At 68.0% G+C, this 908,930-nt stretch carries 822 protein-coding genes, 15 tRNA genes, 8 pseudogenes and 2 riboswitches (2 of these 847 running past the window's edge); of the genes and pseudogenes, 458 read left to right on the top strand and 387 right to left on the bottom strand.

Annotation, left to right across the window (positions count from 1 at the left end):
- The 4 genes from rocF to VGN58_RS14275 form a co-directional block, all read left to right on the top strand.
- Positions 1–837, top strand: partial view of an arginase gene (gene rocF / locus VGN58_RS14290; protein ID WP_327483846.1) — the 3' portion only. The gene continues 87 nt to the left of window position 1, outside the view; 837 of the gene's 924 nt are visible here — the last part of the coding sequence; its start codon lies off the left edge, out of view; it ends in the stop codon at positions 835–837.
- A gap of 147 nt (positions 838–984) precedes the next feature.
- Positions 985–1,137 carry an entericidin A/B family lipoprotein gene (locus tag VGN58_RS14285; RefSeq protein ID WP_055937078.1) on the top strand — a complete coding sequence of 51 codons (153 nt, stop codon included), beginning with the start codon at positions 985–987 and terminating at the stop codon, positions 1,135–1,137.
- A 201-nt stretch (positions 1,138–1,338) separates the two neighbouring features.
- Positions 1,339–1,473, top strand: coding sequence for an entericidin A/B family lipoprotein (locus tag VGN58_RS14280; protein WP_327483845.1), 135 nt, complete (start codon positions 1,339–1,341; stop codon positions 1,471–1,473).
- 219 nt (positions 1,474–1,692) lie between these two features.
- Positions 1,693–1,914 (top strand): CsbD family protein, encoded by a 222-nt coding sequence (locus VGN58_RS14275; protein ID WP_327483844.1) that lies wholly within the window; start codon positions 1,693–1,695, stop codon positions 1,912–1,914.
- A 72-nt stretch (positions 1,915–1,986) separates the two neighbouring features.
- Here the strand turns inward: VGN58_RS14275 and VGN58_RS14270 are convergent, their stop codons facing one another.
- Entirely contained in the window at positions 1,987–2,790 is an 804-nt protein-coding gene (locus VGN58_RS14270; RefSeq protein ID WP_327483843.1) for a hypothetical protein, read from the bottom strand.
- Positions 2,791–2,970: 180 nt separating this feature from the next.
- Between VGN58_RS14270 and VGN58_RS14265 the strand changes: the two genes are divergently transcribed.
- From VGN58_RS14265 to VGN58_RS14245, 5 genes are all read left to right on the top strand, one after another.
- On the top strand, positions 2,971–4,266 hold the full coding sequence (locus VGN58_RS14265; RefSeq protein WP_327483842.1) for a tryptophan--tRNA ligase: 1,296 nt from the start codon (positions 2,971–2,973) through the stop codon (positions 4,264–4,266).
- 4 nt (positions 4,267–4,270) lie between these two features.
- On the top strand, positions 4,271–4,570 hold the full coding sequence (locus VGN58_RS14260) for a hypothetical protein (protein WP_327483841.1): 300 nt from the start codon (positions 4,271–4,273) through the stop codon (positions 4,568–4,570).
- A gap of 94 nt (positions 4,571–4,664) precedes the next feature.
- Positions 4,665–5,594: an MBL fold metallo-hydrolase gene (locus tag VGN58_RS14255; RefSeq protein ID WP_327483840.1), complete on the top strand. Its 930-nt coding sequence runs from the start codon at positions 4,665–4,667 to the stop codon at positions 5,592–5,594.
- Positions 5,595–5,787: 193 nt separating this feature from the next.
- Complete coding sequence (locus tag VGN58_RS14250) at positions 5,788–7,434, top strand: M28 family metallopeptidase (RefSeq protein WP_327483839.1); 1,647 nt, start codon at positions 5,788–5,790, stop codon at positions 7,432–7,434.
- A gap of 71 nt (positions 7,435–7,505) precedes the next feature.
- The gene (locus VGN58_RS14245) at positions 7,506–7,940 is read left to right on the top strand and encodes a BLUF domain-containing protein (RefSeq protein ID WP_327483838.1); all 435 of its coding nucleotides are present in this window, start codon (positions 7,506–7,508) and stop codon (positions 7,938–7,940) included.
- Between the two features lie 6 nt (positions 7,941–7,946).
- On the opposite strand, the gene VGN58_RS14240 is transcribed toward VGN58_RS14245, so the two are convergent.
- From VGN58_RS14240 to VGN58_RS14215, 6 genes are all read right to left on the bottom strand, one after another.
- A complete protein-coding gene (locus VGN58_RS14240) occupies positions 7,947–8,333 on the bottom strand; it encodes a VOC family protein (protein WP_327483837.1) in 387 nt (128 codons plus the stop codon).
- Between the two features lie 10 nt (positions 8,334–8,343).
- Positions 8,344–8,727, bottom strand: coding sequence for a VOC family protein (locus VGN58_RS14235; protein ID WP_327483836.1), 384 nt, complete (start codon positions 8,725–8,727; stop codon positions 8,344–8,346).
- Positions 8,728–8,858: 131 nt separating this feature from the next.
- Positions 8,859–10,280: a dihydrolipoamide acetyltransferase family protein gene (locus tag VGN58_RS14230; RefSeq protein WP_327483835.1), complete on the bottom strand. Its 1,422-nt coding sequence runs from the start codon at positions 10,278–10,280 to the stop codon at positions 8,859–8,861.
- 121 nt (positions 10,281–10,401) lie between these two features.
- Positions 10,402–11,445, bottom strand: coding sequence for an alpha-ketoacid dehydrogenase subunit beta (locus VGN58_RS14225; RefSeq protein ID WP_327484673.1), 1,044 nt, complete (start codon positions 11,443–11,445; stop codon positions 10,402–10,404).
- Between the two features lie 8 nt (positions 11,446–11,453).
- On the bottom strand, positions 11,454–12,539 hold the full coding sequence (pdhA, locus tag VGN58_RS14220) for a pyruvate dehydrogenase (acetyl-transferring) E1 component subunit alpha (protein WP_327483834.1): 1,086 nt from the start codon (positions 12,537–12,539) through the stop codon (positions 11,454–11,456).
- A gap of 274 nt (positions 12,540–12,813) precedes the next feature.
- On the bottom strand, positions 12,814–16,059 hold the full coding sequence (locus tag VGN58_RS14215; protein ID WP_327483833.1) for a lamin tail domain-containing protein: 3,246 nt from the start codon (positions 16,057–16,059) through the stop codon (positions 12,814–12,816).
- Between the two features lie 209 nt (positions 16,060–16,268).
- On the opposite strand from VGN58_RS14215, the gene VGN58_RS14210 reads away from it, so the two are divergent.
- From VGN58_RS14210 to VGN58_RS14200, 3 genes are all read left to right on the top strand, one after another.
- Positions 16,269–17,129, top strand: a complete 861-nt coding sequence (locus VGN58_RS14210) for a tryptophan 2,3-dioxygenase (RefSeq protein WP_327483832.1) — start codon at positions 16,269–16,271, stop codon at positions 17,127–17,129.
- Positions 17,130–17,213: 84 nt separating this feature from the next.
- Positions 17,214–18,791 carry an AbgT family transporter gene (locus VGN58_RS14205; RefSeq protein ID WP_327483831.1) on the top strand — a complete coding sequence of 526 codons (1,578 nt, stop codon included), beginning with the start codon at positions 17,214–17,216 and terminating at the stop codon, positions 18,789–18,791.
- 185 nt (positions 18,792–18,976) lie between these two features.
- Positions 18,977–20,482, top strand: coding sequence for an oligopeptide:H+ symporter (locus VGN58_RS14200; RefSeq protein ID WP_327483830.1), 1,506 nt, complete (start codon positions 18,977–18,979; stop codon positions 20,480–20,482).
- Between the two features lie 207 nt (positions 20,483–20,689).
- Here the strand turns inward: VGN58_RS14200 and VGN58_RS14195 are convergent, their stop codons facing one another.
- On the bottom strand, positions 20,690–21,163 hold the full coding sequence (locus VGN58_RS14195) for a MarR family transcriptional regulator (RefSeq protein ID WP_327483829.1): 474 nt from the start codon (positions 21,161–21,163) through the stop codon (positions 20,690–20,692).
- A 78-nt stretch (positions 21,164–21,241) separates the two neighbouring features.
- On the opposite strand from VGN58_RS14195, the gene hppD reads away from it, so the two are divergent.
- From hppD to hmgA, 3 genes are all read left to right on the top strand, one after another.
- Positions 21,242–22,339 (top strand): 4-hydroxyphenylpyruvate dioxygenase, encoded by a 1,098-nt coding sequence (gene hppD, locus VGN58_RS14190; RefSeq protein WP_327483828.1) that lies wholly within the window; start codon positions 21,242–21,244, stop codon positions 22,337–22,339.
- A gap of 109 nt (positions 22,340–22,448) precedes the next feature.
- Complete coding sequence (locus VGN58_RS14185; protein ID WP_327483827.1) at positions 22,449–22,838, top strand: endonuclease domain-containing protein; 390 nt, start codon at positions 22,449–22,451, stop codon at positions 22,836–22,838.
- A gap of 16 nt (positions 22,839–22,854) precedes the next feature.
- Positions 22,855–24,159, top strand: coding sequence for a homogentisate 1,2-dioxygenase (hmgA, locus tag VGN58_RS14180; protein ID WP_327483826.1), 1,305 nt, complete (start codon positions 22,855–22,857; stop codon positions 24,157–24,159).
- Positions 24,160–24,166: 7 nt separating this feature from the next.
- On the opposite strand, the gene VGN58_RS14175 is transcribed toward hmgA, so the two are convergent.
- The gene (locus VGN58_RS14175; protein ID WP_327483825.1) at positions 24,167–24,718 is read right to left on the bottom strand and encodes a hypothetical protein; all 552 of its coding nucleotides are present in this window, start codon (positions 24,716–24,718) and stop codon (positions 24,167–24,169) included.
- 127 nt (positions 24,719–24,845) lie between these two features.
- Between VGN58_RS14175 and VGN58_RS14170 the strand changes: the two genes are divergently transcribed.
- From VGN58_RS14170 to VGN58_RS14130, 9 genes are all read left to right on the top strand, one after another.
- Positions 24,846–25,466, top strand: coding sequence for a lectin (locus VGN58_RS14170; RefSeq protein WP_327483824.1), 621 nt, complete (start codon positions 24,846–24,848; stop codon positions 25,464–25,466).
- A 72-nt stretch (positions 25,467–25,538) separates the two neighbouring features.
- On the top strand, positions 25,539–26,489 hold the full coding sequence (locus tag VGN58_RS14165) for a calcium/sodium antiporter (RefSeq protein ID WP_327483823.1): 951 nt from the start codon (positions 25,539–25,541) through the stop codon (positions 26,487–26,489).
- A 91-nt stretch (positions 26,490–26,580) separates the two neighbouring features.
- Positions 26,581–29,412 carry a monovalent cation/H+ antiporter subunit A gene (locus VGN58_RS14160; RefSeq protein WP_327483822.1) on the top strand — a complete coding sequence of 944 codons (2,832 nt, stop codon included), beginning with the start codon at positions 26,581–26,583 and terminating at the stop codon, positions 29,410–29,412.
- 13 nt (positions 29,413–29,425) lie between these two features.
- Positions 29,426–29,848 carry a Na+/H+ antiporter subunit C gene (locus tag VGN58_RS14155; RefSeq protein WP_327483821.1) on the top strand — a complete coding sequence of 141 codons (423 nt, stop codon included), beginning with the start codon at positions 29,426–29,428 and terminating at the stop codon, positions 29,846–29,848.
- Positions 29,848–31,413 carry a monovalent cation/H+ antiporter subunit D gene (locus tag VGN58_RS14150; RefSeq protein WP_327484672.1) on the top strand — a complete coding sequence of 522 codons (1,566 nt, stop codon included), beginning with the start codon at positions 29,848–29,850 and terminating at the stop codon, positions 31,411–31,413. The genes VGN58_RS14155 and VGN58_RS14150 overlap by 1 nt, the downstream gene beginning before the upstream one ends.
- Positions 31,414–31,415: 2 nt before the next feature.
- Positions 31,416–31,916 carry a Na+/H+ antiporter subunit E gene (locus VGN58_RS14145; protein WP_327483820.1) on the top strand — a complete coding sequence of 167 codons (501 nt, stop codon included), beginning with the start codon at positions 31,416–31,418 and terminating at the stop codon, positions 31,914–31,916.
- Positions 31,917–31,933: 17 nt separating this feature from the next.
- Positions 31,934–32,197: a K+/H+ antiporter subunit F gene (locus VGN58_RS14140; protein WP_327484671.1), complete on the top strand. Its 264-nt coding sequence runs from the start codon at positions 31,934–31,936 to the stop codon at positions 32,195–32,197.
- The gene (locus tag VGN58_RS14135; RefSeq protein ID WP_327483819.1) at positions 32,194–32,568 is read left to right on the top strand and encodes a Na+/H+ antiporter subunit G; all 375 of its coding nucleotides are present in this window, start codon (positions 32,194–32,196) and stop codon (positions 32,566–32,568) included. The genes VGN58_RS14140 and VGN58_RS14135 overlap by 4 nt, the downstream gene beginning before the upstream one ends.
- 3 nt (positions 32,569–32,571) lie before the next feature.
- A complete protein-coding gene (locus VGN58_RS14130) occupies positions 32,572–33,423 on the top strand; it encodes an SDR family oxidoreductase (protein WP_327483818.1) in 852 nt (283 codons plus the stop codon).
- Positions 33,424–33,501: 78 nt separating this feature from the next.
- On the opposite strand, the gene VGN58_RS14125 is transcribed toward VGN58_RS14130, so the two are convergent.
- Together VGN58_RS14125 and VGN58_RS14120 are read right to left on the bottom strand one after the other, a co-directional pair.
- Positions 33,502–33,981: a DUF962 domain-containing protein gene (locus tag VGN58_RS14125; RefSeq protein ID WP_327483817.1), complete on the bottom strand. Its 480-nt coding sequence runs from the start codon at positions 33,979–33,981 to the stop codon at positions 33,502–33,504.
- Positions 33,982–34,182: 201 nt separating this feature from the next.
- Positions 34,183–35,109, bottom strand: coding sequence for a phosphoribosylaminoimidazolesuccinocarboxamide synthase (locus VGN58_RS14120; protein ID WP_327483816.1), 927 nt, complete (start codon positions 35,107–35,109; stop codon positions 34,183–34,185).
- 199 nt (positions 35,110–35,308) lie between these two features.
- On the opposite strand from VGN58_RS14120, the gene VGN58_RS14115 reads away from it, so the two are divergent.
- The 10 genes from VGN58_RS14115 (at position 35,309) to VGN58_RS14070 (ending at position 44,095) form a co-directional block, all read left to right on the top strand.
- Positions 35,309–35,638, top strand: a complete 330-nt coding sequence (locus tag VGN58_RS14115; protein WP_327483815.1) for a J domain-containing protein — start codon at positions 35,309–35,311, stop codon at positions 35,636–35,638.
- Between the two features lie 8 nt (positions 35,639–35,646).
- Positions 35,647–36,321, top strand: a complete 675-nt coding sequence (rpe, locus tag VGN58_RS14110; RefSeq protein ID WP_327483814.1) for a ribulose-phosphate 3-epimerase — start codon at positions 35,647–35,649, stop codon at positions 36,319–36,321.
- 340 nt (positions 36,322–36,661) lie between these two features.
- Complete coding sequence (gene yegS / locus VGN58_RS14105; RefSeq protein WP_327483813.1) at positions 36,662–37,594, top strand: lipid kinase YegS; 933 nt, start codon at positions 36,662–36,664, stop codon at positions 37,592–37,594.
- A gap of 299 nt (positions 37,595–37,893) precedes the next feature.
- A complete protein-coding gene (gene trpE / locus VGN58_RS14100) occupies positions 37,894–39,366 on the top strand; it encodes an anthranilate synthase component I (protein ID WP_327483812.1) in 1,473 nt (490 codons plus the stop codon).
- Positions 39,366–40,457, top strand: coding sequence for a threonine aldolase family protein (locus VGN58_RS14095; RefSeq protein WP_327483811.1), 1,092 nt, complete (start codon positions 39,366–39,368; stop codon positions 40,455–40,457). The genes trpE and VGN58_RS14095 overlap by 1 nt, the downstream gene beginning before the upstream one ends.
- A gap of 3 nt (positions 40,458–40,460) precedes the next feature.
- Positions 40,461–41,039, top strand: a complete 579-nt coding sequence (locus VGN58_RS14090) for an aminodeoxychorismate/anthranilate synthase component II (RefSeq protein WP_327483810.1) — start codon at positions 40,461–40,463, stop codon at positions 41,037–41,039.
- A gap of 90 nt (positions 41,040–41,129) precedes the next feature.
- A complete protein-coding gene (trpD, locus tag VGN58_RS14085; RefSeq protein ID WP_327483809.1) occupies positions 41,130–42,176 on the top strand; it encodes an anthranilate phosphoribosyltransferase in 1,047 nt (348 codons plus the stop codon).
- A 1-nt stretch (position 42,177) separates the two neighbouring features.
- Entirely contained in the window at positions 42,178–42,534 is a 357-nt protein-coding gene (locus VGN58_RS14080) for an antibiotic biosynthesis monooxygenase (RefSeq protein WP_327483808.1), read from the top strand.
- 50 nt (positions 42,535–42,584) lie between these two features.
- Positions 42,585–43,379, top strand: coding sequence for an indole-3-glycerol phosphate synthase TrpC (trpC, locus tag VGN58_RS14075; protein WP_327483807.1), 795 nt, complete (start codon positions 42,585–42,587; stop codon positions 43,377–43,379).
- Positions 43,376–44,095 carry an HAD-IB family phosphatase gene (locus VGN58_RS14070; RefSeq protein ID WP_327483805.1) on the top strand — a complete coding sequence of 240 codons (720 nt, stop codon included), beginning with the start codon at positions 43,376–43,378 and terminating at the stop codon, positions 44,093–44,095. Before trpC ends, VGN58_RS14070 begins: the two co-directional genes overlap by 4 nt.
- Positions 44,096–44,152: 57 nt before the next feature.
- Here VGN58_RS14070 and VGN58_RS14065 read toward each other — a convergent pair whose 3' ends face one another.
- The 5 genes and pseudogenes from VGN58_RS14065 to VGN58_RS14045 form a co-directional block, all read right to left on the bottom strand.
- Positions 44,153–44,527, bottom strand: coding sequence for a zf-TFIIB domain-containing protein (locus VGN58_RS14065; RefSeq protein ID WP_327483804.1), 375 nt, complete (start codon positions 44,525–44,527; stop codon positions 44,153–44,155).
- Between the two features lie 105 nt (positions 44,528–44,632).
- Positions 44,633–45,952, bottom strand: coding sequence for a hypothetical protein (locus tag VGN58_RS14060; protein WP_327483803.1), 1,320 nt, complete (start codon positions 45,950–45,952; stop codon positions 44,633–44,635).
- 100 nt (positions 45,953–46,052) lie between these two features.
- Complete coding sequence (locus VGN58_RS14055) at positions 46,053–47,039, bottom strand: hypothetical protein (protein ID WP_327483802.1); 987 nt, start codon at positions 47,037–47,039, stop codon at positions 46,053–46,055.
- A gap of 104 nt (positions 47,040–47,143) precedes the next feature.
- Positions 47,144–48,814, bottom strand: a pseudogene (locus VGN58_RS14050) (type IV secretory system conjugative DNA transfer family protein); the annotation flags it as partial.
- Between the two features lie 38 nt (positions 48,815–48,852).
- Positions 48,853–49,443, bottom strand: coding sequence for a hypothetical protein (locus VGN58_RS14045; protein WP_327483801.1), 591 nt, complete (start codon positions 49,441–49,443; stop codon positions 48,853–48,855).
- 674 nt (positions 49,444–50,117) lie between these two features.
- Between VGN58_RS14045 and VGN58_RS14040 the strand changes: the two genes are divergently transcribed.
- From VGN58_RS14040 to VGN58_RS13970, 18 genes are all read left to right on the top strand, one after another.
- Positions 50,118–50,534 (top strand): TcpQ domain-containing protein, encoded by a 417-nt coding sequence (locus tag VGN58_RS14040; RefSeq protein ID WP_327483800.1) that lies wholly within the window; start codon positions 50,118–50,120, stop codon positions 50,532–50,534.
- Positions 50,535–50,549: 15 nt separating this feature from the next.
- Positions 50,550–51,482, top strand: a complete 933-nt coding sequence (locus VGN58_RS14035) for a type IV secretion system protein (RefSeq protein ID WP_327483799.1) — start codon at positions 50,550–50,552, stop codon at positions 51,480–51,482.
- Positions 51,479–52,240, top strand: a complete 762-nt coding sequence (locus tag VGN58_RS14030) for a TrbG/VirB9 family P-type conjugative transfer protein (protein WP_327483798.1) — start codon at positions 51,479–51,481, stop codon at positions 52,238–52,240. Before VGN58_RS14035 ends, VGN58_RS14030 begins: the two co-directional genes overlap by 4 nt.
- The gene (locus tag VGN58_RS14025) at positions 52,237–53,442 is read left to right on the top strand and encodes a TrbI/VirB10 family protein (protein WP_327483797.1); all 1,206 of its coding nucleotides are present in this window, start codon (positions 52,237–52,239) and stop codon (positions 53,440–53,442) included. The genes VGN58_RS14030 and VGN58_RS14025 overlap by 4 nt, the downstream gene beginning before the upstream one ends.
- A 12-nt stretch (positions 53,443–53,454) precedes the next feature.
- Positions 53,455–54,495, top strand: coding sequence for a P-type DNA transfer ATPase VirB11 (virB11, locus tag VGN58_RS14020; RefSeq protein WP_327483796.1), 1,041 nt, complete (start codon positions 53,455–53,457; stop codon positions 54,493–54,495).
- Between the two features lie 77 nt (positions 54,496–54,572).
- On the top strand, positions 54,573–55,379 hold the full coding sequence (locus VGN58_RS14015; RefSeq protein ID WP_414710799.1) for a lytic transglycosylase domain-containing protein: 807 nt from the start codon (positions 54,573–54,575) through the stop codon (positions 55,377–55,379).
- A gap of 74 nt (positions 55,380–55,453) precedes the next feature.
- Positions 55,454–55,828 carry a TrbC/VirB2 family protein gene (locus VGN58_RS14010; RefSeq protein ID WP_327483795.1) on the top strand — a complete coding sequence of 125 codons (375 nt, stop codon included), beginning with the start codon at positions 55,454–55,456 and terminating at the stop codon, positions 55,826–55,828.
- On the top strand, positions 55,821–56,135 hold the full coding sequence (locus tag VGN58_RS14005; RefSeq protein ID WP_162108171.1) for a type IV secretion system protein VirB3: 315 nt from the start codon (positions 55,821–55,823) through the stop codon (positions 56,133–56,135). Before VGN58_RS14010 ends, VGN58_RS14005 begins: the two co-directional genes overlap by 8 nt.
- A gap of 4 nt (positions 56,136–56,139) precedes the next feature.
- Positions 56,140–58,617 carry a VirB4 family type IV secretion/conjugal transfer ATPase gene (locus VGN58_RS14000; protein ID WP_327483794.1) on the top strand — a complete coding sequence of 826 codons (2,478 nt, stop codon included), beginning with the start codon at positions 56,140–56,142 and terminating at the stop codon, positions 58,615–58,617.
- A gap of 65 nt (positions 58,618–58,682) precedes the next feature.
- Complete coding sequence (locus VGN58_RS13995) at positions 58,683–59,453, top strand: hypothetical protein (RefSeq protein ID WP_327483793.1); 771 nt, start codon at positions 58,683–58,685, stop codon at positions 59,451–59,453.
- Between the two features lie 133 nt (positions 59,454–59,586).
- Positions 59,587–60,573, top strand: coding sequence for a type IV secretion system protein (locus VGN58_RS13990; RefSeq protein WP_327483792.1), 987 nt, complete (start codon positions 59,587–59,589; stop codon positions 60,571–60,573).
- A gap of 16 nt (positions 60,574–60,589) precedes the next feature.
- Positions 60,590–61,090: a DUF4189 domain-containing protein gene (locus VGN58_RS18380; RefSeq protein ID WP_414710798.1), complete on the top strand. Its 501-nt coding sequence runs from the start codon at positions 60,590–60,592 to the stop codon at positions 61,088–61,090.
- A 307-nt stretch (positions 61,091–61,397) separates the two neighbouring features.
- Positions 61,398–61,904, top strand: coding sequence for a DUF4189 domain-containing protein (locus tag VGN58_RS18375; RefSeq protein ID WP_414710797.1), 507 nt, complete (start codon positions 61,398–61,400; stop codon positions 61,902–61,904).
- 323 nt (positions 61,905–62,227) lie between these two features.
- Complete coding sequence (locus VGN58_RS18370; RefSeq protein WP_414710796.1) at positions 62,228–62,731, top strand: DUF4189 domain-containing protein; 504 nt, start codon at positions 62,228–62,230, stop codon at positions 62,729–62,731.
- A 110-nt stretch (positions 62,732–62,841) separates the two neighbouring features.
- Entirely contained in the window at positions 62,842–63,708 is an 867-nt protein-coding gene (locus tag VGN58_RS13985) for a hypothetical protein (RefSeq protein WP_327483791.1), read from the top strand.
- A 48-nt stretch (positions 63,709–63,756) separates the two neighbouring features.
- Positions 63,757–65,640 carry a peptidoglycan-binding protein gene (locus tag VGN58_RS13980; protein ID WP_327483790.1) on the top strand — a complete coding sequence of 628 codons (1,884 nt, stop codon included), beginning with the start codon at positions 63,757–63,759 and terminating at the stop codon, positions 65,638–65,640.
- Between the two features lie 246 nt (positions 65,641–65,886).
- A complete protein-coding gene (locus VGN58_RS13975; protein WP_327483789.1) occupies positions 65,887–66,444 on the top strand; it encodes a hypothetical protein in 558 nt (185 codons plus the stop codon).
- A gap of 2 nt (positions 66,445–66,446) precedes the next feature.
- Positions 66,447–67,670 carry a hypothetical protein gene (locus VGN58_RS13970; RefSeq protein ID WP_327483788.1) on the top strand — a complete coding sequence of 408 codons (1,224 nt, stop codon included), beginning with the start codon at positions 66,447–66,449 and terminating at the stop codon, positions 67,668–67,670.
- A gap of 239 nt (positions 67,671–67,909) precedes the next feature.
- On the opposite strand, the gene crp is transcribed toward VGN58_RS13970, so the two are convergent.
- Entirely contained in the window at positions 67,910–68,596 is a 687-nt protein-coding gene (gene crp, locus VGN58_RS13965; protein WP_055936925.1) for a cAMP-activated global transcriptional regulator CRP, read from the bottom strand.
- A gap of 185 nt (positions 68,597–68,781) precedes the next feature.
- On the opposite strand from crp, the gene speD reads away from it, so the two are divergent.
- Both speD and sugE read left to right on the top strand, forming a co-directional pair.
- Positions 68,782–69,576 carry an adenosylmethionine decarboxylase gene (gene speD / locus VGN58_RS13960; RefSeq protein WP_055936923.1) on the top strand — a complete coding sequence of 265 codons (795 nt, stop codon included), beginning with the start codon at positions 68,782–68,784 and terminating at the stop codon, positions 69,574–69,576.
- Between the two features lie 181 nt (positions 69,577–69,757).
- Positions 69,758–70,072, top strand: a complete 315-nt coding sequence (gene sugE / locus VGN58_RS13955; RefSeq protein ID WP_327483787.1) for a quaternary ammonium compound efflux SMR transporter SugE — start codon at positions 69,758–69,760, stop codon at positions 70,070–70,072.
- 148 nt (positions 70,073–70,220) lie between these two features.
- Here sugE and coq7 read toward each other — a convergent pair whose 3' ends face one another.
- On the bottom strand, positions 70,221–70,862 hold the full coding sequence (gene coq7 / locus VGN58_RS13950; protein WP_327483786.1) for a 2-polyprenyl-3-methyl-6-methoxy-1,4-benzoquinone monooxygenase: 642 nt from the start codon (positions 70,860–70,862) through the stop codon (positions 70,221–70,223).
- Positions 70,863–71,050: 188 nt separating this feature from the next.
- Between coq7 and rplM the strand changes: the two genes are divergently transcribed.
- The 6 genes from rplM to maiA all read left to right on the top strand — a co-directional run bounded on the left by rplM (position 71,051) and on the right by maiA (position 74,603).
- Positions 71,051–71,479, top strand: coding sequence for a 50S ribosomal protein L13 (gene rplM / locus VGN58_RS13945; protein ID WP_055936916.1), 429 nt, complete (start codon positions 71,051–71,053; stop codon positions 71,477–71,479).
- Positions 71,480–71,481: 2 nt separating this feature from the next.
- Positions 71,482–71,874 (top strand): 30S ribosomal protein S9, encoded by a 393-nt coding sequence (gene rpsI, locus VGN58_RS13940; protein ID WP_056879499.1) that lies wholly within the window; start codon positions 71,482–71,484, stop codon positions 71,872–71,874.
- Positions 71,875–71,907: 33 nt separating this feature from the next.
- A tRNA-Gln gene (locus tag VGN58_RS13935) sits at positions 71,908–71,982 on the top strand.
- Between the two features lie 66 nt (positions 71,983–72,048).
- Positions 72,049–72,795 carry a 2OG-Fe dioxygenase family protein gene (locus tag VGN58_RS13930; protein ID WP_327483785.1) on the top strand — a complete coding sequence of 249 codons (747 nt, stop codon included), beginning with the start codon at positions 72,049–72,051 and terminating at the stop codon, positions 72,793–72,795.
- A gap of 63 nt (positions 72,796–72,858) precedes the next feature.
- The gene (locus tag VGN58_RS13925; RefSeq protein ID WP_327483784.1) at positions 72,859–73,848 is read left to right on the top strand and encodes a fumarylacetoacetate hydrolase family protein; all 990 of its coding nucleotides are present in this window, start codon (positions 72,859–72,861) and stop codon (positions 73,846–73,848) included.
- A 95-nt stretch (positions 73,849–73,943) separates the two neighbouring features.
- A complete protein-coding gene (gene maiA, locus VGN58_RS13920; protein ID WP_327483783.1) occupies positions 73,944–74,603 on the top strand; it encodes a maleylacetoacetate isomerase in 660 nt (219 codons plus the stop codon).
- Positions 74,604–74,673: 70 nt separating this feature from the next.
- Here maiA and VGN58_RS13915 read toward each other — a convergent pair whose 3' ends face one another.
- Positions 74,674–75,813 (bottom strand): PilT/PilU family type 4a pilus ATPase, encoded by a 1,140-nt coding sequence (locus tag VGN58_RS13915; protein WP_327483782.1) that lies wholly within the window; start codon positions 75,811–75,813, stop codon positions 74,674–74,676.
- Positions 75,814–75,906: 93 nt separating this feature from the next.
- Here VGN58_RS13915 and VGN58_RS13910 point away from each other — a divergent pair, with 93 nt between their 5' ends.
- From VGN58_RS13910 to VGN58_RS13870, 9 genes and pseudogenes are all read left to right on the top strand, one after another.
- Positions 75,907–76,302: a DUF4398 domain-containing protein gene (locus VGN58_RS13910; protein WP_327483781.1), complete on the top strand. Its 396-nt coding sequence runs from the start codon at positions 75,907–75,909 to the stop codon at positions 76,300–76,302.
- A 17-nt stretch (positions 76,303–76,319) separates the two neighbouring features.
- Entirely contained in the window at positions 76,320–77,195 is an 876-nt protein-coding gene (locus VGN58_RS13905; protein ID WP_414710826.1) for an OmpA family protein, read from the top strand.
- A 356-nt stretch (positions 77,196–77,551) separates the two neighbouring features.
- Entirely contained in the window at positions 77,552–77,770 is a 219-nt protein-coding gene (locus VGN58_RS13900) for a YdcH family protein (protein WP_055940917.1), read from the top strand.
- Positions 77,771–77,881: 111 nt separating this feature from the next.
- Complete coding sequence (locus VGN58_RS13895) at positions 77,882–79,252, top strand: pyridoxal-phosphate dependent enzyme (protein ID WP_327483779.1); 1,371 nt, start codon at positions 77,882–77,884, stop codon at positions 79,250–79,252.
- A 99-nt stretch (positions 79,253–79,351) separates the two neighbouring features.
- Positions 79,352–80,566: a cystathionine gamma-synthase gene (locus VGN58_RS13890; RefSeq protein ID WP_327483778.1), complete on the top strand. Its 1,215-nt coding sequence runs from the start codon at positions 79,352–79,354 to the stop codon at positions 80,564–80,566.
- Positions 80,567–80,669: 103 nt separating this feature from the next.
- The gene (locus VGN58_RS13885; RefSeq protein WP_327483777.1) at positions 80,670–81,410 is read left to right on the top strand and encodes an ABC transporter permease; all 741 of its coding nucleotides are present in this window, start codon (positions 80,670–80,672) and stop codon (positions 81,408–81,410) included.
- A complete protein-coding gene (locus VGN58_RS13880; RefSeq protein WP_327483776.1) occupies positions 81,400–82,770 on the top strand; it encodes an ABC transporter ATP-binding protein in 1,371 nt (456 codons plus the stop codon). Before VGN58_RS13885 ends, VGN58_RS13880 begins: the two co-directional genes overlap by 11 nt.
- Positions 82,771–82,807: 37 nt before the next feature.
- Positions 82,808–86,923 (top strand): glycosyltransferase, encoded by a 4,116-nt coding sequence (locus VGN58_RS13875; protein ID WP_327483775.1) that lies wholly within the window; start codon positions 82,808–82,810, stop codon positions 86,921–86,923.
- An 89-nt stretch (positions 86,924–87,012) separates the two neighbouring features.
- Positions 87,013–87,940 (top strand): annotated as a pseudogene (locus VGN58_RS13870) (IS481 family transposase).
- Here the strand turns inward: VGN58_RS13870 and wecB are convergent.
- The 12 genes from wecB to VGN58_RS13810 all read right to left on the bottom strand — a co-directional run bounded on the left by wecB (position 87,937) and on the right by VGN58_RS13810 (position 99,035).
- A complete protein-coding gene (gene wecB / locus VGN58_RS13865; RefSeq protein WP_327483774.1) occupies positions 87,937–89,079 on the bottom strand; it encodes a non-hydrolyzing UDP-N-acetylglucosamine 2-epimerase in 1,143 nt (380 codons plus the stop codon). The pseudogene VGN58_RS13870 and the gene wecB sit on opposite strands and share 4 nt — an antisense overlap.
- 178 nt (positions 89,080–89,257) lie before the next feature.
- A complete protein-coding gene (locus VGN58_RS13860) occupies positions 89,258–89,725 on the bottom strand; it encodes a hypothetical protein (RefSeq protein WP_327483773.1) in 468 nt (155 codons plus the stop codon).
- 562 nt (positions 89,726–90,287) lie between these two features.
- Positions 90,288–91,784: a hypothetical protein gene (locus tag VGN58_RS13855; RefSeq protein ID WP_327483772.1), complete on the bottom strand. Its 1,497-nt coding sequence runs from the start codon at positions 91,782–91,784 to the stop codon at positions 90,288–90,290.
- Between the two features lie 4 nt (positions 91,785–91,788).
- A complete protein-coding gene (gene rffA, locus VGN58_RS13850) occupies positions 91,789–92,916 on the bottom strand; it encodes a dTDP-4-amino-4,6-dideoxygalactose transaminase (protein WP_327483771.1) in 1,128 nt (375 codons plus the stop codon).
- 19 nt (positions 92,917–92,935) lie between these two features.
- Positions 92,936–93,559: a class I SAM-dependent methyltransferase gene (locus VGN58_RS13845; RefSeq protein WP_327483770.1), complete on the bottom strand. Its 624-nt coding sequence runs from the start codon at positions 93,557–93,559 to the stop codon at positions 92,936–92,938.
- A 1-nt stretch (position 93,560) separates the two neighbouring features.
- Positions 93,561–93,929: an EamA family transporter gene (locus VGN58_RS13840; protein WP_327483769.1), complete on the bottom strand. Its 369-nt coding sequence runs from the start codon at positions 93,927–93,929 to the stop codon at positions 93,561–93,563.
- A gap of 52 nt (positions 93,930–93,981) precedes the next feature.
- Positions 93,982–94,704, bottom strand: a complete 723-nt coding sequence (locus VGN58_RS13835; RefSeq protein ID WP_327483768.1) for a WbqC family protein — start codon at positions 94,702–94,704, stop codon at positions 93,982–93,984.
- Complete coding sequence (locus tag VGN58_RS13830; protein ID WP_327483767.1) at positions 94,701–95,276, bottom strand: hypothetical protein; 576 nt, start codon at positions 95,274–95,276, stop codon at positions 94,701–94,703. Before VGN58_RS13830 ends, VGN58_RS13835 begins: the two co-directional genes overlap by 4 nt.
- Positions 95,273–96,226 carry a glycosyltransferase family 2 protein gene (locus tag VGN58_RS13825; RefSeq protein ID WP_327483766.1) on the bottom strand — a complete coding sequence of 318 codons (954 nt, stop codon included), beginning with the start codon at positions 96,224–96,226 and terminating at the stop codon, positions 95,273–95,275. The genes VGN58_RS13830 and VGN58_RS13825 overlap by 4 nt, the downstream gene beginning before the upstream one ends.
- 112 nt (positions 96,227–96,338) lie before the next feature.
- The gene (locus VGN58_RS13820; RefSeq protein ID WP_327483765.1) at positions 96,339–97,280 is read right to left on the bottom strand and encodes an electron transfer flavoprotein subunit alpha/FixB family protein; all 942 of its coding nucleotides are present in this window, start codon (positions 97,278–97,280) and stop codon (positions 96,339–96,341) included.
- Complete coding sequence (locus VGN58_RS13815) at positions 97,280–98,026, bottom strand: electron transfer flavoprotein subunit beta/FixA family protein (RefSeq protein WP_327483764.1); 747 nt, start codon at positions 98,024–98,026, stop codon at positions 97,280–97,282. The genes VGN58_RS13820 and VGN58_RS13815 overlap by 1 nt, the downstream gene beginning before the upstream one ends.
- A 76-nt stretch (positions 98,027–98,102) precedes the next feature.
- Complete coding sequence (locus tag VGN58_RS13810; protein WP_327483763.1) at positions 98,103–99,035, bottom strand: hypothetical protein; 933 nt, start codon at positions 99,033–99,035, stop codon at positions 98,103–98,105.
- A gap of 115 nt (positions 99,036–99,150) precedes the next feature.
- On the opposite strand from VGN58_RS13810, the gene VGN58_RS13805 reads away from it, so the two are divergent.
- The 3 genes from VGN58_RS13805 to VGN58_RS13795 all read left to right on the top strand — a co-directional run bounded on the left by VGN58_RS13805 (position 99,151) and on the right by VGN58_RS13795 (position 103,047).
- Positions 99,151–99,882, top strand: a complete 732-nt coding sequence (locus VGN58_RS13805) for a CoA transferase subunit A (protein WP_327483762.1) — start codon at positions 99,151–99,153, stop codon at positions 99,880–99,882.
- The gene (locus tag VGN58_RS13800; protein ID WP_327483761.1) at positions 99,882–100,514 is read left to right on the top strand and encodes a CoA transferase subunit B; all 633 of its coding nucleotides are present in this window, start codon (positions 99,882–99,884) and stop codon (positions 100,512–100,514) included. Before VGN58_RS13805 ends, VGN58_RS13800 begins: the two co-directional genes overlap by 1 nt.
- Positions 100,515–100,692: 178 nt before the next feature.
- Positions 100,693–103,047 carry an FG-GAP-like repeat-containing protein gene (locus VGN58_RS13795; RefSeq protein ID WP_327483760.1) on the top strand — a complete coding sequence of 785 codons (2,355 nt, stop codon included), beginning with the start codon at positions 100,693–100,695 and terminating at the stop codon, positions 103,045–103,047.
- 157 nt (positions 103,048–103,204) lie between these two features.
- On the opposite strand, the gene VGN58_RS13790 is transcribed toward VGN58_RS13795, so the two are convergent.
- Positions 103,205–104,815: an electron transfer flavoprotein-ubiquinone oxidoreductase gene (locus tag VGN58_RS13790; protein WP_327483759.1), complete on the bottom strand. Its 1,611-nt coding sequence runs from the start codon at positions 104,813–104,815 to the stop codon at positions 103,205–103,207.
- 82 nt (positions 104,816–104,897) lie between these two features.
- On the opposite strand from VGN58_RS13790, the gene VGN58_RS13785 reads away from it, so the two are divergent.
- Entirely contained in the window at positions 104,898–105,521 is a 624-nt protein-coding gene (locus tag VGN58_RS13785) for an alpha-ketoglutarate-dependent dioxygenase AlkB (protein ID WP_327483758.1), read from the top strand.
- Positions 105,522–105,534: 13 nt separating this feature from the next.
- Here the strand turns inward: VGN58_RS13785 and VGN58_RS13780 are convergent, their stop codons facing one another.
- The 5 genes from VGN58_RS13780 to VGN58_RS13760 are packed head-to-tail and all read right to left on the bottom strand — an operon-like array spanning position 105,535 to position 109,891.
- Complete coding sequence (locus VGN58_RS13780; protein WP_327483757.1) at positions 105,535–106,164, bottom strand: ABC-type transport auxiliary lipoprotein family protein; 630 nt, start codon at positions 106,162–106,164, stop codon at positions 105,535–105,537.
- Positions 106,161–107,087: an MlaD family protein gene (locus VGN58_RS13775; RefSeq protein WP_327483756.1), complete on the bottom strand. Its 927-nt coding sequence runs from the start codon at positions 107,085–107,087 to the stop codon at positions 106,161–106,163. The genes VGN58_RS13780 and VGN58_RS13775 overlap by 4 nt, the downstream gene beginning before the upstream one ends.
- Before the next feature lie 3 nt (positions 107,088–107,090).
- Positions 107,091–107,900 carry an ABC transporter ATP-binding protein gene (locus tag VGN58_RS13770; protein WP_327483755.1) on the bottom strand — a complete coding sequence of 270 codons (810 nt, stop codon included), beginning with the start codon at positions 107,898–107,900 and terminating at the stop codon, positions 107,091–107,093.
- Between the two features lie 6 nt (positions 107,901–107,906).
- Entirely contained in the window at positions 107,907–109,022 is a 1,116-nt protein-coding gene (locus tag VGN58_RS13765; protein ID WP_327483754.1) for an MlaE family lipid ABC transporter permease subunit, read from the bottom strand.
- Positions 109,019–109,891, bottom strand: a complete 873-nt coding sequence (locus VGN58_RS13760) for a DMT family transporter (protein ID WP_327483753.1) — start codon at positions 109,889–109,891, stop codon at positions 109,019–109,021. Before VGN58_RS13760 ends, VGN58_RS13765 begins: the two co-directional genes overlap by 4 nt.
- Before the next feature lie 115 nt (positions 109,892–110,006).
- On the opposite strand from VGN58_RS13760, the gene VGN58_RS13755 reads away from it, so the two are divergent.
- The gene (locus VGN58_RS13755) at positions 110,007–111,242 is read left to right on the top strand and encodes a threonine/serine ThrE exporter family protein (protein ID WP_414710825.1); all 1,236 of its coding nucleotides are present in this window, start codon (positions 110,007–110,009) and stop codon (positions 111,240–111,242) included.
- A gap of 78 nt (positions 111,243–111,320) precedes the next feature.
- Here the strand turns inward: VGN58_RS13755 and VGN58_RS13750 are convergent.
- From VGN58_RS13750 to VGN58_RS13735, 4 genes and pseudogenes are all read right to left on the bottom strand, one after another.
- Positions 111,321–111,683, bottom strand: a pseudogene (locus tag VGN58_RS13750) (H-NS family nucleoid-associated regulatory protein); the annotation flags it as partial.
- Positions 111,684–111,798: 115 nt separating this feature from the next.
- Positions 111,799–113,493 (bottom strand): proline--tRNA ligase, encoded by a 1,695-nt coding sequence (locus tag VGN58_RS13745; RefSeq protein ID WP_327483751.1) that lies wholly within the window; start codon positions 113,491–113,493, stop codon positions 111,799–111,801.
- Between the two features lie 70 nt (positions 113,494–113,563).
- Positions 113,564–113,851, bottom strand: coding sequence for a DUF4124 domain-containing protein (locus tag VGN58_RS18365; protein ID WP_414710795.1), 288 nt, complete (start codon positions 113,849–113,851; stop codon positions 113,564–113,566).
- Positions 113,852–113,860: 9 nt separating this feature from the next.
- The gene (locus VGN58_RS13735; protein ID WP_327483750.1) at positions 113,861–114,259 is read right to left on the bottom strand and encodes a DUF4124 domain-containing protein; all 399 of its coding nucleotides are present in this window, start codon (positions 114,257–114,259) and stop codon (positions 113,861–113,863) included.
- A 91-nt stretch (positions 114,260–114,350) separates the two neighbouring features.
- Here VGN58_RS13735 and pssA point away from each other — a divergent pair, with 91 nt between their 5' ends.
- From pssA to rimI, 3 genes are read left to right on the top strand one after another with little or no spacing between them, the layout of a single operon-like run.
- Entirely contained in the window at positions 114,351–115,130 is a 780-nt protein-coding gene (gene pssA / locus VGN58_RS13730; RefSeq protein ID WP_327483749.1) for a CDP-diacylglycerol--serine O-phosphatidyltransferase, read from the top strand.
- Entirely contained in the window at positions 115,127–115,582 is a 456-nt protein-coding gene (locus tag VGN58_RS13725; protein ID WP_327483748.1) for an alanine acetyltransferase, read from the top strand. Before pssA ends, VGN58_RS13725 begins: the two co-directional genes overlap by 4 nt.
- 50 nt (positions 115,583–115,632) lie before the next feature.
- Complete coding sequence (gene rimI / locus VGN58_RS13720) at positions 115,633–116,088, top strand: ribosomal protein S18-alanine N-acetyltransferase (RefSeq protein WP_327484669.1); 456 nt, start codon at positions 115,633–115,635, stop codon at positions 116,086–116,088.
- A 100-nt stretch (positions 116,089–116,188) separates the two neighbouring features.
- Here rimI and VGN58_RS13715 read toward each other — a convergent pair whose 3' ends face one another.
- The 3 genes from VGN58_RS13715 to VGN58_RS13705 all read right to left on the bottom strand — a co-directional run bounded on the left by VGN58_RS13715 (position 116,189) and on the right by VGN58_RS13705 (position 121,197).
- On the bottom strand, positions 116,189–119,080 hold the full coding sequence (locus VGN58_RS13715; protein WP_327483747.1) for a valine--tRNA ligase: 2,892 nt from the start codon (positions 119,078–119,080) through the stop codon (positions 116,189–116,191).
- Between the two features lie 108 nt (positions 119,081–119,188).
- The gene (locus tag VGN58_RS13710; RefSeq protein WP_327483746.1) at positions 119,189–119,608 is read right to left on the bottom strand and encodes a DNA polymerase III subunit chi; all 420 of its coding nucleotides are present in this window, start codon (positions 119,606–119,608) and stop codon (positions 119,189–119,191) included.
- 110 nt (positions 119,609–119,718) lie between these two features.
- Positions 119,719–121,197, bottom strand: coding sequence for a leucyl aminopeptidase (locus VGN58_RS13705; protein ID WP_327483745.1), 1,479 nt, complete (start codon positions 121,195–121,197; stop codon positions 119,719–119,721).
- 129 nt (positions 121,198–121,326) lie between these two features.
- On the opposite strand from VGN58_RS13705, the gene lptF reads away from it, so the two are divergent.
- Entirely contained in the window at positions 121,327–122,406 is a 1,080-nt protein-coding gene (lptF, locus tag VGN58_RS13700; protein ID WP_327483744.1) for an LPS export ABC transporter permease LptF, read from the top strand.
- Complete coding sequence (gene lptG / locus VGN58_RS13695; RefSeq protein WP_327483743.1) at positions 122,403–123,506, top strand: LPS export ABC transporter permease LptG; 1,104 nt, start codon at positions 122,403–122,405, stop codon at positions 123,504–123,506. The genes lptF and lptG overlap by 4 nt, the downstream gene beginning before the upstream one ends.
- A 6-nt stretch (positions 123,507–123,512) precedes the next feature.
- Here the strand turns inward: lptG and VGN58_RS13690 are convergent, their stop codons facing one another.
- Positions 123,513–123,983 (bottom strand): RDD family protein, encoded by a 471-nt coding sequence (locus tag VGN58_RS13690; protein ID WP_327483742.1) that lies wholly within the window; start codon positions 123,981–123,983, stop codon positions 123,513–123,515.
- A gap of 160 nt (positions 123,984–124,143) precedes the next feature.
- Between VGN58_RS13690 and xerD the strand changes: the two genes are divergently transcribed.
- The 3 genes from xerD (at position 124,144) to purL (ending at position 130,257) form a co-directional block, all read left to right on the top strand.
- Positions 124,144–125,097 (top strand): site-specific tyrosine recombinase XerD, encoded by a 954-nt coding sequence (gene xerD, locus VGN58_RS13685; RefSeq protein ID WP_327483741.1) that lies wholly within the window; start codon positions 124,144–124,146, stop codon positions 125,095–125,097.
- Between the two features lie 106 nt (positions 125,098–125,203).
- Positions 125,204–126,040 (top strand): DsbC family protein, encoded by an 837-nt coding sequence (locus tag VGN58_RS13680; RefSeq protein ID WP_327483740.1) that lies wholly within the window; start codon positions 125,204–125,206, stop codon positions 126,038–126,040.
- A gap of 77 nt (positions 126,041–126,117) precedes the next feature.
- Entirely contained in the window at positions 126,118–130,257 is a 4,140-nt protein-coding gene (gene purL / locus VGN58_RS13675) for a phosphoribosylformylglycinamidine synthase (protein WP_327483739.1), read from the top strand.
- A gap of 30 nt (positions 130,258–130,287) precedes the next feature.
- On the opposite strand, the gene VGN58_RS13670 is transcribed toward purL, so the two are convergent.
- From VGN58_RS13670 to VGN58_RS13655, 4 genes are all read right to left on the bottom strand, one after another.
- The gene (locus VGN58_RS13670) at positions 130,288–130,860 is read right to left on the bottom strand and encodes a relaxation protein (RefSeq protein ID WP_327483738.1); all 573 of its coding nucleotides are present in this window, start codon (positions 130,858–130,860) and stop codon (positions 130,288–130,290) included.
- A gap of 25 nt (positions 130,861–130,885) precedes the next feature.
- Entirely contained in the window at positions 130,886–132,277 is a 1,392-nt protein-coding gene (locus VGN58_RS13665; protein WP_327483737.1) for a hypothetical protein, read from the bottom strand.
- 3 nt (positions 132,278–132,280) lie between these two features.
- Positions 132,281–132,871, bottom strand: coding sequence for a hypothetical protein (locus tag VGN58_RS13660; RefSeq protein WP_327483736.1), 591 nt, complete (start codon positions 132,869–132,871; stop codon positions 132,281–132,283).
- A gap of 130 nt (positions 132,872–133,001) precedes the next feature.
- Positions 133,002–133,574, bottom strand: coding sequence for a hypothetical protein (locus VGN58_RS13655; protein WP_327483735.1), 573 nt, complete (start codon positions 133,572–133,574; stop codon positions 133,002–133,004).
- 407 nt (positions 133,575–133,981) lie between these two features.
- Here VGN58_RS13655 and gspE point away from each other — a divergent pair, with 407 nt between their 5' ends.
- Both gspE and VGN58_RS13645 read left to right on the top strand, forming a co-directional pair.
- Positions 133,982–135,694 (top strand): type II secretion system ATPase GspE, encoded by a 1,713-nt coding sequence (gspE, locus tag VGN58_RS13650; protein ID WP_327483734.1) that lies wholly within the window; start codon positions 133,982–133,984, stop codon positions 135,692–135,694.
- A gap of 4 nt (positions 135,695–135,698) precedes the next feature.
- Positions 135,699–136,148, top strand: a complete 450-nt coding sequence (locus tag VGN58_RS13645) for a hypothetical protein (protein ID WP_327483733.1) — start codon at positions 135,699–135,701, stop codon at positions 136,146–136,148.
- A gap of 67 nt (positions 136,149–136,215) precedes the next feature.
- On the opposite strand, the gene VGN58_RS13640 is transcribed toward VGN58_RS13645, so the two are convergent.
- The gene (locus VGN58_RS13640) at positions 136,216–142,008 is read right to left on the bottom strand and encodes an ESPR-type extended signal peptide-containing protein (protein ID WP_327483732.1); all 5,793 of its coding nucleotides are present in this window, start codon (positions 142,006–142,008) and stop codon (positions 136,216–136,218) included.
- Between the two features lie 589 nt (positions 142,009–142,597).
- Between VGN58_RS13640 and VGN58_RS13635 the strand changes: the two genes are divergently transcribed.
- The 13 genes from VGN58_RS13635 to VGN58_RS13575 all read left to right on the top strand — a co-directional run bounded on the left by VGN58_RS13635 (position 142,598) and on the right by VGN58_RS13575 (position 155,121).
- A complete protein-coding gene (locus VGN58_RS13635) occupies positions 142,598–144,397 on the top strand; it encodes a S8 family peptidase (RefSeq protein ID WP_327483731.1) in 1,800 nt (599 codons plus the stop codon).
- A gap of 129 nt (positions 144,398–144,526) precedes the next feature.
- The gene (xpsF, locus tag VGN58_RS13630; RefSeq protein ID WP_327483730.1) at positions 144,527–145,741 is read left to right on the top strand and encodes a type II secretion system protein XpsF; all 1,215 of its coding nucleotides are present in this window, start codon (positions 144,527–144,529) and stop codon (positions 145,739–145,741) included.
- A 32-nt stretch (positions 145,742–145,773) separates the two neighbouring features.
- A complete protein-coding gene (gspG, locus tag VGN58_RS13625; protein ID WP_327484668.1) occupies positions 145,774–146,199 on the top strand; it encodes a type II secretion system major pseudopilin GspG in 426 nt (141 codons plus the stop codon).
- Between the two features lie 44 nt (positions 146,200–146,243).
- Positions 146,244–146,726: a type II secretion system protein XpsH gene (gene xpsH / locus VGN58_RS13620; RefSeq protein WP_414710824.1), complete on the top strand. Its 483-nt coding sequence runs from the start codon at positions 146,244–146,246 to the stop codon at positions 146,724–146,726.
- Complete coding sequence (gene xpsI / locus VGN58_RS13615) at positions 146,723–147,154, top strand: type II secretion system protein XpsI (protein ID WP_327483729.1); 432 nt, start codon at positions 146,723–146,725, stop codon at positions 147,152–147,154. Before xpsH ends, xpsI begins: the two co-directional genes overlap by 4 nt.
- Positions 147,151–147,822, top strand: a complete 672-nt coding sequence (locus VGN58_RS13610; RefSeq protein WP_327483728.1) for a prepilin-type N-terminal cleavage/methylation domain-containing protein — start codon at positions 147,151–147,153, stop codon at positions 147,820–147,822. The genes xpsI and VGN58_RS13610 overlap by 4 nt, the downstream gene beginning before the upstream one ends.
- On the top strand, positions 147,819–148,670 hold the full coding sequence (locus VGN58_RS13605) for a type II secretion system minor pseudopilin GspK (RefSeq protein ID WP_327483727.1): 852 nt from the start codon (positions 147,819–147,821) through the stop codon (positions 148,668–148,670). The genes VGN58_RS13610 and VGN58_RS13605 overlap by 4 nt, the downstream gene beginning before the upstream one ends.
- Positions 148,667–149,806 (top strand): PilN domain-containing protein, encoded by a 1,140-nt coding sequence (locus tag VGN58_RS13600; protein WP_327483726.1) that lies wholly within the window; start codon positions 148,667–148,669, stop codon positions 149,804–149,806. Before VGN58_RS13605 ends, VGN58_RS13600 begins: the two co-directional genes overlap by 4 nt.
- Positions 149,787–150,407 carry a type II secretion system protein GspM gene (gene gspM / locus VGN58_RS13595; RefSeq protein ID WP_327483725.1) on the top strand — a complete coding sequence of 207 codons (621 nt, stop codon included), beginning with the start codon at positions 149,787–149,789 and terminating at the stop codon, positions 150,405–150,407. The genes VGN58_RS13600 and gspM overlap by 20 nt, the downstream gene beginning before the upstream one ends.
- On the top strand, positions 150,397–151,224 hold the full coding sequence (locus tag VGN58_RS13590; RefSeq protein ID WP_327483724.1) for a hypothetical protein: 828 nt from the start codon (positions 150,397–150,399) through the stop codon (positions 151,222–151,224). The genes gspM and VGN58_RS13590 overlap by 11 nt, the downstream gene beginning before the upstream one ends.
- 9 nt (positions 151,225–151,233) lie before the next feature.
- The gene (gene gspD / locus VGN58_RS13585) at positions 151,234–153,441 is read left to right on the top strand and encodes a type II secretion system secretin GspD (RefSeq protein WP_327483723.1); all 2,208 of its coding nucleotides are present in this window, start codon (positions 151,234–151,236) and stop codon (positions 153,439–153,441) included.
- Positions 153,438–154,283: a glycosyltransferase gene (locus tag VGN58_RS13580; protein ID WP_327483722.1), complete on the top strand. Its 846-nt coding sequence runs from the start codon at positions 153,438–153,440 to the stop codon at positions 154,281–154,283. Before gspD ends, VGN58_RS13580 begins: the two co-directional genes overlap by 4 nt.
- A gap of 1 nt (position 154,284) precedes the next feature.
- A complete protein-coding gene (locus VGN58_RS13575) occupies positions 154,285–155,121 on the top strand; it encodes a glycosyltransferase family 2 protein (RefSeq protein ID WP_327484666.1) in 837 nt (278 codons plus the stop codon).
- Positions 155,122–155,127: 6 nt separating this feature from the next.
- Here the strand turns inward: VGN58_RS13575 and VGN58_RS13570 are convergent, their stop codons facing one another.
- The 5 genes from VGN58_RS13570 to thiS form a co-directional block, all read right to left on the bottom strand.
- Complete coding sequence (locus VGN58_RS13570) at positions 155,128–155,520, bottom strand: ACT domain-containing protein (protein WP_327483721.1); 393 nt, start codon at positions 155,518–155,520, stop codon at positions 155,128–155,130.
- Positions 155,517–157,385, bottom strand: a complete 1,869-nt coding sequence (locus tag VGN58_RS13565) for an SLC13 family permease (protein WP_327483720.1) — start codon at positions 157,383–157,385, stop codon at positions 155,517–155,519. The genes VGN58_RS13570 and VGN58_RS13565 overlap by 4 nt, the downstream gene beginning before the upstream one ends.
- A 175-nt stretch (positions 157,386–157,560) precedes the next feature.
- Entirely contained in the window at positions 157,561–158,295 is a 735-nt protein-coding gene (gene trmB, locus VGN58_RS13560) for a tRNA (guanosine(46)-N7)-methyltransferase TrmB (protein WP_327483719.1), read from the bottom strand.
- Positions 158,295–159,089: a thiazole synthase gene (locus VGN58_RS13555; RefSeq protein ID WP_327483718.1), complete on the bottom strand. Its 795-nt coding sequence runs from the start codon at positions 159,087–159,089 to the stop codon at positions 158,295–158,297. The genes trmB and VGN58_RS13555 overlap by 1 nt, the downstream gene beginning before the upstream one ends.
- Positions 159,090–159,148: 59 nt before the next feature.
- Positions 159,149–159,349, bottom strand: a complete 201-nt coding sequence (gene thiS / locus VGN58_RS13550; RefSeq protein ID WP_327483717.1) for a sulfur carrier protein ThiS — start codon at positions 159,347–159,349, stop codon at positions 159,149–159,151.
- A 172-nt stretch (positions 159,350–159,521) separates the two neighbouring features.
- Here thiS and VGN58_RS13545 point away from each other — a divergent pair, with 172 nt between their 5' ends.
- The 6 genes from VGN58_RS13545 to VGN58_RS13520 all read left to right on the top strand — a co-directional run bounded on the left by VGN58_RS13545 (position 159,522) and on the right by VGN58_RS13520 (position 165,308).
- Entirely contained in the window at positions 159,522–161,321 is a 1,800-nt protein-coding gene (locus tag VGN58_RS13545) for an autotransporter domain-containing protein (RefSeq protein ID WP_327484665.1), read from the top strand.
- Between the two features lie 79 nt (positions 161,322–161,400).
- A tRNA-Gly gene (locus VGN58_RS13540) sits at positions 161,401–161,474 on the top strand.
- Positions 161,475–161,557: 83 nt separating this feature from the next.
- Positions 161,558–162,433: a 30S ribosomal protein S6--L-glutamate ligase gene (gene rimK / locus VGN58_RS13535; RefSeq protein WP_327483716.1), complete on the top strand. Its 876-nt coding sequence runs from the start codon at positions 161,558–161,560 to the stop codon at positions 162,431–162,433.
- A 358-nt stretch (positions 162,434–162,791) separates the two neighbouring features.
- Positions 162,792–163,250 (top strand): hypothetical protein, encoded by a 459-nt coding sequence (locus VGN58_RS13530; protein ID WP_327483715.1) that lies wholly within the window; start codon positions 162,792–162,794, stop codon positions 163,248–163,250.
- 11 nt (positions 163,251–163,261) lie between these two features.
- Positions 163,262–163,945, top strand: a complete 684-nt coding sequence (locus VGN58_RS13525) for a response regulator transcription factor (protein WP_055936695.1) — start codon at positions 163,262–163,264, stop codon at positions 163,943–163,945.
- Positions 163,932–165,308 carry a HAMP domain-containing sensor histidine kinase gene (locus VGN58_RS13520; protein WP_327484664.1) on the top strand — a complete coding sequence of 459 codons (1,377 nt, stop codon included), beginning with the start codon at positions 163,932–163,934 and terminating at the stop codon, positions 165,306–165,308. Before VGN58_RS13525 ends, VGN58_RS13520 begins: the two co-directional genes overlap by 14 nt.
- 15 nt (positions 165,309–165,323) lie before the next feature.
- On the opposite strand, the gene VGN58_RS13515 is transcribed toward VGN58_RS13520, so the two are convergent.
- Both VGN58_RS13515 and metF read right to left on the bottom strand, forming a co-directional pair.
- Positions 165,324–165,920 carry a hypothetical protein gene (locus VGN58_RS13515; RefSeq protein WP_327483714.1) on the bottom strand — a complete coding sequence of 199 codons (597 nt, stop codon included), beginning with the start codon at positions 165,918–165,920 and terminating at the stop codon, positions 165,324–165,326.
- Positions 165,921–166,016: 96 nt separating this feature from the next.
- Entirely contained in the window at positions 166,017–166,850 is an 834-nt protein-coding gene (gene metF / locus VGN58_RS13510; RefSeq protein WP_327483713.1) for a methylenetetrahydrofolate reductase [NAD(P)H], read from the bottom strand.
- Positions 166,851–166,999: 149 nt separating this feature from the next.
- On the opposite strand from metF, the gene VGN58_RS13505 reads away from it, so the two are divergent.
- On the top strand, positions 167,000–167,557 hold the full coding sequence (locus tag VGN58_RS13505) for a DUF3228 family protein (RefSeq protein WP_327483712.1): 558 nt from the start codon (positions 167,000–167,002) through the stop codon (positions 167,555–167,557).
- A 7-nt stretch (positions 167,558–167,564) separates the two neighbouring features.
- On the opposite strand, the gene VGN58_RS13500 is transcribed toward VGN58_RS13505, so the two are convergent.
- From VGN58_RS13500 to ahcY, 4 genes are all read right to left on the bottom strand, one after another.
- Positions 167,565–168,047 carry a gluconokinase, GntK/IdnK-type gene (locus VGN58_RS13500; protein ID WP_327484663.1) on the bottom strand — a complete coding sequence of 161 codons (483 nt, stop codon included), beginning with the start codon at positions 168,045–168,047 and terminating at the stop codon, positions 167,565–167,567.
- Positions 168,048–168,073: 26 nt separating this feature from the next.
- The gene (locus VGN58_RS13495; RefSeq protein ID WP_327483711.1) at positions 168,074–170,446 is read right to left on the bottom strand and encodes a GH36-type glycosyl hydrolase domain-containing protein; all 2,373 of its coding nucleotides are present in this window, start codon (positions 170,444–170,446) and stop codon (positions 168,074–168,076) included.
- Positions 170,443–171,843, bottom strand: coding sequence for an MFS transporter (locus VGN58_RS13490; RefSeq protein ID WP_327483710.1), 1,401 nt, complete (start codon positions 171,841–171,843; stop codon positions 170,443–170,445). Before VGN58_RS13490 ends, VGN58_RS13495 begins: the two co-directional genes overlap by 4 nt.
- 215 nt (positions 171,844–172,058) lie before the next feature.
- Positions 172,059–173,501, bottom strand: coding sequence for an adenosylhomocysteinase (gene ahcY, locus VGN58_RS13485; protein WP_327483709.1), 1,443 nt, complete (start codon positions 173,499–173,501; stop codon positions 172,059–172,061).
- Between the two features lie 35 nt (positions 173,502–173,536).
- A riboswitch (S-adenosyl-L-homocysteine riboswitch) is annotated at positions 173,537–173,663 on the bottom strand.
- 154 nt (positions 173,664–173,817) lie between these two features.
- Here ahcY and ppc point away from each other — a divergent pair.
- Positions 173,818–176,541 carry a phosphoenolpyruvate carboxylase gene (gene ppc, locus VGN58_RS13480; RefSeq protein ID WP_327483708.1) on the top strand — a complete coding sequence of 908 codons (2,724 nt, stop codon included), beginning with the start codon at positions 173,818–173,820 and terminating at the stop codon, positions 176,539–176,541.
- Between the two features lie 171 nt (positions 176,542–176,712).
- On the opposite strand, the gene VGN58_RS13475 is transcribed toward ppc, so the two are convergent.
- Positions 176,713–178,590: an ATP-binding cassette domain-containing protein gene (locus VGN58_RS13475; RefSeq protein ID WP_327483707.1), complete on the bottom strand. Its 1,878-nt coding sequence runs from the start codon at positions 178,588–178,590 to the stop codon at positions 176,713–176,715.
- Between the two features lie 107 nt (positions 178,591–178,697).
- On the opposite strand from VGN58_RS13475, the gene VGN58_RS13470 reads away from it, so the two are divergent.
- Both VGN58_RS13470 and VGN58_RS18360 read left to right on the top strand, forming a co-directional pair.
- Positions 178,698–179,888: an OmpA family protein gene (locus tag VGN58_RS13470; RefSeq protein WP_414710794.1), complete on the top strand. Its 1,191-nt coding sequence runs from the start codon at positions 178,698–178,700 to the stop codon at positions 179,886–179,888.
- Positions 179,889–179,900: 12 nt separating this feature from the next.
- Positions 179,901–180,328 (top strand): annotated as a pseudogene (locus VGN58_RS18360) (DUF6180 family protein).
- Between the two features lie 33 nt (positions 180,329–180,361).
- Here the strand turns inward: VGN58_RS18360 and VGN58_RS13455 are convergent.
- Both VGN58_RS13455 and metK read right to left on the bottom strand, forming a co-directional pair.
- Positions 180,362–180,862 (bottom strand): acyl-CoA thioesterase, encoded by a 501-nt coding sequence (locus VGN58_RS13455; RefSeq protein ID WP_327483704.1) that lies wholly within the window; start codon positions 180,860–180,862, stop codon positions 180,362–180,364.
- 326 nt (positions 180,863–181,188) lie between these two features.
- A complete protein-coding gene (gene metK, locus VGN58_RS13450) occupies positions 181,189–182,400 on the bottom strand; it encodes a methionine adenosyltransferase (RefSeq protein ID WP_327483703.1) in 1,212 nt (403 codons plus the stop codon).
- A gap of 204 nt (positions 182,401–182,604) precedes the next feature.
- On the opposite strand from metK, the gene VGN58_RS13445 reads away from it, so the two are divergent.
- Genes VGN58_RS13445 through VGN58_RS13435 form a run of 3 tightly spaced genes read left to right on the top strand, consistent with a single transcriptional unit; the run spans position 182,605 to position 186,232 of the window.
- The gene (locus tag VGN58_RS13445) at positions 182,605–184,332 is read left to right on the top strand and encodes a lysophospholipid acyltransferase family protein (protein ID WP_327483702.1); all 1,728 of its coding nucleotides are present in this window, start codon (positions 182,605–182,607) and stop codon (positions 184,330–184,332) included.
- The gene (locus tag VGN58_RS13440; RefSeq protein WP_327483701.1) at positions 184,329–185,147 is read left to right on the top strand and encodes a UDP-2,3-diacylglucosamine diphosphatase; all 819 of its coding nucleotides are present in this window, start codon (positions 184,329–184,331) and stop codon (positions 185,145–185,147) included. Before VGN58_RS13445 ends, VGN58_RS13440 begins: the two co-directional genes overlap by 4 nt.
- Before the next feature lie 32 nt (positions 185,148–185,179).
- Positions 185,180–186,232: a metal-dependent hydrolase gene (locus tag VGN58_RS13435; protein ID WP_327483700.1), complete on the top strand. Its 1,053-nt coding sequence runs from the start codon at positions 185,180–185,182 to the stop codon at positions 186,230–186,232.
- 156 nt (positions 186,233–186,388) lie between these two features.
- Here the strand turns inward: VGN58_RS13435 and VGN58_RS13430 are convergent, their stop codons facing one another.
- The 6 genes from VGN58_RS13430 to VGN58_RS13405 form a co-directional block, all read right to left on the bottom strand.
- Positions 186,389–186,733 carry a hypothetical protein gene (locus VGN58_RS13430; RefSeq protein WP_327483699.1) on the bottom strand — a complete coding sequence of 115 codons (345 nt, stop codon included), beginning with the start codon at positions 186,731–186,733 and terminating at the stop codon, positions 186,389–186,391.
- A 153-nt stretch (positions 186,734–186,886) separates the two neighbouring features.
- Positions 186,887–187,714 (bottom strand): class I SAM-dependent methyltransferase, encoded by an 828-nt coding sequence (locus tag VGN58_RS13425; RefSeq protein ID WP_327483698.1) that lies wholly within the window; start codon positions 187,712–187,714, stop codon positions 186,887–186,889.
- A gap of 10 nt (positions 187,715–187,724) precedes the next feature.
- Positions 187,725–188,723, bottom strand: coding sequence for a tRNA dihydrouridine synthase DusB (gene dusB, locus VGN58_RS13420; RefSeq protein ID WP_327483697.1), 999 nt, complete (start codon positions 188,721–188,723; stop codon positions 187,725–187,727).
- Between the two features lie 44 nt (positions 188,724–188,767).
- Complete coding sequence (locus VGN58_RS13415; protein WP_327483696.1) at positions 188,768–189,754, bottom strand: ribokinase; 987 nt, start codon at positions 189,752–189,754, stop codon at positions 188,768–188,770.
- A gap of 97 nt (positions 189,755–189,851) precedes the next feature.
- Entirely contained in the window at positions 189,852–191,150 is a 1,299-nt protein-coding gene (locus VGN58_RS13410) for a NupC/NupG family nucleoside CNT transporter (RefSeq protein ID WP_327483695.1), read from the bottom strand.
- Between the two features lie 69 nt (positions 191,151–191,219).
- A complete protein-coding gene (locus VGN58_RS13405; RefSeq protein ID WP_327483694.1) occupies positions 191,220–191,789 on the bottom strand; it encodes a TMEM165/GDT1 family protein in 570 nt (189 codons plus the stop codon).
- Positions 191,790–192,166: 377 nt separating this feature from the next.
- Between VGN58_RS13405 and hemP the strand changes: the two genes are divergently transcribed.
- The 4 genes from hemP (at position 192,167) to VGN58_RS13385 (ending at position 196,267) form a co-directional block, all read left to right on the top strand.
- A complete protein-coding gene (gene hemP / locus VGN58_RS13400) occupies positions 192,167–192,331 on the top strand; it encodes a hemin uptake protein HemP (RefSeq protein ID WP_414710823.1) in 165 nt (54 codons plus the stop codon).
- Positions 192,332–192,452: 121 nt separating this feature from the next.
- Positions 192,453–194,684, top strand: coding sequence for a TonB-dependent hemoglobin/transferrin/lactoferrin family receptor (locus tag VGN58_RS13395; protein ID WP_327483692.1), 2,232 nt, complete (start codon positions 192,453–192,455; stop codon positions 194,682–194,684).
- Between the two features lie 4 nt (positions 194,685–194,688).
- Positions 194,689–195,315 carry a Hemin transport protein gene (locus tag VGN58_RS13390; RefSeq protein WP_327483691.1) on the top strand — a complete coding sequence of 209 codons (627 nt, stop codon included), beginning with the start codon at positions 194,689–194,691 and terminating at the stop codon, positions 195,313–195,315.
- Between the two features lie 13 nt (positions 195,316–195,328).
- Positions 195,329–196,267: a DUF6607 family protein gene (locus tag VGN58_RS13385; RefSeq protein WP_327483690.1), complete on the top strand. Its 939-nt coding sequence runs from the start codon at positions 195,329–195,331 to the stop codon at positions 196,265–196,267.
- A gap of 102 nt (positions 196,268–196,369) precedes the next feature.
- On the opposite strand, the gene VGN58_RS13380 is transcribed toward VGN58_RS13385, so the two are convergent.
- From VGN58_RS13380 to VGN58_RS13370, 3 genes are read right to left on the bottom strand one after another with little or no spacing between them, the layout of a single operon-like run.
- Entirely contained in the window at positions 196,370–197,542 is a 1,173-nt protein-coding gene (locus VGN58_RS13380) for a PDZ domain-containing protein (protein WP_327483689.1), read from the bottom strand.
- Positions 197,543–197,569: 27 nt separating this feature from the next.
- Positions 197,570–198,268, bottom strand: coding sequence for a hypothetical protein (locus VGN58_RS13375; protein ID WP_327483688.1), 699 nt, complete (start codon positions 198,266–198,268; stop codon positions 197,570–197,572).
- Positions 198,261–198,824, bottom strand: a complete 564-nt coding sequence (locus tag VGN58_RS13370; protein ID WP_327483687.1) for a sigma-70 family RNA polymerase sigma factor — start codon at positions 198,822–198,824, stop codon at positions 198,261–198,263. Before VGN58_RS13370 ends, VGN58_RS13375 begins: the two co-directional genes overlap by 8 nt.
- 162 nt (positions 198,825–198,986) lie before the next feature.
- Here VGN58_RS13370 and VGN58_RS13365 point away from each other — a divergent pair, with 162 nt between their 5' ends.
- The 8 genes from VGN58_RS13365 to VGN58_RS13330 all read left to right on the top strand — a co-directional run bounded on the left by VGN58_RS13365 (position 198,987) and on the right by VGN58_RS13330 (position 204,673).
- Positions 198,987–199,943: an SPFH domain-containing protein gene (locus tag VGN58_RS13365; RefSeq protein WP_327483686.1), complete on the top strand. Its 957-nt coding sequence runs from the start codon at positions 198,987–198,989 to the stop codon at positions 199,941–199,943.
- A gap of 3 nt (positions 199,944–199,946) precedes the next feature.
- Complete coding sequence (locus VGN58_RS13360; protein WP_327483685.1) at positions 199,947–200,378, top strand: NfeD family protein; 432 nt, start codon at positions 199,947–199,949, stop codon at positions 200,376–200,378.
- Positions 200,379–200,894 (top strand): hypothetical protein, encoded by a 516-nt coding sequence (locus tag VGN58_RS13355; RefSeq protein ID WP_327483684.1) that lies wholly within the window; start codon positions 200,379–200,381, stop codon positions 200,892–200,894.
- 64 nt (positions 200,895–200,958) lie between these two features.
- The gene (gene gcvT, locus VGN58_RS13350) at positions 200,959–202,080 is read left to right on the top strand and encodes a glycine cleavage system aminomethyltransferase GcvT (protein WP_327483683.1); all 1,122 of its coding nucleotides are present in this window, start codon (positions 200,959–200,961) and stop codon (positions 202,078–202,080) included.
- A gap of 85 nt (positions 202,081–202,165) precedes the next feature.
- Entirely contained in the window at positions 202,166–202,561 is a 396-nt protein-coding gene (gene gcvH / locus VGN58_RS13345; RefSeq protein WP_327483682.1) for a glycine cleavage system protein GcvH, read from the top strand.
- 321 nt (positions 202,562–202,882) lie between these two features.
- Positions 202,883–203,221 carry a hypothetical protein gene (locus VGN58_RS13340; protein ID WP_327483681.1) on the top strand — a complete coding sequence of 113 codons (339 nt, stop codon included), beginning with the start codon at positions 202,883–202,885 and terminating at the stop codon, positions 203,219–203,221.
- Between the two features lie 366 nt (positions 203,222–203,587).
- Complete coding sequence (locus VGN58_RS13335) at positions 203,588–204,022, top strand: hypothetical protein (RefSeq protein WP_327483680.1); 435 nt, start codon at positions 203,588–203,590, stop codon at positions 204,020–204,022.
- A 114-nt stretch (positions 204,023–204,136) separates the two neighbouring features.
- Positions 204,137–204,673 carry an SRPBCC family protein gene (locus VGN58_RS13330; RefSeq protein WP_327483679.1) on the top strand — a complete coding sequence of 179 codons (537 nt, stop codon included), beginning with the start codon at positions 204,137–204,139 and terminating at the stop codon, positions 204,671–204,673.
- A gap of 199 nt (positions 204,674–204,872) precedes the next feature.
- Here the strand turns inward: VGN58_RS13330 and VGN58_RS13325 are convergent, their stop codons facing one another.
- Entirely contained in the window at positions 204,873–206,300 is a 1,428-nt protein-coding gene (locus VGN58_RS13325) for a serine hydrolase domain-containing protein (protein ID WP_327483678.1), read from the bottom strand.
- A gap of 88 nt (positions 206,301–206,388) precedes the next feature.
- Between VGN58_RS13325 and VGN58_RS13320 the strand changes: the two genes are divergently transcribed.
- Positions 206,389–206,580 carry a hypothetical protein gene (locus VGN58_RS13320; protein WP_327483677.1) on the top strand — a complete coding sequence of 64 codons (192 nt, stop codon included), beginning with the start codon at positions 206,389–206,391 and terminating at the stop codon, positions 206,578–206,580.
- Positions 206,581–206,676: 96 nt separating this feature from the next.
- Here the strand turns inward: VGN58_RS13320 and VGN58_RS13315 are convergent, their stop codons facing one another.
- Positions 206,677–208,320 carry a choline dehydrogenase gene (locus VGN58_RS13315; protein WP_327483676.1) on the bottom strand — a complete coding sequence of 548 codons (1,644 nt, stop codon included), beginning with the start codon at positions 208,318–208,320 and terminating at the stop codon, positions 206,677–206,679.
- A 211-nt stretch (positions 208,321–208,531) separates the two neighbouring features.
- Here VGN58_RS13315 and VGN58_RS13310 point away from each other — a divergent pair, with 211 nt between their 5' ends.
- Both VGN58_RS13310 and VGN58_RS13305 read left to right on the top strand, forming a co-directional pair.
- Positions 208,532–209,899: an NTP/NDP exchange transporter gene (locus tag VGN58_RS13310; RefSeq protein ID WP_327483675.1), complete on the top strand. Its 1,368-nt coding sequence runs from the start codon at positions 208,532–208,534 to the stop codon at positions 209,897–209,899.
- A gap of 68 nt (positions 209,900–209,967) precedes the next feature.
- Positions 209,968–210,333, top strand: a complete 366-nt coding sequence (locus VGN58_RS13305) for a DUF1304 domain-containing protein (protein ID WP_327483674.1) — start codon at positions 209,968–209,970, stop codon at positions 210,331–210,333.
- 105 nt (positions 210,334–210,438) lie between these two features.
- On the opposite strand, the gene VGN58_RS13300 is transcribed toward VGN58_RS13305, so the two are convergent.
- From VGN58_RS13300 to VGN58_RS13290, 3 genes are all read right to left on the bottom strand, one after another.
- On the bottom strand, positions 210,439–210,912 hold the full coding sequence (locus VGN58_RS13300; RefSeq protein ID WP_327483673.1) for a hotdog fold domain-containing protein: 474 nt from the start codon (positions 210,910–210,912) through the stop codon (positions 210,439–210,441).
- A 64-nt stretch (positions 210,913–210,976) separates the two neighbouring features.
- Complete coding sequence (locus VGN58_RS13295) at positions 210,977–213,454, bottom strand: acyl-CoA dehydrogenase (protein WP_327483672.1); 2,478 nt, start codon at positions 213,452–213,454, stop codon at positions 210,977–210,979.
- Positions 213,451–214,410, bottom strand: coding sequence for an alpha/beta fold hydrolase (locus VGN58_RS13290; RefSeq protein WP_414710793.1), 960 nt, complete (start codon positions 214,408–214,410; stop codon positions 213,451–213,453). Before VGN58_RS13290 ends, VGN58_RS13295 begins: the two co-directional genes overlap by 4 nt.
- A 145-nt stretch (positions 214,411–214,555) precedes the next feature.
- Here VGN58_RS13290 and VGN58_RS13285 point away from each other — a divergent pair, with 145 nt between their 5' ends.
- The gene (locus VGN58_RS13285) at positions 214,556–215,155 is read left to right on the top strand and encodes a TetR/AcrR family transcriptional regulator (protein ID WP_414710792.1); all 600 of its coding nucleotides are present in this window, start codon (positions 214,556–214,558) and stop codon (positions 215,153–215,155) included.
- A gap of 57 nt (positions 215,156–215,212) precedes the next feature.
- Here VGN58_RS13285 and VGN58_RS13280 read toward each other — a convergent pair whose 3' ends face one another.
- From VGN58_RS13280 to VGN58_RS13265, 4 genes are all read right to left on the bottom strand, one after another.
- Positions 215,213–215,653, bottom strand: coding sequence for a hypothetical protein (locus VGN58_RS13280; protein WP_327483670.1), 441 nt, complete (start codon positions 215,651–215,653; stop codon positions 215,213–215,215).
- Positions 215,654–215,779: 126 nt separating this feature from the next.
- Positions 215,780–216,226, bottom strand: coding sequence for a hypothetical protein (locus tag VGN58_RS13275; RefSeq protein ID WP_327483669.1), 447 nt, complete (start codon positions 216,224–216,226; stop codon positions 215,780–215,782).
- Positions 216,227–216,387: 161 nt separating this feature from the next.
- On the bottom strand, positions 216,388–217,200 hold the full coding sequence (locus VGN58_RS13270) for a DUF2145 domain-containing protein (RefSeq protein WP_327483668.1): 813 nt from the start codon (positions 217,198–217,200) through the stop codon (positions 216,388–216,390).
- 7 nt (positions 217,201–217,207) lie between these two features.
- Positions 217,208–217,654, bottom strand: coding sequence for a hypothetical protein (locus VGN58_RS13265; RefSeq protein ID WP_327483667.1), 447 nt, complete (start codon positions 217,652–217,654; stop codon positions 217,208–217,210).
- A 110-nt stretch (positions 217,655–217,764) separates the two neighbouring features.
- On the opposite strand from VGN58_RS13265, the gene VGN58_RS13260 reads away from it, so the two are divergent.
- From VGN58_RS13260 to VGN58_RS13230, 7 genes are all read left to right on the top strand, one after another.
- Positions 217,765–218,508: a helix-turn-helix transcriptional regulator gene (locus VGN58_RS13260; RefSeq protein WP_327483666.1), complete on the top strand. Its 744-nt coding sequence runs from the start codon at positions 217,765–217,767 to the stop codon at positions 218,506–218,508.
- A 552-nt stretch (positions 218,509–219,060) separates the two neighbouring features.
- Positions 219,061–220,851, top strand: coding sequence for a phosphoenolpyruvate carboxykinase (GTP) (locus tag VGN58_RS13255; RefSeq protein ID WP_327483665.1), 1,791 nt, complete (start codon positions 219,061–219,063; stop codon positions 220,849–220,851).
- An 822-nt stretch (positions 220,852–221,673) separates the two neighbouring features.
- Positions 221,674–222,165 carry an RNA polymerase sigma factor gene (locus tag VGN58_RS13250; RefSeq protein WP_414710822.1) on the top strand — a complete coding sequence of 164 codons (492 nt, stop codon included), beginning with the start codon at positions 221,674–221,676 and terminating at the stop codon, positions 222,163–222,165.
- A complete protein-coding gene (locus tag VGN58_RS13245) occupies positions 222,162–222,647 on the top strand; it encodes a hypothetical protein (RefSeq protein WP_327483663.1) in 486 nt (161 codons plus the stop codon). Before VGN58_RS13250 ends, VGN58_RS13245 begins: the two co-directional genes overlap by 4 nt.
- Positions 222,648–222,657: 10 nt before the next feature.
- Positions 222,658–223,554, top strand: coding sequence for a DUF4097 family beta strand repeat-containing protein (locus tag VGN58_RS13240; RefSeq protein WP_327483662.1), 897 nt, complete (start codon positions 222,658–222,660; stop codon positions 223,552–223,554).
- A gap of 227 nt (positions 223,555–223,781) precedes the next feature.
- Positions 223,782–224,816, top strand: a complete 1,035-nt coding sequence (locus VGN58_RS13235) for a hypothetical protein (protein WP_327483661.1) — start codon at positions 223,782–223,784, stop codon at positions 224,814–224,816.
- 126 nt (positions 224,817–224,942) lie between these two features.
- Positions 224,943–226,514, top strand: a complete 1,572-nt coding sequence (locus VGN58_RS13230; RefSeq protein ID WP_327483660.1) for a tetratricopeptide repeat-containing sulfotransferase family protein — start codon at positions 224,943–224,945, stop codon at positions 226,512–226,514.
- Here VGN58_RS13230 and VGN58_RS13225 read toward each other — a convergent pair whose 3' ends face one another.
- The 5 genes from VGN58_RS13225 to VGN58_RS13205 all read right to left on the bottom strand — a co-directional run bounded on the left by VGN58_RS13225 (position 226,515) and on the right by VGN58_RS13205 (position 235,693).
- Entirely contained in the window at positions 226,515–227,177 is a 663-nt protein-coding gene (locus tag VGN58_RS13225; protein ID WP_327483659.1) for a TIGR02466 family protein, read from the bottom strand. It abuts the gene before it with no gap.
- Between the two features lie 75 nt (positions 227,178–227,252).
- Positions 227,253–230,120 carry a TonB-dependent receptor gene (locus tag VGN58_RS13220; protein ID WP_327483658.1) on the bottom strand — a complete coding sequence of 956 codons (2,868 nt, stop codon included), beginning with the start codon at positions 230,118–230,120 and terminating at the stop codon, positions 227,253–227,255.
- Between the two features lie 366 nt (positions 230,121–230,486).
- Entirely contained in the window at positions 230,487–233,522 is a 3,036-nt protein-coding gene (locus tag VGN58_RS13215) for a TonB-dependent receptor domain-containing protein (RefSeq protein ID WP_327483657.1), read from the bottom strand.
- A gap of 292 nt (positions 233,523–233,814) precedes the next feature.
- Positions 233,815–234,648: a hypothetical protein gene (locus VGN58_RS13210; protein WP_414710821.1), complete on the bottom strand. Its 834-nt coding sequence runs from the start codon at positions 234,646–234,648 to the stop codon at positions 233,815–233,817.
- Positions 234,649–234,796: 148 nt separating this feature from the next.
- The gene (locus tag VGN58_RS13205) at positions 234,797–235,693 is read right to left on the bottom strand and encodes an Hsp33 family molecular chaperone HslO (RefSeq protein ID WP_327483656.1); all 897 of its coding nucleotides are present in this window, start codon (positions 235,691–235,693) and stop codon (positions 234,797–234,799) included.
- Positions 235,694–235,815: 122 nt separating this feature from the next.
- On the opposite strand from VGN58_RS13205, the gene mtgA reads away from it, so the two are divergent.
- Genes mtgA through VGN58_RS13190 form a run of 3 tightly spaced genes read left to right on the top strand, consistent with a single transcriptional unit; the run spans position 235,816 to position 238,011 of the window.
- A complete protein-coding gene (gene mtgA, locus VGN58_RS13200; protein WP_327483655.1) occupies positions 235,816–236,586 on the top strand; it encodes a monofunctional biosynthetic peptidoglycan transglycosylase in 771 nt (256 codons plus the stop codon).
- A complete protein-coding gene (locus VGN58_RS13195) occupies positions 236,583–237,623 on the top strand; it encodes a glycosyltransferase family 2 protein (RefSeq protein WP_327483654.1) in 1,041 nt (346 codons plus the stop codon). The genes mtgA and VGN58_RS13195 overlap by 4 nt, the downstream gene beginning before the upstream one ends.
- Positions 237,583–238,011: a CBS domain-containing protein gene (locus VGN58_RS13190; RefSeq protein WP_327483653.1), complete on the top strand. Its 429-nt coding sequence runs from the start codon at positions 237,583–237,585 to the stop codon at positions 238,009–238,011. The genes VGN58_RS13195 and VGN58_RS13190 overlap by 41 nt, the downstream gene beginning before the upstream one ends.
- Before the next feature lie 7 nt (positions 238,012–238,018).
- Here VGN58_RS13190 and VGN58_RS13185 read toward each other — a convergent pair whose 3' ends face one another.
- The 5 genes from VGN58_RS13185 to VGN58_RS13165 all read right to left on the bottom strand — a co-directional run bounded on the left by VGN58_RS13185 (position 238,019) and on the right by VGN58_RS13165 (position 244,644).
- Positions 238,019–239,968 (bottom strand): AsmA family protein, encoded by a 1,950-nt coding sequence (locus tag VGN58_RS13185; protein WP_327483652.1) that lies wholly within the window; start codon positions 239,966–239,968, stop codon positions 238,019–238,021.
- A gap of 86 nt (positions 239,969–240,054) precedes the next feature.
- The gene (trhA, locus tag VGN58_RS13180) at positions 240,055–240,750 is read right to left on the bottom strand and encodes a PAQR family membrane homeostasis protein TrhA (protein WP_327483651.1); all 696 of its coding nucleotides are present in this window, start codon (positions 240,748–240,750) and stop codon (positions 240,055–240,057) included.
- A gap of 174 nt (positions 240,751–240,924) precedes the next feature.
- A complete protein-coding gene (locus VGN58_RS13175) occupies positions 240,925–242,541 on the bottom strand; it encodes a peptide chain release factor 3 (RefSeq protein ID WP_327483650.1) in 1,617 nt (538 codons plus the stop codon).
- An 85-nt stretch (positions 242,542–242,626) separates the two neighbouring features.
- Entirely contained in the window at positions 242,627–243,553 is a 927-nt protein-coding gene (locus VGN58_RS13170) for a M23 family metallopeptidase (RefSeq protein ID WP_327483649.1), read from the bottom strand.
- The gene (locus tag VGN58_RS13165; protein ID WP_327483648.1) at positions 243,550–244,644 is read right to left on the bottom strand and encodes a phytase; all 1,095 of its coding nucleotides are present in this window, start codon (positions 244,642–244,644) and stop codon (positions 243,550–243,552) included. Before VGN58_RS13165 ends, VGN58_RS13170 begins: the two co-directional genes overlap by 4 nt.
- Positions 244,645–244,757: 113 nt before the next feature.
- A riboswitch (SAM riboswitch) is annotated at positions 244,758–244,874 on the top strand.
- A 121-nt stretch (positions 244,875–244,995) separates the two neighbouring features.
- On the opposite strand from VGN58_RS13165, the gene metX reads away from it, so the two are divergent.
- The 3 genes from metX to VGN58_RS13150 are packed head-to-tail and all read left to right on the top strand — an operon-like array spanning position 244,996 to position 248,299.
- Positions 244,996–246,012: a homoserine O-succinyltransferase MetX gene (gene metX / locus VGN58_RS13160; RefSeq protein ID WP_327484660.1), complete on the top strand. Its 1,017-nt coding sequence runs from the start codon at positions 244,996–244,998 to the stop codon at positions 246,010–246,012.
- Complete coding sequence (locus VGN58_RS13155) at positions 246,009–247,232, top strand: O-succinylhomoserine (thiol)-lyase (RefSeq protein ID WP_327483647.1); 1,224 nt, start codon at positions 246,009–246,011, stop codon at positions 247,230–247,232. The genes metX and VGN58_RS13155 overlap by 4 nt, the downstream gene beginning before the upstream one ends.
- Positions 247,229–248,299 (top strand): homoserine dehydrogenase, encoded by a 1,071-nt coding sequence (locus tag VGN58_RS13150; RefSeq protein ID WP_327483646.1) that lies wholly within the window; start codon positions 247,229–247,231, stop codon positions 248,297–248,299. Before VGN58_RS13155 ends, VGN58_RS13150 begins: the two co-directional genes overlap by 4 nt.
- A gap of 124 nt (positions 248,300–248,423) precedes the next feature.
- On the opposite strand, the gene VGN58_RS13145 is transcribed toward VGN58_RS13150, so the two are convergent.
- The 4 genes from VGN58_RS13145 to VGN58_RS13130 all read right to left on the bottom strand — a co-directional run bounded on the left by VGN58_RS13145 (position 248,424) and on the right by VGN58_RS13130 (position 255,155).
- On the bottom strand, positions 248,424–249,428 hold the full coding sequence (locus tag VGN58_RS13145; RefSeq protein ID WP_414710791.1) for an alpha/beta fold hydrolase: 1,005 nt from the start codon (positions 249,426–249,428) through the stop codon (positions 248,424–248,426).
- A gap of 55 nt (positions 249,429–249,483) precedes the next feature.
- A complete protein-coding gene (locus VGN58_RS13140; protein WP_327483645.1) occupies positions 249,484–252,465 on the bottom strand; it encodes a two-component regulator propeller domain-containing protein in 2,982 nt (993 codons plus the stop codon).
- Positions 252,466–253,326: 861 nt separating this feature from the next.
- Positions 253,327–253,776 (bottom strand): NUDIX domain-containing protein, encoded by a 450-nt coding sequence (locus tag VGN58_RS13135; RefSeq protein ID WP_327483644.1) that lies wholly within the window; start codon positions 253,774–253,776, stop codon positions 253,327–253,329.
- On the bottom strand, positions 253,773–255,155 hold the full coding sequence (locus tag VGN58_RS13130) for an L-serine ammonia-lyase (protein WP_327483643.1): 1,383 nt from the start codon (positions 255,153–255,155) through the stop codon (positions 253,773–253,775). The genes VGN58_RS13135 and VGN58_RS13130 overlap by 4 nt, the downstream gene beginning before the upstream one ends.
- 72 nt (positions 255,156–255,227) lie before the next feature.
- Here VGN58_RS13130 and VGN58_RS13125 point away from each other — a divergent pair, with 72 nt between their 5' ends.
- Both VGN58_RS13125 and VGN58_RS13120 read left to right on the top strand, forming a co-directional pair.
- On the top strand, positions 255,228–255,452 hold the full coding sequence (locus VGN58_RS13125) for a glutaredoxin family protein (protein WP_327483642.1): 225 nt from the start codon (positions 255,228–255,230) through the stop codon (positions 255,450–255,452).
- Positions 255,449–255,919, top strand: coding sequence for a hypothetical protein (locus VGN58_RS13120; RefSeq protein ID WP_327483641.1), 471 nt, complete (start codon positions 255,449–255,451; stop codon positions 255,917–255,919). Before VGN58_RS13125 ends, VGN58_RS13120 begins: the two co-directional genes overlap by 4 nt.
- Positions 255,920–255,931: 12 nt before the next feature.
- Here the strand turns inward: VGN58_RS13120 and VGN58_RS13115 are convergent, their stop codons facing one another.
- The 3 genes from VGN58_RS13115 to VGN58_RS13105 are packed head-to-tail and all read right to left on the bottom strand — an operon-like array spanning position 255,932 to position 257,764.
- A complete protein-coding gene (locus VGN58_RS13115; RefSeq protein WP_414710790.1) occupies positions 255,932–256,495 on the bottom strand; it encodes a YceI family protein in 564 nt (187 codons plus the stop codon).
- Positions 256,482–257,108 (bottom strand): cytochrome b, encoded by a 627-nt coding sequence (locus tag VGN58_RS13110; protein ID WP_327483640.1) that lies wholly within the window; start codon positions 257,106–257,108, stop codon positions 256,482–256,484. Before VGN58_RS13110 ends, VGN58_RS13115 begins: the two co-directional genes overlap by 14 nt.
- Positions 257,105–257,764, bottom strand: a complete 660-nt coding sequence (locus VGN58_RS13105; protein WP_414710789.1) for a YceI family protein — start codon at positions 257,762–257,764, stop codon at positions 257,105–257,107. The genes VGN58_RS13110 and VGN58_RS13105 overlap by 4 nt, the downstream gene beginning before the upstream one ends.
- Positions 257,765–257,877: 113 nt before the next feature.
- Between VGN58_RS13105 and VGN58_RS13100 the strand changes: the two genes are divergently transcribed.
- Positions 257,878–261,456, top strand: a complete 3,579-nt coding sequence (locus VGN58_RS13100) for an ATP-binding protein (RefSeq protein ID WP_327483639.1) — start codon at positions 257,878–257,880, stop codon at positions 261,454–261,456.
- Positions 261,453–262,421 carry a hypothetical protein gene (locus VGN58_RS13095; protein WP_327483638.1) on the top strand — a complete coding sequence of 323 codons (969 nt, stop codon included), beginning with the start codon at positions 261,453–261,455 and terminating at the stop codon, positions 262,419–262,421. The genes VGN58_RS13100 and VGN58_RS13095 overlap by 4 nt, the downstream gene beginning before the upstream one ends.
- Positions 262,422–262,426: 5 nt before the next feature.
- Here VGN58_RS13095 and VGN58_RS13090 read toward each other — a convergent pair whose 3' ends face one another.
- From VGN58_RS13090 to VGN58_RS13065, 6 genes are read right to left on the bottom strand one after another with little or no spacing between them, the layout of a single operon-like run.
- On the bottom strand, positions 262,427–262,924 hold the full coding sequence (locus VGN58_RS13090) for a hypothetical protein (protein WP_327483637.1): 498 nt from the start codon (positions 262,922–262,924) through the stop codon (positions 262,427–262,429).
- Positions 262,925–262,928: 4 nt separating this feature from the next.
- Positions 262,929–263,564, bottom strand: a complete 636-nt coding sequence (locus tag VGN58_RS13085; protein ID WP_327483636.1) for a hypothetical protein — start codon at positions 263,562–263,564, stop codon at positions 262,929–262,931.
- 30 nt (positions 263,565–263,594) lie between these two features.
- Positions 263,595–264,686, bottom strand: a complete 1,092-nt coding sequence (gene hemE, locus VGN58_RS13080) for a uroporphyrinogen decarboxylase (protein WP_327483635.1) — start codon at positions 264,684–264,686, stop codon at positions 263,595–263,597.
- Positions 264,687–264,706: 20 nt separating this feature from the next.
- On the bottom strand, positions 264,707–264,961 hold the full coding sequence (locus tag VGN58_RS13075; protein ID WP_327483634.1) for a WGR domain-containing protein: 255 nt from the start codon (positions 264,959–264,961) through the stop codon (positions 264,707–264,709).
- A gap of 9 nt (positions 264,962–264,970) precedes the next feature.
- The gene (gene aroB, locus VGN58_RS13070; RefSeq protein ID WP_327483633.1) at positions 264,971–266,074 is read right to left on the bottom strand and encodes a 3-dehydroquinate synthase; all 1,104 of its coding nucleotides are present in this window, start codon (positions 266,072–266,074) and stop codon (positions 264,971–264,973) included.
- Positions 266,071–266,613, bottom strand: coding sequence for a shikimate kinase (locus VGN58_RS13065; protein ID WP_327483632.1), 543 nt, complete (start codon positions 266,611–266,613; stop codon positions 266,071–266,073). Before VGN58_RS13065 ends, aroB begins: the two co-directional genes overlap by 4 nt.
- A gap of 106 nt (positions 266,614–266,719) precedes the next feature.
- On the opposite strand from VGN58_RS13065, the gene VGN58_RS13060 reads away from it, so the two are divergent.
- Entirely contained in the window at positions 266,720–266,923 is a 204-nt protein-coding gene (locus VGN58_RS13060; RefSeq protein WP_267791749.1) for a dodecin family protein, read from the top strand.
- A 138-nt stretch (positions 266,924–267,061) separates the two neighbouring features.
- Here VGN58_RS13060 and VGN58_RS13055 read toward each other — a convergent pair whose 3' ends face one another.
- On the bottom strand, positions 267,062–267,874 hold the full coding sequence (locus VGN58_RS13055) for a kinase (RefSeq protein WP_414710820.1): 813 nt from the start codon (positions 267,872–267,874) through the stop codon (positions 267,062–267,064).
- Positions 267,875–267,923: 49 nt separating this feature from the next.
- On the opposite strand from VGN58_RS13055, the gene pdxH reads away from it, so the two are divergent.
- From pdxH to VGN58_RS13040, 3 genes are read left to right on the top strand one after another with little or no spacing between them, the layout of a single operon-like run.
- A complete protein-coding gene (pdxH, locus tag VGN58_RS13050) occupies positions 267,924–268,526 on the top strand; it encodes a pyridoxamine 5'-phosphate oxidase (protein ID WP_327483630.1) in 603 nt (200 codons plus the stop codon).
- A complete protein-coding gene (gene aac(6'), locus VGN58_RS13045) occupies positions 268,499–268,972 on the top strand; it encodes an aminoglycoside 6'-N-acetyltransferase (protein ID WP_327483629.1) in 474 nt (157 codons plus the stop codon). Before pdxH ends, aac(6') begins: the two co-directional genes overlap by 28 nt.
- 2 nt (positions 268,973–268,974) lie before the next feature.
- Positions 268,975–269,769 (top strand): cobalamin-binding protein, encoded by a 795-nt coding sequence (locus tag VGN58_RS13040; protein WP_327484656.1) that lies wholly within the window; start codon positions 268,975–268,977, stop codon positions 269,767–269,769.
- 161 nt (positions 269,770–269,930) lie between these two features.
- On the opposite strand, the gene VGN58_RS13035 is transcribed toward VGN58_RS13040, so the two are convergent.
- The 3 genes from VGN58_RS13035 to VGN58_RS13025 are packed head-to-tail and all read right to left on the bottom strand — an operon-like array spanning position 269,931 to position 272,009.
- Positions 269,931–270,392, bottom strand: a complete 462-nt coding sequence (locus VGN58_RS13035; RefSeq protein ID WP_327483628.1) for a DUF4426 domain-containing protein — start codon at positions 270,390–270,392, stop codon at positions 269,931–269,933.
- 59 nt (positions 270,393–270,451) lie between these two features.
- Positions 270,452–271,297 carry a pyrroline-5-carboxylate reductase gene (gene proC, locus VGN58_RS13030; RefSeq protein WP_327483627.1) on the bottom strand — a complete coding sequence of 282 codons (846 nt, stop codon included), beginning with the start codon at positions 271,295–271,297 and terminating at the stop codon, positions 270,452–270,454.
- A gap of 37 nt (positions 271,298–271,334) precedes the next feature.
- Positions 271,335–272,009, bottom strand: a complete 675-nt coding sequence (locus tag VGN58_RS13025; RefSeq protein ID WP_327483626.1) for a YggS family pyridoxal phosphate-dependent enzyme — start codon at positions 272,007–272,009, stop codon at positions 271,335–271,337.
- A gap of 93 nt (positions 272,010–272,102) precedes the next feature.
- On the opposite strand from VGN58_RS13025, the gene VGN58_RS13020 reads away from it, so the two are divergent.
- Both VGN58_RS13020 and VGN58_RS13015 read left to right on the top strand, forming a co-directional pair.
- A complete protein-coding gene (locus tag VGN58_RS13020) occupies positions 272,103–273,140 on the top strand; it encodes a type IV pilus twitching motility protein PilT (protein WP_055936451.1) in 1,038 nt (345 codons plus the stop codon).
- Positions 273,141–273,278: 138 nt separating this feature from the next.
- Positions 273,279–274,409, top strand: a complete 1,131-nt coding sequence (locus VGN58_RS13015) for a PilT/PilU family type 4a pilus ATPase (protein ID WP_327483625.1) — start codon at positions 273,279–273,281, stop codon at positions 274,407–274,409.
- 168 nt (positions 274,410–274,577) lie between these two features.
- On the opposite strand, the gene VGN58_RS13010 is transcribed toward VGN58_RS13015, so the two are convergent.
- Positions 274,578–275,126: a hypothetical protein gene (locus VGN58_RS13010; protein WP_327484699.1), complete on the bottom strand. Its 549-nt coding sequence runs from the start codon at positions 275,124–275,126 to the stop codon at positions 274,578–274,580.
- Here VGN58_RS13010 and VGN58_RS13005 point away from each other — a divergent pair.
- Positions 275,027–275,860 carry a DUF6622 family protein gene (locus tag VGN58_RS13005; protein WP_327483624.1) on the top strand — a complete coding sequence of 278 codons (834 nt, stop codon included), beginning with the start codon at positions 275,027–275,029 and terminating at the stop codon, positions 275,858–275,860. The two genes, VGN58_RS13010 and VGN58_RS13005, sit on opposite strands and share 100 nt — an antisense overlap.
- A gap of 71 nt (positions 275,861–275,931) precedes the next feature.
- On the opposite strand, the gene VGN58_RS13000 is transcribed toward VGN58_RS13005, so the two are convergent.
- Positions 275,932–276,477: a DNA-3-methyladenine glycosylase I gene (locus VGN58_RS13000; protein WP_327483623.1), complete on the bottom strand. Its 546-nt coding sequence runs from the start codon at positions 276,475–276,477 to the stop codon at positions 275,932–275,934.
- A 100-nt stretch (positions 276,478–276,577) separates the two neighbouring features.
- Here VGN58_RS13000 and VGN58_RS12995 point away from each other — a divergent pair, with 100 nt between their 5' ends.
- The 3 genes from VGN58_RS12995 to VGN58_RS12985 all read left to right on the top strand — a co-directional run bounded on the left by VGN58_RS12995 (position 276,578) and on the right by VGN58_RS12985 (position 278,634).
- Positions 276,578–277,144, top strand: a complete 567-nt coding sequence (locus tag VGN58_RS12995) for a YqgE/AlgH family protein (RefSeq protein WP_327483622.1) — start codon at positions 276,578–276,580, stop codon at positions 277,142–277,144.
- 76 nt (positions 277,145–277,220) lie between these two features.
- The gene (ruvX, locus tag VGN58_RS12990; RefSeq protein ID WP_241045342.1) at positions 277,221–277,670 is read left to right on the top strand and encodes a Holliday junction resolvase RuvX; all 450 of its coding nucleotides are present in this window, start codon (positions 277,221–277,223) and stop codon (positions 277,668–277,670) included.
- Between the two features lie 19 nt (positions 277,671–277,689).
- Positions 277,690–278,634, top strand: a complete 945-nt coding sequence (locus VGN58_RS12985; protein ID WP_327483621.1) for an aspartate carbamoyltransferase catalytic subunit — start codon at positions 277,690–277,692, stop codon at positions 278,632–278,634.
- Between the two features lie 223 nt (positions 278,635–278,857).
- Here VGN58_RS12985 and VGN58_RS12980 read toward each other — a convergent pair whose 3' ends face one another.
- The 4 genes from VGN58_RS12980 to VGN58_RS12965 form a co-directional block, all read right to left on the bottom strand.
- The gene (locus VGN58_RS12980; protein ID WP_327483620.1) at positions 278,858–280,417 is read right to left on the bottom strand and encodes a GGDEF domain-containing protein; all 1,560 of its coding nucleotides are present in this window, start codon (positions 280,415–280,417) and stop codon (positions 278,858–278,860) included.
- A 149-nt stretch (positions 280,418–280,566) separates the two neighbouring features.
- Positions 280,567–280,845, bottom strand: coding sequence for a hypothetical protein (locus tag VGN58_RS12975; RefSeq protein ID WP_327483619.1), 279 nt, complete (start codon positions 280,843–280,845; stop codon positions 280,567–280,569).
- A gap of 2 nt (positions 280,846–280,847) precedes the next feature.
- Positions 280,848–281,651 carry a prolyl oligopeptidase family serine peptidase gene (locus VGN58_RS12970; protein WP_414710819.1) on the bottom strand — a complete coding sequence of 268 codons (804 nt, stop codon included), beginning with the start codon at positions 281,649–281,651 and terminating at the stop codon, positions 280,848–280,850.
- Positions 281,652–281,725: 74 nt separating this feature from the next.
- On the bottom strand, positions 281,726–282,577 hold the full coding sequence (locus VGN58_RS12965; RefSeq protein ID WP_327483618.1) for a DNA ligase: 852 nt from the start codon (positions 282,575–282,577) through the stop codon (positions 281,726–281,728).
- Positions 282,578–282,846: 269 nt separating this feature from the next.
- Between VGN58_RS12965 and VGN58_RS12960 the strand changes: the two genes are divergently transcribed.
- Positions 282,847–283,626: a hypothetical protein gene (locus VGN58_RS12960; protein ID WP_327483617.1), complete on the top strand. Its 780-nt coding sequence runs from the start codon at positions 282,847–282,849 to the stop codon at positions 283,624–283,626.
- Positions 283,627–283,709: 83 nt separating this feature from the next.
- Here the strand turns inward: VGN58_RS12960 and mgtE are convergent, their stop codons facing one another.
- The 13 genes from mgtE to VGN58_RS12895 all read right to left on the bottom strand — a co-directional run bounded on the left by mgtE (position 283,710) and on the right by VGN58_RS12895 (position 295,360).
- Positions 283,710–285,071: a magnesium transporter gene (gene mgtE / locus VGN58_RS12955; protein ID WP_327483616.1), complete on the bottom strand. Its 1,362-nt coding sequence runs from the start codon at positions 285,069–285,071 to the stop codon at positions 283,710–283,712.
- Between the two features lie 233 nt (positions 285,072–285,304).
- Positions 285,305–287,026 (bottom strand): phosphoenolpyruvate--protein phosphotransferase, encoded by a 1,722-nt coding sequence (gene ptsP, locus VGN58_RS12950; RefSeq protein ID WP_327483615.1) that lies wholly within the window; start codon positions 287,024–287,026, stop codon positions 285,305–285,307.
- A gap of 4 nt (positions 287,027–287,030) precedes the next feature.
- A complete protein-coding gene (locus VGN58_RS12945; protein ID WP_327483614.1) occupies positions 287,031–287,300 on the bottom strand; it encodes an HPr family phosphocarrier protein in 270 nt (89 codons plus the stop codon).
- Positions 287,293–287,685: a PTS fructose IIA subunit family protein gene (locus VGN58_RS12940; RefSeq protein ID WP_327483613.1), complete on the bottom strand. Its 393-nt coding sequence runs from the start codon at positions 287,683–287,685 to the stop codon at positions 287,293–287,295. Before VGN58_RS12940 ends, VGN58_RS12945 begins: the two co-directional genes overlap by 8 nt.
- A 168-nt stretch (positions 287,686–287,853) precedes the next feature.
- Complete coding sequence (gene rapZ / locus VGN58_RS12935; RefSeq protein ID WP_327483612.1) at positions 287,854–288,771, bottom strand: RNase adapter RapZ; 918 nt, start codon at positions 288,769–288,771, stop codon at positions 287,854–287,856.
- Positions 288,768–289,718: an HPr(Ser) kinase/phosphatase gene (hprK, locus tag VGN58_RS12930; protein ID WP_055940856.1), complete on the bottom strand. Its 951-nt coding sequence runs from the start codon at positions 289,716–289,718 to the stop codon at positions 288,768–288,770. The genes rapZ and hprK overlap by 4 nt, the downstream gene beginning before the upstream one ends.
- 212 nt (positions 289,719–289,930) lie before the next feature.
- Entirely contained in the window at positions 289,931–290,251 is a 321-nt protein-coding gene (hpf, locus tag VGN58_RS12925) for a ribosome hibernation-promoting factor, HPF/YfiA family (protein WP_327483611.1), read from the bottom strand.
- A 259-nt stretch (positions 290,252–290,510) separates the two neighbouring features.
- The gene (locus VGN58_RS12920; RefSeq protein WP_327483610.1) at positions 290,511–291,947 is read right to left on the bottom strand and encodes an RNA polymerase factor sigma-54; all 1,437 of its coding nucleotides are present in this window, start codon (positions 291,945–291,947) and stop codon (positions 290,511–290,513) included.
- Positions 291,948–291,993: 46 nt separating this feature from the next.
- A complete protein-coding gene (lptB, locus tag VGN58_RS12915) occupies positions 291,994–292,713 on the bottom strand; it encodes an LPS export ABC transporter ATP-binding protein (protein ID WP_327483609.1) in 720 nt (239 codons plus the stop codon).
- Positions 292,713–293,222: a lipopolysaccharide transport periplasmic protein LptA gene (lptA, locus tag VGN58_RS12910; protein WP_327483608.1), complete on the bottom strand. Its 510-nt coding sequence runs from the start codon at positions 293,220–293,222 to the stop codon at positions 292,713–292,715. Before lptA ends, lptB begins: the two co-directional genes overlap by 1 nt.
- The gene (gene lptC / locus VGN58_RS12905; RefSeq protein WP_327483607.1) at positions 293,200–293,763 is read right to left on the bottom strand and encodes an LPS export ABC transporter periplasmic protein LptC; all 564 of its coding nucleotides are present in this window, start codon (positions 293,761–293,763) and stop codon (positions 293,200–293,202) included. The genes lptA and lptC overlap by 23 nt, the downstream gene beginning before the upstream one ends.
- Positions 293,760–294,305, bottom strand: a complete 546-nt coding sequence (locus VGN58_RS12900) for a KdsC family phosphatase (protein ID WP_327483606.1) — start codon at positions 294,303–294,305, stop codon at positions 293,760–293,762. Before VGN58_RS12900 ends, lptC begins: the two co-directional genes overlap by 4 nt.
- A 50-nt stretch (positions 294,306–294,355) precedes the next feature.
- Entirely contained in the window at positions 294,356–295,360 is a 1,005-nt protein-coding gene (locus tag VGN58_RS12895; protein ID WP_327483605.1) for a KpsF/GutQ family sugar-phosphate isomerase, read from the bottom strand.
- 53 nt (positions 295,361–295,413) lie between these two features.
- On the opposite strand from VGN58_RS12895, the gene VGN58_RS12890 reads away from it, so the two are divergent.
- From VGN58_RS12890 to VGN58_RS12880, 3 genes are all read left to right on the top strand, one after another.
- Entirely contained in the window at positions 295,414–295,653 is a 240-nt protein-coding gene (locus VGN58_RS12890; RefSeq protein ID WP_327483604.1) for a BolA family protein, read from the top strand.
- 120 nt (positions 295,654–295,773) lie between these two features.
- Positions 295,774–297,045: a UDP-N-acetylglucosamine 1-carboxyvinyltransferase gene (gene murA / locus VGN58_RS12885; RefSeq protein ID WP_327483603.1), complete on the top strand. Its 1,272-nt coding sequence runs from the start codon at positions 295,774–295,776 to the stop codon at positions 297,043–297,045.
- Positions 297,042–297,380, top strand: a complete 339-nt coding sequence (locus VGN58_RS12880) for an EF-hand domain-containing protein (RefSeq protein WP_327483602.1) — start codon at positions 297,042–297,044, stop codon at positions 297,378–297,380. The genes murA and VGN58_RS12880 overlap by 4 nt, the downstream gene beginning before the upstream one ends.
- Positions 297,381–297,420: 40 nt before the next feature.
- Here VGN58_RS12880 and VGN58_RS12875 read toward each other — a convergent pair whose 3' ends face one another.
- Genes VGN58_RS12875 through purM form a run of 6 tightly spaced genes read right to left on the bottom strand, consistent with a single transcriptional unit; the run spans position 297,421 to position 301,841 of the window.
- Positions 297,421–298,101, bottom strand: a complete 681-nt coding sequence (locus tag VGN58_RS12875) for a DUF3108 domain-containing protein (RefSeq protein ID WP_327483601.1) — start codon at positions 298,099–298,101, stop codon at positions 297,421–297,423.
- A gap of 22 nt (positions 298,102–298,123) precedes the next feature.
- Positions 298,124–298,813, bottom strand: coding sequence for a DUF3108 domain-containing protein (locus VGN58_RS12870; protein WP_327483600.1), 690 nt, complete (start codon positions 298,811–298,813; stop codon positions 298,124–298,126).
- A 5-nt stretch (positions 298,814–298,818) separates the two neighbouring features.
- A complete protein-coding gene (locus VGN58_RS12865; RefSeq protein WP_327483599.1) occupies positions 298,819–299,535 on the bottom strand; it encodes a DUF3108 domain-containing protein in 717 nt (238 codons plus the stop codon).
- Complete coding sequence (gene purN, locus VGN58_RS12860; protein WP_327483598.1) at positions 299,535–300,200, bottom strand: phosphoribosylglycinamide formyltransferase; 666 nt, start codon at positions 300,198–300,200, stop codon at positions 299,535–299,537. The genes VGN58_RS12865 and purN overlap by 1 nt, the downstream gene beginning before the upstream one ends.
- Positions 300,197–300,817 carry a DUF2238 domain-containing protein gene (locus VGN58_RS12855; protein WP_327483597.1) on the bottom strand — a complete coding sequence of 207 codons (621 nt, stop codon included), beginning with the start codon at positions 300,815–300,817 and terminating at the stop codon, positions 300,197–300,199. The genes purN and VGN58_RS12855 overlap by 4 nt, the downstream gene beginning before the upstream one ends.
- 7 nt (positions 300,818–300,824) lie before the next feature.
- Positions 300,825–301,841, bottom strand: a complete 1,017-nt coding sequence (gene purM / locus VGN58_RS12850) for a phosphoribosylformylglycinamidine cyclo-ligase (RefSeq protein WP_327484654.1) — start codon at positions 301,839–301,841, stop codon at positions 300,825–300,827.
- A 159-nt stretch (positions 301,842–302,000) separates the two neighbouring features.
- On the opposite strand from purM, the gene VGN58_RS12845 reads away from it, so the two are divergent.
- From VGN58_RS12845 to hda, 3 genes are read left to right on the top strand one after another with little or no spacing between them, the layout of a single operon-like run.
- Positions 302,001–303,086 carry a DUF2066 domain-containing protein gene (locus VGN58_RS12845; protein ID WP_327483596.1) on the top strand — a complete coding sequence of 362 codons (1,086 nt, stop codon included), beginning with the start codon at positions 302,001–302,003 and terminating at the stop codon, positions 303,084–303,086.
- A gap of 14 nt (positions 303,087–303,100) precedes the next feature.
- Positions 303,101–304,267, top strand: a complete 1,167-nt coding sequence (locus tag VGN58_RS12840; RefSeq protein ID WP_327483595.1) for an AI-2E family transporter — start codon at positions 303,101–303,103, stop codon at positions 304,265–304,267.
- Positions 304,264–304,974, top strand: coding sequence for a DnaA regulatory inactivator Hda (hda, locus tag VGN58_RS12835; RefSeq protein WP_327483594.1), 711 nt, complete (start codon positions 304,264–304,266; stop codon positions 304,972–304,974). The genes VGN58_RS12840 and hda overlap by 4 nt, the downstream gene beginning before the upstream one ends.
- A gap of 7 nt (positions 304,975–304,981) precedes the next feature.
- Here the strand turns inward: hda and murU are convergent, their stop codons facing one another.
- Both murU and VGN58_RS12825 read right to left on the bottom strand, forming a co-directional pair.
- Positions 304,982–305,689 (bottom strand): N-acetylmuramate alpha-1-phosphate uridylyltransferase MurU, encoded by a 708-nt coding sequence (gene murU, locus VGN58_RS12830; protein WP_327483593.1) that lies wholly within the window; start codon positions 305,687–305,689, stop codon positions 304,982–304,984.
- On the bottom strand, positions 305,686–306,702 hold the full coding sequence (locus VGN58_RS12825) for an aminoglycoside phosphotransferase family protein (protein ID WP_327483592.1): 1,017 nt from the start codon (positions 306,700–306,702) through the stop codon (positions 305,686–305,688). Before VGN58_RS12825 ends, murU begins: the two co-directional genes overlap by 4 nt.
- A 70-nt stretch (positions 306,703–306,772) precedes the next feature.
- Between VGN58_RS12825 and VGN58_RS12820 the strand changes: the two genes are divergently transcribed.
- The gene (locus tag VGN58_RS12820) at positions 306,773–308,179 is read left to right on the top strand and encodes a mannose-1-phosphate guanylyltransferase/mannose-6-phosphate isomerase (RefSeq protein WP_327483591.1); all 1,407 of its coding nucleotides are present in this window, start codon (positions 306,773–306,775) and stop codon (positions 308,177–308,179) included.
- A gap of 61 nt (positions 308,180–308,240) precedes the next feature.
- Here the strand turns inward: VGN58_RS12820 and VGN58_RS12815 are convergent, their stop codons facing one another.
- Complete coding sequence (locus tag VGN58_RS12815) at positions 308,241–308,507, bottom strand: GlsB/YeaQ/YmgE family stress response membrane protein (RefSeq protein WP_345786029.1); 267 nt, start codon at positions 308,505–308,507, stop codon at positions 308,241–308,243.
- A gap of 343 nt (positions 308,508–308,850) precedes the next feature.
- The gene (locus tag VGN58_RS12810; RefSeq protein WP_327483590.1) at positions 308,851–310,341 is read right to left on the bottom strand and encodes a M20 family metallopeptidase; all 1,491 of its coding nucleotides are present in this window, start codon (positions 310,339–310,341) and stop codon (positions 308,851–308,853) included.
- A gap of 241 nt (positions 310,342–310,582) precedes the next feature.
- Between VGN58_RS12810 and VGN58_RS12805 the strand changes: the two genes are divergently transcribed.
- Positions 310,583–310,927 carry a helix-hairpin-helix domain-containing protein gene (locus VGN58_RS12805; RefSeq protein ID WP_327483589.1) on the top strand — a complete coding sequence of 115 codons (345 nt, stop codon included), beginning with the start codon at positions 310,583–310,585 and terminating at the stop codon, positions 310,925–310,927.
- Positions 310,928–311,212: 285 nt separating this feature from the next.
- On the top strand, positions 311,213–311,803 hold the full coding sequence (locus VGN58_RS12800; protein WP_327483588.1) for a HutD family protein: 591 nt from the start codon (positions 311,213–311,215) through the stop codon (positions 311,801–311,803).
- A 10-nt stretch (positions 311,804–311,813) separates the two neighbouring features.
- On the opposite strand, the gene VGN58_RS12795 is transcribed toward VGN58_RS12800, so the two are convergent.
- From VGN58_RS12795 to VGN58_RS12715, 17 genes are all read right to left on the bottom strand, one after another.
- A complete protein-coding gene (locus VGN58_RS12795) occupies positions 311,814–313,457 on the bottom strand; it encodes a sulfite reductase subunit alpha (RefSeq protein WP_327483587.1) in 1,644 nt (547 codons plus the stop codon).
- The gene (locus VGN58_RS12790; RefSeq protein ID WP_327483586.1) at positions 313,454–314,446 is read right to left on the bottom strand and encodes an FAD:protein FMN transferase; all 993 of its coding nucleotides are present in this window, start codon (positions 314,444–314,446) and stop codon (positions 313,454–313,456) included. The genes VGN58_RS12795 and VGN58_RS12790 overlap by 4 nt, the downstream gene beginning before the upstream one ends.
- Positions 314,447–314,491: 45 nt before the next feature.
- Entirely contained in the window at positions 314,492–315,304 is an 813-nt protein-coding gene (locus VGN58_RS12785) for a DUF4198 domain-containing protein (RefSeq protein ID WP_327483585.1), read from the bottom strand.
- 28 nt (positions 315,305–315,332) lie between these two features.
- A complete protein-coding gene (locus VGN58_RS12780) occupies positions 315,333–315,863 on the bottom strand; it encodes a DUF2271 domain-containing protein (protein WP_327483584.1) in 531 nt (176 codons plus the stop codon).
- 27 nt (positions 315,864–315,890) lie between these two features.
- Entirely contained in the window at positions 315,891–316,526 is a 636-nt protein-coding gene (locus tag VGN58_RS12775) for a PepSY-associated TM helix domain-containing protein (RefSeq protein ID WP_327483583.1), read from the bottom strand.
- A 108-nt stretch (positions 316,527–316,634) separates the two neighbouring features.
- A complete protein-coding gene (locus tag VGN58_RS12770; protein ID WP_327483582.1) occupies positions 316,635–318,986 on the bottom strand; it encodes a TonB-dependent receptor domain-containing protein in 2,352 nt (783 codons plus the stop codon).
- 97 nt (positions 318,987–319,083) lie between these two features.
- A complete protein-coding gene (locus VGN58_RS12765) occupies positions 319,084–319,464 on the bottom strand; it encodes a hypothetical protein (protein WP_327483581.1) in 381 nt (126 codons plus the stop codon).
- Positions 319,465–319,649: 185 nt separating this feature from the next.
- Positions 319,650–320,336: a Fe2+-dependent dioxygenase gene (locus VGN58_RS12760; protein WP_327483580.1), complete on the bottom strand. Its 687-nt coding sequence runs from the start codon at positions 320,334–320,336 to the stop codon at positions 319,650–319,652.
- A 78-nt stretch (positions 320,337–320,414) separates the two neighbouring features.
- Positions 320,415–322,667: a TonB-dependent siderophore receptor gene (locus tag VGN58_RS12755; RefSeq protein WP_327483579.1), complete on the bottom strand. Its 2,253-nt coding sequence runs from the start codon at positions 322,665–322,667 to the stop codon at positions 320,415–320,417.
- Positions 322,668–322,805: 138 nt separating this feature from the next.
- Complete coding sequence (locus VGN58_RS12750) at positions 322,806–323,174, bottom strand: hypothetical protein (protein ID WP_327483578.1); 369 nt, start codon at positions 323,172–323,174, stop codon at positions 322,806–322,808.
- A 99-nt stretch (positions 323,175–323,273) separates the two neighbouring features.
- Entirely contained in the window at positions 323,274–323,606 is a 333-nt protein-coding gene (locus tag VGN58_RS12745; RefSeq protein ID WP_327483577.1) for a non-heme iron oxygenase ferredoxin subunit, read from the bottom strand.
- The gene (locus VGN58_RS12740; RefSeq protein WP_327483576.1) at positions 323,603–324,142 is read right to left on the bottom strand and encodes a GNAT family N-acetyltransferase; all 540 of its coding nucleotides are present in this window, start codon (positions 324,140–324,142) and stop codon (positions 323,603–323,605) included. Before VGN58_RS12740 ends, VGN58_RS12745 begins: the two co-directional genes overlap by 4 nt.
- 136 nt (positions 324,143–324,278) lie before the next feature.
- Positions 324,279–325,529 carry a cysteine desulfurase gene (locus VGN58_RS12735; protein ID WP_327483575.1) on the bottom strand — a complete coding sequence of 417 codons (1,251 nt, stop codon included), beginning with the start codon at positions 325,527–325,529 and terminating at the stop codon, positions 324,279–324,281.
- Complete coding sequence (gene sufD, locus VGN58_RS12730; RefSeq protein ID WP_327483574.1) at positions 325,526–326,788, bottom strand: Fe-S cluster assembly protein SufD; 1,263 nt, start codon at positions 326,786–326,788, stop codon at positions 325,526–325,528. Before sufD ends, VGN58_RS12735 begins: the two co-directional genes overlap by 4 nt.
- Positions 326,788–327,552, bottom strand: a complete 765-nt coding sequence (gene sufC, locus VGN58_RS12725) for a Fe-S cluster assembly ATPase SufC (RefSeq protein ID WP_327483573.1) — start codon at positions 327,550–327,552, stop codon at positions 326,788–326,790. Before sufC ends, sufD begins: the two co-directional genes overlap by 1 nt.
- 119 nt (positions 327,553–327,671) lie before the next feature.
- Positions 327,672–329,111 carry a Fe-S cluster assembly protein SufB gene (gene sufB, locus VGN58_RS12720; RefSeq protein ID WP_327483572.1) on the bottom strand — a complete coding sequence of 480 codons (1,440 nt, stop codon included), beginning with the start codon at positions 329,109–329,111 and terminating at the stop codon, positions 327,672–327,674.
- A 15-nt stretch (positions 329,112–329,126) separates the two neighbouring features.
- Positions 329,127–329,588: an SUF system Fe-S cluster assembly regulator gene (locus VGN58_RS12715; protein ID WP_327483571.1), complete on the bottom strand. Its 462-nt coding sequence runs from the start codon at positions 329,586–329,588 to the stop codon at positions 329,127–329,129.
- 207 nt (positions 329,589–329,795) lie between these two features.
- Between VGN58_RS12715 and VGN58_RS12710 the strand changes: the two genes are divergently transcribed.
- Positions 329,796–329,999 carry a hypothetical protein gene (locus tag VGN58_RS12710; protein ID WP_327483570.1) on the top strand — a complete coding sequence of 68 codons (204 nt, stop codon included), beginning with the start codon at positions 329,796–329,798 and terminating at the stop codon, positions 329,997–329,999.
- A 10-nt stretch (positions 330,000–330,009) separates the two neighbouring features.
- Here the strand turns inward: VGN58_RS12710 and VGN58_RS12705 are convergent, their stop codons facing one another.
- Positions 330,010–330,543 carry a cytochrome C gene (locus tag VGN58_RS12705; RefSeq protein WP_327483569.1) on the bottom strand — a complete coding sequence of 178 codons (534 nt, stop codon included), beginning with the start codon at positions 330,541–330,543 and terminating at the stop codon, positions 330,010–330,012.
- Positions 330,544–330,691: 148 nt separating this feature from the next.
- Between VGN58_RS12705 and VGN58_RS12700 the strand changes: the two genes are divergently transcribed.
- On the top strand, positions 330,692–331,165 hold the full coding sequence (locus VGN58_RS12700; RefSeq protein ID WP_327483568.1) for an SET domain-containing protein: 474 nt from the start codon (positions 330,692–330,694) through the stop codon (positions 331,163–331,165).
- A gap of 122 nt (positions 331,166–331,287) precedes the next feature.
- A complete protein-coding gene (locus tag VGN58_RS12695) occupies positions 331,288–333,498 on the top strand; it encodes a DUF5916 domain-containing protein (protein ID WP_327483567.1) in 2,211 nt (736 codons plus the stop codon).
- Between the two features lie 12 nt (positions 333,499–333,510).
- Here the strand turns inward: VGN58_RS12695 and VGN58_RS12690 are convergent, their stop codons facing one another.
- From VGN58_RS12690 to fusA, 8 genes are all read right to left on the bottom strand, one after another.
- A complete protein-coding gene (locus tag VGN58_RS12690) occupies positions 333,511–334,068 on the bottom strand; it encodes a hypothetical protein (protein ID WP_327483566.1) in 558 nt (185 codons plus the stop codon).
- 9 nt (positions 334,069–334,077) lie between these two features.
- Positions 334,078–334,647: a DUF1439 domain-containing protein gene (locus VGN58_RS12685; RefSeq protein WP_327483565.1), complete on the bottom strand. Its 570-nt coding sequence runs from the start codon at positions 334,645–334,647 to the stop codon at positions 334,078–334,080.
- Between the two features lie 53 nt (positions 334,648–334,700).
- Positions 334,701–334,991: a helix-hairpin-helix domain-containing protein gene (locus VGN58_RS12680; protein WP_327483564.1), complete on the bottom strand. Its 291-nt coding sequence runs from the start codon at positions 334,989–334,991 to the stop codon at positions 334,701–334,703.
- 32 nt (positions 334,992–335,023) lie between these two features.
- On the bottom strand, positions 335,024–335,335 hold the full coding sequence (locus VGN58_RS12675; RefSeq protein ID WP_327483563.1) for a DUF3861 domain-containing protein: 312 nt from the start codon (positions 335,333–335,335) through the stop codon (positions 335,024–335,026).
- A 105-nt stretch (positions 335,336–335,440) separates the two neighbouring features.
- Positions 335,441–336,007 carry a M23 family metallopeptidase gene (locus tag VGN58_RS12670; RefSeq protein WP_327483562.1) on the bottom strand — a complete coding sequence of 189 codons (567 nt, stop codon included), beginning with the start codon at positions 336,005–336,007 and terminating at the stop codon, positions 335,441–335,443.
- A gap of 5 nt (positions 336,008–336,012) precedes the next feature.
- Positions 336,013–336,651, bottom strand: coding sequence for a tellurite resistance TerB family protein (locus tag VGN58_RS12665; RefSeq protein WP_327483561.1), 639 nt, complete (start codon positions 336,649–336,651; stop codon positions 336,013–336,015).
- A gap of 233 nt (positions 336,652–336,884) precedes the next feature.
- Positions 336,885–337,283 carry an HU family DNA-binding protein gene (locus tag VGN58_RS12660; protein ID WP_327483560.1) on the bottom strand — a complete coding sequence of 133 codons (399 nt, stop codon included), beginning with the start codon at positions 337,281–337,283 and terminating at the stop codon, positions 336,885–336,887.
- Positions 337,284–337,535: 252 nt separating this feature from the next.
- The gene (fusA, locus tag VGN58_RS12655) at positions 337,536–339,581 is read right to left on the bottom strand and encodes an elongation factor G (RefSeq protein WP_327483559.1); all 2,046 of its coding nucleotides are present in this window, start codon (positions 339,579–339,581) and stop codon (positions 337,536–337,538) included.
- 206 nt (positions 339,582–339,787) lie between these two features.
- Between fusA and VGN58_RS12650 the strand changes: the two genes are divergently transcribed.
- From VGN58_RS12650 to VGN58_RS12635, 4 genes are all read left to right on the top strand, one after another.
- Positions 339,788–340,222, top strand: a complete 435-nt coding sequence (locus VGN58_RS12650) for an OsmC family protein (RefSeq protein WP_327483558.1) — start codon at positions 339,788–339,790, stop codon at positions 340,220–340,222.
- On the top strand, positions 340,219–340,914 hold the full coding sequence (locus VGN58_RS12645; RefSeq protein ID WP_327483557.1) for an alpha/beta fold hydrolase: 696 nt from the start codon (positions 340,219–340,221) through the stop codon (positions 340,912–340,914). Before VGN58_RS12650 ends, VGN58_RS12645 begins: the two co-directional genes overlap by 4 nt.
- A gap of 70 nt (positions 340,915–340,984) precedes the next feature.
- The gene (locus VGN58_RS12640) at positions 340,985–341,683 is read left to right on the top strand and encodes a glycine zipper 2TM domain-containing protein (protein ID WP_327483556.1); all 699 of its coding nucleotides are present in this window, start codon (positions 340,985–340,987) and stop codon (positions 341,681–341,683) included.
- 134 nt (positions 341,684–341,817) lie between these two features.
- Positions 341,818–343,482, top strand: a complete 1,665-nt coding sequence (locus VGN58_RS12635) for an amidohydrolase (protein WP_327483555.1) — start codon at positions 341,818–341,820, stop codon at positions 343,480–343,482.
- Positions 343,483–343,599: 117 nt separating this feature from the next.
- On the opposite strand, the gene VGN58_RS12630 is transcribed toward VGN58_RS12635, so the two are convergent.
- Both VGN58_RS12630 and VGN58_RS12625 read right to left on the bottom strand, forming a co-directional pair.
- A complete protein-coding gene (locus VGN58_RS12630) occupies positions 343,600–344,478 on the bottom strand; it encodes a PhzF family phenazine biosynthesis protein (RefSeq protein WP_327483554.1) in 879 nt (292 codons plus the stop codon).
- A gap of 31 nt (positions 344,479–344,509) precedes the next feature.
- Positions 344,510–345,388, bottom strand: coding sequence for a PhzF family phenazine biosynthesis protein (locus tag VGN58_RS12625; RefSeq protein WP_327483553.1), 879 nt, complete (start codon positions 345,386–345,388; stop codon positions 344,510–344,512).
- 87 nt (positions 345,389–345,475) lie between these two features.
- Here VGN58_RS12625 and VGN58_RS12620 point away from each other — a divergent pair, with 87 nt between their 5' ends.
- The 5 genes from VGN58_RS12620 (at position 345,476) to VGN58_RS12600 (ending at position 352,171) form a co-directional block, all read left to right on the top strand.
- Positions 345,476–348,106, top strand: a complete 2,631-nt coding sequence (locus VGN58_RS12620) for a bifunctional aspartate kinase/diaminopimelate decarboxylase (RefSeq protein ID WP_327483552.1) — start codon at positions 345,476–345,478, stop codon at positions 348,104–348,106.
- The gene (locus VGN58_RS12615; protein ID WP_327483551.1) at positions 348,090–348,584 is read left to right on the top strand and encodes a hypothetical protein; all 495 of its coding nucleotides are present in this window, start codon (positions 348,090–348,092) and stop codon (positions 348,582–348,584) included. Before VGN58_RS12620 ends, VGN58_RS12615 begins: the two co-directional genes overlap by 17 nt.
- Positions 348,581–349,936, top strand: coding sequence for a UDP-N-acetyl-alpha-D-muramoyl-L-alanyl-L-glutamate epimerase (murL, locus tag VGN58_RS12610; RefSeq protein WP_327483550.1), 1,356 nt, complete (start codon positions 348,581–348,583; stop codon positions 349,934–349,936). Before VGN58_RS12615 ends, murL begins: the two co-directional genes overlap by 4 nt.
- Positions 349,917–351,320: a UDP-N-acetylmuramoyl-L-alanine--D-glutamate ligase gene (gene murD / locus VGN58_RS12605; protein WP_327483549.1), complete on the top strand. Its 1,404-nt coding sequence runs from the start codon at positions 349,917–349,919 to the stop codon at positions 351,318–351,320. The genes murL and murD overlap by 20 nt, the downstream gene beginning before the upstream one ends.
- 68 nt (positions 351,321–351,388) lie before the next feature.
- Complete coding sequence (locus VGN58_RS12600; RefSeq protein ID WP_327483548.1) at positions 351,389–352,171, top strand: dienelactone hydrolase family protein; 783 nt, start codon at positions 351,389–351,391, stop codon at positions 352,169–352,171.
- Between the two features lie 13 nt (positions 352,172–352,184).
- Here the strand turns inward: VGN58_RS12600 and VGN58_RS12595 are convergent, their stop codons facing one another.
- On the bottom strand, positions 352,185–353,183 hold the full coding sequence (locus VGN58_RS12595; RefSeq protein ID WP_327483547.1) for a polyprenyl synthetase family protein: 999 nt from the start codon (positions 353,181–353,183) through the stop codon (positions 352,185–352,187).
- A gap of 154 nt (positions 353,184–353,337) precedes the next feature.
- On the opposite strand from VGN58_RS12595, the gene ssb reads away from it, so the two are divergent.
- From ssb to VGN58_RS12565, 6 genes are all read left to right on the top strand, one after another.
- A complete protein-coding gene (gene ssb, locus VGN58_RS12590; RefSeq protein ID WP_327483546.1) occupies positions 353,338–353,838 on the top strand; it encodes a single-stranded DNA-binding protein in 501 nt (166 codons plus the stop codon).
- A 63-nt stretch (positions 353,839–353,901) separates the two neighbouring features.
- A complete protein-coding gene (gene rfbB, locus VGN58_RS12585; RefSeq protein WP_327483545.1) occupies positions 353,902–354,957 on the top strand; it encodes a dTDP-glucose 4,6-dehydratase in 1,056 nt (351 codons plus the stop codon).
- Positions 354,958–354,970: 13 nt separating this feature from the next.
- Complete coding sequence (gene rfbA / locus VGN58_RS12580) at positions 354,971–355,858, top strand: glucose-1-phosphate thymidylyltransferase RfbA (RefSeq protein ID WP_327483544.1); 888 nt, start codon at positions 354,971–354,973, stop codon at positions 355,856–355,858.
- Entirely contained in the window at positions 355,855–356,415 is a 561-nt protein-coding gene (gene rfbC, locus VGN58_RS12575; protein WP_327483543.1) for a dTDP-4-dehydrorhamnose 3,5-epimerase, read from the top strand. The genes rfbA and rfbC overlap by 4 nt, the downstream gene beginning before the upstream one ends.
- The gene (gene rfbD, locus VGN58_RS12570) at positions 356,412–357,311 is read left to right on the top strand and encodes a dTDP-4-dehydrorhamnose reductase (RefSeq protein WP_327483542.1); all 900 of its coding nucleotides are present in this window, start codon (positions 356,412–356,414) and stop codon (positions 357,309–357,311) included. Before rfbC ends, rfbD begins: the two co-directional genes overlap by 4 nt.
- Before the next feature lie 100 nt (positions 357,312–357,411).
- Positions 357,412–359,373 carry a S9 family peptidase gene (locus VGN58_RS12565; protein ID WP_327483541.1) on the top strand — a complete coding sequence of 654 codons (1,962 nt, stop codon included), beginning with the start codon at positions 357,412–357,414 and terminating at the stop codon, positions 359,371–359,373.
- Positions 359,374–359,429: 56 nt separating this feature from the next.
- On the opposite strand, the gene VGN58_RS12560 is transcribed toward VGN58_RS12565, so the two are convergent.
- Positions 359,430–361,235 (bottom strand): oligopeptide:H+ symporter, encoded by a 1,806-nt coding sequence (locus VGN58_RS12560; RefSeq protein WP_327483540.1) that lies wholly within the window; start codon positions 361,233–361,235, stop codon positions 359,430–359,432.
- Between the two features lie 116 nt (positions 361,236–361,351).
- Between VGN58_RS12560 and VGN58_RS12555 the strand changes: the two genes are divergently transcribed.
- The 3 genes from VGN58_RS12555 to VGN58_RS12545 all read left to right on the top strand — a co-directional run bounded on the left by VGN58_RS12555 (position 361,352) and on the right by VGN58_RS12545 (position 366,844).
- Positions 361,352–363,340, top strand: a complete 1,989-nt coding sequence (locus tag VGN58_RS12555; RefSeq protein ID WP_327483539.1) for an OPT family oligopeptide transporter — start codon at positions 361,352–361,354, stop codon at positions 363,338–363,340.
- A 92-nt stretch (positions 363,341–363,432) separates the two neighbouring features.
- Positions 363,433–365,517 carry a S9 family peptidase gene (locus VGN58_RS12550; RefSeq protein ID WP_327483538.1) on the top strand — a complete coding sequence of 695 codons (2,085 nt, stop codon included), beginning with the start codon at positions 363,433–363,435 and terminating at the stop codon, positions 365,515–365,517.
- Between the two features lie 67 nt (positions 365,518–365,584).
- A complete protein-coding gene (locus tag VGN58_RS12545; RefSeq protein WP_327483537.1) occupies positions 365,585–366,844 on the top strand; it encodes a DUF819 domain-containing protein in 1,260 nt (419 codons plus the stop codon).
- 136 nt (positions 366,845–366,980) lie between these two features.
- On the opposite strand, the gene VGN58_RS12540 is transcribed toward VGN58_RS12545, so the two are convergent.
- The 10 genes from VGN58_RS12540 to VGN58_RS12495 all read right to left on the bottom strand — a co-directional run bounded on the left by VGN58_RS12540 (position 366,981) and on the right by VGN58_RS12495 (position 377,244).
- Positions 366,981–367,205 carry a YbdD/YjiX family protein gene (locus tag VGN58_RS12540; RefSeq protein WP_327483536.1) on the bottom strand — a complete coding sequence of 75 codons (225 nt, stop codon included), beginning with the start codon at positions 367,203–367,205 and terminating at the stop codon, positions 366,981–366,983.
- Positions 367,206–367,208: 3 nt separating this feature from the next.
- Positions 367,209–369,296 (bottom strand): carbon starvation CstA family protein, encoded by a 2,088-nt coding sequence (locus VGN58_RS12535; RefSeq protein WP_327483535.1) that lies wholly within the window; start codon positions 369,294–369,296, stop codon positions 367,209–367,211.
- 111 nt (positions 369,297–369,407) lie between these two features.
- Positions 369,408–370,421 (bottom strand): magnesium/cobalt transporter CorA, encoded by a 1,014-nt coding sequence (corA, locus tag VGN58_RS12530; protein ID WP_327483534.1) that lies wholly within the window; start codon positions 370,419–370,421, stop codon positions 369,408–369,410.
- 136 nt (positions 370,422–370,557) lie between these two features.
- The gene (locus VGN58_RS12525; protein WP_327483533.1) at positions 370,558–372,579 is read right to left on the bottom strand and encodes a glycoside hydrolase family 97 protein; all 2,022 of its coding nucleotides are present in this window, start codon (positions 372,577–372,579) and stop codon (positions 370,558–370,560) included.
- Positions 372,580–372,624: 45 nt separating this feature from the next.
- Positions 372,625–373,803, bottom strand: a complete 1,179-nt coding sequence (locus VGN58_RS12520) for a DUF4105 domain-containing protein (protein WP_327483532.1) — start codon at positions 373,801–373,803, stop codon at positions 372,625–372,627.
- Positions 373,796–374,671: an HlyC/CorC family transporter gene (locus VGN58_RS12515; protein ID WP_327483531.1), complete on the bottom strand. Its 876-nt coding sequence runs from the start codon at positions 374,669–374,671 to the stop codon at positions 373,796–373,798. The genes VGN58_RS12520 and VGN58_RS12515 overlap by 8 nt, the downstream gene beginning before the upstream one ends.
- Positions 374,672–374,711: 40 nt before the next feature.
- Entirely contained in the window at positions 374,712–375,296 is a 585-nt protein-coding gene (locus tag VGN58_RS12510) for a hypothetical protein (protein ID WP_327483530.1), read from the bottom strand.
- 4 nt (positions 375,297–375,300) lie between these two features.
- A complete protein-coding gene (gene ybeY, locus VGN58_RS12505; RefSeq protein ID WP_277728962.1) occupies positions 375,301–375,789 on the bottom strand; it encodes an rRNA maturation RNase YbeY in 489 nt (162 codons plus the stop codon).
- A 94-nt stretch (positions 375,790–375,883) separates the two neighbouring features.
- Entirely contained in the window at positions 375,884–376,870 is a 987-nt protein-coding gene (locus tag VGN58_RS12500) for a PhoH family protein (protein ID WP_327483529.1), read from the bottom strand.
- 29 nt (positions 376,871–376,899) lie between these two features.
- Positions 376,900–377,244 (bottom strand): hypothetical protein, encoded by a 345-nt coding sequence (locus tag VGN58_RS12495; RefSeq protein ID WP_327483528.1) that lies wholly within the window; start codon positions 377,242–377,244, stop codon positions 376,900–376,902.
- A gap of 119 nt (positions 377,245–377,363) precedes the next feature.
- Here VGN58_RS12495 and VGN58_RS12490 point away from each other — a divergent pair, with 119 nt between their 5' ends.
- Positions 377,364–377,795 carry a hypothetical protein gene (locus tag VGN58_RS12490; RefSeq protein WP_327483527.1) on the top strand — a complete coding sequence of 144 codons (432 nt, stop codon included), beginning with the start codon at positions 377,364–377,366 and terminating at the stop codon, positions 377,793–377,795.
- Between the two features lie 9 nt (positions 377,796–377,804).
- Here the strand turns inward: VGN58_RS12490 and miaB are convergent, their stop codons facing one another.
- A complete protein-coding gene (miaB, locus tag VGN58_RS12485) occupies positions 377,805–379,241 on the bottom strand; it encodes a tRNA (N6-isopentenyl adenosine(37)-C2)-methylthiotransferase MiaB (protein WP_327483526.1) in 1,437 nt (478 codons plus the stop codon).
- Positions 379,242–379,455: 214 nt separating this feature from the next.
- Between miaB and VGN58_RS12480 the strand changes: the two genes are divergently transcribed.
- From VGN58_RS12480 to VGN58_RS12440, 9 genes are all read left to right on the top strand, one after another.
- Positions 379,456–380,352 (top strand): lytic transglycosylase domain-containing protein, encoded by an 897-nt coding sequence (locus VGN58_RS12480; RefSeq protein WP_327483525.1) that lies wholly within the window; start codon positions 379,456–379,458, stop codon positions 380,350–380,352.
- Positions 380,353–380,529: 177 nt separating this feature from the next.
- Entirely contained in the window at positions 380,530–381,612 is a 1,083-nt protein-coding gene (locus VGN58_RS12475; protein WP_327483524.1) for a hypothetical protein, read from the top strand.
- Entirely contained in the window at positions 381,609–383,084 is a 1,476-nt protein-coding gene (locus VGN58_RS12470; RefSeq protein WP_327483523.1) for a hypothetical protein, read from the top strand. Before VGN58_RS12475 ends, VGN58_RS12470 begins: the two co-directional genes overlap by 4 nt.
- Positions 383,085–383,101: 17 nt before the next feature.
- Positions 383,102–383,737, top strand: coding sequence for a hypothetical protein (locus VGN58_RS12465; RefSeq protein WP_327483522.1), 636 nt, complete (start codon positions 383,102–383,104; stop codon positions 383,735–383,737).
- A 169-nt stretch (positions 383,738–383,906) separates the two neighbouring features.
- On the top strand, positions 383,907–384,515 hold the full coding sequence (petA, locus tag VGN58_RS12460; RefSeq protein WP_327483521.1) for a ubiquinol-cytochrome c reductase iron-sulfur subunit: 609 nt from the start codon (positions 383,907–383,909) through the stop codon (positions 384,513–384,515).
- A 3-nt stretch (positions 384,516–384,518) separates the two neighbouring features.
- Positions 384,519–385,778 (top strand): cytochrome bc complex cytochrome b subunit, encoded by a 1,260-nt coding sequence (locus VGN58_RS12455; protein WP_327483520.1) that lies wholly within the window; start codon positions 384,519–384,521, stop codon positions 385,776–385,778.
- Positions 385,771–386,517, top strand: coding sequence for a cytochrome c1 (locus VGN58_RS12450; RefSeq protein WP_327483519.1), 747 nt, complete (start codon positions 385,771–385,773; stop codon positions 386,515–386,517). The genes VGN58_RS12455 and VGN58_RS12450 overlap by 8 nt, the downstream gene beginning before the upstream one ends.
- Before the next feature lie 180 nt (positions 386,518–386,697).
- Entirely contained in the window at positions 386,698–387,333 is a 636-nt protein-coding gene (locus VGN58_RS12445; RefSeq protein WP_192269987.1) for a glutathione S-transferase N-terminal domain-containing protein, read from the top strand.
- Between the two features lie 64 nt (positions 387,334–387,397).
- A complete protein-coding gene (locus tag VGN58_RS12440; protein ID WP_327483518.1) occupies positions 387,398–387,847 on the top strand; it encodes a ClpXP protease specificity-enhancing factor in 450 nt (149 codons plus the stop codon).
- Between the two features lie 43 nt (positions 387,848–387,890).
- Here the strand turns inward: VGN58_RS12440 and VGN58_RS12435 are convergent, their stop codons facing one another.
- From VGN58_RS12435 to VGN58_RS12425, 3 genes are read right to left on the bottom strand one after another with little or no spacing between them, the layout of a single operon-like run.
- Complete coding sequence (locus VGN58_RS12435; RefSeq protein WP_327483517.1) at positions 387,891–388,232, bottom strand: DUF3301 domain-containing protein; 342 nt, start codon at positions 388,230–388,232, stop codon at positions 387,891–387,893.
- Positions 388,229–389,095: a carboxylating nicotinate-nucleotide diphosphorylase gene (gene nadC / locus VGN58_RS12430; protein WP_327483516.1), complete on the bottom strand. Its 867-nt coding sequence runs from the start codon at positions 389,093–389,095 to the stop codon at positions 388,229–388,231. Before nadC ends, VGN58_RS12435 begins: the two co-directional genes overlap by 4 nt.
- Complete coding sequence (locus VGN58_RS12425) at positions 389,092–389,361, bottom strand: Trm112 family protein (protein WP_327483515.1); 270 nt, start codon at positions 389,359–389,361, stop codon at positions 389,092–389,094. Before VGN58_RS12425 ends, nadC begins: the two co-directional genes overlap by 4 nt.
- A gap of 61 nt (positions 389,362–389,422) precedes the next feature.
- Between VGN58_RS12425 and purE the strand changes: the two genes are divergently transcribed.
- Entirely contained in the window at positions 389,423–389,932 is a 510-nt protein-coding gene (gene purE, locus VGN58_RS12420) for a 5-(carboxyamino)imidazole ribonucleotide mutase (protein WP_327483514.1), read from the top strand.
- Complete coding sequence (locus VGN58_RS12415) at positions 389,929–391,071, top strand: 5-(carboxyamino)imidazole ribonucleotide synthase (protein WP_327483513.1); 1,143 nt, start codon at positions 389,929–389,931, stop codon at positions 391,069–391,071. The genes purE and VGN58_RS12415 overlap by 4 nt, the downstream gene beginning before the upstream one ends.
- Before the next feature lie 75 nt (positions 391,072–391,146).
- Here VGN58_RS12415 and VGN58_RS12410 read toward each other — a convergent pair whose 3' ends face one another.
- A complete protein-coding gene (locus VGN58_RS12410; protein WP_093300497.1) occupies positions 391,147–391,725 on the bottom strand; it encodes a superoxide dismutase in 579 nt (192 codons plus the stop codon).
- 156 nt (positions 391,726–391,881) lie between these two features.
- On the opposite strand from VGN58_RS12410, the gene grxD reads away from it, so the two are divergent.
- From grxD to ppnN, 5 genes are all read left to right on the top strand, one after another.
- Positions 391,882–392,202 carry a Grx4 family monothiol glutaredoxin gene (gene grxD / locus VGN58_RS12405; protein WP_327483512.1) on the top strand — a complete coding sequence of 107 codons (321 nt, stop codon included), beginning with the start codon at positions 391,882–391,884 and terminating at the stop codon, positions 392,200–392,202.
- Positions 392,199–392,945, top strand: a complete 747-nt coding sequence (locus VGN58_RS12400; RefSeq protein ID WP_327483511.1) for an SDR family NAD(P)-dependent oxidoreductase — start codon at positions 392,199–392,201, stop codon at positions 392,943–392,945. Before grxD ends, VGN58_RS12400 begins: the two co-directional genes overlap by 4 nt.
- Positions 392,942–393,544: a YhgN family NAAT transporter gene (locus VGN58_RS12395; RefSeq protein WP_327483510.1), complete on the top strand. Its 603-nt coding sequence runs from the start codon at positions 392,942–392,944 to the stop codon at positions 393,542–393,544. Before VGN58_RS12400 ends, VGN58_RS12395 begins: the two co-directional genes overlap by 4 nt.
- A gap of 263 nt (positions 393,545–393,807) precedes the next feature.
- The gene (locus VGN58_RS12390; RefSeq protein ID WP_327483509.1) at positions 393,808–397,221 is read left to right on the top strand and encodes a TonB-dependent receptor; all 3,414 of its coding nucleotides are present in this window, start codon (positions 393,808–393,810) and stop codon (positions 397,219–397,221) included.
- Positions 397,222–397,346: 125 nt separating this feature from the next.
- Positions 397,347–398,735, top strand: a complete 1,389-nt coding sequence (ppnN, locus tag VGN58_RS12385) for a nucleotide 5'-monophosphate nucleosidase PpnN (RefSeq protein ID WP_327484652.1) — start codon at positions 397,347–397,349, stop codon at positions 398,733–398,735.
- 7 nt (positions 398,736–398,742) lie between these two features.
- Here the strand turns inward: ppnN and VGN58_RS12380 are convergent, their stop codons facing one another.
- Positions 398,743–399,780: a sensor histidine kinase gene (locus tag VGN58_RS12380; protein ID WP_327483508.1), complete on the bottom strand. Its 1,038-nt coding sequence runs from the start codon at positions 399,778–399,780 to the stop codon at positions 398,743–398,745.
- 201 nt (positions 399,781–399,981) lie between these two features.
- Between VGN58_RS12380 and VGN58_RS12375 the strand changes: the two genes are divergently transcribed.
- From VGN58_RS12375 to VGN58_RS12350, 6 genes are read left to right on the top strand one after another with little or no spacing between them, the layout of a single operon-like run.
- Positions 399,982–400,497 (top strand): GspH/FimT family pseudopilin, encoded by a 516-nt coding sequence (locus tag VGN58_RS12375; RefSeq protein WP_327483507.1) that lies wholly within the window; start codon positions 399,982–399,984, stop codon positions 400,495–400,497.
- Positions 400,494–400,979 (top strand): type IV pilus modification protein PilV, encoded by a 486-nt coding sequence (pilV, locus tag VGN58_RS12370; RefSeq protein ID WP_327483506.1) that lies wholly within the window; start codon positions 400,494–400,496, stop codon positions 400,977–400,979. Before VGN58_RS12375 ends, pilV begins: the two co-directional genes overlap by 4 nt.
- Positions 400,976–401,803, top strand: coding sequence for a PilW family protein (locus tag VGN58_RS12365; RefSeq protein ID WP_327483505.1), 828 nt, complete (start codon positions 400,976–400,978; stop codon positions 401,801–401,803). The genes pilV and VGN58_RS12365 overlap by 4 nt, the downstream gene beginning before the upstream one ends.
- 53 nt (positions 401,804–401,856) lie before the next feature.
- Entirely contained in the window at positions 401,857–402,339 is a 483-nt protein-coding gene (locus VGN58_RS12360; protein ID WP_327483504.1) for a pilus assembly PilX family protein, read from the top strand.
- Positions 402,336–405,917: a PilC/PilY family type IV pilus protein gene (locus VGN58_RS12355; RefSeq protein WP_327483503.1), complete on the top strand. Its 3,582-nt coding sequence runs from the start codon at positions 402,336–402,338 to the stop codon at positions 405,915–405,917. The genes VGN58_RS12360 and VGN58_RS12355 overlap by 4 nt, the downstream gene beginning before the upstream one ends.
- A 3-nt stretch (positions 405,918–405,920) precedes the next feature.
- A complete protein-coding gene (locus VGN58_RS12350) occupies positions 405,921–406,352 on the top strand; it encodes a type IV pilin protein (RefSeq protein ID WP_327483502.1) in 432 nt (143 codons plus the stop codon).
- 165 nt (positions 406,353–406,517) lie between these two features.
- Here VGN58_RS12350 and VGN58_RS12345 read toward each other — a convergent pair.
- Positions 406,518–406,594: transfer RNA gene (locus VGN58_RS12345), tRNA-Asn, on the bottom strand.
- Positions 406,595–406,697: 103 nt separating this feature from the next.
- The gene (locus VGN58_RS12340; protein WP_327483501.1) at positions 406,698–407,264 is read right to left on the bottom strand and encodes a GspH/FimT family pseudopilin; all 567 of its coding nucleotides are present in this window, start codon (positions 407,262–407,264) and stop codon (positions 406,698–406,700) included.
- Positions 407,265–407,415: 151 nt separating this feature from the next.
- Here VGN58_RS12340 and uvrB point away from each other — a divergent pair, with 151 nt between their 5' ends.
- From uvrB to VGN58_RS12275, 13 genes are all read left to right on the top strand, one after another.
- Positions 407,416–409,437: an excinuclease ABC subunit UvrB gene (uvrB, locus tag VGN58_RS12335; RefSeq protein WP_327483500.1), complete on the top strand. Its 2,022-nt coding sequence runs from the start codon at positions 407,416–407,418 to the stop codon at positions 409,435–409,437.
- A 75-nt stretch (positions 409,438–409,512) separates the two neighbouring features.
- Positions 409,513–409,587 (top strand) — tRNA-Val (locus VGN58_RS12330).
- 316 nt (positions 409,588–409,903) lie between these two features.
- Positions 409,904–411,808, top strand: a complete 1,905-nt coding sequence (thrS, locus tag VGN58_RS12325; protein WP_327483499.1) for a threonine--tRNA ligase — start codon at positions 409,904–409,906, stop codon at positions 411,806–411,808.
- 50 nt (positions 411,809–411,858) lie between these two features.
- Entirely contained in the window at positions 411,859–412,383 is a 525-nt protein-coding gene (infC, locus tag VGN58_RS12320) for a translation initiation factor IF-3 (RefSeq protein WP_082563055.1), read from the top strand.
- Positions 412,384–412,736: 353 nt separating this feature from the next.
- Positions 412,737–412,934, top strand: a complete 198-nt coding sequence (rpmI, locus tag VGN58_RS12315) for a 50S ribosomal protein L35 (RefSeq protein WP_162110557.1) — start codon at positions 412,737–412,739, stop codon at positions 412,932–412,934.
- Positions 412,935–412,944: 10 nt separating this feature from the next.
- Positions 412,945–413,304 (top strand): 50S ribosomal protein L20, encoded by a 360-nt coding sequence (gene rplT / locus VGN58_RS12310; RefSeq protein WP_162339116.1) that lies wholly within the window; start codon positions 412,945–412,947, stop codon positions 413,302–413,304.
- A 204-nt stretch (positions 413,305–413,508) separates the two neighbouring features.
- Positions 413,509–414,504: a phenylalanine--tRNA ligase subunit alpha gene (locus tag VGN58_RS12305; RefSeq protein WP_327483498.1), complete on the top strand. Its 996-nt coding sequence runs from the start codon at positions 413,509–413,511 to the stop codon at positions 414,502–414,504.
- A 123-nt stretch (positions 414,505–414,627) separates the two neighbouring features.
- Positions 414,628–417,021, top strand: coding sequence for a phenylalanine--tRNA ligase subunit beta (pheT, locus tag VGN58_RS12300; protein ID WP_327483497.1), 2,394 nt, complete (start codon positions 414,628–414,630; stop codon positions 417,019–417,021).
- Positions 417,022–417,077: 56 nt separating this feature from the next.
- Positions 417,078–417,377: an integration host factor subunit alpha gene (locus VGN58_RS12295; protein ID WP_055936063.1), complete on the top strand. Its 300-nt coding sequence runs from the start codon at positions 417,078–417,080 to the stop codon at positions 417,375–417,377.
- The gene (locus VGN58_RS12290) at positions 417,358–417,714 is read left to right on the top strand and encodes a MerR family transcriptional regulator (RefSeq protein ID WP_327483496.1); all 357 of its coding nucleotides are present in this window, start codon (positions 417,358–417,360) and stop codon (positions 417,712–417,714) included. Before VGN58_RS12295 ends, VGN58_RS12290 begins: the two co-directional genes overlap by 20 nt.
- Positions 417,715–417,800: 86 nt before the next feature.
- Positions 417,801–417,877 (top strand) — tRNA-Pro (locus VGN58_RS12285).
- Positions 417,878–417,980: 103 nt separating this feature from the next.
- The gene (locus tag VGN58_RS12280; RefSeq protein WP_327483495.1) at positions 417,981–418,451 is read left to right on the top strand and encodes a cupin domain-containing protein; all 471 of its coding nucleotides are present in this window, start codon (positions 417,981–417,983) and stop codon (positions 418,449–418,451) included.
- 89 nt (positions 418,452–418,540) lie between these two features.
- On the top strand, positions 418,541–419,566 hold the full coding sequence (locus tag VGN58_RS12275) for a TraB/GumN family protein (protein WP_327483494.1): 1,026 nt from the start codon (positions 418,541–418,543) through the stop codon (positions 419,564–419,566).
- A gap of 21 nt (positions 419,567–419,587) precedes the next feature.
- Here the strand turns inward: VGN58_RS12275 and dxs are convergent, their stop codons facing one another.
- The 4 genes from dxs to VGN58_RS12255 form a co-directional block, all read right to left on the bottom strand.
- Positions 419,588–421,495: a 1-deoxy-D-xylulose-5-phosphate synthase gene (gene dxs / locus VGN58_RS12270; RefSeq protein WP_327483493.1), complete on the bottom strand. Its 1,908-nt coding sequence runs from the start codon at positions 421,493–421,495 to the stop codon at positions 419,588–419,590.
- A 279-nt stretch (positions 421,496–421,774) separates the two neighbouring features.
- Positions 421,775–422,428, bottom strand: coding sequence for an HNH endonuclease (locus VGN58_RS12265; protein WP_327483492.1), 654 nt, complete (start codon positions 422,426–422,428; stop codon positions 421,775–421,777).
- A gap of 94 nt (positions 422,429–422,522) precedes the next feature.
- On the bottom strand, positions 422,523–424,316 hold the full coding sequence (locus VGN58_RS12260) for an acyl-CoA dehydrogenase C-terminal domain-containing protein (protein WP_327483491.1): 1,794 nt from the start codon (positions 424,314–424,316) through the stop codon (positions 422,523–422,525).
- A 40-nt stretch (positions 424,317–424,356) separates the two neighbouring features.
- Positions 424,357–424,830, bottom strand: a complete 474-nt coding sequence (locus VGN58_RS12255; RefSeq protein ID WP_327484651.1) for an LEA type 2 family protein — start codon at positions 424,828–424,830, stop codon at positions 424,357–424,359.
- 398 nt (positions 424,831–425,228) lie between these two features.
- On the opposite strand from VGN58_RS12255, the gene VGN58_RS12250 reads away from it, so the two are divergent.
- The 3 genes from VGN58_RS12250 to VGN58_RS12240 all read left to right on the top strand — a co-directional run bounded on the left by VGN58_RS12250 (position 425,229) and on the right by VGN58_RS12240 (position 430,535).
- Positions 425,229–427,772 (top strand): glycoside hydrolase family 3 protein, encoded by a 2,544-nt coding sequence (locus VGN58_RS12250; protein WP_327483490.1) that lies wholly within the window; start codon positions 425,229–425,231, stop codon positions 427,770–427,772.
- 125 nt (positions 427,773–427,897) lie between these two features.
- Positions 427,898–429,352, top strand: a complete 1,455-nt coding sequence (locus VGN58_RS12245; protein WP_327483489.1) for an MFS transporter — start codon at positions 427,898–427,900, stop codon at positions 429,350–429,352.
- A gap of 139 nt (positions 429,353–429,491) precedes the next feature.
- A complete protein-coding gene (locus tag VGN58_RS12240; RefSeq protein ID WP_327483488.1) occupies positions 429,492–430,535 on the top strand; it encodes an alpha/beta hydrolase in 1,044 nt (347 codons plus the stop codon).
- Between the two features lie 4 nt (positions 430,536–430,539).
- On the opposite strand, the gene VGN58_RS12235 is transcribed toward VGN58_RS12240, so the two are convergent.
- Together VGN58_RS12235 and VGN58_RS12230 are read right to left on the bottom strand one after the other, a co-directional pair.
- Positions 430,540–430,851, bottom strand: coding sequence for a hypothetical protein (locus tag VGN58_RS12235; protein WP_327483487.1), 312 nt, complete (start codon positions 430,849–430,851; stop codon positions 430,540–430,542).
- 389 nt (positions 430,852–431,240) lie between these two features.
- Entirely contained in the window at positions 431,241–431,639 is a 399-nt protein-coding gene (locus VGN58_RS12230; protein WP_327483486.1) for a hypothetical protein, read from the bottom strand.
- Positions 431,640–431,898: 259 nt separating this feature from the next.
- On the opposite strand from VGN58_RS12230, the gene VGN58_RS12225 reads away from it, so the two are divergent.
- Positions 431,899–432,156, top strand: a complete 258-nt coding sequence (locus tag VGN58_RS12225) for a hypothetical protein (RefSeq protein WP_327483485.1) — start codon at positions 431,899–431,901, stop codon at positions 432,154–432,156.
- A gap of 40 nt (positions 432,157–432,196) precedes the next feature.
- Here the strand turns inward: VGN58_RS12225 and VGN58_RS12220 are convergent, their stop codons facing one another.
- Positions 432,197–432,907: an rRNA pseudouridine synthase gene (locus tag VGN58_RS12220; RefSeq protein WP_327484650.1), complete on the bottom strand. Its 711-nt coding sequence runs from the start codon at positions 432,905–432,907 to the stop codon at positions 432,197–432,199.
- Positions 432,908–432,977: 70 nt separating this feature from the next.
- Positions 432,978–433,053: transfer RNA gene (locus VGN58_RS12215), tRNA-Phe, on the bottom strand.
- Between the two features lie 170 nt (positions 433,054–433,223).
- Here VGN58_RS12215 and VGN58_RS12210 point away from each other — a divergent pair.
- On the top strand, positions 433,224–433,676 hold the full coding sequence (locus tag VGN58_RS12210) for a DUF6491 family protein (RefSeq protein ID WP_327483484.1): 453 nt from the start codon (positions 433,224–433,226) through the stop codon (positions 433,674–433,676).
- 18 nt (positions 433,677–433,694) lie between these two features.
- Here the strand turns inward: VGN58_RS12210 and VGN58_RS12205 are convergent, their stop codons facing one another.
- From VGN58_RS12205 to ftsY, 3 genes are all read right to left on the bottom strand, one after another.
- Positions 433,695–433,964: an oxidative damage protection protein gene (locus tag VGN58_RS12205; RefSeq protein ID WP_327484649.1), complete on the bottom strand. Its 270-nt coding sequence runs from the start codon at positions 433,962–433,964 to the stop codon at positions 433,695–433,697.
- A 28-nt stretch (positions 433,965–433,992) separates the two neighbouring features.
- Positions 433,993–435,090 (bottom strand): A/G-specific adenine glycosylase, encoded by a 1,098-nt coding sequence (gene mutY / locus VGN58_RS12200; RefSeq protein ID WP_414710788.1) that lies wholly within the window; start codon positions 435,088–435,090, stop codon positions 433,993–433,995.
- A 96-nt stretch (positions 435,091–435,186) separates the two neighbouring features.
- On the bottom strand, positions 435,187–436,413 hold the full coding sequence (ftsY, locus tag VGN58_RS12195) for a signal recognition particle-docking protein FtsY (protein ID WP_327483482.1): 1,227 nt from the start codon (positions 436,411–436,413) through the stop codon (positions 435,187–435,189).
- Positions 436,414–436,532: 119 nt separating this feature from the next.
- Between ftsY and VGN58_RS12190 the strand changes: the two genes are divergently transcribed.
- Positions 436,533–436,832 (top strand): hypothetical protein, encoded by a 300-nt coding sequence (locus VGN58_RS12190; protein ID WP_327483481.1) that lies wholly within the window; start codon positions 436,533–436,535, stop codon positions 436,830–436,832.
- A 165-nt stretch (positions 436,833–436,997) separates the two neighbouring features.
- Here VGN58_RS12190 and htpG read toward each other — a convergent pair whose 3' ends face one another.
- The gene (gene htpG / locus VGN58_RS12185) at positions 436,998–438,896 is read right to left on the bottom strand and encodes a molecular chaperone HtpG (RefSeq protein ID WP_327483480.1); all 1,899 of its coding nucleotides are present in this window, start codon (positions 438,894–438,896) and stop codon (positions 436,998–437,000) included.
- A gap of 152 nt (positions 438,897–439,048) precedes the next feature.
- Here htpG and rsmD point away from each other — a divergent pair, with 152 nt between their 5' ends.
- From rsmD to VGN58_RS12155, 6 genes are all read left to right on the top strand, one after another.
- Positions 439,049–439,693, top strand: a complete 645-nt coding sequence (gene rsmD, locus VGN58_RS12180) for a 16S rRNA (guanine(966)-N(2))-methyltransferase RsmD (RefSeq protein WP_327483479.1) — start codon at positions 439,049–439,051, stop codon at positions 439,691–439,693.
- The gene (coaD, locus tag VGN58_RS12175) at positions 439,690–440,199 is read left to right on the top strand and encodes a pantetheine-phosphate adenylyltransferase (RefSeq protein WP_327483478.1); all 510 of its coding nucleotides are present in this window, start codon (positions 439,690–439,692) and stop codon (positions 440,197–440,199) included. The genes rsmD and coaD overlap by 4 nt, the downstream gene beginning before the upstream one ends.
- Before the next feature lie 46 nt (positions 440,200–440,245).
- Positions 440,246–440,740 carry a hypothetical protein gene (locus VGN58_RS12170; protein ID WP_327483477.1) on the top strand — a complete coding sequence of 165 codons (495 nt, stop codon included), beginning with the start codon at positions 440,246–440,248 and terminating at the stop codon, positions 440,738–440,740.
- A 224-nt stretch (positions 440,741–440,964) separates the two neighbouring features.
- The gene (locus VGN58_RS12165; RefSeq protein ID WP_327483476.1) at positions 440,965–441,213 is read left to right on the top strand and encodes a YfhL family 4Fe-4S dicluster ferredoxin; all 249 of its coding nucleotides are present in this window, start codon (positions 440,965–440,967) and stop codon (positions 441,211–441,213) included.
- Positions 441,214–441,260: 47 nt separating this feature from the next.
- Positions 441,261–443,009: a gamma-glutamyltransferase gene (gene ggt, locus VGN58_RS12160; protein ID WP_327483475.1), complete on the top strand. Its 1,749-nt coding sequence runs from the start codon at positions 441,261–441,263 to the stop codon at positions 443,007–443,009.
- 180 nt (positions 443,010–443,189) lie between these two features.
- Positions 443,190–444,080 (top strand): MBL fold metallo-hydrolase, encoded by an 891-nt coding sequence (locus VGN58_RS12155; RefSeq protein ID WP_327483474.1) that lies wholly within the window; start codon positions 443,190–443,192, stop codon positions 444,078–444,080.
- Positions 444,081–444,186: 106 nt separating this feature from the next.
- On the opposite strand, the gene upp is transcribed toward VGN58_RS12155, so the two are convergent.
- Both upp and VGN58_RS12145 read right to left on the bottom strand, forming a co-directional pair.
- A complete protein-coding gene (upp, locus tag VGN58_RS12150; protein ID WP_327483473.1) occupies positions 444,187–444,819 on the bottom strand; it encodes a uracil phosphoribosyltransferase in 633 nt (210 codons plus the stop codon).
- Positions 444,820–444,929: 110 nt separating this feature from the next.
- The gene (locus VGN58_RS12145; protein WP_327483472.1) at positions 444,930–447,305 is read right to left on the bottom strand and encodes a TonB-dependent receptor; all 2,376 of its coding nucleotides are present in this window, start codon (positions 447,303–447,305) and stop codon (positions 444,930–444,932) included.
- 169 nt (positions 447,306–447,474) lie between these two features.
- Here VGN58_RS12145 and VGN58_RS12140 point away from each other — a divergent pair, with 169 nt between their 5' ends.
- The 3 genes from VGN58_RS12140 to VGN58_RS12130 all read left to right on the top strand — a co-directional run bounded on the left by VGN58_RS12140 (position 447,475) and on the right by VGN58_RS12130 (position 450,723).
- Positions 447,475–448,638: a phytase gene (locus tag VGN58_RS12140; protein WP_414710787.1), complete on the top strand. Its 1,164-nt coding sequence runs from the start codon at positions 447,475–447,477 to the stop codon at positions 448,636–448,638.
- Positions 448,635–450,023: a metallophosphoesterase family protein gene (locus tag VGN58_RS12135; protein ID WP_327483471.1), complete on the top strand. Its 1,389-nt coding sequence runs from the start codon at positions 448,635–448,637 to the stop codon at positions 450,021–450,023. The genes VGN58_RS12140 and VGN58_RS12135 overlap by 4 nt, the downstream gene beginning before the upstream one ends.
- A gap of 100 nt (positions 450,024–450,123) precedes the next feature.
- Positions 450,124–450,723: an inorganic diphosphatase gene (locus VGN58_RS12130; RefSeq protein ID WP_327483470.1), complete on the top strand. Its 600-nt coding sequence runs from the start codon at positions 450,124–450,126 to the stop codon at positions 450,721–450,723.
- 108 nt (positions 450,724–450,831) lie between these two features.
- Here VGN58_RS12130 and VGN58_RS12125 read toward each other — a convergent pair whose 3' ends face one another.
- Positions 450,832–452,328: an aminotransferase class III-fold pyridoxal phosphate-dependent enzyme gene (locus tag VGN58_RS12125; RefSeq protein ID WP_327483469.1), complete on the bottom strand. Its 1,497-nt coding sequence runs from the start codon at positions 452,326–452,328 to the stop codon at positions 450,832–450,834.
- Between the two features lie 118 nt (positions 452,329–452,446).
- Between VGN58_RS12125 and VGN58_RS12120 the strand changes: the two genes are divergently transcribed.
- From VGN58_RS12120 to secF, 6 genes are all read left to right on the top strand, one after another.
- Entirely contained in the window at positions 452,447–452,878 is a 432-nt protein-coding gene (locus tag VGN58_RS12120; RefSeq protein WP_327483468.1) for an Lrp/AsnC family transcriptional regulator, read from the top strand.
- Positions 452,879–452,933: 55 nt separating this feature from the next.
- Positions 452,934–453,968, top strand: coding sequence for a tRNA preQ1(34) S-adenosylmethionine ribosyltransferase-isomerase QueA (gene queA, locus VGN58_RS12115; protein WP_327483467.1), 1,035 nt, complete (start codon positions 452,934–452,936; stop codon positions 453,966–453,968).
- A gap of 151 nt (positions 453,969–454,119) precedes the next feature.
- Complete coding sequence (tgt, locus tag VGN58_RS12110) at positions 454,120–455,259, top strand: tRNA guanosine(34) transglycosylase Tgt (RefSeq protein WP_327483466.1); 1,140 nt, start codon at positions 454,120–454,122, stop codon at positions 455,257–455,259.
- Positions 455,260–455,409: 150 nt separating this feature from the next.
- Complete coding sequence (yajC, locus tag VGN58_RS12105) at positions 455,410–455,748, top strand: preprotein translocase subunit YajC (protein ID WP_162339328.1); 339 nt, start codon at positions 455,410–455,412, stop codon at positions 455,746–455,748.
- 98 nt (positions 455,749–455,846) lie between these two features.
- A complete protein-coding gene (secD, locus tag VGN58_RS12100) occupies positions 455,847–457,730 on the top strand; it encodes a protein translocase subunit SecD (RefSeq protein ID WP_327483465.1) in 1,884 nt (627 codons plus the stop codon).
- 13 nt (positions 457,731–457,743) lie between these two features.
- Complete coding sequence (gene secF, locus VGN58_RS12095; RefSeq protein ID WP_327483464.1) at positions 457,744–458,718, top strand: protein translocase subunit SecF; 975 nt, start codon at positions 457,744–457,746, stop codon at positions 458,716–458,718.
- Between the two features lie 231 nt (positions 458,719–458,949).
- Here the strand turns inward: secF and VGN58_RS12090 are convergent, their stop codons facing one another.
- Positions 458,950–459,771 carry an inositol monophosphatase family protein gene (locus tag VGN58_RS12090; RefSeq protein ID WP_327483463.1) on the bottom strand — a complete coding sequence of 274 codons (822 nt, stop codon included), beginning with the start codon at positions 459,769–459,771 and terminating at the stop codon, positions 458,950–458,952.
- 95 nt (positions 459,772–459,866) lie between these two features.
- On the opposite strand from VGN58_RS12090, the gene VGN58_RS12085 reads away from it, so the two are divergent.
- From VGN58_RS12085 to VGN58_RS12075, 3 genes are read left to right on the top strand one after another with little or no spacing between them, the layout of a single operon-like run.
- On the top strand, positions 459,867–460,673 hold the full coding sequence (locus tag VGN58_RS12085) for an RNA methyltransferase (protein ID WP_327483462.1): 807 nt from the start codon (positions 459,867–459,869) through the stop codon (positions 460,671–460,673).
- A gap of 50 nt (positions 460,674–460,723) precedes the next feature.
- A complete protein-coding gene (locus VGN58_RS12080) occupies positions 460,724–461,653 on the top strand; it encodes a phosphate/phosphite/phosphonate ABC transporter substrate-binding protein (RefSeq protein ID WP_414710786.1) in 930 nt (309 codons plus the stop codon).
- Complete coding sequence (locus tag VGN58_RS12075) at positions 461,650–463,770, top strand: GGDEF domain-containing protein (protein ID WP_327483461.1); 2,121 nt, start codon at positions 461,650–461,652, stop codon at positions 463,768–463,770. The genes VGN58_RS12080 and VGN58_RS12075 overlap by 4 nt, the downstream gene beginning before the upstream one ends.
- 121 nt (positions 463,771–463,891) lie before the next feature.
- On the opposite strand, the gene VGN58_RS12070 is transcribed toward VGN58_RS12075, so the two are convergent.
- Positions 463,892–464,518: an exopolysaccharide biosynthesis protein gene (locus tag VGN58_RS12070; RefSeq protein WP_327483460.1), complete on the bottom strand. Its 627-nt coding sequence runs from the start codon at positions 464,516–464,518 to the stop codon at positions 463,892–463,894.
- Between the two features lies 1 nt (position 464,519).
- Positions 464,520–465,857, bottom strand: coding sequence for a hemolysin family protein (locus VGN58_RS12065; protein ID WP_327483459.1), 1,338 nt, complete (start codon positions 465,855–465,857; stop codon positions 464,520–464,522).
- Positions 465,858–466,136: 279 nt separating this feature from the next.
- Between VGN58_RS12065 and VGN58_RS12060 the strand changes: the two genes are divergently transcribed.
- Positions 466,137–466,763 (top strand): DUF47 domain-containing protein, encoded by a 627-nt coding sequence (locus VGN58_RS12060; protein WP_327483458.1) that lies wholly within the window; start codon positions 466,137–466,139, stop codon positions 466,761–466,763.
- A 12-nt stretch (positions 466,764–466,775) separates the two neighbouring features.
- Complete coding sequence (locus tag VGN58_RS12055) at positions 466,776–467,897, top strand: inorganic phosphate transporter (RefSeq protein ID WP_327483457.1); 1,122 nt, start codon at positions 466,776–466,778, stop codon at positions 467,895–467,897.
- A 161-nt stretch (positions 467,898–468,058) separates the two neighbouring features.
- On the opposite strand, the gene VGN58_RS12050 is transcribed toward VGN58_RS12055, so the two are convergent.
- Entirely contained in the window at positions 468,059–468,469 is a 411-nt protein-coding gene (locus tag VGN58_RS12050) for a hypothetical protein (RefSeq protein ID WP_327483456.1), read from the bottom strand.
- Between the two features lie 42 nt (positions 468,470–468,511).
- On the opposite strand from VGN58_RS12050, the gene VGN58_RS12045 reads away from it, so the two are divergent.
- Positions 468,512–468,850 carry an MGMT family protein gene (locus VGN58_RS12045; RefSeq protein WP_327483455.1) on the top strand — a complete coding sequence of 113 codons (339 nt, stop codon included), beginning with the start codon at positions 468,512–468,514 and terminating at the stop codon, positions 468,848–468,850.
- 43 nt (positions 468,851–468,893) lie between these two features.
- On the top strand, positions 468,894–469,544 hold the full coding sequence (locus VGN58_RS12040; RefSeq protein ID WP_327483454.1) for a rhomboid family intramembrane serine protease: 651 nt from the start codon (positions 468,894–468,896) through the stop codon (positions 469,542–469,544).
- Between the two features lie 68 nt (positions 469,545–469,612).
- On the opposite strand, the gene VGN58_RS12035 is transcribed toward VGN58_RS12040, so the two are convergent.
- Positions 469,613–471,634 (bottom strand): M13 family metallopeptidase, encoded by a 2,022-nt coding sequence (locus VGN58_RS12035; protein ID WP_327483453.1) that lies wholly within the window; start codon positions 471,632–471,634, stop codon positions 469,613–469,615.
- A 190-nt stretch (positions 471,635–471,824) separates the two neighbouring features.
- Positions 471,825–473,906, bottom strand: a complete 2,082-nt coding sequence (locus tag VGN58_RS12030; RefSeq protein ID WP_327484646.1) for a M13 family metallopeptidase — start codon at positions 473,904–473,906, stop codon at positions 471,825–471,827.
- A gap of 182 nt (positions 473,907–474,088) precedes the next feature.
- On the opposite strand from VGN58_RS12030, the gene VGN58_RS12025 reads away from it, so the two are divergent.
- Positions 474,089–475,462, top strand: coding sequence for an MBL fold metallo-hydrolase (locus tag VGN58_RS12025; RefSeq protein WP_327483452.1), 1,374 nt, complete (start codon positions 474,089–474,091; stop codon positions 475,460–475,462).
- Between the two features lie 15 nt (positions 475,463–475,477).
- Here the strand turns inward: VGN58_RS12025 and VGN58_RS12020 are convergent, their stop codons facing one another.
- From VGN58_RS12020 to trxA, 6 genes are all read right to left on the bottom strand, one after another.
- On the bottom strand, positions 475,478–477,187 hold the full coding sequence (locus VGN58_RS12020) for a diguanylate cyclase domain-containing protein (protein WP_327483451.1): 1,710 nt from the start codon (positions 477,185–477,187) through the stop codon (positions 475,478–475,480).
- Positions 477,184–478,830 carry a FecR domain-containing protein gene (locus VGN58_RS12015; RefSeq protein WP_327483450.1) on the bottom strand — a complete coding sequence of 549 codons (1,647 nt, stop codon included), beginning with the start codon at positions 478,828–478,830 and terminating at the stop codon, positions 477,184–477,186. Before VGN58_RS12015 ends, VGN58_RS12020 begins: the two co-directional genes overlap by 4 nt.
- A 202-nt stretch (positions 478,831–479,032) precedes the next feature.
- Positions 479,033–479,809 carry a queuosine precursor transporter gene (locus VGN58_RS12010; protein WP_327483449.1) on the bottom strand — a complete coding sequence of 259 codons (777 nt, stop codon included), beginning with the start codon at positions 479,807–479,809 and terminating at the stop codon, positions 479,033–479,035.
- Between the two features lie 3 nt (positions 479,810–479,812).
- Entirely contained in the window at positions 479,813–480,484 is a 672-nt protein-coding gene (locus VGN58_RS12005; protein ID WP_327483448.1) for a DUF502 domain-containing protein, read from the bottom strand.
- A gap of 76 nt (positions 480,485–480,560) precedes the next feature.
- On the bottom strand, positions 480,561–481,022 hold the full coding sequence (locus VGN58_RS12000; RefSeq protein ID WP_327483447.1) for a DUF4442 domain-containing protein: 462 nt from the start codon (positions 481,020–481,022) through the stop codon (positions 480,561–480,563).
- 41 nt (positions 481,023–481,063) lie between these two features.
- Complete coding sequence (trxA, locus tag VGN58_RS11995) at positions 481,064–481,918, bottom strand: thioredoxin (protein WP_327483446.1); 855 nt, start codon at positions 481,916–481,918, stop codon at positions 481,064–481,066.
- 160 nt (positions 481,919–482,078) lie between these two features.
- On the opposite strand from trxA, the gene VGN58_RS11990 reads away from it, so the two are divergent.
- Together VGN58_RS11990 and VGN58_RS11985 are read left to right on the top strand one after the other, a co-directional pair.
- Positions 482,079–482,294, top strand: a complete 216-nt coding sequence (locus VGN58_RS11990) for a helix-turn-helix transcriptional regulator (protein WP_414710785.1) — start codon at positions 482,079–482,081, stop codon at positions 482,292–482,294.
- Positions 482,291–482,881, top strand: a complete 591-nt coding sequence (locus VGN58_RS11985; RefSeq protein ID WP_327483445.1) for a DUF998 domain-containing protein — start codon at positions 482,291–482,293, stop codon at positions 482,879–482,881. The genes VGN58_RS11990 and VGN58_RS11985 overlap by 4 nt, the downstream gene beginning before the upstream one ends.
- A gap of 136 nt (positions 482,882–483,017) precedes the next feature.
- Here the strand turns inward: VGN58_RS11985 and VGN58_RS11980 are convergent, their stop codons facing one another.
- A complete protein-coding gene (locus VGN58_RS11980) occupies positions 483,018–484,340 on the bottom strand; it encodes an amidohydrolase family protein (protein WP_327483444.1) in 1,323 nt (440 codons plus the stop codon).
- Between the two features lie 105 nt (positions 484,341–484,445).
- Here VGN58_RS11980 and leuS point away from each other — a divergent pair, with 105 nt between their 5' ends.
- The 6 genes from leuS to rlmH all read left to right on the top strand — a co-directional run bounded on the left by leuS (position 484,446) and on the right by rlmH (position 490,429).
- On the top strand, positions 484,446–487,079 hold the full coding sequence (gene leuS, locus VGN58_RS11975; protein ID WP_327483443.1) for a leucine--tRNA ligase: 2,634 nt from the start codon (positions 484,446–484,448) through the stop codon (positions 487,077–487,079).
- A gap of 80 nt (positions 487,080–487,159) precedes the next feature.
- Positions 487,160–487,708: an LPS assembly lipoprotein LptE gene (gene lptE, locus VGN58_RS11970; RefSeq protein WP_414710784.1), complete on the top strand. Its 549-nt coding sequence runs from the start codon at positions 487,160–487,162 to the stop codon at positions 487,706–487,708.
- The gene (gene holA, locus VGN58_RS11965; protein WP_327483442.1) at positions 487,708–488,742 is read left to right on the top strand and encodes a DNA polymerase III subunit delta; all 1,035 of its coding nucleotides are present in this window, start codon (positions 487,708–487,710) and stop codon (positions 488,740–488,742) included. The genes lptE and holA overlap by 1 nt, the downstream gene beginning before the upstream one ends.
- A 7-nt stretch (positions 488,743–488,749) precedes the next feature.
- Entirely contained in the window at positions 488,750–489,427 is a 678-nt protein-coding gene (gene nadD, locus VGN58_RS11960; protein WP_327483441.1) for a nicotinate-nucleotide adenylyltransferase, read from the top strand.
- A 31-nt stretch (positions 489,428–489,458) separates the two neighbouring features.
- Complete coding sequence (gene rsfS, locus VGN58_RS11955) at positions 489,459–489,875, top strand: ribosome silencing factor (RefSeq protein ID WP_327483440.1); 417 nt, start codon at positions 489,459–489,461, stop codon at positions 489,873–489,875.
- Positions 489,876–489,958: 83 nt separating this feature from the next.
- Positions 489,959–490,429: a 23S rRNA (pseudouridine(1915)-N(3))-methyltransferase RlmH gene (gene rlmH, locus VGN58_RS11950; RefSeq protein ID WP_327483439.1), complete on the top strand. Its 471-nt coding sequence runs from the start codon at positions 489,959–489,961 to the stop codon at positions 490,427–490,429.
- A 198-nt stretch (positions 490,430–490,627) separates the two neighbouring features.
- Here rlmH and VGN58_RS11945 read toward each other — a convergent pair whose 3' ends face one another.
- The gene (locus tag VGN58_RS11945; RefSeq protein ID WP_327483438.1) at positions 490,628–491,296 is read right to left on the bottom strand and encodes a TonB family protein; all 669 of its coding nucleotides are present in this window, start codon (positions 491,294–491,296) and stop codon (positions 490,628–490,630) included.
- Between the two features lie 210 nt (positions 491,297–491,506).
- A complete protein-coding gene (locus VGN58_RS11940) occupies positions 491,507–492,250 on the bottom strand; it encodes an SIMPL domain-containing protein (RefSeq protein WP_327483437.1) in 744 nt (247 codons plus the stop codon).
- 159 nt (positions 492,251–492,409) lie between these two features.
- Between VGN58_RS11940 and VGN58_RS11935 the strand changes: the two genes are divergently transcribed.
- The 4 genes from VGN58_RS11935 to tldD all read left to right on the top strand — a co-directional run bounded on the left by VGN58_RS11935 (position 492,410) and on the right by tldD (position 499,953).
- Positions 492,410–493,006 (top strand): Maf family protein, encoded by a 597-nt coding sequence (locus tag VGN58_RS11935; protein ID WP_327484643.1) that lies wholly within the window; start codon positions 492,410–492,412, stop codon positions 493,004–493,006.
- A 10-nt stretch (positions 493,007–493,016) separates the two neighbouring features.
- Positions 493,017–494,504 carry a ribonuclease G gene (rng, locus tag VGN58_RS11930; protein WP_327483436.1) on the top strand — a complete coding sequence of 496 codons (1,488 nt, stop codon included), beginning with the start codon at positions 493,017–493,019 and terminating at the stop codon, positions 494,502–494,504.
- Between the two features lie 108 nt (positions 494,505–494,612).
- Positions 494,613–498,455 carry a YhdP family protein gene (locus tag VGN58_RS11925; protein ID WP_327483435.1) on the top strand — a complete coding sequence of 1,281 codons (3,843 nt, stop codon included), beginning with the start codon at positions 494,613–494,615 and terminating at the stop codon, positions 498,453–498,455.
- Between the two features lie 55 nt (positions 498,456–498,510).
- Positions 498,511–499,953 carry a metalloprotease TldD gene (gene tldD / locus VGN58_RS11920; RefSeq protein ID WP_327483434.1) on the top strand — a complete coding sequence of 481 codons (1,443 nt, stop codon included), beginning with the start codon at positions 498,511–498,513 and terminating at the stop codon, positions 499,951–499,953.
- A gap of 362 nt (positions 499,954–500,315) precedes the next feature.
- On the opposite strand, the gene yjgA is transcribed toward tldD, so the two are convergent.
- Positions 500,316–500,873 carry a ribosome biogenesis factor YjgA gene (gene yjgA, locus VGN58_RS11915; RefSeq protein ID WP_327483433.1) on the bottom strand — a complete coding sequence of 186 codons (558 nt, stop codon included), beginning with the start codon at positions 500,871–500,873 and terminating at the stop codon, positions 500,316–500,318.
- Between the two features lie 98 nt (positions 500,874–500,971).
- Between yjgA and pmbA the strand changes: the two genes are divergently transcribed.
- Together pmbA and VGN58_RS11905 are read left to right on the top strand one after the other, a co-directional pair.
- A complete protein-coding gene (gene pmbA, locus VGN58_RS11910; protein ID WP_327483432.1) occupies positions 500,972–502,330 on the top strand; it encodes a metalloprotease PmbA in 1,359 nt (452 codons plus the stop codon).
- 124 nt (positions 502,331–502,454) lie between these two features.
- Positions 502,455–502,832 (top strand): DUF4870 domain-containing protein, encoded by a 378-nt coding sequence (locus VGN58_RS11905; RefSeq protein ID WP_055935868.1) that lies wholly within the window; start codon positions 502,455–502,457, stop codon positions 502,830–502,832.
- Between the two features lie 58 nt (positions 502,833–502,890).
- Here the strand turns inward: VGN58_RS11905 and VGN58_RS11900 are convergent, their stop codons facing one another.
- The 3 genes from VGN58_RS11900 to tilS are packed head-to-tail and all read right to left on the bottom strand — an operon-like array spanning position 502,891 to position 505,363.
- Positions 502,891–503,769, bottom strand: a complete 879-nt coding sequence (locus tag VGN58_RS11900) for a farnesyl diphosphate synthase (protein WP_327483431.1) — start codon at positions 503,767–503,769, stop codon at positions 502,891–502,893.
- Positions 503,759–504,019 (bottom strand): exodeoxyribonuclease VII small subunit, encoded by a 261-nt coding sequence (locus tag VGN58_RS11895; RefSeq protein WP_327483430.1) that lies wholly within the window; start codon positions 504,017–504,019, stop codon positions 503,759–503,761. Before VGN58_RS11895 ends, VGN58_RS11900 begins: the two co-directional genes overlap by 11 nt.
- Positions 504,020–504,067: 48 nt before the next feature.
- Positions 504,068–505,363, bottom strand: a complete 1,296-nt coding sequence (gene tilS, locus VGN58_RS11890; protein WP_327483429.1) for a tRNA lysidine(34) synthetase TilS — start codon at positions 505,361–505,363, stop codon at positions 504,068–504,070.
- Positions 505,364–505,485: 122 nt separating this feature from the next.
- Between tilS and VGN58_RS11885 the strand changes: the two genes are divergently transcribed.
- Together VGN58_RS11885 and lepB are read left to right on the top strand one after the other, a co-directional pair.
- Positions 505,486–506,445 carry a GAF domain-containing protein gene (locus VGN58_RS11885; protein WP_327483428.1) on the top strand — a complete coding sequence of 320 codons (960 nt, stop codon included), beginning with the start codon at positions 505,486–505,488 and terminating at the stop codon, positions 506,443–506,445.
- A gap of 111 nt (positions 506,446–506,556) precedes the next feature.
- Positions 506,557–507,108 (top strand): signal peptidase I, encoded by a 552-nt coding sequence (gene lepB, locus VGN58_RS11880; RefSeq protein ID WP_327483427.1) that lies wholly within the window; start codon positions 506,557–506,559, stop codon positions 507,106–507,108.
- Positions 507,109–507,113: 5 nt separating this feature from the next.
- On the opposite strand, the gene VGN58_RS11875 is transcribed toward lepB, so the two are convergent.
- The 19 genes from VGN58_RS11875 to VGN58_RS11785 all read right to left on the bottom strand — a co-directional run bounded on the left by VGN58_RS11875 (position 507,114) and on the right by VGN58_RS11785 (position 527,969).
- Entirely contained in the window at positions 507,114–507,866 is a 753-nt protein-coding gene (locus VGN58_RS11875; RefSeq protein WP_327483426.1) for a tetratricopeptide repeat protein, read from the bottom strand.
- Positions 507,863–508,567: a transglycosylase domain-containing protein gene (locus VGN58_RS11870; RefSeq protein ID WP_327483425.1), complete on the bottom strand. Its 705-nt coding sequence runs from the start codon at positions 508,565–508,567 to the stop codon at positions 507,863–507,865. Before VGN58_RS11870 ends, VGN58_RS11875 begins: the two co-directional genes overlap by 4 nt.
- A 13-nt stretch (positions 508,568–508,580) precedes the next feature.
- Positions 508,581–509,540 carry an acetyl-CoA carboxylase carboxyltransferase subunit alpha gene (locus VGN58_RS11865; protein ID WP_327483424.1) on the bottom strand — a complete coding sequence of 320 codons (960 nt, stop codon included), beginning with the start codon at positions 509,538–509,540 and terminating at the stop codon, positions 508,581–508,583.
- 96 nt (positions 509,541–509,636) lie between these two features.
- Positions 509,637–513,194 carry a DNA polymerase III subunit alpha gene (gene dnaE / locus VGN58_RS11860; RefSeq protein ID WP_327483423.1) on the bottom strand — a complete coding sequence of 1,186 codons (3,558 nt, stop codon included), beginning with the start codon at positions 513,192–513,194 and terminating at the stop codon, positions 509,637–509,639.
- Between the two features lie 180 nt (positions 513,195–513,374).
- Positions 513,375–513,779, bottom strand: a complete 405-nt coding sequence (locus VGN58_RS11855) for a hypothetical protein (protein WP_327483422.1) — start codon at positions 513,777–513,779, stop codon at positions 513,375–513,377.
- Positions 513,780–513,929: 150 nt separating this feature from the next.
- A complete protein-coding gene (gene rnhB / locus VGN58_RS11850; protein ID WP_327483421.1) occupies positions 513,930–514,535 on the bottom strand; it encodes a ribonuclease HII in 606 nt (201 codons plus the stop codon).
- A gap of 147 nt (positions 514,536–514,682) precedes the next feature.
- Positions 514,683–515,951, bottom strand: coding sequence for a lipid-A-disaccharide synthase (lpxB, locus tag VGN58_RS11845; RefSeq protein WP_414710783.1), 1,269 nt, complete (start codon positions 515,949–515,951; stop codon positions 514,683–514,685).
- Positions 515,948–516,736, bottom strand: a complete 789-nt coding sequence (gene lpxA / locus VGN58_RS11840; RefSeq protein WP_327483420.1) for an acyl-ACP--UDP-N-acetylglucosamine O-acyltransferase — start codon at positions 516,734–516,736, stop codon at positions 515,948–515,950. Before lpxA ends, lpxB begins: the two co-directional genes overlap by 4 nt.
- Position 516,737: 1 nt before the next feature.
- Complete coding sequence (gene fabZ / locus VGN58_RS11835; RefSeq protein WP_055935832.1) at positions 516,738–517,193, bottom strand: 3-hydroxyacyl-ACP dehydratase FabZ; 456 nt, start codon at positions 517,191–517,193, stop codon at positions 516,738–516,740.
- The gene (lpxD, locus tag VGN58_RS11830) at positions 517,190–518,212 is read right to left on the bottom strand and encodes a UDP-3-O-(3-hydroxymyristoyl)glucosamine N-acyltransferase (RefSeq protein WP_327483419.1); all 1,023 of its coding nucleotides are present in this window, start codon (positions 518,210–518,212) and stop codon (positions 517,190–517,192) included. The genes fabZ and lpxD overlap by 4 nt, the downstream gene beginning before the upstream one ends.
- Before the next feature lie 116 nt (positions 518,213–518,328).
- Positions 518,329–520,809 carry an outer membrane protein assembly factor BamA gene (gene bamA / locus VGN58_RS11825; RefSeq protein WP_327483418.1) on the bottom strand — a complete coding sequence of 827 codons (2,481 nt, stop codon included), beginning with the start codon at positions 520,807–520,809 and terminating at the stop codon, positions 518,329–518,331.
- 122 nt (positions 520,810–520,931) lie between these two features.
- Positions 520,932–522,308, bottom strand: coding sequence for an RIP metalloprotease RseP (gene rseP, locus VGN58_RS11820; protein WP_327483417.1), 1,377 nt, complete (start codon positions 522,306–522,308; stop codon positions 520,932–520,934).
- 13 nt (positions 522,309–522,321) lie between these two features.
- Entirely contained in the window at positions 522,322–523,509 is a 1,188-nt protein-coding gene (dxr, locus tag VGN58_RS11815) for a 1-deoxy-D-xylulose-5-phosphate reductoisomerase (protein ID WP_327483416.1), read from the bottom strand.
- A 2-nt stretch (positions 523,510–523,511) separates the two neighbouring features.
- Entirely contained in the window at positions 523,512–524,372 is an 861-nt protein-coding gene (locus tag VGN58_RS11810; RefSeq protein WP_327483415.1) for a phosphatidate cytidylyltransferase, read from the bottom strand.
- Complete coding sequence (gene uppS, locus VGN58_RS11805) at positions 524,369–525,127, bottom strand: polyprenyl diphosphate synthase (protein ID WP_327483414.1); 759 nt, start codon at positions 525,125–525,127, stop codon at positions 524,369–524,371. The genes VGN58_RS11810 and uppS overlap by 4 nt, the downstream gene beginning before the upstream one ends.
- Positions 525,128–525,135: 8 nt before the next feature.
- Positions 525,136–525,693: a ribosome recycling factor gene (gene frr / locus VGN58_RS11800; protein WP_327483413.1), complete on the bottom strand. Its 558-nt coding sequence runs from the start codon at positions 525,691–525,693 to the stop codon at positions 525,136–525,138.
- Positions 525,694–525,770: 77 nt separating this feature from the next.
- Positions 525,771–526,700, bottom strand: coding sequence for a cation diffusion facilitator family transporter (locus VGN58_RS11795; protein WP_327483412.1), 930 nt, complete (start codon positions 526,698–526,700; stop codon positions 525,771–525,773).
- 132 nt (positions 526,701–526,832) lie between these two features.
- Positions 526,833–527,558, bottom strand: coding sequence for a UMP kinase (pyrH, locus tag VGN58_RS11790; RefSeq protein ID WP_327483411.1), 726 nt, complete (start codon positions 527,556–527,558; stop codon positions 526,833–526,835).
- A 51-nt stretch (positions 527,559–527,609) separates the two neighbouring features.
- Positions 527,610–527,969 (bottom strand): cupin domain-containing protein, encoded by a 360-nt coding sequence (locus VGN58_RS11785; RefSeq protein ID WP_327483410.1) that lies wholly within the window; start codon positions 527,967–527,969, stop codon positions 527,610–527,612.
- A 65-nt stretch (positions 527,970–528,034) separates the two neighbouring features.
- Here VGN58_RS11785 and VGN58_RS11780 point away from each other — a divergent pair, with 65 nt between their 5' ends.
- Positions 528,035–528,730: an AIM24 family protein gene (locus VGN58_RS11780; RefSeq protein ID WP_327483409.1), complete on the top strand. Its 696-nt coding sequence runs from the start codon at positions 528,035–528,037 to the stop codon at positions 528,728–528,730.
- 11 nt (positions 528,731–528,741) lie between these two features.
- Here VGN58_RS11780 and VGN58_RS11775 read toward each other — a convergent pair whose 3' ends face one another.
- The 3 genes from VGN58_RS11775 to rpsB all read right to left on the bottom strand — a co-directional run bounded on the left by VGN58_RS11775 (position 528,742) and on the right by rpsB (position 532,349).
- Complete coding sequence (locus VGN58_RS11775) at positions 528,742–530,235, bottom strand: GGDEF domain-containing protein (protein WP_327483408.1); 1,494 nt, start codon at positions 530,233–530,235, stop codon at positions 528,742–528,744.
- A gap of 212 nt (positions 530,236–530,447) precedes the next feature.
- A complete protein-coding gene (tsf, locus tag VGN58_RS11770) occupies positions 530,448–531,326 on the bottom strand; it encodes a translation elongation factor Ts (protein WP_327483407.1) in 879 nt (292 codons plus the stop codon).
- A gap of 219 nt (positions 531,327–531,545) precedes the next feature.
- On the bottom strand, positions 531,546–532,349 hold the full coding sequence (gene rpsB / locus VGN58_RS11765; protein ID WP_327483406.1) for a 30S ribosomal protein S2: 804 nt from the start codon (positions 532,347–532,349) through the stop codon (positions 531,546–531,548).
- A gap of 321 nt (positions 532,350–532,670) precedes the next feature.
- On the opposite strand from rpsB, the gene map reads away from it, so the two are divergent.
- The 6 genes and pseudogenes from map (at position 532,671) to asnB (VGN58_RS11735) (ending at position 540,653) form a co-directional block, all read left to right on the top strand.
- Positions 532,671–533,447 carry a type I methionyl aminopeptidase gene (gene map / locus VGN58_RS11760; RefSeq protein WP_327483405.1) on the top strand — a complete coding sequence of 259 codons (777 nt, stop codon included), beginning with the start codon at positions 532,671–532,673 and terminating at the stop codon, positions 533,445–533,447.
- A gap of 44 nt (positions 533,448–533,491) precedes the next feature.
- The gene (gene glnD, locus VGN58_RS11755; RefSeq protein ID WP_327484641.1) at positions 533,492–536,086 is read left to right on the top strand and encodes a [protein-PII] uridylyltransferase; all 2,595 of its coding nucleotides are present in this window, start codon (positions 533,492–533,494) and stop codon (positions 536,084–536,086) included.
- A gap of 43 nt (positions 536,087–536,129) precedes the next feature.
- Positions 536,130–536,957: pseudogene (gene dapD, locus VGN58_RS11750) on the top strand (2,3,4,5-tetrahydropyridine-2,6-dicarboxylate N-succinyltransferase); the annotation flags it as partial.
- A gap of 158 nt (positions 536,958–537,115) precedes the next feature.
- A complete protein-coding gene (locus tag VGN58_RS11745; RefSeq protein WP_327483403.1) occupies positions 537,116–537,475 on the top strand; it encodes a Spx/MgsR family RNA polymerase-binding regulatory protein in 360 nt (119 codons plus the stop codon).
- The gene (gene dapE / locus VGN58_RS11740; RefSeq protein ID WP_327483402.1) at positions 537,472–538,617 is read left to right on the top strand and encodes a succinyl-diaminopimelate desuccinylase; all 1,146 of its coding nucleotides are present in this window, start codon (positions 537,472–537,474) and stop codon (positions 538,615–538,617) included. The genes VGN58_RS11745 and dapE overlap by 4 nt, the downstream gene beginning before the upstream one ends.
- Before the next feature lie 323 nt (positions 538,618–538,940).
- Complete coding sequence (asnB, locus tag VGN58_RS11735; RefSeq protein ID WP_327483401.1) at positions 538,941–540,653, top strand: asparagine synthase B; 1,713 nt, start codon at positions 538,941–538,943, stop codon at positions 540,651–540,653.
- 190 nt (positions 540,654–540,843) lie between these two features.
- Here asnB (VGN58_RS11735) and VGN58_RS11730 read toward each other — a convergent pair whose 3' ends face one another.
- The gene (locus VGN58_RS11730) at positions 540,844–543,237 is read right to left on the bottom strand and encodes a penicillin acylase family protein (RefSeq protein ID WP_327483400.1); all 2,394 of its coding nucleotides are present in this window, start codon (positions 543,235–543,237) and stop codon (positions 540,844–540,846) included.
- 161 nt (positions 543,238–543,398) lie between these two features.
- Between VGN58_RS11730 and bfr the strand changes: the two genes are divergently transcribed.
- A complete protein-coding gene (gene bfr, locus VGN58_RS11725; RefSeq protein WP_327483399.1) occupies positions 543,399–543,884 on the top strand; it encodes a bacterioferritin in 486 nt (161 codons plus the stop codon).
- A gap of 82 nt (positions 543,885–543,966) precedes the next feature.
- Here the strand turns inward: bfr and VGN58_RS11720 are convergent, their stop codons facing one another.
- From VGN58_RS11720 to VGN58_RS11705, 4 genes are all read right to left on the bottom strand, one after another.
- Positions 543,967–544,623, bottom strand: a complete 657-nt coding sequence (locus VGN58_RS11720) for a thiopurine S-methyltransferase (protein WP_327483398.1) — start codon at positions 544,621–544,623, stop codon at positions 543,967–543,969.
- Between the two features lie 266 nt (positions 544,624–544,889).
- A complete protein-coding gene (gene parC / locus VGN58_RS11715; protein ID WP_327483397.1) occupies positions 544,890–547,133 on the bottom strand; it encodes a DNA topoisomerase IV subunit A in 2,244 nt (747 codons plus the stop codon).
- Between the two features lie 56 nt (positions 547,134–547,189).
- A complete protein-coding gene (locus VGN58_RS11710) occupies positions 547,190–549,007 on the bottom strand; it encodes an SLC13 family permease (RefSeq protein WP_327483396.1) in 1,818 nt (605 codons plus the stop codon).
- A 146-nt stretch (positions 549,008–549,153) separates the two neighbouring features.
- Positions 549,154–549,238, bottom strand: a tRNA-Leu gene (locus tag VGN58_RS11705).
- Between the two features lie 92 nt (positions 549,239–549,330).
- On the opposite strand from VGN58_RS11705, the gene rnr reads away from it, so the two are divergent.
- From rnr to VGN58_RS11685, 4 genes are all read left to right on the top strand, one after another.
- Complete coding sequence (gene rnr / locus VGN58_RS11700) at positions 549,331–551,811, top strand: ribonuclease R (RefSeq protein ID WP_327483395.1); 2,481 nt, start codon at positions 549,331–549,333, stop codon at positions 551,809–551,811.
- 166 nt (positions 551,812–551,977) lie between these two features.
- On the top strand, positions 551,978–552,451 hold the full coding sequence (locus tag VGN58_RS11695) for a GFA family protein (RefSeq protein WP_327483394.1): 474 nt from the start codon (positions 551,978–551,980) through the stop codon (positions 552,449–552,451).
- A 51-nt stretch (positions 552,452–552,502) separates the two neighbouring features.
- A complete protein-coding gene (rlmB, locus tag VGN58_RS11690; protein WP_327483393.1) occupies positions 552,503–553,246 on the top strand; it encodes a 23S rRNA (guanosine(2251)-2'-O)-methyltransferase RlmB in 744 nt (247 codons plus the stop codon).
- Between the two features lie 13 nt (positions 553,247–553,259).
- A complete protein-coding gene (locus VGN58_RS11685) occupies positions 553,260–554,453 on the top strand; it encodes a P1 family peptidase (RefSeq protein ID WP_327483392.1) in 1,194 nt (397 codons plus the stop codon).
- Positions 554,454–554,466: 13 nt separating this feature from the next.
- Here the strand turns inward: VGN58_RS11685 and rnt are convergent, their stop codons facing one another.
- The 10 genes from rnt to pstS (VGN58_RS11635) all read right to left on the bottom strand — a co-directional run bounded on the left by rnt (position 554,467) and on the right by pstS (VGN58_RS11635) (position 563,354).
- A complete protein-coding gene (gene rnt / locus VGN58_RS11680; protein WP_327483391.1) occupies positions 554,467–555,096 on the bottom strand; it encodes a ribonuclease T in 630 nt (209 codons plus the stop codon).
- A 142-nt stretch (positions 555,097–555,238) separates the two neighbouring features.
- The gene (locus VGN58_RS11675; protein ID WP_327483390.1) at positions 555,239–555,988 is read right to left on the bottom strand and encodes a DNA-binding domain-containing protein; all 750 of its coding nucleotides are present in this window, start codon (positions 555,986–555,988) and stop codon (positions 555,239–555,241) included.
- On the bottom strand, positions 555,981–556,835 hold the full coding sequence (locus tag VGN58_RS11670; RefSeq protein WP_327483389.1) for a DUF692 domain-containing protein: 855 nt from the start codon (positions 556,833–556,835) through the stop codon (positions 555,981–555,983). The genes VGN58_RS11675 and VGN58_RS11670 overlap by 8 nt, the downstream gene beginning before the upstream one ends.
- Positions 556,836–556,886: 51 nt before the next feature.
- The gene (locus VGN58_RS11665) at positions 556,887–557,285 is read right to left on the bottom strand and encodes a hypothetical protein (protein WP_327483388.1); all 399 of its coding nucleotides are present in this window, start codon (positions 557,283–557,285) and stop codon (positions 556,887–556,889) included.
- Positions 557,286–557,439: 154 nt separating this feature from the next.
- The gene (gene phoU / locus VGN58_RS11660) at positions 557,440–558,150 is read right to left on the bottom strand and encodes a phosphate signaling complex protein PhoU (protein ID WP_327483387.1); all 711 of its coding nucleotides are present in this window, start codon (positions 558,148–558,150) and stop codon (positions 557,440–557,442) included.
- Between the two features lie 132 nt (positions 558,151–558,282).
- Positions 558,283–559,101: a phosphate ABC transporter ATP-binding protein PstB gene (pstB, locus tag VGN58_RS11655; protein WP_327483386.1), complete on the bottom strand. Its 819-nt coding sequence runs from the start codon at positions 559,099–559,101 to the stop codon at positions 558,283–558,285.
- Positions 559,094–559,945, bottom strand: coding sequence for a phosphate ABC transporter permease PstA (gene pstA / locus VGN58_RS11650; RefSeq protein WP_327483385.1), 852 nt, complete (start codon positions 559,943–559,945; stop codon positions 559,094–559,096). Before pstA ends, pstB begins: the two co-directional genes overlap by 8 nt.
- Complete coding sequence (pstC, locus tag VGN58_RS11645) at positions 559,945–560,916, bottom strand: phosphate ABC transporter permease subunit PstC (RefSeq protein ID WP_327483384.1); 972 nt, start codon at positions 560,914–560,916, stop codon at positions 559,945–559,947. Before pstC ends, pstA begins: the two co-directional genes overlap by 1 nt.
- A 117-nt stretch (positions 560,917–561,033) precedes the next feature.
- Positions 561,034–562,128: a phosphate ABC transporter substrate-binding protein PstS gene (gene pstS / locus VGN58_RS11640; RefSeq protein ID WP_327483383.1), complete on the bottom strand. Its 1,095-nt coding sequence runs from the start codon at positions 562,126–562,128 to the stop codon at positions 561,034–561,036.
- A gap of 212 nt (positions 562,129–562,340) precedes the next feature.
- A complete protein-coding gene (gene pstS, locus VGN58_RS11635; RefSeq protein WP_327483382.1) occupies positions 562,341–563,354 on the bottom strand; it encodes a phosphate ABC transporter substrate-binding protein PstS in 1,014 nt (337 codons plus the stop codon).
- 431 nt (positions 563,355–563,785) lie between these two features.
- On the opposite strand from pstS (VGN58_RS11635), the gene VGN58_RS11630 reads away from it, so the two are divergent.
- Both VGN58_RS11630 and VGN58_RS11625 read left to right on the top strand, forming a co-directional pair.
- A complete protein-coding gene (locus VGN58_RS11630; protein ID WP_327483381.1) occupies positions 563,786–565,084 on the top strand; it encodes an OprO/OprP family phosphate-selective porin in 1,299 nt (432 codons plus the stop codon).
- Between the two features lie 248 nt (positions 565,085–565,332).
- A complete protein-coding gene (locus VGN58_RS11625; protein WP_327484640.1) occupies positions 565,333–566,904 on the top strand; it encodes a M28 family metallopeptidase in 1,572 nt (523 codons plus the stop codon).
- 63 nt (positions 566,905–566,967) lie between these two features.
- Here the strand turns inward: VGN58_RS11625 and nth are convergent, their stop codons facing one another.
- From nth to VGN58_RS11610, 3 genes are read right to left on the bottom strand one after another with little or no spacing between them, the layout of a single operon-like run.
- Positions 566,968–567,633: an endonuclease III gene (gene nth, locus VGN58_RS11620; RefSeq protein ID WP_327483380.1), complete on the bottom strand. Its 666-nt coding sequence runs from the start codon at positions 567,631–567,633 to the stop codon at positions 566,968–566,970.
- A complete protein-coding gene (locus tag VGN58_RS11615; protein ID WP_414710782.1) occupies positions 567,630–568,007 on the bottom strand; it encodes a hypothetical protein in 378 nt (125 codons plus the stop codon). The genes nth and VGN58_RS11615 overlap by 4 nt, the downstream gene beginning before the upstream one ends.
- 3 nt (positions 568,008–568,010) lie before the next feature.
- Positions 568,011–568,793, bottom strand: coding sequence for an enoyl-CoA hydratase/isomerase family protein (locus VGN58_RS11610; protein ID WP_327483379.1), 783 nt, complete (start codon positions 568,791–568,793; stop codon positions 568,011–568,013).
- Positions 568,794–568,955: 162 nt separating this feature from the next.
- On the opposite strand from VGN58_RS11610, the gene VGN58_RS11605 reads away from it, so the two are divergent.
- The 3 genes from VGN58_RS11605 to VGN58_RS11595 all read left to right on the top strand — a co-directional run bounded on the left by VGN58_RS11605 (position 568,956) and on the right by VGN58_RS11595 (position 571,480).
- A complete protein-coding gene (locus VGN58_RS11605; protein WP_327483378.1) occupies positions 568,956–569,657 on the top strand; it encodes an FKBP-type peptidyl-prolyl cis-trans isomerase N-terminal domain-containing protein in 702 nt (233 codons plus the stop codon).
- Positions 569,658–569,822: 165 nt separating this feature from the next.
- Positions 569,823–570,626: a CoA pyrophosphatase gene (locus VGN58_RS11600; RefSeq protein ID WP_327483377.1), complete on the top strand. Its 804-nt coding sequence runs from the start codon at positions 569,823–569,825 to the stop codon at positions 570,624–570,626.
- Positions 570,623–571,480 carry a sulfurtransferase gene (locus VGN58_RS11595; protein ID WP_327483376.1) on the top strand — a complete coding sequence of 286 codons (858 nt, stop codon included), beginning with the start codon at positions 570,623–570,625 and terminating at the stop codon, positions 571,478–571,480. The genes VGN58_RS11600 and VGN58_RS11595 overlap by 4 nt, the downstream gene beginning before the upstream one ends.
- Before the next feature lie 12 nt (positions 571,481–571,492).
- Here the strand turns inward: VGN58_RS11595 and VGN58_RS11590 are convergent, their stop codons facing one another.
- Complete coding sequence (locus tag VGN58_RS11590) at positions 571,493–572,269, bottom strand: enoyl-CoA hydratase/isomerase family protein (RefSeq protein WP_327483375.1); 777 nt, start codon at positions 572,267–572,269, stop codon at positions 571,493–571,495.
- Positions 572,270–572,307: 38 nt separating this feature from the next.
- Between VGN58_RS11590 and VGN58_RS11585 the strand changes: the two genes are divergently transcribed.
- On the top strand, positions 572,308–572,751 hold the full coding sequence (locus VGN58_RS11585) for a copper chaperone PCu(A)C (RefSeq protein WP_327483374.1): 444 nt from the start codon (positions 572,308–572,310) through the stop codon (positions 572,749–572,751).
- A 171-nt stretch (positions 572,752–572,922) separates the two neighbouring features.
- Here VGN58_RS11585 and VGN58_RS11580 read toward each other — a convergent pair whose 3' ends face one another.
- Positions 572,923–573,342 carry a thioesterase family protein gene (locus tag VGN58_RS11580; RefSeq protein WP_327483373.1) on the bottom strand — a complete coding sequence of 140 codons (420 nt, stop codon included), beginning with the start codon at positions 573,340–573,342 and terminating at the stop codon, positions 572,923–572,925.
- Positions 573,339–576,293, bottom strand: coding sequence for an excinuclease ABC subunit UvrA (gene uvrA, locus VGN58_RS11575; protein ID WP_327483372.1), 2,955 nt, complete (start codon positions 576,291–576,293; stop codon positions 573,339–573,341). Before uvrA ends, VGN58_RS11580 begins: the two co-directional genes overlap by 4 nt.
- Before the next feature lie 441 nt (positions 576,294–576,734).
- Between uvrA and rplU the strand changes: the two genes are divergently transcribed.
- The 3 genes from rplU (at position 576,735) to cgtA (ending at position 578,576) form a co-directional block, all read left to right on the top strand.
- On the top strand, positions 576,735–577,043 hold the full coding sequence (gene rplU / locus VGN58_RS11570) for a 50S ribosomal protein L21 (protein WP_062355039.1): 309 nt from the start codon (positions 576,735–576,737) through the stop codon (positions 577,041–577,043).
- Positions 577,044–577,055: 12 nt separating this feature from the next.
- Positions 577,056–577,316 carry a 50S ribosomal protein L27 gene (gene rpmA, locus VGN58_RS11565; RefSeq protein ID WP_055935654.1) on the top strand — a complete coding sequence of 87 codons (261 nt, stop codon included), beginning with the start codon at positions 577,056–577,058 and terminating at the stop codon, positions 577,314–577,316.
- A 204-nt stretch (positions 577,317–577,520) separates the two neighbouring features.
- On the top strand, positions 577,521–578,576 hold the full coding sequence (cgtA, locus tag VGN58_RS11560) for an Obg family GTPase CgtA (protein WP_327483371.1): 1,056 nt from the start codon (positions 577,521–577,523) through the stop codon (positions 578,574–578,576).
- 134 nt (positions 578,577–578,710) lie between these two features.
- Here cgtA and rpsT read toward each other — a convergent pair whose 3' ends face one another.
- The gene (rpsT, locus tag VGN58_RS11555) at positions 578,711–578,980 is read right to left on the bottom strand and encodes a 30S ribosomal protein S20 (RefSeq protein ID WP_062355047.1); all 270 of its coding nucleotides are present in this window, start codon (positions 578,978–578,980) and stop codon (positions 578,711–578,713) included.
- A gap of 128 nt (positions 578,981–579,108) precedes the next feature.
- Between rpsT and murJ the strand changes: the two genes are divergently transcribed.
- From murJ to VGN58_RS11520, 7 genes are all read left to right on the top strand, one after another.
- Positions 579,109–580,719 carry a murein biosynthesis integral membrane protein MurJ gene (gene murJ, locus VGN58_RS11550; protein ID WP_327483370.1) on the top strand — a complete coding sequence of 537 codons (1,611 nt, stop codon included), beginning with the start codon at positions 579,109–579,111 and terminating at the stop codon, positions 580,717–580,719.
- An 81-nt stretch (positions 580,720–580,800) separates the two neighbouring features.
- Positions 580,801–581,748, top strand: coding sequence for a bifunctional riboflavin kinase/FAD synthetase (locus VGN58_RS11545; protein WP_327483369.1), 948 nt, complete (start codon positions 580,801–580,803; stop codon positions 581,746–581,748).
- Positions 581,745–584,576 (top strand): isoleucine--tRNA ligase, encoded by a 2,832-nt coding sequence (gene ileS / locus VGN58_RS11540; protein WP_327483368.1) that lies wholly within the window; start codon positions 581,745–581,747, stop codon positions 584,574–584,576. The genes VGN58_RS11545 and ileS overlap by 4 nt, the downstream gene beginning before the upstream one ends.
- On the top strand, positions 584,576–585,073 hold the full coding sequence (gene lspA / locus VGN58_RS11535) for a signal peptidase II (protein ID WP_327483367.1): 498 nt from the start codon (positions 584,576–584,578) through the stop codon (positions 585,071–585,073). Before ileS ends, lspA begins: the two co-directional genes overlap by 1 nt.
- Before the next feature lie 219 nt (positions 585,074–585,292).
- Positions 585,293–586,243: a 4-hydroxy-3-methylbut-2-enyl diphosphate reductase gene (ispH, locus tag VGN58_RS11530; RefSeq protein WP_327483366.1), complete on the top strand. Its 951-nt coding sequence runs from the start codon at positions 585,293–585,295 to the stop codon at positions 586,241–586,243.
- A 135-nt stretch (positions 586,244–586,378) separates the two neighbouring features.
- Positions 586,379–586,579, top strand: a complete 201-nt coding sequence (locus VGN58_RS11525) for a hypothetical protein (RefSeq protein WP_327483365.1) — start codon at positions 586,379–586,381, stop codon at positions 586,577–586,579.
- Positions 586,580–586,969: 390 nt separating this feature from the next.
- On the top strand, positions 586,970–587,299 hold the full coding sequence (locus VGN58_RS11520; RefSeq protein WP_327483364.1) for a hypothetical protein: 330 nt from the start codon (positions 586,970–586,972) through the stop codon (positions 587,297–587,299).
- 180 nt (positions 587,300–587,479) lie between these two features.
- Here the strand turns inward: VGN58_RS11520 and VGN58_RS11515 are convergent, their stop codons facing one another.
- The gene (locus tag VGN58_RS11515) at positions 587,480–588,055 is read right to left on the bottom strand and encodes a metal-dependent hydrolase (protein WP_327483363.1); all 576 of its coding nucleotides are present in this window, start codon (positions 588,053–588,055) and stop codon (positions 587,480–587,482) included.
- Positions 588,056–588,741: 686 nt separating this feature from the next.
- Between VGN58_RS11515 and VGN58_RS11510 the strand changes: the two genes are divergently transcribed.
- Together VGN58_RS11510 and radA are read left to right on the top strand one after the other, a co-directional pair.
- Positions 588,742–588,817 (top strand) — tRNA-Thr (locus VGN58_RS11510).
- 103 nt (positions 588,818–588,920) lie between these two features.
- On the top strand, positions 588,921–590,309 hold the full coding sequence (gene radA / locus VGN58_RS11505) for a DNA repair protein RadA (RefSeq protein WP_327483362.1): 1,389 nt from the start codon (positions 588,921–588,923) through the stop codon (positions 590,307–590,309).
- 123 nt (positions 590,310–590,432) lie between these two features.
- On the opposite strand, the gene VGN58_RS11500 is transcribed toward radA, so the two are convergent.
- Positions 590,433–591,224: a cytochrome C assembly family protein gene (locus VGN58_RS11500; protein WP_327483361.1), complete on the bottom strand. Its 792-nt coding sequence runs from the start codon at positions 591,222–591,224 to the stop codon at positions 590,433–590,435.
- 125 nt (positions 591,225–591,349) lie between these two features.
- On the opposite strand from VGN58_RS11500, the gene ffh reads away from it, so the two are divergent.
- The 7 genes from ffh to VGN58_RS11465 all read left to right on the top strand — a co-directional run bounded on the left by ffh (position 591,350) and on the right by VGN58_RS11465 (position 596,733).
- Positions 591,350–592,720 carry a signal recognition particle protein gene (ffh, locus tag VGN58_RS11495; RefSeq protein WP_327483360.1) on the top strand — a complete coding sequence of 457 codons (1,371 nt, stop codon included), beginning with the start codon at positions 591,350–591,352 and terminating at the stop codon, positions 592,718–592,720.
- Positions 592,721–592,840: 120 nt separating this feature from the next.
- Positions 592,841–593,653: an aminotransferase class IV family protein gene (locus tag VGN58_RS11490; RefSeq protein WP_327483359.1), complete on the top strand. Its 813-nt coding sequence runs from the start codon at positions 592,841–592,843 to the stop codon at positions 593,651–593,653.
- Positions 593,654–593,745: 92 nt separating this feature from the next.
- Entirely contained in the window at positions 593,746–594,000 is a 255-nt protein-coding gene (gene rpsP, locus VGN58_RS11485; protein WP_062353216.1) for a 30S ribosomal protein S16, read from the top strand.
- 38 nt (positions 594,001–594,038) lie between these two features.
- Positions 594,039–594,566: a ribosome maturation factor RimM gene (gene rimM / locus VGN58_RS11480; RefSeq protein WP_327483358.1), complete on the top strand. Its 528-nt coding sequence runs from the start codon at positions 594,039–594,041 to the stop codon at positions 594,564–594,566.
- A 146-nt stretch (positions 594,567–594,712) separates the two neighbouring features.
- Positions 594,713–595,471 (top strand): tRNA (guanosine(37)-N1)-methyltransferase TrmD, encoded by a 759-nt coding sequence (gene trmD / locus VGN58_RS11475; RefSeq protein WP_327483357.1) that lies wholly within the window; start codon positions 594,713–594,715, stop codon positions 595,469–595,471.
- Between the two features lie 148 nt (positions 595,472–595,619).
- Positions 595,620–596,024, top strand: coding sequence for a 50S ribosomal protein L19 (rplS, locus tag VGN58_RS11470; protein ID WP_241045774.1), 405 nt, complete (start codon positions 595,620–595,622; stop codon positions 596,022–596,024).
- 307 nt (positions 596,025–596,331) lie between these two features.
- Positions 596,332–596,733, top strand: a complete 402-nt coding sequence (locus VGN58_RS11465) for an RNA-binding S4 domain-containing protein (protein ID WP_327483356.1) — start codon at positions 596,332–596,334, stop codon at positions 596,731–596,733.
- A gap of 78 nt (positions 596,734–596,811) precedes the next feature.
- Here VGN58_RS11465 and VGN58_RS11460 read toward each other — a convergent pair whose 3' ends face one another.
- The 3 genes from VGN58_RS11460 to mutS form a co-directional block, all read right to left on the bottom strand.
- Entirely contained in the window at positions 596,812–597,426 is a 615-nt protein-coding gene (locus tag VGN58_RS11460; protein ID WP_327483355.1) for a DUF937 domain-containing protein, read from the bottom strand.
- Positions 597,427–597,579: 153 nt separating this feature from the next.
- Positions 597,580–599,826 carry a catalase/peroxidase HPI gene (katG, locus tag VGN58_RS11455; protein WP_327483354.1) on the bottom strand — a complete coding sequence of 749 codons (2,247 nt, stop codon included), beginning with the start codon at positions 599,824–599,826 and terminating at the stop codon, positions 597,580–597,582.
- A gap of 395 nt (positions 599,827–600,221) precedes the next feature.
- Positions 600,222–602,762, bottom strand: coding sequence for a DNA mismatch repair protein MutS (gene mutS / locus VGN58_RS11450; RefSeq protein WP_327483353.1), 2,541 nt, complete (start codon positions 602,760–602,762; stop codon positions 600,222–600,224).
- A gap of 394 nt (positions 602,763–603,156) precedes the next feature.
- Here mutS and VGN58_RS11445 point away from each other — a divergent pair, with 394 nt between their 5' ends.
- The 11 genes from VGN58_RS11445 to VGN58_RS11395 all read left to right on the top strand — a co-directional run bounded on the left by VGN58_RS11445 (position 603,157) and on the right by VGN58_RS11395 (position 614,810).
- Entirely contained in the window at positions 603,157–605,727 is a 2,571-nt protein-coding gene (locus tag VGN58_RS11445) for a TonB-dependent receptor (protein ID WP_327483352.1), read from the top strand.
- 125 nt (positions 605,728–605,852) lie between these two features.
- A complete protein-coding gene (locus tag VGN58_RS11440) occupies positions 605,853–606,344 on the top strand; it encodes a CinA family protein (protein WP_327483351.1) in 492 nt (163 codons plus the stop codon).
- Positions 606,345–606,418: 74 nt separating this feature from the next.
- Complete coding sequence (lexA, locus tag VGN58_RS11435; RefSeq protein WP_327483350.1) at positions 606,419–607,060, top strand: transcriptional repressor LexA; 642 nt, start codon at positions 606,419–606,421, stop codon at positions 607,058–607,060.
- Positions 607,061–607,238: 178 nt separating this feature from the next.
- Positions 607,239–608,273 carry a recombinase RecA gene (gene recA / locus VGN58_RS11430; RefSeq protein ID WP_327483349.1) on the top strand — a complete coding sequence of 345 codons (1,035 nt, stop codon included), beginning with the start codon at positions 607,239–607,241 and terminating at the stop codon, positions 608,271–608,273.
- A gap of 17 nt (positions 608,274–608,290) precedes the next feature.
- A complete protein-coding gene (gene recX / locus VGN58_RS11425; protein WP_327483348.1) occupies positions 608,291–608,806 on the top strand; it encodes a recombination regulator RecX in 516 nt (171 codons plus the stop codon).
- Between the two features lie 91 nt (positions 608,807–608,897).
- On the top strand, positions 608,898–611,549 hold the full coding sequence (alaS, locus tag VGN58_RS11420; RefSeq protein WP_327483347.1) for an alanine--tRNA ligase: 2,652 nt from the start codon (positions 608,898–608,900) through the stop codon (positions 611,547–611,549).
- A 151-nt stretch (positions 611,550–611,700) separates the two neighbouring features.
- Positions 611,701–611,910: a carbon storage regulator CsrA gene (csrA, locus tag VGN58_RS11415; RefSeq protein ID WP_327483346.1), complete on the top strand. Its 210-nt coding sequence runs from the start codon at positions 611,701–611,703 to the stop codon at positions 611,908–611,910.
- A gap of 74 nt (positions 611,911–611,984) precedes the next feature.
- A tRNA-Ser gene (locus tag VGN58_RS11410) sits at positions 611,985–612,077 on the top strand.
- Between the two features lie 187 nt (positions 612,078–612,264).
- Positions 612,265–612,341 (top strand) — tRNA-Arg (locus VGN58_RS11405).
- A 201-nt stretch (positions 612,342–612,542) separates the two neighbouring features.
- Positions 612,543–613,277: a 4'-phosphopantetheinyl transferase family protein gene (locus VGN58_RS11400; protein ID WP_327483345.1), complete on the top strand. Its 735-nt coding sequence runs from the start codon at positions 612,543–612,545 to the stop codon at positions 613,275–613,277.
- 138 nt (positions 613,278–613,415) lie between these two features.
- Complete coding sequence (locus VGN58_RS11395; protein WP_327483344.1) at positions 613,416–614,810, top strand: TIGR03013 family XrtA/PEP-CTERM system glycosyltransferase; 1,395 nt, start codon at positions 613,416–613,418, stop codon at positions 614,808–614,810.
- Between the two features lie 4 nt (positions 614,811–614,814).
- Here the strand turns inward: VGN58_RS11395 and VGN58_RS11390 are convergent, their stop codons facing one another.
- Positions 614,815–615,237: a J domain-containing protein gene (locus VGN58_RS11390; RefSeq protein WP_327483343.1), complete on the bottom strand. Its 423-nt coding sequence runs from the start codon at positions 615,235–615,237 to the stop codon at positions 614,815–614,817.
- A gap of 123 nt (positions 615,238–615,360) precedes the next feature.
- Between VGN58_RS11390 and VGN58_RS11385 the strand changes: the two genes are divergently transcribed.
- The 5 genes from VGN58_RS11385 to VGN58_RS11365 all read left to right on the top strand — a co-directional run bounded on the left by VGN58_RS11385 (position 615,361) and on the right by VGN58_RS11365 (position 631,503).
- Entirely contained in the window at positions 615,361–621,384 is a 6,024-nt protein-coding gene (locus tag VGN58_RS11385; protein ID WP_327483342.1) for a polyketide synthase, read from the top strand.
- Positions 621,381–627,905, top strand: a complete 6,525-nt coding sequence (locus VGN58_RS11380) for a non-ribosomal peptide synthetase (RefSeq protein ID WP_327483341.1) — start codon at positions 621,381–621,383, stop codon at positions 627,903–627,905. The genes VGN58_RS11385 and VGN58_RS11380 overlap by 4 nt, the downstream gene beginning before the upstream one ends.
- Before the next feature lie 151 nt (positions 627,906–628,056).
- Positions 628,057–628,959, top strand: coding sequence for a hypothetical protein (locus tag VGN58_RS11375; protein WP_327483340.1), 903 nt, complete (start codon positions 628,057–628,059; stop codon positions 628,957–628,959).
- Positions 628,952–629,731, top strand: a complete 780-nt coding sequence (locus tag VGN58_RS11370) for a hypothetical protein (RefSeq protein WP_327483339.1) — start codon at positions 628,952–628,954, stop codon at positions 629,729–629,731. Before VGN58_RS11375 ends, VGN58_RS11370 begins: the two co-directional genes overlap by 8 nt.
- Positions 629,713–631,503, top strand: coding sequence for a glucosamine inositolphosphorylceramide transferase family protein (locus tag VGN58_RS11365; protein ID WP_327483338.1), 1,791 nt, complete (start codon positions 629,713–629,715; stop codon positions 631,501–631,503). The genes VGN58_RS11370 and VGN58_RS11365 overlap by 19 nt, the downstream gene beginning before the upstream one ends.
- 87 nt (positions 631,504–631,590) lie before the next feature.
- Here the strand turns inward: VGN58_RS11365 and VGN58_RS11360 are convergent, their stop codons facing one another.
- Complete coding sequence (locus VGN58_RS11360; protein WP_327483337.1) at positions 631,591–633,306, bottom strand: hypothetical protein; 1,716 nt, start codon at positions 633,304–633,306, stop codon at positions 631,591–631,593.
- A gap of 353 nt (positions 633,307–633,659) precedes the next feature.
- Between VGN58_RS11360 and VGN58_RS11355 the strand changes: the two genes are divergently transcribed.
- From VGN58_RS11355 to VGN58_RS11345, 3 genes are all read left to right on the top strand, one after another.
- Positions 633,660–637,625 (top strand): amino acid adenylation domain-containing protein, encoded by a 3,966-nt coding sequence (locus VGN58_RS11355; RefSeq protein WP_327484638.1) that lies wholly within the window; start codon positions 633,660–633,662, stop codon positions 637,623–637,625.
- A gap of 92 nt (positions 637,626–637,717) precedes the next feature.
- Entirely contained in the window at positions 637,718–639,208 is a 1,491-nt protein-coding gene (locus VGN58_RS11350; RefSeq protein ID WP_327483336.1) for a lipopolysaccharide biosynthesis protein, read from the top strand.
- Positions 639,209–639,236: 28 nt separating this feature from the next.
- A complete protein-coding gene (locus tag VGN58_RS11345) occupies positions 639,237–640,025 on the top strand; it encodes a YdcF family protein (protein ID WP_327483335.1) in 789 nt (262 codons plus the stop codon).
- A 1-nt stretch (position 640,026) separates the two neighbouring features.
- On the opposite strand, the gene VGN58_RS11340 is transcribed toward VGN58_RS11345, so the two are convergent.
- The 14 genes from VGN58_RS11340 to VGN58_RS11275 all read right to left on the bottom strand — a co-directional run bounded on the left by VGN58_RS11340 (position 640,027) and on the right by VGN58_RS11275 (position 657,276).
- Positions 640,027–641,385 (bottom strand): O-antigen ligase family protein, encoded by a 1,359-nt coding sequence (locus tag VGN58_RS11340; protein WP_327483334.1) that lies wholly within the window; start codon positions 641,383–641,385, stop codon positions 640,027–640,029.
- 3 nt (positions 641,386–641,388) lie between these two features.
- A complete protein-coding gene (asnB, locus tag VGN58_RS11335) occupies positions 641,389–643,269 on the bottom strand; it encodes an asparagine synthase (glutamine-hydrolyzing) (RefSeq protein ID WP_327483333.1) in 1,881 nt (626 codons plus the stop codon).
- Position 643,270: 1 nt separating this feature from the next.
- Complete coding sequence (locus VGN58_RS11330) at positions 643,271–644,446, bottom strand: glycosyltransferase family 4 protein (RefSeq protein WP_327483332.1); 1,176 nt, start codon at positions 644,444–644,446, stop codon at positions 643,271–643,273.
- Complete coding sequence (locus tag VGN58_RS11325) at positions 644,436–646,223, bottom strand: asparagine synthase C-terminal domain-containing protein (protein ID WP_327483331.1); 1,788 nt, start codon at positions 646,221–646,223, stop codon at positions 644,436–644,438. Before VGN58_RS11325 ends, VGN58_RS11330 begins: the two co-directional genes overlap by 11 nt.
- On the bottom strand, positions 646,220–647,368 hold the full coding sequence (locus tag VGN58_RS11320; protein WP_327483330.1) for a glycosyltransferase: 1,149 nt from the start codon (positions 647,366–647,368) through the stop codon (positions 646,220–646,222). Before VGN58_RS11320 ends, VGN58_RS11325 begins: the two co-directional genes overlap by 4 nt.
- Before the next feature lie 13 nt (positions 647,369–647,381).
- Positions 647,382–648,614, bottom strand: coding sequence for a glycosyltransferase (locus tag VGN58_RS11315; protein WP_327483329.1), 1,233 nt, complete (start codon positions 648,612–648,614; stop codon positions 647,382–647,384).
- Positions 648,611–649,759, bottom strand: a complete 1,149-nt coding sequence (locus tag VGN58_RS11310; RefSeq protein ID WP_327483328.1) for a glycosyltransferase family 2 protein — start codon at positions 649,757–649,759, stop codon at positions 648,611–648,613. The genes VGN58_RS11315 and VGN58_RS11310 overlap by 4 nt, the downstream gene beginning before the upstream one ends.
- Positions 649,756–650,565 carry a polysaccharide deacetylase family protein gene (locus tag VGN58_RS11305; protein ID WP_327483327.1) on the bottom strand — a complete coding sequence of 270 codons (810 nt, stop codon included), beginning with the start codon at positions 650,563–650,565 and terminating at the stop codon, positions 649,756–649,758. Before VGN58_RS11305 ends, VGN58_RS11310 begins: the two co-directional genes overlap by 4 nt.
- Before the next feature lie 6 nt (positions 650,566–650,571).
- Positions 650,572–651,924: an outer membrane beta-barrel protein gene (locus VGN58_RS11300; RefSeq protein WP_327483326.1), complete on the bottom strand. Its 1,353-nt coding sequence runs from the start codon at positions 651,922–651,924 to the stop codon at positions 650,572–650,574.
- Positions 651,925–651,947: 23 nt separating this feature from the next.
- A complete protein-coding gene (locus tag VGN58_RS11295; protein WP_327483325.1) occupies positions 651,948–652,694 on the bottom strand; it encodes a polysaccharide biosynthesis protein in 747 nt (248 codons plus the stop codon).
- Complete coding sequence (locus VGN58_RS11290; RefSeq protein WP_327483324.1) at positions 652,691–654,250, bottom strand: XrtA system polysaccharide chain length determinant; 1,560 nt, start codon at positions 654,248–654,250, stop codon at positions 652,691–652,693. Before VGN58_RS11290 ends, VGN58_RS11295 begins: the two co-directional genes overlap by 4 nt.
- Positions 654,247–654,870 carry an XrtA/PEP-CTERM system exopolysaccharide export protein gene (locus VGN58_RS11285; RefSeq protein WP_327483323.1) on the bottom strand — a complete coding sequence of 208 codons (624 nt, stop codon included), beginning with the start codon at positions 654,868–654,870 and terminating at the stop codon, positions 654,247–654,249. Before VGN58_RS11285 ends, VGN58_RS11290 begins: the two co-directional genes overlap by 4 nt.
- Positions 654,871–654,953: 83 nt before the next feature.
- Positions 654,954–655,961, bottom strand: a complete 1,008-nt coding sequence (locus VGN58_RS11280; RefSeq protein WP_327483322.1) for an NAD-dependent epimerase — start codon at positions 655,959–655,961, stop codon at positions 654,954–654,956.
- A gap of 25 nt (positions 655,962–655,986) precedes the next feature.
- Positions 655,987–657,276: a nucleotide sugar dehydrogenase gene (locus tag VGN58_RS11275; protein ID WP_327483321.1), complete on the bottom strand. Its 1,290-nt coding sequence runs from the start codon at positions 657,274–657,276 to the stop codon at positions 655,987–655,989.
- A gap of 215 nt (positions 657,277–657,491) precedes the next feature.
- Here VGN58_RS11275 and galE point away from each other — a divergent pair, with 215 nt between their 5' ends.
- Positions 657,492–658,508 carry a UDP-glucose 4-epimerase GalE gene (gene galE / locus VGN58_RS11270; RefSeq protein WP_327483320.1) on the top strand — a complete coding sequence of 339 codons (1,017 nt, stop codon included), beginning with the start codon at positions 657,492–657,494 and terminating at the stop codon, positions 658,506–658,508.
- Between the two features lie 114 nt (positions 658,509–658,622).
- Complete coding sequence (locus VGN58_RS11265) at positions 658,623–659,678, top strand: diguanylate cyclase (RefSeq protein WP_327483319.1); 1,056 nt, start codon at positions 658,623–658,625, stop codon at positions 659,676–659,678.
- Between the two features lie 7 nt (positions 659,679–659,685).
- Here VGN58_RS11265 and VGN58_RS11260 read toward each other — a convergent pair whose 3' ends face one another.
- The 6 genes from VGN58_RS11260 to VGN58_RS11235 all read right to left on the bottom strand — a co-directional run bounded on the left by VGN58_RS11260 (position 659,686) and on the right by VGN58_RS11235 (position 664,781).
- Positions 659,686–660,540, bottom strand: a complete 855-nt coding sequence (locus VGN58_RS11260; RefSeq protein ID WP_327483318.1) for an alpha/beta fold hydrolase — start codon at positions 660,538–660,540, stop codon at positions 659,686–659,688.
- Entirely contained in the window at positions 660,537–661,346 is an 810-nt protein-coding gene (thiD, locus tag VGN58_RS11255) for a bifunctional hydroxymethylpyrimidine kinase/phosphomethylpyrimidine kinase (protein WP_327483317.1), read from the bottom strand. Before thiD ends, VGN58_RS11260 begins: the two co-directional genes overlap by 4 nt.
- A 43-nt stretch (positions 661,347–661,389) precedes the next feature.
- Positions 661,390–662,067, bottom strand: a complete 678-nt coding sequence (locus VGN58_RS11250) for a YoaK family protein (RefSeq protein ID WP_327483316.1) — start codon at positions 662,065–662,067, stop codon at positions 661,390–661,392.
- Positions 662,068–662,085: 18 nt separating this feature from the next.
- On the bottom strand, positions 662,086–663,483 hold the full coding sequence (locus tag VGN58_RS11245; protein ID WP_327483315.1) for a PhoH family protein: 1,398 nt from the start codon (positions 663,481–663,483) through the stop codon (positions 662,086–662,088).
- Positions 663,484–663,598: 115 nt separating this feature from the next.
- Complete coding sequence (locus VGN58_RS11240) at positions 663,599–664,078, bottom strand: peroxiredoxin (protein WP_327483314.1); 480 nt, start codon at positions 664,076–664,078, stop codon at positions 663,599–663,601.
- A gap of 142 nt (positions 664,079–664,220) precedes the next feature.
- Complete coding sequence (locus VGN58_RS11235; RefSeq protein ID WP_162336523.1) at positions 664,221–664,781, bottom strand: glycine cleavage system protein R; 561 nt, start codon at positions 664,779–664,781, stop codon at positions 664,221–664,223.
- A gap of 180 nt (positions 664,782–664,961) precedes the next feature.
- On the opposite strand from VGN58_RS11235, the gene dapA reads away from it, so the two are divergent.
- Positions 664,962–665,870, top strand: coding sequence for a 4-hydroxy-tetrahydrodipicolinate synthase (gene dapA / locus VGN58_RS11230; protein ID WP_327483313.1), 909 nt, complete (start codon positions 664,962–664,964; stop codon positions 665,868–665,870).
- 15 nt (positions 665,871–665,885) lie between these two features.
- Entirely contained in the window at positions 665,886–666,374 is a 489-nt protein-coding gene (locus tag VGN58_RS11225; RefSeq protein WP_327483312.1) for a hypothetical protein, read from the top strand.
- 75 nt (positions 666,375–666,449) lie between these two features.
- On the opposite strand, the gene fdxA is transcribed toward VGN58_RS11225, so the two are convergent.
- Positions 666,450–666,773, bottom strand: a complete 324-nt coding sequence (gene fdxA, locus VGN58_RS11220; RefSeq protein ID WP_055943648.1) for a ferredoxin FdxA — start codon at positions 666,771–666,773, stop codon at positions 666,450–666,452.
- A gap of 295 nt (positions 666,774–667,068) precedes the next feature.
- Between fdxA and VGN58_RS11215 the strand changes: the two genes are divergently transcribed.
- Positions 667,069–667,776, top strand: coding sequence for a pirin family protein (locus VGN58_RS11215; RefSeq protein ID WP_327483311.1), 708 nt, complete (start codon positions 667,069–667,071; stop codon positions 667,774–667,776).
- Between the two features lie 62 nt (positions 667,777–667,838).
- Here VGN58_RS11215 and VGN58_RS11210 read toward each other — a convergent pair whose 3' ends face one another.
- From VGN58_RS11210 to VGN58_RS11190, 5 genes and pseudogenes are all read right to left on the bottom strand, one after another.
- The gene (locus VGN58_RS11210) at positions 667,839–667,997 is read right to left on the bottom strand and encodes a DUF1427 family protein (RefSeq protein ID WP_327483310.1); all 159 of its coding nucleotides are present in this window, start codon (positions 667,995–667,997) and stop codon (positions 667,839–667,841) included.
- An 80-nt stretch (positions 667,998–668,077) separates the two neighbouring features.
- Positions 668,078–668,224, bottom strand: a pseudogene (locus VGN58_RS18355) (XapX domain-containing protein); the annotation flags it as partial.
- Positions 668,221–669,861: an MFS transporter gene (locus tag VGN58_RS11200; protein ID WP_327484637.1), complete on the bottom strand. Its 1,641-nt coding sequence runs from the start codon at positions 669,859–669,861 to the stop codon at positions 668,221–668,223. The gene VGN58_RS11200 and the pseudogene VGN58_RS18355, both read right to left, overlap by 4 nt.
- Positions 669,858–671,711 carry an amidohydrolase gene (locus VGN58_RS11195; RefSeq protein WP_327484636.1) on the bottom strand — a complete coding sequence of 618 codons (1,854 nt, stop codon included), beginning with the start codon at positions 671,709–671,711 and terminating at the stop codon, positions 669,858–669,860. Before VGN58_RS11195 ends, VGN58_RS11200 begins: the two co-directional genes overlap by 4 nt.
- 169 nt (positions 671,712–671,880) lie before the next feature.
- On the bottom strand, positions 671,881–672,537 hold the full coding sequence (locus tag VGN58_RS11190; protein ID WP_327483308.1) for a hydrolase: 657 nt from the start codon (positions 672,535–672,537) through the stop codon (positions 671,881–671,883).
- A 258-nt stretch (positions 672,538–672,795) separates the two neighbouring features.
- Between VGN58_RS11190 and VGN58_RS11185 the strand changes: the two genes are divergently transcribed.
- Genes VGN58_RS11185 through VGN58_RS11175 form a run of 3 tightly spaced genes read left to right on the top strand, consistent with a single transcriptional unit; the run spans position 672,796 to position 675,339 of the window.
- Complete coding sequence (locus tag VGN58_RS11185) at positions 672,796–673,602, top strand: MipA/OmpV family protein (protein ID WP_327483307.1); 807 nt, start codon at positions 672,796–672,798, stop codon at positions 673,600–673,602.
- A 38-nt stretch (positions 673,603–673,640) separates the two neighbouring features.
- Positions 673,641–674,219, top strand: coding sequence for a GNAT family N-acetyltransferase (locus VGN58_RS11180; RefSeq protein WP_327483306.1), 579 nt, complete (start codon positions 673,641–673,643; stop codon positions 674,217–674,219).
- A gap of 1 nt (position 674,220) precedes the next feature.
- On the top strand, positions 674,221–675,339 hold the full coding sequence (locus VGN58_RS11175; protein ID WP_327483305.1) for an MBL fold metallo-hydrolase: 1,119 nt from the start codon (positions 674,221–674,223) through the stop codon (positions 675,337–675,339).
- A gap of 15 nt (positions 675,340–675,354) precedes the next feature.
- Here VGN58_RS11175 and VGN58_RS11170 read toward each other — a convergent pair whose 3' ends face one another.
- The 3 genes from VGN58_RS11170 to VGN58_RS11160 form a co-directional block, all read right to left on the bottom strand.
- The gene (locus tag VGN58_RS11170) at positions 675,355–676,734 is read right to left on the bottom strand and encodes an ATP-binding protein (RefSeq protein ID WP_327483304.1); all 1,380 of its coding nucleotides are present in this window, start codon (positions 676,732–676,734) and stop codon (positions 675,355–675,357) included.
- A complete protein-coding gene (locus VGN58_RS11165) occupies positions 676,731–677,396 on the bottom strand; it encodes a response regulator transcription factor (protein WP_327483303.1) in 666 nt (221 codons plus the stop codon). Before VGN58_RS11165 ends, VGN58_RS11170 begins: the two co-directional genes overlap by 4 nt.
- A 158-nt stretch (positions 677,397–677,554) precedes the next feature.
- Positions 677,555–677,629: transfer RNA gene (locus VGN58_RS11160), tRNA-Glu, on the bottom strand.
- Between the two features lie 119 nt (positions 677,630–677,748).
- On the opposite strand from VGN58_RS11160, the pseudogene pcnB reads away from it, so the two are divergent.
- The 6 genes and pseudogenes from pcnB to pgi form a co-directional block, all read left to right on the top strand.
- Positions 677,749–679,059, top strand: a pseudogene (pcnB, locus tag VGN58_RS11155) (polynucleotide adenylyltransferase PcnB); the annotation flags it as partial.
- Positions 679,056–679,547, top strand: coding sequence for a 2-amino-4-hydroxy-6-hydroxymethyldihydropteridine diphosphokinase (gene folK / locus VGN58_RS11150; protein WP_327483301.1), 492 nt, complete (start codon positions 679,056–679,058; stop codon positions 679,545–679,547). The pseudogene pcnB and the gene folK, both read left to right, overlap by 4 nt.
- 17 nt (positions 679,548–679,564) lie before the next feature.
- On the top strand, positions 679,565–680,377 hold the full coding sequence (panB, locus tag VGN58_RS11145; RefSeq protein WP_327483300.1) for a 3-methyl-2-oxobutanoate hydroxymethyltransferase: 813 nt from the start codon (positions 679,565–679,567) through the stop codon (positions 680,375–680,377).
- A 36-nt stretch (positions 680,378–680,413) separates the two neighbouring features.
- Entirely contained in the window at positions 680,414–681,256 is an 843-nt protein-coding gene (gene panC, locus VGN58_RS11140; RefSeq protein WP_327483299.1) for a pantoate--beta-alanine ligase, read from the top strand.
- Between the two features lie 72 nt (positions 681,257–681,328).
- Positions 681,329–681,709, top strand: a complete 381-nt coding sequence (panD, locus tag VGN58_RS11135) for an aspartate 1-decarboxylase (RefSeq protein WP_241045718.1) — start codon at positions 681,329–681,331, stop codon at positions 681,707–681,709.
- 1 nt (position 681,710) lies between these two features.
- A complete protein-coding gene (gene pgi / locus VGN58_RS11130) occupies positions 681,711–683,222 on the top strand; it encodes a glucose-6-phosphate isomerase (protein WP_327483298.1) in 1,512 nt (503 codons plus the stop codon).
- 151 nt (positions 683,223–683,373) lie between these two features.
- On the opposite strand, the gene queG is transcribed toward pgi, so the two are convergent.
- The gene (gene queG, locus VGN58_RS11125) at positions 683,374–684,465 is read right to left on the bottom strand and encodes a tRNA epoxyqueuosine(34) reductase QueG (RefSeq protein WP_327483297.1); all 1,092 of its coding nucleotides are present in this window, start codon (positions 684,463–684,465) and stop codon (positions 683,374–683,376) included.
- Positions 684,466–684,531: 66 nt separating this feature from the next.
- Between queG and VGN58_RS11120 the strand changes: the two genes are divergently transcribed.
- From VGN58_RS11120 to VGN58_RS11095, 6 genes are all read left to right on the top strand, one after another.
- Entirely contained in the window at positions 684,532–686,004 is a 1,473-nt protein-coding gene (locus tag VGN58_RS11120; protein ID WP_327483296.1) for an NAD(P)H-hydrate dehydratase, read from the top strand.
- 50 nt (positions 686,005–686,054) lie between these two features.
- Entirely contained in the window at positions 686,055–686,537 is a 483-nt protein-coding gene (gene tsaE / locus VGN58_RS11115) for a tRNA (adenosine(37)-N6)-threonylcarbamoyltransferase complex ATPase subunit type 1 TsaE (protein WP_327483295.1), read from the top strand.
- 75 nt (positions 686,538–686,612) lie between these two features.
- Entirely contained in the window at positions 686,613–688,193 is a 1,581-nt protein-coding gene (locus tag VGN58_RS11110; protein WP_327483294.1) for an N-acetylmuramoyl-L-alanine amidase, read from the top strand.
- A gap of 65 nt (positions 688,194–688,258) precedes the next feature.
- Complete coding sequence (gene mutL / locus VGN58_RS11105) at positions 688,259–690,058, top strand: DNA mismatch repair endonuclease MutL (protein WP_327483293.1); 1,800 nt, start codon at positions 688,259–688,261, stop codon at positions 690,056–690,058.
- 1 nt (position 690,059) lies between these two features.
- Positions 690,060–690,995 (top strand): DUF1684 domain-containing protein, encoded by a 936-nt coding sequence (locus VGN58_RS11100; protein ID WP_414710781.1) that lies wholly within the window; start codon positions 690,060–690,062, stop codon positions 690,993–690,995.
- Positions 690,996–691,007: 12 nt separating this feature from the next.
- The gene (locus VGN58_RS11095) at positions 691,008–691,946 is read left to right on the top strand and encodes a TraB/GumN family protein (RefSeq protein WP_327483292.1); all 939 of its coding nucleotides are present in this window, start codon (positions 691,008–691,010) and stop codon (positions 691,944–691,946) included.
- A 39-nt stretch (positions 691,947–691,985) separates the two neighbouring features.
- On the opposite strand, the gene rnfB is transcribed toward VGN58_RS11095, so the two are convergent.
- The 5 genes from rnfB to VGN58_RS11070 all read right to left on the bottom strand — a co-directional run bounded on the left by rnfB (position 691,986) and on the right by VGN58_RS11070 (position 698,282).
- Complete coding sequence (rnfB, locus tag VGN58_RS11090; RefSeq protein WP_327483291.1) at positions 691,986–692,387, bottom strand: Rnf electron transport complex subunit RnfB; 402 nt, start codon at positions 692,385–692,387, stop codon at positions 691,986–691,988.
- Between the two features lie 79 nt (positions 692,388–692,466).
- Positions 692,467–694,530, bottom strand: coding sequence for a methionine--tRNA ligase (metG, locus tag VGN58_RS11085; RefSeq protein WP_327483290.1), 2,064 nt, complete (start codon positions 694,528–694,530; stop codon positions 692,467–692,469).
- 118 nt (positions 694,531–694,648) lie between these two features.
- Complete coding sequence (locus VGN58_RS11080) at positions 694,649–695,089, bottom strand: DUF2147 domain-containing protein (protein ID WP_327483289.1); 441 nt, start codon at positions 695,087–695,089, stop codon at positions 694,649–694,651.
- Between the two features lie 90 nt (positions 695,090–695,179).
- Positions 695,180–695,992, bottom strand: coding sequence for a sel1 repeat family protein (locus VGN58_RS11075; protein WP_327483288.1), 813 nt, complete (start codon positions 695,990–695,992; stop codon positions 695,180–695,182).
- A 142-nt stretch (positions 695,993–696,134) separates the two neighbouring features.
- Positions 696,135–698,282: a S9 family peptidase gene (locus VGN58_RS11070; protein WP_327483287.1), complete on the bottom strand. Its 2,148-nt coding sequence runs from the start codon at positions 698,280–698,282 to the stop codon at positions 696,135–696,137.
- 94 nt (positions 698,283–698,376) lie between these two features.
- On the opposite strand from VGN58_RS11070, the gene VGN58_RS11065 reads away from it, so the two are divergent.
- Positions 698,377–699,975, top strand: coding sequence for a tetratricopeptide repeat-containing sulfotransferase family protein (locus VGN58_RS11065; RefSeq protein ID WP_327483286.1), 1,599 nt, complete (start codon positions 698,377–698,379; stop codon positions 699,973–699,975).
- 84 nt (positions 699,976–700,059) lie between these two features.
- Here the strand turns inward: VGN58_RS11065 and VGN58_RS11060 are convergent, their stop codons facing one another.
- Positions 700,060–702,897 carry a TonB-dependent receptor plug domain-containing protein gene (locus VGN58_RS11060; RefSeq protein ID WP_327483285.1) on the bottom strand — a complete coding sequence of 946 codons (2,838 nt, stop codon included), beginning with the start codon at positions 702,895–702,897 and terminating at the stop codon, positions 700,060–700,062.
- A gap of 391 nt (positions 702,898–703,288) precedes the next feature.
- On the opposite strand from VGN58_RS11060, the gene apbC reads away from it, so the two are divergent.
- The 3 genes from apbC to VGN58_RS11045 all read left to right on the top strand — a co-directional run bounded on the left by apbC (position 703,289) and on the right by VGN58_RS11045 (position 705,351).
- Positions 703,289–704,140: an iron-sulfur cluster carrier protein ApbC gene (gene apbC, locus VGN58_RS11055; RefSeq protein WP_327484634.1), complete on the top strand. Its 852-nt coding sequence runs from the start codon at positions 703,289–703,291 to the stop codon at positions 704,138–704,140.
- Positions 704,141–704,237: 97 nt separating this feature from the next.
- Positions 704,238–704,810, top strand: a complete 573-nt coding sequence (gene dcd, locus VGN58_RS11050) for a dCTP deaminase (RefSeq protein WP_055943731.1) — start codon at positions 704,238–704,240, stop codon at positions 704,808–704,810.
- 7 nt (positions 704,811–704,817) lie between these two features.
- Complete coding sequence (locus VGN58_RS11045) at positions 704,818–705,351, top strand: RDD family protein (RefSeq protein ID WP_327483284.1); 534 nt, start codon at positions 704,818–704,820, stop codon at positions 705,349–705,351.
- A gap of 12 nt (positions 705,352–705,363) precedes the next feature.
- Here VGN58_RS11045 and pcp read toward each other — a convergent pair whose 3' ends face one another.
- Genes pcp through VGN58_RS11005 form a run of 8 tightly spaced genes read right to left on the bottom strand, consistent with a single transcriptional unit; the run spans position 705,364 to position 711,163 of the window.
- Positions 705,364–706,017, bottom strand: a complete 654-nt coding sequence (pcp, locus tag VGN58_RS11040) for a pyroglutamyl-peptidase I (RefSeq protein WP_327483283.1) — start codon at positions 706,015–706,017, stop codon at positions 705,364–705,366.
- Positions 706,018–706,039: 22 nt separating this feature from the next.
- Positions 706,040–707,005: a DUF979 domain-containing protein gene (locus VGN58_RS11035; protein ID WP_327483282.1), complete on the bottom strand. Its 966-nt coding sequence runs from the start codon at positions 707,003–707,005 to the stop codon at positions 706,040–706,042.
- A complete protein-coding gene (locus tag VGN58_RS11030; RefSeq protein ID WP_327483281.1) occupies positions 706,992–707,693 on the bottom strand; it encodes a DUF969 domain-containing protein in 702 nt (233 codons plus the stop codon). Before VGN58_RS11030 ends, VGN58_RS11035 begins: the two co-directional genes overlap by 14 nt.
- On the bottom strand, positions 707,690–708,442 hold the full coding sequence (locus tag VGN58_RS11025) for a 5-oxoprolinase subunit PxpA (RefSeq protein WP_327483280.1): 753 nt from the start codon (positions 708,440–708,442) through the stop codon (positions 707,690–707,692). The genes VGN58_RS11030 and VGN58_RS11025 overlap by 4 nt, the downstream gene beginning before the upstream one ends.
- 15 nt (positions 708,443–708,457) lie before the next feature.
- The gene (locus VGN58_RS11020) at positions 708,458–709,408 is read right to left on the bottom strand and encodes a biotin-dependent carboxyltransferase family protein (protein WP_327483279.1); all 951 of its coding nucleotides are present in this window, start codon (positions 709,406–709,408) and stop codon (positions 708,458–708,460) included.
- The gene (pxpB, locus tag VGN58_RS11015; protein WP_327483278.1) at positions 709,405–710,103 is read right to left on the bottom strand and encodes a 5-oxoprolinase subunit PxpB; all 699 of its coding nucleotides are present in this window, start codon (positions 710,101–710,103) and stop codon (positions 709,405–709,407) included. Before pxpB ends, VGN58_RS11020 begins: the two co-directional genes overlap by 4 nt.
- Complete coding sequence (locus VGN58_RS11010; RefSeq protein ID WP_327483277.1) at positions 710,100–710,507, bottom strand: HIT family protein; 408 nt, start codon at positions 710,505–710,507, stop codon at positions 710,100–710,102. The genes pxpB and VGN58_RS11010 overlap by 4 nt, the downstream gene beginning before the upstream one ends.
- Entirely contained in the window at positions 710,504–711,163 is a 660-nt protein-coding gene (locus VGN58_RS11005; RefSeq protein WP_327483276.1) for a dienelactone hydrolase family protein, read from the bottom strand. Before VGN58_RS11005 ends, VGN58_RS11010 begins: the two co-directional genes overlap by 4 nt.
- A 132-nt stretch (positions 711,164–711,295) precedes the next feature.
- Here VGN58_RS11005 and rimO point away from each other — a divergent pair, with 132 nt between their 5' ends.
- Together rimO and VGN58_RS10995 are read left to right on the top strand one after the other, a co-directional pair.
- The gene (rimO, locus tag VGN58_RS11000; protein ID WP_327483275.1) at positions 711,296–712,657 is read left to right on the top strand and encodes a 30S ribosomal protein S12 methylthiotransferase RimO; all 1,362 of its coding nucleotides are present in this window, start codon (positions 711,296–711,298) and stop codon (positions 712,655–712,657) included.
- Positions 712,654–713,481: a DUF3025 domain-containing protein gene (locus VGN58_RS10995; protein ID WP_327483274.1), complete on the top strand. Its 828-nt coding sequence runs from the start codon at positions 712,654–712,656 to the stop codon at positions 713,479–713,481. Before rimO ends, VGN58_RS10995 begins: the two co-directional genes overlap by 4 nt.
- 4 nt (positions 713,482–713,485) lie before the next feature.
- Here the strand turns inward: VGN58_RS10995 and greB are convergent, their stop codons facing one another.
- The 3 genes from greB to VGN58_RS10980 are packed head-to-tail and all read right to left on the bottom strand — an operon-like array spanning position 713,486 to position 715,906.
- Entirely contained in the window at positions 713,486–713,989 is a 504-nt protein-coding gene (gene greB, locus VGN58_RS10990) for a transcription elongation factor GreB (protein ID WP_327483273.1), read from the bottom strand.
- 1 nt (position 713,990) lies between these two features.
- A complete protein-coding gene (locus VGN58_RS10985; RefSeq protein WP_327483272.1) occupies positions 713,991–714,395 on the bottom strand; it encodes a copper resistance protein NlpE N-terminal domain-containing protein in 405 nt (134 codons plus the stop codon).
- An 8-nt stretch (positions 714,396–714,403) separates the two neighbouring features.
- Complete coding sequence (locus tag VGN58_RS10980; RefSeq protein WP_414710780.1) at positions 714,404–715,906, bottom strand: helicase HerA-like domain-containing protein; 1,503 nt, start codon at positions 715,904–715,906, stop codon at positions 714,404–714,406.
- Between the two features lie 135 nt (positions 715,907–716,041).
- Here VGN58_RS10980 and VGN58_RS10975 point away from each other — a divergent pair, with 135 nt between their 5' ends.
- The gene (locus VGN58_RS10975; RefSeq protein ID WP_327483270.1) at positions 716,042–717,622 is read left to right on the top strand and encodes a transglycosylase SLT domain-containing protein; all 1,581 of its coding nucleotides are present in this window, start codon (positions 716,042–716,044) and stop codon (positions 717,620–717,622) included.
- 60 nt (positions 717,623–717,682) lie between these two features.
- On the opposite strand, the gene VGN58_RS10970 is transcribed toward VGN58_RS10975, so the two are convergent.
- From VGN58_RS10970 to VGN58_RS10960, 3 genes are all read right to left on the bottom strand, one after another.
- Positions 717,683–717,961: a transposase gene (locus VGN58_RS10970; protein WP_414710818.1), complete on the bottom strand. Its 279-nt coding sequence runs from the start codon at positions 717,959–717,961 to the stop codon at positions 717,683–717,685.
- 528 nt (positions 717,962–718,489) lie between these two features.
- Positions 718,490–719,332, bottom strand: coding sequence for an archaetidylserine decarboxylase (gene asd, locus VGN58_RS10965; RefSeq protein ID WP_327483268.1), 843 nt, complete (start codon positions 719,330–719,332; stop codon positions 718,490–718,492).
- Positions 719,329–719,982, bottom strand: a complete 654-nt coding sequence (locus VGN58_RS10960) for an SCO family protein (protein ID WP_327483267.1) — start codon at positions 719,980–719,982, stop codon at positions 719,329–719,331. Before VGN58_RS10960 ends, asd begins: the two co-directional genes overlap by 4 nt.
- Positions 719,983–720,120: 138 nt before the next feature.
- Here VGN58_RS10960 and prmB point away from each other — a divergent pair, with 138 nt between their 5' ends.
- The 7 genes from prmB (at position 720,121) to VGN58_RS10925 (ending at position 727,695) form a co-directional block, all read left to right on the top strand.
- Positions 720,121–721,050 carry a 50S ribosomal protein L3 N(5)-glutamine methyltransferase gene (gene prmB, locus VGN58_RS10955; protein ID WP_327483266.1) on the top strand — a complete coding sequence of 310 codons (930 nt, stop codon included), beginning with the start codon at positions 720,121–720,123 and terminating at the stop codon, positions 721,048–721,050.
- Between the two features lie 137 nt (positions 721,051–721,187).
- The gene (aroC, locus tag VGN58_RS10950; RefSeq protein ID WP_327483265.1) at positions 721,188–722,291 is read left to right on the top strand and encodes a chorismate synthase; all 1,104 of its coding nucleotides are present in this window, start codon (positions 721,188–721,190) and stop codon (positions 722,289–722,291) included.
- Positions 722,284–723,318, top strand: a complete 1,035-nt coding sequence (locus VGN58_RS10945) for a D-glycerate dehydrogenase (RefSeq protein ID WP_327483264.1) — start codon at positions 722,284–722,286, stop codon at positions 723,316–723,318. The genes aroC and VGN58_RS10945 overlap by 8 nt, the downstream gene beginning before the upstream one ends.
- A gap of 75 nt (positions 723,319–723,393) precedes the next feature.
- Positions 723,394–724,419, top strand: a complete 1,026-nt coding sequence (locus VGN58_RS10940; RefSeq protein WP_327483263.1) for an aspartate-semialdehyde dehydrogenase — start codon at positions 723,394–723,396, stop codon at positions 724,417–724,419.
- A 38-nt stretch (positions 724,420–724,457) separates the two neighbouring features.
- A complete protein-coding gene (locus VGN58_RS10935; RefSeq protein ID WP_327483262.1) occupies positions 724,458–726,218 on the top strand; it encodes a FimV/HubP family polar landmark protein in 1,761 nt (586 codons plus the stop codon).
- An 18-nt stretch (positions 726,219–726,236) separates the two neighbouring features.
- On the top strand, positions 726,237–727,037 hold the full coding sequence (gene truA / locus VGN58_RS10930) for a tRNA pseudouridine(38-40) synthase TruA (RefSeq protein WP_327483261.1): 801 nt from the start codon (positions 726,237–726,239) through the stop codon (positions 727,035–727,037).
- Between the two features lie 22 nt (positions 727,038–727,059).
- Positions 727,060–727,695: a phosphoribosylanthranilate isomerase gene (locus VGN58_RS10925; protein ID WP_327483260.1), complete on the top strand. Its 636-nt coding sequence runs from the start codon at positions 727,060–727,062 to the stop codon at positions 727,693–727,695.
- 2 nt (positions 727,696–727,697) lie between these two features.
- On the opposite strand, the gene VGN58_RS10920 is transcribed toward VGN58_RS10925, so the two are convergent.
- Entirely contained in the window at positions 727,698–728,582 is an 885-nt protein-coding gene (locus VGN58_RS10920; protein WP_327483259.1) for a LysR family transcriptional regulator, read from the bottom strand.
- Between the two features lie 97 nt (positions 728,583–728,679).
- Here VGN58_RS10920 and trpB point away from each other — a divergent pair, with 97 nt between their 5' ends.
- The 5 genes from trpB (at position 728,680) to VGN58_RS10895 (ending at position 734,024) form a co-directional block, all read left to right on the top strand.
- A complete protein-coding gene (gene trpB, locus VGN58_RS10915) occupies positions 728,680–729,891 on the top strand; it encodes a tryptophan synthase subunit beta (protein ID WP_327483258.1) in 1,212 nt (403 codons plus the stop codon).
- Positions 729,888–730,685, top strand: a complete 798-nt coding sequence (trpA, locus tag VGN58_RS10910; RefSeq protein WP_327483257.1) for a tryptophan synthase subunit alpha — start codon at positions 729,888–729,890, stop codon at positions 730,683–730,685. Before trpB ends, trpA begins: the two co-directional genes overlap by 4 nt.
- A gap of 86 nt (positions 730,686–730,771) precedes the next feature.
- Positions 730,772–731,665 carry an acetyl-CoA carboxylase, carboxyltransferase subunit beta gene (gene accD, locus VGN58_RS10905; RefSeq protein ID WP_327483256.1) on the top strand — a complete coding sequence of 298 codons (894 nt, stop codon included), beginning with the start codon at positions 730,772–730,774 and terminating at the stop codon, positions 731,663–731,665.
- A complete protein-coding gene (gene glmM, locus VGN58_RS10900; protein ID WP_327483255.1) occupies positions 731,662–733,011 on the top strand; it encodes a phosphoglucosamine mutase in 1,350 nt (449 codons plus the stop codon). Before accD ends, glmM begins: the two co-directional genes overlap by 4 nt.
- A gap of 74 nt (positions 733,012–733,085) precedes the next feature.
- Positions 733,086–734,024 carry an isopenicillin N synthase family dioxygenase gene (locus VGN58_RS10895; protein ID WP_327483254.1) on the top strand — a complete coding sequence of 313 codons (939 nt, stop codon included), beginning with the start codon at positions 733,086–733,088 and terminating at the stop codon, positions 734,022–734,024.
- A gap of 109 nt (positions 734,025–734,133) precedes the next feature.
- Here the strand turns inward: VGN58_RS10895 and VGN58_RS10890 are convergent, their stop codons facing one another.
- A complete protein-coding gene (locus tag VGN58_RS10890; protein WP_327483253.1) occupies positions 734,134–734,943 on the bottom strand; it encodes an SDR family oxidoreductase in 810 nt (269 codons plus the stop codon).
- 115 nt (positions 734,944–735,058) lie between these two features.
- Between VGN58_RS10890 and tpiA the strand changes: the two genes are divergently transcribed.
- The 27 genes from tpiA (at position 735,059) to VGN58_RS10755 (ending at position 764,008) form a co-directional block, all read left to right on the top strand.
- Complete coding sequence (gene tpiA, locus VGN58_RS10885) at positions 735,059–735,817, top strand: triose-phosphate isomerase (RefSeq protein ID WP_327483252.1); 759 nt, start codon at positions 735,059–735,061, stop codon at positions 735,815–735,817.
- Between the two features lie 57 nt (positions 735,818–735,874).
- Positions 735,875–736,327, top strand: a complete 453-nt coding sequence (gene secG, locus VGN58_RS10880) for a preprotein translocase subunit SecG (RefSeq protein WP_327483251.1) — start codon at positions 735,875–735,877, stop codon at positions 736,325–736,327.
- 47 nt (positions 736,328–736,374) lie between these two features.
- A tRNA-Leu gene (locus VGN58_RS10875) sits at positions 736,375–736,459 on the top strand.
- 301 nt (positions 736,460–736,760) lie between these two features.
- Positions 736,761–737,117, top strand: a complete 357-nt coding sequence (locus VGN58_RS10870) for an NADH-quinone oxidoreductase subunit A (protein WP_055943822.1) — start codon at positions 736,761–736,763, stop codon at positions 737,115–737,117.
- Positions 737,108–737,662, top strand: a complete 555-nt coding sequence (locus VGN58_RS10865) for a NuoB/complex I 20 kDa subunit family protein (RefSeq protein ID WP_162108535.1) — start codon at positions 737,108–737,110, stop codon at positions 737,660–737,662. Before VGN58_RS10870 ends, VGN58_RS10865 begins: the two co-directional genes overlap by 10 nt.
- A 41-nt stretch (positions 737,663–737,703) precedes the next feature.
- Positions 737,704–738,429 carry an NADH-quinone oxidoreductase subunit C gene (locus VGN58_RS10860; protein ID WP_327483250.1) on the top strand — a complete coding sequence of 242 codons (726 nt, stop codon included), beginning with the start codon at positions 737,704–737,706 and terminating at the stop codon, positions 738,427–738,429.
- A complete protein-coding gene (locus tag VGN58_RS10855; RefSeq protein WP_327483249.1) occupies positions 738,426–739,730 on the top strand; it encodes an NADH-quinone oxidoreductase subunit D in 1,305 nt (434 codons plus the stop codon). Before VGN58_RS10860 ends, VGN58_RS10855 begins: the two co-directional genes overlap by 4 nt.
- Positions 739,727–740,254, top strand: a complete 528-nt coding sequence (gene nuoE / locus VGN58_RS10850) for an NADH-quinone oxidoreductase subunit NuoE (protein ID WP_299343055.1) — start codon at positions 739,727–739,729, stop codon at positions 740,252–740,254. Before VGN58_RS10855 ends, nuoE begins: the two co-directional genes overlap by 4 nt.
- A gap of 4 nt (positions 740,255–740,258) precedes the next feature.
- Positions 740,259–741,629 (top strand): NADH-quinone oxidoreductase subunit NuoF, encoded by a 1,371-nt coding sequence (gene nuoF / locus VGN58_RS10845; protein ID WP_327483248.1) that lies wholly within the window; start codon positions 740,259–740,261, stop codon positions 741,627–741,629.
- Positions 741,626–743,860: an NADH-quinone oxidoreductase subunit NuoG gene (nuoG, locus tag VGN58_RS10840; RefSeq protein ID WP_327483247.1), complete on the top strand. Its 2,235-nt coding sequence runs from the start codon at positions 741,626–741,628 to the stop codon at positions 743,858–743,860. Before nuoF ends, nuoG begins: the two co-directional genes overlap by 4 nt.
- Positions 743,857–744,948 carry an NADH-quinone oxidoreductase subunit NuoH gene (nuoH, locus tag VGN58_RS10835; RefSeq protein WP_327483246.1) on the top strand — a complete coding sequence of 364 codons (1,092 nt, stop codon included), beginning with the start codon at positions 743,857–743,859 and terminating at the stop codon, positions 744,946–744,948. The genes nuoG and nuoH overlap by 4 nt, the downstream gene beginning before the upstream one ends.
- 3 nt (positions 744,949–744,951) lie before the next feature.
- Positions 744,952–745,440 (top strand): NADH-quinone oxidoreductase subunit NuoI, encoded by a 489-nt coding sequence (nuoI, locus tag VGN58_RS10830; protein WP_162108528.1) that lies wholly within the window; start codon positions 744,952–744,954, stop codon positions 745,438–745,440.
- Positions 745,441–745,450: 10 nt separating this feature from the next.
- Complete coding sequence (locus VGN58_RS10825) at positions 745,451–746,104, top strand: NADH-quinone oxidoreductase subunit J (RefSeq protein ID WP_327483245.1); 654 nt, start codon at positions 745,451–745,453, stop codon at positions 746,102–746,104.
- Positions 746,101–746,406 carry an NADH-quinone oxidoreductase subunit NuoK gene (nuoK, locus tag VGN58_RS10820; protein ID WP_055943851.1) on the top strand — a complete coding sequence of 102 codons (306 nt, stop codon included), beginning with the start codon at positions 746,101–746,103 and terminating at the stop codon, positions 746,404–746,406. The genes VGN58_RS10825 and nuoK overlap by 4 nt, the downstream gene beginning before the upstream one ends.
- Positions 746,407–746,422: 16 nt before the next feature.
- Entirely contained in the window at positions 746,423–748,633 is a 2,211-nt protein-coding gene (nuoL, locus tag VGN58_RS10815; RefSeq protein ID WP_327483244.1) for an NADH-quinone oxidoreductase subunit L, read from the top strand.
- Between the two features lie 58 nt (positions 748,634–748,691).
- A complete protein-coding gene (locus tag VGN58_RS10810; protein WP_327483243.1) occupies positions 748,692–750,203 on the top strand; it encodes an NADH-quinone oxidoreductase subunit M in 1,512 nt (503 codons plus the stop codon).
- 9 nt (positions 750,204–750,212) lie between these two features.
- Positions 750,213–751,676 carry an NADH-quinone oxidoreductase subunit NuoN gene (gene nuoN / locus VGN58_RS10805; protein WP_327483242.1) on the top strand — a complete coding sequence of 488 codons (1,464 nt, stop codon included), beginning with the start codon at positions 750,213–750,215 and terminating at the stop codon, positions 751,674–751,676.
- Between the two features lie 125 nt (positions 751,677–751,801).
- Positions 751,802–751,878 (top strand) — tRNA-Met (locus VGN58_RS10800).
- Positions 751,879–752,044: 166 nt separating this feature from the next.
- Complete coding sequence (gene rimP, locus VGN58_RS10795) at positions 752,045–752,659, top strand: ribosome maturation factor RimP (RefSeq protein WP_327483241.1); 615 nt, start codon at positions 752,045–752,047, stop codon at positions 752,657–752,659.
- A 3-nt stretch (positions 752,660–752,662) separates the two neighbouring features.
- Positions 752,663–754,174, top strand: coding sequence for a transcription termination factor NusA (nusA, locus tag VGN58_RS10790; RefSeq protein ID WP_327483240.1), 1,512 nt, complete (start codon positions 752,663–752,665; stop codon positions 754,172–754,174).
- A 107-nt stretch (positions 754,175–754,281) separates the two neighbouring features.
- On the top strand, positions 754,282–756,930 hold the full coding sequence (infB, locus tag VGN58_RS10785; protein ID WP_327483239.1) for a translation initiation factor IF-2: 2,649 nt from the start codon (positions 754,282–754,284) through the stop codon (positions 756,928–756,930).
- A gap of 109 nt (positions 756,931–757,039) precedes the next feature.
- Entirely contained in the window at positions 757,040–757,411 is a 372-nt protein-coding gene (rbfA, locus tag VGN58_RS10780; RefSeq protein ID WP_327483238.1) for a 30S ribosome-binding factor RbfA, read from the top strand.
- Between the two features lie 196 nt (positions 757,412–757,607).
- Positions 757,608–758,558, top strand: coding sequence for a tRNA pseudouridine(55) synthase TruB (gene truB, locus VGN58_RS10775; RefSeq protein WP_327484633.1), 951 nt, complete (start codon positions 757,608–757,610; stop codon positions 758,556–758,558).
- A 151-nt stretch (positions 758,559–758,709) separates the two neighbouring features.
- On the top strand, positions 758,710–758,970 hold the full coding sequence (gene rpsO, locus VGN58_RS10770) for a 30S ribosomal protein S15 (RefSeq protein WP_327483237.1): 261 nt from the start codon (positions 758,710–758,712) through the stop codon (positions 758,968–758,970).
- Between the two features lie 183 nt (positions 758,971–759,153).
- On the top strand, positions 759,154–761,262 hold the full coding sequence (gene pnp, locus VGN58_RS10765; RefSeq protein ID WP_327483236.1) for a polyribonucleotide nucleotidyltransferase: 2,109 nt from the start codon (positions 759,154–759,156) through the stop codon (positions 761,260–761,262).
- 395 nt (positions 761,263–761,657) lie between these two features.
- Complete coding sequence (locus VGN58_RS10760) at positions 761,658–762,920, top strand: MFS transporter (protein ID WP_327484632.1); 1,263 nt, start codon at positions 761,658–761,660, stop codon at positions 762,918–762,920.
- 332 nt (positions 762,921–763,252) lie between these two features.
- Positions 763,253–764,008 (top strand): PDZ domain-containing protein, encoded by a 756-nt coding sequence (locus VGN58_RS10755; RefSeq protein ID WP_327483235.1) that lies wholly within the window; start codon positions 763,253–763,255, stop codon positions 764,006–764,008.
- A 60-nt stretch (positions 764,009–764,068) separates the two neighbouring features.
- Here VGN58_RS10755 and VGN58_RS10750 read toward each other — a convergent pair whose 3' ends face one another.
- Together VGN58_RS10750 and VGN58_RS10745 are read right to left on the bottom strand one after the other, a co-directional pair.
- The gene (locus tag VGN58_RS10750) at positions 764,069–764,962 is read right to left on the bottom strand and encodes a hypothetical protein (RefSeq protein ID WP_327483234.1); all 894 of its coding nucleotides are present in this window, start codon (positions 764,960–764,962) and stop codon (positions 764,069–764,071) included.
- 34 nt (positions 764,963–764,996) lie between these two features.
- Positions 764,997–765,446 carry a hypothetical protein gene (locus tag VGN58_RS10745; protein ID WP_327483233.1) on the bottom strand — a complete coding sequence of 150 codons (450 nt, stop codon included), beginning with the start codon at positions 765,444–765,446 and terminating at the stop codon, positions 764,997–764,999.
- Positions 765,447–765,722: 276 nt separating this feature from the next.
- Here VGN58_RS10745 and VGN58_RS10740 point away from each other — a divergent pair, with 276 nt between their 5' ends.
- Positions 765,723–766,865: an NAD-dependent epimerase/dehydratase family protein gene (locus VGN58_RS10740; RefSeq protein ID WP_327483232.1), complete on the top strand. Its 1,143-nt coding sequence runs from the start codon at positions 765,723–765,725 to the stop codon at positions 766,863–766,865.
- Positions 766,866–767,007: 142 nt separating this feature from the next.
- On the opposite strand, the gene VGN58_RS10735 is transcribed toward VGN58_RS10740, so the two are convergent.
- The 4 genes from VGN58_RS10735 to VGN58_RS10720 all read right to left on the bottom strand — a co-directional run bounded on the left by VGN58_RS10735 (position 767,008) and on the right by VGN58_RS10720 (position 773,960).
- Entirely contained in the window at positions 767,008–768,804 is a 1,797-nt protein-coding gene (locus tag VGN58_RS10735) for a hypothetical protein (protein ID WP_327483231.1), read from the bottom strand.
- 284 nt (positions 768,805–769,088) lie between these two features.
- Positions 769,089–770,573, bottom strand: a complete 1,485-nt coding sequence (locus VGN58_RS10730) for a DUF1501 domain-containing protein (RefSeq protein WP_327483230.1) — start codon at positions 770,571–770,573, stop codon at positions 769,089–769,091.
- A 7-nt stretch (positions 770,574–770,580) separates the two neighbouring features.
- The gene (locus VGN58_RS10725) at positions 770,581–772,458 is read right to left on the bottom strand and encodes a DUF1800 domain-containing protein (protein WP_327483229.1); all 1,878 of its coding nucleotides are present in this window, start codon (positions 772,456–772,458) and stop codon (positions 770,581–770,583) included.
- Between the two features lie 98 nt (positions 772,459–772,556).
- Positions 772,557–773,960 (bottom strand): GntP family permease, encoded by a 1,404-nt coding sequence (locus VGN58_RS10720; protein ID WP_327483228.1) that lies wholly within the window; start codon positions 773,958–773,960, stop codon positions 772,557–772,559.
- 170 nt (positions 773,961–774,130) lie between these two features.
- Here VGN58_RS10720 and VGN58_RS10715 point away from each other — a divergent pair, with 170 nt between their 5' ends.
- The 3 genes from VGN58_RS10715 to VGN58_RS10705 all read left to right on the top strand — a co-directional run bounded on the left by VGN58_RS10715 (position 774,131) and on the right by VGN58_RS10705 (position 780,520).
- Complete coding sequence (locus VGN58_RS10715) at positions 774,131–776,356, top strand: TonB-dependent receptor (RefSeq protein WP_327483227.1); 2,226 nt, start codon at positions 774,131–774,133, stop codon at positions 776,354–776,356.
- A gap of 238 nt (positions 776,357–776,594) precedes the next feature.
- On the top strand, positions 776,595–779,936 hold the full coding sequence (locus VGN58_RS10710; protein WP_327483226.1) for a hybrid sensor histidine kinase/response regulator: 3,342 nt from the start codon (positions 776,595–776,597) through the stop codon (positions 779,934–779,936).
- A gap of 95 nt (positions 779,937–780,031) precedes the next feature.
- Positions 780,032–780,520, top strand: coding sequence for an 8-oxo-dGTP diphosphatase (locus tag VGN58_RS10705; RefSeq protein WP_327483225.1), 489 nt, complete (start codon positions 780,032–780,034; stop codon positions 780,518–780,520).
- A gap of 975 nt (positions 780,521–781,495) precedes the next feature.
- Here VGN58_RS10705 and VGN58_RS10700 read toward each other — a convergent pair.
- Together VGN58_RS10700 and VGN58_RS10695 are read right to left on the bottom strand one after the other, a co-directional pair.
- Positions 781,496–782,158, bottom strand: coding sequence for a response regulator transcription factor (locus VGN58_RS10700; protein WP_327483224.1), 663 nt, complete (start codon positions 782,156–782,158; stop codon positions 781,496–781,498).
- Between the two features lie 100 nt (positions 782,159–782,258).
- Positions 782,259–783,026 (bottom strand): 3-hydroxybutyrate dehydrogenase, encoded by a 768-nt coding sequence (locus VGN58_RS10695; protein ID WP_327483223.1) that lies wholly within the window; start codon positions 783,024–783,026, stop codon positions 782,259–782,261.
- Between the two features lie 133 nt (positions 783,027–783,159).
- Here VGN58_RS10695 and VGN58_RS10690 point away from each other — a divergent pair, with 133 nt between their 5' ends.
- The 7 genes from VGN58_RS10690 (at position 783,160) to VGN58_RS10660 (ending at position 789,605) form a co-directional block, all read left to right on the top strand.
- On the top strand, positions 783,160–784,995 hold the full coding sequence (locus VGN58_RS10690) for a 3-hydroxybutyrate oligomer hydrolase family protein (RefSeq protein WP_327483222.1): 1,836 nt from the start codon (positions 783,160–783,162) through the stop codon (positions 784,993–784,995).
- A 195-nt stretch (positions 784,996–785,190) separates the two neighbouring features.
- Positions 785,191–785,805, top strand: coding sequence for a CDP-alcohol phosphatidyltransferase family protein (locus VGN58_RS10685; protein WP_327483221.1), 615 nt, complete (start codon positions 785,191–785,193; stop codon positions 785,803–785,805).
- Between the two features lie 70 nt (positions 785,806–785,875).
- On the top strand, positions 785,876–787,270 hold the full coding sequence (gene phaE, locus VGN58_RS10680; protein WP_327483220.1) for a class III poly(R)-hydroxyalkanoic acid synthase subunit PhaE: 1,395 nt from the start codon (positions 785,876–785,878) through the stop codon (positions 787,268–787,270).
- On the top strand, positions 787,267–788,337 hold the full coding sequence (locus VGN58_RS10675) for a class III poly(R)-hydroxyalkanoic acid synthase subunit PhaC (protein WP_327483219.1): 1,071 nt from the start codon (positions 787,267–787,269) through the stop codon (positions 788,335–788,337). Before phaE ends, VGN58_RS10675 begins: the two co-directional genes overlap by 4 nt.
- Positions 788,338–788,528: 191 nt before the next feature.
- Positions 788,529–788,906 carry a DUF5329 domain-containing protein gene (locus tag VGN58_RS10670; protein ID WP_327483218.1) on the top strand — a complete coding sequence of 126 codons (378 nt, stop codon included), beginning with the start codon at positions 788,529–788,531 and terminating at the stop codon, positions 788,904–788,906.
- A gap of 42 nt (positions 788,907–788,948) precedes the next feature.
- On the top strand, positions 788,949–789,155 hold the full coding sequence (locus VGN58_RS10665) for a PspC domain-containing protein (protein WP_327483217.1): 207 nt from the start codon (positions 788,949–788,951) through the stop codon (positions 789,153–789,155).
- Between the two features lie 3 nt (positions 789,156–789,158).
- The gene (locus VGN58_RS10660) at positions 789,159–789,605 is read left to right on the top strand and encodes a hypothetical protein (RefSeq protein ID WP_327483216.1); all 447 of its coding nucleotides are present in this window, start codon (positions 789,159–789,161) and stop codon (positions 789,603–789,605) included.
- A gap of 5 nt (positions 789,606–789,610) precedes the next feature.
- Here the strand turns inward: VGN58_RS10660 and VGN58_RS10655 are convergent.
- From VGN58_RS10655 to VGN58_RS10645, 3 genes and pseudogenes are all read right to left on the bottom strand, one after another.
- A pseudogene (locus VGN58_RS10655) lies at positions 789,611–789,790 on the bottom strand (hypothetical protein); the annotation flags it as partial.
- Positions 789,791–789,879: 89 nt separating this feature from the next.
- Positions 789,880–791,094 (bottom strand): FAD-dependent oxidoreductase, encoded by a 1,215-nt coding sequence (locus VGN58_RS10650; protein WP_327483215.1) that lies wholly within the window; start codon positions 791,092–791,094, stop codon positions 789,880–789,882.
- A gap of 72 nt (positions 791,095–791,166) precedes the next feature.
- Entirely contained in the window at positions 791,167–791,859 is a 693-nt protein-coding gene (locus VGN58_RS10645; protein WP_327483214.1) for a TetR/AcrR family transcriptional regulator, read from the bottom strand.
- Positions 791,860–792,333: 474 nt separating this feature from the next.
- Here VGN58_RS10645 and VGN58_RS10640 point away from each other — a divergent pair, with 474 nt between their 5' ends.
- Together VGN58_RS10640 and VGN58_RS10635 are read left to right on the top strand one after the other, a co-directional pair.
- Positions 792,334–793,566 carry an HD-GYP domain-containing protein gene (locus tag VGN58_RS10640; protein WP_327483213.1) on the top strand — a complete coding sequence of 411 codons (1,233 nt, stop codon included), beginning with the start codon at positions 792,334–792,336 and terminating at the stop codon, positions 793,564–793,566.
- Between the two features lie 191 nt (positions 793,567–793,757).
- Entirely contained in the window at positions 793,758–794,189 is a 432-nt protein-coding gene (locus VGN58_RS10635; RefSeq protein WP_327483212.1) for a nuclear transport factor 2 family protein, read from the top strand.
- A gap of 7 nt (positions 794,190–794,196) precedes the next feature.
- On the opposite strand, the gene VGN58_RS10630 is transcribed toward VGN58_RS10635, so the two are convergent.
- From VGN58_RS10630 to VGN58_RS10580, 11 genes are all read right to left on the bottom strand, one after another.
- On the bottom strand, positions 794,197–794,577 hold the full coding sequence (locus VGN58_RS10630) for a hypothetical protein (RefSeq protein WP_327483211.1): 381 nt from the start codon (positions 794,575–794,577) through the stop codon (positions 794,197–794,199).
- Positions 794,578–794,621: 44 nt separating this feature from the next.
- Positions 794,622–795,092 carry a hypothetical protein gene (locus tag VGN58_RS10625; protein ID WP_327483210.1) on the bottom strand — a complete coding sequence of 157 codons (471 nt, stop codon included), beginning with the start codon at positions 795,090–795,092 and terminating at the stop codon, positions 794,622–794,624.
- Positions 795,093–795,109: 17 nt separating this feature from the next.
- Positions 795,110–795,682 carry a hypothetical protein gene (locus tag VGN58_RS10620; protein WP_327483209.1) on the bottom strand — a complete coding sequence of 191 codons (573 nt, stop codon included), beginning with the start codon at positions 795,680–795,682 and terminating at the stop codon, positions 795,110–795,112.
- A gap of 99 nt (positions 795,683–795,781) precedes the next feature.
- Positions 795,782–796,288, bottom strand: coding sequence for a nuclear transport factor 2 family protein (locus VGN58_RS10615; RefSeq protein WP_327483208.1), 507 nt, complete (start codon positions 796,286–796,288; stop codon positions 795,782–795,784).
- The gene (locus tag VGN58_RS10610) at positions 796,285–796,509 is read right to left on the bottom strand and encodes a hypothetical protein (RefSeq protein WP_327483207.1); all 225 of its coding nucleotides are present in this window, start codon (positions 796,507–796,509) and stop codon (positions 796,285–796,287) included. Before VGN58_RS10610 ends, VGN58_RS10615 begins: the two co-directional genes overlap by 4 nt.
- Before the next feature lie 141 nt (positions 796,510–796,650).
- Positions 796,651–797,130, bottom strand: a complete 480-nt coding sequence (locus tag VGN58_RS10605; protein ID WP_327483206.1) for a group 1 truncated hemoglobin — start codon at positions 797,128–797,130, stop codon at positions 796,651–796,653.
- 1 nt (position 797,131) lies between these two features.
- Positions 797,132–798,004: a DUF3034 family protein gene (locus tag VGN58_RS10600; protein ID WP_327483205.1), complete on the bottom strand. Its 873-nt coding sequence runs from the start codon at positions 798,002–798,004 to the stop codon at positions 797,132–797,134.
- Positions 798,001–800,349, bottom strand: coding sequence for a putative bifunctional diguanylate cyclase/phosphodiesterase (locus VGN58_RS10595; protein ID WP_414710779.1), 2,349 nt, complete (start codon positions 800,347–800,349; stop codon positions 798,001–798,003). The genes VGN58_RS10600 and VGN58_RS10595 overlap by 4 nt, the downstream gene beginning before the upstream one ends.
- On the bottom strand, positions 800,346–800,984 hold the full coding sequence (locus VGN58_RS10590) for a methylamine utilization protein (protein ID WP_327483204.1): 639 nt from the start codon (positions 800,982–800,984) through the stop codon (positions 800,346–800,348). The genes VGN58_RS10595 and VGN58_RS10590 overlap by 4 nt, the downstream gene beginning before the upstream one ends.
- Before the next feature lie 243 nt (positions 800,985–801,227).
- Complete coding sequence (locus VGN58_RS10585; protein WP_327483203.1) at positions 801,228–802,262, bottom strand: nitronate monooxygenase; 1,035 nt, start codon at positions 802,260–802,262, stop codon at positions 801,228–801,230.
- 105 nt (positions 802,263–802,367) lie between these two features.
- Positions 802,368–802,631 (bottom strand): hypothetical protein, encoded by a 264-nt coding sequence (locus VGN58_RS10580; protein ID WP_327483202.1) that lies wholly within the window; start codon positions 802,629–802,631, stop codon positions 802,368–802,370.
- Between the two features lie 195 nt (positions 802,632–802,826).
- Here VGN58_RS10580 and VGN58_RS10575 point away from each other — a divergent pair, with 195 nt between their 5' ends.
- The 3 genes from VGN58_RS10575 (at position 802,827) to VGN58_RS10565 (ending at position 804,536) form a co-directional block, all read left to right on the top strand.
- Positions 802,827–803,198, top strand: a complete 372-nt coding sequence (locus VGN58_RS10575) for a YciI family protein (protein WP_327483201.1) — start codon at positions 802,827–802,829, stop codon at positions 803,196–803,198.
- 19 nt (positions 803,199–803,217) lie between these two features.
- Complete coding sequence (locus tag VGN58_RS10570) at positions 803,218–803,727, top strand: HIT family protein (RefSeq protein WP_327483200.1); 510 nt, start codon at positions 803,218–803,220, stop codon at positions 803,725–803,727.
- A gap of 461 nt (positions 803,728–804,188) precedes the next feature.
- Entirely contained in the window at positions 804,189–804,536 is a 348-nt protein-coding gene (locus VGN58_RS10565; RefSeq protein WP_327483199.1) for a response regulator, read from the top strand.
- Between the two features lie 39 nt (positions 804,537–804,575).
- Here VGN58_RS10565 and VGN58_RS10560 read toward each other — a convergent pair whose 3' ends face one another.
- Positions 804,576–805,520 carry a LysR substrate-binding domain-containing protein gene (locus VGN58_RS10560; protein ID WP_327483198.1) on the bottom strand — a complete coding sequence of 315 codons (945 nt, stop codon included), beginning with the start codon at positions 805,518–805,520 and terminating at the stop codon, positions 804,576–804,578.
- Between the two features lie 136 nt (positions 805,521–805,656).
- On the opposite strand from VGN58_RS10560, the gene VGN58_RS10555 reads away from it, so the two are divergent.
- Positions 805,657–806,049, top strand: a complete 393-nt coding sequence (locus VGN58_RS10555; protein ID WP_327483197.1) for a RidA family protein — start codon at positions 805,657–805,659, stop codon at positions 806,047–806,049.
- 10 nt (positions 806,050–806,059) lie between these two features.
- Here the strand turns inward: VGN58_RS10555 and VGN58_RS10550 are convergent, their stop codons facing one another.
- The gene (locus tag VGN58_RS10550) at positions 806,060–806,755 is read right to left on the bottom strand and encodes an aspartate/glutamate racemase family protein (RefSeq protein WP_327483196.1); all 696 of its coding nucleotides are present in this window, start codon (positions 806,753–806,755) and stop codon (positions 806,060–806,062) included.
- A gap of 152 nt (positions 806,756–806,907) precedes the next feature.
- Here VGN58_RS10550 and VGN58_RS10545 point away from each other — a divergent pair, with 152 nt between their 5' ends.
- The 3 genes from VGN58_RS10545 to VGN58_RS10535 all read left to right on the top strand — a co-directional run bounded on the left by VGN58_RS10545 (position 806,908) and on the right by VGN58_RS10535 (position 809,580).
- Positions 806,908–807,243, top strand: a complete 336-nt coding sequence (locus VGN58_RS10545; protein ID WP_327483195.1) for a transcription initiation protein — start codon at positions 806,908–806,910, stop codon at positions 807,241–807,243.
- Between the two features lie 202 nt (positions 807,244–807,445).
- Positions 807,446–809,077, top strand: a complete 1,632-nt coding sequence (locus tag VGN58_RS10540; protein WP_327484630.1) for an acyl-CoA dehydrogenase family protein — start codon at positions 807,446–807,448, stop codon at positions 809,075–809,077.
- Entirely contained in the window at positions 809,074–809,580 is a 507-nt protein-coding gene (locus tag VGN58_RS10535) for a L,D-transpeptidase family protein (protein WP_327483194.1), read from the top strand. The genes VGN58_RS10540 and VGN58_RS10535 overlap by 4 nt, the downstream gene beginning before the upstream one ends.
- Before the next feature lie 12 nt (positions 809,581–809,592).
- Here VGN58_RS10535 and fabR read toward each other — a convergent pair whose 3' ends face one another.
- A complete protein-coding gene (gene fabR, locus VGN58_RS10530; RefSeq protein ID WP_327484629.1) occupies positions 809,593–810,246 on the bottom strand; it encodes an HTH-type transcriptional repressor FabR in 654 nt (217 codons plus the stop codon).
- A gap of 102 nt (positions 810,247–810,348) precedes the next feature.
- On the opposite strand from fabR, the gene VGN58_RS10525 reads away from it, so the two are divergent.
- Together VGN58_RS10525 and VGN58_RS10520 are read left to right on the top strand one after the other, a co-directional pair.
- Complete coding sequence (locus VGN58_RS10525) at positions 810,349–811,452, top strand: ferredoxin reductase (RefSeq protein ID WP_327483193.1); 1,104 nt, start codon at positions 810,349–810,351, stop codon at positions 811,450–811,452.
- Complete coding sequence (locus VGN58_RS10520) at positions 811,452–812,597, top strand: acyl-CoA desaturase (RefSeq protein WP_327483192.1); 1,146 nt, start codon at positions 811,452–811,454, stop codon at positions 812,595–812,597. Before VGN58_RS10525 ends, VGN58_RS10520 begins: the two co-directional genes overlap by 1 nt.
- A gap of 3 nt (positions 812,598–812,600) precedes the next feature.
- Here VGN58_RS10520 and VGN58_RS10515 read toward each other — a convergent pair whose 3' ends face one another.
- The 5 genes from VGN58_RS10515 to VGN58_RS10495 all read right to left on the bottom strand — a co-directional run bounded on the left by VGN58_RS10515 (position 812,601) and on the right by VGN58_RS10495 (position 817,296).
- Entirely contained in the window at positions 812,601–812,969 is a 369-nt protein-coding gene (locus VGN58_RS10515) for a hypothetical protein (protein ID WP_327483191.1), read from the bottom strand.
- Between the two features lie 71 nt (positions 812,970–813,040).
- Positions 813,041–814,819, bottom strand: a complete 1,779-nt coding sequence (locus tag VGN58_RS10510) for an ABC transporter transmembrane domain-containing protein (protein WP_327483190.1) — start codon at positions 814,817–814,819, stop codon at positions 813,041–813,043.
- A 109-nt stretch (positions 814,820–814,928) separates the two neighbouring features.
- Complete coding sequence (locus tag VGN58_RS10505) at positions 814,929–815,516, bottom strand: YigZ family protein (protein ID WP_327483189.1); 588 nt, start codon at positions 815,514–815,516, stop codon at positions 814,929–814,931.
- On the bottom strand, positions 815,513–816,643 hold the full coding sequence (locus VGN58_RS10500; protein ID WP_327483188.1) for a hypothetical protein: 1,131 nt from the start codon (positions 816,641–816,643) through the stop codon (positions 815,513–815,515). Before VGN58_RS10500 ends, VGN58_RS10505 begins: the two co-directional genes overlap by 4 nt.
- A 2-nt stretch (positions 816,644–816,645) precedes the next feature.
- Positions 816,646–817,296, bottom strand: coding sequence for an RNA polymerase sigma factor (locus tag VGN58_RS10495; protein ID WP_414710778.1), 651 nt, complete (start codon positions 817,294–817,296; stop codon positions 816,646–816,648).
- Positions 817,297–817,462: 166 nt separating this feature from the next.
- Between VGN58_RS10495 and VGN58_RS10490 the strand changes: the two genes are divergently transcribed.
- Entirely contained in the window at positions 817,463–820,369 is a 2,907-nt protein-coding gene (locus VGN58_RS10490) for a bifunctional diguanylate cyclase/phosphodiesterase (protein ID WP_327483187.1), read from the top strand.
- Positions 820,370–820,450: 81 nt separating this feature from the next.
- Here VGN58_RS10490 and VGN58_RS10485 read toward each other — a convergent pair whose 3' ends face one another.
- The 3 genes from VGN58_RS10485 to xseA all read right to left on the bottom strand — a co-directional run bounded on the left by VGN58_RS10485 (position 820,451) and on the right by xseA (position 824,090).
- Positions 820,451–822,226 carry a VWA domain-containing protein gene (locus VGN58_RS10485; protein ID WP_327483186.1) on the bottom strand — a complete coding sequence of 592 codons (1,776 nt, stop codon included), beginning with the start codon at positions 822,224–822,226 and terminating at the stop codon, positions 820,451–820,453.
- Between the two features lie 106 nt (positions 822,227–822,332).
- Positions 822,333–822,677: a ribonuclease E inhibitor RraB gene (locus VGN58_RS10480; protein ID WP_327483185.1), complete on the bottom strand. Its 345-nt coding sequence runs from the start codon at positions 822,675–822,677 to the stop codon at positions 822,333–822,335.
- 84 nt (positions 822,678–822,761) lie between these two features.
- On the bottom strand, positions 822,762–824,090 hold the full coding sequence (xseA, locus tag VGN58_RS10475) for an exodeoxyribonuclease VII large subunit (RefSeq protein WP_327483184.1): 1,329 nt from the start codon (positions 824,088–824,090) through the stop codon (positions 822,762–822,764).
- Between the two features lie 118 nt (positions 824,091–824,208).
- On the opposite strand from xseA, the gene VGN58_RS10470 reads away from it, so the two are divergent.
- The 4 genes from VGN58_RS10470 to VGN58_RS10455 all read left to right on the top strand — a co-directional run bounded on the left by VGN58_RS10470 (position 824,209) and on the right by VGN58_RS10455 (position 828,967).
- Entirely contained in the window at positions 824,209–825,492 is a 1,284-nt protein-coding gene (locus tag VGN58_RS10470) for a sialidase family protein (RefSeq protein WP_327483183.1), read from the top strand.
- 63 nt (positions 825,493–825,555) lie between these two features.
- A complete protein-coding gene (locus VGN58_RS10465; RefSeq protein WP_327483182.1) occupies positions 825,556–825,969 on the top strand; it encodes a DUF2946 family protein in 414 nt (137 codons plus the stop codon).
- A 65-nt stretch (positions 825,970–826,034) separates the two neighbouring features.
- Positions 826,035–828,236 carry a TonB-dependent receptor gene (locus VGN58_RS10460; protein WP_327483181.1) on the top strand — a complete coding sequence of 734 codons (2,202 nt, stop codon included), beginning with the start codon at positions 826,035–826,037 and terminating at the stop codon, positions 828,234–828,236.
- 65 nt (positions 828,237–828,301) lie between these two features.
- Positions 828,302–828,967, top strand: a complete 666-nt coding sequence (locus VGN58_RS10455; protein WP_327483180.1) for a hypothetical protein — start codon at positions 828,302–828,304, stop codon at positions 828,965–828,967.
- Positions 828,968–828,970: 3 nt separating this feature from the next.
- Here the strand turns inward: VGN58_RS10455 and VGN58_RS10450 are convergent, their stop codons facing one another.
- The gene (locus VGN58_RS10450; RefSeq protein WP_327483179.1) at positions 828,971–829,525 is read right to left on the bottom strand and encodes a response regulator transcription factor; all 555 of its coding nucleotides are present in this window, start codon (positions 829,523–829,525) and stop codon (positions 828,971–828,973) included.
- A gap of 13 nt (positions 829,526–829,538) precedes the next feature.
- A complete protein-coding gene (locus VGN58_RS10445) occupies positions 829,539–830,774 on the bottom strand; it encodes an ATP-binding protein (RefSeq protein ID WP_327483178.1) in 1,236 nt (411 codons plus the stop codon).
- 96 nt (positions 830,775–830,870) lie between these two features.
- Here VGN58_RS10445 and ispG point away from each other — a divergent pair, with 96 nt between their 5' ends.
- Both ispG and VGN58_RS10435 read left to right on the top strand, forming a co-directional pair.
- Positions 830,871–832,136 carry a flavodoxin-dependent (E)-4-hydroxy-3-methylbut-2-enyl-diphosphate synthase gene (gene ispG / locus VGN58_RS10440; RefSeq protein ID WP_327483177.1) on the top strand — a complete coding sequence of 422 codons (1,266 nt, stop codon included), beginning with the start codon at positions 830,871–830,873 and terminating at the stop codon, positions 832,134–832,136.
- A 4-nt stretch (positions 832,137–832,140) separates the two neighbouring features.
- On the top strand, positions 832,141–832,815 hold the full coding sequence (locus VGN58_RS10435; protein ID WP_327484627.1) for a phosphatase PAP2 family protein: 675 nt from the start codon (positions 832,141–832,143) through the stop codon (positions 832,813–832,815).
- Positions 832,816–832,912: 97 nt separating this feature from the next.
- Here VGN58_RS10435 and VGN58_RS10430 read toward each other — a convergent pair whose 3' ends face one another.
- Positions 832,913–833,521: a hypothetical protein gene (locus VGN58_RS10430; protein ID WP_327483176.1), complete on the bottom strand. Its 609-nt coding sequence runs from the start codon at positions 833,519–833,521 to the stop codon at positions 832,913–832,915.
- Between the two features lie 55 nt (positions 833,522–833,576).
- Positions 833,577–834,992, bottom strand: a complete 1,416-nt coding sequence (locus tag VGN58_RS10425; RefSeq protein ID WP_327483175.1) for a pectin acetylesterase-family hydrolase — start codon at positions 834,990–834,992, stop codon at positions 833,577–833,579.
- A 378-nt stretch (positions 834,993–835,370) separates the two neighbouring features.
- On the opposite strand from VGN58_RS10425, the gene VGN58_RS10420 reads away from it, so the two are divergent.
- Positions 835,371–836,312 carry a DedA family protein/thiosulfate sulfurtransferase GlpE gene (locus VGN58_RS10420; RefSeq protein WP_327483174.1) on the top strand — a complete coding sequence of 314 codons (942 nt, stop codon included), beginning with the start codon at positions 835,371–835,373 and terminating at the stop codon, positions 836,310–836,312.
- A 4-nt stretch (positions 836,313–836,316) separates the two neighbouring features.
- Here the strand turns inward: VGN58_RS10420 and VGN58_RS10415 are convergent, their stop codons facing one another.
- Positions 836,317–837,213 (bottom strand): GGDEF domain-containing protein, encoded by an 897-nt coding sequence (locus VGN58_RS10415; protein WP_327483173.1) that lies wholly within the window; start codon positions 837,211–837,213, stop codon positions 836,317–836,319.
- A 95-nt stretch (positions 837,214–837,308) separates the two neighbouring features.
- On the opposite strand from VGN58_RS10415, the gene VGN58_RS10410 reads away from it, so the two are divergent.
- A complete protein-coding gene (locus tag VGN58_RS10410) occupies positions 837,309–840,047 on the top strand; it encodes a serine/threonine-protein kinase (RefSeq protein ID WP_327483172.1) in 2,739 nt (912 codons plus the stop codon).
- Between the two features lie 13 nt (positions 840,048–840,060).
- On the opposite strand, the gene VGN58_RS10405 is transcribed toward VGN58_RS10410, so the two are convergent.
- The 6 genes from VGN58_RS10405 to VGN58_RS10380 all read right to left on the bottom strand — a co-directional run bounded on the left by VGN58_RS10405 (position 840,061) and on the right by VGN58_RS10380 (position 845,856).
- Positions 840,061–840,969, bottom strand: a complete 909-nt coding sequence (locus VGN58_RS10405) for a DMT family transporter (RefSeq protein ID WP_327483171.1) — start codon at positions 840,967–840,969, stop codon at positions 840,061–840,063.
- Between the two features lie 501 nt (positions 840,970–841,470).
- A complete protein-coding gene (gene murB / locus VGN58_RS10400; RefSeq protein WP_327483170.1) occupies positions 841,471–842,511 on the bottom strand; it encodes a UDP-N-acetylmuramate dehydrogenase in 1,041 nt (346 codons plus the stop codon).
- On the bottom strand, positions 842,508–843,563 hold the full coding sequence (locus tag VGN58_RS10395; protein WP_327483169.1) for a quinone-dependent dihydroorotate dehydrogenase: 1,056 nt from the start codon (positions 843,561–843,563) through the stop codon (positions 842,508–842,510). The genes murB and VGN58_RS10395 overlap by 4 nt, the downstream gene beginning before the upstream one ends.
- Positions 843,564–843,577: 14 nt before the next feature.
- A complete protein-coding gene (locus VGN58_RS10390; RefSeq protein ID WP_327483168.1) occupies positions 843,578–843,856 on the bottom strand; it encodes a DUF4190 domain-containing protein in 279 nt (92 codons plus the stop codon).
- Between the two features lie 146 nt (positions 843,857–844,002).
- Positions 844,003–845,535, bottom strand: coding sequence for an aldehyde dehydrogenase family protein (locus VGN58_RS10385; protein ID WP_327483167.1), 1,533 nt, complete (start codon positions 845,533–845,535; stop codon positions 844,003–844,005).
- Between the two features lie 244 nt (positions 845,536–845,779).
- Positions 845,780–845,856 (bottom strand) — tRNA-Arg (locus VGN58_RS10380).
- A 115-nt stretch (positions 845,857–845,971) separates the two neighbouring features.
- On the opposite strand from VGN58_RS10380, the gene VGN58_RS10375 reads away from it, so the two are divergent.
- The 6 genes from VGN58_RS10375 (at position 845,972) to VGN58_RS10350 (ending at position 853,775) form a co-directional block, all read left to right on the top strand.
- Entirely contained in the window at positions 845,972–846,427 is a 456-nt protein-coding gene (locus VGN58_RS10375; protein ID WP_327483166.1) for a GNAT family N-acetyltransferase, read from the top strand.
- A gap of 333 nt (positions 846,428–846,760) precedes the next feature.
- Positions 846,761–849,253 carry a bifunctional aspartate kinase/homoserine dehydrogenase I gene (gene thrA, locus VGN58_RS10370; RefSeq protein WP_327483165.1) on the top strand — a complete coding sequence of 831 codons (2,493 nt, stop codon included), beginning with the start codon at positions 846,761–846,763 and terminating at the stop codon, positions 849,251–849,253.
- 220 nt (positions 849,254–849,473) lie between these two features.
- Positions 849,474–850,403, top strand: coding sequence for a homoserine kinase (locus VGN58_RS10365; protein WP_327483164.1), 930 nt, complete (start codon positions 849,474–849,476; stop codon positions 850,401–850,403).
- Between the two features lie 52 nt (positions 850,404–850,455).
- The gene (gene thrC, locus VGN58_RS10360) at positions 850,456–851,745 is read left to right on the top strand and encodes a threonine synthase (protein ID WP_327483163.1); all 1,290 of its coding nucleotides are present in this window, start codon (positions 850,456–850,458) and stop codon (positions 851,743–851,745) included.
- A 196-nt stretch (positions 851,746–851,941) separates the two neighbouring features.
- Positions 851,942–852,982, top strand: a complete 1,041-nt coding sequence (locus tag VGN58_RS10355) for a L,D-transpeptidase (RefSeq protein WP_327483162.1) — start codon at positions 851,942–851,944, stop codon at positions 852,980–852,982.
- Between the two features lie 55 nt (positions 852,983–853,037).
- Positions 853,038–853,775 carry a murein L,D-transpeptidase catalytic domain family protein gene (locus VGN58_RS10350; protein WP_327483161.1) on the top strand — a complete coding sequence of 246 codons (738 nt, stop codon included), beginning with the start codon at positions 853,038–853,040 and terminating at the stop codon, positions 853,773–853,775.
- A 6-nt stretch (positions 853,776–853,781) separates the two neighbouring features.
- Here VGN58_RS10350 and VGN58_RS10345 read toward each other — a convergent pair whose 3' ends face one another.
- Entirely contained in the window at positions 853,782–854,642 is an 861-nt protein-coding gene (locus tag VGN58_RS10345; RefSeq protein WP_327483160.1) for an MBL fold metallo-hydrolase, read from the bottom strand.
- 74 nt (positions 854,643–854,716) lie between these two features.
- Here VGN58_RS10345 and VGN58_RS10340 point away from each other — a divergent pair, with 74 nt between their 5' ends.
- From VGN58_RS10340 to VGN58_RS10325, 4 genes are all read left to right on the top strand, one after another.
- On the top strand, positions 854,717–855,028 hold the full coding sequence (locus VGN58_RS10340) for a metalloregulator ArsR/SmtB family transcription factor (RefSeq protein ID WP_327483159.1): 312 nt from the start codon (positions 854,717–854,719) through the stop codon (positions 855,026–855,028).
- 10 nt (positions 855,029–855,038) lie between these two features.
- A complete protein-coding gene (locus VGN58_RS10335; protein ID WP_327483158.1) occupies positions 855,039–855,560 on the top strand; it encodes a rhodanese family protein in 522 nt (173 codons plus the stop codon).
- A 36-nt stretch (positions 855,561–855,596) separates the two neighbouring features.
- Positions 855,597–856,079, top strand: a complete 483-nt coding sequence (locus VGN58_RS10330; protein WP_327483157.1) for an OsmC family protein — start codon at positions 855,597–855,599, stop codon at positions 856,077–856,079.
- Positions 856,080–856,279: 200 nt separating this feature from the next.
- On the top strand, positions 856,280–857,314 hold the full coding sequence (locus VGN58_RS10325; RefSeq protein ID WP_327484626.1) for a LacI family DNA-binding transcriptional regulator: 1,035 nt from the start codon (positions 856,280–856,282) through the stop codon (positions 857,312–857,314).
- 167 nt (positions 857,315–857,481) lie between these two features.
- On the opposite strand, the gene VGN58_RS10320 is transcribed toward VGN58_RS10325, so the two are convergent.
- Both VGN58_RS10320 and VGN58_RS10315 read right to left on the bottom strand, forming a co-directional pair.
- Positions 857,482–859,170, bottom strand: a complete 1,689-nt coding sequence (locus VGN58_RS10320; RefSeq protein WP_327483156.1) for an alpha-amylase family glycosyl hydrolase — start codon at positions 859,168–859,170, stop codon at positions 857,482–857,484.
- Entirely contained in the window at positions 859,170–860,555 is a 1,386-nt protein-coding gene (locus VGN58_RS10315) for an MFS transporter (RefSeq protein ID WP_327483155.1), read from the bottom strand. Before VGN58_RS10315 ends, VGN58_RS10320 begins: the two co-directional genes overlap by 1 nt.
- 373 nt (positions 860,556–860,928) lie before the next feature.
- Between VGN58_RS10315 and VGN58_RS10310 the strand changes: the two genes are divergently transcribed.
- The 4 genes from VGN58_RS10310 to VGN58_RS10295 all read left to right on the top strand — a co-directional run bounded on the left by VGN58_RS10310 (position 860,929) and on the right by VGN58_RS10295 (position 869,410).
- On the top strand, positions 860,929–862,545 hold the full coding sequence (locus VGN58_RS10310) for an alpha-glucosidase family protein (protein WP_327483154.1): 1,617 nt from the start codon (positions 860,929–860,931) through the stop codon (positions 862,543–862,545).
- A gap of 53 nt (positions 862,546–862,598) precedes the next feature.
- On the top strand, positions 862,599–865,364 hold the full coding sequence (locus VGN58_RS10305; RefSeq protein WP_327483153.1) for an alpha-1,6-glucosidase domain-containing protein: 2,766 nt from the start codon (positions 862,599–862,601) through the stop codon (positions 865,362–865,364).
- Positions 865,351–866,340 carry an alpha/beta hydrolase gene (locus VGN58_RS10300; RefSeq protein WP_327483152.1) on the top strand — a complete coding sequence of 330 codons (990 nt, stop codon included), beginning with the start codon at positions 865,351–865,353 and terminating at the stop codon, positions 866,338–866,340. Before VGN58_RS10305 ends, VGN58_RS10300 begins: the two co-directional genes overlap by 14 nt.
- Before the next feature lie 325 nt (positions 866,341–866,665).
- A complete protein-coding gene (locus VGN58_RS10295; protein ID WP_327483151.1) occupies positions 866,666–869,410 on the top strand; it encodes a TonB-dependent receptor in 2,745 nt (914 codons plus the stop codon).
- 195 nt (positions 869,411–869,605) lie between these two features.
- Here the strand turns inward: VGN58_RS10295 and VGN58_RS10290 are convergent, their stop codons facing one another.
- The gene (locus VGN58_RS10290) at positions 869,606–870,067 is read right to left on the bottom strand and encodes a MarR family winged helix-turn-helix transcriptional regulator (protein ID WP_327483150.1); all 462 of its coding nucleotides are present in this window, start codon (positions 870,065–870,067) and stop codon (positions 869,606–869,608) included.
- An 82-nt stretch (positions 870,068–870,149) separates the two neighbouring features.
- On the opposite strand from VGN58_RS10290, the gene VGN58_RS10285 reads away from it, so the two are divergent.
- The gene (locus VGN58_RS10285; RefSeq protein WP_327483149.1) at positions 870,150–871,058 is read left to right on the top strand and encodes an SDR family oxidoreductase; all 909 of its coding nucleotides are present in this window, start codon (positions 870,150–870,152) and stop codon (positions 871,056–871,058) included.
- A 202-nt stretch (positions 871,059–871,260) separates the two neighbouring features.
- Here VGN58_RS10285 and VGN58_RS10280 read toward each other — a convergent pair.
- Together VGN58_RS10280 and rnd are read right to left on the bottom strand one after the other, a co-directional pair.
- Positions 871,261–871,336 (bottom strand) — tRNA-Ala (locus VGN58_RS10280).
- 17 nt (positions 871,337–871,353) lie between these two features.
- Entirely contained in the window at positions 871,354–872,463 is a 1,110-nt protein-coding gene (gene rnd, locus VGN58_RS10275) for a ribonuclease D (protein WP_327483148.1), read from the bottom strand.
- 243 nt (positions 872,464–872,706) lie between these two features.
- Between rnd and VGN58_RS10270 the strand changes: the two genes are divergently transcribed.
- The 7 genes from VGN58_RS10270 to VGN58_RS10240 all read left to right on the top strand — a co-directional run bounded on the left by VGN58_RS10270 (position 872,707) and on the right by VGN58_RS10240 (position 877,937).
- Positions 872,707–874,437: a formylglycine-generating enzyme family protein gene (locus VGN58_RS10270; RefSeq protein WP_327484625.1), complete on the top strand. Its 1,731-nt coding sequence runs from the start codon at positions 872,707–872,709 to the stop codon at positions 874,435–874,437.
- A gap of 17 nt (positions 874,438–874,454) precedes the next feature.
- Entirely contained in the window at positions 874,455–875,357 is a 903-nt protein-coding gene (locus VGN58_RS10265; protein ID WP_327483147.1) for a M48 family metallopeptidase, read from the top strand.
- Positions 875,354–875,899 carry an SRPBCC domain-containing protein gene (locus VGN58_RS10260; protein ID WP_327483146.1) on the top strand — a complete coding sequence of 182 codons (546 nt, stop codon included), beginning with the start codon at positions 875,354–875,356 and terminating at the stop codon, positions 875,897–875,899. The genes VGN58_RS10265 and VGN58_RS10260 overlap by 4 nt, the downstream gene beginning before the upstream one ends.
- A 34-nt stretch (positions 875,900–875,933) precedes the next feature.
- On the top strand, positions 875,934–876,173 hold the full coding sequence (locus tag VGN58_RS10255) for a hypothetical protein (protein WP_327483145.1): 240 nt from the start codon (positions 875,934–875,936) through the stop codon (positions 876,171–876,173).
- Complete coding sequence (locus VGN58_RS10250; RefSeq protein ID WP_327483144.1) at positions 876,174–876,515, top strand: hypothetical protein; 342 nt, start codon at positions 876,174–876,176, stop codon at positions 876,513–876,515.
- A 119-nt stretch (positions 876,516–876,634) separates the two neighbouring features.
- Positions 876,635–876,967 (top strand): VOC family protein, encoded by a 333-nt coding sequence (locus VGN58_RS10245; RefSeq protein WP_327483143.1) that lies wholly within the window; start codon positions 876,635–876,637, stop codon positions 876,965–876,967.
- Positions 876,968–877,493: 526 nt separating this feature from the next.
- The gene (locus VGN58_RS10240; protein ID WP_327483142.1) at positions 877,494–877,937 is read left to right on the top strand and encodes a phage tail protein; all 444 of its coding nucleotides are present in this window, start codon (positions 877,494–877,496) and stop codon (positions 877,935–877,937) included.
- Between the two features lie 224 nt (positions 877,938–878,161).
- Here the strand turns inward: VGN58_RS10240 and VGN58_RS10235 are convergent, their stop codons facing one another.
- The 6 genes from VGN58_RS10235 to gluQRS all read right to left on the bottom strand — a co-directional run bounded on the left by VGN58_RS10235 (position 878,162) and on the right by gluQRS (position 881,977).
- The gene (locus VGN58_RS10235) at positions 878,162–878,452 is read right to left on the bottom strand and encodes a hypothetical protein (protein ID WP_327483141.1); all 291 of its coding nucleotides are present in this window, start codon (positions 878,450–878,452) and stop codon (positions 878,162–878,164) included.
- Between the two features lie 89 nt (positions 878,453–878,541).
- Entirely contained in the window at positions 878,542–878,712 is a 171-nt protein-coding gene (locus VGN58_RS10230; protein ID WP_156383629.1) for a hypothetical protein, read from the bottom strand.
- A gap of 67 nt (positions 878,713–878,779) precedes the next feature.
- On the bottom strand, positions 878,780–879,520 hold the full coding sequence (gene phbB, locus VGN58_RS10225; RefSeq protein ID WP_327483140.1) for an acetoacetyl-CoA reductase: 741 nt from the start codon (positions 879,518–879,520) through the stop codon (positions 878,780–878,782).
- A 74-nt stretch (positions 879,521–879,594) separates the two neighbouring features.
- Positions 879,595–880,098 (bottom strand): polyhydroxyalkanoate synthesis repressor PhaR, encoded by a 504-nt coding sequence (phaR, locus tag VGN58_RS10220; RefSeq protein ID WP_327483139.1) that lies wholly within the window; start codon positions 880,096–880,098, stop codon positions 879,595–879,597.
- A gap of 176 nt (positions 880,099–880,274) precedes the next feature.
- Positions 880,275–881,015 (bottom strand): beta-ketoacyl-ACP reductase, encoded by a 741-nt coding sequence (locus VGN58_RS10215; protein ID WP_327483138.1) that lies wholly within the window; start codon positions 881,013–881,015, stop codon positions 880,275–880,277.
- Positions 881,016–881,059: 44 nt separating this feature from the next.
- The gene (gluQRS, locus tag VGN58_RS10210; protein WP_327483137.1) at positions 881,060–881,977 is read right to left on the bottom strand and encodes a tRNA glutamyl-Q(34) synthetase GluQRS; all 918 of its coding nucleotides are present in this window, start codon (positions 881,975–881,977) and stop codon (positions 881,060–881,062) included.
- Positions 881,978–882,097: 120 nt separating this feature from the next.
- Between gluQRS and htpX the strand changes: the two genes are divergently transcribed.
- A complete protein-coding gene (htpX, locus tag VGN58_RS10205; protein WP_327483136.1) occupies positions 882,098–882,979 on the top strand; it encodes a protease HtpX in 882 nt (293 codons plus the stop codon).
- Positions 882,980–883,069: 90 nt separating this feature from the next.
- Here the strand turns inward: htpX and VGN58_RS10200 are convergent, their stop codons facing one another.
- Both VGN58_RS10200 and epmB read right to left on the bottom strand, forming a co-directional pair.
- Entirely contained in the window at positions 883,070–885,145 is a 2,076-nt protein-coding gene (locus VGN58_RS10200; protein ID WP_327483135.1) for an EAL domain-containing response regulator, read from the bottom strand.
- A gap of 97 nt (positions 885,146–885,242) precedes the next feature.
- Positions 885,243–886,262 carry an EF-P beta-lysylation protein EpmB gene (gene epmB, locus VGN58_RS10195; protein WP_327483134.1) on the bottom strand — a complete coding sequence of 340 codons (1,020 nt, stop codon included), beginning with the start codon at positions 886,260–886,262 and terminating at the stop codon, positions 885,243–885,245.
- 103 nt (positions 886,263–886,365) lie between these two features.
- On the opposite strand from epmB, the gene efp reads away from it, so the two are divergent.
- From efp to VGN58_RS10150, 9 genes are all read left to right on the top strand, one after another.
- Entirely contained in the window at positions 886,366–886,932 is a 567-nt protein-coding gene (gene efp, locus VGN58_RS10190) for an elongation factor P (protein ID WP_327483133.1), read from the top strand.
- Positions 886,932–887,147 carry a hypothetical protein gene (locus tag VGN58_RS10185; protein ID WP_327483132.1) on the top strand — a complete coding sequence of 72 codons (216 nt, stop codon included), beginning with the start codon at positions 886,932–886,934 and terminating at the stop codon, positions 887,145–887,147. Before efp ends, VGN58_RS10185 begins: the two co-directional genes overlap by 1 nt.
- Before the next feature lie 6 nt (positions 887,148–887,153).
- A complete protein-coding gene (locus VGN58_RS10180; RefSeq protein WP_327483131.1) occupies positions 887,154–888,494 on the top strand; it encodes a TRZ/ATZ family hydrolase in 1,341 nt (446 codons plus the stop codon).
- Positions 888,495–888,611: 117 nt separating this feature from the next.
- On the top strand, positions 888,612–889,331 hold the full coding sequence (gene ubiG, locus VGN58_RS10175; protein ID WP_327483130.1) for a bifunctional 2-polyprenyl-6-hydroxyphenol methylase/3-demethylubiquinol 3-O-methyltransferase UbiG: 720 nt from the start codon (positions 888,612–888,614) through the stop codon (positions 889,329–889,331).
- A complete protein-coding gene (locus tag VGN58_RS10170; RefSeq protein WP_327483129.1) occupies positions 889,328–890,023 on the top strand; it encodes a phosphoglycolate phosphatase in 696 nt (231 codons plus the stop codon). Before ubiG ends, VGN58_RS10170 begins: the two co-directional genes overlap by 4 nt.
- A gap of 140 nt (positions 890,024–890,163) precedes the next feature.
- On the top strand, positions 890,164–890,871 hold the full coding sequence (locus tag VGN58_RS10165) for a phytoene/squalene synthase family protein (RefSeq protein ID WP_327483128.1): 708 nt from the start codon (positions 890,164–890,166) through the stop codon (positions 890,869–890,871).
- Between the two features lie 106 nt (positions 890,872–890,977).
- On the top strand, positions 890,978–891,916 hold the full coding sequence (folE2, locus tag VGN58_RS10160) for a GTP cyclohydrolase FolE2 (RefSeq protein ID WP_327483127.1): 939 nt from the start codon (positions 890,978–890,980) through the stop codon (positions 891,914–891,916).
- An 82-nt stretch (positions 891,917–891,998) separates the two neighbouring features.
- A complete protein-coding gene (locus VGN58_RS10155) occupies positions 891,999–893,666 on the top strand; it encodes a diguanylate cyclase (RefSeq protein ID WP_327483126.1) in 1,668 nt (555 codons plus the stop codon).
- Entirely contained in the window at positions 893,667–894,581 is a 915-nt protein-coding gene (locus tag VGN58_RS10150) for a hypothetical protein (RefSeq protein ID WP_327483125.1), read from the top strand.
- A 532-nt stretch (positions 894,582–895,113) separates the two neighbouring features.
- On the opposite strand, the gene VGN58_RS10145 is transcribed toward VGN58_RS10150, so the two are convergent.
- The 3 genes from VGN58_RS10145 to yidD are packed head-to-tail and all read right to left on the bottom strand — an operon-like array spanning position 895,114 to position 897,568.
- Positions 895,114–895,920, bottom strand: a complete 807-nt coding sequence (locus tag VGN58_RS10145) for a M23 family metallopeptidase (protein WP_327484624.1) — start codon at positions 895,918–895,920, stop codon at positions 895,114–895,116.
- Positions 895,921–895,964: 44 nt separating this feature from the next.
- Positions 895,965–897,311, bottom strand: coding sequence for a dihydroorotase (locus VGN58_RS10140; protein ID WP_327483124.1), 1,347 nt, complete (start codon positions 897,309–897,311; stop codon positions 895,965–895,967).
- The gene (yidD, locus tag VGN58_RS10135; protein ID WP_327483123.1) at positions 897,311–897,568 is read right to left on the bottom strand and encodes a membrane protein insertion efficiency factor YidD; all 258 of its coding nucleotides are present in this window, start codon (positions 897,566–897,568) and stop codon (positions 897,311–897,313) included. Before yidD ends, VGN58_RS10140 begins: the two co-directional genes overlap by 1 nt.
- A gap of 95 nt (positions 897,569–897,663) precedes the next feature.
- Between yidD and dksA the strand changes: the two genes are divergently transcribed.
- Complete coding sequence (gene dksA / locus VGN58_RS10130; RefSeq protein WP_327483122.1) at positions 897,664–898,791, top strand: RNA polymerase-binding protein DksA; 1,128 nt, start codon at positions 897,664–897,666, stop codon at positions 898,789–898,791.
- 75 nt (positions 898,792–898,866) lie between these two features.
- On the opposite strand, the gene VGN58_RS10125 is transcribed toward dksA, so the two are convergent.
- The 3 genes from VGN58_RS10125 to cysS all read right to left on the bottom strand — a co-directional run bounded on the left by VGN58_RS10125 (position 898,867) and on the right by cysS (position 902,093).
- Positions 898,867–900,108, bottom strand: coding sequence for an MFS transporter (locus VGN58_RS10125; protein WP_327483121.1), 1,242 nt, complete (start codon positions 900,106–900,108; stop codon positions 898,867–898,869).
- Positions 900,105–900,542: a SufE family protein gene (locus tag VGN58_RS10120; protein WP_327483120.1), complete on the bottom strand. Its 438-nt coding sequence runs from the start codon at positions 900,540–900,542 to the stop codon at positions 900,105–900,107. The genes VGN58_RS10125 and VGN58_RS10120 overlap by 4 nt, the downstream gene beginning before the upstream one ends.
- Before the next feature lie 162 nt (positions 900,543–900,704).
- Complete coding sequence (gene cysS, locus VGN58_RS10115; protein WP_327483119.1) at positions 900,705–902,093, bottom strand: cysteine--tRNA ligase; 1,389 nt, start codon at positions 902,091–902,093, stop codon at positions 900,705–900,707.
- A 141-nt stretch (positions 902,094–902,234) separates the two neighbouring features.
- On the opposite strand from cysS, the gene VGN58_RS10110 reads away from it, so the two are divergent.
- The 7 genes from VGN58_RS10110 to argC form a co-directional block, all read left to right on the top strand.
- A complete protein-coding gene (locus VGN58_RS10110) occupies positions 902,235–902,738 on the top strand; it encodes a hypothetical protein (RefSeq protein WP_327483118.1) in 504 nt (167 codons plus the stop codon).
- Between the two features lie 271 nt (positions 902,739–903,009).
- On the top strand, positions 903,010–904,020 hold the full coding sequence (locus VGN58_RS10105; RefSeq protein WP_327483117.1) for an N-acetylornithine carbamoyltransferase: 1,011 nt from the start codon (positions 903,010–903,012) through the stop codon (positions 904,018–904,020).
- A gap of 72 nt (positions 904,021–904,092) precedes the next feature.
- On the top strand, positions 904,093–905,340 hold the full coding sequence (locus VGN58_RS10100; RefSeq protein ID WP_327483116.1) for an argininosuccinate synthase: 1,248 nt from the start codon (positions 904,093–904,095) through the stop codon (positions 905,338–905,340).
- 80 nt (positions 905,341–905,420) lie between these two features.
- Positions 905,421–906,512 (top strand): acetylornithine deacetylase, encoded by a 1,092-nt coding sequence (locus tag VGN58_RS10095; RefSeq protein WP_327483115.1) that lies wholly within the window; start codon positions 905,421–905,423, stop codon positions 906,510–906,512.
- A gap of 80 nt (positions 906,513–906,592) precedes the next feature.
- Positions 906,593–907,912, top strand: a complete 1,320-nt coding sequence (locus tag VGN58_RS10090) for an acetylglutamate kinase (RefSeq protein ID WP_327483114.1) — start codon at positions 906,593–906,595, stop codon at positions 907,910–907,912.
- A gap of 1 nt (position 907,913) precedes the next feature.
- Positions 907,914–908,537: a GNAT family protein gene (locus tag VGN58_RS10085; protein WP_327483113.1), complete on the top strand. Its 624-nt coding sequence runs from the start codon at positions 907,914–907,916 to the stop codon at positions 908,535–908,537.
- A protein-coding gene (argC, locus tag VGN58_RS10080; protein WP_327483112.1) for an N-acetyl-gamma-glutamyl-phosphate reductase crosses the window boundary here: on the top strand, positions 908,534–908,930 show its 5' portion. 569 nt of this gene lie beyond the right edge of the window; only the first 397 of its 966 coding nucleotides appear in the window; it begins with the start codon at positions 908,534–908,536; its stop codon lies beyond the right edge, outside the window. The genes VGN58_RS10085 and argC overlap by 4 nt, the downstream gene beginning before the upstream one ends.

Genomic DNA, 908,930 nt, shown 5'->3' with positions numbered 1-908,930 from the left:
GCGCTGCGTATCGCGGGGCTCGGCGAGGCGCTGGCGGCGCGGGGCGTGGACGTGATCGACACCGGCAATGTGCAGGGACCGGCCAACCCCTGGACCGGCCCGGTCGGCGGTTACCGCCATCTTGACGAGGTGGTCGCGTGGAACCGTGCGGTAATGGAAGCGACTGCCGCCGAACTCGAGCGCGGCCGGCTTCCCATCATGCTGGGCGGCGACCATTGCCTGGCGATGGGCTCGATCACCGCCGTGGCGAGGCATTGCCGCCAGGCCGGCAAGAAACTGCGCGTCCTGTGGCTGGACGCGCATTCGGACTTCAACACCAGCGAGGTCACGCCGTCGGGCAACATCCACGGCATGCCGGTGGCCTGCCTGTGCGGGATCGGGCCCGATGCGCTGACGAAGCTGGGCGGCGAGTCCCCGGCGATCACGCCGGCGATGGTGCGGCAGATCGGCATCCGTTCCGTCGATCCGGAGGAGAAGAAGCTGATCAAGGACCATCAGGTCGATGTGTACGACATGCGCTACATCGACGAGGTCGGTATGAAGCGCACCGTGGAAGCGGCGCTGGAAGGCGTGGATGCCGACACCCACCTGCACGTCAGCTTCGACGTGGATTTCCTGGACCCCAGCATCGCGCCGGGCGTGGGTACCACCGTGCCGGGCGGCCCCAACTACCGCGAGGCGCAGCTGGTGATGGAAATGATCGCCGACACCGGCCTGATGGGCTCGCTGGACATCGTCGAACTGAACCCGGTACTGGACCGCCGCAACCGCACGGCCAAGCTGACGGTGGACCTGGTGGAAAGCCTGTTCGGCAAGTCGACGCTGATGCGCGACTGAGGGGAGGCCCGCGGGAAAACTGCGGCTGAATCGCGCCGAGGGCGCTTCACGCGGCCTATACGCGCCGGCGCCGAAGGTGCACGCACACGCCGCCACGTGGTGGGACGCACCCGCTGGCGGCACCCCTATCCACCCAGGAGATGACACATGAAGCGTGCAATGATGCTGCTGCTGACGGCGATGTTCTCAATGGCGGTCCTGTCGGGCTGCAACACCATGGCCGGTGCCGGCAAGGACGTGCAGAAGGTCGGCGAGAAGGTCGAGGACAAGGCCCAGGACTGCAAGGACGGCAAGTGCTGATGCACGTTGTCTGAGACGGCCGTCCTCCGGGGCGGCCCACGAGGGGCCGGGAAACCGGCCCCTTCTTTTTTTCGCAGACCGCAGGCGGATGGTCAGCCGCCAGCCAGCGTGCTTGAATGACACTGCGCGGGTGGCGCGGCGAGGCCTGACCTTCCGGTGTCCGCCGCTCCAGTCCGCCCATACCGTCCACAGGAGTCGCTTATGAAGCGTGTCGCCGCGTTGCTGATGTTGTCCCTGTTCTCCATCGCCGTGCTGTCCGGCTGCAACACCGTCAAGGGGTTCGGTCAGGACGTGCAGAAGGTGGGCGAAAAGGTCGAGGATTCTTCCGGCAGGTAAGCGCCGGAACGTTCTTGCCACCCGACGGGCCGCGATGCGGCCCGTCTTGTTTTCGGGCATCCGGCACGGCGTGTTCGCTGCCGCGAAGAGGTCGTCATTCCACTGAATCGTTCAGCACTTCCTAATGCCGCGTTGACGCGCGTTTGATCGGATGGGAACGCACGCGCGGCGATGCTGTCCGTGCGGCGCCCCCTGCCGCTCACCCAATGAGGCAACACCATGAATCAGGACATCATCGCCGGCAACTGGAAGCAGCTGAAAGGCAAGATCCAGGCGAAGTGGGGCGATCTGACCGATGACGATTTCAAGGTCGCGGAAGGCAACGCGGAGTACCTGGAGGGCAGGTTGCAGGAGCGGTACGGCTACGACCGCGATCGCGCGCGTACCGAGGTCGCGGATTTCCAGCGCGCGCTGCGTTCGGACAGCACCTTCAAGCACTGACCTGCTTCCCCTGACGCTGTAGAGAACGGGCCGCCCCAGGGCGGCCCTTTTGTTTGCCGGTCGCGGCTGTCGTCAGCGGCGGCGGGGCGGATCGGCGACGAAGCCGCCCGGGAACGCGCGCGGGGCATCGTCGTGCCACGCCGGTCCATGGCGGTGCGGCACGATGCCCATCGCGACCAGACGGCGGTGTTCGTCATAGCGCAGTTCGCTGACCTGCTCAGGCTGGCGGGTCGCGCGGTCGAAACCGGTGCGCGACGTCGGCGCCCACTCGCGCCCGCCATGGCCGGTGCCGATGCTCTGCTGGCGTGCCGAATCGTCGGCGAGGATGCTGCGCGCCGATGCCGCGGGCGAGGCTGCTTCGGCTTCCATCCGCTTCTCCATCGTCCCGCGCGCGATGGGCGGTGGCATGTAGTTCGGATAGCGGTACGTGCGTGCCTCGCGGAAGGCGGCCACGCCGATCACACCGACATGGCGCGGACGGCCCGTACGCGCGGCGTAGCTGTCGCCGAGGTCGGTGAACACGAACTGCGCCACCTCCCGCATCGACTTGCGCCAGCCGCTGATCTCGGTGACCTGCCACGGTTCCAGCACATAACCGGCCTGCGACGGGTCCGCCGTCTGGCCGGTGACGGCATTGATGCCGTCCACCGACAGCACCACCAGCACGCGTTCGCCGGTGGTGTTGGCCAGCCGCACACTGTAGTGGTGGCCAGGCGTGCCGGCGACCCACAGGTCGCCGCGATGCGGATACCGGGCCAGCGATTCGCCGGTGTCGCGGTCGATCACGCTGACATCCACCAGCGGACGGGCGTGGGCGGGGGTGCATGCGGCGATCAGCGCCAGCGTGGCCAAGGTGGTGAGGAAGCGATGCAGCATGTCCGTTCTCCGGGTGGGGACGGTGCTGGGAACGGGCCGGAGCCGGGAACGGGGTGACGGCTTCGCCTGATCGGTTAAGCGGCCAGCAGGCCGTCTGCGACGCCGTGTCGCATCGCGCCGCCGGCAACGCTTGGCCCCAGCCGGTAAACTGCCGGCTTTCCCGCACCGCACGCTTCGCACATGACCACCCGCGTCCTCACCGGCATCACCACCTCGGGCACTCCGCACCTGGGCAACTACGTGGGCGCCGTGCGCCCCGCGGTGGCCGCCAGCCGGGCCGCGGATACGGAAAGCTTCTATTTCCTGGCCGACCTGCACAGCCTGATCAAGGCGCAGGACCCGGCGCGCACCCAGCGCTCCACGCTGGAGATCGCCGCCACGTGGCTGGCCTGCGGGCTGGAGCCGGACAAGGTGTGGTTCTACCGCCAGAGCGACGTGCCGGAGATCACCGAGCTGACGTGGTTCCTGACCTGCGTGGCGGGCAAGGGCATCCTCAACCGCGCGCATGCCTACAAGGCGGCGGTGGACAAGAACAATGCCGACGGCGAAGACCCGGATGCGGGCGTCAGCGCGGGCCTCTTCATGTACCCCGTGCTGATGGCCGCCGACATCCTGATCTTCAATGCGCACAAGGTGCCGGTGGGCCGCGACCAGATCCAGCATATCGAGATGGCGCGCGACTTCGGCCAGCGCTTCAACCACGTGTACGGCAAGGAGTACTTCACCCTGCCGGAGGCGCTGGTCGACGACCACGTGGCCACGCTGCCCGGCCTGGACGGGCGCAAGATGAGCAAGAGCTACCACAACACAATTCCGCTGTTCGCGCCGCGCGACGAGTTGAAGAAGCTGGTGTTCTCCATCCTGACCGATTCGCGCGGGCCGGGCGAGCCGAAGGACACCGAGGACTCGGCGTTGTTCCAGCTCTACCAGGCCTTCGGCAGCGCGGAGGAAACGCGCGCGTTCGCGCAGCAGTTCGCCGACGGCATCGGCTGGGGCGAGGCCAAGCAGCAGCTGTTCGAGCGTATCGATGCGGAGATCGCCCCGCTGCGCGAGAAGTACGAGGCGCTGATGGCCAAGCCGGCCGACATCGAAGCCATCCTGCGCGACGGCGCGCGCCGCCTGCGCGAACGCTACGCCACGCCGCTGCTGGCCGAGCTGCGTCATGCGGTGGGCCTGCGCGACCTGTCGCAGCAACCGGTGGTCGAGGCGAAGGTCGCGGCGTCGAAGGCGGCGCTGCCGGCGTTCAAGCAGTACCGCGATACGGATGGCCGCTTCTATTTCAAGCTCACCGACGCCGAGGGCAGAGTGCTGGTGCAGAGCAACGGCTTCGATTCGCCGAAGGACGCCGGCAAGCTGATCGGCGTGCTCAAGCAGGCCGAGCAGGCGGACGCGATGGAGACGCCGGAGATCGTGCTGCAGGTGCCGGTGGCGGACGTGCTGGCGGCGCTGGCGGCGTTGCGCGCGGCGGAGGCCTGAGGCCATGCCGTACCTGGCGGTGATCCTGTTCCTGCCGTGGTTCCTGCTGCTCGGTTCGCTGTACTGGCTGTTTCCGCGCCAGCCGCGCAGCGCACGCCGCGCTGGCTTCGACCTCGTGGTGCTGGCGGTGGCGTTCGTGCTGAGCGTCCTGGGCATGCAATGGGGTTATGCGCTGGGAGCCGCCGATGCGGGCACCGGCGCGATCTGGAAGCAGGTGCTGGCGACGCTGGTGGCCTACGGCGCGTTCCTGTTCGTGCTGACGCTGGCGGTGCCGCTGCGCGGCTGGTGGCTGTCGCGCGGTTGAGCCGCGCGTCGACGGGGCGTTCCACCAAAGGCGGGTCGTGCCGTCGCGGCTCGCGGACTAGAATCGGACCATCCGACCCCACACAGGCCCGCGGATGAGCCTCGACGGCATCCATACCATCGACACCGCCTTCCAGCGCGATCACTTCGACGCGGCCTATCTCGTCGTCGAGGCTGGGCGCGGCGCCTTCATCGACTGCGGCACAAACCATTCCGTGCCGCTGCTGCTGGCCGCGGCGCAGCGCGCCGGTCTCGCGCCGGCGGACATCGACCTGCTGATCGTCACCCATGTGCATCTGGACCATGCGGGCGGTGCCGGCCTGCTGATGCAGCACCTGCCGAACGCCACACTGGTCGCACACCCACGTGCGGCGCCGCACCTCATCGACCCAGGGAAGCTCATCGCCGGGGCGACCGCGGTGTATGGCGAAGAGGAAATGCAGCGCAGCTACGGTGCCATCCAGCCCGTACCGGAGGCCCGCGTACGCATCGTGGCCGATGGCGAGACGGTGATGTTGGCCGGACGCGCGCTGGAATGCATCGACACGCCGGGCCATGCCCGCCACCACCATTGCATCTGGGACGCGCGCAGCCGCAGCTGGTTCACCGGCGATACCTTCGGCCTGTCGTACCGCGAACTGGATGGACCGGCGGGCGCCTTCATCCTGCCGACCACCACGCCGGTGCAGTTCGAACCGGGCGCGTTGAAGGCCAGCATCGCGCGCATGGTCGCGTACGAGCCCGACGGCATGTACCTGACCCATTATGGCCGTGTCGGCGACGTGCCGCGACTGGCGCAGGCGCTGTACGAACAGATCGATGCGATGGTGGCGATCGCCGACGCCTGCGACGGACGCGCCGACCGCCACCGCTGCCTCACCGCCGCGCTGTCGGCGCTGTATCTGGAGCGTGCCCATGCCCAGCAGGTGCCCCTGGCGGACGAGGACGTGCTGCGTCTGCTCGCCATGGACATCGAACTCAATGCCCAGGGCCTGGGCGTGTGGCTGGATCGTGGGCGGCCGTGAGGGTGTGTTGCTTTCTGTAGGAGCGACGTCAGTCGCGACCGGATGCGATCAGTGATGAGATGCTTCTTCGTGCGCGGTGCAGTCGTGTCTTTCAGGAAGAACAGGTTTCCCGATTCGTACGGTCGCGACTGACGTCGCTCCTACAACAGGCGCATCGCATAGACTCCCGGTGTTTCCACGCAAGGTCATCTCCATGAAATCTCCGCTCCCGCTCCTGTTGTTGTCCTTGTGCGCGATGCCGGCACTCGCCGCCGACATCCCCGGCGGCGGCATCAGTGCCGACAACCTGTCGCGGCATGTGCGCGTGCTGGCGTCGGACGAGTTCGAGGGCCGCGCTCCGGCGACGCCGGGCGAGGAGAAGACGGTCGCCTATATCGTCGACGAATTGAAGAAGGCGGGCGTACGGCCCGGTGGCGAGCAAGGCGGCTGGACCCAGGATGTGCCGCTGGTGCGTGCGCAGGTGGAGGGCGCGGTGAGCGCATCGTTGCGCATCGGTGGCGAGACTCAGACGCTGACCAACGGCGATGACGTGGTGCTGCAGAGCCTGAGCCCGGTCGATCGTGTCGCGCTGGTGGACGCGCCCCTGGTGTTCGTCGGCTATGGCATCACCGCACCCGAACGCGGTTGGGACGATTACAAGGGCGCCGACCTGAAAGGCAAGGTCGCCGTGGTGCTGGTCAACGATCCCGATTTCGAGACCGACGCGCCGGGTGCGTTCGACGGACGTGCGGTGACCTACTACGGCCGCTGGACGTACAAGTACGAGGAACTCGCGCGCCAGGGCGCCGCGGGCGCACTGATCGTGCACGAGACCGCACCGGCGGCCTACGGTTGGGCGACGGTGCGTGCGTCCGGCCTGTCGGCGGTATTCGACATTCCGCGTCCCGATGCGGCGACCTACCACACGCTGCTGCGCGGCTGGATGCAGCGCGACCTGGCGGTGTCGCTGTTCAAGCGCGCTGGACTCGACTTCGAGGCGGAGAAACGTCGTGCGCAGACGAAGGCGTTCACGCCGGTGGCGCTGGGCGGCGCGACGCTGTCCGCCGCGTTCGCCGTCAAGCGCGACCAGGTGGTGACCCGCAACGTCATCGGCAAGCTGGAGGGGGCGCGGCGTCCGGACGAGACCGTCATCTACTCCGCGCACTGGGACGCGTTCGGCGTGGGCGAACCGGACGCCTCGGGCGACCGTATCCGTCACGGCGCGGTGGACAATGCGACCGGTGTCGCCGCGGTGATCGAACTGGCGCGCGTGTTCGCCGCCGGTCCGCGCCCGCAGCGCACGCTGTTGTTCATGGCGCTGACGGCGGAAGAGAAGGGCCTGCAGGGCGCCACCTATTACGCCGCGAATCCGCTGGCACCGCTGGCCAAGACCGCAGCGGTGCTCAACATCGAAATGCTCAGTCCCGACGGCCCGAACCGCGATATCGCCTCGTGGGGCCAGGGCCGCGTGTCGCTGGAAGGCGATCTCAGGCGCGTGGCCGAAGCGCATGGGCGCACGTACTCGCCGGACCCCAACCTGGAAGCCGGTTTCTTCTATCGTGCCGACCACTTCGCGTTCGCGCGCGCGGGCGTTCCCGCCATCACCGTGGGCGCCGGGCTGGACCGCCACGACGGCGGCGTCGCGAGCGGCAAGGCGCTGCGCGAGGCCTACTTCGCCCGCTGCTATCACCAGCCCTGCGACGCGTGGACGTCGTCGTGGGACGCCAGCGGCCAGGCACAGGATGTGGCGCTGCTCCATACGCTCGGCCGGGAGATCGCGGACAGCGATGCATGGCCGCGTTGGCTGAACGGTTCAGAATTCAAGGCGGTGCGCGAGCGCAGCGAGACTGAACGGAAATAGCGGCGCTGGCGCACGCCGTTCATGTGATTCGCTGCGCTATGCTGCGCATCCTTTCGCGCACCGGAACGTCCGTGGCCCCTCTTCACGCCCTGGTCTATCAGAGCCAGGCCACGCGCCCGCTGGATGCCGCGGACCTGGACCAACTGCTGCTGGATGCGCGCGTGGCGAACGAACTCGCCGACGTGACCGGTGCGCTGTTGTATGGCGGCCAGCGGTTCTTCCAGTATCTGGAGGGCACGCGCGCCGATGTCGAACAGATCTACGCGCGCATCGCCCGCGCCAGCCAGCATCACCGGCTGGAGATCCTGGAGCAGGGCAGGGTGGACAAGCGCCTGTTCCAGCGCTGGCACATGGGGTTCGCCAAGGCGCCGCAGACGCTGGTGCAGCAGCTCAGCCAGTCGCAGTGGCAGCGCGAGATGCCCTGGCTGGAAGACGAGTCCGCCGCCTCTCCCGGCCTGGCCCGTCTGTTGACGTTCTGGAAGGACGAAGCGGTGCTCGCGCACTGAGCCGCGTCACGGCCACCGGTTCGGTGTGCCGCGCGCGTTGCGCTCGTCCATGGGTACCACGCAGAAGCGGTGCCCGGTAGGCGCTTCCATCACCCACCAGCGCTGGTGCACGTGCCGTACGCGTCTGGCGCCCAGCGCTTCCAGTCGCGCGACTTCGGCGTCGATGTCGTCGGTCTCGATGTCGAGATGCACACGGGCCTCGTGCTTCACCTTCTGCACCTCGATGTGCAGCCCGCCCGGACCGGGCTCGAACTTGTCGTAGAGCCCCACGCCACCGTCATCGGGATGGGTGACCTTCAACCCGAGCGCCTCGCTCCAGAACGCGGACGCGGCGGGCAGGTCGTCGACTTGGCTGTCGATGATGAAACCGGCAAGGCGGCTGCGATGGGTCATGGCGTGTCACTCAGTCCCAGGTGGTAGGCGCGGCAGCGCCCGGGCGATCGCGCAGTCGCACGACGCAGAACCGGTGCCCAGTGGGCGCTTCCATCACCCACCAGCGCTTGACGAAGCCGATCCGCTTCGCCCCCAGCGCCTCCAGCCGGTCCGCTTCGGCATCGATGTCGTCGCTCTCGATGTCCAGGTGCACGCGCGAGGCGTGCTCCACGCGCTGTACTTCCACGTGCAGGCCGCCGGGTGCATCGCCGAGCTCCGCATAGCGCGCCTGCCCCTCTTCGTACGTATCGGTGGCCGGAAGTCCGAGCGCTTGGCTCCAGAACTCGGCGGCCGCATCGTGATCGCCTCCCTGGCAATCGATGATGAAACCGGCAAGACGGCTGCGATGGGCCATGGCGGCACCTGCGGTAGGGGTCTGCGTGCCATCCTGCCACGCACTGCGGTCGGATGCCGACCGCAGTGTCCGGTGTCGCGGGCGGGGCAGGCGACACGAGTCAGCGCCGTGCACCCGCGCGGCGCGCTCCGTCAGGCCGGCAGCGCCAGATCGTCGATCAGCGCCTTGAGGAAGCGTGCCGCTTCGCCGCCCGTGCAGGCGCGGTGGTCGAAGGTCACCGACAGCGGAATGACCTTGTGCGACTCGAAGCCGCCCATGACCGGGGTGACCTGGTGGCGGGCGCGACCGGCGGCGACGATGGCCACGCAGGGCGGCACCACCACCGGCGTGGCGTAGCGGCCGGCGAACATGCCGAAGTTGCTCAGCGAGATCGTGTAGCCGGCCAGTTCCGACGGCGGGATGCTGCGGTCTTCCACCTGCATGCGCAGGCGGTTGATGCTCTCGCGTACGCTGCCCGCGTCCAGCAGGTCCGCATTGCGCAGCGCGGGCACGAACAGGCCGTCGTCGGTGTCCACGGCGATGCCGATGTCCACGTGCGGATGCAGCGTGCGGGTCAGCTTGTCGCCGTCGAACCAGGCGTTCATCGCCGGCACCGTCTTGCAGGCGCGCACGATGGCGCGCACGAGGCGGCCGGTCATGTCGTTGCCGGGCGTCCACGCATGAATGTCTGCGTCGTCGCTGAGCGTGGTCGGCACCACCTTGGCATGCGCATCGGCCATGACGCGCGCCATGTTGCGGCGTACGCCCTTGAGTTGTTCGGGCTGGCCGCTGACGGAGACGCCGGGCGGCTGCGTGCGCATGGGCTTGCCGCTGGCGGACAGTGCGGTGCGTTGTTCTTCCCTTCGCGCCTCGGCAGAAGGTGCCGATGTGGTGGTGGAGGGTTCGGTGCGAGCGCGAGCAACCGGATGCTGCGCACCTTCACCCCCGACCGCTCTCGCGGTGGGAGAGGGGAGCAGGTTGGAACCATCGGCGGCGGCCCGCTTGACGTCCTGCATTGTCACGGCGCCATCGGCGCCGCTCGCCCGCACGCGGGTCAGGTCCACGCCGAGCTTCTTCGCCATCGCGCGCACGGCCGGCATGGCCTTGACGCCGCCGACGGCGATGGCCTGTTCGGTGTGCACCGCATTGGACGACTGCATGGCGCCGACCACGGTGCCGGCGTCGGCGTCCTTGTCTGTGGGAGCGACGTCAGTCGCGATAGGGGTTGCAGCGGGTGTCGGGTTCGCGACTGACGTCGCTCCCACGGCGGACTTGGGCGGGCCGTGGTGGTGGCCGGTGTCCTGGCCTTCCGCGCGCTGCGGCAGGCTGGCGTCGGGTTCGAACACGGCCAGCATGCTGCCGGTGACGACGATGTCGCCGGCCGCGCCGGCCAGCTTGACCACCTTGCCGGAGACGGGCGAAGGCACTTCGACGACGGCCTTCGCCGTTTCCATCGACACCAGCGGCTCGTCCAGCCGGATCACGTCGCCTTCCTTGACGAACCACTCGACGATGGTGGCGTCCGGGAGGCCTTCGCCCAGGTCGGGCAGGTGGAAGGTCTTGCTCTCGCTCATTCGTATGTCCTGAGGGTGTCGCGTGTGCGCTTCTGATAGTAGAGCGGAGCTTGCTCCGCTGCTTTTTCCCGGCCTGCGGAGCGGAGCAAGCTCCGCTCTACGGGTTAGGTAGGCGATGGAGTCACCCGTTCGCCATCGCCCGCTTCGCCGCGGCGACGATCTTGTCGACGCTGGGCAGGTACTTCATTTCCAGGCGGAACAGCGGGATGTGGGTGTCGTAGCCGGTGACGCGCTCGACCGGGGCCAGCAGGTCGTACATTGACTGCTCGGCCAGGCGCGCGGCGATCTCGGCGCCGAAGCCGGCGGTGCGCGGGGCTTCGTGCACGATGACGCAGCGCCCGGTCTTGGCGACGGATTCGGCGATGGTGTCGAAGTCGAGCGGACGCAGCGTGGCGACGTCGATGACTTCGGCGCTGATGCCTTCGCCGGCCAGCGCGTCTGCGGCTTCCAGCGCTTCCTTCACCTGCGCGCCCCAGGTCACCAGGGTCACGTCGGTGCCGTCGCGCAGCACGAAACACACGTCCAGCGGCAGTGCTTCGCCGTCATCGGCGACCACTTCCTTGTACTGACGGTAGATGCGCTTCGGCTCCATGTAGATGACCGGATCCGGATCGCGGATCGCCGCCAGCAGCAGGCCGTAGGCGCGCTGCGGCGAGGACGGCATCACCACGCGCAGGCCGGGCACGTTGGTGAAGATGGCTTCGTTGGCCTCGCTGTGGTGCTCCGGCGCGCGGATGCCGCCGCCCCACGGCACGCGCAGCACCATCGGGCAGTGCAGGCGGCCGCGCGTGCGGGTGCGCAGGCGCGCGGCGTGGCAGATGATGTGGTCGACCATCGGATAGACGAAGCCGTCGAACTGCGCCTCGGCCACCGGCTTCATGCCCTGCGCGGCCAGGCCGATAGTCAGGCCGGCGATGGTGGTTTCGTCCAGCGGCGTGTCGAGCACGCGCTCGGGGCCGAACTTCTGCTGCAGCCCCGCGGTGGCGCGGAACACGCCGCCGTTCACGCCCACGTCCTCGCCCAGCACCAGCACGGCGTCGTCGTGCGCGATCTCCCAGGCCAGCGCCTGGGTGATGGCTTCGATCAGGGTGATGGCGGTCGGGGTCGCCACGGCGTCCGGCTTCGCGACCGACGTCGCTCCCACAGGCTTGTTCTCGGGCTTCATGACGGTGCTCATGGGCGGTTCTCCGCGGCGATCGCGGCGGCACGCTGCTGCAGCAGCTCCGGCGGCGGATCGGCGTACAGGTAGTCGAACATCGCCTCGACCGGCTGCACCGGCGTGTTGAGGTAGGCGTTGACCTCTTCGTCCACGCGCGCGCCGCATTCCTCTTTCCACGCGGCTTCGTCGGCTTCGCTCCAGGCGCCCTGCGCGGTCAGCCAGGTACGCAGGCGCGTCATCGGTTCGCGTTCCCAGCCGGCCTTCACTTCGGCGTCGTCGCGGTAGCGGCGGGCGTCGTCGGCGGTGGTGTGGTCGGACAGGCGATAGGTGACGAACTCGATCACCGTGCCGCCCTGGCCCTTGCGGGCGCGTTCGCTGGCGCGGCGCATGCCCTCGAGCACGGCGATCAGGTCGTTGCCGTCCACCTGCAGGCAGTGCAGGCCGCCGGCCAGGCCCTTCTGCGCCAGCGTCTGCGCGCCGGTCTGCGCGCTGCGCGGTACCGAGATCGCCCAGCCGTTGTTGATCACGCCCAACACCAATGGCAGCTCGTAGGCGCCGGCGGAATTCAGCGCGGCGTAGAAGTCGGTCTTCGAAGAACCGCCGTCGCCGCAGGTCGCGACCGCGATGTGCGGCTGCTTGCGCAGCTTGAACGCCAGCGCCGCGCCGGCCGCGTGCAGGCACTGCGTGGAGATCGGCACGCAGAACGGGAAATCGTTGCGCGCATCGCTGTCGCGGTCGAAGTCGCTGCCGCGCTCGTCGCCGCCCCAGTACATCAGCACGTCGCGCGGTTTCACCCCGCGCATGAACATGGCGCCGTATTCGCGGTAGCTGGGCGCGTAGACGTCGCCGGCGCGCATCGAGGCGCCGATGCCGACATGGGTGGCCTCGTGGCCCAAACAGGCGGCATAGGTGCCCAGCTTGCCGGTGCGCTGCAGCGCGATGGCCTTGGTGTCGAAGGTGCGCACGAACAGCATCTGCTTGAACAGTTCGCGCAGGCGGGCGACATCGCGCCCGGCCTCCGGCAGGTCGTCGCGCACCAGGGTGCCGTCGGGGCCCAGGTACTGTAGGTATTCGATCTCGAAGCTTGCGGCGATGCTCATCTGGACGGGGGTCTCGTCGGCCGGCGGAATTGGTTTCAAATGTAATTTTAGGAGCGGAGCGCTGTGTAGCCGTCGTGCAATGCAACAAGACGGGGGTGGATGGCGGGCGACCCGGCGCGGAAAACGGTGCGGAAACAGATGCTTGCCCCGATGGCGCTCGGTGTCAGTCTGCATCCAGCTGGAGCGGCAAACCGGTGATGCGCGTCGCGGGTTGCGCAAACGACAAGGGGCGCGGTTGCCCGCGCCCCTGTCGACCCCACGATCGCGAGCAAGTTCAGCGGATGCGCTGGACCAGGCGGTCGTGGTTGTTGGCGGGGTCCGGGTCGGTCGTCGTGCTGCTCACCGTGGCCTCGAACTCCAGTTCCGTCCCGCGTTTCGGCTTGCCCGGTACCACCAGCGCAAAGGCGAGCGTCTGCACGCCGCGGGACATGGCGCCCCGGCGGCTGCAGTCGGCGGCGGCGCCCTCGGCGGTGTCCTGCACGCGCGTGCAGCTCCAGCCGCTGGGGGCGGCGACGGCGGCGTAGCGGGCATCGACATTGCTGGTCAGGCGCACCGTCACCTGCTCGGCCGCATCGGGACCGGCATTGCGCACGGGCACCAGCAGCGTGGCGATGGTGCCGCGACGCAGCGGCAGGGCGGCGCCCAGCAGCTTCACCGACAGGTCGGCGCGGGTCTGCGGCAACGCGGCCACGGCCACCGAGACGGCGGCGGTGTTGTCGCCGTCGGCCGGGTCGGACACGGTCGAGTTGGCCGACACGCCCAGGCCCAGCGTGGCACCCGCTGCGCTGGCCGGGACGACGGCGTCGATGGCGAAGGTCGCTTCGTCACCGACCGCCAGCGACGGCACGGTGCAGGCGACGCGCGTGGTGCCGGCGGCGACGTCCGGTGCCGCGCAGCTCCAGCCCGCCGGCAGCGAGGCCAGCGACGGCGACAGTTCGGCCGAGAACACGAAGGCGAACGCCGCCGGCGACGCCGCGCCGGGACCGGCGTTGCGTACCGTGGCGGTGTAGCGCACGGTCTCGCCGACGCTGGCGCTGCTGCGGTCCGCCGTCACCGCCGCCGACAGGTCGGCGCGGGCGAAGGACGGAACGCGGATGCTCAGGCGCACCGGATCGTGGTCCGACGAACGCACGGCCAGCGAGGCATCGCCGAAGTTGTCCACGCCGAAGTCCGCGTTGATCCGCGCATGGTCCACGCGCAGGCCGGCGTCCATCACCAGGGCTTCGTTGACCAGCACATGGTCCAGCGTCTGCGCGTTGCCCTCGAACGAATACGAGTAACGCTGTGCGGGATCGGCGATCAGCTGCGAGCCGTCGACCAGCGGCACGGTCAGTGGGCTGGGCATGTACGTCAGCACCTGGTCTTCCGGCGCGGCGTTGCCCCGGATGATGCCCATCACGTCCACGTAGCCGTCGTTGAATTCGAACGCATTGAAGTCGCCGACCAGCACGATCTTCTCGTCCGGGTTCGCCTGCTGCATCTCCTGCACCAGCTGCGCCAGGTAGACCGCCTGGGCGCCGCGCTTCACCCGCACGCGCTCGCCGCCGGTGGCCCAGCCGCTGCTGCCGGGCAGGGTGTCGTTGATGTCGTTGAGCGAACGCAGGTGGTTGACGATGACCGTCAGCGGGTAGCTCGAGGTCGCGTCCTGGTGCACGCGGGCGCGCAGGCGCAGCGGCGGACGGTCGTTGAGCACGCTGGTGGTGCCGTTCGGATTGGCGATGGTGGTCTCCTTGCCGAACTGGGCCACGTCCAGCACCTCCACGCGCGGCAGGCCATCAGCGGTCGGGCGCGAGCTGATCAGAAAGCCGACGTTGATGCCGCCCACGTCGTTGCCCGGCTGCAGGTACGGCACGTAGCCCGGGCGCGCGGCGCAGGTGGCGTCGATGCGCTCGGACAGCAGCTGCAGCACGCGCAGGTTCTCCACTTCCACCGCGCCCAGGATGTCCGGCGCCTTCAGGTAGTCGCAGATCGCCAGCGCCGCCTTGGCCAGGCGCTTGTCCAGCGCTTCCGGCGTCAGCGTCACCGCGCCGTTGCTGTCGTTGACCTCGTCGAACAGGCGCAGCAGGTTGAAGCTGCCGACGGTGACTTCGTCGTAGCTGGGGTCGTTGACGGCTTCCGGCAGGCGGCCACCGCTGACGGTCGGCGGCGTGCCCACGTCGGGCAGCAGCGCCCAGGTGCCGGCGAAGTAGTCCAGCACGCCCAGCAGGCCCGCGACCTCGGCCCCGGTGTCGACCGACAGCGGCTGCGCGCCGACCTGGCCGCGGCTGCGCACCATCAGGCGTTCCTGGTTGGTGTCGAAGCGCGGCGGGTTCTTGCCGGCCGGCAGGGTGATGGCATCCATCACGCCGATGCCGGGTTCGCGGAACGGACGCGCGACGCCGGGCAGGGCGACGTGGAACACCCCGTCGCTGAAGGACAGCGCGTCGTTCTCGTCGATGCTGCCGCCCGACGGCGCGATCACCACCGACTGCGCCACGCTCACGCGCATGCCTTCCAGGCGTTCCAGCGTACCGGGCAGGGCGTCGGGGCCGAGTTCGGCGGCGGTCAGCTCGATCGCGGCGGGCAGGGCCACGCCGGTTTCCAGCACCTCCACTGTCGGCGTGACGATCTCGGTGATCGCCAGCTGGTGCGGATTGGACGACGGGGTGTATTCCTCCACCGTACCGGTGACGCGCACGCGGTTGCCGACGGCGGCGGTGGCCGGCGGCGCGCTGCTGGTGAAGACGAACACGGCGTCGGACGTGGCCGGGTCGCCGTCATCGTTGGCGGCCTGCAGGAAGAAGCCGTTGTTGAACTTGATCGCGGTGACGATGCCCTCGGTGACCACGCGCTTGCCGTTGTGCGGGGACAGCAGGCCGTTGCCCTGGATCTGGGCGATGGTCAGCGCCAGCGGCGGATCGGGCGGTTCCGGCGGCTCGGCGCCGCTGTTGCGCGGATTCGGCGCGCCGACCGCGAAGTCGGCGCCGTTGTTGTCGGTGTCGATGCTGCCGTCGCCGCCACGCAGCGCGGCGGTGGTGTTGCTGAGCGTGCCGGTCGGCGCGCTGCCTTCGAAGCAGTTGGCGGCACTGCCGAAGCCGACGAAGTCCACCACGTTGGCATCGGCGATCGGGCAGGCCCCCGTCAGCGCCGTGGTGCTGCGGCTCAGCGCGACCTTGCCCGCGGTGCCCGCCATCGCGATGGTGCCCACCGCGTCGGGCGTGGGCAGGTCCACCGTGCCGCCGGCCCCCTGCGCCTGCTGGATCAGGTAGAAGCCGCCGGCCGAGATGCTGCCGCTGAGGTTGGTGCGGCCATTCCAGGTGGTGCCCGTGGAGGAGGCGTACTGCACGCTCCAGCCGGTCAGGTCGACCGCGGTGGGTCCGTTGTTGCGCAGCTCGATGAAGTCGTTCTTCAGCGTGGCGCCGCTGTTGCCGCCGCCGCCGTAGACCTGGCTGATGACCACCTGCGCCTGCGCCGACGTGGCGGCCAGGAGCAGGACGAAAGACGCAAGCACGGCCGCGACGCGGCCCCGTGGCATTTCCATGTAACGGGTTCTCCCTCGGTGGAATGGACGCCGCCCCCTGTCGGAGGCGAACCCGCCCCCGGCCGACGCAATGTAACCAAAGCCTGGGCTACACGCATTTCATCGGCATGACATAAGTGCCCGGTTTCATTCGGCTTGTCAGGTGCCCCGAGCGCCATCGGTTACGCTGGCGCCCCCGCCGCATCCCGTGGCGCCCGGTGGATCGACGGATGGCCCTAGAGAAGAACGAACGCCCGCTGGAAGCCGGCATCCACACCGACCTGTCGGGCCGCATGAGCTACGGCGGCTACCTGCAGCTGGACCGTCTGCTGTCCGCGCAGCACCCGGTCTCGGACCCGGCGCACCACGACGAGATGCTGTTCATCGTGCAGCACCAGGTCTCGGAACTGTGGATGAAGCTGATGATCCACGAGCTGCAGGCCGCCATCGGCTTCCTGCAGCGCGACCAGGTGTGGCAGTGCCGCAAGGTGCTGGCGCGCAGCAAGCAGGTGTTGCGGCAGCTGACCGAACAATGGTCGGTGCTGGAGACGCTCACGCCGTCCGAATACATGGGCTTCCGCGACCTGCTGGGGCCGTCGTCCGGCTTCCAGTCGCTGCAGTACCGCACCATCGAGTTCCTGCTGGGCAACAAGAACGCCGCGATGCTGAAGGTGTTCTCGCACGATCCGCAGGGCCATGCCGGGCTCGAAGCGGTGCTCGATGCGCCCAGCCTGTACGACGAGTTCCTGATGTACCTCGCGCGCTGGGGCCATGCCATCCCGGCGCAGCACCTGCAGCGCGACTGGCGCCAGTCGCACGCCGCCGACACTGCCCTGCTGCCGGTGTTCGAGGCCATCTACGAAGACACCGACCGCTACTGGCGGGAGTATTCGCTGTGCGAGGACCTGGTGGACCTGGAGAGCCAGTTCCAGCTGTGGCGCTTCCGCCACATGCGCACGGTGATGCGCATCATCGGCTTCAAGCGCGGCACCGGCGGGTCCAGTGGCGTCGGGTTCCTGCGCCAGGCGCTGGAGCTGACGTTCTTCCCGGAACTGTTCGATGTCCGCACCTCGATCGGGCCCGGCCGCTGAACGAGGGGCGCCTCACACTGGGCAAGCGCGGCAAGCGGGGCTGGTAGCATGCGGCGGAACCTACCCGCAGGACCGCTCCCGCCGATGACGCCTACCGCCCAGGACACCGCACGCCGCTCCCTCGCCACCCGCTTGCTCGACCTGGTCGAACGCACGGGCAACCGGCTGCCCGACCCGGCGGCGCTGTTCCTGATCCTGATGGTGGTGGTGTGGCTGGTCTCGTGGTGGCTGTCGGGCGTGTCGTTCAGCGCGATCGATCCGCGCTCGGGCGAGCCCATCCGGATCGTCGACCAGCTGGCCGGCACCTCGCTGACCGGCTTCATGGCCGGGCTGGTGAAGACCTTCGTCAACTTCCCGCCGCTGGGCGTGGTGCTGGTGGCGATGCTGGGCCTGGGCGTGGCCGAGCACACCGGTTTCATCAACGCCGTGCTGCGCAAGATCCTGTCGGTCACCCCGCGCATGCTGCTGACGCCGATGCTGATCTTGGTCGGCATCCTCAGCCATGTGGCGGTGGACGCGGGCTACGTGTTGGTGATCCCGCTGGGCGCGGTGATCTTCTATGCGGCGGGCCGCCATCCGCTGGCCGGCATCGCGGCGGCCTTCGCCGGCGTGTCCGGTGGCTTCTCGGCCACCGTGGGCATCCCGTCCTCGCTCGATCCGATGCTCGCCGGCCTGACCCAGACCGCGGCACAGGTCGTCGCGCCGACGCTGGAGGTCAACCCGCTCAACAATTTCTACTTCACCACCGCGTCCACGCTGCTGATCGTGCTGGTGGGTTGGTTCCTGACCGACCGCGTGATCGAACCGCGCCTGCGCGGCACGCCGGTGGATGGCGATCCGGCCGGCCTGCCGCAGATGGAGGCGGTGGCGCGCGCGGAGAACCGCGGCCTGGCCTGGGCCTTGGGCGCGATGGTGGTGGCGGCGGCGCTGTTCGCCTGGAGCCTGGCCGGCGACGATTCGCCGTGGCGCGCGGCCGCCGACCAGGTGCCGCCGCAGACGCATCCGCTGCTGGCGCCCGCCGCGCCGCTGATGCAGTCGATCGTGGCGCTGATCTTCGTGTTCTTCCTGCTGCCGGGCATCGTCTACGGCTACGCGGCCGGCACGGTGAAGACCCACCGCGACATCGTGCAGGGCATGGCCAAGGCGATGAACGGGATGGGCTACTACATCGTCATGGCGTTCTTCTGCGCGCAGTTCATCGCCGCGTTCGGCAACTCCAACCTGGGCGCGCTGGTGGCGGTGGAGGGCGCGGACCTGCTGCGCTCGCTGGGCCTGCCGATGGGCATCACCCTGGCCGGCATCATCCTGCTCACCGGCGCGGTGAACCTGCTGATCGGTTCGGCGTCGGCCAAGTGGGGACTGATCGGCCCGATCCTGGTGCCGATGCTGATGCAGCTGGGCGTGTCGCCCGACCTGACCCAGGCCGCCTACCGCGTGGGCGATTCGACCACCAACATCATCACGCCCCTGATGCCGTACTTCCCGCTGATCGTCGTCTACTGCCGGCGCTACGTCACCGGTACCGGCATCGGCACGCTGATCGCGATGATGCTGCCGTACTCGCTGGCCCTGCTGGGCACGTGGACGCTATTCCTGCTGGGCTACTGGGCGCTGGGACTGCCGTTGGGCGTGGGCGCGAGCTACGAGTACGCGCCGGCCTGACCGGGCCATCGGCGAGGAAAATCCTTTCTCCTGCAACCACTTGGCTCCCTGAACAGCGGGAGCCGCGCCTGTGCGCCATTGCGGGCCGGTTTGACGCCCGCTGCCCGCGTCGGTAATCCTCGCGCGTCCCGTGCCCGCGGCACGGACCATTGAAGTCCTGAACCACTTTAGAAGGGGGAGCCCGCATGAGCGGAGCCGTCGATACACCAAACCCGGAACGGATACCGGAATTCAAGCAGTTGCTGGGTCATCCGCGTCCGCTGTGGATGCTGTTCATGACCGAGTTCTGGGAACGCTTCGCGTTCTACGGCATGCGCTGGGCCCTGGCCCTCTACATCGTCGCGCAGTTCTACGGCGGCGACAGTGCCGGTGAGGCGCCCGCCAGCCGGCTCTACGGCGCGTACCTCGCGCTGGTCTACGCGGCAGCGCTGTTCGGCGGCTATGTGGCGGACCGGGTGATCGGCTACCAGCGTTCGATCCTGCTGGGTGCGGTGATCATGGCGGCCGGCCTGTTCCTGATCATGTTGCCCAACGAAGCGCTGTTCAAGCTCGGTCTGGCGACCGTGATCGCCGGCAACGGTCTCTTCAAGCCGAACATCTCGACGATGGTCGGCAAGCTGTATGCGACCGGCGACGAGCGACGCGACTCGGGCTTCACGCTCTTCTACATGGGCATCAACCTGGGCGCGATGATCGCGCCGTGGCTGACCGGATTGCTGGCCGAGCGGATCATGGGCGGCACGCCTGCCATGCCCGCCTACAAGGTGGTGTTCCTGGTCTCCGGCATCGGCATGCTGATCAGCCTGGTGTGGTTCTGGTTCGGTCGTGCCCAGCTGCAGGGCATCGGGCGACCGCAGGAGGGCACGGAAGGTGCCGGGCGTGTGCTGGTCACCGCCGTCTGCGCCATCGTCGCCATTCCGGTGATCTACTTCCTGCTGTCCATCGGTGCAGGCGCGCTGCAGTGGATCCTGACGCTGCTGTTCGTCGGCCTGTGCGCGCTGATCCTGAAGGAGGGCTTCAAGGATGGCGCGGTGCGGCGCGACATGGCCATCGCCATGCTGATCATCTTCGTCTTCAACGTGCTGTTCTGGTGCTTCTTCGAGCAGGCCGGCAGTTCGTTCAACTTCCTTGCGCAGAACATCGTGAACCGCGATTTCGGCGGCTGGGTCTTCCCGGTGGGCTGGTTCCAGTCGGTCAATTCGCTGGCGATCATCACGCTCGCGCCGGTACTGGCCTGGCTGTGGGTGAAGATGGGCAGCAAGAACCCGTCGATCCCGCGCAAGTTCGGCCTGGGCCTGATCTTCAACGGCCTGGCGTTCCTGCTGCTGATGATCGCGCTGTCCAGCCTCGTCGATCCGGAGACGCTCAAGATCCCGTTCTGGACGCTGTTCATGGTGTACGTGATCCAGTCGGTCGGCGAGCTCTGCCTGTCGCCGATCGGCCTGTCGATGGTCACCAAGCTGGCGCCGGTGCGCCTGGTCGGGTTCGGCATGGGCGGCTGGTTCCTGTCCACCGCCATCGGCAACAACCTGTCGGGCATCTTCGCCAGCCACGTCAGCGGCGAGACCGGCATGACGGTCGAGTCGGCCCATGCGGGCTACACGATGGGTTTCTGGATCCTGCTGGGCTCTGGCGCGCTGCTGTTCCTGATCGCGCCCCTGATCCAGAAACTGATGCACGGCGTGAAGTGACGCGTCGGCGCGCGCCCGAAGGGCGCGCCTTTGCCGATGCGTCATCCCCGCGAAGAGCCTGCCCTCGAATGCATGAGTCGGGGGCGGGGATCCAGAGAGAAACGGCGGCCATCGGCCGCCGTTTCTCGTAGAGCGGAGCTTGCTCCGCTGCTGCTGGATTCGTACGCATCGCGCAGCCGAGCAAGCTCGGCTCTACGGGAGGGGGCCTCAACCCTCGATACGCTTGACGCCCTCGCCGGCCAGCTTGTCGATCAGCTGGTCGAGCATCGTGCGCTCGTCCTCGCTCAGCGGTTCCAGCATGCGCTGGTGGTATTCGATGACCATCGGCGCGACCTCGTCGTAGACCCGGAAGCCCTCGTCGGTCAGTGCCAGCACCGACCGGCGGCGGTCGTCGCCGTGGATCTCGCGCTGGATCAGCGCCCGTTCCAGCAGGCGGGCCACCGCCCGGCTGACCGCTACCTTGTCCATGGCCGTGCGGCTGGCCACCTCCCCCGCGGACAGGCCGGGGAAGCGCCCCAGCACCGCCATGACCCGCCATTCGGTGATGGCCAGGCCGAAACGGCGGTGGTACTCGCGCGAAATCGCGCTGCTGATCCGGTTGGACAGCACGCTCAGCCGATAGGAAAACAGGCGGTCGAGGTCGAAATCGGCGTGGATGGCGGGGCTGGCTGGCTGGCTCATGCTGCGCTGCTACTTGTTGTTGGTTTCAGCTGAAACTATAGAATGGGTCAAATCCCGGCAAGCCTAGCGAGGCGCCCCATGACCGCACAACCCAATTCTGGCATCCAGCCCACGACGTTCGACAACCCGATGGGCATCGACGGGTTCGAGTTCGTCGAGTTCGCCGCCCCGCAGGGCCAGGCGCAGCACCTGCACGATTACTTCCGCAAGCTGGGCTTCGTGCAGGTCGCGCGTCACAAGACGCGCGCCATCAGCACCTACCGCCAGGGCGACTGCACCTTCCTCATCAACGAGGATCCGGATTCCTTCGCTGCGCGCTTCGCCGCCGAGCACGGACCGAGCGCCTGCGGCTTCGCGATCCGGGTGAAGAAGCTGGCCGAATGGGCGCGCGTGCAGGCGCTGAAGAACGGCGCCGAATCCTTCGACGCCGCCGACGAACTGACCAAGGCCGTGGCCGCGCCCGTCATCAAGGGCATCGGCGACTGCATGCTCTACATCGTCGACCGCTACGACGACAAGGGCACCATCCACGACCCGGACTACGAATACCTGCCGGGCGTGGACCTGATGCCGAAGGGCTTCGGCCTGACCTTCATCGACCACCTGACCCACAACCTCTACCACGGCAACATGGCCAAGTGGGCGGACTACTACGAGCGGTTGTTCAACTTCCGCGAGATCCGCTACTTCGACATCAAGGGCGCCAAGACCGGCCTGCTGTCGAAGGCGATGACCGCACCCGACGGCATGGTGCGCATCCCGCTCAACGAGTCCAGCGATCCGAAGAGCCAGATCAACGAATACCTCGACGCGTACAAGGGCGAAGGCATCCAGCACATCGCCTGCTTCACCGACGACATCTACACCACGGTGGAGAAGATGCGCGAGGCCGGCATCGCGTTCCTGGACACGCCGGACACGTACTTCGAGGTGATCGACCAGCGTATTCCGAACCATGGCGAAGACGTGGCGCGGCTGGCGCGCAACAAGATCCTGATCGACGCCGACGTGGAGACCAAGCAGCGCAAGCTGCTGCAGATCTTCACCCAGAACGCGCTGGGTCCGATCTTCTTCGAGATCATCCAGCGCAAGGGCAACGAGGGTTTCGGCGAAGGCAACTTCCAGGCGCTGTTCGAGAGCATCGAGCGGGATCAGATGAAGCGCGGGGTGCTGTAAGGTCTCTTCGAGCCCCTCTCCCCTCGGGAGAGGGGTTGGGGAGAGGGAGGGCGAAGCCTTATGGTTTGCCGTGTCAGGAAAGCGGATCAGCAAGGACAGGAGGTCCTGCATGAGCAAGCCACGCTTGCCGACCCACACGCTCGATCATGCCAAGCAGTTGCGCAGGCGCATGACCGATGCCGAACGCCGGCTGTGGCAGTACCTGCGGGCAGGACGCCTGGAGGGATTGAAGTTCCGGCGCCAGCATCCCGTTCCGCCCTACATCGTCGATTTCTGCTGCGTCGAAGCGCGCCTGGTGGTGGAACTGGATGGTTCGCAGCATTCGCCGGCCGCGGATGCTGCAAGAACGCGATACTTGCAGTCTCAGGGATGGCGGGTCGTCCGGTTCTGGGACAACGATGTGCTGAGGGAGGTGGAGGCGGTGGTCACGGCGATCTGGGATTTCGCCTCGCGGCCGGCCCTCTCCCCAACCCCTCTCCCGCCGGGAGAGGGGCTTTGATCGGGACACGATGAGCATGAATGCAAACAGTGGCAACACCTACCAGACCGGCTTCGGCAACCACTTCGCCACCGAGGCGATTCCCGGCACGCTGCCGGAAGGCCGCAACTCGCCGCAGCGGGTCGCGCACGGCTTGTATGCGGAACAACTGAGCGGCACCGCGTTCACGGCGCCGCGCGCGGAGAACCGCCGCAGCTGGCTGTACCGCATCCGCCCGGCGGCGATGCACGGCCCGTTCGCGCCATATGCGCAGCACCGGCTGCACAGCGATTTCAGCGCGGGGCCGGTGTCGCCGGACCAGATGCGGTGGTCGCCGCTGCCGATGCCGGAGACGCCGACCGACTTCGTCGACGGCCTGTACACGATGGCAGGCAATGGCGGTCCCGAGGGACAGCACGGTGTCGGCATCCACCTGTACGCCGCCAACCGCTCGATGCAGGGCCGGTACTTCTACGACGCCGACGGCGAGTTGCTGATCGTGCCGCAGCAGGGCAGCCTGCGCATCGCCACCGAGTTCGGCGTGATCGAGGTCGAGCCGCAGCAGATCGCGGTGATTCCGCGCGGCGTGCGCTTCCTGGTCGAGCTGCCCGACGGCGAGGCGCGTGGCTATGTGTGCGAGAACTTCGGCGCCGCGCTGCGCCTGCCCGACCTGGGGCCGATCGGCTCGAACGGGCTGGCCAATCCGCGCGATTTCGAGACGCCGGTGGCGGCGTACGAGGACGTCGAGGGCGGGTTCGAGCTGATCGCCAAGTTCCAGGGCCACCTGTGGCGCGCCGATATCGGCCACTCGCCGCTGGATGTCGTGGGATGGCACGGCAACTACGCGCCGTACCGCTACGACCTGCGCCGCTTCAATACCATCGGCTCGATCAGCTTCGACCATCCCGATCCGTCGATCTTCCTGGTGCTGACCTCGCCCAGCGACACGCCCGGCGTGGGCAACATGGATTTCGTGATCTTCCCGCCGCGCTGGCTGGTGGCGCAGGACACGTTCCGGCCGCCGTGGTTCCACCGCAACATCGCCAGCGAGTTCATGGGCCTGATCCATGGCGTATACGACGCCAAGGCCGAGGGCTTCGCGCCGGGCGGCGCATCGCTGCACAACTGCATGACCGGGCACGGTCCGGACGCGGCCACATTCGAGAAGGCATCGAACGCCGATCTGACCAAACCCGATGTCATCACCGGCACCATGGCCTTCATGTTCGAGACGCGCGCGGTGATCCGGCCGACGCGGCAGGCGGTCGAGGCCGCGCATCGCCAGCGCGATTACCAGGCCTGCTGGGCGGGCCTGCAGAAGCACTTCGCGCCCAAGGGCTGAGCCGCGCTCAGGGCAGGGCGTTCTCCGCCTGCTCGGCGAGACGTTCCTGCAGGTGTCGCAGGTCATCGGGCGGGAGTGCCTCGAACACGCGCGTGCGGATGCGTCCGGCCAGTGTCGCGGCCACCCTGCCTTCCAGGAACCGCAGCGCGTCGGCGATCGCGTCGCGCATCGCATCGTCGTCCAGCCGCGACTGCAGGCGCTCGCGATGGTGGCGCGCCCCTTCGTCGCGCTGCAGTTCCAGCATGCCCGACAGGTAGACCTTGGCGGCGACGAGCGAGCGTCGCGTGCCGGTCGTGCCGGTCGTGGCGGGCGTGGCGACAGGCGCATGTTCGACGACAGGCGGCGTTGCCGGCTCCCGCGTCGTCGCGGCGATGCCCAGATAGCCCCCGCTAACCAGGCGCTGGATCAGCAGCGGTGCGTCCTGTCCCAGCAGCCGCACCAGTTCCGCCAGGTCGCGTTGCCCGTCGCAGAGGATCAACGCGCGCCGCTCGCGCATGCCCAGCGCGCCCGTGTGGGCCTGCAGTGTCTGGCGGGCGAGATCGGTCTTGGAGGGACGCATGCGCGGGCTGCCGGAAGATCGCGCGCAGGCTAGCCGTGGACGATGAAGTGCCGATGACAGCGCGGCTTCATCGCGGCGACTTAACGCACGAACGCTACGATTCACGTTTGTGCACTGGAGAGCGCCGATGAAGTCGATGTTGCCGATCGTGATGGTCGTCACGCTGTTGTCCGCATGCCAGCGCGAGGAAGCCCGTGCGCCGGCGGTGGAGCCGCAGACCACCGCGACCAGCACGCCGATGGCGGAAGCGCCGGCACCGACGCCGGCCGTGGACGACACGGCCGCGCCGGCCGGGCCGGTGAGCCAGGCCAGTTTCCTCGGCTACGGCGACATGAAGCTGGGCAGCACGATCGATGAAGCGCGCGCGGCCTGGGGCGGCGAACTCAACGGCGCACCGATGGAGGGCACCACCTGCCACTACCTGTGGCCGAAGTGGATCACCCGGCCCGCCGATTTCGCCTTCATGATGGAAGAGGGCAAGTTCGTCCGGTACGACGTCGGCACCGACAAGGAAACCGCGCCGGGTGGTGGCAAGGTCGGCATGAGCATCGACGAACTGCAGAAGCTCTATGGCGGCGCGTTGAAGGCCTCGCCCCACAAGTACACGCAGGGTGGCCAGTATCTGGCCATGGATGCGGGCGATGTGGCGCCGACCCAGCTGATCTTTGAAGCCGATGCCGCCGGCAAGGTGACCTCGTGGCGCGTGGGCCTGTCGCCGCAGGTCGAATACGTGGAAGGCTGCTCCTGATCGGCGCCGCCCGGCTGGCCGCATCGGCGGGCCGGGCATAGAATCGCTGCAGACTCGACGGGGAGCGCGGCGATGGCGGATGCCTGGGGATATTTCGCATTGGGCCTGGTGCTGCTGGCGCTGGGCGGGGATTCCATCGTCAAGGGTGCCTCGGGCCTGGCCCAGCGCCTGGGCGCATCGCCGTTCGTGGCCGGCCTGCTGCTGATCGCGTTCGGCACCTCGCTGCCGGAACTGGCGGTCAATGCGCGTGCCGTGTGGGTGGGTTCGCAGGATCTCGCGCTCGGCAATGCGGTGGGCAGCAACATCGTCAACCTCGGCCTGACCCTGGGCGTGGCCGCGCTGGTGGCGCCGGTGCTGGTACGCATGCGCGTTCTCTCATCGCTGCTGGTGCTGTTGGCGCTCGCCGTGCTGGCGCTCATCGTGTTCGGCCTGGATGGCGTGGTCGGCCGTGTCGAGGGCGGCGTACTGCTGCTGGGCTTCGTGGCGTCGCTGGCGTTCCTGCTGGCGCGCGCGCCCCGCGAGGACGCGGGCGTACGCACCGAGGTCGTGGCCTTCGCGACCACGCATACCGTGCTGTGGATGAACCTGCTGCGCTTCGTCGTGGCGGCGGCGCTGCTGTACTACGGCGCGCGGTTCGTGGTGCAGGGCGCCCCGGTGATCGGCGCGCACTGGGGCCTGTCGCCGCTGCTGACCGGCCTGCTGCCGGTGGCGATCGGCACGGCGCTGCCCGAGATCGCCGCCGCGGCGATGGCGGCGCGGCGCGGGCAGGGCGACATGGTCGCGGGCCATGTCATCGGGTCCAGCCTGTTCAACCTGCTGGTGGTGGTGGGCGGCATGGCGGCGTTCCGGCCGCTGTCGCTGCCGGAGTCGTTCGTGCGGCTGGAACTGCCGGCGGCCATCGCCTTCGTGCTGGTGCTGTACCCGATGTTGCGCGGCGACCTGCGCATCAGCCGCGTGGAAGGCGGCATCCTGCTGGCGGCCTTTGTGGGTTGGGTGATCCTGGAAGTCGCGTTGCTCGCCTGACTGAACAGCGGGTCAGGCTTATGTGAACGGGTTTGTTAAACTCGGGGCGATTGCTCGCGAATGACCCATTCCCTGCAACGCAAGGCGGTTGATGATTCCATTTCTCGAAATCCTGCTCGCGCTGCCGTTCGCGCTGGCGCTGGTGGTGGCGCTGGCACGCGGCCTGTCGCGCGGTGCGACCGCGTGGCTGGCGGGCCTGGCGCCGCTGCTCGGACTGGTGCTGCTGGCGTGGGTGACGCCCAGCGTCCTGCAGGGTTGGAACCTGCGCGCCGACCATGCGTGGATTCCGCAGATCGGCCTGGCCTTCACGCTGCGGCTCGATGGGCTGGCCTGGATGTTCGCCGGCCTGGTGCTGGCGATCGGTGCGCTGGTGGTGATGTACGCGCGCTACTACCTCAGCGCGAAGGACAGCGCGCCGCGCTTCTTCGCCTGCCTGCTGCTGTTCATGGGGTCGATGCTGGGCGTGGTGCTGGCCGGCAACCTGCTGCTGCTGGTGGTGTTCTGGGAACTGACCAGCATCAGTTCGTTCCTGCTGATCGGGTTCTGGTCGCATCGCCAGGACGCGCGCGAGGGCGCGCGGATGGCGCTGGCGATCACCGGCGCCGGTGGACTGGCGCTGCTCGGCGGCGTGCTGCTGCTCGGACGCATCGTCGGCAGCTACGACCTGGACGTGGTGCTGGCCTCGGGCGACCTGATCCGCGCCAGCCCGCTGTATCCGTGGGCGCTGATGCTGGTGCTGGCCGGCGTGTTCACCAAGAGCGCGCAGTTCCCGGTGCACTTCTGGCTGCCGCATGCGATGGCGGCGCCCACGCCGGTGTCGGCCTACCTGCATTCGGCGACGATGGTGAAGGCCGGCGTGTTCCTGCTGGCGCGCCTGCATCCGGCGCTGGCGGGCACCGACCTGTTCTTCTACGTGGTCACCACCGTGGGCGCGCTGACGCTGCTGGTCGGTGCGTGGTTCGCGATCTTCCAGCACGACCTGAAGGGCCTGCTGGCGTATTCCACCATCTCGCACCTGGGCCTGATCACGCTGCTGTTCGGCATCTCCACGCCGATGGCGGTGGTGGCCGGCGTGTTCCACATCCTCAACCACGCCACCTTCAAGGCGTCGCTGTTCATGGCGGCGGGCATCATCGACCACGAGACCGGCACGCGCGACATGCGGCGGCTCGGCAACCTGCGCCGCTACCTGCCGGTGACCAGTGCGCTGGCGATCATCGCGTCGCTGGCGATGGCGGGCATTCCGTTGCTCAACGGGTTCCTGTCCAAGGAGATGTTCTTCGCCGAAGCGCTGGACATCCCGGGGCACCGCGCGATGCGTGACGGCATCGCCGTGGCGGCGCTGCTGTACGGCATCTTCGGCGTGGCTTACAGCCTGCGGTTCGTCTACGAGACGTTCTTCGGCGACGATCCGTACGTGGGCAAGGTGGCGCCGCACGAGCCGCCGCGCTGGATGAAGATTCCGGTGGAGGTGCTGGTGGTGCTCTGCGTCGCGGTGGGCATGTTCCCCGCGTGGACCGTCGCGCCCGTGCTGCACGCCGGCGCCGCCGCCATCCTCGGCGATGCGATGCCGGCATACAGCCTGTCGGTCTGGCACGGAATCAACAAACCGCTGCTGATGAGCCTGGCCAGCATCGCCGGAGGCATCGCCCTGTATTTCGGGCTGCGCCGGTTGTTCGACCTGCACGCCATCGTGCGCCATTCGCTGGGGCGCCACGTGTTCCGCTGGAACATGGAGGCGCTGTATGCGCTGGCGGGCCGTTTCACCTCGCGGATCGCCAACGGGAGCCTGCAGCGCAGCCTGCTCTTCCTGGTGCTCGCGGCCATGGTGGCGGGCGCTGCGCCCTTCGTCACCGCCGCCGCGCCGCCACTGCAGTGGCGCGCGCCGCAGCCGATGCCGATGCTGGGCTGGCTACTGTGGCTGGTGCTGGTGGTGTGCGCGGTCTGGACCATCCGGCTCTACCGGCAGCGACTGCTGGCGGTGATCGTGCTCGGCGGTGCGGGCCTGATGGTCAGCCTGGCCTTCGTCTTCCTGTCCGCGCCGGACCTGGCCCTGACCCAGCTGATGGTGGAAATGGTCAGCCTGGTCCTGCTGCTGCTGGGCCTGCATTACCTGCCGCCACGCTCGCCGCCGGAGCGCACGCCGCGCCGCCGCCTGCGCGACATCGTCGTGGCGCTGGCCGCAGGTACCGGCGTGGGCACGCTGGCCTACCAGATGATGATGCGGCCGGCGGACACCATCAGCGGCGAACTGCTCGCGCGTTCGTTGCCGGAAGCCTACGGCGCCAACGTGGTGAACGTGATCCTGGTGGACTTCCGCGGCTTCGATACGTTCGGCGAGATCACCGTGTTCGGCATCGCGGCGCTGATCGTGCATGCGCTGCTGCGGCGTGCGCGGATGGCGCCGGAGAAGATCATGTCGGGGCCGCCGGTGCAGCTGCCGGTGCCGGCGGACCTGGCGCAGATCATGTTCCCGCTGACGCTGACGGTGTCCGTCTTCCTGTTCCTGCGCGGGCACAACGCGCCGGGCGGCGGCTTCATCGCGGGCCTGGTGCTGGCGGTGCCGCTGCTGGTGCAGTACGTGATCCAGGGCGCGGCGTCGGTGGAGTCGCGGTTCGGGTTCGATTACGTGCGCTGCATCGGCGTGGGCCTGATCGTCGCCGGTGTCAGCGGCGTGGCGTCGATGGGCTTCGGCGTGCCGTTCCTGACCAGTGGGCATCTCGATCTCGAGCTGCCGGTGATCGGGACGGTGCCGCTGGCCAGCGCCATCGGCTTCGATACCGGCGTGTACCTGGTGGTGTTCGGCGGCGCCATGCTGATCCTGTCGATGATGGGCACCATCCGGCCGTCGCGCACACGCGTGTCGCACCTGGGCGTGATGGAGCCGGGCGAGCGTTCCACCCGCACGGGAGAGCTGCGTTGAGGGGGATGTCCTGATGGAACTGGCGATGGCGAGCGCGATCGGCATCCTCACCGCGGCCGGGGTGTACCTGCTGCTGCGTGCGCGCAGCTTCGACGTCATCCTCGGGCTGACGCTGCTGTCGTACGCGACCAACCTGCTGATCTTCAGCGGTGGCCGGCTGGTGCCGGGCAAGCCGGCGGTGCTGCGCGAAGGCGTGGCGCCGACACTGGCGAACTACACCGATCCGCTGCCGCAGGCGCTGGTGCTGACCGCCATCGTGATCGCCTTCGCGATGACGGCGGTGACGGTGGTGCTGGCCATCCGTAGCCGCGGCGACAACGACAGCGACCATGTCGACGGCAGCAAGGCCGAGCGCCAGTTCCTGGCCAGCGAACAGCGCCGCCATGACGAAGCGCGCGAGGCGGTGAAGGGCGACGAGCCGGAGGCGCGCGCATGATGCAGCACCTGCCGGCGCTGCCGATCCTGATTCCGCTGTTCGCGGCGTCCATCGCGCTGTTCTTCGAACATCGCCGGTTCGGCATGGTGCCTCAGCGGATCGTCGCCTGGGTCTCGATCGCCGCGATGCTGGCGGTGTGCGGCGTGCTGGTCGCGTCGGCGGCATCGGGCGGCGTGTCCGTCTACCTGCTCGGCGACTGGCCGGCGCGGCTGGGCATCGTGCTGATGGTCGACCGGCTGTCGGCGCTGATGCTGCTGGTCGGGCTGCTGCTCGCGGCCGCCTGCCTGCTGCACGCGTGCGCCGGTTGGGACCGGCGCGCGCCGCACTTCCATGCGTTCTTCCAGTTCCAGCTGATGGGGTTGAACGGTGCGTTCCTCACCGGCGACGTGTTCAACCTGTTCGTGTTCTTCGAAGTGCTGCTGATTTCGTCGTACGGGTTGATGCTCAGCGGCGGGCGTGGTGAGCGCATGCGCGCCGGCCTGCACTACGTCGCCTTCAACATCGCCGCCTCGACGCTGTTCCTGATCGCGCTGGGCCTGCTCTACGGGATGCTCGGTTCGCTCAACATGGCCGAGCTGTCCGCGCGCGTGGCGCAGCTGCCGCCGGGCGACCTGGCGCTGGTGCAGGCGGCGGCGGGCCTGCTGTTCGTGGTGTTCTGTGCGAAAGCCGCGCTGCTGCCGATGTATTTCTGGTTGCCTGAAACCTATACGCACGCACCGGCGGCGGTGGCCGGCCTGTTCGCCATCATGACCAAGGTGGGCCTGTACGCGGTGCTGCGGCTCGGCACGCTGACCTTCGGGGCGTCGGGGCCGCTGGACGGTTTCGCCTGGCCGGCGTTGCTGGCGCTGGGCGCGGTGACGCTGGTGCTGGCGTCGCTGGGCGTGCTGGCCGCGGTCCGGCTGCGTGCGCTGGCGGCCTATCTGGTGCTGGGTTCGGCAGCCACGCTGTTCGTCGCGTTCTCGCTGAGCACCGTCGGGACGGTGGGCGCGGGGCTGTACTACCTGGTGCACAGCAGTTTCGCAGGCGCCGCGCTGTTCCTGCTGGCCGACCTGATCCGTCGCCGCCGCGGCCGGGCGAGCGACCGCAAGGACCTGATTGCGGCATTGCCCGACAAGACCGTACCCGGTCTGCTGTTCCTGGTGGCAGCGGTCTCGCTGGCGGGCCTGCCGCCGCTGTCGGGCTTCATCGGCAAGCTGCTGCTGCTGGAGGCGGTGCCGGCCGGTCCGCGGACGCTGTGGATCTGGTCGCTGGTACTGGGAACGAGCTTCCTGATGCTGGTCGGCCTGGCGCGCGCGGGAACACGTCTGTTCTGGCGTGTCGAACCGTGGCCCGACGCGGGTACGCACAAGCTGGAGGCCTATACGCCGGAGCAGGATCTGGCCGCGGCGCCTTCGCGCCCGCTCGAGACCGCGGCCATTCTCGTGCTGCTGGGCTACGGCGTGGCGCTGGTGCTGGCCGCGGCGCCGGTGCTGGACTACACGCGCGCCACCGCCGAACAGATACGGGCGCCCGGCGATTACGTCGACCACGTGCGCGCCGCCGCCCCCATCCTGAGGGAGCCCTGAGCATGAGCACTACATGGCGCAAGCGCTGGCTGCCGTCGTTGCCGCTGAGCGTGACGGTATTCTGCTTCTGGCTGCTGATGAACGACCAGATCAGCGCGGGCCACGTGGTGATGGCACTGCTGCTGGCGCTGCTGATTCCCCCGTTCGCCGCGCGGCTGGACCGCGAATTCGCTTCCATCGGCCGACTGCGCAGCGTGCCCCGCATGCTCGGCGTACTGGCGATGGATATCGTGACGGCCAATGTCACGGTGGCGTTGCAGGTGCTGGGGCCGGAACGGAAGATCCGGCCGGGCTTCATCTGGGTGCCGCTCGACATCGGCAACATCCATGGCATCGCCGCGCTGACCAGCATCATCACCCTGACACCGGGCACGGTGTCGTCCGTGCTGTCGGACGATCGCCGCCACCTGCTCGTGCACGTGCTGAACCTGGACGATGCCGACGCGGTGGTCCGGCAGATCAAGACGCGCTACGAGGCGCCGCTGATGGAGATCTTCCCGTGACCCCCCAGGCCCTGGTGATGTACGCCATCATCGCGTCGATGCACGTGGTGGGACTGGCGATGCTGCTGGCGCTGGTGCGGCTGGTGCGCGGCCCCACGGTGCCCGACCGCATCCTGGCGCTGGACACCCTGTTCGTATCGGCCATCGCGTTGCTGGTGCTGTTCGGCATGTACCTGGGCACGGCGGTCTACTTCGAGGCGGCGCTGATCATCGCCATGCTGGGCTTCGTTGGCACGGTGGTGCTGAGCAAGTACGTGCTGCGCCGGGACATCGTCGAATGAGTTGGGTCTTCGCCATCCTGCTGGTGCTGCTGCTGGCCGTGGGCAGCTTCTTCGTCCTGGTCGGCTCCTTCAGCCTGCTCAAGCTGTCGGAGTTCTTCAAGCGCCTGCATGGCCCCACCAAGGCCAGCACGCTGGGCGTGGGCTGCATGCTGATCGCCTCGGTCGGCTACCACGCGCTGAGCGGCACGGATCCGCAGCCGCGCGAGCTGCTGATCACCGCCTTCCTGTTCATCACCGCGCCGATCAGCGCGCACCTGATGGCGAAGGCGGCACTGTCGCTGCACATGGCCGAGCGACCGCCGATGCCGGACGGCGAGCCGGCGCAGCCGACCGATACGGTGGACGAAGACAACGGCAAGGACGCCCGATAGCGCATGCGCACGGCGCTCGTCTTCGGTGCCACGGGTCAGATTGGCGAGGCGTTGCTGGCCCGTCTGGCGGAATGGCAGGTCTTCGCGGTATCGCGCACGCCGCGTCCCGCATCGGCCAACGTGCATTGGCTGCAGGGCGAGTTCGCGCGCATTGCGGGACTGCCCGACGCGGTCGACGTGATCTTCAGCACCGGCCCGCTGGACGGATTCGCGCAGTGGTACGCGCGTGAAAAGGTCGCCACGCCGCGCGTGGTCGCGTTCGGTTCCACCAGCCTGGATACGAAGCAGGCATCCGGCGACGCGTACGAGCGCGACATCGTCGCGCGCCTGCAGGCCGCCGAGCGGCTCGTCTTCGACACCGCCGCATCGAAGGACGCCGCGGCCACCGTGCTGCGCCCGACCCTGGTCTACGGCGCCGGGCGCGACCAGACGCTGGCGCGGATCGCGGCGATGGCGCGGCGGATGGGCTTCTTCGTACTGCCGCGCGGCGCCGACGGACAACGCCAGCCGGTGCACGTCGATGATCTGGCCGACGCCGCGCTCGCCGTGGTGGAAGCGCCCGCCACGCACGGGCAGGCGTACGCGCTGCCCGGCGGAGAAGCCCTGGCCTATCGCGACATGGTGGCGCGCACGCTGGCCGCGCTCGATCCGCCCGCCCGGCTATGGCAGGTGCCGATGCCGGTGTTCAGGGCGACGTTGTCGCTGGCCCGCACGGCGGGCGTGATGCGCGGACTCACCGACGATGCGGTGGCGCGCATGCGCGAGGACCTGGTATTCGATGCCTCGCCCGCGCGGCGCGATTTCGGGTATGCGCCGCGTGCCTTCATCGTCGACAGGCGAACGGTCGGTGCGTAGAGCGGAGCTTGCTCCGCTGCTCTTCACGATGTCGACTCGATGCCATTCACCGCAGCAGCCGGGAAACCCCGTACTCGCTCAGTACTTCCAGCCCATCTTCCGGTAGAACTTGCTGAGCACCCACACCGGGCCGATCAGCAGGTAGGTGAGGTCGGTCAGGAAGCTGGGCTTCTTGCCTTCGATCTTGTGGCCGATGAACTGCGCGATCCAGGCCAGCACGAAGACCGAGATGGCCAGATAGAGCAGGTTCTGCAGGCCCAGCAGCGATTCCAGCCATCGCGTCAGCCAGGCCATGGCGATGAAGATCGCCAGCATGCCGAAACCCAGTGGGCGCGAGAGTTTGTAGTAGTACATCCACGCGCCGAACATCGCCAGCGCCGCCCACATGCCGGACTTCACCCAGGTGCCGAACACCGGGATGCACCACAGCAGCGCCACCACCGTCCACAGGATCGCCGGCACGGCGAAGACATGGATCAGCTGGTTGGTCTTGTTGACGTGGTCGCCGGAATAGCTGGCGAACCAGCGGTCCACCGGACGTTGCGCGGTCGCGTTCATTCATCCCTCCCGAGGATGGCAATGCGGCAGGGTATGGAGCATACCCCAGCCCGGGAGGGGGTTGCCGGGCCGGCCATCGCAACATCGCAGGGGGGGAGGGCGAGGCCGGCCTTGTAGGAGCGGGCCATGCCCGCGATGCTCTTCGACCACCGCGAGCAGAAGCATCGCGGGCATGGCCCGCTCCTACAAAGCTGCATGCGGTCAGTCGACGGTGATGCCGGCCAGCTTCTGCAGCGCTTCGGCGTATTTGGCACGCGTGCGCTCGATGACCTCCGCCGGCAACGACGGGCCGGGTGCCGTCTTGTCCCAGTCCAGGGTCTCCAGATAGTCGCGCACGAACTGCTTGTCGTAGCTCGGCGGACTGGTGCCGACCTCGTACTCGTCGGCAGGCCAGTAGCGCGAGGAATCCGGCGTCAGCATCTCGTCCATGATGTAGAGGCGACCATCCTCATCCGTGCCGAACTCGAACTTGGTGTCGGCCAGCAGGATGCCGCGCTCGGCGGCGAAGTCGGCGGCGAAGCGGTAGATGCGCAGGGTGGCGTCGCGCACGCGCTCGGCCAGTTCGGCGCCCACGGTCTTGACCATGGCGTCGAAGTCGATGTTCTCGTCGTGGTCGCCCACGGCGGCTTTCGTCGACGGCGTGAAGATCGGTTCTGCCAGCTTCTCGGCCTGGCGCAGGCCATCGGGCAACTCGATGCCGCTGACCTTGCCCGTACGCTGGTAGTCCTTCCAGCCGCTGCCGATCAGGTAGCCGCGGGCGATGGCTTCCACCGGCACGGGCTTGAGCTTCTTCGTCACCACCGCGCGCCTGGCGTACGGCGACGCGTCCACGCCGGCCGGCAGCACGCGGGCCACGTCGATGCCGGTCAGGTGGTTCGGCATCAGGTGCGCCGTCTTGGCGAACCAGAAATTGGAGATCTGGCAGAGCATCTCGCCCTTGCCGGGAATCGGGTCGGGCAGCACCACGTCGAACGCGGACAGCCGATCGGTGGCCACCATCAACAGGAAATCGCCTTCCGGCGCATCGGCGGGCAGGCGGTCGCGGGGCAGGTCGAACACGTCGCGGACCTTGCCGCGATGGCGCAGGGTGAGGCCGGGCAGATCGGATTGCAGCAACGTCGTGGGCACAAACACTCCTTGGGGAGTTCCGGAAACCAGCGAGGCGGTACAGCGTCGTGCGGGCGTGCGGCAGGCCGTGCGCCCGAGGCCCCGGGGCGGCCGTCTACCCGCTGCAGCGGGGCCGGGTACCGGACCGGGCCGCGTAGTGTACGGGCTCGGGGGCGCCATGTGCCGTAAAATGCCCGCCTTGTCGGAGAAGGCGGGCCGGATGAAGCGCTGGTACGGAAAACTGCTGGGATTCGTGGCCGGCTGGCTGCTGATGCGCCACCCGCTGGGCGGCCTGGTCGGCCTGATCATCGGCCACGCCTTCGACGAGGACTGGTTCAAGCTCAGCCGCGACAACCCGTATCGCACGCTCGGCCTGACCAGCGACGCCAGCGATGCGGAAATCGACCAGGCCTATCGCCGGCTGATCTCGCAGTACCACCCCGACAAGATGGCCGGCGCGGCGGAAGACCTGCGCCGCCAGGCCGAACGGAAGGCCGGCGAGATCAACGCCGCCTACGACCGCATCAAGACCCTGCGCAAGCGCAACTGAGCCCGTCCATGCCGAACTGCATCATCGCCCCGTCCATCCTGTCCGCCGATTTCGCCCGCCTGGGCGAGGAGGTCGACCACGTACTGAAGGCCGGTGCCGACTGGGTGCACTTCGACGTGATGGACAACCATTACGTGCCCAACCTGACCATCGGCCCCCTGGTGTGCAGCGCGCTGCGCAAGCACGGCGTCACCGCGCCGATCGACGTACACCTGATGGTGGAGCCGGTGGACCGCATCATTCCCGACTTCGCCGAGGCCGGCGCCAGCATCATCAGCTTCCATCCGGAAGCCTCGAAGCACGTGCACCGCACGATCCAGCTCATCAAGTCATCGGGCTGCAAGGCCGGCCTGGTGCTCAACCCCGGCACGCCGGTCGAGGTGCTGGACTGGGTGCTGCCGGAACTCGACCTGGTGCTGCTGATGTCGGTGAACCCCGGCTTCGGCGGGCAGGCTTTCATCCCGTCGGCGCTGGACAAGCTGCGCGCGGTGCGCGCGATGATCGACAAGACCGGCAAGGACATCCGGCTGGAGATCGACGGCGGCGTGAAGGCCGACAACATCGGCCAGATCGCGGCCGCCGGTGCGGACGCGTTCGTCGCCGGCTCGGCGATCTTCAATGCGCCGGACTACAAGGACGTGATCGATCGCATGCGCCAGGCCGTCGCCGAGGTGCGCGGTTGATCGATGCGTAGAGCGGAGCTTGCTCCGCTTGCCGTGCGAGCAGCCGGGCAAGCTCGGCTCCACATGAAAAGGGCGATGGCCTGCGCCACCGCCCCGGAAAATTGGAGGCTGATCCTGCCTCCGCCCGTCGTCCCTGCTATGGCGTTCCACGTTACGTGGCGTCTGTGACGGGGGCGTGACAACTGCTTTGCGTTTGTAGGAGCGACGTGAGTCGCGACCGCACGTCCTCATTCCGACGATTTCCAGCTAGATTCAGGCGCTGGCGGTCGCGGCGTGCGGTCGCGACTCACGTCGCTCCTACAGGAGAGCGGCTATGCTCACGCGTCCCCAGGAACACTTTATGACCACACCCCGCTGGCGCCTGATCCTCAACGGAAAATCCGCCGGCGATGACGACCTGCGCGACGCGGTCCATGCCCTGCGCGAAGAGGGCATCGCGCTCGACGTGCGCGTGACCTGGGAGGACGGCGATGCCGAGCGCTACGTGGCCGAGGCGATCGTCGACGGCGTGGATACGGTCATCGCCGCCGGTGGCGACGGCACGCTGAGCGAAGTGGCCACCACGCTCGCCCACCGCGATGAGTCCGCCGCCGCGCTGCCATCGCTCGGTCTGGTGCCGCTGGGCACCGCCAACGATTTCGCCACCGCGGCCGGCATTCCGGATGAGGCGTTGCCCGCGTTGCGGCTGGTCCGCGAGGTCGTCGCCGTCCCGATGGACCTGCTGCGCATCGACACCGGCGACGGATCGCACTGGTGCGCCAACCTGGCCAGCGGCGGTTTCGGCACCGAGGTGACGGTGGAAACCGACGAGGGCCTGAAGAAGATGCTCGGTGGCCTGGCCTACCTGATCACCGGCATCGCCCGGCTGGGGCGCATCGAGCCCATGAGCGCCCGTGTGCGCGGCCCGGAGTTCGACTGGCAGGGCGATTTCATCGCCCTGGGCATCGGCAACGGTCGCCAGGCCGGCGGCGGGCAGGCGCTCTGCCCGGATGCGCTGGTCGACGATGGTGTGCTGGACCTGACCCTCGTGCCGGAGCTGTCCGGCGAGGTGGCGGCCACCCTCGGCACGCTGGTGAAGGATGGCAAGCACGCCGCGCTGGACCGCGTCGCCACCCGCGTGCGGCTGCCGTGGGTCGAACTGGAGGCCGACCAGCCGCTGACCCTCAATCTGGACGGCGAGCCCTTGCAGTCCCGCCGTTTCCGCATCGAGTGCGTCCCCGGCCGGGTCCGCATGCACCTGCCGGTGGCCTGTCCGTTGCGTCTGCAACCTTAGGAAAGCGCCGAAAACGCTCCCTCGTCATTCCCGCGAAGGCGGGAATCCAGCGACTTCGCACTTGAGCGGCATCAAGTCACCGGGCCCCCATCCGACCCGACGTGCGTCTGTCGAAGGCCGCGGGGATGTCGGCGGTGGTTTGTGGTTTCCCCAGTGGTCGTCGGACCGATGCCTCGGGTAAAGTACGCCCGTGTCCCATCCCGCGCTCCCGCTTTCCAACGTTTCCGCACGCCGTGGCTGGCGATGGTGGCCCCTAGCCGTCGCCCGTACCGCCACCGTGTCCCGGAAGGAAAGCCCGCTTGATCTCGCACGCCCAGTTCCAGCAGTACGCTGCTGAAGGTTTCAACCGCATCCCCGTCGTCCGTGAAGTGCTGTCCGACCTGGACACGCCACTTTCGGTCTACCTGAAACTCGCCGACGCGCCGCACACCTACCTGTTCGAGTCGGTGGAAGGCGGCGAACGCTTCGGCCGCTATTCCATCATCGGCCTGCCGGTGCGCCGCGTGGCGACCTTCCGTGGGCACACGCTGCAGGTCCACGACCACGGCCAGCTGGTCGAGACGCGCGAGGTCGCGGATCCGTTCGCCGAAGTCGAGGCGCTGCGCGCCGCCTATGCGGTGCCCAAGCTTGAGGGCCTGCCCGGATTCACCGGCGGCCTGGTCGGCTGGTTCGGCTTCGAATGCATCGGCTACATCGAGCCGCGGCTGGCGACCGGCGACAAGCCCGACGAACTCGGCACGCCCGACATCCTGCTGATGCTGTCGGAAGAAGTGGCCGTGTTCGACAACCTCAAGGGGCGGCTGTACCTGATCGTCCACGCCGATCCGCGCGAACCCGATGCCTGGGAACAGGCGCAGGCGCGACTGGACGCGCTGACGACCAAATTGCGCCAGCCCGGTTCGTACCCGACGCCGATCACCCGCGACGTGCTGGACGAGAGCCACTTCGTCTCCGGCTTCACCCACGACGGTTTCATCGCGGCGGTCGAGCAGTCGAAGGAATACATCCGCGCCGGCGACATCTTCCAGGTGGTGCTGAGCCAGCGCCTGAGCGTGCCGTTCAATGCGCGGCCGGTGGATGTGTATCGCGCGCTGCGCGCACTGAATCCTTCGCCGTACATGTACTTCCTGGACGTGGGCGATGTGCAGGTGGTGGGCTCGTCGCCGGAGATCCTGGTGCGCCTGGAGCAGGGCGAGGTCACCGTGCGTCCGATCGCTGGCACCCGCCCGCGCGGGAAGACGCACGATGAAGACATCGCGCTGGAAGCCGAACTGCTGGCCGATCCGAAGGAGCGTGCCGAGCACCTGATGCTGATCGACCTGGGCCGCAACGACACCGGTCGTGTGTCGGAGGCCGGCACGGTGCAGGTGGGTGAGCAGTTCGTCATCGAGCGCTACAGCCACGTCATGCACATCGTCAGCGAGGTCACCGGCACGCTGCTGCCGGGCCTGAGTTATGCGGACGTGCTGCGTGCGACGTTCCCCGCCGGCACCGTCAGTGGCGCGCCGAAGATCCGCGCGCTGGAAGTGATCCGTGAACTCGAGCCGATCAAGCGCAATGTGTATGCCGGCAGCATCGGCTACATCGGTTGGCACGGCGATGCCGACACCGCCATCGCCATCCGTACCGCCGTCATCAAGGACGGCCGCCTGCACGTGCAGGCCGGTGCCGGCATCGTCTACGACTCCGATCCCGAGAAGGAATGGGACGAGACGATGAACAAGGGCCGCGCGCTGTTCCGTGCCGTGGCCGAAGCGGCGAAGGGGCTGTGATGGAGATCGCCACCGAGGGCGCCCGGATCAGCCTGCGCAACGACTACAGCGAGGGTGCGCATCCGCGCCTGCTGCAGGCGCTGGCCGTGGCGAGCGCGGAAATCAATCGCGGCTACGGGCTGGATGCGCACTGTGTCCGCGCCGCCGCGCTGATTCGCGACCGTCTCGCCCGGGACGCCGACGTGCATTTCCTCGCCGGCGGCACGCAGACCAACCTGGTCGCGCTCGCGGCCTTCCTGCGCCCGCACGAAGCGGTGATCGCACCGGCCAGCGGCCACATCGCCACGCACGAGACCGGCGCCATCGAGGCCAGTGGCCACAAGGTGCTGACGGTCGCCACGACGGACGGCAAGCTGAGCCCCGAGCTGATCCTGCCGTGCCTAGAGGGCCACCACAGCGAGCACATGGTGAAGCCGCGGCTGGTCTACATCTCCAACACCACCGAATGGGGCACCGTCTACAACGCGGCGGAGCTGCAGGCATTGGGTGCGTTCTGCCGTGCTCGCGACCTGCTGCTCTACGTGGACGGCGCGCGCCTGGGCTCCGCGCTGACCACGCCGGGCAACGATGTGGACCTGGCTCTGCTGGCGGCGGAAGCGGACGCGTTCTACATCGGCGGCACCAAGAACGGCGCGCTGCTGGGCGAGGCGCTGGTGATCGTCACCCCGATGCTGCGCGCCGATTTCCGCCACGTCATCAAGCAGCGCGGCGCGATGCTGGCCAAGGGCATGGTGGTCGGTGCGCAGTTCGAGGCCCTGTTCGAAGACGGGCTGTATTTCGTGCTGGCGACGCATGCGAACGTCATGGCGCAACGTTTGCGCGACGTCCTGCAACAGACCGGTGTGCCGCTGGCGGTGGATTCGCCCAGCAACCAGGTGTTCCCGGTGCTGCCCGACGCGATCGTGGAGCGTCTGCAACAGCAGGTCGAGTTCGAGACCTGGGAACGGCGCGGCGATGGCACCACCGTGATCCGACTGATGACGTCGTGGGCGACACCGGAATCCACCATCGAGGCGTTCGCCGTGACGTTCTCCGCGATTTATACCGAGGGTCGAGCCGCTGCGGCCGCCTCGCAGGCACAAGGAGCCTGAGCGATGCTGCTAATGATCGACAACTACGACAGCTTCACCTACAACCTCGTGCAGTACCTGCAGTCGCTGGGGGCCGAGGTGAAGGTGGTGCGCAATGATGCGATGACGGTGGACGAGATCGCCAGGCTGGCGCCCGAGCGCATCGTCATCTCGCCCGGCCCGTGCACGCCGAACGAGGCCGGCGTGTCGCTCGGGATCATCGAGCGGCTGGGCGCGAACACGCCGATCCTCGGTGTCTGCCTGGGCCACCAGAGCATCGGCCAGGCGTATGGCGGCAATGTCATCCGCGCCGGCCGCATCATGCACGGCAAGACGTCGCGGATCCGCCACGAAGGCAAGGGCGTGTTCGCCGGCCTGCCGGACGCCTATGAGGCCACACGCTACCACTCGCTGGTGGTCGAGCGCAGCAGTCTGCCGGACGCGCTGGAGGTCACCGCCTGGACCGAGAACGACGACGGCAGCTTCGAGGAAATCATGGGGCTGCGCCATCGCGAGTTCCCGGTGGAAGGCGTGCAGTTCCATCCTGAGTCGATCCTGACCGAACATGGCCATGCGCTGCTGAAGAATTTCCTGGAACGATGAGACCGATGCGCGTGGGAGCGACGTGAGTCGCGAACCGACGAGTCCAGCCAGCCAGGTCGCGACTCACGTCGCTCCCACGAGTAACTGAATATGCCACTGACCCCCCAAGAAGCCCTGCAACGCACCATCGAGCATCGCGAAATCTTCCACGACGAGATGGTCGACCTGATGCGCCAGATCATGCGTGGCGACGTGTCGCCGACGATGACAGCCGCCATCCTGACCGGCCTGCGCGTGAAGAAGGAGACCGTCGGTGAGATCGCGGGCGCCGCCACGGTGATGCGGGAGTTCTCACGCATCGTCGATGTCGCCGAGCGCACGCACCTGGTCGATATCGTCGGCACCGGCGGCGACGGCTCGCACACCTTCAACATCTCCACCTGCTCGATGTTCGTCGCGGCGGCGGCCGGCGCGCGGATCGCCAAGCACGGCAACCGCAGCGTGTCGTCGAAGTCCGGCAGCGCCGACGTGCTGGAAGCGCTCGGGGTGAACATCGAACTGCAGCCGGAGCAGGTGGCTCAGTCGATCGCGCAGTCGGGCATCGGCTTCATGTTCGCCCCGGTCCATCATCCGGCCATGAAGGTCGTCGCACCGGTGCGACGCGAGATGGGCGTGCGTACCATCTTCAATATCCTGGGCCCGCTGACCAATCCGGCCGGTGCGCCGAGCATCCTGATGGGCGTGTTCCACCCGGACCTCGTCGGCATCCAGGCGCGCGTACTGCAGGAACTGGGTGCGGAGCGTGCGCTGGTGGTGTGGGGGCGCGACGGCATGGACGAGTTGTCGCTGGGCGCCGGCACGCTGGTCGGCGAACTGCGCGACGGGCAGGTGCGAGAGTACGAACTGCACCCCGAGGATTTCGGCATCGCGATGGCCGCCAGCCGCAACCTGCGCGTCGCCGATGCGGCCGAATCGAAGGCCATGCTGTTGGGCGTGCTGGACAACCGGCCGGGTCCGGCACGCGAGATCGTGGTGCTGAACGCTGGTGCGGCGCTGTACGTGGCCGGTGTGGCAGAGAGCATCGAGGATGGCATCGCCCGCTCGCGTGAGGCGATTGCCAGCGGCAAGGCGCTGGAGAGGCTGCAGCAGTTCGTGGCCACGACGCAGGCGCTGGGCCGTCAGAACGCGGGGGCATGACATGGCGGGAGACGGATTCGCGGTACTCCCCAAGCCGCCGTATTACGCGGTGATCTTTTCCTCGCAGCGCAATACGCACGACGATGCCGGCTACGGCGCGATGGCCGAGCGCATGGTCGAACTGGCCGCGCAGCAGCCGGGCTTCCTGGGCATGGAAGCCGCGCGCGGTGCGGATGGCTTCGGCATCACCGTGGCGTACTGGGAGAGCGAGGCCGCGATCCTTGCCTGGCGCCAGCATGCCGAGCATGCGGCGGCGCGCGAACAGGGACGGCGGGACTGGTACGACCACTTCGAGCTGCGGGTAGCGAAGGTGGAACGGGCCTACGGCTGGGACCGCGCGGCGTCACCCCGCGGATAAATGCGAGAATACCGCCCCGCGCGGACGACACCGCCGGCCGGAAGGGCCCCATGAGCGACATCCTGACCACCATCCTCGCCCGCAAGGCGGACGAGATCGCCGAACGCAGCGCCCGCGTGCCGCTGGCCGACCTGCGCGCGCGCGCGGCCGATACGCTGCCCACGCGCGGCTTCGCCGACGCGCTCAACGCGATGATCGCGCAGGGCGACCCGGCGGTGATCGCCGAGGTCAAGAAGGCCAGTCCGTCCAAGGGCGTGATCCGACCGGATTTCCGTCCCGCCGACATCGCGGTGAGCTACGAGTTCGGCGGCGCGGCCTGCCTGTCGGTGCTGACCGACGTGGACTTCTTCCAGGGTTCGGATGAGTACCTCAAGCAGGCGCGCGAAGCCTGCACGCTGCCGGTGCTGCGCAAGGATTTCACGGTGGATCCTTACCAGGTGTACGAGGCGCGCGTGCTCGGCGCGGACTGCATATTGCTGATCGTGGCCGCATTGGACGACGGCCAGCTGGTCGACCTGTCCGGCCTGGCCATGCAACTGGGCATGGACGTGCTGGTGGAAGTGCACGACATCGACGAACTGGAGCGTGCGCTGCAGGTACCGGTGCCGCTGGTCGGCATCAACAACCGCAACCTGCGCACGTTCGAGGTCTCGCTGCAGGCCACGCTGGAAATGAAGGACGCCGTGCCGAAGGATCGCCTGCTGGTGACCGAGAGCGGGATCGTGGTGCCCGACGATGTGGCGACGATGCGCGCCGCGGGAGTGAACGCCTTCCTGGTCGGCGAGACGTTCATGCGCGCCGAGGAACCCGGCGAAGCGCTGCGTCAGCTATTCTTCGCGGCATGACGGACGCTCCCTATCCGACGCCGCGCGCTGATGCCCCGGTGGTCGTCTTCGATTTCGATCACACACTCTACGACGGCGATTCCGGCGGCCATCTGGTCAAGTGGCTGATCCGGCGCAACCCCCTGCGCCTCGCGGTCGCGGCGGCGGCGTCGGTCATTCTCGGGCCGATGGTGGCGTTCCTGCCGACCCGGCGACGCGGCATTTCCGGTTACATCTGGATCGGCACCTTCGGCCTGCACGGCCGGCGCAGTTTCGATGCGCTGATCGATCAGTACGTGGCGGGTCATCGCGAGGACGTGCAGCAGCGCCTGTTGCCTCACGCGCTGGAGGTGTTCCGCGAGCATCGTGCGCGCGGCGACAACGTGGTGGTGGCGACCGGCGCGCCGCCGGAACTGGCACGTGCGATCCTGAGCTTCGTCGCCCACGAGGATGTGCCGGTCATCGGCACCGCCGTGGGTCCGCGCCTGGGCGCGGTGGTGGCCACGCGCCACTGCCACAACGAAGAGAAAATGCGCATGCTGCGCGAGCGCGGTTACGGCGAGGTCGCCGTGGCGTATTCGGACAGCAGTGCCGATCTGCCGTTGCTGAAGGCGGCGCGCGCGCCCGTCGTCGTGAACCCGAAGACTACGCGGGTGGCGATGTTCCGTCGCGTCCTGCCGCCGGGCACGCCGATCCTCAACTGGGGCTGCAAGGATCGCGGCGGCGCCAGCGCGTAGGGCGGGCCCAGGCCCGCCGTCGTACGCCTTCCGCGATCAAGCGCCGTGCGGTATGCGTCAGATCCGTTCCGGCGCGTTCCAGTCCTTGACCAGATCGGAGAGTTCGATCTCCGCGAAATCCCGGTATTCGCCCGCGTCGTAGAAGCGGCCGTAGCAACCCTTGCAACTCTCGAACCAGATATGCGGCTGCAAGGGATCCACCATGCGGATCAGGGGGCGGTCGCCGATGCAGGCCGGGCAGGTGATCCGGTCGATCCGGTTGTACTGCTCGCCCAGCGTCGGGTCGCCGACATCGATCTCTTCCGCGTGATCCTTCAGCGTTTCGTGATCCACCATCTCGAACCACAGTCCCTTGCACTGCGTGCAGCGATGGACGTGGGCTTGCGGAACCGTGATCCGTTCCATCGTGCCTTGGCACTTGGGGCATTGCATGCGGGAGCCTGCGACATGGGAAAGCGTGGCGCCTGTTGTAGGGCGCCGCCGCGATCCGGTCAATGGGGTGGTGCCTCGGGTCCTTCGCCGCGCGGCGGCCTGTCGTCAGTGCGCGGGTCCCTGCGAATGCGGGGGCGGCGCGGCGTGGGGCGGCATGCCACGCTCCGGCGGCGGCGCGGCAGGCATGTCGCGACGCGGCAGGTCGGTAGGTCTTGCGACAGGCGCCTGCTCCAGGTCGAGCTCGACACGTGGCCAGCCTTCCCGCGTTGAAAAGTGCGCCTGTGTGCCTTCGACCTGGATCGTCGCCAGGCTGCGCGACGTGATGCCCGCCGTGTGGCAGGCCTCGGTGAACTGCGACAGGCGGGCTTCGCTGGTGTAGTCGGGCAGATGCCGCTTCAGGGCGTCGTAGAGAGCGTGCTGCGGGTGGGTCGGATCGCGGGGCGTGGTCGGCGTGGCGGAAGCGGTTACCGGTTCCCCGCCTTGGAGGACAGTGTCATCCCCGGAGCGTGCGCGACGGGAAATCCATTCGTCGTCCCGCACTTCTCGGTCATGCGCCGCGGCGGTGCTGTCGGGACTCTGCTTCCGGCCATCGTCCGAATGACGCAGGGTGATGAGCCGTTGGCCGTCGCTGGTGTCGATCAGGCCGAGATTCCGGCCGCCAAGATTGAGACCGGTGCTTTCCAGTTGCGCGGGGTCCAGCCCCAGTCGGGCCATGTCGAGTTTGATCGTCGGCGGTCGGATCCAGTGTGCCGTGTCTTGGCCAACCTGTTCGATCAGATAGGCGCCGTAATAGTTGCGGTAGTCGGCCTTGCCCTGCGCCCCCAGCGTTCTGGCGGATTGGTCGAAATGGCACTGCGCCACCGGTTCGACATTGATGGAGCCGGCCTTGGGCAGGCGCGTGTCGGCCATGCGCATGTCCTGGTCGAGGATGATGCCGCGGGCGAGTTGGGGGACAGCGCTGTCTCGCACGACGCATCCGGTGGTGGGAACTGCACGCCTCAGCATTTCTTCGCGCGAGATTTCACCATCATTGGTGTACTGAATGCGGCTGGCCAGCGCATTCCAGCCTTCGATTTCGGCGATCGCTTCGTCGCGGCGGACGGCGCGCTGGTACAGGGAAAAATGGGGCGTCACATCGGCGCTGCCCCCGGGGCCGGCGGCGCGTATCTCCTCCGTGATCTGGGCGGCGACGAAATGCAGGGTCTTTCTGGACTCCACCGCGTTCAAGGCATGCCCTGTTTCATGACCCAGCGTGCTGGTGATGACGTCGATTCGATCCCGGCGCTCCTGCAGGTCTGGCCTCGTGAAGGTATCCATGCTGAGGTAGACAGCCTTCTCGCTGCTGTCGTAATGCCCGCCCTCGTTCGCGCCGGGGGGCGTGAGGCGGATATGCTCGAGTCGCCCCACCTCGATGGCTTGTGTCATCCGCTCCTGGAGATAAGGTGCGGTAGCGATGGCTTCGTCTATGCAGGGGCGTTTGTCCGCGGGAAGCCCATCGGTCAGACGTTGCAAGTGTGGAGGCAAGCTAGTCATTGCGCGGACCTCCCGAGATTCGCAGCCAGCTGGCGCACGCCCGTTCCGCCTCGGTGCCCTCATCCAGATAGTAGAGGTAGACCCCTACACCGAAACCCGTCCGGTGCTTCGGAACGTCTCGGCCAAACCCCCAGGAAGGCTTGTTGCCGGTGGTGGAGCGCGTCGCTGCACGTTGGTATCCCAGGGCGACGATGTCGTTGGCAAGCTCCTCGAAATCCATCGTGCAGTAGGTGGCTTTCTGGTTGGTCCACGGCTCGACGCCATTGCTGAGCGCGATCATGATCGTCGGAGGATCGCTCAGTGCATGCAGACGGACGGTCTCTATGTAATAAGTCCATCCCTCGGTCGTGATGCCGAAGTACTCATAACCATCGCGCACCCTCGGGTTCTTCACCAGGCGGACCTTGAAGATCGACTCCAGATGCGTGTGTTCCATGTCTTCCAGCGTCTGCAGGGCGTCCAGCAGCGCCAGTACCTGCTTCCGGAGCGTGGCGGATGGAATGGGCGGGCCGCGTTCGATTTCGACGGTGGCTTCGTCAGTCCCAGGTTCCGTTGGCGCGGCCGATGCGGTTTCGGGAGGAGAGAGGACCGGTGTTGGTGACGGCGTCGGTGCCGTTGGCGCGGAGTCTGTCGCTGCCGACGCGGGTGCAGGCTCCGGAAACTTCCCGGACGGGCGGGCTTCGCCGCAGGCTGCCAACGCGCCTGCCACCAACGTGGAGGTGGTCATGATCCGCTGGAGTGGGTTCATTTCATCATCCTGGACGGCAAGGGATGCGGGCGGATGCACGCGATGGGGTTTGCGCTTGGCCTGCACCGGCACGCCACCGGGCGGCAGGGGGCCCAGCTCGCGGACGGTGCGCTCGTTGACGATGGCCAGGTCGCGAAGCAGCTGCAGCGCGTGCAGCGCATCGTAGCGGAATCTCAACCCGGACTCGGTGCTGGCCACCTTGTCATCCGTGACGGTCACGTACGTTTCCATGCGATGCATCGGGGCGATAGAGGTCATCCCGCCGACAGCGACGCGCGGGTGCGCTCGTCATCGGCCACCCGGACGCGGACGTCATTCCTGTGAGCGTGCGATGCTTCAAGTGGCAACGGCTGCACCTCGACCTTCGGCAGCAGCCGCCTGGTGAAGTAACTGTCCTGGTAGTAGCGCACCTTGCGGCACAGGATGGGATGGGCGAGGCCTTCGTACAGCACGATCTCCTTCTCCGGCCCCATCGCCTTCAGCTCCTGCGGCAGCATCAGGGCGCGCTTCTCCAGCACCTCGTTGTCGGACACGTTGCGGCCCTGGCCGTGCGAGCGCGTGCGGGCGCGGCGCTTGATGGTGGTGTAGCCGAGCATTTCCGAGTAGTCGTTGGCATCCTGCTGCTCGCGCGGCGCATAGATGATCTGCAGCGCGTGGTTGGTGATGATGGTGCGCGACAGCTCCTTGCCGTAGACGGCGTCCAGCTGCGCCATCGACTGTATGATCGGTAACAGGCGCAGGTTGTAGCCGGCCATGTAGGCCACCGCCTTGGCGATGATGTCGACACGGCCGATGGCGGTGAACTCGTCCATCAGCAGCAGGCACTGGTGCTTCAGCGTCGGATCGTTCTGCGGCAGCACCTTGGTGTTGACGTTGATGAGCTGGCTGAAGAACAGGTTCACGATCAGCCGGCTTTCGGCCAGCTTGTTCGGCTGGATGCCCACGTAGATCGTCATGCGCCTGCGGCGAACGTCGTCCAGACGGAAATCGTCGGCGCTGGTGGCCGCATCGAGCACCGGGTTCAGCCAGGGATTCAGCGGCTCCCGGAAGGAACCGATGATGGACGCGAAGGTCACGTCGGCCTGCGACAACAGGCCGGCAAACGCAGTGCGCGCCTGACCGCTGAGGAAGGGCGCCTCCACCAGCCTCTGCAGATACGGCTTGAGCTCGCCGCCATCGCCCGACGCCAGCCGCAGCACGGCGCCCAGCGTGGGCAGTTCCGCGTTCCGGTCGTGGTCGCGCCGTTCGAAGAGGTACAGGGTGAACGCAAGGAAGGCGTTGCGCGCCTGACTGATCCAGAACTTGTCCTTGTCGTCGCCGTCCGGATACAGCATCGCGGCGATGCTCTGCAGGTCGGACACCCGGAATGCCGGGTCCGGCGAGACGTAGGTCATCGGATTCCAGCGATGCGTGCGGCGGTCTTCGGCGAACGGATTGAACAGGTACACCTCGTGGCCGATCGATCGGCGCCAGCCTGAGGTCAGGTCGAAGTTCTCCTGCTTGATGTCCAGCACCACCGCCGACTCGCGATAGTCCAGAAGGTTGGGGATGACCACGCCGACGCCCTTGCCGGAGCGCGTCGGCGCCGCCAGGATCACGAACTGCTGGCCCGGCAGGCGCAACAGCTTGCCGTTCATCCGGCCCACCACGATGCCGTTGTCCTTGCCGGACAGGAAGCCCTTGCTGGCCAAGTCGATCATGCGGGCGAAGCGCGCGCGACCATGCAGGTTCCGATAGCTGCGCAGCTTGTAGACCATCACCGCCAGTGCGACCCATACCATCAGCATCAGCCCGCCGCCGACAGCGCCCGCGGCCTTGATGCGCCACGCATAGGGTTGCACGCGCGGATGGTCGAGATGCTTCAGATAGTCGACGTACGTGCCCCATCCGACCTGGCTGCCGTCGAGGCCGAGGAACAGCAGCGCCAGGTAGCCGGAAAGGTAGAGGGCGCCCACGGCCGCCAGGCCGGCGAGCGCCAGGATGATCACACCACGTGTATTGCCCACACGACCCCCTGTCGTCGCTCCATGATGAATGCCGCGCCTCAGTCCGCGCCGGCGGCCGCTGCGTCCTGCTTTGCCGACGTGTCGATCAGCACGTACTGGTCGTTCTTCTGCCACCGTGGCAGGCCATCCTGCAGCTTGATGCACGGCTGCCCGCCGCAGGATGTGATGGTCACCTGCTGCAAGGCCTCCAGCACCTCCGCGTCCACGGCGGCGCGATCGGCCCGCTGCACGTTGTGCCACGCCGCGTATCCGCTGCCCGCCACCAGCAGCAGGCAGGCCGCCGACAGCACGCCCAGCGATTTCCAGCCGAGGAAGCGCGCACGCTGCGACAACTGCGCCTGCTCCCGCTGCAGGTGGTCGGCTACCTGGCGCAGTCGCGTCGCCGTTTCGCCGATGCTGTGCGTCGCGGCGGGAATCCCATGCGCCAGGGCCTCGTGCACGGCAGCGCGCGCCTGGTCGCTCATCTCGCGCTTGCCTTCCTCGATCGTCTTCCTGACCACGATGGCGGACGCTTGGAGTTCCTGCGCCGATGCCTGCTGTGCGCTCGCGGCCTTGTTGCACTGCTCTGTCAGGTGCGCCGCCAGCAATGCCGCATTGGCGACGAACTCTTCCATCTTCGACGGTTCCATGGCGTCCCTTGTCACGCGAGATGTTGATGCCACCTTTCCACCAGCATGCTGCAAGACATGTTTTTCTTTCAAGCACCGATCCGCTGGTCGATGTTTTTCCCGAGAGTGCGCCGGGAGTGCCACGCATATAGCGCGTCGTCTGAATTGTTCACCGCGGTGAAGATCACTTTCACATTGCGTGTGACGCATTTCCGTGTTTCACAAATGCCTTCACCTTCATGATCGAACCTGCATACAGGTTTTCATCCGAATGCAATAAATGCCTTGTTTTATAGGGTTTCCGAGATCTCGTTTATGTCGGTGAATACTCTCGTACATGTATTTACGTTTTTGTTTCTGTTGACGACACAAAAGCGCGTGGCTATGTTCGGCGCGACTGTCGTGATGCAGTAAGCGGATTCAACGTGCGGCGTGCATGAACGCCTGCATGGACATCGCAGGAGAGTGGAACGCATGGATGCGAGTACAGGGGGCAGTGCGCATGCCAGTGGCTGCGCAAGGCGATCGCTACGGGAAGATCGTGGATTCCCGGCGCGTGCGGGCGCGCATTGCCACCCGGAGACATTCATCAGTGCCGTGACGCGTCCTGCCGGGACTGCGCATCGGATGTCTGTTGCCGACGATTGCAGAAAGGTGGATGCGTGATCCGGAATGCCGTTCTTCGCAAGAGGGTGATGTCGCTGTTCGTGATGGTGCCGGTCGTGCTCGCGGGATGCGCCACCCCGCAGGCCTCGGACGTAAAGGGGCGCTGGCGGCCGGTGAATCGCTTCGCGGAGGTTCCGCAGGCCATTCCGCTGCAGCAGGCCTATGTCTATCAGGCGTCGCCGGCGGATGGCACGCTCAGGACGATGCTGGACCGGTGGGCCAAGGACGCGCGCCTGACGCTGGCCTACCTGCATCCCAACGACTACACCCTGCATGCACCCGTCGCGCAGATCCGCACCAGCAGCCTGGAAGATGCAGCCGCTTCCCTTTCCGCCGCGTATGCGGAGCAGGGCGTACAGATCGTCGTCGAACGCCCGCGGATCATCGTGAGCCAGGCATCGGTGCCGGTCGCCGGCGTGGCCCCCGCGGCCGCAATGGACGAATAGGGCGGCGGACTGCGCATGTTCAGGAAGAAGACGTCGTCTCCCGATATCGATCGCGCGGTGGCGCAGGGCGTCAGCTTCGAGCTGACGCTGGCCGAGCGCGCACGCAAGAGCGAGCGGCGCGCATGGCTGGTCGCCTGGTCCGCCATCGTGATGTCGCTGATCCTGGCCGGCGGCTATTTCCTGTTCCTTCCGCTCAAGGAGAAGGTGCCGTACCTGGTGATGGCCGATCCCTACACCGGCACGGCGAGCGTCGCGCGCCTGTCGGGCAACTTCCAGGATCGCGATGTCACGACCGAGGAAGCCATCAACAAGAGCAACGTCGCGCAGTTCGTACTCGCACGCGAATCCTACGATTCGGGCTTGATCGGCCAGCGTAACTGGCGCACCACGCTGTCGATGGCGGGGCCCGCGGTCGCGCCGGCCTACACCGCGCTGCATGCGGAGAGCAATCCTGACCGGCCGTTCCGTCTGTACGGCAGTGGGCGTGCGGTACGCACGCGCATCCTGAGCATCGTGCTGATAGGCGGCGGCGACGGGCGCCGGCCGACCGGCGCGACGGTGCGGTTCCAGCGCAGCGTGTACGACAAGGGGCGCGGTGCCTCGCAACCGCTGGACAGCAAGATCGCGACCATGGAGTTCACCTACAACCCCGATCTGCGCCTGAACGAAGAGGACCGGCTGCTCAACCCGCTGGGCTTCCGCGTGACCAACTATCGCGTGGACGACGACTTCGCTTCTGCCGCGTTGCCGGAGCGCGAGTTCCCCGCGCCGCCCGCCGCGGCGCCCGCCGTCCCCGCATATCCCGTGACGGCAGCCGTTCCCGGCAGCGCCGCCGCCCCTGCAACGGGGGATCCCTCGGCTACGCAGGGCGAGAACGAAGTATCGACGGCGCCGCTGCCCGCGGAGCAGTCGGAGACACAGACCGGAACCGGAGTACCCCAACGATGAGGTTGAAGGATGTCCTGCTGCGTGTGGTCGTCGCAGGCCTGCTGCTGGGAGCCATGCCTGCCGCGGCTCAGGTGATCGAGGAGTACACGTATGCGCCCGACAAGGTGTATCCGGTCCGCACTGGCCTGGGCATCACCACGCAGATCGAGTTGTCGCCCCATGAGGAGATCCTCGACTTCAGCACCGGCTTCAGCGGTGGCTGGGACATCAGCCGGCGCGGCAACGTCTTCTACCTGAAGCCGAAGAACGTCGATGTGGACACCAACCTGCTGGTGCGCACCGCCGCGCATTCCTACATCTTCGAGTTGAAGGTCGTCGCCACCGACTGGCGCGTGCTCGACCAGGCACGAGCCGCCGGCGTGCAGTACCGCATCACCTTCACCTATCCCGGCGATACGAGTTTTGCTGGAATGTCGGTCCGGCCGCAGGAACCCGACGCCGAACTGAGCACGGACGTGCAGTCGGACCGGGCCTATCATTTCAATTACGAGTATGCCCAGCGCAAGCGCGGCCCGGCCTGGCTGGTGCCGACGACGGTGTACGACGACCGCCGCTTCACGTACATCCGGATGGGCGACCGCACGCGGTTCCCGAGCGGCAACTTCCCCGTCGTGTTCGCGCGCGACAGCGAGGACGGCGACGAGTTCGTCGTGAACTCGACCGTACAGGACGACACCATTGTCGTGCACGGCACCTATCCCTACTTGGTCATCCGCCATGGCAACAATGTGGTGGGCCTGCGCAGGAGCCCGGAATGACGACCCAGACGCCACACGACCATCCGGAAGAAGGCTCGGAACGGGTCGTTCCGCAGAACCCGTACCAGCGGGCGGCACCGGCGGCCGATCCGGATCTTGACGCCAATGCGCCCTACCTGCGCTCCTCCGATGTGCAGCGGCTCAACCGCAAGGCATTGATGTTCCTGGCGGGGATCGTCCTGTTGCTGCTTTTCGTGGCTTTCTGGATATTCCGTAGCGCCGTGTCGGACGGGAGCGACGAAGTCCAGACGAGTTCCCGCAGCGAACAACTGGTCATTCCTGCGGCTCCCAAGGATCTTCCCGAACTCCCTCCGGAACAACCCGCAGTCGTCGCAGAGCCGGAGTTGCCGCCGCTTCCGTTGGTCAGCGAGTACTCCCCAACGCCCGTCCCTGCGTTTCCCTCCACGCCCTCCATGGAGCGGATGGAACTGACGCTCAGGGAGCGTCGGATGATGGATTTTGCCGGCAATGCCCGTTCTTCAACGGCACAAACCGATGCGGTGCCTAGTGTGATGTCGCCGGACGATTACACGCGCCTGATGATGCAGTCGGGTGGGGAGTCGCCCGCGGCGGGCACGGCTCCGGCGGACGACACGACCAGTGCCAAACCTCTCTACAACCCCAACACGCTGCTGCTGCGGGGGACCTACATCCGTTGCGTGCTGGAGTCGCGCGTCATCACCGATGTGCCCGGCTACACGTCGTGCGTGGTCACGGAGCCGGTCTATTCGGTCAACGGCAAGCGGCTGCTGCTGCCGCGGGGTTCCAAGGTGATGGGCAGCTACACGTCCGACGCCATCATCGGCGAGCGCGCCGCCATCGTCTGGGACCGCATCACCACCCCCACCGGCATGGATGTGAACATGCGCAGCCCCGGCACGGACATGCTGGGAGCGGCCGGCAATCCCGGCCATTACTCCGCGCACTGGGCGCAGCGAATTTCGTCCGCACTGCTGATCAGCATGCTCAGCGATGCCTTCAAGTACGCCGGTGCGAAGAACGGGCCACAGGAGACGGCCATTGTCAACGGCGCGATCTACCAGAATCCCTACGAGAGCAACACGGCGCGGACCATGGAGCGACTGGCCAACATGGCGCTCGACCGCAACATGGCGCGTCCGCCGACGGTGACCATCAACCAGGGCACCATCGTCAACGTCTATGTCGCCCGCGACGTCGACTTCTCCGCAGTGATGCGCTGACGGCCTGCCGGCATGGACACCCAGAACGAGCCCCTTGCCCGCGTCTCCAACGAGTTCCTGGACTACCAGTACCAGGTGCTCGGCATCGGCGAGCATATGCATTCCTCCGACGTCACCGAGATATGCATCAACCGCCCGGGCGAGATCTACCTGGAAACGGCGCGCGAGGGCTGGCTGAAGGCCGATGTGCCGACGCTCACCTTCGAGCGCGCCCGACAGTTCTGCACCTCCGTCGTCAACGAGAGCAATACCGGTCAGCGCATCACCGACATCGATCCGATGGTGTCGCTGACGTTCCCCACCGGGCAGCGTGCCCAGTTCGTCATCCCGCCGGCCTGCGACGCCGGCAAGGTGTCCATCACCATCCGCCTGCCGGCGAAGTTCAGCAAGTCGCTGGAGCAGTACGAGCAGGACGGCTTCTTCGACGAGATACTCGAGCAACAGCAGGTGCTCGGCGACCACGACCAGGAACTGCTCGAGCTGCGCCGCAGCCGCCATTACGCCGAGTTCTTCCGCAAGGCGGTGCTCTACCACAAGAACATCGTGGTGGCGGGCGCCACCGGCAGCGGCAAGACCACCTTCATGAAGTCCCTGGTCAACCACATTCCCGACCAGGAGCGGCTGGTGACGATCGAGGATGCGCGCGAGCTGTTCATCCGCCAGCCCAATGTCGTGCATCTGCTGTACTCCAAGGGTGGCCAGAGCGCCAGCAACATCACGGCGAAGAACTGCATGGAAGCCTGCCTGCGCATGAAGCCGGACCGCATCATCCTGGCGGAGCTGCGCGGCGACGAATCGTTCTACTTCATCCGCAACTGCGCCTCGGGCCACCCTGGCTCCATCACCAGCTGCCATGCGGGCAGCACGGCGCAGACCTGGGACCAGCTGGCGCTGATGGTCAAGGCCTCGGCCGAGGGGGCTGGGCTGGAGTTCGAGGTGATCAAGCGCCTGCTGAAGATGACCATCGACATCGTGGTGCACATCAAGGCGCACGCGGGGCGACGCTACATCACCGGCATCGATTTCGATCCCGCGCGCGCGCTCGCGTCCTGACAGGCAGGGAAACACATGATCCTCACGCATTCGTCGCAGGGCCATCGCACATCTCCTGGTTCGGGGAGGATCCGCTGATGCTGCCGGGCATGGAGCTGATGGGATGCACTGGACTGGCGGTTCCTCCGACGGTGATGGAGCACGTCGTGAAGGTCGAGTCCTCGTTCAACCCTTATGCGATCGGCGTGGTCGGCGGGCGGCTGGCCCGGCAGCCGCGCAATCTTCCCGAAGCGCTGTCGACCGCGCGCATGCTGGAAGAGCGTGGCTACAACTTCTCGCTGGGGCTGGCGCAGGTGAATCGCCACAACCTGGCACGGCAGGGGTTGGACAGCTACGAGAAGGCATTCGCTGTCTGCCCCAACCTGCAGGCGGGCTCGCGCATCCTGGCAGAGTGCTACTCGCGCTCGGGCAGCGACTGGGGCAAGGCCTTCAGCTGCTACTACTCCGGCAATTTCACCACCGGTTACCGGCATGGCTATGTCCAGAAGGTGTTCGCGTCCTGGCAGCGGCAAGCGGGCAGCGACACGGCGGCGGCCATTCCGGTGATCGACAGACGCGGCACGGCCAAACGGCGTGCTTCGGCCGTGCGCACCGTGGCCACCGGCGCAGCGTCGTCCCTGGTGGCGCGCCGCATCGCAGAGGCGAAGGCCGAGCGGCCCGGCGCGCAGGCCACAGCCAATTTCGCCGCGGCCCAGGTTCGGCCGGCGCCAGCGGCGGTGCGCGCGGTGCCGGCACCCGCTGCGCCCATGGCCGCGCCCGCCATCGCCCAGGCATCCGCCGAGGTGCCGGTCACGGTACAGCCATATCACCAGAACACCACCGCGGCGCCGCAAGCGCCGCAGGTCGTGCAGGCATCCGGGAGGGATGACGCTTTCGTCTTCTAGCAGCACCCGCCACGGATGGCATTTCGGCACGCGAAAGTGCCACCCATCGTCATCATCACCACTTGGGGTACACCATGAACCAGACGCACATGATCCACGCAAAGCAGGTCTTCGCCGCCTTGGCCATCGCATCCATCGCCGTAGCGGCGCTCGCATTTCCTGAACTGGCATTCGCCCAGGATGCGACCGGCGCCACGGGCCGGGTCACCAAGTTCTTCGAGAACATCAACGGCCTGTTGAATGTCGCGTCGATCGCAATCGTGACCATCGCGGTGATCTTCGCCGGCTATCAGATCGCCTTCAATCACAAGCGAATCGGTGACGTGGCGCCGGTACTGATCGGTGGTTTCCTGATCGGTGCTGCGGCCCAGATCGCCAAGATGCTGCTGCCCGCCGACGTGACCTCGACGGCGATGGTGGTCGCCCAGATGCTGAGCCAGTATGCATAAGAACGTGCTGTTCAGGGGCTGTACCCGCCCCCCCATGTTCATGGGGGTACCTTACGTACCCTTCGCGATCGGGGCGGGCGGCTGCCTGTTGCTCACGTTCTACTTCAACATGTTTTTCCTGGCCCTGCTGCCGGTGGTCATCTTCATCATGCGGCAGATGGCACGCCGCGACGAGATGATCTTCCGGCTGCTGGGGCTGCGGTGGCAGTTCCGGACCAAGGTCCGGAACCTCCGGCACCACGAAGGGATGTGGGTGTTCACGCCCAATGCCTACCGCAAGCGTTTCGACGACTCGATTCCGGACTGATCCCATGCTCGCGCCCGACCTGGCCATCGCCGAGTTCATTCCCTTTTCTGCCCACGTGTCGCCGCACGTGGTCAAGACGACGGGCGGCGATTTTCTGCTGGCCTGGCGGCTGGAGGGGCTGCCCTTCGTCGGGCGCGAGGAATGGGAGCTGGAGCACCGCCACAACAGTTTCAATCGCATGCTGCAGACGCTGCGCGCGCCGGATTTCGTCAATGTCGCGTTCTGGGTCCACGACCTGCGGCGACGCGGAAGCGTTCGTTCGACGGCCAAGTTCGACCAGGTCTTCAACCAGACGTTGTCGGACGACTACTTCGATGCGCTGTCCGCGCAGAAGATCATGCAGAACGAGCTGTATCTCACCATGATCTACCGCCCGGTCGTGATGGGGAAGAAGTTCGTCGAGAAATCGGCCAACGTGTCGCGCCTCCAGGCCGAGCAGGACCAGGCCGTGGCCAAGCTGATGGAACTGGCGGGCAACGTGGAGGCGGTCCTCAAGGACTACGCTCCGGTCAGGCTGGGCCTGTACGAGGCGGAGCGTGGGGGTGTGTTCTCCGAGACGCTGGAGTTCTTCGGCTTCCTGCTCAATCGCATTTCCGAGCCGGTGCCGGTGCTGCGCGCGCCGGTCTACGACTACCTGGCCGTGAGCCGCCACATGTTCTCGTCGAAGACCGGCGACTTCGTGGTCAGTGCACCGGATGGCAAGAACCACTTCGGCGCGATCCTCAACATCAAGGAATACACGGACGCAACGTGGCCCGGCATCCTGAATGGCCTGAAGTACCTCGACTTCGAGTACATCATCACCCATTCGTTCAGCCCGATGGGCCGTCAGGACGCGTTGAAGGTGCTGGACCGCACGAAGGGCATGATGATCTCGTCCGGCGACAAGGCGGTCAGCCAGATCGTGGAGCTCGACCACGCCATGGACCAGGTCGCCTCGGGCAATTTCGTGCTGGGCGAATACCACTTCATCCTGACGCTCTACGCCGAAGACCAGCAGCGCCTGTCGCAGAACGTGGCGGTCGCGCGCGCCGAGCTCTCCAATGCCGGCTTCGTGTCGGCCAAGGAGGACCTGGCCGTGTGCTCGTCCTTCTACTCGCAGCTGCCTGGCAACTGGCGCTACCGGACCCGCCTGGCCAATGTCAGTTCGCTGAACTTCCTCGGCCTGTCGCCGCTGCACAACTTCGCCACCGGCAAACGCGACAACAACCCGTGGGGCGAATGTGTGACCGTGCTGCAGACCACCAACGGCCAGCCGTACTACTTCAACTTCCACGCCACGCATCCGGCCGAGAACTCGCTGGGCGAGAAAGCCATCGCCAACACCATGGTCATCGGCAAGTCGGGTACCGGCAAGACCGCGCTGATCAACTTCCTGCTCAGCCAGGTGCAGAAGTTCGATCCGGTGCCGACGATCTTCTTCTTCGACAAGGATCGCGGCGCGGAGATCTTCGTACGCGCCTGTGGCGGCAACTACCTGGCGCTGGAGAACGGGCAGCCCACCGGCTTCAACCCGTTCCAGTGCGAGCGCACGGACGGCAACGTGCAGTTCCTCGCCGGGCTGGTCAAGGTGCTGGCGGCAAAGACGCATTACACCGCGCGCGAGGACGAGGACATCTTCCGTGCGGTGGAATCCATGCTCGACATGCCGTTGCACCTGCGGTCGATGACGAATTTCCAGAAGAGTCTGCCCAACATGGGCGACGACGGCCTTTACGCGCGCCTGCGCAAGTGGACGGCCGGGAACGTGCTGGGCTGGGTCTTCGACAATCCGGTGGACACCATCGATCTGGGGCGCGCCAGCATCATCGGGTTCGACTACACCGACGTGATCGAGAACGCCGAGATCCGCGTGCCGGTGATCAACTACCTGCTGCACCGGCTGGAGGAACTGATCGACGGCCGGCCGCTGATCTACGTGATGGACGAATTCTGGAAGATCCTCGACGGCGGCGGCGCGCTCAAGGATTTCGCCAAGAACAAGCAGAAGACCATCCGCAAGCAGAACGGCCTGGGCATCTTCGCCACCCAGAGCCCCGAGGACGCGCTGGCCAGCGACATCTCGGCGGCGCTGATCGAGCAGACCGCCACGCTCATCCTGCTGCCCAACCCAAATGCGGCACGCGAGGACTACATCGAAGGCCTGAAACTGACCGACGCCGAGTTCGAGGTGATCAAGAGCCTGGATGAGCGGTCGCGCTGCTTCCTGGTCAAGCAGGGCCACGCATCGACCGTATGCCAGCTCAACCTGCGCGGTATGGACGATGCGCTGGCCGTGATCTCGGCCAGCACCGACAACATCGAGATCATGCATCGGATCGTCGACGAAGAGGCCGAACGTCTCGGTATCGACAAGGCCGACCTGCTGCCCGAGCAGTGGCTGCCGCGCTTCCAGGAGGAGCGGAAGGGGTCGGGTCGTATGGCCTCCTCCCGCTCGCCCCAGGAAAAAAATGGAAGCAGCAGGCGCGCCTATACCCAGTAAGTCAACCGGCAAGCATACCGGCAGGCGAGGTCGCCGTGACCCGCTCGGTACAAGGAGAGATGGATATGTCTCACGTCAACTCAACCCCCTTTACCTTCCCGCCGAAGCGTCGCCTCGCTTCGGTCATGGCGTTGATCCTGCTCGTCCCGTGGGGTGCCACACAGGCGTCGGGACTTCCCGTGGTGGATGGCGTACACATCGGCATCAACAAGTTCGCGTGGATCGAGCAGTACAGGCAGATGTATCAGGAGCTTCAGAGGCAGATGGACCAGTACCGCACGCAGATCCGCGAGCTCGAACAGAAGTATGTGAACGGCCCATCTTTCAACGGTGGATTGGGCTACCGCGAGACATTGTCGGAGCGAGGCCTGAACGACTATGTGGCGGAGCGTTGCGGTACCGGAAGTGGCCTGCGTACCGGCCCAGCACAGCTCAAGAGTATTGCCGATCGTCAGTTCAAGAACTGTGTCGCGATCATCCAGACAGAGAATACGCGTTACAACGTGATGGTGAGAGTGCTGAAGAATCTTGACGTCAGGGATCGGCAAATGGAGGAGCTCAAGAAGCAGGCTGCTGCCGTACCTGCGGACCAGCCGGGCGCGCTGGAACGGGTGAAAGCCAACATCGCTCAACTGGAGGCGTACGTTGCTCTTGACATCCAGAACGCGAATACCCTGTTGGATGCCTATGACGCAAGTCTGAAAGCCTTGAACACGGAGCAGGTGTGGCTGGGTCAGGCCGCGTTCAACGGCAAGGGACGGGGCTTGCTGGGTGACGTCGTCCAGTACGGGGCCCTGAAGGGTGCCCTGCAAGTTGCGCGTAGTCGCGAGCGATAGCGTCTGCGTCACCATGACAAGCTGGATCGTGATCAACCCTCAAGCACAGGCCCTCACATAAATGGACGTCGGAGCGCTCCCGATCATGGAGGCGGCTGCAGGATGGCTGCCCCTCCATGCATCATTACCCAACATGGTCTTCTTCCATGAGATCAACGATTTCATCGATGACGAGCTCATCAACGAATACCTGCCAAATCTTGGTCGAAGAGTCATGCGGGTGGTGGGTGGAATCGGGACGGTACTCCTCACGCTGTGGATCATGATCCAGGGATATCGAATCGTTACCGGGCAGTCCCGGGAATCCATGCTGGCCCTGGTAGTCAGCTCGCTTCGGGCAACCTTCATCGTGGGCATCGCACTGGGTGCCGCCGTTTCCTGGGGTCCGATCTATGAGTCGCTGACGGACGGGCTGACGAAGACCATCAATGAAACGATGACGGGCGAACCGGATGAGGGTGGTGCCTATGGCGACATCGACCGGACGCTGGCCATCATGCAGGTTGCGCTGTCCGCCATTGACACGGTCGACAGCAATCACGACATGGTGACCGAAAAGCAGAAAGAAAGGGCGCTGCTTTTCACGGGCATAGGATTGGGAGCGCCTGCCATCATGGCGGCAGTGGCCATGATGCTGAACAAAGTCGCGATCGGCCTGGTTGTCGCCATGGGACCTATCTTCATTCTCTGTCTTCTGTTCGAGCAAACCAAGTCACTCTTCCAGAAGTGGCTCATGTACGGGATAGGGACGTTGTTCTCGATGGCATTGCTGACCGTGATGGTCACGCTTGCCTTGGACATGGTCATTGCGGTTGGAACCGCATTCTGGGTTACCAGTGCGTTGGGCTTTGGCGGAGAGAACGTTACCAACATGGCCATGCAGCAAGGTGGGCTCGGTTTGATCTTGACCGCGCTCATCGTAAGCGCCCCGCCGATGGCGGCGATGCTATTCCAAGGCACGTTGGGGCAGTTCACTCCGTACAGTGCATTCAATCAACAAACTCAGCCTGGTGCACCAGGCCAGCCTGGGTATTCAGCATACGCGCCGGCGCCGGCAGCGAATAGCTCTGTCCAGCAGACTCCAAAGACCGTTCATAGCCATAGAAGTTCTATCGACTAGCTTTGTGAGGTTTGCCATGAAATCAAAAGAAGTACTGTTGTTTCTTCTACTCGGCGGGGCATCCGCAGCCAATGCGCAAACAGCCTGCCCCCAGGGTGTGGCGCCAGGCAGCCCTGCTTGCGGTCCAAGTGGTGGAGGGTGGGTCGCACCTCCACCGTCGGCGCCGACACAGCGCTGGAAGCTGACATGGGGTGCGTTTGCGTCAGATCCGGCGCATTCTGTGATTGGAACTTCAACAGGTCAGTTCAGTCGCCGAGCCGCCAGTAAGGCGGCGATGGCTAAGTGTGCCTCCTTGGGTGGGAGAAACTGCAAGGTCACGCTGACGTATGAGAATCAATGTGCCGTAGTTGCCGAGCCTGTCGAGGATCTACAGCCGATGGCGTCAATTCAAGGGAGTGGGCCCAGCGTAGAGGAGGCGAGTATGCCTGTGCTTGAAGCTTGCGCCCGTGGTAACAATGGGCACCAGTGCAAGATCGTCTACTCCAACTGTACAGGTCCCGTGTTGGAGTATCGATAATTGGAATTGCAACCGGCCTTCCCGGCTCGGCTGTGAGAACTTTGCCGACATCGCGATGTGACTTAGCTGTTTGGAAAGCATCTTGATCATGCTCATCGCAAAGGCTCTTCCTAATGTCTGCGATGCTGTCTGTGGGAGTGCTTGCGAGTTGATGCCGTGCTTGCTTTTCCAGGGGTCGCAACAGCCCTGCCCAGCAGGGCCTGGCTATGTCGTTGCGAGCAGTGGCGGGCAGTCACAGGCGCCTACGCAATCGCACGGCGATGTTCCTTCCTCCCCAACACATAGACGGTACATCTGAGGATCATTCATGACGCGCGCAATGATCTTTGCAATCTTGCTTATGCTATCGATGGTTTCCTGCGCGCAGACCGCGTGTCCACAGGGCGTAGGGCCGGGCGATCCTCGCTGCGGGCCCGGCGGGTCGGGAGGGGGTGGGTGGGATCTTCCTGCAGGAAAGATTTACACGCGGTGGAAGGCAACATGGGGCGCTTTGGCAGAGGATACGAACTCCGGAAACGTCGGTACATCCACGGGCCACTTCAGTCGCGGAGACGCACGTCGAGAGGCGGTCGCGAAATGCAAGGCGATGGGGGGCTTGGAATGCAAGTTCATCTTCACCCACAAAAACAGTTGCGCGGTGGTGGCTGAAGTGGTTGATGATCTCAAGGTGCCATCAGCACCGACCTATCAGAGCGCGCCGACTATCGAGGTCGCATCCAAGCTCGCTATCGAGGGCTGCTCACGTAGAAATGGAGGTCGTACCTGTCAAATAGGTTACCAGCAGTGCACCGCACCGGTCCTGATTCATGAGTGATCGATATGCACGATCTCCTGGCTGACCGACTCGCTTCCATTGACACCAGACCCCCCGAGGGTGAAAGCAAATCAAGGCATGTCTGTTTCGATTGCAGAACGCGATGTGCTCCCATCAGTGCCAGTGGCTGCGTTTGCGCAAGTCGCATGTATACAAGTGAGCCTCTCAGGCAATCAATCTCGATCTACCAAGAACAAGTATGGATGGGCATCGCTGGGGGCTTCCTTGTTCAAGATTGGACTATCGATCTCACGGTCATGCCGATGAATCATTCGCCGTACTCTAGTGTCGCCCCTACATCCAATTGCTTTTTCTGAAAAACCATGATGCGCGCAACAGTCTTTCTTGCCTTGCTAGTGCTGTCGGTCGCTTCTTATGCGCAGACCGCGTGTCCACAGGGCGTAGGACCTGGCGATCCACGTTGCGGTCCGGGTGGGAGCGGAGGAGGCGGGTGGGATCTTCCTGCAGGAAAGGTCTATACGCGTTGGAAGGCGACATGGGGGGCGTTGGCAGAGGATACCGCTGCCGGGAAAGTCGGCACATCAACGGGGCACTTCAGTCGCAGGGACGCTCGCCGCGAAGCGGTGGGAAAGTGCAAGGCGATCGGTGGCTCGGAATGCAAGTTGATCTTTACTTACAAGAATAGTTGTGCGGCGGTGGCTGATCCGGTTGATGCCGTCAACTCGCCAATGTCTGTAGTTCAGTCTGCGCCGACCATTGACGACGCTTCCAGGAGGGCCCTTGAGATTTGCTCGAGCAAGAATGGAGGAAGCTCCTGCCAAGTGAACTACACGAACTGCACTGCCCCGGTTCTGATCCACGAGTGATCGATGTGGAGCCCTTTCGGAGTTGATAAGCTTGCTTCGATCAGTGTCATGGGTTGAGTATTGTCGATTCAGATAATGATGCCGAGGCATCGCATACGAGGCCGAAATTCATGAAGCACGTCCTCCAATCCCTTCTCGTCGTGACAGCGCTGCTTGGTGGCGGGTGCGACACGCAGACCGCACGCGTGGCAGACGCGGCCAATCAGGATGTCCAAGCAGAGAAAAAGGGGCACGACATGTCGGAGCTGAAACCGCCCTCGGCGGACAGCGTGTTGTACTTCATCTACCAGCGCGACGGTGATGGCGCCGTCAGCTACAAGGTCGACGGCGGCGCCACCGTCAGCTACTGGTACGGCCACGCGTTCGAGTTGAACGGAAAGCACTACTTCACCGGCTTCGGCACCAGAAGCGTGGGCGAGGGTCCAGAGGGCGACAACGGGATGATGGATCCCGAGCATGTCGCCATCTCGCAGGCGACGTTCACGCGCGTCGAGAAAGATGGCAAGTCCCAGTGGTCCAAGCCCGACACGGACGGTTATGTCGGCGAGTTCGGCAGGATGGGGCGGGCGGAGCAGATCGATGAGTCGCGAAAGGCTCAGTCTTTCACCACCGGCGATGGCCGTTATCTGCTGGCCGTACCGACCTGGGATTTCGTGAACGGCACGGACGTGCGCATGTTTGCCTTGCTTCTGTTCGATCCTGACAACGTGGACGCACTTGAATTCAGGCAATGGGGCTACCTCGGGAGCATCCCCGTCAGCTACGACAACAGTGATGCGTGCGATGGCGGAGAGGTGATGACTTGTGCCGCAAGCAGTGGGACGCTCGCATTCGAGCAGGCGGGTGCGGGCCTCCCTGATCTCAAGGTTATCTCGAAGGGAACCACCATCGCCGCGCCCGGAAAGGTTCGCGAGATGACGGAAGCAGACACTGTGGTCTATACCTTCGACGAAGTGAAACAACGCTACGAAAAGTAAGCCGACTCATAGTTGACCGACTTGTAGCAGGCCCATGGAGGGGTCCGGTTGACGTCCAGCGACCCTGGGTCGCGTACCTCAGCAAAGGAGCCAACGATGGCCAGTCAGTACACACGTGAGCAAATTCTCGACATCATCGAGAGGCAAGCGCAGGAAAGCGGGATCCCGCGCGAAGATTTCTTGCGATTCGCCTACATCGAGACGGGCGGCCGCTTCAACCCCGATGCGAGCAACCCCAGTGGTGCAAAGGGGTTGTTCCAGTTCATGCCGGGCACTGCGGCCCAGTACGGCATCGCTGGTCGCGAGTTCGATCCAGCGGAGAGCACACGCGCTGCAGCGGAGCTTTATCGCGACAATCTCGCCGACATCACGCGTCGTCAATCGCGCAGCGGACATGATTTCCTGTCCGGGCAGGAAGCGCCCAGCGGCCTAGACCTGTATCTGGCCCACCAGCAGGGCGCGGCAGGCTACGCCTCCATCCAGAGTGCGATCGCCACGGGTGAGTTCACTCGCGACGATACGCGTCGCAACATTCTCAACAACATCAGTGCGCGCGATGTCGAGCGGCTGACGGGCCATACGACCGACGAGCTGCGTGGGCTGGACGATCGTGAACTGGCCACGGCCTTTTCGCAGTACTGGAATGGCAAGTACGCTGCCATCAGCATTCCCGATCGCGGCATCCACGCCAGCCAGCCCGATGCGGCCGTGCGCGAGCGTGCTTCACCGCTGGCCGATGGCGTGCTGCAGAGCGGCGAGCGGGGCGAAGAGGTGCGCGCCTTGCAGACGTCGCTGAACCAGCTTGGATTCCGTGATGGCCAGGGCGCGGAACTGGAGACGCGCTCGGGTATCTACGGCGGCAGGACGCAGGAGGCCGTCCGCGCCTTCCAGACGGCAAATCAGCTGGAAGCCACCGGCAACGCCGATGCGTGCACGCGCGACGCCATCGCGCAGCAGCTCGCGTTGCCGGAACGGGAGCGCAACCGCGCCCAACCTGTGGAAGCGCAAACGCGCGAAGGCGGATTGGTATGGCCGACGCCCGGCAACCACGAGATCAACCAGGCCGACAAGCCGCGCGAGGGCCGGGGCGAGTTCGGTACGCCACGCAGCGGTGGGCGGCGCCATGGCGGCATCGACATCGAGGGCAATGTCGGCGATCCGGTGGTGGCCGTCGCGGGCGGTACCGTGGTGGTGCGTCCGAACAACGAGGCGGCCGGGAATACCGTGCATGTGCGGCACGACGATGGTTCGCTCACCAAGTACTTCCATCTCGATGAATTCGGTGTGCGCAACGGGCAGCGCGTGGAGGCCGGGCAACAGATCGGCACCATCGGCCGCACCGGCAATACGCCGGCCCAGGGCGATACCCATCTGCATTTCGAGATGTGGCGCAATGGACGTCAGGTCGATCCCTTGCCGCTGTTGCGCGGTGCCGAGCGCGATGCCGCCATACCCGCGCGTCCGACCGCGACCGAGGTGCTGCGCGACGGCGCGTCGGGGGCCGCGGTGCGCGAACTGCAACAGCAGCTCAACCAGCTCGGTTACCGGGGCGCCGATGGCAGGCCGCTGGAGACGATCTCGGGCAGGTTCGGGCCGCAGACGGAGCACGCGCTGCGTGCGTTCCAGGCCGATCGTGGTCTGAAGGTGGATGGCGAGTACGGCGATCGCTCCCGCGAGGCCTTGAGCGCCGCCACGCACGGGACGGCGCGCGATCCCGCGGCGGCGGGCGTCGTGCCGCAGGCGCGCAGCGAGGACGCACAGCGCTCGTTCGTGGATCGCATGTTCGCGGCGATGCATGGCGGCGACGACCGTGCCATGCGGCAGGCGCTGGACGAATACCTGAAAACACCTGCCGCCGAAGCGTGGCGGAAGGAATCGCCCACGATCGAACCGTCCGTCACGGGCCGCGACCCGACGGGTCAGGCCCGTTGAGTCGGGTGGGGCGCCGGACAGCGTGGACGCCTGCGCCCCTCCCTCAGTGCGGTTTTCCATGGTCAAGGTGGATGCGGACGCCGCTCTGGTTCCATCTGGGCGTGCAGCCGGTAACGCTAGGGCGGCGTCAGTCGTCGATGCGATTCGAGGAGAATGAAGATGAATCACTTGCCGGATGGACGAAGTAAGGCGTTGACGACGGCCTTCCTTCTCCTTCTTGTTTCCCCCACAGCCTGCAGCGGTGCCATGAACAGTCAGACCAGTTCGCCGACCTTCACCGAGAATCCCGCTCCGCGCCAGGCCTATCGTCTGACGCTACGCATCGAGGGGGCTCCCGGCCCCCTGGAGATCGCCTCCAGCGCGGCACAGTACGACGTCGCCAATCCCGAGTGCCTGCCGCCACCGAAGGATAATCCGGGAGGTCATACCTCGGCCGTGCCGACGCACGACATCCCGGTGCGCCTGCAGCGCGTCTCCGACAGCGAGTACGCCGGCGTGTTCCATGTCGACGGCATGCTGGACGCCGATTATCACGGGCGCGGCGTATGCCGCTGGCAGCTGGTGCAGGCCCAGGTGCAGCTGCGCGCTCCGGGCGCGGAGGGCGATACCCGGTTCGTGGCCAAGCTCAATGGCGACGAGGTGCCGAAGGGCGCGCCCAAGACGATCCACTACTGGAAGGCGCGTTATCCGCGCGAGCCGGGTGCGGACAGCTACCCCGACTACGGCCAGCCGGATCTGCAGAAGGTACCGGCCGACCAGCGTGATGCGTTCTTCAGCATCGTGTTGACTGCGAAGGAGGCGTGACCATGGGACTCACCCCGCAGCAGTACGCCTATCTTGCGGACCACAGCTACGACCGTGGCGGGCAGATGCAGGATCTGCTCAACAAGGACGTGGTGATCGGAGGCGAGCGCTACCGCGTGATCGACCATGTGGACAATCCTCGCACCGGGTACCAGGGCACCATCTACCAGCATGAAACCAGTGGCGCGGTGGTCGCGGCCCATCGCGGCACCGAGTTCGGCCGTGAGGCGTTCCTCGACGGTGTGATCGCCGACGGCGGCATGGTGTTCGCGCGCACCAACAGCCAGGCCGGGGATGCGGTGGAGCTGACGCGTCGCGCGATCGAGTACGCGGAACGGCAGGGCCGCGAGCCGGGCAGGACGGCACCGGAGGTGACCGTGACCGGGCACTCTCTCGGCGGCACGCTGGCGCAGGTGTCGGCGCACTACTTCGACCTGAGGGGAGACACCTTCAATGCCTATGGCGCGGCCAGCCTGGACCTGCGCATTCCGGAAGGCGGCGATCGCGTGACCAATCACGTCATGGCCGTCGACGCGGTGAGTTCCGCCAGTCCCCACTACGGGCAGTTGCGCGTCTACGCCACCGCGCAGGAGATCGAGACCCTCCATCGCACCGGCTATCACGACAACATGCTGCGCGACCTGCTGCAGCGGGACATGCCGCTGACCGCATCGGTGGTGTCCGCCGACTCGCACAGCATGCACAACTTCCTGCCGGTAGATGGCGAAGGCCGTGCCGACCGCTCCGCGCTTGCCGACCCGCAGGCGCGACGGCTTGCCGAGGATCATCGCGGCATCATTGCCGACTACCGGGACGACGTAGGCGATCTGCGTCGTGGCGTCACGCTGGCGTCGCGAGGCCCGTTGGGCCTGGTGCTGGACGGTATCGACCGCGTTCGGGGACCGCTGGCGCCGGGTGAGCCGGCAGCACGGGAGGCGCGTGATCGTCCGGCCAGCACGCCGCCCGCGCTGCCCGTGTCTTCGGTCACCTCGACGGTGTCCGGTGCGTGGCAGCCGAGCCCGGAGATCGAACGTCTGCTGGCGGCAGCGCGTGATGGAAACCCGGCGGCGTTGCAGACGGCGCAACAGGACTTGCAGGCGTCCGCCATCGGTCAGGCGTGGCATGCCCGCGTGGATGCGCACCAGCAGGGGCTGGGGTCGCCGCAACGCACTGCGGGCCCGACCGTTGAACAACGGACGCAGGCGCCGCTCGATATCGCGCGCTGAGCGTTAACCTGGAAGAAGGGCAGGGGGGCGAGCGTGCCCTGAATCCTGCCACACGCCCGCCCAGAGATTTCATGCAGAGCGAGTGCCGCCTGTCGCAGGCCTCGTGCGCGGAGCGCGGGCACGAGGCAGGAGGCAGGAGGGTTCCACTTCCGGTGCAGGGCCTGGCCGGGAAGTCCGCAGACCTGGCACGGTACATAGCGGGCAGGCGGCCGCTCGGCGGCCTGCCTGGGCGGTTGAGGTCAGCGGGTGCCGTACAGCACGACGGTCTTGCCGCGTGCGTGCAGTGCGCCGTCGGCCTGCAGTTTCTTCAGCACGCGGCCGGCCATTTCGCGCGAACAGCCCACCAGGCGTGCGAGCTCCTGCCGGGACACGCGCAGCTGGGTGCCCTGCGGATGGCTCATCGCCTCGGGCTCGCGGGCCAGGTCGTGCAGGGTGCGGATGATGCGGTCGGTGACGTCCAGGAACGCCAGGCGACTGGCCTTGCGGCTGGTGTCCAGCAGACGCCGGGACAGCTGCGCGCCGATGGCGTACAGCAGCTTCGGAGCGTCAGCGGACAGCGTGCCCAGGAACAGCTGGTGCAGGCGCTCGTAGCTGACTTCCGCGAGCTCGCACTGGGTGCGGGTGCGCAGGATCACCTCGCGGCGGTCGGATTCGATGAACAGGCCCATTTCGCCGACGAATTCGCCGGAGCCGAAATAGCCGAGGACCAGTTCGCGGTCGTCGTCTTCCTCGGTGATGATGCTGACCGAGCCGCTGACCACGTAATAGAGCGTGCCCGCCGGATCGCCCGGTCGGAACACGTCGGCGCGGGCCGGATATCGGCGCCGGTGGCTGTGGGCCAGGAAGCGCTCAAGCGTGGCGTTGTCCGGCGTCAGCGGGCTGGCGGCGGTACGAGCGGGGGCTACTAGGGGGATGCCTGGGCTCATGGTGGTCACGGCGTGTAATTCAGGAAGCTTAGTCCGAATACGTAGCCGACGGCAAACGCAGGCCATGCAAGCGCCGGGCCAGTATGTGACGGTATGCCGACGGGCGGGGGCCGGACATTTCACTGTCACCCCGTATGGCGCATAATCCGCCCCCTCATCCGCCTCCCCCACGAGGGACCACCGCCGTGGTAAAACCCCTGCCTCGCCTGCGTCTGCAAGGCTTCAACAACCTGACCAAGGCGCTGAGCTTCAACATCTACGACGTGTGCTATGCCTCGTCCGAAGACGAGCGCCGCCGCTACATCGAGTACATCGACGAGGAATACAACGCCGATCGCCTGACCCAGATCCTGACGGATGTGGCGGAGATCATTGGCGCCAACATCCTGAACGTGGCCCGCCAGGACTACGACCCGCAGGGTGCGTCGGTGACGATCCTCATTTCCGAGGAGCCGGTGATCGACAAGAAGGATGCGGGCAAGGAGATCATCTCCGATGCGGTGGTCGCGCATATGGACAAGTCGCACATCACGGTGCACACGTACCCGGAAACCCATCCGGACAACGGCATTGCGACCTTCCGCGCGGACATCGACGTGGCCACCTGCGGCGTGATTTCGCCGCTGAAGGCCCTGAACTACCTGATCGAAAGCCTGGAATCCGACATCGTCATCATGGATTACCGGGTGCGCGGCTTCACCCGTGACGTGAAGGGCAAGAAGCACTACATCGACCACAAGATCAATTCGATCCAGGACTTCCTGGCCAAGAACATCAAGTCGCGCTACGAGATGCTCGACGTGAACGTCTACCAGGAAAACATCTTCCACACGAAGATGCACCTGAAGGAGTTCGACCTGGACAACTACCTGTTCGAGGAAAAGGCCAAGAACCTGTCGTTCAAGGAGCGCATGAAGATCGAGGCGCGCCTGAAGCGGGAGATCGAAGAGCTGTACCACGGGCGCAACCTGCCGGAATGAGGGGTTGGCGGCGGGCGCGGGTTACATCCGGTTCGGATGAACTGCGCTAGTCTGTCCACTACACATGGCGGGACGACCCGCCCGCGGCGCGAGCCGCGCATCAGGACCGACGGCGGTCCGGAACGTGAGTTCCGGGCCGTTTTGCGTTATGGCCCGGGCAAACAACCTGAGGAGGTGACGTATGGCATGGGTCTGGCTGGTGCTGGCGGGGCTGCTGGAGGTGGTGTGGGCCGTCGGCCTGAAGTATTCGGAGGGTTTCACGCGCTTGGTGTCCAGCGTGATAACCGCCGTTGCGGCGGCGGCCAGCTTCTGGCTGCTGGCGGTGGCGCTCAAGCACATTCCGCTCGGGACGGGCTATGCCATCTGGGTGGGAATCGGCGCGGTCGGCACGGCCTTTGTCGGCATGTGGTTGTTCCACGAGCCCGCCACGGCCGCGCGCCTGGTCTGCATCGGCCTGATCGTGGCCGGCATCATCGGCCTGAAGCTCGCGTCGTAGCGTGTGCCCTGCGCACGACCGAATGCGTCCATCACCGCCCCGGGTCTTCAGGGCATCCGGTAGATAGAGCCGAGCTTGCGCCGCTCCGCATCGTGCGGCGTGCGAAGCCCAAACCCGGAAGCAGCGGAGCGAGCTCCGCTCTACCGGATCACAGCCGATAGGCGACGGCCTTCATCAGTTTGGAGGCGGCGGCCATCAGTGTCGGGATCGGTGCGGGCAGAAGCCTGGCACCCGCCGCTTCGGCATGCTCGGCGTGGCGGGCTTCGTCGGCCTTCATCACGGTCAGGATGTCGCGGCTGCGCAGGTCGGCCGCCGGCAGGGTTTCCAGATGCTCGTCCAGGTGGGCTTCGACCTGGCGCTCCGTCTCCACCACGAAGCCGAGGCTCCAGCCGTCCCCGCGCAGGCCGGCGAGCGCGCCCAGCGCATAGCTGCCGGCGTACCACAGCGGGTTGAACAGACTGGGCCGGCTGTCCAGCTCGCGCAGGCGGTCCGCGCACCATGCCAGGTGGTCGGTCTCTTCCTGGGCGGCATCGAGCAGGTGGGCCCGGGTGGCGGGGTCGCGGGCCGCGGCGGCCTGGCCGAAGTAAAGGCCCTGGGCGCAGACCTCGCCCACGTGGTTGATGCGCATCAGGCCGGCGGCATGGCGCTGCTCGACGGGGTCGAGGGCGACCTCGGGGGTGTCGCCGGCCGGGTTGGCGCGCCGGGCGGGCGGGTTGCCGAAGACGGTGTCCAGGCCGCGCTGGGCCTCCACCAGCCAGTGATCGAGGGGCGAGAAGGTCCGCATGTTCATAAGGTCATTGTGCCGCCTGGCTGAGCTTGCGTCTGCCCCGCCGACCCTCCCCCGCGCCGTCCGGTCGGGGTTGCGCGCCGCCGCCGTGCTGCGTACAATCCCGCGTCTTGCGCTTCACCCTTCACAACGCGTGGCAAAGTTCCGCCCGGGAAACCGCGGAATCCGCCCGACCAGACAACGAGATTCACATGAGCACCTTTACCGCCAAGTCCGAGACCGTCCAGCGCGACTGGTACGTCGTCGACGCAGCAGGCAAGACCCTCGGTCGCCTGTCCACCGAGCTGGCACGTCGCCTCCGCGGCAAGCACAAGCCGGTCTACACCCCGCACGTCGATACCGGCGATTACCTGGTGGTGATCAACGCCGAGAAGATCCATGTGACCGGCAACAAGCTGGCCGACAAGAAGTATCACCGCTTCACCGGCTACATCGGCAACCTGAAGACCGAGACCCTGGCGCAGGCGCTGGAGCGCCACCCGGAACGCGTCATCGAAACCGCCGTGAAGGGCATGCTGCCGAAGGGCCCGCTGGGCCGCGACATGTATCGCAAGCTCAAGGTTTACGCCGGCCCGAATCATCCGCACGCCGCACAGCAGCCGCAGGTCCTGGACATCTAATCATGGCTATCACTCAGAACTACGGCACCGGCCGTCGCAAGTCCTCCACCGCCCGCGTGTTCCTGCGCAAGGGTTCCGGCAACATCACGGTCAATGGTCGTCCGCTGGACGAGTTCTTCGGCCGCGAGACCGGCCGCATGATCGTGCGCCAGCCGCTGGAGCTGACCAAGAACACCGAAACCTTCGACATCACCGTGACCACCACCGGTGGCGGCATCACCGGCCAGGCCGGCGCCATTCGCCTGGGCATCGCCCGCGCGCTGGTGGAATACGACGAAACGCTGAAGTCGGAACTGCGTAAGGCAGGCTTCGTGACCCGCGACGCCCGTGAAGTCGAGCGCAAGAAGGTCGGCCTGCACAAGGCGCGTCGCGCCACGCAGTTCTCCAAGCGCTAACAGACGCGCTACACTACGCGTCACTGGTTACACAGCCCCGTCGCCAAGCGGTAAGGCACCTGACTCTGACTCAGGCATTCGGTGGTTCGAATCCATCCGGGGCTGCCAACTCGACGTCCATTGGACATCCGCAAAAGCCCGCCTCTGGCGGGTTTTTGCGTTGAGGGGGTTTGCATGGTCGCAATGTTCCAACCGCCGTTCTGCCCGCCAGACGAGGCGCTGCGCCGCATGCAGGAGCGGGGCTACGTCGTCCTCGAGCCGCGCGCGATGGCGGAGGCGCTGGGCGTGGACCTCGAGGCGCTGGACGCGCTGTCGCCGAGCTGGGACCGGCTGGAAGTCGATGGCTATCTCAAGGATGGCGGGCGCTACCGGCGCCGACGGCATGCCTGCTTCGTGGTCGAGGCCGATCGCCTGCAACAGGCGCCGCACCGCGCGCACTGGCAGTCGCTGGACTACAACGCCCTGCACGGCGGCATGCAGCGCTGGTTCGAGCCGATCGAAGCCGGCGTGGCCGGCGCCCCGGCGTGGCGGCAACTGTTGCAGGGGCTGGGGCGCTGGTGCTCCGCGCTGAAGGGCGAACGCGCCTGGTATGTCGAAGCGCACCAGTTCCGCATCGATACCACCGACGGCATCGGTCGGCCGACACCGGAGGGTGCGCATCGCGATGGCGTGGATTTCGTCGCCGTCCTGCTGTTGGGGCGCGCCGGCATCAAGGGCGGCGAGACCCGGGTGTTCGCGGCGGCCGGGCCGGATGGCCAGCGCTTCACGCTGGAGGCGCCGTGGTCCTTGCTGTTCCTGGATGACGAGCGGGTGATCCACGAATCCACCCCCATCCAGCCGCTGGACGCGCATGGCCACCGCGATACGCTGGTGCTGACGTTCCGGCGGGACGGGTTCCAGGGCGATGCGACGGCAGGCTGACCACGCCGACGATTTGATTACAATTGAAACCATGGCGCGTGGGCGCCGGCATCTGGAGTTCCGATGAAGCTGGGTTCCCTGAAGGAAGGTGGTCGCGACGGCACGCTGATCGTGGTGTCGCGTGATCTGTCCCGTGGCGTGCGCGCCACCGGTATCGCGCCGACGCTGCAGCGTGCGCTGGAGGACTGGAGCAACATCGCGCCGCGCCTCAACGCGCTGTACGAGTCGCTGAATGCCGGCGATGCGGATGGCGCGTTCGACCTGGACATGCAGGCGCTCGCCGCACCGCTGCCGCGCGCCTACGAATTCGTCGACGGCAGTGCCTACCTGCCGCATGTGGAGCGCGTGCGCCGCGCACGCGGGGCCGAGGTGCCGGAGAGTTTCTACACCGATCCGCTGATGTACCAGGCCACCAGCGCCGCCTTCTATGGCCCGCGCGATCCGGTCAGGGTGGTCAGCGAGGAGTACGGCATCGACCTGGAAGCCGAGATCGTCGTGATCACCGATGACGTGCCGATGGCGGTGACGCCTGCGCAGGCCGCCGGCCACATCCAGCTGATCGGCCTGGTCAACGACGTCTCGCTGCGTAACCTGATCCCGGGCGAGCTGGCCAAGGGGTTCGGCTTCCTTCAGTCCAAGCCGCGCTCGGCGCTGTCGCCGGTGTTCGTGACGCCGGACGAACTGGATGACGCCTGGCGCGACAACAAGGTGCACCTCCCGCTGGTCACCCACATCAACGGCGCCTGGTTCGGTGCGCCGGAGGCCGGCGTGGACATGCAGTTCGACTTCGCCCAGCTGGTCGCGCACGCAGCGAAGACGCGGCCGCTGTCGGCCGGCACCATCGTCGGTTCGGGCACCATCGCCAACGAAGACACGTCCCTGGGCGCGTCGTGCTTCGCCGAGCAGCGCACGGTGGAGGCGCTGCGCGACGGCAAGCCGTCCACGCCGTTCATGAGCTTTGGTGACGTGGTCCGCATCGAAATGAAGAATCGTGACGGCCATTCCATTTTCGGTGCGATCGAGCAGCGGATCGAGCCGCAACCCTTGCCTTGAAGGCGTGCCCGGGCCCAGTGTGACTGCGGGAAGGGAGCAGGGCATGGACGCGGATTCCGGGCACTTGAAGGCGCAAACCGCGGGGAGCGGCTTGCATGGCTGAGCAACTCAAGCTGTATTCCTACTGGCGCTCCAGCGCCGCCTACCGCGTGCGCATCGGCCTGAACCTGAAAGGGCTGGCCTACGAGACCGTGCCCGTGCATCTGGTCCGCGACGGTGGGCAACAGCACGCGCCGGACTATGTCGCCAAGAACCCCCAGCACATGGTGCCCACGCTGCAGCATGGCGTGCGCGTCATCCGGCAATCGCTGGCGATCCTGGAATACCTCGACGAGGCCTGGCCGTCGCCACGCCTGTTGCCGATGACGGCCCGCGACCGGGCGCGCGTGCGGGCGCTGGCGCAGATGGTTGCCTGCGACATCCATCCGCTGAACAACCTGCGCGTGCTGCAGTACTTCGAAGGCACGTGGAACGTGCCCCAATCCGAGCGCGACGACTGGATCAAGCACTGGGTCATCGACGGGTTCACGGCCATGGAAACGCTGCTGGCCGAGGACGCGGCCACCGGCACCTTCTGCCACGGTGCGACGCCGGGCCTGGCCGACTGCTGTCTGGTGCCGCAGGTCTTCAATGCACGCCGGTTCGGCGTGGACATGGGCGCGTTCCCGACCCTCGTCCGCATCGAACAGGCCTGCCTGGCCCTGCCCGCGTTCGATCAGGCGCGGCCCGAGAACCAGCCCGACGCCAACGCCTGAGCCACCCGCCGACATGAAAACGGGCGGGTTTCCCCGCCCGTTCCGGCCTTTCCAGCAGTGATCGCCCCGTTCAGCCGAAGCCGTGCGTGATGCGCGGCGAACTGCTGCCACCGCTGTCGTAGTCCGCATACGGGTCGTGCTCGCCCTTGCTGCCTTCGGACAGGCGGAACTTCAGCGCCAGGCCGTCGCGCGAGTCGGCCGCGCGCAGCGCTTCCTCCTGCTCGATCTGGCCTTCCTTGACCATGCGGAACAGGCACTGGTCGAAGGTCTCCATGCCTTCCTCCAGCGACTCCTCCATGGCGGCCTTGATCTCGTGCACCTGCCCGCGGCGCAGCAGGTCGCGGATCATCGGGGTGTTGATCAGGACTTCCGACGCCGGCATGCGACGGCCGTCGACGCCCTTGACCAGCCGCTGCGAGACCACCGCCCGCAGGTTGAGCGCTAGGTTCATCAGCACGTTCTTGTGGGCGCTTTCGGGGAAGAAGTTGAGGATGCGCTCGATGGTCTGGTCGGCATTGTTCGAGTGCAGCGTCGCCAGGCACAGGTGGCCGGTCTCGGCGAAGGCGATGGCGGCCTCCATCGTGGTGGCGTCGAGGATCTCGCCGATCAGGATGACGTCGGGCGCCTCGCGCATCGCATTCTTCAGTGCGTTGTGGAAGGCGTGCGTATCCAGGCCCACCTCGCGCTGGTTGACGATCGACTGCTTGTGCTTGTGCAGGTATTCGATCGGGTCCTCGATGGTGAGGATGTGGCCGGTGCTGGTGGTGTTGCGGTAGTCGATCATCGAGGCCAGCGAGGTCGACTTGCCCGAACCCGTGGAGCCGACGATCAGCACCAGCCCGCGCGGAGTCATGATGATGTCCTTCAGCACCGGCGGCAGGTTCAGTTCCTCGATGGTCGGGATGACGCTGCGGATGGCACGGATGACCATGCCCACTTCGCCGCGCTGCTTGAACACGTTGACGCGGAAGCGGCCGGCATCCTGCAGGGCGATGGCCATGTTGAGCTCGAGTTCGCGCTCGAACACCGGCACCTGGCCTTCGTCCATCAGCGAATAGGCGATCTTCTTGACCATCCCGGGCGGCAGCCCGGTGTTGCCCAGCGGGTAGAGCTTGCCCTCGATCTTGATGTAGACCGGCGCCCCGGTCGTGAGAAACATGTCCGAGGCGTTCTTCTCGGTCATCAGCTTCAGGAAATAGCCGATGTCCATATGCAAAGCTCCCCACGATGCGCGGCGACGTTGCAACGGCGCCAAAGGCTTCCGACAATGGCCGCGCGTACCCCTCAACGACACGGCACCCCAATGACAGCTAGCTTCTCACACTTCCGACGGCCCCTGCATGTGATGGCCGCCGCAGTAGCGGCATTGTCCTTGTTGGGTGCGCCGGCGTACGCGCAGAGCGTGCCGACGCCCGAACTGGAAGCGGCGGTGCAGGCTGTGCAGCGCGCGGACCAGGCCGATGCCGACCAGTACGCGCCGGAGCCACTGGCCATCGCACGGCAGACGCTGGCGCAGGCCCAGGCGGCGCACGCGTCACGCGACAAGAAGAAGGCACTGGATCTCGCGCAACGGGCGGCGGTGGACGCCGATCTGGCCCGCGCGCGCAGCCAGGAGGCCGTGGCCTCGGCCGAGGTGGCGCAGCGCCGGGCGGAGATCGCGGACCTGCAGCAGCAGCTCGGCGCGGAGGGCAAGCGATGAGCGGTGTCCGCAAGCGCATGCAGCTGGCGATGGCAGGGCTCGTCTTCGCACTCGCCGCCTTGCCGGCCGGTGCGGCCGACAATCCGGTCATCGTGCAGTTGAACCAGCGGCTGGCCGCGCTGCAGGCGGATCCGGTGCTCGCCGACGTGGCCGCGTACGAGAAGCTGCAGGCGCAGAACGCCATCGCCGCCTTCGACAAGGCCCGCCGCAGCCAGCGCGAGACGGCGCAGTACATCGCCGAGCGCCGCGTCGAGATCGCCGAAACCGCCGCGCGCGCGCAGGCCGCCCGCCGCGAGGCCGACCGGCTGGATCGCACCCGTAGTGAGTTGCTGGTGGAGGCCAGCCGCCGTGAAGCCGAGCGCGCCCGTCGCGAGGCCGAACGCCTGCGCGTGCAGGCGCAGATCCAGGCCGAGGAAGCCGAGCGCCTGCGCCTGGCGGCGGAAGCTGAGGCGCTGGCGCGCCAGGAAGCGGAAACCACGCTGGACACGGTGGCCGGCCAGCAGGCCAACCGCCTGAGCGCGGCGCGCCAGCGCGAGCTGAAGCTGGCGCGCGAGGAGGCGGAGCTGGTCTCCGGCGCCAAACTGCCGGCCTCGAAGTTCGAGGCGCGGGGCGAGGTATTCACGCTGGGAGCGGACGTGTTCGCCGGCAACTCCGCCAAGCTGTCGAGCAGCGGCACGTCCAGCACAAGCGCGCTCGCGGCCTACCTGCAGGCCAATCCCAAGGCGCGTGCCAGGATCGAGGGTTATGGCGACAAGCAGACGCCGGGCCAGCGCCGGGCAGATGCCCTGCGTGATGCGCTGACGGCGGCGGGCGTTTCCCGCTCGCGCCTGCAGAGTGCCGGCAAGGGCGCCGGAACCAAAGCGCGCGCGCTGGAAGTCGTCATCACGCATTGATTTCATCATGTAAATCAATGGGTTGCACGGAGTCAGGCGGGTTTCGGGCCGTTTGCCTGAATGTTCGCCGATCGCAGGTTTCCTTTGCAAATCAATCGCTTGTCCCAGCCCTTGTCGGGCTGAGAGTGCAGGAGTAGGGTCGTATACCCAAGCGGCTCCCGCCGCTTGGCTCACCGGAGAATCGACCCGATGACGCCCGTACCCACCGCCCAGGAGACCGCCGCCGGCAAGCATGCCGTTGGGGCCATTCCGGCGGGGCGTACCCGCACCACCGGCCAGATGCTCCGCTCCCAAGCCAACGCCCCGTGCCTGTGAAGGCCGGGGCGTTCGTGTTTCCGCTGAAGGAGGTAACGATCATGTTCGAAGGTCAACCGCAGGCCGACATCGATGCACTCATCAAGGCCGATCCGGAGTTCAAGCAGCTGTACCAGCGCCATCGCGAGCTCGACAAGAAGGTCACCGACGCCGAACTCGGCGTACTGCCCATCGACGACACGCTGCTCGGCCAGATGAAGCGCGAAAAGCTGCACGCCAAGGAGCGATTGCTCCGGATCTACGACGCCAAACCCCACTGACCCTCCCCTGACTTTCTCGTCGCGGGCGGCGGCGGCCTCCTCGTCGGCCGTCGCCGTCCGCGTCACCCAATGCGATAATCCGGGCCCGTACCGCACCGGATGCACGGCCGCATGGCGATCCACTCTTCCGTACTCGAGCTGATCGGCGACACGCCGATCGTCCAGGCCAGGCGCCTCGACACCGGGCTCTGCACCCTCTACCTGAAGCTCGAGAGCGCCAATCCCGGCGGATCCATCAAGGACCGCATCGGCATGTCGATGATCGAGGCGGCCGAAAAGCGCGGCGACCTGAAGCCGGGCGCCACGCTGGTGGAAGGCACGGCCGGCAACACCGGCATCGGTCTGGCCCTGGTCGCGCAGCAGAAGGGCTACAAGCTGATGCTGGTGGTCCCGGACAAGATGAGCCGGGAGAAGATCTTCAACCTCAAGGCCATGGGCGCCGAGGTCATCCTGACCCGCTCGGACGTCGCCAAGGGGCACCCCGAGTATTACCAGGACCTGGCCGAGCGCATCGCACGCGAAACGCCCGGGGCCTACTTCATCAATCAGTTCGGCAATCCCGACAACCCGGCGGCGCATGAATTCGGCACCGGACCGGAGATCCTGCGGCAGATGGACGGGCAGCTGGACGCCATCGTGTTCGGTTGCGGCAGCTCCGGCACCATGACCGGCCTGTCGCGCTGTTTCGCCGAACACTCGCCGCAGACCGAGATGGTGCTGGCCGATCCGGTCGGATCGATCCTGACGCAGTACATCAACGAGGGCACGCTGAGCACCAAGTCCGGCAGTTGGCTGGTCGAGGGTATCGGCGAGGACTTCCTGCCGCAGATCTCGGATTTCACACGGGTCAGGAAGGCCTATGCGATCAGCGACGCGGAGAGCTTCCACACGGCGCGCGAACTGCTGGCGAAGGAGGGCATCCTGGGGGGCTCGTCCACCGGCACCCTGCTGGCGGCCGCACTGAAGTACTGCCGCGAGCAGACCACGCCGAAGCGGGTGCTCGTGTTCGTCTGCGACACCGGCAACAAGTACCTGTCGAAGATGTACAACGACTACTGGATGCTGGACAACGGCTTCATCGAGCGTCCCCAGTACGGCGACCTGCGCGACCTGATCCTGCGCCCGTACAGCCAGCGGGACACGGTCGTGGTCAGTCCGACCGACCTGCTGACCACCGCCTACCAGCGCATGAAGCTGTACGACGTCTCGCAGCTGCCCGTCATGGAGGGCGACAGACTGGCCGGTATCGTCGACGAGAGCGACGTGCTGCTGCATGTCTACGGCGACGAGGCCCGCTTCCGCGACCCGGTCTCCACCGCCATGGTGAGCAAGCTGGACCGCCTGGACGTGCGTTCGCCCATCGAGGCCCTGCTGCCGGTATTCGACCGCGGTCAGGTGGCCATCATCACGGACGGCGACGTGTTCCTGGGACTGATCACCCGCATCGACCTGCTCAACTACCTGCGACGCCGCGCACAGTAGACCCCACCGGCCCGTGCCCTTGGCGCGGGCGAGGGCTGGCATGGACGGCACGTTAAGGCCCGGCTGGTAGAATGCCCGGCTGTTTGAAGGAACATGAACATGGCGCACTCATCCACCCCCGGCAGCGGGGAGCCCGGCGACCTCGCCCTGGGGACGCTGGCCATCCACGGCGGGCAATCCCCGGACCCCAGCACGGGCGCGGTCATGCCGCCGATCTACGCGACGTCCACGTATGCGCAGAGCAGTCCCGGCGTGCACCAGGGTTTCGAGTATTCCCGGACCCACAATCCCACCCGTTTCGCCTACGAGCGCTGCGTCGCCGCACTGGAAGGCGGCACCCGCGGTTTCGCCTTCGCCTCCGGCATGGCCGCGACCTCGACCGTGCTGGAACTGCTGGACAGCGGCAGCCACGTCATCGCCATGGACGACCTGTACGGCGGCAGCTACCGCCTGTTCGAGCGCGTGCGCAAGCGTACCGCCGCGCTGGATTTCAGCTTCGTCGACCTGACCGACCTGGCCGCGTTCGAGTCCTCGATCCGTCCGGAAACGCGACTGGTCTGGGTGGAAACCCCGACCAACCCCATGCTGAAGATCGTCGACATCGCCGCCGTCTGCGAGATCGCGCACAGGCGCGGTCTGCGCGTGGTGGTCGACAACACCTTCGCCTCGCCGATGCTGCAGCGCCCGCTGCAACTCGGCGCCGACATCGTGATGCACTCGGCCACCAAGTACCTCAACGGCCACTCCGACATGGTCGGCGGCATGGTGGTGGTCGGCGACGACGCCGAGCTGGCCGAACAGATGGCCTTCCTGCAGAACTCCATCGGGGCCGTGCAGGGACCGTTCGACAGCTTCCTCGCCCTACGCGGCCTGAAGACGCTGCACCTGCGCATGAAGGCGCATTGCGACAATGCACTGGCGCTGGCGCAGTGGCTGGAAACGCATCCGGCGATCGAGAAGGTCATCTATCCGGGGCTCACGTCGCACCCCCAGCATGCGCTTGCCAGCCGACAGATGCAGGGCTACGGCGGGATCATTTCCATCGTGCTGAAGGGCGGTTTCGACGCGGCAAGGAAGTTCTGCGAGAACACTCGCCTGTTCACGCTCGCGGAATCACTCGGCGGCGTGGAAAGCCTCGTGAATCATCCGGCTGTGATGACACATGCGTCGGTGCCGGTGGAGCGGCGGGAGAAGTTGGGTATCAGTGATGGGCTGGTGCGGTTGAGTGTGGGGGGAGAGGCCTTGGGGGATCTGCGCGCTGACTTAGAGGAGGCTCTATGGAAGTCGGAACCCGCGAAGGCGCAGCAGTGTTAAGGGCGGGGCGCGCTTGAACCGCGGTTGCCGGCGTTACTCGATGTCGCCTATCGCATTAGGGTGGACCCTAGCGCACAACCGGGACCTGCTACGTGGGCTCGTCGTGCGCGAAGTCATTGGTCGCTATCGCGGTTCGGTGATGGGATTGCTCTGGTCATTCTTCAATCCGATCCTGATGCTGGCCGTCTATACCTTCGTCTTCAGCTACGTGTTCAACGCGCGTTGGAGCGGTGGGGATGGTTCCAAGACGGAATTCGCGTTGGTCCTTTTCGCAGGACTGATGGTGTTCAACATGTTCGCTGAATGCTGTAACCGCGCACCGTTGCTCATCACCGGCAACGTCGGTTATGTGAAGAAAGTTGTGTTCCCTTTGGAAATCCTGCCGATCATATCGTTGGGGTCCAGTCTGTTCCACCTTCTCGTCAGCTTCGTGGTCTGGCTAGTGTTCTATGCGGTCTTCGTCGGAATTCCTTCGCCGACCGTGGCATTGTTGCCGGTAGCTGTGTTGCCCTTGATCCTAATGACGCTGGGCTTCTCTTGGATGCTGGCATCGCTGGGTGTCTACCTACGCGATGTCGCGCAGGTGATCGGTGTGGTGACCCTGGTGTTGATGTATCTGTCGCCAATCTTCTACCCGATTTCTGTTATGCCGGAGCAGTACCGGCCATTCATGAACATCAGCCCGCTGACCTCAACCGTCGAGCAGGTCCGCGACATTTTGATGTGGGGCAGGGGCTTGGACTGGTCGACATGGTTGATTTCGATGGTGGTGGGCCTGCTGGTGGCGTGGCTGGGGTTTGTCTGGTTCCAGAAGACCCGCAGGGGGTTTGCCGATGTCCTTTGAGCCGGCTATCTCGATCAGCAACATTTCGAAGTGCTTCGAGATGTACGATACGCCGCGCGACAGGCTGCGCCAATTCTTTGCCCCAAAGGGACGCAAGTACTACCGCGAGTTCTGGGCGCTCAACGATGTTTCATTCGACGTCGCCCCAGGCGAGACGGTCGGTATCCTGGGCCGCAACGGCGGCGGCAAGAGCACCTTGCTTCAGATCATCGCCGGGACACTAACGCCCACGTCCGGCGAGGTCCGCGTGAACGGCTTGCTGGCGGCTCTGCTGGAGCTGGGGTCTGGCTTCAATCCGGACTTCACCGGTCGCGAGAACGTCTTCCTAAATGGCGCGGTGCTAGGATTCTCGCGGGAACGTATGGAGGAGAAGTTCGCGGAAATCGAGACCTTCGCTGACATCGGTGAGCATATGGAACAGCCGGTCCGCACCTACTCCAGCGGCATGTACGTGCGGCTTGCGTTCGCGGTCCAGGCCTGCGTCGATCCGCAGGTGCTGATCGTGGATGAAGCGTTGTCGGTCGGAGACGAGAAGTTCCAGCGCAAATGCTATGATTATATCGAAGGACTCCGAGCACGGGGCTGCGCGATCTTGCTCGTTACCCACGCCACCTCGACCGTCGAGAAGTTCTGCCAACGTGCCGTGCTGCTTCACAAGGGGCGGCTGCATGGCATCGGCGAGGCCAATGCGATTATCGACCAATACCACGCCTTGCTGTACTCGGACGAGAAGGCGTATCTGCGGTATGTCAACTCAGAGGCCGCCGAAGCTGCCGCGCCGCTGCCGCCGAACGTCGCCATCGGCACCGAACCTGCGGGGACGGGTAGCGAAGATGAGAACGATGGCGGGTCGGCGCAGCCAGACCTCGCTGAGACGCCGGGCGCGGGAGTGGTTCCGCCCAGCGCTGCCGAAGCAAGGGGCCAACTGCGCGCATGCATCGAGGGATGGTCCGCGACGGATGACGCCGGCGAGCCTTGCGAAGTGTTCATGAGCGGCGAGAAGGTAATCCTGAGCGCGCGCATTAAGGCCTTCGACGCGATCGAGGAAATGCAGTTCGGCGTGCTGCTGCGTACGGTGGAGGGAGTTTCCGCATTCGGCAGCAGCACCATGTATCACGAGGCGAACCTGCGACATGTCGCTGCCGGAGACGTATGCGAGGTCAAGTTCGCTATAGACCTCACGCTGTGCGAAGGAACGTATTTCGTTACATTGGCACTGGCCGAGGCGATCAGCCACGCAGACATGGCCTACCTCGATCGCAGGACCGACGTAGTCATACTCAAGGTGCGCTCGCCGCGGGCCAAGGGAACGGGGATCGCAGCGCTCCCGGTCGACGTTACCTTCAAGAAGTTGTCATGAGGCGGTTTCTCGAGAAGCGATGAGCGCCGGAGATTCCATGGAAAAGTCGCTGATGATCGTTGCCGAGACGTTTGAGATCGGCGGCGTGGAGACCTACATCCGCAGCCAGGTCGCACAGGTATTGGCCCAAGGTTGGCGCGTGCATCTGATCTGTGGCCCCTCTTTTTCGGCGGCTATGCTCCCGTCCGGATTGACCACCGTAGTCAGCGATCTTGGACTGGGTCCTGGGGCGAGCATCGAAGAGTTCCTTGGATGCGTGGACCGCATGGTCGAGATTGCGCGACGCCATGATGTCTCGCTTATCCACGCGCATCCGTTTACGTCGCTGTTCCCCGCCGTTGCGGTCGCCTCTTCGATGGGCATCCCGTGCATAGCGACGCTGCACGGCCCAAACTCGATTTCCGGGAGCTACGGCGCGGCATACGACTTCATGCTCGGGTCCCTGGTCCTGCCTGCCGCCAGCCGGGTATTCGCCGTGTCGGCCGAAGTCGCGGCGTTGGCCCGGCCTTTCGTCGAAGAGGATCGGCTAAGCATCGTACTCAATGCGACGGCGCCACGCTCGAGCTCCTCCATCCTCGCCACGCCGCCGCAGGGCGGACGATGGCTCGCCGTGGGTCGGCTGGACCAGGCAAAGTCGGGCGGCATTATCCAATTCGCCCGCGCGGCGATGGATGCCGGCATTGCGGGCGTGGATATTTGCGGAGACGGCCCCAGCCGAGACCATGTACAGGCAGCGCTGTCCGAGCTTATCGATCGCGGCGACGTTCGATTGTTGGGTGCGCATCCGGAGGCGGCGGCCTTGATGCCGTCGTATGCGGGCGTGGCCGGCATGGGCCGCGTCGCATTGGAGGGGCTGATCGCCGGCGTGCCGGTCGTGCTGGTCGGATACGACGGCATCAAGGGCGTGCTCGATGCGGACCTGTATGCGGCGGCATCTTGGGCTAATCTTTCCGGGCGTGGCCTAGCCAACATCAGCAATCTGATGTTGACAGAACAGCTCGAACGGATCGACGCCGATGGCACCGCGTCGCTAGCCGCACGCATTGAGTCGGAGCGCGATGCCGCGGTGCTGTGGGCGGATTTCACCGCCGAGGCGCGACACCTTACGCCGGTGCGTTCGGAGACCGTCGAAACCTACATGCAACAGCTGCGCGCGGCGCATCCACACTCGCGAGCGTCGGCGTTCTGGTCGCGTGAGGTCATGGATACGCTGTCGCGCGTGGTGGCCGCGCCCTCCTTGGAAGGCAGCCCCCTGGTGGCGGCCTACGCTGTGCATTCGCTGGCGAACACCCGTGCGGTCGTCGAACAGCAGGCAAGCGCGACCCGCGAGATGATCGAGCGGCAGGCAGGCGAGGCCCGCTCCGCGCTCCGCGGCCTGGCCGAGGCGATTGCCGACGGGCGCCAGCAAGAACTGATCGCGCGGCAGTTGCGCGAATGGATGCTCGACTCCGAGGCGAGGACGGCGGAGCTGTTGGACCGGCGGCTGGCCTCCGGTGGCGAGGCAATGGCCGAACAGTTGCGGGAGATCGTCGACCGGATAGCGACGCACCGGCACGAGGAGGCTAGCCGAACGGACCAGGCATTACGCGGCATGTCAGCGGAGTTGTTGAAGGGCGTACGCGAAGCTTTGGTCGCCGAGGTGGATCGGCTCAACGGCTGCTATGCCGAGGCCGCAGCCCAGGGTGAAGCCACGCTCCAGAGTCTTGCGGATATCCACCGGGCCCTCGCGCAACAAGCAGCCGCCGCCGAAGCGGCTCGCGGCGACGACCGGCTGGCGATGAACGAAGCAATCACGGGAATGGAAGCAAAGATGGAACGAGCGCTGCAGGAAATGGAATCCACAGTCCGCCAGGACCTTGTCCGTATTTCCAGCGAGCTCGACACGCAGGCGGAGATGGGGCGCGACATCATCGAACTGCACCAGCGCGTGCTGGAACTCGAGCAGGAGTTGGTCGATGTCTACGGCAGCACGTCTTGGGCACTAACACGGCCGATGCGCGCGATTAAGCGAATCCTCGTGCAGCCGCGCGCGACGTGGCGCCACGTCCGGTCCGTCTTATCCGGGAATCCGCCCTCGGACGGCCACGCCCCCGGCTCGCCCACGGCTTCGAGCCGGCTGCGTCGTGCTTGGAATCTGATCAGACGCTCGGCGCGTACGGGCCGCCTTGATCCGGCCGATAAAGCGCGGCTGCTGGGCATGATCCGTTCCAACTACACGTCGGCCATCGCCACCTTGGGAGTCGAGGTCAAGCGTCCGCCACTGGCGCCGGCCGAAGACGGTCTCGAAGACGTGTTCGTCTGGTCGGTGATCGACTGGCACTTCCGCATGCAGCGCCCGCAACACCTCGCCGCCGCGCTGGCGGGCAAGGGACACCGGGTCTTCTACATTTCCAACAATTTCGTCGACTCCAGGGACGCGGGCTTTTCAGTCGAGGCACTGGATACGGAAGGCCGGCTGTTTCAAGTCAACTTGAATGTCCCGGGAGCACCCCAGATCTACTTTGACGTGGCCAGCGCCGAGCAGGTCGCCGCTATCCAAGCCAGCTTGGCCAGCCTGCTCGGATGGACGGCTACCACCAGTTCGATGTCGCTAGTCCAGCATCCGTTTTGGATTGAGCCGGCACAAAGCCTTCCGAACATGCGCCTCGTGTACGACTGCATGGACCACCACGGCGGCTTCGAAAACAACGCGGAGAGCGTCTTGGCCGGCGAGCGCACTCTGGTCACTGCGTCGGATCTCCTGATCGTCACTTCGCAATGGCTGTACGACGAGATGTGCGATAAGTCGGCGAATATCGCGATGATCCGCAATGCAACTGAGTACGAGCATTTCTGCGATCGTCCCGCCAAGGTGTTCGTCGATCCCGACGGGCGCCGGATCATCGGCTACTACGGGGCGATTGCGGAGTGGTTCGATGTCGAGCTGATTCGGCAGGTGGCCAGCGACCATCCGCGGGATCTGGTGGTGCTGGTAGGTCGGGATACCGCCGGAGCAGAAGAGCGTCTTAAGGGATTGCCGAACGTTCGGTTCGTGGGCGAAGTGCCGTACGCGGAGCTGCCGTACTGGGTGCATGCCTTCGACGTCTGTCTGCTGCCGTTCCTGATCATTCCCCTGACCTTGGCCACTAATCCCGTCAAGGTCTATGAATACCTTAGCGCTGGCAAGCCCGTCGTGTCTGTCGACCTGCCAGAGATGGCCCAGTTCAATGGACTGGTGTCGCTGGCCGATGAGCCGATCGAGTTCTCGCGAGCGGTGACGCATGCGTTGGAGCCATCGGCCTCGGCAGCCTCCGCGGTGCAGGCTCGGCAGGCATTCGCTCGCCAACAGACGTGGGCCCATCGCGCGGCCGATCTGGATCGCGCGATGGACGCCATCGAAGAGCCGAAAGTCAGCGTCGTTGTTCTATGCTTTAACAACCTGGATTTCACCCGGGCCTGCTTGGACAGCCTGGATTTGTACAGCGACTACCCAAACCTAGAGGTCATCGCGGTTGACAACGCCTCAACCGACGGCACTCAAGATTTCCTCAGACAGTGGGAGGCCGAAGGCGCCAATCGCCGCTTCATCGGCAACGCTACCAATCTAGGTTTTTCGGCTGGTAACAACGTTGGCTTGCGTGCGGCGACCGGTGAGTATCTGGTCGTACTTAACAACGACACCTATGTCACCCCCGGCTGGGTGCGCGGCCTGGTCCGGCATCTGCGGCGCAACCCGCAAGCAGGGCTGATCGGTCCGGTGACGAATAATATCGGTAACGAGGCACGTATCGAGATCCACTACGCGAGCATGGAAGAGATGATCGCGAGCGCGGGTAACTATACGCGCCGCCATCCGGGCCACGCGTTTCCGATGGGCGTGGCCGCCTTCTTCTGCGTTATGTTGACGCGGCGTGCTTACGAGGCTGTCGGCCCAATGGACGAGGATTTCGGTGTCGGCTTCTTCGAAGACGACGACTACTGCCGGCGGCTTGCGCTGTGCGGTTTTGAAATCCTCTGCGCCGACGATGTGTTCGTGCACCACCACCTGTCGGCCAGCTTCAACCAACTCAAGGCCGATGCTAAACAGGAGCTGTTCGAAAAGAACAAGAAGATCTACGAGGCCAAGTGGGGACCCTGGGTTCCCCACGTGTACCGCGAGCGCAGGCCGAGCTGAGACTAGGTGTGATCTCTCGGTAGCTTGTTCATCCGGGGCATCTCTGGAAGATGGGGGTTGCGAAGCCAACCCAGCCCCAGGAGCCCCGGATGAACCTGCATAAACATGCCCGTTTGAGCCCGCGCGGTCGAGCCCTGCTCGTGGACTGCATCCTTGTTCAGGGCGTTTGCAATCGAAGAAGCAGCGCATGCGGCCGGTGTCATCGTCCGCACGGCCTACAAGTGGCTCAGACGGTTCAAGGAGCAAGGTCCGTAAGGCTTGGTCGACCGGTCCTCTCGGCCACATTCCTGCCCGCATGCCACGCCACAGGAGATTGTGCAGCACGTCATCGAGCGGTACCGCTCACGGCAGATCGCCGGGCAACTGCCTGTGGCCCCGAGCACCATTGCCCGGCTGCTGCGTCGCGCCGGCCTGCACCGCTTGGCCGAATTGCAGCCGACAGCGCCGGAGAACCGCTACGAATACGCCTGCCCGGCCAGCTGCTGCATCTGGATATCAAGAAGCTCGCTCGTTTCCGTCAGCCGGGGCATCGTGTCACCGGCAATCGCCAATTCAACTCCGATGGCAGCGGCTGGGAGTACGTCCATCTGGCCATCGATGACCACTCCCGCTGGGCGTTCGGCTCCATCGAGCCGGACGAGCGCGAGAGCAGCGCGTACAGGGCGCTGTTGCGGACGGTGCGCTACTACCGGCGCTTGGGCGTGCAATTCGAGCGCGTCCTGACCGACAACGGCGCCTGCTACAGATCGCGCAGCTTCCGGCGCCTGGTCCGTCGGTTGGGCATGCGTCACCTGCGCACGCGCCTATACACCCCACGCACCAACGGCAAGGCTGAGCGGCTGGTGCAGACTAGCCTGTACGAATGGGCCTACGCTCCTACCCAACTCCGGACAGCGAGCCCACGCGCTGCAGGGCTGGCTTCATCACTACAAATGGCATCGACCACATGCCAGTCTTGGCTACAGGCCACCCATCACCCTAATCCCACTGAACAACGTGGTGGGTTTACACAACTAGTGGCTGGTTCGCAGGTCACGAACGCGGCGTGCGATCCGGACTGAAGCCTGCCCGTCGCCGTACGGGTTGTGCGCCCGGGCCATGTCCGCGTAAGCGCTTGGATCGTCCAGCAGACGGCCAGCTTCGGCCACGATGCGCGCTGCGTCGGTGCCTACCAACCGGACGGTGCCAGCTTCCACGGCCTCTGGACGCTCCGTGGTGTCGCGCATCACCAATACTGGTTTTCCTAACGACGGTGCTTCTTCCTGGACGCCGCCGGAATCTGTGATGATCAAGCTCGAGCGCGACATCAGGTAGACGAACGGCAAGTAGTCCTGGGGTTCGATCAACACGATATTCTCGACCCCGGCCAGTAGGCGGTTCACCGGCTCTTGGACGTTCGGATTCAAGTGGACGGGATAGACGACCTGGATGTCGCCGCGCTCGGCCAGCGTCTTCAGCGCAACGCAGATCTGCTCAAAACCGGTGCCGAAGTTCTCACGGCGGTGGCCGGTAACCAGGACGAGTCGGCGATCCGGATCCAAGAATGGGAACCGATGCGCTAGACCTTCGGCCAGCGAAGCGTCCTGCTCGATCCGTTCCACGACCTTGAGGAGCGCATCGATGACAGTATTGCCGGTGACTTCGATATCGCCGTCTTCCACGCCCTCGGCGAGAAGATTCGCATGTGATTGTGCAGTCGGCGCGAAGTGCAGGCTGCTCAGCGGCGCGGTCAACCGTCTGTTCGCCTCCTCCGGCCAAGGCGCCCAGAGATCGCCAGTGCGCAGGCCCGCCTCCACGTGACCGACCCGGACCTTGTTGTAGAACGCCGCAAGGGCGGTAGCCAAGGTGGTGGACGTGTCGCCGTGCACCAGTACGATGTCGGGACGGTGGCGGGCGATCACCTCGTTCATGCCTGTCAAGATGCGTGAGAAGAGATCAGCCAAGGTCTGCCCGGGCTGCATCAGGTCTAGGTCTTCGTCCGGCACGATCGAGAACAATTCTAGTACCTGATCCAGCATATGCCGATGCTGGGCCGTCACCGCCACGACGATGTCCATCGAACCGTCACGCTTGAAAGCCTCCACCACCGGCGCCATTTTGATGGCTTCCGGGCGTGTTCCAAAGGCAATCAATACTTTGAAGCGTCGTTCAGTCATTCTTCGCGGTCCGCGTGTCCCAAAAAGTATGGGCGCATTCTAGCCGCTCGCATACGCGGCACGCACGGTGGACGGCAGTTCCTCGCCGAGCGCCAAGCACCGAATAGCGCCTTGCGCAGAAACGAAGAAAAAAAGGAGGCCTTTCGGCCTCCTTTTGGGCAAACTTGCTCGCCGAGAACTACTCGACGACGAAGTCCACCTTGGTGCTGGTGAGATCGCGGCCGCCCTCGCCGATACGGATCTCAAGCGGATAGGTACCCGGGGTGGCGAGCAAAGCGGCCGGGATTGTGCCGGTAACCGTCGCACCGGAAATAGCGGTGTTCTCTAGCCCTTGCCCGTTCAGCCATAGCGATGCGGAGTAACCGTCCAGCGAGCGGTCGGCCGTCGCCCACACATCCAGTCGTGCGTCCGGCGCGCTCGATGATTTCGTCGCGGTCGGGCCGAAACCGACGATCGTCAGGCCGGCGAGCGCTTCCAGAGGTTTGACTTCGGGAACCGCTGGAGCGGCCGGCTCGGTCGGAGCAGTCTCCACGGCGGCGGGAGCGGCATCGTTAGAAGCGCTCGGCGACGGGGAACAGGCGGCCAATGCTAGGGTGCCGGCGGCGCCGGCGACGAACATCCAATGCTTCTTGCGAATGATGCTCATAGTTCTCATTAGGGCGAACAAGGGAAACAGAGGGGAAGCCGTGCGGCTCCGACGGCCCTGCCAATCAGGCGGCTTCGGGACGCTATGATATCCACTTTTCGGCCTCCATGGCGCGCTGAGGGGCCGGACCAGCTTGTCGGGAGTTCAGCATGGGCACGGGTAAAGCAGCGGCGATTCTAGGGACCATCTTGCTGGCGACCGCCTGCCAGCGTCAGCCGGCTGCCCCCAGCGTCGCCTATCAAATCCTAGACGAGAGCGGAGCGGGAGAGAATTGCCCTATTTGCCTTTCCTCTGCGCCCACCATCGCTTGCGCGGATGGCGGCCAAGCCGCAGAGCTGCGGTGGCAGGTGCCGGCCGCGGCCCCAAGCCTTCGGGTGAGAGTGATTCTCGAGCGTTCCGACGGTAGCCGCACGGGCATCGCCGACGGCTCCGCGTCGGGCCAGTCGCCGCTGCCGGTGGCAGTTGGGCCGGGCGATCGCATCGTGGTGCAGGACGCGGTGAACGATCGGGAGCTGTTGTTCCAACGCGTACAGGCGCGACTCGGGTGTGCGCTACGCCCCAATCACGGGGCGGGAACGACCTCGGCGGGACCCGGATAGCGCTTGAGCGGCTGTAGGGAATAGCGTTCCAGCATAGGCTCCGAGAAGGCATTCAATCTGTGCTTGCGCAGCAGTTCGATAGAGCGAACTTGCTCCTCGCGGCTCGCGGTGCAGACGACGAGCGTGGGAGCACATGAGGCCAAGCGCATGCTCGGATCGATACCGAGCAGCAGAATCTGGCGACCCAGATTGTTGCCATAGGCTTGCACATAAGGTGCTTCCTCCCAGGTCGTTGACGACAGCGGTAGCTGCAGGACCATCAGGCTTAGCGCTGCCGCACCGACGGTTCGCCGCTGCATCGCGGTCCAGTCGCGCCAGCGGCTACCTGCCGCCATCAACGCGATGGCAACCGTTCCCAACTGGTACATCATCAGATAGCGCTGCTGGAACACGTAGTCCGGCCCGAAAATGGGCACTCGCCCTAGCACGATGCCGGCGATCGCTCCGTAGCAGAAAAGCATCAAGCAGACAGCCAGAAACTGGGTCTGATTCCATCGATCTCGAGCCGCTCTCCACCAAAACCAGGCGTGCGCCGCGATCACCATGATTCCCAGCAGTTGGTGTGGGACATCGGGATTGGCGAACAGGCGAGTGAGCGCGCCTTGCTTGTCGGCTATCGTCAAAGCCGCGATTGCGAGCACCATATTCGAAAGCTTAGCCCAGCCTAGCTCAAGCAGCGCGGATATACTCGCTATCTCAGCGCCAGCGGCGGCATTGGGATACAGGTAGGCGCGACTGATGTAGCGATAGGCGCTGACAGTTATCGCCAATACCGCCAGCGCCGCAACCGTGCGCCGCCAGCCGGCGCCGCGCATCCTCAGCTCTCGCAACAGAAGCGCGCCGCCCGTAGCGATCGCGCAAATCAACGCTGAGGTGTCTAGAGAAAATACGACCAAGGGCACTGTCAGCAGGAACGGCCACCAACGATTGCGATCTACGGCATGCCAGGCGGACAGCGCCATCAGCACCACGGCGAGCGGACCGAGATAGCCGAGCGTCACCAAGGACCAGTTGAAAACCATGCCGCCGCTCAGTGAGACGAAACTCGCAGCACTAGCGGCCATCGGCAATACCCACCAGTACCCGAGGCCGGCCATCCGGTTGTCATGCCGAGCTGCCATGAACATGAGTAGCCACGCTAATGCAGCGATTCCCAGGCCGATGTACGACTCGACCACGAAATCGAGGTCGAAATGGTCAGCGTTCCATATCAACAGCAGCTTCTGCAGCGGTTGCGCATGGTCGTCCGCGCTCCGCTTCATGTACAGATCCTGTAACGTCACCCCTCCGTTGTAGTACTTATTGAGGAAAGAATCGACAAAGTACCAGCCATCGGAAGTGACGAATGGAATGCTGGCATACGAGATGTACATCGCCGCGTTCGCGAACGAGATCGCCGCTAACGCCAAGATGGCGGCGCTCTGCCAATCGGCCTTTCTCCGAACGGCGCGTGCACTCATATGATCAGCCCGCCAGCGCTCTATCGGCCGCAGCGAAGATCGCCGGCAAATGCTCCTCTACGCCTACCCAAAGAGGCATCCGCACCAAGCGATCACTGATCGAATCGGTGACGTGCATTTCCATTGGAGTCCTGCAATGCGAGAGGCCTGCGGGAGAGGAATGCAACGGGATGTAGTGGAACACCGTCTGCACGCCTTCTGCTCTCATCTCCTGAATAAAGCGGGTGCGTTGCTCAAGCGAGGGGAGCAGAAGGTAGTACATGTGCGCATTGTGGGTTCTATCCGACGGAACGATGGGGCGGCGCAGTCGTAGCCGTTCCTCATGTTGCTCTGCCCATACATGGTAGCGGTCCCAGATTGCGAGGCGTCGCGCGGTAATGCTTTCGCAGTCTTTTATCTGCGCTGCCAAGAATGCGGCAGTAATCTCGCCAGGCAAGAAGGAGGAGCCGATATCGACCCACGTGTACTTGTCAACTTGCCCGCGGAAGAAGCGGCTACGGTTGGTGCCCTTTTCGCGGATAATCTCGGCGCGCTCGCCGACTTCCGGATCGCGGCACAGGAGCGCACCCCCTTCTCCGGAAATGATGTTCTTGGTCTCGTGAAAACTCAGCGCACCGAGGTCGCCGATCGCGCCGAGAGGCTTCCCCTTGTAAGTAGACATGATCGCTTGCGCAGCGTCTTCGACGACCTTAAGTCCATGGCGGCGCGCGATTTCCATGATGACATCCATCTCGCAGGCAACGCCAGCATAGTGGACGACGCAGATGGCCTTGGTTCGCGGGCCGATAGCCGCTTCGATCAAACGCTCATCTATATTGAGGGTGTCTTCGCGTATGTCCACGAAGACAGGCACCGCGCCGCGGAGCACGAAGGCGCTCGCGGTGGACACGAACGTGTAGGACGGCATGATCACTTCATCGCCAGCCTCGAGATCGAGGAGCAACGCCGCCATCTCAAGCGCGGCAGTACACGAATGCGTTAGTAGCGCCTTGGGAGTGGCGCAGATGCGCTGTAGCTCGTTGTGGCACTGTCTGGTGAAGGGGCCATCCCCTGACAGGTGTCCAGCTCGGTGGGCTTCGGCGATGTTGACCAGTTCGCCGCCTGTCATGAAAGGCTTGTTGAAGGGGATCAAACGGAGTCTCCTACCTGCTTCAGTGGGTGCATTCAAGAATGCAATGCGTATAGGGTACGTAGATCATGTCCGTACGCACGCGCGGTTGGACATTGCCGAAAACATTGCGCGCCAGACTTGCGTAGGCCTCAGGTGTGCGGATGTTCTTGCCGCGATCCTGAAGCACCAGCTTGCGAGCAATCCGGGACTGGCCACGGACCAGCGTGCCGTCCAGCGAGACGAACCGTCCACCTAATCGCAGTTGGTCGCGGGCGGTACGCAGGAGTTTGATAGCCAAGTCATCGTCGAGGTGGTGCAGTACACCGATGGCAAGGACTATATCGGCAGGCGGGCTTCCAGGCGTTGGGATGTATTCCGCAATATCCATGCAATCGAAGATGCCGCGCCCTGCATAGCGTCGGCGAGCCGCCTCAATATAAGACTGCGACAAGTCGAAGCCGTGGTACTTGATGCTTGCAGGAAGAAACGGCAGGAGTTCGCCCGTGCCGCAGCCGATGTCCAGAAGCACGTCCCCCGGCTCCGGACGGATATGGTCGCGGACCAGCTTGCGTCTCGACTTGCTTGCGCCCAGTGCGGTCTGTACGAAATCGTAAATCGCCGGTAATGAAAGGATCGCGTGAATCCCGTCGGTTTTCTGCGCCATATCAGGAGACTCCCGAGCGGGACAGTACGATAACGCCGATGATTATGAAGGCTGTGCCGACAAGCTTGTACGAGTCAAGCGACTCGCGGAACAACCAAGCAGCCAGGACGGCGATGAGCGGAAAACTGAGTGCGGTGAACGGATAAGCCTTGCTGAGAGGCAATCGACTGATGGCAGCCATCCAGCATAGCGACGCCCCGAATGCTGCGATGAATGCGCTGATGACCCAGGGTTTCAACAACAAGGACGTAAGTGCTGAAAACGAGAAAGGGGTGCTTAGGACATGAGGATGCAGACTGACTTGCCACTTCAGCATAAGTTGACCGTATGCCGTCAACAAAATGGTCAGCAGGATGAAGATGTAAGCCATAAGCCCGTTTAGCTCTGAGGTGTGGGGATAGATTGACCCGCTGCGTGCGAGTTCAGGTGCTGGAGGTCGACGTTCCTCGATCGCGCCATCCCCAGATGTACTTCGGCGCGTCCGCACCGACATTGAAGAGCATATCCAGTACGCTTACTGCGTGCTCGAACTCATGGGAAAGTTGTTTGTACTCGGGATAACCCGAGTAGTCCTTGTATTCAAGCTGGATCCCAACCTCCTCGAAACGTTGCGGGTCTATGTACGAGCGGGCGGCCGGACCCGATAGATAGTGGGTTGCACCCGCCTTAACCAGGAGATCAATCAGACGATCCAGCTTCTCTCCACTAGCGCTGAACTCCGACGAATCGCGAAACTCGGTTTGAATGCCCAAGGTTTCCGCAATGCTTCGGGTGAATGTCTGATTCATCTCGGAGAGAGATCTCCAAGCGGTACCCAGGTAAAGATCTTCGACGAGCGACGAGTACTCGCGGAAATGGCGGGATTTGGTGTAGGCGTGGCGAATGGTCGACCAGTGTTTCTTCTGCCATGCTGAGTCGGTCAGCTCCACTTCATTGATCAGGCGTTTGATGTTGCTGCCTGTCGGTACAGTCAGCCAAGTTGGTGCGCCGTTTGCAATCACACGATTGCGCGAGCGCCAGTCTTGGTAGGTGAACTGGACGTCGTCGTAAAAAATGAATGCGTCGACATCGTGAATAATGTCGAAGTATCCCTTCCATGGGATATAGCTGGACTGCAGTACGGCAACCCGCTTCTGAGTGCTCATGTTCTCGCAATTCTGTTGTTGTAACGACTCGCGGCCTTTACGAATGAACGGGGCGCTAGCACGCAATTGTCGACGATGGTGGCACTGGCGCCGATGAAGCTGATCGCCCCAATGGACACGAAGCCGCAAAGTGTAGCAGCGGGACTGATGAAAGTTCCTTCGCCGATAGTGTTGTCGTGGCTGACCGTTACATTGGGCCACAGGACGCAAAGTTCACCGACACGACTGAAGGCGTCGATGTCCGCGTTGGCCATCACCAGACTGCCCGCACCTACCGACGCGTGAGGGCTGATCCTCGCAGATGGGTGCGTTAGGTTTGGGAAGTCGAACCCCATCGCGGTCAACCGGCGGAACATCGTCATCCTCGCATCGATGTGCCTGTACCCGATTGCCATGGCTAAGTCCACATCACTAGGCGTAAAGCGCGAGCCAAGATCGTCGCTGCGGCCTACGATCCAATCGCCAGTATGTAAGTCATCGACGTGCCCTGCTACCTTGCGGCCAACCTCCTCTGCCAATACTTTGATTAGGCGTCCGAATGAGGATCCTCCGATTATCAGTAGCGGCTTCAATCTCCTATCTCCTGCTCAATGAGAAAAAGCGGCATCGAAGCGGTCTTGAAATTAATGCGTGCGAGGTACTCCCCGAAGACCCCAAGGATCAGTAGCTGCAAACCACCAAGGAACGTCATTCCCGCCATTATGGAGGCGTACCCACTTACGCTTAGTGCACCCGTAAGTTTGGCGATCAGGATCGAAACCCCCCACACGGCGCCGCCGAGCGATGCGCTGAGGCCGAGCCATGTCGCAACGCGTAGCGGGAGATCCGAGAACGTCACGAAGATGTTGACCATGTGGGCAACCAGCATCCTCACGCTATAGCTGCTCTTTCCGTGGAGCCTGGGATCGTGCGGGACGACGACAGTAGCGTAGTTATGCGTAATCCAAGAAATGTATCCATCGATAAAAGTAAATGGCGACTGGAAGCGCTCAAGATCTTTCGCCACGGCGCGATGGATGACCCGGAACGATGTGTATTCGCGATTCAAGCTGGGGATCGCAAACTTGAACAGGCTGCGTCCCAGTTCTGAAGTCAGGTTCCGCCACCATGCATGCGACCGCTCTTCGTTCACGCCGTAGACCACATGGTGGCCTTCTTCCGCCTTTTCCAGCATCGAAGGGACTGCTTCGGGTGGTTGCTCCAGGTCCTCATCGATAGTGACGATCCATTCGCCCCGCGCATGGGAGATTCCGCACAACGTGGCTGCGTGCTGTCCGAAGTTGCGACTTAGCCGGATGCCGCGCACCGATGGCGTATTGGCTTCGCACAACTGTTTGATCACAGGCCAATTGTCCTGGCTGCCACGGTCATCGACGAAAATGATCTCGTATGCATGCCCAAGGGACTCAAGCGCCTCGGCGAGGCGTTTGCGCAGCTCACCTATGGATTTTCCGCCCCTGTAGACGGGCACCACTACAGAGTATCTGGTTGGTGCAGGGTTGGTTGGTGAGAGGTTATGCATGGTCGGTTGCAATGATCGTCTTCCATGTATGGACTGCTAAACAAACTTTCTGACAAGTCTTGACTTGCCCGAACGGCCTAGGTACTAAGACTGTTCGCCAAAATCCTCGTCGTCAGTCCAGAGCCGACTCCAATTCCGGCAGCAGCGCGAACAAATCCCCCACCAGTCCGATATCCGCGATCTCGAAGATCGGGGACTCCGGGTCCTTGTTGATCGCCACGATCGTGCCGGCGTCCTTGATGCCGGTCAGGTGCTGGATGGCGCCGGAGATGCCGACGGCGATGTACAGCTCGGGGGCGATGATCTTGCCGGTCTGGCCGACCTGCAGTTCGTTCGGCACGTAGCCGGCATCGACCGCAGCGCGCGAGGCGCCGACGGCGGCGCCGAGCTTGTCGGCCAGGGCGTAGATGACCTTGAAGTTCTCGGCCGAGCCCACGCCGCGGCCGCCGGAGACGACGCGCTTGGCGCTCTGCAGGTCGGGGCGGTCGGATTTGCCGGCGGCCAGGCCGAGGTAGCGCGTGTGCGTCGGCAGGGGGGCGTCAACGCTGACGCTCTCGACCGCTGCGCTGCCGCCCTTGGCGGCTTCCGGCCAGGAGGCCGTGCGCACGGTGGCGACGACGGTCTGGTCGGCGGGGGTTTCGACGGTGATGATCGCGTTGCCGGCGTAGATCGGGCGCTTGAAGGTGTGCGGGCCTTCCACGGCCATCAGGTCGGACACCTGGTTCACGCCGAGCAGCGCGGCCACGCACGGCATCAGGTCCTTGCCGAAGGTGGTGGACGGGGCGAACACGTGCGTGTAGCCCGCAGCCAGCTTGGCGATCTGCGGGGCGAGCACCTGGGCGATGGCGTTCGCATTGGCGGCGTTGGCGACAGTCAGTACTTTCGCGACGCCGACGATCTGCGCGGCTTCGGCGGCGATGGCCGTCGGATCGGGGGCCAGCACCACCACGTCGAGGGTGTCGGCCTTCAACGCCGCGGCGGCGCTGACGGTCTTGGCGGTGGAGGCGTTGAGCTTGCCGTCCAGGTGTTCGGCGATGACGAGAACCTTGCTCATTACAGCAACCCTTTCTGCTTGAGTGCGGCGACCAGTTCGGCCGCGTCCTTCACCATGACGCCCTTGCTGCGCTTGGCCGGCGGGGCGTAGTGGGTGGTCTTGTGCGTGTCGGCGGCGTCGACGCCCAGGTCGGCCAGCGGCAGGGTTTCCAGCGGCTTGCTCTTGGCCTTCATGATGTCGGGCAGCTTGATGAAGCGCGGCTCGTTGAGGCGCAGGTCGGTGGTGACCACGGCCGGCAGGTCGACTTCCAGCGTCTCCAGCCCGGCGTCGACTTCGCGCACCACCGTGGCCTTGCCGTCGGCGATGTCCAGCTTGCCGGCGAAGGTGGCCTGCGGGCGGCCCCACAGCGTGGCCAGCATCTGGCCGGTCTGGTTGGCGTCGTCGTCGATGGCCTGCTTGCCGAGGATCACCAGATCCGGCGATTCCTTCTCGACCAGCTTCAGCAGGGTGCGGGCGGCGGTCAGCGGCTGGATGGCCTGGTCGGTGACCACGTGGATGGCGCGGTTGGCGCCCATGGCCAGGCCGTTGCGCAGGTGGGCCTGGGCGTCGGCGGGGGCGATGGTGGCGACCACGACTTCGGTGGCGATGCCCTTGTCGCGCAGCCGCAGCGCTTCTTCCAGCGCGATCTCGTCGAAGGGGTTGGGCGACAGCTTGACGCCGTCGGTGACCACGCCGGACCCGTCCGGCTTGACCTGGATGCGGACGTTGTAGTCCACCACGCGCTTGTAGGCGACGAGAATCTTCATCCTGCGGGGATTCCTGTATGCGACGGAGAGGTTCGGCCGCGGCGGCTGGCCGAGGGCAGACCCGGGATTTTAGCCGTCAGGCGGTGGCCGTGCGAGCCCGTACGGTGTCGTCCGCCAGCCGCGATGCCAGGACGGCGGCGAAACGGGCGGCGCTGCCGGGGGCCTGGGCGAAGAACAGCGAGGGCTCGGTCAGCTCCAGTTCCAGCAGTTGCGGTAGGCCGTCGGCGCCGGCCAGCAGGTCGATACGCGCATACAGCGGCGGGTCGTCGAGCTGGCGCAGCCGCATGGCCGCGGCGAGGATCCGCTCCGCCAGTGCCTGTTCACCGGGTGAGGCGGTGCTGGCGACGATATCGCCCAAGGCCATGGGCGCCTGTCGGGCACCTTCGCCCGGCGGCAACTGTGCGCCCTTTCGGGCGGCGTGGCTGAACCGGCCATCGAAGTACAGCAGCGCGGTCTCGCCGTGGCGATCGACGGAGGCCACATAGGGTTGCAGCATCACGCTGCGCTCCTGCTCCAGCAGGCGGCCGATGTGGTTGCCGGCCACGAACTGCTGGTGGCGCGCGTAGCGCTGGGTGTCGCGGGCGCCGGCGCTGACCGTGGGCTTGACCACGAATTCGGGCGCGTCGAACGCGGCCAGGAAGGTCGCCAGCGCCTCCATCGGTTCGGCATCCGGCTCCACGAAATGGGTGGGGACGACCGGAATGCCCACGGTGGCCAGGTCGGCCAGATAGTGTTTGTCGGTGTTCCAGCGCACCACGTTGAGCGGGTTGAGCAGTGGCGTCACCCGATCGACCTGGGCGCACCACGCCAGGAACTCCGGCAGGCGCTCGGTGTAATCCCAGGGTGAGCGCAGGAGCGCCGCGTCGAAGCGCGACCAGCTCACCGTCGGATCGTCCCAGGCCACGGCCCGGGCGTGCAGGTCGGCGTCCGCGCAGGCATCCAGCAGCGGCGCGAGGTCGTCGTCGTGGCCGGAGGCGGCCACGGCGGTGACGAGGGCGAGGGTCTTCATAGGTGGGCAAGTGTACGCGCACGTCCCGCGCCGGACTCCCATTGCCCGAAAGTACCTGTGTCGGCCCGGCAGCGCTGGGTAGAATGCGGGCTTTCCTCATCGAATGGATCGCGCCATGGCGGGTAACCCCGGCTCCGGAGGCAAGCAGAAGCTCTATCCCAGTGCGGCGGAAGCGCTGAAAGGCGTCGTGGCCGATGGCCAGACGCTGGCGGTCGGCGGCTTCGGCCTGTGCGGCATTCCCGAAGCGCTGATCGGTGCGCTGCGCGACAGCGGCGTGAAGGGACTGACCGCGATCTCCAACAATGCCGGCGTCGACGGCTTCGGCCTGGGCCTGCTGCTGGAAACCCGCCAGATCAGGAAGATGATTTCGTCCTACGTGGGCGAGAACAAGGAGTTCGAGCGGCAGTTCCTGTCCGGCGAACTGGAGCTGGAGTTCAACCCGCAGGGCACGCTGGCCGAGCGCCTGCGGGCTGGCGGTGCCGGCATCCCCGCGTTCTTCACCCGGACCGGTTACGGCACGGTGGTGGCCGAAGGCAAGGAGACGCGCCAGTTCGGCGATCACTGGTACGTGATGGAAACCGCCCTCAGCGCCGATGTCTCGCTGGTCAAGGCATGGAAGGCCGACAAGGCCGGCAACCTGGTGTTCCGCAAGACGGCGCGCAACTTCAACCCGGCCTGCGCCATGGCCGGCAGGGTCTGCATCGCCGAGGTGGAGGAGGTCGTGGAGGTCGGCGAGATCGATCCCGACCACGCCCATCTGCCGGGCATCTACGTGGACCGCATCGTCCATAACCCCACCCCCGAGAAGCGCATCGAGCAGCGCACCGTCCGCCAAGGAGACAAGTGATGCCCTGGACCCGCGATGAGATGGCGCAGCGCGCCGCCCGCGAACTGACCGATGGCGCCTACGTCAACCTGGGCATCGGTCTGCCGACGCTGGTCGCCAACCACATTCCGGCGGGCATGGACGTGTGGCTGCAGTCCGAAAATGGCCTGCTGGGCATCGGCCCGTTCCCGACCCAGGACGAGGTGGACGCCGACCTGATCAACGCCGGCAAGCAGACCGTCACCGCCCGGGCGGGCGCCAGCTACTTCGGCAGCCACGATTCCTTCGCCATGATCCGCGGTGGCCACATCGACCTGGCCGTGCTCGGCGCCATGCAGGTCACCGACAAGGGCGACCTGGCCAACTGGATGGTCCCGGGCAAGATGGTCAAGGGCATGGGCGGCGCGATGGACCTGGTGGCCGGCGTCAAGCGCATCGTCGTGCTGATGGAGCACGTGGCGAAGGACGGCAGCCACAAGATCCTTCCCCAGTGCGACCTGCCGCTGACAGGGGTGGGCGTGGTCGACCGGATCATCACCGACCTGGCCGTGTTCGATGTCACTCCCGAGGGCCTGGCGCTGGTGGAGATGGCCGAAGGCGTGACCGAAACAGAGCTGGCGGCGAAGACGGGCGTGCCGTTCAAGGGCGGATGATCACATCAAGGCGTGACGGAAGTCCGGTTGGTTTGCGCCGCGCCGCACGTCTGACTTTCAGCTGTACGTTTTTGGGCCGATAACGCGGAGAAGGGAACCTGTTGGCTATTTGTGGCCCAGCGGCTGGGCTATAGTGTCAGCTCAGGGGCTCTATCCGTTTTTCCTCAGAGGCGTACGTATGAAACTCCGGGTCGGCGCTTGCGCCTTGATGTTGGTTTTGGCCGGGTGCAGTGGAGAAAGCCCGGAATCGGGTATCGCGGGCATGCGCGGCGTTGCCGCCAGCAAGGCGGGTAGCAGCCTGCCTGCATCGTTGCCGTTGGCCCGCGCCATCGGTGCGTCGATCGCCAACGCGCCGGACCGCGGCGCGTTGCTTTCCTATCCGAACCAGGCCAAGCCCACCAAGCAGGAAGGCGCCTACACCTGGTTCCCGACCGCCATCAGCGAGGCGCACGCCTTCAAGGCCGTCGCGACCGGTGAAATGACGGTGCCGTCGCCGGACGGCAGCCAGGTCAAGCTGCGCTACGAGCGCCATGCCGAAGAGATCGACGGCAACTGGACGTGGATCGGCCGTGTGGTCGGCGGCGACCCGATGCAGGAAGCCATCATCACCTTCGGCGAAAAGGCGGTGTTCGGTTCGATTCCCCAGGCCAACGGCAAGCCTGCCCTGAGCCTGCAGACGCGCAACGGTCGCGTGTTCGCCGTGCAGACCGATCCGTCGAAGGTGGTGTCCGCGACGAAGGGCCACGTGGACATGATGATTCCGGAGGCGGCCACGTTGCGCTCGTCGATGAGCGCGGCAGTCAGCCAGTCTGCTCAGGTCAGCCAAGGCGCGACGGCTGTCGCGCAGGCCGCACCGCCGAGTGCCGCGAATACCATTGATGTCGCGATCGGCTACACCCCGGAGTTCGCCACCGCGAACGGCGGGGCGTCAGGCGCCTCCACGCGTCTCGTCTTCCTGGTGCAGATCGGCAACCAGGCGTTCGCCAACAGCGACGTCAACGGTTATCTGCGCATCGTCCATGCGCTGCAGGTCAACTACACCAACACCAACACCAACCAGACGGCGCTGCAGGAATTGACCGGCAGCACGGGCAGCTCTCCAGTTACCGTTCCGGCCAGCCTCGCGCCGCTGCGCACCGCGCGAGACCAGTACGGTGCCGACATCGCCGTGTTGGTGCGCAAGTTCAACACCCCGGAGAACGAAGGTTGCGGTATCGCCTGGTTGAACGGCGCGAATCAGACGGCCATCACGTCGGCGGATGCTCCCTGGGGCTACGCGGTCATCAGCGATGGGTTCGACACCGGCACGGACGGCAAGACGTATTACTGTGCTGAAGAGACGCTCGTGCACGAGGCTGCGCACTTGATGGGGTCGGCGCACGACCGCGCCAACTCGACGACGACCGGCGGTGCACTGCAGTACGGCCGCTTCCCTTACTCGTTCGGTTACAAGACGGGGACGACGGCCGGCAATTTCTATACCGTCATGGCGTATGGAGATACCGGCCAGACTGCCCACCGCATCTTTTCCACGCCGCTCAAGAGCACCTGCGGTGCGGCAGGCAACCTTGCCTGCGGTGTCGCGAACAGTGAGGATAATGCGCGCAGCTTGAACGAGACGATTCCAGTTGTTGCAGCGTTCCGGGCAACCGTAGTGCCGTTCGTTGGCGGCACCAAGCGTGATTTTAATGGCGACGGGCGCTCCGATATATTTTGGCGCAATTCGTTTAATGGAGAGAACGTAATCTGGCGGTCTGGCAGCCGGATCGACAGCTATTACACTGCAGTCGTACCTGACCAAAACTGGCAGATTGTCGGTTCAGGAGATTTTGATGGTGACGGGCGATGGGATGTTTTCTGGCGACATGCGACGAATGGCCAGAATATTGTCTGGGCGTCGGCTACGGCTACTAATTCTCGGGCTGTAACCGCTATTCCCGACACTAATTGGCGGGTTGCGGCTGTCGGTGACTTCAATGGTGACGGCAAGTCTGATCTGTTTTGGCGTCACTCCACCACCGGGCAGAACATAGTTTGGTTGTCTGCCGATCCGAGCACCACTGTGACCGGAACCACCGTGAATGCCAACTGGCGCGTTGTCGGAGTGGGCGATTTCAACGGTGATGGCCGTGATGATTTGTTCTGGCGCAATGTGTCCACAGGCGAAAATTTGATCTGGCCGTCAGGCGCTATCGCCGGGTCAGTCATTCAGATGACGATTCCTGATCAGAATTGGCGTGCAGCGGCTACAGGCGACTTTGACGGTGATGGCAGGGCGGACGTCTTCTGGGTCCATGCAGCTTCGGGTCAGACGGTAGTTTGGCCATCGGGTGGCTATGCTGGCTCGTTCGCGGAGGCGACTGTTCAGACCAGTTGGCAGGTGGTTACGTCCGGCGACTACAACGGCGACGGCAGGACCGACTTGTTTTGGTATAATGTGTCGACCGGACAGTCAATTTCTTGGGGCGCCGCTCGGTCAGCAAACACTTCGCTGATCGATCCGGTGGCGACAGTGTGGTCGCCGAAGCTCTGAACTCATCGGGGGGGATTCGCCACTCCCCCCATTTCCTGATCGTCGCAGCGCATGATGTTTCGCCTAGGCGCATGGGTGGCATTTTCTGCCACGAACGTGAACGAATTGAGATGCGCGTCTCGCCGCATCAATAAGCGTGCAGCCGCAGCCGTAACTTCTACAGATTCTGGTAATTCGGTCCCGCGCCGCCTTCCGGCGTCACCCATTCGATGATCTGGTAGGGGTCCTTGATGTCGCAGGTCTTGCAGTGGACGCAGTTGGCGGCGTTGATCTGCAGGCGCTTGCCTTCGCCGTCGTCGACGATTTCGTAGACCCCTGCCGGGCAGAAGCGCGTGCAGGGGTTGTCGTATTCGGCGGTACAGCGGGTAATGCAGACGGAGGTGTCGTGCACGCGCAGGTGCACCGGCTGGTCTTCGTCGTGCTCGGTGGCGGCGTAGTAGACGCCCTGCAGGCGGTCGCGCGGGGCCAGCGTGCGGTCCACGTAGTCGCGCCTGGGGGCTTCGTGCTCGCCGACCTTGTCGAGCGAGGACCAGTCCGGCTTCACCTTCAGCGTCCACGGCGACAGGCCGCCGGTGAGGGTTTCCCACGCGGCGTTGGCCATGCCGAACCACAGGCCCTTCTTGAAACCCGGCTTGATGTTGCGCACCGACTTCAGCTCCGCCATCGCGTCGGAAGCGCGCAGTTTGGCGTCGAAGCCTTCCGGCGCAAGCTGCGATGCCACCAGGTGTTCGGCGGCCAGCATGCCGCTGCGGATCGCCTGGTGCGTGCCCTTGATCTTCGGCACGTTGAGCAGGCCGGCGGTGTCGCCGATCAGCAATGCACCCGGCATCTCGACCTTGGGCAGCGACTGCCAGCCGCCGGTGACGATGGCGCGTGCGCCGGCGGACAGTATGCTGCCGCCTTCGAGCAGCGGCTTGATCAGCGGATGGTTCTTCCATTGCTGGAAGGCCTCCCACGGCTTGTACTCCGGATCCTTGTAATCCAGGCCGCTGACATAGCCGAGCGCGATCTGGTTGTTCTCCAGGTGGTACAGGAAGCTGCCGCCGTAGATGTCGTTGCTGGCCGGCCAACCCAGCGTGTGCACGATCTTGCCGGGCGTGACGCGGCCTTCCGGCACCTGCCACAGTTCCTTGATGCCGATCGAATACGCCTGCGGGTCGCTGTCCTTGTCCAGGGCGAAGCGCTTCACCAGTCGCTTGGTCAGGTGGCCGCGCGCGCCTTCGGCCAGCACGGTGACCTTGGCGCGGATGTCGATGCCCTGCGTGTAGCCAGGCTTGTGGTTGCCGTCCTTCGCGATGCCCATATCGCCGATGCGCACGCCGACGACCTTGCCGTCGTCGTCATGCAGCGTTTCCGCAGCGGCGAAGCCCGGATAGATCTCCACGCCCAGCGCTTCGGCCTGCGGCGCCAGCCACGCGCACATCGCGCCGAGCGAGACGATGAAGTTGCCATGGTTGCGCATGCCGGGCGGCACGATCGGGAACTTGCGGCCGCCGTCCTTGCTGAAGTACCAGAACTCGTCGTCCGCGGCGGGCACGCAGACCGGCGGCGGGTTGTCGCGCCAGCCGGGCAGCAGTGCGTCGAGCGGCTGCGGTTCGATCACCGCGCCGGAGAGGATGTGCGCCCCGATGGCGCTGGCCTTCTCGATCACGCAGACCGAGATCTCGGGATTCAGCTGCTTGAGCCGGATCGCGAACGCCAGGCCCGACGGCCCCGCGCCGACGGTGACGACGTCGTACTCCATCACATCGCGTTCGACATCGGACATCGGGCTTGCTCCAGCATGGCGTTAGGCTCCGGGCATTTTCGGGGTTTGCGCGGGATGGGGCAAATCCGCGAGCATCGCCGGCATGACCATACCCCTGCCGCTCGCTGCGAATGGACACAACACGTCGCTTCCGGGCGCGCATCTGGACTATCGGCCCGCGTGGCTGGCCGGTGCGGAGGCCGATGCGCTGCTCGATGCGTTGCGGTCGTCGCTGCCGTGGAGCGTGCACCGCATCCGGATGTTCGGCCGCGTGGTCGATTCGCCCAGGCTGAGCGCGTGGGTCGGCGATGCGGAGGCGGTGTACCGCTACTCGGGTACGGACTTCACGCCGCATCCGTGGACGGCCGCTTTGTCCGGTCTGCGGCTGCGGCTGCAGGATGAACTCGATACCCCCTTCAACAGCGTACTGGCGAACCTGTACCGCGACGGCCGCGACGCGATGGGCTGGCACAGCGACGACGAGCCCGAACTCGGACCGCGGCCGGTGATCGCTTCCGTCAGCCTGGGCGCCGCGCGCCGCTTCCTGCTCAAGCACCGGCAGGATCCGGCGCTGCGTTCAGCGTTGACGTTGCCGCACGGCAGCCTGCTGGTGATGGCGGGCGATACGCAGCGGCATTACCGCCACGCGCTCCCGCGCACGGCCCGACCGGTGGGGCCACGCATCAACCTGACGTTCCGCTGGATCGATCCGGCGCGCCGTCGCTGACGCGCCACCCGGTTCATCGTGCAGGGTTGGGGTCGCTGTTGCCGGATACCAGTACCCAGCCCGCGATGTCGGCGGTCGCCGCTTCCAGCGCGTCCTCGAAAGCGATCGCCACCTGTGCCACGTCGACGCTGTCCGCCGGCTTCTGCTGCAGGAACGTGCGCGACGCGACGACGCGCTGCCCGCGGTTGTTGACCAGTTTGGCGTTCACTTCGACCACGGCGGACGGCAACGCGCCGCCGGCGTAGTCGGCTTCGAAACGGCGCAGGTCCATCACCAGCTTGTACTCGCCGAGGATGCCGGCATCGGCACTGGCCACGGCGGGGATGCGCCCCGAATCCTCCAGCGTGCGCTGTACCGCATCCTGCAGCATGTCGGTCGCCGGCAACGCCCAGGAGACGCCGCGGTAGACCTGCAGCTCGCCGGGCGACGGCCGCACGCTGATGCGGGGACTGTCGATCACGCGCGCGGCCGTCGGCTTGGCGACGATCAGGGTCCAGTCCACCTGCGGCCAGCCGGCCTGCGGCGCCACCCGGACATCCGGCGCGTAGATGGTGACCGGGTCGCGCTGTTCACTGCCCAGGATCGAGCAGCCGGCCAGCGCAAGCAGGCAGGGGAGGGCGAAGGTGAGGCGCTGCGGCTTCATTTCGGGTCGAACTCCTTGGGTGCGTCGCGGCCGAGCAGGTAGCGCGCGGGATTGCCTTCGAGACGGTCGCTGACCCGGCGCAGGTCGCGCACCAGGCCGCGCAGTTCGGTGAGGGTGGGGCCCAGCTGGCCCAGGCCGTCGCTGGCGAAGCTGTTGATGGCGGCGCGGTTCTCGCCGAGGATCGCGTCGGCATTGCCGGCCGCCGAATCCAGCTTGCCCAGCGTGGTCTCCAGCTTGTCCAGGATGCCCGGCAGTTCCTGCACCAGGTTCTTGTCCAGCCGCTCGATGGCGCCGTTGGTGGTGGTGAGGGTCCGGTCCAGGTTCTGCGCGGCGTCGCGCGCGCTGACGATCAGGGCTTCGACGCCATCCTCGCGGCTGGCCAGCGACGTGCTCATCGCTTCCAGGTTCTCCAGCGTGGCGGTGATGCTGGCGACATTCTTGTCGCTGAGCATCTGGTCCAGGCGCTCGACGATGCGGTTGGCGGTGTCGGTGATGTTCTGCAGCGCCGACGGCGCCGTCTGGATGACCGGCGCCTCGCGCGAATCCACGCTGGTCAGCGACGGCGCCTGCGGCGTGCCGCCGCTGAGCTGGATGATGGTCGGGCCGGTCAGGCTGGTGATGGCCAGCTTGGCGCGGGTGTCGGTCTTGACCGGCGTGTACGACTCCACGCGGATGCGCGCGATCACCTGGCGCGGATCGTTCGGCGCCAGCGACAGCTTGGTGATCGAGCCCACCGCGATGCCGTTGTACTGCACGGGGCTGCCGACCGACAGGCCGGTCACCGCCTCACGGAACACCACCTGGTATTCCTGCCAGGTGCGCTCGGAGGAGTACTTCGCCGCCCACAGGCCGAACAGCAGCAGCGCGGCGGCGATGATGAGGGTGAAAGCCCCGATGAGCACGTAGTTGGCGCGTGTTTCCATGGATCAGACCGCCGTTTGCGAAAGGGAAGGCCCGGGGGCCTGCTGTCCGTCGCGCGCGGCACGCGCGCGGGGACCGTGGAAATATTCCTGCACCCAGGGGTGGTCGAACCGTTCCACCTCCTGCAGGGGCGCCACCGTCACCACCTTCTGGTCGGCCAGCACCGCGACGCGGTCGCAGATCGCATACAGCGTGTCCAGGTCGTGGGTGATCAGGAAGACGGTCAGGCCCAGCGCTTCCTGCAGCGTCTTGATCAGCCGGTCGAACGCGGCCGCACCGATCGGGTCCAGGCCGGCGGTGGGCTCGTCGAGGAACAGCAGGGGCGGATCGAGCGCCAGCGCGCGCGCCAGGCCCGCGCGCTTGCGCATGCCGCCGGACAGCTGCGAAGGCAGTTTGTTGAGCGCATCGGCAGGCAGGCCCGCCAGCTTGACCTTCAGCAGCGCCAGTTCGTAGCGCCAGCTGTCCGGCAGCTCGGGGTGGTGTTCCTTCAGCGGTACCTGCACGTTTTCGCCCACGGTCAGCGACGAGAACAGCGCGCCATCCTGGAACAGCACGCCGGTGTTGCGCTCGATGTGCTGGCGCGCGGCCGGATCTTCCGAACGGGCATCTTCACCCAGCACGGTGATCTGCCCTTCGTTGGGCTGCCGCAGACCGAGGATCGAGCGCATCAGCACCGACTTGCCGGTGCCGGAACCGCCGACCACGCCCAGGATCTCGCCGCGACGCACGTCCAGGTCGAGGCCTTCGTGCACGGTCTGTTCGCCGAAGCGGTTGACCAGGCCGCGCACGTGGATGATGGGAGATTCATCGGGCATGCGCCGTCACCAGTCCATGTGCATGAACCACAACGCGGCCAGCGCGTCGATGATGATGACCAGCGAAATGGTCTGGACCACGCTGGAGGTGGTGCGCTCGCCGACCGACTGCGCCGTGCCTTCCACCTGCAGGCCTTCCAGGCAGCCGATCAGGCCGATCACCAGCGCGAACACCGGCGCCTTCGACATGCCGACCAGGAAGTGCGTCACCTCGATGGTGTCGTGCATGCGCGCGATGTACATCTGCGGCGGGATGCCCAGGTCGAACGCGCCCACGGTGACGCCGCCGGCCAGGCCAGCCATCATCGAGATGAAGGTCAGCAGCGGCAGCATCACCAGCAGCGCGATCAGCCGCGGGATGACCAACAGGTCGATCGGATCCAGCCCCAGCGTGCGGATCGCGTCGATCTCCTCGCGGCTCTTCATCGCACCGATCTGCGCGGTGAAGGCCGACGCGGTGCGGCCCGCCAGCACGATGGCGGTCATCAGCACCGCGAACTCGCGCAGGAAGGCGATGCTGACCAGTTCCACCACGTAGATCTCCGCGCCGAAATCGCGCAGCACGGTGGAGCCTAGGAAGGCGATCACCGCGCCCACCATGTACGACAGCAGGATCACCAGTGGCACGGCGTCCAGGCCCACCGCCTCCATGTGGGCCACGGTCGCGGTGGGACGGAAGCGGCGCGGCTCCTTGACCATCCGCACCAGCTTGACCAGGTTCTCGCCGGTGAAGCTGAGCAGGGCGATGACCTCCTGCTTGTTCTCGTGCACCCGGTAGCCGAGGCGGGACAGCGCCGCCAGGAAGCCGTAGTCCCGCTTGCGCGGCGGGCGGTCGTCGGCGACGTCCTCGATGGTGCTGACCAGCGCCTGGTGATCGGGTCGGAACTCGATGGCCGACGGGTCCATCCCGCGCCGCTTGGCGAAGCGCAGCAGCTGCAGCACGCCGGCCGAGTCGATGCGGTCGATCGCGCTGGCATCGAGCCGGGTGACGCCCTCGGGCACGGTTTTCAGCTGCTCCGCCACGGTCAACGCACTGGCCAGCGTCCAGTCGCCCGCCAGCGTCACGCGCTGGGGGTCGCCGGGGTCGGCTTCGTACTGCGGGCGGGCAAGGGTGGGGGTCATGGCGTCGCTCGGCCGAGGAGCATACAGGCTATCCCACCGAACGTGAGGAGCACGCCGACAATGGCTCGGCGGCCCAGCGGCTCGCGCAGCCACAGCGCCGCCAGCACCACCAGGAACACCGACGCGCTCTCGTTGAGGATCGCGGCCACCGAGGCGCTGGTGTACTTGTAGCCGCCCAGCCACAGCACCATCGACAGGCCCTGGCCGACCAGGGCCGCCAGCACCAGCCGGTGCCAGGGTACCTCGGCGGCGACGAACCGCATGCGCCGGCGCATGGCGGGCAGGGCGGACACCAGCAGCAGGCCGGCCACGGCGCCCACCAGCCGCAGCAGGGTGACCCAGAGCAGCGGCTGCGTCTCCAGGGTGCGCTTGACCATCACGATGGCCACGGCCATCAGCGCGATGGCGAGCAGGCCCAGCAGCACGCCGCGCGCGGTGTGGCGCGGATGCGTGCGCCATTCCCCCGGCGGACGACTGACCAGCAGCACGCCCAGCGCCACCAGGCCGAAGCCCAGCCACTGCAGGCCACCGAGGCGCTCGTCGAGGAAGACGAACCCCAGCAGCAGCACCAGCGGGCTGTAGAGATTGCCGATGACGCCCATGCGGCCGGCGCCGAGTTCGTTGAGCGCACGGAAATACAGCGTGTCCGCCAGGGCAATGCCGATGACGCCGCTGGCCAGCACGATGGCGACATCACGCGTCGGCAACGCCGGCCAGTCGCCCGCGTGGACCAGCAGCGCGACCGGCGCCAGCACCGCCAGCACCAGGCCGTTCTTCAACAGGTTGAGCGTCAGCGGCGGCAGGTGGGCGCCGAGCTGGCGCGCCAGGATCACGCCGACCGCCCACGCGGCCGCGCTGCCCAGCGCCATGGCTTCGCCGATCCCCACCTTGCCCCCTGCCCGCCTCGTCCGCGCACAGTGTAAGCGGCACGGCATCGAGCCGCCGCGCGCTGCCTTCGGCCATACTGTGGCGATGGCCGACGATCTGCTGACCACCGCCACCTATGCCCAGCGCATCGCGTTCGTCTGCGAAATCGCCGGGCGCCTGCACAGTTACGGCACCACGGCGCAGCGACTGGAAGGCACCGTTGTGGGCCTGTCGCAACGCCTGGGTCTGGATTGCGAGCCGTGGTCCAACCCGACCGGCCTGATCCTGAGTTTCAGCGATCCGTCGCGCCCGCTCGGCGCCAGCGACAGCACGCGGGTGATCCGGCTGGCGCCCGGCGAAACCGACCTGCACAAGCTCAGCGAAGCCGACCGCATCGCCGACGCGGTGTCGTCCGGCGAGATGAGCATCGCCCAGGGCCATACCGCCCTGCGTGCGCTCGACCGCACGCCCGGCTGGCGCTGGCGGGCGATGCAGATCTTCGCCTCGGGGCTGGCCGCGGCCGCGGTCGCCGGCCTGTGGCGGCTGCCGTGGCTGGACATCGCCACCGCCGGCCTGATCGGCGTGATCATCGGCGTGCTGGGCGAACTGATCGCGCGTCGGCCGAAGATGAAGGAGGCCAGCGATGCGATTTCGGCGCTGGTCGCCGGCTTCGTGGCGATCCTGGTGGCCAACTTCATCGCGCCGTTGAACCTCAACACGGTGATCATCGCCTCGCTGATCGTGCTGCTGCCCGGCATGGCGCTGACCAATGCGGTCAACGAGCTGACCAGCCAGCATCTGGTGTCGGGCGTGGCGCGTTTCGCCGGCGCGATGGCCACGGTACTCAAGCTGACGGTCGGCAGCATGATCGCGGTGACGCTGGCGCAGCTGGTGGGTCTGTATCCGGACGTGCGCGCTTCGCGGCCGCAGCCGGAATGGGTGGAGTGGGCCGCCATGGTGTTCGCCGCCTACGCGTTCGCCGTGCTGTTCAAGGCGCACCGGCGCGACTACTTCTGGGTGATGGCCGCGGCGATCGCCGGCTACAGCATCTCGCGCTACGCCGGCCAGACCTGGGGCAGCCCGGTCGGCATCTTCCTGTCGGCGCTGACGTTGACCGCGGCCGGCAATGCGTTCGCGCGTTGGGCAAACCGTCCCGGCGCCCTGATCCGCGTGCCCGGCATCCTGATGCTGGTGCCGGGCAGCACCAGCCTGCGCGGGCTGCTGACCCTGGTGCAGCAGCAGGACGTGGGTGTGGGGCAATCGGCGCTGCTGGCCGTGACCAACGTGGTGATGGCGCTGGTCGCCGGCCTGCTGTTCGGCAACCTGCTGATTTCCTCGCGCAAGAATCTCTGAGGCATTCCCGGCGCCGGAAACGAAGAACGGGAGGCCAGGCCTCCCGTCTTCTTTCGATTTCTGCGGTCGCGATTACTTCTTCTTGATCAGGAAGTCGTCGGCCTTCTTGCCCTTGGCGATCAGCGCCGCCATCCAGCGTGGATGCTTGCCGCGGCCGGTCCAGGTTTCCTTCGGGTTGGCCGGGTTGCGGTATTTCGGCGCGACCTTGCCGAGCTTCTTGCCGGCACGCGGGCCGGGCTTGCCCGCTGCCTTGGCCGGGCGCGTACCGCCGGTACCGAACAGCTCCTCCAGCGTGTAGCCCTCGGCCTTGGCGAACTTGGTGATCTTGCTGCGCACGGTGGCGATGGGCGTGCGCTTGGCCAGCCGGCTCTGCTGCTGCTTGGCTTTTTCGATCAGGGCGCCAAGCTCCTTGGCGGACAGGTTACGCAGGTCGATCGACATCAGAATCTCCAGTCAGGAAGGGAAACGCCCGTCCTTGGCCGAATAATCATCTTAATCGACGGGATAATCGCGGCACAAACCGCGACGATTCCCTTTTCCGGAATCCGTGCTGCGATCAACCCCGCAGGCGCGCCAGCAGTTCGTCGCGACCGATGTTCTCGGCTTCCGTCGCCCGGCGCGCGCGGTATTCGAACGTGCCCGCGGCGAGTCCGCGTTCGGACACCACCACGCGGTGCGGAATGCCGATCAGTTCGATGTCGGCGAACATCGCGCCGGGGCGCAGGCCGCGGTCATCCAGCACCGCGTCGATCCCGGCGGCCTGCAGTTCCTGCAGCAGCTGCTGTGCAGCGTCGTTCACCGCCGCATCGTTCTTCGGATTGATCATGCACACGGCGACGGCCCACGGCGCCATCGGCGCCGGCCAGATGATGCCGTTGGCGTCGTGGTTCTGCTCGATGGCGGCGGCCACGATGCGCGACACGCCGATGCCGTAGCAGCCCATCGCCGGCGTGGCGGCCTTGCCGGTCTCGTCCGGCACGGTGAACTTCATCGCTTCGCTGTACTTGCGACCGAGCTGGAACACGTGGCCCACCTCGATGCCGCGCACGATGCGGATCTCGCCGCCGTTGGCCGCCCGGTCGCCGGCCACCACGTTGCGGATATCGGCCACGGTCTCCGGCTCGGGCAGATCGCGGCCCCAGTTGACGCCGGCCAGGTGGAAGCCGGACTCGTTGGCGCCGACCACGAAATCCGCCATCGCCGCCACGTCGCGGTCGGTGACCACGCGGATCGCCTGTTTCGCGCCGACCGGACCGAGGAAGCCCGGCTCACTGCCGAGATGGGCGAGGATTTCCGCCTCCGTCGCCAGCCGGTAGTCGGCCATGCCGGCGACCTTGCCCAGCTTGATCTCGTTGACGGCATGGTCGCCGCGCACCAGGGCCAGCACGAAGCCCCCGTCGGTCATCACGGCGACCGACTTGACCGTGCGTTGCAGCGGAATGCCGAGCAGGGCGGCGACGTCCTCGCAGGTCTTCTGCGTGGGCGTGGCCACCTTGGTCATCGCTTCCGACGCGGCGGCGCGCGGGCCCGGGGCGGCGGCCTGCGCGGTTTCGACATTGGCGGCGTAGTCGGAGCCGGTGGAGAACGCGATGGCGTCCTCGCCCGAGTCGGCCAGCACGTGGAACTCCTGCGAGGCGTCACCGCCGATGGCGCCGCTGTCGGCCTGCACCGCGCGGAAGTCCAGGCCCAGGCGGGTGAAGATGCGCGTGTAGGCCGCATGCATGTTGCGGTATTCGCGCACCAGGTCCTCGTCGGTGAGGTGGAAGGAGTAGGCGTCCTTCATCACGAACTCGCGCGCGCGCATCACGCCGAAGCGCGGACGGATCTCGTCGCGGAACTTGGTCTGAATCTGGTAGAAGTTGACCGGCAGCTGCTTGTAGCTGGACAGCTCCTGCCTAGCGAAGTCGGTCACCGCTTCTTCCGCCGTGGGGCTGTAGCAGAAGGCCTGCTCCTTGCGGTCGGTGATCTTCAGCAGCTGGCCGCCGAACTTCTCCCATCGGCCCGTCTCTTCCCACAGCTCGCGCGGCTGGATGGTCGGCATGAGCATCTCGATCGCGCCGGCCCGGTCCATCTCCTCCCGCACCACGGTTTCCACCTTGCGCAGCACGCGCAGGCCCAGCGGCGACCAGGTGTACAGGCCGGCGGCCAGCTTGCGGATCATGCCGGCGCGCAGCATCAGCTGGTGGCTGACCAGTTCGGCGTCGGCGGGCGTTTCCTTGGTGGTGCGGAGATGGAACTGCGACAGGCGCATCGGCAGGGGGATCCGGGAAGGGCGAATCGCCTATTTTGCCAGCCTTGGCCGCAGCCGGGGCGGCGGCGGGTCAATCCGCGTCGGGCGTGGCGTCACCGCTCACGCGGATGCCGGCCGGCGTGTCGCGGTCGATGCGTTCGTAGCGGCGGCCCTTCGGCGGCTGCTCGGTGATCTGCAGCACACCGGCATCGTCGCGCCAGCGGTAGAGCGAGGGGCGCGCATCGCGGGCCTGTGCGGCCGCCGCCTGTTCGGCGCGCGCTTGCTTGCGTGAGGTGCTCTCGGGCGACTCGCGGGCCAGCCACCAGGCGACGCCGACGCCCAGCCCGATGCCTGCGGCGATCGCCAGCCATGCGCGCATGCGAAGGGATCAGCGGCCGGCGGTCGGCGTGCAATAGGCCTTCACGGCGGCGTCGGCCAGGTTGCGCTGGTTCTCGCGACCGGCGTCGTCCAGGGTGACGTCCGGCTTGCCGTCGCCGTCGGTGTCCTGCTGGATGGGGCCTTTGGTGGCCGCCAGCATCTGAAGGTTCGCCCGAGCGGTCGTGCATTGGGCATTCTCGACCGGCTTGCCCGCGGGCTGCGCCGTATCGGCCGCCGGGGCGCCGTACTGGTTGATGCGCCGGTTCTGCGTGGTCTGGTTGGGGGGCGGGCTGTCGGAGTAGTGGGTGACCCCGTTCTTGTCCTTCCACTGGTAGACCTGCTGGGCCTGCACGGAGGCGGCGGTCGCCAGGCAGAACGCCAGCACGGCGAGGCAGGACAGGAGGCGCATGGGAAGCTCCGGATCGCGGGAGGCCTGATTGCAGCACCCCCGGGCCGCGCAGGCAAGCCGGGCGGGGGAGCGCTGGGCTAAACTGCGACCCATGAACGAAATCAAGCCGCCCCCGCGCTCGCGGGGGATCTACCTGCTGCCCAACCTGTTCACCACCGCCGGCCTGTTCGCGGGCTTCTTCGCCATCATCGCCGCCGCCAACGGCCAGTTCGTCAATGCGGCCATCGCGGTGTTCGTGGCCGGCCTGATGGACGGCATCGACGGGCGGGTGGCGCGCCTGACCGGCACCAGCAGCGAGTTCGGCGTGCAGTACGACTCGCTGGCCGACCTGGTCAGCTTCGGGCTGGCGCCGTCGCTGGTGATGTACCACTGGTCGCTGTCGGCGCTGAAGTTCGACGGCGGCGTCATGGGCCGCGTGGGCTGGGTGGTGGCGTTCCTCTACGCGGCCTGTGCGGCGCTGCGGCTGGCCCGGTTCAATACCCAGGTGGGCACGGTGGACAAGCGCTGGTTCATCGGCCTGGCCAGTCCGGCGGCGGCCGGCCTGATGATGTCCTTCGTGTGGGCCTTCGCCGACGGCGAGCTGGGCTGGAGCGGTGAAGAGCTGCGCTACGTGGCGCTGGCGGTGACGCTGGTCGCGGCGCTGCTGATGGTCAGCCGCATCCGGTTCTGGAGCTTCAAGGGCACCGGCGAGGGCGGGGCGAAGGCCGACCGTATTCCGTTCGTGGTGCTGGCGCTGGTGCCGCTGGTGCTGGCGATCCTCTTCATCGACCTGCCGCGCACGCTGTTCGCGGTGGGCGTGGTGTACGCGCTGTCAGGCCCCTGCCTCTGGCTCTGGCAGCGCATGCGCCGGCAGAAGGACGCCGCCGCGTGACGCTGTCGGCGGACCGCCTGTGGTCGGCCGAGCAGCAGGGTTGGCTGCGCGCGCTCGGCCACGTCGTCTATCTGCCGGCCGACTGGCCGACCGAAGCCGGTTCGCCGGCCGTGGCGGAGGCGCCGGCAGCGCGCAACCCCATCATCGATGCCCCGCCCTCGACCGACCGCGCACCTGCGGCGGTGCCGTCCCGGGCCCGTCCGCCGGCGCGCGACGCCATCGAGGCGCCGGCGCCCGAACGCCCCGCACCCACGCGGCGGACGGGCGGCGCGAAGCTTCCCGATCGCCTGCATTTCGCGCTGATCCGGGCCTCGGGCTGCAATCCCAATGCGCCTGGCGCGGCGGAGCTGTTCGCGCAGTGGCCGCCATCGAGCGAACTGCGCGGCAACCCGGCGGCCAAGCGTGCGCTGTGGCCCATCTTGCGCAGGTTGCGCCGCGGTACGTCGCCGTGAGCCTGCTGGGCGTCGAGGCCTCTCCGGTGTCCACGTCCAGCCTGCGGCCGATGCGCGAGGGCGACCTCGATGCGGTGATGGCCATCGAACAGCGCGCCTATCCGTTCCCGTGGACGCGCGGCATCTTCAAGGACTGCCTGAAAGCCGGCTACCCGTCGTGGGTGATGACCGAGCATGGCCTGGTGATCGGCTACGGCCTGCTGAGCATCGCCGCCGACGAGGCGCACGTGCTGAACATCTGCATCGCGCCCGAGCGGCAGGGCCGCGGCCTGGGCCGCCAATTGCTGCGCGCCTTGGTGAAGATCGCCCGCGACCATCGCGTGCAGCGCGTGTTCCTGGAAGTGCGCCCGTCCAACCCCGGCGCCATCACGCTGTACCACAGCGAAGGCTTCAACGAGATCGGCCGCCGCCCGCGCTATTACCCGGCGCGGGACGGTCGCGAGGACGCGCTGGTGATGGCGATCGAACTGGTTGCCGACGACATCAGCACGATGCCGCCGCTGTAGAGCGGAGCCCGCTCCGCTGCTTTCCGGTCAGTCGATGGAAGGGTAACGCCTGCGCGGAGTCGAGCAAGCTCGACTCTACCGGGTCGGAATGACGTGAGCGTCAGAGCTTCGCGCGCTGCGCGTGCAGGGCGGCGAGCTGGCTGCTCCAATCGACCAGGCGCTGTCGCTCCTGCTCGACCACGGCCGGCGGCACCTTGTCGGTGAACTTGGCCAGCTTGGCTTCGCTCTTGTCCTTCTCGCCGGCGACGCGGGCGATTTCCTTGTCCAGGCGCGCGCGCTCGGCATCCAGGTCGACCAGGCCTTCCAGCGGCACCAGCAGTTTCAGCTCGCCGACCACGGCGGCGGCGGAGGCTGGGGCATCGGCGCCGGCGTCGAGCCACGCGATGCCGTCCAGCTTCAGCAGGAACGACAACGACGGGGCGAAGCGCGCGACGCGGTCGCGGTCGTTGTCACGGCCATCCTGCAGCAGCAGGCGGATGGTCTTGCCCGGCGAGACGTTGAGCTCGCTGCGCACGCGGCGCAGCGTCGACACCATGGTCTTCAGCCATTCCACGTCGGCATCGGCCTGCGCGTAATCCTGGCCGGCGAAGTCGCCGGCGACCGGGTAGGGACGCAACGACACGGTGCCGCCGTCGATGCCCAGCTTCGGCGCGACCTGCTGCCACAGTTCCTCGGTGACGAACGGGGTCAGCGGGTGCAGCAGGCGCAGCAGCGATTCCAGCACGTACAGCAGCGTGTGGCGGGTGCTGTCGGCGGCCGCGGCATCGTCGCCGTTCAATGCAGGCCCTTCGACCTTGCTCAGGGCAGGCTTGGCGAGTTCGACGAACCAGTCGCAGAACTCGTTCCAGGCGAACTCGTACAGCGCCTGCGACAGCAGGTCGAAGCGGTAGGCGGCGAACTGCGTTTCGGCCTCGGCGGTGACCTTGGCCAGGCGGGAGAGGATCCACTTCTCGGCGTCCGTGACCGGGTTCGGCATCGCGCTGCCCCCATCCGCCCTCCGGGCACCTTCCCCCGCAAGCGGAGGAAGGGAGAAACCCTCGGTGTTCATCAGCACGAAGCGGGTGGCGTTCCACAGCTTGTTGCAGAAGTTCTTGTAGCCCTCGGCGCGGCCCATGTCGAACTTGATGTCGCGGCCGTGCGTGGCCAGCGCGGCGATGGTGAAGCGCAGCGCGTCGGCGCCGTGCGGCACGATGCCGTCGGGGAATTCCTTGCGCGTGGCCTTCTCGATCTTCTCGGCCATCTTCGGCTGCATCAGGCCGCCGGTGCGCTTGGCCACCAGGTCTTCCAGCGAGATGCCGTCGATGATGTCCAGCGGGTCCAGCACGTTGCCCTTCGACTTGGACATCTTCTGGCCGTCCTTGTCGCGGATCAGGCCGGTCATGTAGACGTCGCGGAACGGCACCTTGCCGGTGAAATGGTCGGTGGCCATGACCATGCGGGCCACCCAGAAGAAGATGATGTCGAAGCCGGTGACCAGCACCGACGAGGGCAGGTAACGGTCGAAGCCGCGTTCGGCCATCGCGTCCGCATCCGGCCAGCCCATCGTGCTGAACGGCCACAGCTGCGAGGAGAACCAGGTTTCCAGCACGTCGCTGTCCTGGGTCAGCGCGACATCGGCGGACAGGCCGGCCTTGGCGCGTGCTTCGGATTCGTCGCGGCCGACGTAGCAATTGCCTGCGGCATCGAACCACGCCGGGATGCGGTGGCCCCACCAGAGCTGGCGGCTGATGCACCAGTCCTGGATGTTCTCCATCCAGTGACGATAGGTATTGATCCAGTTCGGCGGGACGAACTTCACCTCGCCGGACTCGACCAGCTCCAGGCCGCGCTTGGCCAGGCCGTCCATCTTCACGAACCACTGGTCGGTCAGGTAGGGCTCGATCACCTGGCCGGTGCGGTCGCCGCGCGGCACTTGCAGCTTGTGCGGCTTGGTTTCGACCAGCAGGCCGGCGTCTTCCAGATCCGCGAGGACGGCCTTGCGTGCTTCGTAGCGGTCCAGGCCGCGATATTTTTCCGGTGCGTTCTCGTTGATCGCCGCCGTCGGCGTCAGCAGGTTGATCAGCGGCAGGTTGTGGCGCAGGCCCACCTGGTAGTCGTTGAAGTCGTGCGCTGGTGTGACCTTCACCACGCCCGTGCCGAACTCGCGGTCGACGTAGTCGTCGGCGATAACAGGAAGCTCACGATCGACAAGCGGCAGCTTCACCTTCTTGCCGACGAGGTGAGCGTAGCGCTCATCCTCGGGATGGACCATCACCGCGGCATCGCCAAGTAGCGTCTCCGGGCGCGTGGTGGCCACTACCAGGTAGTCGCGGGTTTCGCGCAACGTCTCATTACCATCCGCATCGTGCTCGACGTGCTCGTAGCTGGCGCCATCCTCCAATTTGTAGGCGATCGACCACAGGAAGCCGTCTTCCTCGACGTTCTCCACTTCCAGGTCGGAGATCGCGGTCTTCAGCACCGGGTCCCAGTTGACCAGGCGTTGGCCGCGGTAGATCAGGCCCTGCTCGTGCCAACGCACGAAGGCCTCGATGACGGCCCTGGATGCGTCCTCGTCCATCGTGAACGTGCTGCGCGACCAGTCGCCGGACGCGCCCATGCGGCGCATCTGCCGCTCGATGGTGTCGCCGGACTGCGCCTTCCACTCCCAGACCTTGGCGATGAAGCCGTCGCGGCCCAGCACGTCGCGCGTCTCGCCCTTGCCTTCCTGCGCCAGGTTGCGGCTGACGACCATTTCCGTCGCGATGCCGGCATGGTCGGTGCCCATCTGCCACAGCGTGTCGAAGCCGCGCATGCGGTGGTAACGCACCAGCGCGTCCATCAGCGTGTGCTGGAACGCGTGCCCCATGTGCAGGGTGCCGGTGACGTTCGGCGGCGGCAGCAGCACCGTGTACGGTTCGCCCTTGCCGCTGGGCTTGAAGTAGCCGGCGGCTTCCCACTGCGCGTACAGGCGGGATTCGAAGGACTTGGGGTCGTAGCTGGAGGCGAGGGACATGGGAGCCGGGATTCGGGATTCGTGATGGGTGATTCGGTAGAAGCGAGAGCGGATTGATCTTGGGCTAGTTGTTGCGAATCACCAATCACCCATCACCAATCCCGGCGCTTACATATCGTGCTTGTTCACTTCAAAGCCGCGCGCCTTGTACTGCTTCCAGCGCTCCCGCAGCGGCTCGCGCGCGGACGGGTCGGCGGGCACGACTTCCAGCACGCGTTCGCAGGCGCCGGTGAAGGCGTCGTCGCGCAGGTTGATCACCAGCGCACGCGCCGGCACGTCGACCTCCGGTGTGGCGATCAGCACGGGCGTCAGCTCGTCCTCTTCGTCACCGGCGATCTGGTGAGGGATGTAGGCGTCCGGATCGAACTCCCACAGCAGTTCGTCCAGTTCCTCCGCCTGCGCGGCATCGCGCGCCAGGATAAGCGTCCACTGGTTGCTGTCGTAGGCCTTGCGGGTCAGTTCGCAGACCAGCTTGAGCGGCTCCTCGAGGAAGCGCGGCTTGGCGATCAGGTAGAAGTCGGCGCGCATGAGAGCCGTGATGGGTGATTAGGGATGGGTGATGGGTGAGGGCAACGCCTGGCGTCCGGGATTCTGGAGATGGCGGAGTTCTTGCGAATCACCCATCACCCGATCACGAATCACGCCGCGCCACCGGCGCGGTCCAGCAGCCACTGGCTCAGCAGGCCGACCGGGCGGCCGGTGGCCATGCCGCGCTTGCCTTCGTCGTTGGCCACGCCGGCGATGTCCAGGTGCGCCCAGCGCTGGCCTTCGGTGAAGCGGGCGAGGAAGCAGCCGGCGGTGATCGCACCGGCCCAGCGGCCGCCGATGTTGTAGACGTCGGCGAAGCTGGACTCCAGCTGGGTCTGGTACTCGTCCCACAGCGGCAGGCGCCAGGCGCGGTCGAACACGGTCTCGCCGGCGCCCAGCAGTTCGTTGCTGAGGTCGTCGTGCTTGCTCATCAGGCCGCTGGCATAGCGGCCCAGCGCAACGATGCAGGCGCCGGTGAGCGTGGCCACGTCGACCAGCGCGGCCGGCTTGAAGCGCTCGGCGTAGGTCAGCGCGTCGCAGAGGATCAGGCGGCCTTCGGCATCGGTGTTGCCGACTTCGATGGTCTTGCCGGACATGCTGGTGATGACGTCGGACGGACGATAGGCGTTGCCGTCGATGGCGTTCTCCACCGCCGGCACGATCACCACCAGGTTCAGCGGCAGCTTCATCTTGACGGCGGCCACGAAGGTGCCGAGGACGCTGCCCGCGCCCAGCATGTCGTACTTCATTTCCTCGATGCCGCCCTGCGTCTTCAGGTTCACGCCACCGGTATCGAAGGTGATGCCCTTGCCGACCAGTACGTACGGTTTGGCGTCGCCGCCCCCGTTCCACTTCAGCACGATCAGGCGCGGGCGGTTGGCCGAGCCGCGGGCGACGGCGAGCAGCGAGCCCATGCCCAGGGCGTCCATCTGCGTTTCGTCGAGGATCTCGGCCTCGGCGCCGTTCTCCGCGGCGAACTTCTCGGCTTGCTCGGCCAGGTAGGCCGGGGTGCAGATGTTGGGCGGCAGGTTGCCGAGTTCGCGCGTGGTCTGCACGCCGGCGGCGATGGCGATGCCCTGCGCCAGCGCCTGCGCGTCGTCGCCGCTGACGGCGAACGCGGTCAGGCCGGGATCGTCGTTCTTCTTCTTGCCCAGCGTGGCGGTGTAGCGGTAGCAGGCGTGGTCGGCGGCGATCACAGCCTGGCGGATCTTCCACGCCGCGTCGCGGTCCTTCACCGCCACGTCGGACAGGGTGAACAGCGCGCTGCGGACCGGGCCCAGCTTGAGCGCGCGGGCGGCATCGCCCACGGCTTTCAGATACTGCGCCACGCCGAACTTGGCGGTTTCGCCCAGGCCGACGACCAGCACGCGCGGGGCGGTCACGCCCGGCAGGTCGTGGAGCAGGGTGGTCTTGCCCGTCTTGCCGCCGATGTCGCCCCGCTGCAGCAGCGCCGAGAGCTTGCCGCCGCTGGCCGCGTCGATCGCCTGGCCGGCGGTGGTCAGGCTCTTGTCGGCCCAGGCGCCTACCACGACGCAGTCGACGCCGGCCTGGGCGGGGGCTTCGTGGTTCAGGGTGAATTCCAGCGTCATTGATCAGATTCCCGGTTCAGTTACGTACAATCGCGGGCCGGACGAAGGTGGCTGACGCCATGCCGGACCGCACAGACCGCCGCCGCAGGCGCGGCGCACAAGCCCGAGATTGTAGATCAAGCCCTCCTGATGCCGAAGCTGGACCGCTACCTCTTCCGCGAATTCACCCAGAGCTTCCTGGCCACCCTGATCATCCTGCTGATGGTCAGCGTGGGCGGCGTGATGGCGGACCTGCTGGGCGACGTGGCCGACGGCAAGGTGCCGGCGCGCCTGCTGCTGTCCCAGCTGGGCCTGCAGTTCCTCAACTACATGCCCTACATCATCCCGCTGGCGCTGATGCTGGGTCTGCTGCTGGCGTTCTCGCGCCTGTACCGCGATTCGGAGATGGCGGTGCTGACGGCGGCCGGCATCGGTCCGCGCCGCCTGCTGCGGCCGCTGCTGATGCTGGTGGTGCCGGTGGTGGTGGTGGTCGGCCTGTGCTCGCTGTGGCTGGGCCCGTGGGCGCTGCGCACCGCGCAGAACATGCTGGAACACGCCAACCGCAGCCTGGTGGTGTCCGGGCTGGATGCCGGCAAGTTCACCGTGCTGTCCAGCGGCGCGGTGGTCTACGTCAGCGCGCTGTCGCCCGACGGCACCGGCCTGAGCAAGGTGTTCATGCACCGCGCGGATGACGGCCGCATCGACGTGGTGACGGCGAAGTCGGGCCAGATGTTCTTCGAGGGCGAGCGCAACCGCTACCTGCGTTTGGATGATGGCTTCCGGGTCGAGGGGCCGGATGGCGCGGGCCTGGATTACCGCCTGATCCGCTACAAATCCAACGAGGTGGCACTGCCGGACCGCGCCGACACGCTGGACAAGGACGATCCCGAACTGCTGCCGACTCCGCAACTGCTGTCGGACCCGCGTCCGGACGCCAATGCGCAGGTCCATGCACGACTGACCCCGCCGCTGCTGGCGCTCGCCTTCGCCCTGCTGACCCTGCCGCTGTCGCGCAGCTCGCCCCGGCAGACCCGCTACGGGCGGGTGATGCTGGGGTTCCTGGCGTACCTGGTCGGCATCAGCCTGATGTTCAACGGCACCCAGCTGCTGGCCGACGGCAAGCTGCCCGGCCCGGTCGGCCTGTGGTGGCTGACCCTGCCGCTGCTGGCGGGAGCGCTCTGGTTCTACCTGCGTGATGGCCGGCTGTCGCGGCCGCGGAGGCGCGCATGAGGCTGCTGCCGCGCCTGCACGACACCTACGTGGGCCAGGTGGTCCTGGTCACGGTGCTGCTGACCTGGGCCGTGCTGGTGGGCCTGGACGTGGTGATGGCGCTGTCCGGCGAGATCGGTGACCTGGGCACCGGCAACTACACGTTCGGCCATGCCATCGCGTGGGTGCTCTACACCGTGCCGCGCCGCGCCTACACCATGTTCCCCACCGCAGCCGTGATCGGCTCGCTGTTGGGGCTGGGGCAGCTGGCGGCGAGCTCGGAACTGACCGCCCTGCGTGCGCTCGGCCTGTCCCGCCTGCGCCTGAGCGTGTCGGTCGCCGCCGCGCTGGGCCTGCTGACCGTGCTGATGATCTTCAGTGGCGAAACGCTGGGTCCCTGGGGGCAGCGCCAGGCCGACGTGCTGAAGATGGCGGCGCGCACCGGCAATGTCGCGATGGACCGTTACTCCGGCCTGTGGGCGCGCGAGGGCAACACCTTCCTTTACGCGCAGAGTGGCGAAGAGAAGGACCAGGGCGGCGGCAAGGTGTCGCTGCAGCTGCGCGACGTGCGCATGTACGAACTGGCGGACGACGGACGCCTCGCCTCCATCGCGCACGCCGCCGTCGCCGAGCACCTGGACGGCTACTGGTTGCTGAAGAACGTGCGCCGCACCACCTTCAAGGAACGCTCGGCCGTGCAGACCACGGTGCTGGGCGAGCGCTGGGAGTCGGAACTGGACGCGGCCGTGCTGTCGTCCAGCCTGGTGCGCGCGCGCAACATGCCCAGCAGCGAGCTGAGCCAGAACATCGACTACCGCAAGCGCAACGGCCTGGATGCGCGCGATTACGAGGACCAGTACTGGGCGCGCTGGTTCTATCCGCTCAACGTGCTGGCGCTGTGCCTGGCCGCCATCCCGTTCGCCTTCGGCAGCCTGCGCAGTGGCGGCATGGGCAAGCGCCTGTTCCTGGGCATCGTGTTCGCTGTCGGCTTCTACGTGCTGCAGACCATGTTCGTGCGGCTGGCCGGCGCGTTCCGCCTCGACTACCGGCTCGCCTACGCCATCCCGCCGTTCGCCCTGCTGGGCATTTCCTGGCTGATGTTCCGGCGACGGAGCCGCTGATCCGCCTCAGGCGCGCTTCGGCAGCCGCACCAGGCGCGTGCCGCTGAATCGGTCATGGAAGGTCAGTCGCTCGCGGTCCAGCCACGCCCACCAGAACCCCGACCCCGCCGCGAGGGTCGACAGGGTCGCCAGGGCGTAGCGGCGCCACAGCGCGGCCAGCGTGGGCTCACCGCCATCCGGCGCGACCACCTTCAGCCGCCACGGCCGCATGCCCAGCGTCTGCCCGCCGCGCAGCCAGCTGAAAGTGGCGTACAACCCGGCAACGCCCCAGCAGCAGCCCCAGAGCAGCCACCACATCAGGCTGTAGGGTTCTATGTTGTGGCGTACGTTGCCGCTGATCACCACGTCGACGAGCACGAACGGAATCGCGACCGCCAGCCACATCGCCAGCACCGGCCAGACATCGTAGAGCAGGGCGAGCAGCCGCCAGCCGATCAGTGCGCGGGGTCTTTCGGGCGTGGGAGCGGGATCCGTCATCGCGACAGGATACCGGCTAACCCTGGACAAGCTCCCTGGGTGGTGTGGGAGCGACGTCAGTCGCGATGGCCGATCCGACGGGACATCCTTTCGCGACTGACGTCGCTCGCACAAGAAGCCGGTGCACCCAAGCAGCGGGTGCATCGCCTAAGCTGAAGGCATGACTGCCCGCACGCCCGCCGATCGCCGCCAGCAGGCGAATGCCATGCCGCCTGTTCCGGACGCCGATGCCGCCGACATCGCCGCCTTCCTGGAGGCGATCTGGGCAGAAAGCGGCCTCGCCCGGCCGTCGCTGGACAGCTACCGGCGCGATCTCGAAGGCTTCGCGCGCTGGCGCAACGGTCGCGACGGCGGCCTGGCCGGCGCCGACCGCGCGGCCCTGTTCGACTACCTGGCCTGGCGCACGCGCGAGGGCTATTCGCCGCGCAGCACTGCGCGCCTGCTGTCCGCGCTGCGTGCCTTCTTCGCCCATCGCCTGCGCCGTGGCCTGCGCAGCGACGATCCCACCGCGCTGCTCGACCCACCGCACCTGCCGCGCTCGCTGCCCAAGGCGCTGGCGGAAACCGAGATCGATGCGTTGCTGGCGGCACCGGACATCGGTACGCCGCTGGGCCTGCGCGACCGCGCGATGCTGGAGCTGATGTACGCGGCCGGCCTGCGCGTCAGCGAGCTGGTTACGCTGCCCGCTACTGCGGTGAACCTGCGGCAGGGCGTGCTGCGCGTGACCGGCAAGGGCAGCAAGGACCGGCTGGTGCCGCTGGGCGAGGAGTCGCAGCACTGGCTGGAGGCCTACCTGGCGCAGTCGCGGCCGGCGCTCGCCGGCAAGCGCAGCGTGCCGTTCCTGTTCCTGGGCAGCACCGCCGAACCCCCGAGCCGGCAGCAGTTCTGGGGTCTGGTGAAGCGTTACGCCGCGGCAGCCGGCATCGATCCGGTCCGCATCAGCCCGCACGGGCTGCGCCACAGCTTCGCCACCCACCTGCTCAACCGTGGCGCCGACCTGCGCGCGCTGCAGCTGCTGCTGGGCCACAGCTCGCTGTCGACCACGCAGATCTACACGCTGGTGGCGCGCGAACACCTGAAACAGCTGCATGGTCGCCACCATCCGCGTGCCTGAGCCGGCGCGCGCGGGGACCGGTTAAGCCGCCTGCCCGCCGGCCTGTGCCAGAATCCCCGCCTGTTCCTGCCAGCCTGCCGCCCTGCGGCCTATCCGGATGCCCTTGATGCCCCGCCTGATCACCGCCGCCCTGCTGGGTGCCCTCAGCCTGTCCGCCTGTGCCCAGGCTCCCCAACCGCCGGCCAAGCAGGAGGCGGCCGCCGCCGCACCGGCTCCCGCTTCCGGGATCAGGCCGGGCCAGGGCGCGACGCCGGACGAGCGCGCCCGGTCCGCCGTGGCGCAGCTCAATCCGCGGGTCAAGGTCGACTACGTGGGGGCGGCGCCGCTGCCGGGGTTCCGCGAGGTGATCGCCGGCGGGCAACTGCTGTACATCAGCGATGACGGCCGCTACCTGATGCAGGGTTCGGTGCTCGACCTGCAGCAGCAGGAAGACGTCATGCAGAACAGCGCCGCGTTGGCGCGGCACCGCACGCAGCTGATCGCCACCATCCCGCACAGCGAGAAGATCGTCTTCGCGCCGCCGAACGCCAAGTACACGGTCACCGTGTTCACCGACATCGAGTGCGGCTACTGCCGCAAGCTGCACGAGGAAATCGCCGAGATCAACCGCCAGGGCATCGCGGTGGAATACCTCGCGTTCCCGCGCATGGGCCTGGGCAGCCAGGACCACAAGGACATGATCTCGGTCTGGTGCGCGCCGGACCGCAAGCGCGCGCTGACCGACGCCAAGGCCGGCAAGTCGATCCCGTCGCGCGACTGCAAGAACCCGGTGACCATGGAGTTCGACGTCGGCCAGCGCATCGGCGTCAGCGGCACGCCGGCCATCTTCTCGGCCGAAGGCGTCCAGCTGGGCGGCTACCTGCCGCCGGCCGCCCTGCGGGCCAAACTGGACGAACTGGCCGCCAGGCGGGCCCCCGCCGCTCCCGCCGGCGCCGCTCCCTGACCCGACGAAGCCGGCCCTGCGCCGGCTTCGCTACAATAGCGGGCCCCGTCTGACGGCACGCCCCCACGGTTCCGGACATGATCGTCCTCGAAGGCCAACCGGCCTTGTCGCACTTCCGCCGCGCGCGGCTCGAATCCAGGCTCCAGTCGATTGCTCCGGCCGTCCGCATCCGCGGCGCCTGGCATGTCTACTTCGTCGAACCCGAGGCCGGCGCCACGCCGGACCTGGCCACGCTGCGCCGCATCCTGCAGGCCGGCGACCGGGAGGAACCGCTGGCCGACGGCGCGGTCTCGCGCTTCGTCACCCCGCGGCTGGGCACGCTGTCGCCGTGGGCGAGCAAGGCCACCGAGCTGCTGCGCGGCGCCGGCCAGCCGGTGAAGCGCGTCGAGCGCGGCCTGCGCGTCGACCTGGAAGGCTGGGACGACACGCAGCCAGCACTGGCCAAGGCGCTGCACGACCCGATGACGCAATCCCTGCTGGCCACGCGCGAGCAGGCCTCGGCGCTGTTCACCGCGCCGCCGCGCGGCGAACTGGAGCGCATCCCGCTGGCGCACCTGGAAGCGGCCAACCGCCGGCTGGGCCTGGCGCTGGCCGACGACGAAATCGACTACCTGCGCACGCGCTACACCGAGCTCGGCCGTGATCCGTCGGACGTCGAGCTGATGATGTTCGCGCAGGCGAATTCGGAGCATTGCCGCCACAAGATCTTCAACGCCAGCTGGACCATCGACGGCAAGGACCAGGACCGCTCGCTGTTCCGGATGATCAAGCACACCCATGCGCAGACGCCGGAGCACACGCTCAGCGCGTACAGCGACAACGCGGCCGTGGTGGAAGGCTATCCGGCGGCGCGCTTCCGTCCCGACGGCAGCGGCCAGTACCGCCTCGAGGCGACGCTGGATTCGGCGTTCTGCATCAAGGTGGAAACGCACAACCACCCGACCGCGATCGCGCCGTTCCCCGGCGCCAGCACCGGGGCCGGCGGCGAGATCCGCGACGAAGGCGCGACCGGCCGCGGCGGCAAGCCCAAGGCCGGCCTGACCGGCTTCTCGGTCTCGCACCTGCGCATCCCGACGCTGCCGCAGCCGTGGGAGGATCCTGATAAGAGCCGGCCGCGTGCGCTGAACCCGCGCATGGCGCCGGCGCTGGAGATCATGCTCGACGGCCCGCTCGGCGGTGCCGCGTTCAACAACGAGTTCGGCCGGCCCAACCTGCTGGGTTATTTCCGCAGCTTCGAGCTGCAGGAAGGCGAGGGCCTGACCCGCGCCTACGACAAGCCGATCATGCTGGCCGGCGGCCTGGGCGCGATCGACCGCATCCAGGTGCAGAAGAAGACGCTGTCGCCCGGCGACGCGGTGATCGTGCTCGGCGGCCCGGCGATGCTGATCGGCCTGGGCGGCGGCGCGGCCAGTTCGGTCGCCTCCGGCGAAAGCGCCGAGGACCTCGATTTCGCCAGCGTGCAGCGCGACAACCCGGAAATGGAACGCCGCTGCCAGGAAGTCATCGACCGCTGCGTGGCGATGGGCGACGACAATCCCATCCTCTGGTTCCACGACGTCGGCGCGGGCGGCCTGTCCAACGCGATTCCCGAACTGCTGCACGACTCCGGCGTGGGCGGCGTGATCGACCTGGACAAGGTGCCCAGCGACGATCCCTCCCTGTCGCCGATGCAGCTGTGGTGCAACGAATCGCAGGAGCGCTACGTGCTGGGCGTGCCGCAGGCGCGGCTGGCCGAGTTCGCGGCGATCTGCGAGCGCGAGCGGTGTCCGTTCGCGGCGGTGGGTGTGGCGACGAAGGAAGAGCGGTTGGTGGTGGGTTATGGCGCGTTGAATGATCCTTCCCTTCTCCCATCGGGAGAAGGTGCCCGGAGGGCCGATGAGGGTGCGACGAAGTCCGGAGAACAGCGCATCGCGGATGTTGCCGCGTCCGCGATTCCCTCCGGCAGCTCTACTCCGCCGAACCCTCTCCCCAACCCCTCTCCCGCAGGGAGAGGGGCTTACCCCATCGACCTGCCGATGGACGTGCTGTTCGGCAAGGCCCCGAAGATGCATCGCGACACCGCGCACCCGCCGGCACCCAGGTGGCCCGCGCTGCAGACGGAAGGCCTGGACCTGCACGAAGCCGGCCTGCGCGTGCTTGCGCATCCGACGGTCGCGTCCAAGCAGTTCCTCATCACCATCGGCGACCGCAGCGTCGGCGGCCTGACCGCGCGCGACCAGCTGGTCGGCCCGTGGCAGATGCCGGTCGCCGACTGCGCCATCACGCTGACGGGCTACGAAGGGTATGTGGGCGAAGCGATGGCGATCGGCGAACGCACGCCGCTGGCGCTGCTCGATGCCGCCGCCGCCGCCCGCATGGCGGTCGGTGAAGCCATCACCAACCTGTGCGCCGCGCCGGTGGAATCGCTGCACCGGGTCAAGCTGTCCGCCAACTGGATGGCCGCCGCCGGCCATCCGGGCGAGGACGCGCTGCTGTTCGACGCGGTCAAGGCCGTTGGCATGGAACTGTGTCCGGAGCTGGACATCAGCATTCCGGTGGGCAAGGACTCGCTGTCGATGCAGGCGCAGTGGGCCGTGATGGGTGATTCGGAATTGGTGATTGGTGAACAGCAGGAGCCGGCGGTTGCAAGCGCGTCTGCCTCTTCGAATCACGAATCACGAATCACGAATCACCGCTCCGTTTCCCCGGTGTCGCTGATCATCAGCGCCTTCGCGCCGGTCACCGACGTGCGCCAACAACTGACCCCGCTGCTGTCGCGCGAGGACGACAGCGAGCTGTGGCTGATCGGCCTGGGCGCGGGCAAGAAGCGCCTGGGCGGCTCGGTGCTGGCGCAGGTCTACCCGCAGTCCGGCGGCGATGGCGCATGGCCGGCGTTCGCCGGCGATGGCCGCGACGAACGCGTGCCGGACCTCGACGATCCGCAGCGTCTGCGCGACTTCTTCCACCTGATCGCCGACGCGCGCGAAGCCGGTCTGCTGCTGGCCTACCACGACCGCAGCGACGGCGGCGCGTTCGCCGCGCTGTGCGAGATGGCGTTCGCTTCGCACCGCGGCCTGGACATCAACCTCGACGGGTGGGGCGACGACGCGTTCCGCACGCTGTTCGCAGAAGAACTGGGTGCGGTGGTGCAGGTCGCCGACGAGGACCGTGCCGCCTTCGCCGACCTGGTCGAGCGTCACGCGCTGACCGAATGCGCGCAGCGCATCGCGCGTCCGACCACGGCGGCCACCATCCGCGTGCGGCAGGACGGCGCATCGCTGGCCGAGTGGCGCTGGGAAGAGCTGTTCGATGCTTGGTGGTCGGTCACGCACGCCATGCAGACGTTGCGCGACAACCCGGAGGCTGCCGACCAGGAGCGCGACACCGCGCGCCAGTTCGGCCGTACCGGGTTGAAGCCGAAACTGTCGTTCGATGCCGCTGACGATGTCGCCGCACCGTTCATCGCCACCGGCAAGCGGCCGAAGGTCGCGATCCTGCGCGAGCAGGGCGTCAACGGCCAGATCGAGATGGCGTCGGCGTTCGCGCGTGCCGGCTTCGACGCGTTCGACGTGCACATGAGCGACCTGATCCATGGCCGCGTGGCACTCGATGGCTTCAATGGTCTGGCCGCGTGCGGTGGCTTCAGCTACGGCGACGTGCTGGGCGCGGGTCGCGGCTGGGCGACCTCCATCCTGGAGCGCAGCGCATTGCGGGACGCATTCGCGGCGTTCTTCGCGCGCACGGACACGTTCTCGCTGGGCGTCTGCAACGGCTGCCAGATGATGAGCCAGCTGAAGGACATCATTCCCGGTGCGCAGCACTGGCCGCAGTTCCTGCGCAACCAGAGCGAGCAGTTCGAGGCGCGCGTGGCGTTGCTGGAAGTGCAGGAATCGCCGTCGGTGTTCTTCCGTGGCATGGCCGGTTCGCGCATTCCGGTGGCGGTGGCGCACGGCGAGGGCCGTGCCGCGTTCGCGAGCGCGGTCGATCAGGCCACCGCGCGCACGTCGCTGCGCTACGTGGATGGCGACGGCGCGGTGGCGACGACGTATCCGCTGAATCCGAACGGTTCGCCCGACGGCATCGCCGGCCTGACCAGCGACGACGGCCGCGCGACCATCCTGATGCCGCACCCCGAGCGCACGCCGCGCAGCGTCAACCACAGCTGGCATCCGGCCGGCTGGCCGGACGACTCGCCGTGGCTGCGCATGTTCCGCAATGCGCGGGTGTGGGTGGGGTGAGCAGGCGGTGACAGACGCCGGTCCGGGCGCCTACGGGCGGTCCCGGACCGGACGGTACTGGCCCTTGTCGCCGGACTTCGCGGCCTTGGGGTCCACGTTGGCGCACAGTTTGCCGTTGCACAAGGTGACGTCCGCGGCGTCGTAGGCCTTCAACAGCTCCGCCGATAGCTGATAGCGGCGGATCTCGTCGTAATAGTGGCGGGAAAGCCAGCCGCCGCCCAGAACGATCAGGACGAGACTGGCGAGGCAGACGCCGACGACCTTCCATAGCAGATGCCGGTAGAGTGCCCGCGCGGCGTGGATCTGCGCCGCAAGGGCATGCGAGGCGTGCCTTACGTCCTGTCCGGACGTTTCCAGGTGTGCCTGGTAGGTCGAGACGGATTGTCCTAGGCCGGCGTCGACAGTGCCTACGACACTGTCCCGCAGATGCTTCATTTCCGTGTCGGCAGCCCGGCGGAGCGTTTCAGGCAGGTGTTGCGAGATCTCCTGAAGCTGCCGGTGCGCAGCCTGCAAGCTGTCTTCGATCTGCTTCGTGCGGCGCTCGAACCGCTCCATGAGGGCTGACGCGCTGGCGACGAGGTCGGTGATCCGGTCGGTGTCCATCCCGATTTCCTTGGCAACGTTGGTGTCAGATCGAGCGTGCGATGCCGGCCGACGCCGCGACCTGTCTCTGCTCCGCACGTTGTTGTTCGGCGGCCTGGGCCAGCAGCGCCTGCTGTCGTTCTTCGGAATCCACCTGAGCCACCGCAGTCGCACTCACCCGCCTCGCGTAAGGATCGTTGGCTGCAGCCTGAGTCATCAGGCGGAAGTCGACCTGGTCGCCGGCGTCGTAGGCGGCCACCATGCGGTCGATGTAGGCGAGGGGGTCATCGCGTAACGAGACCGGCGACGATGCGGAATCGCCGGTGGGCCGCGAGGGCCAGCCACGTCCACGCTCCGGCTTGCACTGGCTGTCTTCCAGCGTGGGAGCGCGACGAAGCTCCTGGATCCGCCCGTCGATCTGTTCCAGGGGGCTGCCGGCACTGTCCCGATAGATCAGCGGTCGATCGGGCGGCACGAAGTCGCGATTTCTCTCGTCCGTCGCGCGTTGCGCCGCCAGTCGAAGCTCCCTCAGTTCGTCGTGGACTTCGTTGCCCATCAGGCCGTGCCTGACCTTGTGCATCACGTACTGGGAGCCGATCGCGGACGTGTAGGCGATGCCCGCGCCGGTGAGCTTCGTGGCCAGCGCCGCATCCGCCGCAGCCGAGCGGATGCTCTCCCGATAGGCGTCGAATTCGGGCTGGTTTTGCTGGTAGAGCGCTTGGTTTTCGTGATTTATAAGTGAGTTCGGGCCGTAGACCGCCAGTTGTTCGGCGGTGCGGTGGCCGCCATGGAACTGCACCGCGCTGTGGGTGGCGTCCGGGCCGAGTGTGCGCAGATCGCCGATGAGTTCCCATCGGTTCTGCTGACTGGGTGCCGGACCCTGCTTGAGCAGTACATCGACATCCTGCTGCGTGGCGTAGACGCGTACTTCGCCGAAGTGACGGTTCGCCGCGCCTACCATGTCAGTGGCACGTACGTGGTTGATCACCTGGCTTCCACCCTCGGGTACGCCGTAGAGTCCTGCCGCTCCATAGGCATTGAAGGTCTCGCCTCGCAGGCCATATTCGTAGGCGGTGACCTGGGTGAGGAAGCCGCCCAGCGAGTGGCCGGTGACGGTAACGCTGGTCCCATCGCGCTTGGCCATCTCGATGGCCAGTTCCACCAGATCCCGCGCATCGTCCAGTTGCTGGTTCACCTTCAGCAGGGGCATCTGGGCGTCCGTGATCAGCCCGTCGCGGACCTTGTCGGTGTCGAACTCGGTGCCGGTGTGGGCGACGATGTAGTCCCCGGTGATCTTGTTCTGGTAAATGACGCCACGATAGCCAGAAGGTCTGTCAACCTCCTTGATAAGCCGGAAGGCGGTCGTGTCTAGGTTATGGTCATGCGGATCGTATGACTTATCGGACAGTCTGGCATTGGACTCGGTGAAAATCTTCACGGCTCAGTTCTTCCTTGACGACATGCTCACGATGTAGGAAACGGGATCGAGTTTCTCGATGAGCTCAGGATCAATAGGTGTCAGGCATATCTTGTCGAATTTGTCGCGCATTTCTTCCCGGCAGAACGACCTGTTTGAAGATTCAGATTTCACTTCGCTACCCAGTAGGTCGGCGGTCTGTATCAATCCTGATTGACGGGTAAGAACGGTAGCGACAGCGGAGAGCTCCCATTTGCATAAGCCAAGCCCGTAGTAGTCCTCATCGACGGGCCAGTCGAGAAAAATGTGGCCACTGTAGGTGTTGTTTCCAGTCCGGACGAGAGAGAACCCCCTCTCGTAGCGGGAGCCGGGGGTATATCCGGCGATACGGTCCGGCGTAGGCATGCAGATGACATCAGGAATACTGAAATACGCCATTCCGGAGATGTTCTCGATGTCGACCGGCGGATCGACCAGTTCCACCGTGATCTCGTAGCGTTGAGTCGGATTTGAGTTGGTTTTTGCGGTGGGCGGTTCGAATTCGCTTGCGCCCCAGCATCCCGCGATCAGGAGGGACGCGACGGTCAGGCAGGAACACAGGAATCGACGATTCACGGACTGCATCCTCGGAAGCTAGTTGAACCACCGTTGTTGGCAACGGAGGCACAGGCTTGTGCAGGCGCCAGGTTGCCAGGTGGCCGGTCCGTGAACCTGACGTCACGTGCAGGCGGAAAGAGCTGCAAGGTCAATCCTGGTGTGCCGGGCTTACGTTCGGGCAGTCTCTGCCAGGAATGCGTGAGTCGCATATGCGCACTTCCGCGAGATGCCGGAGCGCCAGGTGGGTATCGCGTTCGGAAGGTACGTGCCGGAACGCGAACTGGACGGAATAGAAGGCATCGTTGCCTTCGATGGTCTTCGACCAGAAGTGTTCCGGTGTGCCGGTTGCAGGATTCAACGGGCATACGTGCTGCCACAACGCGTACATGTATCCATCCTCCTCCCCCGCATCGATCTTGACAGCGTTCGCGCCGGGGCAGGCACCGGCAAGGCTGGCTGCAAGCCGTTGCTGGAATCCGTCCGCCGGCATCCGTGCGCCGTGGAAGACCTGGGTGGTGACCATGCGCGTCCAGCGTTCAACGGATTCATCCGATGGCACCATTTCGCTCATTCTCATCTGGCCTTGTCGAGTGTGGTAACCGATCTTGTAGCCGTGCGGCAACGCCTGAAGCAGATTTTCTCCCTGCATTGCGCTGTCTGCGATCGCCGATGCAGCGGGAAAAAGAGCGGAAACAAGAAGTGCGAAGCGGAAATGCGTCATAAGGCCTCCTTGGCCAGCGGATAGCATGTCAGGGGATGGGAGCTACCATCATCTTCTGGGTGAGCAAGCGGTCCTCGTGGGCGTACAGTGTGGCTTTCGCTACGTACGATGTTTCATGAGCCTGCCTGGCGTTTGTATCAGATGCACATCGGCGCGTGCCACTAACATTCTGACGGCATGTCCCGAGATCGCGCGTGCAGCGCACCTCCATGGGTGGGGCCGCAGGTACTTGTCTTGAGGGTAAGGCTACGGCGTGGCGGCATCGTCGCAAGCGAGAGCCGGCGCGGTAATCCTGTCCCAGGGGCACGGGGCTGCCTCGCAAGGTTCTCCTCGCGCCACGCTTCGCGCGGCGCGACAGCCCGTCCCGTCCGGACCTGATAAAGTCCGGGCCTTCAAGGAGGCCTTCCGTGAACGCAGTCGTGTCCGACCCCTCGCTGTCCGACGACGAACGCATCGTCGCCGCCCTGCTGGCCCGCGGGCGGCTGAAAGAGGCCGACCTGGCGCGGGCGCGGCGGTTGCAGGAAGAGGCCGGCGGCGGCCTGCTGGCGCTGCTGTCGCGATTGGGCCTGGTGTCCGAACGCGACCACGCGGAGACGGCGGCCGAGGTGCTCGGCCTGCCGCTGGTCAACGCCAAGGACGCACCCGATGTGCCGCCGGAATCGGTGGCGCTGTCGCTGCGCTTCCTCAAGCAGTTCCATGTCTGCCCGGTGGGCGAGGACGAGGGCCATGTCGACCTGTTGATGGCCGACCCGCAGGACCACTACGCGATCGAAGCCGTGCGGCTGGCGACCGGTCGTGCGGTGCGGCCGCGGGTGGCGCTGCGGTCGGAGATCAGCGACCTGATCGAACGCTATTACGGGCAGGGCCGCAGTGCGATGGGCGCCATCGTCGAGAACGCCGACGGCGAGACCACCGCCGACCTTGACGACGTCGAACACCTGCGCGACCTGGCGTCGGAAGCGCCGGTCATCCGCCTGGTCAACCTGGTGATCCAGCGGGCGGTCGAACTGCGCGCGTCCGACATCCACATCGAACCGTTCGAGAACCGCCTGAAGGTGCGTTACCGCATCGACGGCGTGCTGGAGGAAGGCGAAAGCCCGCCGGCCAACCTCACTGCCGCCGTGATCAGCCGCGTCAAGATCATGGCCAAGCTCAACATCGCCGAGCGTCGTCTGCCTCAGGACGGCCGCATCATGCTGCGCGTGCAGGGCAAGGAACTCGACCTGCGCGTGTCCACGGTACCCACCGCGCATGGCGAGAGCGTGGTGATGCGCCTGCTCGACCGCGAGACGGTCGTGTTCGATTTCAAGAAGCTCGGCTTCACCGATGCCTTCCTGCCGCAGTTCCAGAAAGTGCTGGAGCAGCCGCACGGCATCCTGCTGGTCACCGGCCCCACCGGCTCGGGCAAGACCACCACGTTGTACACCGCGCTGAGCAAGCTCAACACGCCCGACGTCAAGATCATCACCGTCGAGGATCCGGTCGAGTACCAGATCGAGGGCATCAACCAGATCCAGGCCAAGCCGCAGATCGGGCTGGACTTCGCCCACGCGCTGCGCAGCATCGTGCGCCAGGACCCGGACATCATCATGATCGGCGAAATGCGCGACTTGGAAACCGCACGCATCGCCATCCAGTCCGCACTCACCGGCCACCTGGTGCTCAGCACGCTGCACACCAACAACGCGGCAGGCGGCATCACCCGCATGCTCGACATGGGCGTGGAGGACTACCTGATGACCTCCACCATCAACGGCATCCTCGCCCAGCGCCTGGTGCGCCGGCTGGAGCCGACGCATGCGGAGAAGTACGCCGCGTCGCCGGAGGAAATCGAGAAGTTCCACCTGCGCCGCTTCCAGCCGGAGGGCGAGATCTTCCTGTACCGCCCGCGCGGCTCCGCCTTCGCGCCGACGGGTTACCTGGGCCGCACGACCATCGTCGAGTTCCTGGTGATGAACGACGAGATCCGCCGCGCGATCATGCGGCACGCCGGCATGGGCGAGATCGAACAGCTGGCGCGCGACGCCGGCATGCGCACCATGTACGAGGACGGCATCATCAAGGCGCTGACGGGCGAGACCACCATCGAGGAAGTGCTGCGCGTGACCGAGGAGGGCTGACGCGATGAACAGGATGCTGACCGTATGCCTGCTGGCGGCGATGTGGGCGATACCGATGATCGCATCAGCCGGCAAGCCTGCGCCGAAGACGCTGCAACGAGGCGATCTGCCGGCCGGCTTCGCCATCGGCAGTGGCTCGCCGTCGCTGGCGTTGCAGGTCGATGTGGTCGACGACAGGGTCGCGGCATCCGCGCCTGCCGGTGATACGCCCGGCAACCTGCGTGCCGCGCGCAGCGGCGACGCCACGCAGACCACGCTGATGGTCAGCAGCACGCTGCCGGTGGCGATCAAGTTCGATCTCTACGTGTCCTCCGACGGCGAACGGTTCGAGTACGCCAGCAGCTGCGGGGTCACGCCGGGGGTGTCGTCGTTCGAGATGTGGGAGCGGCCGTTCCAGGCCTTCGCGCTGGGCAATCCGCGCGTGCTGCCCAAGGGCCGCATGGCCTGCGACTGAGCCGGTCGTCCGCCGTAAAAAGAAAGGGCCCGGCAATGCCGGGCCCTTTCTCGTTCCATGCAACGTCTTACAGGTCGATACCGAAACCCACGCCGGCCGACTTCTCGTCGCCACTGAACGCGCCGCCGATGCTGAACGATGCACGCTCGCCGATCGGCTTGGAATAGCCCACCGACAACGCGTTCTCGCCGTTCTGCCAACCCGCACCCACGGCGACCCGTCCGCGCGGACTGCGGCTGCCGGCGGCGTTGATCGCCATGTTCAGCATCGCCGAGCTCATCGCGCCCATCCGGTCCAGACGGCGGTCCTGCTCGGAGAAGCGACGGTCCACGTCGCCGCGGAAGGCGTTGAAGTCGTCTTCCAGCGCCTTGACCTGGAAGTCGGCATACGCCTTCGCGCTGGCCAGCGTGCTGGCGGAGGACTGATCGGTATAGGACTGCGCACTGCTGAGCGTGTTGGCGTCGCCGGCATCGGCGTACGACGCGGCAGCGGCCGGCACGTCTGCGGCTGCGGTGGCATCGGTCGGTGCCGCGACCGCGGGTTGGCCACTGGCCACTGCGCCGCTGCCAGCGGCATCCGTGGTCGTTGCCGTGCCGCGTGTCGGTGTGGACGCACTGCCGCCGGTACCCGTTCCGGACGCCGCGTCGCCGGCGACCTGGCCCTGGCTGGCCTGGGTCGGCGGTGCGGCGCTGGCCGAGGCCGTCGTGGCGCCACTGCCCGATCCGCTGTACAGGCCGTACAACTCGTTGAGCTTCGCATCGACGGCGGTGAACGCCGCGCCCACGTTGTTGTATGACGTGCCCTGGATCGTGTAGCTCGGCGCGATGAACACACCGCCGGAGAAGCCGGCTCCGCCACCCAGTGCGCTGGCCACGAAACTCAGCTGCGACATGTTCACCGCGTCGGTGGCCTGGGTACCGGCGGCGACGTTGGTGATCTGCCGCTCGCTGCCGACGCTGCCGACCGAGACGGTGTCCTCGCGATCGGCCACGGAATCGCCACCGATCGCCACGCTGTTGTCGGCTTCCGCAGTGGCCAGGTTGCCCAGCGCCACCGCGTTGACGCCCGGGGTGTAGGCGCCACCGCCGACGGCCACCGAGTAATCGCCGGCCGCTTCGGTCGGGAGGAAGCCGAAGAATGCACCACCGACGGCCACGCTGTTGTCGCCGCTGGCGATGGCATTCGAGCCCAGCGCCGTGCTGTCGTAGTTGCTGGCCACCGCGCCGAAGCCCAGTGCGGTGGCGCTCTCCTGCGACGCCTCCGCGCCGTAGCCGAAGGCCGACGCCGCGAAGGCCGAGGCGCTGCTGTAACTGCCGATGGCGGCCGAGCCATCGCCCGAGGCATCGCTGCGGAAACCGTTCGCGGTGGCCTGCAAGCCCGACGCCGCGCTTTCCGTGCCGGACGCGGTGGCGTAGGCACCCGACGCCGTGGCGCCCGCACCGGTCGCCGTCGCACCCGTATCGCTGGCGACCGCACCCGCCCCCAGGGCCGTGGCATCGTCGGCGCTCGCTTCCGTGCTCGCGTAGACCGGATTGCCGTCTTCATCCAGCAGCGGATCGCCGTTGTCGTCGAACAACGGCCGTTGTCCGCCCACCGCGACGGCCGCCGCGCCCGTCGCCTGCGCGCCCGCGCCATTCGCGACGCTGTTGGCGCCGGTGGCGGTGGCACCGAAGCCGGTGGCGGTCGCGCCGTCCGCCAATGCGAAGGCACCCGACCCGTTCGCCGTCGCGCCGACACCTTCGGCCAGCGCGGCCGACCCGGAGGCGGTGGCGTAGTCGCCGGTGGCGGTCGCATCGTCGCTGCCGTCGCCCGCGCCGTTCGCCTTGAAGTAGCGCGTGGCGTTGCCGGACGCCTCGGCCACGGCATTCAGCTGGTCCAGGTTCACCGCGTCCGTGCCTTCCGTGCCGGCCGCCACGTTGGTGATCTGGCGTTCGGCCCCGACATCGCCGACCGATACCGTGTTCTCGCGATCGTTCCAGGAATTGGCGCCGATCGCGACGCTGTTGGTCGCCTCCGCCACCGAGTTGACACCGACCGCCACGCTGTCGTCGCCGTCGGCGTAGCTGTTGTGGCCCAGCGCGGTGCTGTATTCGCCGGTGGCCCAGGCGCCGTTGCCGAATGCCGAACCGCCCGTGCCGGTGGCACGCGTGTTGATGAGTCCGAAGAAGGTGGTGCCGCCGACCGCCGTGCTTTCGTCGCCACCCGCACTCGCACCTTCACCTACCGCCGTCGCACCGCTTCCGCCCGCCGCCGCGCCGTAACCGAAGGCCGAGGCGAAGTCGCCTGCTGCACTGCTGTAGCCGCCGACGGTGGTGGAGGCTAGGCCGTCGGCACTGCTGCGGAAGCCGACAGCGGTGGACTGTGTCTGCGTCGCAGACGCCTCGGTGCCCAGCGCGGTGGAATACGCGCCGGACGCATTCGCGCCGGCACCGATGGCGCTCGCACCGATGTCACCCGCGACGGCGCCTGCACCGACTGCCGTGGCGTCGTCCGCCGTGGCTTCGGTACTTGCAGAGACCGGATTGCCGTCTTCATCGAGCACGGGATCGCCGTTCTCGTCGAACAGCTGGCGCTGTCCGCCCACCGCAACCGATCCGGCGCCCGTCGCTTGCGCACCGGCGCCGTTGGCGACGCTGTTCCCGCCGCTGGCCGTGGCGCTGAAGCCGGTGGCGGTCGCGCCGTCCGCCAGCGCGAAGGCGCCGGAGCCGGTCGCGGTCGCGCCGACGCCTTCGGCCAGCGCGGCCGAACCGGACGCGGTGGCGTAGTCGCCGGTCGCGGTCGCATCGTCGCTGCCGTCGCCCGCGCCGTTCGCCTTGAAGTAGCGGGTGGCGTTTTCCGACGCTTCGGCGACGGCGTTGAGCTGATCGACGTTCACCGCATCGGTGCCTTCGCTGCCGGCGGCGACGTTGGTGATCTGCCGTTCGCTGCCCACATCGCCGACGGAGACGGTGTTGTCGCGATCCGCCGTGGAGTTGGCACCCAGTGCCACGCTGTTGTCGCCCAGCGCCGTGCTGTAGAAGCCCACCGCCGTGCTGTTGTCGCCACTGGCCCAGGATTCCGCGCCCAGCGCGGTGGCGTAGTCGCCCGGCGCATAGGAGAAGAAGCCCGCCGCCGTGCTTTCCAGTCCGGAGGCTTCGGCCAGGCTGCCCGCCGCCAGGCTGTAGTCGCCGGCCGCGATCGCACCGGCGCCGAAGGCCGCCGCGCTGAACCCGCTGGCCTGCGTGTAGACCAGCAAACCGAAGCCGGGAATCAGGTCCGCCGGACCACCGACCGCGACGCTGTAATCGCCGGTGGCGCCGCTGGCATGACCGAAGCTGGAGGCGTAGGAGCCGGTGGCCGTGCTGCCGTAACCGAAGGCGGAACTCGCTTCGCCGCTCGCTTCGCTGAGCACGCCGAACGACGCACTGCCCAGACCCGAGGCCAGGCTGCCGGCACCGACGGCCGTGGCCCCGAGTCCGGACGCCACGGTGTTGACGGTGATCGGATTGCCTTCGGCATCGAAGGCATCCACCTGTCCGCCGATGGCGGTGCTGGCGTCGCCGCTGGCTTCGGCGCTGCTGCCGTTCGCCACACTGTTGCTGCCCGTCGCGCTGGCGCTGAAGCCGGTCGCCGTTGCGCCGTCGGCCAGGGCGAAGGCGCCGGAACCGGTGGCGGTCGCACCGACACCTTCGGCCAGCGCGGCCGAACCGGACGCGGTGGCGTAGTCGCCCGTCGCGGTCGCGTCGTCGCTGCCGTCGCCCGCGCCGTTCGCCTTGAAATAGCGGGTGGCGTTTTCGGAGGCTTCAGCGACGTCGTTCAACTGCGCCAGATTCACGGCATCGGTGTCCTCGGTGCCTGCGGCGACATGGGTGATCTGCCGTTCGCTGCCGGCGCTGCCCACCGATACCGAGTCCTCGCGGTCGGCGACGGAGTCGCCACCGATGGCGACGCTGTTGTCGGCTTCGGCCGTCGCAAGATTGCCCAGCGCGACCGAATTGACCCCCGGGGAGTAGGCGCCGCCACCGACGGCGACCGAGTAGTCGCCCGACGCTTCGGTCGGCAGGAAGCCGAAGAACGCTCCGCCGACCGCCACGCTGTTGTCGCCACTGGCGATCGCGTTCGACCCCAGTGCGGTGCTGTCGAAGTTGCTGGCGACCGCACCGAAGCCCAGCGCCGTGGCGCTGTTGCCGCTGGCCTCGGCGCCGTAACCGAACGCCGATGCGCCGAAGTTCGACGCACTGCTGTAGCCACCGATGGCCGTGGCCGCATCGTCGGACGCATCGCTGCGGAAGCCGACCGCGGTGGCCTGGATGCCGGAAGCGGCGGCTTCGGTACCCACGGCAGACGAATAGGCACCGGAGGCATTCGCACCCGCGCCGAGCGCGCTCGCACCGGTGTCGCTGGCGACGGCGCCCGCACCGACCGCTGTGGCGTCGTCGGCCGTGGCTTCGGTGCTGGCGTAGACCGGATTGCCGTCTTCATCGAGCACGGGATCGCCGTTCTCGTCGAACAGCTGGCGCTGTCCGCCCACCGCAATCGAACCGGCACCCGTCGCTTGCGCACCGGCGCCATTGGCGACGCTGTTCTCGCCGGTGGCCGTGGCGCTGAAGCCGGTCGCCGTCGCACCGTCCGCCAGCGCGAAGGCGCCGGAGCCGGTCGCGGTCGCACCGACGCCTTCGGCCAGCGCGGCCGATCCGGATGCGGTGGCGTAGTCGCCGGTGGCGGTCGCGTCGTCGCTGCCGTCGCCGGCGCCATTCGCCTTGAAGTAGCGCGTGGCGTTTTCCGACGTGTCGGCCACGGCGTTCAACTGGTCCAGGTTCACCGCATCGGTGCCTTCGGTGCCTGCGGCGACGTTGGTGATCTGCCGTTCGCTGCCGGCGCTGCCGACGGACACGGTGTCTTCGCGGTCGGCGATCGAATCGCCGCCGAGTGCCACGCTGTTGTCGGCGCTGGCCGACGCCAGGTTGCCGATCGCCGTCGCGTTCGTGCCCGGCGCCCATGCGCCGCCACCCACCGCCGTGGAGAAATCGCCCGATGCTTCGGTCGGCAGCAAGCCGAGCAGCGAGCCGCCGACGGCGACGCTGTTGTAGCCGGTGGCGAGCGAGCCGGAACCGAGCGCCGTGCTGTCGCCGCCACGGGCGTCGGCACCGTAGCCGACCGCCGTGTCGAAACCGCCGGAAGCATTGGCGAACCCGCCGATCGCCACCGTGGCAATCCCGGTCGCCGTGCTGGTATGGCCGGCGGCCAATGCCTGCGTGCCCGAGGCGGACGACGAACTTCCGAACGCACCGGCATACGCGCCGGTTGCAGCGCTGCCCGTGCCCACGGCGCTCGCGCCGGTTCCCGTCGCAGCGGCCAGCGTGCCGACGGACGTGGCGTTCGCGCCGGTTGCGTTGCTCTGGCTGCCCAGCGCCGTCGCGCCCTGCGCGGTCGCGCTGCTGTCGTAACCCACGGCGGTCGCGTTCACGCCCTTGGCTTCGGCGTAGCCGCCGACGGCGGTCGCGCCGGCCTTGTTGGCGATGCTCTTGTAGCCGACCGCGACGGCGTGGCGGCCGGACGCGTCGACGTCATCGCCGCACGACACCGCATTTTCGCCGGGCCGTCCGTCGATGATGGGATTGCCGCGTGCATCCACGCAGAAGGCGGGCCCCGTTCCGATCTGCGGCTTGTCGTTCTGCGGCTTGCCCTTCTGCTTGTCGTGCGCGAATGCCGCGCCGGACGACACGCCCGCAAGCAGCGCCGCCGCCAACAACGTCACGCCCAGGCGCGCACGCACCGGCGCACCGGACGACAGCGCGCCATGCGCGCGCCGCGCGAACTCCGAGGCCACCACCAGCAGGCCAAGGGAGGGATTCCACACCTTGCGGTAAATCCTGTTCATCGATCACGTCCTTCATTCTGTGTTTTCGGGGGAATACGACAGCACCCGGGCCAGGGAGGCACGGGGTTCGAGGCGGACTACGTCAGGCAGGCAGACGGCGCGTCATGCGACAGGGGAGACGCATGACGACGTCGCACGAAGCGATGGGAGCGAAGAGGAGAGACGTACGGAGGTCGGACACGGACGCCGAAGCGTGCAGCCGCAGGCGCGGAAAACGCGACGTATCGACGCCGCAGGAAAGACATGCAAGTGGATCGGTGTAACAAGATGTCGCGCTGAAAAACGATTCCCGCATTCCCCATCCCCTTGATCCCGAGATGATGCAAAACAACTCCGTGTGATCGAACACTACATCCGCGTTGTGCAATTTGCGAGAGATTTGCTACGTTCGATCCGGCGCGACGAAACCGCTGAAAACAAGGCGTTAAAGCCATGTGCAGAAGCCGTATGCGCTGCGTGAAAGGTGTCGTGGCAGGTAAACAGGGGTACCTGCATGATGCGTATGAAAGGGAAGTCGCAAGTCGTTGAGTACGCACGTCGTAAACGCGTTAACCAGTTCGTTCATCCTTGTAGACATGGAGCAGGTCAAGTGAATCCACATTCTTCCTTCCGTCTTTCCCGTCGTCGTCCCCTGGTTGCTGCACTTGCCGCAATCGTCGCGTTCGGCGCCTTCGCAGCGAGCGCTTCGGCAGGCGATGTCAGTACCGCTGGTCTGCGCGACGGCGAAACCTACGACCGCTTCATCGTGAAGTACCGCGATGGCAGCACGGCGCGCGCCAGCAGCGCGACCTTGCAGCGCTCGTTGCAGGGCGCGGTCTCGCGCGCCGCGCTGGGTCCGTCGAACGGCAGGGCCGTGAGTGCGGCGAAGCTGCGACGCCTCGGCATCGGTGCCGAACTGGTGCAGACCTCACGCAAGCTGGATCGCGTCGAAGCCGAAAGCCTGCTGCGCCAGCTGGCGATCGATCCTGAGGTCGAGTTCGTCGAGGTCGATGCCCGTCGCTACGCGCGCCTGGTGCCGAACGACAGCTTCTACAACCAGTATCAGTGGCACTTCAAGGATCCGGTCGGCGGCATCAACCTGCCGGCGGCATGGGACAACGCGACGGGCGCCGGTGTGGTGGTCGCCGTGCTGGATACGGGCATCACGCCGCACAGCGATCTGGATGCGAACATCCTGCCGGGCTACGACTTCATCAGCGACACGTTCGTGTCGCGCGACGGCGACCTGCGCGATGCCAATCCGCTCGACGAGGGCGACTGGAATCCGGTCGCGGGCGAGTGCTACGCGGGCTCGCCGGTGCAGGACAGCAGTTGGCACGGCACCCACGTGACCGGCACGGTGGCGCAGGTGACCAACAATGCGAAGGGCATGGCGGGCGGCGCCTTCGATGCGAAGGTCGTGCCGGCGCGCGTGCTGGGCCGGTGCGGCGGCTACACGTCGGATATTTCCGATGCGGTGATCTGGGCGTCGGGCGGCACCGTGGCGGGCGTGCCGGCGAATGCCAATCCGGCGGAAGTCATCAACCTCAGCCTCGGCGGCACCGGTGCGTGCAGCGCGGTGGAACAGAACGCGTTCAACATCGCCATCGCCAACGGCAGCACGGTGGTGGTGGCAGCGGGCAACGATGCCAGCAACGTCACCGGCTTCTCGCCCGGCAACTGCACGGGCGTCATCACCGTGGGCGCCACGCGCATCACCGGCGGCATCGCGTCGTATTCCAACTACGGCACGCGCGTGGATATCTCCGCGCCGGGCGGCGGTGGCGGCGTGGACGGCAATCCGGGCGGATACGTCTGGTCCGCCGGCAATGCAGGCGCCACCACGCCCACCACCGAGACCTACTTCGGCCTGGGCGGCACGTCGATGGCGGCACCGCACGTGGCGGCGGTCGTCGCGCTGATGCAGAGCGTGGCGGAAACGCCGCTCACGCCCGCGCAGGTGCTGGCCACGTTGAAGTCGACCGCGCGTCCGTTCCCGGTGGCGCCGCCGGCCAACCGTCCCATCGGTGTCGGCATCGTCAATGCGGCGGCCGCAGTGCAGGCCGTGATCGGCGGCGGTGGTCCGCCGACCGCGACGCCGCTCACCAACAACGTGGCGGTCGGCGGCAACAGCGGCGCGAAGGATGCGGTGGTGCAGTACGCGCTGGTGGTGCCGGCCGGCGCGACCAACCTGTCGTTCATCAGCTACGGCGGCAGCGGCAATGCCGATGTCTACGTGAAGTTCGGCAGCGCTGCCACCGCGACCAACTACGACCTGCGTTCGGTGAGGCCGGGCAACAACGACATGGTCAACATCGCCAACCCGCAGGCGGGCACTTACTACGTGTCCCTGGTGGGCAAGACGAAGTTCGCCGGCGTCAGCGTGCGCGGCAGCTTCACCGCACCCTGATACGAGGGGCAGGGCACGGCATCGCGGCCCCGGCAGACCGGGGTCGCTTCGTCGGGTGACGTGATGCGCGCCCATGACGCTGGAGGGGCGAATACGGTAACTTGGCGCATTCTCCGATCCTCCCGCCGCATGCCGCTCTACCGCTACAAGGCCCTCAACGCGCACGGTGAAATGCTGGACGGCCAGATGGAAGCCGCCAGTGACGCCGAGGTCGTCGCGCGCCTGCAGGAGCAGGGCCATCTGCCTGTCGAGGCCGCATTGGCGTCGGCCGGTGGCGGCGGCAGCCTGCGGCAGCTGTGGCGGCCGAATGCGTTCGCCGGCGACCGGCTGGTGCAGTTCACCCAGCAGCTCGCCACGCTGCTGGGTGCGGGCCAGCCGCTGGACCGCGCGCTGGGCATCCTGCTCGACCTGCCGGAAGACGAGAAGGCGCGGCGCGTCATCACCGACATCCGCGATGCCGTGCGCGGCGGCGCGCCGCTGTCGACGGCGCTGGACCGTCAGCATGGCCTGTTCTCGCGGCTGTACATCAACATGGTGCGGGCCGGCGAGGCGGGCGGCAGCCTGCACGACACGCTGCAGCGGCTCGGCGATTACCTGGAGCGCAGCCGCGCGTTGAAGGGGCGCGTGGTCAACGCGCTGGTGTATCCGGCCATCCTGCTGGTGGTGGTGGGCTTCGCACTGCTGTTCCTGCTCGGTTACGTGGTGCCGCAGTTCGCGGTGATGTACGAAAGCCTGGACGTGGCGCTGCCGTGGTTCACGCAGGGCGTGCTGTGGGTGGGCGCCTTCGTGCGCGACTTCTGGTTCGTGCTGATCGCGGTGCCGGCCGTGGCGCTGCTGTGGTTCGACCGCCGCCGTCGCGATCCCGCCTTCCGCGACCGCCTGGATGCCTGGCTGCTGGGGCGCCCCCTGGTCGGACCGTTGCTGGCCCGGCTGGAAACCGCGCGCCTGGCGCGCACGCTGGGTACGCTGCTGAAGAACGGCGTGCCGCTGCTCACCGCACTGGGCATCGCCCGCAACGTGCTGGGCAACCGCGCGCTGGCGGCCGACGTGGAGGTGGCGGCCGACGACGTGAAGAACGGCCACGGCCTGTCCGCCTCGCTGGGCAAGGGCAAGCGCTTCCCGCGGCTGGCGCTGCAGATGATCCAGGTGGGCGAGGAGTCGGGCGCGCTGGACGGGATGCTGCTGAAGACCGCCGAGACCTTCGAGCAGGAAACCGCTCAGGTGCTGGACCGTATGCTGGCCGCCCTCGTCCCCGCCATCACGCTGGTCCTGGCCGCCGTGGTCGGCGTGGTCATCATCGCCGTGCTGGTCCCGCTGTACGATCTGACCGGCGCCATCAACTGAGCCTTACTGGAGAGTCCGCTACCATGTCCCGCATGCGTCCGATGACTGCGTTCCGTTTCCCGCGTTCCCAGCAGGGTTTCAGCCTGCTCGAGATCATCATCGTGCTAGTGCTGATCGGCGGCATCCTGGTGCTGGTGGGCAGCCGCGTGATGGGAGGCGCCGACAGCGGCAAGGTCAAGCTGGCGCAGTCGCAGGTGCAGACGCTGGCGGGCAAGATCGAGAACTACCGGCTCGACACCGGCCGCTATCCGGCGCAGTTGACCGACCTGGTGACCAATCCCGGCAACGCGCCCGGATGGCTGGGCCCGTACGCGAAGGAAAGCGAGCTGCAGGACCCGTGGAAGAACCCGATCGACTACCGCATCCCCGGCGAGACGCAGCGCTTCGACCTGGTCAGCCTGGGCGCCGACGGCAAGGCCGGCGGCGACAGCGTCGACGCGGACATCAAGAACGAATAAGCGCGACGCCCGCCGTCGTGGCTCGCCGTTCCGCCGTTGCGCACCTGTCCGTCTCCGGGCGCGTCGTCGCGCCTGCGCGAACGGCCGGGTTCACGCTGCTGGAAACGCTGCTGGTGATGACGTTGATGGCGGCGGCGGCGATCCTGGCCGCGATGGTGTTCACCGGCGGCATGGACGGCATGCGGCTGCGCGCGGAGTCCAAGGAGATCGCGGCGCAGCTGCGCTACACGCGGGCGCGTGCCATCGCGACCGGACAACCGCAGCTGTTCCGGATCGATCCGCGTGCGCATGCCTGGGAAGCCGCCGGCGACCGTCGCGGCGAGATCGACGGATCGCTGGGGGTGCGCTTCACCGGCGTGCGCGAGGCGCAGGCGCGCGCGGGCGAGGGCGCGATCCTGTTCTTTCCCGATGGCGGATCCACCGGCGGTCGCGTGACGCTGTCCGCCGGCACCGCGGCCTGGAGCGCCGACGTGGCCTGGCTGACCGGTGAGACCCGGCTGCTGCGCGACGAGGTGCGGGCACCATGACGCCGCCGGCACGTCGCCACCAGCACGGCTTCACCCTGCTCGAGGTCATCGTCGCCTTTGCCCTGCTGGCGCTTGCCCTGACCCTGCTGCTCGGCGCGCTGTCCGGTGCGAGCCGGCAGGTGCGGGAATCCGCGGACAGCACGCGCGCCACCCTGCACGCGCAGTCGCTGCTGGCGCAGCTGGGCGCGGGCGACGTGCTGCAGCCGGGCCGGCAGGAAGGCAGCTTCGAAGGCGAACGCTATCGCTGGCAGCTCGATGTGGCGCCATACGCCGATCCGCTGGCGGCGCGCGCGCAGGTGGAGGCCGGCGCGCCGCAGCTGCTGGACGTGCGCCTGGAGGTGCGCTGGGGCGACGAGCGCGGACAGGCGATGCAGTGGCGCACGCTGCGCCTGGCGCCGCGCGACATCAACCAGGCGGTGGTGCCATGAGGCGCGCGCAGGTCCGCGGCTTCACCCTGATCGAAGTGCTGGTGGCGCTGGTGCTGATGGCGGCCGGACTGGCGCTGGCGTTCGCCACGCTGCGTTCGTCCACCGCCGTGGTGACGCGCGGCGAGGACATGGCGCAGGCCAGCGAGCGCATGCGTACGGTGCACGGCTACCTGCGCGCGCGGCTGGCCTCCGCGCAGCCCATCGTGTTCGCCACCGATCGCAGTTCGCTGCGGCAGGCGCGCTTCATCGGCTCGCCGCAGCGCATGCGCTTCGTGTCGGACCTGCCCGATTACCTCGGTTACGGCGGTCCCTACCTGCACGAACTGGTGGCCGACGACCAGGGGCGGTTGCAGGTGGCGTTCTCGGTCGCACGGCCTGACGTGTCGCTGGACGAGGTGGAACAGGCGTCCGGTGGGCAACGCGCGGAACGTCTTGCCGACGGCTTGCGCGTGGTGCGCTTCCGCTATCGCGGACTGGATGCGGAGAACCGGCTCGGCCCGTGGCAGGACCGCTGGGAAACGGCGGAGATGCTGCCGTTGCAGGTGAAGGTGGAAATCGAAGCGGTGCAGGGCGGCCGCTGGCCCGACCTGGTGGTGACGCTGGCACGCAGCGAAGGCGGCGCGGGCGGTGGCCTGCTGCCGGGCGGCACGAATCCGGTGCTGCCATGAACCGGGTGCGTGGCGCCGCCCTGTTGCTGGTGCTGTGGCTGGTGGCGCTGCTCACCGCCCTGATCGGCGCGTATGCGCTGACCGCGCGGATGGAGGCGCTGCAGGGACGTGTCGGCAGCCGGGGGACGGTGGCCCAGGAAGTCGCGCGCGCCGGCATCGAGTACGCGCTGGTGCGCGTGTCCGACCGCAATCCGGAAACGCACTGGCAACCCAACGGTCGCGCCTACGCATGGAGCTTCGATGGTAGCGAGGTGCAGGTGCGTATCGTCGACGAGACCGGCAAGGTCGATCTCAACCAGGCCGATGTGCCGCTGCTGTCGCGCCTGATGCAGGCACTCGGAGAGCCGCCCGATGTCAGCGACGCGCTGGCGGCGGCGATCGTCGACTGGCGCGACGTCGACAACCTCAGCCAGCCGGTGGGCGGTGCGGAGGACGGCGACTACGCGGCGGCCGGCCGCGACTACGGCGCCAAGGACGCGCCCTTCGAGACCCTCGCGGAAGTCGAACAGGTGCTGGGCATGACCCCCGACCTGTACGCGCGGATGGCGCCGTTCCTGACCCTGTACTCCGGGCGCGGGCAACCCGATGCGGGTTATGCGCAGGGGCCGGTGCTGGAGGCGATGGGCGTGGATGCGGCGGCGTGGCTGGCGCAGCGCAACGCCACCGGCGCGGCCGGCAACCCGCAACTCGTCGGCACCGGGAGCGGCACGTATAGTATCGAGAGCCGTGCGCGGCTGGCCGATGGCCGCGAGGCGTCGCTGAGGACGGTGGTGCGCGCGGGGGCCAGCCCGGTACCGGGTTCGGCCTATACCTTGTTGCGCTGGGAGGAGGGAGCGTCACCACAATGAGCGGCGTACGCGACACCCTGCAGCGCTTCCGTGCGCGCCTCGGCCCCGGGCCACGCAGTTTCCTCGCGTGGTGGGGACAGGCGCTGACGACCTGGTTGCCGGTGCGCTGGCGCGTGCTGCTGGGACTGACCGGCGACCGCCTGCTGTTCCAGCGGCAGAACGACGAGATCGAGATGACCTGGCTGGAGGGGACGCAGCGGCACATGCTGGCGCGGCTGCCGGCCACCGTGACGCCGGAAGAATTGCGCGCGCTGCTCGGCAACCGGCTGGCGGGGTTGCCGCGCTGGTGGCTGGTGCCGGCGGACATGGCGCTGCGGCGCCGCCTGGTGCTGCCCGCCGCCGCCGCGGAACGCCTGCGCGACGTGCTGGCGTTCGAGCTCGACCGGCAGACGCCCTTCGCCGCCCACGAGGCCTGCTTCGATGCGCGCGTGCTGGGTGTGCGCGACGACGGCCAGCTCGAGGTCGAACTGGCGGCGGTGCCGACGGGCGCCTTCACCAGTGGCCTGGCGCGGCTGGGGGGACTGGCGCAGGGCATGGCGGGTGCGGACGTGGAGGACGCAGAGGGCGGAATCCTCGGCCTGAACCTGTTGCCCGAGGCCGCGCGCGTGGTCCAGCAGGCGCCACAGCGTGGCCTGCACCTGGCGCTCGCCGGCGTGGCGGTGGTGGCGGTGGTGTTCGCTGCCTGGGCGGTGCTGGACAACCGCCGCGCGGCCGCCGAGGCGTTCGCCGCGCAGGTCGACAGCCGTGCCGATGCCGCGCGCCAGGTGGCCGCGCAGCGCCAGCAGCTCGTCGACCTGGTCACCGGCACCACGATCCTCAACCAGACCAGCGCCCGCCGGCCCACCGCGCTGGAAGTGATGGACGACGTGACCCGGCGCCTGCCCGACAACACCTATCTCGAAAAACTCGCCATCGAAGGCGACCGGCTCACGCTGATCGGCTTCAGTCCGGAAGCGTCGGGCCTGGTGGCGCGCCTGCAGGGCTCGCCGCTGTGGCGCAATCCCGCGTTGAGCGGCGCGCTGCAGCCGGATCCGCGCACGCGCATGGACCGCTTCACCCTGACCGCCGAGCTGCTGGGCAAGCAGGATCCGTCCGCCACACCGCCGGGAGGCGCCGATGCCGCTGGCCGTGACTGACCGCGACCGCTGGCTCGCGCTGGCCCTGCTGCTGGCCGCGCTGCTGCTGGGTTACCTGCTGCTGGTGCATCCGTGGTGGACCGTGCCGATGCAGGAGGTCGGCGCGCGCGTCGACGAACTGCGCGAGCGCGAACTGCGCATCCGCACCCAGCTGCAGCAGGCGCCGCAGGTGCAGCGCGAACTGGCCGCGGCGCTGGCGCAGCAGGCGCAGCGTCCCGGCTTCCTGCCGGAAGCGACGGTGGAGCTGGCCACCGCCGGCCTGGTGCAGCGGCTGGAAACCATCGTCAAGCAGGCCAGTCCGGGCAACCGCAGCTGCGCCATCGCCAACCAGTCGCCGCTGGCGGTCGCCGGCCGCGAGGTCTACCCGCGCGTGGTGGTGCAGGTCCGGCTGCGCTGCGGCACCCCGGAGCTGGCCTCGGTGCTGCACCAGATCGAATCCGGCAGCCCGCGCCTGTTCGTGGAGAACCTCAACATCCTGCCGCAGCGTTACGCGTTCCAGGCCAGCGAAAGCGGTGCCGGCGGGCTGGACGTGAACTTCGACCTGTACGGGTATCTCAAGCCATCGCCCGGCGTCGCGCAGGAGCCTGCCGATGCGCGCTGATGCCTGGAGCGTCCGCACCTGGCTGCTGGCCGTGGTGGCGGGATGGGCGGTGCTCGCCGCGCTGCTGGCGCTGTTCGGGCTGGGCAGCCGCATCACGCCGTTGCCGGCCGATCCGGCGCTGGTGCAGGCGCTGCCGCGGCTGCCGCCCAATCCACCCGAGCGCCTGGGCGCGCTGGACCAGTACGCCGACGTGGGCGCGCGGCCGATGTTCTCCGAAGACCGTCGCCCCAAGCCCTTCTTCCTGTCCGGCGAGGAAGCGGCGGCACCCGCGTTCGACCTGGTGCTGACCAGCGTGATGATCACCCCGTCGCTGCAACTGGCCATCGTGCAGCCCGCACAGGGCGGCGAGGGGCTGCGGGTGAAGGTGGGCGAGTCGCCTGCCGGCTTCCCCGGTTGGCAGCTGTCGGAACTCGGCCCGCGCCGCGCGGTGTTCGACGGGCCGGAAGGTCGTCGCGAACTGGAACTGCGCGTCTTCGACGGCGCCGGCGGACAACCGCCGACCCCGGTGGCCACCGTGCCACCGATGGTGCCGCCCGCCGCAAGCGGCGCTCCGCCGGCGATGCCGGGCGGTCGCACCACCGGAGGCAACAACGCGCCGGCCACCATGCCGACCGTGGCCTCGCCGCCGACGCCAAGTCAGGCTCCCGCGCCGGTCGCCACGCCGTCGCCATCGTCGAGCGAGTCTGCCGCGCCGGTCGCCACCGCCGACGAGCAGATGGAAGCCATCCGCCAGCGCATCGAGCAGCGCCGGGCGCAGCTGCGACAGCAGCAGGCGCAACCCACCACGCCGCCGGCAACGCCCGGCAAGACACAGTAGAGTGCCGGCATGACGTTACGTGTGATCCTGTTTTCCCTCTGCCTGGGCCTGCTGGCCGGCTGCGCGACCGCGCCGTCGCCCGATGTGCGCCGCACCGCCCGCACGCCGGCCGGCGAGATCATGCCCGGCAGCGCGCAGACTGCGCCCCTGCAGGAAAGCGAGGCGCCGGTGGCCGGACCGCAGGCGCAGATCCGCCGCGGCAACGGCCAGATGATCAACCGCAGCGCGGCGGCGTCGCCGCTGCCGTCGCTCGGTGGCGCCAGCAGCGGATCGGCCACCTTCAACTTCGAAGGCGAATCCGTGCACGCCGTGGTCAAGGCCATCCTCGGCGACATGCTGGGGCAGAACTACGTCATCGCCCCGGGCGTGCAGGGCACAGTGACACTGGGCACGCCCAAGCCGGTGTCGCCGGCCGAGGCGCTGAACCTGCTGGAGATGGTGCTGGGCTGGAACAACGCGCGGCTGGTCTACAGCGGCGGACGCTACAACATCATTCCCGCCGACCAGGCCCTGGCCGGCAGCGTGGCGCCGCGCACGGGTCCCGCCTCCAGTGCGCGCGGCTACGAAGTGCGCGTGGTGCCGCTGCGCTTCATCTCCGCCAGCGAGATGAAGAAGGTGCTGGAGCCGTACGCGCGGCCCAACGCCATCGTCAACGTCGACAGTACCCGCAACGTCATCACGCTCGCCGGCACGCGGACCGAACTGGAGAACTACCTGCGCACCGTCGAGATCTTCGACGTCGACTGGCTGTCGGGCATGTCGGTGGGCGTGTTCCCCCTGCAGACCGGCCGCGCCACCCGCGTGGTGGCCGACCTGGAGAAGGTGTTCGGCAACGACAGCAAGACGCCCAGCGCCGGCATGTTCCGCTTCATGCCGCTGGAAGGCGCCAACGCCGTGCTGGTGATCACGCCGCAGCCGGCGTACCTGGACCAGATCCAGCAATGGCTGGAGCGCATCGATGGCGCAGGCGAGGGCAGCCGCCTGTTCTCGTACGAACTGAAGTACATCAAGGCACGCGAACTCGCGCAGCGGCTGGCGGAGGTGTTCGGTTCCTCCGGCGGCAGCAGCGGCAGCGACGGCGATGGCCGTTCGACCGGCGGCGCGGGCAACGTGTCGCTGATGCCCGGCACCGAGCCCGTGCAGATCAACGACGGCGGCATGAACAGCAGCGGCGGCAGCGTCGACTTCGGCAGCAGCGGCACGGGATCCGGCAGCGGCGGACTGGGCGGCGGCACGCTGTCGCTCAACCAGCGCGATGGCGGCAACGGCGCGGTGACGCTGGAGGTCGACGGCAACCGCGTCGGCGTGGCAGCGGTGGAAGAGACCAATACGCTGCTGGTGCGCGCCAGCCCCAGTGCCTGGCAGTCGATCCGCGAGGTGGTGGACAAGCTCGATGTGATGCCGATGCAGGTGCATATCGAAGCGCAGATCGCCGAGGTGTCGCTGACCGGCGACCTGAGCTACGGCGTCAGCTGGTTCCTCGAGCGCGCGATGACCGACAACGGCCTGGGGCCCTTCGCCGCACCCGGTGCCGGCGGGCCGAGCGCCTGGAGCACGCTGGCCGGCAGCATCGGCGGCGTGGGCGGTGCGGGCGCGGTGTGGACGCTGGTCAAGAACGACGCCGCCGCGGTCATCACCGCGCTGGACGAGGTCAGCGACGTCCGCCTGCTGCAGACGCCGTCCATCTTCGTGCGCAACAACGCGGAGGCCACGCTCAATGTCGGCAGCCGCATCCCGATCTCCTCGGTCACCTTCAATCCCGGTGTGGGCAGCGACAACACCTTCAGCCAGGTGCAGTATCTGGATACCGGCATCATCCTGAAGGTGCGGCCGCGGGTGACCAAGGACGGCGTGGTGTTCATGGAAATCGTCCAGGAAGTCAGCACGCCCGGCGACGTGCCGGACGAGAACGGCAACGTCCGCATCAACAACCGCCGCTTCAAGACCGAGGCGGCCGTGCAGGCGGGCAACACGGTCATGCTGGCGGGCCTGATCAGCGACAGCGCGACCAACGGTTCGGCGGGCATCCCCGGACTGAGCCGCCTTCCGATCATCGGCGGCCTGTTCGGCAGGAAGACCAGCGGCTCCGAGCGCAGCGAAGTGATCGTGCTGCTCACGCCGACCATCGTGCGCAATCCGCAGGAGGCGAACGACCTGACCGACGAGTACGGCAAGCGCTTCCGCGCGCTGGAACCGCTGAACGCCCCGCGCAAGTGACGTCGCCCGCCCCGAGCCTGCCCATCGTCCTGTTGCCGATCGGCAGCGACGACGACGCCCTCGACGCCTGCCTGGGTGCGCTCGACGCCACCACGCCGGCCGGCACGCGCCTGTGGCTCGCCGATGACGCGCAGGCCGGCCCGCGCGGCCTGGCCATCATCGAGCGCTGGCTGGGGCGTACCCGCTTGCAGGCCGACTACACGCGGCGCCCGCGCATGCTGGGCGAAGTGGCGCACATGGACCAGATGCTCGCCGCCTGCGGCGATGCCGATGTGGTGGTGCTGGCGCCCGACGCGCAGCCGCTGCCCGGCTGGCTGCAGCAGCTGGCCGCCTGTTTCGCGCGCGATGCCGCCATCGCCACCGCCACGCCCTGGTGCAACGCCGGCGAAGCCGCCGCCTGGCCGCGGCTGGGCGAAGTGAGCCCGCCCCCTGCCGATGCCGAACGCACCGCCCATGCCTGTGCGGCGATGTCGCCGCTGCATCCGGAACTCCCCGCCGCCGTCGCGCACGCTGTCGCGCTGCGCGGCAGCGCGCGCAAACGCGTCGGCGGGCTGGACGCGGCCAGTTACGGGTCGTGGTACGCCGCGCTGGTCGACCTGTCGCTGCGCCTGGCCGGCCTGGGCTGGCGCAACGTGCTGTGCGAGACCGCGTTCGTCGCACGCGGCGGCGAAGGCGGTCCCGCCGACGGCGACATGGACGCCTTGAACGCGCGCTGGCCGACGTTCACGCCCAGGCTGGCGACGTTCCTGATGGAGGATCCGCTGCGCCTGCCGCGCGAGCGGTTGCATGCGTTGTACGCGGAAGCGGGATCGCCGGAGCGCCAGCGTGACCTCTTCGGTTGAGATGTCCGGCATCGCCGCGGTGGTGGTGACGCACGAGAGCGCGTCCAGCATCGACGACTGCCTCATGCGGCTGCGGGTGGCGCATGGCGTGCACGAGATCCGCGTGGTCGACAACGCCTCCACCGACGACACCATGGAGATCGTGCAGCGGCACGCGCTGCAGGACGCGCGCCTGCGCTTCATCGCCAACCCGGACAACCCGGGCTTCGCGGTCGGCTGCAACCAGGGCGCGCGCGACACGGACGCCCCATGGCTGGCGTTCGTCAATCCGGACCTGATGGTGGAAGCCGACTCGCTGTCGCGGCTGCGGACGCATGCCTGCGGTGCGACGGGAGGGGTGGTGCTCGGCGTCGATCTGGTCGACGAAGCCAGCGTGCGCGATGTCGCCGCGCGGCGGCGCGATCCGCAGTTCGCGGCGATGCTGCGCTCACCGGGGGCAGCGTCGAAACTGGGCGTGCCCATCGACGAGGCGCAGGCGCTGCAGCCGGTGGACATCGTCTCCGGCGCGCTGATGCTCATGCCGCGCGCGCTGTTCGACAGGATCGGCGGTTTCGACGAAGGCTACCGCCTGCACGCCGAGGACATGGACCTGTGCCGGCGCGCGCGCGATGCGGGCGCCCTGGTCGCCGTCGCCAACGACATCCGTGTGCTGCATATCCGCGGTGTCTCCAGCCGCGCGCGTCCGGTATTCGTGGAATGGCACAAGCATCGCGGCCTGTGGCGCTACTTCCGCACGTTCGAGGCGGCGCAATGCGGCCTGTCCACCCGGATCGGCGTGTTCGCCGCGATCTGGCTGCACTTCGGTGCGGTGCTGGCGCGGATACTCCTGCGCCGCTGACCGGCGTCAGTCGCCGGCGGTACGGTGTCCGTGTCCGCGCAACGCGTGCAGGGCCGCGTCCAGCTGGCGCGCCTGCACCAGCACGTAGTCGGTATCGAACGTCGAGATCGCGAAGATGCCCACGCCGGCCGCCGCCAGCGGATCCAGCACCGCCTTCAGGATGCCGGTCAGCGCGAAGTCGAACGGTCCCTGCAGCTTGAACATGCGCCAGCCGCGCTGGCAGCGGACATCGGCAGGAACATGCGCCTCCCTGCAGACCAGCGACAGTTCGTCATCGGTCCAGCTCGCATGGCGGATGCCGAGGGCGGGCCACCACGCCGGCAGCGTGGAACCGGCCGGCAGCTGCGCGACGGCATAGCGCTCCGGCAGCAGCGAGAGCACCAGCGGCGGCGTCGTCATCCCGCGCGTCCGTTCCACCAGAACAGCGCATTGACCATCAGGACGGCCACCAGCGTGTAGACCAGCGACAGCGGGCCACCGACGCGCCACAGCTGGCGCGAGGTGTAGTTGGCGGGACCGACGATCATCGATATCACCGGGTTCGAGGCGGTCATCAGGTTGTTGGATGCGGACAGCGCGACGATCAGGGCGAACGCGGTGGGATTGCCGCCCGCCGCCAGCGCCAGGTTGATCGCCATCGGCACCATCACGATGGTCGCGCCGACATGGCTGATCACCAGCGAGAACGCGGTCGTCAGCAGCGCGATGGCGATTTCCAGCACCCACACCGGAATGCCTTCCGGCAACCGCTCGACCGTATGCCCGGCGACCCACGCCGCCGCGCCGCTGCTGTCCATCGCCCAGCCCAGCGGGATCAGGCCGGCCATCAGGAACACCGTCTTCCAATTGATCGCGCCGTAGGCCTCGTCCATCCGCAGCACGCCGGTCAGCAGCATGCCGGCGACGCCGGTCATCAGCGTCAGCGCGACCGGCAGCTTGGAGGTCAGCGCGATGATGATGGTGATGGCGAAGATGGTCATCGCGATCTTGAACTTGTGCGGCCGCTGCTCGCCCTTCGGGTAGTCGGTCACCACCACGAAGTCGCGGCTCTCGGCCGCCTGACCCAGGTCCTGCCAGATGCTGTGGAACACCAGCATGTCGCCGGCGCGCAGCTTTTCCTCGCGCACGTTCTCCCGGATGACCTTCTTGTCGCGATTGATCGCCAGCAGGCTGATGCCGTTCTGCTTGCGCAGGCGCAGCTCGCGCGCGGTCTTGCCGATGAACTTCGACGTCGGCGGCACCACGGCTTCGGAAATGCCGGCGCGGCTGGGATTGAACAGGTCGCCGAAGTGGCGCAGCCGCGAGGACATGCGGAGGAACTGGTTCTGCGCGAAATCGCTGATCTCCTGCCGCGATCCCATCACACCCAGCACGCTGCCCACCCAGATGCGCATGTCCGCCGGCGGCGCCAGGCGCGTGTCGTTGCCGGTCTGCAGCGCCAGCATCAGCGGCGCGTTGTGCAGCGCCTCGGCTTCGCCCAGCGACATGCCCACCAGCGGGCTTTCCGCACTGACCACCAGCTCGAACACATCGCCTTCGATCCCGTAGGTGCTGGCGAAGTAGCTCTCGGTGCGCGCCGGCGTCACCACCCCGTCGCTGTCCTGCGTCTCGTCCTTCAGCTTGCGGTCGCCGACGTAGCGGAAATACAGCAGGGACGCGACCACCAGCGCCAGGCCGATCGGCGCCGGTGCGAACATGCGCAGCGGCTCCAGCGTGGCCATGCCCGAGGGCAGGTTGTTGTTGGCCGACACCAGCAGGTCGTTGAGCAGGATCAGCGGCGAGTTGCCGACCATCGTGAACGCACCGCCCATGACGATGGCGGCGGCGATCGGCAGCAGCAGCCGCTGCATCGACAGGCCGGTGCGCGAGGACAGGCGCGAGGCGACCGGCATGAACAGCGCCATCACCGACGGGTTCTGCATGAAGGACGAGTTGAGGCTGGCGATGGCCGTGGTCATCAGCAGCAGCCGCTGCTCGATGCCGTGGCCGCGCCGCAGCAGCCAGGACGCCAGCCGGTTCAGCGCGCCGGTGCGGTCCAGGCCGGCCCCCAGGATCATGGTGGCGATGATGCTCATCACCGCGTTGCCGGAGAAGCCGCCGAAGATCTCCTCCGGCGCGATCAGCCCGGTGATGCCCAGCACCACCAGCACCACCAGCGCCACCAGGTCGGCGCGGATGCGCTCGAACAGGAACATCGCCATCGTGAAGCCGACCAGCCCGAGGACGAGCTTCATGTCGTTGGTCAGCGTCAGCGCGTTGTCCATCAGGGCCGTGATTCGTGATTCGTGATTCGTGATTCGTGAACGCAGTTCCCACGGATGTTCCCCGCAGCCACTACGGAACCGGTATGCGCAACTATGGAACGGTCAAATTTCAATCCTGATCACCAATCACCAATCACCAATCACCAATCACCAATCACCAATCACCAATCACCAATCACCGCTTGTCATACACCAAATCCCACACCCCGTGGCCGAGCTTCTGGCCGCGGGTCTCGAAATGCGTCTGCGGGCGCCAGTCGGGGCGCGGCACGCTGCCGCGCGGGCCGGCGCGGTTGAGCAGGTCCGGGGTCGCATCCAGCACGTCCCACATGTGCTCGGCATAGGCCTCCCAGTCCGTGGCGCAGTGCAGGCGGCCGCCCGGGCGCAGCTTGCGGGCGATCAGCGCGGCGAAGGCGGGCTGCACCAGCCGGCGCTTGTTGTGGCGCTTCTTGTGCCACGGGTCGGGGAAGTAGATGCGCACCTCGTCCAGCGAGCCGTCGGCCACCTCGTGCTGCAGCACTTCCACCGCATCGTGGTGGTAGACGCGCACGTGGTCGCTGCCGTCCTCGGCCAGCGCGTTCAACAGCCGGCCGACACCGGGCGCATGCACCTCCAGGCCGAGGTAATCGCGCGCCTTGTCGTTTGCGGCGGCGAAGCGCAGCGCCTCGCCGTTGCCGAAGCCGATCTCCAGCACGCGCGGTGCGGTGCGGCCGAACACCGCGTCGTAATCGCGCGGCGCGCCGGTGTAGTCCAGTCCGAAGCGGGGCCATTGCGTGTCGAACGCACGCTGCTGGGCTTCGGTGAAGCGGCCCTGGCGCAGCACGAAGCTGCGGACTTCGCGCCGGCCTTCGGTCAGGGTGAAGGGCTTGGGCGGCGTCTTGGCGCCGGGACTGGAGAATGGATCGGTCATCAGCCGATCAGGCCATCGATCGGACTGGAGGCCGAGGCATTGCGCTTGCGCGGGATGCGGCCGGCCAGGAAGGCCTCGCGGCCGGCTTCCACGGCCTTGCGCATGGCGCTGGCCATCAGTACCGGATGCTTGGCGCCGGCGATGGCCGTGTTCATCAGCACGCCGTCGCAGCCCAGTTCCATGGCGATGGCGGCGTCGGACGCGGTGCCGACGCCGGCATCGACCAGCACGGGCACCTTGGCGTTCTCGATGATTTCCAGCAGGTTGTACTTGTTCTGCACGCCCAGGCCGGACCCTATCGGGGCGGCCAGCGGCATCACCGCCACGCAGCCGATCGCTTCCAGGCGGCGCGCCAGGATGGGGTCGTCGCTGGTGTAGACCATCACGTCGAACCCGTCGGCCACCAGCTTTTCGGCGGCGGCGAGGGTCTGCACGACATCGGGATACAGCGTCTTCTGGTCGCCTAGCACTTCCAGCTTGACCAGCGTGTGGCCGTCGAGCAGCTCGCGGGCCAGCCGGCAGGTGCGCACCGCATCGTCGGCGGTATAGCAGCCGGCGGTGTTGGGCAGGATGGTATACCGGTCGGGCGGCAGCACGTCGAGCAGGTTGGGCTCGTTGGGCGACTGGCCCAGGTTGGTGCGCCGGATGGCGACAGTGACGATCTCGGCGCCCGCGGCCTCGGTGGCCAGCCGGGTTTCCTCGAAATCCCTGAACTTGCCCGTGCCGGTCAGCAGGCGGGAGCGATAGGTCTTGCCCGCGATCACCAGCGGGTCATGGGGGGCGGTGTTGGACATGCCACGATTATCGCCCATGAAACGCGGATGCGTCCCGCCGATGTCGCGCGGTGTGGCGATCAACCACCGCCGAGCGCGTGGACGATCTCGACGCGGTCGCCGGGCTTCAGCACGTGCTGTGCGTGCTGCCCGCGCGGGATGATCTCGCCGTTGACCTCGACGGCCACGCGGCGCTCGGCCAGTCCCTGCGACTGCAGGAGGGCAGCGATGGTGCTGTGTTCCGGCAGCGCCTGCGGCTGCCCGTTCAAGTGGATATCCATGCCGCCATTGTCGCCGATGGCCCGGCGCCTTGCCGCATTGCAGCGTGTGCGGCGGCGGGCTTGGTGGAACGATGCGCGCCATGCGCAGCCGTACGGCAGAGCCGGCGCGCACCCCTCGACCCCTTGCCCCGGAGATTCCATGAAGCGTTCCGTTTCGCCCGTCCGTTCCCTGCTGGCCGTCGCGCTGGCCGTGGCGGCGGCTCCCGCCCTCGCCGGCGATAACCCCTATTCGCAGACCGTGTTCTTCGGCGACAGCCTGACCGACTCGGGCCACTTCCGGCCGGCGCTGGTCCAGGCGGTGGGGCCGAACGGCGCCCTGCTGGGCCGCTTCACCACCAATCCGGGCCTGGTCTGGTCCGAGTACCTGGCCGAGTACTACGGCACCGGCGCCACCAGCGCCAACCAGGGCGGCACCAACTACGCCGTCGGCGGCGCCCGCGTGGGCACCAATACGGCCGGTGCGCTGGGTCCCATTCCGTCGATGACCACACAGCTGACCAGCTACCTGTCCGCCAACGGCGGCCGGGCCGATCCGAAAGCGCTCTACACGGTCTGGGGTGGCGCGAACGACCTGTTCGCCGTGGTCGGAGGCGCCCCGGCGCAGACCACCATCGCCGGTGCCGTCACGGCACAGGTCGGCATCATCGGCACGCTGCAGAGCGCCGGCGCGCGCTACATCCTCGTGCCGACCATCCCCGACCTGGGCGTGACCCCGCAATTCCGCGCCGGCGGTGCGGTCGCGCAGGCCACGGGCACCCAGTTGGCCAGCACCTACAACAGCGCGCTGTTCGGCGCGCTCAATACGGCCGGCCTGCGCGTGATCCCGCTGGATACCTTCACGCTGCTGCGCGAGATCGTCGCCAGCCCGGCCGAGTACGGCTTCGGCAACGTCACCGGCACCGCCTGCAACCCGCAGATCACGGCGTCCTCGGTCACCTGCAGCCCGCTGAACTACGCCTCGGCCAATGCGCCGGACGTGTACGCGTTCGCCGATGGCGTGCATCCGTCTTCCAAGGCGCACGGCATCCTGGCGCAGTACGCCCAGTCGATGCTGGAAGGACCGCGCCAGATCGCGCTACTGCCGTACACCGCCTCGGTGCATGGCCGCGCCCGCGCCGACCGCGTGGCGTCGCACGTGGCAGGCAAGCCCGAGGCGGACGGCATGCGCTGGTGGGGCGATGTGCGCGGCGACTTCCTGCGCTACGGCGACGGCGATCTGTACGACGGCGTGGGCCCTGCGGGGACCTTCGGTGTGGACTGGTCGCGCGGCTCCTGGGTCTACGGCGCCTTCGCCGGTTATGGCCGCGCGAAGTACGACTTCGGCCTGCGCCGCGGCAGTTTCGACGAATCCGATGCGACCCTGGGCGGTTTCGCCGGCTGGTACGGCGACCACCTGTGGGCGAACGCGCAGGTCAGCTACAGCTGGCTCTCGTACGATGTGGACCGCGAAGTGCAGCTGGGCGGGGTGACGCGCCGGCACAGCGGCTCGCCGGACGGCACCAACCTGACCGTGGGCGCGAGCGCCGGCTACGAGTTCGGCGACGGCGCGTTCCGACATGGTCCCGTGGTCAGCGTGGTGTCGCAGACCATCGAGATGGACGGCTACAGCGAAAGCAACGTCAGCTCGACCGCGCTGGCCTACGCCGACCAGGACTTCGATTCGCTGATCGGCAGCGCCGGCTGGCAGGTCAGCTACGCGATCAACGACCACCTGGCGCCGTACGCACGCCTGACGGTGGACCGGGAGTTCGAGGACCCGGCGGCGGAAGTGTTCGCCCAGTCGCTGTCGCTGCCGGGCACGGCGCCGTACGCGGTGCCCGGGCTGGACACCGACGACAGCTACGGCACCCTGCTGTTGGGCGCGCGCACGAAGCTGTTCGGCTTCGACGCCAACCTCGGCGTGAACACCACGGTCAACCAGGGTGGCGGCACCAACACCACCGCGTTCATGACCCTGAGCGGCGGCTTCTGACGCACGCCGGGCAATGCGGCGCCGGAGAAGGGCGCCGCATTGCCTTGCCGCGTGCCGCGGCATAGACTCGCGCCATCGTGCGGGTGTAGTTCAATGGTAGAACTGCAGCTTCCCAAGCTGCTAGCGTGGGTTCGATTCCCATCACCCGCTCCATTCCGCGTTTCCTTCCCTGACCCTGTCATCGTCCCGCGTCGCGGGCGTGGCATGCTGTGCCCGCCTCCCGTGACCGACTCCCCATGAAGCTCGCCATCCTGTCGCGCAACGGCAAGCTGTACTCGACGCGCCGCCTGGTCGAGGCCGCGCGGCAACGCGGCCATACCGTCCGGGTACTGGACCCGCTGCGCTGCTATATGCGCATCGCATCGAGCGGCTTCCAGCTCAACTACAAGGGCCGGTCACTGGCCGGTTACGACGCCGTCATTCCCCGCATCGGCGCGTCCATCACCCGCTACGGCACCGCCGTGCTGCGGCAGTTCGAGCTGATGGGCACGTACAGCCCCAATCCGTCGGACGCCATCCTGCGCGCGCGCGACAAATTGCGTGCGCACCAGTTGCTGGCGGCGCAGGGCATCGACCTGCCGGTGACCGTCTTCGGCGACAACCCGGACGACACCAGCGACCTTCTGTCGATGCTCGGGCCGCCGCCGCATGTCATCAAGTTGAACGAGGGCGCGCAGGGCGCCGGGGTGATGCTGACCGAGAAGCCGTCCGCCTCGCGCAGCGTGGTGGAAGCGCTGCGCGGCCTGTACGCCAGTTTCGTGGTGCAGGAGTTCATCGGCGAGGCCGAGGGCGCCGACCTGCGCTGCTTCGTGGTGGGCGACGAGGTGGTCGCCGCCATGCGCAGGCAGGCGCCGGAGGGCGATTTCCGCTCGAACCTGCATCGTGGGGGGACGGCGTTGCACGCCGAGGCCACCGACGAAGAGCGTGCGGTCGCCATCCGCGCCGCCCGGGTTCTCGGGCTGGGGGTGGCGGGGGTGGACCTGATCCGCGCCCAGCGGGGCCCGCTGGTGCTGGAGGTCAATTCGACCCCCGGCCTGGAGGGCATCGAGTCCGTCTGCGGCGTGGACGTCGCGGGCCGCATCGTGGCGCATCTGGCCGCGCAGGCTGAATAGGCGAGGGCGGCGGCGCCGGACATCGGCAAGCGCCCATTTCACATGGAATTAACGCCGCCTTTAACGGTGGTTTAATCGAATGCCGCGTAGCCTTCACCGGACCGCAGCTCTGCGTCCCTCCGGTGGATACCTCTGGAAGCACAGGATTACGGTAATCGGGGCATTAGTTTGGCCCAGGCGGGCAACCACCCGCCTGGGCCTTTTTGTCGGTGACCTTCGGCCGATGTCCTTCGCGCGCGGCATGGCAGAATCCCGGACGCACGGCCGGGCATCGTCGAATGCGCAACGGCTGTTACTCTCTGCCCTCGCCCCCACCCACACGAGGTAATGGATGTACAAGTTCGCATGGACTCCCGCGTTGGCCCTGCTGCTGGTGTCGGCCAATGCGTTTGCCAGTATCGGTTCCGGGAACAGCGGGCGCAGCGAGCGCATGGCGATGGATGTCCACCAGTCCTTCGATGCGCAGCGTCAATCCATCGAGGCCGATCTGGCCAATGGCAAGACTTACAGCGAGCTTTCCGACAGCGACCGCATCAAGGTGACCGAAGCGCTCCAGCGGATGGCGAGCCTGCTGCACGACGCCGGTGGCGTGGCCGCGCTGGACGAGGCGCAGAAGGTACGGGTGTTCAACGATCAGGAACTGGTCAATTCCCTGCTGTCGCAGGCCGCCGAGGACAGCCGGCTCATCTGCCGTCGCGAGAAGCAGATCGGTTCGAACCGCACCACCACCCAATGCATGACCGCGCTGCAGCGCAATCGCCAGACGGAACGGGCCCGCAAGGACCTCACCGATTCGGCCATTTCGTCCCAGCGCTGAAGGAACACGCAATGCGAATCCTCGTCATCGAAGACAACAGCGACATCGCCGCCAACCTCGGGGACTATCTGGAGGAGCGCGGCCATACCGTCGACTTCGCCGCCGACGGCGTGACCGGCCTGCACCTGGCGGTCGTGCACGAGTTCGATGCGATCGTCCTCGACCTCAACCTGCCGGGCATGGACGGGCTGGAAGTCTGCCGCAAGCTGCGCAACGAGGCGCGCAAGCAGACGCCGGTGCTGATGCTGACCGCGCGCGATTCGCTGGACAACAAGCTGGCCGGCTTCGACTCCGGCGCCGACGATTACCTGATCAAGCCGTTCGCGCTGCAGGAAGTGGAAGTGCGCCTCAACGCACTGTCGCGTCGCGGCAAGGGCGTTCAGACGCGCGTGCTGGAAGTGGGCGAGCTGGAATACAACCTGGACACGCTGGAAGTGCGCCGCCAGGGCAAACTGCTGCAACTCAACCCCACGGCGCTGAAGATCCTGCAGGCCCTGATGGAGGCCTCGCCTGCGGTGGTGACGCGCCAGGAACTGGAAACGCGCGTCTGGGGCGAGGAGCTGCCGGATTCGGATTCCCTGCGCGTGCATATCCACGGCCTGCGTGCCGTGGTCGACAAGCCGTTCGACTCGCCCTACATCCAGACCCGTCATGGCATCGGATACCGCATCGCCGCACCCGATGCCAGCAGCTGAGTCGCCGAAAAAATCCCGCCGCCACCGCCGCTTCCGGCGGCGGCTGCGCACCCGCATCATCCTGTCGTTCGTGCTGCTGGGGTTCGGGCTGACGGCGCTCTTCGCCTACCTGACCGAGGTGACCCGCCGCCGCGTGGAAAACCAGCTGGTCGAAGACGTACTCAACCGCAACATCGACGAGTACGGCCGTCGTTTCCAACTCAATCCGCGTCAAGTGGATGTCCCCGTCCAGCAGATGCATGGACGCATCGTCAGGCCCGACGGTTTCGAGCGCCTTCGCCTGGAGGAGCCGGACTGGTACGAGTTCAGGGACGGTATCCACAACCTGAGCGGGGTCGACGAGACAGGGCAGTCCTTCTCCTACAAGCTTGCGGTCCGCAAAACGCCGGATGCTTGGTTTTTCCTCGCCTACGACATGACGCAGACCCTGCGCGGCGAGAAGCAGTTCAATCGTGCCATCTACATTTCCGTCATCCTGTTCACGCTGCTCTCCTTCGCGGTGGGCTGGTGGTCCGCATCCCGTGTGATGAGTCCGGTCTCCGAACTCGCCGCACGCCTGCGCGCCTACCGCGGCAGCAGCAACCCGCGTCCGCTGGCGCCGCACTTCCCTCAGGACGAGGTCGGCGAACTGGCCAAGGCACTGGACGACTATGCCGAGCGCCTCACCGACGTCGTCCAGCGCGACCGCGAATTCAACGCCGACGTCAGCCACGAGCTGCGCACGCCGCTGGCGATCATCCGCGGTTCGGTCGAGCTCATGCTGTCGCGGCCCGACATGGACGAGAAGACGCGCACGCGCATCCAGCGCATCCAGCGCGCCGAGCAGCAGTGCACCGACCTGATCAGCGCGCTGCTGCTGCTCTCGCGCAACGAGCGCGGCCATGGCAATACCGACGTCGCGCGCGTGGTCGACCAGTTGCTCGATGCCCATCGCGCCACCCTCGGGGGCAAGCCGCTGGTGCTGCGCGTGGAAGGCGAGGGCGGCGTGACCGTGGATTCGCCGGAAGCCGCGCTGTCGGTCGCCCTGGGCAACCTGATCGGCAACGCGGTGAAATACACCAAGGAAGGCGAGGTGGTCGTGCGGCTGCTGCCGGATGCGGTGGAAGTCGTCGATTCCGGCCCGGGCCTCAGCAAGGAAGACGCGGCGCGGCTGTTCGAGCGCGGCTACCGGGGCACCCATGCCGGTCATTCGCAGGGCGGCGGCATCGGCCTGTCGATCGTCAGCCGCCTGTGCGCGCTGTACGGCTGGCAGGTGGGCGTGCGGCCCGGCGAGCCCAAGGGCGTTGTCGCCACGCTGCGCTTCTTCCCCGGCCGCAGCGCGACGATCGACAGTCCGGTCGATGCATCGCCACCGGTCGCATGAGCGCGCGGCGCGCGCCTACAGCGTGATCCAGAAGCAGTTGTAGGCGCGGCGCAGGCCGAACGTGGTGTCGGCGGGCGTGGCGCTGTTCTTCAGCGTCTGCACGACGCGCAGTCCGACCGGGCGCTGCCGCTGCGTTGTCGTTTGCGGGTAATAGCCGTCCTGGTTCGCATCGACGACCGCGCCCTCGGCGTCCAGCACCGGCGCGGGAGCGGGCCGGATGGGCACGATGTCGACCAGCGGCCGCCGCACCACCACGTCCAGGCGGTCGAGGATGCGCAACGCGCCGGCATCCGAGGTGCCGGCCCAGTGGTAAACGCCGGCAAGGCGGTTCACGTCGCCGGCCTGGATCGCCGACGACACCTGCATCACCAAGTCGCTGAGCGTGCGCGAACAGCCGCCGCGGTACAGCGCACCGGTCGCGGCCATGGCGGTGGACGCCGAGGGCAGGCGATCCATCGCGCCGACGTCCTCGCAGCGCTTGTCGGTGTAGACCGTGTCGCCGGACATCGTGGTGCAGCGCTGCACGCCCTGCTGCTGCGCCTGCGCGACGGCGGGGCGCAGGCCGCCGCAGACGAGCAGGCAGGCGAGGGCGAAAAAGGGGAGCAAGCGCATGCCGTCAGCCTAATCCGGCCGGCGCGTCCAGGTCATGGCACGCGCGCACGGAATCGGCGGCCGTTCACCTGCCGGACGAACGGAACCGCAGGCCGCTCAGGCCGACCAGCCCAGGCGCGACAGCACGGACTGGGTCGGCCTGGCCAGGTTGAGCGTGTAGAAGTGCAGCGATGGCGCGCCGCCGGCGACGAGGCGTTCGCACAGGCTGGCCACGACGTCCGCGCCGAAGTCGCGGATCGCGTCCGCGTCGTCGCCGAATGCCTGCATGCGCTTGCCGATCCAGCGCGGGATCTCGGCGCCGCAGGCTTCTGAGAAGCGGCGCAGCTGCGAGAAGTTCGAGATCGGCATGATGCCGGGGACGATCGGGATGTCCACGCCGAGCTTGCGCACCGCGTCGACGAAGTGGAAGTACGCGTCGGGGTTGTAGAAGTACTGGGTGATGGCGCCATCGGCGCCGGCATCGACCTTGGCCTTGAAGTGGCGCAGGTCGGTCAGCGCGTCCTCGGCCTGGGGATGCGTTTCCGGGTACGCGCCGACCTCGATATGGAACGTGTCGCCCTGCTCGGCGCGGATGAAGTCGATCAGCTCCGATGCATAGCGCAGGTCGCCCGGATGGCCCATGCCGGAGGGCAGGTCGCCGCGCAGCGCGACGATGCGCTTGCAGCCGAGGGCGCGGTACAGGCGCAGCAGTTCGCGGATTTCCTCGCGGCTGCCGCCGACGCACGACAGATGCGGTGCCGCATCGAAGCGATGGTGCTGGTTGAGGTGGCGGACCGTCTCGGAGGTGTAGCTCAGCGTGGAGCCGCCGGCACCGAAGGTGCACGACACGTACTCGGGCCGGTAGGCCTTCAGCTTGTCCGCGGTGCGGTCGAGTTGCGCGCGCTGCTCATCGGTCTTGGGCGGGTAGAACTCGAAGCTGATGGAAGGCATGGACGGCGCCGTTCGGGTCGAGGCCGCATTGTATCGCTTCATCCGGATGAATGTGTATGGCGGTCCCGCACATCCCGTCACGGCGCCGCCCTCGCGCGCGGCCGCTCCGGGGGCGGGTACCCTGTCGGCCTTCCGTTACCGGCTGCCGCATGAGCATCGTCCTCACTCCGTTCGCCCGGACCCGCCTGTTCCCGTCCGAGCCGCGCCGCAATGCCATCCAGGACTGCACGCCGCAGGCCTTCGAGCAGCGCCTCAACACCGAACCGCCGCTGGCGGTGCTCGATGGCTATGCGCCGTTCTGCCGCCTGCATGTCCACCGCAACTGGACCTCGACCCGGTGCCTGACCGTGCCCATCACCGACGGTAACCGCCACCTGCTGCGGTCGGGCTATGAAGCGCGTTCCTCGTCGGAGCTGCCGGTGCTGGTGCGCTGGTTCGAAGGCGTCGAGCCGCCGGTGGCGGACTACCTGGTGGTGATCCTCTACAGCGCGGCGCAGCTGGCGAAGGAGGGGGCGCCGATCGAGGGCGACTGGGGCGTCGTCGGCTGCCTGTACACGCAGACGCCGGACGAGATCCCGATGGCGCCCATCACGATGATGCGCAATGCGCTGGGCGTGGAGGAGGGCGGATCCGGCGTGCCGCTCGATCCGGCGGCCTACCGGCGCAGCGTCGCGTTCTGGGAGCGCAACGCCAACTGGCGCCCGTAGCGTCGGCTCAATCCGGCGGCAGTGCCGCCAGGGCAAGCCGCAGCTGTACGGCGGGCGGTTCGGCTGCGTCGATCCGCACGACATCGGCTTCGTCCACGGGCGTCTCCAGCGTGGCGAACTGGCTGTCCAGCAGCGACGCCGGCATGTAATGGCCGCGGCGTGCCTGCATACGCGCCGCGATCAGCGCCGCGTCGCCGTGCAGGAACAGGAACCGCATCGGCACGCCCGTGGCGCGCAGCCGCTCACGATGGCGTCGGCGCAGTCCGGAGAAGGCCAGCACCACGCGCTCGTCTGCCGCGACCCGCCGCACCAGGTCATCCGCGATGCGCCGCACCCACGGCGCCCGCATGCGGTCGTTGAGCGGATGACCGTCGGCCATGCGGGCTTTCGCAGCCAGGCTGTGGAAATCGTCGGCATCGAGGAAGGTCGCCGGCCATGCGTCGGCCAGTGCGCGTGCCAGCGTGGTCTTGCCGCTGCCCGACACGCCCATCACCACGACGACGCGCACGCGGTCGCTCACGCAGGCAGTTCCACCCGTACTTGGTACGTGCGGCCGGCCTCGATACCGCGGACGCGGGGTTCGTCCTGCCAGACTCCGTCCAGCGCGACGCGCATCCGGGCCCGCCCGGCCACGCGTTCGATGCTCACCTCGAACACGGCGCCGCGGAACCGGCGGGACACGCGCGCCGACGACCAGTGCGACGGCAGCTGCGGCGCGATCCGCAACGCATCGCCATCACCGCGCAGGCCGAACAGTTCCTCCACCAGACAGCGGTACAGCCATGCCGCGGTGCCGGTGTTGAACAGCTGGCTGGAACGGCCGGCGGTACGCGGATGCAGGCGCCAGGCGCCGCGGTAGTAGTTCGGGACGAATACCGGCAGCTGGCCGCGCTGCAGGCAGTCCTCCGGTGCGGGCGAGGGCAGCATCGCGCGCAGCACCTGCCAGGCGCGGTCGGCATCGCCCACCTGGTACAGGCTGTACAGGTAGAACGCCGCCGCATGGTTGTAGACCGAGCCGTTCTCGGCCGAGCCGGGGAACTTCTGCGTCACCCGTCCCACGTCCTCGCGCATGCGCATGTACGGCGGGTCGTACATCGCCACGCCGTACGGCGACACCAGGTGCGTGTCGACGGCCGCCAGAATGCGCGCGCGCCGGTCGTCGTCCGCCGCGCCACCGAGCAGGGCCCAGCTCTGCGGATTGAGGAAGATGCGGCCTTCGCGATCCGCGCTGACGCCGAAGGCGATGCCGTCGTCGGTGATGCCGCGGCCGTACCAGTCGCCGTCCCACAGATGGGTGTTCATGGCGGCATTGCAGGCGTCCATGCCGCGATGGAACTCGTCCGCCAGCGCCTGTTCGCCGCGCCGGGCGCAGATCGCCGCCCACAGTTTCAGCGCATAGGCGCTGGCCAGCGTCAGCCAGCCGGACACGCCGCGTCCGCGCCAGCCGACCATGTTCATCGGGTCGCACCAGTCGCCCTGGGCGATGTAGCTGAGCCCGCGCGCATCGCGTGCCTGCAGCAGCCAGCGCATGGCGCGGCTGATGCGCTCGGACACCGTCGCGACATGCCCCTCCCGGTCGGTCACGGGCATGTCCAGCAGGGCCTCGTCGCCGGTTTCGTCCAGGTAGGCGCGCAGGCAGACCGGCAGCCAGACCGCGTGGTCGGTGTGCGGAATCTGGTTGATGTATTTCAGCTCGGCGCCGTCCACCAGCAGGATGCCGTCCGGCATCGCGCCCGAGGGTTCCTGCTGCGACAGCGCATGCAGGAAGGCGGCGCGCGCCACCTCGGGCCGCAGGTAGCCCATGCCCATGTGGTCCTGCAGATAGTTGCGCGTCTGCGGATCGGTGGTCAGGCGGTTGACGTCGCCGTGGTAGAACACCTGCCGCGGCAGCCAGTGGTTGGCGAACGCGTCCAGCCAGGGGTCCGGCGTTTCGATGCGCACGCAGCCCGCGCCGGTGTCGATATGCGCGGCGCTACCGGCATGCGCGGTGGCGAATCCATCGGCCGACAGGTGCCGTGCGCGCAGGTGGCGGATTTCGTCGTCGTCGCGCGCAGGCGCGAACAGGAAGCGGTAGTCCTCGACCTCGTCGTCGGCGAGCGCCACGCGGTACTGCAGCACCGCCGTCGGCATTTCATAGGCCGCGTCGCCATCGCGCAGGCGCTCGCCACCGACGATGCCATGCGGCGCAGGCAGCCCGCCTTCGCCCTCGAACTGTGCCTGGTTCGCTTCCCATCCATCCGGCGTGCGCTCGTGCAGCAGCGCGGTGCGGTCCTTGAAATCGCGCTGGCGGAAGTAGTCCTCCACCTTCTGGTAAGGCGCGATGCTGTCGCAGACGATCCCACCCAGGTCGTCGCGGTAGCGGCCGGACTGGTTCATCCACGACATGTAGCCGACCGGGAAGTACGGGTACAGGCTCACGCGTCGCCGCCGGCCCGACCGGTTGCGCACGCGCAATGTCCACAGCTCGGCCACGTCGTCGACCGGCAACACCACGCTCCATTCCACCTCGATCCCGTCGCACTGCACGCGCCACGCGACATCGTGGAGGCCGACGGAGAACGCGAACGCCTCCGGCGCACGGCGTACCGGCTCGTGCGGCACCGAGAACAGCGTGCCGTCCTCCTCGTCCTTCACGTAGCAGAAGCGGCCGGGGTGATGCGCGTAGTACGGCTGCTCCGGCTGCATGAAGGTCTTGGCCTCCAGCGTCGGTGCGTGCGCGTACTTGGCGGGTTCGGGCTGCATGAACTGCGCGGTGGCGAAGCCGCGGCAGTTGAGCTGCAGCAGCATGCGGCGGTTCCAGAGGAAGGTGGACGCGGCCGGCATCGCCGTGGGGCTGGTCAGCACGAAGCGTCGGCCGTCCTCCTCGAAACCGTACGGAACCTCCGTCATGCCGTCGCCTCCCGGCGTGCCCGCAGGTCGGCCTGTACCTGCGCCAGCGTCGCGCCATCCAGCGGATAGAAGCGCATCACCCATGCCGCCAGCAGGGCGACGCCGCCGGGAATGACGGTCAGCAGCAGCACGATGCCGAGCCGCGATGCATCCGACTGCGCTTCGTTGGCCACGTAGCCCATGCCGGCGAGAATCCACGCGATGGTCGCCGAGGCCAGCGCGCCGCCGAGCTTCTGCGAGAAGGTGGCGGCGGCGAAGGTCATCGCGGTGGCGCGGCGGCCGGTCTTCCATTCGGTGTAGTCGGCGCAGTCGGCGTACATCGAGAAGGCCAGCGGCGATTTCGGCCCCAGCATCAGCCCGACCAGCAGGTTGAGCGCGAACATGGTCCACACGGCATCGGCCGGGATGAAGAACATCGCGCCGCTCACCACGCCCACGCCGGCCATCAGCCACGCCATCAGCCGGCGCTTGTCCACGTAGCGGGTCATCAGCGGCGTCAGCCCGGCGCCCACCGCCAGCGCCAGCGCGTACATGCCCAGGAACAGGCCGGTCAGCTCGGGGCGGCCGAGGTGGTACTTCAGGTAATAGGCCAACGAGCCGCCGCGCATCACGATGGTCACCATGATGATCAGCGCCAGCGCGAACAGCACCATCCATGGCCGGTTGTGCAGCAGATCCCTCACGTCCTGGCGCACGGCGCTGGCCTGCTGGGGCGGCGGCGACACGCGTTCGCGCGTGGTCAGGGCCACGGTGACGAAGGCCGCGGTGGCGATCACGCCGTACAGCGATAGCGTCAGCTGCCAGCCCAGCGCCTGATCGCCGCGCCCCAGCCAGCGCACCAGGTCCAGCGTCAGCCAGTTCACCGCCATGGTCCCGGCGAACGCGGCGATGAAACGGAAGCTGATCAGCTGCGTACGGTGCTGGCTGTCAGCGGTGATCACGCCCGACAGCGCGGAATAAGGAATGCTCACCACCGTGTAAGCCAGCATCATCAGCGTGAAGGTCGCATAGGCCCATACCAGCTTCCCGCCTTCACCCAGGTCGGGCACCGTCCACGTCAGCACGCCAGTGAACGCCAGCGGCAACGCGCCGTACAGCAGATAGGGGCGGAACCGGCCCAGCCGGCTGCGGGTGCGATCGGCCAGCGCTCCCATCAACGGGTCGGTGATGGCATCCACGATCTTGGTGACCAGCATCATGGTGCCGACGGCCGCGGCGGCCAGGCCCATCACGTCGGTGTAGAAGATGAGCAGGAACGCCGAGATGTTCGCCCAGTACAGGTTGAAGCCGAAATCGCCGACGCCGTAGCCGATCTTTTCGCCCAACCGGGGTTCCGTCGAGGATAGCGCCTTGTCGGCGGGGTGCGCGGTGCCGTCGCTCCCCTGGTCGCGTTGCATGTCCACTCCCGGTGCTGGTTCGTTGCGTCGCAGCCCCAGGTGCAGGCTTGGGCGACGGCATGGCGGCCAAGCTTGCGATGATCGCGATAGCGAGGCAAGCGCCCAGCGGTATGGAAATGGTTGCGGAGCAATGGCTGCGAAGGACGTTCGCTGCACGGAATGCAGAACGGGCGCCCTGAGGCGCCCGTTCTTTCGTCGCAGTGGAACCGCGTCGATCAGTAGCGGTAGTGGTCCGGCTTGTACGGGCCTTCGACGGCCACGCCCAGGTAGTCGGCCTGTTCCTTGGTGAGCGTGGTCAGCTTCACGCCGATCTTCTCCAGGTGCAGGCGCGCGACTTCCTCGTCCAGCTGCTTCGGCAGGCGGTAGACGGTCTTCTCATACACGTCCTTGTTCGCCCACAGGTCGATCTGCGCCAGCGTCTGGTTGGCGAAGGAGTTCGACATGACGAAGCTCGGGTGGCCGGTGGCGCAGCCCAGGTTCACCAGGCGGCCTTCGGCCAGCAGGAAGATCGCGTTGCCGTTCGGGAACACGAACTTGTCCACCTGCGGCTTGATGTTGATCCGCTTGGCGTCCGAGGCGTACAGCGCATCCACCTGGATCTCGTTGTCGAAGTGGCCGATGTTGCAGACGATGGCCTGGTCCTTCATCGCCTTCATGTGCTCGAGGGTGATGATGTCCTTGTTGCCGGTCGTGGTGACGTAGATGTCGGCCTGGCCCAGGCTGTCCTCGACGGTGTTGACCTCGAAGCCTTCCATCGCCGCCTGCAGCGCGCAGATCGGATCGATCTCGGTGACGATGACGCGGGCACCGTACGCGCGCAGCGAATGCGCCGAACCCTTGCCCACGTCGCCGTAACCGCAGACCACGGCGACCTTGCCGGCCAGCATCACGTCCATCGCGCGCTTCAGGCCGTCGGCCAGCGACTCGCGGCAGCCGTACAGGTTGTCGAACTTGGACTTGGTGACCGAGTCGTTGACGTTGATCGCCGGCACCAGCAGCTTGCCCTGCTCGGCGATCTGGTAGAGGCGGTGCACGCCGGTGGTGGTCTCCTCGGACACGCCCTTCCAGTCCTTGACCACGCGGGTCCAGTAGCCGGGGCGCTCCTTGGCCACGCGCTTCAGCAGGTCCTTGATCACCTGCTCCTCGTGGCTGCCGGAGGCGCTGTTGACCCAGGTGGTGTCGCCCTGTTCCAGCTCGTAGCCCTTGTGGATCAGCAGGGTGACGTCGCCGCCGTCGTCGACCACCAGCTCCGGGCCGGTCAGGGTGCCGTCGGGCAGGGTGAAGGTCAGCGCGTCGAGCGTGCAGTCCCAGTACTCTTCCAGCGTCTCGCCCTTCCAGGCGAACACCGGGGTGCCGGTGGCGGCGATCGCGGCGGCGGCGTGGTCCTGGGTCGAGAAGATGTTGCACGAGGCCCAGCGGACGTCGGCGCCGATGTCCTTCAGCGTCTCGATCAGCACCGCGGTCTGGATGGTCATGTGCAGCGAGCCGGTCACGCGCACGCCCTTCAGCGGCTTGCCGGCGGCGTGCTTGCGGCGGATCGACATCAGGCCGGGCATCTCGTGCTCGGCGATGTCCAGTTCCTTGCGGCCCCAATCGGCCAGCGAGATGTCGGCGACCTTGTAGTCGCCTTCGGTCGAAAACGTGCGTACTGCGTTCATGGCTCTTGCTCCGGTCTGTGCGATCAGGGTCGCAGGGTATCCGGGCGCCGTTGCAGGTTCATTCCGCCGAGCCTGGCCGGACTATGTGGAGACGCTGCACGTCAGGTGCAGGCTCCTGCGGAAAGATCCGCCCATGTCTCGGTCGCAGCGCCCCTCGGCGAAGGGCGGCCATTATATCGCTTGTTCCGGATGAAACGATGACGCCACCGTTCACGTGATCGGGTAGGCTTCGGATTGCTGCCTTGCAGCAGACCAGTCGTCCTCCGCGACCATACCAATCACGGCCAGCCACGAAAGACGGGAACCCGCCGCGCGCATGAACAGCCCCCGCAGCCTGGAATTCGCTCCACCCGATGTCCCCCTGCGTGAAGACGTGCGCCGGCTCGGCGCCCTGGTCGGCGACATGCTGGCCGAACAGGTCGCCCCGGCGTTCCTGGACGAAGTGGAGCGCGTGCGCACCACGGCCATCGCCCGTCGCCAGGCCGGCGAGCCGCCGCAGTCGCTGGCGGGCCTGCTGGAGGGGCGGACGCCGGAGCAGGCGGAGTCGTTGATCCGCGCGTTCAGCACCTACTTCCAGGTGGTCAACATCGCCGAACGCGTCCACCGCATCCGCCGCCGCCGGGACTACCAGCGCGCCGGCAGTGCGCGGCCGCAGCCGGACGGGCTGCACGACACGCTGGCCAAGCTGAAGGCGCAGGGCGTGACGCTGGAGGAACTGGCCGACTGGCTGCCCCGCATCGACGTGGAGCCGGTGTTCACCGCGCACCCGACCGAAGCCGTGCGTCGCGCGCTGCTGGAGAAGGAGCAGCTGATGGTCGCCAGCCTGATCAACGGGCTGGACGGCACGCGCACGCCGGGTGAGCAGGCGACCGACACCGCGCGCTTCCGCATGGCGCTGACCTCGGCCTGGCAGACCTCGGACTCCTCGCCGGTGCGGCCGGGGGTGGAGGACGAGCGCGAGCACGTCGGCTTCTACCTGATCGAGGTGCTCTACCGCGTCATTCCCGTGCTGTACGAAACCCTGGAAAACGCCATCGCCGAGGTGTACGGCGCCGCGCCGCAGGTCACCGCCCACCTGCCGCGGGTGCTGCGCTTCGGCACCTGGGTCGGCGGCGACATGGACGGCAACCCGAACGTCGATGCCGGCACGGTCACCGCCACGCTGGATGCGCAGCGCCGCATGATCCTGACGCGTTATCTGAAGGAACTGCGCCAGCTCACCACGCTGCTCAGCCAGTCCACCTCGGTCATCGGCGTGGCGCCGGAGGTGCTGGCACGGGTCGAGGAGTACCGCGCGCTGTTGCCCGAGGCCGTCAAGAAGTCGCGCCCGCGCCATGGCGACATGCCTTACCGGCTGCTCAACGACCTGATGCGCGCGCGCCTGCAGGCCACGCTGGAAGACCGGCCTGAAGCCTATCCCTCGCCCGATGCGCTGGCGGACGACATCGCGCTGATCCTGCGCAGCCTGGAGGCCAACAAGGGCCTGCACGCCGGCTGGTTCGCCGTGCGCCGGCTGGCATGGCGCGTGCGCACGTTCGGCTTCCACCTGGCGCGGCTGGACGTGCGGCAGGAGTCCAGCGTGCACGCGCGCGCGGTCGCCAGCGCGCTCGGCGACGACGGATGGGAGGAGCGCGACGCCGTCGAGCGCGCGGCCCTGCTCGGCCCCTACGCCAGCGGCGACCAGGTGCTGCCCGCGTCCGAGCGGGAGGGCAACGCGCGCCTCGATGCGGTGTTCCGCGCGCTGGCCGATGCGCGAACGCGCCACGGCACCGAGGCGCTGGGCACCTACATCATCAGCATGGCGCACAGCCGCGCCGACGTGCTCACCGTACTGGCGCTGGCGCGCCGTGGCGGGCTGGTCGACGACGCAGGCCAGGTGCCGCTCGACATCGCGCCGCTGTTCGAGACCATCGACGACCTGGGCCATGGCACCGAGGTGCTGCGCGACCTGCTGGCCGATCCGGTCTACCGCACCCACCTGGCCGCGCGGGGCAACGTGCAGATGGTGATGCTGGGGTATTCCGACAGCGGCAAGGACGGCGGTATCGCCGCCTCGCGCTGGGGGCTGCAGCGTGCGCAGGTGGACCTGGTCGATGCCGCGCAGGAACTCGGCATCAAGCTGACCTTCTTCCATGGTCGCGGCGGCTCCATCATCCGCGGCGGCGGCAAGACCACGCGCGCACTGGAAGCGGCACCACGCGGCAGCGTGGACGGTCGCCTGCGCGTGACCGAGCAGGGCGAAGTGATCCACCGCAAGTACGGCATCCGCGCGCTGGCGCTGCGTTCGCTGGAACAGTCGGTGGGCGCCGTGCTGCTGTCCAGCCTGCGCCCGCGTCCGGCGGAACCGCGCGAGGCGCGCTGGCGCGAGATCATGGCGCTGGTGGCGAGCGAGAGTTCGCGGGCCTATCGCGCCTTCGTGCAGGCGCCGCGCTTCATGGACTATTTCCGCAGCGCCACGCCGATCGACGTGATCGAACGGATGACGCTGGGCTCGCGTCCGTCGCGGCGGCTGGGCCAGGACGCCGCGCTGGGCAACCTGCGTGCGATCCCGTGGGTGTTCGCCTGGAGCCAGGCGCGCGCGGTGATCCCGGGGTGGTATGGCGTCGGCACCGGCCTGCAGGCGGCGGTCGACCACTATGGCGACGAGGCGCTGAAGGAGATGGCCCGCGACTGGCCGTTCTTCAAGACCTTCCTCGACGACGTGTCGATGGTGCTGGCCAAGGGCGACCTGAGCATCGCCGAGATGTACTCGAAGATGTCCGGCGAACTGCACGGCGAGTTCTTCCCGCGCGTCCGCCGCGAGAACGCTCTGGTGCTGCAGTGGGTGCTGGCGCTCAACGGCAACGACTGGCTGCTGCAGCACGACCAGCGCCTCGCGCTGTCGATCCGCCTGCGCAATCCCTACATCGACCCGATCAGCGTGATGCAGGCCGACCTGCTGAAGCGCTGGCGCGACAGCGAGCGCGAGGACGACGCGCTGCTGCACGCGCTGGTCGCCAGCATCAACGGCGTGTCGCAGGGCGTGCAGAACACCGGGTGAGGTGCTGCCTCCTGTTGTAGGAGCGACTGTCAGTCGCGACCGCACGTTGTCCGGTCGCGATGGAACGTGGTGACGAAATTCAGGTTGGCGGGGTCAGCGGATGCGTCGACGTTGGTCGGCCGTCAGGGCGTGCGGTCGCGACTGACGTCGCTCCTACAGTGAAGCCACTGCTTACCCGTCCAGCTCCGACCAGCGCTGGTAGGCGTGGTCCAGTTCGGCCTGCTTCGCGGCCAGTTCGTCGTTCGCGCGCTGCAGGTCGGCGGGCGATTGCTGGTAGTAGGCGGGATCGTTCATCGCCCGGGTGCGCGCGGCGACTTCGCCTTCCAGCGCTTCGATGCGCGAGGGCAGCAGTTCCAGTTCGCGCGCCTCCTTGAAGCCGAGCTTGCGCTTGGCGGCGACGGGTTCCGGCTGCTTCGACAGCGCCGGCTTTACCGTTGTCGTCGCCGTCGCCGTCGTCGCGGACACCGGGCCCGGCGTGCGCCGCTGGCGCAGCCAGTCCGAGTAACCGCCCACGTAGTCGCCCAGGCGGCCTTCGCCTTCCAGCACCAGCGTGCTGGTGACCACGTTGTCGAGGAAGTCGCGGTCGTGGCTGACCAGCAGCAGCGTGCCCTTGTAGTCGAGCAGCAGTTCTTCCAGCAGTTCCAGGGTCTCGACGTCCAGGTCGTTGGTTGGTTCGTCCATCACCAGCAGGTTCGACGCTTGTGCGAACAGCTTGGCCAGCAGCAGGCGGTTGCGCTCGCCACCGGAGAGGCGGGTGATCGGCGCACGGGCGCGTTCGGGCGAGAACAGGAAATCCTGCAGGTAGCCGATGATGTGCTTGCGGCTGCCGTTGATCTCGACGAAGTCGCTGCCTTCGGCCACGTTCTCCAGCGCGGTGCGCGATTCGTCCAGCTGGCTGCGGTGCTGGTCGAAGTAGGCGATCTGCAGGCCGGTGCCCAGCTTCACTTCGCCCTGCTGCGGCGCCAGTTCGCCCAGCAGGATCTTCAAAAGCGTGGATTTGCCGGCGCCGTTGGGACCGATGATGCCGACGCGGTCGCCGCGCATGATGGTCGCCGACACGTCGTCCAGCAGCGTGCGGCCGTCGTAGGCCTGGGTGATGTGCCTGGCCTCGATGACCTTCTTGCCCGACGACTGCGCCGCCGCGGCTTCCATCTTCACGTTGCCGGACAACTCGCGGCGCTGCGCGCGTTCGCGACGCATCGCCTTCAGCGCGGTGACGCGGCCTTCGTTGCGCGTGCGACGCGCCTTGATGCCCTGGCGGATCCACACTTCTTCCTGCGCCAGCAGCTTGTCGAAGCGCGCGTTCTCCTGCGCCTCAGCATGCAATCGCTCTTCGCGACGGCGCAGGTAGTTGTCGTAGTCGCCGGGCCAGCTGGTCAGCTGGCCGCGGTCGATCTCCAGGATGCGCGTCGCCAGCGAGCGCAGAAAGCTGCGGTCATGGGTGACGAACACGATGCTGCCGCCGAAGGACTTGAGGAAGCCTTCCAGCCAGGCGATCGCCTCGATGTCGAGGTGGTTGGTCGGTTCGTCCAGCAGCAGGATGTCGGGATCGCGTACCAGCGCCTGTGCCAGCAGCACGCGGCGCTTCATACCGCCGGACAGCGCGGCGAAGTCGGTCTCTTCGGGCAGCTCCAGCCGCTCCAGCACCTGCTGCACGCGGCGGTCCAGGTCCCAGCCGTTGCGCGCCTCGATCTGCGCCTGCGCATCACCCATCGCGTCCATGTCGCCGTCGTGCAGCGCGTGGTGGTAGCGCGCCAGAAGCTGGCCCAGGTCGCCCAGGCCTTCGGCCACCACGTCGAACACCGTGCCCTGCGTGTCCTGCGGCACTTCCTGCGCCATGCGCGCGACCACCACGCCGTTCTGCACGCGGATCTCGCCGTCGTCCGGTTTCAGCTCGCCGGCCATCAGCCGCATCAGCGTGGATTTGCCCATGCCGTTGCGACCGACGATGCAGACGCGCTCGCCGGGTTCGATGGACAGGTCGACGTGTTCGAGGAGGAGCGGCCCGCCGACGCTGAAGTCGACCCGCTGGAATTGCATGAGGGACATGACATCATTCTAACCTTTGCGGTGCTAGCGTCGCCCGTCGGAATGTCGGCGCGCGCCTTGCTGCCGGTCGGCACGGTGTATCCGGTGTGGAAGGAGTGATGCAACGCATGCGATCCCTGGTGCGGGTGTTCGGAATGGTGTCGGTCGTGGCCGCGATGGCCGGGTGCGGCCGCAGCGGCGACATGGAGGAGGGGCGGGGCGTGCCGGCCCCCGTGGCAGATCCGCCCGCGGTCGCTCCGGAGGCGGGGGATCCGGGAGTGCCCGTATTTCCCGCCATCCCGATGATCGTGGTGCCGGACATCGTCGGGATAACGCCTGCGCAGCGCCGCCTGGAAGCCTCGATGCAGGACATCATCGACCCCATTGCCGGGATCAGTGTGCGGCCGGCCACCTGTTCCACCGACGGCGCGCTGGTCAACGACGCCGGCATCACCAGTGTGGACGGACAAGGCAACCTCGTGCGCAATGGCGACGAGGGCATCTTCCGCATCGACGCGGATGGCAGCGGCACCGCCAACTATGGTGGCGGCATCGTCACGGTGAACGCCGATGGCAGCGGAACCATCAACGGCAGTGGGGAAGACGGTGCCGATGACGCCATCATCACCGTGCAGGCCGACGGTTCCGGCAGCTACAACGGGCGCTACGGCATCATCGTCCTGGACGGCAAGGGCGCCGGCAGCTGGAACGGCGACCACGGCATCATCCGCAACAACGGCGACGGCTCCGGCACCTGGAACGGCCCGCAGGGCATCGTCAGCATCGACAAGGACGGCTCGGGCACCTGGAACGGCCCGCATGGGCTGGTGGTGAACAACGGCGACGGCACCGGCCGCGTCGGGACGCCCGGGCGCGCGGTACGCATGCCGCCGATACCGAACGTGGCGCCTGCGGGACGCTTCCCGCCGCTCAAGAAGTTCGCGCCGCCCGGCGCACCCTGCGGTTTTGTTATTACGCTCAGCGACAGCGTGCTGTTCGACTTCGACAAGTCCGACATCCGGCCGGACGCGGCCAAGGTGCTGGATACGCTGGCGGCCGCCCTGCAGCAGGTGGACGCGCGGGCCATGGAGGTGCGCGGGCACACCGATGCCAAGGGCAGCGACGCCTACAACCAGTCGCTGTCCGAGCGGCGTGCAGGATCGGTGGTGGACGCGCTGCGCCAGCGCGGCGCGGCACCGCAGGCCGATGCCCGCGGCTATGGCGAAACGCAGCCGGTCGCGCCGAACGAACTGCGGGGCAAGGACAACCCGTCCGGGCGCCAGCTCAACCGTCGCGTCGAAATTTTCGTGCGTACCTGAGCACGCCGCGGCGTGCAGCGCGCCGGGCGCCACCGACGACCGAGGCGTGGAGGGACGACGACGAACAGGCGAGGAGCACTGGCCTGCGTGCTGCTGGCGTTCTCCGCCGGCGCAGCGGCCGGTGATTTCGGCATCGACGACGACGTCGAGCGCGTGCCGGCGGCCAGGGTGTCCGTTGCGTCCTGCGCTGCCGCGGTCAAACGCGGCGCCGACGCCGCAGGTTATGTCACCCGCACCCAGCGGGACCGGGGCACGCTGGCCATGCATGTCTCCGGGCCCGCGGCGATGGCAAGGCGCTGGTCGCCTACTGCATAGCGGGCGCGATGACCGTGTGGGTGGTGCAGGCCCTGGACTACACCGGTCCGGGCGGCCACGCCTCCGCGAAGGTCAGGCAGCGCGTGACGGATGAACTGCGGCGCGCCGCACGCCTGGAGAAGTAGCGCCGCATCGGACCGTGCTGGCGCGTGCGGGCTTCAGGCTCCGGGGGTCCTGCGATCCGTGAGCAGGGCCGCGTGCCGTTGCTCCATTTCCTCGCGCAGCTCGCGTCGCAGCCGCGCGGCGGCGAAGCGGCGGATCTCGTCCGGTGTGGACGGCTCCAGCGGGGGCACCGGGGTCGTGCGGCCGTCATCATCGACCGCGACCATCGTGAAGAAGCAGCTGTTGGCGTGGCGCACGCTCTGCTTGCGGATGTCCTCGGCCACCACCTTGATGCCGATTTCCATGGACGACGTACCGGTGTGGTTCACCGAAGCCAGGAAGGTCACCAGTTCGCCCACGTTGATGGCTTGGCGGAACATCACCTGGTCCACCGACAGCGTGACCACATACTGGCCGGCGTAGCGGCTGGCGCAGGCGTAGGCCACCTGGTCGAGCAGCTTGAGGATCGCGCCGCCGTGGACCTTGCCGGAGAAGTTGGCCATGTCCGGGGTCATCAGCACGGTCATGGAAAGCTGGTGGGGCTTGAGGGCGTGCATGGTCGGTCCCGGCAGGGTGGTGGTGTGGAGGCTAATGGATTCGGCGGGCGTTGGAGAGATCGAGGTTTCAAGCCCCTCTCCCTCCGGGAGAGGGGTTGGGGTGAGGGGCGGGGCGCCGCGATGGTTGGGGTGGTTGCCTTGCAGCTTGAAGACTGACCCACCGCATTGGTTGTTCTTGGATCGGAAAAGCAGAACGGGCCGCTTGGGGGCGGCCCGTTCTGCTCAAGCAATCGCAATGGCGGCGACAGCGAAGGCGCTGGATCCCCGCTTTCGCGGGGATGACGGTTTGGCAAAGGCGCCTGCGCTTGCGCAGGCGCGCCAAACCGTCACTTGATCTTCGCGTCCTTCCTCAGCGCTTCGGCGCGGTCGGTCTTCTCCCAGGAGAAGGCGGTCGCGGTGTGCTTCTTGCCGGCGCCGTCGGTGTAGCTGATCTCCTTCGGCTTGCGGCCGAAGTGGCCGTAGCTGGCGGTCGGCTGGTAGATCGGGTGCTCCAGGTCCAGCATCTTCGTGATGCCGTACGGGCGCAGGTCGAAGTGCTTGCGGATCAGCTTTTCGATCAGGTCGTCGCCGACCTTGCCGGTGCCGAAGGTGGTGACCGAGATCGAGGTCGGCTCGGCCACGCCGATGGCGTAGGAGACCTGCACTTCGCACTTGTCGGCCAGGCCGGCGGCCACGATGTTCTTGGCCACGTAGCGCGCGGCGTAGGCGGCCGAACGGTCGACCTTCGACGGATCCTTGCCCGAGAACGCGCCGCCGCCGTGACGGGCCATGCCGCCGTAGCTGTCGACGATGATCTTGCGGCCGGTCAGGCCGCAGTCGCCCACCGGGCCGCCGATCACGAACTTGCCCGTCGGGTTGATGTGCACCTTGTTCTTCGGCAGCGCGTCCAGCCACTTCTTCGGCAGCACCGGTACCAGGATCTCGGCGCGCACGGCTTCGATCAGGTCCTTCTGCTTGATGTCCGGATCGTGCTGGGTCGACAGCACCACCGCGTCGAGGCCGAGGATGCTGTTGCCGTCGTAGCGCAGGGTGACCTGCGACTTGGCGTCCGGGCGCAGCCACTTCAGCTTGCCCTTCTTGCGCACCTTGGCCTGCTGTTCCACCAGGCGGTGGCTGTAGTACAGCGGGGCGGGCATGAATTCCGGCGCCTCGTTGCAGGCGTAGCCGAACATCAGGCCCTGGTCGCCCGCACCCTGTTCTTCCGGCTTCTTGCGGTCCACGCCCTGGTTGATGTCCGGCGACTGCTTGCCGAGCATGTTGATGATGGCGCAGGTGTGGCCGTCGAAGCCGACGTCCGAATTGTCGTAGCCGATGTCGTTGATGACCTTGCGCGCCAGCGCCTCGATGTCGACCCACGCGGTGGTGGTGACTTCGCCGGCCACGATGGCGGCGCCCGTCTTCACCAGCGTCTCGCAGGCCACGCGCGCGCGCTTGTCCTGGGCCAGGATCGCGTCCAGCACGGCATCGGAAATCTGGTCGGCGATCTTGTCCGGATGGCCTTCGGAGACCGATTCGGAGGTGAACAGGTAGCTGGACATCGGGCTTATATCCTTTGATTCGGATGAAAAGATGGGCGCGCATGATACACGCCGCAGGGGGTGTGTGCATTCTGCGTCGTTCAGGCGCGCGGCGGGTTAAGCCCGGATCACGACCCGCTGTCACCGGATTGCCAGAAAACCGCAACGGCGCTGTCGCCGGCCGCGCGCAGGCTGCGCGGCGAAACCCCGCCGCCGGCCCCTGCCATGCATCCGCTGGAACGCCAGATCGCCGAACGTTATCCCCACTGGTTCCGCGGCCGTCGTGCCCGGCTGACCCAGCCGCTGCTGCGCACGCTGGGGCGCTGGTCGAAGCTCGACCAGGCCTATGCCTTCCTCGCCGACCACGGTCACCTGAAAGGGCTGGCGTTCGTCGACGCGGCGATCGATCACCTCAACCTGCGCCCGACGGTCGAGCCCGAGGGCGAGCGCCGCATTCCCGCCCAGGGTCGCTTGCTGATCGTCGCCAACCATCCGTCCGGCGCGCTGGACGCCCTGGCGTTGCTGCAGCTGGTCGGCCGCGTGCGCCGCGACGTGCGGATCGTGGCGAACGACGTCCTGATGGACATCGCGCCGCTGGCGGAACTGCTGCTGCCGGTGCGCATCCTGGGCGGTGCGCCGGGCGCGGACGGCGTGCGCGCCATCGAACGGGCGCTGGAAGCCGAGCAGTGCGTGATCGTGTTCCCGGCCGGCGAGGTGTCGCGGCTGGGTCCGCGTGGCGTGCGCGATACGCGCTGGCGCCGGGGCTTCCTGCGCTTCGCGCGGGCGACCGGCGCGCCGGTGTTGCCGATCCGGGTACAGGCGCGCAATTCGCCCCTGTTCTACGGGGCCTCCGCGCTGTTCAAGCCGGCCGGTACGGCGCTGCTGGCGCGCGAGATGTTCCGCCGCAGCCAGCGGCGCCTGCACCTGCATGTCGGCCAGGTGATGCGCGTGGATGCGCAAGAAGCGCCGTCGACGGCGATCGCGCGGGTGCGCTCGGCGCTGTACGCCCTCGGACGACCGGCGAAGTCAGCCTCGCCGGCGGCCGGCGAAACGGCGGAACCGTTGGTGGATGCGCTGGCGCCGGACGTACTGGCCGCCTGCATCGGCACGCTCGACGTGCTGGGCGAGACCACCGACGGCAAGCGCATCTGCGTGGGCCGGCTGGCGGGCGGCTCGCCGCTGCTGCGCGAGATCGGTCGGCTGCGCGAGCTGACGTTCCGCGCGGTGGGCGAGGGCACCGGCAAGCGCATGGACGTGGATGCCTTCGACACCTGGTACGAGCACATCGTGCTGTGGGACGCGGCGCAGCGGAAGATCGCCGGCGCCTACCGCATCGCCCGTGGCGCACCGGTGCTGGCCGCGCAGGGGCTGAAGGGGCTCTACACCGCGTCGCTGTTCGACTACGCCGACGACGCGCTGCCGCGGCTGGCCGCCGGCATGGAACTGGGGCGCAGCTTCGTGGTGCCGGAGTATTGGGGCGGCCGCAGCATCGACTATCTGTGGCAGGGCATCGGCGCCTACCTGCGCCGGCATCCGCGCGTGCGCTACCTGTTCGGCGCGGTGTCGATGAGTGCCGCGCTGCCGCTGGATGCGCGCGAGCAGATCGTCGCCTACTACGCGCACTACTACGGCGACCCGAGCGGCGAGGCGCGGTCGCGCCATCCGTTCCGCTACACGGCGACGCCGCCGTGCTTCGATGCGCTGGATGCCGATACCGCCTTCCGCGTACTCAAGACGAACCTCGACACGCTGGGCGCGACCGTGCCGATGCTCTACAAGCAGTACACCGACCTGTGCGAACCCGGCGGCGCGCGCTTCCTCGCGTTCGGCGTCGATCCGGACTTCAGCGACTCCATCGATGGCCTGATCGAGGTGGACCTGCACCGCATCAGGCCACGCAAGCGGGAGCGTTACCTCGGCGATGCGTGGCGCCCGGTGGAGGCGGCGGCATGAGCCCGCGGACCGCGCAGTCGTCGATGCGGCGCGCGGTCTTCGTCTCCGACGTCCATCTGGGGTCCAAGCATTGCCATGCGGCCGAGTTCGCCGATTTCCTGGCCGGCCTGCGGTGCAGGCGGCTCTACCTGGTCGGCGACATCGTGGACCTGTGGTGGATGGCGCAGCGTCGTGCTTCCTGGGACGCCGCCCACAACCGTGTGGTGGAAGCGCTGCACGCTCTAGCGCGCAACGGCACCGAGCTGATCTATGTGCCCGGCAACCATGACCGTCCGGTCCGCCGCTTCTGCGGCCTGATGCTGCCGGCGATGCAGGTACGCCGCCGCGCCATCCACACCACGCTGGACGGCCGCCGCCTGCTGGTCACGCACGGCGACGACTACGACGGCATCACCCACTTCGGCGGGCTGCAGGAAAAGTTCGGCGACTGGCTGTACTACCGCATCCTCACCGGCAACCGCCTGACCAGCCGCTTGCGCCGCCGCCTCGGCCTGCGCTACTGGTCGCTGGCCGAATACCTCAAACGCCAGAGCGACGCCGCCGAGCGCTACATCGGCCGGTTCGTGCAGGCAGGCCTGGACGATGCCCGTCGTCGCGGCCTGGACGGCATCGTCTGCGGCCATATCCATCGTGCTGCTCTGCTGCAACGCGATGGCTTGCTGTACGCCAACGATGGCGACTGGGTCGAGAGCCTGACCGCGCTCAGCGAAGAAGCAGACGGCACCCTGTGCCTGCTGTCGCATACCGGCAAGGTGCTGGGCGAAGTGGCGGCCCGGCTGCGGCGGGTGCCGCAGGATGCGCAACGCGCTGCGTGAGCAGAGCCTCCGACGGCTGCTAGGATCGGCGCATGGATTCCTTCAGCCAGATCGTCCTCGGCGGCGCCGTCGCCGCCCTCATCGCCCCTGCCGCCCATCGCCGTGCCGCCTTGCTGGCGGGCGCAGCGCTCGGCACGTTGCCGGATCTCGACAGCCTGCCGATCGCGTTGTTCTCGGACAACCCGGTCACGCTGATGACCGTGCACCGCAGCTTCAGCCATTCGCTCTTCGTGCTGCCGCTGGTGGGCGGGCTGATCTGGTGGCTGTTCAAACGCTTCGGCAATGGCCGCATCGCGGCGTCACCGACCCGCTGGTTCTGGGCGATCCAGCTGGCGCTGGTCACGCATCCGCTGCTGGATGCGTTCACCGTCTACGGTACCCAGCTGTGGTGGCCGTTGATGCCGCCACCCGCAATGTGGTCCAGCGTCTTCATCATCGATCCGCTGTACACCGTCTGGCTGCTGGTGGCGTGCGTCGTCGCCTGGTGCCTGCGTGAGCGCGTCGCCGCGCAACGCGCACTGGCGGTCGGGCTGGTGCTGAGCAGCGCCTATCTCGGCTGGTCGCTGGTCGCCAAGTCGATGGTGGATCGCGAAGCGGAACGCACGCTCGCGTCGATGGGGCTGGGCGATGCGCCGTACTTCTCGGTGCCGATGCCCTTCAACACCTTGCTGTGGCGGGTCGTGGCGATGACACCGTCAGGGTATGTGGAAGCCGAACGCTCGGTGCTGGTCGACGAAGGCCCGCTGCATTTCCGCGGCTATCCGTCCAACGTGCAGGCGCTTCGCGAAGCGGCCGACGTGCCGGCGGTCCGCCGGCTGGCGTGGTTCAACCGCGGGTTCATGCGCGCACAGGTGCAGCAGGACCGGCTGGTGCTGTCGGACCTGCGCATGGGGCTGGAGCCGGACTACAACTTCCGCTTCGAAGTCGCGGCCCGGCATGGCGATGGCTGGCAGGCGATCGCGCCCGTGCAGCAACCTTGGACGGTGCCTGTCTCCGGCATGGCGGGCGTTCGGGACCTCATGGCCGCCATGTGGAAGCGCATCCGGGAACCTTCGCACGAGCCGGTGCGCGCGTCGCTCGGTTAGTCGCTGCGGATCGCGGTCGCGCGCACCGCATCGATGTCTACCGAATGGAGCATTGCCGGAAGCGTTCGCCGTGACGGGCTGCCCGGGTCGCGGCAGCGGGGCCCGGGCATCGTGTGCAGCGTCAGTCGGTGGGCGCGATTCGCACGCCCGTCGGACTCAGGAGCCGGTGACCGCTTCCTTCTGGACTTCCTTCGTGCCCGCGTTGACGTCCTCGCGGGCCATGCGGGTGGCCTCGTCCCTGTCCGGCGTGTTCTGCAATACCACCGACTGGCCCTCCATCAGGCGCCGGTAGTTTTCCTCACCCAGCGCCTGGCGGAACTGCTCCAGGGAACGCTGGTAGGTGTACGGATACTCGGCAAACGAGGTGCGGTTGCCCAGGATCATCTGCACCCTGCGTTCGCTGAGGCCGGTATGTTCCGAAAGCTGCTGGATGGTGTCGCCGGCCTGTGCGGAGAACGGTGCGGCCAACAGGGCGACGACGAGTGCGGTTCTTGTATTCATGACATCCTCCTCGGGAGGTGATTACCGCGTGCTGCTGCGGGGGATCGCAGGCCGGCGGGGAGCCGGCGTGGTCATCCTCACGCTGCGCGCACGCGGGCCCCAGTGCCGGAAAGCACCGTGACTGCGGTCATGTTTACGCGGCATATACCTTCGTCAGTAGACCGTCGCCCGCGCCTGCACGAAGGCATAGAAGAACACGGCATCCGGATCGTTCTGCACGTCGTGCATCTCGCGGCGCATGCCGTCGACCACGTCCTGGGTGACGCGGCCGGCCTCGACCATCGAATCCGCCGCCGACAGCAGCAGTTCTTCCCAGAACGCGATCATGTCCTTGCGCCGCGCCGGCTCGCGGTTGTCGAAGTGCACGGTCTTGATCTCCGTCACCACGTCCCGATAGCCGCCGGCCAGCAGCAGGTTGCCGAGTTTCGCGCCGATGAACGGGTCGCCGCCACTGTCGTGCTGGAAGTCGTTGAACGCCATCCAGTAGCGCCAGGTGTTCGGCGAGTACGGGTGCAGCAGGAACGACGAGTTCATCACCTCGGTGATGCAGATCGGCGACCCGGGCGCCAGCACGCGGCGCACTTCGCTGAGCACGCGCGCGGGGCTGGGGACGTGTTCCAGGATCCAGCACAGGAAGGCCGCATCGAAGTCGCGCGCGGCGAACGGCAGCCGGCTGGCGTCGGCCTGCTGCAGGCTGTAGCGGTCGCGGCACCATGGCATGGTGGAGAGGTTCTGCCTGGCCGCCTGCAGCTGCACCTCGCTGAGGTCGACGCAGCTGACATGCACCTCCGGGAAGCGCCGCAGCAGGATCTCGGTCTGGGCACCGACACCGCTGCCCACTTCCAGCAGCCGGCGCGCGCCGGTGTAGTCGATGTGGCTGAAGATCGTGCTTTCCAGCAGGCGGGCCTGCTTCATCAGGCGGGCCTGTTCCACCGGGGAGAAACCGTGGAGGTAGGCCGGGCTTTCGTTCGTTTCGGACATGGCGCTTCGCTCAGGCAGCGGCGGGCAGGACCGGCGTCACGCCGGCGATCAGGGCGTCGAAATAGTCGCGGGTCAGTCGCACCTGTTCGTCCGCGCTTTCGGCACGGTTGACCACGGCGCGGAAGGCGAGGTTCTCCGGCCGGTCCTTGGCGTACCAGCCCAGGTGCTTGCGCGCGATGCGCACGCCCTGCAGTTCGCCATAGAACGCATGCAGCGCATGCAGGTGGGCCAGCAGGATGTCGCGCACCTCGGCCACGGTGGGCGGCGGCAGGGAGTCGCCGGTGGCGAGGAAGTGCGCGATCTCGCGGAAGATCCACGGCCGGCCCTGCGCGGCGCGGCCGACCATCACCGCGTCCGCACCGGTCTTCGCCAGCACATGGGCGGCCTTCCCGGGCGAATCGATATCGCCGTTGGCCACGACGGGAATGCGCAGTGCGGCCTTGATCGCGGCGATCGTGTCGTACTCGGCGGTGCCGGTGTAGTGCTGGTCGCGCGTGCGGCCATGCACGGCCAGCGACGCGATGCCGCTTTCCTGCGCGATGCGGGCGATCACCGGGCCGTTGCGGTGGTCGCAGTCCCAGCCGGTGCGGATCTTCAGTGTGACCGGTACGTCCACCGCTTTCACCACCGCTTCCAGGATGCGGCCCACCAGCGCCTCGTCGCGCATCAGCGCCGAGCCGGCCCAGGCGTTGCACACCTTCTTGGCCGGGCAGCCCATGTTGATGTCGATGATCTGCGCGCCATGGTCGGCGTTGTAGCGCGCCGCGTTCGCCAGCTGTTCCGGCTCGGTGCCGGCGATCTGTACGCTGACCGGGCTGGGTTCGCCCTCGTGGTCCATGCGGTGCAGCGACTTGGCGGTGTTCCAGAAGCGGGGATCGCTGATGGTCATTTCCGACACCGCCAGGCCCGCGCCCAGCCGCTTGCACAGCAGGCGGAACGGCTTGTCGGTGACGCCGGCCATGGGGGCCAGCATCACCGGCGGGTCGATGCGGTAGGGGCCAATCTGCATGGCGGCATTATCCGCCGCCGGTCCGGGGGGGGAAACCTGGGGCGTCAGGCGGGGTAACGCGCTGCCAGGTCGGCGCGCGACGGCATCGCCAGTGCGGCCCCCGCCCGTTCGGTCGACAGCGCGGCGTAGCGGTTGGCGAAGCGCACGTGGTCGGCGAACGCGGGCAGTCCGGCCTCGGCCAACGACGCGGCCAGCGCGCCGTTGAAGGCGTCGCCGGCACCGGTCGTGTCGACGACGGTGGCCGCCTCGGCCGGCACGCGGTAATGCGGGCGCGGATCGCCGCGCAGGGCGTCCTCCGGGTGGGACACGTAGACGCCGGTCGCGCCCAGCGTCACCACGACGGTGCCGTGCGGGAACAACTGGCGGCAATGCTGGTGAAGGGTGACGCCATCGAGCGTGGCGACATCGTCGGCGCCGACGCGTTCGCCCAGATGGCGCGCGAGCAGGGCGGAAAACTCGGTTTCGTTCGGGGTGATGACGTCGGCCTGCGCCAGCAGTTCGGTCGTTGTCGCGGCGTTGGCCGGCGCAGGGTTCAGCACGGTCGTCGTGCCCTGCTGGCGTGCGGCCTGCAGCGCGGCCAGGACCGCGTCCGACGGCGATTCCAGCTGCACGAGCACCACGCCGGCGCCGGCCAGGACCTCCGCCTGCGCCTCGATGAAGCCGGTCGACAGCGCGGCATTGGCGCCGGCGCCGATCACGATGGTGTTGCGCCCGTGCGCATCCACGTAGATGCCGGCCGTGCCCGTGGGTTCGTCGCTGGCCTGCGCGCGCAGGTCCAGCCCATCGCTCGCGGCCAGATCGCGCGCCAGGCGACCACCGGCATCGTCGCCGAGGGCGCATACGAAGGTGGTCGCCGCGCCCGCGCGCACTGTGGCGATGGCCTGGTTGAATCCCTTGCCGCCCGGACCGCTCGCGTAGCGGCCGGCGATGGTGGCGCCGGCTGCCGGCAGGGCGTCGCAACGCCAGACGTGATCGACATTGAAGGAGCCCACGACGACGACGCGGGGCGGAGTGGGGGAAGGCGTATTCATGCGGTGATACCTGAGATCCGCACCGCGGCGACGCCGCGGTCACGGGAGGGGAACGTAGACAGGGTGAGTAGAGCGGCCGTGGACCGCGCCGCCCGGATCAGCCGAAGTGCGACAGCACGCCGGCGATGGTGGCCGTCATCAGCGTGGCGATGGTGCCGCCCAGCACGGCACGCAGGCCGAACCGCGCCAGGTCCGAACGCCGCTCAGGCGCCAGCCCGCCGATGCCGCCGATCTGGATCGCGATCGAGCTGAAGTTGGCGAAGCCGCACAGCGCATAGGTCGCGATCAGTCGTCCTTCCTCGGTCAGCGTCACGCCGGGCGTCTGCCCGTTCACGATGCCGGCCAGTTGCAGGTAGGCGACGAATTCGTTGATGACCACTTTCTGGCCGATCAGCGAACCGACCGTGGTGGCGTCCTGCCACGGCACGCCGATCACCCAGGCGATCGGCGCCAGCAGGTAACCGAAGATCGTGGCCAGGTCGGTCGGCTTGCCGATGGCGGCGGCCAGGCCGGTGACGTCACCGAACCAGGTCAGCGGCCAGTTCAGCAGCGCGATCAGCGCGATGAAGGCCAGCAGCATCGCACCGATGTTCAGCGCCAGCCGCAGGCCGTCTCCCGCGCCGGCGGCCGCCGCGTCGATGATGTTGCTGGAGGTCTTCTCGACGTCCATCTTCACCGTGCCGCGCGTGAGCGGCGTGCCGGTTTCCGGGATCAGCAGCTTGGCCACCACCAGCGTGGCGGGCGCGGCCATGATGCTGGCCGCCAGCAGGTGCTTGGCGTAGAAGGCCTGCTGTTCCGGATCGCCGCCGCCGAGCATGCCGACATAAGCGGCCAGCACGCCGCCGGCGATGTGGGCCATGCCGCCGATCATCATGGTGATCAGCTCGGACTCGGTCATCTTCGGGATGTATGGGCGCACCGTCAGCGGCGCTTCGGTCTGGCCGATGAAGACGCTGGCGCAGACGCTGGTGGTCTCGGCGCCGGACACCTTCATCACCTTGGTGATGGCCAGCGCCATGATCCGCACGATGAACTGCATCACGCCCAGGTGGTACAGCACGCCCATCAGGGCGGCGAAGAAGATGATGGTGGGCAGCACCTGGAACGCGAAGATGAAACCGTAGGTCTCGGTGTTCATCAGGCTGCCGAAGATGAAGCTGGAGCCGGCGTTGACGAAGCTCAGGATCTTCACGAAACCGTGGCCCAGGGCATCGAACACCTCGCGTCCGCCCGGCACCAGCAGCACCAGCGCCGCGAAGGCGATCTGCAGGGCGATGCCGGTGGCCACCAGCTTCCAGTCGATGGCCTTCCGGTTGTTGGAAAACAGCCAGACGATGCCGATCAGCACCGCCAGACCGAACAGGCCGAAGCCGATCCGCCCCAAGACTTCCAGCATGTATTCCCCCAGACCTGCCTGTTGTTCTGACCGCGCAGTCTAGCAGCCGCGCGGCCCCGTCCCGGTCGTTCAGCCGATGCCGTGCCAGGCCACCCAGATCGCCAGGGCCAGGAACACCACCGCGGCCAGGCTGCGCGCCAGCGTCAGCGGCAGCCGGTCGGCGAAACGATGACCCAGCCAGACCACCGGCAGGTTGGCCAGCAACATGCCCACCGTGGTGCCGGCGATGACCTGCCACAGCGGCGTGTACTTGGTGGCCAGCAGCACCGTGGCGATCTGGGTCTTGTCGCCGATCTCGGCCAGGAAGAAGGCGATGGTGGTGGCAATGAAGGCGCCGTGGGCGGGCAGCGTCTCATTCTCGTCCAGCGTGTCCGGCTTGAGGGTCCATAGCGCCACGGCCAGGAAGCTGGCGGCCACCAGCCAGCGCAGCACCTCGGGCGACAGCCAGTCGGTCAGTTCCGCGCCCAGCCAGGCGGAGAGGGCGTGATTCACCAGGGTCGCGACGAGGATGCCCCAGGCGATGGGCCAGGGCTTGCGGTAGCGCGCGGCCAGCAGCAGGGCCAGCAACTGGGTCTTGTCGCCGATCTCGGCCAGGGTGACGGTGCCGGTGGACACCAGCAGGGCGTGCAGCGATTGCATCAACAACTCCGGGGCCAGGCATTCGCGTCGTGCGCGAAGGCAAACGACGCACTGCCCGGCCCGGGTAAGCGCGACGCCTGCCTTCGGTCTTGCCCGGCGAAGCGGATCGCTTCGTCCCGTGCGCCATGGTCGGTGGACCAAGTGTGTTGACGCGCGGACCCCGTCAGGACGGGTGGGCTACTCCCCGGAGGAGGAAAGTGCGCGCATTGTAAGGATGCGTGCGGTGCGACGGCGGAGCCATTCTCATTTGTCCGCTGGTCCGGGGAGAATGCGCAGGTGTTGACGCGCAAATAAGAATCATTATCATCAATGGCGTTCCTTCTCCGGAGCTATCCATGATCCCGAACGTCACTGCACTGCCCCTCGCCGACACGCTGATGCTGCGTGAGCGCCTCTCCCTGCCGTCCGCTTCGCCGCGCGACGATGACGCCCTGGACAGCGAGACCCTGCTGAAGGGCCATCGGGAAGTACTGATCCGCCACGGCGACCGCGTCTACCGGCTGCGCCACACCAGCAACGACAAGCTGATCCTCACCAAGTAAACACGCCATACCGTCGGCACGCGTGGCCGACGGCATCGACTCTCTCCACCGGGCGCCAGCCAAGGATTCTCCGGCCGCCAGCCTTCCGGGTTCTCCATACCCCACAGGAATGCTGTACGCCATGATGCGCCCCACGCTGCTCACTGCGGCCGTGTGGCTGGCCCTCGCCGGCCATGCCCATGCCGCAACACCCGCCGACGCCTCCGCCGCCTCGCCGGCCGATGCGAAGGAGTTCGACCGCATCCAGGTCACCGCCACGCGCACCGAGCGTGCCGTGGTGGACGTGCCCAACACCGTCAGCGTCATCGATCGCCAGCAACTGGACGACCAGCTGATCCGCGACATCAAGCAGCTGGTCCGCTACGAGCCGGGCGTCACGGTGACCTCGAGCTTCGGCCGGTTCGGGCTGGGAGGCTTCCGCATCCGCGGGCTGGACGCCAACCGCGTACGCATCCAGACCGACGGCATCGCGGTGTCGGACGCCTTCTCGATCGGCAGCTTCTCGAATGCGAACCGAAACTTCATCGACCTGGACACGCTCAAGCGCGTCGAGATCGTCCGCGGCCCCTCCAGTGCGCTGTACGGTTCGGACGCACTCGGCGGGGTGGTGTCGTTCATCACCAAGGATCCGTCCGACTATCTGGAAGACGGCAAGGACGCCTACTTCGGCGGCCGTCTCGGCTACGACGGCAGTTGGGACGGCCTGCTCGGCGGCGCGACGGCCGCCTTCGTCGGTGAGCGCTGGAGCGGCCTGGTCAATGTCAGCCATCGCCAGGGCAGGGAAACCGAGAACCAGGGCAGCGTCGGCGGTTTCGGCAGTGCGCGCACGCACCCCAATCCGCAGGAACGCGACGGTCGCAGCCTGTTGGCCAAACTGGTGTACGCGCCGGACCAGGACCACCAGTTCGCCCTGACGGTCGAGGGCAACGAAGACGCCACCGACACCGACCTGCTGACCCAGCGCGGCCTGCAGCCGTTGACGGGCGCGACCCACACCTCGGTGACCGCGCGCGATAAGCAGACACGCGCACGGGTGGCGGTCTCGCACGAATGGAACGGCCTGGCATCCGCCTTCGCGGACAGTCTGGACTGGCAGCTCTACCGTCAGGACAGCGAGACCACGCAGGACACGCGCGAGGAACGCACGCTGCCGGCGCCCACGCTGCGCGACATCCGCGAGCGCCAGTTCAATTTCGACCAGCGGACGTACGGCCTGCAGGCCAATGTCCGGAAGGCCTTCGGTGATGGCGTACGCCACGAGCTGGCCTACGGCATCGACCTGTCGCGTGCCGAGACGAGGCAGAAGCGCGATGGCCTGCGGACGTTCCCGCTGACCGGCGTCGGCACGCCGGTGATGCTGCCGGACGTCTTCCCCGTACGCGACTTCCCCGTCAGCGAGACCACCACCGCGGCGTTGTACGTGCAGGACGAAATCAGCTTCGCCGGCGGCAGCGTCCGCCTGGTACCCGGCCTGCGCGTGGACCACTACCGCCTCGATCCCGAGCAGGACGCCATCTTCGCCGGCGACAATCCGGGCGTGGTGCTGGCCGACATCCGCGAGACCAGCGTCTCGCCGAAGCTGGGCATGGTGTGGAAGTTCGCCCCGGACTGGTCGCTGTTCGGCGGTTATGCGCGCGGCTTCCGCTCGCCGCCCTACAACGACGTCAACATCGGCTTCACCAATGTGCAGTTCGGCTACACCGCCATCGCCAATCCGGATCTGAAGCCGGAGACCAGCGACGGGCTGGAGGCCGGCGTGCGCTACGCCGGCGATGCCGTCCATGCCAGCCTGTCCGGCTACTACAACCGCTACGACGACTTCATCGAATCGATGCGCTTCATCGGCGTCAACGATGACGGCCTGATGGTGTACCAGTCGCAGAACGTGGCGGACGCGCAGATCCACGGCGTCGAGCTGAAGGCCGGCGCCGACCTCGGCGCGTGGTCGCGGGCGCTCGATGGCTGGTCGCTGCGCGGCGCAGCGGCCTGGTCGCGTGGCCAGAACCGCACCGACGACGTGCCGCTGGACAGCGTGGATCCGCTCACCGCCACGCTGGGCATCGCCTACGATGCCGAAGCCTGGGGTGCCGAACTGGCGGGCCGGTTCGTCGACCGCAAGGACCGCGTCTCCGCCGATACCTATTACCGTCAGCCCGGCTACGGCGTAGTCGACCTGTACGCGCACTGGAACTTCGCGCCGGGTGCCAGGGTGAACGTCGGTGTGCTGAACCTGGCCGACAGGACGTACATCGACGCCGGCGACATCGCCCTGGTATCCGCGGCCAGCACCACGCTGGAGCGCTACACCTCGCCCGGCCGCACGCTGTCGGCCAGCCTGTCGGTGAGCTGGTAGCGCCATGGCGACGCTGCGCGCGCTGCCGGAGAGGATCGTCGACGCATCGACGGATGCGTTCCCCGCTGCCGAACAGCTGGCGGCGTTGGGTCCTGTGCTGTGCCTGTACCGCACGCAGCAGGGCAGCGAGCTCGTGGGCTGGCAGCAGGCAGTGCGGGTGCAGGCCCATGCCGGCGTCGACAGCGACGGGCTGGACGAGCGGCTGCTGTTCTTCGACGCGCAGGGGCGCTGCTGCTGGCGCCTCTGCCTGCTGCCGGACAGCGACTTCGTCGCCTGGGACCGCCTGATGGCGTCGCTGCCGAAGGGCGGAGGCGACGCCGCCGCCGGCCTTGCCGAGCGGCTGTGGCAGCGGCTCGCCGGACGCCTGCTCGGAGGCCCGTGGCGCGCCTGTGCCCTGCAGCTGCATGCGGTGCCGCGCCCCACTTCGTTGCCGGTACTCGCCGCCAGCCTGTCACCGATGTCGCCGCTGGGTATCGCCACCGCGCGACGCATTGCGCGGGCGGAAGGCGCCGATCTGGAAAGCGGGCTGCGCGGCGGCAGCAGCGAGCCCTCGTCGCGCGTCGACGCCACCGCTCTGGAATCGAACAATGAGGCGGCCGACAACGTCGTGCCGCTGATCAGACTCAAGTAGAGAGACCACCCCCATGACGAAACCGGTCGCCATTGCGCTGTCCACCCTCCTCCTGTCTCTGTCCGCGTCAGCCCTGGCGGCGGATCCCGCCCGCGACCGCCAGTCGATCCTGGCGATGCAGGGCGACTACACCGTCGATTTCGCCTTCGACGAAACGGTGCTGCTGCAGCCCGGCTACGAGCGCCGGCCGGCGATGCGCAGTGGTGGCGACGAGACGGTGATCGTCGTCGAGGACACGCCCACGCGCATCGTCCTGCAGCACATCCTCGTGGACGCCAAAAGCGGCCACGTCACCAAACACTGGCGACAGGACTGGTTCTACGAGGCGCCGACGCGCTTCGAATTCACCGCCGACCAGACCTGGCATGTGCGCTCGCTCCCTGCCGACGCCAAGCGCGGTGCCTGGACGCAGTGCGTCTACGAGGTCAGCGATGCGCCGCGCTACTGCGGCACCGGGCGCTGGGACTACGCCAACGGCGTGGCCACCTGGACCAGCGACCCGAGCTGGCGGCCGCTGCCGCGACGCGAGTACAGCAAGCGCAGCGACTACAACGCGCTGTCGGTGGTCAACCGCCACACGCTGACGCCGAACGGCTGGACCCACGAGCAGTTCAACACCAAGGTGCTGCGCAGGCCCGACGGCACCCGGGTGGAACTGGCGCGCGAGTTCGGCTTCAACGATTACATCAAGACCACCGAGGTCGACTTCACGCCGGCGCGCAACTACTGGCAGGCCACCGCCGCCTACTGGGCCAAGGTGCGTGCGCACTGGAACGGTTTCCTGACGAAGGCGCCGGGCGTGCATCTGAAGACCAGGGTCGACGGTATGGCGATGATCGTCCCGCTGTTCACCCAGGCCGGCGAGGTGCAGGCGGGCAAGCCGGTGGCGGATGCCGCCATCGCCAAGGTGTTCGCCGACTGGGTGGAGCCCGCGCCGGCCGACACGCGCTGAGCGTTCTCTCCGGCACACGGATGTGCCTTCCCCCCAAAAAAAAGACCCCCGCGCAGGCGGGGGTAGGGGATTCATGCGGTCTCTCTCTTGTAATGGCGCGTGTCAGAGCACGGCGCCGCCCTTGCCCGCGGGCGGTGCAGGAGATGCGGAAGGCTGCGCGGCGTTGTCCACACCGTCGTCGAAGGTCTGCACGTTGCCGTCCGGGGTAACGATCATCACGCGGCGCTTCTCGACGACGGTCGGCGTCTGGCCAGTCCCGACGGCGACACGCGGCTTGACGGTGATCCTCGACGTCGCGGGGAAGCGGAAGGTCGGCGCCTTGGGTATCGACACCGTGCTGGTCCGCGTCTGCCGGTCGCGCAGATACTCGATCGCGACCTTGGCGTCTTCCGGCTTGCCGCGCAGGGACTGGGTCACGTCGCGCGGCGTCGCCACCGGCGTGCCGTCCACCTTGCGGATCACGTCGCCGGCCTGCAGGCCTGCCAGTTCGTCGCCGGCCGACAGCACCAGGACACCGGCGTCGGTGCCGAAGTAGCGACCCAGCGACGCATCCACCGTGGCCAGGTTGAGGCTGCTCCAGCGGAACGCTTCGGCCAGTGCAGGCAGCCGGCACTCCTCCCCTTTGCAGTCGCCCAGTCGGCCCAGTTGGCGGAGTTCGCGCTGCACGTCGGGCGAGATGACCTGATCGATGGAATCCAGCGGCAGCAGCAGGTCGTCGATCTGCGGCATGCCGCCATCGCCGCTGCGGAGGAAGACGGTGCGCGGACCGTCGCCGCTGAAGGCGATGCGTGGCGAGACCCGCGTCGGGGTGACGCTGGCATCGTGCGTCTTGCCGTCGCGCTGGTAGGTGATCCGCACGGCCGCGTCCACCTTGAGGTCCGTCAGCAGTTCGCGGGCATGGGCCACGCGTGCTTCGGCGTTATCGCCGCGGACCGGCTCGCCGGCCACGCGCAGCAGGCGGTCGCCGGCCTTCAGCCCGGCCTTGGCCGCGCCGCTCTCCGGCGTCACGCCGGTGATGCGAACGCCGGCCGCGTCGTCGCCGGACAGCAGTACGCCCAGCCGCGGGCGGCTCACGATGCGCTGGTCGATGTGGATCGGCATGCGGAGGTCGCCGGCGCCACGCGACAGTTCGGCCACGCGCCCGGCGGCGCGCTGCAGGTCGGCGCGGGCCTCATCGAGTTCCTTCTGTCGGCCGGCATCGGGCTGTTGCGCGAGGGCCGGCAGCGCCGCGACCAGTGCGAGGGTGAGCAGCGGGCGGGAAAGGGGTTTGAACATGGTGGATCTCCCTGTTGCGGTTCCGGATCAGTAGACGGCGCTGTCGCCGTCGTCGTTGAGCGCGACCTGCCAGCGCTGGGTGGCTTCCACGCCGGTGAGCTGGCGCAAGGTGTCGACACGCTCTTCCCACAGCGCGGCACGGGTGTCGTCGGGCAGCGCCGGTTGCGAGAGCGCAAGGTCGATGTGGGTCACCTGGTCCTGCAGTTCGGCGCTGACCGCGAGCGCAGCGACGTTGCCGGCGCTGCGGTCGGGCAGCTGCGCCAGCACGGCCTCGAGCCGTGCGGATTCGGTATAGAGCGCGTCCAGCCGGGCAGGCGCGCTGCCCTTCGCGGCACGCACCGTCGGCACGGCGGCCACGTTCGCGGGCGCAGGTGCTTCCGGCGGTGAGGGCGGAGCAGTAGCGGGGAAGTCCGTCCCGGTAGCGGTGGCGGGCGGTATCGCGGACGCGTCCGCCGTGTCGGCCACGGCGGGGGAAGGCTGCCGCGGCGGCGTGGTATCCACGGCGCGCCAGTGCATCAGCGGGACCACGGCAGCGAAGGACGCGGTCGCCACCAGCGCCAGCGCAGGACGACGCCAGCGCACGGAGCGCCGCACGGGGGCCTCCGCCGGCGGCAAGGCGGCGGCGACGCGCTGCCAGCCGCCCTCGGGTGGCGTGTCCAGCGGCAGGGCGGCGAACGCCTCGCGCCAGTCGCGCGGCATCGGATCACGGCTACGGGAATCAGGCATGGACGGGTTCCTCGATGTTCAGCAGCGCCCGCAGCCGGCGGGTGCCGCGCGCGAGTTGCGACTTGGAGAAGCTCGGCGTGCGCTGCATCAGCGCGGCGATCTCGTCGTGGGTATAGCCCTCGGCGTGGTAGAGCCACAGCACGCTGCGGGTGGCGGCCGGCAACGCGTCGAGCACGCGCTGCAGCAGGGCCGCGTCCGCGGCCGCCCACGGCGGCGGGCCACGATCCTCGGGCAGGTCGTCTTCGTCCACCGCGATTTCCGCGACCAGCCGCTTCTGCCGGCGCATGTGCAGCAGCGCTTCGTTGACCGCGATCTGCCGCAGCCAGCCCCAGAACGGGCAGTCGGCCCGGTAGTCCGTCAGGTGGTGGAACAGTTTCAGCATGGTGTCCTGCAAGACGTCGCCGGCGTCCTCGCGGTCGCCGCAGATGCGCAGCGCCAGGGTGAACACCGGGCGCTCGAACCGACGGTAGATCTGCTCGAACGCCTCCCGGCACCCGCTGCGTGCGCGGGCCACCAGGCTGTCCGGGATATCGATGGCGAACTGCGATCGGCTCAAGCGGGGAGGTTCTTCGGGCGTCCGAAGGTAGGGATGCGACAGAAGGCAATACCGTCGCAGCACCCCCGAAGTTCACCGTTGTCCGATCGACGGCGGGCGGTCCCGGCCACGCCGGCGCGGCGGTCTATACTCGCCGCACCGGGAATCACGAGGGGAACATCGATGTTCGAAACCAGTTTCGTCGCCATCATCCTGCTGGTGGCCGGCGTCATCATCCTGTTCAAGACGGTACGCATGGTGCCGCAGGGGTTCGAGTGGACGGTGGAACGCTTCGGCAAGTACACCCACACGCTGGACCCGGGCCTGCATTTCCTGGTCCCGATCATCTACGGCGTGGGTCGTAAGGTGAATGTCATGGAGCAGGTGCTCGACGTGCCCAGCCAGGACGTGATCACCAAGGACAACGCCGTGGTGAAGGTGGATGGGGTGGTGTTCTTCCAGGTGCTGGACGCGGCCAAGGCGGCGTACGAAGTGTCCAATCTGGAGCAGGCGACCATCGCGCTGGTGCAGACCAACATCCGCACCGTGATCGGTTCGATGGACCTGGACGAATCCCTCAGCCAGCGCGAAACCATCAACGCGCAGCTGCTCAGCGTGGTCGACCAGGCGACCAACCCGTGGGGCATCAAGGTCAACCGCATCGAGATCCGCGACATCCAGCCGCCGCGCGACCTGATCGACTCGATGGCCCGGCAGATGAAGGCCGAGCGCGAGAAGCGCGCGCAGATCCTGGAAGCCGAAGGGTCGCGCCAGTCCGAGATCCTGCGCGCCGACGGCGAGAAGCAGGCCGCGGTGCTGGAGGCCGAGGGCCGCAAGGAGGCCGCCTTCCGCGATGCCGAAGCGCGCGAGCGCCTGGCCGAAGCGGAAGCCAGGGCCACCGAGATGGTCAGCAACGCCATCGCCAAGGGCGACGTGCAGGCGATCAACTACTTCATCGCCCAGAAGTACGTGGAGGCGTTCAAGGAACTGGCCACCGCGCCCAACCAGAAGTTCGTGCTGATGCCGATGGAGAGCAGCGGCATCATCGGTTCCATCGCCGGCATCGCCGAACTGGCCAAGGAAGCGCTGGGCAAGCAGCAGGCCGCGCCGCCGCGCGTGCCGCCGCGGGTGGGGGGCTGAGCCGTGCGCTGGGACGTCGCAGGATGGGCGGTGGTGGCATTGCTGCTGTTCGCCGCCGAAACGATGGCGCCGGGCGCCTTCATGCTGTGGATGGGGTTCGCCGCGGTGGTGGTGTTCCTCGGTGTGCTGGTGGTGCCGGGGATTCCGCTGCTGGCGCAGGTCGCCGCGTTCGTGGTGCTGAGTTTCGTGTCCATCCAGATCTACCGCACCTGGTTCCGTGGCGCGGGGCGCCAGAGCGACAAACCCCTGCTCAACCGCCGCGCCGAACAACTGGTCGGTACGGTCGCTGTGCTCGACCAGCCGATCGCCGGCGGTCGCGGCCGGGTGAAGATCGACGATGCGTTCTGGACCGTGGAAGGCGCCGATATGCCGCTGGGCACGCGGGTGCGCGTGGTCGCGGTGAACGGCATGACCCTGAAGGTGCAGGAGGCGTAGATGGGCGTGGCGATGCTGGCGTGGTCGATGTCGATGCTGGCCCCGCTGGCGGTGGCCACGACGGACCTCGTCGGCCGCGTGGTCCCGCCGTATCCCGACGGACTCGGAGAGCTGGGTGGCAGCTGTGTCTCCGACTCCACCGATCCCGCCCGCGTCTGCGACTACTCGGTCGGCGTGCTGGCCTCGCCCGCCGGCGATGCCGGCGGCGAACCCGTTCCCCGCTTCGTCGTCGCCGGCCAGCTCGCCGGACGCGACGGTGCCCGCGCGCAATGGCGCATCACCGATGCGCTGCCGTATCCGACCGGCCGGCCCGGCTACTACCTGCAGTTCGGTACCTGCCGCGTGGACGGGCGCGACGATGCACGCGTGGCCGCGATCGTGCGCCAGCACGACATGGCGACCGAATGGTTGAAGGATGTCGCCTGGGCAGGACGCCTGAAACTGCCAGCGGGCCGTTTCGATGTGCTGGAGGCGCGCGCCGTGGACTGCATCAACGAGGCCTACGACGGCCTGTAGCGGCGGCGCACCGCGCTGGTGCGTTCTGGGATAATGCGCTTCTTTGTCCGTTCCGGAAACCGCCATGACCCAGAAGACCATCCTCAACGACACCCATCGCGCGCTCGGCGCCAAGATGGTCGACTTCGGCGGCTGGGACATGCCGATCCACTACGGCTCGCAGATCGAGGAACACCACCAGGTGCGCCGCGACGCCGGCATGTTCGACGTCAGCCACATGACCGTGGTCGACCTGCACGGACCCCGCACGCGGGAATTCCTGCGCCAGCTGGTCGCCAACTCGGTCGACAAGCTGCAGAAGCCCGGCAAGGCGCTCTACACCGCCATGCTCAACGAGCAGGGCGGGGTGATCGACGACCTGATCATCTATTTCCTGGCCGGGGACTTCTTCCGTCTGGTGGTGAACGCCGCCACCCGCGAGAAGGACCTGGCGTGGATCGCCGCGCAGGCGGCGCCCTTCGACGTGCAGGTCGCCGAGCGTCCCGACTTCGCCATGATCGCTGTACAGGGCCCGACTGCGCGTGAGCGCGTGCACGGCCTGCTGCGCGAGGAGGACCGGGCGAAGGTCGGCAAGCTGACGCGCTTCGCCGCTGCCGATGCCACCAGCACCGACGGCGTGCCGCTGTTCGTCGCCCGCACCGGTTACACCGGCGAGGACGGATACGAGATCGTGCTGCCGCAGGCGCAGGCCGTGGCGTTCTGGAGCGCGCTGCTCGCCGCCGGCGTCAAGCCGGCCGGCCTGGGTGCGCGCGACACGCTGCGCCTGGAAGCCGGCATGAACCTCTACGGCCAGGACATGGACGACACGGTGTCGCCGTACGAGGCGGCGCTCGCCTGGACGGTGTCGCTGGACGAGGGACGCGCGTTCACCGGTCGCGCCACGCTGGAAGCGCAGAAGGCATCCGGCGCGCCGCGGCAGATGATCGGCCTGGTGATGGACGAGAAGGGCGTGTTGCGGCACGGCCAGAAAGTGCTGACTGCCCACGGCGACGGCGAGATCCTGTCCGGCACCTTCTCGCCGACGCTGGGCAAGGCCATCGCCTTCGCGCGCGTTCCTGCCGGCGATATCCCGCTGGGTGCCGGCGGCGGTGTGCGCGTGGACATCCGCGGCAAGGAGGTGCCGGTGCGCGTGGTGAAGTTCCCGTTCGTGCGCGACGGCCAGGCGCAGCCGGGCGTCCTGGAGTGAGCGGCGCAAGGCCGCTTTCCCCCGCGCGTTCCTCCGCTAAACTAACGTCCCCTTCCCGAGCCACGCTGCGATCCGGAGCACCCCTATGAGCGAGATTCCTGGCGATCTGAAGTTCCTCAAGTCCCACGAGTGGGCCCGCCTGGAAGCGGGCCGCCGCGTCACCGTCGGCATTTCCGATCATGCGCAGAGCCTGCTGGGCGACCTGGTCTATGTCGAGCTGCCCAACGTCGGCGACCGCATCGAGGCCGGCAATGCCAGCGCCGTGGTCGAGTCGGTCAAGGCGGCGTCGGACGTGTACAGCCCGGTCACCGGCAAGGTCGTGGAGGTCAACGCCGCGCTGTCCGACAAGCCGGAAACCATCAACGAGGATGCCTACGGCGAAGGCTGGATCTTCGTGATCGAAGCCGAAGAGCCGGACCAGCTCAACGAGCTGCTCTCGCCCGACGATTACGCCGAGCTGCTCGAAGACGACGACCACTGAGGCGGCCCACGGGCAGCCCCTCGCGGGGAATCGGTGACGGCGGAGCTTCTCCCCGTTCCCGGTTCCCCGTTTTTTTTGCGCCGTCGGGACGAAGGCAGGCATGGCGACGAGGGTGGTGCGCGTCGGGGCGGCATCGCGTCGGGAACGCGATGTGCATGTCCGCGCACCAGGCGATGGCGACCGACGAACGGCGAGGGTTCGGCAGCTGCTTCCGGCCGGCACGAAGGTGGTGGGAAGCGTGTCGTTTCCGCTGCGCGCGGACACTTCGCCTCATCGCGGAAGGTCGCCGGCGCGTCGACAGCGTGGTCTTCCGGCAGAAAAATGTTTGCGCATTTCGGCGCAATCGGGCTTGTGCGACGCGAAATCGGAAGGCCTTCGGGAAAGTTTTTTTTAGGTTCCGTTCAAGCCGTTCGAGCGGGCGGCGGCAGGGCGCGGATGTGCATGCCGTCGTGGCGGCGGTGGCGCGCGCGCGATGAGTCGGAGAAAAAAAAGCGCGTTTTACCGATGTTTTTTTTCAAGCCGATGTCGGTCGCGCAAGTCCGTCACGGTCGATCGTGGCGCGCCGCCGCCGTCGTCGTCGCTTTCCGATCCCGTGTGGGCGCGACGGCCGATCAAAAAAAGTCGGTCGAAGGTGTTGACACCTTGAAAAACCGTGATTAGGTTTCGCCCCAAGCAGCGCCTGCTGCGGAAGCGAGTGAGTCGAATCAACACGACAGCGCAAGAGACAATGCAGTCCGTCGTCCGCACCGGCATCACGGTGGACGCAGGCCTCGCTTCCCCCGGAAAAATGCAACCTCCCTTTTCCATCGCACCCGTGTCGCCCGGCGACGCGGGTGTTTTCGTATTTGTAGGGGGCCGGGTTTCGCACGCCCGGCACCCCGGGGAATCCGCATCGCCGCGCGTGTCGCGACGACGGCTGCCGACGGGTCCGACTCCCGCGGCGTTTCTTGCAGCTGGGCCTGCCTCCGGGCAGATGTGCTGTAACCAGACGTAAAAATCCATAGTTCACTGACGAGGAGCCATCACATGGCAATGAAGAAAGCTGCTAAGAAGAAACCGGCCGCCAAGAAGGCCGCCAAGAAGGCCACCAAGAAGGCGTCCGCCAAGAAGACCGTGAAGAAGGCAGTGAAGAAGGCTGCCAAGAAGGTCGCCAAGAAGGTCGCCAAGGCCAAGAAGGCGGTGAAGAAGGTCGCCAAGAAGGCTGCGAAGAAGGTAGCCAAGAAGCCGGCGAAGAAGGCTGCCAAGAAGACCGCGAAGAAGACCACCAAGAAGGCTGCCAAGAAAGTAGCCAAGAAGCCGGCGAAGAAGGCCGCCAAGAAGACCGCGAAGAAGGCTGCCAAGAAAGTAGCCAAGAAGCCGGCCAAGAAGGCCGCGAAGAAGGCCGCCAAGAAGCCTGCCAAGAAGTCCAAGAAGAAAGCGGCTCCGGTCGCGCTGCCGGCCACCCCGGCTCCGCTGATCTAAGCCCACCCCGGTTATCCGTAACACCATGGACTCTCTCCCTGTGCCCAGCGGGGAGGGAGTTTTTTTATGGGCGAACGGCTAGGCTGTCGTACCCCGGCAGCGAAGAGGCGACGCATGAAGTTCATCAGATGGGTACTGGCGGCGATCGTCGCGCTGGGACTGGTCTTCGTGGCGGGCAGCCTGCTGCTGCCGTCGTCGACCCGCGTCGAGCGCAGTATCGTCATCGACCGCAGTCCGGCCGAGGTCTTCGCCACGCTCGACTCGTTCGAGCGCTTCAATGCCTGGTCTCCGTGGGCCGAGTACGACCCACAGGCGACGTACACGTACGAGGGACCTGCCCGTGGCGTGGGGGCGCGCATGCGGTGGGTGGGCAACCGCGCGGTCGGCACCGGCAGCCAGGAGATCACGGCCAGCGAACCGCACCGCCGGATCCTGGTGGCACTGGACTTCGATGGCAGCCTGGCACAGGCGAGCTATCTGCTGGCGCCGGAGGGACAGGGCACGCGCGTGACATGGGCCTTCGACAGCGCGCATGGATGGAATCCGTTCAAGCGCTGGCTCGGCCTGCTGTTCGACCGGATGATCGGCGCGGACTACGAAAAGGGATTGGGCAGGCTCAAGGCCCTGCTCGAGCAGGACGCGCAGCGCTGAAGGATCGTAGTGATCGCCCGTAGAGCAGGCGCCCGGGACTTGTGGCGGTGGAGGCGGCGCAATGCGCCCGCCGGGGTACCGGCGATGTCCTTCGCACGGCAGCGCGACTGACGGACCAGGAGGCGGTCCCGCCCCGTGGGTCGTCAGCAAGGCGCGTGCGTCGATGCAGTCGCTGCGAACGGATCCAGCGGTCCGGCTGTCAGCGCGGCGACGCCGTGCCGCGCTGCGAGGACGTGCCGCTGTCCTTCCTGCCTTCAACGGGCGTGCCGTCGGGCGACTCTGCCAGCAGCAGGTCGTAGTCGGCGGGCGTCTCGACCCAAGGCTCGCCCGGCAGTCCCATCGCGCGGTCCAGGATCGTCGGCAGCAGGCCCGACGGCAGCGAGCTGTCGCTGTTCCATACCAGCGCCACGCCCAGGTCCTGTCCCGGCACCAGCGCCATCAGGCCCCGGTAGCCCTGCACCGCACCGGCATGGAACACCACCTGCTGTCCCGCGTAGTCGAACACGCGCCAGCCCAGCGCATAACTGGCCGAATGGATGCGCTCGCGACGCCAGCCGCCGCGCATCTCGCCCGGGGTGTTCACCACAGGTGAATGCAGCGTCGCCAGCAGCGGTGCGGGCAACACGTCGGGACGATGGCCGGTCTGTGCGATCAGCCACTGCGCCAGATCGCTGGCGCTGGCGTTGACGCCGGCGGCAGGCGGCAGGCGGTAGTAGGTCGGCTTCGGCGTCAGCGACACCCAGCCGTTGCGGCTGCGCACATGCGGCCGCGCCCAGCGCGTGCTGGCCTGGATGCCCGCCAGCCCCATGCTGGCGTCGTTCATGCCCAGCGGCTTGAAGATGCGGCGGTCCACCGCCTGGTCGTAGAACGTGCCCGAGGCGGCGAACACCACGTCGCCGATCAGGCTGAAGGCGACGTTCTGGTAGGCGTAACAGTCGCCGGGTGCGCACTTCAGCGGCGCGTAGGCGAGCTTGCGGGCCACGTCGTAGTACTCGGCGTTCGCCTCGATGTCGCGGTCGAACGCATTGTGCGCCTGCAGGCCGACGCTGTGGCTCAGCACATCGGCGACGGTCACCTGCGAGGTCGCAGTGGCGTCTTTCAGCTGGAAGCCGGGCACGAACTGGTTGACCTTGCTGTCCCAGCGCAGCGAGCCGTCCTGCACCATCAGGCCGGTCAGCGTGCTGGCGAAGGACTTCGACAGCGAGGCCAGCCGGAACACGGTATGCGAATCGACGGGCTGCGGATTGACCACGTCGGTGACGCCGTACCCGCGCGCGCTGAGCACGCGGCCGTTGTGGACGATCGCCATGGCCAGGCCGGGCACGCGCTGGCCGACGGTGAGGTGCTCGGCCATGGTCTCGAACGCGCGGACATCGAAACCCGCCGCGAGCGGCTGGACGTTCTGCCCGGGCAGCGAGGTCCGGTAAGGACGCGGCTGCGTCGGCGACACATACGGGGCCACGTTGGCCGCCGCGGTACCCTGCGCCGCCATCGTGTCCGTGCCCCGGGCGGAAGAGGACCAGCGCAATGGCGTCTGCGCGGTCGACGACAGCGTCATCGGCAACAGCAGGCCGACCAGGCCGATCCGGAAGACGTGCAGCGATCGCCGGCGTGTCGTGTGTTTCATCGTGCGGAAGGCCTGCGTGAGCGGTTGCCGTCGAACGATCATAACGCCGCTTTTTTCCATTGCACAAACAGGGAGAGGTTGCGTGTCCATGTTGTTCATCCTGCTGCTGATTGCGGATGTGGCGCGCGTCGCGTTTTGGCGGGGCCTCCGCCTCGTGGCGAAGGACGGCGCCGGCGTGAACGCGTTCAGGAATGCATTCGCACAGGTGCATGCAATTTCCACGCCGGCGCGGGCCGGACACGGCAGTGGATCGCCCGACACCGACCGGGATCGCCGCTGAGGCGTATTCAGCATCGGCGATGGCGTGAGCACGCGTGCGCCGTTCCGTCAGCCGCCTGGGGGTTGGCGACGCGCTGGCGGTGAAGGACGAGCGGCGTCAGTCCGCAGTGGCGAGGGCGGGCGGCGCGGCGTTGACGCGCAGGTGGCTGCAGGTGAGCGGTGGAAGGCCGCGGATCAGGTCCGAGGCGCGCTCGGCGATCATGATGGTGGGCGCGTTGGTGTTGCCGCCGATCAGCGAGGGCATCACCGAGGCATCGATCACGCGCAAACCGTCCAGGCCGCGCACACGCAACTGCGGATCGACCACCGCGTCCTCGTCGTCGCCGATGCGGCAGGTGCCGACCGGGTGGTACACGGTTTCGGCCTTGGCGCGGATGAAGGCGACCAGCTCCGCGTCCGACAGGTCGTTGCGCGCGGGATGGACCGGCGCGCCGCGATACGCGTCGAAGGCGGGCTGGGCGAAGACCTCGCGCGACAGCTTGGCGCATTCGACCATCATCTTCAGGTCGAAGCCTTCCGGATCGCTCAGGTAGTTGGCCTCGATGCGCGCATCCGCGCGCGGATCCGCGCTGGCCAGCAGGATGCGGCCGCGGCTGCGCGGGCGCAGGAAGCAGGCGTGCGCGGTGTAGCCGTCGCCGGCGAGCCGGTGGCGGCCATGGTCGTCCAGCATGGCCGGCACGAAATGCATCTGGATATCGGGACGGTCGTCGGGCGCCAGCGGCGAACGCACGAAGGCGCCGGCCTCGGCGATGTTGCTGCTGCCCGGCCCGCGATGCCCGCGCAGGAAATAGTCGAACGCGGTCCTGAGCTCGCTGATGCGGTCGTAGGTGACGCGCTGCGTACAGTGTTGCAGCGTGCAGATGTCCAGATGATCCTGCAGGTTGCGGCCGACGCCAGGCAGGGCATGCCGCACGGTGATGCCGGTGTCCTGCAGGTGCGCCGACGGGCCGATGCCGGACAGCATCAGCAGTTGCGGCGAGTTGATCGCGCCGCCGCTCAGCAGCACCTCGCCGCTGCAGCGCGCGATGACCTCGTGGCCGCCGCGGGCGTAGGCCACGCCGACCGCACGACCCTTTTCCAGCAGGACGCGACGGACCAGGGCGCCGGTGACGATGTCCAGGTTCTGGCGGTCGCGCGCGGGGTCGAGGTAGGCGACCGCCGACGAGCAGCGGGCGCCGTCCTTCTGCGTGACCTGGTACAGGCCGAAGCCCGCCTGCTCGATGCCGTTGAAATCGTCGTTGCGCGGGAAACCCGCCTGCACGCCCGCCTCGATGAAGGCGGCGGACAGCGGGTTGGTGTAGCGCAGGTCGGACACATGCAGGGGACCATCGCCGCCGTGCAGTGCATCGGCGCCGCGTGCGTTGCGTTCGGAACGGCGGAAATACGGCAGGGCATTGGCCCAGTCCCAGCCATCGGCGCCGGCGTTGGCCCAGTCGTCGTAGTCCTGCGGCACGCCACGGATGTAGCACATCGCATTGATCGAGCTGGAACCGCCCAGCACCTTGCCGCGCGGCCACCACAGGCGCCGGTTGTCGAGCTGGAGTTCGGGCGCGGTGTCGTAGTTCCAGTTCACGCCCTTCTGGCCGACCAGCTTGGCCAGCCCGGCCGGCATGTGGATGAAGGGGTGCCAGTCGCGCGGCCCGGCTTCCAGCAACAGCACGCGGCACGCGGGGTCTTCGCTCAGGCGGTGGGCCAGGACACAGCCGGCGGAACCGGCACCCACGATGATGTAGTCGTACACATGCTGCCCTGTTGCGAACTCCGGCCGAACCTAGCGGCGGGGGATAGAGCAAATGCTCTGCGGACGCGAAGGTCGGCGACCACTCCCGCATGCCCGTGATGCCGCTGCCGCGCATGCCGGCAAAAAGGCTGGCGATGTTGCAGTGCATCGGATACCTTGCGCGCCACAGGCGGGCGATGCCCGCGTCCGATTGCGATCGCAGGCCGCGCCCATGGACCCGTCTTCTCCAGCGACCACCCGCCTGGGCCGATTCCGCGCGGCGCTGTCCGAGTCTCCGCCGCTGCTGTGGGCCTTCGTCTACTTCTTCTGCCTGCTGAGCGGCTACTACGTGCTGCGGCCGGTGCGCGAGGCGATGGCGGCCTCCAGCGACATCGAAGCGGTGTTTCCGCCAGCGCTGATCGCGTTCTTCGCCGACCGCGGCATCGCGCTGGGCGAGTTCACGCTGCAGTTCATCTTCAGCGCCGTGTTCCTGATCATGCTCGTCTTGCAGCCGGTGTACGGCTGGCTGGTCAGCCGCTTCCCGCGCCGGGTGTTCCTGCCGGTGATCTACGGCTTCTTCATCGCCACGTTGCTGGCGTTCTACGCCATGTTCGACAGCGGCATCGCCGGCCGCGGACTGGCCTTCATCCTGTGGATCACGGTGTTCAACCTGTTCGCGGTGGCCGTGTTCTGGAGCTTCATGGCCGATGTGTTCACCAACGTCGAAGCGCGCAGGTACTACGGCTACATCGGCGCGGCCGGCACGATGGGCGCGTTCCTCGGCCCGGCGCTGACCAAGGCGCTGGTCGTGCGCGTGGGCATTCCCAACATGATGCTGGTGTCGGCGTTCCTGTTCTCGGTGTGCGTGCTGTGCATCTTCCGGCTGCGCACCTGGGCCGTGGCGCGCGAGGCCGAACGGCGCCAGGCCAGCGGCGAGATCCCGATGGGGGGCGAGGTCCTGGCGGGATTGAAGCTGATCGTGCGCGAGCCGCTGTTGCGCTGGCTGGCGGTCATGGTGGTGATGGGCGTTGGGGTGGGCACGCTGCTCTACAACGAACAGAACGCCATCGCGCGCACGATGTTCGCCTCCGCGGAGGCCCGTGCCGACTATTTCGCCACGCTGGACCTGGCGGTCAACTCCCTGACGCTGGTGGTGCAACTGCTGCTCACCCGCACGCTGCTGTCGCGCTTCGGCATCGCGCCGGCGCTGCTGATTCCGGGCGCCGCGATCATCCTCGGGTTCTCGATCCTGTCCGCCTCACCGTTGCCGATGATGGTCGCCATCGTGCAGGTGGTCACCCGCGCCAGCGAGTTCTCGCTGGCCAAGCCCGCGCGCGAGACCATCTATACCCGCGTGGGCCGCGAATGGCGCTACAAGGCCGGCGCCGCGATCGACACCGTGATCTACCGCGGTGGCGACCTCAGCTTCGTGTGGCTGCACAAGCTGCTGTCGGCGTTCGGCTCGAACGTGGTGTTCGGCGCCGGCCTGCTGGTCGCCAGTGCGATGACCTTCAGCGCGTGGCGGCTGCTGCGCGAGGAGGCGAAGCTGCCGTCCGAGCGGGCCGTCGCCGCTACGCCGCCGGCCGCCACCAAGGCCTGACGCGGGCTGGCAGACGACGGGTCACGCAGCCGCTATGCTGCGGCGACACGACGGCGGGGGAAACGGGAATGGGAACGATCGCGACGGTACTGGTAGTGCTGGTGGCAGCGCTGCATGCGTACTTCCTGGTCCTGGAGATGTTCCTGTGGACCAGGCCGCTGGGCCTGAAGACGTTCCGCAATACGGCGGAGAAGGCGGAGACCACGCGCGTGCTGGCGGCCAACCAGGGCCTCTACAACGGTTTCCTTGCCGCCGGCCTGCTGTGGGGCCTGGCGACCACGCAATGGAACGTGGTCGTCTTCTTCCTGCTGTGCGTGATCGTGGCGGCGCTTTACGGCGCCTGGAGCGTCAGTCGGCGGATCTTATACGTGCAAGGCGTCCCGGCGATCGCGGCGCTGGTGGCGGTGTGGCTTCTCCGGGAAGGGATGCTGTAGGAGCGACGTCAGTCGCGACCGCATGTCTCGAATATCCCTTGCCGCTTGTCCGCGTGACGGACGCCTTGCGGTCGCGACTGACGTCGCTCCTACATGGGCAATGCCTCAGCGCGGCGGCTTCGGCGACACCCACATGCCGATGCGGGCGCGGAACACCGGTTCGCCCTGCGCATTGCTGACCACCACGTCCATCGGCAGGTCGTAACCTTCCTCCGATTCGCGCGGCTCAAACGCCGGCGTGGCCACGGCGTGCATCGTGCCGACGGCCTTCTTCAGGTACTCCACCGTCATGCCCTTGGGAATCCAGCGCATCGAGCGCGGGATGCTGACGTCGGTGGTCAGCCCGCCGACGAACTCGGCCAGGTTGCACAGCGCGATCGCATGCACGGTGCCCAGGTGGTTGGTGACCGAGCGCCGGTGCCGGATCGTCGCCTCGCCGCGGCCCGGTTCCAGCCGCACCATGCGCGGGCCGATGCTGCCGAAATACGGCGCCTTGAAGCAGATCAGGCGCGAGAACAGCCAGTGGCCGAGGGGTTTGCGACTCAGGCTGCGGTATATCGTCAGGACATCGGCGCTCATCGGAACTCCTGTCGCGACGACGGCGGGACATGCCCGCCGTCGTGATCGTTGCCGGGATGGTGCGTCAGGCCGCTTCGCGCGGCTGGCGCTTGTGCTGCGGCAGGTCGTAGAAGCTGGCGGCGCGCAGTTCGTGCACGTCGAAGTCGTCCACCATGATCGTGTCCAGCGTGAGCGCGCGCAGTTCTTCCAGTTGCTTGCGCTCGTCGGCCGTGATCCAGCCCTCGCGCACGCCTTCGTCCAGCTGTGCGCCGTAGTCCAGGGCTTCGATGTCCCTGGTCTTCAGCGCCTTCAGGAACTTGCGCTCCACCGGCTCGGCGGCGACCGCCGCGGCCAGGTAGCTGTCGATGCGGCCGCCCGGGTTGTTCTCGCACGGGGTCAGGAACACGCCCTGGCCCAGTCGGTCGCGCGCCTCGTTCGGCGCCATCAGCAGCATCGCGACGCGGTGGCTCAGGCGGTCGCCCGGGGCCACCGCGCGGCGGCCGAACGGGAACACCACCGGCCACAGCAGCCAGCCCAGCGGCTTGATCGGGAAGTTGCGCAGCGCCTGCGACAGCGCCAGCTCGATCTCGTACGCGCTGTTGTGGAACGCCCAGGCCAGCAACGGCTTGTCGGCTTCCGGGGCGCCCTCGTCGTGGTGGCGCTTGAGCACCGCGCTCATCATGTACAGATGGCTCAGCACGTCGCCCAGGCGACCGGACAGCGACTCCTTGAACTTCAGCTTGCCGCCCAGCGCGCCCAGCGAAATGTCGGTCAGCAGCGCCAGGTTGGCCGCGTAGCGGTCGAGCTTGCGGAAGAACTTCTTCGTGTACGCATCGCCCGGCGCCGCACCGATCTTCGAGCCGGTGATGCCGAACCAGAACGAACGCACCGCATTGGAGATCGCGCCGCCGATGTGCGGGTAGAGCACGGCATCCAGTTGGTTGACGCCGGCGCGGGTATCCGGATCCTGCGCCGCGCGCATTTCCTTGATGATGTACGGATGGCACAGGATCGAACCCTGGCCGAAGATCAGCAGGCTGCGGGTCATGATGTTGGCGCCTTCCACCGTGATGGCGATCGGCGAGGCCTGCCACGCGCGGCCGGCGAAGTTGCGCGGGCCCAGGATGATGCCCTTGCCGCCGACGATGTCCATCACGTCCTTGGCGACATCGCGGCCCATGTTGGTGCAGTGGTACTTGGCGATGGCCGACGGCACCGACGGCACGTCGCCGCGGTCCACGGCGGCCGCCGTCGCCTGCGACAGCGCGCTGATCGCGTACGCCTTGCCGCCGATGCGCGCCAGCGCTTCCTCCACGCCCTCGAAGCGGCCGACCGACAGGCCGAACTGCTTTCGGATGCGCGCATAGCTGCCGGTGACGCGCGCGCCGAACTTGGCGCCGCCGCTGGCGGTGGAGGGCAGGGTGATCGAGCGGCCGACGGCCAGGCACTCGTTGAGCATGTTCCAGCCCTTGCCGGCCATCTCCACGCCACCGATCAGCTGGCTCAGCGGAATGAACACATCGCGGCCATGGATCGGGCCGTTCTGGAACGGCGAATTGAGGGGGAAGTGGCGGCGGCCGACATCCACGCCGGGCGTATCGCGCGGCAGCAGCGCCAGGGTGATGCCGATGTCGCGCGTGTCGCCGATCAGGCCGTCCGGGTCGTACATGCGGAACGCCAGGCCGATGAGCGTGGCGACCGGTGCCAGGGTGATGTAGCGCTTGTCGAAGGTCAGGCGGATGCCCAGCACGTTGGCGCCGTTCCACTCGCCCTTGCAGACGATGCCGTAGTCCGGGATCGAGGTCGCATCGGAGCCGGCGAACGGACCGGTCAGGCCGAAGCAGGGCACTTCCTGGCCGATCGCCAGGCGCGGCAGGTAGTAGTCCTTCTGTTCCTGCGTGCCGTAGTGGTTGAGCAGTTCACCCGGGCCCAGCGAGTTGGGCACGCCGACGGTGGAGCTGACCACGCTGCTGACCGAGGCGATCTTCTGGATCACCTTGTGGTGCGCCAGCGCGGAGAAGCCCAGGCCGCCGTACTGCTTGGGAATGATCATGCCGAAGAACTTGTTCTTCTTGATGTAATCCCACAGCTCCGGCGGCAGGTCGGCGTGGACGTGGGTGATTTCCCAGTCGTTGGTCATCCGGCACAGTTCTTCCACCGGGCCATCGAGGAAGGCCTGTTCCTCGGCGGTGAGCTGCGGCTTGGGGTAGGCCAGCAGCTTGTTCCAGTCCGGATCGCCGGTGAACAGATCGCCCTCGAAACCGACGGAGCCGGTTTCCAGCGCGATGCGTTCGGTCTGCGACAGCGGCGGCAGCGCGCGGCGCAGGAAACCCAGTGCCGGTGCCGTGATCAGCGGCTTGCGGATGGCCGGGATCAGCAGCGGAACGGCGATCGCCACCACGACCAGCGCGGCGACGATGGTGGCGGTGGGGTTGGCGCCCAGCAGCCAGCACGCGACCAGCAGGCTGGCGGTGATGGCGGCCCAGTAGGCCAGCCTCAGCCGGTGATAGGCGGCGAACGCGCCCGCCAGCAGGAAGGCGAGGAAGGGGATGACGATGCTCATGGGGTTGCTCCGGACACGGATTCGGTTACATCGGATTCGGCATGGCCCGGCGCGGCCGACAGGCTTGCCAGGTATTCCAGCACGGTGGCGGTAAACGCGTCGTTGTCGTCGCCAGCCACCATGTGCGTGGCCTGCGGCAGGTGCACGTGGCGCGCATGCGGTACCAGCGACTTGAACTCTTCGACGGTCTTTTCCGACACCAGGTCGCTGCGGCCGCCGCTGATGAGCAGCACCGGGCACTGCACCCGGCGGGCGGCCTCGGCGATGGCGTCTTGGTGTTGCGCGCTGTCGCGCGCCAGTTCGTCGACCAGACGCGGGTCCCAGTGCCAGCGCCAGCGCCCGTCCTCGCCTTCGCGCAGCAGTTCGCGCAGGTCGTCGGCGGATTTGCGCGTGCGGCGCTGCGGCTGGTAGGCGGCGATGGTGTCGGCGGCGTGGTCGAGCGACTCGAACCCGTCCGGGAATGCGGTCATGAAGGCGAGAATGCGCTCAAGGCCGGCGGGCTCCCAGCGCGGGGTGATGTCCACCAGCACCATGGCGCGGAACAGGCCGGGCCAGCGTGACTCCGCGATCAGGCCGAACAGTCCGCCCATCGACGCGCCCACCAGCACCGGCGGCTCCGGTTGTTCTCCGGCCACCACGATCAGGTCATCGGCGAACTGGTCGCCGGTATACGGAAGGTCGGTGGCGTTGCGGTCGGACTCGCCATGGCCACGCGCGTCGTACGCCAGGCCGGCATAGCCCTGCGCGGCCAACCGCTCCCCCGTGCGACTCCACGCGCCGCCGGTCTGGCCGAAGCCATGCGCATAGATGAGGGCAGGGTGCGCCTGCAGGGGACCGGGTGAGGCAAAGCGACGGATCGCCAGCGCGACATCCCCCGGCCCGTTCGCCGCGCGATCGACGCCGGCGCCGGACAGGCGGGAGGCGGTGATGGAAGCCGGAGGGGTAGGTGTCACCATACGGGCTAGTATGGGTTGTCGCATTTAGAGCAGTCAATCGGTTTCCCATTCGGATTTCACATGCAACCGATTGATTTGCCTTTATTTGTTGTGCGACGCAACATACATACCGCTACACACCTCGGCGTATGGTTAAATGCGGAACATGAACACACCCAGCCCGGAATCGCCTGCCGCTGCTCCCGCCCGCAACGCGCGCCTCAGTGCCGACGACTGGGCGCAGGCGGCGCTCGACCTGATCGCCGAACAGGGTGTCTCGGCCGTGGCGGTCGAGCCGCTGGCGCGGCGGCTGGGGGTCACGAAGGGCAGCTTCTACTGGCATTTCCCCTCCCGCGACGCGCTGCTGCAGGCGGCGCTGGAGCGCTGGGAAGTCGGTGAGCAGGAAAACATCTTCGGCAGCCTGGAGAAGGTCGCCGATCCCCGCGAGCGCCTGCGCGCCCTGTTCCAATTGGTCGGCCACGAGGTCAAGCCCCACATCATCTACAGCGAACTGCTGAAGGCGCTGGACCATCCGGCCGTGCAGCCGGTGATCGACCGCATCTCCCAGCGCCGCCTCGATTACCTGGTGGCGATGTTCCGCCAGGCCGGCCTGCAACGCACCGATGCCACCCACCGTGCGCGCCTGGCGTACGCCGCCTACGTCGGCTTCCTGCAGCTGTCGCTGCAACTGCAGCAGCCGCGCATGACCTCGGAAGAATTCGAGACCTACCTCGAACACGTCATCTCGACGCTGATCCCGACCTGACCGTAGGGTGGGCCTTGGCCCACGCGGCGGCCAAGGCATTGGCGGTTCCCGTGACGACTATCGGCTGCCCGGATCTTGCTGTCGCATGGCCTGCATGTGCGAAGACAGCAGGCCCAGATCCGCGCGTACTTCCAGATCATCGAACTGCGTCGTCGAGGTGACGCGGACCGTCGCGTGTACTCTCGGTTTGGTATCCAGAAAGCAATCCGTGCATCGCTGGATCGTCAGGACCTCGATCGTCGACCCTTCGGGGAAGCGTGTCCGCGACATGACCTCCGGTCCATCGAAGCCGGGCGGCTGGACAATCTTGTAAATGCTCGGAGACGGACCGTAGTTCTGATCCATGCTCACGCGATAGGCCGTCATGTCGGCCGTCGTCCTGTACTCGGCGCCTACGAATCCTGCGTACTTCGGATCGTTGCTGACATCTTCGTAGCTGACCATATAGCAGCCAGCCAGCAGGAGCGTCGTCAGTAAGGCAACGCATTTGGCAATCATCGACGACCCCTTGTTCACGTTGTCCGGGACACATGCAGTGGAGCCACGTGGTGTGGATGGTGGGCCAAGGCCCACCCTACAGACCAGACTCGAGATGCGCCGCGAGACAGGGGCGGCGTCATTGAATCACTCCGCAGCATCCGGGATTACGCTCTTGGTCACGCCCCAGTTTTCGTCTTTCCAGTAGGTGAGCGAAAGACCGTTCCTGACGCACAGCACGATAGCGCCACCTGCTCGATCCCACTCTTCGCAGCCGTCAAGCGCGTTGCGTCGCGCGGGTTCACCATAGCGCGCTTGGTATGCGCTGGACACCGACGTCGCTTCCTGGTCCGTGAGTGCGGGAACAAACCGGAATGCCAACTGGTTGACTGCTCCGTGACCGATGCCTACCCAGAGGTTGCCTGGATGTCCGAGCATCTTGGCCGTGGGGTCCACGCACGAAACATCGCACTGCATCTCCGGGCGCTGCTGCCGAAGCTCCGTGTAGCCAAGTCCGATGCGAGTCCCTGCCAGCTCAAACGCTGTGTCATCTCCGGCGGCGACGGACATCGCGAAAAGTGCTGCAACGATCATTCATCCTCCTTTGGCGCCTAACCATCATGTAGGTGAGGGGTACGGACCGTGATTCCGATAAACGCATACGCGGCACCTCTGCGAGCCCGAAAACGCCGGCATCGAAGCCCATCACATCATCCCGCGTTGTTAACGTCGGACGTTTTCGGAGCTCGGGATCCTCACGCCGGCCCCATCGCCCGCTGCCGCACACCACCCCGCCATTCCCGCTGCTCACGCACATACCCGCTGCGTTCCAGCCAGCGGAAGATCGAACGCACGGTGACGACGGGATAGTCGCCGGACAATCGCGTGCCGACGGGGTGGTCGGTGAAGTCGGTGTTGGCGGAGAACAGGCCGCCGAGCACGCGTTTGGAATAGGCGATGTGCACCATGTCCGGCACGAAACCGTCGCCGCGCGCGAACGCGTACGCGCTGCGGCGGTCGTAGATGCCGCGGTCGGCCAGCGCGGCGGCCATCACTTCCACGATCCACGCGGTGGAGTTCTGGTAGTCGTCGCTGCCGGGACGCGCGATCAGGTTGTAGCGCGGGTGGTGCAGGCTGTGGCGCGGCATCTGCTGCAGGCGTTGCGCTAGCCGGTCGGCGACGTCGGGCGCGAACCAGACGATGCGCAGGTCCTGGTTCACCAGGTCGTCGGCGAAGAAGTTCACCAGTCCCTGCGCATACAGTCCGGAGCGGTCGCTGCCGCACTCGTTGAGCAGGTGCACGACGGTCCAGCGCCCGTGCGCGTGGTCGCGCACCGCGAAGCCGGCATGGCTGTAGACCAGTCCCTGCTTCGACAGGTCGGTGCCGACGCGCGCGAGCAATGCGACCGGCGCATCCAACTCGTCCAGTTGCTGCGCGGCGAGCAGTGCGGTGCGTGCCGCCTCGGCCACCTTGTAGGGCGGCATCTCCATCTGGCGGCAGGCATCGCCCGCGCGTGCCGTCCCTGGCAGCGCGAGGACGAAGACGAACACAATCGCGAGCGCGCGCATCATCCGTTCACCCGCCATAGCGATGGCTGTGGATGTGCGGGCGTGCAGCATCGTTGGCGATGAAGCACAGCGCTTCGCCGGCGGCGCTGAGGATCCAGCCCGTGGCCACCGCCGCCACGCTGATCGCCGTGCCCACCGCGATGCCCAGCCGCATGATGGCTTCCGCGCTCAGGTAGACCACGAACGACGCACCAGCCACCACGCCTGCCGCCGCCACGGACACCGTTACCGCCACGCTGCCGGCCACCACCGCCACGCCGGTGACCACGGCCGAAGCGCCGTGGCCCAGCGCATGGATCACCGCGATGGGCACCTCGAGGGATGCGTCCAGGCTGGCCTGCGACAGCCGGCTGGCGCCGTCGGACTGCGGCGCCGCCTGCGCGGGAAGCGCCAGGCCGCCGGACAGCGCGGTGGCCAGGGCAAGGGTCAGCGAACGGGCGATCAGGCGGGTCATGACGGGGTTCCTCCGGAGTCGGCGCACCTTGGTCGTGGTCGCTGCCCGTGTTCAACCTGCATCGACGAGGTAAGCTCCGGCGCAACACCCGGTATAGGAATGCGCTACCGATGGCCGTGTCCGTCGATCTCGTCGATGCCCTCAAGCGCTGCCTGCGCGCGCAGAATCTGACCTACCGCGAGCTGGCCGCGCGCATCCGCATGAGCGAAGCGGCGGTCAAGCGCATGTTCTCGCGCCGCGCGATGAGCCTGCAGCGGCTGGAACAGATCTGCGACGTGCTCGATGTCGGCCTGGCCGAGCTCAGCGCGGAGGCGTCGCGTGGGCGCAAGGCGATGGCCCAGCTCAGCGAGGCGCAGGAACAGGCGCTGGTGGACGATCCGCGCCTGCTGATGGCGCTGTTCCTCACCCTCAACCGCTGGCGGCAGGACGACGTGATGGGCCACTTCGGCTTCACCCCCGCGCAGTGGACCGGGCTGCTGGTGAAGCTGGACCGGCTGGAGATCATCGAACTGATGCCCGGCAACCGCGGCCGCGCGCTGACCGCGCGCAATTTCCGCTGGCGCGCGGACGGACCGATGGAGCGCTATTTCCGCCACACCCTGCTGACCGACTACTTCGCCGATCCCTTCGATGGCGAACAGGACGCGCTGCTGCTGCTGAGCGGCAGCCTCAGCATCGACGGCGTGAAGCAGCTGCGGCAACGGCTGGAAGAGGTCGCGCGCGAGTTCGATGCCCTGCTGGCCCGCGACGCGACACTGCCGGCCGACGACCGCGTGGGCGTCAGTCTGGTGCTGGCGCAGAAGCCCTGGCTGCTGCAGTTGTTCAATCCCTACCGGCGCTCGCGCGACGCATAGGCCCACGGGCGGAGATCGGGCGCGGAATCCCGACGATGGGGCTCGGAATCCCATGGATGGCGTTCAGCGCTCCGTGTCCCGCCCTCCAAGCTCTGCCGGCGGAGCTCCGAGCTCCGTCCAGATGGCCTTTCGAGCCTCGTCGTCCGGTCTTTGAGCGCCGTCGACGTCGCTCCGAGCCCGATCGGCCACGCTCACTGCCCGATCGATGGCTCCGCGCGTGCCATCGATGGCTTTCTGAACGCCATCGACGAGGGTGCAGGGCTCCGCCGTTGGCATTCCGGGGGCGATCCATGGGGTCCGGAGCCCCGTCCACGAGGCGTGGCGCCCGATCGATGGCGCTCTGATCGCCAGTGGCGAGGTTCCGAGCTCCATCGACGTGGCACGGGGCTCCGCGCCTCGGCGCTCTCGCCGATCCGTGAGACTGCCACGAGGGGCGACGGCGGGGCGGGCCCGCATCTGTCGGTCTGACCGGCCACCGGTCCCGACGGCGTTCTCCTCGTCAGCGGGACAAGACATTGGTATCATTTTGGTCTCACTTCTCGAGGGCGGGGCATGAACGCAGCGGTCGATGTTTTCAAACGCAACGATTTTCCGGGCAGTTCGCTGCCCGCGTTGAACGCCTGGGTTGCGGAAGTCGCCGCGCTCACCCGGCCCGACCACATCCACTGGTGCGATGGCAGCGATGCCGAGAACGCGCGGCTGACGAAGCAGCTGCTGGCCGACGGCACCCTGCTGCCGTTGAACCCGGAAACCCACCCGCACAGCTGGCTGCACCGTTCCAGCCCGAGCGACGTGGCACGCGTCGAGCACCTGACCTTCGTCTGCACCCCGCAGCAGGAAGACGCCGGCCCCAACAACCACTGGATGGCCCCGGCCGAGGCGCACGCGAAGATGGACGCGCTGTTCGCCGGCTGCATGCGTGGACGCACGCTGTACGTGATTCCCTACTGCATGGGCCCGATCGATTCGCCGCTCTCGCGCTGCGGCGTGGAGATCACCGATTCGCCTTACGTCGTGGCGAACATGCGCATCATGACCCGCATGGGCGCACCGGCGCTGGCGCGGATCGAGCGGGAAGGCACCTTCGTGAAGGGCCTGCACTCCACCGGCGAGCTGGACCCGGACCGCCGCTTCATCATGCATTTCCCCGACGAGCTGACCATCAAGAGCTTCGGCTCCGGCTACGGCGGCAACGCGCTGCTGGGCAAGAAGTGCCACGCGCTGCGCATCGCCTCGCACCAGGCGCGCCATGAAGGCTGGCTGGCCGAGCACATGCTGATCGTGGGCATCGAGAACCCGCAGGGCGAGACGCATTACGTCGCCGCCGCGTTCCCCTCCGCCTGCGGCAAGACCAACCTGGCCATGCTGATCCCGCCGGAGGGCTATCGCCAGGCCGGATGGAAGGTGTGGACCGTCGGCGACGACATCTGCTGGATGCGCCCGGGCGCCGACGGCCGCCTGTATGCGATCAACCCGGAAGCCGGCTTCTTCGGCGTGGCGCCCGGCACCTCGGACAGCTCCAACCCGAACGCGCTGGCCACGATCAGCCACCACACCATCTTCACCAACGTCGCCGTGACCGACGAGCAGGAGCCGTGGTGGGAAGGCCTGGACACGCGGACACCCGCGCTCGACTGGCAGGGCCGTCCGTACGACCCGGCCAACGGCCCGGCCGCGCACCCCAACTCGCGCTTCACCGTGTCGGCCAAGCAGTGCCCCAGCTACTCCGCCAAGGCGGAAGACCCGCAGGGCGTGCCGATCAGTGCCATCGTGTTCGGTGGTCGCCGTGCTTCGCTGGTGCCGCTGGTGTTCGAGGCCCGCGACTGGACCCACGGCGTGCTGGTCGGCGCGGCGATGGGCTCGGAGACCACGGCCGCCGCGACCGGCGCGGTCGGTGTGATGCGGCGCGACCCGATGGCGATGAAGCCGTTCTGCGGCTACAACTTCGCCGACTACTTCGCGCACTGGCTGTCGTTCGACCAGGCCGGCGCGAAGCTGCCCAAGATTTTCCACGTGAACTGGTTCCGCAAGGGTAGCGACGGCACGTTCCTGTGGCCCGGCTTCGGCGAAAACCTGCGCGTGCTGGAGTGGATGATCCGGCGCGTCGAGGGCGAGGCCGACGCGGTGGAAACCCCGATCGGCCACCTGCCGCGCGCCGAGGACCTCAACCTCGACGGCGTGGCGCTGAGCGATGAAGCGCACGAGCTGCTGTTCGGCTTCGACCGCGCCGGCTGGCAGGCCGAGTTCGCCAGCATCGGCGAGTACCTGCAGGCGTTCGGCGACCGCACCCCGCAGGCGTTGAAGGACGAGCAGCAGCGCATTGCCGCCCGACTCGCGAACTGATTCCCCGCCTCGCGCATCCCTTTCCTGCGCAAGCCCCGCCGCGTCCTCCCGGGACGCCGCGGGGCTTTTTCTTTGCTTAGCGCGTGGCGGATTGAGCCCTCTCCCCGCGGGAGAGGGGGTGGGGAGAGGGCCAACGGAGCGGCGTTTTCCCGGCCGCCATCTTGCTGGCCAGACGCGCATCGCGGACGTTGCCGTTGCCTGGGCGTGCAGGAGCACTCTGACTTCGCCAACCCTCACCCCAACCCCTCTCCCGGTGGGAGAGGGGCTCTGTCCTGCGTGCCTTCGGGCTGCTTCGATGGAGGGCTCCTGGGCTTCCCTGGGCGCATGGAGCACCGAGCGCTTCAAGCCCCTCTCCCCGCGGGAGAGGGGTTGGGGAGAGGGCCAACGGAGCGGTGGTCTCGGGGCCGCCATCTTGCTGGCCAGAAGCGCATCGCGGACGTAGCCGTTGCCTGGGCGTGCAGGAGCACTTTGACTTCGCCAACCCTCACCCCAACCCCCCCCCTCCCGATGAGAGAGGGGCTCTGTCCTGCGTGCCTTCGGGCTGCTTCGATGGGAGGCTCCTGGGCTTCCCTGGGCGCATGGAGCACCGAGCGCTTCAAGCCCCTCTCCCGGTGGGAGAGGGGTCTACCCCTTGTCCACTCGAATTCGCCCCGTCCGGCAACGACTGCGAAAAAGACTGCCGCCCCTCTAAACCCCTGCGCACTCGCCGGCATCCCAGTCAGTATGCTGAATGCCGTGATCGAACCGTTCGCCGACAACCTCACGCCCGAGGACGCTGCCGCCCAGGACATCGCCCTGGCGCGCACGGCCGCCGGGGGCGACATGCGGGCCTTCGAGGCGCTGTACCGGCGCCACGCCGGCCGCGTGCATGGCGTCATCCAGCGCCTGGTCGGGCTGCACGGCGCGCGCGCGGAGGATCTGGTGCAGGAGGCCTTCGTGCGGGCCTGGCAGGCGCTGCCGGCGTTCCGCTTCGAGAGCGCGTTCGGCACGTGGCTGCACCGGTTGGCGGTGAACACCGCGCTGATGGAGCTGCGCAGCCGGCGCACGGGTCCGCGTTTCGACGACGACGAAGACGCGCTGGACGGGCTGGGCCTGGCCGACAGCGCCGGGCAGAGTACGGCACTGTCGATGGACCTGGAGCGTGCCGTCGCCACGCTGCCGCCGCGCGCCCGCGCCGTGCTGGTGCTGTACGACGTGGAAGGCTGGAAGCATGAAGAGATCGCCGCCGAGCTGGGCATGGCGGTCGGCAGTTCGAAGGCCCAGCTGCACCGCGCGCGGCACCTGCTGCGCGAGCGTCTAGGAGCACACGCATGACCCCCCACGATCCCCCTCCGTTGTCCGACGACGCGCTGCGCTGGCAGTTGCGTGCCCTGCGCCGGGACGTACCGCCCGCCCGCGACCTGTGGCCCGATCTCGCGGCGCGGCTGGCCGCTACGCCCCAAGTGGCGCCGGCGCCGGTGCAGCGCCATCGCCGCGTGGCGCCGTTCGCCTTGGCCGCGTCCGTGCTGCTGGCGGTCACGATGACCTGGCAACTGCAACGCGCACCGCAGGGCGATGCGGTGATCCAGCGCGAAGCCGCCGCGATGACCCGCGACTACACCGGCGTGCTGGCGCAGATGGACGCGCAGGCCAAGGCATCACCCGAATACGCCCCGGCGCTGCAGGCGCTGGACCAGAGCGCGGCCGAGATCCGCCACGCCATCGCCACCGATCCCCAGGCGCGGTTCCTGCTGGAACAGTTGCGCCGTACCTACGCCCGACGCCTGGCCTTGACCCAGCGCGCGGTCATGACCTGAGGAGTTCCCCATGCGTACGTCTTCCTTCGCCCTGCTGCTGGCCGCCGCGCTGGTCGCACCCGCTGCGCTGGCCCAGAGCGCCATCAACGAGACCCGCCCGCTCGAGGCGCGCGGCCGGGTCGACGTCAGCAACGTCAAGGGCCGCATCGAGGTGCGCGGCTGGGAGCGCAACGAGGTGCAGGTGACCGGCACGCTCGGCAAGGGCGTCGAACGGCTGGACATCGACGGCTCGCGCGACCAGCTGAGCATCGAGGTGCGCTATCCGAAGAGCAGCGGCTGGGGCGGCAACAAGACCGGCCCCACCGACCTGGTGGTGATGGTGCCGGTGCGCGCGGACCTGGAGATCGAGTCCGTGGCCGCCGACGTGCACGTCGAGGGCGTCGCCTCCAGCGAACTTTCGATCAGCAGCGTCAGCGGCAGCGTGTTCGCCGCCGCCGCACCGCGAAAGGCCGAGGTGGAAACCGTCAGCGGCAGCGCCACGTTGACCCTCAACAGCGAGGACGTGGACGTCAGCACGGTCAGCGGTGCCATCGTGCTGCGCGGCAGATTGAATGGCGACATCGACGCGGAAACGGTCTCCGGCCGCATCGAGGTGAACGTCAACGGCGAGCGCATCCGCGACCTCAGCGCCACCACCGTCAGCGGCCGCGCCGACGTGAGCACGGCGCTGGCGCCGGCCGGCGAGATCAGCATGGAGTCGGTCAGCGGCAGCCTGCTGCTGCGCCTGCCCAGGGACGTGTCGGCCCAGGTCAGCGGCGAGAGCTTCAGCGGCAGCCTCAAGGCCACCGGCGTGACCATCGAGAAGCGCCGCGGCCCCGGCGCCAGTTTCACCACCACCTATGGCAGCGGCAGCGGCCGGGTGAGCCTGGAGACGTTTTCGGGCAGTGCGGAGGTGCGGGTGGAGTGAGGAGAGATCGCATCGCAGTGCCGCAGGATGCGCGAAGAACGGTCCGGATGTTTGCCGTCATCCCCGCAAATGCAGGGACCCAGCGACGTAGGACCAGGTCAGGCAAAGGCATCGGGTGTCCTCCGCGCGAACGACGAACGGCATCCGGGCGGTTCGCGCGCTCAGCGTAGAGGCGGACGCACCTGCGCATCCGTTACGATGGGGATTCCCTTGTTCCCCAACGCGCCATGGATGCCCGTTCCACTTCTTCCCTGATGGGGCCGCTGGCGCCGGTCGATCCCCGCGATGCGACCTGGTTTCCCTTCGACGTGGACCTGGCAGGCGATCGTGTGCAGTGGCTGCGCTGTGATGAGGCCCTGATCCAGGCCAGCGTATTTCTGGATCCGAGGATGCCCGCCGAGGGCCGGCCACAGGCATTGACTCCGCTCGCACCCCTCGCCGCACTTCCCGCGCCCGTGCAACCGCCGGCCTGGCTGTGGCATACCTCGTTTTGCGGCTCGACGCTGCTGGCCCGCCTCCTGCATCTGACGCCCCATAGCGTGGCACTGCGCGAGCCGCTGGTCCTGCGCAGGCTGGGCGACGCGGCCGACGCGGGCCATGACGTCTCTCCATGGCTGCGTCCGATCGTCGATCTGCTGGCGCGCCCCTGGCATCCCGATGGACGGGTGCTGGTGAAACCCACGCATGCCGCACTGAACATCGCGCGTCCGCTGATGGCTGTCCATCCGGAGGCCAAGGCTATCGTGCTGACCTCCGGCCTGGAGGATTTCATTGTGTCGCATCTCAAGAAAACCCCTGAGACGCTTGCGAACGTACCGGTACTGGCCGCGCGCGCCTTGCGTGCGGGCACGCTTTCCGCCCGGCTTCCCGAGGGCGCCCTGGAGCCGCCCTCGGTGCTGGCCGCTGCCGCACTGCAGTGGGCGGCGCAGCGTGATCTGGTGGCCACTCTACGCGAACATTCCGGCGCGCGCGTGCGTGTCCTCGACTGGGCGCGCGTCGGTGCCGACATCGAAGAAGCAGCGGTAGCGGCGGCCGCCTTCCTGCAACTGCCGCTGCCCGAGGGAACATTGCGTGCCCAGGCGCGACAACTCGCCGCATCGCATTCCAAGGCGAGCAGCCGGCCCTATGACGTGCGGGTGCGCGAGCGGGAACACCAGCTGCTGCGCACGACCTACGCGAAGGAGGTCGCGGATGCCATGCGCTGGGCAGAGCGCTACCTGCTGCACGCGCTGCCGGTAGAGGCGCAATCAGTGGCGCCGTAGCGGCCGGCCGCTGCGGAGGTAACGGCGCGGCGCACCGCTTACACTACCGCGCACACCGTCTCGTCCGCCTCGAACCTGCAGCGCGGCGGTCCGCATTCAATCGACTGGAAAGGGTAAGGCGCAGGCATGATGGGTAACGTGGGCGCGGACGCGCGCTGGATGCAGGGGGAAGCGGCGGCAGACCGGCAGCAATGGTCGGTGGCGGAAGCGGCTTATCTCGATGCGCTGGCGCTGGACCCGCGCCATCTCCCGTCGCTGATCGGCCTGTCCACGCTGTACTCCCGGCAAGGCAAGCACGTCCTTGCGTATCAGGCGCTGATGCGTGCCAGCGGCATCACGCCGCCGCATCCAGGCATCACCTATGGCCTGGCCCAGCGATTGCGGTACTTCAACGAGTTCGATGCGCTCGATCGTTGCCTGGCTGATGAGCGATTCGCTGCATCCGCACCGGTGCACGTCCTTGCCCGCGCGGTGGTGATGCTCAGCTCGATCGGTGCGCACGAGGCTGCGGTGCGGCTGGCCGAGCGCGCCGTCGAACGCGACCCCAACTCCGCACCTGCGCTGTATGTGCGCGGCAACCTGCACCTGTTCTCGGGCGAACCCGAGCTGGCCGAACAGCGTTACGAGCAGTCGTTGAAGGCCGATCCGCGGCTGTACCAGAGCTCGTGGATGCTGGCGAGCGTGCGGACGCAGACCGCGGAGTCCAATCACGTCGACCGCCTGCGCCGGCAACTATCGGAGGCCACGCCCGGCAAGGAAGGCGAGGCTTACCTGAGCTACGGGCTGCACAAGGAACTGCACGACCTCGGCGATTACCCGGGCGCGTGGTCGGCGCTGGAGCGGGGCTGTCGCGTCAAGCGTACCCATGTTGGGTACGTTCCGGAGGAGGACGCTGCGCTGGTGGACCAGGCCATTGCCACCTTCGATGCCGGATTCCTGCGCGTTAGCTCGCAGGTTGAGCAGTCTGCCGTTCCGATCTTCATCTTGGGCATGCACCGCTCCGGCACCACGCTACTGGAGCGCATGCTGTCCGGCCACTCCAACGTGGCCGACGCTGGCGAGACCGGCGCGTTCGACGCGCAGGTCCACCTGGCGGCCGACCATCATTACGCCAACCATTTCGACGCCACGGTGCTGGCCCGGGTACCCGGGATGGACATGGATGCCCTCGCGCGCGGCTATGCCAGAGCGGCGAGGTGGCTGAGCCGGGGCAAGCCGTTCTTCACCGAGAAGCTGCCGATGAATTTCTGGAACATCGGTCTGATCGCCAAGGCGCTGCCGCAGGCGAAGATCATCAACTTGGTGCGCGATCCGATGGATACGTGCTTCTCCAACCTGCGCACGCTGTTCGCCGGCGTGGCGACGTACTCGTACGACCAAGCTGAACTCGCGCACTTCTACCTGCAGTATCGTCGCCTGATGCAGCACTGGCGGGATGTGTTGCCGGGACGCATCCTGCAGGTGGACTACGACGAACTGGTGTCCGCGCCCGACGAGGTGGGACAACGGGTCGCCGAATACTGTGGTCTGAGTTACCAGCCGTCGATCGCCGACGTATCGCGCAGTAGCGGACGCGTCGCCACCGCCAGCGCTGCCCTGGCGCGCCAAGGCATCCGCCGCGACCGTGGCATGGTGTGGCGCAACTACGAAGCGCAGCTCGTGCCCTTGAGGACCGGCCTGTCTTCTTTCTATTCCTGATCAGCCGGCCTGCTTCGTGCCGAACCAGCAGTTGAACGCGACCGTGATGCGGGGCGATTGCCCGTAGTAGGGCAGCACCTCGTGCTGCAGCCACGACGGGAACAGCACCAGTTGGCCTGCCTCCAGCGCGAACGACCAGCTGCCGTGGTGGTACGGCGGCTTGAAGTGCGCATTGCCGGGATCCATGAACGTGTTGCTGTAGCCGTGCGGATTGTGGAAGCGCAGCACGCCGGATTCCGGCTTGTCGGGGACGGCGTCCCCGGGGCTGACGCAGTACACGCCCGACCACGATGCCATCGGGTGCGTATGCAGGATCGTGAAGCCGCCCTGCCGGGTCACATGGAACCAGGTGTGCGAGAAGATCTCGAGTCGTCTCAGTTCGTCAGGCGAGTAGCCGTTGGTCTGCTGGATCGCCTCGCCCAGCATCGACCAGCAGAACGCCCGCAGACGGCGGATGCACGGCTCGGGCGAGGCGAACAGGTCGAAGTTGCTCTCGAAGACGCCTTCCTGCTGCTTGAGCGACGGGTGCGCGTTGCGGTACCGCTCCGGATCCGCCTCGCGGGCGAGCAGCAGCGCTTCCAGCTCTCGGTTGAGCGGGCCGGCATCGGGCACGCGGCTCTGGCCCACGGGCACGGCGAACATCGAGGCGATCTGCACGGACATGACGGAATCCACAAGGTCGGGCGCGGAAAAAACTACGGCCCCGAAGGGCCGTAGTCGTGCTGCGGAAGCACCAGATCAGAACTTCTGGTTGTACTGCATGTAGATGAAGCGCCCGTTGATGTCGTACGACGGGTCGAACGTGTTGGCGAAGGTCACGTACGAGGTCGGCGGGGTCTTGTCGAACACGTTGTTCACGCCCAGCGTGATCTTGGCGTTCCACGGAGCCTTCCAGTACACGCTCATGTCGTGGTACGTGGCCGCGCCGATCTTGTTCTGCGAGCCTTCCTGCACCACGTCCACGCCACCGTCTTCGCCCGGGCCGAGGATCGCATCGCTGCAGAGCTCGCCGAAGCCGTAGTCGTTGTAGTAGAACGGGCAGGTTTCTTCCTGGCGCGAATAGAAGCGGGCCGCGTAGGTCGCACCCCAATCGCCCATTTCCCAGCGGGCCAGCAGGTTGGAGCGGATGCGCCAGTTGTTGCTGCCGTCGAAGTACTCGCCGACGAGGTTGTCGCCATTCTGGTCTTCTTCGTAGCTGGCGTAGTAGGTGTTGTCCCAGCTGAAGGAGAACGAGCCCCACTTGGTGTCGGGCAGACGGTAGTTCAACGTCAGGTCGTAGCCTTCGGCGTCGATCTCGGCCGAGTTCAGGCCGGACGACAGCAGCGTGTCGATGCTGCCGTTCGCATTACGCGTGAACAGCGAGCAGGCCTGCGCAATGCCGTCTTCGATGCACGAATCCAGGATGAACTGGCCCGAGCGCGTGATGATGCCGTTCTCGATGGTGATGTTCCACCAGTCCAGCGACACGTCGAAGCCGGAGATGAACGACGGACTCCACACCAGACCCAGCGTCTTGCTGGTCGAGGTTTCCGGCAGCAGGTTGGGGTTGCCGCCCACGCTGATGCGGATCTGCGAGTTGCCCTGGTCGTAGCCGCCGACCGGCACGCCCTGCGCCGTGCAGCGTGCGCGCTGCTCGGCGGTCAAGCTGCCATAGGTGCCGCCGAAGGTGGTGGAGCAGGGATCGGCGATGGAGGCGAACGAGTCGGCCACGCCGGAATACAGCTCGGCGATGGACGGCGCGCGGAAGCCCTCCGCCCAGCTGCCGCGGACCAGCAGGTCTTCGATCGGCTTCCACTTGAAGCCGAACTTGCTGTTCAGCGTGTCGCCGAAGGTGTCGTAGTCCGAATAACGCGTGGCCAGGCTCAGCTCCAGCTCGCGGGCCAGGAACACGTCACGCAGCAGCGGCGCCGACAGTTCCAGGTAGGCCTCGTCCAGCTTGTAGCTGCCAGCCGTCGCGGTACGGGCGTTGCCCGTGGTGTTGCCCGAGTTGATCAGCGCGTCCGGGGAGTCGTAGCCCGACTCGCTGCGGTGCTCCAGGCCGGCCGCGAAGGCCAGCATGCCGCCCGGCAGCTCGAAGAGCTCGCCCGACAGATTGGCGAACCACTGCTTCATCGTGTACTGGTACTCGTCGTGCGCCACGAAGGTCGAGTAGGCCAGCATTTCCGGGGTGATCGAGCCAACGCCACCCAGCAGGTTCAGCGGCACGCAGCCTTCGATCACGTTGCCCGTGGTGCCGCAACGCGCGACACCGGCGCCGTCGATGAACGACGGGCCCAACGCGTTGCGCAGCGCAAGGATGTTGAACAGGCCATTGGTGGTGTCGTTCTGGTCGTTGCGGCCGTAGCTGTAGCCGACATCCCAGGAGAAGTAACGGTCGGCAAACTCGAAGTTGCCTTCCAGTGCGCCCACGAAACCGAACGTGTCGACGTTCTGGTTGAAGCTGCGGCCACCGGTCTCCACCGCGCGGCGCTGGATGCGCGAAACGGTCTGGCCGAACGGGTTGTAGATGCTGTCCGGGCTGATCGAGATGGTACGCGCCTGCACGCCAGCGCCCGGACCGGTACCGAGCACGATCGGCATCGCGGCGAGCAGCTGCTCGGAACGGCGGTTGTTGTAGGTGCTGGTGGCCGAGAAGCGGACGTTGTCGGTGATGTCGAAGGAGGCCTGGCCGAAGATCGACTTGCGCTCCTGCGGCGTGACCAGATAGTTGTCGGGCGCGAAGTTGTACAGATCGTTGACGCCGGCACCCCACGGACGCCACTGCGCCGGAGTCTGGCCTTCGTCATAGCCGAACTGGCCTGCGGTGCCGTTGGGACGGGTCTCGCCCACCGAGCAGGCGCCCGGGCTGAACGTACCGGAGCACAGCGCGAAGCGGCCGTTCGGGCTGGTGCTGCTGCCGAAGGCAACGCCCGTGCCGAACACGGGAACCGCCGAGATCTCGCGGTCGCCGGCCATGACCGGGTTTTCCTTCACGTAACCGGCGCCGAACATCGCGCTGAAGCGCTCGCCACTGCTGCCGATGGTGATGTCGTACGACTCGCGGCCGCCGTCGCCCTGGCTGAACTGGCCGTAGTAGGCGTTGGCTTCGGCGCCGTCGAAGTCGGTGCGCAGGATCACGTTGACCACGCCGGCGATCGCGTCGGAACCGTAGATGGCGGAGGCGCCATCCTTCAGCACTTCGATACGCTCGACCGCGGCGGTCGGGATGGTGTTCAGGTCGGTCGCGCCGCCCAGACCGGTGCCGGCAACCCAGCGGCGGCCGTTGACCAGCACCAAGGTGCGGTTCGAGCCCAGGTTGCGCAGGCTGACGCGGGTTTCGCCGTTGCCGCCGTTGTTGTAGGTGGTGTTGAGCGCCGTGCCGTTGGAAGTCAGGTTCTGGATGACGTCGCCGATCGACGTCAGGCCCTGGGCCTGGATGTCCTCGCGGGTCAGGCTGAACACTGGCTGGGAGGTTTCCACGTCGGTGCGCTTGATGCGCGAGCCGGTCACTTCCACCTTGTCCAGCGTGGTGGTTGCTTCCTGGGCGAACGCGGCGCCCGTCGTGGTGGCACTGACGACGAGCGCGAGGCTGATCGCGTCGCGCAGCTTGGTGGTCTTGGGATTCATTCTCTCTCCGGGTGACGTTGTTTAAGCCCTAGGGATACCCTGCCGGCCGGCCAAAAAGGGGCGGCCAAAAGGCGGGGGTGATCCGATCATAGTCGTGCCCAGCCAAGAATTAAAGTGTTGTTAAGCGGCCATGATGCGGCAAAGTGCATGCTCCGAATCGGCAAGGTGGGTCTTCATGCGCCTGAACAGGGAGGTGCAACTTGGGGTGCATCGGATCCCAAGCAAGGGGAGGTCGGGCACATGGCGCCGCGTGGATGTGGGCGCTGCGTCAGCCGCCTAATGCGCTGACCACTTTGCAGCGGTGGTCCAAAAAAGAACACGGCCCCTTTCGGGGCCGTGCGGGTACTGCCTAAGCGAAAACCGCGATCAGAACTTCTGCTGGTACTTCATGTACACGAAGCGGCCGATGTCGAAGTTGCCGTAGTACGACACGTTCGCGCTCGGCTGCGTGTACATCACCGGACCCACCTTCTCGAACACGTTGTTGGCGCCGAGCGTGATGGTGGCATTCCACGGCGCGTCCCAGCGGACCTGCACGTCGTTGAACGTGTTGGAGCCGACTCGGTTGCGACGGGTGATGGCGCTGGCCGGATCGCCGTTGGGCAGCAACACGCCGGTCGGCGCGAACAGCACCTCGTTGCACTCCAGGTTCGGTTCGTTGAGACCCGGGACGAAGTAGGTGCAGCCCTCCTTCATCGACGAGTAGTAGCGTGCCGTCCAGCTGGCGCCGAACGAGCCCTTCTGCCAGCTCAGGCCCAGGTTGGAGCGGATGCGGAACGAGCTGGTGAAGCCGACCGAAGACAGCGCGTAGCGGGGATCGTTGGTGCTGACGAAGTAATCCTTCGCCGTGTACGTCGTGTTGGACGACACGTTGAAGTTGCCCCAGGTCTCCGTGGTCCAGCGGTAGGACACGTCGAAGTCGAAGCCTTCGACCTTCCGGAAGCCGGCGTTGCGGTTGCCGAACGACAGGAAGTTGATGTAGCCCAGCGCGGCGTCACGGGTGAACAGGCTCGGCGAGCAGCGGCTGGCGATACCCTGGATGTAGCAGTCGTTGAGGATCTGGGTCGGGGAGTCAGCGACGATTGTGTCGCCGATACGCACCTTCCACCAGTCGAGCGACATGTTCAGGCCTTCGATGAAGCTCGGGCTCCACACCGCACCGATGGTCTGCGACTTGGACAGCTCAGGCGTGAGCAGCGGGTTGGAGCCGGACGTGAACGCGATCGGCGTCTGCGAGTTGGGAGAACCGACCGGGTTCAGGCCCTGACCCAGCTGGCGATAGCTGTTGCCCAGCGTGGCACCGAGCGCGGCAACGCAGTTGGCGCGGGTGGTGGCGTTGCTGGCCGAGCTGCCGAAGCTGGTGTCGCACGGGTCGGTGAAGAACGAGAACGTCTGCGAGCCGCCGCCGTACAGATCGGCGATGGTCGGCGCACGGAAGCCGTCCGCCAGGGTGGCGCGCACCAGCAGCGAATCGATCGGCTTCCACTTCAGGCCGAACTTGTTGTTCGTGGTATCGCCGAAGGTGTCGTAGTCGGAGTAGCGGCTGGCGAGCGATACGCTCAGTTCGCGCGCACCCGGCAGGTCGGCCAGGATCGGTACCTGCAGTTCCAGGTAGATTTCGTCGACCTTGTACTCGCCGCCGGTCGGGCCTGCCGACAGGTTGGTGGAGCCGCCGGTCTGGGCGAGTGCGTCGGGAACGAACGTGCCTTCCTCCTTGCGGTTCTCCACGCCGATCGCGAAGCCGAGATCGCCTGCGGGCAGCGCCAGGATGGTGCCGGCCAGGTTGGCGGACCACACCTGCGTCGTCGTCTCGCCGGTGGAGTGCTCTTCCTGGAACAGGTAGTTCTGCAGAGCCTGGTTGCCGGTCAGTGCGCCGGGACCCGTCACGCCGAAGGCGAGCAGCGGATTCCAGGGCACGCAGCCGGCAATGACATTGCGCTCGTTGGCCGTCGTTGCGGGATTGTCGGGCGTACCGCAGACAACTTGGCCCGTAGTCGAATCCAAGAACGAAGGGCCGACCGCGCGCGCAGTGTTGGCGAGGTTCAGGTTACCGAACGACGACTGCACCTGCTCGTTCTTGTTGTGCAGGTAAGAGACATCCCAGTCGAACAGGCGGTCGGCGAACTCGAAGCTGCCTTCCAGCGCGCCGGTGAAGCGGTAGGTGGTCAGATCGCTGGTGCTGACGCGCGGTACTTCCCAGGTACGACGCCACCAGTTGCTGATGGTCGCGCCGGTCGGGTTGAAGTAGCTGGTCGCCGCCAGAGGCACGCCCGTGCCGCCGTTCGACGAAGCGAACGACGTTGCCTGCATCGGATAGCCGGCCACGGTGCGATCAGTGATGCGGTTGGCGTACAGCAGGTTGGTGCGGAAACGGATGTTGTCGGACAGATCGAAGATGCCGTCGACGTACAGGCCCTTGCGCTCGACCGGCGTACGCAGGTCGGTCTGCTCGTTGGTGTTGCTCTTATCGGCCGTCGAGCCAGGCGTACAGCCGTTGGCGGCGGTGGCGCCGGTGCAGGTGCCCACGTTGGTGTTCTGCGGCACATAGTCGGCGAGATTGCGCGGGTTGCCACCCGGACGCAGGATCACGCGCGTACCGGTCGGAACGCCAGGCACGCCGGTGGTGGCCGTGGTCACCCAGCCGCCGTACTGGCCGACCGTGGTCCACTGGTCCGTCGGGTGCAGGTTGGAGCGCGGGAACGCGCTATAGGGACGGTCGGACGCGTGGACGACGTCTTCTTCACCCCACTCGGCGGCAACCGTCAGCGAGCCCCGGTCTCCCGTGAAGCCCATGACAAAGTCGCCGTTGGTGATGGCACCGTCGCCTTCGCTGTACTGGCCGTAGTAGGCACTGGCGGTGGCGCCTTCAAAGTTGCTGCGTGTGATGATGTTGATCACGCCCGCGATGGCGTCCGAACCGTAGATCGAGGACGCGCCATCCTTCAGTACTTCGATGCGTTCCACGGCCACGGCCGGGATCAGCGACGCGTCGGCGAAGCCGCTGGTCGAGATGCCCATGCGCTTGCCGTTCACCAGCAGCAGCGTGCGCTGCGCGCCCAGGTTGCGCATGCTGATGTAGGTACCGCCGGCGATTTCACCAGCCGACAGCGGCGAAGCGCGGCTGATGGTCGGCGGACCCATCGCGGAGATGTTCTGCAGGATGTCGGCGACAGACTGGAAGCCCTGCTTTTCGATATCGGCACGGCTCAGCGTGAAGACGGGCTGGGCGGTTTCAGTGTCGACCTGGCGGATGCGGGTGCCGGTGACTTCGATGCGATCCAGTGTGGTGGGGTCGCCCTGTGTTTCCTGGGCAAACGCAGCGCCGGTACCGATCGCCGACACCGCACCGGCCGCGAGCGCGAACGAGATCGCGTCACGGAGCTTCGTGGTTTTGCAGTTCATTCTTTCTCTCTCCCGTGTAGGGGTATCCCAAGGTGTCCCTCGAGGCGGTCAAAAAGGGCGACCACGAAACGAGGGGGTGACCGGATACTATTCGGCTTTTAACGAGAATTAAACCCGCGTGAAGACCGAAGACGGATAGAGGTAAGCCTAGTTACGTATTTGTGATGGCGGGCACGCAATGAAGGCCCGAGGTGCAGAGGCGCGCCGCGCAGACCAGAAAATTTCGCCTGCGTGCATACGCATCTGCCGCGCTGCGACAGCACGGTTGCGTATGTGCGCGGGATAAGGAGTTCTAGAGGTCCTGCTCGTACCGGACGTAGGGCACGGTGCCCTCGTCGGCGTTCTCGTTGGTCAACGAGAAGGGATTCTTGCCGCGGGTGATGACGTTCTCGGCACCGACGGTGAGCTGTCCGCTCCACGGGGTGCGCCACGTCAGGCCAAGGCCCAGGCCCTCGAATTTGCCCGGCTGGCCAGGCACATCGATCACGCGACCGATGATGTTGGCGCTGAAGGGGCCGTAGCCGCCGCCCACGGTCAGGCTGCGACTGTTCCAGCGATCAGCCAGGGCGGGCAGGTCGGAAGCGGGCACCAGGGTGGCCTTCGCGACGGCCCCGCCGATGGAGACGAAGCCTTCCCGACCGATGTTCTTCTGTCCGAACACGGTCAGGTCGTTCTGCTCGACGCGACCGGTGCCCCGTCCCGACGAGAGCCAGGCGGGCAGCGTGTCGCGGCCCGTACCGGCGGACAGACCCAGCTTGCCGCCGGGACGGCTCAGCAAGGCCGACGCGCTGACGCGCTGGCTTGCGTTGGTGTCGTCGTCGTCACCCAGGGTGGCGAGCATGCAGTGACTGGCCAGGTTGCCGATGTTGCCGACCACGCCGGCCTTGCGGTTGCAGACCAGGCCCAGGGAGTCGCCACTGTCCAGGCCGAAGGCGGTGGTCAGCGAGTTGCGGCCCAGGCGCCAGCGGGCGCCGGCCTCGGCCTGGCCCGTCGGTTCGAGCAGCAGCACCGCCTCGACCTTGCCGTCGTTGTTCCAGATCGGCAGGGCGGTGGGCTGGGCATCGGCGGCCGGCTTGCGCGTGCTCTTCTGCGCATATGCATCCGTCGCCACGCCGGAGGCGAGCAACAGGGCAAGCGACAGTGACAGGCTACGCAGTTTCATGGCTCGCTTCAGACTCCTGGGTCGACCCGGAGTTCCCCTCCCGAAGGGGAACCGATGCTATGCCGTTTATGTTTCTTTAACAAGTCCCCGGGGCGGCTCGCCGGCTGCCGGACTACTGCAGGTGGCTGGGCGCGTCCACATCGACCTTGGGCTGGCTGAAAAGTTCCGCGATCTGCAGGGGCGAAAAGCGGTACTCCTGCCCACAGAACTCGCAACGCACTTCCGCCACCCCGTCGGCCAGCGCGGCCGTCGCCTCTTCTTCCCCCAACGATTGCAGCATGCTCTCGACCCGCTCCCGCGAACAAGAGCAGCCGAAGCGAACTGGGCGCTGGGTCAGGATTTGCGGCGATTCCTCGTGGAACAGCCGGTGCAGCAGGTCGGATACCGGCGTGGCGAGCAGTTCGGTCTCGCCCAGGGTGTCGAACAGGGCGCCGGCCCGATTCCAGCCGTCGTCGTCGCCTTCGTCGCCGGGCAGCTTCTGCAGCATCAGGCCGCAGGCGTGGTCGCCATCTGCGGACAGCAGCAGGCGCGTGGGCAACTGCTCGGACTGCCTGAAGTAGTCCTCGAAGGCCTCGGCCAGCCGGCTGGCCTCCAGGCCCACCAGGCTCTGGTAGCGCTGCGGCTCGCGCGGGTCCAGGCCCGGGTTCTCGATGGTGATGGCGAGCAGGGCGTCATCGCCCAAGTCGCGCAGGTCGCGCGGCGCGTCCTGGCCGGCGGACAGCTGCGCGATGCCGCGCACGGTGCCGGACGCCGTGCATTCGGCGAACAGGCCGCGCAGGCTGCCCTGGCTGCGCAACTGGATCGACAGCCGGCCGTCCACCTTGGTGTGGCCGGTGAACAACACCGCAGCCGCGCTGGCTTCGCCCAGCAGTTCGCGCGTCGACGGCGGGTAGTCGGCGCGACCCGCGACCGTCTGCCAGGTTTCGTCAAGGCGCACGGCCACGCCGCGGACGCCGGCGGCGGGGAGCAGGAAACGGGTCAGGGTGTCGGCAGAGGCGTCGGTGGCCATGGGAGTCCATGCGGGGAATGCGGGGCGGTCGCGTGTCTCGGCATAATGCCGGCGATGACACGCATGAAGGGAAACACCACGATGGGGGCAACCGACACCATCCTCAAGATCCGGCGCGCCCGATGAGTGCGACCGTCGCCAGGGTGCCGCGTCGACGCCGCTGGTTCCGATGGCTGCTGGCCCTGCCGTTCCTGTTCGCGGCGGCCAGCATCCTGCAGGTCGGGGTGCTGCGCTTCGTCGATCCGCCGTTCAGTGCCTTCATGGCGGCCCGCGTGTTCGAAGCCTGGGGCGAGGGCGAGTTCGGTTTCCGGGTGGCCTATGACTGGCGCGATCTCGACGAGATGGCGCCCAGCCTGCCGCTGTCGATGGTGGCGGCGGAGGACCAGAACTTCGCGACCCATCATGGCTTCGACCTGGCGGCGATCGAGAAGGCGCGCGTGCACAACCGCAAGATGGTCGAGCGTGCCGAGAAGCGCGGGCGGCCGGTGACGCGCCTGCGGGGTGCCAGCACCATCAGCCAGCAGGTCGCGAAGAACCTGTTCCTCTGGCAGGGCAGCCACCGCGTCACGCGATGGGCGCGCAAGGGACTGGAGGCCTGGTACACGTTGCTGATCGAAACGCTGTGGCCGAAGCGGCGCATCCTGGAGGTGTATGCGAACGTCGCCGAGTTCGGCGATGGCGTCTATGGTGGGCAGGCCGCCGCGCGGCGCTACTGGGGCAAGGATGCAGCCAACCTGAGTGCCAACCAGAGCGCACGGCTGGCCGCCGTGTTGCCGTCGCCGCGCCGGTACAGCGCGCAGCGCCCCGGGCCTTACGTGCAACGGCGCGCGACGCGGATCGAGCGGCAGGTCCGGCAGATCGGTGGCAACAGCTACCTGGAGGCGTTGCCGTGAGCGGCGCTTCCGCCTGGCAGGTCACGGTGGTGGTGGCCGCCTACAACGAGGCGCAGTCGCTGCCGCTGCTGCACCCGCGCGTGATGGCGGCGCTGGATGCGCTGAAAGGCGTGCAGGGCCACGTGCTGTACGTCGACGACGGCAGTCGGGATGCGACGTGGACGGTGATGCGCACGCTGGCGGCGAACGATCCGCGCGTGTCGGTGCTGCGGCTCTCGCGCAATTTCGGCAAGGAAGCGGCACTGACGGCGGGATTGGACCGGGTCGAGACCGGCGCCGCGGTGATCCTCGATGCCGACGGACAGGATCCGCCCGAATTGATCGGCGACTTCGTGCGCGAGTGGCAGGCCGGCTACGACAACGTGCACGGTACGCGCATCGCGCGCGACGGTGAAAGCTGGCTGAAGCGCGCCACCGCCCACGCGTTCTACCGCGTGATCGGCCGGCTGTCGAAGACGCCGATCCCGGCCGATACCGGAGACTTCCGCCTGCTGTCGCCGCGTGCGCTGGCGGCGCTGCGCGAGCTGCGCGAGCGTCATCGCTTCATGAAGGGCCTGTTCGGCTGGGTGGGCTTCAACCAGAAGGCGTTGCCCTACCACCGTGAAGCGCGCGTGGCGGGCCGCAGCCGCTTCGGCTTCTGGAAGCTGTGGAACTTCGCGCTGGAGGGCATCACCAGTTTTACCACCGCGCCGCTGCGGGTCGCCACCTATATCGGTGTACTGACGGCATTGCTGGCGTTCGCCTTCGCCCTCTACATCGTCGCCAAGGCCCTGCTGTTCGGCGATCCGGTGGCCGGCTGGCCGACCATGATGACGGTCATCCTCTTCCTCGGTGGTACGCAGCTGGTGGCGCTGGGCCTGATCGGCGAGTACCTGGGCCGGCTCTACGAGGAGTCCAAGCAGCGCCCGCTGTACCTCATCGATGCGTGGCAACCCGCGTCGGCAGGAGTATCCTTGGCCGGGCCAGATCGACCCGCTCCCCTTCCAGGAGATCGCCATGCGCACGGTTCGTCAGTTGCTGGGGGGCAAGGCCCCTGAAGTCTTCGCGGTATCGCCCGATGCGTCCGTCCTCGATGCGATCAAGCTGATGGCCGAAAAGGGCGTAGGCGCGGTGCTGGCCATGCAGGGGCCGCGACTGTGCGGCATCGTGTCCGAGCGCGATTACGCGCGGAAGGTGGTGCTGCAGGGGCGCTCGTCGTCCAACACGCCGGTGCGCGACATCATGACGGCGAAGGTGGTGACCGTGCGGCCCGACGACAGCGTCGACCACTGCATGCAGGTGGTGACCGAGCACCGCATCCGCCACCTGCCGGTCGCTGAAGGCGAGGCCATCGTGGGCGTCATCTCCATCGGCGACCTGGTCAAGGCGGTGATCGAGGACCAGCAGGTGCAACTGGACCAGCTGCAGCGCTACATCGCCAGCTGAGCCGCCGTTACTTCGCGTACTGACCGCCGCAGGCGCTGTCCTCGCCGGGACCGGCCTCGAGTGTGGCCAGCAGCGCGGCGGGCGGTGCGATGCTGCCCAGCGCGACCGCCACCGCACCGCGCAGGCCAAGGCGCTTGAAGTCCGGCCGGAACGACGGATCCTTGAACGTGCCGTCGACCACCAGCGGCGAACGCAACGCGAGGATGCTGCGATCCTTCGGGCGGGGCCGCAGCTCCAGGTCCAGCGTCTCGTCCTTCAGGCTGATCCGGCCGGTGCCGACGATGATGGTGTCGCTGGTGTCGAACGCCAGCGCGCGCGCCTGCATCACGCCATCGTTCACGGCGAAGTCGCCGAACGCGCAGCGCACCGGTACGGTCTTGTCTCGGGTGACCAGGAACTTCAGGGCTTCGGCGATATCCAGGCCCGCCAGTTCCATCAGCAGGTTGCTGATCTGTCCGCGACCCATGCCGAGCGCGATGTCGCCATCCGCGGTTCCCAGGATTCCGGCGACCGAATTGCCGGTGCCGGTCACCTTGATGTCGCCGCCGATGCGACCGATGGCGGTCTGCGTCAGTTCGGCCTGCGGGAACAGGTCGCCGAGATCCAGCCCGCGCGCGGCAATGGTCGCCTGCGTCCGGATGGTGTCGCTGCGCGCATCCATGCGGATCTGCGAGCGAATGTCGCCCTTGGCCACGCCGAAGTTCAGCGGCTCCAGCCGCAACAGACCGGCGTCGAGCAGCAGGTGCGCGTCCATGTCCTCGATGGGCAGGCCCGGCGCGTTGATGCGATGCGCCTTCCAGCGCACGTCGGCATCCATCGCGCGCAGCTTGGTGAGGTTGTAAGGCGTATCCGGCAGCAGGCGCGTATCGGCGGCCAATACAGCGGCTTCGCTGCGCTGCTCGCCGTTGCTGGCCTCCCCGCCGCCCGTCTGTGGTGGTGCGCCGACGAACCCCGCCAGGTCGTCGAAGTCGAGCCGCTTCGACACCAGGTTCGCGTTGAGCAACGGGCGCGCGCGACCCACCGTCACGCTCGCCGATCCGGCCAAGTCGCTGTCGCCGACCACGCCGGTGAAGCCGTCGTAGCGCCAGCGGTCGCCGTCGCGGCGGAAGCGCCCATCCAGCCGGTACGGCGGCGTGGGCGGCGTGGCGATGCCGATCAGCGGGAAGAGGTCTTCCATGTCCTCGCCCGCCAGCCGCAGCTGCAGATCGAAGTCGCGGAGGCGGAAGGGATCGGTGAGCGTGCCGCGCGCATGCGCGCGGGTCGGGCCGGCGGTCGCGCGCAGGTCGATGCGGTACGGCCGCCCGGTGTCGCGCAGCGCCAGCGGCGAGCCCACCTCGCCCCGCAGCGATAATGCATTGCCTGCCCAGCGACCCTTGCCCTTCAGCTCGACGGCCGACGGCTGCTCGGGCGTGGCCTGACGAAGGGTGGACAGCCGGATGTCGAGATCGGTCCTGCGCGCGGGATCGAGGAAAAGCAGTCGTCCATCGTCGATCCGCAGGTCGCGGTAGCGCGTCCGGCGTTCACCCGTGCGGTCTCCGAACACCCAGTTGCCGGTGCCCTCCGGCCCTCTTTCCAGGCGCAGCTGCGGGCGGGTAAGGTGGATGCGGGGAATGCGCGTTTCGCGCCGGAAGATCAGCGGAAACATCTCCACGCTCAGTTCCGCGCGGTCGACTGCTGCCATCACCGGGACCTTGGACCAGGCGGCGTTGCCGAACGTCAGCGCGTCCGCGCGCACGGTGGTCACCCGGCCCAGGTCCACGTCCAGATCGCCGGCGATCTGGAAGCCTCGGCCGGTCTGCCATTCGACGATGCGCTCGATCGGCCGCCGAAGCCAGTTCCACTCGAACAGGATCGCCAGCACCACGATCGTCGCCCCCAACACACCGAGTGCGATCGCAGCGGTGCGCGACGGCGGACGCAGGACGAAGCGGCGGCGGGAGGGGGGCGCGTCGTGCATGGCCCCATGGTGTGTGCCGGCATGTTCACGTGCCGCGAAGCGCGGCCCCGTGATTCACGCGCGGGACACGAACGTGGACGCGCGGTTCACGCCAGCCGCGGCATCAGCACTTGTTGAGTGACGGCGACGAAATGGCAGACGCTGCCGCCGATCACGAACAGATGCCAGATCGCGTGCGAATAACGGATCGACTCGCGATGGTAAAAGAAGGTGCCCAGCGTGTAGAACAGGCCACCGGCCAGCATCCATCCCAGCGTCACCGGGTCGACCGAGGTCAGCAACGGCTTGATCGCCACCACCACCAGCCAGCCCATCGCGATGTAGATGATCGTCGACAGCAGCTTGAAACGGCCGGTATAGAAGAGCTTGAACACCACGCCCGCGAACGCCAGCGTCCAGATCGCGATGAACAGGCCCCAGCCCCATGGCCCGCGCAGGCCGATCAGGGTGAACGGCGTGTAGGTGCCGGCGATCAGCAGGTAGATCGCGCAGTGGTCGAACACCTTCAGCCGTCCCTTCGCCACCGGGTGCTGGATGGCGTGGTACAGCGTGGAGGCGGTGTAGAGCAGCAGCAGGGTCACGCCGAAGACGATGGACGCGCCCAGTTGCCAACCGTCGCCATAGATGGCCGCCAGGGTGATCAGCACCGCGCCGCCGGCCAGCGCCAGCACCGCGCCCAGGCCGTGGGTCAGCGCGCTGGCGATCTCGTCGCGCAGGTCGATCAGGTGGTCGGCGCGCTTGCGCGCGCGCAGGGTACGTAGCGGAGTGGGGTCGGTGCTCATGGCGGCAAAATTACCGCAACGCAGCAAGCGGCGCATCCCTGTGCCCGCCGTGGATTCAGCATGGCTGCGCCGAAAAGCGTTTTGATCGGCACGGATACACGCGGATAACGGCAGATAAAGCCTTTCTCATCGGCCTTATGCGCATTTATCCGCACTTGTCCGTGTCTTACTTCTTCAGCCCAGGTCCACGCTGTGTGCGTGCTCGCGGGTGGCCAGGAACTGCACGTCCGGCGCCCGTTCCTGCGCCAGTTGCAGGTTCACCCGCGTCGGCGCCAGGTAGACAAGCTCGCCGGCGGCGTCCAGCGCCAGGTTCATCGCGTTCTTGTCGCGGAATTCTTCCAGCTTCTTCGCGTTGTCGCAGCGGATCCAGCGCGCCGTGGCCACGCTGACGTTCTCGAACGACGCATCCACGCCATACTCGTCCTTCAGGCGGTAGGCCACCACGTCGAACTGCAGCACGCCCACCGCGCCCAGGATCAGGTCGTTACTCATCAGCGGACGGAAGAACTGGGTGGCGCCTTCCTCGCTCAGCTGCGCCAGGCCCTTCTGCAGCTGCTTGAGCTTGAGCGGGTCGCGCAGGCGCGCGCGGCGGAACAGTTCCGGCGCGAAGTTGGGAATGCCCGTGAACGACAGCGCCTCGCCCTCGGTGAAGGTGTCGCCGATGGAGATGGTGCCGTGGTTGTGGATGCCGATCACGTCGCCCGGATACGCCTCGGCGGCGATCTCACGGTCGCTGGCCATGAAGGTCAGCGCGTTGGCCAGCTTCATCTCCTTGCCGCTGCGCACGTGGAAGGTTTTCATGCCGGCCTCGAAGCGGCCCGAGCAGACACGCATGAACGCCACGCGGTCGCGGTGCTGCGGGTCCATGTTGGCCTGGATCTTGAAGACGAAGCCGGTCAGCTTGTTCTCGTCCGGCTGTACCTCGCGCCCTGTGGTCTCGCGCGGCTGCGGCGAGGGTGCGTGCTCGACGAAGAAGTCCAGCAGCGGCTGCACGCCGAAGTTGTTGACGCCCGAGCCGAAGAACACCGGCGTCTGCCTGCCGTCGAGGTAGGCCTGCTTGTCGAACGGATGGCTGGCGCCCTGCACCAGTTCCAGTTCGTCGCGCAGCTGCGCCAGCATCTCGGCGCCGATCTTTTCGGCAAGACCCGGCGCGTCGAGCGACGGGAAGATCGTCGAGTCCTGCCGCGTGAAGTTGCGGCCCGGTTCGTACAGATGCACTTCGCCGGTGATCAGGTGCACCACGCCCTTCAGGCGCTGGCCCATGCCGATCGGCCAGGTGACCGGCGCGCACTGGATGCCCAGCACGCTTTCCACTTCGTCCAGCAGTTCGATCGGATCCTTGCCTTCGCGGTCCAGCTTGTTGATGAAGGTCATGATGGGCGTGTCGCGCAGGCGGCAGACTTCCATCAGCTTGATCGTGCGTTCCTCGACGCCCTTGGCCACGTCGATGACCATCAGCGCGCTGTCCACCGCCGTCAGCACGCGGTAGGTGTCCTCGCCGAAGTCGGCGTGGCCCGGCGTGTCCAGCAGGTTGACGATCTTGCCTTCGTACGGGAACTGCATCACCGACGAGGTGACCGAGATGCCGCGCTCCTTTTCCAGCGCCATCCAGTCGGACGTCGCGTGGCGCGCGGCCTTGCGGCCCTTCACCGAGCCGGCCATCTGGATGGCGCCGCCGAACAGCAGCAGCTTCTCGGTCAGCGTGGTCTTGCCGGCGTCGGGGTGGGAAATGATGGCGAAGGTGCGGCGGCGTGCCGCTTCGGGCGCCACGGGGCTGTTCGGATCGGACATGGGGCGGGCGCCCGGGCGGGCGTGGCGGAAGCGGGGAGGGGGCGCGATTATAGCGGCCTGCGCCGGCCGGATCGCCGTCGCGCGCTCAGCGGCTGGACGGGAACTGCAGCTGTCCCAGCGGCCCGAACATGCGGAACGGCACCGATTCCAGCCGCATGCCGCGGTTGGCCTGCACCACGAAATGCAGGTGCGGCGCGGTCGAGAAGCCGGTGTTGCCCGACAGGCCGATGTACTGGCCCTTGCTGACGTACTGGCCCACGCGCACCTGGGCGCCCTCGGCCTTCAGGTGGGCGTACAGCGCCATGCTGCCGTCGGGGTGCAGGATGCGGATGAAGTTGGCGCGGCCGCCGTATTTCTCGCGGTTCAGGCCGGCCTTGTCGAAGTCGGACTCCACCTGCATCACCAGGCCCTCGCGGGCGGCGACGATCCGCGTGCCTTCGGGCACGGCGAAGTCGACCGCGTGCAGGTTCTGCGCGTCGCTGTGGCTGAAGCGCCCGCCCGGCCCTTGGTCCACGCGCACGCGGCCGTAGTCGAACGGCAGGCGGTACTCGTAGTCCTGCGGCCGGCTGGCCGGATCGCCGGGCATGCCATCGAGGGTCAGTTCGAAATCGCCGCCGCGCAGCGGATCGGTCACGCTGATATCGGCCACCCGCACGCTGCTGCGCGCCGGCACCACCGCGCGTGCGGGCAGGGCGGGTGCGCTGCGGACATCGCGCTGGCGGCGGAAGCCGAGCTGCACTTCCACCGGCCCGTGCATCAGGTTGTCGGCCCAGGCTTCGTAGCGCCCGCCCTGCTTCTCCAGGCGCAGGCGGACCAGCGCGCTGGGCGGATTGCGGAAGCGCATCACGTCCACCCCGCTGCCGGCCAGCTGGTCCGGCGGGGGCGGCTGGTCGCCGTACTGGGTATAGCCTTGTTTGTCCTTCCAGCGGTACAGGCGCGCGGCGTCAGCGTCGCCTGCGCTGCCGACCAGCACGGCGATGCCGCAGGCCAGGGCCAGCAGGCGCGCCTTCACCGCGGGCAATCGCCTTGCAGGTCGAGCGCGCGGGCGATGTCGCGCAGGTCGAACGCGGCCAGCGCCACGTCGTTGTGCAGGGCGAACAGCGCGCCCGCCGGGAAGCGCGGCGTGGGCATCGCGTAGACGGTCTCGCCGTCGGTATTGGCGGTCACCTGGCCGGAAAACACTCCGGCCGGCGCCAGCGTGGCGCGCTCGAACAGGCGGAAACGCGTGGGCGTCAGCTGGTCGACCGTGACCCAGTAGCCGCCGTCGGCGCTGCACGACCACAGCGCGATGCCCTCGGCATCGGCGTCGAACACCGGCAGGCTGTGGCCGTTGTAGGTGCCGGTGGCCAGCCGGTAGTCGCGCAGCGTGGACCCCACACGCCGGTCCTCTTCGGCGACCAGCAGGCGCCCGTGCGCCGGGTCCCCGGCGATCGACTCGACCATGCGCAGCGCGCCGGCGGGGCCGGTGTCGCCGAACTGGCCGAGCAGGCGGGTTTCCAGCTTGCCGCCGTCCTCGACGCGGACCTGGAAGCGCTTCACGCGACCGTCCAGTTCGGCCATCGGCGGCAGCGTCATGGTGCGGAAGTCGGCCATGTAGCTGTCGGTGACGAACAGCTCCAGTTCGCCCGGGGCGGTCTCGTGCACCCACAGGCCGTACGGCGAGCGCAGCACGTCGGCGCCGAACGCGCCCAGCGGGGCGAATTCCGGCAGCCGGAACGCCTGCACGCGATGGTTGTCGCGTTCGGCCACGAACAGCAGGTCGCCGAACACGGCAATCCCGTTGGGCCGGTTGAACTGGCCCACGGCGCTGCCGGGCCCGCCGACGGTGCGCAGGCGCTGGCCGCTGTCGGCGTCGTAGAGCGCCAGCCGGTGGGTCGCCTTGGCGGTGGCGATCAGCCAGACCTGGCCGTCTTCCGTCGGCCAGGCGACCAGCGAGTCCAGCTCGTCGCCCGCCACGGGGTCCGAGATCCAGGCCTCGGCCACCACCGCATCGGCGGCCGTTTTCGGGGCCGGCGCGGGCGGGGTGGAGGTATGCAGCGGGGTGGTGGAGCAGGCGGCCAGGCAGGCCACGCAGAGAGCGCCAAGGACGGATTTCAATGTCATGTCAGGAATTATGCGGCATTGCCGCACCGGTCGGCGGCGAGATGGCGGTCAATATTCATCGCTTCATCCGAATAAAGCGATTGACATCCTTGGCGGGGGCAGGCAAAGTCCGTCCACCATCGAGACCGGCAGAGGGACAGGCCCGAAGAAGCCGGGGCAGCCAGCGACGCGCAAGCGCCGTGGTGGTGCCAAATCCTGCGGGGACCTCAGCGTCTGCCGGAAGATGGTTCGTACCGTGCCCTCCGCACGGCGAACGCGAGCTCCGCGAAGCTCGGTGGTGCAGTCCCGTCCCGCCAGGGATCACGCCCACCGGATGCCGCCATGAGTTACGCCAGCCCCGCCCTGAACCGCATGCCCGAACCGTCGTTGATCGACGGCTTTCCGTTCCCGTCCACGCAGGACGACGGTCCGCGCGCGCTGCGCGGCGAAGTGGTGGTGGAACTGGCCATGCGCCACGCCGGCACGCGCGCGGTGACTCTGCGTTACGAACTGCAGGGACCGGTCGGTGCGCCCGTGGTGTTCGTCGCCGGCGGCATCTCCGCGCATCGCCACCTGGCGGCCAGCGACGTGTTTCCCGAAAGCGGCTGGTTGAACGACCTGGTCGGCGCGGAGCGCGCGCTGGATCCCTCGCAACGCCGACTGCTCGCCTTCGATTTCGTCGGTGCCGACGGTCGCCTCGACGCGCCCATCGACACCGCCGACCAGGCCGACGCCATCGCGAAGCTGCTGGCGGCACTCGGCATCGCGCGGCTGGAGGCCCTCGTCGGCTATTCCTACGGTGCGCTGGTCGGTCTGCAGTTCGCCGTGCGCCACGCCGAGCGGATGAAGACGCTGGTCGCCGTCAGCGGTGCGCACCGCGCGCATCCGTACGCGGCGGCGTGGCGCGCCCTGCAGCGCCGTGCGGTGACGCTCGGCCAGCTGCAGTGCGCCGATGCGCAGGGCCTGTCATTGGCGCGCCAGTTCGCCATGCTCAGCTACCGCACGCCGGAGGAATTCGGCGAGCGCTTCGACAGCGCACCGGAAATCGTCAACGGCCGCGTGCGCGTGGCCGCCGAGGATTACCTGGACGCCGCCGGCGCGCAGTACGTGGCGCGTACGCCGGTGACCGCCTATGTGCGCCTGTCCGAATCCATCGACCTGCACCGCGTCGATCCCGCCGAGGTCCGCGTGCCCACGCTGGTGGTCGCGGTGGAAGGCGACCGCCTGGTGCCGCTGTCCGATTCGGTCTCGCTGGTCGAAGGCCTCGGCACGCTCGGGCAACTGCGCGTACTGCGTTCGCCCTACGGCCACGACGCCTTCCTGAAAGAAACCGACCGCATCGATTCCATACTCACCTCGGCCCTGCGCGCCGCCGGAGACCTCGCATGAGCAGCTACGCCCCCACCGACACCGACGCGCCCTGTCGTCCCGCCACTGCCGCCGTCCGTGCCGGCATCGACCGCGACACCGCCTATGGCGCGGTGACGCCGCCGATCGTGCTGTCGTCGAACTTCAGCTTCGCCGGCTTCGCGCAGAAGCGCGAGTACGACTACACCCGCAGCGGCAACCCGACGCGCGACCTGCTGGCCGAGGCGCTGGCCGAGCTGGAAGGCGGCGCGGGCGCGGTCATCACCGCCACCGGCATGGGCGCCATCACGCTGGTACTGAACGCGCTGCTGCAGCCGGGCGACCGCCTGGTGGTGCCGCACGACGCGTACGGCGGCAGCTGGCGCCTGTTCAATGCGTTGGCGAAGAAGGGCCACTTCGAGCTGATCACCGCCGACCTGACCGATCCGCGCTCGCTGGCCGACGCGCTGGCGCAGTCGCCGACGCTGGTGCTGATCGAAACGCCCTCCAACCCGCTGCTGCGCATCACCGACCTGCGCTTCGTCATCGACGCCGCACACAAGGCCGGCGCGCGCACCGTGGTGGACAACACCTTCCTGTCGCCGGCGCTGCAGACGCCGATCGCATTCGGCGCCGACGTGGTGCTGCACTCCACCACCAAGTACATCAACGGCCACAGCGACGTCGTCGGCGGCGCTGTGATCGCGCGCGACGCCGACACTCACCAGCAGCTGGTGTGGTGGGCGAACGCGCTGGGCCTGACCGGCTCGCCGTTCGACAGCTTCCTCACGCTGCGCGGCCTGCGCACGCTGGATGCGCGCCTGCGTGCGCACCAGGAGAACGCCACCGCCATCGCCGCGCTGCTCGACGCGCACCCGGTGGTGTCGAAGGTCTATTTCCCCGGACTGGGCTCGCATCCCGGTCACGCGGTGGCGGCGCGCCAGCAGAAAGGCTTCGGCGCCATGCTGAGCGTCGAACTCGACGGCGGCGAAGAGGCCGTGCGCGCCTTCGTCGAAGGGCTGCGCTACTTCACCCTGGCCGAATCGCTGGGCGGTGTGGAAAGCCTGGTCGCGCATCCGGCCACCATGACGCATGCCGCGATGACGCCGGAAGCGCGCGCCAAGGCCGGCATTTCCGATGGCCTGCTGCGCCTGTCCGTCGGCATCGAAGCGACCGACGACCTGCTGGCGGACCTCGCCGCCGCCCTCGTGCGCGCCGAGGCGGTGGCGGCCGAATCCAAACGCAAACTCGCCGACGCATGAGCACCGTCGTCCGCCTGGCGACCGCGTCGCGTACCGCACCGACGCTGGCGCTGCTCGGCACCGGCGTGGTGGGCAGCGCGTTCGTCGCGCGCCATCAACGCCTGCAGGCGCAGGGGCTGGCGGTGCCGGCGCTGGCATGGCTGGCCAATTCGCGCGTGCTGCATGCCTGCGGGGGTTCCGCGCAGCAGGCGCTGGAAGCGGCCAACCAGGCGTCGGCGTGCGACGGCGACATGCCGCCCTGGGCGGAAGGCGAGGCCTTGCGGGCCGGCGACATCGTGGTCGATGCGACCGCGAGCGACAGCGTTGCCGACTGGCACGCGGAATGGCTGTCGCGCGGCGTGCACGTGGTGACGGCCAACAAGCTCGGCGTCGGGGGTGCGCTGGCGCGCGCGCAGGCGATCGCCCGGGCGCGCGCGGATTCCGGCGCCGGCTACGGCGATGCCGCCACCGTCGGTGCCGGCCTGCCGCTGCTGCGCAGCCTGCGCGCGCTGGTGGCCGGCGGCGACCGCATCCACCGCGTCGAAGGCGTGCTGTCCGGATCGCTGGCGTGGCTGTTCAACCACTACGACGGCATGCGCGCGTTCTCGGGCTTCGTCCGTCAGGCGCGCCAGGCCGGCTACACCGAACCCGATCCACGCCTGGACCTGTCCGGCGAAGACGTGCGCCGCAAACTGCTGATCCTCGCCCGTGCCGCCGGCCTGCCGTTGCAGGCCGAGGACGTGCGCGTGGAGTCGCTGGTGCCGGCGGACCTGGCGGCGCTGCCGCTGCCGGCACTGGACGCGGCATTGCCGCAGCTCGACGCGCCACTGGCCGCGCGCTTCAAGGACGCCTACCGCAACGGCGCGCGCCTGCGCTTCATCGGCCGCTTCGATGCCGAACGCGCCAGCGTCGGCCTGCAGGCGCTGCCGCTGGACCATCCGCTGTGCGGCGGTGGCGGCACCGACAACCGCGTGGCGATCTACAGCGACCGCTATCCCGAACAGCCCCTCGTCATCCAGGGGCCGGGCGCGGGTGCCGACGTCACCGCCGCTGCGCTACTGGACGACGTGCTGGCGATCGGGGCGTGAGTGGAGAGGAGTGAGGAGTGAGGAGTGAGGGGCAGCGCCGGTGGCGCCGCGCGTCAGGAGCAAGCGCTTTTCGCTCACTCCTCACTCCTCTCCACTTACTGCTGCCTCAAGGCGATGCTCCTTTTCAGCGCAGCGCTTCGAGCAGGGCAGCGTTGAAGCGCGCCGGGTCCTCGACCTGCGGCGAGTGGCCCAGGTCGGCGAATTCCACCAGCCTCGCCTTCGGGATTGCCGCCGCCGCGCGCCTGCCCAGCGCCGGGTAGTCGCCGATGCGTTTCGCCACCTCGGGTGGCGCGAGGTCCTTGCCGATGGCGGTGCGGTCCTTCTGGCCGATGAACAGCGTGGTCGGCACCGCGATCTTCGGGAACTCGTGGACCACCGGCTGGGTGAACACCATGTCCGACGTCAGCGCCTGGCTCCACGCCACGGCCTCGCGTCCCTCGCCGGCGTACATGCCGCCGAGCATCCGCACCCATTGTTCGTACTCCGGCTTCCAGGCGCCGTCGTAGTACACCGTGCGCTGGTAGTCGCGGATGCTGTCGAACGAGGTCTTCTGTTCGCGTGCGTACCAGGCATCGACGCTGCGCCACGGCACGCCCTCAGCCTTCCAGTCCTCCAGTCCGATCGGATTGACCAGCATCAGCCGCTCGGTGGCGTCCGGATACTGCAGTGCATAGCGGGCGGCGAGCATGCCGCCCATCGAGTGGCCCACGATCACGGCGCGCTCGATGTCCAGCGAGGCGAGCAATGCCTGCGTGTTGGCCGCCAGTTGCCCGAACGAATACTGGTATCGCTGCGGTTTGCTCGACTTGCAGAAGCCGATCTGGTCGGGCACGACGACGCGGTAACCGGCGCCGGTCAGCGCGGTGATCGCCGCTTCCCAGGTGGCCGCGCAGAAGTTCTTGCCATGCAGCAGCACGACGGTGCGGCCGTTCGGCGTAGTCGGCGCGATATCGAGATAGGCCATCTCCAGCGGCTGCGCCTGCGAATCCAGGGCGAAGGTCTTCACCGGATGCGGATATTCGAAGCCTTCCAGGCGGGCGCCGTAGATTGGCAGCGGCTCCGCCTGTGCCATGGCGCTGGAGGCGAGCAGGACGGCGAGCGCGGCCGGCATCGAGCGTGGATTCTTCATGCAGCGGTCTCTGCGACGGGGCGGGACAGCGTATCGCGGACGCGTTGCGTGGACGTCAATCCCGGGGCGCGGATGGCGACCGATTCGTGGACGGATGATGCGGACCCCGCAGCGCCAGATGGCCGCTGCGCACCAGCTCGCCGGGATCGCGTCGTGCCTGGTCGGCATCGATCGCGGGCAGCGGCAGCGGCGTGGTTTCGTACAACGCCCAGCCATTGCGGCCGTGCGCCTTCACTTCGTAGAGCGCGCGATCCGCGAGCGAGACCAGTTGCTCCCAGCCCAGCAGGTCGGGCGCACCGGGAAACGGCGGATAGCCGATCACGCCCAACGATGCGGTCACCCGCAGCTGCGTGCCGGCGACGTCGACCGGCTCGGCGGCGATCGCCGTGCAGATGCGCCGCCCCAGCGCGTGCAGCTCGTGGCGCGGCATCGGCCGGAACACCATCAGGAATTCCTCGCCGCCCCAGCGGATGACGTAGTCGCCGTCGCGCGACAGCGTGCGAAGGCGGTGCGCCACCGTCTGCAGCACGTGGTCGCCGGCCTGGTGGCCGTGGCCGTCGTTGATCGACTTGAAATGGTCGATGTCCAGCAGCACGAAGGCCAGCACGTCCACGCCGGCGGCGAAGCCGGGCATGCGCTGGTAATAGGCGATGTCGGCGGGCAGTTGCCGGGTCAGGTAGCGGCGGTTGTGCAGACCGGTCAGCGGATCGGTGAGGCTGATCGCCTCCAGTTGCCGGTTGGCCTGCTGCAGGTCGCGCGTGCGCTGCTGCACCAGCCGTTCCAGCGCCACGCGGCGGTTGTGGTGGCGACGCAGCACCCAGCGGTTGGACAGTAGCACCAGGACGCCAAGCACGAGGGCCAGCAGCAGGTAGAACCACGCGCTTTCGTAGAAATACGGCGCGATGGCGAAAGCCTGCGTGGCTGCGGCGCGCCCGGACAGGCCGCTGTTGTTGGTGCCGAGCACCTCGAACACGTAACGGCCCGCCGGCAGGTTGGTGTAGGTCGCACTGCGCTGGTGCGGATCGTCCAGCAGCTTCCACGCGTCGTCGTACCCCCTCAGGCGATAGCGGATGTCGATGTGGTCCGCGGCCTGGAAGCTGAGTGTGGTGAACTCGAAGCGCAGGTCGCGCGCGGCGCTGGGCAGCGCCCATTCCGTCGCGCGCTCGGCGGGTCGCCACTGCTCCTGCACCTGCACGCGTTCGATCACCGATTCGGGCACGTAGGCGTTGTTCAGGGGTTGGTCGGTCGCCATCACCACCACGCCGTCGCGGGTCGGCAGCCACAGCGCGTTGTCGACCAGGAAGCCCCGGCTGTTGCCGGCGCCGTTGCAGCAGTCGCCCTTCTGTCCACCGTGGCGATCGCCGCGCTCGTTGAGCAGCGTCCGCGCGCTCACCTGGAATGCGGGGTCGTCGGCGGCGCTGAGCAGGTCGGCCACCGGCACGCGGTAGATGCCGCGCAGGCCGCCCGCCCACAGGAAGCCGCGGGCGTCTTCGGCGAAGAAGAACGGCGCGTTCGCCGGTATCCCGCGTGCCTTGTCCAGGCGCGTCCAGCGGCGTCCGTCGAACAGCAGCATCATTTCTTCCGACAGCGCACCGGCCAGCCACTGTCCGCCGGCCAGTTCGTGCAGGGAGACGATGTGCGGTGCGTCCAGTCCCGTGCCGGTCAGCGGAAGGGGGACCAGGCGCTCGTCGACGAACTCGTACAGCCCGCTCTGCGTGCCGACCAGCAGCCGGCCATCGCGGCTTTCCAACAGCACGCGCACGCGCACGTCGCGCAGGCCGGCGCGCTCGCCGTAGTGGTGCAGGCGGTCCACGCCCTCGGTCCACCGGTACAGGCCGGTACTGGTGGCGAACCACAGTCGCCGTTCCCGGTCGCGCACGATGCCGTTCACCTGTGCGGCGTCCATCGCCGCCAGCGCGCGCGGACGCTGCACGCGGCCATCGCGATACAGCGCGGCGCCGTCGCGCGTGCCGATCCAGGTCTGCCCGTTCTCCGGCAGCAGGCTATAGGCGGCCGGATGGGGCAGCTCGCTGCCCTTGACCAGCGAGCGGAAGCGGCCGTTTTCCAGCACGCTCACGCCGTCGTCGCTGCCGACCCAGACGCGCCCATCCGGCGCCTGCGCGATGGACCACAACAGGGGCTGGTGCAGACCCTCCGCGCGGCTGTAGCGCCGGGTCCAGCCATTCCACGCCCGGCTGACGCCTTCGTTGTTGCTGCCGAACCACAGATTGGACTCGCGGTCCTCATGGAAGGCGCGGATTTCCGCCAGCGGCCCGGTCGCCGGGATCCGCTCCAGCAGCCGGCCCTTCTGCAGCCGGTAGAGCAGGTTGCGGGTGCTGGCCCACAGGATGCCGTCGCGGTCTTCGTGCAGGGCCTGCACGCCGCCGCTGACGGCCGCCACGGTGGGGTCGCGCCGCCAGTGCGTGCCATCGAACACGAACAGGCCCGTGTCGCTGCCGGCCCACAGGCGGCCGTCGTGGCGGGCCAGCGAGGTGACCGTGGCGGGGGAGGGTGCGGCGGGCAGCTTCAGCACGCGCTGGCCGGTGCCATCGAAGGCGTGCACGCGCCCGCGTGCGCCGACCCAGAGCGTGCCGTCGTCGTCCACGTGCAGGGCGAGCGCGCCGCCGTCGTCGATCGGATGCAGCGTCTGCAGGCGGTCGGCCACCACGACCATGACGCCGCGGGACGTGGCCAGCAGAAGGCGGCCGCGGACGTCGCGGGCCAGGGCGCGCACGTCGACGACGCCCGCGGCTTCGCCGGGCGCGAGGGGCAGCGTCTTGATGCGGTTGCCGTCGCGCACGGCCAGTCCCTGCGGCGTGCCGATCCACAGGCGACCGTCGCGGTCGGTATGCAGGGCCTGGATCCAGGTGCTCGGCAGTTCCGGCGTGTTGTCGAGATCGAAGTTGGTGAAGCGGACGCCGTCGAAGCGGCTCAACCCCGCCTGCGTGCCGAACCAGAGGTAGCCGGGCTTGTCCTGGGCGATGGCCAGCACGCTGAGCTGGGGCAGGCCCTGTTCCAGCGCCCAGTGGTTGCGCACGTAGTGGTGGAACGACTTGGACGGATCCAGCGCCTGCGCCGACGGGCAAAGCCCAGCTATCCCGCCCAGCAGGGGCAGGCACCAGGCCGCCAGTCGGCGCCGCCACGATGGCCAGCCGCGGCGGGACGTGTCCGTGGATTCGGACAGGGCGCGTCTCCGGTAAGTAGGTTTACCAAGAACGGTATCGGCGGGGTTCTGCAGGCCTAAAGGGGCAGGGGCCCGGGCCGGTGCAGGGTCGTACCGTGGTGGTGAAAACGCGGTGCGCGGCGCTTGGTGGCCAATCCGGCCGAAGTCAGGTGCCCGGACAAGGCCACGGCCGCATGCGGGGCGTGCGCCGGTGTGTCGAGTCCAGGGTTTCGCTGGCGGGATTTCGTTCGTGGTGAGCCCGTCGAACCACGCTCTTTGCGGACGACCGGCAGATCAAGGCAGTCCCGCTCTACCGTGAAAAGCGTGGTTCGACAAGCTCACCACGAACGGGATATTCGGATGACCATCTGAAGGTCTATCGCACTTGCGTAGCCCGGATAAGGCTGAAGGCCGCATCCGGGGCGCCATGTGGCCTGCAATTCGGAAGGCAGCATCCGGGACGTCCGCGGGTCTGTCGGACCCCGGGTGCACTCTGCTTACCCGGGCTACGCTTGCTCCCGGGTTTCGCTGCGCTCTACCCGGGCTACGTAGGCCCGATCCCGTTCGTGGTGAGCCTGTCGAACCACGCGCTTTGCGTGGAGTGGGCAGATCAGGTCGTAGCCAGGGTAAGGCCGAAGGCCGCGTCCGGGGGGAGCCGCGTGGCCTGCCATTCGGAAGGCCGCATCCGGGACGTCCGCGGGTCTATCGGACCCCGGGTGCGCTGGCTTGCCTGCGCTACGCTGGCTGTGAGGTCAGATGCCGCACCAGGTAAGCGTCAATGGCGGACGTTTGTGCCGGAAGATCGCTTGCATGCCACGTCCGGCAATCATCCGCCTCGAGGTTGGGCACGAATGGTCGCCAACGTGTAAGCGTGCCGCGGAAGACCCGACCATGTCGCACGGTGCCATCCGGCAGGCCGATCAGAATGTCGGCCACGCTGTCCAGATCGGCTGAGCCCTGCCCCGATTCCTCTCGCAACTCGCGGCAGGCACAGGCGTCGGCCGTCTCTCCCGCGTCAACAAAGCCGCCCGGCAACTCCCATGCCGCGCGTCTCGGGTTGTGCACGAGCATTACGTTGTCGTCGAGGGTGGCGATCACCAGGGCAAAGGCGGGTAGCACGGCAGGATCGCTGGCGATGATGGACAGCAGGCGTTCCCCGCGCTCGTTGACGATGTCTTCGCTCAACACTCGATCACGTTCACCGCCAACCCGCCGCGGCTGGTTTCCTTGTACTTGTCCTGCATGTCGCGACCGGTGTCGCGCATGGTCTTGATGACCTTGTCGAGCGAGACCTTGTGCTTGCCGTCGCCGCGCATGGCCATGCGGCTGGCGTTGATCGCCTTCACCGCGCCCATCGCGTTGCGTTCGATGCAGGGGATCTGCACCAGGCCGCCGATCGGGTCGCAGGTCAGGCCCAGGTTGTGCTCCATGCCGATCTCGGCGGCATTCTCGATCTGGCTGGGGCTGCCGCCCAGTGCCGCGACCAGGCCGCCGGCGGCCATCGAACAGGCCACGCCCACTTCGCCCTGGCAGCCCACCTCGGCGCCGCTGATGCTGGCGTTTTCCTTGTAGAGGATGCCGATGGCCGCCGCGGTCAGCAGGAAATCGAACACGCGCTGCTCGCTGTTGCCCGGGCAGAAACGGTCGTAGTAGTGCAGCACCGCCGGGATGATGCCGGCCGCACCGTTGGTGGGCGCGGTGACCACGCGTCCGCCGGCGGCGTTCTCCTCGTTCACCGCCAGCGCGTACAGGTTGACCCAGTCCAGCACCGTCAGCGGATCGCGCATGGCGGCTTCCGGCTTGCTGGACAGCTCGCGATGCAGCGCGGGCGCGCGACGCGAGACATGCAGGCCACCGGGCAGCGTGCCTTCCTCGCGGATGCCGCGCGCCATGCACGACTGCATGGCGTTCCAGATGGCGCGCAGGCCGTCGCGGATCTCGTCCTCGCTGCGCCAGGCCTTTTCGTTCTCGAACATCAGGCCGGCGATGCTCAGGCCGCTGCGCTGGCACTGCGCCAGCAACTCGTCGCCGCTCTTGAACGGATACGGCAACGGCGTTTCGTCGGCGACGATGCGATCGACCGCCGCGTCGTCCTGGTTGACCACGAAACCGCCGCCGACCGAGTAGTAGTCGCGCGTGGCGATCACCTCGTCGTTGGCGTCGAACGCGGTGAAGCGCATGCCGTTGGTGTGGTACGGCAGCTTCTGCCGCTTGTTCATCAGCAGGTCCCGCTTCTCGTCGAAGGCGACCTCGTGGGTGCCGCCCAGCAGGATGCGCTTGCCGGTGCGGATGCGTTCCAGCGCGGGCGGGATGAGGTCCGGGTCGATCTCGTTGGGGTAATGGCCCTCCAGCCCCATCAGCACGGCCTTGTCGGTGCCGTGGCCGCGACCGGTCAGCGCCAGCGAGCCGAACACTTCGGCGCGGATGCGCACCACGTCCCGCAGGCGGTCGGCATCGACCAGCCAGCGCGCGACGAAGCGCGCCGCCGCCCGCATCGGGCCCACGGTGTGCGAGGAACTGGGACCGATGCCGATCTTGAACAGGTCGAACGTACTGACTGCCATGCTGCGAACCGCCGCGGAAAGGCCGCTATTCTAAGCACGTAGACGTCCGACGCCCTTCATGCCTCATCCGCCATGCTCCTGATCCTCTATCAACGCGACGACTGCCACCTGTGCGACCTCGCGCTGGACGTGCTTGCCGAAGCGCGCATTCCCGAGTTCGAGAGCGTTTTCATCGATGGCGACGAGGCGCTGGAAGCGCATTACGGCATCCGCGTGCCGGTGCTGCATCGCAGCGACACCGGTGCGGAACTGGACTGGCCGTTCGATGCGGCCCGCGTCACGGCCTGGCGGTCATGACCCTGGGCGGCGTGTCCTGCTGGATGGCGGTGCTCGGCATGGCATCGGCCAGCGCTGCGGCAGGCGATGTCGACCTGGCGAAGGCCGGTGCCGGCGCCGCATTCGCCTGGGAGGGACGCACGCTGGCGCAGGTGCTGCCCGTGGATGGCATCGATCGCATCGTGCTGCTGAAGGCGACGACCAGCGCGCCTGCCAGCCTCGACCTGCATAACCTTCGCCGCATGCTGCGCGATGCCGCCGATGCGCCGCTGCACGAGGCGGACGACGGCGCGCGGACGTTCCTGCAATTGGGCGGCCACGACACGATCTGGGAGGCCGTGCTGCTGACGCGGACCGGCGAGGTGTTCGGGCTGGTCGTGCGTGCCGAGGGCGAAGCCGCGCACGTACCCGGCCGCCATCGCGGCTGCCTCACCGACGCGGCGGGCCGGCGAGGGTGCTTCGGGATTCCGCCGGCCTCCGCCGAGTGACGGGGCCGCTCCTCAGGGCGCGGGCTTCAACACGACCCGGGTACTGATCGCGACTTCGTTCGGGATCGTCGACGTATCGGCCCAGTCGCCGCCGCCCACGCCGAAGTCCAGGCGCTTCACGGTCGCCTTGCCGGCGAGCACGGGCTGCGCACCGGGCGTCCAGGTGAAGGTCAGCGTGACCGGCTTGCTGACGCCGCGCAGCGACAGCGTGCCGTCGGCGGCATACTGGTTGCCGCCCAGCGACCGGAACTTGGTCGCGGTGTAACGCGCCTGCGCGAACTTGCCCACGTTGAAGAAGTCGCCCGACAGCAGGGTGTCGTCGCGGTCCTTGTTGCCGGTCTGCGTGCCGGCCAGCTGGATGGCGACATCCAGCTTGCCGGTGGCCAGCTGCGCGGGATCGAAGCTCAGCGTGGTGGTGAAGCCGCCGAACTTGCCGGTGAAGGTTTCGCCCTGGTAGTTGCTGGCGAACACGAGCGTGGAGCCCGGCGCCTGCACGTAATCGGCGGCGGCGGCCTGGCCGGCGGCGGCCATCAGCAGGGAAGCGAGCGCCAGGCGCATGCGGTCAGCGGTTCTCATCGAGCGAATCCTGTGGGGTGGAGGAGAGCGGTACGGGCGACGGCGCGACCGGTGCGGCGACGGGCGCGCGCCGACCCGGCAGCATGCGGCGCAGGGTGGCGTCGCCTTGGAACAGGTGGTGGTACAACGCGGCGCCGGCATGCGCCAGCACCAGGACCACCAGCACCCAGAACAGCAGCTCGTGCGCGCCTTCGGCGGCGTCGTGCACGCCTTCGTTGCGGCCGGTGATGGCGGGCAGGTTGAACAGCTTGAACCACTGCAGCGGGTAGCCGGCGGACGAGTTCAGCACCCAGCCCGACAGCGGGATCGCGAACAGCAGTGCGTACAGCAGGAAGTGGGTCACCGAGGCGATGCGCTGCTGCCAGGTGGGCGTGCCGGGCACGGGCGCGGGTGCACCGGCATACAGGCGCCACATCACGCGCAACACCACGAGGGCCAGGATGGTCAGGCCGATCGACTTGTGCAGGGCGTAGATGTCGATCTTGCGCGGCCCGTTCGGCAGGTCGCCCATGGTCAGGCCCAGGTAGGCCATCACCAGGATCAGCACCACGATGAGCCAGTGGAACAACTGGCTGACGGCGCCCCAGCGGTCGTCGGTGTTCTTCAGGGTCATGGTGTCGGCTCCGGGAGCGGGGAAGGCGGGGGGGTGCCGGCGTCGTCCTCGGCCTTGCCGTCGTAGGTCGCCTCGGCTTCGATGCGCAGTTCGACCTCGTCGCCGATCACCGACTTCCACGCGGTGATGCCGAAATCGGCGCGGCTGAGCCGGGTGGTCGCGGAAAAGCCCACCGTGCGCCGGAACGGCGGCATCGGGTGGCGCTTGGCGGCATTGAGCGTGACGTCGAGGATGACCTCGCGCGTCACCCCGCGCAGGCTGAGGTCGCCGTGCACCTTCGCATGCGTGGCGTCGACCGGCTCCACCCGCGTGGAGACGAAGCGCGCTTCCGGATGGCCTTCCGCGTCGAGCAGCGACTTCGCCAGCGTGGCCTTGTTCCAGTCGGCATCGCCCAGGTCGATGCGGGCGATCGGCACCCGCACGTCCACGCGCGCACGGCTCCAGTCGTCCGGATCGAACACGACGGTGCCGGTGCTGCCGGACACGGTGCCGATCGCATTGGAGAAACCCGCATGCGAGATGGCGAACATCACGCGCGTGTGGACGGGGTCCAGCGCGTACTCGGCGAGGGTGTCGCGTGCGGCGGCAACGGCGGGCAGCAGCGCCAGCAGGCAGAGCGAGCGCAACAGCGCGCGACGGGCGGTGGATCCGGGCATGGGGACGGATTCTAGGGGCCGGCCCATGAAGATACCCCGCTTGCGCCTGCAACGGTCCGTTGCGACGATGCCCGGCAGGGGCGACCACGGAAGAGGGACGGGCAGGAATGGCGATGCGTGCGTGGGGGTTGCTGTTGTGCTGCCTGCTGTTGTGCGCGCCCGCGCCCGCCGCCGTGCCGGAGATTCCGCGCTTCCGCCTGCTCGGGGCCGGCGACGGCCTGCCGTCCACCACCATTCCCGCCCTGGCGCGCGACCGCGCGGGGCATCTGTGGATCGCCACCTGGGATGGCCTGGCGCGCTACGACGGCGTCAGCTTCCGGGTCTGGCGCCACGACCCCGCCGATCCCGCCTCGCTGGCCGGCAACGTGGTGCAGGCGCTGCACATCGATGCGCGCGATCGCATCTGGGTGGCCACCGAGAACGGCGGTCTCGGCATGATGGATGTCGACCGTCGCGGGTTCCGCCACTACCGCCAGGCGCAGCATCCGCAGATGGGCAGCGACGACGTGTTCGCCATCACCAGCCGCGGCGACGACGTGTGGTTCGGCACCTTCGGCGGTGGCCTGCACCGGCTGGCGGCCGACGGCCGCATCACCCGCTTCGCGGCCGCGGCGGACGGCGAGGACGGCCTGCCGTCGGACAGCGTGCTGTCGCTGGCCTTCGATGCGCGGGGCGTACTGTGGATCGGCACGATGGGCGGTCTGGCCCGCTACGAAAACGGCCGGCTGCGCCGGCTGGCGCTGCCGAGCGGCGAGGGCCCGATCATCTACTCGGTGACGGCGGACGGCGATGCGATGTGGGTCGGCGCGTCCGATGGCGTGCATCGCTGGTCACCGCAGGGCGGCTGGAGGTCGCCGCCGTGGTCGCCGATGTTCGCGCGGCCCAACGCGCTGATCGCGATGACCAGCGATGGCCAGGGCGAGTACTGGCTGGCCAGCCAGGGTGGCCTGTGGCGCACCGAAGGCGACCGCGCACCGGCGCCGGTGAACTACGACGCGCAGAACGTCGGCATCGGTCGCGTGCTGCAGACCGTGCTGGCGCTGCCGGACGGCGGCCTGTGGGTACCGGTGCCGACGCGCGGCCTGGCCTACCTGCGCTCGGACTGGCGGCGGATCGCGGCGTTCTCGTCGGCACAGGGACTGGGCGGCGGCCTGTATCGCGGCCTGTCGCAGGCCGGCACCGACGGCATCTGGATCGGCAGCAGCACCGGCAAGGTGGAACGGCTGGATACGCGCGGCGGAGAGGTCACGCCGCTGCCGCATCACGCCGCATTGCTCGGCGAACTGCGGATCACCTCGCTGCGCCAGGATCGCCACGGCCTGCTGTGGATCGGTCATCGCAACGGCCTGATCCGGATCGATCCGCGCACCGGCGCCCTGCGGCAGTGGGGGCAGGCGGGCGAGGACGCGGTGCCGGACGGCACCTCGATCGACTGGCTGGTCGAGGCGCCGGACGACACGCTGTGGCTGGTCTCGCAGATGGGCAGCGTGCAGCAGCGCGACCTCGCCACCGGCCGCGTGCTGCGCAGCCTGGTCAAGCAGGAGGACGGCAGCGGCCTGCCCGATATCGAAGGCATCGCGGTGTCGCCGGACGGGCGCGTGTGGCTGGGGGGAGCGGCCGGCATGATGGCCTGGGAGGCCGGCGCGGAGCGCTTCGTGGCGATTGAGGCGATGGGCGGCGAGCGCGTGTACGCCTTCGCCTTCGAGCATGCCGACCGCCTGTGGCTGCACCGCATGTCCGGCGTGGAAGCGTGGCGCCGGCAGGCCGGGCGCTGGACGCGCGAACGGCGCATCGGCGCCGCGGAGGGATTGCCGGCGGTCGAATCGACCGGCCTGGCGGTGGATCCGCAACGGCGCGTCTGGCTGGGCACGCGCCGTGGCCTTTTCCGCATCGACCCCAACCTGCAGGGGTCGCGCGCGCTGCTGCGCAACTTCGGCGTGCGCGAAGGCCTGCTGAGCCAGGAACTCAACGACCGCGGCCTGCTGATGACGGTGGACGGCCTGCTGGCGACGACGGCGGCGGACGGTTCGGTGGCGCTGCTCGACACGCAACTGCCGGACCCGCGGCCGCTGACCCCGAACCTGGTGCTGGACAGCCTGCAGGTGAGCCGGGGCGACGACATCAGGCCGCTGCGGATCGACCAGCCGCTGGTGCTGCAACCCGACGACCACGAGCTGCTGGTCGGCACCCGCCTGCTGAGTTACGAGAATCCGCTGGGCAACCGCTACCGGTCGCTGCTGGAAGGCTTCGACAGCAACTGGCTCGACCACGGCGCGACGGGCGAACGCGTGTTCTCCACGCTCACGCCGGGCCGCTACACGCTGCGCGTGCAGGCCTACGACGCGGCCGGCAACGCCTCGCGCGAACTCGTCCTGCCCGTGCGGGTGCTGCCGCCGTGGTGGCGCAGTCCGTGGGGCATGGCGCTGTTCGCCCTGCTGGGCGTGATGCTGCTGCTGATGGCCGGTGCCGCCTATCGACGGCGGGTCAGCCGTCGCACGGCCTGGCAGTTGGCCGAACACAAGCGTGCGCTGGCCGAACAGGCCTCGCTGGCCAAGACCCGCTTCCTGGCCACGCTGGGCCACGAGATCCGCACGCCGATGACCGGGGTGCTGGGCATGACCGAACTGCTGCAGGCCACGCCGCTGGACGCGCAGCAGAAGGGCTACGCCGATGCCATCCAGCGCGCCGGCACGCACCTGCTGCGCCTGGTCAACGATGCGCTGGACCTGGCGAAGATCGAGGCGGGCAAGCTGGAACTGCAGCAGGTCGACTTCGATCTGCACGCGCTGCTGGCCGACGTGGCCGCGCTGATGGGGCCGGTGGCCGGCAAGCGCGGACTCGCCTTCCAGGACGGCATCGCCGACGGCGTGCCGCGGCTGGTGCGCGGCGATCCGCTGCGGCTGCGGCAGATCCTGCTCAACCTGCTGGGCAACGCGATCAAGTTCACCGAAGCCGGCCACGTCTCGCTGCATGCGGTGCCGCTGTCGCCGCAGGGCGTTCGCCTGACCGTCGGCGACACCGGCCCCGGCATCAATGCCGAGCAGCAGACGCGGCTGTTCCGCCGCTTCGAGCAGGCGGAAGGCGCGCAGACCACGGCGCGCTACGGCGGCAGCGGGCTGGGCCTGGCGATCTGCCAGGAGCTGGCGGTGGCGATGGGCGGGCAGATCGGCGTGGACAGCGCGCCGGGCCGGGGTACGCGGTTCTCCGTCGACCTGCCGGCGTTGCAGCCGCTCGCGCAGGGCGCAGCGCGTGCGGCATCAGCCATGGAAACGGCACGTACGCCGGCCGCGATCGGGCCGCTGGACATCCTGCTGGTCGAGGACGACGCGACCGTCGCCGAGGTGGTGGCCGGGCTGCTGCGCGCGCGCGGACATCGCGTGACGCACGCGCCGCACGGCCTGGCCGCGCTGGCGGACGTGGTCACGACCGACTTCGACCTGGCGTTCCTTGACCTGGACCTGCCGGGCCTGGACGGCATGGCGCTGGCACGGCAGTTGCGCCTGCAGGGCGTGACCACGCCGCTGGTCGCCCTGACCGCGCGCACCGATGCCGAAGCCGAACCGCTGGCGCGGCAGGCGGGATTCGACGATTTCGTCCGCAAACCGGTGACCGGCGACATGCTGGCGGATGTCATGGCCAGAGTGATCGGGGATGCGGCAGCACCGCACGACAACAGAGGGGAGCACGGATGATCCAGGCAAGACACCGGAAGGCATGCGGTGCCCTGAGGGTGGCCGCCTGCGTGCTCGCGGCACTGGTCGCTTCTTCGCATGCGGCGGCGACCGGGACGCAGGCCGGGCGTCCGTTCCTTGGCGGCTTCCTGCAGGAGAGCCGGATCCTGTATCCGCTGAGGATCGGTGCGTGGACCGCCCGCGACGAGCACCTCTACGAGCAGGCCGAAGCGGGCGCGTCGGTGCGCTACCAGCATGGCGACCGGCGCGACCAGTGGATCGACGTCTATTTCTATCCGGCCGGCATCGTGCCGGATGAGCGCGTGCGCGCGATGGCGCAGGGAACGGTGGACGGCATCCGCGCATTGCCGGGGAACGACGGGCTGCCGGCGGGCGAACTGGAGACGTCGCAGGTTGCGCTTGCCGGCGACGAGGATCGCCGGCCCGTCTCGCTGTACTCGGCCGGTTTCATGCTCGCCCGCGACGGCACGCGCTATTCGTCGGCGATGACGTTGCTGGCGAAAGACCTGTACTACATCAAGGGTCGCTACAGTGGCGAGGCGGCGACCCACACGCCGGAGACCCTGCGCGCCGCGTTGAAGGAGTTCACGTCGCAGCTGGTGCGTGACACCCGGCTCTACAGCACCGGCGAGTGCTGGATGCCGCCGCCGATCTTGCAGGTCGCGGCGCCGGACCCGAAGGCGGCAGGGGCGCTGGTGGACATCGGCAGCGAGGGCGCGGCACGGGCGGTGGGCTTCGCCGATCGCGTCGAGGCGGTGGATGCCGGTTCGTCCGAGGCGGTGATCGCGCAGTTCCTGGCGTACAGCACGAGCGGGCGCCGGATCGCCGGCTGCAACCCGCCCGAGGACATGACCCCGACCGTGCCCGACGGGATGCGCGAACTGCGCCTGGAATACCGGATGCCGCCCGAGCGCAGCGACGGCACCACGCCGCGCCTGGGCACTCCGCGCTCCGGCGTGGGCTGATGCGCTCAGCGCAGCCGGCGGACTTCCATCACGCCCAGGATCGGGTCGTAGTAGAACCAGTCGCTCGCCTGGCCGGCGAGCCAGTCGATGCGCGCGCGGGCCGGCATCGGCACGCGGCAGAGCACGCCCAGGCCGTAGTCGTCGCCGGTTGCGGCGGGCGACGGCGGCGCATCCGCCAGCAGGTCGGCCAGCGATGCCGGCTTCTCGCCCCAGGTCAGGCAGTCCGCAGCCGTGCTGCTGTCGGCGGGCCAGTCCATGCGGGCCCAGAACGCCTCGCGCCCGCGCGCCGCCAACGGATGCGCGTCCACCCTGTCGTCGTCCGAGGTGCGCGTGATGCGCCAATGCGCGCCTTGCGGCTGCACGATCCAGACCACCTCGTCGGGGTTGTCGGTGGCGCCGTGGCCGTACTGCCCGGTAAACGGATCGGGTTCGCCGGCCCGCGCGAGGGCGGACACGGCGAATGCCAGGGCCGGCAGGGCAAACCACCAGGGCGGGAGGCGCATCGGATCAGTCCGCCCAGGATTCGACATACAGGGTGCGGGTGGCATCGTCGGGATCGACATGGATCCAGATGCCGCCAGCATCGGACCTGGGCAGGTACAGGCCGTCGTCGGCCTCCAGCATGGCGCAGGCGGTGGCCGGCGCTTCGTCGGCGAGCGTCCGGGCCAGGCAGCTGGCTTCGACGAAACGCCGGATCTCCGGCCCTGCGGCCGCGAACGGCGCAGCCAGCACGTACTGGTGGTCGCCCCAGCGCTGCGAATCCATCAGCCGCACTTCCGCGACGGGGTGGCCGGCGAGCTGCACGCGGCCGGGATGCAGCAGGGCGCGCGCGCTCACCGCGGTAAGCGCCTCCTGCGCGTCGTCGGCCAGCGTGTCTTCACAGTCCAGTTCGATCCGCGCCACCCGCGTGCGCCATGCCGGCGCCAGTTCGTCCACGCGGCGTGCGCGGATGCGCTCGCAGGTGGGCGAGGCCTGCAGTCCCTGCACCGCATGCTCCTCCGGCACCACCATCACCAGCGCGGGAAAGTCGCCGCCGGCAACGTGCAGCGGGGGCGGTGGATCGGCCTCGCCCGCGTGGACGCGCGCACCGGCCACCAGCAGCAGGCCGGCGGCGGCGAAAGCGAGCAGGTGGCGGCATTCCATTGCGTCACTCCGGTGGGTGGAACGGGGACGTCAGCGCGCGCTGTAGGCGTGGACTTCGTCCACCAGCACGGCGACGTGGTCGGGGTTCATGTCCGGCGACATGCCGTGGCCGAGATTGAACACGTGGCCGTCGCGCGAGCCGCCGTTGCCGTCGCGGTAACTGTCGAGCGCACGGCGCACCTCGCGGCGGATCGACTCGGGCGAACCGTACAGGGTGGCCGGGTCCAGGTTGCCCTGCAGCGCCACCTTGCCCTGCGTGCGGCGCGCGGCCTCGCCCAGTTCGACCAGCCAGTCCACGCCGACGCCGTCGGCGCCGCTGGCGGCGAGGTCTTCCAGGTACGCCGCCGTGCCCTTGCCGAACAGGATCAGCGGCACATGTTCATCCCGCTCGCCCTGAGCCTGTCGAACGGCGCCGCGATCCAGTTCGCGCGCGATGCGCTGCAGGTACGGCAGCGAGAATTCGCGGTACATCGCCGGGCTCAGCACACCGCCCCAGGTGTCGAACACCTGCAGCGCCTGCGCGCCGGCCGCGCGCTGCGCGGCGAGATAGGCGATCACCGCGTCCGTGTTGATGGACAGCAGGCGGTGCAGCGTGTCCGGATCGTTGAGCGCCATCGCCTTGATGCGGGCGAAGTCCTTGCTGCCGCCGCCTTCGACCATGTAGCAGGCCAGCGTCCACGGGCTGCCGGAGAAGCCGATCAGCGGCACCTTGCCGTCCAGCTCGCGGCGGATCACCCGCACCGCATCCATCACGTAGCGCAGCTCGGTTTCCATGTCCGGCACGCCCAGCTTCGCCGCGTCGGCGGCGCTGCGCACGGTGCGCTCGAACTTCGGGCCTTCGCCTTCCACGAAGTACAGGCCCAGCCCCATCGCATCGGGCACGGTCAGGATGTCGGAGAACAGGATCGCCGCATCCAGGTCGAAGCGGCGCAGCGGCTGCAGGGTCACTTCGCAGGCCACCTCCGGATTCTTCGCCATGCCGAGGAAGCTGCCGGCCTGCTTGCGCGTGGCCCGGTACTCCGGCAGGTAGCGGCCGGCCTGGCGCATCAGCCACACGGGCGTGCGGTCCACGGGTTCGCGGCGCAGGGCGCGCAGGAAGCGGTCGTTCTTCAGGGGCGTCATCGGAGTTCCGGGGGGAAGGGTTACCTGGGCGCGTCGGCGCCGCGGGCGAACATCAGCTGGAAGCCGCGCTTGAGGTGGCTGTCGCGCGCCTTCTCGAACGCGGCGTTCGCCTCGTCCTGCAGCAGGTACTGTTCGCGCTTCAGCGACGCGCGCCCGCCGATCTGGCCGGTTTCGCGCAACAGCTCCCAGCCGCCGAACAGGTCGGGCTGCAGGGTCAGCTGGACGTAGCGGGGGGCTTCGCCCGCGTCGGGGCGTTGCTGGAGGAAGACGCGCATGGTCGCATTTTAGCCGGACAGCACGGCCAGCACGCGCGCCTCGTCCACGTCCGGCACCACCTCGGCCTGGCCCAGGCCCCGCCACAGCACCAGGCGCAGGCGGCCGGCCAGGTTCTTCTTGTCCAGGCGCATGCGGGCCAGCAGGGCCTCCGGCGCGAGGCCGGCGGGAATGCGGACCGGCAGGCCATAGGCGGCCAGCAGCCGTTCCAGGCGGTCGGCGTCGGCGGCGGACGCCATGCCCAACTGGGCGGACAGTCGTGCGGCCAGCACCATCCCCACCGCCACCGCTTCGCCATGGTTGAGGTTGTCGTTGCCCACGCCGCCGTAGCCCTGTTCGGTCTCGATGGCATGGCCGAAGGTGTGGCCGAAGTTCAGCAGGGCGCGCTCGCCCTTCTCCAACGGGTCACGCGCGACGATCTCGGCCTTGTGTTCGCAGCTGGCGGCGATGGCCAGCGCCAGCGCGTCGGTATCCATCGCCAGCAGCGCCCCGCGTTCCTGTTCAAGCCACTGGAAGAAGCGTGCATCGCGGATGGCACCGTATTTGATCACTTCGGCCAGACCGGCGCGCAGTTCGCGCGGCGGCAGCGTCGCCAGCGCATCGGTGTCGGCGAACACCGCCCGCGGCGGATGGAAGGCGCCGACCAGGTTCTTGCCCTGCGGAATGTCCACCGCCGTCTTGCCACCCACCGACGAATCCACCATCGACAGCAGCGTCGTCGGCACCTGCACGCAGTCCACGCCGCGCATCCAGCAGGCCGCCGCGAATCCGGCCAGGTCGCCGACCACGCCGCCGCCGAGCGCCACCACGCACGCGTCGCGCGTCGCGCCCAGCGTCGCCAGCGCCTCGATGGCATGGCCGAAGTGGGCCAGCGTCTTCGACTCCTCGCCGGCCGGCAGGATGAAGGTGCCGATGGCCAGGTCCGGCCGCGCGCCGTGCAGGGCCTCGCGCACGGTGCCGGCGTACAGCCGCGCCACGATCGAGTCGCTGACCAGCAGCACGTGGCGACCGCGCACGTGCTGCGCCAGCGCGGCGCCGTCGGCCAGCAGGCCGGGGCCGATGGCGATGGTGTAGGGCGTGTCGCCGCCGACATCGACGGTGCGGAGCTGGTTCATGCGTTCTCTTCGATGGGCTGCCAGCGGTGCGCCAGCAGCTGGGTCAGGCGGGCGGTCGCCTCGGGCGGCGTCAGGCCGTCGGTGTCCAGCGTCAGGTCGGCCACCTCGCGGTACAGCGGTTCGCGCGTCGCCGCCATGTCATGCAGCACCTGCTCGCGGTCCGGGCGCTGCAGCAGGGGGCGGTTGGTGCAGCGGCCCAGGCGCTTCAGCTGCGCTTCCACGCTGACCTGCAGGTAGACCACGTAGCCGCGTTGCTTCATCCGCGTGCGGTTGTCGGCATCCAGCACGGCGCCGCCGCCGGTCGAGATCAACTGGCCATGCCCGGCCAGCAGTTCGTGCAGGGTGGCCTTCTCGCGCTCGCGGAAACCGGCCTCGCCCACGTGCTCGAACAGCGTGGCGATGCTGGCGCCGGTGCGGTCCACGATGGCCTGGTCCGCATCCACGAACACCAGCCCGAAGCGCTCGGCCACGCGCTTGCCGATGGAGGTCTTGCCGGCCCCGGTGGGGCCGACCAGGATCAGGTTGGGGGCCGGATTCATGATGGGACAGATGCTAGCACCGCCCGCGCGCGTGGCGTGGACTTAACACCTGCAGGACTACGGTGGCGGTCCGGCGCCGTGCCGGAGCAACCGAAGAGGCAGCACCATGTCCGTCGCCAAGATCATCGAGGTCAATGCGTCGTCGAAGACCAGCATGGAAGACGCCGTGAAGGTCGGCCTGAAGAAGACCTCCGAGACCGTGAAGAACATCAAGGGCGCCTGGGTCAACGAGATCAAGGTGGTCACCGACGATGGCGGTAACGTCACCGAGTGGCGGGTGAACCTGCGGATCAGTTTCGTGGTGGAGTGAGGCGCGAAAGCCCTGTAGGAGCGACGTCAGTCGCGACCGCGGATCGGCTGTGCACGGGAATCGCCTGGGCCTGGATGGCATGGCGCCATTTCATGCATCGTGGCAGCGGGGTGCATGCGGTCGCGACTGACGTCGCTCCTACAACGAGCGAAGCGGCTGCCGCGCCTCATCGAGAGGAATCGTCCTGTCCGCCATCCCCGGAAGCGTCGCCAGCAGGTGACGGCTGGTGCGCTCGTAGTGCTGGATGAAGCGGTCCAACTGCGCGCGGTCCATGCCGGTCCGCTGTGGATCGCGCGCAACGAGGGCCTGTTCCTGCTGCCAGCGCCAGGTCCGCACGATCCCGAAGCCGGGCGGCTGCAGGAACCAGAGTGCGTCGATGCGTGACCAGAGCGCCGGGTAGTCGTGGCGCAAGGCGTCGTTGGAGTGGCGTCGCCAGCGCCCGTCCGCGTCTTCGTCGCGTTCCAGCGCGTTGAGCGGCGTGGCCAGCGCCGTCTCGTCCTGCGGCGTGGCCCCCACGCACCAGCCCTCGAACACCACCAGGTCCACGCGTCCCGTCACCTGCTGCCATCGGTGCGCGCGATCATCGGCCAGCTTGTCGAAGCGGGGCAGGGCGACGTCGTGACCCGCCTTCAGCGCGTCCAGCACGCGGCAGCCGAGCGCCACCTCGTGCGTGCCCGGCGGCCCCCGGGTGGCGAGCAGCGGATGGACCTCGACCGCGAGCCGCTGGCGCTGCGCGCGCGTCAGGTACAGGTCGTCGAGCGACAACACGGCCACCTGCAGGTGCTCGGCCTTCGCCCGTGCGGCGATCTGCGCGGCCAGCGTCGATTTGCCGCTTCCCTGCAGGCCGCTGATCGCGAACACCGGCGTGGGCGCGGCAACCGCCCGCGCCGCTGCCAGGGCCTCCGCGACCAGCCATACGGGAAATCCACCGGGATGCGTTGACTGCGCCATCGCGCGACAATAGCGCATGCCCGGTGCGCGGGCGCCGACGGCCCATGCCATGACCGACCTGTACGCCGAAGCTCTGTCCACGTTCGCCACGCTGTTCGGCGAAGCGAAGGCCGCGGGCACTGAAGTCGAACCGAATGCGATGACCCTGGCCACCGCCACGCGCGACGGCCGTCCTTCCGCACGCACCGTGCTGCTGAAGGCCTACGACGAGCGCGGCTTCGTGTTCTACACGCATACGCACAGCCAGAAGGGGCGCGAACTGCACGACAATCCGCGCGCGGCGTTGCTGTTCCTGTGGCGCAGCCTGCGCGAAGCCGGCATCCAGGTGCGGGTGGAGGGCGCCGTCGCGCCGGTCACGGACGCCGAAGCCGATGCCTACTTCGCCTCACGCCCGCGGCAGAGCCAGCTCGGCGCCTGGGCGTCGATCCAGTCGGAGACGCTGGATTCGCGCGAGGCGTTCGACATGCGCGTGGCCGAGGTGGAAGCGCGTTTCGCCGGGCGCGACGTGCCGCGTCCCGACGGCTGGAGCGGCTACCGCGTGGCGCCGGAGGCGATCGAGTTCTGGTACGGCGCGCAGTTCCGCCTGCACGAGCGCTGGCGTTACGAGTGCGACAGCGCCGGCGCATGGAGCAAGCGGATGCTGTTCCCTTGAGCCCTCGCATACGAACCGCATCCGCGGCCGACATCGATGCGTGGGCCGCGATGCGCTTGGCGCTCTGGCCCGATGCGGACCTCGCCGAACTCCGGGCCGAGGCCCGGGCCTGGGATGCCGACACCGGCATCGCACTGATCGCCGTCGATGATGAAGGCCGCGCGATCGGGATGGCCGAAGCCAGCCTGCGCCACGATTACGTCAACGGCACCGAGACGTCTCCGGTCGGCTTCCTCGAAGCCTGGTATGTGGACGTTTCCCACCGCGGTCGCGGCGTCGGACGCGCGCTGATCGCGGCGGTCGAGGACTGGACGCGCGCGCAGGGGTGCAGCGAGCTGGCATCCGACGCTCTGCTTGACAATACGGCCAGCCATGCCGCACACGCGGCGTGTGGCTTCGAGGAAACCGAGCGCGTGGTGTATTTCCGCAAGGTGCTGGGCGCATGAGCATCGGCCCGCGCCGCATCGTCTGCCTCACCGAAGAGCCCACCGAGACGCTGTACGCGCTGGGCGAACAGGACCGCATCGTCGGCATCAGCGGCTTCACCGTGCGACCGCCGCAGGCGCGCAAGCAGAAGCCGAAGGTCAGCGCGTTCACCAGCGCCAAGATCGGCGAGATCCTGAAGCTGCAGCCGGATCTCGCCATCGGGTTTTCCGACATCCAGGCCGACATCGCCGCCGAACTCGTCCGGCAGGGCGTGGAGGTCTGGATCAGCAACCACCGCAGCGTGGACGGCATCGTCGACTACGTGCGGCGGCTGGGTGCGCTGGTCGGTGCTGCGGCACGTGCCAACGACTACGCCGACATGCTGCAGCGCGGGCTGGACGAGGTCCGCGCGCAGGCGGCGCAGTTGCCGCAGCGGCCCTCGGTCTATTTCGAGGAATGGGACGAACCGCAGATCACCGGCATCCGCTGGGTGTCGGAGCTGATCGGCATCGCCGGCGGCGACGATGTGTTCCCCGAACTGGCGAAGGAATCGCTGGCGAAGCAGCGCATCCTGGCGGATGGCAGCGAGGTGGTGCGCCGCGCGCCGGACATCATCCTCGGCTCCTGGTGCGGCAAGAAGTTCCGACCCGACCGGGTGGCGGCACGTCCCGGCTGGCACGCCATTCCCGCCGTGCGCGACGGCGAACTCCACGAGATCAAGTCGCCACTGATCCTGCAGCCAGGACCGGCCGCGCTGACCGATGGCGTGCGGGCGATCGCGGCGATCATCCAGGCCTGGGCCTCGAAGCAGGCGTGAGGATGGCGCTTCTGTAGGAGCGACGTAAGTCGCGACCGGGGACTGGACGTCTACGTTTGCAATCGGTCGTTCGCCATCGCCGGGTTGGCCATGGTTCTCGTGCTGTGGATGGCGTGTGGTCGCGACTTACGTCGCTCCTACATCGAGCCAAGGCAAACGCCTCAGAAACTCCGCTGGAACGTCACCGTCTCGGTGCGCTGGCCGGCCGTCACCACTACCTCGAAACGGTAGGAATTGTGGGGCGAGATGCGCGCGGTGCCGATATGGTCGATGTAGCCGCCCGCATCCACCTTGCGCAGCGTGATGGCCTGCCGCGTGCCCGACAGGTCGTGGGCGCTGGCGGTGACGTCGCCATCCGCATCGGCCTCCTCGCCATCCTTGATCTCGCGCAGGGCCACCAGCACCAGCGCGGTGCCGGCATCGCGCGGAACCCCGTACTGCCGCGCCACCGGCTCGCTCAGGGCCAGGGTCGGCAGCGCGTTGTAGCGCACGCGCAGGGTGCCGAAGTCGGCTTCGGCCGGCGAAGCCTGCACGAACTCCGCCGTGCGCGGCGCGTCGCTGCCGGAGCAGGCGGACAGCAGGGCCAGCAGCGCGACGGCGAACAGGGTGGCGTTGCATTTCATGGCGATCGCTCCTCGGGAACGGAAAGGCCTACGGCGTTCCGCGAGGCTGGGATGCAGCCTCACTCGTTCGCCGCCGACAGCTCGCCGCCGCGGAGGGTCGCGGCATGCACGGCCTTCGCCACCAGCGCCTCGAACCCCCCGGCCTGGAAGGTCTCGATGGCGGCCTGGGTGGTGCCGTTGGGCGAGGTCACGCGGCGGCGCAGCTCGGCGGGCGTCTCGTCGCTCTCGGTCAGCATGCGGGCTGCGCCCAGCACGGTCTGCAGCACGAGCGTGCGCGCTGCCTCGGGCGACAGGCCTTCCGCAAGCGCCGCGGCTTCCATCGCTTCGGCAAGCAGGAAGACATAGGCCGGGCCGCTGCCGGATACGCCGGTGACGGCGTCCATCTTCGCTTCGGTCTCGATCCACACCGTCGGGCCGGCGGCGGAGAGCAGCAGGGCCGTGCGCTGGCGACCGGCGTCGTCGACCTCGCCGCTCGCGTATAGGCCGGTGACGCCCGCGCCCAGCAGGGCAGGGGTGTTCGGCATGGTGCGCACGACGGCCACGCCGCCGCCCAGCCAGCGCTGCATCTGCGCGGTGGTGATGCCGGCGGCGATGGACACGGCCAGCGGACGCTGCGCCTGCGCCAGCGGCGCCAGGCCCTCGCACACGGCGCGCATCACCTGCGGCTTGACCGCGAACAGCCAGGTATCGGCGCCATGGGCGGCGTCCTTCGCCTCGGCGAAGACCTGCACGCCGAAGTCGGCGGCGAGAGCGGCGCGCAGCGCATCGGCGGGCTCGGCCACGCGGATGCGCGAGGGCTCGGCGCCGCGCTTGAGCAGGCCGCCGATCAGGCTGCGTGCCATGTTGCCGCCGCCGATGAAGGCCAGCGGATGGGTCAGCAGGGAGGAAGTGGGCGACGCCGTCATGGCCGGGAGTCCTGGGCAGAAAGTGGAAGGGAAGCGGTCATGCCGGCCGCGCCCCGAACAGCGCGGTACCGATGCGCACCATCGTGGCGCCCTGTGCGATGGCCAGCGCGAAGTCGTCGCTCATGCCCATCGACAGCGTGTCGACGGACGCATGCCGCGCGGCCAGCGCGTCCTGCAGCGCCTGCATGCGGGCGAATGCGGCGGCGCGACGGGCGGGATCCGGATGCGGCGCCGGGATCGCCATCAGCCCGCGCAGGCGCAGCGTCGGCTCGGCGGCGATGGCGTCGGCGAGGGCATCGATCTCCTCCGGCCGGCAGCCGTGCTTGCTGGCCTCGTCGTCGATGTTGACCTGGATCAGTACGTTCAAGGGCGCGCGGTCGACCGGGCGATAGCGTGACAGTGCGCCAATCAATTTGTGACGGTCGACCGTTTGCACCCAATCGAACAGGCGCGCCGCGATGTCCGCCTTGTTGGACTGCAGGTGGCCGATGAGATGCCATTCCAGTCCCATGCCGGCGAGTTCGCCGATCTTGTCCTGCGCCTCCTGCACGTAGTTCTCGCCGAACGCGCGCTGCCCGGCGCGGGCCAGTTCGGCCACGGCCGCCGCCGTCTGCCGCTTGGACACGGCCACCAGCGCGGGCCTTGGCCGATGTGCGGCATCCGCTGCGTTTTCAAGGCGTTGCAGGGTCTCGCGGAGGGTGTCGGCGAGCATGTGGGGCCGGCCATTGGCGGAAACGATGAGGGCGCTATACTGCCCTCCGGGGAATCAAGGTTCCAGTTCGCAGCAACTTGGGGAAGCAGCGTCATGGATATCGCCGAACTGTTGGCGTTCTCGGTAAAGAACAAAGCGTCCGACCTCCACCTGTCAGCCGGCCTGCCGCCGATGATCCGCGTGGACGGCGACGTGCGTCGCATCAACATCCCGGCGCTCGACCACAAGCAGGTGCACTCGCTGGTCTACGACATCATGTCGGACAAGCAGCGCCGCGACTTCGAGGAATTCCTCGAGGTCGACTTCTCGTTCGAGATCCCGTCGCTGGCGCGTTTCCGCGTCAATGCCTTCAACCAGAACCGCGGTGCGGGCGCGGTGTTCCGCACCATTCCCTCCGACGTCCTGACGCTGGAGGACCTGGGCTGTCCGCCGCTGTTCCGCGAGCTGATCCAGCAGCCGCAGGGTCTGATCCTCGTGACCGGCCCGACCGGTTCGGGCAAGTCGACCACGCTGGCGGCGATGATCGACCACATCAACAAGAACGAATACGGCCACATCCTCAGCGTCGAGGATCCGATCGAATTCGTGCACACCTCGCAGAAGTGCCTGATCAACCAGCGCGAGGTGCACCGCGACACCCACGGCTTCAACGAGGCGCTGCGCTCGGCGCTGCGTGAAGACCCCGACTACATCCTGGTCGGCGAGTTGCGCGACCTGGAGACCATCCGCCTGGCGCTGACCGCCGCGGAAACCGGCCACCTGGTGTTCGCCACCCTGCATACCAGTTCGGCGGCCAAGACCATCGACCGCATCATCGACGTGTTCCCCGCCGGCGAAAAGCCGATGGTCCGCTCGATGCTGTCCGAGTCGCTGCGCGCGGTCATCTCGCAGGCGCTGCTGAAGAAGATCGGCGGCGGCCGTACCGCCGCCTGGGAAATCATGGTGGGCACCCCCGCCATCCGCAACCTGATCCGCGAGGACAAGGTGGCGCAGATGTACTCGGCCATCCAGACCGGCCAGAACTACGGAATGATGACCCTGGACCAGCACCTGCAGGACCTGGTGAAGCGCAGCCTGATCACGCGCCAGCAGGCCAAGGAATACGCCAAGGAAAAGCGGCTGTTCGAGTAAGCCAGTGATTAGTGATTAGTGATTCGTGATTCGTCAATAGCCGGGGTTCTGATGCGGTGATGCACGCTGGATCGTCAAGGTAGCTCTTGCGAATCACGTCTCACCACTCACGAATCACGGCTCCGCAAGGAGCCACCCATGAGCACCATCGATTTCACCTCGTTCCTCAAGCTGATGGCGCACCAGAAGGCGTCGGACCTGTTCATCACGTCCGGCATGCCGCCGTCGATCAAGGTGCACGGCAAGATCTCGCCGATCACGCAGACGCCGCTCACCTCGCAGCAGTCGCGCGACCTGGTGCTGAACGTCATGACGCCGGCGCAGCGCGAGGAGTTCGAGAAGACCCACGAGTGCAACTTCGCCATCGGCGTGGCCGGTGTGGGTCGCTTCCGCGTCAGCTGCTTCTACCAGCGCAACCAGGTCGGCATGGTGCTGCGCCGGATCGAGACGCGCATCCCGACCATCGAGGAACTGAACCTGCCGCCGGTCATCAAGACGCTGGCCATGACCAAGCGCGGCATCATCATCTTCGTCGGCGCCACCGGCACGGGTAAATCCACCTCGCTGGCGGCGATGATCGGCTACCGCAACCAGAACTCGACCGGCCACATCATCACCATCGAGGACCCGATCGAGTTCGTGCACAAGCACGAGGGCTGCATCATCACCCAGCGCGAGGTCGGCATCGACACCGACAGCTGGGAAGCGGCGCTGAAGAACACCCTGCGCCAAGCGCCTGACGTGATCATGATCGGCGAGGTACGCACCCGCGAGGGCATGGACCACGCCATCGCCTTCGCCGAGACCGGCCACCTGGTGCTGTGCACGCTGCACGCCAACAACGCCAACCAGGCGATGGACCGCATCATCAACTTCTTCCCCGAAGACCGCCGCCAGCAGCTGCTGATGGACCTGTCGCTGAATCTGAAGGGCGTGGTGGCGCAGCAGCTGATCCCCACCCCGGACGGCAAGGCGCGCCGCGTGGCGATGGAGATCCTGCTGGGCACGCCGCTGGTGCAGGACTACATCCGCGACGGCGAGATCCACAAGCTGAAGGAAGTGATGAAGGAATCCACCAACCTCGGCATGAAGACCTTCGACCAGGCCCTGTTCGAGCTGTACCAGGCCGGCGAGATCAGCTACGAGGACGCGCTTCGCTTCGCCGACTCGCAGAACGAAGTGCGCCTGCGCATCAAGCTGGCCCAGGGCGGCGACGCCCGCACGCTGGCGCAGGGACTGGATGGCGTGGAGATCGCCGAGGTCCGCTGACCTGCGCTTAACGTGTCATCGGGAGAAGGGGTGGGCGACCGCCCCTTTTTCGTGGTCAGCGCTGCACTCCGAGCCTTGCGGCACAAGGTGGTTGCGGTACGAACCGCAAAGTCGGAATGCAGTACGAGATGCGATGTCGAGGCATACCCAGACCCACGGGCTCGAACGCTATTCGAGCCGCCGTTGGATCATCACGACGGAAAGCTCCCCGACGCACTCTGGACGGCCGGTATGCGGCGTGACGGCTACGGAGACGTTGTCCTTCTTGCCGTCGTAGTAGGTCTGCACCGATAGATCCCGCATCGGATCGGATTGGCGGAAGGGATGTGGGGTCAGGCGGTGCAGTCTCGCGAAATGTTTTATGGGGGAACATTCGCCCGCAGTCGCATCCAGCAGGAACCATACCGAGACGATTCCCCTGGCGTTTCGGCTGCGATAGTGAACGCCAGCGCTGAGTAACCCCGGCGTGCTGCCTCTCGCTGGAATTTCGAAGATTTCACCCGTGCCAAAGCGGGTTGTGCTTATCGCTTTCTTCTCGATGGCGACGTAACGATCCAGATCCTCGACGTCGAATCCCGGGTTCGACACGATCCTGAACAGTTGTTCGGCGAGGTCGGATGTGGCGAAGGTCTCGATCTCCCGTGCCATGGCGGTCCGAGACAGACCAATCGATACGGCCAGACATGCCAGCGCCGCAATCTCGAGCTGAAATTTCATCGTGCGTATCCAGACGTAGCCGTCGTGGTGCCCTGGACGGTTTCCAGCGGGTTGACTGTTTCAGCGCTGCTATCCGCGGGTCCGCGCTACATGTATCAGGAGAGGTTGGTTCCCTGCCTACGGTACGCCAATCTGGTGACTTCCGGCACCTAAGTCGCCGATGCGCTGATCGCAGAATGTTTCCAACCCGACGCAGTGTCGGAATCCAGGAGCCTTCCGTGGTCACGCAGATCCTCACGCATACCCCGCTCTGGGTTTTCGGCCTGTTCTTCGGCCTGGTGTATTTGGGTTGTGTGCAGAGCCGGACGCGGGATGTGTCTCGCAACCGGTTGATCGTGCTGCCCATCGCGATGCTGGGCTGCTCGCTGTACTCGGTGTCGTCGACCTTCGATACCCACTTCATGGCGCTGGCCGCGTGGGCCTGCGCCTGGGGCGCCGTCGTCGCCATCGGCCTCATTCGCGGACCCTCTCGCAGGGCGGCGTCCTACGACGAAGCGACCGCGCAGTTCACGGTGGCCGGCAGCTGGCTGCCGCTGGCGCTGATGATGGGCATCTTCTTCTTCAAGTACGCCGTTGCCGTCGCCCATGCGATCACACCTGGTCTTCTCCATACGCCAGAAGCAGTGGTGCTGGTCTCCTGTACGTATGGACTTTTCAGTGGCCTGTTCATGGCGCGTGCCATGCGGGTGCTGGGTGTCAGGAAGCCGGGACCCCTGGTCGCGCGCAGCGCATGAAGGATGCAGGCTGGGCGGGGATCGCGTCGTCTAGGCCGCCTGCGAGGGGAGGACCTCGGAGGCGCGCCGCATCAACGCCCCGCCGCACTCATCCACGGTGGCCGCTGCTTCGCAGCGCGCTTGAACGCCGGGCAATCCTCGCGGTGGGCGCCGGGCAGGTAGCCCAGGCTCATCAGGAATTCGTTGGTGATCTCGCCGCCGGTGAAGCGGAAGGTCTTCTTGAACAGCTTGATCCACTCCGGCTTCGGCAGCGGGTGATGCGCGTCCAACCAGGCGACGAAGCTGCCGTGGCTTTTCCGCAATTGCCGGATCACCTGCGCGTTGTGGATGGCGGCATCGATCTTGAGGCGGTTGCGGATGATGCCGGGGTCGGCCAGCAGGCGGGCGCGGTCCTTATCCCCGTAGCGGGCGACCTGGTCCACCTCGAAGCCGCTGTAGGCGGCGCGGAAGCCCTCGCGCTTCCTCAGCATCGTCTCCCAGCTCAGGCCGGCCTGGTTGATCTCCAGCAGCAGGCGCTCGAACAGGACGGCCTCGTCCCGCTGCGGAAACCCGTATTCGCGGTCGTGGTAGGGGCCGTGCAGGGGGTGGCCGGGGGCGATGTCGCAATAGCCGGACATGGGCGTGCGCCTGGAGAGGAACCGCGATTCTAGGGCCGGTCGCGGACAGGATCCGTCCGCGCAGGCGCGGGGCACGCAGGGGCGGGCTAGAATGGCGGCCATGCAAGATGCCGCCATGCCACTGGCCAACCAGCTGCTGATCGCCCTGCCGGCGCTGTCGGATCCCCATTTCGCGCGCGCCGTCACCCTGATCTGCCAGCACGACGACGAAGGCGCCATGGGCGTGGTCGTCAATCGTCCGTCCGAGTACACCCTGGGCGAGGTGCTGCGCCAGATGAACCTGGCCTCGCACGATCCGCGGCTGGACGAACAGATCGTGCTGGCCGGTGGCCCGGTGCATCCCGAGCGTGGCTTCGTGCTGCATGACGGCGCGCGCGCATGGGAGTCCACGCTGGAAGTCGCCAGCGGCCTGTACCTGACCACCTCGCGCGACATCCTCGAAGCGATGGCCGAAGGCGACGGTCCGGCGCATGCCGTCGTGGCGCTGGGCTGCGCGGGCTGGGGTGCAGGCCAGCTGGAATACGAACTGGGCGAGAACAGCTGGCTGACCGTGCCCGCCGATGCCGACCTGCTGTTCGCCGTGCCGCTGGAACAGCGCTGGCAGACCGCAGGCCAACGGATCGGCGTGGACATGACACGCCTGACGGACTACAGCGGCCACGCATGAACCGGCATCCGCCGACGTCGTGTCGCCGCGTGCCGCCGCAGGGTGGCGCAGACCGCATCGAACGGAGGCACTGGGCATGAAGCTGGACGGCACCGTACTGGGATTCGACGTGGGCGCCCGCCGCATCGGCGTGGCCGTGGGCAGCGCGTTCGGCACCGGCGCACGCGCGCTGGCGGTGATCGACGTGCATGGCCATGGCCCGGACTGGCAGGCGATCGACAAGTTGCACGCGGAGTGGAAGCCCGACGGCCTGGTGGTCGGCGACCCGATGACGCTGGACGGCGGCGACCAGCCGATCCGCAAGCGTGCCCACGCCTTCGCCCGCGAGCTGCGCACGCGTTACCAGTTGCCGGTGGTGCTGGTGGACGAACGCACCAGTTCCGTCGAGGCGTCGCAACGCTTCGCGCTGGACCGCGCAGAAGGCCGCAAGCGCCGGCGCGATGCCGCCGCGCTCGACGCCGTCGCCGCGGCCGTCATCATCGAACGCTGGCTGGCCGCGCCGCATGACGCGACCCTGCTGACCTGACCCTTCCCGACCGCACTCCATGACCCCACAACTCGATTCCGACGGACGCCTGCGCCACCTGCTCACCCTCGACGGCCTGCCGCGCGATACCCTGTGCCGGCTGATGGACCGCGCGGGCCAGATCCGCGATGCCGCGCTCGGCCGCACCCCGCGCCGGCAGGTGCTCGACGGCACTACCGTCTGCACGCTGTTCTTCGAGCCTTCCACGCGCACGCGCAGTTCGTTCCACATCGCCGCGCAGCGCCTCGGTGCGGACGTGCTGAACTTCGATGCGTCCACCTCCTCCACCCGCAAGGGCGAAACCGCGCGCGACACGCTGCGCAACCTGGAAGCGATGGGTGTGCGCGGCTTCATCGTCCGCCATGCGGACGACGGCGCGGTCGCCGCGCTGGCCGCCGAGGCGGGCGAGGGCACGGCGCTGGTCAATGCCGGCGATGGCCGCAGCGCCCACCCCACCCAGGGCCTGCTGGACGTGCTGACGATCCGCCAGGCCAAGGGCGCGGACTTCTCGCGCCTGAAGATCCTGATGGTGGGCGACGTGAAGCATTCGCGCGTGGCGCGCTCGGACCTGCACGCGTTGCGCACGCTGGGCGCCGGCGAGATCCGCGTGTGCGGTCCGCAGTCGCTGCTGCCGGACGACGGCACGCTGGCCGGATGCGTGCAGGGGCAGGATTTCGACGCCATGCTGCAGGGCGTGGACGTGGTGATGATGCTGCGCCTGCAGCGCGAGCGCATGGAAGAAGGCCTGGTGTCGTCGCTGGAGGACTACCACCGCGACTATGGCCTGACCACGGCGCGGCTGACGCGCGCGGCCAGGGATGCGGTGGTGCTGCATCCCGGTCCGATCAACCGCGGCGTCGAGATCACCGATGAAGTCGCCGACGGCCCGCAGTCGCTGGTGCTGCGCCAGGTCAGCAACGGCGTCGCCATCCGCATGGCGGTGCTGGAGATGCTGCTGGGCTGAGATGGCAGCGCTACGTCGTGCAGGAGATGGCTGCCGACATGCGATGAGTATCCGGAGCCGTCATCCCGGCCTTCGCCGGGATGACGGGTTTAGATATCGCGCGCAAGCGCAATCGACATCGCGTCGGCCGCACTTGCGACGCACGCGCAGATGCCGCCGGGATGACGGGTTCAGACATCGCTCGACGCGAGGGATCGACACCGCGTCGCCCCCATCGGCGGGGTCACTCCGGCGCGGCGACCACCCGGTTCTTGCCGGCCTGCTTGGCCTGGTACATGGCGCGGTCGGCGCGGGCGAGCAGTTCGTCCTGCGATTCGCCCGGTCGCCAGCGCGCCACGCCGGCGCTGAAGGTCACCAGGATGCCGCGGCCTTCGTAGACCAGCGGCTTGTGCGCCAGCCGGTCGCGCAGGCGCTCCAGCGTCCCCATCGCCTCCAGGAAGCTGGTGTCCGGCAGCAGCAGCACGAACTCCTCGCCGCCGAAGCGGGCGACGGCATCGGTCGCACGCAGGGTGTTGCGCGCCAGCGCCACCACATGGCACAGCGCGGCGTCGCCGCCGAGGTGGCCGTGCGCGGCGTTGATGTGGCGGAAATCGTCGAGGTCCAGCAAGGCCAGGGTCAGCGTCTGTCCGCTGCGCAGCGCACGCACCGATTCGCGCTTGAACAGCTCGTCGAAGCCGCGCCGGTTGAGGGCTTCGGTCAGCTGGTCCACACGCACCAGTTCGGAGACGGACTGCAGTTCCTGTTCCAGGTTCATCACGCGGCGCTCGGCTTCCTCCACCTCGCGCCGCGCCTCCAGCAGGCTGTCGCGCGCGCGCGCGGCCTGCGCCTGCACCGTCGCGGTGTCCGCCAGGATGTCCTCCATCCGCTTGCCCAGCTCGGCGATGCTGCGGCTCTCGCGCACCGCCTGGGCGTGGAAGCTGATGCGGTCGTGGTATTCGCCGGTGCTGCTGGCCATGCCGTCCAGGCGCTCGACGAAGGTCACCATCATTTCCTTCATCGAGGCCTTCGATTCGGCCAGCCCCTGCTTCAGCAGGCCCTGCTTGTAGATCACCTCGCGCAGCCCGGCGCGGGTCTGTTCCAGCGCTGTGCGGTCGAGCGGACCGGCGAGCAGCTGGCGCACGGCGCCGATCTGGTCCTGCAGCCAGCTGCCGTCCTCGATCAGTTCGCCCACGTTTTCCAGCAGCAGGTCGAACAGGCTGCGCATCAGGTCCTGCGCGTCGTTCACTTCGTGCGTGCGCAGGCCGACCTGCTGGCAGAGTTCCTTCAACTCGCTGCCGAGCTCGGCGAGCGGCTGCGCGGGTTGCCACTGGCGCACGCGGTCGGCCAGGGCGTGCGCCTGCGGCAGCAGCAGGGTGTCGTCGCGCAGCAGGTGTTCCATGCCGCCCACCAGCACGTGGTGCAGCAGGTCGCGGATCTGCTCGGCCTCGCCGGACAGCGGCTCGTCCTGGATCGTACGGATGTACTTGTCGACGAGCTGGCGCAGGGCGCGGCCATAGCGCGGCCAGTCGCTGTCGGCGTGCGCGGACTGCAGGCGCTCGCCCATGCCGTGCAGTTCGCCCGGCAGACCGGCCACGCCGTCGGCGAAGGCCGACAACAGCGCCGCCGGTTCCTCCGCCCGCGCGAACAGCGCCTGCAGCTGGGCGGCGCTGATCGCCGGGCCGGTGGTGGCGGCCTTGGTCGGGGCGATTTCGCGCGAGGCCGGCGCAGCGGACTCGCGGCGACGCGACCACAGCCGGCGGAAGCCGCCAGAAATTCCGGAGTTGTCGTCGGCCGCGTCAGCCATTCACGTCGCTCGCACGGCCATGGGCGGATGCCCGTCGGCCACCAGGGGATGCCGGGTTATCGGCCGGAACGGGAGCGGGTTGAGTCAGGCGTGTTCCGCCGTTCGCGGCGGTGTGGCAGAAGCGTGACGCGGGGCGTGTCGGCCCGGGCTCAGTCGCCGTGCCCGGGAAAGCGCGCCTGGGCTTCCTCGATGATGGCCAGCTGGCTTGCGGCTTCCGGGTTGCCGGCAGCGGCCGCTGCACGGACCTGGTCCAGCGTGGGATGCGAGACGATCAGCAGCAGGTTGCCGCACTGGGGGCAGGCGTAGTCGGTGACGGCGTCGTGCAGCTCCATCGCCATGGCGCGGCTGTCGCCCTGCCAGCCGCAGGGGCAGGGCAGGGTCCGTTCGCGCCAGCCGGCGGTGAAGTAGTCGGGAACCAGTTCCGCCATGCTCAGCGCCCACGACGCTGGGCGAACAGCCAGTCCCACATCGGCGCGTAGGCGTAGGTCGCGTCCCAGCTGTTGTGGTTGGCGTGGGGGAACTCGGTGTAGCGCGCGTCGCGTGCGCCGGCGGCCTTCAGCGCGGCGTCCATGCGGCGCGACTGCGACGGCGGCACCACGTCGTCCTTGCCACCGTGGAAGATCCACACCGGCACGTCCTTCAGGCGCTGTGCTGCAGCGGCGAACGGGTCCGCCGCACCTGCCACGCTGTGCACGTTCATGCCGGGGCGGTCGCGGCCCCAGTCCACGGTGATGCCGCCGCACACCGGCACCAGCGCGGCGAAGCGCGTGGGCTGCTGCAGCGCCAGTTCCCACACGCCGTAACCGCCCATCGACATGCCGGTCAACGAGACGCGGTCGGGATCGCCGTTGAACTCGCGCAGCGCGGCGTCCAGCGTGGCGAACGCGATGGGGCCGGCGTCCTGGGTCCATTCGGTATCGTCCGGCGCCTGCGGGAACACCACCAGGGCAGGGAATGTGTCGGCATGCTGGCGCAGGTAGGGCCCCAGGCCGGCCAGGGTCTGCTTCACGCCATCGCGGCCGCGCTCGCCGGAGCCGTTGAGGAACAGCACCACCGGCGGCTTGCCGCTGCGGAAGCGCGCGGCAGGCACGAACACCTGGTAACGGTAGGTCTGACCGTTGAGTGAGACCTCGCGCGCGACGAATTCGCCGGAGGGATTCATCGGGGCGGTCGTGGTGCAGGCGGTCATCAGGATCAGCAGCAGGCCCAGGCAGGCGGTGGCGAGAAAGCGCATGGCGGTCGGGATCGGGAGAGAACGGGTGGCAGCATAACCCGGGTGTGCCGCGATGCCGGTCGGCCGCGTCCCCGTCATGGCGGACTATCGGAAGGCGGCATCTCGTCGCGTATCCGCATGAAGCGGGCGAAGCGGGGCAGTCCGGTCGAGGTGAGTCCGCTGTAGCGGTACGTCACCCATGCGCCCACCGGTGGCGGTACGGCCCGTTGCGCGTCGGTGAAGCCGGTGCCGAGGCGGAAGTGGCGTCCCTCCGGTGTGCGCACCTGCAGTGCGCCCATCATGCCTTCGTACTTGCCCTTGCCGGGCAGGTGCGCGACGACCTGCGCTTCGGCGTCCTCGTGCGGCTTGTACTTCAGCAGGTGTTCGCTGCGCCCGGATCGGTAGCGCGCGTCGCGCCGGTGCAGCATCAGGCCCTCGCCACCGGCGGCCACCACGCGGGCCAGTTCTGCATCCAGTTCTGACGGCGTGGCGAAGCGATGCTGCCGGATCAGCGCCAGATGACCGTTGCCGGCGGCCGCGATCAGCGCGCGCAGGCGCGTGACGCGTTGGGCGAAGGGCCCCGGATGCGCAGGCAGGTCGAAGGCCATGAAGCGCACGTTGCGCCAGGATTGCGGATCGGTGCTGATGCGCCGGACCAGGGCGCTGACCTCATCGAAGCGGCCGCGCGCGATCCAGACTTCGCCCTCCATCGGCTCGACCGGCCAGCCGCGCGTGAAGGTCGGCGGCGCGGCAATCCGCGCTCCACCGCGGGTCCACAGTGCCCGACCATCCCAACGGGCACGCACGCCGTCCAGCTTCTCGCTGACCAGGAAGGCGTGGACGGGGACGCCTTCGCGATACGTGGTCGCCAGCATCGGATCGGGGAGCGGTGCCGACAGGGCGGGGCAGATCAGCAGGTACAGCAGAGCAACGAGCAGCAGGCGCATGGCGGACAGTGGGGCCGAGGGGTCTCCAGCGTCGTGTCGCGGGTGGGGCGCACGGAATCGGTATCTGTCGTCGCGATGCGTAGGAAAGCCCGCATCGGCGATGTCGGCGCTCATGCCATCGGGTCGTACGCCGTGCCCGTGAGACCATCCTGCGCCGCAGGGCGGATCCATTCCCTTAGAATCGCGCCTCCACGCCAGGGAGAGGTCGGGCAAGGTCGCCCGGCCCGGGGCGTGGAGCGCATCACGACAAGAAAATGGGGAATCACAACATGAAGATGGATATCAGGACCGGCTGCGCCTGCGCAGCCCTGTTGGTCGCGTTGGCGTGGTCGGCCGATGCGGACGCTCAGCGCTCTCCGTGGTGGGAGCGGCAGAAGGCGGCGAGCGCCGAGTCGACCGGAGCTCCCGCCCAGCAGCAGGCCGCGGTGCCGGCCGCGCCGGCGCCGCAGTACACGGCCGCCGTGCAGCGGGACAAGATCGAGGGGCCGGCCTATACCTACGTGGAAGCGGGCGTCGGTCGCGTGGACGTGGATATTGGCGAGGTCGATGAACGCGTCAGCGGCGGCTACGTCCGGGGCTCGGTGGCCGTGGCCGACAACCTCTACGTGTTCGGTGGTCATGACCAGGTATCGGAAACCTGGAGCCTCGATGCGGAAAGGCTGAAGGCCACGATCGACCAGACCGAACTTGGCCTGGGAGCGAGCGTTTTCCTGTCGCCGCGCGCCGATTTCATCAGCGAGCTGTCGCTGGTGCGGCTGGGCGTCGAGCTGGATTACGACGATGCCGCCAGTGGCGACAGCCTGAGCGGCAGCGACCACGTGTATGCCGGCAAGCTGGTGCTGGGCATCCGTGCCCGGCCCGTGTCCGGCCTGGAGCTGTGGGCGAAAGCGGGCTACCTGCGCGTGGACGACAACCTGGTGGTCGACCATTCCATGGTCGGCAACCTGGGCCTCCAGTACCGGTTGACCCAGACATGGGGGCTGGTCGGTGAAGCCGAGTTCTACGAGGACGTGCGCTTCTATCGCCTGGGTGTGCGCGCCAGCTTCTGAGCGGGGCGCCTTCGCCTGTCTTCCTGATGGCCTGACCGGGACCGCGTGCGGTCCCGGTCTCGTTTCGGCCCCGTGGCTCCGGCCTAGTGCAGCAGGATCATCGTGGCCAATCCCAGGAAGCAGAAGAAGCCCATCACATCGGTCACCGCGGTGACGACGACGGTGCCGGCGACGGCGGGATCGATGTTCATGCGCTTGAGCAGCAGCGGCAGCAGCACGCCGGCGGTGGCGGCGGCGCAGAAATTGATGATCAGCGCGAGTGCGATGACCAGCGACAGCATCGGACTGCGGAACCACAGGAAGGCGATCAGCCCGACGATACCGCCGATCAGCAGGCCGTTGATCAGTGCCACGCGCAGTTCCTTCCACCACAGGATGCCGGCGTTGCTCGAGCCCACCTGGCCCAGCGCCAGGCCGCGCACCATCAGCGTCAGCACCTGCACCGCGGCGTTGCCGCCGATGCCGGCCACGATGGGCATCAGCACGGCCAGCGCGACGATCTTCTCCAGCGTCGCATCGAATTCCTTGATCACCGTCGCCGCCATGAACGCAGTGAACAGGTTGATGCCCAGCCATACCACCCGGCCGCGCACGGCGCGCTTGACCGGCGAGAACAGGTCCTCGTCCTCGTCCAGGCCGGCGGCGCCCAGCGCCTGGTGCTCGGCCTGCTCGCGGATGATGTCGACCACGTCGTCGATGGTGATGCGGCCGAGCAGGATGTTGTTGTCGTCCACCACGGGCGCGGACACCCAGTCGTGGTCGGAGAACTGGCGCGCGACTTCCTGCGCGCTCTCGCCCACGTCGATGGCCGGCTGCTCGTCGTCGATCAAGCGGTTGATCGGCGTGGTGTCCTCGTGCGTGACCAGCGCGGCCAGCGGCACGCGGCCGAGGTACTGGTGGCGGCGGCTGACCACGTACAGGTGGTCGGTGTGGTCGGGCAGTTCGCCGCGCAGGCGCAGGTAGCGCAGCACCACGTCGACGTTGACGTCGGCACGCACGGTGACCACGTCCGGGTTCATCAGGCGGCCGGCGGTGTCCTCCGCGTACGACAGCACCTGCTCCAGGCGCTCGCGGTTCTCGCGGTCCATCGACTTGAGGACTTCGTCGATGACGGTATCGGGCAGGTCTTCGACCAGGTCGGCGAGGTCGTCGATGTCGAGGTCCTCGACGGCGGCGACGATCTCGTCGGTGTCCATGTCCGCCAGCAGGCTCTCGCGCACCTCGTCGCCGACATGCACCAGCACCTCGCCGTCGTCTTCCGGATCGACCAGGCCCCAGACAACTTCGCGCTTGCCCGGCGGCAGCGATTCCAGCAGGTTGCCGATCTCCGCGGGCGACAAGGTGTTGACCAGCCGGCGCACGGGACCCAGCCGACCGCTGTCGAGCGCGTCGGAGAGCAGGCGCAGCTGGCGTGCGGTCTTGTCGTGGCGGATGGTCTCGACCATTCGGTACTCCGGAATGGGGCCGATCCGTCAGGCGGATGCGACCGGGGCATCAGGCGTTCATTGCGCCATTATCGCCCGGGCCGCGATTTATGGACACCCTGGGCAAGTGGCGTCAGGTGGGTTGCGGGATGCAACGTCCGGGGGATTGAATGTGGGAGCGACGTCAGTCGCGATAGCTCGCCGGGACAGCTTCATCGCGACTTACGTCACTCCCACATGAAGCTTCAGTGGCCTCACGCGGAGGCGGCCGCTTTCAACCATCGCTCGATGCCGGCACGGTCCCGCGCCTGCAGCAGCTTCTCGGTGCGCGCCTGCAGATCGGCGAGGTCGGCGTCGCGAATGGCCTTGCGTACTTCCAGCAAGGTGGCGGGGTGGAGGCTGAATTCCCGCAGGCCGAGCGCCAGCAGCATCGGTGCCAGCAGGGCATCGCCGGCGAGCTCGCCGCACATCGCCACCGGGACCCGGTGTTCGGCACCGGTGCGAATCACGTGCCGCAGCAGCCGCAGCACGCCGGGGTGCAGGGGCGAATACAGCTCGCCCAGCGCTTCGTTGTTGCGGTCCGCGGCCAGCAGATACTGCACCAGGTCGTTGGTGCCGATGGAGACGAAATCGACCACGTCGACGAAGGCGTACAGGGCGATGGCCGCTGCAGGCACTTCGATCATCGCGCCGAGCTCCAGCTGTGCCGCGACCTCGTGGCCCTGCTTGCGCAGCTGCAGGGCCGCGCGCTGCAGGCGGCGGCGGACCTCCAGCATTTCCTCGCGGCTGCTGACCATCGGCACCAGCACGCGGATCGGACCGTAGCTGGACGCGCGCAGGATGGCGCGCAACTGCGTGTCGAACACACCGGCATGCGCCAGCGACAGGCGCACGCCGCGCAGGCCCAGCGCCGGATTCTCTTCGTTGCTCACCGCCAGGCCGGCCCGGTCGGCCTTGTCGGCGCCCAGGTCGAGGGTGCGGATGGTGACCGGCCGCCCGCCCATCCCCAGCACCAGGTCGCGGTAGACCTGGAACTGCTCGTCCTCGCTGGGCAGCTCCCGCCGCTGCAGGAACAGGAACTCGGTGCGGTACAGACCCACGCCGGTGGCGCCGAGCGTATGCGCTTTCGCCACGTCCTCGAGCGATTCCGCATTCGCCCACAGGGCGATGTCGATGCCGTCGCGCGTGCGGCTGGGCTTGGAGCGCAGGCGCCCCAGCTCGCGCGCTTCGCGCGCGGCATCGCGCAGCCGCTCGCGGTAGCGGCGCAGGTCGTCCGGATCGGGGTTGACCACCACTTCGCCGGTGGCGCCGTCGACCAGCAGCACGTCGCCGTCGTTGATCTTCTGCAGCGCCTGCGCATTGCCCACCACCAGCGGCAGGTGCAGGCTGCGTGCGAGGATCGCGCTGTGCGACAGCGTGCTGCCGGCGGCGGTGACCACGCCCACCACGCCCTGCTGCTGCAGTTCCGCCAGCTCCGACGGTGCCACGTTGTCGCTGACCAGGATCTCGCCGGCCATGCCCGGCGCATCGGGCGCGCGCTGGTGCAGGTGCGCGTGGATGCGGCCGATCACATGGTCCAGGTCGTCCATGCGGCTTTTGAGGTAAGCATCGTCCATGCCGTCGAACACGGCGGCCAGCCGGTCGCGCTGCAGGCGCAGTGCATAGTCGGCCGAGTAGCGGCCGGTGCGGATCAATTCGTCCAGGCCGTGCAGCAACTCGGGGTCGTCGAGCAACAGCGCGTGCAGGTCGAGGAACTCGCCGACTTCCTTCGCCAGCGCGCCGTGCAGGCGCGTGCGCAGGCTGTGCATCTCGCGGCGGGTGGCATCGACCGCCTCGTGCAGACGGGCCACCTCGTCGTCGATCTGGTCTCCGCGGATCTGCTGCTCGGCGACCTCCAGCACATGCGGCAGACGGACCCGGGCGCGTCCCAGCGCGCTGCCGCGCGATGCCCCATGGCCCGGCAGCAGCGCCCTCATCGGGTCAGGCTTCCTCGTCGAATCGTCGCTCGAACAGCGAGACGACGTCCTGCATCGCAGCGGCTTCGTCCTCGCCGTCGATGCGCACGGTCACCGGCGTGCCCTGGCCGGCGGCCAGCAGCATGACGCCCATGATGCTCTTGGCGTTCACCTCGCGGCCCTTGGCCGCCAGCGTGGCGTTGCAGCGGAAACCGGACAGCGTCTGCACCAGCTTGGCGGTCGCCCGCGCATGCAGTCCGAGGCGGTTGGAAATGATGAGTTCGCGTTCAAGCATCGTCGTGGATGACTCCATTGCGTGCACCCGCCGCCGCCGTGGCGGGCAGGTCGTCCAGTCCCTGTTCCGGATAATTCATCACCCTCAGCACCATGGGCAGGCTGAGCGCCGAGACGCGGCGCACCGGCGTGCCCAGGCGCGCCAGCTTGCCGGCCAGGTTGCTGGGGCTGGCACCGTACAGGTCGGTCAGCACCAGCACCCCGTCGCCGCCATCGACGCGCCGCAACGCCGCAGACGCCTGCGGGAGCAGGGCATCCAGGTCGGCGTCGAACGGCACCTCGAAGGCTTCGGCCTTGAGGGGCAGTTGTCGCAGCAGCGCGGTGGCGACCGCCAGGATCGCCGCGCCCACGCCGGGATGAGTCACAAGAAGAATGCCACAGGCCATGTCGGAACGTTAACAGACGCGCATGACGGGCAGGAAGCGGCGCGGAGGGAACGGTAAGGATGCCCTGCGTTCCGGCCCGCCGGGTGGGGAGCGGGACCTGCCCGGCCGCCCCGATGGTCCGGGCCGTCATAACGCACGGGTCGGGCGGGACGGCGCGGGTCGGCGCGGTCAATCCAGTTCGCGGTGGAACGTGGCGACTTCTTCCCACCCCTGCTCGCGGGCGTGCCGCGCGAGGGTTTCGGCCAGGTAGACCGAGCGGTGCTTGCCGCCGGTGCAGCCGAAGGCGATGGTCACGTAGCTGCGGGTCTCGCCGCGCAGGCGCGGCAGCCAGGTATCGAGGAAGCCACTGACCTGGCCGACGTACTCGGCCACTTCCGGCTGGGCGTCGAGGAACTCGCGCACCTTGGGATCGCGCCCGGCATAGGGACGCAGCTCGGGGTTCCAGTGCGGGTTGGGCAGCACGCGGGCGTCGAAGACGAAGTCTGCGTCCGCCGGCACGCCACGCTTGTAGGCGAAGGACTCGAACAGCAGCGACAGCTGCGCGCTCTTGCTGAGGGCGAACTCGGCGATGATCCGGCGCCGCAGCTGGTGCACGTTGAGCTGGCTGGTGTCGATGATGACGTCGGCTTCGTCGCGCAGCGGCTGGATGATCTCGCGCTCGCGGCGGATCGCTTCCTGCAGCGACAGCCCGCCGTGCCCCAGCGGGTGGCGGCGGCGGGTATCCGAATAGCGTCGCAGCAGCACCTCGTCGGTGGCGTCGAAGAACACCACCCGTCCTTCCAGCCCCAGCTGCGCCAGCGCGGCGCGCCACTGCGCCAGTTTGGTCAGGTCGCTGTGGCGGCTGCGTGCGTCGATGCCCACCGCGATCTTCGGCGGCAGTTCGTCCTCGCGCACCAGGCTGCGCACGAACGAGGGCAGCAGGTCCACCGGCAGGTTATCGACGCAGTAGTAGTCCAGGTCCTCGAAGGTCTTCAGCGCCACCGACTTGCCCGAGCCGGACAGGCCGCTGACGATGACCACCGTCGGCGAGGCCGGCGCGGCGGTGCCGGCATCCTCGGGCAGGGCGGGAGGAACGGACTGCGTCATGGGGTGCTGCGCTCGAGCAGGTTACTGTGCCGGGCGATGAACATCGCCGCCGGGTCGATGCCCTTGGTGCGCAGGATGTGCAGGCGCGTGGCGGCTTCGGTCAGCACGGCCAAGTTGCGGCCGGGCATCACCGGCAGGGTGATCAGCGGCACGTCCAGATCCAGCACGTGACGCGTGCCGGAGTCGCCGGTGAGCCGCTCGTAGCCGTGCGGGTTGGGCTCGGTCATCGGCCGGGTCAGGTGCACGATCAGGCGCAGATACTTGTTCTTCTTCACCGCGGTGTCGCCGAACATCTCACGCACGTTGAGCACGCCCAGGCCGCGCACCTCCAGCAGATCCTGCAGCAGTTCCGGGCAGGTGCCGTCCAGCACGTCCGGGGCGATCTGGGTGAACTCGGGCGCGTCGTCGGCGACCAGACGGTGACCGCGGCTGAGCAGTTCCAGCGCCAGCTCGCTCTTGCCCGATCCCGCCTCGCCGGTGATCAGCACGCCGATCGAATAGATTTCCATGAAGACGCCGTGCAGCGTCACCCGCGGGGCCAGCGTGCGCGCGAGGTGGTAGGAGAGATGGTTCAGCAGTTCGTGGCCGCGCTTGGGCGAGGCCCACAGCGGCGTATCGTTCTCGTTCGCCGCCTCCCGCAGGTCCTCGGGACAGGACTGGCTCTTGCTGATCACCAGTGCCAGCGGCTTGGCCTGCACGATCTTCTCGATCGTCTCCCAGCGCTGGCGCGAGTCGAGCGAGTCCAGCCAGGTCAGTTCCTCGGTGCCGAGGATCTGCACCTTGTTCGGGTAGACCGCGTTGAGGTAACCGGCCAGCGACGGCCGTCGCGACACGGTGTCCCCGGATTCCAGCACGCGCTTCTCGCCTTTCTGCCCCGCCAGCCAGCGCAGCGCCAGCTTGTCCTTCTGCTGATCGAACAGTTCACGGGCGGTGATGCTGGTATTCATCATGCGGAGACAGCCGGCGGAAAGGGATGGCCGCGTCGGGCGGTGCGCGAGGGTCACGGGCCGACCGTCGACATCGTCCGCAAAGCGCGCGGCGACGCCAGTGTAATCGGCATGTCGGGGGGCATGCGATGGCCAGGCGCGGTCATCGCAGGCATGGATGGGCGTGCGGTCGGCCGCCCCGCGATGCGGGGCGGCCCGGTGCGGACGATGCGTCAGCCGATCAGTTCGCCGCGCATGCTGTGGCGCTGGACGTCGGTGCGCTTTTCCTTGTGCTTGACCAGCAGGCGATCGAGCTTGTCGGCCAGGATGTCGATGGCGGCGTACATGTCCGGCGCGCCGGCATCGGCATGCAGCGTACGGCCGGCGACCTTGACCGTGGCCTCGGCCAGGTAATCGGGTTTACGGGTACCCAGTTGCGTACGGACTTCGCAGGGTTGCTCGAAGTGGCGCTCCAACCGCTTCAGCTTGGTTTCGACGTATTCGCGCAGGGCGGGAGTGACTTCGATTTCATGACCGTAAGTCTCGATACGCATGTGTGCCTCCTTCGGGTCGGTAGAGCCGCGCGCGATGCGCGGTGGGCGTGTCATGGAATGACCACGCGGTAGCGTCTGGGTTCCGTCGATCTCCTGTGCCGGTGGCGATGGCAGGGGGTGCCTGCAGGACAAAGATGGACCCCTCCGCGGCAACTATCAACTGTCGCGGGCGTCTTTTTTTCGCGGTGCGGGAATGTGTTAGGAAAACGTTTCGCGCGGGCGGAACGCGATCACGATTCGACGGCCGCGCTGCCGGGGTTCAGGCGATGCGCACGCGTTCGTGCGAGGACAGGATGTTCAGGGCTTCGCGGTACTTGGCCACGGTGCGGCGTGCCACCGGAATGCCGGAGGCCTTCAGCAGGTCCGCCAGTTTCGCGTCGGACAGCGGCTTGCGTGGATTCTCGGCATCGACCAGTCGCCGGATCATCGCCTGGATCGCCGTGCTGGAGGCTTCGCCGCCGCCGTCGGTGTCGATGCCGGAGGCGAAGAACGCACGCATCGGCAGCGTGCCGCGCGGCGTGCGCACGTACTTGCGGGCGATCGCGCGCGACACCGTCGATTCGTGCAGGCCCACCTCTTCGGCGACATCGCGCAGGGTTAACGGACGCAGTGCCTGCTCGCCGAACTCGAGGAAGCCGGACTGCTGGTGCAGCAGGCAGCGCATCACCTTCAGCAGGGTGTCGCCGCGCGCCTCCACGCTCTTGAGCAGCCAGCGGGCTTCCTGCAGTTGCGCCTTGAGGTAGCCGGCGTCGCTGTCGCCGCACTGGCGGATCATCTGCTCGTAACCGCGATGGATGCTGATGCGCGGCAGGGTGTTGCCGGACAGCGCGGCGCGCCAGACGCCGCGCTGGCGCCAGACCACGCAGTCCGGCACCACGTAGGTGTCGTGGGAAAGATCGCCCACCTGGGCGCCGGGTTTGGGGTCGAGGGTGCGCAGCAGGTGCACGGCTTCCTCGACCTCGGCGACCGGGCGCTTCAGCTCCTGCGCGATGCCGGCCACGCCGCTGCGCGGCAGGCGTTCCAGCGCGGTGTCGGCGATCTGCAGTGCCAGCGCCTTGCCGGGCGTGTCGTCGCTGAGCACCGCCAGCTGCAGGTGCAGGCATTCGCCGAGCGTACGTGCGGCCACGCCGACCGGGTCGAAGCGCTGCAACTGGTGCAGCACGACCAGTACTTCGTCCTCATGCGCCTCGATGTCCGGACGCAACGCCTGGACGATGCCGGACAGCGGCTCGCGCAGATAGCCGTCGTCTTCCAGCGCGTCGATCAGCGTGGCGCCGATGCGGCGGTCGCGCTCGGAGAGATGGGAGAGGTGGAGCTGCCACAGCAGGTGGCCATGCAGCGTGTCGGCTTCGGCCACTCGCTCGGCCGGACTGCCGCCGTCGTCGTCGTCGAAGGAGCCGCCGCCGCCGGACGATGTCCAGGGGCCTTCGTCGGGCGACCAGTCGTCGCGTTCGTCGTCGGTCTCGCGCGCGATCTCCTGCGCCGGTTCGGCGGGAGGCTGGTCGTCGTCGTTGCCGCGGACCTGGGCCGGTTCTTCTTCTGGCTCGCTCCAGTCCAGCAGCGGATTGGTCTCCACCGCTTCGGTCAGCTCGATCTCGAGTTCGGCGGTGGACATCTGCAGCAGCCGGATGGCCTGACGCAACTGCGGCGTCATGACCAACTGCTGTCCCAGCGATGTCTGCAGGCGTGGCTTCATTCCCGACCTTGGAAACCCGAAAGGCGGCCTGGGGCCGCCGACGGGATCACAGGCGGAAGGTTTCGCCCAGATAGACCCGGCGTACGTCCGGATTGGCCAGCAACGCGTCCGGGGCCCCCTGCGCCAGAACGCTACCGGCATTGAGGATATACGCCCGGTCGCAGATTCCCAAGGTTTCGCGCACATTGTGGTCGGTGATCAGCACGCCGATGCCGCGATCCTTGAGGTGCTTCACGATCCGCTGGATCTCGCCGACCGAAATGGGATCGACGCCGGCGAAGGGTTCGTCCAGCAGCATCAGCCGAGGGCGGGCCGCGAGGGCGCGGGCGATTTCCACGCGGCGGCGCTCGCCGCCCGACAGGCTGGCCCCCAACTGGTCGGCCACGTGGGTGACCTGCAGTTCGTCCAGCAGCGAGACCAGTTCGCGCTCGATGCCGGCGCTGTCCAGGTCTTCGCGCAGTTCCAGCACCAGTCGGATGTTGTCGGCCACGCTGAGCTTGCGGAACACCGACGGCTCCTGCGGCAGGTAGCCCACGCCGAGCTTGGCGCGCTGGTACATGGGCTGCGCGGTGATGTCCTGGCCGTCCAGTTCGATGCTGCCGGCGTCGGCGGCCACCAGGCCGACGATCATGTAGAAGCAGGTGGTCTTGCCGGCGCCGTTCGGACCCAGCAGGCCGACCACTTCGCCCGGCTGCAGGGTCAGGCCGAAGTCGGCGACGACTTCGCGCTGCCTGTAGCGCTTGCGCAGTCCCTTGGCGGTGAGCATCAGTTCTTGCCCTGCGCGGGTGCCGCCGCCTTGGGCTGGATCACGGTGCGCACGCGCGTACCGTCGCCGCCGCTCTGCATGTTGCCACTCGCGGTGTTGTAGACCATGCGCTGGCCGCTGTTGGAGCCGCGCTCGGATTTCACCGTGTAGTTGCCGATGAAGGTGATGGTCTCGGTCTTCATGTCGTATTCGACACGGTCGGCCTGCGCGTCCATCCACGTGCCGTCGTCCATCTGCTGCTTCATCTTCACCTGCTTGCCGGTGAAGACCGAACGCGAGATTTCGCCGTTGGCCATGTAGATTTCGGCCGCTGCCGACTGGATCTCCAGCGTGCCCTGGGTCACCACCACGCCGCCGCCGAGCACGGTCTTGCCGTTGCCTTCCATGTTGCCGGACTGGCTGCCCGAATCGATGGTCATGGCCTGGTTGCGGTCGGTGGACTTGGCCACGGCACCGGCGGCGGGCAGCAGGAACAGCAGCGCGGCGCTAGCGAGCAGAACGTGGTTCATAGATGGATCTCACCTGGGATTTGAATGTGTATTCCTTGGTCTTGAGGTTGGTCTCAAAACCGCGCCCGCTCAGTCTAGAGCCGGGTTGCGTGACCGTCACCACGTCGTCGGTCTGGGCCAGGTCGCGGTCCGGGAACACGTTGAGCGTGTCGGTACGGAACTCGGCCTGGCGGGTGCCGCCGGCCGGCGAGGTGCCATGCACGTCGCCCTTCAGGCGCAGTTCTTCGCCCTTGGCGCTGAGCCAGCCGGTCTTTGAACGCAGTTCCCACGATCGGCCATCCTCTTCGGGTAGCAGGAACAGCGGCGTGGTGATGGTGTAGGTCTGGTCCTGCGGGTTGCGCGCCATCTCCGGTGCGCGCACGGCGACGGCCTCCTCGCCCTCGCCGTTCAGCGCGATCATCTCGAAATCGCGCATCACGTAGTCGGACCGGTCGGCCAGCACGCGGTTGGGCGGGGGAACGTCGCGGTTCTTCCAGGCCGACCAGCCGCTGACGATGGCGGCCAGCAACAGCACCAGGCCCAGTGTGGTACGCCAGCTCATGCCGTGCCTCCCTCGAACGCGGGGGCGTGTCCCTGCGTGCCGAGCAGCAGGTCGCAGGCTTCGCGCGCGGCACCCTGGCCACCCGCGCGGCGGGTGCGCCAGTGCGCGTGCCGCGCGGTCCACGGGTGCGCATCGGCGGGCGCGATGGCCAGGCCCACGGCGCGGAACGGCGGCACGTCCGGCAGGTCGTCGCCCATGAAGGCGACCTGATCCGGCCCGATACCCAGCCCGGCCGCGAGTTCCTGCACCTTGGCCAGCTTGTCCTTGACGCCGGTGAAGACCTGCACGCCCAGCTCACGGCCGCGCGCCACCGCGACGGTACCGCCGCGGGCGGTGATGAAGGCGACTTCGATGCCGGCACGCTTCAGCAACACCAGGCCCTGGCCGTCCTGCACATGGAATGCTTTCTGTTCGCGGCCCTCGCTGTCCAGGAACAGGCGGCCATCGGTCAGCGTGCCGTCCACGTCGAAGCACGCCAGCCGGATGCGCGCGGCACGGGCCAGCACGTCGTCGGTCAGGTCGTGGAGATGGCGGAGCGGCATGATCGGAAGAGGCTCGTCGTGAAGGGAGGGTACGGTGGCAACCCTGCGGGTTACACCACGCGGGCACGCAACAGGTCGTGAATGTTGAGCGCGCCGACGGGGCGCAGTTCATCGTCCACCACGATCAGGCCGCTGATCTTGTGGGTTTCCATCAGGCGTGCGGCCTCGACGGCAAGTTGGTCGGCACCGATGGTCTTGGGCGCACGCGTCATCACGTCGGCGATGCGCGCGCTGCGCACGTCCAGCGCGGGATTGTCGAGCGTTCGACGGAGGTCGCCGTCGGTGAACAGCCCGGCCAAGCGGCCATCGCCATCGACCACGGCGGTCATGCCCAGTCGCTTGCGGCTCATCTCCATCAGCGCCTCGCTGAGCGTGGCGGTATCGGCCACACGCGGCACGTCGTCGCCGGCATGCATCACGTCGGTGATGTGCAGCAGCAGGCGGCGGCCGAGGCTGCCGGCCGGGTGCGAACGGGCGAAGTCGTCGGCGGTGAACCCGCGCGCATCCAGCAGCGCCACGGCCAGCGCGTCGCCCATCGCGAGCGAGGCGGTGGTGCTGCTGGTCGGCGCCAGGTCCAGCGGGCAGGCCTCGGCGGGCACGCTGACGTCCAGGTGCAGGTCGCTTTCGCGCGCCAGGGTGGACTGTGGCCGACCGGTCATGCCGATGACCAAGTTGCCCTGGCGCTTGAGCACCGGCAGCAGCATCAGCACTTCGTCGGATTCGCCCGAATACGACAGCGCCAGCACCACGTCGGCATCGGTGATCATGCCCAGGTCGCCATGCCCGGCCTCGCCGGGGTGCACATAGAACGCAGGCGTGCCCGTGGAGGCGAGGGTGGCGGCGATCTTGCGCGCCACGTGCCCGGACTTGCCCATGCCGGTGCAGACCACGCGGCCGCGGCCAGCCAGGATGGCCCGGCACGCGGCGGCGAAGGCGCCGTCGATACGGGCGGCAAGCGCATCCAGCGCGCGCGCCTCGATCTCGATGACCCGACGGCCGCTGGCCGCCAGGCTGGCAGGCGAGACGGACGGGGTCAGGGGATGCGGCTGGGACATGCGGACGGGGCGCCGGCGGGTAGAATGGCCGGGTATTTTATTAGGAAAGCCCGTTGGACGCCGAAACCATCCGTAAACTGATCGAATCCGGCCTGCCGGGCGCCCGCGCCGACGTGCAGGGCGATGATGGCGTCCACTTCGAGGCGACCGTCGTGGCCGAGGCCTTCCGCGGCAAGCTGCCGCTGGCCAGGCACCGCATGGTCTACGCCACACTGGGCGACCTGATGGGCGGGGCGATCCATGCGCTGCAGCTGAAGACCGTCACCCCCGATGAAGCTGGGGCTCGGGAATAGGGAGTCCGGATTCGGGATTCGGGAAGCAGCCACAACAGCGGTTCCCCCAAGCCCTTCCTCTCCCCGCCCGGCATCCGCTCCTGCGAATCCCCATTCCCGACTCCCCAATCCCGGCCCCTCATGCAGAAGATCATCGTCACCGGTGGCAACACGCTCAACGGCGAAGTCACCATTTCCGGCGCCAAGAACGCCGTGCTCCCCATCCTGTGCGCGACGCTGCTGGCGGATGCGCCGGTGGAGATCACCAACGTGCCGCACCTGCACGACGTGGTCACCACCGTGAAGCTGCTGGGCGAGCTGGGCGCGGGCATCACCATCGATGAGGGCACGCTGGCGAAGGGGCGCGGCATCACCGTCGATCCCACTACCGTCAGCCGCTTCGTCGCGCCGTACGAACTGGTCAAGACCATGCGCGCGTCGATCCTGGTGCTCGGTCCGCTGGTCGCACGCCACGGCGCCGCGGTGGTATCGCTGCCCGGCGGCTGCGCGATCGGTTCGCGTCCGGTCGACCAGCACATCAAGGGCCTGCAGGCGCTGGGTGCGGAGATCACCGTCGAGAACGGCTACATCAAGGCGCGCGCTGCGCGGTTGAAGGGGGCGCGTTTCGTGTTCGACATGGTCACCGTGACCGGCACCGAGAACGTCATGGCCGCCGCCACGCTCGCCGAAGGCACCACCGTGCTGGAAAACGCGGCGATGGAGCCGGAGGTCACCGACCTGGCCGAATGCCTCAACGCGCTGGGCGCGAAGATCGAAGGCGCCGGTACCTCGCGCATCACCATCCACGGCGTCGAGCGCCTCGGCGGCGGCCGTCATTCCGTGGTGCCGGATCGTATCGAGACCGGCACGTTCCTCGTCGCGGCGGCGATGACCGGCGGCAAGGTCACCGCGCGCAACGCACGTCCCGACACGCTTGAGGCCGTACTCGACAAGCTCACCGAAGCCGGTGCGAAGATCGAGGCCACCGCCGACAGCATCACCCTGGACATGCAGGGCAAGCGTCCGAAAGCGGTCAGCCTGACCACCGCGCCTTATCCGGCGTTCCCCACCGACATGCAGGCGCAGTTCATGGCGTTGAACTGCGTGGCGGAGGGCGTGGGCGTGATCAACGAGACGATCTTCGAAAACCGCTTCATGCACGTCAACGAGTTGTTGCGCCTGGGTGCCGACATCCGCGTGGAAGGCCACACCGCCATCGTACGCGGCGTCGAGAAGCTGGGGGGCGCGCCGGTGATGGCGACCGACCTGCGCGCCTCGGCGTCGCTGATCCTGGCCGGCCTGGTGGCCGACGGTGAAACCACCATCGACCGCATCTACCACCTCGACCGCGGCTACGAGAACATCGAAGAGAAGCTGGGCGGCCTGGGCGCCAAGATCAGGCGCGTCCCGTGAGCCGGCACGATCCGAAGCTCTCCGGGATCCGTTCGCGTTTCCCGCTGCGCCGCAAGATCCTGCTGGGCATCGTCGTGGGGCTGCTGGCGCTGGTGGCGTGGCTGCATTACACCGGTTCGGCGGCGACGCACGGCATTACCACGCAGGACATGGACTGGAACGGCGACGGCACGGTGACGCAGGGCGAAATCGCGCAGGCCGTGTTCACCGTGGTGGTGGAGCAGAAGCAGGACGGCAAGCGGCAGTGCAACACCTTCGCCTGGCGCAATGGCAGCGGCACGCTGCGGATGGACTGCAAGACGGTGTTCCAGGCCGACGCGCCCGCCGCGGAGTAAAGAAAAAGCCCGGCATTGCCGGGCTTTTTCCTGGGTGGCGTCAGCGCCAGGAGGTCAGCTGCAAGCGGAACACGTCGCTGCCGTCCTCGCGCTGCACGATGCGCACCGGCGTCGGTACGCCGGCAGCGATCCAGGCGGTGGTCTGCTTCCCGCCGGCGCTCTGGACGACCTTCGTCGTGTCCAGCGCGCGACCGTTCACGGTGATCTTCTCGCGGCCGGCGACGCGGTACACCATCGGCTTGGCCTTGCCGTTTTCCAGCAACCGGTAGCTCATCGACGTCCGGCCGAAGCCGACATCGCGGACCAGCGCCAGGTTGACCAGCAGCGCATCCATGTCGCCGGGCTGCATCGCAACGGGGCCCGCGCGCTGCGGTTTCACATCACCGGTCCAGCGCGCCTGCAGGCCCTTCCAGTTGTAGTGCGTAACGACGGCGCGCGTCTTCATCAGGTAGGTGGAACGGTCGCTGCCGCCCAGGGGCCGATAGCGGCCGCCGACATCCTCGAACACCGTCGCCTGGCTCAGGTTGGCCATCGTGTTGCGGATGCCCATCGCATACGTCCAGCGATTGCCCTGCTGCGACAGCGACATCGAGCCACCCGCCGAAATTCCCTTGAAAGACGCTTCGTACTGGGCGGTGAACGGTTTCAGCGCGTAGGCCGGCATGGCTGTCGTCGCAAGCATGGCGGCGGCGACGACCGGCAGGATGGACATCCTTGTCATCGTGTGATCTCCGGAACTGTGATCAGCGCCAGGACGTGAGGGTCAGGTCGATGGTGTCCTGTCCCTTCTCGCGCTGCAGGATGCGCGCGGGCACCGGGGCATCGGCGACCACCCAGACGATGGTCTGCTTGTCGCCATCGGTGCGGACGACCTTGGTGGCGTCCTGCGGCTTGCCGGCCACGGTGATGCGCTCCTTGCCGGCGACCTGATACGTCATCGGCTTGGCGCGGCCGTTTTCCACCATGCGGTAGGTGAGCGGCTTGCCCGCCGCGACGTCGCGCACGATGGCCAGGTTGACCAGCAATGCGTCCATGTCGCCCGGGACCAGCTTCACGGGGCCGGCACGATCGGGCTTCACGTCGCCGTTCCAGGTGGCCTGGGACTTGCTCCAGTCATAGACGGTGTTGACGTTCTTCTTCTTGATCAGCAGGCGCGAGCTGTCGCTGCTGCTCAACGGACGCATGCGGCCATCCTGCACGTCGAACACGGTCTTCTGGCTCAGGTCCACGGCCTGGTTGCGCACGGTCAGCGAGTACTGCCAACGGTTACCCGGCTGGGCCGCGACGGACATCTGGCCTTCGCCGACCATGCCCAGCGCGCTGGCGCTGTAGTTCGCGGTGAAGGCCTCCACGGCAAGGGCCGGGGCGCTGGCCGCGGCAAGCAGCGCGCCGGCCAGCAGCAGGCGGGGGAAGGAAACGGGGGTCTTCTTCATGATGTTCATGGTGCTCCTTGGTATTCGACCAGGCGGAGGTCTACGCCATCCTGACCGTCTTCCCGCTGCAGGATGCGCACGGGGGTGGGCACGCCATCGGCGACCCAGAAGATGGTTTCGTCGTTGCCGCCATTGGCGCGGCTGACGCGCAGCGCGCTGTAGCTCAGATCGTCGACGGTCACGGTTTCGGGTTCGGGCGACACCTGGTACTGGTACTCGCGGATACGCCCGTTGTCCACCACGCGGTAATCGAGTCGCTTGCCCGGGGCGGCGTCGCGGATCACCGCCAGGTTCATCAGCAGCGCGCTCATGTCGCCGGGCTGGAGGGGCAGTGGCGCGCGCCGCTCCTTCTTGATGTCGCCCTGCCACTGCGCGGTGCGGGCGTTCCAGTCGTAGGTGCCGACCATCCGCTTGCCCATGAAGACCGCGCGGCGGACGGTGGCCTGGCTGATCGGACGGAACTGCCCGCCGGCGGCATCGAAGACCGTACTCTGCTCGATGTTCAGGCCGGCCAGGCGCGCGAACCCACGCGTGCCCTTGACGTTCAGATCGATCTGCCACTGGCTGCCGGTCCTGGGCGCCACCTTCATGCTGGCGCTGCCCGCCAGCTTGCCCTCGTTGTAGGCCTGGTAGCTGGCAACGAACGGCTCCAGCGCCAGCGCAGGCGCCGTGACGCCGGCCAGGGCAAGGCCGAGCAGCAGGGAATGGAAAGGCGAAGGCATCAGGGGGGAGGCGAGGGAACCAAACGGTCGGTCGAATCTAGGGACAGGGGATTTAATAGCGGCTGACCGTGGTAGAGCACGATCTCGCCCTGTTCAGCCAGCGCCCCGGCGCAGGCGAGGCGCAGCACCGCCAGCATCAGGGCGTGTTCGCGCGGGAGCAGGCGTGCGGCCAGCTTGTCGGGCGTCTCCCGGGGCAGGATCGGGATCCGCACCTGGGCGATCACCGCGCCGGCATCCAGTTCCGGGGTGACGAAGTGGATGCTGGCGCCGTGTTCGGCGTCGTGCGCCGCCACCGCGCGTGCATGCGTATACAGGCCGGGGTACTTGGGCAGTAGCGAGGGGTGGATGTTCAGCAGCCTGCCGCGGAATCGTTCGATGAACGCGTCGCCGAGGATGCGCATGTAGCCGGCGCAGACGACCCAGTCCGGGCGGGTCGCGTCGATGGCCTCGGCCAGCGCGGCCTCGTAGCGGGTCTTGTCCCCGAAGTGGGAAGGCCGATGGCCCCAGCGCCTGTCTTCCGGCGCATAGCGCAGGGCCGGTGCCCCGGGCTTGTCGGAGAAGACGCCGACGACCTCGGCGTCGAGCGTGCCGTCGGCGGTGGCTTGCAGGATCGCCCGCAGGTTGGTGCCGCGGCCGGAAGCCAGCACGGCGATACGTGATGTCATGCGGAGAACTCCTCGGATTCCTTGCGCGCCAGGGGCCCTACCAGCAGGGCGCCCACGGTGGCCAGCAGCATGTCGGCATGCGCATCCCACACGTCGCCCTGCTGGCCGTTGTAGGACTCGGCGGCCTCCGGCGACATCGTCAGCGCGATGCCCCATTCCAGCCACTCGTAGATCAGGCTGGTGCACATGATCAGCATCACGGACAGCGTGAAGGCCTGGCCGATGGACAGCCCCCGCCAGCGCTGGCGCAGCCAGTGCCAGACCGCCGGGGCGAAGCAGGCGCCGTACATCAGGTGGATGAAACGGTCGAAGTGGTTGCGCTGCCAGCCGAAGCCCTCCGCTGGCGACCAGCCCACCGCCGCCTGCAGCCACGCGTCGTACGGCACATAGGAGTACAGCCAGCGCGCGCCGATGCAGTGCGCGATGATGAAGGCGCAGATCAGGACGAAGTGCGCCGGCCGCAGCGGCCAGCGCCGGTCGTGCCACCACAGCCACGCCAGTCCGACCACGGTCAGGCTGCTGTGCAGCGCCTGTTCGACCGGCCAGCGGGGCGCGATCCAGCTGGCGCCGAACACCGCCAGCGTCAGCCCGAAGGCGATCGCCTTGCCGCGCGGCATGCCGCGCTCAGCCGATACGGACGCGTTCGCCGCCGGTGGCGGTGACGACTTCGCCGATCTGCCAGTGGGTCAGCTGCAGGCGGGCCAGGTCGGCCTGCACGGCGGCCAGCTGGTCCGGCGCGACCACCAGCACGAAGCCGATGCCGCAGTTGAAGGTGCGCCACATCTCGGTGTTTTCGACCGCGCCCTCGCGCTGCAGCCAGTCGAACACGGGCGGCAGCGTCCAGGCGCTGGCGTCGATCTGCAGGCCGAGCCCGTCCGGGATCACGCGGATGATGTTCTCGGTCAGGCCGCCACCGGTGATGTGCGCCATGCCGTGCAGGTCGTGCGCCTGCAGCAGTTCCAGGATCGGCTTCACGTACAGCGTGGTCGGCGCCATCAGCGCGTCGGCCAGCGGCACGCCGCCCACATCCAGATCGGCCGGGCGGCCGGCGCGGTCGTAGATGCGGCGGACCAGCGAATAGCCGTTGGAGTGCGGGCCGCTGGAGGCGATGCCGACCAGCACATCGCCGGCGCGGACCTTGGCGCCGTCCAGCAGGCGCGATTTCTCCACCGCCGCCACGCAGAAGCCGGCCAGGTCGTATTCGCCCGGACCGTACATGTCGGGCATTTCGGCGGTCTCGCCGCCGATCAGCGCGCAGCCGGAGAGTTCGCAGCCGCGGGCGATGCCGCCGACCACCGCCACCGTGGTGTCGACGTCGAGCTTGCCGGTGGCGAAGTAGTCGAGGAAGAACAGCGGCTCGGCGCCCTGCACCAGCACGTCGTTCACGCACATGGCGACCAGATCGATGCCGATGGTGTCGTGGCGGCCCAGCTGCTGGGCCAGCTTCAGCTTGGTGCCCACGCCATCGGTGCCGGACACGAGCACGGGCTCGCGGTATTTGCCGGACAGGTCGAACAGCGCGCCGAAACCGCCCAGCCCGCCCATCACCTCCGGCCGGAAGCTGCGCTTGACCAGCGGCTTGATGCGTTCGACCAGTTCGTTGCCGGCGTCGATGTCGACACCCGCGTCGCGATAGGTCATCGGGGTGGGGGCGGAAGGCGTCGGCTGGGTCACGGGCGGTCGTCGGCGGGGCAAGAGGCGTGATTTTAAAGGAATCGGTGGGTCCTGAACGGGTGGCGTTGGCGGTATCGGTCCATTCGGGCAACAATTCACCGGGTCTGTAGAGCTCAAGGACGCTCGATGCGCCGGATTCCAGGTATCGCACTCGCCATGGCATTGCTGATGGCGGCACTGACCACGACGCCCGCCGTGCAGGCGCAGTCCGGCCTGCGCACGGAAGGCGATGCGGTCTCGGCGCGCGGCCTGTACCAGGCCGAGGTGCCGGTCAGCGGGCAGGGCGAGGCGGAGCGCCAGGGCGGTTTCGCGCGCGCGCTGGGCACGGTGCTGTCCAAGCTGTCGGGCGATCGCGGTGCGATGTCGCGTCCCGGCGTGGGCGCCGAGCTGCGCAACGCGAAGGACTATGTGGAAGGCTACGACTACCGCCAGGACCAGGGCACGTCGCTGTCGGGCGCGCCGACGTTCCGAACCATGCTGGTGGTGCGTTTCGACGAGGAGCAGGTCAACGGCCTGGCCGGCGCGCTGGGCCTGCCGGTATGGCCGCAGCCGCGCCCGAAGCCGGTCGTCTGGCTGGCGATCAACGATGGCAGCGGACCGCGCCTGCTGGGCCTGCAGCATGCCAATGCCGCGCGTCCGCTGCTCAACCGCGCCATCGAGCGCGGCTACGGTCTGGGCCTGCCCGCCGGCAGTGCGGCCGAACAGGCGCTGGTCGGCGCCATCTGGCGCCAGGATACGGCCGCCGTCGCACGAGCCTCGGCCCGCTACAGCCCGCCGATGCAGCTGGTCGGCAAGCTCTACCGCAACGCCAAGGGCGGCTGGACGGCCGACTGGGTGTTCGTCGACGCCGGCAAGGTGCTGGCGACATGGTCCGTGACCGATGCCGATGCGCGCCGCGCGATGGCATCCGGCGCCGATGGCGCCGCCGATGCGCTGGTGAAGCGTTACGGCAAGCGCGGCAGCGCCGGTCCTGCCGGCACGTACCGCGTGCTGTTCACCGGGATCCGAAGCACCGACGACTACCTGCGCCTGACGGGTCACCTGCAGAAGATGGCCGTGGTCCGTCGCATCACCCCGGTGCGCGCCAGCGGCGATGTGCTGGAGCTGGACCTGGAGCTGGTCTCCGGCCTGGCCGGCTTCCGCCGCACCATGGGCGATGACGCTCCCTTCACCGGCGGCGAAGGCGAGCCGCCGGCCTACCAGATGCGCTGACACAAGGACGCTGCATGGATCTTTCTTCAACCCCGGCGGGCACGCTGGCCCGTCGCTGGCAGTGGCTGCTGATCGCGCTGATCGTCGGCTGGCTGATCTGGCTGCTCGCGCCCGTGCTCACGCCCTTCGTATGCGCCGCGCTGCTGGGCTGGCTGGGCGATCCGTGGGTGGATCGCCTGGAAAGGTCCGGGCGTTCACGCAGTACCGCCGTCGTGTTGGTCTTCACGCTGATGGTGCTGCTGCTGGTGCTCGCGCTGGTCATCCTGGTGCCGATGATCGAGCGCCAGGTGGTGACGGTGATCGAATCGATGCCGGCCTACCGCGACTGGTTCGTGGACAAGGCGCTGCCCTGGGTGGAACAGCGCACCGGGCTTGAACTGGTCGCGTGGCTCGACCCTGATCGCCTGACCGAATGGATCCGCGGCCATTGGCAGCAGGCCGGTGGCGTCGCCGCCACGCTCTTCGGCTACTTCTCGCGCTCGGGCTTCGCGGTGATGGCCTGGGTGGCCAACCTGGTGTTGCTGCCGATCCTGACGTTCTACTTCCTGCGCGACTGGGACACGCTGGTCGAGCGCATCGCGGCGCTCGTGCCGCGCGACCATATCGCCACCGTCACCCGGCTGGCACTGGAATCCAACGAAGTGCTGGGCGCGTTCCTGCGCGGGCAGTTCCTGGTGATGCTGGCGCTGGGTGCGATCTATGCGATCGGTCTGTCGGTGGTCGGCCTGAAGGTGGGGCTGCTGGTCGGCATCATCGCCGGCCTGATCAGCTTCGTGCCGTATCTCGGCACCGCTACCGGCATCGTGCTGGGCGTGATCGCCGCGCTGGTGCAGTCCGGTGGCGACTGGTCGCTGGTGGCGCTGGTGATGGGCGTGTTCGTGGTCGGCCAGATGCTGGAAGGCTACGTGCTGACGCCGCGTATCGTCGGCGACCGCATCGGCCTGCATCCGGTGGCGGTGATCTTCGCCATCATGGCCGGCGGCCAGCTGTTCGGCTTCCTCGGCATGCTGCTGGCATTGCCGGTGGCGGCCATCGCCAACGTGCTGCTGCGCTTCGCCCACGAGCGCTATACGCAGAGCCGCCTGTATGCCGGCGACCGGCCCTCCATCGTGCTGGATTCGTACATCGACAAGGGCAGCGTGGAGCAGGCGGCGCCGCGCGCCGATTCCGATACGCCGTGAGCCGCGATGAGCCGGGCGCGGGGCTGGGTCCGCAGTTGCCGCTGGCGCTGCGGTATCCGCCGGACCAGCGCTTCGAGAGTTTCATCGCGCCGCCCGAAGGCGCGCTGCCGGCGCTGTCGGCGCTCGCCACCACCAACGGTGCCGACTGGGTGTACCTGGCCGGTGCGTCGAGGACCGGCAAGACGCATCTGGCGCTGGCCGTCTGCGCGGCCGCCGAGCAACATGGTCGCCGTGCGGTCTATCTGCCCCTGGCAGCGGCGGCGGGACGCCTGCGCGAGGCGCTCGACGCGTTGGATGGCAACGACGTGGTCGCGCTCGACGGACTGGACGCGATCGCCGGCGGTCGCGAGGACGAAGTCGCCCTGTTCGATTTCCACAATCGTGTGCGCGCCTCCGGCGTGAACGTGCTGTACACCGCGCGCAGTATTCCCGACGACATCGGACTTGGATTGCCCGACCTGCGTTCGCGCCTGCAGCAGTGCCTGCGGCTGATGCTGGATCCGCTCGACGACGAAGGCCGTCGCGATGTGTTGCGCGACCGTGCGCAGCGGCGCGGCCTGGTGCTGGAAGACGCGGCGCTGGACTGGTTGCTCACGCGCACCGATCGCGACCTGGGTGCGCTGGTGGCGTTGCTGGACCGGCTCGATCGCGCATCGCTCGCGGCACAGCGCAGGATCACCGTTCCGTTCCTGCGGCAGGTGCTGTAGGCGCGGATCAGCGCGAAGCCAAGCCCTGTTCCAGTTCCGCGAGCCGCTGTGGCGTACCGACATCGGTCCAGCGGCCTGCGTGGCGCTCGCCGCGGATACCATCACTGCTCATATGGGCCCGCAGGATTGGAGCCAGTCGGAAGCGCGGTTTTCCATTGGCGGCGAAACCGGCGTGGTCGTCGACATGACGCTGCCAATCGTCGAGCAGAGCGGCACGATAGATCCCGATGCCCGCATATGTCAGGCGACGTTCGCCATCGCTGCGGACATGGCCCGTTTCGTCGAGGGCGAAATCACCGTGGGTGGCATACCCCGGAGGATCGATCATCACCAGATGCGCCAGCCCCGCCGGCTCACGTGGCAGCCTGACGAAATCGAAGTCCGTCCAGATATCGCCGTTCACCAGCAGGAACGGCGCCTCGCCGAGCAACGGACGCGCGTTGAGCATGCCGCCCCCGGTTTCCAGTGGCGTATCGCCTTCGTGCAGGTAGTGCAGCCGCAGGCCCCACCGATCGCCGTCGCCGAGCACGGCCGGGAAGCGGTCGGCCAGCCAACTGGTGTTGATGACGACATCGCGTACACCCATCGCCGCCAGCTTTTCCAGATGCCAGACGATCAATGGCTTGCCGCCGGCTTCGATCAGCGGCTTCGGTGTGTGGTCGGTCAGTGGGCGCATGCGTTCGCCGAGGCCCGCCGCGAAAACCAGCGCCTTCATGCGATCTCTCCACGCGCATGCAGCACCGGTTTGATGCGCGCGTCGAGCAGGGTGCCCAGGCCGGCCAGCTCCGGGTAGCGCGGCAGCACCTCGTCCAGATAGCGGATGAAGCGGGGTACGTCGGGCAGGTAGCGGGTCTTGCCGTCCCGGTAATGCAGGCGCGAAAAGATGCCAAGGATCTTCAGATGACGCTGGATGCCCATCCAGTCCGCATCGCGCAGGAAGACCTTGAGTTCGGGTACCGGTACGCCGGCACGCGTGGCGCGCGCGTGGTAGCGGGCCAGCCAGCCGTCCACGCGTTCGATCGGCCAACTCAGGAAGGCATCCTTGAACAGGCTCATCGCGTCGTAGGCGACCGGTCCGCGCACGCAGTCCTGGAAGTCGAGTACCGCAGGTCCCGGTGTCACGGGCATTAGGTTGCGCGGCATGAAATCGCGGTGCGTCAGCACGCGCGCCTGCGACAGCGCGTTGTCCATCAGGCGGCGCTGCGCCAGCTCGAGGCCCTCGGCTTCCCCGCACTCCAGCGTCAGGCCCAGGTGGCGGCGCAGGAACCACTCCTCGAACAGGCCGGCGTCGCGCTGCAGCAGCGCCTCGCCGAACTCGCCCATGCCATCCGGCGGCGTGATGGCCTGCAGGCGCAGCAGTTGTTCGATCGCCGCGTCGAACCAGGTGTCGGCGTTGTCTTCGCTGATGACGTGCGCCAGCGTCGGTCCGCCCAGGTCCTCGAGAAGCAGGAAGCCCAGCTCGGTGTCGATCGCCAGCACCTCGGGCACGCGCACGTCGCCGCCCAGCAGCAGTTCGCGCATCGCCAGCCACGGGCGTACGTCTTCCAGACCGGGCGGCGAATCCATCACGATGCGTCCGGGTCCATCGCCCAGGCTGCGCCAGTAGCTGCGGAAGCCGGCGTCCATCGAGGCCCGTTCGAGCTGGGCGTAGGGATCGCCCAGCGCGCCGCGCGCCCACTCCAGGCGCTGGGCGCCGCGTCCGGAAGGGTCCTGAATCGTCGGGGTCATGCAGTGGCGGCCATGCAGAGAGCGAAAGGACGACAGGGTAAACTGGCCCCTACCGACTTGCGAGGCTTGCATGGCCAAACTCCAACCCGTGCTGCTGTCCGGCGGCTCCGGCACGCGCCTGTGGCCGCTGTCGCGTGAGGCCTATCCCAAGCAGTTCCTGCCCTTGGCCGGCGACGACACCATGGTGCAGGCCACCTGGCGCCGCGTGGAGGCCATCGCCGAATGCGCGCCCATTGTGGTCGCGAACGAAGAACACCGTTTCCTCGTCGCCGAACAGTTGCGGCAGATCGGTGCGCCGGTGCCCGCCATCCTGCTGGAGCCGGTCGGCCGCAATACCGCGCCGGCGATCGCCGCAGCGGCGTTGCAGTCGATGGCCGACGGTGCGGATCCGTTGTTGCTGGTGCTGCCGTCGGACCATGTGGTCCGCGATGTCGCCGGTTTCCGGCGCGCAGTTCGCGATGCTGCCGCAGCGGCCGAGGCCGGCGCCTTGGTGACGTTCGGTATCGTCCCGGATGCGCCGGAAACCGGATTCGGCTACATCCAGGCCGAAGCCGGCGACGGCCTGCGCAAGGTCTCGCGCTTCGTCGAGAAGCCCGATGCCGCCACTGCCCAGTCTTACCTGGATGCCGGTGGCTATTACTGGAACAGCGGCATGTTCCTGTTCCGCGCCAGCCGCTATCTGGAAGAGCTCGCGCGCTTCCGCCCCGACATCGTCGAAGCGGTGCGTGCCTCGCACGCGGCGGCGCGGCATGACGGCGATTTCGTTCGCCTCGACAAGGCCGCGTTCGCCGCCTGTCCATCGGACTCGATCGACTACGCGGTGTTCGAGAAGACCGACCACGCGATGGTGCTGCCGGTCGACATCGGCTGGAACGATGTCGGCAGTTGGTCCGCGTTGTGGGATGTCGCCGATCGCGACACCGATGGCAACGCCCACCATGGCGACGTCATCGCCGTGGACAGTCGCAACACGTATGCGTATGCGCAACGGCTGGTCGCGCTGGTGGGCGTGGACGACATCGTAGTGGTCGAAACCGACGACGCCGTGCTGGTGGCGCGCAAGGACCGCGTGCAGGACGTCAAACGGGTCGTGGCGCAACTCAAGCAGGAGCAGCGCAGTCAGGCCGTGCTCCATCGGGAAGTGCACCGCCCGTGGGGCAGCTACGATTCCGTCGACAACGGGGGGCGCCACCAGGTCAAGCGCATCAAGGTAAAACCCGGTGCCGCGCTCAGCCTGCAGATGCACCACCACCGCGCCGAGCACTGGATCGTGGTCAGCGGCACCGCCAAGGTGACGCGCGGCGACGAGACCCTGCTGCTGTCGGAAAACGAGAGCACCTACATTCCGCTCGGCGTGAAGCACCGCCTGGAGAATCCGGGCAAGGTGCCGCTCGAACTGATCGAAGTGCAGTCCGGCAGCTATCTGGGCGAAGACGACATCGTGCGCTTCGAGGATGTGTACGGCCGCAGCCAATGACCCGGCGGCCGCGTGCCGCAGGAAAAAGGCCCCGCGAACGCGGGGCCTTTCTTCTTCCGCATCACTTCTTCTTGCGGATGAACCCGTAGATCACCAGCAACACGATCGCACCGATCACCGAGGCGATGAAACCGGTCGGTTCGCCGGGGGAGTACCAACCCAGTGCGCCACCGATGAAGCGCGCCAGCAGGGCGCCCAGGATGCCCAGCACGATGGTCATGAAGAAGCCGAGCTTGTCGTTGCCGGGCTTGATGGCCCGTGCGAGCAGACCGGCCAAAAAGCCGATCAGCAAGGTCCACAGGATGCCGCCGCCAAAGATCTGTTCCATCGAAACGCTCCGGTTGGGAAAGGTGTGGGGCGAGGCGCAGCGTAACCCAGACGCCACGACGCAAGCCATCGGCAGGCTGCATGCCCGGGCATGTATGCGTGATGCGGGATGTTGGCTGCACGATGTGGGATGTGGGATGTGGGATGTGGGATGTGGGATGTGGGATGTGGGATGTGGGAGCGACGTGAGTCGCGATGGGCTTTGCAGTGAAGGCCCCATCGCGACTCACGTCGCTCCCACACGCGTCCCCCCGAGCCCCTGCAAAACCTGATGCGCCCGAGCCGCAAAACGACGAAGGCCGGGTCGCCCCGGCCTTCGTCGCGATACCACTGGCACACCGCGATCAGCAGCAACCGTGATCGCCGTGCTGTTCGCCGCCCGCCACGGCAGCCACGCCCGTGGTCTCGCCGCGCACGCTCGCGGCATGGTGTTCGGCGATCACCCTGGCCACGCAGGCCGTGACCTTCTTGCCCATCGGGATGTGCAGGAACTCGTTCGGGCCGTGCGCGTTCGAGTGCGGACCCAGCACGCCGGTGATCATGAACTGCGCACCCGGGAACTTCTCGCCCAGCATGCCCATGAAGGGAATCGTGCCGCCTTCGCCCATGTACATCGCCGGCTTGCCGAAGAACTCGCGGCTGGACGCGTCGATGGCGCGTTCAAGCCACGGCGACATCGCCGGCGCATTCCAGCCGGTGCTCGCCTTCTCCAGGTCCAGGCTGACCTGCGCGCCGTTCGGCGGGTCCTTTTCCAGCAGATCCTTGAGCAACTGGCCTGCCTGCTTGCCTTCCAGGGTCGGCGGCAGGCGCAGCGACAGTTTCACCGAGGTGTGGGGACGCAGCACGTTGCCGGCCGACGACAGCGGCGGCATGCCGTCCACGCCGGTCACCGACAGGGCAGGACGCCAGGTGCGGTTGAGCACCAGTTCGGCCAGGTCCTCGGCCATCGGCGTCATGCCGGGCAGGAAGGGGAACTTGTCGAACACGGCCGTATCCAGCACGCGCGCCGCTTCCTGCGCCTGCGCGACGCGGGCGGCGGGAATCTCGACCTGCAGGCCGTCCGGCAGGATGCGGCCGGTCTGCTCATCCTCCAGTCGCGACAGCAATTGGCGCAGCAGCCGGAAGCTCGACGGCACCACGCCGGACGCGTCGCCCGAGTGCACGCCTTCCTCCAGCACCTTGACGGTGAAATTGCCGCCGGCCAGGCCGCGCAGCGAGGTGGTGCACCACAGCTGTTCGTAGTTGCCGCAGCCGGAGTCCAGGCAGACGACCAGCGACGGCTTGCCGATGCGGTCGGCGAGGTGATCCACGTAGGCGGGCAGGTCGTAGCTGCCCGATTCCTCGCAGGCTTCGATCAGCACCACGCAGCGCGCATGCGGCACGCCCTGCTGCTGCAGCGCCTGGAGCGCGGCCAGCGAGCCGAAGATCGCGTAACCGTCGTCGGCGCCGCCGCGGCCGTACAGCTTGTCGCCCTTGATGACGGGCACCCAGGGGCCCAGGTCGTCGTCCCATCCGGTCATTTCCGGCTGCTTGTCCAGGTGCCCGTAGAGCAGCACGGTGTCGGCTCCGGTTTCCGGACCGCTGGCGGGAATCTCGATGAAGATCAGCGGCGTGCGGCCTTCGAGCCGGACCACCTCCACCTGCATGCCGGGGATGGATTGCGCCTTCGCCCAGCGCTCCATCAACTGCACGGCCTGTTCCATGTAACCGTTGGCCACCCAGTCCTTGTCGAACATCGGCGACTTGTTGGGAATGCGGATGTACTCGACCAGCTGCGGGACGATGTCGTCGTCCCACTTTTCGGCAACGTAGCGGTCGACTTTGGCGGTATCCATGGCAACTCCGGGCACTGAAAGACAGACCGCCATTCTACGCCCTGGCTGCGGGTAGGACTTTTCCTACACGCCTTTGCGGTGTTTACGGGCAGATTCGCCGGCGACCGGGCGATACCTTGGGGCCTGTCGGAGTTGGAGACTGTCCCTACCGCCGCGGGCCCCGGTCCCCGGCGGAAACACGACGGATGCCTCGAGGCACGCCGTCGTGCAGGGAGAAACCAACGCCACAAGGAGAGTCGTCATGAAGTCGTTCGTCCACATCGTGTTCGCCGCCGCACTGTCGCTGCTGTTCGCCGTGCAGGCGATGGCGTCCGAGAAGGTCAACATCAACACCGCCGATGCGGCCGCGCTGGATCGCGTGCTGATCGGCGTCGGGCCGGCCAAGGCCGCCGCGATCATCGAATACCGCAAGACCAACGGACCGTTCAAGAGCGCCGAGGAACTGGCCATGGTGAAGGGCATCGGCCTGAGCACCATCGAACAGAACCGCGACCGCATCGAACTGCGCACCGGGACTGCGCCGGCCACCAAGCCGGCGGCCGCGGCGGCGGCAAAGCCGGCCAGCAAGCCGGTGGTGCGCCGCTGATCGAATCCCGCGCCAGGCGCCTCCACAGGAGGTGGAGCGCCGGGTACAGGGGCAGGACGCCAGGGGGAGACAGGCTGGACGCCGACAGGGACGTATCCATATCGCGCAGGACGCGCATGGGTCAGGAACGGGCAGGAGCCTGATACCGGCAGGAGCCGACACGGAGGTGGACATCGCCCGGATGTGCAGGATGCGCATCCGGGCGATGTTGTTTCCGCTGCGAGTGCTTCCCCTCGGCGGCGGACCACGGGCTAGAATCGCGCCGCCTCCTGACGGGAAGACACCATGCCGGCATCCTCGCGCCTGATTCCCGCCAACGAGTACCGCAGGGAACGCTGGAAGAACGGGCTGAGCTGGACGCGCGAGATCGTGCGGGTACCGGACAGCGATACCTGGGACTGGCGGCTGTCGATCGCCGAGATCGAACGCGACGCCGCGTTTTCCCCGTTCCCTGGCATCGATCGCGAACTGGTGCTGCTGCATGGCAATGGTCTGCGCCTCCGGTTCGGAGATGGCCGGGTGGTGGATCTGCTGCCGCCGCATGACCGGCTGCGCTTCGCCGGCGAGGAGGAGGTCGTGGGCGAGCTGGTCGACGGCACGACGCACGACTTCAATCTGATGTGGCGTCGTGGCCGTGTGCGAGCCGAATTGCTGCATCGTCCGCTGGTCGGGCCGATGCTGTTCTTCACCGAGCCTGGCGTGCATTGGATCATCCACCTGATCGCCGGTCAGGCGACGTTCGATGCCGAGAGTGCGCTGGGCCAGCTCTGGAGCGGCGACACGGCCATCCTCGTTCCGGGTATGGCACGTGCGCGTCACGCGCTGGAGGGCGGCGGGGAACTGCTGGCCATCCGGATCGAGGACGAAGCCCGCTGATGCCTTCGCCTCAGTAGACGTCCCGTCGATAGCGGCCACTGCCGCGCAAGGCCTCGACACGATCCTCGCCCAGAATGTCGCGCAGCGCTGCATCGACCTCGGGTGCCATGCCGGCCAGGCTGCCGCAGACATACAGTGCCGCACCTTCGTCCATCCATTGCCGCAGGCGATCGGCCTGCGCCCGCAGGGCATGCTGGACGTAACGGTGTTCGCCGCCATCCCGCGAGAACGTCAGGTCCAGCCGTTCCAGGAATCCCTGCGCCTGCCAGGCAAGCACTTCGTCGGCATGGAAGAAGTCGTGGGTGCGCTGACGTTCGCCGAACAGCAGCCAGTTGCGTCGCGTTCCCGACCGTATGCGTGCCTTGAGATGCGCGCGCAGCCCCGCCAGGCCGGTGCCGTTGCCGATCAGGATCATCGGAGCGTCGACGGAGGGCGGGTGGAAATTCGGATTGCGGCGCACGCGCAGCGCGATGGTGTCGCCGGGCTGCGCGTAGGTGCAGAGCCAGCCGCTGCCTAGGCCGGGCACCCCATCCGGTCGCCGCATCAGTCGTACCAGCAAGTGCAGCGCGCCATCGGCGGGAATCGAGGCGATGGAGTACTCGCGGTGCGGCAGTGGGGTGCAAGCGTCCGCCAGCGCCTGTGCCTGGATCGGCACGGGCATCGCGGACGGGTCGGGCCAATGGCTCTGTGCCAGCACGCTTGCCAGGGGCTGCGTCTGGTCCCGCCAGCGGACCGGCGTGTCGCCCGCAAGGTCGATGTGGCGCAGGAACTCTTCGACATCCCCTGCTGCATGCCGTGGCCCGATTTCGGCGATGTCGCCGGCCTCCCAGGCGGGAAGTGCGTCGGTGTCGGGTTCCAGCGACAGATGGAACGCGGGCCCGCAGAGGCTGCCGGGATTGAGTTCGACCCGCTCGCGCAACCGCCACGCGTGGTAGCGCGGCGCCGACCAGTCCGGCACCTCGCCATCGTCGCCGAGTTGTCCGAGGTGGTGCTGCCAATGGCGCAGTGCGCTGTCGTCGGCGTTGTCGACTTCGACCAGGTCGAACAGGGGGCTCGCGCCCTGGCGCCGCAGCCAGTCATCCAGGCGGTGGCCGAAGGCGCAGAACTGCGTGTACTCGCGATCGCCCAATGCCAGCACGGCGTAGTGCAGGTGTCCCAGCGCGAGCGTCTGCGACATCACCCGTCGCACGAAGCCCAGCGCAGGATCGGGCGGATCGCCTTCGCCGGTCGTGCTGACGACGAACAGGACGCGTTCGATGCCCTGCAGCCGCGCCGCATCCAGATGCTCCAGCGCTGCACGCTGCACCACCACGCCGCCCCGGCGAAGCGAGGTCGCCGTCATGTCGGCCAGTTCCATCGCGAACCCGGTCTGGCTCGCATGCACAACCCAGATCGCGTCCTGCGCGGCGACCACAGCCGGCATTGCGGATCGTTCGCGCGCGCGCCCGCGACGCAGGAAAGCGACCACCAGGCCCACATATGCCAGCACGGCGACAATCGCCATGCCGCTACGCGTCATCGGCGGTGCGCCCTGCCACCAGTCGCCGTCATGCAGGCCCGCGAGCAGCCAGGCACACACGGCGAGCAGCAGCATCGCCAGCGCATTGCCTATCCAGGGCGTGATGCCGCGCGCAATGGTGGATGACGGACTCATGCGGCGAGATGCTGCTCGAACGCGGGCGTCATCGTTTCCACCAGGCCATCCGCCGTGCGCTGCAGGAAGCGTGCGGCCAATCCGTGACGAAGAGCGAATGCGTGCCCGTTGCGCGATCCCATCACGGTCAGCGCCGTGGCCCAGGCATCGGCGTGCATCGCGTCCGCCGCGACCACGGTGACGGCAGCCGCGGCGTCCGTCACCGGCTCGCCGCTACAGGGGTCGAGGGTGTGCGAATAGCGCCGGCCGTCCTGATTGTAGGCATGCCAGCGGTCGCCGGAGGTGGCGACGGCCACGCCATCCAGCGCCAGCACGCGCGGCTCCAGGCCTTCGCTGTCGGCTTCCTCGTCCGGCGAGGATTCCACCAGCACGCGCCAGGGCTGTCCGTCGGCCTTTCGGCCGTAGCCGTACAGTTCGCCGCCGACCTCCACCAGCGCGGCGTCGATGCCATGCCGCTTCAGCAACGCTGCGACGACATCCACCCCGTAGCCCTTGGCGATGGCGGAGAGATCGAGCATCACGCGGCCAGGTTGCCTGATGCGACGGCCGGCAGGATCGAAGCGGAGGTGTTGCCATCCCACGCGGGCGCGCGCCGCCACCAGGTCCGCGTTGCTCGGGCGACCGCGCGCGCCGGCATGCGCGCCGAATCCCCACGCTGCCACCAGCGGCGACACGGTCGGGTCGAACGCGCCTTCACTGGCCGCCGCGATGGCGAGCGCGGCGGTCAGCACGTGCAGGAAGTCGTCCTGCAGCGCAAACCATTCACCCGCCGCCACCTGATTGAAACGCGTGATGTCCGCATCCGCGTCCCACGTGCTCATCTGCGCCACCACGTCGTCCAGGCGCGATTGCACGGCGTCATGCAGGGCATACAGATCGATGCGCGTCGCGCTGACGCAGTGCACGGACCAGGTGGTGCCCATGGTCTCTCCGCGCAGCGTGTGCACGGGAGCGGCGGGGGCCATGGGCGAGGTGATGAAGGTGTTCATTGCGATGCGCGCCGCCGGAATCGTCGCCGGCGGCACGATGCGGTCTTACTGCGGCAGCACTTCCAGCGTGGCGACATAGCTCAGCCGGCGTTGCTTGGCCTGCGGCACGCGCGTCTTGTCGTCCTGCGTGCCGGTTTCCAGCCAGTACATGCCGGCTTCCGGCCAGGTCACGCTGAACTCGCCCTGGGCATCGGTGGTGACCTTGATCTCCTCCTGCGCGTTGCGATAGCGCGTACCGCCGCGGGTGATCTCGAATTCCAGGCCAGCGGCGGGCTTGCCGTCGACCAGCATCCTGAAGGTCGCGGCCTCACCGGCGAACAGATCGTTGGGATGCGTCAGCGGCATCAGCTCGATACCTTCGCCGGTCGCCTTCAATGCCGTCTCGTTCGGCGCGCCGTTGGTCACGAACGTCTCGATGCGTCCCAGCGATTCGGAGACCTGCAGGTTCTTCGCATCCTTCGGCACCTTGGTCGCCAGGTCGTCCGGCTTGGCGCCGCGCAGTCCACCCGGCTTGCCGTCGGCGCCTTCCCAGCGAACCATCAGGCCCTTGTTGACCGTCGCGATGCGGTAGGTGCCCTGCTGCTTCAGTTCGACATCGAACACAGTGCGGTACTTGCCCGTGGCCAGGTTCTGCGCCTCCACCGTGCTGCCATCCGGCGCGGTGATCGCCAGGCCTTCGGTGCGCAGCGGCACGTGGTTGAAGTAGAACAGGTCGTTGGACACGGCGGCGTCCACCGTGATCCACGGATTGGTGCCGGCGATGACGGTCTGCGACGGCTGCAGCCACGCCTTGTGCGCCAGCGCGGTGGCAGGGATGACGGAGGCCAGGGCGATGGCTACGGCGAGGGAACGCTTCATCGGAATCTCCTGTACAGGGGGAAGAGGATCAGGGCTTGACGGTCAGCGTGACGGCACCGAGCTCGGTGCTGCCCTGGGCCTTGGCCGATTGCGGCGCGCCCTTGGCGGGCCAGGTAAAGGGGATCTTCAGCAGTTCGCGGCCACCGACTTCGCGCGCGGCTTCCACGACCAGCGTGTACTGGCCGGGAGCGAGTTTGGCCAGGTGCTGCCTGTCGCTGAAGCTCAGCGCATGCTTGCCGACCGGCTTGGTGGGTCCGGTGATGCCGTCCACCGGCACCTGCAGCGAGCGGCCGGATTTGCGCCACCACTGGCGGAGGTCGGGCAGCCACTTGGTGCCGTGCCCTTCCGAGTTGCTGGTCTGCTGGTACCAGACCGAAAGGTTGGCGGCGACCTTCTGGTCGGCGCCCTCGATCCACACCGCGACGTAGGGGCGGTGGTATTCGGCCACGTTGAGCTTGGGGACCTCGACGTTGACGTCCAGCGTGGCGGCATAGGCCGGCGTGGCCAGCAGGCCGCTGAGCGCGATGGTCAGCGTGGTGTGGACGGCGATCTTCGACATGCGGTCACTCGTGGTTCGTGGAAGGGGTCAATGGATGAAGAGCAGGGCGATCAGCAGCGGCACCAGCAGGCCCAGGCCGACCATCGGCCAGGTCATGCTGCGCTGGCGACCGTGCAGGTAGAGCAGGAACAGACCGGTGATGCAGAACACCAGGCAGGCCACGGCGAAGATGTCGAGGAACCATCCCCACGCCGGTCCGGCGTTGCGGCCCTTGTGCAGGTCGTTGAAGTAGGAGATCCAGCCGCGGCGGGTTTGTTCGTACTCGACCGCGCCCGTTTCGCGATCGATGCTCAGCCACGCGTCGCTGCCCGGGCCCGGCATCGAGAGGTAGAGCTCGAGATCGGACCATTCCGCCGGACGCGTGCCGATCCGGACCGGAAGTTCCTGCTCCAGCCAGTCGGCCACGGCAGGAGGCAGGGGCGCGTTGCCTTCCTGCCGGTCGCCCAGCGTGGCAAGCACGGAGGCGGGGACGGTCGCCGTGAAGTTGGTGACCTCGGGCGTGGCTTCGATCTTCGCGGCGTGATTCAGCGTGATTCCCGTGATCGCAAACAACAGCATGCCGATCAGGCAGACGGCAGAACTGATCCAGTGCCACTGGTGCAACGTCCGCAGCCAGAAGCCGCGGCGCTGTTGCTGGAGGGCAGGGGAGGCGGAAGGGGACAACGGCAGTCTCGACGCGGGTGGAGCGGGTCGCCATTACATCACAAATGAGAATGGCTCTCAATTAAGGTGACGTTCCCGGCCGGTGCCGGACGGGAACGCCCGTCGGCCTCAGAAGCTGACGTTGAGGCTGAGCCACAGGTTCCGCGACTTGTCCTTGTTGTTGTAGTCGTCCAGGTACGAGACCTCGTTCGACGAGTACGCGCCGTCGCCGTTGAGATCGTCGAAGACCGTCTGGAACGAGGTGAAATCCTCATCCAGCAGGTTGTTGATGCGGCCGGAGACCGAGACGTGTTCGTTGAAGCGGTACTGCGCGCCCAGGTGCAGCACGGTGTAGTCCTTGTAGTCCCGACGCACGCCGTTGATCGTGTCGCGGTAGCGCTTGGAGCGGGCTTCCGCCAGCAACTGCAGGCTGAAGCTGTCCGTCGCCTGCCAGTTGAGGCTGGCGTTAGCCATGTGGCGGGCCGTGTTGGTCAGTGGCAGGCCCCTCTGCGCGCCGCTCAGCTGCTCGCTGTCGGTGAACGTGTAGTTGGCGCGCAGCGAAAGTGTGTCGGTGATGCCCCAGCGTCCCGCAATCTCCACGCCCTGGATGCGGACTTCGTCGATGTTGATGTTCTGCGCGTACGTGGTGTACCCCAGCAGCGCGTAGTCGCCCAGGTTGGCGCAGGGGCGCACGCCGCCGGTCTGTTCGCAGCTCAGGCTGGTTTCGCCGCGCGCGATCTTGTCGTCGAAGTCGTTGCGGAACACCGTGACATTGACGTTGTGCGCGTCGTCCGGCGCGGTCCAGTACAGCGCGATCTCGCTGTTGACGCTGGTCTCCGGCTGCAGATCCGGATTGCCGACGAAGGGCGTGGTGCCCTGGCCGCCGAAGCCGGTGATGCCGTCGTACAGGTCAGTGGTCTTGGGCGTCTTGAAGCCGGTGCTGACGCCGCCCTTTAACGTCCATGTCTCGCTGACGTCCCAGACCGCATACGCGCGGGGGCTGAGCTGGCCGCCGAACACGTTGTGGTCGTCGTGGCGCAGGCCCAGCGTGATGGTCAACGCCTCCAGCGGTTTCCAGTTGTCTTCGGCGAACAGCGACCACATCCTGTGCTCCTGCACGGTACCGCCGCCATCGCCGCCGCCTTCCATGCCGAACACGCCGTCTTCAAGTTCGCCGTCGATCACCTGGCCGCCGACGATGAAGCGGTGCGCCTCACCGAGGGCGAAGTCGAGCTTCGCGTCCAGCGTGTACTGGCTGCTCTCCATCGTGCGCTTGGGACGCGGCAGGAAGGTCGACACGGCGGTGGCCTGCCGCTCGGCCACGCTCAACCCCGTGTAGGCCCCCGTGCCGCGGAAGATCTGCTGGTGCAGCAGGCGCTCGGCGACGGTGAACGGCAGCGTGCGGCCATGGTTGCCGGTCTCGATGTGCGCCAGCGACACGAAGCTGTCGCCGAAGGCCCATTGGCCGTTGTGCGTGACCGACCACTGGTCGCGCGTGAACTCCTGGTCGGCGGCGTAACCGACCTGCGGCGCCGCGCGCCAAATGCCGGCCAGGCCATCCACGGTGCCCAGCGGATAGGTTTCGGTGCCCAGGTTGTTGATGTATGGCGTGTTGTCGTACACCTGCTCGGAGGTGTCGTAATCGAAGAGCACGCTCTGGTTGTCTGCCGGCGTCCAGCTCAGGGTGACGCCCGCACTCCTGTTGGTGTTGTCCACCGTTTTGCCGCCGCCGCCGAAACCCAGCGCACGCTCGAACACGGTACCGTCCGGCGCGGTGATCGCCTCGTATTCCGGCGTGGACGCATTGCGTTCGTACCAGGAACCGCGCACGCCCAGGCCCAGGCGATCCTTCACCAGCGGGCCCATCAGCGCGAAGTCGAACGTGCTGTCGCTGCCGAAATCGCTGTTCTCCTGGACGCCATGGCCCAGCGTGGCCGAACCGCGCCAGCGGTCGGACACCTTGCGGGTGATGATGTTGATCACGCCGCCCAGCGCATCGGCGCCGTACAGCGTGGACGCGGGGCCGCGGATGACCTCGATGCGCTGGATCATGTCCAGCGGCGGGATATGGTTGAACTGGTTGCCGCCGAACGAGTTCGGATAGATGTCGCCGTGGTTGTTCTGGCGCTTGCCGTCGATGAGGATCAGCGTGTAGTCCGGCCCCATGCCGCGGATGCTGATCGTCTTCTGCCCGGTCTTGTCCGAGGTCTCGCCGACATCCACGCCTTCAAGGTCTCGCACGGCATCGATGAGCGTGATGTAGGGCCGCTGGCGCAACTCTTCCGCGGTGACCACGCTGATGCTGGCGGGCGCATCGGTGATCTTCTGCTCGAAGCCGGAGGCGGTGACGACTACCGTGTCGAGATCTGTGGCATCCGGCAGGGGCTGGGCCAGCGTGGGCGCGCAGACCAGAGCGAGAAGGGCGAGGGCAAGACGGTTGCGGCGCAGCGGCGCCTGCAGGGAACTGCAAGAGGGGCTCATGGCGATCATCGGAGGGGGATGGGGGGAGGGCGCACCGCAGACGGCGGAGATCCGGGTGCAGTGCCGAGCGGACTGCGCCGCGCGCGTGCCGCGGCGGTCAGGCCGCGTGCGGCGGCGCCTGACCGGGATGCAGATCGAGCGCAGGATCGGTGCGCGGGGCGTACGCGTGATCCGACGGGACGAACCGGCGAGCACCGGCAGCGTCGGCCGCGGCGACGTGGATGTCGTCGGCATGGAAGCCGAGGGGCCGACACATCGGCGGGGTCGAGCGGCTGCAGACCTGCAGCGCGCTGAGGCGGGGCTTTTTCAGATGCAGTTCGCGATGACGTGCCTGGTGCGGCGGGTCGCCATCACGCGCGTCGCTCACCACCAAGGACGACGCTTCGACAGACGTCGCGATCAGGCTGCTGGTGCGGGGACCGGTACTGGAGAATCCAAGCGCGGCGCAGAACGCCATCAGCGCCAGGACTAGTGCCATCCGGTATCCGCGTACGGCCCTGGCGCGCGGCGCGCAGGTCTGGCGGAGGCTGGCTGGCAAGGCGTCGATCACGTGGTTCCCTGGCGATACGCCCTGGATGGCGCACCGAACGGGGGTCATCTTAAATGAGAATACTTATCAAATGCAAACAAGGTTGAGTCTTGTTTGGCCGCCCTCGCAGCGGCTCAGGTCTCCGCCCATTGCCGGAGAAGGTTGTGGTACACGCCGGTCAGCTGCACCAGCGCAGGGTGGTCCGGGAGATCCGCGGTCAGGCGCCGGATCGATACGTCCAGCTCGAACATCAGGCGACGCTGTCCATCGTCGCGCACCATGCTCTGCATCCAGAAGAAGGACGCGATCCTCGCGCCACGCGTCACCGGCGTGACGCGGTGCAGGCTGGTGCCCGGGTAGAGCACCATGTGCCCGGCAGGCAGCTTCACGCTCTGGGTGCCGAACGTGTCTTCGATGATCAGCTCGCCGCCGTCGTAGTCCTCGGGTGCGGTGAGGAACAGCGTCGCCGACAGGTCGGTCCGCACGGGATCCACGCCGCCGCGGCTGCGGTCGTAGCGGATGGCGTTGTCCACGTGGTAGCCGAACGATTGTCCGCCGCTGTAGCGGTTGAAGAGCGGCGGATAGATGCGCTTGGGCAGCGCGGCCGAGAAGAAGGTGCTGTTGCGCGACAGCGCATCCAGCACCAGTGCGCCGACATCGCGCGCGGCGGGCGAATCCTCCGGCAGCTGCGCGTTGTCCTTGGCCTTGGCCGACTGGTAGCCGGCCGTGATGCGTCCATCGGCCCAGTCGGCCGCGTCGAGCATCGTGCGGGCCTGTGCGACCTGGGCAGGCGTGAGGACATCGGGAATCGCCAGCAGCATGGAGGTTGACCTCGCGACGGAAGCGCCCCGCCCATTGTGCACGGGCGGGGCAGCGGGGGAACTACGGCATCGCGCGGCTCAGAACTTGAACGTGGCCGTCAGCACGGCGGAGCGTGCCGCACCGGGCGTCGCCCAGCCGTTGTTGCGCACCCGGGTGAAGTACTGCTTGTCGAACAGGTTGTCGATGTTCAACTGCAAGCCGAAGCGCGCATTGAACTGGTAGCCCGCCATCGCCCGGTGCATGGTGTAGCTCTTCACGCGCGGCGCGTTGGCGATGCTCGAAGTGTAGAAGTCGCCCTGGTAGGTGACGCCGTAACCGAACGTCCAACCCTGCAGCGTGTATGTCGTCCAGGCGCTGGCCGAGTGCTCCGGCGTGTTGGGCAGCGGATTGCCGGCCTGCGCGTCGATGCCTGTGTCCTCCAGTACGCGATCCGACACGCTCTGCAGGACTTCGCTGTCCAGGTAGGTGTAGTTGGCGAAGATCGACCAGTCGCGCGTGATGTTGCCGGCCACGCCCAGTGCGACGCCATCCACGCGTGCCCTGCCATCCAGTTGCTGCGTGCCCGACGGGTTGTCCGGGTTGTTGGGATCGGCCACCTTGTAATTCTGGCGCTCGTTGCGGAACAGGGCCGCGGTGACCGCCAGCCGTTCGTCGAGGAGGTTCCACTTCGTGCCGAGTTCGATGTTGACCGCGGTTTCAGGGTCCACTTCGCAGGTCTGCGCGGTGCAGGCGCCGTTGACCGAGGCCTTGGACGGCGTCTTCGAGTTCGCGTAGGACAGGTAGATGCTGCCGTTCTCCGCCGGCTTGAACAGCAAGCCGGCGCGATACGAGAACAGGTCGTCCTCGTTGCGGAAGGTGGGGCCGACGGTGATGGCGCCGCCAGCCGCAGGCGTGGCGTAGGTCAACGTACGGGTGTCGCCTTCGTTGTGCTCATAGCGCGCGCCCAGCGCCAGTTCCCATTGTGGGTTGAACTTCAGCGTGTCGAATACGTACAGCGCCTGGTTGTCCAAGGTGCCGTCCGTGCGACCCGTCCGCACGTAGTTGATGGATCCGCGGTAAACATTGTCCGGGTCGTGGATATCCATCACCGGATACACCGGCGACGTTCCGTCGGCGTTGCGCTGCGAGTTGCCGTTGTCCAGTTCATACGTTTCGTGCATGAAGGAGACGCCGGCGACCAGCGCATGCTCGACGCTGCCGGTACTGAATCGCGTGGTCAGGTCGGTCTGGCTGAGCGCCAGGCCGTTGCTCGTGTCACGGGTCGTGCCGCGCGGACCGCTGGGCTGGTAGGTGCCCGGCGCGCCACAGGGCTGGCCGTTGGCGGGATTGATGCCGCTGTCGAGGCACCAGGTACCCTGGGTCGGATTGACCACCGTGTACTGGTCCACCTTCTGGTAGCGGGCCAGGCTGCGCAGCGACGTCGTGTCGCTGATGTCGTGCTCGAACACGCCCGTCAGCACGTCGACATCGATCTCCTGCGTATCCATGTTGCGGTAGCCGAAGTAGGCGTCGCGACTCACCCCGGGTAGCAGGCCACCGTAGGCGGCGAAGTAGGGCAGGCCGTATTCGGGGATGTTCTCGTCGTGCTGGTGCAGGTAGCTGAGCGTGAAACGGGTATCCGAGCCGAGACCGATCGCGAACGAAGGCGCGATGCCCCAGCGCTTGTATTCCTCGACGTCGCGATCGGGCACGTCGTTGCGGTGGACCATGGCGTTGACGCGGAACGCCTGACCATTGCCGAAGTCGTGGTTGCTGTCCACCGTGACGCGCCCGAAGCGGTCCGTGCCGGCGCCCAGCGTCAGCGTGCTGAACTCGCCTTCGCGTGCGGACTTGCTGACCAGGTTGATGTTGCCGCCCACCGAGCCGGCGCCGGACATCGCCGAGTTCGCGCCATTGATCAATTCGATGGATTCGAGGTTGAAGTTGTCCGTGCGGGTGTACTGCGCGCTGTCGCGCACACCGTCCACGGTGATGTCGGTGGTGGCATTGAACCCCCGCAGGTTGATGCTGTCGCCGTAGCCGCCGCCGCCTTCGCCGGCGCCGAAGGTGATGCCGGGCAGCGTGCTGAGCACGTCGCGCAGGCCCAGCAGGTTCTGCTGCGCCATCACGTCGCTGGTCACCACGGTGATGGTCTGCGGTGTATCCACCAGGGCTTCGGTGTACTTCGGTGAGCTCGCCTTCTGCACGCGTTCGCCATGCACTTCGACGGTATCCAGTTCCTTGGCCTGCATGGCGCCGCCGGCGGGAGCCTCGCCGGCCGGAGCGGCGAGGGCGGGCGTGGCGATGGCCAGCAGCAGGGCAGTGGCGAGCGGGGAGTGGCGCAGGTTCATGAGCATCCTCAGGTGCGGAGAAGAAACACCCGGTGGCGAAGGCTGGCGGGAGCGGTGACAGGGACGGATCGGCGCCGTTCGGCGCAGGGATCGGGGGAGGCAGCGGCAGGGCACCGGCGGATGCGGTGCGCAGCGTGATCAGGCGGCGGGCGGCCCGCGGCCCGGGTGGCGGATAGCCCGTGATCGCGCTACGTCGACATGCGGTGCGACGACCACACGTGCCCGTGGTCCCGGCGGCGCCAACGTCGCGGCGAGGCCGGCATCATCGCCTTCGGACTCGGATGGCATGGGAAGGCTTTCCGCCGGCCGTTCCGCCTGTGCCGGGACGGTGTCGGCAACATCGCGTTCGGCCGCGAGATTGTCGTGCTGCGACAGTGTCAGGGCCCACGTGGTCCGCTCGCCCTCGTCGGAGACGCTGCAGGATGTGCTGCCGCCCACGATCACGAACAGGCACGCCATCAACAGGCCGGCGAACACGGACGTGAAAGGGTGGATATCGCGCAGCACCAGGGCCTCGGGCGGGTCGTGCTGCGACAGCCTGCCGCAGCGGTGCGACAGGATAATGAGAATGATTTGCGATTACAACACGAGCGTCAGTCGTCGGACTCAGTCGCGGTCGTCGCGGGTCCAGACCCCGCCGTGTTCGATCCTGGTCGGAAACTTCGCCACCGGTGAATAGGCCGGCGCGCACAGGGCCCGCCCATCGCGGACATCGAAGCGGGCGCCATGCAGCACGCATTCGATGCTGGCCTCCGCCGGGTCGAAGCTGCCCGCCGACAGCTCGAAATCCTCATGGCTGCACTGGTCCTCCAGCGCATACAGGGCGCCGTCATGGTTGACGACCACGATGGGCGTGCCGGTGACCTCGTCGAAGACGGTCTTCATTTCTCCGGGCAGCAGCTCACCGGTGGCGCATACGAACGTCCACGTTTCGCTCATGCGACGGCTCCCGCCAGCGGCTTTTCCAGGACCTCGAAGCGCAGATCGTCGCGCCTGGGAATGCCATAGCGCGCGTCGCCATAGGGGAACGGCTTCTTGATGCCGGTGCGCACGTAGCCGCGACGTTCGTAGAACGCGATCAGCTCATCGCGGATGTCGATCACCGTCATGCGCATGGCCGGCAGACCCCAGTCCTCGCGCGCGACGCGCTCGGCTTCGGCCAGCACCGCCTTGCCGACGCCGCCACCCTGCAGGTCGGGACGCACCGAAAACATGCCGAAGTAGCCCGCGCCGTCTTCCTCGGCGACATGCGCGCACGCCAGCAGTACACCCTGGCGCTCTGCCAGCACGATGCGGCTGCGCGGACGTTCGATGTCGCGCAATAGCGCGGCGGCATCGATGCGCTGGCCATCCAGCAGGTCGGCCTCGGTGGTCCAGCCCTGCCGGCTGGCGTCCCCGCGGTAGGCAGAGGTCACCAGCGCCACCAGGGCGGGGATATCGGTGTGGGTCGCCGTGCGGAAGGTGAGGTTGTCCATGCCGGCATTTTACGGAAGCCCGGGCTGTTGTAGGAGCGACGTCAGTCGCGACCGTACCGTCCCCGGCGCTGGAACCCATCACGGCATACGTGAGGCACAGTCTCTACGGGTGCCACTCCCCCGCAGGCCACACCCCTCACGCCAGCAGCTGGCGCGCCTTTTTCAACGCAGCGACGAAGTGCTCCACTTCCTCATGCGTGTTGTAGAACGCGAACGACGCACGCAGCGTCGCCGCCACACCATAGAACTGCAGCAGCGGATGCGCGCAGTGCTGGCCGGAACGGACGGCCACGCCGTCCAGGTCGAGCAGGGTGGCCAGATCGTGCGCGTGCGCGCCTTCGATCAGGAACGAGATCACCGCGGCCTTGTCGGGTGCCCGGCCGAAGATGCGCAGGCCCTCGATCCGGTCCAGCTCCTCGGTGGCGTGCGCGAGCAGGTCGGCTTCGCGCGCCTCCACGTTCGCCATGCCCAGTGCATCCAGGTAGTCCACGGCCGCGCCCAGCCCGATGAAACCCGCGATGTTGGGCGTGCCGGCTTCGAACTTGTGCGGCGGGTCGTTGAACACGGTGCCGTCGAAGCTCACTTCCTTGATCATCTCGCCGCCGCCGATGAACGGCGGCATGGCCTGCAGGTGTTCCTTGCGCGCCCACAGCGCGCCGGTGCCGGTGGGGCCGCACATCTTGTGGCCGGTCAGCGCGTAGAAATCGCAGCCGATCGCGGCGATGTCGACCGCGCGGTGCGGCACGGCCTGCGAGCCGTCGATCACGGTGACGATGCCGCGCCTGCGGGCTTCGCGGCAGATCTCGCGCACCGGGTTGACCGTGCCCAGCACATTCGAGGTGTGGGTGAGTGCAAGCAGCTTCACGTCGCCGGTCATCGCGGCGTGCAGCGCATCGAGGTCGAGGGTGCCGTCGTCGCGGACCTCGGCGACCTTGATCGTCGCGCCGGTACGCTGGGCGACCAGCTGCCACGGCACGATGTTGGCATGGTGTTCCATGCGCGAGACGAGGATCGTGTCGCCGGCCGTCAGTCGCGGCAGTGCCCACGAATACGCGACCAGGTTGATCGCGAACGTCGTGCCACTGCACAGCACCAGTTCGTCCGGCCGCACGTTGAGGAAGCGCGCCAGTGTCCTGCGCGCACCCTCGTAGGCTTCGGTGGCCTCTGTGCCCAGCGTATGCACGGCGCGGCTGACATTGGCGTTGTGCTGCCGGTAGAAGTCGTCGACGGACTGGATGACCGAGGCCGGCTTCTGTCCCGTGTTCGCGCTGTCCAGATAGACCAGCGGCTTGCCGTTGACCTGGCGCGACAGCAGCGGGAAGTCCGCACGCACGCGCGCCCAGTCGATCGTGCGTCCGGCCGGTGCCGGGGTGGCCTGGTGGTTCATGCCACGCCCAGTCCGGCCAGCGCGGCATCGACGCGCGCCACCAGCAGATCGCGCAGGCCCGGGTCCTCGATGGCCGACAGCGGTTCGCGGCAGAACGCGGCGGTCAGCAGTTGCTGCGCCTCGGCCTGCGGCAGGCCACGCGAGCGCAGGTAGAACATCGCCGTCGTGTCGAGCTGGCCGACGGTCGCGCCATGCGCCGCTTTCACTTCGTCGGCATGGATCTCGAGCACCGGCTGGGTATCGATCTCGGCATTGGCCGACAGCAGCAGGTTCTTGTTCGACAGCGCGGCATCGGTGCCGTCCGCACCTTCGCGGATCAGGATGCCGCCATGGAAGACGGCGCGGCCACGATCCGCCCCCAATCCACGCCACGTCAGTTCGCAGGCGGTGTCGCGACCGATGTGGTCGATACCCAGGCGCGTGTCGACATGGCGACGGCCGTGTGCGAGCAGCACTCCGTTGGCCACGAGGCGTGCGTTGTCGCCTTCCAGCCGGACGTTCAGCTCATGTCGCGCGAGGGCGCCGCCGAGCTCCAGGTCCACGCGCCGGTATTCGCTGTCGCGTGCCAGCACCGCGTCGGTGCGCAGGAAGGTGGTGGCGCGGTCGCTGCCTGCCTGGATGCGGGCATGATCCAGGCGCGCGTCCTTGGCCAGATGCACATGGCTCAACGCATTGATGAAGTGCGCATGGTCGTCGACCGCGATGTGGTGCTCGACAACCGTCAAGGCGGCGCCGGCGCGCAGTTCGATCAGGTTGCGCAGGTGCCAGGCACGATCCGCGCCGTCGCCGGTGCCGATGAAGACCAGGTGCAGCGGATGCTCGCTGCGCGTATCGGCCTCGGCGCGCAGCAGTACGCCTTCGGTCGCCAGCGCGGCGTTGAGGCGTGCGAACACTTCATCGGTCCGCTCGAAGCGGCGCTGCAGGAACCGCGCCGCGTCGCCGCCCTCGGCCAGCGCTTCGGAGAGCAACTGCACGCTGACGCCATCCGGCAGGTCCGTCGTCAGCGACAGCGCCACCGAGTAACGGCCGTTGACGAACACCGCACGCGGCGCCGGGATGTCGGCCAGCAGCATCGGATCGAGCGCCGGCAACGCGTCGGCGGCAGCGAAGCTGCGACGCTCGAGCTGGCGCAACGAGGTGTACTTCCAGGCTTCGGCGCGCGGGCCCGGCAGGCCGTCGCGCAGGGCTTCGTCCAGCACCGCGCGGCGTGCGGCATCGCCCTGGAAGGTGGCAGCCAGTGAATCGAGCAGCGCGCTCATCACGCTGCCTGCTCCGGCGTCACGCGGTCCTTGATCCAGGCGTAGCCATGCTGTTCCAGCTCCAGCGCAAGCTCCGGGCCGCCGGTCTCGACGATGCGGCCGCCGGCCAGCACGTGCACCACGTCCGGCTTGATGTAGTCGAGCAGCCGCTGGTAGTGCGTGATGACCAGGAAGGCGCGGTTGGGCGAACGCAGCGCGTTGACGCCATCGGCGACGTTCTTCAGGGCGTCGATGTCCAGGCCGCTGTCGGTCTCGTCGAGGATCGCCAGTTTCGGTTCCAGCACGGCGAGCTGGAAGATCTCGTTGCGCTTCTTCTCGCCGCCGCTGAAACCTTCGTTGACGCCACGATGCAGCAGTTCGTCCTTCAGGTGCAGCACGGCCAGCTTCTCGCGCACCAGCTTGAGGAACTGCATCGAATCCAGTTCGGATTCGCCGCGCGCCTTGCGCTGTGCATTGAGCGCCGCGCGCAGGAAGTAGGTGTTGTTGACGCCGGGGATTTCTACCGGGTACTGGAAGGCCAGGAACACGCCGGCAGCGGCACGCTCTTCCGGTTCCAGTTCCAGCAGCGGCTTGCCGTCGAACTCGACGCTGCCGGCCGTGACCTCGTAGCCTTCGCGGCCGGCCAGGATATTGCCCAGCGTGGACTTGCCGGCGCCGTTGGGTCCCATGATGGCGTGCACTTCGCCGGGCTTCACCTCAAGCGTCAGGCCTTTGAGGATGTCCTTGCCGGCGACGCTGGCGTGGAGGTTGTCGATCTTGAGCATAGTGATTCGTGATTCGGGATTAGGGATTCGTAGGGGCGGGAGCACCGAATCGAAGAAGGGGGGGCGCGTTTACGAATCCCGAATCTCCAATCCCGTATCCCGGGAAGGTTCCGTCGGCGTTAGCCGACGGAACCTTCCAAAGACACTTCCAGCAGCTTCTTCGCCTCCACCGCGAACTCCATCGGCAGTTCTCGGAAGACCTGCTTGCAGAAGCCGTCGACGATCATGGAGACGGCGTCTTCCTGGCCGATGCCACGCGCGCGGCAGTAGAACATCTGGTCGTCGCTGATCTTGGAGGTGGTGGCCTCGTGTTCCAGCGTCGCCGTCGGGTTCTTCACCTCGATGTAGGGGAAGGTGTGCGCGCCGCACTTCTTGCCGATCAGCAGGCTGTCGCACTGGGTGTGGTTGCGCGCGCCGTCGGCGTTGCGGTCTATCTTCACCAGGCCACGGTACGTGTTCTGGCCACGGCCGGCGCTGATGCCCTTGCTGACGATCTTCGACTTGGTGCGCTTGCCCACGTGGATCATCTTGGTGCCGGTATCGGCCTGCTGGCGGTGGTGCGTCAGCGCGACCGAGTGGAACTCGCCCACCGAGTCGTCGCCCAGCAGCACGCAGGACGGGTACTTCCAGGTGATCGCCGAGCCAGTTTCCACCTGCGTCCACACCACCTTGCTGCGGGCGCCGCGGCATTCGGCGCGCTTGGTGACGAAGTTGTAGATGCCGCCACGGCCTTCCTCGTCGCCCGGATACCAGTTCTGCACCGTGCTGTACTTGATGTCGGCATCTTCCAGCGCCACCAGTTCCACCACAGCGGCATGCAGCTGGTTCTCGTCGCGCATCGGCGCGGTGCAGCCTTCGAGGTAGGACACCGAGGCCTTGTCCTCGCAGACGATCAGCGTGCGCTCGAACTGGCCCGTGTGGCCGGCATTGATGCGGAAATAGGTGCTCAGCTCCATCGGGCAGCGCACGCCCTTGGGGATGAACACGAAGCTGCCGTCGGAGAACACCGCCGAGTTCAGCGCGGCGAAGTAGTTGTCGCCTACCGGCACGACACTGCCGAGGTACTGCTTGACCAACTCCGGATGCTCCTTGATGGCCTCGCTCATCGAGCAGAACACGATGCCCTTCTCGGCCAGTTCCTTGCGGAAGGTGGTGCCCACGCTCACCGAGTCGAACACGGCATCGACCGCCACGCCGGCCAGCCGCGCGCGCTCGTGCAGCGGCACGCCCAGCTTGTCGTAGGTGTCCAGCAGTTCCTGAGGCACCTCGTCCAGCGACGCGTACTTGGCCTTCGGCGCGGAGTAGTAGCTGATGGCCTGGAAGTCGATCGGCGCGATCTTCAGCTTGGCCCAGTGAGGCACCGGCATGGTCAGCCAGTGGCGGTAGGCGGCCAGGCGCCATTCCGTCATCCACTCAGGCTCGTCCTTCTTGGCGGACAGGGCGCGCACCACGTCCTCGTCGAGGCCGGGCGGCAGCGAGTCGGATTCGATGTCGGTCACGAAGCCGGCGTCGTAGCGACGTCCCAGCTGTTCCAGGATTTCAGCGTTCTCGGTGGCCATCGGGCTGCCTGCGGTTCAGCGGGTGGCGACCTGCACGGCGATCGGTCGCCTGCGCACGTCGTCGGAAGAGGAGGGGGGCGGGGCGACCATCTGGGCGAGGGTGAAGCCTCGCAGCGCGTCGGCCACCACATCGTTGATCAACCGCCAGTTGGCGCGCGCACCGCATTTCTGCGCGATGCCGCACTGGCTTTCGCTCTGGCTGCACTCGGTCATCGCCAGCGGACCCTCCATGGCCTCGACGATCTCCACCAGGGTGATCTCGGCCGCGTCCCGGCTCAGGCGGTAGCCGCCGTGCACGCCACGCAGGCCTTCCACCAGCCCGGCCTGGGCCAGCGGCTTGAGCACCTTGCTGACGGTGGGCGTCTCCAGGCCGGAGTGGTCGGCCAGATCGGACGCGCTGAGCACCTCGCCCGGTCGGGCGGCGAGCACGGTCAGGACCACGGTGGCGTAGTCGGTGAGCTTGGTGACACGGAGCATCGGGGAGGGAAGGTCCGGAAAACGTACCGAAATTGTACGCTTTCACGCCGTCGCGCTCAAACCCTGAGGTTTTCCCCGTTCAGCGGCGGCGGATGACCTGACGGATGTCACCCGTGATGGCTGACGGCTGCGACTGATGGAGGGGCGATGGGATCGGGAACATAGGCAGCGTCCACTTCCGGACTGCCACCGATCGAAGGATTCTCCATGAGCACCATGCACGGCCACTCCGATACCGCCCCGTCCGCACGCGGCCTGGACCAGCGCTTCCTGTGGCGGGTCCTGCTGGCCATCGGCGGCGTCTACCTGGCGGTGAAGGTATTCCGCGGACTCGGCAACCTGTTCTGGACGGTGTTCGGTCTCGCCTTCGCCCTGTTCTGGGTGATCGGCGGGCACGGGTCCTGGGGTTGATGCGGCGTCTTCACTGGCCGGCTGCAGCCTGCGGGGCGGCCGGCAATACCAGGCCCAGGTAGGGCGCAGGCGGTGTCTTCCCGGGTGGCAGCGCCTCGGGTGCCGGCTGACCGGCGGCGCCCAGCGCGTGGACGAACCGGTAGATCGCGCGGCGGTCGTCCTCGCTCATGGCGCGCACGGCGAAGTCGGGCATCATCGGTCGCGTGCGCAGGCTGGCGCTGTACTCCATCCACTGCGCCTCGGTCAGCTGCTGCATGCGCAGCCGCAGGTTGCTGGGATAGGTGGTGCCCCACGGTCCGTGGAAGCCCATCGGCGAACCGACCAGCCACGTGTCCCTGGCGACCGTGCCGCCGGATTCCGCATACCCGGGCGTGTGGCAGTCGTTGCATCCGCCGATGCGCACGAGGTACTCGCCGCGCGCGAGCAGGTCGGCGTCCGACAGCGACGGGGCGGGCAGCGCCGCCACGACGCGCGGCGACGCGGGCTGGCAGGCGGCCAGGGCCAGCACCAGGGCGGGAAACATCGGGAGGCGGATCGGACGCATGGCCACGGCTGTGCAAGGGGAATGCGCCATCGAACGCGCGGCCCGGCGCGGACCGGCCACGCGGTCGCCAGTCGCGATTCAGGCCGGGATTTGGGAATCCCGCACGCTTGGGCGAGAATCCCGCCTCTACCTGCTCCCTGGACGCCGCATGCCCCGCAAGATCGAAGCCCGCCAATCCGACATCCACGGCAACGGCGTGTTCGCCATCGCCCCGATCGAGAAGGGCGAGCGCGTGGTGGAGTACAAGGGCAAGCGCCGCACCCACGAGGAAGTGGATGAGGACGACACCGGCGACGTCGATTCCGGCCACACCTTCCTCTTCACGCTCAACGACGACTACGTCATCGACGCGAACCACAAGGGCAACAAGGCACGCTGGATCAACCACAGCTGCGATCCGAACTGCGAGGCGGTGATCGAGGAGCACGACGGCAAGAACCGTAAGAAGGACAAGGTCTTCATCGAGGCGATCCGCGCGATCAAGCCCGGCGAGGAACTGACCTACAACTACGGCATCGTGCTGGCCGAGCCGCATACCGCCCGCCTGAAGAAGATCTGGGCCTGCCGCTGCGGCAGCAAGAAGTGCACCGGGACGATGCTGCAACCCAAGAAGGGCCGCTGACGCCGGTACGCCCTCACAGGCACGGATGCCGCAGGAACGCCGAAGGTTGAAATGACCGAAGGCAGGTGTGGTCCGTGATTTCCATCGCTACCTTGCGCGCACCGGACCACCACCCGCCCGCCATGACCCTCTCCCGCCTTGCCTGCGCGCTCGCGCTGGCGCTCCCCTGCAGTGCCGTCCACGCCGTCGAGATCGACGGCCGCATCGACCCCGCCGAATGGCAGGGCGCGCGCCACGTCACCGATTTCCGCAAGACCCAGCCGCTGACCGGCGAGCCCGGCTCGCTGCCGACCGAGGGCTGGGTACTCGCCACGCCGGACGGTCTGGCCATCGCCTTCCGCGCCACGCACCCGGCCAGCGTGCCGCGCACGCGGCAGAAAGTGCAGCGCGATTTTGACGCGCAGGTGGACAGGATCAACGCCTTCATCGACTTCGACGGCGACGGCCGCACCGGTTATGCCTTCACCGTCAGTTCGACCGGCGGCATCGCCGATGAGATCATCACCAACGAAAACCAGTTCAGCAGCGACTGGGACGGCCAGTGGCGCCACGCGATCAGCGAGGACGAACAGGGCTGGTCGGTCGAACTGCTGATCCCGTGGCACACCGCGCCGATGCGCGACGGCACCGATGGCCAACGTACGCTCAAGGTGTTCCTGGCGCGCGTGATCGGCGCCACCGGCGAGCGCATGGCGTGGCCGCAGGCCAGCTTCGAGCGCCCCCGCTTCCTGTCCGACTTCGCGCCGGTCACCGTGCCGCGCTACGACCAGTCGCTGCTCGCCGTCACGCCGTTCGTGTCGGGCCTGTACGACAACGTCGGCGACCGTGCCGACCTCAACGCCGGCGCCGACCTGTTCTGGAAGCCGAACGGCCGATTCCAGCTGACCGCCACGCTGAAGCCCGACTTCGGCCAGGTCGAGGCCGACGACCTGGTCGTCAACTTCAGCGCCACCGAGACCTTCATCAGCGACAAGCGGCCGTTCTTCACCGAGAACCAGGGCATCTTCGAACTGACCACACCGTCGGACGACAGCCAGCAGCTCTACACCCGGCGCGTGGGCAGCACGGGCGACATCACCGCGGCGGTGAAGTTGAACGGCAGCCTGGGCAAGGTCAACTACGGTCTGTTCTCGGCCGACGAGGATGGCACTACCGGGCGCAGTTACCACGCACTGCGATTGGTGCGCGACTTCGAAACGCAGAACGTCGGCGCGATGCTGACCCGCGTGGACGATCCCTGGCGCGACCGCGAGGCCACCGTGCTGGGCGTGGACCACAACTGGCGGCCGACCGCGCGCTGGAACGTGCGCACGCGCCTGCTGGGCAGCCGCATCGCGCAGGCCGGGACCGACACCGACGATGTCGGCGCGACCGTCTGGGCCGACTACGAGATGGACCGCGGCTGGCGCCAGCAGTGGATCGCCATGCACTTCGGCAACGACCTGCAGCTCAACGACTTCGGTTACCTGTCGCGCAACAGCACCAACTACCTGCACTGGGAACTGCGCAAGCGCTTCACCGGCCTGCCGGAGGCGTCGCGGTACGCATCGAAGGACTGGCGCTGGCGCGTCAGCAGCAGCCACAACAACCACGGCGACAAGCTCAACGACCAGTTCCGCATGAGCCGGGAAGGCCAGCTGCGCGACGGCAGCTACGAGTACGCGCAGATCAACGTCAACAGCGCCGGCCTGAACGACACGCTGCTGCGCGGCAACGGCGTGGTGAGGATGCCGGCGAACTTCAACACCTACTTCGAGTACGAACGGCCGCGCAAGGGCGACTGGGCGCACGAAACCGAACTCGAGGCGTTCACCGGCGGACTGGCGGGCAACCGCAAGGCCGGCGCGGGCCTGGGGTATACCGCGACCTATTTCGTCAACGATGCCTTCAGTGTCTACGCCGGCGGCTACGCGATCTACAGCCCCGACTGGCTGGTATGGCAGCGCGAAGACCTGGTGGGCGGGTTCACCCGTCGCCAGCTCGACCTCAATGCCGGCCTGGACTGGGTGATCGATCCGCGCCACGAGCTGCGGGTGAAGATGCAGGCCATCGCGCTGGATGCGCGCGTGCACGATGCCTGGCGCTTCGATCCGCGCGGCCATGCCGTGGCGACGGCCGACGCGGTGGACGACTTCAGCGTGCGCAACCTGGGCTTCCAGATCCGCTACCGCTACGAACTGGCGCCGCTGTCCTACCTGTACGTGGTGTACGCACGCGGTGGTTACGAGCAGCGCACCGGCACGGAAGGCGTGGATGGCCTGCTGCAGGACAGCCTGCGCCTGCGCGACGACGAGCAGCTGGTGGTCAAGCTCAGCTACCGGTTCGAGATCTGACCGGGCGGGAGGTCAGCGGGTCGCCGCGGGCTGCAGGGTGATCACCACCTGGCCGTCGTCGATGCGGACGGCGTCGGCGGCCAGCGTCCCCGGCACCTGCGCCAGGTCGTCCTCGGTCAGCCGGTAGAGGGGGCGGCTGTTCGCGTATTCGCGGATTAGCTGCTGCAACGCCTCGCGCGAGCCGCCCGGCAGGCCGCGACCCGCCGCGGCGGTCCCCAGGTGCTCCAGCACCGGGTCGACCAGGTGCAGGCCACGCGTCGCCGGGTCGTAGCGCAGGCCGCTGCTGACCACCACGTTGCCGTTCTCCAGGCGGTCGCCACTGGCCAGCATCACGTCGTAGTCCATCTGCAACTGCAGGCGTTCGCCCGGCACGGGAATGCGTACCTGCGGGTCGCTCAGGGTGAGCGAGGCGAAGCCCTCCAGCAGCGCATGCTCGAGTGGAAAGCCACTGCGCGCAGCGGCTTGCAGGTGCGAAGCGTCGAAGCGCAGCACGTTGCCACTGTCGGCCATCGCCAGCGATGGCAACAGCAGCGCGGAGAGCAGGGCGAAGCGGGCGATCAGGGTTTTCATCGGGCTACCTCACTGCAGGTGGATGACCACGCGGCCGTTCTCGATCTGCGTGCCGCCGATCCGCTTGCTGGCGGGCAGGCGCTGCAGGATGTCGTTGTCGATCCGGTAGACCGGCTCGCTGCGCGCGTACTCGGCCAGCACGGTATTGACCAGCTGCCGCGTACCGCCGGACATCAGCGAGCCGCTGCCGGGGACGTCGACCGACAGGATCTCCGGGTTGTCCAGGTGCAGGCCGCGGGTGGCGGGGTCGTAGCGCAGCCGACTGGCCAGCGCGAAGTGCCCGCGGCTGACATCGCGCGCACCCAACGCCCTGACGCCGATGTCGAAGTCCAGTCGCAGGCGATCGTCGCCAGAGGGGATGCTGAGCCGCGGATTCGTCAGCGTGGCCGACACCAGCCCGCCGAGCTTGTCGAACTCGCGAGGGAAACTCTGGTTCAGATAACGCTGCAGCTGCGGCTGGGTGAAGTTGATCTGGTTGCCCAGCAGGCCGGTGACGGTATTGAGCGTTTCGCAGCCGGCGAGGGCGAGCGTGGCGGTGCCGGCGAGGGCGGCGACCAGGAAGCGTCGGCGTGTACGCATGGAGAGCTCCGTGACGGGTCGCCGCACCTTAGCCGGCGCTGCCTGTCCAAGGGCTAACCGGCAGGCTGCCGGAAGTGTCGTTTGCGCTCGGCGGTGTAGTGCCACCAGGGCACCGGTCCGCTGCCTTCCATGAAGCGTACCGCGGCGATGAAGCAGTCGCACAGGCAGGGGTCGTGGCGCTGGCCAGTGGTTTCGTTCACGCGCCGGTAGAGCGCATACGGGTCCTGGCCCACGAGGTCATGCGGGTGGGCGATGCCGATGCCGCGCAGATCGCCCGCGATGGACCGCCCGATGTTGGGAATGTCCTCGAGCGTGCGCGCTTCGTCGGCATGGCGGGCTTTCATCGCTAGGAGGCTGGCGTGGCCCGGGCGTGGTGTCAGCCGGCGTCGCGGCCGCGCGCCTTCAACGAGGCGATGAACTCGCCCATGTGCGGACGCAACGCAGCGAACAGGTCGTCGGCGTCCTTGCGGTGGTCCAGCATCAGGCCGCTGAGCAGCTTGGTACCGACCACCAGCGCGGCGCGCTCGTCGCCGGTAAGGCCACGCTGGCGCTGGACGGCCTCGAGGATGCGCATCCAGTCGTCATCGCAGGCATGTTCGAATTCGATGGTGCAACGCCCCTGGCAGGGCTGGCCGTCGCGCTCGATCGGCGTCACGGTGATGCGGTAGCGGTGGGCGTCGTTGGGCATGGCGGCGGAGCTGGCGCGGCGGGGACGTCTCCAAGATAGGCCTGTGTCCGGGGTGGAACGAGGGCCTTCGCCGCGATGGACTGTTCCGTCGAGCGGCGCCGCGGTTCAGTCGACGGCCGCCGCACGCGCCTTGAACAGGGGCAGCGGATCGTAGGCGCCCTGGGTGCCATAGATGCCGTAGTGCAGGTGCGGCGGCGTGCCCTGCGCGTTGCCGGTGGTGCCCACGTAGCCGAGCACGTCGCCGGGCTGCACGACCTGGCCGGTGGACAGATCCGCCGCCCAGTCGTCGAGGTGGGCGTAGTAATGACGCTCCCGGCCCGGGCCCAGCACCCACACCTGTTTCCCGCCCAGTCCGCCGTCGCGCACCGACACCACGATGCCGCGCGTCGCACTGGTGATCGGTGTGCCGCGCTTGGCGAAGATGTCCACGCCCTGGTGCGTGCGGTCACGGCCGCGGGGCGCACCGAAGGTATCGGCGATCTGCCGCGCCCGCACGCCTTGCACGGGTACGGGCAGCTCGATCGGCGGCGATGCGCGCGAGATGTCCCACAGCATGCGCGAGGCGGCCATGAACGGCCGGCCCCATGCCCACGCGAGCAGCAGGGCCAGCGCCGCCAGCCACAGCATCGTCCATGCGAGGCGCCGCAGGCGGCGCACGGCCGGTCGTGCCATGCGGGTCAGGGCGAGGCGGTCTTCATCTGCGCCAGCTGGCGTTCCAGCTGGGATTTCAGCGACGGATCCAGCTTCAGTTGCCTGGCCAGCTCATCCAGGTACGCGCGCTCCATGAAGCTCTGGTCGTCGGCGACCATCAGGCTGGCCAGGTACATTTCCGACGCGATCTCCGGCGTACTGCCGGCACGCGCCACCTCGGCCGGGTCCAGCGGCTTTTCCAGTTCGGCATGCAGCCACTGCTGCACCTCGCCATCGGTACCGAGGCGGGCGAACTCGCCCTCGATCACCTCACGTTCGCGCGCGTCGATATGGCCATCGGCTTTCGCCGCCGCGACCAGCGCGGTGAGGATGGCCTGGCTGTGCAGTTCCGCCTGTGGCGGCGGCAGGCGGTCGACCGTCTGCGGCGTCGCGCCTGCCGCGAACCCGCCCTGCTGCTGCTTGTACTCGCCGTACGCGCGATAGGCCATCACGCCGATCGCCGCCAGGCCGCCATAGGTGGCCAGCTTGCGGGTGGTCTTGTTCTTGCCCAGCAGCAGGCCCAGCGCGCCGCCGGAGATCGCGCCCTTGCCGAAGTCGGCGTTGAGGACGCTGCCGGTGCCGCTGGAGGATTTCAGCAGATGGTCGAGGAAGCCCTGGATCTTCATGCGTGCGTTACCTTGCGTGGACGGAGGTCCTGTCGATCTGAGGGCGTCCGGCGGTCGGGACAAGGGTGACGGATGGCAGGGATGGGCGGCGTCGGGCTTGCCGGATCGCCGTCATGCCTGCTGCAGGCGTCCGCAACCCGGACGCGGCGGCAGCGGAGCAGGCCGCTCCGCTCTGCGCAAAAAAGAAGGGACGGCCAGGCCGTCCCTTCGTGCAACCTGTGGAAGCGCAGCGATCAGGCTGCGGCGTCCTTCAGCTTCTTCAGCGGGCGCACCTTGACCTTCACCGAGGCGGGCTTGGCGGCGAACCACTGCTCTTCCTTGGTGAACGGGTTGATGCCCTTGCGCTTCGGCTTGGCCGGCACGTTGACGGCGGTGATCTTCAGCAGGCCCGGCAGGGTGAAGGAGCCGGCGCCCTTCTTGTTGATCGAGGCGTGGACGGCGCTTTCCAGCGAGGCCAGCACGGCACGGACGTCCTTGGCGGCGACGGCGGTGGCTTCGGCGATGTGGGCGACGAGGCCCGACTTGCTCAGCGCTTCCTTGATCGGCTTCGGCGCGGCCGGCTTGGCGGCGGCCTTCGGTGCAGCTTTCTTGGCGGCCTTCTTCGGCGCGGCCTTCTTGGTGCTCTTTGCCATGTGTCCTGTCTCTACTGTCGAGTGGTTGGGTAATCGGGCCGATCGCATCGGCAAGCGAAATGTAGGGCAAAGAACTGGCGGCGCCAAGGGCAGGAAGGCCCTGAAATGCCTTTTTTTTCGGTTTTTTCGCAATTTCCCGTCGCCGCATGTCGGAAATCGCCTGTCGGCATGACGGAATCACCTTTCCCCGATGCAGCGCAGGCGGCATCCCTCGCGTTCCACCGCGACCGGATGCCGCACCGTCCGCGCGACTCACTCGTCGTCGTGCCGCGGCTTGTAGGCCTCCACCAGCTTCTGCTGCACGGCGGGCGGGACAGGTTCGTAGTGGCTGAAGTCCAGGCTGTAGCGCCCCTGGCCCGCGGTCATCGATTTCAGTTCGGCCGCATAACCTTCCAGTTCCGCCAGCGGTACCTGCGCCTTCACCACGATCTCGCCGCGCACCGTGTCGGTCCCGTTGATGCGGGCGCGCTTGCCCGCAAGATTGCCGGTGATGTCGCCGACCTGCGCTTCGGATACGGCCACTTCCAGGTCGACCACCGGCTCCAGCACCTGCGGCCGCGCCTTGGCGATGGCGTCGAGGAAGGCCTTCTTGCCGGCAGCGACGAAGGCCACTTCCTTGCTGTCCACCGCATGGTGCTTGCCGTCGTGCACGACCACCCGCAGGTCCTGCAGCGGGTAGCCGGCGATGGCGCCGCTGCCCAGCACCTGGCGCACGCCTTTCTCCACCGCCGGCAGGAACTGGCCCGGAATCGTGCCGCCCTTCACCTCGTCGACGAATTCGAAGCCGCCGCCGCGCGGCAGCGGCTCGATGCGCAGCGACACCTCGCCGAACTGGCCGGCGCCGCCGGTCTGCTTCTTGTGGCGGTGGTGGCCTTCGGCCTTGGCGCCGATGGTCTCGCGGTAGGCGATCCGCGGCGGCCGAGTCTTCACCTCCACGCCGTGCCGTTCCTTCAGTCGTTCCAGCATCACCCGCAGGTGCAGGTCGGAGAGGCCGCGGATGACGGTTTCGTTCAACTCCGGCTGGTGCTCGACGACGAAGGCCGGATCCTCTTCGGCCAGCTTCTGCAGGGCGATGGACAGTTTCTGCTCCTGGCCCTTGCTGGCCGCCTCGATCGCCAGGCCGAACATCGGCTTCGGGAATGCCACCGGCGCCAGGTGGATGTGGTCCTCGTCGTGGCTGTCGTGCAGCACCGCGTCGAAATGCAGGTCGTCCACCTTCGCCACCGCCGCGATATCGCCGGGGATGGCCTGGTCGACTTCCACGTGGTCCTTGCCCTTCAGCTTGAACAGATGGCCGACCTTGAACGGCTTCTTGCCGTCGTCGACGAACAGCTGCGTGTCCTTCTTCAGCGTGCCCTGGTAGACGCGGAAGATGCCCAGCTTGCCGACGAAGGGGTCGTTGACGATCTTGAAGACATCGGCGATGACGTGCGCGCGCGGATCCGGTACCGCCTGGACCGGTTGCGGTCCGCTGCCGTTGAGCTTCACGAACGGCGGCGGATTGGCTTCGGCCGGATTCGGGAACAGCCGCTCGGCCACGTCCAGCAGTTCCTTCACCCCGACGCCGGTGCGCGCGGATGCGAAGCACACCGGCACCAGATGTCCTTCGCGCAGGCACTGTTCGAAGGCGTCGTGCAGCTCCTCGCCGGACAGGCCGCCTTCGCCCAGGTCCAGGTAATGCTCCATCACCGTCTCGTTGATCTCGACCACCTGGTCGATGATCTTCTGGTGCCAGTCGGTGACCGGGCCGAGATCGGATTCGCCGGCCGATTGCCCGAAGCAGTCGATCACGGCCTTGCCTCCGTCCGCAGGCAGGTTGAGCGGCAGCACCTCGGGACCGAATTCCTCGCGCAGCGCGGCCAGCACGCCGGCTGCGTCGGCGCCCTCATGGTCGATCTTGTTGATGACGATGGCGCGGCACAGATTGCGCTCGCGGGCACGTTCCATCAGGCGGCGGGTGCCGTGGGCCACGCCGGTATCGGCATCGACCACGATCAGCGCGGTATCCACCGCGGAGAACGCCGACAGTGCCGGGCCGCGGAATTCCGGATAGCCCGGGGTGTCGATCAGGTTGACGTGCATGCCGCCGTGGTCGGTGCTGGCGATGGCGGTGTCGATGGAGTGGCCGCGGGCCTTCTCGATCGGGTCGTGGTCCGACACGGTGGTGCCGCGTTCGATGGTGCCTGCCACCTGGAGGGCGCCGCCGGCATGCAGCAGGGCTTCGAACAAGGTTGTTTTGCCGGCGCCGGGGTGGCCCGCCAGGGCCACGTTGCGGATCTGTTGCGTGCTGTACGACATGAGGCCGTTCCTCCCGAGGGTTGGGGTCGAAGGGCCGTCATGGCTGTCCGGGCAGAGCGCATCCCGTGAGCGTGGCGCTCGGCGGGCGGTCATGGCGGACGGCCAGCATCGGCATGCGGGTGGGCGGGGTCAAGCCGCAGTGCGGAACATGGCGTGAACATCTCCGGGTGTACGCTGCGCGTCCCCTGACCCGATGGAGCACGACCATGGCTTTGAAGCGTTACGCGGATGCGGTGTGGAGCGGTGACCTGCAGTCCGGCAAGGGCACGCTGAGTACGCCGCAGAGCGGCCTGTTCGAAGGCCAGAACTATTCCTTCAAGACCCGCTTCGGCGACGAGAAGGGCACCAACCCGGAAGAGCTGCTGGCGGCCGCGCATGCCGGCTGCTTCACCATGGCGCTGTCGGCGGTGCTCGGCAAGGCCGGCTTCACCCCCGACAAGCTGCAGACGCGGGCCGAAGCGACGATGGAACCCGGCATGGACCCGGGCCCGACCGTCACCGGCATCAAGCTGACGGTGTCGGCCAGCGTGCCGGGCATCAGCGCGGCGCAGTTCGAGGAGATCGCGCAACAGGCGAAGGCGGGCTGCGTGATCTCGCGCGCGCTGTCGGTGCCGGTCTCGCTGGAGGCGACGCTGCTTTGACGGCGGTAAAGGCCGCGCTGCTGGTGCATGGCGCCGGTGGCGGCGGGTGGGAGTGGAACGTGTGGCGCGGCGTGTTCGAGGCGGCCGGCATCGTCGTGTCCGCGCCGGATCTGCAGCCGGTGGCGGCGGGACTGGTGGCCACCGGCTTCGACGACTACCTGCAGCAGGCGCGCGAGGCGCTGCTGGCGTTGCCGCGCCCGCGCGTGGTGATCGGTGCCAGCCTGGGCGGCCTGCTGGCGCTGCATGTCGCCGTGGCCGCGGATGCCGTGGTGCTGGTGAACCCACTGCCGCCGGCACCCTGGCATGCCGCGCTGGCGCCGCGTACCTGGCCGGATGTCGTGCCGTGGCGCCGCCATGCGCGCCTCGACGGGACGCGGCGTGCTTTGCCGGACACCGACGAGGCGACTGCACTGTTCGCCTTCCGCCGCTGGCGCGACGAATCCGGCGCGGTGCTGCGTCATGCGTATGCGGGCGACGGGGTCGCGCGGCCCGCGTGCCCGGCGCTGTTCGTGCTGTCGCAGGTCGACGACGACGTCCCGCCGGCGATTCCTTCCGCCATGGCGACCGCATGGTCGTCCGAGGTGCTGCAAACGGTTTCTCCTTCGCATGTCGGGCCCCTGCTGGATCGGCACGCGTCCGGCGTCGCCGGACAAACTGTCGAATGGCTAAACCGCACGGTTCAGGCGGGTTGAGTTCAGCCCGATTTCACCCGGACGGGCCGAGCATGCGTCCACGCCAATCCGGCGTGGGGGAGTACCCGACATGAAGCGTCTTTCCGCCGCCGTGATGGCCGTGGGCCTGCTGGCCGCCGGCGTGGCATCCGCGCAGACCTCGCAGCAGTACGGCACGTCCGACCGCGACGGCGCCGAACCCTACTACGACTACGCACGCGTCGTCCGCGTCGACCCCGTCATCGAGGGGGGTTACCGCGATACGCGAAGCACGACCTCGCAACGGTGCTACTACCGCGATGCCGACGACGTCCATGCGCGCGACGGCTATCGCGACGACGTCTACGGCGATGTCTACGACAATGGCGACTACCGCGACGTCTACGGCGAGGACGGATATGGCGACCGGCGCAGGACCGCCGGCGGCACCGAGGCCGGACGTACGGTGGCCACGGTCATCGGCGGCATCGCCGGCGCGGTGCTGGGCAGCAAGGTCGGCGACGGCAGCGGTCGCTACGTCGGCACCGCGGTCGGTTCGATGGTCGGCGGCATGGCCGGCCGGTCCATCTACGACAACAGCCAGCGCAACCGTCAGGTACAGCGTGGCCAGGTGCGCGTCTGCGATCCCGTTCCGGCGAGCGACGGCCGTTACGGTGACGACTACTACGGCGATGGGCGCGTCTCCGGTTACGACGTCACCTACGAGTACGGTGGTCGTACCTACCACACCCGCACCGGTTACCACCCCGGCGACCGCATGCGCGTGCGGGTCGACGTGCGTCCCGAGTGAGCCCGCCTGGAGCGGGAGCCGCAGTGCAGGCAAGGGATTGCAGGGGAGGGGCCGCAAGGCCCCTTTCTTGTCGGCGTTGCCGTCGCGCGCGCCACCGCGCATAGTCCCGCGCTGGATCACGACGGGAGTGCGGCATGCGGCGTCTGGCATGGGGAATGGGCGGGTTGCTGGTGTGCGTCGGCGCGGTGCAGGCGCAGGTACAGGTGGTGACGGCGAAGCGCGTGCACACGTCCGATCCCGCGCGGCCGGTGGTCGAAGCCATGGCCTGGGATGCGCAGGGCCGCATCCTGGCGGTCGGCGGCGCCAGTGAGTTGCTGGCTCGCTATCCCGACGCGAAACGCATCGACGCCGCCGGTAAGACGGTCATCCCCGGTCTGATCGATGCGCATGGCCACGTGATGGGGCTGGGTTACGCGCTGATGCGCGCCGACCTGGTGGATGCGCGCGACAAGGCCGAGGTGATCGCGCGATTGCGTGCGTTCGAGCAGCAGCTTCCCCCGAATGCGTGGTTGCTGGGTGGAGGTTGGGACCAGAACGACTGGCCAGGGAAGACATTCCCCACCGCCGCCGATCTCGATGCCGCGTTTCCCGACCGCCCTGTCTGGCTCGAGCGGGTGGATGGCCATGCGGGCTGGGCGAACAGCGCGGCGCTGCGCGCAGCGGCGGCGAAGGCGCCGCGTCCGCTGGATGGCGACTGGCAGCCGGACGGTGGTCGTATCGAACGCATCGATGGCCAGCCCAGCGGTGTCTTCATCGATGCCGCCATGGCACTGGTGGGCGCGGTGGTGCCGGCGCCGGACGCGTCGTATCGCCGTCAGGCGCTGGAAAAGGCGACCCAGGCGGCGGTGCGCAACGGTCTGACCGGCGTCCACGACATGGGCGTGTCGCGCGCGGACCTGGCGCTGATGAAGCAGCTCGCCGACGAACGGCGCCTGCCGCTGCGCATCGAGGCCTATGCCGATGGCGACAGCGACGCGCTGGACGATCTCTGTTCCACCGGCCTTTACCGTCATGCGGGCGGTCGCCTGCAGATGCGCGGGGTGAAGCTGTACGCGGATGGTGCGCTGGGCAGCCGCGGTGCCGCCCTGCTGGAGGATTACAGCGACGACCCAGGCAACCGTGGCCTGCTGGTCACCGAGCCGGCGGCGCTGGAGTCGGCCATGCGCAAGGCACGCGGGTGCGGCGTGCAGGTGGCGACGCACGCGATCGGCGACCGCGGCAACCGGCTGGTTCTGGATGCCTACCAGCGCGTGCTGGGCGATGCCGCGAAGACCGACCATCGCTGGCGTATCGAGCATGCACAGGTGGTGGCGCCGGAGGAGTTCCCGCGGTTCGCCGCGCTGGGCGTGATCGCCTCGATGCAGCCGACCCACGCCACCTCCGACATGCCCTGGGCGCAGGATCGCCTGGGCCCGGTGCGCATCACCGGCGCCTATGCCTGGCAACGGTTGCAGGGCAGTGGCGTGAAGCTGGCGTTGGGGTCGGATTTTCCGGTCGAATCGGTCGATCCGCGGCGCGGTCTGCATGCGGCGGTTACGCGGCAGGACGCGCACGATCATCCAGCCGGTGGCTGGCGCGCCGAAGAGCGTCTCAGCGCCAGCGAGGCACTGCGCGGCTTTACCGCCGATGCGGCCTGGGCGGCACACGATGAAGCGAGCGTCGGCCGGCTGGCGCCCGGCCTGCGCGCGGATTTCGTCATCCTCAACGAAGACCCGCTGGCGATTCCGGGCGAACAGCTCGACGACTTGCACGTGCGCTCGACCTGGGTCGATGGCAAGGCGGTCTACGAGGCGGAGTAGGGTCAGCTTTTGTGGGAGCGACGTCAGTCGCGATCGCTCCCCGCCTCCCGTTGCCGCTGGCGTTGTCGAAGACCGTGCATTCGCGACTCACGTCGCTCCCACAGGAAGCGGGTTCCGTTACCAGTCGATCTCGCCGTTCACGATGGTGCGCACGTGGCCGCCGGACCATACGTCGCCGGCTTCGTCCACACGCAGCTGCAGGCGGGCGTCGTAACCGACTTCGCGACCCTGGCTGACGACGTAGCGGCCGTCGCGCCCGGGCAGCGCATCGCGCGAGGCCAGCCACGCGGCCAGCGTCGCGTTGGCGGCACCGGAGGCGGCGTCCTCGAACGCGGCCGGCGCACCGACGAAGGCGCGCACGGCCAGGTCGTACTCCTGGCCTGGCGTGCGCGCATAGGCGCAGACGCCCATGCTCTCGGTGGCACGGGCGAGCGCGCCGATGGCGTCCCAGTCCGGCGTGGCACCGCGCAGCGTGGCCTCGTCGCGCACCTCGGCCAGCCACCAGCGGCGACCGCCGTCGACCAGCGCGGGCGGAAGTTCACCGGCGGGCAGGTTCGCAAGCGCGGCGCGCAGGCCCGTATCGTTCGCGGGGTCGCCCACCTTCACCACCTGCGCGCGCGGGGTGCGCACGGCGATGGTGCGCGTGGTGCCGTCATCATCAACCCGCAACGGCAGCACACCGACCGCACCTTCCTGCATCAGCAGGCCGTCGACCGGCGCGGCGAGTCCGGCATCGAGCACGACATGCGCCGTGCCGACGCTCGGATGGCCGGCGAACGGCACTTCGCGACGCGGAGTGAACATGCGCACGGCATAGCTGGCGCCCGGCTGCGTGGGGGCGAACACGAAGGTGGTTTCCGGCAGTCGCGTCCAGCGGGCGATGGCCTGCATGGCGGCGTCATCCAGGCCAGCCGCATCGAGGACGACGGCCAGCGGATTGCCGGCGCCGGGGCGGTCGGCGAAGACGTCCAGTTGGACGTAACGGCGGAGGGTCATGGGGGATGTTGTCGCGTGGGGGCTGCGCAGCTTACCAAGTCACCCGGCCGTCGATGACCGCCTGCACCTGGCCGCCGATCCAGGCCTCGCCTTCATCGTCCACCTGCAAGGCGACGCGACCGTCGCGGCCGAGTTCGCGCCCCTGGCTGGCGATATAGCGTCCGCCCTGGCCCGGGAGGGCACCGGCCGCATGCAGGGCCGCGGCGATACACGCGTTGACGCTGCCGGTGACCGGATCTTCCGGGATGTTGTCGGCCGGGCAGAAGGCGCGCACGGCGAGATCATGGTCGGTGCCTGCTGGCGTGCGGCCGAAGACCGCCAGGCCGACGGCCGCGGTGGCCTGCGTCAGCGCGGCGATGGCGGGCAGGTCGGGCGCCAGACGTCGGACGGCGTCGGCGTCCTCCAGTTCCACCAGCCACCAGGAAGGTCCGTTGTTCCAGAGCGCGAGAGGCAGGCCGGCGATGGGAAGGCGGGCGGCCACGGCGTGGAGGAGGGCAGGCGATGCCGCAGCATCGACGGGACGTGCGCGCGGCGCCCGCAACCGGATCGCCCGCTGGTGCCCGTTGCCGTCGATGCGGACCGGCAGCAGGCCGGCCGCACACTGCTGTAGCAGCTTGTCCGCGTCATCGATCAGGCCGGCCTCCAGGGCGACCCAGGCGGCGCCGACGCTCGGGTGCCCCGCAAACGGCAGTTCCTGCCGCGGGGTGAAGATGCGGATGCGGTAGCTGGCGTCGGGCGTGGTCGGGGGCAGGAAGAAGATCGTCTCGGACAGATTGGTCCAGGCAGCGAATGCCTGCATGCGCGCCGTGTTCCATCCCTCCGCATCCAGGACGACGCCCAGCGGATTGCCCGCGCCGGGGCGGTCGGCGAAGACGTCGACCTGCAGGTAGCGATGGGAGGTTCGTTGCATGCGGTACGGTCCGGTCGCGCGCGGGGGCTTCGGCTAGAATCGACGGTTCACGCCCGAAGGGTTCGGGCCTCCCTCCCCATTCTATCCATGCCCTCTGCCACCCCCGCGTCTGATCGTTGGATCGTCCTCAAGTTCGGCGGCACCTCCGTGTCGCGTCGCCACCGCTGGAACACGATCGGCAAACTGGCGAAACAGCGGGCGGACGAACAGGGCGCGCGCGTGCTGGTCGTGGTGTCGGCATTGTCCGGCGTCACTAACGAGCTGACCGCCATCGCCGACGGCGCGGCCGACAGCGCCGAACGCGTGGCCAAACTGGAACAGCGCCATCGCGAATTCCTCTCGGAACTCGAGCTGGACGCCGATGCCGTGCTAGGCGACCGCCTGGCCGCGCTGCGCAACCTGCTGACCGATGCCCGTGCCGCGAGCCGCACGCTGGACTGGCAGGCGGAGGTGCTGGGGCAGGGCGAACTGCTGTCGTCCACGCTGGGTGTCGCCTACCTGCGCGCGCAGGGCCTGGACTTCGGCTGGGTGGACGCACGGCACTGGCTGCAGGCCAACTTCCTGCCCAACCAGAGCCCGTGGGCGCAGCGCCTGTCGGTGTCGTGCAATACCGCGCCGGACCAGGACTGGCGGCGCGCCTTCGCCGGCCAGGCGAATCGCATGCTGCTGACGCAGGGCTTCATCTCGCGCCATGCCGATGGCGGCACGGCCATCCTGGGCCGTGGCGGCTCGGACACATCGGCGGCGTACTTCGGCGCCCTGCTCGGTGCGCAACGCGTGGAGATCTGGACCGACGTGCCCGGCATGTTCAGCGCCAATCCGCGCGAAGTGCCCGATGCGCGCCTGCTGACGCGACTGGATTACTACGAAGCGCAGGAAATCGCGACCACCGGCGCCAAGGTGCTGCACCCGCGCTCGATCAAGCCCTGCCGCGACGCCGGCGTGGCCATGGCCATCCTGGACACCGAACGTCCCGAGTTGCCGGGCACGACCATCGACGGCAATGCCGTCACCGTGCCGGGCGTGAAGGCGGTCAGCCGCCGCAACGGCATCGTGCTGGTGTCGATGGAAGGCATCGGCATGTGGCAGCAGGTCGGCTTCCTGGCCGACGTGTTTGCGCGGTTCAAGAAGCATGGCCTGTCGGTGGATCTGATCGGTTCGTCGGAGACCAACGTCACCGTGTCGCTGGATCCCAGCGAAAACCTGGTCAATACCGACGTGCTGGCCGCGCTGTCGGCCGACCTGGCGGAGATCTGCCGGGTGAAGGTGATCGCCCCGTGCACCGCCATCACCCTGGTCGGCCGCGGCATGCGTTCGCTGCTGCACAAGCTGTCGGACGTGTGGGCGATGTTCGGCCGCGAACGCGTGCACCTGATCTCGCAGTCGTCGAACGACCTCAACCTGACCTTCGTCATCGACGAGGCCGATGCCGACGGCATGCTGCCGCTGCTGCACGAGGCGCTGATCGACAGCGGCGCGATGCCGGCTGAGGAGACCAGTGTGTTCGGCCCCAGCTGGCGCGAGATCAACGGCGCCGTGCGCCAGCGCGGGGAGCGCTGGTGGGCCGGTCCGGCGGCGCGCGAACGGCTGCTGTCCCTCGCGCAGGGCGACACGCCGCGCTACGTCTACAACCTCGACGTCGTCCGTGCCCGCGCCCGTGCGCTGGCCGCGATCACCGCGGTAGACCACCGCTTCTTCGCCATCAAGGCCAATTCGCACCCCGCCATCCTCCGCGTTCTGGTGGAAGAGGGCTTCGGCCTGGAGTGCGTGTCGCGCGGCGAACTGGAGCGCGTGTTCGAGGTGGCGCCGTCGCTGCCGATGGAGCGCGTGCTGTTCACGCCGAGCTTCGCGCCGCGGGCCGAGTACGCGTTCGCGCTGGAACGCGGCATCAACGTCACGCTGGACAATGTCGAAGCGCTGCAGCAGTGGCCGGACTTGTTCCGTGGTCGCCGGCTGTGGCTGCGCGTGGACCTGGGGCGTGGCGATGGCCACCACGACAAGGTCAAGACCGGCGGCAAGAGTTCCAAGTTCGGCCTGCCGCTGGTCAAGCTGGACGAATTCCTGGCAGCCGCACGCGCGCTTGATGCGCGCATCGTCGGCCTGCATGCCCATCTGGGCAGCGGCGTGGACAGCCCGCAGCACTGGAACCAGATCGCCGACGAACTCGGTGGGCTGGCCGACCAGATCGGCTCCATCGAGACCATCGACATCGGCGGCGGCCTGCCGATTCCGTATGCCGATGGCGACGAGCCGTTCGACCTGGCGGCGTGGGGCGAGGGCCTGGCCGCGATCAAGGCCGCGTACCCGGGCTACCAGCTGGTGATCGAACCGGGTCGTTATCTCGTGGCCGAGTCCGGCGTGCTGCTGGCGCAGGTGACCCAGGTGGTCGAGAAGCTCGGCATCCGCCGCGTCGGCAGCGATGCCGGCATGCACACGCTGATCCGCCCGGCGCTCTATGACGCGTGGCACGACGTGGCCAACCTGTCGCGACTCGACGACACGGCGCAGGCGCCGTTCGACGTGGTGGGCCCGATTTGCGAATCGAGCGACATCTTCGGCAAACGCCGCAAGCTGTCGTCGGCGACGGCGGAAGGCGATGTGCTGCTGTTCTCCGATGCCGGCGCCTACGGCTACGTGATGGCCAGCCACTACAACCTGCGCGGTTTGCCGGCGGAGGATGTGATCGATGGGGTGTCCGGCGATGTCGCCGCGCACTGAGTTCGTCCTGTCCAGCCTGCTGACCGCCGCGTTGCTGAGCATCGCGGTGGTGGTGCTGATGGATGCCGATCGCCGCGCGCCGGGGGTCGCCGAGTTCATGACCGCGGTGCGGTTCGCGCCCGCGGCGTTGCTGGCGGTCGGGCTGGGCGCCTGGTTCGTCACACGGTGGCAGGCGCGTGCGCAGCGCGCGGGCCGGCGCTGGAAGGCGGGTGGCATGACCTTGCGCCTGCTGCTGGTGGTGCTGCTGCTGTTTCCGCTGTCGCTGGCTGCCTGGGCGGTGATCGCTATCGCGATCGACGCGTTGGCCGCCAGCCGGCCTGGCGGATCTGGCGAGGCCCTGGCCTGGTTGCCGGTCCTGGTCTTCTACGGTTCGCTGATCGCGACGCTGTTCGGCGCCGCGCCGTTGTTCGCTATCGAATACTTCGCCTGCCGCCGCTACCTGCGCCGACGGGCCGCACTTTCCCCGGATCACGCATGACGACTTTCGACAAATCCAGCATCCGCACCTTCCGCTTCGTCCGTTGTTCCTTCGAGGCGGAGACGGGTGTCGCGCGGTTGGTGTACGCCTTCGACGACGGTCCGGAGCTGACCGAAACCGTGACCATCCCGGGCGCACCGTTCGCGCTGGACGCCACCCGCGCGCAGGCCGTCGAGCACGCCGTGCGGCTGCTGCACCTGATCACCGGCGTCAGTTACTACAAGGCGGCGGTGCCGAACGAGATCCGCATCGACGGCTACGCGATCGACGCGGCCACCGCCGTGCTGATGGAACAGGTCTACGTGCATGGGCTGGGCGAGTTCGCCTATCGCAACGGCCTGAGCCTGCATGGCCGCGTGCGGTTCCCGGTAGGTGCGCCGGCGCAGGCTGCGGCACCTGCCGCGGGCCTGCAGGAACATGCGCTGGTCGCCATCGGCGGCGGCAAGGATTCGCTGGTCAGCATCGAAGCCCTGCGTGGCGCCGGCATCGACCAGACGGTCACCTGGATCGGCGGCTCTCAGCTGATCGCGGCCTGTGCCGCACGCACCGGCCTGCCCACGCTCAACATCGGTCGCGCGCTGGCGCCGGAGCTGTTCGAGTACAACCGCCAGGGTGCGTGGAACGGCCATATCCCGGTCACCGCGATCAACTCGGCGATCATGGTGCTGGCCGCGCTGCTGCACGGCGTGGACCAGGTGGTGTTCTCGAACGAGCGTTCGGCCAGCTACGGCAGCATGATCCCCGGCACCGGCGAGGTGAACCACCAGTGGTCGAAGGGCTGGGCCTTCGAGCAGGCGTTCGGCGAGTACGTGCAGTCGCACGTCGCCGCCGACCTGCACTACTACTCGTTGCTGCGCCCGCTGTCGGAGCTGGCCGTGGCGCGGCAGTTCGCGCGTACCGACCATTACGACGCCCATTTCTCCAGCTGCAACCGCAACTTCCACCTCCTGGGCGAGCGCCCGACCAACCGCTGGTGCGGCGTGTGCCCGAAGTGCCACTTCGTATTCCTCGCGCTGGCGCCGTTCATGCCGAAGCCACGACTGGTCGGCATCTTCGGCCGCAACCTGCTGGATGACGTGAACCAGGCGGGTGGCTTCGACGCGCTGCTCGAGTACCAGGACCACAAGCCGTTCGAGTGCGTCGGCGAAGGCCAGGAGTCGCGCGCGGCGATGGCGACGCTCGGCGATCGGCCGGAATGGCGCGAGGACGCCATCGTCGCGCGCTTCAACCGCGAGATCCGCCCGCAGCTCGATGCCGCCCAACTGGCGGTGGCGCCCCTGCTCGAGATCGGCGGCGAGCACCGCATCCCTGCCGCGCTGTGGGAGCGCCTGCGTGCGAATTTCGCAGCTTGAGGGCAGGCGGGTCGCGCTGTGGGGCTGGGGCCGGGAGGGCCGCGCCGCGCACCGTGCGATCCGTTCCCGCCTGCCGGCGCTGCCGCTGACGCTGTTCTGCAGCGACGCGGAGGCGGTGGATGCCGCCGCGCTCGGCGACGCGCATCTTGCCATCGAGACGCAGCCCACGGCTGAGGGGCTGTCGGCCTTCGAGGTCGTCGTCAAGTCGCCGGGCATCAGTCCCAACGCACCCGCCGCGCAGTCGGCCGCGGCGGCGGGCACGCGCTTCATTGGCGGCACCGGCCTGTGGTTCGCCGAGCATGCGGGCGCCGATGGCATCGTCCCGCACGCGTTCTGCGTCACGGGCACCAAGGGCAAGAGCACGACGACGTCGCTGCTGGCGCATCTGTTGCGCGCCTCGGGTCGGCGCACCGCGCTGGTGGGCAACATCGGCGTGCCGCTGCTGGAGGTGCTGGATCCGCAGCCGGCACCGGAGGCGTGGGCCATAGAATTGTCGAGCTACCAGACCGGCGATGTCGCGGCCAGCGGCGCACATCCGGATGTGGCGGTGGTGCTGAACCTGTTCCCCGAGCATCTGGACTGGCACGGCAGCGAAGCGCGCTACATCGAGGACAAGCTGAAGCTCGTCACCGGGGCGCATCCGCGCGTTGCCGTGCTGAATGCGGCGGATCCGCGTCTTGCGGCCCTGTCACTGCCGGGCAGCGATGTCCGCTGGTTCAATCGCGCCGATGGCTGGCACCTGCGCGAGGACGACCTGTATCGCGGCGACGTGTTCGTCATGGCGACCCGGCCGCTGCCACTGCCGGGTCGCCATAACCGCAGCAACCTGTGCGCGGTCCTGACCGCGTTGGAAGCGGCCGGCATGGACGCGTTGCCGCTGGCCGCGCATGCGGCATCGTTCCGCCCGCTGCCGAACCGGCTGCAGGCGATGGGTACACGCGACGGCATCACCTGGGTCAACGACTCGATCAGCACCACCCCGCATGCGACGCTGGCCGCGCTGGACTGTTTTGCGGGCCGGCGCATCGCCCTGCTGGTCGGCGGCCATGATCGTGGCGTGGACTGGTCCGATTTCGCCGCCCACATGCGCGACGGTGCGCCTGCCGCGATCGTCACGATGGGGGCCAACGGTCCGCGTATCCATGCCCTGCTCGCGCCCGTGGCGCAGGAGGCCGGTTTCACGCTGATCGCCGCCGACACGTTGCCGGAAGCGGTCGCCGCCGCGCGGACCGCGCTGGGAGAGGAGGGCGTGGTGCTGCTGTCGCCTGGCGCACCCAGCTTCGGCCAGTACAAGGACTACGTGGCACGGGGCCGGCATTTCGCGGAGCTGGCCGGCTTCGATGCGGACGCGATCACCGCGATCCCCGGCCTCGGCATCGCCTGAGCGCACGCGTGAATCCATTCGTGGAAGGCCGGCGTAGACTGGTCCGTCCCCCCCACGAGGAACCCGCCATGCGCTATCGCCTGCTGCTGTCTGCTGTGTTCGCGGTTCTCTGGTCGCCGGCCCTGCAGGCCGCACCGGTCGCCAAGCCCGTGGAATGGAAGATCGGCGCCGACACGTTCGCCGGCGTTCTCGTCTACGAAGACGCCGTGAAACATCCACGCCCCGGCCTGGTGATGGTGCCCAACTGGAAGGGCGTGAACCCATCCGCGATCGACAAGGCGCGCCAGGTTGCCGGTGACGACTACGTGGTGCTGGTCGCCGACGTCTATGGCAAGGGCATCCGCCCGAAGACGGATGCCGAGGCGGGCCCGGTGGCCACCGCGATGCGCGCGGATCGCCCGACGCTGCGTGCGCGCGTGCAGAAAGCGGTCGCGGTGCTGAAGCAGCAGCCCACCACGCTGGTCGACGTGAATCGCATCGGCGCCTTCGGCTACTGCTTCGGCGGCAGCACGGTGCTGGAACTGGTCCGCGCCGGCGATGCACTGGCCGGTGTGGTCAGCCTGCACGGGGGATTGGCGACCGACCTGCCCGCGGCGAGCGCGGTGAAGACGCCGGTGCTGGTGCTCAACGGGGGAGACGATGCGTACGTCTCGGCGGCCGAGATCACCGCGTTCCAGGACGAGATGCGCAAGGCCGGCGCCGACTGGCAGTTCGTGAACTTCAGTGGCGCGGCGCACTGCTTCGCCGAGTCCGACGCGCAGAGTCCGCCCGGATGCTTCTACCACGAACGCTCGGCCAAGCGTGCCTACCGGATGATGGCGGACTTCTTCGGCGACGTGTTCGCCAAGTGATGTCTCACGCGGGTCAGTGCCCGCGCTCCAACGCGTAGCGCGCCAGGCCGCGCAGGGCGGCCAGCGCATCGGAGTCGGGCAGGCCATCGAGGGCCTGTTCGGCCAGCGTGGCGTAGTGATGCGCGCGTTCGCGGCTGTACTCCAGCCCGCCGGTCGCGCGGATCGCCGCCAGTACCTCGGGCATCGCGGCGGCATCGCCTTCCTGCACGATGGTGCGCAGGCGATCCGCGATGGCCGCATCGGAATGACGGATCGCGTGGATCAGCGGCAACGTGGCCTTGCCTTCGGCCAGGTCGTCGCCCAGGTTCTTGCCCAGCGCCTCGGCGTCCGCCGTGTAGTCGAGCACGTCATCGGCGATCTGGAAGGCGTAGCCCAATGCCATGCCGTAGTCGTAGAGCCTGCGCTGCGTATCCGCGTCCGCGCCGGAGGCCATCACACCCAACTGCGTACCGGCGGCGAACAGCACCGCCGTCTTGCGCTCGATCACGCGCAGGTAGGCGGCTTCGTCGGTATCGGGATTGTGGACGTGCAGCAGTTGCAGTACTTCGCCCTCGGCGATGCGGTTGGTGGTGTCGGCCAGCAGGCGCATCACGTCCATGCGGTCCAGTTCCACCATCAACTGGAAGCTGCGCGAATACAGGAAGTCGCCGACCAGCACGCTGGGCGCGTTGCCCCACAGCGCATTGGCCGTGCTGCGGCCGCGGCGCAGGTCGGATTCGTCCACCACGTCGTCGTGGAGCAGGGTGGAGGTGTGGATGAACTCGATGATCGCCGCCAGTTGATGGTGGCCAGGCGTCGTCGGGCCGCAGGCCTGGCCGGCCAGCACCACCAGCATGGGTCGCAGGCGCTTGCCCCCCGCGGAGATGATGTGGTCGGCGATCTGGTTGATCAGCACCACGTCCGAGGCCAGCCGGGCCCGGATCAGGGCGTCGACGGCGGCCATGTCGGCCTGGGCCAGCGACTGGACGGCGGGCAGGGCCAGGGCGGAGCGGGGGGGATCGACGACAGGCATGGGGGAATGATTCGGGAAGTCGCTGAATTATAAGCGTTACATGGTGGCGAATTCCTACGCGCACGCGCGGTGGCGGCCGACGGCGGAGAGCCGGGCGGGTATACTCCACTGGTCTTTGCCCGCGCTTGGCGGGCATCCCTGAACGGATATCGATATGGCCCGCGGCATCAACAAAGTCATCCTGGTCGGCAACCTCGGCAACGACCCCGAAACCCGCTATACCCAGGGCGGCATGGCGATCACCCGGATCAGCCTGGCCACCACCAGCGTGCGCAAGGACAAGGACGGCAACCAGCAGGAGCGCACCGAATGGCACCGCGTGGTGTTCTTCGGCAAGCTCGGCGAGATCGCCGGCGAGTACCTGCGCAAGGGCAGCTCGGTGTACGTCGAAGGCTCGATCCGCTACGACAAGTACACCGGCCAGGACGGGCAGGAGAAGTATTCCACCGACATCATCGCCGACGAGATGCAGATGCTCGGCGGCCGCGGCGAAGGCAGCGGTGGTGGTGGCGGCATGGGAGGCGACCGTCCGGCCCGTGCCTCTCGCCAGGACTACGGCAACCAGGGCGGCGGTGGCCAGCGTCGTTCCGCGCCGGCACCGGCGTCGCAGCCGGCGCCGATGGATGATTTCGCGGATGACGATATTCCGTTCTGAGCGACGCGATGCCTCATCGACGCATTCGCGACAGCACTTCCATCTGATTTCAAGGAGCAGTACATGCCGACGTGGCTTGTTACCGGTGGCGCGGGATTTATTGGCGGAAACTTCGTCCTGCGCGCGGTTGCCCAGGGCGTCAAGGTCGTCAACCTGGATGCGCTGACCTACGCAGGTAATCTGGATACGCTCGCGTCGGTGCAGGACAGCCCGTTGCACGTGTTCGTTCAGGGCGACATCGGCGACCGCGATCTGGTCGCGAAGCTGCTCGCCGAGCACCGGCCCGATGCGGTAGTGAACTTCGCCGCTGAGAGCCATGTCGATCGTTCGATTGACGGCCCAGGCGCCTTCATCCAGACGAACGTGGTGGGCACGCTCGGCCTGCTGGAGGCGACCCGCGACTACTGGAAGGTATTGGACGGCGAGCGCCGAGAGCAGTTCCGCTTCCTGCACGTGTCCACGGACGAGGTCTACGGCTCGCTGGGCGATACCGGCAAGTTCACGGAAACGACGCCGTACGCGCCCAATTCTCCTTATTCGGCATCCAAGGCCGCGTCAGACCACCTGGTCCGCGCCTTCCATCACACCTACGGCCTGCCGGTGCTCACGACCAACTGCTCCAACAACTACGGACCGTATCATTTCCCCGAGAAACTGATCCCGCTGATCATCGCGCGAGCCTTGGCCGGCGAGCCGCTGCCCGTCTACGGCGACGGCAGGAACGTGCGCGACTGGCTGTTCGTGGGTGATCACTGCAGTGCGATCCGTCGAGTGCTGGAGAAGGGCAGAGCCGGCGAGACGTACAACGTCGGTGGCAATGCAGAAAAGCAGAACATCGAGGTGGTCCATACCATCTGCGCACTGCTCGACGCGCGCGTACCGCGTACCGATGGCAAACCACGGAGCAGCCAGATCACCTTCGTTGCCGACCGGCCCGGGCATGATCGCCGTTATGCGATCGACGCGTCCAAGTTGCGCGAGGAACTCGGCTGGGAACCCGAATACACCTTCGAGCAGGGCATCGAGGAAACCGTCGACTGGTATCTCTCCAACCAGGCGTGGGTGAAGCGCGTGCTGGATGGCAGTTACCGGCTCGAGCGCATCGGTACGGCGGCGTAAGGGGGCAGAAGGCATGACGACACGCAAGGGCATCATTCTCGCCGGCGGCTCCGGCACCCGCCTGTACCCGCTGACGCAGGCCATCAGCAAGCAGTTGTTGCCTGTCTACGACAAGCCGATGATCTACTACCCGCTCAGCGTGCTGATGCTGGCGGGTATCCGTGAGGTGCTGGTGATCAACACGCCGCACGAGCAAGCGCTTTTCAAGGCGCTGTTGGGCGACGGATCTCAGTGGGGGATGGACATCCAGTATGCGGTGCAGCCGAGTCCGGATGGTCTGGCACAGGCGTACCTGATTGGTCGTGATTTCGTTGCCGGAAAGCCGAGCTGCCTCGTGCTCGGCGACAACATCTTCTACGGACATGGTTTCACCGAGATGCTGAGGCAGGCGGACGCGCGGAATGACGGCGCGACTGTATTCGGCTATTGGGTGAACGATCCGGAGCGATACGGCGTTGCCGAGTTCGACAAGGACGGACGTGTCATCGGCATTGAGGAGAAGCCGGTCGCGCCGCGCTCGAATTACGCTGTTACCGGGCTCTACTTCTATGATGGGCAGGCGAGCGACTATGCAGCTTCGTTGAAGCCTTCGCCTCGCGGTGAGCTGGAGATCACCGATCTCAACCGGCTTTACCTCGAAGCCGGCAATCTGCATCTCCAGCCGCTGGGCCGCGGCCATGCCTGGCTCGATACGGGTACGCATCAGTCGCTGCTTGAAGCCTCGAATTTCATCGAAACCATCGAGGCGCGGCAGGGCCTGCGGGTCTGCTGCCCCGAGGAGATCGCCTTCGGCAATGGCTGGATCGATGCGGCCCAGGTGGAGAAGCTGGCGGCTCCGCTGGCCAAGAATGGATACGGCCAATATCTGCTGTCCCTGGTCGCACGGGGTGTGGTGCGATGAAGGTGGTTGAAACCGGTCTGCCGGGCTGCGTCGTCATCGAGCCCGCGGTGTTCGGCGACGAGCGCGGCTTCTTCTTCGAAACCTGGAATGCCGAACGTTTCGGCGAGCGTGGACTGCCGACCACGTTCGTCCAGAGCAACGTATCGTCGTCGTCCCGCGGCGTGCTGCGCGGGCTGCACTACCAGTGGCCGAATCCGCAGGGCAAGCTGGTCAGCGTGCTGGAAGGCGAGGTCTACGACGTGGCGGTCGATATCCGTCGTGGTTCGCCAACGTTCGGGCAGTGGGAAGCGGTGATGCTGAGCGCCGAGAACAAGCGCCAGTTCTGGATCCCGGAAGGCTTCGCGCATGGCTTTGCCGTCGTGTCCGAACGCGCCGTTTTCAGCTACCTGTGCACGGCCGTGTACGACAGGGTGGCGGATGCGGGGGTGCGCTGGGACGACCCTGCGATCGGCGTCGACTGGCCGATCAGCGAGCCTCAGTTGTCTGCGAAGGATGAGGCCGCCCCGTTGCTTGCCGACATCCCGCCGGAGCGACTGCCCACGTTCGCCGCGCCATGACCATCCTGCTGCTGGGCGCGAACGGGCAGGTGGGCCATGAGTTGAGGCGCAGCCTGGGGCCGCTGGGCGACATCGTGGCGACGACGCGATCCGGCGAGCTGCCGGAAGGCGTGCGCTGCGAGGTCGCGGACTTCGACCGCCCCGACACGCTCGCGGACCTGGTCCGGCGTGTCGCACCCGTGGCGGTCGTCAACGCCGCTGCGTATACGGCGGTGGACAAGGCCGAGGACGACGAAGCGGCGGCGTTCCGTGCCAATGCGGAGGCGCCGGGCGTGTTGGCACGCACCTGTGCCGAGCGAGGCATTCCGTTCGTCCACTACTCGACCGACTACGTGTTCGATGGTCGGGGTTCGCGTCCTTACCGCGAAGACGATGCGACGGCGCCACTGGGCGTCTACGGTGCCAGCAAGCTCGCCGGCGAGCAGGCGGTCCGCGAGGCCGGCGGCGACCACCTCATCCTGCGGACCGCATGGGTCTACGGTTCGCACGGCCACAACTTCCTGCGCACCATGCTGCGGCTGGGTGCCGAACGCGATGAGCTGAGGGTGGTCGCAGATCAGACGGGGACACCGACACCGGCCTACCTGATCGCCGATACGACGGCGCGGCTTCTCGCGTTGCCTGAGCCGGCACGGGGCACCCTGCACCTGACAGCTGCCGGCGGCACCACGTGGCACGGCTTTGCCGAGGCCATCATCACTGGCGCCCACGCGCGGGGCCTGTTGGCGCGCAAGCCACGCGTGTCGCCGATTGCGACGGCCGACTTCCCGACACGCGCGCAGCGGCCTGCGTATTCCCGCATGGAAGTCGCCAGGCTCGAGTCCGTGCTGGGCGGGCCGATGCCCGGGTGGCAGGCGGGGCTGGATCACGTCCTGGATTACATGGTGCCGCGATAGCATTCACCCCAAGAGACGCCTGCGCTCGGCGTCTGATTGCGCCGTCCCGGGCCTGCCGTTATCGTCTGCCGCATTAGGGACGGTTCAAAGGGGAAGGAAGATGTTCAAGGGAATTCTGGCCGCTCTGGCGGTCGGTTCGGCGTTGTGCTCGCAACTGGCCATGGCACAGGTGGACGTCCAGCGGTTCATCCGCAAGGACAAGTTCGAGAGCATCAAGATTTCGCCCGGTGGGGACTATCTGGCGGCGACGGTGCCGCTGGAGGACCGCACTGTGCTGGCGATAATGCGACGGGCGGACAATACTTTGACCGGCACGTTCGCGCTGGACAAGAACTCGCATGTATCGGGATTCTGGTGGGTGAATCCGGAGCGCGTGGTCGTGTCGATCGCGGAGAAGTTCGGCCAGCTCGACCAGCCGCAGGGCACCGGCGAACTGTTCGCGGTCGATGCCGACGGCGGCAAGGCCACGGTCCTGGTGGGCTTCCGCATCGGCACGCAGCAGGTGGGAAGCAACATCCAGCAGAAGAAGGCGGAACAGGTGCATGCCTTCCTCGTCGATACGCTGCCGGCGGACGACAAGGGCGTGATCGTGTCGATCTGGCCGTGGAGCGAAGATCCGTTCACCCGGGCCGAGCGGCTGGATGTCTACACCGGTCGCCGCACGCCGATCGCGCGTGCGCCGGTCCGCAATGCGGACTTCACCACCGACAATCAGGGGCAGGTCCGCTTCGCGCATGGCGCCGGCGCCGACAATGCGCGCAAGCTCTACTACCGCGACGGCAAGGGAAGCGACTGGCAGCTCATCAACGACGAGGCCGTCAGCAAGCGGGTCGAGCATCCGCTGGGATTCAACCGGGACCAGACCATCGCCTACCTGCAGGTCGAGCAGGCGTCGGGGCCGGATGCGGTCGTGGCCTGGAACATCGCGACGGGCGAGCGCAAGGACGTGCTGCGCAATCCGAATGTCGATCCGGACGACATCGTGTATTCGCAGGACAGCGACATGGTGCCGGTGGGTGTCGTGTTCGCCGATGGCAAGCCCTCGGTACGCTTCTTTTCCGATGATGTCCCCGAGGCGAGGCTCTACCGCAGCCTGGAGGCCGCGTTCCCCGGCGAAACGGTCGAGGTCACCTCGCGCACGGCCGATGGCAAGCTCGCGCTGGTGCAGGTCAGCTCGGACCGCAATCCCGGCGATTTCTATCTCTTCAACGTCGAGGCGAAGAAGCTGGACTACGCACTGAGCCGGCGGGACTGGCTGGATCCGGACGCCATGGGCGCGACGCAGCCGGTCAGGCTGAGCGCCCGCGACGGTCGCGATCTGCACGGGTTCCTGACCCTGCCCAAGGGAGCATCCGGCAAGCAGATGCCGACGATCGTGCTGCCTCATGGCGGCCCGTTCGGCATCCGCGATTACTGGGGTTTCGATCCGGGGACGCAGTTGCTGGCCAGTGCCGGCTACGCCGTGCTGCAGGTGAACTTCCGCGGCTCCGGCGGCTATGGCCGTGACTTCCAGTCGGCGGGCGCTCGCCAGTGGGGTCTGTCCATGCAGGACGACGTGACCGATGCGACGCGCTGGGCCATCCAGCAGGGCATCGCCGATCCTCGCCGCATCTGCATCTACGGCGCGAGTTACGGCGCGTACGCATCGCTGACGGGCGTGGCGAGGGAGCCGGATCTCTATCGCTGTGCGGCGGGTTACGTGGGCGTCTACGACCTGCCGATGATGCATACGCGCGGCGACATCCAGCGTCGCGGTTCCGGCGAGACCTATCTCAACGAATGGATCGGTCCACGCAATGCGCTGGCCAGCGTGTCGCCGGTCAACATGGCCGACCGCATCAAGGTGCCGGTCTTCCTGGCCGCCGGTGGCGAAGACGAGCGCGCACCGGTCGAGCACACCGAGCTGATGGAACGTCGCTTGAAGGCCGCCGGCGTGCCGGTGGAGACGCTCTACAAGAAGACCGAAGGCCACGGTTTCTACAAGCCGGAAAACCAGCAGGAGTACTACACCAGGCTGCTCGCGTTCTTCAGCAAGCATCTCGGCGGCGCGACGGCGAAGTAGACCCGCCGATGGACTGGCTGCGAGCAACGGCGCCTCTGGGCGCCGTTGCCTTTTCATCAGCCGCGCATCATCCGCCTGAGCAGCGGCGAGACCAGCAACGCCACGGCACCGCAGCCCAGGCCGATCCACATCATCAGCCAGAACAGGTCGGCGTAGCCGGCAGCGGCCTGCGCCAGATCCCACGTCTCGCCCTGCGGAACATCCAGCGCGGCCAGCTTGCCGAATTGGGCCGCGAGGGTTTCCGAGAAGGCGGTGGCGAGCAGCCACATGCCCATCATCAGGCCCACCACCCGCGGCACCGACAGCTCGGTGACCGCAGCCAGGCTGACCGGTGCCAGGCACATCTCGCCGATCTCCAGCAGCAGGTAGGCCAGCACCAGCCACCACACGCTGGCCATCGCACCGGTCTCGCCGACCTGTTGCGCGGCAAGCGCCAGCGGCACGAACGACAGGCCACCGAACACCAGGCCCAGCGCGCCCTTCAGCGGTTTGGACGGGTCGCGTCCGTAGCGCCCCAGCGTCACCCACAGCCACGCGAAGACCGGCGCCAGCACCACCAGGAACAACGCGCCGAGGTAGGTGAGGGAGCCGGCCGTCTGTGGCAGCACGATGGAGTCGCGCAGGACCAGCAGCACCATGACCGCTGCGGTCGTCAGGAACAGCACGCGCGGCAGCGAAGTTCCGGGGCGACGTTCGCCCGCCCTCACCGCCAGGACGAACGCGACCGGCATGGCCAGCAGGCCCCAGGTCGACCACGGCGCCGTACCGACGAACAGGCCCATGTTCGACGCCAGGCTGTCCGACCACACCAGCACGCCCGGCGCATGCACCAGCGACGGGAACAGGTCCTTGGTCAGCAAACGGTCCGTGAACATGACCCACGAACCGTAGGTTTGCTCGTACAGGGTGAAGAACACCAGGCACATGAAGACCATCGCCATCAGCGCCAGCATCTGGCGTCGCTGCGGCGCCGTGCACTGCGTGGTCACGAACCAGCCGAACCAGCCCAGCACCAGCAGCAACACCACCAGCATCAGGACCAGCGCCAGCGACAGTTCACCGCCCAGCGCGAACGCGCCGTTGGCGGCGGCCCACATCAGCCATGCCAGCGGCAACACGCCCGCCATCGCGCCCAGATAGATCAGCCACTCCCTCGGCACGCCAAGCACCGGCGCGCGAAGCGCGGTCGCAGAGGGCGGTTCCGCGTGCCCCTGCAGGTAGCGCTGGCCCCACAGGAACATCGCCAGCCCCAGCAGCATGCCGATGCCGGCCGCGCCGAAACCATACTTCCAGCCCAGCGTTTCGCCCAGGTAGCCGCACACCAGCGACGCCAGCAGCGCACCGAGGTTGATGCCGGCGTAGAACAGGCTGAAGCCGCCATCGCGGCGTGGATCGCCCGCCGGATACAGGCGGCCGACGATGCCGGTGATGTTCGGCTTGAGGAAGCCCACGCCCATGACGATCAGCGCCAGCGACAGGTACATGGTGCGCAGCGCCCCGTCGTCGCGCGTCACCACGCCGCCCTCCGAGACAGCGGCCACGCCCTCCAGCGCCATGCCGGCGTGGCCGGCGATCAGCAGCAGTCCGCCGAACACCACCGCCTTGCGCATGCCCAGCCAGCGGTCCGCGAGCAGTCCGCCGATCACGGGGATGCAGTAGACCAGACCGCCGTAGGCGCCGATCAGGTCGTAGCCGGCGCCGTCGGCGAACAGGTGGTACTTGGTCAGGTAGAGCAGCAGCAGCGCCTTCATCCCGTAGAACGAAAAGCGCTCCCACATCTCGGTGAAGAAGCAGACGTAGACGCCCTTGGGGTGGCCGAGGAAGTCATCGCGGCCGGTGGCCGCAGCGGCGGGGTGGCTCAAGCAGCGCTCCGGCATCGGAAAACCGCACGAGTATAGGCGGCGGGCGCGGCGACGCGGCTGGACTTGCCGAACGGCGGACGCTAGCGTGTCCGGCTTCTGCCATTCGGGAACGCGTCATGAGCTCGCCGGGGACCCCGCAACTTAGCTTCCGCGCCGTCGTGCTGGCCATCGTGCTGGCCGTGGTGCTCTCTGCCGCCAACGCCTATCTGGGCCTGTTCGCTGGCCTGACCGTGGCCACCGCCATCCCGGCGGCCGTTGTCTCGATGGGCGTGCTGCGCCTGCTGGGCGGCGGCACGATCCTGGAGAACAACATCGTGCAGACCGGCGCCTCCGCCGGTTCGTCGATCGCGGCGGGCGTGATCTTCACCATCCCGGCGCTGATCATCCTGGGCTACTGGCAGGACTTCCAGTATTCGTGGGTGCTGGCCATCGCCGGCCTCGGCGGCCTGCTGGGCGTGCTGTTCTCGGTGCCGCTGCGCCGCTCGATGATTGTCGAAGAGCCGCTGCCGTTTCCCGAGGGCAAGGCCGCGGCCGAAGTGTTGAAGGCTGGTGAGAATCCCGGTCCCGGCCTGAAGATCCTCGCTTTCTCCGCTGCCATCGGTGCCGTGCTGAAGGTCGCCGCGCACAGCGGCATGCGCCTGATCCCGGACACGGCGGCGGGCGCCGGCTTCTTCGGCAAGTATCTCGGCTACCTGGGCACCAACCTGTCGCCGGCGCTGCTCGGCGTGGGCTACATCGTCGGCCTGAACATCGGCATCGTGGTGCTGTCCGGCAGCATCCTCTCGTGGCACATCGCCATTCCGCTGTACCACATGTTCTTCATGGGCACCGATCCGGCGCTGGCGCAGAGCATCGCGGGCGCGGGTGCGGAGGATATCGCCGGTGCCATCTGGTCGGCCAAGATCCGCTACCTGGGCGTGGGCGCCATGCTGATCGGTGGCGTGTGGACGCTGTTCTCGCTGCGCAAGTCGCTGCTGTCCGGCGTCAAGAGCGGCATCGCCGCCGCGCGTGCCAGCTCCGGTGGCGCCGAGGTGGCGGAGACCGATCGCGACCTGCCGATGAAGTGGATGCTGGTGGCACTGGTGGTGTTCGTGCTGCCGCTGCTGCTGCTGTACCAGGCCATCGTCGGCATGTGGCACGTCAGCATCCCGATGGCGATCATCATGATCGTCGCCGGCTTCCTGTTCGTTTCCGTGTCCGCGTATCTCGCGGGCCTGGTCGGGTCGTCCAACAATCCGGTATCGGGCATCACCATCGCCACCATCCTGTTCGCGTCCGTCGTGCTGCTGTTGCTGCTCGGCGAAAGCGGCCGCATGGCGGTCGGTGCCGGCGGCGCGCCGCTGGGCGCGGTGGCCGCGATCATGATCGGCGCGGTCGTGTGCTGTGCGGCGGCCGTGGGCGGCGACAACCTGCAGGACCTCAAGGCGGGCTACATCGTCGGCGCCACGCCGTGGAAGCAGCAGCTGATGCTCGGCATCGGCGCGTTCTCCTGCGCGCTGATCATGGCGCCGGTGCTGAACATCCTGTCCGAGGCCTACGGCATCGGTACACCGACGGCCGAACACCCGAATCCGCTGTCCGCGCCGCAGGCCACGCTGATGGCCTCGGTCGCCAAGGGCCTGTTCGGCGGCGAACTGCCGTGGGGCATCATCGGCATCGGCGCGGTGATCGGCGCGATCATCATCGCCATCGACGAAATGCTGAAAGCGAAGGGCAGCAGCTTCCGCGTGCCCGTGCTGGCCGCGGCCATCGGCATCTACCTGCCGCTGGAACTGATGGTGCCGATCTTCCTCGGCGGCCTACTGGCCTACCTGGTCGAGAAGCGCCACGGCATGGTCGGCACGAAGGACGAGGCCGCGCGCGATCGCCTGCACCGTCCGGGCACGCTGTTCGCCGCCGGCCTGATCACCGGCGAGGCGCTGATGGGCATCGCCGTGGGCGTGGCCATCTATGCCACCAAGGACCGCGACGTGCTGGTGCTGCCGGAGGCCTTCCAGCAGGGCGAGATCGTCGGCCTGGTGGTGCTGGCGATCGTCGGCTGGCTGCTCTACCGCACCGGCGCCAAGTCGAAGGCGCTGGGCGACGTCGAAGCCGGCCCCAGGTGAACCGCACACGGCGCAAAGGCGTGACCTGACGCCTTTGCGCCGCGGCGCGCTTAGCGCCTACCATCGGGGTTTCCCTGTTGCCGGAGCCCCGGATGAACCTCAGATCCGCCCTGTTGCCCCTCTGCCTGCTGGCGGCGTTGCCGTCGCTGGCCGCCGCCCGCGGCCTGGACGTGCGCGACCTGCAAAAGCTGGACCGCGTCTCGTCGCCGACCCTGTCGCCGGATGGCAGCACCGTCGTGTTCGCCAAGCGGATCGTCGACGCCGACGTGGTGAAGGCCAGCAGCAGCCTGTGGATCCGCAACCTGCTGACCCGCGACCTGGCGCCGCCGAAACGGCTGACCCCGGAAGGCTGGAGCGTCAACTCGCCCGCGTTCTCGCCGGATGGCAAGACCGTCTATTTCCTCAGCGCCAAGTCCGGCACGCAGCAGCTGTACGCGCTGCCGGTGGCCGGCGGTGCGCCGCGCCAGCTGACCGACTTCGCGCTGGACATCGCCAGCTACAAGCTGTCGCCGGACGGCACGCGCGTGCTGTTCAGCACCGACACCTTCGCCGACTGCAAGGCGGGCTCCAATCAGGATGTTTTTGCCTGCACGAAGAAGAAGCTGGACGACACGGCGGCGCGCAAGACGTCCGGCGTGGTCTACGACGGCCTGTTCGTGCGCCACTGGGACACGTGGGCCGATGGCCGTCGCAGCCGCCTGTTCGTCGCCGCGCTGCCGGAAGGCAAGGCGAAGCCGGTCGCGACGGCGACCTCGCTGACCGACAGCCTGGACGGTGACGCGCCGTCCAAGCCGTTCGGTGGCGCTGACGAATACGCGTGGTCGCCGGACGGCGCGTCGGTCGTCGCCGCGATCCGCGTGGCCGGCAAGGGCGAGGCGTGGTCGACCAACTTCGACCTGTACAGGCTCGCCGCCGACGGCAGCAGCGCACCGCTCAACCTGACGGCATCGAATCCTGCCTGGGACACCGGCCCGGTGTTCAGCGCCGACGGCAAGACGCTGTACTACCGCGCGATGAAGCGCCCGGGTTTCGAGGCCGACCGTTTCGGCCTGATGGCGATGGACCTGGACAACGGAAAGGTCCGCGAGATCGCACCGGAATGGGATCGCAGTGCCGACAGCATCGTGCTTTCGGACGACGGCGAAAGGATCTACACCACCGCCCAGGACACGGGCGAGCATCCGTTGTTCTCGGTGGATATCCAGAGCGGCCAGGTGCGCAAGATCGTCGGGGACGGTAGCGTGTCGGCGTTCGACATGGCCGGCAGGACGCTGGTGCTGTCGCGCAATACGTTGAAGTCCGGCGACGTGATCTACGCCACCAGCGACGATGTCGGCGCCACCCTGCGCGCCATCACGCCCAGCGCCGGCGAGGTGCTGACGGACGTGTCGTTCGGCGACTTCGAGCAGTTCACCTTTACCGGCTGGAACAACGAGACCGTGCATGGCTATGTGGTCAAGCCGCACGACTATGTGGAAGGCCAGAAGTATCCGGTCGCGTTCCTGATCCACGGCGGCCCGCAGGGCAGCTTCGGCAACGGCTGGAGCTACCGCTGGAATCCGCAGACGTACGCCGGCCAGGGCTACGCGGTGGTGATGATCGACTTCCACGGCTCCACCGGCTACGGCCAGGCCTTCACCGACGCGATCAGCCAGCACTGGGGCGACCGTCCGCTGGAAGACCTGCAGAAGGGCTGGGCGGCAGCGCAGCAGAAGTACACGTTCCTCGACGGCGACAAGGCCTGTGCGCTGGGCGCCAGCTACGGCGGCTACATGGTCAACTGGATCGCCGGCAACTGGAACGAGCCGTGGAAGTGCCTGGTCAACCACGACGGCGTGTTCGACACCCGCTCGATGGGCTACGTCACCGAGGAGCTGTGGTTCACCGAATGGGAGAACGGCGGCACGCCGTTCGACAAGCCGCAGAACTACGAAAAGTTCAATCCGGTCAACCATGTCGCCAAGTGGCGCGTGCCGATGCTGGTGGTGCAGGGCGAGAAGGATTACCGCGTGCCGGTGGACCAGGGCCTGTCCACGTTCACCGCGCTGCAGCGCAAGGGTATCGAGTCGAAGCTGCTGTACTTCCCCGACGAGAACCACTGGGTGCTGAAGCCGCAGAACAGCATCCTGTGGCACGACACCGTCAACGCCTGGCTGAAGCAGCACATCGGCCGCTGAGCGTCGTGCGATGGCCGGCCGTGCGCCGGCCATCGTCGTTTCCGAAGTCCGCTGGGAGTCCCGACCGATGGCGATCGAAGCCACCGCACCATCCACCGCGCTGATCCAGAACGACGCCGTCGTGATGGGCCTGCTCGCCGCCACGCTGGCGTTCGTGTTCTGGGGCGCCTCGCGCCCGGCCGGCGCCTGGAAGAAGTTCTATGCCGTCGTGCCGGCGCTGCTGATGTGCTACCTGCTGCCGGCGATCTACAACAGTTTCGGCCTGATCGACGGCAATGCGTCCGGACTGTACGCGATGGCGCGCGACTACATGCTGCCCAGCTCGCTGGCGCTGTTCTGCATCGCTATTGATCTCGTCGCGATACTGCGGCTGGGCCCCAAGGCGATCATCATGTTCCTGACCGGTACGGCAGGCGTGATGCTCGGCGCCCTCGTGTCGTTCGTCGCACTGGGCATCATCCATCCGGAGACCGTGGCCGGCGATACCTGGAGCGGCATGGCCACGCTCGCGGGCAGCTGGATCGGCGGTGGCGCCAACCAGGCCGCGATGAAGGAAGTCTTCGCCGTCGATTCCACGCTGTTCGGGCAGTTCGTCGCGGTGGACATCCTGGTCGCCAACGTCTGGATGGCGTTCCTGCTGTTCCTGATCCCGCGCGCGGCGAAGATCGACCGCTGGATGGGGGCCGATACCCGGGTCATCGACGACCTGCGCCAGCGCATGGAGAACTACCACGCGCAGCACGCACGCAATCCCACGCTGACCGACCTGATGATCATCCTGGGCATCGGCCTAGGCACCACGGGCCTGGCGCACTTCCTCGCCACGCCACTGGTCGAGTGGATCAGGACGTTGCCGGCGGAATGGAGGCTGGAAGAGTTCAGCCTGACCTCCACGTTCTTCTGGATGGTGGTGATCGCCACCACGGTCGGCCTGCTGCTCAGCTTCACGCGCGCGCGGCAGATGGAGGGCGCCGGGGCCTCGAAGGTCGGTACCGCGATGCTGTACGTGCTGATCGCCACCATCGGCATGCACATGGACCTGAAGGCACTGGTCGACAAGCCGTGGCTGTTCCTGCTGGGCGCGATCTGGATCGTCACGCACGGCCTGCTGCTCTTCATCGTGGCCAAGCTGATCAAGGCGCCGTTGTTCTTCGCCGCGGTGGGATCGCAGGCCAACATCGGCGCGGCGGCATCGGCTCCGGTGGTCGCCAGCGCATTCCATCCCTCGCTGGCGCCGGTGGCGGTGCTGCTGGCGGTGTTCGGTTATGCCCTGGGAACGTACTGCGCGTACATCACCGGGATCCTGCTGCGCGGCATGGCGGGGTAGGGCTGACGGAAATGCTGTAGGAGCGACGTGAGTCGCGACCGGAAACATCAACGTCGCGACTCACGTCGCTCCTACAGGAATCAAAAAAGGCGAAGCCGACGGCTTCGCCCTTTTCCGTTCCGCATTCCCTGAGCGCTCAACAGCAGCGGAATCCGCTCCTGCCCCCGAACCGGGCCTCCTGCCGTTCCCGGAAGAACGTTTTGTAGTCCATCGGTTCGCGGTCGGGATGGTTCTCCAGCACATGCCGGACGTAGTTGTCGTAGTCCGGCACGCCGCAGCACAGCCGGGCCGTCTGCACCAGCCTCCGCCACACGCGCTTGTGCGTGGCGAAGTGGGAGAGCGGGACGAGGGCGGTACCCATGGCTTACAGCCAGACCTTCTGCTGTTCGTCGCTCAGCGCCACGTACGGCGTCTCGCGATCGGTCCTCACGCTGCTGGCGCGTGCCTTGGCGATCGCGCGTACGGCATAGAACAGCACGCTGAACACCACGAACAGGAACAGCACCGTCAGCGCGGTGTTGACGTAGCTGTTGACCACCACCTGGTGCATCTGGCCCATGCTCTTGGCGGCGCCGAGCAGCTGGCCGTCGGCGATGGCGGCCTGGTACTTCTTCGCCTGCGCCACGAAACCCACGGCGGGATTGCCGTCGAAGATCTTGATCAGCCCCGCATAGGTCGTGCAGATCAGCAGCCACACGGCCGGCACGATGGTGACCCATGCGTAGCGGTCGCGCTTCATCTTGAACAGCACCACCGTGCACAGCATCAGCGCGATGCCGGCCAGCATCTGGTTGGCGATGCCGAACAGCGGCCACAACGTATTGATGCCGCCTAACGGATCCACCACTCCCTGGTACAGGAAGTAGCCCCACAGCGCGACGCAGCCGGCGGTGCCGATGACGTTCGCGCCCCAGGAATCCGTCTTGCGCAGCGGGGGGATGAAGTTGCCCAGCAGGTCCTGCAGCATGAAGCGGCCTGCGCGCGTGCCCGCATCCACCGCGGTCAGGATGAACAGCGCCTCGAATAGGATGGCGAAGTGGTACCAGAACGCCATCATCGCGTCGCCGCCGGGCAGGGCATCGTGCAGGATCACCGCGATGCCCACGGCCAGCGTCGGTGCGCCGCCGGCGCGCGAGATGATGGTGTGCTCGCCGATCTGCTGCGCCTTCAGCTCGAGCGCCTCCGGCGTGATCACGAAGCCCATGTTGCTGACCGCCGCGGCCGCGCTCTGCACGTCGGTACCGAGGACGGCGGCGGGGCTGTTCATCGCGAAGTAGATGCCCGGGTCCAGGATCGACGCGGCCACCAGCGCCATGATCGCCACGAAGGATTCCATCAGCATGCCGCCGTAGCCGATGTAACGGGTGTGCATCTCGTTGGCCAGCAGCTTGGGCGTGGTGCCCGAGCTGATCAGCGCATGGAAGCCCGACACCGCGCCGCAGGCGATGGTGATGAACAGGAACGGGAACAGTCCGCCTTTCCAGACCGGTCCGTCGCCGCTGGCGGCGAACTCGGTGAACGCCGGCATCTTCAGCGAGGTCACTTCCGGGCTGGCGATGACGATGCCGATGGCCAGCGCGACGATCACGCCGATCTTCAGGAAGGTCGACAGGTAGTCGCGCGGCGCCAGCAGCAGCCATACGGGCAGCACGGCGGCGACGAAGCCGTAGCCGATCAGCATCCAGGTGATCTGGGTGCCGGTGAAGGTGAAGGCCGGGCCCCAGGTCGGATGCGCGCCAACCTTGCCGCCGAACCAGATGGCGAGCAGCAGCAGGACGATGCCGACCACCGAGATCTCGCCGATCCTGCCGGGCCGGATGTAACGCATGTAGACGCCCATGAAGATCGCGATGGGCATGGTGGCGATCACCGTGAACATGCCCCACGGGCTTTCGGCCAGCGCCTTCACCACGATCATCGCCAGCACCGCCAGGATGATGATCATGATCTGGAAGGCGCCGAACAGCGCGATGGTGCCGGCCACCTGACCCATTTCCTCGCGGACCAGGTCGCCGAGGGAGCGGCCGTTGCGGCGACTGGAGATGAACAGGACCATGAAATCCTGCACCGCACCGGCCAGCACCACGCCGGTGATCAGCCACAGCATGCCGGGCAGGTAGCCCATCTGCGCGGCGAGCACCGGGCCGACCAGCGGGCCGGCGCCGGCAATGGCGGCGAAGTGGTGGCCGAACAGCACGTGCTTGTTGGTGGGCACGTAGTCCAGGCCGTCGTTGTTCAGGTGCGCCGGCGTGGCCCGGGTGGGGTCCAGGCCCATCACGTTCTTCGCGATGTACAGGCTGTAGTAGCGGTAGGCGACCAGGTAGATGGACACCGCCGCCACCACGATCCACAGCGCGCTGATCTGCTCGCCCTGGCGCAGAGCCACCACACCCAGGCACGCCGCACCGAGCAGCGCGAGCGCGGCCCAGCCGATCTTGGAAAAACCATTCATTCGGACACCCTCCGGCAAGTCGCCACAAGGGTCCCCCCATGCGCGGGGCCGGTCAATCCGTAACGCCGGATTCGGCCTTCGACTTTGGTCGCAGTCCGGGGTTGCAGGGACTCAGAGCCAGCGCGAGCGCTTGAAGAGGCGATACAGCCCGAAACAGGCCAGTGCCACGCCGGCGATGAGGACGGGGTAGGCGAAACGGCCGCCCAGTTCCGGCATGTGCTTGAAGTTCATGCCGTACCAGCTGGTGATCAGGGTCGGAGCTGCCAGCAGCGCGGCCCAGGCACCCAGCCGCTTGACGATCTCGCCCTGCGCCAGCGTCACCAGCGACAGGTTCACGCTGAGCGCGGTGGTCAGCATCTCGCGCAGGGTGTCGGTGTATTCGTTGACGCGCAGTACATGGTCCTGCACGTCGCGGAAGTAGAGCCGCACTTCTTCCGGGATCAGCGCGCTCTGCGAACGGGTCAACTGCGCCAGCACATCCTGCAGCGGCGCGACCGCCAGCCGCATCTGGGTCAGTTCGCGCTTCAGCTCGTACAGTTTCACCACGGTCACCCGTCGATAGGTGTCCGAGAAGATGTCCTTTTCCAGTGTGTCCAGCGTCTGCTTGAACTGGTCGATGATCGGCCGGTAGTTGTCGACCACGTAGTCGAGCACCGCATACAGGCCGTAGGAGGGACCGAGCGCCAGCAGCTCCGGTTCGCGCTGCACGCGCTCGCGCACCGGTGCGTACGACAGCGACGCGCCGTGGCGCACCGTCACCAGGTAGCGCGGGCCGAGGAAAGCATGCGTCTCGCCGAACCGGATGCGGTCGTCGACCACCTGAGCGGTATGCACCGCGACGAACAGCGAGTTGCCGTAGGCCTCCAGCTTGGGTCGCTGGTGTGCGTTCTGCGCGTCCTCCACGGCCAGGTCGTGCAGGCAGAACTCCTCCTGCAGCTTCTCCAGGATCGTATCGGCCGGCTCGTACAGCCCCACCCAGATGAAACTGCCGTCGTCGACGGCGAGGACATCGCTGATCTCGTCCAGGCCGATGTCGCGCCGCTTGCCGCCCTGGTCGTAGACCACGCAGTTGATGACGCACTGGGGCAGGGCGGGCTTCGTGTCGGAGTTCGCGAGGTCGTTCATGGCGGGGATCGTGCGCCACGCCGCCGCGTCCGACAAGCCCGTATCCGCTGTTGTGGGAGCGACGTCAGTCGCGATGGAAGGTCCAGCGCATCTGATCCCGTTCGCGACTTACGTCGCTCCCACAACCTGGTTCATGTCACTGCGCCACGAACCGGATCGCCTGCCCACCACCGGGCGCGAGCTTCAGCGTCAGCGTATCGCCGCGGGCGACGCTGCGCTCTTCGATCACGATGTCCTGCGGCGCGGTCTTCCAGTGGGCCTTGTCGCCGTCGCGGTAGATCTGCGCGGTGTATCGGCGGCCCTCGTCGAGGAAGGACAGCGGAACGCTCAGCGTGCGGCCATCCTCGTCGGTCAGCGAACCGAGATACCAGTCGTCGCCACCGCGCTCCTTGCGCGCGATGGTCACGTAGTCGCCCACCTCGCCGTTCAGCACGCGCGTGTCGTCCCAGTCCACCGGCACGTCCTTGATGAACTGGAACGGCGCCGGGTTCTTCTCGTAGTTCTCCAGCAGGTCGGCGGCCATCTGCAGCGGGCTGTAGATGACGACATACAGCGACAGCTGCTTGGCCCAGGTGGTGGCGATGCCATCGGTGGAGCGGGTCTTCATGCCGAAGATGCCGGGTGTGTAGTCCATCGGGCCGGCGAGCAGGCGCGTGAACACCAGGTTGGCCTCGTGCTCGGGCGGGTTGCCGGGTTGGCCCCAGGCGCTGAACTCCATGCCGCGCGCGCCCTCGCGGGTGATCCAGTTCGGGTAGGTACGGCGCAGGCCGCTGTCCTTGACCGGTTCGTGCGGGTTGACCGAAATGCGGCGCTTGGCGGCTTCGGTCACCACCTTCAGGTGATGGCGCGCCATGTCCTGGCCTTCATGCCACGCATAGTGGCGCTTGCCGTCGGTGCCGGTGACCTTGGCCTGACCGGCATCGGCGACGTAGCCGGTCTTCACCGCCGGCACGCCGACGCGCTGGTACAGGTCGAAGGCATCGCCCAACTGCGCTTCGTAGTGCGCGGCGTTGCCTGACGTCTCATGATGGCCGATCAGCACCACGTTCTTCGAACGCGCATAGGCGCTCAGGGCTTCCAGATCGAAATCGGGATACGACTTCGTGAAGCTGAAATCCTCGCCATTGCCGAACCAGTCGCCGTCCCAGCCGACATTCCAGCCTTCCACCAGCACCCCACCGAAACCGTGTTTGGCGGCGAAGTCGATGTGCTTGCGCACGTTCTCGTTGGTGGCGCCGTGTTTCGGTCCCGACGCCCAACTCTTCAGCTCCAGGTGCATTTCCCACCACACGCCGACGTACTTCATCGGCTTCACCCACGACACGTCGCCGAGCGCGTTGGGCTCGTTGAGGTTGAGCGTCAGGCTGGACATCGCCAGGCCCGCGGCGTCGTCGCTCAGCAGCAGCGTGCGCCACGGCGTGTCGAACGGTGCGGCGCGCACCACCTTGCCTTCGCCGATGCCGGGCGTCAGGTCGGCCTTCAGGCGACGATCCTCGACGCGGGTCAGGTTCATGCCGCTGTAGTCGACCAGCGAGGCCTCATGGATCGACAGGTGGGTGCCGTCGTCGAACTTGAAGGTGATCGGCGTCTGCGCATCGCCGACCTGCTGCACCGGCGTGCGGTGGTACAGGTACTCCTCGCGGTTCCATTCACCGGCCGGGATCCACCACGCCGTCGCATCGCGCGCCAGCGAGAACTCCGTCAGCTCCTCGCCGATCTTCACCTGCTCCAGGCCTGCCTGCTTCGGGAAGCGGTAGCGGAAGCCCACGCCGTCGTCGAACACGCGGAACACCACGTCGAACTGGCGGAACGGCTTGGCCTTTTCCTTCAGCGTGACGGTCAGTTCGTTGTAGTGGTTGCGGATGTAGCGGCGCTCACCCCAGGGCTGTTCCCAGGTCTCATCGAACGTCCGGGTGCGCGGCTGCACGATCTCGAGGTTGCGCTCGAACTTCGGCGCCTCCAGCAGCAGGAAGCCGAGGCGGGACGGCGTGAGGACGGGCTGTCCCTTGCGCGACACGGCGTAGGCGGGACGGCCGTCGTTGTCGGTGGACAGTTCCACCACGATGGATCCGTCGGGAGAGGCGATCCGCGGACCGGGCCCCGCATGTGCGGTTGCCGCGACGGCGAACACGGCGAGCGTGGAAAGGAAACGGAGCATGCGACCCTCGCGGTGAGCAGAGGGCCGCATCGTGCGTGGCATGGCTCAGCGCGACAAGCGCCGCGGCATGAATACGTATGCAAGCGCGAGGTGCACGGGCAGCAGCAGCGCAATCCAGGTCTGGTTGTATTGCAGCCGCAACGGCAGCCAGTGCAGGAACCACGCGACCATGGCGCCCGTCGCAATTGCCACCGCCAGCCATCCGAACCAGGCCGGTGGCGTGCGGCGGCGCAGCACGGAAATTGCGCCAGGCACCAGCAGCAGGCACAGCGGGTTCAGCAGCAGCAGGTTGCGGTTGGCCCACGCGGCCCAGTGCTCGGTGAAGCCCCACAGATAGACCAGCACGCCGCCGGCAACGAAGCACAGCAGCCAGAACGGTATGGCGAGGCCCGCAACGACGCGCGGCCAGCGCCGTCCGGCGAGCGCGACGACGATCGCGAGCAGTACGCCGGCACCGAGCCAGGGCAGCCAGCGGCGAGGCGTTTCCGCCGGTTCGGCGGCGATACGGTGCGGCAGCAGCTGCATTTCCGACTGCACCAACGGACGGCCGGCCGCGTTCTTCGCCTCGCGCAGGCTGTCGGCCAGGCGCATCGGCACGTAGGCTTCCTCCCAGCGCGACATCGGCTTGTCCGCATTCGGGCCGAGGCCCAGGTCGAAGCCCAGCCACATCCACGTGGCCGGCGAGGCCAGCCGCACCGCTTCGCTGCGGAACGTGTTGCCGCGCGAGCGCCCAGCCAGCTGCGACTTCAGCCGGCCGCCGAGCGCGGCGTCCAGCGCATCGCGCACCTGGGTGGAGCAGTTGGAGGTGAAGTAGTCGTAGCGGTAGCGTGCGTTCTCCGGCTTCGCCCGCTCGGCCAGCGCAGCTGCCAGTGCCTGCGCCTGTGCCGGATCGATATCCAGCCACTGCAGCGACACGCCGCGTCCGCTGTCGCGGTACTGCGCCAGATCCTGCTCGAACGGCAGCGCGACCAGGTAATACATCATGTGGCCGCGGGCGAAGTTGCCGACGAAATCGGCTTCGCCCGGATCGAAGAAGCCGAAGTTGTACGAGATCGCATCGCCCGTGGCGGGATCGACCACGACGATCGCGTTGTGGCCGAAGCGCTCGAAGAACACCTCGCCCGGCGCCATCGTCGCCACGCCGATCCGCGGTGCCGCCCATGCGCTGGCCGCCAGCAGCCACAGCACGCCCAGCAGCGCCAGGCGTGCGGCCGCGTTACGCATCGGCCAGCACCCCGACGTGGAAGGCGTGCACGCGGCGCGCATCGGCACGGGCGACGCGGAACATGAAGCGTCCCAGGGTCAGCTCTTCGCCGGTTTCCGGCAGGTGGCCGATGGCGGCGGTGATCAGGCCACCGACGGTGTCGTATTCGTCGTCGAGGAAGTCGGCACCGAAGCGCTCGTTGAAGTCGGCGATCGGCGTCAGCGCATCCACCACGTACTGGCCGTCGGCCTGCGCCGCGATCAATGCCGCGCCGTCCTCGGCTTCGTCGTGTTCGTCGTCGATCTCGCCGACGATCTGTTCCAGCACGTCCTCGATGGTGACCAGGCCGGCCACGCCGCCGTACTCGTCCACGACGATCGCCATGTGGTTGCGCGACAGCCGGAACTCCTTGAGCAGCAGGTTGAGCTTCTTCGACTCGGGAATCAGCACCGCCGGCCGCAGCAGCTCGCGCACGCTGCCCGGACCGTTGTCGGCCACCACGCCGCGCAACAGGTCCTTGGCCAGCAGGATGCCGAGGATCTCGTCCTTGTTCTCGCCATGCACCGGGAAGCGCGAATGGCCCGACTCGACCACCTCCTTCATCAGGTCGAGGAAGCGCGCCTCGACCGGCAGGGAGACCATCTGCGCGCGCGGCACCATGACGTCGCCCACGGTCAGGTCGGCGACCGCGATGGCGCCTTCCATCATCCTGAGGGTGTCGCCGGCGATCAGGCCGTCGGACTGCGCATCGCGCAGGATGGCCACCAGGTCGTCGCGTGTGCTGGGTTCGCCGGAGAACGCCGAACTGAGGCGGTCCAGCCAGGTGCGCCGTTTCTCCGACGGTCTGTCGGAGCCTTCCGGCGCGAGGGTACTGTCGTCTTCTGACATCTCGGGGGAAAGGTCGCCCGCAGCGGGCGTTGCGCGCAGTCTAGCGCGGTTGGACGGCGGGTGCAGGCGGCGAGGCGACGTCCGCGTCCGGTTCCTCGGCCTCGTCCTCGGCCAGGTCCAGGCTGTAGCTGCAGCCGGCCAGCGTCTTGCCGGGATGCGAGGACACGTTGCTGACGTTGAGGACGGCCGAGTCGATCAGCGCCTTGCCCGAGTCCGGATCCAGGGTCTCCTGGCTGCGGACTTCCTTGCCGAACATGGCCTTGGCGGGGGTGTCGATGGCGGTTTCGAGCGCCAGCTGCTTCGCCAGCGGCCGCGGATCGGGCAGGTCGAGCACGGCGACCACGCCGCCGCCGGAGAAGGCGACGTGCTGCGTGTCGTGCCCGAAGACCCGGATCGGCGAAAGCAGGCGGTACTCGCTCATGAACATGTTGGCCTGCGGCAGCGGCTGCCACCCCTGGGCCAGCGCTTTCAGCGGATCCTCGAGCACCGGCGCCAGCGCGGTGAGCTGGCCCAGATCGCCACGGCACTCGATCAGGGCGGCAAGGTCCGGCCGCGTGTCCTGCGCGGCGGCGGACGGCGGCAGCCACAGCGCCAGCAGCGGCGCGAAGGTCAGGACGCGCAGCATGAGGTCAGTCTTCCGCATACGGGTCGGCGATGCCGAGTTCGGCCAGGATTTCGCGTTCGAGCTGTTCCATGCATTCGGCTTCCTTGTCGTCCTCGTGGTCCCAGCCCAGCAGATGCAGCGCGCCGTGCACGGTCATGTGCGCGTAGTGCGCGGCCAGCGGCTTCTTCTGTTCCTTCGCCTCGCGCGCGACGACCGGGGCGCAGATCACCAGGTCGCCGAGCAGGGGCATCTTCACGCCCTTGGGCAGCTTGACGCCCTCGGCCATCTCGGCCGGAAAGCTCAGCACGTTGGTCGCGTAGTCGCGGCCCCGGTAGTGCCGATTGAGCGCGCGGCCCTCCTTGCTGTCGACGATGCGGATGGCCAGGTCGGCTTCACGGATGCGGCCCTTCAACGCCGCCGCGACCCACTTGCGGAAACTCACCGCGGACGGAATGCCCGCGCGCGGCAGCGCGTAGTTGACGGCGACTTCGAGGCGGACGGGACCTTGGGTCATGGGGTATGTCTCGGTAGCGTCGAGCTTGCTCGACTGCGCGTGGCATCGTCATCCTGCGGAGCAAAGCAGTCGAGCAAGCTCGACGCTACAGTTGTCACGCGGCCGGCTCCGTCTCCGCATCCTTGCCATCGCGTGCATCGTAAGCCCGCACGATCTTCGCCACCAGCGGATGACGCACCACGTCGCGGCTGGTGAAGAAGTTGAACGAGATGCCGTCCACGCCCCGTAGTACCTCCAGCGCGTCCTTCAGGCCGGATTTCTGGTGCTTGGGCAGGTCGATCTGGGTGAGGTCGCCGGTGACCACGGCAGTACTGCCGTAGCCGATGCGCGTGAGGAACATCTTCATCTGCTCGATGGTGGTGTTCTGTGCCTCGTCGAGGATCACGAACGCATCGTTGAGCGTGCGACCGCGCATGTAAGCCAGCGGCGCGATCTCGATGACGTTCTTCTCCAGCAGCCTGACCACCTTCTCCACGCCCAGCATTTCGTACAGCGCGTCGTACAGGGGGCGCAGGTAGGGGTCGACCTTCTGGCTCAGGTCGCCGGGCAGGAAGCCCAGCTTCTCGCCGGCCTCCACCGCCGGGCGCACCAGGATCAGCCGCTGCACGCGCGATTCGTTCAGCGCCTCGACCGCGCTGGCCACGGCCAGGAAGGTCTTGCCGGTGCCGGCCGGACCGATGCCGAAATTGATGTCGTGGGTGGCGATGGCATGCAGGTACTTGGCCTGGTTGGCGCCGCGGCCGCGCACGGTGCCGCGCTTGACCTTGATGGCCACGTCCTGCGGGGCGTAGTCGGCCTCGGCAACGCGGTCCACGTTGGCCGCGTTCAGGCGCAGATGGATGGCCTCGCTGTCGAAGGTCTCGCTGGCGGACTCTTCGTACAGCGCATGCAGCAGCTTCTCGGCGGCGGCCGCCGATTTCTCGGGCCCGGTCACGCGGAAGATGGCGCCGCGGTTGGCGATCTCCACGCCCAGGCGCAGTTCGATCTGGCGCAGGTGCGCATCGAACGGGCCCGCCAGATTGGCCAGGCGCTCGACGTTCTCGGGCTGCAGGGTGAATTCGTGGGTGGCGGAGGCAGTCATGGGGGCGGCGGGCATCTCGTGGCGTGGGGTCAATGGCGCGTGTGTTCGTCTGCGTCGTCCACCGGCCATTGGTGGAAGACATAGACCTCGTCGTCGACCAGGGCCTGGTCGAAGTGTTCGCCCTCGGGCGCGTCGTGGCGCTCGATCTGCAGCGGCTCGTCCTCCACCGCGATCACCTCCCAGCCCTGCTCGCGGACGAAGGCGATGGCACGGCGCATCGGGTCGGGGGCGAACGTGGGCCGCAGGTAACAGGTCACGAACGCTCCGCCGGCCTCGACGAAGTCGGGACTGTCGGGCAGGGGGCGGGCTTCCAGGGTGAACACCCACAGGCGCGGGCTGTCGGAGGAAATGGCGGCGATTCCGGGCGAACTCAAGGGGAACCGAAGCGTACCGCGTCGGTCGGGAAGGAAACATCAACACCGGTCGGCACGCTTGCGGGCCAGGCGGCGCGGGCTGCTAGGCTGCCGACCTGTCCAGGACGTGGAGCGCGGCGATGGAGCACACGAGGATCGGTGAGGTGGTGGACGCCATGTACGCGATGATTTCCGGCCCGGCCGGTCCGCGCGACTGGTCCACGCAGGACGCCGTCTTCCACCCCGACTGCCGGCAGATCCGCACCGGAGTGGACGAACAGGGACACCCGTGGCGCCAGTCGTTCTCGCTGGCGGAGTACCGCGCCAATGCGGACGCGCTGCTGGCGGAAACGGATTTCTTCGAGGTCGAGACCGGGCGGGAAGTCCGCGTGTTCGGCAACATCGCGCACGTCTGGAGCGCCTACGAGGCGCGGCATGCGCCCGGCGACGCGGTACCTGAGCGGCGCGGCATCAACAGCATCCAGCTCTACAAGGGCGAGGACGGCTGGAAGATCATCCACATGATCTGGGACAACGAGCGCGACGGCGTGCCTCTGCCACCCGTCGGCTGAGGTGCGACATCAGTCGGTGCCGACGATGCGTCCGCGCAGCGAATTGGACAGCGCCTCGGTGATCAGCACGTCGACGAACTGCCCGACCAGCCGCGGATGGGCGGGGAAGTTCACCGACCGCATGTTCTCGGTCTTGCCGGTCAGCTCGTTCGGGTTCTTCTTCGACGGACCTTCCACCAGCACCGACTGCACCGTACCGACCATGCGCTGCGAGATGCCCGCGGCGTAGGCGTTGATGTGCTGCTGCAGGCGATCCAGGCGCGCGTGCTTCACGGTGTCCGGCGTGTCGTCTTCCAGGTCCGCGGCGGGCGTGCCGGGGCGGCGCGAGTAGATGAAACTGAAGCTCTGGTCGAAGCCGACGTCCTCGATCAGCTTCATCGTCTTCTCGAAATCCGCATCGGTCTCCCCGGGGAAGCCGACGATGAAGTCGGAGCTGATCGAGATGTCCGGGCGCACCGCGCGCAGCTTGCGGATCTTCTGCTTGAACTCCAGTGCGGTGTAGCCGCGCTTCATCGCCGACAGCACGCGGTCGCTGCCGGCCTGCACCGGCAGGTGCAGGAAGTTGGCCAACTGCGGCACGTCGCGGTACGCATCCACCAGCGAGTCGCTGAACTCCAGCGGGTGCGAGGTGGTGAAGCGGATGCGGCCGATGCCGTCTATCTCGGCGATGGTGCGGATCAGCAGGCCGAGATCGGCGACTTCGCCTTCGCCGTAGGGGCCACGGTACGCGTTGACGTTCTGGCCGAGCAGGTTGATCTCACGCACGCCCTGCGCGGCCAGCTGCGCCACTTCCACCAGCACGTCCTCGAACGGACGACTGACTTCCGTGCCGCGGGTGTAGGGCACTACGCAGAACGAGCAGTACTTGGAGCAGCCTTCCATGATCGACACGAACGCCGACGGGCCTTCGGCACGCGGCTCGGGCAGGCGGTCGAACTTCTCGATCTCGGGGAAGCTGATGTCCACCTGCGGCCTGTTCTGCTCGCGGCGGGCGCGGATCAGCTCCGGCAAACGGTGCAGCGTCTGCGGGCCGAACACCAGGTCCACGTAGGGCGCGCGCTTGACGATCGCCTCGCCTTCCTGGGACGCCACGCAGCCGCCGACGCCGATGATGACGTCGCGGCCGCCGGCCTTCAGCGCCTTCCAGCGGCCGAGCTGGCTGAACACCTTTTCCTGCGCCTTCTCGCGGATGGAGCAGGTGTTGACCAGCACCACGTCGGCTTCTTCGGGGTTGTCGGTCAGCTCCAGGCCGTCGGAGGCGGCGAGCACATCGGCCATCTTGGCCGAGTCGTACTCGTTCATCTGGCACCCGTGGGTCTTGATGAAGAGTTTTCCGCGCACCTGCTCCGGCGCACGGGGGCGACCGATGGGCAGGGGAACAAGGTCGGAGTCGGTCGCGGCGGGGCCGGCCGTGGTCGGCAGTGCGGGGGCTTGCGTCCCGGTCATGGCGCTTAATCCAGTCGGGTGGGCGGGCAGGGCGGCGTAGTTTACGCGCACGGGCGGCCGGAAGCCGGTCCCGATGGCGTTGATAGGGACATCAGGCCCGGACCGGGCTGCCGTGTCGCCGATGCGTCGAACTCCGACCGGCGGCACAGATTGGAGGAAACCTTTGTTGGACAAGGACTTGGCAATCCCCCGGGAATTCGGGACACTGCGCGCCATGAGGGGGACTCTGACGCTTCTGGCCGTGCTGGCCGCGTTGACCGCACTGCCGGCCAGCGCGGGCACGCTGTACAAGTGCACCGGCACCGACGGTGTGCCGGCCTACGTCAGCAAGCGCGTCAGTGGTTCCCAGTGCGAGATCGTCAGCCGCTACACGCCCGACCGCAGCCGCCCGACCCAGGTCGCCTCGGTTTCCCGTCCGGTCGAAAACATCCCGGCTGTCGGGGCCGCCAGCGCTCCGGCGCTGTCCGACTCGGCCGGCGCCCTCGTTCCGGCCGCCGCGCCGGCACCGGCACCGGCCGCGACGGGCCCGCGCCGCGTGGTCAGCGGGCAGGTCTACTCCTACATCAAGGATGGCGTGCGCCACTACACCAGCGCGCGCCCACAGCGCGGTACCCAGGTGGCCAGCCTGCGCACCATCAAGTACAGCTACATCGAAACCTGCTTCGCCTGCGGCAACCCGAGCGTCGACTTCGGCCGCCTGCGCCTGAACACCTCGGCCTACCAGGCCGAGATCGCCGCCGCCTCGCGCGAGTTCGGCGTGGAAGAGGCGATCCTGCGCGCGATCATGCACGCCGAATCGTCCTACAACCCGATGGCACTCTCGCACGCGGGTGCGCAGGGACTGATGCAGCTGATGCCGGCCACGGCGCGCCGGTTCGGCGTGACCGACTCCTACAACGCCGGGCAGAACATCCGCGGCGGCGCGCAGTACCTCGCCTGGCTGCTGAAGCGCTTCAACGGCAACCTGACGCTGGCTGCCGCCGGGTACAACGCCGGCGAAGGCGCGGTGGACCGCCATGGCGGCGTGCCGCCGTACAAGGAAACCCAGCGCTACGTGCAGCGCGTGGCCGTGCTGGCCGACCGCTACCGCCAGGCTGTCGCCGCGCGCTGACGCGCGGCGATGCGTCCCGCGTCACGGGACGTCCTCCTCAAGGCACATGATCGAACGACGCACGCTGCCGGCGCGCGCCTGCAAATGTGAATAGCCAGCGTGGCCGCGCGCGGTGCAGCATGCGCTGAGCGGTTGCGTACGTTGGCGGCCGCCCATCCACAGGGACCGGGAGGCAGCATGAAGATTCCTCATGGGCAGCGCGCAGTCGTGGCGCACCTTCGGGCGCGCATGAGTACGGTGATGCTTCGAGGCTGCTTGTCCGCCGCGTTGTGTGCCGTGGTGGCCGCGTGCAGCAGCCCTGGGGTGCAGGCGCCCTTGCCATCGAAGGCCACCGGTCCCGCGCTCGACCTGTCCGGGCTGCCCGAGGCTTCCATCGCCGCGCCCGTGCCGTGGCAGCCCTATGTGACAGAGCTCGCGCTGGGTGCGAGAAGGTGCCCCGGTGCACCGTCCATATACGAGGGGCAGCTCGAACACGGCACGCTCCATCGCCCGTGCTTTGGCCTGATCCCGCGCCCGTTGGCGGAGGTGGTGAGGGACATCCCGGTGGCCGACATCCACCTGCCTGCGGCCGTGCGCGTGAAGTACCTGCGCCAGCCGCAGCACTACCTAGCCATGCCGGGCTTTGGAGAGCGGCCGGATTACATGGCCCATGTGGGGGCACGTGGTACCTGGTTCGTTGTCCGCTCCTTCGAAGGCAAGGACCCGGCCGACACGGTGTACTTCGTGGAGGGGCCCTTCATCTGCATGGACGAAGCGGCGCGCAACCGCCTCGAGTTCGACGGGGGCTACGACGAGTTGGAAGCGGGTGATTGCCCGCTGACGTTCCGCGACCACCGCCTGTACCGCAGGCGAGCGGACGGGCGACTGCAGGATGTCACCCGGGCCTTGTTGCCCAAGCCTGTCATTCCGCGGGGCGAGCGGCACAAGTACAGCGCAGGGTCACCCCGACTGGATAGCAGTCAGTTGAGTTACGCCCCCACGTTCCGATGGCGCGCGAGTCCGCCGGGCGAGGAGCCGTTTCCGGAGTCCGAGCCGCGTCGCTATGACGGGGTAGTGACATTCGATGCCCACTTCGGCTTCGCCGTCTGGAACGGCAAGGCCTTCGACCAACGCGACCGCGTCTCCGATGCCTTGTGGCCACGATGGTATTGCAGCCTTTCGCGACCGGATTTCAAGTGCGATGGCGAACTGACCAGGGGCCGACGAAGCGACCCGTTCCTTGACTACGACACCGATTGGCCGACCCGGAGGACGCCATGACGAATCCCCACGCTGCGACCGGAACGGATATCGACATCCGCGCCAGCGCCGACCGGGTGATCGCCCAGTTGCAACAGGGCCGGCAGGCGGAAGCCCTGCGCCTGCTGGAGCAGGAACGCCGCGGCGAACCACAAGCAGTCCAGGAAGCACTGGATCGCTACGTGGCGGCCGGTGCGCGCGACGAACTCGCCGGGCTGCGGTGGGCCGGACTGCCCGAACATGCCGTGGCCCTGGACCGCTTGCAGGAAGCCCTGGCGGCCCCGCGCCTGCCGGCCTTCAGTCGAAGCACGGATCCGAACGTACCGAACGAACTTGGCACCCTGTCGGAGGCACAGCAATTCGACGTGTACGCCAGCATCGTGGAGGCGCGCGGCAACCGGGCGGCCTTCGATGCCCTGCGCCGCGACAACCACAGCGTCCTGCTCGGGTTGCGGCAGGAGAACTCCACGCTGGTGTCCGAGGACGGGCGACTGCGCGGGACTGGCGTCTACGACGACCACCTGGTGGTGCTGCACCGGAATGCCGATGGCGCGCGCAGCCTGTACATCGCCGAGTTGGCCAATACCGAGCCCACCGCGCAGTACGACCATCATGCCGGCAGCAATGGCCGCCGGCTGTTCGCGGATTCGCTGCGGCCGGCCCCGGCACGGGAGGCGTCCGTCGGGTTCGAGCACGTCCTTGCGCCGCGCAAGATCGAAGGTCGTGACGCGGACGCCGATGGCACCCGCGACCTGGGGCGCCTGCAACCCGGCACGATCGAAATGATCGGAGCGAGGCATGGCGGAGATCGGCATCGTTCTTTTCGCCCCAGCGCTGCGGCGGTGGCGGAAGGACAGGACATGGTGCGTCGCGACACGAACGCCGATGGCTACTTCACCACCGCCGACCTCAACGGGCTGGAAGCCTTGAACAACACCTTCAAGATCCATCGGGGCGGCGGGGACAATACGTACTCCGCCGGTTGCCAGACGCTCCATCCGGACCGGTTCGATGAGTTCATGCGAGTGGCCTACGCGAATCCAGGCCAGCAACGCTGGCAGTACGTGCTGACGGATACCACCACCGGTCTGTTCCGTGATGTCAGGGCCGAGGTGCTGGGCGCCGACGCGCCACCGCGTGCCGTGCCCGATCCGCCGCGTCGTGACGCTGGCGACGGGCAGCCGCCTGCCCAGCCGCCGCCCCGGCCGCCGCAACCGGAGGCTGGCGGCCGCCCCGAGGCCTCGCATGTTCCCAGGACCGCCGAAGAGGACTATCTCGAACGTTTCCTGGCCGCCAGCGAGCGTGGCGACCGGGAGGCACGCGCCGCCATGACGCGCGAGTACGGCCAGCAGCCGCACGTGCAGGCGATGGACCGGCAGGCCCGGGACGGACTCGCGGCCGAGCACCGGCAGGCCATGGAGGCAACGCACCAGGACGTGGCGTGGTCGGAACGGCAGCGCATGCCGGAACAGCCCGTCATGGTCAGGGGCTGACGCACAGGAGCAGGCATATGGAGACACAGGACGCACAGCGGATGCAGGCGCTGCTGCTGGATATCGTGGAAACGCAAAAGCGGCTGCTGGCCCAGACGGCGCGCATGCTCGAGATCCAGCAGCAGGAGCATGACCAGGCGCGCCAGCAGCTGGGCCTGGCGCAGTCGGCATTGCTGTCGGCCGCAGGGGACATGAGGGACGGGGGGCAATGGTTCGCCACCGAGGCGCTGCAGGCCATGGAGGCGCAGGGACAGCAGGTGCTCGCGCGCGGACTGCGGGCGCCCCTGGACGAAGCCGGGGACAGGATCGATCAGACCGTCCAGGCGATGGGGCGCATCGGTTCCGCCGCGGGCCGCCAGATGGCCGCATTGGCCGGCATGCAGCGCACCGTGGTCGTGAAGAGCCTGCTGTGGCTCGGCCTCGGAGGCGTCTCCCTGGCGGTGGGGTCGTCGTTGTGGGCCTGGCATGCCTGGCGACAGGCGGGGCAGTTCGCGGTCGAGGCGGACCTCGGCCAGCGGATCGGCAGGGCCGATCTGGCGAAGTGCGGGGAAGGGCTGTGCGCCAACGTGGACCTGCAGGGCCGGGGACACGGGGACCGCAGGCAGTATCGGCCGGTCAAGGCCCGCCCGGAACCCGAGCCGGCGGGCAACTGAGGCGCTTCTTCGCCTGCCGCACCCACCGCTGCGCCTGGCGGATGGCGCGGCGGATTGTCGGCCTGTTAAGCCATCCGTTACACTTCGCTGTGTTTTTGCCGCCGGTCCCGTGGGTTGGGGCGGGCCTTGGCAGCCTTTTTAGCTACCTGATTGTTTTGCGGAGTGCCGGATGGCCATCGATGGGGTCAATGGGCCTGTGAATACGGGCCGACGCCGGTTCCTGACTGCGACCACCGCCGTGGTGGGTGCAGTAGGTGCCGGTATTGCAGCTGTACCTTTTATCAAGTCGTGGAATCCGAGCGCCCGAGCCAAGCTGGCCGGCGCCCCGGTGACCGCCGACCTGACCGGCCTGCAGGAAGGCCAGCGCCTGATCCTGGAATGGCGCGGCCAGCCGATCTGGATCGTCAAGCGCTCCAAGGCGATCCTGGACGCGCTGCCCACCCTGGACGCCAACCTGCGCGACCCGCAGTCGGCCAACAAGGACCAGCAGCCCGCCTACATCACCGGCGAGACGCGCTCGATCAAGCCGGAGATCTCCGTGCTGGTCGGCCTGTGCACCCATCTGGGCTGCTCGCCCGAAATGGCCGCCGAGATCAAGCCCGAGCCGTACGATCCTGACTGGAAGGGCGGCTACTTCTGCCCCTGCCACAAGTCGCGCTTCGACATGGCCGGCCGCGTGTTCCAGGGCGTGCCCGCACCCACCAACCTGGTGGTGCCGCCGCATTACTACGAGAACGACACGACCATCGTCGTCGGCCTCGACCCGCAGGGGGCCTAAGCCATGGCGAACATCTTTTCCCGTACCGCCGACGGCGTGATGGATTGGTTCAATGCGCGCGCGCCGGGCTTCATGCCCGTGTACCGCAAGCACATGAGCGAGTACTACGCGCCCAAGAACTTCAACATCTGGTACATCTTCGGCGTGCTGTCGATCGTGGTGCTGGTCAACCAGATCCTGACCGGCATCTTCCTGACGATGCACTTCAAGCCGAGCGCGGCGGAAGCCTTCGCCTCGGTCGAATACATCATGCGCGACGTGGAGTGGGGCTGGCTGATCCGCTACATGCACAGCACCGGCGCCTCGCTGTTCTTCATCGTCGTCTACATCCACATGTTCCGCGGCTTGATGTACGGCTCGTACCAGAAGCCGCGCGAACTGGTGTGGATCCTCGGCATGCTGATCTACCTGGTGCTGATGGCCGAAGCCTTCCTGGGCTACGTGCTGCCGTGGGGCCAGATGTCGTTCTGGGGCGCCAAGGTCATCATCTCGCTGTTCGGCGCCATCCCGGTGATCGGCAACGGCCTGACCGAGTGGATCATGGGCGACTACCTGCCCAGCGACGCCACGCTCAACCGCTTCTTCGCGCTGCACGTCATCGCGCTGCCGCTGGTGCTGCTGCTGCTGGTGGTGCTGCACATCTTCGCGCTGCACGAAGTCGGCTCCAACAACCCCGACGGCGTGGAGATCAAGAAGGGCCCGAAGGGCAACCGCTGGTCGCCCACCGCGCCGGCCGACGGCGTGCCGTTCCATCCGTACTACACGGTCAAGGACGGCTTCTACGTCGGCTGCTTCCTGATCTTCGCCGCCTTCATCGTGTTCTTCGCGCCGGCCATGGGCGGCTGGTTCCTCGAGCACGACAACTTCACCGAAGCCAACAAGCTGGTCACCCCGGCGCACATCAAGCCGGTGTGGTACTACACGCCCTACTACGCCATGTTGCGCGTGGTGCCCGACAAGCTCGGCGGCGTGCTGGTGATGTTCGGCGCCATCGCGATCCTGTTCCTGGTGCCGTGGCTGGACCGCGCCAAGGTCAAGTCCTACCGCTACCGCGGCGTGCTGTCCAAGGTGCTGCTGGGCCTGTTCGCGATCAGCTTCGTGTGGCTGGGCAAGATCGGCGCCGGCCCGGGTACGGATCCGGTGGAAACCATCGTGGGCCGCTTCCTGACCGCGTTCTACTTCCTGTTCTTCCTGACCATGCCGATCTGGACCAAGATCGACAAGACCAAGCCAGTGCCCGCGCGGGTGACGACGCATGACTAAGACTTTCGCCTCTCGCCTAGCTGTCTTCGCCAGCGGGTTGCTGATTTCGTTCTCCGCCTTCGCCGCCGGCGGCGGTGCCACGCTCCAGGCCGGCAACGACCTGGGCGACCGCGCCTCGCTGCAGCGCGGCGCGCAGCTGTACATGAACTACTGCGCCGGCTGCCACTCGCTGAAGTACATGCGCTATTCGCGCATGGCCGAGGACCTGGGCCTGACCGAGGACGAGGTGATGAAGAACCTCAACTTCACCGGCGCCAAGTTCGGCGAGCAGGTGCAGGTGTCCATGCCCGTCGCTGGCGGCGAGAAGTGGTTCGGCAAGATGCCGCCGGACCTCAGCGTGATCTCGCGCGTGCGCGGCAGCGACTGGATCTACACCTACCTGAAGTCCTTCTACCTGGACGAATCGCGTCCGCTGGGGTGGAACAACAAGCTGTTCCCCAACGCGTCCATGCCCAACCCGCTGTGGGAGCTGCAGGGCCTGCAGCACGCCGAGTTCGGTGCGGTCGATCCCGCCACCGGCGAGCGCCACGTGGAAAGCCTGAAAGTCACCCAGGCCGGACGGCAGAGCGCGCAGGAATTCGACCAGACCGCGCGCGACATCACCAACTTCCTGGAGTATGTCGGCGAGCCGGCGGCCCTGAAGCGCCAGAGCATCGGCGTGTGGGTGATCCTGTTCCTGGCGGCGCTGACGTTCCTGGCCTACCTGCTGAAGCAGGAGTACTGGAAGGACGTCCACTAACGCGGCGTCGCGCATCCGACGCCGCGGACGGGCCGCAGGGCCCGCTTCGGCAGGAAAGAGCCAAGTGGATTGCTTGGCTTTTCCCGGCGCGGATTGCACACTCAGGGACCGTGGCGACCGTCAGCAAGGGGCTGGCGGCGTCGGTACGATCGGCGGATTCCGGTCGTCGGAGAGCCGTGAATGGCTGCGAGCCCACGTATGCGCAATACACTGACGTTGTTTTCCTCCACCGATGATGTGCTCTGCCACCGCGTGCGGCTGGTACTCGCCGCCAAGGGCGTGAGTTACGACCTGGTGCCGGTGGATCCGCAGAACCCGCCCGAAGATCTGATCGATCTGAATCCCTACCATTCCGTGCCCACCCTGGTGGAGCGCGACCTGGTGCTGTACGCCGCCTCGGTGGTCAGCGAATACCTGGACGAACGTTATCCGCATCCGCCGCTGATGCCGGTGGATCCGCTGTCCCGCGCGCGCCTCAGGCTGGCCATGCTGCGCATCGAGCACGACTGGGTGCCGCAGGTGCAGGCCATCCAACTGGGCAACAAGCAGCAGGCCGAAGCCGGCCGCAAGCGCCTGAAGGAACTGCTGACCGCGTCGGTGCCGCTGTTCAAGGCGAGCAAGTTCTTCCTCAATCCCGAGATGAGCCTGGCCGATTGCGCGATGGCCCCGATCATCTGGCGCCTGCCGTCGCTGGACGTGCCGCTGCCGAAGGACGGCAAGGCGATCGAGGACTACGGCAACCGCATCTTCCGGCATCCCGGCTTCCTGCGCAGCCTGACGGATGCGGAGAAGAAGCTGCGCGAGATCCCGGCCTGACCCGCCGCCGTGCAACGCCAGGCCAGGCGCGATGCCGCATCGTGCGCGGTCTTCGAGACGTGAAATGACCGACGCACACACCCGCATGACCAGCCACCGTCCGTACCTGCTGCGGGCGTTGAACGAGTGGATCGCCGACAACGGCATGACCCCGCACCTGCTGGTCGACGCGACGATGGCCGGCGTGCAGGTGCCCGCGAGTGCGGTGAAGGAAGGCAAGGTGGTGTTGAACATCGCCGAGCGTGCGGTGGTGCGGCTGATGATCGACAACGACGCGGTCAGTTTCACCGCGCGTTTCGGCGGCGTGAGCCATGCGGTCCATGTGCCGATCGGCGCCGTGCTGGCGATCTATTCGCGCGAGACCGGGCAGGGCATGGCGCTGCCGGACGACGTGCCGCACGACACCGACGCCAGTGGCGACGACGATGCCGCCAGCTCCCAGGACACGCCCCCCGACGACGATCCGCCGCCGCCGGCCGGCAAGCGCCCGCCGTTCCTGCGCGTGGTGAAGTGAACCGTCTCCCCGCCTGACCGCCACGGCGCGCGGGCAGTGCGGTTCAGTGCGGCTCGATCGACGTGATCGAGGGCGCCATCGGCCCGACGAACGAAATCAGCTGACCCTTGCGCAGCACCAGTCGCCCGACATGGCGGTCGACGCCATCGTACGAATACTCGAATCGGAAGCTCCGCTCGAAACCCAGCCAGCCATCGTCGCCGCGACGCAGGCGCAGGCCGTTCGCGTGGACGCTCTGGTCCAGCCAGATGACGCCTGCGGCCTTGCAGGCATTCCGTCCCAGCATGCCGGCGCGTTCGGCGGCGGCACGCGCGGCGTTCCAGTACGCGAACGCGGCGCCGCCAGCGATCAGCCACAGCAGGGCGCTGAGCGGCGACAGGTTCATGGGGCGGGACCGAGCTTCATCGACAGGTCGATGGCGCGGACGTGCTTGGTCAGGCCACCGATCGAGACGAAGTCGACGCCATCGGCGGCGATCTCGCGCAGTGTGGTCAGGTCGACGCCGCCCGACACTTCGAGCGGTATGCGGCCTGCGTAAGGTGCAGCCCGGGCGCGGCGGACGGCTTCCCGCCGGGTGTCGGCATCGAAGTCGTCGATCAGGATGCGTTCGCAGCCTTCGGCCAGCGCCTCGTCGAGCTGCGCCAGGGTTTCCACTTCCACGATCAGCGGCAGCGACGGTTGCGCACTGCGGGCGGACCGGATGGCCGCCGTCAGCGAGCCGGCCGCGCGCACGTGGTTCTCCTTCAGCATCACCGCGTCGTACAGGCCGATGCGGTGGTTCTGCCCGCCGCCGCAACGGACCGCGTACTTCTGCGCCAGCCGCAGGCCGGGCAGGGTTTTGCGCGTATCGAGGAGGGTGCAGCCGGTGCCGCGCACGGCGTCGACATACGCCGCGGTGACGGTGGCGGTGCCGGACAGCGTCTGCAGGAAGTTCAGCGATGCGCGCTCGGCGGTGACGAGCGCGCGCGCGCGACCGGCCAGCGTGGCCAGCACGGTGCCGGCGGGCACGCGATCGCCCTCCTGCACGCGCCATTCGATCCGCACGTCGGGATCGAGCGCGCGATGGCAGGCATCGAACCACGGCCGACCGGCGATGACGGCTTCTTCCTTGCACAACAGGTAAGCGATGTCCGCGGTGTCGGGCAACAGCGCTGCGGTCACGTCGCCCGCACCGACATCCTCCGCCAGCGCACGGCGGACGTCCTCGGCGATGGCCTCGGCGGGTGGCGGCGTCGGATGCGCGCTCATCGTGCCGGGAAGTCGCCGGCCTGTGCGGTGGCGATGGCCTCCTCGGCCAGCAGCACGGGAATGCCGTCCTCGACCCGGTAGACGGTCTTGCGGTCGTGCGTCACCAGCGCCTCGCGCAGCGGCTCGGTCTGTACGCTGTCGTCGGCGCGTTTGACCTGTCCCTCGCCGATGGCGCGGTTGAGCGCTTCCAGCCCGCGCGCGTCGAGCACGGCCAGGGGCTGGCGGGTGGTGGGGCAGCACAGCAGGTCCAGCAGTTTGCGGTCCATGGGGACTCGTTCGGCGATTCGGTCAGGAGGGTAGAATACGTCTTTGCGACCGAGGACGGCCATGACCGCCAGCGTTTCCAGCCCCGTGGTGGGCATCGTGATGGGTTCCCGCTCCGACTGGGAGACCATGCAGCACGCAGCGCAGAAACTGGATGCGCTGGGTGTTCCGTACGAAGTGAAGGTGGTCTCGGCGCACCGCACGCCGGACGTGCTGTTCGCGTATGCGGACGCGGCGGCATCGCGCGGCTTGCGCGCCATCATCGCCGGCGCGGGCGGTGCGGCCCACCTGCCCGGCATGCTGGCGGCGAAGACCGCGGTGCCGGTGCTGGGTGTGCCGGTGCAGTCGAAGGCGCTCAACGGCATGGACTCACTGCTGTCCATCGTGCAGATGCCGGCCGGCATTCCCGTCGCCACGTTCGCGATCGGCAATGCGGGCGCCGCCAATGCCGGTCTGTTCGCCGCCGCACTGCTGGCGCCGGAGTATCCGGCCATCGGGGCCGCGCTCGACACGTTCCGCACACGCCAGACCGACGACGTGATGGCGCACGACGATCCCCGCCAGCCGCTATGACGACGGTCGGCATCCTGGGTGGCGGGCAACTGGCCCGCATGCTCGCGCTCTCCGGCGCGCCGCTCGGCGTGCGCTTCCTGGTGATGGATACGGCCGCCGACGCGTGCGCGGGGCAGTTCGCGCCGTTGCTGGTGGGCGATTACCGCGACGAGGCCGCACTGGCCGAATTCGCCTCGAAGGTGGACGTGGCGACGTTCGATTTCGAGAACGTGCCGGCCGAAAGCGCCGAATGGCTCGCCGCGCGCGTTCCGGTGTTTCCCAATCCGCGCGCGCTGGCGGTGGCGCAGGATCGCCTGGTCGAGAAGACGCTGTTCCGGGAACTCGGCATCCCGGTCGGCGCGTTCGCCGACGTGGACAGCCTGGGGACGCTGCGGGCCGAAGTCGAACGGCTCGGCGGTACCTGCATCCTCAAGACGCGCCGGCTGGGTTACGACGGCAAGGGCCAGTTCCGCATCAAGTCGCCGGCCGACATCGACGCGGCCTGGGACGCGTTGGGTTCGCAGGCGGCCACGGTCGGGTTGATCGTCGAGGCCTTCATCCCGTTCGAGCGGGAACTGTCCGTGATCGCAGTACGGGGTCGCGACGGCGAATTCCGCACGTGGCCGCTGACCGAGAACTGGCATGTCGAGGGCGTGCTGTCGGCGAGCCTGGCACCCGCGCACGTCGATGAGACGTTGGCCGAGGCGGCGTACGCGCATGCGCGCCGGTTGGCCGAGGCGCTGGACTATGTGGGCGTGTTCGCGCTGGAGCTGTTCTACTGGGACGGCGGACTGCTCGCCAACGAGATGGCCCCGCGGGTTCACAACTCCGGCCACTGGACGATCGAGGGCGCGGAAACATCTCAGTTCCAGAACCACCTGCGTGCGGTACTGGGTCTGCCGCTGGGCGAGACGAGCGTTCTGGGCCATGCCTGCATGCTCAACTGGATCGGCGACATGCCGGATGCGCGCGGCGTGCTGCAGGAGGCGGGCGGGCACTGGCACGACTACGGCAAGGAGCCGCGCGCGGGTCGCAAGGTCGGGCATGCCACGCTGCGTGCGCAGGACGCGTCCTCGCTGGCCGGCGCGTTGGCGCGCGTGGGCGCGGCGCTGGGACGCGATGCCCAGGTGGCGCCCGTCGTGGCGCGCCTGTCCGCGTAGTCCCGCCCACGCACCGCGTTCAAAAGAAAACGGCCGGGTTTCCCCGGCCGTTCTTCATGGTGCGACGTTGGCTGCTCAGCGCAGGTTGCCGGCGACGAAGTCCCAGTTCACCAGCGCCCAGAACGATTCCACGTACTTCGGGCGCGCATTGCGATAGTCGATGTAGTAGGCGTGTTCCCACACGTCGATGGTCAGCAGCGGCTTGTCCTCGCCGGTCAGCGGGGTGGCGGCGTTCGAGGTGCTGGCCAGCGCCAGCGAACCGTCCGGACGCTGCACCAGCCAGCCCCAGCCCGAACCGAAGGTGCCGATGGCGGTCTTGGTGAACTCTTCCTTGAACTTCGCGAAATCGCCGAAGGTCTTGTTGATCAGCTCGGCCAGCTTGCCGGTCGGCTCGCCGCCGCCATTGGGCTTGAGGCAGTTCCAGTAGAAGGTGTGGTTCCAGACCTGGGCCGCATTGTTGAACATGCCGCCCTGCGACTTGCGCACGATCTCCTCCAGCGAGGCGTCGGCGAACTCGGTGCCTTCGATCAGCTTGTTGAGGTTGTCGACATAGGTCTTGTGGTGCTTGCCGTAATGGAAATCGATCGTCTCGCCGGAGATGTGCGGCTCCAGCGCGGTGCGGTCGTAGGGCAGGGGGGGCAGTTCGATGGCCATGGCTCGGTTTCCTTGTGCTAGGCGGGTCAGGGGAAGCCCCGTCATCGGCGGGCGATGCAAAGGCTTACACTATGCAATCCGCAGGCGAGGCCGGCGGAACGGACCGAAAGTGTACCCGACGGTGGTTGCCAAACCGTCAAGGAAGGAGAAAACAGCATGCCGGTGATGGAACGCATCCAGGCCGAAGTCGATGGCCATCCGATCGTCCTTTTCATGAAGGGCACGCCGCAGTTCCCGATGTGCGGCTTCTCCAGCCGGGCCGTGCATGCGCTGCGCGAAGCGGGGGCGGAGCAGCTGCATGTCATCAACGTGCTGGAAGAACCCGAGATCCGCGCCAACCTGCCGCGCTTCTCCAACTGGCCGACGTTCCCGCAGCTTTTCATCAACGGCGAACTGATCGGCGGCTGCGACATCACCCTGGAACTGCACGAGTCGGGCGAGCTGCAGCGCATCGTCACCGAGGCGTACGCGCCGTGAGCCTGATCGGCCTGCCGACGCGCGCGTCGCGCGCGCTGGACCAGCGCGTGGTGCTGGTCAGCGGTGCGCACGGCGGGCTGGGCAGCGCCGCCGCCGTCGCGTGCGCCGACGCGGGCGCGACCGTCGTGCTGCTCGGACGCAAGGTGCCGAAGTTGAATCGTGTCTACGACGCAGTGGCGAAGGTGGGCGCCGAGCCGCTGCTGTATCCGCTCGATCTGGAAGGCGCCACGCCCGACGACTACGCCGAGCTGGCTGATCGCCTGCATGCGGAACTGGGCCGACTGGATGGCGTGTTGCACTGCGCGGCCGAGTTCAAGGGACTGACGCCGCTCGAACACACCGATCCGGCCGCCTTCGCGCGCGTGCTGCATGTCAACCTGACCGCACCGTGGTGGCTGTCGCAGGCTTGCCTGCCCCTGCTCAAGGAGTCGGACGACGCCGCGCTGGTGTTCGCTGTCGACGACCTCGACCGGGTGGGGCAGGCGTACTGGGGGGCATACGGGGTGGCCCAGCACGGACTGACCTCCCTGGTCGGCATGCTGCACACCGAACTGGCGACCAGCAGCGTCCGTGTTTCGGCGCTGCAGCCCGGCCCCATGCGCACGGCATTGCGTTCGCGTGCGTACGCCGACGACACCGACACCCACGCGCGCGAGGCAGTCGATTACGCCGCGTCCTGTGTCACCCTGCTGTCATCTGCAGGCGCCACGTACAGGGGGCGGATATGGAAGGTACGGGCATGACCGTCCTGTCGGCGGCCCTGCTGCTGTTCCTGATCCTGGATCCGCTGGGCAACATCCCGGTGTTCCTGAGCGTGCTCAAGCCGCTGCCGCCGCGCCGGCAACGTATCGTGGTGGTGCGCGAGCTGCTGATCGCGCTGGTCGTGCTGATGCTGTTCCTGTGGGGCGGCAAGTACGCGCTGGAAATGATGCACCTGCGCCAGGAGTCGGTCGCCATCGCCGGCGGCATCGTGCTGTTCCTGATCGGCGTGCGGATGATCTTTCCCCGGCCGGAAGGCCTGATGGGCGAACTGCCCGGCGGCGAGCCCTTCATCGTGCCGCTGGCCATCCCGCTGGTGGCCGGCCCTTCCGGCATGGCGGCCGTCATGCTGATGGGCAGCAACGACCCCGCCCGGCTCGGCGACTGGAGCCTGGCCCTGCTGCTGGCCTGGGGGGCGACGGCGGCGATCCTGTTCTCGGCCACTGTGCTTTACAGATGGCTGGGGCGCAGCGTGCTGACGGCCATCGAGCGGCTAATGGGCATGCTTCTGGTCGCCATCTCCGTGCAGATGGTGCTGGACGGGATCGGCACCTACCTCAAGCTGACCCCGCCGAACATCTGACCTCCTGACGCCGTCCGCCCGCCGCCGGTACGCCGTCCGGATGCCGCGATCGGCGGTCCGTTGACGGCCATGCTGCACCGCGGAAATTTGTCATGCGGCGGTCACAAAATGGTCCTATCGTGTTAACCTGTTATTAACCTCCGCGGACGCCGCGTGGGCCATGGGAACCCCTAAGCACGCCCCCCGAACGACCTTCACGGTCGCTTCCGCGCACGTCCTGTCAGCCAGCTTCGCCACATCACTCCCGTACTGAGGTTTATCCGATGAACCAATCCCGTCGTCTTCGCCTGTCCAAGCTCAGCCTTGGCCTCGTTGTCGCGCTCGCTGCCGCACCTGCCTTCGCGCAGAGCACCTCGGCCGGCGTGGGCGGCCTGGTCACCGACAATGGCGGCCAGCCCGTCGCCGGCGCCGAGGTGACCATCACCCACGTCGAATCCGGCACCGTCAGCCGCGCCACCACCGATGCCAGCGGTCGCTACAACGCGCGCGGCCTGCGCGTGGGCGGTCCCTACCAGGTGACGATCACCAAGCCGGGTACGGGCACCAAGACCGAAGACAACGTGTTCCTGCAGCTCAACCAGACCAGCACCATCAACGCCGCGCTGACCGGCGACCTGACCACGCTGGAAACGGTCACGGCGGTGGGCTTTTCCGGTGGTTCGGAGGTCTTCAGCGCGACCAAGATGGGTTCGGGCACCAGCGTCGATCGCGTCACCATCGAGAACCTGCCGTCGGTCAACGGCAACATCCAGGACTACATGCGCCTGGATCCGCGCGTGACCTTCAGCGACCGCGCCTCGGGCAGCATCACCGCCGGCGGCCAGAATCCGCGCTTCAACAAGATCACCATCGACGGCGTGTCGGCCAGCGACACCTTCGGCCTGGAAGGCAACAACATGCCGACTCAGCGCCAGCCGGTCTCGATGGAAGCCATCGAAGCCATCGACATCAACCTGTCGAACTACGACGTGACGATGACCGGTGCCGCCGGCGCCAACGTCAATGCCGTGACCAAGTCGGGCACCAACGAGTTCCACGGCTCCGTGTACGGCAGCTACCGTGACGGCGACTGGTTCGGCGATTACCCGGCGCGCATCGCCGGCAGCTCGCTCGACGTGACCGGCCTGCCGTTCGACGAGTACGACGACGAGACCACCTGGGGCGTGACCCTGGGCGGCCCGATCGTCAAGGACAAGCTGTTCTTCTTCGCCAACTACGAGAAGTTCAAGCAGACCAACATCGGCCCGGCCGGCAAGAGCCAGGGCACCAACCCGCTGGCTGCCGGCACCGCCGATTTCAGCGCCGCCGACCTGGCCGCCGTGCAGGACATCGCGCGCGACGTGTGGGGCTTCGAGCCGGGCGACCTGACCGGCGCCGGGGACACCGAGCTGGAGGAGTACGCGCTGAAGTTGGACTGGAACATCAGCGATGCGCACCGTGCCAGCCTGCGCTACAGCAAGCTGGAGCAGAACCGCGTCCGTCCGGAAGCGTCCACCGCCAATGTGCTGTCGCTGAGCTCCAACTGGTACAACCACGTCAAGACCGTGGAAAGCTATGTCGGCCAGCTGTTCAGCGACTGGTCCGACACGTTCTCGACTGAGTTCAAGGTGTCCTACCGCGACTACTCGGCGGTCCGCGTCAGCCCGACCACCGCGCCGACCATCCAGGTGTACTTCGACGACGGCGTTACCGGCAACGGCAACGACAGCCCGATCGGCACCAACAACAACAGCTTCAGCGGCCTGGACGCCATCCGCCTGGGTACCGAACGCAGCTCGATGGGCAACGCCCTGCTGACCGAGACCTGGAACTACTTCGGTTCGGCCACCTGGACCGTGGGCGACCACGACTTCAAGTTCGGCGCCGAGTACAGCGAGAACGAGATCTACAACTTCTTCCTGCAGGACTACTGGGGCAATTACAGCTTCTACGTGCCGCGTCCCCTGGTGGGCGGCGTGCGCGTGTCCGACTTCAGCAACCTGATCAACGGTCAGTACTTCGACTACGACCTGCAGACTAATCCGACCAACGCGGACATGATCGCCGCGCGCTACAAGAACAAGAGCCTCGGCTTCTTCGTGCAGGATACGTGGTACGTCACGCCCAACCTGACGCTGACTCTCGGCGTGCGTGCCGACAAGCCGACCGCCAGCCCGGATGCGCCGTTCAACGAGTGCTTCTCGGCCGCGCCCGGCACCGCCAATGCGGCCTGCGGCACGGGCTACACCGGCGGCTTCGGCATCGCCAACAACAATACGTACAACGGCGACTACATCATCCAGCCGCGCTTCGGTTTCAACTACACCTTCGACTGGGAGCGTCCGGCCCAGCTGCGCGGTGGCATCGGCCTGTTCCAGGGTGACGCCCCGCAGGTGTGGGTGGGCAATGCCTACAGCAATACGGGCATGAACTACATTTCGTTCCAGAACAACACCAATCCGGCGCTGGTCCCGTTCAGCCCCGATGGCCTGAACCAGAACGTGCCGCCGGGCGGTACGGGCGTGCGTAACGTCAACGCCATCGCCGACGACTTCGAGCTGCCGTCGGTGTGGAAGGCCAACCTGGCCATCGACGTCGAGACGCCGTGGAACGGCATCGTGGCCTCGGCCGAGCTGCTGCTGACGGACGTCAAGAACGGCCTGTTCTATCGCAGCCTCAACGTCGGTCCCGGCTACGTCGGTCCGGACGGCCGTGTGCTGTACTGGAACCCGACCAGCACGCGTCCCTTCGGCAATACCAGTGCCGGCACCGGCGCGTTGGCCCCCAACGGTGCGCGCACCGGCCGCAACACGTACTTCGGTGATGTCTTCCTGCTGGAGAACACCAACAAGGGCAAGGGCCAGCAGCTGACGGTCTCGCTGAGCAAGCCGGTGTCGGAAGACAGCGACTGGTCGTGGACCGTGGGTTACACCCGCACCAACGCCGAGGAAGTGTCGGCGCTGACCAGCTCCACCGCAGGTTCGGGCTATGGTTCGCAGCTGGGCGCCAGCATCAACGAGCCCACCAGCAGCACGGCGCGCTATGAGATCAAGGACCGCTTCAGCGGTTCGCTGAACTGGTCGCACAAGTTCTTCGGTGACTACGCCACCCAGGTGGGTCTGTTCTACGAAGGCCGCAGCGGCCGTCCGTACAGCTACATCTTCAATGGCGACGCCAACGGCGACAACCGCACCTTCAACGACCTGTTCTATGTGCCGGCCGGTCGTGGTGACGTGCTGTTCGGCAGCCTGAGCGCCACCGGCCAGTTCACGGCCGATCCCGTCATGGAGCAGGCCTTCTGGACATGGCTCGAACAGCAGGACGGCCTGAGCCGTTACGCCGGTACCTACGCGCCGGAGAACGGCTTCACCTCCGGCTGGGTCAACACGTTCGACATCCGCATCAGCCAGGAACTGCCGGGCTTCATGAAGGGCCACAAGTCCAAGATCTGGCTCGACATCCAGAATGTCGGCAACCTGATCAACGACGACTGGGGCCACATCATCGACTACGGCTTCAACGCCAACAACGCGGTCGCCTCGCTGCGCGGCATCTATGACGGCAAGTACGTGTATGGCTACCGCAGCGGTACGGAGTTCGGCCAGTCGACGGCGCTGGGCATCCCGACCAACGCAGACAGCCAGACCAACGGCATCTCGCAGTGGTCGCTGTCGGTGGGCCTGAAGTACGAGTTCTGATCCGCAGCCGCATCGCGGAAGGCAACAGGAAACGGCCGGGGAAACCCGGCCGTTTTCTTTTGGGCGGGCTCCTCTTGCCCCCATGACTGCGCTAAAGTCCCGCCTCTGACGAACGGATGACAGGAATTCCCATGAGTGAAACGGCATCGAGGGCGTTGCCGGTGCAGGACGCGCGGATCTATCCGCGCGGCGGCCTGGACGTACTTTCCCGCGCCGAAGTGGCGCGCCTGCGCGACGCGTCCAGCGGCGGCATGCACGAACTGCTGCGCCGCTGCGCGCTGGCCGTGCTGACCAGCGGCAGCGCGTCGGACGATCCGCGCGCGGCTCGCGATCTGTACCCGGATTTCGACATCCAGGTGCTGCAGCAGGATCGCGGCGTACGCATCGACCTGATCAACGCGCCGGCCATGGCGTTCGTCGACGGCGAGATCATCCGCGGCATCGCCGAGCTGCTGTTCGCCGTGGTCCGCGACCTGGCCTACACCGCGATCGAGCTCGGTCCGGAGTATGCGGCCGACCTGGAATCCTCGGCCGGCATCACCAACGCGGTATTCGGCCTGCTACGCAATGCGCGCATCCTCAAACCCAGCGACCCCAACCTGGTGGTGTGCTGGGGCGGCCATTCGATTTCGCGGGACGAATACCTCTATACCAAGCAGGTGGGCTACGAGCTGGGCCTGCGCGGGTTGGACATCTGCACCGGATGCGGCCCGGGCGCGATGAAGGGTCCGATGAAGGGCGCGACCATCGCGCACGCCAAGCAGCGTCGCGCCAGGACGCGTTACATCGGCGTGACCGAGCCGGGCATCATCGCCGCCGAATCGCCCAATCCGATCGTCAACCACCTAGTGATCATGCCGGATATCGAGAAGCGCCTGGAGGCCTTCGTCCGCATCGGCCACGGCATCATCGTGTTCCCGGGCGGCGTGGGGACGGCGGAAGAGATCCTCTACCTGCTCGGCATCCTGCTGCATCCGGACAACGCGCACCTGCCGTTCCCGCTGATCCTCACCGGCCCCACCATCGCCGCGCCGTACTTCGAGCAGATCGACCGCTTCATCCGCGTGACGCTGGGCGATGCCGCCGCCGAACGCTACGAGATCATCGTCGGCGACCCGGTGGCGGTGGCGAAGAAGATGGTGGCCGGCATCCGCAAGGTGCGCGAGTACCGCATCGAGCACAAGGACTCGTTCTTCTTCAACTGGGCCATCCAGATTCCCGAGGATTACCAGCAGCCCTTCATTCCCTCGCACGAGGCGATGGCGGCGCTGCAGCTGCGTCCCGGCCGGGCCGTGCACGACCTAGCGGCGGACCTGCGGCGAGCGTTCTCCGGCATCGTGGCGGGCAACGTGAAGGAAGACGGCATGCGCCGGATCGAGGAATTCGGTCCGTTCGAGATCCATGGCGACGCGGCGATGATGCAGGCGCTGGACGCGCTGCTGCGCGCGTTCGTGGAGCAGCGGCGCATGAAGATCGCCGGCGAATACAAGCCCTGTTATCGCGTGGCGACCTGAGGCGGGACTAGTCGCCGGCGTCCAGGGGCAGGCGGATCACGGCGACGTAGTTGCCGTCGCTTATCCGGGTGTCCACGCGTCCGCGTCCCCGGGTGGCCGCATGGAGGCGGGCGCGGACCGAGCTCAGGCCGACCTGGTGCCCCGACGCAACACGGGCCGTCGCCGGCGGCAGCGTGTTGGCGACGGAGATCTGCAGGTGTCCGTCCACCGTCTCCACCCGCACGCTGACCTCGCCGCCTGAGGTGGACGGTTCGATCCCATGGCGGATCGCGTTCTCGGCCAGCGGCTGGACGGACAAGGTGGGGATCGAAAGCGGCGGCAACGCCTCCGGCACCTCCCAGCGAAGGCGAAGGCGGTCCCCCAGCCGGAGCTGTTCGATCTCCAGATAGCGGTGCGCCAGCGACAGGTCTTCTTCCAGCCGGAGCGGGTCGCGCTGCGACAGCGCCGCCCGGAACAGGTCCGACAGGTCGAGCAGCAGGCGCTCGGCCAGGTCGGGCCTGGCGTGCAGCAACGAGATGCCGGTATTGAGGGTGTTGAACAGGAAGTGGGGCTGGATACGGGCCTGCAGCGCCTGCAGCTTGGCGTGCTCGGCGCTGACGGCCAGTTGCTTCGCGTTCCACTGGGCCTGAAAGGCCGCCAGGCCCAGCAGGCCCATGATCAACGCAATGGCGGTAACCCGGATCGAGAAGACCATCCAACCCCCATCGGGAACGGGCATGAACTCATGCAGGGTCAGCCAGCCGCTCAGCAGGACGATCCAGGTGCTCGATAGCAAAGCCCCAAGCCCCACCTGGGCGACAAACGGCGGGCTGATCCGTGACAGACCGCGGCGCATGAGGTAAAGCAGACCCAGTGAGGTGAGTGCAATCCACTGAATCGCCAACGACGCAACTCCAAAGTAGGTCAGGCGATCCCCCTCCCGGCCTGGTGCGATGGCCAGCACCACGGCCAATGCCTCTCCGGCCAACAGTACCCAGATCAGTGTTCGTGCCTGCCAGAGGGTGTCGAGCGGGCTAAGCGCGGGTGTCGAGGGCGAGGCTGCCATGGCGTGGTATGTCGAAGATCCGCTGCCATCATGCCCCATTGTTTCCGTCTCGCCTGGCTGCTGGTTACCTTTCGGGTGCCGAATTGCGCCGTTCATTCCGGAAGCGCTGGTACCCTCACGGGGCCGGGACTAGGGTAGTGCCTCTACAAGGGGAACTGTATGTCCGTCCTTCATCCAGCCCGGGCCAGGAGCGACGGGGCGTTGCTGAAGCTCCGCCGCCAGTTGCGCGGTTTCACGCTCATCGAGCTGATGGTGACCATCGCGGTGATCGCCATCCTGTCCGCCATTGCGGCGCCGTCGATGGTCGCGTTGATGAATTCGAACCGCCTTTCCAGTACCGCTGGTGAGTTGACGGCGGCCGTCCAACTGGCGCGTGCGGAGGCCATCCGTCGCAATTCACCGGTACGACTGTGCCGTAGCACAGACGGCACGACGTGCTCGGACGGTGCCGACTGGGGTGGTTGGGCCGTGGTTGGCAACAACAATCTCGACGACGACGAGGACGTCGTACGGGGTGGACTGTTTCCCGGCAACGTACAACTCGCCGGACCAGAGGGTGGCATCACGTTCAACTCCGCTGGCCTGACACCCTCGGCGCAGGTGCTGACCGTCTGTATTCCCACTGAGCGTCCCGCCGATAACCAGCGGGTGATAACAGTCAGTGTGGCAGGACATGTCGCGAGTCAACGGGTCAACGGAGGAGGGACCTGCTCATGAAAGCTCAATCACGCGACTGCCCGGTTATCCTCTCCAGCCCATTGCGGGGCCCGCGCTCGATGCGCGGTATCAGTCTGATTGAGGTGTTGGTGGCGGTGGTGGTGCTGAGCATCGGTCTGCTGGGAGTGGCGGCGATGCAATCCGTCGCACTGCGTGGGGGACAGAGCTCGCTGGAGACCAGTCAGGCGGTCATGCAGACCAATGCCATCCTCGACGCCATGCGCGCCAATAGCGCGAACGCAGCGGCCTATAACACCGGCGGCATGGTATGTACGGCCCCGGCCGGCGGTAGCGTGGCTGAGAGCGACCTGCAGACCTGGATTACCGACCTCAAGAGCAACATCGCGAATACTGCCGCCGATGCCACGACCTGCGGGCAGATTACCGGCTGTCCCGAGGCTTGCGTCATTACCATCCAGTGGGATGACTCGCGTGCGGGTGGTGGCAACGAGCGGCGGGTGGTGACGAGGACGACCATATGACATCGCGTCGTCTTGCCTCCGGCTTCAGTCTGATCGAACTGATGGTGGCCTTGGTGCTGGGGCTGCTGGTCACCGGTGCCGCATTTGCGATCCTGCAATCCAATCAGGCGACCTATCGCTCGAACGAAGGTCTTAACCGCATCCAGGAAAATGCCCGTATTGCGTTCGAGCTGATGTCCCGCGACATCCGGGCCGCGGGGGGGAGCGCCTGTTCGCGCTACTCCGAAATCGTGGGCTCCAACGCGGAAGCGACACAGTTCAGCGGCTCGCCCATCCAGGGCGATGCAACTTCTCTGCGCGTGTTCTCCGGCGACGACACTGCCTACCGCGTCGAGAGCACGACGGCCAGCTCCGTCACGCTGGATGACGAGACTCTCGATGCCGCTTCCGACGCGTTTTCCGTCGGCGATCTCGTCATGTTGTGCAACAGCAGCCGTACCCACGTGGTCGCAGCCACGGGAGTGTCGGGCATGACGGTCAGTTTCAACGGGCTTCCCGACTACCCGGTAACTGACGCCGCGCTGCTGCCTTCTGTCGTACTGGCCCGCTTTCGCGACGTGCAGTGGTTTGTGCGGGAAAATGGCCGTGGTGGCAGCTCCCTTTACATGTCGCGCATGGGCGGCGCGGACGAGGAAGTGATCGAAGGCGTTCAGGCTATCGAGTTCGGTTATCGCCAGCGAGACGAAGCGGGTTACGCCGCCGCGCCTGGCGATGACGTGGTTGCCGTACGGATCAACATGACCTTGCAGGGCGCGGACGTCGACGGTCGAGATCTGACGCGCCAGGTATCCAACGTTGTTAGCCTGCGGGGGCGCACACTATGAAAGTCTCTCGTTCCCGTCCTGCCGGTACCTCCCGCGATCAGCAGGGTATCGCCTTGATCGTGGTGCTGGTTCTACTGGTAGTAACGGCTATCCTCGGCATTGCCATCATGCGTAGTTCTGCAATGCAGGAGCGCATGGCTGCCAATCTGCGTGACCGCAGCGTTGCCTTCCAGGCAGCCGAAGGCGCTCTGCGCTTTGCGCAGGATCAGGTGCTCGGCGTGGGGAACTGGGACACCCGCATTCCCACGGCAGCGGATTGCACGTCCGACAGTATCTGTCCCAGCGGTTCCGCGCCTGTGTGGCGCCAAGTGCCGGACGACAGCTACGACAGCATGATGATTCCGGAGAATCCCGAGTACTGGATCGAATACATCGGTACCGGGCCGGGTCAGCCAGGTGGTTGCGACACCACCTCCGGTTCCACGCTCAATTGCGCCAATCCCTTGTATCGCGTGACCGCGCGCAGTCGTTCCGCAGGCCGCGCCGACGTGCTCGTGCAAGCCACCGTCATCAGCCGCATCCCGGATGAGCCATGAAAACTTCGTCTTCTGCTTTGCGCTCGCCGTCTCAGAATGCCAGCCACCGCCCCTGGTGGAGCGCCCCGGCCGCCTTCCTCACGACGCTACTCGCACTTCCGGTCAATGCCGGCGTGACGATTCCGCCCGAGCCGATGACCACGGGAGCGCGCATACCGCCCAACATCCTGATGGTGCTGGATAACTCCGGCTCGATGCAGAACGACTACATGCCGGACGTTGTTCCGAGCGTGACGGGTATCAACATCGCAAGGCAGGCGTATACGCGCAATACCATCTATTACAACCCGTTCAAGGCCTATCGGCCGTGGGTGAATCCCGATGGTTCGGAGATGACCGGCGGTACTTCATATACCGCCGCTTACTCCCATGTCGCTTTGGTGCCCCCTTTCAACACCGGCACCATCAATCTGTCCAATGCCACGCAGACCTATTACGTTCCGAAAGACCCCTTGAATCCGGCGACGTTTGGGGCCGTCGCGAACTACTGGCGGTACCAGATCCTGACCAATGGCACGGTAGAGCGCTCGGAGTGGAGTGGCGCTCCGACCGTGACCGGCTATCCCATGACCGGGTTGGCAGGAGGACTGGCTCAGACGATGGTGACGGGTTATCCAACCTTCACGGTTCCGGCTAATACGGTAAATGTCACGATCACGGCGACGGGTTCGAACGCAGAGTTGTATTACCGGTATGGAAGTGCTCCTACCACGGCAAACTATCAGGCCAGAGCTACGGGATCCGGTGCGACCAAGACAATCTCCATCAACAATCCCGATGCCGGTACGGTGATCCATCTCGGCTTGCGTGGCCGGGTGGCTACCGGCTTCAGCGGTGCCACTCTCACCATCACCTACTACACCAGTGAAGCAGGATGTGGCGCAACCGGCTGGACGAACTGTACTGCGGCAACGCCGACCGGCCGTTCCGCCGCAGACGAGCGCGCGAACTTTGCCACGTGGTATTCCTACCACCGCACCCGATTCAAGGTCGCCAAGGCGGGCGCCGGTCGCGCGTTCTCGCAGATCGGCACGAATTATCGCGTGGGCTATCGCAACATCTGGAACGACATGTCGATAGGCAACACAGCCATCCCGGGCGGTGGACTCTGGCCGACAGGGGGGCGCTGGAACACCCACCCCATTTCGCGTGCTAAACCCATCCCCGTCACGCGAAACCAGGGCCTGTTCGATGACCCCAACGGCACTACCGGTGCCGACAATAATCGCACCGCGTGGTTCCAGCGGCTGTATTCGGAGAACGGCAGCGGCGCCACGCCGCTGCGCTCCGCGATATGGAACGCGGGCAATTACTTCGCCACCGACCATGCTTCCGATGGCCCCTGGGGGCCCGGTGCAACGGTGGAGCAGTTCAGTTGCCGTCAGAGCTACATGATCTTGACCACCGATGGTTACCGTAACGATTCGGATGACGCTGCGTACGATTACACCGGCGTGGGTCAGAAGGTCGGTGAGCAGGATGGTACCTTCCCCCTCCCGTACAAGGGCGACAACCAGGCCGACACGCTGGCCGATATCGCCATGTACTACTGGAAGAACGACCTGCGTCCTGACATGGTGGACAACGTGCCGGCATCGATCGACGACCCGGCCAGTTACCAGCATATGGTCACGTTCTCCGTGTCGCTGGGCGCGGCGGGCAGCCTGGATCCGGAAACGGATCTGCCGGCGATCACGGCGGGCACCAAGAGCTGGCCGATCTCTCTCAACAATACCGCCAGCAGCATCGACGATCTGTGGCATGCGGCAGTGAACGGTCGTGGTAGGTATGTGCTTGCCAATGATTCGGACAGGTTCACCAAAGCCTTGCAGGACGCGTTGACAGAGATCGAACGGCGCAGCAGTTCGTATTCCAATGTGGCCTCCACGTCCGTGTCGCCGGACGCCAGCACGCTGGTGTTCAACGCCAGTTACGAGCAGGGCAGTTGGAAGGGTGGTCTGAGGGCCAGCCGGGCGTCCGACGGTGCCGAAATGTGGAATGCGAGCATCGGCAACTGGAGCACCCGCAAGGTGTTCACCTCTGAAGGTGGAACGGGGCAGACATTCCCAACCGCGACGCAGAGGGCGCTGTTGACCAGGACGGGAGATACGTTCAACTATCCCGTCACCGGCGCGAAGAATGCGGACTACATCAAGGGCGACACGAGCCTGGAGGGCAATGAAGCGCCGGCCCTGCGCAGGCGCACCGGTCTGCTGGGCGATATCATCAATTCTTCGCCTGCCTACGATGTCGATACCAATACGCTTTACGTGGGCGCCAACGACGGCATGCTGCATGCCTTCAATGCGAGCAACGGCGAGGAAGTGTTCGCCTACATCCCCAACATCATCAACTGGGGTCTGCTGTCCACGCTGAGCCGTGGCGACTATGCACACCGGTATTTTGTCGATGGTCCCATCGCCGTCAGTCGGCGGTCCCTTACGTCTGCAGGCACGAATATCCTGGTAGGAAGTCTGGGGCGTGGTGGCAAGGGACTGTATGCGCTCGATGTCACCAATCCCGCATCGATGACCGCCTCCAACTTCAAGTGGGAACGCGCGGAAACGCCGTCCAACAACATGGGCCTGGTGCTCAGCAAGCCGCTGCTGGCCAACGTCAACAACGGAACGCGCACGCCGGCCGTGGTGGTTGGCAATGGCCCCAACAGCACCAATGAGCGTGCCGTCCTGATCGTTATGGACCTGGATACCGGTGCCGTGATTCGCGAAATCGATACGGGTGTCGGAAGCGCGCTCGCGCCCAATGGCCTTTCTTCGGCCACGGGCGTGTACGGTCCCGATGGAAGGACGCTGGCCTACGTTTATGCTGGCGACATGCAAGGCAACGTGTGGAAGTTCGACATGACGTCCTCCACGCCAAGCGCATGGACTGCCACGCGCCTGTTCACGGCACAGGACGCTGACGGCAAGGCGCAACCCATCAGTGGTGGCGTAGCGGTGGGCGTCCATCCGCTGACCCGGAAGCGCTGGGTTTTCTTCGGTACCGGTCGCTATCTGACCGCCGAGGACGCGCAGCCGGACAGCACCGATGTGCAGAGCATGTACGGGTTCATCGACGAGAACACGACCCGTACCCGCGATGATCTGACCGAGCGCAGGGTACAGGTGACGGAAGGTAATGTGCGCGCCTTCGAGCCGCGTGCCGTACTGCCGCCTCTATCGAAGGGCTGGTACCTCGATTTGCCGGGTAACGGTGAGCGAGTCGTCCAGGACGCCCAGTTGGCCGGTCGGTTCCTCGTCACCGCCAGCATCATCCCATCGGGTGGCGCCTGCAGTTCCAGCGGCACCGGTTACATCAACGCCCTCGATGCTTTCACCGGCACCAGTGGCAGCCTCTCTTACTTCGACCTCAATGGCGATGGCAAGACGGAGGACAAGGCGGTCACTGGTGGCCTGCCGGTCGGCTCTGTCAACCTGGGCAACGGCATGCCGACGCTGCCCAATCTCCTGCGGGGCTTGCTGGGGGTGGGTGGTAGTGGTGGCGCCGGGTTGAATTCGGTACGTACCGCCGCACCGCGCTGGGATCGTGCGTCGTGGCGAGAGATCCGCAGGGACTGACAGATGGAGACCGAACAGATGACCCTTTCAGCTGATATGACACGTCGTACGCAAGCGGGTTTCACCCTAATCGAGCTGATGGTGGTGGTCGCGATCATCGGTATCCTCGCTTCGATAGCCATACCCAGCTATCTCGAGCATGTGCGTAAAGGGCGCCGCGCGGCCGGGACCGCGTGTCTGCTTCAGGCCGCACAACAGATGGAGCGCTTCTACACGACGACACTCGCGTACAACGCCGACGGCAGCCCCACCGCTTTTACCTGCGATGCGGACGCGGACAGGTTTTATGCCATCTCGGTCGACACCGACAGCCTGGCTCCGCGAGCATATCTGCTGCGTGCCACGCCGCAGGGCAGTCAAGCAGATGACCGCTGTGGCAACCTTACGATCGATCAGGCAGGGAATCGCTCGCCCACGACGGATGGGTGCTGGTGAGTGTCGTCTACACTCAGGCACCCAGCGATCACCGCAGGTACGGCCCTCCATCTGCGGTCGACGCGATAGCATGCCGGTTAGCTTGATATCCCAATGACGCCGCCGCGAAGGGATCGGAAATGACAAAAAAGCCGCGTCTCTCGATGCGGCTTTTTTGCTTGAACTTGGCGCCCGAAGTTGGACTCGAACCAACGACCCCCTGATTAACAGTCAAGTGCTCTAACCGGCTGAGCTATTCGGGCGGGGCGCGTATTGTAGCCAGCCCTCCCGGCGGGAACAAGCCTTTGTCGCTGCACATCCTGCGGGATCGATCGCGCAGGTGTCCCTGCGCGGTGCCCGTGGCGGTCAACAGGGCGTTTTCATGTCGCCGCGGACCACGCGGGCGCGACCGGTGTTGTTCATGATGACGCTGCTGGCAATGCGGCCGTCGTGGCATATCCGGATCGTCAGGTTGGTGCCATAACTCATGCCGGTGGGCTGGTAGCGGATATGCCGGCGGCCCTGGGTCGACAGGATGCGGATACTGGGATCGTCGGGGACCGTCTCGTTCCGGTAGAGGTCGTCGCCTCCGTCGGGCTGGCGGTTCCCGTCCGGGTCGCGGAAGGACAGCCAGTGGCCGCCCCAGTCGGTGCCCTGGCGGCAGTTGCCGGCGCCATCACTGGGGCAGACCACGACCGGTACGTTGTGGCTGATGGCGGTCATGCGGGCGGAGGCGAAATGGGACACCATCAGGTGGGCCAGCGCATTCGATTGCTGTCGCGCCCGGAACTCGCGCATGGAGGGCAGGCCGATGGCCACCATGAGCGCCAGGACCGCGAGCGTCACCGACATCTCGACCAGCGTGAAGCCGTATGCGTGCCTGCACGCACCGGCATGACCTCCCTCGCGGGGAGGCGAAGGCGTCCTTGCCATCGACCACTCCTTGGATGCTTGCGCGAATACAGGTTCATGCCGGTGTCCATCCGACGCCATCAGGTCAGTTCCTGTCCGCGTGTAGGACTTCGCCGCGGGGTCCGTCACATCCGCGTGGCTATACTTCCCGGCTGACCTCTGGGCTGGCGACATGACCGACCGCTTCCAACTCGTTTCCCCCTATTCGCCCGCCGGCGACCAGCCGCGCGCGATCGAGAAGCTCGTGGAGAACTTCGAGGCAGGGCTCGCGAAGCAGACGTTGCTGGGCGTGACGGGTTCGGGCAAGACCTACACCATCGCCAACGTGGTGCAGCGGGTACAGAAGCCGACCCTGATCATGGCGCCCAACAAGACGCTGGCGGCCCAGTTGTACGGCGAGTTCAAGGCGTTCTTCCCGCACAACGCCGTCGAGTACTTCGTCAGCTACTACGACTACTACCAGCCCGAGGCCTATGTGCCGTCGAGCGACACGTTCATCGAGAAGGACAGCTCGATCAACGAGCACATCGAGCAGATGCGGCTGGCGGCGACCAAGACCCTGCTATCGCGACCGGATGCGTTGGTCGTGGCCACCGTATCGGCCATCTATGGTCTGGGCGCGCCGGAGGACTACCTGTCGCTGCGGCTGATCCTGTCGGTGGGCGAGCGCATCGACCAGCGTGAACTGATCCGCCACCTGACCCAGCTGCAGTACACCCGCAATGAATACGAATTGCAGCGCGGTACGTTCCGCGTGCGCGGCGAGATCATCGACGTACACCCGGCGGAAAGCGATGCCGAGGCCGTGCGCATCGAACTGTTCGATGGCGAGGTCGAGGGGCTGAGCCTGTTCGACCCGTTGACCGGCGAATCGCTGCGCAAGCTGCAGCGCTACACCGTCTACCCCAAGACCCACTACGCGACGACGCGCGAGCGGGTGCTGTCGGCCATCGACACCATCAAGGTCGAGTTGAAGGAGCGGCTGGAACAGCTCTATTCCCAGAACAAGCTGGTCGAAGCGCAGCGGCTGGCGCAGCGGACCCAGTTCGACGTGGAGATGATGGCGGAAGTCGGTTTCTGCTCCGGCATCGAGAACTACTCGCGTCACCTGACCGGCAAGGCGCCGGGCGAACCGCCGCCGACCCTGTTCGACTACCTGCCGGCGGATGCGCTGCTGGTGATCGACGAGTCGCACGTGACCATTCCGCAGATCGGCGCCATGTACAAGGGTGACCGCTCGCGCAAGGAGACGCTGGTGGAGTTCGGCTTCCGTCTGCCGTCGGCGCTGGACAACCGGCCGCTGCGGTTCGAGGAGTGGGAAGCACGCTCGCCACGCAGCATCTATGTGTCGGCCACGCCCGGGCCGTACGAACTGCGCGAATCCAACGGCGAGATCGTCGAACTGGTGGTGCGCCCCACCGGACTGATCGACCCGGAAGTCGAGATCCGTCCGGTGGGTACGCAGGTGGACGATCTCTTGTCCGAGATCAACCTGCGGGTGTCCTGGGGCGACCGCGTGCTGGTCACCACGCTGACCAAGCGCATGGCCGAGAACCTCACCGAGTACCTCGGCGAACACGGGATCAAGGTGCGCTACCTGCACTCCGACGTGGATACCGTGGAGCGCGTGGAGATCATCCGCGACCTGCGGCTGGGCAAGTTCGACGTGCTGGTCGGCATCAACCTGCTGCGCGAGGGCCTGGACATGCCGGAGGTGTCGCTGGTGGCCATCCTCGACGCCGACAAGGAGGGCTTCCTGCGCTCCACCGGCTCCCTGATCCAGACCATCGGTCGCGCCGCGCGCAACCTGCGCGGCAAGGCGATCCTCTATGCCGACAAGATGACGCGGTCGATGCAGGCGGCGATCGACGAGACCAGCCGCCGCCGCGAGAAGCAGGTGGAGTACAACCTGGAGCACGGCATCACCCCGAAGTCCGTCGCCCGTCCCATCGTGGACATCCTGGAGGGCGCGCGCAGCGAGGCGGCCAGCGAGGGCAAGGGCGGGCGCGGCAAGTCCCGCCGCGTGGCCGAAGAGCCCGCCGAGTACGGCCCGATGGATCCGGCGAAGGCCGTGGCCAGGATCAAGGCGCTGGAGCAGCAGATGTACCAGCACGCACGCGACCTGGAATTCGAGGACGCGGCGCGCCTGCGCGACCAGATCCAGCGGCTGAAGGAAGCCAGCCTGGGCGGTTGACCGGCCCATCGCATGCACCGGTTGTCGGCGACCCCGCTTCCGGGCTAGAATTCGCGCCCCTGCAAAGGGCAGACCGGGCGGTTAGCTCAGCGGTAGAGCACTACCTTGACATGGTAGGGGTCACAGGTTCGAACCCTGTACCGCCCACCACGCTTCCACGGCGTGGATTCCGGACTTCTGGGGCCAGCCCGATGCGCCATCCGTATTCACGAGGTGGCCCGCGGAAACGCCGGCCGAGCGTGCGACATGAGCACTACCATCGCCTGAACCTGGTACTGCCCGAGGCACTGCATCCCGTAGGCGCCCTCGTGGCGCTTTTTTGTTGGCCGCTCGGCGGCCACGGGATTGGCAAGACGGGATTCGGGATTCGCAGGGGCAACAGTATCCGCCTGCGAATACCGGCCCCGGGCCGCGAGCCCGCGCTTTTGCGAATCCCGAATCCCCAACCACGAATCACGGCCCCCAAATGATCACCATCACGCTCCCCGACGGCAGCCGCCGCGAGTTCGAGAATCCCGTCTCCGTCATGCAGGTGGCCCAGTCCATCGGCGCCGGGCTGGCCAAGGCCACCGTCGCCGGCGCGGTCGACGGCGTGCTGGTCGATGCCAGCGACGTCATCGACCACGACGCGTCGTTGCGCATCATCACGCCGAAGGACGAGGAGGGCGTGGAGATCATCCGCCACTCCTGCGCCCACCTGGTCGGCCATGCGGTGAAGCAGCTGTACCCGGACGTGAAGATGGTCATCGGCCCGGTCATCGCCGAAGGCTTCTACTACGACATCTACAGCGAGCGCCCGTTCACGCCGGACGACCTGGCCGCGGTCGAGCAGCGCATGCAGGAGCTGATCGCGCAGGACTACGACGTCATCAAGAAGATGACGCCGCGCGCCGAGGTGATCGACGTCTTCAAGGCACGCGGCGAGGACTACAAGCTGCGCCTGATCGAGGACATGGGTCCCGAGGTGACGGCGATGGGCCTGTACTACCACCAGGAATACGTGGACATGTGCCGTGGCCCGCACGTGCCGAACACGCGTTTCCTGAAGGCGTTCAAGCTGACCCGCATCTCCGGCGCCTACTGGCGCGGCGACGCCAAGAACGAGCAGCTGCAGCGCATCTACGGCACGGCGTGGGCCGACAAGAAGCAGCTGGAAGCCTACATCCAGCGCATCGAGGAAGCCGAGAAGCGCGACCACCGCAAGATCGGCAAGCAGCAGGAGCTGTTCCACCTGCAGGAAGAGGCGCCGGGCCTGGTGTTCTGGCACCCGAAGGGCTGGGCCATCTGGCAGGTGGTCGAGCAGTACATGCGCAAGGTCTACCGCGACAGCGGCTATCAGGAAGTGCGCTGCCCCCAGATCCTCGACGTGGCCCTGTGGAAGAAGTCCGGCCACTGGGACAACTACAAGGAAAACATGTTCTTCAGCGAATCGGAGAACCGCACCTATGCGGTCAAGCCGATGAACTGCCCGGGCCATGTGCAGGTGTTCAACCAGGGCCTGCACAGCTACCGCGACCTGCCGATCCGCTACGGCGAGTTCGGCGCCTGCCACCGCAACGAGCCGTCGGGCGCGCTGCACGGCATCCTGCGCGTGCGCGGTTTCACCCAGGACGACGGCCACATCTTCTGCACGGAAGACCAGATCGAGGCCGAAGTCACCGCGTTCCACCAGCAGGCGCTGAAGGTCTATTCGGACTTCGGTTTCGAGGACATCCAGATCAAGATCGCCCTGCGCCCCGAGTCGCGCCTGGGCGACGACGCCACCTGGGACAAGGCCGAGACCGCCCTGCGTGCCGCGCTGCGCAGCTGCGGCGTGGAATGGCAGGAACTGCCGGGCGAGGGTGCCTTCTACGGGCCGAAGATCGAGTACCACCTGAAGGACGCCATCGGCCGCACCTGGCAGCTGGGCACGATGCAGGTCGATTTCATGATGCCGGGCCGCCTGGGCGCCGAGTACGTGGACGAGAACAGCCAGCGCCAGCACCCGGTCATGCTGCACCGGGCCATCGTGGGCTCGATGGAGCGCTTCATCGGCATCCTGATCGAGCACCACGCTGGTGCATTCCCGTCCTGGCTGGCGCCCCAACAGGCCGTGGTGATGAATATCACCGACGCCCAGGCCGATTATGTGGCCGAGGTCCGGAAAACCCTTGCAAATCAAGGCTTCCGGGTCGCGGCCGATTTGCGGAACGAGAAGATCGGCTATAAGATTCGCGAGCACACGCTGCAGCGGGTGCCGTACCTGCTGGTGGTCGGAGACCGCGAGAAGGACAATGGCGCCATCGCCGTGCGCACGCGTTCCGGGGAAGACTTGGGTAGCATGTCCGTTGCCGCCTTCGCCGAACGTTTGCGGAACGAGCACGCCGCATAATCTGGTTCCGGCCCGTGCGGGCCGGTGCACCCCTCCCTGGAGACTGCAACATCAGCACCCCTGACAACAAGCAAAACCGCAAGAACCACGAGATCCGCGTTCCGCGGGTGCGCGTGATCGGCTCCGATGGCGAGATGATCGGCGTGCTTTCGCGCGACGAAGCGCTGGCCAAGGCGGAAGAAGAGGGTCTGGATCTGGTCGAGATCCAGCCCAACGCTGAGCCGCCCGTCTGCAAGATCATGGACTTCGGCAAGTTCAAGTTCGAGATGCAGAAGAAGGCCAACGAGGCCAAGAAGAAGACCAAGCAGGTCGAGATCAAGGAACTGAAGTTCCGTCCCGTCACCGACGAGGGCGACTATCAGATCAAGATGCGCAACATCCGCCGCTTCCTGGAAGAGGGCGACAAGGTCAAGGTCAACATCCGTTTCCGTGGCCGCGAGATGAGCCACCAGGAACTGGGTCGCGAGATGGCCGCGCGCATCGAGGCCGAGCTGGGCGATGAGATCGTCATCGAGTCCCGCCCGCGGCTGGAAGGCCGCCAGATGGTCATGATGATCGCGCCCAAAAAGAAATGATGTCGGCGGCGGAGCCGCCGACGCCACCCGTCCCCCTCGCCCCGCGTGCGGGGAGAGGGCAAGGGTGAAGGGAGGGCGCCGCAAGGCGCCTTTCGCCTTTAGCGCCCTCCGGTTCCCGTGCTAAGTGGCCGGATTTGCAAGAGAAAAGGCCAGCGGGCATAATACGCGGCCCGGTACGCCGGGAGGCTGCTCGCAGCCGATGGACCCGTCGCAGGTTCCGCACAGGAATCAACGACTTACAAGCCGATATGGGCATGGATGGAAAGAGTGGCCTTCAGGTCTTCGCGGCAACGCCGCAAAGCATCGGAGGGCGCCGCCCCGATCAGTGACATAAACCCGTCAAGGACATAGCAATGCCCAAGATCAAGACCCACCGGGCGGCGGCCAAGCGTTTCCGCAAGACCGCCTCCGGCAAGTTTAAGGCTGGCCACGCCAACCGTAGCCACATCCTCACCAAGAAAGCGACCAAGCGTAAGCGCGGCCTGCGTGCGACGAACATCGTCCGCGCCGAGGACAGCGGCCGTCTGAACCGCATGCTTCCCTACCTCTGAGGACTGAGACATGGCACGAGTAAAGCGTGGCGTGATGGCGCGTCGCCGTCACAAGAAGATCCTCACCCTGGCCAAGGGTTACTACAACGCGCGCCGCAAGGTGTTCCGCGTCGCCAAGCAGGCGGTCATCAAGGCGCAGCAGTACGCCTACATCGGCCGCAAGCAGAAGAAGCGCAATTTCCGTTCGCTGTGGATCACGCGTATCAACGCGGCGGCCCGCATCAACGGCCTGAGCTACAGCCGTTTCATGAACGGCCTGCTGAAGGCTGGCATCACCCTGGACCGCAAGGTGCTGGCGGACATCGCCGTGCACGATGCGGCCGGTTTTGCGGCCCTGGCTGAAAAGGCGAAGGGCGCACTCGCGGCGTAAGCCGCGTCTCCACCGTAAAGCACGCCGGCAGTCCACCGCCGGAAACACGTGGGGAAGGGCGCGAGTCCTTCCCCATTGTTTTTTCGGCGACGGGACAGGGGATTGGAGAATAGGGATTCGCGACAGCGCGATCCGGTCATCATCCCCATCCCGACGCGCCGCCGCTTTTCCCAACCCCGATTCCCCAATCCCGAATCCCGGCTCATGAGCGATATCGAATCCCTGTCCACCCAGGCCTTGGCCGACATCGCCGCGGCGCAGTCGCCCGACGTGGTGGAACAGCTGCGCGTCGCGCTGCTCGGCAAGAGCGGCAGCATCACCGCCAAGCTGAAGCAGTTGGGCGCGTTGCCTGCCGACCAGCGCAAGGCCGCCGGCGAAGCCATCAACCGTGCGCGCGATGCGATCGGCGAGGCGCTGTCGGTGCGCAAGTCCGTGCTGGAAGATGCCGCGCTCGACGCGCGCCTGGCCGGCGAAACCATCGACGTGACGCTGCCGGGCCGCAACGGGACGCGCGGCGGCCTGCATCCCATCAGCCGCACGCTGGAGCGCATCGCCGACATCTTCGGACGCCTGGGTTACGAGCTGGCGGACGGTCCGGAAATCGAGGACGACCGGCACAACTTCGAGGCGCTGAACTTCCCGCCGCATCACCCGGCGCGCGCCATGCACGACACGTTCTACTTCGGCGATGGCCGCCTGCTGCGCACGCACACCTCTGGCGTGCAGGTGCGCTACATGGACACGCACCAGCCGCCGCTGCGCATGATCGCGGCCGGCAAGGTCTACCGCAGCGACAGCGACCAGACCCACTCGCCTATGTTCCACCAGGTGGAAGGCCTGCTGGTCGACGAGCATTCCACGTTCGCCGACCTCAAGGGAACGCTGGCAGAGTTCGTGCGCGCGTTCTTCGAGCGCGACTTCGAGATGTGCTTCCGCCCCAGCTATTTCCCGTTCGTCGAGCCCGGTGCGGAAGTCGACATCGCCTGGCAGCAGCCGGACGGCAGCACGCGCTGGCTGGAGGTGCTGGGCTGCGGCATGGTGCACCCGAACGTGTTGCGCAACTGCGGCATTGATCCGGAGCGCTACACCGGCTTCGCCTTCGGCCTGGGCGTGGAGCGCTTCGCGATGCTGCGCTACGGCGTCAACGACCTGCGCGCGTTCTTCGAGAACGATGTGCGGTTCCTCAAGCAGTTTGCATGAGGAACGGGATTCGGGACTGGTGATGGGTGATTCGCAAAAGCGGCACCGACACTGCCCGGAACCCGACAGGCGAACGCTGTTGACGAATCCCTAATCACGAATCACGAATCACGGAATTTCAGAATGAAATTCAGCGAAAACTGGCTGCGCAGCCACGTCCCCACCCAGGCCACCCGCGACGAGCTGTCCGCGACGCTGACCGCCATCGGCCTGGAGGTCGAGGACGTCACCGCGCTGGGCGATGGCCTGGAGAACGTGGTGGTGGCGCGCATCGTCGAATGCGCCAAGCATCCCGAAGCGGATCGCCTCCAAGTCTGCCAGGTGGACGCCGGGCAGGGCGCGCTGCTGCAGATCGTCTGCGGCGCACCGAACGCGCGCCCGGGCCTGCTGGCCCCTCTGGCGATGGTGGGCGCCAACGTCGGCGGCATCGCCATCAAGGCGGCCAGGCTGCGCGGCGTGGAATCGAACGGCATGCTGTGCTCGGCCAAGGAACTCGGCATCGATGCCGATGCATCCGGTTTGCTGGAGTTGCCGGCGAACGCGCCGGTCGGTACGCCTGTCGCCGACTACCTGCAGCTCCCGGATGCCAGCATCGAGATCAAGCTGACGCCGAACCGTGCGGACTGTTTCAGCGTGCGCGGCATCGCCTACGACGTCGCGGCCTCGCTGGGCAGCGAGGTCAAGCCGTTCGACGCGACGCCCGTGCCGGCGCAGAGCCTGTCCGCACTCGGCATCGAGCTGGAGGCCGGCGCACGTGTGCCGCGCTTCGTCGGCCGGGTGATCGAAGGCGTCGATGCCACCGCACCTTCGCCGGTCTGGATGGCCGAACGCCTGCGCCGCAGCGGCGTGCGCCCGATCAGTTTCCTGGTCGACGTGACCCAGTACGTGATGCTGGAACTCGGCCAGCCGATGCATGCGTTCGACAGGAACACGCTGGAAGGCGGCATCGTCGTGCGTGCCGCACGCAAGGACGAAACCATTGCGCTGCTGGATGGCCGCACGGCGACCCTCGATGACGACTTCCTGGTCGTCTCGGACGGCCGCGGCGGTCGCGCCGCCCGTGCGGTGGCGCTGGGCGGCATCATGGGCGGACTGGATACGCGTGTCACCGACAGCACACGCAATGTCTTCCTGGAAGCCGCGCACTGGCTTCCGTCCGCGATCATCGGTCGCAGCCGCAAGCTGGGCCTGCACACCGACGCCGGCCATCGCTTCGAGCGCGGCGTCGATCCGGAGCTGCCGCGCATCGCGGTGGAGTATGCGACCCGCCTGATCCTCGAGATCGCCGGCGGCGTGCCCGGTCCGACCGTCGAAGCGGTCCTTCCCGAGCATCTGCCGCGTCCCACGGCGATCCTGCTGCGCCGTGCGCGCGTCGCGCGCGTACTCGGCGTCGATATCCCCGATGCCGAGGTCGAGCGCATCCTGCGCGCCCTCGGCCTGCAGGCGGCCGCCGTCGCCGAGGGTTGGAGCGTGGTCGCGCCGAGCCGGCGCTTCGACATCGCCATCGAGGAAGACCTGATCGAGGAACTGGCGCGCATCCACGGCTACGATCGCGTGCCGACCACGCTGCCGGGTGGAGCCACCCGTATCGCAGCGCCGAGCGAAACGCGGGTCGAGGCCGGCGTCGTCCGGCGTCAGTTGGCGGCGCGCGACTACTTCGAGACGGTGAACTTCGCCTTCGTCGACGCGCAGTGGCTGGCGCAGTGGGGCGCCGGCGATGGGGCCGTACCGCTGGCGAACCCGCTCAGCGCCGAACTGGCGATCATGCGGACGCAGCTGTTGCCCGGCGTGGTGGCGGCGCTGCAGCGCAATGCCGCGCGGCAGGCGGGTCGCGTGCGCCTGTTCGAGATCGGCAACGTGTTCCGGGCACCGTCGCAGTCCGGCGACGCGCCTGTCGAATCGCTGCGCATCGCCGCGGCGATCACCGGCGACGCCGTCGCCGAGCAGTGGGGACTGCCCGCACGCAAGGCCGATTTCCATGACCTCAAGGGCGACCTGGAGAGCGTCGCCGCGCTGGCGGGTGCGGCGCTCGAGTTCCGCCCCTCTCAGGCTGCGCATGGCCATCCGGGCCGTTCCGCCGACATCTATCGCGATGGCGTCGCCATCGGCTGGATCGGCCAGCTGCACCCGCGTCTGCAGCGACAGCTGGACCTCGATGCCGAGGTCGTGGCGTTCGAACTGGATCTGGCGCCGCTGACCGCCCGCGCGCTGCCGCGTGCAACGGAGCTGTCGCGGTATCCGTCCGTCCGCAGGGACCTCGCGTTCGTCGTGGCGGAGGACGTGTCGTGGGCCGACCTCGCGGCAACCGTGAAGCGCGCCGCCGGCCCACTGCTGCGCGACGTCCAGCTGTTCGACCGCTACGTCGGGCAGGGGGTCGAATCCGGTCAAAAGAGTCTCGCTATGGGCTTGATTTTGCAGGACAACTCACGCACTCTCGCTGAGGGCGACGTGGCGCAGGTCGTGGCGTCCGTCGTCGCCGCGATCGACGACGCGCATGGCGCGAAGATCCGCGGATGAACGGCATTAAGGCAGTGGCAGGGCCGGCGACGGCCGCAACGGGGACGCAGTAATCCATGGCATTGACGAAGGCGGAGATGGCCGAACGTCTGTTCGACGAGGTCGGCCTGAACAAGCGCGAGGCGAAGGAATTCGTCGACGCGTACTTCGACGTGCTGCGCGAAGCCCTGGAACAGGGCCGCCAGGTGAAGCTGTCCGGGTTCGGCAATTTCGACCTGCGCCGCAAGAACCAGCGCCCGGGTCGCAACCCCAAGACCGGCGAGGAGATCCCGATCTCGGCGCGGACGGTGGTGACCTTCAGGCCGGGCCAGAAACTCAAGGAGCGGGTGGAAACGTATGCTGGATCCGGGCAGTAACCGCGAGCTTCCGCCGATCCCGGCCAAGCGCTACTTCACCATCGGTGAGGTGAGCGAGCTGTGCGACGTCAAGCCGCACGTGCTGCGGTACTGGGAGACCGAGTTCCCCAGCCTGGAACCGGCCAAGCGCCGCGGCAACCGCCGCTACTACCAGCGCCATGACGTGCTGATGGTGCGGCAGATCCGCAGCCTGCTGTACGAACAGGGCTATACCATCGGCGGCGCGCGCCTGCGCCTGGAAGGCGAGGGCGCCAAGCAGGAATCGGCGATGAGCGCGCAGATCGTGCGTCAGGTGCGCATGGAACTGGAGGAAATCCTCCAGTTGCTGCGCCGGTGAGGGACGACGGGGCTCCTGCTGGGAGTCGCCGAGGAATTCCGGTTATAATGCGCGGCCCGTCGCAAGGCGGGCCGATCCGCGAGATTCGGGGCGTAGCGCAGCCTGGTAGCGCATCTGCCTGGGGGGCAGAGGGTCGTCGGTTCAAATCCGGCCGTCCCGACCAATCGCGGTTCGACATCAAGCCTGCGCGGATGCGTGGGCTTTTTTTGTGCCCGTCGTGCGCCGCTGGCGACGATCCATCCACGGCGGCACGCACAGGACCTCCCATGAACCCGACCGCCGATGCGCTGATCCGCGATCTGCAACTGGCGCCGCATCCGGAAGGCGGGTTCTTCCGCCGTGTCTACGAATCGGCCAAACGCACCGAGGTCAACGGGATCGAGCGGCCCGCGCTGACCGCCATCAAGTTCCTGCTGCCCGAGGGCGTGGTGACCCGCTGGCATCGCGTCGATGCGACCGAGGTCTGGGACTGGCATGACGGCAGTCCGCTGGAACTGTCGATGTTCGATCCCGAGCAGCGCACGCTCACCCGCGTGCAGTTGGATACCTCCGCGCGCGGCGGGCAGTCGAACCAGGTGGTGCCCGCCGGTGTCTGGCAGAGCGCGCGTTCGCTGGGCGGCTTCACGCTGGTCGACTGTTCGGTATCGCCCGGTTTCAGCTGGAAAGGGTTCGAGCTGATGCAGAGCGGCAGCGACGTCGCCCACCGGCTGCGCGAAGCGGGCGGCAAGGTCGCCTGAACCGATGGCCCCATGATGGCGCGGCCCTGCGCGCCGCAACGGCTGCGCACGGGCAAACTTCCGCGATCCTTCCACACCGGGTGTCCGGCATGCGCCGTCCGTTCTTCGGGATGCTGTGGGTATCCCTGCTGGTCTGTTCCCTCCCTGCCGATGCGCAGGACGTATCTGCCGCACCGTCGCTCGCCCAGGATGGGGTGATCGACATGGACGCCGTGGTGGTGGCCGGCGTGCAGCCCGGTCCCGGACTGTGGAAAGTCCGGCACGGCGACCATGTGCTGTACATCCTGGGCACCCAGTCGCCGTTGCCGAAGAACATCCGCTGGCGTTCGGATGAGGTCGACCAGGTGCTGGGCCTGGCCGATGAGGTGCTCGCTTCGCCGGGCATCACGGTCGACGCCGACGTGGGATTCTTCCGTGGACTGACGCTGCTGCCATCGGCGCTGAAAGCCTCGAAGAATCCGGACGGGCAGACGCTCGTCGAGGTGCTGCCGCCCGATCTCTACCAGCGCTGGAGCGTGCTCAAGCAGCGCCACCTGGGGCGCGATGGTGGTATCGAGAAGAAGCGCCCGCTGATCGCCGCCTACCAGCTCTATGTCGAGGCGCTGTCGGACGCGGGCCTGCGCGAAGGGGGCGTGATCGATCCGGTGATCGATGCGGCACTGAAGCGCCGCAAGATGAAGCGCACGCCCACCCTGTTGAAGCTCACGCTGGACGACCCCCGCGCGGCCCTGGCGGACTTCCGCAAGGAAACGCTCAAGCCCGGCGACCTGGCCTGCTTCGGCAAGACGCTGGACGTCATCGAGCGCGATCTGCCGCAGGTGTCGGCGCGTGCGAACGCCTGGGCCGTGGGCGACTGGTCGGCGCTGCGCTCGGGTGCCCGCCAGGACTGGCAGCAGACCTGCGCAGCGGCGTGGTTCGACACCGACACCGCGCGCAAGCGCGGCATCGCCAACGTCGAACCCCGGATGCAGGCCCGCTGGCTGGAGGTCGCGGAGGGCGCGCTGACGAAGAACCGGATCACCTTCGCCACGTTGCCCGTCTGGCAACTGGTGAAAGCCGACGGCTACCTGGCCGCGCTGCAGGCCAGGGGCTACCAGATCGAAGCGCCGGAGTGAGGCCGCGATCTCCTCGCGGCGTCAGCCGGCTGCGGTGAGCGGCGCCTGGGTGGCCGCGAGGACGGGCCAGCGCTTCAGCACGCTGGTCCGAATGCCGGCGGCGTCGATGCCGGCTTCGGCCAGCAGGTCTTCGCGGCTGGCGTGGTGCTGGAACTCGTCCGGCAGGCCCAGGTGCAGCACCGGCGTGACCAGCCCTTCTTGGTTGAACAGTTCGGCCACGCCCGAGCCGGCACCGCCCATCACGACGTTGTCCTCGATGGTGACGAAGCCCTGGTGCGTCCTGGCCAGCTCCAGCAGCAGATCGCGGTCCAGCGGTTTCACGAAGCGCATGTTGACGACGGTCAGCCCCAACTCGCGGCCCACCTGCTCGGCCGCTGCAACGGTCGAACCGAACGCGAGCAGCGCCACGCGATTGCCGCGCACGCGCAGGTCGGCCTTGCCGATCGGCAGGGTGTCGAGCGTGGACTGCAGCGCCACGCCCGGGCCGGTGCCGCGCGGATAACGCACCGCGGCGGGGCCGTGGTAGTGATAGCCGGTGCTCAGCATCTGCCGGCACTCGTTCTCGTCGGCCGGCGCCATCACCACCATGTGCGGTACGCATCGCAGGTAGCTGAGGTCCAGGTTGCCGGCATGGGTGGCGCCGTCGGGGCCGACCACGCCGCCGCGATCGATGGCGAACAGCACATCGAGCTGCTGGATGGCGACATCGTGCACCAACTGGTCGTAGCCGCGCTGCAGGAAGGTCGAGTAGATTGCCACCACCGGCTTGCTGCCTTCGCAGGCCATGCCGGCCGCCAGCGTCACCGCGTGCTGTTCGGCGATGGCCACGTCGAAGTAACGCTCCGGGTACTCCTTGCTGAAGCGCACTAGGCCGGAGCCTTCGCGCATCGCCGGGGTGATGCCCAGCAGCTTCGGTTCGGCGGCGGCCATGTCGCACAGCCAGTCGCTGAAGACGTCGGTATAGGTCGGCTTCTTGGCGCCGCCCTTGCTCACCAGTCCTTTCTCCGGGTCGAAGGGGCCGACGGCGTGGTAACCGATCTGGTCGCCCTCGGCGAGTTCGTAACCCTTGCCCTTGGTGGTCAGGATGTGGAGCAGCTGCGGACCCTTCAGCGTCTTCAGCGTCTTCAGCGCGCCGACGAGGGCCTCCACGTCATGGCCGTCGATCGGGCCGGTGTAGTGGAAGCCCATCTGTTCGAACAGCGTTGACGGCACGAACATGCCCTTCCAGTGCTCTTCCCAGCGGCGCATGAAGCGTGCCGGCGGCTTCTTCTTGTCGCCGAGCAGCTTCTTGCCGCCCTCGCGCAGCGCGTTGAGCGTGCGGCTGCTGCTGAGGCGGCCCAGCATCTTGGTCAGACCGCCGACGTTCTCGGAGATCGACATCTGGTTGTCGTTGAGGATCACCAGCAGGTTCGGTTCCGGCTCCATGCCGCCGGCGTGGTTCAGTGCCTCGAACGCCATGCCGGCGGTCATCGCACCGTCGCCGATCACCGCGACCACCTTGCGGTCGTCACCCTGCTGCTGCAGCGCGATGGCCATGCCAAGCGCGGCGGAGATCGACGTGGACGAGTGGCCTACGCCGAAGGTGTCGTACTCGCTTTCCTCGCGCTTGGGGAACGGCGCCACGCCGTCCTTCTGCTTCACCGTGTGGATCGAATCGCGGCGGCCGGTCAGGATCTTGTGCGGATAGGTCTGGTGGCCGACGTCCCACACCAGGCGGTCGCGCGGCGTCTCGAACAGGTAGTGCAGGGCGACCGTCAGTTCGATCACGCCCAGGCCGGCGCCGAAATGCCCGCCGCTCCTGCCGACCGACTCGATCAGGTAGCCCCGCAGTTCCTCGGCGATGGCGGGCAGTTCGGATTCGTCGAACTGGCGCAGGTCGTCCGGAACGTGGATGCGTGAAAGGCGGGGATAGCGGTCGGGGGCGATCATTGGCGGCAGGCGTGTTCTGAGCCGTCATTGTCCCCCCCGGATGTGAAGTGGGGCAAGCAAACACGTGAAGGCGGCGTGGGGCGGGCCGGGGCGGTTCAGGAAAGCCGCCCGCCAAGTGGCGAAGGTCAAGCGGACAACGTGGACTTCTTCGGCAGCTGCGCCTTCAGGAAGGCCATCTGGTCGGCCAGGGTGAGCAGGCGCGCTTGCGATCTGCCAGTGGCAGATCGCGCGTCAGCGAACGCACGCCCGCAAGTGCGGGCGGGGCATCCTGGCAATGAATCACGCCGAGAGCTTCGACTTCTTCGGCAGTTGGGCCTTCAGGAAGGCCATCTGGTCGGCCAGGATGTTGCGGTTGGACAGGATCAGGTGCTCGATCCAACTGGGCCGGTACGGCACGGCGAGCAGCGGCATGTGCGCCTGCTGCGGCGTGCGGTTGCTCTTGCGCGAGTTGCAGGTGAAGCAGGCCGTCACCACGTTCTCCCAGATGTCCTTGCCGCCCTTGGACAGCGGCAGCACGTGGTCGCGTGTCAGGTGCGGGCGGGAGTACTCGTGGCCGCAGTACAGGCACAGGTGGGCGTCGCGGGCGAACAGCGCCGTGTTGGTCAGCGTCGGCGTGGGGGACAGTGCGTGCGCGCGGGCATGGCCGCGCGAGGCCACGATGGGATGCAGTTCGATCAGGCTCCGTTCGCCGGTCAGGCGGGACATGCCGCCGTGCACGTGCAAGCAGGGATCGCCCAGCGTCCAGGCGACTGCGCCGCGCGCATAGAGACAGGTCGCGTCCTGCCAGTTGATCCAGTCCAGCACGCGGCCATGCGCATCCAGCGACAACAGTCGCAGGGCGGCGGGGTGGGGGCGGGGGGACGACGGAGAAGGGACCGGCGAAGAACGGGAACCGGTCTGGACCAGGTGAAGCTGAGCGCTGTCTGCTTCCATGGAGAAGCAGGTTATACCCAAATGTTGACGAAATGTGTATCCGGCGCGGCACTTTTCCGGAGGAGCGCGGTGCCGGCGCTCCTCCGGTGACGGGTCACTCGCCGAAGCGTGTCTCGTCCATCGCCATCAGCGACTCGGCGCCGGATTCGATGGCGGCGGCATGGGCGAGCGTGCGCGGCAGGATGCGGGCGAAGTAGAAGCGGGCGGTCTCGCGCTTGGCCTGCTTGAAGGCGTCATTGTGCGAGGAGGCATCGGCCGCTGCCACGCTGCGCGCCCACCAGTACGCGAGCACCACGTAGCCGGAGTAGAAGAGGTAGTCCGTGCTGGCCGCACCGATCTCCTCGGGGTTCGTTGCTGCGCGCTGCAGGATGTTCTTCGTCAGTCCCGCCCATTCGGCCGCCTTCTGCTGCAGCGGGTCGATGAACTCGGTCAGCGTGGCGTCGTCCTTGTGCTGCTGCACGAAGGCATGCACATCGGCTAGGAACAGCTTGAGGCCGGCGGCCTGGGTGGCGGCGGTCTTGCGGCCCATCAGGTCCAGCGCCTGGATGCCGGTGGTGCCCTCGTAGAGCGTGGTGATGCGGGCATCGCGCGCCAGCTGCTCCATGCCGTGCTCGTGGATGTAGCCATGGCCGCCGAAGCACTGCAGCGCATGGTAGGTGTTTTCGATGCCCCACTCGGTCTGGCACGCCTTCGAAATCGGCGTCAGGAAGCTCACCAGCGTGTCGGCGCGTTCGCGTTCGGCGGGATCCTCGGCATGGTTGGCCACGTCGATCAGGCTGCCCGCATGCAGCGCCAGCAGGCGGCTGCCTTCGATCAGCGACTTCATCGTCAGCAACATGCGGCGCACGTCGGGATGCACGATGATCGGATCGGCCGGCTTGTCCGGGTATTTCGGGCCGCTCAGTGAGCGTGTCTGCAGGCGCTCGCGCGCGTAGCGCAGCGCGTTCTGGTAGGCGCGCTCGCTCAGGCCCACGCCCTGCAGGCCCACGCCGAGGCGCGCGGTATTCATCATGGTGAACATCGCCTGCAGGCCCTTGTGCGGCTGGCCGACCAGATAGCCCTGGGCGCCGTCGAAGTTCATCACGCAGGTGACGGAGGCCTTGATGCCCATCTTGTGCTCGATCGAGCCGCAGGCCAGCGCGTTGCGCTCGCCTACGGTGCCGTCGCGCGCCACCTTGAACTTCGGCGTGACGAACAGCGAAATACCCTTCGCGCCGGGCGGCGCATCGGGCAGCTTGGCCAGCACCAAGTGCACGATGTTGTCGGTCAGGTCGTGCTCGCCGGCGGTGATGAAGATCTTGGTGCCGGTGATCGCGTAGCTGCCGTCGGCATTCGGTTCGGCCTTGGTCTTCAGCAGGCCCAGATCGGTGCCGCAATGCGGCTCGGTCAGGCACATGGTGCCGGTCCAGCGGCCTTCGACGAGCGGCTTGAGGAAAACCTCCTGCTGCCAGGGCTCGCCGTGGTGCTTGAGCGCTTCCACCGCGCCATGCGACAGCAGCGGGAAGTTGCCCCAGGCCAGGTTGCTGGCATTGACCAGTTCGTTGAGCGGCACGCCCATGGTGTGCGGCAGGCCCTGGCCGCCGACGTCGGGCGACGAGGTCAGGCCGGTCCAGCCGCCTTCCACGAACTGCGCGTATGCGGCCTTGAAGCCCGCCGGTGTGGTGACCTCGCCGGTGGCCTTGTCGAGTTGGCTGCCGATCTCGTCGCCCACGCTGTTCAACGGCGCGAGCACGGTTTCGGTGAAGCGCGCCGCCTCGTCGAGCACGGCGTCGAGGATGTCGCGGGTGGCCTCGGTATAGCCGAGGCGCTGGAACAACGCTTCGACGCCCAGCACGTCGTACAGGGCGAAGCGGAGGTCGGTCAGGGGGGCTTTGTAGGACGCAGGCATTGCGGTTTCTCGGAATCGAGGATGAGGGGAAGCGCCGCGCTCAGCGCAGCACGCCGTCCAGGCCGGGGACGGGGTTGAGGGTGTTGCGGGTATCGAGGTCGAAGGTGCGCTGCTTGGCTTCTTCGGGCGTCGCGGCCGCGCTGCCCTTCAGCGTGTACGGCAGGGAGCGGCGGCTGGCGAGCGCATCCGCCACCGCGATGCGTCCGGCGCTGGAGGGCGAGAAGGCGACCGTGACCACGTCCGCCGATTCGGGGCCGACCGACAGGCCCGGCGAGGCGCGCAGCGTGCCGGCCTCCTGATCGCCGACCTGCACGTCGACCTCCACCGTATCGAAGCGCATCGGGATGCTGCTGTAGTTCTGCAGGCGCAGGTCCACGGCCCACTGGCCATCGGCCTTGACAGTCAGCTGCTGCACGCTGACGGCGGGATCGGAGACCCGTCGGACCATGCCATCGCCGCAGCCGGCCAGCAGGGCCGTCGCCGCCAGAAGTGCCAGCAGGGAAGTACGTCGCATCATGCCGCCGCTCCGTGAAGGGATGCGGCAGGATACTACGGCGTATGGGGGCTGGAGCGACGTGCGGCGGGTGGAATGGCCACGCTGGAGGATGTTGCAACGCAGCGAATTCCTCACATCGCGGCGGACAGGGGTTGCGCCACGACAGCGCTCATCGCGTGCTGGCGGCTGCCCGGGAGCGAATTCTGTTGACACGCTCCGACCGCTTGGATATGACAGCGCTGTCAATCGAATGCGGCAACGGGCCTGCACGAGGTTGACGTTGCCGCCAGCGGGGGTCGCGTGTTTTGGGAAGGCCCTGGCTGGTGCCGGCTGGCATGCGTGGACGATGCGTGCGGCCGGCGTCCATGGAGCGCTTCGCGAATGTCGGAGCGCACCGTCATCCAAGGGAGAAGTGAGTGAATCCGATCCGAGTGACCCTGCTGGGGGCCAGCCTGTTGGCCTGCCTGTCGTGTAGTGCGCAGAAGGAGCCCGAGACGAAGCCCGCCGATGCGGCCCCGGAAGATACCGCCGAACTGAAGGACTGGCCCGCACTGAAAAGCGGTTTCGCGCGGGATCCTGCGATCGAGGCGCGCGCCGCCGAGATCCTCGCGACCATGACGCTGGAACAGAAGATCGGCCAGATGGTGCAGCCGGAAATCAAGTCGATCACGCCGGCCGAGGTGCGCACGTACTACATCGGCTCGGTGCTCAACGGGGGCGGTTCCTGGCCGGCGATGAACAAGCGCGCGAAGGTCGGGGACTGGGTCGCGCTCGCCGATGCCTACTACGACGCGTCGATGTCCAGCGATGCGAAGATCCCGGTGCCGGTGATCTGGGGCACCGACGCCGTGCACGGGCACAGCAACGTCTACGGCGCGACGATCTTCCCGCACAACATCGGCCTGGGCGCCGCGCACGATGTCGAACTGATCGAACGCATCGCCGAAGCTACCGGCCAGTCCACCCGCGCCACCGGCGTGTCGTGGACGTTCGCCCCCACGGTCGCCGTCGCCCAGGACGCGCGCTGGGGCCGCACCTACGAAAGCTATTCCTCGCAGCCGGCGCTGATCCGCGACTATGCCGCCGCCTACGTCAGGGGCATGCAGGGCGTGCTCGACAAGGACGGCAACGTCGTCGCCACCGCCAAGCATTTCATCGGCGACGGCGCCACCGATGGCGGCAAGGACCAGGGCAACGCCACCGTCACGCAGTCCACGATGATCAACGTCCACGGCCAGGGCTACTACGGTGCCATCGAAGCCGGCGTGCAGACGGTGATGGCGTCGTTCAACAGCTGGAACGACGTGGCCGCCGGCAAGGACTACGGCAAGATGCACGGCTCCCGTGACCTGCTGACCGTCGCGCTGAAGGAGAAGATGGGTTTCGACGGTTTCGTCGTCTCCGATTGGAACGGCATCGGCCAGGTCGCCGGCTGCACCGACGACAGCTGCCCGCAGGCGATCAATGCGGGCATCGACATGGTGATGGTGCCGGACAAGTGGAAGTCCTTCATCGCCAACACGATCGCGCAGGTGAAGTCGGGCGAGATTCCGCAGGCGCGCATCGACGACGCGGTCATGCGCATCCTGCGCGTCAAGCTGCGCGCCGGCCTGTGGGAACACAAGCCGTCCGCCAGCCAGCATGCCGGCAAGCCGGAGGCGTTGGTGCATCGCGACCTGGCGCGCCGCGCCGTGCGCGAATCGCTGGTGCTGCTGAAGAACGACGGCGGCGCACTTCCGCTGAAGAAGGGTCAGCGCGTGCTGCTGGTCGGCAAGAGCGGCGACAGCATTTCCAACCAGACCGGCGGCTGGTCGCTGACCTGGCAGGGCACCGACAACACCAATGCGGACTTCCCGAACGCGGACAGCATCGCCGCCGGCCTGCGCGAGCAACTCGGTGAGGCGAACGTACTGCTGCGCGACAGCGCCGAGGGCGTGGATCCGGCCAGCTACGACGTGATCGTGGCCGCCATCGGCGAAACCCCCTACGCGGAAACCAATGGCGACATCGTGCCGTCCGACACCATCGCGCACAGCCGTCGCCATCCGGAAGACCTGGCCACGCTGAAGGCGGCCGCCGCCACCGGCAAGCCGGTCGTCACCGTGTTCCTGTCCGGCCGTCCGCTGTACGCCAACGATCTGATCAACCTCTCCAGCAGCTTCGTCGCCGCCTGGCTGCCGGGCACGGAAGGCAAGGGGGTGACCGACGTCCTGGTGGCGGCTACCGACGACAAACCCGCGCACGACTTCCGCGGCAAGTTGACGTTCGCTTGGCCGGCGGTGGCGTGTCCGACGACGGACAGCGCGCCGCAGTTCGCGCTGGATACCGGCCTGCGTTATGGCGACAGCGGCAATGTGGGCAAGCTGCCGGAAGACAGCGCCACGCGTTGCGGCGAGGCCACTGCCCTGGGCGTGTTCAACCAGTCGGACATCGCACCCTTCACGCTGCAGATGTCGGCAGGCAACGAAGAGCAGGCGGTGGGCTCGGACATGAACGCCGTCCAGCGCTGGCCGCAGGCCAGGCCCGCGCTGCAGGTCGCCACCGTGCAGGTCAACACGCAGCAGGATGCCAAGGAAGTGACCTGGCTGGCGCCGGCGCGCTTCTTCGCCCGCAATCCGTCGAAGAGCAATCTCTCCTCGATGGCGACCTCGCGCGGGGCGGTGCAGTTCGACGTGATCGTCAAGCAGGCGCCAAGCACGCCGGTGCAGTTCACCGTCGGCTGCGGCGCGAACTGCGGCGCCAGCTTGGACCTCACCGCCACCTTGTCCGGCGACGCGGTCGGCAGGAAGCAGACGGTGAAGGTGCCGCTGGCGTGCTTCGGCAAGCTGGGGGCCGACCTGAGCGGCGTGGATACGCCTTTCAGCATCACCGCCGACGCGCCATTCGCCGCCGCCTTCACCAACATCCAGGTGGTGGCCGGTGCGGCCGATGCGCCCGATGCGGTGAAGTGCGCGCAGTAGTTCGTTTCGTACGGTGCCCCGCGGTTTTCCCCGCGGGGCGCTGACGCAGTGCAAGTTGCAATCGTGGGGCGGCTCCGTAGGCTGGCCGCTCCGTCCGGATTCCATACCAGCAGGCATACCAATCCATGACCACCCAAACCACCCGATGGTCGCAGTTCGGCGTGCTGATCACCGTGTTCTTCTTCTGGGGTTTCGTTGCCGCCAGCAACGACATCCTGATTCCGGTGTTCAAGAAAGCCTTCAATCTCACGCAGGCACAGAGCCAGTACGTCGCCGTCGCGTTCTACGTGGCCTATACCGTGGGATCGCTGATCTATGTGGCGGTCTCCAAGATCATCGGTCTCGATCTGCTCAACAAGATCGGCTACAAGAACGGCATCTGCCTGGGTCTGGTGATCTCCGCGCTGGGCACGCTGCTGTTCTATCCGGCGGCCAATACCGGCTCGTTCAATCTGATGCTGTCGGGCCTTTTCATCGTCGGTCTGGGCTTCTCGTTGCAGCAGATCGCCGCCAATCCGTTGGCCATCGTCATCGGTGATCCCAAGACGGGCGCGCAGCGGCTGACCCTGGCCGGTGGCATCAACAACTTCGGCACCACCATCGGTCCGCTGCTGGTGAGCGTGGCGATCTTCGGCAGCGTGTTGTCCGGCGGCACCGAAGCCAGCATCGAAAGCGTCAAGACGCCGTACCTGGTGCTGGGCGTGGCCTTCATCCTGGTGGCGATCTTCCTGAAGTTCTCGTCGGTGCCCAACCACATCGACCTCGAGAAACTGTCGGAGTCCGAAGCGCAGGACACCAGCAAGCTGATCCACAAGAAATCCGCGCTGGGCTATCCGCAGCTGGTGCTGGGCATGATCGCCATCTTCGTCTACGTGGGCGTGGAAGTGTCGACGATCAGTAACCTGCCGGCCTACTTGGAATCGCCGGAAGGCCTGGGTCTGGAGACCTCGCAGATCGCGCCGTTCGTATCGCTGTACTGGGCCAGCCTGATGATCGGTCGCTGGGGCGGCGCGGCGGGCGCGTTCAACGTCGGTGCCGGTGCCAAGCGCTGGCTGACGCTGTTGCTGCCGTACGTGGCGTTTGGCGTGTTCCTGGCCGTCAACGCGATCATGAAGCACGAGGTGTCGCAGTTCTTCGGCTATGCCGCCGTCATCGTGTTGATGATCCTGGCCACCCTGGCCAGCAAGGGCAATCCGGCGCGCATGCTGCTGTACTTCGCCGCGTGCGGCATCGCCGCGCTGCTGGTTGGCATGTTCACCACTGGCTGGACCAGCGTGGTGGCCTTCATCAGCGTGGGTCTGTTCTGCAGCACCATGTGGCCGTGCATCTTCGCGTTGGCGATCACCGGTCTAGGCGACAAGACCAACCAGGGCAGCAGCCTGCTGATCATGATGATCATGGGCGGCGGCTTCGTCAGCTTGGCGCAGGGCGCACTGGCGGATCAGGTGGGCGTGCATTTCAGCTTCATCGTCGGCGTACTGTGCTTCGCTTACCTGGCGTTCTACGCCATCGCGGCGACCCGCACGCTGCGCAAGCAGGGTATCGACCTGGACAAGCTGGCCGCCGGCAGCGGCCACTGAGTGCGGTGCGCGCCGGAGAGAGGACGGCGCGCATCCTCCAAGCCATCGGGCCACTCTCCGGCCCGGTGGCTTTTCTTTTTTCCGGGGACGGGTGTAAAACCCACCGGGGCACTGGCGCTCCTGCACGGGAGAAGCGGCGATGACGACGGCCAGGCAGGGTGGAACAGGGCGTCGCTGGGCGCTGCGCGTGCTGCTCGCGCTGGCCGTGCTGGGAACCGGAACCTGGGCGGCGTTCCAGCTGAGTCCTTGGCCTTCCGTGCTGCTGATCCGCTGGGCGTTCGACAAGGGGGCGGTCGAGGCATCGGACGCCCTGCGCAAGCACCTGCCCGCCGGCGTCACCGAGCGGCGCGGCCTGGCGTACGACGCGGCGGACCCGGATGCGCGCCTGGACGTCTACTTTCCCGCGCAGGTGCAGGGCAGCGACCAGCGGTTGACCACGGTGGTCTGGATACACGGGGGCGGGTTCGTTTCAGGCCGCCGCGGCGACATCGCCAACTATCTGCACGTGCTGGCCGCGCGCGGTTTCGTGGTGGTCAACGTCGACTACACCCTTGCGCCCAAGGCGACCTGGCCCACGCCCGCGCGCCAGATCAATGCCGCGCTCGCATACCTGCAGGCGAATGCTGCCGAACTGAACATCGATGCCAATCGCATCGTGCTGGCCGGCGATTCGGCGGGGGCGCAGATCGCGGCCGAGGTGGCCAATGCCATCACCTCGCCGGCGCACGCGCAGCGTATCGGGCTGGTGCCCGCCCTTCAGCCGGATCGGCTCGCCGGCATGGTGCTCTTCTGCGGCCCCTACGATGTCGGGCTCGTCCAATGGGACAGCCCGTTCGCCGCCTTCATGCGCACCGTGCTGTGGTCGTACCTCGGCCGCAAGGACTTCTATGACGATCCGCGGCTGGATACGTTTTCGGTATCCCGCCACGTCACCTCCACGTTCCCGCCTTCCTTCATCAGCGCAGGCAACGCCGATCCGCTGGAGCCGCATTCGCGCGCGCTGGCCGCCGCGCTCGAGGCCAAGGGAGTGAAGGTGGACACCCTGTTCTTTCCGAAGGACTACACGCCCGCCCTGCCGCACGAATACCAGTTCAATCTCGACAACGAGGCGGGGCGTCTGGCGATGGAGCGCAGCGTGGCGTTCCTGCAGGGGCTGTCGCGGGACGCCCCATCCGCCGAGTGAGGGCTCAGCTCGCCAGGGCGAGCTCGGCGTTCACCTGGGCCGGACGCTGACGGTCGGCATAGCGGCACAGCAGCCCTGCGCGCTGCCGCGCCCATTGCGTGGCCCAGCCGATGGCACGCTCCTCGCAGCGCACCGCCATCTCGAACGGGGCGATGTCGCCCATGTCGACGCACACGCGCAGCATCAGGCCGGCGTTGACCGGGCGAATTTCTGCGATGAGCGTGTCGTCCACGTACAGGTCGTGCCCGACATCGGTGCGGAGCCAGGTGAAGCGATCGGGAAGGACATGGTTCGACGTCTTCATGACGATGTTCACTCGGGAGTTCCGGAGAAAGAGGAGTGCGACGACCTTGCGGCAGGGTGCGTGGATGCCGCGTCAAGACACGTGCCTGCTCCTGCTTCGCCGGCCGGGTATTCAGCGCTCGGTAGCCGGCGTCGCAGCGACGTGACGGAGGGGGCACGGCACGCGGTACTGACCGGACCACCGATCCGTAAGGATTCCGGTCCGGTTTCGCCCGACGCTCGCCGATCCATCATCCTTCCAGGCCCGTTACCCCGCGTGGAGTGCGCTGTATACCCATGCGCTGCCTGCGCCCTAGGTGGTGGACGTGTGCGTGCTGGCGATGATCGCGTCCGGCCACACGCCGTGCGCAGGAAGATCCCAGCCAGGGCCGCGATCGTGGAAGCCCTCGATGCGTGAGCGCGTCAGCGGTCGGTGTCGCGCTTGGCCAGCATCGTTTCGATCAGGTCGAGGATCTCGGACAGCGGTATGCCGTAAGACCCTGCCTGGCCTGCGTCGAAGGCCTGCTTCCACTGGGTGTAGCCCTCCAGGTGGGCCGGGTCCGGCGTGCCTTGGCCGACCAGTTCCGCATCGCTGCGCTCCAGCACTTGGCCGATGATCGGCAGGTGGGCGAAGGTGGTGATGACGCCATTGGGCAGGCCCGGATGACGGATGTGCGCATTGGTCATGCTCACGTGCAGGATCTCGCCGCCCAGCGGATGCCGGTCGATGCGGTTGATGGTCAGCACCGGCGTCTCGGCGGCATGGCGCCCGCGGCAGCGCCAGCGTTGGCCGACAGCGTAGGAAGTGGAGACGTGCGACATGGGGCGGCCTGCATGGAGGAATGCCGCAGGATAGGCAGACCGAAGACGATTTTCCGCGAGACGGACCGCGCGGAGCGCGAATCGCCCGATGCGGCAAAGCGCGGCGGCGCTGGCGTGGCGCCAGCGCATGCGTGCACCGTCGATCTCCCATGTCTGTCGCTGTCCGGATCGGTGCGTGCGTGGCGATATGACATGGCGACCCCCTTGCACATCTCTGTGCCCATCGCCGGCGCACCGACGCCTCAACGAGCTTTCCAGCATGTTTCCAGACTCGAATTCCCGATTGATCTTCGGGTGGTGCGCCGTGGCCGTCGTATTGCTTGCCACCTGGCTCCATGGCAATGGCAAAGGCCTGGAACAGGCCATGTCGCGCTGCGAAACCCAGAGCCAGCAGGCCCGGCCGGCACGCGCATGCGCGGCCTGTGGTCAGGACGCGGTAGCGCACGACACTGCGATGACCGCAGGCGCCGCGCCGGCACGCGCGCCACGTGTCGTCCTCACCGCGCCGCGCTCCTGATCCGACGCCGTCGATTGTCGACAGGTCCGGATTTCCCGGCCTAGAAGCGGGTGCCGGCCGGCAAGTAGCGCCACTGCCCGACGGGCATTCTGGATAGGGCGACGCGACCCACGCGCAGGCGCCGGATCGACACCACGTCCAGCCCGCCTTCCCTGCAGCGGTGACGCAATTCGCCGGGCTGCACATCCTTGATCGCGAAGCGCAGCCGTACCTCGTTCTGCCAGCTGACCTTGCAGGGCGCCAGGTCGCGTCCCCGATAGGCGGGCACATGGCCGATACGGCCGAGTGTGTACGGCCCCGTTTCGCCGCGGATCTCGACCACGAATTCCTGTTCGATCTGCGCGTAGTCTTCGGTCAGGCGGCGCCACACGCGGCCATCCTGGCTGAGCACCATCAGTCCGCTCGCGTCCGTGTCCAGCGGCATCAGGGCAGTCAGGCGCTGCAGATGGCGCTTCAGCGGGCGCACCCCACTGTCGTCGTCCGTCGCATGCGCAGCCGGCACGGCCAGCGCGGCGGCGTCCTGCCAGGCGATGCCCTCGGGCTTGTGCAACAGCAGCGTGGCCGGTTCGCTGGCGGTGAGCCGGGCGGCGGGATCGACCGCCACGTGCTCGTCGGTGACCAGGTGCTGCGGTGCTTCCACCGTCTCACCGTCGACCGTGACCCAGCCGCCTTCGATGTACTGGTCGGCTTCGGCGCGCGAACACCCGGTCAGTTCGACGACACGCTTGGCGAGGCGGATGGGTGCGGGGATGGGCGACAACGGGGTGCTCCTGGCGGGCACGAAAAAGGCCTGCATCGCTGCAGGCCTTCCTTGAACGATATGGTGGCCCGGGGCGGATTCGAACCACCGACACGCGGATTTTCAATCCGCTGCTCTACCAACTGAGCTACCAGGCCATGGTCTTTCGCGGTACGGACGTACGGCGGGAAGAGGCGCAATGATACGGACCGTCCGGGATGATGGCAAGCCGGACCGGCGCTGAATGGCGGGTCCGAGTGTCGCCGCCTTGCCGGCAGCGCGGGGGCATCATGCAGTCGGCCCCTCCACGCACCGACAGGCGACCACCATGAGATACCTGACGCTTCCTGCCCTGCTGATGGCGACGATACTGACCGCGTGCGCCACCGGCCCCCGACAGACGGACGCGGAAAAGCTGGCCTTCTACCGCGGCCATGCCGGCGAGCCGGTCAAGGATTTCCGCTATTTCGGCAACCTCAACGGCTGGTCGCCGTTGGGCGATGGCGCGCTCGCGGTGTGGACCAGGCCCAGCGAGGCCTTCCTGCTGGAGCTGTCCGGCCCCTGCCAGGACCTGGACTACGCCATGGCCATCCGCATCACCCATTTCGGCAGTCGGGTCTCGGCGCGTTTCGACGACGTGATTCCGCTGGGCGCGGGCACCTCCAGCATCAAGCTGCCCTGTCGCATCGACACCATCCGTCCGCTGGACGTCAAAGCCCTGCGCGCCAGCCAGAAAGAACTGCGCGAAGCCGCCGCCGTGGAGCGCGAGGCGAAGAGCTGAGAAGGAAGCCGGGCCGGATTAAGGCGCAGGCACGTACCCGGCGGGCTTCTCGGCGCTGCCGCCGAACAGGAACTTCTCCAGCTCGGCTTCCAGGAAGGCCCGGTGCTTGGGGTCGCGCGGCGACAGCCGATTCTCGTTGATCAGCATGGTCTGGTGTGCCAGCCATGCCGCCCACGCGGGCTTGCCGATGTCGGCGTAGATGCGCTTGCCCAGGTCGCCGGGGTAGGGGACGAAGTCGAGCCCTTCCGTTTCGCGTTGTTCGTACTGGCAGAAGACGGTGCGCGGCATCGAGGACATCCCGTTGTAGGTCACTGGATTATCGGCCATGCGGCCGTTGCGGAGGGCTTCCCGCTTGCGCGGCTATGTCGGTGGAGAGCAGCTTGCGGATCGGCGCCGGCAGGCCCAGCGTGGCGAGATCTTCGCGCGCCACCCAGCGCAAGTCGTCATTGTCGCGCACCACGTCGCGCAGGGCGACCTTGCGCAGGCGCAGCGGTTGCAGGTGCAGGCGGTAGTGGCTGAAGGTGTGCACGACGACGGGCAGTTCTTCGGCGTTGTCGTAGGCGCCCTTCATTTCGCGCGCGAACCAGTCGCGCATGCCCGCATCGGTGTCCGCCTGCGGCAGCGTCCACAACGACGCCCAGATGCCGGTGTCGGGACGGCGCTGCAGCAGGACCTCGCCATCGGCGTTCTCCAGCCATAGCGCCACGGCCTCGCGTTCCGGCAGGACCTTCGATGGTCTGGAGGTGGGCAGAGACGCCGTGAGGCCCTCCCGCCGCGCGATGCAGTCGTCCTGCACGGGACACACCACGCACGCCGGTTTTGCGCGCGTACACAGCGTGGCGCCGAAATCCATCTGCGCCTGCGTGTAGTCCGCCGGTCGCCCATCGGGCACGTCGCGCAGGTGCTGCTCCGCCAGCGCCCAGAGCTGCTTCTCGACGGCCGGCAGGCCGGGCCAGCCGGTGATGCCATGGAACCGTGTCAGGACGCGCTTGACGTTGCCGTCGAGGATGGGGAAACGGTCGTTCCATGCCTGCGAGAGGATCGCGCCGGCCGTGCTGCGGCCGATGCCGGGCAGGGCATGCAGTGCAGCGAAATCGCGTGGCAGGTCGCCGTGGTGGTCCGCCACGCACGCTTTCGCCGCCGCATGCAGGTTGCGTGCACGGGCGTAGTAGCCCAGCCCGGCCCAGTGCGCCATCACGTCGTCGGTGGATGCGGCGGCGAGATCAGACAACGTGGGAAAGCGTTCGACGAAGCGCAGGAAGTACGGCGTCGCGGTGGCCACCTGCGTCTGCTGCAGCATGATTTCCGACAGCCACACGCGATACGGCGTGCGCGGGTGCTGCCAGGGCAGGTCGTGGCGGCCGTGGTCGTCGAACCAGGCCAGCAGGCGGGAGGCGAAGGAGGCAGTGCTCACCTGCAGCATCCTGTGGGAGCGACGTCAGTCGCAATGGCGTCACCGCGGTGGCCTATCGCGACTGACGTCGCTCCCACAACCACCGGGAATCCGTTATCAGCCGCCACCCAGCGCTTCCGGCAGCAGCGCGTCGACGAACGATTCCGCATCGAACACGCGCAGGTCTTCCACGCGCTCGCCGATGCCGGCGTACCGGATCGGGATGCCGAATTCGCGCGCCAGCGCGAACACCACGCCGCCCTTGGCCGTGCCGTCCAGCTTGGTGACCACCAGGCCCGTGACGCCGACCGCGGCGTGGAACTGGCGCAGCTGCGACAGCGCGTTCTGACCGGTGGTGCCGTCGATGACCATCAGCACCTCATGCGGCGCCTCGGCATCGATCTTGCCCAGCACGCGGCGGATCTTGCCCAGTTCGTTCATCAGCCCGGTCTGCGTGTGCAGGCGGCCGGCCGTGTCGGCGATCAGCACGTCGGTGCCGCGCGACTTGGCCGACTGCAGCGCATCGAACGCGACGGACGCGGCATCCGCATCCTGGCCCTGCGCGACCACCGGCACGCCGTTGCGTTCGCCCCAGGTCTGCAACTGCGCCACCGCGGCGGCGCGGAACGTGTCGCCGGCGGCCAGCATCAAGCTGTGCCCATCCTGTTTGAAGCGGCGCGCCAGCTTGCCGATGGTGGTCGTCTTGCCCACGCCGTTGACGCCGACGGTCAGCACGACGAACGGCTTGCGGCTGGCATCGATGGCCAGCGGCTTGGCCACTGGCGTGATCAGCGCGATCAGATCGGCGCGCAGCGCTTTGAGCAGCGCCTGGGCATCGGCGAACTCGCGCGCTTTCATCCGCTTGCGCAGGTCTTCGATGATCGCCGTGGTGGCCGGCACACCGACGTCGGCGGTCAGCAGCGCGGTCTCGATCTCGTCCAGCAGGTCGTCGTCCAGGCGCGGGTTGCGCGTGAACAGGCCGGCGAGGCCCAGCGCGGCGCTGGTGCGGCGCAGGCGGTCGCGCCAGCCGGGCTTGCCCGCGGCGGCGGCTGCGGGGGCGGCATCGAGGTCAGGCTCGCGCTCCGGCGTTGACGTTGAGGTGGGAGCGGGCTGGGGGGCGGGAACAGGCGTCGCCGCCTCCGTCTGCATGACGACCGGGCTTTCCCCGCCATCCGCCTTCGACAACGTCTCCTCCGTGGGCGGGGGAGACGAGGGGGCGTCGTCCACCGGCAACGCCTCGCCGGGCGCGCGAGGGAAGGCGGCGGCGAGTTCCTCGATGCTGGGACGGGTCTGGGCGGTGCCGACACCGTCCTGGGGCTTCTTGCGGCGGAAAAAACCGATCATTGCAGGGGGTATCTCGAAGAGGGCGACATGCTACCACCCGGCTGCCGGACGCCCGGGTGCAGAACTCAAGTGGGGCCGGCCGCGGCCGATATCGAGGGCGGAAAACCAGGAAGCCCCGCATGAACGCCATCACCGGTATCGCCGCCTCGGGCCTGCGCGCCGCCTCTGCCGGAATGCAGGCGGCGGCGCACAACATCGCCAATCTGGCGACGCTGGATGCAACGCGGCAGGCGGTGTCCATGTCAGCCCAGCAGACGGGTGGCGTGTCCGCAACGGTGGTCGAGGCGTCCGACGATCCCGCGGCCCCGGTCGAGGATGTCGCCGCGATGCTGACCTACAGGGCGATGGCCGGCGCCAACCTGGTCGTGCTGAAGATCGCAGATCAGACGCTGGGCAGCCTATTGGATGTCCGAGCCTGAGTCGCACCCGTAGCCCGGGTAGAGCGCAGCGAAACCCGGGGCTGAGCGCGTTGAAGGTTTCAGCGGCGCATCGGAGATCGCGTAGTCCCGGGTTTCGCCTTCGGCTCTACCCGGGCTACGGATCTCTCGCCGCAGGCGAGGAGAGGGGCGCAGTCGGGTTGCCGATTACGCCGACAACTCCAGCAGCAGCGCATTGAGGCGCTTCACGTAGCCGGCCGGGTCCTTGAGGCTCTCGCCGGCGGCCAGCGCGGCCTGGTCGAACAGCACGCGGGTGAGGCTGTTGAACCGGTTGGCATCGCTTTCCGCATCGAGCTTGGCGATCAGCGGGTGGTCGGGGTTGTACTCGAACACCGGCTTGCTCTCCGGCACCTGCTGGCCGCTGGCTTCCAGCAGCTGGCGCATCTGCAGACCCAAGTCGCCCTGGCCGATCGCGAGGATGGCGGGCGAATCGGTCAGCCGGTGCGAGACGCGCACGTCGGCCACGTCCAGGCCCAGCACGGTCTTGATGCGGCTGGTCAGCGCTTCCTTCGCCTTGGCGCTTTCCTCCTGCGCCTTCTTCTCGTCTTCGCTGTCCAGCGCGCCCAAGTCCAGGTCACCGCGGGCGACATCGACGAAGGACTTGCCGTCGAACTCAGTCAGATAGCCCATCAGCCACTCGTCGATGCGGTCGGTGAGCAGCAGCACCTCGATGCCCTTCTTGCGGAAGATCTCCAGGTGCGGGCTGTCCTTGATCTGCGCGTACGACTCGCCGGTCAGGTAGTACAGCTTGTCCTGGCCTTCCTTCATGCGGCCCACATAGTCCGCCAGGGAGACACTCGGTTCGCCGGAAGCGTCGTGCGTGGACGCGAAGCGCAGCAGGCCGGCGATCTTCTCGCGGTTGGCGTAGTCCTCGGCGGGGCCTTCCTTCAGCACCTGGCCGAAGTTCGTCCAGAACCCCTTGTAGTCCCCGGGCTTGTCCTTGGCCAGCTTCTCCAGCATATCGAGCGCGCGCTTGGTCAGCGCCGAGCGCATCGAGTCGACCACCGGGCCGGACTGCAGGATCTCGCGCGAGACGTTGAGCGACAGGTCGGACGAATCCACGACGCCGCGCAGGAAGCGCAGGTACAGCGGCAGGAACTGCTCGGCCTGGTCCATGATGAAGACGCGCTGTACGTACAGCTTCAGGCCCTTGGCGCCGTCGCGGTGGTACAGGTCGAACGGCGCGCGGCCGGGCACGTAGAGCAGCGAGGTGTATTCGAGCTTGCCTTCGACCCGGTTGTGGCTCCACGCCACCGGATCGGTGAAGTCGTGCGCGATGTGCTTGTAGAACTCGGTGTATTCCTCGTCCTTGACCTCGGACTTGGCGCGCGTCCACAGCGCGCTGGCCTTGTTGACGGCCTCCCACTCCGGCTCGGCGGGCTTGTCCTCGCCGTGATGCTCCTTCTGCATCTCGATCGGCAGGCCGACGTGGTCGGAGTACTTCTTGATGATGCCGCGCAGCTTCCAGCAGTCGGCGAAGCCTTCCTCGCCGTCCTTCAGGTGCAGCACGATGCGGGTGCCGCGCTCGGGCTTGTCGACGGTGGCGACCTCGAAATCGCCTTCGCCGGCGCTGGACCAGTGCACGCCTTCGCTGGCCGGCAGGCCGGCGCGGCGGCTGAACACATCCACGCGGTCGGCCACGATGAAGGCGCTGTAGAAGCCCACGCCGAACTGGCCGATCAGGTTGGCGTCCTTCTTCTGGTCGCCGGACATCGCGCGCAGGAACTCGCCCGTGCCGGACTTGGCGATGGTGCCGAGGTGGGCGACGGCCTCGTCGCGGCTCATGCCGATGCCGTTGTCGTCGATGGTGATCGTGCGCGCGTCGGCATCGAAGCCGATGCGGATGCGCAGGGTGGGATCCTCCTCCAGCAGCTTCGGATCCTTCAGCGCCTCGAAGCGCAGCTTGTCGGCGGCGTCGGCGGCATTGGAGACCAGCTCGCGCAGGAAGATCTCCTTGTTCGAGTACAGCGAGTGGATCATCAGCTGCAGCAGCTGCTTCACTTCGGCCTGGAAGCCCAGTGTTTCCTTGCGGGTTTCGGTGGTCATCGTGGACGTGCTCCTTGGATCGTCGTGCGGGCCGCCGGCGCGGCCGATGGGTCCCGGTGTAGGGGCAGGGCGGCCGATTTCAACCCGCGAGGTCCTGCAGGAGGGGCGCGTCGGGGTCGTATCATGCGGAGCCTTCCACTCCCGGCTTCCCGATGCCCCGCAACGCCCGTCGCCCCCCTGCCGTTCCTGCCGCTGCTCCGCGCGGCGCCGGGCAGGTGCGCATCATCGGCGGACGCTGGCGCGGCACGAAGCTGGCGGTGCCGGATCGTCCCGGCCTGCGGCCCAGCAGCGACCGCGTGCGCGAGACCCTGTTCAACTGGCTGATGCCGGCGCTGCCTGGCGCGCGCGTGCTGGACCTGTTCGCCGGCACCGGCGTGCTGGGGCTCGAAGCGCTGTCGCGCGGGGCCGCGCACGCGTCGCTGGTGGAGCGCGATCCCGGACTGGCCGCCGCATTGCGCGGGGCGGTGGACAGGCTGTCTGCGCCGGCCGAGGTGCATGCCGCCGACGCGCTGGCCTGGCTTGCGCGTCGCCACGAGGCCTTCGACCTGGTGTTCCTGGACCCGCCGTTCGCCGACGGCCTGTGGAGCCGCGCCCTGGACGCGCTGGCGTCGCGCCTGGCGCCCGGGGCGTGGGTCTACCTGGAGTCGCCTGCGGACATGCAGCCCGCGGTTCCGCCGGCCTGGACCCTGCACCGCGAGGGGCGGACGCGCGAGGTCCGCTACGCGCTGTACCGCGCCCCGGGCCATCACGCCGCTGTTACACTTCGGCCCGACGACCCGCCGGCGACGACTGAATGACTGTGGCGCGCACCCGGACGGCCGTGTACCCCGGCACGTTCGACCCCATCACCAATGGCCATATCGACCTGATCGACCGGGCCGCGCCGCTGTTCGAGCGCGTGATCATCGGCGTGGCCGAGAGCCCGGGCAAGGGACCGGCGCTGCCGCTGGCCCAGCGCGTCGCGCTGGCCCGTGAGGCGGTCGCCAGGCATCCGCACGTCGAGGTGCGTGGCTTCGACGGCCTGCTGGCGCACTTCGTGAAGGAGGTGGGCGGCGGCGTGCTGCTGCGCGGGCTGCGCGCGGTGTCCGACTTCGAATACGAATTCCAGCTGGCCAGCATGAACCGCCACCTGATCCCGGAGGTCGAGACGCTGTTCCTGACCCCGGCAGAGCAGTACGGCTTCATTTCCTCGTCGCTGGTGCGCGAGATCGCCCGGCTGGGCGGCGACGTGTCCGGCTTCGTGCCGCCGGCGGTGACCGCCGCCCTCAAGGCGCAATGGCGACAAGACAAGCAGGGCGCCTGAGCGCTCCACCGTTTCGACAACCGTTTCACCAGGAGGGGGATTACCCATGAAGAAGTTCGCAAGCCGCATCATGCTCACCGCCTGCCTCGTGCTGCCGTTCGCGGCGTGCAAGAAGCAGGAAGAAGCCCCGGCCGAGCCGGCCGAGGTCGCGCTGGTCGCACCGGCCACCGCCGAAGACGGTCCGTGGAAGGAGTACCTGAGCAAGGTGGTCGACGCCAACATGGGCACGATCACCAGCACGCCGTACGTGTACTACCTGCCGGCCGAGACCGACCCGGAGTTCGAGGCCAAGTACGGTCGCCAGCTGGAGCAGGCCAAGGGCGCCGTGGCGCGCGGCGTGAGCAGCGGCAACCTGATCGCGTTCGGCTCGCCGAACAGCGCCAAGATCGCCGACCTGGCCGTGGCCGCGTTCGAAGGCGCCGCCGTCGACTCGTTCAAGGGCGTGCGCGTGCTGTTCATCGGCAAGGCCGAGGACAGCGAGCGGGTGAAGGCCGCCGTCACCCCGAGCAGCGCCGAATACGTCTTCGTCGAAGCCAAGTGACCTTCCGGCGCGTGGCCGCCATGCGGCGGCCACGCCTATGCCGGAAGGTCATCCCCGCGAAGGCGGGAGGCGCTTCACAACGGCCGCATGGCCGGTCATCCAGTGACTTTCGGCCGCGTGGCGTCGCCAGCCTGCAGCGACGGGGCGCGGGGTCTTGCAGCTTCCGATGAGTGCCACAATGAAAGTCACTGGGTCCCGGCCTGCGCAGGGATGACGGCAATCCCATGTCCCTCAAGATCAACGAACTCTGCGTCAACTGTGATGTCTGCGAGCCCGCCTGTCCGAACCAGGCCATCTCGATGGGCGAGACGATCTATGTGATCGATCCGACGCGCTGCACCGAATGCGTCGGCCATCACGACGAACCGCAATGCGTCGTCGTGTGCCCGGTGGAATGCATCGACCCCGATCCGGCGTATCCTGAGACCCACGAAGCACTGCTGGCGAAGATGCTCCGGCTGCAGGCCGGTTGACCCCGCCACGGCGCGTGCGTCGTCCCGGTACCTGTCCAGGAGAAGTCGTGATCCATCGCCGTCTGTTCGCGCTGTTGTTCGTCGTCGCGTTCGCGCCTGCCGCGCTCGCCGCCGACGCCGTCCGTTCCCCTTCGTCTTCCCCGCACCCGCCCGGCGCCGCCATCGCCAGCGCGCACGCGCTCGCCACGCAGGCGGGGCTGGACATCATCGCGCAGGGCGGCAACGCGTTCGACGCCGCCATCGCGGTGTCGTCGACGCTGTCGGTGGTGGAACCGATCAGTTCGGGCCTCGGCGGCGGCGGCTTCTTCCTGCTGCATGACGGCAAGACCGGCAAGGACGTCTTCATCGATGCGCGCGAGACCGCGCCCGCCGCCGCGACGCCGGACAGGTACCTGCTGCCGAACGGCGACTTCAACCGCGACCGCGCCGAAAACGGTCCGTGGGCGGCCGGCATTCCCGGGCTGCCGGCCGCGTTCGTCCATCTGGCGGAGAAGTACGGCAGGCTGCCGCTGAAGACCTCGTTGGCGCCGGCCATCCGCACGGCGCGCGAAGGCTTCCCGGTCTATGCACGCATGGCGCGCGGCTACCAGGCGCGCCGCGAGGTGATGGAGCGCTACAAGGGCACGCGGTCGGTGTTCCTGGTCGACGGCCAGCCGATCAAGGAAGGCGACATCTTCAGGCAGCCCGACCTGGCGCGCACGCTGGAGCGCCTCGCCGCGCAGGGGTTCGACGGCTTCTACCGCGGCGAGACCGCGAAGCTCCTGCTGGCCGGCGTGAAAGCCGAAGGCGGCCAATGGACGGCGAAGGAACTGGCCGGCTACAGCGTGCGCGAGCGCGAACCGCTGACGTTCACGTACAACGAGTGGCAGGTGACGACCGCACCGCCGCCGTCGTCCGGCGGCGTGGCGCTGGCGCAGATGCTGCAGATCCTCGATGCCTACGACCTGTCGAAGCTGGACGAGGCGCAGCGCACGCACCTGGTGGTGGAAGCGATGCGCCGCGCCTTCCGCGACCGCACGTTCTACCTGGGCGACCCGGACTTCGTCGACATCCCGATGAAGACGCTGACCAGCCCGTACTACGCGGCCGGCCTGCGCGCGACGATCAATCCGGACAAGGCCACGCCGAGCGACCAGCTGTCGGGCCGGCAGACGCCGCTGGAAGACGAGGAGACCACGCACTTCTCCATCATCGATGCCGAAGGCAACCGAGTCGCCGGCACGCAGACGGTCAACCTGCTGTTCGGGTCCGGCCTGGTGCCGCCGGGCACCGGCGTGCTGCTGAACAACGAGATGGACGACTTCGCGCTGAAACCCGGCACGCCGAACGCATTCGGCGTGATGGGGTACGAGGCCAATGCGCCGCAGCCAGGCAAGCGCATGCTCAGCTCCATGACGCCGACCTTCATGGAGTCGGCGGACAAGGTGGCGGTGCTGGGTACGCCGGGTGGCAGCCGCATCATCACCATGGTGCTGCTGGGCGTACTGGGGTACGACGCCGGCCTGGATCCGCAGGCCGTCAGCGCGCTGCCGCGCTTCCACCACCAGTGGATGCCGGACCTGATCGAGATGGAGACCGACGCGCTGACACCTGCGTCGCAACAGGCGCTGGAAGCGATGGGCCACGCGTTCAAGGTGCGCGGCAACACGGCGCAGGGCGGCCGCGGCTCCAGCCATGTCTGGGGCAACCTGCAGACGGTGGAATGGGACAAGACCACCAATACGCTGCGCGGCGGCAGCGACCCGCGCAACAACGTCGGGGCGGCGAAGGTGGTGGAGTCGGCGGCGCGTCCCTGAACAGGGCTTGTGTCTCTGTAGGAGCGACGTGAGTCGCGACCACGGCGCGTGAAAGCAAACAGCGGTGATCTTTTTCGCTGATCTTCCGATCGCTTCGCTTTACGTTTTCGGGATGCCCTGGATGGCAGTCGCGACTCACGTCGCTCCTACAGGGGAGCGGGCGGGCGTAGAATCGGCCCCATGAAACTCTGGTCGCTGCTGGGCAATTCCCAGAAACTCGATGGAGGCGCGATGTTCGGCAACGCGCCGCGCGCCATGTGGGAGAAGTGGTCGCCGCCCGATGCGAAGAACCGCATCGAACTGGCCTGCCGCGCGCTGCTGGCGCAGCCGCTGAACGGCAAGACCGTGCTGTTCGAGACCGGCATCGGCGCGTTCTTCGATCCGAAGATGCGCGCGCGCTTCGGCGTGCAGGAAGATCGCCACGTGCTGCTCGACTCGCTGCGGGCGGCCGGCTTCTCGCACGAGGACATCGACGTGGTGGTGCTCAGCCACCTGCATTTCGACCACGCCGGCGGTCTGCTGGCGCCGTGGCAGGAGGGCAGGGCGCCGGAACTGCTGTTCCCCAACGCCACGTTCGTCGTCGGCGCGGACCACTGGCAGCGGGCGCTGAAGCCGCATCCTCGCGACCGGGCCAGCTTCATCCCCGAACTGCAGCCGCTGCTGGAAGCCAGCGGACGGCTGGAGCTCGTGTCCGGCGATCACTCGAGGGTGCTCGGCGAATCCGTGCGTTTCGGCTTCAGCGATGGCCATACGCCGGGCCTCATGCTGTCGGAGATCGTCGGCCCCGAGCGCATCGATGGTCAGCCGCACGGCGGCGTGGTGTTCTGCGCCGACCTGATTCCGGGTCGTTCGTGGGTGCACGTGCCCATCACCATGGGCTACGACCGCAACGCCGAACTGCTGATCGACGAGAAGCGCGCCTTCCTCGACGACAAGCTCGCCCGCAACGTCCATCTGTTCTTCACCCACGACCCGGGCTGCGCCCTGGCGCAGGTGACCCGCGACGAGAAGGGCAAGTTCGGCGTGGCCCACGAGGTCGCGGAACTGCACGCGCGCCCGCTGGCGGCGTGATGCGCGATGACTGACGTCGTGGGAGCGACGTAAGTCGCGACAGGGCAATGTCTTCGCGACTTGCGTCGCTCCCACAACAGGAAACTTCGCTACGACAGGAAACGGCTCACCCGATTCGCGTACCGAAGATGCGGTCGCCGGCATCGCCGAGGCCCGGCAGGATGTAGCCCTTGTCGTTGAGGCGTTCGTCGATGGCGGCGGTGTAGACCTCGACATCGGGGTGTGCGGCTTCGAGTGCCTTCAGGCCCTCCGGTGCGGCGACCAGGAAGATGCCCTTGATCCGCTTCGCACCGGCGCGCTTGAGCATGTCGATGGTGGCGACCAGGGTGCCGCCGGTGGCCAGCATCGGGTCGAGGATCAGCGCGTCGCGTTCTTCCAGCCGTCCGGTCAGCTTCTCGAAGTAGGGCACCGGCTGCAGCGTTTCCTCGTCGCGCTGCAGGCCGACCACGCTGACGCGCGCCGTGGGGATCAGCGCCAGCACGCCCGGCAGCATGCCCAGGCCGGCGCGCAGGATCGGCACCAGGGTGATCTTGGCGCCGGCGATCTTCTTCACCTCCACCGGTCCTGCCCAGCCGCCCATCGTCTCGCTGGTCAGTTCGAGGTCTGCGGTCGCCTCGTACGCCAGCAGCGTGCCCAGCTCGGTGACCAGCTCGCGGAAATCCTTGGTGTTGAGGCCAGCGTTGCGCAGCAGGCCGATCTTGTGCTGGACGAGCGGGTGGCGGACTTCGACGGTCTTCATGGCGGTGCAGGGGCGGCGGGAGAGGCGGCCAGTCTGCATCAAACGCCGCGCCCCGACAAAGAAGAAGCCGGCGTGCGCCGGCTTCTTCCCTGCATCGCGACCGTCGGGTGTCAGAACGCCCAGCGCATGACCAGCTGGTAGCTCGGACCGGCCTCTTCGGTCTCCAGCTCGTACTCGTCGTAGTCGCGGTCGATCTGGTCCTGCAGCGTGTCGAACTTGTCGAAGAACTCGTCCTTGCTGGCATCCAGCAGGTTGTTGGCGCTCAGGCGCACGGACAGGCTGGTGCCGAAGCGCTTCTCGACGAAGACGTCCAGTTCGCCGCCGTAGCGGATGAGGACTTCCTCGGCCAGCAGGCGCGTGTAGGCGTCGCCCTGCTTGCGGTAGGTCGCACCGAAGCTCGCGCCCCAGCTCGGGATGTCGTGGATGAAGCCGATGTTGTAGACCGACTTGGCCTGGTCGTTGAAGCGGCGTTCGCCCAGGAAGTCATCGACCTTGGACTTCACCCACGAGTAGTTGGCGAACACGCCCGTCTTGTCCAGGCCGATGGCCGACAGTGGCGTGGAGACATCGAACTCGAAGCCGTAGACCTTGCCGTCGCCGACATTGGCCGAGGTGTACAGGAAGCTCGAGGCCGGTTCCTGCGCCATCGCATCGGCCAGGTCGACCGCGTCGCCGTCCTCGATCAGCTCGTCCCACACGTCCTGCATCTCTTCGCTGGGCTCGCCGGTGTTGACGATCTCGATGAGGTCCTTGACGTCGCGATAGAAGAAGTTCAGCCCGACCACGCCCTTGCGGCCGAGGCGGTGCTCGAAGCCGAGGTCCAGGCCGTTGGCGGTCTCCGGGTCCAGCTCGGGATTGCCGATGTAGTCGTTGTCGCCGAACTCGCCGTCCAGCAGCGCCGGCAGCAGCTCGTTGAAGTTCGGTCGCTTGATGGTTCTGGCCAGCGACAGGCTGATGCGGTCCGCATCGCCCAGGTTCCAGCGCAGGTTCACCGACGGCAGCAACTCGTTGTAGTCCTTGCTGACGCGGCCTTCGCTTTCCTCGTCCTCCAGGTATTCCACGTCGGACCTGGTGGTCTCGTAACGCAGGCCGGCTTCCCACGAGAAAGCCTCGCCCTTGCTGCTGAGCATCACGTAGGGATCCAGGCGCTTTTCCTCGATCACCGAGGCCACGCTGCCATCCAGCTCGTAGTCCGCCAGCGAGTTCGGGGTTTCGCCTTCCTCTTCGGCTTCCCACTCGTAGCTGACGAGCAGACCTTCACGCTTCTTGGTGCGGTAGTCCACGCCGAACTCCAGCTCGGCGCCACCCACCGGGCGCACATGGCTGAGGCGGAAGCCGGTTTCGGCGTCCTTGGCGGTCACCGATTCGGCTTCATAGACGGTTTCGTCCCACTCGGCGTCTGCCGGGATGCTCCAGGTGTCGTCCCAGTTCTCCGCGCCGCTGACGTAGACCTGTTCGCCCTCGGTGGTGGCCTGCGAATTCTCGAAGCGCGCGTGGTCCACGCTCACCTCGGTGGTGCCGCCGCCCATGTCGAACCTGTATTCGGCACCGATGCCGTAGTTCTTCTGGTCGTACGGGTCCCGGCCGGGGACGAGCACGTTGATGGTTTCGTCGTCGTCCAGCTCTTCCTCGAACGACACTTCGGTCACGTCGCGATCGGTCTTGACGTAGAAGGCATCCAGGCTGAAACGGCCCGAGTCGCCGACATCGGCGGTGTAGGACAGGTTGGCCGAGTAGTCGCGGCCGTCCTTCACCTCGGTCTGGTCTTCCCAGCTGACCTTCTCTTCCTGCGTGTTGTCGGTGAAGCGGTCGGAACGCTTGGTCTTGGCGCGGTAGCGGTCCTGCACGTTGATGCCGGCCAGCAGGCGGCCGCCCAGCGCCTCGAACGAGGTCACCGCGCCGAACGTCGGGTTGATCTCGCCGTCGTCCCAGCGGTTCACGCCCACGCGGATGTAGCTGCCGGTGAATTCGTACGCATCGCGCAGCACGATGTTGATGGCGCCGGCCATGGCGTCGCCGCTGCGGTTGGCGCTGGCGCTGCGCTTGATCTCGATGTGGTCGACCATCTCGGCCGGGATGCGGTCGACGTAGAACGATCGGTCGTCGCCGGCGCCTGGCACCTTCTTGCCGTTGATCAGCACCTGCGTGTAGCCACCGCCGAGGCCGCGCAGCTGCACACCGTCGTATTCCATGATGTCCGAACCGACGAAGCCCACGCCCGGCACGCGCTTGAGCATGTCGCCGACGGTGTTGGGCTCGAAGCGCTGGAAGTACTCCAGGTCGTAGACCAGCGTGGGCGCGATGTCCTCGGTACGGTCGCGGTAGGCGATCTCGGCCTGCACCACCACGGTGTCCAGTTGCTTGGGATCGCCGGCGGTGCCGGCGTCCGGCGCCTGGTTCTGGGCGGTGGCGGCGAGGCTGGCCGGCAGCAGGACCGCGCAGAACAGCGCCTGCGAGAGCGAGGCGGCCAAGGCATTGCGTTTCATCGTGTGTCGTCCCCGTGACGAAAGTAAACGGCACTTTGTAAGCACGTCACATGGCGGCCACATGACAGCGAGGTTCCCGTGCGGTGACAGGTATTCGCGTGCAGCGCGCTGACACGAAAATGTCATGGCGGCTGCGTAGAACATGGCAGTTTGTTGACGCCTTCATGTCATGGGGAACCCGGTGAAACCACGCCTTGCCTTGCTTGCGATTCCTGTCCTGCTCGCCGCCTGCGGCGGAAAACCCGATGCGCCTGCGCCGTCTGCCGCTCCAGTGGAAACGCCCGTACGGGAGAAGGAACCCGACGAGAACGTCGAGAAGGATCCGCTGCTGAGCGAGGCGAAGATCGCCCACGTCGTGGTGCCGGAAGCGTTCATCACTGCGGCCACGCCGGCCGAGAACGTCGATTCGCCCGCCAGCTGGCGATCGCCCGATGGCACGCGCTGGCTGATCGCCACCGCCAAGGACACGCACCGGCTGGTGGTGTACGACGGCAGCACCGGCAAGCAATTGCGCACCGTCTCCGGTCCCGGCAGCGCACTGGGCCAGATGCAGCGGCCGAACGGCATCGCCGTGATCGACGACCTGGTGCTGTTGGTCGAGCGTGACAACCGCCGCGTGCAGGTCTTCCAGCTGCCGGACTTCACGCCCCTGCTGGTGTTCGGTGCCGATGAGCTGAAGCAGCCTTACGGCCTTTGGGTACGTGCGCAGAAGGACGCGTACGAGGTCATCGTCAGCGACAACTACATGTCTCCGGATAACGAGGACCTGCCGCCGCCGCTGGCCGAGCTTGGCCAGCGCTTCAAGCGTTACCACCTGCAGCGGGCCGAGGGTGGCTGGAAGGCCGCGCTCACCGGTACTTTCGGAGACACCGGCGAGGCCGGTGCAATTCGCATCGCGGAATCCGTGTTCGGCGATGCGGCGAATGATCGCCTGTTGCTCGCGGAAGAGGATGTCGCCGTCGGTACGCGCCTGCGCGAGTACGGACTGGACGGCACGTATCGCGGGCGCGACATCGGTGCGGACCTGTTCAAGGCGCAGGCCGAGGGCATGGCGCTGGCGCAGTGCGCGGGCGGCAGCGGTTACTGGATCGCCACCGACCAGTTCAAGGACCGCAGCGTGTTCCACGTGTTCGACCGGCTGACGCTGGACTACAAGGGCGCGTTCGCCGGCAACCGGACCGCGAACACCGATGGCGTGTGGCTGGACCAGAGCGCCGATGCGCGCTTCCCGCAGGGCGCGTTCTACGCGGTCGACGACGACCAGGCCGTGGCGGCGTTCGACTGGCGCGACATCGCCAAGGCCCTGTCGCTGCCGGAGTGCCGCGTCGAATGAAGCATGCAGGGGATGCGGTGACGAAGTGGGTGCTGGCGGTGCTGTTGCTGGGGACCTGCGCGACGACACTCGCGCAGGAAGCGACGGTACGCCAGCACGAGCCGAACACGCGCGTGCCGCAGGGAGTGGTGCGCTATGCGCCGAGCGGCTTCCCGGACCGGATCGTGGCCACGCCTGCGCAGGACGCCGGCACCGGCTTGTCCGTGGCCTGGCGCACGGACACGACGGTCGGCGCGCTGCTGCTGGAGATCGTCGTCGCCGGCGATTCGCCTGACATGGGCGAGCCGCGCCGGATCACCGCCACCAGCACCGCGCTGAAGACCGAGAACGGAACTGCGCATCACCATCGCGCCGATGTCGACGGCCTGCAACCGGACACGCTGTATGCCTGGCGTGTGCAGGGCGACCGCACCTGGAGCGCGTGGCACCACACGCGCACGGCACCGTCCGCGGGTTCGCCGTTGACGCTGCTGTACTTCGGCGACACCCAGAACAAGAACGTCAGCCTCACCACCCGCGTCGTGCGCGAGGCGATGCGCCATGCGCCGGACGCACGGCTGGCGCTGTACGCCGGCGACCTGGTCAGCGGCGGCGATGGCGAGGACGACAACGAGTGGGGCGAGTGGTTCGAAGCGAACGGAGCGCTGCCGACCTCGCTGGTGGTCGCGCCGGCGCCGGGCAACCACGAGTATTTCGAGGAGTTCGAGGACACGCCGCAGGAACGCCGTGTGCTGGGCGCGCACTGGCCGGTGACCTTCGCGCTGCCGGACAACGGGGTGGCGCAGGCGAAGCGGACCACGTACTGGTTCGACTATCAGGATGTGCGTGTGGTCGTCATCGATGGGACCTCCGCGCTCGACCTGGGCACGGCGAAGGCGCAGGCCGCGTGGCTGGACGAGGTGCTGGCCTCGAATCCGCACCGCTGGAGCATCGTGCTGACGCACCAGCCGTTCTTCTCGCCGCGCGAAGGCCGCGACAACGTGCTGCTGCGCAAGCATCTGCTGCCGGTGATCCGCAAGCGCAAGGTCGATCTGGTGCTGCAGGGACACGACCACGTCTATGGCCGCCTGAAGAACGAAGCGCCGACGCCGGTGTTCGTGGTGTCGGTCACCGGGGCCAAGCAGTACCGGCTGTCGGACGAAGCGCGCAAGACCATGCGGCCGGTCGCCGAGGACACGCAGCTGTTCCAGGTGCTGCGCTTCGACGGCCCGCGCCTGCGCTACGAGGCGCGCACGGCGACGGGACGCTTGTACGACGCCTTCGATCTGGTCGACGACGCTGTGGCGGGCAAGCAGCTGGTGGAGCGCGCGGAGGGCCGGATCGACGAACGTACGTGCACCCGTGCCGAGACCCTCAAGGGCCGCACCGACCGGTGCTGGGAATAAGCCCTTTGTTGTAGAGCCGAGCTTGCTCGGCTGCCTTTCTCGCGCCGCCAACCCATGACAGAAGCAGCGGAGCAAGCTCCGCTCTACGCAGGAGTTCCACATGAAGCGTGTTTTCGCCATCGCGTTGCTCTTCGTGTGCATCACGGCACATGCCCGCGAGTCCCATATCCGCCACCCCTTCCTCGCCCAGCAGCCGAAAGCTGCGCCGGACGAAGTGCTGCTGGCGGTCGAGATCCCCGCCGGCAGTTCCACCAAGTATGAGATCAACGACGATGGCCTGCTCTTCGTCGATCGCTTCCAGTCGATGCCGGTCGCGTATCCGGCCAACTACGGCTCGATGCCGCGCACCCTGGCCGGCGACGGCGATCCGCTGGACGCGCTGGTACTGACGCGCGAACCGCTGCATCCCGGCGTGCTGGTGACGTTCCGTCCCATCGGCGTGCTGCGCATGATCGACGCGGGCGAGCATGACGAGAAGATCATCGGCGTGCCCACCGACAGGGTCGACCCGACCTACGCCGGCATCCGTGACCTGGCCGATCTGCCGCAAGTCGAACGGGATCGCATCGAGGCGTTCTTCCGCATCTACAAGGACCTGCCGACGGGCCGCAACCCTGTGCAGCTCAATGGCTATGGCGACGCGAAGGAAGCGAAGGCGTTGATCCAGGCTTCGCTGGATCGCTTCACCACGCAACCGTAGGGTGGGCCTTGGCCCACCTTCAATCCGACATGTGGATGGTGGGCCGAGGCCCACCCTACAAAAAAGGCGAGCCGCGGCTCGCCTTTTTCGTCGCGTCAGTCGTAGGGATCAGGCTGCCGCGACCTGACGGATGCGCGGCCCTTCACGCAGCGCCGTGCCGACCATGCCGACCAGCAGGTCCAGTTCTTCGCTGTCGATCGCGAAGTGCGGGGTGAAGCGCAACGAATTGGCGCCGCCGTGGATGACGTTGAGGCCGTGCTGGCGCAGCCATTCCTCGGTGGAGCCGGCGCCGTAGCACTTGAACGCCGGCGACAGTTCGCACGAGAACAGCAGGCCGGTGCCCTGCACGTTGGTGATCAGGCCACCGAGTTCGCCCTGGAGCTGCTGCAGCTTCTGCACCGCTTCGACGCCGCGCTTGCGGATGTTCTCGCGTACCTGCGGCGTCAGCTGGGCCAGCGTGGCGCAGGCCACGTCCAGCGCGCGCGGATTGGTGGTCATGGTGTTGCCGTACACGCCCTTGCGGTACAGGCCGGCGGCGCGCTCGTTCACGGCCAGCACCGACAGCGGGTACTGCGCGGCGTTCAGCGCCTTGGAATAGGTTTCCATGTCCGGCGCGTCCAGGCCCTCGAAGCCCGGGTAGTCGACGATCGACAGCACGCCGTGCGCACGCAGGCCGGCCTGGATGGAGTCGACCAGGAACAGGCTGCCGTGGCTGCGGGTCAGTTCGCGCGCCGCGGCGTAGAACGCCGGGGGCACGGAACGGCCCGGGTCGCCTTCGCCCATCACCGGCTCCAGGAACACGGCCTCGACGAACCAGCCCTTGGTCTCCGCATCGGCGAACGCCTGCTTCAGCGCCTCCACGTCGTACGGCGGGATGGCGATGACCGAGTCCTCGCCGCGGTAGCTGGCCAGGTGCTGCTGGTAGGACTTGCGCGAGGAGTCCGAGTACAGCGCCGGACGCTCGGTGCGGCCGTGGAAGCTGCCCTTCACCACGATGCGCTTGATGGTGCGGCCGGCATGGCGGCCGTCCGGGTCGGTCATCAGCTTGCTGTTGATGTCGGCGATGCGTGCGGCCAGGCCGACCGATTCGGAACCCGAGTTGAGGCACAGGAACTTCGCGAACGGGCAGCCGCCACGGGTATGGCCGATCTCCTTGCGCAGGGCGCGGTCGAAGCGCAGCTGCGACAGGCTGGGGGTCATGATGTTGGCCATTACCTGCGGGCGGGCCATTGCGTCCAGTACGGCGGCCGGGGTGTGGCCGAAGCCGAGCATGCCGTAGCCGCCGGCGTCGTACAGCACGGCGCCCTTCAGGGTGACCACCCACGGGCCGCGCGCGGCGAGCGCGATGTAGGGATTGATAGCGTCGTCGGCGTAGAAGTTGACGTAGCCGGATTGCACGGCGCGCAGCTGGTCCGCTTCGTCCATGGCCAGCAGTTCGGAGAACTCGTCCTGCAGGCGCGCGTGCTCTGCCGCGGCGGCCTCGATGGCGGCGACCAGGTCCGGGTGGCCCTTGGCCAGCCGTTCGACGGCGGTATCGTCCAGACCTTGGGTAAGACGCTGGCCCGGGTGGGCGCGCAGCGCGGCGAGATGGTCGATCAGGGCCATGGGAATCCTCGGCAGCAGGCGGCAAACCCGTATTATCGGGAATAAATCGTCATTTGACAGTTGTGAACTGCGCGGATTTGAGGGATATTTCGTCGATTCGACGAATCCCGCCTGTTCAATGAAGCTCACCGACGCCGACCAGCAACTGCTCTCAATGCTCCGTGAGAATGCGCGGGCCTCCACCGCCCAGATCGCGCGCCGGCTCAACCTGTCGCGGACCACAGTGCAGAGCCGGATCGAGCGGCTGGAACGCGAGGGCGTGATCAGCGGCTACACCGTGCGGGTGCACGACGAATACGACCGCAGCCACCTGCGTGCGCACATCATGATCGCCGTGCATCCCAAGCAGATGACCTCGGTGGTGGCGGCGCTGCGCGCGATGCCGGAACTGCGCGTGCTGCATTCGGTCAGCGGCAGCCACGACCTGATCGCCATCGGGGCCGTGCCGACCGTCGGCGACATGGACGTGCTGACCGACCGCATCGGCGCGCTGGAAGGCGTGGAGCGCACCACCTCGTCGATCGTGCTGTCGACCAAGTTCGAGCGTTGACGACGGGCGGCCCGGCGGGCTCCCGTACAATGCACGCCCCCGCAAGGCCCCGACCGTGAAGAAGTCCGATTTCCATTTCGACCTGCCCGAGGCGCTGATCGCGCAGGCGCCGCTGCCGGAGCGTTCGGCGAGCCGGCTGCTGGTCGTGCCGCCGGGCGGTGCGCCGTTCGCCGACCGCCACGTGCGCGACCTGCCCGAATGGCTCCAGCCCGGCGACCTGCTGGTGTTCAACGACACCCGCGTGATCCCGGCACGCCTGTTCGGCCAGAAGGAAAGTGGCGGACGCGTCGAGATCCTGATCGAACGCCTGCTGCCGGACAACGCGGCGCGTGCGCAGGTGGGCGCCAGCAAGTCGCCCAAGCCCGGCGGCCGCATCCGGCTGGATGGCGGCGGCGAGGCGGAAGTGATCGGGCGCGATGGCGAGTTCTACCAGCTGCGTTTCCACGTGCCCGGCGCACTGGAGAGCTGGTTGCAGAAGGCCGGCCGCCTGCCGTTGCCGCCCTACATCCAGCGGGCACCCGGGCAGGACGACGACGAGCGCTACCAGACCGTGTTCGCGCGCGAACTGGGTGCGGTCGCGGCACCGACCGCCGGCCTGCACTTCGACGATGCGCTGCTGGCCACGCTGCGCGACCGCGGCGTGGAGTTCGGCCACGTGACGCTGCATGTCGGTGCCGGCACGTTCCAGCCGATGCGCGTGGACGACATCCACGAGCACCGCATGCACAGCGAATGGCTCAATGTCGGTGCGGCGCTGGTCGAGCAGGTGCGCGCCGCGCGCGCGCGCGGCAGCCGCGTCATCGCGGTGGGCACCACCGTCGTGCGCGCGCTGGAGTCCGCCATGCGGGACGGCGAACTTCAACCGTTCGCCGGCGAGACGCAGATCTTCATCTTTCCCGGCTACCGCATCCGCAGCGTCGACGCGATGGTCACCAACTTCCACCTGCCGGAAAGCACGCTGCTGATGCTGGTCAGCGCGTTCGCCGGCAAGGACCGGATCATGGCCGCCTACGCCCATGCGGTGCGCGAGCAGTACCGGTTCTTCTCGTATGGAGACGCGATGCTGTTGTTCCCGGAGGATGCCAGGTGAATCGTGACCGTTCTGTATCAGAAATCGGATCGTCATTCCGGCGAAAGCCGGAAACCATGTTGATTTTGGCTTCCGACCGCAACACCAACAGCCAAATGGATTCCGGCTTTCGCCGGAATGACGGAGATCGGGTGCGCGGCAGGGTATCCGCATGAGCCGCATGTCCTTCAACCTGCTGACCACCGACGGCGCGGCGCGGCGTGGCCGGGTGACGTTTCCGCGCGGCACCATCGAGACGCCGGCGTTCATGCCGGTGGGTACCTACGGATCGGTGAAGGGCATCCTGCCCGAACACGTGGAAGACCTCGGCGCCGAGATCATCCTCGGCAACACCTTCCATCTCTACCTGCGCCCTGGCCTGGACGTGATCGGCGCGCATGGCGGCCTGCACGGCTTCGCGCGCTGGGACAAGCCGATCCTCACCGATTCGGGCGGGTTCCAGGTCTTCTCGCTGGCGCACCGGCGCAAGATCACCGAGCAGGGCGTGACGTTCGCCTCGCCGGTCGACGGCAGCAAGGTGTTCCTGGGTCCCGAAGAGAGCATGAACATCCAGCGCGTGCTGGACTCGGACATCGTGATGATCTTCGACGAGTGCCCGCCGGTGAACGTCGATGGCAAGCCGGTCGACCCGCGGGTGATCGAACGGTCGATGGAGCTGTCGCTGCGCTGGGCCGAGCGCTCCAAGCGCGCCCACGAAGGCAACGACGCCGCGCTGTTCGGCATCGTGCAGGGTGGGGTGCACCACGATCTGCGCACGCGCTCGGCCGAAGGGTTGAAGGCGATCGGCTTCGACGGCTACGCGATCGGCGGACTGGCCGTCGGCGAGACCGAGCAGGAGCGCAACACCACGCTCGAACACACCTGCCCGCAGCTGCCGGCGGACCAGCCGCGGTACCTGATGGGCGTGGGCCGGCCGGAGGACCTGGTGGAGGCGGTGGCGCGCGGCGTGGACATGTTCGACTGCGTCATGCCGACCCGCAACGCGCGCAACGGCCACTACTTCACCTCGTCGGGCACCGTGCGCATCCGCAATTCGAAGTACGAGCACGACCTGCAGCCCATCGAGCCAGGCTGCGGCTGCTATGCCTGCCGCAACGGCTTCACCCGCAGCTACCTGCGCCACCTGGACCGCTGCAACGAGATGCTGGCGCCGATGCTGGGCACGCTGCACAACCTCTGGTACTACCAGCAGGTGATGGCGCAGATGCGGGCCGCCATTGCCGAGGGGCGGTTCGAGGCCTTCCGGGCGGGCTTCTACGCCGCACGCGGGACCGAGCCGCCGTCCGGCTGACGCCCCGACGACCTGCCGGTCCTGCGTCCCCGGGGAACCATCCGGCGCCGACGCGGTCTTTTCCGGTCCGGGCGGATGGGGGCGCCCGGGCGGGCCCTTCCGGCGCGTGGCATAATCCCCGGCTGCTTTTCATACCCAATGGACAAGTCCATGAATCTGCTTGATTTCCTCGTTGCCCCCGTTCTCGCCCAGGCCGCACCGGCCCAGCAGGGCATGGGCGGCTTCGGCCTGCTGATGCCGATCGCGCTGATCGCCATCATGTACTTCCTGATGATCCGCCCGCAGATGAAGCGCGCCAAGGAGCACCGTTCCATGCTGGACAAGCTGTCCAAGGGCGACGAAGTCATCACCTCGGGCGGCATCGCCGGCACGGTCACCGACATCGGCGACAACTTCGTCACCCTGGAAGTGGCCGACAACGTGCGCGTGCGCGTGCAGAAGGCCGCCGTGGGCAATGTGCTGCCGAAGGGCACGCTGAAGTCCGCCTGATCCGTTCCCCGCGCCGCGGCTCCGCCGCGGCGCGAATCCCGCTGTTTCCGAACCACTGCTGAGCGTACGCCCGGGAAGGGCCTGCGCGGGTCGCCACGATGCTTGAATTCCCTCGCTGGAAATATGTCCTGATCCTGATCGTCGTGTTGGCCAGCGCGCTGTATGCGCTGCCCAACCTGTATCCGCAGGATCCCTCCGTGCAGATCACCGCCAACCGGGGCTTCGCCATCGATGCCGCCCTGCGCGGCCGCGTGGATGACGCGCTGAAGGACGCGGGCGTGCAGGCCAAGGAGATCGACACCGAAGCCGCCAGCATGCTGGTGCGCCTGCCCAGCCTGGAAGCGCAGACGACGGCCAACGACGCGCTGCGCAAGGCGCTGGGCGACGACTACCTGGTCGCCCTGAGCCTGGCGTCGACCGTGCCGGATTGGCTGGGCGACCTCGGTGCCCGGCCGATGGTGCAGGGTCTCGACCTGCAGGGTGGCGTGCATTTCGTGCTGCAGGTCGACCAGAAGGCCGCGCTGGACAAGCGCGTCGACGGTTATCTCGAGGACACCCGCGTCACCCTGCGCGACAAGCGCATCCGCTACACCTCGGTCGAGCGCCGCCCGAACAACAGCATCGTGGTGACGCTGGCCGACGACGAGGACGTGGCCGCCGCACAGCAGGCGCTGGCGCAGACGCTGAGCTCGCGCGGCAACAACGCCGGCACGCTGGCCTCCGGATCCGGCCTGACCTACCAGGCGGCCGGCCAGCAGATCACCATCGGCCTGCCGCAGGCGGAGCTGGAGCAGATCGCCAGCGAGGCGATCGAGCAGAACCTCACCACGCTGCGCAACCGCATCAACGAGATCGGCGTGGCCGAGCCGATCATCCAGCGCCAGGGCAACGATCGCGTGGTCGTGCAGTTGCCGGGCGTGCAGGACACCGCCGAGGCCAAGCGCCTGATCGGCGCGACCGCCACGCTGGAATTCCGTGCCGTGGTGGAAGGCAATGCTGCCGACGCCGTGGCCAGCGGTCGCATCCCGCCGGAGGCCAAGGTCTACCAGCTGCGCGACAACGCCGGTCCGGTGCTGTTGAACAAGCGCGTGCTGGCGTCCGGCGACGAGATGGTCAATGCCCGCGTGGGCGTGGACAACAACGGCCTGCCGGCCGTCGACGTGACCCTCAACAACATCGCCGGCCAGCGCATGTTCGACTACACCAGCGCCAACGTCGGCAAGCTGATGTCGGTGGTCTACATCGAGCGCGTGCCGACCGTGACGATGGTCGACGGCAAGGAAGTGCGCAGCGTGCGCGTGCGCGAGGAAGCGCTGTCGCCGACCCGCATCGCCGGCGTGTTCGGCAAGAACTTCCAGACCACCGGGCTTGAGAAGACCGAGGCCGACAACCTGGCCAAGCTGCTGCGCGCCGGTTCGCTGGCGGCGCCGATGGACTTCATCGAAGAGCGGGTGATCGGCCCCAGCCTGGGCGCCGAGAACGTCGCCCGCGGCACCAAGGCGGTGGTGTATTCCTTCATTTTCGCGCTGGCGTTCTTTCTGGTGTACTACCGCATGTTCGGCCTGATCACCTGCATCGCGCTGCTGCTGAACCTGGTGATGGTGGTGGCGGTGATGTCGCTGTTCGGTGCGACCATGACCTTGCCCGGCTTCGCCGGCCTGGCGCTGACCATCGGCATGTCGGTGGACGCCAACGTGCTGATCAACGAGCGCATACGCGAGGAGCTGCGGGCAGGGGTGCCGCCGCAGGCGGCCATCGCGACCGGTTACGACAAGGCGTCGGGCACCATCTTCGACTCCAACATGACCGCGTTGCTGGCCGGCGTGGCGCTGTACGCGTTCGGTACCGGCCCGCTGAAGGGGTTCGCGGTGACGATGGTCATCGGCATCCTGACCTCCGTGTTCACCGCGGTCACCGTGTCGCGCGGCATCGCCACCCTGATCTACGGCGGCCGCCGCAAGATCAAGTCCATCGCCATCTGACGGGAGACAGAAGATGAGCCTTTTCCCGTTGCGGTTGATTCCGCACACCACCAACTTCAACTTCATGCGCGTGCGCTGGGTGTCGATCGGCATCGCGGCGCTGCTGGCGATCGCCGCGATCTGCGCCATCGCGTTCAAGAACTTCAACTTCGCGCTGGACTTCACCGGCGGCACCGTGGTGGAGCTGCGGTTCCAGACGCCGCCCGACGTCGACGGAGTGCGCGAGCGCCTGGAGGCCGGCGGCTACCCCAGCGCGCAGGTGCAGACCTTCGGGACCGGCAGCGACCTGCTGGTGCGCCTGCAACCGCGCGAGGATGCCGGTACCGCCGAAGGCGCCGAGGCCAGCAATCGCACGGCGGCCGATGTGCTGCGCCTGGCCTCGAGCGAAGGCAATGCCGCGACGGTGATGCGCAGCGAATTCGTCGGTCCGCAGGTCGGCAAGGAACTGGCGCTCAACGGCCTGTACACGCTGCTGTTCGTGGTGATCGGCTTCCTGATCTACATCGCGGTGCGCTTCGAGTGGAAGTTCGCCGTGTCGGCGATCGTCACCACCCTGGCGGACGTGCTGATCGTGGCCGGCTTCTTCGCGGCCAGCGGCATCGAGTTCGACCTGACCATCCTGGCCGGCCTGCTGTCGGTGATGGGCTTCTCGATCAACGACAAGATCGTGGTGTTCGACCGCGTGCGCGAGAACTTCCGCAACCTGCGCGCCGAGCCGATGGAGATCCTGAACCGCTCGATCAACCAGACGCTGTCGCGCACGATCATCACCTCGTTCGTCGCCTTCCTGACCGTGTTCGCCCTGTACCTGTACGGCGGCGGCTCGCTGGAAGGCATGGCGCTGTCGCAGATGATCGGTATCGTGCTGGGCACCATCTCGTCGATCTTCGTGGCGTGCCCGCTGCTGACCATCGGCTTCCTGACCGTCACCAAGCAGGACCTGATGCCGAAGGCGAAGGACGAAGCGCTGCTGGCGCGTCGTCCGTAACGCTTTCCGGCGAAGTACGGAAAAGGCCACGCGATGCGTGGCCTTTTTCTTGGGCGCCGGGATGTGCAGATGCGGGGTGTGGGAGCGACGTAAGTCGCGATCGTAGGCCCCCAAACATCAGGAGACCTTCCGGGCGCTCGGAAGTGGTAAGCCGTGTCATCCCAACATCCCGGGCTGGCAAGGATGGCGGGTTCGCGACTTACGTCGCTCCCACATCCAGAACAGCGGCGGTCAGCCGTTGAACGACGCCGCGTAACCCGACGACACGATGGTCTTCTGCAGCGCCTCGGCGACCTTCAGGTTGCCCGCGACGATCTGGCGGGGCAGGGCGGTGCGGCCGTCGATCTTGCCGAGCGCAGCGCCGCGGAAGTCGCAGACCTTGCCGCCCGCCTCGCGCACCAGCAGTACGCCGGCGGCGATGTCCCAGTCCTTCACGCCGGCCTCGAAATATGCATCGACGCGGCCGCAGGCCACGTAGGCCAGATCGAGCGCGGCCGAACCGGTGCGGCGGATGTCCTCGGCATGCACCAGCAGCTCGCGCACGCATTCCAGCTGCGCACCGGCGCGAGCGCGCTCACGCGGCGGGAAGCCGGTGGTGAGCATGGCGCCGGCCAGTTCCTTGCGGTCGGCCACGCGGATGCGGCGCTCGTTGAGCTGGGCACCGGCGCCGCGGCTGGCGGTGAACAGGTCATTGCGCAGGGGGTCGAAGATCACCGCATCGGTCGGTTCGCCGTTGTCCACCAGGGCGATGGACACGCAGTAATGCGGGAAGCCGCGCAGGTAGTTGCTGGTGCCGTCCAGCGGATCGATCACGAAGGTGTAGCGGCCGTTGATCTGGGCGCCGCTTTCCTCGCCCACGAACCCGTAGTCCGGGTAGGCGCGGCGCAGTTCCTTGATGATGACCTTTTCGGCGTCCGCGTCGACTTCGCTCGCGTAGTCCATCCGCTCCTTCTGCACCACGTTCAGCGCGTCCAGCTTGTTGATGCTCCGCAACAGCACGTTGCCTGCGAGGCGGGCGGCCTTGGTCATGACGGTGACGACGGGCTTTTGCATGCGAACGGACCTCGGACAGGCGTAGGGTGGGGCGAACAAGTGGAAAAGAGCGGCACGGCGCGGAGACCGGCGCGCGCAGTTTACCATTTGCCCCCATGAACACGCCCGTTTCCGTTCCCGATTCCGTTTCCCAGGCCACCGCCGCCCGCCTGCGCGTGGTGCTGGTCGGCACCCAGCATCCCGGTAACATCGGCGCCGCCGCCCGCGCCCTGAAGACGATGGGCCTGGCCCGGCTGGTGCTGGTCGCCCCCGAGGACTATCCGGCCGAGGAGGCGTTCCGGCGCGCCGCCGGCGCCGACGATCTGCTGGGCGATGCGCCGGTGGTGGCCACGCTGGCCGAGGCGGTGGCGGACTGTCACTTGGTGCTCGGCTGCACGGCGCGCAGCCGGCGGGTCCAGCTGGAGGAACACGCGCCCCGCGAGGCCGCCGCGCTGGCCGTGGCGCGGGCGGGGGCCGGGTGCGAAGTGGCGCTGGTGTTCGGTCGCGAGCGCACCGGCCTGAGCAACGAGGAACTGCAGCTCTGCCATGCCGCCGTGCACATTCCGGCCAATCCCGAGTACAGCTCGCTGAACCTGGCTGCCGCGGTTCAAGTGCTGGCCTACGAACTGAGGCTGGCGCTGCTGGAAGGGGCAACGGTGGCGCCCGCGGAGCCGGTCCATCCCGACGAGGTGCCGGCCAGCCATGCCCATGTCGAAGGTTTCTTCGCACAACTCGGCGACACCCTCGACGCGATCGACTTCCACAAGGGGCGTACGCCGGATTCGGCGATGCGCAAGCTGCGCCGGCTGTTCGCCAAGGCCGACCTGACCGAGCAGGAGGTCCGCCTGCTGCGCGGCATCCTGGCCGACGCCCAGCGCATGGCCCGGCTGGCGGGTCAGGGCGGGGCCGGATCACTGTCTTGACTCCCCGTTTTCGGCTAGGCTGCCGCCATCGTTTCGGCGGGCGCCTATCGTTGCGTACAACCTGGTTCCGCCTGGCGCTGGCCGCGATCGGCGCCGCCCTGCTTCCCGCCGCGGTCGCGCCGGCCAGCGCCGCGGGCGACGAGCGCGTCCTCGTCCTCGGCCGCATCAGCGACGACCCCAAGGCGCACTACGAGCAGCTCAAGCCGTTGCTGGACTACGTGGTGCCGCGGATGCGCGACGTCGGCATCACCGAGGGCCGCATCCTGATGGCGCGCGATGCGCAGCAGATGACCAGCTACCTGCGCCGCGGCCGGGTGGACTGGGTCACCGAAACCGCCGGCACCGGCATGCGGTTGCAGGAGCGCGCCGGTGCGCGCCCGCTGCTGCTGACCGAGCGCGGTGGCGTGAGCCGGTACCACGGCGTGTTCTTCGTCCGCCGGGACAGCGGCCTGGAGCGGCTCGCCGACCTGAAGGGGCGCACGGTGGCATTCCAGAACACCGCCTCGACCAGCGCCTACTTCGCACCCTCGGTGGCGCTGTTGGACGCCGGCCAGCGGTTGGAAATCCTGCTCTCGCCGATGGACCGGCCTTCGGCCGATTCGGTGGGCTACGTGTTCGCGCGGTCCGAACTGAACATCGCCGCCTGGGTGCACAAGCGCCTGGTCGATGCGGGCGTGGTGAGCAACCTCGACTGGGACGACGTGCGCCGCATGCCGCCGGCCTTCCGTCGCGACTTCCGCGTGATCCACGAGACGCAGGATTTTCCGCGCGCCCTGGAAATGGTGCGCGGCGACCTGGATCCCAGGATCGAGGCGCGCCTGCGCGAGGTGCTGATGGAGGCGGCCGGCGATCCCGCCGCGCGCGATGCGCTCAACGTCTTCTTCCGCACCACCCGTTTCCTGCCCGTGGACCCGGCGTCGCAGCAGGCGCTGGATGACCTGCGCCGAGGCGTGAGCCGCGTCCGGGAGCAGGTGGAATGAAGCCGATGCGCTTCGGTCTGCAGGCCCGCTTCCTGGCGGCGATGGCGCTGATGCTGGTGGTGGTGATCGCGCTGCTGGGCACCCTGTTGCACCGGCAGAAGGTGATGCAGCAGGAGGTCGCCGACCTCGGGCGCGAGGCCATGCACGGCATGGTCGAGGACAGCCTGCGCCGCCACGGCGAGGCCACCGTGGACCAGCTGGGCGACGCGCTGGCCAATCCCCTGTACTACTTCGACCTGGACACGATCGGCAGCATCGTGCGCTCGGCGCAGAAGGAACCCGACGTCAGTTACGTGCTGGTGTACGACAACCAGGGCCGGATCATCCACGACGGCACGGCGGACATCGCCGTGTACGGTCAGACCATGACCGATCCGCTGGCGTACGAGGCGGTGAACGCGCGCAGCATGCATACGCAGTGGTCGGCGCAGATCGTGGACGTGTCCGAACCGATCATGATCGGCAGCGAGCGTATCGGCGGCGTGCGCGTCGGCTATTCGGTGGCCTCGGTGCGCGCCTACGAAGAGAAGGCCATCAACGCCGCGCGTGCGCGCCTCAACGAACTCGGCGCGCGCCACCTGGGCTGGATCGCGCTGCTGCTGGCGGCGCTGGTCGCGGTCTGCGTGGCGATCATGCTGTATGCGCAGCGCACGCTGGTCCGCCCGATCCGCCAGCTGGCCCGCGCCGCGCACGACATCGAGGTCGGCAACTACAACGGCGAACGCATGTCCAGCGAGCGCCAGGACGAAGTCGGCGAACTGGTGCGCGCGTTCGGCACCATGAGCGACAGCATCGCGCGGCACGACCGCGACGTGCGGCGCATGGCCTACACCGATTCGCTGACCGGCCTGACCAACCGGCTGGCGTTCCGCGAGAGCCTGGACCACCGCCTGATGATGCTGCGCGGCGCCGGCCGCCAGCTGGCGCTGCTGTTCGCCGACATCGACGACTTCAAGCGCGTCAACGACACGCTGGGCCACGAGGCCGGCGACGAAGTGCTGCAGCAGTTCGCGCACCGCATCCGCGATGCGGTCGAGCTGATGGGCGGCGACGATGCGCTGCTGGCGCGCTTCGGCGGCGACGAGTTCGTGATCCTGATCCAGGATGGCGACGTGCGTGGCAGCGCGACCCGCCTGGCCGAGAAGCTGGTGGCCGAGCTGGGGCGTCCCATCGTGGTGCAGGAGCGCCAGGTGTTCCTGGGTACCTCGATCGGCATCACCCTGTTCCCGGAGGACGCCTCCGGCGCGACCGCGCTGATGAAGAACGGCGACATCGCGATGTACCAGGCGAAGGTCGCGGGCAAGAACTGCTACCGCTTCTACAGCCGCGCGATGGACCAGGCGGTGGAGCGGCGCGTGCGCATGGAGCAGGAGTTGCGCGGTGCCTGGGAGCGCGGCGAACTGAGCCTGATGTACCAGCCGGTGTTCCGCATGGCCGACAGCCGCATCGTCGGCGCCGAGGCGCTGCTGCGCTGGCAGCATCCGGAACTGGGCATGGTGGCGCCGTCGGTGTTCATCGACGTGGCCGAGCAGAGTGGTCTGATCGAGAGCATCGGACCGCGCGTGCTGCGCGCCGCCTGCACGGCCGCCGCACGCTGGGGCAACGAGCGCGATGCGCTGGACCCGCTGTTCGTCTCGGTCAACGTGTCGCCGCGCCAGCTGCGCAACGGCGACCTGCCGGACGTGGTGGCCGAGTGCCTGCGCGACACCGGGCTGGCGGCGTCGCGCCTGCATCTTGAGCTTACCGAAACCGCGGTCATCAGCGACGAGGCGCATGCCAGCGCGCTGCTCGCCACGTTGCACCGTACGGGCGTGAAGGTGTGGCTGGACGATTTCGGCACGGGCTTTTCCGGCCTCAGCCACCTGCGCCGCGTGCCGGTGGACGGCGTGAAGATCGACCGCAGCTTCATTGCCGACATGCTGCGCGATCCGGATGATCTGGCGCTGACCACGGCCATCGTCGCGATGGCCCATTCGCTGGGCATCACCGTCGTGGCCGAAGGCGTCGAGAAGGAAGGCCAGTTCAACCTGCTGCGCGAGCGCGGCTGCGACCTGGCGCAGGGCTACTGGCTGGGATATCCGGTCACCGCGGCGGAGTTCGCGCAGCTGGTGGCGTGAGAAGGGGTGCTGTTGTAGGAGCGACGTAAGTCGCGACCGCATGTTGTCCGTGTCGTGACGGCATCAAGGCTCTGAAGATGTGCGGTCGCGACGTACGTCGCTCCTACAGATGCATGCCCAATCAAAACCATCGCGCGATCAGCGCGCTGGTCGCCTCCACCAGGTTGCCCGACAGGAACCCGAACACCACCACCGCGATGCCGCCGGCGATCCACGCCGCCAGCAGCAGTGCGCCGTCGCGTTCCAGCAGGGCCAGCGCGAACAACAGCAGCAGGAAGCCGAACACGTAGTTGGTGAACGGGATGGGCAACGCCAGCAGGATGCCTAGCAGGATCAGCAGCAGGCCGGTGAAGCTGAGCGCGACCCGGTTGTCCAGGAAGCCGGCCATGCGCGGCCGCACCAGTTTCTCCAGCCGCCGCAGCCACGGGGCCATCCGCTGGCGGAAGCGGATCATGGAGCTGCGATGCGGACCGCGCCGGGCGAGGAATGTGGGCAGCCAGACCTTGCGCATGCCGAGCAGCAGCTGCACGCCCACCAGCACCACCATCGGCCCGCCGATCGCACCGCCGACGCCCGGCACCGGAATGAAGGCCGGCAGCACGCCAATGAAGAGCAGCATGCCGAATGCGGCGGGGCCGAAATCCTTCAGCAGGTCGCCGATCCGCAGCACCTCGTCGGGATCGCCGGCCGCGAAGCCATCGAGCAGGGCGGCCGTGCTGGTGTGGTGCGGTGCTTCGTCGGCCGGCATGTCAGACCGCCAGGTCTTCGCCATCGGTCTCGGGCAGTTTCTGCAGCAGCAGCTTGTCGATGCGCGCACCGTCCAGGTCGACCACCTCGAAGCGCCAGCCCGCCCAGTCGACGCGCTCGCCGACGTGCGGGATACGGCCGAAGCGTTCGATCATCATGCCGGCGACGGTGTTGTACTCGTCGTCGTCCGGCAGCGCCACGCCGCCGAGCAGTTCGCGCAGGTCGTCGTTGGGCAGCGAGCCATCGACCAGCAGCGAGCCGTCGTCGCGCACCACCACCAGTGGCGCGTCCTCGGTATTCTCGGTGGCCTGCAGCCGGCCGACCACCGCGCCCATCAGGTCGCTCTGGGTGACCAGACCCTGGATCTCGCCGTATTCGTCCACAACCAGCGCCAGCGACTGCTGCTCTTCGCGGAAGATCTCCAGCAGCTTCATCGCGTGCGTGGACTCGGAGACGAACAGCGGCTCGCGCAACTTGATGAAGAGGTCCGGCTGGGCGGCGCCGAAACGGTCGAGCAGCGATTTCACTTCCAGCACGCCGACCACGTCCTGGTCGTTGCCGCGATACACCGGGAAGCGCGAGAACGCCGACTCGTGCATGGTCTGCAGGTTCTCTTCGTAGGGCGCCGACGCGTCCAGCCAGGTGATCTTCTTGCGCGGCGTCATCAGGCTGTCGGCGGTACGGTCGCCCAGGCGCAGGACGCGGTTCATCATGTTGCGTTCGTCCGCGTCGATCACGCCGGCCTCGTGTCCCTCGGACACCAGCATGCGGATTTCTTCTTCGCTGATGGTGGTGGCTTCGTCCTTGCCGAGGCCCAGCACACGCAGGACCAGGCGCGTGCTGTGGGACAGCAGCCAGACGAAGGGGAACGCGGCTTTCGCCAGCCAGCCCATCGGCACGGCGACGACGCCTGCGATGGTCTCGGGTGCGGTGATGGCCAGGCGCTTCGGCACCAGCTCACCGAAGATCAGCGTCAGGAAGGTGATCAGGGCGACGGCAAGCGTCTTGCCGATCAGTTCGGACCAGGGCTGGGGCTCGCCCACCAGGGTGAAGCTGGCGGCGAGCGAGGGAAAGACGCCCTGCAGTCGTTCGGCGATGGCCATGCCGATGGCTTCGCCACCGAACAGGCCCGTCAGCACGCCGATCAGGGTGATGCCGATCTGCACCGTGGAGAGGAAGTTCTCGGGCTTCTCGGACAGGTCCAGCGCGCGCTGGGCGCGATGGCTGGTCTGGGCCATCTGCTTCAGACGGCTCTTGCGCGAGGTCATGACCGACATCTCCGACATGGCGAAGAAGCCGTTCACCAGCACAAGGGCGAAAACAACAAGCAGCTCAAGCACGGGAGCCTCCGGTCAGAGCGGGGAGGGCCGGCGAGGCGGGCGGGGTCTGTCGCGGGGGACAGTGGGGGGAAGTAGGGTCGTCGTCCATAGGGTGCACCCGGAGGCGCGGGGCGAGTTTAGCAAAGGGGCGCCGGGCGGCGGCGTGAAGCTGAACGAGCCATTCGGCCAGCGGGCGGCGCCCGGGCCCGCTCCCGCGGCGTCCGGGCTGTCCGGAATCGTCACGAAACCGTCATAATTCCGCCCTTGAAGCCGTCCATCCCGTGACGGTGGGACCGCCCGATGTTCTCCCTCCAGACGATCTTCGGCTCCGGCCAGCAGTTCTACACGCTGTTGGACGAGGCCGCCCAAGCCGCCCACGACAGCACCAAGGCCCTGCACACCATGATGAAGGCCACCGACCGCCAGCCGGCGCTCGATGCCTTCAAGCTGGCGCGCCTGCGCGAGCGTGCGGCCTCGGAAAAGATCGGCAAGGCGCTGGTGGACAGCTTCATCACCCCGATCGAGCGCGAGGACATCGAAGCCCTGGGTTCGGCGCTGTACAAGATTCCCAAGCAGGTGGAGAAGTTCGCCGACCGCTACTCGCTGGCCCTGCAGCACCTGGAGGGCATCGACTTCGCGCCGCGCGCGGCGATGCTGGAACAGGCGGCCAGCGTGGTGGTGGAGATGGTCCACGAGATCAAGAAGATGAACATCGATCGCATGACCTCGCTCAACGAGAAGCTGCGCGCGATCGAGAACGAGGCCGACCGGCTGATGCTGGAGCTGTACCGCGACATCTATTCCGGCCGGCTGGACCACCTGCAGATGTTCCTGCTGAAGGAGTTCTTCGAGATCCTGGAAAAGGCCATCGACCGCTGCCGCGAGGCCGGCGTGGTGGCGTACCAGATCGTGCTCAAGAACAGCTGACGGGTCGCGTCCATGCTTACCCTCGTCCTGGTGGTGATCTTCGCCGCGCTCGTCTTCGAGTTCATCAACGGCTTCCACGACACCGCCAACTCCATCGCCACGGTCGTCGCCACCAAGGTGCTGTCGCCGGGCCAGGCGGTGATGCTGGCGGCGGTGATGAACCTGATCGGCGCGCTGACCGGCACCGCCGTCGCCAAGACGATCGCCTCCGGCCTGGTCGATACCAATGTCGTGCAGGTGACCTCGCAGGTGATCCTGTGCGCGCTGCTGGGCGGCATCATCTGGAACCTCATCACGTGGTGGAAGGGCCTGCCGTCGTCGTCGTCGCATGCGCTGATCGGCGGCCTGTGCGGTGCCGCGCTGGCCGCCGCGCACAACGACTGGGGCGCGCTGATCTGGTCGCAGGCGGCCGGCGACTGGACCCAGAACAAGGGCATCCTGTGGAAGGTCGTGCTGCCGATGATCAGCTCGCCGGTCGCGGGCTTCCTGCTCGGCATCGTGGTGATGGTGTTGCTGTGGGCGCTGATCGCGCTGCTGGCCAAGCTCGGCGGCTGGCTCGGTCGACTGGCGCGCCCGCACTTCGTCAACAAGTTCTTCGGCAAGGCGCAGATCCTGTCCGCCGCCTACATGGGCTACGCGCACGGCCACAACGATGCGCAGAAGACCATGGGCATCATCGCGCTGACGCTGTTCGGTGCCGAGGCCAGCGGCGCGCTGGACAACCTGCCGGGCTGGCTGGCGTTCCTGCATCCGGGTGCGGCCGGCGAGCAGGACATCGCCACGTGGATCGTCATCACCTGCGCCATCGTGATGGCCCTGGGCACCGCGATGGGCGGTTGGAAGATCATCAAGACGCTCGGCCACAAGATGGTGAAGCTGCACCCCATCAATGGGTTCGCCGCCGAAACCAGTTCGGCCACCATCCTGACCGTGGCCGCGCATTTCGGCATGCCGGTGTCGACCACGCACAGCATCTCCACCGCGATCATGGGCGTGGGCTTCGCCAAGAATCCGCGCGCGCTGAAGTTCGGCGTGATCGAGCGCATCCTGTGGGCGTGGGTGCTGACGATTCCGGCGGCGGGTGGCATCGCCTACGGCCTGTTGCGGTTGCTGGAATCGATCGGCTGGGCTTGAAGGCCGTGATTCGTGATTCGTGATGCGTGATTCGTGATGGGAAGAAGCTAAAGCAAAGGGCGGGTCGTTGACCCGCCCTTTTTTTGTCTGGAATCGAGTTCTTGGGGAATTCGATAGCGTCGCTCTTGCGAATCACCCATCACCAATCCCCATCACGGCTCCTACAGCAGGTCGCCCTCGGCGGAGAGGGCGCGCTCCATGCTGTCGCCCAGGCCGCCGATTTCCAGCACCAGGCGGTCGACTTCCGCCGGGCTGAGGCTTTCGTAGGGGCGGTTCTCGCAGAGTTGCAGGTAGGGCACGCCGTCGAGTTCGCCGATGGCCAGGTAGCCGACACTGCTCTGCCAGTTGAACTTGAGCGCACGCTTGGCGTCGATGCCGGTCATCGGCGCGATCACCGTGCTCACGCGCAGATAGCCGCGCTCGTCGTCGTTGCCGAGTTCGGACAGGTAGATGGTCTGGTGCCGCTTGCCGTTGTCCAGCGACAGTTCCACGCAGGCGACGTACGGGTCGTGCATGGTGACCTTGTAGCCGGAAGACGTCAGGTGTCCGCGGACCTGCTCGAAGTTGTGCATGGGATGCTCCCCCTGTTGCCGTTGCCGCTATGCTAATCCCGCATGAGCGCCAAGTCTCCCGAAGATCGCATCCTGGCCGCGATCCGTGCCATACCGCACGGTCAGGTGGCCGGATACGGCGAGGTGGCGCATCGTGCGGGCCTGCCCGGCCGCGCCCGCCTGACGGCGCGCATCCTCAGCCGGAACGACGATCCGGCGCTGCCGTGGCACCGCGTGCTGCGTTCGGACGGACGCATCGCGTTTCCGGAAGGCTCCAAGGCCTTCCGCGAGCAGAGCCGGCGCCTGCGCGCGGAAGGCGTGAAGGTGGAGAACGGCCGTGTGAAGCGGCCGCGCAAGGAGGACGATCTGGATGCGGCGCTGTGGGGCCCGGGCGCACGTTGACGCGCGGCACGTATGATGTAACGCGACCGTTCCGAGGTGTGCCATGTTTCCCCGACTTCTTCCCGTCACCCGCAATCTGCTGATTGCCAACGTCGCGGTGTATCTGCTGCAGCTCACGATGGGGGCTGCGTTCCTGGCGTGGTTCGCGTTGTGGCCGGTCGGCCACGGGTTCATGCCGTGGCAGCTGCTGACGTATGGATTCCTGCACGATACCAACGGTCTCGCGCATCTGGCCTTCAACATGCTGGCGCTGTGGATGTTCGGTTCGCCGCTCGAACAGACCTGGGGTACGAAACGTTTCCTGACGTTCTATCTGGTCTGCGTGGCCGGTGCCGGCCTGCTCCAGCTCGCCGTGGGCTGGTGGATGGTGTCCGGCGGTGCGCTGCCGTATCCCACCGTTGGCGCGTCCGGCGGCGTGTTCGGCCTGCTGCTCGGCTACGGCATGCTGTTCCCGCACCACCGCATGATCGTGTTTCCGCTGCCGATGGAGATCAAGGCGCGTACGCTGGTGATCTTCTACGCGCTGCTCGCCCTGGTGCTCGGCTTCACCGGGTTGCAGCCGGGCGTCGCGCATTTCGCGCATCTGGGCGGCATGGTGTTCGGCTGGTTGATGATCCGCTATTGGCGAGGCCAGCCGCCGTTCCGCAAGGGGCCGCGCAAGCCGAGGCCGCCGCACCTGCGCAGCGTCAAGTAGAGCGGGCGGGCAGCACAAAGAAAAACGGCGCGGAGTCCGCGCCGTTTTTCATGGGTCCTGTAGAAGACTCAGCGCCAGATGCGGACCTGGTCCGCGTCCTTGGCCTGCATCGGCTGGCCGGGCTTGCAGGTGAAGGCCTGGGCGAAGGCCGGCTGCTGGGTCAGCGGGCCGTTGGCGCGCCACTGGCCCGGGGCGTGCACGTCGACGGCGGCGCGCTGCGCGGCTTCGGTTTCCGACAGGTTCTGCGCCCACAGCGTGGCCCAGGCCTTGTAGAACGATTGCCTGGCGGCGGCGTTGGCCTGCGGCTCGGCGGTGGCGAAGGCGTCCCAGGCCAGTTCGATGCCGGCCAGGTCGGCCAGGTTCTCGTCGCGCGTCAGCGCACCGTTGACCTTGACGTTCTTCAGGCCGGGGAAGGCATAGCCGTTGTACTGCGCGACCACCTTGTCGCCCAGCGCGTTCCACGCCGCCACGTCGGCCGGCGTCCACCAGTCGCGCAGCTGGCCCTTGGCGTCGACCATGCGGCCCTTGATGTCGAAGCCGCGGCTCAGTTCGTGGCCCACCAGCGCGCCGAATGCGCCGTACTGCACGGCGGCAGGCTGGTTCGCATCGAAGATCTCGTCCTGCAGCACGGCGGCGGTGACGATCAGGCGGTTCTGCGCCAGGTCGTAGGCCAGCGCCGGCTGCTGCGGAAGCACGTCCCAGCGGCGGTCGGCGTTGCCCTTGCCGATGCGCTTCATCTCTTCGCGGTGGCGCCAGGTCGAGGCGATCAGCATGTTGCCGCCGAAGCTGCCGCGGCCCATCGGCTGCACGCTGTAGTCGAGGTCGCGCTTCGGCGTGCCGACTTCGATCTTGAGCCTGTCGAGCTTGGCCTTGGCTTCGGTCTTCGCGGCATCGCTCAGCCAGGTGTTGCGTTCGATGCCGCGCCCCAGCGCATCGCGCACCTGACCGGCGATCTGCTCGGCGCGGCGCTTGTGGTCGGCGGGCACGTAGCGCGCGGCGTACTCCCTGCCCAGCATCGGGCCGGCGGCGAGGTTGATCGCGTCCAGAACCTGCTGCCAGCGCGGTGCGGGCGCGCTTTCGCCGCGCAGCACGCGGCCGCGGAAATCGAACTCGGCATCGCGGAACGGTTTTGCCAGGTAGGGCGCCATCGCATCGCCCACGCGCCAGCGCAGGTAGGCCTTCCACTGGTCGGGCTTGAGGCTGCCGACCAGGCCGTCGAGGCGCTTGAACAGCGCCGGGTCGGCCATCGACACGGTATCGTCGTTGACGCCCTGCACCTTCAGGAAGGCGTCGAGCTGCAGGTTGCGGTACTGCTTGCCCAGGTCCTTCGTCGGTACCGGTGCGTAGTTGGCGAAGGGGCTGCGCAGGTCCACCAGCGGCTTGGACACCTGCGCGAGCTTGGTCTCCAGGTCGATGACCAGCGCCGATTCGGCGTCCAGCTTCGCCGCCGGCGTGCCGGTCAGCGCCAGCACCTGCTTGACGTAGGCGCGGTAGCGGCCGAGCAGCTCGCGCGTGTCGGCATCGGTGCGGATGTAGTAGGCCGGGTCGGGCAGGCCCAGGCCGCCCTGCATGAAGTAGCCGATGTGGCGGTCGAGCGCCTGCAGGTCGACGTCCGGGCTGAAATTGAAGGCCACCGGCACGCCGACCTGGTGCAGCGCGGCGATGGCCGGCGCCACGTCCTTCGGCTTCTTGATGGCGTTGATGCGGTCCAGCAGCGGCGCGATCGGCTTGGCGCCGTCGGCTTCCACCGCGGCCTCGTCCAGGCCGCTGGCCCAGAAATCGCCGAGCAGCTTCTGCACGTTGCCCTGCGGCGACGCCATCGCGGCGTCGAGCAGGGCGCGCTGCTGGTCCAGCGTGCGGCTACGGAAGGCGCCCAGCACGCTGACCGCGCCGGTCTCGGCGGATGCAGGATGCTGCTTCAGCCAGTCCGCGTTGGTGGCGCTGTAGAAATCCGTGCACTGCGCGCTGACGGCCGGCGCGGCGGGGGCGCGCTTCCTGCGCTGGGCTTCGGCATCCGGGGCGCCCAGGGCGATGACAAGGGCGAAGGCGATCAGGGTGGGACGGCCGAGAGCGTGGCGCGGGCTGGGCATCAGGAAAGATCCGGAGTTCAGGGGTCGGGCGATTCTAGCAAGGGAGCCGTCGCGGTCCTGAAGGTCCGCAGGCCGAATCCGGCGCCACGTGGCGGCTTTTGCGGGCGTGCGTCACAGCTCGGTGCCGCGCCCGGAAAAGGAAAGGCCCGGACATGCCGGGCCTTTCCGCATCATGCCGTGATGCGCGGCCTCACCAGATCACGACCTGCTGGTCGCCGGTGCGCACCATCGGATCGCCGGCCTTGCAGGAGAACGCCGCCGCGAACGCCGGCAGATTCGACGGCGCGCCGATGGCACGGAACTGCGCGGGGGCGTGTTCGTCGGTGGCGATGCGGTTCTTCAGCTCTTCCGGCGTGAAGTTGCGGCGCCACACCGTGGCCCAGTTGAGGAAGAAACGCTGGTCGCGCGTCAGGCCGTCGGTCATCGGGTCCGGCGTATCGCCGGCGGCCGCCTTCATCGCGTCGTAGGCCGTGGCCAGGCCGCCGAGATCGGCGATGTTCTCGCCCAGCGTGTGCTTGCCGTTGATCGCCTGGCCGGCGTCGGTGCGGTAGGCGTTGAACTGCGCGATCAGCTTGTCGGTGCGCGAGGAGAAACCCTTGGCGTCAGCCGGGGTCCACCAGTTCTCGAATTTGCCGGTGGCGCCGAAGCGGCTGCCCTGGTCGTCGTAGCCGTGGGTCATCTCGTGGCCGATCACCGCGCCGATGCCGCCGTAGTTCATTTCATCGGTGGCGTTGGGGTCGAAGAACGGCGGCTGCAGGATGGCGGCCGGGAACACGATCTCGTTCTGCAGCGGGTTGTAGTACGCGTTGACCATCTGCGGCGGCATGCCCCATTCGGTACGGTCGACCGGCTTGCCGATCTTGCTCAGGTTCCACTTGTAGTTGAACGCCTGCGCGGCCATCACGTTGCCGTAGTAGCTGTCGCGGCCGGTGGACAGGCCGGACCAGTCGCGCCATTTGTCGGGATAGCCGATCTTGGTGGTGAACGCGGCCTGTTTCTCCATCGCCTTGGCCTTGGTCTCCTCGCTCATCCACGCCAGGTTCTGGATGCGCGCCTTCAGCGCGGTGCCCAGGTTGGCGACCAGCGTTTCCATCTTCGCCTTCGATTCCGGGGTGAACGCGACCTTGACGTACATCTGGCCCAAGGCTTCGCCACTCTGGCTCTCGATGGTTTCAAGCACGCGTTTCCAGCGCTGCTTGATTTCCTTCTGTCCGCGCAAGGTCTTGCTGTAGAAGTTGAACTGCTCATTCGCGAAGGCATCGCTCAGATAGGGCGACGCGCCGTCCACGGTGTGAAAGCGGAGGTATGCGCGCCACGTTGCCGGGTCGGTGTCGCCGAGCATCTTGCTGACTTCTTGGTGGAAAGACGGGATGGCGAACGAGAACTGTGTCAGGCCGGTCACACCCTGTGACTCGAGGAACTTAGTCCACGAGAAATTCGGCGTCAGCTTGTCGGCGTCGACGACGGACACCATGTTGTTGTAGAGGCTCACGTCGCGCGACAGGTCTTCACGCGATTTCGAGGCCGTTGCCAGACGGGTTTCGAACGCCATGATGTCGTTTGCCTGCTTCTGCGCATCCGCTGCGGCGACGCCCGAAAGCTCGAGGACCTTGGTGATATGCGCGACATACGCCGTGCGGATGTCCTTCTTGTCCGCGTCGAAGTAGAAGGTTTTGTCCGGCAGGCCCAGGCCGCCCTGCATGGCGATCGCGGTGTTCATGTCCGGGTTGCTGAACTCCGGCAGCGAGCCGAAGCCGAACAGAAAGTTCTGCCCCTTGGCTGCGGTCTGATTCAGGTACGCCACGATCGCGTCCTTGTCCTGCAGGCCGTCGATGGTCTTCAGCTCGGCGGCGATCGGCTCGATGCCCTGTGCGTTGGCCTTGGCTTCGTCCATGCCGGTGGCCCACAGGTCGCCGACGATCTTCTCCACGCCGGTGGCGTCGGCATGGGCGGCGGCCTGTTCGGCCAACTGCTTCTGGATAGCGGTGGAACGCTCGGCCAGCATCTCGAACGCGCCCCAGCTGGTGCGGTCGCTGGGGATGGCGTTGGCGGCCAGCCACTTGCCGTTGGCGTAGCCGGCGAAGTCGGTGCAGGCGTTCTTGCTGGTGTCCAGGTCACCGAGCTGGAAGCGGTTGACGCCCGGCAGGCTGCTTTCGTCCAGCTTCAGTTCCAGCGCGGCGGGCGCTTTCGCGGCGGTATCGGCGGCGGGCGCGGCGTCGTCCTTCTTCGCACACGCGGACAGGGCCGTGGCCACGGCGACGGACAGCATCAGGATCTGGGGTTTGCGGACAATCACGATCTACTCCGGCCCTGGACAGGGCAATGAAAAAAGGAACCCCCGGGAGGGGGCGTGGCGGCGACTCTACGCCTGTCACCTCAAGGGCAGGTGTGTCGAAGGTCATGCCCTTGGGGGCGCCAGCGGCCATACTGGGCGCCACAGCGAGGAGGACGTCCATGCAGGTCCATTTCCACGGTGCGGCCGGCGAAGTCACCGGCTCCATGCATCTCGTCGAGGCTGCCGGCAAACGCATCCTGCTGGACTGCGGGCTGATCCAGGGCGGTCGCGAAGCCGAGGCGCGCAACGCCGAGCCATTCCCGTTCGACCCCGCCACGCTGGATGCGGTGGTGCTCAGCCACGCGCACATCGACCACGTCGGACGCGTGCCGCTGCTGGTCAAGCGCGGTTTCCGCGGTCCCATCCACACCCAGGGCGCCAGCGCGGAGCTGCTTCCCATCATGCTGCTGGACACCGCCTCGCTGTCCGAATCCGAGGCCGAACGCGCCAATCGCCATCGCCGCCGGGGCGAGCCGGAGGCGCAGCCGCTGTTCTCGGACGAGGACGTGCACGCCACGCTGAAACAGGTGCGCCCGCTGCCGTACGACGAACGCACCACCATCCTGCCCGGCGTGGACATCGCCCTGCGCGACGCCGGCCACATCCTGGGCTCGGCCATCGTCGAGCTGTGGGCGGACGGCCGCAAGCTGGTGTTCTCGGGCGACCTGGGCCCGAAAGGCACGCCGATCCTGCGCGACCCGTCGGTGGTGCAGCAGGCCGACCTGCTGCTGATGGAATCGACCTACGGCGACCGCAACCACCGCGACCGCCCGGAGACGATCCGCGAGTTGGGCGCCATCTTCGAGCACGCCTGGCGCGACCGCGGCAACGTGCTGATCCCGGCCTTCGCCGTGGGCCGCACGCAGGAACTTCTGTACTGGTTCGCGCGCCACTGGGACGACTGGAAACTGTCGCGCTGGCGGATCTTCCTGGACAGTCCGATGGCGGCGAAGGTCGTCGCCGTCTATGGCCGCCACCACGGCCTGTTCGACGAGGACGCGCGCCGCGTGTGGGCGCAATCGCCCAACCCGTTCCGCCCGCCCAACCTGCACATCGCCGAGTCGCTGCAGCAGTCGATGGCGATCAACCAGATCGAGAACGGCGCGATCATCATCGCCGGTTCCGGCATGGCCAACGGCGGACGCATCCAGCACCACCTGCGGTACAACCTGGGCCGTCGCAATGCGCACGTCGTGTTCGTCGGCTACCAGGCCGAGGGCACGCTGGGCCGGCGGCTGGTGGACGGCGCGTCGTGGGTGCACATCCACGGTCGCGACTACCGCGTCAATGCACAGCGGCACACCGTCGGCGGCCTGTCGGCGCATACCGACCAGCAGGGCCTGCTGGCGTGGTACGGCAACTTCCAGCCGGCTCCGCCACTGGTGCTGGTGCACGGCGAGGACCGCGCGCGCGAAGCGCTGGCGGGCGAGATCGGCGAGCGCCACGGCGTGCCTGTGGATCTGGCAAGGCCGGGGATGGTGGTCGACGTCTAGGACGCGCCGCGCGCGTCACGCCCGGTGGGGAGAGACCTCGACCGGGTCCTGTTCGCCGGTATGGCTGAAGCTGCGGTTGCGGCCGGCCTGCTTGGCCCGGTACAGCGCGGCGTCGGCACGGTCGAAAACGTCCTCCGGCCCCGCCTCGTCGCCGGGCAGGTAGGTGTGGATGCCGACGCTGGCGGTGAACGGCGGCGGCGTGCTGGCGGTCGCGCCGTGCGGTTTGCGCCCATGCTGGGCGAGGTCCACGTGGATGGTCGTGGCGATGGTCGCCGCGGCCTGCGCGGAGGTTTCCGGCAGCAGCACCGCGAATTCGTCGCCGCCCAGGCGGGCGACCAGGTCGCGCGGACGCCGCGCGCGGCTGCGCAGGATGCGGCCCAGCGTCTTCAGTGCCGCATCGCCGGCCGCATGGCCCTTGCTGTCGTTGAGCTGCTTGAAGTGGTCGATGTCCATCACCAGCAGCGACAGCGGCTGGCCGCTGCGGCGGGCGATGCGCAGTTCCTGCTCGAGCGCGTGGTCGAAGCGGGTGCGGTTGGCCAGCCCGGTCAGCGCGTCCGACTGCGCCTGCCGGTGCGTGCGCCGCAGCAGCCGGTAGACCCACAGCGACGCGCCCAAGGCCAGCACCAGCAGCGCCGGTACCGGCGAGCACCACAGATGCGCGTAGCGCAGCAGCAGGACCGACAGGATCAGCGCGCCGGCCATCGTCAGCACCGTCGGACGCCAGATCCGGCGCAGACCGGGCAGCAGGGAGAGCACCAGCGGCAGCGCCGAGAGCGTCGCCGCCAGCGCCGCCTGCCAGCCTTCGGACATGGGCGTGATGGCCGCGTCCTTCGCCAGCATGTTCAGCAGGTTGGCCTGGTAATCGGTCCCGCTCATGCTCGCGGTCGGCGGTTGTCCGGGCGCACGGGCCAGCGGCCCCATGCCGGTGGCGCTGACGCCGACCACGATCCAGTTGCCGCGCAGCAGCGAGGCCGGAATGCGCTGGTTGAGGACGTCGGTGTACGAGACGTGGCGGAACGCGTTCGGCGGCGAGGTGAACGGCACGCGCACCTCGTGGTCGCGTACCCAGTCGTAGGGCGAGGCGGGCTCCAGGCCGGTCATCACCAGGCGGCGGCCGGGCAGATCGTCCTGGCTGCCGGGCGGCTGGTCCAGTTGCAGAAGGGCCAGCGCCAGGGCAGGCCAGTGGGGAGAACCCAGTCCGGCGCGCAGGTAGGCGTTGCGGGCCACGCCATCGTCATCCAGCGCCATTTCCGCGTGGCCCAGCGAAGCGGCGGACGCGGCGAACTCGGGAATCGGCATCAGCTCGACCGTCGAGCTGTTGAGCTGCACCGGCTCGGCCAGCACCGGCAGGACCACCCGGCCGCTGCGGCTGATGGCGCGGGCCAGCAATGCATCGCCTTCCGGATCGAACAGCGCGGGCTCGGACAGCAGGATGTTGAAGGCGATGCCCTTCACGTCGGTCAGCCGCAGACGGTCGACCAGTTGCGCGTGCGTGCGGCGCGACCACGGCCAGCGTCCCAGTTCGGCCAGGCTCTTCTGGTCGATGTCGACCACCACGATGCGGGGGTCGGGATCGGGCGCGGCACCGAGCACCAGCCGGTCGTAGACCCAGGCGTCGATCGGCGCGGTCGCACCGGACAGCGTCACCAGGATCGCCAGCGCAGCCGCGCCCACCGCCGTCAGCAGGCGGGGTTTCCACTTGGGCGTGGGCGCGGGGCTGTTCACAGGGCCAGCAGTATGAGCAATGCGCCGGCTCCGGCGCCAACCTTGCACCAGCGGCACGGGACGTCGATCTTCTGCGGCGCCGGGAACGGTCCCTCGAAGCCATCCACGTCGATGGTCTGCGCGCGCAGGTACCAGGTGCCCGAACGCAGGCGGGGCAGGGTGATCTCGGCGCTGTCGACGATCCGGTCGACCTGCGGCCTGTCGAAGTCCGGCGTGCGCGACATCTGGAAGCGGTAGCGCTGGCCCGGCTGGCCCGCGGGCCAGCGGAACGTCACCTCGCGGGTGTCGCCGGTGGCGGCCGATCCGTCGATCTCGGTGACCTCGGCGAGCGGCCGCACGGTGAACGGCACGCGGTCGCCGTAGGGACCGGTCTTGCCGGTGCCGTCCACGCTGCGGATGCGCCAGGCATAGTCGCCGGGCGGCAGCGTGGCGGGCAGGCGGGCGGTGGTGTCCTCGACACGGGCGCCGGCCACGGGCGCGCCGTCGCCGGGCGCGCTGACCTCGTACTCATAGGCGACGGCGCCCGGCGCCTGGGTCCAGCCCAGCACGACCTCCGGTGTGCGCACGACGCTGCCGGCGGTGGGGGCGATCGAATACGGCGGCGCCGGCTGGTCGTCGATGCGCAGCTCGATGACGGCATCGCGTCCTTCCAGTCCATTGGCGGCGATCGCACGGACGCGGACGAAGTAGGTGCCGGCCTCCAGCGCCGGCAGCGTGTAGCGGGGCGCATCGCTCTCCGCATCCACCCGCAGGCTGTCGAAGCTGGGCTGCGTGCCGACCTGGATGCGGTACTGCGCCGCGCCTTCGACGGCGGGCCAGGCCAGGTCGGGGCGGGCGCTCTGCGACAGCGACGGGATGCGCGACAGGTCGGGCGCCGGCAGCAGCGGCAACGGCGCCACGGCGGCCTGGCCCGCGGCGACCACGGCCCCGAAGCCGGGCCGCAGCAGCGTGCCGCGCTGGCGGGGCGCGTTCACCGCCACGCGCCCTTCCAGCACTTCCGTCTGCGAGTAGGTTTCGCCCGCTTCCACCCGGAACGTCGTGCCGCGCACGGCGGACGAGGCCGTCGGCGTCTCGACGATGAAGTTGGCCGCCGGGCCGCGCAGCCGGCGCACGTCGTTGCCGATCCTGCCGCGCTGCAGGCGCAGCCGGGTATCGGCCATGCCGGAGCGCCCGAAGCGGGTCAGGCGATCGAGACGCAGCTCGCTGTCGCCGAGCAGTTGCAGGCGCGAGCCATCGGCGAACTGCAGGCTGAGCGAGGCGTCGGGCGATGTCTTCAGGCTCGCGCCCGTGCCCAGCGACATGCCGCGCGTCACCGACGACTCCCGGCCGGCCGGCGTGCGCGCCACCGCCTGCCCCTGCAGCGCGATCACCCGGGCGGTCGCAGGCTGCCGGTCCAGCCACTGCAACGGGATGCGCAGCGTGCTGCCGGGCGGGAGCTGGTACGGGTTGGCGATGCGGTTGTGTTCCTGCAGGCGTTGCCAGGGGATCGAGGGCTTGAGGTAAGCGCCGGTCACGTCCCACAGGGTGTCGCCCGGCCGGACCCGGTAGATCCACTCCTGCGCCTGCGCCGACCACGATGCCACCAGCAGCATCGCCAGCGCCCAGCACTGCCATTTCCTTCCCTGGATCGTCCGCTTCCGCATCGCCCGTCCTGCCCCCCCGATCAGACAAAGTGTTGATTCGGTCACAATTATAAGCGGCTCCGGGGGCCTTGCTGGCCGGTGACGTCCGTTTTTGTCGTCATCTCCACCCGGCCGTAGGCGCGCTTACGGACGCGTCGCCCAAGGCATCGACGATGCCGGGCCTGCGCCGCCGGGGCGGTACCCGGCGGCCCGGCGCGCGACCTCAGTCGAGGGCTGCCTCGGCACGCAGCTGCCGCTCGCGTTCCTGCCCCAGATAGCGGCGGATGGCGTGCCGCATCAGGTACAGCAGCGGGATCAGCGCGATGGCGGCCAGCATCTTGTAGGCGTAGTTGACCGTGCTGACCGCGAGGAACAGCGAGGTCGGCCACTTCTGCGGCCCCAGCACGAAGGCGATGTAGATCACCACGAAACTGTCCACGAGCTGCGAGACCGCCGTCGAGCCGGTCGCGCGCAGCCACACCCACCGCTCGCCGGTGGCGTTACGGATGCGGTGGAACACGGAGACGTCGATCAGCTGGCCCACCAGGAACGCCACCACCGAGCCGGCGATGGTCCACATGCCCTGGCCGAAGATGGCGGCGAAGGCCTTCTGGTAATCCGGCACGCCCTGCGCCTGCGCCGCCTCCACCCACCAGTCGGCCGGTGCCAGCGCGATGGCGGCGAACGCGAACAGGAAGCCATAGACGATCAACGCCACCGCCAGCCACGAGATGAAGCGCACGCCGCGCTTGCCGAAGAACTCGTTGATGGTGTCGGTCAGCACGAACACGAACGGCCACAGCAGCGTGCCGGCGGTGAAGCTGAGCGAGCCGGTCTGGCCGAACAGGTTCCATTCCAGCGGCGCGATGCCCAGCGTGTCTTCCAGCGCGAAGATCTTGACGCCGATGAACTCGGCCAGCACCGCGTTGGCGCAGAACACCGCCGCCAGCACGATGAACAGGCGGACCGCGCGGTCATCCAGGGTGCCCGGCGCGTGCATGGCTCAGCGGTCTCCGGCGCGGGTGAACGGCATGGTCTCCGGCGCGACGGCGCCGCCGGAAATGATGAAGCTCATGGCCTGGTCCACCGTCCAGTCGGTCGGTGTGAGCAGTTCGACCGGCACGATCTCCAGATAACCCGAGGTGGGGTTGGGCGTGGTGGGCACGTAGACGGCGGCCAGCTCGCGGCCGCTGCCTTCCTCGCGGATCACCCGCGTCACCAGGCCGACCGACTTCATCTCGCGGTGCGGGAAGTCGATCAGCACCACGCGCTGCGTGCTGCCGGGCTTGGTCTCCAGCATGTCCAGCAGCTTGCGCGCGCTGGTGTAGATGACGTTCGCCAGCGGCACGCGCGCGATCAGCGCCTCGAACCAGCGCAGCAACCGCTGCCCGACCACGCGCCGGGTCAGTGCGCCGACGGCGACGATGACGAACAGCGTGGCGACCATGGCGATAGTGTTCTGCACCCACAGACCGCTGAACCAGCCCAGCGATTGCGGGAACGTGGCCGCGATCTGGTGCGACAGCGGCTCGACCCACGGCTTGCTGATGTCGGACAGCAGCACAAAGACGAACTTGATGACGACCCAGGTCAGCCAGATCGGCAGCAGGGTCAGCAGGCCGGTGATGAAGAGCTTCTGCACCGAAACGCGGTGCGTGGAATGGTCGGGGGGCATGCCGTCATTGTAGGCCGGCGCGGTGGGTCAGCAGTAGCGCATCGACAGTGGCGCCGTACGAGCGCAGGCACCCTGATCACTCCGCCCGTCGTGCCTCGGGCTTCAGTCGCACGTAGATCTGCTTGCGCACGCGGGCGACCACTTCGTTCTGCGCGTTGAAGACGTCCGCCGGCATCCACCGCAGGTATTTCTGCCCGTTGGCGGCTTCGGCGCGGATCTCGTCCAGCACGAAGGCATCCAGACGGAACTCGGCGTGCAGCGTGCCCTTGCCGGGTTTGACGAACTCGATCTCCGCCGCCTTGTCCCAGACGTAGTAGTCGCTGCCCAGCCGCTCCTTGGCGAGGATCATCCAGAACGGATCGGTCATCGCGAACAGGCTGCCGCCGAAGTGGGTGCCCACATAGTTGCGGTTCCAGGGGCGCATGCGCAGTTCGACGCGCGCGAAGCTCCAGTCGTCGGCCATTTCGGTGACATGGATGCCGCTGAGCAGGAAAGGTGGCCAGACGTTGAAGATGTGCCGCAGGGTGCCGGGTTTCATACAGGACTGCTTGTGCTGGGTGACGGGGAAGGCTTCGCGGATCAGAACAGGAGGGAGGACATCTTCCTGCGGTACTGGCTGACCAGCGCGTCGTCTTCGATCACGCGGAAGGCATCGATCAGGCTCCTGCGCGCCAGGCCGTCCTCGAACGCGCGGTCGCGCTTGAGCATCTCCAGGAACTGCTCCAGTGCGCCTTCCGAGTCGCCCGCGACCAGGGCGTGCACGCCCAGCAGGTGGCGCGCACGCAGGTCGTCCGCGTTCGCGGCGATCGCTGCGCGAAGGGTGTCCGGCGCCGGCGCATCCTTCAGCGCGGCGGCGAAGCCGAGGCGCGCGCGCGCCTTGACCGCGCGGTCGTCGGTGGCGAGGTTGGCGGGCAGGGCATCGAGCAGGCGTTCGGCCTCGGCGGCGTCGCCGGTCTTCAGCAGGGCGAGGACCAGGTCGAGCTTCAGTTCGTCCTTGTCCGGTTCGGCGGCCACCGCTTCGCGCAGCGCGGCGACCTGCGCCTGCGGATCCAGCGGCACCTCTTCGACGGGAGCATCGGCGGCCGCGGCGGGCTGGATGCCGTGGGACGCCAGGAACTCGCGCAACTGGCCTTCCGGCAGCGCGCCGGGGAAACCGTCCACCAGTTGCCCGTCCTTGACCAGGAACACGGTGGGCACGGAGCGGATCTGGAAGGCCGCCGCGATCTGCTGTTCCTTGTCCACGTCGACCTTGGCCAGCAGGAACGCGCCGTTGTACTCGCCTGCCAGCTTCTCGAGGATCGGGCCGAGCGTCTTGCACGGACCGCACCAGGTCGCCCAGAAGTCGACCAGGACCGGCGCCTCCAGCGACTTGCGCAGGACCTCGGCCTCGAAGGTCTCGGTGGTGGCGTCGAACACGTGGGGCAGGTCGGTCATCGGGTCGCTCGTGGGGATGGGGCGTGGCGGTCAGATGGTGCCGCGGGCGGCAGGATACAAGGTGATGTCAAATTCTTTTGACATTGCCCGGGCGGGATGTCATGCTGAGTTGACATGGTGTTTACCAGGAGTGACATGGCATGCCGTGGCGCGACCACCGATGACCGGCACCCCCATCGCCAACGACATCCGCCGCCTGCGCTTCGCGCGCGGCGAAATGACCCAGCAGGCGCTGGCCGATGCCTGCGGCGTCACCCGTCAGACCATCATCGCGCTGGAGGCGGGGCGCTATGCGCCGTCGCTGGAACTGGCGTTCCGCATCGCGCGGGCGTTCGGCGTAGGGATCGAGGAGGTGTTCCGGTGGGAGGACGCATGAGCGCGGCATTGCGGTGGAGCGGGCCGGCGGCGGCCGCGATGTTCGCTGCTGTGCTGGTCGGGTTCGGCCTGGCGTTGTCCGGGTATTCGCAGGTCTGGCATCCGGTGGCCGTGTTGGGCGCGAAGGGCGTGCCGCATGCGCCGGGCTTCAACGTGCTCGGATTCGTGCTGCCCGGTGTGCTGGCGGCCACGACCGCGCTCGGCCTTCGCCGCCACCTGCCCGCCGACGCGGGCTGGCCGCTGCGCGTGGGCACGCAACTGGTCCTGCTGTCCGCGCTGGGCTTTGCCGCCATGGGGTTGCTGCCGCTGGATCCGTCCGACCTGGACAACCCGGCCAGCAGCCTGCATGCCACGGCATGGATGCTGTGGTGGGTCGCGTTCGTGCCGGGCGCGCTGCTGGTCGCGGTCGGGCTGCGCGGGCGTCCGGCCTGGCGTGTGCTGGCGCGCGCCAGTACCGCAGCGGCACTGCTGGTGCTGTTTGTCGCGCTGCTGGCGGTGGAGTTGATGCCGGCCGGTATCGCGCAGCGGTTCGGCTACGCGGTGTGGCTCGGCTGGCTGTGCATCGCTTCACGCAATCCGCGTGCGTAGAGCGGAGCTTGCTCCGCTGCGCGTGTAGACGTAAACGCCGACGACTCCCGGGGAGCCGCCGAGCAAGCTCGGCGCTACGGTCGGACGGCGCGTGCCATTCGCTGCACAGGCGCGCTGCGGCGCGTTCGTCATCGCGTCATTGGGCGGGTGCGTCGAGGCGCGGGGTCCGATACACCTTGCCGTCCTTCATCACGAAGTCGACTTCCAGCACCGCGTTGATGTCCGCAGTCGGGTCGCCCGGCATCGCCACGATGTCCGCCCGCTTGCCGACCTCGATGACGCCCTGGTCGTCCACGCCCAGCACCTCCGCGGCGCGGATGGTCGCGGACTGCAGCGCGACGTCGGCGGGAATGCCGGCTTCGACCATGTAGAGGAACTCGCGCGCGTTGTCGCCGTGCGGCCCCACGCCCATGTCGGTGCCGAAGGCGATCTTCACGCCGTTGCGGTAGGCCTTGCCGGCGGTCTCCTGGATCAGCGCACCGATGCGCTGCGCTTTCGGACGCACCACCGGCGGGAAGTAGCCGTCGATCTTCGCCTTCTCCGCCACGAAGCGGCCGGCATAGATGGTCGGCACGTACCAGGTGCCCTGCTGCTTCATCAGCCGCATGATCTCGTCGTCCATGTAGGTGCCGTGCTCGATGCTGGTCACGCCGCCGAGAATGGCGCGCTTCATGCCTTCCTTGCCGTGTGCGTGCGCGGCCACGCGGAAGCCGTAGTCGCGGGCGGTGTCGAAGATCGCCTTCACTTCGTCCACGACGAACTGCGGCGCATCGCCGGACTTCGCATAGCTCAGCACGCCGCCGGTGGCGGTGATCTTGATCACGTCGCTGCCGTCCTTGTAGCGCTGGCGCACCGCCTCGCGGGCTTCTTCCGGCGAATTGATCACGCCGTCGGTCGGGCCGGGCGGACCCAACAGGTGCGACAGGCGGTCGTTGTAGCCGTTGGTCGGATCGGCGTGGCCACCGGTGGTGGCGATCGACTTGCCGGCCGCGAAGATGCGCGGACCCTTCACCAGCCCCTGGTTGACCGCATCGCGCAGGTGCGGGGCCACTTCGCCGCCCAGGTCGCGCACGCTGGTGAAACCGGCCATCAGGGTCTTTTCCGCATAACCCACCGAGCGGAAGGCGTAGTCCACGGGGTCTAGGCGGAAGCCTTCCGAATAGCTCTGCGGACTGGATTCGCTGCCCAGGTGCACGTGCAGGTCGGTCCAGCCGGGTGTGCAGGTGCGGTCGGCCAGCACGATGGACTCGGCCTCGGCCAGCTTGGCGCGGCCGGGGATGACCTCGGCGATCTTCCCGTCCCGCACCAGCACGGTGTGCTCGCCCAGGACCTTGCCGCTGCGGGCGTCGAACAGGCGGTCGCAGTGCACCGCCAGGGTGGTGGCCGGCGTGGCGGTTTCGGCGGCATGGGCCGGCACGCCGACGGCGGCCAGGGCGAGGGCGAGCAAGGTCTTGGTCATGGAGGTCCCCGGTTTCGACCCGTCCATGCTAACCGCTGGCGTGGCGGCCCATGGTGCGCTGCGGTACCCTTGGCCGCTTTGCCGTCGCCGTTGCCGCACACCGCCATGTCCACTGTTGCCGAACCCGCTTCCTACGACCCGAAATCCGTCGAATCCCAGGCCCAGTCCTTCTGGGAGGCCCGGCGTGCCTTCGAGGTGGACGAGCAGTCGGACAAGCCGAAGTACTACTGCCTGTCGATGCTGCCGTATCCGTCGGGCGCGCTGCACATGGGCCACGTGCGCAACTACACCATCGGCGACGTGATCAGCCGCTACAAGCGCATGACCGGCCACAACGTGCTGCAGCCGATGGGCTGGGACGCCTTCGGCCTGCCGGCCGAGAACGCCGCGATCAAGAACAGGACCGCGCCGGCCAAGTGGACCTACGCCAACATCGAGCACATGCGCACCCAGCTGAAATCGCTGGGCTACGCGATCGACTGGTCGCGCGAGTTCGCCACCTGCCGCCCCGAGTACTACGTGCACGAGCAGCGCATGTTCACCCGCCTGCTGCGCAAGGGCCTGGCCTACCGCAAGAATTCGGTGGTGAACTGGGACCCGGTGGACCAGACCGTGCTGGCCAACGAGCAGGTCATCGACGGCCGCGGCTGGCGCAGCGGCGCGCTGGTGGAGAAGCGCGAGATCCCGCAGTGGTTCCTGCGCATCACCGACTACGCGCAGGAACTGCTGGACGGCCTGGACAACCTGCCGGGCTGGCCGGATGCGGTCAAGACCATGCAGCGCAACTGGATCGGTCGTTCGGAAGGCCTGGAGATCCAGTTCGTCGTGGAAGGCCAGGATCCGCTGACGGTGTTCACCACGCGCCCGGACACGCTGATGGGCGTGACCTTCGTGTCGATCGCCGGCGAGCATCCGCTGGCGCTGAAGGCGGCCGCGTCCAACCCTTCGCTGGCCGCGTTCCTGGAGGAACTGAAGCACGGCGGCGTGTCCGAGGCGGAACTGGAGACCCAGGAAAAGCGCGGCATGGACACTGGCCTGCGCGCCATCCATCCCATCACCGGCGACAAGGTGCCGGTGTGGGTGGCCAACTTCGTGCTGATGGGCTACGGCACCGGCGCGGTGATGGCCGTGCCGGGCCACGACCAGCGCGACTTCGAGTTCGCCACCAAGTACGCGTTGCCGATCCAGCAGGTCATCGCGCTGAAGTCGCCGAAGAACGACGACGAAAAGATCTACGACCCCACCACCTGGCGCGACTGGTACGGCGACAAGACGCGCGAGGACCTGGAGCTGGTCAATTCCGGCGAGTTCGATGGCCTGGACTACCGCGGTGCCTTCGAAGCCTTCGCCGAGCGCTTCGAGCGCAAGGGCCAGGGCCAGCGCCGGGTGAACTACCGCCTGCGTGACTGGGGCGTCAGCCGCCAGCGCTACTGGGGCTGCCCGATTCCGGTGATCTATTGCCAGCGCTGCGGCGCGGTGCCGGTGCCGGACTCCGACCTGCCGGTCGTGCTGCCGGAGAACGTCACCCTCGACGGCGTGAAGTCGCCGATCAAGGCCGACCCCGAATGGCGCAAGACCACGTGCCCGCAGTGCGGCGCCGACGCCGAGCGCGAGACGGACACGTTCGATACGTTCATGGAATCGAGCTGGTACTACGCGCGCTACACCTCGCCGGGCGCGAAGGACATGGTCGACAAGCGCGGCAACTACTGGCTGCCGGTCGACCAGTACATCGGCGGCATCGAGCACGCGATCCTGCACCTGATGTATTTCCGCTTCTACCACAAGCTGCTGCGCGACGCGCGCATGGTGGACAGCGACGAGCCGGCCACCAACCTGCTGACCCAGGGCATGGTGATCGCCGAGACGTTCTACCGCGACCATGCCGACGGTTCCAAGGACTGGATCAATCCGGTCGACGTGGAAGTCCAGCGCGACGAGAAGTCCCGCGTGGTCGGCGCCACGCTGAAGGCCGATGGCCAGCCAGTGAAGATCGGCCCGGTCGAGAAGATGTCGAAGTCGAAGAACAACGGGGTCGACCCGCAGTCGATGGTCGACAAGTTCGGCGCCGACACCGTGCGCCTGTTCTCCATGTTCGCCGCGCCTCCGGAGCAGTCGCTGGAGTGGAACGAAGCGGGCGTGGAAGGCATGGCGCGTTTCCTGCGCCGGCTGTGGACGCAGGTGCAGAAGCATGCCGCCGACGGCGCGGTGCCCGCGCTGGATGTCGCCTCCCTGACGGCCGAGCAGAAGGCGGTCCGCCGCAAGACCCACGAGACCATCGACAAGGTCGGCCACGACTACGGCAAGCGCCACAGCTTCAACACGGCCATCGCCGCGGTCATGGAGCTGTCGAACACGCTGGGCAAGTTCGACGACGCCAGCCCGCAGGGACGTGCGGTACGGCAGGAAGCGCTGGAGTCGGCGGTGCTGCTGCTGAACCCCATCACGCCGCATGCCAGCCACGCGCTGTGGCAGGTGCTGGGCCATGCGGAGACGCTGATCGAGGACGTGGCATTTCCGCAAGCCGATGCCGCCGCGCTGGTGCGCGATTCGGTGACGCTGGCGGTGCAGGTCAACGGCAAGCTGCGCGGCACCATCGAGGTGGCGGCCGACGCGCCGCGGGATCATGTCGAAGCGCTGGCGAAGGCCGAACCGAATACGGCGAAGTTCCTCGAGGGCCTGGCGATCCGCAAGGTCATCATGGTGCCGGGCAAGATCGTCAACATCGTCGCCGGCTGAGGCCCATGGCTTGCCCGGGCGTTCACGTCCGGTCGGGCTACGCTATTGCCGCCCATGACGGGCTCGTCCAGACTTCGCCCATGATCCGATTCCGCCTGCCCCTCCTCCTGCTCGCCCTGGTCTTCCTGGCCGGGTGCGGGTTCCACCTGCGCAACAAGATCGCCTTGCCGTCCGACTTGGGTCCGGTTCGCGTCACCGCGTCGTCCACGTCGTACAGCGCGCTGGTGACCAGCCTGTCGCGTGGCCTGCAGGCGGCCGGCGCGACCCTGGCGGCGCCGATCGGCGAAGAGGACAGCCCCCAGGCGGCCGATGCGCAGGTCGCCACGCTGCGTGTCGTCTCCGAGCGCTGGGGCGATCTGCCGATCGCGGTGGACCAGTTCGGGCGCGCGCAGGAATTCAGCCTCCGCTACGCGGTGGTGTTCGCCTTCAAGAAGGCCGACGGCACCGACCTGGTGCCGCAGCAGGTCGTGGAGCTGTCGCGCGACTACGTGTCGCCGCCGCAGGACGCCACGGGCACCACCACCGAACGCGAAGTGCTGGCCGAGGAACTGCGCCGCGAGATGGCGGCGTCGATCCTGCGCCGCATCGACGGCGTGGTGCGCTCGGGTCCGGCGCCCGCAGCCCCCTGATGGAACTCAGGCCGGAACAGCTGGCGGCGCGCGCAACCTCCGAGCCGCTGCTGCCGGTCTACCTGATCGCCGGACCTGAGACGCTGCGGGTGCTCGAAGCCGCCGATGCCGTGCGCGCCCATGCGCGTGCGCAAGGCATCGGGGAGCGCGAGGTCTTCGATGCCGACGGCCGCGATTTCGACTGGGGCCAGCTGGAGGCGAGCTTCAACGCGCCCAGCCTGTTCAGCGCCCGGCGTCTGGTCGAAGTCCGCTTGCCGGGCGGAAAGCCGGGCAAGGAGGGCGCCGAGGTGATCACCGCGTTCTGCGCCAACCCGCCCCCCGACGTGGTGCTGCTGATCACTGCAGGCGAGTGGGGCAAGGCTTACCAGGGCAAGTGGAGCGACGCGATTACCCGGGTCGGCGTGCTGGCAGTGGCCTGGGCCATCAAGCCGCACGAACTGCCCGGATGGATCGAAAGCCGTCTGCGCAGCAAGGGCCTGCGCGCCGACCGCGATGCCGTGCAACTGCTGGCCGATCGCGTGGAAGGCAACCTGCTGGCCGCGGCGCAGGAAATCGACAAGCTGGCGTTGCTCAGCGACGGACAGACGCTGGACGTCGAACGCATGGAGTCGCTGGTCGCCAATGCGGCGCGCTACGACGTGTTCCGCCTGACCGACGCCGTGTTGGCCGGGCAGGGCGCGCAGGTGTCGCGCATCCTCGCCGGGCTGCGCGCCGAAGGCGACGTGGTGGCCGGGCTGATGCCGATGATCGTCAAGGAACTGCTGCGCACCGCGACGCTGGCGCGCGTGCAGGCCAATGGCGGCAACCTGGCCGCCGAGATGAAGTCGCAAGGCATCTGGGAAGCGAAGCAGGCGCCTTTCAAGCGCGCGCTGCAGCGCCACGCCGCGCCTGCGCGCTGGGAACGCTTCGTCGCCGAGGCATCGAAGATCGACCGCATCGCCAAGGGGCGCGGCGACGGCGATGCGTGGGTGGCGCTGGAGCGGCTGTTGCTGGCCATCGCCGAGGCGAAGGCCGTACGCCTGCTGGTCGCCTGACCGGGCGATGCTGCACCTCTTCTACGGTGGCACGTTCGACCCGGTCCACAACGGGCACCTCGCTATCGCGCGCGCCGCGCACGGTGCATTCGGGGTGCCGGTCCGCCTGATGCCGGCGGCGGACCCGCCGCATCGCGCGGTTCCCGGCGCCACTGCGGCGCAGCGCGCGCACCTGCTCGACCTGGCCGTGCAGGACGAGCACGGCCTGCGGGTGGATCGACGCGAGCTGGTGCGCGCCCAGCGCGACCCGGCCGCGCGCTCGTACACGATCGACACGCTGCAGGAGCTGCGCGAGGAGCTGGGCCAGGCTGCTCCGATCGCGCTGTTGATCGGCGCCGACAGCCTGCTCGGCCTGCCCACCTGGCGGTCATGGACGGCGCTGTTCGACCTGGCGCATTTCGTCGTTGCCGACCGACCGGGCAGCGGGCTCGATGCCGGTCTCCCGCCTGTCCTGATGGGCCGGCTGGAGGGCCGTTGGACCGACCGGATCGAGGACCTGGGGCAGGCGCCGGCAGGTCGCGTGTTCCGGTTGAACCAGCCGCTCCAGCGGGAATCCGCCACCGAGATCCGCCGCCGTATCGCCGCAGGCGAGGCCTGGCGGCATCTGGTGCCACCCGCGGTCGCGGACGCCATTGCCGACGAAAGGCTTTACGCCTCACGGGCCGCCGACGCCGGTCCGCTATAATCCCGCACGAGTTCCCGGAGCCACCAAGCCTTTGTCCAGCCAAGCCCACGTCATCAAGACCCGCCTCCCCAGCCCGCCGCCGGCCCTGCCGGACCTGCTCGCCACCGTGCATGCCGCGGTGCAGGAACTGAAAGCCAAGGATGTCGTCGAGATCGACGTGCGCGGCAAGTCCAGCGTCGCCGACTACCTGGTCATCGCCTCCGGCACCTCGACCCGCCACGTGAAATCGATCGCCGACGAAGTGGTGAAGTTCGCCAAGAAGCTGGACGTGATGCCGCTGGGCGTGGAAGGCGAGCGTGAGGCCGAGTGGGTCCTGGTGGACCTGGGTGACGTCATCGTCCACGTCATGCTGCCGCGCGTGCGCGAGTTCTACGCGCTGGAACGCCTGTGGACCGTCGGCGACCAGCCGCCGGAAGACGCCGAGACTGCGGACGAATCGCGGCTCTGACCCGATTCCGTGTTCAAGCGACGGCGCCCGGGTGGCGCCGTCGTCGTTTACGGGTCCCTGCTTGTGCTCGCTATCATGCCGTCATGAAATGCCGCCTCATCGCCACCGGCGAACGTGCGCCGACTTGGGTCGCGCAGGGCTTCGCCGAGTTCCAGAAGCGCCTGTCGCACTGGCTGCCGTTCGAACTGATCGAAATCGAGCCGGGACTGCGCGGGAAGGGTCGCGACCCGCAGCGTGCGATCGAGGACGAAGGCAAGCGCGTGCTGGCGGCGTTGCCGAAGAGCGCGCACGTCGTGGCGCTGGAGGTGACCGGCAAGCCGTACTCGTCGGAGCAGTTGGCCCAGCGCCTGGAGCACTGGCGTACGCTGGGCCGCGACATCGCGCTGCTGATCGGCGGGCCCGAAGGCCATGCCCCGGATGTGCTGGCCGCCGCGCACGAAAAATGGTCGCTCAGCCCGCTGACCCTGCCGCACATGCTGGTGCGGCTGGTGGTCGCCGAGCAGGTCTACCGCGCGGCGGCGATGTTGGCGAATCATCCCTACCATCGCGCCTGAGGTGCCCGGATCTTTGTGGGAGCGACGTGAGTCGCGAACGGAAGGCGTGCGCGCCGGGGAGGGTTGAGGTCGGGAGTCAGCGACCCGCTGCGAGCTTGCCGGTGCCCTCTGGTTCGCGGTCGCGACTGACGTCGCTCCTACAGGCAACAACAGAAAAGCCCGCATTCCGGCGGGCTTGTCTGTTTCACGCGAGGGACATCACTGCAGGTTGAACGCGATCGGCACCAGGCCGTAAGCCTGCACCGCCTGTCCGTTCTGCATGGCGGGCTTGAAGCGCCAGGTCTTCAGCACGTGCTGCAGGGCCGAGCGATCGAGGTTGCGGTTGCCGCTGCTGGTCTCGATGGTCACGTCGAGGGGCGTGCCGTCGATGTCGACCAGCACGCGCAGGACCACCGTGCCTTCCACGCCATTCTTCAGTTCATTGATCGGGTAGCGCGGCGAGGTGGCACGGACATATTCCAGCGTCGCGGATGGCAGGGGGCCCGCGACCTCGGTGGTGCCACCGATCTCGCCGCTGTCGACCGCGGGGATGTCGATGACGCGCTCGCTCCCCGATTCCACGAAAACCGGAACATCGACCGTCGGCGTCGTTGGCGCCACAGCAGGCGTCGTCGTGATGGGACGCGGTTCTTCCCGCTTGACGACGGTCTGTTGCTCCTCGATCGGTACGACGATGGGGATCGGATCCTCCTTCTGTATCCAGCGTACTTCCGGCTTCGGCTTGGCCGCAGGCGCGAGGGGAGGCGCCGCCATCGGGATGAGCAGCATCAGCAGGGCGGCGGCGTGAAGGGCGATGGCGGCCGCGATGGCGGCGATGCGGCCGATGTCGATGCGGGTATCGGAACCGTGGGGTAGTGCGCGAACCATGATCCACCTCCTTGAGGGCTGTGAACGGAACAACGCTCGGCCGCAGGGAGTGGGGTTGCAACGTCCCGGCGCCGCACGCCCAGACTGTACTCCGGCGGAGGGCGTCCGCAAGGGGAGGAGCGTTCGACCTTCGGCGTAGTCCGGTGACCGGACTCTCCAACGAAAACGGCGCCACGCAGGGCGCCGTCGTCGCGGGCACGAAGACCGGGGTTACTTGCCCAGTTCGAACACCACGTCCAGGTTGATCGAAACCGTGCTTTCACCCGGCGAGACCGGCGGCGCGCCAGAGGCGTCACGTGCTTCCATCTTGGCCATGGCCATCATCGGCATCGGGCGGAAGCCGCCGTTTCCTTCGGAGATGCTGACGATCCGGCGCACCTTCAGGCCCAGCGACTTCGCGTAGGTCTCGGCGCGGGCCTGGGCCTTCTTCAGCGCGGCCAGACGGGCTTCGTCGTAGACCGGCTCCGGGTTGTCGATCTCGAAACTGGGGCCGTTGATCTGGTTGGCACCGACGCCGGCCAGGGCATCCAGCACCTTGCCCAGTTTGGCGATGTCGCGGACCTTGATGCTGACGGTGTTGTTGGCCTGGTAGCCGGTGATCTTCGGGGCCTCGTTCTCGGCGTAGCGGTACTGCGGATTGAGGCTGATGCCGCTGGTCTGCACGTCCTTGTCGGCGATGCCGGCGGCCTTGATGGCGGCCACCACCTTGGCCATCTGCTCGCTGTTCTGGCGCATGGCGGTGTTGCCGTCGACGGCCTGGGTGACGACGCCGGCCGAGATCGTGGCGATGTCCGGCACGCGCGAGGCCTCGGCCTGCGCCGACACGTTGAGCAGGGTGCCTTCCGGGGCGGCAGCACCGACACTGGCGAGGGTCTGGGCGGAGGCGGTCATGGCAGTGGTTCCGAAGGACAGGGCAAGGGCGAGCAGCAGGGGGCGGATCAGGGTCGGACGCATGGGATCTCCTATCGTGGTTCGGGTGGCGGGCACCCGGGTCGTCGTCGACGCGCAAGGGTGTTCACGATGACATGAACGGGCTGTGATCTGCAGCGGGGTTGCGCGTTCCGGCCGACATCAGCGGCCATTCAGTCAGGCGCCGCGGGTTATTCTTCCGTGATGCTCTACCTGGCCTCCCAATCCCCCCGCCGCGCCGAACTGCTGACCCGCCTGGGGCTGACCTTCGGACGCATCGACCTCGACCTCCCCGAGCAGCGCCAGCCCAACGAACCCGCCACCGACTACGTCCGCCGCGTTGCCCGCGAGAAGGCGGGCGCCGGTCTGTTGAAGGTCATGGGTACGGCCGGCGCGGTCGTGCTGGGGGCCGATACCGAGGTCATCCTGGACGACGAGGTCTTCGGCAAGCCGGTCGACGCCGCCGATGCCGCCGCCATGCTGCGTCGCCTGTCAGGGCGCACCCACCAGGCGGTTTCCGCGGTCTCGGTGGTCAGCGCGTCGCTAGAAGCGCAGGCACTGGTCGTCACCGAGGTCAGCTTCGCCGAGCTGGAAGACGACGAGATCGCCGCCTACGTCGCCAGTGGCGAAGCGATGGGCAAGGCCGGTGCCTACGGCATCCAGGGGCGGGCCGAGCAGTTCGTCACCCGGCTGGCCGGCAGCTATTCGGCGGTGATGGGCCTGCCGCTTTACGAGACCTCCCGGCTGCTGCGCGATTTCGGCATCCATCCGACGGCCACCGCCGCCACCGCGTCAGCCTGAGGACGGACCCATGTCGGAAGAAATCCTGGTCAACGTCACCCCGCGCGAAACGCGCGTCGCGGTGATCGAAAACGGCATGCTGCAGGAACTGCACATCGAGCGCGGCTGGCGCCGCGGCGTGGTGGGCAACATCTACAAGGGCAAGGTGCAGCGGGTGATGCCCGGCATGCAGGCGGCCTTCGTCGAGGTCGGGCTGGATCGCGCCGCCTTCCTGCATGCCAACGACATCGTGCGTTCGTCGCCGGGCGCGGTGGTCGAGGGCGAAGAGGCGCCGCTGCCTGCGCCGCCGGCCGTACCTATCATGGACTTGCTGCGCGACGGGCAGGACATCGTGGTGCAGGTGGTGAAGGATCCCATCGGCAGCAAGGGCGCGCGCCTGACCACGCAGATCAGTATTCCGTCGCGCTACCTGGTGCTGCTGCCGCAGTCGAAGGTGATCGGCGTGTCGGCGCGCATCGAGGACGAGGCCGAGCGCCACCGCCTCAAGCAGGTCGTCAGCGAACTGGCCGGCCTGCATGGCGGCCACGGCTACATCATCCGCACCAATGCCGAAGGCCAGCCGGCCGAGGCGCTGGCCGAGGACATCGCCTACCTGTCGCGCGTGTGGAACGTGGTCGAGCGGCGCGGCCGTGAATCGCCCTCGTGCAGCATCCTGTACGAAGATCTCAGCCTGCCGCTGCGCGCCGTGCGCGACCTGATCCGCAAGGACGTGGAAAAGGTCAAGGTCGACTCCAAGGAAACCCACGAGCGCCTGCAGGCGTTCGTGGCCAAGTACATGCCGGTGCTGGCCGAGCGCATCGAACTGTATTCGGGCGAGCGGCCCATCTTCGACCTGTATGGCGTCGAGGACGAGATCGGCCGCGCGCTGGACAAGCAGGTCCCGTTGAAGTCGGGCGGCTACCTGGTGATCGACCAGACCGAGGCGATGACCACGGTCGACGTGAACACCGGTTCGTTCCTCGGCCAGCGCAACCTCGAGGAAACCGTCTACCGCACCAACCTGGAAGCCGCGCAATCGGTCGCGCGCCAGCTGCGGCTGCGCAACCTCGGCGGCATCATCATCATCGACTTCATCGACATGGACGATCCCGAGCATCGTCGCCAGGTGCTGCGCACGCTGGAGAAGTCGCTGGCGAAGGATCACGCCAAGACCACGGTGTACGAGTTCTCGCCGCTCGGCCTGGTGGAGATGACCCGCAAGCGCACGGTGGAAAGCCTGGCGCGCCAGTTGTCCGAGCCGTGCCCCGAATGCGGCGGCCGCGGCAGCATCAAGACCACCGAAACCGTGACCTACGAGATCTTCCGCGAGATCACCCGCGCGGTGCGCCAGTTCGAGGCCGCGCGCCTGCTGGTGATCGCCTCGCCCAAGGTGGTCGCCCGCATCACCGACGAGGAATCGACGGCGGTGGCGGAACTGGAGGAATTCCTCGGCAAGTCGATCCGCTTCCAGGCCGACGAGCAGTACCTGCAGGAGCAGTTCGATGTCGTGCTGCTCTGAAGCCGTGATTGGTGATTCGTACTGGGTGATTGGCGAAGGCACGGTTCGCTCGCTGCTTGTACGAATCACTCATCGCGAATCACGAATCACCGCGAGCGCAGCGAGCTGATGCCCACGCCGCTGCGCCGTCGTCTGCGCCTGGCCCGTCGGGGTGCCGTGTATGGCATCGCGGTGGTGCTCGTGTGCATGGCGGTGGTGCTCGGCATCGCCAGCCAGGTGTTGCCGTTGGCCGAGCGGCATCCTGACCGCATCGCGGCCTGGCTCAGTGAGCGGGCCGGCCGGCCGGTCGCCTTCGACTCGGTGAAGACGCAGTGGACGCGGCGCGGCCCGCTGTTGCAGCTCGATGGCTTGCGCCTGGGTGAGGGTGACGGCGGCGTCCGCATCGGCCAGGCCGAGGTGCTGGTGTCGATGTACGGCGGCCTGCTGCCGGGCCGTTCCTTCACCGAACTGCGCCTGCGCGGCCTGTCGCTGACCCTGCAGCGCGGCGACGACGGTGCGTGGTCGGTGCGCGGCCTGCCCGGGCAGACGCAGTCCACCGACGATCCGCTGCAGAGCCTGGAAGGCCTGGGCGAACTGCAGGTGATCGACGGCAGGCTGGCGATCATCGCGCCTTCGCTGGGTTGGGACATCCGCCTGCCGGAGATCGACCTGCGGCTGCGCGTGCAGGGCGACCGCGTGCGTGCGGGAACGCGTGCATGGATCCGGCGGGACGCCGCGCCGCTGCATGTCACGGTGGACTTCGACCGCAAGGCCGGCGACGGACGCGCCTACCTGGACGTGTCCGCGGAAGACATCGGCGCATGGTCGCCGCTGCTGCATTACGCCGGCGTGGTCGCCGAGCACGGCAACGGACGCGTGCAGGCCTGGACGGAACTGCGCAAGCATCGCGTGGTGCTGGTGACAGCGGATGTGCGCCTGCGCCAGGTCGCGCTACGGGGCGCGCCGCTGCCGGCGTCCGCCGCGCCGACCCGCATCGGCTTTGAGCAGATGGAAGCGCGCATGCGTTGGCGACTGGTGTCCGGCGGCTGGCGCCTTGATGCGCCACGCCTGCGGGTGGGCACGGCACCGGCCGTGCAGACGCTCGATGGCCTGGTCGTGGCCGGCGGCGAGCGCTACGCGCTGCTGGCCGACCAGGTGGATGCGGCACCGTTGTTCGCCGTGCTGGGGCTCAGCGACCGGGTCGATGCCGGCCTCCGCCGCTGGCTGGTGCAGGCCCAGCCCGGTGCGCGGCTCGCGCGCTTGAACCTGGCCGGCCGCAGGCATGGCGCACTGCATGCGGAAGGACAGCTGCGCGACATCGCGTTCAAGGCGGTCGGCGATTCGCCCGGGCTCAGTGGCCTGGCGGGCGATTTCGAGGGCGACGCCGATGGCTTCCGGCTGCGGCTGGATCCGTCCGCGACGATGCGCTTCGACTGGCCCAGCGGATTCGCCGTGGTGCACGACGTGCGCCTGCGGGGCGACATGCTGGGCTGGCGCGAAGGAAGCGGCTGGCGTGTGGGCACTACGGCGCTGCAGGTGCAGGGCAAGGACTATGCGGCCGATCTGCGCGGCGGCCTGTGGTTCCAGGGCGACGGCACGCGGCCCTGGATCGATCTGGCGGCGGACCTGGCCGACGCGCCGGTGCCGGTGGCGAAGGGCTTCTGGATCCACCACAAGATGTCGAAGACGGCGGTCGACTGGCTGGATGCCGCCCTGGTCGGCGGTACCGTGCACAACGGCCGCGCCATCGTCAGCGGCGATTTGGACGACTGGCCGTTCGTGGCGAACAACGGGCGTTTCGAGGCGGTGGCGCACATCGCGCGTGGTCAATTCAGGTTCCAGCCGGAGTGGCCGCAACTCGAACGGGTCGACGCCGACATCGCGTTCATCGGTAACGGCTTCGAGCTGAAAGGGCGCGGTGCGCTGGCGGAGGTGGACATTCCCGCCTTCCAGGCCGGCATCGCGGATTTCCGCGAGGGCGACCTGAAGATCACCGCGCGCACCGACACCGATTCGGCCCGCCTGCTCTCGCTGCTTCGGCAGAGCCCGCTGCGCAAGAGCTACGGCGAAACGCTGGACCACCTGCAGGCCAAGGGCCCGGTGTCCGCGACCTTCGACCTGCTGCAGCCGCTGCGCGCCGAGCGGCAGGCGCGCAGGAAACTGGCGGGCACCGTGGAGCTGAAAGGCGCGCAATTGTCCGAGACGCGCTGGGACCTGGCGTTCGCCAACGTGCGCGGCAAGGCGAAGTACGACGATGGCGGGTTCGCTTCCGGACCGCTGCAGGTCGTGCACGAGGGCCTGCCGGGCGTGCTGGGCCTGCGTGCCGGCAGCGGCACGCGGGATCGCAGGCAGGCCTTCGAGGCGGATCTCTCCGCCGTGGTGGACGCGGACCGCCTGCTCGACCGTGCGCCCGAGATGACCTGGCTCAAGCCGTACATGGACGGGCGTTCGCAATGGACCGTTGGCGTGGCGATTCCGCGCACGCCGGCGGGCGTCGTGGCCGCACCCACCCAGCTGAGCCTGACGTCGAACCTGGTGGGCACGGCGATGAACCTGCCGGCCCCTATGCGCAAGGCCGCGGCGACGCCGCTGGCGGCGACGGTGCGGGCGCCGCTGCCGATCGGCAGCGGCGAGATCGACGTGGCCTTCGGCGATCTGCTGGCGCTGCGCGCACGCAGCACCAATGGCCAGACGGGCGTGCGCGTCGCACTGGGCAGCGATCACGTGAAGGACGCGCCGCCGCCGTCGGGCCTGGTGGCCACGGGCCGCACCGGCGCGCTGGACGCGATGGAGTGGATCGCGGTCGCACGCGGGGGCGGCGAAGGCGATGGCCTGCCCCTGCGCCATATCGACGTCACCGCCGAACGACTGCTGATGCTCGGATCGGTCTTCCCGGGCACGCGACTGCAACTGGCTCCCGCGCCGCAGTCGCTGGCGATCTCGCTGGATGGCGAGGCCCTGTCCGGCGCGCTGCTGGTGCCCGATGCCAAGGGCGCCGCCATCGCCGGCAAGCTCGCGCGCGTGCATTGGCGCAAGGCGCCGACGGAAGGCGCAGCGACAGCAGGCTCCGGCGCGCGAAGCGCCACCGACGACATCGACCCTGCCGCCGTGCCGCCGCTCTCGCTGGACGTGGAGGACCTGCGGTTCGGCGATGCGCGCCTGGGCACCGCCAAGCTGCGCACCCGCCAGCAGGCGGACGGCCTGTACGTGGACCAGTTGCAACTGCGCTCCCCCGGCCAGCAGATCGACGTGCGCGGCCAGTGGACCGGCACCGGCAACACGGCGCGCACGCGTTTCGCCGCCGACGTGAAGAGCGAGAACTTCGGCGTGCTGTTCGACGATCTGGGCGTCGGCGACCGCGTCGGCGGCGGCCATGGCCAGATCACCGCCGACGCCGGCTGGCCGGGCAGTCCGGCGGCGTTCCGACTGGCAGCGCTGGAAGGCAGCGTGACGCTCGCCGTGCGCGATGGTCATCTGCTGGAAGTGGAACCGGGGGCGGGCCGCGTGCTGGGCCTGTTGAGCGTGGCCGAAGTGCGCCGCCGCCTGATGCTCGACTTCAGCGATTTCTTCTCCAAGGGCTTCGCGTTCAACCGGATCGACGGCGACATCCGCCTCGACGGCGGACTGGCGCGCAGCGACGACCTGATGATCGACGGCCCTGCGGCCGAAATCGTGATCCGCGGCGACACCGACCTGCGCAGCGAGCGGTTCGACCAGACGGTGGACGTGAAGCCGAAATCCGCCAACGTGCTGACGGCCGTCGGCGCCGTCGCCGGCGGTCCCATCGGTGCCGCCGTAGGCGCCGTGGCCAATGCGGTACTGAAAAAGCCGCTGGCCGAGATGGGCGCCAAGACCTACCGCGTCACCGGCCCGTGGAAGTCGCCCAAGGTCGAAGTGGTGGGACGCGAACAGTCGCGTAGCCGCACCGACGAACGCGCCGACGAACGCACCGGCAGTGCCGGCGCTCCCTGAGTCCCGGCGGGTCGGGCCGCTTGCCGCGGTGGTCCTCCGCCCCCATGGTAATGACATGACCCTACCCATCACGCTCGCCGAAACCCGCCTTCTCCTGCCCGCCGGCCTCGACCCGTCCGGCCTCGACCGCGCCTTCGGCACGTTGCTCGGCCCGGGCATCGATTTCGGCGACCTGTATTTCCAGCATGCGCGGCGCGAGAGCTGGACGGTGGAAGACGGCATCGTCAAGGACGGGGCGCATTCGATCGAACAGGGCGTCGGCGTGCGGGCCGTGTCCGGCGAGAAGACCGGCTTCGCCTATTCCGACGACATCAACGCGCAGGCGCTGCTGGAGGCATCGAAGTCCGCGCGCGCCATCGCCCGCGACGGCGCCGCGCATGCGCCACGCACGCTGGTGCGCACCGGCGGCCGCGCGCTGTACGCCGGCGACGACCCCATCGACGCGATGGGCAACGACGCCAAGGTCGAGGCGCTGCGTGCGATCGACCGTTTCCTTCGCGCGGCCGATCCCCGCGTGCAGCAGGTCACCGTCAGCCTGTCCGGCGGCATCGACACAGTGCTGGTCGCGCGCAGCGACGGTGTGCTCGCTTCCGACGTGCGTCCGCTGGTGCGCCTGAATGTGCAGGTCATCGTCGAGCAGAACGGTCGTCGCGAGTCCGGCTATGCGGGCATGGGGGGCCGTTACGGCTATGCCGAGCTGTTCGCCGACGGCAAGCCGGAAGATCTGGCGCGCGAAGCCTTGCGACAGGCGCTGGTGAACCTCGAGGCGATCGACGCGCCGGCCGGCGTGATGCCGGTGGTGCTGGGCAGCGGCTGGCCGGGCGTGCTGCTTCACGAGGCGGTCGGCCATGGCCTGGAAGGCGACTTCAACCGCAAGGGCACCAGCGTGTATGCCGGCCGCATCGGCCAGCAAGTCGCGGCGAAGGGCGTGACCATCGTCGACGACGGCACGCTGCCGGGCCGGCGCGGTTCGCTCAACATCGACGACGAAGGCACGCCGACCAACTGCACCACGCTGATCGAGGATGGGGTGCTGGTCGGCTACATGCAGGACACCCACAACGCACGCCTGATGGGCGTGGCGCCCACCGGCAACGGCCGCCGCGAGTCGTTCGCGCACCTGCCGATGCCGCGCATGACCAACACCTACATGCTGGCCGGCCAGGACGATCCGGAAGACATGATCCGCTCGGTGAAGAAGGGCCTGTACGCGGTCAACTTCGGCGGCGGGCAGGTCGACATCACCAGCGGCAAGTACGTGTTCTCCGCTACTGAGGCCTACCTGATCGAGGACGGCCGCATCACCGCGCCGGTGAAGGGTGCCACGCTGATCGGCAACGGTCCGGAAACCATGCAGAAGGTGAAGATGGTCGGCCACGACCTGGCGCTGGACCAGGGCGTCGGCGTCTGCGGCAAGGACGGCCAGAGCGTGCCGGTCGGCGTCGGCCAGCCGTCGTTGCTGATCGAAGGCCTGACGGTGGGTGGGACGAAGGCGTGATGCATCCCAGCCAGTCCCTTCTCCTGGCGGGAGAAGGTGCTCCGCAGGCGGATGAGGGTGTGGTGGAATTCGTGACGCCTGCGCTGCATGGACTTCGCCGTACCCTCACCCCAACCCCTCTCCCGGCGGGAGAGGGGCTATGGCGCGCCGTCTTCGCTGGTTCCCTGCGCTGCGCGAGCATTCGCCAGCACATCGCGCAAGTTGCGCAACTCGCGGAACGATATGCGTCGGCGCCTTTCCCTTCTCCCATCGGGAGAAGGTGCCCCTCAGGGGCGGATGAGGGTGCGGTGGAATTCGTTACGCCTGCGCTGCAGGGACTTCGCCGTACCCTCACCCCAACCCCTCTACCGAGGGGAGAGGAGCTATGGCGCGTCTTCTTCGCTGCCGTCCTGCGTCGCGCTCGCTTCCGCAAGCAGCTCACGCAGTTCGCGGAACAATTCGCGGAATGCGCGCGGCGGTTTGTTCTTCGCTTTTTCTTCGGCGGCATTGCGCACCAGCTGGCGCAGTTTCTGCCGGTCCGCGGTCGGGAATTCGTCCAGCAGCGCCGCCAGGGCGTCGTCGCCACCGGCGAGCAGGCGGTCGCGCCATTGCTCGGCGCGGTGGAGCAGGGCGGTTTCGCGGCGTGCCGCTTCGCCGCCTTCGTCCATTGCGTCGCGGATCGCTTCCAGCACCTCGTCCTCCTCGCGCCGCATCTGCTTGGCGAGGAACTGCAGCTGGCGCTTGTGGGCGATGTGCGAGGTGATGCGCTGCGTCTCGACGATGTGCGGCATCAGGTCGTCGGGAATCGGCAGGCGCGCCAGCTGCGCGGCCGGCAACGCCACCAGCTTTTCGGCCAGGCTGCGGATTTCCAGCGCTTCGCCCCGTTGCTGGGTGCGGCTGGGGCTCAGGAATTCGCCGGTCTCGGGATCGCGTCCGCGCATGCTGCTGCCTCTCTTTCGCGTCCGCCGCATCGTGCGGGCGCCTGGATTCATTCGATCCGGCCCTGCGGGTGCGGATCACACGACACAAGGATAAAGCATTGAACGCCACCGCCCTGACGTCTTCCGATGACAGCCTTGCCCGGCTCGAACGCCTGGAAGTGCTGTCCCAGCGCCTGCTGGAGCGTGCGCGGGCGCACGGCGCCACCCAGGCCGAGGTCAGCTGCAGCGAGGAGACCGGCCTGAACGTCAACGTCCGCCTGGGCGAGGTGGAGACCGTGGAGTCCACGCGAGACCGCGGCATCGGCGTGACCGTGTACTTCGGCCAGCGCAAGGGCAGCGCCAGCACCGCCGACCTGCGCGAGGAAAGCCTGGAGGCCACCGTGGCGCAGGCCTGCGCCATCGCGCGCTACACCGAGGACGACCCGGCGTCCGGTCTCGCCGACGCGGCACTGATGGCCCGCGATTTCCCTGACCTCGATGTCTGGCATCCGTGGGCGCTGGACACGGATCGCGCGGTGGACCTGGCGCTCGCCTGCGAGGCAGCCGGGCGCGATGCCGATGCGCGCATCGAGAACTCCGACGGCGCCTCGGTCGGCAGCGGCGAGAGCCTGTCGGTGTACGCCAACTCGCACGGGTTCATCGGCCGCGAGCGCGACACCCAGCACACCATCGGCTGCGCGCTGATCGCCGGGCAGGGCGACGGCATGCAGCGCGATGGCTGGTACAGCACGGCGTTGTCGCACCTTGAACTTGAGGATCCGGCGGCCATCGGCCGCAAGGCCGCCGAGCGCACACTGTCGCGGCTGCAACCGCGCTCGCTGGCGACCGGCGAGCATCGCGTGCTGTTCTCCGCCGAGGTGGCGCGCTCGCTGATCGGCCATCTGCTCGGCGCGGTGTCCGGCGGCGCGCTGTACCGGAAGGCGAGCTTCCTGCTCGACCACGCGGGTCGGCGCATTTTCCCGGACTGGTTCGCCATCGAGGAACTGCCGCTGCTGCCGCACGGCCTGCGCTCGGCCGCCTTCGATGCCGAAGGCGTGGCGACGAAGCGCTCGCACCTCATCCGCGACGGCGTGCTGGAGCGCTACGTGCTGGGCAGCTATTCGGCGCGCAAGCTCGGCCTGCAGACCACCGGCAATGCGGGCGGCGTCCACAACCTGCAGGTGAAAGCGAACGCGGGCGGATTCGACGATCTGCTGGCGGGCATGCGCACCGGGTTGCTGGTCACCGAACTGATGGGCCAGGGCGTGAACGGCGTGACGGGCGACTACTCGCGTGGCGCGGCCGGTTTCTGGGTCGAGGAAGGTGCGCTGGCCTACCCGGTGGATGGCATCACCATTGCCGGCAACCTCAAGGACATCTTCGCGGCCATCGAGGCGGTCGGCAGCGACGTGGACCGCCGTTCGCATGTCGGTGTCGGCTCCATCCTGGTCGGCCGGATGACGGTGGCGGGCGAGTAGCCGCAGGGTCCCGCGGCACGCGCATGGCCGACGATCGCACCATTACCCGTTATGCTTGGCATGCGGAGGGCTGCGGGGGAACGCCGCCCTCGACCGCCCACCACACCACTCGGGGAACTCCTACATGAGCGAATTCGACAACGTCACCGCACCGCCGCCGCCGGCCACCGGCGATGCACCGCAGGACCAGCGCACCATGTCGCTGCTGGCCCACCTGCTGGGCATCATCACCGGCCCGATCGGTGCGCTGATCATCTGGCTGGTCAGCAAGGACGACGCCTCCAAGGGGTTCGTCGTGGACCAGTCCAAGGAAGCGTTGAACTTCCAGATCACGGTGTTCATCGCCATCGTGATTTCGTGGATCCTGGCCTTCGTGCTGATCGGCCTGCTGCTGATGCCGCTGGTCGGCATCGCCAACCTGGTGCTGTGCATCATTGCCGGCATCAAGGCCAACAACGGCGAGTCGTACCGCTACCCGTTCGCGCTGCGCCTGATCAAGTAAGCGCTCATTGCGACGAAGAAGAAAGCCCGGCACCGCCGGGCTTTTTTCATGCGTCCGCTCAGTGGGCGCGGTGGATCGCCAGCTCGCCGAGGGCGCGCAGCGCCCCGGCACGGCCGTCGTAAGGCGCCAGCGCGTCGCGCATCCGCGCATCGAGTTCATCCAGCTTGGCCTTTGCGCCTTGCATGCCGAGCAGCGCCGGGTAGGTCGACTTGGCCTGCGCCGCGTCCTTGCCGGCGGTCTTGCCCAACTGGTCGGAACTGGCCTCGATGTCGAGAATGTCGTCGCGCACCTGGAAAGCGAGGCCCAGCGCGCTGGCGAAATCGTCCAGCCGCGACAGCGTGGCCGCATCGGCTCCACCGGCCAGGGCGCCCATGCGTACGGCAGCGCGGATCAGCGCGCCGGTCTTGAGCGCATGCATGCGCTGCAGTCCGTCCAGCGACTGCCGGGTGCCGGTCGCGTCGATATCCAGCGCCTGTCCACCGCACATGCCGGCTGCCCCGGAGGCGTGCGCCAGCGTCGCCAGCCAGGCCACGCGCAGCGCCGCGTCGACGTCGGCCACGGACAGACGTTCGAACGCGCGCGTCTGCAGCGCGTCGCCGGCGAGGATCGCGGTGGCTTCGTCGAAGGCGATGTGCACGGTGGGCTTGCCGCGGCGCAGGTCATCGTCGTCCATCGCCGGCAGGTCGTCATGCACCAGCGAATAGGCGTGGATCAGTTCGACCGCGACGGCGGGCGCATGCAGCGTGGCCTCGTCCGCCTGCAGCAGGGTGCCGCTGGCGTAGACCAGCAGGGCGCGCATGCGCTTGCCGCCTCCCAGTACGGCGTGACGCATGGCGGCGTGCAGGCGGTGCGGGGCGGCGTCGGCCGGCGGCAGGGCGCGGTCGAGATGTCCTTCCAGCGCGGCCGCCCAGGCGGCGAAGCGCGGATCAGCGGCCATCGGGGGCGGGCGCGAAGGGCTCGCCGTTCTCGGGTTGTTCCGGGTCGGTGAGCAGCCGCACGCGCAGTTCGGCCTGTTCGAGCGCCGTCTGGCATTGCCGGTACAGGCCCACGCCGCGCTCGTAGGCGGCAAGCGAGGCTTCCAGGCTCAGGTCGCCGTGTTCCATCTTCTCGACCAGTTGCTCGAGCTCGTCGAGCGACTGCTCGAAATGGGCGACGGGCGAGGCGTCTGCGGAGGTTTTCTTTGCCATGCGGCAAGTGTGGGGATCGGCCGCGGTCAGGTCAAACCCGGCGCGGGCTCAGCCGCGACACCAGCGCAGACCCGCGCCGCGCGCGCGCAACCACGCGTCGCAGTCGGCCGAGAGCACCAGGTCGCCGGCGGCCCACAGCGCGTCGTCGCGCCAGAGCAACGGCAACTGGCGCCGTTCCCAGGGCGGCACGCCCAGCGACTGCAGCACGTCCTTGAGGGCATGCCGGTGCGCGCGACCGGGCAGGGCGATGCGTTCGCCGCCGCGGCGGTCGGTGAGTCGTACCGGGGTGTCGAACGGACCGCCTGCTTCCAGCGCCAGCACGCCGCCGTCCGGCAACCGGAATGGCGCGTTGCCGTCCCAGACGGCGTGCCAGCCGTCCGGCAAGGCAGGACGCAGGCGTTCGGCGTGCAGCAGGCCACGCCAGCGCCGCACGACCGCGCCGCGCCAGGCGAACCCGGCCTGCGCGTCGGCCCGTGCATCGAGCAGATCCTCGTCGATCCGGGCCACGCCTTCGGCAGGCAAGGGCGGCAGACCGAGCCGCTCGATCCAGCACCGCAACGCGCGTGCGCGCGACGCGGCGCAGGCTTCGCGCAACGGAGCGACGTGCAGGGCGGCAGGATCGGCGGTGGCCGCACGCGCGAGCAGCGCGCGATCCTGCGCGTCCAGCAGTTCGCTGGCGTCGGCGCACAGGGCGGCGCTGCGGGCCAGGGCGGCGTCGGCATGCGGCCAGCGTTGCCGCAACAGCGGCAGTACCTGGTGGCGCAGGAAGTTGCGGTCGAAGGCGGTGGAGGCATTGCCCGGATCTTCGATCCACGACAGCGACGCGGCACGTGCGTAGGCCTCCAGCGCGGCGCGCGGCAGCTCCAGCAGCGGGCGCCACAGCCAGCCGGCGCCGAACGCGCGCCATGGCCGCATCGCCGCCAGGCCATCCGGCCCGGAGGCACGCAGGGCGCGCAGCAGGAAGGTCTCGGCCTGATCGTCGCGATGATGGGCGAGGGCGAGGATGTCGCCGGCCTGCATGACCTCGGAGAAGGCCGCGTAGCGTGCGCGCCGCGCTGCGGCCTCCACGCCTTCGCCCCGGGTCGTGTCCACGTGGACGCGCTTTACCTGCAGCGGAACGCCGAGCGTCGCGCACAGGGCATCGCAGTGCTCCGCCCACGCATCGGCATCGGCATGCAGCCCGTGATGCACGTGGATCGCCTGCAGGCCGTGATGGCGCACGACGGGATCGTGCGCCAGCCTGTGCAACAGCACGGTCGAATCGAGCCCGCCACTGAAGGCCACCCACACGCGTCCCGTCGCCAGCGGCGGTGACAGGGCGGGAGCGGCGACGTGGGGAGGCATGCCGCCATGCTAGCGGCGATGCGCATGCCGCGCAGCCGGTCGCGCGCATCGATCCGCCGTTGACAGGGTCTGAACCGGCCAGCGGCGACCATGCGCGTCGCCATCGACACGAAGGAGAACGCATGACGGTTTCGACCGACTCCCCGGCTGCGCAGGAAACCCGCCGCCAGCACGCCCTCGACCGCTACCACATGGTCGACAGCCTGCCGGCCACCGTCTACGACGATCTGGTGAACGTGGCCGCGGCGCTGTGCGGCACGCCCATCGCGGTGGTCTCGCTGATCGACCGCGACCGCCAGTGGTTCAAGGCGCGCGTGGGGCTGGACGACCACCAGACCACGCGCGATACCGCCGTCTGCGATCACGCGATCCGCCAGCCCGATGAGCTGCTGGAAGTGCAGGATCTCAGCGAGGATGCGCGCTTCAACGAGTTCCCCATCGTGACCGGCGAGGTCAAGGCGCGTTTCTACGCCGGCATGCCGCTGGTCACCGCGAATGGCGAGGCGTTGGGGACGGTGTGCGTGGTCGACACCCAGCCGCGCCGTCTCAACAGCCAGCAGAAGGCGTCGCTGCGCGCGCTGGCGCGCGTGACCATGGCGCTGCTGGACGCGCACCGCGTGCAGCACGAATCCCAGGCCATGGGCGCGCTGCAATCCGAGGCGACCGTCGCCGCGACCGACCCTTCCGCGACGCCTTCGGATGCGGGTTACACGGTCGCGATCATCGAGGTGCAGGGCATGGCCGAGGCGGCACGTCGTCTTGGCGAACGCACCCTGGAGCGGCAGCTCCAGGGGCTGGCGGCGGAACTCGAGGCATGTGTGCAGCCGGCGTTGGGCGACCACATCAGCCGCGTCACCGACAGTGCCGAGTACGTCGCCCTCCTGCACGGCGAAGCGCAGGAGGCGCGCATGCAGGCGCTGCGCAAGGCCGCCCTGGAGGCGGGCAGTCGGGACGGCCTGTCGCTGCGGGTGGGCGCGGCGAGCGCCAGGCCGGGCGAGGCCCTGCATGGCGTGTACCTGCGGGCGGAAGAAGACCTCAGCCGGCAGAAGGATGCGGCTGCCCGCGACCGCGTCGCTGCCTGAGGCCCATCCCCGGCGTCGCTCGTTCGTCACCACGGCATGCGGGCAAGGAGGAGGCAGGGCGCGGGAATCTGCGGCATGCTGACCGTTACGTCCGCACGCCCTCGGCAAAGCATGTCCCTCCTGCGTCGTTCCCTCGTCCGTGTGTTGATGGTGCTGGCGATCCTGGTTCCGGCCGCATCGCTGACGATGTATGCGCTCAATCCGTTCGGTGTCCGCTCGATGGACCCGCGGCAACGCATCCTCGGGCATGGCCTCTACCGCATGCCGTCGTCCAGCATGCTGCCCGGCATCGTGCCGGGACAGGTGCTGGTGACCCGCGCGGGCCACTACACCCGGCACCCGCCACAGCGCGGCGATGTGGTAACCCTGCTCCTGCCGGCGCACCAGGGCCAAGTCTGGCTCCAGCGGATCGTCGGCCTGCCGGGCGAAACGGTGAGCATCGTCGACGGCACGGTGCATATCGATGGCGCGGCACTCGAGGAGCCGTATGTCGCGGCGGAAAACGTCAGCGCGGAACATTCGCGCGCGTTCCCGCCGACGCCGGTGCCGCCGGGGCACTACTTCATGATGGGCGACAACCGCGACAACAGCATGGACAGCCGCTTCCAGCCGATGACGCGTCGCGAGGACATCACCGGCAAGGTCGTGCGCGCGATTCCCTGATCCGCCTAGGCGCGCGGCAGCATGGCCAGTTCACGCCTGGCGACCTCGATCCAGTCGCGTTGTTCGCGCTGGTAGTAGCGGGGCGCGACGTCGGAGCGGTCGAGGATTTCCTGGAACACGCTGCGCGCACGGGCATGCTCGCCCTGCCGCTTCAGCAGCAGGCCGAAGCGGGCGCGGGCCTCCTCGCCCGGGTAGCCCTGCACGACGGCTTCGTATTCGTGGATGGCCGCCGCTGCGTCGGCGCTGTCCTCGACGGCGCGTGCATACAGCAGATGGCCATCGCTGGAGCGGAATCCGGGATTGGCGGCGATCAGCGCCTCCAGCGTGGCGCGGGCACGGGTCGAGTCGCCCAGTCCGAACTGCGACTTCGCCAGCCCCAGCATCAGGTCCGGATCGGTGGCATACAGCCCCTTCAGCGCCTGCTCGTACAACTCGGCCGCCTGCGCGTAGTCGCCGCTGCGCAGGCTTTCCTCGGCCAGGCGGCGCCGGTTCTCCGGTGTGTCGGCCGCCTTCAGCAGCCGGGCCGCGTCGCGGCGGTCGCGATCGGGGTCGACACGGTTGCGGACGCTGCGCACGGTACGGCGCGCGGACGGGCTGTTCCGCAGTTCCGGCACGACCTCGGCGATGACGTAGATGATCGCCGACAAGAACGGGAACACCAGCAGGATGAAAACCCAGTACAGCGGACGCCCGGTGCGCACCACATGCACGCAGCAGGCGATCTGGACGGCGTACGTCAGCAGCAGGAGGGGGCTCATGGGGCGGGCGCGGATCTCGATGCCGGACAGGCGACAGGCCGCATTCTAGCCATCGCGATACGCAGCGCGTCCGCCGCGTCGGGAATGCCGGCGTGCGCCGCGCCCCATCGATACCGGTCTGTCAACCGTTCCGGATGGCAGGCAGGGTCGTGATGGGACGGGCTTTTCATCAGTACGACCAGCAGCAGCCGCTCCTCGGCGACGAGTTCGCCCAGCGGCCGGCCGTACCAGGCCCGCGCGGCCTGCTCGATGCCGGTCGCGCCGCGACCGAACGCGCCCTCTGCCAGCAGCGTGTCGACCATCCGGTCCATCTCCCACTGACGACTCACGCGGACGGTGGCTGCCAGGCCGGCGGGATGCCATTGAGCGCCTCTGGCCCGACGCGGTTGCCGCATCATCAGTGATCGTCCGCTATCGCCGAGCAGCGTCAGCTGGGAGCCGAGCGGTTCGTGTTGCCGACCGGAGAAATGCCAGAGCCAGTATCCCCAGACGCTGACAGGATTCAGGCGCGGCACGTCCTGGATGCCGCGTGCATTGACGGCCAGGTAAAGCGCGCGGAGGTCGGGCGTGGCGCGGTAGCGGCTCGGCTCGAGATCGTCGGGCAGTCCGGACGCCCCATGGGCGTACAGACCGAAGCACAGGCCGATGACGAGTGCGGCGACGACCAGCAGGGTTCCGGGGAGGGCTCTGATCCAGGCCATCCCCGGCGAGGGCTCAGGCGGCCTCGTACGCGCCGTAACCGCGCAGGCGCGCGTAGCGCTTCTGCAGCAACTGCTCGACGGGCAGTTGTTCCAGTGCGTCGAGTTCGTTGAGTAGCACGGCCTTCAGGCGGACGGCCATCTGGCGCGGGTTGCGGTGCGCGCCGCCGATGGGTTCGCGCACCACCTTGTCGACCAGGCCCAGGCCGTGCAGGCGCTTGGCGGTCAGGCCGAGCTGTTCGGCGGCGTCCTTGGCCTTGGCGGCGTCCTTCCACAGGATCGAGGCGCAGCCTTCCGGCGAAATCACCGAGTAGGTGCCGTACTCCAGCATCAACGTACGGTCGCCCACGCCGATGGCCAGGGCGCCGCCACTGCCGCCTTCGCCGATCACCGTGCAGATGATCGGGATCTTCAGTTCCGCCATTTCCATCAGGTTGCGCGCGATCGCCTCGGACTGGCCGCGCTCTTCCGCGCCGACGCCCGGGTACGCGCCCGGGGTGTCGATGAAGGTCAGCAGCGGCAGCTTGAAGCGCTCGGCCATCTTCATCAGGCGCAGCGCCTTGCGGTAGCCCTCGGGGCGCGGCATGCCGAAGTTGCGCGCGATCTTGCTCTTGGTGTCGCGACCCTTCTGGTGGCCGATGATCATCACGCTGCGGCCGTCGATGCGGCCCAGGCCGCCGACGATGGCGGCGTCGTCGGCGAAGGCGCGGTCGCCGGCCAGTTCCTGGAACTCGTCGCAGAACACCTTGATGTAGTCCAGGGTGTACGGCCGCGCCGGATGGCGCGCCAGCTGCGAGACCTGCCACGGCGACAGGTCGCGGAAGATCTGCGCCGTGCGCACGCGCAGCTTGTCCTGCAGGGCGTGCACCTCGGCATCGACATTCACCGCCGGCCCGGTGCTGGCGGCGCGCAGGTCCTGGATCCTGGCTTCCAGGTCGGCGATGGGCTGTTCGAAATCGAGGTAGTTCGGATTCATCTGTGGGCCATGGGCCGGAAAGGGGCAAAGTGTAGCCGAAGCGCTCCAGCGGTCACGTACGGGGGGGTAGGGCCGTGATGGCGCGCACGCGGCGCGTCAGTTCGCCCACGGGCGCTGGAACGCGGGCTTGGCCGCGCGCACGCCGGGCATGGCCCGCAGGGCATCCAGCAGCTCCACATCCACGCGCACGGCCTTCTGGCCGTTGAGGTCCAGCATGCCGGCGATGGCGGCGTCTCCGGCGGACATCAGCAGGTCCAGGCGCAGCGGCGTGCCGCCCGGGCGGTGGCGCGACAGCAGCGCATCGACCCGTTCCCACAGGCCCGGTACGCGCAGGTCCAGGCGCAGCTGCAGGCGGTGCGCATGCTGCTGGCAGAGTTGCGCGTAGTCCCACACCTGGCGGATGCGCAGGCTGTAGCCGCCGCTGAACTCGTCCTCGCGCAGGCCGCCCTTGATGACCAGCACGCGGTCGCGCGTCATCAGCGCGCCGAACTCGGCCAGCGCATCGGAGAACGCACTGCATTCGATGCGGCCGCGGCCGTCTTCCAGCTGCACGAACACCTGGCTGTCGCCCTTGCGGCGGACGCCGACCACCTGGCCGGCGACGATCGCGTTGACTTCCGGCCGCCAGCCCTTCTTGTCGCCGCCGGAGGAGCTGGACCAGATGCGGTCGAGCTCGCTCAGGTCGCTGCCGACCAGCGAGCGCAGGTCGTCGCGGTACGGGTCCATCGGGTGGCCGCTGAGGTAGTGCCCCAGCGTCTCGCGCTCGCCGTGCAGCACCTGCATCAGCGGCCACTCGTCGGTGACGGGCAGCTCGATGTGGATGTCGTCGCCGCCGCTGCTGGCCCCGAACATGTCGACGATGCCGGCGTTGCGGTTCTTGCTGATCTGGTCGATCGCTTTCAGCACCTCCGGCAGCTGCAGCGCCAGCGAGGCGCGGTTGCGGCCCAGCGCATCCAGCGCACCGGCGTTGATCAACGCCTCCAGCGCACGCTTGTTGAGCTTGGACGAATCCACGCGCTTGCAGAAATCGAACAGGTCGCGGAACTCGCCACCCTGCCTGCGCGCCTCGACGATGCTCTCGCACACGCCCTGGCCGACGCCCTTCACCGCGCCCAGGCCGTAGCGGATGCTGTTCGCATCGGTGGCCACGAACATGAAGTCGGAGTGGTTCACGTCCGGCGGCATGACGTTCAGGCCCAGGCCGCGCGCCTCGTCGAGGAAGCCGACCACCTTCTCGGTCTTGTCCATGTCCGAGGACAGCGTGGCCGCCATGAATTCGGCCGGATAGTGCTTCTTCAGCCACGCGGTCTGGTAGGCGACCAGCGAGTACGCGGCGGCGTGCGACTTGTTGAAGCCGTAGCCGGCGAACTTCTCCATCAGGTCGAAGATTTCGTCGGCCTTGCGCTCGTCCACGCCACCCTTGGCGGCGCCCCCGCGGAAGATCTCGCGGTGCTTGGCCATCTCGGCCGGCACCTTCTTGCCCATCGCGCGGCGCAGCAGGTCGGCGCCGCCCAGCGAGTAGCCGCCGACGATCTGCGCCATCTGCATGACCTGCTCCTGGTAGACCATGATGCCGTAGGTCTCTTCCAGCATGGTCCGCGTGCGCGGGTCGGGATACTCGAATTCCTCGCGACCGTGCTTGCGCTCGACGAACGACGGGATCATGTCCATCGGGCCGGGACGGTACAGCGCGTTCAGCGCGATCAGGTCCTCGAAGCGGTCGGGCTTGGCTTCCTTCAGTGCACGCCGCATGCCGGTGGATTCGAACTGGAACACCGAGCCGGTGTTGCCGTTGGCGAACACGTCGCGATACACGCTGGCGTCGTCCAGCGGAATGGTGGTGATGTCGACCGGCGGCACGCCGGCGCGGGCGTGGCGTTCGTTGATCGCCTTCACCGCCCAGTCGATGATGGTGAGAGTACGCAGGCCCAGGAAGTCGAACTTCACCAGGCCGACGGCTTCCACGTCGTCCTTGTCGAACTGGGTGACCGGGTTCTTGCCGCGCCCGCCTTCGTCGTGTTCGGCGAACAGCGGGCAGAAGTCCGACAGCGGCGAGGGCGCGATCACCACGCCGCCGGCGTGCTTGCCGGCATTGCGGGTGAGGTCTTCCAGCTGGCGCGCCAGGTCGATCAGGTCGCGGACGTCGTCCTCGTCGCGGTAGCGGTCGATCAGTTCCTGCGAGGCGGCCTCGCTGCTGCCTTCGCCCATCGCGTCCTTCAGCGACACGCCCAGGATGTTGGGGATGAGCTTGGCGACGCTGTCGACCAGGCCGTAGGGGAAGCCGAGCACGCGGCCGGCGTCGCGCACCACCGCCTTCGCCGCCATCGTGCCGTAGGTGATGATCTGGCTGACGCGGTCGCGGCCGTACTTGCGCGCAACGTAGTCGATGACTTCATCGCGGCGGTCCATGCAGAAGTCGATGTCGAAGTCGGGCATCGACACGCGTTCCGGATTGAGGAAGCGCTCGAACAGCAGGCCGTACGGCAGCGGGTCCAGGTCGGTGATCTGCAGCGCCCACGCCACCAGCGAACCCGCACCGGAGCCACGGCCCGGACCGATGGGGATGCCGTGGTTCTTTCCCCACTGGATGAAGTCGGCCACGATCAGGAAGTAGCCGGGGAAGCCCATCTTGCAGATGGTGTCCAGCTCGAAGTCGAGCCGCTTTTCGTAATCCTCGCGCGTGTGGCCGGGCGCCAGCGGATTCTTCTCCAGGCGGGCCTTCAACCCGTCGTGCGACTGGCGACGGATCCAGCTGTCCAGCGTTTCGTCGTCCGGCACCGGATACGCGGGCAGGAAGTAGGTGCCCAGCCGCATCTCGATGTTGCAGCGCTGCGCCAGCGCCACGGTGTTGTCCAGCGCGTCGGGCACGTCGGCGAACAGCTCGGCCATCTGCTCGGCCGACTTCATGTACTGCTCGGCGCTGTACTCGCGCGGACGCTTGGGATCGTCCAGCACGCGTCCGGAGGCGATGCATACGCGGGCTTCGTGCGCGTCGAAATCGTCCGGCGACAGGAAGCGCACGTCGTTGCTGGCGATCACCGGCAGGCCGCGCGTACCGGCGGCATGCAGGGCGAAGGCATTGAAGGCTTCCTCGCCGTCGCGCTGCGTGCGCGTCAGCTCCAGGTGCAGGTCGTCGCCGAAGGCGCGCTGCCAGTCGGCGAGGTGCTGTTCGGCCAGATCATGGCGCCCGGTCAGCGCCAGCCGTCCGGCCAGGCTCTGCCGGCCCATGATGGCGAACAGGCCCTGGTGGTCGGCGCGCAGCCACTCGGGGTCGATGGCGACGCCGTCGGTGCGATGGCCTTCCATCCAGGCGCGCGACAGCAGGCGCGACAGCGACAGGTAGCCGTCGCGGTCGCGGCAGAGCAACGTCACCGGCCAGGGCGCGTCGCTGCCGTCGGCCACCATCACATCGGCGCCGGCGATGGGCTTGATGCCCACGCCCTCGGCGGCCTTGTAGAACTTCACCAGCGCGAACAGGTTGTTGCGGTCGGTCACCGCCAGTGCGGGCATGCCCAGTTCCACCGCCCGGCTCAGCAGGTTGGCCTGCTTGGCCTTTTTCGGGTCGGCATGGTCCGGCTTCTCGGGCACGCGGATGATCGAATCCGCGAGCGAGAACTCGGTGTGCAGGTGGAGGTGGACGAAACGCGAAGACATGCCGGTCCGGGATACTGACGGGGCAGCGTACCGGCGGGGGTGGGGAGGGGCAAGGCTTGACATTCCGGCGTCGCGGAACGGGCCCGTCCGGACAAAAAAAGGCCGCCCGGGGAAAGGCGGCCCAGGGGAAACCCGAGGGCTCGGGATGGGGGTAGCGCGGCGCCACGCGCCGCACCTGATTCAGTGGATGCGGAACATCGGCACCGGTTCCGGCGCATAGCTGCTGAAGCGCACCTGCCGCAGGTGCGATTCCAGCGCGGCTTCGGCGTTGCGCGCGGCCTCCCAGTCGGCGCGGGTGTAATGCAGCGCCTCGTACGCGCATCCGCGCAGCTGCGCTTCGAGGCTGCGCAGGCGGCGGAAATCCAGATAGCGCGCGGTCTCGTCGGCGACCAGCAGCCAGGTGGCTTCGTCCAGCGAGACGCCGGGCTCGCGCAGCAGCGCCATGGCCTGCTGCAGGCGACCGCGCAGGATGGCCGGCGGCGACCAGTCGCAGTCGGCCAGCAGGCTGCGCAGCAGCTGCACGCGCGTGTCGTCGACGGCGAGCAGCGGGGTGGTGGACGTGGCAACAGGATTCAACAGGCTCATGGCGCACCTCGTGGGGGAAGAGGGCTCCCGGGCGTGGTGGAGCGCGGGATGCAGGGTCATCGTGCCCTTGCGCGGAGACGCGTGCGCCTGCTGGAAGCCATCGTGACCATGGGCACCGTGCCGATGGTCACGCGCGTGAATGCCTGTGTGTCAGCGCCCGGCGAGTGCGTCGCGCACGGGCGCGAAGCTGCGGCGGTGATGCGCGCACGGTCCGTGCCGCGACAGTGCCGACAGGTGCGCAGGCGTCGGATAGCCCTTGTGCACGTCGAAGCCGTACTGCGGAAACGTCGCGTGCAGCTGCACCATCAGGCGGTCGCGCGACACTTTGGCCAGGATCGACGCCGCCATGATCGCCGGTTCGATGGCGTCGCCGCCGACCAGCGTCTCGGCCATGCAGTTCAGGCCCTTCGGCGCGCGGTTGCCGTCGATGCGGACCAGTTCGGGGAACGGCTGCAACGCCATGACCGCGCGACGCATGCCTTCCAGGGTCGCCTGCAGGATATTGAGCCGGTCGATCTCGTCCGGTTCGACGAACACCACGCGCCAGGCGAGGGCGCGTTGCTGGATCAGCGGGAACAGCGCCTCGCGCTTCGCCTCGCTGAGTTGCTTGGAGTCGTTCAGGCCCGCGATCGGACGTGCGTCGTCCAGGATGACCGCCGCGACGGCGACCGGTCCGGCCAGCGGGCCGCGACCAGCCTCGTCCACGCCGGCGATGAGGCGGACGACGGGCATCGGGAACAGCGAGGCCGACGTCATCGCACAGTGCCCTCTGTAGGAGCGACGTAAGTCGCGACCGTGCAAATGACAACCACGGAAGCTCGTCCCTTGGCGTGAACGGGTGACGAAGAGCGTTGTCTGGCGGACGGTGATGACTTCACGGCAGGCAGGGTTCTCGGTCGCGACTTACGTCGCTCCTACAGGGGGAACGATCAACTCCGCGACTGCCGCGGCCGCGCTCGCCGAGGCGTCCTGGCGCAGCTGCGCATGCAGCCGCTGATAGACGGGCTGAAGGCCGGCGACGGCCTCCGGTTCGCGGAACCAGCGCAGGACGGCTGAAGACAGTTTGTCCGGCGTGCAGTCGTCCTGCATCAGCTCGGGCGCGATGTCCTCGCCCGCCAGCACGTTCGGCAGCGCGTAACGCTCCACCTTCAGCATCCCCAGGCCCTTGACGATGCGGTACGTCAGCGGCGCGATGCGGTAGCCCACCACCATCGGGCGCTTGCACAGCATGGCTTCCAGCGTGGCCGTGCCGGAGGCGAGCAGGACGGCATCGCTGGCGATCATCGCGTCGCGTGCGCGGCCGTCGAGCAGGCGCCACGCGGCGTCGGCGCCATGTGCGGCGAACTGCGCCTCCAGCGCCTGCCGGCAGGCGGCATTGGCGGCCGGCACGACGATCTGCAGCCCGGGAACCTGCGTGGCGACCAGGCACGCGGCGTCGAAGAAGGCCGGCGCCAGCCGTCCGATCTCGCCGAGCCGGCTGCCAGGCAGCACGGCCAGCACCGGCGCGTCCGCGGGCAGCCCGAGTGCGGCACGCGCGGCGGCCCGGTCCGGCTGCAGCGGGATCTCGTCCGCCATCGGATGGCCGACGAAGCGCGCATCCACGCCGTGCTTCGCGTAGATCGGCGGCTCCATCGGGAACAGGCAGAGCACGCGGTCGGCGCTCCGGCCGATCTTCGCGGCACGCTGTTCGCGCCACGCCCAGACGGACGGGCTGACATAGTGGACCGTGCGCACGCCGCGCTCCTTCAGCCAGCGCTCGACGCCGAGGTTGAAGTCGGGTGCATCGATGCCGACGTAGACATCGGGCTTCCAGTCCAGCACGCGCTGCCGGAAGTCCTTGCGCAGGCGCAGCAGCCGCGGCAGGTGGCGCAGTACTTCGGCCAGGCCCATCACGGCCAGTTCGTTCGCGTCGAACCAGGTGTCGCAGCCGGCAGCACGCATCGCATCGCCGCCGATACCGACGAATTCGGCGTTCGGAAAGCGCGCACGCAGCGCAGCCATCACTCCTGCGCCGAGGCCATCACCGGAGGCCTCGCCGGCGCACAGCGCGATGCGTACACCACGCGTGGCGGGAATCGGGAAGGGGGAATGAGTGAGGGAGGAGGCGAGGAGCGCCGACGGAGAGCCGGCCTGCCCAATCCCGATTCCCGACTCCCGATTCCCGGCACTCACCGCTGCAACGGCCGTTCGCCGCTTTCGATGAACTGCAGCAGCGCTTTCACGTCGTCGCTGGCCTGGGCCTGTTCGGCGAGCTGTTGTTTGGCTTCGGCCAGCGGCAGGCCGGCGACGTACAGCGTGCGGTAGGCGCGCTTGATGGCGGCGATGCGGTCGGCATCGAACCCACGCCGCTTGAGGCCTTCGCTGTTGATGCCGCGCGGCCGGCCGGCGGCGTCGCCCGCGACCATGGTGAACGGGGGTACGTCGCCGCTCAGCAGCACGCCCATGCCGATGAAGGCGTGTGCGCCGACGCGGCAGAACTGGTGCACGCCGGCGAAGCCGCTCATGATCACCCAGTCCTCGATGGTGACGTGGCCCGCCAGCGTCGAGTTGTTGGAGAACACGCAGTGGTTGCCGACGATGCAGTCGTGCGCCACGTGCGTGTACGCGAGCAGCATGTTGTCGCTACCGATGCGGGTGATGCCGCCGCCGGTCCCGGTACCGCGGTTGAGCGTGACGAACTCGCGTACCTGGTTGCGGTCGCCGATCACCAGCTCGACGCGCTCGCCCTTGAACTTCTTGTCCTGCGGATCGCCACCGATGGCGGCGTGACCGGTGAACACGTTGTCGCGGCCGATGCGGGTGGGGCCGGTGACCGTGCAGTGCGGCCCGATCACCGTGCCGTCGCCGATCTCGACGTCGGGACCGACGTAGGCGAACGGACCGATGCGCACGCCTTCGCCCAGCACCGCACCGGGGTCGACGACCGCGCTGGGATGGATGGCGGTGGGGGCGCTCATCTCAGCGGGTGTCCTCGGCGCACAGCACGTCGGCGCAGGCGACCTGTTCGCCGTTGACCGAGGCCACGCCGGTGTAGAAGGCCATGTTGCGGATCAGGCGCTTCAGGGTGACGTCCAGGTCCAGGCGGTCGCCCGGCACGACCATGCGGGTGAAGCGCGCGTTCTCCACCTTCACCATGTAGAACATGCGTCCCGCCGTGTCGCCCTGGTGCGAGAGCTGGGTCAACAGGCCGCCCGCCTGCGCCAGCGCTTCGATGATCAGCACGCCCGGCATGATCGGACGGTCCGGGAAATGGCCGGTGAAGAACGGTTCGTTCTGGGTGATGTTCTTGTAGGCCAGGACGCGCTTGTCCTTCTCGAATTCCACCACCCGGTCCACCAGCAGGAACGGATAGCGGTGCGGCAGCAGCTTGCGGATCGTGGCCGCGTCGACGGGCAGTTGCAGGTCCAGGGTCATCGGGTTTCCTTGTCGGCCGCCAGCACGCGTCGTGCCAAGGCGTCCAGTTGCTTGAAGCGGGCGGCGTTCTTGCGCCAGGTACGGTTGTCGGTCAGCGGCGTGCCGCTGGAATACTCGCCGGGCTCGGTGATCGAGCTGGTCACCAGCGACATGGCGGTGACCACCACGCGGTCGCAGATCTCCAGGTGGCCGAGCACGCCGGCGGCGCCGCCGATCAGGCAGTAGCGGCCGATGCGCGCGCTGCCGGCGGCGGCGCTGCAGCCGGCCATCGCCGTGTGCGCGCCGATGCGGACGTTGTGGCCGATCTGGATCTGGTTGTCGAGGCGAACGTCCTCTTCCAGCACGGTGTCATCGAGCGCGCCGCGATCGATGGTGGTGTTGGCGCCGATCTCGCAATCGTCGCCGATCACCACGCCGCCCAGCTGCGGCACCTTGATCCAGTGCCCGCTGTCCATCGCCAGGCCGAAACCGTCGGCGCCGATCACCGCGCCGGGATGGACCAGCACGCGCTGGCCCAGGCGCACGCGCGTGACCAGGGTGACGCGGGCGACCAGTTCGCAGCCGTCGCCGACCATGCAGTCGTCGCCGATCACGCAGCCCGGGCCGATCGCGCTGCCTTCGCCGATCACGCTGCGTGCGCCGACCACGACGAACGGGCCGACATGCGCGCCCGGGGCAATGCGGGCTGTCGGATCGATGACGGCGCTCGGATGAATGCCGGCGTCGCGGGTGGGCTTGCGTTCGAACAGCGCCGCCATCTTGGCGAAGGCGGTGTACGGATCCTTCGCGATCAGCACGGCCCCGGTCGCTTCCGCGGCATCCTCGGCACGCAGCACCACCAGACTGGCGCGGCTGTCAGCGAGCTGCGCGCGATAGCGGCTGTTGGCGAGGAAGGCGAGCTGCCCCGGCAGGGCGCGCGCCAGCGTGGCCACGCCGTCGATGCGCAGGTCGCCGTCGCCGCGCAGGGCCAGGCCGAAGCGGTCGGCGAGTTCGCCGGAGGTGAAGGAGGGGGCGGTCATCAGGCGCGTAGTTTAGCCCCTGCCGCCGCAGAACCGCTTCCACGGGGGCGTATGGTGGACAGCAGAAAGGGGGCTTTCGCCCCCCTTCGTGCCATCCGGATCGCCCTGCGCTGCGGTCAGAAGCCGCCGCCGAAGGTGAACTGCAGGCGTTCCACCTCGTCCTCGTCTTCCTTCCTCAGCGGGAAGGCGTAGCTGATCGAGATCGGGCCGACCGGCGCGCGCCACAGCAGCGCCACGCCTGCGGATGCGCGCAGCTCGCCGGCGTCGAAGTTGTCCACGCCGTCGAACACGTTGCCGAAGTCGAAGAACGCCGACACGCGCGCCGCATTGGAATCGAACAGCTTCGGGAAGATCAGCTCCACCGAGCCGGTGGTCTTCAGCGAGCCGCCAAGCGGTTGGCCACGGAAGCCGGAGATGACCTCCGAGCGCGGGCCCAGCGTGTTGTCGCGGAAGCCGCGCACCGAGCGCGTGCCGCCGGCGTAGAAGTTCTCGAAGAACGGCAGGCCGGTGGCCACCAGCGTCCGCTGCAGGGTACCGCCATCGGCACAGGTGCCGTCGGCCGATGGTGTGCCAGTGTTCGGCTGGCCGGGGATCTGCGGGTCCGATCCGTTCACGACGCAGATGTAGCGGTAGAGGTCGTCGCCGTAGCTGTCGCCATAGCCGAGTTCGGCGCGGGTGTTCAGCACGAAGGCCGGGCTGAGCGACCAGTACTTGGAGAACTCGTAGTTGAGCTTGTAGTACTGGACCGTGGATCCCGGCAGCGCGACTTCGGCGGACACGCGCTGGTAGGTGCCGCCCGTGGGCATGAAGTAGTCGTTGCGCGTGTCGCGCGCCCAGCCCACTTCGGCACGCCAGGCGTGGAAGGTGCGCTGGCCGACCGCATCGATGTAATCGATGATCGTCTGCGGCGTGGAGCCGCCGAAGGTCAGGATCTCGTTGCTGTCGATGCCGAACAGCAGCGAGACGGTGTCGTTCTCGGTGATCGGCAGGCCCAGGATGCCCTGCGCGGCCGCGCTGGTGGTGGAGTACTGGGCGGTGTTGAAGTCCGAGTAGTCGAACTCGCGCCACCACAGGTTGTAGCCCAGCGACATGCCTTCGTCGGTGAAGAACGGGTTGGTGTACGAGAACGAGTAGCGCTGCAGGTAGTCGCTGCGCTGCGCTTCGACCGACACGCGGTTGCCGCCGCCCAGGAAGTTGTTCTGCGACAGCTGGATGGACGTGGTCAGGCCGGACAGCTGCGAGTAGCCCAGGCCGAACACGAAGCTGCCCGACGTGGTTTCCTTGACGTTGAAGACCACGTCGACCTGGTCGTTGGTGCCGGGGACCGGATTGGTCTCCACGTCGACCGTCTCGAAGTAGCCGAGCCGGCGCAGGCGCACGCGCGAACGGTCCACGGCGACCTGCGAGAACCAGCTGCCCTCGAACTGGCGCATCTCGCGACGCAGGACTTCGTCGGAGGTGCGGGTGTTGCCCTTGAACACGATGCGGCGCACGTTGACGCGCGGACCCGGCACCACCTGCAGGTTGATCGCGACGGTGCGGTTCTCGCGGTCGACGGTCGGAATGGGATTGACCTGCGCGAACGCGTGGCCGATGTTGCCCAGCGTGGCGGTGATGGAGTCGGCCGTCATCTCCAGCAGGACGCGCGAGAACGTCTGCTCCGGCTTGACGATCACCAGCTTCTCGATCTCTTCCTTCGGCAGCACCGTGTCGCCGGTGACCTTCACGTCGGAGATCTTGTACTGCTCGCCTTCGGTGATGCCGGCGGTGATGAACATGTCGCGCTTGTCGGGACTGATCGACACCTGCGTGGAGTCGATGTTGAAGTCCACGTAGCCGCGGTCCAGGTACCAGGAATTCAGGCGCTCCATGTCGCCGGACAGCTTCTCTTTGGAGTACTGATCGTCGCGGCGGTACCACGACAGCCAGCTGGTTTCCTTGGATTCCCAGTTCTCCAGCAGGTCCTCGGTCTCGAACTTCTCGGCGCCGACGACGTTGACGTGCTTGATCTTGGCGGCCTTGCCTTCCTTCACCGCGATGGCCACGTCCACGCGGTTGCGGTCCAGCGGGCTGACGGTGGGCGTGATCTCGACGTTGTACTTGCCGCGGTTGTTGTACTGGCGGACCAGTTCCTGCGTCACCCGGTCCAGGCTCAGGCGGTCGAAGGTTTCGCCCTCGGCCAGGCCGATGTCCTTCAGGCCGGTCATCAGGTCTTCGGTCTTGATGTCCTTGTTGCCGGTCAGCGTCAGCTTGTTGATCGCCGGGCGCTCGGTGACGGTGACGACCAGGATGTCGCCCTGGCGGTCGAGCTTCACGTCCTCGAAGAAGCCGGTCTTGTACAGCGCGCGGATCGATTCGGCGACATTCGTCGGGGTGACCACGTCGCCGCGTTCGATCGGCAGGTAGGTCAGCGCGGTGCCGGTCGAGATGCGCTGCAGGCCATCGATGCGGATGTCGGTCGCGGTGAACGAGGCGTTGCTCAGCGGCGCGGCGGCCACGGGCGCGGCAGCGGGTTCCGTCGTCTGGGCCAGTGCCGGCATGGCGATGGCCGAAGCCAGGGCGAGGGCAAGCAGGCGGCGGGAAGGCAGTCGCGTCATCATTACGTCCGGTTGGAGTGGTTCCTGCGGCGCAGGAGTGGACTGCAGGGCGGCGGTCCGGGGTGCAGCAAGGGGAGGAGCGGCCACCTTGGAGCGGGCCGGCCCGTGGAAGTTCAGGGGCATCAGGTCACCAGACGCGTCATCAGACGCAGGATGTCGTTGTAGAACGCCAGTCCCATCAGGCCCGCCAGTGCCGCCAGGCCCACGTATTGTCCGGCCACCATGTGGCGTTCGCTCAAGGGGCTGCCCTTGACCAATTCAATAAGGTAATACAGCAGGTGGCCGCCGTCCAAGACGGGGATCGGCAGCAGGTTGATGATGGCCAGGCTCAGCGACATGGCCGCCAGGAACCAGAGGAACCAGTCCGGCCCCCGCTGGGCCGAAACATTGGCGACCTGGGCGATGGTGATCGGGCCGGACACGTTCTTCAGCGAGGCGTCGCCGGTCAGCATGCGGCGGATCATGCCCAGCGAGTCCGCCGTCAGCTTGCCGGTCTCGCGCAGGGCGGCCGGTACGGCCGCCAGGGGGCCGAAATGCAGCCGGGCGTCGTAGGCCGGCATCTGCACCTTCTCGGGGGGAGCCAGGCCCAGGGCCCAGTAATGACCCTTGCCGGCCTCGGGGTGCCTGGTCCAGCGCGGGGTCAGCTCGAACGCCAGCCGCTGGCCTTCGCGATCCACCTCGACCATGGCCGCGCCACCGCGCTTGCCCAGCGCATCGACCTGGCGGGCGATGTCGTCGAAGCCATGTACGCGCTGGCCGTCCACGGCCGTCACCGTATCGCCGACCTTCAGCACGCCATCGGCGGCCGAGTCGGGCGTGACCTTGCCGATCACCGCCGGCATGATCGCGTACTGCCAGGTCAGTCCCATCACACCGGTCGCGTTCTCCTGGTCGAAATCTGCAGGCAGCCGGGACAGCGGCAGGGTGCGGGTCACCGTCGAACCGTCTGCGGTTTCGACGTCCAGCGGCACGTCGTCGCGGTCGATGGCGGCCTTGGTCAGCACCATCGACGCGTCGGTCCACGTATCGATCGCCCGGTCGCCGACCCGCACGATGCGGTCGCCGCGCTGGAAACCGGCGTCGGCGGCGATGCCCGAGACGCTACCCAGCGTGGCCGAGTAATCCTGCTTGCCGATCACGAACATCGCCCATAGCAGGATCACGCACAGCAGCACGTTCGCCAGCGGGCCGGCGGCGACCACGGCGATGCGCTGCCAGACGGACTTGCGATTGAAGGCCTGGTCCAGTTGCGCGGCGGGGACGTCGCCCTCGGCTTCGTCCAGCATCTTCACGTAGCCGCCCAGCGGAATCGCGGCGACCGCGAACTCGGTGCCGTGGCGGTCGCGGCGCGACCACAGCGGTTTGCCGAAACCCACGGAAAAGCGCAGCACCTTCACGCCGCAGCGGCGCGCCACCCAGTAGTGGCCGAATTCGTGGAACGTGACCAGCACGCCGAGCGCCACGATCATCCACCAGATTGAGCCCAGCACTTCACTCATCGGATGTCGGTGCTCATGCGGAGAGGTGGCTTGCGAGATTGCGGTCGGTCAACCGGCGTGCCTCGACATCCGCCGCCAGCAACGCGTCCAGCGAATCGGCCGGTGCCGCAGGCAGCGCAGCGAGGGCATCCTCGACCAGCGCGGGGATGGATAGGAAACCGATTTGGCCCTGAAGAAAGGCTGAAACCGCAACTTCATTGGCCGCGTTCAGCACGGCCGGCGCGGTACCGCCCGCCGCCATCGCCTCCCAGGCCAGTCGCAGGCAAGGGAAGGCATCGGTGTCCGGCGCCTCGAACTCCAGTCGCGGATGCTGCAACAGGTCGAGCCCGCCTACGCCCGAGCCGATCCGTTCCGGCCACCCCAGGCCGACCGCCAGCGAGGTCCGCATGTCGGGCAGCCCGAGTTGCGCCAGCGTGGAGCCGTCGACGAATTCCACCAGCGAGTGCACCAGGCTCTGCGGATGCACCAGCACGTCCAGCCGCTCACGGCCGACGCCGAACAGGTGGTGGGCTTCGATCAGCTCCAATCCCTTGTTCATCAGCGTGGCCGAATCCACCGAGATCTTCGGCCCCATCGACCACTTGGGATGCGCGACGGCCTGCTCGCGCGTGACCTGCGCCAGCTCGGCGCGGCGGCGGCCCCGGAACGGGCCACCCGACGCGGTCAGCACGATGCGGCTGACCTCGGCCTGAGCCTGCCGTGAACGCAGGCACTGGAAGATGGCGTTGTGCTCGCTGTCGATCGGAATGATCTCGGCGCCTGCCGCGTCCGCAGCGGCCGTCACCAGCTCGCCGGCGAGCACCAGCGATTCCTTGTTGGCCAGCAGCAGGCGCTTGCCCGCGCGTGCCGCGGCGAGCGTCGACGACAGCCCGGCGGCCCCGACGATGGCGGCTACCACGATGCCGCAATCCGGTTCCGCCACCAGCGCATCCAGCGCGGCCGTGCCGGCGTGGGCACGCGTGGGCAGGCCGGCCTGGGACAGGCCGTCGCGGAGCCGCGCATACAGGCCCTCGTCGGCGATCACCGCATGGTCGGGCCGGTGCGCGACGCAGAGGGCGAGCAGGGCCTCCACGTTGCCGCCGGCCGCCAGCAGGCCCGCGCGGTAGCGGTCGGGATGGCGTGCGATGACATCCAGCGCCGACGCGCCGATCGAGCCGGTCGCGCCCAGGACCGCCACGTTGCGGGGGACATGCGCCGTCATGCTCAGAATCCGAAGACGTCCTTGCCCAGCACGAAGATGGGCAGCGCAGCGAGCACGCCATCGATGCGGTCGAGCACGCCGCCGTGACCCGGGATGACGTCGCCGGAGTCCTTGGCGCCGACATGTCGCTTGAGCAGGCTCTCGAACAGGTCGCCGACCACCGAGAACAGCACCGTGAACACGGCCACCACCAGCACGCCGGGGAGCTGGCCGGCGCCGGCTCCGGCGATCAGTCCGCCAACGGCCGCCACCAGCATGCCGGCGGCCAGGCCGCCGAGCAGGCCTTCCAGGGTCTTGTTGGGGCTGATCCGCGGCGCCAGCTTGCGGCCCTTGAACCACCGCCCGCCGAAGTGCCGGCCGGCGAAGTAGGCCCCGCTGTCGGCGGCCCAGACGATGGCCAGGGCGACGAAGAGCCAGATGTGCCCATTCGGCTCGGAGACGTGGATCAGGCCCAGCGCGCACCAGGCCGGGACCACGGCCAGCGTACCCGCCGCCAGCTTGAACACGCGGGCCCAGGTCTCGTGATCGGACGCGAAGCTGAAGAAGCGCAGCCAGAGCAGCGCGAGCAGCCACCAGACCACGCCCGCAAGCGCCATCAGGCGCAACGGCACCAGGTCGGTGGCGTCGCCGGATCCTCTCGATGCCCACACCAGCGCCACCATCACCAGCAGGTTGGCGGTCAGCAGCACGGTGCGCTGCAGGGTGTCGTCGATCTCGGCGAGCTTGAACCATTCCCACAGCCCCACCAGGAACACCAGCGCGGCCAGCATGGCCAGCCAGGACGTGGGCAGCAGCAGGATGGCGCCGATCGCGAACGGCGCCATCACCAGCGCTGCAATGACACGGGTACGGGTGGCGCTCATGCGGATGAATCCTCGGTGGCGCTGCCGGCGACCTGGGCACTGGTCAGCCCGAAGCGGCGCTCGCGCTGCGCGAAGTCGTCCAGCGCGCGTTGCAGCAGCGCGGCGTCCAGGTCGGGCCACAGCACGTCGGTGAACCAGAGTTCGGTGTACGCCAGCTGCCACAGCAGGAAATTGCTGACGCGGTGGTCGCCGCCGGTACGGATGAACAGATCGGGCGGCGGCAGGTCGGCCAGCGCGATGTGGGCGCCGAGCGCCGCCTCGTCGATGTCCTCCGGCCGCAGCCGGCCGGCCGCGACGTCGGCCGCCAGCGCACGCGCCGCGTGCGCGATGTCCTGGCGGCCGCCGTAACTGGCGGCGATGGCCAAGTGCAGGCGCGCATTCGCGCGCGTCAGTGCTTCGGCCGCATCCATACGCGAGCGGATATCGGCCGAGAACCGGGTGCGATCGCCGATGAAGCGCACGCGCACCTGGCGCCGGTGCAGTTCCTCGACTTCGCGGTCCAGCGCGTTGAGGAACAGTTTCATCAGCGCGCCGACTTCCTCTTCGGGCCGGCCCCAGTTCTCGCTGGAGAACGCGAACAGGGTCAGCGCGCCGATGCCGCGTTCCAGACAGAAGTCGATGCAGGTATTGACCGCGCGCGCGCCGGCGCGATGGCCGATCACGCGCGGACGGCGACGGCGTTCTGCCCAGCGCCCGTTGCCGTCCATGATGACGGCCAGGTGGCGTGGCACGGACACGCGGACGGTGGAGGACATGGCAGTCCTCAGACCGCCATCAGTTCCTGTTCCTTGGCCTTCACCACGTCGTCGACATCCTTGATGGCCTTGTCGGTGAGCTTCTGGATTTCGTCTTCGGTCCGGCGTTCTTCGTCTTCGGTGATCTGCTTGTCCTTCAGCAGGTCCTTGATCTGCTGGTTGGCATCGCGACGGATGTTGCGGATCGCGACCTTGGCATCCTCGCCTTCGCTGTGGACCACTTTGGACAGTTCCTTGCGGCGCTCCTCGGTAAGGGCGGGCAGGTTGAGGCGGATGGTGGTGCCGGCCGTGTTGGGGGTCAGGCCCAGGTCGGACGCCAGGATGGCCTTCTCGACCGCGCCGACCATCTGCTTTTCCCACGGCGTGATGGTCAGCGAGCGGGAGTCGGAGATCGTCACCGTCGCTACCTGGCTCAGCGGCATGTCGGAGCCGTAGTAGTTGACCTTCAGGTGCTCGACCAGAGCGGTCGAGGCACGGCCGGTGCGGACCTTCACCAGGGTGTGGCGGAGCGCCTCGATGCTCTTGGTCATGCGCGCCTGCGCGTCTTTCTTGATGTCGTTGAGCATCGCCCTTTCCGTTGCAAAGCCTGTAAACGGCCGATTATAGGGCGATTCGGGGCCGTTGCCGACCGTCCGCAGGCGGTTCAGTGCGAATGATGCGGCGCCGCATCGTGCCGGTCATGGCCGCAGCCCGCGCCGCGCTCGATCTGGAGGGTCGCGTGATTGATGCCGAATCGCGCGTCCAGGGCGTGCACGGTGGCATCGAGGAAGGCGTCGTGGTCGTCTTCCCGCGCGCGCACCAGATGCGCGGTCAGGGCGATCTCGTTGGCGCCCAACGGCCAGATGTGCAGGTGGTGTACGGCGGTGACATCGGGTCGCTCCTGCAGGAACGCCCGCACCTCCTCCGGGTCCACGCTGGCCGGCACGGCGTCCATCGCAGCGTCGAAGCTGTCCCGCAACAGGCTCCATGACCCCAGGGCCACCACCACCGCGACCAGCAGCGCCGTGGCCGGATCCAGCCACGCCCAGCCCAGCGTGGCCATGCCCACGCCGGCCAGCACGGCCGCCAGGGACACGGCGGCATCGGCCACCAGGTGCAGGAAGGCGCCCCGCTTGTTGAGGTCGTGCGCATGGCCATCCCTGACCAGCCAGGCGGCGCCCAGGTTGACCAGGATGCCCAGCGAGGCCACCACGATGACGGGGGTGGCGGGGATCTCCGGCGGTGCGCTGAAGCGACGGAAGGCCTCCCAGCTCAGCGCGCCCGCGAAGAGCATCAGCAGCACGGCGTTGGCCAGCGGCGACAGCAGGGTGGCGCGCCGCCAGCCATAGGTATGCCGGCCGCGTGGTCGCCGGCCGGCCAGCGCAGCCGCGCCCCAGGCCAGCGCCAGCCCCAGCACGTCGCCGAGGTTGTGCAGCGCGTCCGACAGCAGCGCCAGCGAGTTGGTGTGGAAACCGTAGCCGGCCTCGACGACGGTGTAGGCCAGGTTGATCAGCGTGACCCACGCGAAGGTGCGTGTGGCCGATGCCTGTGGATGCGCGTGCGCGCCGTGGCCGTGGTGGTGTCCGTGTCCCATGGCGGGCTAGGGTGCCCGCCTGCGCCACCGAACACTATTACAGCGGTGATGCGGGCGCACCTCGGTCTTCCGCCGGTCTATTCCCGCCGGAGCGGGCGGTATCTCGGCCTGGAAGATGCGCGGCGCGACCTGTCAGCCGCGGCCTTTCACCAGCGTGCCGACATGCTCCCCGCGCAGGATGCGCATCAGGTTGCCGGGCACCGACAGGTCGTAGATGCGCAGCGGCACGTCGCTGTCGCGGCACAGCGCGAACGCGGCCGTGTCCATCACCTGCAGGTCGCGCGCGATCACCTCATCGTAGGTCAGCTGGTCGTAGCGCACCGCATCGGCATGCTTGCTGGGGTCCTTGTCGTACACGCCGTCCACCTTGGTGGCCTTCAGCAGCAGGTCGGCGCCGATCTCGATCGCGCGCAGCGCGGCGCCGGAGTCGGTGGTGAAGAACGGGTTGCCGGTGCCGGCGGCGAAGATCGCGATGCGGCCCTTTTCCAGATGGCGGATGGCGCGGCGGCGGATGTAGTCCTCGCACACGTCGTTGATCTTGATGGCGCTCATCACGCGGCACTTCGCGCCCAGCTTTTCCAGCGCGTCCTGCATGGCCAGCGCGTTGATGACGGTGGCCAGCATGCCCATCTGGTCGCCGGTGACGCGGTCCATGCCGCCGGCCGCCAGGCCGGCACCGCGGAAGATGTTGCCGCCGCCGATCACCAGGCCCACCTCGGCGCCTGCATCGCGTGCTTCGATGATCTCGCGCGCGATCCGCGTGATCACCGCCGGGTCGATGCCGTAGTCCTCGGCCCCCATCAGCGCCTCGCCGGACAGTTTGAGCAGGATGCGGCGATAGGTGAGGGGAGCGGGCATGGGATTCTCGGCGTGGGGGCAAACGCGGCAATTCTAGCCGAGCGCGTCGCCTCAGTCGCCGGGTTCGTAGATGGCGTAGAGCTTGCGCGCGGGTTCCAGCACCTCCCACGTGCCGCTGAAACCGGCCGGCACCACGAAGCTCTGGCCGGCTTCCAGCACCGTCACCTCGTCGCCCGCATCATCGCGCAGGCGCACGCGGCCGCTGAGCAGGTGGCAGAACTCGTGCTCGGTGTAGCGCACCCGCCACGCGCCCGCATCGCCCTCCCAGACGCCGCAATGGAACCGCTCGTCCCCGGACGAGTAGGCGTTGCCGACCGCCTGCGTCGGCTGCCCGGCCACTAGGCGATCGGCGGCGACCGGTGCGCGCGTGGCGGCGTCGGGCGTGTGCGGCACGGGAACGATGCGGGGCATGGGCGGCACCTCGGGTCGGGGCCGCTATCATGGCCGTCCCCATCGGCAGCCATCAAGGAACGGTCATGAGCGTGCGCACCCTGCAGGAATTCCTCGCGTCCTCCCGCGAAAAGGACGCCAGCCCGGAAGCCTTCGAGCTGGAGAGCCCGCACCTGCTTGAAGTGCGGTTGAACGGACTGGTCTGGGCCAAGGCCGGCGCGATGGTGGCGCGCAAGGGTGCGGTGAAGTTCACCCGCCAAGGCGTGCTGGAACAGGGGCTTGGCAACCTGCTGAAGAAGGCGGTCAGCGGCGAGGGCATGCAGCTGATGAAGATCGAGGGCCAGGGGCGCGTCTATCTGGCCGATGCCGGCAAGCGGATCACCCTGCTGCGGCTGGCCGGCGAGGCCATCTTCGTCAACGGCAACGACGTTCTGGCCACCGAGTCGGGCATCGAAAGCCGCATCACGATGATGCGCAAGGTCGCCGGCATGCTGTCGGGCGGCCTGTTCAACGTGCGCCTGAGCGGGCACGGCATCGTCGCCATCACGTCCCATTACGAGCCGCTGACGCTGCCGGTGAACGCGCAGACCGGGCCCGTGTTCACCGATCCGAATGCGACGGTGGCGTGGTCGGGCGGCCTGACGCCGGAAATCATCACCGACATCTCGCTGGGCACGCTGCTGGGGCGCGGATCCGGCGAAAGCATCCAGCTGCGGTTCGCGGGGGAGGGCTGGGTGGTCGTGCAGCCGTACGAGGAAGTCGCGCTGCAGCCGCGGCAGTAGCCGTCGCGCGGTCAGGTGCCGACGGCGCCCACCGAGACGCGGTTGCGGCCCTGTCGCTTGGCGCCATACAGGGCCTCGTCGGCGGCCCGCAGCAGGTCGTCGACGTGGCGGAACTGTTCCAGCGCGCCCTGCGTGGCCAGGCCGGCGGAGAAGGTGATGTGCAACGGCTGGCCGTTGACGTGGGCCATCGCGGCGCCGGCGACCTCGGACAGGATGCGCCGCACCACCTGGATGGCGGCGTCTTCGTTGATGCCGGGCAGCACCACCAGGAATTCCTCGCCGCCATAGCGGGCGACGATGTCGCTGCTGCGCACGTGGCGCATCAGCGACTTGGCGAAATTGCGCAGCACTTCGTCGCCGACCAGGTGGCCCCAGCGATCGTTGACCTGCTTGAAGTCGTCCAGGTCGATGAAGGCGATCGACAGCGGCCAGCCGTGCCGGGTGGCGGCGTCGAACTCCTTCTCCAGCACTTCCTCCAACTGGCTGCGGTTGTAGGCGCCGGTCAGCGGGTCGCGGCGAACCTCCTCGGCCAGGCGGCGCGCGCGGTCCTCGTGCGCGTCGGCCTCCTTGCGCGCACGCGCGGCTTCCTGGATCTCGCGCAGGTTGCGCACCACCAGCAGTTCGCGTGCCTGATCGAGCAGGGCCTGGATGCGGGCGGGCGGCGCGGGCGGGACGTCGAACATCGCGCAGACCTCGGGCAGCGCGGCGATCATGTCCTCGGTCAGCGCGAGGAAGGCGGCGTAGTCCATGCCCAGTCGCGTGGCGACCTGCAGGGCGGCCTTCCGGTGCGCCTCCTCGGTGCGCGCTTCGTCGGTGCCGGCGATCCAGATGTCGGCGACCTGGCCGGACACCGCGACGCAGGCGTTGAAGGTGGTGTCCGATGCGGGCGCTTCGCTCTCCAGGATCGCTTCGCGCAGCAGGGCCGGCAGGTTCCATTGCCGCGCCAGCCAGCCGCCGACGACGGCGTGGTCGCAGCCCAGCCAGTCGCGTTCGGCCGCCAGCAGGGCAGCGTTGTTCTGGGTGCGCTCGACCAGGCGGGCGTAGTCCTCGCCCAGCACTTCCAGCAGCGCCAGCATGCCGATGTCCTGCAGCAGCGCGGCCAGCATCAGTTCCTCGGCCTTGCGCATGCCGGCGTGCTGGCCCAGCAGGCGGCAGGCCAGCGCGGCGATCACGCTGCGGCGCCAGACGCGTTCCTGCGCGGCCGGGTGGGTGCCGCTGCCGCAGCGCGCCAGCGAAAACCCCAGCGCCAGCGTCAGCGTGGCGTTCAGGCCGAGCACGGTCAGCGCCTGCGACAGGTTCTCGACCCGGCGACGGCTGGCATAGAGCGGTGAATTGGCGATGCGCAGCATGCGCGCGCTGAGCGCGGCGTCCAGGCCGATGGTGTCGGCGGCGGTCGCCATCACCACCTCGGGGTCCTGCGCCAGCTCGATGATGCGCAATGCCACGCCCGGCGGGCTCGGCAGGTTGCGGCAATTCAACAGCTGGGATTCGAGTTCGGGACGCATCCGGGTGCGGTACGCAGCAGGTGGGCGGGCGGGATGCCGGCAAGGCGTGACGGAGTGTCAGCTTTGTAGGAAGTGTCGGCGCGGACCGCGGGAACTTTAGCCGGCGGCGACGAACGGTCGACGCCGGCGCCTTCCCATGGCTTCGCACATGCCGGAAACAGCAAAGCCGCGGTTTCCCGCGGCTTTGCCGGTGCAGCGCAGGGCGTGTCGGCTTACGCCAGGCCGGCCTGCTTCATCACTTCGGCGGCGTAGTCTTCCACCACCTTCTCGATGCCTTCGCCGACCACCAGGCGCTGGAAGCCGATCACGTCGGCGCCGGCGGCCTTGACCACCTGCTCGACCGACTTGTCGCTGTCCAGCACGTACGGCTGGCCGTACAGGGTGACTTCGTTGACGATCTTGTTGATCTTGCCGGAGATGATCTTCTCCAGGATGTCGGCCGGCTTGGCCTTGTCCTTGTCCGACATCTTGGCCAGCTCGATTTCCTTCTCCTTCGCCACGAACTCGGCCGGCACGTCGGCGGCCTTGTTGTGCGGGGGGTTCATCGCGGCGATGTGCATCGCCAGGCCGCGGGCCAGTTCGGCGTCGCCGCCCTTGACCTCGACCAGCACGCCGATCTTGCCGCCGTGCACGTAGGCCGCCACGTTGTTGGCGCTGTCGATGGCGACCAGGCGACGGATCTGCATGTTCTCGCCCAGCTTGGCGATGGCGGCGGCGCGGGCTTCCTCGACGGTCTCGCCCGAGGCCAGCTGGGCGCTCTTCAGCGCTTCGACGTCGGCGGCGCCCGAGGTCAGCGCGGCCTGCGCGATGGCATCGGTGAAGGCGATGAAGTTGGCGTCCTTGGCGACGAAGTCGGTCTCGGAGTTGATCTCGACCAGCACGGCCTTGCCGCCGTCCTGGGCCACGGCCACGCGGCCTTCGGCGGTGACGCGGTCGGCCTTCTTGTCGGCCTTGGCCAGGCCCGACTTGCGCAGCCACTCGGCGGCGGCGTCGATGTCGGCGTTGTTCTCGGTGAGCGCCTTCTTGCACTCCATCATGCCGGCGCCGGTGCGCTCGCGCAGTTCCTTGACCAGGGAAGCGGTGATTTCCACGGGATTACCTCTGTTTGGTTTGGCAAAGCCCCTCTCCCGTCGGGAGAGGGGTTGGGGTGAAGGTCCGGTGGAGTCGCGACGCGTTGAACGCCAGCGTGCTTCCCGTACCCTCATCCGCCTTTCGGGCACCCCCGCCTTCGCGGGGGCAGGCCCTTCTCCCGGGGGAGAAGGAAGAACATGGGCCGCCGCGCAGCATGGCGCGGCGGCGTTGCAGCCGGATTACTCGGCGGCGGCTTCGTCGGACTTCTTGCCGGCGGCCTTCTTGGCCGGGGCGCGGCGGGCACCCTTGTCGTCGCCGCCTTCGGCGAACTCTTCCTCGCGCACGGTGGCGGCGTTCGGCTGGGCGGCCTTGCCTTCCAGCACGGCGTCGGCGGCGGCACGGGCGTACAGCTGTACGGCGCGGATGGCGTCGTCGTTGCCGGGGATGGCGTAGTCGACCAGGGCCGGGTCGTAGTTCGAGTCGACCACCGCGATCACCGGGATGCCGAGCTTCTTGGCTTCCTTGATGGCGATGTCTTCATGGCCGATGTCGATGACGAACAGGGCGTCGGGCAGGCGGTTCATTTCCTTGATGCCGCCCAGCGAGGCCAGCAGCTTCTCGCGCTCGCGGCGCAGGCCCAGCACTTCGTGCTTGACCAGCTTCTCGAACGTGCCGTCGGTTTCGGCGGCTTCCAGTTCCTTCAGGCGGGCGACCGACTTCTTCACCGTGGCGAAGTTGGTCAGCGTGCCGCCCAGCCAGCGCTGGGTCATGTACGGCATGCCGCAACGCTCGGCTTCTTCCTTCACGGCCTCGCGCGCGCTGCGCTTGGTGCCCAGGAACAGGATGGTGCCGCGCTTCTGCGCCACGCCCGAGATGAAGTTCATCGCGTCGTTGAACAGCGGAACGGTCTTCTCGAGGTTGATGATGTGGATCTTGCCGCGGGCACCGAAGATGTACGGCGCCATCTTGGGGTTCCAGTAGCGGGTCTGGTGGCCGAAGTGGACGCCGGCTTCCAGCATCTGGCGCATGGTGACTTGGGGCATTGCAGTGACTCCATCGAAGGGAACCCACCGTCCGGTTCAATGGAGGACGGCGCCGGTGAGGGCGGGGTTCCGGGGTTGGGCCTCCCTGCGGCGTCCGTGTCCGAACCCTTCAGCGAAGGGCACCCCGGCACGGGTTGGGGCAGCAGGTGTGGATTCGTCGGTGTCGCCCGACGTGGGCGGTCCGGCCGGGCGGACCCCGGGCGCGAAGCCGCGGGAGTATAGCGGTCTTTCGCGTGCCGCCGCAAACCGACCCGCCCGGGCGGACAGGGCCTGGCGGCCCCGGCCGTTCAGCCCGCGCGCCAAATGGGGGATAATCGGCCAATGGCCATCCAGCTCAAGACCCCCGAAGACCTCGCCCAGATGCGCATCGCCGGCCGACTGGCCGCCGAAGTGCTGCAGGTGGTCGCCCCGTACGTGAAGCCGGGCGTCACCACCGCCGAACTGGACCGCATCTGCCACGATCACATCGTCAACGTGCAGAAAGCCATCCCGGCCAACGTGGGCTACAAGGGTTTCCCGGCCACGGTATGCACCTCGGTCAACAACGTCATCTGCCATGGCATCCCCAGCGAGGCCAAGGTGCTGAAGGATGGCGACATCCTCAACATCGACGTCACCGTCATCAAGGACGGCTGGCACGGCGACACCAGCCGCATGTACATGGTCGGTACGCCGTCGGTGATGGCGAAGCGGCTGGTGGACACCACGCGCGAGGCGATGTTCCGCGGCATCCGTGCGGTGAAGCCGGGCGCCACCCTGGGCGACGTGGGTCATGCGATCCAGCAGTACGCCGAAAGCGAGCGTTTCAGCGTGGTGCGCGAGTACTGCGGGCACGGCATCGGCAAGGTCTACCACGACGAGCCGCAGGTGCTGCACTACGGCCGGCCGGGCGAGGGCGTGGTGCTGAAGCCGGGCATGACCTTCACCATCGAGCCGATGATCAACGAAGGCGCGCGCCACACCCGCGTGCTGCCCGACGGCTGGACCGTGGTGACCAAGGACCGCAAGCTGTCCGCGCAGTGGGAGCACACGGTGGCGGTGACCGAGGACGGCGTCGAGATCCTGACCCGCGTGCCGGGCGACGACAACGACCTGTGAGCACGACGACAGCCGCGAACGGACAGGCGACGCGGCTTCCGGACATCGGCCCGGACGTCGCCGATGACGCGGACTGGGCGGCAGCGGCGCGGGCGTCGCTGGCCAACACCGATGCCCGGCTGGACAGGCGCTTCGACCAGGACGACGGCATGGACCGCCTCCTCGCGCTGCGCGCGCGGGCGGTCGATCATCTGCTGAAGGAAGCCTGGGCCCGCTGCATTCCGGCCGAGGCGCCGATGGCGCTGTTCGCGGTGGGCGGCTACGGCCGCGGCGAACTCTTTCCGCATTCTGACGTGGACGTGCTGGTGCTGGCACCGGCGGACGCGCAGCAGGCCCACCACGATGCCGTGGCGCGCCTGTTCGCGCTGTTGTGGGATGCCGGCCTGCCGATCAGCCACAGCGTGCGCTCGGCCGTGCAGTGCACGGCGGCCGCGGCGGCCGACCAGAGCGTGCTCACGGCCCTGATCGAGGAGCGGCTGATCGTCGGCGAACCGGTCGACGAGGGCCTGCTGATCGATGCCATCGGTCCGGCACGCGTCTGGCCCGCGCGCGACTTCTTCGTGGCCAAGCGCGAGGAACTGCGCATCCGCCACGCGCGGTTCGGCGACACCTCCGACAACCTGGAACCCAACATCAAGGAAGGTCCCGGCGGCCTGCGCGACCTGCACACGCTGGGATGGATGGCGCTGCGCACGTTCGGCGTGCGCGACCTGGAGGCGCTGGTCGGGCTGGGCCATCTGGGGCAGGACGAAGCCGGCGCGCTGGCGCGCGAACGGCGCGCGCTGGGGCGACTGCGCTATGGCCTGCACCGGGTCGCGGGCCGGCCCGAGGAGCGCCTGCGGTTCGACTACCAGAAGACCCTCGCGCAGCGGCTGGGTTTCGCCGACGACGCCGGGAGCCTGGGCGTCGAGAAGATGATGCAGGGCTTCTACCGCAGCGCTGCCATTGTGCGGCGGATCAGCGACCGCCTGCTGCAGCGTTTCGAGGAGCAGTTCGACGGCGAAGCGCTGGCCGAGCCGCTCGATGACCAGTTCGCGTCGCGCCGCGGCTATCTGGCCGCGCGGCACGGCGACTGGCCGGCCAACGATGTCGGCCGGGTGTTCGCGCTGTTCGCGGTCTGGGCAGCCCATCCGCAGATGCGCGGCCTGCATTCGCGCACCGCGCGCGCGCTGGCCGAGTCGCTGCCGAAGCTGTCGCCGTATCCCGACGCCACGCGTGCGCAGCGCGATGCCTTCATGGCGCTGCTGCGCGCGCCCCGCGCGGTGGACAGTCTCACCCGCATGGCGCGCCTGGGCGTGCTGGGGCAGTGGATCCCCGCCTTCGCGCGCGTATCCGGGCGCATGCAGTTCGACCTGTTCCACGTCTACACCGTCGACCAGCACACGCTGATGGTGCTGCGGAACATCGCGGCATTTGCCGGCGGCCGTGCCGACGAGCGCTTTTCCATCGCGCATGAAGTGTGGCCGCGCCTGCGCAAGCCGGAGCTGCTGCTGCTGGCCGGCCTGTTCCACGACATCGCCAAGGGGCGCGGCGGCGATCACTCCGAACTGGGCGCGGTGGACGCACGCGAGTTCTGCGCGGCGCATGCGCTGAGCGAGGGCGATACCGCGCTGGTGGCATGGCTGGTGGAACAGCACCTGCGCATGTCGGTGACGGCGCAGAAGCAGGACATTGCCGACCCCGAGGTCATCCATCGGTTCGCCACCCTGGTGGGGGACCGCGAACGGCTGGACTACCTGTACCTGCTGACGTGCGCGGATATCGCGGGCACCAGTCCCAAACTGTGGAACGCATGGAAGGACCGCCTGCTGGCCGACCTCTACTTCGCCGCGCGCCGGGTGCTGCGCGAGGGGCTGGAGAACCCGGTGGCGGTCGAGGAACGCCTCGACGAGGCACGCGGCAGCGTGCGCGCGCTGCTCGAACTGCAGGGCATGACGGCGGCGCAGGCCGATGCGCTGTTCACCGCGATGCCGGAGGAAAGCTTCCTGCGTTTCCGTCCGGAACAGCTCGCCTGGCAGGCGCAGGCCATCCGTGGCGTCGCCCCCGGCGAAACGCGGGTGCGCGCACGGCGCATCGCCGACGATGCCGATGCCATCGAGGTGTTCGTGCATTCGCCCGACCGCGACGGCCTGTTCGCCGCCATCCTCGCCACCCTCGACCGCATGGGCTTCGCCATCCACCAGGCGCGCGTGCTGGTCGGTCCGCAGGGCACGATCTTCGATACGTTCGAGCTGTTGCCGGCCGACACGTATGCGCCGCGCGACCCGGCCGACATCGAGCGCACGCTGGGCGACGCGCTGGCGCGCCCCCTGGACAGCGTGCGCACCTCGCGTCGCGCGGTGCCGCGCCAGCTGCGCCACTTCCGTTTCGCGCCGCGCATCGAGTTCGGCACCACGCCGGATGGTCGCCGCACCATCCTCGGCCTGGTCGCACCCGACCGTCCCGGCCTGCTGTCGGACGTCGCCCAGGTGCTGCGCCGGCAGCGGCTGCGCGTGCACGACGCGCGTATCGCCACCTTCGGCGAGCGTGCGGAGGACGTGTTCCAGATCACCGACGAGCACGACCGTCCGCTCACCGTCCCCTCCCTGCAGGACGCGCTGCGCGACGCGTTGCGTGCCGGCCTCGACACTCCCCCCTGACCCGCATCTGGATCGTTCGATGACCCGCAAAGCCAGCAAGACCGAAGAACTGAAGTCCACCATCGAGAGCGCGTTCGAGCGCCGCGCCGAACTGACGCCGGCGGAGATCGAAGGTTCCACCCGCACTGCGGTCGAACTGGCCATCGAAGGCCTGGAGAGCGGCAAGCTGCGCGTGGCCGAGCCCGACGGCAAGGGCGGCTGGAAGGTCAACGAGTGGTTGAAGAAAGCCGTGCTGCTGTACTTCCGCGTCAACGAGATGGAACTGGTGGAAGCCTATCCTGCGCCGTTCTGGGACAAGGTCGAGGCGCGCTTCGGCGCGTTCGACGAGAACGACTTCCGCAAGCTCGGCGTGCGCGTCGTTCCCGGTGCGATCGCACGCCGCGGCACGTACTTCGGCAAGGACGTGGTGCTGATGCCGAGCTTCGTCAACATCGGCGCCTACGTCGGCGAAGGCACGATGGTCGACACCTGGGCCACCGTCGGCTCGTGCGCGCAGATCGGCAAACACTGCCACCTGTCCGGCGGCGCCGGCATCGGCGGCGTGCTGGAGCCGCTGCAGGCCAGCCCGACGATCATCGAGGACCATTGCTTCATCGGCGCGCGTTCGGAAGTCGTCGAGGGGGTGGTGGTCGGCCATCACAGCGTCATCGGCATGGGCGTGTTCATCGGCCAGTCCACGCGCATCTACAACCGCGCGACGAAGGAAATCACCTACGGCTACGTGCCGCCGGGCAGCGTTGTCGTCTCCGGCTCGCTGCCGGCCGCCGACGGTTCGCACTCGCTGTACTGCGCGGTGATCGTCAAGCAGGTCGACGAGAAGACGCGCAGCAAGACCAGCGTCAACGAACTGCTGCGCGGATTGGCGGACTGACGCGACCATTGCCGGTTGGGCAGCGGCTCGTTGCCGCCGCTGTCTCGCGTCGATGCCCGTTCAACGCTCTTCCAGGATGCGTGGAGCGAGCTCAGAATCAAGATGGGTCCCAGCGTGCGCTGGGACGACGGCTCACGATATTGCGGAATCGATCACGCATGACCACCCTTTATGGTTTGAAGAACTGCGACACCTGCAAGAAGGCGACCAAATGGCTGGACCGCTTCGGCATCGCCTACACCTTCGTGGACTATCGCGATGACCGGCAGACGCCCGAGACGCTGAAGGCGTGGGCGGAGAAGGCGGGCGGCTGGGATGCGCTGATCAACAAGTCGTCGACCACCTGGCGGCAGCTGCCGGAGAACCGCAAGACGCCGGGTTCCGATGCGGAGTGGACGCTGCTGCTGAAGGAATATCCGCAGCTGATCCGCCGGCCTGTCGTCATCGGCGGCGCCGCGGGCTTTTCACAGGGCTTCAGCGACAATGGCTTCAAGAAGCAGTTCGGAGCCGAGTCGTGAGCGATGTGGTCGAGCTTTCCAGCGAACTGATCCGCCGTCATTCGGTGACGCCGGACGATGCGGGCTGCCAGCAGGTGCTGGCGACACGGCTGGCGCAATGGGGCTTCCAGTGCGAACACCTGCGCTTCGGCGACACCGACAACCTCTGGGCTACGCACGGCAGCGGCTCGCCGGTGCTGGTGCTGCTCGGCCACACGGACGTGGTGCCGCCGGGGCCGCTGTCCGCGTGGACCAGCGATCCCTTCGTGCCGACCGTGCGCGATGGAGTGCTCTACGGGCGCGGCACCGCCGACATGAAGTGCAGCGTGGCCGCGTGCACGATCGCGCTGGAGCGCTTCGTCGATGCGCATCCGGACCATCGGGGCACGGTCGCCCTGCTGGTCACGTCGGACGAGGAAGGGCCTGCGCACGATGGCGTGAAGAGGGTCGCCGAGCTGTTCCGCGAGCGCGGGCAGAAGATCGACTGGTGCATCACCGGCGAGCCGTCGTCGAAGGAGCAGCTGGGCGACCTGTTGCGCGTCGGTCGCCGCGGCACGCTCACCGGGACGCTGCAGGTGCATGGCGTGCAGGGGCATGTGGCGTATCCGCACAAGGCGCTCAACCCCATCCACAAGGCCCTGCCGGCGCTGGACGAATTGGCGGCGCGCCAGTGGGACGACGGCTACGAGAGCTTCCCGCCGACCAGCCTGCAGATCTCCAACATCAACGCGGGCACCGGCGCCAGCAACGTCATCCCGGGCGAACTGCAGGTCGTGTTCAACCTGCGCTTCAATCCCAGCTGGACGGCGGAACGACTGGAGCGGGAGATCGAGGGCATCTTCCGCAGGCACGGTCTGGAGTACAGCATCCAGTGGCTGCGCGGTGGCGAGCCGTTCTACACGCCGGAAGGCCACCTGCGCGCCACCGCGCGCGCGGTGCTGGGCGAATTCACCGGCGCGCCGCCCGAAGAGAGCACGGCCGGCGGCACGTCCGATGCGCGCTTCATCGCGCCGCTGGGTGCGGAGTGCATCGAGGTCGGGCCGGTCAACGCCAGCATCCACAAGGTCGACGAAAATATCCGCGTGAAGGATCTCGAGGCGCTGCCTGGCCTGTACCAGAAGCTGCTTGAGCGGCTGATGCTGCCGGTTCGCGCTGCTTTGTAGGAGCGCCCTCGGGCGCGATGCCTTTCACGCCCGTTCCTGAAAAGCATCGCGCCCGAGGGCGCTCCTACAGGGTCTTGGTGGTTGCAGGCGCAACTTTTACGGAGCTTGCCAAGTGCCGGTCTAAGCGGTTACGGTCGCTTCATGCCGTGCCGCACCGCCATCAACAACAACCGCAACAACCTGCGCCCGAACAATCGGACGCGGGCGATGCGGCTCTGCGACTAGGCAAGGAAAGACCTGCCGGATACCAGAAACCCGCATCGCGAGATGCGGGTTTCTTCGTTTCGGGCCTCCGCCACCGACCCTACCAGGAGCTTCCACCCATGTGTTCCATCTTCGGCATCTTCGGGCTGCAGCCCGGCGACGACATCCAGGCGCTGCGACGGCAGTCGCTGGAGCTTTCGCAGAAGCAGCGCCATCGCGGTCCCGACTGGAGCGGCGTGTACCACGACGACGGGGCCATCCTGGTGCACGAGCGCCTGGCCATCGTCGATCCTGCCGGCGGCTCGCAGCCCTTGCGTTCGTCCGACGGTGAACTGGTGCTGGCGGTCAATGGCGAGATCTACAACCATCGCGAGCTGAAGGCGGAACTGGCGCAGGACTACGCGTTCCAGACCGGCTCGGACTGCGAGGTCATCAACGCGTTGTACCGGGAAGACATGCCGGCTTCGTTCCTCAACCGGCTCAACGGCATCTTCGCGTTCGCGCTGTGGGACAGGGCGAAAGGACGCGTCCTGATCGCGCGTGATCCGATCGGCGTCTGCCCGTTGTACTGGGGGCACGACCGCGAGGGCCGCCTGTGCGTGGCCTCGGAGATGAAGGCGCTGGCGCCGATCTGCGCGGACGTGGCGCAGTTTCCGCCGGGGCATTACTACGAGGTCTCGACGGATGCGACGGACGGCGGGCCAAGGCCCGCTCTACGGAAGTACTACGAGAAGCCGTGGCGCGACTACGCTGCGGTCGAAGGTGTCGAGGTGGCGAAGCAGGAGCTGCGTGAGGCCTTCGAGCGTGCCGTGCATCGCCAGCTCATGACGGACGTGCCGTACGGCGTGCTGCTCTCCGGCGGGCTGGATTCGTCGCTGGTCGCGGCGGTGGCCGCGCGCTACGCACGCCATCGCATCGAAGACAACGATACGACGGAGGCCTGGTGGCCGCGGCTGCACTCGTTCGCCATCGGCCTGGAAGGCTCGCCGGACCTGGCCGCCGCCGAGGTCGCGGCGAAGGCGCTGGGCACGGTGCACCATGGCTTCACCTACACCTTCCAGGAAGGGCTCGACGCGATTCCGGAGGTGATCCGCCACATCGAGACCTACGATGTCACCACCATCCGCGCGTCCACGCCGATGTACCTGCTGGCGCGCCGGATCAAGGCGATGGGCGTGAAGATGGTGCTGTCGGGCGAGGGCAGCGACGAGATCTTCGGCGGCTACCTGTATTTCCACAAGGCGCCAAACGCGCGCGAGTTCCACGAGGAACTGGTGCGCAAGCTGGATGCACTGCACAACTACGACTGCCTGCGCGCGAACAAGTCGATGATGGCCTGGGGCGTGGAGCCGCGCGTCCCGTTCCTCGATGTCGAGTTCCTCGACGTGGCGATGAAGATGGACGCCCTGCACAAGATGATCGACAAGGGCAGCGCCGGCGCGCAGCGCATGGAGAAGGGCGTGCTGCGCGAGGCCTTCGAGGGTTATCTGCCGGAGTCGATCCTGTGGCGGCAGAAGGAGCAGTTCAGCGATGGCGTCGGCTACGGCTGGATCGACGGGCTGAAGGCGCATGCGGAAGCGCAGGTCAGTGACCGCGAACTGGCCGCCGCCGACAAGCGCTTCCCGGTCAATCCGCCGCAGACCAAGGAAGCGTATTTCTACCGCACGCTGTTCGAGCAGCACTATCCGGGCCAGGCCTGCGCCGAGACGGTGCCGGGCGGCAAGTCGATCGCCTGCTCGTCGCCGGCCGCCATCGCGTGGGATGCGAGCTTCGCGAAGATGGCCGATCCGTCCGGGCGTGCCGTGTCCGGCGTACACAACGCGGCGCTGTAGCCATTCGCCTTCTCCTCCGCTTGCGGGGAGAAGGTGGCCGACAGGCCGGATGAGGGGCGAGCGCTGCGAGTTCGCTGCGGTCTTCCACGGACCGAGCGGAGTGCCGGAGCCCCCTTCATCCACCCCGCATCAGGCATCGGGCATGCGCCGGACGCTGCCTACCCATCGCGTGCGAGGGAGCCGAGATGCATCAGGGGCGCAGCGTCAGCGTATGCCGCGCATCGCCCGGCAGGAACGGCGTCGGCCGCCCGTGCACCCAGTCGTCGTGTCCGGCGCCCCAGAACGGCGACATCGGGTGTCCGCTCTGGCCGCCCGGCATGTGGATGATGCCGTCGGCCTCGTGGCCGGGTGATACCACCATGCGCTGCGAGGCACCGAAGGACGGACCCTGCACGCGCGGCATGGCGCCGTCACCCGCGAGCGCTTCGCCCGGCATGCACAGCCTCGGCTTGAGGATGGCGGGCAGGGCGTTGGCCAGCGGGTGGCAGATCCTGGCGGTGTTGCGTTCGCCCCAGCGGCGCTCGGCCAGCGGACCCTGGCCGGCCAGGTCGTCGCGGACTTCCTTCGCCGCATCCTCCAGCAGCGCATCCCAGGTCGTGTAGCGGCGCGACAGCAGATGCGGCGGACGCTGTTCGAGCAGCGGCCACGCCACGCCTTCCAGTTGCGGCAGGTCGGGCATGACGAAGGCGTCGCCCAACGCCGCCTGCGCAGGCGCGGTCAGGCCGTCGGCGATGCGCGCGTGCACCGCCAGACGCCACGCGCGCACCAGGCGATAGCTCACCGAATCGACGCTGGCGACGCCTTCCCAGGTCTTGCCGGCGTCGGCGAGCGCCTTGATCGATGCGTTCGCCGGCTGTCGTTTGGCTTCGTCCTGCAGCAGCCGCCACCAGCGCTCGAGAAACAGGGCGCGGTCGTCGAGCTGGATGGCCAGGAGGTCCTTTTCGGTGAACTGTTCGTTGGCCAGCAGGCCGTCCCGGATCTGCTTCGCACGTGCGCCCAGTGCGTAGCCGCCATCGCCGACGCGGGCGAGGGCCGCGCCGTCCAGCACACGCGCGTTCGCCGTCCACAGGCGATGGTTGGCCGGCGAGGTCAGCACCGGCGAGAGTTGGCTGGAAATCACCCAGGGACTGCAGCTGCCGGGCGCCTGGGGTGAGGCATCGTCGGCGGGTGCGGCCGGCGCCCGTTCCAGCGTGTGCGCACACGACGCGGCCCGTGACGGCAGTGGTCCCAGGATGCGCCAGGCGATGCGGCCGTTGTGGTCGGCGATGACCAGGTTCTGCGCGGGGGTCGCCGTGCGTTGGGCCACCGACAAGGCGGCGGACAGGTCACCGGCGGTGGCGAAGTCGGCCAGACCGAAGTTCAGCGCGCCCGGCTGATGCGCGACCCAACGCAACGCGAGCGCGGGTTGGCCGCCTGCCGCCGCGTGGATGATCGGGCCGTAGCGTGTTTCCGGCACGTCCAGTGTCACGGGATCGTCGCCGGCGATACGGATGGTCTCGGCGTGGTGTTCGACGGCATCGCAGGTTTCGCTCGCGTCGTCCTGGCCGCAGGGCTTCACCGGATACCAGTCCGCCGTGTCCGCGTAACTGTTGGTGAAGCCCCATGCCACGTGACCGTTGCTGCCCACGATGATCGCCGGCAGGCCGGGCAGGCTGAAGCCGGACACATCGACCGTGCCGCCGGGCGCGTGCGGGTCCGGGTAGCGCAGGCGCACGCGGAACCAGAGATTGGGCGCGCGCAGGCCCAGATGCATGTCGTCGGCGACGATCGCGCGACCATCCGCCGTCAGTGCGCCGGCCACCGCCCAGTTGTTGCTGCCCGGCGTACCCTTGTCGGCCAGCCGCTGGTGCGAGTCGCCCTTCGGCATGGGCAACGTGCGCAGGTCGAGCTGGTCGGCGGTCGGCAAGGCGGCGTTGCCGCGCGGCTCGCCCTGCAGCGGCGCATCCCATTCGGTACCGTCATGGGTCAGCAGCGAATAAAGCTCGGGCGGCACCTGGCGACGGATCTTCCACAGGCCGAGCTCGCGCACGTTGTCCGCATCCTGCAGGTCGAAGTACATGGCATAGCCGGCCAGCGCGGAGTCGGCGACTTCCCACGGACGCGGCGACTGCCGCAGCAGCAGATACGGCCAGGGGCGCGTCTTCAAGGCGCCCAATCCCTGGTTCACGCCATCGGCGTAGGCCTGCAGCTGCGGCATCCGGTCGCCGGCGAATCCGTCGAGCGACGCGTCCACGCGTGCGCGCATGCGATGCATCCGGCGCGCCTTGTCCAGGTCCACCGCGACGGGGCCGAACAGTTCGGACAGTTCACCGGCGGAGCTGCGCCGCATCAGGTCCATTTCGAAGTAGCGTTCCTGCGCATGCACGAAGCCGAGTGCGCGTACGGCATCGGTTTCGCTGGCGGCGTCGATGGTCACCACCCCAAGCGCATCGCGCTGGACGGTGACCGGCGCGGACAGGCCCGTCAGTGGCCGCTCGCCGTCCAGGGCCGCCAGGCTGCCCCGCATCGACCACCACGCCGCCAGCAATGCCACGACAACCAGGGCCAACAGCAGCAGCGCGATGCGCCGGGTCCACTTCAGCATTGCGGAATCCTTGCGGGGAGGGCGTGGCGGGGTGGCCGGATTATTCCACGGAAGCCATGACCGCCACTGTCGCGCTGCAGCGACGAACGAGACTGATTCCGATTCGGTCATCGTCCGGAAGGATGGGGCATCATGCGCGCCTCGCCCCCGGAGCCGCGCCCATGAAAGGCCATCCCGACGTCGTCGATTACCTCAAGTTCCTGCTGCGCGGCGAACTGGCCGCCCGCGACCAGTACTTCATCCATTCGCGCCGTTACGAGGACCAGGGATTGAAGGCCCTGTTCCACCGCATCGACCACGAGATGCAGGAGGAGACCGAGCACGCCGACGCGCTGCTGCGCCGCATCCTGTTCCTGGAAGGCGATCCGGACATGCGGCCGGAGCCGTTCGTGGCCGGCAGGAAGGTGGAGGAGATGCTGCAGCGGGACCTCGAGGTCGAGTACGCGGTGCGGGCCAACCTAGCCAAGGGCGTGGGCATCTGCGAGCAGCACGGCGACTACGTCAGCCGCGAAATCCTGCTGGCCCAGCTGAAGGACACCGAGGAAGACCACGCGCACTGGCTCGAACAGCAGCTGGGCCTGATCAAGCGCCTCGGCATCGAGCTGTACCTGACCTCCAAGCTCGACGGCGAACCCGCCGCCGAATAACCGCTTCCCGTAGCGCCGAGCTTGCTCGGCTTTGCACGATAGCGATGCCGCTCGGATGAAAAGCAGCGGAGCGAGCTCCGCTCTACGAACGGCGGAGACGGTAGACCGCCGTCTCCAACGCACTCAGCCCTTCCTCCCGGAAGCGCGGCTCCTGGTCCAGGATGTCGCGCCGCTCCAGCAGCGTGTGCCGCCATGGCGCCGCGAACAGGCCTTCGACTTCGGCCTGCGCCACCGAGAACGGCGGCCCGGCCTTTTCCTCCTGGGGATACTCCAGCGTGATCAGCAGGCCCTGGCAGCCGGCCGGCAGGGCGGCATAGACCGTGTCGCGATAGCGCCGGCGCAGGTCGGGCGGCAGGGCGATCAGTGCGGCGCGGTCATAGACGCCGGCGACATCCGCCAGCAGCGCCGGCTCCAGGCCGAACGCATCGCCCAGGATGATCTCGATGGGGCCGGTGCTGAAGTGCTCGCCGTAGCGGCTGGTCGTCCGCGTAGGCTCCAGCCCGGCCTCGTCGAAGAACTGCGTCACCGCCAGCGGCGACAGCTCCACGCCCAGCACGCGATGGCCCTGCGCCGCCAGCCAGTGCATGTCCAGTGACTTGCCGCACAACGGCACCAGGACGCGCGACCCTTCCGGCAACTGCAGCGACGGCCAGTGCTTCTGCAGCAGCGGCATCACGTCATGACGGTGGAAGCCGATCTGGCCTTCCTGCCACCGCTGCAACCAGAAATCGGCGTCCATCAGCGCTCACTCCGCAGGAAAAAGAAGGATGAAACCAAAGCGTAGGGTCGAGCTTGCCCGACTCTGGCGCCCCTGATGCCGTGCGATGCAGCGGAGCAAGCTCCGCTCTACGGCTTTCTGCGGCAAGCCGATGGCGCAAACGCTGCTCTGAACGTGCGCCTTGCACGTCCCGCTACTGCACCTGCAGTCCATCCACCTTCTGCCGCGCCCCCTGAAAAACGGGCGGTGGCGATGACGAACGCGCCGCAGCGCGCCCGTCTGGTGAACTACTGGACCTCCAGCCCGTCGACCTTCTGCCACCCGCGCGGCAACAACCCACCCCGCGTCGCCCGCGCGCCGACATACTCGTCCAGGTCCTTGAACGACAGGCTCATCGTGCGCTGGCCGCTCCTGACCAGCAATGTCGCGCCCGGCGACACCGCGGCGATCGCGACCACGCGTTCGGTGCCCAGCTTGGCCTTCGGGATCTCGATGATCTTGTTGCCCTTGCCCTTGTCGAGTTCCGGCAGTTCGCTGACCGGGAAGGCCAGCAGGTGGCCGGCGCTGGTGACCGCGACGATGCGGTCGGTCGCGGTGTTGGGCACCTGCGCCGGTTGCAGCACGTTGGCGCCCGGCGTCAGGTTGAGCATCGCCTTGCCGGCCTTCTGGCGGCCGGTGAGGTTCTCGAAGCGGGTGACGAAGCCGTAGCCGTGCGACGACGCCAGTACGAAGCGGCTGTCGTTGTCGCCGCTGGCCAATGCCTGGAACGAAGCGCCTGCAGCCGGCGAGAAACGGCCGGTCAGCGGCTCGCCGTTGCCGCGCGCCGAGGGCAGCGTATGCACCGCGGTGGAATAGCTGCGGCCTTCCGAATCGAGGAAGGCCACCTGTTGCGTGCTGCGCGAGCGCACCGCGCCCAGCAGCCCGTCGCCGTCGCGGTACGACAGCGTGGACGCGTCCACGTCGTGGCCCTTGGCGGCGCGGATCCAGCCCTTTTCCGAGAGCACCACGGTCATCGGTTCACTGGCGACCAGTTCGGTTTCGTCCAGCGCCTGCGCGGCATCACGCTGCACCAGCGGCGACAGGCGGTCATCGCCGAACTTCTTCGCGTCGGCGGTCAGTTCGTCCTTGATCAGCTTCTTCAGCTTGGCCTTGGACTCCAGGATGCCGGCGATCTTCTCGCGCTCGGCCAGCAGTTCGTCCTGCTCGCCACGGATCTTCATCTCCTCGAGGCGCGCCAGCTGCTTGAGCTTGGTATCGAGGATGTAGTCGGCCTGCTCCTCGCTCAGCCCGAAGCGCGCGATCAGGGCGGCCTTCGGTTCGTCCTCGGTGCGGATGATGCGGATCACTTCATCCAGGTTGAGGAAGGCGACCAGCAGGCCCTCCAACAGGTGCAGGCGGCGATCGACCTTGTCCAGCCGGTGCTTCAGGCGGCGGGTGACGGTGTCGCTGCGGAACGCCAGCCATTCGGTCAGCAGCATCTTCAGGTTCTTGACCTGCGGACGGCCGTCCAGCCCGATGATGTTGAGGTTGACCCGGTAGCTCTTCTCCAGGTCGGTGGTGGCGAACAGGTGGCCCATCAGCTGTTCGGCATCCACGCGGCTGGAGCGCGGGATCAGCACGACGCGCACCGGATTGGCGTGGTCGGACTCGTCGCGGATGTCCTCCAGCCACGGCAGCTTCTTGGCGCGCATCTGCGCGGCGATCTGCTCGATCACCTTCGACGGCGACACCTGGTAGGGCAGGGCGTCGATGACGATGTTGGCGTTGTCCTTGCGCCACACGGCGCGCGCGCGGACGCTGCCGGTGCCGTTCTCGTACATCGCGCGCAGGTCGGACGTCGCGGTGATGATCTCCGCCTTCGTCGGATAGTCGGGGCCGCGCACGTGTTCGCACAGGTCGGCGACGGTGGCGTCCGGATCGTCGATCAGGCGGATGCAGGCGCTGACGATCTCGTTGAGGTTGTGCGGCGGCACGTCGGTCGCCATGCCGACGGCGATGCCGGTGGTGCCGTTGAGCAGCAGATGCGGCAGGCGCGCCGGCAGCCAGGTCGGCTCCTCCAGCGTGCCGTCGAAGTTAGGCGTCCAGTCCACCGTGCCCTGGCCCAGTTCGCCCAGCAGCACTTCGGCGATGGGGGTGAGCTTGGATTCGGTGTAGCGCATGGCCGCGAACGACTTGGGGTCGTCCGGCGAGCCGAAGTTGCCCTGGCCCTCGATCAGCGGATAGCGGTACGAGAACGGCTGGGCCATCAGCACCAGCGCTTCGTAGCAGGCGCTGTCGCCGTGCGGGTGGTACTTGCCGATCACGTCGCCGACGGTGCGGGCGGACTTCTTCGGCTTGGCGCCGGCGTTCAGGCCCAGCTCGCTCATCGAATAGACGATGCGCCGCTGCACCGGCTTCAGCCCGTCGCCGATGAAGGGCAGGGCGCGGTCCAGCACCACGTACATCGAATAGTCGAGGTAGGCGCGTTCGGCGTACTCGCGCAGCGGGATCTGTTCGAAACCGTGGAAGGTGGGGCGGATCGTCTCGGTCATTGCGGGCGCACGGTCTACGGGTCGGAAAACCCACCCATTCTACCCGTCGCCCCGTCTCAGCCGCCGATACTCGGCAGCAACGGCCCGTCCAGCCACAGCCAGCGCGCCAGCCAGGCCGTGGTGAGCGCGATCGCGGCGGTCAGCGGCACGCCGACCCGGAGGAAATCGCCGAACGTGTAGCGGCCGGGATTGAGGATCAGCAGGTTGCCGTGGTGGCCGATGGGGGTCAGGAATGACGCCACCGCGCCCATCGCCGTGCAGACGACGAACGGCACCGGGTTCAGATCCAGTCCGGTGGCCAGGGCCAGGGCGATGGGGGCGAGCAGGACGGTGGTGGCGGCGTCGGACAGGATCTGCGTGAGCAGCGCGGCGGTGGCGAACATCACCAGCAGCAGCACCAGCGGCGACCAGTGCGCCGCATGGTTCAACAACAGGTCGGCCACCAGCGCGGCGGTGCCGGTCTTCTCCATGGCGATGCCCAGCGGAATCACGCCGCCGATCATCACGAAGATGCGCACGTCGATCTCCTGGTACGCGCGCTCGATGTCCACGCAGCGCGTCAGCACCATGGCCACCGCGCCGGCGAGGAAGGCGATGTGCGGTGCCAGCGTCTCGGTCGCGGCCGCGGCCACGGCGGCTGCCATGATCGCCAGCGCCACCGGTGCGCGCCGCCGCGTCTTCTCCTGGCCACGGAACGGCATCAGCATCAGGAAGCCATGGTGGGTCGACAGCGGTTCCAGGTTCTGCTGCTGGCCCCAGAGCACCAGCAGGTCGCCTTCCTGCAGCACCATTTCCGAGAGTTCGCCGTGCAGCCAGCCCTCGCGGCGCCACAGGCCCACCACCACCACGCCGAGGTTCCGCAGGAAGTCGATGTCGGCCACGCTGCGGCCGATGAACTCGGAATGCGGCGCGACCACGGCCTGCACCAGCTGTTCCTCGCCCAACGCCTCGCTCTTGCCGTCCTCGCGCTTTTCGCCGTACTTGGCCACCGCGTGCAGCGCCAGCCCCGGCTCGTCGCGGATCGAGGCGATCTCGTCCGGCGACGCGCGCACCAGCAGCACATCGCCAGCCGCCAGGGTGCTGTCCAGGCGCTGGTTGCGGCGGCGCATGCCGTGGCGCAGCCAGTCCACCACCTGCAGGCGGTCGTCGAAGGTCTTCTCGAAGTCGCCGCGCGGTTTGCCGATCCACGGCGACCCGTCTTCCACCAGCAGTTCGGTGTAGTAGCGATCCAGCTTCAGATAGTCGCCCTGTGGTGTTTCGCCTTCGCGCTTGGGCACCAGCCAGCGCCCCAGCAGCATGTACACGGTGCCCAGCAGCACCAGCGCAATGCCGATCGGGGTGATGGCGAAGATGTCGAGCGCGGGCAGCCCGGCACGCTTGATCAGGTCGTTCGACAACAGGAACGCCGGCGCGCTGAACAGCGTCAGCGTGGTGCCGAGCGAGGCGGCCAGCGACATCGGCATCAGCAGGCGCGATGCGGCCAGCTTCTGCTCGCGCGCGATGCGCATCAGGATGGGCAGCATCATCGCCGTGACCATCACATGGTGCGAGAAGGCGGCCAGCGCCGCCGTCGCCGGCATGACCACGGCGATGGTGCGCCATTCGCTGCCCCCGGCCGCGCGCCCGATGCCGGCACCGATCCGCTCGGTGATGCCGGTGGCGGACAAGCCGGCCGACAGCACGAAGACCGCAGCGACGATGATGGCCGGTTCGCTGGCGAAGCCGGACAACGCCTCTTTCGGACCCAGGATGCCGGTCAGCGACAGCGCCAGCAGGCAGAGCATGGCCACCAGGTCGACGCGCAGCTTCTCGCTGATGAACAGCCCCAGCGTGATCGCCAGGATGATCAGGAAGAGGATCTGTTGGAACTCCATGCGCGCCCCGTGTCGAGAAATGCCGTACTGCCCGTGCTCAACAGCGTACTGCGGTCGCGTGCAGTGATGTGTGAGGCCCCTCCGGCGCGGTTCGCCGGCACGGGAAAACGAAAAACCCCCGCTTTCGCGAGGGTCTTCGTTGTGCGTGGTGCCCAGGAGAGGACTCGAACCTCCACGGTTTTACCCGCTAGTACCTGAAACTAGTGCGTCTACCAATTCCGCCACCTGGGCAGGTAAGCGAGGCGCGCATTTTGAGGACAGGGCCGGGGATTGTCAACGGTCCGTTCGCATGGGGGTGTTCAGGCGGGGTGTACCATGCCGCCATGACCAAGAAAACACCACGAAGCGGCGGCAACACGCCCGCAGGAAAAGGAAGCAAGCCGGGCGGTAATGCCGGCTCCCGCACGGGCGGCAAGTCGGGCAAGCCCGCGAAGAAGCCCCTGCCGCCATGGATGCCGGACGTGCCCGCGCGCGGTCCGTCCCGTCCGGCGGCGGGCGCGCCCCAGTCAAGACGGCACGGCGGCGGCTCCGCGCCACGTGCGGCCGGACGCTTCGTCGATCCGCATGCGCAGCGCGAAGCGCAGCGCTACGACCAGCCGATCGCCAGCCGCGAGGCCATCCTGGGCTTCCTCGAGGCGTCGGACGGTCCGCAGACGGCGGAGGAAATCGCCGGCCCGCTCGGACTGGAGGCGCCCGACCGGTTCGATGCGCTGACCAAGCGGCTGGGTGCCATGGTTCGCGACGGACAACTGGTGCAGAACCGCCGCGGCGGTTTCGCGCCGGTGCAGCAGACCGACCTGATCGCCGGCACGGTGATCGCCAATCCCGATGGCTTCGGCTTCCTGCGCCCGGACGCGGGCGGCGGCGACGACCTGTTCCTGCCGCCCTACGAAATGCGCAAGGTGATGCATGGCGACCGCGCACTGGCCAATGTCACCGGCATCGACCGGCGCGGCCGCCGCGAAGGCAGCATCGCGCGCGTGCTGGAGCGCGGCGTCACCCGCCTGATCGGGCGTTTCGGTTTCGAGGTCGGCATCGCCTACGTGGCGCCGGACGACAAGCGCATCCAGCGCAACGTGCAGATCCCGCAGGACGCCACCGGCGGTGCGCGCGACGGCCAACTCGTCGTCGTTGAACTGACGCAGGCGCCCGATGCGCGCCGCCCGCCCATCGGCAAGGTCATCGCGGTGCTGGGCGACAGCCTGACCCCGTCGCTGGTGGTCGAGGCCGCCATCCACGGCCACAACCTGCCGCACGAGTTCCCGCAGGAAGTGCTGGACGAAGCCACCGCGGTGCCGCTGGTGGTGGAGCCGGCGATGATCGGCAACCGCGTCGATCTGCGTTCGATGCCGCTGGTGACCATCGACGGCGCCGATGCCAAGGACTTCGACGATGCGGTGTATTGCGAAAGCAACCGCCAGGGCCTGCGGATGAAGAACCGCAGCGGCTATCGCCTGGTGGTGGCCATCGCCGACGTGTCGCACTACGTCCGCCCCGGTACGCCGCTGGACGACGAAGCGCAGAAGCGCGCGACCTCGGTGTACTTCCCGGGATTCGTGGTTCCGATGCTGCCGGAGACGCTGTCCAACGGCATCTGCTCGCTCAATCCGAACGTCGACCGCATGTGCTTCGTCTGCGACATGCAGGTCAACAGCGAGGGCGAAGTCACCCAGTCGAAGTTCTACGAGGCGGTGATGCGCTCGCACGCGCGCCTGACCTACGACCAGGTGTGGAAGGCCGTGGGCGAGAACGACGCCGAGTCGCGCGCATCGATCGGCGCGCTGCTGCCGCACGTCGAGCGCCTGCACGAGCTGTACGGCCTGCTGGCGAAGGCCCGCGGGAATCGCGGCGCGATCGAGTTCGAGACCTCGGAAGTCCGGTTCGAGCTGGACAATCGCGGTGAAGTTGCGCAGGCCGGCATGCTGCAACGGAACGACGCGCACAAGCTGATCGAGGAATGCATGATCGCGGCCAACGTCGAGGCCGCGCGCTACCTGTTGGGTGCCCGCGTGCCCGCCCCGTACCGCGTGCATGACCGTCCGCCGGAATCGAAGTACGCGGATCTGCTCGAGTTCCTGAAGGAGTTCAAGCTGAGCCTGCCGGCCTGGTCGAAGGTGCAGCCGCGCGATTTCACCCAGTTGCTGAAGAAGATCCGTGAGCGTCCCGACGTCGCGCTGCTGGAATCGGTGGTGCTGCGCAGCCAGAGCCTGGCGGTGTACTCGCCGGATAACGCCGGCCACTTCGGCTTGGCATTGGACGCCTACGCCCACTTCACCTCGCCGATCCGCCGGTATCCCGACCTGCTGGTGCACCGGGCCATCAAGCACGCGCTGGCCAAGGGCAAGCCGGAGAAATTCCTGTATTCGGCGCACGAAATGGCGGCGCTGGCGCTGCAGTGTTCGGAGCGCGCGCGCCGCGCTGACGAAGCCGAGCGCGAAGTCGACGAACGCTACCGGGCGGCCTGGATGGAGCAGCACGTCGGCGGGCAGTTCGATGGCGTCATCAGTGGCGTCACCAGCTTCGGCCTGTTCGTGGAGCTGGACCAGTCCAAGGTCAACGGCCTGGTCCACGTGACCCAGCTGCCGCAGGACTATTACCACTTCGATCCGCTGCGCAAGACGCTGTCGGGCGAGCGTCGCGGCATGTCGTTCCGTCTGGGCGACCGGGTGCGCATCATCGTGCTGAAGGCCAGCCTGGAGGAGCGCAAGATCGACTTCCGCCTGGTCGAGGACAAGACCGCGGACAGCGGCCTGCCGCCGCCGCCGCGCGGCCAGCCGGCGAAGCGTACGAAGAAGAAGTATTGATTCAGATCCGTCATCCCGGCGAAGGCCGGGACCCAGTGTCTTCGGCTTCTATCGTAGTGTCCGAGCACAGGCGTCATCGCAATGAAAACGAAAGTCGCTGGGTCCCGGCCTTCGCCGGGATGACGGCGTTGGTTTACTTGTTTTCCCTTGCCTGATGGGAGAGAGCATGTCTTCCGAAATCCACACCGGCGGTTGCCAATGCGGTGCGATCCGCTTCCGTGTCACCGGCGAGCTGAAGGACGCGTCGGTCTGCCACTGCCGCATGTGCCAGAAGGCGTTCGGTGCGTACTACGCGCCGCTGGTGTCCACGCGTGGCGCTCTGCTGGAATGGACGCGCGGTGAGCCGAAACGGTTCCGGTCGTCCAACGTGGTGCAGCGTGGTTTCTGCGCCGACTGCGGCACGCCGCTGACCTACGAGGCGCCCGATGGTGTGGCACTGGCGGCCGGAGCCTTCGACGATCCGGCCGGGCTGGCGCCATGGGTGCAGTACGGCATCGAGGGCAAGCTGCCCTACGTGGATGGCCTGTCCGCACTGCCGCAGCGGCGCACCGAGGAGGACGAGGCGGCCGCAGCGTTCCTGGCCGGCGTGGTGTCCTTCCAGCACCCGGACCATGACACGGGCGCGTGGCCGCCGCGCTGAGCGGCCGCCCGGTGCGATAATGCGGGCCTTTCCAGGGCGGCCGTAGAGCGCATGAGCAAGCAGAACCAGTGGATCGTCGGCGTCAACGCGGTGGCCTCGGCCGTCGAGAACGACGCCGACAACGTGCGCGAGATCCTGGTCGAGGGCGGCAGTAAGAACGCGCGCCTGACCGAGATCGAGGAGAACGCGCGCCGCAAGGGTATCGACGTGCGTCGCGTCACCGGCCAGGCGCTGGATGGCGTGGCCGGTTCGCTGCGCCACCAGGGCGTGGCCGCGCGCTATGCCGCCGCGCCGACCTGGGACGAGAACGAACTGCAGGGCCTGGTGGAAGCCGCCGAAGGCAAGGCGCTGCTGCTGGTGCTCGATGGCGTGCAGGATCCGCACAACCTCGGCGCCTGCCTGCGCAGCGCGGCGGCGGCCGGCGTCACCGCGGTGATCATTCCCAAGGACAAGTCGGTCGGCGTCAACGCCACCGTGCGCAAGACCTCGGCCGGCGCCGCCGACCGCATTCCGGTGGTGCAGGTCACCAACCTGTCGCGCTGCCTGCGCGACCTGCAGCAGATGGGCGTGTGGATCTACGGCCTGGCCGGTGAAGCCACGGCCTCGCTCTACGCCACCGACCTGCGCGGCAACGTGGCCCTGGCGCTGGGCGGCGAAGCGGACGGCCTGCGCCGGCTGACCCGTGAACACTGCGACGGACTGGTGAAGATCCCCATGCCCGGCGACATCGAGAGTCTCAACGTGTCGGTCGCCGCCGGCATCACGCTGTTCGAGGCCGTCCGCCAGCGCCAGTGACCAGGAACGCCGCATGAGCAGGGAACGCCGCATGATCGTCCGCCTCATTGTCGCCGCGTGGCTGATCGCGTGTTCGTTCTCCGCCTTCGCGAAGGACGAAGCGCGCGTCCGGGCGCGCGACCTCGGCGTGGCGCCGGGCATCTTCTCCCCCGGTACGCACAACGCGATCACCGATGTCGCCGGTGTGCGCGTCGGTCAGGTGACGCTGAAGCACGGCGAGACGGTACGCACCGGCGTCACCGCCATCCTGCCGCACGGCGGCAACGTCTACCGCTCGCGCGTGCCGGCGGCCGTGCATGTCGGCAACGGCTTCGGCAAGTTCATCGGCAGCACCCAGGTCAACGAGCTGGGCGAACTGGAAACGCCCATCCTGCTGACCTGCACCCTGTGCGTCTGGAAGGCCGCCGATGCGATGGTGGAGTGGATGCTGGCCAAACCCGACATGCAGCAGGTGCGTTCGCTCAACGTGGTGGTCGGCGAGACCAACGACGGCGGGCTCAACGACATCCGTGCCCGTCCGGTCACCGCCGACGCCGTGCATCGCGCGCTCGAATCCGCGACCGATGGCCCCGTGCAGGAAGGCAGCGTCGGCGCCGGCACCGGCACGGTGGCGTTCGGCTGGAAAGGCGGTATCGGCACGTCGTCGCGCAAGCTTCCGGCCTCGCTCGGCGGGTGGACCGTCGGCGTGCTGGTGCAGAGCAATTTCGGTGGCGTGCTGCAGGTGTCGGGCGCGCCGGTCGGGCGTGACCTGGACCGGTACGCGTTCCAGCACGCGCTCGCCGCACAGGCCGATGGCGACCACGGTCCGGCGGACGATCGCGGCGATGGCTCGATCATCATCGTCATCGCTACCGATGCGCCGTTGGGCGACCGCAACCTGCGTCGCGTGGCCTCGCGCGCCATGATGGGCCTGGGCCGCACCGGCAGTTCGGCGTCCAACGGCAGCGGCGACTACATCCTCGCGTTTTCCACCGCGGACGCGGTGCGGCGTGCCTTCGATGCGCCGCGGCTGCAGACGTCGGAGCTGGCCAACGAACAGATGAGCGCGGTGTTCCAGGCCAGCGTGGAGGCGGTGGAAGAGGCGATCTACAACGCGATCTTCATGGCGACCACGGTCAGCGGCAACGGCGAGACCGTCGAGGCGATTCCGCTGGATCGCGTGCGGGAGAGCCTGCTGCGGCACGGGATCGCACCGCCCGGGGAGTGATCGACCCGCCGAATCAGCCCAGCGGCTTCGGCCACATGTTCACGATGTTGCAGAACAGGCGCGCGGTCTGCTCGGCGTCGTAGACGGCCGAATGCGCATCGTCGGCGTTCCAGTCGAAGCCCGCCGCCTGCACCGCGCGGGCGAGCACGGTCTGGCCGTAGGCCACGCCGGCCAGCGTCACGGTGTCGAACACGCTGAAGGGATGGAACGGGTTGCGCTTGTGCGCCACGCGGCCGACCGCGGCGTTGAGGAAGTTGAGGTCGAAGTGCGCGTTGTGGCCGACCAGGATCGCGCGCTGGCAACCGTGCTTCTTCACCGCCGCGCGTACCGCCGCGAACACGTGGTCGAGCGCGTCCTTTTCGTGCTTGGCGAAACGGAACGGATGATCCAGGTCGATGCCGGTGACTTCCAGCGACTTCGGATCGATCTCGGTGCCCGGCGCCGGATGCAGGTGCACGCTGGACGTCGTACCGCAGACCAGCAGACCGTTCTCGTCCAGGTCCAGCGGCACGGCCGCCAACTCCAGCAGGGCGTGCCGGTTCCAGTCGAAGCCACCGGTCTCCACGTCCACCACCACGGGCAGGTAGCCGCGGAAGCGCTGGGCCATGGGGGTGATGCGGACGGGTTCGGCGGCGTTCTCCATGGGGGGAAGGGTAGCAGAGGGCGTGGGTGCTTCCTCGGCTGGGAGCCCAACCGCGATCCGGATTCTTCTTGTGGGAGCGACGTCAGTCGCGACGGGGCAATGCAGGCTGTCAGACGATCGCGACTGACGTCGCTCCCACATGTCAGATCCGGGGGGCGGTACCCAGCAGCGTGCCTTCCTCGCGCATGCGCGACAGCATCGCCGCGCCCTGTTCGACGAAGGCGGGGATGTCGTCCACGCCTGCTTCCGCCGCCAGCTGCCGCACCGCATCGCCACCGCTGCGACCGCCTTCGCTCAGCAGTTCGACCAGCCGGTAGACCAGTGGCGAGATCGCCGCGAAGCGCACCTGGTGTTCCGCATCCCGACGCACGAGCAGCAGCGTCGGTTCGACCGGCGGTGCGTCGGGCTGGAAGTCCGGACCGATCCGGTGCACCGGCCACCGGTAGGCCAGCGCCCACGCGAAGGGCGAGACGACCGGTTCGCCCGCCAGCAGGTCGCCGTGCGGGTCATGAGGTGGCACGGGATCGTCGGCGATCTGCAGCGCCAGCTCGACCCATTCGTAGTGCGCCAGTTCGCGCAGCCAGGGAGGCAGGGCGTCGTCGTGGCGCGTTTCCAGGTAGCGGATGAACTCGCGCGCGATTTCCGGGAACAGCTGCGTCTGGCTGCGGTGACCGGCATAGAACTGCCGCACCAGCACGCGCCATGCGTCCTCGCCGAGGGTCTTGCGGATCACCGGGAAGTTGCCGGCGAGCAGGCCTTCGATGTTGTTGAAGAACAGGTCGCGGTAGATCGCCAGCCGCCGTTCCTCGATACCCGGCGGCGGCGTGTGCGATGACGGATCGCGCAGGTGGCGCGCCAGGGCGAACTGCTGGTCGCGTAGCGTGTCAGCCACGCGCGGCCTGCGCTGCGGCATCTGCGTGGTGCACCGCCTGCAGCTGGCGGATGCGCTGCAGTTCGGCGCACAGGTCGGCCAGTGGCGGGAAGTTGAAATCGCGCTCCAGCAGCGTGGGACGCACGCCATGCGTGGCATAGGCCTGCGACAGAAGCGACCACACGTCGTCCCTCACCGGCGCGCCATGCGTATCGACCTTCAGGTCGTCGGATTCGTCGTAATGGCCGGCGATGTGGTAAGACGCGATCCGCGCCGACGGCATCCGCTCGAGGAAGGCGCGTGCGTCGTAGCCGTGGTTAATCGCGTTGACGAAGATGTTGTTGACGTCCAGCAGCAGGTCGCAGTCGGCTTCCTCCAGCACGGCGGTGACGAAGTCGGCTTCGTCCATCGCCTGGTACGGGGCGGCGTAGTAGGAGACGTTCTCCACCGCGATCCGCCGGCCCAGCGCGTCCTGTGCCTGGCGGATGCGCGCGGCGACGTGGTGCACGGCCTCCTCGGTGAACGGGATCGGCATCAGGTCGTACAGATGGCCGTCGTCGGTGCAGTAGCTGAGGTGTTCGCTGTAGAGCGACACGTTGTACCGGTCGAGGAAGCGCCGGGTGCGGGCGAGGAAGGTGTCGTCCAGCGGCGTCACGCCGCCCAGCGACAGCGACAGGCCATGGCAGGTGATCGGGTGGCGGGACGACAGCGCATGCAGTGCTTCGCCATGGCGGCCGCCCACGCCGATCCAGTTGTCCGGTGCGCACTCGAGGAAGTCGAAGGCGCCCGCCGGGGCGTCCAGCAGGTCATCGAGCAGGGCGCGTCGCAGGCCGAGACCGGCCGAGGCGGAGGGCAGGGACGTTGTCATGGGCGCAGGATGCGGATCCCGGCACGGTGCCGGGATCCGCGGACGTCGTGCTTACTTGGTGTCGCCGGTCTTCTTGGCGCCGCCGCACTTGCCTTCGCCACACTTGCCTTCACCGCACTTGCCCTCGGCGCCCTTGGTGCCGGCGTGCGCCTTGTGCTCGGCGGCGTCGATGAAGCCGTCCTTGTTGGTGTCGATCTCGGCGAACTTCGCCGCCTTGTCGGGATGGGCGGCGGTGAACTCGGCCTGTGAGACCTTGCCGTCCTTGTCGGCATCGGCCTTGGCCATGCCGCACTTGCCTTCGCCGCACTTGCCCTCGCCGGCCTTGGCGGTTTCGCCGGCCGCCAGCAGGTAACCCTGCGCCAGCGGCTCCATCGCGAACGCGGAACCGGTCAGGGCGAGGCCGCCGGCCAGGGCGATGGCGACTGCGGCGGGCTTGTTGGTCTTGGACATCGTCATGCTCTCCAGTGAGGTGCGGCGGGGGCCGCACGGGAAGTGGCGACAGTGTAGACGCAGTCCGTTAGCCGGTCGTATGCAGGTCCGGAAACGCCTGCGCCCCGCGTGGGAGCGGGGCGCAGGCGGTGTTGCGGTGCGGAAGAAGCGCCGTTCAGACCACGCCGGTGGTGCTGGTCTCGTCGCGCTTGTCGCGCGGCGGCAGCGGCTGTTCGCCGTGCACCAGGAACCAGATGTTCTCGGCGATGTTGGTGGCGTGGTCGCCAATGCGCTCCAGGTTCTTGGCCATGAACAGCAGGTGCGTGCAGGGCGTGATGTTGCGCGGGTCTTCCATCATGTAGGTCAGCAGCTCGCGGAACAGCGCGGTGTAGTGTGCGTCCAGTTCGGCGTCGCGCTCGCGCACCTGCACCGCCTGCTCGGCGTCGCCGTTCTGGTAGGCGACCAGCACGTCGCGCACCTGGCGGGCCGCCAGTTTGCCCAGCGCGCGCAGGCCGGTGATCTGCGGCATCGGCGGTGAGACATTGAGGGCGATCGAACGCTTGGCGACATTGGCGGCATAGTCGCCGATACGCTCGATGTCGGCCGGGATGCGCAGGCCGGCGAGGATTTCGCGCAGGTCGCGCGCCATCGGGCCACGCAGCGCCAGGTGCATCACGTCATGGCTGACCTGGTGCTCGATGGCGTCGATGGCCTCGTCGTTGGCGATGATGCGCTGGGCCGCCTTGTCGTCGCGACGCTCGACCACGTCCAGCGCGGCTTCCAGCTGCGCCACGGCGGTCTCGCCCATGCGCACGATCTCCGCCACGATGCGTCGCTGTTCTTCGTCGTAGCTCTTCACGATATGGTCGTTCGGTTGGATGTTCATGGGGAGGCCGTCATTGGTGATTCGTGATGGTTGGAAGCCGTGATGGGTGATCGGTGATTCGTGATTGGTGCAAGCCCGCGCTTGGATTCTCGCTCTTGCGAATCACCAATCACGCACCACGAATCACGGCGATCAGCCAAACCTGCCCGTAATGTAGTCTTCCGTCTGCTGCTTGCCGGGGTTGGAGAAGATCGTCGAGGTGACGTCGTGCTCCACCAGCTCGCCCAGGTACATGAAGGCGGTGTAGTCGGACACGCGCGCGGCCTGCTGCATGTTGTGGGTGACGATGGCGATGGTGTACTGGTGCTTCAGTTCCTCGATCAGCTGTTCGATCTTGCTGGTCGAGATGGGGTCCAGCGCCGAGGTCGGTTCGTCCAGCAGGATCACGTCCGGGCGCAGCGCCACGGCGCGCGCGATGCACAGGCGCTGCTGCTGGCCGCCGGACAGGCCCAGCGCGCTCTGCTTCAGCTTGTCCTTGGCCTCGTCCCACAGCGCGGCCTGGCGCAGCGCCTGTTCCACGCGCACGTCCATGTCGGCCTTGTTCAGGCGTTCGTGGTGGCGGATGCCGTAGGCGACGTTCTCGAAGATGGTCATCGGGAACGGCACCGGCTTCTGGAACACCATGCCCACCTTGCTGCGCAGGCGGTTCATCGGGTACTTGGCGTCGAGGATGTTCTCGCCGTCCAGCAGCACCTCGCCGGTGGCGCGCAGCTTGGGGTAGAGCGAGTAGATGCGGTTGAACACGCGCAGCAGGGTGGACTTGCCGCAGCCGGAGGGGCCGATCAGCGCGGTGACGCGCTTCTCCGGGATCTCCAGGTTGATGTTCTTCAGCGCATGGAAGTCGCCGTAGTGGAAATCCAGGCCCCTGGCGGCCAGCTTCACGCTGGCGTTCGCGGCGGGGTCGTCGTGGCGCTGCGGCGTCACCACGGCGATGCGGGCGGCGTCATTCATGGGTCACCTTGTTTCGAAGAAGGATGGTTCGGGCGATCAGGCTGAGCACCAGCACCATGCCGGTGACGAGGAAGGCGCCGGCCCAGGCCAGTGAGTTCCACGAGTCGTAGGGGCTCATCGCGTACTGGAAGATCACCATCGGCAGATTGGCCATGGACTGGTTGAGGTCGGTGCTCCAGAACTGGTTGTTGAACGCGGTGAACAGCAGCGGGGCGGTCTCGCCGCTGATGCGCGCCAACGCCAGCAGCACACCGGTGACGATGCCCGGCAACGCCGAGCGCATCAGCACCTGCGTGGTGACCTTCCACTGCGGCACGCCCAGCGACAGCGCGGCCTCGCGCATCTGCTGCGGCACCAGCCGCAGCATTTCGTCGGTGGTGCGCACGATCACCGGCAGCGCGATGAACGCCAGCGCCACCGCACCGGCCCACGCCGAGTAGTGGCCCATCTGCGCCACCATCACGGTGTAGATGAAGAGGCCCAGCACGATGGACGGCGCCGACAGCAGGATGTCGTTGACGAAGCGGACGGTCTCGCCCAGCCAGTGCCTGTTGGCGTACTCGGCCAGGTAGGTGCCGGCGGCCACGCCGATGGGCGTGCCCAGCAGGATGGCCAGCAGGCTCATCACCACGCTGCCGAACAGCGCGTTGGCCAGGCCACCGGGCTCGTTCGGCGGCGGCGTCATCTGGGTGAACAGGTCCAGGTTGAGGCTGCTCATGCCCTTGGTGATCGTGGTCCAGAGGATCCAGACCAGCCACATCAGGCCGAAGATCGCGGCCGCGATCGACAGCGTCAGCGCGACGCCGTTCTTGACCTTGCGGTAGGTGTACAGGGACGCGGACATCAGTTGCCCTCCCGCTTGGCCAGTTGGCGCAGCATCAGGCGGGCGATCGCCAGCACGATGAAGGTCAGCAGGAACAGCGTGAAGCCGAGCAGCAGCAGCGACCCCTTGTGCAGCGGATCGGTGGCTTCGGCGAACTCGTTGGCGATGGTAGAGGCGATGGAGGTGCCCGGTTCCAGCAGGGCCGCGCTGATGGCGTAGGCATTGCCGATCACGAAGGTCACCGCCATGGTTTCGCCGAGCGCGCGGCCCAGGCCGAGGAACACGCCGCCGATCACCGCCGAGCGCGTGTACGGCAGCACCACGTCCCACACCACTTCCCATTTGGTGGAGCCCAGCGCGTAGGCCGATTCCTTGAGCCGGCCCGGCACGGTCAGGAAGACCTCGCGCATCACCGACGACACGAACGGGATCACCATGATCGCCAGCACCAGGCCGGCGGTCAGCATGCCGATGCCCAGCGGCGGCCCGGACAGCACCGCGCCGATCAGCGGCAGCTGGCCCAGGTTGTCGTTGATCCACGGATAGACGTGTTCGCTCAGCTGCGGCGCCAGCACGAACAGGCCCCACATGCCGTAGATGATCGAAGGGATGCCGGCCAGCAGCTCGATGGCCATGCCGACCGGGCCGCGCATCCAGGCCGGCGCCACTTCGGTCAGGAACACCGCGATGCCGAAGCTCACCGGCACCGCGATCAGCATGGCGACACCCGCGCTGACCAGCGTGCCGAACACCGGCACCAGCGCGCCGAATTCGCGCGTGCCGACATTCCATTCGGTACTGGTGAAGAAGCCCAGGCCGAAGGTCTGCAGGGCCTCGCGGCCGCCCCACAGCATCGACAGCGCGGCGGCGATCAGCGAAATCAGGACGAACAGGCCGGCGCCGGTCAGCGTCAGCCGGAACAACCGGTCGGCGCGTGCGTCTTTGGCAGTGCGCACGTCCGTCAGGGAAGCGGGAAGGGCGGTGGCGTTCATGCAACCCGGGGAGTGGGGAAGGGGCGGGGTGACGCGGGAGGCGCTAGTGCACGGGGAGGCGGTTACCGCGTGATGACAGCGGGCCGCCCTTCCGGACGGCCCGCCGCACGATCTGCATCACAACTTGATTTCGGTGCTCCAGTACTGCTCGATCTGGCCCACCAGTTCCGGCGGCAGCGGCACGTAGTCCAGTTCGTTGGCCTGTGCCTGGCCCTCCTCGTAGGCCCACTTGAAGAAGTCCAGCGTGTGCTTGGCCTTGGCCGCATCCTTCGGCTGCTTGTAGACCAGGATGAAATTGGTGGCGGTGATCGGCCACGCCGTTTCGCCCGGCGCGTTGGTGATGACCAGGTTGAAGTCCTTGGCGTTGGCCCAGTCGGCGCTGGCGGCGGCCGCGGCGAAGGTTTCCGGCGTGGGCTTGACGAACTGGCCGGCCGCGTTCTGCAGGGAGGCGTACGACATGTTGTTCTGCTCGGCATACGCCAGCTCGACATACCCGATCGAGCCCTTCAGCTGGCGCACGTAGGCGGCGACGCCTTCGTTGCCCTTGCCGCCCACGCCGCCCGGCCAGTTGACCGAGGTGCCTTCGCCGACCTTGTCCTTCCACTCGGGGCTGACCTTGGACAGGTAGTTGACGAAGTTGAACGTGGTACCCGAGCCGTCGGAGCGGTGCACCGTGTTGATCTTGCCGGTCGGCAGGGTAACGCCCGGATTCAGCGCGGCGATGGCCGGGTCGTTCCAGGTGGTGATCTTGTGCAGGAAGATGTCGGCCAGCACCGTGCCGCTGAGCTTCAGCTGGCCCGGCTGCAGGCCTTCGACGTTGATGACCGGCACGACGCCGCCGATGACGGACGGGAACTGCGCCAGGCCGGCCTGGGCCAGTTCCTCGGACGACAGCGGCTTGTCGGACGAGCCGAAATCGACGGTCGCGGCCTTGATCTGCGCGATGCCGCCGCCCGAACCGATGGACTGGTAATTGATCTTGGCGCCGGTGGCCTTGTTGTAGTCGGTCGACCAGCGCGCCATCAGCGGATAGATGAACGAGGCGCCGGCGCCGGTCAGTTCGGCGGAGATCTGCTGTGCGCCGGCCGCAGCAGGGGCGGCGGCGTCACCGGTGGTCGCGGCGGCCGGGGCGTCGGTCTTGCCGCCGCAGGCAGCGGCGAAGAAAGCGGTGGCCACGGCCAGCGTGGCCAGGCGGGCGGTGCGGATGCGCATGGGGTCTCCAGACAGGGGCGTTTGTGATCCACGCTATGAAATGATGTTTTTGTTACAGCGTGATGACATGGGCGTCTCGCGCTGTCATGCGACGACTGTCATCGCCCCCGCCAAACAAAAAGGGCGGGCCCGAAGGCCCGCCCGGTGATGTGGCGCGGGAGGAACGCCGCATCGGGCCGGCACGGGGAGAGCGCCGTGCCGGCGGGGGACGATCAGTACTTCAGGTTGGCCTTCCAGTAGGCCTCGATCTGCTGCACCAGCGCGGGCGGCAGAGGCACGTAGTCCAGCGACTTGGCCTGGGCGTCACCGTTGGCGTAGACCCAGCGGAAGAAGTCGCGCGCGTCCTTGTTGCCCTTCTTCGGCGCCTTGTACATCAGGATGAAGTTGGTGGCGGTGATCGGCCAGGAGTTCGCGCCCGGCGCGTTGGTCATGACCAGGTAGAAGTCCTTGGACTTGCCCCACTCGGCGCTGGCCGCGGCGGCGGCGAAGGTTTCGTCGCTCGGCTGCACGTAGGCACCGGCGGCGTTCTTCAGGCTGGCGTAGGACATCTTGTTCTGCAGCGCGTAGGACAGTTCGACGTAGCCGATGCCGCCCTTGATCTGCTTCACGTAGGCGGCCACGCCCTCGTTGCCCTTGCCGCCCACGCCGGTCGGCCACTGCACGGTGGTGCCTTCACCGACCTTGGCCTTCCATTCCGGGCTGACCTTGGACAGGTAGTTGACGAAGTTGAAGGTGGTGCCCGAACCGTCCGAACGACGGACCACGGTGATGCGCTGCGACGGCAGCGTCAGGCCCGGGTTGAGCGCGGCGATGGCCGGGTCGTTCCAGGTCTTGATGGTGCCCAGGAAGATGTTGGCCAGGGTGGGGCCGTCCAGCTTCAGCTGGCCCGGCTTCAGGCCGGCCACATTCAGCACCGGCACTACGCCGCCGATCACCGACGGGAACTGCGCCAGGCCGTACTTGGCCAGCTCTTCCGGCTTCAGCGGAGCGTCGGACGAGCCGAAGTCCACCGTGCCGGCCTTGATCTGCGCGATACCGCCGCCCGAACCGATCGACTGGTAGTTGACGCGGTTGTTGGTGGCCTTGGCGTAGTCGGCGGACCACTTGGTCATCACCGGGTACACGAAAGACGCACCGGCGCCGGTCACGTCGGCGGCGAAGGCCTGCGCCGAGAAGGCCGAGGCGAGCGCCAGCAGCGCCACGCGGGATTTGATCGAGTTCAACACGGAAATCTCCTGGGAGAAGGCAGGGTGGAAGGTACGGGCACGCCCGTTGGGTGGCCATTCCACGACGTTTGTGTGACAGCGCGGTGTCGGCATTGCGACAGTCCCGTGACGGCGACGACCGCGATGTCCGCCGTTGAGCCGTTTTGAGGGGCGGGCATCGCGCATGGAACATGCGTGGCCATTCGGAGAGGGGTTGGCGAGGGGGCGGCAGCTATATATATGGATGGCCGCCGAGAAATCGCACGGCAGGGGCGGCCTCTGCTGCGCTGTCACACTTCGGTCATGAAAATCACATGTGACTGCAAGATTTCACTCCCATCCTTTAGCGCATCTTTGACGGGCGCTTAATGATTTCCGAAGGGTTTTCGGGATCGAAGCAAGGCGCCCACGAAGCTCGCGCTCTTACTTCCAATTCCACTCGGAGAGTCACCATGCGTTATTCCCTCCTGGCTGCCGCACTTGCCGTCGCCATGGGCAGCACCAGCTTCTCGGCCGCCGCCGCCGACACCCGTGACCAGCAGATCGCCGAACTGCGGGCGCAGCTGGAAGCCATGCAGGCCAAACTGCTGGAACTGGAAGAGCGCACCGACGCGCAGTCCGACGTCAACCTCGACACGGCCGCGCAACTGGACAAGCTCAACACCGGCTCGCCGAAGATCGACACCAAGGGCGGCATCAAGGTGACCTCGGCCGACGGCAAGTTCGAGGCGACCGTCGGTGGCCGCATCCACTTCGACACCTACGCCTTCGACCGCGACCTGGCCAGCACCACCGGCACCACCGAGTTCCGCCGCGCGCGCCTGACCCTGGGCGGCAAGGCCTACGGCTGGGAGTACAAGCTGGAGCAGGACTTCGGTGCCGGCACCAACCTGGACGGCCTGCGTGACGCCTACATCGCCAAGTCGGCGCTGGGCGGCAAGTTCACCATCGGCCACTTCAAGCCCTACCGCGCGATGGAGGAGCTGACCAGCTCCAACGAGCTGCTGATGATGGAGCGTCCGTTCGCCTCCGCGACGGGCCTGTTCTCCAACCGCCAGTTCCAGCAGGGCGTGGGCTACCAGCGTGCGGGCGAGAACTACACCGCCGGCCTGAGCGTGTTCAACCTGCGCGGCGCCGCCGCGGCCCGCAACGAAGGCATGGGCTATGCCGGTCGCGTGACCTGGGCGCCGATCAACACCGACAACAGCACGCTGCACTTCGGTGGCTGGTACAGCTACGAGAACGCCAACAACGGGTCGGCCGACCTGGTCGCCACGTCCAACTACGCCGGCCGCCGCGGTCCGTCGCAGACCATCGCCACCACCACCGGCGCCAGCCGCAACGAAGTCAGCGTGTACGCCCTGGAAGCCGCCGGCTCGTTCGGCCCGGCCTTCTTCCAGGCCGAGTACGCCGACGCGACCTTCGGCCAGCCGCTCGGCCGCGACCAGGACGTGACCAGCTACTACGTGCAGGGCAGCTTCATGCTCAACGGCGGCCACAAGGGCTACAAGGCCGCGACCGGCGTGTTCGCCTCGCCGAAGTACGTGGACAAGGGCCTGTGGGAACTGACCGCGCGCTACGACTATGTCGAGAACGAAACGCTGGACCGCGAAGTCACCAGCTGGATCCTCGGCATGAACTACTACGTCAACCCCAACCTGCGCTTCATGTTCAACTACACGCAGGGCGACAACGAAGTCACCGGCGACGAAACCGCCCAGTACGCGCTGCGCACGCAGTTCAGCTGGTAAGCGACGCGCGGCACCACGCCGCACGCACCGCGGACGCAGGGCCCGGGATCGTCTCCCGGGCCTTGTCGTGTCCGGCATCCGGATCCCGGCGACCATGACCATTGGCAGGGGTCCGTCGTGCGCTGCGTGGAGACACTGGGGGACGGCATCCGGGGCGGCCCGGTGCCCGGGGATGGGGATCCTTCAAGAATCCAGGGGGCGTGGTGAAGCGATTGGCGTGTGTGGCCGGCGTGGCGTTGTGGGTGGGGATGTCGATGGCAGGGCCGGCGCAGGCCGCCGAACCGGTCGACCTGGACATGGTGGCGAAGATCCGCAGCGAGGCGTTCCACCGCTCGCAGGCGGCCGCCAATCTCAAGGAGCTGACCGAAACCATCGGGCCGCGCCTGACCAATTCGCCCAACTACACGCAGGCCAGCGCCTGGGCGCGCGGCAAGCTGTCCGGCTGGGGATTGGCGAACGTGCACGACGAAGTCTACGACCCGGCCTTCGGTCGGGGCTGGGCCTTCCGTGCGTCCCGCGTCGAAATGCTGTCGCCGCGCCAACTGCCCGTGCACGCCCTGCCCAAGGCGTGGACGCGCGGCACCGACGGCCCGGTCGAGGGCGAGGTGGTGTTGGCGTCGTTCAAGACGCTGGAGGACATCGAGAAGCAGCGTGGCAAGCTGCGCGGCCGCATCGTGCTGGTGGACGAGGCGCGCGCCTACAAGCCGTCCGAGAAGACCGATTTCCGTCGCTACAGCGAAGCCGAGCTCGGCGAGCTGCAGACCTTCCCGATGCCGGAGGACGCCGCGCCCGATGCGCAGCAGAAGCGCCTGGAGGAGTACCGCAAGCGAACCGAATTGAACAAGGCGTTGAATACCTTCCTCGCCGAGGAAGGCGTGCTGGCCACGCTGTCCATCAGCTCCTGGGACAACGGCATCATCCGCGCGACCGGCGGCGGCGCGCGCAAGGCCGGCGAGCCGGTCGGCGTGACCGAGCTGGTGCTGCCCGCCGAGCACTACAACCCCCTGGTGCGCGCCGTGCAGGGCAAGCAGCCGGTGCGGCTGCGGATCGACGTGGATTCCACGTTCACCAGCGAACAGGACCTGCCAGCCACCAACACCTTCGCCGAGATCCCCGGCAGCGGCAAGGCCGACGAGGTGGTGATGATCGGTGCGCACCTCGATTCCTGGCACACCGGCACCGGTGCCAGCGACAACGGCGCCGGCGTGGTCGTGATGATGGAGGCCATGCGTATCCTCAGGACGGTCGGCGCCAAGCCACGGCGTACCATCCGGCTTGCGCTCTGGGGCGGCGAAGAGCAGGGCCTGCATGGCTCGGCCGGCTACGTGGCGAAGTACCTGGCGGACTATCCCGCGCCGACCGATCCCGAGCAGAAGGCGTTGCCGCGCGCGTATCAGCGCGGCACCGGCCCGCTGCAGCGCCGGCGCGGCTACGAGCGGTTTTCGACGTATTTCAATTTCGACAACGGCACGGGGCGTATCCGCGGCATCTACGCGCAGGAGAATCACGCCGCGGTGCCGATCTTCAAGGCCTGGCTGGAGCCATTCCACGATACCGGCGCCACGATCGTGACTACGCGCAACACCGGCAGCACCGACCACATCTCGTTCGACCGCGTCGGCCTGCCGGGCTTCCAGTTCGTGCAGGATCCGGCGGACTACTTCACCCATGTCCACCACACGCATCTGGACACGTACGACCACGTGGTGCCGGAAGACCTGAAGCAGGCGGCCGCCATCATCGCTTCGTTCGCGTACCACGCCGCGATGCGCGACGAGCGGCTGCCGCGCAAGCCCTTCATCGAACGCGACGCACCGTAGCGTGCGCTGCGCGCACGACCTCCGATGTGCGGTCGCAGGCACGTGCGCATGGCGCACGCCACGTCAGGCGACGGTCTTGTCCTTGAAGCGGCAGAGATCGCGGATCACGCACTGCGGACAATCGGGCTTGCGCGCCTTGCACACGTAGCGTCCGTGCAGGATGAGCCAGTGATGCGCATCCTGCATGAACTCCGCCGGCACCACCTCCAGCAACCGGTCCTCCACCGCGCGCACGTCCTTGCCCGGCGCCAGCCCCGTGCGGTTGGCGACACGGAAGATATGCGTGTCCACGGCGATGGTCGGCTCGCCGAAGGCGGTGTTCATCACCACGTTGGCCGTCTTGCGGCCCACGCCCGGCAGGGCTTCGAGCGCCTCGCGCGAACGCGGCACCTCGCCGCCGTGTTCGTCGATCAGGATGCGGCAGGTGGCGATGACGTTCTTCGCCTTGGCGTTGAACAGGCCGATGGTGGAGATGTACCGCTTCAGCCCGTCCTCGCCCAGCGCCAGGATGGCGGCGGGCGTATTCGCCATGGGGAACAGCCGTCGCGTCGCCTTGTTGACGCCGACGTCGGTGGCCTGCGCCGACAGCGTCACGGCGACCAGCAGTTCGAACGGCGTGCGGTACTCCAGTTCGGTGGTCGGCCTGGGATTGAGTTCGCGCAGGCGCGAGAACAGCTCGACCACCTCGGCGCGGCTCAGCGAGGCAATGCGCCTGCGGGCTGCCGTCATGGTTTCATCCTCTCGGCGGCCCTGGCCTTGGCGCGTGCAAGGACGGCGGCGGCACCGGTCGGCAGGGCAGGGCGAGGCGGCTGGACGCTGTCCGTCACCTCGGTGGCCTTCAGTCGGCGCGCGTCCCGTTCCTCTGCGCGCCGCGCCAGCCGCGCCTCGCGCTGCCGGTAGCGTTCGCGCGCGTCCCATGCCGTGCGCAGGCGCTGCTGGGCCTGCATCACGGCGGCGATGCTGCCGTCCGCGCAATCGCAGGCCCGGAACGCCATCAGTCCCGCCTCGATGGCGGCATCGCCATCGCCGGTCGCGAGCAGAGCATGCAGTGCGCGCGCCTGGTCGCACTGGAGGCAGGTCGGGTTGCGCACGCGGGTCGCCACGCTTCAGTGGCCGGTGAAGACAGGCTTGCGGCGCTCGACGAAGGCGCGCGTGCCTTCGCGCATGTCGTCGGTCGCGAACATCAGGCCGAACTGCGCGCTTTCGTACTGCAGTCCTTCCTCGATGCCGCATTCGCCACCGATGTTGACCACGTCGAGCGTCGCGCGCAGCGCGAGTGGCGCGGACGCGGCGAGCTGGGTGGCGATCTTCATGGTTTCGGCTTCCAGGTCCGCCGCGGGCACGACGCGGGTGACGATGCCCAGCTGCAATGCGCGCTCGGCCGTGATCGGGGTGCCCAGCAGGCACAGCTCCAGCGTGGCCGAGCGCCCTGCCAGGCGCAGCAGGCGCTGGCTGCCGCCGAACCCCGGGATCAGGCCCAGGTTGATTTCCGGCTGACCGACCTTGGCGCTATCCGCGGCGATGCGCAGGTGGCAGCCCATCGCCAGTTCCAGCCCGCCGCCCAGTGCGAAGCCGTTGACCATCGCAATCACCGGCTTCGGCAGCCGCTCGATGGATCGCATCAGCTTCTGTCCGCGCAGCGAGAAGTCGCGACCTTCGGTGGCGCGCAGCTCGGCCATCTCGGCGATGTCCGCACCCGCCACGAACGCCTTCGGTCCCGCACCGGTCAGGATGACCACGCGCACCCCGTCGTCGGTGGCCGCATCGTCGAACGCCGCCTGCAGCGCGTCCAGCGTGGCGGCATTGAGGGCGTTCAATTTGTCGGGACGATTGACGGTGATGCGACGGATGCCGGCGTCGTCGGCAACCAGAACAAGAGGTTCGGACATGGGTTTTCCGCGGGTTTTGTAAAATTTGAGTGAAATGGGAACTCGACCGCCGATGCCAGGTCAGACCGGGCGGTCGTCAGTGGCGGTTAAGCGCCCCGGCGGCTATCCTAGCGCGTCCATTCCAGGCGGTATGCCGCCGTCGCCATATCGGAGAGTGTGTTGATGAAGTTGCGTTCGATTGCGGTCGCTGTTGCGGCATTCGCCATGGCCGGTAGCGCCCTGGCTCAGGACGTCTCGTCCGAGAAAGGCAAGCTGAGCTATTACTTCGGCTACGACTACGGCAACAACCTCGCCGAGCTGACCGGACGCGGCGAACAGCTGGACATCAACTCCGTGGTGAAAGGCCTGCAGGACGCCTACGCCAAGAAGCAGCCTGCCTTGACCGCCGATCAGCTCAAGCCCGCGCTGGAAGCCTTCCAGAAGCGCGAGCAGGCCCGCGCCCAGCAGGCCAAGGCCGAGTACGACAAGGTCGCCGGCGAGAACAAGACCAAGAGCGACCAGTTCATCGCCACGTTCAAGGGCCAGCCCGGCGTGAAGACGCTGGCCAGCGGCGTCGCCTACAAGGTGCTGGAGAACGGTACCGGTGCCAAGCCGACCCAGGCGAGCACGGTGGAACTGCTGGTGTCCGGTCCCTATCCGTTCGGCCAGCGTCCGGCCGAAGCCCGTCCGCCGCAGCCGATGAAGGACCTCAAGGTCAGCGCCGTCGAAATGCCGGCGATGCGCGAAGCCCTGTTGCAGATGCCGGCCGGCGCCAAGTGGGAAGTCGCCCTGCCGCCGGACAAGGCCTACGGCGCCGACCCGCGCACCGGCTTCCCGCCGAACGTGGCCGTCGTCTTCGAGATCAAGCTGGTCAGCGTCAAGTGACGCAATGACGCGTCCGCGCACCGCGCGGACGCCTTTGTCATTGCGTCATCCCCGCGAAGGCGGGGATCCAGTGACTTTGTTCCCCCTGCGCCGGCCTCGTGCCGGCGCAGTGCTTTCCAGCGCAGGGCGGCGTTTCCGCGCTACCCTCCGCAGGTGCCCGAAGCCATGAATACCGCATTCCGCGCCGTGTTGAGTCCATGCATCGGCGTCTGCACACTGGATACCCATGGACTGTGCGAAGGCTGCCTCCGTACCACATCCGAGATCGCGCGCTGGTCGCAGATGAACGATGACGAACGCCTGCGTCTGATGGAGCACGTACTGCCCGCGCGCGAACATGCCCGCTTGCCACTCGAGCAGCGGTTGCGCGAAGGCGGCGCACTGCGTCGTGCGCTGCATCCGCTGGATACCGTGCCGAGTGCGGCGGGCTGGAACCACGACGACCTGGTCGATCTGCTGCCGCCGGGTCCGCTGGCCGAAGCGGCCGTGCTGGCGGGTCTTGTTCCCCGTGCCGAGGGTACCCAGGTGCTGCTGACGCGCCGCACCGACGGCCTGCGTCACCACGGAGGACAGGTGAGTTTTCCCGGCGGCCGCATCGAGCCGACGGATCCCGACGCGGTCGCGGCCGCGCTGCGCGAAAGCCATGAGGAAATCGCACTGCCGGCCTCGCAGGTCACGCCGTTGGGCTTCCTCGACCCCTTCACCACCATCAGCGGTTTCCGCGTGATGCCGGTGGTGGCCCTGATCGATCCGGCCTTCGTGCCGGTGCCCGAACCCAACGAAGTTGCGGATGTGTTCGAGGTGCCCCTCGACTATCTGCTGTCGCCGGACAACCTGCGCCGCGTCGAGGTGGACTATCGCGGGCGCCGGCGCGCGGTGCTGGAGTACGCCTGGCCGGGGCAGCGCATCTGGGGCGCGACCGCGGCGATTCTGTTCAACCTGCGGCAACGCCTGGAGCGCCTGGCATGAACTGGACCACCCTCGTCGACGCCACGGCCCTGGCCGCCGCGCTCGACCATCCCGACCTGCGGCTGGTCGACGCGCGCTTCGTGATGCTCAACGCGGCGCCGGATGCCGGACGGACCGCCTACACGGACGCGCATCTTCCGGGTGCCGTCTATGCGGACCTGAATCTCGATCTCTCGGATCTGTCTAAAGTCGGAGAAGGTCGGCATCCGCTGCCCGACCGCGATGCGTTCGCCCGCAGGCTGCGTGAGTGGGGCATCGGGCCGTCGCACCAGGTGGTGGTCTACGACGCGGGCGACGGCAGCATGGCCGCCGCGCGCCTGTGGTGGTTGTTGAGGCTGCTGGGTCATGCCCGGGTGGCGGTGCTGGATGGCGGGCTGGCCGCGTGGCTCGCGGCGGAGGGCGCCATCACGTCGCTCGTTCCTGTGCGACCGCCCGTTGCACCGTATCCCTCGCGGTTCGATGCACGGCATTGCGTCGACGCGGGCGATATCCTCGAGCGGCTGTCGGAAGACAGCGGGTGGCTGATCGATGCGCGGGCCGCGGAGCGCTTCCGCGGCGAGGTCGAACCCATCGATCCGGTCGCCGGACACATACCGGGCGCACTCAACCGGCCGTTCGCCCGGAACCTGCGGGATGGCCGCTTCAAGCCGGCAGACGAGTTGAATGGAGAACTGTCGGCATTGCTGCGGGGCCGATCTCCCGCTGATGCCGTCCTGATGTGCGGTTCCGGCGTGACCGCCTGCCATCTGCTGCTCGCGTTCGAGCACGCCGGCCTGCACGGCGCGCGCGTCTATCCTGGCTCTTGGAGTGGCTGGATCGGCGATCCGTCGCGTCCCGTCGCACGTGGCGAGTGACGCGGTCCCTCCTCACTTCTTCAGTTTTTCCACCAGGGCGCGCAGGGCTGTCTGCGTATCGGGCGCATGCCAGGCATCGACGAAGCGCTCCAGCTGGATCAATGACGGATCCAGTGCCTCGACCAGATCGCGGCGGGCGAGGGCGCGCGTCTGCAGCATCGGCTGGTGGGGCAGACGCAGCAGCTGCTGCAGCCATGCAATGGACCGTACGGTGACGTCGTCCTGGTCGGCGAGTTCATCGACCAAGCCGATCTCCAGCGCCCGCTCTGCCGGCACCATCTCGCCGGCGACCAGCAACCGCTCCGCACGGTAGGGGCCGACCACGCGCCGCATCAGCCGCTGGATGCCCTCCGGCACCACCAGGCCTACCTGCGTCTCGTTGAGCCCGAGCGCGAATGGCCGTGCCGGGTCAGGGCTGCGCGCCATCACCCGGTAGTCGCAGCACAGCGCCAGCACGCAGCCGCCTGCCGGCGCGTGGCCGGTGATCGCGGCGACCACCGGCACGCGCGACTCTGCCAGGGTGCGTGCCGCGCCGAAGAAGGCCTGCCAGGCATCGAGCAGTGCGCGACGGTCATCGCCGAGCGACAACAGGTACGGCACGTCCATGCCGGCGGAGAAGATCTTCGGGTTGCCCGCCAGCACGATGCCGCGCACGCCCTGGTCCAGCGCGGTGCTGAGCGCGTCGATCAGCGCCCGGCACAGCTCGGTATTGAGGGCATTGACCGGCGGGCGCGCCAGCCGGATCTCGCGGATGTCGCCGTGGTCGAGGGTGTCGATGAGGCCCGTCATTCATCCGCTCCGTGAAGTCAGGCCGGTATCATAGGCGCATGAACCGTCGTATCGAAACGCTGTGCCTGTCGCTGATGCTGTTGATGTCCGCGGGCGCCGTCCAGGCTGCCGAATGCCTGCCGGTCACCAGGGCGGCGTGGATCCGCCTGCCGCCGGTCGCGATGCCGATGATGGCCGGCTTCGTACGGATCGAGAATCCGTGCAAGGCGCCACTCAGCATCGTGGGTGCGGAAAGCCTCGCCTTCGATGATGTGTCGCTGCATGAAACGCGCGAAGAGAACGGTGTCAGCCGCATGCGCGCAGTGGCCGCGTTGCCCATCGCGCCGGGCAAGGCGGTCGAGCTGAAGCCGGGTGGCCTGCACCTGATGCTGCACGGTCCCTACCAGCCGCTGAGTGCCGGGGAGAAGCCGGTGATCACGCTCAAGCTGGCCGATGGCCGCTCGCTGCCGGTGCAGTTCGAAGTGCGCACATCCTCGCCCTGAGATCCGTCAGCTTGTTGTAGGAGCGACGTAGGTCGCGACCGCAGATCACAAGCGACAGGACAGCAGGGCATGGGCGGTGTGGTCGACGTTGGCTGGATAGCCGGGCAGTCCGTGGCTGCTGGAGTTTCCGGTCGCGACTTACGTCGCTCCTACAGGGAACCTAATACTCGATTACTCCGACACCGCCCGGATCGCCGCCGGCAACGGCGCGCTGTGCCCGGTCTGCGTGTCCATCCAGACGACCACGACGTTGCCGTCCGAGTACAGCACGCTGTCGTCCTTGGCCGACACGATGCGGTGGCCGATGGTGACGCTGCTGGTGCCCAGCCGGTCGACATAGAGTTCCACCACCACGTCGTTCGGCCAGGTCAGCGGGCGCTTGTAGTTGATGTTGTTGGCCGCCACGACCGGAGCGATGCGGTCGGTCATCGACACGTCCGGCACGGTCAGCATCCAGCGCACGCGCGCCTCCTCCAGATACGAGATGTACTTGGCGTTGTTGACGTGGCCCATGCTGTCCATGTCGCGCCAGCGCACGCTGATCGGGATCTTCGCCAGCAGCTTGCGGCCGGGGTCGTGGGTGTCGCTCATCGTGCGGCCTTCCTGCTCGTGGTCTTGGAGGTCTTCTTGGCGGTCTTGCTTGCGGACTTGCGGGGCGGCAGCACGTCGGGCTTGGCGACCGCCGCCGGCTTGCTGGCCTTGGGCGTCTTCGATTCCGGCAGCAGCTTGGCCAAGAAGCGGCCCGTGTGCGAATCCGGGTGCGCCGCGATGTCTTCCGGCGTACCCGTCGCAAGGATCTGCCCACCGCGGTGGCCACCTTCCGGCCCCAGGTCCACCACCCAGTCCGCCGTTTTGATGACGTCCAGGTTGTGCTCGATCACCACGATGGTGTTGCCCTCGTCGCGCAGCTTGTGCAGCACGGCCAGCAGGTGCTCGATGTCGTGGAAGTGCAGGCCGGTGGTCGGCTCGTCGAGGATGTACAGCGTGCGGCCGGTGTCGCGGCGCGAGAGTTCCTTCGACAGCTTCACGCGCTGCGCTTCGCCACCGGACAGCGTGGTCGCGCTCTGGCCCAGCTTGATGTAGCTCAGGCCCACGTCCATCAGCGTTTCCAGCTTGCGCGCGATCGACGGCACCGGTTCGAACAGGGTCAGCGCATCCTCGACCGTCATCTCCAGCACGTCGTTGATGTTGTAGCCCTTGTAGAGGATCTCCAGCGTCTCGCGGTTGTAGCGCTTGCCGTGGCAGACATCGCAGGGCACGTAGACGTCCGGCAGGAAGTGCATCTCCACCTTGATCATGCCGTCGCCCTGGCAGGCCTCGCAGCGGCCGCCGCGCACGTTGAAGCTGAAGCGGCCCGGCGAATAGCCACGCGCGCGCGCCTCGGGCACCTGCGCATACAGTTCGCGCAGCGGGGTGAACAGGCCGGTGTAGGTCGCGGGATTGGAACGCGGCGTGCGTCCGATCGGCGACTGGTCGATGTCGACCACCTTGTCGAACAGGTCCAGGCCGGTCACCTCGCGGTACGGCGCCGGCTTGTGCGACGCGCCGTTGATCTCGTTGGCGGCCAGCGTATACAGCGTGTCGTTGATCAGCGTCGACTTGCCGGAGCCCGACACGCCGGTGATGCAGGTGAACAGCCCCGAAGGAATGTCCAGGTCCACATCCTTCAGGTTGTTGCCGGTGGCGCCGCGCAGGTGCAGCGTCATCTTCGGGTTGGCCTTGTGGCGGGCCTTCGGCACCTCGATCCGGCGCTTGCCCGACAGGTACTGGCCGGTCAGCGAACGCGGTGCCTCCAGCAGGTCCTGCAGGGTGCCCTGGCCGACGATCTCGCCGCCGTGCACGCCCGCACCCGGACCGATGTCGAGCACGTAGTCCGCCAGGCGGATGGCGTCTTCATCGTGCTCGACCACGATCACCGTGTTGCCGAGATCGCGCAGGCGGGTCAGCGTGCCGAGCAGGCGCTCGTTGTCGCGCTGGTGCAGGCCGATGCTCGGCTCGTCGAGCACGTACATCACGCCGACCAGCCCTGCGCCGATCTGCGAAGCCAGGCGGATGCGCTGCGCTTCGCCGCCGGACAGCGTGTCGGCCTTGCGCTCCAGGGTCAGATAATCGAGGCCGACATCGACCAGGAAACCCAGGCGTTCGGCGATTTCCTTGACGATCTTGGCGGCGATCTCGCCGCGCCAGCCGGGCAGATCGAGGCTGCGGAAGAATGCCAGCGCCTCGTCCACCGGCAGCACGACGAGCGACGGCAACGGACGGTCGGCGACGAAGACGTTGCGCGCGGACTTGTTGAGGCGTGCGCCCAGGCAGTCCGGGCAGGGACGGTCGCTGATGTACTTCGCCAGTTCCTCGCGCACCGCCGGCGACTCGGTCTCGCGGTAACGGCGCTCCAGGTTGGGCACGATGCCTTCGAAGCGGTGCTTGCGCTGCGTGCGGCCGCCCGACTCGGTGAGGTAGGTGAACGTGATGACGTCTTCGCCGCTGCCGTACAGCACGGCCTGCTGCACTTTCTCGGGCAGCGATTGCCAAGGGGCGTCCGTGTCGAACTGGTAATGCTTCGCGAGCGAGGCGATCAGCTGGAAGTAGTACGCATTGCGGCGGTCCCAGCCGCGCACGGCGCCGGCCGCCAGCGACAGTTCCGGATGCACGACGACACGCGACGGGTCGAAGAACTGCGCCACGCCCAGGCCGTCGCACGTCGGACAGGCGCCGACCGGCGAGTTGAACGAGAACAGCCGCGGTTCCAGTTCCGGCAGCGAGTAATCGCAGACCGGGCAGGAATACTTCGACGAAAACAGCAGCGGTGCGGATTCCGGCTGGTCGAGCGACATCACCTGGGCCATGCCGTCGCCGAGCTTCAGCGCGGTCTCGAAACTCTCTGCCAGGCGCTGCTTGAGGTCCTCGCGCGGACGGAAACGGTCGATCACCGCTTCGATCGTGTGCTTCTGGCGCAGCGCCAGCGGTGGCACCGCGTCGATCTCGTACAGCTCGCCATCCACGCGCACGCGCACGAAACCCTGCGCGCGCAGCTGGTCGAAGACCTGCGCGTGCTCGCCCTTGCGCTCGCGGATCACCGGCGCCAGCAGCATGAAGCGCTGCTCGCCATCGAGCGCCAGCACCTGGTCGACCATCTGGCTGACCGTCTGCGCCTCCAGCGGATAGCCGTGGTCCGGGCAGCGCGGCAGGCCGACGCGCGCGTAGAGCAGGCGCAGGTAGTCGTAGATCTCGGTGATCGTGCCGACGGTGGAGCGCGGGTTGTGGCTGGTCGACTTCTGCTCGATCGAGATCGCCGGCGACAGGCCCTCGATGTGGTCAACGTCGGGCTTCTCCATCACGCTCAGGAACTGCCGCGCATATGCCGACAGCGATTCCACGTAGCGGCGCTGGCCTTCGGCGTAGATGGTGTCGAACGCCAGCGACGACTTGCCGGAGCCGGACAGGCCGGTGATCACGATCAGTTTGTCGCGCGGCAGGTCGAGATCGATGTTCTTGAGGTTGTGGGTACGGGCTCCGCGGATGCGGATGAAGTCCATGGCCATCGGGTGGGGGTCCGGAAAGCGAACAAGGAAGCGTAGCGGTCTGCCTAGGTGGGGGCAAATACCGGCAATGCCAGCGAAGCGGCGGGGTCGGGTGGGTGGGCGGTCAGTCTCGTTGGCGTCGCCAGCCGTCGAATGCCAGGCCGACCGACGGGATATCCCCCCGGTAGCGGAAGGCGGAAACGACGCCACAGGAATCGATTCAAGTCATTGATTTACAATGGAGCGCCCCGGCGAGTGGCGCCGCCGGCGGGCGCCATGCGCAGCAGTGTGCACTCCGATGCGGACAGATCCTGTCCGGAATCCGGGGCGGGGAGGCCGCAAGCCCAAAGAAGAGCAGGCGCAGGGTTGACCCTAACTCCATGAATCCACTACAATTCCGCTTCTGTTCGCCTCGATGGCGGACAGGCTCCAGAAAATAACTACAGAAACCAAGGAATCCACATGTACGCAGTCGTAGTCACGGGCGGTAAGCAGTACCGCGTGATGAAGGGCGAGACGCTCCGCGTCGAGAAGCTCGAGGCCGAAGCCGGCAACGAGATCACCTTCGACAACATCCTGATGCTGGGCGATGGCGAGACCATCAGCCTGGGCGACGCCCTGAAGGGCGCCAGCGTCACCGCGAAGGTGGTCGGCCATGGCCGCGCCGACAAGGTGCGCATCATCAAGTTCCGCCGCCGCAAGCACCACATGAAGCGCCAGGGTCACCGGCAGCACTACACCGAAATCGAAATCACCGGCATCACCAAGTAAGGAGAAGCAGTCATGGCACATAAAAAGGGCGTAGGTTCCTCGCGCAACGGCCGCGACTCCAATCCGAAGATGCTGGGCGTCAAGGTCTTCGGTGGTCAGGCGATCGATGCGGGCAACATCATCATCCGCCAGCGCGGCACCCAGTTCCATCCGGGTCCGGGCGTCGGCCTGGGTCGCGACCACACGCTGTTCGCGCTGGTCGACGGCAAGGTCGAGTTCTCGGTCAAGGGCGCCAAGAAGCGCCGCACCGTGAGCGTGGTGACGGAAGCCTGAGGCTTTCGCACACGCCGAGCGAAGGGCCCCGCCGCGTGCGGGGCTTTTCGTTTGATGAAGCCGGGATTGGTGATTCGTGAAGAGTGATCCGCCAGCGTGTTCCGTTCCTAGCCTCCCGGCACCGTATTGCCGCCCATCGACGTGGCCATCCCGCCGTCGGGGCGTTTCCCCATCACGAATCACCCCATCACGAATCACGCCCCCATGAAACTCGTAGACGAAGCAGAAATCCTGGTAGGCGCCGGCAACGGCGGCAACGGTTGCGTGGGGTTCCGCCGCGAGAAGTTCATTCCGCTGGGTGGGCCGGACGGGGGTGACGGCGGCAACGGCGGCAGCGTCTGGCTGCAGGCCGACGAGAACCTCAACACGCTGGTCGATTTCCGCCACCAGACCCAGTTCCGCGCCCAGCGTGGCGAGAACGGCATGGGCCGGCAGATGTACGGCAAGGCCGGCGAAGACCTGACCATCACGGTGCCCGTGGGCACGGTGGTGACCAATGTCAGCACCGACGAAGTGATCGGCGACCTGACCCGGCATGGCGACCGTCTGCTGGTGGCCAAGGGCGGCAAGGGCGGCCTGGGCAACATGCATTTCAAGAGTTCCATCACCCGCGCGCCGCGCAAGGCAACGCCGGGCGAGGAGGGCGAGGAGCGCCTGCTGAGGCTCGAGCTGAAGCTGCTGGCCGACGTAGGCCTGCTGGGTTTCCCGAACGCGGGCAAGAGCACCTTCATCCGCGCCGTGTCGGCGGCGACGCCGAAGGTGGCGGACTATCCGTTCACCACGCTGTATCCCAACCTAGGCGTGGTCAGCGTCGAAGCGCATCGCAGCTTCGTGATCGCCGACATCCCGGGCCTGATCGAAGGCGCCGCGGACGGTGCCGGCCTGGGCGCGACGTTCCTGCGCCACCTGCAGCGCACGCGTCTCCTGCTGCACCTGGTGGACATGGCGCCGATGGAAGGCGGGGTGGAGGACGTCGATCCGGTCGAGCAGGTCCGTGCCATCGAGCGCGAACTGGAGAAGCACGATCCCGAGCTGCTGCAGAAGCCGCGCTGGCTCGTGCTCAACAAGGCCGATCTGATGTTCGAGGACGAGGCGAAGGCGCGCGCGGAGCAGATCATCGCCGACCTTGGCTGGACTCACCCCTGGTACCAGGTCTCCGCCATCTCGCGTGAAGGCACCTGGCCGATCATGAAAGACGTCATGGCGTTCTTCGACCGGCAGAAGGAAGAGGCCGACGAGGCCGCCCGCGAAGCCCCGTGACGAACAGCCCGCCGCAAGGCGGGTTTTCCGTTGGCGGATCAGGCGTCCGTTTCCTGCATCGTCCTGCCTGAGTACAAAAAAGAAACCCGCCTTGCGGCGGGTTCCCGTGTCTTCGCGTTGCGTACCACCGTGAATCAGGCCGCTTGCAGGGCCTTGATGCGGGCGTTCAGGCGGCTCTTGTGGCGGGCTGCCTTGTTCTTGTGGATCAGGCCGCGCGAGCTCAGGCGGTCGAGGATCGGCTGGGCCGAGACGAACGCGGCCTGGGCGCCGGCGGCGTCGTTGGCGTCGAGCGCCTTCAGGACCTTCTTGACGGCGGTGCGCAGCATCGAACGCTGACCGGCATTGCGCGCATTGCGCACGACGGTCTGCTTGGCGCGCTTCTTGGCGGACTTGATATTGGCCACGGTGGGATTCCTGGTGAATACCTGAGAGAATTCAGGGGGTGAACGGAAGACGGGTAAATTGAGCCGGAAATTATGAGGCATTCAATGGGTTGCGTCAACCTGGGTCCGTCCCGGGCAACGGAGCGGCGATGAGCGGCCGGCTCCTGCGGTCCGCCGCGGTCTTCAGCTCCATGACCTTCCTGTCCCGGCTCTCCGGGCTGGTCCGGGACCAGGTCTACGCCCATGTCTTCGGTGCCAGCGCGATGATGGACGCCTTCTTCGTGGCGTTCCGCATCCCGAACTTCATGCGGCGGCTGTCGGCCGAGGGCTCGTTCTCGATGGCCTTCGTCCCCGTGCTGGCCGAGTACAAGGCGACCCGCACGGCCGAAGAGGTCAAGGCGCTGGTCGACCGCGTCGCCGGCGCCCTGGCGGCGGCGCTGATGATACTGACCGCCATCGTGATCCTGCTGGCGGGTCCGATCGCCCGGCTGATCGCCCCCAGTTTCGATGCCGCGCAGACGGCGATGCTGACCGATCTGCTGCGGATCACCTTCCCCTACGCGCTGTTCATCTCACTGGCGTCGCTGGTCGGCGCAGTGCTCAACAGCTACCAGCGGTTCGCGGTCCCGGCCCTGTCGCCGATCCTGCTGAACGTGGCGATGATCTCGGCCGCACTGGCGGCGAAGGCGTGGTTCGGCAGCTCGGTGATGGTGCTGGGCTGGGGTGTCTTCATCGCCGGCCTGCTGCAGCTCGGATTCCAGCTGCCGTCCCTGTTCCGTATCGGCCTGCTGCCGCGGCCCAGGCTGGACCTGGCCCATGCCGGCGTGCGCAGGATCATGACGCTGATGGTGCCCACGCTGTTCGGCTCCTCGGTGGCCCAGGTCAATCTGCTGATGAACACCTGGGTGGCCACGCTGCTGATCAGCGGCAGCGTCAGCTGGCTGTACTACAGCGACCGGCTGCTGGAGTTCCCGCTGGGCATGTTCGGCGTCGCCATCGGCACGGTGATCCTGCCGCACCTGTCCAGCCGGCATGCCGAGACCGATCCCGAGGGCTATTCGAAGGGCCTGGACTGGGGCTTCCGCCTCTGCCTGCTGATCGGCCTGCCGGCCTGCGCCGGGTTGATCCTGTGCGCGCAGCCGTTGTTGTCCACCCTGTTCCAGTACGGCGAGTTCGCTGCCCTCGACGTGCGGATGGCGAGCTGGAGCCTGATGGCGCAGTCGGCGGCAGTCCCGGCGTTCCTGCTGGTCAAGGTACTGGCGCCGGCGTTCTACTCGCGGCAGGACACCCGCACCCCGGTGAGGGCGGCCGTGGTGTCGGTGCTGACGAATGCGCTGTGCCTGCTGCTGTTCTTCGCGCTGCTGCTGCATGGGACCGAGCCGGGCCGACAGGCGCTGCAAGCGTCGGGCGGCAACCCGATGCGCGCCCTGGGGCAGGTGCAGGGCGCGCACACGCTGCTGGCCCTCGCCATCGCGGTGGCGGGCTGGGTCAATGCGCTGCAACTGGCCTGGCTGCTGCGCAGGGCCGGCGTCTACCGCCGGCAGCCGGGCTGGGGACGCTTCCTGCGCCAGATCGTCGTGGCCACGCTGGCGATGACGCTGGTGGTGCTGGCCTTCCGCTTCGTCTGGGTCGACTGGACGTCGTGGGCCTGGTGGGAGCGCGGCTGGCGGCTGGCGGCCATGGTCGGCGCCGGCGGCGGGCTGTATGCCGGCCTGCTGTACCTGCAGGGCATCCGGCCGCGTGACCTGCGTGGGCATTGAGGACGGGCGGGGACGGCTATACTTCAAGGTCTTGCAACATCCCGGATCCGCCGGCTGGCGCATCCGTCCTGACAGGAATCCATGAGCAGGCTGTTCCGTGACGTCGATGGCGGGTCTCTGTGCCCGCACGGTAGCGTGGTCTGCATCGGCGCCTTCGATGGCCTCCATTCGGGCCACCGTGCGCTGGTGCGGCATGCCGTCGCCCGTGCCCGCGCGCGGGGCGTGCCGGCCGTGGTGGTGACGTTCGAGCCGCTGCCGCGCGAATTCTTCGCCCGGGACAATCCAGCGCCGCGCCTGACCCTGGCGCGCGCCAAGGTGGAAGGCCTGTTGGACCTCGGCGCCGACCATGTAGGCCTTCTGCGCTTCGATGCGAAGCTCTCCGCGATGTCCGCCGAGGACTTCGCCCGCACGTTGCTGGCGGGTCGCTTGAATGCCCGCGAAGTCTGGATCGGCCCCGAGTTCCGCTTCGGCCACCGTCGCGGTGGCGACCTCGCCCTGTTGCAGGTGATGGGGAACGAGCTGGGCTTCAGCGCCGGCGAGATCGAACCCGTCCACGCCCAGGGCGACCGCGTCTCCAGCACCCGCATCCGCGAAGCGCTCAAGGCCGGCGACTTCGCCACCGCCACGCGTCTGCTCGGTCGGCCGTATGCCATCGGCGGGCGCGTCGTGCGCGGCAAGCAGCTCGGCCGCACGCTCGGTTTCCCGACGGCCAACCTGCGCTTTCCGAAGACGCCGGCGTTGTCCGGCATCTATGCCACCTGGGTGCACGGCGTCGGCGACCGTCCGTGGCCGTCGGTGTCCAGCTTCGGCACGCGGCCGACGGTGGATGGCGTCGAGCCGCTGCTCGAAGCCCACCTGTTCGATTTCGCCGGCGACCTTTACGGGCGCCATATCGAAGTCGAATTCGTCGCCAAGCTGCGCGACGAACTGAAATTCCCCGATCTGCCCAGCCTCACCGTGCAGATGCACCGCGACGCGGACGACGCACGCGGGATCCTTTCCGAACACCAACGACGAGCGACGGCGTGAGCCAGGACTACAAAGCGACCCTCCATCTGCCCGCCACGGATTTCCCGATGCGCGGCGACCTGCCCAAGCGCGAGCCCGACACGCTGGACCGCTGGGAACGCCAGGGCCTGTACGCGCAGCTGCGCGAGAACGCCAAGGGGCGTCCGCTGTTCGTGCTGCACGACGGCCCGCCGTACGCCAACGGCGCGATCCACCTTGGCCACGCGGTCAACAAGATCCTCAAGGACATCATCGTCAAGTCGAAGTACCTGGCCGGCTTCGATGCGCCGTACATCCCCGGCTGGGATTGCCACGGCCTGCCGATCGAGATCGCCATCGAGAAGAAGTTCGGCAAGGTCGGCGCGAAGCTGGATGCGGTCGAGTTCCGGCAGAAGTGCCGCGAATATGCCGAGTCGCAGATCGACATCCAGCGCAAGGACTTCAAGCGCCTGGGCGTGATCGGCGACTGGGACAACCCGTACAAGACGCTCGATTTCCGCTTCGAGGCCAACGAGATCCGCGCGCTGGCCAAGATCGTCGCCAACGGCCATCTGACGCGCGGCGTGAAGCCGGTGCACTGGTGCTTCGACTGCGGCTCGGCGCTGGCCGAGGCGGAGATCGAATATGCCGACAAGGTGTCGCCGGCGGTGGACGTCGCCTATGCCGCGCGCGACGCGCAGGCGCTGGCGAAGGCGTTCGGTGTCGACGTACCCGTCGATGTCGAAGTGGCGCTGCCGATCTGGACCACCACGCCGTGGACGCTGCCGGCCTCACTGGCCATCTCGGTCGGTGCGGATCTCGAGTACGCGCTGGTCGAAGGCCCCGCGCACGACGGCAGGCGCCGCTGGCTGTTGCTGGCCGATGCGCTGGCCGCGCGCGCGCTGCAGCGCTACGGCGTCACCGACGTGGTCGTGCACGCCCGGGTGAAGGGTAGTGCGCTGGAAGGCGCGCTGTTCGCGCATCCGTTCTACGACACCCGCGATATTCCCGTGCTGCTCGGCGACCACGTGTCGGCCGAAGACGGTACCGGCGCCGTGCATACCGCGCCCGGCCACGGCCAGGAAGACTATGTCGTCAGCAAGCAGTACGGCCTGCTCGACAAGTACACCGCCGCGCAGCTCAACCCGGTCGATGGCCGCGGCGTGTATCTGCCGTCCACACCGGCGGCGCATGGCGTCGAACTGGCCGGACTGCACATCTGGAAGGCCAACGACACCCTCATCGACGTGCTCAAGCAGAGCGGCGCGCTGCTTGCCTTCAGCAAACTGGAGCACAGCTACCCGCACTGCTGGCGCCACAAGACACCCATCGCGTTCCGTGCCACGCCGCAGTGGTTCATCTCGATGGAACAGGCCCACCTGCGCGCCGATGCGCTGGAGGCGATCAAGCAGGTCGGCTGGTTCCCGCAGTGGGGCGAAGCCCGCATCGCCGGCATGGTCGATGGCCGTCCGGACTGGACCATCTCGCGCCAGCGCACCTGGGGCGTGCCGATCGCGCTGTTCGTGCACCGCGAAACCGGCGAGCCGCATCCGCGCAGCGTCGAGCTGATGCGCGCGGTCGCCGACCGCGTGGAGCAGGGCGGTGTCGACGTCTGGTACACGCTGGATGCGGCCGAACTGCTGGGCGAGGAAGCGAAGGACTACGACAAGATCACCGACATCCTCGATGTCTGGTTCGACTCCGGCGTGACGCACGAAGGCGTGCTGCTGGAGCGCGGCCTGGGCAAGCCGGCCGACCTCTACCTGGAAGGCTCGGACCAGCACCGCGGCTGGTTCCAGTCCTCGCTGCTGACCGGCGTGGCGATCGACAAGGTCGCGCCGTACAAGCAGTGCCTCACCCACGGGTTCACCGTGGACGAGCACGGCCGCAAGATGTCCAAGTCGCTGGGCAACGGCATCGAGCCGCAGGACATCATGAAGACCCTCGGCGCCGACATCCTGCGCCTGTGGATCGCCAGCGCCGATTACAGTAACGAAATGTCGCTGTCGCAGGAAATCCTGAAGCGCAACGCCGACGCCTACCGCCGGCTGCGCAACACCGCGCGCTTCCTGCTCAGCAACCTCAGCGGCTTCGATCCGTCGCGCGATCTGCTGGCGCCGGCGGACATGGTGGCGCTGGACCGCTGGATCGTGCATCGCGCGTTCGAGGTGCAGGAGAAGATCAAGGCCGCCTACGACCGTTACGACTTCGCCGAGATCGTGCAGGCGCTGCTGAACTTCTGCAGCGTCGACCTGGGCTCGCTGTACCTGGATGTCACCAAGGACCGCCTGTACACCATGCGCGAGGATTCGCGCGGTCGCCGCAGCGCGCAGAGCGCGATGTTCCACATCGCCGAGGCCTTCGTGCGCTGGATCGCACCGGTGCTCAGCTTCACCGCCGATGAAATGTGGGGTTATCTGCCGGGCGAGCGCACCGGCAACGTGCTGTTCGCCACCTGGTACGACGGCCTGGCGCCGCTGCCGGAAGGCGCGGCGCTGAACGCCGCCGACTTCGACCAGCTGCTGGCCCTGCGCGAGCAGGTGGCCAAGGTGCTGGAGCCGATGCGCGCCAACGGCCTGATCGGCGCCGCGCTGGAAGCGGAGATCACCGTGTCGGTGAATGCCCTGACCGCCGCCAAGTGGCAGCCGCTGGCCGAGGAGCTGCGTTTCTTCTTCATCAGTGGCGACGTCACCGTCAACGAAGTCAGCGCGGACGAGATCTTCGTGCTGGCGCAGCCGACCACCAAGAGCAAGTGCGTGCGTTGCTGGCATTACCGCGCCGATGTCGGCCAGCATGCCGCGCATCCCGAACTTTGCGGCCGTTGCGTCAGCAACATCGATGGCGCCGGCGAAGACCGGGTGTGGTTCTGATGGTCGCCAAGCCGAAACCGAATGCGCTGGTCTGGCTGCTGCTGTCGGTCGTCGTCATCGTGCTGGACCAGTGGTCGAAGGCGTGGGTGCTGGCCTCGCTGCCGGAGTACACCGCCATCCCGGTGATCGAGGGCTTCTGGAACTGGTACCGCACCTACAACACCGGCGCGGCCTTCAGCTTCCTGGCCGATGCCGGTGGCTGGCAGTTGTGGTTCTTCACCGTGCTGGCCGTGGGCATCAGTGGCCTGCTCGGCTTCTGGCTGTCGCGCACCGCACGCGGCGACTGGCGCCAGGCGCTGCCTTACGCGCTGGTGATCGGCGGCGCGCTGGGCAACGTCATCGACCGGCAGATCCACGGCCACGTGATCGACTTCATCCAGTGGCACTGGCGCGACCATTACTGGCCGGCGTTCAACATCGCCGACTGCGCGGTGGTGGGCGGCGCCATCGGCATCGCGTTGTTCGGGCTGTTCGAGGGCAAGAAGAAGGCTGGCTGACCCGACTGCTTCCCCGCGCGATCGTAGGGTGGGCCTTGGCCCACCGCTCGGTGACGCGTGAAGACGGTGGGCCGAGGCCCACCCTACGGCATCGCGGCGGTTCGCCCTCACCCTGTTCCCCTCTCCCGCAGGCGGGCGAGGGGCGTTGGCGCCAGGCGGGATCGGCACCGGCAACACGTTTAGCGTTTCATTTTCCTGCCTTCGGTACTATCGGATTCTATGGACGTCCTGCTCGCCAATCCCCGTGGTTTCTGTGCCGGCGTCGACCGCGCCATCGAGATCGTCAAGCGCGCCATCGAGACGCTGGGCGCGCCGATCTACGTGCGCCACGAGGTGGTGCACAACCGCTTCGTGGTGGACGACCTGAAGCAACGCGGCGCGGTATTCGTGGAAGAGCTGGACGAAGTGCCCGACGACGCCACCGTCATCTTCAGCGCGCACGGCGTGTCCAAGGCGGTGCGCCACGAAGCCGAGCGCCGCGGCCTGAAGGTGTTCGACGCCACCTGCCCGCTGGTCACCAAGGTGCACTTCGAAGTGGCGCGCCACTGCCGCGCCGGCCGCGACGTGGTGCTGATCGGTCACGCCGGCCATCCCGAGGTGGAAGGCACGATGGGGCAGTGGAGCCGCGAGGGTGGGGTGGGCAACATCTACCTGGTGGAAGACATCGACGGCGTCGCCACGCTGGACGTCAGCCAGCCCGACAACTTGTTCTACACCACCCAGACCACGCTGTCGGTGGACGACACGGTGGGCATCATCCAGGCGCTGCAGCAGCGCTTCCCGGCCATCCAGGGGCCGAAGAACGACGATATCTGCTACGCCACCCAGAACCGCCAGGATGCGGTGCGAGACCTCGCCAGGCAGTGCGACCTGGTGCTGGTGGTCGGCTCGCCCAACAGCTCCAACTCCAACCGCTTGCGCGAGCTGGCCGAGCGCGACGGCGTGGAGTCGTACCTGATCGACGGCGCGCACGAGATCGACCCGCTCTGGATCGAAGGCAAGCAGCGGGTCGGCGTCACCGCCGGCGCCTCCGCCCCCGATGTGCTGATCGACGGCGTCATCCAGCGCCTGCGTGACCTCGGCGCCGCCGGCGTCAGCGAACTCGACGGCGAACCCGAGAACATGGTGTTCGCGCTGCCGAAGGAACTGCGGCTGCAGCTGGTCAACTGAGTCGGGAACGCCCGCAAGCGGGCGCAGGCCACTCCGCCTTCTGTCCCTGGGAAGAACCCCGGCCTTGGCCGGGGTTCTTTTTGGTTCGGCCGGGAAAGTGAACGTCATTCGGCCGGCACGGAACGGGCGTCGTCCGTGTCACACGCTCCGGTCATCAAGGCAATTTTCCTCGACGCCAAGCCTCCGCGCCTCGACGACGCACCAACGTGGTTCGACGCCAAGGAAAAAAGCCTTGCGGTCGAAGCGAAAAGTGTCGGCGACAAGGCAAATTGCCTCGCCGTCATGGCTCAAAGCATCCCGATGCCGAGGCGAATTGCCTTGTCGTCTCACCTTTGAGGTTCGCTGCCAAGGCAATTTGCCTTGGCGCCGTCCCGAAATGCTTTGGCGCCGTCCCGGGAATGCCTTGGCGTCGAGGAAAAAAGCCTCGTCGCCTCACTTCAATGCCTTGCGTGCGCACCTTTTTGGGTCGATTTCTCACAGTAATGGCACGCAGGGCGGGGTTGGCGATGTCAGCGCAGGGCGTCAGAGAGCGCTTTCCACGCGGTGGCCTTCTCCGTCCACGCGCCGCACGGCCTCCACGACATCGAAGCTCCGCCTAACGACAGGAGCAACCCGTCGTCGCCCGGCCTCCATGGCGCGTTCGACATGCCGCGTGTGTCATGCCGTATCACGCCGTGCGACCACCGCCTGCCATCGTGTCCGCCATCGAATCGAGGGGGATGGCCGATGACCCGCATGCACCGGATTGCGTTGCGTATCTACTTGCCCACGCTGGCCTGCCTGTTGCTGGCGTTTGCGTCCACCTGGGTGTTGTCCGGTGCCACGCCGGCCCCTCAGGGAGGCGAGTTCTTCAATGCGCTGCGATGGCTGCCGCATGCGCTGACGGGCGTCGCGCTCGTGCTGGGTACCGTGGCCAGCCTGCGGTTGCGCCGCTGGGAGGCGGGTGACGCCTTGATCTGCGCCTGCGGCGGACTGCTGGGCGGCGAGCGCGACGGACGCTTCGGCAGGTATCGAACCTGCGTCGCGTGCGGCCGCCATCAGGTGGTGGACCGATAGGCAAACCAGCACGGATGGGACATCCGGGCGTGGGTGGCGTGTGGCGCGGAGAGAGGTCGCCCTCCCGGTGTGCGGCGCGTCGAGACCTTCGCGGTTCACGGTGTTCGCCGCCGTGCGCGAATGCGTCACGCGCTGATGCCGGGCAGACGCGGCGACCGGGATGGCCAATGAAGGAGAGCGTCACCTTGGCAGGCTGATCGACCAGGCGACGAAGGCCAGCCAGAGCGGCGCGATCAGCATCGCGCGTGTCGCCATGTCGCGGCCTGCCGTGTGTCGCGCCAGCGCGATCACCAGGGCGAAGACGGGAAGCAGGACGCCAAGCTCGATCAGCAGGTTCTTCCAGAGATAGTAGTTGGCGGGATCGAGCGCACCTGCACTGGGCAGTACGCCGATGGAGATCGATGTCTCGGCACCGAGTGGCCAGAACAGCGGTACGGTATGCGCGCCCACCAGCAGGTCGAGTACGGGGTGGGACAGGCTGGCGGTCAGCAAACCCGTTATCGAAATCCACGTTGCGGTGACTCTACGCATCGCCACACGGGCGACAACGGCGACGGCCAGCGCGAACACCATGCTGTGGGTGACGCGGGGTTTCGCGGCGTAGCCGAAGGCCCAGACGACGAAGTAATCGAAGTCGGCACAGATGGCGAGGATCACGCAGGGCACGAGTGCCCGCCGGCTGCGGGAATCACGCCAGCGGGCGCAGGACAGGAAAACGGTGATGCCGGCCGCTGCGTGGCCCATGATGGATGACATGCAGGGTTCCGGAGATCGTTCGCCGAGGTGGCATCCAGCGTCCGGTCTTTGCGTGCGTTGAGGGAGCGTCGGTGAGGTGGGGATGAAGCGCGTAGGTCCGCGGCAATGATTGCCGTAACGTAGGGCTTGGAAATGTCTACTGGACCCGGGGCGATTCACCTAATGATGCTGCTGCTTCTACAGGACCAACGCCTACGGTAGCTCAGGTCAATGCTATGGGGGTGTCAGTGCGTCACTCCGACGTATAGTGACATGTCTCCCCTTCAAGAGCCTTCCGCCGGTTACGGGGACCTTCTTCAGCTGGTTACTAGTTTTCTGGACAGGAGATAGGCATGACGTTCGTCAAAGTGTTCGGCGTGACAGTTGGCGCTTTGTGTCTTGCCTTTGGGATCGCCGCGATACTGGAAGGGGTGAACGGCGTGGGTCCGTGTAGGATTAGTTGCGCTTTCAACAGTGCGCTGCTGTCCTTAGTCGGGCAAGCTACCTATAGTGTTGTTTACGGCGCGGCTTGGGCGCTTTCCGGGCTTGCATTCATATGCTTCATACTTTTCCGGGTCGGCAAAACGCGAAGTTCAAAGCGAGGTAGGGGCCGGTGAGGCCACCGGCTTCCCAACGGCTTACCACCCCACCCCCCCACACCCCCACATTGACCCGCCCCCGCCCCAACCCCTAAAATCCGCGGCTCCGCCGGAATAGCTCAGTTGGTAGAGCGGCGCATTCGTAATGCGTAGGTCGTAGGTTCGATTCCTATTTCCGGCACCAGTCGTGACAAGGCCCCGCTCCGGCGGGGCTTTGTTTTTCCGAGTCTCGCCCGCGGAGACGGCGGGCCGATACAGTAGCCGCTCGCCGTCCCGACAGGTTCCCCGTGGCCAAGACCTCCGCCAAGTCCCGCACCGCCTACGTCTGCACCGAATGCGGCGCAGACCACAGCAAATGGCAGGGCCAGTGCGCCGACTGCGGCGCGTGGAATTCGCTCAGCGAGATCGTGCTGGAGACCGCCGCCGGTGCACCCGCTGCCGCGCGCCGTTCCGGCTGGGCCGGCAAGGCCGAGGCGCCGAAGATCACCGCGCTGAAGGACGTGCGCCACAGCGAAGAAGCGCGCGTGAGCACCGGCATCGGCGAGTTCGACCGCGTGCTGGGCGGCGGCCTGGTGGAAGGTGCCGTGGTGCTGGTCGGCGGCGATCCCGGCATCGGCAAGTCGACCCTGCTGCTGCAGGCCGTGGCCCGCATGTCGGCCCACTTGCCGGCGCTGTACGTGACCGGCGAGGAATCGCTGGCTCAGGTGGCCGGCCGTGCCGTGCGCCTGGACCTGCCGCTGGACAACCTGCAGGCACTGGCCGAGACCGGCATCGAGACCATCCTGCAGCACGCCTCGGTCGCGCGGCCCAAGCTGATCGTCGCCGACTCCGTGCAGACGCTGTGGACCGAATCGCTGACCGCCGCGCCTGGTTCGGTCAGCCAGGTGCGTGAGAGCGCCGCGCGGCTGGTGCGCTATGCCAAGGAGACCGGCACCGCCGTGTTCCTGGTCGGCCACGTCACCAAGGAAGGCGGCATCGCCGGCCCGCGCGTGCTGGAGCACATGGTCGACGCCGTGCTGTATTTCGAAGGCGAGAGCGGCAGCCGCTTCCGCGTGCTGCGCGCCTTCAAGAACCGCTTCGGCGCGGTCAACGAACTCGGCGTGTTCGCGATGGGCGAGAAGGGCCTGAAGGAAGTGCCCAACCCGTCGGCGATCTTCCTGTCCGGCAGCGCCCAGCAGCCCGGCAGCTGCGTGATGGTCACCCGCGAGGGCACGCGCCCGCTGCTGGTGGAAGTGCAGGCGCTGGTCGACAGCTCGCCCCTGTCCAATCCGCGCCGCGTGGCGGTGGGCCTGGAGCAGAACCGCCTGGCCATGCTGCTGGCTGTCCTGCACCGGCACGGCGGCGTGGTGGTGGGCGACCAGGACGTCTTCGTCAATGTGGTGGGCGGCATCCGCGTGCAGGAAACCGCCGCCGACCTGCCGGTGCTGCTGGCCGTGCTGTCCTCGCTGCGCGACCGCCCGCTGGCCGAGAAGACCGTCGCCTTCGGCGAAGTGGGGCTGTCGGGCGAGATCCGCCCCGTGCCCAACGGCGAGGAACGCCTGCGCGAAGCGGCCACGCACGGCTTCAAGCGCGCCATCGTGCCCAAGGGCAACGCGCCGAAGTCGGGTACGTTCAAGGGTCTTGAGGTCATCGCGGTAGAGCGGCTGTCGCAGGCGCTGGAAGCGGCAGCGGAGTAGGGCGCCATGCGTCTGCTGTAGGAGCGACGTGAGTCGCGACCACAAGATCGGTTCGTCATGAAAAGCCGGCGCAAGCGCAGGCCGTGCGGTCGCGACTCACGTCGCTCCTACAGGGGCAAAGATCTACGCCCGCCTCAACACCATTTCATACACGAACTTGCTGCCGAAGAACGCCAGCAGCAACAGCGCCATCGCGGTAAGCGTCCAGTGCACGGCCTTGGCGCCGCGCCAGCCGTAGCGCCAGCGCCCGACCAGCAGGCCGCCGAAGACCAGCCACGACATCACGCTGAGCACCGTCTTGTGGCTGAGCTTCTGGGCGAGGAAGTTCTCGACGAACAGCACGCCGGTCAGCAACGTGGCGCTCAACAGGATGAAGCCGACGGTGATGGTGCGGAACAGCAGGTCTTCCAGCTCGGTCAATGGCGGCAGTGCGCGCAGCCAGAGATGGAATTCGCGCCGGCGCAGGGCGCGTTCCTGCGCCCACAGCATCACCGCCAGCAGCGCGGCGATCGCCAGCGCGGCGTAGGCCAGCAGCGCCAGCCAGGCATGCAACTGGAGGCGCCAATCCAATCCGCTGGAGGCCTGGTGACCGTAGACGTGGTAAGCCGCGAGCAGGACGGCGGCCAGCGGGAACGCCACCACGCCCAGTGCGGCCATCCGGCCCTGGATGGCCACCAGCAGCGTCATCGCCGCCATGCCCAGCGCCACCAGCGAGAGCGCGGCGAAGAAATGCATGTCCGGACCGCCGGGGGTCCGCCAGGCCACCAGCAGGTGGTAGGCGCCGTGCAGCACCACGGCGCCCAGTGCAGGCCACACCCAGGGCCGCGAGGCCTCGCCGGTGTCGCGGGCCACGGAGCGGACCAGCAGGCCGGCGGCGAGCAGATACAGCGCAACGGCGATGAGAATGACTGTCATCGGGGAAGTGTCGCACAGCGGGCGTCGCCGGCGCAGGGGCGAAGGCGGCCCACGCTGCGCGGGGAGGAGACGGGGAGCCGGACCGCTATAATCGCCCTCCGTTTTCCCCTGGCGTGCCCGCTTCCATGTTCGAATCCCTGACCCAGCGACTCTCCGGCACCATCGAGCGCCTGCGCGGCCGCGGCCGCCTGAGCGAGGAGAACATCCGCGAGGCCACCCGCGAAGTGCGCATCGCCCTGCTGGAGGCCGACGTGGCCCTGCCGGTGGTGCAGGCGCTGATCGAGCGCATCAAGGTGCGCGCCGTGGGCCAGGAAGTGCTGAAGTCGCTGACCCCCGGCCAGGCGCTGATCAAGGTGGTCCGCGACGAACTGACCGCGGTGATGGGCTCGCAGGCCAGCGACCTGAACCTCAACGTGCCCGCGCCCGCCGTGATCCTGATGGCCGGCCTGCAGGGCGCCGGCAAGACCACCACGGTCGGCAAGCTGGCCAAGCACCTGCGCGAGAAGCGCAAGAAGAAGGTGATGGTGGTCAGCGCCGACGTCTACCGTCCGGCCGCGATCGAGCAGCTGAAGACGCTGGCCCAGCAGGTGGACGTGCTGTTCTTCCCGTCCGACGCGGGGCAGAAGCCGGAAGCCATCGTCCGTGCCGCCATCGACGATGCGAAGAAGTCCTTCGTCGACGTGCTGTTGGTCGATACCGCCGGCCGCCTGGCGATCGACGAGGCCATGATGGCCGAGATCAAGGCGCTGCACGCCGCGGTCAAGCCGGTGGAGACGCTGTTCGTCGTCGACGCGATGACCGGCCAGGACGCGGCCAACACCGCCAAGGCCTTCAGCGAAGCGCTGCCGCTGACCGGCGTGGTGCTGACCAAGACCGACGGCGATGCGCGCGGCGGCGCGGCGCTGTCGGTGCGTTACATCACCGGCAAGCCGATCAAGTTCATCGGCGTGGGCGAGAAGCCCGACGGCCTGGACGTGTTCCACCCCGAGCGCGTGGCCGCGCGCATCCTCGACATGGGCGACGTGCTGTCGCTGGTCGAGCAGGTCGAGCAGAACGTCGATCGCGAGAAGGCCGAGAAGCTCGCCGCCAAGGTCATCAAGGGCAAGAAGTTCGACCTCAACGACATGCGCGACCAGCTGGAGCAGATGCAGAACATGGGCGGCATCGGCGGCCTGATGGACAAGCTGCCGGGCATGGGCCAGATCCCCGAGCACGTGAAGCAGCAGGTGCAGCAGGGCAAGGAAGTGCCCCGCATGATCGCCATCATCAATTCGATGACGAAGAAGGAGCGCCGCAACCCGGCGCTGCTGAACGGCTCGCGCCGCGCCCGCATCGCCAAGGGCGCGGGCCTGACGCCGGCCGACGTCAACAAGCTGATGAAGCAGTACCAGCAGATGGAAAAGATGATGGGCAAGCTGGCCGGCGGCGGCATGAAGGGCATGATGCGCAACATGAAGAGCATGATGGGCGGCCGTGGCGGCATGCCGTTCCGGTGAGGCTTTGTTTTTCTGTAGGAGCGACGTGAGTCGCGACCTTACACCTGCAGAGTTCAAGGCGCGTTCGTTGTCGCGGTCGCGACTCACGTCGCTCCTACAGTGGCCTCAGGAGTCGCCCGCATGACCTCCGCGTTCCTCAACGGACGTCCCGCCACCGCCGACGACCTGCGCGCGCTCGCGCTGGCCAACTACGGCCACTTCACCTCGATGCAGGTGCGCGATGGCGCCGTGCAGGGGCGGGCATTGCACATGCGACGCCTGGAGGACGCCACGTTCGCGTTGTTCGGCGCGCGGTTGGATGGCGCCGATGCGCTGCAGCAGGCCGCACGCGCATTGCACGGGGCGGGTCATGGCGATGCCTCCGTGCGCATCACCGTGTTCTCGACCCGATTCGATTACCGCGATCCCGCGCGCGGCATCGTGCCGGATGTGCTGGTGACCCTGTCGCCAGCCGCGTCGGCGGACAAGCCGGCGCTGCGGGTGAAGTCGTACCCGTTCGTCCGCCCGCTGCCGCAGTACAAGCACGTGGGTACGTTCCCGCTGTTCCACTACCGTCGGCAGGCGGTGGCGGACGGCTATGACGACGCGCTGTTCGTCGATCCCGCGGGGCACATCGTCGAGGGGTCGATCTGGAATCTGGGCCTGTGGGACGGGCAGTCCGTGGTGTGGCCGGAAGGGCCGGCCCTGAGGGGAACGGCCGAGCGACTGCTGCAGGCTGGCCTGGAGCAGGCATGCATTCCGCAGCGCGCCGCGCCGGTGGCGCTTTCGGACCTGGGCGCCTTCCGGGCCGGATTTGCCTGCAATGCCAGTGGGTTGCAGCCGATCGTGGCGGTGGATGCGGTCGCATGGGGTACTGATACCGCCCTCATGGCCCGCCTGAAGGCGGCGCTGGACGCCATGCGGTGGGAGCCGCTGGCCCGACCTCCCGCCTGATGGACATGGCGGGGTTTTCCTGACCGATTCAATGGCTTAGAATAGCCGGCTTACCTCGCCATTCTGGCGACTGGGCAACACTGGAAAACACCATGGTCAAGATCCGTCTCACCCGCGGCGGCGCGAAGAAGCGCCCCTTCTACCACATCATCGTCACCGACTCGCGCAGCGCGCGTGACGGCCGCAACATCGAGCGCGTGGGGTTCTACAACCCGGTCGCCGCCGGTGCCGAGAAGCGCGTCGAGCTCAACATTGCCCGTGTCGACCATTGGGTCGGCAACGGTGCCCAGCTGACCGAGAAGGTCCGCAACCTGTACAAGGAAGTGAAGGCCGCTCCCGCGGCCTGATGGCTCCGGCCGCGCGTACTGCGCGGCCTACCGTACCCATGAACACCGAGCGCCCACCGACCCCGCAGAAAATGGTTCTGCTGGGAAGGCTTCTGGGCGCTTTTGGTGTGCGCGGCCAGATCAAGATCGAATCCTGGACCGAGCCGCGCGACGCCATTTTCCGCTACCAGCCCTGGACGCTGCGCGATGCCGCGGGTGTCGAACGGACCCTGAGCGATGCGCGCGGCAAGGCCTCCGGCAAGCACTTGGTGGCGACATTGCCGGGGGTGGAGGACCGCGATCAGGTGGAGGCGATGCACGGGCAGGAAATCCTCGTTCCGCGCTCCGCGTTGCCTCCGCCGAGTGCCGGCGAGTTCTACTGGGTCGACCTGGAAGGGATGCGCGTGCTCAATGCCGACGGCACCGACTTCGGCACCGTCTCGCACCTGTTCTCCACTGGCGCCAACGACGTGCTCGTCGCGCGTGGCGACCGGGAGCGGCTGATCCCGTTCGTGGAACCCGACTATGTGCGCTCGGTGGATTTCGAGGCGGGCGTGGTGACGGTGGACTGGGATCCGGAATTCTAGGAGTGAGTGGAGAGGAGTGAATAGTGAGTGGGGGCGCTGCCGTCTTTGCCGTGCCTTGCTGTCATCGTTCCGCGTCGCCTTCCTCCGTGCGCTGTACCCGCTTCCGCTCACTCCTCACTCCTCTTCACTCACTTCTCGCCTCCCCCATGCGCATCGACGTCATGACCCTGTTCCCCGAGTTCATCGCCCAGGCTGCCGCCGTGGGCGTGGTCGGGCGTGCGCAGGAGCGGGGATTGCTGTCGCTGCATGGCTGGAATCCGCGTGACTACGCCAGCGGCGGCTACCGGCGGGTCGACGACCGTCCGTTCGGCGGCGGCCCGGGCATGGTGATGATGATCGAGCCGTTGCAGGCCTGCCTGTCGGCGGTTCGCGCCGCCGATGCGGCGCCGGCCCCGCTGATCTACCTGAGTCCGCAGGGGACGCCGCTGACGCAGAGAAAGGCCCGTGAACTCGCCGCGCTGCCGCGCATGATCCTGCTGTGCGGCCGCTACGAGGGTGTGGACGAGCGTTTTCTCCAGGCCGAAGTCGACGAGGAAATCTCCATCGGCGACTACGTCCTGTCCGGTGGCGAACTGGCCGCGGCCGTCCTCATCGATGCCGTCGGCCGGCTGCAGGACGGTGCGCTGAACGATGCCGATTCGGCGGTGCAGGACAGTTTCGAGGGCGATGGCCTGCTCGATTGTCCCCACTTCACCCACCCGTCCACGCATGCGTTGGGCGAGGTCCCGGCGGTGCTGCGCTCAGGCGACCACGCCGCCATTGCCCGCTGGCGCCGGCAGCAGGCTCTCGGCCGGACCTGGCTGCGCCGCCCCGATCTGCTGGACGAGGCGGCCCTGTCCAAGGCGGACAAGGCCCTGCTGGACGCCTTCCGGGCCGGTCTGGCGGCGGACGGGGCGGCAGGGTAGCCAGTCCGGGCCGGAATCCGTTAGAATACGCGACCCTTGGGCGGTTCTCGCCCGGGATCCCATAAGAATATCGTGCAGCGCAATCCGGCGACTGCATCAGTTTCCGCTGTCGCAAGACACGATCACGCATACAAGCATTGGTGCCAACATGAGCAAGCTCCTCCAGGAATTCGAAGCCTCCCAGATCACGCGCGAGCTGCCCGCGTTCGGCCCCGGTGACACGGTCGTCGTCAACGTGAAGGTCAAGGAAGGCAACCGCGAGCGCGTGCAGGCGTACGAAGGCGTGGTCATCGCCAAGAAGAACGCCGGCCTGAACTCCGCCTTCACCGTCCGCAAGATCTCGCACGGTTACGGCGTCGAGCGCGTCTTCCAGACCCACAGCGCCTCCATCGACTCGGTCGAAGTGAAGCGCCGCGGCAAGGTCCGCGCCGGCAAGCTGTACTACCTGCGCGAGCTGGAAGGCAAGGCTGCCCGCATCAAGGAAGACCTGGCCGCGAACGCCGCCGCCAAGGTGGCCCGCCAGGCCGCTGCCGCCGCTGCCGCCGCCGAGTAATTCCGGCCCACGCGCGTCGCACGGACGGCCACCCCCCGGGTGGCCGTTCGCGTTTCCGGCGGGCGCGTTTCGGTGCAGACTGGCGCCAACCGCGATGGAGAAGAGAGCGCCATGCGTCCGACGCGAATCCCGTCGCTGCGGCCTGCATGCGCGAGCGGGCCGATGGCGTCAACGTCCGTACACAGCCGCGCCTTCGCCTGGCGTGCGTGCGGACGAAGCCCGTGCCGGCGCGCCCCGGCACAGGACCGAGCTTCCCTGTCCCGTCGTTCCGACACGCCCGCCCTGAAACGACTGTTCCCGTATTCCGATGACTGAATCCGCCGATGCGTCCGTCCGCCTGGATCTGTGGCTGTGGGCGGCGCGCTTCTTCAAGACACGCAGCCTGGCCAAGCAGGCCATCGAGACCGGCAAGGTCGACGCGGGCGGACAGCGGGCCAAGTCGTCGCGCGCCGTGCGCGTCGGCGACACGCTGGTGGTGACGCGGGGCCACGACGTGTTCGAGATCGAGGTGCGCGCGCTCAGCGACAAGCGCGGTCCGGCGGCGGTGGCGCAGCAGCTGTATGTGGAGCCGGAAGCGGCGAGGGCGCGCCGCCTGGCGGCGCTCGCGGCACGGCAGGCCGAGCGTGCCGGTTACCAGGCGCCGCAGTCGCGCCCGGACAAACGGGCGCGTCGCCTGATCCGCGCGCTGGGCGATATCGACGCGATGTAGCGCGATGCAGCGTCGCCTGCACGGGAAAGGGCGCCGAGGGCGCCCTTCTTCATTGCCGCGTCGATGCGCAGGGCGGGATCAGCGTCCGCCGCCGAACATGCCGCTGCCGATCTTGAGGATATCGCCCAGGCCCAGCTGGCCGTCGCCATCCTGGTCCAGCACCGCGCCGAGCAGCCCACCGCCCACGCCGCCCTGCTGCTGTACCTGGCGCTGTTCCTGCCCCAGCACCTCGGCCAGGCCGAGCGGCGTGTTCTGCGCGCTGCCCTGGCTCATGCGCTGGGCGAGAAAGGCCAGCACGATCGGCGCCAGGATCTTCAACAACTGGCCGGCGCGTTCGCCGCCCAGGCCGGTCGCCTGGCCCAGACCCAGCTCGGCGCGGTTCTGCTGACCGCCGAAGACGTGGCCGAGGATGCCGGCGCCGTTGGCCTGCGGCGACGACGCGCCCCCGAGGACCGCGCCCAGCACGCTGCCGAGGTCCAGCCCGTTGTGATTGCGCTGCAGGGCGCCGAACAGGGCTTCGGCCCCCTGCGGTTGCGCGGCGTTGCGGCCCAGCGCGCCCAGCAGCAGCGGCAGCGCGGCGCCGATGGCACTGGAGGCCTGCATCTGGCCGATCCCGAGCTGCTGCGACACCTGCTGCAAGGGCGCGCCCTGCAATTGCGCGAACAGGTCTTCGGCGAGGGAAGAGGTGGTCATGGCGTGTTCGTCCTCCTGGACGCGTGGGAAATCGGCGCTCCATGCTAGCGCCGATCCCCGCATTCTCCGACTCACAATAAGCCGGACCGACCGGCGGAAACGACCGCGCCGCATGCCGGAGACCGGTCATGCGGCGCGAGGCCGACCATGCCGTCAACGCAGGTCGAAACGGTCCAGCTCCATCACCTTGGTCCAGGCCGCGACGAAATCGCCGACGAACTTCGCCTGGCCATCCTGGCTTCCATAGACCTCGGCCAGTGCACGCAGCACCGAGTTGGAGCCGAACACCAGGTCGACCCGCGTGCCGGTCCACTTCACCGCGCCGGTCGTGCGGTCGCGGCCCTCGTAGCGGTTGGCACCGGTCGCTTTCCATTCCGTGCGCATGTCGAGCAGGTTGACGAAGAAGTCGTTGCTCAGCGTGCCGGGCTTGTCGGTCAACACGCCATGCGCGCCACCATCGGCGTTGGCGCCCAGCACGCGCAGGCCACCGACCAGCACGGTCATTTCGGGTGCGGTGAGCGTCAGCAACTGCGCGCGGTCCACCAGCAGGTGTTCGGCAGGTACGGCGGAGTGGCCCTTGAGGTAATTGCGGAAGCCGTCGGCGAACGGTTCCAGCACGGCGAACGACTCCACGTCGGTCTGGTCGGCGCGCGCATCGGTACGGCCCGGACGGAATGGTACGGTGAGGTCATGGCCGCCGGCCTTCGCGGCCTGTTCGATGCCGACGCCGCCGGCCAGCACGATCAGATCGGCCAGCGAGACCTTCTTGCCGCCGGCTGCGTCCAGGTTGAACTCCATCTGGATGCGCTCCAGCGCCTTCAGCACCTTCGCCAGCTGCTCGGGCCGGTTGACCGCCCAGTCCTTCTGCGGGGCGAGGCGGATGCGCGCGCCATTGGCGCCACCGCGCTTGTCGCCGCCGCGGAAGGTGGAGGCCGACGCCCACGCGGTGGAGACCAGTTCCGCCACCGACAGGCCCGACGCGGCGATCTTCTGCTTCAGCGCGTCGATGTCGCCGGCCTCTATCTGCGCGTAGTCCGCTTTCGGCAGCGGGTCCTGCCAGATCAGTTCTTCCTTCGGCACTTCCGGGCCCAGGTAGCGCGCGCGCGGACCCATGTCGCGGTGGGTCAGCTTGAACCAGGCGCGAGCGAAGGCTTCCGCGAATGCCTGCGGATTCTCGAGGAAGCGCTTGGAGATCGGGCCGTAGATCGGGTCGAAGCGCAGCGACAGGTCGGTGGTCAGCATCTTGGGGCGCTGCTTCCTGGTCTTGTCGTGCGCGTGCGGCACGTCCTCGGGCGCGTCCTTGGCGACCCACTGGTGCGCGCCGGCCGGCGACTTCTCCAGCTCCCACTCGAAGCCGAACAGGTTCTCGAAGAACTTGTTGCTCCACAGTGTCGGCGTCTGCGTCCAGGTGACCTCGATGCCCGAGGTGATGGTGTCGCCCCCCTTGCCGCTGCCGAACGTGTTGTGCCAGCCGAAGCCCTGCGCCTCCAGTTCGTCGGCTTCCGGCTCGGCACCGACGTGGTCGGCCGGGCCTGCGCCGTGCGTCTTGCCGAAGGTGTGGCCGCCGGCGATCAGCGCGACGGTTTCCTCGTCGTCCATCGCCATGCGGGCGAAGGTGTCGCGGATATCGTGCGCGGCCAGCAGCGGATCCGGGTTGCCGTCCGGACCTTCCGGATTCACGTAGATCAGGCCCATCTGCACGGCGGCCAGCGGATTCTCCAGCCGGCGCGAATGCACGTCGCCGTCGGCGTTGTCGTCGGAGACCAGCACGCCCGCGTCGCCCGGCTTCTCGACGCCCTCCGAGCCATGCGCATAGCGGATATCGCCGCCCAGCCACGTGGTTTCGCGGCCCCAGTACACATCCTGGTCCGGTTCCCATGTGTCTTCGCGTCCGCCACCAAAGCCGAACGTGCGGAAGCCCATCGTCTCCAGCGCCACGTTGCCGGTGAGGATCATCAGGTCCGCCCAGGAAATGGACTGGCCGTACTTCTGCTTGATCGGCCACAGCAGGCGGCGCGCCTTGTCCAGGCTGACGTTGTCCGGCCAGCTGTTGAGCGGCGCGAAACGCTGCTGTCCCCGACCGCCGCCGCCGCGGCCGTCCTGGATGCGGTAGGTGCCCGCGCTGTGCCACGCCATGCGGATGAACAGGCCGCCGTAGTGGCCGAAGTCGGCGGGCCACCAGTCCTGCGAGTCGGTCATCAGGTCGCGCAGGTCCTTCTTCAGCGCGTGGTAGTCCAGCTTGTTGAAGGCCTCGGCATAGTTGAAGTCGGGCGCCAGCGGATTCGAGCGCGAGGAGTGCTGGTTCAGCAGGTCGACGCGCAACTGGTTGGGCCACCAGTCGCGGTTGCCGGTACCGCCGCCGGCGGTCTGGTGGAACGGGCACTTCGATTCGGTGGTCATGGGCAGGTTTCCTTTGGCGGTCGGTGGTGGAGCAGAGGAAGGATCGAACGAATGGCGGGCAGCACGCAGCGCAACGCGACGTCAGTCGCGAGCGGGTGTCGGACAGGAAGGCGGGGGCCGGCGAAGGTACGGTGAAGGCACTGGCATGGCTCACGTCCTTGCAGGGCGTTGGCGGATGGCGACCAGACTAGGCAGTGCGAACGATCAATGAAAATCGTTTGTCGTGAAGGGTCCGATAGCGGTCTTCAATGGTGCGTCGCGCCATCAGGACCCGCCTGCAGCGTGCGCCACGATACTCCGCGCAGGTTACGCAGATGTTGTAGATGCGTGCGCAGGCGGCGACGGCAGCACCCGCATGAAAAAGCGCAGGCGCCGTACCGGGTGCCCCGTGGCCGTCAGAGCAGCGCCTTGAGACGGTAGAGGGATTCCAGCGCCTGCTTGGGCGTCAGTTCGTCCGGGTCGATCGCCGCCAGGGCCTCCTGCGCCGCCGAAGGCGCGGCGAACAGGCCGAACTGCTGTGGCGCATCCAGTGCCTGCGGGCCCATGTCGGAGGCATGCGTCTCGCGGCCGCGCTGCTCCAGTTCCGCCAGCCGGCGGCGCGCCTGCTGCAGCGTGGTCTTCGGCAGGCCGGCCAGGGCCGCCACCTGCAAGCCGAAGCTGCGGTCGGCGGCGCCGTCCTTCACCGCGTGCATGAACACCAGCGTGTCGCCGTGTTCCACGGCATCCAGGTGGACATTGGCGATCCCGCTCCCCGATTCGCCGGCGAGCGCGGTCAGCTCGAAGTAGTGCGTGGCGAACAGCGTGTAGCAGCGGTTGCTGGAAGCCAGGTGGCGCGCGACCGCGTCGGCCAGGGCCAGGCCGTCGTAGGTCGACGTACCACGGCCGATCTCGTCCATCAGCACCAGCGACTGCGCGGTGGCGTGGTGCAGGATGTAACTGGTCTCGGCCATTTCCACCATGAAGGTGGACTGCCCGCGCGCGAGGTCGTCGCCGGCGCCGATGCGGGTGAGGATGCGGTCGATCGGGCCGATGACCGCGCGCGAGGCGGGCACGAAGCTGCCGATATGCGCGAGCAGCACGATCAGCGCGTTCTGCCGCATGTACGTGCTCTTGCCGCCCATGTTCGGGCCGGTGATGACCAGCATGCGGCGGCCCTCGTCCAGGCGCAGGTCGTTCGGCTCGAACGGCTCCTTGCGCACCGCCTCGACCACCGGATGGCGGCCGCGCTCGATGCACAGGCCGGGCGCCTCGACGAGCTCCGGCTGCGTCCAGTCCAGCGCCTGCGCGCGCTCGGCGAAGGCGGCCAGCACGTCGAGTTCGCTCAGCGCGCCGGCGCAGCGCTTCAGCGGTTCCAGGCGCGCATTGAGCGTGTCCAGCAGCGCGTCGTAGAGCAGCTTCTCGCGCGACAGCGAGCGCTCGCGTGCCGACAGCACCTTGTCCTCGAACTGTTTCAGTTCCTCGGTGATGTAGCGCTCGGCGCCGGTCAGGGTCTGCCGGCGCGTGTAGTGCACCGGTGCCTTGTCGGCCTGGCCCTTGCTGATCTCGATGTAATAGCCGTGCACGCGGTTGTAGCCGACCTTCAGCGTGGCGATGCCGCTGCTCGCGCGCTCGCGCGCTTCCAGGTCGACCAGGAACTGGTCGGCATTCGTGCTCAGCCGGCGCAGTTCATCGAGTTCGGCGTCGTAGCCGTCGGCCAGCACGCCGCCGTCGGTGAGCTTGAGCGGCGGTTGCGGCGCGATGGCCGCCAGCAGCAGCGCGGCGGTGTCGTCGTGTTCGCCCAGCTCGGCGGCCAGCGCCTGCAGGCGCGGCGAGTCGAGCGTCTGCAGGTGGCCACGCACATCGGGCAGCAGCGCCAGGCCGTCGCGCAGCGTGGACAGGTCGCGCGGGCGCGCCGAGCGCAACGCCACGCGGGTGAGGATGCGTTCGAGATCACCGAGCGCGCGGAAGCCGGTGCGCAGGTCGCGGTCCACACCGGCCCCGATCAGGGTGGCCACCGCGTGGTGACGCTGGCCCAGCACCGTGCGATCACGCAGCGGCCGATGCAGCCAGCGGCGCAGCAGGCGGCCGCCCATCGGGGTGACGGTGGTGTCCAGCACGCCGAGCAGCGTGTGCCGGGTGTCGCCGTCGACGCGCGTGTCCAGTTCCAGATGGCGGCGCGTGGCCGCGTTCATCGCGATGGCATCGCCGGCCGATTCCAGCGCGATCGCGGTCAGGTGCGGCAGGCGCTGCTTCTGGGTCTCTTCCACGTAGCCGAGCAGTGCACCGGCGGCACCGGTGGCCAAGGCCTTGTCGTCGATACCGAAGCCGGTCAGGTCGTGCAGGCCGAAAAAGTTCAGCAGCTGCCGCCGCCCGCTGTCCGGATCGAACAGCCACGGTGCGCGCCGGCGGATGCCGGTGCGCTGCTGCAGGAAGGCGGGCAGGCCCTCTTCGTCGGGAACCAGCAGTTCGGCGGGCTCGAGGCGTGCCAGTTCCGCTTCCAGCGCATCGTCGCCGTCCACCTCGTTGACCATGAAGCGGCCGCCGGCCAGATCGGCCCACGCCAGGCCATAGCCGGAGCGCCCGCGGCAGATGGTCATCAGCAGGGTGTCGCGGCGTTCGTTGAGCAGCGCTTCGTCGGTCACCGTGCCCGGCGTGACCACGCGCACCACCTTGCGTTCCACCAGGCCCTTCGCCAGCGCCGGATCGCCGATCTGCTCGCAGATCGCGACCGATTCGCCCAGCGCCACCAGCCGTGCCAGGTAACCTTCGCAGGCATGCACCGGCACGCCGGCCATCGGGATGGGCGCGCCGCCGGAACTGCCGCGCTGGGTCAGGGTGATGTCGAGCAGCCGCGCGGCCTTGCGCGCATCGTCGTAGAACAGCTCGTAGAAATCCCCCATCCGGAAGAACACCAGCAGGTCCGGATACTCCGCCTTGGCGGCGAAGAACTGCTTCATCAGGGGGGTGTGTTCCGACTTGTCTTTGCTCACGAGGCCAGCGGGGAGGGGGAGGCAAAAGGGCGTTGATTGTAGCGGCTGGGCGAAGGCGTCCGTGGCGCCGATGGGGGTCGTCGCGGAGGCGTTCCCTCGCGCTTGCGCGTGCGGATCGCACCTGTTCCGGGTGACGAGCGTAATCGAAGTTCCGCACGATCGTTCGGAAAATCAGTGGCTTATCCGTGCCAAAGTCCCGCACTGCGTATCGACGCAGTGCAGAATGCCGCCATGTGAAGCGGATGTTAGTTTCGCGTTGACGCAAGGGGAGTTGCGTGTTCATTTCGGCGGCTGCGGTCGCCTTTGCTTCGCCATCCAGAACAGAACCCGTCGCACTACAGGACCCTTGGGAGGGGACACCATGGTTAATGCATCGCCCAGGCACAAAGCGCTTTCGCTCGCGGTCTTCACCGCACTCTGCGCCAGTTCGCACGCGTACGCGCAACAGGCCGCCGCACCGGCCGGCGAAGAGGAGCCCACCACGCTGGCGACCATGACGGTCACCGCGCAGAAGCGCGAGGAAGCCCTGCAGGACGTGCCGATCGCGGTCACCGCGATCTCCGAGCAGCTGCTCCAGGACACCGGCGTGCGCGACATCAAGGACCTGCAGGTCCTGGTGCCCGGCCTCACCGTGACCAGCACCCAGAGCGAAGCGATCACTACGGCGCGCATCCGCGGCATCGGCACCGTCGGCGACAACGTCGGCCTGGAATCCTCGGTCGGCGTAGTGATCGATGGCGTCTACCGCCCGCGCAACAGTGTCGGCTTCGGCGACCTGGGCCAGCTCGAGCGGATCGAAGTACTGAAGGGCCCGCAGGGCACCGTGTTCGGCAAGAACACCTCCGCCGGCGTGATCAACGTGGTCACGCGCCGCCCCAGCTACACGCAGAGCGCGGAAGGCGAGGTCACGGTCGGCAACTACAACGCCATCGGCGTGTCCGGCGCCTACAACGACGCGCTGGGTGAAGTCGGCGCATTCAACATCTACGCCGCCAAGCGCAAGCGCGACGGCTGGATGGACGTGCGCACCGGCAACGGCCCGCGCCGCGAGACCGACGACAACGACCAGAACTTCCATACCGTGCGCGGCAAGGTGCTGCTGGAGCCGACCGAGAACCTGGAGATCATGGTGTCCGGCGACTTCACCAGCCGCGAGGAGAACTGCTGCGCCGCCGTGCAGACCACCGTCGGTGCGACCGCGGCCATCCTCAACCGCCTGGCGGGCGGCCAGGCCGTGGCGGCGCCGGGCGACGATCCGTTCGACCGCGTCGCCTACAGCAACCGTCCCACCACGCAGGACATCAAGGAAAACGGTGTGGCGGTGGAAGTGAACTGGGATTCGTCCTGGTTCGGCGGCGCCACGCTCACCTCGATCACCGCGCAGCGTCAGTGGGAGGCCATCAACGGCCTGGACTACGACTTCAGCACGGCCGACATCCTCTATCGCGTGGCGGACGAGGACGAATCCTTCACCGGGTTCGACACCTTCAGCCAGGAATTCCGTCTGACCGGCGCCACCGACCGCGTCGACTGGATGGTGGGTGCGTTCTATACCGACGAGGATCTGGACCGCACGGAAACCTACCGCATCGGGTCGCACTACGAGCCCTACCTGTCGGTGGCCCTGCTCTCGATCATCAATCCGGCGCTGGGCACCTCGCCGACCGCGCCGCTGTTCCTCTCGCAGGCGACGGGCCGTCCCTTCGGCACGGTGTTCGCCGGCCTCGGGGCGTTGGACACGTACCAGCAGAGCGCCAAGAGCACGGCGCTGTTCACCAACAACACCTGGCACGCGACCGACGCGCTGGACCTGACCCTGGGCCTGCGCTACACCCGCGAGAAGAAGACCCTGGTCTCCAACTACAGCAACCCGAACGGCGGTGCCGGCTGCGGGTCGATGCTGGCCAACCCGGCCCAGGTGGTCGCCGCCCTGGTGGCGCGCGGCCTGACCGTCGCGCAGGCCAGCGCCGCGGCGCCGACCGTGGTGGGCTATGGCTGCCTGCCGTGGGCCAACCCGCTGCACAACGCGCCCACGCGCGACACCGTGCAGTCGCGTGAAGAGAAGGAGTGGTCCGGCACGTTGAAGGCGGCCTACCGCTGGAACGACAACGTCATGACCTACGGTTCGTTCGCACGCGGCTACAAGGGCGGCGGCTTCAACCTGGATCGCGTGCAGTCCTCGAACGGCCTGAGCAGCGGCAGTGCAAACGGCATCCAGCCGGTCCTCGACACCTCGTTCGCCGGCGAGTTCGTGGACAGCTACGAGCTGGGCGCCAAGACCACCTGGCTGGACGGCAACCTGCTGCTGAACGCCACCCTGTTCCATCAGGAGTACGAGAACTTCCAGCTCAACAGCTTCCTCGGCACCAGCTTCGTGGTGCGCTCGATTCCGGAAGTCACCTCGCAGGGCCTGGATGCCGAACTGATGTGGCAGCCGAAGTCGATCCGCGGCCTGATGCTGCAGAGCGGCCTGATGTACGCCGATACGACCTACGGCGACAACATCCCGGGCGGCGATTTCGTCTCGCCGACCGGCGCGCTGTACAAGCTGCCGGGTGCGCAGATGAGCTTCGCGCCGAAGTGGTCCGGCTCGGCCTCGGTGACGTACGAATGGGACGTGGGCAGCCTGCTGGCGCGCTTCAACATCGGCGCCAAGTACGTGTCCGAGTACAACACCGGCTCCGACCTCGATCCGGAGAAGATGCAGGGCGCCTACACTGTCGCCAATGCCCGTTTCGGCATCGGCGCGCAGGACCAGCGTTGGATGCTGGAATTCTGGGGCACAAACATCACCGACGAGGAGTACGTTCAGGTCGGTTTCGACGGTCCGCTGCAGAACGTGTCGCCCGCGCCCAACAATCCGTTCAACACCTTCAATGCGTTCCTCGGCGCGCCGCGCATGTATGGCATGACCCTGCGCGTCCGCTACTGATCGCTGCCGCACGTCGTCGCGAACGGCCCGCCCCCGAGGCGGGCCGTTTTCGTTGCGGCGCCGGGCAGGGCGACAGCGCCAGACAAATCGGCTACAACACGCACGCCTCCCTTCCGGAACCGATGATGTCCGTGCCCGACGACGAAACGCTGCAGATCCTGGCCCGGCAGGTCGGCGAACGCTTGCGGCACGCGCGCGACCATCTGGTCACGGCGGAGAGCTGCACCGGGGGCTGGATCGCCAAATGCGTCACCGACATCGCCGGATCGTCGGACTGGTTCGACAGCGGCATGGTGGCCTACAGCTACGAGGCCAAGCAGGCGCTGTTGGGCGTGCGTCCGCAGACGCTGGAGACGCATGGTGCCGTCAGTCGGGAGACGGTGATCGAAATGGTATCGGGCGCGCTGGTGAACTCCGGCGCCAGCCTGGCCGTGGCGGTCACCGGCATCGCCGGCCCCGGGGGCGGCAGTCCCGACAAACCGGTGGGAACGGTCTGGATCGGCTGGAAGCGGCGCGGCGGCTATGCACGGGCGGAGGTCTTCCAGTTCGGCGGCGACCGCGATGCGGTACGCCGGCAGACAGTCGAGCATGCGCTGAAGGGGCTGGAGCACCTCTGACGCCAGGGCCCCGCGGCAACTGATTCGCTCAGGATGGTTGCCAGTCGGCCGGGTTAGTAGTATTACTACTAACCATGGACCTGACCGATACCCAGCACGCCATCCTCGCCCTGATCGCCGAGCGGCTCGAAGCCGAGGGCATGCCGCCGTCCCAGGCGGAAATCGCCAAGGCCTTCGGCTTCAAGGGCGTCCGTGCCGCGCAATACCATCTGGAGGCCCTGGAGCAGGCGGGCGTCATCGAACGCGTCCCCGGCCGTGCCCGCGGCATCCGCCTGCTGAAGGCGCCGCCGTCCGCGCAGCCCGACCTGGCGTTCCCGTCCGCCAACGACGACGGGTTGCGCGTGCCCGTGCTGGGCCAGGTGGCAGCGGGCGCGCCGATCGGCGCCGACGCGGGCCACCACGACTATGTACTGCTCGACCGCGCCTTCTTCGCGCCTGCCCCGGACTACCTGCTCAAGGTGAAGGGCGACTCGATGCGCGACGAAGGCATCTTCGACGGCGACCTGATCGGCGTGCACCGCACGCGCGACGCCCGTTCCGGGCAGATCGTGGTGGCCCGGGTGGACGACGCCATCACCGTCAAGCTGCTGAAGATCGGCAAGGACCGCATCCGCCTGCTGCCGCGCAACCCCGACTACGCCCCCATCGACGTGCTGCCCGACCAGGATTTCGCCATCGAGGGCCTGTACTGCGGGCTGGTGAGGCCTAACCGGTGAGGCCGGCGAGGGTATCCGACGTGCCCGGGCGGCGTTTTCCGATGCCCGCGCGCGTCACTGGCCGACTCCTGTGGGTCGCATCGACGACTAATTTCACGCCTACGCCCTCCGTCGCAGCCTGTGCGATGGGCGCCCCCCACACTGATCGCACCTGACCACCTTGATGAGGACCACGACGATGGACGAGAACAAGAAGCGCGCCCTTTCCGCCGCACTGACCCAGATCGAACGCCAGTTCGGCAAGGGCTCGGTGATGCGCATGGGCGACCGGGTCATCGAGCCGGTCGAAATCATTCCCACCGGTTCGCTGATGCTGGACATCGCGCTCGGGATCGGCGGCCTGCCGCGCGGCCGCGTCGTGGAGATCTATGGCCCGGAATCGTCGGGCAAGACCACGCTGACGCTGCAGGCCATCGCGCAGTGCCAGAAGCAGGGTGGCACCGCCGCGTTCATCGACGCCGAGCACGCGCTCGATCCGATCTACGCCGCCAAGCTGGGCGTGAACGTGGACGACCTGCTGCTGTCCCAGCCGGACACCGGCGAACAGGCGCTGGAAATCGCCGACATGCTGGTCCGTTCCGGCTCGATCGACATCGTGGTCATCGACTCGGTGGCCGCGCTGACGCCGAAGGCCGAAATCGAAGGCGAGATGGGCGACCAGCTGCCGGGCCTCCAGGCCCGCCTGATGAGCCAGGCGTTGCGCAAGCTCACCGGCAACATCAAGCGCTCGAACACCACGGTCATCTTCATCAACCAGCTTCGCATGAAGATCGGCGTGATGATGCCGGGCCAGAGCCCGGAGACCACCACCGGTGGCAATGCGCTGAAGTTCTACGCGTCCGTGCGCCTGGACATCCGTCGCATCGGGTCCATCAAGAAGGGCGACGAGATCATCGGCAACCAGACCAAGATCAAGGTCGTCAAGAACAAGCTGGCGCCGCCGTTCAAGCAGATCGTGACGGAGATCCTGTACGGCGAGGGCATCAGTCGCGAAGGCGAGCTGATCGACATGGGCGTGGAAGCCAAGCTGGTCGACAAGGCGGGTGCCTGGTACAGCTACGGAGGCGAGCGTATCGGCCAGGGCAAGGACAACTCGCGTACCTTCCTGCGCGAGAATCCGGCGATCGCCGCGAAGCTGGAGGCCGAGCTGCGCGAGAAGTTCCAGCCGGCCGAGGCGTCGCGCGACGAGAAAGCCGACGACGACGGCGAGTAAGACCGGATCGGCGCGGGATGTCGACGGAAGAAGGGCAGGCAGGGGCACGGGCGGGACGCCGTCGCAAGCCCGTCGAACAGACCCCGGTGCAACGCGCGCTGGGTCTGCTGACCCGGCGGGAGCATTCCCGCAAGGAACTGTCCCGGAAGCTGGGCGCCCGGGGTGTGGAGGCGGCCGATGTGCGATCGGCCGTGGACCGGTTGGCGGATGAGGGCTGGCAGAGCGACACGCGCTTTGCCGAAGCCCTGGTGCGCAGCCGGGTCTCGGGTGGCTATGGACCGCTGCGTATCAGGGCCGAGTTGTCCACCCATGGGCTGGATCGCGAGGCGGTGGCAGCGGCCATGGCCACCTTCGATGGCGACTGGACCGAAACGGCGTGCGACCTCGTCCGCCGTCGTTTCGGTCCAGTCCGCCGGATCGAGCCGGCACAGGCGCGCAAGATCGCGGATTTCCTCATCCGGCGAGGCTTCGATGCCGCTGCAGTCCGTGCCGCCAGCCAGCTCGAGCCGGAGGACTGGGACGGGTCGGCCTGATAATCTAGCGCATTGGGTTGCTTCCCCGGCCGCGTCCGCATGTACTGGATGGCGCGGCGCAATGAGGCGCCTTCCAGCCAATGCCTGCCAGATGACCACTCCCAAGACCCTCAGCACCCGTCAGATCCGCCAGGATTTTCTCGATTTTTTCGCCGGCAAGGGCCATACGATCGTGCCGTCCGCCTCACTGGTGCCCGGCAACGACCCCACGCTGTTGTTCACCAACTCCGGCATGGTGCAGTTCAAGGACGTGTTCCTGGGTGCCGAGAAGCGCAGTTACGTGCGCGCGGCCGACGTTCAGCGCTGTCTGCGCGCGGGCGGCAAGCACAACGACCTGGATTCGGTGGGCTACACGGCGCGCCACCATACGTTCTTCGAAATGCTGGGCAACTGGTCCTTCGGCGACTATTTCAAGAAAGAGGCCATCGCGTGGTCGTGGGAATTGCTCACTGAGGTGTGGGGACTGGCACCGGAGCGGCTGCTGGTCACCGTCTACCACACCGACGACGAGTCCTACGACCTGTGGAACAAGATGATCGGCCTGCCCGCCGAACGCATCGTCCGCATCGGCGACAACAAGGGTGCGCCGTACGCGTCGGACAACTTCTGGCAGATGGCCGATACCGGCCCCTGCGGTCCCTGCACCGAGATCTTCTACGACCACGGTGAGCATATCGCCGGCGGTCCGCCCGGTTCGCCCGAGGAGGACGGCGATCGCTACATCGAGATCTGGAACAACGTCTTCATGCAGTTCGATCGCCAGCCCGACGGTACGCTGGTGCCGCTGCCGGCGCCGTGCGTCGATACCGGCATGGGCCTGGAGCGGCTGGCGGCGGTCCTGCAGCACGTCCACACCAACTACGAGATCGACCTGTTCCAGGGGCTGATCCGCAAGGCGGCCGAGCTGACCGGGACGGCCGACCTTGAGAACAAGTCGCTGCGCGTCATCGCCGACCACATCCGCGCCTGCAGCTTCCTGATCGTCGACGGCGTCCTGCCGTCCAACGAGGGCAGGGGCTACGTGCTGCGCCGGATCATCCGCCGCGCGCTGCGCCACGGCTGGATGCTGGGCGTCCGCCGCCCGTTCTTCCACCAGATGGTCGGAACCCTGTGCGAGTTGATGGGCGATGCGTATCCGGAACTGCCCGCCGCCCGCGAACTGGTCGAGCGGGCGCTCAAGGCCGAGGAAGAACGGTTCGCCGAAACGCTGGATTCGGGCATGCGCATCTTCGACGACGTCGCCTCGCGCGTGGCCGATGGCGTGATCCCGGGTGCCGACGCGTTCCGGCTGTACGACACCTACGGCTTCCCGGTCGACCTGACCGCCGACATCGCGCGCGAGCGCGGGCTGACGGTGGACATGGCGGGTTTCGATGCCGCGATGGAGCAGCAGCGCGAGACCGCGCGTGCCGCCGGCAAGTTCACCTCCAGCACGGGGCTGCCCGCCGACCTGGTGGCGCAGCTGTCGCCGACCGTGTTCCTCGGTTACGACCAGCTCGATGCCGGTGGTCTGCAGGTGGTGGCGCTGCTGAAGGACGGTCGTCCGGTGCCGTCGGTGCAAGCCGGCGACGAGGCGGTCGTCATCCTCGACCGTACGCCGTTCTATGCCGAATCCGGCGGCCAGGTCGGCGATACCGGCGTGCTGGCCGAGCAGGGTGTGGAATTCGACGTGGCGGATACGCTCAAGTTCGCCGGCCAGTTCCACGGCCACGCCGGCCGTGTCGCCAAGGGCATGTTGAAGCTTGGCGATCACGTGGTGGCTTCGGTGGATGCGGCGCGTCGGGCCAGCACCATCCTCAACCATTCCGCCACCCATCTGTTGCACGCGGCGTTGCGTGAGGTGCTGGGCACCCATGTCCAGCAGAAGGGTTCGCTGGTCGCGCCCGACCGGTTGCGTTTCGACTTCTCCCATTTCCAGCCGATGACGGCCGTGGAACTGGCCGAAGTGGAACGTCGCGTCAATGCGCAGATCCGTGCCAACAGCGCCGCCGAAGTGCATCACATGGGCATGCAGGAAGCCCTGGATTTCGGCGCCATGGCGCTGTTCGGCGAGAAGTACGGCGAGAACGTCCGCGTACTGAAGATGGGCGACTACTCCACCGAGCTCTGCGGCGGCACCCATGTGGCCCGCACCGGCGACATCGGCCTGTTCAAGCTGATCGGTGAGAGTGGCGTGTCGGCCGGCGTGAGGCGCATCGAAGCGGTGACGGGGCAGGGCGCGCTGGACTACGTGGCGGACGAAGAGCGCCGCCTGTCCGAGGCTGCCGACCTGCTGGGCGGCAACACCGGCGAGGTGGTCGAGAAGATCCGGGCGTTGGCCGACCGTCAGAAGAAACTCGAGCGCGAACTGGAGTCACTGAAGGCCAAGGCGGCGTCCAGCGCCACCTCCGATCTGGGTGGCGCCGCCGTGGATGTCGGCGGCCTGCGGGTGCTCGCCGCGCGACTGGAAGGCTTCGACGCCAAGGCCCTCCGCGAGGCGGTGGACCGCCTGAAGCAGCAGCTCGGTGATGCGGTGATCGTCCTGGCAGGGACCGCCGATGGAAAGGCGGCGCTCGTGGCCGGGGTGAACGGCGCCGCAACCGGGCGGGTCAAGGCGGGGGAACTGATCTCACATATTGCCGGTCAGATTGGCGGCAAGGGCGGTGGTCGCCCGGACCTCGCCCAGGGTGGTGGTGAGGACGGGCCCGCCCTTGCGACGGCCTTGCAGGGTGTCACGGGGTGGGTCCGGCAGCGTCTGGGCTAGGTCTGCCGTTCGACCAATCGGTGCTTGCGGCCGCATGCCCCCGGCCGCTACCATGCTTTAAGTTCATGAATGTACCAGGAAGCCGACGGCTCATTTTCACGGAGCCCGCGCGCCCCCGGCACTATCCTTTGCCGGATTACGGAGAAGAAACATGTTGATCTTGACCCGCCGTGTCGGCGAAACCCTGATGATCGGCGATTCGGTCACGGTGACCGTGCTCGGCGTCAAAGGCAACCAGGTTCGCATCGGCATCACCGCGCCCAAGGACGTGGCGGTGCATCGCGAAGAAATCTACCAGCGCATCCAGCGCGGCGAAGAAATTTCATCGCCGTCCCCGTCGGAGAACATCACGTCCGAGTGATTTTGTTTGCCGCCTGCGCGGTGAGCCGCTATCCTATGCGGCCGCTGCAGCTTGCCTGCAACGTGCGTCAAACCGGAGTGATGCCCGAGCGGCTGAAGGGGCTCCCCTGCTAAGGGAGTATAGGGTCAAAAGCCTTATCGAGGGTTCGAATCCCTCTCACTCCGCCAGTTTGGCGCCTGCATTCCAAGCTTGCTTCAGGGGCTTGCATGCGGGTACGCGGTATCGGCATCGCAACGAATGTTCCGTGCATGCCGTGGTCTTCGAAAGCGTTTCGCCGGAACGCCATCGCAGGCAGAAGAAGTAGAAAAAAGATTGACGGGCGGAAAACGCTTCACGCATAATTCCGCTCCTCACGCGCCCGTAGCTCAGCTGGATAGAGTACCTGGCTACGAACCAGGCGGTCGGGAGTTCGAATCTCTCCGGGCGCGCCATTTACAACGCAAAGAGCCAGCGGCCATCCGCTGGCTCTTTGCGTTTCTGCGTCCGCATCGGGGTCCGGAATCCTGCAGGTGACCTGTTTCCGTCGCGGCATGCGTGAGGAAGACAACGCGCCCCGTTGGCGCTCGTGATCCGGCATGTCGCTCATCGCTGCCCAACTTCCTGATGACATCCGGTGTCCGTCGAGGGTACCCATGGTGTCCGCGTTTCCGCGCGGGCTGGGCGGCGCGTCCTTTGAACACGTGCTCCGGCAGCATGCGCTGGTGGTGGTGTTCGCGCTGGATGACTGGTCGGCCTGGACGAGCGATGCGCTCGACCTCCTCGATGCGCGGGAACACGAACGCGTGCGACGTCAACGACGGGAGCGGGATCGGCACCGCATGGCGCTCGCGTACGCGCTGCATCGTCTGTTGCTCGCGCAGGCCCTGCGGATGGCACCGGCGCACGTTCCTCTCGGGCGTGATGCGCGGGGGCGCCCGGTACTCGCGGGTCTGGAGGCAGTCACCAGCCTGAGTCACGCCGACGGGCACGTCGCGGTGGCGGTGACCCTGCACGGCCCCATCGGCGTCGACATCGAGCCCGTCCACCGCGTCGGGACCATGGCCGACATTGCCGAACGGATTTGCCATGGGGATGAGCGGACGTCTGTCGCGGGTCGTCGCGATGCCGGGCGGGGTGCTGCGCTGCTCGACCTGTGGGTGCGCAAGGAGGCGTTTCTCAAGGCGGCCGGCGTCGGGCTTGCGCGGGAAATGGATACCTTCGCCTTGCCCGAGGGGATGCCGACGTGCCTGCATCCCGGTCAGTCCGTGCAGGTACGCACCGACCTGCTGGATCTGGGGCCCGATGTCGTGTGCGCCGTGTCGCGCAGGCCCGACATCGCATGCGCCGCCGGCCGGGTGGGGCCGGTCGGTGCAGGCGACCTGCGTTAGCACGCAAGCGCCGTGTCCGGATATGTCACGTTTTGCGTTTTTGGGTGAAGAGAGGCGCTACGGCGGCGGCCGTCCGCCGAATCGGCAAGGCCGTGCGGGCGCGAAGCCGCCGGAGTGGGCGTACACACAGGGGACGCAATGAAATCCACCAACGCCAGCCAGAAATCCAGGGCCATCCGCTTCCTGTGGCTGCTGGAAGTCGTGATCATCGTGCTTGCCGTGCTGGGCTCGGCCTGGCTGCGCTTCCTGAATGATCAGGAGACGCGCCTGGAGTTCGTCGAACAGGCGCCGGCGCGGGCGCTGCTGGTGGCGTTGTGCCTGACCGGCGCCATGGCGGCATTCGGCCTGTACCAGGTGCACATGCGCCACAGCCGCATGGACTTCTTCCTTCGCTTCCTCATGTCGTTCGTGCTGGGCGGCATTGCGCTGGTGGTGCTGTATTACCTCGTGCCGCAGGCCTACATCGGCCGTGGCGTGCTGGCGCTCTCGCTGGCCATCTCGGCGGTGGCCATCGCGGCGGTGCGGATGCTGTCGGTCAGCCTGTTCCGCACCGACGTCCTCAAGCAGCGCCTGCTGGTGCTCGGTGCAGGCAACAACGCGGACCTGATCAACAGCCGCATGCGCCGCAAGGCGGACCGCCGCAGCTTCATGATCGTCGGCTTCGTGCCGGTCGACGGGCAGCCCGTCGTCGTGCGGGAGGATCTGCTGCTGCGGCCCCGGAGCACGCTGGCCGACCTGGTGGAGGAACTGCAGATCGACGAACTGGTGATCGCGCCCGACGAACGCCGTGGCGGCCTGCCGATGGAAGACATGCTGCAGTGCGTGCAGCAGGGCGTGAACGTGGTCGACCTGTCGACGTTCTTCGAGCGCGAAGCCGGCATGGTGCAGTTGAACATCGTCGATCCCTCGTGGCTGGTGTTCTCCGGCGGTTTCGACTACTCCACGCCGCGGCGCCTCAGCAAGCGGTTCTTCGACCTGCTCGCGGCGGGCGCGCTGCTGGTGATGGCCTGGCCGCTGATGCTGCTGACCGCGCTGGCGGTGTGGCTGGAGTCGGGCGGTCCGATCCTCTACAGCCAGATCCGCGTGGGCGAGCGCGGCAACCACTTCAAGCTGACCAAGTTCCGCAGCATGCGAACGGACGCGGAGAAGGGCGGGGTCGCGGTCTGGGCGAGCAAGGACGACGACCGCACGACGCGCGTGGGCCGCTTCATCCGCAAGACGCGCCTGGACGAACTGCCGCAGCTGTTCGCGGTGCTGCGCGGCGACATGAGCTTCGTCGGCCCGCGGCCGGAACGTCCGCAGTTCGTCGACATGCTCAACGACGAGGTCCGCTACTACCGCGTCCGTCATTGCGTGAAGCCGGGCCTTACCGGGTGGGCGCAACTGCGCTACCCGTACGGCGCCTCGGTGAAGGATGCCGAAGAGAAGCTGAAGTTCGATCTCTTCTACGTCAAGAACCACGGCCTGGTCTTCGACGTGATGATCCTGTTGCAGACGGTGGAAGTGGTGCTGTTCGGCCGCGGCGCGCGCTGAGGCGTCAGGGGCGCAGGGCCGAGGCCGTGGGTGCGGAGAAGATCAGGTACGCGGCGATCGCCATCAGTACCAGCAGCACCAGCCAGCTGCGCCGCGATACGTTGGCGAAGCCGTCGTTGCGCGATCGCGGTGCCTGCAGGGACGTCGAACCCGGGTGACCCGACGCGGGCCGGGAGCGTACGGTCGTCATGGCCGGGCCGCCGGGCAGCCGGCCGTGCTGCTTGCGGAACTGCATCGCCAACCCATACAGGGACGTGAGCTCCGGCAGGCCGAGTTGTCCGTCATCGTCCGTCGGGACGACATTGCCGCGCCGGTCCGGGTGCAATTCGGCGACACGCTTCCGATAGGCGCGCTTGAACTCCTCAAGGCTGCAGTCCGGCCTGAGGTCGAGTTGTGCATACAGGCGCGAAAAGTCTGGCGTCGTCATCCGTTGCTCCCGCGGGCATCCTAGCCTGTGTCGAGGCGCGCCGCGAGGCAGCGGTCCGCTGGCCGTCGCGACGTGCTTCTTCCGTTATCTGGCAGGCAGACTCACGGGGAACGGAAGATTCGGATGCAAGCCACGAATGCCGGCAGCGACACGACGTCCGCAGGCAAGGCCCATGGGGCCTCGGTGCTCGCGACAGGAGCACCCGCGTTGATCGAACTTCCGCTCGACCGTCCGCGTGGCGCGACGTCGTCGCGGGTCGACGCGAGCCTGTCCATCGACGTCGACGGGGAACTGCGCGACGCGATCGCTTTGTTCGCTTCGGATGCGGGCGCGACCCCTACGCACGTGCTGCTGGCGGCCTGGGTCCTGCTGCTTCATCGCCTGTCGGGCCAGGACGACCTGGAGCTGGCGGTGCAGGATGGCACGCACCTGCGACCCCTGAGGATGGCCCTCGATCCCGCACTCCCGTTCAGGGGCCTCGTCGAACGGATCGTGTGGGCCGAGGCGGACGCATCGTCGTCGGCGGCCGTGGTGCACGCCGGTCCGGACGACGCATCGTCGGCCTGGCAGGTCGTGTTCGGCACGCGCGCGACCGAGGCGACGGAGCTGGCCTTGGTCATGACCGGTCCCGACCTGCCGACGGGCGTGTCGCTCCATTACGCGTCCTCCCTGCTGGTCGCCGACACGGTCGGGCGTTTCCTGGAGTACTGGCGCCGGTTGCTGGTGAATGCCTTGCGGGACATCGAGCTGCCTCTGGCCCGCGTGCCGATGATGGACGCCGCGGAGCGGCAGGCCATGCTCGAACGCTGGAACGACACCCGCACCGCCTACGATCTCGACACCTGCCTGCACGTCATGATCGAGGCGCAGGTCCGCCGGACTCCACAAGCGGTCGCGGTGGTGGCGGGCGACGCTCGTCTGGACTTCGCCGGCCTCAATGCGCGCGCCAACCAGCTGGCGCGCCACCTGCGGCGGCTGGGCGTGGGCACCGACAGCCGCGTGGGTGTCTGCACGGAACGCGGACTGGACATGGTGGTGGGGCTGCTGGCGATCCTGAAGGCCGGCGGCGCCTATGTGCCGCTGGATCCGCATTACCCCAAGGATCGCCTGGCGCACATGCTGTCCGACTGCGCCCCGGTGGCGCTGCTCACGCAGCACGCGCTGCGTCCGGTGCTGGCCACGCTCGAGGTGCGGTGCCCCGTACTGGACCTGTCGGATGCATCGCCCCCGTGGTCGCACGAATCCGTCGAGGACATCCCGGTCGGCGAAAGCGGTGTGCAGGCAAGACACCTGGCGTACATGATCTACACCTCCGGCTCCACGGGCCTGCCGAAGGGGGCGATGAACGAGCATCGGGGCATCGTCAACCGGCTGCTGTGGATGCAGGATGCCTACCGCCTGGACGCGCACGATACCGTGCTGCAGAAGACGCCTTTCAGTTTCGATGTCTCGGTGTGGGAATTCTTCTGGCCGCTGTTGACCGGTGCGCGGCTGGTGATGGCCAGGCCCGAAGGACACAAGGATCCCGCGTATCTCTCTCGCGTCATCCGCGAACACGGCGTGACCACGTTGCATTTCGTGCCGTCCATGCTGCACGCCTTCCTCGAACATCCGGATGCCGGCGCCTGCGCGGGTGTGCTCGAGCGCGTGATGTGCAGTGGCGAGGCCCTGCCGGCGGCCCTGGTGGACCGCTTCCACGAGGTGCTGCCGGGCGTCGAGCTGCACAACCTCTACGGCCCCACGGAAGCGGCCGTGGACGTGACCGCCTTCGCCTGCACGCCGGGCGTGGCCCGCACCAGCATCCCGATCGGCAAGCCGATCGCCAACACGCGCATGTACGTGCTCGACCCGTGCGGAGAACCGGTGCCGCAGGGCGTGTCGGGCGAACTGTTCATCGCCGGCGTGCAGGTCGGACGCGGTTACCTCAACCGCGACGACCTGACCGCGGAGCGATTCCTGCCCGACCCGTTCTCGGCCGACGCCGGCGCGCGCATGTACCGCACCGGCGACCTCGGGCGCTGGCTGCCGGACGGCAACATCGAGTACCTCGGCCGCAACGATTTCCAGGTGAAGATCCGCGGCTTCCGCATCGAGCTGGGCGAAATCGAGGCGAGGCTGCTGGCGCATCCGCAGGTCAGCGGCGGCGTGGTGCTGGCCAGCCCCGATGCCGACGGCGAGCTGCGGCTGGTGGCCTACTACGTGTCGCGCCAGGGCGATGCGGCGATCAGCGTGCAGGACTTCCGCGCGCACCTGTCGCAGCATCTGCCCGAGCACATGGTGCCGGCGCACTTCGTGCGGCTGGACGCCTTGCCGGTCACGCCCAACGGCAAGCTCGACCGGCGCGCATTGCCTGCGCCCGACAACGCGCGCCCCGAGCTGGCGACTGCCTATGAGCCGCCGGTCACGGCCGGCGAGCGCGCGGTCTGCGCGGCGTTCAGCACGATCCTCGGCGTGGCGACCGTGGGGCGGCACGACAATTTCTTCGACCTGGGCGGCAATTCGCTGCTCGCGATGCGCCTGCTCGAACGCATCCGCCGCGAACGCGCCACCGCCGATGGCGAATCGGCGGCCGTCCCCGCCACCGTGTTCTTCCGCGATCCCACCCCGGCGGGGTTGGCCGCGGCGCTCGACGGGCAGGGCAGCACCGCCCTGGACGCGGCGCGCCTGGGCCGCGGCCGCCACGAGGCATCCGCACGCGAACCCATCGCCCTGATCGCCATGGCGGGGCGCTTCCCGGGCGCGTCGACGGTCGAGGCGTTCTGGCAGAACCTGCTGGACGGACGCGACACCATCACCCTGTTCAAGCCGGAAGATCTCGACCCCTCCATCCCGGCCAGCGAACGCCTGGATCCCGCCTATGTCGCCGCGCGCGGCATCATCGAGGGACTGGAGCAGTTCGACGCCGGCTTCTTCGGCATCAGTCCGCGCGAGGCGGAACTGATGGACCCCCAGCAACGCATCTTCCTGGAGCTGTGCTGGGAATGCCTGGAGCGTGGCGGCTATGCACCGGATGCCACGCCGGGTCCGGTCGGCGTATTCGCCGGCATGAACAACGCCACGTATTTCCAGCATCACTTGGCGCAGCGGCCCGATCTGATCGAGAAGCTCGGCGCCTTCCAGGTGATGGTCAACAACGAGAAGGACTACATCGCCACGCGCGTGGCGCACAAGCTCAACCTCACTGGTCCGGCAGTCAGCACGCACACCGCGTGCTCGACCTCGCTGGTGGCGATCTGCCAGGCGGTGGACAGCCTGCGTGCCGGCCAGTGCGACATGGCGCTGGCCGGGGCGGCCTCGGCGACCTGCCCGCCGAACAGCGGCTACCGCCACATCGAAGGCGCGATGCTGTCGCCGGACGGGCACACGCGCGCGTTCGACGAGCATGCGCGCGGTACCGTCTTCAGCGACGGCGCCGCCGTGGTGCTGCTGAAGCGCCTGTCCGACGCGCTGGCCGATGGCGACACCATCCACGCGCTGATCCGCGGTGCGGCCATCAACAACGACGGCGGCCAGAAGGCCAGTTTCACCGCGCCGAGCAGCGACGGGCAGGCGGCGGTGATCGCCATGGCGCAGGCCGATGCCGGCGTATCGCCGCGCGACATCGGCTACGTCGAGGCGCATGGCACGGCCACGCCGCTGGGCGATCCCATCGAGATCGAAGGACTGACCAAGGCATTCCGCCGCGGCACCGCGGACACCGGCTTCTGCCGGGTGGGCTCGGTGAAGAGCAACGTCGGTCACCTGGTCATCGCGGCGGGCGCGGCGGGCGTCATCAAGACGGCGTGCGCGCTGCGCGAGGAACGCATTCCGGCGACCGTGCATTTCACCCGTCCGAACCCGACGATCGATTTCGCCAGCACGCCGTTCGTGGTCAACGGCGCACTGACCGACTGGACGCGCCGCGAAGGCGCTCCGCGGCTGGCCGGCGTAAGTTCCTTCGGCGTGGGCGGCACCAATGCGCACGTGGTGATGCAGGAAGCCCCGTCGCTGTCGCCCAGCGATACGGCGGACGGTCCGCAGGTGCTGGTGCTGTCCGCGCGCACTCCGGTCGCGCTGGGACGCATGGCGCAGGCGCTGGCCGGCCATCTCGAGGCACAGCCGCACCTCAACCTGGCCGATGTCGCGTGGACGCTCGGCGTGGGCCGCAAGGCGTTCCCGCACCGCATCGCACTGGCGGTGGACGATGCCGCGCACGCCACCGCGCTGTTGCGCAGTCCCGAGACCGCCACGGCGATCGCGCGCGGACGGCCCGCGCACGCGACCGGTGCGGTGTTCCTGTTCCCCGGCCAGGGGTCGCAGTACGCCGGCATGGGGCGCGCGCTGTACGCGGCCGAACCGCATTTCCGCGAGGCCTTCGACGCCTGTGCCGACGGGTTGCGCGAGGAACTCGGCTTCGACCTGCGCGAGGTCGTGTTCGGCGACGATGCGGATGCGCTGTTGCCGACGTCGGTGATGCAGCCGGCGATCTTCTCGATCGAGTACTCGCTGGCCCGGTTGTGGATGAGCCTGGGCGTGACGCCCGCGGCGATGCTGGGCCACAGCATCGGCGAATTCGCCGCAGCGACGCTGGCCGGCGTGTTTTCGCTGGAGGACGCGCTGACCCTGGTCGCGCGGCGCGGACGCCTGATGCAGGCGCAGCCGACCGGTTCCATGCTGTCGGTGCGCATGCCGGCCGACGCATTGATGGCGCGCCTGCCGGCGGCGCTGTCGCTGGCCGCAGAGAACGCGCCGGGCGCCTGCGTGGTGTCGGGACCGGGCGACGCCGTCGCCGCGTTCCAGGCCGAGCTGGAAGGCGAGGGCACGGCCTGCCGTCCGTTGCATACCTCGCATGCGTTCCACTCGGCGATGATGGATGCGGTGGTGGAGCAGTTCCGCGGCGAAGTGGCCGCCGTGCAGCGCCACGCGCCGCAACTGCCCGTGCTGTCCACGGCCACCGCACAATGGCTGGATGCCGACACCGCCACGTCGCCCGACTACTGGGCACGGCATCTGCGGCAGCCCGTGCGCTTCTCGGCGGCGCTGCTGGAAGCGCTGGCCCTGCCCGCCGGCGTGATGCTGGAAGTGGGCACGCGCACCACGCTGGCGGCATTGGCGCGGCAGCATCCACAACTGTCCAAGGCGCAGAAGGTCGCGGTGTCCACGCTCGCCGACACCGCGCAGAGCGAGCTGTCGCAGTTCCGCCAGGCGGCCGGACAGCTGTGGATGCACGGCGTCGCGATCGACCTGTCCCGCCTGGACCGGCGCGCGCGCAGGCAGCGCATCTGCCTGCCGACCTACGCCTTCGAACGGCAGCGCTACTGGATCGACGCGTCCCCGGTGGCCAGCGCCAGCGTGTTGCCGCATCCCGCCGTCGTCGCCCAGGCGCAGGACCCTCCGGGGCTGCATCTGGTCGACACCACCCCCGGCGATGCTGGCACCGCCTCCGGTGAGGACCGGCTGGTCGCCCGTCTGCGTGCGTTGTTCGAGGATGCGGCCGGCCTCGAGGTCGCCGATGCGGACACGCATTTCATCGAAGCCGGCCTGGACAGCCTGATGCTGACCCAGATCGCCCTGCGGTTACAGAAGACGTTCGGGGTGAAGGTCACCTTCCGACAGTTGATGGGCGAGTGCGCCACGCTGGCGACGCTGGCCGCCCTGCTCGCGCCGCACGTGCCCGACGACGCGCCGCCGGTGGCGGCACCGGTCGCGGTCGCCGCGGTCGCATCGGCCGCCGCCGCGCCGGCGGACCGCATGCAGGCACCGGCGGCACCCGACACGGGAGACGGCGACGCCGGCATCCGTTCGGTCGTCGAACGGCAGCTGCAACTGATGTCGCAGCAACTGGCCTTGCTGATGCAGGCCGGGACCGTCGATGCCGACACCCTGCGCAGCGTGATGAACCAGCAACACGCACTGATGGCGCGCCAGCTGTCGCTGGTCGAGGGCGATGCCGCACCAGCCACGCACGTCGATGACGTTTCCCCGGGGACGGATGCGCCGCCGCTGCCGATCGCGCCGTTGTCGCCCGTTTCGTCGCCGCGCGCGCCGATGGATGCGCGCTACCCGGTCGTGCCGGGTGCGCGGCTCGGCCGTTCGCCCGATGGCGAGCCGGCCTGGTACGTGCCCCATCCGGAGCACGCCGGTCGTTACCTCAAGGTGGCAGGATGAACCCAGCGTTGCCGCAGTCCGTATCGTCCCTGTCCGCCGTCGACTACGACCCCTTCGCCGGTGGCGAACTCGCCTGCGTGGTGCCCAGCACCGAGCCGCAGCGCGAGATATGGCTGGCCGACCAGCTCGATGCCGAGGCATCGCTGTCGTTCAACCTGTCGGTGTCGCTCCGCCTGCGCGGCGTGCTGGACCGCGCCGCATTGGCCGCCGCGCTGCAGGCGCTCGTGGATCGCCACGAATCGTTGCGCGCCGTGCTGGATCCCACCGGCGAGCGCCTGTGCATCCGCCAGCCGTTGCCGTTCGCGCTGGAGTACACCGATCTCGCCGTGCTGCAGGGCGAAGCGCAGCGAGAGGAGGTGGAAGCGCGTGTGCGCGCCACGGTAGAGACGCCGTTCCGCGTGAGCCACGACCTGCTGTTCCGCGCCGAACTGCTGCGCCTTGCCGAGCACGACCATCAGCTGTTGCTCAGCGCGCACCATGTCGCCTGCGATGGCTGGTCGTGGTGGGTCATCGTGCGCGAGCTGGGCGCGCTGTACGCGCTCCATGCGGGGCACGCATCGGCACCGCTGCCGCCCGCACAGGCGTACAGCGACTATGCGATGGCGGAGGCCACGGGTACCGACCTGCGCCAGCAGCAGGAGGACGAAGCGTTCTGGCTCGCTCGCTTCGCCACCGACATCCCCGTGCTCGACCTGCCCACCGACCGTCCCCGACCGGCGCGGCGCACCTTCGCCTCCGCCCGCGTCGACCATGTGCTGGACCACGCACTGACCACGTCCTTGCGCCAGCTCGGCGCGCGGCGCGGCGCCAGCCTGTTCGCCACGCTGCTGGCCGGTTTCTCGACGCTGCTGGGTCGCCTGTCGGGGCAGGACAGCGTCGTGGTCGGCATTCCCGCGGCGGGCCAGGCGGTCGGTGGGCACGACACCCTGGTCGGCCACTGCGTCAACACCCTGCCGCTGCGTTTCGACCTGTCGGCCCGGCAGGGATTCGGGGCTGCGCTGGACGGCGCGCAGGACGTACTGCTGGATGCGCTGGAGCACCAGCGCTGCACCTTCGGCACGCTGCTGAAGAAGCTTCCGATCGCGCGCGATCCCAGCCGCATGCCGCTGGTGAACATGCTGTTCAACATCGACCAGGCGCTGGACAGCGAGGCGCACGCGTTCCCCGGGCTGTCGCTGGAGTTCTTCGACAATCCGCGCCGCTTCGATACCTTCGAACTGTTCGTCAACGCCGCGCAGGTGCAGGGTGCCCTGCGGCTGGAGTGCCAGTACAACCGCGACCTGTTCGACGAAGCCACCGTGCGGCGCTGGCTGGCCGGCTACGAATGCCTGCTGCGCGCCGCGGTACGCGACGGTGATGTGGCGATCGCGGCGCTGCCGCTGGTCGATGCCGCCGGTCATGCGGAACTGGCCGCGCTGCAGCCGCCGCCGGTGGCGTACGACCGCGACGCGCGCATGCATGAGCATTTCGAGCGCCAGAGCGATCTGACGCCCGACCGCGTGGCGGTGCGCGACGCGAACGGCACACTGACGTACGCGCAGCTGGAAGCGCGCGCCAACCGCATCGCCCATCTGCTGCGCGCGCAGGGCGCTCGCCGCGGCAGCCTGGTCGGGCTGTCGGTCGACCGCGACGCCGACATGCTGGCGGCCCTGCTCGGCATCCTGAAGACGGGTGCCGGTTACGTGCCGCTCGATCCGGGCTTCCCGGCCGAGCGACTGACCTACATGGCGGGCGACGCCGGCCTGGCGGCGCTGGTGACGCAGCGGCGCCATGCCGCGCAGTGCGCGTTGCCGGGACGCCCGGTGCTGGTGCTGGACGAACTGCAGGACGCGCTGGCAATGCAGCCGGCGACGCGGATCGGCCGCGACCTCGACAGCGCCTTGCCGGAATCGGCCGCCTACGTCATCTACACCTCCGGCTCCACCGGCAAGCCGAAGGGCGTGCAGGTGCCGCATCGCGCCGTCGCCAACTTCCTGGTCGGCATGCAGGCGGAGCCCGGCATCGGCGCGGACGACCGCCTGTTGGCGGTGACCACGCTGTCCTTCGACATCGCGGTGCTCGAACTCATGCTGCCGCTGTCGGTCGGCGCGCAGGTCGTCATCGCCGATCGCGAGACCGCGATCGACGCGGACGCATTGCGTGCGCGCCTGCAGGAAGAGCGCATCACGCTGATGCAGGCGACGCCGGCCACCTGGCGCCTGCTGCTCGAAGCCGGCTGGCAGGGCGGCGCGGATTTCGTGGCCCTGTGCGGCGGCGAGCCCATGGCCCCCGACCTGGCGCAACAGCTGCTGCCGCGCTGCGCGGCGCTGTGGAATCTCTACGGACCCACCGAGACCACGGTGTGGTCGACCTGCGCCCGCGTGGAGCAGGGGGCGGGCGGCGTGCCGGACATCCACATCGGGCATCCCATCGCGAACACCCAGGTCTGGATCCTCGACGAGCAGGGCAGCCTGTGCCCGCGCGGCGTCCCCGGCGAGATCTGCATCGGCGGCGATGGCGTCACCCTGGGCTATCTCAACCGGCCGGAGCTGACGGCAGACCGCTTCATTCCCGACCGGTACCACGCCGATGCGCCGGAGGGCGCGCGCGTCTACCGCACCGGCGATCGCGGACGCTGGCGTCCCGACGGCCAACTGGAACACCAGGGCCGCCTGGACTTCCAGGTCAAGGTGCGCGGCTATCGCATCGAACTGGGCGAAATAGAAGCCAACCTGGCCACGCATCCCGCGGTCGCGCGCGTCGTCGCGATGGCGCGCGAGGACCGGCCGGGCGACGTGCGCCTGGTCGCGTACGTGGTGCCGCAGCCGGGCTCCGCGCTGGACGAGGCCGGGATGGGTGCGCACCTGCGCGGCAGCCTGCCCGACTACATGATTCCCCAGCATCTGGTGACGATGCCGGCGATTCCGCTGCTGCCCAACGGCAAGGTGGACCGCAAGTCGCTGCCGGCCCCGCAGGGCGTGGATGCGGTGCGCGGCGAGCGTCGCGCGCCGCGTGGCACGGTGGAGGAACGGGTGGCCACGGCAATGGCCGAGGTCCTCGGCGTGCCGTCGGTCGGTGCGGAAGACGATTTCTTCGCCATCGGCGGTCATTCGTTGTTGGCGGCGCGGTTGGCGTCGCGCCTGTCCGCCGCCTTCGGTGTCGCACTGCCGCTGCGGAGCCTGTTCGAGACACCGACGGTGGCGCAACTGGCGACGCTGCTCGGCGATGCGGACGCACCGGCCACGCTGCCTCCGGCGATCAATGTGCCGCGGCTGGACGATCCCTCGGTCGCGCCGCTGTCGCTGATGCAGCAGCGCCTGTGGGTCATGGACCACATGCAGCCCGGTTACACCGGCTACAACATCCAGTCGGCGCATCGCCTGCATGGGCCGCTGGACCTCACTGCCCTGGAGGATGCCTTCGCCAAGGTCGTGCGCCGCCAGCCGGTGCTGCGCACGCGACTTGAAGCAACGGATGACGGTGCCGTGCAGCGCGTGCTCGACGATGTCCGGCCGACGTTGCAGCCGCTGGAAGACCTGTCGTCGCTGCCCGCGGCGGAACGCGAGGCGGTGCTGGCGCGCCGGATGGACGAACTGACGGCCGAGGTGATCCCGCTCGATCGCGCGCCGCTGTACCGGGTACGCCTGTTCCGGTTGTCGGCGCAGGAGCACGTACTGTTCTTCATGGTGCACCACACCGTGTGGGACGGGATGTCGATCAACCTGTTCTGCGATGAAATGGCCGCGCTGTACGGGACCTACAGTGCCGGTGGGCTGTCCACGCTGCCCGAACCCGAGCGCACCTATGCCGAATATGCCGCCTGGAATGCCGGCCGACGCGATTCGGCCGACCTGCAGGCGCAGCTGCGGCACTGGACCGCGCATCTGCAGGGCCATGCGGAACCGCTGCACCTGCCCGAGGATTTCCCGCGCCCGACCCAGCCGTCCGGTCGCGGCGGCGCGCAGCTCATGCACATCGACGCGGCACTGACGAACGGCCTGCGTGCGGTGGGCGCGCAGGCCGACGCCACGCTGTTCATGACGCTGCTCGCGGCGTGGTACGTGCTGCTGCACCGGATCACGGGCCAGCGCGACCTCGTGGTCGGCCTGCCGGTACGCAACGTGCCCGAAGGCATGGACGATGTGATGGGCTTTTTCGTCAACATCCTGCCGGTACGCGTGCAGGTGGATCCGGACATGCCGTTCACCGCGCTGGTGGCACGGGTACGGTCGGCGGTGCTGGACTGCTTCTCGCATCCCGATGTGCCGCTGGAGCAGCTGGTGCAGGCCCTCGGCGTGCCGCGCGATCCCAGCCGTCCGCCGGTGTACCAGTCGGTGTTCTCCTTCCAGGACATCCGCGATCGCAAGACCACCTGGGGCGGCCTGCGCTACGAGCACGTGATGCTGCCGCACCACACCGCCAACCAGGACCTCGCGCTGTGGTGCTTCGAGGATGCCGACGGACTGGCCGCCGACCTCAACTACAACGCCGACATCCTGTCGCCGGCCTCGGGCAGGCGCCTGCATGGGCGGTTCATGGCGCTGCTGGAAGCGGTGAGGCGCGATCCGGCAGCCAGGGTGGGCGATACCCTGCTGTTGAGCGATGACGACCGCGACGCGCTCGCGGCGTGGAATTCCACGGCCGCCGAGTGGCCCGCGCAGCGCACGCTGCATGGCCTGCTCCAGGCGCAGGCGACCGCCACGCCCGCGCGCATCGCCCTGCGCTTCGGCGCGCAGACGCTGACGTACGCCGATCTGCATGCGCGCGCCGGCCGCATCGCCGATGCGCTGCATGCGCGTGGTGTCCGCCCCGGCGACGTGGTGGGCGTATGCCTCGACCGGCATCCGGATCTGGTCGCCGGCATGCTGGCCGTGCTGAGGTGCGGCGCCGCCTACGTGCCGCTGGATCCCGCCTATCCCGGCGACCGTCTCCAGTTCATGGCGCAGGACGCCGGCCTGGCGCTGGTGCTGTCGGAAGGCGAACTGGCCGCGCCGCTGGCATGGCCGCGCGAGAAGCTGCTGCTGGTCGATGCGGACGCCGCCGGCATGGACGCCGCGCCCGCCACCGTGTCCGCGCTCACGGACGATCGGGCGTCGCCGGCCTCCGTCGCGTACGTCATCTACACCTCGGGTTCGACCGGCAAGCCCAAGGGCGTGCAGGTGCCGCACGGGGCGGTGGTCAACTTCCTGCACAGCATGCGCCGCGAACCGGGCCTGGCCCAGGACGATCGCCTGCTGGCGGTCACCACCACCTCGTTCGACATCGCCGTGCTGGAGCTCTTCCTGCCACTGAGCGTGGGTGCCGAGGTGGTGCTCGCCACCCGCGAGGCGGCGATGGACGGCACCGAGATCGCGGCATTGCTGGAGCGGACGGGCGTCAATGTCATGCAGGCCACGCCGGCCAGCTGGCGCATGCTGGTGGAGACCGGCTGGCGCGCGCGGGCGCCCTTCAAGGCGCTGTGCGGCGGCGAACCGCTGCCGGCCGATCTGGCGATCCAGTTGCTGGAGTGCGGCGCCGAACTCTGGAACATGTACGGACCCACCGAAACCACCGTGTGGTCGACCTGCATGCGCGTGCTGCCGGCGACCGATGGGGGCGCGCCGGACATCCACATCGGTCGCCCCATCAACAACACCACGGTCTGGGTACTGGACGAGCGCGGACAGATCTGTCCGCCGGGCGTGTCGGGCGAAATCCACATCGGCGGCGATGGCGTCACCCTCGGCTACCTGCACCGCCCCGAGCTGACGGCTGAGCGTTTCATCCCGGACGCCTGCGTGCAGCATCCCGGCGTGGGTCGCGGAGGATTGCCGCCCCGCCTGTACCGGACCGGCGACCGCGGACGCTGGCGCCACGATGGCGTGCTCGAACACCAGGGGCGCCTCGATTTCCAGGTGAAGGTGCGCGGCCATCGCATCGAGCTCGGCGAGATCGAACACGCACTGGCCGTGCAGCCCGGCGTCGGCCGCGCGGTGGTGATGGTGCGCGAGGACCGTCCCGGCGACGTGCGCCTGGTGGCGTACGTGGTGCCTGCGCCGCAGGCGGCGCTCGACGACGCGGCGCTGCTGGCGGCGCTGCGCGGCACGCTGCCGCACTACATGGTGCCGCAGCATCTGGTCCACCTGGCGTCCATACCGCTGTTGCCCAACGGAAAGACCGATCGCAAGGCCTTGCCCGCGCCGTCGCATCCGCCCGCCGGGCAGGAGGTGCGGACCCGTGTCGAACGCCCACGACATGCCGATCCGCGCGTGACCTACCTGATCGACGTCTGGAGCGAACTGCTGGGCACCGACGCAGGACCGGACGACAACTTCTTCGAGCTGGGGGGACATTCCATGCTGGCCGTGCAGATGGCCAATCGGGTGGCCCGCGATACCGGCGTGCGCCTGCGCCTGCTGTCGTTGGCGACGCAGACGCTGGCACAGGCGGCGGCGGCGCTGCCGCAGGCGTCCGCGATGCGTGCGCCGCCCGCCAAGGCCGCTCCGCGTGGCTGGTGGGGACGTGTGCGGCGTTGGCTGGGCCGGGTGGACACCGGGACATGAGACGGTCGATGCACGAGGGGAGCGCGGTCGGCAAGTCACGCGCGCGCATGGCGGACGTGCGGCCATGCTCCGGGAGGGCCGCATGCTAGGCTTGCCGCCAGGGGAACACGCGGGCAGGACGTTCGCTGATGCAGCGGGCATCGAGGCGGGGATGACGGATGGACGTGAGGGTGAACGTGCCGGCGTGGCCGCACTCGACGGGCGGACATGGACGGCGCGCGACGCACCCGTCGCGCATGACACTGCCAAGGGAGCGGGCAAGGTGAGGGATGTGGTCATGCTGCCGGCGTTCTTCGGGCCGGACGAGCGCCGCCTGTTCGGGGTTGGCCACCTTCCGGTCGGTGGCGCACGCGCCGCGTTGCTGATGTGTCCGCCGTTGCTGCACGAGCACATGCGCAGCTACCGGTTCTTCTCGCAGATGGCCGCGCAACTGGCGGGAGCGGGGATCGCCTGCCTGCGTTTCGATTACTACGGCACGGGAGATTCGGGCGGCGACGACGGCCAGTTCCAGCCCGATTCGACCGCGCGTGATCTGGTGCTGGCCGCCGCAGAACTGCGTCGTCTGGCGCAGGGCATTCCGCTGATCGTCATGGCGGCAAGGGCATCGGCGCTGTTCGCCTGGCGCGATGCCGGCGCGCTCGGCGCCAGTGCCCTGTGGTTGTGGCAGCCGGTGGTCGACGGTGCCCGCTACGTCCAGTCGCTGCTCGCACGCGACGCGCGCGAGCGCGGGTCGAAGCACCGCTATCCGCTGTTGAAGGGCCGTGCGCCGGCGCTGCAGGACGACCTGATGGGCTTCCGCCTGTCGCCGGGTGCGCAGCAGGCCCTCGCGGCGCTGACGCTCGCCGGTCCTGGCCCGGAGGTGCCGGTATCGGTGGTGGATACCGCCGACGGCGAAGGCCATGCGCTGGAAAGCGATGCGCGCTTCCGGTTGCCGGCCTCGCTGTCGGCATGGACGGACGAGGTCGACCTGGACGGACTGATCCCGCTGCGCGATGCGCGCGATGCGCTGGAGGGGTTGCTCGCAGGCCTGGCGAAAGGAGGTGCCCGTGGATGAAGTGGTCGCGCTGGATGGAGGACGCGGGTTCGGCCTGCTGACGCGCTCGAAAGGTGCGCCGAAGGGGCGTGCGGTCGTGCTGTTCAATGCCGGGCTCATCCACCGGATGGGCCCGTTCCGCCTGCACGTGCACCTGGCGCGGCGCCTCGCCGAGCAGGGCCTGCACGTGTTCCGCTTCGACATGCCACGCATCGGCGATGCGCCGGCCGGCACCCACCCCGATGCGGAGTCCGTCGTGCGCGAAGCGCTGGATGCGGTCCAGGCGAGTACCGGCGCGCGCAGCTTCATCGTCGGTGGCATCTGCAGCGCCGCCGACCAGGGCTGGCGCATGGCCGTGGCCGACACGCGCGTGGACGGTGTGCTGCTGCTGGACGGCATGGCGGTGCAGGGGCCGTGGTTCCGCATCGGCCAACTGCGGCTGATGCTCGCGCGCTCGCCCCTGCGGTGGCCGGGCATGCTGCTGCGCCTGCTGCGTGCCAAGCCGGACGATGCGCCGGGCCTGAGCGACTTCCGCGACTGGCCGGAACACGGGCAGTTCCTCGCGCAGGCGGGCCAACTGCTCGAGCGTGGCGTGAGGATCCTCGCGTTCTACACCGGCGGCGTTTCGTATTACCTGCTGCATCCCCGCCAGATCGACGCGACCTTCGGCCGGTACCGGCGCGATCCGCGACTCGAAGTGGAGTTCTGGCCGCAGCTCGACCACATCCTGTTCTCGGCAAGCGACCGTGCCCGCGTGATCGACCGGATCGGCGCATGGGCCGTGGCGCCATGAAGGTCCGCACGCCGCTTTACGCGACGACGCGCGGGAAACCCCTGCGGGTGGTGCTGGTGGGGCCGGCGCGCGTGCCGCGATGGGTCTCGTGCGCCTTCGAACTGGCGCGGGATCGCGACGACGTCACCCTGCTGGCCGTGTCGGCCGACCTGCGACCGGAACCGTCGCGGCGACGGCTGCCTTTCGCGCTGTTCCCGTTCTTCTGGCTGGAGCGCACCTTGCTGCGCCTGTTCCTGCGCATGCGTGGACGGCCGCTGGAAGGGCCGCTGGCGCAGACCGGGCTGCCGGAGGACGTGCATGCGCCCGCTGACGAGACGCGTGCCGCAGGCCGCCAGCGCGACGCGGTCTGCGCGCGCGTGGCCGCCCTGCAGCCCGACCTGGTGCTCTGCATCGGGCCGGAGGACTGGGCCACCGCGCTGGCCAGACTGGCCCCCCATGGCTGCTGGCTGCTCGACGGCGACCTGGTCGATCCGGTACGCGCCGGAGCCGCCCTGCTGTCGCCGATCCTGGAAGAGCAGGACGCCACGCCGATCACGCTGGAGTTGCGTCCCGCCGATGCGTCCCTGCCGCCGACGGTGCTGGCCGGCAGTTGGGGCGCGACGCGCGCGGTCTCCTTCAGCCAGCATCGCGACATGGCGTTCCTGAAGCTGCCGGCGTTGCTCCTGCGCGCCATCCGCAACCTGCCGGACGAGGGAAGTGCCTCGATGAAACGCCTGCAGGTGGGTCCGGAACCCATCCGATGGAGCATGGCCATGTGCCTCCATGCGGCCTGGATCGCGTTGCGGCTGCTGCTGCAGTCCGGCACGCGGCGACGCGCCACCCATCAGCCGTGGTACCTGCTGTTGCCGGATGTCGACTCGCCGGTGGATCCGGCCGCGCCGCGCGTGGAGGGCTGGCGCGCGCTGGTGGCGCCGGGCAGGAACTACTGGGCCGATCCTTTCCTGGTCGAAGAGCAGGATCGCCGCCTGCTGTTCGTCGAGGAGTTCGTCGATGCGCGCAACCAGGGCGTGATCGCGTGCCTGCAGTTGCTGGACGACGGCAGCGCGGTCAACCTGGGGACGGTGCTGGACGAACCGTTCCATCTTTCCTATCCGCAGGTCTTCCGCTGGGACGATGCGTGGTACATGACGGTGGAATCGTTCGAGGCGGACCGCGTCAGCCTTTACCGCGCAACGGATTTCCCGCGGGGGTGGGTGAGGACGGCGGACCTGCTGGAGGGCTGCGCCTGCGTCGATCCCACGCTGCACCACCACGAGGGGCGGTGGTACCTGTTCGGCAATGTCTCGGAAAGCGGCGGCAATCCGTCCGACGAACTGTTCCTCTTCGTCGCCGATGCGCTGGAAGGGCCTTACCGGCCGCATCCGGCCAACCCGCTGCTGGCGGATGTGCGCAGTGCGCGTCCCGCCGGGCAGCTGTTCCGCCGGCATGGCAGGCTCTATCGCCCCGCCCAGTGCTGCGCGCCCGTGTACGGCGCGGCGGTCGTGTTCAACGAGGTGCTGGGGCTGGACGCGACCCACTATCGGGAAAGGCAGGTCGCTCGGCTCGACCCGACCTGGATGGAAGGGCAGGACGGGTGCCACACCTTCAATGCCGCCGGGCGATGGCAGGTGCTGGATGTCCATGGCGTCCCGCCCGGGGCGGAAAAGCGGATATCCGTGGTGGATCATCCGGACGCCGCGTCTCCGCGCCTGCCGGCCCAGGTGGAACGGATGGCCCAGCAGTCCCGCCTGGGACTGCTCTGGAGCGCGTCGCTCTGGCCCTGGTATCTGTAAGGCCCCTGCCGAAACAGAAAGGCCGGAAAGACGCGTGGTCTTTCCGGCCCGGGTGATCTCATGCGGCAATGGGTGGCCGCAGGCGACTCACTTGTCGGCGTCGAGCTCCCACTCCTGATCGATCCAGTAGACCAGCGGCAGCGAACGCAACGCCGTGCTGAGTCTGGGGCTGGTGGTCCTCAACCCGGCCATGGCACGCCGTGTCGCGGCCTTGACGCGTCGTGCCGCGCGCGCGGCGACGCTCGTGCCGGTGGCGGCAACGCCGTCGGTCGCCGTCGTGCCCGAGGATTCGGTGGCGCTGCCGGTGGTCGCCGGCTCGACCACCGCGACCGGCCGGCTGCCGGACGAGGTGGTGCCCGGGTTCACCAGCGGCGGCAGGGTGCCGCCGGTCACGCGCCCACCGCTGGTGGGCGGCGGCGTGGTGGTGCCGCCCGGCAATGCCGATGACGGGATGTGGACGATGTAGGTGTCGATGTTGTTGGCATCGTTCACCCCCCAGTTGCTGTTGAAGGCGATGCGGGTGAAGTCGCGGCTCACGGTGGCGTGCGGTTCGGACCAATAGCCGCCGGCGGACTCCGCGCGACGGGTATAGGCCAGCGCATACACGCGCGGATTGGCCTTCAACTCCACCGCATAGATCTTGTTGGTGAACCAGGGGCGGCTACCGTCGCGCGACGCCGAGCTCGCGTACGTGCTCCACACCATCCAGCCGGGCTTGTTGAAGCCCTTGCCGGAGAAATGCATCGCAGCCGTTGCGCCGTTGACATAGCTGGGGAACAGCACCGTGCGCGGGCACACCGGAGCGCTCGTCGCACTGGCGGCCACGGCCGGACAGGCGTCGACGTCGGTGAAGAAGACATCGCCCGCGGAGCTCTGGTAGTCGACCGAGACGTAGTAGTCCTGGCTGGCCGGACCGAAGGCCATGTCCGAGTGCTCGCTCTTGGCGTGTAGCTTCTTCTTCTGGCTGAAATCGCGCGACCAGGCCCAGGTGCCGGTGGTATCGGACGAGGTGATGTACCAGCGGCCCGACGCCGACATGCTGGAGTGGTCGGGACGGCTGCTGTCCTGGCGGCTGCCGACCAGGCGGTTTTCCTGCATGTCCCACACGATGTAGCCCAGCAGCCCGAAGTTGCTGTCCTCGACCTGGAACCCCCAGTAGCGGGCATCGGCCGACGGCGAGCCTTCGGACTTGGTCCAGACGTGCGCGGCCGAGGAGGCCCACGACGGCAGCTTGCCGTTGAAATCGGCCGCCACGCTGTGCGTATTGGTGCGCACGTCGAGCGACAGCACGCGCATGCCGCCGTTGGTGGGCAGGTAGTAGAGGATGTTCGGGTTGGTCGGATGCCACTGCGGCTCGGCATCGCCGGCCATGTGGTAGGCGGACGACACGTTGGCGTTGGCCACCTTCGGCGACAGCGCGCGCAGATGCTTCAGCGTGTTGGCGTCGTAGAGGTGCCACCAGCCATCGTTCGAGTAGACGATGAAGTACGTGTTGTCGGCGTTGAACGCCTGCCGGCGCGAATAGTCGTTGCGGGCGAACGTGCTGGGCGGCTCGGCCGCGTGGTCCGTGGCGCGGACCAGGCAGGTGTTGAAGTTCGGCTCCTTCAGCACGGCGCCCTTGGCGGGCTTGGCCAGCGTGGGCATCGTCGGGTTGACCTTGCCCTCGGCCAGGGTGAAGCCCGAGCCGTAGAAGGAATTGCAGACGCCGAGCGACTGGGCGTGGGCGGCGGGAGCGAGCAGTCCCAGGGGGACCAGGACCAGGCCCAGCAGGGAACGGGGGGAGAAAATGCGGGATGCAGTCATCTAGAACGGCTCCTGTCGGCCGTTGTGTATCTGAAAACGAGGACCCCCTGTCCGGATGCCAGTCTATACGACGTTATGCACGGGGCTGCCGATTGGTTCACGGATTGACCAATCACGTTCTGCCGGATTCAAACCGGATTCACGCTTTCGGCATGTTTTCGCGCGGCGTACAGCGGAGCAACAGGGTCGTGAAGATGTCTTCACGCAGTCCCGATGCGCGATCGATTCCGACGCCGTGCCGTACCGTCGCCCCCGAGCGCGCGTAAGGGTGATGGGCCGCACATGTCACATTTGCCTATACTCAAGGTCGGGATGGGCAGAAAGGCCACCAGGGGGCCTTCTTGGCGACGGATGTGCGAGGGGACGGACTGGCGCGCGAGGGCGCTGACGGGGGGCAGGGCGGCGCACGTTTTCCCCTGACCGATGCGCAGGCCGAAAAATGGTTGGGGGGTCGTTACAGCGCCGATGCGACGCTGGCGTTCGGCGAGGCGTTCGAGCTTTCGCTCGAGGGGCCGCTGGATGGCGACCGTTTCGAGCGTGCCGTGGCGGCCGTCGTGGCGCGCCACCAGGCATTGGCGGTCGCGTTCTCGCGCGATGGCACCGAACAGATCCACCATCCGCATGCCGGGGTCCGGCTGCAGCGCGAGGATCTCTCTCACCTTGACGATCCGATGGCGGCCTACCGCGAGGCGTGCAGGCGTTGGCGCGCCACACCGTTCGACACCGCCGTCGCGCCGCTGGTGCGGGGCGTGCTGTATCGGCTGGGGCCGGATCACCATCGCCTGTTCATGGCGGCCCACCATCTGGTCATGGATGGATGGTCGATGCGGGTGGTGCTCAAGGACCTGATGGACCATTACAACGCGACGACGCCGGAGGCGGTCGCGAAGATCCCCGCCGCCGATGCATGGCGCGATTTCGTGCTTGCCGAGCGGGCCCGCCGCGACGGGCCGGAGGGCGCCCGCAGCCTCGCGTACTGGCGCAGCCGCTTTGCGACGCTGCCCGACCCCTTGCGCCTGCCGACCGATCGGCCGCGCGCGGCGCGGATCAGCTTCGACGCGGCCAGCTTCACCCTGGCAATGCCGGCAGCCCGATGGCAGCAGCTGCGCGAGCAGGCACGCAGGACGAAGACGACCCGGTTCGTCCTGCTGCTGACCGCCTACTTCGCCCTGTTGCAACGGCTGACGGGCCAGACCGATCTGGTCTGCGGCATCCCGTTCGCCGGCGCGGCGCGTGGCGGCGGCGCGCGCGTGGTCGGGGACACGGACAACACGTTGCCGCTGCGCGTGGAGGTGGACCCGGCCGCGTCGCTCGCCGTCCTGGCCGCCCAGGTGCAACAGCGCCTGGACGAAGCGGCCGACCACCAGGACATCTCGCTGGGCCGCATCGTGGATGCGCTGCAGGTGCCGAGGCAGGCCGGGCGCATGCTGTTGCTCGAATCCATCCTGACGCTGGTGCCGTCGCTGGAGAAGCTGCGCATGGACGGCGTCCGCTGCGAGGTGAACGTGCTGCCGCGCGCTGCCGCGGCGTGGGAGCTCGGGTTCTACTGGCGACCGGTCCCGACGGGGCTGGTGCTGGAAGTGCAGTACCAGACCGCGCTCTACGACGAGCGCACGATCCGCGACTGGGCGAACCTCTACCTGCGGCTGCTGGAGCACCTCGCGGAAGACGGCCAGGCCGCCATCCGCGACCTGGACCTCGGCGCATCCCGGGTGGACGACACCTTCGCGCTGACCTGCGAAGCGGGGCCCCGCGACGGCGACGCGCCGTCGCTGGTGGCGATGCTGGAGCGCGCCTTCGCCGAGCACGGGCCGCGGCGGGCGGCGGCATGCGGCGGGAGCGCGATCGACTACGCCACGCTGGCGCGGCGCTCCCGTGCGGCGGCGGCCGGCCTGCGGGCGCGGGGCGTGGAACGGGGTGACCTGGTCGGCATCGCGCTGCCCAGGTCGCTGGACATGCTGGTGGCCGTCATCGCGGTGCTGCGTGCCGGCGCGGCCTACGTGCCGCTCGATCTGGCGTTTCCCGCGCAGCGCCTGCTGCACATGGCGGACCACGCCAGGCTGTCCTGCCTCCTGGTGACCGACGGCGTCGCATTGCCCGAGGGACTTGCCGATGGCAGGTCATTGCTGACGCTGGCGGCACTGGAGGCGGGCGACGTCGAGGCGCCACTGCCCGACATCGCGGCGGGCGACCTCGCCTACGTGCTGTACACCTCCGGTTCCACCGGCGAACCGAAAGGCGTGCGCATCCTGCACGGCAACCTGGTCAATTTCCTGTGCTCGATGCGGGAGGCGCCCGGCTGCTCGCGGGACGATGCGATCTGCTCCGCCACCACGCTGTCCTTCGACATCGCCGCGCTGGAGCTGTATCTGCCGCTGATCTGCGGCGCGCAGGTGGTGATTGCGGACGACGCCGAACATCGCGACCCCGAGGCGCTGTGCCGCCTGATCGAGCGCCACCGCTGCACGATGTTCCAGACCACGCCGTCGTTGATGGCGTTGCTGCAGGAAGTCGGCCGCACGCAGGTGCTGGCGCCGCTGCGCCTGCTGGTGGGCGGCGAAGCCCTGCCGCTGCCGCTCGCACGCGCGCTGCACGGGCAGTGCCGCGAACTCTGGAACATGTACGGCCCCACCGAGACCACGGTGTGGTCGAGCATCCACCGCATCGACGGCACCGAGCGGGCGGTGCCGCTGGGGCAGCCGATCGCGCGCACCCGGTTCTACCTGCTCGACGACCGCATGCGGCCGGCCCTGCCGCATGCGCTGGGCGAGATCTGGATCGGCGGTGCCGGCGTGGCCGATGGTTACCTGCATCGCCCCGACCTGAGCGCCGAACGGTTCGTGCCGGATCCGTTCGCTGCGGATGGCTCCCGCATGTACCGCACCGGCGACCTGGGCCGGCTGCACGCGGGCCAGCTGCATTTCCACGGTCGGGCGGACGAGCAGATCAAGCTGCGCGGCTATCGCATCGAGCCGGGCGACATCGAGGCGGCGGCCGCCGGCGATCCGGAGGTCGCCGAGTGCGTGGCCGTGGTCGACACGCTCGCGGGGGGCGACCAGGTGCTGGTGCTGTACGTGGGAAGCGGTTCGGCGCCGGCAGCGCTGTCGCCGCGATTGCGCACGCAGCTGGCCGCGGCGCTGCCGGCGTACATGCGCCCGCAGTACATCGAAGTGCTGCCTCGCCTGCCGAAGACGCCGAACGGCAAGATCGACCGCCGTGCCCTGCCGTCCCCGACCCTGGATGCGCCGACGGTGGCGCGCCGCCGCACGCCGCCGCGTTCGGCCCTGGAGCACGAGCTGCACGATCTGTGGGGTCGCCTGTTGCAGCGCGACGGCATCGGTATCGACGACGATTTCTTCGCGCTCGGCGGCTACTCGCTGCTCGCGGTGCGCATGTTCAACCAGCTCCACCAGCGGCACGGCGTGGACCTGCCGTTGGCGACGCTGATCGCGCATCCCACCATCGCCGCGCTGGCCCAGGCCATCGAGGCGGCCCGGGAAGCCGGCGCGCGCAACCGCACCGGGGCGCCGGATCAGCGCTCCTGGCAGCCGCTGGTGCCGCTGCGGGCAGGCGCCGGACTGGCGCCGCTGTTCCTGATGCACGCCGTGGGCGGCAACGTGTTGAATTACCTTCCGCTGCTCGACGCACTGGATCCTCGGCAGCCGGTATTCGGGGTGCAGGCCGGCGGCCTGGATGGTGTGGCCGCGCCGCTCGACCGCATCGAGGCGATGGCCGATGGCTACGCGGCCGCCATCGAGGACGCCTGCCCGGTCGGCGCGGTGCTGCTGGCCGGCGGATCGATGGGGGGCGTGCTGGCGCTGGAAACGGCACGACGCCTGCGCGCGGCCGGCCGTGAGGTCGCCCTGCTGGCGATGTTCGACACGTTCGGTCCGGGCGCGCCGGAGCAGCGGCGCCGCTGGCATTGGCCGCTGGTGCGGGACGCGTTGCGTCATCTGCCGTGGCGGGAACTGGCGCGGCGGTTGCGCGTGCGGCTCTGGGATGCGCCGTGCGCGGCCTGGCGGCGCAGGCGCGACGCCGATGCCCCGCTGCCGCAGCAGGTGCGCCTGCTGCGCGTCGAACGGGCCAACCATCGCGCACTCGCGGCGTACCGGCCCGAACGCTATGAAGGCGACCTGGTCCTGTTCCGCACGCCGCTGCGGACCCCGCACGAGGACGCCTCGCTGGGCTGGCGCGACTGGGTCGCGGGAGACCTCCGCATCCACTTCGTGCCCGGCCATCACCACGATTTCATCGACCAGCCCCTGCTGGCGCAGCGTTTCGCCGCCTGTGTCGCCGACCTGCAGGCGGCGCAGCGATGACCTGACAGCGCCCCGTTCGACGTTGCTCTGAAGATGCCCTTCACCGCCTTGCCCGTGCTTCGCGCTCCCGTCCGGTCCGGACCGTCCCTGCCATGACCCATCCCGACGGCACGGGCACGCCCCGCAAGCGCGGGGTCGGCGCGCACTACCTGCGCTATTCGTCGGCCAGCGTCCTGGTGATGCTGGCGGGCCTGGTGTCGTTTCCGCTGCTGACGCGGCTGCTCGACAACACGCAGTACGGCATCCTCGGCTACTACGAAACGTGGCTGATGATCGGGGTCGCCGTCGCCAAGCTGGGTGCGCAGCACGCCATCCTGCGCTTCTATCCCTACCAGGACGAGACGCGCGCGCTGCCGGGTTTCGCCACCAACATGTTCCTGCTGCCGCTGCTGGTGTCGTGCGGCATCTGGGCCGCCGGCATCACCGTGTTCGCCTGCGTGGACTGGTTCGGCGGCGCGTCGTTCTCGCCGGTGCTGTGGATGGCGGTGATGACGATCCCGCTGCAGGTGTTCGTCAGCCTGGTGCAGATGGTGCTGCGTGCCGGCGAACACTCCGGCGTGCTGATGGTCACCCGGGTCGCCTGGCGCTGGCTGGAGCTGGTGCTGATGGTCGGTGCGGTGGCGTGGCTCGAGCGCACGGCGGTCGCCGCATACGGCGGCAAGATGCTCGCCGCGGGCATCGTCGTTGTGTTCTACGTGTACTGGGTGAAGCGGAACCTGACCTTCTCGCGCCAGCTGGACTGGTCGCAGATGCGCAAGACGCTGGGCTATGGCATGCCGCTGGTGGTGAACGAGATCGCCACCGTGCTGCTGATCTCGATCGGCCGGCTGATGCTGAAGGGCATGACGGGCGATTTCGCGGACGTCGGCATCTTCACCATCGGCTACTCGCTCGCGCTGCAGGTCAGCATGCTGATGAGCACGGCGCTGTCCGAGTCCTTCATTCCGGTCGCCAACCGCAGTTGGGAAACCGGCGGCGCGCAGGCGGTGCGCGCGCTGAAGGCCAAGGTACTGTTCCCGATGACCTACGCCTCGGTCGGCATCGCGGTCGCCATCGCCTGCGTCGGCAGCGAGGCGGTCCAGGCGATCAGTGGCGCCGACAAGACCGCGTCCGGCCCCGTGTTCGCCTGGCTGGGTGCGCTGTACGCGCTGTATCCGCTGCTGGAGATCGGCGGTTACGGCCTGCTGTTGCACAAGCGTTCGCGGACCGTGCTGTACATGACGCTCGCCGCCACGGCGCTGAACACACTGCTGAGCCTGTGGTTGATCCCGCGATACGGATACATGGGGGCGACGTGGGCAGCGGTAGGCAGCTTCGCGGCCCTGGGTATCGGGTTGTACGCGTTGTGTCCGCGCGACCTGCGCTATCGCCCCGACCTGCGCGCCTGGAGCGTGGCGGGCGGTGCGGGGCTGGCGTTCGTGCTGGCGGTGGAGGGCAGCGGCCTGTTCGGCCTGGTGTCGCCCTGGACGCGCCTGTTCGCTGCCGGCGGCCTGTGGGCCGTGCTGTACGTGGTGCCGGTACTGGCGCTGGATGCACGCCTGCGCGATCTTGTACGCCATTGGCGGACGCGGAGCGCGGCATGAGCGAGGCGATGCAGGGAGCCTGTCCCTGATGTGGTGGCTGTCCCCCCTTTCCTGGTTGTTGATCGCCCTGGTGGCGGTGGTCCTGTCGCTGTGGTGGTACCCGCGCATGCGGCCGGTGCGCGTTGTCGGCGCCCTCGTGATCGTGGTGTCGTTCGTGGCGATGACGCCGTGGGTGGCCAACCTGCTGGTGTGGTCGCTGGAAGGGCGGGTGGCATCGTCCGCCGACTGCCGTGCGCGATCGCCGACGGTCGCGGTGGTGCTCGCCGGCGGCGTGGACCGCAAGGCGCACGATCCGCAGAACTTCAGCGTGCTGACCCAGGCCAGCCGGCGGCGCGCGGAAGCGGCGGCACGGTGGTGGCGCGAGATGCCGGGTCGGCAGCTGGTGCTGTCCGGTGGCAGCGGGTGGTCGGCCAGTCCGCCGGAAGCGCAGCTGATGGCCGCCTATCTGCGCGCGATGGGCGTGCCGGCCGACGCCATGCGGCTGGAAACCCACTCGCGCACCACCTGGGAGAACGCGCGCCAGCTGGCGGCGATGAGGCCTGCGCTGCCACGCCGCGTGGTGCTGGTGACGTCCGCGCTGCACATGCCGCGTGCGCACTTCTCGCTGCGCAGCGCGGGTTTCCAGGCCTGCCCCCTGCCTGCCGACGAGCGTTACGTCGCCTACCGGCACATGGGATTCCTGGTGCCCGACAGTGGCGGCCTGGCCAAGACCGAGGCCGCCCTGCACGAATGGGTGGGGCTGCTGGCCTATCGCCTGTACGACCGCGACGCCGCGCTGCCGGCGCAGGACGGCACGTTCCCCGACCAGGCCCGGTGACTCAGTCCTCGTCCTTGCCGTAACGTCGGGGCGCCATGCGGGCCGCAAGCGGGAAGCGGGTGCCGATGCCCTGCATCGCCGGCGCCGGAAGTCGACCCGTCGCCGTGCCCGGAGCGGGTCCGGCGCCCGGTACGCGCGCGCGCCGCTTCAGCGCGAAGTAGTGCTCCATCAGGCCGCACAGCGCCCAGAAATTGGCCATCACCGCGCCCTCGAAGAACGGGCTGCCGTAGACGTTGCCCAGTGCCGTGGAGATGGCCAGCAGGATGAAGCCCAGCGACAGCGCCTTGCCTTCGGCATCGCTGGCCGGGACCGAGCGCGTGAAGCGCACGCCCATCCACAGGACGCGCCACAGCAGGAACAGCAGCGCCAGCAGGCCGAGCGGACCGCATTCGGCCAGCATCAGGAAATAGATGCTGTGGGCGTCGTAGCCGGCATAGCGCGGCACGTAGTTGCCGATGTGCTGCTTGAAGCGGTTGAGGCCGACACCGATGGGGTGTTCCGTCCACATCTGCATCGCGCCGCCCCATATCTCGAAGCGGCTGGCGGTACTGACGTCGAGCTGCTCCTCGCCCACCGAATCCTGCTGTTCGGTCTCGGCCACGCGCTGGGTCACGCTTTCGGGCAGCAGGCCGATCGCCGGCACCATCAGCACCGCGATGGCGACGGCCAGCACCACGTTGCGGCGGACCAGCAGCAGGGCGAAGGCCACCAGCGCGATGAGGTACGACTGGCGCGAGTAGGTCGCCATGATCGCGACGACCATGGTCGCGCAGCCGCCGATCGCGGCCAGGCGCCAGAACTTCTGCTTGCGGAAGAACAGCGCCATCGCGATGAACATCGGCAGGAACATGGCGTAGAACACGCCCGCGCGGTTGGCCGTCGAGTAGTCCACGCCGAACGGACCGGAAGCGCGCCGCGATTCGTTGTAGTTGCCGAAGCCGTAGTCCAGGCCCTCGCGGATCGCTTCCAGGCCGGCGATGGCGGCGACGATCATCACGAAGATGATCAGCTGCCGCGTTCCCTTCTCATCCTGTCCGCAACGGCGGTACACGAAGTAGAGCAGGGGATAGAAGATCAGGTTCTTGAGGTAGGTGAAGTCCTCCATGAAGTCGCGCGGCATGGTGGCCTGCGCGATCACGAAGGCGATCGTCAGTGCGGCGAACAGCAGCAGCAGGGCCGGCGTCAGGTAGCCGCGGGGCTCCAGCGGCGCGTGGCGCCGTCCGGCCATCAGCAGTGCGCCCACCACCACGATGAAGATGATGTTGGCGAGGTTCAGCCCCGGTATCCCGGTCTCGACCGAGAAGTGCAGCATGTTGGGCATGTACAGCAACGGGAGCGCGAGCAGCAGCCGCATCAACATGGCTCAGGCTCCCGCGGCGGCGTCGCCGTCCAGGAAGCGCTGCGCCCACAGCTCCAGGCACAGCGATTGCCACAGTGCCTCGCTGCGGTCGATGCCGCGCTCCAGATGGTCGTGCAGCAGCGCCTGCGCCGCGGCGGGCTGCAGCAGGCCGCGTTCGCGGAAGGCACGGCTGCCGAAGGTATCGGCCGCCAGTGCGCGCAGCGGTCCGCGGAACCAGTCGGCCAGCGGAATCGCGAAGCCTTGCTTGGGCTTGCTGATGGCTCGCGGCGGCAACCATTTGTTGGCCACCTCGCGCAGCAGATGCTTGCCGCGACCGTCGCGGACGCGGTAGCCCACCGGCAGCGACAGCGCGAACTGCACCAGGTCCGGCTGCAGGAAAGGCGAGCGTCCTTCGAGCGAGGCGGCCATCGCCATCCGGTCCAGCTTCACCAGGATGTCGTCGGGCAGGTAACTCTGCAGGTCGATCGCGACGGCGCGGTCCAGCGGTTCATCGCCGGCGCCCAGATCGCTGCCGGGCTGGGCCAGTGCGGGCAGGTGGAAGTGGTCCTTGCCGCCCGCCTGCGGGCGCAGGTGCCGCGCGATGTCGGACCGCATCACCGCCACGCCGCTCAGGTAGCGTTCGTCGAACGGCAGTCGCAGCCGCTCGCCGACGCGCGCCAGCCGCTCGCCGTAGGGATTGGGCGCCATGGCACCGGCCAGCGACAGTCCCGCCGCCGCCGCGCCCCGCATCGCACCCAGGCGCTCGAGCTTCATCAGCTTGAGATAGCGGTCGTAGCCGCCGAACATCTCGTCGCCCCCGTCGCCGGTAAGCACCATCTTCACGTGCTGCCGCGCGAGCTGCGAGACGAGGAACGTGGGCACGGCGGACGAGTCGGCGAACGGTTCGTCGAAATGCCAGACCAGGGTCTGCAGCAGGTCGACGGCATCGGGCTCCACCACCAGCTCGTGGTGTTCGGTACCCAGGTGCTTTGCCACGCGGCGCGCGTCGTCGAGCTCGTTGTAGGCCGCCTCCTTGAAGCCGATGGTGAAGGTCTTCACCGGCTGGCCGAGGTGGCGCGCCATCAGCGCGACGACCGTGCTCGAATCCAGCCCGCCGCTGAGGAAGGCGCCGAACGGCACGTCGGATACGAGCCGGCTGGCGACCGCACGGTCCAGCAGTTCTTCCAGCCGCTCCGCCGCGTCCGCTTCGCCCAGCGTGGTCTTCGGCGACAGTGACGGCTGCCAGTAGCAGTGCAGGCTGATCCTGCCGTCGCGGTAGCGCAGGAAGTGCGCGGGCGGCAGCTTGTTGACGCCGGCGAACACGCTGTACGGCGACGGGACGTAGCCGTAGGCCAGATAGGCCCGCAGCGCGTCGTCGTTGAGGTCGCGCGGACAGTCGGGCGACTGCAGCAGCGACTTCAGCTCGGAGCCGAACAGCACGCGACGCTCGTCGTGCGCGTAGTAGAGGGGCTTCTCGCCCAGGCGGTCGCGGGCCAGCACCAGTTCCTGCGTGCGGCGGTCCCAGATGGCGACGCCGAACATGCCGTCCAGCTGCGCGAAGATGCCGACGCCGTCCCGCAGGTAGCCCTGCAGGATCACCTCGGTATCGCTCTGGCTGGCGAACGCATGGCCGTCGCGTTCCAGGCCCGCGCGCAGTTCGCGGTAGTTGTAGATCTCGCCGTTGAAGACGATGCAGACCTGGCGGTCCGCCCCGTACATCGGCTGGTGTCCGCCACCGACATCGATGATCGACAGGCGGCGCATGCCCAGCAGCGCGCGCTCGTCGTGGTGCAGACCCTCGTCGTCGGGGCCGCGATGGTGGATGACGGTGTTCATGCGCCGGACCAGCGCCGGATCGGGCGTGGGCTGGCCGGGGGCGACCACGAGGCCTGCGATGCCGCACATGTCAGACGTTCCCGTTGTGCGCGGGGGCACCGTGGGCGAGGCGGCGTTCGCCGCGATACAGCTGCACCAGCCGGTTGAGCACTTGGTCGAGGCCCGCGTGGTTGCGCACGGTCGTCCGCGCGGCGTCGCCCATGGCGGTGCGGGCGGCGCCGTCGAGTGCCGCCGCCTGCTCGAGGCAGGCGGCCAGCCCGGCGCGGTCGCCCGGTTCGAACAGCCAGCCGTTCTCGCCCGGGCGGACGAAGTCCTCGTTGCCGCTGATGCGGCTGGCGACCATCGGCAGGCCCGCGGCCATCGACTCCAGCAGCGTGTTGGACAGGCCCTCGATCCGCGACGTCAGGACGCCGATGTTGCCGTCGGCCAGCGGCCGCTCGATGTCGTCGCGATGACCGGCGAAATCGACGCGTCCGCCCAGGCCGAGCGCATCGACGCGTTGCCGCAGTTCTTCTTCCAGCCTGCCCGTGCCGACCAGCAGCAGGCTGGCGGCAGGGTGGCTGGGTGCGATGTCCGAGAAGGCGTCCAGCAGGACGGTCAGCCCCTTTTCCGCCTCCAGCCGCCCGATGAAGACGAAGCGCGCCGGCAGCGCCGGGTCGCGGCGGATGCCGGCGAACCGCCGGGTATCGACCGCATTGGGCAGCGCGACGATCCGCTCCGGCGGGATGCCGCGCGCTTCCAGCGTGCGCGCGATGCGGCGGCTGATCGCCAGCCAGGTTTCGGTGCGCCGCAACGCGCGCTGCGCCAGCGCGTCGACCAGTCCGGTGCGCGGCGCCAGCGTGCCTTTTTCGAGTTCCCACCAGCCCGACACCTTGGTCAGTACGCGCTTGTCCAGCCAGGGTCCCAGCACCGCGCAGATCGCCGCCATGCGGTGGGCGATATGGACGTGCCATGCGTCGTAGCGGTGGCGGCGTGCGTACAGGAAGGCGACCGTCTGCACCCACAGCAGCGGACTGGCGATGAGCGGCAGGCGCAGGAAGGGCAGGCGGCAGACCACGGCGCCGTCCACGCGTTCGACCTTCGCCGGCGACGCCCAGGGCAGGCGCGGCACGAGGATGGTCACGCGGTGGCCGCGGGCGCGCAGCCCGCGCGAAAGCGTGCGCACCTGCGCTTCGGCGCCACCGCCCTTGTGCGCCGGATACGCGGCTTCCATCACCATCAGCACGCGCAGCGCATCAACGGGCATCCATGTATCTCCGCATCCACAGTTCCAGCACCAGCAGTTGCCAGAGTGCGTTGGAATGGTCCCAGCCGCCGGCCATGTGCAGGTCGACGAGGCGTTCGATGAAGGCCGGATTCACCCAGCCGCGTTCGCGGGTGCGCTGATCCAGCAGTACCTCCCGCACGCGCGCCTGCAGGGCGGGATCTTCCTTCATCCAGATCGCGATGGGCAGCCCGAAGCCCTGCTTGCGCTTGCTCAGGATCTCGGTCGGCAGGATGTCGGCGACGGCCTGCTTGAACAGGTAGCGCTTCTTCAGGCCACGCACCTTGTAGTGCGCCGCCAGGCGCCCGCAGTAGTCGACCAGGGCCGGGTCCAGGTACGGGAAACGCACGGACACGCCATGGTGGCGGCAGGCGCGATGGACCTTGACCAGGTCGTTCTGCGCGATGGCCATCAGCAGGTCCAGCCGCATGATCTGGTGCAGCGGTTCGGTGCGTGGACCCGTCGCGTACACGCCACGCATGAAGTCCAGCGAGGCATCCTGCGGCACCTGCGAGCGGAACGCCGGCGTCAGCAGGTCGCCGTAGAAATCGGACGCGAAGGAATCGTCCGTGTAGAAGCGGTCCGGATTCGGCAGCGAGCCGCGACGGGCGAAGTTCTGCACGCGGTTGAGCACGTGCACATGGCCGCCGCCGACGGCGTCGCCGACGGCGCGGGCGGCCGCCTTCAGCGGCGACGGGAGCCGGTAGAAGGCTTCCATCACCTTGTCCTTCGCGTAGCGCTGGTTGCCCCCGAAGATCTCGTCGCCGCCGTCGCCGCCGAGCATCGTCGAGAAGCCCTGGCTGTTCCCCAGCTCGGCGCAGGCCAGCGTCGGCACCGCCGACGCGTTGCCGAAGGGCTGGTCGTAGGCGTCGATCACCGAATCCAGCAAGCCGAGCGCACGATGGCGGTCGACCCTGGCCAGGTGCGGCTTGGCGCCACAGGCCTCGCTGGCCAGACGGGCGAAATCCAGTTCGTCGTAGCCGGCCTCGGGAAAGCCGATGGAGCAGCTGTGCACCTGGGCGCCGGGCTGGCGCGCCAGGATGCTGACGATGCTGCTGCTGTCGGTGCCGCCGCTGAGGAAGCAGCCCCAGTCGCCATCGGAGTGCGGACGGAAATCCTGCACGGTCGCGATCATGCGGTCGCGCAGGTCGTGCGCGAGCTGGATGTCGCTGCCCTGCAGGTCGGCCGGGTACTCGGGAAGGTAGTAGCGCTCGCCACGCTCGCCGGCGTGATCCAGCGCCAGCACGGACCCCGGCTCGATGCGGCGGATGTCGCGGTGGATGGTCAGCGGCGCCGGAATGCAGGTGAAGTTGAGATAGTGGTAGACGGCCGTCAGGTCGACGTCGCGACCGATGCCGGGTGCGTCGAGCAGCAGGCGAAGATCGGTGGCGAGCGCGAAATGGCCATCGCGCCGGTACCAGAACAGGGGCAACGATCCGAAGTGGTCGATGAACGCGCTCACTTCCGACTGCCCCGGCTGCCAACTGGCGAAGGCGAAGCGGCCACGCCAGGCGCGTTGCGGTGCCGTCGTGCCCTCTGCGGCCGCCTCCTCCAGCTGCCCCGCCACCAGGTCGGCGATCGCCAGCCAGTGACGGCCGTTCGCATGCCGGCCATGGCGCACGCCCTCACTGACCGCGGCGCACAGCGTGCCGTCGCCGGTATCCAGCGGCTGCAGGCCGGCCTTGCCCGACAGCCAGGCGGCTGCCTGCGGTCCACTGGCCAGGATGAAGTCTTCGCAGAGCGAGCCGGCCACGGTCATGCGTCGTCCCGTATGGAGCCGACCGGCGAAAGCGGCACGCTGCCGGCATCGGCGGCGCTCGCCCGCAGGCAGCGTTCGTAGACGCTGGTGGTCGTGCGCACCAGTTGCTCCACGGAGTAGCGTTGCCGCGCCACCTGCGCCGCCTGCAGCGAAAGTCGCTGGCGCAGGGCGGCGTCCTTTCCGAGCGATCGCAGGCATCGCGCAAGCGCGTCGGCGTCGTCGTTGGGGAACAGCAGGCCGGTGATGTCGTCCTCGACCAGTTCGGAATTGCCGCCGACCGCCGACGCCACCACCGGGCATCCGGCCGCCATGGCCTCCATGAGAACGTTCGACATGCCTTCGTAGGAGGAGGGAAGAACCAGGAAATCGGCGGATTGCATCAGGGCGGCTGTGTCTTTGCGTTCGCCTAGGAAACGTACATCGGCGTCCAGACCGGCCGCCTCGCGCATCGCGTCGATATCGCCACGCAGCGGACCGTTGCCGGCCAGGGCCACCCAGGGACGCTCGTCGGCCGGAATGCGGGCGAGCGCGCGCATCAGGCAGGCCGGGTTCTTCTCCTTCACCAGACGGCCGACGAACAGCGCGAACGGACGCCCGGGCGGCGCACCTATCGCCTGGCGCAGCAGGTCGCGCTGTCCGGGTGGCAGGGGCTCCGGCGGTACCAGTCCGTTCGGCACCACATCGATGCTGGCGACCGGCACGCCTGCGCGCTCGGCCGCCGCGGCGGCACCGGCGCGCGCATTGGCGATCACGGCCGCAGAGCGGGAGAGGATGAAGCGCTTGATGCGCCAGAACCGTTCGGACTCGTCGAGATACAGGCCGCGGATCGAAGCCAGCAACGGCGGTCGATGCCCGGCCAGCCAACCGGCCACGAGCGTCCACAGCTCGGCCGTCAGCGAGAAGGCATGCACCAGGTCGTAGCGTTCGCGCCGCAGCAGTGCGGCATAGGCCAGCACGAAGCGAGGATCCAGCCGGCCGCGCTTGGGGACATGGTGGACCACGATCCCCTGCGCCCGCAGGTCGCGCACCAGGAAGGATTCCTTGCGGAAGAAGACCAGTTCGGGTTGCCACTGGCGGCGGTCCAGCCCGCCGAGCAGGTAGGTGATCTGGCGCTGGCTGCCGCCCACTTCCATTTCGTCGCTCACCACCAAGAGTTTCCTAGCGCGCATGTGCCACGCCCTCCATCAGGTCCTGCAGGCGACGTGCCTCCTTGCGCGCGTCGAACTCCTGCTCGATCTTCATGCGTGCGCCGCCGACGACCCGCTGCCGCAGCGCCGCGTCCTGCAGCAGGCGTTGCATGGCGTCGGCCAGCGCGGCGGGCTGCTTCTCGTCCACCAGCAAGCCGGAGACGCCGTCTTCGATCAGTTCGGGAATGCCGGAGACACGGGTGCTGACGACGGGGCAGCCGGTCGCCATCGCCTCCATCAGCGCCACGGGGATGCCGTCGCGGTTGCCGTCCGGCGCCACCTCGGAGGGGAGGACGAACAGGGCCGCCTCGCTCATCCAGCGCCTCACCACGTCCTGCGGTTGCGCGCCGCAGAACTCGATCCTGCCGGCCACGCCGCGGGCCTGCGCGAGTGCGCGCAGCGAGGCGTCCAGTGGACCGGAGCCCAGCAGGCGGCACTGGAAATCGATGCCGCGTGCCGACAGCAGGGCGAGCGCCTCGACCAGCGTCGCAAAGCCCTTGATCGGATCCAGCCGTCCGACGGTGAGGATCTGCAACGGCGAACGACCCTCCGGTTGCCACGGGTTCGCGCGCAGGTCGACGCCACAGTGGATGACGTGCAGCTTGTCGCGTGCGCGCACGGTTTCGCGTTCGGCCAGCCACTCCACGTTGAAGCGCGAGATGGTCACCGCCACGGCGGCATCCTCGATCTTGCGGGCGATCAGCTGCCGCTCGATGAAGATGTCGTGCGCATGGCAGGTGAAGCCGAACGGCAGGCGCAGCACGCGCGACAGGGTCCAGGCGGCAGTCGAGGGGTACGTGGCCCAGTGCGCATGCAGTACCTGCGGCTCGAAATCGCGCAGCCAGTCCACGTGTTCCAGGCCACGCATCCAGGCCGCCAGCGACTTGGCCAGCACGGACGGCGAACGCCAGCTGCCGGCGATCACCGTGAACAGCGTGGCCAGTACGCCGACCGGATGACGCAGCAAGGCCTTCGCCGTACCCCACATCGCATGCAGGGTGGAGCGCGGATGCCGCACGCGATCCATCAGGGCCTGGGCGTCCGACTGCACCAGCGTCTCGGAGGGCTTCTTCAGGGAAATGATCCGTACGTCCACGCCGTTCTCGATCAGTGCGGCGATCTCGCGCACGATGAACGTTTCCGACCAGCAGGGAAACAGCGACACCACGTACACGGCGCGCTGCAGGGGAGGGGTCGCCGTCATCGGTGCGCGTCTTCCAGTCGGGTGGTCTGCCACAGGTGCGCCTCGGGGTCGCGCAGGTAGTCCGCAAGGGCGAGCATGGCGCTGGTATTGAGGCTGAGGAACGCGGTGGCCAGCCGCACCGGCAGCAGTGTCGCAAGGCGTGGCCAGCCGCGGCCCATCACCGCGGTCGCATAGGCGATCAGTTGCAGTGCGAACAGCAGCGGGTACAGCACGCCGCCGCGCAGCGCGAGGATGGCGTTGGCCAGCAGCGCGAGCGCCAGCAGCCAGGGCGCGAGCAGGCGCAGCCACTTGTGGCCCCACAGGCGCCACGCGAGCGGATGCGCGCCCGGGATGGCGAGCGCCGGCCGCAGGTGGATCAACTGGAAGTTGCCGGCCAGCGTGCGCCGCTTGCGCCGTTCTTCGTCGACAGGATTGTCCGAGGTGCGGTCGAACGCCAGCGCCGCCGGCACGAACACGGTGCGATGTCCCGACGCGGCGATGCCCAGCGGAATCCACATGTCATCCAGCACGATGCCGGGCGGGATCTCGGGTATGAGCGACCGTCGCGCGGCGTACAGGGCGCCGGTTGCGCCGACCAGCGAGCCGCTGGCGCTTTCCAGCCTGCGGATCGCTTTCTCGTAGCGCCAGTAGGCATCGACACCCTGCCCGTAACCCTCGCGCGCCTGCAGCACCAGTTCGCCGCTCGCGGCACCGACGGTGGGATCGGCCAGCGCCGCCACCAGCGCCCGGGCGGCGCCCGGGTCGATCCGCTGGCGCACATCGTTGAACAGCACGATCTCCGCATCGAGAAGGGGGACCACATTGCCGAGGCAGGCCGACTTTCCGCGCCGCTCGGCGAAGGCGAACACGCGGATGCGCGCGGTGTCGCGCTGCGCGGCGAACCGGTCGCTGCCGTCGGTGCAGCCGTCGCACGCCACGTTGATGCGCAGGCGGTCCGGGGGGTAGTCCAAGGCCAGCAGGTTGTCGAGCTTGGCCGGCAGCTCGCGCATGCCGTTGTGCACGACCAGCAGCACGTCGATCGTCGGCAGTGCGTGTCCGGTGCGGACCGGCCTGGGCCGGACGCGCGCGAGCAGCGCCATCAACAGCGGATAGCCTGCGTAGGCAAAGGCGACCAGCGCCAGCGAGGCCCAGAACAGGATGGTCATGCGCCCCTTCCCAATGCGCCGAGCGCGACCGCGCGCAGCCGCTCGTAACCGGCATCGCCCAGCATGCGCTTGGCCAGCGAAAGGCCGCGGTAGCGCACCCGCTCATGGCCGATGGCCACCTGATCGCGCCGGATCCAGCGCTGGAACGTCAGGTGCCCGGTGGCGGCGGTCATCGCCATGCGGGGCAGGGCCTGCGAGGTCCCCCGGGCGATGTCCAGGATGCCCGGTTCGGACGACAGCACGTGCGTGTACCCGCATTCCTGCGCGACGGACACCAGGTCCTTCGGCATGCGGCCGCCGGGTGGCGCCAGCAGGGTCACCGCCGTTCCGACCTGTTGCTCGATTTCCTCACGCGCGGCCTTCAGGGTCCGGCGCAGGGTCGGCCCATCCAGCTGGGTCAGGTACACGTGATCGTGGCCATGCGACTGGATCGACATGCCGGCGTCGGCCATGTCGCGCAGCTGGTTCCAGTCCAGGAAGCCGGGCGTTCCGACGGTGGCGGGATTGATGAAGAAGTCGGCGGTGATGCCGTGGCGGGACAGCACGGCGAGCGCCACCGCATGGTTGCTGACGTGGCCGTCGTCGAAGGTGACCACGATGCGCGCCTGCGATGTCCCCTGCAGCAGCGCGGCCGCACTGCTGCCACCGCCCGCGGCGGCGATGTCCTGCATCTGCAGCTCGAAGTCGTCCGCCGGCAGCGTGTAGTGCGGGTCCTGGCCGGCGGGCATCGCACCGGTATGCAGCGCGTGATACATCAGCGCGACGACGGGGCCGGGATCTGCGGCGATGGGGGAAGCGGATGGCATTGCGCGTCAGCGGTAGTACGTGACAGACAGCACCACCACGTTCTCGACGTAGTCCTGGCTGCCGATCGAGCTGTCGCGCTTCCGGTGACGGTAGTCGAACTGCGCGCCCCAGTGACGGCTGAACCGCATGGCCAGCCCGGCCCCCAGGATGGTGTCGGTATCGTCGCGCGCGATGTTGGTGAATTCGCGCTTGTAGCGCTGCGCCACGCCCGTCAGGCTGAGGCGCGCCGTCAGCCCGTAGCGTGCCGACACCGAGATCCCCGAGTTGTCGGCATCGAAACTGTCGTCGCGGATGTAACGGAGCTGCTCGAAGTACGGTTCGGCCAGCACCGACAGGCGTTCGCCGGTGAACTCGTAGCCCAGGCTCAGGCGGCGCTGCTTGAAGGTGTCCGGAATGATCTGCAGGTTGGGATCGCCCGGCTGGCCGACGATCGGACCGCCCGGATCGCCGGGATCGGTCGGTTCGCCCGGGGCGCCGACGCGCTGGATCAGGTCCTGCGAGGCATCGCCGAACTGGTAGCTGGCGCGCGCGCTCAGCTGGCTGCGCGGTGCGACCTCCCACCCCGCATACCCGCGGAACAACGCACTGGACGTGCCGTCCACGCCCTCCGGCTTCAGGCGCGAGTAGCCGGCGCTGATGTCCACGCTGAGTTTGGACAGCTGGCTCAGGTAGGTGACATAGGCGTCGTAGCGCTTGTAGTTGTACAGCTCGGCGATGGTGTCGTACTCGGTCTGGCTGGCTTCCACGTTGAACACCAGCGCGTCGGTGGCGCCGAGCGCGCGCGCCAGCCGCGCCGCGGCCGAGTAGCGGTCGCTGTTGAAGGTCTCGGTCTCCTCGGCCCAGCTGTTGGTGTAGCGCAGATCGAGCTGCCCGCGCATGTTCTCGCCGAAGCGGGCCATCAGCGTAGGGCCGCCCTCGAAGACGTTGATCTTCTGCTGGTTGCCCGGGGTGAAGGCGGCCAGCGAATCCACCGACTGCTCGCTCAGCGAGTCGCGTGCGTAGAACATCAGGCGGTCCGGCAGTACGGTCCACTCCAGTTCGCCGCTGAACTCGCCACGAGTGTCGTCCTCGTAGACGTCGTCCATGTAGTCCAGGTGCTGCACGTTGCCGCGCAGGCGGGTGGTCAGCGCCGAGCTGTCGTGGCTCAGGACGAACCTCACCTGCGGCGACAGGATGTCCTCGCTGATCTCGTCGGCGGCCTGCAGCACGATGTTGTCGCTGTGCATGTAACGCAGGCTGACGTCGTATTCCAGGCGCGCCGCCTGGGCGCCGACCGGCAGCGCCGCGGCCAGCGCCGCGCACAGGACGCGCTGGCGTGCGAAACGGATATGGCGGGTACGGTGGCCGAACATGTCCATGGTTTCCTCCGTGCGCGGATGTGTCAGACGCCTTCGTTGAACACGACGCCGGCGAACTTCTTCGGGTCGAAGTTCGCCGCGGCCTGGGCGATGGCGGCGGGGGTGTCGCGTCCGTATCCGGCCACCAGCACCACGACGTCGGCGAGATCCGACAGGATGCGGGCATCCGGGGCGCCGCGAACGGGGGGCGCGTCGAGGAACAGGTGGCAGTTGGGATAGCGGCTGCGCAGCGAGTCCAGCAGCAGGCGCATGCGGAACGAGGAGAAGTACTCGGCGCCGGTTTCGCGCGTGCGGCCCGCCGGCAGCAGCCGCAGGCGGGGCACGCCGGTGTCGTACAGGACGCTCTCGGTGGTGCGTTCCTGGTCCTCGAGGTAGTCCACCAGGCCACCCGACTCGGCCGACAGCTTCATGGTCCGGTCCTGGGTCGGCTGGCGCAGGTCGCAGTCGATCAACAGCGCGCTCTTGGTTTCGTCGAACGCCACCGCGACGGCCAGGTTGCGCGCGACGAAGCTGCCGCCGCTGCCGGGGCTCACCGGCGCGACCAGGGTGATGAAGTTGCCTTCGGCCACCGAGAGCAGTTGCGTGCGCAACTCGCGGAAGGCGTCGACCTCGCGGCGGGCACCGTCGGTGCGGTAGATGGTGGAGCGGTCCTCCAACTGCAGGGGACTCAGTGCGGTGGTGGGCGTACGCGGCGCGATGGAGCGGCTGGCCACGTGACCGTCGTGGTCACCCGGAGATTCCCCGCCGAGCGGCCGGATCGAGTTGCTCATAGGACTTCCATCACCTTCAGCGTATAGGTCAGGCCGTACAGCAGCGGCACGGCCAGGAACAGCGAGGCCGCCAGGCTGTAGCGGCGCAGCGCCGCCCTCCGGCGCCGGCCGGTCAGATAGGCGGGCATCGTGCCCAGGACAGGCAGGCCGGCCTCGCGTTCGATCTGCAGCGGCGAGCGCACGCGCGGGTCGAGCTTGGTCAGCGCGAACAGCAGGCCGAGCGGAATCAGCAGGGCCAGCGCCAGTCCGGCGCCCGCCACGTGCATCACGCGCAGCCCGCTCGGGCGCAGGGGCATCTGCGCCGGCTCCTGGATGCGGAAACTCAGGCCGCGCTGTTCCGCGTCGAGGTTCATCGATACGCGGGCGTTCTCGCGGCGCTTCAGCAGGTCCTGGTACAGGTCGCGGTTGACTTCGTAGTCGCGCGTGAGTTCGGCCAGCGTGCTTTCGGACGAGGCGATGCGGTTGCTGCGCGCCATCTCGCTGGCCAGCATCTGCTCGGCACTGGCGATGCGCGCGGCGGTGGCGGCGCTCCGGCGGCGTGCCTCGGCCAGCTTGCTGCGCAGCTCGCCGTAAAGCGGATTGAACGCCGCCGGACCGTCGAGGGCCGTGCCGGCCGTGCGCGGCGCGCTCTCTTCGCGGCGCAGGTCCTGTTCCACGTCGCGGATCTGGTGCTGTAGGCGCACCACGTCGGGATGCTGGTCGGTGTACTGCAGCAGCAGGCGGTCGCGCTCGGACTGCAGCTCCGCCAGGCGTGCACGGAACTGGCCGGCGCGGGTCTGCACCAGGGTGATCTCGCTCTCGCCGGACAGCTGGGACTGCAGCGCCGACTCCTGGGAGCGCAGGTCGATCAGCTCCATCCGCGCGCCTTCGATGATGCGGCGCAGCTCGCCGATGCGGGCATTGACGTCGACGTCGGTGCCGGGGCGTGCGTCGGGCGTGCTCTGCCGGAAGGCTTCCAGTCCGTTTTCCGCGGCGGTCAGCTTCGCGTGGTACTGGTTCACCTGCGAATCGATGAACGCATAGGCCTCGCTGCTCTCGCGCTCCTTGGTGGCCAGGCTCTCCTGGATGACCAGTTCGGCGAAACGGCGGGTGATCTCGTAGGCGCGCGTGGCGTCCGAGTCGCTGTAGGCGATCTCGATGAGGTTGGCGCGCGGGTTGCTGATGCTGGTCCGGTCGATGATCTTCTCGATCAGCTTGTCCTGCTCCAGCGGCGTGGGGTTGTCCTGCAGCCATCCGCCGGTCTTGAGGATTTCCTCCATCACCCGGCGGCTGAACGCCACTTCGCGCAGGATGCTGGCGCGGTCCACCACGCTGGTGGCCACGGCGCGGCCCTCCATCAGCGGCGCGATGATGTTGCGGTCCTCGACCAGGATGATCGTGGAGGAGGTGTACTTCTTCGGCAGCATCATGCCGAGCACCAGTCCCAGCAGCGCGATGCCCGCGAACAGGCCCGCCAGCAGCACGGAGCGGCGCTTGAACTCCTTGCTCAGCACCGGCACGGCGTCGAACACGGAGCGCCCTTCCTCGGGCGCTCCCCAGGCGGCGGACTGGTTCACAGGACGCGTTCCGGTACGGTGATCACGTCGCCGGGCGCGACGGTGAAGTTGGTGCTCAGGTCGCCGCGATTGAGGATGCGGTCCAGCCGCACCGCGTAGCTCTGGGTGGCGTCGGTCGTCTTGCGGTACAGGTTGGAGCGGTCGGGCGCGGCGAACTCGGTGACGCCGCCGGCGGCCAGGACCGCATCCAGCACCGTCATGCCCGGGCGATAGGGGATGGAGACCGGTTGCCGGACCGCGCCCGTGACGCGCACGCGCGACAGGTATTCGTGGCTGCGCAGCTCGGTCAGGATCACCGCGACCTGCGGGTCGCGGACATAGGTGGCGAGCTTGCCCTGGATGTCCTGGGCGACCTCGGCCGGACTGCGGCCGCCGGCCGCCACGTCGCCCACCAGCGGCACGGAGATCATGCCGTCCGGGCGCACCGGCACGGTGATGCCGAGCTCCGGATTGCGCCAGACCGACACCTGCACGATGTCGTCCACGCCGATGAGGTAGCTCTCGACGGCGGAGGTCGCCTGTTGCGGCGGAGCGGACTTGCTGCCGGCGCCGCCGGACGCGCAGCCGGCAAGGAGGAGCGCAAGCATGACGGCCAGAAGGCCGGCGAAGGTGCGGTTCATCGAACATCCCCTGATGTTGTTGCGGATTGCCTCATATAACGCAGGCAACGCCCGCGCCCGGCCATCCGCGCAGGGGTTTTCCGCTACACCCGATAGAACGCCCGGTACCAGTCGACGAAGCGGCGGATGCCGGTTTCGATGGGCGTGGACGGGTGGTAGCCGGTGTCGCGGCGCAGGGCCTCGACATCGGCCTCGGTGTCGGGCACGTCGCCGGGCTGCATCGGCAGCAGCCGCTTCTCGGCCGTGCGGCCCAGGCAGTCCTCCAGCACCTCGATGTAGCGCAGCAGCTGGACCGGCTGGTGGTTGCCGATGTTGTAGACCCGCCACGGTGCACTGGAGGAACCGGGATTCGGCAGCATCGGATCGTAGGTGGGGTCCGGGCCGGGCACGGTATCGAGTGTGCGGATCACGCCTTCGACGATGTCGTCGATGAAGGTGAAGTCGCGGGTATGGTGGCCGTGGTTGAACACGTCGATGGGCCTGCCTTCGAGGATGTTCCTGGTGAACAGGAACAGCGCCATGTCCGGCCGGCCCCACGGGCCGTACACGGTGAAGAAGCGCAGGCCCGTGGTGGGCAACCCGAACAGGTGGCTGTACGTGTGCGCCATCAGCTCGTTGGCCTTCTTGGTGGCCGCGTACAGGCTGACCGGATGGTCCACGCTGTCCTCCACCGCGAACGGCAGCTTGCGGTTGGCGCCGTAGACCGAACTGGACGAGGCGTACACCAAGTGCTCGACGCCGCGGTGGCGGCAGGCTTCCAGGATGTTGGTGAAACCGACGATGTTGCTGTCGATGTAGGCGTGCGGATTCTCCAGCGAATAGCGCACGCCGGCCTGCGCGGCCAGGTTCACCACGCGCTGCGGCTTGAAGTCGTCGAAGGCGGCCTCGAGCGCGGCGCGGTCTTCCAGCGACGCGCGGACGAAACGGAACCCGTCCTTCGGCAACAGCCGCGCCAGACGCGCGTCCTTCAGGGTCGGGTCGTAGTAGTCGTTGAGGTTGTCGTAGCCCAGCACTTCGTCGCCGCGGTCGAGCAGGCGATGGCTGAGGTGGGAGCCGATGAAACCGGCAGCACCGGTGACGAGGACGCGCATCAGGGGATTCCGTGGGAGGGGTCGGTTACAGGCAGTCGTCGACGGCGTGGCGGGGCAGCGCCCGCTTCACGTCGAAGAGCACCGCGCCGGGCTTGCCGAGGGCGCGGATGCCGTGGGCGCCGCGTTCGGTGAACTCGCGGTGGGCGACCGCCAGGATGACGGCATCGTACTGGCCCGCCTGCGGCTCCGCCACCAGGTCCAGCCCGTACTCGTGCTTCGCCTCCTCCGCGCTGACCCACGGATCGTGCACGTCGACCTGCGCGTTGTAGCTGCGCAGCTCGGCCACGATGTCCACCACCCGCGTGTTGCGCACGTCCGGGCAGTTCTCCTTGAACGCCAGTCCCATGACCAGCACCCTGGCGCCGGTGGTGGGCAGGTTCTGCCGCGCCATCAGCTTGGCCACGCGGCGCGCGACATGGCTGCCCATGCCGTCGTTGATGCGGCGACCGGCCAGGATCACGTCCGGGTGGTAGCCGATCTGCTGCGCCTTGTGGGTCAGGTAGTACGGATCCACGCCGATGCAGTGGCCGCCCACCAGGCCGGGCCGGAACGGCAGGAAGTTCCACTTGGTGCCGGCGGCTTCCAGGACCTCGTGGGTATCGATGCCCAGCCGGTGGAAGATCAGCGCCAGTTCGTTGATCAGCGCGATGTTGACGTCGCGCTGGGTGTTCTCGATGACCTTCGCCGCTTCCGCCACGCGGATGCTGCTGGCCTTGTGCGTGCCGGCGGTGATGATGCTGCCGTACAGCGCGTCGACGAAGTCGGCGACCTCCGGCGTGGAACCGGAGGTGACCTTCATGATCGTCTCCAGGCGATGCTGCTTGTCGCCGGGATTGATGCGCTCGGGACTGTAGCCGGCGTAGAAATCCTGGTTGAAGCGCAGGCCCGATTCGCGCTCGATGATGGGGACGCAGGTCTCCTCGGTGGCACCGGGATACACGGTCGATTCGTAGATGGCGACCGCGCCCTTGCCGATCGCACGGCCCACGGTGCGGCTGGCCGACTCCAGCGGATGCAGGTCCGGCCGCTTGTAGTCGTCGATCGGGGTGGGGACGGTGACGATGAAGACGTTGCAGCCGGCCAGCGCGGCAGGATCATCGCTGAAGGCCAGCAGCGGGGTATCGCGCAGTTCCTCGACGCTGACCTCCAGCGTGTGGTCCCGGTGATCGCTCAGCTCGGCGACGCGCTTGCGGTTGATGTCGAAGCCGAGCGTGGGAAACGTGCGGCCGAACGCGACGGCCAGCGGCAGCCCGACGTAGCCCAGGCCGATCACGGCGATCCGGACCTGGTCCAGGGTGGGCAATGGAGCGTTCATCAATGTGGGATCCCCTGTGTGTTGCGGATGCGGACGAGTCTATAGGGCGGACGGGTGCGGACGCATGACCGCGCGCTGCCCGGTATCGAGTCGATCAACGTGCAAAGCTCCGTCCAGAGGACAGGCGGCGACGATGGCCTGATGGCGCCGCCCGCTACGTACCCCTGCATGACCAGCCCCGACGCGGCTGGACGATCAGCGGCCGGGGAGTCGAGATGCGGATCCTGTTGTGCGGTGGCGCCGGCTACATCGGCGCGCATGCTTATGTGGTGCTCGTCGAGCGTGGGCACGATGTCGTGGTGGCCGACAATTTCAGCAACAGCTCGCCGGGCGTGCTGGCGCGCCTGCAGCGGATCACCGGGCAACCGGTACCGTTCCAGCCGCTGGACCTGCGCGACCGCGAGGCGGTGATCGGCTTCTTCGCCCGCCAGCACTTCGACGCCGTGGTCCACTTCGCCGCATTGAAGGCCGTTGGCGAGTCCTGCGAGCGGCCGCTGGACTATTTCCACAACAACATCGGCGGCACGCTCAACCTGCTGCATGGCATGCAGTCGGCGGGCGTCAAGCGGCTGGTGTTCAGCTCTTCCGCCACCGTCTACGGCGACCCGGCCAGCGTGCCGGTGCGCGAGGACGCACGCCTGCAGGTCACCAATCCCTACGGCCGTACCAAGCTGGTGATGGAGGAGCTGATCGGCGACCTGTGCGCCAGCGATCCCGGATTCCACGCCGCCAACCTGCGCTACTTCAATCCGGTCGGGGCCCATGAGTCCGGGCTCATCGGCGAGGACCCCACCGGGATTCCCAACAACCTGATGCCCTACATCTGCCAGGTGGCGGTGGGCCGCCGCGAACACCTGAGCGTGTTCGGTGGCGACTGGCCCACGATCGACGGGACGGGCGTGCGCGACTACATCCACGTGATGGACCTGGCGCGCGCGCACGCGGATGCGCTGGACTTCCTGGTGCGCGAACGCCGCAGTCTGACGGTGAACCTGGGCACGGGGCAGGGCGTCAGCGTGCTGCAACTGGTGCAGGCGTTCGCGGGTGCGGCGTCGCGCGAGATTCCCTACCGGATCGTGGCGCGGCGCGCGGGCGACGTGGCCGAAGTGTATGCGGACCCTTCGCTGGCCAACGACGTGCTGGGCTGGCGCGCCGAACTCGATGTCGATGCCATGTGCCGCGACGCCTGGCGCTGGCAGTCGCAGAACCCGCAGGGTTACCCCGCCGCCTGAGCGGGCGGCCGACGCGACCCGCTCGGCACGGACGCCGCAGCGACGGGGCATCGCAGGCTGGCGGCGGCGGGAAGATTGCCCGAGAATCGGCGCACGCTTTCCTGCCGGACCCGCATGCACTCCGACGCCGTGCACCATCTGGCGGAACAGAACCGCTCACGCTATGGCGTGCGCATGTACCGCATGCGTGCGCTGGGGCTGGGCCTGGGAGCGCTCTGCGTGGGCGCCGTGCTGTACGAGTACGCGGCACCGCCGGCACTGTGGGCCCTGCTGATCGCCAACGGTTTCCTGTGGCCGCACCTGGCCTACCTGCGGGTGAAGCTGCAGCGCGGCGATCCGCTGTCGGCAGAGTTCCAGAACCTCACCTTCGACGCCGCCATGGGCGGTTTCTGGATCGCGGCGATGCGGTTCGACGCGCTGCCCAGCGTGTTGCTGGCGGTGATGCTGACCATGGACAAGTGGATCGTCGGCGGCGGCCGTTTCGGCCTGCGTACGCTGACGGCGATGGTCCTGACCTGCGCAGCCGCGAGCGCCGCCTGGGGCTTCGCCTTCGAGCCGTACACCAGCTATCCGGTCGTGCTGGCCTGCCTGCCGTTCCTGGCGATCTATCCGATGGCCATCGGGTTCGCCACGCATTCGCTGTCCCGCAAGGCGCGCCGCCAGAAGGACCTGTTGGAGAGGATGGCCCGCTTCGATGCCGCCACCGGGCTGATGAACCGCCAGCAGTGGCTGCACGAGGCGACCGTCGAACTGAAGCGCTACCACCGGGTGGGGCGGACGGCGGTGCTGGTGCTGATCGACATCGATCGCTTCAAGGACATCAACGACGGCTACGGCCACACCGTCGGCGACGAGGTGGTGGAGGAATTCGCGCGGCTGCTCAAGGCCTGCCTGCGCGATGTCGACACGGGCGGGCGCTACGGTGGCGACGAGTTCGGCGTCGTGATGCCGGATGCGCGCTGGGAGGAGGCCATCGTCGCGGCCGAACGCCTGCGGCGCCAGGTCGCGGCCTGCACGTTCTCCGCGCGCGGCCTTCGGTGCACCGTCAGCATCGGACTGGCCGAATGCCATGCCGGCATCGCCTCGGTTTCCGACTGGATCAACAGCGCCGACAGCGCGCTCTACCGGGCGAAGGCGCAGGGGCGCGACTGCATCGTCGTGGGATGCTGAGCGCGGATCAGTCGAGCAAGGCGTCGACCACGGCCTGCGGCTGCTTCATCCAGGCGAAATGGTCGGCGCGTGTCCCCAGCGCGGCATGGTGCAGCACGGTGACCCGCGCGGGGCTGTCCGGCATCTTCGCCATCAGGGCGCGCAGCGAGCTTTCCGGCGCCAGCCAGTCGTCGTCGAACAGCACGCCGCGCACCGGTGCACGCAGCGCGCGCATGCCGGCTTCCAGATCCACCGGCCAGCCTTCCGCACGATAGCGGCCACTGAGTCCCACGCGTGCCCAGTCGCGGATGAGGCCACGCGCCTCGTCGCCGCCGAAGCCCAGTCGCCGCCCCGGCAGCGCACCGCAGGCGCGTGCCAGCCACGGCGCGAACCGGTAGAAGAACGGCAGCGCGTAGCCACGCGGGGCAGGGAACGTTCGCCAGTACGGGGTGCCGCTGCCGACCAGCCACGCGGCGGCGAAAGCCTCGGGGCTCCGGCCGGCATGGCAGACCGCCAGCTGCCCGCCCAGGCTGTGGCCGCCGATCAGGTGCGGCGTGCCGGGAAGGCGGCGACGCACGGTGTCGTGGCTCAGGGGAATGTCCGTTCCCAGCAGCTCGCGGTAGCCCCAGTCGTTGCGTCGGTTCGCGCGCAGCGAACTGCTGCCGTTGCCGCGCCACTCGTGCACGAACACCGCCACGCCGCGTGCGGCCAGGGCATCGGCGAAGGGCAGGTAATGGCGGGCGGCGACCCCGAGCGCAGGAATCCACAACAGCGCGGATGCGGCCTCGGCTGGAAGGCGGGCGATCAGCGTGTATCCATGACCATCCGCCGACTGCAGCGGATACTCCTCCGCAGCGATGCGCTGTTCGTCGACGGTGTTCATGCGGTCGGCGCTGCGCCGATGTGGTCGAGCACGGCGATGTCGCTGCGGCCGGGCCGGTAGCCGCCGCGCAACGCCGCGTGCACGTAGTCCGAGGCGGCCAGGCAGGCCTCCTTCATCGGCATGCCCTGCGCGCGGCGCGCGGCGATCGCGGAGGCGAGCGTGCAGCCAGTGCCATGCGCTTCCAGCGACAGGCGCGGGTGCGAGGTTTCGGTCATGCCATCCTGATCGACGAACAGGTCCACCACGTCACCTTCGTCCTGCAGATGCCCGCCCTTGAGGAACACCGCGCGCGCGCCCAAGGCCAGCAGGTCGCCCGCGGCCAGGCGCATCGCCTGCGCATCGGGAAGGGAGCGGTCCAGCAGCAGTTCTGCCTCGGGCAGGTTGGGCGTCACCACATCCGCGAGCGGCAACAGCTGTGTCCGCAACGCGTGCAGCGCGCTGTCTTCCAGCAGCTTGGCGCCGCTGGTGGCGACCATCACCGGATCGAGCACCACCGCGGCCGGGCGATGCGCGCGCAACGCATCGGCGACGACCCCGATCACCTCGACGGTGGCCAGCATGCCCAGCTTCACCGCGCGGATGTCGAAATCATCGAAGCACGCTTCGAGCTGCGCGCGCAGGAAATCCATCGGCGGCACGTTCACCGCCGTCACGCCGCGCGTGTGCTGGGCGGTCAGCGCGGCGATGGCGGAGAGGCCATGCACGCGGTGCGCGGCGAAGGTCTTGAGGTCGGCCTGGATGCCGGCACCGCCACCGGAATCGGAGCCGGCGATGGTGAGGACGGAAACCACGGAAGGAGCAGTCATGCGTGGATTGTGCCATCCGTACGCGGGCGGGTGGCGCGGTGGGTCACGCGGTCGGCGGCCTGGCGCGCGTCCATTGGCGATACAGCACATGACCGACGCCGGTGCCGCCCGTCAGCAGCGCGGGCGCCAGCAGGGCGTCGTAACCGAGGTGGCGGTAAAGCCATGCGCCCAGCACGCCGCCGCCGAGGAATCCGCTGATGATCAATCCGCTCAGCGTCAGCCGGCGCACCGGCAACGGCATGCCGCGCAGCAGGTGGCCCAGGCCGATGCCGAGGTCGGTGAACATGCCGCTCAGGTGGGTGGTGCGCACCGCCGCACCGCTGTAGGTGGTGACCATCGCGTTCTGCAGGCCGCAGGCCACGGCCGCCAGCAGCGCACCCCAGATCTGCTGCTGCTTGAACAGCGGGATCGCCGCCAGCAGCAGCACGGCTTCCAACGCGAGGACCACGCCGTAGCGCCGGCCGAGTTTCAGCGTCTGGTCCTGGATGATCAGGCCGCTCAGCGTCGCACCCAGGCAGAATGCGATGAGTACGCCCCACAGGTGGATCACCGCACGCAGATCGCCCTGCGCGATCGCCGCGCCCAGCAGGCTGGTGGTACCGGTCAGGTGGCTGACCGCCTGGTGTTCGAACCCCAGGTAGCCGATGACGTTGACCATGCCGGCCACGCAGGCCAACGTCACCGCGCCGATCCACACCCAACGGGGGAGGTGGAGACCCATCGCCCGCTCAGGCCGGCGTCACAGCACTTCCGACGCGTAGTCCGCCAGGCGCGAGCGCTCGCCACGCCGCAGCGTGATGTGCGCGCTGTGCGCCCAGTTCTTGAAGCGGTCCACCGCATAGGTCAGGCCGGAGGTCGTCTCCGTCAGGTACGGCGTGTCGATCTGTTCCACGTTGCCGAGGCAGACGATCTTGGTGCCGGGGCCGGCGCGGGTGATCAGCGTCTTCATCTGCTTCGGCGTGAGGTTCTGCGCTTCGTCGAGGATCAGGTAGCGCGACAGGAACGTGCGGCCACGCATGAAGTTCATCGAACGGATCTTGATGCGCGAGGCGAGCAGGTCGTTGGTCGCCGCGCGTCCCCAGGCGCCGCCCTCCTGGTTGTGCGTCAGCACCTCCAGGTTGTCGGTCAGCGCGCCCATCCACGGCGTCATCTTTTCTTCTTCCGTGCCGGGCAGGAAGCCGATGTCTTCGCCGACGCTGACGGTCGCGCGCGTCATGATGATCTCGCGATACCGCTGCTGGTCCATCGTCTGCGCCAGCCCTGCGGCCAGGGCTAGCAGCGTCTTGCCGGTACCGGCGGTGCCGAGCAGGGTGACGAAGTCGATGTCGGGATCCATCAGCGCATTGAGCGCGAAGTTCTGCTCGCGGTTGCGCGCGTTGATGCCCCACACCGCATGCTGGCTGTGGCGGAAGTCGTCGACGATCTGCAGCGTCGCCCTGTCGCCGTCCACCCGGCTGACGCGGAACTCGGATTCGTCGTCGCCCGGCAGGTACAGGAACTGGTTGGGATACCAGCCGGCATCCTCGGCCATGACCACTTCGTAGAACGTGCGGCCCTTGTCGGTCCACGAGCGCAGGTCCTTGCCGTAGCGCTGCCAGAAATCCTCCGGCAGCGGATCGGCGCCGGTGTAGAGCAGGCTGAAGTCGTCGAGCGCGCGGTCGTTCTCGTAGTCCTCCGACACGATGCCCGCGATCGCCGCCTTGATGCGCAGGTTGATGTCCTTGGAGACGAACACCACCGGGATCTCCGGTTCCTGCTCCTTCAGCGCCAGGATCGCGCCGAGGATGGCATTGTCCGGAATGACCGCACCGAAGCTCTTGCCGGCCTCGAAGTGGCTGGTCTGGAAACGCAGCAGGCCGGCGCTCTGCGAGCCGCGCAGCTGCAGGCTGTTCGGCTGGATCAGCGGGATGCCGGCGGCCAGGTTGTCCAGGCCGGAGGCTTCGACCAGTTCGTTGAGGAAGCGGCTGACCTGCCGCGCGTTTCGGCTCGCTTCCGACGTGCCCTTCTTGCCGTTGTCGAGTTCCTCGATCACCTGCATCGGCAGGTAGACATCGTGCTCCTCGAACTTGAACAGCGCGGTGGGGTCGTGCATCAGCACGTTGGTGTCCAACACATAGATACGCTTGCTACGGGTCATTCGGGCAACCTCATCGAGGAAGATGTGTGAACACGGGCGACTTTTCCGCGGACAGCAGCGAACCACCATGACCCGCCGCGGCGCGGGATGGTGGAGGGGAGGGGAGGGGATTCCGTCACTGGGCCTGGTGGGCCTTCAGCGCATCCAGCACGGCCTGGGCGTGGCCGGGAACCTTGACGCCGCGCCACTCCTGCGCGATGCGGCCGTCGGGCGAGATCAGGAAGGTGCTGCGGACCACGCCCAGCACCTTGCGGCCGTACATGTTCTTTTCCTGGATCACGTCGAAGGCCTTGCACAGCGCTTCGTCGGCGTCGCTGACCAGCGGGAACCGGAAGCCCTGCTTGGCGCAGAAGTTGTCGTGCGATTTCACCGAGTCGCGCGAGACGCCCAGGACCGTCGCGCCCAGCTTCTTGAACGTGGGCAGCAGCGCGTTGAAGTCCAGGCCTTCGGTGGTGCAGCCGGGCGTGCTGTCCTTGGGATAGAAGTACAGGACCAGCCAGGTGCCGGCGTAGTCGGCGAGGGTGGTGGTCTGGCCGCCGGACAGCGCCAGCGGCAGCTTGAGGGTGGACTTGCTCAGTGCGTGGGATGCGCTCATCGAGTCTCGCGGATGCCTAGTGCCGGTTTTCCAGCGCCGCCACGCGCTTTTCCAGCGCGCCGATCCGGTTCTGCTGGACGATGATGATGCCCAGTGCCAGGAAGAACAGGAAGAAGGGTAGGTATTCCATCGGCCGCCTCCGTCAGAACTTCATCGGATCCATGATCGCGTCCAGGTTCAGATGGTCGCAGAATTCGAGGAAATCGTCGCGCAGCGCGGCGATGTGCATGTTGGCCGGCACGCCGATGGTGACCTGCGCCGAGAACATCTCCGCGCCGGTCTGCATCGCGCGGTAGCGCGTGCTCTGCAGGTTCTCGATGGTGATGCCCTGGCGGTCGAAGAAATCGGCCAGCTGGAACAGGATGCCCGGTTTGTCGGCGGCCACCACTTCCACGATGTACGGCAGCAGGTTGGACTGCACCACCTTCGGGCCGGTGCGGTAGAACACCAGCTTCAGGCCGTCATCGCGCTCCAGCCGCGACAGCATGGCTTCCAGCTTGGCCACTGCGTCCCACGAACCGGTCGCCAGTGCGGTCACCGACACGTCGCGTCCGACCGTGGACAGCCGTGCGTCCACCAGATTGCAGCCGCTGTCGGCGATCCGGCGCGTCACCGACAGGAGCGGCGATTCCGGATGCGTCGTGTAGGCGGTGATCAGGAGGTGGTTTTCGGTCGGCGAAGGCCGGGGCGTGGAATCGGTCAAGAGAGCTTCCGGCGTTGCGGTCTGGCTGAATGGCGGCCGGGCTGCGGCCCGGCGACGCTGGCAGCATACTTGCCCGCCCTTTGAACCCGCAAGTAACATGCGGCCGACATTGCAGGCGGGCCGGGATAACTGCGCTTACGGGCGCGTCCGGCGCGCCGGATTCCCATCGAGAGCCTTCCCTTGCATCTTTCCGGCAGCATCACCGCACTGGCCACGCCGTTCCTGGCGTCGGGCGAACTCGACCTGCACGCCTGGCGCGCGCTGCTCAAACAGCAGCTCGATGGCGGCACGCAGGGGGTGGTGGTGGCCGGCTCCACCGGCGAGGCGGCGGCGCTGTCCGACGACGAGTACGACACGCTGCTGCGCATTGCCGTGGAAGAGGTGAATGGCCGCATTCCGGTGCTCGCCGGCACCGGCCAGATGAATACTGCCAAGACCATCGCCGCCACGCGGCGCGCCGCCGCGTGCGGTGCCCAGTGTGCGCTGGTGGTCACGCCGCCCTACGTGCGGCCGACCCAGGCGGGCCTGGTGGCGCACTACCGCGCCGTCGCCGACCAGGGCGGGCTGCCGGTGGTGCTCTACAACGTGCCGGGCCGCACCGGCTGCGATCTGCTCCCGGAGACGGTGGCGGAACTGGTCGACCATCCGAACATCGTGGGCATCAAGGAAGCGCGCGCCGAACCCGAGCGCATGGCGGCGCTGCTGGCGCTGCGCACGGCGCGTTTCGCCATCCTCAGCGGCGACGATCCGACCGCCTCGCGCGCGATGCTCGCCGGTGCCGACGGCCTGATCTCGGTCGGTTCCAATGCGCTGCCCCGCACGTTCCGTCGCCTGTGCGACCTGTCGCGCGCGGGCGATGCCGCCGCCGCTGCCGCGCTGGATGCGCAGTTGCAGGAGATCTACGGCTTCCTCGGCGTGGAATCCAACCCCATCCCGGTGAAGGCGCTGCTGCAGCGCGCGGGGTTCGGCCACGGCCTGCGCCTGCCGCTGCTCACGCTGTCCGCCACCCACACCGATACCGCCGACCGTCTCGCCACCGTGGCGCAGGCGCTGGAAGCACAATCCAGCCGCGATAGCCTCGCGGCCTGAACCCAGGAGAACCCCATGCGTCTTTCGTCTTCCCTCGTGCGTCCGCTTGCCCTCGTGCTGCTGGTCGTGTCCGTCGCCGGCTGCTCGTGGTTCAAGAAGGGTGCGCGCGGCGACTACGCGCTGGCCCCCGAAGCGCGCCCGCTGGAAGTGCCGCCGGATCTCACCCTGCCCAACACCAGCGGCGCGATGCAGATACCGGCGGCCGGTCAGGCCACGCCGGCGGCCGCGCCGGCGGCGGGCGGATTCAACGTCGCCGGCTCGCGCGACGATGCTTTCGCCCGCGTGGGCGAGGCGCTGGCCGGTGTGGAGGGCGTGACCATCGCCAGCCGCGCGCAGCTGCTGGGCACCTATGACGTGAGCTACGAAGGCGCGAGCTTCCTGGTCCGCGTGTCCGCGGTGGACGCCGGTGCCTATGTGTCGGCGGTCGATCCGCGCGGCCTGCCGGCGACGTCGCCGGCGGCGGTCAAGCTGCTCGCCGCGCTGAAGGCCACGCTCGGCGGCTGATCCACAGCCGCCAGGCCACGAACGAAAAGGGCGCCGCAAGGCGCCCTTTTTCATGTGCAGCATGACGCCGTGCGATCAGCGCTCCAGCAGCGGCAGCTTGTCCGGCTTGCCTTCCCATTCCTTGGCATCAGGCAGCGGCTCCTTGCGCGTGGTGATGACCGGCCAGGCGCGCGATAGCTCGGCGTTGAGCGCCACGTAGCCTTCCTGTCCGGCGGGCACGTCGTCCTCGGGATAGATGGCGTTGATCGGGCACTCGGGCTCGCACAGCGTGCAATCGATGCATTCGTCCGGATCGATCACCAGGAAGTTCGGACCTTCGTGGAAGCAGTCCACCGGGCAGACTTCCACGCAGTCGGTGTACTTGCACTTGATGCAGTTTTCGGTGACGACGAAAGGCATGGGGCTCGATATGCAGCGGAAAGAACCACGCAAGTTTAAAGCACCGCGTCGGTCGCGTTGGAAATCTTTGTGGTCGGCGCCGGCGACGGATCGCGGCACCGCGAAGGGTAGTGATCGGACGGCGCTGCTGCGGGCGACGGCGCCCACGCCGGCACGACAACGTCGCGGGCATGCTGGGCTCGGGACGAAAGGTCTCCAGAAATTACAAAAATGGAACAATCAGTTAGATGAAGGCCAATTTATTCCATTCGTGCGCAGGATCATGCTGCGCGCCTCATCCCGCAGGAGCATCGCCATGATCACCCTTCGTCCCGCCCAGGCCCGCGGCCACGCCAACCACGGCTGGCTCGACTCCTGGCACAGCTTTTCCTTCGCCAATTATTTCGACGACAAGCACGTCCATTGGGGTCCGCTGCGCGTGATCAACGAGGACCGCGTGGCCGCCGGCCGCGGGTTCGGCGAACACGGCCATCGCGACATGGAGATCATCAGCTACGTGCTGGAGGGCGCGCTGGGCCACAAGGATTCGATGGGCAACAGTTCCAGCATCGTGCCGGGCGACGTGCAGCGCATGAGCGCGGGCACCGGTGTGCAGCACTCCGAGTTCAACTACAGCCAATCCGGTACCACGCACTTCCTGCAGATCTGGATCATCCCCGACCGCCAGGGTGTGACGCCGTCCTATGAAGAGAAGACCTTCCCCGCCACCGAGAAGCAGGGTCGCCTGCGGCTGGTGGTCAGTCCGGATGGCGCCGACGGTTCGGTGAGCATCCACCAGGATGCCCGCATGTATGCGGGCCTGTTCGACGGCAGCGAGAAAGCCGAACTGCCGCTGGCGGACGGGCGCCTGGGCTACGTGCATGTGGCGCGTGGCGAAGCCACCGTCAATGGACGGGCACTGAAGGCGGGCGACGCGCTGCTGTACGACGGCGAACCGTTGGTCAGCATCGAGCGCGGCATCGGCGCAGAGGTGCTGGTGTTCGACCTGCCGCGGATGCAGTAATCGCCCGGCACGACGAAGGGAAGGGCGCGCCTGTCGCGCCCTTTTTCGTTTGCGGGCGGCCGTCAGCCGAGTAACCGGTCCGCGACGATAAACCCTGCCGTCATCGCCACCACCAGCAGCGCACCCTGCAGCCGCGGTGGCGCGGGCACCGGAATGTCGAGCCAGCGGCAGGCGACACCGATGACGAGGGCCAGGGCGATGCCGATCAGCGCGGTCATCATGGCGGGTCGCTCCGCGAGATCTGCCCGGTGGGCCCACCGCAGTTCCGACGATGCCGCGCTTCGCGCCGGACCAGCGCGCGGTCGGCCAGCAGGTAACCACTGGTCATCGCCACGACCAGCAACGCGCCGACCAGCACCGGCGGCGCCGGCACCGGCACACCGAAGGCGCGGCAGCCGAACCCGATGGCGAAGCCGAGCAGCAGTCCGGCGACGAATTTCCCGTTCATGCCAGGCCTCCATGGCTGGCCGGCGGGGAGGGTGGCGTGGTGGCCGGCGCACCGCCGATGAAGTGGCGCACATGAGGCCGTTGCGCGGGATCGGCCAGCGTTTCCAGCACGGCCTCCTGCAGGATGCGCTCGTCCTCGGTCACGCGTTCGTGCTGGCGCAGATGCTCCCGCCATGACGCATCGACGAAATACTCCAGGTACACGCCGGGTTGCGTACTGTCCTCCGCCACGCCCCATTGCAGCGCGCCGTTGCGGCGCCGCGCGTGCCCGAGCGGCTGCAGGCGTTGCAGGAATTCCTGCCGTCGCGCGGGGTCGACGCGGTACTCGATCGTCACCAGGACCGGGCCGCGATCGTCGTGCAGGTCCGCGCTGACCACCGGCTGGGGCCAGTGGCCCGACGGCGTGAGGTTGACGCGCGCCGCGTCGCCCAGGCGGAAGCGCGCGCCCGCGATGGCCGCCACCGCCGTACCCACGGCCGCGAGCAGCAGCGCACGCGGCGTCCCGGCGTGTTGCGCCAGCCAACCCCAGCCCAGGCTGCCCGCCGCCATGCCGCCGGAAAACACCACGATGTACAGCGACAGCGCCCGCGCGCGGACCCACGCCGGCACCGCCGTCTGCGCCGCGATCTGCAGCGACGAGAGCACCGCGATCCAGGCAAGTCCGGCGAGCAGCGCGACGCCGTACAGCAGCGGCACCCAGCGCAGCAGCGCGAACGCCAGGATGCAGCCGGCGTACGCAAGCGTCGCCCACAGCACCATGCGGTCGGCGTCCATGCGCGCGCGCAGTCGCGGCAGCACCAGCGCGCCGCCGATGGCGCCCGCGCCGATGCAGCCCAGCAGCAGGCCATACGTGCCGGCGCGTGCCTGCAGATCCTGATTCACCACGATGGGCAGCAGCGCGGTGAGCGCGCTGGCGAAGGTGAAGAACCAGGCGGCCTTCACCAGCACCGCCTGCAGCACGCTGGCGCGCGATGCATAGCGCAGGCCCGCGCGCAGGGCGACGCCGAACGTCTCCGGAGGCAGCAGCGATGCGGTCGGCGCGCGGCGCCAGCGCCACAGCACCACGGCGACGCCGAGGAACGTCAGCGCATTGACGGCGAACGCCCAGGCGATCCCGGCCTGCGCCACGATCAGCCCGCCCAGCGCCGGGCCGATGGCGCGCGCGATGTTCATGCTCAGCGAGCCCAGTGCCACGGCCGGTCCCAGCATCGGCTTGGGCACCAGCTCGGGCGTGGTGGCCTGCTGCGCCGGCATCGCCATCGCCGCGCCGATGCCGAGCGCGAAGGTCAGCGCGATGAGGGTCCACGGCCCCAGCGCGTCCAGGTGCGCGAGGATGGCCAGCGTGCCGGCGACAAGCAGCATCCACAGCTGCGCCACGATCAGGTAGCGTCGCCGATCGACGATGTCGGCCAGGGTACCGGCCACGAGGGCCAGCACGACCACCGGCAACGTGGTCGCCGATTGCACGGCCGCGACCATCAGCGGCGAACCGGTCGTCTCGGCCATGACCCAGGCGGCGGCGACATCGTGGACCCAGGTGCCGATGTTGCCGACCAGGATGGCGAGCCAGAGGGCGCGGAAGGTGGGTTGTCCGAGTGGCGACCAGGGTCCGTGCGCGACGGGCGTGGACATGGTCAGAACGCGAAGCACGCGCACCCGAGCGCGCCCCAGAACGCCCGCAGGTCGCCGGTCGGCACCGCAAGCCGGGCCGCATGGCCGCCGCCGTGGCCGTGCGCGTGCACCCGGCACGCCGGGCCATGCGCATGCGCCAGGGCGGCGCCGGCCTGCGCGAGCGTACCGCCCTGATAGCCGCCGAAGCGGTTGACCGGCGACCAGTCCGGCATCGGTTCCGGCAGGACCGGCGCATGCGGTGCGAACGGCACGCTCCCATGCACGATGCGTCCACCGAGCACCGTCAGCACGCTGGTGATGTCGGGGATGGCGTCCTCGGCGACGGCGAAGTAGTCGGCCGACAGCAGCGCGCAGTCGCCCAACTGCCCGGGCGCCAGTCGTCCCTTCCGGTCCTGTTCGGTGGAGAACCAGGCGCTGCCGTGCGTCCACAACCGCAGTGCCTCCTCGCGTTCCAGCCGGTTGTCGTCGCCGTACATCTGCAGGCCGCCGAGCGTGCGTCCGCTGACCAGCCAGTACAGCGCCACCCACGGGTTGTAGCTGGCCACGCGGGTGGCGTCGGTACCGGCACCGACCGGCACGCCGGCCGCAAGCATCCGCCGCACCGGTGGCGTGTGACGCAAGGCGTCCTTGCCGTAACGCTCGGCGAAGAACTCGCCCTGGTAGGCCATGCGATGCTGGATGGCGATGCCGCCGCCGAGTGCGCGCACGCGGTCGATGTTGTGCGGCGAGATGGTTTCCGCATGGTCGACGATCCAGTGCAGGCCGTCGAACGGCACCTCGCGGTTCACCTGTTCGTAGACGTCGAGCACGCGGGTGATGCTCTCGTCGTAGGTGGCATGGATGCGGAACGGCCAGCGCTGTTCGGCGAGGAAGCGCACCACGTTCGCCAGTTCGCCTTCCAGCGTTGCCGGCAGGTCGGGCCGCGGCTCGCGGAAATCCTCGAAATCCGCCGCCGAGAACACCAGCATCTCGCCCGCGCCGTTGTGGCGCAGCAGGTCGTCGCCCCGGCCGGGCTTCAGCATCCTCGACCAGCGCTGGAAGTCGTCCAGTTCCTCGCCCCTCTTCTGGGTGAACAGGTTGTAGGCGATGCGCACCGTCAGCTGCCCGTCGGCATGCAACTGCTCGATGATCCGGTAGTCCTCGGGATAGTTCTGGAAGCCGCCGCCCGCATCGATCACCGAGGTGATGCCGAGCCGGTTCAATTCGCGCATGAAATGCCGCGTGGAGTTGAGCTGGTATTCCGCGGGCAGTTTCGGTCCCATCGCCAGCGTGGCGTACAGGATCAGGGCGTTCGGTCTGGCCAGCAGCAGGCCGGTCGGGTTGCCGGTCTTGTCGCGCTGGATCTCGCCGCCGGGCGGGTTCGGTGTGTCCCTGGTGTAACCCACCGCGCGCAGGGCGGCGCGGTTGAGCAGGGCGCGGTCGTACAGGTGCAGGATGAAGACCGGCGTGTCGGGTGCGGCCGCGTTGAGTTCCTCCAGCGTCGGCAGCCGCTTCTCGGCGAACTGCGATTCGCTGAAGCCGCCCACCACGCGGACCCACTGCGGCGCGGGCGTGACCGCTACCTGTGCCTTCAACATCGCCATCGCGTCGGCCAGCGAGCGCACGCCGTCCCAGCGCAGTTCCAGGTTGTAGTTCAAGCCGCCACGGATCAGGTGGGTATGGCTGTCGTTGAGGCCCGGCACCAGCCGGCGCCCGCCGGCGTCGATCACGCGGGTCGCCTCCGAGGCGAGTGCCATCACGCGGGCATCGTCGCCCACCGCCAGCACACGGCCGTCGGCGAACGCGATGGCGCTGGCCGTGGGCCGTGCCGCGTCCAGCGTGGTGATGCGCGCATTGCGCAGGATCAGGTCGGCCATGCGAAGGTCTCCGGGTCGGGCGTTGCCGGGCAGCGTGGCCAGGGTGGCGGCGCCGGCCATGCCTTTCAGGACGTGCCGGCGCGTTTCGTCGACGACCATGGAAGACCTCCGGAGCGGCATGGCGGTGCGTTGCGCCCACGGACGGGCGTCGTGCCCCAGGATGGCACCGTCAGTGGCCCCCTTCCGACGCGCCGAACATGCGCTTGGCGTACTGGATGCCCAGGCCGTAGCCGCCGCCGTGCAGCTTGGCGATGCCGGTGGTCAGGTCGTAGGTCGCGCCGCGCGCCCAGTCGCGCTGCAGTTCCAGCAGGTACTGCACGCTCGTCAGCGGCCGCACGCCGGCCTGGATCATGCGCTGCATCGCGCGCTCGTGCGCCTCGGTAGTGACGTCGCCGCAGGCATCGGCGATCACGTACACCTCGAACCCCTGGTCCAGCGCGGACAGGGCCGGTCCGACGATGCACACGCTGGTCCACAGACCGCCGAGGACGACGCGGCCTTTGCCCGCGGCGTTCACCGCCGCGATGACCGCCGCATCCTCCCAGCAGTTCATGGTGGTGCGGTCGTAGACCGTCGCATTCGGGAAGGCGTCGGGGATTTCGGGGAACAGCGGGCCCGAGAAGGACTTCTCGGCGACGGTGGTCAGGAGCGTGGAGACGCCGAAGCCGGCGGCGCCCTTGGCGACCAGCGCCACGTTGTTGCGCAGCATGGCCACGTCGATCGAGTGGGTGGCGAACGCCATCTGCGACTGATGGTCGATCAGGATCAACGCATGGTCGACCGGCGTGAGCAGGGTCTTGCCGGCGGCGGGCGAGGCGATGGGCATGGGGGGGCTCCTGTCGGGGGATCGGCGCACTGTCGCCTGCCGCACGCGTGGTGGCTTGCATGGGCGTGCGCTTCGTACGCACGGCGCCGGGGCAGGGCGGGATCCCGTGGCCATCCCGTAAACCCGGCTGCCCTCGGGCACGGCATCCGGACGCATCGCGAGGTCCGCGCGCTTGCCGGCCGGCTTAAGGAGTTCTTAAAGACCCTGCGGGAGCATGCGGGCACCGGATGTCCGGCTCCCCCACCCAAAGAGGTTCCCATGACCGCGTTGCGCGCGTGCACGTCCCTGCTGCTGTTGCTGCCGTTTTCCGTTGCCGCCCAGGTCGTCGAACGTACCGACAAGCAGGCGCAGGATCTGTTGCCGTCGCGCTGGAGCGCGGGCCTGGCCGTCGTCCATCGCGACAGCGAATACGCCGGCGAGGGCACGCGTACGCGCCTGCTGCCGAACATCGCCTACGACGGCGATCGTTTCTACTTGCGGGGTGCGGCGCTCGGCTACCGCGCCTACAAGGACGAGCGCTTCGAGCTGCGCACCTTCATCGCCGGGCGCCTGGACGGCATCGACGCGGATGATTTCGGCGTGGCCGAACTGGCGCGTCGTGGCGTGGACCGCAACCTGCTGTCCGACCGCGACGACAGCGTCGACGTCGGCGTCGGGGGCAGTTGGAAGGGCGCGGCCGGCAAGCTCGATCTCGATGCGCGCGTCGACGTGACCGGCACCAGCGAGGGCTATGCCGTCGCGCTCGACTACAGCTATCCGCTGACCGTCGGCCGCACCGCGCTGGTGCCGTCCATCGGCGCGGTGCGCCTGTCGGCCGACATGGCGGACTACTACTACGGGATCCTGGACGAAGAAGTCGCCCGCGGCGTGGCGGCCTACCGGCCCGGTGCCGCCACGGTGCCGCGTGCCAGCCTCAGCCTGGTCCATCCCTTCGCCAGGCGCTGGGTGCTGCTGGGCAATCTCGAATACCGCGCCTTGCCGGACGCCCTGCAGGACAGTCCGTTGGTAGAGGCCGGCAAGGACCGCAGCACGTCGTTGTTCATCGGCATCTCGCGCGGCTTCTGACACACCGATCGTTCCCCATCCGTCTGCTGGAGTTGCCCATGACCGCCCGCCTCGCCCGTGCCGGGACCGCGACGATGCTGCGTCCCATCCCTGTTTCCTCGTTTCCTCCGTTCGCCGGTCGCGCCGGGATGCAGGCCACCGCGCGCACCGAGATCGGCATCCACCGCGTCACCCGCGCCCATGCCGCCGCGCTGATGCGGCTGTGCGACCGCCAGATGGCGGAATTGCCCGCTGCATCCGGCGCGCGCTCGGGCGGCGTACTCGAGCTGATGGAGGCGTTGTTCGAACCGCCCTTGCGTGCGTGGGCATGGATGGCGGAGCGCGGCGGCGAGCCGGTCGGTTATGCGTTCGCCACGGTCGGCTTCTCGATGATCGAACGTGCGTACTACTTCAATCTGGAGACGCTGTTCGTGCCGGCAAGCGCGCGCCCGTCCGGCATCGCCGCCGGTCTGTTCGCCGAAGCGCGCCGCACGGCGGCGGAACTCGGCTGCGTGGACCTGCGCTGGCAGGTGCCTGCCGCACAGGCCGCGGCGCTGATGACCCTGCCGGGCCAAGCCGGCGCCGCGACGATGATCCAGTACGTGTTTCCCACCTTGCAGCAGGACCAGGTCGACTGAGATGGAACGGAAGCGTGAAAAGAAGCCCGTGCCGCCGCGTGGCAAGCGCTGGCGACGCGTGGTCGCCGGGGCGTGCGTGTCCGCCAGCGCGCTCGCCTATGCGGGATTGTCCGGCTGCAGCACGGTGTCCTATCCGCAGTCGCCGCAGTTCGGCGACGACGGGTTCCAGAACGTGCGCAAGCCGCGTCCGCTGGGATGGCGCGAAACCAGCAAGCTGTGGTGGGATTTCCTGGTCGGCGGCAAGCCGGCCGGGACGGTGCCGACCCGTTCGATCCCGGTGCAGGCGGTGACACGCGTGCAGCTCGATGAAGCACCCGACGGCACCCTCTACCGGCTGGGCCATTCGACCGTGCTGCTCAAGCTGGACGGACGTTTCTGGCTGACCGATCCGGTGTTCTCCGAGCGCGCATCGCCGGTGCAGTGGGCCGGGCCGAAGCGTTTCCATGCACCGCCGATCACCCTCGACGAACTGCCGCCACTGGCCGCCGTGGTGCTGTCGCACGACCACTACGACCATCTGGACCGCGAGACCGTGCGCGTGCTGGCGGCGAAGACGGAGGTGTTCCTCACTCCACTGGGCGTGGGCGACCGCCTCGTCCGCTGGGGCGTGCCGCGCGACCAGGTCCGCCAGCTGGACTGGTGGGACGACGTCGAACTGGACGGCGTGCGCTTCACTGCGACGCCGTCGCAGCACTTCTCCGGCCGCACGCTGTTCGACCGCAATGCCACGCTGTGGGCGTCGTGGGTGATCCGGGCGGACGGGCTGCGCATCTTCTTCAGCGGCGACACGGGTTACTTCGACGGCTTCCGCACGATAGGCGAGCGTCTGGGGCCGTTCGACCTGACGCTGCTCGAGTGCGGCGCCTATGACCGCCGCTGGCAGGACGTGCACATGCTGCCGGCGCAGACGCTGCAGGCGCATCGCGATCTGGGCGGCAGGTCGCTGGTGCCGATCCACAACAGCACCTTCGACCTGGCGTTCCATGGCTGGAGCGAGCCGATGGAAACGCTGTACACGCTGTCCCGGCAGGGCGACGTGCAGATCGTGACGCCGACGATCGGCCAGCCGCTGACGATCGCGCGGCCGGAAGCCACTGAGCCGTGGTGGCGCGCCGAGTGATGGCGGCGCCGCGACTCAGGGATCGGGCGTGGCCGGGAACTCGACCCGGCAGGCGAAGCCGCGGCCACCGATGCCGTCGTCGACGGTGATCGTGGCTTCGTGCGCCCGCGCGATCCGCTGCACCAGCGACAGGCCGATGCCGCTGCCGCGTTCGCCATTGCCCTGGCTGCCACGGAAGAAGCGTTCGAACACGCGTTCCCGTTCTTCCGGCGCGACGCCGGGGCCGTTGTCGCGCACGATGAGCCAGGCCGTGGCGCCTCCGGCATCCAGGCCGCAGGCGATCTCGATGCGGGCGTGTTCGCCGCTGTAGCGGACCGCATTGTCCAGCAGGTTGCGCACCAGGATGCCGAGGTCGTCGAGATCGCCCCGCACGCTGGCCGGTTCGGCATGGATGGCGAGCGTCTGCTGGCGCCGCGCCGCCATCGATTCGAATTCGCGCATGACCATCGTCACCACGTCCGGCAGCGCGACCACCGGGCGGTCGTCGCGCAGCGGGGACGCATCCACGCGCGCGGAGTCCAGCAACTGCTGCGCCAGGCGAGAGGTGCGCTGGATGCCCTGCGACAGCTGCGCCAGTGCGGCCTGCGCGTCGGTCTGGCTGCCTGCGCGCATGGCCACCTGGGTCTGCGTCAGCAGCGCGGCCAGCGGCGTGCGCAGTTCGTGCGCGGCATCGGCCAGGAACTGGCGTTCACCGCGCATCGCATCCGACAGGCGTTCGAGCAGTTGGTTGAACGAATCCACCAGCGGCCGGATCTCGCGCGGCAGGCCGGAGGCGGGCAGGGGCGCAAGGTCGTGCGGTTCGCGCTGCGCCATCTCGCGGCGCAGGCGGTTCATCGGGCGCAGGCTCCAGTGGATGGCCAGGCCGACCAGTGCGCCGAGCACCAGCAGGATGCCGATGCCACTCCACAGGCTGATCTTCACCCAGTGCGCGAGTTCGGCCTTCATCGCCGACTGCGACATGCCGGCCTGCACCTGGATGCGGCCGCTGGCGTCGGTGGCGGCATAGACGCGCCACGGTTCGCCGGCGACCTCGGTCAGCGCGAAGCCGGGTTTGAAGTCCGCGCGCAGCGGCTGCATCGGTGCGCCGTCCGACGCCACCACGGGCGTGCGGCGTCCGAGGATCCACACCTGGTAGCGAAGCGTGTCGAACTTCTTTTTCTTGCCCGCCGGGCCGACTCTCGGGGGCAGTTGCAGGCGCGGGCCCTCGACGAGGGCGTCGAGGTTGCTGGGCATCGACAGCAGGATCTGCTCGCTGACTTCCTGCAGGAACAGGTCGTCGTGACCCTGCTGCTGTCGCGTCATCTGGAAGTGCTGGCTGCCCAGCCAACCACCCCATCCCAGCGCGAGCGGCGTCATCACCGCCAGCAGCAGTTTGGACTTCAGCGAGTGGCTCATTCGCCCTCTCCCAGCCGGTAGCCGAAGCCGTGCACGGTGGTGATCACGCCGTCTCCCAGCTTCTTGCGCAACTGATGGATGTATACCGCGATGGTATTGCTCTCGATCGAGCCTTCGCCGCCGTACACCAGCGATTCCAGCGTATCGCGCGCGATCACGCGGCCCGGCCGCTCCATCAGGGCGAGCAGGGTGCGGTATTCGTGCACGCCAAGACGCACCGGGCGCTCGCCCAGCCGCACCGAACGGTCGGCCGGGTCCAGCACGATCTCGCCATGACGCAGCACCGGCGCCACGCGGCCCTGCGTGCGGCGGACCACGGCGCGCAGGCGCGCGCCGAGCTCGCCGGCCTCGAAGGGCTTGACGATGTAGTCGTCGGCGCCGGCATCCAGGCCGCGCACCCGGTCGCTGAGCTGGTCGCGCGCGGTGATGATCAGCACGGGCGTGGTGTCGTAGCGCTGGCGCAGCGCCATCAGCACGTCCAGTCCGGAGCCGCGCGGCAACCCCAGGTCGAGCAGGACGGCGGTGTAGCCGTGGTCGACCAGCGCCAGGCGCGCGGACGACACGTCCTCGGCGCGGTCGATGGCCCAGCCGTCCTGCGCCAGCGCGGCGGCCAGCGCATCGCCCAGCATGTGATCGTCTTCAACCAGGAGCAGGCGCGACATGGGCGGCCCTCGGAACGTGGGGAGGCGACCATGCTAGGTCGATGCGATTAAACCGGGTTTAATGCGTCCATATCCGGGCCCGGAAACACAAAACCCCGCCGGGGCGGGGTTCTGGTGGGCTCACCTGCTGCGGATCTCAACCCGCAGCCTCGGCCGGATGGCGCTCCCTAGGGGACTCGAACCCCTGTTTTAGCCTTGAGAGGGCCACGTCCTAACCACTAGACGAAGGGAGCGTTTTTGGTGAAACCGGCGTAGCGGATTAGTATAGGCGCCGGCCAGGCTCAGGGCAATCCACCTGCTCGGCCACGTGACCCTCCTGCATGGAACTGCCGCTATTACGCCCGTCACCGCTCTGCGAACCATCCCGCGCGACCAGCACACCATCTCGCGCAAGGACATCAGCCCGAACGCGCTGCGCGTGCTCTACCGCCTGCGGGACGCCGGCTTCCAGGCCTACCTGGTCGGCGGCGCGGTGCGCGACCTGCTGGTCGGCGGGCATCCCAAGGATTTCGACGTCGCCACCGACGCCACGCCGGAACAGGTGCGCCAGCAGTTCCGCAACTGCCGCCTGATCGGGCGCCGCTTCCGCCTGGCGCATGTGGTGTTCGGGCGCGAGATCATCGAGGTCGCGACGTTCCGCGCCAACGTCGACGACGGCAGCGGCGACCGCGAGATGGACAACGGCCGGCTGGTCCGCGACAACGTCTACGGTACGGTCGAAGACGATGCGGTGCGCCGCGACTTCACCGCCAACGCGCTGTACTACGCCATCGACGATTTCTCCGTCCGCGACTATGTCGGGGGCTTCGAGGACACGATGGCGCGGCGCCTGAAGCTGATCGGCGATCCGGAACAGCGCTATCGCGAGGATCCGGTACGCATGCTGCGCGCGGTGCGCCTGGCCGCCAAGCTGGACTTCGAGATCGAGGCCGAAACCGCCGCGCCGATCGCGCCGCTGGCCCCGCTGCTGGCCGAGGCCGCGCCGGCGCGCCTGTTCGAGGAGATCCTCAAGCTGTTCCTGTCCGGGCACGGCGTGGCCAGCTTCGAGGGGCTGGAGCGCTTCGGCCTGCTGAAGGTGCTGTTTCCGGAAACGGCGGCCGCGCTCGCCTCCAATCGCAGCGGTGCGCTGCGCCGGATGGTGCTGGCGGGCCTGGCCGGAACCGACCAGCGCGTCGCCAACGACGAACCGGTGTCGCCCGCATTCCTGTTCGCCCTGCTGCTGTGGCCGGCGTACTGTCGCGCGCTGATGGGCCTGCAGGCGCAAGGCGTGCACGCCGAGGAAGCGCAGCGTCGCGCCGCCGACCGCGTGACGCTGCACCAGCTGAATACGGTCGCGCTGCCGCGCCGGTTCTCGCTGCCGATGCAGGAGATCTGGCTGCTGCAGACGCGTTTCGGCAATCGCCAGCGCAAGCGGGTGACCCGCCTGCTGAGCCATCCCCGGTTCCGCGCCGCGTTCGACTTCCTGGTCCTGCGGCTCGCGGCCTCGCCCGAACATGCCGAGGACGTGGCGTTCTGGCGCGAAGCGCAGACGCAGTCCGGTGAAGAACTGGCCGCCACGCTCGGGGTGGCCACGTCGGCGGATGCGTTCGCCGACGATGAGGCGCAACCCTCCAAGCGCCGGCGCCGCCGTCGGCGCCGCACCGGCGGGTCGTCGCCCGAATGACGCTGCCCTTCCAGGCCTGCATCGGCCTGGGCGCCAATCTCGGCGATGCCGCAGGCACCCTGCGGCGCGCCATCGAGGTGCTCGATCGTCGCGACGGTGTCGCCGTACGCGCCGCTTCGCGCCTCTACCGCACGCCGGCATGGGGCAGGGAAGACCAGCCCGATTTCATCAACGCGGTCGCGCTGCTGGACACATCGCTGCCGCCGCGCGCGCTGCTGGACCTGTTGCTGGCCGTGGAAGCCGGGTTCGGTCGGCATCGCGTGGATGGCGAACGCTGGGGTCCGCGCACGCTGGACCTGGACCTGCTGCTGTACGGCAATGCGGTGATCGACGAGCCCGGCCTGCGCGTGCCGCATCCGCACCTGCATGAGCGTGCCTTTGCGCTGGTGCCGCTGCTTGATGTGTGGCCCGACGCCCGTATCCCCGGTTACGGCGCTGCGCGGGATGCTGTGTCCGTGTTGGGAATGTCCAACATCCATCCGTTATGAGTGGATAATGCGGGACTATGAGTACGCACGCCGACAGCAAGCCCTGGACCGTTCCTGCCCTCGCCGACGCCAAGCGCGACGGTCGCAAGCTGGTGATGCTCACGGCCTACGACAACAGTTTCGCCCGCGTGCTGGATGCCAATGGCGTCGACCTGGTGCTGATCGGCGACTCGCTGGGCATGGTGGTGCAGGGGCATGATTCGACGCTGCCGGTCACCGTGGACGACATCGTCTACCACACGCGCGCGGTCGCCCGGGGCCTCGACCGCGCGCTGCTGGTGTCCGACCTGCCGTTCCAGTCCGACGCCACGCCGGAGCGCGCGCTCGATGCCGCCATCGCGCTGCTGCAGGCCGGCGCGGAGATGGTCAAGCTGGAGGGCGCGGGCCACAAGCTCGATGTCATCCGTTTCCTGGTCGAGCGCGACATCCCGGTGTGCGCCCACCTGGGCCTGACGCCGCAGTCGGTCCTGAAGTTCGGCGGTTACCGCGTACAGGGTCGCGACGAAGCCGCCGCCGCCCGCCTGCGCGAGGACGCGCGCGCCGTCGCGCAGGCCGGCGCGCAGCTGCTGGTGCTGGAATGCGTGCCGTCCTCGCTGGCCGCCGCGATCACCGCGGACCTCGCCATTCCCACCATCGGTATCGGTGCCGGGCCCGGCTGCGATGGCCAGGTACTGGTGCTGCACGATTTCCTCGGCCTGGACACGGGCCACCGGCGGCCGAAGTTCGTCAAGGATTTCCTGGCCGAGGGCGGTTCCGTGGCGGGCGCGGTGCGCGCCTATGCCGACGCGGTGCGCAGCGGGGCCTTCCCCGACGACGCCCACTCCTACTGACCGCGCCGCGCGCACCGATCCGCCACAGGGGCCACGATGATCGAGACCATCACCGAGCTTGACGCGCTGCGTTCCCGCGTCAGGGAGTGGAGGCAGCAGGGCCTGCGGGTCGGGTTCGTGCCGACCATGGGCAACCTGCATGCGGGACACTATTCGCTGGTGATGCTGGCGCGGCAGTACGCCGACCGCGTGGTGTCCAGCGTGTTCGTCAATCCGACCCAGTTCGGTCCCAACGAGGACTTCACCCGCTACCCGCGTACGCCGGAAGCGGACATGAGCGGACTCGAAGGCGCCGGCTGCGATGTCCTGTGGCTGCCGACGGTGGAATCCATGTACCCGTTCGGCGTGGAACTGGCGGCCAACGTCCACGTGCCGGGGGTCAGCAGTGTGCTCGAAGGCGCGCATCGCCCGGGCCACTTCGATGGCGTGTGCACCGTGGTCAGCCGGCTGTTCAACCAGGTGCAGCCGGATGTGGCGGCGTTCGGCAAGAAGGACTACCAGCAGCTCGCGGTGATCCGCCAGCTGGTCACCGACCTGGCCTTCCCCATCCAGATCCTGGCGGGCAGCATCGTGCGCGAGGCCGACGGCCTGGCGATGAGCTCGCGCAACCAGTACCTGACCGCGGACGAGCGGCCGCGTGCCGCGGAGATCCGCAGGACGTTGATCGCGATGCGCGAAAGCCTGGTGGCGGGAACGCCACGCGCGCAGGTCGAGGCCGACGCTTCCGGCCGGCTCGCTGCCGTGGGTTACGACGTGGACTACACGGTGATCCGCCGCCCGGACCTCAGCGAACCGCGGGATGGCGAACCCGGTGCGCGCGTCGCGCTGGTCGCGGCGAGGCTGGGCCGCACGCGGCTGATCGACAACCTGGAGTTCTGAGCGCGTCGATCGGCACGCGCAGGACGGGCACGAGGCGATAAACTCCGCGTTCCCGCTTTCTTCCCTGCCGACATGCACCTCAGCCTGCTCAAGACCAAGATCCACCGTGCGACCGTCACCCATTCCGAGCTGAACTACGAAGGCTCCATCGCCATCGATGGCCTGCTGCTGGACGCCACCGGCATCCGCGAGTTCGAGCAGGTGCACATCTGGGACGTCACCAACGGTGCGCGCTTTTCCACGTACGCGATCCGGGCCGACGAGGGCAGCGGCATCGTTTCGCTCAACGGCGGCGCCGCGCGCCACGTGCAGGTCGGCGACCTGGTCATCATCGCCGCGTTCGCCTCGATGAGCGAGCAGGAGGCCGATGCGTTCCAGCCCACGCTTGTATACGTGGACGGCCAGAACCGCATCACCCACACCAACCGCAGCATTCCCAAGCAGGCGGCCTGACATGAGCAAGGGTTTCGACGCACTGCAGTCCCATGCCGCGCGCCTGCGCGCGGCGCCGCTGAACACGCTGCTGGCGCGCGAACCCGACCGCGTCGCAGCCCATACGCTGCGCCACGGTCCGCTGTATTTCAACTTCGCGCGCCAGTCCTATGACGCGCCCGCCTGGCAGGCCCTGCTGGCGCAGGGCGAGGCGGCCGACCTGGCGGGCGCGTTCCGCCGCCTGTTCGATGGCGCAGAGGTCAACGTCACCGAAGGACGCGCGGCGCTGCATACCGCGCTCCGCGGCGAGAACTCCGATGCCGTCGTCGCGCGCGAGGCCTATGCCATGGCGCTCGACGTGCGCCAGCGCATGGCAGGCCTGATCGCGCAGCTCGAAGCGAGCGACGTCACCGACATCGTCAGCGTGGGCATCGGCGGTTCCGATCTGGGGCCGCGCCTCGTGGCCGATGCACTGCGGGATCCGCTGCCGGGTCGCTTCCGCGTGCACTTCCTGTCCAACGTCGACGGCGCGGCGGCGCAGCGCACGCTGGCCCCGCTGGACCCCTCACGCACGGCAGCGGTGCTGATCTCCAAGACCTTCGGTACGCAGGAAACGCTGCTCAATGGCGGCATCCTGCGCGACTGGCTGGGCGGCAGCGAGCGGCTGTACGCCGTCAGCGCCAATCCCGAGCGCGCCGCGGCCGCCTTCGACATCGCGCCCGAGCGCGTGCTGCCGATGTGGGACTGGGTGGGCGGGCGGTATTCGCTGTGGTCCGCGGTCGGTCTTCCGGTCGCGCTGGCGATCGGCTTCGACCGCTTCGAGCAGCTGCTGGACGGTGCGTCGGCATTCGATGCGCACGCCGTCGGCACGCCGCTGGCGGACAACATCGCCGTCCGCCACGCATTGACCGCGGTATGGAACCGCAACGTGCTCGGGCATGCCGCGCATGGCGTGATGACGTACGACCAGCGCCTCGCCTTGCTGCCTGCCTACCTGCAGCAACTGGTGATGGAGAGCCTGGGCAAGTCGGTGAAGCTGGACGGCAGCCGGGTCGAGTCCGATTCCGTGCCGGTCTGGTGGGGTGGTGCGGGCACGGACGTGCAGCACAGTTTCTTCCAGGCGCTGCACCAGGGCACGCAGATCGTGCCGCTGGATTTCGTCGGCACCGTGCGCAGCGACCATCCCTATGCCGACAACCACCTGGCGCTGATGTCCAACCTGCTGGCGCAGAGCGAGGCCCTCGCGAACGGCCAGGCCAGCGACGATCCGCACCGAAGCTACGCGGGCGGACGGCCCAGCACGATGATCCTGCTGGATGCGCTGACGCCGCAGTCGCTCGGTGGCCTGATCGCCATGTACGAGCACAGCGTCTACGCGCAGTCGGTGCTGTGGGGCATCAATGCGTTCGACCAGTTCGGCGTGGAACTGGGCAAGCAACTCGCCAACGGACTGCTGCCCGCACTGAAGGGCGAATCCGAAGCGAGGGATCCGGTGACGCGGGCGCTGCTGGCGGAGATCGCGGCGCGCGGGTGAGGGACCGCACGCCGGTCTTGCCTTTCTGTAGGAGCGACGTGAGTCGCGACCGAATGGACAAAGCTGCTGGATTTACCATCGCGCGCATGCGTCGAAGTCAGGTACGTCGCGTGATGTCGGGCTTGAGGCGATTCGTTCTTGCGGTCGCGACTTACGTCGCTCCTACAGGGCCATCGTGTCGCCCCAGCGCCCACGCCACATGCTCGCTAACCAGTGAGGATGGATCCTCGCGTCTGCTCTGCAGCGCGGCCAGCACGTCGGGCGTGGTCGGCGCATTGCCCAGCGCCACGGCGATGTTGCGCAGCCAGCGCTCATGCCCGCTGCGGCGGATCGCCGAGCCTTCGGTGCGTCGCAGGAACTCCGCTTCGTCCCATGCGAACAGCTGCGGGAGGGTGGCCACGTCCAGATCGTTGCGTGCGCGGAAATCCGGCTCATCGGTGCGCCTGGCGAACTTGTTCCACGGACACACCAGCTGGCAGTCGTCGCAGCCGAAGATGCGGTTGCCGATCGCAGCACGAAGGTCTTCCGGAATGGCGCCGTCGTGCTCGATGGTCAGGTAGGAAATGCAGCGGCGCGCATCGAGCCGGTACGGCGCGGTGATCGCCTGGGTCGGGCACACGTCGATGCAGCGCGTGCAGGTGCCGCAGTGCGCACTGGCCGGCGCGTCGATCGGCAAGGCCAGGTCGACGTAGATTTCGCCAAGGAAAAACCAGGACCCGCCGTCCTTGTCGATTAGGCAGGTGTGCTTGCCGATCCAGCCCAGGCCCGCATTGCGCGCCAGCGCGCGTTCCAGCACCGGCGCCGAATCGACGAACACGCGATGTCCGAACGGTCCGATCTCCGCCCGCAGGCGTTCGGCCAGTTTCTGCAGCTGGTTGCGCATCAGCTTGTGGTAGTCGCGGCCCAGTGCGTAGCGCGCCACGTAGGCACGCTCGCCATCGCGCAACGTGTCCCAGGCATGGTCGCTGTCGTTGCGACCGTAATCGAGGCCGACGGAAATCACCCGCAGCGTGCCGGGGACCAGTTCCTGCGGACGCGAGCGCTTGTCGGCATGCTGGGCCATCCACGCCATCGAGCCGTACAGGCCTTCGGCAAGCCAGTCGCGCAGGTGCCGTTCGTCGTCGCCGAGGTCGATGCCGGCGATGCCGCAACGCTGGAACCCGAACTCGCGCGCCAGCGCCCGTACGCGCCGGGCCAGCGCGGCGGCGTCGGGCAGGGGCGTGGCGGGATCGGCGGCAGACATGCGGGGATTATAGGAGGGGCCCAGGATCCACTTCCCCGCAACCCGGTGCGGACCTAGAATCCGGCCATGTCCGGCACCTGGCCCCTGTATTCCATGCACGCCGCGCGGGCGCTGGACGGACGCGCCACGAACGCGCTGGGTGGCGATCCCTACGTGCTGATGCAGCGTGCCGGCCTGGCGGCGTGGCAGCACGTGCTGCTGCACTGGCCCGACGCGCAGCGCGTCGTCGTGGTCTGCGGGCCCGGCAGCAACGGTGGCGACGGCTACGTGCTGGCGAGGCATGCGCATCGCGCCGGACGCCACGTCGAGGTCGTCCACCTGCCGGCGCATGTACCGGGCAATCCGACGGCGCAGCGCGCCTGCACCGAGTACGTGGCGACGGGAGGGAAGGTCACGCTGTTCGAGGACGTATTGCCCGGTGCGGACGTGGTGGTGGATGCCCTGTTCGGCATCGGCCTGTCGCGGGCGCCGGAGGCCGACCTGCACGCGCTGATCGACGCGATCAACCTGCAGGCCGCACCGGTGCTGGCGCTCGATGTGCCCAGCGGCGTGGACGCCGATCGCGGCTGCACGCCGGGTGTCGCCGTCGTGGCCACTCGCACGCTGCAGTTCCTCGTGCGGCATGCCGGCCTGTATACCGGCGATGCACTGGAATACACCGGCATGCTGGCGCTGGAGGAACTCGATGTGCCCGCGTCGGCGTTCGATGGGATTCCCGTCCAAGCGGCCTTGCTGGAGCACGACGCACTGGCGCGATGGCTGCTGCCGCGTCGCCGCAACACGCACAAGGGCGAATCGGGACACGTCCTCTGCATCGGTGGCGACGACGGCAGTGGTGGCGCGATCGCGTTGTGTGCCGAAGCCGCGTTGCGCACCGGTGCCGGCCTGGTCAGTGTGGCGACGCGGCCGGCGCATGTCGCGGCGCTGCTGTCGCGAAGGCCCGAGGCGATGGTGCGCGCGGTGGAAGCGACGGACGATCTGGCGCCACTCCTGGAGCGCGCGCGCGTGATCGCCCTCGGTCCCGGCCTGGGGCAGGGCGAATGGGGCCGTGCGCTCTTCCAGCAGGCGCTGCGAAGCGGCAGGTCGCTGGTCCTGGATGCCGATGCGCTGAACCTGCTGGCGCTGTCGCCGCCGTCGCTCGACGACGCGATCCTCACGCCGCATCCGGGCGAAGCGGCACGCCTGCTGGCGTGCACGGCTGCCGACGTGCAGCGCGACCGTTTCGCGGCGGCTCGCGCAATCGCAGAACGCCATGCCTGCGTGGTGGTGCTGAAGGGCGCAGGCACCGTCGTGGCATGTCCCGGTGAACCACCGCGCGTGATCGACGCCGGCAATCCCGGCATGGCGGTCGGCGGTATGGGCGACGTGCTGACGGGCGTCATCGCGGCGCTGCGTGCACAGGGACTGTCCGCGTTCGATGCCGCCAGCGCCGGCGCGTTGCTGCACGCGCTGGCGGGCGATGCCGCCGCGTGGGACGGTCAGCGTGGCCTGCTGCCGTCGGACCTGTTCCCGCACCTGCGACGCCTGGCCAATCCGTGAGCGACGCCGATCCGCGCAGCACCGTCTGCACGAACGCTTAGAATCGCCGCATGCACGTGTTCCTTGCCGACGAAGAAGCCACCGGCGCGCTGGGCCAGGCCCTGGCGCGTACACGCCCCGACGCTGCCATCGTGTATCTGCAGGGTGACCTGGGTGCGGGAAAGTCCACACTCGCGCGCGCGTTGTTGCGGGCGCTCGGAGTTGGCGGCGCGATCCGCAGCCCCACCTACACGCTGGTGGAGCGCTACCCGGTGGAGGGAGGAGAAGCCTGGCATCTCGATCTGTACCGGATCGGTGACGCGGGCGAACTGGAATTTCTCGGCCTGGATGAAGGCACGTCCGTCCTGTGGCTGGTGGAATGGCCGGAACGTGGGGCCGCCGCGCTGCCGGCGGCGGACGTGCGCGTGACGCTGGCGGTCGAGGGTGCCGGCCGCTCGGCCCGGCTCGAGGGCCTGTCGCCGGCCGGCACGGACTGGCTGGCCCGGCTGTCGGCCCAGGATGAGTTGCAGGCACCATCTCGCCAGGTCGGTTAGGAACATCCGGCAGGTCACGGATTATTAAGGGAAATTGCCTTGCATTCGTGAGCCGATGGTGTTTGAATCCGCGGCATGAGCCCGGGGAAGCCCACCACCGCCTTGCTGCGTCGCGCCCTTGCCGGCGTCCTGGCGCTCGCGCCGTGCACGCTGCTGGCCGGTGAGGTCACCGGTGTCACCCTGGGCCAGGGCAGTACAGGAACGCGGGCGGAGATCCAGTTGGCCGGCACCGGGCAGTACAGGACGCTAGCCCTGAAAGGCCCGGACCGTCTGGTCGTCGACCTGCCCGCGTCGACCGCGAAAACCGGTCTGCGGCTGCCCACACCCGCGGGCATCGTGCGCGCCGTGCGTACCGGCCAACCCGACCCGAACACGCTGCGCATCGTCTTCGACCTCGCTTCCCCGGTCGCCGCGCTGAAGCCGCGGATGGAGCAGGCGGGTGCGAGTTCGCGGCTGGTGATCGAATGGCCGGGCGATGGCCTGGCCGCGCCGAGCACGCCCGCCGCCGCGACCGCTACGACCGCTACGACCGCTACGACCCCAGCACCCACGCCGGCCACCGGCACGGCAGCGGCCATCGTGCCTTCTCCTTCCCCGCAGGCGGACGCGGCCCGCGCGACGGCGCTGTTGACCGCGCAGGTCGTGCAGGCCGGCACAACGCCTGCCAGCGTCGCGACCCCGCCGTCCGGTGCGGTCGCGCCGTCCCCGCAGGCCATCCTCAACGGACAGCCGACGCCCGTGCCCGCACCTGCGCAAACCGCGCCCGGCGAGCGTCCGGCCTATACCATCGCCACCGGACAGCCGACGCCGATGCCGGGCACGCCCGCCGCGGCGACCGACGCGGTGCCTTCGAGTGAAGCGCCCAAGGCGCCCGCCGTGGTCGCCGCCGGCACCCGCCCGCTGGTCATCGCCATCGATCCCGGCCACGGCGGCCAGGATCCGGGGGCCATCGGTCCCAGCGGCCGCTACGAGAAGCACGCGGTGCTGGCGATCTCCAAAGAACTGGCGCGACAGATCAATGCCACGCCCGGCATGAAGGCATACCTGGTCCGCGATACCGACGTGTACGTCGAGCGTCCGCAGCGGGCACGCAAGGCCCGCGCCGCGAAGGCGGACATGTTCGTGTCGATCCACGCCGATGCGGCCGAGAACCGCAGCGCCTGGGGTTCCTCTGTCTATGTGCTGTCGCTGCGCGGCGCCTCCTCGCAGCACGCCCGTTGGCTGGCCGACAAGGAGAACGCTTCCGACCTGGTGGGCGGCGTACGACTGACCAAGGACACGCTGTCCAACGTGCTGCTGGATCTGGCCCAGAGCGGCCACATGAAGGCCTCGCAGGACGCGGCCGCCCACGTGCTGAACTCGCTCAAGGGCCTGGGCAAGACCCACAAGCCGCAGATCGAATTCGCCAATTTCGAGGTGCTGCGCAACTCCGACATGCCGGCCATGCTGGTGGAGACGGGCTTCATCTCCAACGCGGACGAAGAGAAGCGTCTCTTCGACCCGGCCCACCAGCGCAAGGTGGCGGGCGCGGTGCTGGAGGGCATCCAGTCCTACTTCACCCGCCAGCCGCCACCGGGCACGCTGTTCGCGGCGCGCGCGCAGGCCGAAGCGGATGCGCGTGCGGTTGCCGCCGGCGGCGCCGCCGGCGCGCCCTGATCGCGCACACGCTCGGCTATCATCACCGCTGATTCCCCGAGACGGCGCCACCGCGTCGCCAGCACGTGCCGATCCGTCAGCTTCCAGACACCCTCATCAACCAGATCGCCGCGGGCGAAGTCGTCGAACGTCCGGCCTCCGTAGTCAAGGAACTGGTCGAGAACGCCCTGGACGCCGGTGCCCGCCGCGTCGACATCGACCTGGAAGAGGGCGGCGTCCGCCTGATCCGCATCCGCGATGACGGTGGCGGCATCGCGCCGGAAGAACTGCCGCTGGCCGTCTCGCGCCACGCCACCAGCAAGATCGCCTCGCTCGATGACCTGGAAGCGGTGGCCACGCTCGGCTTCCGTGGCGAGGCCCTGCCGTCGATCGCCTCGGTCAGCCGGTTCGCGCTGACCTCGCGACGCGCACAGGACGCGCATGGCGCCTCGCTGCAGGTCGAAGGCGGCAAGGTCGGCGAGGTGATGCCCAAGCCGCACGCCGTCGGTACCACGGTGGAAGTGCGCGAGCTGTTCTACAACGTGCCGGCGCGGCGCAAGTTCCTCCGTGCCGAACGCACGGAGATGGGGCACATCGAGGAGTGGCTGCGGTCGCTGGCGCTGGCGCGTCCCGACATCGAACTGCGCGTGTCGCACAACGGTCGGCCAGCACGGCGCTACAAGGCGGACGAGCTGGAATCGCTGGCGCGCCTGAGCGAGACGCTGGGCGACGAGTTCGCCCGCAACGCGCTGCGCGTGGACCACGCCGCTGCGGGGCTGCGCCTGCACGGCTGGATCGCGCAGCCCAGCTATTCGCGGGCGAGCGCCGACCAGCAGTACGTCTACGTTAACGGCCGTTCGGTGCGCGACCGCAACATCGCGCATGCCGTGAAGATGGCGTACCAGGACGTGCTGTTCCACGGTCGCCAGCCCGCCTACGTGCTGTTCCTGGAACTCGATCCCACCCGCGTCGATGTCAACGTCCATCCGGCCAAGCACGAGGTGCGGTTCCGCGACACACGACTGATCCATGACTTCGTCTATCGCACGCTGCATGAAGCGCTCGCGGAAACGCGCGCCGGCGCACTGCCGCAGGACATCGCGCCGTCGCCGTTCGCTGCCCGACCCTCCATGTCCGTGCCTTCCGCCTGGATGCCCACGCAGCAGTCGCCGCTGGGGCTGAACGTGGCGGAGGCGCCTGCGGCCTATGCCGCGCTGTATGCCGCGCCGGCGGATGCTCTGCAGACCGGCATGATGCAGCCGACGTCGGTGCAGGCGATGCCGGCGAACGATGTCGACGGCATTCCGCCGCTGGGTTTCGCCATCGCGCAGCTGCACGGCATCTACATCCTGGCGGAAAACGCCGACGGACTGATCGTGGTCGACATGCATGCCGCCCACGAACGGATCGGCTACGAGAAACTGAAAGACGCGCACGACAGCATCGGCCTTCGCGCGCAGCCACTGCTGGTGCCGATGTCGCTGGCCGTGGCCGAGCGCGAGGCGGACGTGGCCGAGCGCGAGGCCGCCACGCTGGCCACGCTCGGCTTCGACATCACCCGCAGCGGCCCGCAGTCGCTGAGCGTGCGCAGCATCCCGGCATTGCTGTCCAATGCCGAACCCGAGGCGCTGCTGCGCGACGTGCTGGCCGACCTGCGCGAGCACGGCGAAAGCCGGCGGGTGGCGGCGGCGCGCGACGAACTGCTGGCGACGATGGCCTGCCACGGCGCCGTGCGCGCCAACCGGCGCCTGACGCTGCCCGAGATGAACGCCCTGCTGCGCGAGATGGAAGCCACCGAGCGCTCCGGGCAGTGCAATCATGGCCGCCCGACCTGGGCGCGCTTTTCCTTGAACGAGATCGACCGCTGGTTCCTGCGAGGACGCTGACATGGGGAAGTACACGGGATGGCTGGGGGTGGCCATGCTGCTGGGGGCGCTGGCCGGGTGCGGCAGTGACGAGAAGGCGGCCGATGCCGGCAAGGCGGTGGACGTCGATTTCCTGGCCGACAACGCGGCATGGCGGGAACAGCGCAGGACCGAACTGACGGCGCCGGACGGCTGGACCAGCCTGGTCGGCCTGCACTGGCTCGAGCTGAAATCCCACTTCGTCGGCAGCGGACCGGGCAGCGGCATCAGGCTGGCCTACGGCCCGGCCAAACTGGGCATGGTCACGCAACAGGACAAGCGCGTGTTCCTCACGCCCGAGGCCGGTGCTGCGCTCACGCTCAACGGCGAGCCGCTGAAGGGGCGCGTCGAACTGGAAAGCGACCGCGATGCCAATCCCTCGGTCGTCGGTTTCGACGAGGGCAAGGGCCTGCTGACGGTGATCGAACGCGGCAGCCGTCATGCGCTGCGCGTGAAGCACGCCGATGCCGAATCGCGCACGCAGTTCATCGGCCTGGATTACTGGCCCGCGCAGGAGGACTGGCGCATCGAAGGCCGCTTCATCCCGCATCCGCCCGGCAGGACGCTCACCATCGTCGACGTGATCGGCGTGGCCACCGAATCCCCCAATCCCGGCGCGGTCGAGTTCGAGCGCGGCGGCCGCACGTTCCGGCTGGAGGCCTTGGGCGCCGCGGGCGGCCCGCTGTTCTTCGTGCTGGCCGACCGTACCAGTGGCCACGGCAGTTACCCCGCCGGCCGCTTCCTGGATGCCGCCGCGCCGCAGGCGGGCAAGGTGGTGCTCGACTTCAACCGCGCCTACAACCCGCCGTGCGCCTTCACGCCGTACGCGACCTGTCCGTTGCCGCCCGCGGAGAACCGCCTCGACCTGCTGGTCGACGCGGGCGAGAAGGCCTATGCGAAACCCATCAAAGTGCTCTGAAGGAAGGATCCGATGCCGCTGCGCCGCTCGCTGAACGCCCTCGTCCTCACGGCCCTGCTGGGCAGTGCGTCCGTCCTTGCCGCGGACACGCCGACGGCGACCGCGCCACCGGTGCCGCTGCTGTGGAAGGTCTCGGACAAGGACAATGCGGTCTACCTGCTGGGCTCATTCCATCTGCTGCGGCCGACGGACTATCCGCTGTCGGCCGATGTCGATGCGGCGTTCGCCGATGCCGAGCGCCTGATGTTCGAACTTTCGCCGGAAGAGATGCAGTCGCTCGCGGTACCGCAGCTGATGATGCAGGCCGCCGTGCGCACGGACGGCAAGACGCTGCAACAGGACCTCGATGCGGACACATGGGCACGGCTGGAGGCGTGGGCAGCCAGGAGCGGACTGCCCCTGGCCTCGTACGCGCGTTTCGAGCCCTGGTTCGTCGGCCTGACGATCAGCATCATGGAGATGACCGGGCAAGGGCTGGATCCCAAACTGGGCCTGGATACGTATTTCATGGACAAGGCGCGGACTTCGGGCAAGCCGACGGCCGGGTTGGAACGGGTGCAGGATCAGATCGGCGTTCTCGACGGCATGGACGCTGCCGAACAGCGACAGCTCATCGCCGAAGCGCTGGAGCAGGCGGAGAAGGGTGCCCAGGAAACGCAGCGCCTGCACGATGCCTGGCGCCGCGGCGACGTGGATGCATTGTGGAACGGCATGGCAGCCGACATGCGAGACCAGTATCCGCGCCTGTACCAGCGCATCAACGTCGACCGCAACGATGCCTGGGTGCCGAAGATCCGGCAGATCCTGGACCAGCCCGGCGATGACGATGCGCTGGTCGTGGTGGGCGCCCTGCACCTGCTGGGCGAGGATGGCGTGGTCGAGAAGCTGCGCGCTCGGGGCTATACCGTCGAGCGCGTGTGTTCGGCCTGCAAGGCCGGCGCCGCGCGGTAAGCCAGTTTTCGAGGGAGGGTGTGGGCGCGGCCGTCGCGCTCAGACCGGCTCCATCACGATGCAATCCACCGGGCAGGCAGGCACGCACAGTTCGCAGCCCGTGCAGAGCGGGTCGATCACCACATGCATGTGCTTGGCGCCGCCGATGATGGCGTCCACGGGGCAGGCCTGGATGCACTTGGTGCAGCCGATGCAATCGGCCTCCACCACGACCGCGACGGTCGCGGGCTTGTGCACGCCGCGCGTCCGATCGTAGGGGAGCGGCGGCACCTGCAGCACCTGCGCGAGCGCGCGCGCGCCGTCATCGCCGCCGGGCGGACAGTGGTCCACGCCGGCATCGCCACGCGCCATCGCCTGCGCGTAAGGCAGGCAGCCATCGAAGCCGCACTGCCCGCACTGGGTCTGCGGCAACAGCCGATCAAGGCGTTCGGTCAGGTCCACGGTTGCCGCGGGGGCCAGAGAAGACGGGGATGGAGCCGGTGTCCGCTCGTTCCTCACGCCTCTTCACTCTCTTCTCGCTTCACCGCACCGGCATGCCCGGCAGGGCGCCGGCATCGGCATCCAGCAGCGCCAGTGCGCCGCCGTCGAAACCGGCCGACAGGATCATCCCCTCGCTCAGGCCGAAACGCATCTTGCGCGGCGCCAGGTTGGCGATGAACACCACGTTGCGGCCGACGAGCTTTTCCGGCTCGCCATAGCTGGCGCGGATGCCGGAGAAGATCTGCCGCTGGCCGAGCTCGCCGGCATCCAGCAGGAAGCGCAGCAGCTTGTCGGAACCCTCCACAAAGCCGCACTCCAGCACCTTGCCTACGCGAAGGTCCAGCTTGGCGAAATCCTCGATGCCGATGAAACCGGCGCCGTCCTTCGACTCCGCAGGCGCGGCGGGCTTCGCTTCGGCCTTCTTCTCGGGAGCAGCAGGCGCGGGTGCGGCGGCGAGGGTGTCCTTGGAGGCGTCGGTCATGGCGTCGATCAGTTTCGGGTCGATACGGGTGAAGAGGGCGGAGTAGGGCTGGATGACGTGCGCCTGCAGCGGCGCCGCAACGTCGGCCCAGGTGTCGACCGGCGCGCTGAGGAACGCTTCCGCTTCCGCCGCCGTGCGCGGCAACACCGGCTTCAGTGCGGCGGCGAGTACGCGGAACAGGTTCAGGCCCTGCGTGCAGACCGAGTGCAGCTGGGCGTCCGCGCCCTCCTGCTTGGCGATCACCCACGGCTTGGTCTCGTCGATGTACTTGTTGGCCTCGTCGGCCAGCGCCATGGTCAGGCGCAGCGCCGTGGCAGGCTCGTTGCGTTCGTAGGCCTCGGCGATCGGACCGAGCGCGTCGACGAAGCGCTGGTACATGGCGGGATCGGGCAGCGCATCGGCCAGGCGGCCGCCGAAGCGCTTGTCGATGAAGCCGGCGCAGCGGCTGGCCAGGTTGACGAACTTGCCCACGAGGTCCGCATTGACGCGTGCGATGAAGTCGCCCAGGTTCAGGTCCAGGTCGTCGACCCCGCCGGACGACTTGGCCGCGTAGTAGTAGCGCAGCGCCTCCGGCTCCAGGCCCACGTCCAGATAGGTGCGCGCCATGATGAAGGTGCCGCGCGACTTCGACATCTTGGCGCCATCGACGGTCAGGTAGCCGTTGACGTGCAGCCGCGTCGGCGCACGATGGCCGGTGCCGTGCAGCACCGCCGGCCAGAACAGGCCGTGGAAATTGACGATGTCCTTGCCGATGAAGTGGTGCAGCTCGACGTCGGTGCCGGCGACCAGGTGGGACCCGAAATCGAGGCCGCGCTCGGCGCACAGGTTCTTGAAGCTGCTCAGGTAGCCGATCGGCGCATCCAGCCACACGTAGAAGTACTTGCCGGGCGCACCGGGGATCTCGAAGCCGAAATACGGCGCATCGCGCGAGATGTCCCACGCGCGCAGGCCGCCTTCGGCATCCAGCCACTCGCGCAGCTTGGCCTTGACGCCGGGCAGGGCGACATCGCCGGCCAGCCACTCGCGCAGGAAGGCGTCGAAGCGGCCGACTTCGAAAAAGTAATGCTCCGAGTCGCGGATCTCTGGCGTGCTGCCGGACAGGATGGACGTCGGTTTCTTCAGGTCGGTGGGCGAGTACGTGGCCCCGCAGACTTCGCAGTTGTCGCCGTACTGGTCGACCGAGCCGCAGTTGGGACAGATGCCCTTGATGTAACGGTCGGGCAGGAACATGCCCTTGGCCGGATCGTAGAACTGCGCGACGGTGCGGCGGCTGATGTGGCCGCCGGCCTCCAGCCGCTGGTAGAACTGTTCCGTCAGTTCGCGGTTCGCGGTGGAGTGGGTCGAGTCGTAATGGTCGAAGGCCACGCCGAACGCGGCGAAGTCGCGCTCGTGGCTGGCCTGGATGCCGGCGATGAAGGCTTCGGGCGTGATGCCCGCCTTTTCCGCCGCCAGCATGATCGGCGTGCCGTGGGTGTCGTCGGCACAGACGAAATGCACCGTGTCGCCCCGCATCCTGCGTGCCCGCACCCAGATGTCGCCCTGGATGTAGCCCACCAGGTGGCCCAGGTGCAGGGGGCCGTTGGCGTAGGGCAGGGCATTGGTGACCAGGGCGGTACGGCTCATGACGGGCTTCGCGACGGGGGGCCGCGATTATCGCATGGCCGGGCGCGTGCCTCTTCCGGTACCCATAACGCGACAGGCCCGGCGATGCCGGGCCTGTGCCTGCACGGTGTGCCGACGCTTACTGGCGGATCCAGGTCTGCGACTTGCAGATGAAGGCGATGCAGCCGGACACCTCCAGCTTCTTGCCGCCCTCGACCAGTTCCATCTTCGACTTGTAGATCTTGCCTTCGTCCGGCTTGAGGATGGTGCCGCCGGCGTACTCGCCACCGCCCTCGGCCTTCATGCCGCGGATGATCTCCATGCCGGTGATCGGCTTGTTGCGGCGGTCGTCCTTGCACTTGTCGCAGGTCGGGTTGGGCTTGCTCGGGTTGATCAGCTCGACGATGCGGCCGGTGATCGTGCCGTTGGCGGCCTGGGTGATCTCGACGAAGGACTTCGGCTTGCCGGTATCGCTGTCGATGGTCTTCCAGCGTCCGACGACCGGGTCGGCAGCCGACGCCACCAGCGACACGGCCATCAACGGAGCGGCCAGCATCGCGGCCATCAGGGTCTTGCGCATGTTCCCCTCCCAGGGATTCGGGTCAGGCCCGCCGGCAACGACCGGCGGGATGACGTCTTTTATACCGCATCCGGTGGGGTATGGAAGGGCTCAGCCGTCCTTTCGCGTCCCGAGTTCGCTGTCGCTCCGTTCAGGTGTTTCCGGCTCCTTCGCATCCACATCAGGATTCGCACTGGGGATACGGGATGCGGGTTGCTGGGCGGGGAGCTGTTCCACGTCGCCCACGCTGACGCGGCCGATGCGCGGCTTCATCCAGACATTGTCGTGCCACGCCTGGTATTGCTTCGGATCCCAGTACTTCTCGTCGAAGAACTTGCTGCCATCGATCTGCTCGAACCCGTTCGGTCCGGGCACATAGATCTGTACGTTGCCCGCGAAGCCCGTTCGGCTGCCGGTGATCTTCTTCCTTTCGCGACGCAGGACGGTTGCGATGCGCGGCTGCGCCGCCTCGTCGCCGTACTTCGCGTAGAGCGCTGCGCCTTCTTCCAGCGCGCGCTGGCGCTCGGCTTCACTCAGTGCGCTCCAGTAGCGCTCGCGCAGGCCGAGAAAACCCACGTATCCCCTCTCAGCGGCAAGGTCCATCCATGCGTAGGCGAGTGCCGCGTCCTTGGGAACACCCTGGCCGTTCCAGAGCATCTCGGCCACCATGCCCTGCGACGGCTTGTCCGCATAGAACGAAGCCCGCTGGAAGAACTTCAGCGCATCTTCGTACCGCCCTTGCTTGAATTCCTCCAGGCCATGCAGGCGGTAACGCAGGTCCGGATGCGCCGACAGGAATCCTGCCGACAGCATCAGCCTGTCCTGGGTCGGGTCCGGTGCAGCCACGTTCTGCGCCATCACGGCCTGCGTCCCGACCGGCAGGCACAGCGACGCAAGCATGATCATGGTTCCGAGCGGTTTCATGAATTTCCTTTTCTTCCGTGTAGTGCCCGCCATTCTGTGAATTCGCGGGCCTGCGTGCCCGTATCGGAAGTCACGGTGCGGCGATGAAAAGAAGAACGGCCGACCCCAAGGGGCCGGCCGTCGACAAGGTCGCTTGAGCGGGTCAGTTGCCCTTGCTTGGAGCGCCGACCGTCACGGTTCCACCGATGTGGCGGGAGAAGAAGTCCAGCATGGTGGTGTAGAGCTTCACGCGATTTTCGACATCGTAGAAACCATGCATCTCACCCGACTGGATGATCATGCCTTCCGGCGGATTCCCGGCCGCGATCAGCGCCTTGTTCATCAGCTCGGTCTGCTCCGGCGGCGTACGCACGTCGCGGGCACCCGCTGCGAGATAGACGGGAATCTTCACCTCGCCAGCGCGGCGCGCAGGTGAGTTCTCGGCCCAGGACTTGGTATCGGTGCCGTGCGTGCGGCGGAGATAGCGCTGACCGGACTCACGCTCAGGGATATCGCCCTTCTTGAACATCATGTCCACGTCGTACACGCCGACGTACCCGAAGGTGCACTTGAACAGGCCTGGCGCGCGGATCGGCGCCATCAGCGCGGAGTAACCGCCGAAGCTGCCGCCGTAGATGCAGATACGCTCCTTGTCGGCGTAGCCCTGGCCGATGGCCCACTGGGTGGCGTCGATGATGTCGTTCTGGATGCCCTGGCCCCATTGCAGGTGGCCGGCATCCTGGAACGCCTTCCCATACCCGCCGGAACCACGATAGTTGACCTGCAGTACGGCGTAACCGCGACTGGCGAGCAACTGGGTTTCCCAGTTGAACCCCCAATTGTCGCGGGGCCCGATCGGACCGCCGTGCGGGTTGACGATCATCGGCAGGTTCTTGCCGTTGGATCCATGGGGAAGAGTGAGATAACCGTGGATGAGCTTGCCGTCGCGGGAGGTGAAGTTGAACGGTTTGACGGACGCCATCTTCTTCGGATCGAGCTGCGGCTTGCGCTGCATCAGGAAGCGCGCCTTTCCGCTGTCGCGGTCGTACAGATACAGCTCGCCAGGGTTACTGTCACTGTAGACGCTGACGATGATTTTCTTGCCGTCCTGGGTGTTGCTGGCCAGGTCGACCATCTGACCCTCGAACGCCCCCGCCAGCGATGCGTAGATCTGCGCATCCGGATGCTTCTCGTCGATCAGCTTGACTGCGGGCGCCCCCGCCTCGGTGACCACGCCGACCAGCGTCGCGTCGTCGGTCGACCAGATGTAGTTGGATACCTCGGCCACCTTGTCCTGGAACAGCGGGGTGAACTCGCCGGTGGAGGTGTTCAGCGTGCCGATGGCGGCAGGCGCCTTGGAGTCGTCCTGTTCGGCGTAGACGGTGCCGTTTGAAGACGTCCGCACGACATACAGATGCTTGCCGCCGGCCTTGGAGGCGTTCACCAGCGTCCAGCTCTTGCCGTCGCGACGGTACAACTCCGTGCGCTCGTCGTATTCGCCTTCCTCGTCGCGACTGGACGAGCAGACCGCAAATCGCGGCTCCTTGGCGGCGTCCAGCACGATGCCGCAATTCTCCTTGGGCGCACGACCCATGGAGACGCGCCGTCCACTGAGCGTATCCATGCGGAACACTTCGGTGCCGACGCCTTCGGAGGATCGTGGCGTGATGGCCGACATGATGACGTACTGGTCGTCATCCTTGAGGGTGTCGAGGAGGGAGAACCTCTCGGAACCTACCGTCTTGCCACGCTGGGTCGCATCGCGAGTACCGTAGAAAATCAGCGGACGCGGCTGGCTGCCGTCGGCGTTGACGGCGAACCATTCACCGGTATTGAAAGGCTGCGCATATCCACCGAGCTTCTTGATGGCGTTGAACATCAGCCGGTTGGGACTGACCCAGTAGAAACTGCCCACGCTCTTCTGGTCCGGCAGCTGGTTCACCTTGACCAGGCTGAGGTCGCTCGTTTTCAGCACGGCGAGCACGTCCTGATCGCCCTTGTCCACCGTCATCGCCAGATACTCGCCGTTAGGGGAAATCTTGACGGTGCTGTAGGCCGGATGGCTGACGAAATCGGCTATCGACTGTAGCGGCGCAGCGGCCTGTGCGGGCATGGCCAGCGCGCCCGCGAAGGCTAGTGTCGTCAGCGCGAGTAAACACTTCTTCATTGAGACCCCCAAAATTGAATCGCCCCGGATGTACCACGTCGCGACGGCCTGGTTCAGCCGGCGCCGCACACCTGCGACGACGTGGTCAGTGACCGACTTTAGCAGGAAAATCCCCGTTGCACGCGCTCCGCCAGCACGCCTCATCACGTGTAATCCATGTGCAATTTCGGTCCTGTTCCGGCGGTTGCTAAGGGTAAGATGGGGCATCGTAGATGCCTGACCCAGGAACGCGGACACCATGTCCGAAAACAGCGGTTTTCCAGTGGAAACGAGGACATCGGCAGCTCGCGGGTACGTGGAGGCAGTGGCAGCCGTGAACCGGGGCGACTGGGCGCGGGCTATGCCACTGCTTCGGTCACTACTTGATGCCAGTCCTGATCTTCCCCACGTCCACTACCTACTGTCCGTAGCGGCGTTAGCGGTGGGAGAGGGGGAGGAGGCGCTGACCCACTCGCACCGCGCTCTTGAACTTCAGCCAGACGAAGCCGGGTATGTGTTGCAGGCGGCTCGAGTGATCTCACAGATTCGTTCGCCCCAGCAGGCGCTGGGGGTTGCCAGCGACGCCATCGCGCGTGTCTGGAACGACGGATCGCTGTGCCAGCAACTGTCGGCGATTTTCGCCAGGGCCAACGCGTACGAGCAGGCGGCACGCTTGAGCGCTCGCGCGCTCGAACTGCTTCCGGGCGACGCGGCTACTCATTTCAACCACGCCACCACCTCGCTGTTCATCGGGGATCTCGATGCTGCCGAAAAATCCTACCAGCGGGTTCTCAGCTTCGCGCCTGACCATGCGCAGGCCCACTTGGGACTCGCGCAGCTGAAAAAATGGACGCCGGAGGCAAACCATATTCCGCGACTGTTGGCGCGCTTGGGAGAGGCGAGGCAGGACGTGGTTAGGATGTATCTCCATCTCGCACTGGCGAAGGAATACGAGGACGTCGGAGAATTTGCGAAGGCCTTCCGCCATCTTTCGACCGGTAAGGCGGTGGGAAGAACCCTGTCCCGATACGATGCGCGATCAGAGACGACGTGTTTCCGCCTCCTCACTGACGGCTGGATCGACGCGGCTGGGCAGGGTGACGGATGTCCGAATGGGGAGCCCATCTTCATCGTTGGCATGCCCCGCACTGGCACGACGCTCGTGGATCGCATCCTTTCGAGCCATTCATCCGTCCAGTCTATTGGTGAGGTGCTCAACTTCCCCTCGCTTGTCAAGCGAGCGAGCGGCAGTCGCACCAGACCTCTGATCGATCCGGATACGCTCCATCGCGCGAGTGGGATCGATTGGGCGTCGCTGGGGGAGAAATACGTCGCCAGCACCCGGCCATTGACTGGACACAGGCCCCGCTTCATCGACAAGCATCCACATAATTTCCTCTACATCGGGATGATCGCCAGTGCGCTACCGCAAGCCAAGATCATCTGCCTCAGGCGCCCGCCCCTGGATACCTGCCTTTCCAACTTCCGCCAGTTGTTTTCACCGGCGTCGCCCTATCACGGGTATTCGTTCGACCTGCTCGATACCGGCCGCTATTACCTGCAATACCAGCGGTTCATGCAGCATGCCGAGCAGCGATTGGGCGGTCGGGTTCTCTGGGTCGAGTATGAGGAACTTGTCGCCGCTCAGGAGCGCGAGACAAGACGGATCCTGGATTTCTGCCAATTGGAGTGGCAGGAGGAGTGCCTGCGATTCGAGCGCAACGTATCTCCGGTCGCTACCGCAAGCGTGGTGCAGGTGCGTGAAAAGCTGCATGGTGATGCCATGGGCAGGTGGCGCCATTATTCGGACGAGCTGCAGCCGCTGGCGGCTTTGCTGGCATCCGAGGGCATTGATTGATGCGGCGGTGCGGATTTGCGGCGAGGCACAAAAAAGCGGAGCCCGGGAATCCGGGCTCCGCTGCTTCGCGCATCCGACCGACTATCAGCGCAGCTTGTAGCTGAACTGCACGAACACCTCGCGGCCAATGACGCCGGCGTAGTAGGTGCCCCAGAAGAAGGGATACGCCAGATCCTCGTCAAACAAAGGCTTCTTGTCGAGCAGGTTCTGGACCTGGAACGACACGGTTGCCTTGTCTGTAATCTCCTTCGAGATACCGGCATTCCAGATCACGAAGCTGCCGCCGCGACCCTCTGAATTGGCGAGCGGGAGGGAGCCGAGGCGGTACCCATTGACGTTGGCGGCCCAGTCGTCCAACTGCCAGCTTGCGCTCCAGTTGACGCGGCTACGGAAGTTCAGGGTCCGTTGGTTCACAAGATCGTCACGGTCGTCGATGATGCCGTCGCCCGGGAACAACTCGATTTCCTTCTTGAGCACGTGCGTCCACGCGAGTTCGAAATCGAAGTCACCCAGACGGTCCGTATCGTGCCCGTACTTGAAGTTCACGTCGACGCCACTCGTACGGCTGAGTGACTGGTTGACCGGGAAGGACCTGTACTCGTCCACCTGGTTGTCGCGGAAGGGTGAGTTCGTACGGGTCACCAGTCCGGTGAAGAATTGGCAGGCAGCGGAATTCGGGTCGACGCTGTTGCCGGCGCGGTCGGTACCGAGCAGGCAGGACGCTTCTTCGCGGAACAGGTAGGACGTGAAGATGTCGTCCACGCCGCCGGTCAGTTCGATGTCGTACCAGTCAGCGCTGATCGACATCTGGTCGTTGATGTCCCAGACCACGCCAAACGTGGTGGACTTGCCCTCTTCTTCTTCCAGATCGGTGCTGCCGCGGCGGATGCCCTGCACCTGGTAGGCGTAGTCGGCGTCGCCCGAGCAGGCGGTGCTCTGCGGATTCAGACCATCGCGGCGGCAACGGAACTCGTCGACGATCGACGTGAAGAAGCCCGACTCCCCTGCGTACACATAGTGCATATCGGGTGCGCGGAAGCTGGTGCCATGGCTGCCGCGGAACAGCAGGCTGTCGACGGGACGCCATTCCAGGCCGACCTGCCAAGTAATGGCGTCGTCCACGTTGGTGACGTCGTCGTACTTGTCATAACGACCCGCCACGCTGGCCTTCAGGCTGTCGAGGATCGGAATGCTGAATTCCAAACCCAGCGCGTAGCGGTCGCGCTCGCCGCCGCCGCCGGTGTCGGAGTAGTTGTAGATCGGTTCGTTGCCGGTATATCCGGGCAGCGTACGCGGATCCGGTGTCAGCTCGTAGCTCTGGCGGGCGGCCTCGAGGACGGCAGCGGCTCCCAATGCGCCGGCGGGCATTTCGAACAGGTCGCCCGAAATAGTGAAGTTCGCCTGCGTCACGTCCGACTCGGCCTTGCCGATCAGGGTGGTGTTCAACGACTGGAAGGTCGCAGCATCGATCGGATTGAAGAAGCGCGCCTGATTCAACTCATACACCGGGTAGGCATCGAAGTAGGGGTCGAACCCCTGCTGTTCGCCCAGGAAGTACTCGGTGAGGCGATTGGCGAGGAACCGCGGGCGCCGCGTTTCGATTTTGTACTCCGCGCGGGAGACCGTGGCATCCCAGTCGAAGCGGTCGGAAATCATCGTGCCGCGCAGGCCGACCGCGAAGTCGTAAGCGCGCTCGTCCGACGTCGCGCTCTGTGCATCCGCACCGCCCACTTCGGCAGGCGTGAAGATGCGCTGCAGATTAACGAACGCACCGCCGCCCGGACCGGTGAAGTCCGATTCCAGATTCGGGTCGAAGAAATCAGGGCTCGACCAGAACTGTGTGGAGCTCGCAAACTTGGCCTTGGCGCGCGAGGCGCTCAGTTGCGCCCAGCCCTGCATGCCGTTGTCGAAGTCGAACGTGCCGTATAGATAGCCGGACTGGTTGCTGTCCGAGTTCCGGATCGCCTGGGTCGCGGGATAGCCGAAGTAGCCGCAACGCGGCCCGGTGTATACGGCCGAGGTCTCGAAGTAGTACGCGTCGAATTCACTGAACCGTGCGCAGGTCGCTTCGCCTCCGTCCGGAAAGACACGGTTGCTATTGGCGATGTCGAACACGAGCAGGCCTTCGACGGCGTTGACATCTTCCGGGTCCACGCCGGGCTCGTCGAAGTAGGAGTCCATGAACTTGCGCTGGGACGCGAAGATCGCTTCACGCTCGACAGCTTCGAATGCGTAGACGAGGCTCCAGTTGTCGCCGGTCTTGCCGCCGATCCACTGGAAGCGGCCGGAGTCGCCTCCACCCTGGGTCGTGGTGCCGGCACGTACGCTGAACTGGTCTCCCTCGAAGTTCGTCTTCATGATCAAATTGACCACGCCGGCGACGGCATCCGAGCCGTAGATCGCGGATGCGCCACCCGTCAATACTTCGACGCGCTCAAGCGCTGCCGCGGGGATGTTCGCAAGATTGACCGCATTCGACTGCGAGTTGTAGGGCAGGGGATAGTCAGCCGCGCGGCGGCCGTTGATCAGGATCAGCTGATACCCAGGGCCCAGACCTCGCAGGTTCAGAAAGCTGGCGTTCGGGGTGAAACCATTCTGGTTCAGCTCGTTCTGGATCGAGGCGGTGTTCTGGGTCAGCGAGTTCAGTGCGTCGTAGACGGTGGCGAAACCTTCGCGTTCGATGTCGGCGGCGGTAATCACCGTGACCGGCGCAGGGCCCTCTACTTCCGCGCGTTTGATGCGTGAGCCAGTAACCGTCACCTTGTCCAGCGTGGAGGTCGACTGCTTCGACTCCTCTTCCGTATCCGTCGTCGAGGGGGCGTCCTGCCCGAAAGCGCTTCCGGCGAAGGGCGCTACCAGGGCGGCGATCAATGCCGCGCTGAGGCGGCTGCGCTTGAGCGCATTCGTATTGCGAACTGACATGTGGTGAATCCCCTAAACTGTCAATGGATGCGGCCCCCACTGGACGGATCCCTCTGTCCCGGCCACACGTAAACGTCCTCGTGACCCGACGTTAACATGGGATTAACGCCCATGCCCATAGCACGAAAACATGTTACAGACGTTACCACTTGAATCGTGACAATCATCACAAAAATTGCCCGGAGTCGATTTGGAACTGGAATACCTGTCTCACATTCATCTCCCGGGATTGCCGGCAAACCTGAACGGCGGCATGTCCTGGACGGCCTCGCCGGTCCTGTCGGGCGTCGAGGTTTCGCTGCGGGCCGGGTTTCCGCTGGAGGGGCTTCGCGGGGAGATCGAACGAAGCGTAGCGGCGGTTCTGGCGGCACACGGCCAGCGGCTAGCCTCTCTGTCCCTGGCGCCACGCATCGCCTCCCACGCCGTCCAGGGCGCCCTGTCCCCCCATCCCCGTATCCGCAACGTCATCGCGGTCGGCTCCGGCAAGGGTGGGGTGGGGAAGTCGACCACCTCGGTGAACCTGGCGCTGGCGCTGGCGGCCGAGGGCGCGCGGGTGGGGGTGCTGGATGCCGACGTCTACGGTCCCAGCGTGCCGGCCATGCTGGGCCTGTCGGGGCGGCCGGAGAGCCACGACAACAAGTCGATCGAACCGATGCGCGCATTCGGCGTGGAGGCCATGTCGATCGGGTTCCTGGTCGATCCGGACACGCCGATGATCTGGCGGGGGCCGATGGCGACCTCGGCGCTGATGCAACTGTTCACCGATACGCTGTGGGGCGACCTGGACTACCTGCTGGTCGACCTGCCGCCGGGCACGGGCGACATCCAGCTGACGCTGGCGCAGAAGATCCCGGTCGCCGGCGCGGTCATCGTCACCACCCCGCAGGACATCGCCACGCTGGATGCGAAGAAGGCGCTGAAGATGTTCGAGAAGGTCGAGGTGCCGGTGCTGGGCATCGTCGAGAACATGGCGGTGCACACCTGCTCCAATTGCGGCCATGTCGAGCACCTGTTCGGCCAGGGCGGCGGCGAACGGATGGCGGCGCAGTACGGGGTGCCGTTGCTGGGCTCGCTGCCGCTGGACATCGCCATCCGCGAGCAGGGGGATGCCGGCCAGCCGGTCGTGGTGGCCGCGCCCGATTCGGCGGTGGCGCAGGCCTACCGGCAGACCGCACGGGTGATGGCGGCGACGCTGGCCCAGCGGCCGCGGGCGTCCCTGCCCATCGCGTCATCGCTGGTCTGACCGGCCAGTCGAAGACGGCGGGCGGGGGCCCGCCCTACAATTCCCTGCCTGCCGCGCGCCCTCCGCGCGGCCTTCGCCCCACCAGACCAGGATTTGCATGAGCATCAAGAGCGACCGTTGGATCCGCCGCATGGCCGAGCAGCAGGGCATGATCGAGCCGTTCGAGCCGGGACAGGTCAAGCAGGTCAACGGCCAGCGCATCGTCAGCTATGGCACCTCCAGTTATGGCTACGACGTGCGCTGCTCGCGCGAGTTCAAGGTGTTCACCAACATCAACTCCACCATCGTCGACCCCAAGCACTTCGACCCGAAGAGCTTCGTGGACATCGAGGCGGACGAATGCATCATCCCGCCGAACAGCTTCGCGCTGGCGCGCACGGTGGAGTTCTTCCGCATCCCGCGCGATACGCTGGTGGTCTGCCTGGGCAAGAGCACGTACGCGCGCTGCGGCATCATCGTCAACGTCACCCCGCTGGAGCCGGAATGGGAAGGCCACGTGACGCTGGAATTCAGCAACACCACGCCGCTGCCGGCGCGCATCTACGCCAACGAGGGCGTGGCGCAGATGCTGTTCTTCCAGTCCGATGCCGATGATGTCTGCGAAACCAGCTACAAGGATCGCGGCGGCAAGTACCAGGGTCAGACCGGTGTGACGCTGCCGCGGACCTGATGCGGCCTTGACCGCGTCCGAGAACCCGTATCAGGCGCCGGCCGCCGAGATGGTGGAAGAGGCGCCGATGCCGTTCGTACCGGCCACGCGCGGACGGCGTCTGGTGGCCTTCCTGCTGGATACGGTCCTGCTGACGGCGCTCTGGATGCTGGCCGCCGAGGCGGTCACGGGCTACCGCCTGCCGGAACAGATGCCGACCGGCGACTTTGCACGTGACCTGCTCGACGCCCTGGGCGCGTCGGCATCGCTCCCGGACTACGGCGTGGGATTCGGCGTCTGGTTGCTGCTGCAGGGCAGTCTCCTCTACCGGCGTCAGCAGACACTGGGCAAGCTCGTCATGGGCGTCCGCATCGTGCGTTCGCACGGTGCTCGTGCGGAGTTTCCGCGCATCGTGCTGGCGCGCGAGTTGCCGCTGTGGCTGCTGCCGCTGGTGCCCTATGGCGTGGTCCTGGTCATGCTCGATCCTTTCACCATCTTCGGACGCCAGCGACGCTGCCTGCACGACTGGGTGGCCGGCACGCGGGTTGCGATGGCGCGTTGAGCATGTGCAGCCTCAATGCTCGGCGCCGGCCGCCATCCGGATGTCCGACGGCGTTTCCAGTGCCAGCTGCACGGCCAGTCGCAGCGCTGCGGTCACCGTCTCGATCGCCAGGCATGGCGCGCCCGGATGCAACGCCGCCTGCGCGGGCGAGTAGGGAATGTGGATGAAGCCGGCCCGTACGCCGCGTCGCGCGCGTAGCGCGTGCATCAGCCCGTAGAACACGTGGTTGCACACGTAGGTGCCGGCGGTCTGCGAAATTTCGGCAGGAATGCCGGCGCCGCGCAGCGCCCGGAGCATCGCCTTGATCGGCAGCGTGGAAAAGTAGGCCGCCGGTCCGTCGTCGACCACCGGCAGATCCACCGGTTGCCGGCCGCGATTGTCGGGAATGCGGGCGTCGTCGACATTGATCGCCACGCGCTCCAGCGAGAGTTGCGCACGGCCCCCAGCCTGGCCGACGCAGATCACCATCGAAGGCTTGACCTCCCGGAGCGCGGCGCGCAGCGTCTTGAGGGAATCACCGAAGATCACGGGCAGCTCGCGCGCCACTACACGGTGTCCGGCGATGCGCGCATCCTGCAGCGCGGACACGGCCTGCCAGCTGGGATTGATCTGTTCGCCACCGAAAGGCTGGAAGCCGGTCAGAAGGACGGAGCGCGTCGTCGGCATGGCAAGTCTCGTGGAAGCGGCATCAACGGAAGCACAGCCACGCCATCAGCAGCACATTGGTGCCCATCAGCCACAAGCCGGTCGCCGCCTGCGCGCGGATGACGCCGTACTGGTCGTCCAGTTCCAGCAGCACCGCCGGCACGATGTTGAAGTTCGCCGCCATCGGCGTGAGCAGGGTGCCGCAGTAACCGGTCAGCATGCCGATGGCGCCGAGGCTGGCCGGGTCGGCGCCGTGGCGCTGCACCAGCAGCGGCAGGCCGATGCCGGCCATCATCACCGGAAACGCCGCGAACGCGTTACCCATGATGACGGTGAACACCACCATGCCCAGCGCGAAGGCGAGCAGGCAGGCCATGCGGTTGTCGGCGGGGATCACCATCGACACCAGCGATGCCACCGCTTCGCCCACGCCGCTGGCGGCGAACACGCCGCCCAGCGTCGCCAGCACCAGCGGCAGCAGCGCCGCCCAGCCCATCGTGTCGAGCAGGCGTCGCCCTTCATCGGCGGCCCGCAGCGGCGGTTGCCGCGTCACCGCGATCGCCGCCACGGCCGAGATCACGCAGGCCAGCGCCAGGCCCACCAGTGTCATGCCGGTAGGCGCGAACAGGGGCGTATCGCCGACGACCAGATGCGGCCCGGCAAGCACGACGGTGATGGTCAGCGCCGGGATCAGCAGGGCCGGCAGGAACAGCCGTTGGCCCAGACGCAGCGCGGATGCCAGACGCTCCGATGCGGGCGCCTCGTCCAGGGGTTCGCGGCGCATGCGCGTGGCCAGCAGCGCCAATACCAGCACCGCGCCGCCGGCCAGCTGCGCCGGCAGCGCGTCGCCGGCCTTGCTTGCGCGCAGCACCGCATCGCCGCCCGCGAACAGCACGCCGATCAGGCTCCAGAAGGCGGCGTGCGCATAGCGCCGCTGACGCAGGTTGCGCCAGCCGGCGTAGGCCAGGAACGCCGCGAGCACCCAGTAGAAATGCTCAATCGACAGCATCGACCCGTTCCTCCGCAGCAGGTGCGGCACGGTCGAGCCGACGCTGGAACAGCACGATGCGTACGGCGTGGATGAGGAAGGCGGCGATCGCGGTCGGCAGCGCCCACAGCGCGATCTGCAGCGGCTCCAGCAGGATGCCGTGCTGGGCATAGAAGCCCTGGATCAGCAGCACCGCGCCGAACGCGAGAAACACGTCTTCGCCGAAGAAGCGCCCGATGTTGTCGGTCGCCGCCGACATCGCATGCACGCACTGCGCTTCTTCCCGCGACAACGGCCCGCGCGTCTTGCCCGCCGCCGACTCCGCCATCGGCGCGAGCAATGGACGCACGGTCTGCGCGTGGCCGGCGATGTCGATCAGGCCCACCATGCTCAGTCCCTGGCGAACCAGCAGGTAACCGGCGAGCAGGCGCGAGACCGTCAGCCCGCGCAACCGTTCGATCCAGCGCAGCGCGTGTTCGCGCAGGCCGGCACGTTCCAGCAGGCCGATGGTCGGCAGCGTCAGCGCGAACATCAGCAGGGCGCGATTGGACACGAAGCTCTCGCCCAGCAGTGCGAGCAGGTCGGGAATCGACTTCCCGGCCGCCAGGCCGCTGACCAGGCCGGCCCCGACCACCACGATCACCGGATTGAAGCGCAGCACGAAGCCCACCACCACCACGGCGATGCCCAGCAACGGCCAGTAACTCATGTGCGACGCTCCATGGTGCGGATGGCGAATCCTGCCGCTTCGATGGTTTCGCGGAGTCCGCGCGCGAACGCGGCAGCGTCGGGCCGGTCGCCATGCAGGCAGATGCTGTCCGCACGCAGCGGCACCGTTTCGCCCGTACGCGCGACCACGGCGCCGTCCTCGAGCAGCCGCGCGACCTGCGCGGCGGCGGTCGGCAGATCCTCGATGCTGGCGTCGCTGTGGGTCCGCGGCGTCAGCGTACCGTCGCCTTCGTAGCGGCGTTCGGCGAAGGCTTCGTAGGCGACCCGCAGGCCGAGTCGCTCCCCGGCGGCGGTCAATGCGCTGCCCGACAGGCCGTAGAGCACCAGCCCCGCATCGTGGTCGCGTACCGCGCGCGCGATGGCGTCCGCCAGGCCGGGATCGCGTGCCGCCTGGTTGTAGAGCGCGCCATGCGGTTTGACGTGATGCAAGCGTTCGCCAGCGGCGCGGACGAACCCGTCCAGCGCACCGATCTGGTACAGCGTCAGCGCGTACGCGTCTTCCGGCGTGATCGCATGTGCGACCCGACCGAAGTACTCCCGGTCCGCGTGCGACGGATGCGCGCCGATCGCCACGCCGTACGCTACGCACAGCGCGACGGTGCGGCGCATGGTCTCCGGCGAGCCGGAGTGGAAACCGCAGGCGATGCTGGCCGAACTGAGGTAGGGAACGATCGCGGCATCGTCGCCGCAGTCTTCGCCCAGATCGCAGTTGAAGTCGATGGTGCGCATGGTCCCGAGCCTACCTCAGGCCTGCAGGCGTTGCGCGATGGCGAGGCGCACCCTGGCCAGACGATGCGCATGTTGCCGTGCCAGGAGGCGTGCCTGTTCGAGCGTGACCGGCTCGAAATGCACCGGTTCCCCCGGACGCAGCTGTGCCGCGCGGCCGAGATCGCAGCCGATCACGTGGCCCAGGCGGGGGTAGCCGCCTACGGTCTGCGCATCGGCCAGCAGCAGGATCGGTTGACCGTCCGGTGGCAGCTGCAGCGTACCCACGGCGACCGGTTCCGAGACGCCATCCGCCGCCGCCGACGGAAGCGCGGTGCCGGTCAGTCGCAGGCCCTGCCGGTTGCTGTCGGCATGCGTACGCCAGCCGTGTGCCGACAGCGCGGGTGCCGAAGGATGCGATGAAGGAACGTAGCGCAGGACATGCCGGTCTGCCGTCCACGGATCGTCCACGTCGATCCACCACGACGGAAACGTGGGTGTGCGCGAACGCGTACCGGCGCGCCCGTTGCCGAGCGGCAGCCGGTCGTCCGCGCGCAGCGCCCGACCTTCGTGTCCGCCGAAGCCGCCGCGCAGGTCGGTGCTTCGGCTGCCCAGCACGACGGGCGTGTCGAACCCGCCCGACACGGCAAGCCAGCTGCGCAGGCCGTCGCGCGGCGCGCCCAGTCGCAGGTCGCCCGCAGGCAGGTCCACCGGCCGGCCCATCGGCAACGGCACCTCGTTCCACCAGGCCGGCAGCGTCGCGCCGGTCAGCGCGATGCGGCAGGCGCCCGGCAATCGCAGGCGCGGGCCCTGCAGCGCGATTTCCAGCCCGGCGTCGCCCTCGTCATTGCCGACTAGGCGGTTCGCCATCGCCAGCGCCACGGGATCCATCGCGCCCGCGCGCGCCACGCCCAGATGGCGCACGCCATGGCGACCCTGGTCCTGTACGGTGGTCTGCGCGCCTGGCGACAGTACCTGCCACGCGCTCATGGCGAGGCGGCCATGCGATGGAAGGTGGCTTCGTCGATCGGCACGAATCGCACGCGGTCGCCGGGCTGCAGCAAGGCGGGTTGTGTGCGCTCAGCATCGAACAGCACCCAGGGCGTCCGTCCCACCACATGCCATCCACCCGGACTTTCGTGGGGATAGAGGCCCGCCTGGGCGCCGCCGATGGCGACCGAACCCGCCGGCACCCGCGTACGCGGCGTCGCCAGACGCGGCAGCGCCAGCGCAGGATCCAGCCCGAGCAGATAGGGAAAGCCCGGTGCGAAGCCGATCATCGCCACCGTGTAGACGGGCGCACTGTGGCGCGCGATCAGCGACGCCGAATCGAACCCCAGCGTCTGCGCCGCCACGGCGAGGTCCTCGCCGTACTCCCCGCCGTAGCACACGGGAATCTCGTGCAGCGCGTGATCGCCGATGGGTCGCGACGAGGCATCCGCAAGCAGGGCTTCGATGGCGTTGCGGACGACGGCATGGGGATCGTTGTCCTGCCCCAGTCCGACGTCGAAGAACACCGCGAGGCTGGCATAGGCCGGCACCAGGTCGCGCAGCCAGCGCGGGGCCAGGTCGCGCAGTCGTGCCGCCAGCCGGTGCACCCGCAGGTTGGTGTCCGCATCGATGCGCTCGCCCAAGCGCACCAGCAGTGCATCATCGCCAAGCACTTCGAACTGCGGCGCGCTCATGCCAGCCGCTGGCGCCAACGGTCGATCTCGGCCGTCAGCTGGTCCGGCGCACGCCGGACCGCGCTGCCATGGCCCCAGACCGGTCCCGGCCACGCGGCATCCCCGTCATGACGGCCGACCAGATGCACGTGCAGCTGGCGCACGATGTTGCCGAGCGCGCCGATGTTGAGTTTCTCCACGCCGGGCTGCGAACGGATCAGCTGGCCGGCCCGGTTGATCTCCGCCAGCAGCAGGCGCTGCTGGCCGCCGTCCAGCTCGAGCCACTCGCTGACGCCATTCACGCGCGGCACCAGGACCAGCCACGGATAGCGGGTGTCGTCCATCAACCGCACCTGCGAGAGCGGGCCGTCGGCAATGAACGCACTGTCGGTGGCCAGCCGTGGGTCGAGCAGGAAGTCGGTCATGCGAGGTTCCGGTGGAAGAAGTCGAGCGTGCGCTCGCGCGCCAGCCGCGCGCTGGAAGGATCGTAGTCCGCGCGCAGGTCGCAGTTGAAGCCGTGGCCGGCCGGGTAGCTGAAGACCTCCATCTGCGGCAGCAGGTCGCGGTGCTGCTGCACCATCTTCGGCGGGATCGAGGCATCGCGTTCGCCGAAGTGGAACATCAACGGCGCCAGCGGCGTTTCGGTCAGGAACGGCGCATTGCGCGCGCCGTAGTAGCTGACGGACGGCAGGCCCAGCCGCATGGCCGCCAGCAGCGCCACGGTGCCGCCCCAGCAGTACCCCACGCAGCCGACCTTGCCCGCGCCGGCCACGGCATCCGCCGCACCGGCGGTGATGTCCACGGCGGCCTCCAGGCCCAACCGCGTGATCAGGTCGCGGCCGAGTGCGAAGCCGCTGTCGTCATAACCCAGTTCGACGCGCGGCTCGATGACGTCGAAGTAGGCCGGCGCCAGGGCCACATAGCCGTCGATGGCGAAGCCCTCCGCCACGCTGCGGATATGCGCGTTCACGCCGAAGATCTCCTGCACGATCACCAGCGCGCCTCGGGGTGCATCGGCGGGATCCGCGCGCCAAGCACCGATGCGGCCCTGCGGCGTGTCGATCTGGATCCAGTGGCCCATCGGCAGGATTTCCGGGGGAAGACAGCCGCCAGTGTATGCGCAGCGGACCGCCCGGCTGAACGACCGCCGGGTGGGGCAGGGGGCGGAGGGCTATAATCCGCGCCCCGTACACGCCGCCGCCGTACCGTCTCCATGTCCCTGCAGAACCCCAAAGTCGGCTTCGTCAGCCTCGGCTGCCCGAAGGCCCTGGTCGATTCCGAGCGCATCCTGACCCAGCTGCGCGTGGAGGGATACGACATCGTGCCGACCTACGACGCGGCGGACGTGGTGGTGGTGAACACCTGCGGCTTCATCGATTCGGCGGTGGCCGAGTCGCTGGATGCCATCGGCGAGGCGATGAACGCCAACGGCAAGGTCATCGTCACCGGCTGCCTGGGCAAGCGTCCGGAGCAGATCCGCGAGCAGTATCCGGACGTGCTGGCGATCAGCGGCCCGCAGGACTACCAGAGCGTGATGGAAGCGCTGCATGAAGCGCTGCCGCCGAAGCACGATCCGTTCGTCGACCTGGTGCCGGACTACGGCATCAAGCTGACCCCGCGCCACTACGCGTACCTGAAGATTTCCGAGGGCTGCAACCACCGCTGCAGCTTCTGCATCATCCCGTCGATGCGCGGCGACCTGGTCTCGCGTCCCGTCGACGACGTGCTGCGCGAGGCCGAGCGCCTGGTGCGCGGCGGCGTGAAGGAGCTGCTGGTGGTCTCGCAGGACACGTCGGCCTACGGCGTGGACGTTAAGTACGCCGAACGCGAATGGCGCGGCAAGGCCTACGAGACCCGGATGAAGGCGCTGTGCGAAGGCCTGGGCGAACTCGATGCGTGGGTGCGCCTGCATTACGTGTACCCGTATCCGCACGTCGACGACATCGTCCCGCTGATGGCGGAGAACAAGGTGCTGCCGTACCTGGACATCCCGTTCCAGCACGCCAGCCCGCGCATCCTCAAGCTGATGAAGCGTCCCGGTGCGGTCGACAAGACGCTGGAACGGGTGAAGCGCTGGCGTTCGATCTGTCCGGACATCACCCTGCGTTCGACCTTCATCGTCGGCTTCCCCGGCGAGACCGACCAGGAATTCGAGGAGCTGCTGCAGTTCCTCGACGAGGCGCAACTGGATCGTGTGGGCGCGTTCGCCTATTCGCCGGTCGAGGGCGCGGCGGCCAACCTGCTGCCGGACCCGGTGCCGGAGGAAGTGAAGCAGGAGCGCCTGGCGCGCTTCATGGAAAAGCAGGCCGGGATCTCCGCCGCGCGCCTGGAAGCGAAGATCGGCACCGTGCAGCAGTGCCTGGTGGACCTGATCGAGGACGATATCGCCGTGGCGCGTTCCAAGGCCGATGCGCCGGAGATCGATGGTCTGGTCCATATCCAGAACGGCGGCGAGCTGGGCCTGCGCGTCGGCCAGTTCGTCGACGTGGAAATCACCGAGAGCGACGAGCACGACCTGATCGGCGATGCCATCGTCGGCACGGCGGGCGCCCCGCTCGATCTCAAGGTGCTGTGACCGCGGCTGCGACGGCCGCCCACGCCGGCAACAGCCGGCGTCGTTTCGTCGCCCCCCTGCGTGGACAGGTGGAGGCCGCATGCTTCCGGCATCCGCTGTTCGACGGTTATGGCGAATATCTCGACCTGCTGACGGCCTCGCACTGGCCCGGGATCGACGCCCTCAATACGCGGATGCCGCTATCCGGCCCGCGGTTTGCGGAGCAGGACGCGGCCTTGCTGGCCGATGGCGTTCACTACGAGACCCGCATCGCACAGGGGCGCATCGCCACGCGTGCGGAGAACTGGCACGACCTGTTCAATGCGATGGTCTGGATGCGCCATCCGGCACTCAAGCAGGCGCTCAACCGGCAGCAGTGCCGGCATATCGACCGGATCGGGACACGTGAGCGGAGTCCCGCACAGCAGGCGCTGACCCAGTTCGATGAGAGCGGCATCGTCGTGCAGGTGCGCGACGCGTCGCTGCTGGATCCGTGGGACCGGCACGACTGGACGACATTGTTCCTTGCGAACGCCGATCGCTGGCGCGAAGGCGGCATCAGCGTCGCGGCCGTGGTGGGGCATGCACTGATGGAGCAGATGCTGGTGCCGGGGCGCCTGCTGGTCGGCAAGTGCCTGGTGGTGCAGGGCGATGCGAGCAACGCTGTCGCGCGCGTGACCGAAGCGATTTCAGCAGGCGAGGCGCTGATTGCGCCATCGGAACTGCGCCCCCTGCCACTGGCCGGCATTCGCGGATGGCACGCGGATCAGGTCGCCGCGTTCTATGCGCAGGAGGACTACTTCCGACCGCTGCGTGAGGGCCGCGTGTATCCGCGACCGCTGTAAAGGATCAGCCAGCGTAGCGGACGTCCACCAGAACGAAACGGGTGACACCAACGGGCAGTTGCACGGCGAATTCGTCATCGATGCGCTTCTTCAGCAGCGCACGGGCCAGCGGCGAATCGATGCTGATCCAGCCGCGCACCGCGTCGGTCTCGTCGGGACCGACGATCCGGTAGCGCGAGGTTTCGCCGCTGGCGACGTTCTCCAGCTCCACCATGGCGCCGAAGAATACGGCGTCCGGATCGCTGGGCGCGGTGTCGACCACGCGCAGCACTTCCAGCCGCTTGCTCAGGTAGCGCACGCGGCGGTCGATCTCGCCGAGCTGCTTCTTGCGGTAGGTGTACTCCGCGTTCTCCGAGCGGTCGCCTTCGGCTGCGGCCGCCGCCAGCGCCTTGACCACCTCGGGACGGCGCACGCGCCACAGGTCGTCCAGTTCCGCCTTCAGGCGATCATGGCCTTCGCGGGTGATCAGCGCCGTGCTCTTCTCGCCCGGCGGGCGCCAGCGGGACATCTCAGTCGTGTCCGCTGCCGTCGACCGCGCGACGCAGCGTGCGGCCACGCGGGTCTTCGACCGGTTCGATGCAGCTGCCGGTGGTCTGCACCAGCAGGTCATCGTCGTGGATCGCGAATTCCAGTGGCCGCGCCGAAGGGCTGTCGGGCGTGAGCTGGACGCAGGTGCCGTTCCAGGTCACCGACCAGCGTCCCCGGCTCGCCGGCGTCGCCTGCAGGTCATCCTGGCAATGCATCTGCAGCGCGTAGTGTCCATCGGCTTGCAGCGACAGCAATGCATCCTGCGAGGCGCAGGCGTGGTCCGCCACGCTGCCGAAGAACTGGCCAGCGAAGGTCGCGGGTGTCGGATTGGCGGCCGTGACGGCGAGCGACATCGAGCAGGCCGGGAGTGCGGACAGCCAATTCATCGGTGCGATCAGCGCCGTCCGCCGAAGATGCTGCCCAGGATGCCGCGCACGATCTGGTTGCCCAGCTTGGTGCCGATGGTGCGCGTGGTCTGCTTGGCCATCGTCTCGATCATGCCCTGGCGGCGCTTGGTGCCGAACACGGCATCCTTCACCGACTGGCCGAAGCCGCCGGCATCGGGATCGTCCTTCTCGGTCTTCGCGGCCGGCGAGTTCGCGGCCTGCACGGCCGTTTCGGCGCGCCTGGCCAGCATTTCCGCCGCCGATTCGCGGTTTACGGCGGTGTCGTACTTGCCACCGACCGGGCTGCCATTGCGCACCTGCTGGCGTTCGCCTTCATTGATGGCACCCATGCGGCAGCGCGGCGGCGACACCAGCGTCTGCTGCACCGGTGAGGGAATGCCCTTGTCCTGCAGCGTCGACACCAGCGCTTCGCCGGTGCCCAGCGTGGAGATGGCCTGCGCCACGTCCAGCTTCGGGTTCGGCACGAAGGTCTGTGCCGCGGTCTTCACCGCCTTCTGGTCGCGCGGCGTGAACGCGCGCAGGGCGTGCTGCACGCGGTTGCCCAACTGGCCGAGGATGTTGTCCGGCACGTCGTCGGGGAACTGCGAACAGAAATACACACCCACGCCCTTGGAGCGGATCAGGCGCACGACCTGTTCGATGCGCTGCTGCAGGGCCGGCGGGGCGTCGTCGAACAGCAGGTGCGCTTCGTCGAACACGAAGACCAGCTTCGGTTTGTCCAGGTCGCCCACTTCCGGCAACGTCTCGAACAGTTCCGACAGCAGCCACAGCAGGAAGCTGGAGTACAGGCGCGGCTTGAGGATCAGCTGATCGGCGGCGAGGATGCCGATGACGCCGCGCCCGTCGGTGTTCGTGCGCATCAGGTCGGTCAGTTCCAGCGCCGGTTCGCCGAAGAACCTCTCGCCGCCTTCCTGTTCCAGCCGCAGCAGCGCGCGCTGGATGGCGCCCACCGACTGCGTGCTTACCAGGCCGTAGCTGGTGGAGATGTCCTTGCGCTCGGCGGCGACCAGGCCCAGCAGGGCGCGCAGGTCTTCCAGGTCGAGGAGCAGCAGGCCACGGTCGTCGGCGAGCTTGAACACGATGTCCAGCACGCCGCTCTGGGTGTCGTTCAATTCCAGGATGCGCGAGAGCAGGGTGGGGCCCATCTCGCTGACGGTGGTGCGGACCGGGTGGCCGAGCTTGCCGTAGAGGTCCCAGAAGATGACCGGATTCGCACCCGGCGCGTAGTCGGCAATGCCGATGTCCTTCGCGCGCTGCAGGACACGTTCGCTGCCATCGCCCGCGACCGCGAGCCCGGCCACGTCGCCCTTCACGTCGGCCAGGAACACCGGCACGCCCATGCGCGAGAAGCCTTCGGCCAGCGTCATCAGCGTCACCGTCTTGCCGGTGCCGGTGGCGCCGGCCACCAGTCCGTGGCGATTGCCGAACTTCGGCTGCAGCGTGACCGGGATGTCGTCCGTGATGCCCTTGCCCAGCAGGATGGGATCCATGTGCAACCTCGCGTGGTGATGGCGGGATTCTAGCGGCTGGAAACCGCCTCCGGCATAACGGGAGGCGACGCCCGGCCTTGCCCGCGGCGCGCGGGCGGGGCTACCCTCCCGGCTCACACTCTGGATGCATGCCTGATGTCGTTTGCGGTTCCTGCCTGTCTGCGCTTCTGGCCCGTTGCGGCCGCCCTGTCCCTCCTGCTGGTGTCGCCGGTGTCGCTGGCGCAACGCGTGTCCGCGAAAGACCGCGCCGCTGCCGCCGCGCTGGAGCAGCGCATGGCGGCCGCCGAGAAGCGCTACCGCGACGGCCTGGTGCTGGTGGCCAACAGCGATCCGCGCGGCGCCACCGAGAGCGATGCGGCGCTGGAGGACATGGAAGACGTGCTGGCGGCCTGCGTGCAGCAGCGCGGCTGCCAGGTGCCCACCCTGCTGGCGACCTACAAGCGCCTGCTGAAGGGCAATGCCGATGCACAGGGCGAGGATGGCGCCGCCGACAGCGAAACGATCGACGCGCTGGACGACGGGACGGATCACGCGGTCGTCGCCGGCTCGCCCATTCCGGAAACCGCACGTGCGGCCGCGTTGTTGAACGACCAGCGGCACGCCTTCGACCGCATGGTCGAATACAACCCCGCGATCCAGGCAGGCATCCGCCGCTGGCTCACCGACATGCGTCCGGCGCTGATCGACAGCTACGAGAACTACCAGAACATGCGCGCCGAGCTGTACCCGGCATGGGAGCGCAGCGGCCTGCCGGAAGCGTTGCTGTTCGGCATCATGGCGAAGGAGTCCAACGGGCGCGTGCATTCGACATCGCGCGCGGGCGCGGCCGGGCCGATGCAGTTCATGTTCCACACCGGCGCGCGCTTCGGCCTGGGACGCGATGCGAGCGGGTTCGACACGCGTTACGACCCGTACGCGTCGGGTCAGGCCAGCGCGGAATACATGAACGAGCGCATGCGCGGCCTCAACAACAACATCGAGCTGGCGCTGGCGGCCTACAACGGCGGCGAGGGTCGGGCGGCCCGTGTCTATCGGGAGAATCCCGGCCTGGGCTTCTGGGACGACGTGGTCTACAGCCAGTTCCCGGGCGAAACGCGCGACTACGTGCCGATGGTGATCGCGGCGGCGTGGCTGTTCCTGCATCCGCGCCAGTACGGGCTGGAGTTTCCGAAGATCAACGCGCAGCCGACCGCGCTGCGGCTGGCGCGCGACGCGTCGATCTACGAGCTGACCATCTGCCTGGGCAATGGCGGCACGCGCGAGGGCTACATGCGCACGTTGCGCAACCTCAATCCGCGTTACCAGCCGGAGGCCTGGATTCCGGCCGGCACCACGCTCAAGGCGAATGCGCGCATCGCCAGCCTGTATGCGCGCTACTGCGTCAGCGGGCCGCGCGCCGAGCTGGCCCGCACGCTGGTGAGCGCCGATCCGGCCGCGTCCATCCGGCGCGGAGCACGGTCCGGCAACGTCGCCGTCGGCGACGTGGTGCCGGTGGCGGGCGTGCCGACCACCGTCGCCACGGGCGACCCCAAGCCTGCCGAACCGAAGGCCAGGCAGGTGCGCGAGTACCGTGTGGCCAAGGGCGACACGCTCGGCCGCATCTCGCAGCGCTTCCAGTGCGACCTGAAGAGGCTCGCGCAGGCCAACAGGCTCAAGGCGCCGGCATACGCCCTGCGGCCGGGCCAGGAACTGAAGCTGGAGAGTTGCAGGAAGTAGCGTGCGCCGTGCGCACGACCACGCGATGCCTGCATCAAGCCGCCGTGCGCGCGGCGCACGCTACCGTTCGCCAGCGTCGAAGGTATCCGTGTCTTGGGTGGCTCGCCAGTCCGGAGGATAGGTGCCCGTGCGGACGTGCCGGTCGAAACTCGAATAGGGCCACGACGCGGCTGCGTCCGCATGGCCATGCTTGACCGGATTGAAGTGGATGTAGTCGATATGCCGGTGCAGGTCATCCGGGTCACGGATCCGATGTTCCCAGTAGCGTCGCTGCCATAGCCCGCTTTCGCGACGCGCGACCATCGCGCAGGTGCGTGCCATCGGCGGTAGCTCGGCCAGTTGGGATGTCCTGCGCTTGATGATCGACCAGCGCCCTGGATAGTCCTATCGCCCTCCGGTAGCGTCCAGATCACATGAAGGTGGTCCGGCAGGATGACCCAGGCCGGCATCGAGAACGGCAGCGTTCGCCGGACTTCGCGCATCGCCATGCCGAATGCCGAGATCACGCGTGGGTTGGTCAGGAGGGGTCTCCGTCTTGCGGCGACGACCGTGAAGAACCATGTTGCGCCGGGCGTGAACAGTCGTCGGAACGTCGCCATCCTTGGCTACCTGTCGGAGAGAACAGGTGGTGATGATGCGGTCCGAGGAGCATCGGCGCCATTAACATTGTGCGTCGATAAAGTGCGAGGTGGGTGTTCACTTCAACGGGCAGGCAAGGCGCGTGGCGCGGTCGTGCGCACGGCGCATGCTACGGTTCCGAGCGAGAACGCATGATCCACGTAGCGTGCGCTGTGCGCACGACCATGGGATGCACGGTCATGCGTGCCTTGTGATGCGCCGTGCACTCGTGTGCATGGCGCACGCTACCTAATCCAGTCGAGCGAGCGCCTGGCCCAATCGCACCGGCGATTCCGCCTTCAGCTCGGGTGCAAGCGTCGCCACCCCCGGCGGCAGCAGCACGATCACGGTCGAGCCGTAGTTGAACCGTGCCATCTCCGCGAACCGATCCAGCGTGATGCCCTTGCCACGGTAGTCCTTGCGGGTGATTGCGGTGCCGTAGGCGGGGATCTCCTCGCCGCTCCATACGGTCTCCACGCCGGAGACCAGCAGCGCACCGACCATCACCGACACCATCGGGCCGAAGTCGGTGTCGAAGTGGCAGACCAGGCGCTCGTTGCGGGCGAACAGGCGCGGCACGTTCGCCACCGCATCGGTGCCCACGCTGAAGAGGCGGCCGGGCACGTGCACGGTCTCGCGCAGTGTGCCGGTCCACGGCATGTGCACGCGGTGGTAGTCGCGCGGCGACAGGTAGACGGTGGCGAACAGGCCGTTGCGGAACGGCTCCGCGTCAGCGGCATCGCCCAGCAGTTCGGCGGCGGTGAACGACTGGCCCTTGGCCTGGAAGATACGGCCGTCCTCGATGGGGCCGCACTGGCTGATGTGGCCGTCGGCCGGCATCAGCAGCGCGCGCGGATCGGGATCGGCCAGGCGCGCGCCCGGCTTCAGCGCACGGGTGAAGAAGGCATTGAAGCTGGGATAGGAACGCGGATCGGGATTCGCGGCCTCGCCGAGGTCCACGTTGAACTTCTTCGTCACCGTGTCGATCAGCCAGCGGCTGGTGCCCGGCGACGTGGAGTACGCCAGCCGGCGCGCCAGCGACGACAGCAGGCGGTGTGGCAGGACGTAGGTCAGCGAGGTCAGCAGGCTCATTTCGTCGACGCCTCGGTCAGTACGCGCATGTCGGTCGCGATCGCCTTGGGCTGGAACGGCGGGCGGATCAGGCCGGCCAGCCGGCCCTGCGGATCCAGCACGGCGATCGCCGAGGAGTGGTCCATGCTGTAGTCGTTCGGGTTCTGCTCGAAGCCGTCGCCCGGCACCTTCATGAAGACGAAGCCCAGTGATTTGGCGAAGTTCTCCAGCGTCGGAACGTCGGCCGTGGCCGCCATCGTGTCGGGATGGAAAGCGTGGGCGTACTCGCCGATGCGGGTGGGCGTGTCGCGCTCGGGATCCACCGACACGAACAGCACGCGCGGGCGGGTGGAGTCCGGCAGGTCCTTCCACTGCGCCTGCGCCTGGGCCAGTTCGGCCAGCGTGGTCGGGCACACGTCCGGGCAGAAGGTGAAGCCCAGGAAGACCAGCGTCCAGTGGCCCTTGAGCTCGCCATCGGTCAGCTGGGTACCGTCGGACTGGCGCAGCGAGAACGGCGGCAGCGGCCGTGTCTGCGGGAACAGGGTGACGGTCTGCGTGGCCGGCCAGACGGTGGCGGGCGTGACCGGGCCGAAGAATTTCTGTGCGGCCAGCAGGCCCAGGCCGGCGGCGAGCGCCAGGACGAGGATGAGGCCGATCTTCTTGTTGAACATGCGCTGGGGATTCCCACGATGGAGGGGCGCGGCCGTCGGGGCCGGGGCCGCATGGGCGCGGCGGGAGTCGGCCATGATACCGGGGCAGCCCCTATAATCGGCGGCCTTCGCCGTTCCGGCGTCTTCACAAGCCTTGCCATGACCGCCGACGTCGCCGCCGAACTGCACACCATCATCGACCTGATCCGCTACGGGGCCAGCCGCTTCAACGCCGCCGGCCTGACTTTCGGCCACAGCTACGACAACGCGCTGGACGAGGCCTCGCACCTGGTGCTGCACACGCTGCACCTGCCGCCGGACCTGGGCCCCGCCTATGGCCAGGCGCGCGTGACGGGTGCCGAAAAGGCACAGGTGCTGGCGCTGTTCGAGCGCCGCGTCAACGAGCGCATCCCGGTCGCCTACCTGACCGGCGAGGCCTGGTTCGCCGGCCTGAGCTTCAAGAGCGACGCGCGCGCGCTGGTGCCGCGTTCGCCGATCGCCGAGCTGATCGAGGCCGGCTTCGAGCCCTGGCTGGGCGGCCGCGAGGTCAATCGCGCGCTGGACCTGTGCACCGGCTCCGGCTGCATCGCCATCGCGATGGGCCACTACAACCCCGACTGGCAGGTCGATGGCGTCGACATCAGCGACGACGCGCTGGCACTGTCGGCCGAGAACAAGGCGCGCCTGCTGGCCGACAACGTGCAGTTCCTCAAGTCCGACCTGTTCGCCGGGCTGACCGGTCGCCACTACGACCTGATCGTCACCAACCCGCCCTACGTCACCAACGACGAGACCGATGCGCTGCCGAAGGAGTACTCCTTCGAACCGGAACTCGGTCTGCGCGCCGGCGACGACGGCCTGGATCTGGTGCTGAAGATCCTGCGCGATGCGCTGCTGCACCTGAGCCAGGACGGCCTGCTGATCTGCGAGGTCGGCGAATCCGAGCGCGCGCTGGTCAAGCTGCTGCCGGACGTGGAATTCGCGTGGATCGAGTTCAAGGTTGGGCAGATGGGCATCTTCGCGGTGGAATGCGCCGAGCTGATCCGCCACAACGCCCGCATCACCGAACTCGCCGCCGCCCGAAAATGAGGCTGCGCGCCACGCGCGGTGCGCGTGGCGGTTGCGCCTGCAACCGTCGCGGCCGGCGTTGGCGCGCTGCACAATAGGGCGGCCGGCATGCGATCCTTCGACGCCCGGCACCGGTAGGTCCACCCGCGGAGCGGCGCTTGAGCAGCAACAGTTTCGGAAAACTCCTCACGGTCACCACGTTCGGCGAATCGCACGGGCCGGCGATCGGCTGCGTGATCGACGGCTGTCCGCCGGGGTTGGAAATTGCGCCCGAGGAATTCCGCCACGACCTGGAGCGTCGCGCCACCGGCAAGTCGCGGCACACGTCCGCCCGCCGCGAGGCCGATGACGTCGAGATCCTCAGCGGCGTGTACGAAGGCCGCACCACCGGCACGCCGATCGCGCTGCTGATCCGCAACACCGACCAGCGCAGCAAGGACTACGCCGATATCGCACGGCAGTTCCGTCCCGGCCACGCCGACTACACCTACTGGCAGAAGTACGGCATCCGCGACCCGCGCGGCGGCGGGCGTTCGTCCGCGCGCGAGACCACGGTGCGCGTTGCCGCCGGCGTGATCGCCAAGAAGTGGCTGCTGCAGCGGTACGGCGTGCACGTGCGCGGCTACCTGTCGCAGCTCGGGCCGATCGTGCCGGACGGCTTCGACTGGGAGGCGGTGGAAGACAACCCGTTCTTCTGGCCCTGCGCCGCGCAGGTGCCGGCGCTGGAAAGCTACATGGACGCGCTGCGCAAGTCGGGCGATTCCATCGGCGCGCGCGTCAATGTCGTCGCCGACGGCGTGCCCGCCGGCTGGGGCGAACCGATCTACGGCAAGCTCGACGGCGACCTCGCCGCCGCACTGATGAGCATCAATGCGGTGAAGGGCGTGGAGATCGGCGACGGCTTCGGCGCCGTCACCCAGAAGGGCACCGAACATCGCGACCTGATGACGCCGGACGGCTTCCTGTCCAACCATGCCGGCGGCATCCTCGGCGGCATCTCCACCGGCCAGCAGGTCACCGCCTCCATCGTGCTGAAGCCCACCTCCAGCCTGCGCCTGCCGGGCGCCACGGTGGACGTGGACGGCAACACGGTCGATGTCATCACCACCGGTCGCCACGATCCCTGCGTCGGCATCCGCGCCACGCCGATCGCCGAGGCGATGATGGCGCTGGTGCTGATGGACCAGGCGCTGCGCCATCGCGCGCAGTGCGGCGATGTCGGCGACGTGCCGCCGCAGGTTCCCGGCAGCATCGATGGCTGAGCCGCGACCGCGCGTCTGGGTGTCGCAGCCGCTGTTCGACGACATCGTCGGACGGTTGGCGGCGCATTTCGACGTGCAGTCGACGGCCGCGGTCAGCGAACACACGCCCCAGGCCATCGCCGACGCGCTGCGCGACAGCGCCGGCGCGCTGGTGACGCTGAACGAACGGATCGGCGCGCAGGAAATCGCCGCCGCCACGCAGCTGCGCGCCATCGCCAATGTCGGCGTGGGCTACAACAACCTGGATGTCGCCGCGCTGACGCGGGCCGGCATCGTCGCCACCAACACGCCGGACGTGCTGACCGAGACGACGGCCGACTTCGGCTTCGCCCTGCTAATGGCGACCGCGCGCCGCATCACCGAGGCCGAGCGCTGGCTGCGCGACGGCCACTGGCAGCAATGGTCGTTCGGCACGCTGCTCGGCGCCGACCTGCACGGCAGCACGCTGGGCATCGTCGGCATGGGCCGGATCGGGCAGGGCATCGCGCGGCGTGCGCGCGGCTTCGACATGCGCGTGCTGTACCACAACCGCAGCCGCCTGCCGGAGGCCGTCGAGCGGGAGTGCGGTGCAGACTACGCCAGGTTCGACGAGGTGTTCTCGCGGGCAGACCACGTGATGCTGGTGCTGCCGTACTCGCCGCAGGTCCACCATCTGGTCGATGCGGCGGCGCTGGCGAAGATGAAGCCCACCGCCACGCTGGTGAACATCGCGCGCGGCGGCCTCGTCGACGAGATCGCGCTGGCCGATGCGCTGGCGAACGGCCGCCTGGCCGCCGCCGGCCTGGACGTCTACGAGGACGAACCTGCGGTCCGCCCCGAACTGCTCGCGCTGCGCAACGTGGTGTTGACGCCGCATATCGCCAGCGCCAGCCTCGCCACGCGCCGGGCGATGGTCGCGCTGGCGGTGGACAACCTGATCGCCGCGCTCGGCCAAGGCCCGGATGCCGGCCATCCGCCGACGCCGGTCAATCCGGACGTACTGTCCGCCGCCGCCAAAGCCATCACCGCCAAACGACAGGGAGCCTGAGGCACGTCCGCAGGTTCCCCGAGCACAGCCTTCTCCTGTCTGCTGTCTTCACTCCCTCTTTTGCGAACATCATCCATGAGCAACCAGAACCGTAGCTTCAACGTCGCCGTCGTGGGCGCCACCGGCGCCGTCGGCGAAACCATGCTGTCCATCCTCGCCGAGCGGAATTTCCCCGTCGGCAGGCTCGTCGCGCTGGCGTCCGAGCGTTCGGCGGGCACCAGCGTCGAATTCAACGGCGAAAAGATCACCGTGCAGGACCTGGCCACCTTCGATCCGGCCGGTATCGACATCGCGCTGTTCTCCGCCGGCGGCGGCATCTCCAAGGAATTCGCGCCGAAGTTCGCGGCCGCGGGCGCCGTGGTCATCGACAACTCCTCGGCCTTCCGCTACGACGCCGACATCCCGCTGGTGGTCAGCGAGGTGAATCCGGAGCAGGTGCAGAACCGCCCGCGCGGCATCATCGCCAACCCGAACTGCTCGACCATGCAGATGCTGGTGGCGCTAGCGCCGATCCACCGCAAGGTCGGCATCGAACGCATCAACGTGGCGACCTACCAGTCGGTCTCGGGCGCGGGCCGCTCGGCGCTGGAGGAACTCGGCCGCCAGACCGGCGCGCTGCTGAACTTCCAGGATCCGGACCCGCAGCGCTTCCCGGTGCAGATCGCCTTCAACCTGATCCCGCACATCGACGACTTCCTGGACAACGGCTTCACCAAGGAAGAGATGAAGCTGGTGTGGGAAACCCGCAAGATCCTCGGCGACGACAGCATCCAGGTGAATCCCACCGCGGTGCGCGTGCCGGTGTTCTACGGCCACTCCGAGGCCGTCGCCATCGAGACGCGCGAGAAGATCTCCGCCGCCGACGCCCGCGCGCTGCTGGAGGCCGCGCCGGGCGTGGAAGTGGTGGACGAGCGCGCGCCGGGCGGCTATCCGACGCCGGTCACGCATGCCTCCGGCAACGACGCCGTGTACGTCGGGCGCATCCGCGAGGACCTCTCGCATCCGCGTGGCCTGAACCTGTGGATCGTGTCCGACAACATCCGCAAGGGCGCGGCCCTGAATGCCGTGCAGGTGGCCGAGCTGGTGGCGAAAAACGGCTGAGCCGCTATAGTCGTGGCCGGGAAAACTTGGGGAAGGCCGTGAAACCGAAGCACAGACCTCGGACGGCAAGACTCCACCTGGCCGGCATGATCGGGCTGGGGCTGGCGTTGCTGAGCAACGCCGCCCTGGCGCTCGGCCTGGGGGAGATCAGGGTCAAATCGCAACCCGGCCAGCCGCTGCTGGCCGAAATTCCGGTCATTTCCAGCGAGCCGGGCGAACTCGAACAGCTGCGCGCGCGCCTGGCGTCTCCGGTGACGTTCGAGCGGGTCGGCCTGCCGCGCCCCGAGGGCCTGGTCAACGAACTGGATTTCGCCATCGCGCTGGACGATGCCGGGCGCCCGGTGGTGCGTGTCACCAGCCGCACGCCGGTGGACGTGCCGGCGGTGAATTTCCTGATCGAGGTGGACTGGGGCCAGGGCCGGCTGGTGCGCGAGTATTCGGCGCTGGTCAGTGCGCCGGGCACGCTGGCGGCCGCCGGACAGCCGGTCATCGATGCGCCCGCTGCGGCGCCGACGGACATCATCGAGCGTCCGGTCGGGCCGGTCGCCACCGCCTCGGCAGAACCGGAACCGGCACCCGAATCGACGCCTCAGGCCGCGCCGGACGTTCCCGCGCGTCCTGCCCCGACGCCGGCCGCGGTGGCAACGCCGGCACCTTCCGTCGCGCCGGGCGATACGCTGGCGCCGGTGCGCCGTGGGCAGTCGCTGTCGCAGATCGCCGCGCCGCTGGCGCGCGAGCAGGGCTACACGCTGGACCAGGCGATGGTGGCGCTGTTGCGGGCCAATCCCGAGGCCTTCATCAACGGCAACGTCAACCTGCTGAAGCAGGGCGCGGTGCTGCGCGTGCCCGAGTCGGCGGATGCGCAGACCATCCTGGAGAGCGAGGCCGCCGCCCTGGTGCGCAGCCAGATCGCCGAGTGGCGCAGCGCGCGCGCGCCGATCCCGCAGCCGGCGGCCGTGGTGGAACCGGTGGCGCCCTCCGCACCGGCGTCGCGCGCCCCCGCCGTGGCGGAGGCACGGCTTGAAATCGCACCCGCGGCCACGAGCACGACGGGTTCTGGAACGCAGTCCGGCGTCAGCGCCGGCGGTGAGGGCGAGATGTTGGCGAACGAACAGTTGCAGCAGTCGAAGGAAGACCTGGCCGCGCGCGAAGCCGAGGTGCAGGAACTGCGCTCGCAGGTGGCGGAACTGGAAAAGCTCAAGGCCCAGCAGGAGAAGTTGCTGGCCATGAAGGACAGCGACCTGGCCGCCGCGCAGCAGCGGCTGGCGCAGAGCAACGGCAGCGATGGTGGCGTGCCGGTCTGGGCGTGGGCGGGCTTCGGTCTGCTGTTCGTGGGTGCGCTGGCCTGGGGGTTCGCCCAGCGCCGCCAGCGCGTATCGCCGGCACCGGTGCCGCGCAACCCGGTGTTCGGCAAGGCGCCCACGGAGAGTCGCGCCGCCGAGCTCGCCGCGGTGATGCCGCAGGCCACGCCCGCAGCGGAACCCGAACCGGCGCGCACGCCGAGTCCTGTCCTGCAGCCTGCCGTTGTCGTGCCGCAGGCGGCAGCGCCCAGGCCGGCACCGAAGGCCGCGCCTGCGCCGGCGCCTGGACCCACCTGGCATGCGGGCGGCAGCGCCGCACCGGTCACTCCGGTCGCGTCGCCGCAGGCACCCGCTGGTCGCGATCGCCTGGAACTGGCGGTGGCCTACCTCGATCTCGGCGACGTGGCGACCGCGCGCGACCTGTTGAACGAAGTCGCTGCCGGCAACGATGCGATCGCACGCGACGAAGCCCTGCAGCTGCTGCGCGATATCGGCTGACAGGCAGGGAGCGATGCAGTGACGCGCTACGCGCTGGGCGTCGAATACGACGGCAGCGAATTCAAAGGCTGGCAACGACTGACCAAGTCCGGCACGCCGGACGACACCACCGTGCAGGCGGCGCTGGAAGCCGCACTGTCGTCGGTCGCCGATGCGCGGGTGGATACGATCTGCGCCGGCCGGACGGATGCCGGCGTGCACGCGCAGTGCCAGGTGGTGCATTTCGACAGCGACGTCCCCCGCATGCCGCGCAGCTGGCTGCTCGGGGCGACCGCGCATCTGCCGCCTGCGGTCTGCGTGCGCTGGTGCCAGCCGGTGGCGGACGACTTCCATGCGCGGTTCTCGGCACGCGCGCGGCGCTACCGCTACACGCTGGTCAACCGGCTGGCGCGGCCGGCACTGGAGCGGCAGTACCTGAGTTGGGAGCGGATCCCGCTGGATGCCGATGCCATGCACCGTGCCGCGCAGGTGCTGCTGGGCGAAAACGACTTCGGCGCGTTCCGTACCGTGCATTGCCAGTCGCCGCATGCGATGCGCAATCTGCACGCCATCTCGGTGAGCCGTCAGGGCGAGCGGGTCATCGTCGAGGTGCAGGCCAACGCTTTCCTGCACCACATGGTCCGCAACATCGTCGGCTCGCTGCTGGTGGTGGGGCGCGGCGAGCGGCCGGAAGCCTGGATCGGCGAACTGCTCGCCGGCCGCGACCGGACCGTGGCCGGACCGACCGCGCCGCCGGACGGGCTGGTCTTCGTCAGTCCGCTGTATCCGGCCGCCTGGAACCTGCCGTCGGAAGTGACCCTGCCCGACGCCATCGGCTGAGCCGGCGGGTTACCCTTCCGCCATGCACACGCGCATCAAGTTCTGCGGGCTGACCCGCGCCGAAGACGTCCGCCTGGCGGTCGAGCTGGGCGTGGACTACGTCGGCCTGGTGTTCGCGCCGCACAGCCCGCGCCGGCTGCTGCTCGGGCAGGCGCGCATGCTGCGCGACCTGGTGCCGGAGGAGATCGCCGTCGTCGCGCTTGTGATGGACAACACGCGCAGCGATGTCGAGCACATCGTCGAATCGCTGCAGCCGGACCTGCTGCAGTTCCATGGCGGCGAAGACGACGCGTTCGCGACCTCGTTCGGTCGCCCGTACTGGAAGGCGATCGCCATGGGCGGGCAGGACGACAGCGTGTTCGCCAGCCTGTCGGCGTATCCCGGCGCGCACGGCTTCCTGTTCGACGGCCATGCGGCGGGCGAGCAGGGCGGCAGCGGGCAGCGTTTCGACTGGCGGCGCATGCCGACCTCCACCGACAGGCCGTTCCTGCTGGCGGGCGGTCTGTCGCCGCAGAACGTCGCCGTGGCCCTGCGCACCGCGCGGCCCTGGGGCGTGGACGTGTCCAGCGGCATCGAATCCGCGCCCGGCACAAAGGATGCGGAGAAGATGCGGCGCTTCGTCGAGGCCGTTCGCGACGCCGACGACCGCCGCGGCTGATCTCAGGCCAGCCTGTCGCGCAGCCAGGTCGCCAAGGCCGGGATGCGTGCGTCCGGATTGCCCCGGCGTGCGCACAGCGCCCATGTCCCTCCGGTATCCACGAAGCCCCACGGCGCGAGCAGGCGTCCGCTGTCCAGGTCGGCCTGCACCAGTTCCTGCGGTGCGATCGCCACACCCAGCCCGGCGACGGCCGCTTCCAGCAGGTAGGTCAGGTGATCGAAGCCCGCGCCCAGACGCAGTGTCGAAACGTCCAAGCCATGAGTCTGGAACCAGCGCGGCCAGGCCTGCGGGCGGGACGCCGTGTGGAGGACGTGCTCGCCCGCCAACGCGCCCGGCGCCGCCTGCGCGAGCGTCGCGGCACCGGCAAAGCGCGGGCTGACCACGGGGCCGATCCGTTCCGGCCCCAGCGGATGCACGTCCCACCCCGCCGGCCAGGGCGCTTCGCCGACCAGCAGGGCCGCATCGAGTCCGGTCAGGGCATCGTCGAAGCCGCCTTCCTGCGCCGACAGGTGCACGGTCAGCGTCGGCAGGTCGAGGGCCAGCCGCTCCAGCCGCGGGATCACCCAGCGCGCCAGCAGGCTGCCCGGGCAGCCCAGGACGAAGGCCGACGGCTGCCGGTCCCGCTGCATCGCCGTCCAGCCGGACTGCAGGGCCGAAAACGCGTCGCCTGCCAGATCGCGCAGCCGCAGGCCGTCGGCGGTCAGCGCCAGGCCGCGACCCTCGCGCACGAACAGCGGACGTCCCAGCGCTTCTTCCAGCGTGCGCACATGCCGACTGACCGCGCCGTGGGTCACATGCAGCTCGCCGGCGGCCCGGCTGAGGCTGCCCAGCCGGGCGGCGGCCTCGAAGGCACGCAGGGCGTTGAGCGGGGGCAGGGGGCGCGACATGGCGTGAGTTTAAATCACGGGTTGGTGATATTCCATCAGTTTTGCGGCCAGCACCTGTGCGATAGAGTGACGGCTCATCCGCTTCCGTCCGTCCGCCATGAGTGCACCCGCCGATTACCACGCCTATCCCGACGCCCGGGGCCACTTCGGCCGGCACGGCGGCCGCTTCGTGGCCGAGACCCTGATCGGCCCGTTGCAGGCGCTGTCGGCCGCCTATGACGCCGCGCGGGTCGATCCGGCCTTCATCGCCGCCTTCGACAAGGATCTGAAGCACTACGTCGGCCGGCCCAGCCCGATCTACCACGCCGAGCGGCTGAGCCGTGAGGTCGGCGGCGCGCAGATCCTGCTCAAGCGCGAAGACCTGAACCACACCGGCGCGCACAAGATCAACAACACCATCGGGCAGGCGCTGCTGGCCAGCCGGATGGGCAAGAAGCGGATCATCGCCGAGACCGGCGCGGGCCAGCACGGCGTGGCCAGCGCCACCGTCGCCACCCGGCTGGGCCTGGAATGCGTCGTCTACATGGGCGCCACCGACATCGAGCGGCAGAAGATCAACGTCTACCGCATGAAGCTGCTCGGCGCGACCGTGGTGCCGGTCACCAGTGGCTCGGCCACGCTGAAGGACGCACTGAACGAAGCGATGCGCGACTGGGTGACCAACGTCCACGACACCTTCTACATCATCGGCACCGTCGCCGGTCCGGACCCGTACCCGCGCATGGTGCGCGACTTCAACGCCGTGGTCGGGCGCGAGGCGAGGGCGCAGATGCTGGCCGACTACGGCCGCCTGCCCGATGCCATCACCGCCTGCGTCGGCGGCGGCAGCAATGCGATCGGCCTGTTCCACGCCTTCCTCAACGACCCGGGCGTGCGCATCGTCGGCGCCGAGGCGGCGGGCGACGGCATCGAGACCGGCCGCCACGCCTCGTCGCTGTCGGCCGGACGCATCGGCGTACTGCACGGCAACCGCACCTACGTGATCTGCGACGACGACGGGCAGATCATCGAAACGCATTCCATCTCCGCCGGCCTGGACTATCCGGGCGTCGGGCCGGAGCACGCCTTCCTGAAGGACAGCGGGCGCGCGGAGTATGTCGGCGTCACCGACGAGGAAGCGCTCGCGGCATTCCACCGCCTGACCCGCACCGAGGGCATCCTGCCGGCGCTGGAATCCAGCCACGCCGTCGCCCAGGCGATCAAGCTGGCGCGCGAGCTGCCCAAGGACCAGCTGGTGCTGTGCAACCTGTCCGGCCGTGGCGACAAGGACGTGCACACCATCGCCGCACGCGAGGGGATCAGCCTGTGAGCCGTTTCGAATCGAAGTTCGCCGACCTGAAGTCCAGCGGACGCAAGGCATTGGTGCCGTTCATCACCGCCGGCGACCCGTCGCTGGAGTCCACGGTGCCGGTGATGCATGCATTGGTGGACGCGGGCGCCGACGTGATCGAACTGGGCGTGCCGTTCTCCGATCCGATGGCCGACGGGCCGGTCATCCAGCGCAGTTCCGAACGCGCGCTGGCGCGCGGTGCCGGCCTGCGCTACGTGCTGGAGGCGGTCGAGGTGTTCCGCCAGCAGGACGATGGCACGCCCATCGTGCTGATGGGCTACCTGAACCCGGTCGAGATCCACGGGGCCGAACGGTTTGCCCGCGAGGCGGTGGCCGCCGGCGTCGACGGCGTGCTGCTGGTCGACCTGCCGCCGGAAGAAGCCGAGGAGACCCGTGCGGTGTTCGACCGGGAAGGGCTGGCCCTGATCGCGCTGGCGTCGCCGACCACCTCGCCGGAACGCCTGCGGATGCTGTGCGACACCGCCCAGGGCTACCTCTACTACGTCAGTTTCGCCGGGGTGACCGGCGCCTCCGACCGGTTGGACACGGCCGCGGCCGGCGAACGGCTGAAGCAGCTGCGGGCCGGGTCCCGTGCGCCGGTGGTGGCCGGCTTCGGCATCAAGGACGCCGACAGCGCCCGCGCGATGGCCGCCGATGCCGATGGCGTGGTGGTCGGCAGCGCGCTGGTGGCCGCCCTGGCCGAAGCCGGTAACGACGCCCCCGCGCGCGCTGCGGCCTTCCTGGCCCCACTGCGCGCGGCGCTGGACGCCTGATCCTCCGTACGGCTGTGCATGGACGACTGAGCTAAACTGCCGCGCTAATCCATTGGGCCCCTCCGGGGCAGGCAGCAAGACCACGCATGAGCTGGCTCAGCAAACTGATGCCGTCGGGCATCCGCACCGAAGGCAACGCAGGCAAGAGCAAACGCAGCGTCCCCGAGGGGCTGTGGGAAAAATGCGACCGCTGCGGCGCGGTGCTGTACCGGCCGGAGCTGGAAGAAAACCTGGAGGTCTGCCCGAAGTGCAGCTTCCACATGCCCATCCGCGCCCGCGCGCGCCTGGCGGCGCTGTTCGACCCCGGCAGCACCCGTGAGATCGGCGCATCGCTCGGCCCGACCGACGTGCTGAAGTTCAAGGACCAGAAGAAGTACGCCGACCGCATCAAGGCCGCGCAGAAGAGTACGGGCGAGCGCGACGCGCTGATCACCCTGCAGGGCACGCTGAAGGGCCGCGACCTGGTCGCCAGTTCCTTCGACTTCGCCTACATGGGCGGCTCGATGGGCTCGGTGGTCGGCGAGCGCTTCTCGCTGGGTGCGGAGAAGGCGCTGGAAATCGGCTCGCCGTTCGTGTGCTTCTCCGCCAGCGGCGGCGCGCGCATGCAGGAGAGCCTGTTCTCGCTGATGCAGATGGCCAAGACCTCGGCCGCGCTGGCCAAGCTGCGTGAGGCCGGCCTGCCCTACATCTCGGTGATGACGCACCCCACCACCGGCGGTGTGTCGGCCAGCTTCGCCATGCTGGGCGACATCAACCTCGCCGAACCGGAAGCGCTGATCGGCTTCGCCGGCCCGCGCGTGATCGAGCAGACGGTGCGCGAGACGTTGCCGGAAGGGTTCCAGCGTTCGGAGTTCCTGCTGGCGCACGGCGCGGTGGACCAGATCTGCGATCGCCGCGAGATGCGTGACCGGCTGGCCGACCTGCTGGCGTTGATGATGCGACAGCCCAAGCCCGCAGACAGCGAACTGGTGACCGCATGAGCCGCAAATACTTCGGTACCGACGGCATCCGTGGCCGCGTCGGCACCAGCCCGATCTCCGCCGATTTCGTGTTGCGCCTGGGCAATGCCCTGGGCCGCGTGCTCTGTGAGAAGGCCGGCGATGCGCGCCCGGTGGTGGTGATCGGCAAGGACACCCGCATTTCCGGTTACATGTTCGAAGCCGCGCTCGAGGCCGGCCTGGTCGCCGCGGGCGCCGACGTGCAGCTGATGGGGCCGATGCCGACGCCTGCGGTCGCGTTCCTCACCCGCACGCTGGGTGCGGATGCCGGCATCGTCATCAGTGCGTCGCACAACCCGCATTACGACAACGGCATCAAGTTTTTCTCGGCCGAAGGCGAAAAGCTGGACGATGCCACCGAAACGGCGATCGAGGCCGCGCTGGATGCACCGTTCTTCACCGCCGAATCCGACAGGCTGGGCAAGGCGATCCGCACGCGCGACGCGGTCGGCCGCTACATGGAATTCTGCAAGGCCAGCGTGCCGCGCCGCTTCGACCTGAAGGGCATGAAGCTGGTGCTGGACTGCGCGCACGGCGCCACGTACCACATCGCGCCGCTGCTGTTCCGCGAACTGGGCGCGGACGTCATCACCATCGGTGCCGAGCCCAACGGCATCAACATCAACGATGGCGTCGGCTCGATGCATGTGGAGAGCCTTGCCGCCAAGGTGCGCGAGACCGGTGCCCACCTCGGCATCGCCTTCGATGGCGACGGCGACCGCGTGCTGATGGCCGACGCCGATGGCGTCCCGGTGGATGGCGACCAGCTGATCTACCTGCTGGCGCGCGACTGGCAGGCCAGCGGCCGCCTGCGCGGCCCGGTGGTGGGCACGCTGATGACCAACTACGGTCTCGAGCGCGCGCTGGGCAAGCTGGAAATCCCGTTCGTCCGCACCAAGGTGGGCGACCGCTACGTGCACCAGGCGCTCGTGGAGGGCAATGCGGTGCTCGGCGGCGAGGCCTCGGGCCACCTGTTGTGCCTGGACCGGACCACGACGGGCGACGCGATCATCGCCGCGTTGCAGGTGCTGGAGGCCCTGAAGCGCCGCAAGGTGACCCTGCGGGGCGCGCTGGACGGCCTGACGATGCTGCCGCAGAAGACCATCAACGTGAAGCTGGCCAACGGCGCCAGGCCCACCGAAGCCCCCAGCGTGCAGGCCGCGCTGGTGCAGGCGCAGGCGGCCGTGTCCGGCCGTGGGCGCGCGTTCCTGCGTCCGTCCGGTACCGAGCCGGTGGTGCGCGTCACCGTCGAAGCCGACGACGACACCCTGGTGAAGACCACGCTGGAGACGCTGGCCGAGGCCGTGCGCGCCGCTGCGGCGGCTTGAGCCGGATCAATGCATCACCGGTGCGGTGATGGTCCCATGACCTGCCGCATCCTTACCCCGTTGGAGCTGATTGAATGAGTGCCCGTATCCCCACGCTGGACATCACCCGTTTCGATACCGATCGCGAGGCTTTCGTGGCCGAACTGGGCGCGGCGTATCGCGAGTGGGGTTTTGCCGGCATCCGCAACCACGGCATTCCGCAGGCGAAGATCGACGCGGCCTACGACGTGTTCAAGCGCTTCTTCGCGCTGCCGGATGAGGTGAAGAAGCAGTACCACGTGCCCGGCGGCGGCGGTGCCCGCGGCTATACGCCGTTCGGCGTGGAGACCGCCAAGGATTCCAAGCATTTCGACCTGAAGGAGTTCTGGCATATCGGTCGCGAGATCCCCGACGATTCGAAGTACCGCGACGTGATGCCGCCGAACATGTGGCCGGACGAAGTGCCCGGCTTCCGCGAGCATGGCTATGGGCTGTACCAGGCGCTCGACCTGCTGGGTTCGCGCGTGCTGTCGGCGCTTGCACTGCACATCGGTCTGCCGGAGAACTACTTCGCCGACAAGACGGATTCGGGCAACTCGATCCTGCGCCCGATCCACTATCCGCCGATCACCGCCGACGACATTCCGAACGTGCGCGCCGGTGCGCACGAGGACATCAATCTGATCACGCTGCTGGTGGGTGCCAGCGCCGCCGGCCTGGAAGTGCGGTCGAAGCAGGGCGAGTGGGTGCCGTTCACCTCCGACGCCGACACCATCGTGGTCAACATCGGCGACATGCTGCAGCGCCTGACCAACCACGTGTATCCGTCCACCACGCACCGCGTGACCAATCCGCCGGGCGAACAGGCGCGCCAGCCGCGCTACTCGGTGCCGTTCTTCCTGCACCCGAATCCGGATTTCCTGATCGACGTGCTGCCTTCCACGATCACACCGGACAATCCGACGCGTTACCCCGAGCCGATCACGGCACAGGGCTACCTGGAAGAGCGCCTGCGCGAGATCAAGCTGAAGTAGGTGACGAGCGGTGATTGGTGGTTGGTGATTCGTGATTCGTAAACGCGGGGCGACGTCGCGCCTCACCCACGCTCTGGCTTCCACCAATCACCAATCACCAATCACGGCCCTAAAGCGGCCGCACCTTGCGCGAGTTGCGCGCCATCATTCCCAGCGCCAGCCGGTGCGGCAGCAGCTTCACGATGGCGTGCAGCACGCGGTAGCGCCAGCCGGGCACCACCAGCACGTCGCCGCGCTCGTTGCCGTCGATGCCGGTGCGCGCCACGTCGGCCGCCTGCAGCCACATCGTCGACGATACCCGCATGCGGGCACGGGTGCCGGTGACATCGTGGAACTCGGAGTAGGTGAAGCCGGGGCACAGGGCGGTGACATGCACGCCCTTGTCGGCGTTCTCCAGCGCCAGCGCTTCGCTGAACTTCAGCAGGAAGCTCTTGGCCGGCGCATACAGCGTCTGTCCGTCGGCGGCGGGCATCAGTGCGGCGAAGGAGGCGACGTTGAGGATGCGGCCATTGCCCGACGCGCGGATCGACGGTAGCAGCCGCCAGGTGAGGTCGCACACGCCGGTCACCATCACCTGCAGGAAGGCGGCGTGGTCGGCCCAGTCGCTGGCGCGGTAACGCCCCGGCATGCCGTAGCCGGCATTGTTGACCAGGATGCGGATCCTCACGCCGCGCCGTTCGAGTTCCGCCACCAGTGCCTCGGGCGCGGCAGGATCGGCCAGGTCCGCGTCCACGATCTCCACCGGCACCTGTGCCTGCAGTTCCGTCGCCAATGCCTGCAGCCGGTCCACGCGCCGGGCCGTCAATACCAACGGCACGCCGCGCCTGGCGTACTCCCGGGCGATCTGTTCGCCGATGCCGCTGGAGGCGCCCGTGACCAGCGCATGGCCGGCAGGCGGGGCAGGGGAGACATCGGACATGGAGCGCTCCTGGGCGGGAAAGAGGCATGGGGTACGTGCACGATAGCGCGGCGGGTAGGTCGGGCAGGCAACATCGGCTAGACTGCGCGACCCGAACTGGACAGGAATTGGTCTTATGCGTCGCAAGCTCGTGGCGGGCAACTGGAAGCTCCATGGCACCCGCGCGTTCGCGGCGGCGTTGATGGACGAACTGGTCGCGGGTCTGCCGCTGGACGGCGTGGACGTGCTGATCCTGCCGCCGCTGCCCTATCTGGGCGAACTGATCGAGGACTACGGCGACCGGGGGGTCGTCTTCGGCGCGCAGGACGTCAGCAGCAACGAGAAGGGCGCCTTCACGGGAGAGGTCTGCGCCGCGATGCTGGTGGACGTGGGCGCCCGCTACGGCCTGGTCGGGCATTCCGAGCGCCGCCAGTACCACAACGAAAGCAGCGAATTCGTGGCGAAGAAGTTCGTCGCCGCCAAGCACGCCGGCCTGATTCCCGTCCTGTGCGTGGGCGAGACCGAGCAGCAGCGCAAGGACGGGCAGACCGAGTTCCGAATCCAGAAGCAGCTGGACGCCGTGTTCGACCTGGCCGGCCCGCAGGCCTTCGACGGTGCCGTCATCGCCTACGAGCCGGTATGGGCCATCGGCACCGGGCTGACCGCGACGCCGGCGCAGGCCCAGGCGGTCCACGCCTTCATCCGTGGCGAAGTCGCCGCGCGCGATGCTAGAATCGGCGGCTCGCTGCCCCTCCTGTACGGCGGCAGCGTGAAGCCCGACAACGCCGCGGAACTGTTCTCGCAGCCCGATGTCGATGGAGGGCTGGTGGGCGGCGCTTCCCTGGTCGCCCGGGATTTCCTGGCCATCGCGCAGGCGGCGGCCGGTCGGGGGTGACCCCGGCACGACCGGTCCATCGGGGCCGGGCGACTCAACCGGTTGAGACTGATTCCGATGTGGATGTTGATCCTGAATGTGGTGTACGTGCTGGTGGCCATCGCCATCATCGCGCTGGTGCTGATGCAGCGCGGTTCCGGCGCCCAGGCGGGCTCCGGCTTCGGCGGCGGCGCCTCCGGCACGGTGTTCGGCGCGCGCGGCGCGTCCAACTTCCTGTCCAAGAGCACCAAGTGGCTGGCCATCGCGTTCTTCGGCATCAGCCTGTTCATGGCCTGGTACGCGACGCACAGTGCGCGCCCGACCACCGAGCAGAATCTGGGCGTGATGTCGCAGCTGCCCGCGGCGCCGGCCGCGCCGGCGGGCGAACTGCCCAAGCCGTCGACCGTGCCGAGTTCGCCGATCCAGCAGGCGCCCGCGCCGGCGGTCGACAGCGTGCCGGCGGCACCCGCGCCGCAGCAGACGGCACCTGCGGCGGAAACGCCGCCGGCAACACCGCCGCAGGGCGGTTGATCGCGGATACAATGGCGGGGCGCGCGCAGCGTCGCGCAGGTTTCAAAGCCCAGGTGGCGGAATTGGTAGACGCACTACCTTGAGGTGGTAGCGGCGAAAGTCGTAGGGGTTCGAGTCCCCTCTTGGGCACCAATGAGGCGGGTCGGCGGCAACGTCGCTCCCGCAGCGAAAAACCCGCCGGAAGGCGGGTTTTTTCTTTCGCCGACGGCGGCGGTATGCGTCGGTAATCGTTTACTAGCGAGTTCACGAACCGTTACAATCCCGCCGATTCATCGGGCGCCCGGTACGTGTTGCGGAAGGGCTCCCGCGGAAGGTGGGCCCGATGGTCGCATCGGCGGATCGCTCGCGGCGCAGCCGCTCGCGGACGATGCGAGCCCCATTCATGCCGTGCGCGTCCCGCGCGCCGGCGGATAGGACAAGACGAGACAAGCGAGTGCTGGCCAATTACCTGCCCACCCTGTTGTTCCTGATCGTCGCCACCGGCATCGGCATCGCGCTGATGGTCGCCGGTCGCTTCCTCGGTCCGCGTCGTCCCGACGCCCAGAAGCTGTCCCCGTACGAATGCGGCTTCGAGGCCTTCGAGGACGCGCGCATGAAGTTCGACGTGCGCTACTACCTGATCGCCATCCAGTTCATCGTGTTCGATCTGGAAATCATCTTCATCGTTCCGTGGACGCTGGTGTTCCAGGAGCTGGGTCCGCGTGCGCTGGTCACGATGGGCCTGTTCGTGGGCATGCTCTTCCTCGGCTTCATTTACGTTTGGAAGAAGGGAGCGCTCGAATGGGAGTGATCCAGACCGTCGACCGTCTGATGAACAACCCGATCCCGGAAGGGCGGGTGGACGACATCCTGCGCCCCGAGGGCGACAACCCGCTGCTGGAAAAGGGCTACGTGACCACCAGCGTCGACGCGCTGATGAACTGGGCGCGCACCGGCTCCATGTGGCCGATGACGTTCGGCCTGGCCTGCTGCGCCGTCGAGATGATGCACGCCGGCACCTCGCGCCTGGACCTGGACCGCTACGGCGTGGTGTTCCGTCCGTCGCCGCGCCAGTCCGACGTGATGATCGTGGCGGGCACGCTGGTCAACAAGATGGCGCCTGCGCTGCGCAAGGTCTACGACCAGATGCCGGACCCGAAGTGGGTGATCTCGATGGGCAGCTGCGCCAACGGCGGCGGCTACTACCACTACTCCTACTCGGTCGTGCGCGGTTGCGACCGCGTGGTGCCGGTCGACGTGTACGTGCCGGGTTGCCCGCCCACCGCCGAGGCGCTGGTGTACGGCATCCTGCAGTTGCAGAAGAAGATCTGGCGCACGCAGACCATCGCGCGCTGATCCTCCTTTCCCCCGATCCTTTCTAGAGCACGCCACGCCCCATGGCTGAGCAAGCTGCAAACTTCACCGACCAGGTGCGCACCCGCTTCGCGGACGCCACGGTCAGCGTGGCCGAGCCGCGCGGCGAAATCACCCTGGAAGTGCCCCCCGCGTCCTGGCACGCGGTGGCCCTGGCGCTGCGCGACGAGTTCGGTTTCGAACAGGCCGTCGACCTCAGCGGCGTGGACTACCTGGGCTACGGCAGCACCGAGTGGGACACCGCCGACGTGTCGTCCGAGGGCTTCAGCCGCGGCGTCGAAGGCTTCGGTCCGGGCCGTTTCGACTGGGATCAGCGCCCGCGCGACGCCGCCCGCCCGAACCGCTTCGCCGTGGTCCTGCACCTGCTGTCGTACCAGCACAACCGCCGCGTGCGCGTGCGCTGCTTCGCGCCGGACGACGGCCTGCCCGTGGTCGCCTCGCTGTGCGACGTGTGGCCGGGCCTGAACTGGTTCGAGCGCGAGGCGTTCGACCTGTACGGCATCATCTTCGAGGGCCATCCGGACCTGCGCCGCATCCTGACCGACTACGGGTTCGTCGGCCATCCGTTCCGCAAGGACTTCCCGCTGATCGGCAACGTCGAAGTCCGCTACGACGAAGAGAAGAAGCGCGTGGTGTACGAGCCGGTCACCTCGGTCGAGCCGCGCGTCGGCGTGCCGCGCGTGATCCGCGACGACGCGCGCTACCAGACCGCCGCCGGCGAAGCGGCCGCGCGCGAGGGCAAGGCATGAGCAATCCGCAATCCGGCGCCGCGTTCGCCAGCAACCCTGCCGAGAGCAAGCAGGAGATCCGTAACTACACGCTCAACTTCGGTCCCCAGCACCCGGCCGCGCACGGCGTGCTGCGCCTGATCCTGGAGATGGACGGCGAGACCATCGTCCGCGCCGATCCCCACGTCGGCCTGCTGCATCGGGGCACCGAGAAACTGGCGGAATCGAAGCCGTTCAACCAGTCGATCGGCTACATGGACCGCCTCGACTACGTGTCGATGATGTGCAACGAGCACGCCTACGTGCGGGCCATCGAGACCCTGATGGGCATCGAGGCGCCGGAGCGCGCGCAGTACATCCGCACGATGTACGACGAGATCACCCGCATCCTGAACCACCTGATGTGGGTCGGCTCCAACGCGCTCGACCTCGGCGCCATGGCGGTCATGCTGTACGCCTTCCGCGAGCGCGAAGAACTGATGGACTGCTACGAGGCCGTCAGTGGCGCGCGCATGCATGCGGCGTACTACCGTCCGGGCGGCGTCTACCGCGACCTGCCGGACCACATGCCGAAGTACAAGGAATCGCCCTGGCGCAAGGGCAAGGCGCTCAAGCAGTTCAACCAGGCGCGCGAAGGCTCGCTGCTCGACTTCCTGGAAGACTTCACCAACGAATTCCCCAAGCGCGTCGACGAGTACGAGACGCTGCTGACCGACAACCGCATCTGGAAGCAGCGCACCGTCGGCATCGGCGTGGTCGCGCCGGAGCAGGCGCGTGCGTGGGGCATGACCGGCGCCATGCTGCGTGGCTCGGGCATCGCCTGGGACCTGCGCAAGAAACAGCCGTACGCGAAGTACGATGCGGTCGACTTCGACATCCCGGTCGGCGTCAACGGCGACTGCTACGACCGCTACCTGGTCCGTGTGGCCGAGATGCGCCAGTCCAACCGCATCATCAAGCAGTGCGTGCAGTGGCTGAAGGCCAACCCCGGCCCGGTCATGGTGCAGAACTTCAAGGTCGCGCCGCCCTCCCGCGAGGAGATGAAGGACGACATGGAAGCGCTGATCCACCACTTCAAGCTCTTCAGCGAAGGCTACTGCGTGCCTGCCGGCGAGACCTACGCCGCGGTCGAAGCGCCGAAGGGCGAGTTCGGCTGCTACCTGGTGTCCGACGGCGCCAACAAGCCGTTCCGCGTGAAGTTGCGCGCGCCGGGCTTCGCGCACCTGTCCTCGATGGACGAGATCGTGCGCGGCCACATGCTTCCCGACGTCGTCGCGATGATCGGTACCTATGATCTTGTCTTTGGTGAGGTGGACCGATGAGGGCCACGGGTAATTTCGAAGCGGCGCAGAACGTCGATCCGCTGGTGGCGTTGAGCGACAAGACGCGCGCGCACATCGATCACTGGCTGACCAAGTTCCCGCCGGACCGCAAGCGCTCGGCGGTGCTGCAGGGCCTGCATGCCGCGCAGGAGCAGAACGAGGGCTGGCTGACCGACGAGCTGATCGCCGCCGTCGCCAAGTACCTCGACCTGCCGCCGGTGTGGGCTTACGAGGTGGCCAGCTTCTACTCGATGTTCGAGACCGAGAAGGTCGGCCGCAACAACGTGGCCTTCTGCACCAACATCAGTTGCTGGCTCAACGGCGCCGAGGATCTGGTCGCGCACGCGGAGAAGAAGCTCGGCTGCCGGCTGGGCGAGTCCACCGCCGACGGCCGCGTCTACCTGAAGCGCGAGGAAGAGTGCGTGGCCGCGTGCTGCGGCGCGCCGGTCGTGGTCATCAACGGCCACTACCACGAGAAGCTGACGCCGGCGAAGGTCGACGAACTGCTGGACGGGCTGGAGTAAGCGCATGGCAGGCCATTCACACTACTCAGAGGGCTACGGCCCGGTCGGCCCCGCTCCGAAGGAGCACCAGGCCGTCTACACCACGCTGCATTTCGATAAGCCGTGGTCGTACGAGAACTACCTGAAGACCGGCGGCTACGCCGCGCTGCGCAAGATCATCGAAGAGAAGATCCCGCCGGCCGAGGTCGTGGAGATGGTCAAGCAGTCCGGCCTGCGCGGCCGTGGCGGCGCAGGCTTCCCGACCGGCCTGAAGTGGAGCTTCATGCCCAAGGGCGACATGCAGAAGTACATCCTCTGCAATTCGGACGAATCCGAGCCGGGCACCGCCAAGGATCGCGACATCCTGCGCTACAACCCGCACGCGGTGATCGAGGGTATGGCGATCGCCTGCTACGCCACCGGTTCGACCGTGGGCTACAACTACCTGCGCGGCGAGTTCCACCACGAGCCGTTCGAGCACCTGGAAGAAGCCACCGCCGAGGCCTACAAGCACGGCTGGCTGGGCAAGAACATCCTCGGCTCGGGCGTGGACATTGACCTGTACAACGCGCTGGGCGCGGGCGCCTACATCTGCGGCGAAGAAACCGCGCTGATGGAGTCGCTGGAAGGCAAGAAGGGCCAGCCGCGCTTCAAGCCGCCGTTCCCGGCCAATTTCGGCCTGTACGGCAAGCCCACCACGATCAACAACACCGAGACCTACGCGTCGGTGCCGGCGATCGTGCGCAACGGCGCCGAGTGGTTCATGAACCTGGGCAAGCCCAACAATGGCGGCTGCAAGATCTTCTCGGTCTCCGGCCATGTGGCGAAGCCCGGCAACCACGAGATCCGCCTGGGCACGCCGTTCGCCGAGCTGCTCGAGCTGTGCGGCGGTATGCGCGAAGGCCGCAAGCTCAAGGCCGTCATTCCCGGCGGATCTTCGATGCCGGTGCTGCCGGGCGAGGTGATGATGGGGCTGACGATGGACTACGACAGCATCCAGAAGGCCGGTTCGGGCCTCGGATCGGGCGCGGTCATCGTGATGGACGACACCACCTGCATGGTGCGTGCGTGCCAGCGCATCGCGCGCTTCTATTTCAAGGAAAGCTGCGGCCAGTGCACGCCCTGCCGCGAAGGCACCGGCTGGATGTACCGCATGCTGACCCGTGTCGCCGAGCACAAGGCCACCATCGAGGACCTGCAGACGCTGCGCGCGGCCGCCGGCCAGATCGAAGGCCACACCATCTGCGCGTTCGGCGAAGCCGCCGCGTGGCCGGTGCAGGGCATGCTGCGCCACTTCTGGCACGAATTCGAATACGCGATCGTCAACAAGCGGTTCCTCGTCGACGACGAGCGCAACGGCACCGTGGTCCGTTCCAACCTGGAGGTGGCCGCGTGAGTGCGCAGCCCGTCAATCCCAACCTGCCGCCGGACCACGTCACCGTCTTCATCGACGGGCAGGAACTGGCCGCGCCCAAGGGTTCGATGATCATCCAGGCCGCCGACAAGGCCGGCATCCCGATCCCGCGCTTCTGTTACCACGAGAAGCTGCCGATCGCGGCCAACTGCCGGATGTGCCTGGTGGAAGTCGAGAAGATGCCGAAGCCGGCGCCGGCCTGCGCCACGCCGGTGATGGACGGCATGAAGATCGCCACGCGCAGCGACAAGGCCCTGAAGTCGCAGCGCAACGTGATGGAATTCCTGCTGATCAACCATCCGCTGGACTGCCCGATCTGCGACCAGGGCGGCGAATGCGAGCTGCAGGACCTGTCGCTGGGCTACGGCCGTTCGGTCAGCCGTTTCCAGGAGCGCAAGCGCGTGGTGCCGGACGAGGACATCGGTCCGCTGGTCGCCACCGAGATGACCCGCTGCATCCAGTGCACGCGCTGCGTGCGCTTCACCGCGGACGTCGCCGGCACCTACGAGCTGGGCGGCATGTACCGCGGCGAGAACCTGCAGATCGGCACCTACGACGGCAAGCCGCTGACCACCGAGATCTCCGGCAACGTCATCGACGTCTGCCCGGTGGGCGCGCTGACCAACAAGGTGTTCCAGTTCCGCGCCCGTCCGTGGGAACTGATCGCGCGCGAATCCGTCGGCTTCCACGACGCGATGGGCTCCAATGTGTTCTATCACTCGCGCCGCGGCCAGGTGCTGCGCACCGTGCCGCGCGAGAACGAGTCGGTCAACGAATGCTGGCTGTCGGATCGCGACCGCTATTCGCACCAGGGCCTGTACGCCGACGACCGCGCGGTGAAGCCGCTGCGGAAGGTCGATGGCGAGTGGCGCGAAGTGTCGTGGGCGGAAGGCCTGACGGCCGCCGCCGAAATCCTGCGCGCGAACCGCGGCGACAGCCTCGGCGTGCTGGTGCATCCGGCGGTGTCGAACGAGGAGGGCGGCCTGCTGGCGAAGCTGGCCGACGGCCTCGGTACCGGCAACCTCGACCATCGCATCAATACCCGCGACTTCTCCGACGGCGCCGTCGCCGAGCCGTTCGCGCTGCCGCTGGCGGAGATCGAACAGGCCGATGTGATCGTGCTGTTCGGCACCAACATTCGCCACGAGCTGCCGCTGCTGCACCAGCGCATCCGCAAGGCCGTCCGCAAGGGCGCCAGGGTGCACGTGGTCAACCCGGTCGACTTCGACTTCGCGTTCGGCATCGCCGGCAAGCACATCGTTGCGCCGTCGAAACTGGGCCAAGCGCTGAACGATGCCGCGCTGCGCGACATCGCCAAGGCCGCCAACCGCGCTGTCGTGATCGTCGGCGGCATCGTCGAGAACCATCCGCAGGCCGCCGTGCTGCGCGCCGCTGCCGCCGATTTCGCCGGCGCGACCGATGCCTCGCTGTGCCGCATTCCGCAAGGCGCGAACGCGGTCGGGCTGGCCCGCCGTGGCGTGCTGCCGAGCGGTCGCGACGTGGCCGGCATGTTCGCCGAGCCGCGCAGCGCCTACGTGATCTACGGCATCGAGCCGGGCCTGGACTTCGCCGACACGCCGGCCGCTTCGCGCGCGCTGGGCTCGGCCAAGGTGGTGGCGTTCAGCCACTTCGCCTGCAAGTCGACGCGCGACGTGGCCGACGTGATCCTGCCGATCGGGCTGTTGCCCGAAATCGAGGCGACGCTGACCAATCTGGACGGCAGGGACCAGCGCACGCAGGCCGCCGGCAAGCTGCCGGGCGAGGCGCGCGAGGGGTGGAAGGTGCTGCGCGCCCTGGGGGGCGAGCTGCAGCTGGCCGGGTTCGAGTTCACCGACATCGCCGGTGCGCGCGAGGCCATCGCCGACGACAGGACGGTCACGGTGGCCAAGTCCGCCGCACCGACCATCGACGGACAGGGCCTGGAACTGGCCGTCACCGCGGCGATCTACCGCACCGACGGTACCGTCCGCCGCGCTGAAGCACTGCAGGCGCACCCGCTGAACGTGGGTGACCGCATCGTGCTGAATCCCGCCGATGCGCAGGCAGCCGGTGTCGCCGAAGGCGGCATGGCGAAGGTCGGCAACGGCGTCGGCACGGCCGCACTGCCGGTGGTGGCGGATGCCCGCGTCGCCGCAGGCGTCGCCTGGATCGAGAGCGGCTACGGTGCGACGGCGCCGCTGGGCGCCGGACGCGTCACGGTGGTGAGCGCATGAACGAGATGTTGATCAACGCGGTCGGCCCGCTGCGCGAGTGGTTCTTCGGGCTGGGCGACATCGGCATGGTGCTGTGGATCGTGCTGAAGATCCTGGCGATCGCCATGCCGGTGATCATCTCGGTCGCGTTCTACGTGGTGTGGGAGCGCAAGCTGATCGGCTGGATGCACGTGCGCCACGGGCCGATGTACGTGGGCATGGGCATCTTCCAGGCCTTCGCGGACGTCTTCAAGCTGCTGTTCAAGGAGATCATCCAGCCCAGCAGCGCGCAGAAGACCATGTACGTGCTGGCGCCGCTGATCACGCTGGCGCCGGCGTTCGCGGCGTGGGCGGTGGTGCCGTTCGACTACCAGCTGGTGCTGTCGAACGCCAACGCCGGCCTGCTCTACCTGCTGGCGATGACCTCGCTGGGCGTGTACGGCATCATCATCGCCGGCTGGGCGTCCAACTCGAAGTACGCCTTCCTGGGCGCCATGCGCTCGGCAGCGCAGGTGGTCAGCTACGAAATCGCGATGGGCTTCGCCCTGGTCGGCGTGCTGATCGCCGCCGGCAGCCTCAACCTGACCGACATCGTGATGGCGCAGGCGGGCGACTCGGGCTTCCTCGAGTGGTTCTGGCTGCCGCTGTTCCCGCTGTTCATCGTGTACTGGGTGTCCGGCGTGGCCGAAACCAACCGTTCGCCGTTCGACGTGGTGGAAGGCGAGTCGGAGATCGTCGCCGGCCACATGGTCGAGTATTCGGGTGCGGCGTTCGCGCTGTTCTTCCTGGCCGAATACGCCAACATGATCCTGGTCAGCTTCCTGGTGTCGCTGTTCTTCCTGGGCGGCTGGCTGAGCCCGCTGCAGGGCTGGATCACCGCCGACGTGTCGCCGTGGATCGACTGGATCTGGACCGGCGGCTGGCCGTGGCTGCTGCTGAAGGTCCTGTTCTTCGCCAGCGCGTACATCTGGTTCCGCGCCAGCTTCCCGCGCTACCGCTACGACCAGATCATGCGCCTGGGCTGGAAGGTGTTCATTCCGCTGACCATCGCGTGGATCGCGGTGACGGCGTTGCTGGTGTTCTTCGGCGTGTTCGAGAAGGGTGTGTAAGACATGAGCAAGGTTGTGCACTACTTCAAGAGCCTGATGCTGCTGGAACTGCTGCAGGGCCTGTGGCTGACGCTGAAGTACACCTTCAAGCCGAAGTACACGCTGATGTACCCGATGGAGAAGTTCCCGCAGTCGCCGCGCTTCCGCGGCCTGCACGCGCTGCGCCGGTATCCGAACGGCGAGGAGCGCTGCATCGCCTGCAAGCTGTGCGAGGCGGTCTGCCCGGCGCTGGCGATCACCATCGACTCGGCCCCGCGCGAGGACGGTACCCGCCGCACCACGCGCTACGACATCGACCTGTTCAAGTGCATCTACTGCGGTTTCTGCGAAGAGAGCTGCCCGGTGGACTCGATCGTGGAAACGCACGTGCTGGAGTACCACTTCGACAAGCGCGGGCAGAACATCGTCACCAAGCCGCAGCTGCTGGCGATCGGCGACCGGCTGGAAGCCGAGATCGCCGAGCGCCGCGCCGCCGACGCCGCTTTCCGCTGAGGTCAGAAGAATGGATTGGGTCCTGATCAGTTTCTACGCCTTCGCCACCGTCGCGGTCGTCGCCGCCGGCGCGGTGATCAGCGTGCGCAACCCGGTGCATGCCGTGCTGTGCCTCATCCTGACGTTCTTCTCGGTGGCCTGCATCTGGCTGCTGGTGGGCGCGGAGTTCCTGGGCGTGGCCCTGATCCTCGTCTACGTGGGCGCGGTGATGGTGCTGTTCCTGTTCGTGGTGATGATGCTGGACATCGACGTCGCCGCCCTGCGCGAGGGCTGGGTGAAGTTCCTGCCCGTCGGCCTGCTGGTGGCGGTGGTCATGCTGGCGCAGATGCTGGTGCTGATCGGCATCAAGGCGAAGATGGCGGTGCCGTTCGCTGACAACGCCGCTTCCGCCGCCGCCGACGTGTCCAACACGGCCTGGCTGGCGCGCACCCTGTTCACCGAATTCCTGCTGCCGTTCGAGTTCGCCGCCGTCATCCTCACCGTGGCCGTGGTGGCCGCCGTGATGCTGACGCTGCGCAAGCGCACCGGCATCAAGACGCAGGACCCGGGCGAGCAGTCGAGGGTCAATGCGCGCGACCGCCTACGCATGGTGTCGATGCCGGCCGAGAAGCCGGTGCGCGAAACGCCGGCCAGTGCGCCGGTGGACGGGGAGGGCAAGGCATGATTTCCGTAGGCCACCTGCTGGCGCTGGGCGCCGTGCTGTTCTGCATCAGCCTGGCGGGCATCTTCCTCAACCGGAAGAACGTCATCGTGCTGCTGATGTCGATCGAACTGATGCTGCTCTCGGTGAACATCAACTTCGTCGCGTTCTCGCGCGAACTCGGCGACCCGGCCGGCCAGATCTTCGTCTTCTTCATCCTGACCGTGGCCGCCGCCGAGGCCGCCATCGGCCTGGCGATCCTGGTCACCCTGTTCCGCACCCGGCGCACGATCAACGTGGCCGAAGTCGACACGCTCAAAGGCTGATGCACCGATGACCGGTATGGAAGTCCTCCTCTCCAAGAACGTGCTGCTGGCCATCGTGCTGGCGCCGCTGCTGGGCAGCATCATCGCCGGGCTGTTCGGGCGCATCGTCGGCCGTGCCGGCGCCCACACCGCGACCATCCTGGGCGTGGCGGTCAGCTGCGCGCTGTCGTGCTGGGTGCTGTACCAGCTGGTGGCGCTGGGCGCGTCGCCGTTCAACGAGAACCTGTACACCTTCTTCGAGGTGGGCAACATCAGCGGCCACGTCGGTTTCATGATCGACAAGCTGACCGCGATGATGATGGTGGTGGTGACCTTCGTGTCGCTGCTGGTGCACCTGTACACCATCGGCTACATGCACGAGGATCCGGGCTACCAGCGCTTCTTCAGCTACATCTCGCTGTTCACCTTCAGCATGCTGATGCTGGTGATGAGCAACAACTTCCTGCAGCTGTTCTTCGGCTGGGAAGCGGTGGGCCTGGTGTCGTACCTGCTGATCGGTTTCTGGTTCAAGCGCCCGACCGCGATCTTCGCCAACATGAAGGCGTTCCTGGTCAACCGCGTGGGCGACTTCGGCTTCCTGCTCGGTATCGGCTGCGTGCTGCTGATGTTCGGCACGCTGGACTACGCCACCGTGTTCGCCAATGCCACGCTGCTCGTCGGCAAGGCGATCCCGGTCTGGTCGGGCGCGGTCACCCTGTTCGGCAGCACCTTCCAGGTGTTCGACGAGCCGGTGATCTGGTCGATGGCCACGCTGACCTGCATCTGCCTGTTCATCGGTGCCATGGGCAAGTCGGCGCAGGTGCCGCTGCACGTGTGGCTGCCGGACTCGATGGAAGGTCCCACGCCGATCTCGGCCCTGATCCACGCCGCCACGATGGTGACCGCGGGCATCTTCATGGTGGCGCGCATGTCGCCGCTGTTCGAGCTGTCGCAGACGGCCCTAGATTTCGTGCTGTTCATCGGTGCGACCACCGCGCTGTTCACCGGCCTGATCGGCATCGTGCAGAACGACATCAAGCGCGTGGTCGCGTACTCCACGCTGTCGCAGCTGGGCTACATGACGGTGGCGCTGGGCGTGTCGGCGTACTCGGCGGCCGTGTTCCACCTGATGACGCACGCCTTCTTCAAGGCGCTGCTGTTCCTGGCGGCCGGCTCGGTGATCATCGGCATGCACCACGAGCAGGACATGCGGAAGATGGGTGGCCTGCGCAAGTACATGCCCATCACCTGGATCACCAGCCTGATCGGCACGCTGGCGCTGGTCGGCACGCCGGGTTTCTCCGGCTTCTTCTCGAAGGACACGATCATCGAGGCCGCGGAGCATCACCTTCACACTGCGCATGAAGTGGGTAGCAGGATCGATCAACTCGGTGTCATGGCCGGCCAGGGGTATCAAGGGCCGAGCGAATGGATCGCCACCTACGGGTACTGGGCAGTGCTGCTGGGCGTGTTCGTCACGAGCTTCTACAGTTTCCGTTTGCTGTACCTGACATTCCACGGCAAGGAGCGTTTCCGCGACGCTCATGATGACCATGGTCACGCGCACGATGCCGATCATTCGCATGACGAGCATGCGCATCACGGCCCGCATGAACCACATGAGTCGCCGTGGGTAGTGACGCTGCCGCTGATCCTGTTGGCGATTCCGTCGATTTTCATCGGCTGGTTCACCATCGGTCCGATGCTGTTCGGCACCGACTGGTCGGGGCATCACAAGGTCACGCCGTTCTTCCAAGGCGCCATCGATTTCCTTCTGCTTGATCCGAGCAAGCCTGTTTCGGATCGCGATACGGTCGGGGCTCTGGGCCTGGATTTCCACGGCCCGTGGGCGTTCGTCAAACATGGCGTCATGGCGTGGCCGTTCGGCTTGGCGTTTGCCGGGTTTGCACTGGCAACCGTGCTCTACCTCATCTTCCCTGGTGTGCCCGGCAAGATCCGCCAGAGCCCGGTGGGCGCCTTCCTGACCAACATCCTGGACAAGAAGTACTGGGCCGACCACCTGTGGATCAACGGTTTTGCCGGTGGCGGCGTGAAGCTGGGCAAGGTGTCGCGCGCGATCGACAGCCATGTGATCGACGGTGCCGCGGTGAACGGCACGGCGAAGCTGGTCGACCTGGGTGCGCAGTTACTGCGCAAGACCCAGTCCGGCTACCTGTACCACTACGCGTTCGCGATGATCGTCGGCCTGATCCTGCTGCTGGGCGTCGTCATCAGGTTTTGGCAGTAACGACCCGGCGCCGCCCCGTGCGGAGCGTCCTGGCGAAGAACTCAACGGATAACACAACGTGTCGAACTGGCCCCTGCTTAGTGTTCTGATCTGGCTGCCCATCCTGGGTGGCGCGCTGGTGCTCGCCGTGGGCAATGCCCGCGCAAGCGCCGCCCGCTGGCTGGGCCTGGCGGTCGCGGTGCTGACCTTCGTCTTCAGCATCGGCCTGCTGACGGGCTTCGACTATGCGAATCCGGGCCTGCAGTTCGTCGAGAGCCGTGCCTGGATCCCGACCTTCGACATCCACTACAACCTGGGTGCCGACGGCATCGCGGTGGCGCTGCTGCTGCTCAACACGCTGATCACCGTGCTGACCCTGGCTGGCGCCTGGGGATCGGTGAACAAGCGCGTGGCCCAGTACGTGGCCGCGTTCCTGATCCTGGAAGGCCTGACCAACGGCATCTTCGCTGCCAGCGACGCGGTGCTGTTCTACGTGTTCTTCGAGGCGATGCTGATCCCGATGTTCCTGATCATCGGTGTCTGGGGCGGCCCGCGCCGCATCTACGCGTCGTTGAAGTTCTTCCTGTACACGTTCCTCGGTTCGGTACTGATGCTGGTCGGCCTGGTGTACCTGTACATCAAGGGCGGCAGCTTCCAGCTGGCCGACCTGTACGCGATGCCGCTCAACGCGAAGGAACAGATGTGGCTGTTCTTCGCGTTCCTGATCGCGTTCGCGGTCAAGATCCCGATGTTCCCGGTGTATACCTGGCTGCCTGACGCGCACGTCGAGGCGCCGACCGCCGGTTCGGTGATCCTGGCGGCCATCGCGCTGAAGATCGGCGGCTACGGCCTGCTGCGCTTCAGCCTGCCGATCGTGCCGGACGCCGGCCACGAATGGGCGCTGTTCGTCATCGTGCTGTCGCTCATTGCGGTGGTGTACGTCGGCCTGGTGGCGCTGGTGCAGGACGACATGAAGAAGCTGATCGCCTATTCGTCGGTCTCGCACATGGGCTTCGTCACCCTCGGCATCTTCATCGCCTTCAGCCTGGTGCGCGATGCCGGCAACCTGGACGGCGCGCGCCTGGGACTGCAGGGCGCGATGGTGCAGATGATCAGCCACGGCTTCATTTCCGGCGCCATGTTCACCTGCGTCGGCGTTCTGTACGACCGCATGCACACCCGCATGATCAAGGACTACGGCGGCGTCATCAACACGATGCCGTGGTTCGGCGCGTTCTTCATCCTGTTCGGCATGGCCAACTCCGGCCTGCCGGGCACCAGCGGCTTCGTCGGCGAGTTCATGGTCATCCTGGCCGCGTTCCAGCTGCATCCGCTGATGGCGTTCTTCGCCGCCACCACGCTGGTGATCGGTGCGGCCTACACCCTGTGGCTGGTCAAGCGCGTGATCCTCGGCGACGTGGCCAATGCGCACGTGGCCGAGTTGAAGGACGTATCCCTGCGCGAGGCGGTGGTGCTTGGCGGGTTCGCCGTCTGCGTGCTGGCGCTGGGCGTGTATCCCAAGCCGCTGACCGACCTGATGGAGCCGTCGATCGCGCAACTGGCGATGCAGCTCGCCAACAGCAAGCTGTAAGGAAGAACCATGACGACGCCGATGCCCATCTCCGCCGCCGACCTGCAGCCGCTGCTGCCCGAACTGACCCTGATCGGCGGTGCGTTCGCGCTGCTGATGCTGGATCTGTTCCTCGACCACTCGCGCCGCTTCATCACCCATGCCCTGGCCCTGATCGTCATGGCGGCCGTGGTGTGGATGCTGGCGACGGGCGTGGGCGGACAGGGCAGCGTGTTCAGCGGCATGTTCGTGCGCGACACGCTGGCCGATGTCAGCAAGGTCGTGATCGTCGCGGTCAGCGCGCTGTCGCTGGTCTACGGCTGGCCTTACCTGCGCGAGCGCAACCTGTATCCGGGCGAAGCGCCGGTGCTGGTGATGTTCGCCACCGCCGGCATGATGATGATGGTGTCGGCCGGCAGCCTGGTGATGGTCTATCTGGGCCTGGAACTGCTGGCGCTGTGCTCGTATGCGCTGGTCGCGCTGAACCGCGACGACGGCCTGGCGACGGAAGGCGCGATGAAGTACATCGTGCTGGGCTCGCTGGCCTCGGGCCTGCTGCTCTATGGCATGTCGCTGGTGTACGGCGCGACCGGTTCGCTGCATCTGCCGGCGATCTTCGATGCGGCCGGCGCGGCGCTGGGTGGCAGCAGCGATGCGCGCATGCTGCTGCTGACCGGCGTGGTCTTCATGGTGGCGGGCGTGGCCTTCAAGCTCGGCGCGGCGCCGTTCCACATGTGGCTGCCCGATGTCTACCAGGGCGCACCGACACCGGTGACGCTGTTCATCAGCGCAGCGCCCAAGCTGGCCGCGTTCGGCATGGCGTTCCGCCTGCTGCAGGATGGCCTGGGCCCGGCGGCGGCGCAGTGGCAGTGGCTGCTGGCCGGCCTGGCGGCGGCGTCGCTGGTGATCGGCAACGTCATCGCCATCGCGCAGACCAATCTCAAGCGCATGCTGGCGTATTCCACCGTGTCGCATGTCGGCTTCCTGCTGGTGGGCTTCGCCGGCGGCGGCGAAGTCGGATATTCGGCGGCGCTGTTCTACGCGATCAGCTACGCCCTCATGTCGGCGGCGGCGTTCGGCGCGATCATCGTGCTGTCGCGGCAGGGGTTCGAGGCGGATCGGATCGACGACTTCAAGGGCCTGAACGCGCGCAACCCGTGGCAGGCCGGCCTGGTGCTGTGCGTGATGGCCTCGCTGGCCGGCGTGCCGCCGTTCCTCGGCTTCTGGGCCAAGCTGGTGGTGCTGGGGGCGGCCGTCAACGGCGGGTTCCTGTGGCTGGCCGTCGTCGGCGTGCTGTGCGCGGTGATCGGCGCCTTCTATTACCTGCGCGTGATCAAGGTGATGTACTTCGACGAGCCGGTGGGCGGGGTTCCGCCCCCGCGCGCCGATCGCGTGGTGCCGATGGTGTTCGGCGTGAATGCGCTGGCCCTGCTGGCGCTGGGTATCGCCTGGAACCCGATCATGGCGTGGTGCAAGCTGGCCTTCGCCGGCTGAGCTGCGGGACGGTAGTTTTTCGTCGGCCGATGGCGGCCGGCGACGCGCGATGAACGCGATGTTTCAGGTCGGTGCATCACAAGGCTTGCAATGCACCGGCGTATTCATCATAATTTCGCTTCTGCTGCGGGGTGGAGCAGTCTGGCAGCTCGTCGGGCTCATAACCCGAAGGTCGCAGGTTCAAATCCTGCCCCCGCTACCATGTTTATCCGAAGCCGCCTGGTACAGGCGGCGGACGAAAAGCCTGGGCACGCAACGACGCATGTTCCCGTCGTTGCACCGACATCCAGCGTATCGGACAAGGGGCCCATCGGGCCCCTTGTCTGTTTCAGCGACATGCAGAACCACGAACCATCGGCAGCGAACCCGTGAGCGACAAGGCCAACGACATCGCCAACTTGCTGGCTCCCACCGTCCAGGCACTGGGCGTGGAGCTGCTGGGCATCGAATACCTGCCGGCACCCGGTGGCGCCACCGTGCGCCTGTACATCGATGTGCAGGAAGCCGAGCGTGCCACGCGCCACGTCAACATCGAGGACTGCGAGGCGGTGAGCCGCGAGGTCTCGGCGCAGCTCGACGTCGAGGACCCGATCTCCGGCAACTACACGCTGGAAGTCTCCTCGCCGGGCGTGGACCGTCCGCTGTTCCAGCTGGCGCATTTCGCGCGCTTCGTCGGCGAGTCGGCGAAGGTCGTGCTGAAGCTGCCGCAGGAGCGTCGTCGCCGCCTGCAGGGCACGATCAGCCGCATCGAGGGCGACAGTATCGTGTTCACCGTCGACGGCGCCGAGATGACGGTGGCGTTCGACAATATCGACAAGGCGCGGCTGGTCCCCGACTGGGCCGCGCTGGGCCTGGCACCCGAAAAACCCGGCGGCGGCCGCAAGGCCGGTGCCAAGAAGGCGGGCGACGCCAAGCGTGCGCCGGCCAAACAAGCCAAGAAAAAACCCAACCAACCGGCGGCCCGCAAGCCGCGCGCGGAGTGATCAATGAGTAAGGAACTGTTGCTGGTCGTGGATGCGGTGGCCAACGAAAAGGGCGTGCCGCGTGAGGTGATCTTCGATGCCATCGAGGCCGCCCTGGCGTCCGCCGCCAAGAAGCGCTACCTGGACCAGGACGTGCAGGTGCGCGTCACCATCGACCACAAGGACGGCAGCTACGAGACGTTCCGCCGCTGGGAAGTGGTGGCCGACGACGTGGTGATGGAATCGCCCGACCGCCAGATCCGCCTGATGGACGCCGAGGACGAAGCCGAAGGCGCCGAAGTGGGCGACTGGATCGAGGAGAAGATCGAGAACCCCGATTTCGGCCGCATCGCCGCGCAGGCCGCCAAGCAGGTCATCGTGCAGCGTGTCCGCGAGGCCGAGCGCGCGCAGGTGGTCGATGCCTGGAAGGACCGCGTGGGCGAGCTGGTCACCGGCGTGGTCAAGCGCGCCGAGCGCGGCAACATCTACGTGGACCTGGGCGGCAACGCCGAGGCCTTCATCCCGAAGGACAAGGGCATCCCGCGCGACGTGCTGCGCGCCGGCGACCGCGTCCGCGGCTACCTGTTCGACGTGCGCTACGAACCGCGCGGCCCGCAGCTGTTCATCAGTCGCGCCGCCCCGGAATTCATGATCGAGCTGTTCAAGCTGGAAGTGCCGGAAGTGGGCCAGGGCCTGGTCGAGATCAAGGCCTGCGCACGCGACCCGGGTGACCGCGCCAAGATCGCCGTGCTGGCGCACGACACCCGTACCGATCCCATCGGCGCCTGCATCGGCATGCGCGGCTCGCGCGTGCAGGCCGTGAGCAACGAGCTCAACGGCGAGCGCGTGGACATCGTGCTGTGGAACGACAACCCGGCCACCTTCGTCATCAACGCGATGGCGCCGGCGGAAGTGCAGTCGATCATCGTCGATGAAGAGAAGCACTCCATGGACCTGGCCGTGGCGGAAGACCGCCTGGCGCAGGCGATCGGCAAGGGCGGCCAGAACGTGCGCCTGGCCAGCCGCCTGACCGGCTGGCAGCTCAACGTCATGACCGCCGACCAGGTGCAGGCCAAGAGCGAGGCCGAGCAGGCCGTCGCCCGCCAGCTGTTCATGGACAAGCTGGAAGTGGACGAGGAAATCGCCGCCATCCTGGTCGCCGAGGGCTTCAGCACGGTCGAGGAAATCGCGTACGTGCCGGTCGGCGAGCTGCTGGCCGTGGAAGGCTTCGACGAGGACATCGTCGAGGAACTGCGTTCGCGCGCCCGCGATGCCCTGCTGAACGAGGCGCTGGCCGAGGAGGAGGGCCTGGAAGGCGACCACCCGGCCGAGGATCTGCTGGCGCTGGAAGGCATGGACGAGGAAACCGCCTTCGCGCTGGCCTCGCACGGCGTCCGCACCAGCGAGGACCTGTCCGACCTGGCGGCCGACGAAGTGGTCGAGTTCGGCATCGAGGGCCTGGACGAGGGTCGCGCTGCGGCGCTGATCCTGGCCGCCCGCGCCGAGGAGATCGCCCGTCTGGAACGCGGCGCATGAGCCACCCATGAACACCGCCCTGGCACCCGCAGGGCTTAGAATTCCCCCTCTTGAACAGGGTTGCCCCACCACCACCGGGGGGGCGCGAGACCCAAACTAGGATCCGAATGTCGCAGCAAACCACCATCCGCAAGCTCGCTGAACTGGTCAACACGCCGGTCGAAAAACTCCTGGAGCAACTGGCCGAGGCCGGCATGAGCTTCAGTGGTCCCGACCAGGTCGTGACCAGCATGGAAAAAGTGAAGCTGCTCGGCTTCCTCAAGCGCTCGCACGGCAAGAGCGATGCCGCCGCGGATGAGGCTGCGCCCAAGAAGATCACGCTGAACCGCCGCAAGGTGCAGGAAGTCACCGTCGCGGCCGGCCGCACCAAGACCACCGTGAATGTGGAGGTGCGTCAGAAGCGTACCTACGTCAAGCCGACCGACGCCGAGTCGGTGGCCACCCACTGGCAGAGCGAAGCCGATCCGGAGCGCGCGGAGATCCTGCGCAAGCTGGAGGAATCCCGCCAGCGCAACCTCGAAGAACAGCAGCGGCTGGCGCAGGAAGACGCCAGGCGCGCCGAGGAACTCGAACGCCGCCGCCAGGAAGAAGCCGCCGCCCGCGCCGAGGCCGAAGCCGCGCGCGCGCAGGCCGATGCCGAGGCCGCCGCGCTGGCGGCCGGTGCCGTCGCCGTCGATGGCGACGAGCCGGTCCGTCCGGCCAAGCCGGCCACGCAGGGCCATCACGTGCCCAAGACCGTCGTGCGCAAGGATCCGCCGCGTACCGACGACCGCAACAATGCCGCCGCCGCCAAGCACAAGACGCGCGGTTCGCACGCGATGGTCGCCGGCGTCGAGGACGACGACAACACCAGCCGCTTCGCGGGCCAGCTGCACCTGTCCGCCGCCGATCGCGCCCGTCGGGGCGCCTCGCGCGGCAAGCCCAAGCCGCCGCGTCGCCACGAGCAGAGCCGCGGTGGCGGTGGTGCCCACGGCTTCGAGCGTCCGACCGCGCCCATCGTGCGCGAAGTGGCGATCGGCGAGACCATCACCGTGGCCGACCTGGCGCAGAAGCTCGCGCTGAAGGGCGGTGATGTGGTGAAGGCGCTGTTCAAGATGGGCGTGATGGCCACCATCACCCAGACCATCGACCACGACACCGCCGCGCTGATCACTGAAGAACTGGGCCACAAGGCCGTGCGCGCCGACGCCAACGACGTCGAGAACGAACTGCTGGCGCATTCGGAAGAGCAGCAGGGCGAGAAGGTCGCGCGTCCGCCCGTCGTCACCATCATGGGCCACGTCGACCACGGCAAGACCTCGCTGCTGGACTACATCCGCCGCACCAAGATCGCCAGTGGCGAAGCCGGCGGCATCACCCAGCACATCGGCGCGTACCACGTGGAAACGCCGAAGGGCGTCATCAGCTTCCTCGACACCCCGGGCCACGCCGCGTTCACCGCGATGCGCGCCCGCGGCGCCAAGCTGACCGACATCGTGGTGCTGGTCGTGGCCGCAGACGACGGCGTCATGCCGCAGACGCGCGAAGCCATCCAGCACGCGAAGGCGGCGAAGGTGCCGCTGATCGTGGCGGTGAACAAGATCGACAAGTCCGACGCCGACCCGCTGCGCGTGAAGAACGAGCTGCTGGCCGAGGAAGTGGTCGCCGAAGAATTCGGCGGCGACACCCAGATGGTCGAGATCTCGGCCAAGACCGGCCAGGGCGTGGACAACCTGCTGGACGCCATCTCCATCCAGGCCGAACTGCTGGAACTGAAGGCCGTGGAAGACGGCCGTGCCAGCGGCGTGGTCATCGAATCCTCGCTGGACAAGGGCCGCGGCCCGGTCGCCACGGTGCTGGTGCAGCAGGGCACCCTGAAGAAGGGCGACTACCTGGTGTGCGGCATCCAGTACGGCCGCGTGCGGGCCCTGTTCGACGAAACCGGCAGCCAGCCGCCGTCGGCCGGCCCGTCCATCCCGGTGCAGGTGCTGGGCCTGTCCGGCGTGCCGGAGGCCGGCGACGATTTCGTCGTGGTCGCCGACGAGCGCCTGGCCAAGGACGTGGCGCAGCAGCGCGACGCCAAGCGCCGCGAGTCGCGCCTGGTGCAGTCCGCCGGCAGCCGCATGGAAGACATCATGGCGCAGCTGGGCAAGGGCGAAGGCCAGCTCAGCCTCAACCTGATCGTCAAGGCCGACGTGCAGGGTTCGGTGGAAGCGCTGCGCCATTCGCTGGTCGCGCTGTCCAACGAATCCATCCGCATCAACATCATCAGTTCCGGCGTGGGCGGCATCACCGAGTCCGACGCCAACTCCGCGGTCACCTCCAAGGCCACCGTCATCGGCTTCAACGTGCGTGCCGACGCGTCCGCGCGTCGCATCATCGAAGCCAACGGCGTGGACCTGCGCTACTTCTCGATCATCTACGACGTGATCGACCAGGTGAAGCAGGTGGCCTCCGGCCTGCTGGGCGTGGAGATCCGCGAAGAGATCATCGGCATCGCCGAGGTGCGCGACGTGTTCCGCAGCTCCAAGTTCGGCGCGGTCGCGGGCTGCATGGTGGTCGAGGGCACGGTCAAGCGGAACAAGCCGATCCGCGTGCTGCGCGCCAGCACGGTGGTGTTCGAGGGCGAGCTGGAATCGCTGCGCCGCTTCAAGGAGAACGTCGACGAGGTGCGCAACGGCACCGAGTGCGGCATCGGCGTGAAGGCCTACAACGACGTGCAGCCGGGCGACCAGATCGAGTGCTTCGAACGTATCGAAGTGCAGCGAACCCTGTAAGGGTTCGCGCGATTCGGGAGGGGTGATTCGTGATTCGCAACAGCGGATCACGAGTGCCCCCGTCCCGTCCCCGTTTTCTACGAATCACGAATAGCGAATCACCCATCACGTGCCCACCAAGTCGTTCCATCGCACCGACCGCGTCTCCGCCCAGCTCCGCCGTGAGCTGGGCACGCTCGTGCACGAGGCCGTGCGCGAGCACGGCCTGCCGTCCGTCAGCGTCTCCGACGTAGAAGTCACCCGCGACATGGCGCATGCCAAGGTGTTCGTCACCGCGCTGATGCCGGAGCGTTCGGTCGAGGCGGTGAAGGGCCTGAAGGAACTGGCCTGGGGCCTGCGCATGGAACTCGCGCGCCGGGTGAAGATGCGGCATGTGCCGGAACTGCATTTCCACTACGACGACTCCGTCGATCGCGGCGAACGCATCGAGACGCTGTTGCGCGACAACCCGCCGGTCCCCGGGTCCGACGACGAGACCTGATACGTCCTGCAGTAGAACGGAGCTCGCTCCGCTGCTCTCCGCGCCGGTGTCCGCATGCCTGCTTCGCAAGCCATCGGGCAAGCTCGATTCGACGATCCAGCGCTGTTGAAGTCCGGACGCGGGACGCGTGAAGACGTCGAGTGAGCCCGACGCTACGATGCAACGACTCCCCGCCACACCACCTGACCTGGAACGCATGGCAGGACGCATCCAATTCCGCCCGCTGGACGGCATCCTGCTGCTCGACAAGCCGCAGGGCATGAGTTCGAACGGGGCCCTGCAGGTCGCGCGGCGCCTGTTCCGTGCGGAGAAGGGCGGACATACCGGCAGCCTCGATCCGCTGGCCACCGGCCTGCTGCCGCTGTGTTTCGGCGAAGCCACCAAGATCGCCGGCCTGCTGCTGGGTTCTCGCAAGGCCTACGACGCGGTCGCCGTGCTGGGCACCACCACCGATACCGACGACGCCGACGGCGCGCCGCTGCGCGAGCGCCCGGTGCCACCGCTGGACGTCGCCACCGTCGAGGCCGCGCTGGCGCCGCTGACCGGCCGCATCCGCCAGCGGGCACCGATCTACTCGGCCTTGAAGCAGGGTGGCGAGCCGCTCTACACCAAGGCCCGCCGCGGCGACGTCATCGAGGCGCCCGAGCGCGACGTCGAGGTCCATGGCATCGAGATCCTGGACATCGCCCCCGACCGCCTGTCGTTGCGGGTGGAATGCGGGTCCGGCACCTATGTGCGCAGCCTGGTCCGCGACCTGGGCGAGGCGCTGGGCTGCGGTGCCCACGTGGGCGCGCTCCGGCGACTGTGGGTCGACCCGTTCAGGCAGCCCCGCATGGTCACGCTGGAGGCACTGCAGGCGATCGCTGAACAGGGTGGCGAAAGCGCGCTCGACGCCTGCCTGCTGCCGGTCGAAGCCGGCCTGGCCGGCTTCCCGCGGGTCGACGTGGACGCCGCCGGTGGTCGCCGGCTGGCGCAGGGCCAGCGGCTGCCCGGCCATGCGCCCAGCGACGGTCCGGTGGCGATCCATGGGCCCGACGGGCGTGTCCTGGGGCTCGGGACGGTCAATGCCGAGGGCACGCTGTCGCCGCAGCGCCTGTTCGCCTGGGCGGTCGCCGGTACCGCGCAGAACGCCGGGCCGGTCCAATAAAACCTTGTTTCACAAGGACCTGGCGGCTACACTACGCCGCCGGTTTTGTACCGGCGTCCTGTCCCTTTCCCTGCTTCATCAACGGCGAGCCAGGCGGTGCGCGCGGAGGACACCCGCGTTCCTGCAGGCCACGCATCAACACGAGAACAGCATGTCCATCGATACCCAGAAAGTCATTGCCGACAACGCGCGCGGCGCCAACGACACCGGCTCCCCGGAAGTCCAGGTGGCCCTGATCACCGCCCGCATCGAGCACCTGAGCGGCCACTTCAAGACCCACAAGAAGGATCACCACAGCCGCCGTGGCCTGCTGCAGCTGGTCAACCGCCGCCGCAGCCTGCTGGACTACCTCAAGAAGAAAGACAACGAGCGCTACAAGGCCCTGATCGAAAAGCTCGGCCTGCGTCGCTGATATACCCCCGACCGCGGCGCAGAGATGCGCCGCGGTTTGCATTTCAGGGAACGGAATGCGCTGCATCCGCTGGCCGCACCGGGCCCGCCCTTCCCAGCATGACCGGCCGGACGCATCCGGCCAGCCGCACGCGACAAGGGTCGCGTGAGGTCCAACCCGCACAAGGCACCTCAAGGAACCAACGTGGCAAAAATCACCAAAACCTTCCAGTACGGCAAGCACCAGGTCACCCTGGAAACCGGCGAAATCGCCCGCCAGGCCGGCGGCGCCGTGGTCGTCAAGTTCGATGACACCGTGCTGCTGGTCACCGCCGTGGCCGCGAAGTCCGCCCGCGAGGGCCAGGACTTCTTCCCGCTGACGGTCGACTACCAGGAGAAGTTCTACGCCGGCGGCCGCATCCCCGGTGGCTTCTTCAAGCGCGAAGGTCGCGCGACCGAGAAGGAGACGCTGATCTCCCGCCTGATCGATCGCCCGCTGCGTCCGCTGTTCCCGGAAGAGTTCCGCAATGAAGTGCAGGTCATCGCCACGGTGATGTCGCTGAACCCGGAGATCGACGGCGACATCCCCGCGCTGATCGGCGCCTCCGCCGCCGTCGCCCTGACCGGCGCGCCGTTCAACGGCCCGATCGGCGCGGCCAAGGTCGGCTACATCAATGGCGAGTACGTGCTCAACCCGACCGTCAGCGAGCTGAAGGACTCCAAGCTGGAGCTGGTCGTCGCCGGCACCGCCAACGCCGTGCTGATGGTCGAATCCGAAGCCGCCGAGCTGTCGGAAGAAGTGATGCTGGGCGCCGTGATGTTCGGTCACCGCGAGATGCAGAAGGTCATCGCCGTGATCAACGAGCTGGTGGCCGAAGCCGGCAAGCCGAAGTGGGACTGGCAGCCGCCGGCCAAGAACGAAGGCCTGATCGCCGCGCTGCGCCATGCCGTGGGCGACAGCCTGGCCGGCGCCTTCCAGGTGCGCGACAAGATCGAACGCCGCGACACCATCTCCAACCTGAAGAAGGCCATCCTCAATTCGCTGGCGCCGCAGGCCGAAAGCAATGCGTGGAGCACCGGCGAACTGTCGAAGGAATTCAGCGAACAGGAATACCAGACCATGCGCGCCTCGGTCCTGAAGACCAAGGTCCGCATCGATGGCCGCGCACTGGACGAGGTGCGTCCCATCACCTCCAAGGTCAGCGTGCTGCCGCGCGTGCACGGCTCGGCGCTGTTCACCCGCGGTGAGACGCAGGCGATCGTGGCCGTCACCCTCGGCACCGCGCGCGACGGCCAGGTGATCGACGCCGTCGGCGGCGAGTGGAAGGACCACTTCCTGTTCCACTACAACTTCCCCCCGTTCTCGGTGGGCGAAGCCGGCCGCATGATGGGCCCGAAGCGTCGCGAGATCGGCCATGGCCGCCTCGCCAAGCGCGGCGTGCTCGCCGTGATGCCGACGATGGAAGCCTTCCCGTACACCATCCGCGTGGTCTCGGAGATCACCGAGTCGAACGGTTCGTCCTCCATGGCCTCGGTCTGCGGCAGCTCGCTGGCGCTGATGGATGCCGGCGTGCCGATCAAGGCGCCGGTCGCGGGTATCGCGATGGGCCTGGTGAAGGAAGGCGACGAGTTCGTCGTGCTGAGCGACATCCTGGGTGACGAAGACCACCTGGGCGACATGGACTTCAAGGTCGCCGGTACCGCCAACGGCGTGTCCGCGCTGCAGATGGATATCAAGATCGAAGGCATCACCGAAGAGATCATGAAGCAGGCGCTGACGCAGGCGAAGGCCGGCCGACTGCACATCCTGGGCGAAATGGCCCAGGCGATGTCGGCACCGCGCCAGGAACTGAGCGAGTTCGCGCCGCGCCTGATCACCATCAAGATCCACCCCGACAAGATCCGCGAAGTGATCGGCAAGGGCGGCTCGGTGATCCAGGCGATCACCAAGGAAACCGGCACGCAGATCGACATCCAGGACGACGGCACCATCACCATCGCCTCGGTGAACGGCGCCGCCGGCCAGGCTGCCAAGGCCCGCATCGAGCAGATCACGTCCGACGTCGAGCCGGGCCGCATCTACGAAGGCAAGGTCGCCAAGATCATGGACTTCGGCGCGTTCGTCACCATCCTGCCGGGCAAGGACGGCCTGGTGCACGTGTCGCAGATCTCCAACGACCGCGTGGAGAAGGTCAGCGACGCGCTGAAGGAAGGCGACGTGGTGAAGGTCAAGGTGCTGGAAGTCGACAAGCAGGGCCGCATCCGCCTGTCGATCAAGGCCGTGGAAGAAGGCGAGGGCGTGTCGGCCGAGTAAGCCGCACGGCATCGCGATGCGATACGGAAAAGCGGGCTTCGGCCCGCTTTTTCTTTGTCCGTCGCCAGATGCCAGGCCTGCTGGGGTCGTGCGCGCGGCGCACGCTACGCATTCCCTCTCCCCGTGTGCGGGGAGAAGATGCCGAAGGCGGATGAGGGGCAGTCGGAACCGCGATCGTCCAGCGCGCGCAACGCAACGAGTGTGGTTCTTCCATCGCCGCGCTCGTTGCTACCGCCATCGCTTTGACTGCCTTGGCTTCGTTGCCCCTCATCCGGCCTTCGGCCACCTTCTCCCCGCATGCGGGGAGAAGGATTCATGCCATCGACGGTCACGCAGGACACAGCGTCTTCGTGCGTGAGAAGAACGCCGACGTGCCGTCGACGATAATGGCGACCATGGATTCCACCAAGACTCAATCGACCGCGCCAGCCTCCCTCTGGTCCGGCCGCGGCCTGGTGCTGCTCGGCATCGTGCTGTCCGCGTTCAACCTGCGCACGGCGGTGACCTCGCTCACGCCGCTGCTCGACTTGCTGGGCGAGACGTTCGGGTTCGGGGCGACGATGACCGGCGTGTTCGGCATGCTGCCGACCGCCGCGTTCGCGTTGTTCGGCGTGGCCACGCCCGCGCTGGCCCACCGCATCGGGCTGGAACGGACGGCGCTGCTGGCGATGCTGCTGGCGATGCTGGGCCTGTTGCTGCGGAGTGCGGCAGGGGACACGACGGCGCTGATGGCAGCCTCGCTGACCGCGCTGGCCGGCATGGGCATCGGCAACATCGTGCTGCCGCCGCTGGTGAAGCGCTACTTCGCCGATCGCGTCGGCACGGTCAGCACGCTGTACATCACCGTGCTGCAGGCGGGCACCATCCTGCCGGCGCTGGTCGCGGTGCCGGTGATGGAAGCCGCCGGCTGGCGCATCTCGCTGGGCCTGTGGGCGGTGTTCGCGGCGGCGTCGGCGGTGCCGTGGTGCGTGCTGCTGTGGCGGGAGCGGCGGCACACGACGACGCTCGCGCGCGTGCATGACGCCGCGGTCACCGTCGACGACGAAGCGCCTGAACTGGCCGCACCGCGTCCCACCGGCCGCGCCTGGCGCTCGCCGGTGGCGTGGGGCATGGCGCTGATGTTCGGCATGACCTCGCTGGTGACGTATTCCATGTTCACCTGGCTGCCGAAGCTGCTGGTCGAAGCCGGTGGCACGCCGGCGCTCGGCGGCACGATGGTGGCGTTGTTCTCCGCGCTGGGGCTGGTGGCGTCGCTGACCATGCCGCAGATCGCGGTGCGCATGCGCAATCCTTTCATCGTGGTGCTGGTCTGCGCGGGCTTCTATGCGGCCGCATTCGCCGGCCTGCTGCTGGCGCCGATGGCCGCGCCCGCGCTGTGGGTCGCGCTGCTCGGCCTCGGGCCCAGCACGTTCCCGCTGTCGCTGACGATGATCAACCTGCGCACGCGCACGCCGGAGGGTTCGGCGGCGCTGTCCGGTTTCATGCAGGGCGTGGGCTACTCGCTGTCCTGCGCCGGTCCGCTCGCCTTCGGCCTGCTGCACGACTACACCCACGGCTGGACGCTGCCGATGGCGTTCCTGGGTGCGTGCATCGTGGTGCTGGTGATCGGCGGCTACCTGGCGTGCAAGCCGAGGTATCTGGAAGATAGCTGGCATTAGCCCAAAGGATCGCTCAGGTCCGAAATCAGCGCTTCTCTGGACACTGAAGATTGACCCGTATCGAGGGGAAGGAAATACTTGGAAGTGAAGACGGGGAGTGACGGGGTCCTTGGATTGAAGAGCGGCATGTCTCGGTCTTGCGAGACCTAACGGTTTGCCCAAAAAGGGGGGCGTGTTTGAAATATCTATGTAGCGTTTTTCTTTCGGCGCTGACGTTTGCGGCATGTCCAACAGCCGCCGCAGATTTTTTTGCTGTTACACCAAGCGGCATGCCTGAGACACTTTTTCCTATGTCGTCGTCTAAGACGATTGGGTCTTTGTCCAGTCAATGCATGAACAATCGATGGAATGTCATTGAGTCGAATGCGACATCCGTCACTTGCGAGGCTCCGTTGAGTGCGGGGCAATCCATGATGGGGCAGCTTCTACTGGGTAACAGTTACTCAACTCCGCCTAAACGGTTCTTCAGGTTCAACGTTGTAGAGGTGGAAGGGGTCTCTAGGGTGCAGGCCTCCGGATGGATGGAAACGCAAATGGCTTTTGGCCAAGTTAAGCGTGTTGATTTCGATGGGCCTCCGTTTCACAACAATGTCATGGGATTCATGACGGCGGCCGGGGGTAAGTTTCCCAAAGGGACCACTTTTCCGAATCACGTATTCATGGGATTCCAGGCAGAGAATACTGCCGATGGAAACTATCGAGTTCTGCGCGTTACTGAGGTAACTGCTGATTCGCCTGCGGCTCGGTCGGGTATGCAGGTTGGAGATCTGGTGACTCGCGTAGCCGGTAAGCGCTTCAAAGATGACAATGACTATCTGGATGCTCTGGAGAAAGCGGCCAACCATCCTTCTTACGAGGTGCAGATAGACCGTCGTGGCGCTTCTTTAAAGCTTGCGATAGATCGACAGTTCCGCCCGGCCGTGGACGACGTTGTTATCGCGCACGAGGATGTGGACAAACCTGGGCAAGTCCCTATTGCCGCTTCAGTTGCGGATGAGTTGGGCAAACTGCTCGCACTGAAGGAGAAAGGCGTTCTCTCGCAGGATGAGTTCGAGGTGGAGAAGAAAAAATTGCTTTCGAGGCCTTAATTAGCCTCGTTTGTCTGGCTTCCCTGTCAACGCGTCTTCTCGCTAAGCATGGCTTTCGTTTCACCCCAACTTGATCTCCAGCTTCGCCCGCATCTGCTGGCGGAACTTCGCGGCGAGCGCGGCGAATCCCGCGCCGGTCGGGTGCATCTCGTCGAACCATTGGTCGCTGCGGGTCAGGACGCCGCGCAGGTCGACGACGTCGAAGACCTTGCCGGTGGTGGGGTCGTCGCGCAGCGGAATCAACACGTGGTCGACGAAGCCGTCGATCAGCAGGCGGGCGAACGCGCGTTGCTGTTCGATGCGCGGCAGCACGTGCGCCACCTTGTTGCCGATCCACGGACCCACGCCTTTCTTCAACAGCGCGGCCGCGCCCACGTTACCCAGCGTCAGCCGGCCGGGACGGCCCAGTTCGTGCGGGTAGTCGTAGGTGTGCGCCAGGATCGGCGTGTACGGGCGGATGGCCTGGAAGGCGGTGACGAAGGCGCGATAGCGCGCCAGTACCTCGGCGTAGCGACCGCTGGCCACGACCCGTTGATGCGCGGCCTCCGGACTCATCGGCGCCGCGCCGCGGAACGTGACCTGCAGGAACTCATCGACGAAATCGTTGCCGCCGGCGCTGACCAGCACCAGGTCGAACTCGAAGCCGCGGTACCAGGTGGACAGGTCGCGGATGCCGCGTGCGGTGAACATGTCGACCGCCAGGTCGCCGCTGTCCTCGGTGCGGAAGAACAGGCCGCCGGTGCCGAACAGCGGCACGCCTTTCTTCTCGTCCTCCGGCGCCGGGAACACCAGCCAGTCCAGCAGGTTCATCGACAGTGGGGTGGAGAACCACGAGTCGCCTTCGCAGAAGACGATGGGCGTGGACGCGAAGGCAGCGGGCTTGCGGGCGAGGGCGCGGTACAGCGTGCGGAACTCGCCGCGGCGGGTGGTCATCAGCGACTGTGATACGGGCATTGCGGTGCTCCTCTCGGGTGACCCGTCCATGGCATCAACGCGCGGGGCCGGTGAGGGAGGCCGCCACCGTCTGGGGGTCGGTGGGGCGACCCGCTGCTAGCCGCCGTCTCTCCCCATCCTGCACCGTTCTTCTCACATAAGCATCCGGCGTTGCATGCGGTCGATGGGTCGTTCCGTCAAAAAGATCCGGCGTTGCATGTTTTTGATCGGGCGTTCCATCGAAAAGATCGGGCGTTGCATGTTTCTGGTCGGTCGTTCCATCGAAAAGGTCCGGCGTTGGATGTTTCTGGTCGGGCGTTCCATCGAAAAGATCGGGCGTTGCATGTTTCTGGTCGGTCGTTCCATCGAAAAGATCCGGCGTTGCATGTTTTTGGTCGGTCGTTCCACCGGAAAGATCGGGCGTTGGATGATTTTGGTCGGACGTTCCATCGAAAAGATCCGTCGTTGCAGGTTTCCGGTCGGTCGTTCCATCAGAAAGATCCAACGCTGGACGTTCAGGACCATCTTGCGTACCGAAGGGTTCGGCCCGGGTCCCGGTACGGTCATGTCACACCACGGCTTCGCACCCCGGCGCCCGATCCGCCACCTCCGCGCCTGCCCGCGGCGGGGCTGCCGCGGACGCCGCAGGTGCGCCATGCCCTGGCCGCTCCCGAGGGTGTCCGCACCGGGCGCACAGGAAGTAACACCGACTTCCGGCAGGGGTAGGGCGTGGGCGCCGGTGCTATCTATCGCGCTCCTGTCCGTTGCTGGGGAGCACTGTATGACCACCCGTCGTGACCTGTTCAAGCTGGGCGCACTGGCCGCCGCCGCCGCCGCGCTGCCTTCGTTCGCCTCTGCCGCCAGCGAGGCCAAGCCGGTCGGCAAGGCGGCCAGGCCGCTGAACATCCTGATCCTGGGCGGCACCGGCTTCACCGGCCCGTTCCAGGTCGACTACGCGCTGAAGCGCGGGCACAAGGTCACCCTGTTCAACCGCGGCAAGCGACCCTCGCCGGAATGGCCGGCCGCCGTCGAACAGTTGCATGGCGACCGCAACACCGGCGACCTGTCCGCGCTGAAGGGTCGCAAGTGGGATGTCTGCATCGACAACCCCACCAGCCTGCCGTTCTGGGTGCGCGATGCCGGCCAGGTGCTGAAGGGCAACGTGGGCCACTACCTCTTCATTTCCACCATCTCGGTCTATGCCGACGGCAGCAAGCCGGGCATCACCGAGACGTCCGCGCTGGCGCAGTACAAGGGCAAGGACGCGATGGCGGAAACGCAGGAATCGCTGCGCGCCGACATCGGCGGCCTCTATGGTCCGCTGAAGGCCTTGAGCGAGGCCGAGGCGCACACGCAGTTCGGCAAGAATGTCACCATCGTACGGCCGGGCTACATCGTGGGTCCGCGCGACGAGACCGACCGCTTCACCTACTGGCCGCACCGCGTGGCGCAGGGCGGCGAGATCCTGGTGCCGGGCGACGGCAGCGATCCCATCCAGATCATCGACGGCCGCGACCTGGGCGAATGGATGATCCGTCTGGCCGAAGCCAGGACCACCGGCGTGTTCAACGCTTGCGGTCCCGACTACACGCTGTCGATGGACGCCATGCTGCACGGCTGCCAGGCGGTCACCGGCGGCGGCATGACGCTGACGCACGTGGACCCGACGTTCCTGCAGGAACAGCAGGTCGGCCTGCCGATCTGGGTGCCGTCGAAGGACAGCGAGTACGCCGGCTACGGCTCGGTCAGCAACCAGCGCGCCATCGCCGCCGGCCTGACCTTCCGCCCGCTGGCCACCACCGTGCAGGACCTGCTGGCCTGGTTCCGCAGCCTGCCGGCCGAGCGGCAGGCCAAGCTCAATGCGGGGATCACGCGGGAGAAGGAAGCGGAACTGCTGAAGGCGTGGCACGCGCGGAAGGGGTGATGGTATTGCGGTCGTCGAAGGCGGGGCTGACCAGCCATTCGACTGTCAAAAGCCAGCCCTGCAGCGGGTGACTGGCGCAGGAGCGAGACAAATGCGCAATGCCGTACTGCAGGAGCGTCCAGGGGTGCGAAGCATTTCTCTTCTATCTTGAATGCGGGTGGGTAGCCGCCGTTTGCGAGGTCGCGCCTGCGTTCCAGCAGCGCCGACACGGCGTCAGGCCCGAAGATTCCAGCAGTGGCACCGGGAGCGCCAGATCTTCCCTGTCGCTCTCGCGGCTGTAGAACTCGAACAAAAAGTCGAGCACATTGCGCTTCAGATCGAAAAACTTCTGTACGAGTTCCCTGGTCCTGCGGTCGCCGATCGACTCCAACGTTCGCTTTGGATTGGGCGAGTATCGGAGGTTGGCAACGATCCCTCCTCCAGTGCCCGCCACGATCATACTCTCGGCCTCAGCAACTGCACTTTCGATTTGCGCCTGCAGCTCGGCCGCGCCCATGCCGCGAGCCAGCTCCTGAACCCCGCTGTTGGCGTACTGCACGTGCCGGGGGTGGCTACTGATCCTGAAGCGTGTCCCGACATGCGCCCAGAAGGCCTCCGGCGTCTTGTCCTTGAGCAGATGCTTGTTGTCCTCGCAGAACTGCTGGAACTCACGTACCCGTTCCGGTCCCTGTACCTTGATCTCGGGCGGCACAAGATAGTTGATGAAGTCGGCCTTCAGGTACTCGCAGGTAGGTGCAGCGTGGAACTTCGATGGGCTGATGCTGAATACGTAGCCGGGCGAAAAGGTCTTTTCCGACGTGGTCAGTTGGCCGGTCTTACCTTGCAGCAGGCACCGCAGCACGTACAGGCGCCGAGCTTCCGTATCGTTGAGGAGCGCGCGCAGGCTGTTCTTGTAGATGTACGCGAAAACCACGTCGATGGAGAGCTCGGCAGGGCGCAAACTCTTGCCCACCCGCTTGAAGGTGTTACGAGTCACATATGCCGTCGGCTCCCCCGGCTCCTTTTCTCGAACCAACGCCATAGGAGCCTTGGAGGAACCCAGCGACAGTGCCGCGACGCTCTGCGGTGCCGCCAAGCGGCCGAACAAAGCTTCTGCGCTGATTGCCGCTGAATGTCTTGGTGCTTTCGGCGATCCCCTTAGCGCCTCTACCTCGGCCAGCCAATCGTTGAGATGGCGACCGTACAGCATGAGGTGCGCCTCACCGTCCGACGACTCCGCATCGAGCGCGGAGAGCAGCTTGCGTGACTCGAAGTAGTGACGTCGGTAGTCTGGTCCCTCGTCGATGATCTTGTCGAGCGTGCCGCGTTCGGTTCGTGCAGCTTCCAATGCGTACCGCTCGGTCAGTTGCCGCTCTCCGACCCCCTTCGGCAAGCGCTCCCTCTCACCCAAGGCGGCGCGATACAACTTGGCTAGCACGGCATCCTTCGCCAGTTCCGTTTGAACTTCGTGGGTCAGTTGCTGGTCGCGCGCGAATGCCTCTCTCATCACGCGCTCTTCCAGGGCGCAACTGAAGCCTTCTGTCTTGATCTGTTGCTCGGCTTCAAGTCGGAAATGCTGTTCTTGCAGTCGTTCGGCTGACTTGCGCTGTATTTCGGCAGACCATGCGTCCGCCTTTCGCGCCCAAGCATCTGCGGTCGATGCGAATTTGGCCAGCGAGGATTTGTTGGTAGCTGCCGATGAGGCAGATGGTGTCGCGGCGACCGGTGGCTTGAGTTGTGGTTTCGACTCAGCAGGTGGCGACTGCTTCGCGGGGTGCTTGGACCCGAAGAGTGCCGCGGCCGCCGCAATGGTGCCGAATTGCAGTAGGCTCAACGGCAAGGCAACGACTTGGATGATCGTCCACACGACCCAGAAGGCGATGACCCAGCCTCGCCACCGTCCGGTCAGCCCGATACTCGCGAAGATCAATGCCTGCCACGCTAGTACGGCTTCGGTCATTGCGGCCCCTTGCCACGCTCCCAAGGAGCGTCATGATGCCCCAGCGTCGCAGGTGAGGCGAGCGCCAGGCCAAGCTCAATGCCGTCATCACCCGCGAGAAGGAAGCCGAACTGCTGAAGGCGTGGCACGCGCGCAAGGGGTGCGTTACCGCGTTTGCCTATAGGAGGGGCTTCAGCCCCGATCTCTGGGCGCGCACATGCAGGAGAAGCATCGGGGCTAAAGCCCCTCCTACAGGTGTTGCGGCGCAGAACCCGTTCCGTGTGGCACGGAGACGGGAGAAAACGTCAACGCTCCCGTCGCACCAGCATCCGGTCCACCGGTCCACGCCGCTGCCAGTCGGGCACGACGCGCTCGGCGGCGGTAGTGGTCGCCGGCGTGGAGGACGACGCATCCGGCACCACCAGCGACGGAATCGAGGTGGCGGTGGTCGCCGCGCCTTCCGCCTTCGGCGCCAGGTCGGTGCCCTGCACCAGTCCGAGCGGGGCGTAGCCGGTGTAGCCGGGGAAGACCTGGCTGAGGTTGGCGTTGCCCATGCGGCGGATCAGGATTTCCGAGATCACGCGGCGATAGTCGGTGGTCACCGGCACGTCGCCGAAGGTGGGCGAGAGGATTTCCGGATTCAGGCCCGGCCAGCTGCCATAGAAGCGGCGGCCGTTCACCGGGCCGCCCAGCACCAGCATCGGATTGCCGTAGCCATGGTCGGTGCCGCCGTTGGCGTTGGCGCGCACGCGGCGGCCGAACTCCGACTGCACCACTACCGTCACCCGCGCCATTTCGCCGCTGCCGTTGAGTTCGGCGTAGAACGCGGACAGCGCAGCGGACAGCTCGGCGATCTTGTTCTGGTAGTAGTGGTAGCCGCTGCCGGCCGTGCCCTGGCCCTCGTGCGTGTCCCAGCCACCGAGATCCAGCGTGGCGTAGCGCAGGCCCAGGTTGAAGCGGATGGTCTGCGCGATGGTCCACAGCTGCTGCGCGAAATTGTTGTTGGGCCAGGTCGCCGGCAGGCTGGCGTAGCCCTGCTGGCCGATCAGGCGCAGGGCGCCGTCGGCGCGCCGGCCATTGACCTCCATGCCGGACGGCCCGTTCCACAGCGAGGCCACGGTTTCGCTGACGCCACGCAGCCCGCTGGGCGAATCGCTGCGCGTGCGCTGCCAGCTCCACGCCGTGGTGTTGAGCGAGAAGTCGCCCGGGCTGCTCATCGTCATCGCGTCGATCGCGCCCATCAGGCCGGCCGGCTGCGTGCCGCCCACGCCGAGCGCGGGCAGGGTGCCGCTGCCGTTCGGCCGCGTTTCCCACGCGCGCGTCATCCAGCCGGTGGGCGAACCGTACTTGCCGGGCGTGCCCAGGTCGATGTACAGCTGCGCATCGAAGTGGCTGCGGGTCACCGTGGTCGCCATGCCGCAGGCGTGGACGATGGCCATCTTGCCGTCGTTCCACAGGTCGCGCAGGCCACTGGCGGAGGGATGCAGGCCGAAGCCGGTGCCGGCGCCGCCGGACAGCGTCAGCGGCAGCGCGCCGTAGGCGCCGCTGGTGGCGATCTGCAGGCTGGGGCGCGCTTCCTCGTAGAAGCCGCGGTCCACGCCGTCGATGGGCACCACCAGGTTGAGGCCGTCGATGCCGCCACGCAGGAACAGATGCACGACGGTGTCGTAGCTGTTGACGGCAGCGTCGACGGGATCGGCGAACATCAGGCTGGCGCCCGTGGTGCCCACGATGGCGGCGGCGCCGCAGCCTTTGACGAACTCGCGTCGGGTCAGTCGGAAGTCGGTCATCGGGGCCTCAGCGGCTCATGAATTCGGGAGTCATCAGGATCAGCGCCACCGTGCTGCGCAGGCGCTCGTGGTTGTAGTGCCGCTTCAGGTCGCTGCCCTGCCAGGTATTGGTGTCGGTGATGACGTAGGTGTTGGGGTCGCCGTTCTGCGCCAGGAAGGCGACCAGCGCCTGCTTGCGCGCGGCCTCGGGCTGGTAGCCCAGGATGCGCGTGCACCAGAAGGTCACCAGGTTGCTGGCGGTCCAGTTCGCCACCGGCACGTTGGCGCGCGTGGTGTCGACGATCGGATGCAGCGGCACTTCGCCGTCCCGGGTTTCGGTCAACCAGCCCAGCAGGCGCCACGTCATGGCGTACGAATTGGAACCCGACCACGCCAGTCCGGTATCCGGATAACCGTTCGGCGCCGCCCAGTTGTACGGCGTGTGGCCGGTGAAGCCGTACAGCCACATGAAGTCGCCGCTGCGGCCGTGGTCCGGGCGGATGGTCCAGTCGCCGCCCAGCGTGCGCATGGCGGCGACCGCGCAGTCGAACGGACGGCGGTTCTTCTGCCCGAAGCTGTTGATGAAGTCGTCGGAATTCAGGATGTGGCGCAGCACCAGTTCGATCTGGTTGGGCGCGCGCCAGTTGGCGCGGAAGATCGCCGCCGCGCTGTCGATCAGCGCCTGCTTCGGCGTGTCGCTGATGAAGCGGCGGATCAGCTTCTTGCAGATGAACTTGGCCACGCGCGGATGGCTGGCCAGGCGGTCCAGCACGTCACGGCCGTCCTTCAGCGCCGGCTGTTCGGGGTACACCAGCATGCCGAGCAGGAACTTGGGGCCGGCGTCGTGCCAGGACTGGCGGTAAACGAAGGTGCCGTCGTTCTCGCTGGGGAACTGCCAGTGGCCGTTCTTGGCCGACCAGCCGGTGAACGCGGCCGAGGTCTCGTAGACGTCGATGTCGGTGTAGCCGATCGGATAGGTCGGGTCCTCGGGGCAGGGCGGCACCTGGAACGGGTCCATGAAGCCCAGGTAGTTCTCCGCGCCGAAGGTGTGCAGCTCCAGCAACTCGCGGGCGAAGTTCTCGTTCGGGCCCGAGCGCGAATTGCTGATGTTGTCCAGGTAATAGAGCATCGCCGTGCTCTGGGCGACGGCCTCCAGCAGGGTGCGGAAGTTGCCCTTGGCGTTGGCGCGGATCACGTCGCGGTCGTAGTGCACGAACACCGGGCCGATGCTGAATTCGGTGCCCTGCACGTTGAAATGGTCGTGCCAGAAGTTGACCAGCACCTCGCGCAGCTGCCGCCGCGAGTACACCGCCCGCACGAAGGCCGCGCGCTGCACCTCGGTGGACGGGCGCATGCGGATGCCGTACTCCGGATCCGCCACCACATGGTCGGCCCACAGCTGGCTCAGCGACTTGTTGAGCGTGGTGTAGCCGCCGGCGTTGAGGCGGTTGGTGACGGCGCTGTCGTCGATCGCGTCCCAGGCGAGCTGCCAGTCCACGTAGTTCGCCAGCCGCTGGCGGTCGTTGCTGCCCAGCGCGTTGAATTCGGCGACGGTGGTGGCGGTCGCGCCGTAGCTGAGGTTGTTCAGCGCCTGCACCGCGAACGGCGGGCGCGCCATCGTCACCAGGCGCGGGTTCGACTGGCCCATCATCACCCGGCCGCCGCTCTCGGCGGCGACCGCTGCCGGCTCCGGCGCGGGCGTGGTGTCCTTGGGGCTGGCGCGTTCGCCGCCTTTCCAGCCGTACAGGCGGTTCAGCCGTTGCCGGACCTGGGCGTCGAGGGTGAGAGGGGCCGCCTGCGGTTTTGCCGCGACGCGGGCGTCGAGGCGGGCACGCGTGCCGACGGTCTTGCGCCGCCATGACCCGCGCGCGAAGAGCCGACGCCACGGGACGGTGTAGTACGCCATGCGGATTTCCCTGACTTCCCCGAAGTGCGGGAAGTATTGGCCAAGAACCGCATGCCGTTTGCGACCGCGCGCACAGGCCGGTCACGCCATGCGCAGCATCAGACCCAACCGGTGGCGTAGAACACCCCGATGACCACGAACACGGCGGTGGTCTTGATCAGGGTGATGGCGAAGATGTCCTTGTAGGACTGCCGGTGGCTGAGGCCGGTGACCGCCAGCAGGGTGATCACCGCACCATTGTGGGGCAGGGTGTCCATGCCGCCGGAGGCCATCGAGGCCACGCGATGCAGCACGTCCATCGGGATGCCTGCTGCGTTGGCGTTGGCGATGAAGCTGTCCGCCATCGCCGCCAGCGCGATGCTCATGCCACCCGAGGCCGAGCCGGTGATGCCGGCCAACGCGGTGACCGAGATCGCCTCGTTGACCAGCGGGTCGGGGATGGCCTGCAGCGCGTTGGCCACCACCAGGAAGCCGGGCAGGGCGGCGATGACGGCACCGAACCCGTACTCGGAGGCGGTGTTCATCGAGGCCAGCAGCGCGCCGCCGATGGCGCTCTTCGTGCCCTCGGCGAAACTGGCGAACACCGGCTTCCACGCGAACAGGATGACGCTCGCGATGCCGACCAGCAGCGCGCCCTGCACGGCCCAGATGGCGGCGACCTTCGAGACCTCCTGCACCACCGGCGCCGGGTTGCCGATCACCGCCGGCACGAACGATTGAGTTTCGCCGTAGAAGCCGGGAATCCAGCGGGTGAACAGGAGGTTCGCCACGCCCACCAGCAGCAGCGGCAGGATGGCGATCAGCGAATGCGCGAGGCGATCGCCCTTGAATGGCTCGGGTTCGTTGCGCAGTTCATCCTTGCCGGCGTAGCCCTCGCCGTTGCGGGCGGCCACCCGGCGGCGCCATTCCAGATAGCTCATGCCGACGATCAGGATGAAGATGCCGCCGATCGTGCCCAGCACCGGCGCGGCCCAGCCGGTGGTACCGAAGAACGAGGTGGGGATGATGTTCTGGATCTGTGGCGTGCCCGGCAGCGCATCCATGGTGAAGGTGAAGGCGCCCAGCGCGATGGTGCCGGGTACCAGCCGCTTGGGGATATCGCTCTGGCGGAACAGTTCGGCCGCGAACGGATACACCGCGAACACCACCACGAACAGCGACACGCCACCGTAGGTCAACAGCGCGCACACCAGCACGATCGACAGCATGGCGCGCTGGGCGCCGACCACCCGGATCGTCGCCGCCACGATCGCCTTGGAGAAGCCCGAGATCTCGATCAGCTTGCCGAACACCGCGCCCAGCACGAAGACCGGAAAATACAGCTTCAGGAAGCCGACCACCTTGTCCATGAACAGGCCGGTGAACATCGGCGCGACCAGCGACGGATCGGTCAGCAGCACCGCGCCCAGCGCCGCGATGGGCGCGAACAGGATGACGCTGTAGCCGCGGTAGGCCACGAACATCAGGAAGCACAGCGCGGCCAGCACGATCAGGAACGACATCCAGCACTCCTCGGCCAAGCGCCGGTTTCGGTGCGGCGAGTATCGGCAGCGGCCCGGTGCCCGGCCCACTGTACGAAGGTACGATGCCGCCCGCGCGGCCCGGGCCCTAGTGTTCGCTGCAATCGGCGGCCTCCGTCCGCCGCCATGTCATACCCGGGAGGGGGAGACCCATGAAGCGCAAGCACCTGAGCCTGGCCATCGGCTGTGTCCTGTTGTCGTCCATGCCGCTGGCATGGGCGCAGGACGCCGCACCGGCCACCGCGTCGCCAGCCACCAACGCCACCACGCTCGATTCGGTCAAGGTGACCGCGCGCAAGCGCGAGGAAACCCTGCAGGACGTCCCGGTTGCCGTCACCGCGTTCACGCCGGAGACGCTGGACAAGCTCAACATCAAGGATCTGGGCGATCTGGACGCGCAGGTGCCGAACCTGACCGTGTACGCGGCGCGCGGCTCCACCAGCACCGTCACCGCCTACATCCGCGGCGTGGGCCAGGCCGATCCGCTGTGGGGCGTGGACCCGGGCGTGGGCATCTACCTGGACGACGTCTACATCGCGCGCCCGCAGGGCGCGCTGCTGGACGTGTTCGACGTGGAGCGCATCGAGGTGCTGCGCGGCCCGCAGGGCACGCTGTACGGCAAGAACACCATCGGCGGCGCGATCAAGTACATCTCGCGCGGCCTGCCGCAGGAGACCACCGGCTTCGCCTCGGTCACCGTGGGCAACTACAACCAGCTGGACGTCAAGGCGGCGCTGGGCGGCGAGATCGGCGGCAAGGACAGTGGCCTGCGTGGCCGTGTGGCTGTGGCCAGCATGAACCGTGACGGCTTCGGCGAGAACAGGTTCAACGGCCAGGAGATCAGCGACAAGGAGATCAACGCGGTCCGCCTGCAGCTGGGTGCGTACTCGCAGGACGATTTCGACGTGCAGTTCGCCTTCGACTACCTGGACGACCAGTCGGGCGTGCGCGGCGGCAAGCTGCTGTCGGCCAACACCAGCCCGACGGCGAACTTCCTGTTCCCGGGCCTGTCGGCCTATACGCCGATGGACAGCCGCTACGACATCTACAGCGCCATGCCGAACGTCAACGATACCGAGATGAAGGGGTTGTCGGCGACGGTGAACTGGCGTCCCAACGAGGATTGGGCGTTCAAGTACGTCGTGGCCAAGCGGGAGTCGGATACCGAGACCAATATCGATTTCGACATGACGCCGTTCCCGGTCGCCGACGTGAAGGCGTTCTACAGCGACAGCCAGGTGACCAACGAAGTGCAGGCCAACTACGACGGCGGCGGTCGCGCGCGCGGCGTGGTCGGCATCTACCATTTCGACGGCGATGCCGGCGGACAGGTGCTGAACAACTTCTTCGGCCTGAGCTTCGGCGATACCCAGGGCGTGGTGAACACCAGCAGCCTTTCGGTCTATACCGACTGGACGTTCGACCTGACCGAGCGACTGAAGCTGGACGTCGGCGCCCGCTACACCGACGAGGACAAGCATGCGGTGGCCTACAACATCGGCTACACGAATGCCACGTTCACGGTGCCGAACGGGGTGGTGGCGGCCAACTTCGACAAGACCATCAACTTCAAGAACGTCTCGCCCAAGGTGTCGCTGGACTTCCAGGTGACCCCGGACATCATGGTGTACGGCCTGGCGTCGCGCGGCTTCAAGTCGGGCGGCTACAACATCCGCGCCAATACCACGGCGGTGCCGCGCTCGGGCGAGCCGTTCGACGACGAGAGCGTCGACAGCTTCGAGGTGGGCAGCAAGATGTCGTTCCTCGACCAGCGCCTTTTCCTGAACCTGTCGGCGTTCCACAACAAGTACGAGGACATCCAGTTGTCGGTGTTCACGCAGTACATCGACGGCAACGGCAATCCGCAGTTCTTCGGCGACTTCACCAATGCCGGCAAGGGCACGGTCAATGGCGTGGAAGTGGAATACCAGTTCCTGCCGACGGCGAACTGGCTGATCAGCGGCAACCTGGCCTGGCTGGATGCGAAGTACGACGAGTTCATCACCGGTGGCGTCAATGTCGCCGACACGCAGTACTTCACCAATGCCCCGGAATTCTCCGGTGCGCTCAACGTGGAGTACCGCACCGACCTCGCCAATGGCGGCAACCTCTCCGCGCGGGTGACCTACTCCTACCAGTCCGAGGTCTATCCCACCACCGACCTCAGCGAGGCGATCAAGCAGCCAGGCTACGGCCTGCTCGGCGCGGGTGTGGTCTGGCGCGCGAACGACGCGTGGTCGTTCTCGCTGCAGGGGACCAACCTGGCCGACGAGGAATACCGCACCACCGGCTACAACCTGCAGGCCGCGCTGGGTGTGCTGTCCGGCTTCTACGGCCCGCCGCGCCAGTACAGCCTGACCGCGCGCTACGACTTCTGAGCACGCGCAGGGCAATCATGCGGGAACGGCAGCGGCGGGCGAAAGCCCGCCGTTGCTGCGTTATGCTCGCGCGCATGTCCTCCTGTCCCGTCGCGTGCGCCATGCGCACGACCACCGAACCCTTCATGCATCGTCCGGGTTCGAGCCGTGATGCGGGGTTGGGTCGCCTAGGGCTGTCGTTGCGTGGAGTCAGGCATCTGGAGGTCGTGCGCATGGCGCACGCTACGGTGGGGTCAGGATGCTGAGCGTGGGCATGGTGGTGTTGGCCGGGCTGCTGTGGCTGGGTGTGCTGTTCGGCTCGGCGCTGTATGCCGAGCGGCGGCCGCAGGTGCTGGCGGTGCAATGGCCTTACATCTATGCGCTGTCGCTGGCGGTGTACTGCACGTCGTGGACGTTCTTCGGCACGGTGACGCAGGCGGCGCGCTACGGGTGGCCGCTGCCGCCGACGTTCGTCGGCACCATCCTGCTGTACGTGTTCGGCGCGTTCCTGTTGGTGCGGCTGGTGCGGATGGCGCGCGAGTCCAACGCCACCTCGCTGGCCGACCTGATCGCCACGCGCCTGGGCAAGGATGGCTGGCTGGCGGCGACGGTGACGCTGGTCGCCGCGCTGGGCCTGATTCCCTACATCGCGCTGCAGCTGAAGGCGGTGGCGATGAGCTTCGCGCTGCTGACCCGTTCGCCCGGCAACGATGCCTTGCCGGCGTGGCAGGACAGTGCGCTGTACGTGGCGCTGGCGATGGCGGTGTTCGCCATGCTGTTCGGCACGCGCCGCGCGAGTGCGGTGGAACACAACCGCGGCCTGATCCTGGCGATGGCGTTCGAGTCGCTGTTCAAGCTGGCGGCGATGCTGGCGCTGGGACTGTTCGTCTGGTGGGGCTTGCCAGAACTGCCGGACGTACCGCCGGTACAGGCACCGCCATCGACGACCTACGGCTTCCTGCCGCTGGTGGCGCTGGGCGTGCTGGCGATGTTCACCCTGCCGCATCAGGTGCACGTGGGGGTGGTGGAGTGCCGCGACGAACGCCATGTGCGCACCGCGCGCTGGCTGTTCCCGCTGTACATGGTGCTTATGGCGGCGCCGCTGCTGCCGCTGGCGCGTGCCGGCGGGGCGATGTTCGGCGACGCGGTGCCGTCCGACCTCTACGTGCTGGCGCTACCGCTGTCGCAAGGCCACCAGGGGCTCGCGCTGCTCGCCTTTCTCGGTGGCCTGAGCGCAGCCACCGGCATGGTGGTGGTCAGCACGCTGACGCTGAGCCTGATGATCGGCAACCACTGGCTGGCGCCGGGACTGTTGCGCGGCGGCTGGCTGCGTGGCAGCGGTGGCGACCTGCGCGGCGCGGTGCTGGCGCAGCGGCGCATCGGCATCGTGGCGGTGATGCTGCTGGCGTGGGCGTACAGCCGGCTGGTGGCCGGCAACGACGCGCTGGCCGATGTCGGTGCGGTGTCGTTTTCGGCGCTGGCCACGCTCGCGCCCGCACTCGGCTTCGCGATTTGGCGTCCGCAGACGCCGCCGCGCGCGGTGATCGCGGGCATCGTCGCCGCCTTCGCCGTCTGGATGTGGCTGCTGCTGTTGCCTGTGGCGATGGATGCGCGCGGTGTGGCGCCGGCCTGGTTGCAGGCGGGGCCCTTCGGCATCGCGGGCCTGTCGCCGGACGGCTTCTTCGGCCTGACGGGCTGGAGCCGGCTGGGCCGGGCGGTGGGCGTCAGCCTGTTCCTGGGTACGGCGGTGACCTTCCTGGTGACCGGCTGGCAGGGCAGCGCGCCGCGTCGTGCCGACAGCCGTGGGTTCGATGCGAAGACGCTGCGCGATGCCGGTCGTCGCTTCCTCTCGCGCGAACGCGTGGAGGAGCTGCTGTCGGATGCGCCGCGCAGCGGTCCGGTGCCGGCGCCGATCGAGGCGCGGCTGGAACGCGAACTGGCGGCCGTGCTGGGTTCGGCCTCGGCGCGGCTGCTGCTGGATGCGGCGCGGCGCGAGAGCGGCGACCTGGAGACCGTGGCGGCGATCGTCGGCGAGGTCTCGCAGGACCTGCGTTTCAACCAGCAGGTGCTGGAGGCGGCACTGCAGAACATGAGCCAGGGCATCAGCGTGATCGACCGCGAGCAGCGGCTGGTCGCGTGGAACCGGCGCTACGCGCAGATGTTCGGCTTCCCGTCCGAGGTTCTGCAGGTGGGGCGGCCGATCGCCGACCTGACCCGCTGGGCGTTGCAGCGCATGCCGCAGCGCGGCCAGGACGAGCGTGCGCTGGAACGGAGGCTGGCGTTCATGCGCGCAGGCACGCCGCACCTGACCGAACGCGTGTTCCCCGACGGCAGCATCGTGGAGATCCGCGGCAATCCGATGCCGGGCGGCGGCTTCGTGGCCACCTACACCGACGTCACCGCGTCGCGTCGGGCCGAGCGGGCCCTGAAGCAGGCCAACGAGACGCTGGAGCAGCGCGTGGCCGAGCGCACCGCGTTGCTGGAAACCGCCAAGCGCGAGGCGGAGCACGCCAACGATGCCAAGAGCCGCTTCCTGACCGCGATCGGCCACGACCTGCTGCAGCCGTTGCACGCGGCGCAACTGTTCACCGATGCGTTGTCGCAGCAGCTGCCGGAAGCGCACCAGCGCGAAACCGCCTTGCAGGTGCGCGGCGCGCTGGATTCCACCACCGACCTGCTGACCGGCCTGCTGGACATGTCGCGGCTGGAAGCCGGCGGCCTGGTGCCGGAGCCGCGCGAGCTGCCGCTGATGGAGGTGCTGGAACCGCTGGCCTCCGAGTTCCGCGTGCTGGCGCACGAGCGCGGCCTGTCGTTCGCCATGGTGCCGACCCGGGCCTGGGTGCATACCGATCCGCAGCTGCTGCGGCGGATCCTGCAGAACTTCCTGGCCAATGCGGTGCGCTATACGGCGCGTGGCGGCGTGTTGCTGGGCGTGCGACGTCGCGGCGACCGCTTGCGCGTCGAAGTGTGGGACACCGGACCCGGGATCGCCGACGCCGAGCAGCAGCGGATCTTCGAGGAGTTCCGGCGCGGCGAGGACGTGCCGGGGCAGGGACTGGGCCTGGGCCTGTCCATCGCCGACCGCATCGCGGCCCTGCTGGAGGCGCCGCTGTCGCTGCGCAGCCGGGTGGGGCGCGGCGCCGTGTTCGCCGTCGACGTGACGCGGGTGGCCACGCCGGCGCCGGTGCCCGCGCCGCCCGGCAAGCCGGGGCTCGCAGGTCGTCGCGTGCTGTCGGTGGACAACGATCCCGCCGCACTGTCCGCGTTGCGGCAGGTGCTGGAAGGATGGGGATGCCAGGTCGCCGTCGCCCGCGACGGCGTGGAAGCGGACGCCGCATTGCGTACGCAGTTGGCCGATCTGTGGCTGTTCGACTACCACCTCGACGATGGCGACACCGGCGTGGCGCTGGCCGGGCGCCTGCGCGGATCGCATGGCCACCGTCCCTGCCTGATCCTCAGCGCCGACCAGACCGACGCGGTGCGTCGTGCCGTGCGCGATGCGGATCTGCCGCTGCTCGCCAAGCCCGTGCGGCCCCTGGCGTTGAAGTCGGTGCTGGACCGGTTGCTGGCAGCGCGGGTGTCTGATGTGGGAGCGACGTAAGTCGCGACGCGGGCGCACGGAGGTGTCATCGCGACTTACGTCGCTCCCACAACAGCCGACGCTAGAATGCACCTTCGTCGTCATGGATCCCGCGAATGCCCTACACCCCCATCGTCGCCACCCTCGGATACGTGCTGTCGCCCGACCGCTCGCAGGTGCTGTTGATCCATCGCAATGCGCGCCCGGACGACCAGCACCTGGGCAAGTACAACGGCCTGGGCGGCAAGATCGAGCGCGACGAGGATGTGGTGGCGGGCATGCGCCGCGAGATCCATGAAGAAGCCGGCATCGACTGCGATGCGATGACGCTGCGCGGCACGATCAGCTGGCCGGGCTTCGGCAAGAACGGCGAGGACTGGCTGGGTTTCCTGTTCGTCATCACCGCCTACAGCGGCACCCCGTTCGAGACCAATGCCGAAGGCACACTGGAGTGGGTGCCGGTGGAGAAGATCATGGACCTGCCGTTGTGGGACGGCGACCGCCACTTCCTGCCGCTGGTGTTCGACGGCGATCCGCGGAGTTTCCACGGCGTCATGCCGTACCGCGACGGCCGCATGGTGTCGTGGAGTTACTCGCGGATCTGAGTCAGCGCTGCTCGGCCCTGTAGGAGCGACGTGAGTCGCGACCGGAATGCAGGACGGTTAGCAGATGCTGGATGAGCAGGGATGCCGCGGATCCCGTTTCTTCCGATCCGTGTCCTCCATGAAGCAGGTCGCCGCGAGTCCACGGTCGCGACTCACGTCGCTCCTACAGTGAGGCGGCGCGTGTTCCACGCCCTCCGCTTGTCCACACGCCATGTGGAGAGCGCGTGGGAAACCGTGTGGATAACCGCGCCGCCGCCTTGTGCCGTAAGCCTGTCAAGATGGGTGGCGAAAATTTGACCAGTACGTGACAGGCCGGTGTCGGGGTTGTCCACACGGCATGTGGATGGCCTGTCGACCAACATGTGGATAAGCGTCGGCACGCGTTGCGACGCAAGGCTGTCAAGATGGGTGGCGAATTTATGGTCATCCCCAATAGCAGGCTGGCGGCGCTGAAGGTTTCACGCGATGCCGGCGTGTCGTCATCCCGGCGCAAGCCTGGCCCCGGCGACTTGGATCTCCGTTGGGCACGGGAAGAAAAACACACTGGGTCCCGGCCTGCGCCGGGATGACGGTCCCGCGGCCGTCGTCCCAGCGGACGCTGGGACCCATCTTGCTTTTGCTTGCCGGCGTATCCAGGGCACTGCGACCGCAAAGGCCAAATGGATCCCAGCGTTCGCTGGGATGACGTCTTGAACGGTGACCTGGTTACGTCATCCCGGCGAATGCCGGGGCCCAGCGATTTTCATCTCCGCTGGGCATGGGAAGCGAAAGACACTGGGTCAGGGCCTGCGCCGGGATGACGGATCCTCAGCCGTCGTCCCAGCGAACGCTGGGACCCATCTTGTTTTTGCTTCCCGGGGTATCCAGGGTACTGCGACCGAGAAGGCCCAACGGATGCCAGCGTGCGCTGGGAGGACGTTCGTGAGGATGACCGCTCCCCACGGCCCGGTCCGTGCCGGAATGACAGCGTCTGGCTTACTCGATCTGCCGCGCGGGATCCGCCAGTTCCAGTTCGCGCAGCACCACGCCGGCCTGGGTGCGATTGCGCACGCCGAGGCGGTCGAAGATGGCGGAGAGGTGCGCCTTGACGGTGCGTTCCTGCACGTCGAGGCGGTCGGCGATCTGCTTGTTCAGCAGCCCCTGTGCCACCAGCGTCAGCACGCGGAACTGCTGCGGCGACAGGCTGGCCAGGCGGCCGGCCAGTTCGGTGTCGTGCGCGGACGATTGGGATCGCGCTACGGCGCCGCGCAGCGACGCCGGCAGCCACTGCTCGCAGGCCAGCACGCTGCGGATCGCATCGCGCAGCTCGTCCAGGCCGGAACTCTTCGGCAGGTAGCCGGCCGCGCCGTGGTCCAGGGCGCGGCGCACCACGCGCGGATCGTCGTTCGCCGACACCACCACCACCGCGACCGCCGGGAACTGCGCGCGGATCGCCGCCAGGCCCGCGAGCCCGTGGTTGCCCGGCATGTGCAGGTCCAGCAGCACCAGGTCGATGTCGTCGTGCGCCTCCAGCGTGGCGATGACCCCGTCCAACGATTCGGCTTCGCGCACGGTCAGCTGCGCCACGGCATCCGCCGCGGCACCGCGCAGGGCGGCGCGGAACAGCGGGTGGTCGTCGGCGATCAGCAGGTTAGGCATCAGGTGAGGGGTGAGTGGGGAGAAGTGAGGAGTGAGGAAAGGCAACCGCGAGGAGCTGGGCTTTGACTCACTCCTCACTCCTCTCCACTATCCACTCGCCTCACTGCACGGTCCAGCCGCCGTCCACCACGATGGTCTGGCCGGTGATGTTGCGGGCGGCCGGCGAGGTGAGGAAGGCAGTGATGCCGGCCAGTTCGTCCAGGCCGATGAAGACACCCTTCGGCATCGGCTTCAGCATCACCTGGCTGACCACGTCGGCCTCGGAGATGCCGCGCGTGCGCGCTTGGTCGGCGATCTGCTTGTCCACCAGCGGCGTCTTCACGTAGCTGGGGCAGACCGTGTTGATGGTGATGTCGGTGTCGGCGGTTTCCAGCGCCAGCACCTTGGAGAAGCCGACCAGCCCGTGCTTGGCCGCCACGTAGGCGCTCTTGTACGGGCTGGCGACCAGCGCATGGATGCTGCCGATGTTGATGACGCGGCCGAAGCCGCGCTCGCGCATGCCGGGCAGCACGGCGCGGGTCAGTCGGGCCACGCCGACCAGCATCACCTGCACCAGGAAATCCCATTTCTCGATGGGGAACTCCTCCAGCGGCGACACATGCTGCAGGCCGGCGTTGTTGACCAGCACATCGATGGGGCGCGAGATCGCCGCGAGTGCGGCGTCAATGCTGTCCTGCGAGGTGACGTCCAGTGCGACCGCCTCGGCCGACCCGCCGTCAGCGCGGATCTGCGCCGCGACCGCTTCGGCGGCCTCCAGGTTGAGGTCGCTGACGATGACGTGGCGGCCGGCTTCGGCCAGCTGCGCGGCGATGCCGGCGCCGATGCCGCTGGCCGCGCCAGTGATGAGGAGGGTGTGGGTGGGCTGCATGGGGGAACTCCTGCGTGTCGTCGCTAGGGTAGCAGGCAGGCGCGCGCGGTTCGTGGTACCAAAGTACGATGACGGCGCTTCCCGCGGAGGGTAGTTTCATGGCACTGACCGGAACCCTGGACGCTTTCCACGCATGAACGCGAAGACGCGCATTGCCTGTGGTGTGTTGCTCGGCGCGGCCCTGGCGGCCTGCAGCAGCGCCCCCTCCAAGCCTGAAGCGGTGGCCCACATGATCCAGCCCCAGCGCGTCACCGAGCACCGTGGCAGCGACGACCTGCTCACCGCCGGCCTGGGCCTGGACGGCCTGCGCGCGATGGCGGCGCCCGCGTTCGCCGATCCCGCCAACCCGACCCCGGCCGAACTGCGTCGCCGCGCGATCTGGGCGAACTGGCGCGGCATCGCCGACCTGTCGCCGACCGGCGGTTACGGGCAGGCCTACGGCAACGTGGCCAGCGTGCCCGGCCGCGAGTATTCGGCGCTGGCGACGGTCGCCGGCGCGAAGCAGCCGCACCGCGTGCTGGTGCAGGTGCCGGATAATTTCGATGCGACGAAGCGCTGCGTCGTGGTCACGGCCTCGTCCGGCTCGCGTGGCGTCTACGGCGCCATCGCGGTCGCCGCGCCATGGGCGCTGCCGAAGGGCTGTGCGGTCGCCTACACCGACAAGGGCGCCGGCACGGACTACTTCGACCTGACCGACCAGCGCGGCGCGCGCGAGGACGGCACGATCGGCGAACTCGGGGTCGACACGCTCGCCTTCACGCCCGACGCGCCGGTCGGCGCCAGTGGCGTGGCGGTCAAGCACGCGCATTCCAAGGACAATCCCGAGGCGGACTGGGGCCGCCACGTGAAGCAGGCGGCCGAATTCGCGCTGGCTGCGCTGGACCAGGCCTTCCCGCAGGCGGCGCCGTTCCGTTTCGACAACACGCGCGTCATCGCGGTCGGCATCTCCAACGGTGGCGGCGCGGTACTGCGTGCCAGCGAGGAAGAGGGCGGCTGGCTGGACGCCGTGGTCGCCGGCGAACCGAACATCTACGCCGCCGATGCACCCGGCGCGCGTTCGCTGTACGACTACACCACCGAGGCCGCGCTGCTGATGCCGTGCGCGCTGCTGGACCTGCCGGCGGAATCCCTGCCGCAGCCGCCGCTGCGTGCGCAGGTCGAACCGCTGTGGACGGCGCGCTGCGCCACGCTGAAGGCGGCAGGGCTCGTCACCGGCGCGGATGCGAAGGCGCAGGCCGCGTCGGCCCGCGCGCAGCTTAAGGCGAACGGCTGGACCGACGAGGCGCTGGTCGCCGGCGCGCTGAGCGTGGGCTTCGACCTGTGGCGGGCGGTGGCGGTGACGTACGCGTCCGCCTACGGCCGTTACGGCGTGGGCGAGCATCCGTGTGGCTTCGCGTTCTCGGCGCAGAACGCCGACTTTACTGCGCGCGCCGCGACGGCCGCCGAGCGCGCCGCGTGGTGGTCCGAAGGCAGCGGTATTCCGCCGGGCGCGGGGGTCGGCATCGTCGACACGAAGCTGGCCGCTCCCGACTTCCCGCTGCCCGGACTGCAGTGCCTGCGCGCGTTGCAGCACGGCAGCAGCGATGACGCGCGCCGTGTGCAGGCGGGGGTCGCACAGACGGCAGCGCGCTTCCCGAAGACGCGCCGTCCGGTGGTGGTGATCCACGGTCTGGACGATGGACTGGTGCCGCCGGCGTTCTCCAGCGCGCCCTACGTCGCGGCGGCGCGTGCCGCCAATCCCGACGTGCGCTACTGGCAGGTACGCAATGCGCAGCATTTCGACGGGTTCCTGGCGCTGCCGGCGTACGGTGCGCGCTACGTTCCTCTGCTGCCCTATGTCTATGCCGCGCTGGACCAGGTCGATGCCACGCTGGATGGCCGCCGCGAACTGCCGGCGAATGCGTTGATCAGCGCGCAGCCGCGGGGCGCGGGCAGCGTTGAGGCCAGCCAACTGGCGATTCCGAGGTAGGTGATCGCCGTTGTGGGAGCGACGTAAGTCGCGAACGGATCGTCGGTGTCGCGGGAGGCATCTGGAGGGATTCCATCCATCCGGACTTCGTTGGATCGCGACTTACGTCGCTCCCACACCGGAGAAACAGGTGCCCACAACGGTTTCACCCGGTTCCGCTTACCCTGTAGGCCATCCTCGGTCACGACTGCCCCCATGTCCCGACACTTCTCGATGATCCGCGACTTCCAGCTGGCCGACTGGTTCACGCTGGGCAATGCGTTCTGCGGCACCGGCGCGGTGTTCGCGTCGATGCGCTTCCTGCAGGAAGGCATCCTGCGCGACCTGATGATCGGCATGGCGCTGATCCCGCTGGCCTTCATCCTCGACGCGCTGGACGGTCGCGTGGCGCGCTGGCGCAAGCAGGCCTCCGTACTGGGGCGCGAACTGGACTCGCTGGCCGACGTCATTTCCTTCGGCGTGGCGCCGGCCGCGCTGGCCTATGCCTGTGGCATGCAGGGCGGCTGGGACTGGCTGGTGCTGTCGTATTTCGTGGCCTGCGGTGTGAGCCGGCTGGCGCGCTACAACGTCACCGCCGAGACGCTGGCCGACGGCGGCGACAAGGTGAAGTTCTTCGAGGGCACGCCCATTCCCACCAGCCTGCTGCTGGTGGTATTGCTGGCCATCGCCGCGTACCTGGGCCACGTGGGCCCGCAGCTGTGGCTGGGCGAGGTGAAGCTGGGGCCCTGGCTGCTGCACCCGCTGGTGCTGCTGTACGCCGTGTCCGGCACGCTGATGATCAGCAAGACGCTGCGCATTCCCAAGCCCTGAGCCGTGAGGTGAGGGCGCGTCATGCACGCGCCGCCGGCCGCGGCTAGAATCGGTCGGGACAGGAGGGCACATGGCAAATTCCGTTCCACCGTGGCCGGGCGATTTCGAATCCGTCGCCCAGCAGTACTGGAGCCTGTGGGGCGATGCCCTGCGGCAGGCCGGCGCCACGCCGTCGATGTCCATGCCCGGCGCTGCGCCGGGCTGGCAGCAGACGGTCGACTGGTGGTCGAAGCTGGTGCCCGGCGGGCAGCCCCAGGTGGATGAGGCCGTGGGCCGGTTCCAGCGCCAGGCGAGCCAGTGGTTCGGGCAGATGCAGCAGGTCGCCGCGCAGTTCAGCGGCCGCGACCATGACGCCACCGACATCGGCCGCGCGTGGCGCTCGGCGCTCGGCATGGCCGAACCGACGCCCGCGCACAATCCGTTCGCCGACATCTTCCGCAGCATGCAGGGCGGCGCGCATGGTCTGGACGGCTGGATGCAGCAGATGCGTCCGTGGCTGGACAACCTGCAGCGCGACGGCGAGCGCTGGATGCACCTGCCCACGTTCGGCCTGTCGCGCGAACACCAGGAGCGCTGGCAGCATCTGGCGCAGGCCTACCAGGACTACCAGCGCCAGGTCGGCGAGTACGACCAGCTCATGCTGCAGGTGGCGCAGGATGCGTTCGCGCGCTTCGAGCGCAAGCTGGAGGAGCATGCCGAACCCGGCCGCCAGTTGCAGAATGCCCGCGCGCTGTTCGATCTCTGGATCGACGCGGCCGAAGAGGCATACGCGAAGGTCGCGATGTCCGACGACTTCCGTCATGCGTACGGTGGCCTGGCCAACGCGCAGGCGCGGCTGCGCCTCGGCGTGCAGCGCGAAGTCGAGCAGGTCTGCACGCAGTTCGGCATGCCGACGCGGACGGAAGTCGATTCTGCCCACCGCAAGATCGTCGAACTGGAGCGCGCGCTGCGAAAGCTGACGCGTGCGCAGGCGGCCCCCGCTCGCCGCGCACCGGCGCCGCGCGCCGCGGCCCCCGTGGAGACGCCGGTCGTCGTCGAGGCACCGCCTGCATCCGCGCCCGTCGCAGCGGAACCGGAAGCAACGAAGAAGCGGGCGCCTGCGCGTCGCAAGGCGGCAGCGCCCAAGACCGCGGCCAAGCCGCGCAAGGCGGCCAGGAAGCCGGCAGCGAAGAAGTCTGCACGCCGCGCCGTTCCGGCGGCGGCGCCGGTGGCAAGCAAGCGGGCACCGGCGGCGACGGCGACCCGCGCCGCCCCGAAGGAGACGGCCAAGACGAAGAAAACGGTCGCCAAGACGGCGCCGAAGACATCGCCCGCGCGGGACGTACCGAAGAAGACCGCCGCTCCCGTTGCCAAGGCGACGGCGGTCGTCTCCATGAAGGACTGGGTGGCGCGAAACGCCACGCGTGCCGCGGGCGTCGAGGCACCGAAGGCCGGCAAGAAGGCGAAACGGGGTAAAGGCAAATGAACGGACCGCTCAACTTCAGCCCCGAAGCCTTGGCGCAGGAAGCCACCACGCTGACGCAGAAGCTGTCGGCCGGGCTGCATACGCTGCCGGAGGTGGAGGACGTCCACTACGGCGCCACCCGGAAGCAGGAGGTCTGGCGCGACGGCAAGGTCGTGCTGTACCGGTTCATCGGCGAGAAGGCGCCGACGGCGAAGATTCCGCTGCTGATCGTCTACGCGCTGGTCAACCGCCCGTACATGGTGGACCTGCAGCACGATCGCTCGCTGGTGAAGGGCCTGCTGGCGCAGGGCGAGGACGTCTATGTCATCGACTGGGGTTATCCCGACCGCTCGGACCGCTTCCTCGAACTCGACGACTACATCAACCGCTTCATCGACGGTGCCGTCGACCATCTGCGCGACAGCAGCGGCCGCGATGCCATCAACGTCCTCGGGATCTGCCAGGGCGGTGCGTTCTCGCTGTGCTATGCCTCGCTGCACCCGGAGAAGGTCAAGAACCTGATCACCATGGTCACGCCGGTGGATTTCCACACGCCGGACAACATGCTCTCGCACTGGACGCGCGAACTGGACGTGGACCTGTTCGTCGATGCGCTGGGCAACGTGCCGGCCGACATGATGAACGCCTGTTACCTGATGCTGAAGCCGTTCCGGCTGAACCTGCAGAAGTACGTGGGACTCGTGGACATCCTCGACGACAAACGGGCGATCGAGGATTTCCTGCGCATGGAGAAATGGATCTTCGACTCGCCGGACCTGGCGGGCGAAGCCTTCCGTCAGTTCATCAAGCAGTTCTACCAGCGCAACGGCTTCATCAAGGGCGGCATCGAGATCGGCGGCGACGCGGTGGACCTGGGCTTCGTCGACATGCCGGTGCTGAATATCTACGCCGAGCAGGACCACCTGGTGCCGCCGGATGCCTCGCGCGCGCTGAAGGACGTGGTGGGCACCGCCGACTACACCGAGCTGAGCTTCAAGGGCGGCCATATCGGCATCTACGTGTCCAGCCGGGCCCAGCGCGAAGTGCCGACGGCGATCCACCACTGGCTGGGGCAGCGTGCAAGATAAGCGCGCGCACTGCCTACTGTAGGAGCGACGTCAGTCGCGACCGAGATCCGACAGGATATGAAAGTCGGTGGAGCGAGGTCTCCCTGTTCGGCTTTGGCCTGCGGGTGTCGGCGCGTCGGCCGCGCGGTCGCGACTGACGTCGCTCCTACAGAAGCGCGCTTCCTTCACCTCTGTTGAGATAGGCTCATCCCATGCTGTCACGCCTCACCTTCGCCACCTGCCTGATCGCTTTTTCCGGGCTCGTGTCGGCCGCGCCGTCGCAGACCGCCAAGCGCGAAATCCAGGGCCTGATGGACGCGCTGTCCGCCTCGTCATGCGAGTTCCAGCGCAACGGCACGTGGCATGGACGCGAGGAAGCGCGCAGGCATCTTCAGCGCAAGTACGAGTACCTGCTCAAGCGCGATCTGGCCGACACCGCCGAGTTGTTCATCGAACGCGCCGCCAGCAAGAGCAGCCTCAGCGGGCGTGCCTATCAGGTGCGGTGTCCCGGCCAGCCCGTGCAGCCGGCGGCCGCCTGGTTCAAGGCCAGGCTGGAAGCGCTGCGCGGTTCAGGTGCGCCGGTCCGCTGACGCGCTAGACTCGGGACAGACCACCGAGGGGAGTAGCTGGCGATGAACAACACGACCTCCAAACCCTTCGCCCGCTCGCTGAACGACCGCATGATCGCCGGCGTGATGGGCGGCATCGCGCATCGCTACGGCTGGAGTTCCACACTGCTGCGCGTCCTGTTCGTGATCGTGTCGATCGCGTCGGCGGCATTCCCGGGGATGCTGGTCTACCTGATCCTCTGGCTGTTGATGCCCAACGAACAGGATTGAGCGATGGCGCCGGCCGGTCTGTGGATCGCACGTGCGCTCGGCGTCGTCTGGGCCGTTCCCAATACCGTGGTCGGCCTCGTGGCCGGCATCGCGGGGATGCCCTTCGGCGCGCGACCGGAATGGAATCGGCGCGATTTCGCGGTCGTGTTCCATCACTGGCCGTGGGGCCCCGGTGGCGCGATCACCTTCGGCAACAGCATCCTGCATACCGGCGATACGCTGGAGTCGGAATGCGTCACCTATGAGCACCGTGCGGGGCGCACGCAACATCCTCGCATCCGCCTGGGCGACCACGAGCGTGCGCACGTCTACCAGTACATGGTCCTGGGACCGCTGTTCCTGCCGGTCTACCTGCTGTGCGGCGGCGTCAGCGTCCGCAATCCGTTCGAGCGCGCCGCGGACCGGTATGCGCTGACCGGCAAGGGATGGTGGCCGTCCGGCTCACCGTAGCCTCATTGCGCCTTCGCGCGTCCCGAACCCGACTTCTTGCCGCCGCCATCCTGCTTGTTGACCGTGGCCCAGGCGATACGCTCCGCCTCTTCCTTCGATCGCCCTTGCTCGCGCTCGGACTGCTCGATGTGTTCGGCCTGGCGCTTCTGTTTTTCGGTGTAGGCGGATTTGTCGCCACGGGGCATGACCGTACTCCAGTCGGGATGTTCGATCAGCCTGCACCGATGCGCGTGATGCGGACATGACGTGGATGTCAACGCGGCGTGGTGGGGCGTCAGCGTTCCAGCCGCTCGAACGAGAACAACGGCCACAGGGCGTGCTTGCGCCGCTCGATCAGCGCGCGCAGCAGCCCGGCACCGAGCATGCTGTAGGTGATGCCGTTGCCGCCGTATGCCATGGCGAAGTGCACGCGCGGCCCCCACTGTCGGTGCGGACCGAAGAACGGCAGGCCGTCCTCGGTTTCGGCGAAGGTGCCGGCCCAGGAGAATGCCGGGGTGAACGCGAGTTCGGGAAACAGGTCCTTCAGCCGCTTCAGCAGCGTGCGCGCCTTCTTCTCCACGCGCGCGTCGCGCTTGGCCGGAATGTCGACGGAATCGTCTTCTCCCCCCAACAGCAGACGGCGGTCGGAGGTGGTGCGCGCGTACAGGTAGGGGCGGGCGGTTTCCCACAGCAGGGTATCGCCGAGAAAGCCCAGCGCCGCGTCCGGCAGCGGGTCGCTGATCACCGCATAGCTGCTGCGATTGCGCGCCACCGATTGCTTCAGCCAGTGCTGGCTCGCGTAGCCCGCCGCGACCACCAGATGCCCGGCGCGCACGGTCAGCCCGGTATCGGTTCGCAGCGTCACGCCGCGCGTGGTGGGCGCGATCTCCTCCACGCGGGTCCTGTCGAAGACCGAGGCGCCCTGCTTCTGAAGGCGCTGCAGCAGGCGATAGGTCAGACGATACGGGTCCACGCGCGCGGCCTGCCGGCTGAGCAGGGCGGCAGGCGCATCGAAGCCGTAATCCTCGCGCACGCGGTCGGACGACAGCAGTTCCACCTCCAGGCCGTGTTTCTGCCTGGCCGCGCACTCTTCTTCCAGGCTGGCGACATCGCGGCGCCGGCTGGCGTAGTACAGGCTGCGGTTGCGGGCGAAGCCGACATCGCGCCAGGCCGAGGCCACCTCGTGCAACCGGTCGATGGCGTCTGCGCAGGCGCGATAGGCCAGCGCGGCATCGTCTTCGCCGTGGCGCTTGGCCAGGTCGACCAGGTGGGTGTCGATCTCGTACTGCAGCAGCGCCGTGCTGGCCGCCGTGCTGCCCCAGCCGATGTCGCGCTGCTCCAGCACCACCACGTCGAAGCCATGCTGCGCCAGCTCATCGGCGATCAGCGCACCCGTGATGCCGCCACCGAGGACCGCCACGTCGCAGCGATGGTCGGCGTCCAGTTGCGGAAACGCCTGCATCAGCCCGTTGCTGACGGCCCAGAAGGGATAGCCGCTTTTCAGATCCATGCATGTCCCGCCGATGTTGGGTGCGGGAATGCTGGCACCGCGCCCGACAGGACGGGGTGAAGGTACGCGCGGTCAGCGCGGCAGTGCGCCCCGCAGGAACAGGTCCACCGCCGCCAGCGCCTGGGCTTCCAGCGTGTCGACATCCGGCATGTGGGTGCTGCCGGCCGCCAGGCGCACCACCTGGTCGCCGAACAGGCTCATGTAGAACTGGGCCGCAGCCGCCTTGGGCGAGGGCAGTTGCAGGCGGCCCGCGGCGACCTGCTGCTCGAAATAGTCCTCCAGCGTCTGCCGGATCGACGCCACCACGTGGTCGAAGAACCAGTCGCGCAAGGCCGGGAACGATTGTCCTTCGCCGATCACGATGCGGTACACCACCTGCGAGTCGCGACCGGCCATCAGCTGCGCCATGCGGATCGCCACGCGGCGCAATGCCTGTTCGGGCGACAGTTCGGTCAGGTTGAGGTCGCTGAGCACGTGGATGTGCAGGTCCATGCGCCGCTCGAGGATGGCGCAGGCCAGGCCTTCCTTGTCGCCGAAGATGCGGTACAGCGTGGCCAGCGAGCCGCCGGCGCGCGCCACGATCTCGCTCAGGCGCGCATGCTGGTAGCCCTTCTCCGCGAAGACCTCGGTGGCCGCATCCAGGAACTTCTCCGCCCGGATCTCGCCCCGGCGGCAGAGGTCCACCTGGGGCCGCTGGCGCAGCGGCAGGGTGCTGTGGGTGCTGTCGTTGAAAACGTTTTCCAGATAATCGGACGGAATGCTCACGGTAAGTCCCTGCACATGGCTGGGTGGTGATGTGGCCCCAGCCTAGCAAAAAGGTCGTGTCACTGTGGCAACCGCATGACAGACGGATGCGCGCCGCGCTACAGGTAACGCGTGTAGTCCGGCGTTTGCTCCCGCGGTCACGCGCATGGTTCGCCCACGTGATCGGCGCGGCATCCAGTGCCTCGGGCGTGACGTTCCCAGGCAGCCCGGATTGATGCCGTGGATGCGCTCCCCGCCCGGCACGGTGTTGCCGATATCGATATCGGACGGATGCACGCCGCAGGTCCGGCCGACGTGGTGCGAACTGCGCAGGGGTCGATGTCCGCCTCGAAGCGGACCGCCCCCATGGCAGCTGTCCGTATGGGCCTTCAGCATCCGGGCCCCCGTGCCGATATCGATGCCGGGACGGTCGGGCTGTCCCGCCGGCCCCGCCGGAACGCAGAGCGTTACCGACCCCGGTCGGTGGAGTCGTACATGCTGAAAACTCTCGACGTTGCAGAGCTCCGGCCGGGCATGCACGTGCAGAAACTGCTCGGCCCCTGGATGCAGCATCCCTTCTGGCGGACGTCGTTCGTGGTGGACGAGGAGCGGCTGGCGCAGCTGCAGGACAGCGGCGTGGAACAGGTGGTCGTGGACCTGTCGCGTGGGGGCTGGGACCCGGAACCGCAGGCGCCCGTGGTCGCCTTCGACGCGGCCGATGTCGATGCCGCCATGCCCAGCGAAGCCGATGCCGCCGCGGATCGTCGTCGCATCCTGGTGCCCGACGGCCCCGCCGATTTCACCTCCGAACTCGCCCGTGCCCGGCGCATCTGCAGCGAGGCCCGCGACGCGGTGGAGGCGATGTTCCGCGAAGTGCGCATGGGCCGGGGCATCGAGACGGGCCATGTGCTGCCGCTGATCGAGGACATCACCGGCTCGGTCGACCGCCATCCCACCGCGCTGGTCAGCGTGGCACGGCTGAAGGACGCCGACAGCTACACCTACCTGCACTCGGTCGCGGTCAGCGCGCTGATGGTGATGCTGGGGCGCGAGATCGGCCTGTCCGGGCCCGACCTGCACGAGGCCGCGCTCGGCGGCCTGCTGCACGACATGGGCAAGGCCGCCATGCCGCTGCACGTGCTCAACAAGCCCGGCAAGCTGACCGACGAGGAATTCGACGTGATCCGCCAGCACCCCGTGCACGGCGAACGCCTGCTGCGTGAAGGCGGCGTCACCCAGGCAGGCGTGCTGCACATCACCCGCCATCATCACGAGCGCATGGACGGCACCGGCTACCCCAACCGGTTGTCCGGCGATGCGCTGCCCGTGCTCACCCGCATGGGCGCCATCTGCGATGTCTACGACGCCGTCACCTCCAACCGTCCCTACAAGAACGGCTGGGATCCGGGCGAATCGCTGCGTCGCATGGCCAGCTGGCAGGGCCACTTCGACACCACGCTGTTGAAAGCCTTCGTGCGCAGCCTCGGCATCTACCCGGTGGGCACGCTGGTACGACTGTCCAGCGAGCGGCTGGCGGTGGTGGTGGAACAGAACCCCGCCACGTTGCTGGCACCGCGCGTACGCGTGTTCTATTCGGCCAAATCGCGCACGCACCTGCTGCTGGCCGACATCGACCTGGCCGCCACCGACGGCCGCGAGCGCATCGTCGGCATCGAGTCGCCCGAGAAATGGGGCTTCCGCGAGCTGGAGAAGCTCTGGCTGCCCTGAGGTTCGTCGGTAAAGGCGGCTGATGTGCGCCGTTTGCCGCGTGGACGGACCAACCTGGCGCAGCCCACCCCGGGTCCGGACTTCCGGCACGGGTCACGGAGGGTGGCGACGGCGACGATGGCGCCACCGCGTCCGTGCTTGTTCGACGGCCACGGCGATCTGTCCCGTCTCCGCCTGTGAAGGAATCCACGATGTCCCTGCTGTCCCTGGTCATGGCCGCCACCGCGGCCACCTCACCCGCGCCCATGGCGGATGCCGCGACGCTCGCCGCCATCGAAGCCACCTGCCTCGACTACGTCGACGGCCAGCTGGAAGGCGATCCCGCACGCGTGGCGCGCGCGCTGCATCCGGACCTCGCCAAGCGCGCGGTGACCGGCGATACGCCCGACGAACGCCTCGGCCTGCGCCGCATGTCGAAAGAGGAACTCGTTTCGCTGACGCGCCAGGGCGTGCTGAAGACGCCGAAGGACCAGTGGAACCGCAGCTGCCGCATTCTCGACGTCACCGCCGAGACCGCCGCCGTGCGACTGGAAACCCCGTGGTTCGTCGACCACTTCCACATGGGCCGCTACGGCGACCGCTGGATCATCGTCAATGCGCTGTGGCACATGAAGCCGCGTTGAGCGCGACTCACGGTCCATCCGCGATGCGAGGACAGAAGTCGTAGGCCGTCGCACGTCTGCACAGGTCATCGCACTCAAGACCGTAGAGGGTGGATATGCCCACTCGGTAGCGGTGGGCATGCAGTCGTTCGACCATCAGATGCTCGCGCATCGGCGCACCTCGTGAGTACACGGCCGCGATGCGTTCACGACGGTGCTGGATGTCATGCCGGATCATCCCGTGACGTAGCGCGAATGCGTCGACCCTGCGGATCAGCAGCGGCAGGCCTGCGCGGGTGATGGGACAGACCTGCACGTGGCCCAGCTCGAAGAGCTCGGGCTTGTCGCCGTTCGCCTGCGGGAAATACTCGAGGGCGGAATCGCCGGTGCATCCGTCGGCGAGGATCATCATACAAGCCGTGGCCGCGCTCAGGCGCCACGTCCAGCGGCGCGTCATGCCTCGGTACCGTCGACGGAACGGCGGTCTGCGATCGGCCGGGGCAGTGCCGTCGCGATATACAGCCACAGCATCAGCGAGCCGATGGACAGCGCCAATCCGGCAGGAATGCGATGGATCAGTGCCGCCATGGCCGTCACGCCGGCGGCGATCGACATTGTCCAGCGCAGCGCACGCCGGCACGACGCCCGCCTTGGTGGCGACAGCCACGCCATCGCAGCACCCGCTGCTACCCGCGCAAGGCAGGTTGCAGCCAACAGCATCTGCGCCAGACCGTAGAGCAGGACCACCACGAAGAACGTCGGGCCCTCACCACCGAACGCGTGATCCAACCGGCCCAGTACGATGAAATACAGGATCGCCAACGCAAGCGACATCAGCAGCGTGCCGATGAGCATCGCGCGCCAGCCGGGCAACAGCGACGGCCACAGGATCAGCAGCGTAGCCAGCGGAAGTGCGGCGTCCATGCGCACGCATCCGAGCGTCAGCGTTCTTCGCCTGGATGCGGCCGGGCGGCGACGTGGTACAGCCATGCCGACGCCAGCCAGGCCGCCGTGCAGACCAGCGTGAGCACCAGCATGAACAGCGCCGGCGTCTGCGTGTCCATCGATATCGCGATGGCGCCAGCGGCAACCTGCAGGCAGGACATGAGCGACAGCACCTGCGCCATGCCGCGCGCCTGCAGTCTCGATAGCGCGGCGCCGATTGCCCCGACCAGCAGTACCGCGGCGAACATCAGGTTCGCCGGATGCTCCGGTTCGTCGACGATGCCGACCGCCAGGCTCGCCCATACCAGCAGGAAGGCGGTGCCGATGGCCAGCAGGCTGGCCACCAGATAGGCCGGTGCGCGCGCCACGCGCACGACCGCCTCGAACGCGAGGCAGGCCACCAGCAGCATGGCGCCGAACAGCGCGAAATCGCGGCCGGTCCACGCGATCTCGTCGGTGAAACGCATCGCCACCCACGGCAGCGCCAGCAGGGCCAGCGCGCCGCCCCACGACAGCGGCCGAAGCACGCGCGTCCACGGTGCAACCGGCGACAGGGCAGGAGGGTTCATGGTCGGATCCGGAGGCCGGCAGGAGTGCCGGCCTGCAGGATCCGCCGTGCAGATGATGCGGCGACGGGGCCTGTGTGAAGTGGAGACGAAGTCCGGCGGTCAGGGCGCCGCGCGGTGCCCGTAGCTCAGCACGCGCGTGACCTGCCACTGGCCGTCGCGCTCGCGCCAGATCATCACGAAGTCCGCCTCGCCCGCACAGGTGGTTTCCGTCATCGCGCAGAAGCGGTGTCTGCCCTGGGCGATGGCGCCGAACCCCTGGATCGGGAACACCGCCAGCGTGCCCGGCACGCGTTCGCGCCGGTACTGGCCGCAGGCGTACTGGCGCGTGCGGCCGATCATCTCGTCGCGGGTCCAGGTGACGCCGCCGGTGTCGTGGTAGAACTCCACCGCCGGGTCGAAGTAACTGGCGTGCTTCGCCAGCTGCGCGGGATCGGCGCAGGTGTTGAAGGTCTCGAACAGCGCCGTGTCCAGCGCGTCGATCGTCTGTGTGAGCTGCTCCGGCGTGCGCCCGGCTGCAGCCGCGGAGTCCACCGCGCCGAACAGCAGCATGCTGCCCATCAGTCCCGACATCGCCGCCCGTGCGACGCGAGAACGCGCGATGCTCATGCCGACACCAGCCGTGCGCGCGGACGCCCGCCCAGCAGGCGGGCCGGCAGCATCAACAGCGCGTGCAGGAACGCGAACAGCGCCGAGAAGGTGATGCCGACCAGCCGGAACGGCAGCGACAGCAGCCAGACGAACGGCCAGGCCACCAGCGCCAGCACGGCGAGCGGCCAGCACAGGACGAACAGCAGGCACCAGGCGAGCAGGGCGACGAGGGTCTTCATGGGGTGGCTCCTTCAGCGGCCAGCGGATCACGAGGCGACCATCGTGGAGGCCCGTGCCCGCGCTCGCCAGCGCCCTGCGACGAATCGCCCGGCAGGCCGACGAAGCCGCCCGTCACCTGCGCGAATGGGCGCGTCCGGCGCTCAGGGCTGCGGCGGCAATAGCGGTGCCTCGGCCGGCGGCGGTCCGCGCCGCACCACGTCGCGCTGCATCGTCGCCAGCACGCGCAGCAGGCGGTTCTGGGTGGTGCGTGGCAGCTTGCGCTCGTCCATCGCCCACATCAGATCCTCGACCAGCGCATTGAAGTCGGCCTCGCTCACGGTCACGTGCTTGTGCGCCTCGGCCATCGGCTTGCCGGCGTAGGTGCAGGAGCCGCCGGACTGCACGCACAGGAATTCCACCAGCCGGTCGTTGAGGTGGATGATGTCGACGTCGGCGAAGTGGTGGGCGATGCGCGGATCGTCGGACACGCGGAACAGCAACGTCTCCACCAGCGCCTCGATGCCGCTGCGCTGTCCCAGTTCGCGGTACAGCGTGTCGTCGCGCGGCGGCGTGGATGCACAGCCGGCCACCGCCAGCAGGCCGGCCAGCAGCAGTGCGGTGGCGCTGCGCAGGATCGTCATCTCAGAAGCTCCACTGCACGGAGACGTACGCGCCGCGCTGGTCGTCCAGCGTGGCGATGCTGCCCAGGTCCGCCCACGCGCCGACCACGGCGACGCGCTTGTTGGGGAACCAGGCGATGAACACGTCGCGCCAGTCGTCCTCGCGGACGAAACCCAGGTTGTCGGGCTTCTGCCGGTACTCCACGCCGACCGCCAGGCGCGGATCCAGCAGCACCGCCGCCGATCCTTCCCACACCCATTGGCGGTCCGCGCGGCGATCGCCGCCGAAGCCGAGCAGTCCCGTCTGGTTGGCGCTGGTCGAGCGCAGCGTGGCGTTGAGCAGCAGTTGGTAGCCGCCGGCCGCATCGAGGAACAACTTGCTGGCGCTGACGGAGGCGTCGGTACCGTGGTCCTGGCGCGCACCCACCGCCAGCGGCAGCGCGCCGTCGCGCAGGCGCTTGTGCTGCACGCCCACGCTGATCTGCGGCAGGTGGTTGTAGACCAGGTCGCCGGCCAGTCGCACCTTCACGCCGTAGATGTCCTGTTCCAGCGCATCCCAGGGCAGCGCGAGCCGGCGCTGCAGTTCGCCCAGGTCGAACGACTGCCGCGCGAACGACAGTTCCACCCGGTTGGCGAACGTGTACGAGGCGCCGTACGCATCCAGCGCGTAGTCGCCGGTATCCACGCGCGTGTAGAAAGCGGCACCGCCGTGCTGCGTGTCGGTGCCGTAACCGGACAGCACCGCCCACGGCACGATGCCGCCGCCGGCCGCGCCTTCGATCTGGGTGGCGCCGCCGGTGGCCAGCAGACGTCCCTGGCCGGCGAGGGCGGGCAACGCCGGGAGCAGTGCGGCCAGCGCACAGGCCAGCGGCAGGGCGCGCAGGGCAGGGATCATGCGTCGGTTTCCAGCGTCAGGTCGCCGGCGGGCACCGCGGCTTCGCGACGGCGGCACCAGTCCAGCAGGTCGGCGCTGCCCAGTGGCGCACTGAACAGGTAGCCCTGCACCATGTCGCAGCGGTAGTGGCGCAGCAGGGCCAGCGCGCGGTCGTTCTCCACGCCCTCGGCGATCACCGACAGGCCCATGTTGTGGCCCAGTTCGATGGTGGAACGCACGATCACCGCATCGTCGCTGCCTTCTTCCAGCTGCATGACGAAGCTCTTGTCGATCTTCAGTTCGTCGACCGGCATGCGCTTGAGCTGCGCCAGCGAGGAATAGCCGGTGCCGAAGTCGTCGATCGCCAGCCGCACGCCACACGCCTTCAGCCGGTGCAGCATGCGCAGCGCGTATTCGATGTCCTGCATCAGCGCGCTTTCGGTAACTTCCAGGATCATCCGCGCCGCCGGCACGCCGTGCGCCGCCAGTTTCTGTTCGATGTAGTCCGGCAGGTCCGCGTCCAGCAGGTCCATCGCCGACAGGTTGACCGCCAGCCCCAGGTCCAGGCCGCCAGCGCGCCACGCGGCGTTGCACGCCATGGCCTGGTCCAGCACGAAGCGCGTCAGCTCGTGGATGAAGCCCGACCGTTCGGCCAGGGGAATGAACTCATCCGGCGCCACCGGACCGAGCACGGGATGGTGCCAGCGCACCAGCGCTTCCACGTGCTGCACGTGCGCGCTGGCCGCATCCAGCTTGGGCTGGAACTTCAGCGCCAGTTGTCCACCCGCGATCGCCTGCCGCAGGTCCGTCATCAGTTGCAGTTGCCGCAGGTGCGATTCGTCGCGTCCCGGCTGGTACACCGCCACCCCGCCATGCGCGGCCTTGGCGTCGTACAGCGCAATGTCGGCGCGGCGCAGCAGCGTGTCCGGATCGTCGCCATGCTGCGGATGGCAGGCCAGGCCGAAGCTGCCTTCCACTCCCACCCGGGTGCTGGACAGGTCCAGCGGCTGCTTCAATGCATGCCACAGCGCCTGCGCCCGCGTGCGGGCCGCCTCGCACGGCAGGCCAGGCAGCATCACCATGAATTCGTCGCCGCCCAGGCGCGCCACCAGTTGCGTGTCGTCGAGTGCCCCGCGCAGGCGCCGGGCGACTTCGCGCAGCACCTGGTCGCCGAACGCGTGGCCCAGGGTGTCGTTGATCTCCTTGAAGCGGTTCACGTCCATGACCAGCACGGCCACCTCGCCGCCGGCATCGATCGCCGCCTGCAGGCGGTCGTAGGCATGGCGGCGGTTGGGCAGCCCGGTCAGTCCATCATGGTGCGCCTGGTGCAGGATGCGCGCCTCGCGCGCGGCGATGTCGGCCTGCATGCGCCCGAGTGCGCCGGCCAGTTCGACGATCTCGCGGCTGCCACCGGAGGCCGGTGCCTGCGAATAATCGCCGGCCTGGATGCGCTGCGCCGCCTGCGCCAGCCGCGACACCGGCCGGCTGATGCCGCGCCCCAGCGCCACGGCCACGCCCACGGCCAGCAGCGTCGCCAGCCCGGACAGCAGCAGGATGCGCGAACGCAGCGTGCGGTACGGCGCCAGCGCGCGGTCGTACGAATCCAGCAACACCAGCCGCGCGTCGTCGCCGCGGGTCAGCGGATGCGAATCGGACAGGTAGTGGTCGCCGCCCACCGCCAGCTCGCGCACCTGGGCACCGCCCGGCGTCCACGCCGTGGCCAGCATCGCGCGCTGCTCGGCAGGCAGGGTGGCGGCATGCACGCGCGTGCCGGTGCCGCCGGTGGTGACGAAGGCGGCTTCCAGGCCGGTGAGGCTGCGGTACTGCTGCGCCAACGCATCGTCGTAGCGGCGGCCGACCGCCAGCCAGCCCACGCGCTCCGGCGCCAGCACCGGCAGCATCACCACCAGGTACAGCGCGTTCTCCACCACCACCGTCTGCAGGGCCACGCCTTCCTGCGCCGCCTGTCGCGTGAGGCCCGCCAGCACGTCCGTCGCCGGCGCCGCCATGCCGTCGGCGCTGGCCTGCCACCGGCCATCGCGGTCCAGCAGCCAGGCCAGGTCGGCGCCGATGCGGGTGCCGTGGTTGCCCAGCGCCGAGCGCAGCGTCGGCGCGTCGCCGCTGGCCACCGCCGCACGGAAGCCGAAGTCGTCCGCCAGCACCGAGGCCGAGGCGAGCAGTTGTTCGGAGCGGCTTTGCTGGAACTGCTCCCACACGCGGTGGCCCACGCTCAGTTCCTGCTCCAGCCGCGACGACACCGCGCGCTGGGTGGCCACCGTCACCACCGCGAACGTGGCCAGCTGCGCGGCCGCCACCACCGCGATCATCATCGCGATCACGCGCGTCTGGAAACGGCGGGGCTTCAAGGCGACGGGTCCTTCAGCTGGCGGAACTTCTGCTGCAGCGCGCGCAGCCGGTCGTTGCCGCGCACGTCGTCCTTGGTAGGCGCCAGCGCCACCTGCAGCGTCGCGGAGGTGCCCGCCGCCGGCACCACCAGCGTGCGCTCCAGCGGCGCACCGCTGCCGCGTACATGCCACACGCGTAGCGTGTAGCGGCCGGGCGGCACGTCCAGGGTCAGATGGCCGTCAGCGGCGGTCTTGCCGAAGTAGGGCGTGTCGAGCACCACGATGTGGCCGATCATCCAGTCGTGGATGTTGCAGCCCACCACCACCACGCCGGGCCGGTCGAAGCGGATCGGCGCGGCCTTGTTGCCCGAGTACAGCGGAATCTCGAACTGCCGTGGCTGCGAGAACGAATAGACGTGATGCTGGATGTTGTCGCGGTTGGGGAACGCCACCACCGTGCCGGCCTGCACCGGCAGCACGCCGGGCACGAAGGCCGAGTGCTGCTGGTCCATGCGTGCGGTGGCCGTGCGGGTCACCACCGGCGTCGCGCCATGCAGGCTGACCACGGCCTCGGCGACCGGGCCACCGGGGCTGCCCACCGCCAGGCGCACCTCGGCCGCGTGCGCGCCCGATGCCAGGGCCAAGGCCAGCAGCATCCCCGACCACGCCCTTCCCGCGTGCCCCTGCACCTGCATCGTGTTCCCCTGTCTGATCCAAGCCTTTCAAGCAAATCGCGTGCCATGCACTGCGCCCCGTCACGACGCGTGCCGCGCGCGTCGGGCCCCGTCGCATGGGGCGGGGCCGCACCGGATGCGGCTGAAACTGACGTTACGCGTCATGGCGGCAGACGGATGCAGCCCGTCGGCATCCCGCGTACGCGGTCCGGCGGCCGGGATCCCTCAGTCCACGCCCATCAGCAGGCGCGTGACCTGCGCGGCATCGCGTCCTGCCAGGGTGCCCGGGCGAGCGCCGGACCACAGTGGCGAGAAATCGTCCACGCCCCGCGCCTCGGCGGTGGCGCGCAGCGGCGCCAGCGCCTGCGAGGCCCACGGGAAGGCGGGCGGCAAGGACGACAGCGGTCCGAGTTCGCGCATCAGGCGGTTGACCAGGCCCCGGGCAGGGCGGCCGCTGAACAGGTTCGTGATTGCCGCCTCGCGCCCCGGCGCGCGCAAGGCGGCGCGATGCACGGGCGAGGTGGTGGCCTCCGGGCACAGCAGGTAGGCGGTGCCGGCCTGCACCGCGCTGGCGCCTGCCGCCACCAAGGCCTGCACGTCGGCGCGGTCGCCGATCCCGCCGGCGGCGATCACCGGCACCGTCAGCGCCTTCGACAGCGACGCCACCAGCGTGCGCGTGTCGGGTTGCCGGGCCAGATCGTCGGACAGGAAATGCCCGCGGTGGCCTCCGGCCTCGGTGCCCTGCGCGATCACCGCATCCACGCCATGGCGTTGCAGCCACAGCGCCTCGTCCTGCGTCGTCGCCGACGACAGCACCGTGGCGCCCCAGCCCTTGATGCGCGCCAGCAGCGCGGGGTCGGGCAGGCCGAAGTGGAAGCTGACGATGCGCGGGCGGTAGGCCTCCAGCAGATCGACGGTGGCCGCATCGAGCGGGCGCCGCGCGCCGGCCGTGGAAGGCGCGGGCGGCGCGATGCCGTACTCGGCGTAGTACGGGGCCAGCGCCTCGCGCCAGCGCTGCTGGTCGGCCACCTCCGGTTCGGCCATCGCGTGGCAGAAGAAGTTGAGGTTGACCGGCTGTGGCAGCGTCGCGAATACCTGCAGCGCGGTGTCCAGTTGCGCCGACGACAGCATCGCGCAGGGCATCGAACCGAGGCCGCCGGCAGCGGTGACGGCGATGGCCAGCGCTTCGTCCTGCACACCGGCCATCGGCGCCTGGATCAGCGGCAGTTCGGTGCCGAACAGCGAGGCGAGGGTGGTCATGGCGACAGCTTACGTGGGTGTGGAGCTGCCCGGCAGGGACCTGGTGGTGGAAAACCTCGACCTCCGGCATCGCGTGTCTTCGAACCTCCAGGTGGCGCTGTCTCCTCAATCCGGCGTGTGGAAGTCGGCCAGCGCGATGCCATCCACCGTGAGCAGGCGGTCCAGACGCACCCGCTCGCCGGTGGCGAGCTCAGCGTATTCAATGCCGTCGTGGGCCGACAGGGTGACGATGCGGGTATCGCGCTGTTGCGGCAGGCCGGCGTCATCCAGGAACCGGATGACGACCGTGGCACGCCGGGTGGCGGTGGCTTCCAGCACGTCGTGGAATTCGCAGTCGATGGGTACGTAGGGTGCGGGCGTGTCGGGCATGGCGGGCATTCGTGCAGGGAGGGGCAGGCAGCATGATGAATGTCGCGGTGCGTGTCCTGCAGCATCGTGCGGTCCATCGCAGGGCGGAAACGGCGAGCGCGGTCGTACCATCGACGCAGTAAGCTGCCGGCCGACACGCGTCGATTCCAGGCTGACCGCTTCGTCGCCCGTACATCACCCCGCAAGGACATCCTGATGAAATACCTCGGCCTGGCCTATTTCACCCCCGAGAAGTTCGCGGCCATGCGGCCGGAAGCGGTCGAGGCGCTGGTCAGCCAGTGCCCCGCACTGGACAAGCGGATGCGCGCCACCGGCAAGGTGCGGATGGCCGCCTCGCTGGGCGACCAGGACGGCTGGAAGACGCTGCGTCCACGCAACGGCAGCACCCAAGTCAGCGACGGCCCCTACACCGAGGCGAAGGAAGTGGTGGGCGGTCTGTTCGTCATCGATGCGGACAGCCCCGAGGAGGCGGTGCGGATCGCCTCGCTGCATCCGGCCGCCACGCTGGGCGAAGAGGGAGGCTGGGCCGTTGAGCTGATTCCGATGGAGTTCCATGTCGAGGGATGAACAGGACGGGAGGCGGCACATGATCCAGCTTCCGACACGGGAGCCCTGCGATCTCTGCGTGGCGGCGCGCGACGAACCGTGGAAGATCATCGACGAGGGCGAGCACACGCTGACGGTGATCAACCCGTGGCAGTTCGAGGCCGGCCAGTGCTGCGTCATCACGCGCCGGCACGTCGCCACGCTGCTCGATCTTTCCGCGCCGGAGTGCGCGGCCATCCTGGTGGCGGCCAAGCGCGTGGCCGAAGCCCTCGTCGGCGCCTATCGGCCGCTGGGCATCCTCACGTTCCAGAACAACGGCGTGTACAGCGGTCAGGAAACGCCGCACTTCCATTTCCATGTCGTGCCCCGCCAGCCGGGCAGCGACTGGGGCATCGGGCCGCCGCAACTGGCCACCTTCGATGGTGCCGGACGACCGCGCGGCACCGCGCACGATCCTGCCAACGATGCGGCACGCATGGCGCGCGTCCGCGTGTCGGCCGAGGTGCTTGCCGAACGCGTGGAGAGGATCCGCGCGCATCTGCCGCCGTAGGTGGAGAACAGGCCGCATCGTGTTCACGTGCAGCGAGAGCGATCCACGTGGCGCGTGCAGAGCCGCAGGCGAAAGCCTTGAATGCCGTCAGTGATGCATGCGCTCCCGGTATGCTCCGCGAACCCGGGCTACGTATCCTGCGCTCAAGGGCAGACCGCCACGGCGCCTCCCGACCTCCCGTTCGTGGTGAGCTCGTCGAACCACGCTGTTCGCAGCAGGTATCGATCTGCTGGAGCTGCCGACGGCACGCAAAGTAGCGTGGTTCGACAGGCTCACCACGAACGGGATCCCACGTAGTCCGGTAAGCGAGGCGCATCCGGGAATGCGTCGGGTGATGCGTGTCCCCGGGTTTCGCTGCGCTCTACCCGGCTAAGGATCTCCAACCGAGCGATGGCGCGCTGCGCAACACCCGCGCCACGGGTTCACGCCGGCTTCGCGCGTCGCTGCGGCACAGTCTGGCCATGACCCATCTGAACATCCTCTACGTCGACGACGACGACACCCATCGCGCCATGGTGGCGGAGGCCATCGCGGTGGCCGGACATACGGTGACCCAGGCCGGCACTGCTACCGCAGCGCTCGACCTGCTGCGGCAGGGACGCTACGACTGCGTCGTGACCGACTACTGGATGCCCGACATCACCGGCGCTGCGGTCGCGCAGGAGGCGCGCGCGCTGCACCCGTGGGCGACGGTGTGCGTGGTGTCGGGGCACGACAAGCACGACATGGTCGGCCTGCCGCCCGGCACCCTGCTGATGACGAAGCCGTTCAGCGTGCCGCTGCTGCTGGATGTGCTGACGCCGCGGTAGACGCAGCGCGGTCCCGGCGCCGTGGATCGGACGCGCGCGTCATGTCGGCCGATCTTCCCGTGATCGTGGTGGCTGGATCGCCGGTGCGTGCTGCGCCAACAGGTCCACGATCCAGTCGATGAACACGCGCAGCTTGCGGCTGACATGGCGGCTGGGCGGGAAGGCCAGGTACATCGGCATCGGTGCCAGGTGCCAGTCCTCGAACAGCGGCACCAGTTCGCCGCGTTCGACGGGCGCGTGCGCCATGTACTGCGGCAACCACAGCACGCCCAGGCCCGCCAGGCCGGCGGCGAGATAGGCGTTGCCATCGTCCACCGACAGCACATGCCGGCCCTGCACGCGCAGCTGTTCGTCGCCACGCTGCATCGCGTACGCCGGCAGGGCGCCGCTACGCGCGCCGCGATAGCCGACGATGCGGTGCGGATCGTCTTCCAGTGCCTGCGGATGCGCGGGCGTGCCGACCCGGGCCAGGTAGGCGGGTGCGGCGTAGATCCCGAGCAACAGGTCGCCGACATGCCGCGCGCGCAGCGAGGGATCGGTGAGTTCGCCGCCGCGCACCACGCAGTCCACGTTCTCGTCGATCAGGTCCACCTTGCGATCGCTGGCGCCCAGGTCCAGCTGGATCTCCGGATAGCGCGCATGGAACGCGGGCAGCGCCGGCACCAGCACCAGGCTGGCCAGCGGCCCGGGCACGTCCACGCGCAGGCGACCGCGCGGAGATGCCGAGGCCGCCGACAGGCTGGTCTCGGCATCGTCCAGGTCGGCCAGCAGGCGCACGACGCGCTCGTAGTACGCGGCACCGTCGGCGGTGACGTTGACCTTGCGCGTGGTGCGGTGGAGCAGCTTCACCCGCAGGTGCGTTTCCAACTGCTGCACCAGCTGCGTCACCCGCGTGCGGCTGGCCTGCAGCGTGTCGGCCGCCTTGGTGAAACTGCCGGTCTCGACCACGCGGACGAAGGCCTGCATCGCCTCGAGGCGGTCCATGCGGATTCCTGGGGGGAAGGGGATTGTTCCGATTCTACAAACAGTGATCCCCGGATCGTCGTCTGTATCCCCACCGGGGCGCGGCCTACAGTGGCCGCCAGTAGCGGGGCCGCCGGTCCCGACAGGAGATTCCCCCATGAACACCCGTGACGTCGTCTTTCCCGCAGGCCGCCATGCCCTGTACGAGCAGCACCGCTATTCCCCGGCCGTGCGCGCCGATGGTTTCCTGTTCGTGTCCGGACAGGTGGGCAGCCGCGAGGACGGCACGCCCGAGCCGGACTTTGAAGCGCAGGTGCGGCGGGCCTTCGCCAACCTGCAGGCCACCCTGCAGGCCGCGGGCTGCGGGCTGGACGACATCGTCGACGTGACCACCTTCCACACCGATCCGGAGCGCCAGTTCGACACCGTGCTGGCGGTCAAGGACGAGATCTTTCCGCAGGCGCCGTATCCCACCTGGACCGCACTCGGCGTGAACTGGCTGGCCGGCTTCGATTTCGAGATCAAGGTCATCGCCCGCCTGCCGCGCTGAACCCGCTCCGTCACTCCGCCAGTGCCGCCTCCACCGCGGCGCTGGCGTGCAGGGCAGTGGTATCGAACAGCGGCACGCGCGCGTCCTGTGGCCCCACCAGCAGGCCGATCTCGGTGCAGCCGAGGATGATGGCATCCGCGCCGCGGACCACCAGCTCATCCATGATGCGGCGGTAGGCCTCGCGCGCTTCGTCGCGGATGATGCCCCGGCACAGTTCGTCATAGATCACGTCGTGCACCACGGTACGGTCGTCCGCGTCCGGCACGATCACCTGCAGGCCATGCGCCTGCTGCAGGCGCTGGCGGTAGAAGTCCTGCTCCATGGTGAAGCGGGTGCCCAGCAGGCCGACGGTGCGATGTCCTGCGGCGGTGATCGCCGCGCCGGTGGCATCGGCGATGTGCAGCAGCGGAATCGATACCGCGGCTTCGATCAGCGGCGCCACCTTGTGCATGGTGTTGGTGCACAGCACCAGCAGGTCGGCACCGGCCGCCTGCACGCGGCGCGCCGCATCCGCCAGGCACTCGCCGGCGGCGTCCCAGTCGCCCTCGCGCTGCAGCTGCTCGATCTCGTGGAAGTCCACGCTGTACAGCACCACGCGCGCCGAATGCAGGCCGCCGAGCCGCGCCTTGATGCCCTCGTTGACCAGGCGGTAGTAGGGCAACGTCGATTCCCAGCTCATCCCGCCGATCAGGCCGATCGTCTTCATGCGTGTCCCGCCCGCCGCTGTGGTCGTACGCGGATTATGCGGGGCCGCGCGCGCGGGAGGGTTGAGCGTTTCCGTGGGTGAGGGTAGGTTGGCTTGCACGCGGCGTCATGCGCCACGCCTTTCCGCCGTTTCCGCGCCGCAGAGGATGCCCGATGAAATACCTGATCTCCTTCCCCAGTGCCGCCATGCGGGTCTCGGGGCTCGCGCTGGACGCGGCCGGTCGCGATTCCCGCGCGGTGATCGCGGCGGCGAAGGTCGCGGGCGTGTACGTCTTCGGCGGCGGCATCGACGAGAGTGTGCCGCCGGTGCGGGTGTCGGGCGACGGACAGGTGGCCGAAGGCGGGTATCCATGGGCGCCGCCACTCGATGGCGGGTTCTGCGTGCTCGAGCTGCCGACACGCGCCGAGGCCATCGCCTGGGCGGCCCGCATCGCTGAGGCGTGCTGCGATCAGGAGTTGCGGGTCTTCATGTTCGATCCGGCATCGTGACGCCGCGCGCTACTCGGGTTGGAACGGCATCGGTCGTGATCGCACTGCCCTGAACGTCTTGGACACGGATCGACACCAGGCAATACCAGTGAACCTGCGTGTCGATCCGCCGCCCTCCACCCGGTCCGCGTCCCTCGTGCGATCGGTGCGTGGCGAACTGCGTTCCCATTCGTAGGAGAATGCCGGCATGCAGCGGGAGACGATGATGGACGACCTTGCTCCGTTCGATACGCATCGCGTGGACAACCAGCCGCCGCCGTTCGAGCCGCGCGACCTGTGGGCGGACGACGTGGCGATGCGCGAGGCCGTGGCACGCGCAGGGGGCGAGGCGTTCGCCGTCCGGCTCGCCGGTTACGGTGCGTTGGCGGGCGATGAACTGTATCGGCTCGGCTTCGACGCCAACCGCGACCGTCCGCGCCTGCGCACGCACGACTGCACCGGGCAGCGCATCGACACCGTCGAATTCCATCCGGCTTACCACCGGTTGCTGGCAGTGGCGAAGACGCACGGCGTTGCCGGGCTGTCGTGGCACGAGCCGGTCCCGGGTGCGCATGTCGCGCGTGCGGCGCTGAGCTACCTGCATCACCAGGCCGAAGCGGGCACCAGCTGTCCGCTGACCATGACGCACGCCGCCGTGCCGGTCCTGCAGCGCGAACCGGGCCTGCACGACTGGGCGATGAAGGCCGCCGCACCGCACTACGATCCCCGCGACGTGCCCATCGCCGACAAGGCCGGCATCACGCTGGGCATGGGCATGACCGAGAAGCAGGGCGGTTCGGACGTGCGGACGAACGCCACCACCGCCACGCCTGCCGACGACGGTACCTATGCGCTGGTGGGGCACAAGTGGTTCTTCTCCGCGCCGATGTGCGATGGCTTCCTGGTGCTGGCGCAGGCGCCCCGTGGGCTGACCTGTTTCCTCATGCCGCGTCGCCTGGACGACGGCCGGAAGAACGCGTTCCGCCTGATGCGGCTCAAGGACAAGCTGGGCGACTGGGCGAACGCCTCCAGCGAAGTCGAGTTCACCGGTGCGCGTGCCTGGCGTGTCGGCGATGAAGGTCGCGGCGTGGCGACCATTATCGAAATGGTGATGCTGACGCGGCTGGACTGCATGTTGGGCTCCGCCGCCGGGATGCGGATGGCCCTGGCGCAGGCCGTGCACCACGCGCGTCATCGCGTCGCGTTCGGCAGGCCGCTGGTCGAGCACGCATTGATGCGCAACGTACTGGGGGACCTGGCGCTGGAATCGGAGGCCGCCACCGCCTTCGCCGTGCGGGTGGCGGGCGCGGTCGACGCGGCGCGGCGGGATCTGGACGAAGCGGCCTTCGCCCGCGTCGCCACGGCGGTGGGCAAGTACTGGATCTGCAAGCGAGCGCCCGCGTTCGTCAACGAAGCGCAGGAATGCCTGGGCGGGGCGGGGTACGTGGAGGAATCGATCCTGCCGCGGCTGTACCGGCAGGCGCCGCTCAATTCGATCTGGGAAGGCAGCGGCAACATCCAGTGCCTCGATGTGCTGCGGGCGTTGTCGCGCGAGGCCGGCGCGCGCGAAGCGATCGCTGCCGAGCTGGCGTCGGCTGCCGGCAGGGACACGGTCTATGACACCTTCGTCGATCGCCTGCACGGCGACCTCTCGTCCGCCACCGAGGTCGGCGCGCGCCTGATAGTGGAGCGGGTGGCGTTGGCGTTGCAGGCGGCCGTGCTGCTGCGTGCCGGCAGTCCTGCAGCGGCGCTGTTCGTGCGCAGCCGGCTGGGCGGTGCGCATGGGCTCGCATTCGGCACCTTGCCCGACGATGCGGACACCGGTGTGCTCCTGGCCCGGGCGCTGCCGGCATGACGGCATGGCGCTGGACGCTGATGGTGCTCGCGACCTTCGGCCTGTCGTTGCACGCGCGGGAACCGGCGCGATGGCCGCCGCCGTTGCTGCCCGCTGCCCAGCAGGCGGACGCGATCCACGTCCACAAGGCGCAGCGTCGCCTGGACCTGCTGCGTGCAGGCCGCGTCATCGCGACCTATCGCATCGTGCTGGGCAGCGCGCCGGTGGGGCACAAGCGGCAGCAGGGCGACCGGCGCACGCCGGAGGGCGACTACCGCATCACCTACCGCAATGACCGCAGCCGCTTCCACCTGTCGCTGCGCATTTCCTACCCGAACGACGCTGACCGGCGGCAGGCGGTGGCGCGTCGCGTCGATCCCGGCGGCGACATCATGATCCACGGCGCGACGCCACCCGGTTCGCAGGTGGATTGGACCGAAGGCTGCATCGCGGTGACGGATGCGGAGATGGAGGCCATCTGGCAACGTGTGCCGGTGGGCACGCCGATCCGCATCACGCCCTGAGCAGGTCGCCGGTCAGCGGGCTCCGCCGCGCGACAGCGCACGGGAACCGGTGATGATCAGGCGGACCATTTCCGACAGCTGCTCGATCAGTTCCGGATCCTTTTCCGGCGGCAGGTCCATCGCGGTGGCGCCCATGGCGAAGACCAGGCGGGTGATCGCCTTGGAGACCAGTGCGGGCTCGTACAGCGGCGCGTTGTCGCGCGCGGCCAGCCGGATCAGGTCGATGCACAGCTCTTCCTCGAAGAACTGCAGTTCGCGTTCCACCGCGTGCTTGAAGGCGTCCGAGCCGACATTGCCTTCGCGCAACAGCACGTGCAGCAGCTTGTCGTCGGCGCGCAGCTGTTCCATGAACGCTTCCACCGATCCGCGCACCACGCTGCGGTCGCTGCTGGTGGCACGGTGGCGCGCCTCACCGATGATCTTGCGCAGCGAACGGCCGGCCAGATCGATCAGCGCCACCGCCAGTTCGTCCATGTCGCGGAACTGGCGGTAGAAGCTGTTCGGCGCGATGCCGGCCTCGCGGGCGACCTCGCGCAGGCTCAGGGAGGAAACGCTGCGGTGCGGGCCGACCAGTTTCAGGGCGGCCGCCATCAGGTCTTCGCGCGAAATGGACGCCTTGCGGCCGGGGCCGTGGTCGTCCTGGAGCTGCGGTTGCGGGTTGGGGATCACGCGAGGGCGCCGGGCATACGGAGGAGTAGGGGCATCATAGCCCCGTAAATTAATATACAAGTGTATACACACGCGTCTTCACAGGGGTATAGTGAGGCCATGAATGCTCAGATCCGTCCGACCCCCCGCCGGCCCGGTCCCCTGAAACGCCTGATCCGGCCGCTCGTGAAGCCGGACATCTTCGATTTCTGGGCCACCCGCTTCCATCGCACTTGGACCTGGGAGCGGCCGCTGGCGCGGCTGGTCGCGCGCGAACCGGCCTCGGCCGATGCCGTGACCCTGCTGTTCAAGCCCAATCGCCACTGGGCCGGCCATCGCGCCGGCCAGCACGTGAACCTGGGCGTCGAGGTCGACGGCGTGCGCCTGACCCGCAGCTACAGCCTGACCGCGCCGCCGCGCGCGGACGGCCTGCTGCCGGTGACCGTCAAGGCGATCGAAGGCGGCAAGGTCAGTCGGCACCTGTGCCGGGACGCCCGCATCGGCGACATCGTCGACCTGGGCCAAGCCTTCGGCGAGATGACGCTACCGGCATCGCCCGGGGGTGCCTTCCTGCTGCTGGCCGCCGGCAGCGGCATCACCCCGCTGATGGCGCTGGTACGCGAACTGGCCGGGCAGGGCATGCCGGCCGACCTCACGCTGCTGTACTGGGTGCGCCGCCGCGAGGAAGCCTGCTTCCTCGACGAGTTGCGCATGCTGGCGGCCCGCCATCCACGCTTCCACTTCCGGCTGCTGCTGACCCGTGACGCTGCCGCGGCCCCGGATGAAGCCGAAGGCCGCATCGACGATGCCCTGCTCGCCCCACATGCGGGCGACCTGTCGGCGCAGCAGGTGATGGCGTGCGGCCCCGGCGGGTTCGTCGAAGCCGCCCGCGGGCTGGTGGCTTCGCGGGTCGCCGCGTTCCGGGCGGAAGCGTTCACCGCGCCGCCGGTCACCGTGGTCGACGAGGGCGAGGTCGACATCCGCCTGCAACGCAGCGGTCGCACGCTGCGCGTGCCGCGCGGCGAATCGCTGCTGGTTGCCCTGGAGCAGCACGGCTTCAAGCCGCCGAGCGGCTGCCGCATGGGCATCTGCAACACCTGCGCCTGCGGCAAGTCCGCCGGCAGCGCCCGCCACCTGCCCAGTGGCGAACTGATCCACGAACCCACCCAGGCGCTGAAGCTGTGCATCCACAGCGCCGCCACCGACCTCGAGCTGGACCTCTGATGGGCTCTTCACGCAACCGCACACTCACCGCAGCCGAACTCGACCGCTTCGGCGAGGAACTGGACGCGTTGCGCGCGCGCACCGTGGCGACCCTCGGCCAGCGCGATGCGCGCTACATCCGCAACGTGGTCAAGGCGGTGCGCTACACCAACCTGGGCGGGCGCGCGCTGCTGTTCGCCGCGGCGATCGCCGGCGGCCTGTGGCTGGCCGACAGCGCGGTGGGCTGGCTGTTCTGGGTGCTGTGGGCGCTGGGCGCGCTGTCGCTGGGCCTGGGCAAGATCCTGGAGAACATGGAGCTGGGCCACAACGTCATCCATGGCCAGTACGACTGGCTGGGAGATCCGCAGCTCAACGGCAAGACCTACGACTGGGACATCGTCGGCACCGCCGACAACTGGCGGCACACCCACAATTTCCGCCACCACACCTACACCAACGTGCGCGGCCTGGACGACGACATCGGCTACGGCCTGCTGCGCATCTTCCCCGAGCAGAAGTGGCGTCCGTTCTACCTGCTGCAGCCGGCCATCGCGGTCGTGTTCGCGCTGCTGTTCCAGTGGGGCATCGCCATCCAGGATCTGAAGCTGGGCCGCTGGTGGAGCGGCAAGATGTCCGCCAGGCAGCTGCGCCAGAAGTCCGCGCCCGTGGTGCGCAAGATGGGCAAGCAGCTGGCGAAGGACTACGTGATCTACCCCGCGCTGGCCGGTCCGTTCTTCCTGCCGGTGCTGCTGGGCAACATGGTGGCCAACGGCCTGCGCAACGTGTGGACGTACGTGATCATCTTCTGCGGGCACTTCACCGCCCATGCGGAAACCTTCCCGAAGGAATGCATCAAGAACGAATCGCGCGGCCACTGGTACCTGCGCCAGCTGCGCGGCTCGTCCAATCTGCGCGGCGGATTCCTGATCAACGTGCTGTCGGGCAACCTGAGCCACCAGATCGAGCACCACTTCTTCCCCGACGTGCCGGCCAACCGCTACGCCGAAATGGCCAGGGAAGTACGCGCCATCTGCGCGCGCTATGGCCAGCACTACAACACCGGCACGCTGCTGACCCAGTTCGGCCAGGTGTGCTGGCGGATCGTGCGGCACGCCTTCCCCAGCCGGCCGCGCCGGCTGCCGGTGATGGCCGACGCCGCCGCGTAACGGCTAGCGCAGGTCCGGCGGCGCCGCGGCCTGGGCGGCGCGCGCGATCCCGCGCTTGATCCGCCACTCGGCGAAGAACGATGCCGAGATCAGGGCCGTGCCCAGCAGGCCCAGCCACTGGAACCACGGGTTCTCGAACACCTTGTCGGCCAGGTCGTTGTCCCGCATCTGCAGGCGCAGCAGGCGGATCTCCGCGGTGAGCGCGTCGACCCCGCCGGCGCCATCGGCGGCGGCCTCGAACGGTGCTTCCGTTGCCGCCGCGGGGGCGTCGTCGGTGGCGTTGCGTTCCACCACGACCACCAGCGCCGAGGTGAGCAGGATCAGCGCGGTACCCAGGCCGCGCAGCAGCGGCGGCAACGCGTCGGGAATCATGCAGGGGCTCCGGCCGGGGACCGTCGCATGCTAGACCACGCGGCGCGCGGCACCAACGGCGCGCGGCGTGCTCAGTCGAGGAACTGCAGGCGGGCCAGTTCCGCGTAAAGGCCATCCTCCGCCAGCAGCTCGTCGTGCGTGCCCTGCGCCACGATCCGGCCACGGTCCATCACCACGATCCGGTCCGCCTTCAGGACGGTCGCCAGGCGGTGCGCGATGACCAGCGTGGTGCGACCGTCCATCAGGCGCTCAAGCGCATGCTGCACGGCGCGCTCGCTCTGCGCGTCGAGCGCGCTGGTGGCTTCGTCCAGCAGCAGGATGGGCGCGTCCTTGAGCAAGGCGCGTGCGATGGCGATGCGCTGCTGCTGGCCGCCGGACAGGCGCGCGCCGCGTTCGCCGAGCTGGCTGTCGAAGCCGTCCGGCAGTTCGCGGATGAAGTCGTCGGCTTCGGCGGCTTCCGCCGCGGCCTGCAGCTCGGCGTCGGTGGCGTCGAGCTTGCCGTAGCGGATGTTGTCGGCCGCACTGGCGGCGAAGATGGTGGGCTGCTGCGGGACCAGCGCGATGTGTTCGCGCAGCTGCGCGGGATCGAGTTCGCGCAGGTCCACGCCGTCGACCTGCACGCTGCCGGTATCGGCATCGTGGAAGCGCAGCAGCATCGAGAACACGGTGCTCTTGCCGGCGCCGGACGGACCGACCAGCGCGACGGTTTCGCCGGGACGCACGATCAGGTCGAAATCGTCGAGCGCGGGCAGGTCCGGGCGCGACGGGTAATGGAACGACACGTGGTCGAAGCGGATCTCGCCTCGCACCGGCGTCGGCAACACGCGTGGCGCCGACGGTGCGCGGATCGCCGGGGTCTCCCCGAGCAGTTCGGCGATGCGGCCCATGCCGCCTGCCGCGCGCTGCAGTTCGTTCCAGACCTCGGCCAGGGCACCGACCGAACCACCGCCGATCAGCGCGTACAGGACGAACTGCCCCAGCGTACCCGCCGTCATCGTGCCGTCGATGACGTCGTGCGCGCCCGACCACAACACCAAGGTGATCGCACCGAAGATCAGCGTGATCGCCGCCGCCGTTACCCACGCCTGCGCACGGATGCGGCGGCGCGCCGTATCCACCGCGATGGCGATCGCATCGCCGAAACGGCCGCGTTCGTAGGGTTCGCGCGCATGCGCCTGCACCGTACGCACGGCGCCCAGCGTTTCGCTGGCCAGCGTGTTGGCGTCGGCCACGCGGTCCTGGCTGGCGCGCGAGGCCTTCTCCAGCCGGCGCGCGCCGAGCACGATCGGCAGCACCGCCAGCGGAATCCCGATCAGAGCGAAGGCCGCCAGTCGCGGGCTGGTGACGAACAGCATCGCCAGACTGCCGATCACGGTGACGCTGCTGCGCAGGGCGACCGACATGCTGGTGGCCACCACGGTGCGAAGGAGTTCGCTGTCGGCGGACAGGCGCGAGACGAGCTCCCCGCTGCGGCTGCGGTCGTGGAATTCGGCGTCCAGGCCGATCAGATGACCGTAAAGCTGGCCGCGCAGGTCGGCGACCACTTTTTCGCCCAGCAGCGACACGAAGTAGAAGCGCGCGGCGCTGGCCAGCGCCAGCACCACCGCGACGACGAACAGGAACAGGAAGGCGCGGTTGATGTTGGCGCCGTCGGTGAACCCGTTGTCGATCATCTGCCGGAAGGCGACCGGCAGGCTCAACGTCGCCGCCGACGCCAGCGCCAGCGCCAGCAGCCACGCGGTGAACAGCCCGCCATGCTGGCGCACGAACGGCCACAGCGCGCGCAGGGTGCCCAGCTTCGGTTTCGTTTTGGCGGCGGTGCCGTCCTGTGTCTCGATCTGCGCGCTCATGGGAATCCGTGCTCAAAGCGGTTGTGGAAGAGGCTTCAGCCCCGACCAGGCCGCCATGCTCCTGTCGCACCGGAGCCCCTTCCACAAACACCTGCCGCAGCCCGGACGATCACGCGGGATCGATCACACGCACCCGGTTACGGGTGGCGTCGCGCAGCTGGGATTTCAAGGCGTCCACGCGATCGGCGCGCAATTGCACGAGCAGGCGCGCACCGGTTTCGTCGAAGCCTTCGTCCTGTTTCGTCGCCTGATGGGCGGCGAGCGCGGCATGCACGTGGCCCAGATCATCGAACGGGCAGGCCAGTTCCAGCGTCGCCTGGGCAACGAGCGGCTCACGCGGCGCCAGTCGCAGGCACTCCGCCGCCGCGCCGCCATACGCGCGCACCAGCCCGCCGGCACCCAGCTTGATGCCGCCGTACCAGCGGGTCACCACCACCATCACGCGGTCGACGCCCTGGCCATCGATCGCGGCCAGGATCGGCCGGCCGGCGGTGCCGGAGGGTTCGCCGTCGTCGTTGGATCGGTATTCGTCGCCGATCCGGTACGCCCAGCAGTTGTGGGTGGCGGCCGGGTCGCCGATCTCGCGCAGGAAGGCCAGTGCCGCGTCGGCGCTGTCGACCGGCGCGGCCTGGGCGAGGAAACGGCTGTGCTTCACCTCCAGCAGCTGCGAGGCGCGTGCGGCGAGGGTCTCGCTCACGGGTTGCCGAGCAGCGGGCGCAGGTCGTCCGGCACGCGCTGGAACGGATGCTCCTGCACGAACAACTGCAGGCTGCGCAGGGCGTTGGCGTCGTCGCCCAGGTCGCGGCGCAGGCGGATGCGGTCCAGCCATTCTTCGGGCGGCAGTCGCGTGTCCGCGTCGACCGGCACCTGCAGGTCGGTGCGACGCAGTGCGTTGCGCGCCGCGCTGGGCTGGATGCTGCCGGCGCTGGCCGCTGGCGCAGGAGGAGCAGGGGGGGCTGCAGGAGGCGCAGGTATCGACGTGATCTCGGCCGCCCTGGCGCGGCGTTCGCGCGCACTCACCCGACTTCCGGTCACCGTGACGGCGTCGAGCGTGCGGCTGTCTTCGGCCTTGGCGGCCGCATCGCGCCGCGCTTCGTCGTAGCGGAGCCGTTGCTCCTGCTCTTGCGGAGTCGCCGCGCGGTATTGCATGCGTTCGCGCTGTGCGGCCTCCGGCACGGCCGCCGCGGCGGGAGCGGGAGCCGACGGCAGATAGGCGTCGGCATCCACCGGGAACGCCTGCGGCGCCGCCTCGGCGGCGGCGGGCGCGGGCGGACTGGGTGGTGCCGGCGGAATGATCGCCAGCGGGCTGCGCCTCGGTGCGGGCTCCTGGCGGGCGGCCGCCTCGGCGTTCTGGCGTGCCGGCCCCGACGCGGTCGCCGCGCGTCCGACGGGCGGGGGTGGCATCACCTTGGCGGCCATCGGCGCAGGCGCCTCCTCGGCCACCATCCTCGCGGGAGGACTGTCGGTGATCGGCACCGGCGCCGCAGCATCGGCTGCGGCGACGTCCACGTTTCCTGCGGGCACACCGGCCGACGCGGACGTATCCGTGGGTACTTCGCTGGCGACCGGCACGTCATGCATCGGCCGCAGCTGCCAGGCGATACCCGCGGCGAGCAGCACCGAGGCGGCCACCCCCATGCCCAGCGGCCAGCGACGACGCGTGGGCGGGACCTGGCCACCACCTGCCGGGGCGGCCTGCACCGCCGCGCGCGCGGCACCGAGGATGCGCGCATCCAGGTCGGGCGACGGACCGCCATGCGGTCCCAGCCGCGACAGCGACTGCGCGAGGGCACGCTCTTCGGGGGTCAGGGGCTCGTGGGGCATGCTCATTCGTTCAACCTCGTCCGCAACCGGTCCATCGCATACCGCAGGCGCGACTTCACGGTCTCCCGGCCCACGCCGGTGATCTCGCCGATCTCCTCCAGGGTCAGTTCCTGCTCCAGCCGCAACAGCAGCACCCCGCGCTGCTCGGGCGGCAATTCGTCCATGGCCAGCTGCAACCGCCGCCGCTGCTCGAACTCGGACAGCTGCCGCTCCGGCGTGTCCGGGTCCGGCACGCGCGCGGTGCGCTCCTCCGCATCATGGGGCGCCGCGGGGCGGTGTTTCGATGCGCGCCAGTGGTCGTTGAGGCGATTGTGCGCGATCCGGTACAGCCAGGTCCCGAACGCCGCGTCCGGTTTCCAGCCCTCGCGCGCCGCGATCACGCGCTGCCAGGTGTCCTGGAAGAACTCGTCGGCCAGCGCCGCATCGCGCAGGTGCCGCAACAGAAAGCGGTACAGCGGGCCGCGATGGCGGGCGTAAAGCTGCTCGAAGGCCGACGCGTCACCGGCCGCATAGGCGAGCATCAGGGTTTCATCGGCGGGTTCGGCAAGGTCGTTCACCGCCGCCAGCGTAAGCGGTCCCCGAGCGCCCGTGAAGACGGGACCGGAGACGTCGACCGCCGCGTTCATGCATTCCCGGCCGCGTGCGGCGGTCACGGGCACGAGGAAACCGGCAGTGGCGAGGGGAGCGAGCACAGCCATGGCGAACGTCCGGGCGGTGGCGCAGGGGTTGCCGGCGGCGTTTCCGTTCAGGGGGTGGCAGGCGGTATGCTCGCTGCTGGGGACTCCGGATATCGCACACCGACTCGGTCGGACCACGGTCATGCCTACGCCATCGATCAGCGCCGACAATCCGGACCGCGTGGACGCCTCCCCGGCGGACCACCTCGTGCGCGTGCTGGGCGGCATGCTGCCGGAGGGCGCGGAACTGGCGGTGTGCTGGCGCGACTGGGCCCTGGGCAACGGCGGTGGTGCCACGCCGAACGCGCCGGCCTCGTTGCGTCGCCTGGCCGAGCATGCGCTTGCCGACGGCGGGGTCGGGCACGACGGCCCCGAACTGCGCGTGCATGCCTGGGACAATGCCGACGGCAATGCCCGCGTGGCGCTGGCGCTGGCGTGTCCACAGCCGTTGGCGGAGGCCGAGGAAGCGTCCTGGGTCCTGCTGGCGCGCACGTTGCTGGTGACCTCGCTGGACGCGGCGCGCGCGCAGGCGCGGGTGGTGTCGCTGGAGAAGTCCAAGCGGCTGCAGCAGGCGCTCTACGAGATCGCCGACCTGGCCGGTGCCGACCTGGAAATGCCGGAGATGCTCCGCCGCATCCATGCGGTGGTGAACTCGCTGATGTACGCGGAGAACTGCTACATCGTGCTGTACGACGATCAGCGCCGCACCGTGCGCTTCCTGTATTTCGCCGACCAGCGCGATCCCTACGTCGCCGAGCCCGAGCGCGAATTCGGCGAGGAGGAAATGGCCAACAGCATGACCTTCGCCCTGCTGCGCCACGGCCAGCCGCTGCGCGGGCCATCGGCGGTGATCCGGCAGAAGCTGGGCGTCGTGCGCGATCCCTCGCATGGCCCGGACAGCCTGGACTGGCTGGGCGTGCCGATGCGCCGCGACGACCGCGTCTGCGGCGCCATCGTGGTGCAGAGCTACGACGCGCCGGCCAGCTACGCCGACGAGGATCGTGCGCTGCTGGGCTACGTGGCGCAGCACATCCTCACCGCGCTCGACCGCAAGCACGCGCATGTCGAACTGGAGCATCGCGTGGCGGTGCGCACGCACGAACTGCAGCGCGCCAACCGCGAGCTGCAGGCCGAGATCATGGAGCGCAAGCGTGCCGAAAAGCTGCAGCGCGCGCTGTTCCGCATCACCGACCTGGCCATCACCTCGGAAAGCCTGGAGCGTTTCTACGCGGACGTGCACGTGGTGGTCGACGAGCTGATCGACGCGCGCAACTTCTACATCGCGCTGGTCTCCGACGATGGAGAACAGCTCAACTTCCCGTATTCGATCGACGAACGCGACCCGATGCGCAAGGCGCGGCGGCTGACCAACGGCCTGACCGAGTACGTCATCGCCACCGGTCGTCCGCTGCTGGCCGATCGCGCGCTGATCGGCCAGCTGGCGGAAGAGGGCAAGCTGTCGCAGCACGGTCCGCCGGCCCACAGCTGGCTGGGCGTGCCCCTGTTCCGCGGCGAGGACGTCGTCGGCACGGTGGTGGTGCAGAGCTATTCCGAAGAGGTGAAGTTCACCTCGCACGACCAGAACCTGCTGACGTTCGTGGCCCACCACATCGGCAACGGCCTGGACCGCCAGCGCGCGCAGGAGCGGCTGCGCAGCGCGCACGCCGAGCTGGAACGGCGCGTCGACGAGCGTACGCGGGAGCTGGCCGAGGCCAACCATCAGCTGCGCGCGCAGATCGGCGAGCGCCTGCGCATCGAGCAGCAGCTCACCCACCAGGCCACGCACGATGCCCTGACCGGCCTGCCCAACCGTCCGCACCTGCTGGACCGGTTGGCCGCCTCCATCGAGCGCGCAAGGCATGGCGACGGCCAGGCGTTCGCGGTGCTGTTCCTGGATCTGGACCGCTTCAAGCTGGTCAACGACAGCATGGGCCACGCCGCCGGCGACGAACTGCTGGTGGAGGTGGCCCGCCGCATCACCATGAGCGTGCGCGACGAGGACGTGGTGTCGCGCCTGGGCGGCGACGAGTTCGCGCTGCTGGTCGAATACGCCGAGGGCGTGGAGAACGTGCGCGATTTCGCCCAGCGACTGCTCGCCGTGCTGGGCTTGCCGATGTGGGTGGGCGGGCGCGAACTGTTTCCTTCGGCGAGCCTGGGCATCGCCGTCTGGCATCCGCGCTACCGCAACGGCGAGGAACTGCTGCGCGATGCGGATGCGGCGATGTACCGGGCGAAGGAGCAGGGTCGCGACCGCTGCGCCATGTTCGACGAGGCGATGCGCGAAGCCGCCATGCAGAGCCTGGACCTGGAAGCCGACCTGCGCCGGGCGATCAATCACCGCGACTTCCTGCCGTTCTACCAACCCATCCGCCGCATGGACGACGGCCGGGTGATAGGCCACGAGGCGCTGCTGCGCTGGCAGCACGAACGGCGCGGCCTGCTGCTGCCGGCCGAGTTCATCGGCGTGGGCGAGGACAGCGGGCTGATCGAACAGGTCGACTGGCTGCTCTACGAGCAGGTGGTGCGGCAGATCGCGCGCGGCGTGGAGGGCTACATTTCGGTGAACGTCTCGCCGCGGCATTTCCGGTCGCCCGATTTCGGCGACCGCCTGCTGGCGATGTTCGAGGCGCAGGGCGCCGATCCGTCGCGGCTGCGGCTCGAGATCACCGAAGTCGCGCTGCTCGACGATGCGCCGCGCACGCTGCGCATCCTGCGTACGCTGCGGCAGCACGGCATCCTCGCGCAGCTGGACGATTTCGGCACCGGCTTCTCGGCGCTGTCCTACCTGCACCGCTTCCCGATCTCGGTGCTGAAGATCGACCGCAGCTTCGTCTCCGGCCTGGGCAACGAAGCGCGGCCGGAAAGCCTGGCGCTGGTGCGCGCCATCCTGGCGCTGGCCAGTACGCTGGGCATCGAGACGATCGCCGAGGGTGTGGAGACGGAAGAGCAGCGGCAGGCGCTGTTGGACCTGGGATGCCACCTCGGCCAAGGCTACCTGCTGGGTCGGCCCGCGGCGCAGATGGACGCGATCGTCGCCGACGTGGCGTGAGGATATCGGCCTGGGCGGCATCGGTCGGCTGGGCTGCTGACGTATGAAGGGGTCCGTCCCTGGACCACGGCCGCATCGACCTTACTCGCCTGCGATGGCGGGCGTATCGCCCCGTACGGCGACCAGCCGCTCGGCCTGGTCCACCATGCCGACGAACTCCGCCTTCAGGCCATGCGGATCGCGGCCGCTCGCCGCACGCGCCGCCATCGCCACGTCGTTCCAGCTCCAGCCGTCGATGCGCCTGCCACCGCGCAGCAGGTCGGCATAGGCCGCCACCGCGGCGGCGAAGCGGAACGCATCGCTGGGTTTCGTGGTCAGCGATGTCCGTGTGATCGGTGTCTCGATCAGCCGGCTGCTGTCCTGGCCGGGCAGCTTGTAGCGCAGGCGCACATGCGCGACCTCCTCGGTCGACGCGCCTGCGGCGACCTGCTTGCCGCCGTAGCGCAGCGCGGGGAGTCGGTCGGCGCCGTTGCCGGTCGGCGTGATCTCGTACAGCGCGGTGACTTCGTGGCCCGCGCCGATGTCGCCGGCATCGACCTTGTCGTTGGCGAAGTCCTCGTTAGCCAGCACGCGGTTCTCGTAGCCGATCAGGCGGTACTCGGACACCACCGCAGGATTGAACTCGACCTGGATCTTGACGTCGCGGGCGATGGTCAGCAGCGTGGACTGCATCTCGTCCACCAGTACCTTGCGGCCTTCCTGCAGCGTGTCGATGTAGGCGTGGTTGCCGTCGCCGACGTCGGCCAGCTTCTCGGCCAGCGCATCGTTGTAGTTGCCGGTGCCGAAGCCGAGCGTCGTCAGCGCGATGCCGGAGGCGCGCTGGTCGGCGACCATGGTTTTCAGCGCATCCTGGCTGACCGTGCCGACATTGAAATCACCATCGGTGGCCAGGATCACCCGGTTCACGCCGTCCCTGACGAACGCCTGCTTCGCCATCGCGTAGGCGAGGCGGATGCCGTCGCCGCCGTTGGTGCTGCCGCCGGCCTGCAGGCGATCCAGCGCGGCCAGAATCTCGTCATGCTGGTTGCCGGGCGTCGGCGGCAGCACCAGGCCGGCCGAACCGGCATAGACGACGATGCTGACGCGGTCTTGCGCACGCAGTTGCGGAACCAACTGGGCGAAGGACTGCTTCAGCAGCGGCAGCTTGTCCGGCGACTCCATCGAGCCCGAAGTGTCGAGCAGGAACACCAGGTTCGCCGGCGGCAGCGTCGCCTTCGGCACGTCGTACCCCTTGATGCCGACCATCAGCAGCTGGCGCTTGGCGTTCCACGGCGCCGGCGAGAGTTCGGTCGTGACATTGAACGGGCGGCTGCGGTCGGCGGGCGCGGCGTGGCCATAGCGGAAGTAGTTGATGAACTCTTCCGCGCGCACGGCATCGGCCGGCGGTCGCTGGCCCTCGCGCAGCATGCGGCGCACGTTGCTGTAGCTGCCGGTGTCGACGTCGACCGAGAAGGTCGAGACGGGCTCGTCCAGCGTCCGGCGCACCGGATTGTCGTCGCGCTCGGCGTACCTCTCGGTGTTGGCCGGATTGGCCTGCGGAACGATGGCCACGTTGGCGATGCGGTACTCCTGGGTCATCACCGGCGCGGGCGGTGGAGGCGGCGATGCGGGTGCGTAGGCATGGCCGGTCGCCATCGCGGCTTTGGCCTGCTCGCTGCGCAGTCGGGCGCCCGTGACGACCACACGGTCGAGCGTGGCCTGTTCGCGATGCGCAACGGCTGCGGCTTCCTTGGCGACGTACGCATCAGTCGCCGCGGTGGCTGCGTCGGTCTCGGGCGATTGCTCGGCGGTGGGATTGGACTGGCAGGCGGCCAGCAGGGCGGTGGCCAGCAGGGTGACGGTCAGACGGTGCGACATGGCGTGACTCCGTGTGTTGGGCAGGGAGTCGAACGCGTGGGGCAGTGGAACGGGGTTGAAGGCCTGGCGCGATTCCTGGCGGGCGCGCCACAGGGGCGAGCCTCCGTCAGTCGATCGCGCCTACATCCATGCCGTCGTAGGCATCCAGGCCGTGCGCCTCGGCGAATCGGTACAGCGCCTGGTTGCGCTCGTGCAGGCTGTCCGGCGTATGCACCTCGGTCTTCTCGACATGCAGCCACCACAGGTCGGGATCCTTGCGGTGGTCCTTGTCTTCCAGGTACAGCGCGATCACGCGATAACCCTGTTCCTGCAGCAGCGGGACGACCGCCTCCAGCGGCGCGCGCGAGCCATGGGTGAAGAAGTAGCCCCACACCAGCGGCTTGCGCAGGTCCCAGGCCGTCTCCCGGGCCATGTTGTCGAACATCTCGACCAGTTGTTCGCGGGTGATCATGGGGCGTACTCCGGGCAAGACGATTGTTCGTGGGGAGTGGGCTGATACGAAGAGAGTGCAAGAAACGGGGTTGCCTCGATACCGCTATTCCGCCCGTAGCTTCATCCGGCCATCGGCGACCTGCGCTTCCAGGCGATCGCCGGCCTGCACCTGCGCCACCGAGCGTACCAGCGTGCCGTCTTCCTTGGTCACCAGCGCGTAGCCGCGGGCGACGGTTGCGAGCGGACTGACCGCTTCGAGCGAGCGGGCGAGGGCGCGCAGGCGCAGGGCGTCGCGCTGAAGGGTGCGTGCGACGGCGGCCTGGGGCCGTGGCGCGAGCGCAAGCAGGCGCGTGCGCAGCTGTTCGAGGCGACGTTGCGGTGCATGCGCGCGAAGGACGGCATCGGCATGTCGGAGTGCGGCCAGGCGACGGGCCTGTTGGTGCCGCCACAGGGCATGCAGGCGGCGTGCGGCGTCCTCCTGCCGACGCCGGAGTGCGTCCAGTCGCGACTGCGGACGCTGCGCATTCAAACGCAACGCGGCGCGGTCGGCACGCTGCATGGCATTGCGCAGGCGATGCGCCTGGTTAGTGGAGAGACGGCGTTGCAGCCCCTGCACGCGTGTCAGCAGGTCGCGCCGGTCCGGGACCAGGAGTTCGGCGGCGACGGAGGGCGTCGGCGCACGCAGGTCGGCGGCGAAGTCGGCGAGGGTGAAGTCGGTTTCGTGGCCGATCGCGGACACGACGGGAACAGCCGAGGCGGCGATGCCGCGCGCCAGTCGTTCGTCATTGAACGCCCACAGATCTTCCAGCGAGCCGCCGCCGCGGGCGACCAGCAGCACGTCGTAACGGCCGCTGCGCGCGGCGCGCTGCAGCATGTCGACGATCTGCGCTGCTGCGGTCTCGCCCTGCACCTGGATGGGCAGCACGTCGACCTCCAGCAGGGGGAAACGCCGCTGCAGCACGCTCAGCACGTCGCGCACCGCCGCACCGGTGGGCGAGGTCAGCACGGCGAGGCGCCGCACGTGGGCGGGCAGGGGGCGCTTGCGGGTGCCGTCGAAGAGCCCTTCCGCCGTCAGGCGGGCCCTCAGTTCCTCGAACGCGCGGCGCAGGGCGCCTTCGCCGGCTTCCTCCAGGCTGTCGATGACCAGCTGGTAGTCGCCGCGCGCTTCGTACAGGGTCAACCGGCCGCGCGCGAGCACGCGCAGGCCTTCGCGGGGCGCGAACTTCAGCCATTGGCTCTTGGGCTTGAACATCGCGCAGCGCACCTGGGCACGTGCGTCCTTCAGGGTGAAATACAGGTGGCCGGAGGCGGGACGGGTGACATTGCCGAGTTCGCCTTCCACCCACACCAGCGGAAACGCGCCCTCCAGCAGGTCGCGCGCCAGCGTGTTGAGCTGGGTGGGCGTGAGGATGTCGCGTGCGGTGTCGGTCATGGTGCAAGGATAAACGCTGGCGTCGGCCGTCGCCGCGAAGGCCTGCGACAGGCGGTCGCAGGCTGCCGGTCGCGTTCCGTGGTGGAATGGCGAGGTCCTGATGGCCGGAATCGTCCGCATGCCCGTGTCCCGCTGGTCCCGCTCCATCATGCCGATGCTGTTCATCGCGCTCGCGGCCTGTTCGCCTGAGGATGCGCCTTCGTCGGCTGCGTCGGCATCCGCGCCCCTCGTGGAGCCGTTGCGCCTGCCATCGCCCCCCGGTGCCGCACAGCCTGACCTGGTCTCCACACCGAACGGCGCGCTGCTGTTGAGCTGGATCGAACCGATGGACGGGGCCGGCCATCGCCTGCGCTTCAGCCGACGCCCCGCACAGGCTGCGGACTGGGAAGCGCCGCGCACGATCGCCGAGGGTGCGACGTGGTTCGTCAACTGGGCCGACACGCCGCACGTGTACGCGCTGCCGGACGGCTCGCTGTGGGCGCACTGGCTGCGCAGCACCGGGCCGTCGCGGATGGACTACGGCATCGACCTGGTACGTTCCGCCGATGGCGGCGCGACGTGGAGCGCACCGCAGCTGGTGCATCCTGCGGGAACACCGGGCGACCACGGCTTCGTGACGTTCTGGCCGCAGGCGCGCGACCGGCTGGGCATCGCCTGGCTCGACAGCCGGCAGAAGGCCGCGTCCGGACATGCCGGCCACGACGCCGACGGCCACGACCACGCAGGCGGTGCGGCGATGATGCTGCGTGCGGCGACCTACGATGCGCAGGCGAAGCAGGTGGGAGAGTGGCCACTGGACACCTCAACCTGCGACTGCTGCACCACCTCGTCCGCAGTGACGGATCGTGGCGTGGTGGTCGTCTATCGCGGCCGTGGCGATGGCGAGATCCGCGATACGCGCATCGTCCGCTTCGATGGTCAGCGCTGGACGCCGCCCCGCGACGTGCATGCGGATGGCTGGCAGATCGCCGGTTGCCCCGTCAACGGACCGATGGCGGTGGCGGACGGTGCCACGGTCTGGGTCGCGTGGTACACGGAAGCCGGCGGCATGCCGGAACTGCGTGCGGCACGTTCGGACGACGCCGGCGATACGTTCGGCACGCCGGTGACGCTGGCGAAGGGCATGCAGGTGCTGGGTCGCCTGGGCCTGGTCCACGGCGATGGCCACCTGCTGGTGAGCTGGCTGGAGCAGGCGCAGGACGAACGCCAGACGCTGGTACTGGGGCGCTACGACCCCGCCTGGGGCGGGGCGCAGCGCGTCGAGGTCGCGACCCTCTCCGCACGCGGACGCGCGAGCGGCATCCCGCGACTTCAATGGCACGACGGTGCCGCCTGGCTGGCGTGGACCGATGTGGCCGGTGAAACGCCGCGGCTGCAAAGCGCGCGCGTCGTGTTCCGCTGATGCGTACGGGTGCGACACTTCGTCGCGTCTGATCTTTCCGGCCCTCCCGCTTAAAATCACGCGGTGATCCGTTCGCATGCCTTCCTCCGACCGATGCTGCAGCTCGCCTTGCTGGCCGCGCTGCTGATGGCCCTTGCGCCGTCGGTGACGCGGTGGGTGACCGCCACGGGATCGCAGGTGCTGGCCGGCTGGACCGAGCTGTGTACGACCGATGGCATCAAGTGGGTCGATACGCGGACCGAATCGCCGGTCGCCAAGGCCCCTTTCGGCAAGGTGCCGTCCCCCGCCGGCATGACGATGGGTGCCGACTGCGCGTACTGCACGCTGTCCGCGGCATTGCCGTTGCTGCTGCTCTGCATCGCGCTGCTGTTCCCGCGCGTCTCGGGCGGCCTCCCCGTGGGACGGCCGGCGCTTCCACGCGTGGAGCGACTGCGCCTGCGCGGCCTTGGCGGACAAGGGCCGCCCGTCCTGCTCTGAATCACAAGACCCCTGACTGACGACCTTGCGGCCCGTGCGCCGCGTCCTTGTGCTTTGGAGTGTCCATGTTCCTGTCTTTCCGGGCGACGCCGCGTGCGTCCTGCCTGTCCGTGGCCGTTGCCGCAGCCCTGTCCTTTCCGTCGTTCGCCTTCGCGGCGGACCCCGTCGCGTTGCCCGAAGGCTCCCGCGCCACCCAGCTCGACACGGTCGAGGTCAAGGGCCACCGGGCCGGCCTCGAGCAACTCGCCGGCACCGGTACCCGCCTGTCGCTGACCCTGATGGAAACCCCGGCGTCGGTCACCGTCATCGACCGCGATGCGCTCGATGCGCGTGGCGTACGCACCACGCAGGAAGCGCTGGCCGGCATTCCCGGCCTCACCGTCGCGTCGCCGCCGGGCAACGGCAATGCGGTGACCTACCGCGGCTTCTCCGGCAGCCAGATCACCCAGCTGTTCAACGGCATCGACGTGCAGTACGCCAGCATCGCCGCGCGCCCGGTGGATGCCTGGCAGTACGAGCGGGTGGAAGCGATCGGCGGGCCGTCGAGCTTCCTGTATGGCGCCGGTGCGGTCGGCGGCACGATCAACTACGTCATCCGGTTGGCGCGACTGGACCGCGACGAAGCCGCCGTGCAGGCGTCGTGGGGTTCGTTCCGCGACGGCACGCTGGCGATGGGGGCCAACCTGCGCATCGGCGGCGACGAGGCGCGCCAGGCCGTTCGCGTGGATGCGAGCGCGCGCGATGGCGAGAGCTGGATCGACGGTCAGGAGCGCGAGGGCTCCACGCTGGCGGCCTCTTGGCTGGTGCAACTGGCGCCCACGCTGCGCCACACCCTGGCGGTGGAGGTCCAGCAGGAGGACAACCATCGTCCGTATTGGGGCACGCCGGTGCGCCAGCCAGCGACCGGTCGCCTGTCGGTGCTGCCGCAGACCATCGGCCGCAACTACAACGTCGCCGACGGCTACTACGGACAGGACGTGCGCTGGGCACGGTCGCTGCTGGAATGGACGCCGGGTGAGCACGACACCGTGCGCAACACGGTCTACCGCTACGACGCGCTGCGGGATTACCGCAACGTCGAGAGCTATCGCCTGACCGCCGGCAACGACGGCGTGATCCGTTCGGGCACGCTGCTGCAGCGGCACGACCAGCAGGTCTACGGCAACCGCCTGGAATGGAGCCATGACGGCACGCTGTTCGGCCTGCCCACGCGGTGGGCCACGGGCCTGGATGCCAGCTACAACCGGCAGACGCGTTTCCCGTTGTCGCTTTCGGCCACCGTGGACACGGTACCGATCGACGCCGTCACGCCGGGCCGCTTCCTGGACGTGCCCGGCACCGCGATCGTCTACACGCCCGACCGCAACAACCGGCTGCACACGCAGGCCGTCTACGCCGAGAACCTGACCGAACTGACGCCGTCACTGTCGCTGCTGACCGGCCTGCGCCATGACCGCATCGTGCTGGACGTGGTGAACCATCGCGCGGTGAGCGCCGCCAATCCCGCCCGATTCGAGCGCGAATACTCGCCCACCACCGGACGTGTCGCGCTGAACTGGGCCATCACCCCGCAGGCCAGCGTCTACGCGCAGTACAGCACCGCCGCCGATCCGCCGGCAGGGATCCTCAGCACCGCGAACTTCGCGACGCTCCGCGACTTCGACCTGACCACGGGTCGCCAGGGCGAGGTCGGCGCGAAGTTCCAGTCGCGCGATGCACGTAACTTCGCGACGCTGGCGGCATACCGCATCGTGCGCCGCAACCTCGCCATCACCGATCCGGCCAACCCCGGACAGACGCTGCCGGTCGGTCAGCAGTCGTCCCGCGGTATCGAAGCGACGTTCGGCTGGCGTCCGCTGGAGGCGTTGAGCGTCGAAGGCAATCTGGCCTGGGTCGATGCGACGCTGGACGACTTCTACGAGAACGTCGGCGGCTTCCCGGTGTCGCGCGCGGGCAACCGGCCCACCAACACGCCCTCGCGCGTGGGCAACCTGTGGGTGGACTACGCCTTCACGCCACGCTGGTCTGCCGGCATGGACGTGCGCGGCGTGTCGTCGCGCTACGCCAACGCCGCCAACACGCTGGCGACGGCGGGCTACGCCACTTGGGGCGCACACGTGGGCTTCAAGTGGAACGCCAGCACGGAACTGACCCTGCGTGGCCGCAACCTCGGCGACCGCACCCATGTGGTGTACGCGCTGGGCAGCACGATGGCCTATCTCGGCGATCCACGCAGCTGGGAGCTCGTGCTGCGCAAGATGCTCTGATGCGGCATGCGGCGATGGCATGGAGTTCGGTAAGGTAGCGGCCGGACATCCGAAGGACTCCTGCCATGCGCGGTCTCGATTTCAGTTCATGGCAGGGCCTGCTGACCACGCTGGCGGGGCTGGCGCTGATCACGGTGATCGGCGTCGGCATCCGCCTGCTGGTGATGCAGACGGTGCAGGAGCGGCGGGCGCGCGAGAACCGCCAGATCAACGAGCGCCTGCGTACGCTGATCGCCGCCTACAAGGTGCTGGGTGGCTCGTTCACGGGTGCGCTGGAGGTCGATCCGCGCCACCTGCGCGAGTTGCGGGCACAGGCGCGCGAAGCCGGCGACGACGCCTTCGACGAGGGCAGCGACCGTGCCCGGCGTATCCGCGATGCGGTCGAGGCCGCCCTGTCGGACATCATCCTGCTGGGCACCGACGAGCAGGTACGGCTGGCCGCGCAGGCCGCCGCCGACCTGGCGGCGGGTCGTCCCATCCATACCGATGCGCTGGTGGTGTCGCTGCGCGATTTCATCCGCAGCGTGCTGGACCTCGAACCGGTTCCGTCGTCGCTGCCGATTCCCCGCCAGGGGCCGGCGCGGCCGGTCGCCTCCAAGGGCAAGGGCGAGGGGGCGAAAGGCGAGGGACGCCAGGGCGGTGGCGGCGGTGCGGGCGGTGCCGGCATGGGCGCCGGTGCGGGGATGGGCATCGGGTCGGCGGCCGATGCCGACCGCGATCCCGCGCGCTGACGCTTACTCGTCGATCCAGCGCCGCTCCGGCCCGGGGCGCTTGGCCAGCTTGCGCTGCAGCGAACGCCGGTGCATGCCCAGCAGGCGTGCGGCGGCGGAGATGTTGCCTTCGGTCTCCGCCAGCGCCTGCTGGATGTGCTCCCACTCCAGCCGGCTGAGCGGCGTCATGGTGTCTTCCGTGGTGTCGGCGTCGTCGGTGGGCGCCAGCGGTGCCTCCAGGCCCAGGGCGCGGAGGATGGTCGGCACGGTGGCGGGCTTGGGCAGGTAATCGTCCGCGCCGCGCTTGATCGATTCCACCGCCGTGGCCACGCTCGCATACCCGGTCACCAGCAGGATCCGCATGTCGGCACGCAGTGCGCGCAGCGGTTCGATCAGGCTCAGTCCCGAGTCGGCGCCCAGCTTCAGATCGACCAGGGCGAAGTCGGGCCGGTACTCGCGCGCCTTCGCCAGCGCGCTGGCGGCGTCCAGCGCGATCTCGGTCTCGATGCCCTTGCGCGCCAGGCTGCGCTGCAGCGTGCGCGCATACAGTTCGTCGTCGTCGACCAGCAGGCCTTTCATCGGATGCCTCTCATCAGGAAGTTTCGTCGTGCGCCGCCATCGGCAGGCGGAACTGCACCTGCACGCCCTTCGGCGGCACGGCGCGCATGGTCATGCGCCCGCCCAGCCGTTCGATGGTGGCGTGCGAAAGCGCCAGCCCCACGCCCATGCCTTCGGGCTTGCTGGTGCGGAAGAGTTGTTCGGACTGGAACGGCAGGGCTTCGTGGAAACCGTTGCCGTAATCGCGCACGGTGCCGACCAGTTCGTCGTCTTCGCAGCGCAGGTCCAGGTCCACACGCTGCGAGCCGGCCTGGCGGCTGGCGTCGGCCGCATTGTTCAGCAGGGCCTGCAGCAGGTGGCCGGTGGAGGCATCGGTCGCCAGCCACGGCGGCAGCGCGCCGGTGCGCTGCAGTTCCACGGTGGGACGGATCAGCTGCCAGCGCTGCACCACGTCGTCCAGGTCCACCCGCTGCCGCACGCCCATGTCGGCCGATGCGGCGAGCGCGCGTACGCGGTCGCGGCAGACGTCGATCAACTGGCGCAGGGTGCCGGCGTCCTCGCGGATCTCGGGTTCGGCCGCGTGCTCGCGGATGTCCTCGGTCAACAGCGTCATCGTCGCCAGCGGGGTGTTCAGTTCGTGCGCGACGGCCGCGGCGTGGGTGGCCAGCGCCACGATGCCTTCGTTGCGCGCGAAGCGCTCGCGCAGGCGGGCCAGTTCCTGTTCGCGCAGGCGCAGCGCGGCGACCAGGCGCGTGGAGAAGTACAGCACCACGGCCGCCGACAGCACGAAGTTCACGCCCATGCCCCAAAGGTGCACGTTGAAGGCGTCGTCGTGCAGGTGCGGCAGTGGGCGGCCGAAGATGGCGGTCAGCACATAGCCCAGCAGGCAGGCCACGCCGGTGGCGATCACCCAGCGCAACGGCAGCGCCAGCGCCGAGACCGCGATCAGCAGCAGGAACATCGAGCTGAACGGATTGCCGATGCCGCCGCTCCACGACACCAGCCAGGACAGCACGGCCACGTCGACCAGCATGTGGGCGAAGGCTTCGGCGGCGGTTTCTTCGCCGGGCCGGTGGCTGCGCCAGGTGGCGTAGACATTGAACAGCGCCAGCGCGCCGATCCCGCCCCACAGCGGCCAGCGCGGCAGGTCGATGCCGAGCGGGCCGAGCGCCACCAGCACGGTCACCGCCTGGCCCACGATCGCCACCCAGCGCAGGTTGCACAGCGTGCGCAGGAACGACGGCGACAGGGTGAGCAGGGTATTGGGCATGGTCACATGCTAGTGCAAGCGTGCGCGGCGGGCCTGCGGCATGGCGTCGCAGGGGCGTGCACGGGGCCGGCCGGTGGCCCACGCTACAATGCCGCCATGCACGACGCCGTCACCCGCCCCACGCCCCCCACCGACGCCGCGCCCTGGCCGCGCCGCATCACCCAGGCCGTCCAGATCGGCAACACCATCGTCGGCGGCGGCCGTCCGGTGGTGGTGCAGTCGATGACCAACACCGACACCGCCGACATCGCCGGCAGCGTGAAGCAGGTGGCCGATCTCTGGCGCGCCGGTTCGGAAATGGTCCGCCTGACCGTCAACAATCCCGAGTCCGCCGCCGCCATCCCGCGCATCCGCGAGAAGCTGGAGATGATGGGCATCTCGGTGCCGCTGATCGGTGACTTCCACTACAACGGCCACCAGCTGCTGGCGGGCGAGCCGGCCTGTGCCGAGGCGCTGGCCAAGTACCGCATCAACCCGGGCAACGTGGGCTTCGGCAAGAAGAAGGACACCCAGTTCGCCCAGCTGATCGAGTTCGCCATCCGCTACGGCAAGCCGGTGCGGATCGGCGCCAACTGGGGCTCGCTGGACCAGGCGCTGGCGGCGCAGCTGATGGACGAGAACCACGCGCGCGAGACGCCGTGGGACGCCGGGCGCGTGCTGCGCGAGGCGCTGATCCGCTCGGCGGTGGATTCCGGCGAGCGCGCCGTCGAACTCGGCCTGCCGCGCGACCGCATCGTGCTGTCGGCCAAGGTCAGCGGCGTGCAGGAACTGATCGCGGTCTACCGCGACATGGCCAGCCGTACCGACTTCGCCCTACACCTGGGCCTGACCGAGGCCGGCATCGGCAGCAAGGGCATCGTGGCGTCGAGCGCCGCGCTGGCGGTGCTGCTGCAGGAAGGCATCGGCGACACCATTCGCATCTCGCTGACGCCGGAGCCGGGGCAGTCGCGCACCCAGGAAGTGATCGTCGCGCAGGAACTGCTGCAGACCACCGGCCTGCGCGCGTTCACGCCGATGGTCACCGCCTGCCCGGGCTGCGGCCGCACCACGTCCGAGTTCTTCCAGGAACTGGCCAAGGTCGTGCAGGAACACGTGCGCGGCAAGATGCCCGAGTGGAAGGTCACCCATCCCGGCGCCGAGAACATGACGCTGGCGGTGATGGGCTGCGTGGTCAACGGTCCCGGCGAATCGCGTCACGCCAACATCGGCATCTCGCTGCCGGGCACGGGCGAGGCACCGGCGGCACCGGTGTTCGTCGATGGCGAGAAGAAGGTGACGCTGCGCGGCGACAACATCGCGCAGGAGTTCGTCGCGCTGATCGACGACTACGTCGAGGCGAAGTACGCGCGTGCGGGCGGCTGACACGCTGGCGAACGGCCGGCGCTTCATCGCCGGCCTGTTCCGCGAACATGGCGGGCGGCTGGTCCTGCTGTTCCTGTGCCTGCTGGCACCGTTGTGGCTGTTCGTCGAACTGGCGGACGAAGTCCATGAGCTGGAAGACTTCTACTTCGACGATGCCTTGCTCTGGCAGGCGCATGCGCTGTCCGGCCCGACCCTGGACCGCTTCTTCGTGGTGGTGTCGGCGCTCGGCTACCAGTGGGGCGTGGTGCCGGTCGACATCGCGCTGACGGCTGCCCTGCTGGTCGCGCGTCGCTGGCGCGAGGCGACCTTCGCCGGCGTGTCGTTCGCCGGCTCGGCGCTGCTCAACATGGCGACCAAGCAGTTCTTCCAGCGCGACCGGCCCACGCTGTGGGAATCGATCGCGCCCGAGCACACCTTCAGCTTCCCCAGCGGCCATGCGATGGGCTCGGCGACGCTGGCGATGGTGGTGGCGCTGCTGTGCTGGCATACACGCTGGCGCTGGCTGGCGGTGGTACTGGCCACGCTGTTCGCGCTGCTGGTGGGCGCCTCGCGCATCTACCTGGGGGTGCACTATCCGTCCGACATCCTGGGCGGTTTCGCGGCGGGCATCGCGTGGGTATCGGGCGTGTACCTGGTGCTGTTCCGCATCCGCGAGCGGCCGTGGCAGGTGAAAGGCTAGGGTTCCTGTGGGAGCGACGTCAGTCGCGATGAGGCTCTACGGGTGCTCTATCGCGACTTACGTCGCTCCCACATCTTTCCCATGATGCTTCGGGCCTTCACGGCGCGTACGCCCGCTCGCGTTCTTCCTGCAGTCGCTGGCGCAGGTACTGATCGCGGGTGAGGCCGGCCGGCACCGACGTCATCGCCATCACTTCGGCCACCACCTGCGCCTCGCGCGTCTTGTAGGCCTGGAAGCGGGGATCGTTCGCCTGCTGCGCGGCGAAGGCGGCCATGCGCCGGTCGGCGTGTGCGCGATAGCGGTCGGCGATCACGGCCACCTCCGCCGCTTGCTGCGCCGGGTCGTCCACGGTCGCCTTGACCAGCGCGGTCCGCAGCAGCACGGCTTCGCCGGCGGACAGGCCGCCTTCGGCTTCGTACCGATCGATCTGGCGCGTCAGCGCTTCGGCGCGTTCGCTGCGCTCGACGGCGCGCAGCGAGGCGGCACGGGCGAAGAAGTCCTTCGCATCCGCCTCGAAGCGCTGGCGTTCGCGGTGCTGCCGCGCCTGTGGCGTGGCCTGCAGGGACGCCAGGGGCGAGGACACGGTATCCGCGGCGTCCATCGACGATGACGGTGCGATGGGCCTGCCGGGCTCGTCGCGCGTCCACCAGACGATGGCGGCGACGAGCACCACGCAGGGCACCAGCAGCGTCAGCCATTTCTTCATGCAGAACCCCGTGTATGCCGGGACCGTCGAAGCACGACGGCCCCGGACCTGGACCTCACCCCAGCAACTGGTCCACCAGCCAGTACAGCAGGTTGAACGGCTTGGCCTTGTCGGCCATGTCGTCCTGCTCGCTGGCATCGAGCACCTTGCCCTGGCCGTCGAGCACGCTGTCGATGAAGTGCTTCAGTTCCAGGTTCTGCGCCTGCACGTCGGCATTCTTGAAGTCGACGATGGTGGTGCAATGGCTCTCGTTGAGCGCGCGGTACTGCGGGAAGTAGCCGCCGACGTTGTTCAACCCGTTCAGGCGGTCGCGCAGGCGCGCGGTGTCGGTGTTCCAGCGGGCATGGATGCGGGCTTCCTTCGTCGCCTGGTCCGGTGCGTTGGCGATGTCGGGATAGAAGCGCTCGTACGAGTACGAGGAGTAGTTGAGGTCCTTCCAGAAGTGCGTGTGGCCGAGGCGGTCGTTCGCATACTTGCTGGACAGCGCCGGATACAGGCTGCCGAGTTCGTCGAGGTCGAACTGCGGCAGGCCGCTGGCGAGGTAGGGCAGGGGACCGTTCGGCTGGTCCAGGCCCCAGGCGCTGCGGATCAGCGCCATCAGCGGCTGCGAGGGATACTCGACCGGATTGCCGTTCTTCGGCGTGGGGAAGATCGGGCCGGAGTCATCGATCAGGAAGCTGCGCGTGGGCGCCAGGTCGCGCCGCAGCGGGTGGTAGCTGGTCAGGCTGCCCGCGCCGCCGGCGCTGCAGCCGGTGGACAGCATCTGCGTGGGCCGCGGCAGGTTGTCCTTCAGCCAGCTCACCACCGCGCGCACGTTGCGCGTGCCGTTGTGGTGCCAGACCAGCGGTGCGTTCTGGCCGCTCGGATCCTCGTACACCGCCACCTTGTCGCCGCTGTAGATGTCGCCGGTGCAGTAGGGCACGTAGACCATGTTCCAGCCCTGCGTCTTGACCGACTCGAACGGACTGACGCGGGTGACGAACGGGCTGACCAGGCTCGCGCCCGGATTGAGCAGGCTCATGTAGTCGTCGGGAATGCCGTTCGGGTTGCGCGCGCCGCGGATGCCGCTCTGGCCGCTGCAACTGGCGTAGTCCCAGCAGGCGCCGCCGCCTTCCATGTAGATGATGGTGTTGCGCGTGTCGGCCACGCGGTTGACGAAGAACTTGAACGGCGAGCCGTCGCCGCACACCGCGCCGGTCGAGGGCGCCAGCTGGATGGTCTGCCACGCGTCGTAGCGGCCCGGCTGGAAGCCGTCGTTGAAGCCGGACGGATTGGACAGCAGCGGATAGTGGCCGGTGCGCTGCGCGGGCGTGACCTTGTTGTCCGCCTTGGGTGGCGACACCAGGTTCACCAGGGTCTGCCAGAAACTGTAATCGCCTTCCTCCGCTTTCAGCGGGGCGGCGACGGCGAGCGTGAAGGCTGCGGCGGCGAGGGCGAGCGGCAGGCGAGGGGCACGTACGGGTGCAACCATGATCGGATCCTCCGGCGAGAGTCAGGCGGGACGTTCAACGGGATGGACTGCCTGGGCGTGCGGCACCCGTGGGGGCGGCCACCGTACGAAGGCGGATGGTCGTGGCTCGGTCGCGCGCAGGGATTAAGTGCGCGTGATGGCGCCCGCTTTGGCTGCCTTCGCCCCCGGTATTGGCCGCGATGCCCCCCGTCCCGGGCGCTGCGGGTACCCAGGTAAACGGAGCGATCCCGCGTCGCAGCACGCACGCGCGATCTGGTACAGGCGTGCGCCAATGCGACCGGGCAACGCATTGTTGCGGACCGGCGCCTTGCCGTCGCGCGGACATGGATCGAACATGCCCGCTCGCCGCGCTGTGCGGCCGCTGCGACGGGGATCGCGATGCAGGACGTGGTGGACCAATATGGCGTGCTGCTGGTGTTCGCCAACGTCCTGGCGCTGTCGCTGGGCCTGCCGGTACCGGCCATGCCGACGCTGATCCTGGTCGGCGCCGGGCTGGCGCTGCAGCCGGAGGCGATGTGGCTGCCGCTGCTCGGCGTGCTGGCGGTGTCGGTGGCCGCCAGCCTGATCGGCGACAGCGTGTGGTTCTTCGCCGGTCGCCGCTACGGCAACCGCACGCTGCAGTCGCTGTGCCGGCTGTCGCTGTCGCGCGACACCTGCATGAAGCGCACCGAGCGCTTCTATGGCCGCTTCGGCATCCGCGTGCTGTCGGTGGCGAAGTTCATTCCCGGCCTGTCGATGGTCTCCGTGCCGCTGGCCGGCGCCATGCAGGCGCGGCTGCCGCTGTTCCTGCGCTACGACGGACTGGGCGCGGCGTTGTGGGCGGCGCTGGGACTGGGGCTGGGGGTGATCTTCTCGCGCCAGGTGGAGACCGTGCTCGACGCCCTGTCGCAACTCGGTACCGGCGCCGGCGTGGTGATCGGCCTGGCGCTGGCGGCCTACGTCGCGTGGCGCTGGTGGCGCCGGCGCGCGCTGCTGAGATCGCTGGAGTCCGCACGCATCGAGCCGGTGGAACTTGAGGCGCTGCGCCGGGCCGGACAGTCGCCGGTGGTGTTCGACATCCGCGCGCCCGGCTTCCGCGAGGTGGACCCGTACGTGATCCCGGGTGCCGTGTTCGCCGACGAGCGCGAGCTGGGCGGTATCCTGGCCACGTATCCGCGCGAGGGCAAGGTGGTCATCTACTGTGCCTGCCCGGACGAGGTGTCGGCGGCGTGGATGGCGGGCAGGCTGCGCGCGGCCGGCTTCCGCGACGTACTGCCGCTGCGCGGGGGCATCGACGCGTGGCGCGCGCAGGGATACGGCGTGGAGCCGCTGACCGGCTGAGCCGTCAGTGTTCGATGCAGACCCGGTTGCGGCCTTCGCTCTTGGCGCGGTACAGCGCGGCGTCGGCGGCCGCCATCATGCGGCTGACGGTATCGCGCTCGGGCGTCAGCGCGGCGATGCCGATGCTGACGGTGATGCGCTGCGCCTCGCCGCCGGGGCGGAACACCACCGCCTCCACCGCCTCGCGCAGGCGCTCGGCGAAGCCATAGGCGGCCTCGGGCCCGCACTCGGGCAGCAACACGGCGAACTCCTCGCCGCCGATCCGCGCGGCGGTATCGTCGTTGCGCACGTGCCGGCGTACCAGTCCGGCGATCTGCTTCAGCACGTGGTCGCCGGAGATATGGCCGTAGCGGTCGTTGATCGGCTTGAACAGGTCCACGTCGATGATGCACATGGTCAGTTCGCGCTGGTGGCGCATGGCACGCGCGATTTCCTTCTCGACGGACTCGATGAAGTGCCGGCGGTTGTACATCTCGGTCAGCGCATCGTGGGTGGCGAGCTGGTAGATCTCCTCGTGATAGCTCGCTTCCACGCTGCTGTGGCTGATGAACTTCAGGATGCTCTCGCCGAGCGTGATGTGGTCGCCGTCGGCGAGGGCGGCTTCGCTCACCGGCGCGTCGTTGACGCGGGTGGCGTTGGTGGCGCCCAGGTCGCGGACGCGGTAGCTGTCGCCGTCGCGCCAGATCTCGCAGTGCAGGCGCGAGACGCTGTTGTGCGGGATGTGCAGGTCGGCTTCCTGCGACCGGCCCACGCGGACCCGTGCGGTATCGATGTCCGCGCGCCGGCCCAGGCCCTCGCCGTGGATCACCACCACGCACGCCGACCGGTGCGACGCCGGTCGCGGGCCGTCGCTCAGGACGGTCCGTTGCGTGGTGGGTGGATCGTGGGAATCCCGGGACATGCGAAGGCGACTGGCAGGTGCGGGCCCGAGTGTAACGGATCGGTCGGTCAACTCACGCTTCCGCTACCATGGCCGGGCGCACCGGGGACAGTGGCATGACATCGCATCCGTACGACGACCTCGCACCCACCGAGAGCCTGGCCACGCGCCTGCAGGACGCGCCCACGGCGCCGGACGGCACGCTCGCGCCCGGCGCGCGGCTGGGCCGTTACCGGATCGAGGGTCTGCTGGGGCGGGGCGGCATGGGCGAGGTCTATCGCGCCGCCCAGCTGGAGCCGGTGCGCCGCGACGTGGCGCTCAAGCTGATGCGGGTCCAGCGCCTGCAGGCGCGCCACCTGGCCTGGTTCGAGGTGGAACGGCAGGTGCTGGCGCAGATGCGCCATCCCGCCATCGCCCAGATCTACGACGCCGGCACCACGGAGGAGGGCTATCCGTTCTTCGCGATGGAGCTGATCGACGGCAGCCCCATCACGCGCTACTGCCGCGACCAGCGCCTGTCGCTGGACGCACGCGTGGCGTTGTTCATCCGCGTCTGCGAGGGCGTGCAGCACGCGCACCACAAGGGCGTGGTGCACCGGGACCTGAAGCCCGGCAACCTGCTGGTCGACACGCTCGATGGCCGGCCTGCACCCAAGATCATCGACTTCGGCATCGCCATGGCCGCCTCGCTGGCCGGCGACGCCGCGCTGGAGCGCGCGGGCACGCCCGAGTACATGAGCCCCGAGCAGGCACAGGGCGACGCCACCCAGGTGGACACGCGCAGCGATGTCTATTCCCTCGGCGTGGTGCTGTGCGAACTGGTGACCGGGGTGCGTCCGGATGCGGTGGGCGAAACCTGGGCCGCGGAGACGCCGACCGCGGTGGCGCCGTCGTCGCGCCTGGCCGCGCTGCCCATGGACCAGGCGGAACAGATGGCGCTGGAGCGCGGCCTGTCGCTGGCGCGCATGCGCGACCGGTTGCGGGGCGACCTGGACTGGATCGTGCTGAAGGCGATGCAGCACGATCGCGATGCCCGCTACGGGTCCGTCGCCGCGCTCGCCGATGATCTGCAGCGCTATCTCGATGGTCGCGTGGTGACGGCGGTGCCGCCGAGCCGTCGCTATGCGTGGCGCAAATTCCTGCGTCGCCATCGCGCCGGTGCCTTCGCGGCCGGCGTCGCCTTGCTGGCGTTGCTGGGCGGCCTGGGCCTGTCGCTGTACGGCCTGCAGCAGGCGCGCACGCAACGCAGCCTGGCCGAGGCGCGCAGTGCCGAACTGGAGAAGGTGGCGGCGTTCCAGCAGTCGATGCTGGAGGGCATCGACATCGAGACCATGGGCGTGGGCCTGTCGGAAGGGCTGGTGCGCCAGGTGAGCAGCGTCGACCCGTCGGCGGCCGGCGCGTTCGGCGCCACCCTGGCCAAGACCAGCACCGGCGACCTGGCGCGCGACCTGGTCGACCGCCAGTTGCTGGCGAACGCAGAGGAGGCCATCGCACGCGATTTCGCCGATCAGCCCGACGTGGCCGCCAGCCTGCGCGAGTCTGTCGGCCACGTGTATGCCGCCATCGGCCTCTACGACAAGGCCGCTGCGCATTTCGCGCAGGTGGCCGATTACCGCAGCCGCGTGCTCGGCGAAGGCGCGCAGGACACCCTGCGTGCGCGCAACGACCAGGTGCAGGCGCTGCTGGAGGGCGCGCACATCGACCAGGCCGAGGCCGCGTTGCAGAAGGCGCTGCCGCGCGCGTTCGCGCTGCCGGACAACGACCGCGTGCGGGTGAAGCTGGAACTGGCGCAGGCGCAGGTGATCTCGGCCCGCGGCGACCGGCCGCGCGCGAAGGGCGTGATCGAAGCCGTGCAGGCGCGCTTGCTGGCCAGCGCCGGCGAGCGGGATCCGGCCACGCTCGAAGCGACCAACAACCTGGCCGCCGTGCAGCGCAACCTCGGCGAACTGCCGGAAGCGCGCGCCAACATGGAGAAGGTGGTCGCACTGCGCACCGCCACACTGGGGCCCGACCACGAGGACACGCTGTCGGCCATGGGCAACCTAGCGGTGCTGCGCATCATGAACCGCGAGAAAGCGGCCGCGATCTCCCTGCAGCGCGACCTGACCGACCGCTACGTGCGCAAGCTGGGCAGCGAACACCCGGTCGCGCTGCAGGCGCGCAGCACGCTGGCGACGATGATGATCGACGGCGCCGACGAGGCATCGGTGAAAGCCGCGCTTCCGATGCTGCAGGACGTGCTGGCGGCGCGCGAACGCGTGCTCGGCCGCGACCATCCGCAGACCGTCCGTACGCGGCTGAACCTGGCCACGGCCCACGCGCGGCTCGAGGATTACGCCGCGGCATTGCCGCTGGAAGAGCAGGTCATCACCGCGCGCACCCGCGCGCTCGGCGCGGGCCATCCGGACACCCTGTCCATCCTGGTCAACCACGCCGGCACGCTGCTCAACGCAGGGCAGGCGGAAGCCTCGCTGCGCCTGCTGGGCGACGTGCAGCCGCTGGCGTTGAAGACGCTGGGCGAGAAGCATCCGCAGGCACAGGCCACCATGGTCATCCGCGCCGAGGCGTTGCGGGTGCTCGGCCGCGTACCGGACGCGCTGGCCGAGTACCGGCGCCTGTTCGACCTGCGCCTGCGTGCGCTCGGCGAGACGCACGTGGAAACACGCACCGCCGCATGGAACCTGATCGACACCTACCGCGAACTGGGCCGGCCGGCCGACGCGGAGCCCCTGTACCGCCAGTACATCGCGCCGTTGCTCGCGGCCGATCCGAAGACCCTGGATGACGCCGACGCCGAGCTGGCGAAGCGTTACCGTGAAGGCAGGCGCCCGGGCAAGCAGACCCGGCGCGGTTGATCACGCGCAGCGCTCATTCGCCCGGCTTGGCGCCTGCGCTCGAGGCCTCCGACGCCGCACGCCGGGACAGCACCGCCTCGCGGTGCGCGATGTAGGCATTGGCCCCGAAAATGATGCCGGCCCCGAGCAGCGTCCACCGGTCCAGCGTCTCGTCGAACAGCAGCCAGCCGAAGATCGCCACCACCGGCAATTGCATGAAGCTGATCGGCGTCAGCGCCGACACTTCGCCCAGCTTCAGCGCCCGCGTCCACAGCATGTGACCGCCGGTGCCCAGCACCCCCGACGCGATGACCCAGACCCAGGTGATGCCCTGCGGCCATTCCCACACCGCCAGCGCCGGCACCAGCGACATCGGCACCCACAGCAGCGTGGTGTAGATGACGATGCGATCGGCCGGTTCGGTGTGGGACAGCTGCTTGATCTGGATGGCCACCAGCGCGCTCATCACCGCCGCCAGCACCGCGACCATCGCGTCGACGGTGAACTGCGCCGTACCCGGCCGCACGATGATCAACACGCCCACGAAGCCCAGCGCCACCGCCGTCCAGCGACGTGCGCGCACCTGTTCGTTGAGCAGCGCCGCGGCGGCCAGGGTGACGAACAGCGGCGTGGAATACGACAGCGACACCGCCTGCGCCAGCGGCAGGTGGCCGATGGCCCAGAAGCCGGCCAGCATCGAACAGATGCCGATGACGCAGCGGAACAGGTAACGCGGGAACTGCGTGGTCTTCAGGAAGCCCGGACCATGGCGCAGGATCAACGGCGCCGCCGCCAGCAGACCGAAGAAGTTGCGGAAGAACGCGATCTCGAACGTGTGCAGGGTCGCCGACGCCAGCCGGATCGCCACCACCATCAGCGCGAACAGGACAGTGCTGCCCAGCATCAGCACCGCAGCGCGATAGTGGGTGGGAAGGTTCGGCATCAGCGTTCCCGATCTGCCCCTTCCACCGCCTGCGGGGGAAGACGGGGATGGGGGCGAGCGGAGTCCATGAGCGCGGGTATGCGTTCGATGGGTCGCCGCACTGGCTGCCATCGCGGTTGCCGAGGGCGGTCGGCTTCGGCATCCCCCCACCCCAACCCTCCCCCGTGAACGGGGGAGGGAGCCGTTCCGGGTGGCCGGCCCTCAATCATCACAAGCGCCGGCGTGCGGACCGCATGACGTCGCACAAGCACCGCAGCGCGATAGTGGGTGGGAAGGCTCGGCATCAGCGTTCCTGATCCGCCCCTTCCCCCGCCTGCGGGGGAAGGTTGGGAAGGGGGCGAACGGAGTCCATGAGCGCGGATATGGGTTCGATGGGTCGCCGCACTGGCTGCCATCGCGGTTGCCGAGGGCGGTCGGCTTCGGCATCCCCCCCACCCCAACCCTCCCCCGCACGCGGGGGAGGGAACTGTATCCGAGGCAGGATGAGGATCATGGGAGGGGCTACCAGCTCGCCCCGATGATCTTCGGTTCCGGCTCGATGGCCACGCCGAAGCGCGCCTGCACCGACGCGGCGATCTTCCTGGCCAGCGCCAACAGCTGCGCGCCGGTCGCCTCGCCGTGATTGACCAGCACCAGCGCATGCGCGGCGGACACACCGGTGTCGCCGTCGCGGTATCCCTTCCAGCCACAGGCCTCGATCATCCACGCCGCCGACAGCTTGCGGTTGTGGGCGGCATCGCCGCGGAAGACGGGCAGGGTGGGGTAGTCGACCTGCAGCGCATCGGCCTGCGCCTGCGAGACGATCGGATTCTTGAAGAAGCTGCCCGCGTTGCCGACCACGGCGGGGTCGGGCAGCTTGCGCTGGCGGATGCGGATCACAGCGTCGGCTACGTCGCGTGCGGTCGGATCAGCGATGCCCATCGCCCCCAGCTCGTCCCGGATGCCTGCATAGTCCAGCCGCAGCGCGGGTCGGCGCGGCAGCAGGAATTCCACCGCGGTCACCAGATAGCGGTCGGGATCGTGTTTGAACACGCTGTCGCGATAGGCGAACGCGCAGGCGTCGCGGTCCAGCCGCACGCGCGTGCCGGCGTGGCGGTCGAAGGCGTCGACGCCATGGATGAACTCGCCCACCTCGGTGCCGTAGGCGCCGATGTTCTGGATCGGCGAGGCGCCGGCGGTACCCGGAATGAGCGCCAGGTTCTCCAGGCCGCACAGGCCCTGTTCGAGCGTCCACATCACCAGCGGATGCCAGGCCACGCCGGCATCGGCCCGCACGAGCGCATGGTCGCCATCGTCGGACAGGACGCGCAGGCCGCGCGTGGCCATCGCGATGACGGCACCCGGTGCGTCGCCGGCGAACAGCAGGTTGCTGCCGCCGCCGATCACCAGCGGAGTGTTCTCGGTCGCCTGCGGCAGCGCGAGGACCTCGTCCAGCGCCGCCGCATCATCGACCTCGATCAGCCACGGCGCCCGCGCGGGAACGCCGAAGGTCGTGCGCTCGCGCAACGACGCATGGGCGGTGACGCGATAGCCTGGCGTCATTCCGGCGCCACCGGACCGCCGCTGGGCGCTTCGCGACGGCGGCGGATGGCTTCCACGCATTCGCGGATCAGCTCGGGGCCGCGGTAGACCAGGCCGGTGTAGCACTGCACCAGCGACGCGCCGGCGGACATCTTCGCCACCGCGTCGGCGCCGGACAGGATGCCGCCCACGCCGATCAGCGGGATGCTGTGCGGCAGGCGCGTGCGCAGGCGGCGCAGCACCAGCGTGGCCTGGCCCATCAGCGGTGCGCCGGACAGGCCGCCGGTTTCGCGCGCGTGCGGATGGTCCTGCACGCTCAGGCGCGAGACGGTGGTGTTGGTGGCGATGACGCCGTCCACCTGCATGTCGCCCAGCACCCGGGCCACCGCGTCGATGTCGCTGTCGGACAGGTCGGGCGCGATCTTGACCAGCATCGGCACACGCTTGCCGTGCTGTGCGGCCAGGTCTTCCTGCGCCTCGCGCAGCGTGCCGATCAGCTGGCGCAGTGCCTGTTCTTCCTGCAGCTCGCGCAGGCCGGCGGTGTTGGGCGATGAAATGTTGACGGTGATGTAGTCCGCCAGCGGGTAGACGCGTTCCAGGCAGTACAGATAGTCGGACGCGGCACGCTCGTTGGAGGTGTCCTTGTTCTTGCCGATGTTGATGCCGAGCAGGCCGCGGTCGCGGCGCGCGCGTTCGACGTTGCGGACCAGCGCATCGACGCCGTCGTTGTTGAAGCCGAGGCGGTTGATGACGGCCTGGTGCTCCGGCAGGCGGAACATGCGCGGCTTCGGATTGCCCGGCTGCGGCTTGGGCGTGACCGTGCCGATCTCGACGAAGCCGAACCCCAGCGCGAACAGCGCGTCGATGTGCGCGCCGTTCTTGTCCATGCCGGCGGCCAGGCCCACCGGATTGGGAAAGGTCAGGCCCATCAGCTTGGTCGGCATGGGGGCGATGGGGCGCGCCACCAGCGGCGTGGTGCCGGTGCGGTAGGCCAGGTCGAGCGCCTTCAGGCCCATGCCATGGGCGGTCTCGGCATCGAGGCCGAAGAGGAAGGGGCGGGCGAACGAATACATGGACGCGCGCGGGCTCAGTTCAACGTCGCCAGCCAGGCCATCCCGCCCAGGAACAGGAAGATCACCGCGATGCCGACCACCCACAGCAGCGCCGATACCCATCCCAGGATCAGCCCGCCGATGGCCATGCCGTCGCCGTCCAGCGTGCCCGCACTGCGGCGGATCTCGGCGCGTGCCATGTGGCCGGTGATGATGGCCACGATCGTGCCGATGAAGGGCAGCAGGGTCCAGCCCAGGATGCCGGACACGAGGCTGGCGGTGGCGAGGCTGCTGGTGGTGCGGGCTTGGTTCATCAGGAACTCCGTGCAGGGGTCAGGGAGGCGATGGCGCGGGATCGGGCAGCCAAAAAAAACGCGCCACCCGGCAAGGTGGCGCGATTATCCCAGATGCAGGCCCGTCCGGGGCGGCCGGCATGCGGGCATGCCGGCGGCGCGGCGGATCAGAGGTCGAACTTGATGCCCTGCGCCAGCGGCAGCGAGTCGGAGTAGTTGATGGTGTTGGTCTGCCGGCGCATGTAGACCTTCCACGCGTCCGAACCGGACTCGCGGCCGCCGCCGGTTTCCTTCTCGCCACCGAACGCACCGCCGATCTCGGCGCCGCTGGTGCCGATGTTGACGTTGGCGATGCCGCAGTCGCTGCCGGCCGCCGACAGGAACTGCTCGGCCGCCTTCAGGTTCTGGGTGAAGATCGACGACGACAGGCCCTGCGGCACGGCGTTCTGCATGTCGATGGCCTCGTCCAGCGTCTTGTACTTCATGACGTACAGGATCGGCGCGAAGGTCTCGTGCTGGACCACCTCGTCCGAGTTCTTCAGGCCGGTGACGATGGCCGGCAGCACGAAGTTGCCGGGTCGGTCGATCGCGGTGCCGCCGGTTTCGACGGTGCCGCCGCTGGCCCTGGCCTTGGCGATGGAGTCCAGGAACTGCTGCACGGCCGCCTGGCTGTTGAGCGGACCCATCAGGTTGGCCGGATCCAGCGGATCGCCGATCTTGCCTTCCACCTGCTTGTACGCCTTGATCAGCGTGGCCAGCACGGTGTCGTAGATGGATTCGTGCACGATCAGGCGGCGCGTGGTGGTGCAGCGCTGGCCCGCGGTGCCGACCGCGCCGAACACGATGCCGGGGATGGCCAGCTTCAGGTCGGCGGTCTCGTCCAGGATGATGGCGTTGTTGCCGCCCAGTTCCAGCAGGCTGCGGCCCATGCGGCGCGCGACGCGCTCGCCGACGGTGCGGCCCACCTGGGTGGAACCGGTGAAGCTGATCAGCGGGATGCGCTTGTCGTCGACGAACTGCTGCGCCAGTTCCACGCCGGCGTCGTTGATCAGGAAGAAGATGTCCGGGAACCCGCCTTCCTTCAGCGCCTCGTTGCAGATCTTCATGCTGGCGATGGCGGTCAGCGGCGTCTTGTTGGACGGCTTCCAGATGCAGATGTCGCCGCAGATGCCGGCCAGGAACGCGTTCCACGCCCACACCGCGACCGGGAAGTTGAACGCGCTGATGATGCCGACCAGGCCCAGCGGCTGGTACTGCTCGTACATGCGGTGGCCGGGACGTTCGGAGTGCATGGTGTAGCCGTACAGCATGCGGCTCTGGCCCACGGCGAAGTCGGCGATGTCGATCATCTCCTGCACTTCGCCGTCGCCCTCGGGCTTGCTCTTGCCCATTTCCAGCGCGACCAGCGAACCCAGCGCGTCCTTGTGCCTGCGCAGGGCTTCGCCGCACAGGCGGATGGCTTCGCCGCGACGCGGCGCCGGGGTGGTGCGCCAGATCTTGAACGCGGCCTGCGCGCGGGCGACGACCTTCTCGTAGTCGGCCTGGCTGCTGGCGTAGACTTCGGCGATCACCTCGTTGGTGGTCGGGTTGATCGACTGCAGCAGGCCGGCGTCGGTGGTCGTGGACCACTCACCGCTGCCGAGGTAGGTGCCGGAGTTGGTGGGGGCAAGGCCGAGGGCCTTGAGGAGGTCAGCAGGCATGGAAGCTCCAGGGTCGTTGCGCGGGATGCCGCCGGAAGGCGCAGCATCGGAAGAGGTGCGCGATTCTACCAGAGACGGCCCGAAGGACCTCGCGTAAGTCCGTGTTTTTCCAGTGATTCCGGGCCCATCGACGATTGCGCGGAACGCCGATGATTCGGTGCCGGGCTTTGCTCGGATTGCCGATGCGGGAACGGATCGATCGTCGATTCGCCGAGGCGCGCAGCCGGCGCGGCGATGGGAAAGATGGTGACCCCGGCGCGATTCGAACGCACGACCTGTCCCTTAGGAGGGGACCGCTCTATCCAGCTGAGCTACGGGGCCATCGGCGCCGATTCTCGCACGAAGCGGGCCGCGGCACGACGCATGGACGCGCAGGCCATGGTCCGCCCGCGGTCCGCGTGGCACTGTGGCGTCGGTCCCCCACCTGACGGCCCGCATGGACATCCGCCTCGACGATCTTCGTCATCCCGCTGTCGCCGCCCTGTTGCGGGAGCATCTGGACTGGATGCATCGCACGTCGCCACCGGAGAGCGTGCACGCGCTCGACCTCGACGCGCTGCGCGGGAGCGACATCAGCTTCTGGGCGGTGTGGGATGGCGAGACGCTGGCCGGCTGCGGTGCCTTGCGCGCGTTGGATGCGGGCCATGGTGAAGTGAAGTCGATGCGCACGGCGCAGACGCATCTTCGCCAAGGCGTCGCGCAGCGGATGCTCGACCATATCGTCGGCGAGGCCCGCCGGCGCCGGTACGGGCGACTGAGCCTGGAAACCGGATCGATGGCGTACTTCGCACGGGCACGTGCGCTGTACACGCGCGCAGGCTTCGTTCCCTGTGCCCCGTTCGGCGATTATGCCGAGGACCCGAACAGCGTCTTCATGACCCGCACGCTGTAGGGCGCACGCCATTGGTTTCAGTTGCATCCATATGAAATCCCTGGGTTTGTTGCGTCGCAACGCTTGACAGCCCCCCGGGGTGGCGTGCTTTTCTTCGTCCATGCACCCGCATGCCTCGCACGCCATGTTGTCCACGCCGGCCCCGTTGCCGGCGATGGGGCGCGCGGATGCCGGATGCACGTCCATTACCACCACCATTACCACCCTGACTCGTCGGGTGCGGCTGGTTGTGTTCGCGTAAACCGCAGACCACGGCCCCGCACCCGGATCAGGATGCAGGGCCACCCCACTTCCTGATGCCGTGCCGGGCCTCCTACCCGAGGTTCCTGACCCATGTCGTCCCGCAACGCCGAAGTCGAACAGCCCAAACCGCGCACCGTCGTCCACAAGTTCGGCGGCACCTCCGTCGCCGACGCCGAGCGCTACCGCCACGTGGCGCAGTTGCTGCTGGCGCGCGACGAGGACGTGCAGGTCACGGTGGTGTCGGCGATGAAGGGCGTCACCGACGCGCTGATCGAACTCTGCGAGCTGGCGGCGGAGAACCGACCGGAATGGCATGACGCCTGGCACGCCCTGCGCGCGCGCCACCGCGGCGCGGCCGTCGCGCTGCTCGGCGAGGCGGCGGGGCCGGTGATCGAATGGGTGGACGAGCGGTTCAAGCGACTGGAGGAGATCCTCAACGCGCTGATCGTCATCGGTGGCCTGCCGGAGCTGGTCCTGCAGCGCGTGCAGGGCCTGGGCGAAGTCTGTTCCGCGCGCCTGCTGGGCGAGTACCTGTCCCTGCAGGGCGAGGACTGCGCGGTGCTCGATGCGCGCGAAGTGCTGCGCGTCGATCACGGCGAACTCGGCGTGGTGGTCGACTGGGAGACCAGCGCGCAGCGGCTGGCAGCGTGGCAGGCCACCCATCCGCAGCGCCGGGTGGTGGCCACCGGGTTCGTCGCGCGCGATCGCGAGGGTCGCTTCACCACCCTCGGACGCAACGGCAGCGATTACTCGGGGGCGATCTTCGCCGCGCTGTACGACGCCGCCGAGCTGCACATCTGGACCGACGTCGACGGCGTGCTGTCGGCGGACCCGCGGGTGGTGCCCGAAGCGGTGCAGCTCGGCGCGCTGAGCTACGACGAGGCCTGCGAACTGGCGTACTTCGGCGCCAAGGTCGTGCATCCGCAGACCATGTCGCCGGCGATGGAACGCGGCCTGCCCATCATCATCCGCAACACCTTCCATCCGGAGCATCCGGGCACGCGCATCACCGCCGAGCGCGACGCGGTGGGGCCGGTGAAGGGACTGACGCTGAGCGCCGACCTGGCGCTGCTCAACCTGGAAGGCACCGGCCTGATCGGCGTGCCTGGCACCGCCGAGCGTGTGTTCGCGGCCTTGCGCAACGCGCATGTGTCGGTGGTGATGATCTCGCAGGGCTCGTCGGAGCATTCGATCTGCTGCGTGGTCAGGGCCAGCGAAGCGGCGAAGGGGCAGGCGGCGCTGCTGGACGCGTTCGCGCACGAACTCGACACTCGCCAGATCCAGCGCGTGCAGCGTCGCGACGGCGTGAGCGTGCTGGCGGCGGTCGGCGACGGCATGGCCGGTACGCCCGGTGTGTCCGCACGGCTGTTCGGCGCGCTGGGCCGGGCCCAGGTCAACATCCTGGCGATCGCGCAGGGCTCGTCCGAACGCAACATCTCCGTGGCCATCGACAGTGCCGATGCGACCAAGGCGCTGCGTGCGGCGCATGCCGGCTTCTGGCTGTCGCCGCAGACCTTCGCGGTCGGCGTGATCGGGCCGGGCAACGTCGGCGGCGCGTTGATCGAACAGCTGCGCCTGGCGCAGCCGCAGCTGCTCGGCAAGGCCAACCTCGACCTGCGACTGCGCGCGATCGCGTCCAGCACGCGCATGCTGCTGGACGAGCGCAGCATCGGCGCGGACTGGCGTGCGCGCTTCGAGGCCAGTCCGCAGCCGGCCGACCTGGACCGCTTCACCCAGCACCTGCTGTCGGCGCACATGCCGCATGCGGTGATCGTGGACTGCAGCGCCAGTCCGGTGGTGGCGGACCGTTACGCCGACTGGCTGGCGGCCGGCATCCACGTGATCACGCCCAACAAGCAGGCCGGCGCCGGCCCGCTTGCGCGCTACCACGCCATTCGCGATGCGGCCGCCACCAGCGGCGCGCGCTTCCGTTACGAGGCCACGGTGGGCGCCGGCCTGCCGGTGATCTCCACGCTGCGCGATCTGCTGGACACCGGCGACACGGTGTTGTCGGTGGAAGGCATCTTCTCCGGCACGCTGGCGTGGCTGTTCAACCGCTTCGACGGCAGCGTGCCGTTCTCGCAGCTGGTCACCGAGGCGCGCGGCCTGGGCTATACCGAGCCGGATCCACGCGATGACCTGTCCGGCACCGACGTGGCGCGCAAGCTGGTGATTCTGGCGCGCGAGGCCGACCGCGAACTGGCGCTGGAAGACGTCCAGGTCGAGAGCCTGGTACCGGAGGCGTTGCGGCAGGCCAGCGTCGACGACTTCATGGCGCGGCTGGGCGAGGTCGATGCCGGGTTCGCCGCGCGGCTGGCGAAGGCGTGCACGGCCGGCAACGTGTTGCGCTACGTCGCACGGCTGGACGAGGCCGGCCGCGCAAGCGTCGGTCTGGTGGAACTGCCGGCGACGCATGCGTTCGGCAACCTGCGCCTGACCGACAACATCGTGCAGTTCACCACCCGCCGTTACTGCGACAATCCGCTGATCGTGCAGGGCCCGGGCGCAGGTCCGGAAGTCACCGCCGCCGGCGTCTTCGCCGACGTGCTGCGGGTGGCGGCAGGGCAGGGGGCGAAGCTGTGAATTTGGGGAGAAGCGTTTTGCGACACGGATCAAAGCGGATAGAAGCAGATGGAAGACGTGCAGTCGGTGCGCAAGACGCACCGGTGCAGCCGGGCACGACGCGTCGAAGTACCCCCGGATTCGCTGCCTTAGCGTCAGCGCTCTCATCCGCCTTGATCCGTGTCGATCCGTGTCTAACCGCTTCTCGCCATGACGACGGGCAAACGAGGAGTTCCGCCGCATGAGGACGCAGGCGACGGCGTTCTCGCCGGCATCGGTGGGCAACGTCGGTGTGGGGTTCGACATCCTGGGCCATGTGATCGAAGGCGTCGGCGACACGGTGACGGTCCGTCGCCTCGACACGCCGGAGGTGCGCATCGCCGCGATCCGCGGCGCCACCGTCGACCTGCCGCTGGATGCGCCGGGAAACACGGCGGGCGCGGCATTGATCTCGCTGCGGCAGGCGCTGGCGTTGCCGTTCGGCTTCGAGGTCGAGATCGACAAGGGCATTCCGCTCGGTTCCGGCATGGGCGGTTCCGCCGCCTCATGCGTGGCGGCACTGGTCGCGGCCAATGCGCTGCTCGATGCGCCGCTGACGCACGAACAGCTGTATCCGCATGCGCTGGTCGGCGAGGCCGTCGCCAGCGGCGGCAAGCATGGCGACAACCTCGGGCCGATGCTGCTCGGTGGACTGGTCCTGTCCACGGCTGACCGTCTGGTGCGCGTGCCCGTGCCGGAGCACTGGCACAGCGTGCTCGTGCATCCGGAGGCCATCCTCGAAACGCGCCGCGCACGCGCCGCGCTGCAGGGCGCCTACGAACTGAAGGAATTCGTCGCGCAGAGCGCCAACCTGGCGCTGGTGCTGGCCGGCTGCCATGCGGGCGATGCCGCGCTGGTGCGCGACGGCCTGCGCGATGTGCTGGTCGAACCGCGTCGCGCACCGCTGATCGTCGGTTTCGAGGCGGCCAAGCGGGCGGCGCTGGACGCCGGCGCGATGGGCGCCAGCATTTCCGGCGCCGGGCCCAGCGTGTTCGCGTGGTTCGAGTCGCGCGGCGAGGCGGAAATCGCGGCGCCCGCTGTCCAGGCGGTCTTCGCCGCCGCCGGTTTCGACAGCCAGGCCTGGGTGTCGCCGATCAATGCGACCGGCGCCGAACTGCTGCCCGCCGACTGACGTCCCACCCGGTCGTCCCGCGCTGCGCGGGGCGCCTTGCCTACGACAGACCATGAACTTCATCTCGACCCGCAACACCGCACCCGCCGCCACGCTCAGCCAGGCCATCGCGGCCGGACTCGCGCCCGATGGCGGACTGTATGTTCCCGACGCACTTCCGCCGCCCCGCGACCTGGTCGCCGGGCGCGACATCGCCGACACCGCGGCCACGCTGCTGGCGCCGTTCTTCGCCGGCGACGCGCTGGGGGGCGAGCTGGCGGCGATCTGCCGCGAAGCCTTCGATTTTCCGGCGCCGCTGCGCCCGCTCGGAACGCCGGACGATCATGTGCTGGAGCTGTTCCATGGCCCGACGGCGGCATTCAAGGATTTCGGCGCGCGCTTTCTCGCCGCGAGCATGACGCGGCTGCGGCGCGATGCGGGCAAGCCACTGACGATCCTCGTCGCCACGTCCGGCGATACCGGCGCGGCCGTGGCTGCGGCCTTCCATCGGCAGCCCGGCCTGCGCGTGGTGGTGCTGTATCCGGATGGACGCGTGTCGCCGCGGCAGGCGCACCAGCTGGGCTGCTTCGGCGACAACATCACCGCGCTGCGCGTGGCCGGTTCGTTCGACGACTGCCAGGCGCTGGTGAAGCGGGCGCTCAACGACGCGCACGTGCAGGCGCAGGCACCGCTGAGTTCGGCCAACAGCATCAGCCTGGGCCGGCTACTGCCGCAGATGAGTTACTACGCGCATGCGGCGTTGACGCATCGCGAGGCGACCGGCGAAGTACTGAATCTTGTCGTCCCGACCGGCAATCTGGGCAACGCGCTGGCGGCGATCCTGGCGCGGGCACTGGGCGTGCCGTTGGGACGCATCGCCCTGGCGACGAATGCCAACGCGGTACTGCCCGACTTCTTCGCCGGTGGCGACTACGCACCGACGGCCAGCGTGGCGACGCTGGCGAATGCGATGGATGTGGGCGCGCCCAGCAACTTCGAGCGCCTGCGCTGGCTCTACGCGGGCGACGATGCGGCGTTGCGCGCGGCGTTCAGCGCGTCCGCGGTCGATGACGCAACCATCGGCGAGGTGATCGCCCGTCGGTTCCGCGACCACGCCGAAGTGCATTGCCCGCACTCGGCAACCGCCGTGAAAGTGCTGGAAGACCTGCGCGCCCAAGGCGTGCGCGGTCACTGGGCGGTCGCGGCCACTGCGCATCCGGCCAAGTTCGAAAGCGTGGTGGAGCCCCTGATCGGCCGCACCGTCGAGGTGCCACCGGCACTGGCCGACCTGCTGGCGCGTCCCGCACACGCCGACCCGATCCCCGCCGAGTACGACGCGTTGCGCGAGCGCCTGCTGGCCTAGTCGAACGCTGATACGCCTGTAGGAGCGACGTCAGTCGCGACCGCCCGGCCTGATGGAGAGATTTTTTCGTGCGGGACGGGAACATGGTGGACAGGATTTCCGAGTGGTCACGAGTCTGCGGTCGCGACTGACGTCGCTCCTACAGAGGGGCGTCGCTATATTCGATGCATGAGCGACCTGCGATAAGCTCCCGCCCATGAAACGCACCCTGTCGTCCACCCTCCTGCTCGCTGCGTTGTTCGCCGCGACCACGCCGTCCATCTCGCACGCGCAATCCGCGGTGCCGCAGGCCGATGTCCGTGCGCTCGAGCCGGGCGAGTTCCTGTGGTATCCGCAGATCGCGCCCGAGGGTCCGGTGGTGCTGGTGGTCAGCCTGGACGAGCAGCGCGCCTATGTGTACCGCAACGGCATCGCCATCGGCGTGTCGACGATCAGTTCGGGCAAGGCGGGCAAGGACACGCCGACCGGGGTGTTCACCATCCTGCAGAAGAACAAGGACCACCGCTCCAACCTCTACAACAATGCGCCGATGCCCTACATGCAGCGGCTGACCTGGGACGGCATCGCGCTGCATGGCGGCCACCTGCCGGGCTATCCGGCGTCGCACGGCTGCGTCCGCCTGCCGCAGGCGTTCGCCGAGAAGCTGTTCGGCATCACCCGTTTCGGCGACTCGGTGGTGGTGGCGAACGCCAAGGCTTCGCCGGCCAGTCTGGTGCATCCGGCCGTGCTGGCGCCGGTCACCGCCGGGGGGCAGACAGCGCATCCTGAGCTCGCGCCCTACGAGGTGTACTGGAACGAGTCCGCCTCGCCCGAGGGGCCGGTCAGCATCCTGGTCAGCCTGTACGACCAGCGCGTCTCGGTGCTGCGCAATGGCGTGCTGATCGGTGCGGCGCCGCTGCAGATGGTGCGCGACTTCGCGCTCAACGGCACCGTGCTGCTGGTGATGACGACCGGGATGGAAGACGTGCCCAGCCTGCTCGATCCGCAGCAGAAGGAGCACCGCTGGGTGGCCCATCGCGTACTGGGCGAAGCAGGCGCGCCGATGCCGCCGCTGCGGTCGCTGGGGGATTCGTTCTGGCTCCCGCAGGATTTCGCCCGTCGCCTGTACGGCGTGCTGAAGCCCGGGACGACCGTACTGCTGTCCGATCTGCCGGGCGTGCGCGCAACGCCGGATGACCGGCCCTCCGTGCCGGTCTTGGAATCGGACGAAGGCAACCCCATTCCGGTACCGCGCTGAGCCTTGCGGACGGAATCGGGACGCCGGCGTGATCCATCGCTATCCGGGCCTCCGCATGAACCGATTCCCCTCGCTGCTTTCGCTGTGCATCGCTGCCGCGGCGCTCTCGCCGGCCACCGGCGCACGTGCCGGATCGACCGCCGTCGTCACCCCCGAGCGCCTGGTCGAGCGACTGCACCGCGCGGCGCCCTCGCTCGACCGCGAGGTGCTGTCCCTGGCGGCGCGTGCGATGACCTGTTCGATCCGGCGCGGCGAGTCCGTACCGATGCGCCGGCTCAGCGTGATCGACTATTCGCGGCCGTCCACCCAGCCGCGCCTGTGGGTATTCGACCTGGACGCCGCCCGCCTGCTGTTCGAGGAACGCGTCGCGCACGGACGCAACACCGGTGAGAACCTGGCCACACGCTTCTCCAATGCCACCGGCAGTTACATGTCCAGCCTGGGGGCCTTCGTCACCCAGGAATCCTATCGCGGTGCGAATGGCTACTCGCTGCGTCTGCAGGGGCTGGAGCCGGGCTTCAACGACAAGGCGCGCGAGCGCGCCATCGTCATCCATGGCGCACCCTATGTCAGCGATGCGCTGGTCAACGCGCAGGGACGGCTGGGGCGCAGCCTGGGGTGCCCTGCGGTGCGCACCGCGGTGGCGCAGCCGCTGATCGACAGCATCCGCGGCGGGTCCTTCCTGTTCGCGTACTACCCCGATCCCGCCTGGTTGACGCAGTCGGACCTGCTGGGCGCCGACTGCGGAACCGGGGTCGCCGCCCATCGGGCCTCGGCCACGCCGGGCGGCTGAGCGCGGTCAGAGCTTGAGCGGGATCTTCAGGTAGCGTCGGCCATTGTCTTCCGGCGCCGGCAGGCGGCCGGCGCGGATGTTGACCTGCAGTGACGGCAGCAGCAGCGTCGGTGCCGACAGCGTCGCATCGCGCGCTTCGCGCATCGCCACGAAACGGTCCTCGTCCACGCCGCCGCCGACGTGGACGTTGTGTGACTTTTCGTCGGCGACCGTGGTTTCCCACGCGTAGTGGTCGCGCCCCGGCGCCTTGTAGTCGTGGCACAGGTAGAGGCGCGTGTCGTCCGGCAGCGCCAGCAGTTTCTGGATCGAACGGTACAGAGTGCGCGCATCGCCGCCCGGGAAGTCCGCGCGCGCGGTGCCGTAGTCGGGCATGAACAGCGTGTCGCCGACGAACACCGCATCGCCGATGCGGTAGGACACGCAGGCCGGCGTGTGGCCGGGCGTGTGGATCACCTCGACCTGCAGCCCGCCGAGCGGGAACATCTCGCCGTCGCGGAACAGGCGGTCGAACTCGCGGCCGTCGCCGCTGACATCGTCCAGTCCGAACACCGGCGCAAACGTGCGCTGCACCTCGGTGATGTGTTCGCCGATGCCGACCGGGGCGCCGGTCTTCTCCTTCAGGTAGGGCGCGGCGCTGAGATGATCGGCATGCGCATGCGTTTCCAGGATCCACTGGACCGCCAGCTCATGGTCGGCGATGAAGCCGAGCAGCGTGTCCGCGGCGCGGTGCGAGGCGCGCCCGGAGCGGTGGTCGTAGTCCAGCACCGGATCGATGATCGCGGCATGGCGCGTGGCCGGGTCCCAGACCACGTAGGTGACGGTGTTGGTCGCCTCGTCGAACCAGGCGTGCAGGGCAGGGGTGGCCATGGGATCTCCGCTGGGGGTTGTCTTTTGATTTAGAAAATACTAAATTAAGAGGCATCTTAAGTAAAGGCAGCCCGATGCCCTTCAAGCAACGAGAACTGGACCAGCTGCGCGCCAGCGCCGCCGACGCGGCGGCGTTGATGCGGGCACTGGGGCATGACGGCCGGCTGCTGGTCCTGTGCACCCTGGTCGCGCAGGGCGAGTGTAGTGCGGGCGAACTGGCGCAGCAGGTCGGGCTCAGCCCGTCCGCGTTGTCGCAGCATCTTGCCCGGATGCGCGACGACGGGCTGGTCGAAAGTCGGCGCGAGGCCCAGAGCGTTTACTACCGCATCGCCGAACCGCGCGTGGCGCGGGTCGTGGCGCTGTTGAAAGACCTGTACTGCCCTTGAGGAGGCACCCATGACGATTCCCTCGATCTCACCCGAACAGGCCCAGGCGCTGTTGGCCGACGGCGCCCTGCTGGTGGACATCCGCAATCACGACGAACATGCGCGCGAGCACATCCCGGGCGCGATGCTGTGGCCGGTCTCGCAGCCGACGGCGTCGCTGTCCACGGGCAGCGCGAAGACGGTGATCTTCCATTGCCGTTCCGGCGTGCGTACGCAGGCCAACGCCGCCACGCTGGCGGCTGCGGCGGGATGCGAGGCGTTCCTGATGTCCGGCGGACTGGACGCCTGGAAGCGGGCCGGCCTGCCGGTCCGGCAGGACCGCCGCCAGCCGATCGAACTGATGCGGCAGGTGCAGATCGCCGCCGGTTCGCTGGTGCTGGCGGGCGTGCTGGTGGCGGCCACGCTGTCGCCTTATGGTCTGCTGCTGTCCGGCTTCGTCGGCGCCGGGCTGGTGTTCGCCGGCGTCAGCGGTTTCTGCGGCATGGCGCGCCTGTTGGCGGCGATGCCCTGGAACCGGCGCGCAATGCCATGATCCATGCCTGCCGCTGTCCATCGAACGGAGCCGTCCATGACTGAGTCGCAAGAGATCCGAATCACCCTCGAACAGGAAGAGGACTACAGCTTCCGCATCCGCTTCGACGACACCACCATCGCCGACCTGATGGCGGACGAGCCGCCGCCGCTGGGCAAGGGCGAGGGCCCGAACCCGACGCGGCTGCTGGTGGCGGCGGTGGCCAACTGCCTGTCGGCCAGCCTGCTGTTCGCGCTGCGCAAGTTCAGGAACACGCCCGGCAGGCTGGTCACGCACGCCACGGCGGAACTGGTGCGCAACGAGCAGGGCCGGCTGCGGGTCGGCCACCTCCACGCCGATATCCGGCTGGCCGAGGCCGGCGCGGCGCACGCTTCCCTGGAACGCATCCTGGCCCAGTTCGAGAACTTCTGCGTGGTGACCGAGAGCGTCCGTCACGGCATCGACGTGTCCGTCAGCGTCACCGACGCCGATGGCGTGCAGCTGCACGGCACTGCACGGGCGAAGCCGGGCAAGTCCTGAGCGGTGGATGGAAGCCGGCTGCGACTGCTCGTGTGGGAGCGACGTAAGTCGCGATGAAGCTTTACCAGTGGCCTTTCGCGACTTATGTCGCTCCCACAAGGGCGAGGAAAGCCGGGCAAGCCTCGCGCCCCCGGATCGCCGCCGGCGGCCGGGCGTGGCATGATCCTGCCCTCCGTCGTCCGTAGCCGAAGCCGTCCGTGATCGCGCCCATCAAGGGGAAGGCCACCTCGCTGGACATCGCCCACCTGGCGGGCGTGTCGCAGCCCACCGTGTCGCGCGCGCTGCGCGGCAGCCCGATGGTCAACGAGGAAACGCGCAAGCGCATCCTCGCCATCGCCGAGCAGCTCAACTACAAGGTCGACAAGAACGCCTCCAACCTGCGCCGTCAGCATTCCGGCACGCTGGCGCTGCTGTTCTTCGAGGACCCGACGCCGGACGAATCGGCGATCAATCCGTTCTTCCTGTCGATGCTCGGCAGCATCACCCGCGCCAGCGCGTTGCGCGGCTACGACCTGCTGATCTCGTTCCAGCAGCTGTCCAACGACTGGCAGGCCGACTACGAGGACAGCAAGAAGGCCGACGGCATCATCCTGCTGGGTTACGGCGACTACCTCGAATCGCGTGGCCGGCTGGAGCGCCTGGTCGAGCAGGGCACGCATTTCGTCCGCTGGGGCGCCGTGCAGCCGGACACGCCCGGCGTGTCGATCGGCTGCGACAACACCCAGGGCGGCCACGACATCACCGCGCACCTGATCGCGCAGGGTCGCCGCCGCATCGCCTTCCTCGGCCACGCCTCCAACCATTATCCGGAGTTCTTCGAGCGCTACCTGGGCCACCGGCAGGCACTGGAAGCGGCCGGCCTGACGGCGGATCCCGCGCTGCAGGTCGATGCGATCACCACCGAACAGTCGGGCCATGAAGCGGCCAGCGCGCTGCTCGCGCGGGGCGTGGCGTTCGATGCCGTGTTCGCCGCCAGCGATCTGATCGCGGTCGGCGCGATGAAGGCCTTGATGGAGCACGGAAAGCGGGTGCCGGAGGATGTCGCCGTGGCCGGGTTCGACGACATCCCGCTGGCCAGTTCGATGAACCCCGGTCTCTCCACCGTGCAGCAGGACACCAAGCGCGCCGGCACCTTGCTGGTGGAAACGCTGCTGGCGCTGATCGATGGCGAACCGGCCGAAAGCCAGGTCATCCCGGTGAAGCTGGCGCTGCGCGGTTCCACCGCCGTGAAATGAGGGGTCTCCTGTAGGAGCGACGTCAGTCGCGACCGCACCCCAGACGGATCAGGAAACGCCGACGGCGCCGGATGTCGGAATTCACAGCGTGTCGCACGATCCTGCGGTGATGTGGAATCAAAGTGTGCGGTCGCGACTGACGTCGCTCCTACAGCGGTCTTCTTGGCTCAATCCGCTTTCGGCGACTTGCGCTCCATCAGTTCGGCCAGGCGCGCGCGGGTGTCGGCGCGGGTGATCGGCGCGTCCAGCAGGAACACGCGCACGCCATGCGCCGGCACGTCCGCCTGCAGGCGGTCGCGCACGCGCTGGGTCTTGCCGGTGAACGCATCGCGCCAGGTGCCGGCCTGCAGGTGATCGGACACCGACAACGTCACCGGCGCGTCGGCCTTGTTCAGCAGCACCAGCGCCGTCTGGTTGATGCCCTCGTGCTGGAGCACGCGGTAGAAGATCGCCTGGTCGCCCTTCAGGCGCACGTTGAGCTGCAGGCCGCGCTGCAGGGCCGGCGTGTCCCGGCGCAACTGGGCGATGCGCCTGAGCGGGGCGAAGATGGGGCTCTGCGGTGCCGCGTCGATGCGTTCCTGGCCGAAGTAATTGCGGTTGCCCGCGTGCTCGGCGTTGCCGCGCTCGAAGCCCACCTCCGAGCCGTAGTAGATCACCGGAATGCCGCGCGCGGTGAACAGCCAGTGGTGCGCGTCGATGAAGCCTTGATCGCTGGCCTTCATGCGCGCCATGTCGTGGTTGTCGTAGAACGTCATGAGGTCGTACGGATTGGCGTACGGGCCGTCTTCCAGGTACAGCGCCTTGCCGATCTCCTCGAAGCCGGTGCCGGGCTTCTCGAAGACCTCGGTCAGCTTCGCCTTCAGCGGGAAGTCCAGCACGCTGTAGCGGCCGTTGCGCGCCCAGGTGTGGCCGGCGATGCTGGCGGCGTCGTAGTTGAAGTTCTCGCCGAACATGAAGAAGCCCGGATTCTTCGCGCGGATGCGGTCGGCGAATTCCTTCCAGAACGCGTGCGGCATCCAGGCGATGGTGTCCACGCGGAACGCGGCGGCGCCCTGGTCGATCCACTGCTCGTACGCGCCGACCAAATAGTCCATCACCGCCGGATTGTGTTCGTTGAAGTCCGACAGCTGCGCCAGTCCGCCGCCGGTGTTGTAGAACGCGTGCAGCGGCTTGCGGCGCGGGTCGAGCTTGTCCGGATCCAGGTTCTGGTGGTCGGCGACCAGTTTCCCGTCCTTGTCCCAGAGCTTGCCGTACTGCGGCTGCATCGTCGGCATCGAGTAGGCAGGCGAGCCGTGGTTGGCAACGATATCCAGCACCACGTCCAGCTTCTGTTCCTTCATCCCACGGGTGAATCCGGCGAAGTCGAGGCCTTCACTGGGCAGGTGCTCGTCGAGCATGTAGAAGTTGATGCCCCAGTAGCCGTGGTAGCCGGTCTTGCCACGGTCGGTGAACATGCCTTCCCACGTCACCTCGTCGCCGCCGGTGAAGGCTTCGTCCGGGTTGTCGACGATCGGGGTGATCCACACCGAGGTGAAACCGAGGTCGCGGATGTAGCCGGCGTTGTCCAGCACGCCCTTGAAGTCGCCGCCCAGATAGCCGACGTTGTCGCTCCGCCCGGCCGGTGCGCCCGGGGTGGGGCGGTCGAAGGTGCGGTGCTTGCCGCCCTGGTCGCGCTGGTCGTTCGACGGGTCGCCGTTGACGAACCGATCGGTCAGCACGAAGTAGACGGCTTCCTTCGCGAAGGGTTCGGTGGTGCCGTAGAACGTATCGGCAGGCGCGGCGGCCAGCGCGGCCGCAGGCGCGGACAGCAACGAGGCCAGCAGCAGGGCGAGCGGGCGGGGGGTGGGAAGACGCATCAGTGCACCTGCGGCTGGATGGAGGAGGGGGCATCGCGGGTTTCGCGCACGCCGGCGAGCGACAACGCCGCGATCAGCAGGCTTGCCCCGCTGATGACCAGGGCGAAGATCGCCTGGTTGTCGAACAGGCCCCGCAACGCCGGGCCGAGCACGGTCGCCGCCACGATCTGCGGTACCACGATGAACATGTTGAAGATGCCCATGTAGATGCCCATCTTCTCCGCGGGCACATGGCTGGACAGCAGCGCGTACGGCATCGACAGGATGCTGGCCCAGGCCACCCCGACCAGCGCGAACGAGCCGATCAGCCACGACGGCTGCGGCACGAACCACATCGACAGGAAGCCCAGGCCACCCAGCACCAGCGAGCCGGCGTGCACGGCCTTCCGGTTCAACGGCAGGCGCGCGGCATAGAAGCTGAGCAGAAGGGCCACCAGCATCGACGACAGGCCGTAGTAGCCCATGTACGAGCCCACCAGGTCCGCCGCGTCCTGGAACGCGGCGTTGGCGGACTGGAATGCCGCTGCCTGCGCCGGCACCGCCATGTCGAACGCGGCGGGATCTGGTGCGGCTGCCTTGAACACGTGCTCGGTCAGGCCGGGCGTCGCCATGCTCCACATGGCGAAGAACGCCAGCCAGCTGAAAAACTGCACCACGCCCAGCCGGCGCATCTGGGCGGGCATGTGGACCACATGATGGAAGATCTCGCTGACGACATTGCCCTGCGCGCGCTTTTCCGCCTTGAAGCGTTCCAGATCCTCCGGCGGATACTCGCGCGTGGTGAGCACGGTCACCAGGATGCTGGCCATGAACACGAAGGCGCCGATGGCGAAGGCGATCTTCACCGACGGCGGCACCACGCCCGGACCGGCCTCGTTCGGGACGCCGAGCTGGGTGACGAACCACGGCAGGTTGCTGGCCACCCAGGTGCCGATGCCGATGATCAGGGTCTGCAGCACGAAGCCGTAGGAGCGCTGTTCCTCCGGCAGTTTGTCGGCCACCAGCGCGCGGAACGGTTCCATGCTGATGTTGATGCTGGCATCCAGCACCCACAGCAGGCCGGCGGCGATCCACAACGTCGGCGAGTGCGGCATGAAGACCAGCGCGATCGAACTGAGGATCGCGCCGGCCAGGAAGTAAGGGCGGCGACGGCCCAGCCACGGATGCCAGGTACGGTCGCTGAAGTAGCCGATCACCGGTTGCACCAGCAGGCCGGTCAGTGGCGCGGCGATCCACAGCAGGGGCAGGGCGTCCTTCTCCGCGCCGAGCGTCTGGAAGATCCTCGACATGAAGCCGCCCTGCAGCGCGAATCCGAACTGGATGCCGAGGAAGCCGAACGACATGTTCCATATCTGCCAGAAGGACAGGCGGGGCTTGGCGGTCATTCGGATTCCCTGGCGGCGTGGTGCGGTCGAAGTGCGTACTCGCCATGGCGAGCGTGGCGGCATCTTGCCGACAAGCGCGGCCGATTCCATGCTGCACCGCAAACAACATCGCCCTGCGCTGCGAAGGGCTTCGACGTGGGCGTGATCTCCACGCGCATGTCGCAAACCCTTGGTGCGCCTGCCTTTCCGAGATGCTGCCTGCGGATCGACCTGCGACGGTCGCCCGCGGACGCGAGCCATCGGGCGCATGAGCTGCATACGTATTCATGCCTGCGCGCCACGCGTCACACTCACGCGTGGCGACGGCTCGTGGAATAGTGGCGCCCGCCGAGCGCACCGGAGGGGTGCGCTACGCATTGCGACGGGTGCATCGATGACGAAGAACAACTGGTGGCGCGGCGCGGTGATCTACCAGATCTACCCCCGCAGCTTCCTGGACACCAACGGGGACGGCGTCGGCGACCTGCCGGGCATCGTCGAGAAGCTCGACTACATCGCCGGCCTGGGCGTGGATGCCATCTGGATCTCGCCGTTCTTCAAGTCGCCGATGGCCGACTTCGGCTACGACATCGCCGACTACCGCGACGTCGATCCGCTGTTCGGCACGCTGGAGGACTTCGACCGCCTGCTGGCCAAGGCGCACGCGCTGGGCGTCAAGGTGATGATCGACCAGGTGCTGAGCCACTGCTCGGCCGAGCATGCGTGGTTCAAGGAGAGCCGCGAGAGCCGCGACAACGCGAAGGCCGACTGGTACGTGTGGGCCGATCCGAAGGAAGACGGCACGCCGCCCAACAACTGGATGTCGCTGTTCGGCGGCGTCGCTTGGCGCTGGGAGCCGCGCCGGGAGCAGTACTACCTGCACAACTTCCTGGCCAGCCAGCCCGACCTGAACTTCCACAACCCGGCGGTGCAGCAGGCCACGCTGGACAACGTGCAGTTCTGGCTGGACCGGGGCGTCGACGGCCTGCGCCTGGACGCCATCAACTTCTGTTTCCACGACGCGCAGCTGCGCGACAACCCGCCCAAGCCGAAGGACCAGCGCGTGGGGCGCGGCTTCAGTCCCGACAATCCCTACGCCTACCAGTACCACTACTACAACAACACGCAGCCGGAGAACCTGCCGTTCCTGGAGCGGTTGCGTGCGTTGCTGGACCGGTATCCGGACGCGGCCGCGCTGGGCGAGATCTCCTCCGAGGACTCGCTGGCGACCACCGCCGAGTACGTCACCGACCAGCGCCTGCACATGGGCTACAGCTTCGAGCTGCTGACCGACGACGGCAGCGCGGCCTACATCCGCGGCACGGTCGAGCGGCTGGAAGCGGCGATGGCCGAAGGCTGGCCGTGCTGGGCGGTGTCCAACCACGACGTGCAGCGCGCGGTGACGCGCTGGGGCAATGGTGATGCCTCGCCCGCGCTGGCGGCGCAACTGGTGGCGCTGGTGTGCTCGCTTCGCGGCTCCGTCTGCCTGTACCAGGGCGAGGAACTGGGCCTGCCGGAAGCCGACGTCCCTTACGAGGCGCTGCAGGACCCCTACGGCAAGACCTTCTGGCCGAACTTCAAGGGCCGCGACGGCTGCCGCACCCCGATACCGTGGAGCGACGGTGAGCAGGCGGGCTTCAGCGAGGGGCAGCCGTGGCTGCCGATTCCCGCCGACCATCGCGCCATCAATGTCGCCGCGCAGCAGGACGATCCCACCTCCGTGCTCAATCGGGTGCGCGGCTTCCTGGCCTGGCGGCGCAGCCAGCCCGCGCTGCGCCGCGGCGGCATCCGCTTCCTGGAGGCGCCCGAGCCGGTACTGGCCTTCGTGCGCGAAGGCGACGGGCAGCGCCTGTTGGTGGTGTTCAACCTCTCGCCGCAGGACGTGGACTGGCGGCTGCCGTCCGGGCTCGTCGTGCACGCGGTCGACGGACACGGCCTGCTGCAGGGCGCGCTCGCGGGCGATCGCCTGTCGCTGCCTCCGCGCGGCGTGTTCTACGCGCGCATCGACTGAGGCGTGGCCGCGCGGGCGCACCCCGGCGGTGCCACCAGGTGGAGGACAGGCGGATGAACGGAGCATCGCGGAGACGATGGCTGGCGGTCGGCGTGCTGGCGGCGGCCGCCTGGCCGTGGGCAGCGGTTGCCGGCGATACGGACGCGCATCGCCATGCGGCCTGCGACGCGCCGGACACCGCCATGCGCCTGCAGGCGAGCGCCGCAGCGGCGGGCGACGACCACGCATCCGCCTACTGGCTGGACGCACGTACCGTGCGCTGGCCGGGCAAGCCGGCCGACGGCCGCTATCGGCTGCATTACGCCGAACACGCCACGCTGGTCGCCGCACGCGGCCGCCCGGTGGCCGGTGGCGACGCCCACCTGACCCTGTCGCGTGCGGATGCACTGCCGCCGGCGCTGGCCGAGCGCTTCCGCTTCGTGCCGGCGGGCGTGGACCTCGCCGTCGCTGACGCGCAGGCAGACCGGATTCCGCGCTGGCTGCGCGGACAGCTGCTGCTGGTCCAGGAAGACGCCGCCGGTCGCGTCCTCGACAGTACGGCCCTGCAATCGCCGGGCGCGCTGGACGACCGGTACGCCGTCGCGACCGCGCTGCCCGACCTGGGCGCGCGGGTCGCCGATGGCGCAACCGCCTTCCGCCTCTGGGCGCCGACGGCGCGCACGGTGGCGGTCTGCGTGTACGCGAGCGGCGACTCGCCGGCGCTGGCGATGCACGAAATGGTGCGCGACGACGCCACCGGCGCCTGGTCGTGGCGCACGCAGGACGACCTGTCGGGCCGCTACTACACCTATCTCGTCGATGTGTACGTGCGCGGACTGGGCTTCGTGCGCAACCGGGTGACCGATCCGTATTCGATCAGCCTGACCACCGACTCCCGGCGCAGCTACATAGCCGACCTGGACGCACCCGCACTGAAGCCGGCAGGCTGGGACGACGCGCCGCGCCCTGAGCGCGTGCGCACGCAGACCGATATGGCGGTCTACGAACTGCATGTGCGCGACTTCTCCATCGGCGATGCCAGCGTGCCCGCCGCGCATCGGGGCACCTATCTGGCGTTTACCGACAGCGGCTCCGACGGCATGCGCCACCTGCGCGCACTGTCCGATGCCGGCATGACGGACGTGCACCTGCTGCCGGTGTTCGACATCGCCACCATCCCCGAGGCCGGCTGCGTGACGCCGGACGTTCCCGATGCGCCGCCGGACAGCGAAGCCCAGCAGGCGGCGGTGATGGCGGTCGCCGCGCGCGACTGTTTCAACTGGGGCTACGACCCCTTCCACTTCAATGCCCCGGAAGGCAGCTACGCCAGCGATGCGGTCGACGGTGCGCGCCGCATCGTCGAGTTCCGGCGCATGGTGATGGCGTTGAACGCGATCGGCCTGCGCGTGGGCATGGACGTGGTCTACAACCACACCACCACCTCCGGGCAGGCGGCCAGTTCGGTGCTGGACCGCATCGTGCCCGGCTACTACCACCGCCTGGACGGCACGGGCGCGGTGGAGCAGTCCACCTGCTGCGAGAACACCGCCACCGAGCACGCCATGATGGCCAGGCTGATGATCGATTCGGCCGAGCTGTGGGCGCGGCATTACCGGATCGCGTCCTTCCGCTTCGACCTGATGGGGCACCAGCCGCGCGCGGCGATGGAAGCCCTGAAGCGCCGTGTCGAGGCCGCCACCGGTCGCGAGGTGCAGCTGATCGGCGAGGGCTGGAACTTCGGCGAGGTCGCCGACGGCGCCCGGTTCGTGCAGGCCTCGCAGCGGTCGTTGAACGGGTCCGGCATCGGCACCTTCAGCGACCGCACGCGGGACGCACTGCGGGGCGGTGGACCGACCGACAGCGGCGAGGCGCTGGTGAAGGAGCAGGGCTGGCTCAATGGACTGGTGTACGCGCCCAATGCGATGGCCGACCCGGCGCGTCCCCGCGAGGACCTGCTGAAGGCGGCGGACCTGGTGCGCGTGGGCCTGGCCGGTACGCTGCGCGACTTTCCGCTGGAGACGTGGGACGGCCGCAGCAGGATGCTGAGCGACATCGACTACAAGGGCCAGCCGGCCGGCTACGCCAGCCAGCCCGGCGAGGCGGTGAACTACGCCGAGAACCACGACAACCAGACCCTGTTCGACATCAACGTGTTCAAGCTGCCGCGCGACACCCCGGCCGCCGACCGCGCACGCGTGCAGGTGCTGGGCATGGCGGTGACCGCGTTCAGCCAGGGCGTGGCGTATTTCCACGCGGGCATCGAGACGCTGCGCTCCAAGTCGCTGGACCGCAACAGCTACGATTCCGGCGACTGGTTCAACCGCCTGGACTGGCGCGGCCGCGACAACTTCTTCGGTACGGGATTGCCGCCGGCCACCGACAACGCGGCCAACTGGCCGCTGATGCGACCGCTGCTGGCCGACCCTGCGATCAAGCCCGGCCCCGCGGACATCGCGTTCGCGCGCACCGCGTTCCTCGACCTGCTGCGCATCCGTGCCAGCTCGCCGCTGTTCCGTCTCGACGACGCGCAGGAGGTGCGGCAGCGCCTGCGTTTCCCGAACAGCGGGACAGGGCAGAACCCGATGGTGGTGGTGGGCCATCTGGACGGCAGCGGACGGGCCGATGCGGGCTTCCGCGAACTCCTCTATTTCATCAATGTGTCGACTGACGCGCAGCGCCTGGTCCTGCCCGAACATGCCGGCAAGCGCTGGACGCTGCATCCCGTACACCGTTCCCCGCAAGCCGCCGACGATCGCCCGCGCCGGCACGGGCGCTACCAGGCGGGCAGTGGGCTGTTCACCGTGCCGGCGCGCACGGCCATGGTGTATGTGGTGGAGTAACGCGGCAGCGAGGGCGTTCGGCGTGCTGCTGATGGCCGCCGCGCTCTGCGCGCGCGTCCACGCATCCGGGCTGCACCACGAACGCCTGCCCGCCGCCGCGCTATCCGCCGATGGCATCGCCTTCACCGTGCATCTGCCCGACGGTTACGACCCGGCCCGCGCCGTCGGCTATCCCGTGCTGTACGTGAACGATGGGCAGGACCGCGACGCCGTGCGGCTGGATGCGACCGCGCGCGCCCTGGTGGCGAGCGGACGCATCGTGCCGATCATCGTCGTGAGTATCGCCATGCCGCCCGATCGCATGGCGGCCTACGGCCTGTCCGATCGTGCGCGCGGCGCCAGCGTGCCGGGCGATTCCCGCGCCGGGCCGGTAGGCACGCAGGCGCACGCTTACGCCGAATGGATCGCGCAGGTGCTGGTGCCGCATATCGATCGCACCTATCGCACGCAGGACGGACCGTCGGGCCGCACCCTGCTGGGCTGGTCGCTCGGCGGACTGCAGGCCTTCAACATGGGGTGGCGGTACCCGGATCGCTTCGGCCGCATCGGTGCCTTTTCGCCATCGCTGTGGTTGCCCGCGGATCGGAGCAGCCCGCAGGCGGCCGGCCGCACGCGCATCGCGCACCGCTGGGTGGATGCCGACGCGCCGCCGGCCGGCGTGCGCTGGTGGCTCTCGGTGGGCACGCACGAGGAGACCGACGACCGCGATGGCGACGGCATCAACGATGCCCTGGACGATGTGATGGAACTGGCGCTGGGCGGCGATGCGGAAGGCGTCGCCGCCATGCCCCTGCGTGGCCTGGCGCAGCACCGCCTGAGCATCGCGGTCGATCCGGCCGTTCCTTCGTCTGCGGACGCGGACGTCGTGGTCTGGCGGCTGCAGGATGGACGGCACACGCAGGAGGATTGGGCGCGCATGTTGCCGGCGCTCCTGTCGTGGGCATTCGCGACCGGCCGTCAGGACCCTCCGCGCTGAGCCATGCGCGTCGCCACGCGTGCGGCGAGTACGCGCGTTCGCGCGGCACCGGAAACACTGCGAATCCCGCGCTCCGCCGTTGCGCCGAAGCACGTGCCCGCGCATGGCGCGATCCGTTCAGGCCGCGGTTTTCCCGTATGGAACGCGTGTTACGGACCGCCGCGGAAATATGCATGAATACGTATGCAGTGCGATTTGTGCGACTGCGCACGCCACTACCATGGCCGCACATTCCGGGGCGCCTTGCCCTGGCATGGAAGACCGGGGCGATCGCAATGTGCGACGTCGCCGGTTCATCGCATACAACGTCCTTGGAGAGGGGAACATGCAATTCAAGCGCAACCTGCTGAGCGCGGCGTTGGCGTCCGCCATCGCGCTCACCGCGACCGGTGTACAGGCCCAGACCGCCCAGACCGCCACCGACCAGACGCCCGCGACCGACGCGACCGAACTCGACACCGTCGTCGTCACCGGCATCCGCCGCGGCATCGAGAGTGCGATTTCGGTCAAGCGCGATTCCACCTCCATCGTCGAAGCGATCTCCGCCGAAGACATCGGCAAGCTGCCCGACGTGAGCATCGCCGAGTCGCTGGCGCGCCTGCCCGGTCTGGCCGCGCAGCGCGTCGCCGGTCGCGCGCAGGTGATCAGCGTGCGCGGCCTGTCGCCCGACTTCTCCACCACGCTGCTCAACGGCCGCGAGATGGTCAGCACCGGCGACAACCGCAGCGTCGAGTTCGACCAGTATCCGTCCGAGCTGGTCAGCGGCGTGACCGTGTACAAGACGCCCGACGCCGGCCTGGTCGGCCAGGGCCTGTCCGGCACGGTCGACATGCAGACCGTGCGTCCGCTGAGCTTCGACGCGCCGGTCGGTGCGATCGGCGTGCGCGGCCAGCGCAACTCGCTGGGCGCCGCCGCCGATGCCTCGGCCTACGGCGAGCGCATCAACGCCAGCTACATCACCCAGAACGAAGCGCGCACCTTCGGCTTCTCGATCGGCTATTCGCACTCGACCACGCCGGTGCAGGAAAACCAGGTGGGCCTGTACGAGCCGTGGAAGACCGACGCCCGCCCGGGCCTGCCCGCCGGCACGTTCGCCACCGACGGCATGAAGGCCCTGCGCCGCACCGGCGAGACCAAGCGTGACGGCGTGATGGCCACGCTGCAGTTCCGCCCGTCCAATGCCTGGACCAGCACGCTGGACCTGTTCTACTCCGAGGCCGAGCAGGAGAACACGGCCAACCAGTGGGAAGTCAACACGCAGTACAACGGCAACTTCCCGTGCAACCCGGACTGCGTCTACAGCAACGTGTCGCTGCGCAACGGTTCGTTCGCCGGCGGCACGCTGACCGGCGTCTACCCGCTGGTGCGCGGCATGTACAACTACCGCGAGGACGAGATCCAGGCGTTCGGCTGGAACAACGAGTTCAACGTCGGCTCGGTACGCCTCACCGCCGACGTCAGCTGGTCCATGACCTCGCGCGACGAGATCAATCTAGAGAACAACACGCAGTTGCTGCCCAACCCGCAGCTCGACACCATCGAGCTGGCGATCCGCCGCGGCAGCTTCTCGCAGATGGCGCCGGGGCTGGATTACTCGGACGCCTCGCGCCTGTTCCTGGCCAACACCATCTACGGTTCCGGCTACGGCAAGACGCCGAAGGTGGAGGACGAACTGCGCGGCGTGAAGCTGGCGGCCTCGTTCCCGCTGCCCGAAGCGATGGGCTGGTTCACCGATCTGGACCTGGGCCTGAACTACGCCGACCGCGAGAAGACCAAGCGCCAGCCGGAGGGCAACATCAACCTCGGCGCGCAGGGTGTCAGCGCGATCGCGCCCGACCTGCAGTACGGCCTGGTGGACCTGAGCTTCGCCGGCATCGGCTACATCCCGTCGTGGAACGTGCCGGCGGCGGTCGCCCGCTACATGACCTTCAATCCGGTCGACGACCTGTCCTACCTGATTCCGAAGGCGTGGGACGTCAACGAGAAGATCTCGACCGGCTTCGCGCGCGCCAACATCGACACCGAATGGGGCTCGGTGCCGGTGCGCGGCAACATCGGCTTCCAGGTCCAGCACGTGGACCAGTCTTCGACCTCGCGTTACTGGGACGGCACGCGTCCGGCCGGCCAGAACGTCCAGCCGATCACCCGCGGCAAGACCTACACCGACGTGCTGCCGAGCCTGAACCTGGCGTTCTCGCTGCCGGCGGACCAGACGCTGCGCGTGGGCCTGGCCGAGCAGGTCGCCCGTCCGCGCGTGGACGAACTGCGCGCCTCGCTGGAGTTCGGCGTCAACACGGCCACCGGCGAGCCCGGTGGCGGTGGCGGCAATCCGGAACTGGATCCGTGGCGGGCCTATGCGTTCGACGTGTCGTGGGAGAAGTACTTCGGCACCAAGGCGTACGTGGCGGCGGCGTTCTTCTACAAGGACCTGCGCACCTACATCTACACCGAGGCGCGCGACGGCTACGACTTCAGCGACCTGCTGACCGACTACGTGCCCGGACCGGGCGAGCCGCCGACCCAGAGCATCGGCCGTTTCACCGCGCCGTACAACGGCACGGGTGGTTCGCTGAAGGGTCTGGAGCTGACCGCTTCGCTGCCGCTGGACCTGTTCAGCGATGCGCTGCAGGGCTTCGGCGTGATCGCCAGCGCCGGCTTCAACGACAGCGACATCACCATCCCGCCGCCGCCGAACGCGCAGAGCAGCGTGGGCAGCCAGAACATCATGCTGCCGGGTCTGTCCGAGCGTGTGTACAACTTCACGGCGTACTACGAGCGCAACGGGTTCGAGGCGCGCGTCAGCCAGCGTCGCCGTTCGGACTTCATCGGCGAGATCGGCAACTTCGACGGCGACCGTTCGCTGCGCTACGTGGTCGGCGAGAACATCACCGACGCGCAGATCAGCTACTCGTTCCCGGAAGGTCACGCGCTGGGCGGCCTGAGCATCCTGCTGCAGGCCAGCAACCTGACCGACGAGGCGTACCAGACCTATGCCGGCACCAAGGACCGTCCGCTCGAGTACATCGAGTGGGGCCGCACCTACCTGCTGGGCGTCAACTACAAGTTCTGATCCCCGCGGTACCTTGCTCTCCCAAGCCCGCCGGCGTCATGCCGGCGGGTTTTTCTTTGAGCGCCTGCGGGGCAGCCTGTTGTGTCGCACAAATCACGTTGGGGTATCCCGTGGATCACAAAGACCCGCATGTACGCTGAAACGCCTAGATTCGGCTCCTCTTGCGGAGCGCACGTCACACGCTGACGATCTGCTTTATGTGCCGCGGCTCCGTAGCTCTTCTATGAGCTTGTCCAAGATCACGGCGAAAACGGCCCGTTCGGATGGCGAGAGGACTGAGAACAAGCTTGCGGCTGCAGCTTGATGGGTGTCCATGCCATCGCTCACTACGATTCGGCCTTGCTTCGTAAGTTCGACCAAGACTACACGCCGGTCATCAGGATCGTCTCGGCGCTGCACCAATCGCTGGGCTTCTAGGCCATCCACCATGACCGACACATTCTGGGCACTGACATTCAGAGTCTGGGTCAGCGCCCGGATGGACATCGAACCCTGCTCGTGCAGTGCCGCCAACAACCTGAGCCGGGGCGCGGAGATCCCGTCCGTTGGCAAGTTCCGTCCAATCCAGCGCGTGTACGCAGGCCCGAACGCTGCCAAGCGTTGCACTAGCCCAATGCCCTCAACAACGGATGCCTGTCCACGGTGTTCTTTCTTCATGCGTGAAGCGTAAACGCGAACGTCTTGACAGGCAATGTATTGTTAATCAATATGTTGATTAACAGCCTATTGAGAGATTGCCATGAGTAACGTTCTTATAGTCGGTGGCACGGGTCTTGTTGGCGGAATGACGGCGCGCTTGCTCGCGCGCTCGGGGCACCATGTGCGATGCATGGTTCGGAATGGGACTGACGACAGTTCTCTTCGCCGCGATGGTCTTGAAACAGTGCGAGGCGACATTACTCGCAGGGAGACATTACCGCCTGCGCTGGATGGGATGCACGCGGTCATCACCACCGCTTACGGGTATGCCCGCAGAAGGAAGGGAGACACGCTGGGCAGCGTAGATGATGTTGGCAACAGGCAACTGATCGACGCGGCGAATGCTGCGCAAATCCGTCGTTTCATTTTCACTAGCATCCTCACTGCAGACCAAGCGATATCAGTGCCCCACTTCCATCAGAAGGCCTTGACCGAGAGGTACCTTGAAGCCAGCGGTATGCCATTCGTTTCCTTGCGCCCGGGTGGCTTCTTGGATGCCCTGCTGAACATGAGCCTCAATGACCTAAATCGTGGTCGATTCCGTGCGATGGCCGACGTGGACGCACCTGCGTCAACCATTCTTTCCGAGGACGTGGCCCGGGCGCTGGCGCTCGCAGTCGATACGCCTGGCATAGATGGTCTTCGTATCGATCTGGGAATGAGCCAGCCTGTGACGCTCCGGCTGATCGTCGAAGAATTGTCGACGCTGGTCGGCCGCGAAATAAGCCTTTCAGAGGTGCCTCGCCCCATGCGTTCATTTATGTTCCGCATCATGGGCCTATTCAAGCCATTCCTTCGCGACGTCGGTGCTTCAATGGACTATGTCTCATCGGGCCGCTACATTGCAGACACCTCATTGCAAGCGAGGTTTTTCGGCCCCTTGCCGTCGTTGCGTGAATCGCTCGGGCGCTGGGCCAGCTCTGCAGGGCTTCTGACGGAGTCCATGTAAAATTCGATGGCCACCCCGGTGTCGCTCAAATTGCTAAAAGCTCTCGGAGGAGAGTCTTTGAGTCGTCAACAGGGTGGCAAGAGCTATAAATCCGTCGGCAGACCGCTCCGGTCGCTACAGCTTATGGCCCGCTGCGAGGCGAAGAGGACAAAGGACAGTTCCCCAAAAAAAAAAGCCCCGCCGAAGCGGGGCTTTCGGATATTGGTGGAGCCAGGGAGGATCGAACTCCCGACCTCGTCATTGCGAACGACGCGCTCTCCCAGCTGAGCTATGGCCCCACACGAGCGGCGCCATTCTAGCCCGCGGCGGACGCCGGTGCCAAGCCTGAACGGTCGAGGATCGGGTCCAGCACGGGGGCCAGTTCGCCGCGCCGCCAGCCGGACAATGCTGCGGGCCACTGGCCGGATTCCTGCAGGGCTTCCAGATAGCGACGCGAGGCGAGTACCCCGTCGGGCAGGCCGAGTTCCAGGCTGCGCGCCGACACCGCATCCTGCAGCCGCTTGACCTGCGCCTTGTCGCCATCGGTGGCGGCACGGGCCAGCGGCATGGACGCCTCATCGTCCAGCGGCGTGACGAACGCCTGCCAGACCGCATCGGCCAGCTTGCGCGGCGCCTTGGGATGGCTGTCGAACACGCGCAGCAGCGCGCCCTTGTCCTCGGGCGACGTGCGCGCCAGGGCCACCGCCAGTTCGTTGTCCAGGATCCAGCTGCGCGGCTTGTCGCTGGCGCGCGCCTGCGCCTCGCGCCAGCGCAGCAGGCGCACCAGCCGGCGCTGCTCATCGGCGTCGAGGAACTGCGCACTGCGCATCGACAGGTGCGGCCAGCGTTCGCCCTCGTCGTGCGCGGCGTTGTCGACGAACCGGGCGCAGTCCTCTTCGACCCAGGCCTGCCGCCCCTGGGCGGCCAGCTGCGCCTGCAGCGTGTCGTGGATGGCGAACAGGTAGCGCACGTCGTCGGCCGCGTAATGCAGCTGTGCGTCGCTCAAGGGACGGCGCATCCAGTCCGAGCGGGTCTCGCCCTTGGGCAGCACCACGCCGGTGACGCGCTCCACCAGCTTCTGGTACCCGATGCCCGCCGCGACGCCGGCGATGGCGGCGGCGATCTGCGTATCGAACAGCGGCGTCGGCAGCGCATCGCAGGCCACCTTGAACGTCACCAGGTCCTCGCTGGCACTGTGCATGACCTTGGTGATCGAGGTGTCCAGCAGCCATGGCCGCAGCGCATCGGTCATGCTTGGCGCCAGCGGGTCGACCAGCAGCACGTCGTCGTCGAGGGCGATCTGAACGAGCGCGAGCTGGGGCCAGAAGGTGCGCTCGCGGACGAATTCGGTATCCAGGCCGATCCGCGTGGGCCGGCGTTGCAGGTGCGCGTCCAGCGTGGCGGGGGTGTCGATCCAGTGGGGCACGTAATCTCCGCGTGATGCGTCGTTTGCTCAGTCAGGGGACAATAACCTAAGGTCCGGGCTCGGCCCGTCTCGTCTGCCGGTCTTGTCGGCCGGCATTCTCTCACGGGGGCGGTTGGCTCCCATCACGGAGGGTGTTTGCGCGCGCTTTTCGCCGTATTGTTGCTATCGCTTCCCTGGATCGCCGGTTGTTCGCGCGATGCGGCGGACACGGCCGACGCGGACGCAGGCGCCGATGCGATCCGCATGCCCAGCGTCACCGTCACCGGCGACGACAGCGCCGTGGACGAACTGACCTGGCGCCCGCCGAGCGTGGTGCTAGCGGAAGACGGCGTGGCCGACGCGCACGCGCGGGCGGCGACGGCGCTGTCCGAGGGGCGCCTGTTCGACGGCGCCGACGATGCCATCCCGCTCTATCTCGCCCTGCAGCGGCGCGACCCCGCCGATGCGCGCGCCAAGGCCGGCCTGGGCCGCAGCCTCGATCGCCTGCTCGACCAGGGCGCGCAGGCGCTGCGGCATGCCGAGGACCGCACCGAATCGCTGCGGCGCGCGCGCCAGATCGCCGCTGTGGCGCGGACCGTCGCGCCTGCCGACGCGGCGGTGAGCAGCTATCTGGCGCGGGTGGACGAGATCGACCAGCTCACGCGGCTGAACGTGGCCGCCGAGGGCGCCTTGCGCGAAGGCGCCCTCGGCGAAGCCGGCGGCGGTGCGCTTGCGGGTTTCCGCGAGGTGCTGAAGTGGAAGCCGGGCCAGGCGCGCGCCCGGCAGGGCGTCGCGGCGGTCGAGAGCGCGATGATCCGCCGCGCCGAGGAGGCCGCGTTGGCCAGCGATTTCACCACCGCACGTACCTGGCTGGACCATGCGGCGGACGCGCGCGAGGACGCGCAGACGGTGGCCGATGCCCGCGTGCGGGTGGAGGCCATCCGCCTGGCCCGCATCGTCGAACTGCGCGACGCCGGCGTGCGCGACATGGCCACGCCGCTGGGTCTGAAGGAGGCGCGCGTGAAGCTGGCCGAAGTGCTGCGCATCGCCGAGCCGGGCAACCGGGTGGCCGCCGACTTCCGCCAGCGCATCGACCTGGCCACGCATTACGGCCTGTTCCGGCCCGGGCAGGCGTTCACCGACGCCCTGCATCACGGCGGCCGCGGGCCCGAGATGGTGGTGGTGCCGCATGGCGGCTTCCTGATGGGCGCGGCGGAGGACGAGGCTGGCGCTTCCGATGCCGAAAAGCCTGCCCACTACGTGCGCTTCGACCGCGGCTTCGCCATGGCCCGGCACCCGGTGACGGTGGGCGAGTTCCGCCGGTTCGTCGAAGCCACCCAGTACCGTCCCCGCGCGACCCGCCGCGGGCACTCGATCGTCTACGACGAGCGCAGCGGCAACTTCGTGCGGCGCAGCGGGGTGGACTGGCAGTCGGACTACGCCGGCCAGCCCGCCAGCGACGACATGCCGGTGCTGCACGTCAGCGTGTACGACGCCGAAGCCTATGCCGAATGGCTGGCCGGGCAGACCGGCCACGGCTACCGCCTGCCCAGCGAGGCCGAATACGAATACGCCCAGCGCGCCGGCCAGCAAGGGCGCTATCCCTGGGGCAACGGCCAGCCGCCGCGGGGCGTGGCCAACCTGACCGGCGGCAACGACCGCTCGCCCAGCGGACGCAGCTGGAACAACGCCTTCGTCGGCTACGGCGACGGCTACTGGGGGCCGGCGCCGGTGGGCCGCTTCCGCGCCAATGCGTTCGGGCTGAAGGACCTGGAAGGCAACATCAGCGAGTGGGTGGGCGACTGCTGGCACGCCAGCTATCGGCGCGCGCCCGCGGACGGCGCGGCATGGTTCAATCCCGGCTGCCGCTCGCGCGTGGTGCGCGGCGGCTCGTGGGCCAGTTCCCCGGCCCAGGCGCGCGCCGCATGGCGTTCGTCGTCGGATTCGGATATGACTAATGCGCGGGTGGGCTTCCGCGTCGTTCGCGGCATCTAGCCGCCAGGGAGAGGGTGATGAGGCAAGATCCTTACGGGCGCGGGCAGGGCGGCGGACGGCGTGGCGGCGGGCTCGGCAACCTGCGCTGGCTCATCCTGCTGGGCTTCCTGGTCTACGGCGGCTGCTATTACCTCAACAACCGCGTGGTCGATCCCTACACCGGCGAGAAGGTGCTGATCGATGGCTCCATCGGCGTGGAGGAAGAGAAGGCCTTGGGCCTGCAGGCGTACGAGGAAATCCTGCAACAGGAGCGCCCGGTCGATCCGGATTCGCAGATCGCCCGGCAGGTGCGCGCCATCGCCCAGCGCCTGATCGCCAAGGTGCCCGAGGTGGAAGCGGCCATCGCGGCGGAGAAGGGCACGCAGCCCAGCGGCAACTGGAAGTCCTTCGACTGGGACGTCAACGTCATCCAGTCAGACCAGGCCAATGCCTTCTGCCTGCCCGGCGGCAAGATGGCGGTGTACACCGGTCTGATCCCGGTGGCGCAGAATGCCGACGCCGTGGCGGTGGTGATGGGCCACGAGATCGCCCACGCGCTACTGCGCCATGGTGCGCAGCGCATGTCGCAGCAGAAGCTCACCCAGATCGGCCAGATGGCCGGCGCGATGAGCGGCATGGATCCGCAACAGCAGCAGATGGTGATGGCGGCGATGGGGTACGGCTACCTGCTGCCGTATGCGCGCGAGCACGAAACGCAGGCCGACGAAGTGGGCCTGATGCTGGCCGCCGCTGCCTGCTTCAATCCCGAGGAAGCCGTGCCGCTGTGGCAGCGCATGAGCGAGGCCAGCGGTGGGCAGGCGCCGCCGGAGTTCTCGTCCACGCATCCCAATCCCGGCACGCGCATCCAGAACCTCACCGCGCTGATGCCGAAGGCGAAGGAGTATCGCGCCCGGTTCTGCCCGCAGGGTGCGGCACAGTGAGGCGGCTGCTTCGCGCGACGGTGCTGGCCACGGCGGCCGCGATGGCGCCCGCACACGCCGAGGTCAAGGACGCCACGCCGCAGGGCTTCACCCTGGAGAATTCGGTATGGGTGCCGGTCACGCCGCAGGTCGCCTATGCCGCGCTGGTGAACGATGTCGGCCGCTGGTGGCCGGCCGACCACACCTGGTGGGGCGATGCGTCGAAGCTGTCGATCAGCGACAAGGCCGGCGGATGTTTCTGCGAGATCGACGGCGCGCGGCAGGCCTGGCACATGACGGTGACCTTCACCGATCCCGGCAAGCTGCTGCGTATGACCGGTGGCCTCGGCCCGCTGCAGGGCATGGGGTTGGACGGCGCACTGGAATGGCGCTTCGCCGAGGAGAACGCCGGCACCCGCATCACGCTGTGGTACCGCGTCGGCGGCTATACGCCGGATGACATCGGCAAGTTCGCGCCCGTGGTCGACAAGGTTCAGGGGCAGCAGCTCGGCGGACTGGCCGCGTTCCTGCAGGCGCCGCCGGCATCGCCCCCTTCGCGTTGAGTTTCATCCCCTTCTTCAAGGAGCGCAGCACCGCATGAGCATTCGTCTGACGGAAAAAGACTCCGGCCGTACGCTGGGCACCATCTCGCAGGAAGACTTCCAGCTGCTGGCCGGCCATATGGAAGAGGAATCCTCGACCGACCAGGACTACTACGTGGAGCACACCGCGATCGACGCGCTGGAAGCGCTGGGCGCCAGCGCCGGCTTCGTCGCGTTGCTGCGGAATGCGGTGGGCGAGTCGGACGGCATCGATGTGGTGTGGGAAGCGGCGTAGGTGAGCGAAGCGCGGGCACGCCTGCTTCGGGAGCTTCTTCATTTCAGGCGCCCCATCGTTGACGTCGCACGTGATCTCTCGGTCTTTGGATGGGATTCCGAACAGGCGCTGGTCAGATTGCAGACAGTTCACGTTGTCGACGTGCTCACCCGTTTTCTTTCCGGAGAGATCGGGAGGGAAGACGTGGAAGATTGGGCGAATGCAATTGAATGCCGGGATGATGTCGATATCGTCCCGGATTCACAGGCCGCGATTGCGCTGAATGAATTGGCGAATCCTGTGCAGAGCCGTCCCCTCACCAAACAATCGGCGGTGGAGTGGATCGCGGCACTGAGTTCGTAAGGCGGTTGTAACCTTGGGTGCCCCTGTTCTGGTGAGGCCCCACAGATGCTGTGATGGGTATCGCTTCGCTCCACCCATCCTACGTAGAGCACATCCTCATGTCCCCACGCATCATCCCCATGCAACCCGTCCGCCATCTGCCGCGTGCGCTCGCGTTCTACGAAAAGCTCGGTTTCACCGTGGAGGAGCGCCGCGACGACTGGGGTTGGGCGAAGCTCCGTTGGGGCGAATGCCGGGTGATGCTGGACCAGTCGATCAACGTGAATCCGGATGCGCCGCGCGGCGCGGTGCTGTACCTGTATCCGGCCGATCTGGTCGCCTTTCACCGGCAGGCGCGCGAGAACGGCCTGGACGTGCCCGACCTCGAGATCACCTTCTACGGCATGCGCGAGTTCCGCATCGACGACCCGGATGGCAACCGCCTCTGGATCGGTCAGCAGGCGACGGAATAGGGCGTCGCACCATCGGGAGCGTGACGAACCGTCGTTCCGGTCTCACGCCCATTGGCGCGGATGGCATGCCGAATGCCATCGATGTCCCTCGGAGCTCCATCGATGATGCTCCGAGCCCCTCTCGTCTCACACGGAATACCAACGATCGGGCTCGGAAAGCCAGGGTATGGCCCTCGCAGCCCCATCGATCGCTTTACGAGCCCCGCGCATCTCACACTGAAAGCCATCGATGGGTTTCCGAATGCGATCGATGGCTTTCGGAATGTCATCCGTCTCACAGTACATCCCATCGATCGCGCTCCGAATGCCAAGGTATCGCCCTCGGATTCCCATCGACGGCTTTCCGGGCGCGACGCGTGGCATTCCAAGCCTTGCGCGAGGGATTACCGGCTCCATCGATGGGGCTCGACAGGCGATCTCGTCCCGCGAATCCGACCTTGCTGACCTCCGGCACGGCATCTCTGCGTTGGAAAAGACGTCGGTGGCATGCCAGCACCGGCTTCCCTCCCTCACATGGACCCTGCCCATGGCCGTACAGCGCGACCGTCCCTATGCCGGCATGAACTTCCACGTCGATCTTGGAACCGGGGAGGACGGCGCCCAGGGCGGTGTGTCCGAAGTGACCTTCCCCGATGCGCGGCTGCAGCTCAACGAATACCGCAACGGCAACGACAAGACCCTCGAGGGCGCCAAGCTATCTACGCTGACGCATTACGGACACTTGGTGCTGCGGCGGGGCGTGATCGGGTCGCTGGCCTGGTACCAGTGGTGGGACGAGGCGCGCAACGGCGGCGATGCGCGGCGCACGGTCAGCGTGACGCTGCTGGACGAACAGGGCAATCCGGCCATGCGCTGGCGCTTCCTGCGGGCCCGGCCCGCGGGCTACCTGACCTCGCCAATGGATGCGGCGCTGGGACAGACGCTGTTCGAGACGCTGGAGATCGCGTTCGACCGCTTCGAGGTGGAATGACGGTCAGTCCACCGGGTCGGGCGGCATGTCGCGCAGGTGGTCCAGTACCAAGCCGATGACCCGCCCCGGCAGCGCGCAGCCGATGGCCATTGCGGCGGAGGCCGGCTCCCTGACGGTCAGGTGGAACCGCCCAGCCCGGCGGCGATCGCCGGCCGCGGCAGCACGAGCAGCCGGCGCTTCGACCACAGGTCCGCCAGCAGGTGCGCGATCAGCTCCATCGGCGGTCAGCGCGCGGGAGGCGCGGGGCAGGGGGCGACCTCCACCGTTTCGTACATCTGCAGCGTCCATCCGCCGGGTTCGAGGCGATAGCGGCGCTGCGTCTGCGTGGCGCCGATGCACTGGACGAGCAGTACGGTGGAGCCGGGGCCCGCGGCCGCCAGGTCGAGCGGCTCGACGCAGCCGACCGCCGTGCATCGCGGCGTCGCCTGTCCGCTGGCCGTGGGCGTCGCGCATCCCGCCAGTGCAGGCAGGATCAGGACGGATGAGGACAACGCGAGCCTGACGAACGCTTGCATGCTTCCTCTCCTGCGTACCACGTAGCGTGGTACGGCGACGGTACGCCGCCGGCCTGTCCCGGGCAAGCCCGGGACGCGACCGGCAACGCTCAGAGCTTGCTGAAGAGCGTGGCGGCCACCAGCAGGCCGAAACCGGCGACCACCAGCCAGAACGCATGCGGGGCGAGCACCGGCACGTAGCCGAACTTCGCCGCGATGCCGCCACCGCCGAGCAGCAGCGCGATCAGCCAGACACCGAAGGTGGGAGGAGTGAGTTTCATCGGGAATCCTTGTCGAAGGTGCGTGTTGATTCGCAGGGAACGGGAAGACGGGGACGCGGCGCGCCGCTCAGAAACTCATGAACAGTCCGCCGTTGACCGGCAGGTTGGCGCCGGTGATGTAGCCGGCGTCGTCGGCGGTGAGGAAGGCGACCGCGCGCGCGATGTCGTCCGGCTGGCCGATGCGGCCGACCGGCACCGAGGCGACGGTGCGGTCGCGCACCTCGTCGGGCATGGCGCGCGTCATCGGCGTCTCAACGTAGCCGGGCGAGACGCTGTTGACGGTGACGCCCTTGCGCGCGACTTCGCGCGCCAGCGACATCGAGAAGCCATGCAGGCCGGCCTTGGCGGCGGCGTAGTTCACCTGGCCGAAGTTGCCGGTCTGGCCGCTGACCGAACTGATGTTGACGACCCGGCCGAAGCCGCGCGCCTGCATGCCGTCCACCGCGTGGCGGCAGAGATTGAACACGCTGTCCAAGTTCACCCCGATCACCGCGTCCCACTGCGCCTTGTCCATCTTGCGCAGGGTCGCGTCGCGGGTGATGCCGGCGTTGTTGACCAGGATGTCGAGCGCACCGTGGCGGGCTTCGACATCGCGCACGAACGTGGCGCAGGCGTCGAAGTCGGCCACGTCGACGGTGGCGGTTTCGATGTCCAGCGTGGCGGTCTGCGCACGGAAGTGTTCCAGCCGCTCCGGCGAGGCGGGCAGGTCGGCGGCGATCACCTTGCGGCCGGCCAGGGCCAGTGTCCGGCAGATCGCCAGCCCCAGCCCGCCCATGCCCCCGGTCACCACGGCAATGCGTTGCGTCATGCGGAATTCCTGTGTCTCGGCTCAAAAAAAGGCCCGCGCAACGGGGCGCGGGCCGGGTTTCACCACGTTCTGGATCAGCGCGCGCGCGTTTTCGGCGTCTCGCGCGGGGTTTCCTTCGGCTTGACCGTGGTCGGGCGGCCCATGCCCCCGGTCAGGTTGCGCTGGAATTCCTGCCACAGTTCCATGTTGCGCTCGGTCAGCTGGTTCATCATGGTCCACGGCGTCTGGCCGAGCAGGTTGCCCATCTGGCTGCGGAACTGCTGCTGCTGTTCCATGAACAACTGCATGCTGCGCTCCAGATAGTTGCCCATGAAGCCCTGCAGCGAGTCGCCGTAGAAGCGGATGATCTGGCTGAGCAACTGCGTGGACAGGATCGGCTCGCCGTCCTGTTCCTGTTCGCTGATGATCTGCAGCAGCACCGTGCGGGTCAGGTCGTCGCCGGTCTTGGCGTCGCGCACCTCGAAATCCTCGCCATCGACGATCAGCTGGCGCACGTCCTCGATGGTGATGTAGCTGGAGATCTCGGTGTCGTACAGGCGACGGTTGGGGTACTTCTTGATGATACGGATCGCAGCCATTGAGTCTTCGCTCTAAACGCGTATGACGGCAGCATGACGCAGCGCAACAGCGCTTGCAACAGGCCACAAGGCAGGGGCGCCCTGTTCAGCGAAGGAAACATGCTGCGCAGCATCGGAACGGACGACGCCCCTTGCGGGGCGTCGTGTGAGACATCATCGGGGCGAGGCGACGGGCCTCACCATCCCATGTGGTGGCCGCCGTTGATGTCGAGGTTGGAGCCGGTGATCCAGCTGGCCTGTTCGTCCACCAGGAACGCCACCGCGTAGGCGATCTCCTCCGGCTTGCCGAGGCGGCCGGTGGGGATGTCGGCGGCGATCTTGGCGCGCACCTCCTCCGGCACCGCCATCACCATGTCGGTGGCCACGTAGCCGGGCGACACCGTGTTGACGGTGATGCCGAGCTTGGCGTTCTCGCGCGCCAGCGAAATGGTGAAGCCGTGCATGCCGGCCTTGGCGGCGGCGTAGTTGGCCTGGCCGTACTGGCCCTTCAGGCCGTTGATCGAGCTGATCTGGATGATGCGGCCCCACTTGCGGTCGCGCATGCCTTCGATCACCGGGCGGGTGACGTTGAACACCGAGTTGAGGTTGGTGTTGATCACGTCGCCCCATTGCCCGGCGGACATCTTGTGGAAGGTGCCGTCGCGGGTGATGCCGGCATTGTTGACGAGCACTTCCACCGGGCCGAGCGTCTGCTCGACCTCCTTGACCATCGCCTCCGCTTCGTCCGGCGAGGTCACGTCGCCCTTGACCAGCGCGAAGTCGTAGCCGTCGGCCTTCATCTGCGCCTGCCACGCGCGCGCCTTCTCTTCGTTGCGGTAATTGGTGGCGACCTTGTGGCCCATGTCGGCCAGCTTCTTGCAGATGGCGGTACCGATACCTCCGGTGCCGCCGGTGACCAGGGCGACGCGCGATGTCATGTGGGGAATCTCCTTGGACCGTACAAGCCGACGGCCATCCGATTCTAGACAGCGCCCGCGACAGGATTGTTGTGCGTTGCAGCGAACGTCATTGACCTCACTTTCGGCAGGCGATCCGGGCGGAATTCCCGCATGGCGGACTGCAGGGCCGTGGCCACCGTCCGCGCCCCGTCGAGCGCCGCTGGCGGTTGCCCCAGGGCCTGCCACGCTGCCTTCAGGGCGGGCAGCGGCGCGTCGTCGTCGACGGGCAGGGCGGCCATCGACTTCGACAGTTTCTGCCCTTCGCCATCCACGATCAGCGGCAGGTGCAGGTACGCGGGCGTGGGCAGGCCGAGCGCACGCTGCAGCAGGATCTGCCGCGGCGTCGAGTCGAGCAGGTCGGCCCCGCGCACGACGTGCGTGATGCCCTGTGCCGCATCGTCGACGACCACCGCCAACTGGTAGGCCCAGAAGCCGTCGGCACGGCGCAGGACCACATCGCCGACCTCGCGGTCCACCTGCTGGACGACCTCGCCCTGCAGCCCATCCGCGAAGACCACACGGGTGCCGTCGGCCACGCGCAGGCGGACGGCGGGCGGCCGTGTGCGATCGTGCGCGACGCAGTCGCGATGGATGCCGCCACTGGCGGCCAGGTTGCTGCGGCTGCATCGGCACTCGAATGCGCTGCCGTCGCCCAACAGGCGCGCGAGGGCATCGGCATAAGCGGCATGGCGCGTGCTCTGCCAGACGACCGGTTCGTCGGAGACCAGGCCGAAGGCGGCCAGCGTCGCAAGCTGCTGCTGCGCGGCGCCCGGGACTTCACGCGGCGGGTCGAGGTCCTCCACCCGCACCAGCCACGTGCCGGCGTGATGGCGCGCCAGCAGCCAGCCGCCCAGTGCGGCGACCAGCGAGCCGAAGTGCAGCCGACCGGTGGGCGAGGGCGCGAAACGGCCGCGATACGGGGAGGGAACGCTGTCGCTCATTCGTCGGAGAGAAAGGAAAGCTGAACCACGCGGTCAGCAAGACGCTTGAATTCAAACGGGCACAACCGCAATTCTGCGGTCGTTACCGTCCGCACACCACACTTCCCGGAGATACCCGTCGTGTTCACGCGCGTTGCGTTGTTCCTCGCTACCAACCTGGCCGTCCTGGCCCTGGCCAGCGTCGTCATGTCCCTGCTGGGCGTCGATTCCAGCCAGATGGGCGGGCTGCTGGTGTTCGCGGCGATCTTCGGTTTCGGCGGCTCGCTGATCTCGCTGCTGACCTCCAAGTGGATGGCCAAGCGCGCCACCGGGGCGGTCGTCATCGAGCAGCCGCGCAACGATGCCGAACGCTGGCTGGTCGCCACCGTGCAGCGCCAGGCCCAGGCCGCCGGCATCGGCATGCCCGAGGTCGCCGTCTACGACGCCCCGGAGATCAACGCCTTCGCCACCGGCGCCAACCGCAACAATGCGCTGGTGGCGGTGTCCACCGGCCTGCTGCGCTCGATGACGCAGGACGAGGCCGAGGCCGTGCTGGGCCACGAGGTGGCCCACGTCGCCAACGGCGACATGGTGACCATGGCGCTGCTGCAGGGCGTGCTGAACACCTTCGTGATCGTGCTGGCGCGCGTGGTCGGCGGCATCGTCGACAGTTTCCTGTCCGGCAACCGCGAAGGCGAAAGCCGCGGGTTCGCCTACTACATCATCGTGATGGCGCTGGAGGTGGTGTTCGGCCTGTTCGCGACGATGATCGCGATGTGGTTCTCGCGTCGCCGCGAGTTCCGCGCCGACCACGGCGGTGCCACGCTGGCCGGCCGCCAGAAGATGATCGCCGCGCTCGAACGCCTCAGCCAGCAGCAGCGCCCGAGCACGCTGCCGGCGCAGGTGGAGGCGTTCGGCATCGCCGGCGGCATCGGCCACGGGATGAAGAAACTGTTCCTCAGCCATCCGCCACTGGAGGACCGCATCGCCGCCCTGCGCGCGCAGCAGGGCACGCTCGCCTGAGCGCGTTCCCGATGCACTGGAAGAAAACCCGCCGCAAGGCGGGTTTTCTGTTCCTTCTCCCCGCGAAATCGGGAAGAGGGGGAGCCTCCCTCAGCTGAAGTCGTAGTTCATCGCCGGGCCGGGTGCGGCCAGGAAGTTGCCTTCCACGTAGTCCAGGCTGGCGGTGAACAGGAAGGCCATGGTCGCCGCGTCCTGCACGTGTTCGGCCACCGTCAGGATGCCCAGTGCCTGCGCGCGCTCGGCGATCTCGCGGATCTTCTGCTGGTGTTCGGGGTTCTTGCCGAGGTCCTCGCTGAAGACGCGGTCGATCTTGAGGAAGGTCGGCTGGAAGTGCGACAGCAGCTGGAACGAGTCCAGGCCCGCGCCGAAATGCTCCAGGCCCACCTGGCAGCCCAGCCTGGCCGCGGCCGACTGGAACGCCTGCGCCTGCCGCAGGTGGGTGAACACCTTGGCTTCCGGCGTCTGCAGCCACAAGCGGTCGCCCGGCACATCGTGGGCGGCCAGCTGCGTGGCGATCACGTCGAGCAGGCGGTTGTCGGCGAACGAGGCCGGGCTGACCTTCACTACCAGGCGCGTGTCGTGGCCGGCGCGCTTGCGCTCGGCCAGCACCTCGATGGCGCGGTTGACCACCCAGCGGTCGATGGCGTCGAGCAGGCCATTGTCCTCGGCAATGCCGATGAAGGAGTGCGGCTGCACGATCTCGCCGTTGGATTCCAGTCGCAGCAGCGCTTCGTAGACTTCGCCCGGTTCGCCCTGCAGGCTGACCACGGGCTGGTAGTGGAGGCGGAAGCTGCCGTCCTGCAAGGCCGACTGCAGGCGCTGGATCCAGTTCTGCACGCGTTCTTCCTCGGCGCGGTCCACCGCGCCGGGGTCGAAGATCTCGATGCGGTTGCCGCCGAGGTTGGTCGCCGTCTGCAGGCCGTCGGTGGCGCGCGTCAGCACCGGGCCGACGCTGGCGATCTTCTCGCCGATCTGCACGCCGCCGATGCTGGCGGTGACCGAGGCCGAGCGCTCGCCGACGTTGAACACGTGCGAGGCGTAGGACGCGCGCAGCTTCTCGGCCAGCGTGGCGGTCTGCGCATGGTTGCCGCGCAGCAGCACGGCGAAGGTACGTTCGCCGAAGCGGGCCGCGATGGTGCCCGGATCGAGTTTCTCCGACAGGCGCGCGGCCAGCGCGGCGGCCAGGGCGTCGGCCGAGTCGATGCCGATCTCGGACAGCAGGCGCTGGTAGTGGTCGGGCTCGACCAGCAGCAGGGCGTACTGGTCTTCGCCGCGCGCGACCTGGGCCACCGCGTTCTCCAGCTCGCGCAGGAAGGTGGGCCGGTTGAGCAGGCCGGTGACCATGTCGCGCTGGCGCAGGTCTTCGACCTCGCGGGCGAGTTCGGGGTCGAACTCCTCGCGGCGGCGGAAGATCACCTGCACGCAGGACTCGCCCTCATAGGTGGCCGTGGCGAACTCCAGCGTGGCGGGGAAACTGTCGCCGTCCAGGCTGCGGGCTTCCAGCTCGAAGCGCGGCGGCGGCGGTTCGCCCTTGCTGAGCTTCTTCAGCAGGGCCTTGAAGTCGTTGACGTACTGCGGCCCCACCAGGTCCAGCAGCGACAGGCCTTCGACATCCTCGAACGACTCGAACCCGAACATCTCCAAGTAGGCGTCGTTGGCGCGGATGTGCATGCCTTCGTGGATGTAGGCGATGGGGTCGCGCGAGGACGAGATCAGCGCATCGCAACGGCGCTCGGTCTCGCGCATCTGGCTTTCCAGCCGGCGCTGCGAGCGGCGCGCGTCCAGGTCGGCCCATTCGCGGCGCAGCACCGTCAGCACGTGTTCGGGCCGCCCGCGCAGGGCGATGGCGCGCGCGCCGGCGGCCTGGTCGGCCAGCAGCTCGGCCTCGCTGATGGCATCGGCGAGCACGATCACCGGGATGTCCTTGCCGCTGGCGTCCACCTGGGACAGCACGGTGGCCAGCGGGATGCCCTTGGCCGTGCGCGAGGCGAGCAGCAGGTCCATCGGCTGCGCGGCGACCATCTGCCCCAGTTCCGCCGCATCGAGAGGCCGCAACGGGCGCACGGCGATGCCGCCGTTGCGCAGGGTGGAGACGATGGCCTCCGCGTCCTCGGCGCTGTCGTCCACCAGGGTCAGTCGTAGCGTGGTGTCTTTGCCGATCTGCATGCAGCGCGTCCGCGAGAGGTGCGGGTTTAATACCTGAACACGTGAGATGAGTCCAATGCAGCCGTCGCAGATGCGGACATGGCCGACGGCGCGCCGGTCAGAGCGGCCGCTTGCCCGTGTCGCCGGCCACCTCGCGCACCAGCCGCGGCACCAGGTAACCGGAGAGGCGGGCCGCCAGCGCCGCGTGCAGCGCCCGCGCCCGCGCATCGTCGACCTCGAAGTGGGCGGCACCGGCCACCCGGTCCAGCTGGTGCAGGTAGTAGGGCAGCACGCCGGCCGCGAAGCCGCGCTCGCTGAGCGCCGCGAGGGCGTCCACGTCGTCGTTCACGCCCCGCAGCAGTACCGCCTGGTTCAGCAGGTGGGCGCCGGCATCGCGCAGGCGCCGCAGCGCGGCATCCACCGTGCCGTCGAACTCGTTGGCATGGTTCGCGTGGATGACCACCGTGACCGGCCAGGGCACGCCGGCCAGCCAAGCGGTCAGGCCGTCGTCGATCCGCTCGGGCAGCACCACGGGCAGCCGGCTGTGGATGCGCAGGCGGCGCAGGTGCGGGATGCCGGCCAGCGCATCCGTCAGCTCGGCGAGCTTGCCGTTCGACAGCGACAGCGGGTCGCCGCCGGACAGCAGCACTTCCTCCACGCCGGCGTCGTCGCGGATCAGGTCCACGGCCTCGCGCCAGCCGTCGCGCGCGGCGGTTTCGTCGGCATAGGGGAAGTGGCGGCGGAAGCAGTAGCGGCAGTTGATCGCGCAGCTGCCGGTCGCCACCAGCAGGGCGCGGCCCCGGTACTTCTGGATGACGCCCGTGCCGGTGCGCGCGGCACCGTCGCCGACCGCATCCAGGCCGTAGCCGGGAACCGGCCGCATTTCGTCGTCCAGCGGCAGCACCTGGCGCAGCAGCGGGTCGTGCGGATCGCCGTGCCGCATGCGGGCCACGAAGCCGCGCGGCACGCGCAGCGGGAACTGCGCGGCGGCGGCGTCGGACACCCGTCCGGCCAGCGCCTCAAGCCCCAGCAGCGCCAGCAACTCGCGTGGATCGCGCACGGCGTCGCGCCAGGCCTGCTGCCAGCGCGACGTGGGCAGGGGGGCGGGCTGTCGGGGTCCGGGGGCTGCGGGTATCATGTCGGGCCTGAAAACAAGCACCCGCCGGGTCCGGCGGGTTTCCCCATTCTATCCGGCCGGCCGTCTTGCGCGGTGGGTCCGCCTCACCTCCAGGAGCTGCAGCATGGCCAGTTACGGCATGAACGACGTCAAGAACGGGATGAAGATCCTGATCAACAACGAACCGGCGATCATCACCGACACCGAGTACGTCAAGCCGGGCAAGGGCCAGGCCTTCACCCGCGTGAAGTACCGCCTCATCAAGAGCGGCCGCGTGCAGGAAATCACCATGAAGAGCACCGACTCGGTCGAGGCGGCGGACGTGGTGGACACCGACATGCAGTACCTCTACGCCGATGGCGAGTACTGGCATTTCATGCAGCAGGAGACCTTCGAGCAGGTGCAGGCCGACAAGGCCGGCATGGGCGGCGCCGAGAAGTGGCTGAAGGGCGAGGAAGACTGCGTGGTGACGCTGTGGAACGGCAACCCGATCCAGGTCACGCCGCCCAATTTCGTCGAGTTGAAGATCATCGAGACCGATCCGGGCGTGAAGGGCGACACCGCCGGTACCGGCGGCAAGCCGGCCACGCTGGAAACCGGCGCCGTGGTGCGCGTGCCGCTGTTCGTCGGCCAGGATGAAGTGATCAAGGTCGACACCCGCACCGGCGAATACGTCAGCCGTGTGAAGTGATGGGACAGCTCGCGCTCTACCTCGGCGTCTGGGCGGTCGGCGTGCTGATCGCCGGTCTGGGCGTGATGCTGTGCTGGAACGCCACCCTGCCGCGGCTGTTCCCGCAGGTACCGCGGCTGGGATACGGCCGCGCGCTGGCGCTGATGCTGCTGTGCTGGCTGCTGTTCGGCGCCGGTGCCTTCGGCATCACCTACACCCTGGGCTTCGGGATCTGACCCTGCATGACCGACACTGCGCCTGACACCTGCGACCTGTTGATCGAAGCCGGTTTCGTGGTGCCGGTCGTCCCGCACGGGGCGGTGCTGGAAAACCATGCGGTCGCCGTCACCGGTGGCCGCATCGTGGCCCTCCTGCCGCTGGCCGAGGCGCGCGCGCGCTTCGCGCCACGCGAGACCGTCTCGCGCCCCGACGCCGCGCTGATTCCCGGCCTGGTCAACGCGCACACCCACAACCCGATGACGCTGCTGCGTGGCGTGGCCGACGACCTGCCGCTGAAGGTCTGGCTGCAGGAGCACATCTGGCCCATCGAGGGCGCGGTGATCGGCCCGGACTTCGTCGCCGACGGCATCACCCTGGCGATCGCCGAGATGCTGCGCGGCGGCACCACCTGCGTCAACGAGAACTACTTCTTCCCCGACGTGCAGGCGGCGACCTACAAGCACCACGGGTTCCGCGCGCGGGTCGGCCTGCCGGTGATCGATTTCCCCACGGCATGGGCGGCGTCCGACGACGAGTACTTCGACAAGGCCGGCGAGGTGCACGACCAGTGGCGCGACGATGCCCTGATCGCCACCGCGTTCGCGCCGCACGCGCCCTATACGGTCAACGACGCCAATTTCGAGCGCGTGCGCATGCTGTCCGACCAGCTGGACGTGCCGGTGCACCTGCACCTGCACGAGACCGCGCAGGAAGTCGAGCAGTCGCTGGAGAAACACGGACAGCGCCCGATCGCGCGTCTGGACCGGCTGGGCCTGGTCAACGACCGCCTGATCGCCATCCACATGACCCAGCTGACCGAGGCGGAGATCCACCTCTGCGCCGAGCGCGGCGTCAGCGTGGTGCATTGCCCGGAATCGAACCTCAAGCTGGCCTCCGGCTTCTGCCCGGCCTGCGCGCTGGAACGCGCGGGCGTGACGCTGGCGGTCGGCACCGACGGCTGCGCGAGCAACAACGACCTGGACATGTTCAGCGAAACCCGCACGGCCGCGCTGCTGGCCAAGGCGGTGGCGCAGGATGCGGCGGCGCTGGACGCCTTCAGCGCCCTGCGCGCCGCCACGCTGGGTGGCGCGAAGGCGATCGGCTTCGACGACCGCATCGGCTCCATCGAGCCCGGCAAGCAAGCCGACCTGGTCTGCGTGGACCTGTCCGCGCTGGAGACGCAGCCGCTGCACCACGTGGTGTCCCAGCTGATCTACGCCACCGGCCGCCAGCAGGTCAGCGATGTGTGGATCGCCGGCAAGGCGAAGCTGCGGCAGCGGGTGCTGGTGGATATCGACATCGACGGCGTCCTCGCCAATGCGCGGCAGTGGCGCGAGCGGATCGCGGGCATTCGGCTGTCCTGATTGAGCCGTCATTCCCGCGAAGGCGGGAACCCAGGGCCTTGCGGGTCAGGCGCAGATTTGGACGGAAGTCACTGGGTTCCCGCCTACGCGGGAATGACGATCTGAGACAATGACGCCATGACGACCACGACTTCCCCCCGCGACGACAATTTCACCCAGGCCGAACTGGACAAGTTCGGTGCGCTGGCCAACCGCTGGTGGGACCCGGATGGTCCCCAGAAAGCCTTGCACGCGCTGAACCCCGTCCGCCTGGCCTACGTCCGCGACCGCGTGCGGCTCTCCGGCGCCGCCGCACTCGACGTCGGCTGCGGCGGCGGGCTGCTCAGCGAAGCGCTGGCGCGCGAGGGCGCCCAGGTCACCGCGATCGACCTGGCCCCGGAACTGGTGAAGGTCGGTCGACTGCACAAGCTGGAGTCGGGCGTGCAGGTGGACTATCAGCTGCGGTCGGTCGAATCGCTGGCCGAGGAGCGACCGGGCAGCTTCGACGTGGTCACCTGCATGGAGATGTTGGAACACGTGCCGGACCCGGCCTCGATCATCCGCGCCTGCCACACCCTGCTCAAGCCGGGCGGGCAGCTGTTCCTGTCCACGTTGAACCGCACGCCGGCGGCCTTCGCGCTGGCCATCGTCGGCGCCGAGTACATCGCGCGCCTGTTGCCGAAGGGCACGCACCACTACCAGGAATTCATCAAGCCGTCGGAACTGGCCGCGTGGCTGCGCGAGGCCGGCTTCCGGCTGCAGGACGTCACCGGCCTGGCCTACGAACCGTGGCGGCAGCGCGCGCGGCTGACCTCGCGTACCGACGTGAACTATCTGGCCAGCGCGGTGAAGCCGTGACCGCGACGGGATTCCCGCGCGCGGCGTTGTTCGACCTGGACGGCACGCTGCTCGACAGCGCGCCCGACATGCTGGCCACCGCCAACCGCATGCGTGCCTCGCGCGGTCTCGGTCCGATGACGCTCGACGGCCTGCGTCCCCACGTCTCGAAGGGCGCGCGCGCGATGCTGGCCGCGTCGTTCCCGTACATGGAACAGCAACCTCGCGAAGCGCTGGTGCCGGAGTTCCTGGCGATCTACCAGGAAGAGCTCGGCCGCCACAGCGTGCTGTTCGACGGCGTGGCGGAGATGCTCGATGCGCTCGAAGCGGCCGGCAGCACCTGGGGCATCGTCACCAACAAGCCGGAATACCTGGCGCGCGACATCCTGCCGCAACTCGGCTGGGAGACGCGTTGCGCCGTGCTGATCGGCGGCGACACGCTGGCGGAGAAGAAGCCGCATCCGCTGCCGTTGCAGGTCGCCGCCGAGCGCATCGGCATCGCCATCGCCGACTGCGTGTACGTGGGCGACGACGAGCGCGACATCCAGGCCGCCCATGCCGCCGGCATGCCGTCGATCGCGGCGCTGTGGGGATATCGGCAGGCGCATGAGGTCCCGGCGGAGTGGAGCGCGGACGTGATGTGCGAGACCGCGGGTGAATTGCAGCATGCTGCGGCGTGGCCTGGGAGCCGGCTTGTTGTAGGAGCGACGTAAGTCGCGACCGCACGGCTGCGGTTCCGGTCATTCCGCCGGCGCCCCCATCGTGTCATGGCCAGTCGCCCGAGGGTCCCGGCATCATGGTCGCGACTTACCAGTGCCGGCATGCCGGTACTACTCCTACAGAGTTCCATTGCATGTCCGACTCCGCCGCCCTCGACAGCTTCCTCGACAAATGGCGTGCACGCTGGCCCGAGTGGTCGGTCGCCGAGATCTTCGTGTCGCCCGAGCGCCGGGATATCGCGCAGGCGTGGTTCGCGTTGCTGCAGGAGTTCGATGACGTCCTGAACGTCAGCGGCGACCCGCTGCCGGCCGATGCCAAGCTGGCGTGGTGGGGCGAAGAACTGCGTGGCTGGAGTGCGCAGCGCTCGCGCCATCCGCTCGGCCGCCGGCTGGAACCGGTGCGCGCGCCGTGGGCGTCGTTGGCCGACGCGTTGCCGGTGCTGGCCGCCGCAAGAGAAACGCCGGCGGGCCGCGACGAGGCCTTCGCGGCGCTGGCGTCTTATGGCGCTGCGGTCTCCGCCGTGGAAGCCTACGTACTTGGTCGCGCGCCGGATCCTGAGACCGTCGTGGCGCAGGTGCTGGCCGCACGTCTGGCCGACGTGGGTACCGCCGCCGTGCCGGCGGCGTTCCGGCAGGCGGACGATGCGGCGTCCGTCCGGGGCTGGGCCACGGATGTCCTGCAGCGCTGGCCTGCATCGCGCCAGGGTGCGCGCGAGCGTCGTGTGCTCGCCGCGTATGCGCGGGGCAGGCTGGAGCGACTGTCGCGCACGGGAGCGCCCGCACCGCTGCCATCGCGCCCCGTTCTGCTGTTCACCGGCTGGCGTGCCGCGCGCGGCGACTGAAGGCCGCGCATATCGCTGCGATAGCCGCAGGAACGGGCCGTAACGGACTGTTTCATCGGGGAATTCGGGGCAGGGCGTACAATGCGCGGCATCCATTCCCCCGTGCATGACCATGGCTCCCTCGCTTCCCGCGGCGCCCCGCGCCGATCTTCCCGATGTCGCGCACCAGCGCGTGCCGCTGGCCCGTCCCCTGGACTGGGTCGGCATGGAGCACATTGCGCTGCCGGTGCGCATCGCCGACGGGCAGGGCGGGCAACTGCAGGTGGCCGCCAGCATCGACCTGTCGGTGAACCTGGCCAATCCCGATGCCCGCGGCATCCACATGTCGCGCCTCTACCTGCAGCTGCAGGACGGGCTGGCGCGCGAAGCGATCACGCCGGCCGGCCTGCGGCACCTGCTGCAGGACAGTGTCGCCTCGCAGTCCGGCCTGGCGACCAGTGCGCGCCTGAAGATCCGCTACGAAGCCCTTCTGCAGCGCAAGGCGCTGGAGAGCGACTACGCCGGCTGGAAGCGCTATCCGGTGGAAATCGACGCCACGCTGGTCGACGGCCATCTCCAGCTGGCGCTGTCGTTCTCCGTCGAATACTCCAGCACGTGTCCCGCCTCCGCAGCGCTGTCGCGGCAGGCCAATGCGGACCGCTTCGCCGGCGATTTCGCCACGGCCCATGGCCTGTCGGTCGCTGCCGTGCACGACTGGCTGGCCTCCGAGCGCGGCCTGGCCGCCACCCCGCACGCCCAGCGCAGCCGCGCCAGCGTGCGGGTCGAACTGCGCCCGCAGTTCGACGAACTGCCGCTGGTCGCGCTGGTGGATGCCCTCGAGGCCGCCCTGGGCACGCCGGTGCAGACCGCCGTCAAGCGTGTCGACGAACAGGCCTTCGCCCGCCTCAACGCCGAGAACCTGATGTTCTGCGAGGACGCCGCGCGACGGGTGGCGTCGGTCCTGGCCTCGGACGCGCGCGTGGCCCGCTACGACGCCACCGTGGCGCATTACGAGAGCCTGCATCCGCACGATGCGGTCGCCCGGGTGAGCGGCAGCAACGACTGAGCCGCGGGGCGGCCCCGCCCTCGAGTCACATTTATCCGATATCCGCGCTATGCTCCGCCGCTGACGGTACGGCGGAATGGATATGGGGAATCCACGGCGCCCGGTACGCGGCCTGCTGCTCTGGCTCTGGCTGAGCGTGGCGGCCCTGCCTGCCACTGCACAGACGCTCCACGTGTCCCGGCTCGCGAACGACGCGCCGGCGCGCGATGTCGTGTCCGGTGCGCTCGACGGGCGCTTCGCGCCCGCCCCGGACGGTCTGATCTTCGAAGCCGATACCGACCCGCGCTGGTGGCGCGTGGTCAGCCCGGTCGATGTGGATGCGGGCCTGCAGCCGCATCTGGTGGTGCGTGCGCCGTACCAGAACCGCATCACCCTGTGGGCCGGCAACGGGCCGCCGCTGACGCGGAGCCTGTTCGGCGACGACGCCGACCTGGCGTTCTCGGCGCGCGCATTGGCGTTCCCGCTGCCTGACGGCGTGCGTGCGGGGCAGCCGCTCTACCTGCGCGTGCAGTCGGTCGGCGGCACGCCGATGCCGTTGTCCATCGAGCCCTTGCGATCGGTCCATCGACAGGACCTGGAGCACGTCACGTGGCGCGCGATGGTGCTGGGCGCACTGGGCGTGCTGGCGGTGCTGGCACTGGGCTTCTGCATCGGGCTGGGCGAGCGCAGTTACGGCTTCCTCGCGCTGACCCTGCTGTCGCAGGCGCTGTTCCTGGCCCTGGCCGGCGGCGAACTGCGCACTATCGAAATATTCGGTCACGTGCTCGGTTCGGACCCGCGCATGGCCCGCGTGGCCGGCATGCTGTCGGTGATCGCCAGCAATACCTTCCTGGCGTTCTATCTGGAACTGGCGCGCAACGGGCCCCGCATCCTGTGGCTGCTGCGCGCCTGCAACCTGCTGCTGGGCGCGCTGATCCTCGTCTCGCTGGCGACGACCCACACCTGGGTGCCCCGACTCGGCAATGGCGTGCTGCTGGTGGCCACGGCCGCCGTGCTGCTGGCCGCGGTACGCGGCACGGTGCGCCGGCAGCGGCCCGCGTTCTTCCTGCTGCTTTCGTGGCTGCCGATGATGGTGCTGACCGCCGCGCGCGTGGGCGAACTGCTCGGCTGGTGGGTGGGACCGGTCTGGTTGATCCATGCGTTCCCGATGGGCTTCGCGCTGGCCGGACTGGTGCTGACGGTCGGCCTGGCCGACCGCATGCAGCAGCTGCGCCGCGATCGCGACCAGGCCAGTCGGCTCGCAGCCCAGGACGCACTTACCGGTGTGCTCTCGCGCACCGCGATCATCGAACAACTGCAGCGCGAGGTGGAGGCGGCGCATGCGCAGGGCACGCCGCTGTCGGTGGTGTTCTTCGACATCGACCACTTCAAGCGCATCAACGACGAGCATGGCCATCCGGTCGGCGACCAGAGCCTGCGGCTGGTGGCAACCCGTACGCGGGGCAAGCTGCGCAAGCGCGATTTCCTCGGTCGTTACGGCGGCGACGAAATGCTGGTGCTGCTGCCGGACACCACGTTCGACAACGCGCTGGTGGTGGCCGAACACCTGCGGGCCGCCGTGAACAACCGTCCGCTGACCATCGATGGACGCGTCATCGACACCAGCCTCAGCCTGGGGGTGGCGCAGCTGGCCGACGGCGAAACCTTCGAGCGCTTGCTGGAGCGCGTGGACGTGGCGCTGTACTCCAGCAAATCGGCCGGACGCGACCGCGTCACCGGCGACCTTTCCCCGCAACCAGGAGAAGCCTGAGTGGAACCGACGTCCGCGTCTTCCCGTTTCCCTGTCGACCAGTTGCAGGTCGGTGACCTGCTGCTGATGCTCGGCAAGAGCCAGCTGTCGAAGTTGATCGCCTGGTTCGGCGACAGCATCTACAGCCACGTATCGCTGGTGTCGGCGGACGGATTGCTGATCGAAGGCATCCGCCCCATCGTGGCCGAGAGCCCGCTGGCCGCGCGGCTGGCATCGGATGGGCCGGTGGTGTTCGTCGATGCCTACCGTTCGCTGGCCGCCGACGGCAGCCCGCTGGGAGACGATGACCGCGCTGCGGTACTGCGGCATGCGCGCTCGCTGGTCGGCACCACGTTCGCACAGGACGACCTGGTGACGATCGGGTTGCTGGTCGCCCTGCGCGGCAAACCCAGGCATCTGCCGGTGTGGTTGCGCTGGCTCATCCGCGAGGCGACCGACCATGCGATCCGCGCGGATTCGGACAGGATGCTCTGCAGCGAGTTCGCCTATCGCGCCTTCGCCGACGCGGACACGGTGCCTGCACGGCGGCTGGCGCGCCCGATCGTGCCGGGCGAACCGAGCGACCTGCCGTTTCCGGAGGTGGATTACATCAAGCTGCAGGAAGAAGTGCGCGAGATGCTGAAGCCGAAGCACAAGGCGCTGGGTCAGGACGCGCTCGGGGTCGATGCGGTCACCGGCGGCGCGCCGGTCTGGGACTCGGTGGATGCGCTGCAGCTGGACGATGCCGCGCTGGACGCTTCCATCATGGCGCTGCGTGAGCGGTTGGGACTGGAATCGCCGCATGCGGAAGTCGCCAACCGCGTGGACGCCGTACTGGGCACGGCCTGGCCCAAGGTGGGCCCGCCGAACCCCAAACTGGTCCGCCCGCGCGATCTGGCGGACAGCCCCGCCAGCCGCTATCTCGGGCGCCTGTAAGCGGGCTGGCGCCACCTGCCTGCTGGGAACTCCCTGTACCCGTCGCCCCGGCGTGTGCCGGGATCCAGTGCCTCTGCAGGGACTGCACGTCGGAAAGTCCCGGCCTGAGCATTCGGCTCTGCAAGACGTCGGCATGGCGGTAGAGACCCCGTTGCATCTTGATCCGTGGTCCCAGCGAACGCCGGGACCCAGTGGCTCGTGCTGTTGCTTCCTATGTGGCGCTTCGACGCAGAAGCGGGCGGACGCAACAGCAAAGGGGTCCCGGCGTTCGCTGGGACGACGATCCGGGGCGATTCAGTTGCTCTTCCGAGATCCGAGCCATCGTCGCGGCTGCGTCGGGATGGCGGGAAGGGTTTGCGTCGTCGGCGCACGCGCGTCGCAACGCGCCCGGCTGATGAACAAAGGGCGGTTACTTGCCGCGTTCGAGGACGAGCAGGGGGTCGATGCGCGTGTCGAACCGCGCCCCCCGAAACCTGAAGCGCCACGGCGCTCAAGCGCGTCGCAACGCGCCCGGTTGGCGAACAATAGGCGTTTACTTTCCGCGTTCGAGGACGAGCAAGGGGTCGATGCGCACGTCGAACCAGTTCATGCCCCAATGCAGATGCGGCCCCGTCGCACGCCCGGTCGCACCGACGGCGCCGATCACCTGTCCGGGCTCTACGCGATCACCCACCTTCACGTCGAGGCGCGACAGGTGCAGGAAGTTCGAGCTCACGCCGTGACCATGATCAAGCAGCACGGTGCCGCCGGTGAGATACAGATCCGGCGCAGCGAAGGTCACGATGCCGCCGACGGGCGCCTTGACCGGGGTGCCGTTCGGCGCGGCGATGTCCATGCCGGAATGGCCGGCGCCCGGCTGTCCGTTGTAGACACGCGCATTGCCGAAGCGCCCGCTGATGCGGCCCTGCACCGGCCACTGGAAGGGCAGGGCGAAGTCGGCGCGGGCATCGTCGCGCAGGCGCGCGGCGGTCACCTGGGCCTGCTCGCGTTCGATGCGGGCCGCGATGGCCGGCGGCGGGTTGACCGTCTTCGGCGGCACGCCATCGATGCGTTCGACCGGCCAGTCGCGCGGGGTCACCGCGATGCTCACGCTTTCCGTGCGCCCGGAGGGCGTGGCCACCTCCAGTCGCAGTGGGCCGGTCTCGTCGCGGCCCACGCCGAGCACCACGGTGCCGTAGCCGGTCGTCCGCAGGGCGCGTTCGCGATAGGTCACGCGGCTGCCCGGCGGCACCTTGCCGAACACCAGCGCGCCCTGCGACACGCTGGCGGGGAACACGACACGCTCTTCCTGCGGAACCGGCACCGCCGATGCGGCATCCTGCGCGGCGACCAGCGGAATCCATCCGGCGCACACGGCGGCGAACAGCGCCGCCACCACCAGCTTCAACGCGCGAACTCCAGGCGCTGGCCATTCGGCGTGCCCAGCAGGTGCTCGCCGTTCCAGACCATGCGGCCATTGACCCAGGTGGCGCCGACCCGCGAGCGGAACGTGCGGCCCTCGAACGGCGACCAGCCCACCTTGGACAGCACGTCTTCGCGCTTCACGGTGAACGGCTCGTCGTCGATCAGTACCAGGTCCGCGAAGTAGCCTTCGCGCAGGTAGCCGCGCTCCTTCACGTCGAACAGCTGCGCGGGCGCGTGGGCGAACTTCTGCACCACGCGGGTCACGTCCATGCGGCCTTCATGGACCAGTTCCAGTGCGGCCACCAGTGCGTACTGCACCAGCGGCAGGCCGGACGGTGCCTGCACGTACGGCTTTTCCTTCTCTTCCAGCGTGTGCGGCGCGTGGTCGGTCGCCAGCACGTCGATCACGTCCTCCACCAGCGCGCGGATCAGCGCCTCGCGGTCGCCGGCATCCTTGATGGCGGGGTTGCACTTGATCAGGTTGCCCAGTGCGGCATAGTCGGCGCGGTCGAAGCGCAGGAAGTGGATGCAGGTTTCCGCGGTGATCTGCTTGCACCTGCCGTCCGGCTGCACCAGCGGCCCGGGCGTGAACAGCGCCAGTTCGTCGGCGGTGGAGATGTGCAGCACATGCAGGCGGGTGCCGTGCTTGCGCGCCAGCGACATCGCCAGCCGGGTGGACGCGATGCAGGCCTCGCGGCTGCGGATGTCCGGGTGGTGTTCGGCGCTCAGCGCGTCGCCGTACTTCGCCTGGAACGCCGCCAGGTTGGCGTCGATCGTCGGCGTGTCCTCGCAGTGGGTGATGATCGGCGTGGGCGCCTCGCGGAAGATCGCGTCCAGCGTGTCCGGATTGTCGACCAGCATGTTGCCGGTGGATGCGCCCATGAACACCTTGATGCCCGGCGCGGTCTTCGGGTCGAGCGTGCGGATCGCGTCCAGGTTGTCGTTGCTCGCGCCCATGTAGAAGCCGTAATTGCCCCAGGCCCGGCCCTTGGCACGCTGGTACTTGTCCTCCAGCGCGGCCGCGTCCAGCGTCGGCGGGCTGGTGTTGGGCATGTCCATGAAGGTGGTCAGGCCGCCCGCGACCGCCGCGGCGGACTCGGTGGCCATGTCGCCCTTGTGCGGCATGCCGGGTTCGCGGAAGTGGACCTGGTCGTCGATCATGCCCGGCAGCAGCAGGCGGCCCGCGGCATCGATCACCAGGTCGTCGCCCTGCGGCCGGATCTCGGCGGCGATGCGGGCGATGCGTCCGTCTTCGATGCGCAGGTCACCTTCGGTGACGCGGCCTTCGTTGACCAGACGGGCGTTGACGATGACGGTGGAGGGCATCAGTGGTGTCCTGTGCAGGAATGGGGGGAGAAACTGTCGCTCCGCGGAGGGACGGGATCGTGGCCACCGGGGTGCAGGGGATGGCAGCGGCCGATCCGGCGAATCGCCATCCAGCCGCCTTTGACGGGTCCGAAGCGGCCGATCGCCTCCATGGCGTACTCCGAACACGAAGGGACGAAGCGGCACCGCGGCCCTAGCATAGGACTGATGAAGCGCTTGTAGCCCTTCAGCAGCAGGATGAGCAGGCGGGCGAGCATGGCCCGATGATACCGCGTCGGGTTGCCGCTGCCCGCAGGGTAGGCTATAAAAGCGCGCTTTCCCGACACTCGGGAAGAACAAGGAAGCGCTGTTCGTGGCTGCAAAGAAACCTGCGAAGAAGGCCGCCAAGGCCGCCAAGAAACCCGCTCAGACCGTCGCCAAGAAGCCTGTCGTGAAGAAGGCTGTCGCCAAGAAGCCGGCCTCCAAGCCGGTGGCGAAGAAAGCGGCCTCCAAGCCGGTCGCCAAGAAGCCGGTCGCCAAGAAGGCCGCGCCGGCCAAGAAGGCGGCAGCCCCGGCGAAGAAGCCGGTGGCCAAGCCCGCGGCGAAACAGGCGGCGCCGGTCAGGAAGGCGGTCGCCAAGGCGACCAAGCCCGCAGTCGCCAAGAAGCCCGCGCCCGCGCCGGCCACCAAGGCGCCCGCCGCCAAGGCGGCTCCTGCGAAAGTGCCGGCCAAGGCCGTGAAATCCGCTCCCACCCCCGCACCGAAGCCTGCCGCAAAGCCGGCTCCGGCAAAGTCCGCCCCCACCGCGGCTGCGACCAAGACTCCCGTGCCTGCAACCGCCGCCAAGGCGGCTGCCCAGGCCCCGGCGCCCGCCGCCAAGGTTCCGTCCCCCCCGAAGCCTGTGCCAGTCCCGAAAACGAATACCAAGAACGCCAAAACCGCTGCTGCCGTCGAAGCGCCCGCCAGCCCCCGTCCCGCCGTCGCCCGTCCCGTGGGGAAGGTCGCGGTCGCCGTGGCGGCCCGGCCTTCCGCGCCGGTCGTGCGTGGCAAGGTGAAAGAAGTGCCCTACAAGACCGACGAAGCCACCGGCCGTCCGATCGTGCCGACCGGCTACAAGCCCTCGCCCGACGAGGAGTACATGAGCGCCCTGCAGCTCGAGTACTTCCGCCAGCGCCTGCTGCAATGGCGTGCCGACCTGGTCGAGGAGTCCAAGCAGACCATCGAGAACCTCAAGGACGAAGTCCGCGACATCGGCGACGAGGCCGAGCGTGCGACCCGCGAGACCGAGAACTCGCTGGAACTGCGCACCCGCGACCGCTACCGCAAGCTGATCGGCAAGATCGACAGCACGCTCAAGCGGCTGGACGCCGGCGACTACGGCTACTGCGTCGACACCGGCGAAGAGATCGGCCTGGACCGCCTGGAGGCGCGCCTGACCGCCGAACGCACGATCGACGCGCAGGAACGCTGGGAGCATCTGCAGAAGCAGCAGGGCGATTGATACCCGGTACGTTCCACTCACGAAAAACCCCGCCTCGGCGGGGTTTTTCTTTGCCGGCCCGGTCCGCATCCCGGGCTACTGCAGGTCGCGCAGGTCCAGCCGCCGCAGCCGCGGCGCCTTCCAGGCCGTCACGCCGGCCACCGTCAGGATCGCGAATCCGCCCACGATCACCGCCGGCACCAACCCCAGCAGCCGTGCCATCGTGCCGGCGTAGAACGCGCCCAGCTCGTTCGACGAGCTGACGAAGATGCCGTTGATCGACGACACGCGCCCGCGCATCTCGTCCGGCGTGGACAGCTGCAGGATGGTCGAGCGGACCACCACCGACACGCCGTCGCACATGCCGTACAGCAGCAGGATGACGGCCGACAGCCAGAAGCTGCGCGACAGCCCGAACGCGATGACGCTCAGGCCGAAACCCACCACCGCGAACAGCAGGACGCGCCCAGCGTGCTTCTGCAGCGGATGACGGGCCAGCCACAGCCCCACGCAGACCGAGCCCGCCGCCGGCATCGCCCGCAGGATGCCGAGGCCCTCCGGGCCGTAGTGCAGGATGTCGTGGATGAAGGCCGGCAGCATCGCCACCACACCGCCCAGCAGCACCGAGAACATGTCCAGCGCCATCGCGCCCAGCATGATCTGGTTGCCCAGCACGAACCGCGCGCCCTGCGCGATGCTGGCGAACACCGGCAAGCTCACCGCCGGCGGGCCTGGTTCCTCCACGCGCAGGCGCGCCAGCACGGTCGCCGCCATCAGCGCGAACACCACCGCCATCGCGTACGACAGCGTCTTGCCGCCGAAGCCCACCAGCAGGCCGCCCAGTGCGGGGCCGGTGACCAGCGCCGCCTGGAAGATCACGCTGCCCAATCCCGCCGCGCGCACGAAATCCTCGCGCGGCAGCACCTTCGCGAACAGCGCGTTGTAGACCGGGCCCAGGAAGGAGCGCGCCATGCCGGTCAGCGCGATGGCCGCGTAGATCGGCCAGGTGCCACGGAAGGGCAGCTTGCCGGCGGCGACGGCCACCAGGATCACCGCCGTGGTCGCCAGCGCCGCACAGGCGATGATGCCCACGCGCCGCCGCGGCAGGTGATCGACCAGGTAGCCGGCGAACGGCGCCACGCAGAAGAACGGCAGTACTTCCGCCAGGCCCACCAGGCCCAGCGAGAACGGATCGCGGGTCAGTTCGTAGATATGCCAGCCGACGGTGACCGCGACGATCTGGTACGACAGCAGGGCGCAGATGCGGTACGCCAGGACCGCCGCATAGCCACGGTTGCGCAGCAGCGAGAACGCGGACGGCGTACCGGTTCCGCTCACTGCGCGTTCGCGGCCGTCTCGCGGATGAAGGCCAGCAGCGAAGCCAGGCCGTTGCTGCGGGTGGGCGAGAGATGCTTGGCCAGGCCGATGTCGGCGATGTAGTCGGGCGAGGTGGCCAGGATTTCCGCCGCGGGACGTCCGGCGTAGACGCGCAGCGCCAGGAAGATCAGTCCGGAGACGATCGCCGAATCACTGACCGCGTGGAAATCCAGCTTCGCCGCATCGCCCTCGGGCACGATCCAGACCATCGACTGGCAGCCGAGCAGGCGGTGCTCCTCGCGCTTCCACTCCTCGGGGAATGCGGGCAGCTTGCGGCCCAGGTCGATCAGGTACTGGTAGCGCTCGGACCAGTCGCCGAAGAAGGCGAATTCGTCCTTGATGGCGGCCTGCGCGTCGGCAGCGGTGGGTTCGAGCGGGAAGATCGTGTCGGTCATCGGGCTATCGGTCAGGTCCGGCGTTTAGAGCCCCTCTCCCGCCGGGAGAGGGGTTGGGGAGAGGGTACGGCGAAGTCCGTGCGGTGCCGGCATCCAGATCTCGCCACACCCTCATCCGGCGCTGCGCGCCACCTTCTCCCGACGGGAGAAGGAAAGATCGGCTCACGCCCGCTTCCAGCGCACGCCCTGCGGCGTGTCTTCCAGCAGGATGCCCTCGGCCGCCAGCTGGTCGCGGATGGCATCGGAACGGGCGAAGTCGCGGGACTTCTTCGCCGCCGCACGCTCGTCGATCAACGCCTGGATGCGGGCATCGTCGTCGGAGGATGTGCCACGGCCGAACCACTCGGCGGGATCCTGCTGAAGCAGACCGAGCACCAGGCCCGCGCCGAGCAGTTCTCCCTTGAGGCGCCGCTTCTCCGCATCATCGCTGGCCCTGCGCGCGTCAGCGGCGATGCGTGCGACCTCGGCCAGCGCCTGCGGCGTGTTGAGATCGTCGTCCAGCGCGTCTTCGATGACCTGCGGCGTGGCCGCGACGGCATCGACATCACCCAGGTCGCGCAGCGTCCCGTACAGACGGTCCAGCGTGTTCTTCGACTGCTCCACCAGCGCCTCCGACCAGTCCAGCGGCTGCCGGTAGTGCGCGGACAGCAGCGCGTAGCGCAGCGCTTCCGGCGGATGCTGCTGCAGCAGGTCGTGGACCTTCTCGATGTTACCCAGCGACTTGCTCATCTTGGCGCCGCCGAAGTTCAGCATGCCGTTGTGCAGCCAGAAGCGGGCGAAGGTCTTGTGAGAGCCGTCGGCGTGCTTGTGTGCGCACTCGCTCTGCGCCACCTCGTTCTCGTGGTGCGGGAACTGCAGGTCCACGCCGCCCGCGTGGATATCGATGGTCTCGCCCAGGTGGGCGGCGGCCATGGCCGAGCATTCGATATGCCAGCCCGGGCGACCAATGCCCCACGGCGACGCCCAGCCGGGCAGGTCGGGCGTGGACGGCTTCCACAGCACGAAGTCGCCCGGATCGCGCTTGTACGGGGCCACTTCGACACGCGCGCCGGCCAGCATTTCCTCGGGGTCGCGGCCGGAGAGCTTGCCGTAGTCGGCGAAGCTGCCCACCGAGAACAGGACGTGTCCCTCGGCGGCGTACGCATGCCCGCCGGCGATCAGCCGCTCGATCATCGCGATGATGTGGACGATGTGGTCGGTGGCCGCCGGTTCGATGTCCGGGGCGAACTCGCCGGTCACGCCCAGCCCGGCCATGTCCTCGCGGTAGGCGGCGGCGTAGCGGTCGGTGATGGCCGAGATCGCCACGCCCAGCTCCTTGGCCGCGGCGTTGATCTTGTCGTCCACGTCGGTGATGTTGCGGGCGTAGCGCAGACCGCCGTAGCGTCTGCGAAGCAGGGCCGCCAGCACGCCGAACACGACCGGACCGCGGGCATTGCCGATGTGGACGTAGTTGTAGACGGTGGGCCCGCAGACGTACATCGTGGGGATCGGGCCAAGCGGTCGGAAGTCCTCGACCCGGCGGGTGAGGTTGTTGTGCAGGCGCAGGGTCATGGGAACAGGGCAGGGGAGAGCCTGGGAATTCTACCGCCTGAGCCGGAGGCGAGGGCCAAGGCGCGCGGCAGCGGCCGATGTTCAGCCCCACTCAAGGCGCGGTCCCTACACTGTGACACCGGGATTCCACGCACAGGCCACATGCTCCGCCTCCGCTCCACCCTTTTCCTTGCCTGCCTTCTGCTCGCCGCTCCGGCCGTGGCGCAGGAGCGGGTGATCCCGACGGAGAACGTCCGCCTGGACTATGCGCAGGTGCTGGGTGTCGAGCCGGTCTACCAGACCCTGCGGGCCACGCGCACCGAACAGCGTTGCGACGAAGTCCCCGCTCCCAGGCCCGAGGCCGCGGCGCCTGAGCAGGAGGAGAGTCGCTGGAGCAGGATGGTCAGCTCCGTGCGTGGCTGGTTCGGCGGTGACGAGGAACCGGCGCAGGCGCCTCCGGTGACGCTGCCGCCGGTCAAGGTCAATTGCCGCGTGGTGCCCATCGAGCGCGAGTTCCAGCGCCCCATCGCCTACGACGTGGACTACATCTACAAGGGCGTGAAGTACCGTTCGCGCCTGGCGGAAGATCCCGGCAACCGCCTGCGCATCCGCATCTCCGTGGTGCCGTACGTCACGCCGGCCCAGTCCACCGCCAGCGGTCCCTGATCCGTGCCCGGTTGCACCTGCAACCGAATCCGTCCTTGCGCTGCGCCGCAGCACATGCGAGCATTCGCGCCCATGAAGATGAACGCACACGCCCATGCTGACAGCGCGGCCTCGCAGGCCTCGAGCATGACGTCGCGTGCCCGTCGACCGGAATCCTGCCTCTAGCTGGGTACCCGGACGTCGTCGCCTGTTCACCGGAAACCCAGCCAGAGGCTGGGTTTTTTCGTTTCCGAAGCCCGTTTTGCCACATTCCCGACACCAGGATGCCGTAATGAAGCACTTCTTGAACACGCAGGACTGGAGCCGCAGCGACCTTGATGCGTTGCTGACGCAGGCCGCCCTCTACAAGCAGCACAAGCTGGGCGACGCGCTGAAGGGCAGGTCCATCGCGCTGGTGTTCTTCAACCCGTCCATGCGCACCCGCACCAGCTTCGAACTGGGCGCGTTCCAGCTGGGCGGCCATGCGGTGGTGCTGCAGCCGGGCAAGGATGCGTGGCCGATCGAGTTCAACCTGGGCACGGTGATGGATGGCGACACCGAGGAGCACATCGCCGAAGTGGCGAAGGTGCTGGGACGCTACGTCGACCTGATCGGCGTGCGCGCGTTCCCGAAGTTCGTCGACTGGACCTACGACCGGGAGGACATCGTGCTGAAGTCCTTCGTCAGGTACTCGCCGGTGCCGGTGATCAACATGGAAACCATCACCCATCCCTGCCAGGAACTGGCCCACGCGCTGGCGCTGCAGGAACACTTCGGTACGCAGGACCTGCGCGGCAAGAAGTACGTGCTCACCTGGACCTACCATCCGAAGCCGCTGAACACCGCCGTGGCCAACTCCGCCCTGACCATCGCCACCCGCATGGGCATGGACGTGACCCTGCTGTGCCCCACGCCGGATTACGTGCTGGACGAGCGCTACATGGGCTGGGCCGAGCAGAACGTGGCCGAGAGCGGCGGCTCGCTCACCGTCAGCCATGACATCGACAGCGCCTATGCCGGCGCCGACGTGGTGTACGCCAAGAGCTGGGGCGCGCTGCCGTTCTTCGGCAACTGGGAACCGGAGAAGCCGATCCGCGACCAGTACAAGCACTTCATCGTCGACGAACGGAAGATGGCGCTGACCAACAACGGCGTCTTCAGCCACTGCCTGCCGCTGCGCCGCAACGTCAAGGCCACCGACGGCGTGATGGATTCGCCGCAGTGCATCGCCATCGACGAAGCCGAGAACCGCCTGCACGTGCAGAAGGCGATCATGGCCGCCCTGGTGGGCGGCCGGGATTAGGGATTCGGCATTAGGGATTCGCAAAAACGCATCCGAAGTTCGACCAGATCTTTACCTCACAGAGATACCCCCATGTCGCAGCAAAGCACTTCTACGAATCCCGAATCCCGAATCCCCAATCCCGCGGCTGAAAGCCGCGACATCGTCCTCGCCTTCTCCGGCGGCCTCGACACCAGCTTCTGCGTGCCCTACCTGAAGGAACGCGGCTGGAACGTCCACACCGTGTTCGCCGACACCGGCGGCGTGGATGCCGAAGAACGCGCCTACATCGAACAGCGCGCCGCCGACCTGGGCGTGGCCAGCCACGTCACCGTCGATGGCGGTCCCGCGATCTGGGACGGCTTCGTCAAGCCGTTCGTGTGGGCGGGCGAGTGCTACCAGGGCCAGTACCCGCTGCTGGTGTCCGACCGCTACCTGATCGTCGACGCGGCGCTGAAGCGCGCCGCGGAACTGGGCACCAATGCCATTGCCCACGGCTGCACGGGCATGGGCAACGACCAGGTGCGCTTCGACCTGGCGGTCAAGGCCAGTGGCGACTACCGCATCGTGGCGCCGATCCGCGAGATCCAGAAGGAACACACGCAGACGCGCGCCTATGAGCAGGCCTATCTGGAGGAGCGCGGTTTCGGCGTGCGCGCTAAGCAGAAGAGCTACACCATCAACGAGAACCTGCTGGGCCTGACCATGTCCGGCGGCGAGATCGACAAATGGGAAGCGCCGGGCGAAGGCGCGCGCGGCTGGTGCGCGCCGCGTGCCGAGTGGCCGGAAGCGCCGCTGCGCGTGACCATCGGGTTCAAGCACGGTGAAGCGGTCAGCCTGGATGGCGAGCCGGTCGCCGGCGCCGCGCTGCTGGCGAAGTTGAACGCCTTGTTCGCGCCGTACGGCGTGGGCCGTGGCGTGTACACCGGTGACACCGTGATCGGCCTGAAGGGCCGTATCGTGTTCGAGGCACCGGGCCTGGTGTCGCTGCTGGCCGCCCACCGCGCACTGGAAGAGACCGTGCTCACCAAGCAGCAGAACCGCTTCAAGCCCGAGATCGCGCGCAAGTGGGTGGAGCTGGTGTACGAAGGCTTCTACCACGATCCGCTGAAGGCGGACCTGGAGGCGTTCCTGCAGTCCTCGCAGGCCACCGTCAACGGTGAGGTGGTGCTGGAGACCCGGGGTGGCCGTGTCGACGCGGTCGCGGTGACGTCCCCGCATATCCTCAACGCCAAGGGCGCGACGTACGCGCAGTCGGCCGACTGGGGCGTGGAAGAGGCCGAGGGTTTCATCAAGCTGTTCGGGATGAGCAGCACGCTCTGGGCCGAAATCAATCGCTGAGAAGCCGGGATTGGTGATTGGGGATTCGTGATTCGCAACGGCGGATCACGGGTCCGGATTCGAACTTCAAGGCTTTGTCGATGACCGACCTGCTCCACGCCACGCTCGCCCATCTCGAAAAGCTGGTCTCGTTCGACACCCGCAATCCGCCGCGCGATATCGGCACCGACGGGATATTCGACTACCTGCGGGTGCAGTTGCCGGATTTCCGCATCGAGGTGACCGACCACGGTGCCGGTGCGGTGTCGTTCTTCGCCGTGCGCGGACAGCCGAAGCGCGTGTTCAACGTACACCTGGACACGGTGCCGTCGTCGCCGGCGTGGAGCGCCAGCCCGCATGTGCTGCGGGTCGAAGGCGATCGGGCCATCGGTCTGGGCGCCTGCGACATCAAGGGCGCGGCGGCGTCGCTGGTCGCGGCCGCGCAGGTGACGCAGGGCGATGCCGCGTTCCTGTTCACCACCGACGAGGAAGCGAACGATGCGCGCTGCATCGCCGCGTTCCTGGCGCGCGACCACGGCTTCGGCGAGGCGATCATCGCCGAGCCGACCCGCTGCGAAGCGGTGCTCGCGCACCGCGGCATCAGCGCCGTACGCATGGCGTTCACCGGACAGGCGGGCCATGCGTCGGCCGAGAACGCGCTGTCGCTGAGTGCGCTGCACAACGCGATGCGCTGGGGCACGACCGCGCTGGATTTCGTGCAGGACCAGCACCACCTGCGCTTCGGCGGACTGACCGGCCTGCGCTTCAACATCGGCCGGGTCGAGGGCGGCATCAAGGCGAACATGATCGCGCCGAGCGCAGAGGTCCGCTTCGGCTTCCGTCCGCTGCCGTCGCAGGACATGGACCAACTGCACGCCAGGTTCCGCGGCTTCGCCGATGCCGATGCACTGGCCGAGTACGAGGAAACCTTCCGCGGTCCGTCGCTGCCGTCGGGCGATGTCGCCCGCGCGGAGGAGCGTCGCCTGGCCGCGCGCGATCTCGCCGACGAACTCGGCCTGCCGATCGGCAACGCGGTGGATTTCTGGACCGAGGCATCGCTGTTCTCGGCCGCCGGCCTCACCGCCTTCGTGTACGGCCCGGGCGACATCGCGCAGGCGCACACCGCCGACGAGTGGGTGGCGCTCGAACAGTTGCAACGTTACGCCGAAAGCGTGGCAAGGATTCTCCAGTAACCCGCAGGGCGGGCCTCGGCCCGCCGTGCGCGACCCGATGAAGACGGTGGGCCAAGGCCCACCCTACAAAGCAAGAAGACATGGAATCGCACAAGCAGACCCGTCAGACCATCATCCGCCTGCTGTCCAGCATGGCCAGCGCGAAGGAGATCTCGCAGTACGTCAAGCGCTTCTCGCAGCTGGACGCCAAGCGCTTCGCCGTGGTGAAGGTGGGTGGCGCCGTGCTGCGCGACGACCTGGAGTCGCTGACGTCCTCGCTGACCTTCCTGCAGGAAGTGGGGTTGACGCCCATCGTCGTGCACGGCGCCGGTCCGCAGCTGGACGAGGAGATGACCGCCGCCGGCATCACCAAGCAGACCGTCAACGGCCTGCGCGTGACCACGCCCGAGGTACTGGCCATCGTGCGCAAGGTGTTCCTGCAGCAGAACCTCGCGCTGGTCGAGGCGCTGCAGCAGGTCGGCGCACGTGCGACGTCGATCGTCTCGGGCGTGTTCGAGGCCGAGTACAAGGACCAAGCCACCTACGGCCTGGTCGGCGACGTCACCCGCATCAACCTGTCGCCGATCGAGGCCAGCCTGAAGGCCGGTTCCATCCCGGTGATCGCCAGCATGGGCGAAACCGTCGGTGGCCAGATCCTCAACATCAATGCCGACTTCGCCGCCAACGAACTGGTGCAGGTGCTGCAGCCGTACAAGATCATCTTCCTGACCGGCACCGGCGGCCTGCTGGATGCGGAGGGCAGGGTGATCGACTCGATCAACCTGTCCACCGAGTACGACGAACTGATGGCGCAGCCGTGGATCAACGGCGGCATGCGGGTGAAGATCGAGCAGATCAAGCACCTGCTGGACCGGCTGCCGCTGACGTCGTCGGTGTCCATTACCAAGCCGGCCGAGCTGGCGAAAGAACTGTTCACGCACCGCGGCTCCGGCACGCTGGTACGCAAGGGCGAACGCGTGCTGCGGTTCGAGAACGGGTGGCAAGGCGTGGACCTGCCGCGCCTGAAGACGCTGATCGAATCCAGCTTCGGCCGCACGCTGCTGCCGGACTATTTCGAGCGCACCACGCCGTACCGCGTCTACATCAGTGAGAACTACCGCACCGCGCTGATCCTGACCCGCGAGGAAGGCTTCGCGTATCTCGACAAGTTCGCCGTGCTCGACGATGCGCAGGGCGAAGGGCTGGGCCGCGCCGTGTGGCACGTCATGCGTGAGGAGAATCCGCAGCTGTTCTGGCGCTCGCGCCACAACAACCAGGTCAACATCTTCTACTACGCCGAATCCGACGGCTGCTACAAGCAGGAGAAGTGGAAGGTGTTCTGGTACGGCATCGAGGATTTTGGCGACATCGAACGCTGCGTCGCCCATTGCCGCACGCGGCTGCCGACGTTGAAGGACTGACATGGCAGCCGACATGCTTCCCGCTGCCTGGCAGCAGGTTCCGGTCCTGACGGGTCGCCATGCCACCCTGGAGCCGATGTCGCGCGACCACGTCGACGGCCTGCGTGCGGCGCTGGCGGGCGACGCGCTGGCGGCTCTGTGGTTCACCAGCGTACCGAAGGCCGACGATGCAGCGGACTACGTCGATGCGGTACTGGCAGCGCAGGCCGACGGCCGCGTGCTGCCGTTCGTGGTGCGGGATGCCGGCGGCCGCGTCGTCGGCAGTACCCGGTTCTACGGGCTGGAAGCGGACGTCCCCAGGCTCAGCATCGGCTACACCTGGTATGCGCCGGACGTCCAGCGGACCGGCGTCAATACCGAGACCAAGCTGCTGCTGCTCACGCATGCCTTCGAGACGCTGGGCTGCATCAGCGTGGTGTTCGAGACCAGCTGGTTCAACCATCGCTCGCGCGCCGCCATCGCCCGCCTGGGCGCCAAGCAGGACGGCGTGCTGCGCAACCACAAGCGCCATGCCGACGGCTCGCCGCGCGATACCGTCGTCTTTTCCATCCTCGACACCGAATGGCCGGCCGTGCGCAGCAACCTGCTCGCGCGGCTGGCGCAACACGAACAGGGTTCCCCATGAGCAGCAAGAAGACCGTCGGCATCGTCGGCGCCCGCGGCCATACCGGCGCGGAACTGATCCGCCTGATCGCCCGCCATCCGCAGCTCGAGCTGGCTTTCGTATCTTCGCGCGAACTCGCGGGCCAGAAGGTCAGCGACCATATCGCCGAGTTTGCCGGTGACCTGCGCTACGAGAACCTGAGCCATGACCAGGTCGGCGGCAAGGGCGCGGATGCCGTGATCCTGGCGCTGCCGAACGGCAAGGCCGCCGAGCTGGTCGGCGCCATCGATGCGCAGGCGCCGGAGACTGTCGTGGTCGACCTGTCGGCGGACTACCGTTTCGACGAGCAGTCGTACTACGGCCTGCCCGAACTGACCCGGCAGACGTACGCGGGGCAGAAGCGCATCAGCAATC

The organism is Pseudoxanthomonas sp. (genome assembly GCF_035999195.1).
Classification (GTDB): Bacteria; Pseudomonadota; Gammaproteobacteria; order Xanthomonadales; family Xanthomonadaceae; genus Pseudoxanthomonas_A.
Note: the sequence above shows the minus strand (reverse complement) of the source record. Positions and strands in the feature narration are given on the sequence as shown.

Bases quoted from the DNA above. Each gene is read 5' to 3' on its own strand.
- VGN58_RS14285 (WP_055937078.1), top strand. From the start codon at position 985: ATGAAGCGTGCAATGATGCTGCTGCTGACGGCGATGTTCTCAATGGCG.
- VGN58_RS14280 (WP_327483845.1), top strand. From the start codon at position 1,339: ATGAAGCGTGTCGCCGCGTTGCTGATGTTGTCCCTGTTCTCCATCGCC.
- VGN58_RS14275 (WP_327483844.1), top strand. From the start codon at position 1,693: ATGAATCAGGACATCATCGCCGGCAACTGGAAGCAGCTGAAAGGCAAG.
- VGN58_RS14270 (WP_327483843.1), bottom strand. From the start codon at position 2,790: ATGCTGCATCGCTTCCTCACCACCTTGGCCACGCTGGCGCTGATCGCC.
- VGN58_RS14265 (WP_327483842.1), top strand. From the start codon at position 2,971: ATGACCACCCGCGTCCTCACCGGCATCACCACCTCGGGCACTCCGCAC.
- VGN58_RS14260 (WP_327483841.1), top strand. From the start codon at position 4,271: ATGCCGTACCTGGCGGTGATCCTGTTCCTGCCGTGGTTCCTGCTGCTC.
- VGN58_RS14255 (WP_327483840.1), top strand. From the start codon at position 4,665: ATGAGCCTCGACGGCATCCATACCATCGACACCGCCTTCCAGCGCGAT.
- VGN58_RS14250 (WP_327483839.1), top strand. From the start codon at position 5,788: ATGAAATCTCCGCTCCCGCTCCTGTTGTTGTCCTTGTGCGCGATGCCG.
- VGN58_RS14240 (WP_327483837.1), bottom strand. From the start codon at position 8,333: ATGACCCATCGCAGCCGCCTTGCCGGTTTCATCATCGACAGCCAAGTC.
- VGN58_RS14235 (WP_327483836.1), bottom strand. From the start codon at position 8,727: ATGGCCCATCGCAGCCGTCTTGCCGGTTTCATCATCGATTGCCAGGGA.
- VGN58_RS14230 (WP_327483835.1), bottom strand. From the start codon at position 10,280: ATGAGCGAGAGCAAGACCTTCCACCTGCCCGACCTGGGCGAAGGCCTC.
- VGN58_RS14225 (WP_327484673.1), bottom strand. From the start codon at position 11,445: ATGAAGCCCGAGAACAAGCCTGTGGGAGCGACGTCGGTCGCGAAGCCG.
- pdhA (WP_327483834.1), bottom strand. From the start codon at position 12,539: ATGAGCATCGCCGCAAGCTTCGAGATCGAATACCTACAGTACCTGGGC.
- VGN58_RS14215 (WP_327483833.1), bottom strand. From the start codon at position 16,059: ATGGAAATGCCACGGGGCCGCGTCGCGGCCGTGCTTGCGTCTTTCGTC.
- VGN58_RS14210 (WP_327483832.1), top strand. From the start codon at position 16,269: ATGGCCCTAGAGAAGAACGAACGCCCGCTGGAAGCCGGCATCCACACC.
- VGN58_RS14205 (WP_327483831.1), top strand. From the start codon at position 17,214: ATGACGCCTACCGCCCAGGACACCGCACGCCGCTCCCTCGCCACCCGC.
- VGN58_RS14200 (WP_327483830.1), top strand. From the start codon at position 18,977: ATGAGCGGAGCCGTCGATACACCAAACCCGGAACGGATACCGGAATTC.
- VGN58_RS14195 (WP_327483829.1), bottom strand. From the start codon at position 21,163: ATGAGCCAGCCAGCCAGCCCCGCCATCCACGCCGATTTCGACCTCGAC.
- hppD (WP_327483828.1), top strand. From the start codon at position 21,242: ATGACCGCACAACCCAATTCTGGCATCCAGCCCACGACGTTCGACAAC.
- VGN58_RS14185 (WP_327483827.1), top strand. From the start codon at position 22,449: ATGAGCAAGCCACGCTTGCCGACCCACACGCTCGATCATGCCAAGCAG.
- hmgA (WP_327483826.1), top strand. From the start codon at position 22,855: ATGAATGCAAACAGTGGCAACACCTACCAGACCGGCTTCGGCAACCAC.
- VGN58_RS14175 (WP_327483825.1), bottom strand. From the start codon at position 24,718: ATGCGTCCCTCCAAGACCGATCTCGCCCGCCAGACACTGCAGGCCCAC.
- VGN58_RS14170 (WP_327483824.1), top strand. From the start codon at position 24,846: ATGAAGTCGATGTTGCCGATCGTGATGGTCGTCACGCTGTTGTCCGCA.
- VGN58_RS14165 (WP_327483823.1), top strand. From the start codon at position 25,539: ATGGCGGATGCCTGGGGATATTTCGCATTGGGCCTGGTGCTGCTGGCG.
- VGN58_RS14160 (WP_327483822.1), top strand. From the start codon at position 26,581: ATGATTCCATTTCTCGAAATCCTGCTCGCGCTGCCGTTCGCGCTGGCG.
- VGN58_RS14155 (WP_327483821.1), top strand. From the start codon at position 29,426: ATGGAACTGGCGATGGCGAGCGCGATCGGCATCCTCACCGCGGCCGGG.
- VGN58_RS14150 (WP_327484672.1), top strand. From the start codon at position 29,848: ATGCAGCACCTGCCGGCGCTGCCGATCCTGATTCCGCTGTTCGCGGCG.
- VGN58_RS14145 (WP_327483820.1), top strand. From the start codon at position 31,416: ATGAGCACTACATGGCGCAAGCGCTGGCTGCCGTCGTTGCCGCTGAGC.
- VGN58_RS14140 (WP_327484671.1), top strand. From the start codon at position 31,934: ATGTACGCCATCATCGCGTCGATGCACGTGGTGGGACTGGCGATGCTG.
- VGN58_RS14135 (WP_327483819.1), top strand. From the start codon at position 32,194: ATGAGTTGGGTCTTCGCCATCCTGCTGGTGCTGCTGCTGGCCGTGGGC.
- VGN58_RS14130 (WP_327483818.1), top strand. From the start codon at position 32,572: ATGCGCACGGCGCTCGTCTTCGGTGCCACGGGTCAGATTGGCGAGGCG.
- VGN58_RS14125 (WP_327483817.1), bottom strand. From the start codon at position 33,981: ATGAACGCGACCGCGCAACGTCCGGTGGACCGCTGGTTCGCCAGCTAT.
- VGN58_RS14115 (WP_327483815.1), top strand. From the start codon at position 35,309: ATGAAGCGCTGGTACGGAAAACTGCTGGGATTCGTGGCCGGCTGGCTG.
- rpe (WP_327483814.1), top strand. From the start codon at position 35,647: ATGCCGAACTGCATCATCGCCCCGTCCATCCTGTCCGCCGATTTCGCC.
- yegS (WP_327483813.1), top strand. From the start codon at position 36,662: ATGACCACACCCCGCTGGCGCCTGATCCTCAACGGAAAATCCGCCGGC.
- VGN58_RS14095 (WP_327483811.1), top strand. From the start codon at position 39,366: ATGGAGATCGCCACCGAGGGCGCCCGGATCAGCCTGCGCAACGACTAC.
- VGN58_RS14090 (WP_327483810.1), top strand. From the start codon at position 40,461: ATGCTGCTAATGATCGACAACTACGACAGCTTCACCTACAACCTCGTG.
- trpD (WP_327483809.1), top strand. From the start codon at position 41,130: ATGCCACTGACCCCCCAAGAAGCCCTGCAACGCACCATCGAGCATCGC.
- VGN58_RS14080 (WP_327483808.1), top strand. From the start codon at position 42,178: ATGGCGGGAGACGGATTCGCGGTACTCCCCAAGCCGCCGTATTACGCG.
- trpC (WP_327483807.1), top strand. From the start codon at position 42,585: ATGAGCGACATCCTGACCACCATCCTCGCCCGCAAGGCGGACGAGATC.
- VGN58_RS14070 (WP_327483805.1), top strand. From the start codon at position 43,376: ATGACGGACGCTCCCTATCCGACGCCGCGCGCTGATGCCCCGGTGGTC.
- VGN58_RS14065 (WP_327483804.1), bottom strand. From the start codon at position 44,527: ATGCAATGCCCCAAGTGCCAAGGCACGATGGAACGGATCACGGTTCCG.
- VGN58_RS14060 (WP_327483803.1), bottom strand. From the start codon at position 45,952: ATGACACAAGCCATCGAGGTGGGGCGACTCGAGCATATCCGCCTCACG.
- VGN58_RS14055 (WP_327483802.1), bottom strand. From the start codon at position 47,039: ATGGAAACGTACGTGACCGTCACGGATGACAAGGTGGCCAGCACCGAG.
- VGN58_RS14045 (WP_327483801.1), bottom strand. From the start codon at position 49,443: ATGGAACCGTCGAAGATGGAAGAGTTCGTCGCCAATGCGGCATTGCTG.
- VGN58_RS14040 (WP_327483800.1), top strand. From the start codon at position 50,118: ATGTCGCTGTTCGTGATGGTGCCGGTCGTGCTCGCGGGATGCGCCACC.
- VGN58_RS14035 (WP_327483799.1), top strand. From the start codon at position 50,550: ATGTTCAGGAAGAAGACGTCGTCTCCCGATATCGATCGCGCGGTGGCG.
- VGN58_RS14030 (WP_327483798.1), top strand. From the start codon at position 51,479: ATGAGGTTGAAGGATGTCCTGCTGCGTGTGGTCGTCGCAGGCCTGCTG.
- VGN58_RS14025 (WP_327483797.1), top strand. From the start codon at position 52,237: ATGACGACCCAGACGCCACACGACCATCCGGAAGAAGGCTCGGAACGG.
- virB11 (WP_327483796.1), top strand. From the start codon at position 53,455: ATGGACACCCAGAACGAGCCCCTTGCCCGCGTCTCCAACGAGTTCCTG.
- VGN58_RS14015 (WP_414710799.1), top strand. From the start codon at position 54,573: ATGCTGCCGGGCATGGAGCTGATGGGATGCACTGGACTGGCGGTTCCT.
- VGN58_RS14010 (WP_327483795.1), top strand. From the start codon at position 55,454: ATGAACCAGACGCACATGATCCACGCAAAGCAGGTCTTCGCCGCCTTG.
- VGN58_RS14005 (WP_162108171.1), top strand. From the start codon at position 55,821: ATGCATAAGAACGTGCTGTTCAGGGGCTGTACCCGCCCCCCCATGTTC.
- VGN58_RS14000 (WP_327483794.1), top strand. From the start codon at position 56,140: ATGCTCGCGCCCGACCTGGCCATCGCCGAGTTCATTCCCTTTTCTGCC.
- VGN58_RS13995 (WP_327483793.1), top strand. From the start codon at position 58,683: ATGTCTCACGTCAACTCAACCCCCTTTACCTTCCCGCCGAAGCGTCGC.
- VGN58_RS13990 (WP_327483792.1), top strand. From the start codon at position 59,587: ATGGTCTTCTTCCATGAGATCAACGATTTCATCGATGACGAGCTCATC.
- VGN58_RS18380 (WP_414710798.1), top strand. From the start codon at position 60,590: ATGAAATCAAAAGAAGTACTGTTGTTTCTTCTACTCGGCGGGGCATCC.
- VGN58_RS18375 (WP_414710797.1), top strand. From the start codon at position 61,398: ATGACGCGCGCAATGATCTTTGCAATCTTGCTTATGCTATCGATGGTT.
- VGN58_RS18370 (WP_414710796.1), top strand. From the start codon at position 62,228: ATGATGCGCGCAACAGTCTTTCTTGCCTTGCTAGTGCTGTCGGTCGCT.
- VGN58_RS13985 (WP_327483791.1), top strand. From the start codon at position 62,842: ATGAAGCACGTCCTCCAATCCCTTCTCGTCGTGACAGCGCTGCTTGGT.
- VGN58_RS13975 (WP_327483789.1), top strand. From the start codon at position 65,887: ATGAACAGTCAGACCAGTTCGCCGACCTTCACCGAGAATCCCGCTCCG.
- VGN58_RS13970 (WP_327483788.1), top strand. From the start codon at position 66,447: ATGGGACTCACCCCGCAGCAGTACGCCTATCTTGCGGACCACAGCTAC.
- crp (WP_055936925.1), bottom strand. From the start codon at position 68,596: ATGAGCCCAGGCATCCCCCTAGTAGCCCCCGCTCGTACCGCCGCCAGC.
- sugE (WP_327483787.1), top strand. From the start codon at position 69,758: ATGGCATGGGTCTGGCTGGTGCTGGCGGGGCTGCTGGAGGTGGTGTGG.
- coq7 (WP_327483786.1), bottom strand. From the start codon at position 70,862: ATGAACATGCGGACCTTCTCGCCCCTCGATCACTGGCTGGTGGAGGCC.
- rplM (WP_055936916.1), top strand. From the start codon at position 71,051: ATGAGCACCTTTACCGCCAAGTCCGAGACCGTCCAGCGCGACTGGTAC.
- rpsI (WP_056879499.1), top strand. From the start codon at position 71,482: ATGGCTATCACTCAGAACTACGGCACCGGCCGTCGCAAGTCCTCCACC.
- VGN58_RS13930 (WP_327483785.1), top strand. From the start codon at position 72,049: ATGGTCGCAATGTTCCAACCGCCGTTCTGCCCGCCAGACGAGGCGCTG.
- VGN58_RS13925 (WP_327483784.1), top strand. From the start codon at position 72,859: ATGAAGCTGGGTTCCCTGAAGGAAGGTGGTCGCGACGGCACGCTGATC.
- maiA (WP_327483783.1), top strand. From the start codon at position 73,944: ATGGCTGAGCAACTCAAGCTGTATTCCTACTGGCGCTCCAGCGCCGCC.
- VGN58_RS13915 (WP_327483782.1), bottom strand. From the start codon at position 75,813: ATGGACATCGGCTATTTCCTGAAGCTGATGACCGAGAAGAACGCCTCG.
- VGN58_RS13910 (WP_327483781.1), top strand. From the start codon at position 75,907: ATGACAGCTAGCTTCTCACACTTCCGACGGCCCCTGCATGTGATGGCC.
- VGN58_RS13905 (WP_414710826.1), top strand. From the start codon at position 76,320: ATGCAGCTGGCGATGGCAGGGCTCGTCTTCGCACTCGCCGCCTTGCCG.
- VGN58_RS13900 (WP_055940917.1), top strand. From the start codon at position 77,552: ATGTTCGAAGGTCAACCGCAGGCCGACATCGATGCACTCATCAAGGCC.
- VGN58_RS13895 (WP_327483779.1), top strand. From the start codon at position 77,882: ATGGCGATCCACTCTTCCGTACTCGAGCTGATCGGCGACACGCCGATC.
- VGN58_RS13890 (WP_327483778.1), top strand. From the start codon at position 79,352: ATGGCGCACTCATCCACCCCCGGCAGCGGGGAGCCCGGCGACCTCGCC.
- VGN58_RS13880 (WP_327483776.1), top strand. From the start codon at position 81,400: ATGTCCTTTGAGCCGGCTATCTCGATCAGCAACATTTCGAAGTGCTTC.
- VGN58_RS13875 (WP_327483775.1), top strand. From the start codon at position 82,808: ATGGAAAAGTCGCTGATGATCGTTGCCGAGACGTTTGAGATCGGCGGC.
- wecB (WP_327483774.1), bottom strand. From the start codon at position 89,079: ATGACTGAACGACGCTTCAAAGTATTGATTGCCTTTGGAACACGCCCG.
- VGN58_RS13860 (WP_327483773.1), bottom strand. From the start codon at position 89,725: ATGAGCATCATTCGCAAGAAGCATTGGATGTTCGTCGCCGGCGCCGCC.
- VGN58_RS13855 (WP_327483772.1), bottom strand. From the start codon at position 91,784: ATGAGTGCACGCGCCGTTCGGAGAAAGGCCGATTGGCAGAGCGCCGCC.
- VGN58_RS13845 (WP_327483770.1), bottom strand. From the start codon at position 93,559: ATGGCGCAGAAAACCGACGGGATTCACGCGATCCTTTCATTACCGGCG.
- VGN58_RS13840 (WP_327483769.1), bottom strand. From the start codon at position 93,929: ATGGCTTACATCTTCATCCTGCTGACCATTTTGTTGACGGCATACGGT.
- VGN58_RS13835 (WP_327483768.1), bottom strand. From the start codon at position 94,704: ATGAGCACTCAGAAGCGGGTTGCCGTACTGCAGTCCAGCTATATCCCA.
- VGN58_RS13825 (WP_327483766.1), bottom strand. From the start codon at position 96,226: ATGCATAACCTCTCACCAACCAACCCTGCACCAACCAGATACTCTGTA.
- VGN58_RS13820 (WP_327483765.1), bottom strand. From the start codon at position 97,280: ATGAGCAAGGTTCTCGTCATCGCCGAACACCTGGACGGCAAGCTCAAC.
- VGN58_RS13815 (WP_327483764.1), bottom strand. From the start codon at position 98,026: ATGAAGATTCTCGTCGCCTACAAGCGCGTGGTGGACTACAACGTCCGC.
- VGN58_RS13810 (WP_327483763.1), bottom strand. From the start codon at position 99,035: ATGAAGACCCTCGCCCTCGTCACCGCCGTGGCCGCCTCCGGCCACGAC.
- VGN58_RS13805 (WP_327483762.1), top strand. From the start codon at position 99,151: ATGGCGGGTAACCCCGGCTCCGGAGGCAAGCAGAAGCTCTATCCCAGT.
- VGN58_RS13800 (WP_327483761.1), top strand. From the start codon at position 99,882: ATGCCCTGGACCCGCGATGAGATGGCGCAGCGCGCCGCCCGCGAACTG.
- VGN58_RS13795 (WP_327483760.1), top strand. From the start codon at position 100,693: ATGAAACTCCGGGTCGGCGCTTGCGCCTTGATGTTGGTTTTGGCCGGG.
- VGN58_RS13790 (WP_327483759.1), bottom strand. From the start codon at position 104,815: ATGTCCGATGTCGAACGCGATGTGATGGAGTACGACGTCGTCACCGTC.
- VGN58_RS13785 (WP_327483758.1), top strand. From the start codon at position 104,898: ATGACCATACCCCTGCCGCTCGCTGCGAATGGACACAACACGTCGCTT.
- VGN58_RS13780 (WP_327483757.1), bottom strand. From the start codon at position 106,164: ATGAAGCCGCAGCGCCTCACCTTCGCCCTCCCCTGCCTGCTTGCGCTG.
- VGN58_RS13775 (WP_327483756.1), bottom strand. From the start codon at position 107,087: ATGGAAACACGCGCCAACTACGTGCTCATCGGGGCTTTCACCCTCATC.
- VGN58_RS13770 (WP_327483755.1), bottom strand. From the start codon at position 107,900: ATGCCCGATGAATCTCCCATCATCCACGTGCGCGGCCTGGTCAACCGC.
- VGN58_RS13765 (WP_327483754.1), bottom strand. From the start codon at position 109,022: ATGACCCCCACCCTTGCCCGCCCGCAGTACGAAGCCGACCCCGGCGAC.
- VGN58_RS13760 (WP_327483753.1), bottom strand. From the start codon at position 109,891: ATGGCGCTGGGCAGCGCGGCCGCGTGGGCGGTCGGCGTGATCCTGGCG.
- VGN58_RS13745 (WP_327483751.1), bottom strand. From the start codon at position 113,493: ATGCGCCTGTCGCAGTTCCATCTCCGCACCACCAAGGAAACGCCCGCC.
- VGN58_RS18365 (WP_414710795.1), bottom strand. From the start codon at position 113,851: ATGCGCGCATGGCTGGCGATCGCCGCAGGCATCGGGCTGGGCGTCGGC.
- VGN58_RS13735 (WP_327483750.1), bottom strand. From the start codon at position 114,259: ATGCGCCTCCTGTCCTGCCTCGCCGTGCTGGCGTTCTGCCTGGCGACC.
- pssA (WP_327483749.1), top strand. From the start codon at position 114,351: ATGAACGAAATCAAGCCGCCCCCGCGCTCGCGGGGGATCTACCTGCTG.
- rimI (WP_327484669.1), top strand. From the start codon at position 115,633: ATGCGCGAGGGCGACCTCGATGCGGTGATGGCCATCGAACAGCGCGCC.
- VGN58_RS13715 (WP_327483747.1), bottom strand. From the start codon at position 119,080: ATGTCCCTCGCCTCCAGCTACGACCCCAAGTCCTTCGAATCCCGCCTG.
- VGN58_RS13710 (WP_327483746.1), bottom strand. From the start codon at position 119,608: ATGCGCGCCGACTTCTACCTGATCGCCAAGCCGCGCTTCCTCGAGGAG.
- VGN58_RS13705 (WP_327483745.1), bottom strand. From the start codon at position 121,197: ATGACGCTGGAATTCACCCTGAACCACGAAGCCCCCGCCCAGGCCGGC.
- lptF (WP_327483744.1), top strand. From the start codon at position 121,327: ATGCCGAAGCTGGACCGCTACCTCTTCCGCGAATTCACCCAGAGCTTC.
- lptG (WP_327483743.1), top strand. From the start codon at position 122,403: ATGAGGCTGCTGCCGCGCCTGCACGACACCTACGTGGGCCAGGTGGTC.
- VGN58_RS13690 (WP_327483742.1), bottom strand. From the start codon at position 123,983: ATGACGGATCCCGCTCCCACGCCCGAAAGACCCCGCGCACTGATCGGC.
- xerD (WP_327483741.1), top strand. From the start codon at position 124,144: ATGACTGCCCGCACGCCCGCCGATCGCCGCCAGCAGGCGAATGCCATG.
- VGN58_RS13680 (WP_327483740.1), top strand. From the start codon at position 125,204: ATGCCCCGCCTGATCACCGCCGCCCTGCTGGGTGCCCTCAGCCTGTCC.
- purL (WP_327483739.1), top strand. From the start codon at position 126,118: ATGATCGTCCTCGAAGGCCAACCGGCCTTGTCGCACTTCCGCCGCGCG.
- VGN58_RS13670 (WP_327483738.1), bottom strand. From the start codon at position 130,860: ATGGACACCGACCGGATCACCGACCTCGTCGCCAGCGCGTCAGCCCTC.
- VGN58_RS13655 (WP_327483735.1), bottom strand. From the start codon at position 133,574: ATGACGCATTTCCGCTTCGCACTTCTTGTTTCCGCTCTTTTTCCCGCT.
- VGN58_RS13645 (WP_327483733.1), top strand. From the start codon at position 135,699: ATGAACAGGATGCTGACCGTATGCCTGCTGGCGGCGATGTGGGCGATA.
- VGN58_RS13640 (WP_327483732.1), bottom strand. From the start codon at position 142,008: ATGAACAGGATTTACCGCAAGGTGTGGAATCCCTCCCTTGGCCTGCTG.
- xpsF (WP_327483730.1), top strand. From the start codon at position 144,527: ATGCCGCTCTACCGCTACAAGGCCCTCAACGCGCACGGTGAAATGCTG.
- gspG (WP_327484668.1), top strand. From the start codon at position 145,774: ATGCGTCCGATGACTGCGTTCCGTTTCCCGCGTTCCCAGCAGGGTTTC.
- xpsI (WP_327483729.1), top strand. From the start codon at position 146,723: ATGACGCCGCCGGCACGTCGCCACCAGCACGGCTTCACCCTGCTCGAG.
- VGN58_RS13610 (WP_327483728.1), top strand. From the start codon at position 147,151: ATGAGGCGCGCGCAGGTCCGCGGCTTCACCCTGATCGAAGTGCTGGTG.
- VGN58_RS13605 (WP_327483727.1), top strand. From the start codon at position 147,819: ATGAACCGGGTGCGTGGCGCCGCCCTGTTGCTGGTGCTGTGGCTGGTG.
- VGN58_RS13600 (WP_327483726.1), top strand. From the start codon at position 148,667: ATGAGCGGCGTACGCGACACCCTGCAGCGCTTCCGTGCGCGCCTCGGC.
- gspM (WP_327483725.1), top strand. From the start codon at position 149,787: ATGCCGCTGGCCGTGACTGACCGCGACCGCTGGCTCGCGCTGGCCCTG.
- VGN58_RS13590 (WP_327483724.1), top strand. From the start codon at position 150,397: ATGCGCGCTGATGCCTGGAGCGTCCGCACCTGGCTGCTGGCCGTGGTG.
- gspD (WP_327483723.1), top strand. From the start codon at position 151,234: ATGACGTTACGTGTGATCCTGTTTTCCCTCTGCCTGGGCCTGCTGGCC.
- VGN58_RS13575 (WP_327484666.1), top strand. From the start codon at position 154,285: ATGTCCGGCATCGCCGCGGTGGTGGTGACGCACGAGAGCGCGTCCAGC.
- VGN58_RS13570 (WP_327483721.1), bottom strand. From the start codon at position 155,520: ATGACGACGCCGCCGCTGGTGCTCTCGCTGCTGCCGGAGCGCTATGCC.
- VGN58_RS13565 (WP_327483720.1), bottom strand. From the start codon at position 157,385: ATGGACAACGCGCTGACGCTGACCAACGACATGAAGCTCGTCCTCGGG.
- trmB (WP_327483719.1), bottom strand. From the start codon at position 158,295: ATGACCGATCCATTCTCCAGTCCCGGCGCCAAGACGCCGCCCAAGCCC.
- VGN58_RS13555 (WP_327483718.1), bottom strand. From the start codon at position 159,089: ATGTCCAACACCGCCCCCCATGACCCGCTGGTGATCGCGGGCAAGACC.
- thiS (WP_327483717.1), bottom strand. From the start codon at position 159,349: ATGGATATCCACTTGAACGGGCAGCCGCAGGCGCTGCCGGAACACAGC.
- rimK (WP_327483716.1), top strand. From the start codon at position 161,558: ATGAAGCTCGCCATCCTGTCGCGCAACGGCAAGCTGTACTCGACGCGC.
- VGN58_RS13525 (WP_055936695.1), top strand. From the start codon at position 163,262: ATGCGAATCCTCGTCATCGAAGACAACAGCGACATCGCCGCCAACCTC.
- VGN58_RS13520 (WP_327484664.1), top strand. From the start codon at position 163,932: ATGCCAGCAGCTGAGTCGCCGAAAAAATCCCGCCGCCACCGCCGCTTC.
- VGN58_RS13515 (WP_327483714.1), bottom strand. From the start codon at position 165,920: ATGCGCTTGCTCCCCTTTTTCGCCCTCGCCTGCCTGCTCGTCTGCGGC.
- metF (WP_327483713.1), bottom strand. From the start codon at position 166,850: ATGCCTTCCATCAGCTTCGAGTTCTACCCGCCCAAGACCGATGAGCAG.
- VGN58_RS13505 (WP_327483712.1), top strand. From the start codon at position 167,000: ATGAGCATCGTCCTCACTCCGTTCGCCCGGACCCGCCTGTTCCCGTCC.
- VGN58_RS13500 (WP_327484663.1), bottom strand. From the start codon at position 168,047: ATGGGCGTGTCGGGCAGCGGCAAGACCACGCTGGCACGCGCACTGGCC.
- VGN58_RS13495 (WP_327483711.1), bottom strand. From the start codon at position 170,446: ATGACGGAGGTTCCGTACGGTTTCGAGGAGGACGGCCGACGCTTCGTG.
- VGN58_RS13490 (WP_327483710.1), bottom strand. From the start codon at position 171,843: ATGCAACGCGACCAGGGGAGCGACGGCACCGCGCACCCCGCCGACAAG.
- ahcY (WP_327483709.1), bottom strand. From the start codon at position 173,501: ATGAACGCAGTACGCACGTTTTCGACCGAAGGCGACTACAAGGTCGCC.
- ppc (WP_327483708.1), top strand. From the start codon at position 173,818: ATGAACAGCCCCCGCAGCCTGGAATTCGCTCCACCCGATGTCCCCCTG.
- VGN58_RS13475 (WP_327483707.1), bottom strand. From the start codon at position 178,590: ATGTCCCTCATGCAATTCCAGCGGGTCGACTTCAGCGTCGGCGGGCCG.
- VGN58_RS13470 (WP_414710794.1), top strand. From the start codon at position 178,698: ATGCGATCCCTGGTGCGGGTGTTCGGAATGGTGTCGGTCGTGGCCGCG.
- VGN58_RS13455 (WP_327483704.1), bottom strand. From the start codon at position 180,862: ATGCACGCCCTCAAGCCCCACCAGCTTTCCATGACCGTGCTGATGACC.
- metK (WP_327483703.1), bottom strand. From the start codon at position 182,400: ATGTCCAGCTACCTGTTCACCTCCGAATCGGTCTCCGAAGGCCATCCG.
- VGN58_RS13445 (WP_327483702.1), top strand. From the start codon at position 182,605: ATGCATCCGCTGGAACGCCAGATCGCCGAACGTTATCCCCACTGGTTC.
- VGN58_RS13440 (WP_327483701.1), top strand. From the start codon at position 184,329: ATGAGCCCGCGGACCGCGCAGTCGTCGATGCGGCGCGCGGTCTTCGTC.
- VGN58_RS13435 (WP_327483700.1), top strand. From the start codon at position 185,180: ATGGATTCCTTCAGCCAGATCGTCCTCGGCGGCGCCGTCGCCGCCCTC.
- VGN58_RS13430 (WP_327483699.1), bottom strand. From the start codon at position 186,733: ATGAATACAAGAACCGCACTCGTCGTCGCCCTGTTGGCCGCACCGTTC.
- VGN58_RS13425 (WP_327483698.1), bottom strand. From the start codon at position 187,714: ATGTCCGAAACGAACGAAAGCCCGGCCTACCTCCACGGTTTCTCCCCG.
- dusB (WP_327483697.1), bottom strand. From the start codon at position 188,723: ATGCAGATTGGCCCCTACCGCATCGACCCGCCGGTGATGCTGGCCCCC.
- VGN58_RS13415 (WP_327483696.1), bottom strand. From the start codon at position 189,754: ATGAATACGCCTTCCCCCACTCCGCCCCGCGTCGTCGTCGTGGGCTCC.
- VGN58_RS13410 (WP_327483695.1), bottom strand. From the start codon at position 191,150: ATGCTGGAAGTCTTGGGGCGGATCGGCTTCGGCCTGTTCGGTCTGGCG.
- VGN58_RS13405 (WP_327483694.1), bottom strand. From the start codon at position 191,789: ATGCAATCGCTGCACGCCCTGCTGGTGTCCACCGGCACCGTCACCCTG.
- hemP (WP_414710823.1), top strand. From the start codon at position 192,167: ATGCTGCGTGAGCGCCTCTCCCTGCCGTCCGCTTCGCCGCGCGACGAT.
- VGN58_RS13395 (WP_327483692.1), top strand. From the start codon at position 192,453: ATGATGCGCCCCACGCTGCTCACTGCGGCCGTGTGGCTGGCCCTCGCC.
- VGN58_RS13390 (WP_327483691.1), top strand. From the start codon at position 194,689: ATGGCGACGCTGCGCGCGCTGCCGGAGAGGATCGTCGACGCATCGACG.
- VGN58_RS13385 (WP_327483690.1), top strand. From the start codon at position 195,329: ATGACGAAACCGGTCGCCATTGCGCTGTCCACCCTCCTCCTGTCTCTG.
- VGN58_RS13380 (WP_327483689.1), bottom strand. From the start codon at position 197,542: ATGTTCAAACCCCTTTCCCGCCCGCTGCTCACCCTCGCACTGGTCGCG.
- VGN58_RS13375 (WP_327483688.1), bottom strand. From the start codon at position 198,268: ATGCCTGATTCCCGTAGCCGTGATCCGATGCCGCGCGACTGGCGCGAG.
- VGN58_RS13365 (WP_327483686.1), top strand. From the start codon at position 198,987: ATGTTCGAAACCAGTTTCGTCGCCATCATCCTGCTGGTGGCCGGCGTC.
- VGN58_RS13355 (WP_327483684.1), top strand. From the start codon at position 200,379: ATGGGCGTGGCGATGCTGGCGTGGTCGATGTCGATGCTGGCCCCGCTG.
- gcvT (WP_327483683.1), top strand. From the start codon at position 200,959: ATGACCCAGAAGACCATCCTCAACGACACCCATCGCGCGCTCGGCGCC.
- gcvH (WP_327483682.1), top strand. From the start codon at position 202,166: ATGAGCGAGATTCCTGGCGATCTGAAGTTCCTCAAGTCCCACGAGTGG.
- VGN58_RS13340 (WP_327483681.1), top strand. From the start codon at position 202,883: ATGTTTGCGCATTTCGGCGCAATCGGGCTTGTGCGACGCGAAATCGGA.
- VGN58_RS13335 (WP_327483680.1), top strand. From the start codon at position 203,588: ATGGCAATGAAGAAAGCTGCTAAGAAGAAACCGGCCGCCAAGAAGGCC.
- VGN58_RS13330 (WP_327483679.1), top strand. From the start codon at position 204,137: ATGAAGTTCATCAGATGGGTACTGGCGGCGATCGTCGCGCTGGGACTG.
- VGN58_RS13325 (WP_327483678.1), bottom strand. From the start codon at position 206,300: ATGAAACACACGACACGCCGGCGATCGCTGCACGTCTTCCGGATCGGC.
- VGN58_RS13320 (WP_327483677.1), top strand. From the start codon at position 206,389: ATGTTGTTCATCCTGCTGCTGATTGCGGATGTGGCGCGCGTCGCGTTT.
- VGN58_RS13310 (WP_327483675.1), top strand. From the start codon at position 208,532: ATGGACCCGTCTTCTCCAGCGACCACCCGCCTGGGCCGATTCCGCGCG.
- VGN58_RS13305 (WP_327483674.1), top strand. From the start codon at position 209,968: ATGGGAACGATCGCGACGGTACTGGTAGTGCTGGTGGCAGCGCTGCAT.
- VGN58_RS13300 (WP_327483673.1), bottom strand. From the start codon at position 210,912: ATGAGCGCCGATGTCCTGACGATATACCGCAGCCTGAGTCGCAAACCC.
- VGN58_RS13295 (WP_327483672.1), bottom strand. From the start codon at position 213,454: ATGAGCATCGTCATCCCCTTCCTCGCCTTCCTGCTGGCGGGCGCGTTC.
- VGN58_RS13290 (WP_414710793.1), bottom strand. From the start codon at position 214,410: ATGGTGACACCTACCCCTCCGGCTTCCATCACCGCCTCCCGCCTGTCC.
- VGN58_RS13285 (WP_414710792.1), top strand. From the start codon at position 214,556: ATGAACACACCCAGCCCGGAATCGCCTGCCGCTGCTCCCGCCCGCAAC.
- VGN58_RS13280 (WP_327483670.1), bottom strand. From the start codon at position 215,653: ATGATTGCCAAATGCGTTGCCTTACTGACGACGCTCCTGCTGGCTGGC.
- VGN58_RS13275 (WP_327483669.1), bottom strand. From the start codon at position 216,226: ATGATCGTTGCAGCACTTTTCGCGATGTCCGTCGCCGCCGGAGATGAC.
- VGN58_RS13270 (WP_327483668.1), bottom strand. From the start codon at position 217,200: ATGCGCGCGCTCGCGATTGTGTTCGTCTTCGTCCTCGCGCTGCCAGGG.
- VGN58_RS13265 (WP_327483667.1), bottom strand. From the start codon at position 217,654: ATGACCCGCCTGATCGCCCGTTCGCTGACCCTTGCCCTGGCCACCGCG.
- VGN58_RS13260 (WP_327483666.1), top strand. From the start codon at position 217,765: ATGGCCGTGTCCGTCGATCTCGTCGATGCCCTCAAGCGCTGCCTGCGC.
- VGN58_RS13255 (WP_327483665.1), top strand. From the start codon at position 219,061: ATGAACGCAGCGGTCGATGTTTTCAAACGCAACGATTTTCCGGGCAGT.
- VGN58_RS13250 (WP_414710822.1), top strand. From the start codon at position 221,674: ATGCGGGCCTTCGAGGCGCTGTACCGGCGCCACGCCGGCCGCGTGCAT.
- VGN58_RS13245 (WP_327483663.1), top strand. From the start codon at position 222,162: ATGACCCCCCACGATCCCCCTCCGTTGTCCGACGACGCGCTGCGCTGG.
- VGN58_RS13240 (WP_327483662.1), top strand. From the start codon at position 222,658: ATGCGTACGTCTTCCTTCGCCCTGCTGCTGGCCGCCGCGCTGGTCGCA.
- VGN58_RS13235 (WP_327483661.1), top strand. From the start codon at position 223,782: ATGGATGCCCGTTCCACTTCTTCCCTGATGGGGCCGCTGGCGCCGGTC.
- VGN58_RS13230 (WP_327483660.1), top strand. From the start codon at position 224,943: ATGATGGGTAACGTGGGCGCGGACGCGCGCTGGATGCAGGGGGAAGCG.
- VGN58_RS13225 (WP_327483659.1), bottom strand. From the start codon at position 227,177: ATGTCCGTGCAGATCGCCTCGATGTTCGCCGTGCCCGTGGGCCAGAGC.
- VGN58_RS13220 (WP_327483658.1), bottom strand. From the start codon at position 230,120: ATGAATCCCAAGACCACCAAGCTGCGCGACGCGATCAGCCTCGCGCTC.
- VGN58_RS13215 (WP_327483657.1), bottom strand. From the start codon at position 233,522: ATGAACTGCAAAACCACGAAGCTCCGTGACGCGATCTCGTTCGCGCTC.
- VGN58_RS13205 (WP_327483656.1), bottom strand. From the start codon at position 235,693: ATGGCCACCGACGCCTCTGCCGACACCCTGACCCGTTTCCTGCTCCCC.
- mtgA (WP_327483655.1), top strand. From the start codon at position 235,816: ATGAGTGCGACCGTCGCCAGGGTGCCGCGTCGACGCCGCTGGTTCCGA.
- VGN58_RS13190 (WP_327483653.1), top strand. From the start codon at position 237,583: ATGCGCACGGTTCGTCAGTTGCTGGGGGGCAAGGCCCCTGAAGTCTTC.
- VGN58_RS13185 (WP_327483652.1), bottom strand. From the start codon at position 239,968: ATGCACGACGCGCCCCCCTCCCGCCGCCGCTTCGTCCTGCGTCCGCCG.
- trhA (WP_327483651.1), bottom strand. From the start codon at position 240,750: ATGAGCACCGACCCCACTCCGCTACGTACCCTGCGCGCGCGCAAGCGC.
- VGN58_RS13175 (WP_327483650.1), bottom strand. From the start codon at position 242,541: ATGTCCGATCCGAACAGCCCCGTGGCGCCCGAAGCGGCACGCCGCCGC.
- VGN58_RS13165 (WP_327483648.1), bottom strand. From the start codon at position 244,644: ATGACATTGAAATCCGTCCTTGGCGCTCTCTGCGTGGCCTGCCTGGCC.
- metX (WP_327484660.1), top strand. From the start codon at position 244,996: ATGCCCGAACCGTCGTTGATCGACGGCTTTCCGTTCCCGTCCACGCAG.
- VGN58_RS13155 (WP_327483647.1), top strand. From the start codon at position 246,009: ATGAGCAGCTACGCCCCCACCGACACCGACGCGCCCTGTCGTCCCGCC.
- VGN58_RS13150 (WP_327483646.1), top strand. From the start codon at position 247,229: ATGAGCACCGTCGTCCGCCTGGCGACCGCGTCGCGTACCGCACCGACG.
- VGN58_RS13145 (WP_414710791.1), bottom strand. From the start codon at position 249,428: ATGAAGAATCCACGCTCGATGCCGGCCGCGCTCGCCGTCCTGCTCGCC.
- VGN58_RS13130 (WP_327483643.1), bottom strand. From the start codon at position 255,155: ATGGCAGTCAGTACGTTCGACCTGTTCAAGATCGGCATCGGTCCCAGT.
- VGN58_RS13125 (WP_327483642.1), top strand. From the start codon at position 255,228: ATGCTCCTGATCCTCTATCAACGCGACGACTGCCACCTGTGCGACCTC.
- VGN58_RS13120 (WP_327483641.1), top strand. From the start codon at position 255,449: ATGACCCTGGGCGGCGTGTCCTGCTGGATGGCGGTGCTCGGCATGGCA.
- VGN58_RS13115 (WP_414710790.1), bottom strand. From the start codon at position 256,495: ATGAGAACCGCTGACCGCATGCGCCTGGCGCTCGCTTCCCTGCTGATG.
- VGN58_RS13110 (WP_327483640.1), bottom strand. From the start codon at position 257,108: ATGACCCTGAAGAACACCGACGACCGCTGGGGCGCCGTCAGCCAGTTG.
- VGN58_RS13105 (WP_414710789.1), bottom strand. From the start codon at position 257,764: ATGCCCGGATCCACCGCCCGTCGCGCGCTGTTGCGCTCGCTCTGCCTG.
- VGN58_RS13100 (WP_327483639.1), top strand. From the start codon at position 257,878: ATGCGTGCGTGGGGGTTGCTGTTGTGCTGCCTGCTGTTGTGCGCGCCC.
- VGN58_RS13095 (WP_327483638.1), top strand. From the start codon at position 261,453: ATGATCCAGGCAAGACACCGGAAGGCATGCGGTGCCCTGAGGGTGGCC.
- VGN58_RS13090 (WP_327483637.1), bottom strand. From the start codon at position 262,924: ATGCGCCTCCCGCCCTGGTGGTTTGCCCTGCCGGCCCTGGCATTCGCC.
- VGN58_RS13085 (WP_327483636.1), bottom strand. From the start codon at position 263,564: ATGGAATGCCGCCACCTGCTCGCTTTCGCCGCCGCCGGCCTGCTGCTG.
- hemE (WP_327483635.1), bottom strand. From the start codon at position 264,686: ATGACGCCCCTGAAGAACGACCGCTTCCTGCGCGCCCTGCGCCGCGAA.
- VGN58_RS13075 (WP_327483634.1), bottom strand. From the start codon at position 264,961: ATGCGCGTCTTCCTCCAGCAACGCCCCGACGCGGGCGAAGCCCCCCGC.
- aroB (WP_327483633.1), bottom strand. From the start codon at position 266,074: ATGAACCAGCTCCGCACCGTCGATGTCGGCGGCGACACGCCCTACACC.
- VGN58_RS13065 (WP_327483632.1), bottom strand. From the start codon at position 266,613: ATGAATCCGGCCCCCAACCTGATCCTGGTCGGCCCCACCGGGGCCGGC.
- VGN58_RS13060 (WP_267791749.1), top strand. From the start codon at position 266,720: ATGTCCGTCGCCAAGATCATCGAGGTCAATGCGTCGTCGAAGACCAGC.
- VGN58_RS13055 (WP_414710820.1), bottom strand. From the start codon at position 267,874: ATGGCGCAGTCAACGCATCCCGGTGGATTTCCCGTATGGCTGGTCGCG.
- pdxH (WP_327483630.1), top strand. From the start codon at position 267,924: ATGACCGACCTGTACGCCGAAGCTCTGTCCACGTTCGCCACGCTGTTC.
- VGN58_RS13035 (WP_327483628.1), bottom strand. From the start codon at position 270,392: ATGAAATGCAACGCCACCCTGTTCGCCGTCGCGCTGCTGGCCCTGCTG.
- proC (WP_327483627.1), bottom strand. From the start codon at position 271,297: ATGACGGCGTCGCCCACTTCCTCCCTGCTGACCCATCCGCTGGCCTTC.
- VGN58_RS13025 (WP_327483626.1), bottom strand. From the start codon at position 272,009: ATGCTCGCCGACACCCTCCGCGAGACCCTGCAACGCCTTGAAAACGCA.
- VGN58_RS13020 (WP_055936451.1), top strand. From the start codon at position 272,103: ATGGATATCGCCGAACTGTTGGCGTTCTCGGTAAAGAACAAAGCGTCC.
- VGN58_RS13015 (WP_327483625.1), top strand. From the start codon at position 273,279: ATGAGCACCATCGATTTCACCTCGTTCCTCAAGCTGATGGCGCACCAG.
- VGN58_RS13005 (WP_327483624.1), top strand. From the start codon at position 275,027: ATGTGGCGAAGGTCTCGATCTCCCGTGCCATGGCGGTCCGAGACAGAC.
- VGN58_RS13010 (WP_327484699.1), bottom strand. From the start codon at position 275,126: ATGAAATTTCAGCTCGAGATTGCGGCGCTGGCATGTCTGGCCGTATCG.
- VGN58_RS13000 (WP_327483623.1), bottom strand. From the start codon at position 276,477: ATGTCCGGCTATTGCGACATCGCCCCCGGCCACCCCCTGCACGGCCCC.
- VGN58_RS12995 (WP_327483622.1), top strand. From the start codon at position 276,578: ATGCAAGATGCCGCCATGCCACTGGCCAACCAGCTGCTGATCGCCCTG.
- ruvX (WP_241045342.1), top strand. From the start codon at position 277,221: ATGAAGCTGGACGGCACCGTACTGGGATTCGACGTGGGCGCCCGCCGC.
- VGN58_RS12985 (WP_327483621.1), top strand. From the start codon at position 277,690: ATGACCCCACAACTCGATTCCGACGGACGCCTGCGCCACCTGCTCACC.
- VGN58_RS12980 (WP_327483620.1), bottom strand. From the start codon at position 280,417: ATGGCTGACGCGGCCGACGACAACTCCGGAATTTCTGGCGGCTTCCGC.
- VGN58_RS12975 (WP_327483619.1), bottom strand. From the start codon at position 280,845: ATGGCGGAACTGGTTCCCGACTACTTCACCGCCGGCTGGCGCGAACGG.
- VGN58_RS12970 (WP_414710819.1), bottom strand. From the start codon at position 281,651: ATGCGCTTTCTCGCCACCGCCTGCCTGGGCCTGCTGCTGATCCTGATG.
- VGN58_RS12965 (WP_327483618.1), bottom strand. From the start codon at position 282,577: ATGCGCCTGCTGCTCGTTGCTCTGCTGTACCTGCTGATCTGCCCCGCC.
- VGN58_RS12960 (WP_327483617.1), top strand. From the start codon at position 282,847: ATGAAGATGGATATCAGGACCGGCTGCGCCTGCGCAGCCCTGTTGGTC.
- mgtE (WP_327483616.1), bottom strand. From the start codon at position 285,071: ATGGTCGAGACCATCCGCCACGACAAGACCGCACGCCAGCTGCGCCTG.
- ptsP (WP_327483615.1), bottom strand. From the start codon at position 287,026: ATGAGGGCGCTGCTGCCGGGCCATGGGGCATCGCGCGGCAGCGCGCTG.
- VGN58_RS12945 (WP_327483614.1), bottom strand. From the start codon at position 287,300: ATGCTTGAACGCGAACTCATCATTTCCAACCGCCTCGGACTGCATGCG.
- VGN58_RS12940 (WP_327483613.1), bottom strand. From the start codon at position 287,685: ATGGCCTGTGGCATTCTTCTTGTGACTCATCCCGGCGTGGGCGCGGCG.
- rapZ (WP_327483612.1), bottom strand. From the start codon at position 288,771: ATGACGCAGTCCGTTCCTCCCGCCCTGCCCGAGGATGCCGGCACCGCC.
- hprK (WP_055940856.1), bottom strand. From the start codon at position 289,718: ATGAATACCAGCATCACCGCCCGTGAACTGTTCGATCAGCAGAAGGAC.
- hpf (WP_327483611.1), bottom strand. From the start codon at position 290,251: ATGCGTATCGAGACTTACGGTCATGAAATCGAAGTCACTCCCGCCCTG.
- VGN58_RS12920 (WP_327483610.1), bottom strand. From the start codon at position 291,947: ATGAAGCCACGCCTGCAGACATCGCTGGGACAGCAGTTGGTCATGACG.
- lptB (WP_327483609.1), bottom strand. From the start codon at position 292,713: ATGCTCACCGCCAAGGGACTGCGCAAGCGCTACAGGCAGCGCGAAGTC.
- lptA (WP_327483608.1), bottom strand. From the start codon at position 293,222: ATGAACCACGTTCTGCTCGCTAGCGCCGCGCTGCTGTTCCTGCTGCCC.
- lptC (WP_327483607.1), bottom strand. From the start codon at position 293,763: ATGAGCTGGCGTACCACACTGGGCCTGGTGCTGTTGCTGGCCGCCATC.
- VGN58_RS12900 (WP_327483606.1), bottom strand. From the start codon at position 294,305: ATGCCGCTCCGCCATCTCCACGACCTGACCGACGACGTGCTGGCCCGT.
- VGN58_RS12895 (WP_327483605.1), bottom strand. From the start codon at position 295,360: ATGTCCCAGCCGCATCCCCTGACCCCGTCCGTCTCGCCTGCCAGCCTG.
- murA (WP_327483603.1), top strand. From the start codon at position 295,774: ATGCAGAAGATCATCGTCACCGGTGGCAACACGCTCAACGGCGAAGTC.
- VGN58_RS12875 (WP_327483601.1), bottom strand. From the start codon at position 298,101: ATGACAAGGATGTCCATCCTGCCGGTCGTCGCCGCCGCCATGCTTGCG.
- VGN58_RS12870 (WP_327483600.1), bottom strand. From the start codon at position 298,813: ATGAAGAAGACCCCCGTTTCCTTCCCCCGCCTGCTGCTGGCCGGCGCG.
- VGN58_RS12865 (WP_327483599.1), bottom strand. From the start codon at position 299,535: ATGCCTTCGCCTTTCCATTCCCTGCTGCTCGGCCTTGCCCTGGCCGGC.
- purN (WP_327483598.1), bottom strand. From the start codon at position 300,200: ATGACATCACGTATCGCCGTGCTGGCTTCCGGCCGCGGCACCAACCTG.
- VGN58_RS12855 (WP_327483597.1), bottom strand. From the start codon at position 300,817: ATGCCGCGCGGCAAGGCGATCGCCTTCGGGCTGACGCTGGCGGTGTTC.
- purM (WP_327484654.1), bottom strand. From the start codon at position 301,841: ATGACCTATCGCGACGCGGGTGTCGACATCGACGCCGGCAACGAACTG.
- VGN58_RS12845 (WP_327483596.1), top strand. From the start codon at position 302,001: ATGCGCCGGATTCCAGGTATCGCACTCGCCATGGCATTGCTGATGGCG.
- VGN58_RS12840 (WP_327483595.1), top strand. From the start codon at position 303,101: ATGGATCTTTCTTCAACCCCGGCGGGCACGCTGGCCCGTCGCTGGCAG.
- murU (WP_327483593.1), bottom strand. From the start codon at position 305,689: ATGAAGGCGCTGGTTTTCGCGGCGGGCCTCGGCGAACGCATGCGCCCA.
- VGN58_RS12825 (WP_327483592.1), bottom strand. From the start codon at position 306,702: ATGACCCCGACGATTCAGGACCCTTCCGGACGCGGCGCCCAGCGCCTG.
- VGN58_RS12820 (WP_327483591.1), top strand. From the start codon at position 306,773: ATGGCCAAACTCCAACCCGTGCTGCTGTCCGGCGGCTCCGGCACGCGC.
- VGN58_RS12815 (WP_345786029.1), bottom strand. From the start codon at position 308,507: ATGGAACAGATCTTTGGCGGCGGCATCCTGTGGACCTTGCTGATCGGC.
- VGN58_RS12810 (WP_327483590.1), bottom strand. From the start codon at position 310,341: ATGGATACCGCCAAAGTCGACCGCTACGTTGCCGAAAAGTGGGACGAC.
- VGN58_RS12805 (WP_327483589.1), top strand. From the start codon at position 310,583: ATGAAGTCGTTCGTCCACATCGTGTTCGCCGCCGCACTGTCGCTGCTG.
- VGN58_RS12800 (WP_327483588.1), top strand. From the start codon at position 311,213: ATGCCGGCATCCTCGCGCCTGATTCCCGCCAACGAGTACCGCAGGGAA.
- VGN58_RS12795 (WP_327483587.1), bottom strand. From the start codon at position 313,457: ATGAGTCCGTCATCCACCATTGCGCGCGGCATCACGCCCTGGATAGGC.
- VGN58_RS12790 (WP_327483586.1), bottom strand. From the start codon at position 314,446: ATGAACACCTTCATCACCTCGCCCATGGCCCCCGCCGCTCCCGTGCAC.
- VGN58_RS12785 (WP_327483585.1), bottom strand. From the start codon at position 315,304: ATGAAGCGTTCCCTCGCCGTAGCCATCGCCCTGGCCTCCGTCATCCCT.
- VGN58_RS12780 (WP_327483584.1), bottom strand. From the start codon at position 315,863: ATGTCGAAGATCGCCGTCCACACCACGCTGACCATCGCGCTCAGCGGC.
- VGN58_RS12770 (WP_327483582.1), bottom strand. From the start codon at position 318,986: ATGAGCCCCTCTTGCAGTTCCCTGCAGGCGCCGCTGCGCCGCAACCGT.
- VGN58_RS12765 (WP_327483581.1), bottom strand. From the start codon at position 319,464: ATGGCACTAGTCCTGGCGCTGATGGCGTTCTGCGCCGCGCTTGGATTC.
- VGN58_RS12760 (WP_327483580.1), bottom strand. From the start codon at position 320,336: ATGCTGCTGGCGATTCCCGATGTCCTCACGCCTGCCCAGGTCGCACAG.
- VGN58_RS12755 (WP_327483579.1), bottom strand. From the start codon at position 322,667: ATGAACCTGCGCCACTCCCCGCTCGCCACTGCCCTGCTGCTGGCCATC.
- VGN58_RS12745 (WP_327483577.1), bottom strand. From the start codon at position 323,606: ATGAGCGAAACGTGGACGTTCGTATGCGCCACCGGTGAGCTGCTGCCC.
- VGN58_RS12740 (WP_327483576.1), bottom strand. From the start codon at position 324,142: ATGGACAACCTCACCTTCCGCACGGCGACCCACACCGATATCCCCGCC.
- VGN58_RS12735 (WP_327483575.1), bottom strand. From the start codon at position 325,529: ATGAACCACCAGGCCACCCCGGCACCGGCCGGACGCACGATCGACTGG.
- sufD (WP_327483574.1), bottom strand. From the start codon at position 326,788: ATGAGCGCGCTGCTCGATTCACTGGCTGCCACCTTCCAGGGCGATGCC.
- sufC (WP_327483573.1), bottom strand. From the start codon at position 327,552: ATGCTCAAGATCGACAACCTCCACGCCAGCGTCGCCGGCAAGGACATC.
- sufB (WP_327483572.1), bottom strand. From the start codon at position 329,111: ATGGCCACCGAGAACGCTGAAATCCTGGAACAGCTGGGACGTCGCTAC.
- VGN58_RS12715 (WP_327483571.1), bottom strand. From the start codon at position 329,588: ATGCTCCGTGTCACCAAGCTCACCGACTACGCCACCGTGGTCCTGACC.
- VGN58_RS12710 (WP_327483570.1), top strand. From the start codon at position 329,796: ATGAGCACCATGCACGGCCACTCCGATACCGCCCCGTCCGCACGCGGC.
- VGN58_RS12705 (WP_327483569.1), bottom strand. From the start codon at position 330,543: ATGCGTCCGATCCGCCTCCCGATGTTTCCCGCCCTGGTGCTGGCCCTG.
- VGN58_RS12700 (WP_327483568.1), top strand. From the start codon at position 330,692: ATGCCCCGCAAGATCGAAGCCCGCCAATCCGACATCCACGGCAACGGC.
- VGN58_RS12695 (WP_327483567.1), top strand. From the start codon at position 331,288: ATGACCCTCTCCCGCCTTGCCTGCGCGCTCGCGCTGGCGCTCCCCTGC.
- VGN58_RS12690 (WP_327483566.1), bottom strand. From the start codon at position 334,068: ATGAAAACCCTGATCGCCCGCTTCGCCCTGCTCTCCGCGCTGCTGTTG.
- VGN58_RS12685 (WP_327483565.1), bottom strand. From the start codon at position 334,647: ATGCGTACACGCCGACGCTTCCTGGTCGCCGCCCTCGCCGGCACCGCC.
- VGN58_RS12680 (WP_327483564.1), bottom strand. From the start codon at position 334,991: ATGAAAGCCCGCCATGCCGACGAAGCGCGCACGCTCGAGGACATTCCC.
- VGN58_RS12675 (WP_327483563.1), bottom strand. From the start codon at position 335,335: ATGCCCAACGACGCCCACCGCTACCGCATCACCGTGACGCCGATCGAG.
- VGN58_RS12670 (WP_327483562.1), bottom strand. From the start codon at position 336,007: ATGGCACGACCGGCCGTGCGCCGCCTGCGGCGCCTCGCATGGACGATG.
- VGN58_RS12665 (WP_327483561.1), bottom strand. From the start codon at position 336,651: ATGAAGATCCAGGGCTTCCTCGACCATCTGCTGAAATCCTCCAGCGGC.
- VGN58_RS12660 (WP_327483560.1), bottom strand. From the start codon at position 337,283: ATGGCAAAGAGCACCAAGAAGGCCGCGCCGAAGAAGGCCGCCAAGAAA.
- fusA (WP_327483559.1), bottom strand. From the start codon at position 339,581: ATGTCGTACAGCACGCAACAGATCCGCAACGTGGCCCTGGCGGGCCAC.
- VGN58_RS12650 (WP_327483558.1), top strand. From the start codon at position 339,788: ATGGCTTTGAAGCGTTACGCGGATGCGGTGTGGAGCGGTGACCTGCAG.
- VGN58_RS12640 (WP_327483556.1), top strand. From the start codon at position 340,985: ATGAAGCGTCTTTCCGCCGCCGTGATGGCCGTGGGCCTGCTGGCCGCC.
- VGN58_RS12635 (WP_327483555.1), top strand. From the start codon at position 341,818: ATGCGGCGTCTGGCATGGGGAATGGGCGGGTTGCTGGTGTGCGTCGGC.
- VGN58_RS12630 (WP_327483554.1), bottom strand. From the start codon at position 344,478: ATGACCCTCCGCCGTTACGTCCAACTGGACGTCTTCGCCGACCGCCCC.
- VGN58_RS12625 (WP_327483553.1), bottom strand. From the start codon at position 345,388: ATGCAACGAACCTCCCATCGCTACCTGCAGGTCGACGTCTTCGCCGAC.
- VGN58_RS12620 (WP_327483552.1), top strand. From the start codon at position 345,476: ATGCCCTCTGCCACCCCCGCGTCTGATCGTTGGATCGTCCTCAAGTTC.
- VGN58_RS12615 (WP_327483551.1), top strand. From the start codon at position 348,090: ATGTCGCCGCGCACTGAGTTCGTCCTGTCCAGCCTGCTGACCGCCGCG.
- murL (WP_327483550.1), top strand. From the start codon at position 348,581: ATGACGACTTTCGACAAATCCAGCATCCGCACCTTCCGCTTCGTCCGT.
- VGN58_RS12600 (WP_327483548.1), top strand. From the start codon at position 351,389: ATGCGCTATCGCCTGCTGCTGTCTGCTGTGTTCGCGGTTCTCTGGTCG.
- VGN58_RS12595 (WP_327483547.1), bottom strand. From the start codon at position 353,183: ATGCCTGTCGTCGATCCCCCCCGCTCCGCCCTGGCCCTGCCCGCCGTC.
- ssb (WP_327483546.1), top strand. From the start codon at position 353,338: ATGGCCCGCGGCATCAACAAAGTCATCCTGGTCGGCAACCTCGGCAAC.
- rfbB (WP_327483545.1), top strand. From the start codon at position 353,902: ATGCCGACGTGGCTTGTTACCGGTGGCGCGGGATTTATTGGCGGAAAC.
- rfbA (WP_327483544.1), top strand. From the start codon at position 354,971: ATGACGACACGCAAGGGCATCATTCTCGCCGGCGGCTCCGGCACCCGC.
- rfbC (WP_327483543.1), top strand. From the start codon at position 355,855: ATGAAGGTGGTTGAAACCGGTCTGCCGGGCTGCGTCGTCATCGAGCCC.
- rfbD (WP_327483542.1), top strand. From the start codon at position 356,412: ATGACCATCCTGCTGCTGGGCGCGAACGGGCAGGTGGGCCATGAGTTG.
- VGN58_RS12565 (WP_327483541.1), top strand. From the start codon at position 357,412: ATGTTCAAGGGAATTCTGGCCGCTCTGGCGGTCGGTTCGGCGTTGTGC.
- VGN58_RS12555 (WP_327483539.1), top strand. From the start codon at position 361,352: ATGAGCTCGCCGGGGACCCCGCAACTTAGCTTCCGCGCCGTCGTGCTG.
- VGN58_RS12550 (WP_327483538.1), top strand. From the start codon at position 363,433: ATGAACCTCAGATCCGCCCTGTTGCCCCTCTGCCTGCTGGCGGCGTTG.
- VGN58_RS12545 (WP_327483537.1), top strand. From the start codon at position 365,585: ATGGCGATCGAAGCCACCGCACCATCCACCGCGCTGATCCAGAACGAC.
- VGN58_RS12540 (WP_327483536.1), bottom strand. From the start codon at position 367,205: ATGGGTACCGCCCTCGTCCCGCTCTCCCACTTCGCCACGCACAAGCGC.
- VGN58_RS12535 (WP_327483535.1), bottom strand. From the start codon at position 369,296: ATGAATGGTTTTTCCAAGATCGGCTGGGCCGCGCTCGCGCTGCTCGGT.
- corA (WP_327483534.1), bottom strand. From the start codon at position 370,421: ATGAACGACCTCGCGAACTCCGACACGAAGCCCGCCCTGCCCCAGTGC.
- VGN58_RS12525 (WP_327483533.1), bottom strand. From the start codon at position 372,579: ATGCTCCGTTTCCTTTCCACGCTCGCCGTGTTCGCCGTCGCGGCAACC.
- VGN58_RS12520 (WP_327483532.1), bottom strand. From the start codon at position 373,803: ATGCGTAACGCGGCCGCACGCCTGGCGCTGCTGGGCGTGCTGTGGCTG.
- VGN58_RS12515 (WP_327483531.1), bottom strand. From the start codon at position 374,671: ATGTCAGAAGACGACAGTACCCTCGCGCCGGAAGGCTCCGACAGACCG.
- VGN58_RS12510 (WP_327483530.1), bottom strand. From the start codon at position 375,296: ATGCTGCGCGTCCTGACCTTCGCGCCGCTGCTGGCGCTGTGGCTGCCG.
- ybeY (WP_277728962.1), bottom strand. From the start codon at position 375,789: ATGACCCAAGGTCCCGTCCGCCTCGAAGTCGCCGTCAACTACGCGCTG.
- VGN58_RS12500 (WP_327483529.1), bottom strand. From the start codon at position 376,870: ATGACTGCCTCCGCCACCCACGAATTCACCCTGCAGCCCGAGAACGTC.
- VGN58_RS12490 (WP_327483527.1), top strand. From the start codon at position 377,364: ATGGAGCACACGAGGATCGGTGAGGTGGTGGACGCCATGTACGCGATG.
- miaB (WP_327483526.1), bottom strand. From the start codon at position 379,241: ATGACCGGGACGCAAGCCCCCGCACTGCCGACCACGGCCGGCCCCGCC.
- VGN58_RS12480 (WP_327483525.1), top strand. From the start codon at position 379,456: ATGAGGGGGACTCTGACGCTTCTGGCCGTGCTGGCCGCGTTGACCGCA.
- VGN58_RS12475 (WP_327483524.1), top strand. From the start codon at position 380,530: ATGAAGATTCCTCATGGGCAGCGCGCAGTCGTGGCGCACCTTCGGGCG.
- VGN58_RS12470 (WP_327483523.1), top strand. From the start codon at position 381,609: ATGACGAATCCCCACGCTGCGACCGGAACGGATATCGACATCCGCGCC.
- VGN58_RS12465 (WP_327483522.1), top strand. From the start codon at position 383,102: ATGGAGACACAGGACGCACAGCGGATGCAGGCGCTGCTGCTGGATATC.
- petA (WP_327483521.1), top strand. From the start codon at position 383,907: ATGGCCATCGATGGGGTCAATGGGCCTGTGAATACGGGCCGACGCCGG.
- VGN58_RS12455 (WP_327483520.1), top strand. From the start codon at position 384,519: ATGGCGAACATCTTTTCCCGTACCGCCGACGGCGTGATGGATTGGTTC.
- VGN58_RS12450 (WP_327483519.1), top strand. From the start codon at position 385,771: ATGACTAAGACTTTCGCCTCTCGCCTAGCTGTCTTCGCCAGCGGGTTG.
- VGN58_RS12445 (WP_192269987.1), top strand. From the start codon at position 386,698: ATGGCTGCGAGCCCACGTATGCGCAATACACTGACGTTGTTTTCCTCC.
- VGN58_RS12440 (WP_327483518.1), top strand. From the start codon at position 387,398: ATGACCGACGCACACACCCGCATGACCAGCCACCGTCCGTACCTGCTG.
- VGN58_RS12435 (WP_327483517.1), bottom strand. From the start codon at position 388,232: ATGAACCTGTCGCCGCTCAGCGCCCTGCTGTGGCTGATCGCTGGCGGC.
- nadC (WP_327483516.1), bottom strand. From the start codon at position 389,095: ATGAGCGCGCATCCGACGCCGCCACCCGCCGAGGCCATCGCCGAGGAC.
- VGN58_RS12425 (WP_327483515.1), bottom strand. From the start codon at position 389,361: ATGGACCGCAAACTGCTGGACCTGCTGTGCTGCCCCACCACCCGCCAG.
- purE (WP_327483514.1), top strand. From the start codon at position 389,423: ATGACCGCCAGCGTTTCCAGCCCCGTGGTGGGCATCGTGATGGGTTCC.
- VGN58_RS12415 (WP_327483513.1), top strand. From the start codon at position 389,929: ATGACGACGGTCGGCATCCTGGGTGGCGGGCAACTGGCCCGCATGCTC.
- VGN58_RS12410 (WP_093300497.1), bottom strand. From the start codon at position 391,725: ATGGCCATCGAACTGCCCCCCCTGCCCTACGACCGCACCGCGCTGGAG.
- grxD (WP_327483512.1), top strand. From the start codon at position 391,882: ATGCCGGTGATGGAACGCATCCAGGCCGAAGTCGATGGCCATCCGATC.
- VGN58_RS12395 (WP_327483510.1), top strand. From the start codon at position 392,942: ATGACCGTCCTGTCGGCGGCCCTGCTGCTGTTCCTGATCCTGGATCCG.
- VGN58_RS12390 (WP_327483509.1), top strand. From the start codon at position 393,808: ATGAACCAATCCCGTCGTCTTCGCCTGTCCAAGCTCAGCCTTGGCCTC.
- VGN58_RS12380 (WP_327483508.1), bottom strand. From the start codon at position 399,780: ATGGCAGCCTCGCCCTCGACACCCGCGCTTAGCCCGCTCGACACCCTC.
- pilV (WP_327483506.1), top strand. From the start codon at position 400,494: ATGAAAGCTCAATCACGCGACTGCCCGGTTATCCTCTCCAGCCCATTG.
- VGN58_RS12365 (WP_327483505.1), top strand. From the start codon at position 400,976: ATGACATCGCGTCGTCTTGCCTCCGGCTTCAGTCTGATCGAACTGATG.
- VGN58_RS12355 (WP_327483503.1), top strand. From the start codon at position 402,336: ATGAAAACTTCGTCTTCTGCTTTGCGCTCGCCGTCTCAGAATGCCAGC.
- VGN58_RS12350 (WP_327483502.1), top strand. From the start codon at position 405,921: ATGGAGACCGAACAGATGACCCTTTCAGCTGATATGACACGTCGTACG.
- VGN58_RS12340 (WP_327483501.1), bottom strand. From the start codon at position 407,264: ATGGCAAGGACGCCTTCGCCTCCCCGCGAGGGAGGTCATGCCGGTGCG.
- uvrB (WP_327483500.1), top strand. From the start codon at position 407,416: ATGACCGACCGCTTCCAACTCGTTTCCCCCTATTCGCCCGCCGGCGAC.
- thrS (WP_327483499.1), top strand. From the start codon at position 409,904: ATGATCACCATCACGCTCCCCGACGGCAGCCGCCGCGAGTTCGAGAAT.
- rpmI (WP_162110557.1), top strand. From the start codon at position 412,737: ATGCCCAAGATCAAGACCCACCGGGCGGCGGCCAAGCGTTTCCGCAAG.
- rplT (WP_162339116.1), top strand. From the start codon at position 412,945: ATGGCACGAGTAAAGCGTGGCGTGATGGCGCGTCGCCGTCACAAGAAG.
- VGN58_RS12305 (WP_327483498.1), top strand. From the start codon at position 413,509: ATGAGCGATATCGAATCCCTGTCCACCCAGGCCTTGGCCGACATCGCC.
- pheT (WP_327483497.1), top strand. From the start codon at position 414,628: ATGAAATTCAGCGAAAACTGGCTGCGCAGCCACGTCCCCACCCAGGCC.
- VGN58_RS12295 (WP_055936063.1), top strand. From the start codon at position 417,078: ATGGCATTGACGAAGGCGGAGATGGCCGAACGTCTGTTCGACGAGGTC.
- VGN58_RS12290 (WP_327483496.1), top strand. From the start codon at position 417,358: ATGCTGGATCCGGGCAGTAACCGCGAGCTTCCGCCGATCCCGGCCAAG.
- VGN58_RS12280 (WP_327483495.1), top strand. From the start codon at position 417,981: ATGAACCCGACCGCCGATGCGCTGATCCGCGATCTGCAACTGGCGCCG.
- VGN58_RS12275 (WP_327483494.1), top strand. From the start codon at position 418,541: ATGCGCCGTCCGTTCTTCGGGATGCTGTGGGTATCCCTGCTGGTCTGT.
- dxs (WP_327483493.1), bottom strand. From the start codon at position 421,495: ATGATCGCCCCCGACCGCTATCCCCGCCTTTCACGCATCCACGTTCCG.
- VGN58_RS12265 (WP_327483492.1), bottom strand. From the start codon at position 422,428: ATGGAAGCAGACAGCGCTCAGCTTCACCTGGTCCAGACCGGTTCCCGT.
- VGN58_RS12260 (WP_327483491.1), bottom strand. From the start codon at position 424,316: ATGCCTGCGTCCTACAAAGCCCCCCTGACCGACCTCCGCTTCGCCCTG.
- VGN58_RS12255 (WP_327484651.1), bottom strand. From the start codon at position 424,830: ATGCGACGTACTTCCCTGCTGGCACTTCTGGCGGCGACGGCCCTGCTG.
- VGN58_RS12245 (WP_327483489.1), top strand. From the start codon at position 427,898: ATGACCACCCAAACCACCCGATGGTCGCAGTTCGGCGTGCTGATCACC.
- VGN58_RS12240 (WP_327483488.1), top strand. From the start codon at position 429,492: ATGACGACGGCCAGGCAGGGTGGAACAGGGCGTCGCTGGGCGCTGCGC.
- VGN58_RS12230 (WP_327483486.1), bottom strand. From the start codon at position 431,639: ATGTCGCACGTCTCCACTTCCTACGCTGTCGGCCAACGCTGGCGCTGC.
- VGN58_RS12225 (WP_327483485.1), top strand. From the start codon at position 431,899: ATGTTTCCAGACTCGAATTCCCGATTGATCTTCGGGTGGTGCGCCGTG.
- VGN58_RS12210 (WP_327483484.1), top strand. From the start codon at position 433,224: ATGAGATACCTGACGCTTCCTGCCCTGCTGATGGCGACGATACTGACC.
- VGN58_RS12205 (WP_327484649.1), bottom strand. From the start codon at position 433,964: ATGCCGCGCACCGTCTTCTGCCAGTACGAACAACGCGAAACGGAAGGG.
- ftsY (WP_327483482.1), bottom strand. From the start codon at position 436,413: ATGATCGGTTTTTTCCGCCGCAAGAAGCCCCAGGACGGTGTCGGCACC.
- VGN58_RS12190 (WP_327483481.1), top strand. From the start codon at position 436,533: ATGAACGCCATCACCGGTATCGCCGCCTCGGGCCTGCGCGCCGCCTCT.
- htpG (WP_327483480.1), bottom strand. From the start codon at position 438,896: ATGACCACCGAAACCCGCAAGGAAACACTGGGCTTCCAGGCCGAAGTG.
- rsmD (WP_327483479.1), top strand. From the start codon at position 439,049: ATGCCCCGCAACGCCCGTCGCCCCCCTGCCGTTCCTGCCGCTGCTCCG.
- coaD (WP_327483478.1), top strand. From the start codon at position 439,690: ATGACTGTGGCGCGCACCCGGACGGCCGTGTACCCCGGCACGTTCGAC.
- VGN58_RS12170 (WP_327483477.1), top strand. From the start codon at position 440,246: ATGAAGAAGTTCGCAAGCCGCATCATGCTCACCGCCTGCCTCGTGCTG.
- VGN58_RS12165 (WP_327483476.1), top strand. From the start codon at position 440,965: ATGTCCCTCAAGATCAACGAACTCTGCGTCAACTGTGATGTCTGCGAG.
- VGN58_RS12155 (WP_327483474.1), top strand. From the start codon at position 443,190: ATGAAACTCTGGTCGCTGCTGGGCAATTCCCAGAAACTCGATGGAGGC.
- upp (WP_327483473.1), bottom strand. From the start codon at position 444,819: ATGAAGACCGTCGAAGTCCGCCACCCGCTCGTCCAGCACAAGATCGGC.
- VGN58_RS12145 (WP_327483472.1), bottom strand. From the start codon at position 447,305: ATGAAACGCAATGCCTTGGCCGCCTCGCTCTCGCAGGCGCTGTTCTGC.
- VGN58_RS12140 (WP_414710787.1), top strand. From the start codon at position 447,475: ATGGGGAACCCGGTGAAACCACGCCTTGCCTTGCTTGCGATTCCTGTC.
- VGN58_RS12135 (WP_327483471.1), top strand. From the start codon at position 448,635: ATGAAGCATGCAGGGGATGCGGTGACGAAGTGGGTGCTGGCGGTGCTG.
- VGN58_RS12130 (WP_327483470.1), top strand. From the start codon at position 450,124: ATGAAGCGTGTTTTCGCCATCGCGTTGCTCTTCGTGTGCATCACGGCA.
- VGN58_RS12125 (WP_327483469.1), bottom strand. From the start codon at position 452,328: ATGGCCCTGATCGACCATCTCGCCGCGCTGCGCGCCCACCCGGGCCAG.
- VGN58_RS12120 (WP_327483468.1), top strand. From the start codon at position 452,447: ATGAAGCTCACCGACGCCGACCAGCAACTGCTCTCAATGCTCCGTGAG.
- tgt (WP_327483466.1), top strand. From the start codon at position 454,120: ATGAGCCGCATGTCCTTCAACCTGCTGACCACCGACGGCGCGGCGCGG.
- yajC (WP_162339328.1), top strand. From the start codon at position 455,410: ATGAATCTGCTTGATTTCCTCGTTGCCCCCGTTCTCGCCCAGGCCGCA.
- secD (WP_327483465.1), top strand. From the start codon at position 455,847: ATGCTTGAATTCCCTCGCTGGAAATATGTCCTGATCCTGATCGTCGTG.
- secF (WP_327483464.1), top strand. From the start codon at position 457,744: ATGAGCCTTTTCCCGTTGCGGTTGATTCCGCACACCACCAACTTCAAC.
- VGN58_RS12090 (WP_327483463.1), bottom strand. From the start codon at position 459,771: ATGCAAAAGCCCGTCGTCACCGTCATGACCAAGGCCGCCCGCCTCGCA.
- VGN58_RS12085 (WP_327483462.1), top strand. From the start codon at position 459,867: ATGAACACGCCCGTTTCCGTTCCCGATTCCGTTTCCCAGGCCACCGCC.
- VGN58_RS12075 (WP_327483461.1), top strand. From the start codon at position 461,650: ATGAAGCCGATGCGCTTCGGTCTGCAGGCCCGCTTCCTGGCGGCGATG.
- VGN58_RS12070 (WP_327483460.1), bottom strand. From the start codon at position 464,518: ATGCCGGCCGACGAAGCACCGCACCACACCAGCACGGCCGCCCTGCTC.
- VGN58_RS12060 (WP_327483458.1), top strand. From the start codon at position 466,137: ATGTTCTCCCTCCAGACGATCTTCGGCTCCGGCCAGCAGTTCTACACG.
- VGN58_RS12055 (WP_327483457.1), top strand. From the start codon at position 466,776: ATGCTTACCCTCGTCCTGGTGGTGATCTTCGCCGCGCTCGTCTTCGAG.
- VGN58_RS12050 (WP_327483456.1), bottom strand. From the start codon at position 468,469: ATGCACAACTTCGAGCAGGTCCGCGGACACCTGACGTCTTCCGGCTAC.
- VGN58_RS12045 (WP_327483455.1), top strand. From the start codon at position 468,512: ATGAGCGCCAAGTCTCCCGAAGATCGCATCCTGGCCGCGATCCGTGCC.
- VGN58_RS12040 (WP_327483454.1), top strand. From the start codon at position 468,894: ATGTTTCCCCGACTTCTTCCCGTCACCCGCAATCTGCTGATTGCCAAC.
- VGN58_RS12035 (WP_327483453.1), bottom strand. From the start codon at position 471,634: ATGCCCAGCCCGCGCCACGCTCTCGGCCGTCCCACCCTGATCGCCTTC.
- VGN58_RS12025 (WP_327483452.1), top strand. From the start codon at position 474,089: ATGCAGGTCCATTTCCACGGTGCGGCCGGCGAAGTCACCGGCTCCATG.
- VGN58_RS12015 (WP_327483450.1), bottom strand. From the start codon at position 478,830: ATGCGGAAGCGGACGATCCAGGGAAGGAAATGGCAGTGCTGGGCGCTG.
- VGN58_RS12010 (WP_327483449.1), bottom strand. From the start codon at position 479,809: ATGCACGCGCCGGGCACCCTGGATGACCGCGCGGTCCGCCTGTTCATC.
- VGN58_RS12005 (WP_327483448.1), bottom strand. From the start codon at position 480,484: ATGCCCCCCGACCATTCCACGCACCGCGTTTCGGTGCAGAAGCTCTTC.
- VGN58_RS12000 (WP_327483447.1), bottom strand. From the start codon at position 481,022: ATGAAACCCGGCACCCTGCGGCACATCTTCAACGTCTGGCCACCTTTC.
- trxA (WP_327483446.1), bottom strand. From the start codon at position 481,918: ATGACCGACCTGCCCCACGTGTTCGACGCCACCACCGAGACCTTCGAG.
- VGN58_RS11990 (WP_414710785.1), top strand. From the start codon at position 482,079: ATGACCGGCACCCCCATCGCCAACGACATCCGCCGCCTGCGCTTCGCG.
- VGN58_RS11985 (WP_327483445.1), top strand. From the start codon at position 482,291: ATGAGCGCGGCATTGCGGTGGAGCGGGCCGGCGGCGGCCGCGATGTTC.
- VGN58_RS11980 (WP_327483444.1), bottom strand. From the start codon at position 484,340: ATGACCAAGACCTTGCTCGCCCTCGCCCTGGCCGCCGTCGGCGTGCCG.
- leuS (WP_327483443.1), top strand. From the start codon at position 484,446: ATGTCCACTGTTGCCGAACCCGCTTCCTACGACCCGAAATCCGTCGAA.
- lptE (WP_414710784.1), top strand. From the start codon at position 487,160: ATGATCCGATTCCGCCTGCCCCTCCTCCTGCTCGCCCTGGTCTTCCTG.
- holA (WP_327483442.1), top strand. From the start codon at position 487,708: ATGGAACTCAGGCCGGAACAGCTGGCGGCGCGCGCAACCTCCGAGCCG.
- nadD (WP_327483441.1), top strand. From the start codon at position 488,750: ATGCTGCACCTCTTCTACGGTGGCACGTTCGACCCGGTCCACAACGGG.
- rlmH (WP_327483439.1), top strand. From the start codon at position 489,959: ATGAAATGCCGCCTCATCGCCACCGGCGAACGTGCGCCGACTTGGGTC.
- VGN58_RS11945 (WP_327483438.1), bottom strand. From the start codon at position 491,296: ATGGTTCGCGCACTACCCCACGGTTCCGATACCCGCATCGACATCGGC.
- VGN58_RS11940 (WP_327483437.1), bottom strand. From the start codon at position 492,250: ATGCGTCCGACCCTGATCCGCCCCCTGCTGCTCGCCCTTGCCCTGTCC.
- VGN58_RS11935 (WP_327484643.1), top strand. From the start codon at position 492,410: ATGCTCTACCTGGCCTCCCAATCCCCCCGCCGCGCCGAACTGCTGACC.
- rng (WP_327483436.1), top strand. From the start codon at position 493,017: ATGTCGGAAGAAATCCTGGTCAACGTCACCCCGCGCGAAACGCGCGTC.
- VGN58_RS11925 (WP_327483435.1), top strand. From the start codon at position 494,613: ATGCCCACGCCGCTGCGCCGTCGTCTGCGCCTGGCCCGTCGGGGTGCC.
- tldD (WP_327483434.1), top strand. From the start codon at position 498,511: ATGACCCTACCCATCACGCTCGCCGAAACCCGCCTTCTCCTGCCCGCC.
- yjgA (WP_327483433.1), bottom strand. From the start codon at position 500,873: ATGCGCGGACGCGATCCCGAGACCGGCGAATTCCTGAGCCCCAGCCGC.
- VGN58_RS11905 (WP_055935868.1), top strand. From the start codon at position 502,455: ATGAGCGAATTCGACAACGTCACCGCACCGCCGCCGCCGGCCACCGGC.
- VGN58_RS11900 (WP_327483431.1), bottom strand. From the start codon at position 503,769: ATGGCCGCTGATCCGCGCTTCGCCGCCTGGGCGGCCGCGCTGGAAGGA.
- VGN58_RS11895 (WP_327483430.1), bottom strand. From the start codon at position 504,019: ATGGCAAAGAAAACCTCCGCAGACGCCTCGCCCGTCGCCCATTTCGAG.
- tilS (WP_327483429.1), bottom strand. From the start codon at position 505,363: ATGCCTCCCCACGTCGCCGCTCCCGCCCTGTCACCGCCGCTGGCGACG.
- VGN58_RS11885 (WP_327483428.1), top strand. From the start codon at position 505,486: ATGACGGTTTCGACCGACTCCCCGGCTGCGCAGGAAACCCGCCGCCAG.
- lepB (WP_327483427.1), top strand. From the start codon at position 506,557: ATGTCCCTCCTGCGTCGTTCCCTCGTCCGTGTGTTGATGGTGCTGGCG.
- VGN58_RS11875 (WP_327483426.1), bottom strand. From the start codon at position 507,866: ATGAGCCCCCTCCTGCTGCTGACGTACGCCGTCCAGATCGCCTGCTGC.
- VGN58_RS11870 (WP_327483425.1), bottom strand. From the start codon at position 508,567: ATGGCCTGGATCAGAGCCCTCCCCGGAACCCTGCTGGTCGTCGCCGCA.
- VGN58_RS11865 (WP_327483424.1), bottom strand. From the start codon at position 509,540: ATGAATCCGAACTACCTCGATTTCGAACAGCCCATCGCCGACCTGGAA.
- dnaE (WP_327483423.1), bottom strand. From the start codon at position 513,194: ATGTCTTCGCGTTTCGTCCACCTCCACCTGCACACCGAGTTCTCGCTC.
- VGN58_RS11855 (WP_327483422.1), bottom strand. From the start codon at position 513,779: ATGAGCCTGTTGAATCCTGTTGCCACGTCCACCACCCCGCTGCTCGCC.
- rnhB (WP_327483421.1), bottom strand. From the start codon at position 514,535: ATGACGTCGGCCTCGCTGTTCCCGATGCCCGTCGTCCGCCTCATCGCC.
- lpxA (WP_327483420.1), bottom strand. From the start codon at position 516,736: ATGAGCGCCCCCACCGCCATCCATCCCAGCGCGGTCGTCGACCCCGGT.
- fabZ (WP_055935832.1), bottom strand. From the start codon at position 517,193: ATGACCCTGGACCTGCAACTGCCCGTCGACGCGGCCACGATCCGCAAG.
- lpxD (WP_327483419.1), bottom strand. From the start codon at position 518,212: ATGACCGCCCCCTCCTTCACCTCCGGCGAACTCGCCGACCGCTTCGGC.
- bamA (WP_327483418.1), bottom strand. From the start codon at position 520,809: ATGACGCGACTGCCTTCCCGCCGCCTGCTTGCCCTCGCCCTGGCTTCG.
- rseP (WP_327483417.1), bottom strand. From the start codon at position 522,308: ATGAGTGAAGTGCTGGGCTCAATCTGGTGGATGATCGTGGCGCTCGGC.
- dxr (WP_327483416.1), bottom strand. From the start codon at position 523,509: ATGACGGCGCATGTCCCCCGCAACGTGGCGGTCCTGGGCGCGACCGGC.
- VGN58_RS11810 (WP_327483415.1), bottom strand. From the start codon at position 524,372: ATGAGCGCCACCCGTACCCGTGTCATTGCAGCGCTGGTGATGGCGCCG.
- uppS (WP_327483414.1), bottom strand. From the start codon at position 525,127: ATGTCCTCCACCGTCCGCGTGTCCGTGCCACGCCACCTGGCCGTCATC.
- frr (WP_327483413.1), bottom strand. From the start codon at position 525,693: ATGCTCAACGACATCAAGAAAGACGCGCAGGCGCGCATGACCAAGAGC.
- VGN58_RS11795 (WP_327483412.1), bottom strand. From the start codon at position 526,700: ATGGGACACGGACACCACCACGGCCACGGCGCGCACGCGCATCCACAG.
- pyrH (WP_327483411.1), bottom strand. From the start codon at position 527,558: ATGCCCGCTCCCCTCACCTATCGCCGCATCCTGCTCAAACTGTCCGGC.
- VGN58_RS11785 (WP_327483410.1), bottom strand. From the start codon at position 527,969: ATGCCCCGCATCGTTCCCGTGCCGCACACGCCCGACGCCGCCACGCGC.
- VGN58_RS11780 (WP_327483409.1), top strand. From the start codon at position 528,035: ATGAGCGTGCGCACCCTGCAGGAATTCCTCGCGTCCTCCCGCGAAAAG.
- VGN58_RS11775 (WP_327483408.1), bottom strand. From the start codon at position 530,235: ATGCGTCCCGAACTCGAATCCCAGCTGTTGAATTGCCGCAACCTGCCG.
- rpsB (WP_327483406.1), bottom strand. From the start codon at position 532,349: ATGCCCCAAGTCACCATGCGCCAGATGCTGGAAGCCGGCGTCCACTTC.
- map (WP_327483405.1), top strand. From the start codon at position 532,671: ATGGCCATCCAGCTCAAGACCCCCGAAGACCTCGCCCAGATGCGCATC.
- VGN58_RS11745 (WP_327483403.1), top strand. From the start codon at position 537,116: ATGACCACCCTTTATGGTTTGAAGAACTGCGACACCTGCAAGAAGGCG.
- asnB (WP_327483401.1), top strand. From the start codon at position 538,941: ATGTGTTCCATCTTCGGCATCTTCGGGCTGCAGCCCGGCGACGACATC.
- VGN58_RS11730 (WP_327483400.1), bottom strand. From the start codon at position 543,237: ATGCTGAAGTGGACCCGGCGCATCGCGCTGCTGCTGTTGGCCCTGGTT.
- bfr (WP_327483399.1), top strand. From the start codon at position 543,399: ATGAAAGGCCATCCCGACGTCGTCGATTACCTCAAGTTCCTGCTGCGC.
- VGN58_RS11720 (WP_327483398.1), bottom strand. From the start codon at position 544,623: ATGGACGCCGATTTCTGGTTGCAGCGGTGGCAGGAAGGCCAGATCGGC.
- parC (WP_327483397.1), bottom strand. From the start codon at position 547,133: ATGACCGAGACGATCCGCCCCACCTTCCACGGTTTCGAACAGATCCCG.
- VGN58_RS11710 (WP_327483396.1), bottom strand. From the start codon at position 549,007: ATGGAGTTCCAACAGATCCTCTTCCTGATCATCCTGGCGATCACGCTG.
- rnr (WP_327483395.1), top strand. From the start codon at position 549,331: ATGACCAAGAAAACACCACGAAGCGGCGGCAACACGCCCGCAGGAAAA.
- VGN58_RS11695 (WP_327483394.1), top strand. From the start codon at position 551,978: ATGTCTTCCGAAATCCACACCGGCGGTTGCCAATGCGGTGCGATCCGC.
- rlmB (WP_327483393.1), top strand. From the start codon at position 552,503: ATGAGCAAGCAGAACCAGTGGATCGTCGGCGTCAACGCGGTGGCCTCG.
- VGN58_RS11685 (WP_327483392.1), top strand. From the start codon at position 553,260: ATGAGCAGGGAACGCCGCATGATCGTCCGCCTCATTGTCGCCGCGTGG.
- rnt (WP_327483391.1), bottom strand. From the start codon at position 555,096: ATGGAGAACGCCGCCGAACCCGTCCGCATCACCCCCATGGCCCAGCGC.
- VGN58_RS11670 (WP_327483389.1), bottom strand. From the start codon at position 556,835: ATGACAACGTCCCTGCCCTCCGCCTCGGCCGGTCTCGGCCTGCGACGC.
- VGN58_RS11665 (WP_327483388.1), bottom strand. From the start codon at position 557,285: ATGTCCAAGACCAACAAGCCCGCCGCAGTCGCCATCGCCCTGGCCGGC.
- phoU (WP_327483387.1), bottom strand. From the start codon at position 558,150: ATGAACATCCAACCGAACGACCATATCGTGAAGAGCTACGACGAAGAA.
- pstB (WP_327483386.1), bottom strand. From the start codon at position 559,101: ATGAATGACGCCGCCCGCATCGCCGTGGTGACGCCGCAGCGCCACGAC.
- pstA (WP_327483385.1), bottom strand. From the start codon at position 559,945: ATGTCCGCGTCCCTGTACACCTACCGCAAGGTCAAGAACGGCGTCGCG.
- pstC (WP_327483384.1), bottom strand. From the start codon at position 560,916: ATGAACGCCACCGCCCTTCCCGCTTCCCTGACGGACGTGCGCACTGCC.
- pstS (WP_327483383.1), bottom strand. From the start codon at position 562,128: ATGCGCATCCGCACCGCCCGCCTGGCCACGCTGGCCGTGGCCACCGCT.
- VGN58_RS11630 (WP_327483381.1), top strand. From the start codon at position 563,786: ATGCGTTATTCCCTCCTGGCTGCCGCACTTGCCGTCGCCATGGGCAGC.
- VGN58_RS11625 (WP_327484640.1), top strand. From the start codon at position 565,333: ATGTCGATGGCAGGGCCGGCGCAGGCCGCCGAACCGGTCGACCTGGAC.
- nth (WP_327483380.1), bottom strand. From the start codon at position 567,633: ATGACGGCAGCCCGCAGGCGCATTGCCTCGCTGAGCCGCGCCGAGGTG.
- VGN58_RS11610 (WP_327483379.1), bottom strand. From the start codon at position 568,793: ATGTCCGAACCTCTTGTTCTGGTTGCCGACGACGCCGGCATCCGTCGC.
- VGN58_RS11605 (WP_327483378.1), top strand. From the start codon at position 568,956: ATGAAGTTGCGTTCGATTGCGGTCGCTGTTGCGGCATTCGCCATGGCC.
- VGN58_RS11600 (WP_327483377.1), top strand. From the start codon at position 569,823: ATGAATACCGCATTCCGCGCCGTGTTGAGTCCATGCATCGGCGTCTGC.
- VGN58_RS11595 (WP_327483376.1), top strand. From the start codon at position 570,623: ATGAACTGGACCACCCTCGTCGACGCCACGGCCCTGGCCGCCGCGCTC.
- VGN58_RS11590 (WP_327483375.1), bottom strand. From the start codon at position 572,269: ATGACGGGCCTCATCGACACCCTCGACCACGGCGACATCCGCGAGATC.
- VGN58_RS11585 (WP_327483374.1), top strand. From the start codon at position 572,308: ATGAACCGTCGTATCGAAACGCTGTGCCTGTCGCTGATGCTGTTGATG.
- VGN58_RS11580 (WP_327483373.1), bottom strand. From the start codon at position 573,342: ATGAGCGACACCCACGACCCCGGCCGCAAGCTGCTGGCGAAGATCCCG.
- uvrA (WP_327483372.1), bottom strand. From the start codon at position 576,293: ATGGCCATGGACTTCATCCGCATCCGCGGAGCCCGTACCCACAACCTC.
- rplU (WP_062355039.1), top strand. From the start codon at position 576,735: ATGTACGCAGTCGTAGTCACGGGCGGTAAGCAGTACCGCGTGATGAAG.
- rpmA (WP_055935654.1), top strand. From the start codon at position 577,056: ATGGCACATAAAAAGGGCGTAGGTTCCTCGCGCAACGGCCGCGACTCC.
- cgtA (WP_327483371.1), top strand. From the start codon at position 577,521: ATGAAACTCGTAGACGAAGCAGAAATCCTGGTAGGCGCCGGCAACGGC.
- murJ (WP_327483370.1), top strand. From the start codon at position 579,109: ATGAGCGGCCGGCTCCTGCGGTCCGCCGCGGTCTTCAGCTCCATGACC.
- VGN58_RS11545 (WP_327483369.1), top strand. From the start codon at position 580,801: ATGAGCAGGCTGTTCCGTGACGTCGATGGCGGGTCTCTGTGCCCGCAC.
- lspA (WP_327483367.1), top strand. From the start codon at position 584,576: ATGGTCGCCAAGCCGAAACCGAATGCGCTGGTCTGGCTGCTGCTGTCG.
- ispH (WP_327483366.1), top strand. From the start codon at position 585,293: ATGGACGTCCTGCTCGCCAATCCCCGTGGTTTCTGTGCCGGCGTCGAC.
- VGN58_RS11520 (WP_327483364.1), top strand. From the start codon at position 586,970: ATGACCCGCATGCACCGGATTGCGTTGCGTATCTACTTGCCCACGCTG.
- VGN58_RS11515 (WP_327483363.1), bottom strand. From the start codon at position 588,055: ATGTCATCCATCATGGGCCACGCAGCGGCCGGCATCACCGTTTTCCTG.
- VGN58_RS11500 (WP_327483361.1), bottom strand. From the start codon at position 591,224: ATGACAGTCATTCTCATCGCCGTTGCGCTGTATCTGCTCGCCGCCGGC.
- ffh (WP_327483360.1), top strand. From the start codon at position 591,350: ATGTTCGAATCCCTGACCCAGCGACTCTCCGGCACCATCGAGCGCCTG.
- VGN58_RS11490 (WP_327483359.1), top strand. From the start codon at position 592,841: ATGACCTCCGCGTTCCTCAACGGACGTCCCGCCACCGCCGACGACCTG.
- rpsP (WP_062353216.1), top strand. From the start codon at position 593,746: ATGGTCAAGATCCGTCTCACCCGCGGCGGCGCGAAGAAGCGCCCCTTC.
- rimM (WP_327483358.1), top strand. From the start codon at position 594,039: ATGAACACCGAGCGCCCACCGACCCCGCAGAAAATGGTTCTGCTGGGA.
- trmD (WP_327483357.1), top strand. From the start codon at position 594,713: ATGCGCATCGACGTCATGACCCTGTTCCCCGAGTTCATCGCCCAGGCT.
- rplS (WP_241045774.1), top strand. From the start codon at position 595,620: ATGAGCAAGCTCCTCCAGGAATTCGAAGCCTCCCAGATCACGCGCGAG.
- VGN58_RS11465 (WP_327483356.1), top strand. From the start codon at position 596,332: ATGACTGAATCCGCCGATGCGTCCGTCCGCCTGGATCTGTGGCTGTGG.
- VGN58_RS11460 (WP_327483355.1), bottom strand. From the start codon at position 597,426: ATGACCACCTCTTCCCTCGCCGAAGACCTGTTCGCGCAATTGCAGGGC.
- katG (WP_327483354.1), bottom strand. From the start codon at position 599,826: ATGACCACCGAATCGAAGTGCCCGTTCCACCAGACCGCCGGCGGCGGT.
- mutS (WP_327483353.1), bottom strand. From the start codon at position 602,762: ATGAAGCAGTTCTTCGCCGCCAAGGCGGAGTATCCGGACCTGCTGGTG.
- VGN58_RS11445 (WP_327483352.1), top strand. From the start codon at position 603,157: ATGGTTAATGCATCGCCCAGGCACAAAGCGCTTTCGCTCGCGGTCTTC.
- VGN58_RS11440 (WP_327483351.1), top strand. From the start codon at position 605,853: ATGTCCGTGCCCGACGACGAAACGCTGCAGATCCTGGCCCGGCAGGTC.
- lexA (WP_327483350.1), top strand. From the start codon at position 606,419: ATGGACCTGACCGATACCCAGCACGCCATCCTCGCCCTGATCGCCGAG.
- recA (WP_327483349.1), top strand. From the start codon at position 607,239: ATGGACGAGAACAAGAAGCGCGCCCTTTCCGCCGCACTGACCCAGATC.
- recX (WP_327483348.1), top strand. From the start codon at position 608,291: ATGTCGACGGAAGAAGGGCAGGCAGGGGCACGGGCGGGACGCCGTCGC.
- alaS (WP_327483347.1), top strand. From the start codon at position 608,898: ATGACCACTCCCAAGACCCTCAGCACCCGTCAGATCCGCCAGGATTTT.
- csrA (WP_327483346.1), top strand. From the start codon at position 611,701: ATGTTGATCTTGACCCGCCGTGTCGGCGAAACCCTGATGATCGGCGAT.
- VGN58_RS11400 (WP_327483345.1), top strand. From the start codon at position 612,543: ATGGTGTCCGCGTTTCCGCGCGGGCTGGGCGGCGCGTCCTTTGAACAC.
- VGN58_RS11395 (WP_327483344.1), top strand. From the start codon at position 613,416: ATGAAATCCACCAACGCCAGCCAGAAATCCAGGGCCATCCGCTTCCTG.
- VGN58_RS11390 (WP_327483343.1), bottom strand. From the start codon at position 615,237: ATGACGACGCCAGACTTTTCGCGCCTGTATGCACAACTCGACCTCAGG.
- VGN58_RS11385 (WP_327483342.1), top strand. From the start codon at position 615,361: ATGCAAGCCACGAATGCCGGCAGCGACACGACGTCCGCAGGCAAGGCC.
- VGN58_RS11380 (WP_327483341.1), top strand. From the start codon at position 621,381: ATGAACCCAGCGTTGCCGCAGTCCGTATCGTCCCTGTCCGCCGTCGAC.
- VGN58_RS11375 (WP_327483340.1), top strand. From the start codon at position 628,057: ATGACGGATGGACGTGAGGGTGAACGTGCCGGCGTGGCCGCACTCGAC.
- VGN58_RS11365 (WP_327483338.1), top strand. From the start codon at position 629,713: ATGGGCCGTGGCGCCATGAAGGTCCGCACGCCGCTTTACGCGACGACG.
- VGN58_RS11360 (WP_327483337.1), bottom strand. From the start codon at position 633,306: ATGACTGCATCCCGCATTTTCTCCCCCCGTTCCCTGCTGGGCCTGGTC.
- VGN58_RS11350 (WP_327483336.1), top strand. From the start codon at position 637,718: ATGACCCATCCCGACGGCACGGGCACGCCCCGCAAGCGCGGGGTCGGC.
- VGN58_RS11345 (WP_327483335.1), top strand. From the start codon at position 639,237: ATGTGGTGGCTGTCCCCCCTTTCCTGGTTGTTGATCGCCCTGGTGGCG.
- VGN58_RS11340 (WP_327483334.1), bottom strand. From the start codon at position 641,385: ATGTTGATGCGGCTGCTGCTCGCGCTCCCGTTGCTGTACATGCCCAAC.
- asnB (WP_327483333.1), bottom strand. From the start codon at position 643,269: ATGTGCGGCATCGCAGGCCTCGTGGTCGCCCCCGGCCAGCCCACGCCC.
- VGN58_RS11330 (WP_327483332.1), bottom strand. From the start codon at position 644,446: ATGCCCGTTGATGCGCTGCGCGTGCTGATGGTGATGGAAGCCGCGTAT.
- VGN58_RS11325 (WP_327483331.1), bottom strand. From the start codon at position 646,223: ATGACCGTGGCCGGCTCGCTCTGCGAAGACTTCATCCTGGCCAGTGGA.
- VGN58_RS11315 (WP_327483329.1), bottom strand. From the start codon at position 648,614: ATGACGGCGACCCCTCCCCTGCAGCGCGCCGTGTACGTGGTGTCGCTG.
- VGN58_RS11310 (WP_327483328.1), bottom strand. From the start codon at position 649,759: ATGACCATCCTGTTCTGGGCCTCGCTGGCGCTGGTCGCCTTTGCCTAC.
- VGN58_RS11305 (WP_327483327.1), bottom strand. From the start codon at position 650,565: ATGCCATCCGCTTCCCCCATCGCCGCAGATCCCGGCCCCGTCGTCGCG.
- VGN58_RS11300 (WP_327483326.1), bottom strand. From the start codon at position 651,924: ATGGACATGTTCGGCCACCGTACCCGCCATATCCGTTTCGCACGCCAG.
- VGN58_RS11295 (WP_327483325.1), bottom strand. From the start codon at position 652,694: ATGAGCAACTCGATCCGGCCGCTCGGCGGGGAATCTCCGGGTGACCAC.
- VGN58_RS11285 (WP_327483323.1), bottom strand. From the start codon at position 654,870: ATGAACCGCACCTTCGCCGGCCTTCTGGCCGTCATGCTTGCGCTCCTC.
- VGN58_RS11280 (WP_327483322.1), bottom strand. From the start codon at position 655,961: ATGCGCGTCCTCGTCACCGGTGCTGCCGGTTTCATCGGCTCCCACCTC.
- VGN58_RS11275 (WP_327483321.1), bottom strand. From the start codon at position 657,276: ATGAACGCTCCATTGCCCACCCTGGACCAGGTCCGGATCGCCGTGATC.
- galE (WP_327483320.1), top strand. From the start codon at position 657,492: ATGCGGATCCTGTTGTGCGGTGGCGCCGGCTACATCGGCGCGCATGCT.
- VGN58_RS11265 (WP_327483319.1), top strand. From the start codon at position 658,623: ATGCACTCCGACGCCGTGCACCATCTGGCGGAACAGAACCGCTCACGC.
- VGN58_RS11260 (WP_327483318.1), bottom strand. From the start codon at position 660,540: ATGAACACCGTCGACGAACAGCGCATCGCTGCGGAGGAGTATCCGCTG.
- thiD (WP_327483317.1), bottom strand. From the start codon at position 661,346: ATGACTGCTCCTTCCGTGGTTTCCGTCCTCACCATCGCCGGCTCCGAT.
- VGN58_RS11250 (WP_327483316.1), bottom strand. From the start codon at position 662,067: ATGGGTCTCCACCTCCCCCGTTGGGTGTGGATCGGCGCGGTGACGTTG.
- VGN58_RS11245 (WP_327483315.1), bottom strand. From the start codon at position 663,483: ATGACCCGTAGCAAGCGTATCTATGTGTTGGACACCAACGTGCTGATG.
- VGN58_RS11240 (WP_327483314.1), bottom strand. From the start codon at position 664,078: ATGAGCGCATCCCACGCACTGAGCAAGTCCACCCTCAAGCTGCCGCTG.
- VGN58_RS11225 (WP_327483312.1), top strand. From the start codon at position 665,886: ATGCGTCTTTCGTCTTCCCTCGTGCGTCCGCTTGCCCTCGTGCTGCTG.
- fdxA (WP_055943648.1), bottom strand. From the start codon at position 666,773: ATGCCTTTCGTCGTCACCGAAAACTGCATCAAGTGCAAGTACACCGAC.
- VGN58_RS11215 (WP_327483311.1), top strand. From the start codon at position 667,069: ATGATCACCCTTCGTCCCGCCCAGGCCCGCGGCCACGCCAACCACGGC.
- VGN58_RS11210 (WP_327483310.1), bottom strand. From the start codon at position 667,997: ATGATGACCGCGCTGATCGGCATCGCCCTGGCCCTCGTCATCGGTGTC.
- VGN58_RS11195 (WP_327484636.1), bottom strand. From the start codon at position 671,711: ATGGCCGACCTGATCCTGCGCAATGCGCGCATCACCACGCTGGACGCG.
- VGN58_RS11190 (WP_327483308.1), bottom strand. From the start codon at position 672,537: ATGCCCATCGCCTCGCCCGCCGCCGGCAAGACCCTGCTCACGCCGGTC.
- VGN58_RS11185 (WP_327483307.1), top strand. From the start codon at position 672,796: ATGACCGCGTTGCGCGCGTGCACGTCCCTGCTGCTGTTGCTGCCGTTT.
- VGN58_RS11180 (WP_327483306.1), top strand. From the start codon at position 673,641: ATGACCGCCCGCCTCGCCCGTGCCGGGACCGCGACGATGCTGCGTCCC.
- VGN58_RS11175 (WP_327483305.1), top strand. From the start codon at position 674,221: ATGGAACGGAAGCGTGAAAAGAAGCCCGTGCCGCCGCGTGGCAAGCGC.
- VGN58_RS11170 (WP_327483304.1), bottom strand. From the start codon at position 676,734: ATGAGCCACTCGCTGAAGTCCAAACTGCTGCTGGCGGTGATGACGCCG.
- VGN58_RS11165 (WP_327483303.1), bottom strand. From the start codon at position 677,396: ATGTCGCGCCTGCTCCTGGTTGAAGACGATCACATGCTGGGCGATGCG.
- folK (WP_327483301.1), top strand. From the start codon at position 679,056: ATGACGCTGCCCTTCCAGGCCTGCATCGGCCTGGGCGCCAATCTCGGC.
- panB (WP_327483300.1), top strand. From the start codon at position 679,565: ATGAGTACGCACGCCGACAGCAAGCCCTGGACCGTTCCTGCCCTCGCC.
- panC (WP_327483299.1), top strand. From the start codon at position 680,414: ATGATCGAGACCATCACCGAGCTTGACGCGCTGCGTTCCCGCGTCAGG.
- panD (WP_241045718.1), top strand. From the start codon at position 681,329: ATGCACCTCAGCCTGCTCAAGACCAAGATCCACCGTGCGACCGTCACC.
- pgi (WP_327483298.1), top strand. From the start codon at position 681,711: ATGAGCAAGGGTTTCGACGCACTGCAGTCCCATGCCGCGCGCCTGCGC.
- queG (WP_327483297.1), bottom strand. From the start codon at position 684,465: ATGTCTGCCGCCGATCCCGCCACGCCCCTGCCCGACGCCGCCGCGCTG.
- VGN58_RS11120 (WP_327483296.1), top strand. From the start codon at position 684,532: ATGTCCGGCACCTGGCCCCTGTATTCCATGCACGCCGCGCGGGCGCTG.
- tsaE (WP_327483295.1), top strand. From the start codon at position 686,055: ATGCACGTGTTCCTTGCCGACGAAGAAGCCACCGGCGCGCTGGGCCAG.
- VGN58_RS11110 (WP_327483294.1), top strand. From the start codon at position 686,613: ATGAGCCCGGGGAAGCCCACCACCGCCTTGCTGCGTCGCGCCCTTGCC.
- VGN58_RS11100 (WP_414710781.1), top strand. From the start codon at position 690,060: ATGGGGAAGTACACGGGATGGCTGGGGGTGGCCATGCTGCTGGGGGCG.
- VGN58_RS11095 (WP_327483292.1), top strand. From the start codon at position 691,008: ATGCCGCTGCGCCGCTCGCTGAACGCCCTCGTCCTCACGGCCCTGCTG.
- metG (WP_327483290.1), bottom strand. From the start codon at position 694,530: ATGAGCCGTACCGCCCTGGTCACCAATGCCCTGCCCTACGCCAACGGC.
- VGN58_RS11080 (WP_327483289.1), bottom strand. From the start codon at position 695,089: ATGCGCAAGACCCTGATGGCCGCGATGCTGGCCGCTCCGTTGATGGCC.
- VGN58_RS11075 (WP_327483288.1), bottom strand. From the start codon at position 695,992: ATGAAACCGCTCGGAACCATGATCATGCTTGCGTCGCTGTGCCTGCCG.
- VGN58_RS11070 (WP_327483287.1), bottom strand. From the start codon at position 698,282: ATGAGGCGTGCTGGCGGAGCGCGTGCAACGGGGATTTTCCTGCTAAAG.
- VGN58_RS11065 (WP_327483286.1), top strand. From the start codon at position 698,377: ATGTCCGAAAACAGCGGTTTTCCAGTGGAAACGAGGACATCGGCAGCT.
- VGN58_RS11060 (WP_327483285.1), bottom strand. From the start codon at position 702,897: ATGTCAGTTCGCAATACGAATGCGCTCAAGCGCAGCCGCCTCAGCGCG.
- dcd (WP_055943731.1), top strand. From the start codon at position 704,238: ATGAGCATCAAGAGCGACCGTTGGATCCGCCGCATGGCCGAGCAGCAG.
- pcp (WP_327483283.1), bottom strand. From the start codon at position 706,017: ATGCCGACGACGCGCTCCGTCCTTCTGACCGGCTTCCAGCCTTTCGGT.
- VGN58_RS11035 (WP_327483282.1), bottom strand. From the start codon at position 707,005: ATGCTGTCGATTGAGCATTTCTACTGGGTGCTCGCGGCGTTCCTGGCC.
- VGN58_RS11030 (WP_327483281.1), bottom strand. From the start codon at position 707,693: ATGAGTTACTGGCCGTTGCTGGGCATCGCCGTGGTGGTGGTGGGCTTC.
- VGN58_RS11025 (WP_327483280.1), bottom strand. From the start codon at position 708,442: ATGCGCACCATCGACTTCAACTGCGATCTGGGCGAAGACTGCGGCGAC.
- VGN58_RS11020 (WP_327483279.1), bottom strand. From the start codon at position 709,408: ATGAGCGCGTGGCAGGTACTGTCGCCAGGCGCGCAGACCACCGTACAG.
- pxpB (WP_327483278.1), bottom strand. From the start codon at position 710,103: ATGAGCGCGCCGCAGTTCGAAGTGCTTGGCGATGATGCACTGCTGGTG.
- VGN58_RS11010 (WP_327483277.1), bottom strand. From the start codon at position 710,507: ATGACCGACTTCCTGCTCGACCCACGGCTGGCCACCGACAGTGCGTTC.
- VGN58_RS11005 (WP_327483276.1), bottom strand. From the start codon at position 711,163: ATGGGCCACTGGATCCAGATCGACACGCCGCAGGGCCGCATCGGTGCT.
- rimO (WP_327483275.1), top strand. From the start codon at position 711,296: ATGTCCCTGCAGAACCCCAAAGTCGGCTTCGTCAGCCTCGGCTGCCCG.
- greB (WP_327483273.1), bottom strand. From the start codon at position 713,989: ATGTCCCGCTGGCGCCCGCCGGGCGAGAAGAGCACGGCGCTGATCACC.
- VGN58_RS10985 (WP_327483272.1), bottom strand. From the start codon at position 714,395: ATGAATTGGCTGTCCGCACTCCCGGCCTGCTCGATGTCGCTCGCCGTC.
- VGN58_RS10980 (WP_414710780.1), bottom strand. From the start codon at position 715,906: ATGGATCCCATCCTGCTGGGCAAGGGCATCACGGACGACATCCCGGTC.
- VGN58_RS10975 (WP_327483270.1), top strand. From the start codon at position 716,042: ATGTCGTTTGCGGTTCCTGCCTGTCTGCGCTTCTGGCCCGTTGCGGCC.
- asd (WP_327483268.1), bottom strand. From the start codon at position 719,332: ATGAGCCTGCTGACCTCGCTGACCTACGTCCTGCCACACCGCCTGCTG.
- VGN58_RS10960 (WP_327483267.1), bottom strand. From the start codon at position 719,982: ATGTTCAACAAGAAGATCGGCCTCATCCTCGTCCTGGCGCTCGCCGCC.
- prmB (WP_327483266.1), top strand. From the start codon at position 720,121: ATGACCGCCGACGTCGCCGCCGAACTGCACACCATCATCGACCTGATC.
- VGN58_RS10945 (WP_327483264.1), top strand. From the start codon at position 722,284: ATGGCTGAGCCGCGACCGCGCGTCTGGGTGTCGCAGCCGCTGTTCGAC.
- VGN58_RS10940 (WP_327483263.1), top strand. From the start codon at position 723,394: ATGAGCAACCAGAACCGTAGCTTCAACGTCGCCGTCGTGGGCGCCACC.
- VGN58_RS10925 (WP_327483260.1), top strand. From the start codon at position 727,060: ATGCACACGCGCATCAAGTTCTGCGGGCTGACCCGCGCCGAAGACGTC.
- VGN58_RS10920 (WP_327483259.1), bottom strand. From the start codon at position 728,582: ATGTCGCGCCCCCTGCCCCCGCTCAACGCCCTGCGTGCCTTCGAGGCC.
- trpB (WP_327483258.1), top strand. From the start codon at position 728,680: ATGAGTGCACCCGCCGATTACCACGCCTATCCCGACGCCCGGGGCCAC.
- accD (WP_327483256.1), top strand. From the start codon at position 730,772: ATGAGCTGGCTCAGCAAACTGATGCCGTCGGGCATCCGCACCGAAGGC.
- glmM (WP_327483255.1), top strand. From the start codon at position 731,662: ATGAGCCGCAAATACTTCGGTACCGACGGCATCCGTGGCCGCGTCGGC.
- VGN58_RS10895 (WP_327483254.1), top strand. From the start codon at position 733,086: ATGAGTGCCCGTATCCCCACGCTGGACATCACCCGTTTCGATACCGAT.
- VGN58_RS10890 (WP_327483253.1), bottom strand. From the start codon at position 734,943: ATGTCCGATGTCTCCCCTGCCCCGCCTGCCGGCCATGCGCTGGTCACG.
- tpiA (WP_327483252.1), top strand. From the start codon at position 735,059: ATGCGTCGCAAGCTCGTGGCGGGCAACTGGAAGCTCCATGGCACCCGC.
- secG (WP_327483251.1), top strand. From the start codon at position 735,875: ATGTGGATGTTGATCCTGAATGTGGTGTACGTGCTGGTGGCCATCGCC.
- VGN58_RS10865 (WP_162108535.1), top strand. From the start codon at position 737,108: ATGGGAGTGATCCAGACCGTCGACCGTCTGATGAACAACCCGATCCCG.
- VGN58_RS10860 (WP_327483250.1), top strand. From the start codon at position 737,704: ATGGCTGAGCAAGCTGCAAACTTCACCGACCAGGTGCGCACCCGCTTC.
- VGN58_RS10855 (WP_327483249.1), top strand. From the start codon at position 738,426: ATGAGCAATCCGCAATCCGGCGCCGCGTTCGCCAGCAACCCTGCCGAG.
- nuoE (WP_299343055.1), top strand. From the start codon at position 739,727: ATGAGGGCCACGGGTAATTTCGAAGCGGCGCAGAACGTCGATCCGCTG.
- nuoF (WP_327483248.1), top strand. From the start codon at position 740,259: ATGGCAGGCCATTCACACTACTCAGAGGGCTACGGCCCGGTCGGCCCC.
- nuoH (WP_327483246.1), top strand. From the start codon at position 743,857: ATGAACGAGATGTTGATCAACGCGGTCGGCCCGCTGCGCGAGTGGTTC.
- nuoI (WP_162108528.1), top strand. From the start codon at position 744,952: ATGAGCAAGGTTGTGCACTACTTCAAGAGCCTGATGCTGCTGGAACTG.
- VGN58_RS10825 (WP_327483245.1), top strand. From the start codon at position 745,451: ATGGATTGGGTCCTGATCAGTTTCTACGCCTTCGCCACCGTCGCGGTC.
- nuoK (WP_055943851.1), top strand. From the start codon at position 746,101: ATGATTTCCGTAGGCCACCTGCTGGCGCTGGGCGCCGTGCTGTTCTGC.
- nuoL (WP_327483244.1), top strand. From the start codon at position 746,423: ATGGAAGTCCTCCTCTCCAAGAACGTGCTGCTGGCCATCGTGCTGGCG.
- nuoN (WP_327483242.1), top strand. From the start codon at position 750,213: ATGACGACGCCGATGCCCATCTCCGCCGCCGACCTGCAGCCGCTGCTG.
- nusA (WP_327483240.1), top strand. From the start codon at position 752,663: ATGAGTAAGGAACTGTTGCTGGTCGTGGATGCGGTGGCCAACGAAAAG.
- infB (WP_327483239.1), top strand. From the start codon at position 754,282: ATGTCGCAGCAAACCACCATCCGCAAGCTCGCTGAACTGGTCAACACG.
- truB (WP_327484633.1), top strand. From the start codon at position 757,608: ATGGCAGGACGCATCCAATTCCGCCCGCTGGACGGCATCCTGCTGCTC.
- rpsO (WP_327483237.1), top strand. From the start codon at position 758,710: ATGTCCATCGATACCCAGAAAGTCATTGCCGACAACGCGCGCGGCGCC.
- VGN58_RS10760 (WP_327484632.1), top strand. From the start codon at position 761,658: ATGGATTCCACCAAGACTCAATCGACCGCGCCAGCCTCCCTCTGGTCC.
- VGN58_RS10755 (WP_327483235.1), top strand. From the start codon at position 763,253: ATGAACAATCGATGGAATGTCATTGAGTCGAATGCGACATCCGTCACT.
- VGN58_RS10750 (WP_327483234.1), bottom strand. From the start codon at position 764,962: ATGCCCGTATCACAGTCGCTGATGACCACCCGCCGCGGCGAGTTCCGC.
- VGN58_RS10740 (WP_327483232.1), top strand. From the start codon at position 765,723: ATGACCACCCGTCGTGACCTGTTCAAGCTGGGCGCACTGGCCGCCGCC.
- VGN58_RS10735 (WP_327483231.1), bottom strand. From the start codon at position 768,804: ATGACCGAAGCCGTACTAGCGTGGCAGGCATTGATCTTCGCGAGTATC.
- VGN58_RS10730 (WP_327483230.1), bottom strand. From the start codon at position 770,573: ATGACCGACTTCCGACTGACCCGACGCGAGTTCGTCAAAGGCTGCGGC.
- VGN58_RS10725 (WP_327483229.1), bottom strand. From the start codon at position 772,458: ATGGCGTACTACACCGTCCCGTGGCGTCGGCTCTTCGCGCGCGGGTCA.
- VGN58_RS10720 (WP_327483228.1), bottom strand. From the start codon at position 773,960: ATGTCGTTCCTGATCGTGCTGGCCGCGCTGTGCTTCCTGATGTTCGTG.
- VGN58_RS10715 (WP_327483227.1), top strand. From the start codon at position 774,131: ATGAAGCGCAAGCACCTGAGCCTGGCCATCGGCTGTGTCCTGTTGTCG.
- VGN58_RS10710 (WP_327483226.1), top strand. From the start codon at position 776,595: ATGCTGAGCGTGGGCATGGTGGTGTTGGCCGGGCTGCTGTGGCTGGGT.
- VGN58_RS10705 (WP_327483225.1), top strand. From the start codon at position 780,032: ATGCCCTACACCCCCATCGTCGCCACCCTCGGATACGTGCTGTCGCCC.
- VGN58_RS10700 (WP_327483224.1), bottom strand. From the start codon at position 782,158: ATGCCTAACCTGCTGATCGCCGACGACCACCCGCTGTTCCGCGCCGCC.
- VGN58_RS10695 (WP_327483223.1), bottom strand. From the start codon at position 783,026: ATGCAGCCCACCCACACCCTCCTCATCACTGGCGCGGCCAGCGGCATC.
- VGN58_RS10690 (WP_327483222.1), top strand. From the start codon at position 783,160: ATGAACGCGAAGACGCGCATTGCCTGTGGTGTGTTGCTCGGCGCGGCC.
- VGN58_RS10685 (WP_327483221.1), top strand. From the start codon at position 785,191: ATGTCCCGACACTTCTCGATGATCCGCGACTTCCAGCTGGCCGACTGG.
- phaE (WP_327483220.1), top strand. From the start codon at position 785,876: ATGGCAAATTCCGTTCCACCGTGGCCGGGCGATTTCGAATCCGTCGCC.
- VGN58_RS10675 (WP_327483219.1), top strand. From the start codon at position 787,267: ATGAACGGACCGCTCAACTTCAGCCCCGAAGCCTTGGCGCAGGAAGCC.
- VGN58_RS10670 (WP_327483218.1), top strand. From the start codon at position 788,529: ATGCTGTCACGCCTCACCTTCGCCACCTGCCTGATCGCTTTTTCCGGG.
- VGN58_RS10665 (WP_327483217.1), top strand. From the start codon at position 788,949: ATGAACAACACGACCTCCAAACCCTTCGCCCGCTCGCTGAACGACCGC.
- VGN58_RS10660 (WP_327483216.1), top strand. From the start codon at position 789,159: ATGGCGCCGGCCGGTCTGTGGATCGCACGTGCGCTCGGCGTCGTCTGG.
- VGN58_RS10650 (WP_327483215.1), bottom strand. From the start codon at position 791,094: ATGGATCTGAAAAGCGGCTATCCCTTCTGGGCCGTCAGCAACGGGCTG.
- VGN58_RS10640 (WP_327483213.1), top strand. From the start codon at position 792,334: ATGCTGAAAACTCTCGACGTTGCAGAGCTCCGGCCGGGCATGCACGTG.
- VGN58_RS10635 (WP_327483212.1), top strand. From the start codon at position 793,758: ATGTCCCTGCTGTCCCTGGTCATGGCCGCCACCGCGGCCACCTCACCC.
- VGN58_RS10630 (WP_327483211.1), bottom strand. From the start codon at position 794,577: ATGATCCTCGCCGACGGATGCACCGGCGATTCCGCCCTCGAGTATTTC.
- VGN58_RS10625 (WP_327483210.1), bottom strand. From the start codon at position 795,092: ATGGACGCCGCACTTCCGCTGGCTACGCTGCTGATCCTGTGGCCGTCG.
- VGN58_RS10620 (WP_327483209.1), bottom strand. From the start codon at position 795,682: ATGAACCCTCCTGCCCTGTCGCCGGTTGCACCGTGGACGCGCGTGCTT.
- VGN58_RS10615 (WP_327483208.1), bottom strand. From the start codon at position 796,288: ATGAGCATCGCGCGTTCTCGCGTCGCACGGGCGGCGATGTCGGGACTG.
- VGN58_RS10610 (WP_327483207.1), bottom strand. From the start codon at position 796,509: ATGAAGACCCTCGTCGCCCTGCTCGCCTGGTGCCTGCTGTTCGTCCTG.
- VGN58_RS10605 (WP_327483206.1), bottom strand. From the start codon at position 797,130: ATGACGATCCTGCGCAGCGCCACCGCACTGCTGCTGGCCGGCCTGCTG.
- VGN58_RS10600 (WP_327483205.1), bottom strand. From the start codon at position 798,004: ATGATCCCTGCCCTGCGCGCCCTGCCGCTGGCCTGTGCGCTGGCCGCA.
- VGN58_RS10590 (WP_327483204.1), bottom strand. From the start codon at position 800,984: ATGCTGCTGGCCTTGGCCCTGGCATCGGGCGCGCACGCGGCCGAGGTG.
- VGN58_RS10585 (WP_327483203.1), bottom strand. From the start codon at position 802,262: ATGACCACCCTCGCCTCGCTGTTCGGCACCGAACTGCCGCTGATCCAG.
- VGN58_RS10580 (WP_327483202.1), bottom strand. From the start codon at position 802,631: ATGCCCGACACGCCCGCACCCTACGTACCCATCGACTGCGAATTCCAC.
- VGN58_RS10575 (WP_327483201.1), top strand. From the start codon at position 802,827: ATGAAATACCTCGGCCTGGCCTATTTCACCCCCGAGAAGTTCGCGGCC.
- VGN58_RS10570 (WP_327483200.1), top strand. From the start codon at position 803,218: ATGATCCAGCTTCCGACACGGGAGCCCTGCGATCTCTGCGTGGCGGCG.
- VGN58_RS10565 (WP_327483199.1), top strand. From the start codon at position 804,189: ATGACCCATCTGAACATCCTCTACGTCGACGACGACGACACCCATCGC.
- VGN58_RS10560 (WP_327483198.1), bottom strand. From the start codon at position 805,520: ATGGACCGCCTCGAGGCGATGCAGGCCTTCGTCCGCGTGGTCGAGACC.
- VGN58_RS10555 (WP_327483197.1), top strand. From the start codon at position 805,657: ATGAACACCCGTGACGTCGTCTTTCCCGCAGGCCGCCATGCCCTGTAC.
- VGN58_RS10550 (WP_327483196.1), bottom strand. From the start codon at position 806,755: ATGAAGACGATCGGCCTGATCGGCGGGATGAGCTGGGAATCGACGTTG.
- VGN58_RS10545 (WP_327483195.1), top strand. From the start codon at position 806,908: ATGAAATACCTGATCTCCTTCCCCAGTGCCGCCATGCGGGTCTCGGGG.
- VGN58_RS10540 (WP_327484630.1), top strand. From the start codon at position 807,446: ATGATGGACGACCTTGCTCCGTTCGATACGCATCGCGTGGACAACCAG.
- VGN58_RS10535 (WP_327483194.1), top strand. From the start codon at position 809,074: ATGACGGCATGGCGCTGGACGCTGATGGTGCTCGCGACCTTCGGCCTG.
- VGN58_RS10525 (WP_327483193.1), top strand. From the start codon at position 810,349: ATGAATGCTCAGATCCGTCCGACCCCCCGCCGGCCCGGTCCCCTGAAA.
- VGN58_RS10520 (WP_327483192.1), top strand. From the start codon at position 811,452: ATGGGCTCTTCACGCAACCGCACACTCACCGCAGCCGAACTCGACCGC.
- VGN58_RS10515 (WP_327483191.1), bottom strand. From the start codon at position 812,969: ATGATTCCCGACGCGTTGCCGCCGCTGCTGCGCGGCCTGGGTACCGCG.
- VGN58_RS10510 (WP_327483190.1), bottom strand. From the start codon at position 814,819: ATGAGCGCGCAGATCGAGACACAGGACGGCACCGCCGCCAAAACGAAA.
- VGN58_RS10500 (WP_327483188.1), bottom strand. From the start codon at position 816,643: ATGCCCCACGAGCCCCTGACCCCCGAAGAGCGTGCCCTCGCGCAGTCG.
- VGN58_RS10490 (WP_327483187.1), top strand. From the start codon at position 817,463: ATGCCTACGCCATCGATCAGCGCCGACAATCCGGACCGCGTGGACGCC.
- VGN58_RS10485 (WP_327483186.1), bottom strand. From the start codon at position 822,226: ATGTCGCACCGTCTGACCGTCACCCTGCTGGCCACCGCCCTGCTGGCC.
- VGN58_RS10480 (WP_327483185.1), bottom strand. From the start codon at position 822,677: ATGATCACCCGCGAACAACTGGTCGAGATGTTCGACAACATGGCCCGG.
- xseA (WP_327483184.1), bottom strand. From the start codon at position 824,090: ATGACCGACACCGCACGCGACATCCTCACGCCCACCCAGCTCAACACG.
- VGN58_RS10470 (WP_327483183.1), top strand. From the start codon at position 824,209: ATGCCCGTGTCCCGCTGGTCCCGCTCCATCATGCCGATGCTGTTCATC.
- VGN58_RS10460 (WP_327483181.1), top strand. From the start codon at position 826,035: ATGTTCCTGTCTTTCCGGGCGACGCCGCGTGCGTCCTGCCTGTCCGTG.
- VGN58_RS10455 (WP_327483180.1), top strand. From the start codon at position 828,302: ATGCGCGGTCTCGATTTCAGTTCATGGCAGGGCCTGCTGACCACGCTG.
- VGN58_RS10450 (WP_327483179.1), bottom strand. From the start codon at position 829,525: ATGAAAGGCCTGCTGGTCGACGACGACGAACTGTATGCGCGCACGCTG.
- VGN58_RS10445 (WP_327483178.1), bottom strand. From the start codon at position 830,774: ATGCCCAATACCCTGCTCACCCTGTCGCCGTCGTTCCTGCGCACGCTG.
- ispG (WP_327483177.1), top strand. From the start codon at position 830,871: ATGCACGACGCCGTCACCCGCCCCACGCCCCCCACCGACGCCGCGCCC.
- VGN58_RS10430 (WP_327483176.1), bottom strand. From the start codon at position 833,521: ATGAAGAAATGGCTGACGCTGCTGGTGCCCTGCGTGGTGCTCGTCGCC.
- VGN58_RS10425 (WP_327483175.1), bottom strand. From the start codon at position 834,992: ATGGTTGCACCCGTACGTGCCCCTCGCCTGCCGCTCGCCCTCGCCGCC.
- VGN58_RS10420 (WP_327483174.1), top strand. From the start codon at position 835,371: ATGCAGGACGTGGTGGACCAATATGGCGTGCTGCTGGTGTTCGCCAAC.
- VGN58_RS10415 (WP_327483173.1), bottom strand. From the start codon at position 837,213: ATGTCCCGGGATTCCCACGATCCACCCACCACGCAACGGACCGTCCTG.
- VGN58_RS10410 (WP_327483172.1), top strand. From the start codon at position 837,309: ATGACATCGCATCCGTACGACGACCTCGCACCCACCGAGAGCCTGGCC.
- VGN58_RS10405 (WP_327483171.1), bottom strand. From the start codon at position 840,969: ATGCCGAACCTTCCCACCCACTATCGCGCTGCGGTGCTGATGCTGGGC.
- murB (WP_327483170.1), bottom strand. From the start codon at position 842,511: ATGACGCCAGGCTATCGCGTCACCGCCCATGCGTCGTTGCGCGAGCGC.
- VGN58_RS10395 (WP_327483169.1), bottom strand. From the start codon at position 843,563: ATGTATTCGTTCGCCCGCCCCTTCCTCTTCGGCCTCGATGCCGAGACC.
- VGN58_RS10390 (WP_327483168.1), bottom strand. From the start codon at position 843,856: ATGAACCAAGCCCGCACCACCAGCAGCCTCGCCACCGCCAGCCTCGTG.
- VGN58_RS10385 (WP_327483167.1), bottom strand. From the start codon at position 845,535: ATGCCTGCTGACCTCCTCAAGGCCCTCGGCCTTGCCCCCACCAACTCC.
- VGN58_RS10375 (WP_327483166.1), top strand. From the start codon at position 845,972: ATGGACATCCGCCTCGACGATCTTCGTCATCCCGCTGTCGCCGCCCTG.
- thrA (WP_327483165.1), top strand. From the start codon at position 846,761: ATGTCGTCCCGCAACGCCGAAGTCGAACAGCCCAAACCGCGCACCGTC.
- VGN58_RS10365 (WP_327483164.1), top strand. From the start codon at position 849,474: ATGAGGACGCAGGCGACGGCGTTCTCGCCGGCATCGGTGGGCAACGTC.
- thrC (WP_327483163.1), top strand. From the start codon at position 850,456: ATGAACTTCATCTCGACCCGCAACACCGCACCCGCCGCCACGCTCAGC.
- VGN58_RS10355 (WP_327483162.1), top strand. From the start codon at position 851,942: ATGAAACGCACCCTGTCGTCCACCCTCCTGCTCGCTGCGTTGTTCGCC.
- VGN58_RS10350 (WP_327483161.1), top strand. From the start codon at position 853,038: ATGAACCGATTCCCCTCGCTGCTTTCGCTGTGCATCGCTGCCGCGGCG.
- VGN58_RS10345 (WP_327483160.1), bottom strand. From the start codon at position 854,642: ATGGCCACCCCTGCCCTGCACGCCTGGTTCGACGAGGCGACCAACACC.
- VGN58_RS10340 (WP_327483159.1), top strand. From the start codon at position 854,717: ATGCCCTTCAAGCAACGAGAACTGGACCAGCTGCGCGCCAGCGCCGCC.
- VGN58_RS10335 (WP_327483158.1), top strand. From the start codon at position 855,039: ATGACGATTCCCTCGATCTCACCCGAACAGGCCCAGGCGCTGTTGGCC.
- VGN58_RS10330 (WP_327483157.1), top strand. From the start codon at position 855,597: ATGACTGAGTCGCAAGAGATCCGAATCACCCTCGAACAGGAAGAGGAC.
- VGN58_RS10320 (WP_327483156.1), bottom strand. From the start codon at position 859,170: ATGCGTCTTCCCACCCCCCGCCCGCTCGCCCTGCTGCTGGCCTCGTTG.
- VGN58_RS10315 (WP_327483155.1), bottom strand. From the start codon at position 860,555: ATGACCGCCAAGCCCCGCCTGTCCTTCTGGCAGATATGGAACATGTCG.
- VGN58_RS10310 (WP_327483154.1), top strand. From the start codon at position 860,929: ATGACGAAGAACAACTGGTGGCGCGGCGCGGTGATCTACCAGATCTAC.
- VGN58_RS10305 (WP_327483153.1), top strand. From the start codon at position 862,599: ATGAACGGAGCATCGCGGAGACGATGGCTGGCGGTCGGCGTGCTGGCG.
- VGN58_RS10300 (WP_327483152.1), top strand. From the start codon at position 865,351: ATGTGGTGGAGTAACGCGGCAGCGAGGGCGTTCGGCGTGCTGCTGATG.
- VGN58_RS10295 (WP_327483151.1), top strand. From the start codon at position 866,666: ATGCAATTCAAGCGCAACCTGCTGAGCGCGGCGTTGGCGTCCGCCATC.
- VGN58_RS10290 (WP_327483150.1), bottom strand. From the start codon at position 870,067: ATGAAGAAAGAACACCGTGGACAGGCATCCGTTGTTGAGGGCATTGGG.
- VGN58_RS10285 (WP_327483149.1), top strand. From the start codon at position 870,150: ATGAGTAACGTTCTTATAGTCGGTGGCACGGGTCTTGTTGGCGGAATG.
- VGN58_RS10270 (WP_327484625.1), top strand. From the start codon at position 872,707: ATGCCCAGCGTCACCGTCACCGGCGACGACAGCGCCGTGGACGAACTG.
- VGN58_RS10265 (WP_327483147.1), top strand. From the start codon at position 874,455: ATGAGGCAAGATCCTTACGGGCGCGGGCAGGGCGGCGGACGGCGTGGC.
- VGN58_RS10255 (WP_327483145.1), top strand. From the start codon at position 875,934: ATGAGCATTCGTCTGACGGAAAAAGACTCCGGCCGTACGCTGGGCACC.
- VGN58_RS10245 (WP_327483143.1), top strand. From the start codon at position 876,635: ATGCAACCCGTCCGCCATCTGCCGCGTGCGCTCGCGTTCTACGAAAAG.
- VGN58_RS10240 (WP_327483142.1), top strand. From the start codon at position 877,494: ATGGCCGTACAGCGCGACCGTCCCTATGCCGGCATGAACTTCCACGTC.
- VGN58_RS10235 (WP_327483141.1), bottom strand. From the start codon at position 878,452: ATGCAAGCGTTCGTCAGGCTCGCGTTGTCCTCATCCGTCCTGATCCTG.
- VGN58_RS10230 (WP_156383629.1), bottom strand. From the start codon at position 878,712: ATGAAACTCACTCCTCCCACCTTCGGTGTCTGGCTGATCGCGCTGCTG.
- phbB (WP_327483140.1), bottom strand. From the start codon at position 879,520: ATGACGCAACGCATTGCCGTGGTGACCGGGGGCATGGGCGGGCTGGGG.
- phaR (WP_327483139.1), bottom strand. From the start codon at position 880,098: ATGGCTGCGATCCGTATCATCAAGAAGTACCCCAACCGTCGCCTGTAC.
- VGN58_RS10215 (WP_327483138.1), bottom strand. From the start codon at position 881,015: ATGACATCGCGCGTCGCCCTGGTCACCGGCGGCACCGGAGGTATCGGT.
- gluQRS (WP_327483137.1), bottom strand. From the start codon at position 881,977: ATGAGCGACAGCGTTCCCTCCCCGTATCGCGGCCGTTTCGCGCCCTCG.
- VGN58_RS10200 (WP_327483135.1), bottom strand. From the start codon at position 885,145: ATGCAGATCGGCAAAGACACCACGCTACGACTGACCCTGGTGGACGAC.
- epmB (WP_327483134.1), bottom strand. From the start codon at position 886,262: ATGATACCCGCAGCCCCCGGACCCCGACAGCCCGCCCCCCTGCCCACG.
- efp (WP_327483133.1), top strand. From the start codon at position 886,366: ATGGCCAGTTACGGCATGAACGACGTCAAGAACGGGATGAAGATCCTG.
- VGN58_RS10185 (WP_327483132.1), top strand. From the start codon at position 886,932: ATGGGACAGCTCGCGCTCTACCTCGGCGTCTGGGCGGTCGGCGTGCTG.
- VGN58_RS10180 (WP_327483131.1), top strand. From the start codon at position 887,154: ATGACCGACACTGCGCCTGACACCTGCGACCTGTTGATCGAAGCCGGT.
- ubiG (WP_327483130.1), top strand. From the start codon at position 888,612: ATGACGACCACGACTTCCCCCCGCGACGACAATTTCACCCAGGCCGAA.
- VGN58_RS10165 (WP_327483128.1), top strand. From the start codon at position 890,164: ATGTCCGACTCCGCCGCCCTCGACAGCTTCCTCGACAAATGGCGTGCA.
- folE2 (WP_327483127.1), top strand. From the start codon at position 890,978: ATGACCATGGCTCCCTCGCTTCCCGCGGCGCCCCGCGCCGATCTTCCC.
- VGN58_RS10155 (WP_327483126.1), top strand. From the start codon at position 891,999: ATGGGGAATCCACGGCGCCCGGTACGCGGCCTGCTGCTCTGGCTCTGG.
- VGN58_RS10140 (WP_327483124.1), bottom strand. From the start codon at position 897,311: ATGCCCTCCACCGTCATCGTCAACGCCCGTCTGGTCAACGAAGGCCGC.
- yidD (WP_327483123.1), bottom strand. From the start codon at position 897,568: ATGCTCGCCCGCCTGCTCATCCTGCTGCTGAAGGGCTACAAGCGCTTC.
- VGN58_RS10120 (WP_327483120.1), bottom strand. From the start codon at position 900,542: ATGACCGACACGATCTTCCCGCTCGAACCCACCGCTGCCGACGCGCAG.
- cysS (WP_327483119.1), bottom strand. From the start codon at position 902,093: ATGACCCTGCGCCTGCACAACAACCTCACCCGCCGGGTCGAGGACTTC.
- VGN58_RS10110 (WP_327483118.1), top strand. From the start codon at position 902,235: ATGCTCCGCCTCCGCTCCACCCTTTTCCTTGCCTGCCTTCTGCTCGCC.
- VGN58_RS10105 (WP_327483117.1), top strand. From the start codon at position 903,010: ATGAAGCACTTCTTGAACACGCAGGACTGGAGCCGCAGCGACCTTGAT.
- VGN58_RS10100 (WP_327483116.1), top strand. From the start codon at position 904,093: ATGTCGCAGCAAAGCACTTCTACGAATCCCGAATCCCGAATCCCCAAT.
- VGN58_RS10095 (WP_327483115.1), top strand. From the start codon at position 905,421: ATGACCGACCTGCTCCACGCCACGCTCGCCCATCTCGAAAAGCTGGTC.
- VGN58_RS10090 (WP_327483114.1), top strand. From the start codon at position 906,593: ATGGAATCGCACAAGCAGACCCGTCAGACCATCATCCGCCTGCTGTCC.
- VGN58_RS10085 (WP_327483113.1), top strand. From the start codon at position 907,914: ATGGCAGCCGACATGCTTCCCGCTGCCTGGCAGCAGGTTCCGGTCCTG.